The following is a 655,495-nucleotide window of genomic DNA, read 5'->3' as shown; positions in this document are numbered from 1 at the left end:
ACATATTTGACTATACATTTTGCGCCGGCAAAACAGGACTTATACCCAGCAGTGAATAACCTTCCAACCGGCGTCATCCGTGGCATTAATTAAGATTTTTCTCAAAAAAGTGATTGAAAACCGTACAGCATTTCACTAGAATTCGGCGTCTATTTTTGACTCGTGGGATTCAGCAACCTTACTGATACCACCACACTGTACGTTAGTAGGATCGAAACCATGAAAAGAACTTTTCAACCTAGCAATCTTAAGCGCGCTCGTACACACGGCTTCCGTGCACGTATGGCTACTAAAAACGGCCGTGCGGTAATCAACCGTCGTCGTGCTAAAGGCCGTAAGCGTCTGGCTGCTTAATATTTGCCTGTCAGGCTCACTGAATGAATGAATTCAGCTATCCCCGCCGCGTGAGGCTCCTTACCGGCGGGGATTTTAAACAGGTATTCAACCGAGCCAGCCTCAAGATCTCAGATCAACATCTGCTGATCCTAGCCTGCCCTAACGATCTCGGCCATTCACGTGTCGGTTTCGTCTTCTCCAAAAAAAATATCCGTTTAGCTGTCAATCGTAACCGCGTTCGGCGTATCATTCGCGAGTCTTTTCGGCTTGAACAGCAGCAACTTCCCAACGTCGATATCGTCATTTTGGCGCGTAAAGGCCTGGGGGATATGGAAAATAAGCAGGTTCATAAGCTTATTAAGCGCAGCTGGTCTCGCCTGATTAACAAAGCTAAGCCCAAATCCCAATCTAAATAACGATAATGGTCCAACAACCATGGATGTACAGCGCGTATTATTGATTGCAGCACTCGGCATTATTTCCTATATGTTGGTCTTGCAATGGAATCAGGATTACAGCCAGCCGCCAGCCACGGTCGCTCAGGCTGAGACTGTATCCGCTTATGACTCAACAGCCCCTGTCAGTGAACTGCCGCAGGAAACTGCCGCAAGCGGTTCCGACGTACCGGGCGTAACCCCGGCGACAGCGGCTGCCAAGAAGAGCCAGCTGATTTCAGTCAAAACTGATGTCCTGGAAGTTCTGATCGACCCTAAGGGTGGCGACATCATTCAGGTTGCACTGCCTGAATATAAAGCCGCACTGGGTTCTGATCAGCCATTCATTCTGCTGGAACAGAGTGCTAACCGTACTTATGTATCCCAGAGTGGCCTGGTGGGCCTGAACGGTCCGGATGCCAGCAGCAATGGCCGTCCGACTTACACCAGCAGCACCAGCAGCTACGCCCTGGAAGGCAACGAACTGAATGTTGACCTGTCGTTTACCACCGCCAAAGGTGTTGTAATCACTAAGCGCTATGAATTCCAGCGCGGCAGCTACGACGTTGGTATGGACATGGTGGTTGATAACAAGACTGCCGATCCGTGGCAGGCCAAGCTGTTTGGCCAGATCAAACGTGATGCCAGCCCTGACCCGACATCCAATACTGATATGGGCATGCAGTCATTCCTGGGCGGCGTCTTCTCTACAACAGAAGATAACTACCAGACTTACTCGTTCGACGATATGCGGGACGCCAGCTTCAAGAGCGCCAGCCAGGACGGTTGGGTAGCAATGAGCCAGCACTACTTCCTGAGTGCCTGGATTCCTGCACCGGGTGCTGAGTACAGCTACAGCTCACGGACCGCTAACGACAAGTTCATTGTCGGCTTTGTGTCTCCTGAGTTCACTGTACCGGCCGGCCAGAACAAGACAGTAAGCGCCCACTTCTACGCAGGGCCGAAAATTACTGACAAGCTGGAAGAAGCTGCACCTGATCTGGAATTAACGATCGACTACGGCATCCTGTACTGGATCGCCAGTCCACTTGAGTGGTTGCTGAAAGCGATCTACGGCCTGCTGGGTAACTGGGGTCTGGCGATCATCGGTGTCACCATTGTTGTCAAAGCGGCGCTGTTCCAGGTAAACGCCAAAGCATTCCGCTCCATGGCGAAAATGCGTAAATTTGGCCCTGAAATGGCCCGTCTGAAAGAACTTCACGGCGACGACCGCCAGAAGATGTCTCAGGCGATGATGGAACTGTACAAGAAAGAGAAGATCAACCCACTGGGGGGCTGTCTGCCAATTCTGGCGCAGATGCCAATCTTCATCGCACTGTACTGGGTACTGCTGGAATCCGTTGAGCTGCGTCAGGCGCCGTTCATGCTGTGGATTCACGACTTATCTGTTATGGACCCGTACTTTGTACTGCCAATCCTGATGGGGGCAACCATGTTCATTCAGCAGCTGCTGAACCCGACCCCTCCGGACCCGATGCAGGCCAAGATCATGAAGATGCTGCCAATTGTCTTCACTATCTTCTTCCTGTGGTTCCCGGCAGGTCTGGTACTGTACTGGCTGGTGAACAACGTACTGTCGATTGCTCAGCAGTATGTCATTAACAAGCAGATCGAAGGTGACGGCGGCAACGCCAAGAAAGCCTGACCACCCTGATCTGAATTAAAAAAGGCCTCCTGTGAGGCCTTTTTTACGTTTACCCGCGGTTGACTCCGCCAGCGGCGCTGGGGAAGATACCCCGCATCAGCGTTTAACTAACACAGCATACCGGATACCAGCATGACCCTTATCGATCAGGATACTATTGCCGCACAAGCCACCCCCCCGGGACGGGGCGGGGTAGGGATCGTCCGGGTATCCGGCAAACTGGCCAAGCCCATTGCCAAAGCCATACTGGGCACTGAACCGGCCCCCCGTTATGCCCACTACGGCCCGTTTTACGACGCCGACCATAACCAGATCGATCAGGGCATCGGAATCTACTTCCCGGGACCAAACTCCTTCACCGGCGAAGATGTTCTTGAACTGCAGGGGCACGGCGGGCCGGTCATTATCGACTTTATCCTCCGCCGGGTACTGGAACTGGGCGCCCGGCTGGCCAACCCCGGTGAATTCTCAGAACGGGCTTTCCTCAACGACAAACTCGATCTGGCCCAGGCAGAAGCCATTGCCGACCTGATCGACTCCAGCTCAGAACAGGCCGCCCGTTGCGCATTGCGCTCCCTGCAGGGGGTGTTCTCGGAACGCATCCACACCCTGGTTGAAAGCCTCACCCAGCTGCGTATATACGTGGAAGCTGCCATTGATTTCCCGGAAGAAGAAATCGATTTTCTGGGTGACGGTAAAGTCGCCAGCGACCTTGAAACCATTATTCTGCAACTCACCAGCGTGATGCAGGAAGCCCAGCAGGGCAGCCTGATCCGCGAGGGTATGAATGTGGTCATCGCCGGCCGGCCGAACGCCGGTAAATCCAGCCTGCTGAATGCGCTGGCCGGCAAGGAAAGCGCCATCGTTACGGATATTGCCGGCACCACCCGTGATGTACTCCGCGAACACATCCACATCGACGGGATGCCACTGCACATCATCGACACCGCCGGCCTGCGGGATGCACCGGACGAAGTGGAACGTATCGGCATCAGCCGCGCCTGGGAGGAAATCCATAAAGCCGACCGGATTCTGCTGATGGTGGACGGCACCACCACCGCCACAGATGATCCTGAACAGATCTGGCCTGAATTTGTACATAACCTCGAAGATCAGAGCAAAATTACCGTTATTCGCAACAAATGTGACCTGACATCCGAAACCACTGGCATTGGTGAGCACCACGGCCACACGCTGATCTCACTGTCCGCCAAAGCCAATATCGGCGTCGATACCCTGCGCCAGCACCTTAAAGACTGCATGGGCTATGCTGCCACCACCGAAGGTGGCTTTCTGGCCAGACGCCGCCACGTGGAAGCGCTCAGCAAAGCCCAGAGCCTGTTGCTCACCGGGCAGGAACAGCTGGTATTTGGCGGGGCAGGCGAGCTGCTCGCGGAAGACCTGCGGCAGGCCCAGCAACACCTCAGCGAAATTACCGGCGCCTTCAGTTCTGACGACCTGCTGGGCCGGATCTTCAGCTCCTTCTGTATCGGTAAGTGATCCTGCAATGAAACTTCTCCTGTCCTGCAGCAATAAACTGGCCCGCTATTTAGATCTGAACTTACCTCAGCAGGGCAGTGCACAGGCTAAAGACATCGGAAAACAACGGCTGCACAGTGATGCCGACACATTCGCCTGGCAATGCCATCTTGTGGAGAATAGCGGCTCAGGCTCATCCTGTTCGCTGATTGCTGTCGAAGCACACAGCCGTTACTGCATCATTATCCCGCTGACGCTTCAACTGGCCCGCGACGATCTCATACAACAGCTGAATTATCGCTGGAGCACTGAGATGGCCATGTTTATTCTCGATGACCCGGAAGCACCCATCGAAGATATAGAAGAACTGGCAGATGCCCTGCTGGAAGAGATCACCGGAATCGAAATGACCAGAAATACTGATCTGAGCATCAGTGGACACATCACCGATATCAAGTCCTGGATACAGAACTATTGCCAGCAGCATGAGCTGCATATTCTCAGTGACAGACACAGTGTCAGCCTGGCAATGCATCTCAATGAATTACAGAAAACGGTGACAGACCCGACCGGCGCAAAACACCGTTTTGTACCCTTGCCCCGGTTTATCGACACCGGTCTGATGATGCTCGAAGAGGATGATGAAACAGAAGCACCACAAAGCCAGCCCCCTCAGTCCACACAGACCGCTACCGTTATTAATCTGGCCGACTACCGGCGTAAAGTTGGCCTTTAAATAAGATTATGACCCCTGAATTCAGCGCTGAGCAACTGACGAATCTGGCGGGTGAATCCGGTTATGCAGAAGGGCACAGGTTATTCAGTGCCGAAGCGGTACGCGACTGGCAACAGATCGGACATACCATTACCGCAGCAGTACTCGATGAAAAGATTTACCATGTCAGACTGAACATAACGGCCAAAGGCATCGACAGTGCCTGCAATTGCCCGGTATCGGAAGGGTTTGAATTCTGTCAGCACTGTGTGGCTGTCGCACTCAGTGTCCGACAATGTTCAGATCAGAATCTTGCCAGCACACCTGAAAAAGCCAGTATCCATCACTACTTAGGCGGCCTGTCTAAGCAACAGTTACTCGCTCAGTTAGAGAATCTTATCCAGACAGACCCGCTTTTACAGCGACGTTTTGTCCGCCAGGCGCAGATCGCCAGCGGCTCGGTGGATATCGCAGGCCTTCGTAAACAGATCACTCAGGCGCTGCCTTACCGGAAACTCAGCCAGCGGCAGAAAATCCGCAGCTACTTTGAGCACGCCTGCAATGAACTGACAGACCTGAGCAGCTGTCTGGATGCCTTACCTGCGGATGCGGCCTTCAAACTATGTGAATACACCCTTGAACGGCTCAACCAGGTACTCATGCGCTTTGACCCTCAGGGGTATCAGCACCCCTGCACTGAACTGAGCTGCCGGCAATACACCCGGCAACTGCTGCGGCAAAACCGGCCGGCTGAAGAGCTGGCCACGTTTGTACTGGAACAGCTGAATCAGCCCAGAGAAATCTATCCTGATCCGCTCAGCATACTGGCCCCCGGCAAGGGGCTTGAGCCGCTGATCAGTCAGGCCCGTCAGCGCTGGCGAAACCAGCCAGCCAACCGGCCGTTATCGGAACTGCTGAACAGCTATGCCAGCGAATACAACGACCATGATTTACTGGCTGAATTACTGAGCCATTCAGCAGGCCCGGGGGATACCGACACCGTACTGCAATTTATCCGCGTACGGCTTGTACAGCTGGGAACCTCCGCTGAAACCCGCCCGGCAGATGAACAGAACGCCATCTACCAACAGCTACAGTCACTGTTTGACAGCCTGTCCCGGCAGTCTCCGGATGCCCGGCAGCAGGAGCAACTGCAGCAGTTACAGGCAGAATTTGCGACACTGCAGGGAAAAGGAGAACAGTCAGCAGAGCTGTACTGGCAGCTGTTCACCCGACAGAAAAACCCCACCAGCTACCTGAACTATCAGCAGGCTAACGCCGCGCAGAGCATCAGCCCTGAACAGTCACAGCAAACAGCCGAACAATACCTTTTAGAATGTGCCAAACACAGCAGCCGGGAAGGGCATCAGGCGCTGGCCAGAAGCCATGAGCACCTGTTTGAGTTTTACCTCGCCAGTGAACAGCTACACAAAGCCAGAATCATCGCCGATCAGCTATCCCTCAGCCCGGCCCACCTCGAGGCGCTGGCATTGCAGTTACTCAACACCGAACCCCGGCACAGCGGGCAATACTACCGGCGTATACTCACCAGCATACTGCAGGACGCCTCTGAAGCGGCCTACACCTACATCGCAGAACTGCTGCAGCAAATCCCCGAATACGCCGCAGAACATCCCCAGTGCCAACCTGCGGCGGACCAGCTACTCAGGGAACTGCTCGGAGAATTACGCCAGCAGCATCAGCACAAGCGCCAGTTCATGCGCATCCTGGCAACCCATTTTCCTGCCTGACTAACTTCCCATACGCCAGCGAAACAGCAGCAGGCAGCCAATTCACCCCCACGCCTGATCACCCGTTATTCATCCTCACCGCCTTTTTATCAGCAGAACCCAACATCAACCTCTCTTAACAAAATAGATAAAATAATATCTATTATATTATCTATTTATCTATAATGGATAAAATCATATCCATTATAGAATTCACAATGTTTGATCTTAACCTCCTCACAGCCAGTGACATTCAGCAACAGCTTGCCGGTTATCTGCAGCAGCGGCGTAAGCAGCTAAAGCTTTCCCGGGCAGCACTGGCTGAACGCAGCACTGTTCCGGCCCCCACCATCAAACATTTTGAAACCTCCGGCCAGATTTCATTACGGCAGTTCCTGTTACTCTGGCAATGTGTGGATGATTTGCAGAATCTGGCAGCACTGACAGCATCCTCAGAACCATCCGATCCCCCTGCAAACTTCGCAACAGAGTTAAGCAAATGACTCAACGGACCGTCAAAGTATGGCGGCAACTAACAGGTGGCAGCCGGATTCAGTTGGGAACGCTGGGGGAAAATCACCACAGCCTGCTGTTCCAGTACCACGAAGACTGCCTGAACAGCCCGCTGAATCCGTCGCCCTTTCTCCTGCCCCCTGATGACCGGGTTCACCGCTTCAGTAAACAGAACCCTGACGCCATGCCGGGTCTGTTTACTGACAGCCTCAGCCAGCACTGGGGGCTACGGCCACTGATGGATTTTTTCCGCACGGGTCAGCAAAACACGGTCAGCCCGACCAGTTGCCATGACTTGCTGCAAACCCCGACAGCAGACCTGATAGGCGCGCTGCGCTACGGGGGAGATAGCCACCAGCCCTCCGCAGAAACGGCAACGCCCACCGATTACTACGGGCAGCTCGCTGCCGGCCACAGCCTGTCCGGCCAGGTGCAGTCTCTCATTAACAGTGACAACCATATCCGCGGTATGGCCTGGCAGGCACAGGTCTACATCGACCCGTTAATCCCGGACCAGTTGCACAGTGACAATGCCGCCCATCTGGAGCCCTGGATACTCCGGTTTGGTCATCCCGCTAATCCTCTGGGCCAGGAACAGGGCCTGGCGGATGCTGCCTATCTGCAAATGGCCAGGCTTGCCGGGATCGATATCCCGGAGTGGCAGCTGATTACCCCGCCTGCCCAGTCAAAAGCCGCTCCCTGGCTGGCTTACCGGCGGCCGGACTATGTGCAGGGGCAGGGCCGGCAGCATATCCAGCGTCTCTCATCGCTGTTAAACAATCCGTGGTGGCAAGCGGGCACCGGCTATGAACAGCTTATCAGGGCCAGCCAACTGCTCTGTCAGCGTCCGGCCACCGGCCGGGACATGTTTAACCGGGCAGTGTTCAACTTGCTCAGCTGTAACCGCGACGACCACAGCAAGCACTGGAGCTTCATTCAGGATGATACCGGGCAGTGGCGGCCGGCTCCGATGTACAGCGCCGGTTTCAGACCCGCCGGTAACCGGCAGCATGAAATGCCTTTTAACGGAGCAACCGCACAGCCCGACCGGCGCAGCATGCAAAAACTGGCATCACTGGCCAATTTCAGCCACTGGAATCAGGCTCGTCAGGCGATCGAAGAGATACTGGATGCCCTGCAAAACTGGGAAATTTTCGCCAGCCAGCTGAATATTCACCGGGATACCCAGCGAACCGTACGGCAGGCACTGGATGAGTGTTATCAGCAAAACCGCCACCTTTTACAAAAATAGCTATATTAATCAGTAGGATAGATAACTAATACAGTGATAACCCCAAGATTAGTTACATCTTTATAACAACTTATTCACAGCCTTTTGTGGATTATGTGAGTAAGATATAAAAACAAAAATGCTTAGATCAAAAGTTATTAACAACTGCCGATTTACATGCCGGATACTGATCGTGTGTATGCCACAGGCGACCAAGGTACTTTGATTAAAAAATCAGCAAAAATAAGTAATTAACGATTTAATCCAGAAAGAATTCAGTGTTTAACGACACCTTTATCACATGTTATACACAGCCATCTGTGAATTAGGTGTATAACATTAAAAATAACCGACTCAGTGAGCCAACACTTATGAACATCAGCTGCCCGCACTGTAACGTTACCAACCGCATCCCGGCGGAACGTCTGCAGGACAAACCCAACTGCGGAAAATGTAAACAGGCTATTTTTGCCGGCAAACCTGTCAACCTGACAGCAGCCAATTACAGCAAACAGGTATTACAGAATGATTTACCGGTTCTGGTGGACTGCTGGGCAAGCTGGTGCGGCCCCTGTCAGCAATTCGCGCCGGTGTTTGACCAGGCAGCTAAAACCTTCGAACCCCGCTTACGGCTGGTGAAACTGGACACTGAAGCGGAACAGAACATCGCTGCCCAGCTGCAGATCCGTTCTATTCCCACACTGATCCTGTTTAAAAACGGCAAAGAAGCCGCGCGGATGAGTGGCGCAATGCCATTAGGCCAACTGCAGCAATGGCTGCGCCAGCAGGGCGTTGAGGTATAAACAGAAAAATACTGACAGGCACGGAAGTGCCTGTCGGTCAGCTGATCAGAAAATGGCCACGGCCACACCGCTGAACACATAGCTGTGAGTTCCGCCATTCTGGGCTTCGAGCTGCTTCCAGTTAGCCGTTGCCTGCCACTGGGGATTGGACTCATTGGAATTGTAAAAAAAGGTCTTACCGGCCTCGTGGGCCACTAATATATTGTGCATGCCACTGAAGTTATCTTCACTGGGTTTGGCACCGCTGTGCATTGTATAACTGCAGTTATAAAACACCGCTTCATCCAGAGCGATGGTCCCTTTCACGGCCTGCTGCACCAGCAGATTGAAAATATCATTCATGCCGCTGCGCATCACCCCGTTAACCATCGAAATGGCTTTGCTCTTCTGGCCTTCATCGCACAGCAGTTTCGCCGTCACGCCGGGCCAGCGTTGCTTTATCTGACTGACAATCAGCCGGGGGTCACTGTTCTTATCCGCCGCCAAAGGCCGGGTAATTGCACAGGTATCACCGAACTGAATGCTGGGCCAGAGATCATCTTCAGCAAAGGTGGCAGTCAGTGCCGTTTGCTTAATTTCATTGATTGCGATTGTCGTGCAGTGCGCTGCACATGAATTCCCATTCTGTTCCGGTAAACGTTTAGTTGGCACAGGTTCGCTCCATTCACTGATTACAGATACTGAAAAAGCTGTGAAAAAACATGCAATGTTTCTTCACAGCTTCTTTAACAGTAGCTAAAACTTCAGTGAAACGCACAGCCAACACTGCGCATTTTGTGACACGCTTACTGCATCAGCAATCAGCCATTCACCAGGAAGTGCACCCCGATACTGGCGGCATAGCCCAGTGCAATCACCGGTGTCCAGCGCAAGTGACCAAAGAAGGTGTACTGGCCACGGGCTTGTCCCATCAGTGCCACACCGGCTGCAGAACCCACTGATAACAGGCTACCGCCCACACCCGCGGTCAGGGTGACCAGCAGCCACTGCATATCGGACATTTCCGGATACATAGTCAGTACCGCAAACATCACCGGAATGTTATCGACGATGGCAGACAGAATACCCACCAGTATGTTGGCAGTGGTGGGGCCCAGATCACCGTAGAAGAATCCGGATGCCATATTCAGGTAACCGAGGAAACCCAGGCCGCCGACCGCAAGAATGATGCCGTAGAAGAAGAACAGGGTATCCCACTCCGCCCGGGCGATCCGGGAAAATACGTCAAAGTTATACGGATCAACACTGGCCCCCGGCGGTGCATCGATCCCGTTACGCCAGCTCACAGATTTACGGCGCAGATAGAAGCCAAAGAACTGCAGATACGCCAGGCCCATCATCATGCCGAACACCGGCGGAATGTGCAGCAGACTGTGGAAACTCACCGCAGTCACAATGGTCAGCAGAAACAGGCCAACAATGGTCAGGCCGCCGAACTTAATCGCAGCCATTTCATCACTGTGGCTATATGGCCGGCCATGGGGCAGGGAGAACTGCATGATGAACGCCGGAACAACAAAGTTAACAACAGAAGGCAGGAACAGGGCAAAGAAGCCGCTGAATTCAATCACGCCTTTCTGCCACACCATCAGGGTGGTGATATCACCGAACGGACTGAAAGCGCCGCCGGCATTCGCCGCAACCACGATATTCACACAGGAAAGCATGACAAACTTCGGCTGATCTTTACCCACCGCCAGTACCACGGAACACATGATCAGCGCAGTGGTGAGGTTATCGGCGATCGGCGAAATCACGAATGCCAGCACCCCGGTCATCCAGAACAGCTGCCGGTAACCAAAGCCCTTGACCACCAGCCAGTCACGCAGGGCATCAAACACCCCCCGTTCCAGCATGGCATTAATGTAGGTCATGGCCACCAGCAGGAAGAAGAACAGTTCCGCGTATTCAAGGAAGTTATGCCGGATCGCACCCTCAACCAGTTGTGGAGAGCCTTCACCCACGTAGTAAATGGCAATCAGAATCCAGATCAGACCTGCCGCCAGCATCACCGGTTTGGATTTGCGCAGGTGCAGCTGTTCTTCAAAAATGACCAGCATGTAAGCAATAAAGAAGATGCCGATGGCAGCAAAGCCCACCCAACTGGTGGTGAGATCCTGTATGGTTCCGCTGGTTTCAGCGGATGACGCCCAGCCGGAAGTTGCGGTAAATAAGCCAAGTATTAAGGCTAACCACTTCATGGAAATTTCCCCTGTAAATAAGACTACTGAAAAACTCGTCTTGCAGAACACATGCAGGGTAAGAAGCGTCTGACTAACAGACTGCCTGAAACTGCGACACACATCTTTCCTTCAAGGCGATTTAAGCCCCGGGAGTAAAACAAAAAACAGCACCTGAATGCAACATATCTAGCACTTAAGTCGTATTCGTCTGATCCGTGTCAAAAATCCACGGCAACAACCCGGAAAATATGTGGATAACACCTGAGTAATACCTGTATAGCCAGAGGATAAACTGTGCAGGGTGTAGTAGTAATTGCTCGAAAAGGCTTCAGCTCAGTCGCTATTAATGCGCTGGGTAATTTCCCGCAAGCGGCTCCAGCTCTGCAATGCCATGGGCAATCCCAGCATCGCTTCAACAAACTCCCAGGAATAACTGACAATCGAGAAAATATTGCCGGCGGTGACCGGCGCAATCGTCACACTGGCCATCAGGTTATGCACAATAAACACCAGTGCCAGCAGAAAGATTCCGCCATAGAGCCAGGCTTCGCTGTCTGACAACTTCACTTCCCAGCGCCGCAGCATCTTCAGATGCCGGTGAAACTGCCAGGGCAGGGCACGCTGCAAAACACTCACCTGACGCTCCTGCTGTGCATTCAGCGCACCGTTAAGACGGTAAAAACGTCGGTGGAAACAGGCATAGAGTGCCAGCATTGCCAGGGTTAACGCCACGGCTGCCCAGGCCAGCTGGCCGGCAAATCCCGCCAGAATGATCAGCGAAACCAGCAGCTGAATGACCGAGGTAAACAGCAGGGGGACCTCGTTTTCAAGAAAATCCACCAGCTCACGGGACATATCCAGCCGGGCACTGCGTACTGATACCCCCAGCCCCTGCCGGCGTTCAAGCAGACGTAAACCCAGTTCCACTTTAAGCGTGCCATACACCCGGGTGTCATATATGCGCCGCACCACCGATATCACCACCAGCAGAGCGAATGTTCCGGCCAACAGCAGAAGAGGGGCGGTATCCTCTGCTAACAGACCGTCAATGGTCTGGCCCATCAGTAAAGGCAGGCAGGCCATTAATACATTTTCCACCACCACTAACAGCCAGGTGGTAGCAACTTTTCCCGGAAAGGTACGCATAATCTGCCAGATCGTCAGTTCACCGGACACAATAAGGCCTCCATTTCGTCAGATGCCTCCCTGATAAGAGGCAGGGGAAGCAATAAATAGTTTATTGTCATAATTGACAATTTAAATTACAACGAGTAAATTATCAAAACTGACAATAAACTGATCAGGGTTAATAACCCGTTAAGATCCGCAGATAAACACACAGGTAAGCCATGGGACGTCCAAGTAAAAAAGCAGAACGTACGGAAGAAATCTTTCAGGCGTTCCAGCGCTGCGTTATCCGCTTTGGTCTGGAAGGCAGCACCCTGGAACGGATTGCTGAAGAAGCAGGCCTGCAGCGCAGCCTGGTACGTCATTACGTTGGCAACCGTTCTGAACTGGTTGAACAGCTGGCAGAACGGACCATTGAACAGTCCAATCAGCAATGGACAGCACTGGAAGCCCACTTACCGGCAACCGACATCAGCCAGCCATTACTGAGCATGCTGTTCGACTATGAAAACAGCAACGACATCAGCCTGCTGTTTCAGGCATTGCTGTTCTCTGCAGCACAGGATGCATCCCTTAAGCAAAAGCTGAGGGACTGGACCGAACACAACGTCGCTGCCATCAGCCAGCTGCTGCGCAGGGATTACCCGGATGCTGATGCCGGCACCCTGAAATCCGTCGCGTTCGGGCTGTTATCACTGTATTTCAATCTGGACTCACTGAGTCCGCTGGGGCTGATGGCAGATTACCGTCTGCCGGCCAGACAGGCTGCAGAACAATTACTCAGTGCCCTGAAAACCGCTTAACTCCGGAGATATATTCATGCTTATTACCACCACCATCGGCGTTCTGTTACTGCTATGGGTCATCTGGGATCTGTTCAGCGGTAATGTCTGGCTGCACCGTGAATTTCGCCGCGCAGAAGAACCCTTTGCCTATTGGGCGACCTTACTGCTCTGGCTGGCTGTCGCCGTTTCCTGTTTCTTCTGGGAACTCTGAACCGGGGGATAACCTATGACTGTATTACCAAAACGTAATCCGTTCCTGCTCGCCGTGTACTTTCTGGCCGTGATAATGATGTTTGTGTTTATCGCCTGGGTCATTCTTTACCCTTACGGCAGTAGCGGCTATACCGGCGCGGCTGTCAGCCAGCATATGCAGGATACCGGCCGGCAGGAAACCGCTCCGGCTGCCGTCTCTCCAACAGCCCAGCCAAACCGGACCGTAAATACCAATACGGTTGCCGGCCGGGTACCGGAACAGCGTCAGCCCCTGCGTCTGGCAGGCACCGGTATTCAGCTGAATCTGCAACGCCCGCTGCAAACCCAGATCGATCAGGCCTGGCAACGCTTCATTGACACCGACCTGCTGAGCCAGGTGGAAATCACCAACAGCACCCAGGTGTATGCGGTCTATCACGGTTACAGCCAGCAGGCACAGACTGTTCACATGACCATCGGCTACGTGATTAACGAACGGACGTATATACCGGCAGGCACCCATGTGCTGGACGTTGCCGGCGGCCGCTATCTGCGCCTCTCCGGTGAAAATGTGCTGGATAACTGGAGCAATTCACAACGTTTCGGCGACGCCCTGACATACACCGCCGATTACGAACTCTATTTGCTGAATGAAAATTATCAGGTACTGAGTCAGGTCGCATTCCTGGCCGTTAAATAAGCCACCTGACGTAAGAGGAACCCCATTATGTATGATACCGATCTGCTGACCGCCAGCTGGCTGGAATATTTTGAATACATATCCTTCAGTATTTATGACTGGGTACTGGTATTTGCACTGTTCTTTCTGCTGCTGGAATTCGGTAACGATGCCGTGACCAAACGGCTCAACGGCGAACGTATTCTGGAAAGCCTTTCCAGTATATTTACCCTGGTGCCTTATTTCGTGGTGGAAGGTTTTATCTTTGCCGGCGCCGTATATCTGTTCTACAGCGTCCACGAAATAATCCCCTGGAAACAGCCGGTTAATGCCTATACCGCCATGCTGGTGCTGTTACTGGCAGACTTTGCCTACTATGCGGAACATTACTTTTTCCACAAGGTGCGGCTGTTCTGGTTATCCCACTCGGTGCATCACAGCTCAACCATGATGAACACGGCAACCGCTTTCCGCTTCAGCATGTTTGATCCGATTCTGCCGGTATTCTTCCATTTCCCGCTGATCCTGATGGGCTTCGACCCGATACTGGTCATCGGGGCAGAGGTCATCGTACTGGCGTATCAGTTCTGGCTGCATAACGAAATGATTGGCAAGCTGGGCCCGCTGGAATGGCTGTTCAATACGCCGTCCCATCACCGGGTACATCACGCCTCAGATGAAAAATATCTGGATAAGAACTTCGGCGGCATACTGATCATCTGGGACCGGATCTTCGGCACCTTCAAGAAGGAAGAAGAGTTACCAAACTACGGCCTGACCACACCGATGACCAGCAAAAACCCTATTACCGTGCAGTTCTATGAATTTCCGCGGCTGTATAAAGACCTGGTGAGCGCCCGTAACAGCCGGGAATTCTTCGGCTACCTGTTCCACGGGCCCGGCTGGCGACCGAAAGGCTACAAAGCCCGTAAAGCCGCTGCAAACACTGCTGAAAAGGCGACAGCCCCGACCGACAGCTAAGTAACCCCCTCACAAACCCATCTTATATTCACGGATGTCTGTTAACCGCAGACATCCGGCGGGCACCCCTTTGCCTGCCAAACAGCATATTTACAGGGAGAGACCATGAATACCTTATCCCAAACCAGCCGGTTTCTGATGCAGGGCACCCTGGGTGCCGATCAGCAAACCATCCAGGAAGTATCCCGGAAGGGGATAGATAACTGGTTGAATAATCAGCTAAATTCGACTTTATCCTCAGGTAATTCCTATGCGGATAGCAGTCGGGAAATCTGGCGGTATTTCCGCAGTAAGCTGCTCAGCAAGTACGGTGAATCTGCCATCAACGGCGAAAGCAATAACCCGGCGCTGCCATATAAATGGTACTTCCATATGGCCTGGTGGCAGCAGAGCCTGAATACACCGCCGGAACACCTGCTCCGGCAGCGGGTTGCGCAGGCCCTGAGTGAAATACTGGTGATCTCCGATAACTCCCAGCTCGAACTGGATGCCGTGGGGATGGGCAGTTACTACGATCTGCTCTACAAACATGCCTTCGGCAACTACAGCGACCTGCTGTATGACGTCAGCATGCACCCGTGCATGGGGGTGTACCTGTCACATATGAATAACCGTAAAGCAGAGCCCGCTAAGCATATACATCCGGATGAAAACTATGCCCGTGAAATCATGCAGTTATTCACCATTGGCCTGTATGAACTGAACCCGGATGGCAGCCGCAAAACCGATGCATCCGGCCGGCCACTGGCCAGCTATAACAATGACGATATCAAACAACTGGCCCGGGTATTTACCGGCCTGAAAGCCTCCGGTTACGAGTATGAATGGAACACCAGCTTCTGGGAAAACAGTTACAACGGTTACCCCGTCAGCTTTGATGATGGCATAGATAAAACTTACAAAGTGCCGCCATTCGTCAATATGACGAAACCTATGGCCATCGACGAAGACCGCCACGACCAGGGCAGCAAACAACTGCTGAATGGCCGGGTAAAACTTTCAGCCGGGCAGGGCGCTGAACGGGAAATCCGTTCAGCCGTTAAACAGCTGGTGGCCCATCCGAATACCGCCCCCTTCATTGCCACCCATCTGATAAATCAACTGGTGACGTCCAACCCGTCCAGAGCCTATGTGAAAGCGGTCGCATCGAAGTTTGGCAAAGAGGGGAATCTACAAGCCGTCATCCGTGAGATTCTGACTTATCCACAGCAGAATACTGTTGCGAAAAAACGTCTGCCCTCCGCCCGGCAGGACGCTAACCAGACCGTACAGTCCCAGAAACTGAAATCACCGCTGTTGCGCGCCACCCAGATTCTGCGGGCTTTCCGGGCCGGTAACCGGTCTGGCAGGCTGTGGCTGATCGGGGATGATCTGCAAACGCTGGTTCAGCAACATCCGCTATCTTCCCCGACAGTATTCAACTTTTATAAACCGGACTTTGCTCCTCACGGCCCACTGGAACTGGCCGGTTTTGTCGCGCCGGAATTTGAACTCCACACCTCTGCAACCTCAATTGCCTATGTGAATATGATGTATTACTGGTTCTTCGGCGAATACTTACCCGCCGTCAGTACCCGGATAAACAGTACCCCCGGCATCCACAACGTGCCGGAGCTGGACCCGGATATTCTCAACCGGGACCCGGAGAACAAGCTGCAGTTTGATTTCAGTGCTGAAATTGCCATGGCGAAAGACCCGTCTAAACATGATGAACTGATTGATCAGATGAGCCTGCTGCTCACCGGTAAAACAGATCTGAGCATTAAACCGCAGATTCTGGAGGCCTTTAAGCATTACCGGGATCAGCCTGCCTGGGTGGTGCAGACCATTGCGTTCATGCTGACCATCTCCCCTGAATTCACTGTCCTGGAGGCCTGATCATGCGTCATTCTCTGAATACAAACCGCCGTCACTTACTCAAATCCGGTCTGGGTCTGGCGGGCGCCGGACTGCTGGGCGGTACCGCGCCGGTATTTTCAGCACCGGCGTTTGGCGCCACCGGCCCGGCACCGGGGGATATCCGCCTACAACCGGCCCGTAAGGCGCTGGTATTCATTATGCTGGATGGCGGCAACGACAGCTTTAACATGCTGGTTCCGCGGGATGACCGGCACTACCGGGAATACCACAACAGCCGCAGTAATCTGGCCCTGCCACAACACAGCCTGTTACCGTTGAATAACCGCAGCGATCAGCAGGGCAGGGAGTTCGGTCTGCACCCGGCTATGCCGGAAATACAGGCGCTGTTTAATCAGCAAAAGCTGGCGTTTATCGCCAACATCGCTCCCATGATCGAACCCACAACGAAGCAGGCAATGCAGAACGGTTCGGCCCGGCTGCCTCTGGGACTGCTGTCCCACGCAGACCAGTTCAGACACTGGCAAACGTCCCGTCCGGACGCCCGGATTAATCAGGGCTGGTTTGGCTATTTTGCCGACGCCCTGCAACCGCGCCGGCCAGACACGCAGATCCCGATGAATATCTCCCTGGCCGGCAGTAATATCATGCAGAACGGTATTCTGGGCAGCCACTACAGCATTACCGATAAAGGCAGTGTGGGTCTGATCGTTAATGAAGAAAAAACCCCGCTGAATCAGGCATTACTGGAAAACTTTGAAACCCTGCTGAACACAGATTATGGTCAGGATCCGTTTAAACAGACCTATCTGTCCCAGACCCGCCAGGCCCAGGCCCGGCACCAGACTTACCGTGACGCAACGAAATCAACCAAAGTAAACACTTACTTTTCTGATTCTCCTTTATCTCAGCAACTGAAAATGGTTGCCCGCAGCATCAAGTCTGCGGACCGTCTGAATCTGCAGCAGCAGACTTACTTTCTGCGCTATATCGGCTGGGATCATCATGATGAACTGCTGAACAACCACCAGCGTATGCTGCAGGTGCTGAGCAAAGCGCTGGGGGAATTCCAGCAAAGTCTGGATGAACTGGGCATTGCCGATCAGGTCATTACGTTCACCGGATCTGACTTTGGCCGTACCCTGACTTCCAACGGTAACGGCACCGATCACGGCTGGGGCGGCAATACACTGGTCATGGGCAACGCCATTCAGGGCGGCAGCATTTATGGCCGGTATCCGTCGCTGACACTGGGCGACGCCAACCCTCTGGATGCCGGCGACGGTGTGCTGATTCCCACCACCGCCACCGACCAGCTGTACGCCGAACTGGCACGCTGGTTTGGCGTTGCTGATAAAGATATCCACACGCTGTTCCCCAATCTTAACAAGCACAGCCAAACCTCTCTCAGCCAGCTGATCTGATCAGCAAAGTCAGCGGATTCTCCCGTTCGGGGGAGAATCCGGCAAGGAGACCGTCATGAAAATTTATATCATTAAAGCCAGTGCCCAGAGCGCCTTTAAAGATTACAAACAGGCCATGGGCGCCCCTCCTCAAAGCATTAATGCCCTGGCGGCAGCGGCCCCCGAATGGGCAAGGGTTAAAACCCTTGATGAAACCTCGCAAGCACCGGCAAATGAACAGGAATCAGCCGATCTGGTGGTTATTTGCATGTCGACGCCGGATGCCCTGCGGGGCTATCAGCTGGCCGGGGTATTCCGTCAGCGGGGCATTCCGGTTGTCCTCGGCGGACTGCATCCCAGCTTCATGCCCGGTGAAGCCCGGCAACATGCAGATGCGGTACTCTGTGGTGAGGCAGAACAGCTGTTTCCCCAACTGTTAAACGACTTTTGCGAACACAGGCTTAAACCCTTATACAAAAACAAAACCCCTGTAACCATGCAGGGTCTGCGACCTTATCCACAGGCCCTTGTCGACCTGAAAGCCTACGGCAATCTGAATTCAGTTATGGTTTCCAGAGGCTGTAAATTTAAGTGTGAATTCTGCACCGTACATAGGTTCTTTCCGCAGTTTAATGTCCGTCCGGTTGGCGAAATTGTCGATGAAATCAGGGCCAGTGGCGGCCAGTACTTTGAACTGCATGCGGATAATCTGATTGCCGACCGCGAATACGCCATGGAGCTGTTTGCCGCACTTAAGCCGCTGAATATCTACTGGCTGGCCGAAGCCACACTGAATATCGCCGAATATCCGGATATTCTTGAAGCGGCTGCAGAAAGTGGCCTGTTTTACCTGCTGGTAGGGCTGGAAACCCCTTCTCAGGCAGCGCTGGACGCCGCCGGCAAGAAATTCATCCGCATCAGCCGGGCAAAAGACAATATTGCCCGGTTACATGAATATAAAATCGCAGTGGATTCAGCCATGATTTTTGGCTTTGATCAGCACAGCGAAGACATCTTTGAAGAAAGTCTGGATTTTGTCGCAGACATCCAGCTGGACCACTGTGATTCCGTCATTCTCACCCCGTTTCCCGGCACTGATCTGTTCAGCCGGTATGAACGCGAAGGCCGCTTACTGACCCGGGACTGGTCGAAATATGACTGCAGTCACGCGGTATTCCGGCCCGCCGGAATGACACCTGAACAACTGGAAGAGGGTGCACACCGGTTTGCCCGTCAGTACAACAGCTTAGGCCGCTCACTGAAACGCCGCTGGAACCGGCATAAAAATCTTGGCTGGCAGTGGGACGCACTGAATTATCAGTGAAACGGTACTCTCCGTCAGAAACATACAACAGGGCTACACTGAACTGACAGATAAACAGCCACCGCCCCATAGCAGGGCTAACGCTGTAAACCTGATTAGCCATTGCGGGCTGAGGAATAACCTATGACATTGCCAACGGCACTTTTATTACCTAAATCTGCCTATACTTCGCAAAGCTGGTTTGAACGGGAACAGGCAACCATCTTTGAAAACAACTGGCAGTTTGCCGGGTTTACCGAAGACTTGCCGGCCCCCGGGGACTTTCTCACCGTGGAGGCAGGGCGCACCAGTATCATGATCATTCACGGACCGGATGGCGAACTGCGGGCCTTTCATAATATCTGCCGGCACCGGGGCACCCGGCTGTTGCGGACCTGTGGCAAAGCCGGAAAGGCAATTACCTGCCCCTATCATGACTGGAGCTATGATTTTAAAGGCAACCTGATCGCCGTCCCACAGCAAAAAGAAGAATTTGCCGGGCTGGATAAAAACAGTCTGGGGCTGCATCCGGCGCAAGTGAGCTGCTGGGATAATATGCTCTGGATCCACCCAGATCCCGAAGCCCCTTCACTGCAAACCTGGCTGCAGGGCATTGATGCGTATCTTGGCCCGCATCGGATCAGTGAACTGGTGGAACATGCTGAAACCGCCACCAGTCATGACATACAGGCTAACTGGAAACTGGTTGTGGAAAACTATATTGACGGTTATCACCTGTCTCATCTGCACAGTACCAGCCTGAATATGTACGATCACAAACAACAGCAAAGCGGCTTTTGTGGCCCGCATTTCCATTTCTACGAACCTTTAACAGCGGACTATGCCGCCAACGTCGACACACAAAGTCCGCTGCCGGTAATTGACCATTTCACCCCGGATAAACCGCTCGGAGCTTACGTGCCTATGCTGTTCCCATGCTTTGGAATCGGCGCAGATGAGTCTTCCTGGTCGATCTTTCAGATCATTCCGCTGGCGGTGGATAAAACCCGGGTCATGACCCGGACCCGGGTCATGCCTGCTTCAGACTGGAGTTTCTGGACTCAGGAATGGAAAAGTTACAGCCATTACCAGAAACAGACGGCAACTAAGGCGGATAAATCTAACCGGGACACACAGGAAGACGGAGATGATCCCTTAGCCAGTGGGGATTTTATGGCAGAAGACATATATGTCTGTGAACAACAGCAGAAATCTCTCGCTTCTCCCTGGTATTCCGTCGGGGCTTACGCCAGCAGACAGGAAGCTGCCATCAGGGAATTCCACCGCCAGGTCTTACAGGCGATGAAAAGCGTTACTGACTGAGGCTGGCTTTAGCTTTCTCACTGAGCTGAACCATGGAGTCGCCAATTTCCATATTGGCGGCAGAGCCGTGAATCGCTTTTTCAGCATCCTGCAAGACCTGCTCAAACTGCTCGGAAATACGTTCAAAATTATTCAGTTCCTGAGTCGTCCTCTGGCTTATATCAGCCATCCCGTGAAACAGACTCTCGATTCGGCGGTAGGCATCATGTGTGGTGCTGGCCATGCCGGACTGATTACTTTCTGATACCGATTCCATCGCCGATTCGACCGAGCCGGACATTACGTCAAGCTTCTCACGCAACAGCACCTCATGTTTCTGCAATCCGGTCAGATCTTCATGAATGTCCCGGGCATTATTTTGCGAACTGAGGGCCAGATTTTTAACTTCATCAGCCACCACCGCAAATCCCCGGCCAGCTTCCCCGGCCCTGGCCGCCTCGATTGCGGCATTTAAGGCCAGCAGATTAGTCTGTTCAGACGTGGCTGAAATTGCCGTCGCCAGGCGGGATATCCCCTCAAAAGAGCTGAGGAACTGATCAATCTCTTCGCGCAGCTCCACTGATGACGTTGAAAAATGACGGATTTCATCACTGAGAGAACCGGTTTCTTTACACACCCGGGCAAAACTGCTCTGCAACTCTTCCAGCGCCTGCTGATTATCCTGCAGGGTCGCCACAATTGCCTGTAACTCAGAAATGGAAGAATCGACGGAACCGGTCAGATCTTCAAAAAACTGTAGCCGCTCCTTGGAAGCACCATTCACCCGGGTAGCATTGGTCAGTACCTGCTGGGATAAACCCTGTAACTGGCCCACATCATCCATCACCGGATGTACCGCCGGAACTTCAGTGACTTCAGGCTGATTAACCTGACGCCCCGGAGAGGCCAGCCAACTGGTCAGCAGAGAAACACAAAACGGCACGCAGAACGTCAGCAGTCCCGGCAGCCACTGGTACTGACTGTCGCCAAAAAATGCCGGCCACTGATTAATCAGATTAAGTAAACTGCCAATAACCAGACAGATAAAGAAGGCACGTTTTAGCGCCACCGGATTGGATAAAATAGCTGCCACGGTGATTCTCCTGTCCGCATTCCCTGATAAAGACACTTATTCACAAGCAGAGTCAGTATATATAGATGTGCTACAACAGTAAAAAGCGCTGAAACTTATTCACAACACCCTGTGTGTATGCTGTATAACTGCGCAGGCATAAGCCATGGATGAAGCTGGGGACAAAACCCCCGGTGGATAAGTAGGCCTTTTATGCACAGTTCCTGAACGGCTTATAAACCCCATATACGGATGAATATAACAGGGTTAACATGTACGCAAACATATGATTTTGTTATATATTTAATACTTAAGCACAGAAAACAGGCTGCTTAATAATAAACATAAAAATAAAAAAGATCTTTAAATACATAACCTCTATATATTATTTAAAAAGTTAATCAAAAAAGAACTGTTCAAATTTTAATCATTTCTTAATGCTTCGCATCCGTCTATAATTGACAGCCTTTTCGAGCGCCTATACCGAACATGATCAGCAACCGGTTTCAGAATAACCGGACAACAATCAGTTCTGACGGCCAGTACGATATAAGCATTCAACGTTAATGAGGTTATCGGTGGACTATCCTGACCACTTCGATGTGATTGTTATTGGTGGCGGCCATGCCGGTACTGAAGCAGCTTTAGCAGCAGCCCGTACCGGTGTAAAAACCCTGTTGTTAACACACAATATTGAAACCCTGGGACAGATGTCCTGTAATCCGGCAATCGGTGGCATTGGTAAAAGCCATCTGGTGAAAGAGATAGATGCGCTGGACGGCGCAATGGCAGTTGCCACTGACCGCAGTGGTATTCAGTTCCGGATTCTGAATTCCCGGAAAGGGCCTGCTGTACGTGCTACCCGTGCTCAGGCAGACCGTATTCTCTATAAAGCGGCGATCCGTACTATTCTGGAAAATCAGCCTAATCTGCAGATCTTCCAACAGTCTGCTGACGACCTGATCGTTGAAGGTGATCAGGTAAAAGGGGTAATTACCCAGAGTGGTCTGAAATTTTATGCCCGCAATGTGGTGCTGACCGTGGGGACCTTCCTGGGAGGCAAAATCCACATCGGTCTGGATAACTATGCCGGTGGCCGGGCAGGTGATCCGCCATCCATTGCACTGGCACAGCGTTTACGTGAGTTGCCATTACGGGTTGACCGTCTGAAAACCGGCACCCCGCCACGGATTGATGCCCGCAGTGTTGATTTCAGCCTGATGCAGGAGCAGCCCGGCGATACCCCGACACCGATTATGTCGTATATGGGCACCAGTGCTGAACAACCCCGACAGATCAGCTGTTATATCACCCATACCAATGAACAGACCCATGAAATACTGCGTAAAGGGCTGGACCGATCACCGCTGTATACCGGTGTGATCGACGGTGCCGGGCCGCGTTACTGTCCGTCTGTTGAAGATAAGATCATGCGCTTTGCGGATAAAGACAGCCATCAGGTGTTTGTTGAGCCGGAAGGTCTGACCACCCATGAACTGTATCCGAACGGAATATCAACCAGCTTACCGTTTGATATTCAGCTGGAAGCCGTACGGTCCATTAAAGGCTTTGAAAATGCCCACATCACCCGTCCGGGTTATGCCATCGAATATGATTTCTTTAACCCTCAGGATCTGAAACATACTTTGGAAACCAAAGTGATTAACGGCCTGTATTTTGCCGGTCAGATCAACGGCACCACAGGTTACGAAGAAGCCGGGGCACAGGGGCTGTTAGCCGGGGTAAATGCCGCATTACGGGCGCAGGAAAAAGATCAGTGGTATCCGCGCCGTGATGAAGCGTATCTGGGGGTACTGGTGGATGACCTGATTACGCTTGGTACTTCTGAGCCTTACCGGATGTTTACCAGCCGGGCGGAATACCGCCTGATTCTGCGGGAAGACAATGCCGATATCCGTCTTACCGAGAAAGGCCGGGAGCTGGGGCTGGTGGATGATGTTCGCTGGCAGCGTTTCTGTGAAAAGAAAGAAGCCATCGAACAGGAAAACCAGCGGCTGAAAAGCACCTGGATCCAGCCGGGCACACCTGAAGCTGATGAACTGAACAGCAAGCTTCAGCAACCGCTGGCGCGGGAATACAACATGCATGATCTGGTGAAGCGTCCGGAGCTGAAATATGCCGACGTGGCGGGTCTGAAAGGTGAAAGCCTGGCGGATGCACAGGCAGCCGAGCAGGTTGAGATTCAGATCAAGTACTCCGGATACATTGATCGTCAGAAAGACGATATCGAAAAAGTACGCCGTCAGGAAAACACCCTGTTACCGGCTGATTTTGATTACGATGTCGTAGGCGGTCTGTCTAACGAACTAAAATCAAAACTGCAGGACGTACGTCCTGAAACCATTGCCCAGGCCTCCCGGATTCAGGGAATGACGCCGGCGGCAATTTCACTATTACTGGTACATCTGAAGAAGCAGCAGCTGGGTCGGGGAAAAACAGCACATGGATAATCAATACCTGCCGTTACTGCAACGGCAGAGTGAAGCGTTAGGCCTGCAGCTTAGCGATCAGCAATACAGCAGCCTGCTGCAATACCACGCGTTACTGGTGAAATGGAACAAAACCTTTAATCTGACGGCGGTACGTTCGCCGGAAGAGATGATTACCCGTCACCTGGTCGATAGCCTGAGTGTCCTGCCGCATATCACGGCAGAACGTCTGATTGATGTGGGCAGCGGTCCGGGTTTACCGGGCATTCCGCTGGCCATCTGCCGGCCTGATCTGCCGGTAACCCTGCTGGACAGCAATATCAAAAAAAGCCGTTTTCAGTTTCAGGCCAAGGCCGAACTGAAACTGGAGAATGTCGAAGTGGTTCACGAGCGGGTGGAAAAATTTCAGCCTGAAATCCTCTTTGACGGCATCATTTCCCGGGCCTTTGCTTCGCTGCAGGATATGCTTAACTGGACCGAACACCTGTGTACGCCACAAGGTGTTTTTCTTGCCATGAAAGGCATGTATCCTGTTGAAGAAATTGAGCAACTGCCGGACCATATCCGTTTACACGAGAGCCTTGAGCTGTCGGTACCGGGCACTGAAGGTGAGCGTCATCTGTTGATTTTTGGGAGAGCCTGACTGTGGCAAAAATCTTAACCATCACTAACCAGAAAGGTGGTGTGGGTAAAACCACTACCTGCGTGAATCTGGCGGCGTCACTGGCGGCGACCAAGAAACGGGTACTGATGGTAGACATGGACCCGCAGGGCAATGCCACCATGGGCAGTGGGGTGGATAAACACCACCTGAAAAGCTCGGTGTATGAATTACTCACCGGTGAAGTTGAAATTCAGGATGCGATCATTAAACAGTCACCGGCCGGTTATGATCTGGTCGGCGCCAACGGTGATCTGACCGCCGCTGAAGTGGAACTCTTGCAGATGCCCCGGCGGGAATTCCGCATGAAAATGGCACTGGAAAAAGTCCGTGATGATTATGACTTTGTGCTGATCGATAACCCGCCGTCGCTGAACCTGTTAACCGTCAACGCACTGGCTGCGTCCAGCGGTGTCATCATTCCGATGCAATGCGAATACTATGCGCTGGAAGGTATCAGCTCTCTGATCGGTACCGTCAAGAAAATTAACAGTCGCCTGAATCCGGCACTGAAAATCGAAGGTATTTTGCGTACCATGTTTGACCCGCGGATGAGCCTGACCAAAGACGTGTCGAATCATCTGGTGGAGTATTTTGGTGATCAGGTTTACCGCACAGTGATTCCGCGGAACGTTCGGCTGGCAGAAGCCCCCAGTCACGGTTTACCGGCCATTTTGTACGATAAAAGCTCCCGGGGCGCAGTGGCTTATCTGGCGTTAGCCGGTGAGCTGATCCGTAAAACCGCCCAGGAACAGAAATTAGCGCAGGCTGCGCAGCAGGAAGATTGATCAATGGTAACGAAAAAACGGGGTTTAGGCCGGGGGCTTGACGCATTACTGTCGACGGCAACCGAGCAGGGTCCTGCGGCTGATGAAGCCGTGACAGACGCTGGCGGCAATGCTGACAGCAATCAGGATGGCTATAAACTCATGGCGGTTGATCAGATCCAGCGGGGCAAATATCAGCCACGCCGTGATCTGGAACCTCAGGCACTGGAAGAGCTGGCGAATTCCATTAAGGCCCAGGGTGTGATGCAGCCAATCGTCATCCGTCCGGTCTCTGACAGCCTCTATGAAATCATTGCAGGTGAGCGTCGCTGGCGTGCCAGCCAGATGGCCGGCCTGAGTGAAGTGCCGGTGATTGTCCGTGATGTGCCGGATGAAGCGGCCATCGCCATGGCACTGATCGAGAATATTCAGCGGGAAAACCTGAATTCGATGGAAGAGGCGATCGCGCTGGACCGCCTTAAGACTGAATTCGATCTGACTCAGCAGGAAGTGGCGGATGCGGTGGGTAAATCCCGTACTGCAGTAACTAACCTGCTACGGCTGATGAACCTGTCTGAAGACGTTAAGCGGATGCTGGAATACGGCGATCTGGAAATGGGCCATGCCCGGGCTCTGCTGGGGCTGGAAGGTGAAGAACAGATCAGTGCCGCCAAAGATGTGGTAGGTAAAACCCTGTCGGTCCGCCAGACTGAAGATCTGGTACGCCGGCTGCAGCAGAAAAAGGATGAGCCACCAAAGCCGGTGGTGAAGCCAAATCCACAGATTGAGCAGTTTGCCAAATCCCTGACCAGTCATTTCGACACGAAGGTGGCGATTAAGCAGACCGCTGAGGGCAAAGGTAAAATTACCATTGATTTTGATTCAGCGGAAATGCTTGAAGCGCTGATCGGTAAAATGCAGTAAGGGTGATTGCTGTCACAGATTATAAAAGGCCGTTTTAAATGGCCTTTTTTTATACTTATTAATATGTATTTCTAATACCTGTTTTTAGATTATCTCAGTTTTGTTTTTTCTGATTGCAAAATAACCAGTGGTCAGAAAAGTGTCGGAAAAATACCGGTAAATAATCTGTCCGGATAATCCATACCCTGTCCGGGGTAGATGGAAATAATTCAAATCCCTACAAAGGTCGAAAAGCCCGTAACTTGTGTTGATGCGGCTGGCTTAAGTCCCTATAATGCGCAGGCTGTTCGAAGCTGTAGATTGGTGCATAGGCCTCGAAGCAGGGGAAAGAGGGTGACAAACTGACATGAAAAAGAAACCAGCAAAACTGGGCGTTCATGGCCGTGCTACCTTCGAAGAGTTCCGTAAAATCCTCCTGATTCAAGTCATTTGCACTGTATTAATTGCTCTTATTTCATGTGCTTACAGTATTGTTGCGGGGTATTCAGCACTACTGGGAGGGGCGATTTATCTGCTGCCAGATACCTGGGCTGCCTGGAAATTACGGACGACGCCGGAGCAACAGAATGCCGGTGCGGTTGTGCGCCAGGCATATGTAAGTCAAATATGGAAAATGACGATGACAACAGTTGGGTTTGCGCTGGTGTTCGTCAAGATTCAGGAATTGAATCCATTTTCCATATTTAGCACTTACATCGGGTTGCACCTGGTTGGTCTGTACATCCGGTTGCGGCTGAATAAAAGATTTCAAAAACTTTAACAAGAGAGATAATAATGGCTAGCGGCGAACTAACTTCCACAGCCTATATTACCCACCACCTCACCAACCTGACTTTCGGTAACCACCCGGAAAACGGTTGGGGTTTTGCGCACGGTGGCCAGGAAGCAGCAGAAATGGGCTTCTGGGCTATCCACGTGGACACCATGTTGTGGTCTGTGGGTTTAGGTTTATTCTTTATCTGGTTGTTCCGCAAGGTTGCTGTCGCAGCAACTTCCGGTGTACCTGGAAATCTGCAAAACTTTGTAGAAACGATCATTGAGTTCGTTGAAGACAATGTTAACAGCATCTTCCATCACAAAAATGCACTGATTGCGCCACTTTCCCTGACTATTTTCGTCTGGATTTTCCTGATGAACCTGATGGATCTGGTGCCGGTGGACTGGGTGCCGTATGCATTCCAGCAGATGGGCGTTGAATACATGAAAATCGTACCGACTACTGACGTGAATGCCACTCTGGGCATGGCGTTTGCGGTATTTGGTCTGATTATTTATTACAGCATTAAGGCTAAAGGTCTGGGCGGCTTCTTCGGTGAGCTGGCGTTCCAGCCGCTGGGTAAGTGGATGCTGCCGTTCAACCTGTTCCTGGAGATTGTTGGTCTGTTGGCTAAGCCTATCTCTCTGGCACTGCGACTGTTCGGTAACATGTACGCCGGTGAAATGATCTTTATCCTGATCGCGCTGATGCCGTTCTGGGCACAATGGCTGCTATCCGTGCCATGGGCGATCTTCCACATTCTGGTTATTACGCTGCAGGCGTTCATCTTCATGGTCCTGACAATTGTCTACCTGGCCATGTCGCATGATCATCACTAATGCGTAGCTACTGAATAAATTATTTTCATTAACTTTAAAACTTAAAACTTAATATTGGAGAAATCTGATGGAACAATCTTTGGTGTATCTGGCTGCTGCTCTGATGATGGGTCTGTCTGCTATCGGTGCTGCTGTTGGTATCGGTCTGCTGGGCGGTAAATTCTTGGAAGGTGCTGCACGTCAGCCTGAACTGGTTCCTCTGCTGCGTTCTCAGTTCTTCATCGTAATGGGTCTGGTTGACGCTGTACCTATGATCGGTGTTGGTCTGGGCATGTACCTGCTGTTCGCTGTATAAAACTAGTATAAGTAGTTTTTGAACGTCCCCAGGGACATCTACTTTTAATTAGTTAAAAACTGCGAGGAGTAATGGCGTGAATATCAATCTAACCATCATTGGTCAGATCATTGCATTTGCCTTCTTCGTTGTATTTTGTATGAAATACGTCTGGCCGCCGATTACCGGCGCGCTGGCTGAACGTAAGAAGAAAATTGCAGAAGGTCTGGACGCTGCTGACCGTGCTCAGCGCGATCTGGAACTGGCTCAGGAAAAAGCCATTTCCGATATGCGCAAGAGCAAAGAAGAAGCAGCCGCCATCATTGAACAGGCTAATAAGCGGGCTGGCCAGATTGTTGATGAAGCTAAAGATAAGGCACGTGACGAGGCGGACCGCCTGATCACTGCTGCTCAGGCTGAAATCGAACAGGAAGCTAACCGTGCTAAAGAAGCTCTGCGTGCTCAGGTAGCAGCTCTGGCTGTTGCAGGTGCAGAGAAAATTCTGGAAGCATCTGTTGACGAAAGCGCACACGCACAGCTTGTTGAAAAACTGGCTGCTGAGCTTTAAGCGAGGTTTATGATGGCTGAATTAAATACAGTCGCTCGACCTTATACCAAAGCCGCTTTCGAGCATGCGCTGGATAAGAATATGCTAGATCAGTGGTCTGAAATGCTGGCAACAACTGCCGTCGTTTCTCAGGACCCTGTAATGCAGCTGGTGCTGGGTAATCCGGCACAAACCAGCGATCAGAAAGCTGAAGCTATGATTGACGTTTGCCAGGAGCAAATGACTGCCGAGACAAAAAATTTCATTTTTTTGCTGGCAGAAAATCAGCGTTTAGCTTTGTTACCAGAGATCTCAGCGCAGTTTGAGCAGTTGAAAGCTAATCAGCAGAAATCTGTTGATATTAATGTAACAACTGCCTTTGATCTGGGCGAGCAGCAGCAACAAAAATTAACTCAGGCGCTTAGCACTAAGCTGGGCTGCGAAGTGAGTCTTACTTCCGAAGTAGATAAGTCTATTATCGGTGGTGTAATCGTTCGGACCGATGATCTGGTTATCGACGGCTCCGTACGTGCCCGACTGGCTAAGCTGGCCGAAGCCTTGTCCGCCTGAGTGTGAGGATTAAACATGCAGCAACTGAATCCATCTGAGATCAGCGAGATTCTGAAGGGCCGCATCGAGAAACTTGATGTCTCTTCTGAAGCCCGTAATGAAGGTACTATCGTCAGCGTTTCTGACGGTATTATCCTGATTCACGGTCTTGCTGACGTAATGTACGGGGAAATGATTGAATTCCCTGGCGGTGTCTACGGCATGGCGCTTAACCTTGAGCGTGATTCTGTAGGTGCTGTAGTACTGGGTGACTACCAGGACCTGGTTGAAGGTATGACCGCGCGTTGTACTGGCCGTATCCTGGAAGTACCTGTTGGTCCGGAACTGCAGGGTCGTGTAGTAGACGCCCTGGGTAACCCGATCGACGGTAAAGGCCCAATTGAAACTTCACTGACCGACGCGGTAGAAAAGGTTGCACCTGGTGTAATCGACCGTCAGTCAGTAGATCAGCCTGTACAGACTGGTCTGAAATCTATCGATGCCATGGTGCCAATCGGCCGTGGTCAGCGTGAGCTGATCATCGGTGACCGTCAGATTGGTAAAACGGCAATTGCGATCGATGCGATCATTAACCAGAAAGGCACTGGCGTTAAGTGTATCTACGTTGCCGTAGGTCAGAAGCAGTCTACGATTGCTAACGTTGTGCGTAAGCTGGAAGAGCACGGCGCGATGGATCACACCATCGTTGTAGCTGCCGGTGCATCAGATCCTGCAGCAATGCAGTTCCTGGCACCATATGCCGGTTGTGCAATGGGTGAATACTACCGTGACCGCGGTGAAGATGCCCTGATCGTATACGATGACCTGACTAAACAAGCCTGGGCTTACCGTCAGATCTCCCTGTTGTTGCGCCGTCCGCCAGGTCGTGAAGCATATCCGGGTGACGTATTCTATCTTCACTCCCGTCTGCTGGAACGTGCTGCGCGCGTTAACGCTGACTACGTTGAGAAATTCACTGACGGCGAAGTTAAGGGCCAGACCGGTTCCCTGACTGCACTGCCAATCATTGAAACTCAGGGTGGTGACGTATCTGCATTCGTACCAACCAACGTAATCTCCATTACCGATGGTCAGATCTTCCTTGAGACCGATCTGTACAACTCCGGTATCCGTCCTGCGATTAACGCCGGTCTGTCTGTATCCCGTGTAGGTGGTGCTGCTCAGACTAAGATCGTTAAGAAGCTGGGTGGTGGTGTACGTCTGGCACTGGCTCAGTACCGTGAACTGGCGGCATTCGCTCAGTTTGCATCTGACCTGGACGATGCAACCCGTGCTCAGTTAGAGCATGGTCAGCGTGTAACCGAGCTGATGAAGCAGAAGCAGTACTCCCCGATGTCCGTAGCGGAGATGGGTCTGAGCCTGTTCGCTGCAAACGAAGGCTTCCTGAACGATATTGCGCTGAACAAGATCCTCGACTTCGAAGCGGCACTGATCTCTTACTTCAACAGCGAATACGCTGACATGATGGCTAAGATCAATGACGGCGGCGATTACAACGATGAGATCGCAGCTCAGTTCAAGGCTGGCATTGAGAAGTTCAAATCTACCCAAACTTGGTAAGTACTCGATGAGAGGCCTGTATTGCGACTTATACAGGCCTTTACTAAGTAAGGTTTAAGAGGTGGAACTATGGCAGTCGGAAAAGAGATAAAGACGCAGATAGGCAGTATTCAGAGCACGCGTAAGATTACCAGCGCCATGGAAATGGTTGCTGCATCTAAAATGCGTAAAGCTCAGGACCGCATGCAGGAAAGCCGTCCTTACGCCCGCAGTATCCGTGGCGTAATTCAGCACCTGGCGAAGTCCAACCCTGAATACAAGCATCTGTATCTGCAACAGCGCGAAGTAAAGCGTGTCGGTTTCATTATTGTGGCAACCGACCGCGGCCTTTGTGGTGGCTTGAACGTTAACGCGTTTAAAGCAGCGATCGCCAAAATGAAAGAGTTCAGTGAACAGAATGTCCAGGTAGACGTCTGTGCGCTGGGTTCCAAGGCGGTAAGCTTCTTCAAGTCATTCGGCGGAAACGTAACTGCAGCCAAGAGCGGCCTGGGCGATCAGCCTGAAATGGGCGATCTGATCGGTGCAGTGAAAGTGATGCTGGATGCCTACGATGAAGGCACGCTGGACCAGCTGTTCGTGGTATCTAACGAATTCGTTAACACCATGACACAGCAACCACAAGTTGAGCAGCTTCTGCCGCTGAAAGCGGAAGATGATGATGACCGTCTTAACCATCACTGGGATTACATCTACGAACCGGATGCAAAAGAGCTGTTAAACGGCTTACTGGTTCGTTACATAGAATCTTTGGTGTACCAGGCGGTGGTTGAGAACAATGCCTGTGAACAGGCAGCCCGTATGCTGGCGATGAAGAACGCAACTGACAACGCCGGCGACTTAATTGATGAGCTTCAGATGGTATATAACAAAGCTCGTCAGGCCGCGATTACTCAGGAAATTTCTGAGATCGTGAGTGGTGCTGCAGCTGTATAAGCTAAGTGAACAGGTTTAAACGTTAAGAGGATCCGAACATGAGTAGCGGACGTATTGTTCAGATCATCGGCGCGGTAGTCGACGTGGAATTCCCACGTGACAGCGTACCGAAGATCTATGATGCACTGACTGTTGATAGCAAAGGTCTGACACTGGAAGTACAGCAGCAGCTGGGTGACGGTGTCGTACGTGCAATCGCTATGGGTCAGACTGAAGGTGTAAGCCGTGGTCTGGAAGTAGCAAATACTGGTGCGCCAGTTTCTGTACCTGTAGGTACAGCGACTCTGGGTCGTATCATGGATGTATTGGGTAACCCAATCGATGAGTGCGGTGACATTGGTGAAGAAGAGCGTATGCCTATTCACCGTCCGGCACCTAGCTATGCTGAACAGGCTGCTTCTAACGAGCTGCTGGAAACCGGCATCAAGGTAATCGATCTGGTTTGTCCGTTCGCCAAGGGTGGTAAAGTTGGTCTGTTTGGTGGTGCCGGTGTAGGTAAAACCGTAAACATGATGGAACTGATCCGTAACATCGCGATTGAGCACTCCGGTTTCTCAGTATTCGCAGGTGTTGGTGAGCGTACCCGTGAAGGTAACGACTTCTACTACGAGATGAAAGAATCCAACGTACTGGATAAAGTATCTCTGGTTTATGGTCAGATGAATGAGCCACCGGGTAACCGTCTGCGTGTAGCGCTGACTGGCCTGACAATGGCTGAGAAATTCCGTGACGAAGGCCGTGACGTACTGTTGTTCGTAGACAACATCTACCGTTACACCCTGGCAGGTACCGAAGTATCTGCACTGCTGGGTCGTATGCCTTCTGCAGTAGGTTACCAGCCTACACTGGCGGAAGAGATGGGTGTTCTGCAGGAGCGTATTACCTCCACGAAGACCGGTTCTATCACATCTATCCAGGCGGTATACGTACCGGCGGATGACTTGACTGACCCGTCTCCGGCAACAACCTTCTCCCACCTTGATGCGACTGTAGTACTGTCCCGTCAGATCGCCGAGCTGGGTATCTACCCTGCGGTAGATCCACTGGATTCTACTTCCCGTCAGCTGGATCCGCTGGTAATCGGTCAGGAACACTACGACGTAGCGCGTAATGTTCAGGGCGTACTGCAGCGTTATAAAGAGCTGAAAGACATCATCGCCATCCTGGGTATGGACGAGCTGTCTGAAGAAGATAAGCAGACAGTAAACCGTGCGCGTAAGATTCAGCGTTACCTGTCTCAGCCGTTCTTCGTAGCTGAAGTATTCACCGGCGCGCCTGGTAAGTATGTTTCTCTGAAAGATACTATCAGCGGCTTCCAGGGTATCCTGAACGGTGAGTATGACGATCTGCCTGAACAAGCCTTCTACATGGTAGGCGGCATCGACGAAGTGGTTGCTAAAGCTAAGAACATGTAATTGTTCACAGGGTTGGCGGGTAATACCGGCTGACCCTTAGCTAAACCTTAGAGGAAAGAAACATGGCTATGACTGTTCATTGCGACATCGTAAGTGCTGAAGAAGAAATCTTCTCCGGCCTTATTGAATTCGTATCAGTGACAGGTAGCCTGGGTGATCTGGGTATTTATCCGGGTCACGCTCCGCTTCTGTCGGAACTGAAACCAGGTCCTGTAGAGCTTAAAAAGCAGGGTGGTGAGCAGGAGATCTTTTACGTTTCCGGCGGTTATCTGGAAGTTCAGCCACACAAAGTCACTGTCCTGGCGGACACTGCACTGCGTGCCGGCGATCTGAATGAAGCTGCTGCAGAAGAAGCGAAAAAGCATGCCGAACAAGCTATGGTCGATCAGAGCAGCGAGCTGGATTACTCCCGCGCAACTGCTCAGCTGGCTGAAGCTGTGGCGCAACTGCGTACCGTTCAGCAGATTCGTACTAAGCTGGGTAAATAACCCATTTAGTAAGAACTGTTTAGAAAAAAGCGCCTTCACGGCGCTTTTTTTGTGCCTGAGATTTGTAAAGAGAATAACTGGAAGCGTTGGCGCAACTGACTCTCAACAAGTACAGGTTCAGCAGATTCGTACTAAGCTGGGTAAATAACCCTATTAGTAAGAGCTGTTTAGAAAAAAGCGCCTTCTGGTGCTTTTTTTGTGCCTGAAATTCATGGCGATAGTTTGCTGAAGCGTTGGCGCAACTGACTCTCAATACGTACAGGTTCAGCAGATTCCAGGCTGATAGAAGATGTGTCACTACCCAAGTTGGGTTTTTGTGAGAGTTGTCTGGTATATTGCTCTGATCCTCAGAGAACAACAGAATAGATACCGGATACACAATGGCTTCCTGGCTTGAACGGATTTTTGCAACACTGATCCCACTGGTATGTTTACTGGTGTATCTGGCCCTGCCGTATTACGCAATCCTGATTCCCTTGACCAGCTACTTCATTGCCAAGCAGTACAGTAGCGACTTTGTGGCGGACTACGCACTGAAGTTTTTTGATGTGCTGGTGAGCGCATTGGTGATTGTCAGTCTGGTGGGATTGCTGGAATTTGCGCTGGTGATTGCAACCGGTGATGGTCAGCATTTGCTGCCTGTGATCAGCGCCGGTTCACTGACCATGATTACCGCCATGCTGGGCTTACTGTATAGCTTTGTGATGAGCATTATTTTCATGCTGTTTCCCCTGATGGGCAGTGAACTGAAAATTCCCGTGTCTTTGCGAATCTTTGAAATTTTGCGCGGGCGCCGGAAAAACGTTCGCGGTATCACGTCCTGACTCGCCTGCAGAAGTAAGCATAGAAATAATCACTCTTAGTTAATTGGGCCGCTCAGTTGCAGCAACCTGCGCTTATGGCTATGGTTGATCCCCAGTTAACGATCTTAAAATAACCGCCAAAGAAGTACTTCCCCATGCATGAACAAGTTCAGGACTATTACGGCAAGACCCTGCAGGGCTCCGCTGATCTGAAAACCGATGCCTGTTGCACGTTACAGGCGCCGCCACAGCCGATTAAAGACATCCTTAAGAAGATCCATGATGAAGTTAGCAGCCACTATTACGGCTGTGGTCTGGTCGCGCCTGAGCAGCTTAAGGGCCTGCGGATTCTGGACCTTGGCAGCGGCTCCGGCCGTGATGCCTATACGCTGGCGGCACTGGTGGGTGAAAGCGGTTCTGTGGTCGGGGTGGATATGACCGATGAGCAGTTGGAAATTGCTAACCGTCATCTGGATTACCATGCAGAAGCTTTTGGCTATCAAGCCTCGAACGTTGAATTTAAAAAAGGCTATATCGAAAAACTGGATGAACTGGGGCTGGAAGCAAACAGCTTCGACCTGATCGTTTCCAATTGTGTGATCAATCTGTCACCGGATAAGGAAGCGGTACTGAAACAGGCTTACCGTTTGCTGAAGCCGGGCGGGGAGATGTACTTCTCTGATGTCTATGCCGACCGCCGGGTGCCGCAGGAACTGGTCAATGATCCGGTGCTGTACGGTGAATGCCTCAGCGGTGCGCTGTACTGGAACGATTTCCAGAATCTGGCGAAACAGTGTGGCTTTGCTGACCCCCGTCTGGTGGAAGACCGCCCGCTGGGTATTGATAACGCAGAGGTGGAAAAGCGTATTGGCCATATTGGTTTTTACTCTGCCACTTACCGGCTGTTTAAGATAGATGGACTGGAACCGGCCTGTGAAGACTATGGTCAGGCCGTTATTTATAAGGGCACCATTGCTGATCAGGAAACGAATTACCTGCTGGATAAGCATCATCTGATAGCGACAGGGAAGGTGTTCCCTGTGTGTGGTAATACCTACCGGATGCTTAATGAGTCACGTTTACAGCAACATTTTGAATTTATTGGCAGCTGGGATAACCACTACGGTATTTTTGAAGGCTGCGGTTCCAGCCTGCCGTATGATGCTGCGACTGACAGCGCGCCGGCTGCCGGCGGTGGCTGTTGCTGATAGCTCTTGTTGATATGCGTGGCGACAGGGATGTTGCCTGATAAACCGACAGATTATGACTGTTTTTGAGTGTGGTCAGCACTGAATCTGACTATACTGCCTGCCCGCGATGATTGCTGACGGCTATTTCCTGCCCCGAAAGCAGTCTAAGCTGATCAATAAACAGAGCTGCACTGATGTCAGAGCAGCAATAATGCCCGGAAAAGCCCATGACTGATGTCGATTACACCAATAACCCTCTGCACGGCGTGGGACTGAACCAGCTGTTAACCGAACTGGTTGAACATTACGGTTTTGAAATTCTGTTCGCGTATCTGAACATCAATTGTTTTAAAACCAACCCAAGCATTAAGTCCAGTGAGAAGTTTTTAAAGAAGACCCCGTGGGCGCGGGAAAAGGTTGAGCTTTTTTACCTCTATAAATTTAAGAACTTGCCCCGGGTATCCTCAGAGCAGTTTTCAGTCACGCCCCGGGAACGGATAATTCCGGCCCATCAGAAACCGGGAGCGCCGGCTGAGCTGAGCCTGGAAGATGCTGAATTACAGCGGGAAAAGAGCGCTAAAAAAGCGTCCGAATTCAATAAGCCGAAACGGCCCGGTAAAGCGCGGCGTAAACCTGCTGAAAAGCGCTATCAGGATGCTGAGCGGCCCCGTCGGCAATCGGAGTCATCCGGTGGCACCGATGATGATCCCTGGGCCAAATGGCGTAAATAAAAGCGCGTAAATAAAAGCGGCGTAAACGCTGTATTCGAGCCTAAAAATGCTCGCTGTCCAGCTGCATTATGCTGCTTTCCCCGGCCATAATACTGGCAAACAGGCTGCTGTTCTGCGGCAGCAGCTTCTGTATAAAAAACCGTGCAGTATGCAATTTGGCGCTGTAAAAGCCACTGTCATCATCCGGGTGCTGCAACGCTGTTTCCGCCATCCTGCACCACATATATCCAAGCGCTACCAGACCGAATAAACGCAGGTAATCGCTGGCAACTGCCGCTGCCGCTTCAGGGTTTTTCAGGCCGGTAAGGGCAATATGCTGGCTGGCTTTCTGTAACCGGCCAAAGGCTTTACTCAGCGGACCGGTAAATTCTGCCAGCGTTTTGTTGCTTTGGTGCTGTTCCAGATACGCCTGTACCGGATGAAAAAAGTGCCGCAGGTAACGTCCGGCTTTCTGCGGCATTTTCCGGCCGATTAAATCCAGTGCCTGAATGCCATTGGTACCTTCGTAAATCTGGGCAATCCGGGCATCTCTCACCAGCTGTTCCATGCCGTTTTCCCGGATAAAACCATGACCTCCTAAAACCTGCATACCTATATTTGTGCAGTCAAACCCCAGGTCGGTAAACAGGGCTTTGACCACAGGTGTGGTGAGTTGAACGAATTCATCGGCATCCTGCCGGACGGTTTTGTCACCGTGCTTGCGGGAAATATCCAGCTGTATCGCTACCCACAGGCCCAGTGCCCGGCAGCCTTCAGTGTAAGCCTTCTGGGTCAGCAGCATGCGGCGCACATCCGGGTGGACGATAATGGGATCAGCCGGCTTATCCGGGGCTTTAACGCCGGAAAGAGCACGGCCCTGCAGACGTTCGCGGGCGTAATTGCGTGCTCCCTGATAACTGGCTTCCGCCAGCCCCAGCCCCTGAATACCCACCGCCAGCCGGGCCTGATTCATCATGGTGAACATGGCCCGCATACCTTTGTGCAGATCGCCGATCAGCCAGCCGGTGGCATCGTCAAAGTTAATCTGGCAGGTGGATGAAGCCTTAATGCCCATCTTATGTTCGATACCGCCACAACTGACCTGATTATCGGTCAGGCTTCCGCCGTCCGGACATTTTTTCGGCACCAGAAACAGGCTGATACCCTTGATGCCCTCCGGTGCATCCGGGGTGCGGGCCAGCACCAGATGAACAATGTTGTCGGTCAGGTCATGGTCGCCGGCGGAGATGAAAATCTTGGTGCCGGTCAGCCGATACGAGCCGTCTTGCTGAGGGATCGCTTTGGTGCGGCATAAGCCCAGATCGGTCCCGCACTGGGGCTCGGTGAGACACATGGTACCGGACCAGCTGCCGTCCGCCAGTTTTGGCAGGTAGGTTTGTTTCAGGTCATCACTGGCATAACGGCTGATGGCAGAATAGGCGCCGAAGCTTAGCCCCGGGTAAATCCCGAACGACAGGTTCGCCGAACAAATCATTTCTTCAAGCAGGGTATTAATGGTTTTGGGTAAGCCGCTGCCGCCGAATTCAGGTTCGCAGGCCAGTGCCGCCCAGCCGCTTTCACAGAATTGCCGGTAAGCGGCTTTAAAGCCTTCCGGGGTGGTTACCTGTCCATTGTTAAACCGGCAGCCCTGTTCGTCGCCACTGTGGTTCAGGGGCTGAAGCACTTCGCCGGTGAGCCGGCCGGCTTCTTCCAGAATACTGTCGATCAGTTCCCGGTTTACCTCTTCGTAGCCTGCTAACTGGCTGAGTTGCAGGCCGTCCAGCAGCTCGTACAGCACAAACTGCATATCACGGATCGGGGGCGTATACGTCAGCATAACCTTTCCTTTTATCAGTTGCGCAGAGGTTTACCGGTCAGCAGCATGTGTTCGATACGTGCCAGTGTGTCCGGATGGCGGATAATCTGCATGAAATGTTTGCGTTCCAGATTCAGCAGGTCTTCTTCGCTGAGTTCAGTTAACACGTCGGTATCGCCGCCGGCCATAATGTCCGCCACATGCAGTGAGACTGTCTGATCATGACGGGTGGCCTTACCGTTGCGGACAAAGCCGTTAACGGCCATTTCAAAGGCCAGCCTGCCGCTGGTGCCGGGCAGGCTGAAACGGGGCGGCTGCGGTGGCTGATAACCCTCTGCCAGTTGCAGCGCGGTGGCTTTGGCGTCTGCCAGCAGGCGGTCACGGTTCATGGTGATCTGATCAGGGTGACGGAGAATCAGGTTACTGCGGGCCTGTTCTGCGGATTTGGCCACCGCCGCGGTGGAAATCAGCTCAAAAACTTTAGATGCCGCAGGCATCGGGCCCTGCGGATAATTGGGTTTCTGCTGCCAGCGTGCGAGCATTTCTTTACAGCCTCCCCAGGCGGGTACCAGACCGACACCGACTTCAACCAGCCCGGTGTAGGTTTCCATATGGGCCTGAATGGCATCACTGTGCAGCAATACTTCACAGCCGCCACCTAACGCCAGACCGCTGGGGGCGCTGACCACAGGGAAGGGCGCGTACTTAAGCGCTTTAAAGGTTTGCTGGCCGGCGGCGACCATGGCTTCAATGTCCTGCCAGGCGGCAATATTGGCGGTAAACATTGCCAGGCCGAGGTTGGCACCGACAGAGAAGTTTTCGCCTTCGTTGCAGATCACCAGTGCGGTATAACTTTGTTTAACCAGAGTGATGCTCTGGTGCAGCAGGGCCATGATATCCGGGTCCAGTGAATTCATTTTTGAGGTGAATTCAAAGCAGAGGACACCGTCACCGATATCCCATACGGAAGCCGAGGCATTTTTTAATAACGGTCGTTGCTGGCGTTTGATGTCTGCCAGCAACAGAACCCCTTCGGGCCTTAGCAGGGGCTGGTAACGGCCGTAGACGTCCATGAAGTGCAATTGGTTCTCTTGCCCCTGATATTCCTGTTGGGTGTAAAGGGGGCGACGGGCGGTGGTGGCCAGAATCGGCGGCAATGTAAAACCGTCAGTCTGCAGCCGTTCAGCCAGCCAGCCGGTCCCCAGAATGTCCATCAGTTCGAAGGGGCCGTATTGCCAGTTATAGCCCAGCCGCATGGCCGCATCGATGGCGGTAATATCTTCTGCAACTTCTCCCACCAGATTGGCGGCGTAGCTGAGGGTCTGGGCCATCACGCGCCAGAGATACTGGCCATATTTATCATTCCGGGAAAGCAGGTCACGGAGGTCATGCACCCGGGTATCTGCGCCGGGAACCTTTGGCCGTAATGCCGGGCTGTATTCGCCGTTATTCAGGCAAATGGCTTCTTTCACGGGCGGTGTCTGGCGGCGGTCCAGCCGGTAAAAGCCGCCTTTACCTTTGCGGCCGGTATAGCCCTGGCTGATCATCTTTTCAATGAGGGGTAAATGCCGCTGCAACAATACAAAAGGATCGTGTTCCGGCAGGGCCTGACACATGGCACCGACAATGGCGGGCATCAGGTCGATTCCCACCAGATCCATCAGCCCGAAAACACCGGTTTTCGGCACCCCGCAGGGCTTGCTGAGCAGAGCGTCAGCCTCTTCAATGCTTAGCCCCATGTCGACAGCTTCAACCAGCGCGCAGTAGATCCAGAAAATGCCCAGCCGGTTAGCAATGAATCCGGGGCTGTCGTTGCAGTGGATCACGGTTTTGCCCAGCTTCAGATCGGCAAAATGTTCCAGTTGCTGCATGACGTCCGGGCGGATATCTCCGGCGACAATTTCCAGCAGGCGCATATAGCGGGGTGGGTTAAAGAAATGGGTAATGCAGAAGTCTGCTGCAAAACTGTCCGGTAAGCCCTTAATCAGGCAGTGCAGAGGCAGGGTGGAGGTATTCGAAGACACGATGCTGCCTGGTTTTCGTACCCCGTCTATTTGCTGATAGAGGCTTTGTTTCAGGGGCAGATGTTCACTGACTGCCTCGATAATCCAGTCGCACCCGGCGATCCGGGGCAGGTCGTCAGAAATATTCAGCGGGGTAATCAGCCGGCTGTTACGCGGGTGGGTCAGTGCTTCCGGGTTTGCTTTCTGTAAGCGGCTGACTGCCTGACGGGCAATGTTGCTGCGGTCAGGCTGTTGTTCATCCGCCCGGTCGAATAAGAGTACCGGTACGCCGGCGTTGGCAATAACCGCGGCAATGCCGGCACCCATGGCACCGGCGCCGATGACCGCCACCTGTTTGATGGTATTCATCAGATAGCCTCCAGCAGTGTCGCTATCCCCTGACCGCCGCCGATACACTGAGTAGCCAGCGCGTATTGTCCGCCGTTTTGCTGCAGCAGGCTGGCGGCTTTACCGACGATCCGGGCGCCGGTGGCACCCAGCGGGTGGCCCAGTGCGATCGCGCCGCCATGAATATTGATCTTTGCAGGATCAAGTTCCAGCTCCCGGATACAGGCCAGTGCCTGGCTGGCAAAGGCTTCGTTCAGTTCGACTATATCCAGATCGCTGCTGTTCAGGCCCGCCCGTTGCAGGGCTTTCTGGCTGGCGGCCACCGGACCCATGCCCATCACCTCTGGCGCACAGCCGGCCACGGCGACGGTCTTAATCCGTGCCAGCATCGGCAGGTTATGCTGCCGGGCATAGCTTTCTGAGCATACCAGTACCGCGGCCGCGCCGTCGGTCAGCGGGGAGCTGGTTCCGGCCGTCACGCTGCCATCACTGACAAAGGCCGGTTTCAGGCCGGCAAGTCCTTCGGTGCTGGTGTCACCGCGGATACAGCCGTCCTGTTGCAATTCTTCAAGGGGGATTATTTCGTCGGCCAGCAGCCCCTGTTGCTGAGCTTGCAGGGCCTTCTGCTGGGAGCTGACGGCAAAGGCTTCCTGGGCGTCGCGGCTGATGTTGTAATGCTCGGCCACCACTTCCGCGGTTTCCCCCATGTTCATGTAAATCCGGGCGTTTTCTTTATACAGCTTGGCGTTTGGTAAAGGGTTGTAGCCCATCATCGGAATGCGGCTCATGCTCTCAACCCCGGCGCAGATGAAAACCTCTCCGGCGCCCATGGCAATGCTGCCAGCGGCCATATGAAGGGTTTGCATGGATGAGCCGCACCAGCGGTTTACTGTCGCGCCGGGAATACAGTCCGGCAGGCGGCTGAGAAATACCAGCATGCGGGCCATGTTGAGCCCCTGTTCGCCTTCGGGAAAGGCACAGCCACACAGCAGGTCTTCGATTCGGGTCGGGTTAACGCCGCTGTTACGGACCAGCCCGCGAATAACCTTTGCTGCCAGTGTGTCCGGACGGACTCCGGCCAGTGCGCCTTTATGGGCGAAGTCGAAAGGTGAGCGGCAATAGCCGGCGATTACTGCGTGTTCCATAATGCGTTCCTGCCTGTCCTGTGGATGGGTTTACCTTGCCGTTAATGATCAGTCCGCCGGGTCCGGGCGGTGCTTTCGCCGAGGGCCAGCAGGCACTGCTGGCGAATTTCCCGTAGTTCTTCAAGTACCTGAACCAGCGCATCCTGTTGATTTTCAAGATCTTCAATTCTGGTACAGACTTTCTTATACAACAGTTGCAGCTGTTCTGTCTGCTGAATATCGGTGGCGTACAGGTCGAGAAATTCACTGATATCTGCCAGTGAAAACCCCAGCCGTTTGCCCCGCAGAATCAGTTTTAACCGGGCTTTATCCTTACCTGTATAGATCCGCGTATTGCCCGCCCGTTCCGGTGAAAGTAAATGTTTACTTTCATAAAAACGAATCGTCCGCGGGGTGATGCCCAGTTCCCGGGCCAGTTCCGGGACGGTATAAAAAGCCGGTTTACTCATCATTTATGCCCGGGCCGTTGCACCGGCTCTGGCCTGCTGCTCTTCAACCAGTTCTTTTTTCGACAGCTTACCGACCATCGTCTTGGGTAAATCTTCACGGATCTCGATATCCTTGGGCATTTCAATACGGGATAAGCGGTCATCCAGAAAGGTTTTGATGGACTCGCTATCGAGATCTTCGTAGCCCGCCGCCAGTTTGACGAAAGCCTTCGGTGCCTGGCCCCGGTATTCGTCGTCGATACCGATGACAATGGCTTCGGCTATGCCCGGGTGGCAGTACAGGGCATCTTCAATATGCCGCGGATAAACGTTATAGCCAGAACAGATAATCAGGTCTTTGATACGGTCTACCAGAAAAATGTAGCCATCTTCATCGGCATAGCCGATATCGCCACTGTGCAGGCCACCGTTGATGATGGTGCTGGCGGTGGCTTCCGGCCGTTGCCAGTAGCCCAGCATGACCTGGGGGCCGCTGATGACAATTTCACCTTTTTCACCCTGGGGTACTTCTTTACCCGGTTCGGCCGGGTCCTGAATACTGATGCGGGTATCGTTCAGTGGCAGGCCGATGGAGCCGGCTTTGATGGTACCTTCAAACGGGTTCACTGTAGCTACAGGGCCACATTCTGTCAGTCCGTAGCCTTCCACCAGTTTGCAGCCGGTGGCTTCTTCAAAGCTTGTTTTGGTTTGCACCGGCAGCGGTGCGCCGCCGGAAATGCAGTAGGTCAGGCTGGAGAGATCGAGCTTACTCAGGTTGGGCGCATTGTTGATGGCGGTATAAATGGTGGGGACGCCGGGAAACAGGGTTGCGCCTTTGGTTTGCAGGGTTTTCAGCAATTGGCTGAGTTCAAAGCGGGGTAACAGAATCAGCTCAGCGCCGATGGATATGCCGAAGTTCATTACCACGGTCATGGCGAATACGTGGAAAAAGGGTAATACCCCGAGCATCTTTTCTTCGCCTTCCACCACGGTGGGGATGCATTGGCGAATCTGCAGGGTATTGGCGGCAATGTTCCCGTGGCTGAGCATGGCGCCCTTGGGCTGGCCGGTGGTGCCGCCGGTGTATTGCAGTACGGCCAGATCGTCTGCTGCGAGGGTAACAGCCGTGTAATGACCGTCGGTATTACTCAGCCGGGTAAACGACATATGCGCCGGATCTTTTGGAAAGTCCGCAATTTCTGAGCGTTTAAGTACCTGAAACAGAACACTTTTCACCGGCGGCAGAATGTCCGACATGGCGCAGACAATGATCCGCTGTAAACCTGTGGTTTCCAGACAGGCATGAACCTTGGGATAAATCTGCTTCAGATTCAGGGTGATCATGATCTCAGTGCCGGAATCTTCAATCTGATAGGCAATCTCGGACAGTGAATAGAGCGGGTTAAAGTTCACCACGGTGCCGCCGGCTTTGAGAATGGCGTAATAACAGATCAGATGATATGGCGTATTTGGCAGGCACAGGCCTACCTTACTGCCTTTCCGCACCCCCAGTTGTTGCAGACCTTTGGCGGTACGGCTGACCAGATCGTCAATTTCGCGATAGCTGTATTTTTTATCCAGAAAGTCGACACAGGGGTTATCGGGAAACCGGCTGACAGCCTGATCAAAGTAACTGATAACGGTAGTATTCATGTCACTGCTCCCGGGGTTGTGTCCTGTGGGATGCGCGTGACGGCGGCATAACTTATAGCGTCAGGCGCTATAAGTAAGTGTAGTTCCCTATAGGTCACTTGCAATTGCAGCACGTGAGCTGAGTAACCGTAAAACCGTTACTCAGCCCCGGGAGAGCAGGGGCCGGGAGGTGTCTGAAAAAATCTAAAACTGCATGACCAGCCCCAGGCTGAGAATATCCACTTCTGAGTCAAAACTGCCGGAATAGCTGGTGGGGACAGCCGCACTGGTACGGCTGTCAGAGACGCTGGCCTCTTTGGTAAACAGGTGTGAGTAGCCGATGTTCAGGCGGGTTGCCGGGGTAAGCTGATAGGTCGCACCGACCGATGCCCAGGTACGGTCTGCATCGGGAATGCCGGCGGAGCGGTAGGCGTCGCTGGCGGCGCCTTCGTCATAAGCAACGCCAAATTTCAGCTGCAGTTTGTCACTGTACTGATAGTTGGCACCCAGGGCGGCGAAAATGGTGTCCTGCCAGAAGTAATCGATGGTGGAAATGTGCGCGCCGGTATCGCTGTTGTTAATGACTAACTGATCCAGCTGCGACCAGTCTGTCCAGGCCAGGTCGGCCAGCAGTGCCCAGCGACTGCCCAGTTGCTGATACCAGCCGAGGGAAGCAATCGCAGGCAGGGTAATGTGGGTGTCAGCGTTCTGAGTGCTGATGCCGACGACTTTTACAGTGCCTTCAAGTTTATGCTTAATCTGTGAGCGGTAATTCAGGCCGATGCGGCCGCCATCGCTGTATTCCCAGAGCAGGCCCAGCCCGTATCCCCAGCCGGTGTCATCCGCTTCAATCACAGACGCCGTGGCGGTATTCAGACCGGTGGTGACCTGCCGGGTCAGGGTACCTTCCACTTGATTAAACTGCAGGCTGGCCCCCAGAGACAGATTTTCAGTGACCCGGTATGCCAGCGCCGGGGCGATATTGAGGGTTTTTATTTCACTTTTTATGTTGGCATTTGCGCCGACCCAGTTGGTGTCATACCGGGTGGACAGGCCAAAGGGAACTGTCACCGCGAGGCCGAATTTAACGGCTTCAGACTCGCCCCATACCGCAAACAGTGAGGGAATCAGCCCATTCTCTGCACCGTCCTGCCGGGTATTGGTGAAGGGCGTGCCGGCGGTTGAGCTGCTGCCGTGTTTATAGTCGGCACTGGGGGCAATGTAGGACAGATTCACCTCGATCTGGGGGCCTTGCAGGCGGGTCATGCCGGCCGGGTTATAAAAGACGGTGCCCGGGTCCTGTGCCTTGGCGGTCTGGCCGGCAAATGAGTTGCCCTGACCTTCGGCACTTTGTTCCTTAAGCTGAAAGCCGGCTGCCTGAATCAGGGGAGCTGACGTGATGCCGAGTGCGATGGCACAGATTTGGATCAGGGCACAGTTCAGAAGAGCAGAACGGAATAACAGCATAGATTCTCCGCAACGGCACCGGTATTGCTAAGCGCCAGACCGGTGTTTTCAGGTTCTTATTATTGGATGTAATACGTTGTTTTTAATTAACCGCCGGGTCACTTTACAGAATCTTAATGGTGTGAACAGCCCTGTCAGGGATATTCCGGGAAATTTGTGCAGCAAGAGTCTCTAATGGCGGCCAAATCCTCTACAATAGGCACAATTTTAATCGATGCTGACCCGTGAGCGGTCGCCAGAAAAGGTTTTGCCATGAAGTTCTCCTCTCTCGATTTATCCGCTGATCTGTTAAGTGCGCTGGATGCCTGCGGTTATACCGATATGACGCCCGTGCAGCAGCAGGCCATTGTGCCGGCACGCCGTGGTAAGGACATTCTGGCCAATGCCCAGACCGGCACCGGGAAAACCGCCGCGTTTGCACTGCCCATTCTGCAGCAGATGACCGAGCGGCCAAAAGACCTGCTGCCGGGACATGTCCGGGCGCTGATCCTGACCCCGACCCGGGAACTGGCGGAACAGCTGGCGGATACCATTGGCCGCTATGCGCAGAATCTGCCATTAAGTGTGCTGGCCCTGTATGGCGGCACAACCGTGGCCAAACAGGCGAATAAACTGGCAAAAGGCGTGGATCTGCTGATTGCTACCCCCGGCCGGCTGATTGAACATGCGGTTGAATGCAACCTGCACCTGTCGCAGGTGGAGTTTATGGTACTGGATGAAGCGGACCGGATGCTGGATATGGGCTTCCTGCCGGATGTCAGCAAGATCCTGCAGCAGACCCCGGAAAGCCGCCAGAGTCTGTTGTTCTCTGCCACCATTTCTCCGGAAGTGAATGAGCTGTCCAAACAGCTGCTGAAGCGTCCGGAAGTGATCCGGGTAGCCAGGCAGAATGTGGTTGCCGATACCATCGACCATGTAGTGTATGAGATCGATGAGCAGCGTAAGCCGGAACTGTTTGCCAAACTGATCAAAGAAGAAAACTGGTTTCAGGTGCTGGTGTTTACCAGTACTAAGGCGCAGGCTGACAGCCTGGCAATGGACCTGAAAGTTGATGGCATCAAAGGGGTTATCTGCCACGGAGATATCAGCCAGGGGGCACGCCGCCGGGCGCTGGCCGACTTTAAATCCGGCAAGGTTCAGGTGCTGATTGCGACTGAGGTTGCCGCCCGTGGTCTGGACATTCAGGGGCTGGAGCACGTGGTTAACTTTAACCTGCCGTATCTGGCGGAAGACTATGTTCACCGGGTTGGCCGTGCCGGCCGTGCCGGTATGCCGGGCAGGGCAATTTCGTTCGTCAGCCGTGAAGAAGAACGTACCCTGAACGATATCGAGCATCTGATTGGCAGCCGCATTAAGCGGGTTTACATGGACGGTTTTGAAGTCAGTAAGCGCGAAGGCCTGAAAAAGTATCTGAAAAAAGCCCGTAAAGCGCCCCGCAGCAATAAGGTTACCCGCACTAAGATTGTGAAATCTGCCGGTGCCGGTAAGAAGAAACCGTCTAAGCGGAAGTAATGCCAGCAGGTAAATTTGCTAAGATGTGAGTGGAGGTCTGAGCGATGGAAAAACTGGATCTTACGGCACTGGAGCTCGCTCTGGATTCATTGCAGGCTGCGGTTGGGGATGCCCGGGACGAGGCATTTATCAGTGGTTTATCTGAGAGTCAGAAACGTCTTATCAGAGCCGGTGTTATTCAGAACTTTGAATTTACCTATGAACTGACGTTTAAGATGCTGAAACGGCAGCTTGAACAGGATGCCGCCAGCCCGGCAGAAGTGGACCAGTACTCCTTTCGTGACTTACTGCGTACCGCCGCTGTCAGAGGGCTGATCGAAAACGTTGAAGACTGGTTTGAATACCGGCGTTACCGCAATATTACGTCGCATACCTATGATCCGCAGAAAGCTGAGCAGGTTTTTAATGCCGCACTCGCGTTTGCCGGAGATGCTGCAAAGGTTCTGCAGCGTTTGCAGGTGATAAATGCTACACCTTGAGCCACGGTATCAGGTGCTGGTCAGGGATATCCTGAACGCTAATGTGCCGGGCACAGAAGTTTGGGTGTTTGGTTCCAGAATCCGGCCGGACTGTAAACCGCATTCTGATCTGGATATAGTCCTCCGGACAGAACAGCCTCTTGCCGATACCGTATTGTTTGCTTTGCAGGACGCATTTGAAGAGTCTGACCTGCCTGTTAAGGTTGATGTGCTTGACTGGCAGCAGCTGAATCCGGCGTTCCGGCAACTGATTCTGTTATCCTATGAAGTATTTCCGGAATCTTCTGGCTAGCTGTTTTAGCACAAAAGCGTAAATTACCCACAGAATTCCCCTGTTCTGATAAGCCCTCCTTTTTACCATTATTAGTATTACTACTAATCCCCGCCAGGCGTTGCACCTGCTGGATTTATTGCCGATATTGGACGGATCAGGGCGTGTTTTTGCACGCCAGATCCTAACAAAATACCCGCGGTAGGGAGGCAATAATGCCTTTTGGCTTATTAAAATATGGTCTGAGCAAGGAATATCCGGCACAGCACCATTTCACACCCAGCAGCACGGAGCTGAAGAAACATTACGACGTGGTCATCATCGGTGCCGGTGGCCACGGGGCGGCCTGTGCGTATTACCTGTCCAAGTATCACGGCGTGACTAACATTGCCGTGCTGGATAAAGGGTATCTGGGGGGCGGTAACACTGCCCGGAATACCGCGGTAATCCGTTCTAACTATCTGACCGAAGAAGGTGTCAGCTTTTACCGGGATTCGGTGAAGCTGTATCAGAATCTGAGTAATGAATTCGGTTACAACATCATGATGGAAAACCGTGGTCAGCTTACCCTGGCGCACAGTGATGCTGCCGTGCGCAGCTTCCGCTGGCGAGCCGAGGTTAACCAGCATCTGGGCGTGCGTTCCGAGCTGGTGGACCGTCAGACTATCCGTGAACTGGTGCCGAACCTGAATATGCCGGAAGACGGCCGTTATCCGATCATGGCAGGCCTGTGGCATGCCGACGGTGCCACTGCCCGTCACGATGCCGTGGCATGGGGCTACATGAAAGGCGCCTGCGAGCGCGGTGTTGAACTGCACCAGCTGACCGAAGTGGAAGATGTGCTGATCAGCAACGGCAAGGTCACCGGGGTTAAAACCAACCGCGGCACCATTAACTGTGGTTCTGTGGTACAGGCGGTTGCCGGTACCAGCTCGGTAGTGGCGAAAATGGCGGGTATCAAACTGCCGGTCCACAGCTTCCCGTTACAGGCGATGGTTACCCAACCGTACAAGCCGCTGCTGACCCCACACGTCAGCTCGCCGCACGTTCACGTCTATGTACATCAGACCTCCCGTGGTGAATTTGTTATCGGTGGCGGTTCAGACCCGTATCCGCTGTACAACACCCGTTCCACGCTGGATATGAAAGAGTCGCTGGCGGCTGCGGCGCTGGAACTGTTCCCGTTCCTGTCACAGGCGCGGCTGATGCGTCAGTGGGCCGGTATCACGGATATGACCCCGGATTACAGCCCGATTATGGGTCTGAGCCCGGTAGAAAATTACTATCTGGATGCCGGTTGGGGCACCTGGGGTTTCAAGGCGACGCCGATTTGCGGCCAGACCATGGCGGAGCTGGTTGCCACCGGTAAGCCACCGGAACTGATCAAGCCGTTCGAGCTGGAACGTTTCTACCGTCATCAGCAAATCAACGAAGCCGGCGCGACGGCAGCCAGCCACTAAGCGGGAGAAAAAAGTCATGAAAATACTGAACTGCCCGCTGAACGGGCCGCGCAATATCTCCGAATTTATTTACGGCGGTGAGCTGCATGAAATGCCGGACCCGAACCGCTGCGACAGCCGCGAATGGGTTGAGCATGTTTACTTCCACGAAAACGCCGCGGGTGTGGTCCGCGAATGGTGGTGTCACAGTGCGACGTCGTACTGGTTTCTGGCGGAACGTAACACCATTACCGACGAAATCATCAGAACGTTTCCCGCCAGCGAAGTATTTAATCAGCGGGTTGAATTTACCGCTGTGGAAGGAGAGTAACTGTGCCTGTTTATAACGATAACCGACTGGCTAATGGCGGTTTGCTGGTCGATCGCAGCAAAACCGTTAACTTCTCTTTTGACGGCCGCGAATTTAAAGGCTTTGCCGGCGACACCATCGCCAGCGCACTGGCCGCTAACGGCCAGTGGCTGATCAGCCGTTCATTTAAGTACCACCGTCCGCGCGGTGCGTTAACCATGGCCGGTCAGGATGCCAATACCCTGGTTCAGCTGCCATCAGACCCTAACGTTCTGGCCGACCGGGAAACCATCCGTGATGGCCTGAATGTATCCGGTCAGAACTTTACCGGCAGTCTGGAAAAAGACAGCAGCCGCCATCTGGGCATGTTCAGCAAGTTCATGCCGGTGGGCTTCTATTACAAGGCATTTTACAAGCCGGCCGGTGCCTGGGAAAAGTGGGCGCCGGTAATCCGTAAAGCGGCTGGTCTGGGTGTGGTAGACGATACCTTTGAACCGGAATATTACGACAAGCAGTACAGCTTCTACGATTTAGTGGTTGTCGGTGCCGGCCCTGCGGGGATGACCGCGGCCATTCAGGCAGCAGAACAGGGCGCGAAAGTGCTGCTGGTGGATGAGAACCCGGTACTGGGTGGCAGCCTGGCGTACAGCCGTCTGGATGCAGAAGGTACGCAGGCAGAAGCGCTGCGTCAGGCGATGATTGCTGACATTGAAAGCCACGCTAACATTGATGTGAAACTGGATGCGGTCTGTAACGGTTACTTCGGTGATAACTGGTTGCCGGTCATTCAGGGAAAACGCCTTTATAAGGTACGCGCCAAAGAAGCCATCATGTGTGTGGGCTCGCTGGAACAGCAGGCGGTCTTCCACAACAACGATCTGCCGGGCGTGATGATGTCCAGCGCGATCCAGCGTCTGATTAAGCTCTACGGCGTAAAGCCGGGCCAGAAAGCGGTAGTCGTTACCGGTAATGATGAAGGCTATGCCACTGCACTGGATATGCTGGATGCCGGCATTGAAGTGGTAGCCGTTGCCGAACTGCGTGATGCTGCACCGGAAAGCGAACTGATGCAGGCGGTGAGCCAGCGTGGCGTGCGGATTCTGAGCAACCATGCGGTATACGCTGCAAACGCCAGCTCGGATAAGAAGCACTTATCCGCCGTTGAGATTCGTCAGCAGATCAGCAAAGGCACATGTGCCGACAAGGGTGAAACCTTCGCCTGTGACCTGCTGTGTATGGCGGTGGGCTATACCCCGACGTATCAGTTGATTTGTCAGGCCGGTGGTCAGCTAAGCTACAACGATGATACCGCCATGTTCACCCTGAGTAAGCTGCCGAAGGCGTTCCAGATTGCCGGTTCCGTGAATGCGAACTGGTCGGTGAATGCGGTGTGTGGCGATGCCCAGCGGGCTGCGGCGATTGCGGTTAACCGTCTGGCTGAAACTGTTGAGCGCGTCAGCGCAATGCCTGAGCCGGCCCCGGTTGCTGATGACAGCGCCAACAGCCCGAACTACAGCTGGCCGATCTTCCCGCATCCGAAGGGGAAAGAGTTCGTCGATTTCGATGAAGATCTGCAGATTAAAGACATTGTGAATGCCACCCGCGACGGCTATGAGCACGTGCAGCTGGTGAAGCGTTATTCAACCTGTGGCATGGGGCCTTCTCAGGGCCGTCACTCAGCATTGGCCACTGCCCGTATCGTCGCGAATGCTACCGGTAAGAGTGTTGCCCAGACCGGTGTTACCACGGCGCGGCCGCCGTTTGCGCCGGAACGTCTGGGGCATCTGGCAGGCCGCAGCTTCTATCCGGCCCGTTACACCAATATGCACCACCGTCACCTGGAAGCCGGTGCGCAGATGCTGCAGGCCGGCGCCTGGTTCCGTCCGGCCTATTACGGCCCGGTAAACCAGCGTGATAACTGCATCGCTGCGGAAGTAAACAACGTACGTAACAATGTCGGTCTGGTGGATGTATCTACTTTAGGCGGCATTGAAGTACGCGGCCCGGATGCCGGTGAATTCCTCAACCGGGTATACACCTTTGGTTTTGCCAAGCAGCCGCTGGGCCGTGCCCGTTACGCCTTGATGACCAATGAAGCCGGGGTGGTGATTGATGACGGTGTAAGCTGCCGTTTCCACGATCAGCTGTTCTACGTGACAGCCACCACTGGCGGTGTCGACCGTGTGTATCAGAACATGCTCAAGTGGAACGCTCAGTGGTGTCTGGATGTGGACATTGCCAATGTGACCTCCGCCTGGTGCGGTGTGAACATTGCCGGTCCTAAAGCCCGTGAAGTCCTGAGCCAACTGTGTGAAGACATCGACCTGAGCAGTGAAGCATTCCCGTACATGGGGGTGCGTGAAGGCCATGTGGCGGGTGTTCAGGCCCGGGTGATCCGCGTCGGTTTCGTCGGTGAACTGGGTTACGAAGTACACGTACCGCAACACGCCGGTGAAGCCCTCTGGGATGCCCTGATGGCGGCCGGTGAAGCGCACGGCATTAAGCCCTTCGGCATTGAAGCCCAGCGGGTACTGCGTCTGGAAAAAGGCCATATCATTATCGGTCAGGATACCGACGCTATGTCCACGCCGGAAGAAGTACAGATGGGCTGGGCGGTTTCCAACAAGAAGCCGTTCTTTGTGGGCCAGCGGATTATCCGTGAGCTGAACAAAGAACCGCAGTACCGTTCACTGGTGGGCTTCGTGGTTGATGACCCTAAGGCACCTCAGCCGGAAGAAAGCCATCTGGTGGTCGATGGCGACAGAATGACCGGCCGGGTAACCTCCTGTAACTACTCCCCGACACTGGGTAAGCCGGTGGGGATGGCTTATGTACCGCCGGGTAAAACTGAGCCGGGCAGCGACATCGTCATTAAAGTTGATGGTGCGCCGGTAGCGGCCAAGGTGGTCGCGCTGCCTTTCTATGACCCTGACACTGCCCGTCAGAACCTGTAATCCCGCTGCGAGGAAAATGAGATGAATGAATTTGTAACAGCAGCGCCGGAGAGCGGTTTACGCCGTAGCCAGCTGTACCGTAAGCAACAGAAAGCCGGTGCGGAATTTGCCGGCCTGAACGGCGCAACCGTGGTTAAACAGTTTGCGGCAGACGATGCTCAGCAGCTGAAATCACTGGCGATGGTGGATCTTTCCATGCTGCCACGCAGCGGTTTTAAGGGCCGTCAGGCACCGCAATGGCTGACACAGCAGGGCGTTGATATCCCGGCAGCACCGAACCGGGCAACCCGTCAGCAGGACGGTTCCCTGGTGGCGAGCCTGTCGGTACAGGAACACCTGATCCTCAGCGATTTACAGGTCACGGCTGACAAGCCTCAGCAACTGGAAAATATCTGGCAAATGGATGCAGACACTGCTTGCTATTCACTGCCACGCAGCGACAGCCACGCCTGGCTGTTGCTGACCGGAGAACATTTACGGGACATGCTGGCTAAGGTCTGCGGCATTGATTTTGCCGCGGAAGAGTTTGCCAACCACCAGGTGGCGCAAACCTCTGTAGCCCGGTTAAACAGCATTCTGATCCGTGATGATGTGCAGTTGGCGGATGGCAGCACCGTGCTGGCCTTCCACCTGCTGTGTGATGTGAGTTCAGTTGAGTTCATGTGGGATTGCCTGCAGGACGCAATGGATGAATTTGGTGGCAAGCCGGCAGGTCTGGCTGCGCTACTGGCGTGATCCGGACCCGGTTTCGGCCGGGTTCATAAAAATCAGCGGCCAGACCGTGATTCTGCGGTGATGGCGGCAAACAACAAATTGCAATAAGTAGACGGGACTTCAGTCCTGCAAAAATAACAGGAACGACAACATGGCATTCCCAAAGAGTTCACCTTATGTGATCGTTGGTGCCGGTATTCACGGTCTGAGCACCGCGTATCACCTGGCGCTGGAACTGAAAAAACGCGGTAAAGGCAGCGGCGAAGACATTATCATTCTGGATAAGTCCGGCATCTCTGCCGGTGCGACCGGCATCGCCTGCGGTGTTATCCGTAACAACTATTTTCAGCCGGCAATGCGTGAGCTGATGGCACACAGTGTGAAAGTATGGGAAAGCGATCCGGAGGCATACAGCTACCACCCGGTTGGCTATATGCAGATCAGCCCGGAATCCATGCATGAAGACGTTGCTTCCATTTACGAACAGCAGCAGGCCATCGGTTATGAGTCTAAGTTCATCGAAGGTGAAAAAGACTGTACCGATTACATGAAGACCATCTTCCACGACTGGCAGGCACAGGGCATCACCTCGGTACTGCACGAAATGCCAGGTGGCTATGCTAACAACACTAAGGCGATGTACGGTCTGGCGGCTAAAGCAGAAGCCGAAGGCGTACGTATCATCACCGGTGTAACCGTGACCGGCTTCCAGCAGGCCACTGACGGCGCGATCACCAAGGTTGAAACCAATAAGGGCGACATCGAAACCGATTACGTGGTTATCGGTGCCGGCCCGTGGGTGAAATCTTTCTGGGAAATGCTGGACCTGCCGAAGCACATCAACATCAAGAACCCGACGTCTGGCCAGATTGCCACCGACGTACCGATGTGGGTGTACTGGTCACTGCAGGAAGGTACTCTGGGTGTGGACCCTGGCTTGCAGGTGACTAACGACGGCAAGATGCCACCGGTTATTCACGTAGACAGCAATGCGCCGCTGTATTCCGATGTAGACGGTTCCCTGATCACCGAAGACATGTGGGGCATTTACTACAAGCCTGACTACCACTTCGGCGGTGTACAGGGCGGTGCGGCACCCTTCATCGTTGATAAGCCTGCTGATGCGGTTCAGGTTGATCCGTACGGGCCTGAGTCCCCTGAGTTCATCGTAGGCCCTGACTTTGCACACATGTGGGTATCTGCTCTGGCACACTGTCAGAAGCGTTTCGAAGGCACGATTCCTAAGTATAAGGACGAAGCCTCCGGCGGTATCGGTTGCTTCACGCCGGACAGCTTCCCGGTATTCGACACCTTCCGTAAGAACTGCTTCGTGATCGCAGATTCTAACCACGGTTACAAGATGCTGGGCGTAGGTAAGCTGGTGGCTGAACAGGTCGTGGGTGAGAAGCCAAGCCTGCTGGAGCCTTTCCGGTTCTCCCGTTTTGAAGAGGGTAAGTTGCACCCGACTTCTAACAGCCCATTCCCTTGGAGCTGATCACTCCAGTGTTATTTTCTGGTTGTTGACCGCAACCCAAACGCCGGGCTATTTAGCCCGGCGTTTTTGTTTTTTCTTGTGGATTTGTTTCTGATAGCTCTGTTGTTTTCTTGATTATATTGCCGGCTCGCTGGTTTAGATGATCTTTTCGCTTACGCGACTTAAGACCTTTGGAACGGCGCAAAGGCCTTAAGAATCCAAACGCCGCCTCACCGCTTGTCCGGCTGCGCCGGATTCCCTGCGTGCTCCAGCTTACAAATGGGGCTGCGAAACTCGGCCGCTTCGCGTCCTCAGACAGTCCTCGCCCCATTTCATTTGTAAGCTGAAGTACTCGGCTTCACGGAAGGGGAATCGGGCGACTTCGTAGTGGATATTGTGGAAGGCTATTTAAGGTCTTGTAAGGTCTTGTCTGATTTATATCTTGAGCGGTTGTTTCGGAGTCAGATTTTGTCTTTTTGCTATTAAAAAAACAGAGAGTTTAAAGCTAGCACCAAGTTTCCCCTTTCTGTGCAGCCGAGCAGCGCAGTTTTTGTATGATTAAGCGGATGCATTGTCTGAGGGCGCGAAGCGGCCTGCTTTTAGCTAAAAAGTGCAGGAGCACATAGCAGCGCAGGGTATCCGGCAAAGCCGGACAAACAGTGGGGCCACTTTTAGATTTTTAAGACTTTTGTGTGGTTAGAAAAGTCTTGAATCGCGTTAGCGAAAAAGATCATCCCAAGTTAAATATCAGCACAAAAACAAAGAAAAACACCCGATTATCCAAACCTTCCTTCAGAGCAATAAACCTGCAATCTGGCACCGAAAAATAACAAAGCCTAACGCAGTGTCGCTCCTGCATAATGACTATGCACAAACTGACCTGTACCTCATCACCCCCGTGCGGCAAGATATCCGGACCGATCCTGAGGAGTTCCTGATATGACCGCCGCCATACAGCCCGCCGCCGACCGCAAGTTAATGGGTGTCAGCCTGATTGTGATTGCCGTCTTTATGATGTCGGTTCAGGATGCACTGGTTAAGCATTACAGTGGCGATTTAACCCTCTGGCAGATCTTTACTCTGCGCGGTGTGCTGGCCATTCCGCTGTTATTGCTGGTGGCTATGCTGATGCGTCAGCAGCAGAATATCTGGCGGGATGCGGTGCAAAAATGGGCGCTGATCCGTTCGGCGTTTATGGTGCTGATGTACATTTCCCTGTATGCAGCCATTCCTTTTTTGAGTTTGTCGGTCATCGCGGCCGGATTTTATACCGGGCCGATTTTTGTCACTCTGTTGTCGGCATTTGTCCTCGGCGAGCCGGTGACCCGGCGGGGCTGGGTAGCCATCGGGATGGGCTTCTGCGGCGTGCTGGTTATTTTACAGCCGGGCGGGGATGCTTTTACCGCCTGGGCGCTGATTCCGGTGTTTGGCGGCCTGATGTATGCCCTGACGAACGTTACCACCCGCAGTAAATGCCAGACCATGCCGATGGCGGCGCTGGCGTTATCTTTAACGGTGATGCTGCTGTTGCTGGGGGCGGTGTTCAGCCTGCTCCTGTATAGCTGGCAGGGGGCGGGTGAAGCGGCGGCAGAGCTGCCGTTTTTGTTAGGACAGTGGAGTGAAACCGGCTGGGCGCAGTGGTTGTTATTTTTGGTGCTGGCGTTTCTGACCATTGGCATCAGCATTACCCTGGTGAGGGCGTATCAGGTGGCACCACCGCCACTGGTGGCCACCTTCGATTACAGCTATCTGGTATTTGTCGGGGTGTGGGATTTTCTGTTTTTTAATACGGTGCCGGGTGTTGCGACCCTGTGTGGCATGCTGCTGATTATCGCTGCCGGATTACTGGTGACGGTGAAGCGCTAGCCCGGGGATTTATCCGTGGATATGTCTACCCGGATGGCAGCGGCTTCCATATCGGCCTGAGCTTGAACGCTGGTGGTATTTGCCATGTTACCCACTGGTTCACCCACAGGTTCAGCCACCGGTATCTGTTCGGTGCTGATGGCTTCTTCGGCCGGATGGGGCTCAACCCAGTTAATGGCATGGTGGTCAAAGCCGCTCTGTACCATGGGCTTGATGACTTCAAAGTAGGGGGATACGTCGAAATCCCTCGGGGTAAACAGGCTGGGGTCCCGGTGGCGGTGCATCCGCTGATAGTGACTGATGCGCTCGGCGTCTTCCGGATTTTCATAGATGATGTCCGGCAGGATCGGATATTTAATTGACTGAAAGGCCTGGGCTATCAGAGACGAACAGATCGCCCGTGTCGGGTCGCCGCTGCCCAGCGTCAGTGCTTTACGCCGCCATTTTGTCGGAATCGGCGGAGTAGGAATGAGGTAACGGGCCAGATCAAAGATGTTTTTCAGATCGTAACTGTCACCGATGCGGGTAACCGCAAACTGAATCACCTGATTAATTTCACTTTCCGATAAACCGATCGGCCGGCAGATACGGCTGTGCAGGGTTTCATAGGCGCTCAGCGGCAGTACCCTGACACCATATTCGATGTCTGCTTCCAGCAGTGACAGGGGTTCAACGCCTGCGTCGAGATCTTCCTGGCTGCTCAGATGATCGCCGATATAGAGTGCCGCATGGGACCAGGTGGACTGGGAAAGGTACTTGATGCTGGTGCTGAAGTGGCTGGTACCCTCGACCAGTAATATATCCCCTTTGCGTAATGTTCTTTGCAACAGTGCCGGATTACTGGTGGGAAACAGCTCCTCGGTATCATGGGGCTTAGCGAGGAAATGTGCCAGTTTGCGGCCAATATAACTGAACAGCAACACCGTAATACCCTCTTTCTGACAGGTTACTCTAAGCTTAGCAGGCGTCACTCAATGTGGTGGGTAAAAAAGGGATTTTCTCTTTTTTCAGGATTTTGAAGTGGTTAGCGAAGGCTGTATCTGCCGGGTGTTTGAGAAGGGATCGCGGTGATGTTTTTCTCCATGCCGAAAATATTCCCGTCGCGCATTTTGATCAGAAAGCCGGCCCGGTCGTACAATTTCAGTGCCGGATTACAGATAAACACCTTGAGGCGCAGGCATTCGCAGTTATGTTGCCGGGCCAGTTCTTCAGTGACCTGCAGGGCCCAGCTTCCGGCTCCCCGGCCCTGCCAGCCGGGCATGATCTGTAATTCGCGGATATAAGCGTGGCGGTTATACAGGGAGAGGCTGAGTAATCCGATCGGCGTGGTGCCGTGGCAGATGCTGAAATTTTGCCGGTGAGGCCAGTTCTGATCGAATATCTGCTGGTTCCAGGCCATGGAATATTTGCGGTAGTAATCACCCATATTGGTACAGATCAGCCGGGCAGCAGACAGCCGCTGTTCAGCGGTGTTTTCCAGGGGGTTCAGGCTAAAGGCGGGTGATGTTTGCATGCGCTCTATCTTAGAGCGGTGATGAAACCCTGTAAAACCGTATTTATACTTGTGGTGGCTCATGCTTTGGTTGATAGTTGCAACATCTGTTCAGATGAGAATTCCCTGTGCTGAAAAATGAAAAGTTTGCTGAACTGAGTGCCCTGAAAAGTTTTGTTGCCATTGCTGAATCGGAAACGATTACGCAGGCGGCAGAGCGGCTGGGCATTACCCAGTCGGCGGTCTCCCAGACATTAAAACAGCTGGAAACTCTGTTTGCGGTGCCGTTGGTGGTGCGCAGGGCCCGGCCAACCCGGCTGACGCTTAGCGGCCAGGTATTGCTGCGTTACGCGCGGCAGTTGCTGGGGGAAAGCCAGCAGATGATGGCAGCGGTGCAGCTGGCTTCCAGTGAAGGTCTGGACCGGTTACGGCTGGGGATGATCGACTCTTTTGCCGATGTGGCCGCCCAGAAAGTTATGGAACAGTTGGCCAGTTCCGCCCGTAAGCTGTCCTTGCGTACCGGGATGATGGCCCCCCTGAAAGATGCGCTGCTGGAGCGGGACATTGATATTTTGATTACCAGTGACCAGATGCAACAGCATCCTGAGCTGGAAGTGTATCCCGTGCTGCGGGACCCGTTCGTACTGATTGTGGCGGATGAGCATGTGAAAACCTATGGTCGGGATATCCGTACGCTGGTGCAGGCGCTGCCCTGTATCAGCTATAACCGGGAGCTGCGTCTGGGCAGCCTGACCCAACTGATTGCCCGGCGTATCGGGGTGGAGCAGGCGATCCGTTATGAGCTCGACAGCACCACGACCCTGATGCAGTTTGTGCAGAGCGGGCAAGGCTGGGCGTTTGTACCGACCATGAGCCTGATGCAAAACCCGCTGTTACTGAAAGGCGTAACGCCTCTGCCGATTACCCCCGGCAGCCATGCCCGTTATATCTTTCTGCTGGCCCGGCGGGAAGAGCTGGGCACACTGCCGCTGGAGATTACCCGGATCTGCCGGGATATCTATGATAACCAGTTGGTGCCGCAGTTACCGGCGGAAATTGACTGGTTACCCCGGGAAGCTTACAGCGTGGAAGACTTCCCCCCTTACTGATGTTTTCTCCGCGGTATCCGGCCGGTGTTTTGCCGGTTAGTCGCGTGTTTTTGTCGCTTAATTATTCTTTTTACAGCCCCCGGATTGGGTAAGGTCGAAGCTGCTACAGCTGTATCTTACAGCTGCCGACTGACGTTCAGAGAAGAATAATTACCATGACCACTCAGACGACTCATCAGACCACTCTTCAGACAAGCAGCCAGACCACACCAAGGCATGATGCCTGTCTCGACTTCATTCATAACCTGCGCTTTGAGAGCCTGCCGGAGGCCGTGGTTCAACAGGCAAAAATCTGCCTGCTGGATCTGTTAGGCGTGGCAGCAGCGGGGCAGAGTACCCGGCTGAGCCGGATTATGTCCGGTTTTGTGCAGAGCCAGTATCCCGGGGATATTCCTTTGTTGTTTGAGGGTGCCAGTGCCAGTGCCTGCGGGTCGGCGTTATACGGTGCGATGCTGATCGACAGTGTCGATGCCCACGACGGTCAGGTGCTGACCAAGGGGCATGTGGGCGTGACGGTGTTGCCGGCTATGCTGAGCCAGATCTGTGCCAACCCTGTGGACGGTAAAGAATTGCTGACCACGCTGGTGATGGGCTATGAAATTGCCACCCGGGCGGGCATTGCCCTGCATGCCACCGCAGATGATTACCACACCTCCGGGGCGTGGAACGGTCTGGCGGCGGCTGCCGTGGTTGCCCGCTTGCGGGGGCTGGATGGGGAGAAAACCTGGGAGGCCATCGGCAGTGCGGAGTTTTACGGTCCGCGCAGCCAGATGATGCGCTGTATTGATTATCCTACTATGGTGAAGGACGGCTCCGGCTGGGGCGCGCTGGCCGGGGTCAGCTGTGCGCTGATGGCCGAACATGGCTTTACCGGTGCTCCGGCGATTACCATCAGCGATGAGCAGGTGGCAGATATCTGGGCAGATCTGGGGGAACGCTGGTACATTCTCGAGCAATACTTTAAAGCCTATCCGGTGTGCCGCTGGGCGCAGCCGGCAGTGGAGGCGGTGCGGCAGATCCGCAGTGAGCACAGCGTTAACCCGGATGACATAGCAGCAATCCATATTCACACCTTCCATCAGGGGGCGCGCTTACATGTGAAGCACCCGGACACCACGGAACAGGCTCAGTACAGCCTGCCGTTTTCGGTGGCGTCGGCATTGATCGATGGCGTGGTCACTGCTGAGGCTGTGGCTGAAACTGCGGATGGACTGGGAGATTCCCGCCGGCAGGCACTCAGCGGTAAGGTAATCACCCATGAAGTGGCGGAGTACGATGCGCTGTTCCCGGCGGAACGCTGGGCCCATGCCCGCATCGTGCTGAATGATGGCACTGAACTGAGTTCCGAGCCCTGTATCGCCCGGGGTAATCCGGAAAATCCGCTGACGGAAGATGAGATCATCAGTAAATTCCATACGCTGGCAGGCCCTTATGTGGCGGATACCCGCCGACAGACGATTGCTGAGCTGTCGATGAATCTGCAGACCCTGGACAGCGATGAGATTGTTGCCTATCTGGCACTGCTGAAAGATTAAATATCTTCAATGTCTGTATGCGACAGCTTTGTAAACCATGCGACTGCCACTGACCGGCCTGTAAGCACAGGCTTGTCGGCGGTGGGCGCAGTGCATATATTCGGGTCATAAGAAAAGGGCCTGGCACACCATAGCCACAGCAGTACCTGTGCCGGGGCCTGTATAAAAATATCCGTATGGCAGTGCACACATGGCGAATACAAAACGTACCGACCCGCTTCTTGAGCCTTTTCAGCTAAGGCACCTGACCCTCCGCAACCGGATTTTCAGCTCTGCCCATGCGCCGTCCTATGTGGAAGGTGGCCACCCCAGAGACCGCTACCGGCTCTACCATGAAGAAAAAGCCAAAGGTGGCCTCGCGCTGACCATGATCGGCGGCTCGACCAATATTGCCTCCGACAGCCCCTCAGTCTTCGGCCAGTTATACGCCGGTGATGATTCCATCATTCCCTGGTTTCAGCAGTTAACCGCCGGGGTGCATCAGCACGGCGCAGCCATCATGTGCCAGATCACCCATATGGGCCGCCGGACAGTGACGGATGACGGTCACTGGTTGCCTGCAATCGGGCCATCGGTGTTGCGGGAACGGGCGCACCGGGGTTACCCCAAGGCGATGGAGCAGGAAGATATCGATCGGGTGATTGCTCAGTTCTGTGACACCGCCCTGCGCTGTCAGCAGGGCGGTTTCGATGGTATCGAACTGTTATCCCACTCCCATTTACTGGGTCAGTTTCTCTCGCCGCTGATCAATACCCGTGACGATGGCTACGGCGGCAATACCCATAACCGGCTGCGTTTTGTGATGGAAGTGCTGGACGGCGTCCGGGCAGCGGTGGGGCCGGAGTTTGTGGTGGGCATGCGGCTGACCGCTGATGAATTGCTGAAAGGCGGGATGGATGCTGCTGAATGTATTCAGATCGCCCGGGCGATTGCGCAAACCGGGCAGCTGGACTTCTTTAACCTGCTGGCCGGCGCACCTTATGATGATCTCGGTCTCGCGGGCTGGATTCCACCGATGGGGATGCCCTCGGCGGCGCATCTGAGCATTGTGGGCGGGCTGAAGGAGGCGGTTGATCTGCCGGTGCTCCATGCCGGTGGCATTGCAGATATAGCCACTGCCCGCCATGCGGTTAGCAGTGGCTTGCTGGATATGGTGGGTATGACCCGGGCGCAGATTGCCGATCCGTATCTGGTGCAGAAACTGGCCGCCGGTGACGAAGATTCAGTCCGTCCCTGCGTGGGAATGGGTTACTGTGTGGACCGGGTGAATCAGGGTAAAGATGCCCTGTGCGGTCATAATCCGGCCACCGGCCGTGAGCAGCAGATGAATCATGTCATTACCCGGGATACAGGGCTGCAGCCGCAAAAGGTTGTCATTGTCGGGGGCGGGCCAGCCGGCCTGGAAGCCGCGCGGGTCTGGGGCCTGCGTGGCCATCAGGTGGTGATACTGGAAGCCGGTGACCGTTTGGGAGGCCAGCTGAATCTGGCGGCTAAAGGGGAAACCCGGGCACAAATGGCCAGTGTGTCTGAATGGCTGATCAGCCAGGTCGATGAGCTGGGTGTGACCGTGCATTACCACACCTGGGCAGATGCCGAACGGGTACTTGCTGAACAGCCGGACTGGGTCATTGTGGCCACCGGTGGCCTGCCAATGGCGCTGGGCTTCAGCGGTGAACAGCACTGCCACACGGGCTGGGATGTATTGGGCGGAGACCGCTTCAGCGGTGACGTACTGTTATTTGATGAACAGGGCGGTCAGGCCGCCGCCAGTACGGCAGAGGTGCTGGCACTGGCCGGTTGTGCGGTGCGTTTTGTCACCCCGGATCACAGCCCGCTGCGGGAACTGGGGCCGACCACGCATTCGGTCGCGATGCGCAGCCTGTACGCCAAAGGTGTTCAGTTTATGGCGGACCATGAGCCGGTAAATGTGGTGTCTGAAGCGGGCCGCAAACGGGTCACCCTGCGTAATCTGCTGACCGGGGCTGAGCAGGATCTGCTGGTGGAGGCGGTGGTCACTGAAAATGCTACCCAGCCGCTGGATGAGGTGTATTTTGAACTGAAAGCGGCGTCGGTGAATCACGGCCAGTATGATCAGCAGGCACTGGTAGATGGCCGTTTAACGTTACCGGAACTGAATCCTGACGGGCAGTTTAAACTGTTGCGCATCGGCGATGCGCTGGCCCACCGGGGCCTGCATGCCGCCCTGTACGATGCATTACGCTTCAGTCTGCTGGCATGAAAAAAGCCCGTGCAGGACACTGACACGGGCGTGAAAAAAGCGGGCTAGCCTGAGCCGGACGGATCAGTCCGGTGCAGGGCCTCTGTTACCCGCTTTGGAGTGAGGCTGTGACAGCGGTCTTATTCCGGGGCGCTCCAGCTGCCGGGTTTCATCGCTTCACGGGGCAGTTTGATATCAAATTCCGCCCGCAACTGCTGATCAATCTCTTCACTGATGATGTCCGGGAAGTGGCTGTTGAGGGTTTCCGCAGCCCGCAGTTTGGCTACCTGACGGATATCCATGCTGCCGGCTTCCTGCCAGTCGTCCCGGGTACGGCGGTCAAATACGCTTGGGTACAGGTATTCGCTGGTCATCAGGCCGATAGTGTGGGCGTGACCAAGGTAGTGATTGTCGCCATTACAGACATCGTGAATAACATCCACCGCCAGTGACTCATCGGTGACCTCAATGCCCCGGGTCAGACGCATTACCGCGCCATTCACGTCATTATCGATGACATATTGCTCGTAGGCGACGGTCAGCAGGCTTTCCAGGAAGCCGGCCGAGTGGTGCACATAGTTGGAGCCGGCCAGCGCCGCGGTGGCGGTGGTAATGCCTTTCTCAAAGCCTGCCTGGGCGTCACCCACTTTGGAGTCCGCAATGCCGGATGAGTTGTAGATTGGCAGGTTGAGGAACTGGGCGATCTGGGCGCAGGCGGCGTTCAGCAGGGCAAATTCCGCCGAGCCGCCGGTGAACGAACCGGTTCGCAGGTCGGCCTGTGCCGGTACGCAACCCATAATGGCCGGATAGCCCGGGCTCTTCAGGTTGACGTAGGTGAAACCGGACAGCTGTTCAGCGGTCAGCTGCACCAGGGTGCCTGCCAGCGAGGCCGGTGACGTTGCGCCTGCCTGTGGGGCAGATGACAGTACCACCGGAATGTTGTAGTCGATGATTTCATCAAGAATTTCAACGGTTTCCATCGCATACCGCAGCGGAGACACCGTCCAGCAGGCGGTGAATGATAATGGCGGACGGGCATCAAAGGCCTCTTTGCCGCCGACAATCATTTCACCCATCTTACGCAAGTCAGCCACTTTTTCAGGCAGGTAAGCGTTACTCATGACGTGCTTTTTGGTGGCACTCATGCAGGCGTACAGCTGGTTGATATCGATCTCTTCGTTTGCCAGATCACGGCAGACGACCGGGCGCATATAGAAGTGAATATGATCCAGTGTGTCGACTAAGCGACCAATGTGGTAATTATCCGCCAGGGTGGTTTCGCGGACTTTATCGTCAATATCAAGAATTTTAACCGCCTGGCCACCGGTACCCAGATAAACCTTGCGGCCACCCAGCTGCAGGTCGTACTTCGGATCACGGCCGGCCAGCAGGACTTCCGGGCGGGCCAGCTCACGGGCTTTATCGATCAGGTGTGCGGGAATGAATACGCGGTTTTTCTCTGCATCCACCCGGCAGCCGGAGGCTTCAAACAGGTCTCGGCAGGGGCTTGGGCCGACTTCGACACCGGTGCGTTCCAGCACCTGATAGGCGGCATCAACAATGCGCTGAATATCCTGCTGGCTGAGGGGCTGGAAACTGCCGCCTTCAGTACCGGCAGGTGCCGGATTAATCTTCGGGCCGGGTGCAACCTTAGGTTTACGACGGGAGCGGCGTTTCAACTGAGTCATGGGAGTCACTGCCTGATCGGTAATTTTTTATTGTGAGTAGATGCATTTAATAATGGCGAAACACGGCTGGATAAAATAAAATTTTTACGACAATATAGGTCTGTTATCCGACATATTCTCAGGTGAGCGACATGACATCTCCGGCGGTTGAACGTATAGGGTTTTATCTGACAGCTAACTTTTCCATGCTGTCACTGGCGGCGACGCTGGAGCCGCTGCGGATGGCAAACCGGCTGCGGGGTGAAACCCTTTATGCCTGGGATTTCTACTGCAGTGAGGATCAGCCGGTCTGCTGCAGTAATGGCCTGCCGTTTTCACCGAGCCGCAACATGCAGGATGTTGCTGACCTCTCAACCCTGTTTGTGGTGGCCGGCATTGATGCCCACCAACTGGATGCCCCGGAGCTGTACGCCTGGCTGCGGGGGCTGAGTCGCCGGCGCATTGCCGTGGGCGCAACCTCTACCGGCAGCCTCTTGCTGGCCCGGGCAGGCTTGCTGAAAGAACATGCCTGCACCATTCACTGGGAAAACATTGAAAGCCTCCGGGAAGACTTTCCGGCCTTAAGAGTGACCGACGAACTCTTCGAAATCAGCGATCAGTTTATTACCTGTTCCGGCGGCCTTGCCGGGCTGGATATGATGCTGCAGCTGATCTCCTATAAACACGGAGAAGCGCTGGCCACCGACGTGGCAGAGCAGTGTATCCACCCCCATATCCGCAGTGCCCATGAACAGCAGCGCATGGCGGTGCAGCTGCGTCACCGGGTGAATCATCCCCGGTTGGTGAAAGCGCTGGAACTGATGCGCAATCACATTGAAGAGCACCTCACCTGCCAGGAAATCGGTTCCAGAGTCGGCTTATCCAGTCGTCAGCTGGAGCGCCTGTTTCAGGAGCATCTGCAATGCACACCGGCCAGCCATTACATGACGATCCGGCTGGAACGGGCTCAGCATTTGCTGCAGCAATCCACCTTATCGGTGTTACAGGTGGCCACTGCCAGCGGTTTTACGTCCGCGTCTTACTTTGCCCGCTGTTATAAACAGAAATATGGCCGCACGCCCCGGGAAGAGCGCCGCCGTTAGGCACATGTCGCAGCTATTTCAGACGAATTGCTACGTTTTTACTGTGCACGTAATTCAGTAAGCCTTCCCGGCCTTTCTCCCGGCCATAGCCGGATTTTCCGGTGCCGCCGAACGGGGTTTCCACGCCGCCGGCATACCATTCGTTGATGTATACCTGTCCGGCTTTCAACTGTTGTGACAGCCGCATGACCCGTTGTAAATCATTACTGAACACACCGCCCGCCAGACTGTATTCGGTACCGTTGGCCAGCTGAATGGCTTCGGCATCATCAGCAAAGGCCTGTACCGTCAGTACCGGGCCGAAGACTTCTTCGGTGGCGATGGCCATATCGGCGGTGACCTGACTGAAGACCGTTGGCAGGAAGAAGGCTCCCGGGCGGTCCGGTGCTGTGCCGCCGGTGGTGGCAATGGCACCGGCCTGTATTGCCTGCTGGCAGAATTCTCCGACCCGGCGCTGCTGATCCATGCTCACCAGCGTGCCCATGTCCGGGGTTTCATCATGGCTGCCAATGCGGATGCTTTCGGCCAGTTGAGTCAGGCGTTGTAACAGTTCGTCGTGAATATCCCGATGGACGATAATCCGTGACAGGGCCGAGCAGACCTGTCCGGCGTTATAAAAAATACCCCAGCGCACGGATTCAACCACGGTATCCAGATCCGCATCTTCACAGACGATTGCTGCAGATTTACCCCCCAGTTCCAGTACACAGGGCACTAAATTGCGGGCGGCGGCTTCGGCGATCAGGGTGCCGGTCTGTACTGAGCCGGTGAAGACGATCTGATCAATATCCGGGTGGTTCGACAGTGCCGCGCCGGCTTCATGACCATAGCCGCAGAGAATATTGACCGCACCCTCTGGCAGGCCGGCAAATTCGGCGGCTTTAGCAATATAGGTACAGGCCAGCGGGGTCAGTTCCGGGGTTTTGATGACGCAGGTATTGCCGGTGACCAGCGCCGGCGCAACCGACCGGGCGATCATTTCCACCGGGAAGTTCCACGGCACTATGTGGGCGGTGACCCCAAACGGCTCGTAAACGGTGTAGTCGATGTAGTCGTTGCCCAGTGGAATAGAACGGCCATCGACGGTTTCTGCCTGATTGGCGTAATACTCGAAATAGCGGGCAGCGCCCTGAATCTCCCCAGCCGATTCCGCCAGCGGCTTACCTGTTTCCAGCGTCAGTACCCGGGCAATTTCGCTGCAGTTTGCCAGCAGATAGTCGCCCATTTTCCGTACCAGCCGGCCCCGTTCCACCGGACGCATGGCGGGCAGTACGCCACTGTTATGGCAGTCACGGGCGGCCGTTACCGCGGCCTCAACGTCTGCCGGGCCGGCCAGACTGATATCGGCAACCTTGCTCAGGTCAGCCGGATTTTCGACACTCAGATTGCCGCTCTGGCCGGTATGCCACCGGCCATTGATGTAGTTGTGCCACTGGGCAGGCAGTTGTTGCATACAAGTTACTTCTCTGCTGAACGGGGGCGTTATTGGTAATACTGACGGAATAAGTCGAGGGTACGGGCGATGGCGGCATCATCAATGTCCATGTGGACCACCATCCGGCAGGACGGTGACTGGCCGCCAATCAGCACGCCGTTGTCTGCCAGAAACAGGCGCAGGGCGGCATGGTCTTCCGGCTCAGGCGTGATGAACATTATGTTGGTATCAATGGTGCTCAGGTCCAGCGTCAGACCGTCGATGGCTGCCAGACCTTCTGCCAGCGTCCGGGCGCGGCGGTGGTCGTCCGCCAGGCGGTCAATGTGATGTTCCAGTGCATACAGGCCTGCCGCGCCGATAATACCTGCCTGACGCATGCCGCCACCGAGCAGTTTACGCATCCGTTTGGCCCGCTGAATAAAGGCTTTGGTGCCGCTCAGCACCGAGCCAAGGGGCAGGCCCATACCTTTGGACAGGCACAGGGAAACTGAGTCGATATTACGCACCAGCCGGGCCGGAGATATATCCTGCGCCACGGCGGCGTGTAGCAGGCGGGCACCGTCCATATGGACCAGCAACCCCTGCTGATGGGCATAGTCTGTCAGGGCATCAATATTGGCCTGATCCTGAAGCACCCCGCCGACAGTGTTTTCCAGACACAGCAACCGGCTGATGGCACAGTGCGGGTCGTCCGGTTTGATCGCCGCAGCCAGCTGGGCCACGGTGATGCTGCCACGGGCATCGGTTTGCAAAGGGTGCATAGCGATGCCGCCCAGTACTGATGCGCCGCAGGCTTCGTCCCGGTAGATATGGTACTGATCACCGACAATCACTTCTTCGCCCCGCTGGCAGTGGCTCAGCAAGCCGGCCAGGTTGCTCATGGTGCCGGTGGGGAAGAACAGTGCGGCTTCTTTGCCCAGCAGCTCAGCGACCTGTGCTTCAAGCAGGTTCAGGCTGGGATCTTCGCCGTATACATCGTCGCCGACACGGGCACTGGCCATGGCTTCACGCATTCCGGCGGACGGCTGGGTGACGGTGTCACTTCGAAAATCAATCAGGTCCTTATCGGCAATGCCCTGACGGCCGGCCATGCCGGAGTAGCTGCTGCTGGGTTTGGTCATTGGTTCGGTTTCCTTCAGAAGTTCTGACTGGCGACTTGTTCGTCAGTGAGCATAGCACCTTCATAAGGTAACGCCGCAACGATGTGTACTCGCGGATCTTCGCCGCCGTTCAGCGCCGTATGGTAGCCGCGGGTATCGGTGAAATAGACGGAGCCGTCGGCCGGCAGGTGGGTACAGTGATGGTTGACGATAAACAGGGAGCCGGGGTTGCTGATAACCGGAATGTGCAGCCGTGGCTCCGGGTCACGGTGCCAGGAGTTACAGTTATAAATGTCTTTTTTCAGCACCCGCATGCGGCCAATCGGGAACCGGGCGATCAGCTGTTTGTGTACTTCTTCGAAGTAGGTGTCTTTGAACAGGGGGTTGAATTCGGTGAACAGGGATTCGTCCACCATCTCGTCGCGGGCATACTCCTGATAGGTGTCGTCGGTGCGGGTCCAGAAACGGCCAACCAGATCATAGGGCTCCGGCACTTCAACACCCGGGCGGCGGGTCAACGCCAGAGCATGGAAGCCTGAGCCGAGGTTTTCAACGTGCTTTTGCAATTCGAAGTAGCATTTGCGCAATTCATCAATATCAAATTTCAGATCCAGTTTGGCAATGCCCGGGCCCGGTTTAAAAGATGCCACGGACGTGGTGTCAAAATCGCCGGCTAACCATTGTTGCATTTGTTCCGCATCACGCTGAATAGACTGTTCAGAGCTGGACATGGTGTGGGTTCCTCATTTTGTGAGAACAGTAGCATCGGGCCGGCAGATATTTACCTGCGCAGACCTGACTGCACCTGAAAGTTGTTATTTTGGGCTAGATTAATCCCGGGAGGCGGTTTTTGGGAAACGGATTTTTCGGATGAGTTGATCTTTAAATTAGATCAATATTTATTTTAAACCGCGTATTATTAGCGTTAAGTTCGATAATTCTGAATAGATGAACGAAAATTCAGGGGCTGGTAGCCGACTTTCCACTGCTTCATTCCGGGATATTCAATATGAGACGTAAATTACCCAGTACCATGTCGCTGCAATGTTTTGAGCTGGCTGCACGGCTGGAAAATTTTACCCAGGCGGCCAATACCCTGAACATGACCCAGAGCGCCCTGAGCCGGCAGATTAAATTGCTGGAGGAGCTGGTGGGCCAGCCATTATTCCTGCGCAGCCGGCAGCGGGTGAAGCTCAGCCCGGCGGGGCAGTCCTATCTGGCGGCCATTACGCCAATGATTGATGAGCTGGAAGCCGCAACCCTGAAAATGCAATCGTTTCAGGACATCAGTGGCGGCATCAATGTGGGGACATATCCCACCTTCGGTGCCCGCTGGCTGTTGCCTTACCTGCTGGATTTCCAGAATGTTCAGCCGGATATCAATCTGAATACCATCACCTATCTGGACAACAGCCAGTTCGATCCGGCGGTGATTGATGTGGGCATTGTGCAGGGTGATCCGCCGTGGCCGGGGATGCGGGTGGATTATCTGATGCCGGAATTTCTGGCACCGATGGCGTCGCCAAAATTGCTACCGGAACCGGTGAGTGACCCGGCACAGCTGATGTCGCAGCGGATTCTGCATCATACGACCCGGCCGGAATCCTGGAAAATCTGGTTCAATGATCTGGGGGCGATTTTACCGGAAGAGGGCAGCAGCCTGCGGTATTCGCAGTATGAGCTGATCATTGAAGCCATGGTGGCCGGGCACGGTATCGGCCTGATGCCACTGATTCTGCTGCAGCGGGAAATTGCCGAAGGCAAGCTGGTACAGGCCCACAGCCATGTGGCCTGCCCCCGTTCGGCCTATTACCTGCTGACACCGTTGCACAAGGTGGGAATCTCTAAAATCGAGTCTTTCCGCAGTTGGTTTTTACAGCGGGTTAAGGAGCTGAGTTCCTATCAGTAAACCGTTGTCGGCTGACGGTGAACGGTTGGCGAATTCTGTGTGTTACTCAGTCAGTAGTTTTTTGCATTACCTCAGAGAGAAAATCTATATCCCTGCTTTTTATCGGGGAATTATCTGTCTGCCGGCAATATGAACGATCGCTGTGATGGTTGTTTATCTGCCGGCAGCGGTGTTTTTACAGTGCGGTCAATCTGTTACAGGGTGGTGTTTTTTCCTTTTTTCAGCCGGTTTGTTATAGCCTCCGGGGCATTTTCAGAGTGGCTGGTACGGGCTTAAATTGCATCCGGTTTACGGCCATGTTCTGATACCTGTTGGCGACAAATTTTTTTCAACAGTGTTTAATTCTATTCAGTTGTCTGTCCATGATGCATCCTCTAAAACTATTCTTAGCATTAATGGCTGTAGCGACCGCTGTATCAGTTCATTCGGGTTAGGGTGTTCACCTGATGTCTGCCGGTTTGCAGCCCGGTTCTTGCGCTGTTGAGCCCTTCGGCTGACGGAAAAAATCGTTCATGCGACGCATCGTTCTTATCAGGAGTTAATAATGAAAATAATTACCAAAATTCTTGCCACAACCCTTATCAGTGCCCTGCCTATTGCCTCAGTGATGGCCGGCGAAGCGCTGGACCGGGTAATGGATAAAAATTTGCTGAAAGTAGCGACAGATGCCAACTGGGCGCCGCAGTCGTTTCTTAATGACAAAAATGAAATGGACGGTTTTGACGTTAACGTGGCGCAGGAAGTTGCCAAGCGTCTGGGCGTTGAAATTGAATTTGTGACCCCGGCCTGGGATATCATCACTGCCGGCCGCTGGAATGCCCGCTGGGATCTGTCGATCGGTTCCATGACCCCGACCACTGAGCGTGCCAAGGTGCTGACCTTCCCGGCTGTGTATTACTACACGCCAGCGTCGTTTGTGGTGCATAAGGATTCCGATGCTGCCGACGTTTCTGACCTGAACGGTAAGAAGGTCGGTGTAACCACTGCCAGCGTACACGAGCGCTATCTGCAGAAAGATCTGATTATCGACGCCGAAGGCGTACCGGCATTTGATTACCTGGTAGACACCGATTTTATTAAGTCTTATGAGTCTTCGAACGTGGTACTGGATGACCTGCGTCTGGGTAACGGTTCCCGTCTGGACGGTGCCCTGACCAGTGTACCGACCATTAACGAAGCGATGAAAAATAACTACCCGATCAAACCGCTGGGCAAGCCGGTATTCTTTGAGCCACTGGCGTTAGCGATTGATAAAGGTGACCAGGAATTTAACGATAAGCTGGCGGCGATTGTGGCTGAGATGCGTGCTGACGGCACCTTATCCAAGTTGTCCCAGAAGTGGTACAACTACGATTACACCAGCACTCACTAAGCCGCTGTACTTCTATTAAGCCGCTCATCCGGGCGGCTTATCTTCATGCAGTATTCCACCGTCTTGCTGTTGTCCCGGGCTGAACCGGACTAAGCTGGAATCTGTAGTTCTTATTGATATGTCTCCGGGCTGTTTCAGACAGTTCTGACTGTTTTAATACAGTTCGATTCCGGACTTTTTAGCGGTGTAATCTATGTATCAGGATACGGTGCAAGAGGCCAGACTACTGAGTAAAACGCCATTCGTGGTGGCCTTGTATGCATGTTTTTTTGTGTTGCTTTTTTTGGTCGATCTTTCCGGCACCGGGTTTGCCGAGCTGCTGGCACCGGCCATCGGCAGTGATGGCGAAGGCAGCGTGTATGCGCGGTTTGTCACCAGTGTGACCCTGTCAGCCATTATCACGCTGGGGATCTGGCTGATCGGCAAGCTGAAGTTTAATGCCCAGCGGATTACCGTCTGGCTGATTATGGCCTGTCTGTTCATGCTGTTTTTTACCAGCTTTGACCTGAGCTTTGAATTTATTCAGAGCAAGATCTGGTTCATGGTATCGCAGGGTATTCTGACGACCCTGTATATTTCAGTGATATCGATTTCGATTGCTTCGGTGCTGGCGATTATCGGCGCGGTTGCCAAGCTGTCATCCAATGGTTTTGCCAACGGCCTGGCGAGTTTTTATACCTCTTTCTTCCGCGGTTTGCCGCTGCTGATGCAGGTGTATCTGATTTACCTCGGCCTGCCTCAGCTGGGTTTCGTCATTGATGCGGTGCCGGCGGGTATTCTGGCGCTGTCCCTGTGTTACGGCGCCTATATGACGGAAATCTTCCGGGCCGGTATTGAGAGCATTCCGAAGGGGCAGTGGGAAGCGGCCCGTTCAATCGGCTTTAAGTTCGGCCTGACCATGCGGCGGATCATTCTGCCCCAGGCGATTCCGCTGATTATTCCACCGACCGGCAACCAGTTCATTGCCATGCTGAAAGATTCTTCTCTGGTATCGGTGATCGGTGTCTGGGAGCTGATGTTCCTGGCCCGTACCCTGGGACAGAAAGACTTTAAACATATGGAAATGCTGATTACCGCCGCCATGCTGTACTGGATACTGTCGATGGTGCTTGAGTACGCGCAGTCCCATATTGAACGCCGTTACCGCAAGGGGTAAGCCATGAATTCTGTATCCAAGCCAGAGGTGGCTGTTAAACCGATCGTCGAGCTTAAAGATGTGAATAAGTGGTACGACGACTTCCATTGCCTGAAAGACATAAACCTGTCAGTGACCCCCGGCGAGCGGATCGTTATCTGTGGCCCGTCCGGTTCCGGTAAGTCCACGATGATTCGCTGTATTAACCGTTTGGAAGCGCATCAGTCCGGGGAAATCATTGTTGATGATGTGGTGTTGCATGAGCATATGCAGGGCATCGATAAAGTACGTTCCGAAGTGGGCATGGTGTTCCAGAGTTTTAACCTGTTTCCCCATATGACCATTGCAGAAAACTGTATGGCCGGCCCGATGTGGGTTCAGGGGGTCCCTAAAGGGGAAGCCCGCCGGCTGGCGATGAAGTATCTGGAGCAGGTGCGGATTCCGGAGCAGGCGGATAAATATCCCGGGCAGCTGTCCGGTGGTCAGCAGCAGCGGGTAGCGATTGCCCGCAGCCTGTGTATGAAGCCGAAACTGATGTTGTTCGATGAGCCGACGTCAGCACTGGACCCGGAAATGGTGTCCGGGGTGCTGGATACCATGATTGATCTGGCTAAAGAGGGGATGACCATGCTGTGCGTGACCCATGAAATGGGCTTTGCCCGTGAAGTGGCAGACCGGGTGATTTTCATGGCCGACGGTGAAATCGTTGAAGAAAACACCCCGGATGAGTTCTTTAATAACCCCCGGGAAGCGCGTACTCAGCAGTTCCTCAGTCAGATTCTGTAAGGGGCAGACGCATTGTAAAAAGCAGCTTCGGCTGCTTTTTTTGTGTCCGGGCCTTTCTTTACGGGCTTTTCTTTACGGGCTGTTTTTACCGGTTTTACTTGCCCGCCGGGGCAGTCCCGGCCAGGTTGGTGGAGAGCGGGTCTGTCTGGTGGGTTTCATCCAGAATCCAGTTTCTGAAACGCTCGGTTTTGGTGTTGCGATTGCCCTGCGGGTAGGCCAGATAGTAGCCGTTATCGGTGGCTTTGCGCATTGGATAGGCAATGGCCAGTTTACCGTTGCGGATAAATTCTGCCGCGTAAGAGGCCCGGCCAATGGCAATGCCCAGCCCGTCGGCGGCGGCCTGAAGTACCAACTGGCGGCTGTCCAGATCAATGCGGTGTTTAATGTCTGGCAGGCTGTAGCCGGCATCTTTAAGCCAGTCCTGCCATTCTTGTTCGTTCCGGCTGTAGTGAATCAGGCTGAAGTTGTCGGCCAGTTCATTCAGTCGCTCCATGGGAGGCAGCCGGGGCAGCAGATCCGGATGGCATACGATGAAGAGTTCTTCATGCATCAGGAATTCGGCTTTCAGACCTGGCCAGTGACCCCGGCCGTAGCGGATGCTGATATCAATGTTGGCGGAGAGCAGATCAACCGGGTCATCGGAGTTGATCAGCCGGATATCCAGGTCCGGATACATTGCCTGAAACTTTGGCAGCCGGGGCAGCAGCCAGCAGGCCGCCAGTGTATGTGTGAGGTTAACCCGCAGGGTTTGCGGATCGCCGTGGCGGGCCAGTCTGGCACCGGCATCTTCCAGCTGCTGAAAAATGCTCTGTACGGTTTGCAGGTATTCCTCTCCGGCGGGGGTCAGGGACGACTTGCCCCGGTCGCGGTTAAACAGCTTTGCCTGCAGAAAGGTTTCCAGGGTGCGGATCTGATGGCTGACCGCCGAGGGGGTCTGGCAGGCTTCTTTTGCTGCCGCCCGGAAGCTTTCGTGGCGGGCGGCGGTTTCAAAGGCTCTCAGGGCAGCAAACGGAGGCAGGTCACGACGCATAATCAGGCAGTACCGCAGGACAGTGGAATTGGCTCAATCCTAGCAGCCGGGCGGGGCGGCTGGCCAGTCGCTCAGGGGCTTCCGGTGCCGGAACCTGTGAATATTCTGCGTCGCCATCAGGCAATTTTTCGATAAATTTATCGTTTTTTTGCAACAACTGGTGTAAAAAGCCCAGCCCTTTCACCTGCTAGGGGCACTGGGGGCGGATACGCCAGCAAATTATCTTAATTTTCGATGACTTAAGTATATTTCCAACTGGTTTGTAGGGTTAATTGTCGGATTATATGTAGAGATTGTCGCAAAATTATCCTATTGGTTGGTTTTTAATCATTATCGTGGTTTTTCTCTGCCAGGTAACTGCACAGCTACCCATCAATAAGAACAAATACAGAGGTGTGAAATTGGAAACACTGGCATTTATTGCTGAGAGCTGGTCACTGATTTTCAGCCTGACACTGGAGCATATTTCTCTGGTGGGCGTGGCGGTCGGGCTGGCGATTCTGACCGGTGTGCCTATCGGCATTGCCATTACCCAGAACGAATCGGTGGCTGCCGTGGTGCTGTACACCGCATCGGTCATTATTACCGTTCCGTCCATTGCACTGTTTGGCCTGATGATTCCCGTGCTGTCGCTGTTTGGACAGGGCATTGGCTATCTGCCGGCGGTCATTGCTGTCCTGCTTTATTCCCAGCTACCCATTATCCGAAATACCTATGCGGCGATTAATAATGTTGATCCGGCGTTGCGTGAGGCTGCCCGGGGGTTGGGTATGACACCGGTACAGCGGCTCCGGCTGGTGGAAATTCCGTTGGCTATTCCGGTGATTTTTGCCGGTATCCGTACCGCGGTGGTAATGAATATCGGTGTCATGGCGATTGCTGCCTACATCGGTGCCGGCGGGCTGGGCACCCTGATCAGTCGGGGTATCACCCAGACTGATCCGCGCCAGCTGATTGCCGGTGCGCTGGCAGTCAGCCTGTTGGCCATCATTGCGGACTACGGCCTGCTGTACTGCCAGCGAAAACTGACGCCCAAAGGTGTTTCTGCCTGATTCAGACCCGTCAGGATTTCTGAGAATTTAATCAATAAGAGAGTGTCCCGTGATTCAGTTAGAAAACCTCACAAAAATATTCGAGACACCGGATGGCGTGGTTACCGCGGCAGATAATATCAATATGACGGTGCCGAAAGGCGAGATCTGTGTATTACTTGGCCCGTCCGGCTGCGGTAAAACCACCACCCTGAAAATGCTGAACCGGATCATTCCGCCGACGTCCGGCCGGGTACTGATCAACGGGGAAGATACCAGCACCCTGGATACCATCAGCCTGCGCCGTAACATCGGTTACGTGATTCAGCAGATCGGTCTGTTTCCCAACATGACCATTGCGGAAAACATTTCCATCGTTCCCCGGTTACTGGGCTGGGATAAAAAGCGCTATCTGGCAAGGGCTGAAGAATTGCTGGCAATGGTGGCGCTGGAGCCGAAGACGTTCATGCAGCGTTATCCCCGGGAACTTTCCGGTGGTCAGCAGCAGCGGGTGGGCGTTATCCGTGCACTGGCGGCTGATCCGCCGGTGATGCTGATGGATGAGCCTTTCGGTGCGATTGATCCGATTAACCGGGAGGTTATTCAGGATGAGTTTCTGAAGATGCAGGAAGAGCTGCAGAAAACCATTCTGTTCGTCAGCCATGACATCGATGAAGCGGTGAAGATGGCGGACAAAGTTGCCATCTTCAATGCCGGTAAGCTGATTCAGTTCGATTCACCGGACGCCCTGTTAGCGCATCCCTGCAATAAATTTGTGGAAGATTTTGTCGGTACCGACCGTACCCTCAAGCGCCTGCGGCTGGCCAAAGTGGCGGATGTCATGACCCCGGCTCCCACACCGGTGAAGCCGGATGATGATTTGCAGAAGGCGCTGGAGATCATGCAGAACAACGATTATGTGGCGGTGACCATGGTGGATACTCTGGGGCGGCCGATCGGCTCCATCACCCGGGATCTGGCCACCGCCAAGCGGGGCCGTTGTGGTGATCATTTCCATGGTTTGCGGGCTATTGCCCGGGTAGATGATGACCTGCGCAGTGTTGCCTCAGCTATGTTCAGCAAAGACACCACCTGGATGCCCTGTGTCGACGGTGAAGGTATTTTCCGGGGTGAGATTTCCCAGCGGGGCGTGACCCATTATCTGGGGGCAACCTACCGCAGCCGTGAAGCTCAGCAGTCGGGTGTTCAGCATGGTGAAGTCTAAAAAGGTTTTGTTCTGGCTGGTGATCTTACTGGGGACGTTTTACCTCGGGGTGGTGAGCCAGAGCAGCGGTCTGATTGATGATTTCTTTTATTACTGGGAAGACATCGTATACCTCAGCGGGCAACACATGCAGTTGTCGGCGATGTCAGGCAGTGCGGCCATTATTCTGGCAGTACCGCTGGGTATCTGGCTCAGCCGGCCGGCCTGTAAGCGCATTGCTGAGCCGGTGATGCAGGTGCTGAATATCGGTACCACTGTGCCAACGCTGGCAATTCTGGCGCTGTCGATGAGCTTTTTAGGCATAGGCTCAACCCCGGCCGTATTTGCCCTGTGTGTGGCGACCCTGCTGCCGATTGTGCGCAATACCTATGTGGGGCTGCTGGCAGTACCTGATCACCTTAAAGAAGCGGCGAACGGGATGGGTATGACCCCCGGACAGATTTTGCTGCGGGTGGAAATTCCCAATGCCCTGTATGTGATTTTTGCCGGTATCCGCACCGCACTGACGATCAATGTGGGCACCGTACCGCTGGCGTTCCTGATCGGCGGCGGTGGCCTTGGGGAGCTGATTTTTACCGGGATTGATCTGGATGAAATGCCGATGCTGTTGGCGGGCGCGATACCGACGTCTCTGCTGGCGGTGATGGTGGATATCAGCGTCGGCGCGCTGGCATTTTTCATCGTCCCCAAAGGGGTGAACCCTCTGCGGATGAATAAGTAACACCGGCGGCGAAGAACGCCGGAGTACGCATAAAAAAACGAAAAACAAGCAACGATAATGAAGGGTAGGGACCAGAGAATGAAAATAACAAAGCTACTGAAAACGCTGGCAGCCGGTATGTTTCTCACCGGTGCTGTACAGGCAAATGCCGAAGCACTGGTAGTCGGCGGTAAAAACTTCACCGAACAACAGCTGCTGACATCCATGACCAGCCAGTATCTGGCGGCGAAAGGTGTTGATGTGGATACCCGTGCCGGGATGGGTACCGCGGTGCTGCGCAAAGCCCAGGTGAACGGCCAGATTGATCTTTACTGGGAATATACCGGTACGGCGCTGATCAACTTTAACAAGATCAAAGATCCGCTGAGCATGGAAGATGGCTACAACAAGGTAAAAGAGCTGGATGCTGAAAAAGGTCTGGTATGGCTGAACCCTTCTAAGGTGAACAATACCTATGCGCTGGCCATGCGCCGTGCCGAAGCGGCAGAAAAGGGCATTTCCAGCCTGTCTGACCTGAGTAAGGCGGTGAATGCCGGTGATGAGCTGCTGTTTGCCTGTAATGCGGAGTTTGCTGCCCGTGCCGATGGTCTGAAGCCGTTACAGAAAGCCTATGGCTTTAAATTTGACCGTTCTCAGGTGAAGCGTATGGATACCGGTCTGACCTATCAGGCGCTGAAAGAAGGTCAGGTGAACATCTCGCTGGTATTTGCCACCGACGGCCGTATCCCGGCGTTTGATTTTGTCGTCCTGAAAGATGATAAGAATTACTTCCCGGTTTACGCGTTAACACCGGTGATCCGTGCTGAGGCGCTGGAAGCGAATCCTGCCCTTGAAGGCCTGATGAATGATCTGGCGTCCCGCCTGAATGATCAGAGCATGGCTGAGCTGAATGCTAAAGTGGATGTGAATAAAGAGACGATCGAAAAGGTGGCGAAGGGCTTCCTGACCGAACAGGGTCTGATTTAAGCTTAACCGCTGAAGCATCTGACGCCCGGTTATGCCGGGCGTTTTCGTTTGCCGGGAAAAAACGGAGTACTGAATATGAGTTTACGGGCTGGGGTGGCGCAAATAGGCGTGGTTCCCGGGGATATTGCAGCCAATCTGCAACAGCATGAAGAATACATTGCTGCCGCCCGGGATCAGGGGGTGGAAGTGCTGGTGTTTCCCGAGCTGTCGCTGACCGGCTATCAGTTGGGGCGGCAGGTGCCGGCACTGGCTATGCCGGCGGGTGATCCCCGCTTGCTGGCGCTGGCGGAAAGGTGCAAAGGCATTCGGGTGGTATGCGGCTTTGTTGAAGAGGCCACTCCCGGTGAATACTACAATGCCGCGGCCTGGCTGCAGGATGGCAAGGTCACCGCTGTGCACCGCAAGTTGAACCTGCCTACTTATGGCAGCCTGGAAGAAGGCAAGTTGTATACACCGGGCACCGCGCTTAATACTCAGGAAATAAAGACTAACTGGTCGGCATTGTCGCTGATCTGCGCAGATCTGTGGAATCCCGGTCTGGTATATGCGGGTATGTTACGTAAGCCTGAGGTATTAGTGGCACCGATCAATTCGGCAGAAGGTGTCGTCAGCGATGAGTTTTCTAACCCGCAAAACTGGCAGGCTAATCTGACGTATATGGCGATGACGTATGGCACGCCAGTCATTATGGCGAACCGCTGTGACATTGAGCTGGGAGCCCGTTTCTGGGGCGGCAGTCAGATTCTTGGTGCCCGTGGGGAAGTGCTTGCCCGGGCCGGTGAAGATGAAGTGCTGTTGGTGGCAGATATCGAACGCAGCACAATTGCCGCCGCACGGTTTGACTTGCCTACGTTGCGGGATGCCAATCCGCAATTAATCAGTCAGTTAATTGCGGATATGTAATTCTGGAGAGTTGTAACGGATGTTAGCTGACCACGTTCAGGCCGGCGTGCAGGCGGGTAATCCAGCCCCGGTCCAGCCAGCTGAACAGGGTGGTGAGCAGTTTCTCGGTTGGGTCTGAATTGCTGATTTCAATCAGGAATTCAGCGGTCTGTTCAAGGTTGTAGCCTTTACTGAAGGTTTCGTACATGGCCTGTTCGAAGCCGTCCAGGCTGGCAAATTCGGTGAGCCGGTCACGGTTGCGCCACAGGATCCAGTATTCATTGCGGGCCAGTGCATCCGGTGGGCTGCGGTCGGCTTTAAGATGCTGCCAGATATCCACCACGTTATAGCCGGTAATAAAGGCTCTGACGCTGGGGTGAAATTCTACTTTCAGCTGTGCCCACTGTTCCGGCGTAATCCGGGTCAGGTCTTCACGGCTGCACATCTGTGCATCCATAGAATCAAAGGCAATCAGCAGCTCCCGTTCAAACCGGGCCAGTTCAGCGATTTGAGGGTGAGGGCTGAAGGATTCGTTTTCAGTGAGAAATTTCGGTAAACGGTCGCCAAAATCCCGTAATGAGCGGAAAGTGGAGGGGTATGCGGCAATATAGTCCCGAACCATGGTGTTGAACATATCATCGCCCAGATACTTACCGAGAATCTCATGGTCGGTGTCCAGGGTTTCCCAGAAACTGACCTGATAGGCGTTGCGGTAAATATGCAGCTGAATGTCGACGCTGACTTTGCCACGGTCCTGAATATGCTCATGGATATCCGATGGCTTGCCCATGATGTAATCCAGCAGCTGTTGCTGGCGTTCATGTAAATCGCTCACACAGCCTCCTGATAACGGGGTGTCAGTTGCTCAGGGCCGAGGGTTTCGTTGGCGATTTTACGGGCGATTTGCAGTTCGCCGCGTAAATCTTCGAACGGTGGAATATTACCGTCCCGTTCGATCATGGTGCTCACCGGGCCAAAGTGCAGCAGGGCTTCTTTATACAGCTCCCAGACCGGATCAGGTACGTCATGGTCATGGGTGTCGATAATGTAGTCGCCGTAGTCGGTATGCCCGGCAAGGTGGAATTGTTTGACCCGGTCGGCCGGGGTTTTCTTAATGTATTCCAGCGGGTCAAAACCGTGGTTACGGGCGCTGACATAAATGTTATTAACGTCGAACAGGATGTGACAGTCGGCCCGTTCAGTCAGCGCGGCGAGGAATTCCCATTCAGGAATGGCTGAGTCGTCGAAGCTGATGTAGCTGGAAGGGTTTTCCAGCAGAATTTGCCGGCCCATGTAATCCTGTGCCTGTTTGATACGTTCAACCATCAGATCCAGGGCTTCTTCGGTATAGGGAACGGGCAGCAGATCGTGGGTGTTGATACCGTTAATGCCGGTCCAGCACAGGTGATCTGACAGCCATTCGGGCTGTAATTCGTCGTGCAGTTGCTTGAGGCGTTTCATGTAATCCATGTCCAGCGGGTCAGTGGAACCCAGAGACATAGAGACGCCGTGCATTACCATTGGGTAATGTTCGCGAATTGCGTGCAGGTAGTATTTTGGCTTGCCGCCATCCACCATGAAGTTTTCCGAGATAATCTCGAACCAGTCTATGTTTTTAGGTTTGGTTTCCAGTACGTCGTGGAAATGGTCAGTACGCAGACCCAGGCCAAAGCCGAGAAAATCAGTAGACATGTGAAGCTTCCTTCATATTGCAGCGATTCAGCGATTATTGCACAAATAACAGTGGGGTATGTTGATGTTGCGCAATCTTCGTTGTCAGGTGCCGGAGCGGCGGGAAGTGCCGAATGGCAGAGCCTGAAACGAAATACGCGGATTACTGAAGCCAGAACATCAGTGGGCTTTCGCCCTGCGAGGTGAACCTGATAAAGACTTCAATAATCCGCATAACCAAAACCCCCTAAGGGGTTAGATGTTGTCCCCTGTGGGAAGCTTCTTAGGAAGCTTTACCACCAACATCAGCACAGGCTTTAGCGCCCATTGCTACGAAACCAGTACCTTTACAAGAACCCTGACCGGCACATGCGTTGTTTGCACCTGCGCAATCGTTGTGGCCCTTACAAACGTTAACACCGTTACAGTGAACTAAGTCAGCCTTAGCCACTTCACCACGCCATTCGTCCTGAACCTTGCCACCGATATCGGCACAAGCTTTAGAAGGCATGCCTACGAAACCAGTACCTTTACAAGAACCCTGGCCAGCACATGCGTTGTTCGCACCGCCACAGTCGTTGTGACCTTTACATACGTTTACGCCTGCGCAATGTACCAGATCGGTAGTGTTTGCATCTGCGCTGGCAGTATCGTTAGTAGCAGCAGTTGCAGAACAGCCAGCCAGTGCAGCAGCCGCAAATGCAACAGAAGCGCCACTCAGCATAGGTTTGATATTTTTATTCATTTTTAAATCTCCTGACGGTAATAGACGCTTCGTTGATTCCAATTGAAGCGAGATATTGGAGTGCACACAGTGCCATATAAAATTAGTCGTCTTATATGAAACAAAACTGAAAACACACACTCTAAGTGATTCTTTGTACAGCCAAATTTTTTAAAACAGCGAAAGTGAGTATAGCAGCTGGCTGAAAAATGACCGGCAGCACTGTGCCGTTTTTCCAGCAGTTACAGGGCTTGCAGCGATGCCGGGCGGCTCCCGGTTTTGTTCTGAAAGCACCGGCGGGAAGCGATTGGATGACCGGGGGAAAAAACCGAATTTTTTTCAGTCGGGGTGAGAGAAAACGCTGAAAGAACGGTTTTTTTCAGCGTTTATGAAAGCTGAAACTGAAAATTATTGCTTACAAAAGCCCCCATAAAGTCTGAAAAATAATCTGCTGGGCGGCGGCCACTTCTTTTGAATTGATCACCACCGCGGTGGGATAGTTGTGAGATGCCAGTGAAATAATTGCACATTTAGGTGGGTAAATAGCAATATAGGCGGCATCGACCGGACCTTCCGTTTTGATCCATTTACGTTCGCTCAGCTCGGCGTCTTCGCCGCCGTCCCCGATGGCGATTACCTTTACTTCAATGCCTCGCTGAATCCGCTGCAGGGTAAAGTTAGGAAATGGCCGGTACAGGTGCGCCCGGATCGGTTTGGACGAAAAGATAGAATATTCTTTTTTCTCCTGCGCTGAGACGGTACTGAGAATATCCCGCAATACCCATTCGATGCCAGCATCGCCTTCATAATAGCTGACATTGGCCGCGTTAAAATCCGGCATCAGATGATGCATGTCAGGAATCACCCGGGTCTTCAACTGTTCTATCGCCTGATCCAGGTTACGCTGTTTGTCCTGTGCCAGCTGCAGCAGGACGTCCGGCTCACGGGGGGAAAATAACCGCCGCTTACCTTTGGGCAGATAGCTGATAACCCCTTTGCTCTGCAGTGCTTTGAGGCATTCATACGTGGTGCCCCGGTTGATGCCGGATTTTTCAGCAATGACCCGGATCGAACTGGGCCCCAGGGCCAGCAGTGCGCGGTAAATTTTGACCTCTCTTTTAGACAGGTCGAGCAGTTCAAAAATATGTTCATTCATAGTGGGTGATTTACGTCTTATTATTTGTCATTTTATTTGTGACAATTTGTATTGCATCTGTGCCTGTATCGCTTAAAGTGCAATCATTCATAAGGTTATGTCAATTGGAATTGACCTGGCTCAGGTAAAAACTATTTCAAGGATGCCTCTGTTGTGACAACTCTTAATACAATTATTCTTGCTGCCGGTCAGGGCAGCCGCATGAAGTCTTCATTACCCAAAGTTCTGCACAGGATTGCCGGCAAGCCGATGGTGCAGTGGGTTATTGATGCCGCCGGTCAGTTACCGGCGAATAACGCCCATGTTGTGATTGGCCACGGGGCGGATCACCTGAAAGAAGCATTGTCCGGCCAGCCACTGACATTTGCCGTGCAGGCTGAACAGTTAGGCACTGGTCACGCGGTGGCACAGGCACTGCCAAATGTTGCAGAAGATTCCATTGCGCTGGTGCTGTATGGCGATGTGCCGCTGACAAAAGCAGAAACCATGGCACGTCTGGTGGACATTGCCGAACAGGGCGATTTTGCCCTGCTGACGGTGAAGCTGGATGATCCGGCCGGCTACGGCCGTATCGTGCGGGATGAGCAGGCCCGGGTCAGTGCCATTGTGGAACACAAAGATGCCACGGCGGATCAGTTAGCCATTACGGAAGTGAATACCGGTATTCTGGCGGTGGCTGCGAGCAAGCTGCATGAGTGGCTGCCACAGCTGTCTTCAGATAACGCGCAGGGCGAATACTACCTGACAGATGTCATTGCCATGGCGGCTTCGTCCGGAATGAATGTCACCACTATTCAGCCGGAAACCGAACAGGAAGTTCAGGGTATTAATAACCGCATGCAACAGGCTGAGCTGGAGCGCTGGTATCAGCTGCAACAGGCCCGCTCACTGATGGAGCAGGGGGTGACCCTGGCTGACCCGGCGCGTTTGGATGTGCGCGGTGATCTGACTGTCGGTACAGATGTCAGCATTGATATCAATGTGGTATTCAAAGGTAAAGTTGTACTGGGTAATAACGTCACCATTGAACCGAACTGCGTGATCGAAGATTCCGCGATCGGTGATGGCTGTCACATTAAAGCAAATTCGGTACTGGAACAGGCCGAGCTGGCCGGTGACTCGGACATTGGTCCGTTTGCCCGTCTGCGTCCCGGCAGCCGTCTGGCACGGGGTGCCAAGGTCGGTAACTTCGTCGAAACCAAAAAGGCGAATATCGGTGCAGGCAGTAAGGTGAATCACCTGAGTTATGTGGGCGATGCCGAAGTGGGTCCGGGGGCCAATATTGGTGCCGGTACCATTACCTGTAACTATGACGGTGTGAATAAGTTTAAGACGGAGATCGGTGCCGGTGCCTTTATCGGCTCGAACAGTGCGCTGGTTGCGCCGGTAAAGATCGGTGAAAACGCCACTGTGGGTGCCGGTTCAACCGTCAGTAAAAATGTCAATGATGCAGAACTGGCGGTGAGCCGGGCGCGGCAGACCAATATCAAAGGCTGGCAGCGTCCGGTGGATCAGAAAGCCGCTAAAGATCAGTAAGCACTGCATCAGAAGGAAGAACAGTTATGTGTGGAATCGTTGGTGCAATCGCCAGCCGAAATATCGCGGCTATCCTGCTGGAAGGCCTGAAACGTCTTGAGTACCGGGGCTATGACTCTGCCGGTATGGCCGTCTATAACGCGGCTGATAATAGCCTGGCGGCACTAAAACGTTTGGGCAAGGTGGCCGAGCTGGCCCATGCTCTGGAACAACAGTCTCTGCCCGGTGCACTGGGTATCGCCCACACCCGCTGGGCAACCCACGGTAAGCCGGAACAGCGCAACGCCCACCCGCACCTGTCCGGTGACCGCATTGCTATCGTGCATAACGGCATCATTGAAAACCATGCTGAACTGCGGGCTGAGCTGCAGGCTGAAGGCTACCGTTTCCTGTCTGATACGGATACCGAAGTGGTCACCCATCTGATTCACCGGGCTGTGACTGCCGGTGCTCAACTGGATGATGCGGTTAAAGCGACGGTTAAACGTCTGCACGGTGCCTACGCACTGGCGGTGATTGACCAGCAACAGCCGGACCGGTTGATTGCTACCCGAATGGGCAGCCCGCTGGTGATCGGTGTGGGTGTGGAAGAGAACTTCATTGCCTCCGATCCCTTAGCACTGCTGCAGGTAACTGACCGGTTTATCTATCTGGAAGAAGGTGATCTGGCGATCATCAGCCAGCACGATGTGCAGGTTGAAAATGCCAACGGCCAGCAGGCTGAGCGTGAGGTGCTGCAGTTTGAGCACGGCCATGATGTGGCTGACAAAGGCGAATACCGCCACTACATGCTGAAAGAGATTTACGAACAGCCGAAAGTGATTGATGCAGTGCTGGAAGGCCGCATCAGCAAGGGTAAGGTGCTGGAGCAGGTGTTTGGCACTGAAGCCGGCGAGCTGTTTGATCAGGTTAAATGTGTTCAGATCGTGGCCTGTGGCACCAGCTTTAATGCCGGTATGGTGGCGAAGTACTGGATCGAACGCCATGCGGGCATCCCGTGTATGGTGGATGTGGCCAGCGAGTTCCGTTACCGCCGCACAGTTTGCCTGCCGGGAACCCTGTTTGTGAGCGTTTCCCAGTCCGGTGAGACGGCGGATACGCTGGCAGCCCTGCGGGACGCTAAAACCCAGGGGTATCTGGCATCGCTGACCGTATGTAATGTGCCGGGCAGTTCGCTGGTACGTGAATCGGATCTGTGTCTGATGACCAATGCCGGGCCGGAAATCGGCGTGGCTTCCACGAAGGCCTTCACCAGTCAGTTGGTTGCCCTGATGCTGACCACCCTGATTCTGGCCCGCCGGACCGGTTTCAGCGAAGCCGCTGAAGCGGATATGGTCGCCAAACTGGAAGGGCTGTCCGCACTCTGTGATGAAGTACTGAAGATGGATGCGGATATCCAGCTGATGGCGGAGCGTTTCGTGGATAAAAACCACACCCTGTTCCTGGGCCGCGGCACCATGTTCCCAGTGGCTGTGGAAGGTGCGCTGAAGCTGAAAGAAATTTCCTACATCCATGCCGAAGCTTACCCGGCCGGTGAACTGAAACACGGCCCGCTGGCGCTGGTGGATGATAATATGCCAATCGTCGCGGTGGCGCCGAATAATTCGTTGCTGGAAAAACTGCAGGCGAACCTGGAAGAGGTCCGTGCCCGTGGCGGTCAGTTATTCCTGTTTGCTGACAGCCGGATTCAGATTGAAGAAGGCGATGACAGCTGCTATCTGCTGAACATTCCGGACGTCTGTAAGGATATGGCACCGATCGTATATTCGATCCCGCTGCAGCTATTGTCTTACTACGTGGCCGTCCTTAAAGGCACGGATGTGGACCAGCCACGAAATCTGGCGAAATCTGTGACGGTTGAATAACCGACACTGTGTTGCAGTTGTAAAAAATGCCGGCTTATAAGCCGGCATTTTTGTCTGCGGTGGATAAGGCCTGAAAGCCCTGAAGATCAGGTGAGTTTAAACGCCCCCTGAATGCCATCAATGGCCATCTGGGTACCGATTACCGCCAGAATCAGGCCCATCATCCGGGTAATAACCTGCAGGGCATTCTCGCCGATAAAGCGCACTAAACGCTCACCGGAGACGAAAAATATATAAGTAATGATACAGAGTACTGCGAACATGCTGACAGTGGTAATGAGTTCAGTCAGGCCGCCACCAGAGGCAAAGTTCATGGCAGTCGCAATGGTGCCGGGGCCTGCCAGAATCGGCATGGCCAGTGGTGAAACCGCGACACCCAGCGCCGCTTCTTTGGCTTTTTCAGGGTCACAGCCATGGGGCTGCTGCACTTTGGACTGATTCCCCTGCAGCATATGAAAGCCGATCAGAAAGACCAGAATGCCACCGGTAATCCGGAAGGCTGGCAGGCTCAGGCCAAACAGCTGGAAAATGTATTTTCCGGCCACCGAAAAGACGGCGATGACAATAAAGGCGATCAGCAGTGAACGAAAGGCGATGGCCCGGGTGGTCTGGCTGTCGTCCTGACTGGTCAGGCCCAGAAAGACCGGCACATTGGCGATCGGATTCATGATGGCGAAAAAGCCCATGAATACTGTTGCTGCGTGTAACACTATGTTTTCCATAAATATTCTCTTTATTAGCCCACAGGTACCGCAAAAATTACAATATACAGCATGATCGCGGCGAGTATCAGGCTGCCGGTTTTTATTCTGACCGAATCGGTTGCCCGCCACGCCACCAGACACTGCAGGGCGTAATAGGCCGCAAATGCACGGGAGGCTAACGCCAGAATTTCAAAGGTATCGGCACTCCAGGTGAGGAGCAGAGCAAAGCCGGCAATTAACAGGTAACTGACCGGCGCGCTGATCCGTTTGGCGGAGATCTCACTGAGGTTGCCGCTGGCTGCCAGTGTGTCGGCGACTGCTGCAGAAAACTGACTTAACACGGCGGCAAAAATGACCGCCGCCGGTAAGAAGCCAAAGGCCGAGAGGCCGGCCAGTGTAATCAGGCTGTGATCATCGAATACGCCGTTCAGGGACGGCACCAGTGGCATGGCCAGTAATACAAACAGGATATAGATGCTGGCGGAAATCAGCTGGGATTGCCGGGAGGCCTGAATGCGTAAATCCGCGGGGTACTGTTCCCCCAGATAGCGAGGTGTTTCAAAGCCCTGCACCACAATCAGGGTACCGGCAATGATGCTGCAGGTTTGCCACAGGTCGTTAAAACGGGCCGCCGGGATCTGCAGGGCATCCTGCTGCCAGGCCTGAAAATCGAACAGGGCAAAGCCCGCCAGTACCAGCGCGATCAGCACAAAGGTGACGTACAGCGCCCATTTTTCCATAAAGCCCAGCACGCCCAGCCCCCGCCAGACCCCCACCCCGGCGATGACAATGATGATTGCAGAGGTCAGCAGGTTGTTATACAGGGGGATGTCCTGGCCAATGCCGGAAAGCACAAATGAAGCAAGAATATGCAGGTACAGGGTGATGGAAATGACATAGGCGACGACAATGCTGATGTCGGCGCTGCGTTCCAGAACGTTCAGGGTGGAATCCTGGCCGTCCGCTAACAGAGGTTCTGCTACCCGGATGTTATGCCGGATGACGCTGCCCACCAGATAGGCCAGTAAACAGACAGCCGCCATAGCAACCGCCATATAGGGGCCGGCACTTTGTGCCAGCACCGGCACGATCACCAGAAAGCCGCTGCCGAAGATGGATGCCAGCGGTGTTGCCAGCAGTTCAAAATGTTTGCGGGAAAGAGTTTGCATGGTTATGTATCCGTTCATGTCCACCGGCACAGGCTACCGAGGGTTTTGCCCAGCTGCAACATGCCGATCCCCAAACCGATCTGCAGGTTGAAGTTCAGCCAGAATTTAAGCCAGTCCCGCAGCATCAGATGATGATGGGTTTCGCCAATGAAGGTTGAAAAGGTTGAAAGGGAGCCAAGAAAACCGCTGACGAAAGCCAGTTTAAGCAAGGGGGGCAGGAGGCTTTTTTCGCTGCCGCTGCCCAGGTAAATCCCCAGCAGAAAGCAGGCGGTCATATTGGCCAGCAGGGTACCGATAATCAGCTGTTCATTAAAATGATTGAATCTGACGCTCAGCCACCAGCGCAAACAGGCACCCAGCGTGGCACCGCCGGCAAGGCTGAAAAATATGGCTGGATTCATGACAGGTCACCGGCTGAGTGATGTCACCGGGCCTGAACGGAAGACCCGGTGACAAACAGACTGTTACTGAAGTATCTGACGGGCATTTAGCGGCTGCACCGGCCGGTTGTTCGGTCCGTTGAGCATGTTTTGAAAGCTGCTCAGCTGTTGCTGTGACAGGGTCATCGGTTGCTTCATGACCAGCCAGCGAACCCCTTCGGTACAGGGAGGGGTGGTCAGGGAACCGTTGTAACGGTAGTAATCCTGCTCAGCCGGCAACAGGCCGCCGGCACTGACAGCGTTTTCCATTTCGCTGACTTCCCCGGAGGTGAGCGGTTGTTGCCAGATCTGGGACAAAACCGGGTTTGCAGCCCCGACTTCGAACATCACGGCAACCACCGCCAGATGACCGTCCTGATCGCTGTGCACCAGGTGGGCTTCCATCGGGAAGTGCTTGCCGTTAAGGGTGTTTTCACTGGGGCTGTGGAAATGGAACTGGCGCAGGGTATAGCGGTTACCGTTGAGACTGAGCTGGCTGCCGGGCATGTATTCTGCCTCGACGGTATGGCCGTTATTGAATACTTTTTCAGCCCCGGGTTGGTAGCTGAAGGTCAGTGCCGGCAGATCAATTTCAAAGGCGGCATGCAGATCCACCGGTGACTGGTTTTTACCGTTTCCGCAGGTCTGGTACGCGTTGTCCAGGGCTGCCCACTGAGCGGGGCCCCGTTCAGTGCCGTAATCCCACGGTGCCGGTTCAGCGGCAGTGACCGGCAGATGTATCAGGCCGGCGCTGCACAGGCTCAGGCCGGAAATTAACAGGTTTTTTCTGATCATAGACATGGGGCACCTTTGTGTAAGAGGGGCCTGTCAGAACGCACTCGGGGTGATGAGGTTCCGGATACACTTCCCCTGTATCCGGGGGATCGCGCCTGACAGGCAAACAGGGTCAGCGGGATCAGGCTTCGTCGTCGAACTGGTTGATGACGTCACTGACAACCACTTCCGGGTTGGCGTAGCAGTAGTTGTAAACCCGCTCTACCGGAACGGAGACGAAGTCTTCTTCAGTGACTTCTTCCGGGGTGCCGTTGGCATCCGAAAAACCCTCGATGTAGTAAACCGCCGTCGGTACGTTTTCATAATCCAGCGCCACCAGCTGTTCGCAGGTATAGGTGTCCACAACGGTGACAGTTTCATCGGCGCCGGCCATGGTAACGGTGGCACCGGTGCTCAGCAGCACAGCGGTCAGGGGGGCGGCAATCTTCTTCAGGTTCATGAGGGTCTCACTCTTTCCATATCGTGTTTTCAGATTCAGTGGCACCGGAGATATTCACTTTCGGATGCCTGAGGCGCTATCCTAGGCGGGCATCATTCTGCAATCTGTTAGATAGCTAACACGGAGAACTGAATTTGAGTCACTGGCACCTGGAATCACTGAACTGGCTGGACCGTCTTTCGGCGGATGATCAGGAGGCTCTGCGCTGTGCCTCGCGAGTGATGGAATTTGCGCCCCGTGAGATGGTGTTTACCCCCAACCTTGAGGCAGATGCGGTGTATCTGCTGGAAAAAGGGCTGGTGCGAATTTTCAGAACATCTTCGAACGGCGGTGAATTTACCTTTGGTTTCATTAAACCAGGGGAGATCTTCGGCGAACTGGCTGTTTTAGGTGAGCGGCAGCGGCGCAGCTTTGCGGAAGTGGTTGAAGCCGGGTTGGTGCTTAAAGTATCCAGAGATGTGTTTTTGGAGGTGATGCACCGCTCCGGGGAATTCAGCCTGGAGGTCAGTCAGCAGGTGGAGAAACGTTCTGACCGGGCCCGTTTCAGTATTGAAGACCTGGTGTTTAAGGATGCCCGCAGCCGTCTGGCCCGTAAGTTGCTGGAGTTGGATGATAAAAACCGTGCCGCTGCCGCCAGAGATGCGACTGCTGTGAACTTACTGAAGCTGACTCACGCAGATTTGGCTAAACTGACGGGTATGTCCCGGCCAACGGCGAGTATTGCCCTTGGTGAACTGGAAGACGATAGCCTGGTAGAGCAGCATGCCGGGGTTTTTGAAATCATCAACCGTGATGCGTTACAGCAAATTGCCTGTAAGGATTTGCGCTGACCGGCCCCTTCAATGACCTCTGTGCCGGCCCGGCCAGCAGGAGGTGAGTATGCAGATATCTCAATTTAACCAACTGGCCCATGCCGGTGCGGTGACCAATATGCGGTTTTTTGAATCGGGCTGCAGCCCTCTGGTCATCGAATGCCAGTATGAGTATCCCGGTGATGATAATCACGTGCCTATGAAAGCGTTACTGCAAAATGATCAGGGCGATATCCTGACCTGTCAGAATATCACCCAAGCCTATGATATATGCCGCAAAGCCGGTTTACATAAAGCCGAACTGGTCCAGGTGATTCCCCATGATGAAGCCTGTGCCGGTTATACCCTGCGTGCGGAAGAACAGTCGATTCCGCTTGTGTTTTGAAAAGATTTTTTTAAAAGGTTTTTTTGAAAAGACTTGCTGAGCAGTGTTTCTGAGTAGCGTCCACTGAACGTCAGCGGATATTGATCTGTCCGGCGGTTTACTCAGCTGCGGGCGCGGTTTCTGTGGGGTATCAGGAGGCGTGTGTAGTGGTTTTTTGCCGGACGGCGACAGGCCGGTCGGCTGGCGGTAAATTTGCGCTGAAAATACTGGCGAATCCCACGGGGCTCAGCCAGAATAGCCGCATCACCGGATGATTTCCCTGCGATTAAACTGAGGCCACCATGGGCGCGTTACTGAAACAAGTTTCTGCACTGCTGTTAAGCCACGGCTGCTTGCTGATTGGCAACGGTCTGTTTATGACGCTGCTGAGTCTGCGCAGTAATCTGGAAGGCTTTTCCACTGAGCTGACCGGTATTATCATGAGCGGGTATTTCATCGGGCTGTTCTTCGGCGCGAGGTATACCGGCTATCTGGTGGACCGGGTGGGCTACATCCGCACCTTCAGTGTCTTCGCTTCCATTATTTCCATGATTCCCCTGGCGCATATGCTCTGGACCGATCCGGTGTTCTGGTTCGGCCTGCGGCTGGTGTCCGGCTTTGCCATGGCCGGTTTGCTGATGGTCACCGAAAGCTGGCTGAATGCCGGGGTTAGCAACCAGCATCGGGGCGGCTTACTGGCGATCTATATGATCGTTAACTATCTGGGGGCCGGCGGCGCGCAACTGTTTCTGTTGTTGCAGGACCCGAGCGGCTATCAGCTGTTTGTCATGGCCTCGATCTGTTTTTCCTTTTGTCTGGTACCGGTGGCGCTGACCCGTACTGCTGAGCCGCAGCCGGATCCGCCGGAACCCCTGAAAATCATGCCGACCCTGCGGACCACGCCGGTGGGCTTTCTTGGCGCTGCCTGTGCCGGTTTTCTCAGCGCATCTTTCAATACCATGGGGCCGTTATTTGCGCTGCAGGTAGAGTTGAGTGCGCAGCAGATTTCCTGGTTTATGGCACTGGGAATTTGTGGCGGGCTGGTACTGCAGACACCCATTGGCAAACTGTCGGACCGGATCGAACGGCGCAAGGTAATTGCTGTGGTCGCCGGGCTGGTGGTGCTGGTCTGTACCGCGATTGCCCTGCAGGTTGAGTTTTATCTGCGGCCGGAACTGTTGCTGGCAAGCAGTTTCTTATACGGCAGCCTGGCATTTACCATTTATTCACTGGCGGCGGCTCATGCCAACGACTGGGCAAAACCGGAGCGGCGTATGCAAACGGCCGGTGCGCTGATGGTGGGCTACAGTATCGGTGCGATTGCAGGCCCGCTGCTCAGCAGTAATGGTATCAGTTGGTTTGGCCCGCAGGGGTTATTCGGCTTTATGGCGGTTGCCGCAGGATTGCTGTCACTGTTCACGCTGGGGCGGGTGTCGGCGCAGCATTACCAGCGTAAACGTGCCAAGCCACAGTTCGTACCCCGTCCCGGGTCTTACTACACCTCCGGTGAGCTGTACCGGGCCGTGCAGGCTGAATCCCAGCCGGTTGCTGAGGAAGCGGCTTTTGACGGCGCTGCTCAGGCGCCGGTTGAAGCATCTGATGATGCTGAGTCGGAGCCTTTAGCAAAGCCGCCGGAGTAACAGTGTCTTCAGAACCGCAAGAATTGCAAAACCCGGCGGTGTTAGATTGAGCGGGTCGCTGAAAGGCAGTTACAGGCCGTGTCCTGCGGTCTTACATACGGGGGAGTCATTTTATGAAGCAGTGCCGCAATGCACTTTACCAACAGCGTTTTGCCAGAGTGTTCGATTACATCTATGCCCATCTGGATGAGCCTCTGGATCTGTATCAGCTGGCGGATGTTGCCTGCGTATCGCCTTATCACTGGCACCGGCTGTATCAGAGTGTCTACGGGGAAACCCTTGCCGTTACCGTGAAACGTTTACGGCTGCACCGCGCAGCCGGTGAGCTGGTGAATACGGGACGCAGTGTGGAGAAAATTGCGGCCGGGTCCGGTTATGCCGGTGTAGCTTCATTCAACCGTGCCTTCAGCGAGGTGTATGGTATGCCCCCGGCCCGTTACCGGCAGGAAGGCAGCCATACGGTTTTTGTGGCCGCCGAACAGGCGGCAGCAGGTATCGCAATGGAGTCCGATGCAATGAATATGCATGCTGTAACAATTACTCACCAGGAACCGCTGGTGGTGACAGGCCTGAATCATCACGGGTCGTATATGAATATCGGTAATGCTTTTGAGAAGCTGTTTGGCTGGTTTTTTATGCAACATGCTGACCGGATGCCGGTCCGGATGTTAGCTATTTATTATCATGACCCGTCCAGCGTAGCAGAAGCGGATCTGCGCTCAATGGCGTGCATGAGTGGTCTGGCGGATGTGGAACTGCCGGAGGGGTTTTCCCGGCAAACGCTGCCGGGAGGCGAATATGCGGTCCTGCGTCATAAAGGTCCGTATGCCAATCTGGCCGGTACCTATCAGTGGTTCTTCGGTGTCTGGTTGCCCCAGTCCGGCCGTTTACCGGCGGATCAGCCCTGTTATGAGGAGTATCTGAATAACCCCCGGGATGTTACGCCAGCGGAGCTGTTAACGGATATTTATGTACCTTTAGCACCGGCGTAAAAGGCCCTTCCCAAGCGCTGCCGGTACGCGGAGAGTGCCGGTAGCCTTTCCCTATCGGTGAGGTTTAACCTCACTATTTTATCTATTGCGCTGAATTTCATCTCTTTGACTGGCGAATGGTAGGAATACCCGCACGGCAGTCCCGTAGAATTTTCATAATCAATTTCCCGTACCGGTTTTTACAGAACCAGGATCCGGTGCGCGGATGAATGTGTCATCCGGTACAGCCGGTAAAAATAAGATCTGCAGTAACCTTTTGAAAGTAATGGTTTTTACTTGTTCGTCAGGTGACTGCACCGAAAAGGCAGCGACGATTATGTTACAACTCAAGGGTACCCTGAGCCATTTCTCTAACCCGGCAGCCAGCCGTGAAAACGTATATTCAGCCGCGCAGCGGGATGTGATCAGCGTTGCCCGTGCGGATGAGGCAATCGCTGACATTAAAACCTGGCCGGCTTATGCAGAGACGCCTCTGCACGGGTTAAACGCGATGGCGGCGGCGATCGGTGTTGAGTCGGTCTGGTATAAAGATGAGTCCCAGCGTTTTGGCCTGAAGAGTTTTAAAGCGCTGGGGGGCGCATACGCGGTTGCCCGGCAGTTGCAGAATGTACTGGAAGACCGTTTAGGCAAGCGTCCAAGCATTAGCGATCTGCTGGGCGGCCACCTGAAAGATGAGCTGGCTGAAATTGTGGTCAGCTGTGCCACCGACGGCAACCATGGGCGTTCGGTTGCCTGGGGGTCTCAGATGTTTGGTTGCCGTTGCATTATTTACATTCACCGTGATGTTTCAGAAGGCCGGAAGCAGGCGATGGAAGCGTTCGGTGCTGAAGTGATCCGCATTACCGGTAACTATGATGAGTCGGTGCGTCAGGCAGACAGCGATGCCAAAGCGAATGGCCGGATCATAGTGTCTGACACCAGCTACGAAGGCTACATGGAGATTCCTAAGGATGTGGCACTGGGCTACACCGTTATGCTGTCCGAAATTGTTGAGCAGCTGAACGGCGATGTTCCTACCCATGTATTCGTACAGGGCGGTGTGGGCGGTCTGGCCTCGGCGGTGGCCGGGTATTTCTGGGATCTGTGGGGCGAGCGCCGTCCGCGTTTCATCATTGTGGAGCCGGAGCAGGCGAACTGCCTGCAGCTGAGTGCCAAGGCCGGTGAGCCGGTGGTGGTTGACGGTGATCTGGATACCCTGATGGCGGGTCTGGCCTGCGGTGAAGTGTCTGCACTGGGCTGGGAAATCTTGTCCAACGGTGCCGATGACTTTATGACCCTGAGTGAAGAAGCGGTGGCTGAAACCATGCGGTTGCTGGCTAAAGGTTTTGAAACCGATCCGGCGATTGAAGCGGGTGAGTCTGCGGTGCCGGGCCTGGCAACAGCGATTATTGCCCGTCAGCAGGCTGACATGGCAGCGGCACTGGGGCTGGATGCTCAGAGTAAGGTGCTGGTGATCGGTACGGAAGGGGCGACTGACCCAGAGCTGTATCAGCAGTTGGTTGGTTAATCGCTGATGAAGTTTTGAAAGCCCGCAGGCGAAAGTCTGCGGGCTTTTTTGTGGGCTTATTCGTCAAACATGGGCACTGAAAGGCCGGTTTTAACCGAATCCATGACCACATTGGTGTGGAAGTTACGGATGTTGTGGTTGTCGAAAAACACTTCCCGGGTAAAGGCCTCGTAGTCTTCCATATCCACCGCCGTAATCACCAGAATGAAGTCGGCACTGCCGGTGACGTAGTAGCACTGCTGTACTGCCGGGTTAACTTTCATTTCTTTTTTAAAGGCGTCCAGCAGGTCGGCCCGTTCCCGTTCCAGCGTGACCTGCACCAGCAAGGTCACCCCTCGGCCCACGGCCTTCGGATTAATTACGGCGATGTCCGCTTTGATGATGTTTTGCTCGCGCATCCGTTTCATGCGGCGCTGAACGGCGGCGGGAGAGAGGCCTACCTGTTCGGCGATCTGGTCTGATGTGGTGCGGTTTGAGACCTGAATGATCTCCAGTATTTTACGGTCGAAGCTGTCGATGCTGCTGGCTGGCGCTGTTTTGGTCATCTCGTGTTTCCACTGACTGTACGTTCTCTCTAAGGATACAGACTCGGGAGAAGAAGCGAAAATGACGGAATGAGCAAAGTGGTGAATTTCAGCAATATTCTGCAGATTTTGCGGTGAAGCTTCATTGCAGCACGGCTATTGCAGGAATTTATGCAGCCGTGCCCCGTAATATGGAGCAATAGCCTGAACAATAAAAATAACCCGGAAAAGGCATCACTGCCTGATCCGACGCTGTGGTAACAAGATGCTTAAACCAACCCGGGTCAGCCCCCGACAGCCATTGGAAATCCTCTATCCGGCCGGACGTATCGGGGTGATTTCGCTGGCCACCGATTTCAATATCGAAGCGGATTTGCAACGTATGTATCCGCAGGATGTAGGCTTTTTTACCACCCGGGTCCGCAATGTTAATCCACTGACCATCGACAATTTACGCACCATGGCGCCGGGCATCAGCGCCGCAGCAGATCAGATTCTGCCCGGAACACCGCTGGATGCCATCATCTATGCCTGTACCTCCGGTACGGTTGCCATTGGCGTGGATGAAATCACCCGGCTGGTGCATGAAACCCGCCCGGGGGCGCCGGTGACGAATCCGGTCACCGCGGCGCTGGCCGCTTTCGAATGTTTCTCCGCCAGGCGCATTTCCATTCTTACCCCCTATACCGAAGCGGTGAATGCCGAGGTGGCCGCCTTTTTTGAATCTCAGGGGATTGAAGTGCTGAACATTGCCGGTTTCGGTTTTGAAGATGACACCGCAATGACCTACATCACCCCGCAGGATATTGCTGAGGCAGCGATTGAGAACTGCGACCCTGCTGCGGATCTGATGTTCATTTCCTGCACCGCGCTGCGTGCCTCGCTGGTGCTGGATCAGGTGGAACAGGCGCTGGATATCCCTGTGGTCAGCAGTAATCAGGCGTTGGCCTGGCACAGCCTGAAGCTGGCCGGGCACAGTGCGCCTGTTACGGGCTTTGGCCGCTTACTGAATACCCATCTGAAATAAAAATTTGCTGAAAAGCGTGACTGTTGTTGGAGTTTGCGAGATGTCTTTAGACCAGAACCTGATAAGCCGGATGACCGAATGGCGTCAGCACCTGCACCGTTTTCCTGAGTGCGGCTTTGATCTGCCGTTAACCGCAGATTTTATTGCTGACAGGCTGACAGAGTTTGGCATTGAAGTGACCCGTAATATTGGTCAGCAGGGCATCGTCGGGGTTTTGAAATGCGGTGATGGCGCAACCAGTATCGGTTTACGGGCAGATATGGATGCGCTGTTCATCCATGAAGAGAACCAGTTTGAGCACCGCTCCCGGCATGACGGTCAGATGCACGCCTGCGGTCACGATGGCCATTCAGCCATGTTGCTGGGGGCTGCCTGCTATCTGGCGGAACATCGGGATTTTAACGGCACTGTGCATTTTATTTTCCAGCCGGATGAAGAACACGGCCGCGGCGCTCAGGCGATGATTGATGATGGCCTGTTTGAGCGTTTTCAGATTGATGAAGTGTATGGCCTGCACAATATGCCGGGCCTGGCGGAAGGCAGCTTTACGGTCCGTCCGGGTTCGCTGATGGCCAGTGAAAGCAGCTTTGAAATTGTTATTGATGGTGTGGGTGGCCATGCGGCGATGCCGCACCGCGGTGTAGACCCGATCGTGGTTGGCTCACAGGTTATTCTGGGGTTACAGACCATTGTATCCCGTAATCTCAGTGCCATTGAGGAAACCGCGGTGGTATCAGCTACTGAGTTTGTCACCAATGGCACCGTGAACGTTATTCCTTCACAGGTGGTCATCAAGGGCGATTGCCGCTGTTTTACTGAAGAGACCCTTAAGCGTATTGAGCAGAGCATGGAGCGTATCGTGGCCGGCATTTGCCAGGCGGCGGGTGCCAGCTACTCATTCGAACTGATCAATACTTTTTATCCCACTGTAAACAGCCCTGAACAGACTCAGTTTGCCATTCAGGCGGCCCGCACTGTGCTGGGCACTGAGCATGTTGAGACGGACTGTTTACCCCTGACTATTTCAGAAGATTTTTCCAGCATGCTCCGGGTGAAACCTGGCTGTTACGCGCTGATGGGCAATGGCGTGGAATCGGTGGGCGGCTGCGCCCTGCATAACCCGGAATACGATTTTAACGACCGTATTCTGGGCCATGGTGCACAGTACTGGATCCAGCTGGTGAAAGACCGTCTGAAATAACGCTTTCTGATCAACCTTACCTTAACTCTAAGAATAAAATTTGAGGACATAAGCAATGAAGAAATTATTAACGGCTCTGTTAGCGCTGGGTATCAGCTTTGGTGTGAGTGCTGAAACCTGGAAGTTTGCGTCTGAAGAAGACAAAAAAGATGTTCAGGATATTTTCGCGCAAACCTTTGCTGACACCATCAAGAAAGAATCTGATGGCGACATCCGCGTTAAGATTTATTACTACGGCCAGTTGGGTACCGAGAACGATATCGTTGAGCTGACAGCTAAGGGCACGGTGCAGTTCGTGTCTGTGGGTACCGGCCACCTGGGGTCTTATGTACCTGAAGTTCAGGCGATCAGTGTACCGTATGTCATGGGTACCGATACTGATGTTGTGCGTAAAGTACTGACCGGCAGCAAGACCATTTATAACGATTTGGCTGACCGTTTTGAAAACGTAAACCTGAAGCTGTTAACCATGATTTCTGAAGGTGAAATGGTGTGGGGTGCGAACAAAGCGATCCGCAGCCCGGAAGATTTTGCCGGCCAGAAAATCCGTACTTTCACTTCAACCATTCCGGTTGAAACCTACAAGACTTTTGGTGCGACCCCGACGCCACTGTCCTGGGGTGAAGTATACGGTTCGCTGCAGCTGAAAACCGTTGATGGCATGGTTAACCCGATTTACTTCATTTATAACGCCAAGTGGCATGAAGTTCAGGACTACCTGATGTTCCCTGGCCAGCAGCCATACGTAGGCACAGTTTCCACCAACAGTGAGTGGTTCAACGGTCTGTCTGCTGAAAAGCAGGAAATGGTGCGTAAGGCGATTGCGGCGGCTGAACAGGCTGCCCACGACTACCAGCTGAAGATCAACCAGGAAAACATGGATAAGATCCTGGCAGAACGCCCTGATATCAAGGTTGTCACCCTGACCCCTGAAGAGCGCAGCCGCTTTAAGGATCTGAGTACGTCTCTGCATGAAACTTACTACGACGTTGTAGAAAACGCCTATGACGATGCGGACAAAGCGTCTGCCCGTGAAGGTGCGAAGAAGATCCTGCAAAACCTGATTCAGGAAGTGAAAGACGCTTCTTAATCAGTGACTCTCTTGCCCGCCGGTGTGACTTTTGCACCGGCGGGATGCGTTTAAAGATGTGCAGCGGCAGGGAGCGTCGCACCGTTTCAGGGGTATGTTCTTATGAAAAAGATATTTTATAACGTCAGTGTTCTGACTGAATCGATAGAGAAGTGGATTGTCAGCGGTGCCATTCTGCTGATGATGGTGAACTCTGTCTCCAACGCTATCGGACGATATTTTTTTAGTAAGAGCCTGTTCTTCTCGGAAGAGCTTAACCAGTTTCTGATTGTTGCCATCACCTTTATCGGCTTTGCCTATGCGGTGCGCAAAGGCCGCAATATCCGCATGACTGCACTCTATGATTCGCTGGGCTTTAAGGCGAAGAAAGCACTCATCATTGTGATTTCACTGCTGACCGCCGCCCTGATGTTCTATCTGGCCTATAAAGCGGTGTTTTATGTGCAGGAACTTAAGGATATTAACCGCTTAAGCCCTGCGTTGCAGTTCCCGGTATACATCATATATGCGGTGATTCCGCTGGGCCTGAGCATTGCGGGCATCCAGTATCTGATCGCCTTTTTTATGAATCTGACCCATGAAGAGATCTATCTGTCGCACGAAGTGATGGATAACTGATCACTGCGGTTTCTGAATTTAAGCGTTGTATCGACAGGTCTGGTGAATGATATGAGTGGGATGTTTGAGTTTTTCTCGGATGTGATAGCCGGTGAGCTGGACATCTATGTGGTGACCTTTGCGCTGGTATCAGCCATGGTGATCCTGTTATTTCTGAGTTTTCCGATGGTGGTGCCGCTGGCGGCAGGTGCACTGATCGGTCTGGTGCACTTTTCCGGCATTGATACCGGCGTGATTATCCAGCAAATGGTGACCGGTATTTCACCGAATGCCCTGATTGCCGTGCCGATGTTTATTCTGGCGGCGGACATTATGACCCGTGGCCATACGGCACATAACCTGCTGGGGCTGATTGAAGCCTTTGTGGGCCATCGCCGGGGCGGACTACCGATTACCACCTGTATCAGCTGCACACTGTTTGGATCGGTATCCGGCTCAACACAGGCGACGGTGGTCTCGGTCGGACAGATTATGCGGCCTAAACTGCTGCAGGCGGGCTACAAAGACAGCTTTGTGATGGCGCTGATCATTAATGCCAGTGACATCGCCTTCCTGATTCCGCCGAGTATTGGCCTGATCCTTTACGGTACCCTGGCCAACACCAGTGTGGGTGAGCTGTTCATTGCCGGTATCGGTCCGGGGATTGTACTGGCACTGCTGTTCTCGGCGTATTGTTATGCATACAGTGTGTATCACGCTGACAGCATTGCGCTGGTGGAGAAAACGACCTGGAGCGAGAAGCTACAGTCGATTAAAAAGGCCCTGCTGCCGCTGGGCTTTCCGGCACTGATTGTCGGCGGTATTTATTCCGGGGCAGTCACGCCAACAGAAGCGGCTTCCTTCTCTGTGCTGTATGCGATCATCGTTGAGTGTGTGATCTACCGTGAACTGGATCACCGTGACGTGATTGACGCGGCGCTGAGCACCGGCCTGATTACCGCTGTGGTCTTTATTCTGGTGGGCATGGGGCAGGCATTCTCCTGGTACATTTCTTTTGAACAGATCCCGCAGGAGTTACTGGCGCCGCTGAATCTGGAAGATGCCTCCAAGGAATATGTGCTCTTTGTGATTGCACTGGCGTTTTTTGTCGGTTGTATGTTTGTGGATTCGCTGGTGGTGCTGGTGATTTTGACGCCTATCTTTGTACCGATCATCGGCGATGTGGGGCTGGATCCGGTATTAGTGGGTGTGATGATCACCCTGCAAATGGCGATTGGCTCCGCAACGCCGCCGTTTGGCTGCGACATTTTTACGGCGATTGCTATTTTTAATAAGCCGTATCTTGAAGTGATCCGTGGCACCTTGCCCTTTATTCTGATTTTGTTTTTGATGTCTGCATTGCTGATTTTCTTCCCGGATATTGCCCTGTTACTGCGTGACCTGGCATTTGGCGACTGATTCGGCAGGTATTGAGAGAAGATTTTATGACCAAGAGTTTGATTGCTCCGCCCCGTGGGTTTGAGCGTAGTGAGTTTGAAAACCGTACCGCTAAATTGCAGGCGTTAATGAATGCACAGGGCATTGATGCGGTGTTCTTTTCAACTGAGCCTGAGTTCCGGTATTTCAGCGGCTTTAAATCCCAGTTCTGGGAAAGCCCGACCCGGCCATGGTTTTTAGTGGTACCGGCTGAAGGCTTGCCCATTGCGGTGGTGCCGGAAATCGGTGTTGCCGGGTTTGACGATACCTGGGTGGAAGATGTCCGCAGCTGGCCGGCTCCCCGGCCGGAAGACGACGGTATCAGTCAGTTAGCCGGTGCCCTTAAAGATGTGTCTAAACGGCATTTGAAGATTGGTGCCATGCTGGGGCCGGAAACCCATCTGCGGATGCCGGCCGCTAACTTTAAAATGCTGCAGGAACTGCTCAGCCAGTATGAAATGGTGGATGTGGCGACGCTGGTACGGGATGTGCGCAGCGTTAAATCCGCTGCAGAGATTGCCAAAACCCGCTTTGCCTGTGAAGTAACCGCCGCGGGCTTTGATTATCTGTATGCCAACCTGAAAGCGGGTATGACTGAACGTGAAGCCTGCAAGGCGATGCACATTGAAATGCTGCGGCTGGGTGCAGATGCCTGTCCGTATCTGATTTCAGCGTCAGGGCAGGGCGGCTACGATAACATCATCATGGGGCCGACAGACCGGACGCTGGAGCGGGGCGATGTGCTGATCATTGATACCGGTGCTAACTTCGATGGCTATTTCAGTGATTATGACCGTAACTTTGCCTTCGGTCAGGTGGATCAGGCAACGCATATGGCCTATGAAGCGGTGTATGAGTCAACCGAAGCGGGCCTGCGGATTGCGGCGCCGGGCCGGACTACCGGTGATGTCTGGCAGGCTATGTGGAATGTGCTGGAGGGGGCCGGTGCGCTGGGTAATGATGTGGGCCGTATGGGCCATGGCCTGGGCATGCAACTGACTGAATGGCCTTCTAATGTAGAAGGAGGGGATGTGGTGCTCAAAGAAGGCATGATCCTCACGCTTGAGCCGGGCATGACTTTCGCGCCGGGTAAGATGATGGTGCATGAAGAGAATATTCTGATTACGGCAAATGGCTGCGAGATGCTGCATAAAAGAGCCTGGCCAACCCTGCCGGTGATTGACCGGTAATCTTGTTCCTGATGAAAAAGCCCTGTTTAACAGGGCTTTTTTACATCTGTTTTCAGTCTTCACTTTTACGGCTGACCTGCTGATTGTGCAGATACCTGCGCCGGTGCTTCCTTTGCCGGGCCGGACAGCGCGATCACACCTACCACACCCAGCCCCATGACCAGGCAATACAGCATACTCAGAGTCGTGCCTTCATGGATAAATGCTACCAGAATGAAGCTGGCGCTGGCGGCTGAATCCAGTATCAGGTGTCCTCGGTAGGAAATGAGCCCTTTGAGGCTGAGGGCGTAGTCTGTGAACAGGCTATACAGGATAAGCCCGGCCCCCGCAATGGTTGAAAACCAGTAAACCAGCACCGAGTCTTCCTGCAGGTTCAGCAGTCCGGGGGCCAGAATCAGTGCGATGGCGGCAGCATAGTCGAGAACACCGTGCAGGGTGGGGGTGATGAATTGTAGTTTCATGGCAAAATTCCTGTCAATTAGGTTTCGAATCGAAACAATAATATTTAAAATAATCGGTGCCTGTCAATAAAGTTTCGATAGAGAACTATTTTCGTTGCCCGCCCAAAGCAATGGCATTACCATGTTTTGAGTAGTTCAAAGGGGGATCAGGCGGGCGTTCAGCTTTGCCGGAGCATGTGTTTTATGATTCATCACGACATTACCGATTATCTGGAAGCGCTGTTTAATATTCATCGCGGGGAACAGCGAAAACTCGCTGCTGAACTGGGCTTACAGCAGATTCATCTGCAAATTCTTTATTATCTGGAGCGGTGTAACCGCTACAGCGATTCATTGCTGGTGCTGACGGAGTTTCTGGGGCAGACCAAGGGCACGGTATCCACGTCTGTTGCGTTACTGGTGAAGAAGGGCTATCTGATCAAACAGCCTGATCCGGTTGATAAACGTAAAAGTCACTTACAGCTGACCGAAACCGGCGCACAGGCGGCTGCCCGGCAGACCAGTCTCTGGCAGGCAGGGCAGGCCCTGCTGGGTGAGGCACAGAGTGAACAGGTGCGCCAGGCACTGGATGTGCTGTTACGGCAATTGCAAAAGGCCAATGAGTACAAGGTGTTTGGCGCGTGTCACAGTTGCCAGCATTTATGCCATGCAGATGCGTCATTCAGCTGTGGCCTGACCGGAGAAGATCTGCACAGTGCGGAACTGCAGAAAATCTGTGTATTCCATCAGGAATCCTGAAAAACTGATGCGTATCGGGGCGAATTTTCAGCCTGGTTTCTGAAAGAAGGGAGAGAATGATTTACACAACATGAGAGGCATAAGTGGCTGATAACCCTTGTGACGTATCTCTTATGTGGGGTAAAAATAAAACGCCGGTTTAGAAAAATAATAAGGTGAGGACTCATTATGCTTGATCCGATAAGTAGTTTTGCGATCAACTTTGTCGCAATTCTGGGTGGTATCCTGTTGTTTATTTTTGTGGCAGGTCTGTTTGCCTGTGTGGTGATTTATCAGATAGATAAACATCAGACCACCCAGACGATTCGCCGCAACTATCCTCTGTTTGGCCGCTTTCGCTATGTGTTTGAGCATTTAGGCGAGTTTTTCCGCCAGTACTTCTTTGCCCAGGACCGGGAAGAAATGCCCTTTAACCGGGCGCAGCGCAGCTGGGTATACCGGGCGGCGAAGAACGTTGAAGATACCATTGCCTTTGGTTCCACCCGTGATCTGCGGATTCCCGGTACCTATTATTTTCTCAATTGTCCTTTCCCCACCCTGACAGAAGATGCGGTAACAACCCGGCCGCTACGGATCGGTCCGCACTGTGCCACACCCTACGATGCTAAATCCTTTTTTAATATTTCCGGTATGAGCTTCGGGGCACTGTCTAAGCCGGCGGTGCTGGCACTGGCCAACGGTGCCCGGGAAGCCGGTTGTTGGATGAATACCGGCGAGGGCGGGATTTCACCCTACCATCTGGAAGGTGGCTGTGACATTGTCTGCCAGATCGGCACTGCTAAGTACGGTGTACGGGATCCGGAAGGTCGGCTGAGTGATGAAAAGCTCCGCGAGAAAGCCGCCATCGAACAGGTCCGTATGTTTGAGATTAAGCTCAGTCAGGGGGCTAAACCGGGCAAGGGCGGTATGTTGCCCGGTGAAAAAGTCAGCGCTGAAATCGCCGCAATCCGGGGTATTCCTGAGGGGGAACCATCGATCAGCCCGAACCGCCATCCGGATATCGCTTCAATTGATGACTTGCTGAATATGGTGAACCACATCCGGGAGGTGACCGGTAAGCCGGTGGGCTTCAAACTGGTGTTAGGTTCGACGACCTGGCTGGATGAGTTCTGTGAAGCGGTGATTGCCAGAGGCATTGAGCAGGCACCGGACTTCATTACCATCGACAGCAGCGACGGCGGTACCGGTGCTGCGCCGATGCCGCTGATGGACAGTGTCGGCCTGCCGTTAAAAGAAAGCCTGCCGTTGCTGGTGAATAAACTGGTCATGCATGGCCTGCGGGAGCGCATCCGGATCGTGGCGTCCGGTAAGTGCATAAACCCGACGGATGTGGGTGCGGCACTCTGTTTAGGGGCTGATTTTGTAGTTGGCGCGCGGGGCTTTATGTTCGCGCTGGGCTGTATTCAGGCGCTGCAGTGTAATAAGAACAGTTGCCCAACCGGAATTACCACCCATAATAAAGATCTGCAACGCGGGCTGGTACCGACGGATAAAGCGGTACGGGTGCGCAATTACCATGACAATCTGGTTCATCAGGTGGCAATGATCGCGCATTCCTGCGGGGTCTCCGAGCCCCGGGATTTAAAGCGGGAGCACGCTGCGGTGGTGTTAGAGGGGGGCCGTTCCGTGCCGCTGAATATCCTCTACCCTGAACACTGAACCGGGCCGTTAACAGGGAGAGGGTTATGACAACGTTAGCTGATCAGCAGGGTAACTGCTTGTGTGGCGATGTGACTGTAAAGGTGGACCAGCTGGATGCTCAGGTGGGGGTTTGCCATTGCGGTATGTGCCGTAAATGGGGTGGCGGGCCGTTACTGGCGGTGGATTGTGGAACCGGTGTACAGCTGGACGGTGACAGCCTGGCAACCTTTGTATCATCGGAATGGGCTGAGCGGGGCTTTTGTCAGCGTTGTGGCACCCATCTGTTCTGGCGGATGCGCCAGACCGGCCAGTATATTATGCCGGCGGGTTTATTTGCGGATACAGAAGGGCTGGTGCTGGATCATCAGATCTTTATTGACCATAAGCCTGATTATTATGCCTTTGCCAATGACACCAAATGTATGACGGAAGCGGAAGTAATCGCGATGTTTGCACCGGACAGTGATGGCACAGCCTGAACGTATTTTCTGCAGCCCCTGACGGGACTGTCAGAAGGAATGGGTTCAGTTACCGCAGACCAGATTAAAGATCATCGAACCAGTGTTCGTCATCAATTTCGCTGACTAATGCTTTTTGTTCGCGATGATCTTCGATGGCGCGACGCGCGAGAAGTGACCGTTTGCTGGCGACTTTCTGTCGTGCCTGTTGCTCTTCTTCTTCGATGCCAACCATGAGATCGAAGATTTCCGTTTGCAGTTCGTTGAGATCCTGACTTTTACGTAGCTGCATAGCACTCGCTCCTATACTCTTTCTCTAAGCAATCTGGCCCTCTGGTTTGATTGTATAGATCAGATACCAGAGAGTGGCTGCTGAAATGCACCGCAATAGTTTAATACGATTTTTGTACAATTTTCAAACACCCGTCCACAGAGTGAGCGTGCACGGGTATTCCTCAGCGACCGGCAGATTAGCAGGGGCAGGTGAAGTAACGGTGACAGAAAGATGGCTGAAAAATTACAGCCCGGGCTTGCGGATAGGCAGCCGCTTGTCGTTTTGACGCAGGCTTTTGAGGCTGCGTTTGATGGTTTTCAGATGATCCAGCAGACCCGGTCCCAGCTTCATGGCAACCCCGACCGCCAGTACGTCAATGACCACCAGGTGAACTACCCGGGAAGACATCAGGGTGCTGAGATCTTTATCTTCTTCCAGATCAATATGGATAGAGATATTGGCCAGCGCCGACAGGGGCGTGTTGCTCGGACACAGGGAAATGACCGTTGCGCCTGCGGCTTTCACCAGTTTAATGGCGTGCAGCAAATCTTTGGTCCGGCCCGTCTGGGAGATGGCAATGACCACGTCATCGTTGCTCAGGGTGGTGGCGGAGATCATCTGCATGTGCGGATCAGAATACGCCGAGGCAGAAATTTTCAGACGGTGAAATTTATGCTGGGCGTCGTCACACACCGGGGCGGAGGCACCGAAGCCGTAAAGTTCGACCCGGCCGGCTTTGGCAATGGCGTTGATGGCTGATTCCAGCGTGTCGGAATCCAGCTCTTCCCGGACCCGCATCATATTGCCAACGGTTGAGTCGAAAATTTTCTGCTTAAACTCGCTGACCGTATCTTTGCTGTTCAGGGAGAACTGTTCAAAGTTGGCGTTACTGGCCAGACCTTGCGCCAGAGTGAGTTTGAAATCCTGAAAGCCGTCGTAGTTCAGTGCCCGGCAGAAACGGACTACCGTTGGTTCACTGACGTTTGCTTCTGAAGCCAGATCGACAATGCGCATGTGGATTACCTCAGACGGGTTCTCCAGTACGTAATCAGCGACTTTCTGTTCTGATTTACGCAAGTTGCTTTTTGCATCAGCAATCGATTTTAAAAGATTCAGAGACTGCAACGTCCGACCTCTTCAGGATGATGGGTGTTCAGGGAGTATATCAATAAAATCGCCATTCTATAATCTATCCGCAGAAAACCCCAGAAGGTCTGTTGGTACTTTGGTTACTGATTGAAATTGCAGCAAATATGGCTGCGTGCTATTTTCCCTGAGTGAATAATAATAACTGCATAATTTTGTCCGCCTGCTGCGGTGTGATTGGTGTATGTAATCCGCTTTGCAGACTGGCATCGAAAGGGAGAACAACGTGAAACGTCGTGAGATAGTTAAAGTCCTCGGTTTGGGAGCGGCTGCGGTCGGTCTGGCTGCCTGTACTGAAGAAAAAGCCCCGGTTGCTGACTGTAAGCCTGAAGCGGCACCCGCACCGGCTATGCCTGAAAAGCCTGCGCCGATTGAATGGAAAATGGTCACCACCTGGCCGAAGAACTTCCCGGGCCTGGGCACCGGCGCGAACAAGTTGGCGGAGCTGATCGGTGAAATGTCCGGCGGCCGCATCACCGTTAAAGTATACGGTGCCAAAGAGCTGGTTGGCGCACTGGAAATTTTCGATGCGGTATCCCGCGGTACTGCTGAGCTGGGTCACGGCGCTTCATACTACTGGAAGGGTAAATCCACGGCGGCCCAGTTTTTTGCGGCGGTACCTTTTGGTCTGACGGCTCAGGAAATGAACTCCTGGCTGTATCACGGCGGCGGCATGGAACTGTGGGAAGAAGTGTATGCTGAGTTCGGTCTGATTCCGGGCGCTGCCGGTAACACCGGTGTACAGATGGGTGGCTGGTTCAACCGTGAAATTAACAGCGTTGAAGACCTGAAAGGGCTGAAAATGCGGATTCCGGGTCTGGGCGGTGAAGTACTGAAGCGTGCCGGCGGTACCCCGGTACTGTTGCCGGGCGGTGAAATCTTCCCGTCACTGCAGTCCGGTGCGATCGATGCGACTGAGTGGGTTGGCCCGTATAACGATCTGGCATTCGGTCTGCATAAAGCGGCTAAATTCTACTACTACCCGGGCTGGCATGAGCCGGGCACTACGCTGGAAACCTTCATCAATAAGGAAGCGTTTGAGAAACTGCCGGCTGACCTGCAGTCTATCGTCCGTAACGCGATCCGTGTGGCTAACCAGGACATGCTGGCTGACTTCACTGCGAAGAACAACCACGCACTGGAACAGCTGGTGAATGAGCACAATGTTGAACTGCGTAAATTCCCGGATGAAGTACTGATTCAGATGAAAGATCTGTCTGATGAAGTGGTGGCAGAAGAAGCGGCGAAAGATCCAATGTCGAAGAAAGTGTTCGATTCTTTCGTTAAATTCCGCGATCAGGCGAAGAAGTGGCACGCAGTGTCTGAACAGGCGTACCTTAACGCCCGCTCGCTGTAACCGTTCGGAACCGCTAAAAAAGGCCGCATTCGCGGCCTTTTTTGTGCCCGGTATTCAGATCACCGAGCGGGAACGCTGAATGAAATAGAGGCCGGCCAGCAGCAGAACGATGCCAATGATCCGGGAGCTGTTGACTGGAATCTGCGGGTTACCCAGCGCACCAAAATGATCCAGTACGGTAGACATAATGAGCTGGCCGACGATGGCCGCGGCCAGCATGTTGGCGATGCCGATCCTGGGCATCAGGTAAAGCATGGCGCTGACAAATACGGCACCGAGAAAGCCGCCGCAGTACAGATACCAGTTAATTTCTGTGAGCTTACGGATTTCCGGCACACTGCGCTGGACAAAAAACAGCACCAGTAAACAGGCGATCAGACCACCGATGTAAGAGATCAGGGTCGCCTGCATAGGATGTTCCATTAAGCCGCCCAGCCGGGCATTGAGCGCGCCCTGAATGGGCAGCATAAAACCGGCGGCGATGGCGAGCAGTAATAATCCGTATTGCATAAACACTCCCTGTTCTGCTGTTTACTGAGCCGGTCTGACAGCCTTCTGTAATGATTTGAAAGGTCTGATCCAGGCGTTGTCCACCAGGCTGGCCGGTAAGGCTTCACGGCTGATAATACGGGCCTGTTTGATGCGGGTTACCCCGGTTCTGAACAGGATGATATAAACATCACCAAGCTGGGTGCGGGCCGGGAAGTAGATGACTTTTCCGCTCAGTTTATGCTGACGTATATAGACATCCACCTGCTCAAGGGTGGCCAGCTGCACCAGTTGGGTCAGATATTCCTTACCTGGCTGCAACAGAATCCACTCCAGACTTTGCAGCCCGGAAACGGCCGGCGCTGCAGCCACGGGTGCCGGTTTGCTGATGGCGGTAAGGCGCTGGCCGGAGGTCAGGTTTTTAGTGGAAACCTTCGGTGCCGGTGCTGCCGGTTTTTCAGTTGCCGGGGCCGGTTTAGCAAGGGTGATTGCTTTGGGTGTGCTGGCCGGTTTGGTGGGCTTTGCAGGCATCGGTGCTTTTGAAGGCTGTGGCGCAGTGGCCGGCTTAGCAGGTGCCGGTGCGGTGACTGTTTTGACAGCCACCTTTGCTTGCGGCGTATGCTGGCGGTGGGGGACCAGTTCGGATTTCAATTTTTCAGAGATCACCGTTTTAGCGGCTTCTTCTTCCGCTTTGGCGGCCCGCTCTTCCGGTGAAATTTGCGCCAGCCGTTCATCAATGGATTGCAGCAGGGTTGAGCTGGATAAGTGTCCCAGTTCAGCAGAGTGACGGGCATATTCACGGGCTTTCTGCAGATCCTGCGGTACCCGCAGGCCTTTCAGATAGAGGATAGCCAGATGATAGAGCGCATAGGGGTTATCCTGGGCGGCAGCCTGTTCATACCAGTTAATGCTGGCTTCAATATCCAGGTCGGAATACATGATGCCCAGCGCCAGCTGTGCATCCTGATTGCCGGCGACGGCGGCCTGCTTGATCCAGCTGTGGCCCAGGCGTTCATTTTTCTCGACGCCTTCACCGCGGAGTAACATCACACCGGCCGTTAACTGACTGTCGATAATACCGGCTTTGGCAGAACGGCTGATCAGTTCAAAGGCTTTTGCGCCGTCCCGCGGGACACCGTTACCCTCTTTGTACAGCATGCCCAGATTGCGCTGGGCATGGGGGTTGTTCTTGTCGGCGGAAAACCGGTAAGCACCGATGGCCTTATCCAGGTCGATATAGGTTCCCTGCCCGTGCTGGTACGCCAGGCCCAGATAATAGCCCGCTTCGGGCAGCCCGGCCTGACGGGCAACTTGCAGCCATTTCAGGGCGTTTGCCTGGCTCTGGAAGTCATCAAAATGGAGGCTGTAGGTACGGGCAGCAAGAAAAGCCGCTTCGCCGTCACCCTGTTCGGCCAGTGGTTCACAGGCAGCCAGTGCTGCTGCAACCATATTGGTCTGAAAGGCTTCCCGGCAGGCTTCCTGAGCAGGCTGCGTCGCCGCCAGACACAGCGCTGGGAGCAGGGTTATTGCAGCTATGACAGATGTAATCAGACGCATCAGCGTGCTACTCCAGAAACCGGTGTATTGGGCCTGCAGAGAAAGCAGTCAGGTGAGAATGCTGCAGGACGTGAACTAGATTGCGTCCCGGCAGATTAGTTACCGGGGCATTATACCCCGGCAAATAGTCAGTGTTTATTGTTTTATGCCGTTTTGCAGTGATTCAAAGGTACGTATCCAGGCATTTTTGCTGATTTTATCAGGCACCTTGCCTTTCATCCCTGTCCGGGTGGTGACGACACCGTCGAAGCTGTCCCGGAAAAGGATAATGTAGACTTCTCCTAATTTTGTTTTAACCGGGAAGTAATCAACCAGCCCGGTGAGGTTATGCTGCCGCAGGTAAGGTTCGATTTCCTGCCGGGTTTTCAGCTGGGTCAGTTGGGCAAAATATTCACGCTTAGGCTGCTGCATGACCCAGTCTGTATCACGCAGGCCTTTGTCACCCGCTGTGGTCGCTACAGTGGCTGTCTCCTCAGAGGCAAGAGACGGGGAGGTAAGTGTGGTCTGACGGTTGATCTGTGCCAGCAACTCAGTGCCTTTGCTGTGGCCCTGCTGTTCAGCCTGCCGGGCAAAATAAGTGGCCTGCTTCAGATCTTGCTCTAACCGTTCATCTTGCCAGTAGAGAATGGCCAGGTTATACAGAGCATAAGGGTTGTTCTGTTCCGCTGCCCGGTTATACCACAGCAGGCTGGCATCCAGGTCTGAGTCCTGTAACATTACGCCAAGGGTCATCTGTGCGTTACTGTCGCCGTTTTCGGCAGCGCGGGTCAGCCATTCCTGTGCCAGTCCGGGATTTGGTGCAGTGCCGGTGCCCTGCAGGTACATAATGCCCAGATTGTACTGGCTGGCGGCTTCACCGGCACCGGCCGATGCGGTGAAATATTCAAAGGCTTTCGGGTAGTTCTGTGCGGTGCCGATACCGGCGCTGTACATCAGTCCTAAATTTCGCTGGGCTTTTGCGTTGCCCAGTGAGGCGGACTGCTGGTAGGTCTTGATGGCCAGAGGCAGGTCTTTGGTGATACCGGTGCCGGTCTGATAGGCAATGCCAAGGTTGTAAGCTGCTTCTGCATGCTCCAGCTCTGTGGCCCGTTGCAGCCAGTAGATCGCTTTGGGGTAATCCACTGGCTGTGTGTCGGTAGTAATCCGGGCCATGATGAAGTTGGCCTCAGGAAAGCCCTGATCTGCCAGTGGTTCGCACTGCTGCCGGGCCTGTTCCAGCTGGCCGGCTGCGAAGCTGCTTATGCAGGCGTCGGTATCCGATCCGTGTGCTGTCAGACTGATAAACAGGCTGGTCAGCATGCAAATTCCGGTTGCTTTAGCCGTCATTCTTTTTCCCTCAGATGTTTTATCCGTAAACCAGTGTCGGTAACCAGGTTGCCAGTGCCGGCCACTGCGCGATGGCGATCAGTGCCAGTAACTGAATCAGTATAAACGGGATAACGCCCCGGTAAATCTGCATCGTCGTGATGCTGGCCGGTGCGACCCCGCGAAGATAGAACAGGGCAAACCCGAACGGCGGCGTCAGGAACGAAGTCTGCAGGTTGATGGCGATCATAATGCCCAGCCAGATCGGGTCCAGCCCCATCGACAGCAGAATCGGCGCAACAATTGGCACCACAACGAAGGTGATTTCAATGAAGTCCAGGAAGAAGCCGAGCAGGAAGATGACCAGCATCACCAGCAGGACCGCGCCGAATACGCCACCGGGCAGATCTGTCAGAAATTCCCGTACCAGATCGTCACCGCCGTAGCCGCGGAAGACCAGCGAGAAGATTGAGGCACCTACCAGAATAATAAATACCATGGAGCTGACCTGGGTGGTGGTCTGCATGACTTCTTTCAGAATCTCCAGCGTCAGACAGCGGCGCATCAGGGCCAGCAGAATGGCGCCCACTGCACCCACCGATGCGGCTTCTGTCGGCGTTGCCCAGCCCGCCAGAATGGAGCCCAGCACCAGCCCGACCAGTAAAACCGGCGGTAACAGGGCAGAACATACTCGCTGGAGCATGTTATCCATTGCGGTACGCTCTTCTTCCGGGATAGCTGGCACCGTGTCCGGCTGAAAAATGGCCTTACCCACCAGATAGAGAATATAGGCACCGACCAGCATCAGACCCGGAATCAGGGCCCCCAGAAACAGATCGCCGACGGTGACGGTTTCCGGTGAGAAGATCCCCCGGTCCAGCTGGGATTGCTGATACGCAGATGAAATTACATCACCCAGTAACACCAGTACGATGGATGGCGGGATGATCTGCCCCAGCGTACCGGACGCACAGATGGTGCCGGTGGCAACACCCGGGTCATAACCCCGGCGCAGCATGGTTGGCAGGGATAACAGGCCCATGGTAACCACGGTTGCCCCGACAATGCCGGTACTGGCGGCCAGTAACATACCGACGACGGTCACTGAAATACCCAGGCCGCCCCGCAGCGGGCCGAACAGTGCTGCCATGGTATCCAACAGATCTTCAGCAATTTTAGAGCGTTCCAGCATGACGCCCATAAAGACAAACAGGGGCACTGCAATCAGTACTGTGTTGTTCATGATGCCGAAAATACGGTTTGGCACGGCCTCCAGAAACTGGGGTTCAAAAGTGCCGGTCATAATACCGATGGCGGCAAAAATCAGACCTGTGCCCGCCAGAGAAAAGGCCACTGAATAGCCCAGCAGCAGGACAATAATTGCGCCCAGAAATAACAGCAGCGGCAGTAATTCAGTGATCATAACGGGTGCTCCAGGTCATCAGTTTTTAACAGGTGGCCGTCGCCGGTCAGCACTAGCAGATTACGTAACAGTTCTGCCAGCCCCTGCAGGAGCATCAGTACAGGCATGACAATGAGGCAGGTTTTGAGGATAAAGAGGGCCTCTATACCACCGGCTTCCTGCGAGCCTTCCAGATTTTTCCAGGAGAAGGCGACATAGTCCCAGGAGATCCACAAAATAAATCCGGCAACCGGGAATAACAGAAACAGGGTGCCAATGATGTTGATGATGGCTTTACCGCGTTCACCCAGCGGCCGGTAGAAAATATCCACCCGTACATGGCCGTCATGTTTCAGGGTGTATCCGGCGGCGAGCAGGAACACAAAACTGTGCATGTAAATGACCGATTCCTGTAGCTGGATGTTGCCCACTTCGAACACATACCGCATGACAACAACAATGAAGGTGACAATCACCATGGCCAGCGTCAGCCAGGAAATAGAACGGCCAATGCATTCACTCAGACCGTCGAGACAGTTAATGGCTTTAACCATGAAGTTACTTTTCATAGGAGCGCGTCTTTTGGAAAATTTACCGGTCAGTATAACAAGAAAAAACCGAATAATATTAAGCATCTTGGTTATTAAAACAACAGTTTGGCGCTGGCGGGTAAATTTCCCTTTCAGAGGCGGGAAAAGTCACAGTTTTGCAGCTGAAAAGCTGCAAAATCTACCAATACCCGTACAATAGAGCACTTTAAACCAAAGAGAATTCTGCTATGTCACAGTGGATGCTGGAAAAAGAGATCAAGGCCCTGGATGGGTGGCAACTGACGGCCTTTTCGGTTGCGCTGACTGAACGTATGTATCCGAATTTTGCATTGTTTTCCCGGTTGCTGGAGTTTGGTGACCGGCAGCAGGTGCGGCAGATTCTCGACGGTGTCTGGAACCATCTGGGGAACACCGGTGCAAAAATGAACTTTGAAGTTCAGCTGAGCAATATTGAAGACAATATGCCGGATTTGGATGAGTTCGATATGTACGGTGCATCGCCGGCACTGGATGCCATGGTGGCATTATTTTCCTGTGTCAGCTGTTTACTGGATAACAGCCGGGCGGAAGCGGCAAATATCGGCAATCTGTCGCTGGAATGTGTGGCAACCTTTGTGGAAGTGACTGCCGAAGCGCAGTTATCTGATGAAGAAGTCCTGCGGCTGATCAGTAACCACGACATGATGTTGCAGGAAGAAGCGTTCCAGGAAGAAGTGGTGCGCCGTATTAACAGTGTGAAGCAGCCAAATGCCAAATTCATTGCTGAACTGCGCGAACTGGCGGCTAACGAAGGTGTCAGTAATATCGGTGTGAGCGACGACTGATGCTGAAACTGGGGTTGGCGTTACTGATTTTACCCGGCGTGGTGCTGATGGCGCTGTTCTGGCAGGACCTGGGCGTTATGCGGGATTGTCAGGCGCAGGGATTGTCATTTGACCCTTATGCGCAGTCATGCAGCGAAACTGAACAGGCATTTGTACCCTTTGGGCAGCGTAACCCGGTGCTGGTGAATTCGGTGATGCTACTGTCAGTGTTAGGGCTTGCTTGCTGTTTATATGGTCTTTATGTACGGGCCCGCTGAGGGGCGTGCAGTGGAAAGGATAATCAATGGCTAAGAAAATCTGGCTGGGCATTCTGCTGATCAGTATTGCCGGGTTGCTGTGGGCCTGGCTGGCGGGGCCGCAGTGGCTGGAAGAATGGAACCGTGCAAGTCAGCAGGAGCAGCAGGCATTCCAGCAACAGGGGACGTCTCTGGGAAGCGGCACGGATCAGCAGGGCTGCTTTGAGGCCGCACTGGCATCTTTCGATCAGTGTCAGGATTCAGAATATAAGTGCACCGTGAATAACGGGATTCTGCTGAAAGCCTGCTGGCAAACCAGCCTTCCAAGTGAAGGTTTCTGTGATAATGTGCCAGCGTTTGCTGAAGACCCCAGTGAAGATGATAAAGCCTGGATGAAAGACAGTTGTCTGGCAGCAGGCATTAACGGTTCCGGTTGCCGGTTACTGATGCGCCAGAAGCAGCAGCTGTGTAGCAGTTAAGCCGTTAAAGGTTTGTCCTGGCATAAAAAAACCGCGCCTGGCGCGGTTTTTTTATGCCAGCTATTCAGGCGAAGCTGAGAATCAGTTTCCCGCATACATGGCCGGTTGCGCTCAGCTCGAAGGCTTCCTCCAACTGATCGGGCCGGTAGCTGTCATTGAGCTGCAGGCGCAGAATATCATCGGCGTAGAGGGCGATGATCTGTTCCAGCTGGGCGGCATCTGGCATAACTCTGATCGCCTCAACATGGCGGTTCTGGGCCTGGCCGGCAGCGGCGACGATGTCTTTTGTGACTGACGGCAGGGTGACCAGTCTGCCATCCGGCTTCAGGCATTCAAGGGCTTCAATGCCGCTCTCCCCGCCGACACAGTCAATGATCAGGTCAATGTCTTTGGCGTGTTCCGGCACCCGCTTATGTTGGTAATCGATGACCCGGTCAACGCCTAAATCGCCCAGAAATTCATGGTTATGCATAGAGGCGGTACCCAGCACATGTGCCCCGGCCCACTTCGCCAGTTGCACGGCTAAATGTCCGACACCTCCGGCGGCGCCCAGTATCAGTACACACTGGCCGGCTTTCAGCTGGCCTTTGTCAAACAGTGCCTGCCATGCAGTCAGGCTGGCGGTGGCCAGGCCACCGGCTTCCTCGAGCTCGACAATATCAGGCACCCGGGCGATCTGGTCGGCCGGTACGGCAATGTATTCGGCATAACAGCCGGCAGGTTCTGGGAAGCGGATCATACCGAAGACCCGGTCGTCTGCCTGCCACCGTGTGCCGTTGCCATTGACAATGGCGCCGGAGAATTCCCAGCCTGGCACGAAGGGTAAATTACCGATAAATGCGCTTGCTCCGCCACCTGAGCAGGTTTTCCAGTCAATCGGGTTGATCCCTGCAGCGGCTGTCTTTACCAGTACTTCACCGGGTTTGAGTTCAGGTACCGGTAAGGGCTGGTACTGTAATACTTCCGGACCGCCGAACTGATGAATAACAAATGCCTGCATAATGTGCTCCGTTGGCGTCTGAGTTGAATGAACAGGATAGTCCCATAAACCGTTCTGTAAACATATCGTTCCATAAACATACAGTTTAGACCAGTGACCGCTTCAGGGATTCCGCTGGCGCAAGGAGAGAACCGAGACGTTTGGTTAAGTTAGCCCTGCTCAGTCATCAGATATACTCGGGTGGGCGGAGAAATTACTTCACTTAATTACATCGTTACAGGAACGGCTGTGTGCCGTGGAGGTCTTAATGTATCTGGTAATTGCTGAACAGATATTGATGCTGGCAGGCATCGTGGTATTTCTGGTGTCGCTTGGCATGTATGTGCTGCGCAGCGGCGATTTTAAGTCGATACTGGTGTTCTGGCAGGCGACGATCGAATTCAGTAAGCGGGAATTTATTATAAACCGGGTCGGTTTATCTATGATGGTGGCGGCGGTCTTGGTACGCTTCTTTAACTATTTTATCGCATGACCGATCCAATCAGAGGCAGATGAATGAAGGGCAATCCTTTCCGTGGCGCAGGGTATTTTTTGCGCGGTTTGAGTATGTTACCGGAAAAAGGTATCCGGCATTTTGTGCTGGTACCGTTACTGATCAATATTTTTCTGTTTGCCGGGGCGATCTGGCTATTGTTTGATCAGATGAGTGTCTGGATTGATTATCTGCTCTCCAGCATGTTGCCCGACTGGGCATGGCTGGATTTTTTGCGCTATCTGCTCTGGCCTCTGGTGGCCGGCTCAGTTCTGGTGATTGTGTATTTCAGTTTCAGCGTGGTTGCTAACATTATAGCGGCCCCTTTTAACGGCATTTTGTCGGAGAAGGTTGAACAACGCCTGAGAGGCGCAACCGTGACGGATACCGGCTGGAAGGAAATGATTGCCATGGTGCCTCAGGCGGTCGGCCGGGAAATTTCCAAACTGGTGTATTATCTGCCGCGCTTCCTGTTGATATTTGTGATTGCTCTGATTCCGGTGGTTGGCCTGGCTGCGCCGATTCTGTGGTTCCTGTTCGGTTGCTGGATGATGGCCATTCAGTACTGTGACTATCCGATGGACAATAACAAGGTCAGCTTCACCGATATGCGTGTTGCGCTGAAGCAAAAGCGTTTAACGTCGATGGGCTTTGGTGGTTTGGTCTCCATTGGCATGATGATTCCGCTGGTGAACCTTCTGATCATGCCGGCAGCGGTAATTGGTGCGACGATTTACTGGGTGGAAGAGTATGCCAGTGAACCGGCAGCGCCTGGCCGAAATATTTCCTCAGGCGCGGAGCCGCGTCTGACCCGTGACTAATTTTTTAAAGGTAATACCGATGGCAGTAAGCGTTGGTTGGGTAAACCGTATTAAGCAGGGTATGCGCCTGACCACTGTCGTGGCAGTGGCGGCGCTCGCCGGGTGCAGCTTTGCGCCGAAAGAGGCCGGTATCGGTGACGCTGTCAGTTGGAATTCGCTGGACGGCTGGCAGCAGGATCAGCAGGCGGATGTCTGGCCGGGGTTGCTGGCCCAGTGTCAGAAGCTGCGTAAGAAATCGGCGGACTGGCAACGGATCTGTCGCGCCGCTGATCAGTTGGGGACGCCGGATCACCGTCAGGCCCGGGCATTTTTTGAAAGCCATTTTCAGGTGTACCGGATCAATGGCACGGAAGGCCGTAAAGATGGCCTGATCACCGGCTATTACACGCCGTTGTTGCATGGCAGCCTGCAACGTTCGGAACGGTATTCCTATCCCCTGTACCGCAAGCCGGCGGACATGCTGGGTATTCAGGTGCAAAGCTGTGCTGACCGCGCGGCCCGCTGCCGTGGCCGGGTGATCGGTGATCAGGTGATGCCATATTACAGCCGGGCAGAGATTGACGGCCCGGATCAGCCGCTGGCCGGTCAGGAATTGCTCTGGGTGGATGATCCCAATGCGGCGTTCTTCCTGCACATTCAGGGCTCAGGTGTGGTGCAGCTGGATACCGGTGAGCTGGTGGCCGTTGGCTATAAAGATCAGAATGGTCATGCTTATAAGCCCATTGGCCGGGTGCTGATCGAGACCGGTGAGATTGCTAAAGAGGATATCTCGCTGGATACCATTAACCGCTGGCTTGAGGCGCACCCTGAGCGGGCTGACTGGCTGAAAAACCAGAACCCCAGCTATGTGTTCTTTTACTTGTCAGACACGGTTGAGAGCGGCCCCCGCGGCTCGCTGAACGTGCCGCTGACCAATGAACGCAGTGTGGCGGTTGATCGCAAGATTATCCCGCTGGGCACGCCTCTGTGGCTGAATACCACGCTGTTTGATGATTCTGCCTATCAGCGTCTGGTACTGGCACAGGATACCGGCGGGGCGATTAAGGGCCCGGTGCGGGCGGATGTGTTTTTTGGCCGGGGTGAGCGGGCGAAACAGCTGGCGGGCCATATGAAGCAAAGCGGTGAGTTATTCGCCTTACTGCCTAAGCCGCAGTAAAGAGTACTGAGCATAAAAAACCTGCCCATCGGCAGGTTTTTTTATGCTTCTAAGATTGCAGAGTGTATGTCAGTCGTCATCCAACTCGTCCAGTTCTTCAACTGCCGGATGTTTTACCTTGTTAATCAGCTCTTTAGGGAAGTGACAGCTGAAGGTGCTGCCTTTGCCCAGGGTACTCTTGATGGCCAGTTTGCCGCCGTGACGGTTCAGCACGTGTTTAACGATGGCCAGCCCCAGTCCGGTGCCGCCGCTGTCCGATGAACGGCTTTCGTCTACACGGTAGAAACGTTCAGATAACCGGTCGATATGAATGCTGTCGATGCCGGGGCCATTGTCTTTAACGGCAAAGTGCGCACCGTTTTTATCCACCCACCAGCGGATGGTAATCGTGCCTTCCGCCGGTGTGTAGCGCACGGCATTAAAGACCAGATTGGAAAATGCGCTGTAGATTTCTGATTCCTGCCCCAGCAGGCTGAAGTCCGGGTCCACATCCAGTTTAATCTGATGATTCTTGTCCTTGCCGAGGCTGTGGGCATCGTCGGTGATCTTGCGAATCATTGACTGTACCGGGACTGGCAGTTCGTCGGAGATATGCGGGCTGGCTTCCAGACGTGACAACAGCAACAGGCCGGAGACCAGATTTTCCATGCGTTTTGATTGCTTGGCCATCTGATTCAGGCCGCGGCGCAACGGCGCAGGTAAATCCTGATCCAGATAGGTTTCCAGATAACCGCGAATAACCGTTAACGGAGTGCGCAGTTCATGGGAGGCATTGGCAACAAAGTCCTGGCGGGTCTGTTCCAGCTGGTTAATCCGGGTAATGTCTCTGGCCACCAGTATGCGGTCGCCGTAGCCAAACTTGGTGAGCTGGTATTCCAGCGCGACCAGGCTGTCGACCGGAGATGGTAATTGCAGCGGTTCGTCGTAATTTTCTTTGCGGTAATAGCGGATAAAACGCGGGTCGCGCAGCAGGTTCATCACGGAACGGCCACGGTCGGTCTGTACTTTTAAGCCCAGAAGGCGGTCAGCAGAGCGGTTCCACCATTCAAGGTTGTTGTCCCGGTCGATGATGACAATGCCGTCTCCCAGCGCCGCTGAGGATTGCTGAAAGCGGGTAATGATATTACGCAGTGACTGATTGCGGGACTGATTGCGTTTCTGGTCCCGGGCCAGTTCATCAAACAGTTCTCCCCAGTGGCCTTTGCTTTCCGGGACATCGGAACGGTCGCCTTTGGTGAGCCATTCCTGCAGGCGGGTAAATTCCCTGACCTGGAGGACCGCCCAGCCGAGCAGAAACACGGCGAGGGTCCAGCCGGGATAACCGATCACCAGCCCCACAACGGTGCCGGCCATCGCGGTCAAAAATAAACTGCCAGAAATGGAATGATTACGGTTGTACATTCTGTCGGTTCCGGGTGATGTCTATGGCAGCTTAGCGCGGAAACTTCGGCTTAAGCAACTTGCGATGAGAACCGGTAACCGGTGCCGCGAACGGTCTGAATCAGATATTCGTGGCGCGCTCCCAGCGCTTTACGTAACCGCCGGATATGGACGTCGACGGTACGTTCTTCAACGTATACATTGCCACCCCAGACCATATCCAGTAACTGGCTGCGGGAGTAGGCGCGGTCCTGATGGGTCATGAAAAACTGTAACAGGCGAAACTCGGTTGGCCCCAGTTCCAGTGGCTTGAGTTCGGCGCTGACCCGGTGAGACACAGGGTCCAGTGTCAGATTATCAACGGTAATCGGCTCTTCAATGCCTTTAGGTGTGGCACGGCGCAATACGGTTTTCAGCCGGGCAACCAGTTCACGGGGTGAGAATGGCTTGGTGATGTAATCATCAATGCCTGATTCCAGGCCTTTGATTTTATGGTCTTCATCACCTTTGGCGGTCAGCATGATGATCGGGATGTCGGCGGTCACTTCATCTTTACGTAACCGGCGGGCGAATTCTACGCCGCTGATGCCGGGCATCATCCAGTCCAGCAATACCATGTCCGGCTTTTCATCCAGAACAATGCTGTGGGCTGCCTGGGCAGACTCTGCTTCCATACATTCGTAACCGGCCATTTCTAATGCAACCGCAATCATTTCCCTGATTGGGGCTTCATCGTCGACGATCAGAATTCGTTTATTGGATGACATGCTCGATCACCTTCTTTAGACAATTCTTTAGACGAGCATATTAGATTATTAAACTGTTACAGAAATATGACAAATTTTGCTTATGTAACAGGAATTATCAGGAGATTAGCCAATAATCCAGGGCAATGCCGATAAACAGCGCCATGCCTGCGTAGTGATTATTGAGAAACGCCCGGAAGCAGGCTTCGCGCTGGCGGTGGCGGATCAGCCACTGTTGCCAGATAAAACAGCCTGCCATGACCAGCAGGCTGAGGTAGAAGTACTTACCCATATCCAGCTGATTACCAAGCAAAATAAAGGTGAGCAGGGTCAGCGCCTGCAGCATACCGACAATCAGTTTGTCCGCATCGCCGAACAGAATAGCGGTGGATTTAATGCCGATTTTAAGGTCGTCGTCCCGGTCTACCATGGCGTATTTGGTATCGTAGGCGGTGGTCCACAGCACCGTGGCGGTATAAATCAGCCAAGCGTGGGCGGGGACCGCTTCACCGGTTGCGCTGAAGGCCATCGGCACCGCCCAGGCAAAGGCCATGCCCAGAACAATCTGAGGCAGATGGGTGTAGCGCTTCATAAAGGGGTAGCAGGCGGCGAGAAACGCACCGCCGAACGACAGCAGGATGGTTTGCGTATTGGTAAACAGCACCAGAATAAAGGCCAGACCGATGAGGACAAAAAACAGTATCAGCGCTTCTTTGGCGGTGGCTCTTCCGGCGGGAATAGGGCGTTGGGCCGTGCGTTTTACATGGCCATCAACTTTGCGGTCCGCAAAGTCATTGATCACACAGCCTGCGGAGCGCATCAGAAAGGTGCCCAGGCAGAAAATCACCAGTAAGTGCAGGCTGGGGACGCCTTCAGCAGCGATCCACAGGGCCCAGAGTGCCGGCCACAGCAGCAGATAGATACCGATGGGTTTTTCCACCCGCATCAGCTGTCCGTAGGCTTCAAGGCGGTCTCTGCTGAAAAGTTGTCTGCTCATAAGGGTCAGGTCTGTGCTCTCAGAGGTGTTTTGCATCAAGTAATGCCGGCAGAAAAACTTCCGATACCAGCAGGGGTTTTTCGCTCAGGTAAAACAGTGACCGGCGCGCCCACGCAGATCCGCCATCGCGGATTTTCAGGCGGCTGATCTGTAATGGACCCCGGCGCATGGTCGGATCACGGAACAGTATACTGCCCAGCGAACGGCTGCCCACAAAGTTAAGTTCCCGCTGCTTGCCGGTGAGGGTTGTCGCCGGGATGACTGAACGGGCGAATACCCAGGGCTGGCCGTTGCCGATTAGCTGTACTTCCCGGATGACCGCCAGCTGACGGGGGCGCATCCCCAGTGCTTTGGCTTCTGAACGGGTCGGATGATGCCAGCCCTGACGGATAACTTCGACACGAAAATCACCCTGGCTGGCACTGATCAGCCGCTGGGTTAAAGAGCCCGGATCCAGCAGCCATTTACGCCAGCACAAGGGTGCGTCGGTACTGGCGGGACGCCGCAGGGTGTACCAGCGAACATCGAAGCTGTTGTCATTCAGGGCTGAAGGTATCGGCACGGCAAAATCTCAAAGATATTGTTCCACAGGCGTAAAGCGATGACGCACTTTTAAAACAGCCGCTATGTTATCACTTACCCCGGGGAATCATAGACTTGATCACGGAGCCCCGGATTTTTCGTTGCGCTGGCGCAGGATTTTTTGCCCCGGGGATTGGGCTTGTCAGCCCCTTTGGGTAACATGCGTGCTATGAATACACAGAATCTTAATGCCTCTCCTGAAGAGGTGCGCCAGCTCACCGAAGACTGGGTTCGCAGTATGGTTGTGGGGCTGAACTTATGCCCGTTTGCAGCACCTGTCCTGAAAGATCAGAGCCTGCGTTTTTTTGTCTCTGAGGCGAAGGATGAAAAAGCCCTCACGGCGGATTATCTGCAGGAGCTGGACAGGCTGATGCAGGCGGATGAAAAAGACATTTCCACAACGTTGCTGATTGCGCCTTACATGCTGGCGGATTTTTACGATTATCTGGATACGCTGACCGAGTTCGAAATCCTGCTGGAAAGGGCCGAGCTGGAAGGCGTGCTGCAACTGGCCAGCTTCCATCCCGGTTATCTGTTCGGCGGTGTCCCGGCGGAGGATATCAGTCACTGGACGAACCGGGCACCGTACCCCACCTTTCATATTATCCGTGAGGCTCAGATGAGCCGGGCGTTAACTCATTTTAAGAATCCTGAGGAAATTCCGGAGCGGAATATTCAGCGGCTGGAAAAACTGGGCCGTGAGGGGCTGATTAAGCGTTTTCCACCGTTTGCGGATTATGCAGACAGCTAACGGACATCTGGACAGGGAGGGTGCAGGTAATGCGTGAAGTGCTGAGGCAAAAAATCATTACCGTTTGCGATAAAAAAATCGCCGCGAAGGGGCCGGATGTGGGGCTGTCATTCTATGCGTTTTTTGCGAACAAAAATGATGATCCGGCACTGCTGATGGAAGCCGCCACCTGGTGGATTGAGCGGCATCAGCTGGATCATTTTGAAAAAGCCCACAAAGTCAGGGCAATGGTTATGCAAGGGCTTTGACAGCCCGCAGGCCGGATCAGCGGCGCTGATTAAAAATCATCACCTGATTACGGCCCGCTGACTTGGCCTTATATAAGGCCTGATCCGCCTGTTCGATGAGCGCCCGCGGTGAACTGCCATTGGCCGGAATCAGGGTGGATATCCCAAGGCTGGCGGTGACTTTGTCAGCCACATCTCCGGTGTGGGGGATTTCCAGCCGGTTGATATTATCGCGGATATTTTCCGCCAGTTTCTGTGCACCGGCCAGATCGGTTTCCGGCAGCAGGATGCAAAATTCTTCGCCACCATAGCGGCTGACAATATCCTGTACCCGCCGTGCAGAGTCCTTAATGGCTTTGGCGACCTGACGCAGGCAGTTATCGCCGTTCAGGTGGCCGTAGTGGTCGTTGTAGGCTTTGAAGTAATCAATATCCAGCAGGATCAGCGACAGGCTCTGTTTGGAGCGCTGGCTGCGACGCCATTCCATTTCCAGGGTGCGTTCAAATTCGCGGCGGTTGTATACCTGGGTCAGGTTGTCGATGCTGGCCGCGCGGGCCAGCAGGTCATGGGAGCGTTTCAGCTGCAGGAGAATGCCGATACGGGCCTGAATGATCGCCGGATTGCGGTGTTCCAGCAGGTAGTCAGCGGTACCGGCATCGTACAGTGAGGCTTCCAGTGTGTCGTCCAGCTCCGGTCCGATACAGGCCAGTGGAATCTGTTTTTCCCGCAGGTAATGATTCAGTTCCAGACAGCGTTCGGCCAGACTGTTGTCCTGCACCGGCTGATGGATGAGGACCAGATCAGGGCACTGTTCCGGGGATACCAGTTGTTCTTTGAGCGCCGGCCAGGACTGCGGCAACAGCAGGTTGTAGTTGTCCCGCAGGATGGAGAGTACGTTCCACAGTTTGTGACAGGCGTCTTCTCCGAAGACGGCGATTGTCTGGCGTTCTTTGTGCCGGGATGTTGGCTGATTTTCCGGGCTGCTGACGCTTTGCCCCTGAAAGAACTCAATGATGTTTTTATAGTTTTGCAGCCCCACCATACGCCGGCCGTCACTGCTTTGTATGGCCGGGGTGCGCATGCCAAAATTACCGGCTTCCCATTGTGCCTGCCAGTCATGCAGGATGGCTTCACAGGTTTCGTCCGCTTCGATTTCGGTGGTCAGGTCACAACTTTCCAGCGCGTTGAAGATGACCGGTGAGTCGGAGATGTCTTTACCTTCGATCCACAGGTTACGGTACAGGGCCTGCCGAAAGCAGGGCAGGCTGGCCGGGGCCGTCTTGCCAACGGCGATGACACAGAGGCTGGGAAAGTAACTGTCGCTGCGGTTGGGGGGCAGGGTGATGGAGATGTCAGGAATACGGTTACGGATATCAAAGATGTCGCTGGCAATTTCCGACATACTTTCTGTGGCGCTGGCATAGCTGCTGATATCGGTAGTGTGTTCGACCAGCCGCCATTCCACTTTGTTCAGCAGATTATGGCTGCTGAGTAACTCATGTAACGCATAGCTGAAAGGGCAATTTAAGTCGCCGTAAACGATATAGTCAGCCATGGGAATTCCTGCCGTTCAGATTGATAGATTGCCGTCCCTGGAATACCAATAATAGTATTCAATAGTATTCTATATCGGCTGAGTGGCAGAAAATCCAGTTTTTTCACAGACTTAATACTATCCGGTGACTAAAAATTATATTCTGAAAACGTCTTTTAAGGCGGCTGCAGGTCTATTTTTGTTTATCAATATAAACGTACTACAAGATACGGAAGTATTGAGCTAGAATTAATTTTTGCACACAGACCCGGCGTGGGAATGCCGGAAAACAGGACGTGAGTTGTACCTGTCTGACAACTAAACAGGGGAAGGAAAGAGACTGTGCTGATCGAACGCAGAGGGAAGGCGACCGGTAAACAGAACCGGAGAGCGACAGAGAAGAAGGGCATTGCTACCTGTGATATGCAGGGCGACCTTTGGGAGCTGGATGCATTATTTCTTGGCTACATGAAGGCCATGGTGCAGGGCTGGTGTGGCGGCTCAGTTCCGGAAGATGTTATGCAGGGTCTGAAGAATTACGGACACTATCAGGCAGAGGGCTATATTATGCGGGCTGAACCGAAGAATAATGGCCGGATCCTGTTACAGATCGAAAAAAGTTAAGCGCCGAACAGATATCAAAAAGGCAGCCCGTGGCTGCCTTTTTTGTGGCCGGTGACCGGTCTTAACTGTCATCTGATTCGTGCTGACGCACGGTTTTCTTGATATCGCTGAGGCTGCTGTGGCGCACATCTGTGCCACTGACCAGATAGATCAGGTGTTCAGCCATATTGCGGGTGTGATCACCGATCCGCTCCAGACTGCGCAGTACCCAGATTACATTCATGACGTTGGAAATAGACCGCGGGTCTTCCATCATGAAGGTCACCAGCGTCCGCATGGCGGTACGGTATTCCTGATCGACAGACTTATCTTTCTTGGCAACTTTGTAGGCCATTTCAGCGTCACTGCGGGCAAATGCGGTCAGGCAGTCCTGCAGCATCTGGCGAACCAGATTACCGATGTGGCGGACTTCCTGATAACCACGGCCTTTACCGTTATCTTCTGCCAGTTCAATGGCGTGACGGCAGATACGGCTGGCTTCGTCACCCATGCGTTCCAGATCGCTGATGGTCTTACTGATCGCGATAATCAGGCGCAGGTCGGCCGCAGCCGGCTGGCGGCGGGCGATAATACGGGTGCACTGTTCGTCGATCATCAGTTCCATATCGTTGATGATCTGGTCATTTTTACGGGCCTGTTCGGCCTGTTCGGCATCGCCTTCAATCAGGGCTTCAATGGCGTCGTTTACCTGCCGCTCAACAATGCCTCCCATGGTCAGCAGTTCGGTACGGACCTGCTCCAGTTCGTCGTTGAACTGCTGGGAAATATGCGTGCTGTGGTGATCCTGTTCGTATGTCATGGAAAATTCCTCGGTTATCCGTAACGACCGGTGATGTAGTCTTCAGTCTGTTTCTTTTCCGGATTGGTGAACAGGGTATCTGTGACACCAAACTCGATCAAATCGCCCATATACATGAACGCGGTGTAATCAGACACCCGGGCAGCCTGCTGCATGTTGTGTGTCACGATAACAATGGTGAAGTCTTTCTTCAGCTCGTGGATCAGTTCTTCGATTTTCAGTGTAGAGATCGGATCCAGTGCTGATGCCGGCTCATCCAGCAGCAGTACTTCAGGCTTCACGGCGATGGTACGGGCAATCACCAGACGCTGCTGCTGACCACCGGACATGCCCAGCGCGCTTTCGTGCAGACGGTCTTTTACTTCATCCCACAGGGCAGCGGATTTCAGGGCCCATTCAACGGTCTCATCAATGACGCGTTTCTTGGTAACACCCTGAATACGCAGGCCGTAGGCAACGTTTTCATAAATGCTCTTCGGGAACGGGTTTGGCTTCTGGAATACCATGCCCACCCGGCGACGCAGTTCGGCAACGTCAACCGCACGTTCGTAGATGTTCTGGTTATCCAGAACGATCTCGCCGTTGATTTGGCAGCTGTCGACCAGGTCGTTCATGCGGTTGAAGCAGCGCAGCAGGGTTGATTTACCGCAACCGGACGGGCCGATGAAGGCCGTCACCCGGTTTTTAGGGATGGTCATGTTGACGCCGTGCAGGGCGCGCTTATCCCCGTAGTACAGTTCCAGATCGTTGACTGTCAGGGCAACGGTTTCGTCTTCCAGACGCAGAGTCTGATTCTGACGCTGCATAGCCGAAATATCGATCGAGTGGGTTTTTACTTCAGTAGTCATAGTCAATATTCTCTGTTCGGCTTACATTTCAAGCGCTTTATACTTTTCGCGTAGATGATTTCGGATTGCGATGGCTGACAGGTTCAGCAGGGCAATCACGGCAACCAGCAGCAGAGCAGTTGCGTATACCAGCGGACGGGCCGCTTCAACGTTAGGGCTTTGGAAACCAACATCATAGATGTGGAAGCCCAGGTGCATAAATTTCTGATCCAGATGGATGTACGGGTAGTTACCGTCCAGTGGCAGGCTCGGCGCCAGCTTCACTACACCCACCAGCATCAGGGGGGCAACCTCACCGGCGGCACGGGCAATCGCCAGAATCACACCGGTCATCATTGCCGGGCTGGCCATTGGCAGTACCACGCGCCACAGGGTTTCAAACTTGGTAGCGCCCAGTGCCAGGCTGCCTTCACGGACGGCCCGGGGAATCCGGCTCAGACCTTCTTCAGTGGCAACAATGACGACAGGTACGGTCAGCAGGGCCAGCGTCAGAGACGCCCACATCAGACCCGGTGTACCAAAGGTTGGGGATGGCTTGGCTTCTGCAAAGAACAGATCATCAATGTTGCCGCCCAGGAAGTATACGAAGAAGCCCAGACCGAATACACCGTAGACGATGGACGGTACACCTGCCAGATTGTTTACCGCGATGCGGATCAGACGGGTTACAAAGCCCTGCTTGGCGTATTCACGCAGGTAAACTGCGGCGACAACGCCAAACGGTGTTACCAGAATGGACATCAGGATAACCATCATCACAGTACCGAAGATAGCTGGGAAGATGCCGCCTTCAGTGTTGGCTTCCCGTGGATCTTCGCTGACGAATTCCCACAGTTTGGCAAAGTAATGGCCGATTTTCTCGACGAAGCCCATGTTGTTCGGACGGAAGATCCGCACGACTTTAGACAGTGAAATTTCAACCTGCTGACCGTTTGCCACTTCAGCCACGTAGCTGTCGCGGTTGAACAGGGTGTACAGGTCCAGCAGTTCCTGCTGCAGGCCTTCGTACTCAGCGTTCAGCTCGTTACGGCGGTTTTCCAGTTCATCGTATTGTGACTGGTCAGTAACACCGTCCAGCTCCAGTGCACGGCCTTTCAGGCGCAGACGTTCCAGTTCGTAGTTAATGGCACCGATACGATGTTTTTCGATCTGGTAGATGTCTTCCTGAATATCCAGTGCCCGTTCAACACGGTTTTCGAAGTCGTTCCACAGGGCTTCGTATTCCGGCGTTTTATCGTAGCCGTCGTAGCTGCCGACAACTTCGCCGTTTTCTTTCAGGGCGCGCAGGTAACCGTAGAAGTTACCCCATTCGCGGCGTTCTGCAGCGAACAGCATTTCCGGGTATTCACGGTCTGACAGGTAGTAGTCGATCGACCAGGTGAAGTCAGCGCGGTTAACGTCGCGGTTACCGATTTTAATCAGGCTGCGTACCATGAATTCCTGATCACCCGGCAGGTCATTACCGGCTTCACGTAACTGGATAGTCGGTACGTCTTCAGACTGAACCACTTCACCGATCATCTGGGTGGTTGAGCCGTTAACTGTGCTGTTGGCCTGCATGATGTCGGCTGGCCAGAAGTGGCTCAGACCACGCACAGCGATCAGTGCCAGAAGGCCGATAACCATGATGATACAGATGGCAACAGCACCGGCATTTAACCATACCCATGGTGAGCCGGATTTTGTCCATTCACGAAAGGAGATGTTCATTTTTCTTCAAATCCTCAGTCACACTCGGGTTACAGTGAACCGTATTTTTTACGCAAGCTCTGGCGGACCAGTTCTGCAAGGGTGTTTACAGCAAAGGTAAACAGGAAGAGTACAAAGGCTGCCAGGAACAGAATACGGTAGTGGGAACTACCTACTTCAGATTCAGGCATTTCCACAGCGATATTAGCCGCCAGGGTACGCATACCTTCAAAGATGTTCATATCCATGATCGGCGTATTACCGGTCGCCATCAGTACGATCATGGTTTCACCGACTGCACGGCCCATACCGATCATGACCGCCGAGAAAATACCCGGGCTGGCGGTTGGCAGTACGACACGGGTCAGGGTCTGCCAAGGGGAAGCGCCCAGTGCCAGTGAGCCGAAGCTCAGGTGCTTAGGTACAGCGAAAATGGCATCTTCGGTGATGGAGAAGATGGTCGGGATAACCGCAAACCCCATTGCGATACCCACAACCAGAGCATTACGCTGATCGTAGCTGATACCCAGGTCATCGGTGATCCAGGCGCGCATATCACCGCCGAACAGGATGCCTTCCACACCACTGCTGATGGACAATCCGAACAGGGTAGTGAGGATGATGACCGGAATCAGTAACAGTGCGTCCCAGCCATCCGGAATCATAAAGCGTATTTTCTGTGGCAACTGTGCCCAGCAGAAGCCGAAGGCGACGACCACCAGTGGTACCAGTAACAGGCAGGTGAAAATACCTGGCAGGTTATCTTCCATAAAGGGTGCAAGCCAAAGGCCGGCCAGGAAACCGAGGATGACGGTTGGCAGGGCTTCCATCAGCTCGATGAACGGCTTCACCTTACGGCGCAGTGTTGGCACCATGAAGTACGCGGTATAGATCGCACCGCAGATCGCCAGTGGCGTGGCCAGTAACATCGCATAGAAGGCGGCTTTCAGGGTACCGAATGCCAGTGGCATCAGGCTGTATTTAGGCTCAAAATCGTTGTTCGCTGCTGATGACTGCCAGATGTATTTCGGCTCATCGTAGCCTTCGTACCAGACTTCTTCCCATAACGCGCTCCAGGATACATCCGGGTGCTCGTTTTCAATTTTATACAGGGTGAGTACCTTGTCCTGCTCGGTCAGCAGGGCATTGGCCCGCGGTGCAAAGGCAATCATGTCGATAGGTTTATCAGACAGCTTTTCTGAAAGCGCAGTACGGTGTGCGGTTGAGTTGTAAATGCGCAGGGTGTTGTCGGTATCAACCGTGGCAAAGCCTTTACGGCGGTGTTCAGTGGTCAGATCGACCAGTGGAGCGTCTGCGCCTTCGAATTCACGGATTTTAGTCAGTTGCCACAGGTTCTGTTCGTCACGGACCAGGAACCACTGGGATACCATGCCCAGATCATTACCCAGCAGCAGTGCGTTACCGCCCAGCAGCAGGTCGAAGGTGGTGATGTCGCCATCGGTGGCATCCAGCAGCTGGCTGACGGCCGGGCCTTCGCCGTTACGTAAGTCCAGTACAGCTACCTTGCCGTTATTACCGGCAATCAGTACCCAGCGACGGTCGGGCATCAGCAGTACTTTGGTGGCGTCGATGTTCAGTTCCGGCAGGTGCTGGTTATCGATTTCGATCTCAACTTCATCGCCAAACAGGCTTTCTGACAGGGTCAGTGCGGCTGCATTCAGATAGTTTTTGCCACCACCGACCAGCAGGAATTCGTTTTCTTCACCGTTTATGGCCAGCAAATCCAGTGAGGTATCGGCTACATCGATCGGTGCCTCACCCAGCGGGTAGCTGACAGAGGGTGTAATGACCCGTTCGCCATCCGGATATTCAGATTTGTATTCGTGCTTGAATACCAGTGCCTGACCATTGCTCAGACCCAGCGCAAAGATACGGCTGCTTTCTGAGGCCAGGGCAAAGCTGGTGACGCTGGCGCCGGCCGGGATGTCAGCCTGAACCTGTTTCATCAGTTCGCCGTTACGGCTATCGAAGAAGTTCAGCTGTCCCTGGTCAGTGACCCGCAGGCCAATCTCAGCCTGTTCTTCCATGCTCAGATAGAGCGTTTCGCCTTCACCGGGGGCGGGATAAGCTTCAACTACCTGTTCATTATCCTGCCACTGGTGGATTTTGGCAGAGTTGAACAGCGGCTGTACTTCATACAGCAGGTAAAAGAAGATCAGCAGAATGGCAATGATTACACTGACGCCGCCAAAGCCAATCAGGCTGCTTGCCATCTTGTCTTTGAGCGCACGAAATTTACGGCTTCGCTTGGCGGAGGCCGTATTGAAATCAAGGTCTGGAATCGCAGAACTATTATCTGTAGTCATGGTTCTATCAGCACTATCGGAATTAATGGCGGCTAAGATATACCAGCTCTATTACAGTAATGTTACAGAGCTGTCATAAAACTGTTACCTATAAGGTCCAGCGAAAAAATTTCATTTTGTCGGCATGGTTTCAGGGGGACAGAGGCAAAAAAAAGGAGTCATGAGACTCCTTTTTATGTGCTGACCCTGAGGTCTTAAGCAGGCTGCAATCAGTTCAGTTGCAGGCTCTTCATTTGCTTTTCAACCATTTTGGCTGGCAGTGGGATGTAGCCATCCTTCACAACCACTTCCTGACCGATGCGGGACATAACCATTTTCAGGAATTCGCGCTCCATTGGAGGCAGTGCCTGACCAGGCTTCTTGTTCACGTATACGTACAGGGCACGGGCCAGAGGGTAAGTGCCGTTCAGCGCGCTTTCAGGTGTTGCGTCTACGAATGGCTGACCGTCTTTCTTCGCCAGTGGCAGGGCACGTACCGAAGATGTCTTGTAACCGATACCGGAGTAACCGATGCCGTTCAGGGAAGTCGAAACAGACTGAACTACAGAGGCAGAACCTGGCTGCTCGTTCACGTTGTTACGGAAGTCACCTTTACACAGTGCTTTCTTCTTGAAGTAACCGTAAGTACCGGATACTGAGTTACGGCCGAAGATCTGGAAACCCTGGCTGGACAGAGAACCTTCTGCACCGGCATCGCCCCAGTTGTTTACTTCGCTTGGCAGGCCGCACTTGCGGGTTGCAGAGAAGATCGCATCAACCTGTGGAATGGTCAGACCAGTCACGTTGTTGTCTTTGTGTACGTAAACTGCCAGTGCATCGATTGCTACAGCAACCGGTGTTGGCTTGTAACCGAATTTCTTTTCGAAGGCTTCCAGCTCTTTGTCCTTCATCTTACGGCTCATCGGGCCCAGGTTAGACGTGCCTTCAGTCAGTGCCGGTGGCGCAGTAGAAGAGCCTGCTGCCTGAATCTGAACGTTAACGTTCGGGTAGCTGCGCTTGAATTCTTCAGCCCACAGAGTCATCAGGTTAGCCAGAGTGTCAGAACCAACGCTGGACAGGTTACCGGATACACCAGATGCTTTTTGGTAAATCGGCAGGTTTGGATCAAGCAGGTCGCTGGCACTTGCAGTCATGCAGGTAGCGGTCATAGCAACAGCAGCAAAAAGCTTTTTCATCGGTTTCATAACTAGCTCCGTAAAAGAGTGAAAGTCTTGTTCGTTTAAGCCAGAGTGGCATATTTATATTTTGATGATGCGAACTATAGAGCGGCTGTGTGACACTAATATGACAGGCAGTCATCTTTTTTTTCAGTAAAAAAATGTATGAAAAATCCCCTGTGTGTAGCAAGCTGGCCCACAGGGTATATGCTTAACAGTAAGAATGTTTGGTATCAGCGCCCCGGATTGTCGTGTATTACCCGTGGGGGATAATTAATCGCCCGGGTGACTGGACGCGGCAGGCTTGGTTGGTAGAATAGCGACCAGAATAACATCAATTTTTGAGTGCGGATTTAGTTCATGATTACAGCAGAAGACCAGGTGCTTAAGCCTGAAGGCGAATTAAGCCTTCGCTGTCCGGCAGATGCCACTGCAACCAACATGTTCGGTGATATCTATGGCGGATGGGTGGCTTCTAAAGCCGTTCTGGCATCAGAGATTCGTGCCGCTGAGGTGGCTGAAGGACGTATGGCGACGGTTTCCATTGGCGCGATGTCTTTTATGGCGCCGGTATTACAGGGGACTGTTCTGGGGTTCTACACCCAGGTACTTGAACAGGGTACCAGCTCACTGCGCATAAAAGTGGAAGTGTGGGGCGTGTCTCCGGATACCCGTGAAATGCGCAAGGTTAGCGAGACTGAGTGTGTACAGGTGGCGATTGATGGCCACGGCCATATCCGGGCACTGGACTTCGGTCGCTGAGTACAGCGTTATACATAAAAAAGGGCTTCATAAAGAAGCCCTTTTTTTATGCCTGCAGATAACCGGTCAGGTTTTCAGCTGGTTCACAAAGCTGTGCAGTTCGATCAGTTCTTCAGTGATTTCCTGGCTGGCTTTAGTGGTTGCCCGGGCACCTTCAGTGGTTTCGTAAGAGCTTTCAGAAATGACATGCAGATTCTGGTTCACTTCCTGAACCACGGTTGTCTGTTCATCGGTTGCCGTTGCGATCTGAGTATTCAGTGCGGCAATATCCAGCACGGCGCTGGTGGCCTCATCCAGCGAGCTGGCGGTTTCAGATGCTTTGGTCAGGCAGATATCAGCATTTTCCTGGCCCGTCTGCATGGTCGCAACTGCACTGGCCACTTCCTGTTGCAGGCGTTCCAGCAGAGACTGAATATCCTGCGTAGAGGTTTGGGTACGCTGTGCCAGCGCCCTTACTTCGTCGGCAACAACCGCAAAGCCCCGGCCTGACTCACCGGCCCGCGCGGCTTCAATGGCAGCGTTAAGTGCCAGCAGGTTAGTCTGTTCGGCGATTCCCCGGATGCTGCCGAGTACTTCGCCAATGCGGTCGGTTTCAGTGGCCAGAGACTGAATGTCTGTGGCAGCCGTTGCAACGTTGTCACTCAGACGCTGAATAATGGTCTGGCTTTCCTGTGCGACATGCATACCGGCGGCAACTTTTTCTTTAACGATTTCACCCAGCTCAGCGGCACGGTTAGTACTGCCGGATACTTCCTGAATAGAGGCGGCCATTTCTTCTACCGCAGTGGCTACCAGTTCGGTTTGCTGCTGTTGGCTTTCGATGCTGCTCCGGGCATTGGCCATCACTTCAATGGTGGCACGGGAATGCTCGCACAGCTCATTAGAGGTATCGGAAATTGTGATAACCATGCCGCGTAACTTCGCCATCAGCTTGTTGAATGCGGCGGCTGCTTCACCGGTTTCAGTGTTGCGCACGGGTAATTCAATGCTCAGGTCTGCATCGGCTTCTGACAGCGCACGAAGGCGATCACGCATATTGATGATTGGGGAGACAATCGAGCGGCTGATCAATACAGAGATAACCACGGCAATCACGATACTGGCGATAAAAATAGCTGTGATCAGTTTCTGACCAACAATTTCGTCATGCTCGGCCTGAAGCGCTGCATTGAGCGTGAATTGCTGTACATCTTCCAGCATTGCAATCAGTGCATGGTCGATCTTCTCTTCCAGTGCAATGATACTCTCAGCTTTGCTGAAAGCGGCTACGGCATCACCGTTAGATACTTCCTTGAGTATTTTCTTGGCGGCCTTGTCATACTGAAGATGTTCAGCATCGACTTTTTTCAGGGCTGCCAGCAGAGTGGTGAACTTCTGCCGGGCTTTTTCAGAATGGGTGTTCTGAATGGCGTTTTCAATCATGTGTTCGAGTTCAACAAACTCTTTCTCGGCTTTATTAGCCAGTTTGCTGAATGTGCTCACAGATTTCTGCAGTTCGGCTTTCTGATCGATTCCGCTGGCCATGGCCAGGCCCTGCGCCAGTGACCGCTCGAACATGATTGCCTGCTCAAGCTGATACTCAGTAATGTGGGTAAGCCCGTTGGTAATCGGGATGTCTTCTTCGGCGATATCGATCAGTTCGATACCGATTTTCTGCATTTGTGTCAGGGCGACACCGCCCAATATCAGTAACAGCAGTAACTGTATACCGGCAAACAGATAAATTCGTGATGAAATACGTAGGGAGGAAAACACGAATATACTCCTCAAATTATTCGGCTGGGGGAACTTGTTTGAAACAGCCAGACCACCTTACACCGTGGTTTCTGAAGAAAGAAACCCACGTGCAGGGAAAACCCCGGTATTTTCGGTGGAAAACACTTGTTTTAAAAATTACTTAAACAGTGGGTGGGTTTTTACCGTATGGGAAATCTATGTTTTGTTTAAAAATTAAAACGATTTTTAAATGTACATAAAATGGGGATTACAGTGCGTTTTTAATGATGAAAGGCGTAGTCAACCCCAGCATTAGCACTGTGCATAAGGAAGCTTTGCCTACGGATTTTGCACTTAACGTAAGCTGAACGGTTGTTCAGTATCAGTGGCTGCTGTTGCAAATTTTGTTTCAGGCAGCGGATAAAGTGGCTTTCATCCAGGCGTTCCGGGTTGGCAGGAATCACTGCAAAACAGTTGTTATCCAGCCTGGCCAGAATATCTTCAGCCATCAGAAACTGATGAATGCGCTGGGCAGCTTTTGCCTGTATTACATCAGAATCGTCCCTGTAGTGTAGGACGTTTTCTGCGGGTTGCTCTTTGATTTCAATCAATAAAAGGTGCAGTTGCAGATCAGGCTCCTGCTGGTGGCGGTTGTTGAGAAAGTCTTTGATGAAGCGGGCGTTGTGGGTGCCGGTGACCGGGTCCAGATATTTCAGTGCTCTCAGGCGATGAATAATTTTTTGCTGATATGCAGGGTTGTTGAGTATTTGAATGTCAGGCTGACGTACGCTTTTAAACTCACAGTGGTGTGACGGATTCAGTGTATTGGCGCGGCGGTCGATGCTGAGTAACAGCTGGCGGGCCTGGCTGTTGAGTATTCTGAAACCGCTGCGCAGCAGGTTCTGGCTGATCAGGATGGCGATCAGTAGCATAAACAGGGTGCTGGCCAGCACGATCTGTTCCGGGGATCTGGCCGGTAACGGGTAGTCAGCCCAGTAGGTTGCAAGCTGGACATTGATGATCCATATCGTCATGACCGCAATGACCACCGGCAGCGTAATGACACCATAGCGTAGCCAGAAATGTAACGCCTGAAGCTGCCGTGGCTTAAGTTGTTTGTGTTGTTGCCGGAGCAGGCAGCTGACGGCGTTATAAATGCCCAGAAAACCAAAACCGATGATCACTTTTTCGGCGCTGCCGGGTGGAAAGTCAAACGTCAGGGCATTAAATGTAGCAATGGCGCAGCCGAGCATGGTCCAGATAAGTATCTGAATACAGAAAGACGTTGCAGGAGATGTCTCTGCGGTATCAGGGGCTGTGCGGTTTTGGGCTGACTGAATACAGAGGGCGGTCAGTATCACGGAAGTAGCATAGAGGCTCAGCAGAGTATGGGCAGGCATTCCGGCCAAAAAGGGGCATACCAGTATGCTGTAGATGCACAGCAGGACCGACCAGTGGAAGCCGGCCAGTATGGTGGTTGGATATGCATATTCACGGAATATTAAGGCCATGTTCCCTTTGCCGTCATTCAGTTTCAGTACATATATTTTTGCCTGATTAACCACAGAAAAGAAAGGGGTTAAGGCAAAAAAACTACGACTAATGGCTGATAAGGGAAAATGTGTATAAAACAGCCGGCAGATGTGCCGGCTGTCAGGGGCTGATCAGAGAGGTTGCAGATTGGCGTAACCGACAACCAGCCATTTTGTGCCTTCGTAGTCGAAGTTAATCTGGACCCGGGCTTTTGGCCCCTGGCCTTCATAATTAACGACCACGCCGTCACCGAAGATCGGATGGGAAACCCGCTGGCCAAGTACGATGGACGGTACATCCTGACCGGCCTGTGCCTGCGCATATGAGGGTTGCTGCGGTGCCCGCTGAGCTGTCACCGGGCGGCGAATGCTGGCATTCAGGCGCACTTCCTGCAGATGTTCTTCCGGGATCTCGCGGATGAAACGGGACGGGCGGTTAAAGGTTTCGTTGCCGTGCAAGCGGCGGGATTCCGCGTATGTCAGATACAGCTGCTGCATGGCCCGGGTAATGCCGACGTAGCAAAGCCGGCGTTCTTCTTCCAGGCGGCCGGGTTCTTCAATTGACATATTGTGCGGGAACAGGCCTTCTTCCATACCTGCCAGAAACACCAGCGGAAACTCCAGGCCCTTTGCGGAGTGAAGGGTCATCAGCTGTACGCTGTCCTGATGTTCATCAGCCTGGGTATCACCGGCATCCAGAGCGGCCTGGTCAAGGAAGGCAGATAACGGCGTGGCGTTAACGTTTTCTTCTTTATCAGGTTCCCAGGTGGAAAGGTACTGACGCGCTGCGCTGACCAGTTCTTCAAGGTTTTCGACCCGCGCCTGTCCTTTCTCACCCTTTTCTTTCAGGTGATGCTCAATCAGACCGGAATACTGCACTACGTGTTCTGTCTGTTCGTTCAGTTCGGCATGCTGGGTGTTCTGGTCAAGGTCGTTGATCAGATCAATAAAGGCCTGCAGGGCGTTGGCAGCCCGGGCAGAGAGTTTATTAAGTTCCACCACTTCATTGGCAGCACGCCACATGGAGACGCCTTCTGTCCGGGCGTGCAGACGGACTTCTTCAATGGTTTTGCCGCCAATACCCCGTGTAGGCACGTTAATGACCCGCTCCATGGCGGTGTCATCTTCACGGTTGCCCAGCAGGCGCATGTAGGCAAGGGCGTTTTTGATTTCGAGCCGGTCATAGAAACGCTGGCCCCCGTAGATACGGTATGGCATACCAGCACGGATCAGAGCTTCCTCAAGCACCCGTGACTGGGCATTGGAGCGGTACAGAATGGCTGATTCATTGCGCAGGTTGCCGTCCCGCACCCAGCTTTCAATCTGATCGACGATGAAGCGTGACTCGTCCTGCTCATTGAAGGCGGCGTAAACGGAGATGGGTTCGCCATCGGTGCCCTCGGTCCACAGTTCTTTACCCAGACGTCCCTGGTTATTGACGATAACGGCGTTGGCAGCGCTGAGGATATTCCGGGTGGAACGGTAGTTCTGTTCCAGACGCACTACGGTCGTGTCGTTGTAGTCGTCTTTAAAGCGCTGGATATTCTCGATTTTAGCGCCACGCCAGCCGTAAATGGATTGGTCGTCATCGCCGACGGCCATCAGTTTTTCCGGCTGGGGCTGGCGCGGGTCCATTTCGCTGCACAGCAGTTTCAGCCAGGCATACTGGATGGTGTTGGTGTCCTGAAATTCGTCCACCAGAATATAGCGGAAGCGGTCCTGATAGTGCTTCAGCAGGGAAGGGTTGCGGTCACGCAGTAATTCCAGTGACCGCAGGATCAGTTCACCAAAGTCCACCATGCCGCCACGTTCACAGGCTTCTTCATAGGCGCTGTACATGGTGACCATCATCTGCGCATAGGGATCACCGCCGGGGTCAATATGGGCGGCGCGCAGGCCATCATCTTTCTGAGCGTTGATGTACCACTGGAACTGCTTGGCCGGCCAGCGGCTGTCATCCAGATTCATTTCTTTGCTGAGCCGTTTGACCAGGCGTAACTGATCGTCAGAGTCCATGATCTGGAAGTTTTCAGTCAGGCCCGCATCGCGCCAGTGTGCCCGCAGAATCCGGTGCGCCAGTCCGTGGAAGGTGCCTACCCACATACCACTGGGGTTCAGGCCCATCAGTTCTTCGATCCGGCCGCGCATTTCTTTGGCTGCTTTGTTGGTAAAGGTCACCGCCATAATCGAATAGGGTGACAGGCCTTCTGTCTGAATCAGCCAGGCGATCCGGTGAACCAGTACCCGGGTTTTGCCTGAGCCTGCACCGGCCAGAACCAGCAGGTTACCAAGTGGCGCGGAAACTGCGTCGCGCTGCGCTTCGTTGAGTGAGTCAAGCAGGTGAGATACGTCCATAAGTGCCCGGGTCTGTGCTGATGCAGAATTTGCTGTATAAATAATCAGTAGCGGATTATAGCAGACCCATGAACGGGTGCGAGTGTTATCTGAACAGCCGGTACAAAAGAAAGGCAGAAAGAAAAAAAGCATTCAATCGTCACTGAATGCTTTCTTGAAATGTAGTCTGTCCGGCTTTGCCTCCTTTACCTGCCTTACAGATTTCCGGCCGTTGGCCAGTGCTATTCCCTTTGCTTAAAAGTGCGTCCCTGAATCCCGGTGGTTCATCATGAGCCTTGCGGGGTGGTCGGTGCTCCTGCTGACCCTGTGCTGCTTATCCCTGCAGCCTGATCTTCCCTGTTTAACGGTAACGTCCTGTTTGCCGTGAACACGTCCCTGGTTCATTAAGGCTGCTTCCTGCAACCGCTGGCCTCCATGGCCTCTTTTCTGCCTGAGCTGATGACCGGAATGTCCTTTACTCCGGCCGGATCTGTCATTGAGTGGCGCTTTCCGTGTGCCTGACAGATCACGGTGTTCCCTTCAGCAGGTGATCATCCTGTTCGCCTGACTGTTTCGGGCTCCGAGCTTCCTGCTCATGTAAACAACTCTTATTTAAATAACAGTGTTTGTTTGATTTCTGCATCCTGCAGTTGTCGGCTTCCTTAGCCTTTTGTCTGCTCTGGCAGATATTTCCGGAGTGTCCTTTACTCCGGCTGATCTGTCTTAACCGGTGCTGTCCCTGCACCAGACAGGTCTTTGTGCTTCCTTTCAGTGGGTAATCGTCCTGATCACCGGGGCATCCTGCCCTTGTTATTTAATTATTGAGATTTGCGTGTCAGAAGATATAGGAATAATTCCTAAAAGGTTTTTTTGTTTGAATTTTCTGGCGTTTAAATTTTGTTGGATGGGTAAAAAATTGATGCAGATCAATGTTTCAGACGGGCGCGTCATGTATTTAGAAATGACGGTTTTATTCATTTTTTGTTCATTTTTGCAGCGCCGGGCGTTTGACCACCGGGGAGATAAGCAATACGTTTATGTGCTGCTAAAGGGGGGCAGTTGTCAGTGAGGGATGAGTCGGAGAGAGGGCCGTTAAGCGTTTTTGCCGGGCTGGCGCGCAGGGTTTCAGACGTGCCGCCCCGGCGTCGGGGGGCACTCTTGAGTAACAGGCGTTCTGTTACCGTTTTCTGCTCTTCCTGCGACGGGGTTCAGCGCGCATATCGGTTATCTGGAACTCGATTTTTTTCTGCTCCATATCCACACGGGCTACGGTGACCTGAACAGTGTCGCCAATTGAATAGTGGTTGTGATTCCGTTCACCTGTCAGGCGTTGCCTGGTCTCGTCAAAATGATAAAAATCGGTGTTGAGTGTACTGATATGTACCAGGCCTTCGATTTTTATATCATCCAGTTCGATGAATAAGCCAAACGCTGTCACCGTGGTAACCGTGCCGGTAAAGGCCGTACCGGTAGTGTCTTTCATGTAGTCACATTTAAGCCAGGCATCGACGTCCCAGCTGGCTTTGTCTGCCCGGCGGGATTGTTGTGAGCAGTTCGCTGCCAGCGTGTGCATGCTTTCTTTGCTGTACGGATAGCTGACTGACGGGTCCAGTGGCTCAGCACTTTTTACCCGGTGAACAGGATCACTGCCGATGCCGGTTAGCCGCTTCAGGGCCCGGCGCATTGTGCCGCCGCTTTCCTGCCGGCGGATCACTGAGCGGATTGCCCGGTGTACCAGCAGATCAGGATAGCGACGGATCGGTGAAGTGAAGTGCGCATAAGCCGGGTAAGCTAAGCCGAAATGACCGTTGTTGTCGGCGCTGTATTCTGCCTGGCTGAGTGACCGTAACATCATCGACTGAACGGCGCCGGCATCCGGGCGCGCTTCAAGGCTGCTGAGCAGGTGGTCATAGTGAGCCGGGGTTGGTTTGTTGCCGCCGGCCAGTGTCAGGCCTTTATCCGTGAGGAAGCTTCTTAAATTTTTAAGCTTCTTCTCCTGCGGACCGTGATGGTTGCGGTAAAGGGCGGGCAGCTGTGTTTTTTCCAGAAAGCGTGCGGTGGCAACGTTTGCACATAACATACATTCTTCGATCAGTTTGTGGGCGTCGTTGCGCCGGACCGGAAGAATCTGGTCTACCTTGCGATCAGTGTTGAACCGGAATGTTACTTCCTGGGTGTCAAAGTCGATTGCGCCACGTGTATCCCGTGCCTGCTTCAGGGCGCCGTAGAGTTGGTGTAGCGCCTGTATATGGGGTAACAGCGCAGCGTGTTTGTCACGCATACGCCGGCCCAGCCCTGATGCCGGTGCGGTTAACAGGGCGTTGACCTGGTTATAGGTCAGCCTTGCGTGGGAGTGAATGATCGCTTCTGAAAACTGATAGCCGGTCATCACGCCCCGGGCGCTGATATTCATTTCACACGCCAGTACCAGACGGTCGGCGTTCGGATTCAGGGAGCACAGCCCGTTGGACAGTGCTTCTGGCAGCATCGGAACGACATGGCCCGGGAAGTACACAGAGGTGCCACGCTTTCCGGCTTCCTGATCCAGGACGCTGTCCGGGGTGACATAGTGTGAGACATCCGCAATGGCAACCCAGAGTTTCCAGCTGCCACCGGACTGTGATTCGCAATAAACCGCGTCGTCAAAATCTCTGGCATCTTCGCCATCGATCGTTACAAAGGGCAGAGCCCTCAGGTCGGCGCGATGCTGTTTGTCGGCTTCCGCCACGGTATCGCCCAGTGATCGTGCCGCCTGCAAAACGGCTTCCGGCCATTCAAAAGGAATGTCGTGCTCGCGAATTGCAATTTCGATTTCCATTCCCGGCGCCATCGCATCACCCAGTACTTCAGTCACCCTGCCATATGCGTTGTACTGATTGCAGGGGTAATCGGTAATAGTGACAACCACGTACTGGCCTGTTTTAGCGCCCAGCAGCTGGTTTTCGTCGATATCAATTTCGTGGGCGATACGGCCGTTTTCAGGCCTGATGAAGTAACCGCCGTTTTCCATTTTCAGTTGTCCGACGACCCGGGAGGTATTGCGTTCAGTGACCTTAACCAGAGACGCTTTTTGTCGCCCGCGGTGGTCTGTGCCTGTGATGCGAACCTGTGCCAGGTCCCCGTCGAACAGTTTCAGCATATCCTGCTTGCTCAGCAGCAGGTCATCACCCTCAGTGTCTGTTGCCAGAAAGCCGAAGCCTTCGCGGTGTCCGATCACCCGGCCGGTAATCAGATCTTCATCCCTTAACGGGCTGTAACCTTTACGGTGGTGATAGCTAACCTGACCATCACGTTCCATTGCCCGTAAGCGGCGGCGCAGTGCTTCATGTTCTTCCTTTGCGGATAAACTGAGCAGGGCTGCCAGTTGCTTTCGGTCAAGCGGAGCACCGTGTTGTGTAAGTGTGCCGAGAATAAAATCCCGGTCAGGAATAGGGTGACTGTACTTCTGACTGTCGGTTGGGGAAATTGCAGTGTTTGAATTGGCCATGATCAAAATGTCTCTCAGGATATATAGCCAAAAGTAATGCAATTTTAAGTTGGAAATATGATGTGTCGGTACAGATCAGATATAACAATGGCAAGACATACTGGCTGGTCGTACTCAGTGAGCTGAGTTACTTAAATAGTGTGTTATTCAGGGGCATTATTCAATGGGTAGCGTGGCCCTGAAACTTAAGTTATGGAACTTACACGCTGACTGTACTCAGGCTCAGGCGCCGGCATTTCTTAATGCAGGCACCGGAGCTGAAAGGTTCGTGGCAAATCAGATTGCGACGATGTTTTCTGCCTGTGGACCTTTCTGACCCTGAGTCACTGTAAATTCAACGGTCTGGCCTTCAGTCAGGGTTTTAAAGCCTGAGCTGACGATCGAGCTGAAGTGCGCGAAAACGTCCGGGCCAGACTGCTGTTCGATGAAACCAAAACCTTTCGTTTCGTTAAACCACTTTACAGTACCGGTAACTGTATTAGACATGATGTTTTATCCTGCAGATAAGATATAAGTGTGCCTTCATGAGGCATGAATAGCGGGAATGAAGTTATAAAATTTAGAAACTACAGGACGAAGAACTGCAAGGTACGACGAGATGGAGGATGTAAAAAATACTGTTTTCTTTCTGGCTGCAGCCACAGTAGGGACTATACACAGGCAAGTCAAGATTTGTTTTGTATATCTTTGCAAGGCAGAAAGCCGGAAAAACTGTTCAGCATGTTTTTATCACGACGGTCAGCGAAAAAGCTTGACTGAAAAAATCAATGTACTAGCATACTAGTTCGCTAGTACATGATAAGTTGTTGCTGATGAGTACTGAAAAAGAATATATCGCCGCGCTAACAAGCCATTTGTTAGCAATTGATCACCCGGATGCAATGGAGTCGGCGTTACGTAATTTGCTGACCCCGAATGAGTTTGTTGAGGTGACCAAGCGGCTGCAGATTTTTAAAATGCTGGAGCAAGGCGTGCCGCAACGTCAGATTGCTGAAACCCTGGGGGTGGGAATTGCCACCGTGACCCGCGGCTCCAGAGCGCTGAAAGACAGCCAGTAAAAGCTGTGTACCCGTATTTAATCCCGCTGTCGGTTTAACAGAGACAGTGACTGAATCCAGAGAATGTTATGTCCCGTAAGCCTGATCCGATCAATTTACCCAGGAAACCGCAGTATGTCCCGATGGGAGCCGGTTTTGATTTCTTTGAGTTATTTAAAAAGCTCGATAAGCAGTTTGATATTTGCTTCATGCTTGAGTCACTGGGGGAAGAGAGCTATATCTCCCGGCACTCAATTATCGGTTTTGATCCGGAAAAAATTCTCTGGGCAGAAGGTAAGAGCCTGTTTATTCAGGAGCGTGATGGCAGCACCGAGGAATATCCGAGCGATAACCCGTACTACCTGTTGCGGGATCTGATTCCTCAGGATGTGATTTCCCGTAAGTATGCCGGGGGCCTGACCGGTTATCTGGGCTATGACAGCATGAATTATTTTGAGCCAACGCTGAATTTGCAAAACAGCGATATGTTCAATGCGTTCAAGTTCGGCCTGTACAAAGACGGCCTGATCCTCGACAAAATGACCGGCGAGGTGTTCTATTTCTATTACGACGATAACCGTATGGATCTGGTTCAGCAGCTGATTGATGCGGAGTATCCCGGCAACGGCGAGCTGGAAATTCTGGTCGGCGAGGAAACCATGAGCCGCGAAGAGCATGCGGCGGCGGTTATGAAGGTTAAGCAGGATATTATTGACGGCAAAATCTTCCAGACTGAAGTGGGCTTCAAGAAGCGTTTCACCCTGAAGGGCGATACCATCAATATTTATGAGCAGCTGCGGGAAGTGAATCCGTCCCCACAGATGTACTATCTGAAGTTTGGCGAGCAGAAGCTGATCGGTGCCAGCCCTGAGCTGCTGTTCCGGTTACGTCAGGGGGAGATGGAAACCTTCCCGCTGGCCGGTACCGCCCAGCGCGGTGCAACAGAAGCCGAAGACCGGGAACTGGCCCGCAAGCTACTGAACGATCCGAAGGAAATTGCTGAACACAATATGATTGTCGATTTGCACCGGAATGATATTGGCCGTGTGGCTCAGTTCGGTACGGTTAAAGTCCGCAGCCTGATGGACATTAAGCGCTTCAGCCATGTGCAGCACATTTCCAGTGAGATTGTGGGCATTATCGCCCAGGATCAGGACATGTTCTCTGCACTGGCGAGTAACTTCCCGGCAGGCACGTTGACCGGTGCGCCAAAGATTGAAGCGATGAAGATCATTGACGATCTGGAATCCGATGGTCGTGGCCCTTACGGCGGCGCGGTCGGACATTTCTCGTTTAACGGTGACTGTGCCTTCGCGATTCCGATCCGGACTGTGTTTGCCAACGGGGAAGAAGCCTATGTGCAGACCTGTGGCGGCAACGTCTATGACTCAAACCCTGAAGATGAGTATCAGGAAATTCAGCGTAAATTTGCCGGTACCAAGAAAGTGCTGGATCAGTTTGTTAAAGATACCGCACAGTAAGGGGCGCAGGCATGAAAGTTTATATTATCGATAATTACGACTCCTTTACGTACAACCTGTACCAGTACATTGGTGAAATTCTCAGTGCGGAACAGCATCAGGGACGGCTGGAAAACTTTCAGCTGGTGGTGAAACGTAATGATGAAGTGACGCTGGACGATATTAAGGCGGCTGCGCCGGACCGGATCATTGTATCGCCGGGGCCGGGTACCCCTGAAGACGAAAGCTATTTCGGTATCTGTGCGCAGGTGATTCAGGAGCTGGGAAAAACCATTCCGCTGTTGGGCGTGTGTCTGGGCATGCAGGGGATTGTGCATCAGTTTGGCGGTAAGGTAGTTAAGGCTGCTTTGCCAATGCACGGCAAGATCAGCCCGATCGTGCACGATGGCAGTTCGGTATTCCGCGGCATTCCGAACTTTCTGGAAATTATGCGCTATCACTCACTGATTGCAGAGGTAAGCAGCTTCCCTGACTGTCTGCGGTTAACGGCTGTGGTGAATCAGGCGGATGCCGGTGAAATGTCGGAAGCGGATCTGGCGGCGCTGGTGGCAGATCCGTCGGCTAAATATGAAATTATGGGCCTGCAACATAAAGAATATCCGATCTACGGCATTCAGTTTCATCCGGAATCCTTTGCGACGGAAGGTGGCAAAGAGCTGATCCGTAATTTCCTGTTTTGTGATGAATAACCGGTAAAAATACATAAAACCGCCCGTGCAGCCGCACCGGCGGTTTTTTTATGTCGGCTGATCAGTTGCGGCCGGCCATCACGCCGCCGTCCACGTCCCAGATTGCGCCGGTTACCCAGCTGCTGTCTTTACTGAGTAAGAAGGCAACCGTTGCGGCAACGTCTTCTGGCTGACCGATACGTCCTATCGGATGGAAACCGTTGAAACCTGCCAGCGCCTGCGGAACTTCCTGTTGAGGAATAAAGGCTTCGTAAATCGGTGTGGCGACGACGGCCGGTGATACGGCGTTGACCCGGATGTTGTCATCCGCCAGCTCCATTGCCATATGCTGGGTCAGTGCATGCAGGCCGGCTTTGGCCATCGAGTAAGCAGACGAAGGCGTTGCTTTCACCGCCTGCCTGGCCCACATGGAGCCAATGTGCACAATGCTGCCACCGCCGTGCTGTTGCATGTTGCGGGCAACCGCCTGCGAGATGAAGAAGCTGGCGCGGTTGAGTTGCATGTACAGGTCATAATCTTCGGGGGTATGGTCAGTAAATGCTTTTGGATTGAAGTACCCGGCGGCGTTGACGAAGTATCTGATGCCCTGTGGCTGAGCGGCGATGTGACTGATCAGGTCATCGATATCCTGAGGGTCGTACAGATCGGTACGGTAGGTTGAGAGTAAACCGCTGCTCTGATGTGCAGCGCTGATCCGGCTGAGTTTTGCGTCGGAGCGGCCGGTGATGCAGGTGCTGATGCCCTGTGCCATCAGCCGTTCGGCAATGGCCAGACCCATGCCGCTGGAACCGCCAAGGATGAGTGCTGTTACTGGTGTGGTGGCTTGCATTTTATCGGTTTCCCATGGTTAATGATGAACATTAAGACGGCGTCATAATCCGCCCTGGATGACATCCAGTGTATGGATCGGGTCGCCGGGAAAAAGTAAGTACAAAGTGGTGCTATAGGTACTTTTCGGTACAGTTTGATGAAATCTAACGAGAAAATATTTTCACAGAAATCCGCCCCGGCCCGCAGTGCCCGGATGGTGGAAACTATTTATGGCTGCAAATGGTCACTGACGGTCTATCAGTTGCTGGCCCATGGCATTAACCGGCCGGGGGAAATGGTTCGCAGTGTGGAAGGGCTGACCACCAAGGTGCTGAACGAGTGTCTGCGCAAGAATGTGGATTTCGGCATTCTGAAACGGATCAGCTATCCGGAAGTGCCGCCAAGGGTGGAGTATGAAGTGACCACTTTCGGTGAACGCTTTATCGGGGTGCTGGATGAACTGGAAGCGCTGGCGGATGCGCTGGAAGACTGATGTAAAAAAAGGCCGTTCTGTGAACGGCCTTTTTTGAAGGGGCGTCGTTATTGCGGTAGCTGTCCCGGGTGCTGAATACGCTGTAACAGGATCTGTTTCAGTTCGTCCGGGTCTTTCAGTTTTTGCGTGCTGTTTTCATCCAGCCAGGGGATCAGGCGGGACAGCCAGAAACGCATGGCGGCGGTCCGGGTCAGTTGTGCCCAGGCTTTGTGCTCCCCGGCGGTGAATGGCCGTTCTGCGGCATACGCCTGCAGGAGGGCGGTTTCCCGTGCGGCGTCGATGCTGCCGTCAGAATTTACACACCAGTCGTTGGCAACAATGGCCAGGTCATAGAGTAAGTAACCGGTACAGGCGTTATACAGATCGATGATGGCGCTCAGGGTATCGCCGTCAAACAGGGCATTATCAAAGAACAGATCGCCATGAATCGCCCCCATCGGTAAGTCGCTGGCCTGTTCCCGCAGGGTGTCGAACAGTGCCACTTCATTGCGCAGTAATTCGGCATCTTCAGGCGGCAACTGGCTGGCAATCACTGCGGATTCACGCCGCCACCAGAATACGCCCCGGTGGGCCTGACGTTGCATATAGAAGTCATTGCCAGCCTTATGGAAACGGGCCAGTGCATGGCCGATCTGCGCGCAGTGGTCCGGCGTGAGTTGTTCCAGATGGCCGCCGGCAAAGCGTGGCTGAATCAGCGTCGGGCGCTGTTTTAAGGCTTTCAGGGCGATGCCGTTACGGTCCTGCATGGGATGAGGTACCGCAATGCCCCGTTCCGCCAGCCAGGTGGTCAGCTCGACGAAATAGGGCATTTCATCCATCGTCAGCTCTTCAAATAAAGTAAGTACATACTCTGCCGTTTCCTCCCGGTCTGTCTTCAGGGTGACGAAGTAGTTGGTATTTTCAATACCGCCGTCAATGCCCTGGTGGCTGACCAGTGTGCCCAGATCAAAATCGGAAAGGAATGTATCAAGTTCAGCGTGGCTGACAGAGGTATAAACGGCCATAGACAGAAAGGTTCTTACTCATTTTTAGTGGGCTGCATAGTAAGGCTTCCCCGCGGTTGCGACAACTATATTTCATGTGGCAGATGAGGGGCGTTATGAAAATTCCGCTGATCGGCGGGCATATGGCTTGGGTACCCCGGGCAGATGACATATGATGTTGGCAATTCCCGCTGAATAAGCATTTTCCTGAGGGCTGGCCGGTGTCTGATCCGGTTTTTCCTTTCTAATCGACAGTTTGAAGATTAAGTCTGACTACTATGGCCAATACTAAACCGCTGATCCTTGTTGATGGTTCATCCTATCTATACCGTGCATTCTTTGCCTCCCAGCAAGCTGATATGCGAAATTCTCAGGGCGAGCCTACCGGTGCGGTGCGTCTGGTGACCAGTATGCTGCGCAGCCTGATCAAACAGTATCCGGACAGCCCGGTAGCGGTGGTATTTGATGCCAAGGGTAAGACTTTCCGGGATGAGATTTATCCGGAATACAAAGCGCAGCGGCCGTCGATGCCGGATGATCTGCGGGCGCAGATTGAGCCGATTCATAATATTGTCCGGGCCATGGGATTCCCGTTACTGGCGGTCCCCGGTGTTGAGGCGGATGATGTGATCGGCACACTGGCGCGTCAGGCCAGCGCCCAGCAGCAGGCAACCATTATCTCTACCGGCGATAAAGATATGGCCCAACTGGTGGATGAACATGTCGCCCTGATCAATACCATGACGGATACCTATATGGACCGGGCCGGGGTTGAAGATAAGTTCGGCATTCCGCCGGAGCTGATCATCGACTATCTGGCGCTCATGGGTGACAAGGTGGATAACATTCCGGGGGTACCGGGTGTCGGTGAGAAAACCGCGCTGGCCCTGTTGCAGGGGATTGGCAGCATTGCTGACCTGTATGCCAATCTGGATAAAATCGCCGATCTGGGTTTCCGTGGTTCCAAGAGTATGGCTGCCAAGCTGGAGCAACATAAAGAATCAGCGGACCTTTCCTACCTGCTGGCCACCATCAAAACGGATCTGGAACTGGATACTGCCATTGATGAAATTCCGGTGCCGGTGACAGACAAAGATGCTCTGAAAGAACTGTTCAAAGCCTGCGAATTTAAGTCCTGGATTCTGGAGCTGGAAGAAGGTGCCGGGAGTACAGCGGTATCTGCCGCTGCGGATGCCATTGCTGCGCCGGCGGAAGTGGTTTACGAAACGGTACTTGAACAGGCACAGCTGGACAGCTGGCTGAAAACGCTGGAAGAAGCAGAGCTGTTCGCCTTTGATACCGAAACCGACAGCCTGAACTATATGCAGGCCAATTTAGTCGGGCTGTCGTTTGCGGTTGAGCCGGGTAAGGCTGCCTATGTACCGCTGGCCCACGATTATATGGGTGTGCCGGTACAGCTGGACCGGAATGCAGTGCTGGCGCAAATGAAGCCTTTGCTGGAAAGCGATGAGCATAAGAAGGTTGGTCAGCATCTGAAATATGATATGAACGTGCTGGCCCGCTATGACATCGAATTACGCGGTGTGGCCTTTGATACCATGCTTGAGTCCTATGCGCTGAATTCAACCGCTACCCGGCATAATATGGATAGCATGGCCGATACCTATCTGGGTGTTAAAACCGTTAAGTTTGAAGACATTGCCGGTAAGGGTAAAAAGCAGCTGACCTTCAATCAGATTGAGCTGGAGCAGGCGGCACCTTATGCGGCGGAAGATGCGGACATTACCCTGCGTCTGCACCAAACGCTGGTATCGCAGCTGGCGCGCGAAGCCACGCTGGAAAAGGTATTTACCGATATTGAACTGCCGCTGGTGCCGGTACTTTCCCGTATGGAACGACAGGGCGCGCTGGTGGATGTAAACCAACTGGCGCAGCAGAGTATGGACCATGGCAAGCGCCTGCAGGAACTGGAGGCTGAGGCCCATGAGCTGGCCGGTGCGCCGTTTAATCTGAGCTCTACTAAGCAGCTGCAGGAAATTCTGTTTGAGCGGCAAAAACTGCCGGTTATTAAGAAGACCCCGAAAGGTGCGCCGTCTACCGCAGAAGAAGTGTTGCAGGAACTGGCGCTGGATTACCCGCTGCCAAAACTGATCATTGAACACCGTGGTCTGAGTAAGCTTAAGAGTACCTATACCGACAAACTGCCGCTGATGGTCGATCCGGCGACTAAACGTATTCATACCTCTTACCATCAGGCGGTTACTGCCACCGGGCGTCTGTCTTCAACCGATCCTAACCTGCAGAACATTCCGATCCGCAGTCAGGAAGGCCGCCGAATCCGTCAGGCGTTTGTGGCCCCTGAAGGTTACAAGCTGGTGGCGGCGGATTACTCACAAATCGAATTGCGCATTATGGCGCACCTGTCGCAGGACAAAGGTTTGCTGAATGCCTTTGCCCATGGCGAAGATATTCACAAAGCAACGGCGGCGGAAGTCTTCGGGGTGGGGCTGGATCAGGTCAGTACTGAACAGCGCCGCAGCGCTAAAGCGATTAACTTTGGCCTGATCTACGGTATGTCGGCCTTTGGTCTGGGTAAGCAACTGGGTGTGGGCCGGAATGAAGCGCAGAAGTATATCGACCATTACTTCGCAACTTACCCGGGGGTGCAGCACTATATGGATGATATCCGTATGAAGGCTGCTGAAAACGGCTATGTTGAAACCCTTTTTGGCCGGCGTCTGTATCTGCCGGAAATTAAAGCCAGCAACGGTATGCGCCGTCAGGCGGCGGAGCGGACCGCGATCAACGCACCCATGCAGGGAACCGCAGCGGATATTATTAAGCGGGCCATGGTGAAGGTAGATGACTGGCTGCGCAACAGTGACAGCGGTGTCCGGATGATCATGCAGGTACACGATGAACTGATTCTGGAAGTGCCTGACGCTCAGGTAGAAGAAGTCAGTGCAACCCTGGTGGAACTGATGCAGGGCGCTGCGGAACTGGACGTGCCGTTACTGGTGGAAGCCGGTACGGGTGATAACTGGGATGAGGCACACTGATCAGAGTGGCAGGCTACCCGGATTTTTGGCTGATCAAAAATCATACGAAAAATTTGGGTAAATTCTGTGTTTCAACTAGTCTTAATACGAGGCCTGAATGTTTTTTCTGTTAGGCCTTTAGCGTAGACAACACGCATTGAAGCTCTCAAGAACGAACGTTCCCCTTTGTGTTTTTGAGAGCTTCTCTACGTCATCAGACAAGCGTCGTCCGGTGCTTAATCTTCTTCTGCCAGCAACAGGTTGCTGAGCCGTTCCCGCAACTGATCCACACCGGTTTTCTTCAGTGCTGAAAACAGCTGAATGGTGATCAGCGGGTCATTCTTTACATCCAGATCACGTTTCAGCTGCAGCAGGGTATTCTGCGCCGGGCCGCGTTTCAGCTTGTCGGCTTTGGTCAGCAGGATATGCAGTGGCATCTGGGCACTCTGGCACCAGTCGATCATCATCTGGTCAAATTCTTTCAGCGGATGACGTACATCCACTAATAAGACGACACCGCGCAGGCAGTCCCGGGACTGCAGGTAGTCATCCAGATGCTTCTGCCAGTGCTCTTTCATTGCCACCGGTACTTTGGCGTAGCCGTAACCGGGTAAATCGACCAGGCGGACCCCTTCAACGTTGGTGTCAAAGAAGTTGATCAGCTGTGTACGGCCAGGGGTTTTACTGGTCCGGGCCAGCTTAGCGTTCGTCAGGGCGTTCAGGGCGCTTGATTTACCCGCGTTGGAACGGCCGGCAAAGGCAACTTCAGCGCCATTGTCGTCCGGACACTGGCTGAGCTTACTGGCGCTGGTGTTGAATCGCGACAGGTGATAGTGGATCTGTGCTTGTGACATGGGGTTGCCTTAAATCGGAATTAAACGCTGCTGGAGTGTTGCGTTAAGTCATTATTATGCGGGATTTTACCTGCTTCTGCCGGCGAATGCGTGGCCTTCGACTAAATGTCCGGCTAAATCGTTCCAGTTTGTGTGGATATTAGGTTATAATGCCGCCGAAATTCTACCTGTGGCCGGGGGATAACTCTAGTCCGGGATTGGTGAGGTAGCTCAGTTATGTCTGTGTGAGGGACATGGCGGACGCCGTTAGCAAATAATAGCAAGAGTCTAGGTTGATGAATAAACTACTGATCGCCTTACTGGTAAGTGTGGGTATCACAGGTGTTGCACAGGCAGCAGGTGATGCTGCTGCAGGCCAAGCCAAAACTGCAGTATGTGCCGCTTGTCACGGTGCTGACGGTAACAGTGCCGTTGCCAATTTCCCAAAACTGGCTGGCCAGAATGAGCGCTACCTGCTGAAGCAGATGCAGGACATTAAGGCGGGTACCCGTCCGGTTGTTGAAATGACCGGCATGCTGACCAACCTGAGCGATCAGGATATGGAAGACATCGCAGCGTTCTTCGCTTCAAAAGGCGTACAGGTAGGCAGTGCCTCTCCTGAGCTGGTTGATGCTGGCCGTGACATTTACCGTGCCGGTGTTCAGGACAAAGGTGTTGCAGCCTGTACAGCATGTCACCTGCCAACTGGCAGCGGTAACGCGTCTGCAGGCTTCCCGCAGATCGGTGGTCAGCACGCAGATTACACTGCTAAGCAGCTGAAAGCGTTTGCCAGCGGTGCCCGTACTAACGATCCTTCCGGCATGATGCAGGATATCGCATCTAAGCTGAGCGAAGACGAAATCAAAGCGGTTTCCAGCTACATTCAGGGTCTGCACTGAGCCTCGGGCCGGTAACAGTCTGAATGAAATTAAAGGTAGCTTCGGCTACCTTTTTTTGTGCTACAGGGGAACTTGGGAATGTTATCTGAGTCCCAGAAACGAAGATAAATGTTTATGCCTTTCACGGCGTTACTTGGAGAGTTGATCATGTGGAAGAAAATCTGTGCCGTAATGCTGTTGACGGCCAGCCCGTTAATTTCGTTTGCCGCAGAATTTACGGAAGGTGTGCATTACCAGAAACTGGATGCCCCGGTGAAAACAACGGATGCTAAGCGTATCGAAGTTGTTGAGGCCTTTGGGTATCTGTGTCCGCACTGTAATAACTTTGAGCCGATTCTTGAACCATGGGTCGAGCGTCAGCCTGCTGATGTGAATTTTGTCCGTATCCCGGTTGTATTCAGCCGCTCATGGGAGCCAATGGCCCGCGCTTACTATTCTTCTGAATTACTGAAGACGCTGGATAAAACACACCAGGCGACCTTTAACGGTATCCACCAGGAGCGTCGCCGTTTCAGAAATGCTGATGATCTGGCGGAATTTTATGCCGGCCTCGGTGTTGACCCTGAGAAGTTCAAGAAAATGTATGATTCATTTGCAACGAACATGAAACTCAATATCGGTGCATCCAAGCTGGCCGGCTACGGTATTGAAGGTGTTCCGACACTGATTGTGAACGGCAAATACCGTATTACAACGGGTACCGCCGGTAGCCATGCCAACATGTTGAAAGTGGCTGAATACCTGGTCGAAAAGGAACGTACAGCGCAGGGCGGTTAAACGCATCGCTGCTGCTGTTTCAAACGCTTATTTAAACCCCGCCCGGTGCGGGGTTTTTTTATATTTATGCCTCCCAAAGCGAGTGACAACCGCTGGCGGCAGTCAGGGGGAGGGTATACCATAGCGACTACTGATCGGTTCTGATAGGTAGTCGGATGTCAAGCAAACAGAATGAGTGGAAAGATAAGTACAAAGAACTTGCCCTGGAAATGGACGAGTTGCAGGCGCAGCTGGAGGACCGTTCCCTTAGCCGTCTGACGACGCAAATGGCTGTGCACCTTACCGGCGTAACGCCTAAGCTGGATACTGCTTTACTGCAACTGACAGAAGAACTGAAGGCTAATCAGCAACAGGAAGGCTATCAGGTAGCGCTTGATGCGGTTGATAAAGAGCTGCGGGGTGTAGATCAGGCACAACAGAAAACCGATGGCGATTTACTGAAGGTCTTGCGCGAATGGTTGCGGCAGATTAACGATAATCTGGCGGCGGACCAGAATAATGCGCAGCTGGACAATATTGGTGAAATGATTCCGCAGGCGGTTGAGCGTAAGGCTGCCTTGCCGGGCATTATGCAGGACTTGTTAGAACTGCAGCAGCCTCTGCTGAAGAGTGTTGATACGGCTGTGGTACCCGCGGCGTCAGCGGAGAGTCAAGACAGTGATGAGTTGAATGACCTGTATAAGCAGGTGGAAATGGAACTGGTCACACTGATTAAGAGCCTCTATATTCCCAAGTCAGATCAGCCGGATGCCAAGGCGCTGATCAAACAGATCCGTTCAGGGGTAAGCCTGAAAGGGTTATCGGACATTTTCCAGAATCTGACCCAGCTGATTGTCAGCGTTGCCAGCCGTAGCAGCAGTGATTTTGAAGACTATCTGGTGAACCTGAACTCCCAGTTATCTGAAGTTCAGATCTTCCTGACCGAGAGTCATAAAGATGAAGTGGCGAACGGTAAAGAAACTGATCAGCTGAATACCCTGATTCGTCGCGACGTAAAAGCGATTCATCAGGCGGTTACCGACAGCAGTGATATTAATCAGCTTAAGTTGCAGGTGTCATCGCAGCTGAAAAGCATTGTTAAATCCATGGATGATTTCCGTTCCCATGAAGAGGCCCGTGAAAAGGCTCTGGAAGAACGCTATGTGGCCATGAATGACCGGCTGCAGCAGATGGAAACGGAAAGCATGCAGGTGCGGGCGCGGATTGAAGCTGAGCGGACTAAAGCAATGACCGACCCGCTGACTATGCTGCCGAACCGTGCCGCCTATGATGAAAAAATCGCGGCGGAATTTGAGCGCTGGAAGCGTTATCAGCAGTTTTTCTCCGTGGCGGTCTGCGATCTGGATTTCTTTAAAAAGGTTAATGATACCTATGGCCATCTGGCGGGAGATAAAGTCCTGCGTCTGGTGGCGAATATCCTGACCAATAAATGCCGTTCAACGGACTTTGTGACCCGTTTTGGCGGTGAGGAATTCGTCATTCTGATGCCTTCAACAACGTCAGCAGAAGCCGCTCAGGCGGTGGATAAAATCCGTCACAGCATTGAGAACAGCCCGTTTAATTTCCACGGTAAATCCGTCACGATTACTATGTCGTTCGGTGTCGCAGAAATCGAGGATGCGGACAGTATTGAGTCACTGTTCAACCGGGCGGATAAAGCACTGTATACAGCGAAGAAAAATGGCCGGAACCGTGTCGAAGTCGCCTGACTTTGACGCGGCTCATGGGTTTTGCTTTACCTTACCCGGCCTAGGGTGCAATATGGCGTCCCGTTCTGTAGCTGAATATTGATGGCCCCTCAGTGAGACAATTACTGCGACTGCTTAAAATTGCCCGGGTGTTTGCTAAATACCGCCTGGATACCTTCTTTGAAAATCTTCCCCTGCGCTGGTACGTGCGTCTGGCCCTCTGGCTGATGCTGTGGCGATACATTATTCCGGTCGGTAAACGCAGTGAAGGTGAGCGGTTGCGGCTTGCGCTGGAAGAACTGGGGCCTATCTTCATTAAATTTGGCCAGATGCTGTCAACCCGCCGGGATCTGTTACCGGATAATCTGGCATTAGAACTCAAACGTCTGCAGGATCAGGTGCCGCCCTTTGGTGGTGATAAAGCCCGCCGCATTATTGAACGGGCGCTGGGTGACAATGTTGAAAACCTGTTTGCCGAATTTTCTGCCGAGCCGATGGCTTCAGCGTCGGTGGCGCAGGTGCATCAGGCACTGCTGTACAGTGGCGATGAAGTCATTGTTAAAGTTGTCCGTCCGGGCATCGATAAGATCATCCGTAAAGACGTTGACCTGCTGTTCAGTCTGGCACACCTGATTGAACGTCTCTGGGCCGAGGGCAAACGCTTGCGGCTGGTTGAAGTGGTGGCGGATTATGAAAACACCATCTTTGACGAGCTGGACTTGCGCAAAGAAGCCGCGAACTGCTCCCAGATCCGGCGTAATTTTGAAAACTCACCAATTCTGTATGTGCCTGAAATATATTGGGATCTGACCCGCCAGAACGTGCTGGTCATGGAGCGCATCCATGGTATTCCGGTGGCGGATGTTGATCAGCTGAATGCCCAGAATACAGATATGAAGAAGCTCGCGGAGCAGGGGGTGGAGATTTTCTTTACCCAGGTCTTCCGTGACAGTTTCTTCCATGCGGATATGCACCCGGGCAACATTTTTGTCTCCCGGGATAATCCGTCTGCCCCACAGTACATCGCGATCGATTTTGGCATCGTCGGCTCGCTGAGCAGCGAAGACCAGAGCTATCTGGCCCGCAACTTTCTGGCATTTTTTAAGCGGGATTACCGGATGGTTGCCCAGTTGCATATCGAATCCGGCTGGGTACCGCCTGACACTAATGTGGTGGCCTTTGAAACCGCCATCCGCAGTGTCTGTGAACCTATTTTTGAAAAACCGCTGAAAGACATTTCCTTTGGTCTGGTGCTGATGGGGCTTTTCCAGACCGCCCGGCGCTTTAATATGGAAGTGCAGCCACAACTGGTGTTATTGCAGAAAACCCTGCTGAATATTGAAGGGCTGGGGCGTCAGCTCTATCCGGATCTGGATCTTTGGCAAACCGCACAGCCATTCCTTGAGCGCTGGATGAAAGAGCGGATGGGACCAAAAGCGGTATTGAGAAACATTCGTCAGCAAGCGCCTGACTGGCTGGAAAAAATGCCGCAGTTGCCGCAGCTTACCTATGAAGCGCTGCAGCAGGTTCGGCAAATGGATGCCAACCGGCAGCGGGAAATACAGCAGCTCAGTGAAAACCGTGCAAGTAAGGCACAGCGTTGCTGGCCTAAACTATTAGGTATTCTTATGCTTGCCGGAGCAGGTTTAACGCTGCTGGAGCCGCTGGCTGTTGTGGCGAACCTGCCACCGCTGGGCTGGTTGCTTACCGGTGCAGGGTTAGCGTTGATTATTCGCGGCTGAGATGCCCCTTTCAGAGGGATAGCACCCCTCTGGTTGTTGGGGTATGCTTGGCGGCTGTCGTAAACAGGTAGTAGAACATGTGTGAACAAGCTGCAGAGCAGAATGGCCAGCAAACAAGCTGGCTGGAAGAGATCAAGTGGAATCAGGACGGTTTGATTCCGGCGATCGCCCAGGACCATAAAACCGGTAAGGTGCTGATGGTTGCCTGGATGAATGCAGAGGCGCTGCAACTGACGGTGACCGAGCAACGGGCGATATACTGGTCACGTTCCCGTCAGAAACTGTGGCGTAAGGGCGAAGAGTCCGGCCATGTTCAGCAATTGCATGATCTGCGTCTGGACTGTGACAGTGATGTTATTCTCATGCAGGTAGAACAGCTGGGCGGCATTGCCTGTCACACCGGCCGTGAGCATTGCTTCTATAAGAGCCTGAAAAACGGTGAGTGGGTTGCCGCTGAACCGGTATTAAAAGATCCGAACGTGATTTATGACAAATAAGGCTGTGCAATGAGCGAAGTATTGACACAATTAGGTGATATCTTAGAAGCACGTAAAAATTCAGCGGCTGATACTTCATATGTAGCCAGTCTGCACGCGAAAGGGCTGAATAAGATTCTGGAAAAAGTGGGTGAAGAAGCCACGGAATCAATTCTGGCCGCGAAGGATGCCCAGATCAGCGGTGATAACAAAGACGTCATTTATGAAGTGGCCGATTTGTGGTTCCATTCACTGGTTGCGTTATCGCACCTGGGAGAGCGCCCGGAAGCGGTAGTAAACGAACTGGCACGTCGTTTTGATATGTCAGGCCTTGAAGAAAAGGCCAGTCGTCCCAACAAAGATAATGGCTGACTGTATTTTTTGCCGTATCGCCAGAGGCGAAGCGGCGGCTGAAATTGTCTATCAGGACGAACAGATAATAGCGTTCCGGGATATTCAGCCAAAAGCGGCGGTGCACCTGTTGGTGATTCCCCGTAAACATATTGAAAATTTATATGATCTTGGGAAAGATGATCAGCAACTGATGGCACATCTGATGCTCAGCCTTCCCCGAATCGCGAAACAGCAGGGCCTGGACGCCGGTTTCCGGACAATAACCAATACCGGACATGGCGGCGGACAAGAGGTCTGGCACATGCATTTTCATTTGATGGCAGGTGATATACCTGCAATGCAATAACGGAGTAGAAATTATGTTAGGTGGTATTAGTCTTTGGCAGCTGGCAATCGTACTGGTGATTATCATTCTGCTGTTCGGTACTAAAAAACTGCGCAACATTGGCGGCGACCTTGGCGGTGCGGTTAAAGGCTTTAAGAAAGCGATGAATGACGGTGGCGCTGAAGAAGAGAAGAAGCAGATCCCTGCTGACGCTGATTTTGCAGAAGGCGATAAGCCGGCAGCAAAAGAAGCAACTGAAGAACCCAAGTCTGACAAGTAATCAGGTAGTCCTGAATGTTTGATATCGGTTTTGCCGAACTGCTGATTATCGGTGTGGTTGGCCTGGTTGTGCTTGGCCCGGATAAACTTCCGGTCGCGGCGCGCACGGTTGGCCTCTGGGTGGGAAAAGCCCGGCGCACCATCGGCGGTATTCAGTCAGAAATTAATGAAGAGCTTCGTCTGGATGAAATGCGCCGTCAGGTTGCTATGCAAAAAGACGAGCTTGATCAGGAGCTGAACGAAATGCGTCAGCCGTTTGATCAGGCCAATGTTGATTTACAGAAAGAGATCAACGCCGCGCACGACGAACTCGACAAAATGCCTGTCTCAGAGCCGGAAAAGGCTGAGACTGTAAACAGCGAAGATAAGCCAGTCAGTAATGATCGATCCTAACCAGCCGGAAGTCGAGCAAGAACAAACCTTTGTATCTCACCTGGTCGAGTTGCGTACGCGTCTGCTACGTGCCCTGCTGGTGATACTGGTATTATTCCTGGGGCTATTTTATTTTGCGAATGACCTCTACACGCTGATTTCCGAGCCGCTGACCGGATTACTGCCGGAAGGCACCAGCATGATCGCAACGGATGTTACCTCGCCGTTTTTTGCACCGTTCAAGCTGACGCTGGTCGCTGCGATATTTGCCGCAATGCCGTTTATTCTGCATCAGATCTGGGGGTTTATCGCACCGGGTCTGTATAAGCACGAAAAGCGTCTGGCGGTTCCGTTACTGGCATCCAGCATACTGCTGTTCTACTGCGGCGTTGCATTTGCGTATTTTGTGGTCTTTCCGCTGATCTTCAGTTTCTTTACCAGCGTTGGTCCGGAAAACGTCGCGGTTATGACAGATATCAGCAGCTATCTGAACTTTGTACTGAAGATCTTTTTCGCATTCGGTATCGTTTTTGAAATTCCGATCGCCACCCTGCTGATTGTATGGGCCGGCATCAGTGACGTTCAAAGTCTGCGTGCCAAGCGGGCATATGTGATCGTTGGCTGTTTTGTACTGGGAATGTTGCTGACACCACCGGACGTTATTTCACAGACATTGTTAGCGTTGCCTATGTGGTTGTTGTTTGAGCTGGGCATTGTGCTTTCTGTGATTGTTCCCCGTGGCAGCGCCGATCAGGATAAAGACCTGGACGACGCTATACAGCAGGAAGAAGAGAACAATGCTTCCTGAATACGGTATCTGACTGTTATACCTCCTATATAAACGCAGCCGAAGGCTGCGTTTTTTTATGCCTGCTGTTTAGCTATATAAGTTGTGCCGGAACAGGTGCTTGTTGCAGCGCAAAAATTAATTTCAGCTTTCTGCAAAAAGCCTGTTGACTCTTCGGTCAGCGTCCCTATAATACGCCCCCACATTGAGACGCAGGGCAGCGGCAACGCAGCTAAGCAAGCTTAATGAGAGTCAGAATAAAGCACTGAAAAACAAAATGTTTTGAAGTGCGAGTCAACTGATTCGACCGGAACGAAAAAGGTGTTTTCCGGTTTTGATAAGTTCTTCGGAATTAATCAAAATCTTCTGAAAATAACCGTTGACTTCCACCGGGTGTTGAGTAGAATACGCACCTCGCTTGAGACGACAGCAATGACGGTTACACCGGTTGCGAAAGTGGTTTTAAGCAACGCTCTTTAACAATTTGATCAGATAATTCGTGTGGGCGCTTGTTGAGATGAAGCACAAAAGCTTTATCAAAGTAAGCAACTTTTGTCTTCGGACAAACACGTGAATTCATTTAAGATGTTTTTATGAAAGTTAGTGTAACTTTGAGCTAGATTTAAGACACCAAATTCCGGTGTCGAAAAAATTAAACTGAAGAGTTTGATCATGGCTCAGATTGAACGCTGGCGGCAGGCTTAACACATGCAAGTCGAGCGGTAACAGAGAGTAGCTTGCTACTTTGCTGACGAGCGGCGGACGGGTGAGTAACGCGTAGAAATCTGCCTGGTAGTGGGGGATAGCCCAGAGAAATTTGGATTAATACCGCATACGCCCTACGGGGGAAAGCAGGGGACCTTCGGGCCTTGCGCTATCAGATGAGTCTGCGTCGGATTAGCTAGTTGGTGGGGTAATGGCCTACCAAGGCGACGATCCGTAGCTGGTCTGAGAGGATGATCAGCCACACTGGGACTGAGACACGGCCCAGACTCCTACGGGAGGCAGCAGTGGGGAATATTGCACAATGGGCGCAAGCCTGATGCAGCCATGCCGCGTGTGTGAAGAAGGCCTTAGGGTTGTAAAGCACTTTCAGCAGTGAGGAAAGGTGTGTACTTAATACGTGCATACTGTGACGTTAACTGCAGAAGAAGGACCGGCTAACTCCGTGCCAGCAGCCGCGGTAATACGGAGGGTCCGAGCGTTAATCGGAATTACTGGGCGTAAAGCGCGCGTAGGCGGTTATTTAAGTCAGATGTGAAAGCCCCGGGCTCAACCTGGGAACTGCACCTGATACTGGATAACTAGAGTACAGAAGAGGGTGGTGGAATTTCCTGTGTAGCGGTGAAATGCGTAGATATAGGAAGGAACACCAGTGGCGAAGGCGACCACCTGGTCTGATACTGACGCTGAGGTGCGAAAGCGTGGGGAGCAAACAGGATTAGATACCCTGGTAGTCCACGCCGTAAACGATGTCTACTAGCCGTTGGGACACTTGATGTCTTAGTGGCGCAGCTAACGCACTAAGTAGACCGCCTGGGGAGTACGGCCGCAAGGTTAAAACTCAAATGAATTGACGGGGGCCCGCACAAGCGGTGGAGCATGTGGTTTAATTCGACGCAACGCGAAGAACCTTACCTACTCTTGAAATCCTGCGAAGTCGGAAGAGATTCTGATGTGCCTTCGGGAACGCAGTGACAGGTGCTGCATGGCTGTCGTCAGCTCGTGTTGTGAAATGTTGGGTTAAGTCCCGTAACGAGCGCAACCCTTGTCCTTATTTGCCAGCACTTCGGGTGGGAACTCTAAGGAGACTGCCGGTGACAAACCGGAGGAAGGTGGGGACGACGTCAAGTCATCATGGCCCTTACGAGTAGGGCTACACACGTGCTACAATGGCCGGTACAGAGGGCTGCAATCCTGCGAGGGGGAGCTAATCTCACAAAACCGGTCGTAGTCCGGATTGGAGTCTGCAACTCGACTCCATGAAGTCGGAATCGCTAGTAATCGTGAATCAGAATGTCACGGTGAATACGTTCCCGGGCCTTGTACACACCGCCCGTCACACCATGGGAGTGGATTGCACCAGAAGTAGCTAGCTTAACCTTCGGGAGGGCGGTTACCACGGTGTGGTTCATGACTGGGGTGAAGTCGTAACAAGGTAGCCCTAGGGGAACCTGGGGCTGGATCACCTCCTTAAACGATAGCGGATTCTTAGCAAGCGTTCACACGAATTATCTGATCAGTTGTAGAGTAAGTACTGGGGCTATAGCTCAGCTGGGAGAGCGCCTGCTTTGCACGCAGGAGGTCTGCGGTTCGATCCCGCATAGCTCCACCATTCTTCACCCCGAAGAACGGTCAGTACTTAAATGCTTTGTTGAGAACACAAAAGCTAATGAATAACCCTTCGGGTTTGTTGATTACCTTTTGTCTTTTTAGACAAAACGCTCTTTAACAATTTAAATCCTGTAAAAACGAGAATTAAGTAAGACAAATGTACAAGCGCTAATCCGGCGTAAATGTATCGTTACTTCAGCGTTAACTGTTTAACAGTTGGCTATGAAGTTTTATCAGTTACTTTGAATCAGACCCTTTTGGGTTATATGGTCAAGTGACTAAGCGTGCACGGTGGATGCCTTGGCAGTCAGAGGCGATGAAGGACGTGGTAACCTGCGATAAGGTTTGGGGAGTCGGTAAACAGACTTTGATCCAAACATTTCCGAATGGGGAAACCCACCCAGTATAAGCTGGGTATCTCTTAAGTGAATACATAGCTTTAGAGAGGCGAACCCGGGGAACTGAAACATCTAAGTACCCGGAGGAAAAGAAATCAACCGAGATTCCCCTAGTAGCGGCGAGCGAACGGGGACCAGCCCTTAAGCTGTGTTGTAGTTAGTAGAACGCTCTGGAAAGTGCGGCCGTAGTGGGTGATAGCCCCGTATACGAAAACTTATACGCAGTGAAATCGAGTAAGACGGGACACGTGATATCCTGTTTGAATATGGGGGGACCATCCTCCAAGGCTAAATACTCCTGACTGACCGATAGTGAACCAGTACCGTGAGGGAAAGGCGAAAAGAACCCCTGTGAGGGGAGTGAAATAGAACCTGAAACCGTGTACGTACAAGCAGTGGGAGCAGACTTGTTCTGTGACTGCGTACCTTTTGTATAATGGGTCAGCGACTTAATTTCAGTAGCAAGGTTAACCGTTTAGGGGAGCCGTAGGGAAACCGAGTCTTAATAGGGCGTATAGTTGCTGGGATTAGACCCGAAACCGAGCGATCTATCCATGGGCAGGTTGAAGGTTGAGTAACATCAACTGGAGGACCGAACCGACTGTCGTTGAAAAGCCAGCGGATGACTTGTGGATCGGAGTGAAAGGCTAATCAAGCTCGGAGATAGCTGGTTCTCCTCGAAAGCTATTTAGGTAGCGCCTCATATCTCACCTACGGGGGTAGAGCACTGTTTCGGCTAGGGGGTCATCCCGACTTACCAACCCGATGCAAACTCCGAATACCGTAGAGTGCAATTATGGGAGACACACGGCGGGTGCTAACGTCCGTCGTGGAAAGGGAAACAACCCAGACCGTCAGCTAAGGTCCCAAAGTTATGGTTAAGTGGGAAACGATGTGGGAAGGCTTAGACAGCTAGGAGGTTGGCTTAGAAGCAGCCACCCTTTAAAGAAAGCGTAATAGCTCACTAGTCGAGTCGGCCTGCGCGGAAGATATAACGGGGCTCAAACCATACACCGAAGCTACGGACGCAGCTTGTCTGCGTGGTAGAGGAGCGTTCTGTAAGCCGTTGAAGGGAAAGCTGTAAGGCATCCTGGAGGTATCAGAAGTGCGAATGCTGACATGAGTAACGATAAGGGGGGTGAAAAACCTCCCCGCCGGAAGACCAAGGGTTCCTATCCAATGCTAATCAGGGTAGGGTGAGTCGACCCCTAAGGCGAGGCCGAAAGGCGTAGTCGATGGGAAACAGGTTAATATTCCTGTACTTCTTGTTATTGCGATGGAGTGACGGAGAAGGCTAGGCCATCACGGCGTTGGTTGTCCGTGTTTAAGGCTGTAGGCTGGGGGATTAGGAAAATCCGGTTCCCTAAGGCTGAGAGTTGATGACGAGTCCTCTTTTGGACGAAGTGGTTGATGCCATGCTTCCAGGAAAAACTTCTAAGCTTCAGATAACAAGAAATCGTACCCCAAACCGACACAGGTGGTCAGGTAGAGAATACCAAGGCGCTTGAGAGAACTCGGGTGAAGGAACTAGGCAAAATGGTACCGTAACTTCGGGAGAAGGTACGCCCCTGACGGTGATGAGACTTGCTCTCTAAGCTGTTGGGGGTCGAAGATACTAGGTGGCTGCGACTGTTTATTAAAAACACAGCACTCTGCAAACACGAAAGTGGACGTATAGGGTGTGACGCCTGCCCGGTGCTTGAAGGTTAATTGATGGGGTTAGCTTCGGCGAAGCTCTTGATCGAAGCCCAAGTAAACGGCGGCCGTAACTATAACGGTCCTAAGGTAGCGAAATTCCTTGTCGGGTAAGTTCCGACCTGCACGAATGGCGTAACGATGGCCACACTGTCTCCACCCGAGACTCAGTGAAATTGAAATTGCGGTTAAGATGCCGTATATCCGCGGCTAGACGGAAAGACCCCGTGAACCTTTACTATAGCTTCGCAGTGGACTTTGATATTACTTGTGTAGGATAGCTGGGAGGCTTTGAAACTTGGACGCCAGTTCGAGTGGAGCCAATCTTGAAATACCAGCCTGGTACTATTGAGGTTCTAACGCAGGTCCCTTATCGGGATCGCGGACATTGTGTGGTGGGTAGTTTGACTGGGGCGGTCTCCTCCCAAAGAGTAACGGAGGAGTACGAAGGTGCGCTCAGCATGGTCGGAAATCATGCATCGAGTATAAAGGCATAAGCGCGCTTGACTGCGAGACAGACACGTCGAGCAGGTACGAAAGTAGGTCTTAGTGATCCGGTGGTTCTGTATGGAAGGGCCATCGCTCAACGGATAAAAGGTACTCCGGGGATAACAGGCTGATACCGCCCAAGAGTTCACATCGACGGCGGTGTTTGGCACCTCGATGTCGGCTCATCACATCCTGGGGCTGAAGCCGGTCCCAAGGGTATGGCTGTTCGCCATTTAAAGTGGTACGCGAGCTGGGTTTAGAACGTCGTGAGACAGTTCGGTCCCTATCTGCCGTGGACGTTTGAGATTTGAGAAGAGTTGCTCCTAGTACGAGAGGACCGGAGTGAACGAACCTCTGGTGTTCGGGTTGTCATGCCAATGGCATTGCCCGGTAGCTATGTTCGGACAGGATAACCGCTGAAAGCATCTAAGCGGGAAGCCCCCTTCAAGATGAGATCTCACTGGGACCTTGAGTCCCCTGAAGAGCCGTTCAAGACCAGGACGTTGATAGGCTGGGTGTGTAAGCGTTGTGAGGCGTTGAGCTAACCAGTACTAATTGCTCGTGAGGCTTGACCATATAACGCCAAAAGCGTTTGGTTGCAGAGAAGACTGCAACATGATCAAGAACTGAAGATACATTGAAGAGCTTGCTGAAAAGCGAGACGGATTAGAGTTTGTACATCTTATTTAAGACTCGGCCTGAATAAGGCACACAGGATTTAGATTGTTACCTTTTTTTGCTTGGCGACCATAGCGAGATGGAACCACCCGATCCCTTACCGAACTCGGAAGTGAAACGTCTTAGCGCCGATGGTAGTGTGGGGCTTCCCCATGTGAGAGTAGGTCATCGCCAAGCACCTAATATGAGAAACCCCAGTCGCGAAGCGGCTGGGGTTTTTTCATGTTACGAGTTTGATAATCCAGTGCTCGCATGGGGAAGTAAATAAAGAGGCGCGCTTGCGCGTTCATGTCCCATGTAGAGTAGGGTAAAACCGGAATGAGACGACGCACAGCGTTGGCCCGGTTTTACGATCAGAGCCTCTGGCTCTGGGACTTCCATCGCCAAGCACCTAATTAAGAAAACCCGCTACGCTGTAGCGGTTTTTTTTTCGTCTGCAGAAAGTGCTTCCATCGCACGCACCTAATTAAGACTCTCTTTAAGAACACTGGCTGCTACTTTGTAGCAGGGTTTTTTTTTCGTCTGCAGGAAAGGCTTCCACCGCCAGGCACCTGATTAAGACTCTCTTTAAGAACACTGGCTGCTACGCTGTAGCAGATTTTTTCGTCTGCAGAAAGTGCTTCCATCGCCAGTCACCTGATAAAGACTCTCTTTATAACTCTCCTTAAGACTTTCTTCAGACTTTCTTTAAGACATAGGCCGCCAGGTTGTAGCAGGTTGATATGTGCGTATTTGTACTAGGCTCTGATTGTCTTAGAGTGAGAGTGTTCGGTATGCTCAGTGAATAATTGAATCAGAATGAGGCAAGTATATGGATAAGTTCCTACAGGCGGCCATTGATGAGGCTAAACAGGGGCTGGCGGAAGGTGGCATTCCGATCGGCTCAGTGCTGGTAATAGACGGTGAAATTGTGGCCCGTGGTCATAACCAGCGGGTTCAGAAGGGAAGCTGTGTATTACATGCTGAAATGGACTGCTTTGAAAACGCCGGCCGGTTAAAGGCTGCTGATTATAAGCGTGCCACCCTCTACTCTACGCTTTCTCCCTGCGATATGTGCAGCGGTACCGTACTGCTGTACGGTATTCCAAAGGTTGTGGTCGGGGAAAACCGGACGTTTAAGGGGCCAGAAGAGTATGTGCGTTCCCGCGGTGTTGAACTTACCCTGGTGGATGATCAGGAATGTTATCAGTTGATGCAGGATTTCATCGCAGCTAAACCTGAGCTCTGGAATGAAGACATCGGTGAGTGAGGAGCCGGTTATGGGATTTGAAGGCACTGAAAAATATGTAGCCACCGCTGACTTGCAGATGGCGGTGAATGCAGCCATTACCCTGCAGCGGCCGTTGCTGGTGAAAGGGGAGCCGGGTACAGGTAAAACCATGCTGGCAGAAGAGGTTGCTGCCGGCCTGGGGATGCGGTTATTACGCTGGCATATCAAGTCGACGACTAAAGCCCAGCAGGGCTTATATGAATATGATGCTGTATCCCGCCTCAGAGACTCTCAACTGGGCGATGAGCGGGTTCATGAGATACGTAACTATATAAAGAAAGGGATGCTCTGGCAGGCATTTGAGGCCGACGAGCAGGTGGTCCTGTTAATTGATGAAATTGATAAGGCTGATATCGAGTTTCCCAACGATTTACTGGTTGAACTGGATAAGATGGAATTCAGTGTGTACGAAACCGGTGAAGAAATTGTGGCCTGTCACCGGCCGGTGATCATTATTACCTCGAATAATGAAAAAGAATTGCCGGATGCGTTTTTACGCCGTTGTTTCTTTCATTACATTCAGTTCCCTGATGCTGAGACGATGCAGCAGATCGTACAGGTACACTTTCCTGATCTTGAAAAGCAACTGGTGCAGGACGCGCTGGAGGTGTTTTTTCAGGTCCGTAATGTTAACGGGTTAAAGAAGAAACCTTCTACTTCGGAGCTGATTGACTGGCTGAAGCTGCTGATGGCGGACAAGCTTTCAGCTGAAACGCTGCACAGCCGGGATAGCAGTAAAGCGATTCCGCCGTTACACGGAGCCTTGCTCAAAAATGAGCAGGATGTGCATATGCTGGAACGTCTGGCGTTTATGTCCCGCCGCCAGCAGGGCTGATAACCATGCTAATAAATTTTTTCTTTGCTCTGCGAACAGCACGGGTACCGGTTAGCCTGAATGAATTACTGGTTCTGCTGGAAGCCTTACAGAAGAAAGTCGCCTTTGCCAGCCTGGACGATTTTTATCTGCTGGCCCGTCTGTGTCTGGTGAAGGATGAAAAGTATTTTGACCGCTTTGATCAGGCTTTTGGCGCCTATTTTCAGGGGCTGGAACAGGTGGCGTTGTTTCCAGAGACTGCGTTGCCTGAGGACTGGTTACGGGCGGAGTTCTTAAAGCATCTGACCGATGCCGAAAAACAGCAGATTGAAGCGCTTGGTGGTCTGGATACATTGCTGGAGACATTGCAGCAACGGCTGAATGAACAGCAGAGCCGGCATGCCGGCGGTAATAAGTGGATCGGTACCGGCGGTACGTCACCGTACGGGCACAGTGGCTATAATCCTGAAGGTATCCGGATAGGCGGTGAAAGCCGGCATAAAAGCGCGGTTAAAATCTGGGAAAAACGGGAGTTTCGGAACCTGGATGACTCGCAGACACTGGGAATCCGCAATATTCAGGTGGCGTTGCGCAAACTACGCCGTTTTGCCCGGGAAGGTGCAGCAGAAGAACTTGATTTGCCTGATACCATTCGCAGTACAGCAAATAACGCCGGTCTGCTGGATATTAAACTGGTACCGGAGCGGCACAATGCTGCAAAAGTACTGCTGTTTCTTGATGTTGGCGGTTCCATGGATCCTTATATCCGCATCTGTGAACAGCTTTTTTCAGCGGTGCGCAGCGAGTTCAAGCACCTTGAGTACTATTACTTTCACAACTGTGTGTATGAAAAGCTCTGGAAGGATAATCAGCGACGATTTAAGGAAACAGTGCCGACTGTTGACGTGCTGCGGACGTATGGGAAGGATTATCGGGTGATCTTTGTCGGTGATGCCGCTATGTCACCGTACGAACTGCTGGAGCGGTACGGCAGTGTGGAGCATATGAATGAGGAAGCCGGACAGGTTTGGCTGCAGCGGATACTTGATGTCTGGGATAAAGCTGTGTGGCTGAATCCGGCCCGGGAAGATTACTGGCAATATACCCGCAGTACTCAGATGATCAGTCAGCAGTTGGACGGACATATGTTTCCGCTGACGCTGGCAGGGCTGGAGGCCGCTATTGCGCATCTGGCCCGTTAACGGTAGCGGGCGTGAATGCTGTCAAGGGTGCCGTCTGCTTTCATGGCGCGGAGGGTGGCATTAAATGCCGGCAGAATATCAGCGAAGGCCGAAGTTTTACTGATGAGTAGCAATAAGGAGAGTTGCTGACCGGCAACGGGAATTTCTCTGAAGGTGAAGTCATCCTCGGCAAACTGCTTAAGGTGGTAACTGAAGATATACGGGTTTTCGACAATCATATCGATGCGGTTCATCTTCAGCATGTCGGCCAGTGATGAGGTTGAATAGGCCGGCTGAATAAAATGTTTGTTCAGATTACGTTTTGCCCAGCCACTCCCGGCAGTTATGCCGATCCGGTAAGGTTTGAGCTCTTCCAGCGTCAGGGTTTCAGCTGTTTCCAGACGGGAATCAGTTGTGTTCATAAACACTGAAACGCTGCCAAAGGTGACGGCTTCCTGGCTGGCGCTGGCGTAACTGAGCCGTTCAGGGGTGGCAACGGCAACATAAGCATCAATTTCACCGGTTCTGACATAGGTCTGTACCCGTTTCCAGGGGAGTACGCGGTGTTGCAGCGGTATCTGCATTCGGGTGCTGAGAGCCTCGGTAAGCACGTCCACTTCGATGCCACGTACCTGTCCGTTATCGGTAAAACTGTAGGGTTTATATTCGGCGTAGGCAATTGTCATTGCCGGTGGCTGAGCAAGGCTGACAGGGCTGAATAACAGGCTGACAAGCAGCATCAGGGAGCGAATATACAACGGAACAGCAACGCGCATCATACTTCCCCTGAAGGTCGGGTAATGAGAATAATTATAAATACCACAGTTGTTGGTGCAGTTCATCCCGGACGGCACAGTTTGGGTAACAGAAGAGGGTGACAGGAGTGAGTATGAAAATTTTTATCCGACCGGCAATTACCCATGATACTAAGGCGCTTGCCGGTTTAATGGCTGAACTGGGATACCGCTGGACGCCATCGCAGCTGGCTGAGCACATCCCGCTTCTGCGGGAGAGAGGGCAGGAGGTGTGGGTGGCCTGTCAGGTGAATGCCACAGGTGAGGAACGGGTGATTGGCTGTATCAGTGCTATTCTTGATATGCGTCTGGCGGAAGGCTGTGTCGGGGAAATAGTCAGTCTGGTTGTATTACAGGATTGCCGCGGTAGCGGTGCCGGATATGCATTGCTGCAGGCCGCACAGGAATGGCTTGCACCGCAGGTCAGCAGTATCCGGATCCGGGCGAATGCCCGCCGTGAAGAGGCGCACGGATTCTATTTGCGGGCCGGTTACCTGCCGCACAAATCACAGCAGGTATTCATCAGGCAGTATGCTGCGCAACATAGAGAAGATTAACCATCAGTAACACAGCAAGGAGCGCATGATGATTTATATTATGACGTTTAATGCTGATGTCGGACGGGAAGAATTTGTCCCCGGCGAACAGAATCAGATAACACCCGGTAAGACCATCGCTGACTGGCTGGCAACTAAGCTGGCAGTTTTTGGTGTCGTGGTTGAAGAATCATACGAAGAAGACTGGGGCTGGGAAATGCGTCTGGATGTGCTGCATGACGGCCAGCAACAGGGCTATTATCTGGGAGTCAGTGGCACTGAAACAGGGCCCAACATTGAGTGGAAGCTGACCATTACCAAACAGCGCAGCCTGCTGGAGCGGTTGTCAGGGCACAATGTTCTGCAGCATGGCGATACCCTGATCGAAACGCTGCAGCGTTTACTGCGTGAAAATGATCATCAGGTGACCGACACTCACTGGCAACCGGAATAGTCACCGCTCAGGTTTTAGACAGCATTACACAAATTGAGTAATTTATTGCTTACGGTAAGTAATAAATTTGGTTTAATGGTCAGATCTTAACCTTACACCCACATCAGTAACTGACAGAACGGACTTCTGGCCGGTGCGCCGGCGATAACAGACATGGACTGACGGGGATCCGTTACTGAGCCAAAACCTGTTCAGGTTTTCAGATGCAGATATAACCCTGCCGGAGAGTAACGATGAAGATCACCATCAATCAGCGCATTGTGACTGGCTTTAGCATTCTGACCATTCTCATGCTGGTCATGAGCGCCAGCTCTTTTCTCGGTGTCCGGCAACTCAATCAGCAGATGACCCTGTCCGGTGAACAGACCGCACCGCTCCTGTTGCACAGCGGATCTATGGGCGTTTCACTGCTGTCAGTGAATAAAACCCTGATGCAGTTTCTGGCGACCCGGGAACTGCCGGAACAGGATCAGTTACAGGCTCAAATGAGCACTCAGATAACGGTGTATCAGCAAGAATATGATGTATTGCTGGAATTGGCTGACGGACATCATGAAGCCGCCCGGTTACTGGCTGAATCCCGCGACGCTGCAGATGCCTTTTTGGCGGACAGTGAAGCGATTCTCTCGACCCACCGGGCACACTCGGCCATTGCACCGGGTTTTCTGATCAGGCTGGAAGGGCTGCGTGAATTATTATCCGCTTTTCGGACTGAGCTGCAGGACATCGCCGCCTATGGCAGTGATGCAGACGAAATCAGCACCGCCGGCACGCTGGCAGCCCAGTTGGCGACGGTAACCGAAACCCTGGGAGCGCTGCGGGACATTACCGGCGCGGAGGAACTGGCGCAGGCATTGCAGCTGGTTGTGGGTGATATGGATGCCATGGATTATGAAACGGAACGCTTCGCCACGGTTAATGCCGGGACTGCCGCTCAGTTTGCCGGGCGGCTCGCGCAACTGCGTGATGTATTGCAGGGGGACGCCGGCGTACTGGCCACTGCGCAACAGCAATTGCAGCGCCAGCAAAAGATTGCTGCGACGCTGGTGACCTTAACAACAGCGATTAACCGGGCGACAGACAGCATTAACCAACTGATGGCCGGGGTTGATAAGCTCTCCCGGGTGACTCAGCAGCAGGCGGCGGATACCACCACTCTGGTTCAGCGTATGAATATCATCCTGAGTGCGGTCTCTCTGTTGGTCGCAGTGATTATCGGAGTATCGGTATACCGCAGTATTCGCCGGCCACTACAGCGCCTGATGGATATGCTGCAGGCCATGGCAGCCGGTGATATGCGCCAGCGTATCAATGGCCTCAAAGATGATGAGTTTGGTCAGTTAGGGGGCTGGATTAATCAGTTGGCAGCCCGTTTGTCGGCGACCATTGTCGAGATTCATCAGAGTGCCGAGCAGGTCACCCGGTCAATTGGCAGCACCGCCGACCACAGTGCGCAAACCCGCGACAGCATGCAGCAGCAGAATGACCAGACCACCACCGTTGTAACCTCAATGCATGAAATGGTCAGCTGTGTTCAGGAGGTCGCCAGAAGCGCTGAACTGGCGCAGCGGGCGGTGACAGATATTGAACAGCAGGCACAGCTGAATCATCAGTCGATGCAGAAGAACATTGTGTTGGTACAGGATTTGGCGGGCAATATCCGTGATGCAACCGGGGTGGTGAATGCGCTGCACAGCCATTCAGATGCGATCGGGCAGATACTGGATGTGATAAACGGCATTGCCGAGCAGACCAACCTTTTGGCGCTGAATGCTGCGATTGAAGCGGCGCGGGCGGGCGAGCAGGGGCGCGGATTTTCGGTGGTCGCCGATGAAGTGCGTAATCTGGCGGCCAGTACGCAGAAAGCCACACTTGATACCAAACAGATCATTGAAAAACTGCAGGCTGAAGCACTTCGGTCAGTGGCGATTATGGCGACCAGTTCTGAACAGGTGCAGGCCGGGGTGGACAGCATTGAACGCAGCGGGGACGATCTGACCCGTATGCTGCAGCAATTCATCGCCATTCGTGAAATGAGTGAACAGATCGCCACCGCCGCAGAGCAGCAAACCTATACCTGTGATGAGATCTCCGGCAGTGTTGAGCAGATTGCCCGGGTGTCCCGGGTGTGCAGTGAGGATGCGGTATCAATTGCCGCAGAAAGTAACACCGCCATTACACTGGCGCAGCAGCAACAGGCTCTGGTCGGGCAGTTCCGTGTAGCGGAATAACGCGGCTCCCCGGTATCCGCGGGGAGCCGGTTCAGTCATCTACGCCTGTACCTGGAAGCATTCAGCCGATTCAACCAGTTCCTGGCCACGGCTGGATACCTGAACACTCTGATCACGGATATCCGAGGTGTACTGATTACTTTCTACCATGGCACCGGCAATTTCTTCCATATTGGCGGAAATTTCCTGGGTAACCCGGGCCATTTCCTCAATGCCGACCGCGACCTGATGGTTACGGTCGGTCACACCCTGAATGCCGTCGTTGATAGCACTGACCACTGCCAGCGCTTCTTCACTGTGACCCTGGCCGACACTGATACATTCGCGGGCGCTTTCCATGCTCTTGATCAGCGAGCGGGTCAGCGTGGCCATGCTGTCGACAATGGAGGTTATGTCGGCGGTTGCATGGACGGTTTTCTCCGCCAGGGTACGGACTTCATCCGCTACCACGGCAAAGCCCCGGCCCTGTTCACCGGCACGGGCGGCCTCAATGGCAGCGTTCAGTGCCAGCAGACCGGTCTGGTTGGCAATATCACTGATCATGTCAGTGATGCTGTCGACCTTGGAAGAATGCTGGTTCAGTTCCTGAATTTCCTGATCGACCTGAGAGAACAGGGTGGCGGTTTCGGTGAATGAATTCACCGCCCGGTCGATCACCTTGGAACCTTCAACGGCGGTTTCGAAAGACTGCCGTGCCATGGAATCCGCATCATTGGTGGTGTTGGTCAGATCCTGCAGAGTGGCACTCATTTCCTCGGTGGCAGACGCGACCGTGGTGGTCTGTCCGGTGACCTGATCGGTGGTCTGGCTGACCTGCTCAATGGACGTGTGCAGTACGCCGGCGGCATTGGTCAGCTCCAGGCTGGTGTTTTTCACCTGTCCGACGATGCCTTCCAGTTCGTCAGCCATATGGTTAACGGCACTGGCGGTACGGTCAAATTCGTCGTTACGCTTTTCGTTAATCGGCAGACGCAGGCTCAGGTTACCGGCACCTATCCCTTCCAGACAGTCGATGATGCTGCTCATCGATGCGGTAATGGTACGGGCAATATTGAAGATCAGCACAAACAGAATGGCTGCCAGTAGCAGGCCGCCACCGGTCACCATGAGACGGGCGTCGCTGATGGTGCTCTGCATATCCGCTTCCACCTTTTGCAGCACGGTGGATTTCATTTGCTGAATCAGGTTCTGAACATTGGTGCGGATATTCCCCAGCTGTTCGTCGGCAGCCTGACGGGTGTTACGGATGTTGGTGACCACAGCATCTGCCTGATCAAAACTGGCAACGTAGGCTTCAAAACTTTCCTGATAGAAGTCATACAGGTTAATGTCGTCGGCAGCGGCTTTGAATTTGCTGAACAGTTCACGGATTTCATCGTGTTGCGAAGCCCTGTACTGTTCAAAGTAGATGTTCACCAGGATGGTGGTATCCCGCTGAATAGGCTTCAGAGCACCCAGTACCTTAGTGGTCAGCTCATCACCGACAACGTTGACCGCCTGACGTAAACCTTCCTCGTCGCTCAGACCCAGGGTCTGATTTAACTGTGCCAGTTTACGCAGATTATCAATGTACAGGTTGTAGTTGGCTTCCAGTGCCTGAGCATCAGTTGCCAGAGAATCTTCAGTGGCCAGCGCGCTGAGTGACGCAATTTGCTCACGCTGGTTAAGTACCAGGGCATCAACCGCGGCCAGATCATGGCTGTCGGCCCGTTCAAATTCGAACAGCCCTAAACGCAGTTCCTGTAACTGAGCCAGCTGGGTATTCACCTGAATGGTTTGTCCGGCACTGCTGGAAACCTGATTAATAGAGGTCAGGGCAGCATATGCCAGGGCGGCACAGCTGAGCAGTGTGAGTATCAGGACAGAGCCAAGCTTTGCCCTCAGAGATAGGTTTTTAAGCATTGTACATCTTCCAGTTTGGTGGTTCGGAAGATGATTGTGTCCGCTACAATTCCAAACAACCCGAGAGCCTGCGCTGGCCATATCGCTCCGTCGGGCCGCACTTTATTATTCTTAAGTCGACCGAGTATGCCATTAAATGTCGCGATTTGTAGGAGTACGACGGGCTTTGTCGCAGATAGACTCCTCACTTTGGGGAGGGGGTGGATGTGTTCAGTACCGATCAGTCACTGGCGGTAAAGGCTGCGAAGCTTTCCAGAAAGGTATGCAAGACCGGCCCCACATGTTCACCCTTACGGACGACCAGTGCCAGCTGCACTTCATGGCTGAATAAATCCTGCGGCAGGGTACGCATTTCCTTATTGCTGACCCAGTTTGCCGCATACCGGCGGGGGAGGAAACCGATATAGCGGCCGGATAAAATCAGAAATGCCAGCCCTTCCGACAGATAAGAAGATGCAGTCGCCGGAGGCAGGGACTGGGCCAGCGGTGACTTGATGTCCGGAGCATAACAACCCTTGGCGTAGCCTGCTGCCTGTATGGCTTCCACATCAATGTTGTCTTCAGTAAATAGTGGGCTCTGGTCGCCACAGAACAGATCCACGCTGATCGGAAAACGGTGAATGACCCGTAAATGCTTACCCGCATCGCTGAAAAGCCCGATGCCCAGATGCAGGGTGCCAGCGCTGAGTTCATCTTCTATTTCGTCGGACGACAGTACTTTAATGATGATATGCACATCCGGATGCTGGGCGGCAAAGCGGTGGATAACATCCTGTACCCGGGTATTCGGTGACATGGTGGAATTATCCAGGATGCCGATTTTCAATTCCCCGGTCAGCTTGCCGTTAAGGCTGGCAACATTGGCATTGAACTGATCCACACTGGCAAACAGTTTACAGGCTTCGGTATATACCACCTGACCGTTTTCCGTCAGGGAAAATCCCCCCCGGCCCCGGTTGCACAGTTTGATGCCCAGCCGGGTTTCCAGATCCTGAATATAGGTGCTGATGCTGGACAGAGCGATGTTCAGCGGTTCCTGTGCCTGGGTAAAACCGCCGCTTTCCACCACGGTGACAAAAATGCTCAGCAGACGGATATCAATGCTGCTGGTTTTGCCGATGGAATAATCGCTGTTGTGGTGTAAGGGCATAGGCGGTTCCGTTGTTATTTTTATGAGGATGCGCCATTCATCTTGATAGGGCGCAGGAAAGAGTACAAGCAGAAAAATTTTCAACCCAACGGCGCTGGCGGCTGTCTGTTTGCTATTCACAGGCGCCAGAGCTTCCGTTGCTGTGGCCTTAACCCCTTGATAACGGTGGCAAACCCTGACCGTCGGGAGAGGCGCTGCCCATTGCATTACTTCAGATATTCCCAAAGTAATTTTCTGTTATTGATGATTTTACCGAACTAAAGCCTTCCATAGACTGGTTAATCAGAGGATTTCCGCACAGTACAGGGTGGCGAAATCCGATGGCTACAAATAACAATAATTCGAGGTGCATATGGCCAACTATGCTTTTATTAACGGTGAAGTCATCACCGTTGATGCTCAGGACCGGATCTGTTCCGCGCTGCTGGTAACGGGAAAGCACATTACTGCGGTCGGCAGCGATGCTGAAATACTGGCCCGGGCAGGCGACCATGAGGTGATCGATTTACAGGGCCGGACTCTGATACCGGGCTTCATCGACGCCCACAACCATCTGACCCATCAGGGGGCCGCATTCGCCACAGTCGACTTCGGTTATCCGGCGGTGGCTTCCATTGAAGACCTGCGTAATGCGGTACGTGAAGCGGCAGAAAACAGCGCCCCGGGTAAGTGGATTCGCGGCTGGGGCATGAACTACGAGAAATTTGCCGGTGGCCAGCAACCTACCCGCTGGGATCTGGATGACATTTCCCCGGATCATCCGGTATGCATTGTTCATGTCAGCGGACATAACGTACTGGTCAACAGTCTGGCGCTGGAAATGGCAGGGGTCACCGATGACACGCCTGATCCGGCCGGGGGCATGTTTGTCCGGGATGAGCAGGGCCGCATCACCGGTTATGCTTATGACAGCGCCCAGCAACTGGTGATTCCCACCAGTGTGGATGTGGGCCATCATGGCCCGGATATCGGCTATGATCTGCCGCTGGAAGAGCTGGTGGATGACATTGACCGTGCCTGCAAGGCCTATCTGAAAGTCGGGATTACATCGGTAGTTGACCCTCAGGTGACCACCCGGGAAATGCCAGGTTATATGGCCGCCCGTCAGCAGGGTAAGCTGACCATCAAAACCACCTGTATGTACCTGTCGAACCATCAGAATGCCATTAATGAGCTGGGCATTACGGACCATATCGGCAATGACCTGCTCTCCATCGGGCCCATGAAATACTACTGTGACGGTGCACTGATCGGCGGCACCGCACTGTTCTATGCCGATGAGCCGCAAACCGACCATGGCTGCAAATGCAATAAAAGCGCGGGCCGCGGATATACCTACTGGCCGGACATCGAAGCCTTCAAAGAAGCCCTCATTGATACCCACAGCCGGGGCATGCAGTTTGGCGTGCATACCCAGGGTGATATGGCCATGGACATCGTGCTGGATGCGGTTGAAGAAGCCCAGCGGCGCTTTCCCCGCAGCAATGCCCGCCACCGTATCGAACACTGCCACGGGCCGACCCGTGAACAGGTGGCCCGGATTAAGCGCCTTGGGGTGATTCCCGTGACTCAGCCGGGTCAGGTGCATGAAACCGGTGATGATCTGACCAGTATCTATGGCGAGCGCCGGGCGAAGCGTTTCTGCCCGCTGCGGGACATGCTGGATGACGGCGTACCGGCGGTGATCAGCACCGATGCCTTTGTACAGTCCTATAAGCCTTTTGATGCCATCAGTGCCGCGGTTAACCGCCTCAGCCTGACCGGCCGGGATATGGGCGAAGGTCAGCGTATTTCTGTGCTGGAAGCGATCCGTTCTTATACCTGGAATGCTGCCTATTCGGTCTATCACGAAACCCGCAAGGGCTCGCTGGAAGTGGGCAAACTGGCGGATCTGGCCATTATCGACGCGGCTTTCCTGAGTGTGCCGGTTGCTGATATAAGCCAGCAGGAAATCTACATGACCGTTTCCAACGGGGAGGTTGTTTACCGCAAATAAACCGGTGGCTGGCCGGTATAACGGTACCGGTCAGATTCGGAGTAAGCCTGAAACCTGAAATACATCCGACAATAAAAATAAATAGGAGAAATATGATGGATAACCTGTCAGCCACCCGCCGTGGTGGATTCCTCGGGGACTATGACAAGCCCCTGTTCTGGACGACAGCGGGTATCACACTGCTGATTGTCGCTCTCGGGGTGATCAGCCCTGATACGTTGAAAACCTATGCCAGTAATGCGCAGGGGTACCTGAGCAGCCAGTTTGGCTGGGCCTATGTGCTGGCGTTAGCGGTGTATGTGGGCATTGGTATCTGGGTCGGCTTTAGCCGTTACGGCAACCTTAAACTGGGCAAAAAAGAAGATACGCCTGAGTTCTCAACCTTTACCTGGGTGGCGATGCTGTTCAGTTGCGGTATCGGCGTGGGCTTCCTGCTCTGGGGTGTCGCTGAGCCGCTGTATCACTATATGCAAACGCCTTACATGGCAGAGCCGGCAACGCCTGAAGCCATTCCTGTCGCGTTGCAGATCACGTCGCTGCACTGGGGACTGCATACCTGGATGGGATACTGCATTGTCGGCCTGTGCATTGCGTTTCCGGCGTTCCGTTACGGTAAGCCGATGAACATCGGTATTGCCCTGTACGGCCTGCTGGGGGAACGTACAGAAGGCAGTATCTGGGCACGTTTACTGGACCTGATCGGCGCGGTGGCAACCATCGGCGGTATCGCAACGGTACTGGGCTTAGGGGTGATCTCCATTGATTACGGGGTAAACCATATCTTTGGCATTGAAACCGGTAATACCGGCAAGGTGATTATCATTGCTTTACTGGCGTTGCTGTACAGCCTGTCAGCGGTGTCCGGCCTGAAGCGTGGCGTTGCCTACCTGAGTACCATTAACGTGGCGATCGTGGTGGCATTCTGTGTATTCATCCTGCTGACCGGTGACACTAATACCTTACTGCGATATTACGTTACCGGCATCGGTAACTATCTGGGTAACTTGCTGCCGATGACGTTCTGGGCCGATCCGCTGCAAAAGAGTGGCTGGATTAACTGGTGGACCGTGTTTTACTGGCTGATCGTCATCTCCTGGTCGCCTTTTGTCGGTGGCTTTGTGGCACGGATTTCCCGTGGACGTACCCTGCGTGAATTTATCCTCTTTGCGGTGCTGACTCCGACCCTGTGCTCCATGCTCTGGTTTGCGGTGATCGGCGGTTCAGCAATCGGGCTGGAAGCCGGCGGTGAAGTGAAACTGTTTGACGCGGTGCAGGCGAATGTCGGTTCCGGTATTTATGTGATGCTCGACAGCTTCCCGATGAGCGGTTTGCTCAGCCTGGTGGTGTTTGTCAGCATGATCATCTTCCTGGTGACCTCGGCAGACTCTGCCTGCTTCTTTGTGGCGATGCAGATGTCCAAGGGTGCCTATGAACCGGCCTTCGGAATGAAGATCACCTGGGGTCTGTTTACCGGTATGCTGGCGATTGTGCTGCTGCTCAGTGGCGGACTGAAAGCGGTGCAGACCGCCTCCATAGTGGCGGGCAGCCCGTTTGCGATTGGTATCGGCTTTATGATCTGGTCGTTGCTGCGGTCACTGAAGCAGGAATATGCCAAAGAGTATGAAGGGGCTGAGGTCGCAGAGTCTGCTGCGCCGCAAGAGCCTGTTTCCGGCGGTGAGATGCGTACCAGCGGTGCTTTCAGCCCGCGGGACTGAACATCGGGTTAAACCCAAAAACCATGCAGCTGCATGGTTTTTTTATGCCCGGAGGTCTGTCGCGCAGGGTTGTCAGGCGGGCTGCATGGGGTGTTTTTGCTGATTGCAGTTGTGCTACCGGGCAGGGTGGAAGGCGTGCGGTGAGCGGTGTCTGGCAGACCCTGCCGTTCAGCACTGGACAGCTGGTAGGCTATCCGGGCGTTGCTTTCAGGCTTATACCTTGCTGAGCAGAGGGCGGGCCTGCGCGGTCAGCCAGCGTTTGAACTGCTTCACCGGCAGTGGCTGGGAGAAGTAATAGCCCTGCCCTACCTGGCAGTTGTTGGCCACCAGAAACTCCAGTTGTTGCTGGTTTTCGATACCTTCAGCGACCACTTCCAGCCCCAGTGCACTGGCCATGGAAAAGATCGCTTTGACGATGGCATCGTTATCATCCGGGTTCGGAATGGTGCTGATAAAGGAGCGGTCAATTTTCAGCACTTCTATCGGTAACTGTTTCAGATAGCCCAGCGAAGAATACCCGGTACCGAAGTCATCCATAGCAATTGAGATGCCCATGGACTGCAGCCGGGTGAGGGTTTTAATCGATCCTTCCATGTCTTCGATAACGGCACTTTCGGTAATTTCCAGCTCCAGTTCACCGGGCTGAATCCCGTATTTCTGCAGGCAGCTGTCCAGATAATCACATAACTGGCTGTCTTTGAACTGCCGTGGGGACAGGTTAACGGCGATGGTCAGGGGGCCCAGCGACTGCTGTTTCCATTCAGCGATTTGCTGGCAGGATTTGTTAATGACCCAGTAGCCCAGCTCGCAGATCAGGTTGCTCTGTTCGGCAATCGGAATGAAGCGGTCCGGCGTGGAGACCACCTCACCGTTACGGTGCCAGCGTAATAACGCTTCGGCACCGATAACCTCAAAACCGTCCGGGCGGAGCATCACCTTCGGCTGATAGTGCAGGTCCAGCTCATCTTCCTGAATGGCTTCTTTGAGGCCTTCTATAATCATCTGATCCCGCTGCCGCTGCTGTTCCAGATGGGAGGAGAAGAAGCAGACCTGTCCGCGGCCCTGTTCCTTGGCCTGGAACATGGCGGAGTCTGCCCGTTTAATCAGTTCATGGGCGTTGGCGGCGTCACCCGGGAAGGTGGAAATGCCGATGCTGGCACCGGGTTTGATCTTGTGTTCATCCACATAGAAGGTGCGGCCGATGGTGCCGACCAGATCTTCAGCCAGCTGTACCAGACTGTCGTTATCCAGGTAGCTGGACACTATGACGGTGAATTCATCGCCCCCGATCCGGTATACCGTATCGGACTTACGCAGCCGGGCTTTCAGCCGGTTAGCAATTTCGATCAGTAACAGATCACCGGCTTCGTGACCAAAACTGTCATTGGTCCATTTAAAATTGTCCAGATCAATAAACAGCAGCGCCAGCGCGCTGGACTGACGGCTGGCCAGATGAATATCGGCTTCCAGACGCAGCATAAAAGAATAGCGGTTAGGGATCTGGGTGAGCGTGTCAAAATAGGCCAGGTGGTGCAGTTTCTGCTCCGCTTCCTGTTTTTCTGCGATGTCTGTCAGCACCCCTACATAGGTGGTGTTGGCGTCGCTCAGTACGCCATCAACCGGCTCCACAATGTTGATGTTCAGCCAGCCCGGGAACGTTGTACCGTCCTTGCGCTGGCCGACCACCTGACCGGACCAGCTTTTTTTCTTCTCAAGGGTGTCGGCGGCAAACTGGAAAATGGGTAACTGAGCGCGGTCGGTGGCGTAGATGGCAGGGGGGCGGTGGAGTATTTCGGATTCTTTATAGTGGGTGATGGTGGTGTAACTGGGGTTTATGTCGATGACATGACCGTCTTTATTGACCACAAACACCGCTTCGTTGAGAGCGTCCAGTGCATGTTGGGCCACCTGCAGGGACTGCATCGGGGAGACCAGTGCCAGGCGCAGCACAATATACAGTGAACCGACGAACAACAGGCTGACAATGGCCACCTGCGTAATATCCACCCACAGGGAGCTGCGCAGGGTTTCGGCAAATTCTTTATCCGAATAACTGACTTCGACATGGCCTATGGTCATCGCGCCGAGGGATACCGGGTAGCTGATCCGGTTGGGCTGTTGCTTCCAGTTCAGTTCATCATTGTCGGCGTTGAAGCGTTCAATCTGCTGATTGTCCCGCTTGATTTTCCCCATATAGAGGTGGCCGAAATTGCCGAATACCTTGATGCCCTGAATAAACTCCGAGTCCATCTCTGCATCCAGAATGGCATCCGCAAATTCCGCGGTATAGGTTCGGTTGTAGGACTTGTTGTAGATGTTCCAGATGGTGGGTTTAACTGAGGCGGCTACCCGTTTGGCAACCGCCAGCCCCCGTTCCTGGGAGGTGCTTTCCATCAGTTCAGCGTTAGCCACATAACGTACTGCGACGAAGGAACTCATCACCAGCAGGGTGATGAGGCTAACGATACAGAACAGCCGGATCGTTAAGCGGTTAATCATTGCTGCTCATAATTCCCGAACCAGTCGTAATACTGGTTAAATTCCTTTTTAAAGTTGCGCTTTTTCTCAATAATTTCTTTTGTCAGCGGGTCCCTCTGGGCGTACTTAACCAGTACTTTATCTGACTCTTCACGCCAGCGGTCGATGTCTTCCTGCGACCACCGGTTGATGTTGACACCACTGCCGGCGAGTTGCTTAAAGGCTTTAAAGTCAGAGACTTTGGCCTTCATGGTGATGCTCAGGGTATAAGATTTAATGGCCGACTCCAGGATGGCCTGCAGATCCGGCGCCAATTCGTCATAGGCCGCCTGGTTGATCAGGAAATCAGATAATACTGATGGTTGCCAGATTGCCGGGACAATGGCATTTTTGCCGATGTCATGCAGGCCCAGATCCCAGGCACCGCGCGCGGTGGTCCATTCAACCGCATCAATGTCGCCGTTTTCCAGTGCCGGACGGATTTCGTTCGGCACCAGCGGTATGGTGTAGGCACCGGCAGCGGCGGTCAGTACTTCACTGGGCAGCCCCGGGCCAATCCTGACTTTTTTGTTACGCAGATCATCCAGCCCGGTGATGGGCTCTCTGGAGATCAGGCCAAATTCCATGCCCGGCCACCAGGCCGGTCGCCACATAATGCCGTCAGGCGAGGAGAGGGTGTTAGCCAGTTTGGTACCGTCGCCGGCGAGGAAGAACATCATGGAAGCATCGAGGTTCATGAAGTCAAACGGGCCGGCATTCATCAGGGCCCATGCCGGGTGCTGACCGGACCACCAGTTCGGCCAGCCGTTACCCATTTCAATACGGCGCTCCTGAACCGCGGTGTAAATATCCGGTCCGGCGGGCACTTCACAGCTGGGGATAATTTCCAGCTGCAGGCGGCCGGAACTCATTTTACTGACGTTATCCGCCAGTTCCACAAGCCCCTTATAATCGATACTTTCTTTGGTTGCCTGGGTTTGTAAACGCCAGGAAATCGTGTCCGGTTCCTGATCAATACAGCCACTCAGACTAAGACAGAATGTTAACAACAGGCTGGCTGGCAGCAGATACGACTTGCACCAGGAGACGCTCATTGATAGCTCCTATAAACTGTTTATCCGTTTAATACTTCAGGAAAATCCGGGAGCTTATACAGGTCTGATGTTTGCAGAACGCTGTCGTGGTCTCCTACAGTGATGAGCTCTGTCAGGTACTGACGCTGCAGATCATCCACTGTAATTCCGCTATGTAATGCGGGCTTAATGTGTCAGATAGAGTATAAACAGAATCGTCTTAGGTCAACGGGGGCAGTTGACCTTAGTCATTCATACCAGCTTTCAGGCAACTTTAAAGAAAACGCCCTGCCAGTGGCGGGCGTTGGTGACGGTGTTCAGGCCGCAGCCTGCAGGGAAAAGCGGAAGCAACTGCCCTGATTCAGCTGACTTTGTACCTCGATTTCACTGCTGTGCAGTTCAAGAATACGTTTTACAATCGCCAGCCCCAGCCCGGTGGAGCCGGTATTGGTACTTTTGGCCTGCTGCTGGGTATAGAAACGGTCAAATATATGCGGCAGGTGTTCCGGGCTGATTCCCTGACCATTATCAGCAATACTGATGCTGATAGCGCCCTGCGGCCGGGCAGCGTCCGCTTCAATTTGCAGGCGGATTTCACCATTTGCAGGCGTGTAGGTAACCGCATTGCGCAGCAGGTTTTCAAAGACCCGCTGAATCAGACTGATATCCGCATAGACAAAAGCGCTGTTCTGCAGGTTGACCACTTCAATGTGAATATTTTTGGCCTCCGCCTGTAAGCGGAATTCCTGAATGGTATCGAACACCAGCTCAGCCAGTGAAAAGCGTTCACAGCTGGCGCTCATTTGCTTGGCTTCCAGCTTAGATAACTCGAATAAATCCTGAATCAGTTGCCCCAGCCGGTGCGAACTGTGCATGGCGGTGCGCAGAAACGCCATACGTTCGGTGTCATTCAGGCTGCTGTTTTTGATCAGCAGGGTTTCCAGATAGCCCTGAATGGTCGATAACGGGGTGCGAAGGTCGTGGGAGACATTGCTGATCAGCTCCCGGCGGGTCTGGTCTGCTTCACGGAGCATCTCAAACTGCATGCCGATTTTTTCTGACATCCGTTCAAATGTCTGCGCCAGTAAGTCTATTTCATCTTTAGGCAGGGGGGCCTGTGCCGGCTGCTGCAGGTCGTTACGGCAGTGATCCAGGTTCTGTTCGCTGAAGCTGTGCATGGCCTGGCTGAGCATGCCTAAACGGCGGACCAGTAACCGGAAAATCAGCCAGCCAGCGAGGATCGCCGCCAGGGTAATCACGGCAATGGCGACCAGTACCATGGAACGGCTGTAACTGTCCTGAATGCCATCTTCAATGTTGTCGTACAGCTGGCCGCCCAGAATCACGTACAGATACCCCTGTAACTGACCGTTCTGGCGGATTTCAGCAGCAGAGAATACTTTTTCAGCATCGGTATGGCGGGGGTCTGCACCGCGTAACGGGTATTCAATGTCGCCCCGGATAAAGGCCTGCAAGGGGCCTAGCGGAATGTTGCGCCGGGCGAGATTATCGTCCTGCAGGGCATGGGCGAGAATATTGCCCCGGGCATCCAGCAGGTACACTTCTGCCAGCGGGTTTATTACCATTGCCTGCTGGGCGAGGGCTTCGATCGCATCGACCTGCACCCGGGCGGTATCGCCGTTCTGAGTGATCAGGCTGTACGTGTCGGTGACGTACATGGCAATGCTGAAATTCAGTTTTTGAGTCAGCTCTTCATAATAAGCCCGCATCCAGTTCTGGCTGACCAGCATAACCGCCACGCCCACGGCAATAACAATGAACATCAGCGCCAGTGATAGCCGGGTATTCAAGGTGCTGATTAAGCCTTTCTGCATTCGCCCGGCTGACTGACCGGCAGATTCAGCCGGGGTCACAGGCTGAGCCTCTCGGTATCCAGCTTATAGCCTACCCCCCAGACGGTGACGATGATTTCCGGGTTGTTGGAATCATGTTCAATTTTTGCCCGCAGCCGGTTGATATGGGAGTTGACCGTATGCTCGTAGCCGGCGTGGCCGTAACCCCAGACATTGTCCAGTAATTCGGAACGGCGGAAGACCCGGCCCGGCTGGCAGGCAAAGTAACGCAGCAGGTCAAATTCCCGGGCGGTCAGGTCGATGGTTTTGCCTGCCAGTTTTACTTCATGGAGTTTTTCGTCGATGGATAGCTTTCCCAGTCTCAGAGTGTCCTGCTCTTTGGGATTGGCGTTCTGAATGGCGCTGACCCGGCGGAACATCGCTTTAATGCGGGCAATAAGCTCCATCACGCTGAAGGGTTTTGTGATGTAGTCATCGGCCCCCAGATCCAGCCCCAGTACCCGGTCCAGCTCGCTGGAACGGCAGGTAAGCAGCAGAATCGGCACATAGTTCTGGTTACGTCTGACGCTGCGACATATTTCCAGCCCGGACGGGCCGGGTAACTGGATATCCAGAATCAGTAAGTCCCAGTCCATACTGCAGGCCATACGCATACCGCTGTGGCCGTCACTGACGCGGGTGATTTCGGCACCCAGATCCGAGAGGTGCAATTGTAACAGATCGGCAATTTCGTCCTGATCTTCTACGATGAGTATTTTCTTATTTTCCATGGGCAAATCCTGTCTCACGGTCACGTCCTGTATATAACCGGTATTCAACGCCGGAATACCGCCGGGCGTTTTTCCATAAACGCCTGCATACCTTCGATCTGATCCTCGCTGCCGTAGAGGGCATAGTAGCTGCGCCGTTCGAACAGTACGCCGTCCTGCAGGCTGGTTTGCTCTGCCTGCCTGACCATTTCCTTGGCGGTCATGGTGACGGCTTTGCTGTAGCCTGCAATTTGCTGAGCGGCTTCCAGCGCGGTGCTGAACAGCGCATCTGCCGGGACCACTCTGGCGGCCAGACCGGCGCGTTCAGCCTCCTGCGCATTCATCATCCGGCCGGTGAGGATCATATCCATGGCCCGTGATTTACCTACCAGCCGGGTCAGCCGTTGCGAGCCGCCCATGCCGGGGGTGACGCCAATTTTGACTTCCGGCTGGCCGAAACGGGCGTTGTCGGCGGCAAAAATCATGTCGCACATCATAGCCAGTTCACAGCCGCCGCCTAAGGCGTAGCCGGATACCGCAGCGATTATCGGAGTTCTTAGAGCGGCAAACCGGTCCCAAGGTTCAAAGAATCCTTGCTGAAACATATCCAGATGCCGCTGTGCGGCCAGCTCTTCAATGTCTGCACCGGCGGCGAAAGCCCGTTCGTTACCGGTGAGAATGATGCAGCCGGTATCGGGATCAGCATCCAGTTCGCTGCAGGTGCTGACCAGCAGCTGCATCAGCTGGCTGTTGAGGGCGTTCAGCACCGCCGGACGGTTGAGCCGCAGCACCACCACTCTGCCGTGGCGTTCAGCCAGCAGGGGGCTGTTATGATCGGATAGCAAGTCAGACATAGTGTTGCTCCTGTTCATGAATCCCAGATGGCCCCGTAGGCCGGAATACCGCGGCTTTCCATGCCGTATACCACCTGCCAGGTGAGTTTTTCATTGGATATACAAATGACTGCTTCTGCGCCGTGTTCCTGGCAGGCCTGATAGGCAAGTCTGACCAGATCCGGTTTGCCGTTGGCATCGGTATCCCAGATATGCGCGTCCGGTTGCGCTTCGAGAATTTCGTCCACCAGTGCGTCACCGTAGGTTTTGCGCGGTTCGCGGGTGGACCATATCAGATGAATAGGCACGTCCTGCGCCAACAGGTGCGGTAAAACCGGGCCGATGCCGCTGCCGGTGGCGACGTACACCACCTTTTTGAACAGCACTTCGATGTAAGCCACACCCGCCTGCGGGATGCCTTTCACCCATACATGGCTGGGCTTCTGCTCAATAAAATTACCCGTCCAGTCACCGGCCCGGGAAATCACCAGCCGGAAACCGTCTTTGTGCGGAGAGGGCGCATTGGCAAAGTGATGCCATTCCATTAGCGGGTTCAGACTGATTGCGGTGGACGAACCGGCAAAGGGGGTCACTCCGTGGTCGAAGGTTGCTACTGCCACGTGGTTGGAGGGTGTTTCTACCTGCACCGGTACCCGGCGTAAACGTAACCATGGCAGGATGATACTGGCGGTCAGCAGGCACAGAATCCAGAAGCTGGTGGCACCGGTCAGGGCATCGCTGAAGCTTTGCGCCCCGCGCTGATCATCAATAAAGGACAGAGTCAGCCCCCAGAACAGCGCCAGTGAGAGCCAGCCCCCGAAGCGGTGCGTCCGTTCGAAGGCATCATGATACCGGGCGCGGACAGTTTTCTGAGCCATCACCACAATCAGGACCAGCAGGACCAGCAGGCCGTAAATAAGCCCCAGACTCTGCGCTGAGATTCCCGGCAGGTTCTGCTGGAACTGATAGCTGGCGCTGCCGGCAAAGATGATGAACCACAGGGTGCCGGCCAGCGCGCCGCCTTTATGCAGGCCGCCGTAATGGTAGACCTTGCCCAGCGTCCAGCGGATGGCGAGTGGCCAACTGGTGGGGGCCCGGGTAAATAACCAGAAAAGACAGTTAATCACATATTGCTGACGGGCAAGTATGGCCAGCCCCAGGTTAAACAGGGTCAGATCGGCCAGTACCTGCAGGGCAATGCCCCCGCCGGTCCACCATGACTGGGTAAAACCGTATCCCAGCGCCGCCGCGTTAACCAGAAAGATCAGCGTAATCAGCCGGTTATAGTGCATGTAACGGGGTTTTTTGATGGTGCTGCGCAAGCCCTGACGGGGGGCCGGCAGATCAATTTGCATGTGCTGGCTGGTCATGGGGTTTCTCCGGAAATTTCAGCAGAGCGGTGGTATTCAGCGGCGCTGGCGGCCAGCGCGCGTTTGTCGACTTTGCCGCGAATGGTTTTGGGCAGCTCATCGACGGCGATAATAAACAGGGGCTCACAGTAGTAAGGCAGGGCACTGAGGACGTGCTGGCGGGCTTCGTCCGGATCCACATTCGCCGGGCTGACAAAGGCTGCCAGATGGCGGCTGTTGAGCTTCAGGGCAACGGCATGGTTGCAGTTTTCTGCCTGTTCAAGTACGGCGGAAACAGCATCCAGTTCCACCCGGAAACCGCGGATTTTCACCTGATCATCCACCCGGCCGAAGTGCTCAAGGGTGCCGTCGGCGGTCCAGCGGCCCAGATCCCGGGTGCGGAACATTTTTTGGCCGTTCCCGAGGAACGGATCGTCCCGATAGCGCTCTGCCGTCAGTTCAGGGTTGTTGATATAGCCTTTGGATACACAGATTCCCCCGGCCCACATTTCTCCGGTTTCACCGATTCTGCAGGGTTCCAGCTTGTCGTTCAGAACGTACACCGTATTGTTTGGCGTTGGCCGGCCGATACTCAGCACCGGGTCCCCCGGGCGGTAAATTTCAGCGGTGTTGATGATGGTGGTTTCGGTGGGGCCACAGGAATTGTAAAAATCACAGAATGCGCCCCATATATCCGCCAGTGGTTGCGGGCAGGGTTCGCCGGCGACGGCCACGGCTCTTACCTGATGGCAGCGGCTGGCATCCAGTGTCGCCAGAATGCTGGGGGTGGCAATTAATACATCGGCCTGTTCGGCGGTGGCCTGAAAGTCTTTATCGCGGATCAGCAGGGTGCCGCCATTGCCCAGGCAGCCAAGGATTTCCCAGGCGGCCATATCAAAGGCGATGTTCAGTTGCTGGGCGACTTTGTCACCGGGGCGGATGCCCATGTTGCCGGGCGCTGTCAGCAGAATATTCACAAGGTTGGCATGTGTGACCTGTACCCCGTTGGCTTTACCTGTGGTGCCGGAGGTGAAGATCACAACTGCAGTGTCTTCCGGACGGGCCGCTCTGAAGAAACGCTGTTCGATGTGAATCCCGGCCGGTTGTTCCAGAAAACGGTCAATGGCGATAATTTTCTGTGCGCCATCTTCGCTGACAGTCTGTTCATACTGGCGGGTGGTCAGAATAACGGTGGCCGCGACGGTTTCGACAATATGGCGGCGCTGCCGGGACGGGCACAGCTGCATATCCTGAGGCACATAACTGGCGCCGAGTTTAAGGCAGGCAAGTATACCGACCACCATTTCGATGCCTCTGCGCACAAACAGGCACACATGGTCACCACGGCTGATCTGGTTGCGCTGCAGATGGGCGGCCAGTGCATTGGCCTGAGTGTTCAGGGTTCGGTAACTGACTTCCCGGCCGCCGGCTTCACGGATTGCACAGGCATCCGGTTGCAGGGCGACAAAGTGCTCAAAGCCCTGATGGATGAGTTCAAAATCAGGCCTGACTGCTGGCCCGGTACCAAACTGACAGAACTGGCGTTGCTCTGCTGCCGGTAACCGGGTGATGGCCGGATGGCTGGCAGGTATCTGGCAGGTTGGATCCGTTAGCGGGGTGTTCGGTGCGGTCGTCGGGCGGTGCAGAGCCTGTCCGTCGGTACCTGTGGTTTGCAGTGTCATAACATCACCTCATGGGAGGCCGCTGCTGATCAGAAATTCCGGGCACGTTTCGGTCACAGCAAAGGCGTTCAATGTATTGTGGATGAAGGACATTCTTGCAGGCAGTTATCACAAAACTATCCGTTCGGGATAACAAAACCATGGTATTTTGAACCCGGCGGAGCGGTGTTTTCTAACACTTGTTTAAATGATTGCTTCGGGGGAAACTGTTGAAAATCAACGCATGCGCCGGCTATGACGGTTTTAATCACTGCCCGGGTATGCTTAAGTTGTGTTTGAACATCGCCAGATAGTGAATCTATGACTGCTACTGCTTTGCCACTGGTACTTTGTGGCCCGATTTTACGTCGCCTGACCCCTGAAAAGCTGACCCTGTGGCTGGCGGCATCGCAGCGGCTGGAGAGCCGCTTACACCTGTATCCTGACGGCGAATCACAGCAGGAGATTGATGCCGGTGCCCATTGCCGTTGCTGGCAGGCCGGTGAAAAGCTGTTTTTTTATCTGTTCGATATTCCTCTGCAGCAGGCGTTACCCTATGACAGCTTCGTCGGCTATGACCTGCAGTTACGTCCGTTAAACACCGAACGCTGGCAACCGGTGACTGAGTGGGCCGGTGATATCTGTTATCCCGGCCAGCCACGCCCCGGGTTTGTGCTGCGCTCAAGGCTGGACCGTGTACTGCACGGTTCCTGCCGTAAACCTCACTATGACAGCGCTGACGGTCTGCTGTTTGCCGATGCCAAGCTGCAGCAACACTTTATCGACCCGCAACACTGGCCATCGGTGCTGATGATGTCCGGTGATCAGGTTTATGTGGATGATGTCGGCGGACCGATGCTGGTGGCCATTCATGGTTTGCTGGCTGAGCTGGGTTTGCCGGTGGAAACCATTGCCCAGGTGCAGGGCAGCGAAGCCCGGCTGCATGATCAGGATGCCCATTATTATCAGCGTGATACGCTGCTGCCGACAGAACAGAGCAGTGGCCTTCAGGATGTGCTGTTTCGCAGTGTTGAAAAGCCTGTCTTTACCTCAGACCATGCCCATAACCACCTGATCACCCTGGGTGAAGTGCTGGCCATGTATCTGCTGGTCTGGTCGCCGGCGGCCTGGGAAAAGCTGTCACTGCAGGCCCCGCCGGCGCTGGATGATGCCCAGCAGGCGCTGTACCGTGATGAGCGCCACGCGCTGGATCATTTCATTGCAGGATTGCCCCGGGTCCGCCGGGTAATGGCCCACTTACCGGTGGCAATGATTTTTGATGATCACGATATAACCGATGACTGGAACCTGACCGCCGGCTGGGAACAGTCGGCGTATTCAAATCCGTTTTCCCGCCGGGTGATCGGTAACGCCCTGCTGGGCTATCTGATCTGTCAGGGCTGGGGCAATGCCCCGGAACACTTCCCTGAGCCGCTGCTGGAGCAGGTGGTCACCGGGCTGCAGCAACCGGGCGGTGAACCTTATGAAGCCCTGCTGGATGAGTTGCTGAAATTTCCCCGCTGGCATTATCACTGGGACTATCACACACCGCTGGTGGTACTGGATACCCGAACCCACCGCTGGCGTTCTGAAAAGAACCTTAACTGGCCTTCAGGCCTGATGGACTGGGAAGCCCTGACGGATCTGCAAAGTGATATTCTGGGCCATGAGTCGGTGGTCATCGTGTCACCGGCGCCGGTTTTCGGGGTGAAACTGATTGAAACCATACAGCGGATCTTTACCTGGGTCGGTAAGCCGTTACTGGTCGATGCGGAAAACTGGATGGCTCACGCCGGTTCCGCACATGCGTTGCTGAATATGTTCCGTCATCCCCGCACGCCGAAGAATTTTGTGATTCTGTCCGGCGATGTGCATTACTCCTTTGCTTACGATATTCAGTTAAGGGGCCGGCAGGGCGGGCCGGAAATCTGGCAGATAACCAGCAGCGGCATCCGCAATGAATTTCCGGAAAAGTTACTGGATGTATTCGACCGCCTGAACCGCTGGCTGTATGCCCCCCTGTCGCCGCTGAACTGGTTTACCAAACGGCGGGGCATGAAAATTATCCCTTATAAACCGGCGAATGCCCGCCGCGGTGAGCGGTTACTGAATGCGTCGGGGATTGGCTGGCTGGAACTGGATCACGAGGGGGCACCGGTGACGATTCAGCAACTGACCGGGGATGAGCGCAGCGTTGAGTTTCTCCTCCATGAAGATGAAGCCCACTGGGAATAGTGCCTGCGCTGTCACGATCAGCCCATCCGGGTGATGCGGTCTTCGTTCTTACCGTGGCGCATGGCATATTCAAAAAAGTCATCTGCGGCCAGTGCCTGGCTGAAAATAAAGCCCTGAATCAGCGGGCAGCGTTCATCCCGCAGGACATCTAACTGCCGGTTTTCTTCCACCCCTTCGGCGATGACTTCCAGTTTCAGGCTTAGTCCCAGGGTAAGTATTGCCCGGGTAATGGCCAGATCATTGACGTCATGGGCGATATGGTTGATGAAGCTGCGGTCGATTTTGATCTTGTTCAGCGGCAGTTGTTTCAGGTATGAGAGGGATGAATAACCGGTGCCGAAGTCATCCAGCGCCAGCCGGATGCCCATGTTATACAGCCGGGTGAGTTTTTCCGGGGTATCCAGTAAGGCGCTTTCTGTCACTTCCAGTTCAAGTGCCTGCGCCGGGCAGCCGGTTTCTGCCAGACAATTCACAATATGATCAATGAAATCCGGTTCCTGCAACTGATGGCAGGATATATTCACCGCAATGGCCCGCAGGCTGAGCCCCTGATCCCGCCAGCGCACCCATTGCTCGCAGGCTTCCCTGATGACCCAGCGGCCGATCGGGTTAATCAGCCCGCTGGACTCAGCGTAGGGAATGAAGTCGGCGGGGCTGATCCATCCCTGTTCACGGGGCCAGCGAATCAGGGCTTCGCAGCTGACCGTCAGGCTGCGCTTCACACAGACCTGTGGCTGATAATGCAGGCAGAACTCCCGGTTATCAATTGCCCGGCGCAGGCTGTCGATCATATTCACCCGGTGTTGCAGGTTGACCGTCAGGTGACTGTCGTAGAAGGCGAAGGCGTTCTTACCGTTGCGTTTCGCCTGATACATGGCGGCATCGGCATTGCGTAACAGTAATTCGGAGGTGTGACCGTGTTCCGGGTAGATGGCGATGCCGATGCTGGCCCCGGCAAAAATCTGCTGTTCGCCGATTGTGAACGGGGCGGTGAAACAGTCCAGCAGCTTCTGAGCAATGGTAACCGCGTCGTCTTTGTCAGGCATAAAACCGGTGACAATGGTGAATTCGTCTCCCCCTAACCGGGCCAGATGGTCTTCCTCCCGGAGGGTACCCAGCAGACGTTCTGCTACCTGGCGTAACAGCTGATCGCCGGCGCTGTGGCCAAGGGTGTCGTTAACTTCTTTAAAGTTATCCAGATCAATAAAGAACAGGGCCAGTGAGGCGTTATGTTCTGCCACCGTTTGCAGCATGGTTTCCAGATGATCATTACCGGTCAGACGGTTTGGCAGATCGGTGAGGGCATCGTGCTGGGCGGTATGCCGCAGGATGCCGGTTTGCCGGTTGAGGCGGTCGATCATGCGGTTAACACTGCCGGCCAGCTGCTTGAATTCATTAAAGAAGATGCTGTCTTTATTGAGATGGATGCCATTTTCCACCGCGTCGTTAAAAGCGTGCTGAAAGAGGGTCAGGTTATGCTGTAAACGGCGGCTGAAGAAATAGGCTGACAGTAAGATCAGCAGGGTGGCGGTCAGCAAAATCAGCATGGCGGTGCGTACCCGGGTGTTCACTTTACTGGCGAACTCAGCACTCCGCCGGGCAATTTCTGCATCGATGGTATCCAGATACGCGTCGGTGCCGATATAGACCTGCCATTCATCAATGCCCACCATGAAGGCTATTTTTTCAGCGATGTCACCGTTGGGTTTTTCCCAGGAATAGGAGTAAAAGCCCCCTTCGGGATGCTCTCTGACCAGCCTGACGGCATCCTGAACAACGTGTTTTCCGTTGGGGGACTGCAGGTCCCAGATGTTGGTCTGGCCGGCGACATATTTGCCCTGTGCGGCATAGAGCTCACCGGTGTAAGACACTACCGAGAAGTAATCCGGTGCCATTTTGGAGGTGGATGTCTGGGCGATGTCCTGCAGAATGCGGGTGCGGTTGCGGTTTTCGAAGTCTTCCAGATAGTCACCGCTGCCGATGATCCAGTTGTAGGGTTCAAAGCGTTTTACAAAACTGTATTTACGTTCCAGCGTGCTGTTGTCTTCCGGGCGGTACCAGTCGTAAAGAATGTAGCCTTCATCTTCAGTGGAGACCAGTTCGAGGGTTTTCTGCGTGACTTCGTGTTTTTCTCTGGAATGCAGGCTGGCATCCATGGTGTGACCTTCAACAGCCGGATCGGGCGGGTAAAGCAGGGGAGTTTTGTTGAATGAATCAATGAAATAATAACTGCGGGAACTGGCAAAATGGCTGTAACGCAGGGCGTCGATTATCCGTTGCTGAATATTAAAGTCCGGCAGGCGTTTGTGGTACTGACGGTGAATGCCCGTGGCGACACTGTGAGCCTGGTAAACATGGTTTTTCAGGTGACGGCGCAGATCGGTGCTTGCCCGGGCCTGCTGTTGATGAACAAACTCACGCATTCGCAGAACATCATTGCGTAAAATCTGTTTTTGTTCTTCCAGATAATTTTCGGCAAACCGCCGGTTGGTGTCTGCCAGGTCACGGTATTCGCTGTCGATCCATAAATAACCAATGACCAGGGTAGTGATAAAGATCACCGCCCCGACTTTAATCATCAATGAATTAACAACACTGCTACTGGCCACAGATTTTGGTCCTGTAGATTTCCGTATGGTGTTTACAGCCTCAGTATCTGCGAATGCATGCTGCGGAACGTTATTGGCGTTATTGAATTAAATGTAGGCCATAACCGGTGAATGTTTGAACCGGGAAAGGAAATTTTCCCTGAGCCTTTAGTCGGCATTTATTTCAGGTGACTGATTTTATTAATGAAAAACGTATTTTTACGGTGAATCCTATGGATATCAGGGATCACTGTTTTGGGCAGTCATGGTGTTTTGATTACCTGGTAAGAGTGTTTTGTCCGGTATGCGGGCAAATTAAACAGGGAAATGAAAATGCCTCTGCCGGAGCTGTTTTGCATTTCTGTCCGGCCTGATGGACAATTTTCCGGATATCACCTGATTCGGGAATCTATATATGCGCCTGCTCACCTTGCTGCTTGTCTGTTTCATGACCCTGCCGGCCTATGCGGTAGATGTCTGTGCCTGTAAAGGCAACAAAAAACCGGGCGGTGCGTGTTATGCCGGAGTGGGTGGCCCTGCGTATGCCGGTGTGGGCGGTCCTGCTTATGCCGGCGTGGGCGGCCCCTGTTATGCCGGTGTAGGTGGCCCCCGGTATAAGGGCGTTGGCGGTAAGCGCTATGCCGGTAAAGGCGGCCCGCTTTATAAGGGCGTGGGCGGGGCCTGTTACGCCGGCGTGGGTGGCCCGTGCCAGCGGAAGCACCGTGACTATCTGAAACGCTGTCCTGAAGCATGTCGTAACTGAGGGCGTGGCCTGCCTGTCACGGGCTGGCGAAGTACGCTCCCCGGTGCTGTCCGGCACCGGGATTGATGTTTTTCTGCTTTGCCGATCGCTGTTCTGCGATAAATTCTGATTTTTTTTATTTTTTTGCAATCAAACCTGAAGCAGGTTCGTTAACCCTTATGAGTCGCAACAAAAATGACTCTTAAGACCTGCCTCGCAGGCCTGCGAATGTTAAGGGGAATAACAGTTCTGTTCGCAGGTTGGTGATCAGTCAGGAAAATATAAAAAAATCTGAGGATATCGATCATGTCTAAATCAACACTAGCACTGAAAACAGCGATTGCCGGTATTGCCCTGGCGGGTGCGTCTGCAGCGATGGCTGTGCCGGATCAGCCAGCTGCGTGGGAAAAATGCGCCGGCGTGGCAGTGGCAGGTAAGAACGACTGTGGTGCTCTGGACGGTAAGCACGGTTGTGCCGGCCAGTCTACAGTAGATAACGCGGCGAATGAGTGGGTATACGTGCCGGAAGGTACCTGTGCCAAGATCGGTGGTGATGTCGCCAAGGTTAAGCCAGCGAAGGCATAACCCGGTTCCTGCCCGGAGGCTGGCGGAGCGAGGCCGGCAGTCTCCGGGCGGGTGACTATGCTGTTACAAGCGCTTGTCTCCACGAACGCTTCAGAGAGCATATGCAGACCGAAGGAGTCAGGATTGAGTCATCATCTGATAGGATCATTACCCGCCCGTGCCGGGATAGGTTTACGCTGGCCGCATATTGATCAGTTGCTGGCAGAACAGCCGGATATCGCCTGGCTGGAGTTGCTGGCAGATAACCATTTGCATACCGGTAATCTGGATTATCACCGGATGATGGCGCTGGCGGAGCGTTATCCGGTCGCGCTGCATTGTGTGTCAATGAATCTGGCCGGTAATGACCCGCTGGACTTTGCCTATCTGGACCGGATTAAGCATCTGTCGAAAGCGACCGGGGCCGCCTGGATATCAGATCATGCCTGTTTTTGCAGCCAGGGTAATGCCCACAGTCACGATTTACTGCCTCTGCCCATGACGGCCGCTTATGCTGAACATCTGGCGGCCAGAATCCGGCTGGTTCAGGATTATCTGGAACAGCGTATTCTGCTGGAAAACCTTTCAACCTATTTACGGCCGCCGGTGGCCGGCTTGCCTGAAGGGCAGTTTCTGGCGCTGGTAGCAGAACTGGCGGACTGCGATTTATTGCTGGATGTGAATAACTTTCAGGTGAACAGTATCAATTTCGGTGATGACCCCCGGGAACAGATTGGCTACCTGCCTGCAGAGCGGATTCGCCAGATGCATCTGGGAGGCTATCAGAAAACCGACTGGGGCGCGCTGGATACCCACGGCAGGGAAGTCTGGCCGGATGTCTGGGAACTGTTTGCGGACACTGTGGCACGAACAGGCCCACGGCCAACGCTGATTGAATGGGACAATGATGTTCCCGAACTGCCGCGTTTGCTGGAAGAAGCAGCCCGGGCTGATCAGATTTTGCTGCAGCGGGAGGTGGCTTAGTGACTGTGCACAATTTGCCAGATGGCGAGGCTTTTTTACCTCAGTACTGGCCGCAGCTGTTAAATGACGCTTTGCAGCAGCAGGCGGATACCCGTCACTGGCAGGCCGCCGGGAATGCCTCACCGGCAACCGTGCTGGATGCTTACCGGAACAATACCCGGGAAGGGCGCATCCGCGCGTTGCAGGTAACCTTTCCGGTGTTGGAGCAACTGCTGGGACAAACTGCGTTTGCAGCCTATGCCGGTGATTATGTCACGCAGTACCCGGCCGTTGCTGCTGATCTGGATGTGTTTGGCGATCACTTTGCCGATTTTCTCCGCCAGTGTGAGCCACTGAGGACGGTGCCTTATGTGGCCGAAATGGCGGCGTTTGAATGGTGTGTGCAGGCGGCCCGCTTTGCGCCGTTAGAAACCGCCCTGAGCGGTGCAGTGCTGGCGCAGAGTGATGAACAGCAGCTGGAGACGCTGCGGGTCAGTACGCCCCGCAGCTTACAGCAGCTCAGGTGTGAACATAATATTCATGAGCTGTGGTTGTGGCACCGCCAGCCGGAGGATGAGTTTCAGTTGCAGCACGGAACCTTTAATCTGGTGGTCAGTATGCAGCGCTCGGCAACACAGGGCTGGCATATCGCTGCACTGGCCGTGACTGCTAAGGAGGCAACGCTGTTAAATGATGTGAACACAATGTTACTGACTGAGGTCGTGGAAACATTCGCCGCAGAAGGTATGCCGATCAGTGAAACCCTGCAGTGCTGGTTAAACCGGCAATGGCTGGTGGCCCATGATTGACCAGGCCCAGCTGAACCGTTTACACCGCTATGCGGTGTCTTTGTGCCGCCACGGGGATGATGCTTTTGATCTGGTGCAAAGCGCGCTGGCGAGTTTTCTGGAACCGCCGGTGAAACAGTTTGATGATCCGATCCCCTATTTATTTACCAGTATCCGTAACCGATATATCGATATCTACCGCCGGGATCAGAAGGTGCAGAATACCCCGTTACAGGATGAACACAGAGAAGCCGCAGACTATGATCTGCAGGTGCTGGAAACGGTAATGGTGAACGAGCGGCAGGTACATTACCTGATGAATATGCTGGATGATCAGGAACGTGAAATGCTGTTTCTCTGGGCGGTGGAAGGTTACAGCACGCAGGAAGTAGCGACCCTGATGGCATTACCAAAGGGGACCGTATTATCTAAAATACACCGCTTGCGGCAGCGCTTACATCAGAGCAAGGCCAGGGAGAATAATTGCGGGGTGAGTTTATGACTCAGCACAGTGAAAAACCGTTGAAACAGATGGTGGATGAGTATTATCAGCGCATTGAACTGTCGCCGGAGCAACTGAAGTGTTTGCAGGCGATGCAGGTACCGGCACAGTCCGTGGCCCGCGAATCCTGGTCTGGCCGTCAGCAGTTTAAACAGTATGGCGGCTGGCTGTTCGGCTGTTGTGCGCTGTTATTACTGGCCGTGCAGCTCTGGTGGCCGCACATTGCCAGCGGGCCTTATCCGAAAGCTCATGAAATAGCGGCGGAAGTGGCGTACAACCATTTTAACCGCCGGCCACTGGAAACCCGTGGCAGCAGTTTTCCGACACTCAGTGGCTATTTCACCCAGCTGCAGTTTGAACCGGTGCTGTCCAGCCTGTTGGCAGGGGAAGTGTTTCAGGGGGCCCGGTATTGTTCCCTGAGCAGTATCCGGGCCGCTCAGTTCCGGGTTGAAGATGTGAATGGTGAGGAACAGACCTGGTATCAGGTGGATTATCAGCCTGAGGTGTTTGGTCCGCTGCCGGATATTGGCCGGGGTGACGCGCCGGTGGTTGCTTACGGTAAAGGTCTGCCGGTTAAAATCTGGGTAGAAAAGGGCATGTTGTTTGCGCTGACACAAAACCCGGATAACTATCGTAAAGCCGTTGAACAGTGAGGTCTGCGAGCCCGGTTAACCGGTTCGCGGGCTGCCAGGAACCCTGACGGGGTCCCCGGTGCGGTGGCTAACGCTGTCCGCCCATCGGGGATTGTTTTACAATGCCTGCATTTTTAATGTTCGAGAGTTCTCCCACATGAGCAAGTTAGGCACCCTCTATATCGTTTCTGCGCCGTCCGGTGCGGGTAAAACCAGTCTGGTAAAGGCGTTACTGGAACAGGATCAGCAGATCTGTGTATCGGTGTCCCATACCACCCGTGACATGCGTCCGGGCGAAGTGGACGGCAAAGATTATAACTTTGTTGCCCTGAGTGACTTTGATGCGATGATCGGCCGGGGTGAGTTTCTGGAATATGCTGAAGTGTTTACCAATAAATACGGTACATCTCAGATCTGGGTTGAGCAGCAGCTGCAGCAGGGGCTGGATGTGATTCTGGAAATCGACTGGCAGGGTGCCCAGCAGGTTCGCCGCCTGATGCCGGAGAGCGTATCCGTGTTCATTCTGCCACCGTCAACCGACGCGTTGCGCGAACGTCTTACCGGTCGCGGTCAGGATGCAGCAGAGGTCATTGAGCACCGTATGTCACAGGCCATCAGCGAAATGAGCCATTACGCAGAGTTTGATTACCTGATCATCAATGATGATTTTCAGACCGCACTGGGAGAATTGCAGTCGGTATTTGCCGGTCAGCGTCTGACATTAGACCGTCAGCAGCGAAAGCATCAGGGTTTACTGGCCGGGCTCTTGTCAGCTTAAGCGCACTTAGGTAAACTTTCGGGTCAATTTTTATACATTTTTACGTACGAAAGTACCGAGGTCCCGAATGGCTCGCGTAACCGTTGAAGATTGTCTGGAACACGTAGACAACCGTTTTGAATTAGTCATGCTTGCGTCCAAGCGTGCCCGTCAACTAGCTACCGGCGGTAAAGAGCCAAAGGTAGAGTGGGAAAATGACAAGCCGACTGTTGTTGCGCTGCGTGAAATTGCTGAAGAGCATGTCAGCAATGCAACAATTGATGTAGTCGAAGAAGCGTAACTGCTTACTTGCTTCGATTGTCAGGCTGGTTGCTGAAAACACTGTTTACAGCACAGGTTAATGACACAGATAAATATGGCCGGTTTTTACCGGCCATATTTATTTCCGGCGCACGGAAATGCGGTGCCGGAACACCCCGCCAGTAAGCCATTGACGTCGTTATACAGTCAGAAATCCTCGCATATTGCTGCTAAGCTGATATTCCGGGCGCAAATCCGCTGTTTTAGTGTATTTAGCACTTGCACAATACAGGTGTAGTTTTGTAGCTTTAACAGTAAGTTATCCGTAAATCATGCAGGAGTACCTGATGCCAACCATTGATGCGCTTTCTGACCGGTTATCCGGCTATCTTGATCTCGAGCAGATCAGGGCCGTGCGGCGGGCGTATTTTTACGCAGAACAGGCCCATGATGGCCAGCGGCGTAAGAGTGGTGAGCCCTATGTGACCCATCCGCTGTCGGTGGCATCTATTCTGGCGGGTATGCACATGGACCATCAGAGCCTGATGGCGGCGATGCTCCATGACGTGATTGAAGATACGGAAGTAAACCGGGACGGCCTGGCCGGCCAGTTCGGTGATCAGGTTACCGACATTGTTGACGGGGTCAGTAAGCTGACCCATCTGGAGTTTGAAACCCGTGCTGAGGCACAGGCGGAAAACTTCCAGAAGATGGTGATGGCAATGGCGGTGGATATCCGGGTTATTCTCGTCAAGCTGGCGGACCGGTTGCACAACATGCGTACTCTGGGAGCCATGCCGCCAGAAAAGCAGCGCCGCATCGCCCGTGAAACCCTGGATATTTACGCGCCGGTTGCAGCCCGTTTGGGGATGCGGGATATGCAGCTGGAACTGGAAGATCTGGCATTCCAGTCGTATCACCCGATGCGCTCCAAATATATTCGCCGGGCGGTGGTACAGGCCCGGGGCCAGCGTAAAGATATTATTTCCAGCATTGAAGAATCGATCCGCAGCCGCCTGAGTCAGGAAGGGTTTGGCGGGGTGGTTTCCGGCCGGGAAAAACACCTGTACAGCATCTATAGCAAGATGAAGAGCAAAGGTAAGTCCTTCGAGGAAATCATGGACGTGTTTGCTTTTCGGATCGTGACCGAAAGTGTTGATGACTGCTATCGGGTGCTGGGGGTTATTCACAGCCTGTATAAGCCGGTTGCCGGGCGTTTCAAAGATTATATCGCGATTCCTAAAGCCAACGGTTATCAGTCGCTGCACACGGATTTATTCGGTGCCCGTAATATCACCATCGAAGTGCAGATCCGCACCAAAGAGATGGATGCGGTTGCCAGCCAGGGCATTGCAGAGCACAGCCACTATAAGATTTACGGTGATTCCAGCAGCGCGGTAGACGGTTATAACCGGGCCCGTAAGTGGGTGCAGAGCCTGCTGGAAATGCAGAAGCGTGCCGGCGATTCCATGGAGTTCATTGAAACGGTGAAAACCGATCTGTTCTCCGATGAAGTATATGTATTCTCGCCGAAAGGCCGGATTTACGAACTGCCGCAGGGTGCCACGGCGGTGGACTTTGCCTATGCGGTACATACCGATGTGGGTAACTCCTGTATCTCCTGCCGTATAAACCGTCGGCTGGCGCCGCTGTCCCAGACGCTGGAAAGCGGCCAGACGGTGGAAATCATTACCACGGCCAGCGCCCGACCGAATATTGCCTGGATGAATTTTGTGGTGACCGGTAAGGCGCGTTCCGCGATCCGTCACTTTGTGAAGCAGCAGCAACGTGATGAATCCGTAGAACTGGGCCGTCGCCTGCTGAATCAGTTTATGAGTAACTTCGGTACCTCGGTGGATGATGCTGATCCGGCGCAGTTGCAGGCACTGCTGGAAGAGATGCAGCTTAACAGCCTGGATGATCTGCTGGTGGATATTGGTCTGGGTAACCGGATGGCCTATGTGGTGGCGCGCCGGCTACGGCCACGCTCTGATGAAGACGAGGGCAGTAAGGATCTTGGCCCGGTGACCAGCGACAAACCCTTTGCGATCAAGGGCACGGAAGGCATGGTCATGCACTATGCCCGTTGTTGTGGCCCTATTCCCGGGGACAAGATCACCGGCCATATTTCTTCCGGCAGGGGGCTGGTCATCCACCGTACGGATTGCCGTAATATCGCCTTTATGAAAGATGATGCAGAGAAATGTGTTTATCTGGAATGGTCGGCCGCGATCGATGAAGAATTCACCGTTAACCTGGATCTGCAGGTTGAACCGGCCCGGGGCCTGATTGCTTCGTTGGCTACCACCGCAGCAGGCGCAGGTTCCAACGTCTTTAAGATTGATATTTCAGAGACGGACTCACCTCTGAGTACTGTGCACATGGATATCACTGTTACCAGCCGGATACATCTGGCCCGGGTCATGCGTAAACTGAAGTCCCTGCCGGCGGTGTATAAACTGACCCGCGTCTGACGGCTACTTTTCTCCCGGGATCAAACAGGCACTTCTCTGACGGGAAGTGCTTTTTTTTGGCTGGTCATTTTCTGTTCATGAAATGGTCGCACTGACCGATATAGTATCTGCCTGAAAATACCGGCGCTATTACCCCGTACCGCAGTGCTTTAGCCCCCAAACTGGGAGGCTGTGCATGGACACTGCCGGGCTGACTTTGTAGGCTGATTATCCGAAGCCTGCAAATTTTGCAGCCCAAATTTAAAAGTCTGAATAAACCGGTGGATGGAGATTGCTTTGGCGACTCACAGTATGCAATCAATGCAAGCCGCTCACACTGAGCCTAAATATCGCATCCTTATGGTGCACGATACCGGCACGAAAGCGCTGGTATTAGTGCCGTCTGACCAGTTACTGGATCTGGTCAGTATCTGGAATCATTCAGAATTACGCCTGCAACCTCTGCGCAGCCGCGAAGCGGTCAAGTTCTTTGGTCAGGCTGCCCTGAAAACAGAAAAAGGTTTGCAAAAGCTGATGGGCCTGCGGGTCTATATGGACGCCGGACTGAATGATCTGGATGTCATTGAAGCGGTTGAGCCTTATACCGGCCGGGTCTTTGAGATCCGCCGTCACTGGATACAGCAGCCCGTAGTACTCAAGGCGCTGGCGCTGACTACCACCTCTATCAGCAATGCCCAGCCGGGCGGAAGTGATGCAAAAGTAATTACCCAGGCGGTTGAGCGCTTTACCAGCTTGCGGGTGAAACAGCGTCTGGAAGATACGCTGGGGATGCCGGCGCTGCCGTTATCCATGAAAAAACTGATTGCCCTGCGCTCTGATCCGATTGCCGGGATTGATGATCTGGTGCCGCTGGTCCGGGTTGATCCGAGTCTGGCCGCTCAGGTGATGAGCTGGGCGGCGTCACCGTATTATGCTGCGCCAACAGATGTACAGTCTGTTGATGATGCTGTGGTACGGGTACTGGGCTTTGATCTGGTACTGAATCTGGCCTTAGGTGTCGCCATGGGGCAGACACTGGCAGTGCCGGATGATACCCCCCGTGAAGGTGTGCCGTTCTGGCAGCAGGCGGTGTATACCGCAGCGCTGTGTGAACTGCTGTGCAAGAAGGTACCGGTTGCAGTACGGCCTAAGCTGGGCATGGTGTATCTGGCTGGCTTACTGCATAACTTTGGTTATCTGGTACTGGCCCATGTATTTCCGTCGTATTTCTCCCTGTTATCCCGGTATATTGAGGCGAACCCGCATATGCCGTCTGAATACATTGAACAACAGGTACTGAACGTGACCCGTGAGCAGATTGGCTCATGGCTGCTGGACAGCTGGTCGCTGCCGGATAAAGTCTGTGAAGCGGTACGTCATCAGCAGGACCCGAACTATCAGGGTGACGCCCAGCAGGAAGTGGGTCTGTTATACATTGCATCCCGCCTGTTACGTTCAAAGGGCTTGGGTGACGGTCCGGAAGAAGAGATTCCCAGCGCACTGTTCAAGCGTTTACAGATCAGCCGCGAAGACGCCGATGAGGCATTGGAGATGATCGTCGAGAACCGTACCGAGCTGGAGGCGCTGGTGAATTCAATCGCACCGGCAAAGGCCAGCTAAGCTTAGTCAGTAAAGCTTGGCCAGTTAAGCTTAGCCTGTTTATAAAAGCGTCCTGGCGTATGCCGTGACGCTTTTTTTGTTTTTAGCCGGAGAGAAGATACATGGATTTAGCACAGATACTGACCTTTACGGTGGTGGCGACACTGCTGGTGATATCGCCGGGGCCGAATGGCGTACTGATTGTTAAATCGGTCACCACGTCCGGCAAAGCCGCCGGATTTGCCAACGTGGCGGGGTTTGTGGGGGCGTTTTACCTTCATGGTGCATTGTCGGTACTGGGGATATCGGTGATTCTGGTGCAGTCAGCACAGTTGTTCTTTATCGTTAAAATGCTGGGGGCGGCCTACCTGTGCTGGATCGGCATCAATGCGTTGCGGGCTGCGTTGCACGGCAATGCAGGCACGGTGGGTTCGGCTTCCGCCACTGCGCCGGCAAAGTCACAAAGCCTGAGACACGCATGGCTGGAAGGGTTTCTGACCAATGCACTTAACCCTAAGGTGTCGATGTTTTATCTGGCGGCATTCCCGCAGTTTATACCCCTGGGTGAGGGGGCATCGTCGGCTTTTCTGCTGGTGCTGATCCATTCTCTGATCAACCTGCTGTGGTTCTCAGGCATGGTGTTACTGCTGTCCCGGTTTATGGGATTTTCCCGGGCAGGTGTGATGCAGCGGGCGCTGAAAGCGGTAACCGGTGCAGTGTTTGTGACCTTCGGCATTAAACTGGCCTCGTTTGAGGCCTGATATGCAGGGGCTCAGTGGTCTGAGCCCGGCGGTTATTCGGCGGTCAGTTGCTCAAGTTCTTCCAGTTCTTCGAGCTTTTCCATCCATTCGGCTTCAACCGCCTCACTGCGCTGTTGCAGCGTGGCCTGTTGCTGTAAGACATCTTTCAGTTCAGCTTTGCGGGCCTCTTCATATATAGATGTATCGGCCAGTTTTTCTTCAACGGCGGACAGCTGTTCCGCCAGCGTTTCGATTTCCGCTTCCAGCTTCTCGGTGGCTTTCTTTAACGGGCGCAGCATACTGCGGCGCTCAGCAGCCAGACGTTTTTGTTCTTTACGTTCCGCGGCGCTGGCGGAGCGGTTTTCCCGTTCCGGCTGCTCCGTCTGATTGTCTTCCCGGCGCTGGCTGGCGAGCCATTGCTGATAATCGTCCATATCGCCTTTAAATGGCGTCACCTGCTGATCGGCAACCAGCAGGAACTCATCCACACAGTTACGTAATAAGTGCCGGTCGTGGGAGACCAGAATCAGCGCACCTTCAAAGCCCTGCAGGGCCAGCGTCAGGGCGTGGCGAACTTCCAGATCCAGATGGTTGGTCGGTTCGTCGAGCAGCAACAGGTTGGGTTTCTGCCAGGCGATCAGTGCCAGCGCTACCCGGGCCTTTTCACCGCCGGAGAATTGTTTAACCGGTTCCAGCGCCCGGTCGCCATGGAAGTCGAAGCTGCCAAGGAAGTTGCGGATTTCCTGGTCGCTGGCCTGTGGGGCAATACGTTTAATGTGCAGGCTGGGAGACACTTCCAGATCCAGTGCTTCCAGCTGGTGCTGGGCAAAGTAACCGACTTTCAGATGCTCACCGCTTTTACGCTCGCCACTGAGCAGTGAAAGATCTTCGGTCAGGGATTTTATCAGGGTGGATTTACCGGCACCGTTCGGGCCAAGCAGACCAATGCGGGCGCCGGGTACCAGACTCAGGGATACCTGTTTCAGGATGGCTTTGTCATAACCCAGATCAGCTTTATCCAGCGTCAGCAGCGGGAAAGAAATCTTATCGCTGGCCTCAAAGCCGAAGCTGAAGGGGCTGTCGACGTGCGCGGCAGAAATGGTTTCCATCCGTTCCAGCTCTTTGACCCGGCTCTGGGCCTGCTTGGCTTTGGAAGCCTTGGCCTTGAAGCGGCGGACGAAGTTTTCGATCTCGGCAATCCGCTGTTGCTGCTTCTCATACTGAGCCTGTTGCTGGGCAAGCCGTTCCGCACGCATGACTTCGAAGTCTGAGTAGCCGCCTTTGTACAGATCGGTTTTTTGCCGGTGCATGTGGACGATATGGGTGGTGACGGCATCGAGGAAATCCCGGTCATGAGAAATCAGCAAAAGGGTCCCCGGATAACTGCGCAGCCACTGTTCCAACCAGATGGTGGCATCCAGATCCAGGTGGTTGGTGGGTTCGTCGAGCAGCAGAATGTCAGAGTGACACATCAGCGCCTGTGCCAGATTCAGACGGATTCGCCAGCCCCCGGAAAAGGTGCTGACCGGCCGGCTGGCATCACCGGGTCTGAAGCTCAGGCCATTCAGCAACTGATGGGCGCGGGATTCTGCCGTGTAGCCGTCAATCGCCGCCATTTCGGCATGTAACTCGCCACTGCGGTGGTGATTACCGCTGGTTTCAGCTTCTTTCAGCTGTTGCTGAACGTTGCGTAAACGGCGGTCACCGTCGAGCACATAGTCCAGCGCGCTGCGGTCAGAGTCCGATACTTCCTGTGCCATGTGAGCAATAATCAGGTTAGTGGGCAGCTGAAGGTCGCCTTCATCCGCCTGCAGCTCGCCCAGAATCAGTTTAAACAGTGATGACTTGCCTACCCCGTTTGCGCCGATAATGCCGACTTTCTGGGTGGCGTGAATGGTCAACTGGGCCTGTTCGAGCAGACGTTGTGGGCCCCGTTGCAGGCTGAGCTGGTTTAACTGAATCATGGTTCTTACCGGACTGGCAGGCTAATATCGGATGCCGGTGAACATCCGGCGCTGATTTTGGCTGCGGATTCTAGCACAATTCAGCCGGTGAATATGCGTTTGAGTGAGGCACAGAATGTCGGAAATACAGTCAGCAGATAACAGTTTATGGCACTTTGCACTGGCCTTTTACAGCCGTCCGGGAATTGCCCCTCTGTGCCTGCGATTACAGTCGGAACAGGGGCTGGCGGTGAACCGGGTGATTTTCTGCCTGTGGCTGGCCAGACAGCAGCAGGGGGTTGTGGCGGAACTGTTCAGCGATAAAGCGCTGCAGCACTGGCATTATGAGCGCTTGCTGCCGTTACGGGCCCTGCGTTACAGCGTGCGGGAAGAACGCCAGCAGGATCACCGGCTGGATGCCGCCTATGAACAGCTTAAGAAGGCCGAACTGGCCTGTGAAAAAACCGAACTGCAGATGTTGTACGACCTGGCAACGGCAAATGACCTCTGCCCGGCGCTGTCTTTGCCGGTGGATGATCTGGCCAGAGCCAATCTGGAAGTTTATCTGCAAACGGTGCAGGGACAGTGGTCCGGGCTGTTGCAGACATTGCTTGATTTATATACCGAAACTGGCATTTAGGTTGAACTTTTCCTTACCTGCCCCCACTAAGGCAGGATATATAGAAGCAGCTATGTTAAGTTGAGCCTTGCGTACAGATTCTGTACCTATGCTTTTAAGCAGAGATCTCAGGCTGAAAGCTGCCGATTCCGATACTCGGACAGACAAAACTAAGGAAATGAAATGAAAAAGACGCTGGTTGCTGTTGCCGTTGCAAGTGCGTTCCTGGTGGGGTGTGGTGAAGAAAAGAAAGCCCCTGCACCGGTAGAGAAGCCTTACACTCTGGATACTGAAACGAAGAAGCTGAGCTACGGCCTGGGTATGGTGCTGGGCGAGCGCTTAAAAGCTGATTTCGAAACAATGGATTACGATGCACTGCGCCGCGGTGTTGAAGCAGCGTATGCCGGTGATGAAGGCCTGATGAGCCGCGAAGACGTCGAAAAAGTACTGATGGAAGCGCAGCAGAAGAAGGTTGAGGAAGCGCAGAAAGAAGCCGAAGCACTGGCTGATAAGAACACGCAGGAAGGTATGGACTACATGGCTGAAAATGCCAAGAAGCCAAACGTGACGACCACTGAGTCCGGCCTGCAGATTGAGCACCTGACCGAAGGCGAAGGTGAAAGCCCGACCGCTGAAGATTCAGTGATGGTGCACTACAAAGGTACCCTGATTGACGGTACTGAGTTCGACAGCTCTTACAGCCGTGGTGAGCCTGTATCCTTCCCGCTGAACGGTGTGATTCCTGGCTGGACAGAAGGCCTGCAACTGATGAAGAGTGGCGGTAAAGCCCGTCTGGTGATTCCGGCTGATCTGGCATATGGCCCGACTGGCGCTGGCGGTACCATCGGACCGAACGCGACGCTGGTATTCGAAGTTGAATTACTGGAAATTAACCCGGAAGGCTAAATCTCCGGGCTGAACCATAAAGAAAACGGGAAGCTTTGGCTTCCCGTTTTTTTATGCCCGCGCTTTTATTTATCCAGCGCGTCGGCGGCTTCGTGTCTGGCCGGCCGGTGGCTGAGAATTTCCGGTTCCGCCAGCCATTCCTTGCCCTTTAACATGGCATTCCAGTAGATCCACGGCAGCATCTTTTCTTTCAGTAACCAGGACAGGCGGGATGGCCGGGTACCCTGTACCAGCCAGGTGGGAAAGGTCGGCTGCAACTGACCGCCGTAGCCAAATTCAGCCAGCACGATTTTGCCTTTTTCTACGGTCAGCGGGCAGGATCCGTAACCGGCGTAAATAGCTCTTGGCGCCTCTCCTTTGAGGGCTAACAGTACATTCTCTGCCACCACCGGTGCCTGCTTACGCACCGCCGCAGCCGTTTTGGCATTCGGGGTATTGCCTGCGTCTCCGAGACCGAAGATATCGCCGTAGTGGTTATGCTGCAGGGTTTCCGGGTCCAGGTCCAGCCAGCCTCCGGCGTCCGCCAGCGGGCTGTTGCTGATAAACTTCGGGGCTTTCTGAGGGGGGCAGACGTGGATCATATCGAATGCTTTCTCAATCTCCCTGCTTTCGCCTTCACCGTCGGTGACGCTGAATGTTGCCGTTTTACCCGGCCCGTCGATGGCGGTAAGGGTGTGCTGAAACTGCAGCGCTATGTCGTATTTCTTTACATATTCCATGAGCGCCGGTACGTAGTCGGCGACGCCGAACAGGCCGGGTCCGGCGTTGCAGAATTCCACATCAATGTTGTCCAGCCGCTGCGTGCGTAACCAGTGATCACAGGCCAGATACATGGCTTTTTGTGGCGCGCCGGCACATTTAATCGGCATGGGGGGCTGGGTGAACAGGGCTTTGCCGGACTTGCAGTTCCGGATCAGTTCCCAGGTGTAGGGTGCCATATCGAACTGGTAGTTTGAGGTGACGCCGTGGCTGCCAAGATTCTCCCGTAAGCCTGGGATGGCATCCCAGTCCAGCATCAGCCCCGGGGCGATGATCAGGATACGGTAGCCCAGCCGTTCGCCGTCTTCGAGCACCAGTTGGCGCTGTTCCGGTTCGAAGTGGCTGACGGCTGCCTGATACCAGTGGCAGTCAGGATGCATGACATCGGCCATCGGGCGGACGGTATCTTTACGGTTGAATACGCCGCCGCCGACCAGGGTCCAGCCGGGCTGATAATAGTGTTCCGTATTGGGCTCAGCGATGGCGATGTCCAGATCCGGCTGGCGTTTTAACAGGCTGGCGGCTGTTGCCTGGCCACCGGCGCCACCGCCGACAATCAGAATATCGTGCTGCCGGCCGGCAATAACCGGCCGGCTTTCCGAATTACTTTCCTGCTGATTCGCTGCGTTCAGAAGCCGCTCTTTCTGGGGGGCCAGATCGTAGCCGGCCTGTGCGGTGGCGTTAAGAATGGCGGTGACATCAAGCCGGGGAGCCTGCGACAGCGCCCAGAGCGTGGCGCTGCGGGTGCCGGTGCGGCAAAAGGCCAGCACCGGCCCCTGAACCTGATCCATCAGGGTGGTGAATGCTGTGACGTCTGTGTCAGTTACTTTGCCTATCTCGACGGGTAAGTAATGCCAGGCCAGTCCTGCACGCTGACAGGCATCTTCCAGCTGTTGAGTGTCCGGCTGGTCCTGAGATTCACCGGTTGGCCGGTTACAGATAATGGTCCGGAATCCCTGTGCAGCTGCCAGCCCGATATCGGCAGAGGTTATTTGCGGGCTGATACTGATAAACGGGCTGAGCTGGCGTACGTCCATGAGGAAGTCCTCTTTATTTTCTGAGTGCGGGTAATACACGGCTGCAGAGTGATGCAGCCGGCGCAGAGTGTGTCCGGAGCATGAATGTCCGGTGATGACTAACCTGAAATCAGAACAGGTTGAGCGGGATTTTCAGATATTGCTGGCCGTTGTCTTCTGCCGGGGGTAGGTGTCCGGCACGCATGTTTACCTGTACTGACGGCAGTATCAGTTTGGGCATACTCAGGGTGGCATCCCGGCCGGTGCGCATGGCGACAAAATCAGCTTCGTTAATGCCTTCCTGAATGTGAATATTGTGCTGACGCTGCGCGGCAACGCTGGTCTGGTGGGCGTATTCATCCCGGCCCGGCGCCTTATAGTCGTGGCACATGAACAGGCGGGTGTCATCCGGCAGCTGGAAAATCCGTTGAATAGAGCGGTACAGCATGGCGGCATCGCCACCGGGGAAATCGCAGCGGGCGGTACCGTAGTCAGGCATAAACAGGGTATCACCCACGAAGGCTGCATCGCCGAAGACGAACGTCATACAGGCAGGTGTATGGCCGGGCGTATGCAGTGCCTGGCCCGTAAGCCCGCCGATCTGAAGGGTGTCGTTGTCTTCCAGAAGGACATCGAACTGGCTGCCGTTAGTGGCAAATTCTTTCTCAGCGTTAAATGCCTGACCAAAGGTTTTCTGTACGGTACAGACCTGTTTTCCGATGCCGATCAGACCGCCGGTTCTGGTTTTCAGATACGGCGCCGCAGACACATGATCAGCATGCACATGGGTTTCCAGGATCCAGTCAACGGTCAGTGAGTGTTTGTCGATGAAGGCCAGCAACGCATCGGCTGACGCGGTGTCCGTTTTACCGGAGGCATAATCAAAATCCAGCACGGAGTCGATGATTGCGCAGTGGCTGGATTCCGGATCCTGAATGATGTAACTGAAGGTAAAAGAGGGCTCATCAAAAAAGGCGGTGACAATTGCAGGTTGGGCATTGGCTGACATAAGGCTGTACCGAAGTTATTATATTTTGGTTATAAGCATAAAACTAAATGGAATATATAAATTAGATCAGCCTAATATGGATGTCAATCAGTGTGGTTAAAAATTATCCACCGGGGCGAACAAAGTTTTACGGTTCATCAGTGTTGCTGTGACCGGCAGGCAGGTAGAAATTGCAGCGTTTGTGATGGCTGTTCAGGTATTCACCGGGGGATGCGCCGGTGAAGTGCCGGAAATCGCGAATAAAGTGGGACTGGTCGTAATAGCCCTGTGTCAGCAGGGTATCGGTATAGGCTGTGGCTGAGAGAGGGCTCTGCAGCAAATGCTTGAGGGTCGCCTGAAACCGGGCGGTACGGGTGAAGTATTTGGCGCTGACACCGGTTATCTGCTTTATATGCCGCTGGAAACTACGTTCGCTGAGGGCTGTTGCCTGCTGAATATCCAGTACTGACAGCGTCCGGTGGCAATAATAAAGCTGGTCAACCACATGGGATAACGCGGTGGTGTGCACATCAGAACGGTGCAGGGTGCCGAGCCAGTGTTGTAGTTGTCCGGCCAGCATTTCGTGGCTGTGGTTGTGACCGGGGTTGTGACTGAGGATGTGACTGTCGTTGTGGAGAGCGCAGGGCAGGCTGATACCCAGCTCCTCAGTGGGGATTACCCGGTCACAGACAAGGTGCAGAGGAATCCTGAACAGGCTGAAGAAGCCTGCCGAGCGGAAACGGATACTGAACAGGCGGACTTCACCGGCTGATCTGATCTTTAACCGGGTGGTGCGGGGGCAAATGCAGACCGATTCGCCTGCTTTGAGCCGGGTATGGACCGGCTCACCGGACGGGTCCGGCATGGTTTGCAGCAGCTCGGTATCGTCCGCCAGATTCAGCAGGATTTCGGCGCCGGTACCCGGCAGATAATCAGGTAACTGAGCGCCGCCGCTGGCGGTAATGCTCCAGAACTGAGCCACCAGAGAGGCCAGTGCCGGTGCCGGATAAGTGCAGTGCCTGATCATGAAAAGAGCGCTTCCTTCTGCCGCTAACAGGGCTATTTTACGCGGCGGTCAGGGAATCACCACTGCAAAAATTCAGTAACGGATGCTGATCAAACCGGACGACGCCGACGTGCATACGGCCAGCGGCGGCCCGGGTAACCTGGGCAACGCCCTGATGGCCAAACCCACCGCACAGTTCAATGGCGGTAATGCCTTCCTCTGTGAGTGACGGCAGTATGTCACAGGCCTGCTGATAGCTGCTGACAGCGAGGGTCTTGACGGCCACACCCGGAGTGCTCACCCAGCCCTGATGCTGTTCAGGGTTGGCATCCGGGGTGATAAAAATAAATGCGGCTTTAAGGGTATCGCTCATGGCTGATTCCTTTACTGTTGAATATCGGAATGCCAGCCTACCCGCCGGTAAGTAACCTGTATTGGATAAATCCGCCAACTCAGTTAATGATCAGGTTTTGCCGGGCAAGCAGCTTTTCCAGCTGCTGTGCCGGTGCCGACGGCTGGCTGCGCAGTTCGATATACATGGGAGGAAGCGCCGGCAGGTGGGGCAGATCTGCCAGCTGCCAGTCCTGACCGAGGCCGCGCAGCGGCCGGACGGTGATGCCCAGACCGGCACGGACCGCCATCATCAGGCTGGCGAAGCTGCTGGTATGGTAGACCTGCTGCCAGCCAATACCGGCCTGATCCAGTGCATCAATGCCCCGCTGGCGGAACTGGCACCGGGGCGACAGAAATGCCAGCGGCAGGGGCGTACCGGGCTGCGGATAAAACTGAGCAGACGCCACCCAGGCCAGCGGCTCTTCGCTGATCTGCAGGCCGGTCAGGGCGCTTTGCCGGGGTTGCAGCAGGAGCACCAGATCATAGTTTCCGGCCTCAAATTCTTTACCCAGATCCTGGCTGAAGCCGCAGTGTACCTCTAAGGCCAGTTGCGGATTGGCCTGCCTGAACTGGCCCAGCAACGATGGCAGCAGTGTTTCGGATAACGCCTGGGATATACCGATTTTCAGTTGCTGATACTGGCGGGGGCCGGTAATGGCGGCAACAGCATCCTGATGGCTACTGAGAATACGCCGGGCATGGCCCAGAAATACCTCACCTTCAGGGGTGAGTACCCGTTTGCGGCCTTCCGCCTGAAACAGGGCGACGCCGATTTCCTGTTCCAGTTTTTTGATTTGCTGGCTGACCGTTGACTGGGTTTTATGTAACCGTTCCGAGGCTTTGATAAAGCCCTGTTCATGCACCACGGTCACGAAAGTATTGAGCAGTTCGGAGGAAAGGTTAGCTGACATCACCGGTCACCTGTTCAGAATCATATCAATCGTAATTTGCGAACAATATGATAATTATAAATCGTTATTAATGATTTATTGTCGTCTTTATACTGGCCTTTGTAAACCCGGAAAGATTGTCCGGTTTGAGACAGAGGGACAGCAAGATGACAGATACAACCGAAAACCGGAGCCATGCAGACAGGATTCGCCGGGACAGTAACGGCGCTATTGATTACCGGTATTATCTTTTACAGGGCAGAAAGGCCAGAGCAGAAACCGCATGGACGCTGGTACGCAGTATGCTCGGGTGTAACAGGAAGGATATAAAAAATCGGCAATGAGATGTCCGGTCGGAGTGGCATCTCATTGCCGATTGGTGCTCTGGTGAAGCGGCATATAAGTCTGACGCTTTCTCTGCGGGCGGTTAAAGAACCTGATGCGCGAAAAACAGCGCAGCGGAAGGGCTGGCCCTTTCCGGGCGGTTTCCTTAACTTGCCAGCTGGTTTTTCATCGCGGCGTAGGCGACGATTTCACACAGCATTTCTTCACGGGCCAGACCGGCAACGATCATGGCAGCCCGGTTCGGGAACGGGGCTTCAAAGTATTCTGCATACACCTGATTGAAGATCGGCAGCTGATCACGGTGAGTTACGTAAATCAGTACCTGAGTAACATCGGCCATGGTCAGGCCAGCGGCTTCAATTGTATGTTTAAAATTCTCCATGGTCTGGCGGGCCTGTGCTTCGATGCCGCCTTCAACAACCTTGCCTTCAGCATTAATTGGAATCTGTGCTGTAGACAGGTGGCCGTTTGCCGTGACGGCCCATTCTAATGGTGCTTTTGATGCGAACAGGTCGGTTTTTACAGCTTGTTTCATGGGGGTACCAGTTGTGTAGTCTTTCATGGTGAAGTTAAGAGTGTGCAAACCTTCGGTGTTTGCGTGAGAAGAATCATAGAAATATCTTCTTAATAATAAAAATTAATTATTTATATTTTTTAATAATTTAATCTTATTGGTTGTTGTGATAAATGCTTATTTATTGAGTATTTTCAATGGCTTGAAACTGATGCAATGAGTAGCGAAATGCCGGCTGTCAGCATCATTAAATCGAGCATTCTGTTGAATTGTGCAGTACTCATCCGCAGAACGATGTGTTTACCCAGCCAGGCGCCGATCATCAGGATACGCCCAGTGCAGCCCCCTGAATCAGAATGCCGGTATTCAGAACATCAGCATTGCCGAACGCTGTTAGCTTAGCCAGATAGACCAGCATTGAAGCGGCAGCCTCACTGGCAATAAGCGGCCCCTGTAACAGTCCGGCGGCGGTAAAAGCAGCGATGCTCAGTGGCCCGGAGGAGACGACGATTCCGGTGATAAAACCAATACACAGACCGGCCACACCCAGTTGCCAGAGCTGCAGCGCGAGCTGCCTGCGCTGTAAATAGCGGCGTAAAGGCAGCATGATCAGAAAGAAGCTGCCGAGAATCAGGTTTGCGCGGCGTTCTGAAATACTGATCAGGGTATTGGCACCCAGCATTGCGGCGGGAATACTGGTCACAGAATAGGCCAGTACCGCTGGCCAGTGAATCTGGCGCCACCAGATGACTACTCTGCCTAGATTTGCCAGCACTGCAGCAACCGCCATTACCGGTACTGCCATCTGAGCGCCCAGCGTATAGAAGAGTACCGGTAGCAATATGATGGAAGAGCCGGTACCTATGATACCTGCCAGTGTGCCGGCAAAAAGCCCGATCACTGATATGTACAGATAATCCACGTATAAGATCCTGAATTTGTACAGATTTCGCCGTCGGTGGTGAAACCCTGTGTGACAATTTATCAGGTTTGCAATGCTGCACTATATATGTGACAAAAGAACTCATTCGGCTGTCTCACGGCCCCTGAACTGAAAAAGGACACAATCCATGCAGGAGAGACTGCAGCAACTGGCAACGGTAATTGATGATGTATTGCTGGGTAAGCCGGAAGTTATCCGTTTATCACTGGCCTGTTTACTGGCACGGGGGCATCTGCTCATTGAAGACCTGCCGGGGCTTGGGAAAACCACCCTGGCGCATGCGCTGGCAAAAGTGCTGGGGTTGGATTATCAGCGGGTACAGTTCACCAGTGACATGCTGCCCGGGGATATTCTCGGGGGTGCCATTTATGATCAGCAGCAGTCCGGTTTCCGTTTACATAAAGGCCCGGTGTTTACCGAGCTGCTGCTGGCGGATGAAATTAACCGGACGTCACCCAAGACTCAGAGTGCCTTGCTGGAAGCAATGGAAGAGCGGCAGGTGTCGCTGGACGGCCAGCGCCATGTGTTACCGGAAGTGTTTTTTGTCATCGCGACTCAGAATCCGACTGAACAGTACGGGACTTTTCCATTGCCAGAATCCCAGCTGGACCGTTTTCTGATGCGGGTATCCATCGGCTATCCCACCGCTGAGGCTGAAGAAAAAATGCTGTTGCAGGGGGGCGCCGCAGATCAGCTTGGCGGGGTGCAGCAATTGCTGACGCCGGAGCAGTTGCTGGAGGCCCAGAGGCTGGTCAGCCGGTTACAGGTATCCTCAGCGGTGGTCAGTTATTTACAACGGCTGGCACAGTACAGCCGGGACAGCCAGCATTTCAGCCTCGGTTTATCCCCCCGGGGGAGTCTGGCGGTGCTGAATGCTGCGAAAGCGTGGGCGTTTTTGCAGGGGCGTGCCTATGTTTTACCGGATGACGTTCAGCAGGTGTTTCCGGCGGTTGCCGGGCACCGTCTGGTGGGCCGGGAGTTACTGCATCCCGGTTCGGAACACGATCCTGCCAGCTACCTGTTGTCACAGGTAGACGTGCTCAGCTGATGCTTGCCCGGTTTTCGCTGGCAGAGCGGCTGGCCCGGCGGATGCGGCGCTGGGCCATATCCCGGCATCCTTCAGGACATCATATCGAGCTGACCCAGCGGGTCATTTACATCTTTCCTACCCGGGCGGGTTTTGCCTATCTGGGGGTAAACCTGCTGATTCTGCTGCTGGCCATCAACTATCAGAATAATCTGGCCTATGCGGTGTGTTTCATGCTGGGGGCGGTATTTCTGGTGTCGATTCTCCATACCTATGCCTGTCTGTCTGGCGTGGTGATCGAAACCGGCCGTTGTGAGCCGGTGTTTGCCGGGGAAGACATCGGCTTTACCTATCAGTTACAGGCGGCAGACCGGCGGGTGAATCAGATCACCCTGGCGATTCATGATGCGGATCTGCGTTCAGTTGCCATTGAAGCCGGGGGCTCAGCCAGGCTGACCCTGTTCCGGCCGGCACGGCAGCGGGGCTGGGATGAGGCCGGGGCGCTTTACGTGGAGTCCCGGTATCCGCTGGGGTTATTCCGGGCATGGAGCTGGGCGTCGCTGCAAACCCGCTGTCTGGTTTACCCTAAGCCGTTACAGGCAAAGCTGCCCCCACCGCTGTCACCGGCAGCGGCAGAGGGAGGGCGTCCGGTGGGCAGCCGGTTATCGGGTACCGATGCGTTTCAGGGGCTTGATGACTATCAGCCGGGGGATTCCATGAGCCGTATTGCCTGGAAGAAACTGGCCAGTGGCCAGGGGCTGAAGGTCCGCAGCTATACCGCGGAACAGGGACAGGAGTTCTGGTTGGATGCCAGTGTCTGGCCCGGTAGCCAGGAGATTAAACTGTCAGAAATGACCTGGCAGGCGTTGCAGTATCACGGGCAGGATCAAACCTACGGATTACGTCTCGGTGGCGCAGAAATCCCGCCTGACCGGGGGCGAAATCATCTGGATAGGGTGCTGAAACAGCTGGCACTGAGCCCGGGTGCTGCCGGTGGATCTGATACCGGGGAACGGTTATGAGTTTGTTTGCTCATCAGAAAACGGTGCCTAAAGAGGCGTTGCCGGCACTGAACGCCCGCCGCTGGATATTTTTCAGTACGGTGCTGTGCATGTTGCCTCAGGCGCTGCATATGCCTGTATGGATGTCTTTGCTGGCCGGGGGCTTGCTGGTGTATGCCGGGCTGCGCCTGAACCGGGGCATTGCGCAGCCGCCACGGTTGCTGAAAGTGCTGGCGGTGTTGGTGGTACTGACGGTGACGGCACTGAGCATACTGGGTAAATCGACGCTGCTCGGACTGGTGATTTTGCTGGTGATGGCCAATACCCTGAAGTTACTGGAGCTGCGAACCCGGCGGGATGTCTGGGTGGTGGTGCTGGTGAACTGTTTTATCATTGCTGCTGCTTATCTGTTTTCCACCAGTATGCTGTCCGGAGCGTACGGGGTGTTATCAATCGTTGTGTTGTTGGCCAGCCTGATTACCCTGCACAGCGAAGCTTCTTCTTTGTGGCGTGTTCGCTGGCAACCGCTGAAAACGGCGGGTCTGCTGTTATTGCAGGCCCTGCCGCTGGCGTTACTGATCTTCCTTATCTTTCCCAGAATAGGCCCGCTGTGGAGCCTGGAGCTGGCCACGCCGTCCGCCCGCACCGGACTGTCCGACAGTCTCGCACCGGGGGAAATCAGCAATCTGCTGCGTTCCGATGAAATGGCGTTTCGGGTGAGTTTCAGCGGTGACCCGGTGCCGGAGCAGAGGCGTTACTGGCGGGCGATGACCTTTGATCATTTCGACGGCCAGCGCTGGCGGATTGATGCTGCTGAACCCAGCAGACAGCTGCCGGATAGCCGTTATACAGGGGATTATCAGGTCATTGCTGAACCGGCAAGCAGCGCATGGCTGATTGCCCTGACGCCGGTAAACAATGGTACCGGAGGGTTGAAGCTGTTCCCGGACGGGACTGTCAGAGCGCCTGAGCCCTTACAGCAGCGTTTTACCTACAGCCTGCCGTTACAGGATGGCACGGGTGAGACGCTCAGCACGGAGGATCTGCGCCGTTATCTGCAGGTGCCGGCGGGTAACCCCCGGGCCCGGGCTCAGGTGGATCAGTGGCTGGCAGAGGGGCTGTCAAAGCAGCAGATTGTTGCGGCGATTCTGCAGCAGTACCGGCAGCATTTCAGTTATACCCTTTCTCCGGCCCGTTTACAGGGGCACCGGGTGGATGAGTTTTTCTTTGCAACCCGGGAAGGCTTCTGCGAACACTTTGCCAGTGCCACCGGGCTGATGCTGCGGATGGCCGGCATTCCCACCCGGCTGGTGGGTGGTTATCTGGGGGGGGAATGGAATCCGTACAGTGAATATCTGCTGATCCGGCAGCGGGATGCCCATGCCTGGGTTGAAGCCTGGCTTGATGGCCGCTGGCAACGGATTGACCCTACTGCGTCTGTCGCACCGGAACGGGTTATGGACGGCATAGAGGAGCTGTTACAGCAGTCTCCCGGTTATCTGGCGGATCAGCCGCTGAGCATGGTCAGACTGGAGCAGCAGTTTGCCCTGTTAGCCGAGTTGCGGTTACGTTATCAGAGCCTGAACTACAGCTGGCATCGCTGGGTGCTGGGTTATGACAGCCGCCAGGAAGACTTGCTGAAAAATTGGCTGGGCACTCTGGATTATCTTAAATCAGTATTGCTGGTGTTATTACCGGTCACCCTTGTGCTGGTGGTGATTGGTTGGTGGCTGCTGCGGGCCAGACCCCGTTACCGGGATCAGATTTCACTGGATGCGGAACGCCTGTCAGACCGCCTGAGCCGTAAACAGCCGGCACTGGCAAGGGCCGCCGGGGAAACCCTGCAGCAATATTGTCGTCGTGCAGCGGCTGTTTTGCCGGATCAGGCGGACGCATTAATGGCCTGGGCAGAGGCGGCCGGGCAGGCTCAGTACGATGTTGCCTCAGGGGTGAATATGAAGCTGTACCGGCGGCGTCTGAAGCAGCTTAAGCAGCAGCTGTAACGGCTGGCTGGCAATGATACTCACATAAAAAAGCCCCCGTCAGTTACCTGACGGGGGCTTTTTCATTACAGCGGTTTAGTTAGTCGTGGTTGCTGTCGGTTCAGCGCCCAGACCTTCTTTGTCACGGATGTCGTCACGGATCAGTGCTTTGATCATGGCCAGACACATCAGGAACATGATCATGGTAAACGGCAGTGCACCGATGATCATTGCGTTCTTCAGCGCGTCCATACCGCCGCCACCGGCGATCAGCAGGGTCGCAATTACCAGCGTCAGCAGCACGCCCCAGATGATGCGGTGCAGGTGGCCGGTTTCCTGAGCACCGCCAGACATAATGGTATTCATTACCAGAATACCGGAGTCAGCAGAGGTGACCAGGAAGGTCATGATCAGAACCACACACATGATGGTGATGGCAGACAGCAGGCCGCCGTCAATCATCAGTGCCAGAGTAGCGAACAGCTTAGCGGTCGCAGATGCACCGATAATGCTGCCTTCAGCCGCGCCGGACAGTTCCAGATCGATCGCAGTACCGCCCAGGATAGTCATCCAGGCGAAACATACCAGTGCCGGAGCGATAACCGCACCCAGTACGAATTCACGGATAGTACGGCCTTTAGAGATACGCGCCAGGAACAAACCTACGAAAGGCGAGAATGCAATCCACCATGCCCAGTAGAAGGTTGTCCAGGCTGACTGCCAGCCAAACTGACGGCCTTCTTCTGTTACTTCCCAGATAGCAGCTGCAGTTGCATCGAAGTTTTCAGTTGCCTGCAGGGCAGCCGGCAGGCCAGCCTTGAAGGAATCGAAACCGCCCCATGGACCGGTCGCGTGCATTGCCTGCAAATCAGCAGGTGGCAGAGAACGGGCAACTTCAGGCAGTGAAGCAACAAAGCTGTCGTATGGTGTCGGGCCATAAGCGCCGAAAGACAGTGAAATGAAGTTCAGAATGTAATCAACCAGCGCTGTACCGTAGGTGGTCATGGCGAAGCCGAATGAACCGAAGAATACGAAAGTCAGCAGCAGGATCAGCGACAGAACCAGGTTCAGGTTAGACAGGTATTTTACCCCGCGACCTACACCGGATACGGCAGAAATGATCGACATACCCATGATCATGATCAGGGCGGCCAGCAGACCCACTGTGCTGGGCGCCGGTTTCGTATCGAGATCTTTCATCAGCCATTCCATACCGGTAATGGCATAGACACCGTCAACCAGCTGGCTGATACCGAAACCGATGGTTACGGATACACCCAGAATCGTTGCCACAACACCCAGGACGTCAACCAGGTGACCCAGCGGGCCATTCAGGTGGCGGCCCAGCAGAGGCGTCAGCGCGGAGCGGATCGTCAGCGGCATATTACGGGTATATGCGTAGTACGCCAGCGACAGGCCGGTTACCACGTAAATTGCCCAGGCATGGAAACCGTAGTGCAGGAAGGTATAACGCATACCGGATTCAACGGCGCCGGCGGTATTGGCAACCGCATCGCCGGCCAGTACAACCGGGTTGGAGCCCCACAGGCCCATTGGTTCGGCAGTGGAGTAAACCATCAGACCTACACCCAGACCCGCACCGAACATCATGGAAAACCATGAGAAATTTGAGAATTCAGGTTTTTCACCTTCTTTACCGAGCCGTCGGCTACCCCAGGAAGGGACAAGCGCCAGTGCGAAACAGAAGAAAGCGAACAGACCAACTACAACGATGTAGAAGGAGTTGAAGGTATTCAGCAGAGTACCGTTCAATGAAGAGAGCATAGAACCGGCATTATCAGGCCAGACCAGTGCCCACAGAACCAGTAATGTCATGGAGACTTTACTGAGCATAGCGATAGGTAAACTGTAACCTTTATAAAAGCCTTCGGGAGAGGTTTTTACCTCTATATCCGTAAACGGCGGTGGGGTTTTCATGTTATTACCTCATGTTGTTATTTTTATGAGTACTTAACGGGAGCGTATAAGGTGATCCTTTCCTTAAAATATTAACTTTGCTGCTGAATAAATCCGGGCAGTTCCGGATTCAGTTCAGTAACACCGTTTTTATACCGCACAGGTATATTCCGTTTATGCCTTCAGTCTCTCATCAGCCGCATGCCTGTCGCGGTGGTGAGGGCTGTTGGTGCGATATGTTTAGTCCGGAAACCGTAGCAACGTTTACCTTTCCAGGTAACATTTTTATTTTTATACACCCAATAAAAATAAAATAAGTCGCCAGACTAACCATTCAATCTAACAGCGTTTATTTAATGCCTATATCATAAATGCGAAAATAATTAGCAATTTTACATATAGACAATCATATTATTTCTGTCAGTTTTTAATTAAATATTCATTTAAAAAAACATGCATAACATTTATTTAATTATTATGCGGGTTTCAGTGCCTCATCAAAAAAGTTCAGCCAGTTCAGGCCCATGACTTTGGCAACGTCCTGCTCACTGAAGCCACGGTCCAAAAGGCCTTTTGTCAGGTTCGGGAAATCGCGGCTGTCTTTAAACCATTCAAGCGGGCGGGGCCAGTCAGCATTGCTTTTTGAGCCTTCGCCGTAATCCATCTCTTTTGACCAGCGGCCGTTACGCATCCACTCAAGTACTTCCAGTGGCTGTTGCTGGCACAGGTCAGTCCCGATACCTATCTGATCAATCCCCATAAGATCAGCGGTACGGGCAACCATGTCGCAGAATTCTTCCAGGGTGCAGTCCGGGCCGTTTTTCAGGTGGAACGGATACAGGCTGAAGCCGAGCAGACCGCCGGACTCACCCAGTGCTTTCAGGACGGTATCGGATTTATTCCGCTTTGCCGGGTGGAAGCTGTTCGGGTTGGCGTGAGAGATCACAATCGGCCGGCTGGAAATCTCAATGGCTTCCAGCGTGCTGCGTTCCGCACTGTGGCTCATATCCACAATCATGCCGACCCGGTTCATTTCCGCGATGACCTGACGGCCAAAGCGGGTGACACCGCTGTCTTCCGCTTCATAGCAGCCGCAGGCCAGCAGGCTCTGGTTGTTATAGGTGAGCTGCATAATCATCAGATTCAGCTCACGCATAATCGCAATCATGTCGATATCATCTTCGATCGGCGAGCAGTTCTGCGCGCCGAACATAACACCCACTTTGCCCAGTTGTTTCGCCAGACGGATATCGTCAGCGGACTTAACCGGCATAATCAGGTCACCGTGTTGCTCGAACATGCGGTTCCATTCGCCGATCCGTAACAGGGTTTCACGAATCTGTTCGTGATAGACGATGGTGGCGTGAACCATAGTGACACCGCCGGCTTGCAGCTGTTCGAAAATCTCGCGGCTCCAGTTGGAGTACTGCAGGCCATCGATGACGATCTGTTGGCGATGTAAATCCAGATGCATGTTTAGCTCTCCTGATGACTGATTAAAGGCGGCTGACTTCAGGCGCGGATATAGCTGGTTTTAACCACGGTGTAGAATTCTTTCGCATAGGTACCCTGCTCACGCGGGCCAAAGCTGGAATCCTTACGGCCACCGAACGGTACGTGGTAATCAGTACCCGCCGTTGGCAGATTCACCATGACACAGCCAGTCTTGGCGTTACGCTTGAAGTGAGTCGCGTGCTGCAGAGACTGGGTGCAGATACCGCCGGTCAGACCGAAGTTGGTATCGTTCAGGGTTGCCAGTGCTTCTTCGTAATCTTTAACTTTGATGACACATGCAATCGGGGCAAAGGCTTCTTCGCGGTTGATGGTCATGTCATTGGTAGTGTTGGTGAACAGCGCAGGCTGCATGTAGTAGCCTTCCACTTCTTCGCCGTTGAAGGTTTCAGTGAACACTTCACCGCCACAGACCAGGTTGCCGCCTTCGCGTTTAGCCTGTTCAAAATACTCAACGTTCTGTTCCAGCTGACGGGCATCAGCAACGGCACCGATGTGCACGCCTTCTTTCAGCGGGTGACCGACAACCAGCTTGGCCATACGGGCCTGCATGGCTTCTACGAAACGGTCGTGAATGCCTTCGGTAACAATCAGACGGGAAGACGCGGTACATTTCTGACCGGTACCGCCGAACGCGCCACCGACAGCACATTCAACTGCGTTATCCAGATCGGCATCATCCAGTACGATCAGGGCGTTCTTGCTGCCCATTTCCAACTGGCACTTAACCAGGTTACCGGCAGTGGCAGAGGCAACTTTACGGCCGGTTTCCAGTGAACCGGTGAACGTCAGCGCATTTACATCGCGGGAGTTGATCAGCACATCACCCACCTGGCTGCCCGGGCCCATGACCAGGTTGAACGTACCGGCAGGCAGACCCTGACGGGAAATGATTTCTGTCAGCGCCCATGCAGAAGCAGGCACCTGGTTAGCAGGCTTCCATACCACCGCGTTACCGAACGCCAGTGCAGGGGCGATTTTCCATGCACCTGTCGCAGTCGGGAAGTTCCACGGCGTGATGATACCGACAACACCGACCGGCTCGCGGCGGGTTTCAATTTCGATGCCCGGACGAACGGATTCAGCCGTTTCACCCATCTGGCGCAGCACTTCAGCGGCGTAGTAATGGAAGAACTGACCGGAACGGTAAACTTCACCGGCACCTTCGGCCAGGGTTTTACCTTCTTCACGGGCCAGAATGTTACCCAGCTCGTCTTTACGGGCGATCAGTTCGTCGCCGATAGCCATCAGTACAGAGTAACGCTGTTCCAGACCGCTCTTGGCCCATTCAACCTGACCGGCCATTGCTGCCTGAATGGCTGCTTCAGTCTGTGCGCTGTCAGCCTGAGCGTACTGACCAATCACGTCACGGGTATCTGCCGGGCTGATGTTAGCAATGCTGCCGTTGTTGCCTGGCTGCCATTCACCGGCGATGTAGTTGTTAAATACCTGATCTGACATATTGATCTCCTGACTATCGGGATGTGGCGCCTGTCCTTAACTGCCTGTGCTTAACTGTCAGGTAAGGGGCGCAATATAAAAATCTGTTGGAACCATAATAGGTCTCGTGCTGTAATAATAAAAATTAATAAATAATATTTTGTGATAAGGAGTTCTTATTATGTTGGCAGATCTGAAGATCGCGCAGCTGCGTCACTTCATCTGGGTGGCTGAACTCAAAGGCTTTCATGCCGCTGCAGAGCGGGCGCACCGTACCCAGCCGGCAATCTCCTTATCGATCCGCGATCTGGAAAATAAGCTCGGCGAAGCGCTGTTCGAGAAACATCACTCGAAGACCAATAAGACTGAGCTGACGCCGTTCGGGCATTATTTTCTGCCCAAGGCGAAAGAGCTGATCAGCCATCATGACCGGGTGGCAGAAGATATGGAGCTGCTGGCCAAGCACCGGACCGGACATCTGCGGCTGGCCTCCGTGCCTTCCATTGCCAGCCGGGTATTGCCGGCGCTGCTGCAGGATTTTGTCAGCCAGGCGCCTGACCTGCACATCAGCTGTTTTGACGATAATTCTGATGCGGTTATCCGGATGATTGAAAATCAGCAGGTGGATTTTGGTCTGACTAACCTTTTAAAGCCGGATCAGTACACTAACCTGACTTTTACCCCCATCTGGCAGGATGAAGTGGGGGTGGTATGTCCGGCAGGGCATCCGCTGGCCGGTGAAGAAAGCGTCGACTGGAAAGTGCTGAAAAATTACCGGCTGATCGGTAACGGTACCTCCCGGCTGCTGGAAGGCACAGATGCGGCAGGCTTGCTGGATAAGTCGCCGCTGTATGTATCCAATATGATCTCTTTGCTGGCGATGCTGGATGCAGGCTTTGGCATCACCACTCTGCCGCGCTATGCGTTTCCTGAGAACAATCCCGATCTGAGTTTTGTGCCGCTGCACTCCCCGCAGGTGATTCGCCGGATCGGTGTGGTACAACAGACGAACCGTTCGCTGTCGCCGCCCGCTGAAGCCTTCTATAAGTTCATACTGCAGCAATGTTGCAGTGAGTCGGAAGGTGAGTCTGAAACGGGTGTATAGGGCTTAATCGCTTGTATTGGCCGCGGCCAGCTGTACAGGGCAGATAATCGTCGTAACGGTAAATTTGTCCGGATATTTTATCTGGCCCTGTTTTTATCCGGGGCCTGAGTGCCGTCTAAGGCCTGTAAACTCTTAGTAAAAATAATATCTTCTAAGATTTAATAAGCGTTGCTTATCGCTTGATATAACCTTTTGATTTGATGCCACAGCCAAATCCGCTGATTATGGTTTGTAAGGGAGCTTCGGATAATACCAGCGACGCGCGGTGATTTTGTCTGGCCCTAACTATAATAATCAAGCGGCCCGGTCCGGGTACTGCACCATAAATTTCTATGCTGCTCTGAGGGATCTGCGCCTCCGTCTTTTCCGTATACACGTGTGTATAAGTCGGTTCGCAGGTTCTCTAACCACGAGACTGAGGTGTTCCATGAGGTTAAGACAATGACAGGGTCTGCAGCAATTCAGGCATCACTATACGGCAGCCATGCACTGCCACTTCGGCCCGCCGGGCAGGTTATGCAGCTTGAGCGACTGGGCGCGATGCACCAGAGCAGGCTGAGTTTCATGCGCTCGCTGGTGCGGCGCATCATGCGTGAGCGCTGGCAAATTACACCGGCACTGATGGAGTTGGATGATCAGGGCTATGGCCGGGTTATCTACCGTATACAGGCCCCGCAAGGCTGCTACAGCTTTGTACTTTTCTCTGACTATCTGTCCCCTGAAGACCGCAATGACCGGGTCATTGCCACCCAGTGGGATCTGACCATGGCGCTGGTTGCCGGTGACCTGGCCGCTGAAGTGGCCGCCGGCGATGAAAGTTACCTGCAAAAACTGCGTGATAATGTACCGAAACAGGAAGCAGGCCGGGTCGACAGCCGGGTGTTTGTGCTGTCCCGTGCGAACCGCAGTGCCCGTAATTTTGATTATGTCGTTGAGCAACTGGCCCGCGGCGAACAGCCGGATGCCGCGAAAATTGCCAAGGTCGGTTATCTGTACCGGACAACGGCTGTATACGGCAGCGGTAAACTGGGCATGGCTGACTGGCAAAAAGTGCAGAGCCACTGGCTGGATTTTGCCCGCCCGTTCAGTGCAGAAATGTTTGTTTGCTTCATGTTGCGTAACTTCAGCCTGTTACAGGCGGAGCACATTGCCAAAATCCGCAGCCCGGAAACCTATACACCGATGGAACCGGGGCTGAAGCGTTATTTCGGTATCGGTAACTCAACCGGTCTGGGCATGGCACCTTATCTGATTAACCATCCGTTACTGATCAACCGCTGGGTCGAAATGCGCGAGCTTGCGCTGGCCCGGATCTGTGCCATGGCGGAGCCGGACAGCAGTGTTCGTGACCGCTTTGGCGCGTTACTGCAACGTTGTGATAAGCACACCCGCGAAGTGTTCTGTGAAGACGAATGGCAGGAAAATAATAACCGCATGCTGCTGGATGACCTGCAGCGCCTGCAACAGCAAATGCTGGACGATATCAGCGACTGGAACAGCCTGCTGCAGTGGAGCACTGAAAACTGTTCACTGCAGGGGCAGGAATTGCTGGTTTCTGTGTTGCTCGAGCTGTATCCGACCCTGGTCGACGAGCTGGAAAACCACTGCTGTACCAGTGAAGGGATGGACCTTGATCCACAAATGTCCTTGACGGAGCTGAAGACACTGATTGAACGCCATTATGACTGGGCGCTGGCTATCGACTTCTCTGAACCGGCCGCGAAGCAAACCTTCTGGTACCGCTCGGAAGAGAAAATGGAGCCCCGCCTGGGCGACTGCTCACTGGAACCGGGTGCCGACAAACAAATGCCGCTGGGCATTGGCTATCTGGTCCGTGAATGCTATGACCAGCTGCAGGCATTTGCCGATAATGAACAGGCAACCTGCGCAGAATTTTTACTGCAGCAGCCTCAGTCCCGCGGCATCGTCCGCCGTATTCAGGCGATGAGTAACACGCTGTTTGGCGAAATCCGCGCCAACCTGCTGGATAAAGATGTGCTGCCCATGCACCTATTGCGGGCCAAGCTGGCGTTTTTCGGGGTCAGTAAGTTCGATCCGCGTTCTAAGCTCTGGGTGCGTAACACCATGTTTCAGGGGGCGCCGTTACTGGAAGACATTGGCAAGCCGTTTGCCGATGACTGGTTTATGCCGCTGAATCCGCAATCCAACCCACAGACTGACCGTTAGGACGCTGCCATGTACGTATCACTGAATGAACTGAGTGCCGCGTTGCGCCGTTGCTTTGAAGCAAACGGTTACAGCGTTGGCCAGTATGAAGATGCCGCCAATGCCATTGTCTGGCTGGAACAACATGGCTGTAAGGGGCTGGATGAACTGTACCGTTCGCTGCCATTTCTGGAAACCGATCAGGTAAAACCCGGCAGCCAGGTCAGCTATGAAGATGCTTCATCGCTGGTGCTTGAATGTACCGGTCGCAGCGCCCTGAACTGTGTGGCCGCCGCGGTTGATCTGGTGCAGGTTAAAGCCCGTCATGCGGGGATTGCCACCCTGACACTGCATAACTGCCATAACCGTATGTTTGTGATGAAAGCACTGGCTGACTGTGGTCGCCGGGGCCTGAGTGCCGTTGCCTACTGGCAGAATGGCTCAGACGTTATTACCGAACATACTGCGGCGATCAGGGCCGGCGACAGCTACCCGAATTACGCCCGGGTTGAATTGTCCCCTGAAGCACAGGGTGAAGCCGTTGAGCACCAGAGCCTGACATTGCTCTGCACCCGGCAGCTGAACCTGACCTCGTCACTGCGTAATCAGCGCCAGGGCAAAGGTTTGCTGGAGCTGACCCCGGCACAACTGGAAGAAAACGGCCGGCTTGCGCTGGATCAGGGCATTCATATTGATGCGCAGCTGTGGGCCAGTATCAATGATATCGGTAATGCGGTACTGGTAGAAAACAGCGAAAGCTCACGTCAGGGGGCCGGCGCATAAGCCAACAGATTATGACTTTTGCACAGGGCTGACCGCCTGGAAAATACGTGATAAAACCGGCGAAAGCCGGTTTATTGCGTGATCACTTCAGGCGTGGTTTTGTGCCGAGGTTCCGGAATTGAACGACAGGAGAGAAAATATATGCCGGTTTTATCACTGGAAGACATTCGTCAGCTGAGTTTTGACGCACTGCGCCGCTGTGGTGCTAATGAAGAACATGCCACTGCGGTAGCACTTGAACTGATGGATGCAGAAGCCGAAGGGATTCGTAACGTCGGCCTGGGATATATCCATCTTTACCTGAATCATCTGAAATGCGGCAAGGTTATTGGCGACGCCAAACCCGAAGTGGTAAAGCAGACCGCTGCGGCAACGCTGGTAAATGCCCGTCATGGTTTTTGCCATACCGCCTACCTGCACGCTGAAGAACAACTGATCGAAACCACCCGCCGTGAAGGGGTTGGCATGCTGGCGATTCAGCAGTCTTACTCCGCCGGTGTGCTGGGCTGGTTCGTGCGCCGGCTGGCGCAGCGTGGGCTGGTCTCCCTGATGTTTGCCAACTCCTCTAAAGCGGTGGCGGCCCATGGTGGTAAGGTGCCTTTCTTCGGCACCAATCCCTTTGCCTTTGGTTCGCCACGGCAAAGCGCCTCCGGAGAGCCGCAGCCTCCGGTGGTTGTCGATATGGCCACGGCCTCTACCGCCCGGGTGAACATTGTTAAAGCCGCTAACGCCGGCCAGCCGATTGAACCGGGTCATGCCATTGATGCCGACGGCAACCCGACCACTGATGCCGCGGCCGCCCTGAAAGGTGCTCAGCTACCGGTAGGCGGGCCAAAAGGCTTTGGTCTGGGATTGATTGTTGACCTGATGGGCGGTGCCCTGACGGGCAGTAACTGCTCCTATGAAGCGTCTATGTTCTCTACTAATGACGGTGGGCCACCAAACGTGGGCCAGACCATCATCGCCTTCAACCCGGACTTTTACAGCGAAGGGTATCTGCAGCATCTGGAAACAATGTTTACTGCGCTGACCGATGACAACGACGTCCGTATTCCGGGCGAGCGCCGTCAGCAGTTACGGGAACAGCACGAGCGGGATGGCGTAGAAGTGCCACAGGATCTGCTGGATAAGATTGCAGCCTTGTCAGAATGACAAGCCGTTAAGCATAAAAAAGCCCGTGCATTGCACGGGCTTTTTGTTTTTCAGAGAAAGGCGAGTCGCCGGCTCAGCTTGCCAGGCACTCTCACAGGACGTTGACCATTCAGTAATGAGCAGCGTGCTGGCAGCTTAAAGTTGCCAGTCTGCCACAATCAGTTCATGGTCTGACAGGGGTATACCGCTGCTGTCCAGTGCTGCAATGATCTGGCCGTTATCCGCCTGAACATCCCGGGCACAAAACCAGTCGAGCTTTTTCGGCGCGGCATTTTCCAGGGTAATGCGTGATGGCCGGGTGGTCATACCCGGTGGGTTTGCCTGCCAGTGATAACCCCGGGCTTCGGCGCTGGCAAACAGGGTTTCAGCCTGCCAGTCCAGCCCGTCGGGCAGATTATTTCCGGTATTCAGATCACCGCCGATAATGATCGGCGACAGGTTCTCCCGAGTATTACAATCAGCGAAATGTTCAGCGATATCAATCAGGCTGAGTAGCTGGCTGTTCCGTACACCGGCGCTGTCTGCACCTGCATCACTTTCAAGGTGGGTACTGACAAAGGTGACCGGGCCGCTCTCTGTAGCGATTTCCGCCAGAATAGCCATGCGCCCTCCAACGCGGGGCTGGCCGAATACACCGCCGACCGATTTTCCGGCAAACCAGTGGCCATGGTCATCCAGCCGCAGCATCGCCGCCCGGGTAAAGGGAACCCGGCTGAGAATGGCGTTGCCGTGCCATCCAAGGGCATTGAAGTCGTCGCTGGCCAGCTGTCTTTCAGTGTCACAGCCTAACTCCAGCTCCACGAATTCAACCCCGTAGAGGTAGTGCATTCCTAACTGCTGTGCCAGCGCCTGAGTCGTGTGCCGCTGACCGCTGCGGGCCATGCCCGCGTCCATTTCTGACAGCAGAATGACATCCGGCCGGTGTGACTGCAGCAGGCGGGCACTGCCCGACGGATCCAGACAACGCTCCATATTCCAGGCTGCCACCCGCACATGGCTGTTCAGCAGATCATCCGTGCCGGTTGCAGCCCCCTGTTCCAACTGGTGCATACAGGGTGTATCTGCCATCCAGTTTTGATGTAAGTCACAGGGGTCGGCACCTGTGTTATTGGCTGCGGATGCCTGCATCTGATCCCGGGTTGCCTGAGTAACCGGGGTTAACTGCTCAACAAGGGTTTCACACAGCATATCAGGCAGCCTGTTCCTGAACCTGCCGGGTCAGCACCCGTTCACCGGCAGGGGTAAACAGATACATCAGGTCAGGATCTGCCTGCAGGTGCAGGGTCTGGCCGGAACGGATACTGGTCAGGGGCGTTGTCAGGGTGATGTGTTCCGTACAGAGCTGGCAGTGAATGACCCGCTGGGCGCCCAGATCCTCAACAATGCTGACCGTCACACTGAATGCGTCAGGGGTGCCCGGGTCAACAATGTTCAGGGCCTCCGGGCGAATGCCTAACTGATACTCGCCGTAACTGCAGTCGTGCGGATAGCTGATGATCTGATCGTCGCACAGATGTAACTGTTGGTTGCTGATCCGTACCGGCAGAATATTCATTGCCGGTGCCCCCATGAAGGTCGCAACAAACAGGCTGTTCGGGTTGTGATAAATCTCGTGGGGGGTGCCAATCTGCTCAATATTACCCCGGTTAATTACGACGATTTTATCGGCCATGGTCATGGCTTCCACCTGATCATGGGTGACGTATACAGAGGTGATTCCCAGCCGCCGTTGCAGGCTTTTGATTTCCAGGCGCATTTTATTGCGCAGCTTGGCATCCAGATTAGACAGGGGTTCATCGAACAGAAATGCCTTGGGTTCACGGACAATGGCCCGGCCCATGGCAACCCGCTGGCGCTGTCCGCCGGATAGCTGGTTCGGTTTACGGTCCAGATATTCGCTCAGTTGCAGCATGCTGGCGGCATCCTGAACCCGACGGTCGATTTCAGTCTTGTCGATTTTCCGGTTGATCAGGCCGTAGGCCAGATTCTTATACACGGTCATATGCGGGTAGAGCGCGTAGTTCTGGAATACCATGGCGATATCCCGGCTGGCAGGGTCAAGGTCATTGACCCGCTGGCCGGCAAGGGTGATTTCGCCACCGGAAACATCTTCCAGGCCGGCGATCATCCGTAACAGCGTCGACTTACCGCAGCCGGAGGGGCCGACAAATACCACGAACTCCCCGGTTTCAATTTCCACACTGGCATTGTCGATGGCGTGATAGCCATTTGAATAAACTTTGCTGATATTACTCAGGCTTAACTGTGACATCTTGTATATCTCCCGCTGCCGTCGCAGCGTTATAAACACTGTGCAGGTTATTTTTCGGTTTCAACCAGACCTTTAATGAACCAGCGCTGGAAAAAGATCACGATCAGAACCGGGGGCGTAACGGCCAGTACCGAAAGGGCAAACACCCGGTTGTAAGCGGGGATCTTGCCTTCATCAATGACGTTGACGATATTCTTGATGCCCAGCAGCAGGGTGTTAAAACTGCTGTCGGTGGTCATCAGAATGGGCCACAGGTACTGATTCCAGCCCACCACAAACATGATGATAAAAATCGCCGCGATCATGGTTTTGGACAGCGGCAGCAGAATATCCAGAAAGAAACGTACGGGGCCTGCGTTATCCAGCCGGGCGGCTTCGATCAGCTCTTCCGGTACCGACAGGTAAAACTGACGGAAAAAGAAGGTGGCGGTGGCGGATGCAATCAGTGGCAGAATCAGTCCGGTGTAGGTGTTCACTAACCCCATGCTGGCGACAATTTCGTAGGACGGAATAATCCGCACCTCCAGAGGAAGCAACAGTGAGGCGAAGATAATCCAGAAAAACAGGTTCGCCAGCGGAAAGCGAAAATAGACAATCGCATAGGCCGCCAGCATTGAAAAAATGATCTTACCGATGGCAAAGCCAAAGCCCAGAATCAGTGAGTTTTTCAGCATTATCCAGGCGCCGGTGCCGGTGACATTGTTGTCACCTTTTTCCAGAAAAATACTCGAGGTGCCGTTGAGTAACCCTGAATAGGTGTTAATAAAGTTATCCCCAAACCAGAACTGCACCCCTTCATTGGCGATGTATTCAGCGGTATGGGTGGAAGAGGCAAAGGCGATCCACAGAGGCATCAGCAGGAAGATGACTCCGGCCCAGAGAATGCCGTGATCGAGGAAAGAAACCTTGGTACGCATAGCAGTAATTCTCCGCGGCTCAGTAGTGAATTTTGCGTTCGATGAAACGGAACTGGACAACCGTCAGCGCCATGACAAACACCATCAGAATCACGGACTGGGCTGAACTGCCCCCCAGATCAGCACCGATAAAACCGTCCCGGTAAACCTTGTACACCAGGCTGGTGGTTTCACCGCCGGGGGCACCGCGGGTCAGGGTGTCGATGATGCCGAAGGTCTCAAAAAAGGCGTACGTGATATTGATCACCAGCAGGAAGAAGGTGGTCGGCGCCAGCAACGGAAAATCAATGCTCCAGAAGCGCTTAAAACTGCTCTGGCAATCAATGGCGGCGGCTTCTTTGACGGCTCTGGGGATGCTCTGCAGACCCGCCAGAAAGTACACAAAGTTGATGCTGATCTGCTTCCATACCGACATCAGAATCAGCGCCAGCGTCGCATCGGTGGGGTCGAGCTTATGATCAAAGGCCCACAGCTGATTCAGCAGGTGATACAGGGGGCCAACGTGGGAGTCGAACAGGAAAATACCGATCAGCCCGGCGACTGCCGGTGCAACCGCATAGGGCCAGATAAGCAGGATTTTATAACTGGTTTGCGCATGGATGACCTTGTCAGCCTTGACCGCAAGTAACAGTGCCAGCGCCAGTGAGAAAAAAGTAACGGCACTGGAAAAAATCAGCGTAAACAGGGCCGACTGGTGGTAATAATCACTGCTCAGAGCATCAGTATAATTATCCAGGCCGACAAAGGTGCTGCTTAGCCCCCAGGGATCTTCAAGATACAGGCTCAGCTGCACGGACTGCAGGGCTGGCCAGACAAAGAAAATCAGAATAATCAGCAACTGCGGGGCAATCAGAAAGTAGGGCAGAGCTGAATGTTGAAACTGTTGTTTTTTCATAACGGATACGACAAAAGCTGGAAGTACGCACGCCGGGGTGCAGAAACAGCAGCCGGGTGCTGACAGCATCAGCACCCGGCCGGGGTATCACTAAGGGGTCGGCTTAATTTTTGGCAACGTTCTGCTTACCCAGTGTTTTGGCAAATTTGCCGAGCAGCTTGTCGCCTTCTGCTTCAATGGTGCTAAATGCCTGAGCCGCGTCAATGTCGCCGTTGAACAGCTTGTCGTACTCACGCTTCATGACATCGCGGATCTGTACGTAGAAGCCCAGACGGTAGCCCTTGGTCCATTCGCCGCCTGGCAGGCTCAGCTGCTGAATACCCACTTCGGCACTTGGCTCCCGGTTGTAATAGCCTTCTGCCTGAGCCGCTTCATAAGCTGCTTTGGTAATCGGCACATAACCGGTTTCTTTGTGCCAGAAAACCTGTGTCTTCGGTGCGCTCATATAGGCGAAGAAGTCAGCTGTACAGGTATTCTGCGCTTTATCTTTACCGGAGAATGCGAACAGGGCTGCGCCACCGATAAAGGTGTTGTATTCCTTACCCTGGGTGATGCTGTTCCAGTAGGGCAGGTAAGTGGTACCGAAATCAAACTTGGCGGTGGTTTTCAGGCCACCGAATGAGCCGGAAGATCCCAGCCACATTGCCACTTCTTTTTTCTCGAACGGGGTACGGTTATCGCCCCAGTTAGAACCGTAATAACCGTACCAGCCGTTATCTTTCCATGACTTCATTTTGTCGAAGTGCCTGATCATTTCAGGGTTGTTGTACTTAATTTCAGTAGCAACACCGCTGAACCCGTTGTTTGCATCGGACAGCTGCAGGTTATGACGGGAATGGAAGTTTTCGGAGAAGATCCATGGCGTGTGTGACTGCGACAGGGCGATCACACCGGCGTCTTTCAGCTTCGGCGCAATGGCTTCGAATTCTTCCCAGGTCTTCGGTGGTTTTACACCGGCCTTTTCCAGCAGTGCTTTGTTGTAATACAGCACCGGCGTTGAGGCGTTGAACGGCATGCCGATCATTTTGCCTTCAGCATCAGCATAAAAGTTACGAACACCGGCAATGTAGTCCTGAGAATCAAAGGTCTGGCCGTTTTCTCTCAGCAGGTCAGCCACCGGATAGGCGGCTCCCGGCGCGTTGATGATGGTGGCTGCGCCGGCATCGAAAATCTGGATGATGTTCGGTGACTGCCTGGCGCGGAACGCGGCGATACCGGCGGTCATAGCTTCTTCGTATGAGCCTTTGTAAGTCGGCTTGATGACACAGCTGCTCTGGCTGGCATTGAAGTCTTTAGAAATGGTGTTAACCGTTTCACCTAACTGGCCACCCATCGCGTGCCACCAGGAAATTTCAGTTGCCGCCTGTGCAGAACCGGCTGCTGCTGTGCTCAGTACTGCCGCGCTCAGCGCCTTTTTGAAATGTGTATTTAACATGTATAACTCCGCAAATAGGTGGTTCGTCAGAAGAACCCGGAAAAAGAAAGAAGCGAAAATGTTTCGGTTGCAGACATTAAAAACCGAAAATGTGACAGTTTTGTGCGCGTTTCTTTTCACTTTGGTTGCTGTGCGGTTACAGCCATACTTTATCCGGTCCGGAGGCCCTGTCGTCTGTGGGTTTGTGTACCAGGTTAAGTTGTTGTGACGGTTTTGTTGCGGGTCAGTCGTGCTATAGAGGCCTGTCTGACAGGGCGTGGAATACTGATAAAGTGAAGTTCTTAACAGAATGGCGGGCGACCGAAAATAAACGAACATTCAGTTTGCAGGGAACGCTGGTGGCGGGTCTGAACGTTGGAAAGTAACAGGTTGAGGGCGCCGTCAATAAAAAAGCCCGTGCAGTGCACAGGCTTTTTGTTTCTCACAAGAGAATAGCTGGCTGGCTCAGTTTGCCGGGCGCTGCAACAGGACGTTGGCCATCCAGTGGGACACTTCAGCAGAATCGATGCTGGCGTTTTCAGCGGCCAGAGATTCCAGCCCTTTCTGTGCATGTTCGTGGGGGATGCCGTCACCGTCGCGGAATGTCAGCAGTGCATCTTCAAACGCCATGGTGAATTCCGGGTGACCCTGGAAGGTCATGATACGGTCACCGTACAGCAGGCCTGCATACTGGCAGAAATCAGAGCTGGCGAATACGTCGGCGTTAGCTGGCTTTTCGACGACCTGATCCTGATGAACCGCGTTAATGGTAAAGGGTTTGCCGGCTACTTCTGCAGGAATATACGGGCTGTCGCTCACCAGTTGATAGGTTTGCAGGCCAAGGCCCCATTCGCCGTTGAACTTAATGACTTTGCCGCCAAAAGCTTCTGCGATTATCTGATGGCCAAAACAGATCCCCAGTAAGGGTTTCTGCTGTCGGTGGATCTCTATGATCAGGGTTTTCAGGCGTTGCATCCATTCCTGATTCTCGTAGACGCCGGATTTGGAGCCGGTGATGATCCAGCTGTCGCACACTTCGGGGCCGACAGGGAATACGTCTTCGCGAACGTCATAAATATCATACTCAAATTCATATTCAGCGGTGTTGAACAGCTGTACGAACATATCGGCATAGGTACCGAACTGAGCCTGTAATTCCTCCGGTGTGATACCGGCGGCGAGAATACCAACTTTCATAAAAAGCCTTTACTGAAGAGTTAACTGCAAATTGTTCCGGTGCGGTTTCGGGCGCACCTGATATATGTGGTTATTTTATAATCAGTCACTGAGGGTTAACAGCGTTATCCCCACTGCTGATCTGTTTTTCGCCGCCGCCCGGTTATGACCGGCACGGCGGCGAATGGCATTAATCGATCCGGTTCATCATTCGGTTCTGGCGGCGCATCTGCCAGATAGCCCCGACCACACCCAGCGCCACAATGCCGATCATGATGGTCGCCAGGGCGTTCACTTCCGGCGTCACACCTAAGCGCACCTTGGAGAAGATCACCATAGGCAGCGTACTGTTACCCGGGCCGGAGACGAAGCTGGCGATCACCAGATCATCCAGCGACAGGGTGAACGACAGCAGCCAGCCGGAGATGATCGCCGGGGAGATCAGCGGCAAGGTCACCAGGAAGAACAGGCTGAACGGCTTGGCCCCCAGGTCCATCGCGGCTTCTTCCAGCGATTCATCCATGGCAGATAAACGTGACTGCACGATCACCGCCACATAGGCCAGACAGAAAGTACTGTGGGCAATGATGATGGTGCCGATGCCCCGGCCTGACGGCCAGCCAAAGGCCCCTTCCATCGCCACAAACAGCAGCAACAGGGAGAGACCGGTAATGACTTCCGGCATCACCAGCGGCGCGGTGATCCAGCCGGACAGGACCAGCTTGCCCGGAAAGCGGCCCATCCGCGACAGCACGAAGCCCGCCAGGGTACCCAGCACCACCGCGATGGTGGCACTGAGGAAGGCAACTTTCAGACTCAGCCAGGCGGCGGTCATGATCTGCTCGTTGTTAAACAGCGCGCTGTACCATTTCAGCGACCAGCCCCCCCACACGGTGACCAGTTTGGATTTGTTGAAACTGTAAACGATCAGCGCAATGATCGGCGCGTACAGGAAGATAAATCCCAGGGTCGCGCTGGTGTTCAGGAACAGTGATTTACGTTGTTGCATCAGGCTAGCTCCTTCCCGGCTTTAGTGTTTCGGATCAGCATGATCGGCAGGACCAGCACGATCAGCATCACGGTCGCTACGGCACTTGCCATCGGCCAGTCGCGGTTGAGGAAGAACTCGTCCCACAGCACCTTACCGATCATCAGGGTATCGGAGCCGCCCAGCAATGCCGGAATCACGTACTCACCTACCGCCGGAATGAACACCAGTAAGCAGCCGGCAATGATGCCCGGTACCGCCTGTGGCAGGGTAATGAGGAAGAAGTTCTGCAGCGGGCGTCCGCCCAGATCTTCCGCCGCTTCCAGCAGGGTCAGATCCATTTTTTCCAGCGCGGTGTACAGTGGCAGCACCATGAATGGCAGATAGGTATAAACGATGCCGATGTAGACGGCAAAGTCGGTCTGCAGCATGGTCAGCGGCTGATCGATGATGCCAAAAGACAACAGAAATTCGTTGATCAGGCCGTTCTTTTTCAGGAAGCCCATCCAGGCGTATACCCGCAACAGGAAGGAGGTCCAGAATGGCAGGATCACCAGCGACAGCAGTAAAATCCGGGTGGTGGATTTGCTGCGGGCGATCAGGTACGCCATCGGGAAGGCCACCAGTAAGGTAAAGAAGGTCGATACCGCAGCAATGCGGATCGAGCTTAAATAGGCTTCCAGATAGAAGGCGTCTTCAAACAGGTAAAGGTAGTTACCCAGGTTCAGCTTCAGGGTGGCAAAGGACTCTTCCGGGTCCCACTCCAGCAGGGAGCTGTACGGCGGAATCGAGATGGTCGGCTCCGCCAGGGAGATTTTGAACACCACCAGAAACGGCACGAAAAAGAAGATGGCCAGCCACAGGCTTGGCAGTGAGATAACCGTCCAGCGGCCGAGACTCAGGTGACGTAATGCATAGATCAGGCGCCCCATACCTGACGCCGGCTTCTGGCCGGGGATATTCAGGGAAACCGGGGCGTTCATGAGGTTAATACCACGCTGCTGTCGGCATCCCAGGACATATAGACCTGATCTTCCCAGGTGAAGCGTTCGCCCATGTTACGGGACAGGTTTGGCTGGGTAATACGGACTTCCTTACCGCTGGGCAGGCGAATACGGAACACGGACATGCTGCCCATGTAGGCAATTTCTTCGATGGTGCCGACGATGCAGTTAACGTCCTGATCCGGTTTGCGGCGGCTGACCTTGATCTTCTCCGGGCGCAGTGCCACATGCACTTTCTGGTTCGGCGAACAGCTGATGCCATGATTGACATAAAGCTCACCGCCGGCTTCTTTAGAGTGAATCCGTACGCTGTCCGGTTCATCTTCAATGACCCGGCCTTCAAACATATTCACCGAACCGATGAACTCCGCGACGAAGCGGTTGCTCGGGTATTCGTAGACATCGTGGGGTTCTGCGGTCTGGACGATCTTGCCCTGATCCATCACGCCGATCCGGGTCGACAGGGTCATCGCCTCTTCCTGGTCGTGGGTGACCACCACGAAGGTGACGCCAAGTTTTTCCTGGATGTTGATCAGCTCAAACTGGGTTTCTTCCCGGAGCTTTTTATCCAGTGCGCCTAAAGGTTCATCCAGCAATAACAGCTTAGGCTGCTTGATCAGGGAGCGGGCCAGGGCGATCCGCTGGCGCTGACCGCCGGACAACTGATGAGGCTTACGCTTATTCAGATGGCCCATCTGTACCAGCTCCAGCATCTGTGCCACCCGGTCTTTCACTTCTGCCCGGGGCACGCCTTCACGCTTGAGGCCAAAGGCGACGTTCTCTTCCACGCTCAGATGCGGGAACAGGGCATAAGACTGGAACATCATATTCACCGGGCGTTTCCACGGCTGAATGCCGGACATGTCCACGCCGTCGATAATGATCTTACCGGAGGTCGGTGCTTCAAAGCCTGCCAGCATGCGCAACAGGGTACTTTTCCCGGAGCCGGAGCCGCCCAGCAGACAAAACAGTTCGTTCTTATAGATATCCAGCGAGATGTTATCCACGGCGGTAAAGTCACCAAACTTCTTGGTGATGTTTTCAATCCGCAGAAATGGCTGGGCGCCGTCCTGTTTCCAGGCGGGTATCTGATCCGCCGGGGTGGCATTCGGCTGTTCAGTGCCGTCGGTATCGATGCGTTGCGCGTGTGTCATGGGGAGGCCTCCGATGACGTCTTATAATTATTGATGATCATGGCACGGCGGGCGCTGGGCCGGTGCAGTGCCAGCTTCTCACGGTTAATGGATAAACCTTTGTCATGTCTGCCGGTTGCGGTCATCACAAAGGTTTATCCATTGGCGTGTCACCGGCAGCGGGGGCTGCCGGCAACCGACGGCGATTAGCGGTTGGCTTTTACGTCCGTCCACAGACGGGTCAGGACCCGGTCGATTTTCTTCGGCAGTACTTTCAGTGAGAACAGGTTCTGCTTCACGTCTTCCGGCGGGTAGATGGTTTCATCATTAACGATGGCTTCATCAATCAGGCTGGTGGATGCCTTGTTGGCGTTGGCGTACGCCACGTAGTTGGAAATACCGGCAATTACTTCAGGGCGCAGCAGGTAGTTGAGCATTTCGTGGGCTTTGTCGGTGTTTTTAGCGTCAGCCGGAATGGCCAGCATATCGAACCATACCGCCGTACCTTCTTTCGGAATGCTATAGGCCACGGTTACACCGTTGTTGCTTTCTTCAGCGCGGGCTGCGGCCTGCAGAACGTCGCCGGACCAGCCGATGGCGACACAGATATCACCGTTGGCCAGATCGTTGATGTACTGGGAAGAATGGAAGTAGGTGATGTAAGGGCGAACAGATTTCAGCAGTTTGCCCGCGGCGGAGTCTTTGCTGTAATCCTTTTTATCAAAACTGTTTGGGTTTTTACCCACATAATTCTGGGCAATCGGCACGATTTCACCCGGTGCATCCAGGAAGGCCACGCCGCACTTGGCGAGCTTTTCCATGTTTTCCGGTTTGAAAACCAGATCCAGGCTGTCCACCGGGGCGTCTTCGCCCAGCGCGGCTTTTACCTGTTCAACGTTGTAGCCGATGCCGGTGGTGCCCCACAGGTACGGAACCGCGTATTTGTTATCCGGGTCAACTTCGGTCAGCACCTTCATCAGGCCTTCATCAAGGTTGGCGTAGTTACTCAGTTTGGATTTATCTAACGGCTGGAAAACGCCGGCGGTGATCTGACGTCCCAGAAACTGTGAGCCGGGCACGACCAGGTCAAACCCTGAACCGCCGGCCATCAGCTTGGCTTCCAGTACTTCATTGCTGTCGAATACGTCGTAGGTAACATCAAAGCCAGCTTCTTTCTGGAAGTTGTCGATGGTGTCACCGGCAATGTAGTCCGACCAGTTGTAGAACTTCAGGCTTTCTTCGCTGGCGGATGCCGGCATGGCCAGAGCGGTGCTCAGGGCAACAGCGGTGGCCAGAGTGGTACGGGAAGCGGAAACGTCGATCATTTTGTGTAACCTCTTTTTTATTGTTGTTTAACATCCGGTTGCCGCGGTGAGGTACCGCGGGCCGGTAAGGTATTTACACCGTGGTCAGAAACCACTGGCTTTCGAGCGCCGTGACGTGACGCTCAAATTCTGATAACTCTTCGCGTTTGCAAACGATGTATAAATCCAGGAATTCCGGGGTGAAGTATTCACGCAGTAAGTCGCTGTCCTGCATCTGTTGCAGAGCGTCGTGCATGCGGGTTGGCAGGCCGACACCGTCCTGGGCAAAAGCATTGCCTTCGATTCGCGGTTTTGCCGGTGCCTGTGCCTGGCTCAGGCCGTAGTGAATAGCGGCAAGAATGGATGCCATCACCAGATAAGGGTTGGCATCCGCGCCGGAAACCCGGTGCTCAATCCGCTTGGCGCTGTTACCGCTGGCGGGAATGCGCAATGATGTAGTGCGGTTATCCACACCCCAGTTAGGGGCCATGGGTACGTAATATTCCGGGCGCATGCGGCGGTAGGAGTTCACATTCGGACAGAAAAACGCCATGGAAGCGGGCATGAATTCCAGCAGGCCGGCAATGGCATGTTCCATTGTCTGGCTGTAGTCACGGCCTTCTTCGGCCAGGACGTTGTTACCGGCTTCATCCACAAGACTGACGTGAATGTGGGTGCCGCTGCCGGCTTCTTCTTCATAAGGTTTGGCCATGAAAGACGCTTCCATGCCATGTTTTTCAGCGACGGCTTTAATGACCCGCTTAAGCAGGATGGCGTTATCGCAGGCTGCCAGCGGATCATCCTGATGCTTGAGGTTGATTTCGAACTGCCCCGGCGCATATTCAGCGACGGCGGTATCTGCCGGAATATTTTGGGCAGCGGTGTAGTTAGCGATGTCTTCAAGAAACTCGCTGTACTCATCCAGAATGTTTACCGAATACACCTGGGTATGTTCTTCGCGCTGGCCGGTACGCGGTGAGATTGGTGGCTGAGGGAAGCCCTTGCTGTCACGTTTAGGGTCAACCAGATAAAACTCCAGCTCTACAGCAACCACCGGGGTCAGCCCCATATCGGTCAGGCGTTTGGTGATGCTGCTCAGCACGTGGCGGGGGTCGGCAAAGTAAGGCTGGCCATCCGGTTCGTACATGCTCATCAGTGCCTGAGCGGTGGGGCGGCGCTGCCAGGGGGCCAGCGTCAGGCTTTGTGGGTTGAGCAGGCAGAGTCTGTCAGGTTCGCCGATATGCAGGCCCAGGCCGCAGTCTTCAACGGTTTTGCCGGTGATATCCAGCGAGAACAGCGATGCCGGCAGGTTAATGCCATCTTCCATTGCATGGTCCAGCGCGCTGCATTCAATGCGCTTGCCCCGGGTCACGCCGTTTAAATCGCTGATGAGTAGATCCACAGCTTTAATTTCAGGGTGCTTATCCAGCAGGGTGGCGGTGGCAGGGTGTTGGTGACTGTGGTTCTGTGATTGCTCGGACATGGGATGCCTTTTTGTTTTTGTACTGCGTGGCCCGGAAACCTGTTATTAAGTGCGTCGGGTTTTATGCAAGTGATCAATATAATGTTCAACTGGGTATTAAATTAGGTTTTTGGCAGGGTTGAGTCAAGAGAAAATTGATCATATTTTTTACAATACTATTGTCTAAAGGCCTTTATATCCATAATATGATCAAAAAAATGATCACTTGTTTTTGACTGTCTTGCCGTTGATTTTTCCTTAAAATTAATTTAAATCAATGGTTTAGCTTGGTGTGGTTGCAATGCAGCCGGATTTGGTAAGGTTAAAACCGGTCTGTTTTGTTGTTTTCTGTTCATGGAGCACAGGACGGATAAATGTTCAAAATCCACTTCAGCCGGTCATAACAAGTCACTTCGGAGAAAGCAGATGCAGGCGCAATACTGTGACAATTACTATGCGAATTCCCTGAACGGAACCACAGACTACCCCCGGCTGGAAGGTGAACATCAGGTGGATGTGGCGATCGTCGGAGGCGGTTTTACCGGTGTGGCGACAGCGGTCGAGCTGGCCGAGAAAGGCTACAAAGTGGCCATCATTGAAGCGAATAAAGTTGGCTGGGGCGCGACCGGGCGTAACGGCGGTCAGGTCACCGGATCATTGTCGGGTGATAAGGCCTTGCTGAAACAGCTGGTGCCGAAAATGGGCAAAGCCGGAGAGGACTTCGTCTGGAACCTGCGCTGGCGGGGGCATGAGATCATTAAGTCCCGTGTTGAAAAGTACGGTATTCAGTGTGATCTCAAACATGGGCATTTACACACGGCCTACAAACCGTCTCATATGCAGGAGTTAGAAGAAGGCTATAACGAAGCGGTTGAACGGGGCATGGGGGATGATGTCACCCTGCTGTCTGCGGCGCAGATTCCGGAGTATCTGGAAACCGATATATATCATGGCGGTGTACTGAATACCCGTAATATGCATCTGCATTCGCTGAACCTGTGTATCGGTGAAGCCCGGGCGGCGGAGTCTATGGGGGCGCTGATCTTTGAAAATTCAAAGGTGGTGGACATTCAGCACGGTGCAACCCCGGCAGTGATTACCGAACAGGGTAAGGTGATGGCCAAATCGGTGATTCTGGCGGGTAATGCCTATCACCGCTTAGGGGGGATGAAGATGAAAGGTATGATCATTCCTGCCTGTGGTGGCAACGTGGTAACTAAGCCGCTGGGGGATGAGGTGGCCAGCCAGATAAACCCACAGGATCTGGCGGTGTATGACTGCCGTTTTGTGCTGGATTATTATCGCCTGACCGCCGATAAGCGGCTGATGTTTGGCGGCGGGGCGAATTACTCCGGGCGGGAATCCAGAGATATCCGGGCAGAGCTGCGTCCGGGGATTGAAAAGACCTTTCCCCGCTTAAAAGGGGTTGAAATCGAATATGCCTGGAGCGGCATGATGGGCATTGTGGTGAACCGCATTCCGCAGCTGGGTAAGCTGTCAGATAATGTTTATTATGCGCAGGGCTATTCCGGCCACGGTATCGGCCTGACCCATATCATCGCTGAAATCATGGGGGATGCAGTCGCCGGGTCGATGGAGAAATTTGATGTCTTTGCGGATATCAGCCATGTGCGTTTGCCGTTCGGTGACTGGGTCAGCGGTCAGATGATGGCAGCAGGTATGTGGTACTACGGGATGCTGGAAAAACTGCGTTAAGCGTCATGCTTTGGCACGGCACGGCGTATGTGGGTCTGCATTCGTGTGCCGTCTGCTGATACAATGCTGCACAAACGAGCTGTCAACGAAAGGTAGATGCGTGGAAGTAGGTGACCGGTTAAAAAAAATCCGCCAGATATACGGGCTTTCTCAGCGCGAGCTGGCGAAGCGTGTTGGCTTGACTAACAGCACCATTTCGATGATCGAGCGTAATGCGGTCAGCCCTTCCGTGGCTTCGCTGAAGAAAATTCTCAGCGGCATACCGATGACGGTTACCGAGTTTTTTACCGCCGATATTGAAGCCAAACGGCAGGTGATATTCCGCCCCGATGAGCTGATCGATATGGGCACCGATGACATCCACTGGAAGCTGGTGGGTAACCCGGATAACAAACGTACCCTGGCGTTCTTTATTGAATGTTACGAGCCGGGCGCGGATACCGGCACCGAGCTGATGGAACACGAAGGTGAGGAAGCCGGTACTGTCATCGAAGGAAAAATTGAACTGACGGTCGGCGGTGAAATCTTCAATCTGGAGCAGGGTGACAGCTATAACTTCCAGACTAAAATTCCTCACCGCTTCCGGAATAAAACCAATAAGCAGTGCCGGATTGTCAGTGCGCACACGCCACCATCCTTCTGATGTTACTGTAAACCTGATCTGAGTGATCTCTGTGCCCCGTTCACGGGGCAATTCTGCTGCCACTGGCTGGCCCGATCTGCTATAAATCCGTCATACCGGTAGAACACTGGCTGATATGTATAGGCGTGAATGAGAATGAAGTTTTTGCTGCGAAGTTTTTGTCTGGGGTGCGGCCTGTTGCTGGCCGTGAATGCCGGTGCTGCTGAGGTACGCATTGCGGTGGCGAGTAATTTTATTGCCGCGATGGAAGCATTAGCGGAACACTTTACGGCGCAGAGTGGTCATAGCACCAAGCTGATTTTCGGTTCAACCGGTAAACATTACGCGCAGATTAAACACGGCGCGCCTTTTGATGTTTTTTTTGCCGCAGATACCAAGCGCCCAAAGTTGCTTGATGATGAAGGCATTGCGGTGCCCGGCAGCCGTTTCACCTATGCGACCGGCAAGTTGGTGTTGTGGAGCCCGGACGCCAGTCTGATTGATCCGGAGGGGCAGGTGCTGCATTCAGAGGCGTTCCGCCATCTGGCGATGGCGAACCCTAAGCTGGCCCCTTATGGCCGGGCAGCACAGGAAGTCATGGAGCGGGCCGGTGTCTGGCCCGGGCTGCGCAGCCGTGCGGTGCGGGGCGAGAATATCGGTCAGACGTTTCAGTTCGTCCGCAGCGGTAATGCCCAACTGGGTTTTGTTGCCTATTCGCAGCTGAAAGCCTTACCGGATGCCGGCGGGTCGCAGTGGTTACCGGACCAGAACAGCTATACACCGATCCGCCAGCAGGCGGTATTACTTAAAGATACGCCGGCCGCACAGCAGTTTATGCAGTTTGTGCAAAGCCCGGCAGGCACTGAAATCATCAGCCGTTACGGTTATGAGAGTGTCGCAGATGATGGCCAATAATGCTGACTCAACAAGATCTTGATGCGTTACTGATTACCTTACAGCTGGCGGGGGTCACCACCCTGATTCTGCTGTTGGTCGGAACGCCTTTTGCCTGGTGGCTGGCCCGTAGCCGCTGGCGTTATAAATTCCTTATTGAAGCCGTTGTGGCGTTGCCGCTGGTGTTGCCGCCGACTGTGCTGGGCTTTTATCTGTTGCTGGCGCTGGCTCCCGACGGGCCAGTGGGCAGCCTGGTTAAATCCATGGGGGGCGATCCGTTACCCTTCAGCTTTACCGGACTGGTGATTGGCTCCGTCTTTTATTCCCTGCCGTTTGTGGTGCAGCCGCTGCAGAACGCGTTCCGGGCAATTGGCCGGCGGCCGCTGGAAGTGGCTGCAACCTTACGGGCTGCACCGCTGGACCGCTTTTTCAGCGTGGCGGTGCCACTGGCCCGGCCAGGATTTCTCACGGCGGCAGTGCTGGGCTTTGCCCATACCCTGGGTGAGTTCGGCGTAGTGCTGATGATCGGCGGTAATATTCCCGGCGAAACCCAGGTGGTTTCTATTGCGATTTATGATCATGTGGAAGCACTTGAATACGGTCAGGCCCACTGGCTATCCGGTGGCTTGCTGGCCCTGTCATTCGTGATGCTGATGGCGGTGTATGCCTTAAACCGTCGCTTTATGGTGGTGCGCTTATGAGCATTCAGGCGCGTTTCCGGCTGAGTCGCGGTGAGTTTGATCTGGATGTGGATCTGCAGTTACCTGCCAAAGGCGTAACGGCCATTTTTGGACCGTCCGGCTGTGGCAAAACCACACTGCTGCGGGCAATTGCGGGGCTGGAGCCTCAGGCGCAGGGTGAGCTGACAGTCAATGATCAGATCTGGCAGGACAGCCGTACACGGTTAGCGGTACATAAGCGGCCGATCGGCTATGTGTTTCAGGAACCCAGCCTGTTCGAGCACCTGAGTGTACAGAAGAATATCGAGTTTGGTCTGAAGCGCAGTAAGCCTGACAGCGATAAAGCCATTTCGCTGGATGCCGCTGTTGAATTGCTGGGGATCGGTCATCTGCTGAACCGCCAGCCGTATCAGTTATCCGGTGGTGAGCAGCAGCGGGTGGCCATTGCCCGGGCGCTGGCGGTAAGTCCGCAGGTGCTGTTACTGGATGAGCCGATGGCGGCGCTGGATGATGCCCGCAAGCTGGAAATTCTGCCGTATCTGGAAAACCTCCATCAGCAGTTGGATATTCCTTTGCTGTATGTGAGCCATTCCCGGGATGAAGTGGCCCGTCTGGCGGATCATCTGGTGATGATGCAGGCTGGTCGGGCGGTTGCAGAAGGCCCGCTGGAAACGGTGTTTACCCGCCTGGATATGCCATTGGCACAGGGGCCGGATGCGGAAACTGTGATTGAAGCCGTCGTGGCTGGCCGCGATGCCGCCTATGATCTGAGTTATCTGGTGTTTTCCGGCGGCCGTTTTGCGGTGGCCGGGGAGCGGATGCCACAGGGGCAGCGGGCCCGGCTGCAGATTCAGGCCCGGGATGTCAGCCTGACCCTGAACCGGCAAAGCGATACCAGTATTCTGAATATCTTTCCGGCACAGGTGGAAGCACTGGCAGAAACGAGTACCGCGCAGGTGACGGTCCGGTTACGGATAGGCAATGATCTGATTCTGGCAAGAATTACCTGCAAATCGGCCGCTGAGTTGAATCTGCAACCGGGCCGTCAGGTATATGCCCAGATCAAGAGTGTGGCCGTGTTGGCCTGATCCGCGACTTTATCGCCTGAGCGTTTCAGTGTGCGGCTCAGGCGGCCTGCTCCGCCAGTAACCGGCTGACCTGTTCACTTAAATCCGTCAGGGCTGGCAGTGGCAGGGCATCTTTATGCTGAATCATCAGTGTCGGTACACAGCTTAGCGCCGCAGGCAGCTGTTCTGTGTGCAGCGCCGGCTGATGACTGCTGGCGGCAACCACCGCCGCCGGCAGCAGCGTGCAGCCCAGACCGGCTGCAACACAGCTGAGAATACCATCCAGGCTGCCCATTTCCATTAACTGTTGTGCGTGATTGCCACTGTGCTGTTGCCAGTTCAGGGCTCTTGTACGGTAGGCGCAGCCGTCCCGGAACAGGATCAGCGGTAACTGAGCAATCTCCGGTGTACCGGACTGGTTGCTGCAGACCAGTACCAGTTCTTCTTCGATCACCTGGCTGACCCGGATATCCGGATGTTCAACCGGGCCGCCAACAAAGGCGCAGTCGAGTTTATGTTGCAGTATCGCCCGGATCAGATCATCAGTGGTGTTGGTGCTGATCTGTAACTGCAGGCCTGGATGGTCGTGGCGCAGTTGCCGCAAAATCGGCGAAAGCCGCAACGCGGCAAAGGATTCCATGGTGCCGATGCGCAATTCACCACTCTGATTTCCCGCCTGCCGTACCGCCTGCGTGGCCTGAATTTCCAGTTGCAGCATCCGCCGGGCATAGCTTTCCAGCACCTGACCGGACGGTGAAAGCACCAGCCCGCGGCCCTGACGGTAAAACAGCTGGGTATCCAGTGCCTCCTCGAGCCGTTTAATCCGTGAGGTGACGTTGGACTGAACCGTATTCAGATGTCGGGACGCGGCCAGAATGCCGCCCTGTTCAATGACGCTGATAAATGTATGCAGGGCAGCCAGGTCCATAGTTGATCTCTTTAACCAGTCTCTTTAGTAAGTCTTTTGATGTATCTGTTATACAGAATGTTTATATCAAAATGATTCGCTTGTTGCGATGATTGTCATTATGTACCTTGTGTCCCGAACCGGCAAATGCCGGTATGTAATGGATTAGGAGCGATTCAGTGTTGCAGTTATCAGAAAAATTCCGCGTGCTGGCGGCAGGCGTGTTGGGGCTGGTGATCACCATGGGCGTGGCCCGGTTTGCCTATACGCCTTTGCTGGGCATCATGCAGCAGCATACGGATCTGAGTCTGGCGGCAGGGGGCTGGCTGGCGGCACTGAACTATGTGGGCTATTTAAGTGGCGCGGTGATTGCATCGCTGATCAGTGATTTGCAGCTTAAAGACCGGCTGTTCCGGATTGGCTTACTGGTGGCGGTGGGGACCACCCTGATGATGGGGCTGACGGATAATCTCTGGGTTTGGGCTGTGTCGCGGTTTTTTGCCGGGCTGAGCAGTGCCGCCGGCATGTTACTGGGGTCCGGGCTGGTGCTGAACTGGCTGATGCGCAACGGGCAGCGGGGTGAGCTGGGCATTCATTTTGGCGGGATCGGGCTGGGTATTGCCTGCTGCGCCATGCTGGTGGAAGTGACGGTACGGGTCGCTGACTGGCAGCAGCAGTGGTATCTGCTGACCGTGCTGGCGCTGGTGCTAACCGTGCTGGCCTGGCGCTGGATGCCGGCACCGGATACCAGCGGAATGACCACCACCGGGCAGCCGATGCCGGATAACCCACCGGGGCGGCTGTTTATCTGGGTGTTTATGGCGGCGTATTTCTGTGCCGGTATTGGCTATGCAGTGAGTGCAACCTTCATCAGCGCCATCGTGGAAGCGCTGCCGGGTATGGAAGGGCAGGGCAGCATTACCTTTATGCTGGTGGGCATAGGTGCCATGCCGGCATGCTTTATCTGGGACAGGGTCGCCCGTGTCACCGGGGATGTCTATGCCCTGTTACTGGCCTGTCTGTTACAGATCGTGGGGATTGTATTGCCGTTGCTGGGCAGCAGCCTGTGGTTTGCCCTGTGTGGCGCGGCGCTGTTTGGCGCAACCTTTGTGGGCATGGTCAGCCTGGTGCTGGCGATGGCGGGCCGCTATTACCCGACCCGCCCGGCTAAAATGATGGGCCGGATGACCATTTCTTACGGGGTTGCCCAGATTGTTGCCCCGGCAGTGACCGGCTGGCTGGCGGCGGGCAGTGGCAGTTATGCCCAGGGGCTGTATCTGGCGGCGGGAATGATGTTGCTTGGGGCTGTATTGCTGGTATGGCTGAAGTGGCTGGAAGGGCAGCCACAGTCAGATGTTGCAGTCGCAATTCGCTAGCCAGTGGATGGCGGTACTCATGTGCCGCAACCCGGTATATGATGATCCCACAGGAGGATCAGCCTATGCCGTTATTTATCTCTCCGTTTTACCGCATTTTCTGGTTAAAAATGTTGCTGACAGGGTTGCTGTTCAGCAGCGTTTGCATGTCTTTACAGGCCCGTTCCCTGAATGGCTTTGATCTCAGTGACAGCCTGCTGGATAGCCGTCAGATTCTCTCCGGCGGCCCGCCACGGGACGGCATTCCTGCCATTGATAACCCCCGTTTTACTGAAGCCGTTGCGGCCGGATGGTTGCGCCCGGATGCCCGGATAATGGGAGTGGTGCATAACGGCATTGCTAAAGCCTACCCCATTGCTATTCTCGACTGGCATGAGATCGTCAACGACCGTTTTGGCGCCGGGCCGGACAATGCACTGGTGGTTACCTATTGCCCGCTGTGCGGCACCGGCGTTGTGTATCAGGCGGCCCCTGCGGGAAACGCGTTGTCATTCGGGGTCTCGGGTTTGCTGTATAACAGCGATGTACTGCTCTATGACCGCCAGACAGAGTCTCTCTGGTCGCAACTGCAGAACCGGGCGGTAACCGGGGAATATAAAGGGCAGGCGCTGCAGATGGTGCCGTCCTGGTATACCTCCTGGCAAAGCTGGCGGGCTCAGTATCCCAACACACTGGTGTTGTCCCGGGAGACCGGTTTTAACCGAAACTATACCCGTTCCCCTTATGGCGATTATGATACGTCGGCGAATCTGTACTTCCCGGTGGAGTTTCTCAGCCAGGCGTATCATCCGAAAGAGCGGGTACTGGGGCTGGAACTGAACGGTCAGTTTAAGGCCTATCCATTTGCTGAACTGGCCAAAGCAGGCCCCTCAGGTGAGCTTGAGGACACTTTTGCCGGGCAAAAATTAGTGATCCGTTATGATGCCGGGCAGCGCAGCGGCCGTATCTGGCTGGCCGGGACAGAACAGGAATTACCCGTGGTGAACAGTTTCTGGTTCGCCTGGTACACATTTCATCCACAGGGAGAGGTTTTTAATGGCAGTGACAACTGAAATTCAGGCTTACACAGCGGAACATCATGACGGTGTCGTGGCCCTGATGGCCGTGCTGCAGGACTATGAGCGCCAGCTCAGCAGCGACCGGCCACCGGGTAATGAAGTGGCTGCTGGCCATTTCCGCTACCTGCGCAGGGCCTGTGAGGCTTCCGGCGGTCAGGTGCTTGTGGCGCTGCAGGCCCGGCGGGTGTGTGGTTTTCTGGTGGTGATAACTGAATCAGAGCATGTGGATGATTTACATCTGTACCCGGAGTACAAAACCTGGGGGCTGGTGACCGACCTTTGTGTCGCTGAAGAACAGAGGGGAAAAGGCATTGCAACCCGGCTGATGGAAGCGGCTGAGGCGCATTGCCGGAACATGGGGCTGGCCAGGATTATGGTGACGGCACTGGCCGAAAATCATCTGGCCCGTGATTGTTATACCCGGCAGGGTTACCGGCTGGCGGAAGTGGTTTTCAGTAAAGCGCTTTAAGTAACCGTTAACCCGGATTGTTATATAAGCACCTCTTTCAGGCGGCTCTGAATCTCATCAAAAACCACAATGGGGGCAAAAGTCGTTATCAGATGGCGTATAACCCTGTAAAAGGAATAGGTATGGATACTAAACATCAGGATTTGATACACAGCACCCTGGTTTCCTGGAATGAGGCCGCCCCGCGACATGCGAAAGTTAATGCCGCTTTGCAGCAGCAGGTTCAGGCGCCTGATTTTAATAATCTTAATGCCGGGTTACATCGCCTGCTGCAACAGGAAGCCTTAGAGAATAAGGCTGTGCTGCAGCTGTGCTGCAATAACGGCATTGATCTGCTGTCGGTGAAAAATATGGGGGCAGGGCGCTGTGTCGGCATTGATGGTGCTGAGAATTTTGTAGCGCAGGCGAAGCAACTGGCGACGCTGGCCGGGCATCCGGATATGCAGTTTGACTGCCACAACATTTATGCCATTCCTGAAAGCTTACAGCAGCAGTTTGATATCGTGATTGTTACCGTGGGTGTGCTGAACTGGATGCCGGATCTGCCAGCGTTCATGGCGGTGTGTAACCGCGCCCTTAAGCCCGGCGGTAAGCTGTTCATCGAAGATATTCACCCATTGCTGAACATGTACGATGAAAGTGATGCGGGCCCCACGGTGCAGTATTCGTATTTTAACCGTGAACCCTTTGAAGACACCTCGGGGCTGGATTACTTTACCGGTGAAACCTACGAGGCGACGGCCAATTACTGGTTTCAGCATACGCTGGCAGACATTTTACAGGCGGCACTGAAACAACCGTTACAGCTGTGCAGTTTTGAGGAAGTGGCTGAAAACATTGGTAATTACTGTGCTGAGTTACAGCATGCACCGGCGAATCCGCCGTTAGGCTTCGTGGCGAGCTGGCAGAAGCATGAATAAACAGGGGAATGTGATGATCAAGCCGTTACCGGAACTGCAATTACCGCCGTGTGACCTGCAAATGGTCCTCAGGGAGCGGGAAACGGTTCGTTCGTTTAACGTTGAACAGGGGCTCAATCTGGAGCAGTTATCCGCATTGCTCTGGGCCGGTCAGGGGGAGCGTAAAACCCGTGGCGGGACCTCCAACGGAAAACGCATGGCCCCTTCAGCGAACGGTTTATGTCCTCTGTCACTGCAGGTCTATGTCCGCCATGTGCGGGGGCTGATTCCGGGTGTCTACAGCTATAACGGTGCCAGTCACAGCCTGAATTTTCTGGATGAAGGTGAGCGCAGCGCACAGTTTGCCGCCGCAGCCATTGGTGAGCAGCCCTGGCTGGCAGATGCCGCCGCTGTGATTGTGGTGCTGGCGGATATCCAGAGTATGCGACAGGCATTCGCAGAGCAGGCTCCCCGTGGCTGGCGCGGTGAACGTTACGTGTATATGGAAACCGGTGCGGTCAGCCAGAATATGCATTTGCAGGCTACCGCTTTAGGGTTGGGCATGACGCTGGTGGGCGGCTTTGACGATGTGGCAGTGTGTCAGTTGCTGCCGCAGTCCGGGTTACTGGAACCGACAGCGCTGCTGTGTATCGGGCCCAGGGCCTGATTTATCCTCTCCCGGCTGTACTGCCTGGGCTGACCGTTAAAATTGACTGTTAAGATTGACTGTTAAGGCAGGCTGTTGCTTTTCATCACTGCATTTCTGCCCTGATGGATACGGCCGACGGTTGTGATGCTGGCCGGCTAAGCAATTGTTTTCCCTGTTCAGATGTTTCTTCTGTTACTGATTTATCCGCTTTTTGTATACCTCTGTCCGGAGCAGATAATGTTCTGAGTGTGGATAAGTCATACTTATATATTCGCTTGTGTTATGTTTTTATTCGTATGTGGATAAAGATTGTCGGTTTTTGTCAGTATCTTAATAGGCTTGTTTTATCCGGGCGGTTTTGTCGGAATCGTTCATATTTACCATGCTATACCGGTGACAGGCGGGGCCTGAAACACGTGGGTTTATTTACGCCTGAGCAGGAGGTGCATTATGTTCGGTGATCGGCCGGTGAGTTTCCCTCAGCAGATAGATTTTCTGCTGGTCCCCGGATTTTCTCTGTTTGGCTTAACTTCCATGCTGGACCCTTTGCGTCATGCTAACCGCACCAGTGAGCGCGAGCTTTACCGCTGGCGGCTGATCAGTGAGCAGGGCGGGCTGATCAGCAGCAGTGATGGTATCGAGATTATGAGCCAGCACAGCATTCGGGATGTCGGTAAAGTGCAGGTGCTGATTGTGTGTGCCGGTGATAACCCGGAGCTGCATATTACGCCGGGTCTGCTGAGTTTTATCCGGCAGCAGGCCAGCCACGGCGCGGAGATAGGCAGCCAGGATACCGCGGCCTATATCGTCGCGGCGGCGGGGGTGCTGGACGGTTACCGCACAACCATGCACTGGGAGAACCTGCCCGCTGCAATGGCGGTTTACCCGCGGGTGAGCTGGGTGCAGGAGTTGCTGGTGGTGGACGGTAAAAGGTTTTCCTGCAGCGGCGCGTTATCCGGGCTGGAGATGATGCTGCACCTGATCCGTACTCAGCATGGTAACGGGCTGGCGGTGACGGTGGCGGATGAACTGATCGTTACCCATGAACGGCACCATTCTGACCCCCAGCGAGCGTCGCTGCAAAAACGGCTCGACAGCCGCAATCCCCGTCTGGCGGATGCGGTACAGCTGATGGAAAACAACATTGAGGAACCTCTCAGCATGGGGGAGATTGCCGTGCATCTGGGGGTGTCCAACCGGGAGCTGGAGCGGCTTTTCAAACATTACCTGCAGCAGACGCCCGGCACCTATTATCGCACCCTGCGGCTCAATCAGGCCCGCTGGATGCTGCAGCAGACCAGCCACAGTGTGACCGATGTTGCCGTGGCCTGCGGTTTCAGCTCGGTGGCGCACTTCAGCCGCTGCTACCAGCGCTATTTCAATACTAAACCCAGTCACGAGCGTTAGGCGCATATTGACGCTTTTGTCCGGGTATATTCGATTTTTATCAACAGATAGTCGTTTTTTCTGAAAACCTCAGCCGCTGCCTTGGGTACTTTATCAGGCAGATAATAACAATAAGCGTGCAACTGACAGACAGGTGAGGCCTTCACTGACAGTTGCCGCTGGCGGAGGTATTCATGAACGGGCAGTCACAGCAACAGCGGGTATTTATCACAGCAGCGGCACAGGGTATTGGCCGGGGAATCGCCCGGGCTTTTGTAGCTGCCGGTGCCCGGGTCCACATTTGTGATATTGATCAGAATGCCCTGGATGCCATGGCGGCGGAGTCTGATCAGATCAGCTGCAGCCTGACGGATGTAGGGGATGAGGCTCAGGTCGAAGCCTTCTTCCGTGATGGTCTGGAACAGCTGGGCGGCATTGATGTGCTGGTGAATAACGCCGGGATCGGCGGCCCGGCCGGGGTGCTGGAATCACTGGATTCCGATGCCTGGCAGCAAACCGTACAGATCAATCTTAATGCCACTTTCTACGCCTGTAAGCAGGCCCTGCCGCTGATGAAAGAACAGCAGTCCGGGGCGATTATCAATTTATCTTCTACGGCCGGGATCATGGGCTATCCGTTGCGTACCCCTTATGCGGCCGCCAAATGGGCGGTGACCGGGCTGACAAAATCTCTGGCGATGGAGTGCGGCGCCGACAATATCCGGGTGAATGCGATTTGCCCCGGCGCGGTCTCCGGTGAGCGAATGGACCGGGTGATTGCCAACGAGGCCCGCGCCCGTAACAGCGCAGAAGCCGAGGTACGCGCGGCTTATGTGAGTCAGTGTTCGATGCAAACCTTTGTAGACCCGGAAGACATTGCCGCCATGGCGGTGTTCCTGGCGTCTGAAGGCGGCCGGAAAGTCTCCGGTCAGGTGATCAGCGTCGACGGTGATACTCACACACTGGCGTAAAGCAGCGCCAGACAGTTTCGGAAAATGCCTGCCTGATCCGCCAGCGAGATGCTGGTGGATTAGCGAGTTTGCCGGCGCAAGCCGGCCTTTTTCCATTCCTGCCTTCCGACCGGAAGGTTCATTCATCTACAAAAATAACAAGATGGAGGATGCGTTATGTCGCAAGACTCTCGCAGCCCTGCACCGGAAAATTCGGTGTTTCGGGCAGATATGCTGGCCCGGACCGGGCTATTCAAAGATATGCACAAGGGAATGACCATCACTTCAGCGGCACTGGTGATGCTGTTTGTACTCTTTACCGGGACGAACACTGATCTGGCAGGCACTGTATTTGGCAGTGCCCGCAGCTGGATTGAATCCACCTTTGGCTGGTATTACCTGGTGACCGTGGTATTTCTGATTGCCGTGTGTTTCTACATTGTTATCAGCCCGTTCGGTAAAATACGGCTGGGAGACGATGACAGCCGGCCGGAATTCAGTAATTTCGCCTGGTTCTCGATGCTGTTCTCCGCCGGTATCGGTATCGGTATCCTGTTCTTCGGGGTGGCTGAACCGATCTTTTATCTGGATAACAGCGGCGGTTTTGGCTATCCGAATAACCCCTATGCGGATATGGCCGGTGCAACGGCGCTGGGCTATGACCGGGCGGTGGACGCGTTACGGGTAACCTTCTTCCACTGGGGCTTCCACGGTTGGGCGGTCTACGTGATTGTGGGTATGTCGCTGGCGTATTTTGCTTACCGCAAGAAGCTGCCACTGGCACTGCGTTCTTCGCTGTATCCGTTCATCGGTGAGCGCATTTATGGCCCGATCGGGCATGCGGTGGATATCTTCGGTGTGCTGGGCTGTGTGTTTGGGGTGGCGACATCGCTGGGCCTTGGCGTCAGCCAGATGTCGGTGGGTCTGGAGCGCCTGATCGGCATTGATCCGGGTACAACTACTCAACTGATTCTGATCCTTATGATCTCCGTAGTATCAATCCTGTCGGCGCTGTCCGGCGTGAATAAGGGCATCAAGATCATTTCCGAGCTGAATATTCTGGTGTCTATTCTGGTGGTGGCGTTCTTCCTGTTCGGCGGCCCGACTGCCTGGTTACTGGGCATTTTCGGTGATTCCATTGCGGACTATATGGGCAGCTTTGTACAGATGGGCCTTTGGTTCCCGGAAGAGGAAGGCCCGGCTAAGTGGCAGAACGGCTGGACCGTATTCTACTGGGGCTGGTGGCTGGCGTGGGCGCCGTTTATCGGTTTGTTCATTGCCCGTATTTCCAAAGGCCGTACCCTGCGTGAATTCGTCATCGGTGTATTGCTGGTACCGACCATTATCATCTTCGTCTGGCTGGGTATTTTCGGCGGCACAGCCCTGTATCAGGAGCTGTATGCGGAAGCCGGTGTGGGCACCGCCGGGATCATTGATCTGGTCATGGCCTGGAACCTGCCGGCGGCACTGTTTGCCAGCGCTGATGGCATTGCCGGTACCGGCACGATGGGCTGGATTCTGTCTGCCCTGATGGTCTTCCTGCTGCTGAGCTGGTTTGTAACCTCTTCTGATTCCAGTACGCTGGTGCTGACCACGATTCTGTCCTTCGGCAATGAGCAGCCACCGAAGATCTTCCGGGTGTTCTGGGGCATTATCATTGGTTTTGTGGCGGCAGCTCTGCTGGTGGCCGGGGGGCTCAGCGCCCTGCAGACCGCCAATATTGCTGCGGCACTGCCGCTCAGTGTGGTGATCATTCTGATGACGCTGGGGGTACTGAAATCCCTGTTCATGGAGAAGAAGCAGGCCGGTGAAAGTGAGGCGGTTTCGCAGGAAAACTGATCGCTGACCGTTTTTTAAACTCTGCAAAGGAGCATCGCTGATGCTCCTTTTTTTATGTCTGACGCCGGTGGGCTTTAACTGGCCGCAGTGGCAAACTGAATGAATCTGCCTGTGTCCGGATGAAAGCCGGAGCAAGGCTGACTAAGCTAACAGATATAGCAATACAGGAGACGGATCATGGCATTGTCGGAAGCCTATAGTGAAGCACAGATTGAAGCTGCACTGGCCACCCTGAACGACGGACTGGAAACCCCGTGGGAACGGCGGGGCGATACAATTTTTAAGCAGTTTAAGTTTCGCAGTTTTGTGCGGGCCTTTGGATTTATGAGTTCTGTGGCGATTATCTGTGATAAGCAGAATCATCATCCGGAGTGGTTTAACTGCTATAACACCGTGGATATTACGCTGACGTCTCACGATGTGGGCGGCTTGAGTGAGCGGGATTTTAAACTGGCTACTTCGGTTGAGAAGTTGTTGGTTTAATTCTGTTTTTTGACTGTTATTCAGTGTTTTTGCTGATGTGTATTCGGGGTTGAGGGGTGTTATTTCTGTTTGGCACTTGTCGTTGTTAACGTGCTGAATTTTTTCTTCGGATGATCTTTTTCGACTTCGTCGACTCAAGACTTTTGTAACGGCCAAAGCTTGTCAAAAAGAGTTCTTAAGAATCTAAAATAGCCCCAATACTTGCCCGGCTTCGCCGGGTGCTCTGCGCGTTTCGAGCTTGAATGGCGTTACAAAAACTCGACCGCTACGCGCTCTCAAACAGTTTGTATCGCTGATCATTCAAGCCCTGCAATGCTCGGCTGCGCATAAGGGGAAGCGGGGTGCCAGCTGCGGGTGAGGTGCTCTGAAAAAAGCAAGAGCCGTCTTCGTGCATGTTTACATGTTTATGTTCCCATCTGTGCTACTTCTTTGGTATGGATGTGTTGATTTGCTATACTTTGTCTTACTTTGTAAGACGAATTGTATTGGTAGCACTATGAAAACAGAAATGCTGAGCGCCCGGATTGATCAGGATACTAAACTGGCGTTCACCAGTGTCTGCGAGGAGATGGGATTGAGCCCCTCTCAGGCGATTAAGCTTTTTGCCAAGGCGGTAATTAATTATGGCGGGATACCGTTTGAGCTAAAGGTGAAGCGTCCTAATTCTCTGACTGCTGATGCGATTGCAGAGCTGGAGTCCGGTCAGGGGAATACAGTTGATAATGTAGAAGAGCTGTTTGATGACCTGAAGGCAGGTAAGCTTACAGATGCTTAGACTTGAGTATTCCACTCAGTTTAAAAAAGATTTCAGGAAAATCGCGAAGCTTCCGATTCCGGATGTTGTAGAAGTCGGGCATGTTATCAAAGAGTTACAGTTGGGCAGAAGGTTACCTGAGAAGTACGTTGATCATGCTTTATCGGGTAACTGGCAACATTATCGTGACTGCCATATTAAGCCGGATCTGGTTTTGATTTATAAAACCGATGAAGGCTCCCTCAAGCTGGCCCGAATAGGCTCGCATAGCGAGTTATTCCGATAGCTTTCGCTTTTCTCCGTGCCGGGCCTGTATCCCGTTCCCCTGTGTTTATGTTCTTCTTCACTGAATGGCTTTTTACTGATCAGAGTGAGTGCCGGGGTGGGGATAATTACTTTACTAAATGGTAAGTTTAATGCTGCCTTTGCGGTGAGCTGATTATCTTACGCTCGTGTTGTCCGTTGGCCTTTCAAAAGTGAGATACCAGGGATTGCAATGAAGGTCTTTTTTCCCCAATTTTTTCTGATGCTGTGCCTTTCGTTCAGTGCGATGGCCAGTGAGTTAGTGCTGACTGAAGAAGAGCAGAATTTTATTGCCAGTCATCCGGTGATCAAAGTCGCAATGATGCCGGATTTCACGCCTTTTTCTTATAAGTCCGGTGCCGGGCTGGTGGGGTTTGAGCATGACCTGCTGGCGCTGATATCAGAGAAAACCGGGCTGCGCTTTGAAACCCGCACCGATAAGTGGACTTCGATTTATAACGCTTTTAAAAACAAAGAAGTGGATATGATCAGCAGTATTTCCTACAAGGAGTACCGCGAGCCATTTACCCTGTTTACCAGCCCGTATTACAACATTCCGATCATGATTTTTGTGAAGGATGACTTCGGTGAATATAAGGGGCTGCAAAGTCTGGAAGGTAAGAAAGTCGGTGTGCTGAAAGATGTGTTCTATATCGAAGAACTGAAAAAAGCGGGCGATCTGAATCTGGTGTATTACGACAGTTATGATGCGCTGACCAAAGATCTGGTGTTCGGCAAGATCGATGCGCTGATGCAGAACCTGCCTAACATTAATCATCTGATTAAGAAGTATCTTTACACGAATATCACCCTGGCCAGTGAGCTTTCGCTGCCCAATACCAAACGGGAAGATCTGCGCTTTGGCATTCAGCCTGAGCTGCCGCTGTTAAGTTCGATTGTCCAGAAGACGCTCAGTGCCATGACAAGGCAGGAAAAAGCGGCATTAAGTGATAAATGGATAGGTTCGATTAAGGAATATGTGGGCGGCCATATTCTGCTCAATAAGAATGAAATTGCTTACGTTAATACCAACCGGATTAAGTACTGCATTAACCCTAAGGGCCTGCCTTTTGAGGGGCTGAATGAGAAAGGCGAACACATCGGGATGAGCGCTGATTACTATCAGCTGTTTAGCCAGATGCTGTCTGCGAAATTTGAACTGGTCAGTACTGACAGCTGGAGTCAGTCGCTGGAATATATACAGCAGCGCCGGTGTGACATGCTTGCGCTGGGCATGGAAACCCCTGAGCGCAAAAGCTATCTCAACTTCACCAGCAGCTATCTGGAAGTACCTCTGGTAGTCGCTACCCGGGTGGATGTGCCTTTTATCAATCATATTCTGGATCTGGAAGGTGAAAAGATCGGCATTATTCGCGGTGATGCCTTTGTAGACATTTTACGAAACCGCTACCCCTCCCTTGAGCTGGTGGAGGTGGATGATATCAATGAAGGGCTGGATAAAGTTAAAGACGGTCAGCTGTTTGGCTTTATTGATACCCTGGCGAGCATCGGTTATGAATTCCAGAGTCAGTATTTCGGCGAGCTGAAAATTGCCGGCAAGATCAATGAGAAGTTAAAGCTGTCGATTGCGGTACGTAACGATGATGAGACGCTTCTGGCGGTGCTGCAGAAGGCAGTGAATAACATTACCAATGAGTTGCACCGCAAGATTCTGAATAAGTGGATTCCAATCAAATACGAGAAGGGCATCGACTATAAGCTGATCTGGGAAATTGTGTTGGTGGCGCTGTTGATCGTATTGCTGCTGATGTACTGGAATACCAAAGTTACCAAGGCCAACAGGTTACTCAAGCAGGCGCAAAAGGACATTGAAGAGAAGAATATCGCGCTGGAACGGCTCGCGCTGACAGATAACCTGACCGGTTTATTTAACCGCAGAAAGCTTGAAGAGTTGCTGCAGGTAGAACTGGACCGAAAGGAACGTTTTGAGCGGGATTTCTGCCTCTCTATTCTCGATATCGATTACTTTAAGCAGGTGAATGATACCTTCGGCCATCAGACGGGTGACAGTGTGCTGGTGGAAGTTTCTGAGCTGCTGGTGAGCAGTTTACGTAAAACGGATTATGTGGGGCGCTACGGAGGGGAGGAGTTTATTATTATTTTCCCTGAGTCGAATCTTGACGCGGTGACTGTATTGCTGGACGCCTTGCGGGTGAAGATTGCTGATCATGGTTTTGCGGAAGTAGGCAGTCTGAGTGCCAGTTTCGGTTTTACTCTGTCGCAGAGTGGCGATTCTATTGAGACGATCATCGCCAGAGCGGATGAGGCACTTTACCGGGCGAAGGAGGGTGGACGGAACCGGGTAGAGGTTCAGTTGTAATTTCCCCGGATTACTTTCGTTATGATGAATTAGTTCAGAAGTTTCTGAAGGTTTAGGGGATCGGCCTGATGGACTGCACTAGTCGTTATTTTTGTGCTGGTTTTTTATTTCAGATGATCTTTTCGACTTCGTCGAGTCAAGACCTTTAAACGGCTAAAGGTCTTAACAATCTAAAGGTAGCTCCAATGTAGGCCTGACTTCGCCGGGTACCTTGTGTGTTTCGGCATTGAATGGGAGTTATTGTGGTTTGGCACCTGTCGTTGTTATCGTGCACAATTTGTTCTTCAGATGATCTTTTTCGACTTCGTCGAGTCAAGACCTTTAAACGGCTAAAGGTCTTAACAATCTAAAGGCCGCCCCAATGCTTGCCCGGCTTCGCCGGATGCCCTGCGCGTTTCGCCATTGAATGGCATCGCAAAAACTCAGTCGCTCCGCTCCCTCAAACAGTTTGCGCTGCTGATCATTCAATGCCTGCAATGCTCAGCTGCGCATAAGGGGAAGCGGGGTGCCAACTGTGAGTGAGGTGCTCTGAAAAGGCAAAAGGAAAGGTCTGCTTCCTTTTGCGCTCATTATTTGGCTACAGGCCTGCTTCATTAGCCCAGTGTTCTTCTGTAATTATGACTAACGGTAAGCCGGACTCACGATATTCCATGGCTTTTTCAATCTTTCGGCCAAAACTTTCGTGAGCCCAGCTATCAGTCACATATGTACCTAAAACCAGGTAATCCAGTTTTTTGGTAACCCCTTTAGAGTTTATGCCGCCGAGAGATTCAATGGCTTCCTGACACTGTTTTCTGGTGCCGAACGCGCATGTGCCTGTGAATAAAAAATTTTTACCAGCGAATTCAACCTGAGGTGCAGGATCGCAAACAGGAAGAGTGGATGTTTTTGAAACCTCTCCAAGTTCTGTTTTATCGCCTGAGATAGAATGAAGAATAGAAAACAACTCGGAAGATTCTTCTTCATCAAGAATTCCATCTTCCAGCATTTCAGATACTTTATTTAATAAGTTCAGAACAATTGGATTGTCGGACTGACAATTCTGAACTAACCAGCTTTGAAGAAATTCAGCTTCAGCCTGATCGACTTCTCCATTGGCGGTTATTCCTTTGCTAAGGCCAATAAGGGTATCTATCTGCCTGTCTTGAATGTCCTTTTTATTGAATCGTGTAAAAATTTCCATTTTTAATCCTTCCTGAAGTTCATCCCATCTAGTTTGACTATACGAAGCGGCGCGTTTGATTTCCATAGATATAAATCAACCCTCTCCGTTGGCACGGCCTGATGATCCCCTTCTGCGAAGCCGAGCATCGCAGTTTTAAAATGGAATAATGCGAGGACTGTCTGAGGACGCGCAGCGGCCGAGTTCCGCAGCATCCATTTTAAAATGAGAAGCGCAGGGAACCTGGCGAAGCCAGGCGAGTAGTGGGGCGGCCTTTAGATTCTTAAGACCTTTAGCCGTTTAAAGGTCTTGAGTCGCGTAAGCGAAAAAGATCATCTGAAATCTCAGTCGGCAGGCGAATTAAGCAATGTGCAAAACTATCGAGCCGGTATAGGGTATTTGCCCCAGCAAATACCCTGAAAGTGAATCAGATAAGAGTTGGGAGAGCTGGTTACCGTTTCAACGGTACCGAAAGGTAAACTCCAAATTCCTCCCCTATGTCACAACTCACCCGCGCATGAACCTTACCCTGCCGGTCCTGAAAACGCTGTTTATCCTCAACAGGAAAGATACCCTCATGCCAGATATTCGGGTGGATATACAAGCCACGGCTACCATCACACCAGAAAGCCACCACCTTATCAGGCGTCAGGTCATCGCCGGGCAGCGCCACCGGCACTACAAAAGGTTTGTTATCCAGCGGATAGAACATCTGCCCGCCGTCCGGGTGATAGTTCATGTGCCAGAGCAGCACCTGATTCCGGGGGACACTGGCTACATCACTTTGGGCCTGTTGCGGGTCGCAGGACCAGCCCAGCACGTATTCACCGTTGACCGCTTCGTTGCTGCCGTGGAGGATGTCGCCGCGCCATTCGCCGTGGAAGATGCCTTCTACCCAGCCGGCTTCGTCACCGGTGCCTTCATCCACAGGCCGCCAGCCCTGTGCCGGCCAGCGGACGATTTCAATTTCAAAGTTGTCCGGGTCATCCACCAGACAGCCGTAGCCTTTAACAGATTCTTCCGTGGCCACGATCAGGGGAACCTGATGCAGCGGTCGGGTTGGTTTCTCGCTGGCTTCAAAGATATAGTTTGGTGCTGAGGTATCGTTCATTGTTGGGCTGCTCTCGTCGGTCTTTTATTGTGATGTTGGCCGGTTGCGATAAGTCACGGGGTATTTATGCCGCAGGCCGGCGGCGGTGGTCAAAACAATGCCGTTAACAAATTTATAAATTTATTTTTACAGCCAGGTGACGGTATGACCCATGCGCAGTTAAAAGCCTTTCACGCGGTGGCCCTGACGGGATCAGTACAGGATGCGGCGGAGCGTCTCAGCCTGACCCAGCCGGCGGTGAGTGTGCAGCTTAAAGCGCTGGAGGCGGACAGCGGCAAGCTGCTGTTTCGCAAAGCCGGTCACCGGCTGGAACTGTCTGCAGAGGGGCAGGCGCTGTTTATTGTCACCCGGCAGATGTTCCGGGCAGAGGCGGAGGCCCGGCAGTTGCTGTCGCCGGACAGCCGGCATACGGGCAGTCTGGTGATCGGTGCTGATGGCCCCCATGTGGCACTGGACCTGATTGCCGAATTTCGCAGCCGATACCCGCAGGTTAAGGTGGAAACTCTGTTCTCTAACGCGGAACACACCTGGCTGAATTTGCTGAATTTACAGGTGGATGTGGCAGTGCTGGCGGGATCGCCGGCGCATCAGCGGGTGCATAAGCAACTGGCTGCCCGGCAAAGCCTGATGGCGCTGTTATCGGCTGATCACGTCTTGGCGGGGGCTGATTCGCTGACGCTGGAGCAGCTCAGTGAAGAGGTGCTGATCTTCCGTGAACAGGGTTCGAATACCCAGCAAAAACTGGCCGCCGCGCTGGCAGAGCGTCAGTTACACGTGCAGCCCGGGCTGGTGATGGGCAGCCGGGAGGCGGTATTCGAGGCGGTGGTGCGTAAGATGGGGGTGGGATTTTTGTATAACCGCGAAGTGAATCAGGATCCGCGTGTCCGGGCGGTGCCGGTGGCCGGTATGGAGGCGGTTAACTGGGACGAAGTTGTCTGCCTGAAAAACGGCCGGCAGAATCCTCACGTGGCGGCGTTCTTTGACTGTATTCAGGAATAGCCGGGCAGGGTGTCTGCCCGGCTAAGGGCCGGTTATGGCTGTTCCGGTTTGTCTTTCAGATCTGATACCAGATCATCAATGGCGTCATGTTCGTGCAGCACTTCGACGACATCGGAGGCGCTTTCAGGCACGGCTTCGACCGCTGCTGCGGCCACGTCCATTGCCTGTTCCGGAGCTTTTTCAGCGATCATGGATACCATGTCGGTAACGTTCTGCTCACTTTCATCCGCCAGACGGTCGGCATAACGCATGTCTTCCAGGTTGTCGGAAACGTTGCTCAGGTAGGCTTCGGCGATCTCCACCACGGCTTCCGGATTGTCGTCTTCCAGTACGGCTTCGGTGGCCGCTTCAATGATATCCAGGGTCTGTTCCGGGGCGGCTTCTGCCATGGAGGCGGCCAGTTCCGGAATGTCTTCTGATTCAGCGTCTTCAAATACTGCGCTGACCAGCTCTGCAGGGGCTTCGGTGGAAGCGGCAATGATGCTTTGCGCCAGTTCGGTATCCTGTTCCGGGGTCAGTTCGTTGAGGCGGTTATACAGTTCGGTGACGTCGATACCCTCTACTGTAGCAACGGCACCGGCCACTTCGTTAACCTGTTCCGGGTTGGCTCTGGCAATCAGCATGACCATGTCGATGGCCAGTTCCGGGTGATGGGTGGCCATATCTATGGCAGTCTGGGCAGCGGGGCTCAGCTGCGGCGCGGTATCAGAGTATTCGGTCCGGGGGTCGAGGTCGGCACTGACCATACCGGTTGCCCCCTGGGAAACAAATGCTTCCTGCTGGTCGACCGGAATGGCTTGCCGTACTTTGGTGCGGTAGAAAATGAACAGTGCAAACAAAGCGTGCATGACGGCCAGCATGGTGAAAAAGGCGTTGTCGCCAAAGTGCTTCATGATAAAACCCGCAATACTGGGGCCGGAAATACCGCCTACTGCGTATATGATCATCATCGACCCCATCGCGCCGCTCATCTGACTTTGCTGTAAACGGTCGAAGCTTTCAGAGATACCCAGCGGGTAGAGCGTTGCCATAATGCCGCTGCTCAGGGCGACCAGCAGCAGGGTAATGATGAACCAGTCCAGCCCTACAGTGAAAGGTATCAGGGCCGTTGCGATCATAGAGACCAGGGTTACGCACAGAATGACAGTACGGCGGTTGTAGTGGTCGGCAAGGTAACCAATGGGAAACTGTAAGAGAAAACCACCCAGAATCGCAGCACCTACCAGTAATGAAACGTCGACACCGGTAATGCCCTGATTTTGTGCGTAGACGGCCAGCATGGAGAGTATTGAACCCAGCAACAGGCCGCACATGAATACAGAAGATGCACCGGCTGGGGAGATTTTTAGCAGCTCCGGCATAGGCATACGGGGTGAGTCATCCACGACGGGTGCTGATACTTTACTCAGTGCAATCGGGACGACACCTGCACAGAACACCAACCCGCCAATAATGTATAAAAGCGCATCGCTGACGGGGGCCAGGTTGACCAGGAAAGAACCCAGGAACATCGCGGAGAGTAAAACAACCTGATTAATGGATAAGATACGTGAGCGGGTTTCACTGGTTGCTCTTTCACTTAACCAGCCATCCGTCACTATGGTAATGACCGCAATGCTGAAACCAATGCATGCCCGCATGGCAGCCCACATCCATTCATTCAGCCAGAGATAACAGGCCAGGATACTGATGGCGCCAATGGCTGCGCTGGCGGTAAATAAACGTATATGTCCGACCCGGACGATGAGTTGCCGGGCATAAAGACCGCCGATTAACAGGCCAACAGAAAACATCGCCATGATTAAGCCGATATTGTCAGCACTGATACCTTCAGAGGCTAAACGGGAGGGCACCAGAATATTATTCAGGCCATGCCCTAAAAATATAACAAATCCGCTTAAAAACAGAGCGATCAGGGAGATCAGCGTCGCCGTCATAGAGTGCAGTTCCTTAGGGCGTTTTTCCGCGACTTTATGCCCTAAGCTTTTGTTCTGTCAATCAATTCCCGTCGGTCAGCTATCAATAAATTCGATGGCTGACCGCAGGAAAACCGATTTGTGTCCGCAAGGCTGATATCAGCGGGTTTCGAAGGCTCGGTAGATACTGCCGGCGGCACCGCCGGAGGCTTTTATCTGAATGGCTATTTCGTCGCTGTCCAGCCCCGGTGAGCAGATCAGGTAGCCGGCATCGCTGGCAGCGGTGGTTAACTCAGACCGAAGGGCTGTAAGGGTATCAACTGAGCACTGCCGCAGCAGCCGTGGCTGGCTCTGACGCACCAGGCTGGCCTGGTCCTGATCCTCTGTGCTGATCAGACCATTTTCCCGGCAGAAGCCCAGTGAGTATTCCCCCAGGCAGGCTTTGGCGGCTTTCAGTACGGCGCTGCTCTGGTAGAGCCGGCTGTCGCTGGGGGCAATATCCAGATTGTCGATTTGCAGCGGAGTGATGCTGTGTACCCGGGTTGGCTGACAGTCGCCGCCAGTGCGGGTGCTGACATCCAGTTCGAAATAACGGGCTTTCGGATAGGCTTTCAGCTGCCCGGCCGGCACGCTGATGTATTCATTGTTGGCACTCTGCAGCTCGGTCTCACCGTTCACTTCAATGGCCAGCGCCGGTAACTGTGCCAGCAAGGTTCGGCGGTCATAGTCACAGCTGCCATCCAGCGATTGTGGGGTGTTACTGATGTCCGGCTGGCTGCTGCAGGCGCTCAGTAGCAGTGCCATACTGGCCAGTACGAAGGCAGTGGTGTATCGGGAGAACATAATAATTCCTTGAAAGCTTCAGATATGCAGGTATGACCCTTTCAGCGGCGTTAGGTTACCGCAGAATCTGTTAAACAGGGAATTTTTTGTGCCGAAGGATGGCTCAGGGTGTGTGTGACGTAAAAACGCCGCGGCAGGGAAGGCCTGACGCGGCGTTATTCAGCGTTGCTCAGCGGTGGCTTCAGGCGTACTGCTGGCCCAGTACCCGCAGGCGGCTCTGGAATTCTGAACGGTCAACGTAGCAGCCGCGCAGGTGGCGGGTGCCGGTGCTCGGGTCAAATTTATCACGGCCGTGCATCACCCGGCGGTTATCGAATACCACCATGTCACCACCCTGCAGCATCAGCTTGATGGTGTAACGGGGATCGCGCAGGCGGCCCATCAGGTTACGGTACGCCAGATAGTATTCGTGCATGATCTCTTCCGGCAGGTCGAAAATATCTGCCAGATGGGCGTTGTATTTGATCTCAACAATTTCACCAAAAGTGTTCAGGTTGATCACCGGATGGTGCTGACGGATGTCGTGGCCTTCGTCGTGGAAGCGGAACGGAATGGCATGTTCTGCCAGCAGGCGGAAATCTTCCGGACATTCGCCGCGCAGATCTTCCAGCACCCGCAGGCCGTCAACAAAGACGGATGCGCCACCTTCACTGTCGTTCGCCAGGCAGTGCAGGAACTGATAGCCCGGCGGGACTTCCTGGTTGGCCAGGTCGGTGTGCAGTGGCAGAGCGATTGAGGTGTAGGCCAGGTTGATCGGGTTCGGTACCGAAATAACATTGAAGGTTACACCGAAGTTAGTCCGGCGCAGGTAATCAATACGCTGGGCCACATCCACCACCGCTTCATCGGTGATCGGCATGTTACGGACAATGGCCAGACCGTCACGGTCCAGTGCGGTCATCCAGTCGAACAGGGCTCTGTCGTCCTGCATGATGTCGGCATTATCCGCTTCCGGAATGTTGTTAATGAAGCTGTTATTCCAGCTCTGATAGGTAGAGCTCTGGCGCTGGCGCAGGTTGCCGGAGTAGGCATGGCTGCGCAGCCACTGCTGGCAGAAGGTGCTGCGGTGCTCGCCTTCAGACCAGTCGATATGCAGGGTATCGGCATCATAGTCGATGGCCAGTGGGTGAATGTCGGCACTGACGGACAACTGGTCGAAGGTACGTTCCTTGGTATCGGCGTGGAAGCCGCTCGGGCAGTTGTCCCGTAACCAGAGGAAGTGGAAGCTGGCGTGCTTACCATCATCCCATTCGATGTTCAGGCTGCGTGGCTGTTGGGTGATATTGGCGATGCGGCTGTCGGTTTCCCGGCCGGCTGTTGGAGTACCGTCTAACATAGAAGTGTGCCCGTCATATTATTATGCAAATCCGAAAACTGGCTCAAATGCGTCTGGTATGTGCATTGTGAGCGACAGGCTGCAAATGATAATGGGCTGCGAAAAAACGACAAACGATGAATATGGGGGGTCACCATAAGCCCAGCTAATGGTACCCTTTAGCAGATCAAAACAGCTGTGCTGCAAAGCCGAATACAGAGACTGATATGCCGGTTAAATTACCCCCTTTGAACTGGTTGCGAACCTTTGAGGTCGCCGCCCGGGAACTGAACTTTACCGTGGCTGCCCGGGAGCTGAATATGACCCAGTCGGCGGTCAGTCAGCAGATCCGCCTGCTGGAGGATAATCTGGGAGAGCCGCTGTTCAACCGCATGCCCCGGCAGATCAGCCTGACTAAGCGGGGCCGGGCGTATCTGCCGGTGGTGCAGGGGGCGTTGCAGGAATTGCAGCGGGGCACTTCGGATATTTTCTCACCGCTCAAAGACGGCGAGGTAACCATTGAGGTCAATACTGCCTTTGGGATTCTCTGGCTGGCGCCGCGCATTAAAAAATTTACGGATGAGTATCCCGGGTTAAGTCTGAGAATAATTAATGCCAACTGGGACAGTGAATTTACCGCCGGTACCGCTGAACTGTCGTTGCGTCACGGTACCGGGGACTGGCCGGAGCTGGATTTTACCCGGCTGATCACGCCCCGCCTGCGGCCATACTGCAGCCCACAGATGGCTGCTGAGATTAACCGGACAGCAGATGTACTGAACTGGCCGTTGCTGAATGTCATCGGGAACCAGCAGAACTGGCATGCCTGGCTGGCACAGTACGGTTTACAGCATGAAGAGCAGCCCCTGATTCACAAAATGGACAGTGCCGCGACTACGGTCGCCATGGCCGTCGCTGATTGTGGCATTTGCCTGAGCTATGACGAAATCGTTGCACCACAGGTAGCCGCCGGGCAGTTAGTGGCACCGCTGGAAGATTATGTGGGCAGTACCGAAAGCTATTACCTGACCCACCGGCAGGACAGCCCCCTGAGTAAAGCCGCTAAAGTGTTTAAGGCGTGGTTACTGGAAGCGGTGAGCTAAGCTGTAACTGAGACAATGTAATCAGGAGACGGTCATGGCAGGGAGCAGGGAAGAAGGGCCGGTTATCGGTTTTATTATGAATCTGTTTGCCAGTGTGATGTTTTCAGTGCCCACGGCAATTCTGCTGTGGTTTGGGCTGAATACTGTTTGGGCTAAGGAAACAGTGGGCTATCCCTCCGCCCAAAACGAACTTTTTCTCAGCAGTAGCAGTTTCTGGATACTGTTAGGCGCACTGATATGTATTGGTATTTGCTTCCCCCGGTTCTTTCCGGGGATTATGGGCTTTTGCTGGCGCCAGATTATGCGTCTGGGGCACTGGATTAATCACTGGTGAAGCGAATTATGTGTTCAGGAGCGGTTCCAGCCCCGGTGTACTTCGGTTGGCCAGCCATTCGGTAATTTCATAGTGGGCCAGCTGTTCACGTTTGAACGGATCTTCTTCAAGAATGGTTTCCAGTGCTTCTCTGGTCGTCGCGGTTGCCAGAATCACACCGCCGGTGCGGGGCTGTTTAGGCCCGGATGCCAGAAAGGTCCCGCTGGCGTAATGATGATTCAGAAAGGCGATATGTTCTTCGAGACAGGCTTCGATCTCGCTGAGGGGGCGTTGATACGTGATAGATACGATGAACATGCTTCTTCCTGTCAGGTTTCCTGAGGCATAAAAAAACCGCTGCAGGCAGCGGTTTTTTTCAGTGGTTTTTTACTTGGCCATGTAATCGGCCAGATACTGGTCGAAGTCGGTGTTGTCTGCCAACTCGATTTCCTTCTGCTCCTGCAGGGATTCGCTGCTGAGTTTTTCCAGATACGCCTGCTGTTCAGTGCTGATCGGCAGCTGGCTGATGGTTGCCCGGTGCTCGCGGCTTTTTGCCAGAGCAAAGGCTTCATAGCCCTGATCGCTGGCTTTCATGCCTTCCAGCACCTGCGCTGATGGGGTCAGTGCCGGGTTATCCAGTTTTTCCTGTTGCTGGCTGACAGCAGTGCTGAAACGTGATGAGCCATAGACTTCATCCAGCAAGGCTGCAGTTTTGTGGATATCCGTAATGATTTCCTGTCCCCACTCTGCAACGGTCATCTGCGTGCCGTTGTTGTTCAGGGTCAGGCCCGGTTCACGGCCGCGGTTAACCACCAGATCATTGTTATCACCGATGCGTTTGCATTCCTGCTCCGGAATTTCCGCCGGGTTGGATAACAGGCAGGTCACCAGGAAGGCATCGAGGAAGTCAGACTGGCTCTGGTCGATGCCCAGTGGCAGTAACGGGTTGATATCTGTATTACGTACTTCGATGTATTCAACACCGCGTTCCTGCAGGGCGTGGATCGGCTTTTCACCGCTCTGGGCAACCCGCTTGGGACGAATGTCGCTGTAATATTCGTTTTCAATCTGCAGTACGTTGCTGTTCAGCTGTTTGTACTGGCCATCAACCTTGATGCCCATTTCAGCGTAAGGTGCATAGGGGGTTTGAATGGCCTTCTGCAATGAACTGGTATAGGTGTCCAGATGGTTGAAGCAGATATTCAGATCCGCCTGGGCCTTGTTGGAGTAGCCCAGATCACTCATGCGCAATGACGTTGCATACGGACGGTAGAGAGTATTTTCGTCCCAGCTTTCCAGATCGTGTTCACGGCCGGCCATGAAGCTGGCGGACAGCGCCGGAGAGGCACCGAACAGGTATAACAGCAGCCACGAGTACCTGCGGAAGTTACGGATCAGGGCAAAATAGCTGTCGGACCGGAAGGTCTGCAGGCTGTCTTTATTGTCCTGTAACTTTTGCAGGTTTTCCCACAGGCCGTCCGGCAGGGAGAAGTTGTAATGGATGCCGGCAATGGCCTGCATCATTTTACCGTAGCGGTGTTCCAGACCCACCCGGTAGGTGTATTTCATCTGGCCCACGTTGGAGCTGCCGTAACGGGCAATCGGGATCATGGCGTCGCCGTCGATGCGGCACGGCATGCTGGATGCCCAGAGTTCTTCACTGTTGAGCTTCTGGAAGCTGAAGTGGTGCAGGTCCTGCAGGAACTGTAAGGCGTCACCGGACTCGCTGAATACCGGCGTGATGAATTCCATCAGGGCTTCAGAGTAGTCGGTCGTTATGTGGCCGTGGGTCAGGGTAGAGCCTAGAGTAGCCGGGTGACCTGTCTGGCTGATAATGCCTTCAGCGTCGACCCGTAAGCCTTCCTTCTCGATGCCGTGAAGCATGCCTTTCAGGCTTGATGCCAGGCCGCTTTCGGCCAGACGTTGCAGATTTTTTTCCAGTGCCGCAGACAAAATACAGCTTCCTTCGCAGGTAAAAAAGAACGGCCATTATAGCCTACTGATAAAGCAACATAATACTGTTTGAGGACAAGTTTGTTGCCTTCAGAATTGACTCTGTACGACGAATTATGCCGGTTCTGCTAAAAATCCGACATTCTGTGCGGGCTTACCCTGCTTTCATCGTCAGTGAGATCCGTTTACGTGGCTGATCCACCTCCAGTACCCGTACGCTGACGATATCGCCGGTTTTCACAATGCTGTGGGGGTCTTTAACAAAGCGGTCCGCCAGTTGGGATATGTGCACCAGCCCGTCCTGATGCACGCCGATATCCACGAAGGCACCGAAGTTAGTGACGTTGGTGACACAGCCTTCAAGCTGCATACCCGGGTGCAGGTCTGCCAGGGTTTCCACCCCTTCCTGAAAACTGGCGGTGCGGAATTCCGGGCGGGGGTCACGGCCGGGTTTTTCCAGTTCACGGATAATGTCCCGCAGGGTATACAGGCCAAACTGTGCGTCGCAGTAGTCCTCTAAACGTAGCTGTTGCAGCCGTTGTTGCTGGCCGATCAACTCGCTGACTTTGCAGCCCTGTGCTGTGGCGATGCGCTCGACCACCGGATAGGCTTCGGGATGCACGGCGGAACCGTCCAGCGGGTTTTTACCATGACTGATTTTCAGGAAGCCGGCGCACTGTTCGAAGGCTTTTGGCCCCAGACGGGGGACTTTCAAAAGTTGCTTCCGGCTGGTGAAAATACCGTGCTGATCCCGGTAGGCGACTATGTTCTGGGCAGTGGTCATGTTCAGCCCGGCTACCTGACTGAGTAACTGGGCAGAGGCGGTGTTCAGGTCTGCGCCCACATGGTTGACGCAGTCTTCGACGGTGTCTTCCAGTGACTGGTTGAGGGCGTTCTGATCCACATCGTGCTGATACTGGCCGACGCCGATGGCTTTCGGTTCGATCTTTACCAGTTCGGCCAGCGGGTCCTGCAGGCGGCGGGCAATGGATACGGCACCACGGATGGATACATCCAGCGCGGGCAGCTCTTCACTGGCCAGTTCTGAGGCGGAATACACCGAAGCGCCGGCTTCGCTGACTATCACTGGCACGGCCTGAATATCCGGATATTCGTTCAGTAAGTCTTTGACCAGCTGTTCGGTTTCCCTTGAGGCGGTGCCGTTGCCGATGGCAATCAGATTGACTGCGTATTTTTGACAGAGTTTGGCGAGTGTGCCCTGTGCCGCCTGCCACTGTTTCTGTGGGGCATGGGGGTAAACCGTGGTGTAATCCAGCACTTTACCGGTGTGATCCAGCACCGCAACTTTGACACCGGTGCGCAGGCCCGGGTCCAGCCCGAGGGTGGTTTTTAAGCCGGCGGGCGCAGCCAGCAGCAGATCTTTCAGGTTACGGCTGAAGACACTGATGGCTTCGGCATCCGCGTCCTGTTTCAGCTGTTTGACTAACTGATTTTCCAGCGAGGGCAGCAGTTTTTTCTGCCAGGCCTGCTGAACGCAGGCGGCCAGCCAGCGCCCGGCCGGGCTGTTATCACAGCGCCAGCGGGTAAACTGGCTGATCAGCTCAGCGGGCCGGTGAACATCTGCTTCTGTGGGGCGCAGTTTATAACGGACAATGCCTGCCTGCTGGGCCCGCAGGATGGCCAGTGCCCGGTGGGAAGGCAGTTTACTGATGGTCTGGCTGAAGTCGAAGTAATCGGCAAATTTAGCCCCTTCCTGCTGTTTGTCTTTGATGACTTTGCTGCTCAGTTCGCCCCGGTTCCAGAGCCACTGGCGCAGCTGGCTTTGCAGATCGGCGTGTTCGGCGATCTGTTCGGTGAGGATTTGCCTTGCTCCTTCCAGTGCCTCTTCTTTGGTGTTGATGCCTTTATCCGGGTTCAGGTAACGGGTGGCCAGTTTTTCCGGGGTGCCCTGCAGCCGGCTAAGGGTGTCTGCCAGTGGTTGCAGGCCTGCCGCCCGGGCCATTTCTGCTTTGTTCTGGCGTTTGGGTTTATAGGGCAGGTAGAGATCTTCTAACCGGCTTTTGGTGTCGGCGGCCTGCAGGGCAGCCTGCAGTTCAGGGGTGAGTTTGTCCTGCTGGCGGATACTTTGCAGGATGGTATCCCGGCGGGCATTGAGTTCCCGGCGCTGTTCGAGCCGTTTGGCCAACTGACGCAACTGGGCGTCATCCAGCCCCTGAGTCGCTTCTTTACGGTAACGGGCAATGAACGGAACCGTGGCGCCTTCATCCAGCAGGCGGATAACGGCTTCAGCCTGTTGAGCGCGGATATTCAGATCGGTGGCAAGGTCTTGGGCAAGTGAAGTCATCGGAAACCTGGGTAACTCAGAACGGAGAAGGGCTTATCATACCTGTCAGCCCGGCAGAGCAGTAGTCACCGGATGGCGGAAAACCCTGTTAGACTTTAGTCGGATTAGGGGCTAAAAAGGTTGTTATGACGGCACGGCTGTAGTCGACTTAGGTCTAACGGGATACTGGCGCTTTTTCGATGGTATGTTTTCACACGGCAAGGTGTGATGGCCGAAAATGCTAGCCGGTTATCCCGGTAAGGCTGCTTTTGGAACCGGCGAACACGTCCGAAACACTTCCTTAGCCTGCAAAAAATAATAAGAATGACGATGATTTCTAAGGCTGAACAGTGGCAACTCAGGAACGATTAACATCCAGGCCTTTCCTGGCGTTATGTTTAATAGCAGTGCTTATTCTGGTGGTGTATCAGACCGCCACTATCAGCCGTGAGCGGGCGCTGGCGGATTTGCAATACCGCACCGCGGCGGATCTGGGCCGTTATTCGCTGAGTCTGCAGCAGGAACTGGACCGCTACAAAGATATTCCCAAACTGATCAGTACCCACTCTGAATTACTCAATCCCCTGTTGCATCCCGGCAGTGATGCGGAAGCCCGGGCCAGCCTTTATCTGGAAAAGGTCAATGAAACCATCGGTGCCTCGGATGCCTATCTGATGAATACCGAAGGTCTGACGGTTGCCGCCAGTAACTGGGACAAAGAAAAAACCTTCGTGGGGCGTAACTTTGCTTTCCGGCCCTATTTTAAAGACGGTCTCAGCGGTAAGGCCGGCCGGTACTTCGCGCTGGGTACCACCTCCAAGAAACGGGGCTATTTCTTTTCTTATCCGGTGCATTTCCGGGGGAAAACGCTGGGGGTGATTGTCGTTAAGATCGATATCAATGATATTGAGAATGACTGGAATGATCCGCTGACGGATATTCTGGTCACCGATGAAGACGGGGTGATTTTCCTCAGCACCCGGCCGGAGTGGAAATTCCGTACCCTGACACCGTTGTCACAGGCGGACTTACAGCGGATTCTCAGCAGCCTGCGGTATGGCGAGGAGGCGCTGGAGGCCCTGAATGTGATCCGCCGTAAAGACCATGGCGACGGTACTGAGGTCGTGACTCTGGTGGACGGTGACTGGGCGTCCAGTGAATCGCTGGACGGGGTGAAGACCCGTCAGTATCTGCAGCAGACCCGGCAGGTTGAAGATGCCGGTTTTAATGTCTCTATTCTGGCCAATATCAAAGCGGTGGAACGGCAGGTCTTTACCAACGTCTTGCTGGCCAGCTTCAGTTATGGGGCGCTGGTGTTCCTGTTACTGTTCCTGTTTACCCGCCGGCGGGTGGCGGATCAGCGGGAAGAATTCAAACGTCAGGAACAGCAGGCGCTTGAGAGCAGCGAGGCCCGGGTCAGGGCGATCATTGACAATACCCATGCCGGTCTGATCACCCTGGACCATCTGGGGCGCATTGAATCTTTTAACCCGACAGCGGAAAAGCTGTTTGGTTATCCGGCGGAAGCCGTGCAGGGGAAGTATTTCAGCCATTTACTGGCGCAGCAGGACCGGGCGGTGTGCTGGCAGCACATTACCACCAGTACCGATGATGATACTGAGCTGATGATTGAAGCGCTGGGCTGCCGGGCGGATGAATCGCAGATTCCGGTGGAGCTGGTGATTGGTCGGATGACCCGTGAAGGGGACCGCTATTTTATCGTCACCGTGCATGATATGACCGAGCGTAAGCAGTATGAGCAGAAACTGCGTAAAGCCCGGGATATGCTGGAGCACAGAGTAGATGAGCGTACAGAAGATCTGTCCCGTGCCAATGCCCGGCTGCTGACCGAAATGGAACAGCATAAAAACACCCAGAACGAACTGATACAGGCTGCCAAACTGGCAGTGCTGGGGCAGATGTCCGCGGGGATCAATCATGAGCTGAACCAGCCGCTGACGGCGATTCGCAGCTATGCGGATAACGCCCGTTCCTTTCTGGAAATGGATAAGCCGGAACCGGCAAAAGATAACCTCAGCGAGATAGGTTTACTGACCGAACGGATGGCCAAGATTATTGGCCCGCTGAAGGAGTTTTCCCGTAAAACCACCGGACAGTTGTCGCCGATCAGCCTGCAGGCTGCCAAAGATGGGGCGATGGCGATCATGTATGGGCAACTGGCCAAGGCAAAGGTGGACATTGTCTGGCCCCAGGATGCTGCGGATGTTTACATGCTGGGGGATATGCTCCGGTTGGAGCAGGTGCTGGTCAACCTGATCAGTAACGCAACGCAGGCAATGGAAGGGCAGGCGGCGCCCCGGATTGAAATCTCCGCGGGCCGGCAGGGCAGCATGATGAGCATTGCGGTACGGGACTTTGGCCCCGGGGTACCTGAATCTGATCTGGAAAAAGTCTTCGAACCTTTTTATACCACCAAGCTGGATAAACAGGGGCTGGGGCTGGGGCTGTCGATTTCCCACCGGATCATTCTGAGCATGGGTGGCCAACTGACGGTGACCAACCATCCGGAAGGCGGTGCGGTGTTTACCGTACTGCTGCCGGTTGTGCCTTCCTCCGTTCAGGCGTGATACTATCCGGGCAGGTTTTGCCACCGGTATCAGCATGGATATCGGGGCTCAGGCGCGGACGGAAATAGCAGATGCCAAATTCAATCATGCTCGTTGATGACGAGAAACATATCCGGGTGGCGGTGGGGCAGACCCTTCAGCTGGCCGGTTATGACGTAACTGCCTGCGAAGCCGCCGAAGAGGCATTAACCCATCTGGACAGCGAATGGCCGGGCATTGTGGTCACCGATATCAGCATGCCGGGCATGGGCGGGCTTGGCCTGCTCGAGCGGGCTCGCCGGCTGGATGCGGATCTGCCGGTGATTCTGATTACCGGACACGGTGATATTTCGATGGCCGTTCAGGCGATGCGTGACGGCGCTTACGACTTTATTGAAAAACCTTTCTCTTCCGAGTTGCTGGTGGATGTGATCCGCCGGGCACAGGAGAAGCGCAATCTCACCCTGGAAAACCGTAAGCTGCGCAAAGCGCTGCAGGCGCAGGGCGGCATCGGTCCGCGGATTATAGGTGAGTCGCCGAGCATTCAGCAGTTAAGAAACATGATCCAGCATGTGGCGGATACCCCGGCGGATATATTGTTACACGCCGAAACCGGCTCCGGTAAGGACTTGGTGGCCCGGTATATCCATGAGCACAGTAACCGCCGGGATAAAAACTTCGTCGCTATTAACTGCGGTGCGGTACCGGAAAATCTCATTGAGAGTGAGTTGTTCGGTCATGAAAAGGGCGCCTTTACGGATGCCAAACAGCGCCGGATCGGAAAGTTTGAACATGCCAACGGTGGCACGCTGTTTCTTGATGAAATTGAGAGTATGCCGCTGGCCCTGCAGGTAAAACTGCTGCGGGTGCTGGAAGAGCGCAGCATTGAACGGCTGGGGTCAAACCAGCAGATTCCGCTGGATCTGCGGGTGATTGCCGCCACCAAGGTGGATCTGAAACAGCTCAGCGAGGAAGGGGAGTACCGGCAGGATCTGTACTACCGTCTGAATGTATTGCAGCTGCCAATTCCGCCGTTACGGGAACGCAGCGAAGATATCCCCATGCTGTTTCAGCATTTCGCGCTGATCGCCTCAGCTCAGTATCACCGTGAGGTGCCGCAGCTGAGCAGTGATCAACTGGCCTTGCTGATGGCCCATAACTGGCCGGGAAATGTCCGGGAGCTGCGCAATGTTGCCGAGGGATATGTATTACTGGGTGACGCCTACACTTTTGATTTTGACGAGCCGGACGGTGTTGCCAAGGCCGGGCTGACATTGCCGGAACAGGTGGAACAGTTTGAACGGCTGATCCTGCAGAAAGCGCTGGGCCGCTGTCAGGGTTCAATCAAGGATACCCAGACCGAGCTGGGGCTGCCCCGTAAAACCCTGTATGACAAAATGAAGAAGTACGGGCTGGATAAAAGCGAATTTAAGCACTGAACGTATGTAAAAAAGGCTGCCGGTGGCAGCCTTTTTTATGCCTGAAGATCAGGTATTACACTTTAAATTGCTGGGCCCGCTGTTCCAGTTCTTCCGCCAGATTGGTGATCTGTTGCGACACTTCGCTGAGCTGTTCTACCCGGTTGATGGCACTTTCAGTGCCCCGGTTAATGGTGGCAATGCTTTCTTCAACCCGCACGGTCGCATCACTGTGCTGATGCACGGCATCGCTGATGGCGCTGTTGGTGTTGGCAATGGCCTCCATCTCAGTGGTGATATTGGTCAGCGAGGTAACCGTGCTCTGAACCTGTTCAACGCTTTGCTCGGTGCTGTTGCTGGCTTCCTGCATCACATTCACCGCATGCTGCGCGTTATTTTTGAACGAGTCGATCATGGTGTTGATTTCGATGGTCGCTGTCTGGGTACGCTGTGACAGGGAGCGTACTTCATCGGCAACGACCGCAAAGCCCCGGCCCTGTTCCCCTGCACGGGCGGCTTCAATCGCCGCATTCAGTGCCAGTAAGTTGGTCTGCTCGGCGATGCCCTGAATTACACTCAGGGTTGTGTCTACTTCGTGGCTTTCCTGTTCCAGTTTCTGTATCACTTCCGCCGCCTGCAGAATCTTACCCTGCAGCTGTTCAATGATTTGTTGGGTCTGGGCTGATACCTGCGCTCCTTTGTTACTTTCAGTCAGTGCCTGACCGGAGGCGGATACGGTGGCATCGGCGCTGCTGGAGACACTCTGAGTGGCGTCACTCATGGTGGCCATGGCGTCAGATACTTCACTGGCCAGCTGCATCTGGTTCTGGGATGAGCTGCTGGCCTGCACTGTGATGTCTGAAATACGCTGGCTACTGTTGCTGAGTAAATCAATCGAGGTAACAACGTGCTGAATGTTGCCCCGGAAGGTTTGCAGCATGCTGTTGAATGAGGCGGCTGTCTGGCCGATTTCATCATTGTTTTGGATAGCCAGCTGTTGAGTCAGGTCAGAGTTCTGCTCGATATCGTGGATGGTTTTACTCATCTGGCGCAGTGGCTTCACCACGATACGGTGCAGTAATGTGCCGATGACAAACAGGGCAATAATGAACATGCCCAGCTCCAGCAGTGCTACCCGGGTGACATTGCTCATGATGGACGCGTCGAGGCTCTCAAAAGAGTAAGTGACCCGGACGGCACCAAGAATGGTGCCTTCTTCTACCTGGTGGCAGGTCAGGCAGTTAGTGCCTTTGTAAGAGGAGCTGGCAATGATCGGTTTAACCACAGTGAGCCGGTGGCCCTGCTCATCATTCATTTCTTCACTGATTTCTTCACCGGCCATGGCACGGCGGTCCAGTTCGTCAATGACCACTGCATCGGGCAGGCCCGGGCCGAACACTTTGCTGACCGGTTCAGCGCGAATGATGCGGGCTTCGGTTAATTCCGGGTTGCTGAGGATTTTATCCTGCAGAGCCTTACGGTTAGCCATTGCGCCGCTGAGCATCATGATATTGATGCTGTCGAAATAGTTATCAGCGGTGGTCTGGGTATTGTGTTCGGCAACCGTCAGCGCCAGTGATGATTCACTCTGATAAATCGTTGTAATTGAGGTGAGCAATACCAGAAGAAAAACAGCCGCGAGGCTGAGGTTTACTTTGCTTTGGATCGTCATTTTTTTCAGGCCTGAGAAGAAGATAACTGTTCAGTTAGCGTTCATATAACCATCCATTTTTAAGGGTTTCTATACAGGGAGTAACTAAATTGGGTAGTCGCTGATAAGAGACAAAAAATCATTTGATCCAGCGCAAGTTATTGGCGGATTCAGAAAAATTATTTGTGATTATCCTCTGCGTTTTTTACCTGAGAATGGGTGAGTTTCCCCTGTTTGAAACGTTATAAATGGGTGGGAAGCCACCCAAAAGTTAATCGGGTATGGTTTGGGTGAGTTTTTCTAATGATGTTTTAACATATTGAATATTATATGTTTTATTTTAAATTTCAGATGTTTTTTACAAGCTGGCACGACCTCTGCAAAAGATATACGCATCTCAATCCTGAGAAACATGATCTTTGGGCCGGTGAGCTCAATGACAACGCGAATAATTACAACAGGAGAGCGTTATGCGTTTATTGACTGCAGCTGTTACTTCAATGGCTTTAATGTTTGGTGCGACTGCCGCAACGGCGGCGCCAATTGAAATCAAGTTTTCCCACGTGGTGGCAGAAAATACCCCTAAAGGTCAGATGGCGAATAAGTTTGCTGAGCTGGTTGCTGAGCGTCTGCCGGGTAAGGTGGAAGTAAAGGTATTCCCAAGCTCGCAGTTATTCGGCGATAACAAAGTACTGGAAGCGATGTTGCTGGGCGATGTGCAGATGGCTGCGCCGTCACTGTCCAAGTTCCAGAAATACACTAAGCAACTGCAGTTGTTTGACCTGCCTTTCCTGTTTAAAGATATGGCGGCTGTTGAGCGCTTCCAGCAGAGCGAAGCCGGTCAGAAGATTCTTTCTTCCGTTGAGTCCAAAGGTCTGGTAGGTCTGGGTTACCTGCATAACGGTCTGAAGCAGCTGTCTGCAAGCGATCCGCTGCGTGTCCCTGCCGATGCCTCCGGTAAGAAGTTCCGCATCATGACGTCTGACGTATTGCAGGCACAGTTCGAAGCGGTTGAAGCGGTGCCTCTGAAGAAGCCTTTCTCTGAAGTATTTACCCTGCTGCAAACTAAAGCGATTGATGGTCAGGAAAATACCTGGTCTAACATCTATTCCAAGAAATTCTTCGAAGTTCAGCCGTATATCACCGAGTCTAACCACGGTGTTCTGGACTACATGGTTGTGAGCTCTGCTGAGTTCTGGAACGGTCTGGATGATGATATCCGCGTTGAGGTGAAAAAAGCGCTGGATGAAGCCATTGCGTTCGGTAACCAGGTCGCGGCTGAAAAAGCACAGAGCGACAAGCAGGCGATCATTGATTCCAAGCGTTCTGAAGTACTGGAAATCTCCGATGCTGAACGTGCTCAGTGGGTAAGCGCAATGAAGCCGGTATGGAACCAGTTTTCTGATGAGATCGGTGCTGACCTGATTGAGGCGGCTGCCCAGTCTAACAACTAAAGATCAGATCCGCTGAGTTGTATCGCTCCGGCCGGTGTATAGGGCCGGTCGGGGCACCTTTCATACAGCGGATATTTTGCAGATGGGCCCGCTGGCTTAATACCGGCCAGGCCCGACGGATATCTGCAAAGTATTTGCTTTCCCGGCATGTGAATTTTCACAGTAAGTGATGACTTACTGGCTTTGCAGTGCCGGGAATATCATAAGAATAACGGGAATCACCCGTGCAGGGGGCCATATGGTTCGTAAAGTTGTTACGGAGCTGGAAGAAACATTTCTGTCTCTGTTGTTGGTCAGCATGACCCTGTTGGTATTTGCCGAAGTAGTAATGCGCTTCGGATTTAATGCCGGTATTCACTGGGCGCAGGAAGTTACCCTGCTGATTGCTGCCTGGTTCGTTCTGTATGGAGCGTCTTACGGCATTAAGGCCGGCGTGCACATCGGTGTGGATGTGTTTGTGAAATTGCTGCCGAAAAAGATTTACCGGGCGCTGACGATTATCGCGCTGGGGCTGTGCCTGACCTATGCCGGACTGCTGCTGTACGGTTCCTGGATCTATCTCAGCAAGATGAAAATGATCGGCATTGAGCTGGAAGACTTACCGATTCCGAAGTGGACGGTGATGAGCATTCTGGTGATCGGTTTCGTCATGCTGATTATTCGTCTGCTACAGCTGGGCCTGAAGATCATCAAAGGCGAAGTAAATGGCTTCCACTTCACTGATGAAGCGGAAGAAAGTATGGAGATTGCCAAAGAGTTACAGGCTGAACAAAGTCAGCGTGCGTCAGAAGGACAGGGCCCGCAACAGGATCAGCATAAGGGAGACCGGTCATGACCACTGCTATTCTTTTTATATTGCTGTTCGGCTGTATTTTTATCGGGATGCCGATTGCCATTGCGCTGGGTCTGTCCAGTGTGGCAACCATCCTGATGTTCTCGAACGACTCGCTGGCGTCCGTTGCACTGAAGTTTTTTGAGGCAACATCCGAGCATTATACGCTGCTGGCAATACCGTTTTTCATTTTGTCTTCTGCGTTTCTGTCTACCGGTGGTGTGGCGAAGCGTCTGATCAGTTTTGCTATCGACAGCGTTGGCCATATCCGTGGTGGTCTGGCGATGGCGTCGGTGATGGCGTGTATGTTGTTTGCAGCGGTTTCCGGTTCATCTCCGGCGACGGTTGCAGCAATCGGTACCATTGTTATTGCCGGTATGGTGCGTTCCGGCTATCCGGAGTCCTTTGCGGCAGGTGTTATTGCCAACGCCGGTACGCTGGGAATTCTGATTCCGCCTTCTATCGTCATGCTGGTGTATGCGGCTGCCACTGAGGTGTCTGCTTCACGGATGTTTATGGCCGGCTTTATCCCGGGTCTGATGATGGGCGGTATTCTGATGCTGGCGATTTACATTGCCGCACGGATCATGAAACTGCCGGCAGAAAAATTTCCGGGTTTTGGCGCACTGGCCAAGTCGTTTTTCGTCGCCCTGGGTGGCCTGATGCTGATCTTTATCGTGCTGGGGTCTATTTACGGAGGGGTTGCCAGCCCGACAGAAGCGGCGGCCGTGGCTGCAGTGTATGCGTATCTGGTATCGGTGATGGGCTACCGGGACATCGGCCCGATGAAGGGTATTGCCTGGCGCAATGAAGGGGAAGCGCTGGTACGGGCGATTGGCCGTAACTGTTTACAGATGTTGTGGGCTATGCCTCAGTCGGTCCGTCATCCGGAAGTACGTAAGGTGATTATGGATGCCGCTAAGGTATCCCTGATGCTGCTGTTCATCATTGCTAACGCGATGCTGTTCGCCCATGTACTGACCACTGAACGGATTCCCCATGCCATTGCTGAAACCATCATCACCTGGGGCCTGCCAGCCTGGGGTTTCCTGATTGTGGTGAACATTCTGTTACTGATTGCCGGTAACTTTATGGAGCCTTCGGCGATTATCCTGATCATGGCGCCGATTCTGTTCCCGATTGCCACGCAGCTGGGTATCGACCCGATTCACCTGGGCATCATCATGGTGGTGAATATGGAAATCGGTATGCTGACACCGCCGGTGGGACTCAATCTGTTCGTCACCGCCGGGATAACCGGCAAGAATATGGTCTGGGTTATCAAGGCATGTCTGCCTTGGTTATGTTTACTTTTATTCTTCTTAGTTCTGATCACTTATATTCCGCAAATATCTTTATTCTTGCCGGAATATATCGACGAACTGCGGGGATACTAAGCCAAACATACTTTTGTTTAAGGCCGCATAATGCGGCCTTTTTTGTGTGAAAAATAATCACCTATAAATGGGTACTATAAATTTTTTTCCCATCTTAGGTACATTTTTTAACTATCCTCAATCTTGCTACACATGAAAAGTGTTTCTCAAAAACAATAATCAGGGATGAGAAGGCAGGGAGCTTCAACGGGGGATTTTTATGGATACTTCACTGGTTTCTGACCAGGGGCGGCCGTTACTTTATGTGGATACGACCGGCGCCAGGTCAACGCAGTTGAGTGAAATTATTGCTGAACACGGGTGGCGGGTTGACCGCGTAGATACTTTCCAACAGGCCCATCAACAGACACGGCCAAAAGATTACCGGGTAGGTATTGTACATCTGGAGCAGGTAGAGACGGCAGACTTACTGGCTGCCGATGATCTGTTTGCCCGAAACAAAAACACAGAATGGCTGTTGCTGACCCGACATTGTTGTCTGGATGAGAGTGACCTGTGCCAACTGATTCATCACGCCTGTTACGATTATTATACGTTGCCACTGGATGATGGCGGGGTGTCCAGCCTGGTCACGACACTGGGCCATGCTTATGGCATGGCCAGTTTGTCCAAGCAGCTCACTGAAGGACACTATGACGACTACCACATGGTGGGGAGCAGTCAGTCAATGCTGAAATTATTTAGCGGTATCCGCAAAGTAGCAGCTGTTGATGCGCCGGTGCTTATTCGTGGTGAGAGCGGTACAGGTAAAGAGTTAATTGCCCGGGCGGTACACGAACGTTCCAGCCGGGCCGGTAAGCCCTTTATCACGGTTAACTGCGGTGCGTTGCCTGAGCATCTGATTCAGTCGGAGCTGTTTGGGCATGAGAAAGGTGCGTTTACCGGTGCGATACAGCGACAGATTGGTCGTATTGAAGCCGCCGACGGTGGCACGCTGTTTCTGGATGAAATCGGTGATCTGGCGATGCCGCTGCAGGTGAATTTATTACGTTTTCTTCAGGAGCAGGTTATCCAGCGGGTTGGCTCAACCAAGGATATTAAGGTAGACGTCCGGGTGCTTGCGGCAACCCATGTGGATCTGGATGAGGCTGTTCTGGCAAAGAAGTTTCGGGAGGATTTACTGTACCGGTTGAATGTTCTTCAGTTGCGGCCACCGGCATTACGGGACCGTGAGGGGGATATTGAGTTGCTTGGCCGGTTTTTCTTTCAGCATTTCAGGGCTGAAGGACACGGTAAGATCAAAGGCTTTTCCAAACAGGCACTGCAGGCAATGACGGCCTATAACTGGCCGGGTAATGTCCGGGAGATGATCAATCGGGTCAGACGGGCTGTGGTGATGTGCGAAGGACGGCTGGTGTGCCCGATGGATCTGGGGTTGGTGGACGGTTTTGTCACCCGGGATGTGATGTCGCTGGCGGATGCCAGAAATGTTGCGGAACGCCAGGCGATAGAGAGTGCTTTGCAGCACTGTCGTTTTAACATGAGTAAGGCTGCCAAGACGTTAGGCGTCTCCAGAGTCACGCTGTACCGGTTACTGGCCAAGTATGACATTGGTTTTGATGACAGCAGTATGGTGAGCTGATTCCAGTTTACCGATGTTTTTAATTATGAAGCCCGCATTATGCGGGTTTTTTCTTTTTTATCAGTTGGTTAGCGTTTTCTATGTCATGCTTGTGTTGCAGATATGTAACATTTATGAAGCATTGAATCCGGCCTGTTCGGTATATGTCACACTTGGGTAACAGGATCGAATTTTCATATAAGCTTTTGTTTATTAATGGTTTTATTGTTTATGCACAGATTGAGTGTTAGATAATTGAAACACTTACCGACCCGGTTCAGGTCCTTTTCTGAGTCAGATTCCTTTCTTTTTATTTTATTCCTTTCAAATTCAGTCAGTTATGAAAACTGGCCCCGTTTTCGCAATACCTGTACCGAGATAACTCGATAGGCAGGTAAGAAAAATGAGCAGTTTCCATATCAACACTAAAGCGCTTACCAGGACCGTAGCTACATTTTCGCTGCTGTTTGCCGGTTGGCATAGCAGTGTTGTCGCTCAGCCTGCAGCAATGGACGCCGAAGCAGTTTTATCCGATCTGGCAGGGTTGAATCTGACTGCAGTCTATCAGTTATCCGATGAGCATCTCGCAGGTATGCGGGGACAGGGAAGTGAAGCACTGGTTGTTGCGGCACAGAGGCATGAAGTCATCCTTTGGGATGAAGATTCATCCGACAAAGGAAGGGGAAACCGCTCGGTGCATCAGGGCAACCAGGTCATAACAATTAAAGTAAATCTGGGGGGTCGCTAATCATGACACCCTTAAAGATTCAGGCAAGTCTGCTTGTTGGGTTGTTGGGTTGTACGGCGATGCAGGTGATCGCTGATCCGGTACCTCAAATGCAGCAATATTCCACCCAGGCCGTTATTCAGGACATGGCTTTAGAAGGCAGTGCCGGCGTTATTGGCGTCAATATCGCTGCCGGAGACTCTAATGCCCAGCTGAACGCCAGAGCATTGGCATTCAGTGTTGGGCAGGGGGTTGCCAGCGCTACAGTTCATGCAGCGCAACATGTTCAGGTGCCGGGTGACGCACCGGACTCTGCAGTGAGTCTGATCCAGGGGAACGCATTTTCAAATGCCTCTGGAATGATCTCCGTCAACCATGCCAGTGGCGTAGCAAACGCACAGGTTAATGATATCGCAATCGGGTTCGCCATTGGCGGGGTTGCGGTGACCGAAAGTGAGCTCAGTCTCACGGTCACCGGTCAACCCGGCGTCCAGCCGAACCAGAATCAGATACAGCAACACCGTGAAGCCGCAATCAGTGGCTCAGCATTTGAAGGCGCAAGTGGTGTGGTGCAGATCAATCAGTTAGCGGGTTCCGGAAACGCAACCAGTAACAGTTTTGGCCTGACCGTTTCGGTCGGAGCCGAGCAATGATCGGGCAGATGTCCGAACTCAGGGGAAAATAAGGAGAAAGACCATGAAACAGGTATTCAAAATTGCACCACTGGCATTAGCCGTCGCTGCACTGAGTTTTACCGGAACAGCCGCTGCTGAAGGAAATGGTGGACACCGGGGGGACCATGGGGATGGTGCCACGCTGAAGAAATACGTGAAAGTTAAGAAAGATGTTGAGTACAGCGGTGAAGTTGAGATCAGGGGGACTATCCGGGTCGATTCACTGGGTATGGCCGTGATCGATATGGAGCAGGACAGTGATCACAACTCTGTTATGAACGACCGGGTTGATAATAATGCCCTGTTCGGTGGCAATGTACTGAACAATGCCAAGGGTAATATCGGGGTGAACTCCGCTGCCGGTGGTACCAACGTGCAGAGTAACGCGGCTGCACTGGCTGCCGCAGATGCTGCTTTTGTACTGGGATCAGCGGATGCCGAAGTATTTGTGGATCAGAACGCTGATGATAACGAAACAATGAACCACGGTACTATCAATACTGCGGCCGTTGGCGGTAATGCCCTGCGTAATGCCCGGGGTAACATCGGTCTGAACAGTGCAGCAGGTAACAGTAACGTACAGGGCAATTCATTTGCCGGTGCGGTGGCTTCCGGTTCTATGGGGGAAGCAACGGTTTCAGTGAAGCAGGAGGCCGAACATAACGTGACCGCGAATATTCCGGAAGAAACTCATGAAGTGCTGACCACCAACTTCAGTGTTGGCGGCTCACTGACCGGTACCTATGAAGGTGACGGTTCCGGTGGATACCGGGGTACCAACGGACCTGCAAGATATAGCGGTACAAACTTTGGTACCCGCTATGTGGGTTCTAATGGCCCTGCGACGTATAACGGTTCTTCTCAGCAGAGCAACGATGTATATCCTGAAATCTGGCTCGGCGATGATCACCCACAGGGTGATACTATGATCGGCCACCTGGATTTTGATAATTTGGGTCAGCAGGTTGGTAAGTTTGAGTTCAATGAGTCAGGTACTATCAGCGGTTCCCGTGAAAGCGGCCGTATAGGCGCCAGCCGTGAACGGGGTACAGTCGGACCTAGCCGTGAAAGTGGCCGTCTGGGCTTTAGCGAAGTGGGTACTCAGGAACTGAGCGGTACCCTGACCGGTTCTGCACAATATATTGTCAGCCGTTATGTACGTCACCAGAACAATGCTGTTCTGACGGGTAACGCGCTGAACGGTGCCCGGGGTAACATCGGGGTGAACAGTGCTGCCGGTACCGCTAACCTGCAGAACAACAGCCTGGCAATCAGCCGTGTGAATGCCGTACCTGCGGCAGGTGGTGGCGAAACCGGTGGTGGTGAGTAATTCACTGCTTCAGAGCCTTACAGCGTATGCATTCAGATAAGGATTCCGGTAATAGCATAACGTGTTGATTGGTAAGTCTTCGGGTGGTTATCAGGATGGTAACCACCCGGATCTGCAAGGTTTCCGGAAGTGGATAAGGCAGGAATTATCCCCGGGGTCCGGAAACCTTCCCAGGAGATGGATATGCCCAGTTTTGCAGAACGACCATCCTCTAAATTCCACACTTGGCTGCCCGGCTGTTTGCTGGCTGCGGTGCTGAGTGTTGCATGGTTAACAACCTTCCAGGTTCAGGCGGCAAGCATACAGTTCAGTGCTGTAGTGCCTCAGCACACAACCATTAATAAACGTGTGTTAAGTATGCGTGAGAAACGCTTCCATCACCTTATCCGTCAGCAGACGGATTTCAGTTGTGGTGCGGCATCACTGGCAACCGTTATGCGCTTTGCTTACGGACTGAAGGTTACCGAGCAGGATATGCTGGATGGTTTGTTTGCAGTCAGTGATATTGAACTGGTTCGGGAACAGGGCTTTTCCTTATTAAATATAAAGCATTACGTGGAACAGATTGGTATGCGGGGACGGGGTTATCAGGTTGGTGCTGATAAGCTCAAAGATATTCAGATACCCACGATCGTGCTGCTCGACCTTAAAGGCTATAAGCATTTTGTTGTGCTGAAAAAAACCACTGATGATCTGGTTTACATCGCAGACCCGGCCCTCGGGAATAAAATTATGCCTAAAGACGAGTTCGTTTCCAGTTGGAACGGTGTGGTATTTGCTGTTATCGGTAAAGGATTTGACCGTAACAGTGTGTTGCTGAATCCACCGCCACCGCTTACCGCCAGAAGTCTGGTGAATGTATTTGCGCCACTGAGTGATGCACAGCTGTTAGAGCATGGGTTTACCCATGCGGAGCTGTTTTAACCGCCCGTTTCGGGAGGAGATACCATCATGAAAGGTATGAGATGGTTGAAAAAAGTAATACCTGGAGCTCTCGCCACTAGTGTGTGGTTACTGGCTCCAACTGCTGTAGCCGGACCTTTTGGTCTGGAAGGGGATGATGTACCGGATGCTGTACTAGCAGACATGCGGGGACGTTTTGTTGATGGCCGTGACGTCAGTTTCTTTGGCGTCGTGATGGCGACCGACTGGCACCGTGCCGGACAGGATTTCAGCATGGAGTTGCATATGGATATCAGCTTTTCCGGGCGGGGATTCCGTCCGAATATAACCATTTACCGTACCCGTGATCTGGGGGTAGCCAGTACCGGTGCAGGTAATCAGGTTCTCAGTGGCGTATCGGATAACGGAGCGTTAGATGATATTGCGGGGGTTGTGCAGAACATTCAGGTCGCAGGGGACAATAACGGGGTTCACAATAATGTGGAATGGACGGTGACAGATGCGTCCGGAACACCTCAGTTACGCGGGCCTGATCTGGTACAGGTCGGTGCAGGCCGGGAGAGCTTTGCCAATGATGAAGGGGTGACCACTCAGGTTCAGGCGAATGGCGCAGGAATCGGTTATCAGGTAGACGTGCCGGATGTCGGCACCGTCGCTCAGCGTATATCCCGCCGGCAGATCCTGTCTGCGGGGAACATCCTTCAAAGTACTCAGCTAAACAGCAACTTAAACCAGATATTTAACCGTATAGGTTTAAATGTTCAGCTGGCACCTTCCGGAAACTTATCCGGAGCCTCCAGAAATTTCCACAGAGCACTGAATAATCTGAGGGGGTTATAAAGCATGCCTGACAGGTATTGCTGTGCTTCAGGCACGGCAATATTTGCCAGACAGGGAAACAATAAAAACAGGCGAACACAGCTGACCGGTTAAGCCGGTGGGGAATGCAGCAGTGGATGGGGTTTCATGCTGCTGAAAATCGAGTGTGTGCAGGCAGTGTCTCGCTTTCAGTCAGAACCATTGGTCTCTGACATGACTGAAGAAAGAGGGAAACACCATGGAAAAGTTAGTCTATTTTCGTCTTCGTCGTTGTACCGTTGCAGTCTGCATCGCGTTGGGGATGTCCGTTTCAACCTGTGTAATTGCTGAAAATGGTGAAGCAATGACTGCCAGTGAGGCAGATCAACTGCGCTATGAAATTAAACAGTTGCAACTTATTAACAAGAGCCAGGCTGAGATGCTGCGGAAGATGGAAGGACGCCTGCTGCAGCTGGAAAGTGATCCGCAAGTGGCACCCGCCCGGCAACAGGGGCAGCAGGCAGGACAACAGACTGCTGCGACTGAAAAAGAAGAAGTGAAGAAGTCAGCGAGTCCCAGTTCCAGCGTAGAAAACGTTTTGCAGGAAGAGCATGCACTCTTCAGTGATAAGTTCACACTTGAGGCAGGGTTCAATTACAGCCATTACGACCGTAAAGATCTGGTACTTGAAGGCTTCCTGGCACTGGATGCTATCTTCCTTGGCGATATTGCCGTGGATGATGTGAAGGCTGATATATTCACCTTTGATGTTACCGGGCGGTATAACGTAACCGATCGCTGGCAGGTAGGGATGACGATTCCGTGGGTGTACCGGAATACTAACTTCCAGCGAAATGTCAGCGGCGGTGTTGAATCAGAGGTCAGTGAAAGCGGGCTGGGTGATATAACCCTGTTATCGGCGTATCAGTTATATAAAGAGACCGATGACCGGCCGGATATCGTCTGGAATCTGAGTTTAAAAATTCCCACCGGTACCGATCCGTACGGCACACCTACCATTACTAAAACCGCCGCGAATGGCGATGATCTGACCTTCCCTAAAGAATTACCCACCGGGAGTGGTTTATACAGCCTGACAACCGGTTTCTCATTTGTAAAAACCACCGATCCGGCAATCTTATTTGCCAATATTGGTTATACCCATCACTTTGAAGAAAGTTTTGGAGATATCAGTGCCGCTGTCGGTAATCAGCCGGGTAAGGTAAAGCTGGGGGACTCAATACACTACGGTGTCGGTATGGCATTTGCGCTGAATGAACGTACCAGCATGAGTATGTCCCTGTCGCAGCGGATCAGTCAGGAAAGTGAAACCCAGCTGGATGGTGCTTCCAAACAGGAAGTAATTGGCAGTGACGGTAATGCTGCAACCTTCTCGGTAGGGGTTACTTATGCGCTGAGTGATAAATTATCTATGTCCACGTCTCTGGGTATAGGTTTAACGCCGGATGCGCCCGATTTTGCTCTGTCAATGAGGTTCCCATTCCGCTTCTGATGCAGAGCGCCTGGGTGGCCTCCCTCGTCATCCAGGTTTTTTTAAGCAAGGATTTAACGGTTGTCTGTTAACGGTTTGATCCAGATCTTTCGTCTCTTCAGGGGGATGCTCTATAATTGCCGCTTTGCAGTTTTGAACAGGGATAGCCTGTGTTGGGATTCATCGCGGTTAGCTGGGGTTTTTTAGGGCTGACATTCATTCTCGGAAACGCCATTGTCCGGTTAGGGGCAATTGGCCTGGAAAGTTTTGCCTATCCGCTGGACTGGTATCACTGGCTGGGGCTGGCAACATGCGTTGCATTTATGGGCGTATTTGAGGGCTACCGGGGATTCCAGCAGGCATATTCGCCGCGGGTCGCTGCCCGGTTACTCTTCCTTAAAGATAACGTCACCCCGGTGCGCCTGATTCTGGCACCGCTGTTCTGTATGGGTTTTTTTGATATTCGCCGTCGCAGGATGATTGTTACTTACTGCCTGCTGGCGGGGATTCTGGTGATGGTACAGCTGGTGCACCTGCTGGATCAGCCCTGGCGGGGCATTGTGGATATCGGTGTGGTGTTCGGTCTGGCCTGGGGGCTGGTGAGTATCATGGCCTTTGTCTGGCAGGCTTTCTTTGGCGAAGGGTTCCGGCATTCTCCGGAAATGCCCTGAAACACAGTGATTAAAAAGGCGACCGGATGGTCGCCTTTTTTGTTTCAGCTTTTTAATTCAGCCTAAGAACAGTTTATAGGCCGGATTGTCGGTTTCTTCCCAGTAGTTATAACCAATGTCATCCAGGAACTCAGAGACTTTATCGTGCTCGTCAGCAGGCACCTGCAGACCCACTAATACCCGGCCGTAAGCCGCGCCGTGGTTACGGTAGTGGAACATAGAAATGTTCCAGCGGCCGCCAAGCTTGCTGAGGAAGTTCATCAGGGCACCGGGGCGCTCCGGAAATTCAAAGCGGTACAGGATTTCATTATCCACTGACTCAGGCGCCCGCCCACCCACCATGTAGCGGACATGGAGTTTGGCCATTTCGTTATCAGACAGGTCGATCACTTTGTAATCGCTGCCTTTCAGATCGCTGAGCAGTTCGCTGCGGGCGTCCGGCCCGGGGGTCAGCTGTACGCCGACGAAGATCTGCGCGTCTTCATCGTTGGCATAGCGGTAGTTGAATTCGGTGATATTGCGTTTGCCCAGATCACTGCAGAACTGCTTGAAGCTGCCCGGGCGTTCCGGGATTTTCACCGCAATAATCGCTTCGCGGTTTTCACCCAGTTCGGAACGTTCAGCGATGTGGCGCAGGCGGTCAAAGTTTACGTTGGCACCGGATGAAATGGCGATCATGGTGCTGTCGGTACACTGTTCCCGTTCGACAAACTTTTTCATACCTGCCACGGCCAGTGCGCCGGACGGTTCGCAGATCGAGCGGGTATCGTCATAGATGTCTTTCACGGCGGCACAGATTTCATCAATGCTGACGGTAATGACTTCATCGACATATTTCTGTGCCACTTCGAAGGTGTACTGGCCAACCTGAGCAACGGCGACGCCGTCGGCGAAGATACCCACCTGATCCAGGGTGACCCGTTCGCCGGCAGCCAGCGCCGCATGCATGCTGGCAGATTCGCTGGATTCGACACCGATCACTTTGGTATCCGGGCGCAGGTATTTCACATAGGCGGATACACCGGCCAGCAGACCGCCGCCGCCAACCGGCACAAAAATCGCGTTAATCGGGCCGGATTCCTGACGCAGTAATTCCATGGCTACCGTGCCCTGGCCGGCGATAACATCCGGATCATCAAAGGGATGCACGTAGGTCAGGCCGCGCTCTTCCACCAGGGCCTTGGCATGGATGTTCGCCGCGTCAAATGCGTCGCCGTGGAGGATCACGTTTCCGCCATAGCGGCGCACGTTGTTAACCTTCACTTCCGGGGTGGTTTTCGGCATTACTATGGTGGCGTCCACTCCCAGCTTCTGGGCCGCCATGGCCAGCCCCTGAGCATGGTTACCGGCAGAGGCGGCAATGACCCCGCGCTGGCGTTCTGCTTCGCTGAGCTGAATCATCTTGTTATAGGCACCGCGAATCTTGAAAGAGAACACCGGCTGTTCATCTTCACGTTTCAGTAAAACACGGTTATTCAGGCGTTCGGACAAGCCGCGGGCTTCATCCAGAGGTGTCTCAACAGCCACATCATAGACGCGGGCTTCGAGGATTTTCTTTATATAACGGTCGGGCATGATTCAGTTCTTTTTTGCGGGTGCCTGAATTTTGCAGGCAAAATCCGGTACTTTCTTCGGTTTAAGGGGGCAAATGCTACAAGTTACCGGCCATGGCGTCTAGGGAAGCCTGCAGTTTAGCGTCTTTTCAGTATAGTTTTATCCGGCAGGGCCTGACTGTTACATCGGTCGTCAATGCTGCGTATAATTCGCACAATTATTTCTCATTCTGACGGGTAGCAGGCATGACACAAGACGAAATGAAATTAGCAGTGGCACAGGCAGCTGTGGCACATATTCAGGGTAAGCTGGGTCAGGATTCCATTGTTGGGGTCGGTACCGGCTCCACTGCCAATTTCTTCATTGATGAACTGGCGAAAATTAAGCATCTGTTTGACGGTGCCGTGGCCAGTTCAGAAGCGACTGCTGAGCGCCTTAAAGGTCACGGAATTACCGTATATGACATGAACGCGGTTGATCAGATGGAAGTGTACGTCGACGGTGCTGATGAATTCGACAGCCGGATGAACCTGGTAAAAGGCGGCGGCGGTGCACTGACCCGTGAGAAGATTGTTGCCGCGGTGGCGAAGGAATTCGTCTGCATTGTGGATGCCAGCAAGCAGGTTGACCTGCTGGGGGCATTTCCGCTGCCGGTTGAAGTGATTCCGATGGCCCGTTCCCAGGTTGCCCGTGAACTGGTGAAACTGGATTGTCAGCCGGTGTACCGGGATGGTTTTGTCACCGATAACGGTAACATCATTCTGGACTTACATGGTCTGGAAATCGAACAGCCGAAAGAGCTGGAAAACCATCTGAATAACATCGTCGGTGTGGTGACCAACGGTCTGTTTGCCCAGCGCGGTGCGGATATCGTTCTGATGGGAACGCCGGAAGGCGTGGTGGAAATCACAGCCTGACAGCCCAAAATAAAAAAGCCGTTGCTCAGCAACGGCTTTTTTTTGTCTGCTGTTTGCTTGCCTTAATTATGGATTGGCGGTTTTCTTCTGCCATTCCCGGTCGGCGCTTTTGATGTTTGCATCGACATTTTCCAGCCATGTCTGGCGAACACCCAGGCTGTAATTCAGGAACAGTTTGTCATCTTTAATGGTGAAAGCGGCCGGATCGGAAGAAACCACTAAACCGTGGGCCATTGCCTGGGCGCAGTAGCCACCGTACTGTGGTGAATACTTTTCCGGGTTGCCGTCAAACAGGGCTTTGTTTTCTGCGCTGGAAAAATACCAGGTGGTGCCGTCACGCTGGCTGGCGAAAGCTGCTGAGCCTTTAACAGGCTTACCTTCGGTGAAATAGGCTACCGGATCATGGCCCTCAAGGGCGCCTGCTTCGTTTTGATAAACTGGCTGATCAGCCAGACTGGTGCAGGCTGACAGTACGGATGCAAAGAAAATAACTGTCAGGATCCGCCAGTACTGGCCAAAACCTGTTGTGAGTCGGTGAATGAACATGGTTTTATCCTCTGTCTGTATGTCACAGTCAGGCAGACTAAGGCTAATCTACCTGCTATCTGATGAATGAACGGATTTACAGCTTGCCGTTCCAACGTGAAAACAAACTGAATTGTGCGTCATTAAATGTGGAGCCACTGCTGATGCAGCTTTTTTCCGGACAAAAATATCTGAACCTTGCCATGTTGCTGCTGCTGTTGCTGACCATTGCCGGGTTACAGCACCTGACAACCAATGCCAGCTTTCTGGCCTATTTTGATCAGAAAGATCCGTTGTTTGCCGAATATCAGCGTTTACAGGAAAATTTTACCAGCAGAGAGCGTTTGCTGGTGGTGGTGCAGCGTAAAGATGGTGGTTCATTGCTGGAAGCAGACGGCTTTTACCGTCAGAGCAGGGATTTACATAAACAGTTGGAAGGTTTGCCGGAAGTCGTCCGGGTGCGGGGATTTTTAACCGCTCTGAAGCTGAAGTCGAACATCTTCCTCAGCCCCCGGGCCCGCACCGCGCTCGATGGCAGCTTTATTTCGGCCGACAGCAGTACCGCCCTGATCGTGCTGGACGTGGCGTTGCAGAACCGTAAATCTGCCCGGCAGATTCTGGCCTTCAACGGCCAGGTGACCGCACTGGTGGATGCTGCTTATTCGGATGATATTGCCGGGTATCTGTCCGGTACTATGGCGCTGAATAACGCTTACATCGATACCGTTCGCCATGATCTGAAATATTTTATTCCTGTGCTGCTGGGGATTATGTTTGGCCTGTTATGGTGGAGTTTCCGGCGTTTCGCCATTCCCCTGATGCTGATGGGGGTGGGGACGCTGTCCACACTGGCAGCCTTTGGGACCATCAGTTGGATGGGATATTCCGTCACCGCCATCAATGCCTTTACGCCGATCATTATCATTGGTCTGAGTTTGGTAACCGCCATGCATAACGTGCTGTCGTTTTATCAGGCACGGGCCGAAGGTAAAAGTGCAGAGCAGGCGGTGAAAGACAGTTTTCAGATGAACCTTAAGCCCCTGACTTTAAGCTGTCTGACGACCGCAGTGGGCTTTCTCGCACTGCTGTTCAGCCCTTCTCCGCCAGTGATGGTAACCGGGATTGCCGCGGCGGTGGGGCTGGGTGTGTCTTACCTGCTGACGATCAGCTGGTTACAGGCAGGGTTACGCCGGTTTGCACCACCGGCAGAGGTGGCTGCCGGCTGTATGGCCCGGCTGAATGTGTCCCGCTTATCCTGCGGTGGCCAGAAGCGGGTGGTGAGTGCCGCGGTATTACTCTTGCTGCTGGGGGGCTGGGGGCTGACGCAACTGACCGTGGATGACAACGTCTATGAATATTTTCCGGAAGATTACAGTTTTCGTCAGTCGGTGAATATTATTGATAAGGAGCTTTCCGGGGCGTCAGGTATCAGCTATGTGATCAGCGCCGGGGAAGGGCGGGCGTTCGCGCCGGCGGATCTGGAGACCCTTGATGCCTTTACCGGCTGGCTGAAAGCGCAGCCGGAGGTGCTGAAAGTTGTGCCCGGCAGTGGCGCACTGAAACAGCCGGACAGCTGGACGCGGCTGGTTGAGGAACAGTTGTATAACCCGGATACCCATATGCTCAAGCTGAGGGTACGTATGCCCCAGCAAAGCGCCCGGGCGATGATCGCCTTTGATGACCGGGTCCGTCAGTGGGTTGAGGAGAACCCCGGTACCCTGAATATTTATACCGGTGGCAGTGCAGATCTGATGTTTGCGCATCTGAGTATCAGTAACGCCCGCAGTATGTTGTTATCGTTGCTCGTTGCGCTGTTTGCGATCAGTCTGTTTATCGGCTTTATGTTCCGGGGCTGGCGGCTGATGACACTGGTGTTTATCTGCAATTTTGCCCCGCTGATTCTTGCCTATGGATTGCTGGGTATCAGTGGCGGCGCGATTACCCTGGGCAGTGCGGTGGTCATGGGCATGATTATCGGCATTATCGTGGATGACAGCCTGCATATCTTATTTAAATATCGCCGTTACCGTCGCAGTGAGCCGGAAGCGGCGGCGCTGCAACGGCTCTGGACCGATGTCATTCCGGCCGTATTTATCAGCAGCCTGACCATGATTCTGGCCTTAACGGTTGGCCTGTTATCGGATTTTAAGCCTATCTTTGAGATCAGCCTGTTCAGCATTGTGATTATCTTTATCGCCTTACTGGCGGATATGTATTTATTGCCGGGCCTGTTAAAAATGCGCTTTTTTCAGCGGCATTTCAGGTAAATCCTTAATATAGATGCTGGGCTATCTGACCGTTATGTTGACCGGACCCTTATATGAACCAGCGTTGTTTTCCGTTACCAGAAGCATCTATTACCGAACCGGATAATCATCCGGTGCGGCACTGGCTGGAGCGCCATCCGGACTTGTCTGTGGGGCTGTCTGCATTACAGCAGACGGCACTGGCCCGGTTGGTGCCACTGTTACTGTGCGGGGAGCAGTCCGCCATTCATGTCTTTCATACGGAGTACAGTCGCCGGGAAGATTCCCAGTTTTATCTGGCGCAGATCGAAGCGGATGAACGGCTTCACGAAATAGCATTACAGCGCCTGCTGCAGCAAGTTCCCGAGTATGAGAATCTCCACCGCCTGAAACGCCAGGCACAGTTATTTTACGCCCGTATTCAGCAGGCCAGCGATAGCGTCGCCCGGCACTTTTACACCATCAGTCAGTTGGACGCCTGCGTGTGTGTGCTGATGAATGCCGTTGCCAACAGCAGCATTAAAGGCACGGCGGCAGCCGGGCTTTTCAGCCTGATTAAGCGGGATGAGGCGCGGCATGTCAGCATTGCCAGGCGTCATGCGCTCCGGTTACAGCAGGATATATATGAACAGCCACCGCTGGATTTCTGTATTCATCAGGGGCTGGTGAGTCTACTTCAACAACAGACCGCGGCGTTTGAGATGCTGGGCATTGATGCCGATGCACTGTTTCAGCGTCTGGTACAGATGGCACCGGTATCCGGTTCAGCAATTAAAGGAGCAGCATAATGAGTGTTCAGGTAGCACCCGGCCGGGTAAAACTGCGTAGCTGTGGCAACGCCTTTCCGGGAGAGCACATCAGTAATGATGTGTTGCTGGATCATCTGGAACAGCTATGTGACCGGAAAACCGCCCGTCAGGCACGGATTATTGCCCGGCGGTTAGGCATTGAGGGGCGGTATGTGAGCCGCCGGCTGGATGCCGCCTTATCTGAACCCCAGGAAACGGCACCGGTGCTCTCAGCCCGGGCGATCCGTCAGGCCCTGAGCAGCTGCCCTGCGGATACGGAACTGGGGTATCTGATTTCCCATACGGCGTCTCCCCATACCCTGTTACCCTCGAGTGCCGCCTGGATCGCTGAAGAGCTGGAGCTGCAGGCCCCTTACATGGAGTTGAGACAGGCGTGTACCGGTTTCGCCAGTGCATTGCAGATTGCGGTGCCGATGCTGCACCATAATCCGCAGATGCAGCCGGTGTGTATTGTCGGTACAGAAGTGGGCTCGGTGTTTTTTGACATTGCCGCTGACTTTATCGACACCGCCCAGTTAATCAACTATGTACAGATGGGGGATGCCGCAGCGGCGGTTGTGCTGGACCGGGACGACGGCAGTGATGAGCAGATCATCAGTCACTGTTTCAGCGGCCACATCGGGCTGCACAAGGCCCCCGGCTTTGAATTATGCGGTGGCGGTTCTGCCCGGCCGGTGTGTGAACAGAAACTGCCCTATTTCTTACACCGGGCAGACAGTGTCCGGGAAGCGGGTCCGCAGCTGTTTCTCAAAGGAATAGAAGCGGTGACCGGGCTGGGGTTCTCGCTGGATGAGTTTGATTTTATCCTCCCTCATCAGGCCAATGGCCATATTGATGCCTTGCTGAGTGAGTATCTGCAGCTACCCCGGGAGCGGATCGTGAACGATGCCTGTCGCTGGGGGAATCTGGGTTCCGCAGCAATCTGGGCAAGTCTTAACGGGCTGATTTTATCGGGCAGGTTAAAACGCGGTCAGCGGGTACTGGTGCTGGGTGCCGAAGCCACCAAATATATGTACGGCGGGTTTATTTACCAGCACTGAGGTCGCTGTTTCCGGTTTGCTGCAATATCTGTGCTTCGCTGACGGGTTTGCTGAGTGAATCGAGCTCAGGGTCTGCAATCCAGTCGCCGTTCGCCGGAATATCCTGTTTGATGACATGTATCACTGCGTGTGCCGGCAGATAGGTATTATGCCGGATACCCGGGCCGATGCGGATGATCTCACCGGCCAGATGCCGTTCCAGCTGTATCTGTGTGTTGTCCTGTGTGGCGTACGCCATGGCCATCCAGCCGGACTGAACAATGTAGATTTCGGTAATGTGCTGATGCCGGTGGCTGTTTTGCCACGCGCCTTCCTGGCCCGCCACTGTTTTGATATAACCGCTGCCGTCATTGCCGCTCAGGCGAAAGCGGGTTTCGCCGTTAGGCATCTGCTCGTGGTGGCACTGCATACCATATTCAGCAGCGGCCTTTTCAGGGCTGATGCGGGTCATTTCAGCTCGTTGAAGAGACCGTTGGAGCCCACCGCGTAATACTTACCCTGACCAAAGCCTACCGCGTAAACCGCCGTGCTGTTCGGACCGTAAGCGTCGCGTTTTTCTATGGCCCACTCACGCAGCTGCTCACCGGTGGCAACATTCCAGAGCTGAACCGAACCGGAATTTGTCCCGGTTAGCAGCCGCTGGCTGTCGGCAGAAAACTCTGCGGCCGTATAGGTGACGCGCCGGGCAAACAGGTCCCGGTTGTCGGTCAGGGTGTGAATGATCTTACCCGTTTTGGTATTCCAGATGATGGCGTCATCCAGGCTGGCAGAACTGAAGGCTTTTTCGTTGTTGGGGGCCAGTGCCACCGTATCAACCACGTTACCCAGTTCAATGGTGTGTAATAACTCGTTGGTTTCGACGTTCCAGAATCTGGTTTTCCAGGCATCGGAGCCGGTCAGGGCAAACTGAGCATCTTCGCTGAGGTCGACGGCTTTTACCCGGGCCTGATGGCCAAGGGTACGTTTAACACCGCCGTTTTTAATGTCGAAATAGACTGCGGTATGGTCTGCCAGACCCAGCAAGGCATAATCGCCATTGGGGGATAAATCCATGCCGAGAATTTCAGCCGGAGATCGCCAGAAACCGGCGGGGCGGCCATCCTGCAGGCTCCAGAGGACCAGGTCCTGCTGGTTTGCTGTCGCGGCGTAGGACTCATCCGGTGCAAATGCGGTCGCAGCAATGATGGTGTATTCGCCGTTGGCGTGATTCCAGTTATACAGGCGTTCCTGCTGCAGATTATTCCACAAGCTGCCACCGTGGTTAAACGATCCCAGCACGGTGAATTTACCGGTGGGGGATATTTCTGCCGAATAGGCGCCTTTCTGGGCGTATTCGAAGGTTTTGCTGGGCGCATCTCCGGAACCGCAGCCGGATAACAGCCCGGCACTTAACAGTGCCGTGGCAAATGCGCGAACAGAATTCCCCATTATGCTTCCTTAGGTAGTGCTGGTGTCGTAAACCTGATCTTTATGGGCGATATGCAGAATTTCGATCATCTGGTCTTCCAGAGAGAAGCGTTCTTCCAGTGACTCGCCAAGATGGGAGAGGCGGTCTGCCAGTTCCTGCATATCTTTCAGTGTTTCGCCGTTGAAGCTGGAGAAGTTGTCATTGAAATCCAGCGCTTCGTCGGTATTTGTCTGGATTTTTGGAAACAGATCCTGGGCGGCTTCCAGGCTGCCATCGTTAAACTCACCGCCTTCTTTCAGCAGCTGCTCGTAGACTTCGAAGTGTCCGGAAGACAGATAGTCCATCAGGATCTGACAGAAAGTCTGGATGGGCGCCGCCAGATCATTGACCGGTGTCTGCGGGAGGCTGACGAAGTGGCTGATCAGTTGTTGGCGCTCGGTGAGCCAGTTATCGATGATTTCACTCACACCGCCCCAACGTTCCTGAGCGGTTTTGCATTTTTCTAACATGGTGGTGTTCCTTGTGTTTAGAAACCCGCAGAAAGATACCGCTGTCCTGCAGGTGCTGTCTCCAAGTGAAGACATCAGACAGGTGCCGCAGGTCCGTTTTCTCGACGGCGGAGCCAGGCGGGCAGTTGCCTGATTATCTGGTTTTTCCATCCCTGCGATACATACTAATCCCAACGGATTGCAGGTGGCAAGGATCAGCTATATGGCAACCGCAGAGGTTCGCGGTATACTGGTGCCACTTTGGGGATGTCTGCTAGCGCAATGTGGGCAAAAGTCATTGATTACTGTGATAATTAATGCGATCAGATAAATTGTACGGGGAAAGGTGAACTATGCTGCGTCGCTGGTTTTTAATATTGATGATGGCCTGTTTTGTAACGCCGGTCTGGGCGGCGGATGAAGAGGAAGCTGTACCTGAGGATTACATCAATTATATTGAGATGAAGCCTTTTATTGCTAACTTTTCCAGCACCGGTAAATTACGTTTTCTCAAGTGCCAGGTGACTGTTCAGGTGGCTACGCCTGCCGCACACCATGCGGTTAACTACTATAAGCCGGAAATCCGCCATGAAGTGCTGATGATTCTGAGCGATAAGCAGGAAAGCCAGCTGAAGTCGGTTGAAGCACAGGATGCACTGGCAAAAGACTTATTGGCGGCGGTGCAAAAAGTGCTGCTGGCCGAAGAAGGCGAAGCCTTTGTTTCGGATCTGTTCTTTACCAGCTTTGTTATCCAGTGACGGTCAGACGTGATCATGACGGCGCCCTGTTTTAACGAACCCGGCGCCGTTTTTATGTCTGCAGTGATGGGTGTGAACATACGATGAAACCGGACAACACTGAACCCCGCATCTGGCTGGGGCTGGAGATCAAGCAACTGGCGGATGATCTGGTCTGTCATCAGCAGCTGGAACTGGATGAACTGCTGCAGGGGCTGGGCTTGTCAGCAGATGAATTTGCTGATCCGGCAATTCGCTTATCGCTGCACCAGGAACTTAGCCTGTATGTGCGCATTGCCAATCTGAACTGTGATCCCTATCTGGCGTTAAAACACGGTCTGCGCCAGACCCTTAAAGACTTTGGCATTCTCGGTGTGGCGATGATGAGCGCCACCAGTCTGGGTGATGCCTGGCGGGTTGCGGTCAGGCATAGCCGTTTACTGAGCTATTCCGGCCGTTTTCGTCTGCTGGAGCAGGACGGACAGTTAAGTCTGCTGATGCAACCGGCTCCGACGGATGCCGTGACGTCGGTGTTCGAAGCTGAAAGCTGTTTTGCGATGTTACTGGCGGTATCCGCAGAGTTGGTGGCCGACACAGTACGCTGCCATCGGATCAGCTTTACCCACACGGTCAGTGAAGCATATCAGCAACACTGGGCAGAGCAGCTTGGCTGTGAAGTCCGTTACGGTCAGCCGGACAATATGCTGTGTCTGTCTGCGGCAGACAGTCTCCGGGCGATTCCCTTTGCCCATCCCGAATACAGCCAGTATATGAATGAGCTGTGTGAAAACCGTATCAAGGCCCTGCAAACCGAATCCGGTGTGGCGGCCCGGGTCGAAAGTCTCTTGCGGCAGCATGAAGGCAAAATCACCCTGCCGGAAACAGCCGCAAAGTTGTCATTATCGCCCCGCACACTGAGACGCCGTTTAGCCCTGCAGGGCAGCAGCTTTCAGGCACTGCTGGATCAGGTCCGGTTTGAACGGGCCAGACATTTACTGCTGACCACCCAACTGACAGTCGCCACTATCGGCCTGCAACTGGGATACCGGGATGTGGCGAATTTCCGGGCGGCCTTTCGCCGCTGGGCGGGGGTCACACCAAAAGCATACCGGCAGCAGCCATCTGAGTAGTAAATGGCCATAACTGATAAAAAATTGGCCGGATATCACCCCTTGTTGTCCCTTTTACCCGCTGTGTTGCCGCGCTTACCGACGGCACAATCAGGGTTCATAGCAATGACCAAAGGGTGGAGTGATGGCAATTTTCAAGATGGCCGGGGTACAGCGGGCAGTGACAGAAGCACTGGATGACTGGGGCGATACACCGGTGCCTGAGGATGGTCCGGCCTCTAAGCTGCGCGGTTTGGCGCAAACCTTTGATGATGACCGTGTGGAAGTGGGTGTATGGGAAGCCAGCCCCGGCCGCTGGCGCCGGCAGATTGAGCAGGCAGAAATGTGTTACTTCCTGGCGGGGCATTGCAGCTATACCGACGAAGCCGGGGTGACGACTGACATCCGGGCCGGTGACCTGCTGTATTTTCCGGCCAACAGCCTGGGAATTTGGGAGATTCACCAGCCAAGCCGCAAAGTGTTCATTGTTCATCAGTAAGGGAGAGGCGCTTGAATAACCGTATTTCAAGCCGGTCAGGCAGTCCGGTATATCCGGATTCCTATTATGCGGCAACGGCTGCAGAAGCGCCGGGAGACCCGGCTCTGGCAGGCGATATGACAGCAGATGTCTGTATTGTCGGTGGCGGCATGACCGGGCTGAGCGCTGCGCTTGAACTGAGCCTGCAGGGATTCAGTGTGGTGTTGCTGGACGCGGAAGCGATGGCCTGGGGCGCATCAGGGCGGGCTGGCGGTCAGTTAATCGTGGGCTACGGGGCGACACCGCAGGCCATGGAACAGCTGATGGGCCGGGAAGATGCCCGGGAAGCGTTTCAGATCTCGGTGGATGCCTTACAGCTGGTACGTGACCGGATCAGCGAATACCGGATTGACTGTGATCTGGTGGCCGGGCAGGCGGAACTGGCGGCCCGCCCGGAACATATGGATGAATTCAGGGAAACCTGTGAGCTGCTGGCCGGTGAATATAACTATTCCCTGCAGATGCTGGATCGTGAGCAATTGCGTGAGCAACTGGACAGCCCGGTATATCACGGCGCCTGGTTTGATCCCCGGGGCGGGCATCTGCATCCGCTGAATTATGCTCAGGGGCTGGCCCGTGCGGCCCGGGAAGCAGGCGCACAGCTGTTTTCTGCAACCCGGGTGCTGGACATACAGCAGGGCAGCAGCCCCCGGGTGGTGACGTCCGGGGGCAGGGTTCACTGTCGGCAGGTGGTGGTGGCCGCTAATGCTTATCTGGCCAATCTGTTACCGGGTATCGAAAAACGCATTTTACCGGTAGGCAGCTATATCTGTGCCACCCGGCCCTTAGGCGCACAGGCCGGCGAACTGATCCGCAACAACATGGCGGTTGCCGACAGTAAGCATCTGACCAGTTATTACCGGATGTCTGCCGATGGCCGGTTACTGTTTGGCGGCCGTACCGGGCTGACACAGAAACAGCCGGCAAACCTGCAGCAGGTGATGCGCGCCCGGATCAAACATATTTTTCCTCAGTTGCCTGATCCGCAGTTTGATTATTGCTGGGGCGGCAATATCGCGGTGACGATGAACCGTATGCCTGATATCGGGCGGCTGGGAAATAACCTCTACTATGCCCATGGCTTTTCCGGTCATGGGATTCTGATGGCCAATATGGCCGGTAAACTGATGGCGCAGGCGATTGCCGGTGAGGCCGGTCGTTTCGACCTGTTTGGCAGGATTCGTCACCGTAACTATCCCGGCGGCACGTATTTACGTAAGCCCGGGCTGGCACTGGCGATGCTGTATTTTGCGCTGCGGGATTTAACCGGCTGACGGCAGGAGAACAAGATGACTGATTTTATGAAACGCAGTGTATTACTGGTAGCGGGCTGTTTATTCAGTTTACAGCTGGCAGCACAGGAACGGGTACTTGTGGTGGGGGCCGGTATCGCCGGTTTGGCCGCCGCGAAGGATCTGCAGGAACAGGGCTTTGATGTCACCGTACTGGAAGCCCGGGAACGGATTGGCGGGCGGATCTGGACGCTGCGCAGTGAAGGCATCGCCTATGACATGGGCGCTGGCTGGATTCACGGTATTGACGGTAATCCCATTACGGCGCTGGCTGAAGCATCCGGTACCGGCATGACGGATATTACCCGGTATGAAAATGCAGTGATTTACGGGGCGGATGGCAGCCGTGATGAGATCAGCCGCGAGGCGTTCTTCCGTTATCAGGCAGTCTTTGAACGTTATGCTGAAGCGTATCTGGAAGAGCATCCTTTTGCGTCGGTTGCGGATGCCGTGCAACAGGCCCGCAAGGATGGCGAGCTGGACTTTCTCAGCGACCGGCAAATTGCATTTTTGCTGAATACTGAAATGGAGCATGAGTATGCCGGCGAGGCAGAACGGCTGAGCATCGAAGGTTACGATGAAGGGGAAGATATGCCCGGTGAAGATGTACTTTTCACTGATGGTTATGACGGGATTACCGATTATCTGGCGGATGGGCTGGATATTCGGCTGAACCGGCCGGTGACGGCGATTCGCTATTCTGACCGGCAGGTTGAGGTCGACGCGGGGGAAACCTTTATTGCCGACCGGGTGCTGGTGACGGTTTCGCTGGGCGTGCTGAAAGCGGGGGCTATCCGGTTTGAACCGGCGTTGCCGCAAAGTAAGCGCCGTGCGATTGATGATCTGGCGATGGGCTTGCTGAATAAAGTCTGGCTGACCTTTCCTGAGGTGTTCTGGAAACAGGATAAGGATACCGATCTGATCCAGTATGCGGGAGAGCAAGAGGGCCGCTTTGCGGAATGGTACAACGTCTATAAGTATTCCGGTAAACCGGTCCTGCTGGCGTTTAATGCCGCCGAATATGCCCGGGAACTGGAGCAGCAGTCAGATGATGCTGTGACTGAAGATGCAATGCGCGTGCTGAAAACGCTGTATGGCGATGATATTCCTGCGCCGGTTGATGTGCATATCACCCGCTGGCAGGCCGATCCGTTTTCGCTGGGGGCGTATTCCTATACCCCGGTGAACGGCCGGGCAGAACAGCGTGAAGATCTGGCTGCTCCGATGGCCGACCGGGTGTTTTTCGCCGGAGAGGCAACCAGCAGTGACTACCCCGCCACAACCCAGGGTGCTTATTTGTCGGGGCTTCGGGAAGCACGGCGTATTCAGCGTTTGCGGTGAGAGGAAGTGCTGGATACAGCAACAAAAATGCCGTCACGAAGACGGCATTTCTGTATCACGGTTGCGGATCAGTCACAGCTGAGCTGATACACGGAACTGTCGCTGGTATTGATCGCCAGGTCAGTACTGCCGGAAGTCTGATTGGTGGTGCTGGGGCTGGTGTGCGTTTCAACAGGCTGCTGTTGCGGGTCGCGGGCGTACATGTTTCATCCTTGACTGATGCCAGTCGGTTCACTGTGTGCTTACAGTGGCCTCTGTCTGAGGCTTAATTTTTTAAAGGTATTCCAGACGGGGACAGCCAGTTCTCTCATCTGAAGGCCGGGAATTATAGCAGGTCATTTTTTAACCGCCAGCATCGGTGCTGAATCAATCCCGATTTTTGAGCAGATAATTACCCAGATTGAGGAATGCATAAAAAAGGCCTGCCGGGGCATAGCGGCAGGCCTGTAAAGGGCGGTGTTTGTGGTGTGCTCAGAGAGACGCAGTATGTTGTTCTATATGCTGCTGCATGACATCGCTGTGCACCTGCAGCCCGGCGAACAGCTTCTCGGTCCACATCAGGGCACCGGAGCACAGCAGGAAGACTTCCGGAATCACCAGCCATTCGCCAATCATTGCCCCGCCGGACCGCTCGTGCTGCTGTAAAGTCAGCTCACCGATCTGTTCTGCCCGCTGACGGGCCAGCCGGGCGCAGGCCTCGGCAAACTCCGACGCCCGCTGATTTTTCTTGTGTGCCATGGAGGAGGACGCCCCGCGGCCATTCCGGTGGCCTTCACTGATTTCACCGATATCGGATGACGCCAGCAGATTAGCATTCTGAGCGATCTTACACAGACTGGCGCTAAGGCTGCCCAGCGCCATGATTATATCGGCAATGCCGTCCCGGGCGTTTTGCCAGTGAGGATCAGCAAAGCCCATATTCAGTGTGTCTGCCATGGCCGCTTTTACTGCCTGTCCGGAGCTGTCCGGGTAGGCGGAAAGATCTCCCACCGGGCCGCCGACCTGTACCATCAGACCATGGCTGGTGGTGTATTGCAGGCTGTCCCGGCGACGTTTCAGCTCGGCAATCCAGACATCCAGCTTAGTGCTGAAGTGCAGGGGCACTGCGTGCTGGCCGTTGGTCCGGCCAAGCATGCGGGAATGCCGCTGTTCCTGTGAATGCCGCTGTAACTGAATCAGTACGGCTTCAAGCTGCAGCTGGATTTCAGTAATGCTCCGCTGAATCTGCAGCATGGTGGCGGTATCCATGATGTCCTGCGTGGTGGCCAGATAATGCACATAGGGTGCGTGATCAGGGCCAAGCAACTGGCGCAGTTGCTCAACCAGCCCGACAATCGGCCGGCCGACTAATTGCATCTTGTCCTGCAGGGCCTGTTCATTTAGCTGGCAGGCGGAAAGCTGAGCCAGACGTTCTGCTGCTTCCGGGGGAATCAGCCCCTGATCCGCCTGACAGCGGGCCAACGTCTGCTCCACCTTCAGCCAGGCGCTCAGCATGGCCTCTTCAGACCATATCTGGCGCATGTGCAGCGTAGAAAAGCAGGATTCGTACAGCGCCCAGTTAAGCATCGGCCAGCGCTCCTTTAACCTTGCGCCGCTGTTTCATGATGCTGCGCACCCGTAAGGCAATGGCGGCGATACCTAATATCAGGAATGCCAGTGCAATGGGCCGTTCAATGAAGATCATGGCACCGTCTTTAGACATCAGCATGGCCTGACGGAAGGTTTCTTCAGCCCCTTTTGCCAGCACAAAAGAGATCACAAATGCAGCGACATTGAATTCATATTTACGCATCAGCCAGCCGGCAAAGCCTGCACAGGTCATCACTGTCACGTCGAACAGCGATCCCCTGGCTGAAAAGGCGGCAATGAAGGCGGTCAGAAAAATCAGCGGATAGAGCACCTGGGTTGGGATTTTCAGAATGATCCGTGAAACTCTGGTTGCACCGAAGTAACCGATCAGGCCGTAGGCGAAGATGCCGAGAATACCGCAGGCGAACAGCTGATAAACCAGTTCTTTATCGGTCAGGAACAGGGTCGGCCCCACCTGAATACCGTGGATCAGGAATACGCCTAACAGAATCGCTCCAATTGTTGAGCCGGGAATTCCCAGAGTCAGTAAAGGTGCCATTGAAGGGCCGGATACCGCATTGTTGGCCGCTTCCGGTGCGGCAACGCCTTCCAGCTTGCCTTTGCCCCACTGTTCAGGGTCCTTGGCGCGGCGTTTGCCCTCACCGTAGGAAATAAACGCGGCAATGGCCGAACCCAAACCGGGCAGGACGCCAATGGCAGCACCGATTACACCGCCGCGCAGGGCGTGAGGCAGGCAGGGTTTGTATTCTTCCCAGCTGAGCTGGTTACCGTCCGGGTCGGTGGTTTCGTTGCTGGTGATTTTTGCCGGCTGATTACGGCGTTCTTCCATCTGGGCAAAGACTTCGCCCAGCACGAACACGCCGATCATCAGAGGTACCAGACCAATGCCGTTGGACAGCTCAAACATGCCGAAGGTATAGCGTTCTTCGCCGGAAATAGGGTCGATACCTATCATGGCGATAATGATCCCCAGCAGGGCGGATGCCAGCCCCTTGAGAACGGAATTGCCGATCACCGAGCCAATTACCACGAAGGCTGCAAAATATACGGCAAAGATTTCCGGCGGGCCGAGCTTCAGGGCCAGTGCGGCAATGAAGCCGACGCCGATAACCAGCATAATGTCGCCCATAAAATCACCGATGACGGAGGAAATGGTCGCAACTTTCATGGCTTTGCCGGCTTTACCGGCCCGGGCCAGCGGGTAACCGTCTATCTGGGTGGCGGCCGACGCGGCAGTACCCGGGGTGTTAAACAGAATGGCAGCAATCGAACCGCCGTAGCGGCCGGATTTGCCGATCACGTAGAGAAACGCCAGTGCAAACAGCGGTGGCATGTGAAAGGTAATCGGCAGCAGCATCGCAATGGCGGCGGATGCGGTCAGGCCGGGGGTGGCGCCGACGATCATGCCGACGACCGCCGCCAGTAAAATGGCACCAAGCAATACCGGATCGGTAATGACAGAGAGCAGGGCCGGAAAAATTTCCATAATACTTACCCCTGAATGAATTCGTTCAGGTCGAATACTTCACCGTACGGTGGGTAAACGCCCAGCAACATAAAGAAAATAACGTGGAAGGCCAGTGGGCAAAGCACCACTGACAGCGCCAGCCCTGCCGGGCTGCGTACGCCAAACAGATAAAGGGCCAGCGGTGCCACAATGGCTGTGGGTAACAGATAGCCAAACCAGCTGAACGACTGTTGATACAGCACCGCAATGATAAACAGGATGATTACATCCCGGGCACCCTGATTGCTTTGCCCGGTTGTTTCGGTGTGGGTATTACGCAGCGCGTCCAGCAGGCTGATGGCGGCAATAATCCCAAGTGCGACCGCGGCACCGAAAGGCACAATGCCTGCCCAGGTTTCTCCCGGGGAAGCGTCGGGTACCCGCAGGGCACCCCAGACAGCGACTGCACTGAGCAATGCCAGCACCAGTGCTTCACAGATGTTTCGAATAGCCATAACCTTTCCCGGAAAGTCAGTGTAAAAAAGCATTATGCCGGAGCCGCTCAGGCCCCGGTTTCAGAAGCAGGCGTTACTTTTTGGCTAAGCCTTCGACCAGCGGGGCGGCGTCTGCTTTCATGGCCGTCAGCGTGGTTTTTGCATGGCTGCCGGGCTGGTAGACCGGGCCTGTGCCCCGTTTGATCAGCAGCTCTGCAAATTCCGGTTTGGCGGCAATTTTTTCCAGTGCGGTTTCCATCCGGCTGATGATGTCAGCGGGGGTTCCCTGTGGGGCGAATACAATCACCGGTGAGGATACTGCAGCAAACGGGATGCCCAGTTCACCAAAGGATGGCACATCTTTCATGATCGCGTCCCGGGCATCGCTGTTGACGGCCAGCGCACGGAGCTGGCCTTCAAAGCCTGCCAGTTGCTGCACCCCCAGGAAGCCGAAATCTGCCTGTTCGCCGATCAGAGCTGCACGGGTCGGACCGCCGCCTTTGTAGGGTACGTCCTGCACCTGAATGCCGTTTTTCTGCATAAAGCCCAGCCCGCCGACAAAGTGGAATCCGCCCCGGCCGGAGTGGGCCCAGCGCAGATCTTCCGGGTTAGCTTTGGCGGCGGAAATGACGTCAGCAACGTTCTTGAACGGGCTGTTCACCGGCACCATCAGAGAGGTTTGCAGCAGACCGATCTGGGCCACGAACTGGAATGATTCCAGTGCGTCCAGCCGGGTCTTGCGGGTCAGGGTTGAGAGCAGGAAAGACCCACCGGAGGTCATCATAAAGGTGTAGCCGTCCGGTTTGGCATTGACGGCGGAGTTGGCACCGTTCAGGCCGCCGGAGCCGGGCTTGTTAACTACTACAACCGGGACTTTGAAAACGTCTTTGGCAGCCGCTGCAAGTGCCCGGGCATAGGCATCGGTACCGCCGCCGGCTTTATAAGGCACGATGATGTTAATCGGCCGCTTTGGCCAGTCGGCGGCCTGAGTGGCCGTGGCAAACGTACCGGCAGCGAGTGTGAGGGCCAGCCCGGTGGCCAGCTTTTTGAAGAAGGAACGGCGTTGCATAATGAGTCTCCTTATTTTTCTTATACTGATCAAATTAGCAGCAATATTCATTTACTAAAAATGCAAAAATGTTTAATTTGTTTGCGTATACGTAAAGTGTTGGGGTGTGAGATATGAATATCAAAGCGTTACGCGCATTCAGGGCAACCCTGAGCGGTGGCTCGCTGGCCGTTGCCGCGGAAAAACTGCACCTCAGCCAGCCGGCGGTGAGCCGCCTGATCACCTCACTGGAAGGTGAGCTGAAACTGGATCTGTTCGACCGTTCCGGCCGTAACCTGACCCCCACTGAAGAAGGCATGGCGTTTTACCGGGAAGCCGGGCGGATTCTCGATAATCTTGATGAAGTTCCCAGAATCGTGGCAGAAATCCGCGCCGGCCGGACGCAGATCCTGCGGGTAATTGCCATGCCCCGGGTGTCGCAGGCACTGGCATCGCCGGCGGTGGCGGCGCTGTTACAGCAACATCCGGATATAAATGTCAGCCTGGATGTGCGGGCCCGCCGGGAAGCCGGGGAGTGGCTGGTGGGCCGGGAATATGACATCGGCGTTGGGGCGTTACCGGTGGATCATCCGGACATTCACACCGAAGTGTTACTCAGAGCCCGGCCGGTGGCGATTCTGCCTGCCGGGCATCCGCTGGCGCAGCATTCGGCACTGCGGGCGGAAGATCTGGCGGAATATCCGGTCATCCGGCTGATGCGGGGCTTGCTGTTGCGCGATCAGTTGGATGACATTTTCAGTGCCGTGGGCATTGTGCCCCGGCATCTTTGTGATGTGTCTTCTTCTCAGGTGGCTTGCCAACTGGTGGCAGAGGGAGCCGGTATCACCATTGCGGATCAGGTGGTGGCTGCGAATATCGGTACGGATAAAATTGTCACCGTGCCCATTATCCCCAAGCGCTGGATGGCCTTCGGTTTACTCTATCCTAAAGCCAGTGTGGCAACCCCGGCCAGAGAGGCGTTTATTGAGCAGTTGCGGATACAGGCACACAGGCTGGCTGCCGCGTTCGCGGACATTGAAACGGTTGAGACGCGCTGAACAGACAATCGCAGCTGAAAAGTTTATGCACAAAATCTGTGGATAAACATGTTTGTAAGCTGAGCAGTTCTACTGCAGCCCACCAATCCCCTTATCTTTGTTATGACTGGTTAAATGCCGGGCAGTGATTGTTTTGTACTGGTATTTAGTATTATTGGTATGCTAAATTAAAGATCAATCATTCTCATTTAGATTAATCAGCCATGAATTCCCGTCATTATCTGCTCGCTTTCTCAGCGGGCATTGCTTGCTTCTGGTCTGCTGTTTCCGGCGCCGCTGCACTGGAAAAAACCCAGAAAACCCTTGCTGACGCTCAACAGCAGGCGGTCACCAAACAACAACAAATTGATGCGCTGGACAGCAAAACGGTTGCTGATCATCAGCAGTATCTGGATACCCTGCGTCAGGCGGATCTGCTGGATGCTTATAACCGTCAGCTGGCAAAACTGATCAGTGCCCAGCAAGAAGAGCTGAACAGCACTGAACAGCAGCTGGCTTCACTGGAACAGACCGAGCTGACTGTCCTGCCACTGCTGGAGCAGATGCAGGCAGGGCTGCGACGTTTTGTTGAGGCCGACTTACCTTTCCTGCAGAGCGAGCGTGAAGAGCGTCTGCAAAGGTTAGATAACTTGCTGAACCGGGCCGATGTCAGCCTGGCGGAAAAATACCGCCAGTTACTCAATGCCTATCAGACCGAGGTGGAGTATGGCCGCACGCTGGAAGCTTACAGCGGCGAGCTGATAAACGCCGCTGGCAGCCGGGAAGTGAACTTTATCCGCCTGGGGCGCACGGCACTGTATTACCAGACCCGGGATGGTCAGGAAAGCGGTATCTGGAATGCCGGCTCAGGCCAGTGGGATAACCTGCCGGACAGCCAGAATGTTGCGGTTCACAAAGCGATACAACTGGCGCGGCAGCAGGTGGTCCCTGATCTGCTGACGTTGCCTTTACCGGCGATTACTCAGGAGGTACAGCCATGAAACTGAGTTGTGTACTGGCAACCGTTTTACTGCTGGGCAGTGCGGTAAATGCCTCCGCGGCAGAAGCTGACATGCAGGCGCTGTTAAATACGGTTCAGGACAGGGTTGCCCGGGAGCAGGCTACCGATCAGCAGCGGCTGGCCACGTTCCGGCAATCCAGCCGGGAGCAGGTTAAATTGCTGCAGCAGGCGGAGGCACGGCTGGCCGCCAGCCAGCAGCGACAGACAGACCTGAAAACCCTGTTCGATGAGCAGGAGTCCTTGCTGGCAGAACAGCAGAACCTGCTGAAAAACCGCACCGGTCAACTGGGTGAAATTTTTGGTGTGGTTAAGCAGCAGGCCAAAGACCTGCAGGGCGTCCTGATGGACTCGCTGATCAGCGCAGAGCTGCCCGGCCGGGCAGAGCGGCTGGAATTCAGCGGCCAGCAGGAAGTGCTGACCCGTCATGAGCTGGAAGCGCTCTGGCAAACGTTTCAGCAGGAGCTGATTTACAGCGGACAGGTTAAAGCGTTTGAGGCCCCTGTGGTGATGACCAGTGGCGAAACCCATAACACCGAAGTGGTCAGGGTGGGGGCGTTCAATGCGGTTAGCGCTGACGGTGAGTTTCTGGTGTATGCCGATGACCGGCTGAAACAGCTGGCCCGCCAGCCGGACAGTTCGGTCCGTGCACAGGCTGCTGAGTTTGTCCGCGGAGAAGGCGATACCTTACTGGTTGATCCTAACCGGGGCGGGTTGCTGCAGTTGTTGTCACTCAAACCGACGCTGCAGGCGCGTATTGAACAGGGCGGCGGTGTCGGTTATCTGATTATCGGGCTGGGGATTGTCGGTTTACTGGTGGCGCTCTGGCGCTTGCTGGTCAGTACTTACACCGGCTTGCGGATTCGCCGTCAGCTGGCGGCGGTACAGAATCCGCGTAAAGACAACCCGTTAGGACGTCTGTTACTGGCGGCACAGGCCGGCGGTAGCCGCGAAGATATGGAAGTGCGTCTGGATTCGGCCCTGCTGGCAGAAACCCCGAAGCTTGAACAGGGGCTGGCGATACTGAAACTGATCGCTGCGGTTGCGCCGCTGCTGGGTCTGCTGGGCACAGTAACCGGTATGATCGGTACTTTCCAGAGTATCACCCTGTTCGGTACCGGTGATCCGAAGATGATGGCCGGCGGTATTTCTCAGGCGCTGATCACCACGGTGCTGGGGCTGTGTGTCGCCATTCCTCTACTGTTCTGCCACAGCCATCTGTTTTCCCGGACCCGCCGTACCCTGCAGTTCCTGCAGCAGAAGAGTCTGGCGATTCTGGTGGAACGTGAAGAAGCGCAGCAGCCGGAAGTGTTAGCGGAGGAGTATCCGGAGGCGGCCAATGCTGCCTGATACACAGTTTATGCAACTGATACTGGAAGAGTTTTTCCAGGCGGGCGGCCCGGTATTGCTGGTGCTGGCCGGGCTGGCGCTGTTGTTGTGGACGTTGTTACTGGAACGTTGTTGGTTTCTGGTGCGCAGCTTCCCGCAGATGCTGCGGGACTGTCAGACCGCAACTAGCTATGGCAGCTTTTTGCAGCAAAAATGCGCGGCGAATGTTGCTCTGCAGACATCACTGGCAATGATCAAAACCCTGATTGCCCTGTGCCCTTTGCTGGGGTTGCTGGGCACGGTGGTGGGCATGATTCAGCTGTTTGATGTGCTGGCATTGCGGGGGGCGGCTAATCCCCGTCTGATGGCTGCCGGGGTTGCTCAGGCAACGCTGCCGACGATGGCCGGCATGGTGCTGGCGGTCAGCGGACTGTTGTTTTATGGCCGTTTAAAGCGTTACAGCCAGCAACAGTGGCAACGTTTGAATATCTTAAGTAATAACTGGCGGAGCCGCTGCTGATGGCCGTTCGACCGAATTTTGAAATGCAGGAAGACGAATCCGGCATTGATATGACCCCGATGCTCGACATCGTTTTTATCATGCTGATTTTTTTCATTGTGACCACCACCTTTGTCCGTGATGCCGGCGTCGAAATTAACCGGCCGCAGGCGCAGAGTGCTGAGCCGGTGAAAGCGCAGGGCGCGCGTATCGCAATTACCGCAGACGGTGAGATCTGGCTGGACAAGCAGCAACTGGATATCCGTATGGTACGTCCTGCACTGGAACGGTTACGGGCCGATGAGCCGAATCTTGGTGTGCTGATTCAGGCAGATAAAGACGCCGGTACCGGGTTGTTAATTGAAGTGCTGGATGTGATTAATCTGATGGGCATTGAGCAGGTGGCGGTGGCTACCCGGGAAGACGGTTAATGGTCCGGCAAATTGCGTTTGTGCCATTGGCGCTGCTGGTCACGCTGATGCTGTTTCTGGTCATGGCCCGGCTGGCCGGCATTGGCGTGCCGGTTGAACAGGTGCTTCAGGAAACCCTGACGCTGAATATGCAGCAGTTGCGCTTCGATGATGAGTTGCAGGTACGCCAGCGGGAAGCCCTGACACCGCCGCAGTTGTCACAGCCTCAGCCAAGGCCCGATCAGCCGGAGGTGGATCTTAAGCCCCAGCTGGATATCCAGCCGGTGGCCGTGAAGCTGGATTTACCGGATATTGATCTGGATATGGCACTTAAAGTATCGCCCCATACGGATCAGCTGGAGGTGGCTAAACCGACACCGCCAAAACCGGCGAAGCCGGAGCCTGTCGCGGAACCTGTGGAAACAGTAGCGGCCCCTGCGCCGCCCACCGACGCCCAACCGACACCAGTACTGGCGCCTTCTGCTATGTCAGCCGAGTTGCCGATGAATGTCTCTGCGGCACCCCAGGTGCGGGTGAATCCTCAGTACCCCCGCCGTGCGTTGCGGCGCAAGGTACAGGGTTATGTGGTGGCGGAATATGAGGTGGATGCCGGTGGGAATGTGTTACCGGACAGCTTCAGAATTGTTGAGTCTCAGCCTAAAAAAGTCTTCGACAAGGTAGTGCGGCGCGCCATTCTCGGTTGGCGGTATGCGGCTACCGGAAGCCCTTACCGTACCCGGCAGCGGCTGGAGTTTAAGATTGAAAAATAATCTGAGTGCTGCGCGGGCGTCAGTCCGGCAGCGATAGAAAACAGGTTTAAGTTATGAAAGTGCGCATACTGCTACTGGCTTTGCTGGCCAGTTTTTCAATGGCAATGATCTCGCCGGTCATGGCGAAGGCGCTGTCGCCGGGTGTGTATAAAAAGCTGCTGGCGGTTCACGAATCTTACAATGACGGGGCATACGGTCAGGCGCTGAAGCAGGTGGACAGTCTGTTAGCGGGAAAACTGTCAGATTATGCCCGGGCGCAGGCATTACATATGTCCGGCGCGGTACGTCTTGCCCAAGAGAACTATGCCGGGGCGCTGCAGGCATTCAGCCAGGCGTATCAGCTCAAACAGCTGGAAAAACCCAGGCAGCTGCAGCTGTTGCACAACATTGCTCAGCTGAGTTATCAGACTGAGCAGTGGCAGCGCAGCCTGAAAAATTTCTCAGCCTGGCAACAGGCGGGGGGGAAGCCCGGGGCTAATGATTACCTGATGCAGGCACAGGCTTACAGTGCACTGAAAGACTGGCAGAAGGTGATTCCCGCTGCCCGGCAGGCCATTGCCCTGCATGCCTCACCACCGGATGCCTGGTATCAGGTACAGCTGGTGGCGCACTGGCGTCTGAAACAGTTTAAGCAGGCGACGGATTTACTCAAAGTGCTGGTGACCCGTCAGCCGGAAAATGCGTTTTTCTGGCAGCAACTGGCTTACGGATATCAGCAACAGAACGATGACAAATCGGTACTGGTAACCCTGCGTGGGGCTTATGTTAAAGGGGTGTTGCAGAGCGATAAGTACGTGCGCTGGCTGGCGCAATTACTGATTCAGGAAGGATCGCCGCAGCGGGCTGTGGAGATCATCCGTGAATCACTGACCGCAACGCGGCTGAAAAACAATCGCCAGACACAGAAGATGCTGGTGCAGGCGTATCTTTTAGCCAAAGATTATCAGGCCGCGCGGCCATTGCTGGAAATGCTGGCAGAGCGGACGGACAGTACCCTTATGTATCAGCAGCTGGCACAGGTGAATATGCAGTTGCGGCGTTGGCGGGCTGCCTATCAGGCACTGGGTAAGGCCATTGCGGCGGCACCGGATAACACCGGCCAGCTGTACATTATGCAGGGCATGGCCAGCCTGAATGATGCTCAGCTGGACAAAGCCCGGCAGAGTTTCCAGCGCGCCAGCGAATATCCGTCAGCTCAGGACAGTGCGAATAACTGGCTGAGCTATATTGAGACGCTGCAGAAAGACACTGATAATCCGGCTTAACACGCTGTTCCCTGTATTGCAGAGTAACTGCCTGCAATATTTTAGTTCTGTATTTAAACGTTTTTGTTATTAGCGGATCCCCGTAAAGCGGTTGCTAATATTGTTATGAAATGATTAAATGATAATACTTATCATTAAGAATAGCGTTTGTTGAATTTGTCTCCACGCTAAATCTGTTCAGTAAGAGAATCAAAAAGTGACCGATAAACCCGTTGTAGTTGCTTCGCAGGAAGAAAGACGGATTCAGCTTCAGGAGCTGATGTCGCAAAGCAATCAGGTAATCATCGTACACAACGGTGAAGATTACCGCTTGCGCATTACCCGTAACGGCAAGCTGATACTGACGAAGTAATTTTACCGGATAGCCGGCAAGGTTATCCGCTGCAGTTTCTGCAATACATATCCCCGCTAAGCCAGCCACCATACCGGCAGCCAGTTAGTGGATCGTTCAAAGGAATGATCAGGGTGCATCAGTGAATGCTGATGCACGTTTACGTACACAACTAACTGACAATTTAACTATGAAAACCATTCCCTCATTGCTGGCAACAGCTGTGCTGCTTTCGCACGCCCAAAATTTGCTGGCTGAAGACGATAACACCATTTTAGTCTCCGCTAAGGCACCGGTAACCGCTGAAGAATATTCGGGATCGGTCAGTGTGGTGACGGCCGCTGAGATCAAAGCCAGCGGTGCAACCAATCTGGTAGAAGCACTGGAAACCGCCCCGGGTATTACCACCGGCATTTCCGGTAACAATTCTTCAAAAGTGATCAAAATCCGCGGCATGGAAGCGGAATACAGCCTGATTCTGGTGAATGGCAAGCGTATCCCGAACAGCGACCGTAACCTGCCGTTTGGTCCGGGTTACCGTTATAGCTGGGTGCCGGTGGAAAACATTGAACGGATCGAGATTATCCGCGGTGCCGCCTCAAGCATTTACGGTTCAGATGCGCTGTCCGGTGTGATTAACATCATTACCAAACAGGCGGGTGATGAATGGAGTGGCTCGGTGACCGTTGATGCCCAGCGTCTTGATGGCTCCGGCGGTGGCGACGGTGAAGGCATTACCGTGACGGCCGCCGGCCCGCTGAGTGAAACCGTGGATCTGAGCATCGCGCTGGAAAAGAGTCAATCTGATGCGGTTGAAGATGATGACGGCCTGACGATCAAATCTGCCCGTGATGTCAGAAACCTGCAGGCGGATCTGGGCATTAATCTGGATGAAGTCAGCCGGTTACAGTTCGGCATCATTGCCGGTGACGAAGACGGTGAAGATATTGATAACAGCCGGGGCAGGGTTGTGCAGAATGATCTGGATCAGGAGCGCCGTTTATTCAGTGTGGATTACAGCACGGTGGTGAGCGGTTTTAACCTGAGCACCGGCGCGGTTAAAGGCAAGACTGATCTGACGGAAGGCACCAATGAGTGGAAGATCACCGAAGAGAACTACTCAGTGGATGTCGATGGTGCGCTGAATGACAGTCACTATCTGAGTGCGGGTATTGAACGGCGAATCGAAGGTGCTGACCGGTTCGACCGTGATTTTGCTGACGAATTCCGTTCCTGGTCGCTGTACCTGCAGGACCGTATCGACCTGACTGATGCCCACAGCCTGACGCTGGGAGCTTCATATGATGATCATAACCGCTATGACAGCGAGATCAGCCCGAAGGCTTACTGGAACTGGCAAATTAATGATGCCTGGAGCATGAAGGCCGGTTATTCCCACGGTTATATCGCGCCTTCGATCCGGGAAGGTTCCAGCCAGTATGTCATTCCGGCAGGCCCGCGCCGTTATGAAGGTAACGATGATTTGCAGCCGGAAACCAGTGAAACCAAGGAAGTCAGCCTTGCCTATGTCGGTGATGCCTTTGATGCATCAGTCGCGGTTTTTAATACCGATATCGATGACCTGATCACCACCACAGATACTGTCAGCGGTCCGATTACAATTGCGCAGTACAACAACGTCGATAAGGCACAGATCAACGGTCTGGAAGCATCTGCCGGCTGGCAAGTGACGGACACCAGCAAGCTGAGCTTTAACTACACCTTCCTCGATACCGAAAATAAGAGCGGTGACAACGAAGGTAAGGAACTGACCAAACGTCCCCGCCATACCGCTAACCTGAAACTGAACCAGATGCTGCCGTCGATCGACAGCAGTCTGTATCTGGCGGTGCGTTCGGTCAGTAAGCAATACAACGATGCTGCCAACACCAGTGAAATTGACAGCCATACCCTGGTGAATGTCGGCTTCACCAAACATCTGGGAGAGAACGTTGATGTACAGGCATCGATTTATAACCTCGGTGATAAACGGGTGATGGATAACACCGAAGCGGTGGAAGTTGGCCGTGAATACCGGTTATCACTTTCTTATAACTTCTGAGGACCGGCGCCGGAGCCGGTAACCGGCTTCAGCCCACCCGCGTAAGCAGTATGCCGTGTTGTTTTTCCCCCTTTAAAGCAACACGGCATCGCGCGTTAACAACCTACTTTTGATGATGTGCCTGGTGAGCAGGCAACAGTGGAGCACATAACATGCCATTAACCGATGTATTTACCCGTTCTGTGAGCAACAGCGAACTGCAGCAGCGCTTTGCCCAGCTGATGGCGGCTGAACCTGAAATCCGCCGCCGGGACATTGCCCATAAACTGGATGTGTCGGAAGCGGCGCTGATTGATCAGCAGTGCGGTGTACAGAGTGTGCGGCTGAATGATCAGTTTGCTGACATGATCCAGGCCATGCCGGATCTGGGTTACATCATGACCCTGACCCGTAATGAATATGCCGTGCATGAACGCAAAGGTATTTACGACAATGTCCGTATCGGTGGCCCGATGGGGTTGGTGATTACCGAAGACCGCAAGATTGATTTGCGGATTGTGCTTAGCCGCTGGGCGTTTGGCTATGCCGTGCGGGAAGAAACCGCCCGGGGTGACCGCTTCAGCCTGCAGTTTTTTGATCATACCGGCACCGCGATCCAGAAAATATTCCTCCAGCCGGATAGCTATGAACAGGGCTACGCTGAGCTGGTAAATACCTTCCGTGCCACTGAGCAGGGCGGCGAAGAAACTTACAGCGATACCGTGGAAGTGCCGGAATATGCTGCCGATGAGCAGGTGGATGTGGCCAGACTGACTGAAGAGTGGCTGGCCATGACGGATGTACACCAGTTCTTCGGCATGTTGCGCCGCCATCAGGTCAGCCGTGAGCAGGCGTTCCGCTTAGTCGGCGCACCGCATGCGGAGGCGATTGATCCGGCGGGCATCGTTACCTTGCTGGAACAGGCGGCGGCAAAAGCACTGTCCATCATGTGTTTTGTGGGTAACCGGGGCAATATTCAGATTCATACCGGGCCGGTGAAAACCATTAAGCGGATGGGGCCATGGCTGAATGTACTGGACCCTGAGTTTAACCTGCATTTGTTGGAAAACGGGGTCGCCGGTGCCTGGCTGATCCGTAAACCAACGGAAGATGGTATTGTGACGTCGGTTGAGTTGTATGACCATGCCGGCGAAACCATTGCCCAATTCTTTGGCCAGCGGCAGGAAGGCAATCCGGAAAATGCTGTCTGGCGTGAGCTGGCGGAAAGTCTGCCGGGCCGGGAGGCTGTTGCATGATCCGCCGTTCTTTGCTGAAGCCTTTGCTGGCCGGGCTGATCATGCTGTCGCCACTGGTACAGGCTGCCCCGGAAAGAATCGTCTCTGCCGACGGCTCCCTGACCGAAATTATTTATGCGCTGGGCGAAGAGCACCGTCTGGTTGGGGTTGATACCACGTCCGGTTATCCACAGCGGGCCAGAGAGCTTCCCCAGATAGGCTATAAGCGCAATATTTCAGCGGAAGGCACTTTATCACTGGCCCCGCAGGTGATGATAGCCACGGCAGATTCCGGGCCGGACACCACCCTCCGTCAGATTACTGCCGCGGGGGTAGACATTCATCAGTACAGCGCAGCGCCGACACTGGCAACGGTGCGGGAGAAAATTATCGGGCTGGCGACACTGGTGGATAAACCTGAAGAAGGTCAGGCACTGTGGGCCACGGTCAATGGCTCCGTGACTCAGGCACAGCAGCGTTTAGCAAGCGTCAGTCAGCCGGTGCGGGTGATGTTTGTGCTGAGCAATGCCAACGGCAGCGCCATTATCGGCGGTGAAAACACCCATGCAGATACCATTATCCGGCTCGCCGGCGGGGTGAACGCTGCATCCGGTTTTGAAGGCTATAAGCCGATGCCTGATGAGGCGATCGCGGCGGCCATGCCGGACATCATTCTGATGATGACCCGGGAAGGGAATCACGAAGTGAACAGTGAAATCCTCTCTAAACCGGGATTTGCCATGACCCCGGCAGCCACTGAACAACGTCTGGTGAAAATGGATGGCATGCTGATGCTGGGCTTTGGTCCGCGGATCGGTGAAGCGGTCGAAGGGCTGATCCGGGCGTTTTATCCGGATGCCGGTCAGCTGGCTGCACACTCTGCAGGGCAGCCGGCACAGTGATGACGGGCATGGTATTAACCGCCCGGGAGCGGCGGGTGAAGTGGTCGCTGCTGAGTCTGGTGGCGGCCCTGACACTCAGCATGTTGCTGTCGGTGGGCGTCGGGCCCATGTCGATCAGCATGGCGCAGTCCTACTATGCCGTACTGGCAAGTGTCGGTGTGATGGTGGCGGATGTGCCCGCACATATCCAGCTGGTGATTGAATCGATCCGTTTACCCCGGACCGTTCTCGGGATGCTGGTGGGGGCGGCGCTGGCGGTTTGCGGTGCGGCGATGCAGGGCTTATTCCGCAACCCACTGGCGGATCCGGGGCTGATCGGCGTGACCGGCGGGGCATCGCTGGCGGCGGTGGCAATGATCGTACTGGGCGGCAGTTATTTTTCAGCACTGACTCAGTGGCTGGGGCCGTACGCGCTGATGGCCGCTGCATTTGCCGGCGCATTTCTGACCACCCTGGTTGTGGCAAGGATTGCCACCACCCGGTATGGCACGTCGATAACGACCATGTTACTGGCGGGCATTGCCATCGGCATTGTCACCGGTGCCGGTGTCGGCATTATGACCTACATGGCGGATGATGCGCAGCTGCGTACGCTGACGTTCTGGAGCATGGGCAGTCTGGGCGGCGCCACCTGGGAAATCATCATCGCCGCAGGCCTGTTAATCTCCGTGACGCTTGTCGGCCTGCCCCTGCAGGCGAAGAATCTCAATGCGCTGTTGCTGGGGGAGTCGGAAGCCCGGCATCTTGGGGTGCGCATTGAAGCGGTCAAGAAGCGCATTATTTTACTGACGGCGCTGGGGGTCGGTGCCAGCGTAGCGGTCTCCGGCATGATTGGTTTTGTCGGCTTAATCGTCCCGCACATTGTGCGCCTGACGCTGGGGCCGGATCACCGTTATCTGTTACCGGCATCGGCATTACTGGGGGCGCTGTTTCTGCTCTGTGCCGATATGCTGGCCCGGACGCTGATCGCGCCGGCCGAACTGCCTATCGGGCTGATTACGACAATTATCGGCGGGCCGTTCTTCATCGGAATGGTTATTTACCGTGCCCGTAAGCTGGGCTGAGCGGAGGTTTCTATGGGTTTCAGTGCAAGTCATATCTGTTTTCGGGCGGGCAGCAAAGTCATTCTGGATAATGTTACCGTTCAGGTTCAGCCCGGTGAAATGGTCGCCGTTCTGGGGCCAAACGGTGCGGGAAAATCGTCATTGCTGAAGATTATGGCTGGCGAACAGCGGTTTTTCAGTGGTCAGTTACACCTGAACGGCCGTCATTACGGAGACTGGTCTGCCGGTGAGGTTGCCCGGATGGTGGGGGTCCTGCCCCAGTCTTCTGAACTGCTGTTTCCTTTCAGTGTGGCAGAAGTGGTATTGCTGGGGCGGTTACCCCACAGCACGGGCCGGATACGTGACCGGGAAATTGTATCTCAGGCACTGCAGCTGCTGGATGTGGCACATCTCAGTGAAGCGCTGTATCCGGCGTTATCCGGCGGTGAAAAGCAGCGGGTGCAACTGGCCCGGGTGCTGACCCAGATCTGGGAGCCATCGCCGGCAGGAGAGCGTTTTTTGCTACTGGATGAACCCACCTCCGCACTGGACCTGTCCCACCAGCATCAGACGCTGGAGACTGCCCGGCAGTTATCCCGGGAAGGTGCCGGAGTACTGGCCATTCTGCATGACCTGAATCTGGCGGCCCAGTATGCTGACCGGATAATCCTGTTGGGTGGCGGCCGGCTGGTGGCAGAGGGATCTGTGGATAAGGTGCTGGTGCCGGAGCAGATCCGGGCGCTTTACGATATTGAAGTCACAGTGATGCGCCATCCCCGTGAGGATCGGCCCTTAGTGGTAACCCTGTAAAGCGCAGACGCAAAAAAGCAGCTGACGTTGCCGTCAGCTGCAAGTGTTGTGGCAGAGAATGCTACAACAGAGAACCTTTACGTGCTTCAGTCAGCGGTGAGCCAGTCCCAGGCACTGTTTATCTCAGCCAGGTTGAAGTGTTTTTCTTCCACGCCAATATACTTTGCGATGCGGGCGTCCTGGCGGATCAGCCAGGCCAGTACCTCTGAATCCACCACAATTGCCAGACGCTCAACCGCGTGGATGTGGGCAGACATCCACTTCAGATCTTCCCAGAGTGCGGCGGCTGATGCGCCGGTGTAGTCATTCACATCCACCAGTACCCGGACCTTACCGTACGCGGCAATGCCATCATTCAGCAGATGAATCATGGTTTTTTCGTCGTCCAGCGACAGTTTTCCGGTGATTTTAAAGCCGTAGGTACTGGCTTCACTTTGCGGGAGTAATTCGAACATGCTGTCTGGCCATCGGTTAATTTGCTGACAGTATGGCGGGGAATATGCGGGAAAACTGTTAGCCAGCTAACAGCATCTGCCGGACAGGAGCAGAGCGCATAAAAAAAACCGGCTCAGAGGAGCCGGTTCAGCGTTAAGGGTGAGGCCTGATCAGAAGAATCCCAGCGGATTAATGTCGTAGCTGACCAGCATATTCTTGGTCTGCTGATAGTGATCCAGCATCATCTTGTGGGTTTCCCGGCCTACCCCGGATTTCTTGTAACCGCCGAATGCTGCATGGGCAGGGTACATGTGATAACAGTTGGTCCATACCCGGCCGGCCTGAATGCCCCGGCCCATACGGTAGGCTTTGTTCATGTCCCGGGTCCAGACGCCGGCACCCAGACCAAATTCCGTGTCGTTGGCAATGGCCAGCGCTTCGGCCTCATCTTTAAAGGTTGTCACGGATACTACCGGGCCAAAAATTTCTTCCTGGAAGACCCGCATGCTGTTGTTGCCTTTCAGCAGAGTCGGTTCAATGTAGTAACCTTCATTGAAACCCTGCTCCAGTGCGGCGGCGCTGCCACCGGTCAGTACCTGAGCACCTTCCTGACGGGCAATTTCAAAATAGCTGAGAATCTTGTCGTACTGCTGCTGTGAGGCCTGTGCACCCACCATGGTGTCGGTGTCCAGCGGGTTACCCCGTTTGATTTGCGCCATGCGTTCGATCACTTTGGCAATGAAGTCATCGTAGATATCTTCCTGCACCAGCAGGCGGGACGGACAGGTACACACTTCGCCCTGGTTGAAGAACGCCAGAACGGCCCCTTCAATACACTTGCTGACGTATTCATCTTCCTGATCCAGCACGTCGGAGAAGTAAATATTCGGCGATTTGCCACCCAATTCTACGGTAGAAGGAATGATATTTTCTGCCGCACATTTAAGGATGTGTGAACCGGTAGGGGTTGAACCGGTGAAGGCGATCTTGTCGATACGGGTATTGGCTGCCAGTGCTTGTCCGGCTTCCGGACCAAAGCCGTTGACCACGTTCAGCACACCTGCCGGTAGCAGGTCGGCGATCAGTTCGGTAAGCAGCAGGATGCTGGCCGGCGTCTGCTCGGCAGGCTTAAGCACGACACAGTTACCGGTTACCAGTGCCGGTGCCAGTTTCCAGGCGGCCATCAGTAATGGGAAGTTCCAGGGAATAATCTGGCCGACGACACCCAGTGGTTCATGGAAATGATAGGCTACGGTATTGGCGTCGATCTCGCCGATGCCACCTTCCTGCGCGCGGATACAGCCGGCGTAATAGCGGAAGTGGTCCGCAGCCAGGGGTACGTCAGCCGCCAGGGTTTCCCGAACGGCCTTGCCGTTATCCCAGGCCTCAGCCACTGCAAGGGCCTCAAGGTTGGTTTCAATCACATCGGCAATTTTCAACAGAATGTTAGAGCGCTCAGTGACGGATGTGGCCGCCCAGCCAGCCTTGGCGGCGTGGGCTGCATCCAGTGCCAGTTCGATATCTTCAGCGCCGGAGCGGGGGATCTGGCAAATGACTTCGCCGGTTACCGGGGTGGGGTTATCGAAATACTGACCGTTAACCGGGGCGACCCATTCGCCGCCGATGAAGTTTTCATAGCGGGCTTTAAAGCTGACGACGGCGTCGGCGGAACCTGGTTTTGCATATATCATTTAGTCGACCTCTTATTGTTTTTTTCCGGTAATGCACATACTTTTGTCTGATAAGGAATCAGCTGTTGAACAGCATACGCGGGGGCAGTTTGCAGCACTGTCCCACCAGTCCAGAACTGTTGCTTGTCGTTCTGGTGCGTTGCACAAAAATAACAACAAAGGATATGCATATGATCTCTTCGCAACGACTGGCGCAGCTGCGGCGACCGCAGGTGCTGGTAGAAAACCGGGTCAGCTTTGGGGCGGCGGATTCGGAATTGTCGATTTACGATACCTATCTGCCCGCTGAGCAAGTGGGTCTGAAAGCCGATCAGCTCCTGTATTGCGGCATGATCAGCGGCCGTAAAATTATGCACAGTGGCCGGCGCAAAGTGGGGGAGCACTTTCTGCCCCATGAGTCGTTTGTGATTGCGCCCGGGGAAGCGGTGAATATTGATTTTCCCGGTGCCAGTGATCAGTCGCCCACCACCTGTATGACGGTTGAAATCAGTAACGAACGGGTGCAGCAGATTGCCGACCGGATGAACCGGCAACTGGGCCGTGCCGAGGGGCTGGGTGAATGGCGTTATCTGCCGGAATATCTGCATGTGCATCATGCTTCGGCGACTCAGTCACTGCTGGAGCATCTGGTGCATGTCTATGCGGAAAATCACCCGGACCGGACGATGATGGTGGAGCTGGGGGTCACAGAGCTGGTGATGCGGATGCTGCGTCATCAGGGACGGGAGTTTATTCTTCAGCACTGTACTGAACAGCCGGATAATAGCGGGATGACGGCGGTGGTTGATGCGATACAGCAGCAACTGAATGAACCGCTGGATATCGACGGCCTGTGTCAGTTGGGCTGTATGAGCCGCAGCCGGCTATACAGCGAATTTAACCGGCAGTTGGGCTGTTCTCCCGGGGAAATGCAGCATCAGTTACGCATGCAGGAAGCTGCCCGCCGACTGGCGACCTGCGAGCCCATTACCACCATCTGTTATGACCTTGGCTACACCAATCCCAGCCACTTCAGCCGGCGCTTTAAGCGCTGCTTTGGCTGTTCGCCCAGTGAATTCCGCCAGCGGCAGATGTGTGGCTGATAAACATCGCTGAATGCTGGTCTGACAGCGGTAAGTGATCCGTAAAGTCCACCTCTGCGTAAAGATGCTCAGAGGTGATCATTATGGGCCGCAATAGTTGGCAGGGTCTGAGCGAAAATATCTGGGTAAATCTGTTGTGGTTTCAGTTGCTCTGGTGGCTGAGTATCCTGCAGACCGACAGCGCCCGCTGGCCGGTTCTGCTGTTGCTGGTGGCCCACTTAGTCATGCATCGTCATCTGTTTACCGAGGCTTTGGTAATCACCGCCTGCGGCTGCCTTGGCTTTATCGTTGACAGCTTGCTCACCCTGCTGGGGTTCTTTCGTTTTTATCCCGACACTGTGCTGCCGCCGTTCTGGCTGTTTCTGCTCTGGCTTGGCTTTGCCGCGACCCTGCGTCAGGGGCTGAAGTTTTTTGTCGGCCGCTGGTATCTGGCGATGTTATCCGGGGCAGTTGCCGGGGCTGCGACGTATTTTGCCGCCGCTGAACTGGGGGCCGTAGCCCTGGGCTGGAGCGATGTTGAGAGCGTGCTGTTACTGGCAGGAATCTGGGCGCTGATGTTTCCGGGGCTGTTGTGGCTCAGCCATTCTCTGGGGCGGCGTTATGTTTAAACACCTGCGTTACTGTTTGTTCTGTGTGTTCATGCTGCTGCCGTTAACGTCAGTCGCGGAACTGCCAAAGGGTCTTCGGCCGGTGGGGGAAGCCAGCCTGAGCTTCCTCTGGTACGACGTGTATCAGGCACGGCTGTTTAATCTGCAGGGGCAGTACGATGGTCTGAAAGCGCCGCTGGTATTGCAGATTATCTATCGGCGGGAAATCACCGGACAGGTACTGATTGAACAAACCGCCAATCAGCTGAGAAATAAAGTCCCGGAAGAACAGATCCAGCTCTGGCTGCAGGAGCTGGCATCCCTGTGGCCGGATATCCGTACTGATGATCAGTTGACCTTTCATATGAAGTCTTTCGACAGTGGCGATTTTTATTTTAACGGCCGGTTGCTGGGGAATGTTGAGCATCCGGGGTTTGCCCGGGCATTTATCAATATCTGGCTGGCGGATGATGGCCGTTATTCGCGTATGGCAAAACAGTTACGGGGTGAGCCGGCCCCCTGAGGAGACTGAGTGATGAATACTGCCATGAGAAGTTACCGTACCTTATCGCTGTGTCTGCTGGTGTTACTGGGGATTGTGGTGCTGTTACAGGGCTGTGCTGTGTCACTGGATAGCTATAAAGATAATACCCCCCGGCTGGAAATGGCCCGGTTTTTCAGCGGCCAGCTGAAAGCGACCGGTGTGGTGGAGGATTACCGTGGCAAAGTTATCCGCCGGTTCAGTGCGGATATTAATGGTTACTGGCAGGGCGATCAGGGGGTGCTGGATGAGCGCTTTTATTTTGCCGACGGTGAAGTACAGAACCGGTGCTGGCAGCTGAGAAAAGAAGATGATGTCTTTACCGGCACGGCTGCCGATGTGGTCGGTGAAGCCCGTGGTCGGGTCGCAGGGAATACGCTGCACTGGCGTTACGTGTTGCGGGTGCCGGTGGGCGGCAGCGAGTGGCAGCTGGCACTGGATGACTGGCTGTATCTGGTGGATGAAAACAACCTGATCAACCGCACCCGGATGAGTAAGTTGGGGCTCGGGGTTGGGCAAATTACACTGCATATCCGCCGGATCAGCGATCAGCCACAGCAACCGGCGGATGCATCCTGCCAACTGACAGCGGAGGCCCTGTGAATACCTTTCAGACACTGCCCTGGGAACGGGTATGGGTAACCGGTGCTGGCCGGGGAATTGGTGCGGCGCTGGCTATACAAATGTGCCGGGCCGGTGTGGATGTGCTGGCCTCGGCCCGTTCGGCAACTGAACTGGAAGCCCTGCAACAGTCTCTGGCGGATGCACCGGGGAAATTATTGATTGAGCCGCTGGATATTTGTCAGCCGGATCAGATCCGCAGTTGTTTCCAGCGCTGGCAGTATGCCGGTACTTTACCCGATTTGGCTGTACTGAATGCCGGTACCCATGATCCGTTTCCGGTTGAGGCATTTAAAGCTCAGCGCTGCCAGGCGCTGTTGAATGTGAATCTGTACGGGACTCTGAACTGTATCGAACCTCTGCTGGCGCATTACTTGCCCCGGCACCGGGGGCACATTGCCGTAATGGCATCGGTCGCCGGTTACCGGGGCCTGCCGACCGCTGCGGCCTATGGTGCCGGTAAGGCAGCGCTGATTAATCTTTGTGAATCTCTGTATCTGGATCTGGCGGACAGCGGGGTCAGAATACAGGTGATTAATCCGGGCTTTGTCCGGACCCCGCTGACCGATAAAAACGATTTCGCTATGCCGGCACTGATGGAGCCGGAAGAGGCGGCCCGGGCAATTATCGGAGGGCTGACGGGCAACCGTTTTGAGATCAGTTTCCCCGGCCGGTTTGTGATCTGGCTGAAATTGCTGCGTGTATTACCCTATAGCTGGTATTTTAAAGCGATCGCTAAAATAACCGGGAGCCCCCCTGAATGACCCCTTTAGCCCGTTATGCAAAGGCGCTCAGTGAACTTACCCCTGATACCGTCAATGCGCTTGCAGGTTTGCTCAGTGAAAACGCTGTGTTCTGTGACCCGTTTAACCGGGTTACCGGCAGGGCTGTTTTTCTGCGGATATTCGAGGATATGTACGGCCGGTTGGAAGATGTCAGTTTTGAAGTGCATCAGTTGGCGGAAACAGAGCAGGGTGGCTTCATCTACTGGACATTCCGTGGTGACAGTAAGCTGACAGGTCTGCTAAGGATTGAGGGCATCAGCCGGGTAGTTCTGGATTCAGAAGGCCGGGTGACGCTGCATGCGGATTACTGGGATGCCAGTGTGCTGCTGGAGCGGTTGCCCCTGCTGGGGCGTGTTATTCGCCGGATTCGCCGTAAGCTGGCCCTGCCTGAGTCTGACAGCCTTTAGATTAAATGCGCTTCGCTTATCCTGACTCAGAGGCAGGGTTGATATCCTGTGAGCTAAAAATATCCTACCGGTCAGAGAGTTACAGATTCACGCCTCTTTCGCTATTAACATAATATCTATAATTAATTTTATATATCGGTTGCTGTTCTCCTAAGCTGATTCTGCCAACAGGGATAGTTTTAAGGAGAGGATCATGACTAAAAAGCTGACCACTGCCACCGGATGTCCGGTCACCGATAATCAGAATGTTATTACCGCAGGCCCGCGGGGCCCTCAGTTACTGCAGGATGTGTGGTTTCTGGAAAAAATGGCCCATTTCGACCGTGAAGTTATACCGGAACGCCGCATGCACGCCAAAGGTTCAGGGGCGTATGGCACCTTTACTGTGACCCATGATATTAGCCGCTATACCCGTGCCAGTATGTTCTCAGAGGTAGGCAAACAGACCGAAATGTTTGCCCGGTTTACCACCGTCGCCGGTGAACGGGGTGCGGCAGATGCAGAACGGGATATTCGCGGCTTTGCGCTGAAGTTTTATACCGAAGAAGGCAACTGGGATCTGGTGGGGAATAATACCCCGGTCTTCTTTATGCGCGACCCGCTGAAGTTTCCGGATCTGAACCATGCGGTGAAACGGGATCCGCGTACCGGCATGCGCAGCCCTCAGAGTAACTGGGATTTCTGGACGTTACTGCCGGAAGCGCTGCATCAGGTAACGATCATAATGAGTGACCGTGGTATACCCGCCTCCTTTCGGCATATGCACGGGTTTGGCAGCCATGCTTTCAGTATGGTGAACGCCGACAATCAGCGTCACTGGGTAAAATTCCATTTCAAAACCTGTCAGGGGATTAAAAATCTGACGGATGAAGAAGCCGCTCAGGTGATCGGACAGGACCGGGAAAGCCATCAGCGTGATCTTTATGAAACCATTGAGAGTGGCGATTATCCCGCCTGGATCATGTATATCCAGGTGATGACTGAAGCGCAGGCTGAACGCAGCCCCTTTAACCCGTTCGATCTGACGAAGATCTGGCCTAAAGGGGAGTATCCGCTGATTGAAGTGGGCCGGATGGAACTGAATGCTAATCCGGAAAACTTTTTTGCTGAGGTTGAGCAGTCGGCCTTTAATCCTGCCAGCGTGGTACCCGGTATCGGTTTTTCGCCGGACAAAATGTTGCAGGGGCGGTTGTTTGCCTACGGTGATGCCCAGCGTTACCGGCTGGGAGTGAATCATCATCAGATTCCGGTGAATGCTCCCCGGTGCCCGGTCAATAGCTACCACCGCGACGGCGCTATGCGGGTGGACGGTAACTATGGCAGTACCATTGCTTATGAACCTAACAGCCTGCAGGAATGGCAGGAACAGCCTGCGTATGCAGAACCGCCGTTGCCGGTTACCGGGGATGCGTCTCGCTGGGATCACCGTACCGATGATGATTATTTCTCTCAGCCCGGTGCGTTGTTCCGGCTGATGAGCCCGGCGCAGCAGCAGGTGTTGTGTGAAAATACCGCCCGGGCGATGGCAGGAACTTCACCGGAGGTACAGCGCCGTCATGTGGCCAATTGTCAGAAAGCGGATCCGGCCTATGGGGCGGGTGTCGCGGAAGCACTTGGTCTGTGCGTCTGCGTTGAATGATGGCAGATAACGTGATGATTCAGGGCATTCATGCTCTGGATCATTGCCCGGAAATCGAGGGAGATATCTTATGAATGTGCTTTATACCGCAGCAGGATTGTTGGCGTTAGGGTTGGGAATTCTGGGGATATTTGTGCCGCTGATGCCCACCACGGTGTTTGTTCTGATCGCCGCCTGGTGTTTTGCAAAATCATCGCCCCGGCTACACGCCAGACTGGCTAACAGTAAAGTATTCGGTGCGATTATCCGGCAATGGGAAAGCCGGCGCTGTATCCCGCAGAAGGCGAGATACGTGGCGACTGCTTCTATGCTGGTTGCCGGCAGTGTTGCTTTTCTGACAATGGACAGTGTGATTCTGAGGTGGATGGTTGTGCTGACGATTGGTCTGAGTATTCTGGCGGTGATGTCCGTTAACGTGTGCCCGGTCATGTCCCGTAACCTGAGGGCCAGCAGTCAGCTAAGCGTTGACAGGAATGGCTGATAGGAATCGATGAGAGGAACCGCTGACAGGGTATCAGCGTGATGCTGCTGTTCCGGTATCCTCAGGGGTGATAACAAACAGGCCTACATCAATGCTGCGGGACAGGAAGCCTCCTTCACAGTAAGTCAGGTAATAACGCCACAGGCGGCGGAATTCATCATCAAAACCGTGCCGGATGATGGCTGGCCATTGTTGTTCGAAACTGTTGCGCCAGAGGTTCAGTGTCCGGGCGTAATCCATGCCGAAAAACTCTTCGTGGTGCAGGGTAAAACCGTGTTTGGCAAAGGTGCTGTGCAGTGCTTCCCGGCTGGGCAGCATGCCCCCCGGAAAGATGTAGCGTTGGATAAAGTCTGCCTGTTTGCGGTAGCTGTGAAAGCGCTGATCATCAATGGTAATCACCTGTAAAACCGCCTTGCCGCCTGGTTTAAGGCTGCGGCGTAATACCCGGAAATATTCATCCCAGTGTTTTTCACCCACGGCTTCAAACATCTCAATGGAGACGATGCCATCGTACTGTTCGTGGAGGTCACGGTAGTCGGTCAGGCTCAGGTGTACATCATCCTGTTTGCCGGCGTTTGCGATGCGGTTTCGGGCCCAGCTTAGTTGTTCTTTTGACAGGGTAATACCGTGAATTCTGAGCTGATGTTCGCAGCTGGCCTGTTCGGCAAAACCGCCCCAGCCGCAGCCGATTTCAAGGACATGCTGATCCTTGCCGGCATCGAGTAAGTCCAGAATACGCCCGTATTTATTATGCTGTGCCTGTTCCAGATCCTCATCAGGATGTTGGAACATTGCCGCTGAGTAACTCATGGTTTTGTCCAGCCAGGGGGCATAAAAATCGTTTCCCAGGTCATAGTGGGCGGCAATATTTTCCCGGCTGCCGGAGCGGCTGTTGTCCCGCCGCAGATGATACAGATTGTCCAGCAGGGTGCTGATCCGGCTGCCCCGGGTCATGCTGCTCAGAAGTGTTTCATTAGCTAGTGCCCAGCGGGTCAGGGCGGTGAGATCATCGCTGTTCCAGTGCCCTTTTACATACGCCTGTGCCCAGCCGCTGACATTGCCGAAAAAGAGGCTTTTCAGCGCCGACCAGTTGTTCAGTCGCAGTGTGGCTGCGGGTGTTTGCTGCTGTCCCGCCTGATATATAAACCCGGAGGGCAGTTGCAGTTCCAACCTGCCCTGCAGGCGGTTTTTAAATCCCCGCAGGTAGCGCAGGAAGAGTTTTTCCTGCCAGTCTGGGGTTTTCACCGGGTGTTTGTATTCACAGGCTTTCATCATGGAAGTCTCCGTTCTGGTCGTACCAGCTGATACTGTTCCGGGGGCCTTTTTCTCTGGGCTGCAGGCTGAGCTTTTTACGCCACAGCCGGAGTGCTTCCCAGTGAATGCCAACCATGACTTTAAGGGTCATCAGTGGGTGGCTGAGAAAGCGTTTTAACAGGGCGGCGTCGCTGAAGGTTTCCTGCTGACCTGCAAATGTCGCTTTGAAGAGCAGCTGTTGCTGCAGGTCGTGTTGGCGAATACCAACGCTGACGGCGCTACCCGGCGGCCGGATGGTAAAACTGTAACGGGTATCCAGCGGCATAAACGGACTGACGTACATTTGTTTGTTGCAGCTGTGCTGTAATTTTTCAGTACTGTCGGCGGGAATCAGGTAAGTGTGACGTTGCCTGAAGGTATTGGTCACTTCATAGAGGATAACCTGTAGCCGGTTATCGGCGTCATAACAGAAATAGACACTCAGTGGGTTAAATACATAGCCAAGAATGCGTGGATAACACAGCAGGCTGATTCGGGTACAGGCATGTGCATAGCCGCGCCGGCTGAGCAGTTTGCGGACGCCGGCTGCTAATTCACCGTTGCCGCTGCCATGGTCTTTTTCAAAAAATGACAGCAGGTTAAAGCGGTTCACCGAAAATAGCCTGAGTTGTTGTAAACGGGGCAGCTCATCAAGATCAATACACAGGGAAAATGTCCGGTAGCTGAAACCGTGCTGTTTTGGCAGCACGCGCTGATGCATGACCTTGCCGGTATAGATCCCTGATTGCAGGGGCTTTGTTTCAGCCATGCCGGCGTACCCCGGCAGCGGTGTATCCGGTCGATGAGGTGTAAATTCGTCCGTTAGCGTCGGGTACAATCCAGGGACGATGTATCCCCCCCAGCTGTTCGGCAACTGCCAGGCCTGCCTGCAGGCCATCTTCATGGAAACCGTATCCGAAGTATGCGCCGCAGAACCAGGTGTTTTGCTGGCCCTGTAATTGCCAGAGTTGTTGCTGGGTCTGCAGGGCCTGCTGATTAAAGACCGGGTGGTCATAAAACTGACTGTGGATAATGGTATCCCGGGCCGGTTCGGTGGGCGGGTTGAGGGATACCAGTATCGGCGTGTCGGTGGGCAATGGCTGAAGCCGGTTCATCCAGTAGGTGACGGCAACTTCCTGTTCCTGCTGCTGACCTTCTGCCAGATAGTTCCAACTTGACCAGACAGCTTTGCGGCGGGGCATCAGGCGGGTGTCCAGATGAAGAAATGCCTGATTGCGCTGATAGGGGAGCTTGCTCAGTAATACCTGTTCTGTCTGGCTGGGTTTGTCCAGCATGGCCAGCGCCTGATCCGAGTGGCAGGCGAGTACTACAGCGTCGAAGTGTTCCTGAGCGCCGTGCAGGTCTTCAATGGTTACCTGGCCCGGTTTACGGATAATACGGTGGATACGGCTGTTTAGCCGGATATCGTCCAGTTCGGCTGTAATTTTGCTGACATACGTCCGGCTGCCACCGACAACGGTTCGCCACTGGGGGCGGTCTTTTACCTGCAGCAGGCCATGGTTTTCACAGAAGCGCATGAAGCTGTCTGCCGGATAATCCAGCATTTGTTCTACCGGCGTTGACCAGATAGCCGCCCCCATAGGCAGTAGGTGCTGATAAATAAAGCGGCTGCTGTAGCCCTGTTCAGCAAGTAACTGACGCAGGCTAAGCTGGCGGATGCGGGCTTCCTGCTGAATCAGCAGGGAGTGACGGTAAAAATGATTAAGGTCTTTCAGCATGTTCCAGAATGATGGCCGGAACAGATTACGTTTCTGGGCGAACAGCCCTGCCAGTCCGGAGCCGGAGTATTCCAGTTCCCCCTGATTCACGGACACCGCGAATGACATTTCAGTTTCACAGTTCGGGACGTTCAGATGATCAAACAGTGCAACCAGGTTGGGATAGTTCACCGGGTTATAAACGATAAAACCGGTATCCACGTCGATCGGCTGGCCGTCCAGATCAAAACTGATGGTGTTGGCGTGGCCGCCCGGGCGGTCATCTTTCTCGAATAGCGTGACCTGATGCTGCCGGTTCAGTAACCATGCGCAGCTCAGCCCGGATATACCGGAACCGATCACAGCGATCTTTTTAGGCTTTATAGCAGATACATTCATGGCTCGGTCCGTTTTGCATCGTGTTGACTGTATCTACGGCATGATGAACAAATCAGATCACGTGATGTTTGATTAAGTAAGCTATGTTATTAATTAATTTGAATATTTTAGCTGTAAATAAGGTGATGTCCGTATCATATCTGCCAGTTTGAGCTATTTTAATGACAACTGATCTGAATAAGCGCCATTGGCGTAGAAGGGATTATGAATCACGAGCAACCGGATAAAACTGTGAATAATGTTGTTGCATTAAAGCCCGCAGATGCACCGGAGTCCGCTTCAGTGAATGACTGGAGCGCATTGCTGGCAGCATTGGGCGAAAAACAGGATAAGCAGCTGTTTGTCAGCCTGTTCGGGCATTTTGCGCCCCGGGTGAAGGCTTACATTTTGCGTCTTGGTCTGGTGGAAAGCGTGGCCGAAGAGCTGATGCAGGAAACCATGCTGCTGATGTGGCGCAAGGCGCATATGTATAAACCTGAAAGGGCAGCAGCCAGCACCTGGATTTTTACCCTGGCGCGGAATCAGAGTATCGACTGGATGCGTAAGCAAAAGTATCCGGAGTATTCGTTTGATGAAACCTTTGACCAGATTGATGAGTCCTCTGAAGATGCCGGTGAGCAGCTGGTGGTGAGTGGCCATTTAGGTGCCATTATCGAAACCTTACCGGAGAATCAGGCGCAGGTGATTTATATGTCATTTTATGAGGGCAGGGCCCACGGTGAGATTGCGGAAAGGCTGGGGATACCCCTGGGCAGCGTCAAGTCCCGAATACGCCTTGCCTGTGAAAAAATTAAAGCCGCCTGGAGGGACGTATGAGTATTCGTCACCATCTTGATGAGGCAACTCTGCTGAGTTATGCAGCCGGCTCTCTGTCGCAGGGCATGGCGCTGGTGGTTGCCTGCCACTTATCAATGTGCCCGCAGTGCCGTGAACGTGCGTCAGTTCAGGAAGCCGTGGGCGGCTCGTTGCTGGAAGGTTTGGCTCCGGCACAGGTATCTGCAGAGACGCTGGATAACCTTTTGGCCATGCTGGATGTGCCGGCTGAAGCCGAGGCCGTGAAGAAGGAGGTTGCCCTGGAAGAAAGAGCCCGGCAAACCGACAGCCGTTTACCTGCTCCGCTGGGGGATTACCTGCCTTATACGCTGGAAGATGTTCCCTGGAAGAAACTGGTGGCCGGTATCAGTTATTACGACCTTGATTGCCAGTCAGGCGGTGTGTCCCGTCTGATGCGCATTGCGCCCGGCAAGAACCTCCTGCCGCATACCCATAAAGGCAATGAGCTGACACTGGTTTTAGAGGGCTCGTTCTGTGATGAAATCGGCCGGTTTGCCCGGGGGGACATTGCAGATCTGGATGAACAGGTTGAGCACCAGCCGCTGGTGGACAGTAATACTGACTGTATCTGCCTGATCGCCACGGATGCGCCGCTTAAATTTACCACCTTACTGGGCCGTCTGGTGCAGCCGGTGACCGGTTTCTGAAGATGCACAGGCTGAACCCCGATAAGTTGCTGCTCAGTAAGTGGACGGCTGTTAAGCCGCAAAACCGCGAGCGGCACTTTATGGTGACAACCTTGTTACGGGATGATGCCGACCGGATAACCGGCTGTGTTCTGCAGGCGGTGATCAGTGGCAATGACTATCCCATCGACTGGCGGGAGCTTAAAAACAACGGGGTCTGGTTGCAGGGTTGGAAATGATTTTCATTGCTCTGCAGAGCAGCCGGACCGGCAGCGACGGGCAAAGCGCCACTTGGCGAAACGCAGATAAACAGACTGCATGACGGATTCCAGCCGCAACAGCCGCACTGCCGATGCCAGATGACGGTAACCCGGCAGATGGTCCCAGATAACCATAAAGGCAGGTGCCCCCCGGTGCAGTGTGCCCTGCTGATCAGCCACATGTAATACCTGCATTGCCTGGCGTTTACTGATGCCGCGTTGTTCAAGCACCTGTGCAGCCTGATGTAAATCCAGCCAGTGTATCCGCCGGGCTTTATCCTGCCGCTGATAGTGACCGATTTCTTTTCGGCACAGCGGGCAGTTGCCATCAAAAAATACCTGAGGTTTGTGCATGCTGAGATCTTCTTGGCAGTTCGGTTAATTGCAGTATACGCAATCCGGAATGAAACAGTTCAGTGATAAGTTGGCAATGATCTGTTTAAGAGGATGTTGCGTATACAGAGCAGTGATTGTCAGCAGGTATTCCTATGGATCAGCCACCTTTTTCACATACTTTCCCACAATACAGCGCCGTCGGTGAACGGGGATTCAGTCTGCCGTCTCAATTGGATGTTTTCTGCTTTTTTCAGGGCGAAACACTGGCGTACGGTATTTTTGAAGATCGCTTTGGCAAGCTGCGGCGCAGTTTCAGAGTCTATATACAGGGCGAAACGGAAGACGACAGGTTACGTCTGACAGAGGATTTTTATTACGCTGATGGCGAAGAGAGTCAGCGGATCTGGCTGATTACGGATGAAGGTGATAACCGGTTTGCAGGCACTGCAGCGGATATTCAGGGACAAGCAGAGGGGGTCCGCCAACAGCATATGCTTTCCTGGCGTTACAGTATGGATTTATTGGTTCACGGACGCCGCTGGCGGGTAGATTTTGATGACCGCATGTATCTGCTGGATGAAAAGATAATGGTGAACCGCGCCCGGGTCAGTAAGTGGGGCATGACCTTAGGCACGGTGAGTATATTTTTCTGCAAACCGTGATGCAGAAAGTCATCCCCGAATTCTGTGGGTAAGTCTGTTTGCAGTCTGCGTATCAATGGCTGTATCCCTTTATGGCCGGGTGTTTCCGGGGACTGGTCAGGGAACAGCCAGAGCGGTAACTGCGGTGGACAGTTAACGTGGAGGATAGTGAATCAGGTTGTGGAAAACCCCTGAGGCGTTGCTAAGATTCCGGTAGCCGTGGGGGCGGTCGGCGGCAAACCGGATTGCATCGCCTTTTGCCAGTTTCTGCCACTGGTCGTCGGCGAATATTTCTACTTCCCCTTCAATGACAACCACGTGTTCGGTGACCCCGGGCTCGTGAGGTTCTGAGTAGCGTTCATAACCGGGCAACAGGGTCAGCTCGAACATTTCAAAACCCAGTGCCGGGTTAAACGGAAACAGGGTGGCGACCAGCATCCGGTCCTGAGTAGGTTGTTCCCGCAGCGCATCAGCATTACGGAATACGGTAGGCGGGCCACTGAGTGCCGGGCCAAGCAGGCCGGACATTGAGAGGTTCAGGCCACTGGCTATTTTCCACAGGGTGGCCAGCGTCGGGCTGGATTCGCCCCGTTCTATCTGCCCCAGCATGGCTTTACTGACCCCGGTGGCTTTGGCGGCTTTATCCAGGCTGAGGTTTCGGTCTTTACGGGCCTTCTTCAGGGCACCGGAGAGGTAGGTATTAACTTCCTGCATATTCATTCTGCTTAATTATGGCTTGTACGTTATAGCGCACAGCTGCTACGCTTGTCTATGTTGTGCGCTATAACGCACGAAAATGTCAGGTAATTAAAACAGATATACCGGGGTGCTTATGCGGCAATGGTTAAACCTTTCCCATATTTCCACAGGCTTTGTGGTGGTGCTGGTGGGCTATTCAAGTTCGGCAATCATCGTGTTTCAGGCTGCGGCGGCGGCAGGTGCTACGGCGGCTGAGCTGAGTTCCTGGCTATGGGCGCTGGGGATTGGTATGGGGGCAACCAGCATCGGTTTGTCGCTGTATTACAAAAAACCGGTGGTTACTGCCTGGTCCACACCGGGGGCGGCGTTGCTGGTGACTGCGCTGGAAGGGCTGAATATGCAGCAGGCGGTGGGAGTGTTTATTTTCAGCTCCGGGCTGATCGCGCTCTGTGGTCTGACCGGGTGGTTTAACCTGATCATGCGTCAGGTGCCGGTGTCACTGGCTGCTGCCATGCTGGGCGGGGTGTTACTGAACTTCGGGCTGGATCTGTTTTTGGCGGCGCAGAGCAGTTTCTGGCTGGTGATAACAATGCTGGGCAGTTATCTGCTGCTAAAACCGGTGTTGCCCCGTTACTGCATTCCGCTGGTGTTATGTGTCGGCATTGCCAGCTGCTGGCTGGCGGGGGAGCTGGCCTGGCAGGGGGTGGCGCTGCAGTTGGCAGCGCCGTTATTCATCATGCCTGAATTTAACCTGACGGCTTTGATCGGCGTGGGGATTCCCCTGTTCGTTGTGACTATGGCCTCGCAGAATGTGCCGGGGGTCGCGGTGATCCGTGCCAATGGTTACGATACGCCGGTTTCGCCCCTGATTTCCACTACCGGGCTCGCGGGGGTTGTGCTGGCACCGCTGGGGGGATTTTCTTATTGTCTGGCGGCGATTACCGCTGCGATCTGTATGAGTGAGGAGGCGGACCCGGATGCCGCTCAGCGCTACCGGAGCTCGGTCTGGGCCGGTGTGTTTTATGTCGTAGCGGGTGTTCTCGGAGCTACTGTCGCGGCGCTGTTTGCGGCATTTCCGCAGGCGTTGATTATGAGCATTGCCGGGCTGGCACTGTTATCCACCATCGCCAACAGCCTGAATACAGCGTTCAGTGATGACCGCCAGCGGGAAGCCGCGATGCTGACCTTCCTGATGACCGCTTCCGGGGTGAGTTTGCTGGGGGTTAGCAGTGCCTTCTGGGGATTGTTGCTGGGGCTGCTGGCGTACCATAGCAGCAAGCTTCGGAAGTTGTACCGGCCGGCTGTTCCGGGGGTGGGTAGCCGGTAAGCTGTCAGGTTGCGGGCAGGTTATCGGCCAGGGCTTCAAGCCCGGGCAGGATCAGGTCCGGTTGCTGCTCCCAGGGGTCAAAAGGCTGTGCCGGATCGCGCTGAATCCAGGCGGCGTGCCAGCCTGCGTGTCGCGCACCGGTAATGTCGAAGGGGTTGCCGGAAATCAGCCAGGTGTGCTGACGGTGGCTGCGGGCGCTGTGCAAAAAGTGCTGATACACAGCGGGACAAGGTTTGAAGCTGCGCACGGCGTCAACACTGATAACCGCTTCAAAGTAACCGTGAATGCCGGCCTGTTGCAGCAGTTCAGTGACCGCTGCTTCCTGGCCGTTCGAGAATGCGTAGAGGCGATGGCCGGCTGTCTGTAAGGCAGTCAGGGAAGGATCTGCGTCTGCGAAGGCCGGTAACCGGGTATAGGCCTGCATCAGCTGTGCCTGCTGCGCCTGAGTGAGGCCGGTTCCGAGCAGATTGTCGGTGTATTGCAGTGCGTCCCGGGTGCAGTGGCTGAACGGTTGGTAGTCCTGCATCAGGCCCCGGCGAAAACTGTATTCAAGCTGCTTATCCCGCCAGCAGCGGGAGAAAGCTTCTGCCTGCGGGCCTATCATTGTCTGTAGTTGCGATACCACGCCTCTGGTATCAATCAGTGTGCCGTAAACATCGAATGCCAGTGTCAGCATATGCGTACCTGCTTTTATGATGATGGCGTCTGCCCGGATACTTACTATAGATCAGATTACTGCCGAAACTGCACCGATTTCAGGCTGATCCGCTCTGTTGCATCAGTGCCTGCTGGCGATACTGCCCCGGAGAAACTCCAACGGCTTTGCGGAATGCCCGGAAGAATGCTGTATCGCTCAGGTAACCTAACTGATCGACAATCTGACCAATGCTCAGATGGTTGTTTTCCAGCAACTGGCAGGCCAGCCGCATCCGCCAGCGGGTCAGGTATTCACCCGGCGGGCAGCCTACGGTGTCTCTGAAGTGTTGGTTAAAGGCAGTGCGGGACATGCCGGCTTCATTGGCCAGGGTTTCGACGCTCCAGCGCTGTTCCGGCTGGCTGTGCATGGCGGTAATTGCCCGTGCCAGCCGGATATCCGACAGCCCGGCAATGACACCGTATTCCAGCAACTGATGTTTCATCAGAAAACGCAGCATATGCACCAGCAGGACTTCCGCCAGCCGGTTAAGGACCGTTTCATGACCGCAGCGGTGCTGCATGCTTTCCAGTAACAGTAATTGCAGGGTGGGATTGAGGGTTTCCCGGGCCTGATCGTCCGCGTGAATCTGTACTACAGGGGGCAGTTTATCGAAAACCGGATTCAGCTGGCTGGGGCCAAAGTCCATGTTACAGCACAGTAGCTGCAGATCTTCGCTCTGGCTGGAAAGCGTCCGGTATTCATCCTGTGTAATCCACAGCAGGTCGCCGCACCGGATGTCTGTTTCCGGGGCTTCATCAATGCTCAGTTGCCCCTGATTAAGGAACAGAATATTAGAGCCTTCCGGTAAGAGCATACCGTGGGGGCCGTACTCGAGCATACCGATTTGCCGGGCGGTCGGCGTGAAAGTCTGTAGCAGCGATGAAAGACGGTCCATAGTGGGTTTGATCCGGTTATGAAAACAAAGCGTTCACTATCTGTGAATACGGTATCGGTACAAAGTGATAGTAAATACGCACAAATTGCATACTAATCGTACATTGTTCGGAGGTAAAGTAGCAGATATCAAAATGTCAGTTTTTTTGGAGAAATAAAATGGTTGTGCTGAAGACCCGTCAGGCTGTGCCGGCGCTGAATGTGGAAACGCTTAAGGGTGCCTGGTCTTTGTCAGATCAGACGCCGGATAATTTTACGATGCTGGTATTTTACCGTGGTCTGCATTGCCCGCTGTGTGCCAAGTATCTGAAAGAACTGGATAAACTGGCCGGTGACTTTGCCGCAGCAGGGGTGTCGGTACTGGCTCTGAGCAGCGATGATAAAGCCCGCACTGAACAGGCGCTGGCGGACTGGGAACTGAAGAATATTAATCTGGGCTACGGCCTGAGCGCTGAACAGGCACAGGCCTGGGGGCTGCACCGTTCTGCCGGCCGTGGTTTAACCTCTATCGGCATTGAAGAGCCGGCTGAATTCAGCGAACCGGGTCTGTTCCTGGTACGCCCGGATAACACCCTGTACTGGGCGCAGATCAGCACTATGCCATTTGCCCGTCCCTTGTTCCGTGAGGTGCTGGGTGCCGTTAACTTCGTGGTGGAAAAGGATTATCCGGCACGTGGTGAGCTGGTGTAAACCGGCGGGCTGGCTGACTGACCGGTAACCCGATCTGCAGTGCTCCGGTGACCGAAACTGAGCTTGTCAGTTCGCCAGCATTTTCTCCCTCTCAAAGCCGCCTGACAGGCGGCTTTTTTTATGTCTGTACACCGCTGATATCGATGGCCGGATCAACCGCAGAGCTGGCGGTCATTCCCCCATCAACACTGAGCAGCTGTCCGCTGATAAAGCCGGCCTGATCGCTGGCCAGCCACAGGCACGCCTGTGCGATTTCCCGGGGTTGGGCCAGCCGCTGTAAGGGGTGGCGGCGGGATACACCCTGCCGGGCGGCTGCGGGATCGGGCTCGGCATCAAAGAATTCAGTCGACATTTCTGTCAGGGTCCAGGTGGGACAAACCGCATTGCAGCGAATGCCGTGTTTACCATGGTCGGTGGCAATGGCCCTGGTTAAACCGTGAGTCCAGGCCTTGGATGCGTTGTAAATGGCCAGTTCATGGTCGGCGGTGATACCGCCAATCGAGCCGATGTTCACAATGGCTCCGCTGCCCTGTTGTCGCATCATCTTTACCGCGCGCCGGCAACACATGAAAGGGGCTCGCATGTTGATGTCACTGAGCCACTGCCAGTCTTCATCTGTGGTGGTGTCGATTGTTTTTGCCAGTTGAACGCCGGCATTGTTGATCAGGACGTCCAGCCCGCCGAAGGCCGTTTCCAGCTGATCGAACAGGGATTTGATCTGTGCGGGGTCTGCCAGATCGGTGGCTATCCAGTGGGCATTTTCATGAGGAAGGTAATCAGGCTTGCTGCGGCTGGCGAGAATACAGCGTGCACCGGCGGCGAGAAACTGCCCGGCGATTGCCGCACCGATACCCTGACTGGCACCGGTAATCAGCACCCGTTTATTGCTGAAATCGTAAGTGGTCTGCTTCATACCTGCTCCTGTGTGCCGCTGGGATTAAGGGGGCTGGCGGTGACTCTTTCGACATGCCTTTTGCGAAAGCTATTTGTCGCCGCTGGCCGGATTGTCAGAATCTGCTCTGCCGGATTTCTGAACGTTAGCAGGCGTCTGTGCATGATAGCAGGACTTTTTTGGTGTGATTACGCCTGATAGCGGAGTGAAGCACCGGCGGATATCCGGCTAACCGGGTAAACGTGCTGCTGTTAACCTTTGTTTTACTTCCACCCCGGGATACTTTGCTGTTCCTGAATATGGGGGTGAGCTATGCGAGTATTAATTACCGGCGGTACATCGGGGATGGGGCAGCAACTGGCTATGCGGCTGTCCGCGGATGGTCATGAGATTGATGTGATTGGCGGAACGGATCAGGTACGGGGAATGAATCTGGTGGCACTGAGCCGTGGCCGGATCCGTTATTACCCGGCTGATCTGGGAAATATCGGTGATATTAAACGGGTTGCTGCGGAATATTTCCATGAATGTAATTCGCTGGACCGGCTGGTGCTGAATGCCGGGGTGTATCAGCGGCAGTCTCTGTTAGATGAAAAAGGTGTGGATAAAGCCTTTGTGGTGAATTACCTGCACCGTTTTATGTTGTTGTTACTGTTGCGGCCTTTATTACTGTGTTCAGAGAATCCCCGGGTGCTGATTAACGGCTGTGCGAATTTCGGCGGCGTTGAGCTGGACAGCAGCATTTTCGGGCGCCGTTATCAGGGCATGAAAGGGATGACAGAGGCGCTGCGGGCGAATGCTTTGCTGGCTTACTGGCTGAATACCGGGGATTACGGAATTGATGTGGATGCCATTAACCCAGGTTATGTGAATACCGGTATGCAGCGGCAGGGTGGGCATCTGATGCGTCTTATGACCCACTGGTTTGCGATCTCACCTCAGCATGCTGCGGAGAAAATCCGGCAGGTGCTGACCGCGCCGGATCTGCCTTCACGCGGGGGGTATTTTAACGGCGTTAAAACAAGCCGGTACCGGCACAGTGTGACCGGCAGACCGGATGATTTTGCTCGTCTGTGGGAGCAAAGCCTGTGTCTGGCTGAGATGCGGGAGCCGGTCTGGGCAGCACCGGTGGATATACAGTTACAGCAGGCGTAGGAGGTTGCTGGTAATTTGTCGGGAGATCCCGGAAAATTGTCGGTGATTATCAGTTGTCTTTAAGGAAAAGCTGCCTTGGCTAATAAAACCGCCATTATTGATTCCGATATGAGTCTGGAGCAGAAGCTTACCGGCCTGTTGTTGTGTGTTGGTCATGAGCGGCATTTGCACATGACCCGGCTGATTCAGCACACCGGTGTGTCACTGCTACAGCTAGGTTTATTGCATGCGCTGGATTATGCACCTGCTGAAGGGCTGACGGTTAATCAGCTCAAAGCACAGATGATTGATGACAGCCCCAATGTTTCCCGGGCGCTGAACAAACTGGTGGCTGCAGGCCTGGCGGTAAAACAGCGCAGCGATACCGATCAGCGGGTGGTGTACCTGAAGATTACTGATGCTGGCCGTCAGACGCATCAGGATGCTGATGCCAGCCTGATGACTATGCAGTTGGGGCTGGATGATGCCGAACAGCAGCAATTGTTTGATCTGTTGAGGAAGCTTTAACCGGGGCATTATCATTTTTTGAAGAGCCTTTTTTAGTTATATTCCATGGATTATAAATCCATGGTAAGTTTGTTGTGTTTATTCTCTGACAGGCTTATCCACATGATTACTCTCTATCATCTTGAAAACTCCCGCTCGGTACGGATTCTCTGGCTTCTGGAGGAAATGGGGCTGGACTATGAACTGCAGCATTTTCAGCGTGAACAGGAAAACAGTATGGCGGAGGCGCGCTTTAAGCAGCTGCATATCCTGGGTAAAGCACCGCTGCTGTCGGATGGTGACCGGATGATTGCTGAGTCCGGCGCGATTATTGAGTATCTGCTGGATACCTACGGTGACAGGGGATTACGGCCGGCCGCCGGAACAGATGCCAGAATCCGTTATAACTACTGGCTGCATGCGGCGGAAGGCAGCATCATGAATGTGAATAGCATGGCACTGTTGCTGAACCGTTTTGATGAGCGGGCGCCATGGCTTTTTAAACCGGTTATCCGCCTGATGACGTCTAAAGCCAGAGCGACCTACACCGGGCCGGTAACCCGCTTGTTATTACAGAGTATGGAGACCGCGCTGCAGCAACAACCGTGGTTTGCGGGAGATGACTTTTCTGCGGCGGATATTCAGATGGGATATACCGTACGTGCACTCCAGACCCGGGGTGGGCTGGATGCTGCTTACCCGGCCTGTCAGCGCTGGATTACGCAAATGGAAGCCCGTCTGGCGTATCAGTCTGCCATGGAGAAAAACGGTGATTTTCAGTTGCTGAAGAGCTGACCCCCGGGGCTGGCGAAAAGTTACTGCGGTCGGAGAATCTATTTAACATTCTTTTTACGATTGCCCTGTTAGTCTACAGCCTGATCGAATGTTCAGGTGTAAACAGTGGCAAATATCAGTGTGCCAGTTGCCGGCGATACCCGGGATCAGACCGACTGTCTGCCGGGCTGTCTGTCGAAAGTCTGCTTCGGGGCAGACTTAACACACAATGGCCCGTTTGTGCTTAACCTGATCAGGACTAAAAATGATAGGGGGCACAATGCTATCTCTGAATAAGTCATTGTTTCGCCAGGTACTGTGTGATCTGGTACAACGTCTGACCGGGGTGTCAGACAATGTTTTTGCCCGGTATACCGGCCGCGAGTGGCTGACACCGCAGGGCATAACATCTTATCCGTCTGAGGCTGGGAAACTTTCTTGCTGTGCTGCGAATACACAGTGGCGCAGTGTGCAGAGTGCCAAAGATGTCTGCAAACCGTCCGGGGGAATCGCCCGGCCAGCCAGATTACCGGACAGTCAGGCGTCTGAGTGTGACACCACGGATTTACGTTTACGTTTAGAAGCGCTGTTCAGCGAATACCAGTCGCAGGCTGAAAGCCGCGATGTGATTTTTACACTGTTCGGCGAGGCCCGTGTTGCTGCGCCGCCGGCACTGGTGGATACATTACTGGTTGCCCTGCTGGATAACGGTCTGAACTTTGCTGAGGAGTTTGTGCAGTTCCGGCTATCTGCCCGGGGATTACAAATGCTGAATCCTGTCAGCGGTTCCGGGGCCGGGCAGGATCTTGATGGTCATGGGCTGGAGGTTGCCCGGCGTATCTGTGAAGGTTGCGGCTGGCAGTTAACCCATGCTTACCGTAAGCAGGTCTTCGTTGTGGATATCTGTTTTACGGCCCCCTCTTTTTAATATTCCTTCAGGCAGCGGTGAGGCTGCCTGGCATTTACTGACAACCTGTTCGGTCGCCTGATGACAAGAGGCTTTGTTATGTCTGAAATAAATCAAAACAGAAATTTAAATAATCAATATAGCTTATTGGTTAAAGTAATTCATTGGCTGATGGCGTTTGGCTTTGTGCTGATGTGGAGCAGCGGTTATCTGATGCATGGCTTTTTTGCCGAAGATTCTGCCGGTGAAGAGTTTATCTTTGCGATGCACATATCCACCGGTGTTTTACTGGTTATGTTACTGATCGCGAGAATTATTGCCCGTGTCCTGATCCGCCCGCCTGCGTTACCGGCAGGCTTTACGGCACTGGATAAGCGGATGGCGCATGCCGGGCATCTGGCGCTGTATATTTTGCCGGCGGTGATTATGACGCTGGGCTGGGCAGAAACGGATTTTGGCGGCCACGGGGTAACGCTGTTTGGGATTCCGATGCCAAAGCTGTTTCCGACCATGGATACCTGGATGGGCATCAAGCTGGAAGATTTTACCTCCGAAAACCATGAAATTCTGGCGTGGACATTTCTGGCGGTAGTGGTCCTGCATGTGGCTGCAGCGGTTAAACACCGCATGGTGGGCCACGATGTGTTGTACCGGATGGGTATCGGTAAAAAGTAAGCAACCGGTTGTGTCTGCAGCAGGGCAGTGGATAATTGCGTTTTTGTTGTTGGAATGAGACGACCATGCGATTACTTCGTCCTGCTGTAAAACCGGAGATGCTGACCGGTGATGGCACTTTGTTTATCCGTAATGCCGCCCGCGGGATCGTGCTGCAGGGGGAGAACATCTTGCTGCTGTATACCGCCAGATATGATGATTACTCTTTGCCCGGTGGTGGTATTGATGAGGGTGAAGACGCTGTTCAGGGGCTGATTCGTGAACTCCGGGAGGAAACCGGTGCAGCGGATGTGACGGATATTCAGCCTTATGGTCAGTATGATGAGTACCGTCCCTGGCATAAGCCGGGATTTGACTGGGTGCTGATGCGCTCCCTGTGTTATCGCTGTGAGCTGGTGGGGGAGCTGGGTGAGCCTCAGCTGGAAAGTCATGAGCTGCAGAACGGGATGCATCCGGTATGGATGAATATTCATGAGGCCATTCGTCATAATGAGGCAATCATTGCCGGCAGCGATAAGAAGGGACAGTCCATTGACCGGGAAACGTTTTTATTAAAGCTGATTGTGTCTGAATTGCTCGACTGATCAGTTATAGCAGGCAAAAAAAAGGCTGCGCGGGTAACCGGGCAGCCTTTTTTGTGTGTGCTGAATTCGGGGGTTAGCCGAAAATCTGCTCCGGTAGCCAGAGGGCGATTTGCGGGAACATAACCACCAGTGCCAGACCGATTATTTGCAGGAAAACGAACGGAATCGCGGCTTTATATAAGTCATAGATGGTGACACTTGGCGGCGCCACCGAGCGCATATAAAACAGATTGTAGCCAAAGGGTGGGGTCAGATAAGCGGATTGCATACTGATGATAAACAGTACCGCAAACCAGACGGTATCGAAGCCCAGTGTATCGACGATCGGGACAAACAGCGGCACGGTAATGAATACAATGGCGAAGTCGTCCAGGAACATGCCCAGCAGGAAGTAACAGGCCAGCATGGCGATGATTACCCAGTACGCGGACAGTTCAGCATCTTCAATGAATTCTTCCAGTACCATACCGGCACCCAGGCCAATATAGACTTTACTGAAGAAGACCGCCGCCAGTGTGATCCACAGCAGCATACCCATCAGCTTGGTGGTGCTGATCAGTACGTCTTTCATGACTTCGCGGGTCAGATTGCGGTACAGCGCGGCACAGATGATAGAACCGACAGCACCCACGGCTGAGGCTTCAGACGGCGAGGTAATACCGAAAATGATGAAGCACAGGACCGTGGCGATCAGTGAGCCTGGCAGAATCAGCGCTTTCAGGGCAACCAGTTTACCTTTCAGATCCACCCGTTCTGATTCGTCGATTGGCGGTGCCAGTGACGGGTTCATTTTAGCGCGGATAAAAACATACAGGATGTAGATACCGGCCAGCATCAGGCCCGGCATCAGGCCGGCTGCAAAGAGTTTACCGACAGATTCACGTGCCAGAAAGGCGTAGATAATCATCAGTACACTTGGGGGAATCAGGAAGCCCAGTGCACCGCCGGCCATAATTGTACCGGTGGCCAGTTTTTTGTCGTAGCCACGTTTCAGCATGGCTGGCAGGGCAATGATGCCCAGACTGACGGTCGCCGCGCCGGAGACGCCGGCCATGGCTGCGATAAGGGCGCAGACAATGATTGTCCCCATGCCCAGACCGCCGGGGGTGCCCCCCATCAGTTTGTTGATCATGTCGAACAGGTTGTCGGTGATGCCGGAACGTTGCAGCATCAGGCCCATGAAGATAAACATCGGCAGGGCAACCAGCAGGAAGTTATCCATGGAGGCAAATGTACTGATGGCCAGCAGTTCAAGGCCGGCAGCGCCCCACAGGAAGTAGGCGGAACCGACACCCACTGTCAGCAGTGCCCAGGTAAGAGGTGCGCCGAGAATCAGCATCAGCAGCATGCAGCCGAACATACCGCCCGTGACGACTAAAGGATCGAGATCTAACACCGTTAGTTTCCTTTATTAAATTATTTATTCGGAAGCAGCGGTCGGTTGCGACGGCTTATCCATATTCAGAGCAACGCGCAGATCACGGATAAAGTGAGCCAGGCTCTGTAACCACATCAGGCCAACGGCCAGGGGTAATACAGATTTAAACGGGTAAATCGGTGGTGCCCAGGTACTTTTGGAGGACAGTTCGCCACTGCGCCAGGAATCGGCGGCAAATTCGAACGCCACATTAAAGAACACGGCAAACACAACCAGACCGATACCGCCGGTAATGACGTCCAGTATCGCTCTGCCACGGGGTGAAAACAGGTGATAAATCGCTTCACTGCGCACATGGCCATGGTGTTTGTGGGTGTAGACACCAGCCAGAATACAGAAGGTTCCGTACAGCATGGTGGTGGTTTCGTGAGCCCATGAGGTTGGGCTGTTAAACAGATATCGCGCGGAGATCTCGTATACGAGAACGCCCATCATGGCAAGGCACATCCAGGAGATGGCCCTGCCGATGAATTCGGATATCCCGTCTTGCAGATCAAGTAAGCGAGATATCCCGGTCATTATGCTCTCCCGGTCGCTTTCGCGGCTTCTTCCAGGATCGCAATCGCTTTGGCATTACGTTCAGACTTGGCCGCTTCTTCTTCCCAGATAACCCGGGCAGCGTCACGCAGTTTAGCCTGATCAGCTTCTGGCAGGGTGCTGAATTCGAACAGACCTGTGGTACCGGCATCGATAGAACCGCTGACCATCCAGGTGTGCATCTTACGGGCGTGCTTGGCGTAAGCCATTTCGATGATGCGCTTGTGCTCGTCAGACAAAGAGTCCCACTTCGCCTTGTTGATCAGCATGTCATCGGTGTAACCCGGGTTAACCATACCCAGGAAGGTGTAGTACTTGGCAGATTCGTACAGTTTCATTGCCTTGTACTCGTTGGTACCGGCATAGATAACACCGTCAATGGTACCGGTAGACAGGCCCAGATACAGCTCGCCGCCTGGCAGGTATACAGTAGGGATGTCGAATTTTTCCAGAACCTTGGCAACAGAAGGTGTTGCACGGATCTTCATAGACTTCAGATCTTCCAGGCTGTTAACCGGCTTGGTGGTCAGCAGATCGAAAGGACCGCCCATGATAGGGCCCAGGTAGTGAACGCCTTTTTCAGCGTATGCTTCACGGATCAGGTCGATCAGACCTTTGGATTCCATGATGTACTGCGCTTCGTCGTAGTCAGTCCATGCACCTGGCAGGCCGGCTTCGATGGATGCAATGTCCAGCTGGCCAGGCCAGTAACCTGAATAGCCCTGACACATATCGATCGTGCCCTTGCCCACTGCCTGCATCATGTCTGCGTTAGGTACCAGTTCAGAACCACGGAAACGCTTTACCCGCAGACTCTTGTCGGAAGCGACTTTAATGTCGTCGATGAATTCTTTATGGATTTCGTCAGACTCAGTACCCCAGTATGTCTGCATACGCAGGCGTACAGTTGCAGCCTGAGCTGTCGTTGCCGTCATTGCCAGAGGGGCTGCTGCGATACCGGCAGCAGCTGCTTTCAGCATATTTCTTCTTTTCATAGTTATCCCTAATCTCACGCTTGGCTGTTGATGGAATATAGTCCGCTATCGCTGCTCAGACCAGGGTCAGAGAGCGGGTATTTCATGGTGCACTAACATCGTTAAATGACAGGATGATTACCGGGCGATAGCCTGAACAAAAATTATATATAGCAGCTCCTGCGTTTGTCTGTACCTGTTTGCGACGTAACGGTGAGCAGATCCGCAACTGCCAGCGTGTATATTGATCTTAATCAACGACGCTTACAGTACTACTTTAGGTAAAGCTGAAAAATAGCCCAAAAAGGCTAGTCGAAACGGATTTTTGTCTGTACCAAAAAAGGCGTTTTACCCAGTGTATACAGTACATTATTCAGATGTCCTGTGGCACGTCAGGAAAAAATAAATTCTTCAGGTGTAAAAAATAATGGACAAAAAGACTTTTGTGGTTAATTTGACCATATTTTTAAGTCTGGCTAGGCGGATGAAAAACTGATGTGGGGAAAGGGTGGACGCATCAGCCAGCCGTTGAGTCGCTGGCTGATGGCGCTGTGCAGCAGGGTTTTCAGCCGCAGATAATGGCTTTGCTTTCCATGTATTCATCCATGCCATGTTCACCCCATTCACGGCCGTTACCGGACTGTTTGTAGCCGCCAAAGGGGGCATCCATAGAGAAATATGCGCCCTGAATGTAACACTGGCCGGCCTGCATACGCCGGGCAATCGGGATGGCCGAAGCAGCATCTTTGGCATAGACACCTGAGGAAAGTCCGTAAGGGGTGTCATTGGCAATGGCGATGGCGTCTTCAGTGTCGCTGTACGGAATAATGCAAAGTACCGGTCCGAAGATTTCTTCCCGGGCAATGCGCATCTGATTATGCACATCTGCAAACACGGTAGGTTGTACAAAGGCACCTTCCTGCAGGGTGGGAGGCAGATCTGCCGGTGCACCGGGGCCACCGGTGACCAGACGGGCACCTTCTTCCAGCCCGAGGCGGATATAGTGCTCAACGGTTTCTTTCTGGCGGTGTGAGGCCATCGGGCCCATGGTGGTGGCGCTGTCAGTCGGATCGCCAACTACCTGTTCTCCGGCAATTTCAGCCGCCAATGCTACCGCTTCTTCATAACGGCTTTGGGGTACCAGCATGCGGGTCAGGGCGTTGCAGGTCTGGCCGGTATTGGCCATGACATCTTCAACACCGTAGCGTACGGCGGCGTTCAGGTCGGCGTCTTCAGTAATAATAAAGGCGGACTTGCCGCCCAGTTCCTGGCAGACCCGCTTGACGCCCGGGGCCGCGGCAGCCGCTACCTGAATGCCGGCTCTGGTGGAGCCGGTGAAGGAGACCATGTCGACCTGAGGGTGGCTGGACATAACCGGGCCGATTTCTGTGCCAAGGCCGGAGACCAGATTGAATACCCCGGCCGGTAGCCCCGCTGTATCAAAAATTTCGGCCATGATGAAATCCAGTTCCGGCGTCTGTTCAGCGGGTTTGGCAATAATGGTACAGCCGGCGGCGAGGGCAGGGGCGACCTTGCCGATTAATTGGTGCAGAGGGTAGTTCCATGGATTGATAAAGGCGCAGACCCCGACCGGTTCTTTCAGTAACAGGACGTCATTGCGTTCTTCTACCGCTTCCATCTTATAGGCCAGATCGGCGTAGTACTCCATGGCTTCGATGGGAGCATCCACATGAAATGCACCGGTCAGGTGGCGCGGACAGCCCATGGATTTGACATGGGCGTCGACCAGGTCATCGTAGCGGTTGCGCATTTCAGTGGCGATTTTTCGCATCAGATCGGCGCGGATGCTGGCCAGTGAAGTTGCCCAGCCGGGCAGCGCCTGCCGGGCGGCCAGAGCGGCCTGTTCAATGTCGTCACTGTTGCCCTGCGGGACGCGTAAGAAAGTCTGATTGTCAGCCGGGTTTATGACGTCTATGAAGCGGTCACTGGCGGATGCCTGCCACTGGCCGTTGATATACAGTTTATCGAGAGTTTTCATCTGTCTGCCTGTTAGCTGATAACGCGGATAATAGTGTGTCTGACCTTGCTGAGTGCACAAGTCAGAACGCCGGTCTGAGTGACCGGCGTTTTCAGTGTCCGGGTATCAGTAATCCTGACGGCCCGGTACGACCACTTCGTAACCCGGTTCTTCCGGCTCATCGTCGACCATTTCAGCCGGGAAGTTTGTCCCCAGTACCTGTACGTCACAGGCTTCTTCCATCCGGCGGATGATGTTGGGTGAGAATTCGCGGGGGCCGTAGCGGTCCTGGCCATCCCGGAAGATATCGACCATCAGCGGTGCAATTTCCAGCGGCATACCCTTACGTTTCGTCACTTCGTCAAAGATGCCGACATCTTTTAATACCAGATCCATGGTGAAGCTGATATCCCGGCTGCCGTTCAGAATCACCTGAGATTCGGTTTCATGGACGAAGGAGTTGCCGGATGATGCTTTAATTGCTTCATAGGCCACGTTCATATCCATGCCGAGCACTTTTGACGCGGTGAGGGCTTCAGCCAGTGCGGCCAGGTGAACGGTACACAGGTAGTTGGTGACCACTTTCAGAATAGAGGCTGAGCCCAGCTCCCCAGTGTGCAGAATGCGCCGGCCCATGGTGGTCAGAATTGGCAGCACCCGGTCAAAGGCTTCCCGGGTACAGCCGGCGAAGATTGAAATATTACCGGTACCGGCACGGTGACAGCCGCCGGATACCGGGCAGTCTACCGGCATAGCGCCTTTTGCTTCGACCAGTGCGGCGATACGGCGTACTTCGGCTTCGTCGGTGGTGCTCATTTCCATCCAGATTTTGCCTTCCGACAGGCCAGCGATGACGCCGTCTTCGGCTTCCATCACTTCTGAACAGGCTGCCGGGGATGGCAGGCAGGTGATGATGACGTCACATTTCTCGGCCATTTCTTTTGGCGAGCCGGCACTTTCAGCGCCGCGGGAGACGAAGTCATCCACAAACGCCTGGTTAAGATCCCGGACGGTCAGGTCCTTGCCGTTACGTAATAAGCTGCCCGCCAGTTTGCCACCGACATTGCCCAGGCCGATAAATCCGATTTTCATGTGCCACCCTCTGTTTTTATTGTGTGTCTTGCGGTTTGGATTGTTTATAAAAAGGTATGCACTTAAAGGTAGGCGGAGCCGGGGTGGGCAACAATTGATCTTTTTTTACATGACTGGTAAAAAAAATCTTCCAATTGCCGGATTGGTAAGTTAAATATTGCAGTTATTTCTCAATTTTTGTTGTCTCCCGATGGCTATTGATCTGCGTAAATTACCGCCGCTTAAGGCGCTGAAAGGTTTTGAAGCGGCGGCACGGTTGCAGAGTATCCGTGGGGCGGCTGATGAGCTGAACCTGACCCATCCGGCGATTAGCCATCAGATTCACACCCTGGAGGATGCTCTGGGTGTGAAGCTGTTTGCCCGGCAGGGCCGTAATGTGGTGCTGACCCCGGCAGGGGAAGCGTTTTACCCCAGTGTACGGGCGGCGCTGGAATTGCTGATTAAAGGTTGTGAAACCGCCAGAGAGCAGAATGCGAATCCGGCGCTGCGACTACAGGCGTATATCACCCTGTCGATCCGCTGGCTGGCCGGGCGTCTGAGTGATTTTCGCCGTCAGTATCCGGATATAGACATTCATTTACAGGCGAACAATTCCGCCTGGGAATTTGATGAAGCCAATGCTGACATCGGGCTGATATACAGCCGTACGGTGATGCCGCCGCATTTACACTGGATCAGCTTATTTCCTTCACGGGTGTACCCGGTCTGCGCGCCACAGTTACTGAAAGATGCCCAGCTTCCACTGACGGCTGCGGCGCTGGAGAATTACCCCTTACTGACGGTGTCCACCGAAAAGGGCTATTGGGGCTGGGATGAATGGTTTCTGACCCTGGGCACCGGCAATCAGCTGCGGCAAAGCCCGCTGGTGGTAGATACACTGGCGGTGGCGCTGGAAATGGCAATTGCCGGCCAGGGCATCGCGCTGGTCAACGGCCCGGTGGCGGAGGATGATCTGGCGGCGGGGCGTCTGATCCGGCCGGTGGATGAATATACCGCCGGAAATGGCGAATGGGGCATTGCGGTCCCCAAGGCATTACTGAATGATACCCGGGTAATGACTTTTATAGACTGGCTGAAGCAGCAGGCCGGTAACGTGTGAACAGTAATAACTGAATGAGGCCGGTATGCTGATAACCGGCAAGGAATCTATTTATGGAACAGCAGGATAAAGTCGAAACGTTGCTGGCGCAGGCCGGTCATTATCTGGATAAGCAAACCGGTGCGGTGGTACCGCCGATTCAGCCGTCAACGACGTTTGCCCGGGATGAAGAGGGTGAGCTGTATGACAGCAGCCGTATTTATGCCCGTGATCAGAGTGTCAATGCTGAGATGGCAGAGCAGCTGCTGTGTACACTGGAACAAGGTGCCGCCTGTAAGCTGTTTGCCTCCGGTATGGCGGCGGCGACGGCACTGGTACAGACCCTGCGGCCCGGTGACCGGATAGTGGCACCGAAAGTGATGTACTGGTCACTGCGCGGCTGGCTGATAACCTTCTGTGAAGACTGGGGCATTACGCTGGATTTCTATGATGCCGGGGATATGCAGAGCCTGGCGGATGTCATTCAGGCGGCGCCTGTGCAACTGGTGTGGACGGAAACACCGGCAAACCCCACCTGGGAAGTCGTGGACATTGCCCGGGCGGCTGAGCTGGCTCATCAGGCCGGTGCCCAGCTGGTGGTGGATTCCACCGTCGGCACCCCTTTGCTGACTCAGCCAATTACACTGGGTGCTGATTATGTGTTCCATTCAGCGACTAAGTACATCAATGGCCACAGTGATGTGGTGGCCGGTGCCCTGATCTGTGCCCGTGAAGATGAGCGCTGGCAGAAGGCGGCCCTGATCCGTGCACAGCATGGCGGCATTCTGGGGCCGTTTGAAAGCTGGCTGTTACTGCGCGGCATGCGCACCATGCATGTGCGGGTGCAGCGGGCCTGTGAAAACGCCATGGCGTTTGCCCGTCATTTTGAAGGCTATCCCGGTGTAAAAGCGGTGCTGTATCCGGGACTGGAAAGCCATCCCCAGCACAGTGTTGCTGCTGCACAGATGCAGGGCGGCTTTAGCGGTATGTTGTCGGTACGTTTTGACGGCGGCCGGGAAAAAACAGCCCGCATTATGGGCCGTTTACAACACTTTGTGCGGGCAACGTCTCTTGGCGGTGTTGAAAGTCTGGTGGAACACCGTGCCCTGATTGAGGGGGAAACCAGTCCGGTGCCGGATGATTTACTGCGGTTTTCTCTGGGGATCGAAAATATCAGTGATCTGATTGCCGATCTTGAGCAGGCAATTAACTGTTAATTGATTGATTTTTATACATTAATTCCAATAAAATAAATGTATCATTACGACATAAGCACGTCGCAAATGTGTTAAGGGATGACGATTTTCAACGTGTTTATGGCGATTCTGAACAATCTTCTGGCGTACCGCTTTGCTACCGTGATTTTCGGCGTATTTGCTGAACCTGCTATTTCGCTGTGATGAAAGGCCTTTTCCGGCTTTTGATTCCCGGCGTATGGTTGCTCAATTGTTCATTTGAACAGACGTGATCCGTTTTCTGTATGCAATATCGGGCGGTTACGCAGCCGGATGCTGTTACTTTTCTTACCGGGAGAGTATCAGCCGTCTGCCTAAGGGTCCGTTAACGGCGTATGCCGGATACAGTCTGGATCTCAGCACATTGCCTGGTCTGATAGGGATATGTCGCTTTCGGTTAGAGAAAGGTGTCAGGCGGTGTTTCTGAAAATAATTATAAAAAGGATGCATGATGTATAACGATGAAGAGTTAGACCGACTCATAGAGAAGCGAGGCATTCTCAAGGGCCTCAATTCTACGCTCGGCATCACGGCCATTGTGATGGTCGGGGTGTTTATTCTTTACACTGTTTTACTTGGCAAGGCGGCAAGTGAACAGTTTCTCGGCCTGAAAGCATGGATCGAACAGACTTTAGGCTGGTACTACATTGCGGTGATGCTGATGGCATTTATTGCCTGTGCATATGTGATGTTTTCAAAGGTTGGCCAGATCCGTCTGGGCCAGGACAGTGACCGTCCGGAGTTTACCAACTTTGCGTGGTTCTCCATGCTGTTTGGTTGCGGTACCGGTGCCGGTATGCTGTTTTTCTCGATGTCTGAACCTCTGATTCATTTCGCCAGCGGCTGGAGTGGCGGTAACCCGTTCCTCAGTTCTGAAGTAAAGGCGGCTGTTGCGACCTTCTTCGAAGCGAAGCAGGCGGCGCTGAATGCGGGTCTGATGCCGGGTGATGAAGGTTTCCCTGTGCCGAATGATCTGGTGGCTGATGCGGTTGCCGGTGGTCTGAAACTGACGATTTTCCACTGGGGTACCGTTGCCTGGGGCATGTATGCCATTGTGGGTCTGTCGCTGGCGTACTTCGCTTTCCGTAAAGGTTTGCCGCTGTCTATGCGTTCTTCCCTGTATCCGCTGATCGGTGACAAGATCTACGGCCCGATTGGTCATACTGTCGATATCCTGGCGGTATTCGGTACTATCTTCGGTATTGCAACCACACTGGGCTTAGGGGTTGAACAGATCGGTTCCGGTCTGGTATCTCTGGGCGTACTGGAAGAGAAATCACAGACAGTTACCGTCGTATCGATTCTGCTGATCACTGTGATTGCGACCTTCTCTGCAACCACAGGTGTGGCGAAAGGCATTAAGATTCTGTCTGAGCTGAACACCTGGATCTGTATTGTGATTCTGGCGTACTTCCTGGTGGCCAGTAATGCGAACTACCTGATTGCCAGCACGCTGACCGGTCTGGGTGAGTATGTGTCTGAAGCAATTCAGATGACGCTGTGGACTGCCCGCAGCCCTGAAGAACGTACATGGCAGGGTGGCTGGACTATCTTCTACTGGGGCTGGTGGATTGCCTGGGCGGCGTTTGTAGGTATGTTCATTGCGCGTATTTCCCGTGGCCGTACCGTGCGTGAGTTTGTCTTCGGTGTCATGCTGGTGCCTTCTATGGTCGCTGTGTTGTGGTTCGGTATTATCGGTTCTGCAGGTATCTACGAAGGTATCTACGGTGCGGATATGAGCATCTACAACACTGCTGTTAATAACTGGGATTATGCCGGTACCCTGTATGCTGCATTTGATGTGGTAACGCCGGGTGCGATTGCAACGGTTGCCAAGCTGGCTGCGCTGGTTGTGGTGGTTGTGTTCTTCGTTACCTCCGCTGACTCCGGCACGCTGGTACTGGGCCGTCTGCTGTCATTTGGCCGTCGTCCGCCGGTACAGCAGCGTATCATCTGGGGTATGCTGCTGGGTGCAGTTACGCTGATGATCCTGTTACTGGGCGGTAAGGAAGCGCTGAAAGCCTTGCAGGCTGCTTCTATCGCCGGTGCCTTACCGTTCACCTTCGTAATCATTGCGATGACCATTGGCTTGCTTAAATCACTGCGCGAAGAAAGCAGTGATATGGTGCAGGATGAAGAGCAGATTCGCGAAATGATAAATAAAGAAATTTCCGATATGTCCTAGGCTTTTCAGCCAGGTTTATGGTTGAAATAAAAAAGCCGGTATCGAAAGATACCGGCTTTTTTTGTGGGTTATCGAAACAGCAGGCTTTGTTCAGCCGAGTCTGAATACCACTTCACCGTCCAGCAGGGTATGACTGACCTGGCCTTTAAGTGTGTGGCCCATAAATGGCGTATTCTGGCCGGCTGAGCGGCAGATTTCCGGGGTCAGTGACCATTCTGCCTGCGGGTCAAAGATACACAGGTCGGCGGGCATGCCTTCGGCAATCTGTCCGCTTTCAATGCCCAGCACTTTCGCCGGGCCGCAGGTGAGTTTGGAAAGCATCTGCGGCAGGCTGATCAGTTCCTGTTCCACCAGAATCAGTGACAGTGACAGCAGGGTTTCCAGACCGGTCATGCCCGGTTCAGTGGCAGCAAACGGTGCCTGTTTAGCGGCGGTTTCATGGGGCTGGTGATCTGAGCAGATCGCCTGAAAGCCGTCGCTGAGCAATGCCTGACGCAAACCGGCACGGTCCAGCTGGCTGCGCAGTGGCGGAATCAGGTGGAAGTTCGGATCAAAGCCGTTAACGTTTTCATCGGTTAACAGCAGGTTCTGAATAGCAATGTCGGCGGTGACCTGCAAACCACGTTCACGGGCGTCCATGACCATTTTCACGGAGCGCTCGCATGATAGCTGGCCGAAGTGAGCGCGTACGCCGGTCTGTTCGATCAGTAACAGGCAACGGGCCACTTCGATAGTTTCTGCGCTTTCCGGAATGCCATTCAGGCCAAGACGGGTACATGTTGTATCTTCATGCATGGCACCGCCTTCTGCGAGCCCTGCATCTTCCGCCTGGAAAATAACCAGCAGGTCGTGGGTGGCGGCGTACTCCAGACAACGGGTCAGCACCAGTGAGTTTTTCACCGGCTGACGCATGTTGGTAAAGGCAATACAGCCGGCCTGACTGAGGCCGTGCATTGGACTCAGCTGCTCACCGGCGAGCCCCTGAGTCAGCGCGCCCATTGGCAGAATACGGGCATTGCCGGCTTCACGGGCACGGTCCTGAATCAGGTCAACCACGGCGGTGGTGTCCGCAATGGGTTTGCTGTTTGGCGGGGTGCACAGCGTTGTGACACCCCCGGCGGCAGCGGCGGCTGTTTCCGTGCTGATGTTACCTTTGCGGGTATAGCCCGGCTCGCGGACGTGGGCGCAAAGGTCGATCAGGCCGGGGCTGACAACCTGATTGCTAGCGTCGATGGTCTGGTCGGCGTTAAAGCCTGCCGGTGCCTGGCCAATGGCAGCAATTTTGCCGTGACTGATATACAGGTCGGTTACCTGATCAAGCTGGCTGGCCGGATCAATGACACGGCCTCCCTGAATTTTAATATTCATGTTTTTCATTCCCGCTTATTCTGTACGGCTGGCGTGCTGTTCAGCCCGGCGCGCAGCTTCTGTAGTCTGGCCGCTCATGGACATCGACATGACGGCCATCCGTACGGCGATACCATTGGTTACCTGATTGAGGATCAGGGAACGGGGACCGTCGGCAACGGCGGATTCAATTTCCACACCGCGGTTAATCGGCCCGGGGTGCATGACAATGGCATCCGGATGGGCGTGTTGCAGCTTGTCTTCGCTGAGGCCATACAGCTTGTAGAATTCCGCTTCACTTGGCAGCAGGGCGCTGAGCATGCGTTCGCGCTGCAGACGCAGCATCATGACAACGTCGACGTCTTTCAGGCCCTGTTTCATATCGGTATAGACCTGAACGCCGAGCGCTTCAATGTGCCTTGGCAGCAGGGTGTGCGGGGCAATGACCCGTACTTCCGCTGCGCCCAGCGTGCGCAGGGCGTGGATCTGTGAGCGGGCGACCCGGGAGTGCAGAATGTCACCGACAATGGCCACTTTCAGTGGGCTGAAGTCGCCTTTGTGCTGACGGATGGTCAGCATGTCGAGCATTGCCTGCGTCGGATGGGCATGGCGGCCGTCCCCGGCGTTAATGACCGCGACGTCAGGGGTAACATTCTGGGCGATATAATGCTGAGCACCGCTGTCAGAGTGACGGACAACGAACATGTCAGAGTGCATCGCTTCCATGGTCATCAGGGTATCCCTGAGGGTTTCGCCCTTGGCGGTGGAAGAGGTGCTGATATTCAGGTTCAGGACGTCGGCAGACAGGCGCTTGGCAGCCAGTTCAAATGTGCTGGCTGTGCGGGTGCTGGCTTCGAAGAACAGGTTTACAACGGTTTTTCCGCGCAGCAGCGGGACTTTCTTAACCTGCTGGGCGCTCATATCCACGAAGGAGTCAGCGGTGTCGAGGATTTCGCTGAGCAGTTCACGGCTCAGGCCTTCGGTGGTCAGAAAGTGTTTCAGCTGACCTTCGCTGTTAAGCTGTATTTGGTTTGGATCTTGTTGTTCAAACATGTTGGGGTTCCGCTGTGTTTGCCAGGATTCAGTCGGCACGTTTGCTGATTTCGATGGACAGTGGCGCCGGACCGGTCAGTTTGACCCGTTCATCGGGTGCCAGCAGCATCACCTCTCCGACGACATCTGCCTGCACGGGCAGTTCGCGGCGGTTAAGGTCGATCAGGGCTGCCAGGGTGATTGAGGCTGGCCGGCCATAATCGAAAATTTCATTCATAGCTGCCCGCACGGTACGGCCGCTCATCAGCACATCGTCCACCAAAATGATGTGTCTGCCTTCGGTGGCGGTGGGCAGTATAGACGGCTGTACTTTCGGATGCAGGCCCATGCGGGTGAAGTCATCCCGGTAGAACGCAATATCCAGAACCCCCATGGGGCTGTCCAGTTCAAGACTTTCCTGCAGGGCTTCTGCAATCCAGACACCGCCGGTACGGATACCGATGATCATCGGGTTGTCGATTGCTCTGGCTTTCAGATAGTTTTGCAGTTCGAGGGTCATTTTTTCTAATAACGCGTCGACCTTAATTACGCCCGATACCATAGAGGTCCTCCAGTCGGGTTTCGCTGGGGATGCGGGTTTCGCTTGCCAGCCAGTCTTCCAGGATAAGTTGGGCGGCGATGCCGTCCACAGAGTTTTGTTTAAAGTTATTGCTGCCGCCGCGGGATACGCTGATCCGCTTGGCTTCATCAGATGTCAGCCGTTCATCCATCAGATAACAGGGCAGTTTGCTGCGTTCTTTCAGACGGTTGGCGAATTTACGGGCCCGGCGGGCCATGTCGCTGATGGTTGAGTCCATATTAAGGGGAATACCGACAACCAGCGCAGTGGGTTGCCATTCAGCAATCAGCCGATCGAAGATCTGCCAGTCAGGGATGCCGTCGCGGGCGGCTACCGGTTCCAGTGGCGCTGCAGTGCCGGTGAGGCTCTGGCCAACAGCCACACCGATGCGGCTGGTACCGAAATCAAATCCCAGAACGGTTTGAGTAGTTTCGCTCATTAATACTTCTTATGAAATTTATGCGTGGCCGCTTTGGGCTGTCATAAGATCAAGATTCACACCGAGACTTGCAGCGGCGGCATGTAGCCGTTGCTCGGCAGGCATATGGAACAGTATATCTAAATTTGCCGGGCAACTTAACCAGGCATTCTGGCGGATTTCGTCTTCCAACTGACCGGCACCCCAGCCAGCGTAGCCCAGAGCAACCAGGCTGGGGATCTGCTGTTTGCTGTTGGCAAGGTCTTCAAGGATGTCGAGTGAGCTGGTGATGCTGACCCGGTCGCTGACATCGTAGGAGGACGACCATTCCCGGTCACCGGTCAGATGCAGGACAAAGCCTTTGTCGGTCTGTACCGGGCCGCCGGCATACACCGGCTGTGCACTGGCTTCATGGTCGGCTTCAATCTCCAGGTGGCTGAGAAGCGCCTGAAAGCTGAGGTCCAGCGGACGGTTAATGATAATGCCCATGGCGCCGTGTTCATTGTGATCACAGATATAGGTGAGGCTTTGGGCAAAGTTGCCATCATGCATGTGCGGCATTGAGATCAGAAAGTGGTCCCGCAGGCACATGCTTTCCTGATGGTTGCCGGGTGTGTCGGAGTCAGGCGGTAAGGACATAATATTGGCTCCTTTTCGGCCGCTGGTTCTGGCTGATGCAAAAGCAGCATTGCTGTGTAAAGCGGGTTGTTTAACCCCCGGCACTCAGATCATTTGTTATGACCTTAGTACTAGGACTAGTACACCCGGGTGGTTTTCTCAAATTTCCAGGTACGAATTATTTCCAGAATATCGGTGGTCTGGCGCATTTCTTCCGGGAATGGCTGGAAGGGGGAGGCCAGTTTGACAATCTGAACAGCGGCATTGTCCAGCAGGGAGCTTCCGGATGAGCGCCGAACCTGAATATCTTTGACAGTGCCGTCGGGTTTAATGGCAACTAACAATATCAGGCTGCCGTACTGATGTGACTGCGCAGGGTAGTTCAGGTTGCCAACCGCTTCGATCCGGCGTTTCCAGTTGTAGAGGTATTCCGCATCTTTGTGGCTCAGCGTGCTGGCGGAGGTCATCCATTTAACCCGGGGACGTTGTGCATAGGCCTGTTGCTGCAACGCTAGCTGGGCTTCCAGACTGGCGATCTCCAGGCTGCGGGTCAGGATCGTGTCGGTATTACCGGGCACGGATGCTGAGGACTTTTTCTGCTGTTGTTTCGCCTGACTTTGTGGTGCCGCCTGTTGCTGCTGTCTGGCCAGAGTGGTGATTACTTCGTGCTGGCTGTTGCTCTGTTGCTGTTGGCTGATGCCGTCTATTTCAGCCAGCGCGGTGTCAATCGCCGACATTTCGTCAGGTGTCAGTTGGCGGTTATCCACGGCCAGACGGGAGCTGACGTCCTGTATATCATCTGCCTGAAATTCAGCCTTTTCCCGGGTAGTGGGTAATTGCTTTTCTTCCAACTGACCGCTGCCTGCCTGATTATTCTGAGCGATAAAGTCCGCATCTTCCGGTGCGTCTTCGCTGTTGAAGTTGGCCAGGGTGACTTCCAGTGTCTGCGGGATTTCACTGACGTCCGGCAGTGAGAAACTGATGCCAAGAATCGCGACGGCATGAATGGCGACTGCCATGAATATTGTGAAGCCAAGACGGTCACCGGAGGAGACAGGGGATTGCAGAGCATTGCTCATAGGCTGTGCTCTGCCGGTTGCGGGTGGGGGAAGACCGGCATCAGGTGACCTTATTTCCGGGCAGCCAGTTTAGCTTCGACGACGTCCATCAGTTGCATACCGATATCCAGACCAAACTGTTCGTCCAGTTCGCGGATACATGTTGGACTGGTCACGTTTACTTCGGTCAGGTAGTCACCAATAACATCGAGACCGGCAAACAGAATACCCTGTTCTTTCAGGGTGGGGCCTACTTGTTTTGCGATCCACAGTTCCCGTTCTGTCAGGGCCCGGCCTACGCCAACACCGCCGGCAGCCAGGTTACCGCGCACTTCTCCGCCGGTGGGGATCCGGGACAGACCATAGGGAACCGGTTCGCCGTCGACCAGCAGAATACGCTTATCGCCATCGACAATTTCCGGCAGATATTTCTGCGCCATGATGGTTTCTGTGCCGAATTTGGTCAGGGTTTCGATAATGACCCCCAGGTTGACCCCTTCTTCCTGAATGCGGAAGATTGAGGTACCGCCCATGCCGTCCAGCGGTTTGAAAATAACGTCTTTGTATTCGGCATGGAATTCACGTAACAGGTCATCCCGGCGGGTCACCAGTACCGGCGGGCAGCACTCCGGGAAGTGTGTCGCGAAGATTTTTTCGTTGTAATCACGCAGCGCCTGTGGCCGGTTGACCATCAGTGTGTCGCCGGCGGCTGCAGCGATTTCCAGCAAGTGGGTGGTGTAAATAAATTCGTTATCGAACGGCGGGTCTTTGCGCATCAGAACGGCGTCCAGAGCAGAGACTTCCTGAATCTGATATTCACCGCGCTGGAAAAAGTTATCCGGGTCCATGGCGACGGTCATCGGGGCCATTCTGGCCAGCACCTTGCCGTCCCGCAGGTACAGATCCTGCTGTTCCATGTACCAGATTTCCCAGCCTTTACGCTGCGCTGCCCAGAGCATGGCCAGAGAACTGTCTTTTTTAAAGCTGATGTCCTCAATAGGGTCCATCACGATGCCGATTTTAATAGTCATTCGATAACCTGGTAGTTGGTGAGCCGCAGGTGGCCGGAGTAACACGCGTCATTCCGGTGTGGCTGGATACGTTATTGCAGAGTTTACTTGGCTACAGGTGACTGTGCCATACAGAGTTATAGAAAACATCTGTCACTCTGGGTTCAGAATTTATTGCCCAAATCGCCCCACAGGAACTGCAGCACAGATAATGCTGCTACCGGTGCGGTTTCGGTGCGAAATACCCGGGGGCCGAATGCGACGGGTTTGAATCCGGCTGCCAGCGCCTGTTCTACCTCTGCTTCGCTGAGGCCGCCTTCCGGGCCGACGAGCAGGGCAACTGAGCCCGGTGGCTGCAGGGTTTCCAGTGGCTGTTCTGTATGGTGATGCAGTACCAGTTTCAGATTGGCCTCTGCATTGTTGATCCAGTCGCTGAGAGTTTGCGGTGCCTCAATAGCCGGTATATCACAGCGCAGGCTCTGTTCGCAGGCGCTGATCGCAATTTGCTGCCAGTGGCGCAGGCGTTTGTCCTGACGTTCATTGTTGAGTTTGACTTCACAGCGTTCCGAAAATAGCGGTGTCATGCCGGTCATGCCCAGTTCTGTGGCTTTCTGAATGGCATAGTCCATCCGTTCACCCCGGGACAGGCTCTGGCCGATCTGAATATTCAGGGGAGAAATACGGGCAGGCTGACTGACGGATTCGATCCGGGCGCTGACTTTACGTTTGGCAACGTCGCTCAGACGGGCGTGATATTCATTACCATCGCCGTTGAACAGGGTGAGCTGATCATCCGGTCGCATACGCAGTGCGCGGGCGACATGCTGTACAACCGCATCGCTGAGCTGAACCTCCTGGCCGTCTGTCAGGGGCTGATCTTCGTAAAAACGGGGGATTCTCATGGCGGTTTCTGGCCTGATCTGTCGGTGATTATCGGTGACGGGAATAATAGCGGGTTTGGCAGGCGAAAAAAAAGCATCTGCTGAGGGCAGATGCTTTTTTATGTGCTTATCAAGCGTGTCTGGCTGTCAGCGGTTATTACAGACCGGCGTCGGCGCGCAGCGCGTCAGCTTTATCGGTTTTTTCCCAGCTGTACGCGGTAAATGTTTCGTCTTTTACCGTCATTTCAAACGGGTTCTTACCGAAGTGACCGTAGGCCGCTGTCTGACGGTACATCGGATGCAGCAGGTCCAGCATACGGGTAATGGCATGCGGGCGCAGATCGAAGTGCTGGCGTACCAGTTCGATGATCTTTTCGTCACTGATCTTGCCGGTGCCGAAGGTGTTAATTGAAACTGAAGTTGGCTCAGCAACGCCGATGGCGTAAGACACCTGAATTTCACACTTGTCTGCCAGGCCGGCAGCAACGATGTTCTTGGCAACGTAACGGCCGGCGTACGCGGCTGAACGGTCTACTTTTGACGGGTCCTTACCGGAGAATGCGCCACCACCGTGACGGGCCATGCCGCCGTAGGTATCAACGATAATCTTACGGCCGGTCAGACCGCAGTCGCCTACCGGGCCACCAATCACGAATTTACCGGTCGGGTTGATGTGGAACTTGGTGCTGGCATCAATCCATTCTGCCGGCAGGGTGTGCTTGATGATCAGTTCCATCACCGCTTCCTGCAGATCAGCCATTGAGATATCCGGGTCGTGCTGGGTAGACAGAACCACCGCATCAATGCCGGAAGGCTGGCCGTTTTCATAACGGAAGGTTACCTGGCTCTTGGCGTCCGGACGTAACCATGGCAGTAAGCCTGACTTGCGGGCTTCAGCCTGACGCTCAACCAGACGGTGTGCGTAGCAGATTGGTGCTGGCATCAGCACGTCGGTTTCGTTGCTGGCATAACCAAACATCAGGCCCTGGTCACCGGCGCCCTGATCTTCAGGCTTGGAGCGGTCCACGCCCTGCGCGATGTCTACGGACTGCTTACCGATGATGTTCATCACACCACAGGTGTTGCCGTCGAAGCCTACTTCAGATGAAGTGTAACCGATGTCGTTGATGACACCGCGTACCAGGTCTTCCAGATCAACCCAGGCAGAAGTGCTGACTTCACCGGAGACAATTGCTACACCGGTTTTAACCAGTGTTTCACAGGCAACCCGGGCGTATTTGTCTTCGGCAATAATGGCATCCAGTACCGCATCGGAAATCTGATCGGCAATTTTATCCGGGTGACCTTCAGAGACGGATTCAGAGGTAAACAGGCTATATTCGCTCATGGCGTTCAGGAGTCCTCAAAACTTTTAAGTTCCCCGGCATGTACCTGGCTTATGGCTGGGCGGTGGGGTCGCTGACTCTGTGGGGGTCTGACCATCGGGGATGAGATAAATAAATTGGCGGATAGTTTAATGATCTTGTGGCCCGAATGCATGGGGAATATCTCTGTTTGAGAGGTTTTTTTCGCAATTCATCATGAATTTGGCTCAATTTTATGAATTTTACTCGAAATAGGTTTGAAGCTGCCTGCCGGTTGAGCGAAAATACCGCCACTTTTGTTGACGTCGCCTGTGGTGGCATCAGTGTATTTCAAATATTTCAACCTCAACTAGGGTTTCAACCCCGGAGTGAATGAATGTCCTCGCGTAGAGAACTGGCGAATGCAATCCGTGCACTGAGCATGGATGCTGTACAGCAAGCTAAATCTGGCCACCCTGGTGCGCCAATGGGTATGGCAGATATCGCCGAAGTACTGTGGAATGATTTCATGGTACACAATCCGTCCAACCCGCACTGGATGGATCGCGACCGTTTCGTCCTGTCTAATGGTCATGGCTCCATGCTGATTTACAGCCTGTTGCACCTGACCGGTTACGACCTTTCTATCGATGACATCAAAAATTTCCGGCAGCTGCATTCTAAAACGGCAGGTCACCCGGAATATGGCTATGCGCCAGGTGTTGAAACCACCACTGGCCCACTGGGTCAGGGCATCACTAATGCGGTAGGTTTTGCGATTGCTGAGAAATCTCTGGCAGCGCAGTTTAACCGTGAAGATCACGAGATCATTGATCACAATACTTATACTTTCCTGGGTGATGGCTGCCTGATGGAAGGTATTTCTCACGAAGCATGCTCACTGGCCGGTACGCTGGGTCTGGGTAAGCTGGTGGCCTTCTACGATGACAACGGCATTTCTATCGACGGTGAAGTTGAAGGTTGGTTCACTGACGATACGCCGAAGCGTTTTGAGTCATACGGCTGGCAGGTTATTCCGAATGTTGACGGCCATGACCACGATCAGATCCGTGCTGCGATTGAAGCTGCGAATGAAAATACTGAACAGCCTACCCTGATCTGCTGCAAGACCATTATCGGTTTCGGTTCTCCAAACAAACAGGGTAAAGAGGATTGCCACGGTGCGCCTCTGGGTGAAGAAGAAATCGCACTGGCCCGTAAAGAACTGGGTTGGGAACACGACTCTTTTGTAATCCCTGAAGATATTTATGCCCAGTGGAGTGCGCTGGAAGCCGGTCAGAATGCTGAAAATGACTGGAACGAAAGCTTTGCTGCGTACAGCAAGGCATATCCGGAGCTGGCCCGTGAACTGATTCGCCGTTACAGCGGTGAACTGCCGGCTGACTTCTCTGCGCAGGCGGATGAAGTTATCCAGCAGCTGCAGGATAAAGGCGAAACCATCGCCAGCCGTAAAGCGTCTCAGAATACACTGAATGCATTTGGTCCGTTACTGCCTGAACTGATGGGCGGCTCTGCTGACCTGGCCGGTTCCAACCTGACTCTGTGGTCTGGCTGTAAAGGCGTGACCAAAGATGATGCATCCGGTAACTACCTGTTCTACGGCGTACGTGAATTCGGTATGTCTGCCATCATGAACGGTATCGCCCTGCACGGCGGTTTCATTCCTTACGGCGCGACTTTCCTGGTCTTCATGGAATATGCCCGTAATGCGCTGCGTATGGCGGCACTGATGAAGCAGCGTGCTATCCACGTTTACACGCACGATTCTATCGGTCTGGGTGAAGACGGTCCGACGCACCAGCCAATCGAACAGATTGCTAACCTGCGTCATACCCCGAATATGAGCACCTGGCGTCCGTGTGATGCGGTTGAGTCTGCGGTGGCATGGAAGTCTGCACTGGAGCGTAACGACGGTCCTACAGCTATGATCTTCTCCCGTCAGAATCTGCCTCATCAGGCCCGTTCTGCTGAACAGCTGGCGAATGTGGCACGGGGTGGTTACATCCTGCGTGACACTCAGGGTACCCCTGATGCGATTCTGATCGCGACCGGTTCTGAAGTGGGTCTGGCGATGGATGCAGCGGCTGCACTGGAAGCTGAAGGTAAGCAGGTACGCGTTGTATCTATGCCTGCCACTGATGTCTTTGATAAGCAGGATGCAGCATACCGTGAAGCGGTTCTGCCGGCAGCGGTTTCAGCCCGTGTTGCGGTTGAAGCGGCACAGGCCGATTACTGGTACAAGTATGTAGGTCTGAACGGCGCGATCGTCGGTATGACCAGCTTTGGTGAGTCTGCCCCTGCAGGCGAGCTGTTCAAGCTGTTCGGCTTCACTGTCGAAAATGTAGTTGAGAAAGTTAAGTCAGTACTTTAATTACTGACACGATAACGGCCGGTCTTTTGACTGGCCGTTTTTGATTATGGCGGGCTGTTAATGACATACAGAGTGGCAATCAATGGTTACGGGCGCATCGGTCAGAGTGTGCTGCGGGCAATTTATGAGTCCGGCTACCGTGATCAGTTGCATGTGGTTGCGCTGAATGAATTATCAGATATTGAGACCGTCTGTTATCTGACCCGTTATGATACGACCCACGGGCGCTTCCCGGCGCCGGTGGATCATGATGGTGAGAACCTGCTGATCAATGGCGATGCTATCCGGGTGCTGAACGAGCCTGAACCGGAAGGCTTGCCCTGGCGGGAAATGGATATTGACCTGGTGCTGGAATGTTCCGGTGCCTTCAGTGACCGCGCTACCGCACAACGGCACGTGGACAGCGGCGCAGCCCGTTTGCTGTTTTCCCAGCCGGCCCAGGCCGATGTTGATGCCACCATTGTATATGGTTTCAATGACCATCTGTTGCAGGCTGACCAGCGTGTCGTGGCGGCGGGTTCCTGCACCACGAACTGTATTGTACCGCTGCTGGATTTGCTGGACCGTGAGCTGGGGATAGAAAGCGGTGTGACCACCACTGTTCACTCGGCGATGAATGACCAGCCGGTGATCGACAGCTATCACCAGACAGATCTGCGCCTTACCCGCAGTGCGATGCACTCCATTATTCCGGTGGATACCGGGCTGAATAAGGGCATTGAGCGTTTATTACCGCAATTGTCCGGACGTTTTGAGTGTCTGCACCTGCGGGTGCCGACCATTAATGTATCGGTACTGGATATTAGCCTGAATGTCCGTACCGCCACCGATGCACAGCAGATAAATCAACTGCTGCGGGAGGCTTCACAAGGGCCGTTGCAAGGGTTGCTGGGGTATACCGAAGAACCCCACGCCTCGGTGGATTTTAACCGGGATCCCCGTTCAGCGATTGTTGACGGAACCCAGACCCGGGTCAGCGGCGGCTCACTGGTGAAGCTGCTGTGCTGGTTTGATAATGAATGGGGCTTTGCCAACCGCATGCTGGATGTGGCAAAGGCCTGGCTGGCGTGTCGTCCCGAGTCGGATGACCGCTGAAAAAAGTTGATAGGAAGCCTTATGAGCGTACTGAAAATGACTGATCTGGAACTGCGCGGTAAGCGGGTTCTGATTCGTGAAGACTTAAACGTGCCGGTTAAAGACGGCAAGGTGACCAGCGATGCCCGTATCCGTGCATCTCTGCCAACAATTCAGCACGCACTTGAAGCGGGCGCGAAAGTGATGCTGATGTCGCACCTGGGCCGTCCGACTGAAGGTGAGTTTGACGAGGCCAGCTCGCTGGCGCCGGTTGCCGCGCATTTGTCTGAGCTGTTATCCCGTGAAGTACCGCTGGTCCGTGACTGGCTGGAAGGCGGTTTTGACGTGGCTGAAGGCGATCTGGTATTGCTGGAAAACGTCCGCTTTAACAAAGGCGAGAAGAAAGATGACGAAGCACTGTCCCGGCAAATGGCCGCGCTGTGTGATGTCTATGTGATGGATGCATTCGGTACAGCACACCGTGCCCAGGCATCTACTCACGGTGTTGCGCAGTTTGCACCGGTAGCCTGTGCCGGTCCGTTGCTGGCAGGTGAGCTGGATGCACTGGCCAAAGCGCTGGATAACCCGGCCCGTCCGATGGCGGCGATCGTTGGTGGCTCTAAAGTATCGACCAAGCTGACGGTGCTGGAGTCACTGTCTGACAAAGTTGATCAGCTGATTGTCGGTGGCGGTATTGCTAATACCTTCCTGGCCGCGGCGGGCAAGCCTGTGGGCAAATCCCTGTGCGAGCATGATCTGATTGATACCGCCAAGGCGCTGATGGCGAAGGTGAACATTCCTCTGCCGGTGGATGTGGTTGTGGCGAAAGAGTTTTCTGAATCTGCAGCGGCTGAAATCAAGTCGGTTGACGATGTTGCTGAAGATGACATGATCCTGGATATCGGTCCTGAGTCTGCGGCTCAGCTGGCAGCGTTACTGGCGGATGCCGGTACGATTATCTGGAACGGTCCTGTTGGCGTATTTGAGTTTGATCAGTTTGGTGATGGTACTAAGGTATTGTCGGCTGCGATTGCTGCTAACAGTGGCTTCTCGATTGCCGGCGGTGGTGACACACTGGCAGCAGTGGATAAGTATGCCATTGCTGATCAGGTGTCTTACATTTCTACCGGCGGCGGTGCTTTCCTTGAGTTTGTTGAAGGCAAGGTTCTGCCGGCGGTTGCGATGCTGGAAAGCCGCGCATAAAGCTGTTCTGAAAATAAAAAAAAGCCGGTTTTTAAACCGGCTTTTTTGTTTTTTCGGGGCAATTATCAGCTGGCTGATGCCTGATAAATGGATTCAATGGTCTGATCCAGGGTTGCGGAGAAGTCCGCGTCATTTTGCTGAGCGGACAGGCCTTCGGTGAGCGCCCGGGAGAAACTGGCGATCATGCCATTGTTGCGGCTCAGGCGCTGGTTGGATTCTTCACGGCTGTAACCGCCGGACAGCGCCACGACACGGATAACGTTCGGGTGTTCAATGCATGTCTGATAGAAGTTATCATTTTCCGGTAGCGTCAGTTTCAGCATAACTTTTTGCTCACGGCCTAACTGATCCAGCGCGTCCAGCAGTTGTTTTTTCAGCAGGGCTTCGGCGATGGCTTTATCCGGGCAGTGAATATCCACTTCCGGTTCAATAATAGGCACCAGGCCCGCCGCCAGAATTTGCTTACCTACGGTAAATTGCTGCGTCACAACCTGCTGAATGCCGGTTGCATCGGCGGCTTTAATGACGGAACGCATCTTGGTGCCGAAGACGTCCTGTGCATTGGCTTTGGCCAGCAGGGCGTCCAGTTCAGGCATATCTTTCATCAGTTGTACGCCATTGGCTTCTTCCGCCAGGCCTTTGTCCACTTTCAGGAAGGGAACAACCTGCTTTTCCTGCCAGAGATACTGTGCAGAGTGCTTACCCAGAATTTCCCGGTCCAGGGTGTTTTCGAACAGAATAGCACCGAGCACCCGTTCACCGGTAAAGACCTTATCAGTGACGATCCGGCTGCGCATTTCATGCACTTTAGTGAACATGGCGTCATCACCGTCATATTCGGATTCTTCCACGCCGTATAAACGCAGGGCTTTTGGGGTGCTGCCGCCGCTCTGATCCAGTGCTGCAATGAAGCCGGTATCGCTGGCGACTTTGTTCAGCATGTCTTGTTGGGCCTGTGATGCCATATGAGGTGCTCCTGAGTTGGCTATTTTACGCTGCTCACCGGGAACTTTTACCCGGACTTTTTCAGTACACCGGAAGTTATATGTGAGTTTCTCTGACGGGGGATGTTTGTAAGCTTTTTTAACTGAAATTGCAATCAATAATTGTTCGCATTAAGGCGATATGAAACTGTCGGAAATTGCGGCATTCAGCGCTAAGTATGAGCTTTTTTGGGGTCTGTTTATGGTGGTTTGAATGCTACAATAGCGCGATCACTTACATGAGCAAATTAAAGGTGGAAACATGGCTCTAATCAGTATGCGCCAACTGCTGGATCATGCCGCAGAAAATGGCTACGGTATTCCAGCGTATAACGTAAATAACCTGGAACAGATGCGCGCCATTATGGAAGCGGCGAGCAAAACCGATTCTCCGGTCATTGTGCAGGCGTCTGCTGGTGCCCGTAAGTATGCAGGGTCTAATTTCCTGCGTCATATGATTCTGGCGGCAATTGCTGAATTTCCGCATATTCCTGTGTGTATGCACCAGGATCACGGTACCTCTCCTGCTGTGTGTCAGCGTTCTATCGCGATGGGTTTCTCATCGGTCATGATGGACGGTTCCCTGATGAGCGACGGCAAGACACCTTCCAGCTATGAGTATAACGTTGACGTTACCCGCCGTACGGTAGAAATGGCGCATGCCTGTGGTGTTTCTGTTGAGGGTGAGCTGGGTTGCCTGGGTTCGCTGGAAACCGGTCAGGCCGGTGAAGAAGATGGCGTAGGTGCTGAAGGTACCCTGTCTCAGGAACAAATGCTGACTGATCCTGATGAAGCGGCTGATTTTGTGAGCAAGACCGGTGTTGATGCCCTGGCGATTGCCTGCGGTACGTCTCACGGTGCTTACAAGTTTACCCGTCCACCGACCGGTGACATTCTGGCGATTGACCGTATCCGTGCAATCCACGAACGTATTCCGAATACTCACCTGGTAATGCATGGTTCTTCTTCTGTACCACAGGAGTGGCTGGCAGTGATCAACGAGTTTGGTGGTGAGATTCCGGAAACTTACGGTGTGCCGGTTGAGCAGATCGTTGAAGGCATTAAGCACGGCGTGCGTAAAGTTAACATCGATACTGACCTGCGTCTGGCGTCTACCGGTGCCGTACGTCGCTTTATGGCGGAAAACCCGTCTGAGTTTGACCCGCGTAAATTCCTCAAAGCAACCATGGTGGCGATGAGTGATATCTGTACTGACCGTTATGAAGCGTTCGGGGCTGCCGGTCAGGCAAGCAAGCTGACAGCAATCTCTCTGGAAGATATGGCTGACAAGTACAGCGCAGGTGAGATGTAAGATTGCTTACTCTGTGAATTAAAAAAGCGCCTGAGGGCGCTTTTTTATTGCCTGTAAACCGGGCGTAATAAGCAGGGCTTACAGCATTGCCAGCAGTTGCCTGATCAGGTCGTGATGCTCGCCGTGGGGGGAGTATGCCGCATAAGCTTTCATTTCCAGATGGGGGGCATCTTCAACCACAAATAATTCACCACTGTTGACCCGCTCTGCGGTACTGACGACCGGTAAGTATGCGGAGCCACCGCTGCTTAGCATCAGCTTCATGGCGATGCGCATACTGTTGACCCGTACCGGGGCCAGTGGCCGTTGGGGGAAATAGCGCTCATGCAGTGAGTTAAAGACGCTGCCCCATTCGACCCGGATATAGCCACTGGACGTCGCCTGGTCAGCATTCAGGCCTGGCTGAGTTGATACCAGTTGCAGTGGAATGGATTTAAGTTCTTCGATTACCAGGTTGGCAAGTTTTGGCTGTTCATAAATAAAGCCGATATCAATGGACCCCCTTTCCAGCTTTTCCATGACCCGCAGGGTGGTACTGTCTTCTGCACGCAGAGCCAGTTCCGGCATTTTACTGTGAACTTCGTTCAGCCAGTCCTGCACGAAAATATCCCACAGGCTGGGTGTGCCGGCAACGACCAGCCTTTTATTCAGATTGGCACTCAGGGCAATGTCTTCATAAGCCCGTTCCCAGGCATTCAGAATAAAGCGTGCATGACGCACCATGTGTTCCCCGGCGGGGGTTAAACTTACCTGTTGATGGTTGCGGATAAACAGGCTCAGGCCGAGTAATTCTTCGAGTTGTCGGATGCGCGCACTGACCGTGGATGGTGCGACGCACAATATTTCTGAGGCTTTGCCGAAGTTTCTGGCATGGGTGACCTCAAGGAAGGTTTTCAGTAAAACAGTATCCATAATCGCAATTCGGTTTTTTTGTTCATAGTCGCTTGTTTTTTTCGTTTTTTAGAATAGCAAAACATAACTAGAATTACGCCCGGAATCTTTCCGTAAGAATATTGGTGAGGGGAATAAGGTCTGTGAATACAAGCACAGAAACGCAATCCCGGAGTTCTTCACTCCGTTGGTTAAAGCGTTTGCCCATGAAACAAACCGTCGCGGGCGCGGTATTTTTGGTGTTAGCCATTCTGATGAGTCAGGTTGTACCCAGCATAGAAATTGCCTGGGTGACTGCAGTATTGATACTGACAATTTATCTGTTTGCATTTGAGATTGTGGGCGTAGATGTCGCAGCCGTTCTGATTATGGTATTGCTGGGCCTGACCGGGCTGTTTGCGCCGATCATGGGGCTGGAAGAAGCGCTGGTGCCCAGTACCGCCCTGTTTAATGGTTTTTCGAGTAACGCGGTTGTCTCTATTATTGCCGTGATGATCATTGGTGCCGGTCTGGATAAGACAGGACTGATGGGTAAGGTTGCCAACTGGATTCTGAAAGTTGGCGGACGTACCGAGAAACGGATTATTCCAATCGTTTCCAGTACGGTGGGTTTTATTTCCTGCTTTATGCAGAACGTGGGTGCTGCAGCGTTGTTCCTGCCGGTCGTGAGCCGGATTTCAGGGCGTACCGGCTTACCGATGTCGCGGTTGCTGATGCCGATGGGGTTTTGCGCCATCCTGGGCGGCACCATGACGATGATTGGTTCCAGCCCGCTGATTTTGCTGAATGACCTGATCCTGACATCTAATCAGGCGTTACCGGCAGATCAGCAAATGGATACCTGGTCACTGTTTTCCGTGACGCCGGTGGGTATCTGTCTGGTGCTGACCGGTATCCTGTATTTTGTGGTTGCCGGCCGTTTCGTATTGCCAAACAATGAGGGCGACAGTAAAGCGGTCAGTACGCTGGAATACTTTAAAGACACTTATGGTGTTGATTATGAGCTGATGGAAGTCCGGGTACCGGAAGACAGTACGCTGGTTGATAAGACGCTGGCGGAAATCGAACGGCCTTACCAGGTACGTGTGACTGCGGCACAGTTTACCAATGGTATCCGCCGTATCGGTGCCGGTGGCCTGGAGCGTAGCGTCGGTATTGAGTCGAATACCATTCTGGCGGTCATGGGGTCTGCCGATGCGCTGGATAAGTTCACCGAAGACTTTGAGCTGGACCGTCGTCCGGAGCTGGATTCCTTTTCTGAAGCACTGTCTGCAGCCAAAGCAGGTATTGCTGAAGTCGTTATTCCGCCAAGTTCTCAACTGGTAGGTAAGTCTGCACAGGATGTCCGTTTACGGAACGCCTACGGTTTGGCGATGGTGGCGATGCACCGGGCAGGGGAAACGTCGATGGCCGGACAGGGCATCCGTACGGTTGAGTTTCAGGCCGGTGATACCCTGGTATGTCATACCACCTGGGAAGCACTGAACCGTGTAGCACAGGACAGCCTGAACTTCATTGTAGTGACCAGTAACTATCCGAAAGAAGATTTACGTCCTCACAAGGTTGGCTGGGCGCTGGGTTTCTTCCTGATTGCGTTAACCATGGTGCTGTTTACTGATATCCGCCTGTCGATTGCACTGTTAACCGGTGCGGTGGGCATGGTGTTGTCCGGGGTGATGAGCATTGAAGAAGCTTACGAGTCAGTCAGTTGGAAAACGGTATTTCTGTTAGCCAGTCTGATACCTCTCGGGATGGCGGTCGAAACGACCGGAACCGCCGCCTGGATTGCCGATCAGACGCTGAGTTTACTGGACGGTATGCCGATCTGGGGATTGCAGCTGGCAGTTGCCGTGCTGGCGACCTTCTTCACACTGGTTATGTCGAATGTCGGTGCGACGGTGCTGCTGGTGCCGCTTGCGGTGAATATCGCCATTGGCGCAGGCGCTGATCCTGCCGTGTTTGCCCTGACGGTTGCACTGGCAACGTCAAACTCCTTCCTGATCCCGACGCACCAGGTGAATGCACTGATTATGGGGCCGGGCGGTTACCGGGTACCTGACTTTATGCGGGCCGGTGGTGTGATGACGCTGCTGTTCCTGGTGGTGCTGATTGTGATGATGAACGTTGTGTTCTGATCATTTGATCATACATATAAAAAAGGCGCCGGATGGCGCCTTTTCTGTTTATTACGATCTATTTTTTCTCAAGCAAATACTCATAACGCTGATCGGTCAGGGTTTTCATAAAGGCGACCAAGGCATCAATGCGTTTGTTATCCAGCGCAGGGCCGGATTCCAGTTCTTTCAGTGCGATGTTTTCCGGCACTTCCGGTACCTGCCACTGAGCAGTGGTTTCCGGGTTAATCTGCCGTTTAGCGCTGCGGCTGTTGTACTTGTTGTAGAACAGCACGACGGTGCGCAGATCCTGGAAGACACCGTTATGCATATACGGACCGGTGACGGCCACGTTGCGTAAGGTCGGTACTTTAAACTTGCCGGCCTGTGCGGGATCGGTGACAGCAGGGTTGTCCAGCAAGCCCAGATCCTGATGGGCAGGGCTGACGCCATTGACTTTGCGCAGTTCGGTGTTGGTCGGTGTACCAATATTGAAGTACTGGTAGTTAGTAAAGGTTTCCTGATCTGCCCCCGGACGGCTTTGTAACTGGTGGCACTGGTTACAGTTGGTGAATTGCTGAGAGAAAAACAGCGTGCGCCCCAGTTCTTCCTGGGCGCTGAGTTCGTATTCGCCCTTCAGGTAGCGGTCATACCTGGAATCGAAAGGAGAGAAGAATTCGGTTTTCTCAAAGGTTTCAATGCTGTCCGCCATGGCCAGATATGCCTGTTCGGCGTCGTTCAGTACTTTAGGGCCATAGAGGGCTGCAAAGCTGCTCCGGTAGGCGGTATTTTCAAGCAGGCGCTGTAAAATGGCCGGTTTGTCTGCCATCGCCATTTCAACCGGATTGGTGGGCGGGCCCATTGCCTGTTCCGCCAGCGTATTGACCCGGCCATCATGAAACTGACCGCCCTGATATTTACCGTTTTTCAGTTCAAAAGCCGGGCTGAATGCTGCGTAGGAAGCCGTCGGAGCATTGCGGTCGCCTACTGAGGAGTTGTCACTGCCCAGCGAGGCAGCGCCGGCGACGCCGTTATCCCGCGGGTCTGCAAAGCCGTTGCCAGGATCATGGCAGGTGGCGCAGCTCTGATTACGGTTTGCTGACAGGTTAACGTCAAAGAAGAGTGCCCTGCCAAGCTCTGTTTTGGTTGCCTGGGCCGGTTCAGTCGCCTGAGTCTGGGTGGTAGCGATCATCAGGGTAACGGCGCAGAGCAGTGGAGTAGATCGGGTCATAAGCATTAATTTAAATGATAATTAGTTTGATTCAGAATTCTATCATAACCCTGTGAAAAACATGTGTATTCTCTTTGTTGCAGATCAGCTTTTATGGCGGTTCAGGTAAGTATTTATACCAGAATGTATTTCCTTCAGGGGCTGTACTCCGTTACCGGCGGGCTGTGATTCGTCAGGGTGGCGGGAATATGTACGGTTTGCAGGGTTTTGCGGATGATCAGGCTTGGTTACCGCTGTGATCACTTCTATGATGCAAACAGGATGAAGTAACAGGGCCGGTTTGGCTGTATACATTCTGACGTAACTGAGAGCTGCACATATGCAAAGTATTGAAGAGATCAGCCGGGAGGCGAGGGCCTGCAGACTATGTGAGCCAGCATTGCCCCACGGTGTCCGGCCGGTATTTCAGGTATCGGCACAGGCACGGATTCTGATTGCCGGGCAGGCGCCGGGACGCAGGGTGCATACCAGCGGGATTCCCTTTGATGACCCGAGCGGCGACCGGTTGCGGCAGTGGCTGGGGGTAGATAAAGACACTTTTTACGATCCTGATTGTTTTGCCATTGTACCTATGGGGTTTTGCTACCCGGGGACCGGCAAATCAGGCGATCTGGCACCCCGTAAGGAATGTGCCCCGGCATGGCGGGAGAAAATGCTGGCTGCGCTACCGGCGCTGGAGCTGAATTTGTTAATTGGTCAGTATGCGCAGGCATGGCATCTGGGAAAAAGTGATCAGAACCTGACGGAGCGGGTAAAGGACTGGCAGTCATACTATGAAACCGAGCCGGGGAAAGTTCGTAATTTGCCCTTGCCGCATCCCAGCCCGCGGAACAATATATGGCTGAAGCGCAATCCATGGTTTGAAGAATTGCTGATCCCGGAGTTACAACGGATGGTCGCGTTACTGTTAAATAAAAAAAGAGCACCCTGAGGTGCTCTGAAAAAACGCTTTGTGTGTGAAAAAGCGTGAGGCCTGATAAGGATCTGCCGGATTACTTTTTTGCCAGGCTGGCAAATTTTTCCTGCTGTTCCGGTGTCAGTTCAGCATATACCTTCTGCTTCAGCTCAGCTTTGTTGCGAATCAGGGTTGCGGTGGCGTCCTGCCCCTGTTTAATCAGGGCTTCAACCTGCTGAGAATAGTCCGCATCGGCAACGTTCAGGTGACGTAAGTCCTGACGCAGGGACTTCATTTCCCGCATTTGGTTACGCATGTCCAGGAACTGCTGGTCAAACAGTGGCGCCAGGGTGTCTTCCTGAGCGTCAGTCAGGTCAAGTTTTTTATCGAGCCGTTCCAGTGACATGCCCTGCATGCCGAATTTACCGTGACGGCCTTTGCCGTGATCTCCCCGGTCGCCGCGGGAGTATTCAGCGTGTTCGCCCTTGCCGCAGCCGTATCCTTCTTTACTGTCTGCCTGGGCGGCGCCGATGCCTAAAGTTGTCAGGCCAACGGTTGCTGTTGTGATTGCGATGATGAGTGATTTGCGCATGATCTTTCTCCTTTGAAAACTGCGTCTTAATTCGATGACTGCAGTATGTGAGATGTCAGTGCTAAGTTGGGTTAAGTCGGTGTAAAGTTAGGTAAAGCCTGTGCAAGGAGTACTGCTTTTGCTTATTCTGGTTGGCACAGAAACTGGCACAAGAGATTACTGAGGCGTAAACAATATGGCCGAGCAGCCACAGATTTTATTAATTGATGATGACCCGGAGCTGTGTCAGCTGATGGGCGAGTATCTGTCCCATGAAGGCTTTGATATCAGTTTTGCTCACAGTGCAGAAGAGGCGCTGCCGCGCTTAAAGCAACAGACATACAGCCTACTGATTCTGGATATCATGATGCCGGGACAGAGCGGGCTGGAGTTGCTGCAGCAGATTCGTCCGGCGGTCCAGACGCCGGTGATTATGCTGACCGGGCGGGGAGATGATGTCGACCGGATTCTGGGGCTGGAGATGGGGGCGGATGATTATCTGGCTAAGCCCTGTAATCCCCGTGAGCTGGTTGCCCGGATTCGCGCAGTTTTACGCCGGGCTAACCCTCCGGAGCGGGTCGATGAGCAACATCAGTTAAACATGCACGGCATCACGCTGGATACCGCTTGCCGGGAAGTGCAACTGAATGGCAACGAGCTTTCGCTGACCAGTGCTGAATTTAATGTACTCGCACAGTTAATGGTGAATGCGGGTCAGGTGGTCAGTAAGGATGCACTTACTGAAAAAGTACTGCACCGCAAGCTGACGGCGTATGACCGGGCAATCGATGTGCATGTAAGCCGGGTGCGGCAGAAAATTCAGCAGCAGTTACCGGCGACGGCCATCATTAAGACGGTTCGTGGCGAAGGGTATTTATTTATTGCTGACAGTGCCGGGGCGGTGTGATGAAACGGTTTACTTCACTGGGCTGGAAAATTTTTCTCTCGGTCTGGCTGACCAGCTTACTGGTAGTACTGATTACTGCGTTCGTGATGGGGCAGATCGTAGAACGGGAGAAACATCAGGAAGTGCTGGTCGCTAAAGCCATGGGATTTGCTGAGGTGCTGGTGGAGCGTTATGAGCGGACCGGGTCTGTGCAGCGTCAGGAACCGTGGCGTAAGAAAGATTATGACCGTGACCGGAAGGATGACGGGCGTGATGACGGGCAGAAATACAAGGGTGAATCGCGGGATCATGGCAGCCGTAAGCATAATCAGCGTGAGCGGGACTATCTGCCCTATTTCAAACTCAGGATTTATACCGAAGATAAGCAGCAGATAGCGGGGCCGAAGCGACCGGTGGGTGAGGCAAAAGCCGGCAGTATGTTTTTGACGTTACAGTCGGATACCGGCAGTAATTATCGGGTCGTTGTCGATATTAATCCGCGCAAGTCGCTGTTCTGGTCAATATTTAAATTTATGTTATCGGTGCAGATGGTGATTATTATCGTCGTCTCGGCACTGGCCAGCCTGTTATTAACCTGGATTGTGATCCGGCCGATTAAGCGTTTACGGCAGCATACAGAAGACCTCTATCAGGGGAATTATTCGGTACGTACGGACACCCGCTTATCGGCCAGGGCAGATGAAATCGGCGATCTGGCCCGGGAATTTAACCGCATGGCCGATCATGTTGAGCAGGCGCTGAATGCGAATCAGCGTTTGCTGCAGGATGTGTCCCACGAGTTGCGGGCACCTCTGGCCCGTTTACAGATGGCAACCGGGCTGGTGGAGCAGCGACTCGGTGACGATGACCAGAGCCTGGTAAACCGAATCAATCTTGAGTGTGAACGGCTGAGCCGGCTGATTGATGAAATTCTGAGCCTGGCCCGTCTTGAAAGTCAGTCCGGTGACGCGCAGTTTTTTGAGCTGGAGCCGTTACTGAGCAGCCTGATTGAAGACTGCCGTTTTATTGCCCCTGAACATACTCTGAAATGGCAGGAGAGCGGAGAACGGTCCGGGCTCTTTGGTCAGGCCGAACTGTTGCGGCGTGCCGTGGATAATATCCTGGGTAATGCCATTAAACATACGCCTGCGGGGAGTGATATCAGCATCAGCGTCAGCCAGGCTGGCACGCGTTGCAGGATTTGTATCGACGATAACGGGCCGGGGGTGGACGATGCTCAGCTGGAGCGGCTGTTTGATCCGTTTTACCGGCAGCAACAGGTTGATAACGGCTACGGTCTGGGTCTGAGTATTGCCAAGCGGGCGGTTGAGTTGCTTGGCGGGCGGATTGAAGCGAACAGCCCGCCGGGTAAAGGGCTTCAGGTGTGTATTGAATTACCGCTGGCTAAAGAATCCTAGTTTTAGTGAGCAATCAGTATTTAATATTGACTGATATTTGTCATTTCAGGATATTGTTGATTAACACATTGTTTTTTATACGGTTATAAGAAAATTAAGGCGTGCTTTTATAAGGCTCTGTGCCATTTAAATAGCTGATACTGATTTAGAGTAATCAATTTTATATATTGATAAGTTGTTTTTGATATCAGATCTGTCGTGAATAATAGCCCTGGATACCGCTCAGGGCTTTAATGGCACGACCCGAACCTGATCCCCCGGGCGGATATGCAACTGGCTGATACAGCGTTCCGGCAGGTAGATATGTCCTGTGTCCCGGCAAGCGTCAGCCAGCAGACAGCGAAACTCCTGCAGCCGGGAATTACTCACCAGAAAGCGGTTACTGATGACGGCTGCGGGGGCATCGGTCTGGATCAGAGCTGTGAGGCTTTCGCTATCCCTGACCGCACGGATATCATTGAGTTTACAGGCCAGTGTCGGGCCGCCATCAAAAATATCCACATAGTTTTCGTAACGGAACCCTTCGTTTTCCAGCATTTGCTTGGCCGGTGCGGTATGTTCGTGTACTTCACCAATGACATCCTTTGCGGTGTCGGGGAGCAAATGTATATAAATGGAATGCTTCGGCATAAGTTCCGCAATGAATACTTTGTTGCCGGTCCCTGTCAGGTAATCAGCCTGAGAAAACTCCATGGAAAAGAAGTGCTGTCCCAGGCCATTCCAGAAAGGCGATTCCCCTTCCTGATTACTGACCCCGCGCATTTCCGCAATGACCTTCTGGCTGAAACGTTCCCTGAACTCGGCCATGAACATAAAACGGCTTTTGGAGAGCAGGCTGCCGTTCTGATTTTTTCTTGCACCGGGGCGCAGGTATAAGGTGCAGACTTCGGCACAGCCGGTGTAATCGTTGCACAGATAAAGGGTTTCAAAGGTGTTGTGTACGTCAAGCTCCCGGGAAGCATGTACGACGATACCGATGCGGTAATGATAAAACGGCAGCTGCAGTCCGACGGCTGATTCAATGCCACAGACGCCCACCACTTCACCTGATTCAGCATCTTCCATGACGAACAGATAGGTTTCACCTTTAGGCGACGAAACAGATCGCTCCATTGCGCTGCAGCTATGACGGATACGTTCTGCAAGTAAATCCCTGTTGGCCGGTAAAGAAGTAAAGCCCGGGCCGCTTTCCAGCGCTATATCGTAAAGAACATCCAGGTCTTTAATGGTGATCGGCCGGATCAGATTGGCAGTGGTATCCATGTATCACACTCCTGATGTCGCAGAGAGTTATAAACAGGTCAGATCAGTTTTTCTCTGTGATTAAGTTTAGACGGAATCCTTCAGTCGGATAGTGGCAGGCATTTGTGGATAAAAAATAAGACAAGATGTTGCAAAGAAAAATTTAAATATTATTATATGCGCATAGACAGATATATTAAATCTGTCATGGATCTGAAACGTATAAGGTGTGTGATGGAATCCAGTGCGCAGTTTTTTAAAGCTTTGTCCGAGCCCGTTCGGTTACGTCTGCTGAATATTCTCAATCAGCATGAAGAAGTCTGTGTATGTGATCTGGTGGATGCTTTGGGAATCTCACAAAGTCTGGCTTCACGGCACCTTGCCTATTTACGCAACAGCGGTCTGGTGCAGGCCCGGCGGGAAGGCGTCTGGATGCACTATCGTTTGCAGGCTGATGTCTGGCAAATGAACTGGTTAAAGGAAATGCTGGATCAGTTGGCTACACGTGAACAGCAATTGATCACTGACCTGCAGGCCCTAACTGAACTGGCGTGCTGCAAAAGTGCAGACGCGTAACTGACTAATTTTATTGTGTGGAGAGTGTGATGAGTATCCGGGTTGCGATTAACGGTTTTGGCCGCATGGGACGTCTGGCATTAAGAGCCTGCTGGGGCTGGCCTGAACTGGATATTGTACTGATTAATGACGTGGCTGCAGATGCCGCGACGGCTGCCCACTTGCTGAACTTTGATTCTCAGCATGGCCGCTGGGTGCAGCAGGCTGACGCATCGCAGGATGGTTCAGTAATTGAAGTTGCTGATAAGCAGATTCAGTATTGCCAGCAAAGAAACATCAATGATTTGCCGTTGGCGGAAAATCAGGTTGATATCGTTGTTGATTGTACCGGTGTGCATAAAACGACACCGGCCCTGCAGCCGTATTTTGCTCAGGGGGTAAAAAAGGTGGTGGTGTCTGCGCCGGTAAAGGACGGTCCTTTAAATATCGTAATGGGCGTAAATGACCATCTCTATGACCCGCAACAAAATCACATTGTGACGGCGGCCTCCTGTACAACTAATTGTCTGGCGCCGGTAGTCAAGGTGATCCATGAGCAACTGGGGATCGTGCACGGCTCCATGACTACGATTCACGATATCACCAATACTCAAAGCATTCTGGATACCCCCCATAAAGATTTACGCCGGGCACGGGCGTCCGGGATGTCGCTGATTCCGACAAGTACCGGTTCAGCATCGGCCATTGCGCTGATCTTTCCTGAACTGGAGGGTAAGCTGAATGGGATTGCGGTCAGGGTACCGCTGACGAACAGTTCCCTGACGGACTGTGTGTTTGAAGTGTCCCGGGATACCGATATTGCAGAAGTTAATCGCGTCTTGAAGGAAGCGGCACAGACTTATCTCGCGGGAGTGCTGGGGTATGAAGAACGTCCGCTGGTGTCAGTTGATTATGTGGATGATATCCGTTCCGGCATCGTTGATGCGCCTTCGACAATGGTCATCAACAAGCGACAGGTCAAATTACTGGTCTGGTATGACAATGAAATCGGTTATGTAAACCGGATGATGGAACTGACGAAGAAGGTTGCAGCCCGGTTGTGAGTATTCTGGCCCAAAAAGCCCTGACGCCCTGGCAACAGTATTTACTGGTTACCCTGAGCTACTGGAGTTTTACCCTCACCGACGGCGCATTACGGATGCTGGTGGTGTTGCACTTCAACAGCTTGGGGTACAGCCCGTTTGCAATTGCCATGCTGTTTGTCCTCTATGAAGTCTGCGGTGTAGTCACAAACCTGCTGGGCGGCTGGCTGGCTACCCGGTTAGGCCTTAACCGGACGATGCATGCGGGCTTGCTGATTCAGATAGTTGCGTTGTTTATGCTTGCAGTCCCGGATGAATATCTGACTGTGGTGTATGTGATGCTGGCGCAGGCATTGTCCGGTATTGCCAAAGATCTGAATAAGATGAGCGCAAAAAGTGCGATCAAAACATTGCTGCCAGAAGAACAGCAGGGGCGGCTGTATCGCTGGGTCGCGTTACTGACCGGCTCAAAGAATGCTCTGAAGGGCGTGGGTTTCTTCATGGGTGCTGTCTTGCTTCAGGTGTTTGGCTTTGCTGGCAGCCTTATGGTGATGGCGGGCGTATTAGTCTTTGTGCTGATCCTGACAGCGAGTCTCGTCTGCAGTGAATTGGGGCAAATGAAAGTAAAGCCGAAATTTCTGGAGATTTTCTCCAACAGCCAGTCAGTTAATGTGCTGTCAGCGGCCCGTCTGTTTCTGTTTGGTGCCCGGGATATCTGGTTTGTGGTGGCGTTACCCGTCTATCTCCAAGTGGTGCTGGGTTGGGAGCATACAGATGTGGGGACTTTTCTGGCTGTCTGGGTTATCGGTTATGGTGTGGTGCAGGTTTGTGCGCCGGCGATTACAGGCTCAGATAAAACGTCTGGCGGCCATGCCGGTGTGTTGCCCGGAAGGAAAGCTGCTTTTCGCTGGGTCTCAGTATTGAGTATGGTTCCTTTCCTGATGTTGCTGGTTGCTATGCTGTCCGGAGGGTTGTCAGGGACAATTCTGGTCACCGGGTTGCTGGTGTTTGGTGCCGTCTTTGCAGTGAACTCATCATTGCACTCGTATCTGATACTCAGATATGCCCGTACAGAAGGAGCGTCTCTTGATGTGGGGTTCTACTATATGTCTAATGCCGCGGGCCGGTTGCTGGGTACGGTATTGTCCGGTGGGGTATATCAGGTGTGGGGGCTGGAGGCCTGCTTATTAGTCAGCGCTTTATGTCTGATGGTGGCGGCTGCGATTTCATTGAAGTTACCTGAGGTTGGCACTGCTGCTTAGTCAGTCAGATGAGCAATAAAAAACGCAGCCGAAGGCTGCGTTTTTTTTATGCCTGCTGTTTAGCTATATAAGTTGTGCAGGAACAGGTACTTGTTGCAGCGCAAAAACTAATTTCAGCTTTCTGCAAAAAGCCTGTTGACACTTTTGGCTGCGTGCCTATAATACGCCCCCACATTGAGACGCAGGGCAGCGGCAACGCAGCTAAGCAAGCTTAATGAGAGTCAGAATAAACTACTGAAAAACAAATTGTTTTGCAGTGTGAGTCAACTGATTCGACCGGAACGAAAAAGGTGTTTTCCGGTTTTGATAAGTTCTTCGGAATTAATCAAAATCTTCTGAAAATAACCGTTGACTTCCACCGGGTGTTGAGTAGAATACGCACCTCGCTTGAGACGACAGCAACGACGGTTACACCGGTTGCGAAAGTGGTTTCAAGCAACGCTCTTTAACAATTTGATCAGATAATTCGTGTGGGCGCTTGTTGAGATGAAGCACAAAAGCTTTATCAAAGTAAGCAACTTTTGTCTTCGGACAAACACGTGAATTCATTTAAGATGTTTTTATGAAAGTTAGTGTAACTTTGAGCTAGATTTAAGACACCAAATTCCGGTGTCGAAAAAATTAAACTGAAGAGTTTGATCATGGCTCAGATTGAACGCTGGCGGCAGGCTTAACACATGCAAGTCGAGCGGTAACAGAGAGTAGCTTGCTACTTTGCTGACGAGCGGCGGACGGGTGAGTAACGCGTAGAAATCTGCCTGGTAGTGGGGGATAGCCCAGAGAAATTTGGATTAATACCGCATACGCCCTACGGGGGAAAGCAGGGGACCTTCGGGCCTTGCGCTATCAGATGAGTCTGCGTCGGATTAGCTAGTTGGTGGGGTAATGGCCTACCAAGGCGACGATCCGTAGCTGGTCTGAGAGGATGATCAGCCACACTGGGACTGAGACACGGCCCAGACTCCTACGGGAGGCAGCAGTGGGGAATATTGCACAATGGGCGCAAGCCTGATGCAGCCATGCCGCGTGTGTGAAGAAGGCCTTAGGGTTGTAAAGCACTTTCAGCAGTGAGGAAAGGTGTGTACTTAATACGTGCATACTGTGACGTTAACTGCAGAAGAAGGACCGGCTAACTCCGTGCCAGCAGCCGCGGTAATACGGAGGGTCCGAGCGTTAATCGGAATTACTGGGCGTAAAGCGCGCGTAGGCGGTTATTTAAGTCAGATGTGAAAGCCCCGGGCTCAACCTGGGAACTGCACCTGATACTGGATAACTAGAGTACAGAAGAGGGTGGTGGAATTTCCTGTGTAGCGGTGAAATGCGTAGATATAGGAAGGAACACCAGTGGCGAAGGCGACCACCTGGTCTGATACTGACGCTGAGGTGCGAAAGCGTGGGGAGCAAACAGGATTAGATACCCTGGTAGTCCACGCCGTAAACGATGTCTACTAGCCGTTGGGACACTTGATGTCTTAGTGGCGCAGCTAACGCACTAAGTAGACCGCCTGGGGAGTACGGCCGCAAGGTTAAAACTCAAATGAATTGACGGGGGCCCGCACAAGCGGTGGAGCATGTGGTTTAATTCGACGCAACGCGAAGAACCTTACCTACTCTTGAAATCCTGCGAAGTCGGAAGAGATTCTGATGTGCCTTCGGGAACGCAGTGACAGGTGCTGCATGGCTGTCGTCAGCTCGTGTTGTGAAATGTTGGGTTAAGTCCCGTAACGAGCGCAACCCTTGTCCTTATTTGCCAGCACTTCGGGTGGGAACTCTAAGGAGACTGCCGGTGACAAACCGGAGGAAGGTGGGGACGACGTCAAGTCATCATGGCCCTTACGAGTAGGGCTACACACGTGCTACAATGGCCGGTACAGAGGGCTGCAATCCTGCGAGGGGGAGCTAATCTCACAAAACCGGTCGTAGTCCGGATTGGAGTCTGCAACTCGACTCCATGAAGTCGGAATCGCTAGTAATCGTGAATCAGAATGTCACGGTGAATACGTTCCCGGGCCTTGTACACACCGCCCGTCACACCATGGGAGTGGATTGCACCAGAAGTAGCTAGCTTAACCTTCGGGAGGGCGGTTACCACGGTGTGGTTCATGACTGGGGTGAAGTCGTAACAAGGTAGCCCTAGGGGAACCTGGGGCTGGATCACCTCCTTAAACGATAGCGGATTCTTAGCAAGCGTTCACACGAATTATCTGATCAGTTGTAGAGTAAGTACTGGGGCTATAGCTCAGCTGGGAGAGCGCCTGCTTTGCACGCAGGAGGTCTGCGGTTCGATCCCGCATAGCTCCACCATTCTTCACCCCGAAGAACGGTCAGTACTTAAATGCTTTGTTGAGAACACAAAAGCTAATGAATAACCCTTCGGGTTTGTTGATTACCTTTTGTCTTTTTAGACAAAACGCTCTTTAACAATTTAAATCCTGTAAAAACGAGAATTAAGTAAGACAAATGTACAAGCGCTAATCCGGCGTAAATGTATCGTTACTTCAGCGTTAACTGTTTAACAGTTGGCTATGAAGTTTTATCAGTTACTTTGAATCAGACCCTTTTGGGTTATATGGTCAAGTGACTAAGCGTGCACGGTGGATGCCTTGGCAGTCAGAGGCGATGAAGGACGTGGTAACCTGCGATAAGGTTTGGGGAGTCGGTAAACAGACTTTGATCCAAACATTTCCGAATGGGGAAACCCACCCAGTATAAGCTGGGTATCTCTTAAGTGAATACATAGCTTTAGAGAGGCGAACCCGGGGAACTGAAACATCTAAGTACCCGGAGGAAAAGAAATCAACCGAGATTCCCCTAGTAGCGGCGAGCGAACGGGGACCAGCCCTTAAGCTGTGTTGTAGTTAGTAGAACGCTCTGGAAAGTGCGGCCGTAGTGGGTGATAGCCCCGTATACGAAAACTTATACGCAGTGAAATCGAGTAAGACGGGACACGTGATATCCTGTTTGAATATGGGGGGACCATCCTCCAAGGCTAAATACTCCTGACTGACCGATAGTGAACCAGTACCGTGAGGGAAAGGCGAAAAGAACCCCTGTGAGGGGAGTGAAATAGAACCTGAAACCGTGTACGTACAAGCAGTGGGAGCAGACTTGTTCTGTGACTGCGTACCTTTTGTATAATGGGTCAGCGACTTAATTTCAGTAGCAAGGTTAACCGTTTAGGGGAGCCGTAGGGAAACCGAGTCTTAATAGGGCGTATAGTTGCTGGGATTAGACCCGAAACCGAGCGATCTATCCATGGGCAGGTTGAAGGTTGAGTAACATCAACTGGAGGACCGAACCGACTGTCGTTGAAAAGCCAGCGGATGACTTGTGGATCGGAGTGAAAGGCTAATCAAGCTCGGAGATAGCTGGTTCTCCTCGAAAGCTATTTAGGTAGCGCCTCATATCTCACCTACGGGGGTAGAGCACTGTTTCGGCTAGGGGGTCATCCCGACTTACCAACCCGATGCAAACTCCGAATACCGTAGAGTGCAATTATGGGAGACACACGGCGGGTGCTAACGTCCGTCGTGGAAAGGGAAACAACCCAGACCGTCAGCTAAGGTCCCAAAGTTATGGTTAAGTGGGAAACGATGTGGGAAGGCTTAGACAGCTAGGAGGTTGGCTTAGAAGCAGCCACCCTTTAAAGAAAGCGTAATAGCTCACTAGTCGAGTCGGCCTGCGCGGAAGATATAACGGGGCTCAAACCATACACCGAAGCTACGGACGCAGCTTGTCTGCGTGGTAGAGGAGCGTTCTGTAAGCCGTTGAAGGGAAAGCTGTAAGGCATCCTGGAGGTATCAGAAGTGCGAATGCTGACATGAGTAACGATAAGGGGGGTGAAAAACCTCCCCGCCGGAAGACCAAGGGTTCCTATCCAATGCTAATCAGGGTAGGGTGAGTCGACCCCTAAGGCGAGGCCGAAAGGCGTAGTCGATGGGAAACAGGTTAATATTCCTGTACTTCTTGTTATTGCGATGGAGTGACGGAGAAGGCTAGGCCATCACGGCGTTGGTTGTCCGTGTTTAAGGCTGTAGGCTGGGGGATTAGGAAAATCCGGTTCCCTAAGGCTGAGAGTTGATGACGAGTCCTCTTTTGGACGAAGTGGTTGATGCCATGCTTCCAGGAAAAACTTCTAAGCTTCAGATAACAAGAAATCGTACCCCAAACCGACACAGGTGGTCAGGTAGAGAATACCAAGGCGCTTGAGAGAACTCGGGTGAAGGAACTAGGCAAAATGGTACCGTAACTTCGGGAGAAGGTACGCCCCTGACGGTGATGAGACTTGCTCTCTAAGCTGTTGGGGGTCGAAGATACTAGGTGGCTGCGACTGTTTATTAAAAACACAGCACTCTGCAAACACGAAAGTGGACGTATAGGGTGTGACGCCTGCCCGGTGCTTGAAGGTTAATTGATGGGGTTAGCTTCGGCGAAGCTCTTGATCGAAGCCCAAGTAAACGGCGGCCGTAACTATAACGGTCCTAAGGTAGCGAAATTCCTTGTCGGGTAAGTTCCGACCTGCACGAATGGCGTAACGATGGCCACACTGTCTCCACCCGAGACTCAGTGAAATTGAAATTGCGGTTAAGATGCCGTATATCCGCGGCTAGACGGAAAGACCCCGTGAACCTTTACTATAGCTTCGCAGTGGACTTTGATATTACTTGTGTAGGATAGCTGGGAGGCTTTGAAACTTGGACGCCAGTTCGAGTGGAGCCAATCTTGAAATACCAGCCTGGTACTATTGAGGTTCTAACGCAGGTCCCTTATCGGGATCGCGGACATTGTGTGGTGGGTAGTTTGACTGGGGCGGTCTCCTCCCAAAGAGTAACGGAGGAGTACGAAGGTGCGCTCAGCATGGTCGGAAATCATGCATCGAGTATAAAGGCATAAGCGCGCTTGACTGCGAGACAGACACGTCGAGCAGGTACGAAAGTAGGTCTTAGTGATCCGGTGGTTCTGTATGGAAGGGCCATCGCTCAACGGATAAAAGGTACTCCGGGGATAACAGGCTGATACCGCCCAAGAGTTCACATCGACGGCGGTGTTTGGCACCTCGATGTCGGCTCATCACATCCTGGGGCTGAAGCCGGTCCCAAGGGTATGGCTGTTCGCCATTTAAAGTGGTACGCGAGCTGGGTTTAGAACGTCGTGAGACAGTTCGGTCCCTATCTGCCGTGGACGTTTGAGATTTGAGAAGAGTTGCTCCTAGTACGAGAGGACCGGAGTGAACGAACCTCTGGTGTTCGGGTTGTCATGCCAATGGCATTGCCCGGTAGCTATGTTCGGACAGGATAACCGCTGAAAGCATCTAAGCGGGAAGCCCCCTTCAAGATGAGATCTCACTGGGACCTTGAGTCCCCTGAAGAGCCGTTCAAGACCAGGACGTTGATAGGCTGGGTGTGTAAGCGTTGTGAGGCGTTGAGCTAACCAGTACTAATTGCTCGTGAGGCTTGACCATATAACGCCAAAAGCGTTTGGTTGCAGAGAAGACTGCAACATGATCAAGAACTGAAGATACATTGAAGAGCTTGCTGAAAAGCGAGACGGATTAGAGTTTGTACATTGTTTTGAAACATAAGCTTAAGACTCGGCCTGAATAAGGCACACAGGATTTAGATTGTTACCTTTTTTTGCTTGGCGACTATAGCGAGATGGAACCACCCGATCCCTTACCGAACTCGGAAGTGAAACGTCTTAGCGCCGATGGTAGTGTGGGGCTTCCCCATGTGAGAGTAGGTCATCGCCAAGCACCTAATTAAGAAAACCCGCTACACTGTAGCGGGTTTTTTTTCGTCTGCCGAAAGTGCTTTCATCGCCAAGCACCTAATTAAGACTCTCTTTAAGACACTGGCTGCTATCTTGTAGCAGGTTTTTTCGTCTGCAAAAAAGGCTTCCACCGCCAGGCACCTGATTAAGGCTCTTTTTAAGGCTCTTGATAAGGCACAGGCTGCTACCTTGTAGCAGGTTTTTTTGTCTGCAGGAAAGGCTTCCACCGTCAGGCACCTGATTAAGACTCTCTTTAAGACTCTCTTTAAGACTCTCTTTAAGACACTTCATAAGACACAGGCTGCTACGGTGTAGCGAGGTTTTTATATCCGCAGAAACGGGTCGTTCTTCTGATGGACGCCACCATTTAAGACTTTTTATAAGGGCTTGGTATAACAGTGCGGGATTGTAGTCTGGGCGGCAACTTACAGTTTTTTGTGAGGGCTTGTGTTGCCAGGCACCTGAGCTACGGCAGTATTTGTGGTGCTACTCATGTCGGATGATTACTGACTGGAAGGTTAGTGTTCAGTGATAGGCACTGCTGAAGGTTTAAATCTGAATCGTCGTTGCTTTGCTGGTCTGAAAGGAAGCAGAGGGGGGGATATCAGGGAGACGTTATAAGCCCGGTTGTCGGTGGGTGATAAAGATTGGAATTATGAAAGGGAGGCGGGAATAGGGTACAAGTGAAACTCAATCTCAGGGCTCAGGCCGCAGAGATTGAGTTTGTATGGCGTCAGTATCAGAGCGCGTCTACGTCAGTTTCACCTGTACGGATACGGATAGCCTGCTCCAGAGGTGTTACGAAGATTTTACCGTCGCCGATTTTACCGGTATTGGCCGTTTTGCTGATAGCTTCGATCACCTGATCAAGCATGTTTTCATCGATGGCAGCTTCAATTTTCACCTTAGGCAGAAAATCCACCACGTATTCGGCGCCGCGGTAGAGTTCGGTATGACCTTTTTGGCGACCGAAGCCTTTTACTTCAGTCACGGTGATGCCCTGAATGCCGATTTCCGACAGGGCTTCACGTACGTCATCCAGTTTGAACGGTTTGATCACCGCGCTTACCAGTTTCATCATTGTATCCTCGCTTGGGTCTGCTTTGGTGCACTTTATAAGTGCCTCAGACAGTTGGAGTTTAAGCCTAAAATCTGGGAGGCAATTATACCCAGCTTTGGCTGTTTAATAAATCAACGGTGCAGCAGCTGTGGAGGAACGGGTCAGTAAGTGTCGCTGCTGCATGGTTGAAAACCTGATTAATTAGCTTTTGTTACCAAATTCCGGATAGGCTTCCATACCGCATTCGGCCAGGTCGACACCCTGATATTCTTCTTCTGCGCTGACCCGGATTCCCATGATCTTTTTCAGAATGGCCCAAACGATCAGACTGCTGGTGAATACCCAGATAAAGATGGTTGCTGCGCCGATAATCTGGCCGCTAAAGGTGGCACCATCATTGGTTACCGGTACCAGAAGCAGACCCAGCAGGCCGCACACACCGTGTACCGAAATGGCACCTACCGGATCATCAATGCGCAGTTTATCCAGAGATAAGATAGCGAAGACCACCAGAATACCGCCTACGGCACCGAACAGGCTGGCCTGCAACGGCGTTGGGGTGGAGGGTTCTGCGGTAATGGTTACCAGGCCGGCCAGTGCGCCGTTCAGTAACATGGTTAAGTCTGCTTTACCAAACAGTGCCCGTGCGGTTAAGAGTGCGCAAATCGCCCCGGTTGCTGCTGCGGCATTGGTGTTAAGGAATACCATGGCAACGCTGTGGGCGCTGCTAACATCACCCAGCTTTAACACTGAGCCACCGTTAAAGCCAAACCAGCCCATCCACAGGATGAAAGTACCCAGGGTTGCCAGAGGCAGGTTAGCACCGGGAATGGCTTTGACAGTATTGCCTTTGTATTTGCCGTGGCGGGGGCCGAGTAAAAGCACGGCTGCCAACGCTGCACTGGCACCGGCCATATGTACAATGCCTGAGCCGGCGAAGTCTGAGAATCCAAGATCCCCCAGATTGTAAAGGCCGAATACATCATCGCCGTTCCAGGTCCAGGCGCCTTCCATCGGGTAAATTACGCCGGTCATAACCACAGCAAAACTCAGGAATGCCCACAGTTTCATACGTTCTGCAACCGCACCGGATACAATGGACATTGCCGTGGCGACAAAAACCACCTGAAAGAAAAAATCAGATGCCGGGGAATACACTGCATCGCCGTCAAATCCGTTACTGGCTGAATCCGACTGAACCTGACTGAGATCCAGATCGCCTATTCCGTCGAGAAAGATTCCGCCGCCATACATTATCTGATAGCCGCACAGCAAATACATGAAGCATGAAATTGCGTAAAGCGCGACGTTTTTGGTCAGTATTTCGGTGGTGTTTTTGGATCTGACCAGCCCGGCTTCTAACATTGCGAAGCCTGCGGCCATCCACATAACCAGTGCGCCGCATACCAGAAAGTAAAAGGTATCCATAGCGTACTGTAAGGCAAATATCTGATTTTCCATCATATCCTCCAGTTAATAGCTGATTCTTTAATGATCATTGTTATGTGTTATATGGCAGTAAATATGCCAGCAATATTTTTTATGTTAAATAACAAATGGTTACATCTTGTTTTTCTGTTTTATGGTTACTTATGTCTGCTATTGTTTTTATGAGTGGGGCTTTTTTGGCGCGTGATGAATGCTGTGCTGCACTTTTTTGGTGCATTAATTTGCAACGGATAAAGGTGTTAAAAAAAGGGGGGCTTGATATATTTGCAACATTAATATGAAAGAACCCGAATACCGGGGTATCAGAGGATTTATGATTAATCAGGCATTCTTACAGGGGTTAAGTGAACAGCTTGGCCAGTTAATGAATAAAGCGCCGGGTGGCAGTGCGAATCTGCAGAATCAGATTCAGGGGGTGTTACAGGGCGCTTTCAGTAAGATGGATCTGGTCAACCGGGAAGAGTTTGACGCGCAGTCTGCTGTGTTGGCCCGAACCCGTGAAAAGCTGGAAGCGCTGGAGCAACAGTTGGCAGCTCTTGAAACCCGGGTTGGAGACTCTGGTAGCCAGTAATACCGGCGTTGCAGCGACAGTTCATTTCTTTAAGCGTTTACCAGGGAAGGTTATATGGCGCTCGCAGTACTTAATACCCGGGCACAGCTCGGTGTCAGTGCACCGCCGGTCAGTGTGGAAATACACCTTTCCGGCGGATTGCCCTGTTTTGCAATTGTGGGTTTGCCTGAGGCGGCAGTGAGAGAAAGCCGGGAAAGGGTACGCAGCGCATTACTTAATTCCGGTTTTGATTTCCCTGCCCGGCGTATTACCGTCAATCTCGCACCAGCAGACATACCTAAAGAAGGCGGGCGTTATGACCTTGCCATTGCATTAGGTATTTTGCTGGCCAGTGATCAGCTGAAAGTAAAACAACATCTGGCTTTTGAATTTATGGCAGAGCTGGGGCTGGGAGGGGAGCTGCGCCCGGTTCGGGGTGTGCTGCCTGCTGCAATGGCCTGTCAGCGAATGGGCAATGGCTGTTGGGTGGCACAGGAAAATATTGCTGAAGCTTCTCTGGTGGAAGCGCTTGACGTGTATAGCGCTACTGATCTGCTCAGCGTTTGTAACATGTTGGCTGATGAACAGAAATGTTTACCTGCCAGTGCAGAAATTATCAGTGTGCAGCCTGCTGAGGCTGCCGATATGGCAGATATAAAAGGCCAGCATCAGGCCCGGCGTGCTTTAGAAGTGGCGGCAGCGGGTGGGCATAATATTCTGTTTGCGGGGCCTCCCGGGAGCGGTAAGAGCATGCTTGCATCCCGCTTGCCCGGCATTTTGCCTGAGTTATCCCGGCACAATCTTTTAGAAACTGCAGCGATATATTCTGTCGCGGGTCTTGACCCCAGTAAGTTGCTGGCCGGTATCAGGCCATTTCGTGCACCGCATCATACAGCTTCGTCGGTGGCTCTGGTCGGAGGTGGCAGTCGGCCCCGGCCGGGAGAGATTTCTCTGGCGCATCAGGGGGTGCTGTTTCTGGATGAGCTGCCGGAGTTCCCCCGTTCGGTTCTGGAGGTTTTACGTGAGCCGCTTGAGTCCGGCAGAGTAGAGGTGTCCAGGGTTGCTCAGCAATTGAGTTTTCCTGCCCGTTTTCAGTTGGTGGCGGCGATGAATCCCTGCCCCTGTGGTTTCATGGGTGATCCGGATGGCCGGTGTCGCTGTACGCCGGATCAGGTCAGACGATATCAGCATAAAATATCCGGTCCGTTAATGGACCGCATTGATTTATTTGCCTGGGTAGCAGGGTTGCCTGCTGAGCAGCTTTTAGCTAAACAGCACGGTGAAACCAGTGCTGCTATTCAGGCGCGGGTGATGCGGGCGTACCAGCGCCAGCTGAAACGGCAGGGATGCAGGAATGCTGAACTGTCTGCAACCGGTCTTGAAGTGCACTGTGCGCTGGATACATCTGAGCAGGCGATATTGATTAGTGCGGTAAAACGGCTGAAATTATCGGCCCGGGCAGCGCACAGGATTCTGAAGGTTGCCAGAACGATTGCGGATTTACATCAGGCAGATGTGATTGGAGAGGCTGCTTTGCTGGAAGCGTTAGGGTTCAGGTTTAGCGACAAGGAAGTAGGCTAGCAACCGGTTTGCTTTTGGCTGGTTGCTGAAAGCTGGCTGTTTTGCAGCATATTAAAAAAGTCCTGGAATGGCATCGGGCGGCTGTAAAGAAAGCCCTGAGCCTGATAACAGTCGTGTTCTATCAGGAAGTCATGCTGGAGACGGGTTTCAACGCCTTCGGCAATCACTTCAATGTTCAGGCTGCGTGCCAGATTGATAATTGCTTTTACAATCTCCCGGTCGTCCTGTTGTTCAATAACGCCGCCGGTAAATGAACGGTCGATTTTCAGACTGTTTATTGGCAGTTTTTGCAGCAGGGTGAATGATGAATAGCCGGTGCCAAAATCATCCAGTGAGAAAGTGATTCCCAGTTGATTGAGTTCTTCAATTCCCTGGCGGACATGAGCTTCATTGCTGAATAGGGCTGACTCTGTCAGTTCGAATTCCAGAACAGATGTATCGATCCGGTATTTTTCAATCAACCTCTGAATAGTACGGCTCAGGTAACGGTCTTCAAATTGGCGGAATGAAAGGTTGACGCCGATTCTGCCAATATCCAGCCGGGCCCGTTTAATTGCCTGCATATCCATGCCGGCGCGATAAATAACCCAGTAGCCAATCGGCACGATGAGGCCCGTACGTTCCGCCAGCTCGATAAATTCGCCGGGGGCGATGAGTCCGCGCTCCGGGTGCCGCCACCGGATAAGGGCTTCTGCACCAATAATCGTGCCGGTACGAATATCGACCCGGGGCTGATAAAACAGCTCGAACTGCTCTTTCTGGAGGGCGAGTATCAGATCCGGTTCAAGATCATTATATTCCCCTTCCGTATCCGGCAGGCTGCTGGCAAAAAAGCTGTAGCTGCATTCGCTGCGCTGTTTAGCCTGCAATCTTGCCTGATGTGCCTGGAATATGACGCTGTCGGCGTCCTGATGTTGCCTTGAAATACTGATGCCGACGCTGCAGGGAAGCGTAAACTCCTGATTATTCAGCTGATAAGGTTCACTCAGGGAGGCGAGTAAGGCCTCACAAACCGGCTTCAGGCCGGTTTCGGTATCCCGATTTTCTTCAGGAAAATAAAACAGGCTGAATTCGTCGGCTCCCATGCGGGCTATATCACAGTCAAACAGGTTCGAAACTCGTTGTGCCAGAATCTGGACGATACGGTCGCCAGCCTGGCTGCCGTTAAGGTGATTAAAGCGGCTGAAACCGTCAAGATCGATATTGATCAGTGCGATGTTTTGTTCGGTATTGCTCAGGGCTTCGCATAACCGGGTATAAAAGTGGTGACGGTTCTGCAGTCCGGTTAAGAGGTCATTTTGCGGTGCTGAATGCTGTGTTTCAGACGGGTAAGCCTGTTGTTGAGGAGCGGATTTAACCGAGTAGCGGATAATCCGTTTCAGCCGGTCGGCGGTAAGGTCTGAAGCTACCAGGTATTCTGTTGCACCTGCAGCAAGAAAGCTCTGGTTACGAAACCGGCTGAATGCGTGTTCAAAGGCAATCACAGGGATATCGGGATATTGCTGGCAGAACTGCTGTAGCAGCAAAATCGGGTAATGGCCGGGCAGACGGGTTTGCAGAAAAATGACATCCGGCCGGGGCGTCAGTGGTGTGTTCAGATTATCAGGAGATGACTGGCGACATGCAAACAGGGGTTCTTCAGCGAGCAGCTCTGCCAGTCGCCGGGTGTCGTCATCGGTGCCGATCAGTAGACAATCAACGCCGGATTGTATGCATGTGGGTTGAACAGAAGTCATAAGACATCTCAAAACAAAGCTGTTGAAAACGTCCTGTAACTGTTTACCATCGTTTTGCAATTCTATGCGATGCCATTCCATGACATAATTGCAACCTGGGGTTTAACAGCCTCGGCTCAGTACCTGAGCAGGTTGACTAGAAGTTTGCAAAGACACTTATTTCTAAAAATCCATACGCCTTACTCATTCAAGAGTAACATGGCGATAGCTGTGATCAAATATTTTCTGTCACAAAAAGTGTTTTAAAAATAATATCTTACCGTTTTTTGTGAGCGTTTTTTTTAAAGCAATAGTAAGCTATCGGCATGTTTGGGTAATAACTTTAGCTATTTTTTCAGGTTTTTATGGCAAAACTTAATCCTCGCCAGCAAGAAGCGGTTGATTATATCAGCGGACCGCTGCTGGTTCTGGCCGGTGCCGGTTCAGGCAAGACCAGTGTAATTACCCGGAAGATCGCTTATCTGATTGAAACCTGTGGTATTAAGGCACATAACATTGCTGCGGTAACCTTTACCAATAAGGCTTCCCGGGAAATGAAAGAACGGGTTGGTACGCTGGTAAAAGGATCTGCCACCCGTGGATTAACCGTGTCAACCTTTCATAACCTGGGACTGAACATCATCCGTAAAGAGCACAAGACCCTTGGGTTTAAAAAGGGCTTTTCGCTATTTGATGATCAGGATACCAAGTCACTGCTGAAAAGCCTTATGTTGCATAACAATGAGGATGTGGACCAGGTTGATGCGGTGCAAAATACTATTTCGAACTGGAAAAACGAGATGGTCAGCCCAGAGCAGGCGCTTGTTCAGGCGCAGGGGCCTGCGGATATTCTGGCTGCCAGAGCCTATGACGCCTATTCGCAGAGTCTCAGGGCTTACAACGCAGTGGATTTTGATGATCTGATTTTATTGCCTGCTCAGCTATTCCTGAATCATCCGCAAGTGCTGGAGCGCTGGCAAAACAAGATCCGTTATCTGTTGGTCGATGAGTATCAGGATACCAATACCAGCCAGTATCTGCTGGTTAAGATGCTGGTCGGTATGCGTGGGGCATTAACCGTGGTGGGGGATGACGATCAGTCTATCTATTCATGGCGAGGAGCACGGCCGGAGAACCTTAATCAGCTACAAACAGATTTTCCCAGCCTGAAGGTGGTTAAGCTGGAGCAAAACTACCGCTCAACCGGCCGTATTCTGAAAGCTGCTAACTGCGTCATCTCGAATAACCCGCACGTTTTTGATAAAACCCTCTGGAGTGATATGGGCTATGGCGAGCCTATCAGAGTGGTGTTTAATGCGGATGAAGATGCAGAATGTGAACGGGTAGCCACAGAGATTCTGGATCAGCACTTACGGGTACGCCGGTCTTTTAAAGATTTTGCCATCCTGTACAGGGGTAACCACCAGGCCCGTTTGCTGGAGCTTAAACTGCAAAGCTATCAGATACCTTATAAGCTCAACGGCGGTACCTCGTTTTTTGGCCGTGCCGAAATTAAAGACATCATGTCTTATATGAAGGTGTTGGTGAATCCGGATGATGATAACGCTTTTCTGCGAATCATTAATTTGCCCCGCCGGGAAATCGGTCCGACGACCCTGTTAAAACTGGGGGAATATGCCAATTCCCGTCACATCAGTTTATTCAATGCCTGTGATGAACTTGGGCTGGAGCAGGTGCTGCCGGCTGCGGCGGTAGAACGGTTACGCCGTTTTAATAACTGGTTGCAGGGCATTCTGGAGCAATGTGAGCGGGGGGATCCTATCGAAGGGATCACTAAGATGATCGACGATATTGATTACACCGGCTGGATTATGCAGAACAGCTCCAGTGATATTGTCGGTGAAAAGCGTATGCAGAATGTCTGGTTTCTGGTGGACTCACTGCGCAGCACGCTGGAGCGCTTACAGGAAGATGATCCGGACGCGGGTATCCGGGAAACGATTGCCCGTCTGATTCTGCTGGATATTATGGAGCGTCAGGAAGAAGAGGATGATTCCGATAAGGTGCAGTTGATGACCTTGCATGCATCGAAAGGGCTGGAGTTTCCGTACGTATATCTGATCGGGATGGAAGAAGAATTGCTACCGCACCGTAACAGTATTGAAAACGGTGATATCGAAGAGGAGCGGCGGCTGGCCTATGTGGGAATTACCCGGGCTAAGCAGGAGCTTACTCTGACGCTGGCAAGACAGCGCAAGCAATACGGTGAAAAAGTTGATTGTGCCCCGAGCCGGTTTATCGAAGAAATTCCACAGGATGACCTGGTATTTGAAGGCAAGGGTGATGTGTGCGAAACCACCAATAAAGCCCGTGGGCGCGCGACCCTGTCAGGGTTGCGTGATTTGCTGGATGATCTGTAAACCGGACTGATCTGTATATAAAAAAACCGCTGTCTGTTACCAGGCAGCGGTTTTCTTTTATCAGTTAGCTGATCAGTCGGCTTAGTTAGCGCTGTCGATCATGTACTGGATAGTGTCCTGCATTTCCTGTTCTGAACAGTCTGAACAGGTACCGTTAGGTGGCATTGCGTTGAAGCCGTTGATCGCGTTTGCCAGCAGAGTTTCCATGCCTTTGCCAGCACGGTCAGCCCAGTCTGCCGTACCGAACTTAGGCGCGCTTAAAACACCTGTGCCGTGGCATGCTGCACATTTAGTGTTGTAGATGTCTTCAACAGAACGGGCACCGCCACCGCTGGAAGCAGATGCTACAGGGCTTGCAGTTGCACACTCTTCACCTTCGATACATACATTGCCTACAGGCTTCAGACGATCAGCAATCGCTGCATTGTCATCGGTGTTTGCTAGTGTAGTGGTTGCCAGGAAGCCCACAACCAGGGCAAACAGGGCAGAAACAGCTTTGGCAGCAATATTACTCACAGTCACGACCTCATTCATCGCTTAATTTTTAAAGTCTGACAACTGTTCTTTGATACCGGTTTTGGAGCCGGCCAGTGTTTGGCAACAGTTGCGTATAAATCTTGTCGGCGTGGATTATAGCGGTAAAAGCCTGCAACGAAAATGGGGACTTTACGCGCCGGGTCAATTATTTAGTCGATAGTAGGATAAAAAGCCGGACATCTTCGCCGGAACGGACATATTCCGGAAAAGCTATTGTCCCCGCAGCAGAGGAACATGTTCATTTGCCTGATCAGGTTTTTCGTTTCAGGGGGGGCGTCTTTCCGAAGCCTGGAAAAAGCAATTCGCAGGGAAGTGTTGCTCATGTTTTTCCGTCGGTGGTATTCAGACCTTTGATAAGGTAATCACCAGAGTTTAGCTACTTGCCGTAGTCGCAGCGTCAGCCAGAGTCAGCTTTGCTGGGGTGATGCACAGATTTGCCGCTGATGAGCCGTTTTACAAAGTAAATAATGGCTAACAGTAACAGTGGTATCAGTATGCCCCAGAGCCATTTAGTCTCTTCCTGTATGACGGTTCCTGATGCGGGAATTGCTTCTTCACTGACACTATTTGTCTGCCTGACCTGCTTATTTAAGGGCGATGAGTCAGGGAGGCCTGAATAGCCAGTAGCTATGCCGCTGTGGTTTGTTTCAACAAAGGCTAAATAATCCGGACTGCCGTTGCCGGTCACGTTGTTGCCTGAATTGCCCGGGCTATAGCCGGAACCACCGGAACCACCGGAACCCGATCCTCCGGAGCCCGAACCACCGGAGCCACCGGAGCCCGAACTGCCTGCGCCGGCGCTGCCTGAACTTGCGTAGCCGGTTGCGTTATTGCCAGAACCGGAGCTACCTGATCCTGAGCTATCAGAACCACCGGGACCGGAGCTTCCAGATCCCGAGCCACCTGAACCACCTGAACCACCTGAACCGGAGCCACCAGAACCACCGGAGCCAGATCCGCCGGATCCCGAGCCACCGGAACCGGAGCTGCCTGAACCTGATCCACCAGATCCCGAGCCACCAGAACTACCAGAACCACTAGAACCACCAGAACCAGAGCCGCCAGATCCCGAGCCACCAGAACCAGAGCCGCCAGATCCCGAGCCACCAGAACCAACTGACCCCGAACCACCGGAACCGGAGCCGCCGGAACCTGAGCTACCAGATCCTGAACCGCCAGAACCGGAGCCACCTGAACCGGAGCCACCTGAACCTGAGCCACCTGAGCCTGAACCACCTGAGCCTGAACCACCGGAACCAGTGTCAACAGCAGCAACCAGATCATCGACAGTGCTGCCAACGGAGTTTCCAAGCTGGGTAAAACTGCCGACAATTCCAACAGACAACAGTGCGGCGATCAGTGCATATTCAACTGTTGTGAGGCCTGCCTGTTTATTTCTGATGGAGTTCATCTGTAGTCCCTCCATGACCTTCAAATTACTACAGAGTATCCTTAAGCCTAGTCATTAACCGGCCAGCAGGCAAAATTCTATTTTTTGTGATTTTTTGATGAAGAATATCCCGATTATAGATAGACAGCCCTGAGCATCATCGGTAATATACAGCCCGCGTCGAAAGCCGCATTGATGCGCCCGTAGCTCAGCTGGATAGAGTAGCAGGTTCCGATCCTGTTGGTCGGGGGTTCGAATCCCTCCGGGCGCGCCAATTATTCACACACAGTGTGAAGCCTTAGCCGGTATAGCTCAGCTGGTAGAGCAACTGACTTGTAATCAGTAGGTCCCGAGTTCGACTCTTGGTGCCGGCACCATTTCTGCTTCTGAAGTCTCAGGGCAGACCGCTGCGGAGCGGTAGTTCAGTTGGTTAGAATACCTGCCTGTCACGCAGGGGGTCGCGGGTTCGAGTCCCGTCCGTTCCGCCACTTTTTCTTTTAGGTTTATAAAGAATACCTGCCTGTCATCTGTTCAGGTCAACGGGTCGCGGGTTCGAGTCCCGTCCGTTCCGCCACTTTAAGCCTCGCATTTCTCAGTTAAAGAGTGCGGTTTTTTTTTGTTTTCTGGCACTTGTGATTCTGCTCAGCTGGATTACGGGTACTTGTTCTTTACCGCAGCCGTTCCTCAGTATCCGGGTGTTCTGAATGAAGGATCTTCTGGCTGTTGGTTATTCACGGGCTGTATAAAGCAGGCTCCTTCATGGTTCTGGTATGGTTTCCTATACTGTGCAACAGGATCTGTTGACTGGCAATACGTCTTACCTGCGTACTTTTAACGGATTCCCTAACAGCTGGAAGGGTGATTTGTTTTGGCCAGAGATAAAAAGTTACCGGCAGGCAGAACTGGTCGTATATTAAAGCTGGGCCGTCTTGTTGGAGGGATTGCTGGCGAAATGGTCTATGAAGGGGCAAGCCAACTGTTGGCAGGGAAACCGCCCAGAGTTTCAGATCTCCTGCTGACACCGGCGAATGCCAGGCATTTGACTGAAAGACTGTCTGAGATGCGCGGTGCTGCGATGAAAGTTGGTCAGTTACTTTCTATGGAAGCTGGTGATTACCTTCCTGCAGAGCTGACCGATATTCTGGCAAGGCTGCGTGAGAGTGCTTCTTCAATGCCACGGGAGCAAGTGGTAAACGTTCTGCAGAATGCCTGGGGGAAGAGGTGGGAAGATGATTTTGAACAGTTCTCTTTTACTCCGCTTGCCGCGGCATCTATAGGCCAGGTACATGAAGCCAGAAGCAAAGATGGTCAACACCTTGCCATAAAAATCCAGTATCCCGGGATTCGCGACAGTATCGACAGTGACGTTAATAATGTAGCAGGCCTTTTCAAAATTCTGCGGCTGGTGCCCAAGCATTATAATATTACACCTCTGCTGGAAGACGCTAAGCTGCAATTGCATCAGGAAGCCGATTATTTGGCTGAAGCAGGCAACATTGCAGAATATCAGCGTTACTTGGGAGATGATGTCAATTTCGAGCTTCCCGTCGTGGATCGGTCACGAAGTACCGCGCAAGTGCTAAGCATGTCATTTGTCCCGGGTGTCCCGATTGAAACGCTTGTTACCGGGCCGGATTCGGTCCGCAATCAAATAGCCACACGTCTGCTGACTCTGCTGTTAAGAGAAGTATTCGAATGGGGCTTGGTACAAACCGACGCTAATTTCAGTAATTACCGTTATCAGCCAGGTCAGGGGCGTATAGGTCTTCTTGATTTTGGAGCAACACGGCACTATCCCACAAACTTTATTGCGACACTGAATCAATTGATGAGCACTGCAAGCAGGGACGATTTTGCTGCCATTGAAACTTATGCCACAGAACTTGGTTATTTGCGCGGGGATGAAGCAAAGCTATACCGCCAGGGGGTATGCAGGATGATCTATACCGTGACTGAGCCTATGCGGGAAAAGGGGATCTTTGATTTTGGCCGTTCTGACCTGTCGCGGAGAGTTGCTGAGCAGGCAATATCTTTACGGCTGCATCAGCGTTACATGCATTTGCCGTCCAGTGATGTGCTCTTTTTGCACCGTAAATTTGCAGGTACTTACCTGCTATGTGCCCGTTTGCGTGCGCAGGTAGATATAGGTGCACTGATCGCCCCTTATATTAAGTAGCCGCTGTATTATGTGCCATCCAGGCTGTGCCTTGAGCTGTTTTTTTCAGTGAGTCAGAACTGGCCGAGTTTCTCGGCTCTTGCCAGCAGATTCAACAGCCGGGAATGGGCGTCAGACTGTTGCGGGCTGTTATCCCTGCACCAGGCGCTTAAGGTAATCAGGAAAATACCTGTCAGGATAATTTCCTCAGCCTGTCTGCGCCGTCCACCCGCCCGTAGCCCTGCCATATCACGCCACAGCTGTACCAGGCGTGAAAGATCAAAAACCATGGGGGCCCAGTGATGGATGTGTGGTGGATGCAGCTTCGATTTTAACATCTGAGCCGTCACGCTGTGATAAGGCGCGAGCGCTTCAAACCAGCGCCAGATTATGTGTTCCAGGCGGATTATGGCGGGCAGGTGATCAATGTTATCAGGTCCCGGAAACAGCATGGCTTCGAGTGCCTGTGCAAACCAGGCATCAGCTATTGCGTTGGTATCGGCAAAGTGGCTGTGAATCTCTGGTATTGACGTGTTGCAGCGGTCCGCCAGCTCCACAAGGCTGAGGTCGTACCAGTTATCCTGCGCCTGCGCCAGCTCTAGTGCTGCGTTGAGTATATGGCTGGCGTCTGACATTTTATTCATAAGATTCTGTTACCCGGCCGGATATCGTTGTTTGCCATCTTTGTGGGCAATGATCTACACCGTCTGTTTTTCCACCGGAGGTGGTTATGTATAACACCGTCCGTTTACAGTATAGGGTAGTCATTCATTTCAACGTTCTTCGCTAACTGTCTGTGGCGTGGGGTAGGGCCGTTGATCTGTAATCAGTAAGTCCCATCTGCTCTGCAACTTCCTTTTTCTGTGAGTTTTGTCGCTGCTTTCCGGGTTTCAGATGTCCGGTTTATGTTTGAATTCTGGGGTGTTGTGTCGAAAAGCAGAATGTTATTTAACTGACCGATGCGTTGGGTGTGTATGTCCTGCTGTTGCTTAACCTGACATTTTTGTAAGTTTGATGACAGCCTCTCTAAAGTTGCGCCACTTAATCTTCAGATAAACTTCTGAGGGTTAAAAGATGTTGAAACGTGCTTTATTTGTTATTGGCTTTATCGGCCTGCATCTGGGGGTGCTGTATCACAGTGTTCCCGCTGATAATCTGTTGGCTGCGCTGACGGGAAGCGTTGCTCTGAGCTGTATGGCACTGAGTGTCTGCCTGGCAGCGCGGTGGCGCTGGCTGGATAAAGTATGTGGTGGGCCGGACCGGTCTTACCGCTTGCACCGCTGGCTGGGTTACGGGGCTTTAACCGGTACGGTCATTCACTGGCCGCTGGCTGAAGAAGGCCTGGAAGGTGCGGTGCCTTTACTGGCAGATATTGCCGGAGAGACTGGTGAGTTCGCCGCAATAGCCTTGCTGAGCCTTGCTGCGGTTTCTGCGCTGAAGCTGGTGCCTTATCACTGGTGGAAGAAAAGCCATCTGTTAATGGGGCCGGTGTATCTGATCACTGTTTTCCACAGCTTATTCTCTGCCTTGCCTTTCAGTGCCGACAGTCATGCATGGCAGGCTTTGCTGGGGGTGAGTCTGGTGGGAGTGGCCGGCTGGCTGGCAACCTTATACCGACGCGCAGGAGGTGAAGTGGAGGCAAGGGTTGTTGCGCTGGATAAAACTTCAGGAAGGACAGATGTCACCCTGCGGGTGCCGGCTGATTTCAGCTGGCAGCCGGGCCAGTTTGTTAATTTGGCGGTTAAGCGGCCAGGGTTGGATGAGTATCATCCGTTCAGTTTTGCTTCTGCGCCGGGAACAGGAATAGCACGTTTCATCATTAATGCTTCAGGTGATTTTACCCGGCAGCTGAACAAAGAGATTGCGTTGGGCGACCGGGTACTGCTTAAGGAGGTTGCCGGCCGGTTTCAGCCGGCAACCGCTGAACGCCGTCAGGCCCAGGTGTGGACCGCCGCCGGGGTAGGGATTACGCCGTTTCTGGCCAGCCTTGATGCTATGTCGGCTGATGCGGGCGCTAAAATTGATCTGCTGTATTGTTGTGACGCCGTGAACGACGCGTCTGTGCTGCAGGAACTGAAAGCGCATGAGCAGCGTTTGCCGCAATTCAGCCTGCATGTGTTTACGTCGGATCAGCGTCTGAATGCCGATAGCCTGAACAGTATGCCCGATTGCTGGTGGCAGGCGGATCTGTATATCTGTGGCCCGGCTTCACTGAAGAAAATGCTGATACCGCTGTGGCAGCGGCGCGCCCCCGGGCATTCGGTATACCATGAAGATTTTGACTTCCGCAGTGCTATAAACCTACCATCGTTGCCTCACAGGTTGTTACCTGTGGGTATGCACCGGATTAGCCGATATATAAAAGGGCAGATAAATGCGTATTCTCGTACTTGAAGATGATTCCGAACTGGGCAACTGGATTCAGACCGGTCTTACGGATGCCGGTCATGTGGTTGACTGGCTGGAAGATGGTCGCCATGCGCTGGCAGCAGTAACAACACAAGAGTATGACGTGGTACTTCTCGACAGAATGACGCCGGGGCTGGATGGTCTGTCGGTGCTGAAGGCGATGCGTGCCGCCAAGAATAATGTGCCGGTACTGATACTGTCGGCGCTGGGGGATGTGGAGTGCAGAGTTCAGGGGCTGGATGCGGGCAGCGATGATTATCTGGCCAAACCGTTTGCCTTTACGGAATTGTTAGCGCGTATTAATGCGCTGGGCCGCCGCTCTCAGACCGGAGCTCAGGAGATTGTGCAGATGCTGACTGCAGGGGATCTGGAGCTCGATTTACTGAAGCGTCAGTGTACCCGGCAGGGCAGGAATATTGAGCTGAATACCAAAGAGTTTTTGCTGCTTGAAATTTTACTGCGTAATCCCGGGCGGATTCAGACCAAGGCAATGCTTCTGGAAAAGGTCTGGGATTTGCGTTTTGATCCAACCACCAGTGTTGTGGAAACCCATATCAGCCGGCTGCGCGCCAAGGTTGATAAACCTTTTGATGAAACTCTGATCAGGACAGTCCGGGGGGCCGGTTATGTTGTTGACCTTACCCGTTAACCTGAATGCGTTACGCCGTCTGAAAAAAATGACGGCGTTGCGTCAGGCGGCCTTCCTGACGCTGGTGTTTCTGGCCGTGCTGATGATTGCCGGCTGGTTCAGTGCACAGTGGATAAGCCGGGAGCTGGACAGTGGCATCAATGATGAACTGAAACTGCGGCATGAGGCACTTTCCCGGCAATTAAAAGACCAGCCGTCACCGGGCAATCTGTTACCTAACAGCTCAGTGATGTTCGCCAGTTTTACCGATGCCCGTCAGCAGGTTTTTGGCGACAATTCAAAGAAACTATACCGCCGTGCCGGGGTGTCTGAAATTGAGTTTGAGGATACCCACTCCGATGAAGAAAGCCGCTGGCGTATCTATAACGCCCCTGCCGCCGGAGGTCAGTTGGTGGTCGCGATCAATCTGGATCACCGCTATGACGTGTTAGAACGTATCGGGCAGTCTTATCTTGTTGTCAGTATTATTGTCAGTGTCGTCACGCTGGTGGTGGGGCTGATGATCGGCCTGTATAACCAGCGCCGTTATAGCCGGATCAGCCAGACGCTGGATACCATTGCCGCGGGTGATCTTTCTGCCCGGATCAATCAGACGAAAGCCCGGGATGACCTGGATCTGGTGGCACAGCGTATTGATCTGACCACGGTCCGGCTGGAAAGTCTGGTTAAACAGACGCAGGATCTTTCAGCGAATATAGCCCATGATCTGAAGACGCCTATGGCGCGTTTACGGGCGCGGCTTGAATCGGCGCTGATCAGCCCGGACGCAGAAGATAATGCCGTGACGCTCGAGGCTGCACTCGAGCAGATAGATAAAATGATCGCGACTTTTGAAGCGATTTTACGGATCGCCTATCTGAATTCCGGGGAATACCGGGCACGTTTTCAGCCGTTGCCACTGGCGGACATTGTGCGTGAAACCGCTGATATATACAGCCCGGTGGTAGAGGATTCAGGGCGGCAGCTTATTCTGGATGTGAAGGGGCATACAGCGGTGCTGTGCTCCCGTGAACTGTTGATTCAGTTGCTGGCAAACCTCATTGAGAATGCGATCCGCCATACCCCGCCGGACAGTGTTATCTGGCTTACCTGTCATGGCAGAGTGCTGACAATCGAAGATAACGGCCCCGGTATACCTGAGCATGAAAGAACACGGGTGCTGGAACCGATGTACCGGCTTGAAAAAAGCCGCAGTACCTCGGGCAGTGGGCTGGGGTTGTCTCTGGTCAGTACCATATCTCAGTTGCATCAGGCAAAGTTAGTACTCACTGATACTGGGGTGGATAAGAGTCCGCAAGGGCTTAAAATTCAGCTGGCATTTCCGGTCGCTGAGCCGTGATAAACGGAAAGTTTACAAAAATGTAAACTTCGTGGCAGGTAAGCGTCAGTTTGCAGTTACATACTGGCTTCATCGAAAGGGAATTACCCGACGAGTTAACTGCAAACTGGAGACCTGTATGAAAACTGTTAACAAGATTCTGGTTATGATTGCCTCACTGATTATTGGCAGTCTGGCGCTGGTGGGATTTGCCACTTTAGGACTGGCGGTTGTCGGTGCGGCATTTGCCGGCATGATAGCCCTGTCACTGGTGGTGGCCTGGAAAGCACGCCGTTCGCAACCCATCGTGGCGACCTATCATAGCTAAGCGGAGTCTTTCAGGGATGGACTGAACATATAACGGATCCCTGCTACTGCAAACCTTCCCGGTGCTTTCTTCCCCTTTAAGCAACCGGCAAGGTTTGTTTTCGTTATGGGCGTGCGGATGTTTCTTCCCGCTCCCGGCGCAAAGTCTGATTATCTTTCTTGCGCGGACATCACACGTCAGTGTTGTCCGGTAAATAGTTCACAATGTTGTTCATTGCCCTTTGCACGTACGCTTCTTTCTCACCGACCGGGGCAACGTAATGCATCGCTTCTTTTGCTGCTTCAGTTCCCTGTAACCGGGCAATCAGCCAGAAAGCCAGATATTGTGATGCCAGACATCCGCCGGCGGTGGCGATACTGTCCTGTGCAAAAAATGCCTGATTGAGCACCTCAACCCCGGCTTCCTGCACCCAGGGTTTGGTGGTCAGGTCTGTGCAGGCGGGAATATTGCTGAGTAAACCCAGTCTGGCAAGTATCAGCGCGCCGGAACATTGTGCGCCGATGAGCTGGCGAGACGGGTCCAGCTGCAATTGCGACATGATTTCAGGGTCCTGAATAATGTCGCGGGTCTTCATACCGCTGCCGACAATCACTGCGTCTGCCTGACTTGCTTCGCTGAGAGATATGTGGCGGTGCATGGTGACCCCATTCATGGATGTCACCTGTGCAGTGGGGGCTGCAATGGTGACCCGCCAGCCGGGTGTCTGAATCCGGTTAAGAATGCCCAGCGCAATCAGTGAATCAAGTTCATTAAATGCATCGAAGCTGAGAATTGAAATATGCATGAGGCGTCTGTCCTTTTTTGTTCTGTGTGGGTATTGCAGCGCTGTAATAACTTGAGAGGCCTCAGTGTATTGCTTAGTATCATGACAATAAAATTATTGTCATGGATACATTGTTGATGTCCGCATCCCGTTATAAACAGCTGGTGGATCAGTTTGCTGCCCGGATACATTCCGGACAGCTGGAGCCCGGCACCCGCTTGCCGACGCATCGTCAACTGGCGAAAGATAACAACATGGCTTTGGTGACGGCCTCAAGGGTGTATGCCGAGCTTGAGAAAATGGGCTTGGTGAGCGGCGAAACGGGACGTGGCACCTTTGTTCGGGATATCTCGGTGCCGGCCGGGCACGGTGTCGATCAGCAGCCGGTTGCCGACGGCGTGCTGGATCTGAATTTTAATTCACCGTCACTGCCAAGCCAGACCCGGCTGCTGCGCAACAGCTTAAGAGATTTGAGCTTGGCGGGAGATCTGGAAGCTTTGCTGCATTATCAGCCCCATGCCGGACGATGGCATGAACGGGCCATCGTGGCGGAATTTCTCAAGTGCCGGGGAGTGCAGGCAGAAACGGAGCAGGTGTTGATTGTCAGCGGTGCTCAGCACGGGCTGGCCTGTACGGTCATGGGATTGCTGAATCCGGGGGATGTGGTAGCAGCCGATGCGCTGATTTATCCGGGCTTTAAAGTGGTGTCGGAAACGCACCGCCTTGAGCTGACCCCGCTGGCGCTGGGCCGTCGCAGCCCTGATCTGGATGCACTGGAGGCCGTGTGTCAGCAGCGAAAGGTGCGGGCGGTGTATAGCATGCCAACCCTGCACAACCCGATGGGATGGGTGCTGGACCTGGCATGGCGGCAGCGTCTGGTGAGGATTGCCCGCCAGTATGATTTGCTGATCATTGAAGATGCTGCCTATGCCTTGCATGTTGAAGATGCGCCGCCACCTCTGGCGTCTCTGGCGCCGGAGCGGACCGTGTATGTTTCCGGGCTGTCAAAAAGTGTCGCGACCGGGTTACGTTTTGGATTTGTGGTGGCCCCCCCGCAAAAAGTGGCAGCGATTGAGCGGGTTATCAGAGCCACCACCTGGAACACGCCGGCGCTGGTTACCCGGATGGCCTGTCAGTGGATTACGGATGGTACCGTGGCGCAGCTGGAGGCGGAGAAGCGCAGCGATGCGATGCAGCGGCAACAGATTGCCAGGCAGATATTGCAGGGCGTTGATTATATCAGTCATCCCGCCTCGTATCTGATCTGGCTGCCTCTGCCGGAAGAGGCCCGCGCTGATCAGATTGTAACTGAACTGCTGGCGGTCAATATATCGGTGTCCACTGCTGAGCCGTATGCAACCACTGAGCATGTGCCTCATGCATTGCGCCTGGCGCTGGGGTCTGTGGCGCTGGAAGATTTACCGCAGGCGCTGCAAAGGGTAAGGGATGTGGTGAGTCTGTATATCTACTGAGCGGGCCCGCGTGCCTGTCAGTGTTATCAGCAATGTGCCATTAAAGGGCGTGATCAGCGCAATCGGTCACCGCGTTTTGAGTCGCAGTGTTTCCTGCATGGTTTTTTTACGGACTTTCCAGATCCGGGAATCAACAATGTAGTGGTGAAAGTTGATGGTCTGGTAAATAACGGCAGCCAGAGGCAGGTCAGCCAGCATCAGGGTCTGATGGCTGATGATGACGGCTATCAGGCCATAAACCAGTGTGCTGAGTGCCAGGCAGACGAAGAAGTAGCGCAGAAAATTCCCCGGTTGGCTGATGGTCGACAGAAAGACGGCCTTGTTATCAATGCCCTGTTTATAACGGTTCACGTTAAATAACCAGACAAACAATACATACTGGGCGTTATGCCAGACGTTGATAACCAGCCAGCCAAAGGTTATGTCTTCGATCAGCCGGTAGCCCACCAGAAAGATGATGTAGTGGGATAGCATGTAGTAAGTATGGGCCACGGCTAACTGACCTTTTTGCCAGGCACGGAACTGGCTGTAGCCCCAGAACAGTACCGAAGCCGCAGCGCACAGGCCTGCCAGATCAACTAACAGTTCAGTAACCGGGATGACCTGTAATTCAACGAAAAGAAACGTGTCAGGCGCCTGCCAGGACCGGTAAAGAATGCCCCACAGGGGAACCAGATAAAACGATAGCCGGGCGAACAGCGGGTTGTCTGTCACTAATCCGCCGGAGCGGCCCCGGTAGGCCTGACTGATGCCCCAGCTCTGACGGGTGTAATGAAACCATTGCCAGTAAAGATAGATAGTCGTGATAATCCACAAACCAAATGTCCAGGCCAGCAAGAAGGTGACGGAAAAGACAATCACCGGCGGGCCAAACAGGAAAAAGCGGTGTTCCCGTGCGCTGTTCCGGTCAAATGCCAGCCGGGTGTAGGTAGCGATCACATGGTGGTAGCCAAGCAGCCATAAATCGGCGATCAGAATCACCGGGAACAGTTCAGGCCTGAGGATGACGCATACCCCTGAGAGCAGGGCAATCAGGGCGACGCCACCAATAAAGGTGTGATCAAATTTAGCATTCCGAAACCAGCCGGGTGGATTATCGCTTCTGAAGCGCCGGGTTGTGCATAGTCATATCCTCCTGAAGCCGGTTCTGTTACTGCGGGTTACCATCTGTGAAGGTTCCCGGGGGGGTAAGAACCTTCACAGTGGCCATGCACTACAAAATAGGTGATGAAGGTCTGCTGGGGGTAGAACTATCTTGTCAAAACACTAGGACTATTTTGGCAGGCGGAATTTACGGGTCGGTTATTTTCAGTCTTTGGCCGCCGGGCGGGTCGTATTCAGTGTAGGTCCGTTGATCGACAGAAAAATAGCCGGTGACTTATGCCTTAATCATCCTGTTTGTGGCTGAGGCAGTGTTTTGACAGGTTATTTACTGAACAGTGAGCGTGAAAAAGGCGCAGCCTTATACGTGATTCAGTTTTGAAATAACAGCCCCGGAGTCAAAGTCCGACATGTTGACGTAAAAGGATGGCGTGAATGGATAAGTTGTCGCTTACGCTATAAATTAACATCTCACCTAATCAGTATGTTGAATACCTACTGAGGTATCCCATAACAATTATTAGTCTTGCTGTTCGCGAAGCTGACAGCTTGGAGGCGTAATCTACATGTCTAAATTTCCGAGTAAAGCCAAGGTCGTTATCATCGGCCAGGGCGGTATTGTTGGCGCGTCAGTCGTCCACCACCTGATTGAGCGTGGCTGGGACGATATCGTTGGTATTGATAAGTCTGCCATCCCAACAGACATCGGCTCTACTGCTCACGCATCTGACTTCTGTTTCAACACAGCTCACGATCAGATGACTATGTTCACAACGAAATACTCTATCGACTTCTATGAGGCGATGGGCCGTTATGAGCGTATCGGTGGTATTGAGGTTGCGCGTAATGGCGATACTGAGCGTATGGATGAACTGAAGCGCCGTGTAACATCCGGTAAAGCTTTCGGTAACAACGTTCGCATGATGAGCACGGCTGAAGCCAAAGAAAAATTCCCGCTGTTGGAAGAAGATGTAATTCAGGGTGCGTTGTGGGATCCGGATGCAGGTCTGGTTGTGCCACGTTCTCAGACTGTTGCCGGTGAACTGGTAGAAGCGGCTGAGAAAACCGGCAAGCTGACGACGTTTGCAAACACATCCTGTACCGGTCTGAAAATTGAAGATGGCCGCATTAAAGGTGTAGAAACCGAGCGCGGTTATATCGAAGCTGAGCACGTTGTTGTATGTGCGGGCCTGTGGGGCCGGCTGATCGCAGAAATGGCGGGCGAAGATCTGCCAGTTATGCCTGTTGACCACCCGCTGACATTCTTCAAGCCGTTTAACGAGTTTGAAAACACGGGTAAAGAAATCGGTTACCCATTGCTGCGTGACCAGGGTAACTCTGCTTACCTGCGTGATACCGGTGACCCGAAGAGCGCCGAAGGCGGTCAGCTGGAATGGGGTTATTACGAAGAGAAAGAGCCGCGCATGTGTCACCCACGTGACATTCTAGAAAAAGAAGAAGCGCGTCTGTCTCCTTCACAGCGTGACCTGGAACTGGAAGAAGTTATCGAGCCGCTTGAAAAGGCGATGGAACTGACGCCTATTCTGGCTGAACTGGGTTACGATGAGAAATACTCTTTCAATGGCCTGTTGCAGGTAACGGCGGATGGCGGTCCTTCGATCGGTGAATCTTCTAACGTCCGTGGCCTGTGGTACGGTGTTTCCGTATGGGTTAAAGACGGTCCGGGTACCGGTAAAGTTATCGCTGACTGGATGACTGATGGCCGTACTGAATTCGACCACAGCAGCATCGACGTTGCACGTGCGTACCCGTTCCAGTGTGAAGAGCAGTACATCCACGACCGTTGCTACGAGTCTGCATTCAAGATTTATAACCCACCTGTTCACAACCGTGAGCCTTACACCGCTGCCCGTGGTAAATTCCGCAGCCCGTTCTGGGAGCGTGAAAATGAGCTGGGCGGTTACTTCATGGAAATCGTTGGTTGGGAGCGTGCGCATGGTTACGCGAGCAACGAGCATCTGTTAGAAGAATACGGCGACCGTATTCCGGTACGTGAAGCTGAGTGGGATAGCCGTCACTTCTTCCGCGTATCTAACGCTGAGCATCTGAAGATGTCTGAAGATGTAGGCATGATTAACCTGTCTCACTTCGCGATCATCGATGTTACCGGTCCGGATGCTGAGAAGCTGATGGAATACACCTGTGTCGCTAAAGTAGGTGGCGATACCCCGATTGGTAAGGGTGTATACACACACTTCCTGGATGCTGTAGGTGGCGTACGTGCCGACCTGACAGTATTGCGTCTGGGTGAGCAGCACTACCGTGTTATTGATGGTGGTGATGCTGGTCACCGTGACCTGGTATGGCTGAAGCGTATGGCTCAGGATATGGGCTTCAATGCTGAGGTGACTAACGAAACTCAGAACTACGGTTGTCTGGGTGTATGGGGCCCTAACGCCCGTACAGTTCTGGAAAAAGTAGTTGATGATCCTGCGTCTATCAGCACTGAAAACTACCCGTTCGCAGCAGTTAAAGACATCAAGATCGGTGGCGTTGACTATACCTTCTTCCGTATTTCTTACGTAGGTGAGCAGGGCTGGGAGATCCACTTCAAGATGGAAGATGGTCTGGCGCTGTGGGATGCGGTATACGCGCAGGGTGTAACCCCTGTCGGTATCGAGACTTACGCGAACAGCCGTCGTCTTGAGAAGAGTCTGCGTCTGCAGAACGCTGATATCCTGACTGAATACAACCTGCTGGAAGTTGACTTGGCCCGTCCTAAGGTTAAGGCTGCGGAATTCTTCGGTAAGGATGCACTGCTGGCTCAGCGTGAGCGTGAGCATCAGCCGGCGTACCTGTGTACACTGACAATGAACGACAACATCGATTCTGCCGGTGTTGCCCGTTATCCGGTCGGTAACTGCCCGATTCTGGATCCTGCGACAGGTGAGGCGCTGATCGACTCTGAAGGTCGTCGCTCTTACACTACCAGTATTGTGTATGGTCCAAGCATTGGTAAGAACATTGCGCTGGGTTACCTGCCATACGAGTATTGCGAAAAAGGCCGTGAGCTGGAAATCGAATACTTCGGTGATAACTATAAGGTAACTGTTGAAGCTGTAGGTTACGGTGCACTGTACGATCCGGAGAACGGCAAGCCACGTTCTTAATCGTCAGCTGTACTAATCAAAAAGCCGGTATCTCAGGATACCGGCTTTTTTGTTTGTACTTTGGAGTGACAGCGCTGGAAATCGCGCTTACTTTCGGCAGTGATAACTATAAGGTAACTGTTGAAGCTGTAGGTTACGGTGCTCTGTACGATCCGGAGAACGGCAAGCCACGTTCTTAATTGTCAGTTTGACTGAAAAAGCCGGTATCTTTGGATGCCGGCTTTTTTATTTGTGCATTGCATTGGGGAAGAGAGCTGGAAATCGCGCTTACTTTCGGCAGTGATAACTATAAGGTAACTGTTGAAGCTGTAGGCTACGGTGCGCTGTACGATCCGGAGAACGGCAAGCCGCGTTCTTAATTGTCAGTTTGACTGAAAAAAGCCGGTATCTTTGGATGCCGGCTTTTTTGTTGATGGCTGGTGGTGCTAAGCCGGATTACTTTCCACCGGCAAGGTCGATGAAGCTTCCTGTGGTGTAGGAGGCTTTATCAGAGAGCAGCCAGGCGATGGCCTCTGCTACCTCTTCCGGTTGTCCGCCCCGTTGCATGGGTATTGCCGGTTTTAAGCGTTCAATGCGTGCGGGTTCGCCGCCGTCGCGGTGCATATCGGTATAAATAAAACCGGGCCGCACACCGTTCACCCGGATGCCTTCTGCGGCCAGTTCGGTTGCCAGTCCTGTGGTCAGAGTATCAATCGCGCCCTTGGAGGCGGCGTAGTCGATGTATTCGCCGGGGGAGCCCGTGCGGGCGGCAACAGAGGATACATTCACGATGGCGCCGCCTTTTCCGCCGTGAGCAGCAGACATGCGTGCAATGGCTTCCCTGCAGCACAGGAAGTAGCTGGTGACATTGGTTGTGAGGATTTCATTAATGCGGGCGGCGTTCATATCCTGCAGGCGCATTTGCGGTTTGAGGATGCCGGCATTGTTGACCAGATGAGTCAGAGGCCCAAAGGTATCGTCAATGGTGCGGAACATCTCAGTCACCTGCTGCTCCTGGCTGACATCGGCCTGCAGCAGCAAAGTGTTACAGCCCTGCTGACGCAGCTCTGTACTGAGCTGTTCGGCGCACTGGGTTTGCCGGAGGTAATTCAGACAAACATTGTAGTTCTGGCTGGCCAGCAGGCGGGCAGTTGCCGCGCCAATGCCGCGGCTCGCCCCAGTGATCAAAACTGTTTTTTCTGACATGGGGCGCTCCTTTGTATCGGTGAAATCAGCGCAGACTGATGATTTCCCAGTGGTTGGCTTCGGCGGTTGCAGTCAGGGTTTCATCAGCATCAACAGCCACCGGGTGATCAACCAGCTTCAGTAATGGCAGGTCGTTATTTGAGTCGCTGTAAAAATAGCTGCCTTCCAGCGTGTGAGGGTTATCTTTCAGCCAGCTGTTCAGGCGGGTAACTTTACCGGCCTGGAAGCAGGGGGTGCCAGCTACCTTGCCCGTATAGCGGCCGTCGATCATTTCCGGATCGGTGGCAATGATTTCGTCCACACCCAGCTCTGCAGCGATAGGGCCTGTGACGAAACGGTTGGTAGCAGTAATGATCAGCGTGTAATCGCCCTGATCCTTATGTTTCTGAAGCAGGGCAGCCGCTTTAGGTAGCATCATGGTGGCGACTTTTTCAGTCATGAACTGCTGATGCAGGCTTTGCAGCTGTTCAGGTTCCAGTGCTGCCAGAGGCTTCAGCGCAAATTCCAGAAACTCTTCAATATCCAGCGTGCCGGCGACGTACTGATCAAAGAAATAGTCGTTAGCCTGACGGTAGGCGTCTGTATCAACGATACCTTTTTCGCACAGGAATTCCCCCCATGCGTGATCGCTGTCGCCGTTTAACAGGGTGTTATCAAGATCAAAAATTGCCAGTGCCACGCTACTGTTCTCCTGAAATGCGGCAGGCATTACGGAACCTGCCGTCTGAAATTGCTTCTAAAGGCGCTAGCATAGTGACTTGGCACGATCCTCGCAAATGATCCTTGCTGCTGGCGGCTTTGCGGTTTGCGCCAGCGCGCGGAATTATGGAACAATAGGGCAAAAGATTTATAAGGAATTACCGTGATTGATTCAGACGGGTTCAGACCGAATGTCGGTATCATTCTGGCAAACTCGATGGGTCAGGTACTTTGGGCAAGACGAATTGGACAAGATGCATGGCAGTTCCCCCAGGGGGGGATTGATCGCTCAGAAACACCTGAGCAGGCGATGTACCGGGAACTCAAAGAAGAGATCGGGTTGTCGCCGGAAGATGTTGAAATTGTTGCGGTGACCCGTGGTTGGCTAAGGTACAGACTACCCAAGAGAATGATTCGGCACCACTCACATCCGGTGTGTGTCGGCCAGAAACAAAAATGGTTTTTACTGCGGATGCTGAGTGAAGACAGCGCTGTCAGTATCAATGAAACAGCGACGCCTGAATTTGATGGCTGGCGCTGGGTTAGCTACTGGTATCCGCTGGGACAGGTAGTGGCCTTTAAGCGTGATGTCTATCGTAAGGCAATGCGCGAACTGTCTCCTAAGCTGACCCGGTTAGTACTGGACGGTTGGCTGTAACTTATCAGCAGAGGATATACATGAAAGGGTGTGGTGCCGGTCGTCCGGTGTCATGCTGGCCGGGCCGGTCTCTGATAATGTCCGGCCTGAGCGGTATTGAATAATAACAACGCCTGGGAGAGCGAAAGCATGCTAGAAGCACTGCGGAAAATAGTACAAGAAGTTAACTCGGCACCGGATCTTGAGTCTGTTTTACGGGTTATCGTTCGACGCGTACAGCGTGCAGTGCGTACTGATGTTTGCTCTATCTATCTGCTTGATCCGGCCACTCAGCGTTTCATTCTGAAGGCGACCCAGGGGCTCAATAAGAAGTCTGTGGGGCAGGCCAGTCTTTCCCGTTCTGAGGGCATTGTCGGGTTAGTCGGTGAGCGGGCTGAACCCATTAACCTCGAAGATGCGTCCAAACACCGGGCTTACAGCTATATTCAGGAAACCGGTGAAGAGAAGTTTCACGCCTTTCTGGGGGTGCCGATTATCCATCACCGTGAGCTGCTGGGGGTATTAGTGGTTCAGCAGGAAGCTATCCGTCGCTTTGATGAGACTGAAGAAGCTTTCATGGTGACTATGTCCGCTCAGCTGGCCGGTGTGATTGCTCATGCCGAAGCGACCGGCTCCATCGGTAAGCTGAATGACGTAAAGAATAAAGGCAAAACTGACCGTAAGTTTGAAGGTGTGTCCGGCTGTGTAGGTGTGGCCATTGGTCAGGCTGTTGTGATGACACCGCTGGCGGACCTGAGCGGTGTGCCGGACCGGCAGGCCAAAGATATTGAGCTGGAAAAAGAAAAGTTCCAGGGGGCGCTGGCGTCAGTCCGCAAAGATATCAAGAAGGTTGCCCGCAGCTTATCCAAACGGTTGCGTTCAGAGGAGCGGGAGCTGTTTGATGTCTACCTGCGGATGCTCGATGACAATGCGCTGGCTGGCGAAGTGGTTACGCAGATTGAAAACGGTAACTGGGCGCAGGGTGCATTACGTAAAGTGGTTGAGGAGCATGTCCGTCAGTTTTCTTTGATGGAAGATCCTTACCTGCGTGAACGGGCCAGTGATATCCGGGATCTTGGTCGCCGGATTCTGACCTGGTTGCAGTCTTCCGCTCCCTCTCTGGCGGAAATTGATTTTCCGGAAAACGCTATTCTGGTCGCCGATGAGCTGACACCTGCCATGTTGGGAGAAGTGCCGACTGATAAGCTGGTGGGCTTATTGTCGGTAAACGGTTCCGGTAATTCCCATGCGGCCATTCTGGCCCGCTCAATGGGCATTCCGACAGTGATGGGGGCGGTGGATCTGCCTTATACCCGTATTGAAGGTATGCAGATCATTCTGGATGGCTTCTCCGGGCGGGTATTTGTTAATCCGTCGGATGATCTGTTGAAGTGCTACCAGGACATTATTGACGAAGAACGTCAGGTTAATGCGGATCTGGAAGGCCTCAAGGAGTTACCGGCAGAAACCAAAGACGGTTACCGGATGCCCTTGTGGGTGAATACCGGTCTGGTGACGGATGTTGCCCGCTCCCTTGACCGGGGGGCAGAAGGTATCGGCCTGTACCGGACAGAAATTCCGTTCATGATCCGTGACTTTTTCCCCAGTGAGCAGGATCAGACCGAGACTTACCGGCGTCAGCTGGAGGCCTTTGCGCCCCGGCCGGTGACAATGCGGACACTGGATGTAGGTGGGGATAAGCCCCTGCCGTACTTCCCGATAGAAGAAGAGAACCCGTTTCTGGGTTGGCGGGGGATCCGTATTACGCTGGATCATCCGGAAATTTTTCTGGTACAGATCCGGGCTATGCTGAGGGCTGCTGAGGGGCTGGATAACCTGCGTATTATGTTGCCGATGGTAACCAGTGTTCATGAGGTGGATGAGGCGAAGTCCCTGATCAGCCAGGCCGTTAACGAGCTGCGTGAAGAAGGGGTTACGGTGGCTCAACCACAGATTGGCGTGATGGTCGAGGTGCCTGCAGCGGTGTATCAGGTGCGGCGTTTTGCCCGGCGGGTAGATTTTATTTCAGTGGGGTCTAATGATTTAACCCAGTACCTGTTGGCGGTCGACCGGAATAACCCACGGGTGGCTAACCTGTATATGTCTTATCACCCGGCGGTATTGCGGGCGTTACAGTTTATCGTTCAGGAAGCGCACAAAGAAGACGTAGCGGTCAGTATTTGTGGTGAAATGGCTGCTGACCCTGGCGGAGCCGTGCTGCTGATGGCCATGGGGTACGATGTGCTGTCGATGAATGCGACGAATCTCCCACGGGTAAAATATACCATCCGGCATGTGACGATCGAGCAGGCCAGCGGCTTGTTATCCACCATTCTGTCGATGGATGATGCCGATAAAATTCACCTGCTGATTCGCGATACTCTGAAAAAGTGGGGGCTGGGGCAGTTTACCCGGCCGACGATTCCCGACTGATATGTATCTTCGATACCCTGTTCTCAGGGTATCGGAGCTTTTCCGGTGCTGTCTGTTACCGGTTCTGCTGTATTTTTCAAACTGCCGAAAGGCGGAATCACCAATTCAAACTCAATCTGCTCAATTGCGCCTGTGGCATCGTAATTCTGTTCGATAATACGGGTTCTGCCCTGATAGTCCTGCAGGATGACTGTGGTGGCCCGGGTGCCGTAATGCTCAAGTTTTATAAAGCTGCTGGACAGTGCTCTTTCGATTTCTATTCCCACGTGGGTGTCGGGTAGCCGTTTGTCAGGGTAGCGTTGCGGATCGGCCATCATCCGGATCAGTGTCTGCGGGTCGGGGGCGGGCGTCTGAACGATCTCAGCCAGACGCTGTTTCTGGTGGCGGGTTTTAGGCCAGTCTGTATCCAACTGAGCATTACTGATGCCAAAAATTCCGGGGGAGAGTTGCTGGCATTTGTTCGTCACGTTTGAGGCATAGAATAGACCGGACGAATCCGCTACCATAAGGTTAAAACCATCGTATGGAACGGTTGTTTGAATCACATCTGAGGCATAACGGTGCGCGCTTACGGAAGAGCTCAGAAATCCTGTCGTAAGTAAGCCACGGGACGGGTTCGAAGATGCGGTGTGTAAACCATTGCGGTGGTTTGTAATGGCGCTGAAATGGCCGTTTCTGGCAATACCCAGCCAGGTGCCGCTATGCAGTGAGTCCCGGCCGGCAATGATGCCAGCCGGAGAACCCCAGAGATGAAGTGACTGTGTGGGTCTTGCGTATTGCTCGTCACGATTGGCAACCAGTATCAGGTTGTATGTCGGGTGTTGCCGGTAGGCGAAAACAATCAGGCACATTTGGTATCTCTCTGCAGGGTTCAGTCAACCTTATCGGGAAAAAAGTGATGTTACTACTGTTCTTGGGATACCTGGTGCTGGGGGCGTTCGCCGGTATACTGGCGGGCTTGTTTGGTGTCGGTGGCGGGCTGGTGATCGTACCGGTGCTGGTGGTGACATTTCAGCTGCAGGGGATGGCACCGGAAGTGCTCACGCATGTTGCGGTAGCAACATCGCTGGCGACCATTGTAATTACCTCTATCAGTTCAATTTCTGCGCACCATAAGCGAGGCGCGGTGCGCTGGCGTTTATTTCGTTTTATTGGCCTGGGGGTTGCCTTTGGTTCGGCGCTGGGGGTAGTTACCGCGATCGAGCTTGAAGGTCAGGTTATCCAGTTAGCGATCGGGGTGTTTGCTCTGTATGTTGCCGTAATGATGGGCCTGGATGTTGTGCCAAAAGGCGGTGGTAAGCCTTCCCGGCCCGGGCTGGTGGTGTCCGGCGGATTTATTGGCTGGGTCTCGGCTATTTTTGGTATCGGCGGAGGAACACTGACCGTGCCATACCTTAACTGGAAACAGGTGAATATGCAGGAAGCGGTGGCAACCTCAGCTGCCTGTGGCTTTCCTATCGCGGTGGCCGGTGCGGTCACCAATGCTTTAATGGGGCAGGGCAACACAAGCCTGGATGAGTGGAACCTGGGGTATATTTATCTGCCTGCCCTGCTGGGGATCAGTCTGACCAGTTACGGGTTTGCCAAGCTTGGGGCCAGGCTGGCACATTCTATGTCACCAACCATGCTGCGCCGTGCGTTTTCAGTCTTTCTGTTGCTGGTTGCCGGTAAGTTTATCCTTTCGAATATCTGAGTTTTCCGGTAGGAGTGATATGGGCGCTGGCTGAATCACTCCTGCAGGCATAATCTTATTAGCCTCTGTATAATCCCTGCGTCTGATATTAATATGAGCATCCATTGAACGGATGCTTGTCTGGCCTGTCTTCATCTGGCGATTACTGAATTTAAATTAAAGGATTTCTATGTGGGTTCATGATATCAATCCGATTGCGGTTGATCTGGGTATGTTACAGATTCACTGGTATGGCCTGATGTATCTGATAGGTTTTGCGTCTGCGTGGTATCTGGGTAATTACCGTGCTGCTCAGCCGGGTTCCGGCTGGAATGCCCAGCAAGTTTCAGATCTGATCTTCTGGGGGGCGATGGGGGTCGTGCTGGGTGGTCGGTTTGGTTATGTGTTGTTCTATAACTTCCCGCAGTTTCTGAATGATCCGTTATGGCTGTTTGCGATCTGGGAAGGTGGTATGTCTTTCCATGGTGGCCTGCTGGGGGTGATTACTGCGATTGCAGTGTTTGCCTGGAAGTATAAGAAGGGCTTCTTTGAGATTGCTGACTTTGTCGCGCCACTGATTCCGATAGGTCTGGGGGCGGGCCGTTTGGGAAACTTTATCGGTGGAGAGCTGTGGGGCCGGGCAACCGATCAGACCTGGGGGGTGATCTTCCCCCGTGCCGGTGATCAGTTGGGGCGCCATCCTTCACAGTTGTATGAAATGGTGCTGGAAGGCGTGGTGATGTTTGCGGTGCTCTGGTTTTATACCCGGAAGCCCCGGCCGCCGATGGCCGCATCCGGTCTGTTTTTGCTGATGTATGGTCTGTTCCGTTCCTTTGTGGAGCTGTTCCGTGAGCCGGACGGGCATATTGGTTTTGTCGCGCTGGACTGGCTGACCATGGGGCAGTTGTTATCCTTACCGATGATTGTTGTCGGTTCGATTTTTTTATTGATGGCACACAAGCGTGTCGCAGGTGATGCCCGGGTGTGAGGCATTATCTTCAGAATACCGGAGACCGATAGTATGCAGGCTTATCTGGATTTATTAACAGATGTAATGAACACGGGTACTGATAAAGGGGACCGTACCGGTACGGGGACGCGTTCTGTATTTGGCCGGCAAATTCGCTATGACCTCGGGGAAGGCTTTCCTCTGCTGACCACTAAAAAGCTGCACTTTAAGTCCATTGCTGTTGAGCTGCTCTGGTTCCTGCGGGGCGATACTAATATCCGTTATCTGAAAGAAAACGGTGTCAGTATCTGGGATGAGTGGGCGCTGGAAAATGGCGAGCTGGGCCCTGTTTACGGTGCGCAGTGGCGTAACTGGCAGGGCGCTGACGGGCAGTTTTATGATCAGGTGCAGGCGCTGGTGGACGGTTTAAAGAATAATCCGAATTCTCGCCGTCATATTATTAACGGCTGGAATGTTGCTCTGTTGCCGGATGAGTCTAAAAGCCCGCAGGAAAATGCAGCAGATGGTCTGATGGCTTTGCCTCCCTGCCATGCGCTGTATCAGTTCTATGTGGCGGACAATAAACTGAGTGCGTCGCTGTATATCCGCAGTAACGATCTGTTTCTGGGGCATCCTTACAATACGGCTTCCCTGGCGTTGCTGACGCATATGCTGGCACAGCAGTGCGATCTTGAAGTGGGGGATATCGTGCTGAGTCTGGGGGATGCGCATATTTATGCCAATCACTTCGATCAGGTCGAGACCCAGCTTCAGCGTACTCCCAAGGTTTTACCGCAGCTGCGTATCAAGCGTCGCCCGGCTTCGATTTTTGACTATGAGTTTGATGACTTTGAAATAGTCGGGTATGAAGCGGATGCGCATATCGGTGCGCCGATTGCTGTCTGATTACAGTCTGTGCTGACTGTGGATAAGTAAAGGTTGTTGTGTACGGGCAGCTGCAGATTATTCTGTCGCTGCTTTTTTGTTTTGAAGCGCTTTGGCAACATGCCTTATTATTAGGCGCATATTTATGGCAGGCCGGCCCGTCTGGCTGGCTGCTCTTATCTGACAGGATATTCATGAAACTCGCTATTATTGTGGCTCAGGCCGAAAACCGCGTCATTGGTATCAACAATAATCTGCCGTGGCATTTGCCGGAAGATCTGCGTTACTTCAAGCAGGTGACGATGGGTAAGCCGATTATCATGGGCCGTAAAACATTTGAGTCTATCGGCCGGCCTTTGCCCGGCAGAGCTAATATTGTGATTACCCGGGATGCGTCATATCAGCATGACGGCATTAAAGTTGTACACAGTCTGGCAGACGCGCGGGCGCTGGCGGAAAGTATCTGTCTGGTTGACGGGCGTGATGAGGCGATGATCATTGGCGGTGCCGAAATTTATAATCAGGCCCTGGCAGATGCCGATACGCTGTACCTGACGCAGGTGCATGCCAGTGTAGACGGTGATGCTTTTTTTCCTGAGTTTCATCCGGGAGAGTGGGCTGAATCAGGCCGTGAAACCTATCAGCCTGATGAGACTAACCCTTATGCATACAGTTTTATTGTATTGCAGCGTATCAGCGGAGCGGCATAACCATGCTATCGGCAATTCTGGCTTTGCTGGCTGACGGTAAATTTCATTCCGGCCAGGATTTGGGTAATGCACTGGGGGTCAGTCGCAGTGCTGTATGGAAACAGATGCAACTGGTGCAGGGGCTCGGTCTGGAAGTCTACAGCGTTAAAGGGCGTGGTTACCGGGTGCCCGGCGGAATAGACCTGCTCGATGCTGAGCAGTTGGTGGCCGGATTTGATGCGGGGATTGCGGGTAAGGTGGAATTGCAACCTGTTGAATACAGTATCCCTTCTACGAATGCGGCAGCGCTGGCAGGCTTTGCGGATCTTCCTGCCGGTTGCCGGTTATATGTAGCGGAACAGCAAACCGCCGGGCGTGGCCGTCGGGGTCGTCAGTGGGTCAGTCCGTTTGCGGCTAATCTGTACTTTTCCCTGACCTGGCAATTCAGCAGTGGTGTGGCGGCACTGGAAGGGCTGAGCCTGGTTGTGGGCGTTGCGCTGTTGCGTGGCCTGCGTCAGATGGGTGTGGATGATGTCTCGGTAAAATGGCCGAACGATTTGTTATGGCGCAACCGTAAACTGGCCGGTGTGCTGCTGGAAATGGTGGGGGATGCATCCGGTGACTGTAACGTTGTGATCGGTGTCGGGCTGAACGTGAATATGCCACGGCAGGAGATGAGCAGCGTTGATCAGCCCTGGGTGGATATGGCGGAAATTATGGGCGGTGCGCCTTCGAGAACGCGGGTGTTAAGTGCAATGATGAATGCCCTGATCCCTACCCTGGAAGAGTTTGTTCAGGGAGGGTTTGGCTGTCTGCGGGATGAGTGGCAGGCGGCTAACGGTTTTCAGGATCAGTCGGTTGTATTGCAGACAGCGCAGCACAGTATTCAGGGGGTGTGCCGCGGTGTGAATGAAACCGGTGCGCTATTGCTTGAAACCGGCAGCGGAACGGAAGCATTTCATGGTGGCGAAGTCAGTCTGAGAGCGTCATGACAGTACTGGATATTGATATCGGTAACAGCTTTCTGAAATGGCGTTTGGTGAGCCAGACCGGTCAGTCACAAAGCGGCCGCTGTCTGGTGGCGGATTATCCGCAGGTTTTTAGTGGCGGGCTGCTGGCCGGGGTTGCGCGAGTCAGAGTTGCGTCGGTTGCCGGTGGTGCTGTGAATAGTGCGCTCCAGACCTGGGTGAGGGAGCAGCTTGGCCTGGAGGCTGAATTTGCTGTCACCGGGGCAAGTGCTTTGGGAGTGACTAACAGTTATAAAGATCCGTCAAGGATGGGGGTTGATCGCTGGCTGGCAATGGTGGCTGCATACAAGCGTCAGCAGGGGGCATGCTGGGTGGTCGATTGTGGCAGTGCTGTTACTGTTGAGAAGCTGTCAGAGGCCGGTGTGCATCTGGGTGGTTATATCGTGCCGGGGTTGCCGCTGATGGCCAGAAACTTGTTATCCAATACTGCTGAGATAATCGTCGACCGTTCGGTTGATGCATTTGAATATACACCGGGAACAGATACCAGTTCAGCGGTGCAGCAGGGTTTGAACTGGGTTTTCCGGTCGATGGCGCATCAGCTGGCCAGGGAAGTGTCAGTGCCGGTATATGTTACCGGCGGTGATGGAGAGTTGTTTGCCCGTCTGATGAGTGAGTATCACGGTGAGTGTCAGTATGTTCCGGAGCTTGTGCTGGACGGATTAGCGGAGGTGCTGGGATAACATGCGCTGGGCGATTATTTTGTTGCTGTTAGCTAATGCGATTGTGTTTGCCTGGTATTCCCAGAATACGGCAGAAGTGCCAGCCGGGCGGGTAGAGGATAAGGGGGCTGTGCAGCTGTTGTCTGAAGTTGATACTGAAAACCTGTTGCGTCGCAGTGAGCAGGCTTCACTGCAGAAACCGGTGATAGCGGAAGAGTTGTCCTGTGCGGTCATCAGCGGTTTGTATACGGATCAGGAAGCCACTCAGCTGTTTGAGGCTTTGCAGGGGTATCAGCTTGAGGGGGTGCTCAAGGACCTGCGTCAGGATGAAGTGCTTGGCTATGAAGTGGCTGTCAGCTTGCCTCTGACGGTATTGCAGACCGAACGGCTGCAGGCTGAGGGATTTACATTACGTACGTTTAATCAGCAGATGGTGGCGCAATTTGTAGCCTTCAGTGCAGCCAGGGATGTGCGGATCAGGCTGGCGCCGGAAATAGACGCTGAAATCTCAGCACTGGAGCGTAAAACCGGCGGTTTTGAGGTTTGGATCAGTCAGTATGAGGGAGAAGAAACCGTCAGTAAAATCAAGCTGATAGCGGCCCGGCTGGGTTTATTGTTAAAAATTGAAAAAAAGTTGTGTAAAGGGGTTGCAAGCACCCAGTCTCGTGAGTAATATGTGCGCCACTTCGCTGCTGATGCCGGTATAGCTCAGCTGGTAGAGCAACTGACTTGTAATCAGTAGGTCCCGAGTTCGACTCTTGGTGCCGGCACCATTATGGCAATGGCGAAGTATGGTAAGGTGGGGTTCCCGAGTGGCCAAAGGGATCAGACTGTAAATCTGACGCGCAAGCTTCGGTGGTTCGAATCCACCTCCCACCACCATTTAAGCCATACAGGCTAAAGAAGCGGGTATGGTATAGTGGTATTACATCAGCCTTCCAAGCTGATGAGGCGGGTTCGATTCCCGCTACCCGCTCCACTTATGTTGTGCTCATGTAGCTCAGGGGTAGAGCACACCCTTGGTAAGGGTGAGGTCGGCGGTTCAATTCCGCCCATGAGCTCCAGAATTTACAGAGGGTAGATATAGCAATATATCTACCCTTTGTTGTATGTGGCGACGTGGTAGTTATACACACAGCATTATGACCTTTTACTGGGAATAAACAGACATGGCTAAGCAAACATTTGAACGTAATAAGCCGCACGTTAACGTTGGTACAATTGGCCACGTTGACCACGGTAAAACAACTCTGACAGCAGCGCTGACTCGCGTATGTGCAGAAGTATTTGGTGGTGAAGCGGTAGCATTTGACGGTATCGACAATGCACCGGAAGAGCGTGAGCGTGGTATTACTATCGCGACTTCTCACGTTGAATACGATTCTAACGAACGTCACTACGCGCACGTAGACTGCCCGGGCCACGCCGATTATGTTAAAAACATGATCACTGGTGCTGCTCAGATGGACGGTGCGATTCTGGTATGTGGCGCGACTGATGGTCCAATGCCACAGACGCGTGAGCACATCCTGCTGTCTCGTCAGGTAGGTGTACCTTACATCGTAGTATTCCTGAACAAAGCTGACCTGCTGGCTGAAGATTGCGGCGGTGTTGACTCTGAAGAATACGCTGAGATGCTGGAACTGGTTGAAATGGAGCTGCGTGAGCTGCTTGACCAGTATGAATTCCCAGGTGATGACACGCCAATCATTGCAGGTTCTGCACTGATGGCTCTGAACGGTCAGGATGATAACGAGTTGGGTACAACTGCAGTTAAAAACCTGGTTGAAGCACTGGATTCATACATTCCTCAGCCAGAGCGTGCAATCGACATGCCGTTCCTGATGCCAATCGAGGACGTATTCTCAATCTCCGGTCGTGGTACTGTAGTAACAGGCCGTGTTGAGCGTGGTATCGTGAACACAGGTTCTGAAGTTGAGATCGTAGGTATCCGTGAAACTCAGACAACTACCTGTACGGGTGTTGAAATGTTCCGTAAGCTGCTGGACGAAGGTCGTGCAGGTGAGAACATTGGTGCACTGCTGCGTGGTACTAAGCGTGACGACGTTGAGCGTGGTCAGGTACTGTCTAAGCCAGGTTCTATTACGCCTCACACGCGTTTTGAAGGCGAAGTATACGTACTGAGCAAAGACGAAGGTGGCCGTCACACGCCATTCTTTAAAGGTTACCGTCCACAGTTCTACTTCCGTACAACTGACATCACCGGTGCTTGTGAGCTTCCAGAAGGCGTTGAAATGGTAATGCCAGGCGATAACATCAAGATGGATGTTACCCTGATTAACCCAATCGCGATGGAAGAAGGTCTGCGCTTTGCGATCCGTGAAGGCGGTCGTACAGTAGGTGCGGGCGTTGTTGCAAAGATTATTGAATAATCTTTGAATTTTTAGCAAGTTAAGCTTGCTACTACTCGGGGAGGCGTGTATTATTTGCCTCCCTATTGCAGTAGGCCAGTGGCTCAATTGGCAGAGCAGCGGTCTCCAAAACCGCAGGTTGGGGGTTCGAGTCCCTCCTGGCCTGCCAATCCTTTTCAGGGTTGGCATCACAATGAAATCAAGCAATTCTTCAGATACCGAGGCTGAACGTGAATTCTAAAGCGACTTCCGAAGGTTCAAAATTAGACGGGCTAAAATGGCTTGTAGTAGCTGTGCTTGTTGTTGCAGGTGTGGTTGGTAATTCGGTTTATTCTGAAGAGTCTCTTCTGTACCGTGTGCTGGCGCTTATTGTATTGGCTCTGGCAGCTGGTTTTGTTGCGTTGCAAACAGAGAAGGGTGCGGCTTTCTTTACGTTGTTTAAAGAAGCTAAAGCAGAAATTCGAAAAGTAGTTTGGCCAAGCCGTCAGGAAACTGCGCAAACAACAATGATCGTAACAGTTGCTGTTCTGATCGTGGGTTTGCTGTTGTGGGGTCTTGATTCTTCGCTGAGCTGGCTTGTATCCGGCGTAATCGGTTAAAGAGGAAAGAAGCATGGCTATGCGATGGTACGTTGTACATGCGTATTCCGGTTACGAAAAGCGCGTAATGAACTCCCTGAAGGAGCGCGTTGAACTGGCCGGTATGGAAGATCGTTTCGGCGATATTTTGGTTCCGACTGAAGAAGTTGTCGAAATCAAAGAAGGTAAGAAGCGTAAGTCAGAGCGTAAGTTCTATCCGGGCTATGTGTTGGTCCAGATGGATATGGATGATGAGACCTGGCACCTGGTTAAAGATACTCCACGCGTAATGGGCTTTATTGGCGGTACTGCTGATAAGCCGGCGCCGATCACTGAGCGTGAAGCGGATGCTATTTTGCAGCGTGTTGAGAGTGGTGCTGATAAGCCGCGTCCTAAGACTGTCTTTGAACCGGGTGAGATGGTTCGTGTTACTGATGGTCCGTTTGCTGACTTTAACGGTGTTGTTGAAGAAGTGAATTATGAGAAGAACCGTCTGCAGGTTGCAGTGCTGATCTTCGGTCGCTCGACTCCGGTTGAGCTGGAATTTGGTCAGGTCGAAAAAGCCTGATAAAAAATGTGTGGTTATAACCTCGGCGGTCCTTTATGGGCGCTGGGGTTTTTCCGTATTTGAAAGCGGGGAGCCGAAAGGCGCTTGTACCCATTAGGAGTTAAACATGGCTAAGAAAATCGAAGCTTACATTAAGCTACAGGTTGCTGCCGGTGCTGCAAACCCAAGTCCACCAGTTGGTCCTGCACTGGGTCAGCACGGTGTAAACATCATGGAATTCTGTAAGGCGTTCAATGCTCAGACTCAGAGCATGGAAAACGGCATGCCGATTCCGGTTGTAATTACTGTTTATGCAGACCGTAGCTTTACTTTTATCACTAAGACTCCGCCAGCATCTGTGCTGCTGAAGAAGGCTGCTGGCCTGAAGAGCGGTTCTGGTCGTCCGAACACTGAGAAGGTTGGTACGGTTAGCCGTGATCAGCTGGAAGAGATTGCAACGACTAAGATGGCTGATCTGACTGCTGCTGATATGGATGCAGCTGTCCGTACTATCGCCGGTAGTGCACGTAGCATGGGTCTGAACGTAGAAGGTGTTGAATAATGGCTAAGCTGACTAAGCGCCAGAAGGCGATTGCTGAGAAGGTACAACCTGGTAAGCAATACACAGTTGAAGAAGCTGTAGCGGTACTGTCTGAAGTATCTGCTGTTAAGTTCAAAGAGTCTGTAGACGTTGCAGTTAACCTGGGCGTTGATCCGCGTAAATCTGATCAGAACGTTCGTGGTTCAAGTGTACTGCCTAACGGTACTGGTAAAGAAGTACGTGTTGCTGTTTTTGCTCAGGGCGAAAATGCTGAAAAAGCAAAAGAAGCCGGTGCTGATGTTGTTGGTTTCGAAGACCTGGCAGAGCAGATCAAAGGCGGTGACCTGAACTTTGACGTTGTTATTGCAACTCCGGATGCAATGCGCGTTGTTGGCCAGCTGGGTCAGGTTCTGGGTCCACGTGGTCTGATGCCTAACCCTAAGGTTGGTACTGTAACGCCAGACGTTGTAACGGCTGTTAACAATGCTAAATCTGGTCAGGTACGTTTCCGTACTGACAAGAACGGTATCATCCACGCAGGTGTTGGTAAGGTAGACTTTGACGCTGCGGCGATTCAGGGCAACCTGGAAGCACTGATGGCTGAGCTGAAAAAGCTGAAGCCGTCTTCTGCGAAAGGCGTATACGTTAAGAAAGTAACCCTGTCCACTACTATGGGACCGGGTCTGGCGATTGATCAGTCTTCACTGTCATTCTAAGCCAGTAAAAAATTGAGGGTCTCTGCAATCTGTTGCAGGGGCCGTCAAAGACCGCAGGTGATCAGCTTAGTTGCTGGTCTTAATGGTTTCCGGCCTGCGCAGACGGTGTGATCCCCTTAACAGGATCAATTCAACCACCGTACTCGGCGTTTTATCCACGTGTGGATAAAACGATTGGTAAACAGTCGATTAAGACTAACCCAGGAGTAAATCGTGGCATTAGGACTCGAAGACAAAAAAGCGATCGTCGCTGAAGTCCAGGAAGCTGCTAAAGGTGCTCTTTCTGCTGTTGTTGCTGACTCACGCGGTGTTTCCGTTGAGACAATGACTGAACTGCGTAAGCAGGCACGTGAAGCGGGTGTATGGCTGAAAGTCGTACGTAACACCCTGGCTCGCCGTGCAGTAGAAGGTACTGATTACGAATGTCTGAATGATTCATTCGTAGGCCCTACTCTAATTGCATTCTCTACTGAGCACCCAGGTGCCGGTGCGCGGATCCTGAAGGATTTCGCTAAAAAGAATGACAAGTTTGAGCTGAAAACCGCTGTGTTTGAAGGCCAGGTAGTTGCTGTAGACATGTTGGCTTCTCTGCCAACTTACGACGAAGGTATTGCAATGCTGATGCGCACTATGAAAGAAGCAGCAGCAGGCAAGCTGGTCCGCACTCTGGCGGCCCTTCGCGAACAGAAAGAACAAGAAGCAGCTTAATTTTAAGCGCTTTTTAAAAAGATTATACGAGCTTACTGAGCTCCCTATTTTAGGAATTGAACCATGTCTTTGTCTAAAGATGATATCTTGAATGCAATCGCTGAAATGTCTGTAATGGACGTTGTTGAGCTGGTTGAAGCAATGGAAGAAAAATTCGGCGTATCTGCAGCTGCTGCTGTAGCTGTTGCTGCTGGCGGCGACGCTGGCGGTGCTGCTGAAGAACAGACTGAATTCGACGTAATTCTGACTGGCGCTGGCGACAAGAAAGTTAACGTAATCAAGGCTGTTCGTGCAGCTACTGGCCTGGGCTTGAAAGAAGCTAAAGGCATGGTAGACGGTGCTCCAGCAGCAGTTAAAGAAGGCGTTAGCAAAGATGAAGCTGAAGAGCTGAAAGCTGCTCTGGAAGAAGCTGGCGCATCTGTTGAAGTTAAGTAAGGGCTTTTATGCCTTGTGTCACGCTAGTTAATAGCTGATACGTATACGGCTGGTGACAAAATGTCACCGGCCTTTTTCCGTTATTAGTCAGAATAATAATAGCGGTTCACAGATCGAGAATTAACCTTCGGTCTGGACGAATCTTTCAGGTGCAGATGCTGGGGAACTTAGATGGCTTACTCATATACTGAAAAGAAACGCATCCGTAAGGACTTCGGTAAATTACCCGAAGCGATGGATGTGCCTTATCTGCTGGCGATTCAGTTGGATTCATATTTGAAATTCCTCCAACTGGATGCTAATCCCGCAGAGCGAAAAGATGCCGGGTTACATGCGGCTTTCAGTTCCGTATTCCCAATTGTTTCCTACTCAGGAAACGCCGCGCTGGAATATGTAGGTTATCGTCTAGGCGAGCCAGTGTTTGACGTTAAAGAATGTCAGATGCGTGGTATCACCTATGCGGCACCGCTGCGCGTAAAAGTACGTTTGGTGATTTATGATCGCGAGTCTTCGAATAAAGCGATCAAAGACATTAAAGAACAAGAAGTCTACATGGGCGAAATGCCCCTGATGACAGATAACGGTACCTTCGTTGTGAACGGTACTGAACGTGTAATTGTATCTCAGCTGCACCGTTCACCGGGTGTGTTCTTCGACCACGATAAAGGTAAGACACACTCCTCCGGTAAGCTGCTGTATTCTGCACGTGTAATTCCATACCGTGGTTCATGGCTGGATTTCGAGTTTGATCCTAAAGATAACCTGTTTGTGCGTATCGACCGTCGTCGTAAACTGCCAGCAACTATTCTGCTGCGCGCGCTGGGTTATACGGCTGAAGAGATCCTCGAAACCTTCTTTGACAACACCAGCTGGACACTGAGCGGTGAAGACTGCCTGATGACCCTGGTGCCTGCGCGTCTGCGTGGTGAAACCGCTACATTCGACATCAAAGATTCCAGTGGCAATGTCATTGTTGAGTCTGGTCGCCGTATTACACCTCGCCACATCCGTCAGCTTGAAAAAGAAGGTATGACGCAGCTGGATGTTCCTTCTGAATATCTGGTCGGCAAGGTTATGGCTCGCGATATCGTTGATGCCTCTACCGGTGAACTGTTGTGCGAAGGCAACGCTGAAATCACAGAAGATCTGCTGGAGCAGATGCGTTCTGCAGGTATCACTGAGTTTGAAACCCTGTACACCAACGAGCTGGACTGTGGTTCTTTCATCTCTGATACGCTGCGTGTTGATACGACCCGCAACCAGCTGGAAGCACTGGTAGAAATCTACCGTATGATGCGTCCTGGTGAGCCGCCAACCAAAGAGTCTGCGGAAAGCCTGTTTGAGAACCTGTTCTTCAGCGACGACCGTTACGACCTGTCTGCCGTTGGCCGGATGAAGTTCAACCGCCGTCTGGCCCGTGAAGATGAAACCGGCGCTGGCATTCTGGATAAAGAAGATATCCTGGATGTAATGAAGACGCTGATTGACATCCGTAACGGTAAAGGTGTGGTGGATGATATCGACCACCTGGGTAACCGTCGTATCCGTTCTGTGGGCGAAATGGCCGAGAACCAGTTCCGTGTAGGTCTGGTGCGTGTTGAGCGTGCAGTACGTGAACGTCTGAGCATGGCTGAATCTGATAACCTGATGCCTCAGGATCTGATCAATGCCAAGCCGGTTGCTGCTGCTGTTAAGGAATTCTTTGGTTCCAGCCAGCTGTCTCAGTTTATGGACCAGAACAATCCGCTGTCAGAAGTGACGCACAAACGCCGTGTGTCTGCATTAGGCCCTGGTGGTCTGACCCGTGAGCGTGCCGGCTTTGAAGTACGAGATGTACACCCGACTCACTACGGCCGTGTATGTCCTATCGAGACTCCTGAAGGTCCGAACATCGGTCTGATCAACTCGTTGTCTACCTATGCGCGTACCAACGACTTCGGTTTCCTTGAAAGTCCTTACCGTAAGGTTGTGGACGGTCTGGTAACGGATGAAATTGAATACCTGTCTGCCATTGAAGAAGGCCGTCACGTTATCGCACAGGCATCTGCCGGTATGGACGATAACAACCGTCTGACGGATGAGCTGGTAGCAGTACGTCACCAGAACGAATTCACCGTAATGGCACCGGAAAAAGTTACCTACATGGACGTATCTCCACGTCAGGTAGTATCCGTTGCAGCTGCGCTGATTCCGTTCCTGGAGCACGATGATGCTAACCGGGCACTGATGGGTTCCAACATGCAGCGTCAGGCTGTACCGACACTGCGTGCTGATAAGCCGCTGGTTGGTACTGGCATGGAGCGTTATGTTGCCCGTGACTCCGGTGTATGTGTGACCGCACAGCGTGGCGGTGTGATCGAATCAGTTGATGCGGCACGTATTGTTGTACGTGTAAATGATGCAGAGACTGAAGCGGGTGATGCAGGTGTGGATATCTACAACCTGACCAAATACACCCGTTCTAACCAGAACACCTGTATTAACCAGCGTTCCATCGTCCGCCAGGGCGAAACTGTTGAGCGCGGTGACATCATGGCTGACGGCCCGTCCGTTGACCTGGGTGAGCTGGCGCTGGGTCAGAACATGCGTATCGCATTCATGCCCTGGAACGGTTACAACTTCGAGGATTCCATCCTGATTTCTGAGCGTGTTGTTCAGGAAGACCGTTTCACGACGATCCACATTCAGGAACTGACCTGTGTGGCCCGTGACACCAAGCTGGGTGCTGAAGAAATTACCTCCGATATTCCTAACGTAGGTGAGTCTGCGCTGGCGAAGCTGGATGAAGCGGGTATCGTTCATATCGGTGCTGAAGTAGGCCCGGGTGATATTCTGGTCGGTAAGGTAACACCTAAAGGTGAAACTCAGCTGACACCGGAAGAAAAACTGCTGCGTGCAATCTTCGGTGAGAAAGCATCTGACGTTAAAGACACGTCTTTGCGTGTTAAGACCGGTACTGTTGGTAAGGTTATCGACGTACAGGTATTCACCCGTGACGGTGTGCAGAAAGATGAGCGTGCCCTGTCTATCGAGACTGCAGAGCTGGATCGCATCCGTAAAGACCTTAACGAAGAACTGCGCATTGTTGAGCAGGCTACCTTCGAACGTCTTGAGCGTGCGCTGACAGGTCTGAAGGCTGAAGGCGGTGCTGGCCTGAAGAAAGGCGAAGAAATTACAGCTGCATTCCTGAATGAGCTGAAGAAAACTGAATGGTTCAAGATCCGTGTTGCTGATGAAACAGTGCAGGAACAGCTTGAGCTGGCTCAGCAGCAGCTTGAAGAGCGTCGTGTCGAACTGGATAACAAGTTCGAAGACAAGAAGAGCAAGCTGCAGACTGGCGACGATATGGCGCCGGGCGTACAGAAGATCGTTAAAGTTTACGTAGCAACCAAGCGTCGCATCCAGCCGGGTGACAAGATGGCGGGTCGTCACGGTAACAAGGGTGTTATCTCGGTAATTATGCCGGTTGAAGATATGCCTTACGACGAGAACGGTGAGCCTGTTGATATCGTTCTGAACCCGCTGGGTGTACCGTCCCGTATGAACGTAGGTCAGGTACTTGAAACCCACATGGGTATGGCTGCCAAAGGGCTGGGTCGTAAGATCAATGCCATGCTGGACGCTGAGCGCGAGCGTATCGAAAAGGTTAAAGAAATCCGTGAATTCCTGGGTCGCGTGTATAACAGCGAACTGGGTGGCTTCAAGTCTGGCCGTCACGAAGATATCGATAGCCTGAGCGACGACGAAGTACTGGAGCTGGCGAAGAACCTGAAGGGCGGTGTACCACTGGCCACAGCAGTATTCGACGGTGCCAAGGAAGTTGAAGTCAAGGAACTGCTGCGTATGGCAGATCTGAGCGACACCGGACAGTTCAAACTGTTTGACGGTCGCACCGGTGATGAATTCAGCCGTCACGTAACCGTGGGTTACATGTACATGCTGAAACTTAACCACCTGGTTGACGATAAGATGCACGCCCGTTCTACCGGTTCGTACAGCCTGGTTACTCAGCAGCCGCTGGGTGGTAAGGCGCAGTTCGGTGGTCAGCGCTTCGGTGAGATGGAAGTGTGGGCCCTGGAGGCGTACGGTGCAGCTTATACGCTACAAGAAATGTTGACGGTTAAGTCCGATGACGTAAACGGCCGTACCAAGATGTATAAAAACATCGTTGATGGTGATCACCGTATGGAGCCAGGCATGCCTGAGTCCTTCAACGTGTTGGTCAAAGAGATCCGTTCGTTGGGTATCGACATCGAACTGGAAGCCGAATAAGCCGTTAACGGATAGTTTGCCGCCGACAGATACGTTCGGCGGCATACTCCCCCGAGGAGCCGAAGAAAATGAAAGATTTATTAAATCTGCTTAAATCCCAGGGACAACAGGAAGAGTTCGATTCGATCCGTATCGGCCTGGCCTCCCCTGAGATGATTCGTTCCTGGTCTTTTGGCGAAGTTAAAAAGCCAGAGACCATTAACTACCGTACCTTCAAGCCAGAACGTGATGGTCTGTTCTGTGCCAAGATCTTTGGTCCGGTAAAGGATTACGAATGTTTGTGCGGTAAGTACAAGCGTCTCAAGCACCGTGGTGTTATCTGTGAGAAGTGTGGCGTTGAAGTTGCACTGGCTAAAGTACGCCGTGAGCGTATGGGTCACATTGAGCTGGCCTCTCCGGTTGCACACATCTGGTTCCTGAAATCACTGCCGTCCCGTATCGGCCTGATGATGGATATGACCCTGCGTGATATCGAACGTGTTCTGTACTTCGAGTCATTCGTGGTAATCGATCCGGGTATGACTACTCTGGAACGTGGTCAGCTGATGAACGATGAACAGTATTTCGAAGCGCTGGAAGAATTCGGTGATGACTTCGATGCCCGCATGGGTGCGGAAGCTGTTCAGGAGCTGCTGAAGGCAATCGATCTGCAGGAAGAAATTGAAGTCCTGCGTGAAGAGCTGCCACAGACAAACTCCGAAACCAAAATCAAGAAGATGTCCAAGCGACTGAAGTTGCTGGAAGGCTTCCACCAGTCTGGTAACAAGCCAGAGTGGATGATCCTGAACGTTCTGCCGGTTCTGCCGCCAGATCTGCGTCCTCTGGTACCGCTGGATGGTGGCCGTTTCGCGACCTCTGATCTGAACGATCTGTACCGTCGTGTTATCAACCGTAACAATCGTCTGAAGCGTCTGCTGGACCTGAGTGCACCGGATATCATCGTACGTAACGAAAAGCGTATGTTGCAGGAATCCGTAGATGCGCTGCTGGATAACGGCCGTCGCGGCCGTGCGATTACCGGTTCTAACAAGCGTCCTCTGAAGTCCCTGGCTGACATGATCAAGGGTAAGCAGGGTCGTTTCCGTCAGAACCTGCTGGGTAAGCGTGTTGACTACTCCGGCCGTTCCGTAATCGTGGTAGGTCCGTACCTGCGTCTGCATCAGTGTGGTCTGCCTAAGAAGATGGCGCTTGAGCTGTTCAAGCCATTCATCTTCTCTAAGCTGGAACTGCGTGGTCACGCAACGACGATCAAAGCTGCCAAGAAGATGGTAGAGCGCGAAGAGCCGTTAGTATGGGATATTCTGGATGAAGTCATCCGTGAGCATCCGATCATGCTGAACCGTGCGCCGACGCTTCACCGTCTGGGTATCCAGGCGTTTGAGCCTGTGCTGATCGAAGGTAAAGCGATTCAGCTGCACCCACTGGTATGTGCGGCATACAACGCTGACTTTGACGGTGACCAGATGGCTGTACACGTGCCGCTGACCATTGAAGCTCAGCTTGAAGCGCGTGCGCTGATGATGTCGACCAACAACGTACTGTCACCAGCCAACGGTGAGCCTATCATCGTACCGTCTCAGGACGTGGTACTGGGTCTTTACTGGATGACGCGTGACCGCATTAATGTTGCTGGTGAAGGTTCTGTGTTTGCAGACATCCAGGAAGTTAAGCGTGCTCATGGTGCTCATCAGGTCGATCTGCAGGCTAAGATTAAAGTACGTATTAAAGAAGTTATCCGTGACATCGAAGGTAACGAAGAAGAGAAAGTATCTATCGTAGATACAACTGTTGGCCGTGCGATGCTGTTTGATATCGTACCAAGTGGTCTGCCGTTCTCTCTGGTTAACCAGGCGATGACGAAGAAAGCTATCTCACGTCTGATTAACGTTTGTTACCGTAACGTAGGTCTGAAAGATACCGTTATCTTTGCTGACCAGTTGATGTACATGGGCTTTAGTCAGGCGACTAAGTCCGGTTCTTCTATCGGTGTGAATGACTTCGTTATTCCGGATGAAAAAGTTAACATCATCAATGATGCTGACTCTGAAGTGAAAGAGATCGAAATGCAGTATGCAGACGGTCTGGTAACTCAGGGTGAGAAATACAACAAGGTTATCGATATCTGGTCACGTGCCAACGAAATCCTTGCGAAGAAGATGATGGACAACCTGAAGAAAGAGCAGGTTGTTGACCGTGAAGGTAACCTGGTTGATCAGGACTCCTTCAACTCTGTATACATGATGGCTGACTCCGGTGCGCGGGGTAGTGCTGCACAGATTCGTCAGTTGGCGGGTATGCGTGGTCTGATGGCGAAGCCGGATGGCTCGATCATCGAAACCCCTATCGTGGCAAACTTCCGTGAAGGTCTGAACGTACTGCAGTACTTCATCTCGACCCACGGTGCCCGTAAAGGTCTGGCTGATACCGCACTGAAGACAGCTAACTCCGGTTATCTGACGCGTCGTCTGGTAGACGTTGCGCAGGATCTGGTTATTACAGAAGAAGATTGTGGCACTGAAGCCGGCCTGACTATGCAGGCACTGATCGAAGGCGGCGACGTTGTTGTTGGCCTGGGTGATCGTGTACTGGGTCGTACAGTAGCTAAAGACGTCATGGATCCTAGTGGCGAAAACGTGCTGATCGAAAAAGGCACGCTGATGGATGAAGCCTGGGTCAAGCGCCTGAGCGACAATGAGCATTACTCTTCTATCGATGAAATCGTCGTGCGCAGCGCGATCAGCTGTGAAACCAGCTATGGTCTGTGTGCTAACTGTTACGGCCGTGATCTGGGCCGTGGTCACCGGGTTAACCCGGGTGAAGCAGTCGGTGTCATCGCAGCACAATCTATCGGTGAGCCGGGTACACAGCTGACCATGCGTACGTTCCACATCGGTGGTGCGGCATCGCGGGCAGCGGCTGTTGACAGTGTTCAGGTTAAGAATGCCGGTGAAATCCGTCTGCACAACCTGAAGTCTGTAGAGAAGGCTGACGGCACGCTGGTGACGACTTCCCGTTCCGGTGAAATCGGTGTAACCGATGAGCACGGTCGTGAGCGTGAGCGTTACAAGCTGCCATACGGCGCGCTGATTAAGGTTCAGGACGGCTCCAGTGTTGATGCCGGTGCAATCGTTGCTAACTGGGATCCGCACACCCACCCAATCATTTCGGAAGTAGCCGGTAAGATTGAGTTCGTGGGTATGGAAGACGGCATTACTGTTAAGCAGCAGACAGATGAGCTGACTGGTCTGTCAACCATCGAGGTTCTGGATCCTGCAGCGCGTCCTGCGGCGGGTAAAGATATTCGTCCGATGATCAAGCTGACCGATGGCAGCGGCAATGAACTGTGCCACCCTGGCACCGATCAGCCTGCGCAGTACCTGCTGCCAGCCAATGCGATTCTGAACCTGACAAACGGTGCAGACGTAGGTGTTGGTGACATTCTGGCACGTATCCCGCAGGAAGGTTCTGTGAACAAGGATATCACCGGTGGTCTGCCACGGGTTGCTGACCTGTTCGAAGCACGTAAGCCTAAGGATTCTGCAATCCTGGCTGAGATTTCCGGTACGGTTACCTTCGGTAAAGAAACCAAGGGTAAGAAGCGTCTGGTCATCAGCCCGGCGGATGCTGATCCGATCGAGATCATGATTCCTAAGTGGCGTAACCTGAACATCTTTGAAGGTGAGCATGTTGAGAAGGGTGAGGTGATCTCTGACGGTCCGTCTAACCCGCACGACATTCTGCGCATCAAGGGTGTGACCGAGCTGGCGAAATACATCAATACCGAAGTACAGGATGTATACCGTCTGCAGGGTGTAGGCATCAACGACAAGCACATCGAAGTAATTGTGCGTCAGATGCTGCGTAAAGTTGAAATCACCGCTGGCGGTGACAGCAGCTTTATCACCGGTGAGCAGGTTGAATTCCACCACGTTGTGGAAGAAAACAAGCGTCTGGAAGCGCAGGATAAAGTTACGGCTAAGTTCGACCGCGTACTGCTGGGTATAACCAAAGCGTCGCTGGCAACTGAGTCCTTCATCTCTGCTGCCTCCTTCCAGGAGACAACCCGTGTACTGACCGAAGGGGCAGTAAGCGGTAAGAAAGACTACTTACGTGGTCTGAAAGAGAACGTTGTTGTGGGACGTCTGATTCCGGCTGGTACCGGTCTGGCGTATCACAAAGAGCGTAAGCGGAAGTCAATGCAGGTTGAAGATAGCGTTACTGTAAGTGCAGAAGACGTTCAACAGGCGCTGACTGAAGCGCTGAATCAGGCAGCAATGCCAGATTCAGAGTAAAAATCTGGTCGAATATTGACCTGGCGGGCCGAGATTGAGTACAATCTCGGCCCTTTCGTGATGGGATAATAAAATCCCATCGTTTTATTGGTGCTTTTTTAAAGCGTGGAGTTTGCTTAATGGCAACTATTAACCAGTTGGTACGACAGCCACGCAAACGCAAAGCGGCTAAAAGTGACGTTCCTGCTCTGCAGGCGTGTCCTCAACGTCGTGGCGTTTGTACCCGTGTCTATACAACGACCCCTAAGAAACCGAACTCAGCATTACGTAAAGTTTGCCGTGTTCGTCTGACTAACGGATTTGAAGTGACTTCCTACATCGGTGGTGAAGGTCACAACCTGCAGGAACACTCTGTAGTACTGATCCGCGGCGGCCGTGTAAAAGATTTACCGGGTGTTCGTTACCACACAGTACGTGGCGCACTGGATACCAGTGGCGTTAACGACCGTAAACAGGGTCGTTCTAAGTACGGTACCAAGCGTCCTAAGTCTTAATAGTTTTTTCGGGACAGCGAAGCCAGTCAAGCCCTGTACAGGGTGCAAACTACTTAGCTAGATCGCAAACACATAAGAGTAAGGTCAGGTATCCATTCCTGAAATAACCTGAAGACCTGATAAGGGGCTTATCATGCCAAGAAGAAGAGTTGCGGCAAAACGTGAGATTCTGCCGGATCCTAAGTTCGGAAACACAACACTGGCTAAATTCATCAACCACCTGATGATTAGCGGTAAGAAATCCGTTGCAGAAAAAATCGTTTATGGTGCTCTGGATAAAATTTCCGAGCGCACTAACGAAGATCCAATCGAAATTTTCAATAAGGCTCTGGAAGCTATCCAGCCAATGGTCGAGGTTAAATCTCGCCGTGTTGGTGGTGCGACTTACCAGGTGCCTGTAGAAGTACGTCCTTCCCGTCGTAACGCCCTGGCGATGCGTTGGTTAGTTGACGCTTCCCGTAAGCGTGGTGAGAAGTCCATGGCTCTGCGTCTGGCTGGTGAAGTCGGCGATGCAGTTGAAGGTCGTGGCGCAGCGGTTAAGAAACGTGAAGACGTTCATCGCATGGCTGAAGCTAACAAAGCATTCGCTCACTACCGCTTCTAAAAATCTGAGGATTGTGTTGTGGCTCGTAAAACGCCTATCGAACGTTACCGTAACATTGGTATCTGTGCACACGTAGACGCGGGTAAAACCACGACTACCGAGCGGGTACTGTTCTACACCGGTCTTTCTCATAAGATCGGTGAAGTACACGATGGTGCGGCAACCATGGACTGGATGGAGCAAGAGCAGGAGCGTGGTATTACCATCACTTCTGCGGCGACCACCTGTTTCTGGAAGGGCATGAACCAGCAGTTCGAAGACCACCGCATCAATATCATTGATACTCCTGGGCACGTTGACTTCACGATTGAAGTTGAGCGTTCCCTGCGGGTATTGGATGGTGCTGTTGTAGTGCTGTGTGCGTCCTCTGGTGTGCAGCCTCAGACTGAAACAGTTTGGCGTCAGGCTAACAAGTATGAAGTCCCCCGCATGGTGTTCGTCAATAAGATGGACCGCATCGGTGCTGACTTCTATATGGTTGTTGATCAGCTGAAAGAGCGTCTCGGTGCTAATGCTGTACCGATCAACATGCCGATTGGTGCTGAAGACGAGTTTAAGGGTGTAGTTGACCTGATTCGTATGAAAGCGATTCTCTGGAATGAAAGCGATCAGGGTATGACCTATGATCTTGCGGATATTCCGGCTGATTTGCAGGCTAAAGCTGAAGAGCTGCGTGAGCAGATGATTGAAGCGGCGGCAGAAGCATCTGAAGAGCTGATGGATAAGTACCTTGAAGAAGGTGATTTATCTGACGATGAAATCAAAGCTGGTTTGCGTGCCCGGACGCTGGATAACGATATCGTGCTGATGCAGTGCGGTTCGGCATTCAAAAACAAGGGTGTGCAGGCAATGCTGGACGCAGTTGTCGAATACATGCCGTCTCCGGTCGAAGTAAAAGCGATCGAAGGGGCTGTTGATGATGAAGGTGAAGTATTTGAAACCCGTGAGGCTGATGATACTGCGCCCTTTGCTGCGTTAGCGTTTAAGATCGCAACCGATCCTTTTGTAGGTACGCTGACCTTCGTGCGGGTATATTCCGGCGTTCTGGCTTCCGGCGACAGCGTTGTAAACTCTGTTAAAGGCAAGAAAGAACGTGTCGGCCGTATGGTGCAGATGCACTCCAATAACCGTGAAGAGATTAAGGAAGTTCGCGCAGGCGATATTGCTGCTCTGATCGGTATGAAGGATGTTACCACCGGTGACACCCTTTGTGATCCGGGCCAGAAAATTGTTCTGGAACGGATGGAGTTTCCTGAGCCGGTAATTTCGGTCGCTGTTGAACCGAGAACCAAGGCTGACCAGGAAAAGATGGGTATTGCTCTGGGTAAGCTTGCTCAGGAAGATCCGTCATTCCGCGTTGAAACCGATGAAGAAACCGGTCAGACCATCATCTCAGGTATGGGTGAATTGCACCTGGATATCCTGGTTGATCGTATGCGCCGTGAGTTCAGCGTCGAAGCGAATATAGGTAAGCCACAGGTGGCTTATCGCGAAAAGATCCGTCGACCGGTAGAGGCAAATCATAAGTTTGTTCGTCAGTCCGGTGGGCGTGGTCAGTATGGTCACGTTGTCGTGGAGTTCAGCCCGTCTGAAGATGAAGGTCTGGAATTCATTAACGAGATTGTTGGTGGTGCGATACCAAAAGAATATATCCCTGCTGTACATAAAGGGATAGAAGAGCAGATGAAGAACGGTGTCATAGGCGGTTATCCGCTGATTGGCCTGAAGGCGCGTCTGTTCGACGGTTCTTTCCATGATGTTGACTCCAATGAAATGGCGTTTAAAATCGCCGCATCTCAGGCGCTTAAAAAGTACGCACAGGAAGCTGATCCGTGTTTGCTTGAGCCGATGATGAAGGTGGAAGTAGTAACGCCGGAAGACTACATGGGCGATGTGATGGGAGACCTGAACCGTCGTCGTGGTATTGTGCAAGGCATGGAAGACAGTAGTTCGGGCAAAATTATTAATGCCCAGGTACCTTTAGGTGAGATGTTCGGTTACGCAACCGATCTTCGCTCCGCTACACAGGGCCGTGCTACCTATTCTATGGAATTTTCTGATTACGCTGAAGCACCGAAGGCGGTTGCGGATGCGGTAATCAATGCAAAATAAATTACCTAATTATTTAAGAGGTATTGATCGTGGCTAAGCAAACATTTGAACGTAATAAGCCGCACGTTAACGTTGGTACAATTGGCCACGTTGACCACGGTAAAACAACTCTGACAGCAGCGCTGACTCGCGTATGTGCAGAAGTATTTGGTGGTGAAGCGGTAGCATTTGACGGTATCGACAATGCACCGGAAGAGCGTGAGCGTGGTATTACTATCGCGACTTCTCACGTTGAATACGATTCTAACGAACGTCACTACGCGCACGTAGACTGCCCGGGCCACGCCGATTATGTTAAAAACATGATCACTGGTGCTGCTCAGATGGACGGTGCGATTCTGGTATGTGGCGCGACTGATGGTCCAATGCCACAGACGCGTGAGCACATCCTGCTGTCTCGTCAGGTAGGTGTACCTTACATCGTAGTATTCCTGAACAAAGCTGACCTGCTGGCTGAAGATTGCGGCGGTGTTGACTCTGAAGAATACGCTGAGATGCTGGAACTGGTTGAAATGGAGCTGCGTGAGCTGCTTGACCAGTATGAATTCCCAGGTGATGACACGCCAATCATTGCAGGTTCTGCACTGATGGCTCTGAACGGTCAGGATGATAACGAGTTGGGTACAACTGCAGTTAAAAACCTGGTTGAAGCACTGGATTCATACATTCCTCAGCCAGAGCGTGCAATCGACATGCCGTTCCTGATGCCAATCGAGGACGTATTCTCAATCTCCGGTCGTGGTACTGTAGTAACAGGCCGTGTTGAGCGTGGTATCGTGAACACAGGTTCTGAAGTTGAGATCGTAGGTATCCGTGAAACTCAGACAACTACCTGTACGGGTGTTGAAATGTTCCGTAAGCTGCTGGACGAAGGTCGTGCAGGTGAGAACATTGGTGCACTGCTGCGTGGTACTAAGCGTGACGACGTTGAGCGTGGTCAGGTACTGTCTAAGCCAGGTTCTATTACGCCTCACACGCGTTTTGAAGGCGAAGTATACGTACTGAGCAAAGACGAAGGTGGCCGTCACACGCCATTCTTCAAAGGTTACCGTCCACAGTTCTACTTCCGTACAACTGACATCACCGGTGCTTGTGAACTTCCAGAAGGCGTTGAAATGGTAATGCCAGGCGATAACATCAAGATGGATGTTACCCTGATTAACCCAATCGCAATGGAAGAAGGTCTGCGCTTTGCGATCCGTGAAGGCGGTCGTACAGTAGGTGCGGGCGTTGTTGCAAAGATCATCGAATAATCGATAATCTTGCCTGAAAAAAAGACCCTTCGGGGTCTTTTTTTGTGCCTGCAAAAACGGATGTGAATGATCCGTGCCGGCGGCCAAAATAATGGCCTCTGTGAGTGGGTTGGGGTGATGCTATTACTGGTTAATAAATAGCCTTGACTTGCCTATGGGGGTTAAGTAGAATGCGCTACCCCATTAATTGGGGCTAGGTCGGCGTAAGCCGTTTAACAATCTAGGAAATGTGTGATCGAAATGCAGAACCAAAAAATCAGAATTCGTCTGAAAGCTTTTGATCATCGCCTGATTGACTCTTCCGCTCAGGAGATCGTTGAGACTGCTAAGCGGACTGGAGCTCAGGTGCATGGTCCGATCCCACTTCCTACTCGCAAAGAGCGCTTTACAGTGCTGATTTCGCCACACGTGAACAAAGATGCACGTGACCAGTACGAAATCCGCACACACAAGCGTGTTCTGGACATCGTTGAGCCAACAGAAAAAACTGTTGACGCACTGATGAAGCTGGACCTTGCTGCGGGTGTCGAAGTGCAAATTAGCTTAGGCTAATTAGACAGATGCGCAGACTTTTAGTTTGCGTGTGGAATGCCCTGGACGGGCAGCCATAGCGGGTAAAAAGCCCCGTACACAACTGGCAATTGAGGTTAGAAAAATGTCTGTAGGTTTAATCGGACGTAAAGCAGGTATGACGCGTATCTTCAATGAAGATGGTGTGTCAGTGCCAGTCACAGTCATCGAGGTGGAACCGAACCGTGTTACACAGGTTAAGACTGCTGATACCGATGGTTACACTGCTGTGCAGGTAACTGTAGGATCACGTCGCGCTAACCGCGTAACTAAAGCAATGGCAGGTCACTTTGCCAAAGCTGAGACCGAAGCAGGTCGTGGTTTGTGGGAGTTTCGTCTGTCTGGTGACGAAGAAGTTAATGTTGGTGATCAACTGACTGTTGAACGCTTCGAAGCGGGTCAGAAAATTGATGTAACCGGGCAGTCCAAAGGTAAGGGCTTCCAGGGCGGTATCAAGCGTTGGAATTTCTCCATGCAGGATGCTACTCACGGTAACTCACTTTCTCATCGTGCTCCTGGTTCTATTGGTCAGTGTCAAACTCCTGGTCGCGTTTGGAAAGGCAAGAAGATGGCAGGACACATGGGTGCGGAGCGTGTAACCGTTCAGTCCCTGGAAGTTGTTCGCATCGATGCTGAGCGTAATCTGCTGTTGGTTAAGGGCGCTGTCCCTGGTGCCACCGGTGGCGACGTAATCGTTAAATCAGCTGTTAAAGCTGGCGCCTAAGGGGGTTTGTAATGAATCTGAATCTTGCAGGAGCTGGCGGATCTGTTGAAGTTTCCGACCTGGCGTTTGGTAAAGAATTCAATGAATCACTGGTTCATCAGGTCGTTACTGCGTACCTGGCCGGTGGTCGTCAAGGCACCAAGGCACAAAAGAACCGTTCCGCTGTAAGCGGTGGCGGTGCTAAGCCATGGCGTCAAAAAGGTACTGGCCGTGCACGTGCCGGTACTATTCGTAGTCCTCTGTGGCGTACTGGTGGTGTAACTTTCGCAGCTGCACCGCGTAACCATGCTCAGAAAGTAAACAAGAAAATGTACCGCGCTGCTATGCGTTGCATCTTCTCCGAACTGGTTCGTCAGGAGCGTCTGGTTGTTGTTGATAACTTCAGCGTAGAAGCCCCTAAGACCAAGCAGTTTGTTGCTAAGTTGAATGAACTTGAGCTGGCAAATGTACTGCTGATTACCGAAGACGTAGAGCAGAATCTGTATCTGGCTGCACGTAACGTACCTCACGTTGATGTACGCGACGCTGCCGGCATCGATCCTGTTAGTCTGGTAGGCTTCGATAAAGTTCTGGTTACTGTCGCTGCTCTTAAGAAAATTGAGGAGGCGTTAGCATGAACCAAGGACGCATCTATCAAGTACTGCTAGGACCGCACATCTCTGAGAAAGCAACAATTGTTGCTGAAGGTTCTCAGCAGGTTGTATTCCGCGTAGCGGCTGACGCAACTAAGCCTGAAATCAAGAAGGCCGTTGAGCAGCTGTTTGAAGTTAAAGTAACTGGCGTGAACATCGTAAACGTGAAGGGCAAAACCAAGCGCACTCAGCGTGGCTTAGGTAAGCGCTCTAACATCCGTAAGGCATATGTTTGCCTGGCTGATGGTCACGACATCGACTTCATCGATGGCGAATAAGAGGGGTTATAAGAATGGCTATTGTTAAATCTAAACCGACCTCTGCTGGCCGTCGTCACGTCGTTAAGGTTGTTAATAACGACCTGCACAAGGGCAAGCCATTTGCTGCTCTGGTCGAAAAGAAAAGCAAGACCGGTGGTCGTAACACCTATGGTCGCATCACAACCCGCCACATTGGTGGTGGTCACAAGCAGCATTACCGTCTGATCGACTTCCGTCGTAACAAAGAAGGTATTCCTGCTGTTGTTGAGCGTCTGGAATACGATCCAAACCGTTCTGCGCACATCGCCCTGCTGAAATACGCTGACGGTGAACGCCGCTACATTATCGCTCCTAAGGGCGTTAAAGCTGGCAGCCGTGTCATTTCTGGTCAGGACGCTGACATCAAGCCGGGCAACTGCCTGCCACTGCGTAACATCCCAGTGGGTAGCGTAGTTCACTGTATTGAAATGAAGCCAGGCAAGGGTGCTCAGATTGCACGTTCTGCCGGTACTTCTGCTCAGTTAGTGGCTCGTGAAGGCGCGCACGCAACTCTGCGTCTGCGTTCCGGTGAGATGCGTAAAGTCTTAATTGACTGTTGTGCGACTCTGGGTGAAGTAAGCAACTCTGAACACAGCCTCCGCTCTCTGGGTAAGGCTGGTGCTAAACGCTGGCGCGGTGTGCGTCCAACTGTGCGTGGTGTTGCTATGAACCCTGTTGATCACCCGCATGGTGGTGGTGAAGGTCGTACTTCTGGTGGTCGTCATCCTGTGTCTCCATGGGGTATGCCGACTAAAGGTCTTAAGACTCGTAAGAACAAGCGTACTGATAAGTTGATCGTACGTCGTCGTCAAGCGAAATAATCAGAGGATACAGCTGTGCCACGTTCACTGAAGAAAGGTCCTTTTATCGACCTTCACCTGTTGAAAAAGGTAGAGGCTGCAATTGAGGCCAATGATCGTCGTCCGATCAAAACCTGGTCTCGTCGCTCTACGGTGTTTCCGAACTTCGTAGGCTTAACGATTGCAGTCCATAATGGCCGTCAGCACGTACCGGTGTTTATCACCGAGGACATGGTTGGTCATAAATTAGGCGAGTTTGCTGCTACCCGTACGTACAAGGGTCACGCTGCAGACAAGAAAGCTAAACGCTAATTCGGGAGTATAGAAAATGGAAGTAGCCGCTAAGCACAAAGGCGCCCATATCTCCGCTCAGAAAGCGCGTTTGGTTGCCGATCAAATCCGCGGAAAGGCGGTGGGTGAAGCCCTTGAAATTCTGGCTTTCAGCCCTCAAAAAGGTGCGGTTTTAGTTAAGAAAGTACTTGAGTCTGCTATTGCTAACGCAGAGCACAACGAAGGTGCTGACATTGACGAACTACGCGTATCTGAGATCTTCGTTGACGAAGGTATGACGATGAAGCGTATTAAGCCGCGTGCGAAAGGTCGTGCAGATCGTATTCTGAAACGTACCTCACACATCACCGTTAAGGTCGCTGACTGCTAGGAGATACCACTATGGGTCAGAAGGTAAATCCAACAGGTATTCGTCTGGGCATTGTTAAAGATCACACTTCTGTGTGGTATGCAGACAAGAACGAATACGCAAGTAAACTGTTGAATGACCTTCAGGTACGTGAGTATCTGGAAGGTCAGTTGAAAGCCGCTTCTGTGAGCCGCATCGATATCGAGCGTCCAGCACAGAATGCAAAAATCACCATTCACACAGCCCGTCCAGGCATCGTGATTGGTAAAAAAGGTGAAGATGTAGAGAAACTGCGTAACGCTGTTTCTAAAATGATGGGCGTGCCTGTTCACATCAACATCGAAGAAGTCCGTAAGCCAGAACTGGATGCGAAACTGGTTGCTCAAAGCGTAGCGAGCCAGCTGGAGCGTCGTGTAATGTTCCGTCGCGCAATGAAGCGTTCTGTACAGAATGCAATGCGACTGGGTGCTAAGGGTATCAAAATTCAGGTAGGTGGCCGTCTGGGCGGTGCAGAGATTGCACGTTCTGAATGGTATCGTGAAGGTCGTGTACCTTTGCACACTCTGCGTGCTGATATCGATTACGGTACTTATGAAGCGCATACTACTTATGGTGTGCTTGGTATTAAAGTCTGGATCTTTAAAGGCGAGATCCTGGGCGGCATTGAAGAAGTGCGTGCTCAGAAGAATGCTGCGCCTAAAAAGAAAGGTTCAAAGTAGGGGTAATTATCAATGCTGCAACCTAAAAGACTGAAATTCCGTAAGGTAATGAAAGGTCGTAACCGTGGTCTGGCTCAGCGCGGCAGCGCTGTTAGCTTCGGAGAAATTGCTCTGAAAGCCACAGGTCGCGGACGTATCACAGCTCGTCAGATCGAAGCTGCTCGTCGTACCATGACTCGTCACGTAAAGCGTGGTGGTAAAATCTGGATCCGTGTGTTCCCAGATAAGCCGATTACCGGCAAGCCACTTGAAGTGCGTATGGGTAAAGGTAAGGGTAGCGTTGAATACTGGGTAGCTCAGATTCAGCCAGGTAAAGTACTGTTCGAAATGAGCGGTGTACCTGATGATCTGGCCACTGAAGCATTCAATCTGGCGGCTGCTAAATTACCAGTAGCAACCACTATTGTTAAACGGACGGTGATGTGATGAAAGCAACTGAATTGCGCGAACAATCCGCAGAAGAACTTCAGCAAACTCTGCTGGGTCTTTTGAAGGATCAGTTCAATCTGCGTATGCAGAAAGCAACTGGTCAGCTGACTCAGAACCATATGTTAGGTCAGGTACGTCGTGATATCGCGCGTGCTAAGACCATACTGAATGAGAAAGCAGGTAACTAAAAATGGCTGCAGAAAAACGTACACGTACAGTGGTCGGTAAAGTTGTCAGCAACAAAGCTGATAAAACCATCACCGTTCTGGTTGAGCGTAAAGAGAAGCACCCGATTTACGGTAAATTCGTAACTCGTTCAACTAAGCTGCATGCGCATGACGAACAGAATGAATGCAACATGGGAGACACAGTGGTTATCGCTGAATCCCGTCCGTATTCAAAAAGTAAGTCTTGGACGCTAGTTAAGATTGAAGAACAGGCAGTAAAGGTGTAAGATAACGCACCTTTGCTTCTGGCAGACTTGTTTTTTCGCCAGAATCCACTGTGAAAACAGAGGTTAAGCGAAGAAATAAGTCTGAATTTTGGAGTAGAGACCATGATTCAAACAGAAACTATGCTTGATGTTGCTGATAACAGCGGCGCCAAGCGTGTGCAGTGTATCAAGGTTCTTGGTGGCTCACATCGCCGTTACGCGAGTGTGGGTGACATCATCAAAGTTACCGTTAAGGAAGCAATTCCACGCGGTAAGGTGAAAAAAGGCCAGGTTCTTAACGCTGTTGTAGTTCGTACCCGTAAAGGTGTTCGTCGCCCTGACGGTTCAGTTATCCGCTTTGATGTAAACTCTGCGGTTATGCTGAACGCCAACGACGCACCAATTGGTACTCGTATTTTTGGACCAGTAACTCGTGAACTTCGCTCTGAGAAGTTTATGAAAATCATTTCCCTGGCGCCTGAAGTGCTTTAAAAATCTAACTTCTTAAGTTTGATTTTTTTGAAAAACGCTAACTCTTAACGGGGTTGGCGTTTTTGAGCATGAGAGGGTAGTAGGAAAGGATAGGAAAACATGCGAAAAATTATTCGTGACGACGAAGTAATCGTCATTGCAGGTAAAGATAAAGGTAAGCGCGGTAAAGTTTTACGTGTACTTGCTGATGATCGCCTGATTGTATCTGGCATCAACATGGTGAAGAAGCACACCAAGCCTAACCCTATGATGGGTAAGCCTGGTGGCATCGTAGAGAAAGAAGCGGCTATCGCTGTTTCCAACGTTGCGATCTTCAATGCGGCAACCGGTAAAGGTGATCGTGTTGGCTTCAAGGTTCTGGAAGATGGCAACAAAGTTCGCTTCTTCAAATCCAACGGCGAAGTAATCGCTAAGTAATAGGAGTTGATGCCATGTCTAGATTAAAAGCCCTTTATAAAGATTCCGTTCAGCAGCAGCTTTTAGAAGAGCTGAAAAGCGAGAACGTGATGGCTGTTCCCCGCCTGACTAAAATTACCCTGAACATGGGTGTTGGTGAAGCGCTGGGTGACAAGAAACAACTGGAAAACGCTGTTGCTGACATGCAGCAGATTTCTGGTCAGAAGCCTGTTGTTACTTTAGCTCGCAAATCTATTGCAGGCTTTAAAGTACGTGAAGGCTGGCCGATCGGTTGCAAGGTAACACTGCGCGGCGAGCGTATGTGGGAATTCCTTGACCGTCTGGTTGATATCTCTATTCCTCGTATCCGTGACTTCCGTGGTCTGAACCCGAAATCTTTTGATGGTCGTGGTAACTACAGCATGGGTGTTAAAGAACAGATTATCTTCCCTGAAATCGATTTCGATAAGGTAGATAAGCTGCGTGGTATGGATATTACTATCACTACCACTGCCCGTAACAACGATGAAGGTCGTGCCCTGCTGGCAGCCCTGAACTTCCCATTCAAAAAGTAGGGTAGAAAAATGGCTAAGGAATGTATGAAAGCGCGCGAAGCAAAACGCGCAAAAATGGTTGCTAAGTACGCTGAGAAACGTGCTCAGTTAAAGGCAATCGTTCGTAACCCAGCATCATCTGAAGATGAGCGTTGGGATGCACAGGTAGCTCTTCAGAAGCTGCCACGTGACGCTAACCCGGTTCGCCAGGTGCGTCGTTGTCAGGTTACTGGTCGTCCACACGCTGTTTACCGCAAATTCGGCTTAAGCCGTATTAAATTGCGCGAAGCTGCTATGCGTGGTGATGTTCCGGGCTTGAAAAAAGCTAGTTGGTAAGCACGGTGGTCAGGGCAGGGTGATTGTCACTCTGCTACCGCATTGCGCTGCACAATAGTAAGGAAAATTAAGCATGAGTATGCAAGACACTCTAGCGGATATGTTAACCCGTATTCGTAATGGTCATATGGCTGAGAAATCAGCTGTAACCATGCCTGCTTCAAAGATGAAAGCGTCTATCGCTTCTGTCCTGGAAGCAGAAGGTTACATTTCTGGTTTCGCCGTTGAAGGTGATGTTAAGCCAGTTATGACTGTTGAATTGAAGTACTTTGAAGGCAAGCCGGTTATCGAGTCTATCCAGCGTGTAAGCCGTCCAAGTCTACGTGTATATAAGGCTGCTTCTGAGTTGCCTAAAGTAGCTGGCGGTCTGGGTATCTCTATCATCTCTACCTCTAAAGGTGTGATGAGCGATCGCGCTGCACGTGCTGCCGGTATCGGCGGCGAAGTCATCTGCACGGTATTCTAGGAGCTAGAACTATGTCTCGAGTTGCTAAAAGTCCCGTTGTCCTACCGGCAGGTGTAGAAGCTAAAGTTGATGGTCAGCAGGTTAATGTAAAAGGCAAGAACGGTGCCTTAGACCTGTCTGTACACCAGTCTGTAGAAGTAACCAGCGAAGAAAACGTACTGAAGTTTGCGCCGCGCGATGGCAGCAAATCCGCCAATGCTCTGGCCGGTACTACCCGCTCTCTGGTTAATAACATGGTTGTAGGTGTGAGCGAAGGTTTCTCTAAGAAACTGGTTCTGCAAGGTGTTGGTTACCGTGCTGCTGTTAAAGGCAACAGTGTAAACCTGACCTTGGGTTTCTCTCACCCAATCGATTACGAATTGCCTGAAGGTGTTTCAGCTGCAATGGAAGGCCAGACCACTGTTGTGCTGACTTCTGCCAGCAAGCAAACACTGGGCCAGGCTGCTGCTGAAATTCGCGCTTTCCGTCCACCAGAGCCTTACAAAGGTAAAGGTGTTCGTTACGCTGACGAATATGTACGCCGTAAAGAAGCTAAGAAGAAGTAAGGTAGGGTCATGAACGATAAGAAAATATCTCGAATTCGCCGTGCTCGCCGTGCTCGCTTCAAAATGCGTGAGCTGGGTGCTACCCGTCTGTGCGTTACCCGTACACCACGTCACATCTACGCACAGGTAATCTCTGCGGATGGTGGTCAGGTTCTGGCTGCTGCATCTACAGTAGAAAAAGACCTGCGTACTGGCGTTACCGGTAACTCCGACGCGGCTTCTAAAGTCGGTGCATTAATCGCTCAGCGTGCTAAAGACGCTGGCGTATCTAAGGTTGCTTTTGACCGTTCTGGTTTCCAATACCACGGACGTATCAAGGCGTTGGCAGAAGCGGCCCGTGAAGGCGGCCTGGAATTCTAAGGGGTTTGACAATGGCAAATCACGAACAGAAAGACGGTGACCTGCAAGAGAAGCTTGTTCAGGTAAACCGTGTTGCCAAAGTAGTTAAGGGTGGTCGTATTTTCGGTTTCACAGCCCTGACTGTTGTTGGTGACGGAAATGGCCGCGTTGGTTTCGGTCGTGGTAAAGCACGTGAAGTGCCTGTTGCTATTCAAAAAGCAATGGAGCAAGCACGTCGTAACATGGTCTCTGTAGACCTGAATGGCACAACCCTGCAGTACGCTGTAAAAGCCCGTCACGGTGCTTCTAAGGTTTACATGCAGCCTGCATCTGAAGGTACTGGTGTTATCGCCGGTGGTGCGATGCGTGCTGTGCTTGAACTTGCAGGTGTTCACAACGTACTGGCTAAGTGCTACGGCTCTACCAACCCGGTTAACGTTGTACGTGCAACAATCAATGGCCTGGCTAGCATGACATCTCCTGAAGATGTTGCTGCGAAGCGCGGTAAGGCCGTAGACGAGATTCTGGGGTAATAAACGATGGCATCTACAGTCAAGGTTACACTTGTTCGCAGCCCCATCGGTAAACTGCCTAAGCACCGTGAGTGCGTAAAGGGTCTGGGTCTGCGTCGTATCGGTCATACTGTTGAAGTGGAAGATACTCCTTCCGTTCGCGGCATGATCAACAAAGTAAACTACATGGTTCGTGTAGAAGGCGAATAAGGAGTCCGTTATGCGTCTTAATACACTAAGTCCTGCCGAAGGTTCCAAGAGCGCTCCTAAGCGTGTTGGTCGCGGCATTGGCTCTGGCCTGGGTAAAACCGGTGGCCGTGGTCACAAAGGTCAGAAATCCCGCTCAGGCGGTTCAGTGAAGCCAGGTTTTGAAGGCGGTCAGATGCCTTTACAGCGTCGTCTGCCTAAGTTTGGTTTTACATCACGTCAGGCGCCTTTTGTTGCTGAAATCCGTTTGAATGAACTGGTTAAAGCTGGCGTTGAAGTGGTCGACCTGGAAGCGTTGAAAAAAGCCGATATCATCAAAGAAAGCATCAAGCGTGCGCGCGTGATCCTGTCTGGTGAAATCACTAAAGCAGTTACCGTTAAAGGTCTGAAAGTCACTAAAGGTGCTCAGGCTGCTATCGAAGCTGCTGGCGGAAAAGTCGAGGAATAAATGGCTAAGAAAGGACCAGTACCAGCAGGTGTTCAAAACGGCTTAGGCGAACTTAAGTCTCGCCTGTTGTTTGTTTTGATTGCGATCGTTGTATACCGTATCGGTGCACATATTCCGGTACCTGGTATCAATCCTGATCGCCTAGCAGCACTATTCGATCAGAATCAGGGTACTATCCTGAGTCTGTTTAACATGTTCTCCGGTGGCGCACTGGAACGTATGAGTATCCTAGCTTTGGGTATCATGCCGTACATTTCAGCGTCCATCATCATGCAGTTGATGACGGTCGTAAGCCCGACGTTAGAGCAGTTGAAGAAAGAAGGTGAGGCTGGTCGCCGTAAGATCAACCAATATACGCGATATGGTACCGTTATTCTGGCTACCATTCAGTCGTTTGGTATGGCGGTAGGTCTGGCTAATCAGGGTATTGCATTCAGCGCAGGTCCGTCTTTCTACTTTGTAGCAGTCGTGACACTGGTTGCCGGTGCGGTGTTCCTGATGTGGTTAGGTGAGCAAGTGACAGAAAGAGGTATCGGTAACGGTATTTCTATCCTGATCTTTGCTGGTATTGTGGCCGGATTGCCAGGTGCAATCGGTCAGTCCTTTGAAGCGGCACGTCAGGGTGATTTAAACATCCTGGCGCTGTTGGGCATCGCAGCACTGGCTGTTGCGACTGTTGGCTTTGTAGTGTTCATGGAACGTGGCCAGCGCCGCATTACCATTAACTATGCGAAGCGCCAGCAGGGACGCCGTATGTATGCGGCTCAGTCCAGCCACCTGCCATTGAAGGTCAATATGGCCGGTGTTATTCCGCCGATCTTTGCGTCAAGTATTTTGCTGTTCCCTGCGTCAATCGGTCAGTGGTTTGGCCAGACTGAAGGCATGGAATGGTTACAGAGTGTTGCGTTAGCGTTGGGTCCGGGCCAGCCGTTATACATTCTGCTGTTTTCTGTTTGTATCATCTTCTTCTGCTACTTCTACACCGCGATTGTTTTCAATCCGAAAGAAGTGGCTGATAACCTGAAGAAGTCTGGTGCATTTATCCCGGGTATTCGCCCAGGGGAGCAATCCGCTCGGTATATTGATAGTGTGCTGGGTCGTCTGACACTGTTCGGCGCCCTGTACATCACTGCAGTTTCCTTGATGCCTCAATTCTTGGTTGTTGCGTGGAATATACCTTTCTACTTCGGTGGTACGTCGTTACTGATCGTGGTTGTCGTTGTCATGGATTTCATGGCACAGGTACAGTCACATCTGATGTCCCATCAGTATGAATCTCTGATGAAGAAGTCGAATCTTAAAGGCGGTGGTGCTGGCCTGCTGCGCTAGCCCCTGCTACTGGAGTTGATCATGAAAGTACGTGCATCTGTAAAGAAAATCTGCCGTAACTGCAAGATCGTACGTCGTAACGGAACTTTGCGAGTAATCTGCAAAGTTGAACCACGACACAAGCAGCGCCAGGGTTAATCCTGGTCTGGGGTGGAAGGCAAGGGCTTGATTTAATTTTAATCAAGGTGTAACATCCTGCGCCTTCCATTAATAGAAGAATTTGCAGTGCTTGTCTGATATGACAGGTAACATGCTAATAAAGTTGGAGTAAATTGAATGGCCCGTATAGCAGGCGTCAATATTCCTGACAATAAGCATGCGGTAATTTCATTGACTTACATCTTCGGAATTGGCCGCACTACAGCGAAAAGCATCTGTTCAGCTTGTGGTATTCAAGAATCCACTAAAATTGCAGAGCTTTCAGAAGACCAGCTAGACAACGTACGTGGCGAAATCGCCAAGTTAACTGTTGAAGGCGATCTTCGTCGTGAAGTATCCATGAACATCAAACGCTTGATGGATCTGGGCTGTTTTCGTGGTCTGCGTCATCGTCGCAGCCTGCCTCTACGTGGTCAGCGCACTAAGACAAACGCGCGTACCCGTAAAGGCCCACGTAAGCCAATCCGCAAGTAAGTGGTAAGCGATAGGAATTTCCAATATGGCAAAGCCAAATACTCGCACACGTAAAAAGGTTAAAAAGCAGGTTGTTGATGGCTTAGCGCACATCCACGCCTCTTTTAACAATACGATCATTACTATTACTGATCGTCAGGGTAATACTCTGAGCTGGGCAACTGCGGGCGGCTCCGGCTTCCGCGGTTCTCGTAAGAGCACACCGTTTGCAGCTCAGGTAGCTGCGGAACGTGCAGGTGTGGCAGCGCAAGAATATGGCCTAAAGAATTTAGACGTTTTTGTTAAAGGTCCTGGACCTGGCCGTGAATCTGCAGTTCGTGCACTGAACGGCTGTGGTTACAAGGTTAATAACATCACTGACGTGACACCGATTCCACACAATGGTTGTCGTCCGTCTAAGAAACGTCGCGTTTAATCCGGAGACAGTAAGATATGGCTCGTTATATAGGACCAAAATGTAAGCTGTCTCGCCGTGAAGGTACCGACCTGTTCTTGAAGAGCGGTGTACGTGCACTGGACAGCAAGTGTAAAGCTGAAAACGTGCCAGGCGTACACGGCGCTCGTCGTGGTCGTCTGTCCGATTACGGTTTACAGCTTCGTGAAAAACAAAAAGTTCGTCGTACTTACGGCGTACTTGAAAAGCAATTCCGCAGCTACTACAAGGAAGCTGCCCGTCGCAATGGCGCGACTGGTACTAACTTGCTGCAACTGCTGGAAGGGCGTTTAGACAATGTTGTCTATCGTATGGGCTTTGGTTCTACCCGTGCTGAAGCACGTCAGGTAGTTTCTCATCGTCAGATTACAGTCAACGGTCAGAGCGTTAACATTCCTTCATTCCAGGTTTCTGCGGGTGATGTTGTTGCCGTTCGTGAAAAGTCTAAGAACCAGCTGCGTATTAAAAGCGCTCTGGATCTGGCTTCTCAGCGCGCCGCTGTTGAATGGGTAGAAGTGGATGCTGGCAAAATGGAAGGTACTTTCAAGTCCCTGCCTGAGCGTAGCGATCTGTCTGCCGAAATCAACGAGCAGCTGATTGTCGAATTGTATTCTAAGTAATCATTGACTTCATAATTGGTGGAACTATGCAGCGTTCAGTAAACGAGTTTCTAAGCCCACGTCACATCGACGTTCAGGAAATTAGCTCGACTCGTGCAAAAGTTACTCTGGAGCCACTTGAGCGCGGTTTTGGCCATACGCTAGGCAATGCGTTACGTCGTATTCTACTTTCTTCTATGCCAGGTTGTGCAATTAAGGAAGTAGAAATCGACGGTGTACTGCATGAGTACAGCACTCTTGAAGGTGTTCAGGAAGACGTTATCGAAATCCTGTTGAACCTTAAAGGTGTTGCAATTGCTCTGCATAACGGCGATGAAGCGACACTGACTCTTTCTAAGAGCGAAGCAGGCCCTGTCACTGCAGCTGATATTCAGCTGAACCAGGATGCCGAAATCGCTAACCCTGACCACGTTATCGCTCACCTGAGCGAAGGCGCAAGCCTGAACATGCAGTTGCGTGTTGCCCGTGGTCGCGGTTATGTACCGGCTGATGCCCGTATTTCTGACGAAGATGAGTCCCGCACAATCGGCCGTCTGCAGCTTGATGCAACATACAGCCCAGTTCGTCTGGTGTCGTATGTTGTTGAAAGTGCACGTGTAGAACAGCGCACTGACTTGGACAAGTTGGTAATTGATATCGAATCCAACGGTACTATCGATCCGGAAGAATGCATCCGTCGTGCTGCAACTATTTTGCAGCAGCAACTGGCTGTGTTTGTTGATCTGGAAGGTGGTAAGGATCAGGTTAAAGATGAGCCGGAAGAGCCAGAGATCGATCCGATCCTGTTGCGTCCGGTTGATGATCTGGAGCTGACTGTACGTTCCGCCAACTGTCTGAAGGCAGAACAGATCTACTACATCGGTGATCTGATTCAGCGTACCGAAGTAGAACTGCTTAAGACTCCGAACTTAGGTAAGAAATCGCTGACGGAAATTAAAGATGTTCTGGCATCTAAGGGTCTGTCTCTGGGCATGCGTCTGGAAAACTGGCCGCCGGCAAGCATTCGTAACGACGATAAAGTCGCTTCGTAATCGCGTTTTCAAACCTTAATAGTTTGGCAAGGAATTAAACATGCGTCATCGTAAATCAGGTCGTCACTTAAATCGTACAAGTGCACACCGCAAAGCAATGTTCAAGAACATGGCTGTGTCCTTGTTCGAACATGAGCTCATCAAGACTACGCTGCCTAAAGCTAAAGAGCTGCGCCGCGTTGCTGAGCCTCTGATCACTCTGGCAAAGAACGACACGGTTGCTAACCGTCGTCTGGCTTTTGCCCGTACCCGCAGCAAAGAAGCTGTTGGTAAACTGTTCAACGAACTGGGTCCTCGCTATGAGGCTCGTCCAGGCGGTTACATTCGCATTCTGAAATGCGGTTTCCGTGCTGGTGACAACGCGCCTATGGCGTTAGTTGAACTGGTTGACCGTCCAGCTGATGCAGCTGTTGTGGTTGAAGATTCTGAAGATTAATCTTCGTTTCTGATCAAAAAAAGCCCGGTACCTTCACAGGTACCGGGCTTTTTTATGTTCGCAAGATTGTTATTTGATATCAGAGCTGAGGATATAAGCCTCGAACTGCTTATCAACGCCCCATATGTGTCGTTTTAGCCATTCGCTGAGAAATGTGGCCAGTGATTCTCTCAGAACTTCGTCATAGTCATGGTGCTGTGTGACCATGTTTGTTAATTCCTGGCGGAATTTATTATGTGCAGCAATGTGTGATTCGATGTCAGGGTACCCCGACTCTCTCATATAGGCTTCTTCAAGACTGAAGTGGTGTTCTGCATAGTCGTAAAGGCGGACGAATATATCAGCTTCTACGCCGTCTTCTTTAATCTTATCAATCAGACGGAACAGTTCCTGATGTTGTGTGTCCTGCCAGATCAGATCGCTGGTCTTTTCCATTGGGCATTCTCAGATAAATATGTCACAAAATTAAGGCTAATTTCTTTTGTCACTTTCATCTACGAAATGATCGGGCTGGCGTGGTATTAGTGATGATTAACTGATCTGAAGCAAAAAAAGCCATTACTTTCTATGTGGTTTTATGTGCTACAAACAGGGTTAGCTGATGCTTAACTTAAATCCGTTATTGGAAAGATAGTCCGCCTCATGCTCCAGATCTGCCCGGGTCAGAGGGTGGTAGCTTAGCCAGTTATCCGGAAAGTGCAGCGATACGCTGTTTTCAGCTACCGTGATTGTGAAGGCAGGCAGGCGCTCTTTACTCCGGCTACGGTGAAGCAGTATTGCTATGCGTAACAGCACGCACAGTTTTCGTGTGGCAGATACCTCACGTTTTGGCAGCAGGGCGAATTCAGCGTCGTTATATTTACGACGATGGTTTCTGATAAGTGTTGCAAGTTGTAGTTGCTCCTGCTGACTGAAGCCCGGTAAATCTGAATTAAGTACCAGGTAGGCACTGTGCTTGTGGTACTGGCTGTGGGCAATCGTCAGGCCTGTTTCATAGCTGCGTGCGGCCCAGCTCAGCATGTTCTGGTATTCCGTATCCTGTAGCTGCCAGTCCTTACGCACCTGGGTCAGTGCAATCAGCGCTGTCTGCTCGACCCGCAGGGCGTGTTCCTTATCAACATGGTAGCGGTTCATCAGGGCATTGATACTGCGCTCACGGACATCCTCATGATGCAGCCTGCCGGTCATGTCATACAACAGGCCTTCCCTTAATGCGCCGGCTGAATAATGCATTTCCTTAATGCCCAGCGACTCAAAGGCGGCCGATAATATGGCAACACCTGCGGCAATCACCGCTTTACGCTGATCCTTGATACCCGGTATGCAAAGCTCATCGCTATGACTGAACTCAAGTATCCGTGTCCGTAAACGTTTCAGTGCTTTTGCAGTGATCGCATTTTCACTATAGCCGGATTCAAGGCAGGCCTGCCAGATAGCTTTAACGGTGCCGGAAGAGCCCACACAGTGTTGCCAGCCCTGACGCTTATAGCGCCGTTTAATGGCTAACAGCTCGCGTAATGCGCCGAAAACAGCCAGTTGGAAATTTTTTTCACTGATGATGCCGTCTTTAAAGTAGCGTTTACTGAAACTGACGCAGCCCATTTCCAGGCTTTCCAGTTCCAGTGGTTCGAAGCGTTCACCAATGATAAATTCCGTGCTTCCGCCGCCGATATCAATAATCAGGCGGGAACCGGATTCCGCTGCCAGCGTGTGTTCGACGCCGAGATGAATCAGCCGTGCTTCTTCAATGCCGGCAATGACTTCAATCGGGCGTCCCAGTACAGATTCAGCCTTAACAATGAAATCCTGGCTGTTAACTGCCTCGCGCAACGCATTTGTAGCAACGGCACTGACCGCCCCTGATGGCAGCCCCTTTATCCGTTCTGCAAAGCGTTGCAGGCATTCCAGCCCCCGTTGCTGAGCAGCGTCACTGAGCACGTTGTTGTCATCCAGTCCGGCGGCTAACTGTACTTTTTCAGATAAAACATCAATCGGGTGTAATTCGTCCTGATCAAGCTTTGCTATAACGATATGAAAGCTGTTTGATCCAAGGTCAATGGCGGCCATTAAGGTGTCCTGGCTGGCCACTAAAGCGTTATCCTGCGGCATATCGGGGATTGTCCAATAGCTGTTTTGTTGTATGTCAGTTTATCAAAAACTCATTTGTATGTGAGAATTTAGGCTTGATGCAGGCTGTTTTAATCTTCTGATGGCTGTCTGAGATCAGTTGTTTTTGCCGGTAACCGGCTGCTGTAAAGCTGAGTATTCACATTTGTTTGTTTTGAGTGGTATTATCGGGGCCATTATTGACAAGAATCTCCCTGTGAGGCTTTTTTATGAGTGATATTATCAATGTAACCGACGCATCCTTTGAAGAGGATGTTCTCAAGTCTGAAGCGCCTGTACTGGTGGATTATTGGGCTGAGTGGTGCGGACCATGCAAAATGATCGCGCCAGTTCTGGAAGAGATTGCAAAAGAATACGAAGGTAAGCTGAAAGTCTGCAAGCTGAACATTGATGAGAACAGTGAAACGCCGCCTAAATTCGGTATCCGCGGCATCCCTACACTGATGATCTTTAAAGATGGCAATGTTGAAGCGACCAAGGTGGGTGCGCTCTCTAAATCCCAGCTGGCCGGCTTCATCGAAACCAGCCTGTAAGCGCCGGTTTTCTCTGGTTTACGGTTAGTTTTGGTTTCATTCGGGCTGTATAAAGATTGCGCGCTGAATGCTGGACTAACCGTAAACAAGCGATTATAGTTATGACTTCCAATGATCGGGATTATTGTCTGATTCCGGTTTCACATTATCAATTCAATCTAGTCTGAACGATTTCTCCAACGTTCTTTCTCAACGTGGCTACGTCCTGCAACTCTTACATTATGAATCTTACCGAACTGAAAACGAAAAGCGTTTCTGAGCTGTTAAATATAGCGAAAGAAATGGGAATGGATAACCTGGGCCGCTCCCGCAAACAAGATGTTATTTTTGCCATCCTTAAGCGTCATGCTAAAAGTGGTGAAGATATTTATGGCGATGGCGTGCTGGAAATTTTACAAGATGGATTTGGTTTCTTACGCTCTGCAGACAGCTCTTATCTGGCTGGGCCTGACGATATTTACGTTTCTCCAAGCCAGATTCGTCGTTTTAACCTGCGTACAGGTGACACGATTTCAGGCAAGATTCGTCCGCCTAAGGACGGCGAGCGCTATTTTGCGTTGCTGAAAGTTGACAAGATTAACTTTGATAAGCCGGAAAACGCTAAGAACAAGATCCTGTTCGAAAACCTAACGCCACTGTTCGCACAGGACCGTCTGAAAATGGAACTGGGTAACGGCAGTACTGAAGATCTGACCGCCCGTGTCATCGATCTTGTCTGCCCAATGGGTAAAGGTCAGCGTGCTTTGCTGGTGTCTCCGCCAAAAGCGGGTAAGACCCTGATGCTGCAAAACATTGCTAACTCCATCACCCGTAACAACCCTGAAACCCATCTGATTGTACTGCTGATCGATGAGCGTCCTGAGGAAGTAACCGAAATGCAGCGTACTGTACGCGGCGAAGTGGTTGCCTCAACGTTCGATGAGCCGCCGTCACGTCACGTACAGGTTGCTGAGATGGTGCTGGAAAAAGCCAAGCGTCTGACTGAGCACAAGAAGGATGTGGTTATCCTGCTGGATTCCATTACCCGTCTGGCCCGTGCGTACAACACAGTGATTCCTTCTTCCGGTAAAGTACTGACCGGTGGTGTGGATGCTCACGCACTGGAACGTCCTAAGCGCTTCTTTGGTGCGGCACGTAACATTGAAGAAGGCGGCAGCCTGACCATCATTGCAACCGCACTGGTTGATACCGGTTCGAAGATGGATGAAGTTATCTTTGAAGAATTTAAAGGTACCGGTAACTCTGAAGTACATCTGGACCGCAAAGTTGCAGAAAAGCGTGTTTACCCGGCCTTTAATATTCGCCGCTCCGGTACCCGTCGTGAAGACTTGCTGACGGATGAGGACGAGCTGCAGCGGATGTGGATTCTGCGTAAGCTGCTGGATCCGATGGAAGATTCCGCTGCCATTGAGTTCGTTCTGGACAAGCTTAAAGACTTCAAGACGAATGATGAATTCTTCCTGTCAATGAAGCGTTCCTGATCAACATTCTGAACACAAAAGGGTAAGCTTATGGCTTACCCTTTTTTGTTGCTAAATCTTTGTTATTACAACCTGATTGCCGGGCCGTTATGAGTAATCTTAAATATAAAGATCTGCGGGACTTTATCCGTACTCTGGAAGACCAGGGTGAATTAAAGCGAATCCGGATGGAGGTAGATCCTCATCTGGAAATGACTGAAATTTGCGACCGTACCCTCAGAGCGGGCGGCCCGGCACTGTTATTTGAAAACCCTAAAGGATATGACTATCCGGTGCTGGCCAACCTCTTTGGCACGCCGAAGCGGGTAGCCATGGGCATGGGTGAAGAAGATGTGGCAAGCCTGAGAGAAGTGGGCAAGTTACTCGCGATGCTTAAAGAACCTGAGCCGCCGAAAGGGATGAGAGACGCCTGGGATAAGCTGCCTGTGTATAAGCAGGTGCTGAATATGGGGCCTAAAGTTGTCCGCAAGGCCGATTGTCAGGCTCATGTGATCGAAGGGGACGATGTCGACCTGTATACGTTGCCGATTCAGACCTGCTGGCCGGGTGATGCCGGACCGCTGGTTACCTGGCCACTGGTGATTACCCGCGGCCCGGAAAAGCCCCGTCAGAACCTTGGTATCTACCGTCAGCAACTGATTGGTAAAAATAAACTGATCATGCGTTGGCTGGCCCACCGTGGCGGTGCACTGGATTTCCGCGAATGGCAGAAAGCTCATCCGGGCGAGCCTTTCCCGGTCGCGGTTGCGTTGGGGGCTGACCCTGCAACCATTCTGGGGGCGGTTACCCCGGTACCGGACTCATTGTCAGAATATGCCTTTGCCGGTCTGCTGCGTGGCGGTAAGACTGAAGTAACCGAGTGTATTGGCAGCGATCTTCAGGTGCCGGCCAGTGCAGAATTTATTCTTGAAGGGTTTATCTATCCGGATGAAATGGCTGATGAAGGTCCGTTTGGCGACCACACCGGTTATTACAACGAAGTAGACAGTTTCCCGGTCTTTACGGTTGAGCGTATTACCCACCGTAAGGACCCGATTTATCACAGCACCTATACCGGCCGTCCGCCGGATGAGCCGGCTATTCTGGGCGTGGCGCTGAATGAGGTGTTCGTGCCGATTCTGCAGAAACAGTTCCCTGAAATAGTGGACTTCTATCTGCCGCCGGAAGGCTGTTCCTATCGCATGGCGGTCGTCACGATAAAGAAGCAGTATCCGGGTCATGCCAAGCGGATTATGCTGGGTGTCTGGTCATTCCTGCGCCAGTTCATGTACACCAAATTTGTCATTGTCTGTGATGATGATGTGAATGCCCGGGACTGGAACGATGTTATCTGGGCAATTACTACCCGTATGGACCCGCAGCGGGATACGGTGATGATCGATAACACGCCGATTGATTATCTTGATTTTGCCTCACCGGTATCAGGGCTGGGCTCCAAAATGGGCATGGATGCAACCAATAAGTGGGAAGGTGAAACTGACCGTGAATGGGGCGAGCCAATCGTGATGACCGATGAAATCAAGCAGCGGGTAGATGATATCTGGCAGGCGCTGGATATTTTCGGAGAGTGATATTTTTATTCAGATAGACTGCGGCGAGCGCCATTACCGGCTGGAAGCTGAACCAGGCGAATCAATTTTTCTTGCGCTGGAACGCGCAGGGTATAAGATGCGCCGCAGTTGTCTGAACGGCGTCTGTCAGATCTGTAAGGCAGACTTGTTAGCCGGAAGAATAATACAGCGTTACCCTGAACTGGATGTAAGCTTACAAGACGGGCAGCAGCCCGCGCGGATATATGCCTGCACGGCAGTCCCTCAGGGTGATATTAGGGTGAAGATAGATGGGCTGTTACGCCCTGGAGAGTTTCGAGTGAAAAAACTGGTTTGTGATATTGCTAGTGTTGAACAGCTAAGTCATGAAGTGTTTCGGGTACGTTTACATTTGCCGGTAACCGCCAGCATGGCAGTTGAATTCCATGCCGGGCAGTATCTGGAACTGATTCTGCCGGATGGCCGCCGGGCACCGTTTTCGATAGGCAGTGCACCGGATCACGGCAGCGATCTGGAACTGCATATCCGCCGTATGCCGGAAGGTGAGTTGTCCATTGCGATGATCGAGCACCTGCAGAATAATCCCAGTATCGAAATTGAATTGCCTAAAGGGGATTGCTACCTGGAGGCTACCAGCCTGAAGCCCCAGACCCGGATCGTACTGGTGGCCGCCAGTACTGGTTTTTCCCAGATCAAAAGTATGACGGAACACCTGCTGGCGAATCAGGTGTCTAATCCCATTCATATATACTGGGGCGTGCGGGTTGCTGAAGACTTATATCTTGAGCAATTGCCAAAACAGTGGGCAGCGGAGCATGCTAACGTCAGTTATGATCTGGTGGTCAGTGAGCCGGAGAACGGCCAGCCATGGGAAGGGCGCACAGGCCTGATTCCCGATGCGATGCTGGCGGATTACGATGATTTCTCAGATATGCTGGTTTATACCAGCGGTTCACCGGGAATGGTGTATGCCTTGCTGGATGCCTGTGAGGCACAGGGCTTCGACGGTGCCTGTATGCATGCGGATGTATTCGCTTACGCACCACGTAAATAGTGAGTTTTCAGATACAAAAAAGCAGCCGGGTGGCTGCTTTTTTTTTGGCTTTCAGACTGCGCTTAGCTGATAGGCTTAAAACGCGGTTTCGCATGAATGTGGTCGTCAGACATAACCGCTTCAGGCGTGGCGGGTGCTTTATCCGGCATCGGCAACTGAGGTAAGCCGTTGCCAATCAGGCTGAAGTTGTTTTCAATCAGCTTCAGGGTACGGTCGGTTTCACCCATATGCTGTAACAGGCGCGCCAGCTCGCTCAGGGTTTCAGGACGGGATTCTTCTTCCAGGCTCTGTTCAAAGTAATCTACCGCTTTGCCCCAGTGCTGATTACGCAGGGACAGACGACCCAGTGTCAGTAAAAGATCCGGGTTCATTGGGTAGTCATTCAGGAAGCCCTTGGCAAAATCCAGCTGCTTGCCGGCATCGCTGCCTTCAATACGGCCATACAGTGCGATCAGTGAATCATCCCAGTTGCGTTTCAGGAGGTCACGGATAGCCACTTCTGCTTTTTCTTCCGCACCGATGCTGACCAGCAGATTGGTGTAGTGGCGGGCCAGTACATCATCACTGGTGAGCTGACCGGGCATGTTATGCCAGGCGACACCCAGGGCTTTGGCTTTTTCTTCGTTATCCGCATGCGCCGGCAACTGACTGATGCTTTGCTCAAGAATGTTGCTGTAGCAGCGCTGTTCCGTTTTCAGAAGCTTGGCCGGTTTAACCGCTTTGTGCTTGCGTAATTCGGGGATCAGTTTGCTCAGGGCAGACCAGTCATTCAGCTGAATATACACTTCGCGCAGCAGCTTCATCACATAGGTATTCTTAGGTGCTTTCTTGTTCAGATCCAGCAGTGTGGCCAGACAGGGCTCGTACTGGCCGCGGGACAGCAGTATCTGTGCCTGGCTGATGCCGACGGCAATTTCTGCTTCCGGCGCGGCATCCCGGGCCTTATGCAGTAAATCATCGCAGTCAGCATCTTCACCCTGTTCATGGGCAGCACGGGCTGCAGCCAGATAGCTGATCAGCGGTAATTCAGATTTATCACCGGCCTGGGTCAGCAGACGCTGTGCCTGCCACCATTTGCCTTCTGAGAGTGCAATCAGACCTTTCAGGGTTTTGGTATTGGCAATACGCTGGTTACGGCCTTTACTCCACAGACGAAACCGCTGTCCGGAGCGCAGTGAGCCGCGTAACAGATTGAGTGTCCAGTGGAGCAGAAAGAATACGCTCAGCAGGGCAATCAGAAATACCCACAGGCTCATTTCAATTGTGATGTTGTTGTAGGCAATCAGGGTGTAGCCTGAATCCTGAACCATCAGCTGGCCAATTAATGCACCGGCAAACAGCAGGATCAGCAGCAGGATTAATAGCTTTTTCATTTATGCTGCCTCCTGTTCCTTCAGTTTCCGCATGTCCTGAAGATACTTTTTCAGGGCATTCAGCGAGCCGGAAATATCAGGCAGAACCGGCGCGACATTTACCTGTTTCAGCTCCTGCAGGCTGCGGATCAGTGCCTGAGTGGTGCTGTCGCTGGATTCGAAATAGGTGGCAACCCAGGCTTCTGCTTTGCTCAGGCTGTTTTCATAGGTGCCACTGCGGCGCTGTAACAATGACAACTGAGCCTGTTCCAGCATCAGGTGCAGGTTCTGCTGCAGGTAGAAGTTCTGCTGCGGTGACAGTAACGGCTCAACCGGCGCATCACGGTCCTGAATAACCACTAACTGATTAAACTTGTCAGCAATTTTTGCCCAGCCCTTGGCCAGATTCTCTGTCCAGGTTTCGGTGAAAGTTTCGTTGCTGACTTCAGACACGATTTCCGGCAGCTTATGCTGTTCGGTCAGCGGAATCAGCTTCAGGTTATTGACTTGGTCATTCAGTGCGCCCAGGCGCAGGAACAGCCCTTCAGTGTCCAGTTCAGGAACCGCTTCCAGTGCTGCAATATCCGCTGCCAGCGCCTTACGCACCGCGTAGATAGTGACATCGTCGGTTTCCTTAAGAATCTTATCTGCTGAGCGCAGCAATTTCAGGGCGCCCTGTGGAGTCTGCTCCATCAGTACCCGCTGGTTAGCCAGGCGCAGCAGGTATTCTGCTTCTGCGATGATCCAGTCTTTACGGGTATTTTGTTGAGTAGCGGTAATCTGCTGAATGCTGCGGGTCAGACGTGACTGCAGTTCTTCAATATTCGCGGCGTCTGCTTTTGCTTTACCTTCCAGTGCCTGTATCTGCTGGCCAAGGTTGCTGACTTTCGCGCTTTGTTGCTGCTGGCTTGCCTGCAGCTTACCGTCCAGCGCGGAGCTTGCCTCTGCCTGGCTGGTCGCGATGCTGTTCTTGGATTCCAGCTGTAACCAGTACAGGTATCCCACACCGATGATCGCAATGACGGCCAGCAAGAGTGCCAGCTTGCCGGCAGCGCCGGAGCTCTGTTTGGCGGGCTTGTCATTTGGGGTCTCAGCATTACCTGAGGTGTCTTCTGACTTTTTCACGTCGGAGCCGGCCGCTTTCTTATCGCTTTCCTGAGACGGTGCGGAGGTATCTGCAGACTTATCCACGGGGGTGTCCTTTTCAATGATTTCGCCTTCGATGACGTCAGCGTCGGCTTTGTTGTTGCGGTTGTTTTTCCCGTTCTTTCTCATTGTTATTCTTCCACGTCGATCGTCGCGATTAGTGCCTGAACCATAGCCTGGCTGTCGGCTCCCTGAGCAATATAAACTTTTGTGCAGCCCAGTTCTGTAGCTAATTTGGCTACCCTGGCGCTGGGAACCAGCAGGCGGGTTGAAAGTATCTGACCCCGTTGCTGTGAGTTATGTTCCTGAGAGGGCCCCAGCAGGCTGAAAAAATTCTCCAGTGCCTCACCGCTGGTGATGAGAACGGCATCCAGAGAACTGTAAATAGTACTGTTGATCTGCTGCGAGGTATAGTCCGGACAGCTGCGTCGGTACAGTTCGGCGTATTCTGTGCGTGCACCTCTGGCCTGAAGTGTTTCAGCCAGTAATGTCCGTCCACCTTCGCCACGCATAATAAGTATGCGCTGTTCGGCGATGTTTTGCAGACTCGTGTCGGTCAACAGTGCTTCTGAATCTGTACCGGCGGGGTTTACACGGGCAGTGATGCCGTATTCAGCCAGTGTGTCGGCGGTTTTCTGGCCGATAGCGTGCCAGGTAATGCCAATCGGCAACTGAGGCCAGTAGCTATCAACCAGATCACCGGCAAAGCGCGCGGCATTCGGGCTGACAACAATGATCTGCTGAAACAGATCCAGATCCAGTATGTGTTGTTTCAGTAACGGATAGCCGTGATCGGTATCGGTTACCGGAGTAATTTCTAACAGGGGTAAGCAGACAGGAGTTGCACCCTGCAGTTGCAGCTGGCTGCATATATCCGTGCTCTGGTGTTCCGGCCGGGTGACCAGAACACGCAAACCCTGTAACGCGGAGTTAGCCATTTTCCCGGTAAACTTCCGCCAGAATTCTATCCGCACCGGCAGCCAGCAAACGTTCTGCCAGCTCAATACCTGCCTGTTCTGCGCCGGCAGATGTCGTGGTGATTTCGTCGCGCAGTACTTCACTGCCGTCGGTGCTGGCTACCAGACCGCGCAAATAGAGTTCATCACTGCTGTCATCCAGTGTCGCGTAGCAGGCGATCGGTACCTGACAGCCACCTTCAAGGCGGCGGTTCATTGCCCGCTCAGCAGTCACCCGGCTGGCCGTGTGCGCGTCATGCAGCGGTGCCAGCAGCGCTTTGGTAACGTCATCATCGCTGCGGCACTCAATGCCCACTGCGCCCTGGCCACCGGCAGGTAAACTTTCTTCCGGGGTAATTTCACAGGCAATCCGGTCAGCCATTTCCAGACGCAGTAAACCGGCGGTTGCCAGAATGATCGCGTCGTACTGGCCTTCGTCCAGTTTGCGCAGACGGGTGTTGACGTTGCCGCGCAGGGTTTTAATCACCAGATCCGGGCGGCGTTCACGCAGCTGGGCTTCGCGACGCAGTGATGACGTGCCCACGACAGCGCCCTGTGGCAGTTCATCAATGTTTTTGTAGTTGTTGGATACAAAGGCATCGGTAGGTTTTTCCCGCGGGCAGATCACGGCCAGTTCCAGGCCTTCCGGGAATTCCATTGGCACGTCTTTCATTGAGTGCACCGCGATGTCAGCTTCGTTAGCCAGCATGGCCACTTCGAGCTCTTTAACAAACAGGCCCTTGCCGCCAATTTTTGACAGCGGTGAATCCAGCAGTACGTCACCTTTGGTCGTAAACCCCAGTAACTCAACCTGAATGCCGGGGTGGTGGCGTTCCAGTTCAGCTTTTACATATTCAGCCTGCCACAGAGCAAGCGGGCTTTGACGGGTAGCAATACGTATAACGGGAGTGGTCATGAACATATCCTGGAAGGCTGTCGTAAAGGGCTGGAGCCCGTACGGAATAAAAAAACTGATTTTATCAGAATCAGCGGAGCTAAAGCAGCCTCTATTGCACCGCAGGATATGATCTTCATCAGGCTTTTTTCCATTCCGGGGGAGGTCTGTGTCGCTGTGGGCAGATTTGCCCGGGATTTATCGGGAATGGTTAAGAAAATATCCGGCCGGATGTGTCGGGTATGGGCGAGTAATGTATAATGCAGGCCCTTAATTCAGGATGAACATCAGGTAGCTGGTGTTGAGTATAGAGGTAAGTATGAGCGAAGAAAAAACCAACCAGCAATGGGGCGGCCGATTCAACGAACCGACGGATGCATTTGTAGCCCGTTTTACTGCGTCGGTTGAATTCGATCAGCGTATGTACCGTCAGGATATTCAGGGCTCTGTGGCCCACGCGAAGATGCTGACCAAGGTTGGCGTACTTACCGAGGCTGAATGTAACGATATTCTCAATGGCCTGGCTGAAATTCAGCAGGACATCGAATCCGGAAACTTCGAATGGTCGGTTGAGCTGGAAGATGTACACATGAACATCGAAGCCGCCCTGACCAAAAAGATCGGTATTACCGGTAAGAAATTACACACTGGCCGTTCCCGTAACGATCAGGTAGCGACGGATATCCGTCTCTATGTTCGTGATGAGATTGATCTGGTGCTGGCGGAAATCAACCGTCTGCAACAGGGCATTATCGGTCTGGCCCGTCAGGAAGCGGCAACCGTAATGCCTGGTTTTACTCACCTGCAGACTGCACAGCCGGTTACGTTTGGTCACCACCTGATGGCCTGGTTCGAAATGATGAGCCGGGATTATGAGCGGTTTGCCGACTGCCGTAAGCGGGTGAACATTCTGCCGCTGGGCGCTGCTGCACTGGCCGGTACGACGTATCCAATCGACCGCCAGATGACCACTGAGCTGCTGGGCTTTACGGCACCGACTGAAAACTCGCTGGATTCCGTATCCGACCGTGATTTTGCAATTGAATTCTGTGCCGCCTCCAGCGTACTGATGATGCACCTGTCACGCTTCTCTGAAGAGCTGGTGCTGTGGGCATCTGCGCAGTTTGATTTCATCAACCTGCCAGACCGTTTCTGCACCGGTTCGTCCATCATGCCACAGAAGAAGAACCCGGACGTGCCTGAGCTGGTTCGCGGTAAGAGTGGCCGGGTCTATGGTCACCTGATGTCTCTGCTGACGCTGATGAAGTCTCAGCCGCTGGCATACAACAAAGACAACCAGGAAGATAAAGAACCTCTGTTTGATGCCATTGATACCGTGAAAGGCAGCCTGCGGGCGTTCGCTGACATGGTACCGGCGATTGAAGCCAAGCATGACAACATGCGTGAAGCGGCGCTGCGCGGTTTCTCTACGGCGACCGATCTGGCCGATTATGTCGTGCGTAAAGGCATCCCGTTCCGTGATGCTCACGAGATCGTGGGTAAAGCCGTTGCTTACGGTATTGAGTGCGGTAAAGATCTGGGCGAAATGAGCCTGGCTGAACTGCAGCAGTTCTCGGATGAGATCAGCGAAGACGTATTTGACGTGCTGACACTGGACGGTTCTGTCAGTGCCCGTGATCATATCGGTGGCACTGCGCCGAATCAGGTACGACTGGCCTGTGACCGTGCCGAGCAGATGCTGGCTCAGCGTTAAGCACCTGCATCACCTTTAAAAACCGGCGCTGAGCAATCAGCGCCGGTTTTTTTATGCCTGTTGTCTGGGGTGTTTCTGACGCACGTATTGTTCGGACTATAGACTTTTGTTTAGGGTGCCGCTGCCCATCCTGAGTAAATGATGTCTGTTGCTGACTGTTTATCTGTCTTAATCTGTCGTTAAGGTCGTTTTCAGACGATTTTGGCAAATACGCAAAATACATCAATCACATGAATAAAAAGAGCTCCGCATCAGCAGGAGCCGACACGCAGTTAGCTGCATCTGGCAGTTAATGTATCTTCGGAGGTTTTGGGATGAACGTCAGGATCACCCATAAAATTGCTGCCAGCTACGTGCTGATGGTCGTTTTTATTATAGTTGTGGGCAGTGGTGGGTTTCTTGCCAGCCGCTCGATTTCACAAGAATTCTTCAATGTCACTGATAATGTCATTCCTAATTTGTCGGGCAGTTACCGGCAGATGATTTACCTTCAGGAAGCTAACGAAGCTTTATTTACCGCGCTGGGGCAGACCGACGGTGAAGGTCTGGAGCGTGAGCGTGAAGTCTTTACCCAAAGCATCGATAAATTTAATGCCGAACAGGCAGCGCTGTTCAGTCAGGTTGCTGACCAGCCGGAACTGACCGCCGCGTTAACTGAGGTTCAGGCGCTGAGCCAGACGTTTAATGATGAAGCACTGACCGTGATGGATGATCATGCCGAAAGCCTGATTGCCCGCCGTAAGGCTGTCGAGGCCGATATTACCTTCCAGAGCCAGGGAGATGCCCTGAACGCCTGGGTGCAGCGTTTTGCCATTGCCCGTAAGGGTAAGCCCGCCGGTAAGCTGGTACAGAAAATCAGTAAAGCACTGGGCGTTCACCGCTTCCAACTGGTGGCGTTCAAGCGCTCTCAGGATATCAAACAGCTTGATGAAGCACTGGCGGCCAGTAATGGCACATTGCGTAAAGCCTATGATGATCTGTTCAAAGCAGACAAGCTGGCCCGCGGTGTGAAGGTGACCCTGAATCAGGTTGAAGCGCAGCTGTACGGTGAGGAAGGCCTCGTTGCCCTGTATCGTCAGAAGTTGGCGGCTGATCAGGTGCTGGCGGACCATATGCAGGCTCTGCGGGCAATTCTGGCTGAAACCCAGACCGCAGTGAATACCTATATCGATACCACCTACCAGTCGGCTATGGATGCCCGCGATGCCGAAGAAAAAGCAGTTGCCCTCAGCAATACGCTGATCATTGCGCTGTCTATCGGTGCTGCAATCTTTGCCGCGGTCATTGGCGCGTGGATCATGAAGACCATTAACGTGCCGTTGTCTGCCATTAAAGCGAGCCTGCACAGGGTGAAAGAAGGCGACCTGCAGGTTCAGTTTGATGACCAGCGCCGGGATGAGTTTGGCGAACTGAGTCTGGATCTGAATGCGGTGGTGGCAAGTTTGCGGGATATTCTGCAACAGATTTCAGAAGGTTCCCAGAAACTGTCAGATGTGGCGCAGCAAAACGCAGCGATCAGCCAGCAAACGACCCATGCTATGTCTGAACAGAGCGAGCAGCTGGAGCAAACCTCATCGGCGGCGGTGCAGATGGAGCACAGTGTGGAAGAGGTGGCTAATCATAGTCAGACGACTCTGACAGCCGTGAAAGAATTTGAAAAACTAAGTGTTGACGTTAACCAGCAGATGAACAATACACTGACCAGCATTGAGACCCAGGCAGAAGGCATTGATCAGGCAATGACGGTCAGTAATGAGATGTCTGCCTTCGGTGAGCAGATTGCCTCGATTCTTGACTCCATACAGGGCATTGCGAACAAAACTAACCTGCTGGCCCTGAACGCCGCTATTGAGGCCGCCAGAGCCGGTGAGCAGGGGCGCGGTTTTGCCGTGGTTGCCGATGAAGTGCGGGCGCTGGCCGGTCAGACACGCCACTCTGTTATGGATATTCAGACCATGGTCGAGAATATGCAGAACAGCATTCTGCGGGTGGGCGAAGTCATGAACGACAGCTATGACAAAACACAGGACTGCGTGGCAAACGCCAACCGTTCTCAGGATGTGCTCAGAGCGATGAATGATGCGGTCGCGCATATCCGTGAACTGAATGCCCATATTGAAGAAGCCGCAGCGCAGCAGTCCAGTGCGGTTGCTCAGGTGAGCCAGACGCTGGTGAGTATCAGTGAAGCGGCCGGTGAAACGGCGCAGGGTGCGGAGCTGGCATCCGGCAGCAGCACCGAGTTACTGGACTTTGCCAAGCAGCAGCAGGGCCTGATTCAGCGTTTCAGTATCTGACGCGCTGAACCCTGTCGGGAACCCTGCCAGAAACGAAAACAGCCCGCATGATGCGGGCTGTTATGGTTATGCATGCCCGAAGGGCACCGTGATCAGTTCAGGTTGAGGTCAACCATCAGATCGTTGGCGATGTCTTCCAGTGCATTCTGCAGATCATCCAGTTCAACGGATGTTGGCACCCGCAGAGAGGCTTCTGCTTTAAACAGCTCTTCAGCAGACATAGAACCGCTGACCAGCTCGGTGCTCAGGCTTTCTACATTGATCTTCAGAGAGTTAAGCGCGTGGGAAATTTCACGTACAATGCCCGGCTTATCGTGACCGATCAGTTCAATGGTGACGTGCTGATAGGTTTCTTCCGGTGCAGCGTCTTTACTGGCGGTGACGTTGACGTTTAAACCCTGAGACTGCAGATCGTTCAGCGCTGCTGTCAGTGCTTCACTGTGGTCCTGCGGAACTTCAATGATAAGAATACCGGCAAACTGGCCTGCCAGGCGGGACATGCTACTTTCCTGCCAGTTACCCTGGTGATTGGCGATGGTTTCGGACAACAGTTCAACTAAGCCGGGTTTGTCCTGTGCGATAACGGTTAAGACTAATGAAGTCATAGTCCTTTGCTCCTGTGTTATTACTACTTGGCGGTTAACCAATGTCTGGTGTCACGGGTGTGCCAGGCCCGCAAGCAACCTTAAGACAGCAAGATTGATACGTAATGTTGTTATGCACTCCAACATCAGAACATCTTTATTAAGGATAGTTACCCTGTAATGAAAGACATTCTTATTGCTCTCTGGCCCGTATTTATTTTGTTATTACTGGGATACACAGCGAAGCATAGCCAATTCTTACACAAGGCGTTCTGGGAAGCAGCAGAAAAAGCGACCTATTTTGTCCTTTTCCCTGTCCTTTTGGTTTATAAATTGTCGCAGGCGGACTTTTCCGGGGTTGATTTTGTCGATATCACCGGGCCGATGCTGGTGCTGACGCTGCTGTTCACTGCCGTACTGGCCGCAATACAAAGGCTGATCGGATTTGACTGGCCGGTGTTCAGTTCGCTGTATCAGGGAACGGTCCGGTTTAATACCTATGTGGGCTTCGCGGTGATTGCCAGTGTGCAGGGGGATGCAGGCGTCGCCATACTGGCGGTCTTGCTGGCGGTGATGATTCCCGCAGTGAATATTTTATCCGTGAGTGTGTTTGCGCTGGGCGGTGAAAATGTGTCCTGGCGGGGCGTGGGCAGCAACCTGCTGAGGAATCCGTTAATAATTGCCTGCGCACTGGGATTATTTTTGAACCTTAGCGGGTTTGGGTTGCCCACATTACTGGTATCCGTTGCAGATTTACTCTCAGCAATGGCATTACCGCTGGGCGTGCTCTGTGTCGGGGCCGGTTTGCAGCTCAGGCGTCTGAAAGTGACATCCACTGCACTGATGCTGAGTTGTCTGCTGAAGCTGTTACTGATGCCGCTGACAATGCTGGGGCTGGTCTGGTGGCTTGCTGAAGATACGGTTGTAGCAATAACCCTTATTATTTTCAGTGCCTTACCAACAGCGCCTTCTGCTTATATCCTGTCGCGACAGCTGGGTGGCGACAGCGAAGTGATGGCCGGGATTATATCCATACAGACCGTAATGGCATGTTTGAGTTTGCCAGTTATTTTAATGATTTGTACCGAAATACTCCTAAAATGAATTAGAAAACACGTCTAACTTACTAAAGTTATTATTTTTTTCTAATTATTGGTATAAACTTGCCGATATATATTGGGTAATTGCAGGGAAAAGCTTGCAAAAAAAACTCGTTATGGAAGACTTACCCGCTATTTTTTTGAGTGCCGAAAGTAAGAGAGGGCAAAAATACCATGAAGAAAGGGCCAGATATAATGGTGATTCTGGTTGCGGTATTTGTACTGGGAACCGTAATTACGGGTGTAACCAACAGCGATATCGAACTGGTTTCAGTGGTTAGTCAGGTATTCAGCGGCTAAACACAACCACCTTTCCTGATTGAGATAACCGGACCGGTTATCGGATCATGCCGGGGCTGTATCAGACAGCAGGCCGGCACTCCTTCCCCTAAAAAACACAGGCAGCACAGAGAATATCTCTATTTACTGCTGTAAAACGCCTGATCTGAAGCAATGCCTTCCAGTGGAATATCCCAGCTGGCAATTTCCAGTTTTTCAACCTTTTGCAGATCGTGGGCCAGACCAATCATCTTGGTACCGCCACCCTGGCGCCATTTTTGTTTGAACGAGAAAGTCCGGTCGTAATACCCGCCGCCCATGCCTAAACGGCCACCCTGCGGGTCAAAGGCCACCAGTGGCAGTAACACCAGATCCATCGCCCATGCAGGACGCCGTGGCTGTTTTACTTCAGCAGGCTCAAGGATCTTATATTTGTTGTTGTGCAGCCGGGTACGGCGGGTATAAGGCATAAACCATAAACGGTTATGTTTTACCGGGTGCAGAATAGGCAAATAACAGTTTTTACCCAGTGACCAGCACAGATCAATAATTGGCTTGGCATCGATTTCGCCGTCGCTGGCAAGGTAAATTGCAACGTTTTTACTTTTCTTGAAAGCAGGTAAACGGCGGATAGTGCGCAACAGGCCCTGAGCGGCTTGTTTATGTTGCTGTTCGGAAAGGCCTCGGCGCTTGCGACGCATATCACGGCGCAGGTTCTGGCGGTAATCGGCAGAAGATACAGACTGGTTCATACGTGAATATGACTCCCCAGGGCAATAGCGTTGGTTGTGGCCCTGAACCCGAAGGTTCAAGGTGGTAGCCTCTGAATAACATTAGGCTTTCCGTCATGCGGACATGCACACCCGTTAATCGAGAAGCTTCCTAAAGTGTGTTTATCGGCTCAAGGGACGTAACCAATCGACCGAGAAACCCTGGGGAGCTGCGAGCCATTATACTCCTGCATAACTGAATGTCAGGACTTGAAAAAAACTATTTCTGTGTTATTTACAGTGAGTTTTTTTCAGCTGTTGAGCAAGCAGCTGTCGGGGTTAATCCTGCTGTTTGGCGGCATCCAGAGTGGCCTGGATACGATCACTTAAGCGTTTGATATTATCACCCAGATTTTCCGGCTGTTGTTGTCTGAAAGCGATATATTCATGTGAAATATTCAGCGCCGCCATGATGGCAATACGCTCCATACCGATAATTTTGCCGGAAGACTTAATTTCCTGCAGTTTGCTGTTCAGGTGAGCAGCGGCTTGCTGTAATTCAGCTTCGGCTTCTTCCGGACAGGCTATCACGTACTCTTTGTCGAGTAGCTTTACCGCGATATTTTTAGCTTTACTCATGCTTCCTGTTCCAGTGATTTCAGGCGGGTGATCATCGCATCAACCCGTTTGCGGGTGTCGTTATGTAACTGCTGCAAACGGTTACGCTCTTCTTTCAGCTGCGTTTCCGACCGGTACAGGCGACGGTTTTCCAGTTCCAGACGCTGACAGTACTGGATCAGTTGCTCGACTTGGCTCTCAAGGGTGCGCAGATCTTGCTCGCTCATAACGGTTACCGGAGGTAAAAGGCTCTTGTTTAACATAGCTTTAAAGGCGAATGCAATGCAGGAAGGAAATTCACCGCCTCCCCGGGTTGTCCGCATAGAGAATGCTACCTGTTAATGCTAGGATGTAGAACATCTTCGCAACAGATTTCCTGTCATTTTGCATAGCCGGTTTGGGGTCAGGCATTCAGCTGCTTTCAGCGGTGCTGTCCGGGCTGAACAAACACTGTCCGTAACGGGCTATCTCACTGTTTCTTCAGGATTCTGTCGCGGTATTTTATTTTTACAGCGGGGCTGCCCGCCGCCTGACCGAGAATACTTATGAGCGTCGAAAATTCTCCTGAAGATTTTATTCCTGAATATTACGAAATTGCCGATGTGCTGGTGGCCGAAGACAGCATGTCGGTATCTGCAGCAGAAGTGCATGGTCTGCTGTGCGGATATCTCACCGCCGGTGCTGACTTTACCCAGGAGCGCTGGATGTTTGCCGCGCTGGAAATGATGGACGTCAGCAGCCTGAAGCATGAAAGCTCCCGGATTGCGCTGGTTGATCTGTACGAAGGCGTACTCAGTCAGATGAATAACCCGGATTTTACCTTCCGCCTGTTGCTGCCGGATGACGACCTCTCCCTGAATGAACGGGTGACGGCGCTGGGCAGCTGGTGTCAGGGCTTTCTGGTGGGGTTTGGTCTCAACGGTGCGCATACGGACAGCAGCCTGACCGATGATCAGCTGGAAGCGTTACGTGATCTGGAACAGATCTCCTGGGTCGAGCTGGATCAGGATGAAGACGACGAAGAAAACGAAAACGGCCTGATGGAATTGCAGGAATATGTGCGCATGGCGACACTGATGTTCTTCAGTGAATCCCATCCGGTGGAAAACAGTGGTGACACTGACCCGGAACAGCCGGTACTGCACTGAACCAGGGAATTTAAGGGCAACCGGCTATTCAGACGGTTGCTGATGCCGGATAATCAGCATACTGATGACTGCCGAGGCGAACCATGACCCGTATGACCTCTATACCTCTGAATGAGTTTAATGAACGCCGTCAGCGTTTACTGAACAGCCTGCCTGCCGGCGCGATCGCGCTGGTACCGGCAGCCACCATGCAACCGCGTAACTCCGACGTTGAATATCCCTTCCGGCAGGACAGCGATTTTTATTACCTGACCGGGTTTGATGAGCCGGACGCGCTGCTGGTACTGCTGCCGGGTGAAACGCCGCAAAGCATTCTGTTCTGCAGAGAGCGGGATAAAACCATGGAAATCTGGCACGGTTACCGTCTGGGGCCTGAACGGGCTGTGGCGGAACTGGGGGTGGATAAAGCCTTTGCCAATGACGAGCTGGATCAGCAGTTACCGGAACTGATGCTGGGGCGGGATCAGATTGTGTACGCCGCCGATAAAACCGGCCTGGAAACGCAAATCCGGCAGTGGCGCGACAGCCTGAAAATGGCCAAGCGTCAGGGTAAACAGGTGCCCACCGGTACCCAGCAACTGGATGGCCTGCTACATGAAATGCGGCTGTTCAAATCGGCGAATGAGATTGCGGTCATGCGTGAAGCGGGCCGGATTTCTGCCGGCGCACACGCCAAGGCCATGCAACACTGCCAGCCGGGCGTCACTGAATATCAGCTGGAAGCGCGGCTGAATTTCCACTTTGCCATGAATGGTTGCCGGCAACCGGCGTACCCGGCGATTGTCGGTGGCGGTGAGAATGCCTGTGTACTGCACTATGTTGAAAACAGTGAAGTATTGAAAGACGGTGATCTGGTACTGATAGACGCCGGTGCCGAGCTGGACTATTACGCCAGCGACATCACGCGTACCTTCCCTGTATCCGGCCGCTTCAGTCCGGAACAGAAAGCCCTGTACGAACTGGTGCTCAAAGCGCAGCTGGCCTGCATTGACATGATTAAGCCCGGCGTACTCTGGCAGGACCCGCACGATCTGTCGGTTGAAATACTGGTGGATGGGCTGATCGAACTGGGCATTCTTAAGGGCGAGCGGGAAGAACTGATTAAAACCGAAGCCTACCGGGAATTTTATATGCACCGCCTTGGCCACTGGCTGGGGATGGATGTACATGACGTGGGCGATTACAAATTGTCCGGCGAGTGGCGGCCGCTGCAGCCGGGCATGGTGCTGACGGTTGAGCCGGGGCTGTATATTGCACCGGATAATACCGACGTGGACGCCCGCTGGCGGGGTATAGGCATCCGCATTGAAGACGATGTGGTCGTAACGGAAGACGGCTGTGAAGTGCTGTCTGCCGGTGTCCCCAAGCACGTAGATGACATCGAAACCCTGATGGCAGCACAGGCAGATAACTGATGAACAGCCACTACGACATTGTCATCGTCGGTGGCGGAATGGTCGGTGCCAGTCTGGCGGCGGCTCTGATTCAGGCCAGCCAGACACTGGGTCTGAAAATTGCCATCATCGAGGCCCACGCCTTACCTGAATCGGCCGTTGAAGGGTATCAGCCAAGTTACGATGCCCGCTCCACGGCGCTGGCCTACGGCAGCCGGGTTATTTACGAGCGTATGGGGCTGTGGGATACCCTGCAGACCCATCTGGCGGCGATCAGCGATATTCACGTCTCGGATCAGGGCCGTTTCGGTATGACCCGCCTGCATGCGGCCGATGAAAATGTACCGGCGCTGGGATACGTGGTAGAAAACCGCTGGCTGGGGCAGGTCTTGCTGAACCGCTTACAGGCAGATGACGTAACCAATATAGAATTTATTTGCCCGGCTACCGTGACTGACATTCAGCCGGCAGCAGAAAACATGCAACTGCAGCTGGAACATGCCGGTGAGAGCACGCAATTAACTGCGGAGCTGGTGGTCATGGCCGATGGTGGCCGCTCGCCACTACGCCAGAAAATGGGCATTGGCTATCAGCAGCAGGATTATCAACAACACGCCATCGTCACCAACCTGACGCCGGGTCAGCCCCATAACGGGATGGCTTATGAGCGATTCACCCGGAATGGCCCGATGGCGCTGTTACCGCTGGAAGATCAGAACGGTGAACCCCGGGTAGCGTTAGTCTGGACGGTACCGTCCGAACAGCTGGATGAAACACTGGCCCTGAGTGATGAAGACTTCATGGCCCGCCTGCACGACACCTTCGGCTACCGGCTGGGATATTTTCAGCGGGTGGGCGAGCGGCATCATTACCCTCTTAAACTGACCTTTGCGGAAGAACAGGTACGCAGCGGTCTGGTACTGCTGGGCAATGCCGCCCATGCATTACACCCGATTGCCGGGCAGGGCTATAACCTGGCCTTACGCGGTGCGGTACGGCTGGCGGAATACATCATTCAGACCAAACAGCAGGGGCAAGCGCTGGGGCAACTGGCAGACCTGCAGGCATTTCAGGAACAGGTGCGGGGCGATCAGCAGAAAACTGTGGGCTTCAGCGATCAGACCATGAAACTGTTCTCCAATAACCAGCCATTGCTGGCGCTGGGCCGCAGTGCCGGTTTACAGGTCATGGATACCTGCCCGTTACTGAAAACGGTATTTGCCCGCAGTGCGATGGGGCTGGATATCGCCGCGCCGGACTTGCAGGCACGACCGGCAGCACCTTCTGTAGCAGATAAAGCATAGAGGCCTTTTGTGAGCGAACATCAGCAACAGCATACAGAACAGGTAGATATCGCCATTGTCGGCGCCGGTATGGTGGGCATGACACTGGCATGCCTGCTGGCAGACAGCGGCCTGCGTGTAAGAGTGATTGAAGCCCGCGACAGCGACCGGCAAAGCCTGATTGATGCCGAGCAGCAACAGCGCAGTAACGATTTTGATAACCGGGTCAGCGCGTTAACCATTGCGTCGCAGCAGATCCTGAACCATGCAGCAGCCTGGCCGTTAATGCAGAACATGCGGGTTACGCCTTATACCCGTATGGACGTCTGGGACGGCGAAGGCAGCGGCAACATTCAGTTTAACAGCCATGAGCTGCAGGAAAGCTGTCTGGGGCATATTGTGGAAAACCGGGTCACCCTGGCGGCGCTGTATCAGGCCAGCCTGAACATGCCGGCCATTGAATGGCAATCCGGCAGCCGGCTGACCGGTCTGTCAGAGTGCGATACAGATACTCCGGACCCATCCCGTACCCTGAGTTTTGCCGATGGCTCTTCCCTGAGAGCCAGGCTGGTGATCGCCGCTGATGGGGCGATGTCCAACACCCGCCGTCTGGCGGACTTACCCATGTGGGAATGGGATTATGGCCACCATGCCATTGTGACCACCGTACACATCGCGGAAGGCCATCAGCATACCTGCTGGCAGCGCTTTACCGACGACGGTCCGCTGGCGTTTCTGCCGGTCTCCGGGGCAGACGATCAGCACGGCTCGATTGTCTGGTCCACCTCACCGGATCATGCCAAAGCGCTGATGGAACTGGATGATGACGCCTTCTGTCAGGCCCTTGAACGGGCCATTGAAGGCCGGCTGGGCACAGTCTCGGCACCGCAGCCGCGTATGTCGGTGCCCCTGCGCCAGCGCCATGCCAGCCGGTATGTGCAGGCCGGATTTGCCGCCATTGGTGATGCCGCGCACACCATACACCCATTGGCCGGGCAGGGCGTTAACCTTGGCTTGCTGGATGCCGCCGTACTGGCAGAAGTGATTCTTGATGCCCGGGCCAATGGCGAAAGCTGGCAGAGCGATTACGTTCTGCACCGTTATCAGCGCCAGCGGCAGGGGGAAAACCTCAAAATGGCGGCCTCAATGGAAGGCTTTAAGCGGCTGTTTGCCACCGATGCTGCTGTACCGCGCCTGCTGAGGAATATCGGCATGAGCCTGATGAATCAGGCCCCGATGGTGAAGAACCATATTGTTCAGCAAGCCATGGGCCTGAGCGGGAATTTGCCACGGTTTGCCCGGCGCAGCTGATTTCTTCGGCAGACAGTTATGTTATCTGGTCGCCGGGACAGGTAGAATGGCCGCCTCTGAAACAGTGCATAAATATAGTCTGGAATGATCTGAGGCAAGGGCGCTGTGGCACGAATTATTTATCCTGTCACTGGTCTGATGGGAGACAACTGGCCATCGTTATAAAGATGGTCTAGAAATAAATGATGTCCGGCTGTGTATGCAGTCAGATATCCGCAATTAAGTATGTACAGCGTTTGACGTTGTGGTGCCTTTTCAGTGTCGGAAAGGGCCGGTTTTTAACTTTCATTTAGGAACAGAGAAATGAGTGATATCCCTAGCGAATTAAAGTATGTGTCCAGCCACGAGTGGATTCGTCATGAGGGCGATGGGGTGGTCACTATCGGTGTTACCGATCACGCGCAGGAGCTGCTGGGTGATGTGGTATTTGTGGAGCTGCCTGAAGTAGGTTCAGAGTTTGCCATTGGCGATGACATGGGTGTGGTTGAGTCTGTTAAGGCCGCATCTGATATTTACGCTCCGCTGTCCGGTGAAGTGATTGCTGTTAACGAAGGCCTGGAAGATGAGCCTGAACAGGTCAACAGCGACCCGTACGGTGACGGCTGGTTCTTCCAGCTGCGGGTTAGCGCTGAAGAAGAACTGGAAGGTCTGCTGGACGCAGAAGCTTACGCTGAACTGTGTGAATCTGAAGAGTAATTCAGAAGCCGCAGTTCTGAGCCTCGCCTGATGGCGGGGCTTTGTTGTTTATACGGTATTGCATATACCGTGAAAGGTGGCCGGAAAACCCCGGTTGCTGTTATCTGAGAGTGGAAAAATTTTGCAAGTATTACGATTAAACAGTGGCGCAGATAAACGTCTGCGCGGTGGCCATGTCTGGATCTACAGCAACGAGGTAAATACCAAGGCAACGCCGCTGAAACAGTTCGCTGCCGGTGAACAGGTGGTGGTTGAAACCGCCAACGGAAAAGCACTGGGCATTGCATATGTAAACCCGAACACCCTGATCTGCGCCCGGCTGATCAGCCGTTCTGTGAAGCAGACCATGGATCAGTCGCTGCTGGTGCACCGCCTGAAGGTTGCGCTTTCGCTGCGTGAAGCCTGCTTCGATCAGCCGTGTTACCGGCTGGTGTTTGGCGACAGTGACGGCCTTTCCGGGTTAGTGATCGATCGCTATTTCGATATTTTTGTCGTGCAGATCTCCACCGCCGGTATGGAAGCGCTGAAAGATGAAATTCTTGCCGCGCTGCTGAAAGTCTTCAAACCGCAGGGCGTTCTGTTCCGCAACGACGGTAAGATGCGCGACATGGAAGGCCTGGAAAGCTACGTTGAAACCGTTTACGGCGAAGTACCGGACATGGCACCGCTGATGGAAAACGGCGTACCGCTGGTGGCGCCTGTTAAGGCTGGCCAGAAGACCGGCTGGTTCTACGACCACCGTCTGAACCGCGCCCGTATGCAACAGCACGTAGCCGGTAAAAAAGTACTCGACCTGTTCAGCTACGTGGGTGGCTGGGGCGTACAGGCACTGGCGGCCGGTGCTGACCATGTAACCTGTCTGGATGCCTCTGAATTTGCGCTGGACGTGGCGGAAGAAAACGCCCGCATCAACGAAGCGGCAGACCGCTTTACCACCATGCAGGGCGATGCATTCGACGGCTGCAAGATGCTGCTGGAAGAAGGCGAAAAGTTCGATGTAGTGATCCTTGATCCGCCGGCGTTTATTCAGAAGCGTAAAGATATCCGCAACGGTGAACAGGCATACCGCCGCATGAACCAACTGGCAATGCGTCTGGTTGCCAAGAACGGCATTCTGGTTTCTGCATCCTGCTCCATGCACCTGCAGCGTGACCGTCTGGTGGATATGATCCGCTCAGAAAGCCGCGCGCTGGACCGTCAGGCACAGATCTTTGATCAGGGCCATCAGGGCGGCGACCACCCGGTACATCCGGCAATTCCGGAAACCGATTACCTGAAGTCATATTTCGTTCGTCTGCTGCCGGTATAACCGCAGCCGTAACAAAGAGGAAACGCCATGCGCTATAACCTGTTGGGTGACAGTGATCTGAACGTCAGCCGGGTATGTCTGGGCACCATGACATACTCACAGGACAACACCGAAGCAGAAGCCTTTGCCCAACTGGATTATGCCTTTGAGCGTGGCGTTAACTTTGTCGATACTGCGGAAATCTACCCCGCACCGGTGAATGAAAGCCTGCAGGGTCAGACTGAAGTCATCATCGGCCGCTGGATGCAGCAACGGGGTAACCGGGATAAAGTCATACTGGCTACTAAAGTGGCCGGCCCGGCGGAAATGACCCGCTTTATGCGCCCGGATATCCACTTTGATGAAGCCAATATCCGTGCAGCCGTTGAAGGCAGTCTGGAACGCTTACAGACCGACTACATCGACCTGTATCAGCTGCACTGGCCCGACAGAGCCACTAACTTCTTCGGCCAGTTGAACTACACCCACGCGCCGCAGCACGACGGCACCGCCATGCTGGACACCCTGAAAGTGCTTAAAGCGCTGGTGGATGAAGGCAAGATCCGTTACATCGGCCTGTCGAATGAAACCCCGTGGGGCGTCATGAGCTTTGTGAAGTACGCTGAAATACTCGGCCTGCCGAAAGTGGTCAGCGTGCAGAACCCGTACAGCCTGCTGAACCGTTCCGATGAAGTGGGGCTGACGGAAGTATTGCTGCGGGAAAACGTGCCTATGCTGCCGTACTCGCCGCTGGGCTTTGGTGTGCTGTCCGGTAAATATCTGGATGACCAGTGGCCGGAAGGCGCCCGCCTGACCCTCTATAAACAGTTTGGCCGCTATATTCAGCCGGCAGGTGTGGCCGCTACCCGCGACTACGTGAGCCTGGCCCGGCAACATGGCTGGAACCCGGCGCAAATGGCGCTGGCCTATGTGGACAGCCGTGACTTTGTTGCCAGTACCATTATCGGTGCCACGCAAATGCCACAGCTGGAAGCCAATATTGATGCCTTTGAAATGCAACTGTCTGCAGAACTTTCAGAACAGCTGGAAGTGCTCGGGAAACTGCATTCCAACCCCTGCCCGTAAGCCGCGGATTAACCTCTGAGTCACCATCTTATGAAACCCGGTTTTGCCGGGTTTCTTTCTAAATACGGCATTGCTTAGTAGTATGTGAGCAGCTGTGCCGCTTCAGCACGCTATAAAAACCTATAAAAATAACAGCAGAGGTTTTTGTAATGTCGCAGGTAAAACCTGAAATTCCCGCCCCGATGCTGGCCCGCTGGCAGCGTCTGGTAGACCTGATGGGGCGTATCACCGATACCCCCGCTGCTCTGATCACCCGGATCAAACCCCGGGATATCGAAATGCTGGTGAGCAGTGATACCGCCGGCAATCCTTACTGTGCCCACGAAGAAAGTCCGCGTAACTGCGGGCTTTACTGTGACCGGGTGATCGATACCCGTGAACCCCTGCTGGTCACCGACGCACAGCTGGATAAAGAATGGCGGGATAACCCGGACATGGTACTGGGGCTGTCATTTTATCTGGGCTACCCGCTGAGCTGGCCCGACGGCGAACCCTTTGGCACCCTGTGTGTACTGGACGTGCGGCATAACCTGCAGGCGCAACAATACAAAGGGCTGTTGGAAGAATTCCAGTTGCTGGTAAACGGCGACCTGCAGTTTCTGTTCCGCCAGCAACAGCAGCGCACCGAGCAGCAGATACTGGAACAGGCCTTACAGCAACAGCGCTTTGAAGTGCGTGCCCGGGCGAACGATCTGGAAGAAATTAACACCGCCATGCGGGTGCTGCTGAATCAGCGGGAACAGGATAAGCAAGCGCTGGAAACAGAGATCTACGCCAGTATCGAGCACCTGTTACAGCCCTGGTTACGTAAGCTGGAAAGCAGCGGCTTAACGGTGGAACAGCAGGAATATCTCGGCCGTATCCGCGAACAGTTAGGGGCGGTGCGGCACCCGAAGAATACCTCACTGGCCCGGCTAACCCCCACAGAGCAGCAGGTTGCCGTGGCGATTGGCAACGGTTTATCCAGCAAGGCTATTGCGCAGCAGATGCATCTGGAAAAAAGTACCATCGACTTCCACCGCCGTAATATCCGCGAAAAGCTGGGGCTGGCCCGTTCAAGCGTGACCCTCAAGCAATATTTGCTGGCAGCCAGCCAGTAAAAAATAGGGGGATGCCCCCTTATTTATCACCTATTTTCCCCTGCTTCTAAGGGGGAATGAATTATTCAATGATGGTGGTTCCTGCGTCAGGCAATTCGGCCTGACGTGCGGTAGCAGGAGACAATCATGAATAAAAACAACAAACTGATCCGATATTTTGCCCCCGCGTTACTGGCGTGCAGCCTGGCCGGCGGTGTTCAGGCGGAGTCCCGTTCGTGGACATTCACCGAGAACAATAACAAGGTTATTGAAGCCCAGAAAAACGGCGGAGACCCGTCGAAGCCCGGTGATGTCACCATCGACTTCTTTGGCCATATGGCATTTCGTATCACCTCTCCGGACGGCCTGAAGATAATGATCGACCCGTGGCGTAATGACCCGTCCGGTTACTGGGGCGTCTGGTTCCCGGAAGAATTCCCGGAAGTGCCCGTCGATCTGGTGTTATCCACCCACGCACACTTTGACCACGACGCCGTATACCGCCCCCATGCCATTCAGGTGCTGGAACGGCTATCCGGTGAATATAAGCTGGGCGACGTAAAAGTCACCGGGCTGGCAGACAAGCACATGTGTGCGTCCAAAGGCTGGTATAAGTGGACCGAAGCCGATGAAGAATTCGGTCAGGACTTCTGCGCCAAAGAAAACTTCCTGCACATGGACAACTATATTCAGGTGATCGAAACCGGCGGCATTAAAATTGCCCACTGGGGTGACAACCGGCCAATCCCTGCAGACCATGTGGAAGACGTACTGAAAACGGTCGATGTACTGATCATGAACATCGACGGCTCCCAGCATATTCTCAGCTATGAAGACGTAGACACCGCGCTGGAGCGTTACCAACCGAAAGTGGTTATCCCCGGCCATTACTACACCAAAGGTGCCAGCAGCGTGCTGACAACCCTGAGCTCTGCCGACGAATGGGTCGATGCCCAGCCGAATGTGGATAAACTGGAAAGCTCTCGCCTGGTTCTGAATCCGGACAAGATTAAAGACATGAATGAGCAAGTGATGTATTTCGGGATGAATCACACCAAAGAGTAAAGTTATACAGAATATCTGTGGATAAAGCTGTGCAGATACTCTGGGTGTTTACAGCGGAACGGCCAGACATCATTGCTGGCCGTTTTTGTGTATTTAATGAACGGAATGAACGGCGTTGGAGGGAGCGTTATGACAGGGCGTAAGAAACACTGCCGATTATATCAGCGGATAAAAAAACAGCCTGCGGGGCAGGCTGACTTTCAGTGATCAGGCGGTCTTTGCATCGTGCTGATGGATATCGTCTTCAGCAGGCTCCATCACACTCCACTGATGTGGTACATGTGAAAGCCGGATCAGGTGCTTACAGGCCTGGCACTCGTAAATGGTGTCATTGAACACGTGGTTTCTTTCAACCAGGTTCTCGTGCAATGTAACCAGTTGGCGACGCACCAGTATGAAGCAGTCACTGCATAATCGCTTGTTTTCCATCTTACCTATCACTCCATCGATTCTTCATCGTGTCACTGTGCCGGCAAGTCCAATATGCAGCACATTTTTTCAGTCTCACACATAGAATAATATATATACAGTCGCGAGAAAATAAAAACTGCACATTAATTAATCATTAACTGCTTTATCGGCAGTAATGGCGGGGCTTTTAGGCAAATTTACAGTGCACAAAACCCACCGCGAAATGGCGCTGCCAACTTGGGTAATCAGGCTAACCAAAGTGGGTTTTTGTTGTGTTTCATGAACTTAAAATATACCCAGTGGCTGTTACTGGCTGAAATAAAAAAGCACTGCCTGAGCAGTGCTTTTTTGTTTGAAACAGGCCATCTGACGCCGTGGATTTATACCAGCCGGCGGCAGCGGATAGTGCCCGGAACGTGCTTCAGCTTGTACAGCGCCACGTCTGAACAGTCAGCATCCACCTCGATCACGACATAACCCACGTTCTCGTTCGTCTGCAGGTACTGACCGCTAACGTTGATGTTGTTCTCAGAGAACACTTCGTTGATCGCGGTTAGCACACCCGGCTTGTTCTCGTGAATGTGCAGCAGACGGTGAACATCCGGATGCTCTGGCAGGGCAACTTCAGGGAAGTTAACCGAGCTGACAGAGGTACCGTTATCACTGTACTTGATCAGTTTTTCAGCCACTTCATAGCCGATGTTTTCCTGGGCTTCCATGGTGGAGCCGCCCACGTGTGGGGTCAGGATCACGTTATCGAACTCACGTAACGGCGAGATGAACTCATCATCGTTGGTACGTGGCTCAACCGGGAATACATCAATGGCGGCACCCAGCAGGCGCTGTTCACTTAATGCACCGCACAGAGCATCGATATCCACAACGGTGCCGCGGGCCGCGTTAATGAAGATCGAACCGTGCTTCATCTCAGCAAACTGTGCAGGGCCCATCATATTTTTAGTAGCCCGGGTTTCCGGTACATGCAGGGAAATGATGTCACAGGTATTCAGCAGCTCTTTCATGCTGCCAACCTGTACCGCATTACCCAGTGGCAGTTTAGTCACGGTATCGTAGAAGAGTACTTCCATACCCAGTGACTCAGCCATCACACTCAGCTGTGAACCGATGCTGCCGTAACCGACAATGCCGAGTTTCTTACCACGGATTTCATACGAGTTTTTCGCCGACTTCTGCCATACACCCCGGTGGGCCTTAGCGCTCTTCTCCGGCACGCCGCGAAGCAGCAGGATGGACTGAGCAATTACCAGCTCGGCAACCGAGCGGGTGTTGGAATAAGGGGCATTGAATACCGCAACACCGCGCTGGATAGCTGCATTCAGATCAACCTGGTTGGTGCCGATACAGAAGCAGCCCACGGAGATCAGTTTTTCAGCAGCAGCAAACACTTTCTCAGTGAGCTGGGTGCGGGAACGGATACCGATAAAACGTACATCTTTAATACGTTCAATCAGTTCATCTTCCGGTAAGGAGCCGGTCAGATATTCAATGTTGGTGTAACCTTGCGCGTTTAGCGTATCCAGTGCGGACTGGTGGACGCCCTCTAACAGCAAAATTTTGATTTTGCTTTTATCCAGAGGTGTATGTTGGTTCATCTTCCGAAGCTCGTAGTATGTCTAATTGTGGGGTCTGACTGCTCAGTCTCGTGCCGAAACCTATGTAAACCAGTGTAGCTGACGGAATACATCAATCAGGGGGCGCATATTAGCATAAGTGTGTCGCTTTTGGATTGTTAGATGTTGTTCTGAGTGGAAAAAAATTCAATATATTATGAGAAGGCTTCATAAGGTGTTGATTGTTGGTAGACCTTAGAGTGAGTTGGGCAGGTAAATTCCATTATGTTGGTATTTAGGCAGGGGGGCAGTGAAAGAATAGGGCCGAACGGTTGAGGCCGAAGTTATCCGCTCTGTGTATAAGGTCCGGTATGTCGGATCATTTTATATGGCAGTGTTTCCTGAAGAGGTGCGTCGATGTACTCAAGGTCATAGCACTGATCCTTTTGAACTTTAGATAAATCGAAAGGATAGTTTGATCTAACGTAATGATTGTAATGTAATTTTATACGTTCATTGTCCACGTAGCCTCTGAGGATAGGTTTTTTACCTCCTCTGGTTTTTAACACATGAATACTTGTCACACAAAAGTTGCCTGACTTTTTATAGTCCAGATACGCATGGTTTTCGAAGTAATCCGTGTAGCCAATGTAGCTTGCTCCCAACAACAAAAGGATGCCAAACCATCTTTCACCTTTTCTAAAACAAAGAAATAGGCCTGCTATGGCCATAAATGTTGTAATACTGCCCACGTCTTAGCTTTCCTTATACATTCCTTGTTGATACGTGCATTACACATCCATTCTTGATGAATGATTCAACAGTACATCATCCCTTTGAAGACGTCATTAACACCCGGACTGCCTTGGGATCTATGACCTAAATGACTTCTGTTATGGCTACGAACCTCACTTCTTAAGTATCGAATAGGCAGTGCTGATAACCTAAGAGGGCGTTGGTTGGTTCGAAACAGGCTTTGAAGATAACAGGGTCTCTAGCGCTAGCGCATTAAATCAGATTTGTGACTACATGCTATGGACGGTTACAGCATCTACATTCACACCCAGAAACCTGAACGCAGATAGTAGAGGGTCAAGCAGGTGCGCTGGTGGATATTCGGCTCGGCCCTTAAATAAACAAAACCTGCCCCCGCGACTATGTACTTCAGGTAAGGCGTAAGGTCAGGCTGATCCGGTATATTCTTTGCCCCCTGATGCTTTATCTTTATGATGGCCGGGTTATTCATCAGAGTGCGGGCGTATTCAATGAAAGTGCCGTTGATTGTTATTGGTTTGTGCGTGTTAATCAGCCTTGTGCCCAGTGCCAGCCGGACTGTGGGTTTAGCGAGCGACGGCTATGGTCTGGTGACGTTAGCGGTCTTGAAGGGTGAAGAGTTTAGCGCGAACCCTTACGACGCCAACGGCTATCTGCTTAGCCCGGCTGCCGCCGTCTGGATGATGAAAACCTTTGATTACCCCTACGGGCGTTGCAGCCATTTATCGGAAAAAATCAATATTTGTGGTGCGCCCCTTGTTGCCTGGCAGGGGCGGATGCTGAACTCTATTGATGATGGCCAGCGCAGCGAAGGCGGGGCGTTAGCTGCCGAGGTAGACCGTGCCGAGCAACGTGCATATTCATTGCTGGCGGTGTTAATTGCCCGCGGGGAATCGGTTGATGCGCCACTGGATGGTTTTACACCGTTGCATCAGGCGGTACTGTTTAATAATCCCAAGTATTTTAAGCTGTTACTGGCGGCGGGCGCAGATCTGCAGGCAAGGCTTGATACACCTGATGCGGATTATCATGATCTGACAGTGGCTCAGTACATCCGCTTTCTTGAGGCTAAAGGGCTGAATGATCTGAGCGAACTGAAACGGCTGGCTGACTAAAAGCTCCTGTTCACAAGCCAGAAAAGTGCCGTGCCATTTCAAACCGTAATAGCAGCGGCCGTTATTATGGGGAAGCGCCGGGGCTGTCCTGTTAGCTTCGCCAGCCGGATCGGTTAACAGGCAAGGCCTGATCCGTTTTTCATCCATTTGCATACCGGAGTGAGCGAATGCCTGTTATAGATAAGGACGTTATCGAAAGAATCAGCCGGGAAACTGAAGCGGCATTGGTGAATAAAGATGAAGCAGGGTTATTAAAGTACATACATCCGACATCCTGTATCACCATTCAGGGTAAACGCGTGACCTATGACGAGTACCGCGGCCTGCTGAAGATGACGTTTCAGGCTCTGGAAACGGCCGATGTGAACAGCGAGCAAGTATCCCTGTTCGTAGATCACGACAGGAACATCGCAACACTGGAGACAAAAACCGTCGCCATCATGCGTATGATGGGAATGACGGTTAAAGATACCTCCCTGAACCGTACAACATACGGCGTGATTGATGGCGAGGTTAAAGTGATCGAATCAGAAGATACGGCGATCAGTTCTGAGGTGCTGGAATAAAACATCAGTGTCTTTCACGCCCGTCACTTAAGAGCGGCCAATAAGGTATTCAGGATGAAGATGATTATTGAAGCGATAAAGTTCAAGCAATGGGCTGACCAGCGTACTCTGGCGGCGATTGAACAGGTCGACAGCAACGCCTTTCCCCGCGAATACGCCTTTATGCTGCAGCAGATTAACCACATGGTGATCGTGCAGGACTTATTTCAGGCACGATTAACCGACTCTCCTGTGCCGCATAAGCACACCAATAGCGAAACAGTCCCCGCCTTTGAAACACTGAATGAAAGGCTGACAGCCTCGGGCCAGTGGTACCGGGAATACGCCAATACGTTGAGTGATGAAGCTGGGCAAAGGGTAATCGCATTCACCTTTGCTGACGGTAAGGCTGGCAAGCTATCGGTTGAAGAAATCCTGTTTCATATCGTTAGCCACAGCTCATATCACAGAGGCTCAATCGCCAACGCATTAGATCAGGCCGGTGTACCACATCCTGTGGACGGTTACGGCATCTACATTCACGACCAGGAACCTGCGCGCAGGCAGTAAGGCTTGTTGTGGGTGTGTTGGCGGTGGCTTGTCTCTGTCTTATTGGTTAAGGCAAAAGGCAAGACCTGACCCAAATCCTTCCCTGTGGACGGTTACGGTATCTACATTCATGAACAGGAACCTGAACACAGACACTAAGGCTTGTTGTGGGTGTGTTGGAGTGGAGTGGACTCTGCTTCGTTTGATTAGGTAAAAGGCAAGACCTGACCCCGTTCCCACGGAGAGTCGAATGACGCGCTTACCGTGGGGGGGCTTTCTGGCCGTACGTCCAAAATCTACGCTGAATACTATCTTTCTGATAGACATGAAATTGTCCTCATTATTCCATGCTGTATAGGTCAGGCTACCGGAAGTCGTAGCTGCGAGTTACCTATAAGAAAAATATTTGAATTAATCAGAATGATTTATGGGTGTTTAATTTTTGTACAACTCTGAGTCAATTGAAGGCTAACTGATACCAAGATGATACTGTTTTTTGAGGGAAAAAAGTGTTAGATGGAGGCGCGTAATTTAGGGTATATATTAGTTAAAACTTTGATAATAAACAGTAATATCAGGATAGGTTTAATGAAAGTTTGCTTTATTTGGGTAAGCAGTTTTAGAGAGTTCAGTGATTTTAGTGTTAATTTGTCTAGTGAAACTAGCTTTAAATATTGCAGTAAGTCAAGGAAATTAACAAAGAAAGATCAAGAAAGCTTATCAAGTGATTTTTTTGGTAATAACGTTGAAGAAGTAACAGGTATTATAGGTAAAAATGGGGTTGGTAAAAGTAATATATTAGAGCTTATTTGTATTCTGGCTAAAGGGAATAAATTAAAAATCAATAGTGATTACATATTTGTCATAAAAGTAAATGATAAATATTGTTGCTATCATTATTATAAGGATGGTAAATCATTAAAAGTTGACAGTGATGTAAGTGTTTCTGAGTATAATGGTAATATCGATAATCTAAAAGCAATATATTTTTCTAATGTTTTTGATGGAAGAAGACATAGCTTTGATCGAAGTGTATCTGATATATCTACTAACTCAATGAAAAAAAATTACGATCAATATGGCTTTTTTAATAAACAGATTTCATTTATATCTTCAAGATTTTTTAAAAAATTAGAAATTGATCTTCCAAGCTCAGTTGTTATTAGTTTAAATTACAGTGGTTCGATAAATTTACATCATAAAAGCTCATTGTTAGATGAATATACTGCCTATTATTTATCAGAAACTTATAAGCTTTTTGTTAATAGATTGAATAATTTAAAACCTGAAAGTAAATTTATAAATACTTTGAGATTAAAGTTTTATATATGGTTGATGAGTCAAATATCAAAAAATTCAATAATTGAAAAGGCAGTTCTAAAACAATTTTATGACTTAGTTGAAGAAGAATTATTTGATTTAAAGACAGATAGGTTTACTTATAATCTACTCTTCAAGGTTAAAATTGAAATTATTCCTTTGTTATATGAATTTGAGGAAAATGAAAGAGGCTCAGGTTTTATTGATGTAGATAAGATTTCTAGAATGATAAATTTTTTGATTCATATCAAGAGATCCTTTCCGAGCTCAATGATGACTCATTTTAAAGAAGGTGCTAGAGGTAAAGGACAAGATTATTATAGCTTAGAGTACTCTTCTCTTTCTTCAAAAAAGTTTATTAATAGAGTATCAGATATTTTTGGAAACATTAATATCCTCGGTATGGAATGGTCAGGTATTAGTTCAGGTCATAGAGCGTATTTGAATTTATTTAGTCTTATATATCATGAAATAAAAGTATCTAGAAGTGATCATATTTTATTATGTATCGATGAAGGTGACTTGTATTTGCACCCGAAATGGCAGATAGAGTTTTTTGATAGACTATTAAACTTCCTGCAAAGTGTGACAAAAAATAAAATACAGTTAATCTTAACATCGCACTCACCATTCTTGGTCTCTGATTTGCCAAATAATAATTTAGTTATTTTAAATAAATCTGAAAATACACAAAAAATAGAACAAGTTGATATAGGTTCAAATACATTTGGAGCTAATTTATATGATCTATATTCAAACGCTTTTTTCTTGAATAGCTCAAAAGTTGGATTGTTTTCATTTAAGAAAATACAAGAATTAATCGAGATTTTAGAAAAAGCAGAGTTAAACAGCCAGAATAAAGAGTATGCACGAAAAATAACACGTCAAATAGGTGATGAGGTTCTAAAATATAAGATAACAGGATTGATTAATAATGATTAATCTTAAGGATAAAATAAACTCAAGAAATGATCTTTTACTAAATGAAGTTCTTGAGTCTTATTGGAATGGTTTGAATAAAAAAACTGCTAAAGGAGATTATTATAGGAATTCTTTAATCTCTAAGTGTGAAAAAGTCCTAATAAAAATCAAAACAAAAAAGTATTTAAAGGATGTGGCAGATAATTGTAATGAAACAAGAAATAGACATAAGGGGCTGATTGAGTTTTTTATGGAGAGTAATCATAAAAACTTAAGCAGATTAATAAAAGGTAATCCCAATGAATTGTCGGTAATAAAAAATGAAATTTTAAAAATAATAAAGGAGGATGATGTTTGCTCTCTAATCAAAGGTCAGTATACACAAACTGAGTTTGGAAAGATTTTGTCTGAGGATATTTTTAGCTATAAGTCTTTTAGAAGTTCAAAGTTATGCAGGGATATTTTAGTAAGATTAGGATTTACCAGTGTTTCTTGCCCATATTGTAATTTAAATAAGTTAAGTGTTATCAATATAACTAACACCACATCAACAAGTCAGAAAAATAAAGCTTTATTAGATCTTGATCATTTCTATCCGAAAGTAATTCATCCATATTTTTCATTGTCATTTTATAATTTAATACCATCTTGCCATGACTGTAATTCTTCAATAAAAAAAGAAAAGAAATTTTCAATTGAAACTCATATAAATCCTTATCATGAATCTTTTGATGATATATATAAGTTTGAGTTATCATTAGATTCTTTACATAATAAAAAAGCTGAAAAGGTAGAGTTGAAAAAAATAACAAAGTTAAATGATAGCACAGCTAATGATTTATTGTTGTTAGATAGATATAATAATAATATCAGTGAAGTCGAAGGATTAGTTGATTTTTTTTACAAGAATCAACATAGTCTTCAAGGTGAAAATAAGGAGTATTTTATCGATTTATTAAGTAATGTAAGTAATGTTTTATTTGATAAAATGGATATTAATAAATTTTGTTATTCGAAAATTAAACGTGACCTTTTACGTCAGTTAGATATACATAACTTACTTGATATAAAATGATAAATTTCACAGGAGTTTTTTAAGAAATGATAAGAAAACAGATAATTCCTGTGATCAGATAATCCATTACGCTGCCTATGCGTTTCCATGTTTTGCATGCGCCCCGCTGGCTATTACTTTAGCCAGCGTTCCCTGATCCTTTGCGCTATCGAGTATTTGTCCCGGTTTCTCCGGTGCTATCTGCACCTTCTTCGAGCTCTGGGCTGGTTTGTTCTGTTTCTGGCTGTGTCTGGCCGAAGACGAACCACATTTTATATTGAGGGAATGCGGTAGTGATGAGATGAATGTGTTCTTCGTTGAAGCGCTGATTACCGTCCAGCAGGTTTTTAACCTTCTTACGGTCAAGTCCTGAGAGTTCTGAGAACTCTTTGTGTTTATAGCTTGTCTGGGTCACATGATTGACCAAAGCTATGAATCGCTCTCTCATCATAGAAAATAATCAGCTAAATAATAGCTACTTCGCATTGCTATCCATTTACTTGGTAGCTATTATTTGGCTAGTTTGCTATTGAGTTTACTATCAAAAAACGGTTTGATTACAACTCTATAGGCAACAGCATGGATGCACAAACGCCGGAACGATTTTTTTCAGCGTAAACAAGGCACTTACAGGGAGTTTCAACCGCGATGGAACCGCTCACACCTCCGCAGCAGTCTGCTGCACCGTATACCCGTAAACAGTTAATGGCACTTTCTGCCTTTATTGGCGGTTTGGCGATGCTCAGCTTCAGCCTGAACCGGCGCGGGGCGCATACAGTCTTTCACAGTACGGGGAATACCGTACGGTTACAGATTTTAAAGCCCGTACAGGGTGATGAATTACCGACGGATCTGGCAGGTGATCCTGCGCCTTTAGACAGCACCTATCAGAGGGGAGGGGATACCTGCCACAGTGCGGTGTATTTCGAGGGTGTGCTGACGGCTGATCTGTCTTATACACAGGCACAGGCAATGTTGCATGGCTGGAACGACTATCTAACTGAAGCAGATAAGAATATAGAGGCTTACCGTTGCCGCGAGGCAGACATTATTGGTTAGTGCCGGAGGCGGAGTTTCAGAGATGCTGTTAATACCGCTAAAGCAGGCAGCGAAAGTCATGTTTGCCATTGTTTAGGTTCGCAGAGAATTCCGGAGAATCGCCGTGTCTTTAAAAGCTATTTCAGTAACACTGGACGATGAAACCTTAAAGCGTATCGGGCAGATGGCAGCGGCAATGAGCAGGTCTCGTGAATGGCTGATGGCTGAAGCGATTAAGTTATACGTCGCAGGTGAAGGCCGGTTTGTTCTTGAAGTGGGGCAAGGTATTCAGGCTGCTGATGAGGGGCGTCTTATTGATCATGCAGATGTTAAAGCCCGATGGGAGTCTAAACGGGGAGTTAGTAGAGCCTGATCCTCCTTTTAAGGGGATGTGGGCTTTAGCAGGTTTGCTGCTAAGAAAACCGGCCCGCAGTATAGCGGACCGGCTCTTCAGCCAGAGTCGCTTAGCTGTAGTAGCACAGGTAGGCAGTTGGGGCTGCTACCTTCACGTCGAAAGACTGGTTAGCCGCAACGTTGAATTCGCTGCCGGAAGCGAATGTCTGCCATTCATCAGAACCTGGCAGTTTAACAATCAGTTCACCGCTCATGACTTTCATCAGTTCGTCCTGTGAGGTACCGAAGGTGTATTCGCCGGCGGCCATTACACCGGACGTTACCTGACCTTCACCGTTTTCAAAGCCGATAGATTTTACGGCGCCTTCAAAATATTCGTTTACCTGTAACATGGCGGTATTCCTGTTAATTAAATGTGGGCCAATAATAGGTATTCCAACCGGTGTTGTCACGGCTGAGTAGTGGCTATGTCGTGTTCGGCCCGGTTGTGGCCGGGCTGGCGATGGCGCGGCGGTTTTACTGGGGGCTTTTGCTGAGTGTTTTCTTGGCAGCTTTGGGCACTTGTATGACTAACTGTGCGTTGAGGTCTGTATAGGGGGGGAGTATGATCTTGGCGCATAAACAACAGAACGGGATTCACGATGCAATATAAACATCAGTACGTAGATGGTACCGCCGTTGATCTGCCGGTGGGTAAAGTGATCTGTGTTGGCCGTAACTATGCCGAACATGCCGCCGAGCTGGATAACCCGGTGCCCAGCCAGCCTATGTTGTTTATGAAACCTTCCACCGCGGTGGCCGATATGGCTGAACCGCTGGAAATTCCGCTGGATTACGGCGAAGTCCACTACGAAACTGAGATCGCGATTCTGATCGGCGAACCCCTGAAGAATGCCAATAAGTTTGTGGTGGAAGGGGCCATTGCCGGCATCGGTCTGGGGCTGGATTTAACCCTGCGTGACCTGCAAAGCAAGCTGAAAGAGCGCGGCTACCCGTGGGAAAAAGCCAAGGCGTTTGATGCCTCCTGCCCGCTGTCTGCCTTTGTGGAGCCGGCGGCGGTTGCCGATATTGATGATGTCAGCCTGAGCCTGACGGTGAACGGTGAGTTGCGCCAGGCCGGCAGCAGCCGCCTGATGGTGCATAAGATTTATGCCCTGATCGCCTACATGAGCCACCACTTTACCCTGTTACCCGGCGATGTGGTGATGACCGGCACGCCTGCCGGTGTCGGTGCCATTAACCCCGGTGACCGCTTGCTGCTTGAGCTGGCGGATCTGCTGCGGGTAGAAACCCATATTCTGTAAGTGTTGTCTGATCGGGACTGATATTAAATGTTGTGGATAAAGACTTTTCATATTCTGGCAATGACGCGCTCTTGAATCGGCATGGCCGGTATTTTTTATTTGGATTATTAACCGATGTTGTGGATTAAGACGTTTCACACTCTGGTAATGACGCGCTCTTGAATGAGCATGGCCGGTATTTTTTATTTGGATTATTAACCGATGTTGTGGATAAAGACTTTTCATATTCTGGCAATGACGAGCTGGATGGCTGGCATTTTCTACCTGCCGCGTATTTTTGTGCATTACGTGGAAGGCCGCGAGGCCGGTCAGGATGTGGCCCGGCTGGAGATCATGGCTGGCAAGCTGTATGGCTTTATGACCCTCATGGCGGTGTTCACGCTGGGCTTAGGTATCTGGCTGTGGCTGGGCTATGGCTTCAGCGGTGGCTGGTTGCATGCCAAGCTGACCTTTGTGCTGTTACTGATCGGCTACCATCTGTGGTGCCGCCAGTACCTGCAAAAGCTGCGTGCAGGCACGTTAAACCGCAGCGGGCGCTATTTCCGTTTATTCAACGAATTGCCGTTGCTGATCTTTATTCCAATTCTGATTTTTGTGGTGGTGAAGCCGTTCTGAGGCGTTGCCACAACGGTTAGCCGCGGCTGTCGAGTTTGCTCTGCAGCTGGGCAATGCGGGCTTCGATACGGTCCGTGCCCTGTCTTACCTTACCGACCTGATTCAGGAAATGCTCGATTTCCGGGCGGGTCGGTAACAGGTGTATTTCTTCTTTAAGATATTCTTCCAGATTCAGCTTCAGGCTTTGGCCTGCCTGCAGGTAGAAGTTGGCCTTGTAGCGGATAAAGGCGGCCAGCTGGCCAGCGGGTAAGTCGCCGATGATGCTGGCGAGAATGCCTTCCCAGTCCAGTGCGGCGTCTTTCAGAATGTTGGTGAAGCGGGTCGCCAGAGCGCTCTCGCCGCTGATGCGGATGCTTTTGCCGAACATAGCGTCCTGCTGGTCTTTACTGCTTAACAGGGTCAGAAAGTCACCACAGGTGCCGCTGAGGGTCACGTCGGCATCGTCCCGCTGCATCAGGTCCATTTGCAGGCCAGACGCGTGCGGCTGAATGGAGAGGTGCAGGTTGGCGTCGGTGAGTTCAACCGCAATGATCTTGCCGTTTAACCGGGCCAGCCGCCGGGCAATGTCCGGGTTGCGGCAGAGCAGCGGGTTTACCGCGGCTTCTGCCAGTGTCAGCAGGGTAGCGCCAAACAGTTCAGCAGCCATTGGCTTACGGCTTGATGCCGGTGTGCAGGGCAACGATGCCGCCGGTCATGTTCTGGTATTTACACTGTACCAGGCCGGCATTGGTCATCATGTCTTTGAGGGTTTCCTGATCCGGGTGCATACGGATGGATTCCGCCAGGTAACGGTAGCTGTCTTCATCGCCGGTGATCATCTTGCCGATTTTCGGCAGCAGGCTGAAGGAGTAGGTGTCGTACACTTTAGTCAGCAGCGGGTTTTCCGTTTTGGAGAATTCCAGCACCATCAGTTTACCGCCGGGCTTGAGTACCCGTGCCATGGAGGCCAGTGCTTTGTCTTTGTCGGTGACGTTACGCAGGCCGAAGGCAATGGTAATGCAGTTGAAGCTGTTGTCCGGGAAGGGCAGGGCTTCAGCGTTGGCCTGTACGAATTCAACGTTGCCGGTAATGCCACGGTCCATTAAGCGGTCGCGGCCGACTTTCAGCATGGAGTCGTTGATGTCCGCCAGAACCACTTTACCTTCGCTGCCCACCAGGCGGGAGAAACGCATGGTCAGGTCGCCGGTGCCGCCGGCAATGTCCAGTACCTGATGGCCACGGCGTACGCCGCTCTGTTCGATGGTCAGCTTTTTCCAGATCCGGTGAACGCCGCCAGACATCAGGTCGTTCATGACGTCGTATTTGCTGGCAACGGAGTGAAATACGTCCGCAACTTTGCCGGCTTTTTCGTCCACATTTACTTGTTCAAAACCAAAGTGTGTCTGGTCCTGGGATTTCTTCTGATCGGTCATGGCGGGCCTGTCTGAATAAAGCGCTTCTAATTAGGTGGGGATTTTACAGAGCTGTGTTGCGCTTGTCTTGGTTTATGTCAAAGGAGATGGGGAATTCTCCGGTGCGCAGTGGCACCGGAGGGGGGATCGTCAGCGTTCAGAGGCCGCGGGCGATCATATTGTTGTTGCGGGTTTCACCGGCGTCGGCGAGGTCCTGCAGGTATTTATCCCAGTAGGCCTGTTGATTAGTGCACAGTTCGTAGAGGTAGTCCCAGGTGTATAGGCCGCTGTCGTGACCGTCATCGTAGATGATCTTCAGGGCGTAGTTACCGCTGGGTTCAATGCCTTTAATGCCAACAAACTGCTTACCGGTTTGCAGCACTTCCTGACCTTTACCGTGGCCGCGCACTTCTGCAGACGGCGAGTGTACCCGCAGGTATTCGGCTGTCAGTTCATAGGTTTCACCGGGGTATATGAGTTCCAGCGTGCGGGACTTCTGATGCAGCTTTATATCTTGTGGGAATTTACTCATGGTCATGCTCCGGCAACCTGACCGGCGGGGCCGGTCAGGTTGCTGTGTGTTCAGGCTCTGGCGTTACAGGATGTAGTGACTCAGATCTTCGTTCTGGCTCAGTTCACCCAGTTGCTCGTCGACATAGGCCCGGTTGATTTCAATGGTCTGGCCGTCTTTGTCGGAGGCCGTGAAAGAGACTTCTTCCAGCAGGCGTTCCAGCATGGTGTGCAGGCGGCGTGCCCCGATGTTTTCGGTGCGTTCATTGATCTCGAATGCCAGCTCTGCCAGACGGTTGATGCCGTCTTCCACGAAGGTAACGGTCAGGCCTTCGGTGGCCAGCAGGGCGCGGTACTGTTCAGTCAGTGAGGCGCTTGGTTCGGTCAGGATGCGGCGGAAGTCGTCCGGCGTCAGGGCGTTCAGTTCAACGCGGATCGGCAGGCGGCCCTGCAGTTCCGGAATCAGGTCTGACGGCTTGGCCAGATGGAAGGCACCGGAGGCGATGAACAGAATGTGGTCGGTCTTGATCATGCCGTACTTGGTGGACACGGTGCTGCCTTCGATCAGTGGCAGCAGGTCGCGCTGTACACCTTCACGGGAAACATCTGCACCCTGGCCTTCACGCTTACATACCTTGTCGATCTCATCCAGGAAGACGATACCGTTCTGCTCAACGGCTTCAACGGCCATTTGCTTGAGGTCGTCGTCGTTGACCATTTTCGCGGCTTCTTCGTCAATTGCCTGTTTCAGGGCTTCTTTGACTTTCACGCGGCGCGGCTTGGCCTGGTTGTTACCCAGGTTAGAGAACATGCTCTGCAGCTGGTTGGTCATTTCTTCCATGCCCGGCGGGGCCATGATTTCCACGCCCATTTGCGGCTGGCTCAGTTCAATTTCAATTTCTTTGTCGTCCAGCTTGCCTTCACGCAGTTGCTTGCGAAACAGCTGACGGGTGGCGCTGTCCTGCTTTTCTTCCGGCTGGTCGAAGCCTGTCGGGCGGGCCGGTGGCAGCAGGGCGTCCAGAATGCGCTCTTCCGCGGCATCTTCTGCACGGAAACGGACTTTTTCCATTTCCTGTTCACGCAGCATGGTGATGGCGGTGTCCATCAGGTCGCGAATAATGGTTTCAACGTCGCGGCCTACGTAGCCTACTTCGGTGAATTTCGTCGCTTCAATTTTGATGAAGGGGGCGTTGGCCAGCTTGGCCAGACGGCGGGCGATCTCGGTTTTACCGACACCGGTCGGGCCGATCATCAGAATGTTTTTCGGGGTTACTTCAACGCGCAGCTCGGCATCCAGCTGCATGCGACGCCAGCGGTTACGCAGGGCGATGGCAACGGCGCGCTTGGCGTCGTCCTGACCGACGATGTGGCGGTCCAGTTCGTGAACAATTTCGCGGGGGGTCATGTTAGACATTATAAAAAGCTCCGGCGTCGCTTAAGCAGTTTCTGCTTCAAGCTGTTCGATAGTCAGGTTGGCGTTGGTGAATACGCAGATGTCTGCGGCGATCTGCAGGCTTTTTTCAACGATGTCACGGGCGGGCAGTTCGGTGTTGTCGACCAGTGCACGGGCGGAGGCCAGTGCAAAGTTGCCGCCGGAACCGATGGCGATGACGCCGTCTTCCGGTTCGATGATGTCGCCGCTGCCGGAAATCAGGTAAGTCTTTTCTTTGTTGGCAACCAGCATCAGCGCTTCCAGTTTGCGCAGTACGCGGTCGCTGCGCCATTCGCGGGCCAGATGAACCACTGAATTGAAGATGTTGCCCTGGTGTTTGTCCAGCTGCTGCTCGAACAGATCCAGCAGGGTGATAGCGTCGGCTGTGCTGCCTGCGAAACCGGTAATTACCTGATGCTTAGGTAACTGGCGTACTTTACGGGCGGTCCCTTTCATTACGGTGTTGCCGAGGGATACCTGGCCGTCGCCGCCGACAACAACCTGGTTGCCGCGTCGTACTGATACTATGGTGGTCATGGGTAAAATAAAGTCCCGTATCGGTTCGTGATTGACTATCAATATGGGACTGGATGGGGATATTTCAATAGGTGGCGGCCAATTAAGCAGATAATTGGCCGCACTCAGACACGTGGCTGATTGTTTTTAAGCCGGCGCATGGAGCGCCGGTTATTTGGCAACCCGCAGTAACGGGTCGATGTTCATCCGCACCAGCTTGTCCTGGGCTTTGTTCAGCTGCAGGCGGCTGTCGAACGGGCCGGCCAGTACCTGATGCCAGAGGCTGCCGTCGCTGTTGGTCACCTTGCGGGTGTGCACGTTGGGCAGGCCCTGAATGATCAGTTTGGCGCGCATCTGTTCGGCATCCTGCGCACTGCGGAATGAGCCGGCCTGCAGAATATATCGCTTCTTCAGCTTTTCTGTTTTCGGCGTGGACTTGTAGGTACCGGCATTGCTGGTATCCACTTCGCTTTCACGCAGCATTTCGTAGAATTCGTAATGCTCGCTGCTCTTGTCCGTTACCTGTACCCCGGAGTTGCTGCTGTCAGATTTTGGCGCTGGTTTGGCCGCCGGTTTAGGGGCTGGCTTAGGCGCAGGTTTTGCCACTTGTTTCTGAACAGGCTTAGGGGCAGGTTTGGGTGCCGGTTTGGTGGTTCTTGCCGGAGCTGCCGTGGCATTTTGTGCCTCGGCCTGCGGATCAGGGGTTACCTGAGTCAGTTGCCACAGGGCATAGCCGAATCCGACCAGAAAGACGGTGCTGAGCAGTACCCGGATCAGCGGGAAACCGGATTTAGGCTGCGGTGCCGGTCTGGCCGGTGCAGCTTTCTTCCGCGGGGCGCGGCTGGCAGCCGCTTTACCCCGTGGCTTTTTCTTGGCGTAGTCCCGCGGTGCCATGGATTACATGTGCTCCGGTGCGCTGACGCCTAACAGGTCCAGACCGTTGGCCAGTACCTGACGGCAAGCCGCACTCAGGGTGATACGGGCGTTACGCAGTTCCGCATCTTCGATCAGCATCTTGTTGCTGTTGTAGTAGCTGTGGAAGTCACCGGCCAGATCTACCAGATAGTTGGCGATCTGATGCGGTTCACAGTTTTCAGCAGCACGCTGTACTACTTCAGGGAAGGTGGCCAGACGCTTCATCAGGGCTTTTTCTGCATCGGTGTCCAGCAGGGCCAGATCAACCTTCATGTCCTGATTCCATTCCCAGCCGCGCTCAGCCAGTTTACCGATCACGCTGCATACACGGGCGTGGGCATACTGGATGTAGTAAACCGGGTTGTCGTTGCTCTGGGAGATGGCCAGATCAATGTCGAAGGTCAGCTGTGACGTGGTAGCACGGGCCACCAGGAAGTAACGGGTAGCATCGCGGCCCACTTCTTCAATCAGGTCCTGCAGGGTGACGTAGCTGCCGGCACGTTTGGAGATTTTAACTTCTTCACCGCCACGCATTACCATCACCATCTGGTGCAGCACGTAGTCTGGCCATTTTTCAGGAATGGCCATGCCGGTGCTCTGGCTGACTGCCTGCACGCCGGCGCGTACCCGGGTGATGGTGCTGTGGTGGTCGGCACCCTGTTCGTTAACCACACGTTCGAAGCCACGGTTCCACTTGTTCAGGTGGTAGGCAACGTCCGGTACGAAGTAGGTGTAACCGCCGTCGGTTTTACGCATGACGCGGTCTTTGTCGTCGCCGAATTCAGTGGTTTTCAGCCACAGTGCGCCGTCCTGCTCGTAGGTGTAGCCGGAGTCGATCAGTTGCTGCACGGTTTTTTCAACCATGCCTTCGCTGTACAGGGAGGATTCCAGGAAGTAGACGTCGAAGTTTACGCCGAAGGCTTTCAGATCCTGATCCTGTTCGCGGCGCAGGTAGGCTACGGCGAAATCACGGATGGCGGTCTGGTCATCGGCGTCTTTCTGGCCGGTTACCTGCTTGTCTTCGGCTTCGATGCTGTCGCCGGCCATGTAGCTGGCGGCCAGTTCTGTAATGTAGTCGCCACGGTAACCGTCTTCCGGCCAGCCTGCGTCATCAGGGCCAAGGCCTTTACAGCGGGCCTGAGTGGAAAGGGCCAGATTATTGATCTGTGCGCCGGCGTCGTTGTAGTAGAACTCGGCGGTTACGTCCCAGCCGGTTGCACTTAACAGGCGGCAGATGCTGTCGCCCACGGCTGCACCGCGGCCGTGGCCTACGTGCAGTGGGCCGGTTGGGTTAGCGGAAACGAATTCAACCTGTACCTTGCGGTTGGCACCGGCATCGCTGTGGCCGTATTTTTCACCGGCTTCCAGAATGCGGCCAACCACAGCGGTGGCAGCGTCGCTGGCCAGGAAGAAGTTGATGAAGCCCGGGCCGGCAATTTCGGTTTTGGCAATGTTTTCAGACGCCGGCAGGGCGTCGCAGATTGCCTGAGACAGTTGACGTGGGTTGGTTTTCGCCGCTTTGGCCAGTGTCATGGCAACGTTGGACGCAAAGTCACCGTGCGCCTTGTCGCGGGTATTTTCTACCATGATACGTCGCTGAGCGTCAGCCGGCAGAGTGCCGTTGTCGGTCAAGGTGTCCAGGGCAGCATTAATAAGGTCCGCAATATGTTGTTTCATGATGAATGTACTGTTACCGGTTGGGGCGAGAACACGCCGTATATATCGTTAGGGCCGGCTATTATCCCCTGTCGGCGGCGGTTTGTTAAGTGGCTGCGCAGGAGAATTTTAGCGGCCTGTTACGGTGACGTTTCGGTGAATGGCGCTGCAGGCCCGGGTGGCCGGGCACTGCGGGGAGATCAGAACATTTCGATGGGGTCGACATCTACCGACCAGCGAATTTTTCGCGCTTCTGCAGAGGCTTCCAGTTGCAGGGTGATGTGGTGCACCAGCCCGTGCAGGGTTTTGCGGTCGTGGCTTTGCAACAGCAGCTGGGCGCGGAACATGCCGGCGCGTTTTTCCATGGGGGAGGGCAGCGGGCCGATCCACTGGGGTTTGCCGTCCTGCCGGTCGAATTGCTGGCGTACCTGCATCAGGAAGCGTTCTGCCTGCCCCTGATAACGGGCTTCCGCCCGGATCATGATGCAGTTGATGGTCGGTGGCAGGTTGGCGCTGTTGCGGGTGTTGAGTTCCTGCTGGGCAAAGGCCAGATAGCCTTCGTTGATCAGGCTGTTAATGGTGGGGTGATCCGCATGGTGGGTTTGCATCACCACCTTACCGGGTAATTCAGCCCGGCCGGCCCGGCCCGCCACTTGCAGAATCTGCTGGGCGGTGCGTTCCATGCCTCGGAAGTCTGCACTGAACAGTCCGCTGTCGGCATTGAGGATGGCAACTAGCGTTACTTTCGGGAAGTGGTGGCCTTTGGCCAGCATCTGGGTGCCGACCAGAATACAGGGGTCACCGAGGTTTACCTGATCGACGATGTCCTGTAGCGCCTGTTTACGCTGGGTGGTATCCCGGTCGACCCGGATCACCGGGGTTTCAGGGAAGAGTTGTTGCAGGGCGCTTTCGGTACGTTCGGTGCCCGCGCCCACCGGTTTGAGTTCGGCAGAGCCGCAGCTGTCACATACCCGGGGAATCGGACGCTGGCTGTCACAGTGGTGGCAGTGCAGGTGGGCCGGGCTGCGGTGCAGGGTCATGTGGGCATCGCAGCGGCGGCAGTCGGCTATCCAGCCGCAGTCGTGACACATCAGGCTCGGCGCAAAGCCCCGGCGGTTAATAAATACCAGTACCTGATTGCCCTGTTGCAGATGGCCGCCGATCTGTTTGATCAGTGCCGGGCTGAGGCCGTCCTGCAGGTTGTCCTGACGGATGTCGAGTAATTCGAATGCGGGCGGTTTGGCGTTTCCGGCCCGCTGGGTCAGTTGCAGCCACTGATAGCGTTTTTGCTGCACGTTATACAGGCTTTCAATCGACGGGGTGGCGCTGCCCAGCACAATGGGAATGTTTTCCCGGTGGGCGCGCATCACGGATACATCCCGGGCGGAGTAGCGGAAGCCGTCCTGCTGCTTGAAGGAGGCGTCGTGTTCCTCATCAATGATGATAATGCCCGGGTGCTTCAGCGGGGTGAATATGGCTGAGCGGGTACCGATGACGATTTTGGCGACCCCGGCGCGGGCCTGTTGCCAGGCTTCCAGCCGCTGTTTGTCCGTCAGGTTGGAGTGCAGTGAAACAATGCTGACATTAAAACGGGCTTTGAAACGGGTGACGGTTTGTGGCGTCAGGCCGATTTCCGGTACCAGTACCAGTGCCTGTTTTCCTGCTTTGAGCTGGGCTTCGATGGCCTGCAGATACACTTCGGTTTTACCGGAGCCGGTAATGCCGTAGAGCAGTACCGAACGGAAGCCGCTGTCGTCACTGAGTGAATCAACGGCGGTCTGTTGCTGAGGGTTCAGGGTCAGGGGCGGTTCACGCAGAATATTGCCAGCCTGTTCGTCCGGCTGTGGCGTGAACTGTTCGATCAGGTTTTTGTCCTGCAGAGCTGTCAGGGTGGCTTTGGTGCTGCCGGCTTCTTTCAGCTGTTCCGGTGTGAGCCCGGCCGGGTTGTTCAGCAGCCACTGTAATAACTGACGCTGTTTGCTGGCGTTTTTGGCGATGCTGTCAGTGCTGGCATCGGGGCAGGCCCGCCATTTCATCGCCGGTATATAGTTGTCGGCTTCCCCTTTACGCAGCAGTACCGGTAATGCCTGGCTCAGCGCTTCGCCGGCCGGGTGCTGGTAATAGCTGGCGGACCAGCGGGCCAGTTTCAACAGGTGGGCCGGCAGGGGCGGTGTGCTGTCGAGAATCTCCAGTGCGGGCTTTAGCTTGTTGGCCGGTACCTCGGTGGTATCGGTCACTTCGATTAACACACCGGTTAGCTGGCGGTTCGCAAACGGCACTTTTACCCGGATGCCCGGTTCCAGCGTGGCAGGGTCGCAGTCTGCCGGTGGCAGGTAGTCGAACAGGCGACGCAGGGGGGACGGAATGGCGAGACGCAGATATGACATTAACGGTGTGTTCGAAGTTGTTGGAAAGTCGGTTAAGGGGAGTATTAAATCCTGTTAACACAGGGTTTACCAGCCGCAGATACGGCCTTTTAATAAGCGCTTGCCGGTGGGCAGCTGAATGCGTATAATCGCGGGCCTTATTCCCATGGGTGGTCGGTTTAACCGGCAGCCCGGATGCGGTGCCCGGCAAAAGATCGGGTGGCGGCATTACAAACTACTTGAGGTTTCATCATGAAAGACGGTATCCATCCTAATTACGTAGAGATGAACGCTACCTGTTCTTGCGGCAACGTCGTTAAGACTCGTTCTACTCTGGGCAAAGACATTCACCTGGACGTTTGCAGCCAGTGTCACCCTTTCTACACCGGTAAGCAGAAAGAAGCGACCACTGGTGGCCGTGTTGACCGCTTCAACAAGCGTTTCGGTGCTCGCTCTCTTAAGAAGTAAGCGATTGCAGAATATGAAAAAGGCGCCTGATGGCGCCTTTTTTTTTGCTGTGCAAAAAATACCGACCAAAGTCTGAAGTTAGGCTGATTTTTATCTATCCCGTGGATAGGTAGTGGTTCTTCCTGTAAATCAAGGGATTAACAAATATAAATGCCATATGGGCCCAGTCGGGTCGCGAGGGAAATACTTTTTGTCGCTTTGTTTACAGAATTTTGGACTGTTCTGTCGGTTGAGGGGCGTCGGGCTTTTCTATATGATGCCAAGTCCTAAGGAGTCTGGAATGCCCTTGTTAGTCGGAGTAATGGGCTGTTCATCCAGATTTCCGGATTACTTATAACTAATAAATTACTTCTTGGAATTGCGACCATGTCTGAAGATATGAAACAAGCTGCACTCGATTATCATGAGTTTCCTCGTCCGGGTAAGATCAGTGTAGAGCTGACGACATCCGCTGCCTCTGCCCGTGATCTGGCGCTGGCTTACAGCCCTGGTGTGGCTGAGCCGGTCCGCGCTATCGCGGAAAACCCTGAGAATGCGTATAAGTATACGGCGAAAGGAAACCTGGTTGCAGTTATCTCTAATGGTTCTGCGATTCTTGGCCTTGGCGATCTTGGCCCGCTGGCGTCTAAGCCGGTAATGGAAGGTAAATCCCTGCTGTTCAAGAAATTTGCCGGTGTTGATTCCATCGATATTGAAGTTGATTCCGAAAGCCCTCAGGCACTGATTGATACAGTTGCCCGTATTGCTGATACCTTCGGCGGTATTAACCTGGAAGACATCAAAGCACCTGAGTGTTTTGAAGTTGAACGTGCGCTGATCGAGCGCTGCAACATTCCTGTATTCCACGATGACCAGCACGGTACTGCGATTGTAACCGCTGCCGGTATGATCAACGCCCTGGAAATTGCCGGTAAGAAGCTGGAAGAAGCGTCTATCGTGTGTCTGGGTGCCGGTGCTGCTGCACACGCCTGCATGAAGCTGCTGGTGAACATGGGCGCTAAGGTTGAAAACATTTACATGATCGACCGTACCGGTGTTATCCACTCCGGCCGTGACAATCTGACCCCTGAAAAAGCGGCGTTTGCCACTGAAACTGATAAGCGTACGCTGGATGATGCAATCGACGGTGCTGACGTATTCGTAGGTCTGTCCGGTCCTAACCTGCTGGGTGCTGAGCAGCTGAAGAAGATGGCAGCGAACCCGGTTGTATTTGCCTGCGCAAACCCTGATCCGGAAATTAAGCCGGAACTGGCGCACGAAACCCGTGATGATGTGATCATGGCGACGGGCCGTTCTGATTACCCTAACCAGGTAAACAACGTACTGGGCTTCCCGTTTATCTTCCGTGGCGCGCTGGATGTTCGTGCGACTGCCATTAACGAAGAAATGAAAGCCGCTGCAGTACGCGCACTGGCAGAACTGGCGAAAGAGCCTGTGCCACAGGAAGTACTGACGGCTTACGATCTGGATGCTCTGGAATTCGGCCGTGGTTATATCATTCCTAAGCCAACGGATTCCCGTTTGCTGGGTGCGGTATCTGAAGCGGTTGCTCAGGCAGCAATTGATTCTGGCGTAGCACGTCTGCCACTGCCGGATCACTACCCGCTGACCACTGTGGATGCACTGCTGAATAAGTAAGCATTCACGGCGCGAGCGCGACTGATTAAAATGCCCCTTTGCAGGGGCATTTTTCGTTTCTGGCGGCGGGAATAACTTCCGGTTGCCGGATGATTGCTGCACAATGCCGCCAGAGATGACCGTTTTTCAGATTCACCGGAGATAATTCTTTGCTCAGTTACCAGCACGGCTACCATGCCGGAAATTTTGCCGATGTACATAAGCATCTGATTCTCAGCATGATGTTGCAGTCCCTTACCCGTAAAGATAAGCCGTTGTCGTATCTGGAAACTCATTCCGGGCGTGCAATGTACGATCTGTCGGATGCGCAGGCGCAGAAGAATCAGGAGTTCCAGTCGGGTATCAGTAAGTTGTGGCAGGCAGGGCTGAAGGGCACTGAGGTCTACTGTGAAGCGGTAACGGCACAGAACGCATCCGGCGAGCTGGCGTTTTATCCCGGTTCGCCGTCACTGGCGCAGCATTTTGCCCGGGCCAGCGATAAGCTGATGCTGATGGAGCTGCATCCGCAGGAGTCTCAGGTGCTGAAACGGCATTTCCGTCAGGATGGCCGGGTGGCGGTGCATCAGCGTGACGGGTATGAAGGGGTGCTGGCGATGCTGCCGCCGAAACCGAACCGGGGCATGGTGCTGATTGATCCGGCGTATGAGGATAAGTCTGAATATGATCAGGTGGTGGCCTTTATTAAGCGGGCCAAGCAGTTATGGCCCAACGGCAGTTATGCGATCTGGTACCCGTTGTTGGAAGCTAACCGCTGGAAGAGCCTGAAGCATAAGCTGCAACGTACCAGCATACGGAATATTCTCTGCTCTGAAATTGAGATTAACCCGGCAGATGGCGGTGGGATGTATGGCAGTGGCATGTTGATGGTGAATCCGCCGTGGCCGCTGGAAGATAATATCCGCGCGACGATGCCGGGGGTGCTGAGTACGCTGGCGGAAGGCGCTGCCGCTGACCGGCTGGAGTGGCTGGCCCCGGAATAACTGCTGTTGCCGGTGTGGCTGAAAATTTTTCAGCAACCGTTTTCAGGATACAAAAAAACGGCGGTTATCGGAGGATAATCGCCGTTTTTGTCTGTTTTCAGGGCGCTTAATACAGGGCCTGTTCGTCGCGGATCAGGTCTTTGAGCATTTCCAGAAACAGGGTGTCGGCTTCGCTGTGCTCAATCGGGATCTTCACATTCGAGCAGGAAGACAGCGCTTCAGCGATGCTGATATTGGCATTTTCATCGTTGATATGTTCGCGCGCTGCGTTCATTGCTTTTTCGCAAATGTCCGGTTCTACCATGATCTTGCGCAGAACCAGCAGTAATTCGTCGATAACGCGTTCTTTGTTTTTAATTTCGGCAATGCTCATCGGGTTGTCTCCATGGCGGCTGACTCACGCCTTATAATGACTTGTTATGTAGCTTTTATGTGGGTGTGCACACCACATTTTTTTATCGCTGTTGCCGCCACTATAGCATTCAATCTGAACATTCTGCATCACCCGGTTTTCTGTACCGGGGGAATTCCCCGACTGCTTGAATAATCATTGACTTAATGGCAGAATTGCTGCCTCAAAAATTTATCTCTCTGGCTCATGTAGGTTACCCCGAAGGCCAGGTTAAATAAGCGTCACCCAGCTTATTTATTCAGGACCTTTCCCGAGTTGATCCTCAGATTGGTGCCGAATTAAGATTGCTCCTGCCTGCCTCAATACCCCGAGCCTTTGCAAGAGCCTGCTGGATGATGTCGAATCGCCGGTGGGCGGTTTGCGCACGTCTGCAGTATCGTAACTAGTGATCCGTCGCCGTGGAGCGACGTGAATAGAGGGTGAAGAAGTGGAATTATTATCAGGCGCAGAAATGGTTGTTCGCGCCCTTAAAGATGAGGGCGTTGAGTACATCTACGGGTATCCGGGTGGGGCGTTGTTGCATATTTATGATGCACTGTTCCAGCAGGAAGATGTAAAGCATATTCTGGTGCGTCATGAACAGGCAGCCACCCATATGGCTGATGCGTATGCCCGTGCGACCGGTAAAGCCGGTGTATCGCTGGTGACTTCAGGTCCGGGTGCGACGAACGCAGTAACAGGTATTGCTACTGCTTATATGGATTCGATTCCGATGGTGGTGATTACCGGTCAGGTAATGAGCCATCTGATTGGTGAAGATGCCTTCCAGGAAACCGATATGATCGGTGTTTCCCGTCCGGTGGTTAAGCACAGTTTCAGCGTGCAGAATCCGGAAGATATTCCTGCCATCATCAAGAAAGCTTTCCACATTGCTGAAAGCGGCCGTCCGGGTCCGGTTGTTGTGGATATCCCTAAGGATATGACCACACCGACTGAGCGTTACCCGTATGAGTATCCTGCGTCTGTGAAACTGCGTTCTTATAACCCGGTTTCCCGCGGTCATACCGGCCAGATCAAGAAAGCCATGGATATGGTGTTAAGCGCCAAGCGTCCGGTTATCTACAGCGGTGGCGGTATCGTCATGGGCGATGCCAGCAATGAGCTGACTGAACTGGCGCAGATGCTGAATGTACCTGTTACCAATACCCTGATGGGCCTGGGTGGCTACCCGGGTACTGACCGTCAGTTTATCGGTATGCTGGGCATGCACGGTAGCTATGAAGCCAACATGGTGATGCACCATGCTGATCTGATTCTGGCAGTGGGCGCACGTTTTGATGACCGTGTTACCAACGCGCTGGATAAGTTCTGTCCGACGGCGAAGATCATTCATGTTGATATTGATCCGGCGGCAATCTCCAAGACAATCAAGGCGGACGTGCCAATTGTAGGTCCGGCGAAATCTGTCCTGTCTGAGATGGTCAGCATTGTTAAGGCCAGCAAGAAGCAGATCGATAAAGAGGCGCTGGAATCCTGGTGGCAGCAGATCGAAGAATGGCGCACCCGTCACGGTGGCCGTTTCCGTACCGATGACAGCGAGCTGATGAAGCCGCAACAGGTTATCGAGATGCTGAGCAAGGTGACCAACGGTGATGCATATGTCTGTTCTGACGTAGGTCAGCACCAGATGTTTGCTGCACAGTACTACAAGTTTAATAAGCCTAACCGCTGGATCAACTCCGGTGGCCTGGGCACCATGGGCTTTGGTTTGCCAGCTGCCATGGGTGTGAAACTGAACTTCCCTGACGCCGACGTTGCCTGTGTAACCGGTGAAGGCAGTATTCAGATGAACATTCAGGAACTGTCGACCATTAGCCAGTATGACATTCCGGTGAAGGTTATCTGTCTGAATAACCAGTCGCTGGGGATGGTACGTCAGTGGCAGGATATGAACTATGAGTCCCGTCACTCTCAGTCATACATGAAGTCTCTGCCGGACTTTATCAAGCTGGTTGAAGCTTACGGTCACGTAGGTATGAAGGTTGATAAGTACGAAGACTTGGAAGCGGCTATGCAGGAAGCGTTCTCGCTGAAAGACCGCATGGTGTTTATGGATATTGCAGTAGATCCATTCGAACACGTATATCCGATGCAGGTGCCGCGCGGCTCCATGCGTGATATGTGGCTGACCAAGACGGAGAGAACTTAATCATGAGACATATCATTTCTGTGTTGATGGAAAACGAACCGGGTGCTTTGTCACGGGTTGTTGGTTTGTTCTCACAGCGTAACTTCAACATTGAGTCTTTGACTGTTGCACCGACTGAAGACGCGACTCTGTCCCGTCTGACCGTTACTACGCTGGGCAGTGACCGGGTTATCGAACAGATCACCAAGCAGCTGAACAAGCTGATTGATGTGGTTAAGGTTGTTGACCTGACTGAAGGTGATCACATTGAGCGTGAGCTGATGATGATCAAGCTGAAAGCCACCGGTCAGATGCGCGATGAGATCAAGCGTACCGCGGATATTTTCCGTGGTCAGATCATCGATGTGACGCCTACCACATATACTGTTCAGCTGGCCGGTGCCAGTGACAAACTGGATGCTTTCATTGATGCAATCGGCACGTCCGGCATCATGGAAGTTGTCCGTACCGGTGTTTCCGGTCTGTCACGGGGCGAGAAGGTGCTGAGCCTGTAAGCCAGAAACAGTGATCTATAAAAATGCCGCTCATTGAGCGGCATTTTTTTTGTCCGGGGACTATACTTAAAATCCACTTCCGTTTTACTGCGGTGACAGAAAGTGTGAGCGGTGCGTTTTTTTCGGGGCTGTATGTGGCCCCCGGATTCACCGGCAATTCAGTTACTGTGTGGCTATGTAGGACGGGAATGATGGGCGTCTGACAGGTTGTTGGCGGCAGCTGAAACCTCCTGACGCTCAAAATAGGAGGTGTCTATGTTCCCAGACATTAAACTTCAACCAGCCTCGCTGCTGGTCAGTACGTTGGCGGTCGCTGTACTGCTTGCGCTGGCTGTGACAGTGAACAGCAGTACTCTGCAACCCCTGAATCTGACCGGTTGCCAGTATCATCAGAATGACAGCGTAACCGCTGTGACTCCGTTACGCTGGCAAGTAGATCATAATTCCCGTTGGCCAAAGTCTCATGATGCATGGCTGGATGATGAAATGATCGTGTGAGTCGGAACATCGCAGAGTAAGTTCGGGTTGTTTACAGCCTGCAGTTATGAAAACTGTACTACGCACAATTTCCGAAACCCCTAATTTCGGAAATTGTGCGAAACCTCCCTCGAAGTGCTTCTTAAGTTATTCAATTTACGGCTTTTGTGGTCTGGTTTTTCTGTTATAGGCGTATTACTCTTGTGGTCTTCGTTAATGAGCAGAGAACACTACATGCGCGGCAAACTTCTTTATCTGGTGGGGGCTTCGGGCAGTGGCAAAGACAGCTTACTGGACGGTTGCCGTCAGCGGCTGAAACCACAGCACGGCTGTTTTGTTGCCCACCGTTATATCACCCGTGCGGTTAATATTGGCGGTGAGAATCACATCCATTTATCGGAAGATGAATTCGAGATGCGGGTGAACATGGGCATGTTCGCCATGCAGTGGTATTCCCACGGTTACAGCTATGCGGTTGGTTCGGAAGTGGAAAACTGGCTGGCCAACGGCATCAACGTGGTGATGAACGGTTCCCGTGAATATTTACCCTTTGCGATGCACTCGTACCCGAACCTGATTCCGGTGCTGGTGGATGTTAATGCGGATGTGCTGCGTGAGCGCCTGACCAAGCGTGGCCGTGAAGACGCGGATGAGATTGAAGCCCGTTTGCAGCGTCATGATGAGATTGTCGATACCCTGCCGGATGATGTTCGCCGGATCGATAACAACGGTGATGTTCAGTACGGCGTTGCCCAGCTGATTAAACTGATTGAAGAGCTGGCACCTTCGGAAGTGACCCCGAGTTATTCCACCCACTGATTCTCTGATTGTTCCGGCGGTGCCGGGATCTGACTATTAAAGGCTGCCCTGAAGGCGGCCTTTTTTGCGCCTTGTCTATACTGAAGTAAATTTTAAGTCGCCTGTATCATACTGATACGGCAGGTATTTTCAGTGTGGAGTAAGGTATGCGCCGCTTGATTACCGCAATCATAGTATGGCTTGGAGCCGCTCTGGTGAGTGGGCCTGCCGTTGCCGCTGAAACCTTCCGGGTGGCGATTGTGGACAGGTTCTATCCGCCGGTGAACGGCTTTGCGTCGGAGGAGGACCGGGATCAGCATACCTGGCTGTATGGCATGCTGGATCTGGATGATGACGAATTTAAAGAACCTTATTATCACGGCGACATTGTTCGCCTGATTGCGTCTGATCCCCGGTTTATTTTTTTGCAGTATCCGTTGTCCGGGCAGGGGCATCCGATGGCCGATATTCTCCGTAATCTCCGGGTGATGCAGGCCCGCCAGGCGACCATGCCGGTGGACGCGCTGATACTCTCCTGGGAATCTTCAACCCTTGTCAGTGCCTTTGATGTGCCGCTTAATCTGGGCCGGGTGCGGCACTATAAGGACATTGTGCGTCAGTGGGGGGATCAATACCCTGAGTGGCGTTATACCTATGAGATTATTCTCGCCCTTGAAGCGCTGGTGTCAGACGGGGTGATGGTGTTTACCATTTCCGGCAACGGTGGCCGTGGCATGGTGAATACTTTTTCGTTTGCCGAAGGGGTAAGAACAGTCGGTTCCATTGAGCGGGAGCTGCAGCATTTTATTGCCGATAACCCTTTTGTGGATATGCGTACCCGGGCAGCTTACCAGTTAACCCGTGTGGATAATTTGGCCGGCGAAGTGCTTGGTTATGACATCGACGGTGACGGCTGTGTGGATATCCCCCTGTCTAAACTGACCGCCCGTAATGGCCGCGATACGGATTATCCCAGACACTACTGGAAGACCCTCAAAGGCTCTTCATTTGCTGCGCCGGCGGCGCTGAAAGGGCTATTGCTCGAAGGTCAGGCAAACAGCTGTTAAGATGCGTTTTTTTCTGTTGCCGGAGCTTGTCAGCTATGCCGTATCGTCTTGAATGTAAAGTCCGTGATTATGAACTGGATATGCAGGGCATTGTGAATAATGGTGTGTATTTCAATTATCTGGAGCACGCCCGTCATGAGTTTCTGCATTCCCGCGGGGTAGATTTTGCCGCGCTGGCGCAGCAGGGGATTAATCTGGTGGTGGTACGTTCGGAGATGGATTACAAAGCCTCTCTGACCAGCGGTGATGAGTTCGTTATCGAGGTGAGCGTGGAGCGGATCAGCAAGGTTAAGTTCGGCTTCCGCCAGCGGGTGATCCGCTTAGCCGATGAAAAGCTGTGTCTGGATGCGCTGGTGATCGGTGCGGCGCTGAATGAACGCGGCCGCCCGGCGGTATTGCCGGAAGTTGAAGCGCTGTTTGCTGAGTAACTGTTTACAGTTGCGACCAGAATGCACTGATGATGGGGCTTTGCAGTTTCTTTTTCAGGGCAAATAAACCCACTTCATAGGCTTTCAGGGCCGGGGCGTTTTGCAGAATCCGTACCCGGTCTGCCAGCGGACTGTTATCCAGCACGATTTTAGGCACCACGCCGACGCCGAATCCCAGGCTGACCATGCTTACAATGGCTTCATTACCCGCCACCTGTGCATAAATCAGCGGGGTAATGCGGTTGTCTTTAAACCACTGATCGGCCCGTTTACGGGCAACCCCTTCTTCTGACAGGATCATCGGTACGTTCTGCCACTGTATTGCCCGTTCAGCCAGCAGCGGATCGAGGCTGGCGTCCTGTAATGGCGCAATGAATACCAGCGGTGAGGCGGCAATCGGCTTAAAGGCCAGTGTGGACGCCAGGCTGTCCGGTTTGGCGGCAATGGTGATGTCTTCATTGCCGGACATGATGCGGGCGATCGCGCCTTCGGCGTCACCGGTATGCAGCTTGATGGCAATTTTAGGGTGCTGCTGGCGGAAGTCGCTGAGGATATCGTAGAGGAAGCTGTAACTGGCCGTCACCGAGCAGAACACGCTGATTTCTCCGTGGAGCTCCTGGGCTTCAGCCAGTAAGTCATTGCGCACTACGTCCCACTGAATCAGGGCTTCGCGGGCATATTCCTGAAAGACTTTACCTTCGTGGGTCAGGGAAACGGTACGGTTGTCCCGTTCGAACAGGCTGACACCGAGGCTGTCTTCCAGCTGCTTAATGCTGCGGCTCAGGGCCGACGGGCTGATATGGCAGGCTTCACTGGCACGGCCGAAATGCAGGCTGTCGCTGAGGCTGAGAAACAGTTTGAGGTTCTTGATATCCATAGGCCGGAATTATTGCATAAGCCGGGGGAAAACACCTCCGTTGACATAGCCACTGGCAGAATGAGGATAAATTTGCGGTGAGCGCTTCATTGCCACCACGCAACAGGGTATTCTCATTGAGCACGAGACACAGTATCAGCGTGGTTAAGGCTGATCACGACAGGCAATAAGGATTGATGAATGGCAATGCCATTGTTCATATATCTACACGGTTTCAACAGTTCCCCGGATTCGATTAAGGCACGTCAGTTTCAGGCGGCGATGACAGCCGCTGGCAGGGCGGATGATGTGCTGGTGCCAGCGCTGAGTCACTGGCCGGCAGAGGCCATCGCGCAGACTGAAGCGCTGATCAGGCAGCATCAGGGCCGTGATATTACCTTAATCGGCAGTTCACTTGGCGGCTATTACAGTCTCTGGCTTGGCGAGCGCTATCAGGTACGGGCGGTGCTGGTAAACCCGGCGGTGCGGCCTTATGAATTGCTGGCCGAAATGCTGGGGCAGCAGAGTAATCTTTATACCGGCGAGGCGTATACCCTCACGGAACAGCATTTACAGCAGATGCTGGCGATTGACGTGCCGTCACTCAGCCAGCCGCAGAATTATCTGCTGCTGACCCAGACGGATGATGAAACCCTGGATTACCGTCAGGCTGTGGATAAGTTAACGGATTCCCCCATGCTGATCCAGCAGGGTGGCGATCACGGATTCCGGCAATTTGAGGCAATGATTCCGGCAATTCTGGCGTTTTCTGAAGGCCGGGTTGAGCTGCCGGAGGTCCCCGGGTTACCCTCTGTGGATTCATAAAACAGTTTGTTATGTAAGCGTGTACATCAGCAGATGTAATGCCTGATGCTTACCGGTCGCCGAACAGCAGCGCCGGCACAAGAAGGACAGTAGAGAAGAATGACCAATTATAATGCGGACGCGATAGAGGTCCTCAGTGGCCTGGACCCGGTGCGGCGTCGACCGGGCATGTATACCGAAACCGACCGGCCAAACCATCTGGCACAGGAAGTTATTGATAACAGTGTCGATGAAGCACTGGCCGGCCACGCCAATCAGCTGGATGTGGTGCTGCATAAAGACGGCGCCATCAGTGTCAGCGATAACGGCCGGGGGATGCCGGTGGATATTCACCCGGAAGAAGGGGTGAGCGGTGTTGAGCTGATTCTGACCCGGCTGCACGCCGGCGGTAAGTTCTCTAATGATAACTACAACTACTCCGGTGGCTTGCACGGGGTAGGGGTATCGGTGGTGAACGCACTGTCCAAATTACTGGAAGTGACCATCAAGCGCGACGGCAAAGTCTACCGGATGAGCTTTGCCGACGGCGAAAAAGTCTCTGATCTGGAGGTGGTGGACAGCTGCGGTAAGCGTAATACCGGTACCACTGTTCGCTTCTTCCCGGACGCCAGCTACTTTGATACCCCGAAGTTTAATCTGACCAAACTGAAGCACATGCTGCGGGCCAAGGCCGTGCTGTGTTCCGGGCTGCGGGTCATCTTTACTGACGAGACCGGCGCGAAGAAAGAAAAAGAAGAGTGGTATTACGAAGATGGTCTGGTGGATTATCTGAAGGGAACCACTCAGGTATTTGAAACCCTGCCGCAGGAGCCGTTTACGGTCTCTTTTCAGGGCGAGATTGACGCAGTTGATGTGGCTCTGCAATGGTTGCCAGAAGGCGGTGACCTGACCGGCGAAAGCTACGTGAACCTGATTCCTACCGCGCAGGGCGGCACCCACGTGAACGGTCTGCGTACCGGTTTGCTGGACGCTATGCGGGAATTTTGTGAAATCCGCAGCCTGCTGCCCCGCGGCGTGAAAATTTCAGCGGAAGATATCTGGGAACGCTGCTGTTACATCCTGTCAGTGAAAATGCAGGACCCGCAATTCTCCGGTCAGACTAAAGAACGTTTGTCGTCCCGTCAGATTGCAGCCTTTGTGTCCGGTGCGGCGAAAGATGCCTTCAGCCTGTGGCTGAACAGCAACGTTGAAGACGGCGAAGCACTGGCTGAGCTGGTTATCAGCAATGCCCAGAAGCGCTTACGTGCCAATAAAAAAGTCATTCGTAAGAAAGTCACCCAGGGGCCGGCATTGCCGGGCAAGCTGGCAGACTGCTCCGGCAGCGAAGCGATGAATGGCGAGCTGTTCCTGGTGGAGGGTGATTCGGCCGGTGGTTCGGCCAAACAGGCCCGTGACCGTGAATATCAGGCGGTTATGCCGCTGCGGGGTAAGATCCTCAATACCTGGGAAGTGGATTCCGGTGAGATTCTTGGCTCTCAGGAAGTCCATGATATCTCCGTTGCGATTGGGGTTGAGCCCGGTTCAGATGAGCTGGAAGGGCTGCGTTACGGCAAGATCTGTATCCTCGCGGATGCGGACTCCGACGGGCTGCACATTGCCACGCTGCTGTGTGCGCTGTTTGTCCGTCATTTCCGTCCGCTGGTGAGTGCCGGGCATGTGTATGTGGCGATGCCGCCGCTGTACCGGATCGATGTTGCCAAGGATATTCACTATGCACTGGATGATGCGGAAAAAGAGAGCATCATTGCCCACATTAAGGCAGAGCGTAAGAATGCCAAAATCGGCGTACAGCGCTTCAAGGGTCTGGGTGAGATGAACCCGCTGCAATTGCGTGAAACAACCATGTCGCGGGATACCCGCCGTCTGGTACAGCTGACCATTGAAGCCGGCGACGATACCAACGAAACCATGGATATGCTGTTGGCCAAGAAGCGTTCGTCTGACCGCAAAGAGTGGCTGGAAACCAAGGGTAATCTGGCGGAAGTCTGAGGTCTGTTATGCCAGACAGCTGGCTTAGGAAAAGAATATGAGTGGAACCGTACACATTGATGAAGGCGTCGAACGCCTGTCATTAAAAGAATATACCGAGAAGGCGTATCTGGATTATTCCATGTACGTCATCCTTGACCGGGCATTGCCGAATATCGGCGATGGCCTGAAGCCGGTACAACGCCGCATTGTCTATGCGATGTCTGAGCTGGGGCTTAAGTCCACCGCCAAGCACAAGAAGTCTGCCCGTACCGTGGGTGACGTGCTGGGTAAATTCCACCCGCACGGTGACAGTGCCTGTTATGAAGCCATGGTGCTGATGGCACAGCCGTTTTCTTACCGTTATCCGCTGATCGACGGTCAGGGTAACTGGGGCTCGCCGGATGACCCGAAGTCCTTTGCGGCGATGCGTTATACCGAAGCCAAGCTGGCCCGCTATGCGGATGTGCTGCTTAAGGAAGTCGGACAGGGCACGGTTGACTGGGGCCCTAACTTTGATGGCAGCCTGCAGGAGCCGCTGACTCTGCCGGCCCGTTTGCCAAACATTCTGCTCAACGGCACCACGGGGATCGCGGTGGGTATGGCCACGGATATTCCGCCCCATAACCTGCGGGAAGTGACTCAGGCCTGTATTCAGTTACTGAACAAGCCAAGCAGTACGGTTGAAGAGTTATGTGAAATTCTGCCTGGTCCGGATATGCCAACGGATGCTGAGCTGATCACACCGCGACATGAACTGCGCAAAATGTATGAGACCGGTAAGGGTAGCCTGCGGATGCGGGCGGTTTATACCCAGGAGCAGGGTGATATTGTCATTACTGCGCTGCCTCATCAGGTATCCGGTGCCAAGATTCTGGAGCAGATTGCTCAGCAGATGCAGCAGAAAAAGCTGCCGATGGTGTCCGATCTGCGGGATGAATCTGATCATGAAAACCCGACCCGTCTGGTGATTGTGCCGCGCTCTAACCGGGTTGATATTGAGCAGCTGATGGCCCACCTGTTTGCCAGCACCGACCTGGAGCGTACTTACCGGGTCAACATGAACATGATCGGCATTGATGGCCGCCCACAGGTGAAGGATCTGCGTCAGATCCTGACCGAGTGGCTGACTTACCGTACTGACACTGTGCGTCGCCGGTTACAGCACCGTCTGGATAAGGTACTGGCCCGTCTGCATATCCTTGAAGGCTTGATGGTTGCTTATCTGCATATTGATGAAGTGATTGAAATCATCCGTACGGAAGACAAGCCTAAGTTAGTGATGATGGAGCGTTTCGGCATCACTGAGATTCAGGCGGAAGCGATTCTTGAAATCCGTCTGCGTCAGTTGGCCAAGCTGGAAGAAATCAAGATCCGCGCTGAGCAGGATGAGCTGGAAGCAGAACGTAAGCAGCTGGAAGAAATTCTGGGGTCCGACAAGCTGATGCGTAAGCTGATCAAAGATGAGCTGAAAGCGGATGCCAAAGAATTCGGCGATGACCGCCGCTCTCCGATTGTGACCCGTGAAGAAGCCAAAGCGCTGGATGAGAAAGCGCTGCTGAGTGCTGATCCGATTACGGTAGTACTGTCTAAGCAGGGCTGGATTCGCGCAGCGAAAGGCCATGATATCGACCCGAACGGCCTTAACTATAAATCCGGCGACGGCTTTAAGCTGGCGTGCCGGGGGCGGATGAATCAGCCGCTGATCCTGATGGATACGACCGGGCGTGCCTATGCGCTGGAGTCCCATACATTGCCGTCAGCCAGGGGGCAGGGGGAGCCGGTGACCGGCAAACTGACCTTACCGAAGGATGCCACCATTGACGGTGCCATTGCCGGTAAGGAACAGGATGCGGTGCTGCTGGCATCGGATGCCGGTTATGGGTTCGTCACTAAGATTGCTGATCTGACCAGTAAGACCCGTACCGGTAAGGCGGCGCTGACATTGCCTAAGAATGCCAAAGGTATGCAGCCACTGGCCATAGCCGACAAAGGCGCTGATCTGCTGGTGGCCGTGACCAATGAGGGCCGGATGCTGGTCTTCCCGGTGGCTGAATTACCGGAGCTGGGCCGGGGTAAGGGGAATAAGATCATTAACATTCCGTCAGCGCGGGCAGCTGCCCGTGAAGAGTTGCTGGTGGCGATGGTGACCTTATCGGCTGAAGATACGTTGCTGGTGCATGCCGGCCGGCAGCATCTGAAGATGAAACCAGCTGACCTGGAACACTACCGGGGTGAGCGTGGCCGCCGGGGTAATAAACTGCCGCGGGGCTATCAGCGGGTCGATTCGCTGGAAGTGACCGCTGCAGCGAGTGCCACAGAAGAAGAAACGTCTGAATAAACCGGCTTGCCGGGGGCAGCCCCGGTAAACGTCAGACAGCAAAAAGGCGCTCACAGAGCGCCTTTTTTGTGTCTTTCGCCGGAGCGTAAGCGTGCCGGTTATTAAGCGACCTTTTGCTCGTTACGCTTTGCGTTCATCAGTACCCACTGGTGCGGTACGCTGGTCAGCGCAATTTCCGCATGGCAACTCTTGCAGGCGTACAGTGTATTGTTATGTACGTGCTTCACTTCCTGGAGATTGTCATGCAGGCGAATAGATTGTGTTGTCAGCAGAGATCTGCAGTCAAGACAAAGATGTGCCATCTGTATTTCCCCTTGGTTACTTCATATCCAGCCGGTTGATACCCGAGGTTCAGCCGATTATTTTTTGTCGTAAAAAAGCGACAAATTATCTATAGGTGGCGATTGTGCATTAATTACCCGTTAAGCTCAAGTTAAAGTGTAGGGGAATTATCGGTTTTCAAACACAATGAGATAACCATTTTGTGTTTTATATGCGACTGATTTACAGCTGAGAAGTGTTTTGCGGGCAAAAAAAAGCCAACCCTAAGGTTGGCTTTTTCGCTTATAAATCAGCATTAACCGCCCAGATAAGCTTCCCGTACGGAAGCGTCTGTCAGCAGGTTTTCGCCGGTATCGCTCTTCACGATGCGGCCGTTTTCTAAAACATATCCGCGGTCAGCAATACGTAATGCCTGGTTGGCGTTTTGTTCAACCAGGAAGATGGTTACACCTTCATCACGCAGCCGCTGAATAATGTCAAAGATCTGCTGGATAATGATCGGCGCAAGACCCAGAGACGGTTCGTCCAGCAACAGCATGCGGGGCTTACTCATCATGGCGCGGCCAATGGCCAGCATCTGCTGCTCACCACCGGACATGGTACCGGCGCGCTGCTTGTAACGCTCCTCCAGACGGGGGAACAGTTCCAGTACGTGCTGAGCCGTTTTTTCTGCATCTTCCTTGCTACGGAAGTAGCTGCCCATGAAGAGATTCTCTTCAACCGTCATGCCGCTGAAAACCCGACGGCCTTCAGGCACGATCGCAAGACCTTTGCGCATGATGTCAGGTGTGTTCAGAGAGCTAAGCTCCTCACCTTCAAACGTGATCTGACCTGAAGATGCCTGCGGGTCACCGCAGATGGTCATCATCAGGGTGGTTTTACCTGCACCGTTGGCACCGATCAGGGTGACGATTTCACCTTCCTGAATATCAACAGATACGTCATGAAGCGCCTGAATCTGACCGTAGTGGGTGTTAACGTTTTTAATCTTTAACATCCGCTTATTCCTCTCCGAGATAGGCTTTGATAACGTCCGGATTGTTTTTAATCTCATCCGGCAGGCCATTGGCTAAAGGTGTTCCCTGTGCGATCACGTAAATGTGATCAGAGATACCCATTACCAGCCCCATGTCATGCTCAATCAGCAGGATAGAAATATCATGCACATCACGTAGCTTGATGATCAGTTCATCCAGCTCTTTGGTCTCGTTAGGGTTAAGACCGGCAGCAGGTTCATCCAGCATCAGCAGTTCTGGCTGGGTGACCATGCAGCGCGCAATTTCCAGACGGCGCTGCTGACCGTAAGACAGATTGCCTGCTTCGCGGTTAGCGAATTCCAGCAGGCCAACTTCGTCCAGCCAGTGTGCGGCGCGGTCCATTGCTTCGGTTTCACGGCGGCGATAGTTCGGTGTTTTGAACAGCCCGGATAACAGATTAGTGTTGAGGTGGCGATGCTGAGCAACCAGCATATTCTCAATTACTGTCATCTTGGAGAACAGACGCACGTGCTGGAAAGTACGTACCAGACCCCGTCGGGAAATCTGGAAGTCTTTCAGGCCGGCGATCTGTTCACTGCGCAGCATAACGCTGCCTTCAGTCGGGATATAGAAACCCGACAGGCAGTTAAATACTGTGGTTTTACCTGCACCGTTAGGGCCGATAACTGAGACGATCTGCTTGTCTTTAACTTTTAAGCTGACACCGTTGACGGCCACCAGGCCGCCAAAACGCATGGTCAGATCGTTTACATCTAATAGTAACTGACTCATTGTTTGTTCAACTCCAGCTGCGGACGTTTCATCGGTAACAGGCCTTCAGGACGCCAGCGCATCATGACAACCATCAACAGACCGAACAGCAACATCCGGTATTCGGAGAACTCACGTGCCAGTTCCGGCAGTATGGTCATAATAATGGCCGCCAGAATGACACCGACCTGCGAACCCATACCACCAAGAACAACAATCGCCAGAATGATGGCTGATTCTATAAAGATAAAGGATTCCGGGCTGATAAAGCCCTGACGTGCAGCGAAGAAGCAACCGGCGAAACCGGCAGTAGATGCACCGATGGTAAACGCAGACAGCTTGATAGATGTACGGTTCAGACCCAGCGAGCGGCAGGCGATTTCGTCTTCACGTAATGCTTCCCAGGCGCGGCCGATTGGCATCCGGATCAAACGGTTGATCAGGTAAATCAGGAATAGCACCAGTAACACAGCAATCATATACAGGAAGATAACTTTATATGAACTGGAGTAGCTGATATCAAAGAACGAATGGAAGGTAGTGGCACCTTCGGTTTTAACCTTACGGGTGAACTCCAGGCCGAACAGGGTAGGTTTGGCGATACCGGAAATACCACTTGGACCACCGGTAACGTCAGTCCAGTTGTTCAGCAGGATACGGATAATTTCACCGAAGCCCAGAGTTACAATCGCCAGGTAGTCACCCCGTAACCGCAGTACCGGGAAGCCCAGAACGAAGCCGAACAGGGCGGCCAGTGCTGCAGACAGCGGCAGACAAATCCAGAAGGAAAAGCCAAAGTACAGCGACAGCAGAGCGTAGGTATAGGCACCGACTGCGTAGAAGGCGACGAAGCCCAGATCCAGCAGGCCGGCTAAACCAACCACTATGTTAAGGCCCAGGCCTAACATGATGTAGATCAGTGTCAGGGTTGCCAGGTCAACTGACCCCCGGGATACCATAAATGGCCACACCAGTAAGATGACAATGGCACCGGCAACCAGCCAGGGCTTCATGGCATCTGATTTTGCCTGAGCAGGAATCAGTTTGCCTAGCTGTGGCTTAGGCAGGTGTGAGAACATGCTGTCAATCTGGCGGGAGAAAAGCTGCGAGAAGAACACGACAGCGATACCGCCAAGTATCCAGAACCACTGGGCTGTGGTCGCCCCTTTTATCGCCAGTTGAGTACCGTCAGTGTCGAGCTTGATGCCGATCATCAGGCACGCCAGGATAAAAGTAATCCCGGCGGCAAAAATTGCGCTGTAAAGTTTACTGTGGGTCATACTTTCTCTACCTCCGGCTTACCGAGGAGGCCACTTGGACGAACTAACAGAATAAGAACCAGCAGACCAAAGGCAACAACGTCTTTGTATTCTGCAGGGAAGAAGGCTGCTGTCATTGCTTCAGTAACACCCAGCAATAAGCCACCCAGTACTGCGCCCGGAATGGATCCGATACCGCCCAGAACTGCTGCCGTGAAGGCTTTCAGACCTGCGATAAAACCAACGAAAGGGTTGATTACGCCGTAATACAGACCCAGTAGCAGACCTGCTACCGCCGCCAGTGCCGCACCGATGATGAAGGTCAGTGCAATGATCTTATTGGTATCAATACCCAGCAGGTTGGTCATGCCCAGGTCTTCAGAACATGCCCGGCAAGCCCGCCCCATACGGGAACGTGAGATAAACAGTGTCAGTACCGTCATCGTGATGAAGGTCGCCGCGAAGATCATCATCTGCATATAAGAGACGGAAACTTCAAAGCTGCTGGCATCACCGAAGCTCCAGCCGCCGGTAATCTGAGGCGGTAAAGCGACATCGCGTGCACCCTGAGCCAGAACAACAAAGTTCTGCAGGAAAATAGACATACCGATCGCAGAGATCAGTGGAATCAGTCGGTTGGAACCACGTAACGGCCGATAGGCCACGCGCTCAACAGTCCAGCCGTAGGTGCTGGCAATAAATATTGCAATCACCAGGGCAATGATAAGTATGATTGGAAGGCTCACCATTCCCATGCCCAGCAGACCCGCAATGACAATGAATGTCACATAGGAGCCGATCATATAGATCTCGCCGTGGGCAAAGTTGATCATGCCGATGATGCCATAAACCATTGTGTAGCCGATAGCGATCAGGGCATAGGTGGACCCGATTGTTAGCCCGTTAATGAGCTGTTGCAATAGGTAGAGAGAAAATTCTGACATTTGCAGGGACCAGATATAACGAAACCCCGGCACCGGATCACGGTGCAAGGGCCTCGGGATCTAGGTCTGAAGAAAGGTATCTGTCAGACCTGATCGGTTGTAGTTAAAAACTTATTCAGCAGCGGTTTTTGAACCGTCTTTGTGCAGGCGGTAAACCAGGAAAGTAGACTCAGTCAGGTCGCCCTTTTCGTCATACTTAACGTCACCGATTGCAGTAGAAACACCGTTGCTACGGATGTATTCAGCCAGCTTTTCAGTATCAGTGCTGTTTGTGTTAGTCATGGCGTTAGTCATCACTTCAACAGCTGCATAAGCGGTAAATACGAAAGGACCGGTAGAGTCTTCGCCTTTCGCTTTAATTGCTTCTACACGTTTCTGGTTAACAGGGTTCTGGTCGAAGCTCTTAGGAGCAGTCGCCAGTACACCTTCCATCGCTTCACCGGCAATTTTTGCCAGGTCTGCGTTTACGATGCCTTCAGGACCCATGAACTGAGCATTAAAGCCTTTTTCAGCTGACTGACGCAGGATCAGGCCCAGCTCCGGGTGATAACCACCGTAGTAAACGAAGTCAACGCCTTCTTTCTTCAGCTTAGCGATCAGGGCAGAGAAGTCTTTGTCACCTGATGTTACGCCTTCGAACATAGCCGCTTCGATACCAGCACCTTTCAGTGAGTCACGGACAGTTGTCGCCAGACCTTCACCGTATTGCTGCTTATCGTGAATTACTGCTAAACGCTTAGGCTTAACTGTTTTGATGTAATCCGCTGCCAGGCTGCCCTGCAGGCTGTCCAGACCGATAGTACGGAATACCATCTGGTGGCCTTTCTCAGTAATAGACGGAGAAGTAGACGCTGCAGTGATCATCAGAATGCCTTCTTCTTCGTAAATGTCTGAAGCAGGTTCAGTAGAAGAAGAGCACAGGTGACCAACAACATGGCTGATACCATCGTTAACAATTTTGTTAGCAACAGCTACCGCTTGCTTAGGGTCGCAAGCGTCGTCGTAGATAACGCCTTCAAGCTGCATACCGTTGATGCCGCCAGCTGCGTTGATATCTTCGATCGCCGCCATAACACCAATTTTCTGCATATCACCGTACTGAGCAACAGGACCTGTAGCAGGACCGGCCAGAGCGATTTTCAGAGTTTCAGCCTGAGCAGCTGCGCTCATGCCCATAATACAAATCGCAGTGCTTAGACCGAGCACAGTTTTGCGAAATTGATTCATCGAAATGATCTCCATTTATTATTCTGTTGCAGAAGCATCTATCGCCTCTGACGCAGTGGCTAACTCTACCTGTGCCCGAGGGTTAAATGCAAACGCTTCCTGACCAAATGGCCAGTTTTTTTGATACGTGGCAGGAGTATTTTAGCTAAACTTGCTGTGCAGCTGGTCGTTAACAGAGTAATTCTACTTTTTTGGATATTTTTCTGGTGAGCCCGGAGTGTTGATGAAGCCTTTTTTTCCATTGTTTTTGTGTGTGTTTATGAGTTTCCCGGTGCAGGCTTTGCCAACGGCAGAAGCTCGCTCGGCGGCTATTTTTATCCTCCAGCAACGGCCGGCGGTCAGGGCCTGTCTGTCAGTGGCGCAACGCAGTTTCCGGCTGGAGCAAATCTGGCAGAGCATTGAGTGCCAGCCGCTGTTTATGATGGATAAAACCCTTAAGGCCGCCTGGGATAAAGTATTGCCCAACGGTGATATTGATCAGGTGAATGAGTTTTCTAACGGCCTGCGAACCCTTGTAGGCGAAGCTTACGGCGAATACAAGATGCTGGCTGAACGGGTTGAAGAGCTGCGCCGCTGACACCTGTACGGCGGATTTTATTCAGCGGCTGGCAGCTGTGTTTGCAGCCAGTGGCTGAACTGCCGGACCTGAAGTTGCTGACGCTTATGAACAGGGATCTGCAGATAATACCCATAGCCACTGTCCAGACTCAGATTCAGGGGGGCGCAAAGCTGGCCGCTCTCCAGTTGCTCTGCCACCAGAAAGTCTGGCAGCAGGGCAATACCAATCCCTTCCTTGACTGATTGCAATGTCATAAAGAAATGCTGTGAGGCAAATCCATAGGTATACGCCTGTTCATCATCATGCCAGTGGCGGAAAAACTGCTGCCACAGATCCGGGCGGGTGGTCTGACGTAACAGGGTAAACTGCCGCAGATCACTGAGGTGGTTCACCGGGCGGGATTCAACCAGTGCAGGCGAAGCCACCAGATGCAGCCGTTCGCGAATTAACAGCTGGCTGTGGTTGCCGGTGGGGGTATCGGCAAAACAGCGGATCGCCAGATCTGCTTCGGACGCGGTAAAGTCCACCGGACCGTCACCGGTGATCAGCTCAACTTCAATACCCGGGTGACGTTGCTGGAAATCGGTTAACCGGGGAATCAGCCAGATACTTGAGAGGGAAGGCAGGGTATCAATGCGCAACTGATGGGGGACATTGCTGAGCCGGGCACTGGCCTGATCAATGGCATCCAGCGCGTCCGTCAGTACCTGCAGATATGCTTCGCCTTCCTTACTCAGACGAATCCCTTTGGCGTGACGCTCAACCAGCTGCAGCTGTAAGTGTGCTTCCAGCCGGGCGACCTGTTTGCTGACCGCGCTCTGGCTGACACAGAGTTCGGCGGCGGCTGCCGTAAAGCTTTGCTGGCGGGCCACCGCTTCAAAAGCTTTGATTGCATTAAGAGGGGGCAGATGTCGGCGCATGGTATTCCTTTTTGGCATATCAAAAAGAGCATAACGCGTTTGTCGCCCTGCTGGCCAATCGTTTTAATAGCAACTTTAATAGAGAAGCACGTTTTCCCCCTTGCCCGGAAACAGGAATCCAGTATGAGTCATATTTTCCATCGTCATTGTCATTCTGAACTGCCATATGCCGTTGCCGGTGAAGGGGCTTACATTATTGATCAGCAGGGTAAACGTTATCTGGACGGTTGCGGCGGTGCGGCAGTGTCCTGCCTGGGGCATGATCATCCCGGGGTTATTGCCGCTGTTAAACAGCAACTGGATGCTATTCCCTTTGCGCACAGTGCTTTCTTTACGTCCGAACCGGCAGAGCGCCTGGCGGATGTACTGGTGGCTGAAGCCCCGGGGGATCTGAATCATGTGTATTTTGTCAGTGGCGGCTCTGAAGCAGTGGAAGCTGCCCTGAAAATGGCCCGACAGTATTTCACGGAAAAAGGTGAAACCGAGCGCCAGTATTTTATTGCCCGCCGGCAGAGCTACCATGGCAATACGCTGGGGGCGCTGGCTGTCGGCGGTAACCAGTGGCGCCGTCAGCAATTTGATCCGCTGTTATCCCCGGTGCAGCACATTGCACCCTGCTATACCTACCGGGATCAGCGCCCGGACGAAACCGAATTTGAATACGGTCAGCGGGTGGCCGGTGAGCTGGAAGACGCTTTACTGGCAACCGGCCCTGAGAAGGTGCTGGCATTTGTAGTTGAGCCGGTGGTGGGCGCAACGGCCGGTGCTGTGCCGGCGGTGCCCGGCTACCTGAAGCGGGTACGTGAAATCTGTGATCAGTACGGCATTTTGCTGATTTTTGACGAAGTGATGTGTGGCATGGGACGCACAGGCCATCTGTTTGCCTGTGATGAAGACGGTGTTGCACCGGATCTGTTGACGATTGCGAAGGGGCTGGGGGCCGGTTATCAGCCCATTGGTGCAACACTCGTTAGCGATAAAATTTACCAGGCCATTGCGGATGGCAGTGGTTTCTTTCAGCACGGCCATACCTATATGGCGCATCCGTCTGCCTGTGCCGCGGCGCTGGCGGTGCAACAGGTCATTAAGGAAGATAAGCTGTTAGAAAACGTTAGCAACATGAGTGATTATCTGTTTACCGGCATGCGGGAGCGGTTTGCTGAAAACCCGCATGTGGGCGACATCCGGGGCCGCGGACTGTTTATGGGGGTTGAACTGGTTGAAGACCGGGTAACCAAACAGCCATTCGCCCCGCAAACGGCGCTGAATGCCAAAGTAAAACAGGCTGCATTCGGACACGGGCTGATGTGTTACCCCATGGCCGGTACTATCGATGGGCAAAACGGTCACCACGTATTAATTGCGCCGCCATTTATTTTGCAACAGTCTCAGGCGGATGAGCTGATGGATAAGTTCACCCTGGCGCTGGATGATACCTTTAAGGCACTGGGAGGCTAAGGCAGTGACACAGGCAATGATTCTTACGGTCGCACCTAACGGTGCTTATAAGCAAAAGCAGGATCACCGGGCACTGCCGGTAACTCCTTCCGAAGTGGTTGAAGCCGCCCGTGAGGCCGTGCTGGCCGGGGCAACCATGATCCACACCCATGCCCGGGACGAACAGGGGCGGCATTCACTGGATCCCCGGCTGAATCAGCAGATCCGGGATATGCTGAAAACCGAGGTGGGTGATGACATCGCGGTACAGCTGACTACCGAAGCTGCGGGGATTTATCAGCCGCCGGCTCAAATGGCCATGGTGCGTGAAGTGCAGCCGGAGGCGGTATCGGTAGCGGTGCGGGAATTACTGCCGGAAGACAAAGATACCCATGGTGCCCAGGGGTTCTTTCACTGGCTGGCAACGCAGGAAATCGTTTGTCAGTATATTCTTTACAGTGCTGAAGATGTGCAGCGTTACCACCGGCTGAAAGCGGCCGGCGTCATTCCGTCGGTACCGCATCATCTGTTGTTCGTGCTGGGACGTTATCATGCGCAGCAGCAGTCGTCGCCGGATGATCTGTTACCCTTCCTTGCCGCGCACCGGGACGATACACCCTGGATGGTCTGTGCCTTTGGGGCGGATGAACATCGCTGTGCCCGTCTGGCAATGCAGAAAGGCGGTGACGTCCGGGTTGGCTTTGAAAATAACCTCTATGATCAGCACGGTGAGCTGGCGGCGGATAACAGTGTGCTCATCCGGCAGGTTGCTGCGGAAGCCGATGCACAAAACCGCCGTATTATGACGGCGGCGCAGTGGCGGGAGCAGTTCGCATTCTGAAGAATATTTTTGCCCTGTTCTTTGCTTCTCCGGGTAAGGGAGCAGGGCAAAAAATTAAGTAAAATTAAATGTTTGTATCCGCTGATTCCGACATGATATTGCCTCTCCCTGAAGATTCAAAAAAATAACTGAATTTCAAGTCTTACCTTTAAAAAAAGGATCTCTATAATACGCGATCTTTTTGCCCCATCGGCTGTCGATTTTGTGTACGGAGTCATCCTCTTTTGATCGTTTTTACCATTACCAATACGATTACTGAACAGATATATGTTGGTACCAGCCGTGAAGACCTTGACCGGCGCTGGGAAGTTATTATTAAAGCTGCTGAAGCGGGCGTGGAAGCACGTCTGTATGACGATATCCGTGACCATGGCATGGACAGTTTTGCAGTCAGCGAATGGGCACTTGCGGAAGACACTGCCGAGTTGCGTGAGCTGATGCAGGCGGCACTGGAAGAAACCGGTGGTCTCAGTCTGCAGGGGCTGAAGCTGAAAGCGCCCAAGGCTGCCCGGAGGGTTAAGCCAAAAGCCGTTGAGGATGACCTGACCCGTGATGCGTTGCTGAACCTTGAGGAACAGGGCTCTGAGCTGGTAGATGATATACCGTTTACGGCAAAAGATTCAGCGGCGGACACCACTGACGAGCCTGAATCACCGTCTCCTGAAAAGGTTGCTGATAAGCCGGCTGAACCGGCTGAACCGGCTGAGAAACCGCGTTTGTCGGATGCCGAGTGGGCAGCCAGGCGTAAAGCAGAAAAAGCAGCTTATGATGCCCGTCAGGATGAGCGCATCAAAGCAAAGGTTGCCAAAGAGAAAGCCGCGGCCCGGGAAATGGCCCTGCTGATTGCCCGGATGGATGCCCGTGGCAAGAAACCAAAGAAAACGGCGGCGAAGAAAGTTGCCAAAGCGAAAGCACCTGCAAAAAGCCCGGTGGCAGCTGTACCGAACGGGGCTGAGGCTTTGCCGACTGGCCGGGTGAATTCCGCCGCCAAAGAGAAAAAGATCCGTGAAGCCATTGCGCAGGAAAAAGATGCCCGTATGGAAGAGCGGCAGGCCAAACAGCGGGCGGAAGCCGCTGAAATGGCTGCGCTGATAGCACGGCTGGATTCCCGGGCGAAGCCGCCCAAGAAAACAGCAGCAAAAGCGAAGCCTGCAGCCAAAGCTAAACCCGCGGTGAAAGCAGAACCGGCACCGGTTCAGGCGATACCTCAGCCGGCAGTTGTTTCTCCGGCTGCTGTGGCTACTCCGGAAACCGTAACGGCTCCGGCAGCTGTCCGCCCGGCTGAGGTTATGCCGGTTGAGACCGTTGTGGCAGATGCTCCGTTAACCGTACAGGCGGCGCCGGAAACACCGCCTCAGGCAGAGGCATCTGAAGCTGAGGTAAACCGTGATTGCTTCAATGCTAACGGTAAGCCTGTAGTGGTCAGCAAGCGCAAAACCCTGACGCTGAAACGCCGGCAGCGGATTGCTGAGGCAGCTGAGGCAGAAAAAGTTGCTGAGCCCCGGCAGCTTGCTGTTACAAATGCAGCAGAGGTTGCCCGGACGGCGGCAGACGTGGCAGTTACTCAGGTGGTACCGGCGTCTGCAGACGTTATCCCGGAAGTGGCTGAACCCTTTAAAGCAGCGCCTGTTGCTCCGGCACCGAAGCCTGTTTCAGCAGCAGAAAAGAAATTGCTTGAACAGCTGGCAAATCAGGATGCTGAAACAACAGAAATGGCCAAGCTGATTGCTAAGGTTGCTGCCCGTAAAGCATCGCTGCAGGCCAGCCGCCGTGCAGCGGCGAAAAACCCGCCGGAAAAGGCGGCGGTTTCTGCGGCAAATCCGGTGGGTAAGGAACAGCGTCTGAAGCAGCTGATGGCTGAAGAAAAAGCTAAGCGGCAGGCGAAAAAAGCTAAGTCAGCCGGTGGGCAGAGTGATGAGATGGCCATGCTGATGGCGCGTCTGGAAGAAAAACGGGCTAAGTGCCGCCGTTAAGTTCCTGAAAAAGCGCAGGCGCTGTGAACAGCGCCTGCATTCGTTGGGGAACGAAACGAATTATTCAAACAGGCTGAGCAGTTCCGGATACCCGGCAGCGGCCAGCTGATCTTTTTCAATGAAGCGCATCGATGCTGAGTTGATGCAGTACCGCAGGCCGGTCGGTGCCGGACCATCTTTAAACACATGCCCCAGATGGGAATCAGCATTCTGGCTGCGTACTTCCGTGCGGGTCATGAAGAAGCTGGTATCCGTGTGCTCAACAATGGATGCCGGATACAGAGGTTTGGTAAAGCTCGGCCAGCCGGTACCGGATTTGAACTTATCCTTTGATGAGAACAGCGGTTCGCCGCTGACGATATCCACATAGATACCTTCACGCTTGTTATCCCAGAATTCATTGTTGAACGGCCGTTCAGTGGCATCTTTCTGGGTGACTTCATATTGCAGCTCGGTGAGTGTTTCCCGCAGTTCTTCATCGCTGGGTTTAACAAACTCGCTGCGGTCCTGAGTGACTAGCTGCTGACCCTGGTCTTCAAGGCCAAACTGTGTGAAATCCGGATTGAGATCGTCGCCCCAGGTTTTCTGTAAATACTGATCCCGGCCGGAATTAAAGCGGTAGAACTTATAGCGAATCGGGCTCTTTTTGTAATAGTCCTGATGGTATTCTTCTGCCGGGTAAAAGGTTTCCAGCTGAGTCAGTTCGGTGGCCAGTGGCTGGCTGTAGCGGCCTGAGGCTGCCAGCTCCAGCATGGACTGTTCTGCAATGCGGCGCTGGGTTTCATTGTGGAAGAAAATGCCCGGGCGGTACTGGCTGCCCCGGTCTACAAATGAGCCGGTCCCGTCGGTCGGATCCATCTGGCGCCACAGGGACTCTACCAAACCACGATAGGTAATCACTTCCGGGTCGTAAAACACCTGCACAGCTTCAGTGTGGCCACTCACGCCGCCTGCAACTTCATTGTAGGTTGGGGTTGTATCATGTCCGCCGGTATAGCCTGAGACCGCTTCTGTGACGCCAGGCAGTTTTTCAAAGCCGGCTTCGGTACACCAGAAACAGCCACCGGCAAATGTTGCGATGGCCAGGCCTTCGCTGGTCATTGCATTTTCGGCAATCGGTGTTGCTTTCTGGCTGGTCTGGCCACTGGCTGACCAGACCAGTGCGCTGGCACCGGTCACCGCGACAGCCAGAAAGGCTGGGATGGCTATTTTTTTGTTCATGGTGTGTCCCTCAGAATTGGGTGCTTGGATCATGTCGTCCAGATTAATTCTGAGGAATGAAATAAAACTGAAAACCGGAAAGTTTTTTATCTTTTGGTTAAATGCTTATTCCGTACCGGTTACCAGCCGGATTTTTGCGCTGCAGCCAACCGGGTCGGTTACTTTACCAATGACGGCAGTATGGCTGTATCCGGCGGTCTGTAATGCTGCCAAACAGTCGTCCAGCTTATCCGGGTGGATGGCTGCCAGTAAACCACCGGCGGTTTGCGGGTCGTATAGTAGCTCCTGACGCCCGGCAGGAATGTCTTTATCAGCGGTCACCTGACTGTCATAGCGCCGGTTATCCGGGTGCAGTGAACTTTGCAGGCCGCTCTGCAGGCAGAGTTCTGCGCCTTCCAGTACTGGCAGGCGGTTGCTTATCAGTTCGGCGCTGAAGCCACCGGGGCTGAGCATTTCCAGCAGGTGGCCGGCCAGACCAAAGCCGGTGATATCGGTACAGGCTTTACAGTCAAAGTCGCCAAGGATCTGGCTGGCCCTGAAGTTGGAGTGCTGCATCTGTTGCAGGGCGGCACTGATCCAGCGGCCGTGGGCCTGACCGCGCATGTCGCTGGCAAAGAGTACGCCGGTCCCAAGAGGTTTGGTGACCAGCAGGTAGTCGCCGCTGCGGATACCGCCTTTGGTCATCAGCTGTTGCGGATCGGCAAAGCCGTTGATGGCAAAGCCCAGTGACAGTTCACTGCCTTCCGAGGTATGGCCGCCCACCAGGGTGACGCCACATTCAGTAAAGATGTCCAAAGCACCTTTGAGCAGGTGAAGGAGCTGTTCTTCCAGCAGTTCGTCGCTGGCATGGGGTAAGGTGACCAGTGCCTGAGCGCTGTGGGCGGTGGCGCCCATGGCGAATACGTCGCCCAGCGCATGAACCGCGGCTATTTTACCGAACTGGTAGTCGTCGTTAATCAACTGACGGAAACTGTCCACAGACTGCACCAGCAGTTTGTCTTCAGGCACGGCGATGACTGCGGCGTCATCCGGGTGTTGCAGCCCGACGGGAATGTCGTCTTTTGAGCCGGAAGGCAACTGGCTGAGTACCCGTTGCAATACGGTATTACCAACCTTGGCGCCGCAGCCGCCGCAGCGCATGTCCGGGTTTTCCACTTTGACTGGCTTATTACTGCTGGCGTCCGGCAGCATGGTGGCTTCACTGAAACGGCGCATGAACTTCTGATCGATACGGTTTTTCCAGTGCCAGATCAGGCGGCCAGCCAGTGACCAGTTGCTGCGTGAAGCAACGGCATATTTGTCGCCGGTGCTGATCAGGCTGAGAAACTGTTTTTGTGGCTTAAAAGGCGTGAGCTTTTTACCTGCCAGTGCCGCCAGCAGGTTTTTCAGTAGTGGCTTGCCCTGACGCACTGCAAAGACCCCGGCTTTTGGCCGGGGATGGTTGATCATGTCGGCAATATCACCACAGGCAAAGATATTCGGATGAGAGAGTGACTGCAGACAGTCATTCACTTCAATGCAGCCGGACGGCCCGGTTTGCAGGCCTGCCTGCGCGGGCCATTCGGCACCGGTGGCCGCGGTTGCCCAGATAATGTAGTCCAACTCAAGGGTACGTTCATCGGCGGTATGCAGGCAGTGTTCGCTAACCCGGCTGACGGTAAAGCCGGTATGTACTTCCACCTGACGTTTATTCAATACCTGGCGGTAGCGGTTGCGTACCTTGTCGTTGTGGTTTGGCAGAATGTCATCCGGACCGCTGACCACATGGAAGCTGACCTGATCTGCCAGTTGTGCCTGCTGAAGTTTATGCTGCATGGCCAGTATGACTTCAACAGCACTGGCCCCGCCGCCAACCGCACCTATGCGCAAAGAGGCTTCGGGTGACTGGCGGATGTGTGTCTGAATGGCCTGCCAATGGTCCAGAAAACGGTCTACTGGCTTGACCGGGATGGTCCATTCAGTGGCCCCGGGTATCTGATGGCGGCCGGGAACCGAGCCGGTATCGATGCTGAGGATATCGTAGCTGAAATCCGGATGATTCCGGCAGTGTACGGTCCGGTTGTCCGGGTCGATACCGGTCACGTAGTCTTCAATGAAGTTAACCCCTGCAAAGCGGCATAACCGGCCCAGATCGATGTGGGCTTCGTCAAAACTGTAGTGTCCGGCGATCAGCCCCGGCAGCATACCTGAATAAGGGGTTTGAATGGCATTTGAAATCAGAGTGATTTTAACGCCTTCCGGTTTCTTCATTGCCATCATAAGCAGGGCAAGCGCATGGGCGTGGCCGCCGCCCACAAATATCAGGTGCTTGGCCTTTGGGGTGAGATCCTGTTGCATGAAGAAAACCGGGCTGGTTGAAATGCGGCCTATAGTAGCTCAGGGTTGCTGCTATATACAGCTGGCCGGTGCTGATTTATGTCAGCAAATGGGGTGTCCGGGTGGGCGGTATGAATGTTCAGTTGAGGGCAGATAAAAAAACAGCGGGTGAGCACCCGCTGAAAAAATACTTATGACAAGAGCCTGTAAAGCTTGCATGTAAGTTTGCAGGCGACGCTGGCCAAATCAGCGTCGCCTGCGATGACAAAGTATCGGTGAGGTGAGTACTTTGCCGACCACTTACGAGCGGGATTGATACTAATGCAAATAATAATGATTATCAATAATAATATATAAAAATTAAATTATTTTCTTAACAGGGGGCGTTGATCATTAACTGTCCGCTGGCTGAGAGCCTTGGGAACCGCAGGGTATGGCGGTTATGCAGATCTTTTTCCAAGGCTTATGCACAGAATATGTGGGTAACTTTATGCGGGATAGTCCGCGTGGGTCAGGATAGCAAACCCCTGTTTATATCCCAGACCACCATTGCCGTGTACGCCGGCAATCTGACTGCGGCCTTCTGTGATTACCCGGTAGCTGTCAATGAGGCTGCTCAGGGCCGGGTTGTTCCAGGGGCCTTTAGCGAGATTCATGCCGCCACTGACGGTCACCGGATATTCAGCAAGAAAATGCGGCAGGGCATCCGGCGAACTGACAAATCCGGTGGTTAGCAGAAAGGCCATTGGTACCACGGGGAAGCAGGTGTAAACATCCAGAATAGCGTGACCATGAACAAAAGCGTCTCTGAAGTCTATGCTGGCTTGCTGACAGGCTTGCTGAAAGGTGCTGTGCAGGTGCCCGTAACGGACAATCTCTGCGATGGCCGGTTTACCGTCGGCCGGCAGTGTTATGCAGCTAGCGCCCCGTACCGCGACTCTTTGTGCCTGAGGGATCGCCAGGGTATCTGCGGTGTCTGCGTGACAGAGTATTAACTGACCGCTGAAATCCTGTACCGGGTTGGCGCAATCGACGCCGCGGAACAGTTCGCTCACCGGCTTAAACCAGGCTGCACCGGGCTGAGGTGCGTCAGGATGCCGTTCTGCAAAGGTGTGCAGGTAGTTGTCGAATAACGCCTGAGCACACTGCCGGAATTGTGTCTCACTGAAGCTGTGCTGGTGGGCAAAAGCTTTACTGAGATCGGTATAGGCGTCGATCAGGGTATAGTCTGTACCGTAGATCGCCATGCGTGCCGTCCGGTCGGTTTTTTCGTATCCGGTGCGCAAGGGGTCGGTACCGCTGATGACAACGGCCGTGCCGGGTGTCTGCAGGAGGGAGAGGGCTTCGGTAAGTGCTTCTACAGGTGCTGCGCCACTGCGGAAATGACCGGGTTCGAGCGGGCTGTGCCAGTCGGTACTCAGAGGGTCTATTGTCAGGTGGTGGATGCTGATGCCTGCAGCTGAGAGCCGGGCCTGAACAGTCTGACAGTCTGAAAGGGTGTGGCTGCCGCCGGCGGGTTGCCCATCGGTGGTTTTGGCAGCGGCAATAATATATGCAGACATCAGGCTCTCCTAAACGGTTTGCCCGAGTCTAGCAGGGTGCCGCGCAAAGCGGCACTGGACGTTTTACTGAGACCGGTTATTTCTCGTTCAGGCGAATGCCACGTTCTTCGATTGTAATGCTGCGTTCTTTGTACAGGCGGCCGATGGCCAGTTTGAAGGCTTTCTTGCTGACACCGAACAGTTTGTAGATAACATCCGGCGGGGTTTTGTCGTTACAGGCAATAAAGCCGTCCTGTTCCTGCAGCATATGCATAATGCGTTTGCTGACATCGTCGGTTTTGCCATAGCCAAGCTTTTGCAGAGTGAGGTTAATTTTGCCGTCCGGGCGGATCTGCTTAATAAAGCCTTTCATCTTCTGGCCGTAACGCAGGGGTTTGAATACGTCGTTGTCATACACAACGCCCCAGTGGGTGCCGTTGATAATTGCTTTGTAGCCGATATGGGTATGGTCCTCGATAATCAGGTCTACCTGCTGGCCCTTTTTAAATGCGTGCGGGTAGTTATCCAGGAACTTATTGAGTTTAGTGGAGCCGGCAATACGGTCTGTTTCGTTATCCAGATAGGTATAAACAAGGTACTTTTTACCTTCTTCGACTGTTTGTTTCTGCTCACTGAAAGGCACCAGCAGGTCTTTTGGCAGGCCCCAGTCGAAAAAAGCGCCGATACGGTTAACCGAGACGGCCGTCAGGCAGGCAAACTCACCTACGGCGGTTTTCGGTTCCAGTGTGGTGGCGATCAGGTAGTCGTCTGAATCCAGATAAATGAATACGTCTAATATGTCACCGATTTTGGTGTTCTCCGGCACATAACGGACTGGCAGTAAAATATCGCCAAGTTCTTCCCCGTCCAGATAGACGCCGAACTTCACTTCTTTTACTACTTTTAATTGATTGCTTCTGCCAATAGTTGCCATGTATGTGTCCAGTTGGATTCAGTGAGGTACTGCAGTGCTTATATACACTGTAGCCGTGGCGATATTATCCCAGTTATAAGGCGGGAAATTAAGGCCTGCAGGGTGTCATAAGTACCTTGTATATCATCAGCATAGTTGAGCCGTGATCTGTTCCGTAAAATTTTCTAAAAAGTTATGGTTTTTTTAAAAGAGGGTGTTGACACAAAAGCAAAATCCTTTAATATACGCGGCCTCACAGGAGGGGTGGCTGAGTGGTTGAAAGCACCGGTCTTGAAAACCGGCGAGGGTTAATAGCCCTTCCAGGGTTCGAATCCCTGCTCCTCCGCCATTAAATGTGAGAAACGTTGTTCCTCGATAGCTCAGTTGGTAGAGCAGTAGACTGTTAATCTATTGGTCGCTGGTTCGAGTCCAGCTCGAGGAGCCACTACGGGTCGTTAGCTCAGTTGGTAGAGCAGTTGGCTTTTAACCAATTGGTCATAGGTTCGAATCCTATACGACCCACCACTTTTTCTGAGTTCTTCAGAAAAGTGGTATGGGGAGAGGTACAAGCGTGGGTTGTTAGCTCAGTTGGTAGAGCAGTTGGCTTTTAACCAATTGGTCATAGGTTCGAATCCTATACAACCCACCACTTCTATTTCCCTTTTCTTATGACTCTTTATTCTCTTATTTTTATCCCTTACAGTTTTTGTTGTGCTTTCGTGCTGTGTTGCGGGTATGAATTTTTGTCCGCATGATATTCCCGTGCTTTGCTATGCTTTGAAAATCCGTCGTGGGACGCGGCGGCAGGGGTAACTTAATACGCTTAACTGTTATGGTTCACAATGTTGAATCGGGGGGAGGCGGAAAGGGAGTTTCGTGCATTATCCGGGCGGCTGTTCTGGTTGTCTGGTTCTATATTGCCGGTGTTTATGGTGGCCCGGTATCTGGTCCTGCTGTGTCTTCTGATCAGCAGTACATCTATTCACCCAGAGTTGTTGTGTCCGGAGATGTTTTTCCGTGGCGGGCGATTGGCCGGATCAATCTGGCGGGGCGGGGTTACTGTACGGCGACGCTGATTGCCCGGGATGTTGTTCTGACGGCGGCTCATTGTCTGTGGAATCGTGATATGGGTCGCTGGTATCCGCTGCAGTATCTGAAGTTTGTTGTAGGTATGAATGGCAAAAATGTTCAGGCGGTCGCAGGTATTAAGCGCATGCTTGTTTCCCGGGCTTTCAGTGCGGCAGTGAGTCAGGCCGCTAAACCCTGGCTGGACGTGCGATCGGACTGGGCATTGTTAAGGCTCGATAAGCCGCTTGGTGACATGTTGGGGTCAGTCTCTCTGGCTACGGGCATGCGGCCGTCAGTCGGGATGCCGGTGGTGCATGCCGGTTACCGCTATGACAGGCAGGAAGTGCTGACCGTTCAGCAGAGGTGTGTTATTACCGGTATTTATGACCGTCAGCGATTGCTCAGAAGCAACTGTCAGAGCGGGTATGGTGATTCCGGTGGGCCGTTGCTGTTCAGGCAGGAAGGCCGGTGGTATGTGCTGGGGTTGCACAGTGTCAGGGTTGGAGATTCTGCCAGTCTGGCGGTGGCGGCTCGCGTCTATTCAGAGTTCTGGTCCGGGTTCTGATCCGGTGCATGGCAGAGGATATCTCTGGCTTAGGTTGGTCTGGCTGTCACTTTGTGGTTTAGTCTGTGTTCTGAAATTGGAGCTTTGTATTTAAAGGCGGAATTGTGTCTGTAGTAAAACTGTCTCGGTTGTTTATTGTGTGGATTGTTATGTCCGGTGCGCTTGCCGGGCCGGTGTGGTCGGCAGATAAGTCTGCTTCAGTGTTGCATGAAAATTATCCACAGGAGCGTAAATGGGTGTCGAGCCAGCAGTTTCCCTGGCGGGCGATCGGGCGGATAAATCTGGCGGGTTACGGGCACTGTACGGCGACGCTGGTGGCTGAGGATGTGGTGCTGACTGCGGCCCATTGTTTGTGGAATCAGCGGGTTGGTCGCTGGTATCCGGCGAAGTATCTGACCTTTGTTGCCGGTGTGGAAAAGGAGTCTTTTCAGGGGATTGCCAAAGGTGTTTCGATGCAGATCGCGCCGGGTTATACCTATTCAAAGCACAATGAAATGAATAAGGTGAAGCGGGACTGGGCTTTGCTGAAGTTAAACAAGCCGCTGGGAAGGGCGTTGGGTTACCTGCCGTTGCTGGAAGCGGATGGTATGTTTCAGGGCAAATCGTTGATCCAGGCAGGTTATCGGGGAGACCGGGCATTCGTATTAACGGTTCAGGCGGGTTGTAAGGTTAAGGCTTTGCATGAGAGTAAGCGTTTACTGCAAAGTAATTGCCGTACGACCGGTGGTGATTCCGGTGGGCCGGTGCTTTCTGAAGAAAAGGATGGCTGGTACCTGGTTGGCTTGCACAGCGGGCGTTTGGAAACGGATGAAAGTCTGGCGGTGACGGCAGAAAATTTCAGGCCGCAAAGCGTGCCGTGGAAGTGGTGAGAGCGCCGCGGCATGGTGAGTTGCTGTTGTGCTGGATAAAAAGGATGTGTCGCGGTTTCTTGTGGATAAGTATCGGAAAGCAAAATACTATTTATTGGTTTAGAGCATGCTCAGGTTGTGGTTCTCTGTTAGGCTGTTGATGACCGGTGTGCGAAGGTGGCGTGAACTTTTGATCTTGCTGCCCGTCTTACAGAGACTCGTCTGATAGGAATGTTTTTATGTTTAATTCTTTTTTTCCCAACCCGAAAATGTTTTTTTTGTCGGTGGTGCTTTTTTCGGGTGTGAGTTGCGGGATTTGGTACGGCTTTAATGATCAGATGGCCTTGCTGGTCGGATTGGATATTGCGGATGAGCAACCGGTTATTGGTTTAGGGCACTTTGTTACTGATTCATTCCTGTTGTTTTATGGGTACTACTTCCTTTGTACGGCGCTGTTTTCTCTGTTCTGGTTTAAGTATGCCAATCATAAGTGGCAGTGGTGGTCGATTGTCGGTTCGTCTGCGATTTTATTTTCGACCTATTTTTCTGTTCAGGTATCAGTGGCAATTAACAACTGGCGCCGGCCGTTTTTCGACCTGGTACAGACGGCGCTGAAACCCATTGATCCTGAGGGCGGGGATGCTGCCGCTGCAGCCGTGACAGATGAGAAGGTGTCTTCGGTTTCGTCTGAGTTGTTTGATCTGATTGTGATCTTTTCCGAGATCGCGTTTCTGGCGATTTTTGTCTTTGTGGTGACGCGTTTCTTTGTCAGCCACTTTATTTTCCGCTGGCGTACGGCCATGAATGACTACTATACCGCCAGATGGGAGCAGGTGCGGCATATTGAGGGTGCCTCGCAGCGGATACAGGAAGATACCATGCGCTTTGCATCTATTATGGAAGGGCTTGGGGTGTCGATTATTGATTCTGTGATGACGCTGTTTGCGTTTTTGCCGGTGCTCTGGGTGTTGTCTGATTATGTGTCTGAGCTGCCGGTTGTCGGTGAGATTGCGCATCCGCTGTTTTATGCGGCGCTGGTGTGGGCGATTTTCGGTACCGGTTTGCTGGCGCTGGTGGGGATCAAACTGCCGGGGCTGGAGTTTAAAAATCAGCGGGTGGAGGCGGCTTTCCGTAAGGAGTTGGTGTATGGCGAGGATGATGAGGCCCGTGCTGAGCCGGTGACGCTGCGAGAGCTGTTTGCCAATGTGCGAAAAAACTATTTCCGGCTGTATTTTCACTATATGTATTTCAATGTTGCCCGGATGATGTATCTGCAGGCAGATAATATTTTTGTCTTTGTATTGCTGGTGCCGACCATTGCGGTTGGGGCTATCACCTTTGGTGTGCTGCAGCAGATTCTGACGGCCTTTGGGCAGGTGAGTAATTCCTTTCAGTATCTGGTGAATTCATGGACCACCATTGTTGAGCTGCTGTCTGTATATAAGCGTCTGGCATCGTTTGAGGCGGTGATTCACCATCAGCCGTTGCCGGAAATTGACAGTGAAGCGGTGGCTGAGCCGGGTGCTGCTCAGTAATCAGGCTGTTTGGTCAATGCGAAAGCCCCGGGACGGTCAGTCAGCGGGGCTTTTTTGTGTCTGCAAACAATTATTTTGATTGAGTTTGGGTGAAGTTTGCGAGCAGCCCTGACAGGCTTTCGCTGATTCTTTCCACCTGGCTGGCGTAGCGCTGATTGTTGTCTGACTCACGGGCGGAACGGTCTGACTGTTCCACGGTGGTGCGAATGCCGGTGGCGATCTGGTCAGTCATGGTTGATTGTTGTTCTGCCGAGGCTGCAATCAGGCTGTTCATCTGGTTGATGTCATTGATGGCATTGCGGATATGATCAATGCTTTGTTTTGCCTCGTCGGCGAGTGTGACGCTTTGCTGAACCAGATTTGTCTGGTGTTCAATCCGGCCGGATGACTGGTCGATGGCGGTATTCAGTTTAAGTATGATGCCGCTGATCTGTTTGGCGGCGGTGGTGGTGTTACTGGCCAGTCCCCGGACTTCGTCGGCAACCACTGCGAATCCTCTGCCCTGCTCGCCGGCTCTGGCGGCTTCGATGGCGGCGTTGAGTGCCAGCAGGTTGGTCTGGTCGGCGAGTGTCTGAATAACCGTTAATGCGTTGCCGATATCCTTCCCGTCTTCTTTGAGTACCTGAAAGGTGTTGTAGGTGGTCTGGGTTTCCTCAACCAGGCTGAGAATACTTTCCCGGGTGCGTTCCATTTGGTTGACACCGTTCTGGCTGAGTGCGATGGCCTGCTGAGTTGAGTCTGATGTTTCTGTTGCGCTGCGGACGACTTCTGAGTTTGATTCGCTGAGCCGGCTGATGTCTTCAGCAATGCTTTGGGTGGCTGATTGCTGGGCTGCGACGATTTCATCCAGCGAGCAGGCGCTGTTGCTGAGGTCCCTGCCAAGTTTTTTCAGGCTGCTGCTCTGCTGGTTCAGCTGGGTGATCAGTTGTTGCAGGTAGTTACTGAGTTGCTGGCTGGCGGAGTTGAGGGTGCAAATTTCGCTGATACGGCTTTTGTCTGTGGTCTGGGGTGACAGATTGCCGCAAGCCAGTTGTTGTATGTTTTTGCTGGTGGTTCGCAGTGTGTTACTGAGCAGGGTGCTGACTGTGCTCATGAGTAATGCCACCAGGGTTATCAGGGTGAGGCAGCAGATCAGCAGGACGTATACGTTGTCTTCCGTGGTTCGGTACTGGCGGTCTGCAGTGGTTTTCAGTTCCTGCAGGGTGGTTTCCAGCGCGGTTATCAGTTGCAGGCTGTTGTTGCTGGCCGTGATTTTGGTGGTGTAGATATCTTCTATATTACTGAGGTCTTTCAGGTAGCGGCGTAGCAGGCTGTTTAGTTCCTGGTTGTAAATGTCGCCCAGTTCTTCCCGGTCTGGTTCAGCATCGGTTTTGTCCAGACCGAGCAGGGACTGCAGGTCGTCTTCTTCAGCGTCTGCATATATGTTCAGACGGGGCAGTGCCTGTAATGCTTTTTGTTGGTGGTTCAGTTGGCTGAGGGTCTGTTGTATGTGGTTGCGGTCATGGCCGTTGTTGCTGAAGTAGCGTTCACGGCTGTGACTGAGTTCCGGGAGCTGTAGCAGTAATTGTTGCAGGTGTTGCCGGTAACGGTTGGCCAGTGCCTGTTGTTGCTCAGTGGCCTGCAGTGCGTAGTCATTCAGTTGGCTGAGGCTGGCCAGGATTTCATTTTCTGCATTGATCAGCAGGGATTGCGGGTTTTTCAGTTTGCCGGCTTCGCGAAGCTCAAACAGGGCGGTGGACTGGAGACTCTGTAGCTGCTGCTGCAGTTGCAGACGTGCCTGTTCAGGCAGGCGTTGCAGTGGCGAGGTTTCATTGTTCAGTAAGGCTATGTTGTTGTCGATGTCACTCAGCAGGGTTGTGTCGGCGAGTCTCAGGTAAGCCAGGACAGGTCGGCTGATTGTGCGGGTGATGTGTTGTTGCAGGTCGGTGTAGTGTCGGGTGGCATTAAAATTCTGATTGAGTTTGGCCAGTGACCAGATCATGGCGGCAGCCAGTATGCCGACGATTATCAGCAGGGCGGCGGTTGTCAGGCGGTTGATCGTGGATATTTTCATTATCTCGGTTTCCGGATGCGGTTGGGTGACGAGTTTCATCCTTAAAAATCGCCGCTATTAAATGCTCTGCAGGTGACGGAACGATGACAGTGAATAAGGCTTTTCCTCAGAGTGGTGAATATACTTATGGATGGCAATTGCCGGTTAAGGTTGCAGGTTTCCCATAGACAGCTGGGAGGTAATGCACTAAAATACCGCCGTTTTGCATACAGTAAATGCGACAACCGGATTTTTTGAAAAAGCGAGATGGACTTTTGTTCTGTCTCGCTTTTTTGCAACTTATCGGTTGTTGATTCTAAGTTATTGATTCTGTTTAGATGCGCTCTAAGCGGGGAGGTTGATTTGACAAGACCAGCCATTCTGGCCCTTGAAGACGGAAGTATCTTCCGGGGAGTAGCTATTGGCGCGGATGGCCAGTCCTCTGGTGAGGTGGTATTTAACACTTCTATGACTGGTTATCAGGAGATTCTGACGGACCCATCCTATTGCCGTCAGATTGTGACTCTTACATACCCGCACATTGGCAATGTGGGCACAACGCATGAAGATGAAGAGTCGGCTAAAACCTGGGTTGCCGGTCTTGTAATCCGAGATCTGCCGTTGCTGGCAAGCAGCTGGCGTAATGAGCAAAGCCTGGATGATTACCTGAAAGCCAACAATATTGTTGGTATCGCTGATATCGATACCCGTCGCCTGACACGTATTTTACGTGAGAAAGGTTCCCTGAGCGGTTGCGTGATGGCAGGTGAAGACCTGAGCGAAGCAACTGCACTTGCTGCGGCACAGGAATTCCCTGGCCTGAAGGGCATGGATCTGGCGAAGGTTGTGACCACTGATGAGTCTTATGAGTGGACGTCTTCTACCTGGGATCTGGTTGAGGGTCACCAGGAGCGTTCTGCTGAAGAACTGCCTTATCATGTTGTTGCCTACGATTACGGTGTGAAGCGTAATATTCTGCGTATGCTGGTTGAGCGTGGCTGCCGTCTGACGGTTGTGCCTGCACAAACGCCGGCTGCGGAAGTGCTGGCGCTGAATCCTGACGGTGTGTTCCTGTCTAATGGCCCGGGTGACCCGGAACCATGTGATTACGCGATCAAGGCGATCACTGAGATCTGTGAGACTGAGTTGCCGGTATTCGGTATCTGTCTGGGTCATCAGTTGCTGGCGCTGGCATCCGGTGCTAACACTGTGAAGATGAAGTTCGGTCATCACGGGGCGAACCATCCGGTACAGGATCTGGATTCTTCTCAGGTACTGATTACCAGTCAGAACCACGGGTTTGCAGTCGATGAGGATTCTCTGCCTGATACGATCCGTGCAACCCACAAGTCACTGTTCGACGGTTCCCTGCAGGGCGTTGAGCGGACTGACCGGGTGGCATTCAGCTTCCAGGGACACCCTGAAGCGAGTCCGGGCCCTCATGATGTGGCCCCTCTGTTTGACCGCTTTATAGCGGCCATGGCAGAGCGTAAGGCGGGCTGATTTTCCCGTCGCAGCAATATTTTCCGCCCGGTTTATCCGGGCGGATTTGAATTGAGAGAATTTTACCGGCTGGTAAAATTCCCGTTGAATCTTTTGAAGATCGGTTGATTACACATGCCTAAACGTACGGATATACAAAGTATTCTGATCCTCGGTGCGGGGCCTATCGTTATCGGTCAAGCCTGTGAGTTTGACTATTCAGGTGCTCAAGCCTGTAAAGCCCTTCGTGAAGAAGGCTATCGCGTTATTCTGGTGAACTCTAACCCAGCCACCATTATGACCGATCCAAGTATGGCTGATGCGACGTACATTGAGCCTATTCAGTGGCAGACAGTTGCGAAAATTATCGAGAAAGAGCGTCCTGATGCGGTGCTGCCGACCATGGGTGGTCAGACTGCACTGAACTGTGCGCTGGATCTTGAGCGCGAAGGTGTGCTGGAAAAATTCGGCGTAGAGATGGTCGGTGCAAACGCTGATACCATCGATAAAGCTGAAGACCGTGACCGTTTCGATAAGGCGATGAAGTCGATTGGTCTGGAATGCCCGCGTGCTGCGATTGCTCACAGCATGGAAGAGGCGATTCAGGTTCAGGCACAGCTGGGCTTCCCTTGTATTATCCGTCCGTCTTTCACGATGGGGGGGACCGGTGGCGGTATCGCATACAACAAAGAAGAGTTTGTTGAAATTTGCGAACGTGGTCTGGATCTGTCACCGACCAGCGAACTGCTGATTGATGAATCCCTGATCGGCTGGAAAGAATATGAGATGGAAGTTGTCCGCGACAAGAACGACAACTGCATCATTATCTGTGCCATCGAAAACTTTGATGCTATGGGTGTACACACCGGTGACTCTATCACCGTTGCACCTGCGCAGACGCTGACGGATAAAGAATATCAGATCATGCGTAATGCCTCTCTGGCAGTGCTGCGTGAAATCGGCGTAGAAACCGGTGGTTCTAACGTACAGTTCGGTATGTGCCCTGAGACTGGCCGTATGGTTGTTATCGAGATGAACCCACGGGTTTCCCGTTCATCTGCGCTGGCATCCAAGGCGACCGGTTTCCCGATTGCTAAAGTGGCTGCCAAGCTGGCGATTGGTTATACCCTGGATGAACTGCAGAATGACATCACTGGCGGTGCGACCCCTGCATCCTTTGAGCCGGCGATTGATTACGTTGTTACTAAGATTCCGCGTTTCACTTTCGAGAAATTCCCACAGGCTAATGACCGTCTGACCACTCAGATGAAGTCAGTGGGCGAGGTGATGGCGATTGGCCGTACCCAGCAGGAATCGCTGCAGAAAGCGCTGCGTGGTCTGGAAGTCGGTGCAACTGGCCTGGATCCTATTGTGAATCCGGACGACGAAGATGTTCGTTCCGATATTATCCGTGAGATGAAGCAGCCGGGCGCTGAACGTATCTGGTATCTGGCCGATGCGATGCGTCTGGGGATGGGCATGGAAGAGCTGTACGAGCTGTCCGGCATCGACCCATGGTTCCTGGTTCAGATTGAAGATCTGATCAAAGAAGAGCAGCGTGTATCTGAAATGGCGCTGTCTGAGCTGGATAAGGACACCCTGTTCCGTCTGAAGCGTAAAGGTTTCTCTGATGCCCGTCTGGCGACTCTGCTGGGTGTGAGCGAGAAGCAGGTGCGCAAGCAGCGTCACAGTCTGGATATCCGTCCGGTATTCAAGCGTGTTGATACCTGTGCGGCTGAGTTCTCTACCGATACAGCGTACATGTACTCCACTTACGAAGAAGAGTGTGAGTCTAACCCGTCTGACCGTGACAAGATCATGGTTATCGGTGGTGGCCCTAACCGTATCGGTCAGGGCATTGAGTTTGATTACTGCTGTGTTCACGCGGCGCTGGCTGCCCGTGAAGACGGCTACGAAACCATCATGGTTAACTGTAACCCTGAAACGGTTTCTACCGATTACGATACGTCTGACCGTCTCTATTTTGAGCCGATTACACTGGAAGATGTGCTGGAAATCGTTCACGTTGAACAGCCTAAGGGTGTCATTGTTCAGTACGGTGGCCAGACCCCTCTGAAGCTGGCGCTGGCGCTTGAGCAGGCGGGTGTGCCAATTATCGGTACGTCTCCGGAAGCGATTGACCGTGCGGAAGACCGTGAACAGTTCCAGCAAATGCTGAAACGTCTGGGTCTGAAGCAGCCTGAAAACGCCACTGTGCGCAGCCAGGAAGAAGCAATCATTGAAGCAGCCAAGCTGGATTATCCGCTGGTTGTGCGTCCGTCTTACGTGCTGGGTGGCCGTGCGATGGAAATCGTCTACAACGAAGCAGAGTTGCGTCAGTACATGAATACTGCGGTGCAGGTATCTCACGATGCGCCGGTATTACTGGATCACTTCCTGAATGCAGCGGTTGAAGTGGATATCGATGCGATCTGTGACGGCGAGACCGTTGTGATCGGTGCCATCATGCAGCACATTGAGCAGGCCGGTGTTCACTCCGGTGACTCCGCGTGTTCTCTGCCTCCTTACAGTCTGCCTGCTGATGTGCAGGATCAGATGCGTGAGCAGGTGAAGAAAATGGCGCTGGAGCTGGGTGTGGTTGGTCTGATGAATGTTCAGCTGGCTTACCAGGATGGCGAGATCTACGTGATCGAAGTTAACCCGCGTGCCTCCCGTACTGTGCCGTTTGTTTCCAAGTGTATCGGTGTGTCACTGGCGAAAATCGCTGCACTGGTTATGACCGGTAAGAAGCTGAGCGAGCTGGGCTTCACTGAAGAAATCGTGCCGGACATGTTCAACGTGAAAGAAGCTGTCTTCCCGTTCAACAAGTTCCAGGGTGTTGACCCTATTCTGAGCCCGGAAATGAAGTCTACCGGCGAAGTGATGGGTGTCGGCGAGACCTTCGGCGAAGCTTTCATGAAGGCTGTTCGCGGTGCCGGTGAGAAGATGCCTGCTAAAGGTAAGGCGTTTATCTCTGTACGTGATGTGGATAAGCAGGGCGCGCTGAAGCTGGCCCGTGACCTGATTGATCTGGGCTTCACTCTGGTAGCAACCAGCGGTACAGCGGCATTGCTGAAAGATGCGGGTATCGAAGTGGGTCTGGTAAATAAGGTAATGGAAGGTCGTCCGAACATTGTTGATATGTTGAAGAACGATGAAATTGCCTATGCCATCAACACCACTGAAGGCCGTAAGGCGATTGCTGATTCTGCTGAGATCCGTCGTACAGCGCTGCAGCATAAAGTGCCTTATACCACTACGCTGGCCGGTGCTGAGGCCATGATCATGGCAATGCAGTATGGCGAAGAGAAAGAAGTGCGTCGTCTGCAAGATCTGCACTAAGTTATAAGAGAGACAGGATATGCAAAAATTTCCAATGACAGTGCATGGTGAAAAAGCACTTCGCGAAGAACTGGATGACCTGAAGACTGTTCAGCGTCCAACGGTTATTGCAGCGATTGCGGATGCCCGCGAGCACGGTGATTTGAAAGAGAATGCTGAATACCATGCAGCACGTGAGCAGCAGGGTTTCATTGAAGGCCGGATTCAGGAGCTTGAAGGTAAGCTCGGTTCTGCTCAGGTTATCGATGTAACCCAGATTCCTCACAGCGGTAAAGTTATCTTCGGTACGACTGTGGATATCATCAATCTGGATACTGACGATACCGTCAGTTATCAGATTGTCGGTGAAGACGAAGCTGATATTAAAAATCGCAAGATTTCAGTGGGGTCGCCGATTGCCCGTGCGCTGGTAGGTAAGGAAGAGGGTGATGTGGTTGTGGTTAACACGCCGGGTGGCGCTGTTGAGTACGAAATTGACCAGGTGCATCACGTCTGATTTCTGACTGTCAGAAACGAAGAAACCGCCAACTGGCGGTTTCTTTTTATCTGCCTTATGTTTAATGCAGCAGATTCATTTCTGTGTTGTCACACTGTTCAGCGTAACAGGTTAGACAGCTTAGGATTAGGGTTCTGTGCGGCGCGGTACAGCAGTGCAACGTTACCGATTTCCTGAACGATCTGTGCTTCAACGATCTGGCTCATTTCTTTGATCAGGGCTTTTTTAACGGTGCGGTCACCGACAACGAACTTAACCTTGATCAGTTCGTGATCTTCCAGAGCGCGGTCTGCTTCAAGCAGGATGTTTTCGTTGAGGCCATTGCCGGCAACTGTGATGATCGGATTCAGGCCGTGGCCTATGCTACGGAACTGCTTCTTTTGCGCTGTGGTTAAGCTCATACTAAAATACTTGGCCTTTAAAATAATGGGGATTGCAGGCGGTTTTACAGGTTGTCTTGTAAGTGCTGCAAATTTAGCTGCGATTTTACCTCACTTCAGCCTTCCAGAGTAGCGTTGGCTGATATTCAATCGGTAGGTTAATTTGTCCAGATCAAAAAGCAGCGGTCGTTGGCTGCAGGAACATTTCGACGATCAGTACGTAAAGAAGTCCAAAGAGGACGGCTATCGTTCCCGCGCCAGCTATAAGTTGTTGGAGCTGAACCAGAAAGATAAGCTGATCCGGCCGGGTATGACGGTCGTAGACCTTGGTGCGGCGCCGGGTGGCTGGTCTCAGGTGGCAGCAGAGCTGGTCGGTGACAGTGGCCGGGTGGTGGCATCAGACATATTGCCGATGGACAATTTACCCGGTGTACAGTTTATTCAGGGGGACTTTACCGAAGAGTCTGTGCTGAATGAAATTTTACAAACCCTGGGAGATGATCTTTCAGACCTTGTAATTTCAGATATGGCCCCCAATATGAGTGGTATGTCCGCGATTGATCAGCCGGCAGCCATGTATCTTGTTGAGCTGGCGCTGGATCTGGCGCGGACAACATTGCGTCCCGGTGGTGATTTTATCGCCAAAGTATTTCAGGGTGAGGGCTTTGATGCCTACATGCAGGACGTAAAGAGCAGTTTTACCAAGGTTTATACCCGTAAGCCGGACGCCTCCCGGGCCCGTTCCCGTGAAGTTTATATGGTTGGGCGTAATTTCCGGCCGTAAAGATGGTCAAAGCCAGTGAAGTCCTGTAGTTTTTGCAGGCTTGGGTTTTACGACACAAAGATAAGTAGCAAACAGAGGGTCATCCTTTGAACGATATGGCGAAAAATTTAGTACTGTGGCTGGTAATCGCGGCAGTACTGCTGACAGTGTTTAATAACTTCAGCGGCGAAACCAGTTCGCAGTCGCTGAATTATTCTGAATTCATCACTGAGGTGAAGGACGATCGGGTCAGCAAGGTAATTATTGACGGTTATACCATCGAAGGTTTCCGTAAGAATGGTGAGCGCTTCCAGACGGTACGCCCGGCGCTGCAGGATCCTAAGCTGGTTGATGATCTGTACAACCACAATGTCATCATTGAAGGTAAGCAGCCTGAGAAGCAAAGTGTCTGGACGCAGCTGCTGGTTGCCAGCTTCCCGATTCTGGTGATCATTGCTGTGTTTATGTTTTTCATGCGCCAGATGCAGGGCGGCGGGGGCGGCAAAGGCGGTCCGATGTCGTTTGGTAAGTCTAAAGCCCGGATGATGAGCGAAGATCAGATCAAGACGACGTTTGAAGATGTAGCCGGTGTTGAAGAAGCTAAAGAGGAAGTAAAAGAGCTGGTGGATTACCTGCGTGATCCTGGCAAGTTCCAGCGTCTGGGTGGCCATATTCCCCGCGGTGTACTGATGGCGGGTAGCCCCGGTACCGGTAAAACCCTGCTGGCAAAAGCGATTGCCGGTGAAGCGAAAGTGCCTTTCTTTACAATTTCCGGTTCTGACTTTGTGGAAATGTTTGTGGGTGTGGGTGCATCCCGTGTCCGTGATATGTTCGAGCAGGCGAAGAAAAATGCGCCGTGTATCATCTTTATTGATGAGATTGATGCGGTGGGTCGTCACCGTGGTGTTGGCATGGGTGGCGGTAACGATGAGCGTGAGCAAACCCTGAACCAGCTGCTGGTTGAAATGGACGGCTTTGAAGGTACTGAGGGTGTAATCGTCATTGCTGCGACTAACCGTCCTGACGTGCTGGACCCTGCGCTGTTGCGCCCGGGTCGTTTTGACCGCCAGGTGCATGTAGGCCTGCCGGATATCCGCGGCCGTGAGCAGATCCTGAAAGTGCACATGCGTAAAGTGCCTCTGGGAGATGATGTTAAGCCTGAGCTGATTGCCCGTGGTACACCCGGATTCTCCGGTGCTGACCTGGCTAACCTGGTGAACGAAGCTGCATTGTTTGCTGCCCGTGCCAGTAAGCGTACGGTGGGTATGGATCAGTTTGAAAAAGCTAAAGACAAAATCATGATGGGTGCTGAGCGTAAGTCGATGGTGATGTCTTACGAAGAACGCCTGAATACGGCATACCACGAGTCTGGTCATGCGATTGTCGGGCGTTTATTGCCGGATCATGATCCCGTCTACAAAGTATCTATTATTCCCCGCGGCCGGGCACTGGGTGTCACCATGTTCCTGCCGGAAGAAGACCGCTACAGCCACAGCCGTAAAATGCTGATGGCGAATATCTGCAGCCTTTACGGTGGCCGTATTGCGGAAGAAATGACGCTGGGTAAAGACGGTGTTACCACCGGTGCATCCAATGATATTCAGCGGGCAACCAGCATTGCCAGAAACATGGTAACGCGCTGGGGTCTGAGCGAAGAGCTGGGGCCATTGCTGTATGACGAGGAAGAGTCTGATCCGTTTAACCGTGGTTATGGTCAGGGCAGCAAGCCTATCTCTGAGGAGTTGCAGCAGAAAATTGATGCGACTACCCGTAAGATTATTGATGACTGTTACGCGCAGGCGTTCCAGATGCTGGAAGATAACCGCGATATTCTGGAAACCATGACCCAGGCGCTGATGAAGTATGAGACGATTGATTCGTCACAGATTGATCAGTTAATGGCCCGTGAAGATGTGTCAGAGCCGGAAGGCTGGAGTGACAACGACGCGAAGAAAGACGGTCCTAAGTCTGAATCTGATACGGATGATTCTGATGCTGAAGAAAACAAAGCATCTGATGATATGCCGCGTGATGATGACGAGCAGCGTGATCAGCCGGATGCGCCGGATCAGAACCTGCATTAATCTGTGTGATTGAAATCTGAAAAGGTCAGCACGTCCCTGTGCTGGCCTTTTTACGTTCTGACATTAGGAACAGTGAGTAATGAGTGATTTAAGTCAGTTTCAGTTTGCTTCCCGCCGGTTAGATTTAACCCGTCCCCAGGTGATGGGGATCGTTAACGTGACCCCGGATTCTTTTTCTGACGGCGGAACGCTATATGCGTCAGAAAAACTGTCGGTGCAGAGGGCCGTTGACCGTGCTTTGCAGATGGTAGACCAGGGTGCTGCTTTTATTGATATCGGTGGTGAGTCAACCCGGCCGGGTGCGACCCCGGTGGGCCTTGATGAAGAAATGAATCGGGTGTTGCCGGTGGTTGAGCGGCTGAACCGTGAAGTTGATGCGATTGTTTCCGTGGATACCAGTTCGCCGGAAGTGATTGTCGAAGCGGCTGCGCTTGGTGCGGGGCTGATTAACGATGTCCGGGCACTGGGGAAAGCAGGTGCACTTGAGGCGGCAGCAGCCAGTGGTTTGCCGGTGTGCCTGATGCACATGCAGGGCAGCCCTGCGACGATGCAGGATGCACCGGTTTACAGTGATGTGATTGATGAGGTTGAGGCGTTTCTTGCGGCGCGTATAGCTGCCTGTGAAGCCGCCGGGATTGACCGGCAGAGAATTATTCTTGATCCGGGGTTCGGTTTTGGTAAAACCCTGGAGCATAATTTGCGGCTGTTGAATAAGCTGGAGCAGTTGCACCGTCTGAAGTGTCCGTTGCTGCTGGGTACATCACGTAAGAGTATGATTGACCATGTGCTGAATAAGCCGGTTGATCAGCGTTTGTCCGGTGGGTTGGCGACCGTGGCGCTGGGCGTCACAAAAGGCGCGGCGATTTTTCGGGTGCACGATGTTCAGGAAACCACCGATGTGGTGCGTATGTGTGAAGCGGTACTGGCAGAGCGCAAGCCGGATTAACAGCGGGCGTGTAGCCGTGTTAGCGTATTAACCGGCTTGCGGGAGCAGAAAGGAAATAACATGACAAAACGATATTTTGGTACTGACGGTATTCGCGGAAAAGTGGGCACCGCGCCGATAACGCCGGATTTTATGCTGAAACTGGGCTGGGCAGCAGGCAAGGTATTTGCCCGTGAAGGCCGCAGTAAAATTATCATCGGTAAAGATACCCGTATTTCCGGCTATATGTTTGAGTCAGCGCTGGAGGCGGGTTTATCTGCGGCAGGTGTAGATGTATTGCTGCTGGGACCAATGCCGACCCCGGCAATTGCGTATCTCACCCGTACATTTAATGCCAATGCAGGCATTGTTATCAGTGCATCGCACAATCCATACTATGATAACGGCATTAAGTTTTTCTCTGCTCAGGGAACTAAGTTGTCAGATGATATTGAGCACGCCATCGAAGCGCAGCTTGATCTTGCCCTGACCACTGTGGATGCTGCTGAACTGGGTAAAGTGCGCCGTATTGATGATGCTGCCGGCCGGTATATTGAGTTTTGCAAAGGCACCGTTAATGCCGGTTTTAGCCTGAAAGGGCTGAAGGTAGTGGTGGATTGTGCCAACGGTGCGACTTACCACGTGGCCCCGCAGGTCTTTAGCGAGCTGGGCGCTGAGGTAGTAACTATAGGTGCCGGTCCGGATGGTCTGAATATCAATAATGGTTGCGGAGCGACGTCTACAGAGGCCTTGCAGACCGCTGTAACTGAGCATCAGGCGGACCTGGGCATTGCCCTGGACGGTGATGGTGACCGGGTGATCATGGCGGACCATAACGGTGTTCAGGTGGATGGTGATGAATTGTTGTTCATCATGGCGATGCAGCTACACCGGGAAGGCCGTCTGAATGGTGGTGTTGTCGGTACGCTGATGTCTAACTTTGGTCTGGAGCAGGCGCTTGTGAAAGCCGCTATTCCGTTTATCCGCGCCAAGGTAGGTGATCGCTATGTGATGGAAGCGTTAGCAGAAAATCAATGGTTGTTGGGTGGTGAGTCTTCAGGGCATCTGGTGTGCCGTGATGTAACCACGACCGGTGATGGCATTGTTGCGGCGTTACAGGTGCTTAAGGCGATGGTGTCGAATGAAAAATCGCTGGCTGAGCTGAAGGGCGAAATGACCAAAATGCCGCAAACCATGATCAATGTGCGTCTGGCTGAGAAGATTGACGTGGTAAGTTTGCCTCAGGTACAGGCTGCGGTGGCTGATGTGGAAGCGCGCCTCGGTGACCGTGGCCGGGTGCTGTTACGTCCGTCCGGCACGGAACCTTTGGTGCGGGTCATGGTGGAAGGTGATGACGCTGCCTGGGTTGCAGAACTTACGGCAGAGCTGGCGGCGGCTGTAGAGGCTGCGATTGCGGTCTGACCGGGTTGATTAATAAGGCATTTCTGCGGCGTAATTGTCTTTGTTGTGACTTATTCCGCCGCAGCATTGTTAAGATCTTGTAACTTATTTTGAAACTGGGTACTATGTGCGCCGCCTTACACAGAGGAAATCATATGCGTAAAACAATCGTTGCCGGTAACTGGAAAATGAACGGTACCCGTGAAGCAAACCGGGAGCTGCTGAGCCAGTTAGTTGCAGGGGTAGATGTTGCGCAGGGTGTAGAGGTGCTGGTGTGTCCGCCGGCGGTGTATCTTGATCAGGCGACTGAACTGGTTAAGGATACTGCAATTAAGGTGGGTGCCCAAAACGTCAGTGATCAGCCTAAAGGGGCTTTCACTGGTGAGATTGCCTTGCCTATGCTGCAGGACCTGGGGTGCGAATACGTACTGCTGGGGCATTCAGAGCGCCGTACTTTGTTCGCAGAGAACGATGCGCAGGTAGCAGATAAATTTGCTGCTGCGCTGGATGCCGGAGTTATGCCTGTTTTATGTGTAGGTGAAACGCTGGAACAGCGTGAAGCATCGCAGACACTGACGGTTGTTGCAGCTCAGGTTGCAGCGGTTATTGACCGGGTAGGTATCAGTGCGATGGCGCAGACTGTGATTGCTTATGAGCCGGTCTGGGCAATTGGTACAGGATTAACCGCAACGCCTCAGCAGGCTCAGGAAGTGCACGCTGCTATTCGTGTACAACTGAAAAATCTGGATGCTGATGTCGCGGATTCTGTGTCAATTCTGTATGGTGGCAGCATGAATGCCGGTAACGCAGCAGAGCTCCTGTCAGAACAGGACATTGATGGCGGTCTGGTTGGTGGTGCCTCTTTGAAGGCGGAAGATTTTTTGACGATCTGTGGCGCTGCCGCAGCGCGTCTGAAGTGAGTGAATAGTTAAATGGAAACTCTGGTTCTTGCGGTACATGTTTTATTAGCGGCGGCGATTATTGCTCTGGTTCTGTTACAGCAGGGTAAAGGCGCAGAAGCAGGTGCTGCTTTTGGTAGCGGTGCATCTCAGACTGTATTCGGTAGTCAGGGTTCCGGTTCATTCCTGAGCCGCATGACGGGTGTACTGGCTGCGGGTCTGTTTGTAACCAGTTTCGTTCTGGCGGTATATGCCAAAGAACAGGCCGGTACGGTGACCGATGCAGGTATTCCTTCTGCTGCGGTTGTTGAGCAGGTACAGCAGGCTGATGAACTGCCAGCGCTGGAAGAAAGTGCAGCGCCAGCTGATGCGGACGTACCGCCAGCAGAATAACCTTTTATTTGCCGAAGTGGTGGAATTGGTAGACACGCCATCTTGAGGGGGTGGTGACCTAAAGGTCGTGCGGGTTCAAGTCCCGCCTTCGGCACCAATTCATTGTTCAGCAGTGACTGCTGAAACAGTCGGATAGCCGGTCGCTGTTCTTATTTGAGCGGGCCGGTCCTCAAAAGTCCTGTTATTGCTAAACAGGCGCGGTGAGATTATAATACCCACCGGTTTTTTTGATGCGGGGTGGAGCAGCCTGGTAGCTCGTCGGGCTCATAACCCGAAGGTCGTCAGTTCAAATCTGGCCCCCGCTACCAAAAAACAGCAGCTAAGGCTGCTGGTAGCCAAAAGATATCTGTTTTTATTAGATCTTTTTCTACCAGGATGGCGGCGTGCTGTCGCTTCATACAGGTTCGTATGTATGAAGTGTTTTACTTAAGTGAGTGTTATCTCAAGTAAAACGGAATCGGAGTAATTCGGTTCACGCGGTGTTTAGCGTAATAAAATACTGTTTTATTACGCTAGGTACCGTTCAATTAGTACGCTGATTGGCCCCTTTTTAGGGGCTTTTTCGTACTTGTGGCTCAGGAATGCCACGAAAGTAATGGGTCACTGACCCATTTTTTATTGGTTTAAACAAGTCAGTCTGAGGTTTTTGCGTGTCCGCAAAGATGAGTACTTTAGAAGCACTGATCGAGCCGTCCGTTGTGGCGCTGGGTCTGGAGCTTTGGGGCATTGAGATGCTGTCGCAGGGGCGGCAAAGCATGCTGCGTGTCTATATCGATTCAGAGAATGGCGTGGGTGTGGATGACTGTGCAAATGTCAGTCGCCAGATCAGCGGTGTTCTGGATGTTGAAGATCCGATCAGCGGTGAATATACGCTGGAAGTATCCTCGCCGGGGATGGATCGTCCGTTATTTAAACTGTCGCAGTATCAGGACTACATCGGTCATGTGGTTCAGCTGCGTTTACGGATGCCGTTTGATGGTCGCCGCAAATTTAAGGGCGTGCTGAATGGCATCGAAGATGAAGATATCGTGCTGGTTGTTGACGCGGATGAATATTTATTGCCAATCGATCATATCGAAAAGGCAAATATCGTACCGCAGTTTAAATAACCCACGGGCAGGACTGGAATTTGAGGTAGGGGCAGTTGCATGAATAAAGAAATTCTCCTGGTTGCTGAAGCAGTTTCTAACGAAAAGGATGTATCCAAAGAAGTTATCTTTGAAGCCATCGAGTTAGCGCTGGCAACCGCGACTAAAAAGCGTTATGACGAAGAAGCGGAAATCCGTGTAGTAATCGACCGTGAAACCGGTGATTACGAAACATTCCGTCGCTGGGATGTTGTCAGCAACGAAGCAGTACCTCTGCTGGGTACTGAGCTGACAATGGAAGAAGCGGAAGAAATCGACAGCAGCCTGCAGCCAGGTGATGTTCATGAAGAACAGGTTGAGTCTGTTAAGTTCGGCCGGATCGCTGCCCAGACTGCAAAGCAGGTAATTGTTCAGAAGGTTCGTGAAGCAGAACGTGCCAAAGTGGTTGCGCTGTACAGCGACCGTATTGGTGATCTGATTTCCGGCTCTGTTAAGAAAGTTACCCGTGACAACATCATTGTTGACCTGGGTAACAATGCTGAAGCGGTATTGCCGCGGGATCAGTTATTGCCGCGTGAAGCATTCCGTATGGGCGACCGTATCCGTGCGGTACTGCATGAGATCCGTACTGAAGGCCGTGGTCCTCAGTTGGTCATGAGCCGTGTCAGCAATCAGATGCTGATCGAGCTGTTCCGCATTGAAGTGCCTGAAATCTCTGAAGAAGTTATTGAGATTCGTGCGGCATCCCGTGATCCGGGTTCCCGTGCCAAGATTGCGGTTAAGACCAATGATGGCCGTATAGATCCGGTTGGTGCCTGTGTCGGTATGCGCGGTGCGCGTGTGCAGGCCGTATCAAATGAACTAGGTGGTGAGCGTGTGGATATTATCCTGTGGGATGACAATCCGGCACAGCTGGTAATTAATGCGATGTCCCCTGCGGATGTGGCATCCATCGTTGTTGATGAAGAAACCCGCTCAATGGATGTTGCGGTTGCCGAAGAAAATCTGGCAATGGCAATCGGTCGCAGCGGCCAGAACGTACGTCTGGCAGCTGATCTGACTGAGTGGAAACTGAATGTTATGACCGAAGATGAAGCTGCTGAGAAGCAGCAGTCTGAAGTCGGTTCAATTTTAGAAACCTTTGCCAAGCATCTGGATGTTGATGATGACATTGCAGAAGTGCTGATCGATGAAGGCTTCACTTCACTGGAAGAAGTGGCTTATGTACCGGTCGACGAGATGCTTGAAATTGATGGTTTCGACGAAGAAATCGTTGAAGAGCTGCGTAACCGCGCGAAGGATGCTCTGCTGAATCTGGCACTGGCAAGCGAAGAGAAGCTGGAAAGTGCTGAGCCGGCAGAAGACTTGCTGGAAATGGAAGGTATGGAACGTCACCTGGCGTTTGTACTGGCCAGCAAAGGCATCGTTACTATGGAAGACCTGGCTGAACAGGCTGTTGAAGATCTGCTCGATATCGAAGAGTTGGATGAGGAAAAAGCAGCAGCACTGATTATGACTGCCCGGGCACCATGGTTTGCGGACGAAGAATAAGGTCAACGTAGGAGAGTAACGAATATGGCAGAAGTCACAGTAACACAACTTGCCGAGGTAGTTGGCGTTCCCGTTGATCGTTTGTTAACGCAAATGGGCGAGGCCGGTATTGCCGGCAAGAAGGAAGGCTCTAAAGTAAGTGAAGATGAGCGTCAGAAATTACTGGCGCATCTGAAGCGCAGCCACGGTGAAAAGTCTCAGGGTGAACCTAAGAAAATCACCCTGAAGCGTAAAACCACCAGTCAGCTGAAGGTTGCCGGTGCATCCGGTAAGAAAACCATTAACGTAGAAGTACGTAAGAAACGTACATACGTTAAGCGTGACGAAGTAGAAGATACTTCAGCGAAAGATCAGGAAGTGGCAGCCCGCGCAGCTGAAGAAGCTGAACGCGCCCGTCGCGATGCTGAGTTGCAAGCTGCGCAGGAAAAACAGCGTGAAGAAGTGCGCAACAAGCAGGAAGCTGATGCGAAAGCAAAAGCTGCTGCAGAAGCAAAAGCTAAGACAGCTAAAGAAGCGCCGCGTCCGGCACGTGCTGCTGAGCCGGCTGCAGATGCTAAGCCTGCTGCGGCGAAGAAAGGCCGTGAAAAGCCTGCTTTCCGTAACGAAAGCAAGCCTGCTGGCGGTAACAAACCCGGTAACAAGCGTCTGTCCCGTAAGGGCGGTAATGCTGGCCGTAACGACCGTGACAACCGCCGTGGCGGTAAGCCGGTTCGTAAGGGCATGACCAGCGATAACGTTCAGGCATTTGAGAAACCGACTGCACCGGTTGTGCATGAGGTTCAGATTCCTGAATCTATCACTGTTGCAGAGCTGGCGAAGAAGATGTCAGTTAAAGCCGCTGACGTGATTAAAGTGATGTTTAAGATGGGTGCCATGGCAACCATCAACCAGGTGATCGATCAGGACACTGCAACACTGGTTGTAGAAGAAATGGGTCACACTGCGATTCCTATGCAGGAAAACACTGTTGAAGATCAGCTGATCGAAAGCTCCAGCAATGAAGCGATTGAAGGCGACGCGCAGGAACGTGCACCGGTTGTTACCGTTATGGGGCACGTTGACCACGGTAAAACATCCCTGCTGGATTACATTCGTGAAACCCGCGTTGCGGCAGGCGAATCCGGCGGTATTACACAGCATATCGGTGCGTATCACGTTGAAACTGACAAAGGTATGGTCAGCTTCCTGGATACACCGGGCCACGCAGCGTTTACCGCAATGCGTGCACGTGGTGCTCAGCTGACGGATATCGTTATTCTGGTTGTTGCTGCGGATGACGGTGTAATGCCGCAGACCGAAGAAGCGGTAAACCACGCCCGTGCGGCCGGTGTACCACTGGTTATCGCTGTTAACAAAATTGATAAAGAAGAAGCCGATCCGGACCGTGTTAAAAACGAACTGGCTCAGCGCGATGTATTGCCTGAAGACTGGGGCGGTGACGTTCAGTTCATCAACGTGTCTGCGAAAACCGGCCAGGGCATTGATGACCTGCTGGATGCAGTATTGCTGCAAGCTGAAATTCTTGAACTGACAGCAGTTCCTGAAGCGCCGGGCCGTGGTGTTGTTGTTGAATCACGCCTGGATAAGGGCCGTGGTCCTGTCGCGACTCTGCTGGTACAGAACGGTACTCTGAACCAGGGTGATATCGTGCTGGCCGGTCTGCAATATGGCCGTGTACGTGCGATGCTGGATGAGAATGGTCGTCCGGTTAAATCTGCTGGCCCGTCTATTCCTGTTGAGATTCTGGGTCTTGACGGTACGCCAGGTGCCGGTGATGAATTCACCGTGGTTTCCAGCGAGAAGAAGGCGCGTGAAGTTGCGCTGTTCCGTCAGGGCAAATACCGTGAAGTTAAACTGCAGCGTCAGCAGCAGGCTAAACTGGAAAATCTGTTTGCAAATATGCAGGCCGGTGAACAGAAGTCGCTGAACGTGATCCTGAAGTCTGACGTACGGGGTTCTCTGGAAGCTCTGACTGGTGCACTGAACGACCTGAGCACTGATGAAGTTAAAGTGAACATCGTTTCCGGCGGTGTCGGTGGTATTGCTGAAACAGATGCCAACCTGGCACTGGCGTCCAGCGCTATCATGATCGGCTTTAACGTGCGAGCTGATGTTCAGGCCCGTGCAGTCATTGAACGTGAAGAGATCGAGCTGCGTTACTACAGTGTTATCTATGACATCATCGATGATGTCCGTCAGGCGATGACAGGTCTGCTTGCACCTGAATTCCGTGAAGAAATCGTCGGTATTGCTGAAGTACGTGATGTCTTCCGTGCACCGAAGATTGGTGCGGTTGCAGGCTGTATGGTTACCGAAGGTTCCGTATACCGTAACAAGCGTATCCGTGTACTGCGTGAAAACGTTGTTATCTATGAAGGTGAGCTGGAATCCCTGCGTCGCTTCAAAGATAACGTTGCTGACGTACGTCAGGGTATGGAATGTGGTATCGGCGTTAAGAACTACAACGATGTTAAGGTTGGTGATCAGATCGAAGTATTCGATTCTGTTGAAATCCAGCGTACTCTGTAAGGCATTATGGCAAGAGATTTTAGTCGTACACAACGAATCGCTGACCAGGTCCAGAAGGAACTGGCTCAGCTGATTCAGCGGGAAATTAAAGACCCGCGTCTGGGGATGGTAACCATCAGCTATGTGAAGGTCGCTAAAGACCTTGGCTATGCGGATGTTTATGTGACTGTGCTGCCGTTAGGCGGTAAGGATCATGATGAAGCCATTGCCGAGTCTCTGAAAGTGCTGAACCAGGCTGCAGGCTTCCTGAGAGGGCAGCTTGCACGGCTGGTTAAGTTGCGGGTAATGCCGCAGCTGCGCTTCCATTTTGATGCCAGTGTTGACCGGGGTCGTCGTCTGAACGATCTGATTTTCCAGGCGCGCCGTTCTGATGCCGAGCTGTTGGCAGACGATGCGCCGGAAGGTGATCAGCCTAACCCGGACACGAAAGGGGAATAATCCATGGCCAGGCGGGCAAAAGGCCGGCCGGTGGATGGTATTTTCCTGCTGGATAAACCCGGCGGGATTTCCTCTAACCGTGCTCTGCAAATTGTTAAACGTCTCTATGGTGCTGCGAAAGCAGGTCATACCGGTGCGCTGGATCCTCTGGCCACCGGGATGTTACCGCTATGCTTTGGCGAAGCCACCAAATTCTCTCAATTCCTGCTGGATGCGGACAAACGCTATATCACCACGGCCAAATTAGGTCAGCGCACTGACACCAGTGATGCTGATGGTCAGGTGGTGGAAGAGCGTCCGTTGCCGGCTGATCTGAGTTTTGCCCGCATAGATGAACTGCTGCAGCAGGAATTTACCGGTCTGATCACTCAGGTGCCCTCTATGTTTTCGGCGTTAAAGCACAACGGTCAGCCGTTGTATAAGCTGGCGCGTCAGGGTATTGAGGTGGAAGTGAAGAGCCGTCAGGTGACGGTATTCAGCATTGAAGTGCTGGATTTCCGCGGTGATGAAGTTGATCTGGATATTCGCTGCAGCAAGGGCACCTATATTCGCTCTATTGTGCAGGATATGGGGGAAATGCTGGGCTGCGGAGCGCATGTACAGATGCTGCGCCGCCTGGATTCCGGCCCGTATAAAGCGGCAGAGATGATGCCGCTGGCTGAACTGGAAGCTCTGGTTGAAAAAATGACCCCTGAAGTTGATCTGGATGGCATACAAAAGCATCTGGATGGGTTATTATTGCCGCCCTGGAGTCCGGTAGCGGATACCCCTGAGGTTGTTCTTGATAAAACGCAGGTTCTGGCACTGATAAGAGGCCAGAAAGTGCAGCTGGAATCCCCTGACGCAACAGCGCTGGTGCGGATTCTGACAGAGGATGACGAGTTTCTCGGGATCGGTGAAGTGACCGAAGGCGGACGGCTGTTACCCCGGCGTTTGCTGAATACCCAGAACAAAGTTTAAATTTGTTTCGGCCCTGGCCGGAGCATTCTGACGATGGACTGAAAATATGCTCGGTGCATCGCGACTTTAAATCCGGCGGCTACGGCCGTGTGCATATTAAAATCTGGAGATAGAAAAATGGCATTATCTGCTGAAAAGAAAGCTGAGATTGTTGCAGAATACGCGCGTGCTGAAGGCGACACTGGTTCCCCTGAAGTTCAGGTAGCTCTGCTGACTCACAACATCGTTGGTCTGCAGTCTCACTTTAAAGGTCACATCCACGATCACCACTCCCGTCGTGGTCTGATCCGCATGGTAAACCAGCGTCGTAAGCTGCTGGATTACCTGAAGGGTAAAGATGCTAGCCGTTACGTCGAGCTGATCGGTCGTTTAGGTCTGCGTCGCTAAGATAATGTTCCGGGGTCATCAATCGATGACCCCGGTGCTTTTTACGCCTGTTTAATTGTCGTTTATCAACCAGCCTGTACTCTGATAGGCCTTCCCTGAGGGGCTAACAGAGTACTGGCTAAAAGAGGCCTGATGACGCGATAAGCGGGCATTTGTTGGTTTAGCTTAAGGAAAATTATTGTGCCACAAGCAATTACTAAAACGTTTCAGTTCGGTCAGCACCAGGTAACACTGGAAACCGGACGTGTAGCACGTCAGGCAACGGGTGCCGTACTGGTGACCATGGCTGGCGTACAGGTGCTGTGTACTGTTGTTGGTGCGAAGAGCGCCCGTGAAGGACAGGATTTCTTCCCTCTGTCTGTTCACTACCAGGAAAAGTACTACTCAGTTGGCCGTATCCCGGGTGGCTTCTTCAAGCGTGAAGCCCGTCCGTCTGAGAAAGAAACACTGACGTCCCGTCTGATCGACCGTCCTATCCGTCCACTGTTCCCGAAAGGTTACATGAACGAAGTTCAGGTTATCTGTACTGTGATGTCTGCAGATAAAGTAAATGATCCGGATATCGCTGCGATGCTGGGTACGTCTGCTGCACTGGCTATTTCCGGTATCCCTTTCCAGGGTCCGATCGGTTGTGCACGTGTCGGTTATACAGAAGAAGACGGTTACTCCCTGAACCCTTCTTATGAAGCACTTCAGACCTCTATGCTGGACATGGTTGTTGCCGGTACTTCTGATGCGGTTCTGATGGTTGAGTCTCAGGCTCAGGAGCTGTCTGAAGACGAAATGCTGGGTGCGGTTGTATTCGCCCACGAAGAAATGCAGGTTGCTATCAGTGCGATCAACGAACTGGTTGCTGAAGCAGGTAAAGAAGCCTGGGTTTGGGAACCGGCTGCGAAGAACGAAACACTGATCGAACAGGTTCGTGGCGTTGCTGCTGCAGGTGTTGAAGCGGCTTACCAGACTGCTGACAAAATGCAGCGTCAGGCAGCGCTGTCTGAAGTACGTAAGCAGGCTGTTGCAGCACTGTGTGAAGGTGAAGACGCGGCATCTGCCGGCGAAGTGGGCAGCATCATCAGCTCACTGGAAAAAGAAATCGTTCGTGGCCGTATCCTTGACGGTGCTCCACGTATCGATGGCCGTGACACTAAGACCGTTCGTGATATCGAAGTAGAAATCGATGTTCTGACCGGTACTCATGGTTCTTCTCTGTTCACCCGTGGTGAAACTCAGTCTGTTGTGACCTGTACCCTGGGTACTGCCCGTGATCAGCAGATCATTGATGCAATCGAAGGCGAGCGTAAAGATCCGTTCATGCTGCACTACAACTTCCCTCCATACTCTGTTGGTGAAGCTGGCCGTATCGGTGCAACCGGCCGTCGTGAAATTGGTCACGGCCGTCTGGCACGTCGCGGTGTTGCTGCGGTTCTGCCAACTCAGGAAGAATTCCCGTACACCATCCGTGTTGTGTCTGAGATCACTGAATCTAACGGTTCAAGCTCTATGGCGTCTGTATGTGGTGCGTCTCTGTCTATGATGGATGCCGGTGTACCTCTGAAAGCGCCTGTTGCGGGTATCGCGATGGGTCTGGTTAAAGAAGGCGAGCGTTTCGCTGTTCTGACCGACATCCTGGGTGACGAAGATCACCTGGGTGACATGGACTTTAAAGTTGCCGGTACAGAAGCCGGTGTTACTGCGCTGCAGATGGATATCAAGATCACCGGTATTACCGAAGAGATCATGGATATCGCACTGGAACAGGCGTACGAAGCCCGTGCTCACATCCTGAAGGAAATGGGCAAGGTAATCGGTTACTCCCGTCCTGAGCTGCCGGACAATGCGCCAGCAATGACACTGATCGAGATCAACCCAGAGAAGATCCGTGACGTAATTGGTAAAGGCGGTGCAACTATCCGTGCACTGACTGAAGAAACCGGCGCAACTATCGATATCGATGACAGCGGTACTGTACGTATCTACGCAGCTGATAAAGCAGCTGCGAAGATGGCAACTGACCGTGTAATCGAAATCACTGCTGAAGCTGAAGTGGGCGCAGTTTACGAAGGTAAGGTTGTTCGTATCGAAGAATTCGGTGCGTTCGTTAACATCCTGCCGGGTAAAGATGGTCTGGTTCACATCTCTCAAATCGCTAACAAGCGCATCGAGAAAGTGACTGATTACATCAAGATGGATGATGTCCTGAAGGTTAAGGTTCTGGACGTTGATGCCCGTGGTCGTATCAAGCTGACCATGCGTGATCTGGAGCAGGATGAGTCTGTAGAATAAGACTGATTGCTGCATAGAAAAAACCCGCTCCGGCGGGTTTTTTTGTGCCCGGTATTTTTGATTGCCGTTTGGGTTTCATGATTGCGGATTTGTTTGAAGATTGTTGTTTGCTGTGATAGCTATAAAGGCTGTTGCTGTCTGTGGGTAAGTTCTTGCGATTGGCTTAACTGTTTGTTATTTCGATTTTTTTGAAGTTTCTTATGATTTTTTAAGTCGATTGAGATGTATGTAAAAGGATTTTTATAACTATATTGCTGGGGATTGGTTTGTTGGTTTTCTCTGCTTTTGTTTGAAAACAAGCAGGTTCTATTCTCATAATGGTGGCTTTACCGAGGCTCAGAGAGAGCGATAAGCGTTTTTTTAACATAGAATTATGGCTGGTTGCTCATAGATGTTTGCAGGGGGTCCGGCTGATGTATTCAGCGGCTGGAATCCGGCTCAGGCATTTAACCGAAAAGGCAGATGTACGTTCGCAAAAGGAAGCAGAATCAGAACCTATGAGTATTGTTTGTGTTTGATTTCACGGGAGGCTGTGATGTTGAAGCAAAAATTATGTATATGGTTTGCATGCTGTTTCTTTTCTGCGGCTGTGTTAGCACAGGATATTCATCTGGATGTACCGAAGGGGAAGGTTCTCCTGACGCTCACCGGAAACATTGCTGAGCATAATACAGACAATGGTCTGCAACTGGACCGTGAGCAGCTGCTACAGTTTCCGCAGCGGGTGATTCGTACTGAAACCCGCTGGACCGAAGGGGTGACCGAGTTCAGTGGTCCGCTGGTGCGGGATATACTGGCGGCAGCCGGTGCCCGGGGCAGTGCTGTCTCAGCGCTTGCCGCAAATGAATATAAAATCGAAATTCCCACCGAAGACTTTAAATCCTTTGATGTGATTCTGGCCATTCAGAAGAATGGCGAGCCTCTGACCGTCCGGACTAAAGGGCCTGTCTGGGTAATCTATCCTTGGTCGGAACATGCTGAGCTTGAAAACGGGACTTACTATTCACGTGCAATCTGGCAACTGGTGCAGCTTGAAGTAAATGATTAAATCCGGCACCAGAACCTCAATTATCATCGCGACGATGATGATTGTGGTCATTATACTCAGCATGTTCAGCTCATTCTGGCTGTTCAGACAGATATCCGGTATGCAGGTCGGGCCTACCCGTTCTGAGTTGGTGTTTTTCATGCGCCAGTATGAATACGAACTGATGCGTACGGCTGCCCATTATGCCGAAGCCTATCCGGATCCGCGTTTTGAGAACAGCCAGGAGCGTTTCGATACCTGGTTTAACATTCTCTGGAGCCGCTTAGACAGTATTGAGTCGGGCCGTTTGGGCGGGGAAGCGGTTAATGATGGTTTTGACATCGAAAAATTACAGGCGACGATTATCTACATCGACAGCGCGCTTTACGGTGCAGAGGTGCCTGATGCCAAGACTGTTGAAAGTGTACGCACGCTGTTCAAGCAACTGATCGAAGAATCCCATCAGTATCAGCAGGACCGTGATTTTCTCAACCGTGAGGTGGCTTTAGAGCGGCAGATGAAGTCTTACGAGTCATACCGAAACTCGTTAGTGCTGAGTGTCATTGCGCTGATCCTGGGACTGATTGTGGCGGTATATCTGTACCGCAATAATAAGCGCTTACTGGAGATGCAGGCGGGCCTTGAAGACCGGGTCGAGCAGCGTACCCATGAGTTGATGCTCAGTAATATCAGCCTTAAAAGTGAAATACAGGAACGTTACAAGGTTGAAGAGCAGCTGCGTAACAGTCAGATGATCGCCGAAGAGGCCAAGGAGCGGGTTGAGTATCAGGCCAACTTTGACTCACTGACGCGACTGGCTAACCGGAATTTGTTTGAAGATCGCTTTTCTCAGGCAATAGCCCGGGCCCGCCGGGACGGCAGTCAGGTTGCCCTGTTGTTTCTGGATCTGGACCGCTTCAAGCACATCAACGATACCCTGGGTCACTCGGTGGGTGATGAGTTGCTGCAGGAAGCTTCCGGAAGAATTCTCAGTGTCTTGCGGGAAAGTGATACGGCTTCCCGTTTTGGCGGTGACGAGTTCGCGGTGGTACTGCCGGATGTGCGAGACCCGCTGGTCATTGAGCATATAGTGGGCCGGATTCTGGATGAGCTGTCGATGCCGTACCGGCTGGATGGAAATGACGCCTTTGTTTCTGCCAGTATCGGCGTCACGATCTTTCCGGATGACGGCGACAGCACCGGTACTCTGCTGCGTAAAGCTGACAGCGCCATGTATAAGGCAAAAGAACGGGGGCGAAATAATTTCCAGTTCTTTACACCGCAAATGGATATTGAAGCCCATGACCGGCGTAAGCTGGAAGCGGCCCTGTATGATGCGCTGGAACATAACGAGTTTATGCTTAACTATCAGCCGGTGTTTAACCCTCATAGCGGCCGGCTGGTTGGCGCAGAGGCGCTGATTCGCTGGTACGATCACGAAAATGGGTTTGTGGCGCCGGATGTGTTTATTCCGCTGGCGGAAGAGATTGGCCTGATTGTGCCGATCGGTGAATGGGTTTTACGGGAAGCCTGCCGTGAGGCTGTTCGCTGGAAGCAGACCAGCGGTCTGCCGCTGCATCTGGCGGTGAATATGTCGTACCGGCAATTCCAGAAACAGGACGTTGCAGCCATGGTGGCCGGGATATTAAAGGATACCGGGCTTGAGCCTGAACGGTTGGTGCTGGAAATAACTGAAGGTCTGATGATGGCTGATGATCAGGGAATCCATGATCAGTTGGAGAATATTCGTCAGCAGGGGGTTAGCCTGGCCATTGATGATTTCGGTACCGGCTATTCGTCCCTGAGTTATCTGAAGAAGTTTCCGATTAACATTCTTAAGATTGACCGCTCGTTCGTGAAAGACCTGACGGTTGATCCGGACGATGATGAGCTGGTGAAGGGCATTTTGTCGATGGCACAAAGCCTCAAGCTGCAGGTGGTGGCTGAAGGGGTAGAAAGCCGGGAGCAGGAAGCGTTTCTGGTCAGTAATCAGTGTCTCTTTACCCAGGGGTATTATTACAGTCGGCCGTTGTCGCAGCCGGACTTTGAGCGGTATCTTCTGCAATCGGCAGAGGCCTACCGCAGCGCCTGATGAAGCGTTGCTGAGCGGTAATTGCGTTCAGTGGTCACCGGATGGGAGAAGTGCGGAACGGACGGACAGCGGTTTAGCCGTCGTATTTCCCGGACATAGCAGACAAAAAAAGAGCGGCAGTGCCGCTCTTTTTTGACAGGTTATTCAGTTCCGCTTACTGGGCTGGCTGAATTTCTTCGTCATCATCATCGAAGACGCCGAAAGTCATGATGCTGAACCATGAACGGCCATTGTCGTCTTCTTCTGCTGCCTGAGGCTCAGGCTGCCGGTTAGCTTCTTCCTGATCACCTTCGCCGAACAGACCAAAGGTTGCAGAGCTCAGCAGGGATTCTTTTTTCGCCCGTTTGATATTGGTCTGGAAACCCGGGAAGTTCGCGTCCAGAACCGCCTGGGCATCTGCCGCCAGTTCCGGCAGTTGTAACTGGTTATATCCCAGTACCATGATGCTCAGTGCTTCCGGTACCAGCGGCGTCTCCTGATAGTTCTCAACCACGTAGCGACCACGGTTAGCGGCTGCCAGCCATGCTTCACGGCGTATATAATAACGGGCTACATGGATTTCATGCTGAGCCAGACGGTTTTTCAGGTACACCATGCGCTTTTGCGAGTCCGGTGCGTACTGGCTGTTCGGGAAGCGCTTGATCAGGGTATCGAAGCTGTTGAATGAATCCAGTGCGTTGCCCGGATCGCGGGTACTTTCATCAATCGGCAGGTAGTCTTCAAAGATCGACTTGTCCTGATTAAACGCGGTCAGACCTTTGAGGTACAGGGCGTAATCCAGGTTTGGATGGTTCGGGTGCAGCCGGATAAAACGGTCGGCAGCGGCTTTTGCTGCTTCTGCTTCGCCATTCTTGTGGTAAGCGAAGATCAGCTCCAGCTGTGCCTGCTCGGAATACTGACCGAACGGGTAGCGGGCTTCCAGCAGCTGCAACTTTTCAATTGCCAGCGGGTAATTATCTGCCTTCAGGGCAGAGATCGCTTCGTCATAAATGGTTTGTTCCGGGGTATCCAGGTTATCGGTTTCTTCACCACCACCAAACCACGAACAACCGGCGGTCATGATACAAATCGATAGAATCGCGAACAGCTTAGCTAGGCGCATAAAAAAATATCCTGATAATTGTTGCCGGTGTCCTTGTAAGACAGCGGTTTAGGCCACTTTCAGTTATAATGGGCAAAATTTTACCGGGCTTATTTAACCATAACCCGAAGTTAAGCCAAAGCATCAAACAGCCTTTGTGTGCTGAAACCGCATAAAGGACTCAAAAAGTGAAGAAAATATAGCATGACAGAGCAGGTGCAATTAAGTGCAACCGTCCCGGACGGGCTAATAGGTAAGCGGTTAGATCAGGCCGTAGCGGATCTGTTCCCGGATTACTCCCGTTCCCGGTTACAAAACTGGATTAAAGACGGCAGCCTGAGGGTCGACGGCAAAAGCTGGCGGATCCGGGATAAAGTATTTGGCGGTGAAGAAATTGTCATAGATGCCCAACTGGACGTCATCGACAGCTTTGTGCCCCGCGAAATGCCGCTGGATATCATCTTTGAAGATGAGCACATCATGATCATCAACAAGCCGGCAGGCCTGGTGGTGCATCCGGCGGCCGGTCACTGGGACGATACCCTGCTGAACGGCTTGCTGCATTACAACCCGGACATGGCGCAGGTGCCACGGGCCGGTATTGTTCACCGGCTGGATATGGATACTACCGGTTTGATGGTGGTGGCGAAAACGATTCAGGCACAGACCGATCTTGTCGCTCAGTTGCAGGAACGCACTATGGGCCGTGAATATGAGGCGATAGTGAACAATGTGATGACTGGCGGCGGTACCGTGGATGAGCCGTTGGGACGCCATTCCCGTAACCGTCAGATGATGGCGGTGGTGGGTCTGGGTAAAGAAGCCGTGACCCATTACCGGGTGCTGGATAAATTCCGGACACATACTCATATCCGTCTGAAGCTGGAAACCGGCCGTACCCACCAGATTCGGGTACATATGGCGTATATCAATTACCCGCTGATCGGTGATCAAATGTACGGTGGCCGGTTCCGTTTGCCGAAAGGTATCTCTCCTGAGCTGCAGCAGAATCTGAGGGACTTTAAGCGTCAGGCGCTGCATGCCAAGCGGCTGGAACTGTTCCATCCGGCAACCGGCGAGCTGATGTCCTGGGAAGTAGATCTTCCGGAAGATATTCAGACTTTGCTGGCGAATCTGAAAGATGACACACAGGCACACGAAGACGACCTATGAAACTGATTCGCCCGGACTGGCAGGCCCCTGCACACATACACGCGTTTACCACTACCCGTCTGGGCGGCTGCAGCGAAGGTGTGTATGCGGGGCTGAATCTGGGTGATCACGTGGCGGATGACCCGGCACGGGTAGCCGAAAACCGCCGTTTACTGGCCAGTGAACATGGCTGGCAGGCGGTACAGTGGCTACAGCAGACGCATAGCACCATTGTGGTTGAAGCATCTCCCGAGGGTAATGTACCTGAAGCCGATGCCTGCTGGACGGATAAGACCAGTCAGGTATGCATTGTTATGACCGCCGATTGCCTGCCGGTGTTTATCAGCAGTGCTGACGGTTCCCGGGTAGCAGTTGCCCATGCGGGCTGGCGTGGGCTGGTGGACGGTGTGGTAGAAAATACCCTGCAGGAATTCGCTGCGCAGCAGGATGTTCATATCTGGCTCGGGCCGGCCATCGGTCCGGATGCATTTGAAGTGGGTGAAGAAGTGCGCCAGCAGTTCTGTGATTACCTGTCTTCATCTGCAGCGGCATTTAAGCCTTCGGCAAATGCTGGCAAGTGGCTGGCAGATATTTATCAGCTGGCGCGGTTACGCTTGCAGCATCTGGGCATTGAGCGGATTTCCGGCGGTGAGCATTGTACCTTTACCCAGGCCGATAAGTTCTATTCTTACCGCCGCGACGGTGTCACCGGCCGGATGGCCAGCGCGATCTGGATCGGTTCCTGATATATATCAGAACTTGCTAATTTAATTTTCTTTGCCGGCTTGAATTTCCTTCAGGCAGCCCCTACTTAAGTTATTAACTCACCAGCCGTCCCGCGGGCCAGTTCAGAGCCCGGATACCATAACGGCCAGTGGTGCAGATAATTTTAAGGAGGGTTTCAATGCATCCCGAACGTTTTACCAGTAAGTTGCAGTCCGCTCTGGCTGATGCCCAGTCACTGGCGATTGCCAAAGATCACAATTACATCGAACCGGTCCATATTCTCAAAGCTTTGCTTGATCAGCAGGGCGGTTCGATCAGACCCTTACTGACTCAGGCGGGGGTGAATACCCAGCAACTGAGTAATGCCGTCCAGCAGGAATACACTAACCTGCCGCAGGTGACCGACAGCGACGGCGATATCCGCTTTTCCCCTAATGTTGGCAAACTGTTTAATCTGACCGAAAAACTGGCCCGTGAATGGCAGGATCAGTATATCGCCAGTGAAGTTTTTGTACTGGCAATGCTGGATGACAAGAGCGGCGTGGGCAAAATGCTGAAAGCGGCCGGGGCGGATAAACAGCGCCTGACCGCTGCTGTACAGCAGTTGCGCGGCGGTGAAGGTGTGGATTCGGCCAACGCGGAAGAAAACCGTCAGGCTCTGGATAAGTACACCATCGACCTGACCGCCCGGGCTGAAGCCGGCAAGCTGGATCCTGTGATTGGCCGTGATGATGAAATCCGCCGTACCGTTCAGGTTTTGCAACGCCGTACCAAGAATAACCCTGTGCTGATCGGTGAACCGGGGGTGGGTAAAACCGCCATCGTTGAAGGCCTGGCCCAGCGTATCGTCAACGGTGAGGTGCCGGAAGGCCTGAAGAATAAGCAGGTACTGTCACTGGATATGGGCGCACTGATTGCCGGTGCCAAATTCCGCGGTGAGTTTGAAGAACGCCTCAAGGCAGTACTGAATGAACTGTCGAAGCAGGAAGGGCAGATCATTCTGTTCATTGATGAACTGCATACTATGGTTGGTGCCGGTAAAGGCGAGGGTGCCATGGATGCCGGTAATATGCTCAAACCAGCACTGGCCCGGGGCGAGCTGCATTGTGTTGGCGCCACCACGCTGGATGAATACCGTCAGTATGTGGAGAAGGATGCCGCGTTAGAGCGTCGTTTCCAGAAGGTTATTGTGGATGAGCCAAGCGAAGAAGATACCGTGGCGATTCTGCGGGGTCTTAAAGAGCGTTATGAGATTCACCACGGTGTGGATATCTCTGATTCGGCCATCATTGCCGCCGCAAAGTTATCCCAGCGCTATATCACCGACCGGCAGTTACCGGATAAGGCGATTGACCTGATCGATGAAGCCGGCAGCCGTATTCGTATGGAGATGGACTCCAAGCCGGAAAGTATGGACCGGCTGGAACGCCGTCTGATACAGCTGAAAATGGAACGTGAAGCCCTGAAAAAGGAAAAAGATCAGGCGGCCAGGAAGCGTTTGCAGGAACTGGAAGCAGCGATCAGCGATATCGAAAAAGAATATGCCGATCTGGAAGAAATCTGGAATGCTGAAAAGCTTGCTCTGCAAGGGTCTCAGCAGGTTAAAGAACAACTGGATCAGGCGAGAATCGAACTGGAGAAGGCTAGCCGTGCCGGTGATCTGAGCACGATGTCTGAACTGCAGTATGGCAAGATTCCTGAATTGGAAAAGCAGCTGGCAGCGGCCTCTGAAGCTGAAGCTGAAGCGGATCATGCTGACCAGCAAAACAGGTTACTGCGTAATAAAGTCGGTGAGGAAGAAGTTGCCGAAGTGGTGTCCCGCTGGACCGGTATTCCGGTATCGAAAATGCTGGAAGGTGAACGTGACAAGCTGCTGCGCATGGAAGATGCGCTGCATGAGCAGGTAATTGGTCAGGAAGAGGCGGTACGGGCGGTGTCGAATGCGGTACGCCGTGCCCGGGCAGGACTGGCGGATCCGAACCGGCCGAACGGTTCTTTCCTGTTCCTCGGGCCAACCGGGGTGGGTAAAACCGAGTTATGTAAAGCGCTGGCTAACTTCCTCTTTGACACTACTGATGCCATGGTGCGCATCGATATGTCTGAGTTCATGGAAAAGCATTCTGTGGCACGGCTGATAGGTGCCCCTCCGGGCTATGTGGGGTATGAGGAAGGCGGATACCTGACAGAAGCGGTACGCCGTAAACCTTATTCCGTGCTGTTACTGGATGAAGTGGAAAAGGCCCATCCGGATGTTTTCAATATTTTGCTGCAGGTACTGGAAGACGGTCGCCTGACCGACGGGCAGGGGCGCACGGTGGATTTCCGTAATACCATAGTGGTGATGACCTCCAACCTGGGATCTGACCTGATTCAGAATTTCAGCAGTGATGATGATTACAGCCTCATGCGCAATGCAGTGATGGAGGTAGTGGGCACTCACTTCCGGCCGGAGGTGATTAACCGGATTGATGAAGTGGTGGTCTTCCACAGTCTGGGTAAAGAGCAGGTCCGTGGCATTGCACAGATTCAGCTGCAGCGTCTGCGCAGCCGTCTGGCTGAAAGAGAGCTTGGCCTGGTGCTGACTTCAACAGCAATGGATAAGCTGGTGGATGTGGGTTTTGAGCCTGTATATGGGGCGAGACCGCTGAAACGGGCGATACAGCAATGGATTGAGAATCCGCTGGCGCAACGTTTACTCGCCGGTGATTTCAGCAGTGGCAGCGAAATTGCTGTGGATGTTGAAGCGGGAGAGTTTGTTTTCCGTTAACCGAGCGTCGGTTTTGCCGGTCAGTGATAAGCCCCGTGGTTGTTAACAGCCACGGGGTTTTTTGTGCTTCAAACGAACAGATAAGCGACAAATCCAGCCAGACCGTGCTGTAATCCGGTGATGTTCTTCGGATTGTAAATTAAGAGGAGGCGTTATGACGGACATGCAGACCGACTCCGCTGAGCAGGTAACCGGCAGTTGCCTGTGCGGCGAAGTCACCTATCAACTGGAGGGTAATCTTGGCATCTTCCAGTATTGCCACTGCTCCCGGTGCCGTAAATTTACCGGCAGTGCTCATGCGGCGAATATTCTGGTCAGGCCTGAACAGTTCAGCTGGCTCAGCGGCAGCCAACTGATCGGTACCTTTACGCCGCAGGAGACGAAGCATTTCACGACGGCGTTCTGTAAACATTGTGGTTCTTCACTGCCGTGGCTGGCTAAGTCCGGTAAAGCGATGGTGATCCCTGCCGGAACGCTGGACAGCCATCCGGGGATTGAGCCTCAGCAGAATGTGTTCCGGGCCTCCGGCGCCGACTGGTATCAGCCGGCTAAGGATTTACCGGAGTGGGATTGCCTGCCGGAAAAATAGCTTTCTGAATGAAGCTTGATTCAGGTCGGTGTTTCCCGCTGGCAGTCAGAGTAGTGTATCCCGGTTACTGAAGAGGAGGTTGCTGGGTATGCATTACGACGTGGTGATTATAGGCGCAGGGCCTGCGGGGTTAAGTTTTGCCCGTTCGCTGGGGACGTCAGATTTACGGGTGCTGGTGGTTGAAAAGGCCACAGAGGCCAGTTTACGTGAACCGGTGGAAGATGGCCGGGAAATCGCTCTGACCCATCAGTCAGTAGAGCTGATGCAGCAGAGCGGTGCCTGGGACCAGCTTCGCGAAGATGACATCGCACCGATCTGTGCCGCCCGGGTGGTGGATGGCGATTCAGATTACTCGCTCGATTTTGATAATCAGCGTCAGGACCTTGAGGCTCTTGGCTATCTGGTCCCTAACCACGCAATTCGTCAGGCATACTACGAGGCCACCTTCGGGGCTGATCAGCAGCATAACATCACCTTAATGACGGACACTTCGGTAACAGATCTGGGCAGTTGTGATGAACATGCCTGGGTAATGTTGTCCGACGGTACCCGGGTGCAGTGTGATTTGCTGGTATCCGCAGACAGCCGTTTTTCGGAAACCCGCCGGAAGATGGGCATTGCTGCCACCATGAACGACTTTTCCCGCAGTGCCATTGTATGCCGGATGGACCATACCGGGGATCATGAGCAAACCGCCATTGAATGTTTCCATTATGGCCATACGCTGGCATTACTGCCGATGGCCGGAAACCGGTCTTCAATTGTCGTAACCGTCGGCAGTGATGAAGCGGAAGCCATTCAGAAAATGTCGGACGCGGAGTTTGAAGCAGACATTGAACAGCGGCTTAAAGGACAGTTGGGCAGTATGAAGCTGTGTGGCCCGCGTCATCTCTATCCGCTGGTGGGGGTTCACGCCAAACGTTTTGTTGCCCGGCGCTTTGCGGTGATCGGTGATGCTGCAGTGGGGATGCACCCGGTGACCGCCCACGGATTTAATCTGGGGCTGAAGAGCCAGGAAACCCTGTCGAAAGCCGTACTCAAAGCGGCGTCGAAGAGTCAGGATATAGGGGCTGCCAGTTTACTGGAGGGATATCAGCGCTCACATATGCTGGCGACCCGGCCCATCTATCACGGGACGAATTTAGTCGTGGGTTTATTCACCGATGATCGTCTGCCCGCCAAACTGGCCCGTAAGCTGACCATGCGGCTGGCGAATAACTGTGCCCCGCTGAAACAGCTGATAACCGCTAAACTGACAGAAAAAGGTTTGCCTTCACTCAGGGAACGGTTACCTGATTTGCCGGCTGCGCCGGCCTGGCTGCCGCGGTTTTAAGTCGCGGGGCTTCGCGTTATGATCAGGTGATCCTCCCGCTGCCAGGATGTCACTTATGTCTGAAACGCACACGCAGAAACGCGGAAAACATCAGCTGAAAACACTGTTGCTGCAGATTCGCGACAGTCCGCAGGTGAGGGAAGAAGAGCTGCAGAGCTTTGCGACCCTCAGCGGTCTGTCACGCAGTCAGATTGATGTGCTGAATGTGTTTGATACACCTGACTTTCCTGCTAATGCTGCAGACGGATACGATGCGTTATGGGTTGGTGGCGCCAGCGAAGCGAATGTCCTCAAACCCGAAGAATTTGCGTTTATTGATCCTTGCCTCAGGCTGATCCGTCATTGTGCTGATACCGGTTTGCCGGTCTTTGCGTCCTGCTTCGGATTTCAGCTGGCAGTACTGGCACTGGGAGGCGAAATTCTCCATAAAGATGCTGATTTCGAAATGGGCAGCCTGCCCATTTTGCTGACACCAGACGCTAAAACAGATCCGCTGTTTTGCGATATCAGCGATGAGTTTCTGGCAATATCGGTACACCGTCAGTATGCCGCTGCTTTGCCGGACCACTGTCAGCTTCTGGCTTATACCGATCAGTGTATGCACAGTTTCAGGGTCGAGGGGCGTGACTTCTGGGCCTTTCAGTTTCATCCGGAAGTGGATCGTGACACTTTGGTCGAACGGCTCACTTTCTATAAAGCTCACTATACCGACGGTGACGGGCAACTCGACCGGGTCCTGAGTTCAGCCCGTGAAACCCCTGTCGCCAACGCTTTACCCCGCCGTTTTGTTGAACAGGTTTTGCTTGCCTGACGGGCCCGCAGTCTGGGTGATTCAGTTCATTGTTTACCGTAAATTTACCGGAACTGTTGTAGAAATTAGCTTTCATACAGGCACGGCAGTAGAATGTGCCCACTTTCTTAATAATATGCGGTGAAAACATATCATGATCGATCAGCACGAGAATCAACACGCTGAAGACAACGGTTCTGCTAACCCACCTGAAAGCCCTGAAAATCCACAGGAGAGTCCTAAACCACGCAGCCGTGGTATCTACCTGTTACCTAACCTGTTTACCACCGGTGCACTGTTTTCCGGCTTCTATGCGGTCGTTGCCGGCATGAACGGTGATTTTGCCAACGCCTCCATCGCGATTTTTGTTGCTATGGTGCTGGATGGGCTGGATGGCCGTGTTGCCCGGATGACCAATACTTCCAGTGCCTTCGGAGCCGAATACGATTCGCTGTCTGATATGGTTTCATTCGGTGTTGCGCCGGCATTAGTCAGTTTTAGCTGGGTACTCAGCTCCGCGGGTAAGTTTGGCTGGTTTGCGGCCTTTATTTATGTGGCGGGTGCCGCCCTGCGTCTGGCCCGGTTTAACACCCAGATCGGTTCTGTGGATAAGCGCTATTTTATTGGTTTGCCAAGCCCCGCAGCGGCAGCAGCGGTTGCCGGTCTGGTATGGGCCAGTGTGGAATTTGATCTGGATGTTACGGGCTATGCGTATTTAATTGCGGTTTACGTGGCACTTGTTGGCGTTTTGATGGTCAGTAATGTTCTGTATTACAGTTTTAAAGACGTTGATCCGAAAGGAAAAATCCCGTTTATGATTCTGCTGGCGATTGTGCTGGTGGTTGGGGTTATCTCGATCAGCCCACCGATTATTCTGTGGTTACTGATCCTCGGATACAGCCTTTCCGGTCCGATATTATGGTTGGTACGCAAGCGTAAAACGCGTGCGTAGAGAATAGTTACCAAGGGGTGTTAAATGCTAATAAAAAAGCCTGATTCAATTAAGTCTTCGCAGATCACCCCCGAGTCGGTTTACCGTAATCGCCGCCAGTTTATTAAAGCCGGTCTCGGCCTGGCGGCGGTATCATCACTTGGCCTGCCATCCATTGCGCAGGCACTGGAATACGACATTCCAGCGGACTTACCGCAATACCCCGGGCCTGAATGGATGCGTGCACAGCTGGCTGCTGCTGTCCGCAACGAAACCTTTTCCACATCGGAAGAGCCCGCGCCTTATTACAACGCGATTACGCACAATAACTTTTATGAGTTCGGGACCGATAAGCGGGACCCGGTGCGTAAAGCACAGAATTTTAAAACCGATCCCTGGACGGTTGAGATTGCCGGTGAAGTTGCCAAACCGGGTAACTACAATCTGGAAGATATTCTTAAGCCCCATGCCCTTGAAGACCGGGTTTACCGGTTACGCTGTGTGGAAGCCTGGTCCATGGTTATTCCGTGGTTAGGTTTCCCGCTGGCGGATCTGATTAAGCGTTTTGAACCGACCTCTAAAGCGAAGTTTGTCCGTTTTGAAACCCTGGTTGATAAAGAACAGATGCCGGAGCAGGACAGCATTTTTTCAACCATCGACTGGCCGTATGTGGAAGGGTTGCGGATGGATGAGGCGATGAACCCGCTGACGCTGATGGCCGTTGGGGTATACGGGAATGCATTACCGCCGCAGAACGGTGCACCGCTGCGATTAGTGGTGCCGTGGAAGTACGGTTTTAAATCGATCAAGTCCATTGTAAAGATTGAGTTTGTCGAAGAAATGCCGGCCAGCAGCTGGAATATTATCGCGCCGGGTGAGTATGGTTTCTTTGCCAATGTAAATCCGGAGGTTGATCATCCCCGCTGGAGCCAGGCAACCGAGCGTCGTTTACCGTCTTCTCTGTTGTCTCCTAATATTGTCGATACCCTGCCATACAACGGTTATGGTGAAGAGGTTGCGCAAATGTATAAGGGGATGGATCTTAAAAAATGGTATTAAGTCTGCCATTTTCACCGGTCATCCAAAGCCGCCTGCGCTGGTGGTTGTTGTTTTTACTACCACTGTGGCCGCTGGCAAATCTGGTATGGCTGGGCGTCAGCAATGATCTGGGGACCGATCCGGCCAAGTTCATCGTTGATGAAATGGGCACCTGGGCGATCAACTTTCTGTGGATCACGCTGGCAATCACTCCTGCACGGCAGGCGCTTGGCTGGAGCTGGGCGCTTAAGTTTCGCCGTATGATGGGGCTGTATGCGCTGTTTTACGCGGTGCTGCACTTACTGGCGTTCTGTACCTTTCTGATTGGCTGGCGGTCGGATCTGTTTTTCCGTGAACTGACAGAGCGTCCGTATATCATTGTCGGCGCGCTGGCCCTGCTCATTCTTATCCCGATGGGCATTACGTCTACCAAATCCATGATGCGCCGGCTGGGTAAGCGCTGGAAATCGCTGCATCGCTGGATTTATCCTGCCAGCTTGCTGGTGATGCTGCACTTTATCTGGCAAATCCGGGCCAGCTTCTATGAACAACTGATTTATGGGCTGATACTGGCAGTATTGCTGGGATATCGTCTATACCTTAGATATCAGCGCTGAACATCCGGTTCATAGCGATAGCCTGCCAACAGTTGTCTGCCAGAGGTGGTTGGCTGAGTATTTAGCCTGTTAAATACCGGTTCTGACCTGCCTTTCAGTCAAAGTGCTGGCCGGGAGGTATTATGTTTAATTCAGACCCCGTGGCTGCAGTGTTGCTCAGATGTAAGCAATTAACCCTGCAGTGTTTCAAACTCCTGTTAGTTTTTCTGTCTGTTTCCCACCCTCATTCTGCGGGGAAGGGTAAAGAACACCGCTCACCTCTTTTCTCGTTGTTGCTGACTGTGCTGGCCAGTGCGATGCTGATCGTTGTTATTATCGCTGCGCTTTACGGCTTACTGAATGGGTTGCTCAGCTGAATATATGCAGTCTTTTTAGAGACGCTGATCCGATACATTTTGTCACATAAAACTGACGGAGTTATGACTGATTTAAATCCTGTTTCTGGTGGTTTTTTAACCAGCTTTGAGATTTTTTTTCATGTTTTTTCAGTTTTCCTTTATTTCGCTGTGGCCCGTGTTTCATGCTGTCTCGGGCCCGGTTTGCATATCCCTTCTGATCGCTGTTCTCCCGGTTCACGGGGCCTCCCTGCCTTGCCCCTGAATATCTGCTGCTATACTTCCTTCGACTAAGTTGTTAATTGCTGAAGAATAAAAAACAAAGAAAGGCCCTGAGGCGAAACCGTTTAATTTTACCCGTTAACCGGTAGCAAGGAGACCTGTGTATGCGATGCAACCGATTGGCCCTGTTGCTGTCAGGGTTTGTCATTTCGCCAGCTGTTTTTGCGGAATGGGAAGTAAATCTGGTGAGGGGCGTGACGGAAATCAGTCACGCCATTTTTGATCTTCATATGATTATTTTTTACGTCTGCGTCGCTATTGCGGTAGTGGTGTTTGGCGTAATGCTGTGGGCGATTGTTTATCATCGCAAATCCCGGGGGGCGAAAGCCCAGCATTTTCATGAACATATCTGGGTGGAAATCCTCTGGACAATTGTGCCGTTCGGCATTCTGGTCGCTATGGCGGTGCCCGCTACCCAAACCCTGATTAAAATGTATGACAAATCTGAAGCGGATATCAATATTCAGGTAACCGGCTATCAGTGGAAATGGCGGTACCAGTATCTGGGTCAGGATATTGATTTCTTCAGTAACCTTTCAACCCCTCAGGATCAGATCAATAACGAGGCAGTTAAAGGGGAAAATTACCTTCTTGAAGTGGACCGCCCGGTGGTGATTCCGGTGGGTAAGAAAGTCCGTTTCCTGATTACCGCCAATGATGTGATTCATTCCTGGTGGGTACCGGCACTGGCGGTTAAGCAGGATGCAATTCCCGGGTTTATTAACGAAGCCTGGACCATTGTGGATGAGCCGGGCATTTACCGGGGGCAGTGCGCTGAGCTTTGTGGCCGGGACCATGGCTTTATGCCCGTGGTGGTGGATGCCCGCAGTGAAGCAGATTATCAGCTGTGGTTAGCGTCCCAGACCCAGGCTCAGGAGGCTGCGCAGGCTGCAGCGGAACAGACCTGGACGATGGAAGCGCTGATCAGCAAAGGTGAAGAGGTTTACAAAACCAGTTGTCTGGCATGCCACCAGGCTAACGGCCAGGGTATTCCGGGGGCGTTCCCGGGATTAGTGAATACACCGCTGATGGCCAGTGACGGTCTGATGGAACATGCCCGGATTGTGGTGCATGGCCGGACCGGTACGGCAATGCAGGCGTTCGGTGAGCAGCTAAGCGATGTGGATCTGGCGGCGGTCATTACCTATGAGCGTAATGCCTGGGGTAACGACGGCGGCATGATCACACCGCAGCAAATCAAACAGCTGAAAGAAGAGTAGGGGGTGGGTATGAGTACGCTTGAGCAAACAGCTTCAACGGGTCATCACCACGGCCCGGCTAAGGGCATAACCCGCTGGTTATATACCACGAACCATAAAGATATCGGCACCATGTATCTGATTTTCAGCCTGGTGATGTTTATGGTGGGCGGCTGTATGGCCCTGACCATCCGGGCGGAGTTGTTTCAGCCGGGATTGCAGCTGATCCAGCCTGACTTTTTTAATCAGATGACCACTATGCATGGTCTTATCATGGTGTTTGGTGCGGTCATGCCGGCGTTTGTCGGGCTGGCTAACTGGATGGTGCCAATGATGGTTGGCGCACCGGATATGGCGTTGCCCCGGATGAACAACTGGAGTTTCTGGATTCTGCCGTTTGCCTTCAGCATGATGCTGATGACCCTGTTTATGGACGGTGGCGGGCCAAACTTTGGCTGGACCTTCTATGCACCGCTGTCCACAACCTATGCGCCGCCCAGTGTGACGTTTTTTATCTTCGCGGTGCATATGATGGGCATAAGCTCCATCATGGGCGCGATCAATATTATTGCGACCATTTTTAACCTGCGGGCTCCGGGCATGACGTTTATGAAGATGCCCCTGTTCGTCTGGACCTGGCTGATCACTGCATTTCTGCTGATCGCTGTGATGCCGGTGCTGGCTGGCGTGGTTACCATGATGCTGATGGATATTCATTTCGGTACCAGCTTCTTTAATGCCGCCGGTGGCGGTGATCCGGTGCTGTTCCAGCATGTGTTCTGGTTCTTCGGTCATCCGGAAGTGTACATAATGATTCTGCCGGCATTCGGTATCGTCTCGGAAATTATTCCGACGTTTGCCCGTAAAAAGCTCTTTGGTTATACCTCAATGGTGTACGCCACCTCTTCGATTGCCATCCTGTCGTTTATTGTTTGGGCGCACCACATGTTTACCGTGGGGATGCCGTTGATCGGTGAGCTGTTCTTTATGTTCACGACGATGCTGATTGCGGTACCGACCGGGGTGAAAGTCTTTAACTGGATCGCCACCATGTTCCGCGGCTCAATGACCTTCGAAACGCCGATGCTGTTTGCTGTAGCGTTTGTGGTGCTGTTCACTATTGGTGGTTTCTCTGGCCTGATGCTGGCGATTGCCCCGGTGGATTTCCAGTATCACGATACGTATTTCGTGGTTGCGCATTTCCATTATGTGCTGGTGCCAGGCGCGATTTTCTCGATTATGGCAGCGACCTATTACTGGTTACCGAAATGGACCGGCAATATGTATAACGAATCCATGGGTAAACTGCATTTCTGGCTGTCATTCATAGGCGTGAATATTACCTTCTTCCCGATGCACTTCATTGGTTTGGCGGGTATGCCGCGCCGTATTCCGGATTACGCGTTACAGTTTGCTGACTTTAATATGGTCGCGTCTGTAGGTGCTTTTCTGTTTGGCTTTTCGCAACTGCTGTTTATCTACAATATTGTCTGCTGCGCAAGGGGCGGAAAGAAGGCGACTGACCGTGTTTGGGAAGGTTCACACGGGCTGGAGTGGACGCTGACTTCGCCGCCACCGTATCACAGTTTCAGTCAACCGCCGAAGGTTGATTAAGGTGACCTTATGGCTGAGCAAAGAGCAACTCACCGTCGCCTGATTCTTCGCCTGACACTCAGTTGTGTACTGATGTTTGGCTTTGGTTTTGCTCTGGTGCCTTTATACGATGTCTTCTGCAGGGTGACCGGACTTAACGGCAAGGTACTGAATACCGGACCCCTTGAAGAAGCGGTGATCAGCGATGTTAATCGCCGGATACAGGTACAACTGATTGCGGTGAATAACAGTGGGATGCCCTGGGAGTTTCGGCCGAGTGAGTCCAGTATGGAAGTCTATATCGGTGAGATGAAACAAACCGCTTATATAGCCACCAATCCCACAAACCGTTACATGATTGCTCAGGCAGTACCCAGCGTGGCGCCGGCAGAAGCGGCGCAGTACTTGCGCAAGGTGAACTGTTTCTGTTTTGACCGTCAGCCACTGAATGCTAAAGAACAGCGGGAAATGCCGCTGCTGTTTGTGCTGGATGATGCGTTACCTGATCACATTAAGACGGTCACCCTTTCTTATACCCTTTTCGATATTACACCTGAAGATACACTCGCCGCTGCGTCAGGCAGTGAGGAGGTTCAACTATGAGTCATGAAACCTACTACGTCCCCGAGGAAAGTCGCTGGCCTATTCTGGCATCGGTTGCCCTGTTTCTGATGGCGTTTGGTGCCGGCAGCCTGATTAACGCTTTATCTGCTGATGCCGGTGGTGGTGCGGGTCTGGTTACCTTACTGATTGGTGCCTTACTCCTCGGGCTGATTCTGGTGGGTTGGTTCGGCCATGTGATTAAGGAGAGTCAGGCGGGCCTGTATTCTGCGCAGATGGACCGTTCATTCCGCTGGGGTATGGGGTGGTTCATTTTTTCTGAGGTGATGTTTTTTGCAGCCTTCTTCGGCGCGCTGTTTTATGTACGAACACTGGCGGTTCCCTGGTTAGGCGGTGAAGGGGCGAAAGGTGCAGCGAATATGCTCTGGCCGGGATTCGAAGCCACCTGGCCATTATTACAAACCCCTGATATGGAGCTGTTCCCGGGGGCGCAGGCGGTGATTGATCCCTGGCATGTACCGTTACTCAATACTGTCATCCTGGTGACTTCAAGTATCACCGTTACTTTTGCGCATAACGCGCTGAAGAAGGATAACCGGGGCGGAATCAAACTCTGGTTGCTGGTTACGATTTTGCTGGGGCTCGTCTTTGTTTACTTTCAGGGGCTTGAGTACGCCGAAGCATATAACGAACTGGGCCTGACGTTACATGCAGGCATCTACGGTGCGACCTTTTTTATCCTGACCGGGTTCCACGGTATGCATGTAACGCTGGGAACCCTGATGCTGATTATTATCTGGTTAAGGATTCTTAAAGGGCATTTTGACAGTGAGAAGCACTTTGGTTTTGAGGCCGTTGCCTGGTACTGGCACTTTGTAGATGTGGTCTGGATTGGTTTGTTCCTGTTTGTGTACGTCTTCTGATTATTCAGTAATGACAGGCACAGGGCTGCGCAGCATCAGCTCACCGGAATAGAAACCGTAGATCAGTAAGGTAAGCAGCAGGACCGTCAGGGCAATACGGACGGAAAGGGCATGTAAGGTGCGATGGGAAGCACCCTGATCGCGAATCAAATAGTAAAGCCCGGAAAACAGTGAATACAGTACCGCGGCAAGCACAATCAGAATGGCAGTTTTTATCAGCATTATCTGCAATCTCCGTGTCGGTAAAACTCAATCCGCTTAAGGGATACTGATATGAGTAAAGAACATAGCTGGGGTTGGCGCAAGCGGCTTGTTTTCGGGCTGTTGCTGATGCTGGTACCGGTTATGTCGGGGTTAGGCTTCTGGCAGCTGGAGCGTGCTGAACAAAAACGGAAAATTCTGCAGCGCTGGGAAGCAACAGAGTCGGTACTGTCTTCATTACCTGCCCACCGTACAGCTGCCTCTGAATACGACGGTCGGGCCGTTGAGCTGCATGGAATGTTACTGCAGCAGCGTGTTTTGTTTCTGGATAACCGTATCCGACAGGGACAGGCGGGGTACGAAGTGCTGGTGATATTAGATGTAAAGGCGTCACCGCAGTATGTGTTACTGAATCTCGGCTGGTTGCCTGCGGATCGGGACAGGAATGTCCTGCCGGATGTCACGTTACCTGCCGGGGATATAAAAATTGCAGGGCGTTTAGTGACGCCGCTCCGTGGTTTTACGTTAGGCACTGCAAGCTGGCAGGCCGGCTGGCCACAGCGGATTCAGCAAATTGATTTAGCGGCAATATCGGCGGCGTCGGATGTGGCGCTTTATCCACAGGTAATAAGAATGAGTGAGCCTTTAGTGCCGGATGTTCAGGTTGGATGGGCACCTGTGAATATGCCGCCTGAACGGCATATAGGGTATGCCTTTCAGTGGTTCATGATGAGCATTGCGCTGGTTGTATGCCTGGTCGTGTTTGGCTGGCGTCTTTGGCGCAAAGATCTGCACACAGTAAAGGTTACAACTGAATAAGGGGGGTTATGATGACAAAAGTTTCCAGCCTCTGGTTAGTAATTGGTGTTGCCGTATTGCCTTTGTTTTTTGCCATGCTGAGCTACTTTGGTGGCTGGTGGCACCCGGCAGGGAAGGTAAATAACGGTGTACTGATTATCAGTGACAATGATCAGATCCCGCTGCAGCAGGGGGAGCAAGTGGTTGCGAATGGCCGCTGGCAGTTAATCATGTTAAGCCCGCAGTGTCAGTCTGACTGCCAGGCGTGGATGCAGCGTCTGGGTAAGATAAAAACAGCACTTGGACGTGATTCAGACCGGGTGGAACCGCGGCTGGCCAGTGTGGCTGCGGGTACCGGCCAGAGCATTGTGCTGGTGGATCCTCTGGGCAATCCGGTGCTGAGCTATCAGTTGGAGCAGTCTCCCAGAGATATACTGGATGACCTGAAGCGTCTTCTGAAAGTATCCAAAATAGGTTGAGCCCTATGAACTTGAACAGACCTGTTCTCCGAAATCACTGGCCCGTGCGAATCTGTTTGCTGGCCATTCTGATGACGCTGGTGGTGGTGTCTATGGGTGCATGGACACGGCTCAACAATGCCGGCCTCGGCTGTCCGGACTGGCCTGGCTGTTACGGGCAGATTGTTGTACCGGTTACCCCGACAGAAATAGCGTTGGCTGAAGAGACATACGGCGGACGTGTTGATACCAGTAAAGGCATGATCGAGATGGTGCACCGTTATCTGGCCTCTTCACTGGGAATGGTGATCATGTTGCTGGCCTGGCTTGCATATCGTCATCGCCAGCAAGCGGATTATCCTGTGTATCTGTCATACGGACTCTTGGTGCTGGTGATTACGCAGGGGTTGTTTGGCATGTGGACGGTGACATTGAAGCTGTTACCTGTGGTGGTAACCCTGCATTTAATGGGCGGGCTTCTAACACTGAGTTTACTGATTCGGCTGTATCACCAGTTAAGGGAATCTCCGATCAGAGAAACGCAGAAAAAAAGCCATCACTGGCTGGTGGGCGGTGCCGTGGTACTGCTGTTCACTCAGTTAGTTCTGGGCGGTTGGACAAGCGCTAACTACGCGGGGTGGTCCTGTCCTCACTGGTTGCAGTGTACGGATGAACAGGCGGTTCCGCTGGATTTTAAAACCGGTTTTGATATCTCCGCACCGGTTGGTCCGAATTACGAAGGTGGCATGTTGTCGCTGGAAGCCCGGGCAGCGATTCAGATGACACACCGTGGGGCAGCGGTGCTGTTATCTGTATATCTGCTTGTACTGGCAACAATATTGTTCCGCCGGCCGGCACTGCGCGGGCCATTAGTCTGTGTGTTGCTGGTGGTGGCTGTTCAGGTCGGCCTGGGTGTTGGCAATATTATCTTCGGTTTACCCCTGGGGCTGGCAATGGCGCATCACTCAGGCGCAGTGTTATTGCTGGTCAGTTTACTTTGGTTGTATCAGAGAGTCAGAACGGAGGTGCACTATGTCGCAGTCTAAATCCGTAAGAAGTCTTCAGCACGTACAGTGGCGGGACTATCTGGAACTGTGTAAACCAAGAGTTGTTGCCGTCATGTTGCTGACGGCGATTGTGGGAATGTTTCTGGCACGTACTGAACTGCCACCCTGGCATCTGGTGTTGTGGGCTACGATTGGTATCGGCCTGGCGTCCGGAGGTGCAGCGGCAGTTAATCATGTGCTGGATAATAAAATTGATGAAAAAATGTACCGTACCCGGCGACGGCCTTTACCTCAGGGGCGGCTTTCTCAACAGCAGGCACTGGTGTTTGCCTGTGTTATATCGGTCGTTGGTTTAACAATACTTGCGCTGTTAGTGAATCCCTTAACAGCGGTACTGACACTGTTGGCACTGCTGGGGTATGCGGTGGTCTATACGGTATATCTGAAAAGGGCAACACCGCAAAATATTGTGATCGGCGGCATTGCCGGCGCGGCCCCTCCGATGTTGGGATGGGTGGCAATAACCGGCAGCATTGAAGCGAACAGTCTATTATTAGTACTGATAATATTTGCGTGGACACCGCCACACTTCTGGTCACTGTGTCTGGCCAGAAAAGCGGATTACCAGAATGCAGGTATTCCGATGTTGCCGGTGACGCATGGTGAGACGTATACAAAGATACAGATTCTGCTTTACAGCCTGTTAATGGTGGCAACAACAGCATTACCTTATTTAACGGGCATGAGCGGGCTGATTTATTTACTGGGGATCAGCATACTGAACATAAGGTTTTTGCACTGGGGCTGGAAAGTATTTACCGATGTGTCCGGCAGCCAGATGGCCATGTTCAGATACAGCATCTACTACATAATGTGGCTGTTTGTAGTGCTGTTGATAGATCATTATTCAATGGGATTAGTATTCGGACTCTAGAGGAAAGATGAGTGTCTGATGGAGCGGCAACAGGTTACTGACCTAGCTGCGTAATTGAGGCGTGAGTGCGCTTAACACCGAAAAATGGGAGTCGGTCATAGCCAACTGATACGCCTTAAATTCAAAATTAGGAGAAGTATCATGTTTATACACCATATGGTTGGCATGTTTCACCACCCGAAAGAAGAGTGGGGATCCATTCACAAAGAACGCTACAGCATTGCACATGTATTCATGGCGCAAATCAGTATTCTGGCAGCAATCCCTGCAGTGAGTATGTTTATAGGTACCACTCAGATTGGCTGGAGCCTGACAGGTAATGACTTCGTTAAGCTGACGGTGGGAAGCGCGTTATCTGCAGCGGTGGCATTTTACTTTGCCTGTTGGGTAGCGGTGGCGTTTATTGCTTATTCAATTCACTGGATGGAAAAGACCTACGGTGGTCACGTGAATATGAATGAATGTCTGATTCTGACAACCTTTACAGCAACACCGCTGTTTATGTCGGGGCTGGCCGGCCTTTACCCGATGCTATGGTTTAATGTGCTGGTGGGATTAGGTGCGCTTTGTTATGCCGTTTACCTGTTATATGTGGGTGTGCCGGTGATAATGGAGATTCCTGAAGACCGTGCATTCTTCTTTTCTTCTTCAATACTGACAGTGGGTCTGTGTACGCTGGTGGGTATGATTGTTACCAGTGTACTTTTATGGCAAACCGTTGTGCCGCTGAGTTATATCTCATAACAAAATATACATTAAGGTTCATGGTGGACCCCGTCTGAAAAGACGGGGTTTTTATGCGCATGCTATACATTGCTGACGGTCTGCAAAACTAATTTCAGCTTTCTGCAAAAAGCCTATTGACTCTTCGGTCAGCGTGCCTATAATACGCCCCCACATTGAGACGCAGGGCAGCGGCAACGCAGCTAAGCAAGCTTAATGAGAGTCAGAATAAACTACTGAAAAACAAATTGTTTTGCAGTGTGAGTCAACTGATTCGACCGGAACGAAAAAGGTGTTTTCCGGGTTTGATAAGTTCTTCGGAATTAATCAAAATCTTCTGAAAATAACCGTTGACTTCCACCGGGTGTTGAGTAAAATACGCACCTCGCTTGAGACGACAGCAACGACGGTTACACCGGTTGCGAAAGTGGTTTTAAGCAACGCTCTTTAACAATTTGATCAGATAATTCGTGTGGGCGCTTGTTGAGATGAAGCACAAAAGCTTTATCAAAGTAAGCAACTTTTGTCTTCGGACAAACACGTGAATTCATTTAAGATGTTTTTATGAAAGTTAGTGTAACTTTGAGCTGGATTTAAGACACCCAATTCCGGTGTCGAAAAAATTAAACTGAAGAGTTTGATCATGGCTCAGATTGAACGCTGGCGGCAGGCTTAACACATGCAAGTCGAGCGGTAACAGAGAGTAGCTTGCTACTTTGCTGACGAGCGGCGGACGGGTGAGTAACGCGTAGAAATCTGCCTGGTAGTGGGGGATAGCCCAGAGAAATTTGGATTAATACCGCATACGCCCTACGGGGGAAAGCAGGGGACCTTCGGGCCTTGCGCTATCAGATGAGTCTGCGTCGGATTAGCTAGTTGGTGGGGTAATGGCCTACCAAGGCGACGATCCGTAGCTGGTCTGAGAGGATGATCAGCCACACTGGGACTGAGACACGGCCCAGACTCCTACGGGAGGCAGCAGTGGGGAATATTGCACAATGGGCGCAAGCCTGATGCAGCCATGCCGCGTGTGTGAAGAAGGCCTTAGGGTTGTAAAGCACTTTCAGCAGTGAGGAAAGGTGTGTACTTAATACGTGCATACTGTGACGTTAACTGCAGAAGAAGGACCGGCTAACTCCGTGCCAGCAGCCGCGGTAATACGGAGGGTCCGAGCGTTAATCGGAATTACTGGGCGTAAAGCGCGCGTAGGCGGTTATTTAAGTCAGATGTGAAAGCCCCGGGCTCAACCTGGGAACTGCACCTGATACTGGATAACTAGAGTACAGAAGAGGGTGGTGGAATTTCCTGTGTAGCGGTGAAATGCGTAGATATAGGAAGGAACACCAGTGGCGAAGGCGACCACCTGGTCTGATACTGACGCTGAGGTGCGAAAGCGTGGGGAGCAAACAGGATTAGATACCCTGGTAGTCCACGCCGTAAACGATGTCTACTAGCCGTTGGGACACTTGATGTCTTAGTGGCGCAGCTAACGCACTAAGTAGACCGCCTGGGGAGTACGGCCGCAAGGTTAAAACTCAAATGAATTGACGGGGGCCCGCACAAGCGGTGGAGCATGTGGTTTAATTCGACGCAACGCGAAGAACCTTACCTACTCTTGAAATCCTGCGAAGTCGGAAGAGATTCTGATGTGCCTTCGGGAACGCAGTGACAGGTGCTGCATGGCTGTCGTCAGCTCGTGTTGTGAAATGTTGGGTTAAGTCCCGTAACGAGCGCAACCCTTGTCCTTATTTGCCAGCACTTCGGGTGGGAACTCTAAGGAGACTGCCGGTGACAAACCGGAGGAAGGTGGGGACGACGTCAAGTCATCATGGCCCTTACGAGTAGGGCTACACACGTGCTACAATGGCCGGTACAGAGGGCTGCAATCCTGCGAGGGGGAGCTAATCTCACAAAACCGGTCGTAGTCCGGATTGGAGTCTGCAACTCGACTCCATGAAGTCGGAATCGCTAGTAATCGTGAATCAGAATGTCACGGTGAATACGTTCCCGGGCCTTGTACACACCGCCCGTCACACCATGGGAGTGGATTGCACCAGAAGTAGCTAGCTTAACCTTCGGGAGGGCGGTTACCACGGTGTGGTTCATGACTGGGGTGAAGTCGTAACAAGGTAGCCCTAGGGGAACCTGGGGCTGGATCACCTCCTTAAACGATAGCGGATTCTTAGCAAGCGTTCACACGAATTATCTGATCAGAATGTAAAGAGAGCGAATTGGTATTTATACCAAGATATAGGCTTGTAGCTCAGCTGGTTAGAGCGCACCCCTGATAAGGGTGAGGTCGGTGGTTCAAGTCCACTCAGGCCTACCAACTTTCCATTTCTCTTCGTTAAGTTTCTCGTCGTGTAGCAGGCTACACGTCCTCAAAACTTGCCTCGATTAATGAAAAGTTCGGCAGTGACGATCGAAATTTCGCTCAAGTTTAGGAAAGTTTTAAAAAATACTCACGCTTAAGTGACTATCTTTTAAAGCTTTTTGCTTTAAACGCTCTTTAACAATTTAAATCCTGTAAAAACGAGAATTAAGTAAGACAAATGTACAAGCGCTAATCCGGCGTAAATGTATCGTTACTTCAGCGTTAACTGTTTAACAGTTGGCTATGAAGTTTTATCAGTTACTTTGAATCAGACCCTTTTGGGTTATATGGTCAAGTGACTAAGCGTGCACGGTGGATGCCTTGGCAGTCAGAGGCGATGAAGGACGTGGTAACCTGCGATAAGGTTTGGGGAGTCGGTAAACAGACTTTGATCCAAACATTTCCGAATGGGGAAACCCACCCAGTATAAGCTGGGTATCTCTTAAGTGAATACATAGCTTTAGAGAGGCGAACCCGGGGAACTGAAACATCTAAGTACCCGGAGGAAAAGAAATCAACCGAGATTCCCCTAGTAGCGGCGAGCGAACGGGGACCAGCCCTTAAGCTGTGTTGTAGTTAGTAGAACGCTCTGGAAAGTGCGGCCGTAGTGGGTGATAGCCCCGTATACGAAAACTTATACGCAGTGAAATCGAGTAAGACGGGACACGTGATATCCTGTTTGAATATGGGGGGACCATCCTCCAAGGCTAAATACTCCTGACTGACCGATAGTGAACCAGTACCGTGAGGGAAAGGCGAAAAGAACCCCTGTGAGGGGAGTGAAATAGAACCTGAAACCGTGTACGTACAAGCAGTGGGAGCAGACTTGTTCTGTGACTGCGTACCTTTTGTATAATGGGTCAGCGACTTAATTTCAGTAGCAAGGTTAACCGTTTAGGGGAGCCGTAGGGAAACCGAGTCTTAATAGGGCGTATAGTTGCTGGGATTAGACCCGAAACCGAGCGATCTATCCATGGGCAGGTTGAAGGTTGAGTAACATCAACTGGAGGACCGAACCGACTGTCGTTGAAAAGCCAGCGGATGACTTGTGGATCGGAGTGAAAGGCTAATCAAGCTCGGAGATAGCTGGTTCTCCTCGAAAGCTATTTAGGTAGCGCCTCATATCTCACCTACGGGGGTAGAGCACTGTTTCGGCTAGGGGGTCATCCCGACTTACCAACCCGATGCAAACTCCGAATACCGTAGAGTGCAATTATGGGAGACACACGGCGGGTGCTAACGTCCGTCGTGGAAAGGGAAACAACCCAGACCGTCAGCTAAGGTCCCAAAGTTATGGTTAAGTGGGAAACGATGTGGGAAGGCTTAGACAGCTAGGAGGTTGGCTTAGAAGCAGCCACCCTTTAAAGAAAGCGTAATAGCTCACTAGTCGAGTCGGCCTGCGCGGAAGATATAACGGGGCTCAAACCATACACCGAAGCTACGGACGCAGCTTGTCTGCGTGGTAGAGGAGCGTTCTGTAAGCCGTTGAAGGGAAAGCTGTAAGGCATCCTGGAGGTATCAGAAGTGCGAATGCTGACATGAGTAACGATAAGGGGGGTGAAAAACCTCCCCGCCGGAAGACCAAGGGTTCCTATCCAATGCTAATCAGGGTAGGGTGAGTCGACCCCTAAGGCGAGGCCGAAAGGCGTAGTCGATGGGAAACAGGTTAATATTCCTGTACTTCTTGTTATTGCGATGGAGTGACGGAGAAGGCTAGGCCATCACGGCGTTGGTTGTCCGTGTTTAAGGCTGTAGGCTGGGGGATTAGGAAAATCCGGTTCCCTAAGGCTGAGAGTTGATGACGAGTCCTCTTTTGGACGAAGTGGTTGATGCCATGCTTCCAGGAAAAACTTCTAAGCTTCAGATAACAAGAAATCGTACCCCAAACCGACACAGGTGGTCAGGTAGAGAATACCAAGGCGCTTGAGAGAACTCGGGTGAAGGAACTAGGCAAAATGGTACCGTAACTTCGGGAGAAGGTACGCCCCTGACGGTGATGAGACTTGCTCTCTAAGCTGTTGGGGGTCGAAGATACTAGGTGGCTGCGACTGTTTATTAAAAACACAGCACTCTGCAAACACGAAAGTGGACGTATAGGGTGTGACGCCTGCCCGGTGCTTGAAGGTTAATTGATGGGGTTAGCTTCGGCGAAGCTCTTGATCGAAGCCCAAGTAAACGGCGGCCGTAACTATAACGGTCCTAAGGTAGCGAAATTCCTTGTCGGGTAAGTTCCGACCTGCACGAATGGCGTAACGATGGCCACACTGTCTCCACCCGAGACTCAGTGAAATTGAAATTGCGGTTAAGATGCCGTATATCCGCGGCTAGACGGAAAGACCCCGTGAACCTTTACTATAGCTTCGCAGTGGACTTTGATATTACTTGTGTAGGATAGCTGGGAGGCTTTGAAACTTGGACGCCAGTTCGAGTGGAGCCAATCTTGAAATACCAGCCTGGTACTATTGAGGTTCTAACGCAGGTCCCTTATCGGGATCGCGGACATTGTGTGGTGGGTAGTTTGACTGGGGCGGTCTCCTCCCAAAGAGTAACGGAGGAGTACGAAGGTGCGCTCAGCATGGTCGGAAATCATGCATCGAGTATAAAGGCATAAGCGCGCTTGACTGCGAGACAGACACGTCGAGCAGGTACGAAAGTAGGTCTTAGTGATCCGGTGGTTCTGTATGGAAGGGCCATCGCTCAACGGATAAAAGGTACTCCGGGGATAACAGGCTGATACCGCCCAAGAGTTCACATCGACGGCGGTGTTTGGCACCTCGATGTCGGCTCATCACATCCTGGGGCTGAAGCCGGTCCCAAGGGTATGGCTGTTCGCCATTTAAAGTGGTACGCGAGCTGGGTTTAGAACGTCGTGAGACAGTTCGGTCCCTATCTGCCGTGGACGTTTGAGATTTGAGAAGAGTTGCTCCTAGTACGAGAGGACCGGAGTGAACGAACCTCTGGTGTTCGGGTTGTCATGCCAATGGCATTGCCCGGTAGCTATGTTCGGACAGGATAACCGCTGAAAGCATCTAAGCGGGAAGCCCCCTTCAAGATGAGATCTCACTGGGACCTTGAGTCCCCTGAAGAGCCGTTCAAGACCAGGACGTTGATAGGCTGGGTGTGTAAGCGTTGTGAGGCGTTGAGCTAACCAGTACTAATTGCTCGTGAGGCTTGACCATATAACGCCAAAAGCGTTTGGTTGCAGAGAAGACTGCAACATGATCAAGAACTGAAGATACATTGAAGAGCTTGCTGAAAAGCGAGACGGATTAGAGTTTGTACATCTTATTTAAGACTCGGCCTGAATAAGGCACACAGGATTTAGATTGTTACCTTTTTTTGCTTGGCGACCATAGCGAGATGGAACCACCCGATCCCTTACCGAACTCGGAAGTGAAACGTCTTAGCGCCGATGGTAGTGTGGGGCTTCCCCATGTGAGAGTAGGTCATCGCCAAGCACCTAATTAAGAAAACCCGCTACGCTGTAGCGGGTTTTTTTTCGTCTGTAGAAAGTGGCCGTTCTGCCTATAGCCGCCCTTTAAGATAAGAGTCAGTTATAGCAACGCGAGGCTTTGAGTTGGCCGGCGACCTACAGCTTGCAGTTAGAGCTTCCATCGAATGCACCTAATTAAGACTCTCTTTAAGAACACTGGCTGCTACGCTGTAGCAGGTTTTTTTTTCGTTTGCAAAAAAGGCTTCTATCCTCCGGCACCTGATCATGGTTACTCAGTAAGTAATTCGCGAGATATTGTATGACGTTGCTGGTTGCTAAATGCAGTCTGTGTTCTGGCTGTTTATTGATCAACTGTGGTTATTGAAATAATCTCATTTAGATTTAAATGGAAATTATTGATTTATTTTGCTTTTTTTTACATTTAATGACCTGTTACCGACATGCTTTTCTGGGGAATTCCCAATTTGTGTCTATGCTTAAGTATGTTTTATTGAGTGTAAACATACGTGGAGGTAGGGAATGATTATTTTTCCTGATATTGAGTTAATGGACGGTAAGTGTGTCAATCTGCATCATGGTCATTTAGAAGATCCGATCCATTATGATGTTGATCCTGTTGAAACCGCACTGAAGTTTGTAGAGCAGGGTGCGACAAATTTACACCTGGTCGATTTAGATGGCGTTGTACAGGGCGGCAAGCATAATGCCGAAGTCATTTGCGAAATTATTGAAAAATCCGGTGTGCCCGTTCAGGTGGGCGGCGGTATCCGCACCATGACATCTGCACAATGGTGGTTTGATCACGGGGCTAAAAGAATTGTACTGGGGACTGCTGCGGTTATGGACCGCCATTTCCTGCAGGAAGTTTGCTCGCATTATCCAGGCCGGGTGGTTGCAAGCATTGATGCAAAAGATAACCACGTTATGGTCAATGGCTGGCGTGAGTCGACCGCTTTTACCCCCATGGAGGTTGGTCATGCTTTACAGGATTCAGGTATCTGTGCACTGATTTATACCGATATTAATTACGATATTGACCATGCCGAAGCGACGCTGGCAACGACAACAGAAATGGCCAGTGAACTGCGAATTCCAGTAATTTCCAGTGGTACTGTTAAGAGCCTTGATGATATTTCCAGGCTGCAGCTTTTACCTAACATTGCCGGTGCTATTGTCGGCAGAGCATTATTTAATGGTGCGGTTTCACTTGAAGACGCGCTCAGGGTGGGATCTCAGGATGTTCCTAATCCTGCAATGATGTAGCTTTCAGTATTTATTTGATCTATAGAAACGGGGCTTAAGCCCCGTTTTTTGTATCTGCAAGCTAGATGATTTGATTATATTGTCGACAATTTTTTGGTTTATAAATGATTTGTTCTGTTTATTATATGTTTTTTTAAATTATCGTCGACAATTTAGCCTTATGTCTTAGTTCCTTTATGTTCGTAGTCGGTTAGAGTGTTTTTTAAACAGATACCTTAGCCTGACCGAGCAGTTTCCCTGAGCCAGAAACTGTCAGGCCATAACAAAACTAATGAGGCTGCTGTCATGACGTATATTGCAGAGTATTCCAAATCCATTGAGACACCTGAACTTTTCTGGGCTGAAAAAGCGGCTGAGATCGCCTGGTACCGGCAGCCGGAAACCATCCTGAGCCAAGACAGTAACGGCATTGATCGCTGGTTTGCAGATGGCGAGCTGAATACATCTTATCTGGCGCTGGACTATCATGTTGAGAATGGCCGTGGCGAGCAGGCTGCGCTGATTTTTGATTCACCGGTTACCGGTCATAAGCAGCGATACACGTATACAGAGTTACGGGATGAGGTTGCTAAGTTTGCCGGCGTTCTTCGCGATAAGGGCGTCGGTAAGGGTGACCGGGTCGTGGTTTATATGCCGATGGTTGCGGAGGCTGTCATTACCATGCTGGCAATTGCCCGTCTGGGGGCGATTCATTCCGTCGTATTCGGTGGCTTTGCACCGAAAGAACTTGCTGTGCGTATTGAAGATGCGACGCCTAAGGTGATCGTTTCATGTTCCTGCGGAATCGAGATTAACAAGATTATCCAGTACAAGCCTTTGCTTGATGAAGCGATTGAACGTTCCCGGCATAAACCTGATGCCTGTGTAATTTTGCAACGTCCTCAGGCTGAAGCAAGTATGCTGGAAGGCCGTGACACAGACTGGCATCAGGCAATGAAATCAGCTGAGCCCGCCGGGTGCGTATCCGTTAAAGCAACCGATCCCCTGTACATTCTTTACACTTCAGGCACAACGGGTAAGCCAAAAGGGGTTGTGCGTGATAACGGTGGTCATGCGGTTGCCCTCAAATACAGTATGAAGGCTATTTATAATATGGAGCCTGGAGACGTATTCTGGGCGGCGTCTGATGTCGGCTGGGTGGTAGGCCATTCGTACATTGTTTACGGGCCGTTACTGGCTGGCTGTACGACGGTGGTGTTTGAAGGCAAGCCGATAAAAACACCGGATGCCGGTGCGTTCTGGCGGGTGTGTGCTGAGTATAAAGTAAAAGCACTGTTTGCTGCCCCCACCGCTTTCCGGGCAATTAAGAAAGAAGACCCTGACTCTGCCTGCCTGGCGGCTTATGATCTGAGTGCGCTGGAAACGGTATTCATGGCAGGTGAACGTCTTGACCCGCCAACCTATGAGTGGACAACCAGTACACTGGGTAAGCCTGTTATTGATCACTGGTGGCAAACTGAAACGGGCTGGGCAATCTGCGGCAACCTGACGGGCATTGAGCACCTTCCGCCTAAAGCTGGCTCGTCCACGGTTCCGGTTCCAGGCTTTAACGTGCAGATACTGGATGCTGAGGGTAACGAGTTGCCCAGAGGGGAGCAGGGCAGTATCGCACTGAAATTACCGTTACCGCCAAGTTGCCTGCCGACGGTATGGGGGGATTTTAACCGCTTCAGTGAAGGTTATTTGTCTGAATATCCCGGTTATTACAGTTCCGGAGACGGCGGCTATAAAGATGAAGATGGATATATTTTCATTATGGGCCGTACCGATGATGTAATAAATGTTGCCGGTCACCGTTTATCGACCGGCGAGATGGAAGAAGTTGTGGCGGGTCATCCTGCGGTGGCAGAGTGTGCCGTGATTGGTATCAACGACAGTCTTAAAGGGCAGCAGCCAATCGGTCTTGTGTTGCTGAAGAATGGTGTTGAAGTTGATGAAGCTGAACTGGAAGCTGAGTTGATTGCGATGGTTCGTAAACAGATAGGGGCCGTGGCCTGCTTTAAAAAAGCGGTTGTAGTTCAGCGGTTACCAAAGACCCGTTCAGGTAAGATTTTACGTAAGTTGTTACGCCAGATAGCCGATAAACAGGATTACTCCATTCCATCAACCATTGATGACCCTGCAAGTTTACCTGAAATTGAGACGATTATGGCCCGTCGTGGGTTGATTTCAGGGTAGTATTTCGGCAGCCTCACCGACCGGAATTTAGGCAGTTTTTAACTGCCTTTTTTTATGGAAAGAGGCATGGGTCAGGTGTTTTACCTTTTGGAAAAATAAACACTTTTTGGTGGATAAATAGCAGCGAAATTCACGTATCTTTCGGTGAAGCTGCACCGTTTTCATGTTTTTTGCTGCCTATGGGCGGACTATATGAGTTTTTTTTGAAAAAAACCTTGTGTCCTGCTTAAAACTTATCCAAATAGACGCAAAATTCTGTATAATGTCGCGCAATTTACGCCCACATAGAATTGAGTGAAGCAATGGCAGACTTATCACACTATCGTAATATCGGTATTTTCGCCCACGTAGACGCGGGTAAAACTACCACGACTGAACGTATCCTGAAACTGACCGGTAAGATCCACAAGACTGGTGAAGTACACGACGGTGAATCTACCACCGACTTCATGGAGCAGGAAGCTGAGCGTGGTATTACCATCCAGTCAGCAGCGACTACCTGTTACTGGAAAGACCACCGTTTCAACATCATCGATACTCCGGGTCACGTTGACTTCACCGTTGAAGTATACCGTTCCCTGAAAGTACTGGATGGTGGTGTTGGTGTATTCTGTGGTTCCGGTGGTGTTGAGCCTCAGTCTGAGACTAACTGGCGCTATGCGAACGAATCTGAAGTTGCCCGTATCATCTTCGTAAACAAGCTGGACCGCATGGGTGCAGACTTCCTGCGCGTTGTTGATCAGGTTGAAAACGTACTGGGTGCAAACCCACTGGTTATGACGCTGCCAATCGGTATCGAAGAAAACTTCGTAGGTCTGGTTGATCTGCTGACACGTACTGCATTCGTATGGGATGACTCTGGCAAGCCAGAAAACTTCGAAATCGTTGATATCCCAGCGGACATGGTTGATGACGTTGAGATGTACCGTGAGAAGCTGATCGAGACTGCTGTAGAGCAGGACGACGATCTGATGATGGCTTACATGGATGGCGAAGAGCCAGCTATCGAAGACATCAAGCGTTGCATCCGTAAGGGTACTATCGCGCTGGACTTCTTCCCAACTTACTGTGGTTCTGCGTTCAAGAACAAAGGTGTTCAACTGGTACTGGATGCTGTTGTTGATTACCTGCCAAGCCCGACTGAAGTTGATGCTCAGCCTCTGACTGATGAAGTTGGTGAGCCTACTGGTGAAGTTGCGACTGTATCTGTAGATGAGCCTCTGCGTGCACTGGCATTCAAAATCATGGATGACCGTTTTGGCGCCCTGACCTTTATCCGTATTTACTCTGGTGTACTGAACAAGGGTGATACCATCCTTAACTCTTTCACTGGTAAAACTGAGCGTATCGGCCGTATGGTTGAGATGCACGCCGATGAGCGTACTGAACTTACAAGTGCTCAGGCTGGTGACATCCTGGCGGTTGTCGGTATGAAGAACGTTCAGACTGGTCACACGCTGTGTGATCCTAAGCACGAATGTACTCTGGAACCTATGATCTTCCCTGAGCCGGTAATCTCTATTGCTGTATCTCCAAAAGATAAGGGCTCTACTGAGAAGATGGGTGTTGCGATCGGTAAGATGGTTGCAGAAGATCCGACTTTCGTTGTTGAAACTGACGAAGATTCCGGTGAAACCATCCTGAAAGGTATGGGCGAATTGCACCTGGATATCAAAGTAGACATCCTGAAGCGTACTTACGGTGTTGAACTGGAAGTTGGTCAGCCACAGGTTGCTTACCGTGAGACTATCACTCAGGCAATCGAAGACAGCTACACGCACAAGAAGCAGTCTGGTGGTTCTGGTCAGTTTGGTAAGATCGATTACCGTATCAAGCCAGGTGAAGTCGGTACTGGCTTCACATTCAGCTCTGTCGTTGTTGGTGGTAACGTTCCTAAGGAATTCTTCCCTGCAATCGAGAAGGGTTTCAAGGGCATGATGGAAGAAGGTCCTCTGGCTGGCTTCCCTGTACTGGACGTTGAGATCGAACTGTACGATGGTGGTTTCCACGCGGTTGACTCCTCTGCTGTAGCATTCGAAATTGCTGCTAAAGGCGCGTTCCGTCAGTCTATGCCTAAGGCCGGTCCTCAGCTGATTGAACCGATCATGAAGGTTGACGTATTCACTCCGGACGATCACGTTGGTGACGTTATCGGTGACCTGAACCGTCGTCGCGGTATGATCAAGGATCAGGAAGCTGGTGCAACTGGCGTACGCATCAAGGCAGACGTACCTCTGGCTGAGATGTTCGGTTACATCGGTCACCTGCGTACTATCACTTCAGGCCGTGGTCAGTTCTCTATGGAGTTCTCTCACTACATGCCTTGCCCGAACTCTGTTGCTGAAGCAGTGATCGAAGCAGAAAAAGAAAAGAAAGCTGCTAAGAAGTAATTCTGAGTAAGCTTAAAAAAACCCGCCTCTGGCGGGTTTTTTTTGTTTGTGCGCCAGATATCAGCAGGCGGCCAGTTCATCCAGCAGGGGTACAATTTCTTCTTTGAGATCCAGGAAGTCCAGATCACACAGGCCGAGAAACGCCAGTACCGGTTTGAGCTCAAACAAGGTCTCTTCCGTGTCGTTAAGGCGCCAGTACGTGCGGTAAGCGGCACTGATTTCTTTGGCCAGTAATAATGTGCACAATTGTTTGCGCATATCTTCGTGCTCGTCATTTTTCTGTTTGAGCACATCCAGATAATTAGCCTGCCCGGCGATGGCCAAATGGGTATCTTCCGGGATAAACCAGTTGCGGGCCAGCGCGGCCCCCACCTGAAAATGACTGACACTGTAGAGCCGCAGCTGCGCTTTATGGATGTCCTGCAGGTCACTGCCATTGAGCTTACGCATCACGTCGAGAAAGTCATTCTTATAGGTCAGCATCAGGGGGATGCCGCAATCATGCAACATACCCAGAGTGTAGGCGTCGTCAGTTGTGATCATCTTATAGCGGCGGGCGAGCATCACCGCGATCTGTGCAACTTCTGTGGCAGTATCCCAGAAACGCTCCAGGCGAATATGGGCCGGAAAACTGTTTTTCAGAGCGGCTATCTGCACCACGGAATATACTTTTTTGAGCCCGAGCATATTGACGGCGTGCTCAATCGATTTGATCTTCGTTGCGGGGCCTATTGCAGGGCTGTTAACTGTCGATATCACTGACGAAAACAAAGCTACATCAGAGCGCAATACCCGATATACATGCTCAAGATCCACATCATCAGATTTAAGTGCTTTGGCGATTGTTACAAGTGCTTCCGGGCGGGGGGGAAGGCTGATGGGGATCTTTCTTTTCATATGGGAGCGGATCGCTCTGCTACTTCTGGACTGAAGCACATTTGTATCACTCCGGATACTCAGTTTAAAGCGTTTGGCTACCCATGTTGACAGTCTGAAGTTGTATTGAAAATGACGTTATCTGTTCATATAAACGGCTGTTTTGTGCAAAAAACGTACATTATGAACAAGTGTTTAGACAACTTTCCAGTGGTTTCGGAAAGTGCGACGCTCCGGATTGACATACCGCAAAGAAGTTGCCTTTTTACTGGCGCAGAATGAACACAGAAGGACGATTCTGAACAATACTTTGACCGGCCGGGCAATATGAGAGCCCTGTGTTTTACGGAAAATATTTTCAGGTGTGATTATGAAAGTGCACCCCTGTGTGCTGACCGGAGTGTCTGATTTAGATGATGAACTGTTCTGATGCCGTGTTTGAACCGGAAATCTGTAAACGGCTGATTGCTGAAACACCGATGTCGGTGATGGTGACTGACAGCAATCTGCGGATTATTCAGGTAAATAAATCATTTGTAGATACAACCGGTTACTCTCCTGCTGAGGCGATCGGTCAGACCCCGCGACTGCTGAGTTCTGAGCGGCATGACATGCATTTTTATGAAGCTATGTGGCATTCAATACTCGATACCGGGCAATGGCAGGGGGAGATCTGGAACCGCCGGAAAGACGGAGAAGTTTATCCTGAGTGGCTGAATATCAATGTGATACGCGATGATGACGGGGCCGTGAGTCACTATGCCGGTGTTTTTTCGGATATCAGTGCATACGACAATTCCCGCAAGCGACTTCATCACATGGCGCACTATGATGCTCTGACAGGGCTGGCTAACAGAGTGCTGTTATATGACCGCTTAGGGCAGGCAATAGAAAAGGCCCGTCGTGACAAAGCCATGCTGGCGGTTATGTTTATCGATCTGGATCATTTTAAACGGGTAAATGACAGTCTGGGACACAGGGCCGGGGACCGGGTGCTGAATGCGGTGGCAGAAACGCTCAGGCAGCAGGTCAGGCAGTCTGATACGGTTGCCCGGATTTCCGGTGATGAGTTTGTGGTTGTGTTCTCAGATATTCAGGCAGTTGAGCATTTGGCCCGGGTGGCCGGAAAAATGGTTGACGCACTGGAGCAGCCTTTTGATATTACCGGAGAGCCTGCTGTGCACGTCAGCGCAAGTATAGGGGTCAGTGTTTTCCCCATGGATGGTGAAAATGCAGAGTCACTGCTTCAGCACGCTGATATTGCCATGTATAAAGCAAAAGAAAGCGGCCGTAACAGTTTCATGTTTTATACCGATCAGATGGGCAAGGTACTGCAGGAGCATCTGCTGCTTGAGCGGGATTTGCGTAAAGCGCTGGATAACCGGGAGCTGACGGTTGTGTATCAGCCACAGGTATGTGTACAGGATCACAGGATAACCGGATTTGAAGTTTTGTTACGCTGGTACCATCCGTTGCGGGGCTGGATTTCACCGGCAGTTTTTATTCCGATTGCTGAAAATGCCGGTCTGATCTCGGTATTAACACGCTGGGTATTTACGACTGCCTGTATGCAGTTAAAAGACTGGCACCAGCGGTTTGATCAGAATCTAAAGATGGCGGTGAATATTTCAGGTAAGCAGTTTAAGCTGGGCCGTCTTGATGAAGAAATACTGGGAATCATCCAGTCAACTGGCGTGGCAGCTGACCGGATAGAACTTGAACTGACGGAAACATCGCTGATCGATAATGTGGATAAAGCAACTGAGATGCTGAACAGTATTCGTGAGCACGGGGTGTGTCTGGCCATTGATGATTTTGGCACCGGATATTCGTCACTGAATTATCTGAAGATGTTTGATGTGGATAAACTGAAGATTGACCGCTCTTTTGTGCAGGCTTTGTTTAACGGCAAAAGTGATTCTGAGATTGTGACGGCGATTATCGGTATGGCAAATAACCTGAATATTGCCGTGATTGCTGAAGGTGTTGAAACGAAAGAACAGTTACTTTTCCTGCAGGAAAGGGGGTGTGATGAAATTCAGGGGTATTACTTCAGCACCCCTGAATCACCGGCGGTTATTGCACAGTTGCTTGAGCCGCCTCTGCAGGAACAGAATTAACCGGCGAGGCTTAATGGCTGGGAATGTGCTGCGTGCTTAACGGATGTGCGTTTGTGGTGCATATAACTCTGCAGCAGGCGACCGGTTATACAGTTGAAACAGCCGTCACTCTGACGTTGACACAGGCTGCTGGCACAGGCCATGAGCAGCAGATCATGAGACAGACGTGAAAGCGTGCTGCGGTCCGTGCTGTGCAATTCTGTGAGCGTGATAATACCGTCATCAAAGAGATGCTGAACGGCTTCACCCTGCCAGCAGGCGATAAGCTGGCCGGTAATTGAGTTTGTCAGGCTTATACTGGGATGTTCAGTATTCAGCCAGGCATTAATGGCCAGTGCTGTCATCGTTATTCCTTTTTTTCTAAATGATAATGGTTCTCATTATCTATAAATAATCCCGCTATGCAAGCAGAAATTCACTTTTCGGAACCCACAGGTGAATTTGCAGTCAGAGAATTAACCCTGCGAGGGTGAGCCGACGTACGTCGACGAGAGGAACAATCTATGACGAACCTGATACGTGCGGCACTGCTGGCGTTTGGCGTCCTGATGCTGAGCAGTGTTGCCCAGGCTGCTCAGTTAAAACAACCGGTGCCGGCTCCGGCGCTGACTCAGACCGATCCCCAGGCATGGTTAAACAGTCCGCCGTTAAGTCTGGAAGATTTACGGGGTAAGGTTGTTCTGCTGGATTTCTGGACATTTGACTGTTGGAACTGTTACCGGTCTTTTCCCTGGCTAAACAGCCTTGAGGAAACGTTTGCCGGCGATGACTTTACCGTGCTGGGTATCCATACCCCCGAGTTTGAGCATGAGAAAGTGCGTGACAATGTTGCAGAGAAAATCGCAGAATTTAAACTGCATCACCCGGTCATGATGGATAATGACTTTGCCTATTGGCGGGCCATGGGCAACCGTTACTGGCCGGCATTCTATATCCTGGATAAACAGGGGCGGGTACGTTCAGTCTATATTGGGGAAACCCACGCCAATACTGGCCAGGCAAATGCCATTGAAGCGGATATCCGTAAGCTGCTGGCAGAAAGCTAACACCGGGTATCTGATTGTGAAAAAGGCCACTTTAAGTGGCCTTTTTCTATGCAGTGATCAGCTTTGTTTTTCCCGCATGACGCAAAATACCCGGAAGCCATAAATCATAAACAGGCAGTTCAGAAAGCCAAAGAAGATATCCTGAAGTGAGCGTACTATCAGAGAATCAATGCCGATGGTGCTGAATAGCCAGCTAACGGTAACGTTTGCGCCGGTGATGAGTACAAACAGGCAGGCCAGTCCGGTGAGTAAATCCCAGAAGTACTCACGGGTTGTTTCCCAGCTGTCTTTCATGGCTTCCAGCGGCGAAGATTTTTCCAACATGCAGTGGTAGTCCGCAAAGGACCAGCGTACCGTCAGATACAGACCCGGAATAATGAACATCATCAGGCCCAGTACAATGCCTGCTCCGGAAATAAAATACGTCAGGAACAGAGACCCCCAGCGGGAAAGGCTCAGTTGAAGTGCCTGAAAAGCAGTCAGGGGACGATCCTGAACAACAGAGTTCAGGTAGGCAATGGTCGCGCCCCAATAAAGTGGCAGAAACAGCAGGCTGACCAGTGACAGCATCATGACAGACGGGTCTATTCCCTGCTGCTCGCCGTCCAGTGAACTGAGAACGATGGTGCCGATAATGTTAAGTATGATAATAAACGGCAGCTGTATCTTCATGATGGCAGTCAGATTCATTTTGAAGAAGAACCAGGTTTGCTTGAGATAGGTTAAAGCCATCTTAATTCCTGAAATAAAAGAGTGATTAATGTTTAGGTTTAGCCAGTAAGACCAGTTTGAAACTGCCATTATCGGCAATTGTTTCAACCCTATCAAAATGTACACTTGCTTTGCGTTCAAGTGGGATATGTAAGTTCACTACAAAGGCCGCAATGCCATCATTTTCCAGACGGCGACGGGTTGCCCTGAGGAAGGTGTCAGTTAGGTCTCCGACAACACTGAAACCCTGATGGAACGGCGGATTACAGATAACCATCGGGAAACGGTCTGAAATACCTTCAGCACAGTTGGCCGGGATCACTTCGCCGTTTATGTTATGCCGGCTAAAGTTTTCCTCACAGGCCAGCAGGGCGGTTGCATTGTTATCTGTGGCGGTGACAAAGCAGTCGTCGCTGGAACAATTCATGGCCAGATAACCGTAGCCGCATCCCAGGTCCAGGATACGGTTTGGGGATTGCTTAAGACGTTCAGTAAAGAGTGACAGCTGTTCAATCAGAAACTCGCTGCCCTTATCAATTTTGTTCCAGCCAAATACGCCGGGCTTGCTTGAGTATGCATAGTTCGCATCGCTGGCAATGTCGCGTAACTGGACGTAATCCTGATCGTCGAGTAATTCCGTGTCGCAATCATCAGGGCGTGTCAGGATGCCCATCCAGGTATTCTTATCGGATTTGGCTGTCTGAAGCTGACCATCAAAACGCTTCTTGGCTTTATCCAGATAGGTTTTAATCCCTTCGTTCTTCAAGCCGGCAATGAACAGTTGTCCGTCAGGCTTCAGCAGACGGATGGCCTGATTGATAACATGGTGAACAATCGGTTTTTCTTTGGATACACGATAAATAAGTGTATCAATGCTGCCATCCGTATATCCGGAGAAGTCAAAGTCGGTAAAGCGGCATTGCCAGCCCTGTTCTGTAAGTGTATCGGTCAGATCAATACGGTTACTGATCACGGTAATATTGGCACGTGGTGTGATACCCAGTTCCGGCTGGAGGGCATTTTCGTCGGCAATCCACAGGGTCGTGCCTTTGGCCTGAGCCAGCTCCGGCCGTAGCAGATCAAATGCAAAGTCTTTCATCAGATACTTGCAACCTCTTCTGCAGTCAGGAAGCGGAATTCACCGGGCTCCAGGTCTTCATCAAGGATGATGCCGCCAATGCTTTCCCGGTGCAGAGCCGCCACTTTATTGCCCATGGCTGCAAACATGCGTTTCACCTGGTGGTAACGGCCTTCCTGCAGGGTTACCCGGGCATGGCAGTCATCAAGTTGTTCAAGCGTTGCCGGTAATGTTGGCTGGTCTTCGTTGCGCAACATGATGCCTTCGGCAAAAGCCGGAGCCGTTTCCGGGCTGATCGGATCTTCAGTGGTAACCAGATATACTTTATCGCAGCTGCGGCGCGGAGATGTAACCCGGTGGGACCACTGGCCGTCATCAGTAATCAGCACCAGGCCTGTTGTGTCGATATCCAGGCGCCCTGCCGGATGCAGGTTCTTGATGTTTTCCAGATTCAACAGGTCAATGACCGTTGGGTGTTCCGGATCTTCCGTGGCGCAAATAGTATCCTGAGGCTTGTTTAACATCAGATAACGGGGGCCTGGTGGCGGGATTTCCCGGCCGTCCAGCAGGACAAGGTCACCGGACTTTACCTGAAAACCGTGGTCCTGATTGACCGTATCATTGATCTGCACCTTCTGACTCTTGATGAGGCGTTTGACCTGGCTGCGGGGCAGGCCGGTTGCCTGGCTGAGATATTTGTCGAGTCGCATTATCTGAATGGTTACCGCTGTAATGGATAAAGGCGGAATTATACCTCAGTCTTGGTCCTCAGTTGTATGGCTGAATCATGCAAAAGCTTTCGGATTGAGCTAATATAGCGGCCCATTTAATAACCGATTCTGTGTGAACCGACGTGAAGCTGTTTGTTGATAACTTAACCAATGTTGATTTTTCCTATCTGGATGCCCGTCGGGGCTTGCTGGGTGAGTCCTGGCTTGTGCAACTGGTGCTGGATGGCAGCCTCAATGAACAAGGGATGATTTGCGACTTCGGGATCGTTAAGAAAGCGGTGAAGCGCTGGTTTGATGACTGTATTGACCATGCTCTGGTTGTGCCGACGGGAATGAATGATCTGATCTTGCAGCAAGATTTGCAGCAAACGGAAGTTGCCTGGAAGTACCCCGACGGTGAAACCTTTTACTGCCGTTCACCCCGTCAGGCGATCGTTCTGGTTGAGCTGGACAGCGTTACGCCTGAAGGGCTGGCCCGCTGGTGTAAAGATCAGTTACTGGCTTTATTTCCGGATGAAGTACAGGGGCTGGAAATCAGTTTCGTCCCTGAGAGTATTCCGGGGGCGTACTACCACTATAGCCATGGTTTGCAGCAGCATGACGGCAACTGTCAGCGCATTGCACACGGACACCGTTCCCGTATAGAGATTTTCCTTAATGGTCAGCGTGCCCCTGAAGAAGAGGCCCGTTGGGCGGAAACGCTGCGCGATATTTATATCGGTACCCGCAGTCACTTACAGAATGGCGAAGGCGCAGAACATCATTACCGGTACGATGCGCCGCAGGGTGAGTTTGAGATTAAGCTGCCAGCCAGCCGTTGCCACCTGATGGATACTGAAACTACGGTTGAGCAGATCGCCTGTCATCTGGCGGAGCAGGTGAAACAGACTAATCCTGACTCAAATGTGATGGTGAGGGCGTTTGAAGGTGTGGGTAAAGGCGCGATTGCCACTGCTTAGGTAGGTTCGGTTTAAGCGTAAAAAAAGCTGCCATTGGCAGCTTTTTTGTGTCCCGTCGATAAGGTTGTTACTGACGCATGGCGGCCTGTTTCAACGCGTAAAGCTGTTCCAGCGCCTCTCTGGGTGACAGATCATCCGGGTTAAGCTCCTGCAGTGATGTCAGGGCCGGGTGAGGTGTCGGTGCAAAAAACAGGTCTTCCTGCATCGGCGGGGTCTGGCGCTTATGTTCACTGTGGCCGGCATCATCTTCCAACTGGACCAGTTTCTGTTTGGCGCGGTGAATGACATGCTGAGGTACGCCCGCAAGCTGTGCCACCTGTAAGCCGTAACTCTGGCTGGCCGGTCCTTCCTGAACTTCGTGCATGAAGACGATATGATCCTTATGTTCCATGGCCGTTAAATGCACGTTAAAGACCGCCTGACTGAGTTCCGGTAATACCGTCAGCTCAAAGTAATGGGTGGCAAACAATGTTAAGGCTTTCACCTCATTCGCCAGATACTCTGCGGCCGCCCAGGCCAGTGATAAACCGTCGAAGGTACTCGTGCCACGGCCGACTTCATCCATCAGCACCAGGCTGTGTTCGGTAGCGTTATGCAGAATATTAGCGGTTTCGGTCATTTCAACCATGAAAGTTGAACGCCCGCCAGCCAGATCGTCAGAAGACCCCATGCGGGTAAAGATCCGGTCAACCAGGCCAATGGTTGCCGCTGTTGCCGGTACATAGCTGCCGATATGTGCCAGCAGGGTGATCAGGGCTGTCTGACGCATGTACGTAGACTTACCGCCCATGTTCGGGCCGGTGATAATCAGCATCTGTCGCTGCGGTGACAGGGTGAGATTATTGGCGACAAAGGGTTCATTCAGTACATTTTCCACCACCGGGTGACGCCCTTGATGTATCTCGATAAGCGGCTTATCGATCAGGGCAGGGGCGACAAACTCGAGGCTATCTGCCCGTTCAGCAAGGTTGCTCAGCACATCCAGTTCGGACAGCGCCTGAGCGCTGTCCTGCAGGGGCGCAAGGTGTTCAGCCAGTTGCTCAACCAGTGCTTCGTAAAGGGCTTTTTCACGGGTCAGTGCACGGCTCTTGGCGCTCAGAGCTTTGTCTTCAAATTCTTTCAGTTCCGGGGTGATATAACGTTCAGCATTTTTAAGAGTCTGGCGACGAATATACTCCGCAGGCATATCGATTGCCTGAGATTTACTGACTTCAATGAAGTATCCGTGTACCCGGTTGTAGCCTACTTTCAGGGTGGATATATCGGTGCGTTCCCGCTCTCTCTGTTCCAGCTCGACCAGATAACTGCCGGCGTTCTCGCTTAAACCGCGCAGTTCATCCAGTTCGCTGTCGTAGCCCTTGGCGATGACGCCACCGTCTCTGATAACCACCGGCGGATTTTCAATAATGGCCGTTTGTAGCAGGGTACAGAGTTCCGGGAACTCACTGGCACTGTCTGACAGTTCGCTCAGGCGTACCGGACGGTTATCTGACAGCAATTGCTGAATTTCCGGCAGAGTCTCAAAGGCATTTTTAAGACGTTCAAGGTCACGTGGGCGCGCAGAGCGCAGAGCGATACGCGCCAGTACCCGTTCAATATCACCGATCTGCTTCAGAAAAGGAGACAGTTGCTCGAACCGGTAGTTATCCATCAGCCACTGAATGGCGGCCTGTCTGCCGAGTAAAGTGTTATGGCAACGCAAGGGACGGTTAAGCCAGCGCCGTAACATCCGGCTGCCCATGGGGGTAGCGGTTTTATCAATGACTGAGGCCAGAGTGTTTTCTTTTCCGCCGGCAAGATTGATGTCTATTTCAAGGTTTTTACGGGTAGCTGCATCCAGAATGACGCTCTCGTCCCGTTGTTCCAGAATCAGGCGGCGAATATGGGGCAGGCTGGTGCGCTGAGTATCTTTCGCATATTGCAGCAGACAGCCGGCAGCACCCAGTGCCAGCGGTACATGTTCGCAGCCAAATCCGGTCAGGTCCTGTGTCTGAAACTGCTGGCATAAAAGGCGCTCAGCGGTTTCCAGTTCAAAATGCCACGGCGCCTGGGGGCGTAAGCCTTTATAGCCCTGAAGCTGTTCACTCAGGGTAACGGTATCGTTATAAAGGATTTCTGCCGGTTTCAGGCGTTCCAGCTCTCCCAGTAATGCTTCATCGCCAGATATTTCCAGCAGGCTGAAACGGCCACTGCTTATATCAACAATGGCAATACCATAGCTGGACTGCTGGTGGTTAATGGCCACGAGCAGGCTTTCACGGCGCTCATCCAGCAACGCTTCATCACTGATCGTACCGGGTGTAACGACACGCATGACTTTACGTTCAACCGGGCCTTTGCTGGTGGCCGGATCGCCTACCTGTTCACAGATTGCAACGGACTCGCCGGCGCGAACAATTTTGGCAATATATCCATCGGCAGAATGAAACGGGATACCTGCCATAGGGATTGGATTGCCACCACTTTTGCCACGGGCTGTTAATGATATATCTAACAGTTGCGAAGCTTTTTTAGCATCGTCGTAAAACAACTCATAAAAATCTCCCATGCGGTAGAACACTAACTGATTCGGGTGTTCTGCCTTGATGCTCAGGTATTGCTGCATCATGGGGGTATGTGTTGTTTTTGCCGGGGCTGAATGTTCTTTAAGTGTGGTCATTAAAAGGCTTTTAATCTTAATTAAACAGTGTGTTACTGAGTGTTCAGGCTGTCCTGTCCGGGGCGGAACAGCCTGCGGCATCCAGAGATTATAAAGTTGACGGGGCGTATTATAAGTCCCCGGCAGTCATTATTTTAGTGTTGAAAGACTCTGTTTTAACCGGATCATCGACGAAATTATCCGGTGAAACAGGCAGTCGCCCAAACCAGTAAGTGAAAGCGAAACAGCATACCTTATAAACCTCTAACAGTTAAAAGTTTCCGGGTTTACGTGAAGGGTTGAGTTTGTAAACCGCAGATGACGTTATATACGCTTTCACTCCGGTCTGATGCTTATCTTTACTGGCACCGGATCCCGGTAATTGCCTTTAAAAGCATGCGGTTAAGCATCATGTTTACCCGGGGCCTATCTCAGATGTTCTTTCAGTGCTGCCCAGATCTGATGCAGATCTACCCCGGTTTCTTCTGCGACCTGAAGAAATTTATGGCGTTCGTCTATCCCGGACAGTGTATTCCATTTCGCCCATATGATGTGTTCTGTTGATTCATCACATTGTCGGGGGCGTCCGTTAGACGTACCGCCGATGTTTAGCAGTTTTCTCCGGTGGGAAAATTCAGCGGCGTGTAATCCAAATAAGCGACGCATAAGGCATAACGGAGCACCCAGCAGCAGGTAATTATCTTCAAGTCTGCGCAGTTCTTCTAACTCCCTGACTTCTTCTATCTTTTGGCGCAGGCTGTCAATGTCCAGTTGAATGAATATGTATTGTTCAGCTTTCTCGACCAGGAACCGTTGTTGTCCAAGTGTTAAGCTGGACAGGAAAAACTGTTCGTTATTACTGAGAGACGTAAGTTCGTCCGGTGCAGTGTATGAACGTTCTATTTCTATGAGCAGGCTTTGTGCAGCAGCCTGGCAAAGGTGTTTATGTGTACGTGACATTTTATGGGGCCTCCTTACTCCTTAAGTGTCTCGGTATACAGTTACAGAAGTATTGTCTTCTACTGTTTGTCGTTTGCTTCAAATAACGGGAATATGTCTTCTGTACCTTTTATGAATCCCTGCAGGTCGTTGATATTAATAATCCGGTTTTTTCTTGTCTGTAAGTGTTAACGCTGCCGATATTGCAGGGGACGTTTTATCCGTGCAATTCTTTACTGTGCTGCAGAGATGATTTTATCTTTGGATAAATATGTTCAACGTGTGATTGGTGGTCGGTGAGGCGGTGGAATAAGCAAACTTATAAGTGCATTCTTAACCGGGTAGGGTGAAAAATAGAAACAATCATCATGATCCCGTAATGCGTGTTGGGTAATTAAAAGAATAGATGGTTCTGCAGTTATACAGGCATAGTTACTGCAGGCGCTCTGTGTGTCCGGTGAGTTTTTCTTTTGTGGCGTGCAGCGACTGATTGAGTCATCCTGCTGATCAGAAGTATACAAAGGCTGAGACAGGTTTTCCGTCCTTTGAGTTGCAACGGCATCTGCGCCGTATGCTAGTACCGGTAACGTCAGAAGTTGTATGAGCAGGGTGGTTGCTGCCAGCAACAAGCGAGTCTTGATCATGAGGTGTTATATTCAGTTGTTCACGCCATTTTAAGAGTAAGGCCTGACTTATATTACCGTGCTTAGCAGGCTGGATGTTGTTTTGTATTGTGTTACGTAAAATTAATTTACCCTGTTTTACAGAAAGTTTGCAACCGATTATGTGAATTAATGCTTATGGGTCAGATGATTTAATAAAATATCCCGATGATAAGTATGAAGCTGAAAATTATGTAGTGCAGTATTTTCTATTATCAATATCGTTCTCAGCTGTTTTTATTAATGAGTGTTCAGGGTTTTGTAGCACGTTTTTTAATATTACCATTCAATATTTTTATTGTTTTACATATATTGCGTGCTTCAATTGTTTTAAGTTCATGTAGCCAATCTTTTAATTAGAACTTTTCTTTTTGTGTATAAGGTTTTTTACTTTTCAAACTGGGCAATTAAGGCTTAATTCAGCCTCTGTTGTTAGATTGACGGTCTGTCAGGGTGGAGTTCTCCCCCTTTTTTAACATAATTTTTCTGGGCGATGGATTGCCGGATAGTACCTCTGTGCATGTAAAACGGAGGATGCATTGAATACACCTGCTGTGCAGCAAGTATTCTTACCTACATACAACCAAGGAATGGAAATGGCTAATCAAGATATTAACAACGTCACGGGTCGGTTTTTACCCGACAGTATCGGGCAGCAGGCTGCCAGTTCATCTGAATATACCTACAGAGTTCAAGAAAACGAAACCGGTGCTCACATTAAAGAGTTTGGTGTGGCCGATCCTGACTTTGATCAGGAGCATATTTTCAGTGTCGATGATGACCGGTTTGAGTTCGTTGATAATCTGTTGAAGCTCAAAGATGAATATAGTCTTGATTATGAAGAGGCCGCATCGGTACCCCTGATCATTACGGTGACTGATTCTGGTGGTTTAACCAGTCAGAGTAATATCCGGGTGGAGGTTCTCAATGCCGGTGAGCCTATAGATTCCGGGTTGACAAATATTACCCCGTCAACAGCGCCTGTACCTGAAGATACTGTCATTGGAGGGGCTGTCGGTTTGCAGGTGAAGGCCGTTGATCCTGATGGTGATGCCGTCCGTTATGAGATGATCGACAGTGCAGGTGGTTTGTTTGCTGTTGATGAAGTGACCGGCGTGGTAACAGTCGCGGCCCCCCTGGATTATGAGACAGCAAGCTCATATGTGGTAGTCATTCGGGCCATATCTGAAGACGGCTCATCCGTAGACAACGAATTTCTTATCGAGATCGGTGATGTTGATGAAGTGATATCTGTCAGCCCGGTAGGTGATAGCAATACCGATGACAATGCTGTTGAGGAAAATGCGGCAATTGGTACCGGAGTGGGTATCACCGCCAGCGCTGGCGCAGGCCCGGATGACAGCGTTACCTATGCGCTGACCGATGATGCCGGCGGGCGTTTTGCTATCAATTCGCAAACCGGTGAAATTACAGTTGCCGGTGAACTGGACTACGAAACGGCCAGCAGCCATACAATCAGGGTGCAGGCAACTGCCAGTAACGGCACGGTCAGTGAAGATGTTTTTACGGTGACCGTTAACGATGTGGATGAGATTGTACCGGTTAGCCCGGTAATTGATGTTGATATTAGTGAGAATGCTGTCAGTGAAAATACCGCCGTTGGCACGGCGGTTGGCGTCATAGCCGCTGCAAGCGCAGGCCCCGGCGAAACAGTTACTTTCAGCCTGGTAGATGATTCAGAAGGCCGTTTTGCGATTAATCCGGAAACCGGAGAGGTTACGGTTGCCGGTGAGCTGGACTACGAAACGGCCAGCATTCACACCGTTCGTGTACAGGCAACCGCCAGTAACGGCACGGTCAGTGAAACAAGCTTTATGATTGCCGTAAATGATGTCAATGAAACCGTACCTGTCAGTTTGGTTGTTGATAACGATACCGCTGAAAACACCGTGGATGAAAACAGTGCAGTTGGTGCGGGTGTAGGTATTGTCGCCAGTGCGACCGCTGGCCCGGATGACAGCATTACCTATGCGCTGATCGATGATGCCGGCGGGCGTTTCGCTATTAATCCGCAAACCGGAGAAGTTACTGTTGCCGGTGAACTGGACTACGAAACGGCCAGTAGCCACACCGTTCGTGTACAGGCAACTGCCAGTAACGGAACGGTCAGTGAAGAAAGTTTCACAATTGCCGTTGGTAATACTAATGAAGCCCCGACTCTGACAGTAAACGGCCTGAGTGGTACAGAGACGGAAACCTTTGAAAACGGTGCCACTGGCTGGAGCGATAATACCGTGACAGATGGTGGAGCAGGCTTTAGTCATTTACTGGGGCGTTTTGGTGTTGGCGGGGCAGTGGAGAAAACCTTTGCAATTGACCCGGATGCGGATCAAGCCGTTATTGAATTTGATCTGTATGAACTCGACTCCTGGGATAATGAAAACTTCATCATTGAAATAGCAGGTGAGCAGGTAGAGATTCCACTGTACTTATACCGGGATGATGAGAACCGCGCGGGCACCTCAGGTAATGTCAGTTGGTCCTTGGAATCTCAGGGGCCGGGGGCCAGTTTAGGAGGTTCTTCCTGGGCGACGGATCAGATCCATAAAGTCCGTCTGGAGATAACGAACCCTGACAACAATGTGACACTGAAGCTAAGTAGTACGTTAGATGAAGTAGTTGATAATGAGTCCTGGGGTATTGATAACCTCAGTGTTCAGGGATTCGGTGCTTCAGGTAATCCGCTAACACTTGCGATTACTGAAGGAGTGGCCGGTGCAACGGTGGCTACGCTGACGGTACAGGACCCGGATGGTTCCGGTGTTGTGACGTATGCTGTGGATGATGACCGTTTCGAAGTTGTTGACGGCACTCTGAAGCTGAAGGCTGATCAGAGTCTTGACTATGAAACTGAAAGCTCAGTTACGTTAACCGTAAGAGTCACTGATGCCAGTGGATTAACCGATCAGCAAACACTGACTATAGGTATCATTGATGTCGACGAAACCGTCCCGGTAAGTTCGGTAACAGATGTCGAGTCTGTTGATAACTCAGTCGACGAGAACAGCGCGGTCGGTGCCGGTGTGGGTATTACTGCCAGCGCTAAAGCCGGTCCGGATGATACCGTCACCTATAGCCTTGTTAATGATGCGGACGGACGTTTCACCATTAACCCCCAGACCGGTGAAGTCACCGTTGCCGGCGAACTGGACTACGAAACGGCCAGCAGCCATACGATAACGGTGCAGGCAGCTGCCAGTAATGGCACGGTCAGTGAGGAAAGTTTCACGATCGCCGTTAGCGACACGAATGAAGCCCCGACTCTGACAGTGACAGGTCATAGTGGCTCAGTGACTGAAACCTTTGAAAACGGTGCTGCTGGCTGGAGTGATAATACCGTGACGGATGGTGGTGCTGGCTTCAGTAACTTCCTGGGGCGTTTTGGTGCCGGTGGTGCGGTGGAAAAAACCTTTGCGGTTGATCCGGATGCGGATAAAGCCGTCGTTGAGTTCGATCTGTACGAGATTGACTCCTGGGATAGCGAACTGCTTCGCATTGATGTGGCAGGCCAGCGGATAGATTTATCGTTTAACTGGAAAGAAAATAACGAGTCGGTTGCCGGGGCTACCGGTAATGTTACCTGGTCGGTAGTGACGCAGGGGGCTGGAGCTGCACTGGGTGGTACTCAGGGAGCTTACTGGAGTGACAGTGATCAGATCCACCGGGTGCGTTTAGAAATAGACCAGCCGGAGTCAGACATTACGCTGAGACTGAGTGATACCCTGAATCAGGAAATCGCTGATGAATCCTGGGGCATCGATAACCTCAGTGTTCAGGGGCTGGACGCTTCAGGTGAGCCACTAACGCTTGCGATTACTGAAGGGATTGCCGGTGCAAAAGTGGCGACGCTGGAAGTGCAGGACCCTGATGGTTCCGGTGATATGACCTATGCCGTGGATGACGACCGCTTTGAAGTGGTGGACGGTACTCTGAAGCTGAAGGCTGATCAGACTCTTGACTATGAAACGGAAAGCTCTGTCACGTTAACCGTAACAGTCACTGACGCCAGTGGGTTAACTGATCAGCAAACACTTACTGTGAGTGTTATTGATGTGGATGAAACTGTCCCGGTTAGCACGGTAACAGATGTGGAGTCTGTTGATAATTCAGTTGACGAGCACAGCGCGGTTGGTACCGGTGTGGGTATTACTGCCAGCGCTACAGCCGGTCCGGACGATACCGTCAGCTATAGTCTTGTTGATGATGCGGACGGGCGTTTCGCCATTAATCCCCAGACCGGTGAAGTCACCGTTGCCGGGGATCTGGATTATGAAACGGCCAGCAGTCATACGATAACGGTGCAGGCAACTGCCAGTAATGGCACGGTCAGTGAAGAAAATTTCACAATCGCCGTTAGCGACACGAATGAAGCCCCGACTCTGACAGTGACAGGTAATAGCGGTTCAGTGACTGAAACCTTTGAAAACGGTGCCACTGGCTGGAGCGATAATACCGTGACGGATGGTGGTGCAGGCTTCAGTAATTTTCTGGGGCGTTTTGGTGCCGGAGGAGCGGTGGAAAAAACCTTTGCGGTTGATCCGGATGCGGAAAAAGCGGTCATTGAATTTGATCTTTATGAGATCGACTCCTGGGACAGTGAACTCTTCAAAATAGACGTTGCCGGTCAGCGGATTGAATTAACGTTTAACTGGAAAGAAAGTAACGAGTCGGCGGCAGGTGCTACCGGTAATGTTACCTGGTCTGTAGTGACGCAGGGCGAAGGTACAGCACTGGGTGGTACTGAGGGTATTTCCTGGAGTGACAGTGATCAGATTCACCGGGTGCGTTTAGAAATAGATCAGCCGGGATCAAGTATCACGCTGGGTTTGAGTGACACCCTGGATCAGGAAATCGCTGATGAATCCTGGGGTATTGATAACCTCAGTGTTCAGGGGCTCGATGCTTCAGGTAAGCCGCTAACGCTTGCGATTACTGAAGGGATTGCCGGTGTAACAGTGGCGACGCTGGAGGTAAAGGATCCTGATGGTGTGGGTGCTGTTACTTATGCTGTGGATGACGACCGCTTTGAAGTAGTGGAGGGTATTCTGAAGCTGAAAGCGGATCAGGCACTGGATTATGAAACAGAAAGCGCTGTCACATTAACCGTAACAGTCACTGACGCCAGTGGGTTAACTGACCAGCAAACATTAAAAATCGGTGTCATTGACGTGTATGAGACAGTACATGTCAGTGAAATAGAAGATACAGATACAACAGTTAATTCCGTGGATGAAAACAGTGCAACCGGTACCTCTGTTGGTATTACTGCCGCTGCATTTGCCGGTGTTGATGACACTGTTAGCTATAACCTGTTTGGGGATGCAGATGGTCGCTTCGCTATTAATTCGCAAACCGGTGAGATCACAGTGGCCGGCGAGCTGGATCATGAGTCCGGCAGCCGTTACACGGTTGGTGTACAGGCGATAGCCAGCAACGGTACAACCCGTGAAAAAGAGTTCTCGATTACCGTTAACGATCTGAATGAAGCGCCGGTGCTGACCGTTGTAGGGCAGTCTGGCAGTTCAGTGACTGAGAACTTTAATAATGGCGCAACCGGCTGGAGCCATAACACCATTACTGATGGTGGTGAGCACTTCGGTACTTTCCTTGGCCGGTTTGGTAATCAGAGCTTCTTTGCCGGCCCGGATGTGGTTGAGAAAACATTTGCGCTGGCAAGTGGTACAGAAGCAGCGGTTATTGAGTTTGATCTGTATGAAATCGACTCCTGGGATAATGAGAGCTTTATTATCGAGGTGGCCGGTGAGCAAATTCAAATCCCGTTATCTGTTCGCAGTGATGAACACGCATCTTCAGGTATACAGGGGAATGTTAGCTGGACGTTTACCCCTCAGGGGCCAAGCGATAATTTAGGATTTACATCTGCCTGGTATGTTGAGGGTACCGATCAGATTCATAAGATTCGCTTAGAAGTCCAGAATCCGGGCGATGTCCTTACTCTTAAGCTGACCAGCACGCTGGATGAAGCTATAGATAATGAATCCTGGGGAATTGATAACTTCAGCCTGACGTCACTGGACAGTACCGGTGGCCCGTTAACACAGTCTGTTCAGGAGGGCGTAGCGGGTGCAACAGTGGCTACGCTGGCGGTGCAGGATCCGGATGGTGCGGGTGCTGTTACTTATGCTGTGGATGACGACCGCTTTGAAGTAGTTGACGGCACTCTGAAGCTGAAAGCGGACCAGAGCCTCGATTATGAGACAGAAAGCTCTGTCACTGTGACGGTAACCGTCACCGATGCCGGTGGTTTAACTGATCAGCAAACGCTTACTATCGGAGTTGCTGATGTAGATGAAACCGTGCCGGTAAGCCCGGTGAATGATACAGATGCATTTGATAATTCTGTGAATGAAAACAGCGCGGCCGGCACCGGTGTGGGCATTACTGCCAGTGCTAAAGCCGGGCCGGATGACACCGTCAGCTATAGCCTTGTTGATGATGCAGACGGACGTTTCGCCATTAACCCTCAGACCGGTGAAGTAACTGTTGCCGGTGAACTGGATTACGAAACAGCCAGCAGCCATACGATAAAGGTGCAAGCGACAGCCAGTAACGGAACCGTCAGTGAAGAAAGTTTCACGATTGCTGTCAGTGATACCAATGAAGCGCCGACTCTGGTGGTCAGCGGCCAGGGTGGCTCAGTCACTGAAACTTTTGAAAACGGTGCTACTGGCTGGAGTGATAATACCGTAACGGACGGTGGTACAGGCTTCAGCCGTTTCCTGGGGCGTTTTGGCGCTGGTGGTGCGGTCGAAAAAACCTTTACTGTTGACCCTGGTGCAGATAAAGCGGTTGTTGAGTTTGATCTGTATGAAATCGACTCCTGGGATAATGAACTCTTCCATATAGAGGTGGACGGTCAGCAAATAGACGTTTCTTTAAGCTGGCTGCGTCAGGAGGAAAGTGCTTCAGGTGTATCAGGGAATGTAAGCTGGTCTCTGCTAACACAGGGGGCAGGTGCTGCTTTAGGCGGAAGTCATGGGTACTTCTGGTCTGATGATGATCAGATTCATAAGGTGCGTCTTGAAATAGACCAGCCGGGCACCGATGTGATCTTGCGCTTGAGTGACAGCTTAAATCCCGGCATCAGTGAAGGCATTGATGACGAGTCCTGGGGTATCGATAACCTCAGTGTTCAGGGGCTTGATGCCGCAGGTAATCCGTTAACGCTCGCGATACAGGAAGGTGTTACCGGTGCGGCGATTGCTACGCTGGCCGTGCAGGATCCGGATGCGGCAGATACGGCTACATACAGTGTGGATGATGGCCGTTTTGAAATTGTTGATGGCATTCTGAAGCTGAAAGCGGATCAGAGTCTGGACTATGAAACGGAAACCGCAGTGACCGTTACGGTAACGGTCACAGATGCTGGTGGAAAAACTGATCAGCAAACCCTGATCATTGGCGTGATTGACGTTGTTGAAGTCACACCGGTCAGCACTGTGGTGGATGTAGATACGGCTGATAACGCCGTAGATGAAAACAGTGTGGCAGGTACAACGGTTGGGATTATTGCTAATGCCAGCGCCGGGCCGGATGACAGTATTAGCTATGCGCTTGCTGATGATGCTGAAGGCCGTTTTGCTATCGATGCTCAAACCGGTGAAATTACAGTAGCCGGACCATTGAATTACGAGGCAAATAACAGCCATACCGTCCGGGTACAGGCGACGGCCAGCAACGGCACCGTTGAAGAGCAGGAATTTGACATCGCGGTACGGGACGTCAATGAACCGCCGGTGATTTTATTCGGCGATCAGGCCCTTGCGAGTGACTTTGCCGGGGTTCTGAGTGATGGCTCTGTTCCTGTGGCTGGTGATATCGGAGCTTCTGATAACACGGCTAATCTACAGCCATGGTCAGGAGAAGGTGCTGCTGATAACAGTATTGCCGGAATACCGGATGTTGCGGACCTGCTGGATGATGGTGAAAGTCATGATCTGGATGCACTGTTTGAGAAAACAGACGACAGTGCCCGGGAACAAACTGAAACTGGCAGCCGGCAGGGTAATATTCAGGAAGCCGTACAGCAACTGGATACCTCTGTTCAGTCGCCGCCATTAGAGACTTTTTCAGATCAGGATAGTTGGTTCTGACAGGACGTAATGAATCATGGCCAGCCCCGGGCTGGTCATGATTTGTAAGAGCTACACTCACCTTTTAGCCCTGTTTGTCAGGGCTTTTTTTGTTTCTGTTTATCGTTGGAGATGAACGGTTCTGCGTGACAGGTGTGACTGTAAAAGCGGGTCAGCATAAAACGGAAAACAGTACCTGTTGTTTTTCATAGGTTTATGTCTGCAAATTTTATGGAAATTTGTTATAAATTCATGTTCTTAGCACAAAAATAACGTTTGAATGATCCGTGGCAGAGTGTATTCCTATGAGTTTCAGGTTCGTTTATCTACGTGGTGTCCTGGCAGGCATTTTATTCAGCATTGCTGCTGTTCATACGGTAGCTGCGAAGCAGGTAGTTGATCTGGCTACCGGCCCGGATTACGCACCTTACGTTAGCAGTGAGCTGCCTGAAGGGGGTGTGGTTTCTGAAGTCGTGACACGGGTGTTTACAGAAATGGGGTATCGGCCAAAGCTGGGTTTTTATCCGTGGAACCGGGCTTACCAGCGGGTTTTGAATGTTCAGAGTGATGCAACGTTTCCATATGCCTGGGGCCTTGAACGGTCAAAATTATTTTTCTACTCGCGGCCGGTGAACCGGATAAATATCAGGGTGTTTATGCATGAACATGCAGCGTTCACATTCACCAGAGCAAATGATCTGGCCGGTTTATCCTATTGTCAGCCCCTCGGTTATCAGACCGAGCCTGAGCTCAGGGACATGGTTAAACAGGCGCGTTTGGAACGTTTCGAAGCACGGGATATGGATGGATGTTTTCAGATGCTGTCAGCAAAGCGGGTCGACTTTGTCGTGTCGAACGATCTGGTGGGCTGGAGTTCAGTGAACAGGGAGTTGGGTCAGCAAGCTGGCCAGATGATTGTGGCAGCTGAAGAACCGTTCCGGACCATCTCGGAATATCTGATTATCAGTAAGCAACATCCTGAGGGAGAGTATCTGATCAAAGCGTTTAACACAGCCTATGAAGTGTTGCTGGAGAATGGCAGTTTAGATCAGATCTGGATGCAGCGGCTGGGGCGCCACGTAAAGGCGGTAGATTAACCTTACATCGCTTCAGTGAGCTGCTGCAGGAAAACCTCCGGGTAAAACATCATTTATTGCCGGTAGCTGTTTGCTGAATGCCTGTCCTCTTGCAGCACTGTCTGATACATCGCATTCTATAGGTATTCTATTCTTCTGCAGCACGAAATATATGACAACAGAAATAATTGAAAAGCGGGTTCGGGAACTGGCAACACTGGCCGAAAGTCAGGGGGTTATGATTGCAACGGCTGAGTCATGCACCGGTGGTGGAATTGCTACCGCGATTACCGAACTGGCAGGAAGCTCAGCCTGGTTTGATGCCGGCTTTGTTACCTATAGTAATCAGGCAAAAACTCGTATGCTGGATGTGCCTGCGTCTGTCATTGAGGCCTATGGTGCTGTCAGTGAGCAGGTGGTGCAGGCAATGGCGACGGGAGCTGTGACGAATAGTCAGGCGCACATCAGTGTGGCTGTGAGCGGCGTCGCGGGACCCGGAGGAGGAACTGACGCTAAGCCTGTTGGGACGGTATGGATCGCCTGGCACAGTGCGGCCACATCTTTTACAAAGGTATATCAGTTTGCGGGTGATCGTGCTGCAGTGCGACTTCAGGCGATAGAACAGGCACTTAGCGGACTGATAAAATTACTGGATAAAAATACTGTATAAAAAAACATATTTTTGCTTGCAATGTGATTCAGCTGCGATAATAATGCTGTGCAAACGTACAGTATTTAATTTCTCCACAGATTTATAGGTTCTAATATGGACGACAACAGAAAGAAAGCTCTTGATGCTGCCCTGGGTCAGATCGAACGCCAGTTTGGTAAAGGTGCAGTTATGCGCATGGGTGATCAGCCGCGTGAAGTTATTCCTGCTGTGTCGACCGGTTCCCTGACGCTGGATATTGCGCTGGGTATCGGTGGTTTACCTATGGGTCGGATTGTTGAAATCTACGGGCCGGAATCGTCCGGTAAAACAACCCTGACACTGCAGGTCATTGCGGAAGCTCAGAAACTTGGCAAAACCTGTGCGTTCGTTGATGCGGAGCATGCGCTGGATCCGACTTACGCCGAAAAACTGGGTGTAAATGTTGATGAAATGCTGGTGTCTCAGCCGGATACCGGTGAGCAGGCGCTGGAAATTACCGACATGCTGGTACGCTCCAGTGCGGTTGATGTGCTGGTTATTGACTCTGTGGCGGCGCTGACACCTAAAGCTGAAATTGAAGGCGACATGGGTGATTCCCACGTAGGTCTTCAGGCCCGTCTGATGTCTCAGGCACTGCGTAAACTGACGGCCAATGTGAAGAATGCCAATACACTGGTTATTTTCATTAACCAGATTCGTATGAAGATCGGTGTGATGTTCGGCAGCCCTGAAACAACAACTGGCGGTAACGCACTGAAATTCTACTCATCTGTTCGTCTTGATATCCGCCGGATCGGTGCAGTGAAGCAGGGGGATGAAATTGTCGGTAACGAAACCCGCGTAAAAGTGGTTAAGAACAAGGTGGCTCCTCCATTCCGTCAGGCTGAATTCCAGATTCTGTATGGTCAGGGTATCTACCATATGGGTGAGGTTATCGATCTGGGCGTGAAAGAAGGTCTGATTGATAAATCCGGTGCATGGTATGCATACAAAGGCGATAAGATTGGTCAGGGTAAAGCGAATGCTGCCCGTTATCTGGAAGAAAACTCAGAGGTGGCCAGTGAGATCGAAGCTGCTATCCGGGCTAAATTACTGACAACACCTGTTGTTCAGGAAGAAGGAAAGGATGCTGAAGCGGCACCTCAGCTGGATCTGTAACATACATAAATCGGTGTTAATGAGCTGATTATCTTTAAACCCTGCTTTTGGCAGGGTTTTTTGTGTCTGGGAAAAAGGGAAAAATATGGGCTTTAACCGTTCAGAAAAATCCGGAAAAATGCTGGAGACTGAGTCAGATATCAAAAATGCAGCGCTGGGATTGCTTGCGCGCCGGGAGCACTCGGTGAAAGAACTGATGACGAAGTTAGCAGGCAGGTGTGCTGATGAAGATATGCTGGACAATGTCATATTCAGTTTGCAGGAAAGTGGTTATGTCAGCGATCAGCGTTTTGTTGAAAGTTTTTTGCGGCAGCGAGTAAATCAGGGCTACGGTCCTAAAAAAATTCAGTTCGATATGAGAGATAAAGGTATCTCAGCAGACATGCTTGATTTGGCAATGCAGGAACAGGAAATTGACTGGTTTGCCCTGGCGCTGGATGTGTATCGCCGTAAGTTCCGGAGTGAAGAAAGTTTTGATGCCAAGGGGTATGCGAAACGCATGCGTTACATGATGCAGAGAGGATTTGACGCAGAACAGACTCGCTATGCTATTGATGCAAAAGAAGAATAAATCCTGAAAATTAAAGAGAAATATTAATATAAGCCTTAGTTGCTAAAAATATTCGAACAATTTATTGACACGTTATATACTACATCGCCATTTTTACACTGTTTTTTCCGGTTGCTTTTGATTGAATGCGTAGGTAAATGAATCGATCAGGGTGCTATTTTAGGTGTTGCGAGCGATAACTGTATGAAAAATATGACAAGTGCCGAACTGCGACAGGCATTTCTAAACTACTTTGAAAACAACGGCCATCAGATTGTTGAAAGTAGTTCTCTGATCCCTGCCAACGACCCTACCCTGATGTTTACTAACGCAGGTATGGTTCAGTTTAAGGATGTATTCCTGGGAAGCGACCAGCGTCCTTATACCCGTGCGACTACCTCGCAGCGTTGTGTACGTGCGGGCGGTAAGCATAACGATCTGGATAACGTAGGTTATACAGCGCGCCACCATACCTTCTTTGAGATGCTGGGTAACTTCAGTTTCGGTGATTACTTTAAGCGTGATGCAATCAACTTTGCATGGACCTTCCTGACAGAAGTACTGCAGCTGCCAAAAGAAAAGCTGTGGATTACGGTTCATATCAGTGATGATGAAGCAGAAAAAATCTGGAAAGAAGAAGTTGGGATCGATCCTGAGCGCTTCTCCAAACTGGATGAAGATAACTTCTGGTCTATGGGTGATACCGGCCCTTGCGGACCCAGCTCTGAGATTTTCTACGACCACGGTGCGGACATCTGGGGCGGACCTCCGGGCAGCCCTGAAGAAGATGGCGACCGCTATATCGAAATCTGGAATTTGGTATTCATGCAGTTCAACCGTGCTGCCGATGGTGAAATGACGCCATTACCTAAGCCATCTGTGGATACAGGTATGGGGCTTGAGCGTATTGCGGCTGTTCTGCAGAACGTGCACTCCAACTATGAGATTGACCTTTTCCAAAACCTGCTGAAGGCTGCCGCCGCTGCAGTGGGAAGCAACGATCTGGATAATAAATCTCTGCGGGTTATTGCTGATCACATCCGTTCCTGTTCTTTCCTGATACTCGATGGCGTTATTCCGAGTAACGAAGGTGCGGGTTATGTTTTGCGCCGCATTATTCGCCGTGCGGTACGTCACGGTAAGAAGCTGGGTGCTCAGGGTGCATTCTTCCATAAGCTTGTTGCTGCACTCGTGAAGGAGATGGGAGCGGCTTACCCGGATCTTACAGCTCAGCAAGAGCTGATTGAAAAAGTTCTGCTTAAAGAAGAAGAGCAGTTTGCCAAGACCCTAGAGCATGGCATGGGACTGCTTGAAACGGTCATTTCCAAACTGGAAGGAACAGAAATTCCCGGTGAAACAGTTTTCAAACTTTATGACACCTATGGTTTCCCGGTTGATCTGACTGCTGATGTTGCACGTGAGCAGGAACTGACCATTGATATGGCAGGTTTTGAAAAGGCGATGGAACAGCAGCGTACGCAGGCGCGAGCAGCTGGCAAATTCAATGTTGACTATAACGATGCGCTGACGCTCGACGGCGAGACCAGCTTTACAGGTTATGAGCATTTGCAGGGCTCTGCCAAGGTTGTAGGTTTGTTCTCTGATGGCGCGGCTGTTGATGTGCTGAATGCCGGTGATAAAGGGATTGTTGTGCTTGACGAGACGCCGTTCTATGCAGAGTCCGGTGGTCAGGTGGGTGACAGTGGTTTGCTGAAGGCTGAAGGGCTTATCTTCACGGTAGCTGACTGTACCAAAGAAAGTAAGAACCACCTGCATCACGGTGAACTGCAGCAGGGAACTATTAAGGTTGGTGATACTCTGTTCCCTGAAGTTGATGCAGAACGACGTCAGAAGACGGCTGTTAACCATTCCGCGACTCACGTCCTTCACGAAGCATTGCGTCGTGTATTAGGTTCACATGTTCAGCAAAAAGGCTCTCTGAACGATGCTGAGCGCTTACGTTTTGACTTTTCGCACTTTGAAGCGGTAACCGCGAAAGAGTTGCAGGCAGTTGAAGAGATGGTGAATGAAGAGGTTCGCCGCAATACTCTGATTGAAACTGACGTCATGGACATTGATTCCGCCAAAGAGAAAGGTGCTATGGCACTGTTTGGTGAGAAGTACGATGATGAAGTTCGCGTTTTAACCATGGGTGGCGACTTCTCGGTTGAGCTTTGCGGCGGTACGCATGCTCAGCGTACCGGTGATATTGCGTTGCTGAAAATTGTTTCAGAAGGCGGTATTGCGGCAGGCGTACGCCGGGTTGAAGCAGTCACCGGAAAGGCGGCTCTGGACTTCATGGCCGGTGTCAGCGCGCAGTTACAGGATAAGCTGACTGATCAGCAGGGTAAAACCCGTCAGTTGGAAAAAGAGCTTGAGCAGTTAAAAGCTAAACTTGCTGCAGCTAAAGGTGCTGACCTGGTCAGCGCAGCTGCTGATGTGGCTGGCGTAAAGGTGCTGGCAGAAGTGCTTGAAGGCATTGAGCCGAAAGCGCTGCGTGACACGATTGATCAGTTGAAGAATAAATTAGGCAGTGCAGTGGTTGTGCTGGCGACAGTGGCGGACGGTAAAGTCAGCCTTGCTGCCGGTGTCAGTAAAGATCTGACTGCTAAAGTAAAAGCTGGCGACCTGGTTCGTGAGCTAACAGCTAAGCTGGGTGGTAAGGGCGGTGGTCGTCCGGACTTTGCTCAGGGTGGTGGTACCGATGCAGCAGCGTTGCCTGCTGTTCTGGCAGAAGTTGCCGGGCTGGTAGAAAACAATTTGTCGTAGTTTTTAGTCTGCAAGGCTATTAAGGAAATAGGTAAATGGCCCTATTTGTACAGAAATATGGTGGCACCTCTGTTGGCTCAGTCGAGCGGATTCAGGCTGTCGCCGATAAAGTGAAAGGCTTTCGTCAGGCTGGTCACGACGTTGTAGTGGTTGTTTCTGCCATGAGTGGCGAGACTAATCGTCTGATTGGAATGGCTAAAGAAATGCAGGAGCAGCCCTCTCCCCGTGAGATGGATGTGCTGGTTTCTACCGGTGAGCAGGTAACCATTGCGCTATTATGTATGGCACTGGAAGCCCGTGGCGTAAGCGCGCGCTCATTTACCGGCAGTCAGGTTAAAATTCTGACGGATGACAGCCATATGAAGGCACGTATTCAGGACATCGAGGTTGACCCGATGCGCGCTGAGCTGGATATGGGCCGCGTGGTTGTGGTTGCCGGTTTTCAGGGGGTAGATGAGCTGGGTAACATTACGACGCTTGGGCGTGGTGGCTCTGATACTACAGGTGTGGCGCTTGCTGCTGCGCTGAAGGCTGATGAATGTCAGATTTATACAGATGTGGACGGTGTGTATACAACCGATCCGCGGGTTGTTGAGGGCGCTCAGCGTCTCGACGAGATTACTTTTGAAGAAATGCTGGAAATGGCCAGTCTTGGATCGAAAGTACTGCAAATTCGGGCTGTGGAGTTCGCCGGCAAATATAATGTGCCGTTACGGGTATTACACAGCTTTCAGGATGGACCAGGAACGCTTATAACTACAGAGGAAGAGGATACAGTGGAAAAACCGGTCATTTCAGGGATTGCCTTTAACCGCGACGAAGCAAAACTGACAATACTGGGTGTCCCTGATATTCCAGGCGTAGCTTCGCGGATTTTGGGTCCAGTCAGTCGTGCCAATATCGAAGTCGATATGATTTTGCAAAATGTGGCAGCAGATAACACCACGGACTTCACGTTTACAGTGCACCGTAATGATTTTAATCAGGCTGAAGAAATCCTGACTAAAGTTAAAGAGGAGCTGGGTGCGCGTGAAGTTATTGGTAATAACAAAATAGCTAAAGTATCAATCGTTGGTGTCGGCATGCGTTCTCACGCAGGTGTAGCCAGTAAGATGTTTGATTCCCTGGCTAATGAGAACATCAATATTCAGATGATTTCCACTTCAGAAATTAAGGTTTCTGTAGTGATCGCTGAAAAGTACCTGGAATTAGCTGTCCGGGGACTTCATTCAGCGTTTGATTTGAATGCTGTTGATACGGTTAGTGAGTAGCAGCCACTGTTTAAGTAGTTCTGTGTTGCTGTTGTTGCACATTTTATTTGTTTAACGCCAGAGGTCTGTTAATCTGTTGTTACTACTACAGATTAGGACGCTCTGGCGCTTAAATAAGGAGATTATTTAATGTTAATTCTTACTCGCCGTGTAGGCGAAACGCTAATGGTTGGTGACGACGTCACTGTGACTGTCCTGGGTGTGAAGGGAAATCAGGTGCGTATTGGTGTTAATGCACCTAAAGATGTGTCTGTGCATCGTGAAGAAATTTATCAGCGTATTCAGAAAGAAAAGCAAGAAGGTAACCAAGAGTAAATTTCTGAAATTAATGCTTTTCTTTTGAAAATCATTCTTGTAATATACGCGCCGTTGTTGAGGTGAGATGGCCGAGTGGCTGAAGGCGCGCCCCTGCTAAGGGCGTATAGGGGAAACTCTATCGAGGGTTCGAATCCCTCTCTCACCGCCATTTAGCGCCCGTAGCTCAGCTGGATAGAGTACCTGGCTACGAACCAGGCGGTCGCACGTTCGAATCGTGCCGGGCGCGCCACTTAACTTTAGGGTTAAGTGAAATGGTGGGATAAACAACAAAACTTGGATTAAGCGCCCGTAGCTCAGCTGGATAGAGTACCTGGCTACGAACCAGGCGGTCGCACGTTCGAATCGTGCCGGGCGCGCCATCCTAATCCAAGTATCTGTTTTAAGTCTTTGTATTTTTTCAAATGTAGAGCAAAAGGTTTACAGCGAATGATGCGTTGTAAAGTTGATGTTTTGCCTCTGACACTTCTGAGACAGTTTTGCAGTGATTAAGCGCCCGTAGCTCAGCTGGATAGAGTACCTGGCTACGAACCAGGCGGTCGCACGTTCGAATCGTGCCGGGCGCGCCACTGTCTCTTCTCTTCTTACATGTTTTAAACATTCCATTTCTTTTTCTGTTGCTTTCATCGGCAAAACTTTTGCTGTCCGCTCTGAGCTTCTCTGTGTGCTGTGATTGCTATGGCGGCGCTCTTGGGTTGGCTTCGGTTTGCCTGGCCTTCAGATGGGTTCTCAGTTCCTTCAGTGCGGTTGATTGTGAAGAGGTCTGTGTGACTGTTCTTGTCCGGAATAAAGCTATGTTCAGGTGGCCGGTGTAGCGGTGAGGTGTGCCTTGCTGATTGCGGGAAGGGCGGCAAGACTGGCGATCTTCGCTGGCGATCTTCGCTGGCGATCTTCGCTGGCGATCTTCGCTGGCGATCTTCGCTGGCGATCTTCGCTGGCGATCTTCGCTGGCGGTCGGAATGTGTTATCTGTGGGGTTGCAGAGGGCTGTGCGGCATTTTTAGTGTGTTTGCTACTGTGTTGAAGGTCATTCTGAGAAGCTGTGTCAGGCTGTGGAGTGGGTGGTGCAGCCGTTTCGACTGTTTTAGTCTGGGGGAGTGTTCGGGCGGGTTGTTAAGCCGGGTTGTCAGGCGGTGTGTCTCTGTAGAGGTCAGAGAGTGGCTTTTGCATTAAAAAAGCCGCCTGTGGTAGCAGGCGGCTCTTGAATTGAGTGCGTATCAGCGTTCCCTGAATGCAGTATCCAGGCCGCGGGATATCGGTTTAAGCAGATAATCCATAATGGACTTGCTGCCGGTTTTTATGTCTGCGGTAACGGTCATGCCCGGTGACAGTGTCAGTTTAGTGTTGTCACCCACCCAGTTGGTTGTCAGGCTGATCTCTGCTCTGAAATAAGGGTCTTTTTTGTCATCCAGATAGGTTGTTGCAGAGAGGCGTTCTATGACGCCGTCAACAGTGCCAAAGCGTGCGGAGTCGTAGCTGTCTACCTTGATTTCTGCTCGCTGGCCGATGCTGATGTGGCCAATTTCGTTTGGCAATATGCGCGCTTCAATGATGACCTCGTCATCGGTGGGTACCAGTTGCATAATTACCTGGCCAGGATCAACTACAGCATTGATCCGGGTAATGGAAAGATCCTGTACGATACCGGTCAGCGGTGCGTAGATGTCCAGTCGCTTAACTCTGTCACGCACCCGGATCAGTGACTGTTCAATTTCAGCAAGCTCTTCGCCGACGCTACCTGCTTCCAGTTCTATGTCTTTTTTGAAGCGTGCGCTGAGTTCGATACGCCGCTGCTCGGCTTCGGTAAGCGCGGATTCTGCAACGCGGATACCGTCAACAATGCTAAGGCTTTCGCTTTGTGCATCAGCAAGGCTGGTCTGGCTGGTCAGCAGCTCCGCTTTGGATACCACGTTGCTTTTAACCAGTCTGGAGCGAATAGATACCTGTTCTTTAAGCAGCTCAACTTTTTTTCTGATGGACTTTGCCTTATTGCGCTGCTGCTTTATTTCTTCATTCCGCTGGCGGATTTGTGAGTCAATGACACTCAGTTCGCTGTTCTGGCTGGCCAGTTGTGCGGAATAAATAGTCATTTGCTTATCGGCAAGGGCTGGGTAGCTGTTACCTATTTCACCAAAAGACGGAATCCGGTCATCAAGGATTGCCTGCAGGCGCTCACTTTCCAGAATGAAAGCGGCGCGACGAATTTCCAGTTGCTGGAGTTCAGACTGGCTGGCAGGAGGTGCAAAGCGCAGCAGTAAATCGCCGTTTTGCACCTGATCACCATTACGGACCAGAATTTCACTGACGATACCGCCTTCCAGATGCTGTACATCATGTATAAGGCCGGCAGGCACGACTTCACCACGGGTAGATGTGACTTCGTCAACCTTGGTCAGTATTGCCCAGACAATTGAGGCCACCAGAATAAAGGCGGTGAAATAAATGGCTGCATTGATGATGCCGGCCGGTTCGTGTTCTTCCAGCTGGATTGCCTGAGCCAGAAAGCGGGCGCGGGCGCGTGGCAGGCTGGCGCCGCCGTGGGAAGAGAACACATTTTTGTTTTTACTCATGCCGACTTCTCCAGCGTCAGGGCAATAACTTCTTGTGGGGGGCCGATATGGATTACGGTGCCTTGCTCCATAAGTACGGCTTTGTCCGCCAGGCGTATATGGCTTGGCCGGTGGCTGACCATGACAATTGAACGGTTGCCTTTCAGTCGTTTGAGCTGTTCTATGAAGCGGTTGTCCGATTCCAGATCCAGTGATGCGCCCGGTTCGTCAAGTAACAGGATTTTAGCCGGGCTGACAAAGGCGCGGCACATCGAAAGTGAGCGCAGGAAGCCAGGCGGCATATGGTCAATAACGGTGTCGCCCAGGCGGGTCTCAAAGCCATGCGGTAAGGCCAGAATTTCTTCCAGTACGCCAGCTTCCATGGCCGCAGCGCGGATATCTTCATCGGTTGCCAGGCTGTTGTTCAGGCGAATGTTCTGTGCAATGGAACCATGGAACATGTGTGTTTGCTGGGGTACATAAGCTACAGCGCGGCGAAGGTCCATGGCATTCAGTTGTCGAAGATCCATGTTGTCCATGCTGATGCTGCCAGCCTGGGGGGCGTACATGCCGGCAATCATTTTAATCAGAGTGGATTTTCCCGAGCCGGTATTGCCGGTAATCGCGATCATCTCGCCGGCTTTTACTTCAAATGATGCGCCCAGCAGAGCAGGGTCCCGGTCAGGGCCGTAGCGGAAGCTGACTCTGTCGATGCGGATATTGCCCTTCAGCTTCGAAAGTACCAGCCCTGACTTGCCTCCTTTTCTTTCATTGCGCAGGCGCATGAGCTGGTTGATTTGTTTGATGGCTTTCAGGGCTTGCTGAAATTTGGAAAATGACAGGAAAGCACTTTGCAACGGAGACAATACGCGCCACACCAGTGCCATGATGGCAATCAGTGCACCGATCGTAATTTCACCGTTAATTACCTGCATGGTGCCGATGGCCAGTACAGCGACGCCTGAGAAGGTCATCAGCCCCTGTGCCAGATTGTTCATCAGATTGTTGGACAGGAAGGTCTGATAGTTCGCCAGTACGGCTTCTCCTGAGTTCTCGCGGAAACGTTCCCACCAGACGGTTTCACCGCCAATGGCTTTGATTTCTTTGCGGCCGGCAACGGTCTGCATAATGATGCGCTGCTTATCTGTACGGGCTTTGCCGGCGCGAAGAATGCGGGTATTTATAACCGGTATCCAGATCAGGCCGAGAATAATAAATGCCATCACCATACCCAGTGGAATCAGCGCCAGCGGGCCGCCAAGGATACCTATTACGATCAGGAACATGGCAACGAACGGCAGTTCCAGGGCAACGGCTGCGCTCGGGCCGGTGAAAAAGTCACGTACGGAATCGAACTGCTTCAGGCGGGATAGTTGAGCGGCAACGGTGGAGCGTTCTGTATAGAGTGGCGGCAAATACAGCATGCGCTTAAAGGTTTCATTGCCTATGAGGTAGTCCAGCCTGCCGGCGGTAATGCCCAGTAATTTGGCTCTGAGGAAGCGTAAGCCCAGATCTGTAATCAGCAGTATGGTGACCCCTGAAATAAGGAATGGCAGGGTTTCGGCTGATTTTGCACCAATCACCTTGTCGTAGATAACCATGATAAATATAGGTACCAGCAAGGCAACCAGATTGATAACAAAGGTCATGCCCAGCAGGTGAATGATCATCTTCTGGAAGCGTTGCAGTAAATTGCCAAACCAGTCATCACCCGGCACATCTGTTGGGTTGTTGCCGTAGCTGGCATTGCTGTCGGTGAACAGATAGGCAGTGCCCTTTAAGCGCAGTTTGGGTGTTGATTCGTACTGGTTGGTCTGGGCGTCGTAATAATAAATCAGGCCATCGCGCTTACCCTGAAGTAACAGAACTTTGCCGCCATTGGATATAAACAGAGCAGGATAAAGCTCGTCCTGTAATGAGTGGATATCGGTTTTTAGCGGTGAGCTGTCGTAACCGAGGGTGACGAGAATATTACGAAGGTCGATCAGGTCTATCTGCTCAGAAAAGTGAGGCAGGGCCTCAATCAGGTCCCGGGCATAGTTATTCCAGCCCAGTTCCCGCAAAAGTGGCAGCAGACAGGCTGCGTAAGGCGATGTATCGTGGAATTCATCAGTATTATCAGTGCGCAACGCTTCCGCCAGTCGCTCGGAGACAATTGGCGGGCGTTCAAAAACAGGGGGCGTCGTCATCTGGTTCATGCCTGGGATGTCTGCTGGTTTTTCCGGGCAGTCATTTGTGCCTGATAAGGGTCGATATAGGGCTCAAGCTGACCATTCTCCAATTGGTACTGTTTGTCGCAGAGTCTCAGGAAGGAAGGGCGGTGCGACACAATAACCATGGTGCGTTTACCTTTCATTTGCTCGATAACCTTTAATAACCGGTTGTCATTTTTAATATCGAAATTGGCGTTGGCATCATCAAAAAGAATGATTTTAGGGTGGCCGACGAGTGAACGTACCATGATGATTTTCTGACGCACACCTTCAGACAGGGTATCAACAGCTGCGCCGCCAATTTGTGTGTCAAGGCCGTCGGGCAGGCGGGCGACAATTTCTTCCAGCCCCAGAATCTTGGAGAGCTCCAGCGCCTGTTCAAGGGCTTCGCCTTCACGGTAGAGGGTCATGTTTTCAAGAATACTGCCTTCAAATAACACGCCTTTTTGCGGCATGATCCCGATCTGAGCCCGCAGGAATTCTGTGTTGTAATTCAGCATGGGGTGATCGTCGAGCAGGATCTGGCCTTCATTGGGTTGTGTAAAGCCCGATAACAGACTGATAAGCGTACTTTTGCCGGTGCCGTTGTTGCCGGTAATACCAATGGCCTGTCCCGGTTCAACTGTCAGAGACAGATCATGCAGTAACTCATGTTCCTGATGTGCATATTTAAAGCTGACTTCACGCAGTTCGATTTTACCGCTCAGGCCGTGCTCGTTCTTACGCTCACCACTGGATTCAGTGGGCAGGGCATACAGTTGGTTGACTTTTTCCAGCGCCAGTTGCAGTGATTGGAACTGTGTCCAGAAACCCATGGCTTTAAGTCCGGGCTGCAATACCCGGCTTGATAACATTGTGCCGGCTGCGAGCGCACCTACTGTCAGGTCGCCTTCGATAACGAACAGGCTGCCGACGCCGACAAAAATAACCACTGCCAGTTGAGAGAAGGTAGCGCCAATGCCCTGTACGATGCTGTTAACCCGGCTCAGTTCATAAACACTTTCCGCCGATTGATGCTGAAGTTTCTCATAGCGACGTAGCATCAGTGCTTCCATAGCCATGGATTTAATGGTGTGAATGCCTTTCAGGGATTCGATGATGAAGTTCTGGCGCCGGTCTTCCATGGTGTAGCGGGTTTCCAGTGCTTTTCTCAGTTTACGCCCTGTAACAAAGGCTACCAGTAGGAACACAACCAGCAGAGCGATAGGGATAGCAACCAGAGGGCCGGCAATGACCCAGATAAGCCCCAGGAAGAGGATGACGAAAGGTAGATCCATGATCAGCAGGACTGATTGACCGGAATAGAACTCCTGAATCTGTTCAAGTGCCTGAATTTTATCGAGATAGTAACCGGCTGTATTATCCTCGAATGCCTGATTATCGGCGTCCAGAATCCGGTTCATCGCTTTGAGGCTTTCCCGGTGATCAAATTTAGCGCCGTGCCAACTGAGAATTGAAGAGCGAAAAATGCGCAGTGCCGTATCAATTATGACGACGCCAAGCATACCCAGAATGAGGAATATAAAAGTACCGATGGCCTGATTGGGTATTATACGATCATAGACCTGAAGGATGACGGTAGGCAGTGCGAGCGCAAGAATGTTGATTGCCAGCGATGACATAAGGACGCTGGGTTGACTCCAGGTCCCGGGAGTTCTGAGCCGTTTTACGGAAAACACATGTGACGTCTTAATACTCATGAGTTGTGTTCATTTATTCCGAAAATAGGTTGTTTGAGCACTGGGTGTGCCCCATTTTATTCCATTCTTATAACGCCGACTAATATTGCTACTAATCCTGCTGAGACACAAGTGATTACAGAAGTTTTTGCTGTAAGTAATTGTCTCTACAGCGTATTGTTCGTGCACAGATTGAGTTTTATAAAAGTTAAAACCAGAGGCAGTAAACCATGGCTGAGGAAAGCAAAGGCGACAGTGTTGTAAGCGCAAGGGATAAAGCGACCGAGGACCTGTTTAACCAGGGCCTGGGCAACAATCGCCGGGTAAGAGATCTGGAAGAAGAGTACCTTGGTGATGAACAGCAGCATAATGAAGAGCTGTTTAAGCAAAACCTCCAGGGCCGTGTAGATGATCAGAAAGAAGATCTGACTGACTCCTCTGAGCAGGATTATTCCCCAGAGTTTTCCTCTACCGGTTTTAGCTTTACCGACATTAATTCATTTTCTGAGCTGCCTGATGGCGGCACGATTCCTGCCGGGACAGAACTGGCTACTCTTGAACTGCCCGTTTCCGGTGGCAATTTTAGTTTTTCTCTGGATTCAACGCAGTTTACGTTGCAGGGTAACCGCTTATCTACTCTGGTGGATTTAACGCCTGTCCGTGGTCAGCAGCTGGGTGTGGATATTCGGGTTACCAGTAACGACAGCGACTTTACTGCCCAGATTCCGGTTGAAATTAACTTCGACAACCTGGCAGAAGCGCTGCAAAGTGAGCAGACATTCATTGATAATGCTCCCAGTGATATAAACCTGTCAGACTCTGACGTTGCTGAAGGTGCGGTCGCCGGTGATTTTGTGGCGACAATACTGGCTACAGACGATCAGGGCGCTGATCAGCTTAATTTCAGCCTTACCGGTGAAGGTGCAAACATCTTCGAAGTGAGCGGTAATACGCTGGTCGTTGCTCCGGGTGTTACTCTGGATTTTGAAACCCGTTCGGAATATCCCGTTGAGATTACCGTCACCGACGCCAGTGGTAATGCGTTTACTAAAACGATTACAGTCAATCTGACGGATGTTAACGAAGCGCCGGTATTGCAAACTGCAGAGGTTACGGTTGCTGAAGATCAGGGCGTGATAAATGCCAGCATGGTGGCGGAGGATCAGGATGCCGGAGATCAGCTGACATTCACCGCGGTTGATCCTGACCAGTTACCGGTGGGTTTCATTCTGCAGGCTAACGGTGATTACAGCTTTGATGCCACCAGTGGTGCTTATGATCACCTGGGTGCCGGCGATTCCCAGCAGCTCACTATACCGGTGCGGGTAACTGACTCCGAAGGGTTGCAGGATACAGCATTTATTAAGATTACTATTGCCGGTACCAATGATGCTCCGGTGGCTGGCGCTGACATCGTCAGTAGTCTGGATGAAGGAGCTACTGCTATCGGAGGGCAGTTAACCGCAACGGATGCAGATGATGGCGCAGTTATCACTTTTACTGTGGCTGAGGGAGTGTCATTGCCGGCAGGTTTCTCATTGGGCGCTCAGGGGGAATACAGTTTTGATCCTGCTGATAGTGCGTACCAGCGCCTGGGGGCCGGTGATTCACAGGTAATTACAGTGCCGGTAACGGTAACTGACGAACATGGGGCAACGGATACCCAACAGATTCGTATTACGGTCAAAGGCACCAATGATGCACCGGTTGCCGGAGCGGATATTTCTGCAGCAGTCGAAGAGGGGAGTTCTGCCATTTCCGGTCAACTGATCGCGACGGATGCAGATGATGGCAGCATACTGACATTTGCAGTCACACCAGGAGCAGATACACCTGCGGGATTCAGTCTGGATGCTGACGGAAACTACAGTTTTGAACCGGATGCCGGTGCGTATCAGCATCTTGCGGTGGGTGACAGTCAGGTACTGACGATTCCTGTTACGGTCACAGATGAGCTGGGGGCAACGGATGTTCAGCAAATCCAGATTACCGTTGCCGGAACAAATGATTCGCCTGTTGCCGATGCTGATGTTCACAGTACTGTATTGGAAGGTGATTCAGTTATTAGTGGTCAGCTGTCTGCCACCGATGTGGATGACTCCGCCGTGCTGACCTTCAGCGTCACTGACGGTGTAACTGTGCCGGCAGGCTTTAGCCTGAACACCGACGGTTCATACAGCTTCGATCCGCGGGATGCTGCCTATGACAGCATGGATGCCGGCGATGAACAGACGCTGACGATTCCGGTCACTGTCAGCGATGAGAACGGCGCCACCACCACTCAGCAGATCCAGATTAAAGTTACCGGCACCAACGATGAACCGGTGGCGGGCGCAAACGCCACTGCCAATGTAAACGAAGGTGATACGGCGATCTCTGGTCAGCTGTCTGCAACCGACGCCGACGAATCTGCGACCCTGACCTTCAGCGTCACCGAGGGTGCAACCGTGCCGGCAGGCTTTAGCCTGAACACCGATGGTTCGTACAGCTTTAATCCACAGGATGCTGCTTACGACAGCATGGATGCCGGCGACGAGCAGACGCTGACCATCCCGGTTACTGTCAGCGATGAAAACGGTGCCACTGCGACCCAGCAGATCCAGATTAAGGTTACCGGCACCAACGATGAACCGGTAGCGGGCGCGAACGCTACCGCCAATGTTGATGAAGGTGATGCAGTCATCTCCGGTCAGTTATCCGCGACGGATGCCGATGACTCTGCCGTGCTGACCTTCAGCGTCACCGAAGGCGCAACTGTGCCGGCAGGTTTTAGCCTGAACACCGACGGTTCATACAGTTTTAATCCGCAGGATGCTGCCTATGGCAGCATGGATGCCGGGGATGAGCAGACCCTGACGATTCCAGTTACCGTCAGCGATGAGCACGGCGACACTGCAACTCAGCAGATCCAGATTAAGGTTACCGGCACCAACGATGAACCGGTAGCGGGCGCTAACGCCACTGCCAATGTAAACGAAGGTGATGCAGCCATCTCCGGTCAGCTATCTGCCACCGATGTCGATGACTCTGCCGTGCTGACCTTCAGCGTCACCGAGGGTGCAACCGTGCCAGCGGGCTTTAGCCTGAACTCTGACGGTTCATACAGCTTCGATCCGCAGGATGCTGCCTATGACAGCATGGATGCCGGCGACGAACAGACCCTGACGATTCCTGTGACGGTCTCGGATGAAAACGGTGCTACTGCTACTCAGCAGATCCAGATTAAAGTTACCGGCACCAACGATGAACCAGTGGCAGGCGCTAACGCCACTGCCAATGTAAACGAAGGTGATGCAGCGATCTCCGGCCAGCTATCCGCGACGGATGCCGATGACTCCGCCGTGCTGACCTTCAGCGTGACTGAAGGGGCAACGGTCCCGGCAGGCTTTAGCCTGGATGCAGACGGTACCTACAGCTTCGACCCGCGTGATGCCGCCTATGACAGCATGGATGCCGGCGACGAACAGACCCTGACCATCCCAGTCACCGTCAGCGATGAGAACGGCGCGACTGCTACTCAGCAGATCCAGATTAAGGTTACCGGCACCAACGATGAACCGGTTGCAGGGGCGAACGCCACTGCCAATGTAAATGAAGGTGATGCGGCGATCTCCGGTCAGCTATCTGCTACCGATGCAGACGACTCGGCCGTGCTGACCTTCAGCGTCACCGAAGGTGCAACTGTGCCAGCGGGCTTTAGCCTGAACAGCGATGGTTCATACAGCTTTAATCCCCAGGATGCTGCCTACGACAGCATGGATGCCGGCGACGAACAGACCCTGACCATTCCGGTTACTGTCAGCGATGAGAACGGTGCCACCGCCACTCAACAGATCCAGATTAAAGTTACCGGTACCAACGATGAGCCGGTAGCAGGTGCGAACGCTACCGCCAATGTAAACGAAGGTGATGCAGCCATCTCCGGTCAGTTATCCGCGACGGATGCCGATGACTCGGCCATCCTGACCTTCAGCGTCACCGAGGGTGCAACCGTGCCAGCGGGCTTTACGCTGAACAGTGATGGCAGCTACAGCTTCGATCCGCAGGATGCTGCCTATGACAGCATGGATGCCGGCGACGAACAGACCCTGACAATCCCTGTCACCGTCAGCGATGAAAACGGTGCCACTGCGACCCAGCAGATCCAGATTAAAGTTACCGGTACTAATGATGAGCCGGTTGCAGGGGCGAACGCCACCGCCAATGTGAATGAAGGTGATGCAGCGATCTCTGGCCAGCTGTCGGCGACCGATGCAGACGACTCGGCCGTGCTGAACTTTAGCGTCACCGAAGGCGCAACCGTACCGGCAGGCTTTACGCTAAACAGCGATGGCAGTTACAGCTTTAACCCGCAGGATGCTGCTTACGACAGCATGGATGCCGGCGACGAACAGACCCTGACCATCCCTGTCACTGTCAGCGATGAGAACGGTGCCACCGCCACTCAGCAGATCCAGATTAAGGTTACCGGAACTAACGATGAGCCGGTAGCAGGCGCGAACGCTACCGCCAATGTCAACGAAGGCGATGCGGCGATCTCCGGTCAGTTATCCGCGACCGATGTCGATGACTCGGCCACCCTGACCTTCAGCGTCACTGACGGTGCAACCGTGCCAGCGGGCTTTACGCTAAACGCCGACGGCAGCTACAGCTTTAATCCACAGGATGCTGCCTATGACAGCATGGATGCCGGCGATGAGCAGACGCTGACCATTCCGGTTACTGTCAGCGATGAGCACGGTGCCACTGCGATCCAGCAGATCCAGATTAAAGTTACCGGCACCAACGATGAGCCAGTGGCAGGCGCGAATGCTACCGCCAACGTCAACGAAGGTGATGCCGCGATCTCCGGTCAGTTATCCGCGACGGATGCGGATGACTCTGCCGTGCTGACCTTCAGCGTCACCGAGGGTGCAACCGTGCCAGCGGGCTTTAGCCTGAATGCTGATGGTTCGTACAGCTTTGATCCGCAGGATGCTGCCTATGACGGCATGGATGCCGGCGACGAACAGACGCTGACCATTCCGGTTACCGTGAGCGATGAGAACGGCGCGACTGCGACCCAGCAGATCCAGATTAAAGTGACCGGCACCAACGATGAACCGGTGGCGGGCGCGAATGCCACCGCCAATGTGAACGAAGATGATGCCGCGATCAGTGGCCAGCTATCGGCCACCGACGCAGACGAATCAGCCACCCTGACCTTCAGCGTCACTGACGGTGCAACCGTGCCAGCGGGCTTTAGCCTGAACACCGACGGTTCGTACAGCTTCGATCCGCAGGATACTGCCTATGACAGCATGGATGCTGGGGACGAACAGACCCTGACAATCCCTGTCACCGTCAGCGATGAAAACGGTGCCACTGCGACCCAGCAGATCCAGATTAAGGTTACCGGCACCAACGATGAACCGGTAGCGGGCGCGAACGCTACCGCCAATGTTGATGAAGGTGATGCAGTCATATCCGGTCAGTTATCCGCGACGGATGCGGATGACTCTGCCGTGCTGACCTTCAGCGTCACCGAAGGCGCAACCGTGCCGGCAGGTTTTAGCCTGAACACCGACGGTTCATACAGTTTTAATCCGCAGGATGCTGCCTATGACAGCATGGATGCCGGCGATGAACAGACCCTGACGATTCCAGTTACCGTCAGCGATGAGCACGGCGACACTGCAACTCAGCAGATCCAGATTAAGGTTACCGGCACCAACGATGAACCGGTAGCGGGCGCGAACGCTACCGCCAATGTAAACGAAGGTGATGCAGCCATCTCCGGTCAGTTATCTGCGACCGATGTGGATGACTCTGCCGTGCTGACCTTCAGCGTCACCGAAGGCGCAACCGTGCCGGCAGGCTTTAGCCTGGATGCAGACGGTTCGTACAGCTTCGATCCGCGGGATGCTGCCTACGACAGCATGGATGCCGGCGATGAGCAGACGCTGACCATTCCGGTCACTGTCAGCGATGAGAACGGCGCGACTGCTACTCAGCAGATCCAGATTAAGGTTACCGGCACCAACGATGAACCGGTTGCAGAGGCGAACGCCACTGCCAATGTAGATGAAGGCGATACCGAGATCACCGGTCAGCTATCCGCAACCGATGTCGATGACTCTGCCGTGCTGACCTTCAGCGTGACTGACGGTGCAACCGTACCAGCGGGCTTTACGCTGAACACTGATGGCAGCTACAGCTTCGATCCGCAGGATGCTGCGTACGACAGCATGGATGCCGGCGACGAGCAGACCCTGACCATTCCTGTGACGGTCTCGGATGAGAACGGCGCGACTGCTACTCAGCAGATCCAGATTAAGGTTACCGGCACCAACGATGAACCGGTGGCGGGCGCGAATGCTACAGCCAACGTCAACGAAGGTGATGCAGCGATCTCTGGTCAGCTGTCTGCCACCGATGCCGATGATTCAGCCGTGCTGACCTTCAGCGTCACCGAAGGCGCAACAGTACCGGCAGGTTTTACGCTGAACACCGACGGTTCATACAGTTTCGATCCACAGGATGCAGCTTATGACGGCATGGACGCCGGGGATGAGCAGACCCTGACCATCCCTGTGACGGTCTCGGATGAGAACGGCGCCACCGCTACTCAGCAGATCCAGATTAAAGTGACCGGCACCAACGATGCGCCGGTAGCAGGCGCGAACGCTACCGCCAATGTCAACGAAGGCGATGCGGCGATCTCCGGTCAATTATCTGCCACCGATGTCGATGACTCTGCTGTGCTGACCTTCAGCGTCACCGAGGGTGCCACTGTGCCAGCAGGCTTTAGCCTGAATGTTGATGGTTCATACAGCTTCGATCCGCGGGATGCTGCCTACGACAGCATGGATGCCGGCGACGAACAGACCCTGACCATTCCGGTTACTGTCAGCGATGAGAACGGTGCCACCGCCACTCAACAGATCCAGATTAAAGTGACCGGTACTAATGATGAACCGGTAGCGGGCGCTAACGCTACCGCCAATGTAAACGAAGGTGATGCAGCCATCTCCGGTCAGTTATCCGCGACCGACGTAGATGAATCAGCTAACCTGACCTTCAGTGTGACTGAAGGCACAACAGTACCGGCAGGCTTTAGCCTGAACACCGACGGTTCGTACAGCTTCGATCCGCAGGATGCTGCTTACGACAGCATGGACGCCGGCGACGAACAGACCCTGACAATCCCTGTCACCGTCAGCGATGAGCACGGCGCGACTGCTACTCAGCAGATCCAGATTAAAGTTACCGGCACTAACGATGAACCGGTGGCGGGCGCGAATGCTACAGCCAACGTCAACGAAGGTGATGCCGCGATCTCCGGTCAGCTGTCTGCCACCGATGCCGATGATTCAGCCGTGTTGACCTTCAGCGTTACCGAGGGTGTAACCGTACCGCCAGGTTTTAGCCTGAACGCAGATGGCTCGTACAGTTTCGATCCGCGGGATGCTGCCTATGACAGCATGGATGCCGGCGACGAACAGACCCTGACCATTCCTGTGACGGTCTCGGATGAGAATGGCGCCACCGCCACTCAACAGATCCAGATTAAAGTTACCGGTACCAACGATGAACCGGTGGCAGGGGCGAACGCCACTGCCAATGTAAACGAAGGTGATACGGCGATCTCTGGTCAGTTATCCGCGACCGATGCCGATGATTCAGCCGTGCTGACCTTCAGTGTCACCGAGGGTGCAACTGTACCTGCAGGCTTTACGCTAAACACCGATGGCAGCTACAGCTTTAATCCTCAGGATGCTGCCTACGACAGCATGGATTCCGGTGACGAGCAGACCCTGACCATCCCGGTCACCGTCAGCGATGAGCACGGTGCGACTGCTACCCAGCAGATCCAGATTAAAGTTACCGGCACCAACGATGAACCAGTGGCGGGCGCTAACGCTACAGCCAATGTAAACGAAGGTGATGCAGCGATCTCCGGTCAGTTATCCGCGACCGACGTAGACGAATCAGCTAACCTGACCTTCAGTGTGACTGAAGGCGCAACCGTACCGGCAGGCTTTACGCTCAACACTGATGGTTCATACAGTTTTAATCCGCAGGATGCTGCCTATGACAGCATGGATGCCGGCGACGAACAGACCCTGACGATTCCTGTGACGGTCTCGGATGAAAACGGTGCCACCGCCACTCAGCAGATCCAGATTAAAGTTACCGGCACCAACGATGAACCGGTGGCGGGCGCGAATGCTACCGCCAATGTAAACGAAGGTGATGCAGCCATCTCCGGTCAGTTATCTGCGACCGATGTGGATGACTCTGCCGTGCTGACCTTCAGCGTCACCGAAGGCGCAACCGTGCCGGCAGGCTTTAGCCTGGATGCAGATGGTTCATACAGTTTCGATCCGCAGGATGCTGCCTACGACAGCATGGATGCCGGTGATGAGCAGACGCTGACGATTCCTGTCACCGTCAGCGATGAGAGCGGCGCGACTGCGACCCAGCAGATCCAGATTAAAGTGACCGGCACCAACGATGAACCGGTGGCGGGCGCGAATGCTACAGCCAACGTCAACGAAGGTGATGCAGCGATCTCTGGTCAGCTGTCTGCCACCGATGCCGATGATTCAGCCGTGCTGACCTTCAGCGTCACCGAAGGCGCAACAGTACCGGCAGGCTTTACGCTGAACACCGACGGTTCATACAGTTTCGATCCACAGGATGCAGCTTATGACGGCATGGACGCCGGGGATGAGCAGACCCTGACCATCCCTGTGACGGTCTCGGATGAGAACGGCGCCACCGCTACTCAGCAGATCCAGATTAAGGTTACCGGCACCAACGATGCGCCGGTAGCAGGCGCGAACGCTACCGCCAATGTCAACGAAGGCGATGCGGCGATCTCCGGTCAATTATCTGCCACCGATGCCGATGACTCTGCCGTGCTGACCTTCAGCGTGACTGACGGTGCAACAGTACCGGCAGGCTTTACGCTGAACAGTGATGGCAGCTACAGCTTCGATCCGCAGGATGCTGCTTATGACAGTTTGAGCGCCGGTGAGGTGCAGACTCTGGCGATACCTGTCACTGTGACTGATCAGCAGGGGGCTTCAGACACTCAGCTGATAAATATTACAGTCAATGGCACGAATGACGCTCCGGTTGCAAACACTGAAACAATCAGTGGTTTGGAAGATAAAGCGGTTGTATTTACCACCAGTGCCTTGCTGGGGAATGACTCTGATGCTGATGGCGGTACTCTGAGCATCGACAGCTTTGAGCAGCCGGATAATGGCACTCTGGCTTTTGATGCGGTTACCAATACATTTACGTTTACGCCGGATGATAACTGGAGTGGTAATACAGCCTTTCAGTATAGCGTTGCGGATGGCCAGGGTGGGCTTACTAACGCCAGCAGCACGATAGAGGTTGCCGGTGTTGCTGATGAGCCGAATCTGACAGTGCAGGTAGGCCAGGCGGTTGACGGAACAGTGGAAAGAACGATCAGTTTCGATAACAGCAGCAATGACTATAATCCGGAAAAGGATGGTTTCCAGTTTAAGAACATGTATGCGCATAACGATCAGGGGCTGGCAAGCACCGGTTATAGCGGCACGGTTCCACCTGAGTTTCAGGAGTCTGATGGCAATACTTTCGCACTGAAAACGCTGGTGCTCTCTTCAAATGGTAATCCCCATGCGGATACTAACCGGAATTCAGAAAGTAAAGAAATCACGTTTAAAGCTTACGATGAGGATGGCAATGTTGTCGGTACTCATACTGTAACGACGATTGCTCAGGATAATGCAACCTCTGTGGTGAACTTTACCGGAGTGCCGGGCTTTGGCGATGTGTTCAGGGTTGCCATGGAATTTGACGGTAGCGGCGACCGGTATATTAATATCGATGATGTGGTCGTGGATGTTCATGAAGGGAATTCAATCCCTTTGAATATATCCAGCAGCCTGGGGGTTGATACTGATGGTTCTGAATCATTATCCGGGGTAGTCCTGTCCGGTATTCCGGCAGATGCGACGCTGTCTGCCGGAACGAAGAATGCAGACGGTGACTGGGTTGTTCCGCAGTCTGATCTGGATGGCCTGTCGGTTAAAGTACCTTCAGAAACCACGCGGTTTACCCTAGAAGCCAGTGTGACATCCACTGAAAGCGGCAGCGGTGATACATTTGTTAAGACCGTTACTGTTGCGGTGAATAATTCAGCGCCGGTGGCTGCAGAACACACCGGTGCAGCTGATGAGGATGGCGCTGTGGTCAGTGGCACTCTGAGTGCTACAGACGCAGACAATGACTCACTGTCCTATACCCTGGTAGAAGGTGGCCAGCCGTCAGAAGGCAGTGTCACAATTAATACCGACGGTTCTTATAGCTTTGATCCGGGCAGTGATTTTCAGGATCTGGGGGCAGGGCAGACCCGGGAAGTCAGCTTTAGCTATCAGGTAAGTGACGGCTTTGGCGGCTCTGTCACAGGTGTTGCTAAAGTCATTGTTACGGGCACTAATGATGGACCTGAGGCCGGGCCGGATGTGGTTTTCAATCTGTTTGAGGGTGCCGCACCGGCAACCGGGCAGTTAGCCGCAACAGATGTTGATAATGGTTCTGTGCTCACGTTCGGTGTGAGTGAAGGAGTGTCTGCACCGGCGGGCTTTACTCTGAATGCTGACGGCAGTTTTATCTTTAATCCCCAGCACAGTGCGTATGACAGTTTAGATCAGGGGGATGTTCAGACGCTGACAATTCCTGTCACGGTTACCGATGATCAGGGAGCCACTGATACTCAACACATCAGGATTACGGTTACCGGTCAGAACGATGCACCGGTTGCCGGTGCTGATATTGTATCGATAGTGGATGAAGGGGCTGCTGCTCTTACTGGTCAGCTGTCTGCCACCGATGCAGATGACTCTGCCGTGCTGACCTTCAGCGTCACCGAGGGTGCAACTGTGCCAGCGGGCTTTAGCCTGAATGCCGACGGTTCGTACAGCTTTAATCCACAGAATGCTGCCTACGACAGCATGGATGCCGGCGATGAACAGACCCTGACGATTCCGGTCACTGTTAGCGATGAGCACGGTGTGACCGCGACCCAGCAGATCCAGATTAAGGTTACCGGCACCAACGATGAGCCAGTAGCGGGTGCGAATGCAACGGCTAACGTCAACGAAGGTGATGCGGCGATCTTCGGTCAGCTATCCGCGACCGATGTTGATGACTCTGCCGTGCTAACCTTCAGCGTCACCGAGGGTGCAACCGTGCCAGCGGGCTTTAGCCTGAATGCCGACGGTTCGTACAGCTTTAATCCGCAGGATGTTGCCTACGACAGCATGGATGCCGGCGACGAGCAGACCCTTACCATCCCAGTAACGGTCTCGGATGAGGACGGTGGCACTGCAACCCAGCAGATTCAGATTAAGGTTACCGGCACCAACGATGAACCGGTAGCGGGCGCTAACGCCACTGCCAATGTGAACGAAGGTGATGCGGTGATCTCCGGTCAGCTATCCGCGACCGATGCCGATGACTCGGCCACCCTGACCTTCAGTGTCACTGACGGTGCAACTGTGCCAGCGGGCTTTAGCCTGAATGCCGACGGCTCGTACAGCTTCGATCCACAGGATGCTGCTTATGACGGCATGGATGCCGGCGACGAGCAGACCCTGACCATCCCAGTAACGGTCTCGGATGAGGACGGTGGCTCTGCAACTCAGCAGATTCAGATTAAAGTCACCGGCACCAACGATGAGCCAGTAGCGGGTGCGAATGCAACGGCTAACGTCAACGAAGGTGATGCGGCGATCTCCGGTCAGCTGTCCGCGACCGATGTCGATGACTCTGCCGTGCTGACCTTCAGTGTGACTGAAGGTGCAACCGTACCGGCAGGTTTTAGCCTGAACGCAGACGGTTCGTACAGTTTTAATCCGCAGGATGCTGCCTACGACAGCATGGATGCTGGCGACGAGCAGACCCTGACCATCCCAGTAACGGTCTCGGATGAGGACGGTGGCACTGCAACCCAGCAGATTCAGATTAAGGTTACCGGCACCAACGATGAACCGGTAGCGGGCGCTAACGCCACTGCCAATGTGAACGAAGGCGATACAGCGATCTCCGGTCAGTTATCTGCCACGGATGCTGATGACTCTGCCGTGCTGACCTTCAGTGTGACTGAAGGTGCAACCGTACCGGCAGGTTTCAGCCTGAATGCCGACGGTTCGTACAGCTTTAATCCACAGAATGCTGCCTACGACAGCATGGACGCCGGTGATGAGCAGACCCTGACCATCCCGGTTACTGTCAGCGATGAGCACGGTGCGACCGCGGCCCAGCAGATCCAGATTAAAGTTACCGGCACCAATGATGAGCCAGTGGCGGGCGCGAATGCAACTGCGAATGTGAACGAAGGTGATGCGGCGATTTCCGGTCAGCTATCCGCGACCGATGTGGATGATTCAGCTACCTGGACATTCAGTGTAACCGACGGTGCAGGTATACCTGCAGGCTTCAGTCTGAACAGTGACGGCTCGTACAGTTTTAATCCACAGGATGCCGCTTACGATAGTCTGGATGCAGGGGATGTGCAGACATTAACGATTCCGGTTACGGTCACTGATGAACACGGTGCTACCGATAATCAGCAAATCCGGATTACGGTCACCGGCACTAACGATGAGCCGGTAGCGGGCGCGAATGCCACGGCTAACGTCAACGAAGGTGATACAGCGATTTCCGGTCAGCTATCCGCGACCGATGTCGATGACTCTGCCGTGCTGACCTTCAGCGTCACCGAGGGTGCCACTGTGCCGGCAGGCTTCAGCCTGAACACCGACGGTTCGTACAGCTTTAATCCGCAGGATGCTGCCTACGACAGCATGGACGCCGGTGATGAGCAGACGCTGACGATTCCGGTTACCGTCAGCGATGAACACGGCGCCACCACAACTCAGCAGATCCAGATTAAAGTTACCGGCACCAATGATGAGCCAGTGGCGGGCGCGAATGCGACTGCGAATGTGAACGAAGGTGATGCGGCGATTTCCGGTCAGCTATCCGCGACCGATGTGGATGATTCAGCTACCTGGACATTCAGTGTAACCGACGGTGCAGGTATACCTGCAGGCTTCAGTCTGAACAGTGACGGCTCGTACAGTTTTAATCCACAGGATGCCGCTTACGATAGTCTGGATGCAGGGGATGTGCAGACATTAACGATTCCGGTTACGGTCACTGATGAACACGGTGCTACCGATAATCAGCAAATCCGGATTACGGTCACCGGCACTAACGATGAGCCGGTAGCGGGCGCGAATGCCACGGCTAACGTTAACGAAGGTGATGCGGCGATTTCCGGTCAGCTATCCGCGACCGATGTGGATGACTCTGCCGTGCTCACCTTCAGCGTCACCGAGGGTGCCACTGTGCCGGCAGGCTTCAGCCTGAACACCGACGGTTCGTACAGCTTTAATCCGCAGGATGCAGCATACGACAGCATGGACGCCGGTGATGAGCAGACCCTGACCATCCCCGTAACGGTCTCGGATGAGAATGGCGCCACCACAACTCAGCAGATCCAGATTAAAGTTACCGGCACCAATGATGAGCCAGTGGCGGGCGCGAATGCGACTGCGAATGTGAACGAAGGTGATGCGGCGATTTCCGGTCAGCTATCCGCGACCGATGTGGATGATTCAGCTACCTGGACATTCAGTGTAACCGACGGTGCAGGGATACCTGCAGGCTTCAGTCTGAACAGTGACGGCTCGTACAGTTTTAATCCACAGGATGCCGCTTACGATAGTCTGGATGCAGGGGATGTGCAGACATTAACGATTCCGGTTACGGTGACTGACGAGAAAGGTGCGACTGATACCCAGCAGATTCAAATTAAAGTTAACGGCACCAACGATGCGCCGGTGGCGGGTGCGGATATCAGCAGAAATGTTGCTGAAGATGCGCCGCAATTAAGCGGTTCATTCAGCGGGACAGATGCAGACAGTTCAGCGTCGCTGAGTTATACCCTGGTTGGCAGTGCGCCTGCGGGCTTTAACCTGAGCGCTGATGGTTCTTATACCTTTGACCCGGCGGATGATTCGTATCAGCACCTTGCCGCGGGCGATAGTCAGACGCTGACGATACCGGTGACGGTTTCGGATGAGAAGGGTGCAACGGACGTCCAGCAGTTACAGATTGTATTATCCGGTACCAATGATGCGCCGGTTATGTCTGTTGTCCAACCGGTATCCGTCGATGTGCCGGAGGCTTCAGTAGCAACCACAACGACTCTGTTCAGTTCTACATTTGATGGCAGCAGCAGTGGCTTTGTTCAGTCCGTTGATGGTTGGGAAACTGATTCTGAAGCGATTGAAGTCTGGACATCCATAAACGGGCATACCGGAGACGGCAGCTTCCTGGAACTGAATGATGACAAAGCAAATCATTTTGATGATGCGGAGCAGGTCAGCCGTTCAGTTGATACGGTCGAAGGAGCAACCTATACCCTCGACTTTGATTTTGCCGGACGCGCAGGCTTTGGCGCGAACGTAAACAATATGCAGGTGAAGGTGAATGGCCAGGTTATAGATACCTTCTCTGATGATGCAAGCGGGCAAAGTGATCATAGCTGGAATGATGGGCAGATTACCTTTGTCGGAACCGGTCAGCCGATGGAGATTGAGTTTGTCTCCATCGGTGAAGCTCAGGACTATGGCCGCGGCATGCGCCTGGATAATATTGAACTGACCCAAACGGTCATGGATACGCCTGATGCAACAATTAGCGGTCAATTGCAGGCAACCGATATTGACGATAACAGCACGGTTACCTTTGCTGTTGAAGAAGGGGCTGTCCTTCCGGCCGGATTTACGCTGAATACAGATGGCAGCTATAGTTTTGATCCGGCTGATGCGGCTTATGAAAACATCCCTGATGGCACCAGTCAGGTCCTGAGCATTCCTGTGGTTGCTTCAGACGGCCTGGGCGGTACCGCTACCCAGAGCTTGCAGATAACTGTCAACGGCACTGCAGAAGGGGCGCCGGCCGCTTCGGTTGTGGCTAATGATGACAATTTTGCAGAAATGAATGCTGCCATTGTCAAAACCGGCGGCAACATCTCCAATCTGGGGGATATGGGGCAGGGACAGGTTGATGGTGTTGCTCAGTCTGATATCGAAAGCCGTACGTTCGACTTCGGGGCCGATTATGCCGGTCAAACCGTAACACTGTCCTTTGATTCCAGAGTGACAGGCAGTTGGGATGATGGCAGTACAGCAGGTATTACACAGGATACATTCACGATCCGGGTGAATGGCCAGCAGGTTGACCAGCGGACCTATGACTCTGACAGTGACAGTGATGATACCTGGAATTCGAGTCATTCGTATCAAGTGACGCTGGATTCAAATGGTCAGGCTGTTGTGGAGTTTGATGTTGCCAGCACCTGGAAAGATGAAGTGGTGTCTGTCAGCAATCTGCAGATGGAAAAAGCGGCTGCTTATGCCACAGATGAAGATACGGCTGTCACTCTGAATGTATTGGGCAATGATACCGGCAGCAATGGCAACAACCTGAGTATCAGCAGTTTTGATAATCAGGTCATGATGAATGGCATGGTGGTTGGCACTGTCGAGAAAGTCGTTGTTGGTGGCCTTGAACAACTTAAGTTTACGCCAAATGACAATCTGGACAGCCTGAATGCCGGTGAGTCTGCAACCCTGTCGTTTGACTATACCCTGACCGGTTCACAGGGCGGTTCTGATACGGCAACTGCAACCTTTAAGGTGCAGGGTACCGACGACGCCTATGTGTTTGATACCAGTAATGTCGGTACTGCGAATACCGATACGTCCGGTCTGAACCGGATTGACGGTACCGGGAGTAAAGACAACATCAAAGGGACCTCCAGCGATGATTACATTCTGGGCGTCAACGGTGATGACAAACTTGAAGGTAAAGACGGTAACGATGTACTGGATGGCGGTGACGGCAAGGATCATCTGAAAGGGGGGGATGGTGATGATACCCTTTACGGACGTGACGGGGATGACCACATTGACGGCGATGACGGGAATGATTACATCGATGGCGGTGAGGGTGATGACAAGCTGCACGGTAAAGACGGTAATGATCAGATCCTTGGCGGGGCCGGTGACGATGAGCTGAAAGGCGATAAAGGTGACGACCTGTTGCTGGGCGGTGCCGGAGATGATGACATCAAAGGTGGTGATGGCGATGATGTGCTTTCCGGCGGTAAAGGTGATGATACTGTTAAAGGGGAAGCAGGTAATGATACTTATGTGTATAACCCCTTTGACGGTAACGATACCTTCTCCGGCGGTAAAGGCGGTGGCTGGACCGACATCATTCAGCTGACCCAGGATGGCACCAATGATCCGGAAAACCCTTGGACGATTACGGTTGATGGTCAGGAAGTGGAGTATGACCTGGCAGCTCAGGCACTGGAACTGAATCCGGATACATCCGGAGTGGTTACCATGGCTGACGGCAGTGAGCTGACGTTTGAGGGAGTCGAAAAGATCGAATGGTAATGCTCACAGCACTGAAAAAAGGGCGTAAAGCCCTTTTTTTGGTGGTTGGGCAATTTGGTTACTTCTTTTCAGTATAACCCTTACCTGCCTTGTTCTGAGCTGATACACTCGGCCCGGATGTACATTTTTTAATCATTGTGTAATGTGCCTTCTAACACTGTAAATGTCTGGTTTATAAGCGTTTATGTGTTGGCGTACCCTTGATAATCTGTTGTATAGGATGAAATTAGTGCTGTATGGCTACGCCTTTACTGATATGTGATGATTCTTCGCTGGCGCGAAAACAGATCGCCAGATCATTACCGGATAACCTTGCCGTTGATGTCAGCTTTGCCACTCATGGAGGGGAAGCGCTTGATGCTATTCGTGCCGGCAAAGGGGACGTTCTGTTACTTGATCTGAACATGCCTGTGATGGATGGCTATCAGGTACTGGAAGCCATTCAGCGTGAAGATTTACCCACGATGGTTATCGTCATTTCAGGCGATATCCAACCCTCAGCCTATCAGCGGGTGAAAAAGCTGGGGGCGCTGGACTTCATCAAAAAACCCGTCGACCAGAATACTCTTAATCACGTACTGCTCCAGTATGGCGTCTTCAGCGACAGCGACTTTGTTGAAGAGCCTGTGACCGAAACACCTGCAACAGAAAACACCTCTGATGTGCAGCTTCTGAATGCTTCAGGAGAACTGTCGGCACGCCTGCGGGATTGCTATCAGGAAGTGGCTAATATTGCGATGGGGCGGGCCGGGGACTTACTTGCACGGCTGTTGAATGTATTTGTAATGTTGCCGGTACCGAACGTGAATTATATTGCGGTCAGTGAAGTCAGCATGGCGCTGAGCGCAATTGAAGCAGATGAGCGGATTTCCGGTGTCTGTCAGGGGTTTATTGGCGGCGGTATTTCCGGCGAAGCTTTGCTGATTCTGAATGATTCCAGCTTTCTGGATCTTGCCGCGCTGATGAATTACAGCGAAGGTGTGGATGAGCAGGCTGAGCTGGAGTTGTTGATGGACGTGGCTAACGTTCTGATTGGCGCCTGTCTTGGGGGTATCTCTGAACAGCTGGATTTTAAGTTCAGCCAGGGACATCCGGTTGTGCTCGGGCAGCATTGTCATATATCTGACCTGATGGATGACAACATAAAAACTATGCAAAAAACCCTCGCAATTGAAATCAGTTATGGGATCGAAGGTCATGCAATTAAGTGTGATTTGTTGCTGCTGTTTACTGAAAAATCAATGCAAAAACTGAACGAAAAAGTATCGCATCTGCTGGATTGACTATGGCCCTGGAACAACATCAGATAGACAAACTTTATTCCCTGATGGAAATTCTCCGCAACATTGATGTGGGGCTGGTGGTCATCGATAAAGAACTGAAAATTCAGTTCTGGAATGATTTCATGGAAAACCATAGTGGCAGTGCTTCTGCTGAGGTTAAGCACCAGGTTATTACAGACCTCTTTACCGATATTCCAACAGACTGGTTCAGGAAAAAAGTCGATTCGGTTTTTCTGTTACAGAATAAAGCTTTCATGATTTGGGAGCAGCGCCCCTATCTCTTCAGGTTTGATAACTATCGCCCGGTGACCGGCGGGGCGGAGTTTATGTATCAGAATGTTACCTTTATTCCCCTGTTTGCGGCAGACGGAGAAGTGACGCATATCTGTATGATTGTCTATGACGTCACAGATACCGCCGTACATAAGCAGGGCTTACAGAAAGCGAATCAGGAGCTGGCCGTTCTGAGCCAGACTGATGGTCTGACCCAGCTCTATAACCGGGCGCACTGGGAAGACTGTCTTGAGCGGGAGTATAAGCGCTGGCAGCGGGTGAGACAGCGCGCGTGCCTGCTGATGCTCGACATTGATCACTTTAAAAGTATTAATGACAATTACGGGCATCCGGTAGGGGATGATGTCATTCGCCACCTGGCACAGTTGATACAGCACAATGCCCGGGAAATTGATGTATCCGGCCGGTATGGCGGGGAAGAGTTTGCCATTATTCTTGGTGACACCTCATTGCAGGACGCCGCACAGTTGGCTGAACGGTTGCGCAAAGCGGTGGAGGCCTCGGCGGTCAGATCTGACGGCCAGTCACTCAAATATACCATCAGCCTTGGTATTGCGGCTCTGGATATGGGGGTTCAGTCCAGTCAGGAGTGGATTGCCTGCGCCGATAAAGCGCTTTACGCCTCTAAGGAAAATGGCCGAAACCGGGTAAGTCTGTATTCGGCAGAGCCGTAACCGGCATTTCTCTTCAATTTTTCAGTAACTCCTGCCGGTATTTTGTTCAAAATATAGGCGGCTATGTATAATAGCCGGCCTCATTTCTAATCCACATGTAAAAGTCATTATGAAGTTTATCGTTAAGTTATTCCCTGAAATTACCATTAAGAGCAAGCCTGTCCGGAAGCGTTTTATCCAGCGTTTACAGTCCAATATGCAGATTACTCTGAAGCGCCTCAGCGATGACATCAAAGTGCGTGCCCTGTGGGATAAAATTGAAGTTGAAGTCGGCAGTTCAGACAGCCTGCTGCGCGAACAGATGATTGAGGTGATGCAGGCGACCCCCGGTATCCTGCATTTCCTTGAAGTGGATCAGCACCCACTTGGGGACTTCGACAATGTCTTTCAACTGACGCGCGAGGCGTACAGTGAAATTATCCGGGGCAAAACATTTGTTGTCCGGGTGAAACGGGCCGGTAAGCATGATTTTAAATCCGGGGATTTAGAGCGTTATGTGGGCGGCGGGTTGCTGCAGCATTGTGAGTCGGCCGGTGTTGATCTGCATGCCCCTGACGTAAAGGTTAAGCTGGAAATCCGTGACCAGAACCTGTTTATTATCTCCAACAAGTTTAAAGGGCTGGGCGGTTATCCGCTGGGCAGTCAGGAAGCCGTGCTGTCTCTGATTTCCGGTGGTTTTGACTCGGTTGTTGCCAGCTATATGACCATGCGCCGTGGCTGTAAAACACATTTCCTGTTTTTTAATCTGGGTGGAAAAGCTCATGAAATCGGTGTGAAGCAGGTTGCATTGTCGTTATGGCAAAAATACGGCTCAGCAGCCCGGGTTAAATTCGTGACAGTGCCTTTCGAAGAAGTGGTTGGTGAGATTCTTCAGAACGTCCATCACACCCAGATGGGGGTTGTGCTTAAGCGTATGATGATGCGGGCAGGGGAACGGGTTGCCAACCGAATGAAGTTGCATGCTCTGGTCACCGGAGAAAGTGTGGCTCAGGTATCCAGCCAGACCTTGCCTAATCTGGCACTGATTGATGGTTCAACCAGTAAGCTGGTATTACGCCCGCTGATTACAATGGATAAACAGGACATCATTGATATTACCAAGCAGATCGGTGCGTACGATATGGCAAAAAGTATTCCTGAATACTGTGGTGTTATTTCTGACCGTCCGACCACCAATGCGCAGATTGAGCGCATCGAAGAGGAAGAGGCAAACTTCGATTATGCGGTGCTGGATGAAGCACTGGAAAATGCTCAGGTTCTGGCCATTGATAAAATTGTCGAAGACCTGGGGGCAGAAGCGTCTATCGAAGCTTTGACGCGTGTCGCTGAGGGGCAAGTGATTATCGATGTGCGACATCAGCATGAGCAGGAGCGAAAGCCCCTGAATATGCCCAAGTGTGAAGTGCTTAAAATTCCTTTCTTTGAGCTGGAGTCCGGCTTTGCAGATTTAGATATGACCAAGGAATACCTGCTGTACTGCGATAAAGGGGTGATGAGCCAGATGCATGCACAGAGTCTTCAGGATAAAGGTTACAGCAATGTGAAGGTATATCGGCCGGTTGTATAACGGCTTTCTTGAGAGCGACATTTTGGCTGCATGATTTTGGGAAATGGCGTTTTTTGTAGTTTTTTTACAAGATTTTAAAAGCAACTTTTTGTCGCTAAAGTGCGGGGAACTTGTTGCCTGCAGGGCAGTTTTCGGGTTTAATTATTGCCCGTTTATTAACAATTCAGCCAATCTGCATACGATACCGATTTTTTTTACTACAAGAAAAATTGTCGTTTGCAGAGAACTTAAAGTTCAGGCGGGATTTGGTTCCGGAACACTTTCGGGTGTTGCGGGATTTTTGGTGAAACAGAGGAGCGCCCGTTAGATGGAAAATCTAATGTCCGAAGGTTTAAATCTGATGGTTTTCGGTATGGGATTCGTATTCGTATTCCTGACCTTACTGGTGTTTGCAACTAACGGCATGTCTGCCGTGGTCAGCAAGATAGCACCGGACCCGGAACCTAAGGCTAAGCCAAAAGCCCCTGCAGCGGCACCAGTTGCTGCGGCTAATAATAATGATGAGTTGGTTGCGGTTATGACTGCAGCGGTTCATCAGCATCGTTCTCGCTGATTGACGGCGAAAGTAACGATTTTATTTTAAGAGCAATAATCGACAAAAGGCCTATACCCATGTCTGATAAAAAACCTCTTGGCATTACCGACGTAGTACTGCGTGACGCTCATCAGTCGCTGTTCGCTACGCGTATGCGCCTGGATGACATGCTGCCGATCGCTGAAAAACTGGACAAGGTTGGTTTCTGGTCCCTGGAAAGCTGGGGCGGAGCAACATTTGATTCATGTATCCGCTTTATCGGTGAAGATCCCTGGGAGCGTATTCGCGAGCTGAAAAAGGCGATGCCGAATACTAAACAGCAAATGTTGCTGCGCGGTCAGAACCTGCTTGGCTACCGTCACTATGCTGATGACGTTGTAGAGAAGTTTGTAGAGCGTGCTGCTGAAAACGGTGTGGATGTTTTCCGTATCTTTGATGCGATGAACGATCCCCGTAACCTGGCGACGGCTATTAAAGCTGTTAAAGCAACCGGTAAGCATGCTCAGGGCACCATCTCTTATACCAAGAGTGACGTGCACACGACTGACATGTGGGTCGAATTTGCCAAAACGCTGGAAGACCTGGGTGCAGAGTCTATTGCGATTAAAGATATGTCGGGCATCCTGACACCTTACGACGCTTTTGATCTGGTATCCCGCCTGAAGGCGCAGACTCAGCTGGAAGTTCAGTTGCATGCACATGCGACTTCCGGTCTGTCTGATATGACGATTCTGAAGTCTGTTGAAGCCGGTATCGACCGTGTTGATACAGCAATCTCTTCAATGTCGATGACTTACGGCCACACCTCTACTGAGTCAGTGGTAGCTGCGCTGGCAGGCACTGACCGTGATACCGGTCTGGATCTGAATCAGCTGGAAGAAATCGCAGCGTACTTCCGTGAAGTGCGGAAGAAGTACGCTAAGTTTGAAGGTTCTTTGCGCGGTACGGATTCCCGTATCCTGGTTGCTCAGGTGCCGGGCGGCATGCTGACCAACATGGAAAACCAG

General features: G+C 52.7%; 575 protein-coding genes, 21 tRNA genes, 9 rRNA genes, 1 other RNA gene and 3 pseudogenes (1 of these 609 only partly in view). 410 read left to right on the top strand and 199 right to left on the bottom strand.

Going from position 1 to position 655,495, the window contains the following annotated elements:
• The first annotated feature begins 219 nt into the window (after positions 1 to 219).
• The 9 genes from rpmH (at position 220) to trxC (ending at position 8,907) form a co-directional block, all read left to right on the top strand.
• Positions 220 to 354, top strand: a complete 135-nt coding sequence (gene rpmH, locus PCI15_RS23675) for a 50S ribosomal protein L34 (RefSeq protein ID WP_205657199.1) — start codon at positions 220 to 222, stop codon at positions 352 to 354.
• Positions 355 to 377: 23 nt separating this feature from the next.
• Entirely contained in the window at positions 378 to 752 is a 375-nt protein-coding gene (gene rnpA, locus PCI15_RS23670; RefSeq protein WP_271272317.1) for a ribonuclease P protein component, read from the top strand.
• Between the two features lie 19 nt (positions 753 to 771).
• Positions 772 to 2,436, top strand: coding sequence for a membrane protein insertase YidC (gene yidC / locus PCI15_RS23665; protein WP_271272316.1), 1,665 nt, complete (start codon positions 772 to 774; stop codon positions 2,434 to 2,436).
• Between the two features lie 132 nt (positions 2,437 to 2,568).
• Complete coding sequence (gene mnmE / locus PCI15_RS23660) at positions 2,569 to 3,936, top strand: tRNA uridine-5-carboxymethylaminomethyl(34) synthesis GTPase MnmE (protein ID WP_271272315.1); 1,368 nt, start codon at positions 2,569 to 2,571, stop codon at positions 3,934 to 3,936.
• A 7-nt stretch (positions 3,937 to 3,943) separates the two neighbouring features.
• Complete coding sequence (locus tag PCI15_RS23655) at positions 3,944 to 4,651, top strand: hypothetical protein (RefSeq protein WP_271272314.1); 708 nt, start codon at positions 3,944 to 3,946, stop codon at positions 4,649 to 4,651.
• Positions 4,652 to 4,659: 8 nt separating this feature from the next.
• Entirely contained in the window at positions 4,660 to 6,381 is a 1,722-nt protein-coding gene (locus tag PCI15_RS23650) for an SWIM zinc finger family protein (protein ID WP_271272313.1), read from the top strand.
• Positions 6,382 to 6,578: 197 nt separating this feature from the next.
• A complete protein-coding gene (locus PCI15_RS23645) occupies positions 6,579 to 6,863 on the top strand; it encodes a helix-turn-helix domain-containing protein (protein ID WP_271272312.1) in 285 nt (94 codons plus the stop codon).
• Positions 6,860 to 8,125, top strand: coding sequence for a type II toxin-antitoxin system HipA family toxin (locus PCI15_RS23640; protein ID WP_271272311.1), 1,266 nt, complete (start codon positions 6,860 to 6,862; stop codon positions 8,123 to 8,125). The genes PCI15_RS23645 and PCI15_RS23640 overlap by 4 nt, the downstream gene beginning before the upstream one ends.
• 350 nt (positions 8,126 to 8,475) lie before the next feature.
• Positions 8,476 to 8,907 carry a thioredoxin TrxC gene (gene trxC / locus PCI15_RS23635; protein WP_271272310.1) on the top strand — a complete coding sequence of 144 codons (432 nt, stop codon included), beginning with the start codon at positions 8,476 to 8,478 and terminating at the stop codon, positions 8,905 to 8,907.
• 45 nt (positions 8,908 to 8,952) lie between these two features.
• Here trxC and PCI15_RS23630 read toward each other — a convergent pair whose 3' ends face one another.
• The 3 genes from PCI15_RS23630 to PCI15_RS23620 all read right to left on the bottom strand — a co-directional run bounded on the left by PCI15_RS23630 (position 8,953) and on the right by PCI15_RS23620 (position 12,266).
• Entirely contained in the window at positions 8,953 to 9,558 is a 606-nt protein-coding gene (locus PCI15_RS23630) for a hypothetical protein (protein WP_271272309.1), read from the bottom strand.
• Between the two features lie 149 nt (positions 9,559 to 9,707).
• Positions 9,708 to 11,108 (bottom strand): sodium:proton antiporter NhaD, encoded by a 1,401-nt coding sequence (gene nhaD, locus PCI15_RS23625; protein WP_271272308.1) that lies wholly within the window; start codon positions 11,106 to 11,108, stop codon positions 9,708 to 9,710.
• A gap of 315 nt (positions 11,109 to 11,423) precedes the next feature.
• Positions 11,424 to 12,266, bottom strand: coding sequence for an ABC transporter six-transmembrane domain-containing protein (locus tag PCI15_RS23620; RefSeq protein ID WP_271272307.1), 843 nt, complete (start codon positions 12,264 to 12,266; stop codon positions 11,424 to 11,426).
• 173 nt (positions 12,267 to 12,439) lie between these two features.
• Between PCI15_RS23620 and PCI15_RS23615 the strand changes: the two genes are divergently transcribed.
• From PCI15_RS23615 to PCI15_RS23580, 8 genes are all read left to right on the top strand, one after another.
• Positions 12,440 to 13,021: a TetR/AcrR family transcriptional regulator gene (locus tag PCI15_RS23615; protein ID WP_271272306.1), complete on the top strand. Its 582-nt coding sequence runs from the start codon at positions 12,440 to 12,442 to the stop codon at positions 13,019 to 13,021.
• Between the two features lie 16 nt (positions 13,022 to 13,037).
• Entirely contained in the window at positions 13,038 to 13,214 is a 177-nt protein-coding gene (locus PCI15_RS23610; protein WP_271272305.1) for a hypothetical protein, read from the top strand.
• A gap of 15 nt (positions 13,215 to 13,229) precedes the next feature.
• Entirely contained in the window at positions 13,230 to 13,895 is a 666-nt protein-coding gene (locus tag PCI15_RS23605; protein WP_271272304.1) for an effector binding domain-containing protein, read from the top strand.
• Positions 13,896 to 13,922: 27 nt separating this feature from the next.
• A complete protein-coding gene (locus PCI15_RS23600) occupies positions 13,923 to 14,855 on the top strand; it encodes a sterol desaturase family protein (protein ID WP_271272303.1) in 933 nt (310 codons plus the stop codon).
• 105 nt (positions 14,856 to 14,960) lie between these two features.
• Positions 14,961 to 16,733, top strand: a complete 1,773-nt coding sequence (locus tag PCI15_RS23595; protein ID WP_271272302.1) for a DUF1800 family protein — start codon at positions 14,961 to 14,963, stop codon at positions 16,731 to 16,733.
• Between the two features lie 2 nt (positions 16,734 to 16,735).
• On the top strand, positions 16,736 to 18,136 hold the full coding sequence (locus PCI15_RS23590; RefSeq protein WP_271272301.1) for a DUF1501 domain-containing protein: 1,401 nt from the start codon (positions 16,736 to 16,738) through the stop codon (positions 18,134 to 18,136).
• A gap of 55 nt (positions 18,137 to 18,191) precedes the next feature.
• On the top strand, positions 18,192 to 19,439 hold the full coding sequence (locus tag PCI15_RS23585; protein ID WP_271272300.1) for a B12-binding domain-containing radical SAM protein: 1,248 nt from the start codon (positions 18,192 to 18,194) through the stop codon (positions 19,437 to 19,439).
• Positions 19,440 to 19,562: 123 nt separating this feature from the next.
• On the top strand, positions 19,563 to 20,741 hold the full coding sequence (locus PCI15_RS23580; protein WP_271272299.1) for an aromatic ring-hydroxylating oxygenase subunit alpha: 1,179 nt from the start codon (positions 19,563 to 19,565) through the stop codon (positions 20,739 to 20,741).
• On the opposite strand, the gene nrtS is transcribed toward PCI15_RS23580, so the two are convergent.
• A complete protein-coding gene (gene nrtS / locus PCI15_RS23575) occupies positions 20,731 to 21,813 on the bottom strand; it encodes a nitrate/nitrite transporter NrtS (RefSeq protein ID WP_271272298.1) in 1,083 nt (360 codons plus the stop codon). The genes PCI15_RS23580 and nrtS overlap by 11 nt on opposite strands.
• A 557-nt stretch (positions 21,814 to 22,370) precedes the next feature.
• Between nrtS and mnmG the strand changes: the two genes are divergently transcribed.
• From mnmG to PCI15_RS23495, 16 genes are all read left to right on the top strand, one after another.
• Positions 22,371 to 24,263: a tRNA uridine-5-carboxymethylaminomethyl(34) synthesis enzyme MnmG gene (gene mnmG / locus PCI15_RS23570; protein WP_271274674.1), complete on the top strand. Its 1,893-nt coding sequence runs from the start codon at positions 22,371 to 22,373 to the stop codon at positions 24,261 to 24,263.
• Entirely contained in the window at positions 24,256 to 24,885 is a 630-nt protein-coding gene (gene rsmG / locus PCI15_RS23565) for a 16S rRNA (guanine(527)-N(7))-methyltransferase RsmG (protein WP_271272297.1), read from the top strand. Before mnmG ends, rsmG begins: the two co-directional genes overlap by 8 nt.
• 2 nt (positions 24,886 to 24,887) lie before the next feature.
• Positions 24,888 to 25,691 (top strand): ParA family protein, encoded by an 804-nt coding sequence (locus PCI15_RS23560; RefSeq protein ID WP_271272296.1) that lies wholly within the window; start codon positions 24,888 to 24,890, stop codon positions 25,689 to 25,691.
• Positions 25,692 to 25,694: 3 nt separating this feature from the next.
• Positions 25,695 to 26,594 (top strand): ParB/RepB/Spo0J family partition protein, encoded by a 900-nt coding sequence (locus PCI15_RS23555; protein WP_271272295.1) that lies wholly within the window; start codon positions 25,695 to 25,697, stop codon positions 26,592 to 26,594.
• A gap of 346 nt (positions 26,595 to 26,940) precedes the next feature.
• Entirely contained in the window at positions 26,941 to 27,354 is a 414-nt protein-coding gene (locus PCI15_RS23550) for an ATP synthase subunit I (protein ID WP_271272294.1), read from the top strand.
• Between the two features lie 14 nt (positions 27,355 to 27,368).
• Positions 27,369 to 28,190, top strand: a complete 822-nt coding sequence (atpB, locus tag PCI15_RS23545) for a F0F1 ATP synthase subunit A (protein ID WP_271272293.1) — start codon at positions 27,369 to 27,371, stop codon at positions 28,188 to 28,190.
• Between the two features lie 67 nt (positions 28,191 to 28,257).
• Positions 28,258 to 28,485, top strand: coding sequence for a F0F1 ATP synthase subunit C (atpE, locus tag PCI15_RS23540; RefSeq protein ID WP_205657172.1), 228 nt, complete (start codon positions 28,258 to 28,260; stop codon positions 28,483 to 28,485).
• A gap of 76 nt (positions 28,486 to 28,561) precedes the next feature.
• Positions 28,562 to 29,032 (top strand): F0F1 ATP synthase subunit B, encoded by a 471-nt coding sequence (locus PCI15_RS23535; RefSeq protein ID WP_205657171.1) that lies wholly within the window; start codon positions 28,562 to 28,564, stop codon positions 29,030 to 29,032.
• Positions 29,033 to 29,044: 12 nt separating this feature from the next.
• Positions 29,045 to 29,581, top strand: coding sequence for a F0F1 ATP synthase subunit delta (locus tag PCI15_RS23530; RefSeq protein ID WP_271274673.1), 537 nt, complete (start codon positions 29,045 to 29,047; stop codon positions 29,579 to 29,581).
• A 15-nt stretch (positions 29,582 to 29,596) separates the two neighbouring features.
• The gene (gene atpA, locus PCI15_RS23525) at positions 29,597 to 31,141 is read left to right on the top strand and encodes a F0F1 ATP synthase subunit alpha (RefSeq protein ID WP_271272292.1); all 1,545 of its coding nucleotides are present in this window, start codon (positions 29,597 to 29,599) and stop codon (positions 31,139 to 31,141) included.
• Positions 31,142 to 31,210: 69 nt separating this feature from the next.
• Complete coding sequence (atpG, locus tag PCI15_RS23520; RefSeq protein ID WP_271272291.1) at positions 31,211 to 32,074, top strand: F0F1 ATP synthase subunit gamma; 864 nt, start codon at positions 31,211 to 31,213, stop codon at positions 32,072 to 32,074.
• A 38-nt stretch (positions 32,075 to 32,112) separates the two neighbouring features.
• A complete protein-coding gene (gene atpD / locus PCI15_RS23515; protein WP_271272290.1) occupies positions 32,113 to 33,489 on the top strand; it encodes a F0F1 ATP synthase subunit beta in 1,377 nt (458 codons plus the stop codon).
• A 62-nt stretch (positions 33,490 to 33,551) separates the two neighbouring features.
• Entirely contained in the window at positions 33,552 to 33,977 is a 426-nt protein-coding gene (locus PCI15_RS23510) for a F0F1 ATP synthase subunit epsilon (RefSeq protein WP_271272289.1), read from the top strand.
• 380 nt (positions 33,978 to 34,357) lie between these two features.
• Positions 34,358 to 34,801 carry a hypothetical protein gene (locus PCI15_RS23505; RefSeq protein ID WP_271272288.1) on the top strand — a complete coding sequence of 148 codons (444 nt, stop codon included), beginning with the start codon at positions 34,358 to 34,360 and terminating at the stop codon, positions 34,799 to 34,801.
• 134 nt (positions 34,802 to 34,935) lie between these two features.
• Complete coding sequence (locus PCI15_RS23500; protein ID WP_271272287.1) at positions 34,936 to 35,988, top strand: methyltransferase domain-containing protein; 1,053 nt, start codon at positions 34,936 to 34,938, stop codon at positions 35,986 to 35,988.
• 209 nt (positions 35,989 to 36,197) lie between these two features.
• Positions 36,198 to 36,701: a VF530 family protein gene (locus tag PCI15_RS23495; protein WP_271272286.1), complete on the top strand. Its 504-nt coding sequence runs from the start codon at positions 36,198 to 36,200 to the stop codon at positions 36,699 to 36,701.
• A 40-nt stretch (positions 36,702 to 36,741) separates the two neighbouring features.
• Here PCI15_RS23495 and PCI15_RS23490 read toward each other — a convergent pair whose 3' ends face one another.
• The 6 genes from PCI15_RS23490 to PCI15_RS23465 form a co-directional block, all read right to left on the bottom strand.
• Positions 36,742 to 38,517, bottom strand: coding sequence for an acyl-CoA dehydrogenase C-terminal domain-containing protein (locus PCI15_RS23490; protein ID WP_271272285.1), 1,776 nt, complete (start codon positions 38,515 to 38,517; stop codon positions 36,742 to 36,744).
• 14 nt (positions 38,518 to 38,531) lie between these two features.
• Positions 38,532 to 40,868, bottom strand: a complete 2,337-nt coding sequence (locus tag PCI15_RS23485) for a 3-hydroxyacyl-CoA dehydrogenase/enoyl-CoA hydratase family protein (RefSeq protein WP_271272284.1) — start codon at positions 40,866 to 40,868, stop codon at positions 38,532 to 38,534.
• Positions 40,868 to 41,992, bottom strand: a complete 1,125-nt coding sequence (locus PCI15_RS23480; RefSeq protein ID WP_271272283.1) for a thiolase family protein — start codon at positions 41,990 to 41,992, stop codon at positions 40,868 to 40,870. Before PCI15_RS23480 ends, PCI15_RS23485 begins: the two co-directional genes overlap by 1 nt.
• 41 nt (positions 41,993 to 42,033) lie before the next feature.
• A complete protein-coding gene (locus tag PCI15_RS23475; RefSeq protein ID WP_271272282.1) occupies positions 42,034 to 42,444 on the bottom strand; it encodes a MerR family transcriptional regulator in 411 nt (136 codons plus the stop codon).
• The gene (locus tag PCI15_RS23470; protein ID WP_271272281.1) at positions 42,445 to 44,073 is read right to left on the bottom strand and encodes a long-chain-fatty-acid--CoA ligase; all 1,629 of its coding nucleotides are present in this window, start codon (positions 44,071 to 44,073) and stop codon (positions 42,445 to 42,447) included.
• A gap of 183 nt (positions 44,074 to 44,256) precedes the next feature.
• Positions 44,257 to 45,519 (bottom strand): OmpP1/FadL family transporter, encoded by a 1,263-nt coding sequence (locus PCI15_RS23465; RefSeq protein ID WP_271272280.1) that lies wholly within the window; start codon positions 45,517 to 45,519, stop codon positions 44,257 to 44,259.
• 252 nt (positions 45,520 to 45,771) lie between these two features.
• Between PCI15_RS23465 and PCI15_RS23460 the strand changes: the two genes are divergently transcribed.
• From PCI15_RS23460 to PCI15_RS23410, 11 genes and pseudogenes are all read left to right on the top strand, one after another.
• Positions 45,772 to 47,031 carry a DEAD/DEAH box helicase gene (locus PCI15_RS23460; RefSeq protein WP_271272279.1) on the top strand — a complete coding sequence of 420 codons (1,260 nt, stop codon included), beginning with the start codon at positions 45,772 to 45,774 and terminating at the stop codon, positions 47,029 to 47,031.
• 44 nt (positions 47,032 to 47,075) lie between these two features.
• A complete protein-coding gene (locus tag PCI15_RS23455) occupies positions 47,076 to 47,510 on the top strand; it encodes an HI0074 family nucleotidyltransferase substrate-binding subunit (RefSeq protein ID WP_271272278.1) in 435 nt (144 codons plus the stop codon).
• On the top strand, positions 47,497 to 47,802 hold the full coding sequence (locus tag PCI15_RS23450) for a nucleotidyltransferase family protein (protein ID WP_271272277.1): 306 nt from the start codon (positions 47,497 to 47,499) through the stop codon (positions 47,800 to 47,802). The genes PCI15_RS23455 and PCI15_RS23450 overlap by 14 nt, the downstream gene beginning before the upstream one ends.
• Positions 47,803 to 47,996: 194 nt before the next feature.
• Positions 47,997 to 49,241 carry an FAD-dependent oxidoreductase gene (locus tag PCI15_RS23445; protein WP_271272276.1) on the top strand — a complete coding sequence of 415 codons (1,245 nt, stop codon included), beginning with the start codon at positions 47,997 to 47,999 and terminating at the stop codon, positions 49,239 to 49,241.
• Positions 49,242 to 49,257: 16 nt separating this feature from the next.
• Entirely contained in the window at positions 49,258 to 49,551 is a 294-nt protein-coding gene (locus tag PCI15_RS23440) for a sarcosine oxidase subunit delta (RefSeq protein ID WP_271272275.1), read from the top strand.
• A gap of 2 nt (positions 49,552 to 49,553) precedes the next feature.
• Positions 49,554 to 49,841 (top strand): annotated as a pseudogene (locus PCI15_RS23435) (2Fe-2S iron-sulfur cluster-binding protein); the annotation flags it as partial.
• A gap of 249 nt (positions 49,842 to 50,090) precedes the next feature.
• Positions 50,091 to 50,753 (top strand): annotated as a pseudogene (locus PCI15_RS23430) (NAD(P)/FAD-dependent oxidoreductase); the annotation flags it as partial.
• Positions 50,754 to 50,765: 12 nt separating this feature from the next.
• Complete coding sequence (locus PCI15_RS23425) at positions 50,766 to 52,484, top strand: glycine cleavage T C-terminal barrel domain-containing protein (protein WP_376787855.1); 1,719 nt, start codon at positions 50,766 to 50,768, stop codon at positions 52,482 to 52,484.
• Between the two features lie 21 nt (positions 52,485 to 52,505).
• Complete coding sequence (locus PCI15_RS23420) at positions 52,506 to 53,219, top strand: aminomethyltransferase family protein (protein ID WP_271272274.1); 714 nt, start codon at positions 52,506 to 52,508, stop codon at positions 53,217 to 53,219.
• A gap of 130 nt (positions 53,220 to 53,349) precedes the next feature.
• Complete coding sequence (locus tag PCI15_RS23415) at positions 53,350 to 54,693, top strand: NAD(P)/FAD-dependent oxidoreductase (RefSeq protein ID WP_271272273.1); 1,344 nt, start codon at positions 53,350 to 53,352, stop codon at positions 54,691 to 54,693.
• Positions 54,694 to 55,611: 918 nt separating this feature from the next.
• A complete protein-coding gene (locus PCI15_RS23410) occupies positions 55,612 to 56,538 on the top strand; it encodes a DMT family transporter (RefSeq protein WP_271272272.1) in 927 nt (308 codons plus the stop codon).
• Here PCI15_RS23410 and PCI15_RS23405 read toward each other — a convergent pair.
• A complete protein-coding gene (locus PCI15_RS23405; protein WP_271272271.1) occupies positions 56,535 to 57,461 on the bottom strand; it encodes a YiiX/YebB-like N1pC/P60 family cysteine hydrolase in 927 nt (308 codons plus the stop codon). The genes PCI15_RS23410 and PCI15_RS23405 overlap by 4 nt on opposite strands.
• A 101-nt stretch (positions 57,462 to 57,562) precedes the next feature.
• Positions 57,563 to 58,051, bottom strand: a complete 489-nt coding sequence (locus tag PCI15_RS23400; RefSeq protein WP_271272270.1) for a GNAT family N-acetyltransferase — start codon at positions 58,049 to 58,051, stop codon at positions 57,563 to 57,565.
• Between the two features lie 107 nt (positions 58,052 to 58,158).
• Here PCI15_RS23400 and PCI15_RS23395 point away from each other — a divergent pair, with 107 nt between their 5' ends.
• The 3 genes from PCI15_RS23395 (at position 58,159) to PCI15_RS23385 (ending at position 62,913) form a co-directional block, all read left to right on the top strand.
• Entirely contained in the window at positions 58,159 to 59,139 is a 981-nt protein-coding gene (locus tag PCI15_RS23395) for a LysR family transcriptional regulator (RefSeq protein ID WP_271272269.1), read from the top strand.
• Between the two features lie 155 nt (positions 59,140 to 59,294).
• Positions 59,295 to 60,674, top strand: a complete 1,380-nt coding sequence (locus PCI15_RS23390; RefSeq protein WP_271272268.1) for an MmgE/PrpD family protein — start codon at positions 59,295 to 59,297, stop codon at positions 60,672 to 60,674.
• 190 nt (positions 60,675 to 60,864) lie between these two features.
• Positions 60,865 to 62,913, top strand: coding sequence for an oxidoreductase (locus PCI15_RS23385; protein WP_271272267.1), 2,049 nt, complete (start codon positions 60,865 to 60,867; stop codon positions 62,911 to 62,913).
• Between the two features lie 119 nt (positions 62,914 to 63,032).
• Here PCI15_RS23385 and PCI15_RS23380 read toward each other — a convergent pair whose 3' ends face one another.
• Complete coding sequence (locus PCI15_RS23380) at positions 63,033 to 64,580, bottom strand: trimethylamine methyltransferase family protein (RefSeq protein WP_271272266.1); 1,548 nt, start codon at positions 64,578 to 64,580, stop codon at positions 63,033 to 63,035.
• 131 nt (positions 64,581 to 64,711) lie between these two features.
• On the opposite strand from PCI15_RS23380, the gene PCI15_RS23375 reads away from it, so the two are divergent.
• The gene (locus PCI15_RS23375; protein ID WP_271272265.1) at positions 64,712 to 65,662 is read left to right on the top strand and encodes a GlxA family transcriptional regulator; all 951 of its coding nucleotides are present in this window, start codon (positions 64,712 to 64,714) and stop codon (positions 65,660 to 65,662) included.
• 13 nt (positions 65,663 to 65,675) lie between these two features.
• Here PCI15_RS23375 and PCI15_RS23370 read toward each other — a convergent pair whose 3' ends face one another.
• From PCI15_RS23370 to PCI15_RS23360, 3 genes are read right to left on the bottom strand one after another with little or no spacing between them, the layout of a single operon-like run.
• Positions 65,676 to 67,115, bottom strand: coding sequence for an aldehyde dehydrogenase family protein (locus tag PCI15_RS23370; protein ID WP_271272264.1), 1,440 nt, complete (start codon positions 67,113 to 67,115; stop codon positions 65,676 to 65,678).
• Positions 67,116 to 67,144: 29 nt separating this feature from the next.
• Entirely contained in the window at positions 67,145 to 68,218 is a 1,074-nt protein-coding gene (ltaE, locus tag PCI15_RS23365; protein ID WP_336296724.1) for a low-specificity L-threonine aldolase, read from the bottom strand.
• Positions 68,219 to 68,232: 14 nt separating this feature from the next.
• Positions 68,233 to 68,928, bottom strand: coding sequence for a hypothetical protein (locus PCI15_RS23360; protein WP_271272263.1), 696 nt, complete (start codon positions 68,926 to 68,928; stop codon positions 68,233 to 68,235).
• A 278-nt stretch (positions 68,929 to 69,206) separates the two neighbouring features.
• Here PCI15_RS23360 and PCI15_RS23355 point away from each other — a divergent pair, with 278 nt between their 5' ends.
• From PCI15_RS23355 to PCI15_RS23340, 4 genes are all read left to right on the top strand, one after another.
• On the top strand, positions 69,207 to 70,106 hold the full coding sequence (locus PCI15_RS23355; protein WP_205657139.1) for a LysR substrate-binding domain-containing protein: 900 nt from the start codon (positions 69,207 to 69,209) through the stop codon (positions 70,104 to 70,106).
• A gap of 544 nt (positions 70,107 to 70,650) precedes the next feature.
• On the top strand, positions 70,651 to 71,478 hold the full coding sequence (locus PCI15_RS23350; RefSeq protein WP_271272262.1) for a transporter substrate-binding domain-containing protein: 828 nt from the start codon (positions 70,651 to 70,653) through the stop codon (positions 71,476 to 71,478).
• 193 nt (positions 71,479 to 71,671) lie between these two features.
• A complete protein-coding gene (locus PCI15_RS23345; protein WP_271272261.1) occupies positions 71,672 to 72,634 on the top strand; it encodes an amino acid ABC transporter permease in 963 nt (320 codons plus the stop codon).
• A gap of 3 nt (positions 72,635 to 72,637) precedes the next feature.
• Entirely contained in the window at positions 72,638 to 73,399 is a 762-nt protein-coding gene (locus tag PCI15_RS23340; RefSeq protein ID WP_271272260.1) for an amino acid ABC transporter ATP-binding protein, read from the top strand.
• Between the two features lie 94 nt (positions 73,400 to 73,493).
• On the opposite strand, the gene gcvA is transcribed toward PCI15_RS23340, so the two are convergent.
• A complete protein-coding gene (gcvA, locus tag PCI15_RS23335; RefSeq protein ID WP_271272259.1) occupies positions 73,494 to 74,429 on the bottom strand; it encodes a transcriptional regulator GcvA in 936 nt (311 codons plus the stop codon).
• Between the two features lie 401 nt (positions 74,430 to 74,830).
• On the opposite strand from gcvA, the gene PCI15_RS23330 reads away from it, so the two are divergent.
• From PCI15_RS23330 to PCI15_RS23310, 5 genes are all read left to right on the top strand, one after another.
• Positions 74,831 to 75,481, top strand: a complete 651-nt coding sequence (locus PCI15_RS23330) for an ABC transporter permease (protein WP_271272258.1) — start codon at positions 74,831 to 74,833, stop codon at positions 75,479 to 75,481.
• Positions 75,482 to 75,530: 49 nt separating this feature from the next.
• Positions 75,531 to 76,685 carry an ABC transporter ATP-binding protein gene (locus PCI15_RS23325; RefSeq protein WP_271272257.1) on the top strand — a complete coding sequence of 385 codons (1,155 nt, stop codon included), beginning with the start codon at positions 75,531 to 75,533 and terminating at the stop codon, positions 76,683 to 76,685.
• Positions 76,672 to 77,406, top strand: coding sequence for an ABC transporter permease (locus tag PCI15_RS23320; protein ID WP_271272256.1), 735 nt, complete (start codon positions 76,672 to 76,674; stop codon positions 77,404 to 77,406). The genes PCI15_RS23325 and PCI15_RS23320 overlap by 14 nt, the downstream gene beginning before the upstream one ends.
• A 78-nt stretch (positions 77,407 to 77,484) precedes the next feature.
• On the top strand, positions 77,485 to 78,372 hold the full coding sequence (locus PCI15_RS23315; protein ID WP_336296723.1) for a glycine betaine ABC transporter substrate-binding protein: 888 nt from the start codon (positions 77,485 to 77,487) through the stop codon (positions 78,370 to 78,372).
• A 75-nt stretch (positions 78,373 to 78,447) separates the two neighbouring features.
• Complete coding sequence (locus PCI15_RS23310; RefSeq protein WP_271272255.1) at positions 78,448 to 79,275, top strand: nitrilase-related carbon-nitrogen hydrolase; 828 nt, start codon at positions 78,448 to 78,450, stop codon at positions 79,273 to 79,275.
• A 22-nt stretch (positions 79,276 to 79,297) separates the two neighbouring features.
• Here the strand turns inward: PCI15_RS23310 and PCI15_RS23305 are convergent, their stop codons facing one another.
• The 4 genes from PCI15_RS23305 to PCI15_RS23290 form a co-directional block, all read right to left on the bottom strand.
• Entirely contained in the window at positions 79,298 to 80,089 is a 792-nt protein-coding gene (locus PCI15_RS23305; RefSeq protein ID WP_271272254.1) for an HvfC/BufC N-terminal domain-containing protein, read from the bottom strand.
• Entirely contained in the window at positions 80,086 to 80,946 is an 861-nt protein-coding gene (gene bufB, locus PCI15_RS23300) for an MNIO family bufferin maturase (protein WP_271272253.1), read from the bottom strand. The genes PCI15_RS23305 and bufB overlap by 4 nt, the downstream gene beginning before the upstream one ends.
• Positions 80,947 to 81,208: 262 nt before the next feature.
• Entirely contained in the window at positions 81,209 to 81,670 is a 462-nt protein-coding gene (bufA2, locus tag PCI15_RS23295) for a BufA2 family periplasmic bufferin-type metallophore (protein ID WP_271272252.1), read from the bottom strand.
• Positions 81,671 to 82,064: 394 nt separating this feature from the next.
• Positions 82,065 to 82,805: a TrmB family transcriptional regulator gene (locus PCI15_RS23290; RefSeq protein WP_271272251.1), complete on the bottom strand. Its 741-nt coding sequence runs from the start codon at positions 82,803 to 82,805 to the stop codon at positions 82,065 to 82,067.
• A gap of 153 nt (positions 82,806 to 82,958) precedes the next feature.
• On the opposite strand from PCI15_RS23290, the gene glmU reads away from it, so the two are divergent.
• Together glmU and glmS are read left to right on the top strand one after the other, a co-directional pair.
• A complete protein-coding gene (glmU, locus tag PCI15_RS23285) occupies positions 82,959 to 84,341 on the top strand; it encodes a bifunctional UDP-N-acetylglucosamine diphosphorylase/glucosamine-1-phosphate N-acetyltransferase GlmU (RefSeq protein ID WP_271272250.1) in 1,383 nt (460 codons plus the stop codon).
• 26 nt (positions 84,342 to 84,367) lie between these two features.
• A complete protein-coding gene (gene glmS / locus PCI15_RS23280; protein ID WP_271272249.1) occupies positions 84,368 to 86,206 on the top strand; it encodes a glutamine--fructose-6-phosphate transaminase (isomerizing) in 1,839 nt (612 codons plus the stop codon).
• An 86-nt stretch (positions 86,207 to 86,292) separates the two neighbouring features.
• Here the strand turns inward: glmS and PCI15_RS23275 are convergent, their stop codons facing one another.
• From PCI15_RS23275 to PCI15_RS23255, 5 genes are all read right to left on the bottom strand, one after another.
• On the bottom strand, positions 86,293 to 86,928 hold the full coding sequence (locus PCI15_RS23275; protein WP_271272248.1) for a MarC family protein: 636 nt from the start codon (positions 86,926 to 86,928) through the stop codon (positions 86,293 to 86,295).
• A gap of 14 nt (positions 86,929 to 86,942) precedes the next feature.
• The gene (locus PCI15_RS23270) at positions 86,943 to 88,079 is read right to left on the bottom strand and encodes an Aq_097 family APC-type transporter (RefSeq protein ID WP_271272247.1); all 1,137 of its coding nucleotides are present in this window, start codon (positions 88,077 to 88,079) and stop codon (positions 86,943 to 86,945) included.
• A 14-nt stretch (positions 88,080 to 88,093) separates the two neighbouring features.
• Positions 88,094 to 88,480: a fluoride efflux transporter FluC gene (locus tag PCI15_RS23265; RefSeq protein ID WP_271272246.1), complete on the bottom strand. Its 387-nt coding sequence runs from the start codon at positions 88,478 to 88,480 to the stop codon at positions 88,094 to 88,096.
• A 63-nt stretch (positions 88,481 to 88,543) separates the two neighbouring features.
• Positions 88,544 to 89,299 (bottom strand): carbonic anhydrase, encoded by a 756-nt coding sequence (locus tag PCI15_RS23260; RefSeq protein WP_271272245.1) that lies wholly within the window; start codon positions 89,297 to 89,299, stop codon positions 88,544 to 88,546.
• A 115-nt stretch (positions 89,300 to 89,414) separates the two neighbouring features.
• On the bottom strand, positions 89,415 to 89,732 hold the full coding sequence (locus PCI15_RS23255; RefSeq protein ID WP_271272244.1) for an HdeA/HdeB family chaperone: 318 nt from the start codon (positions 89,730 to 89,732) through the stop codon (positions 89,415 to 89,417).
• A 134-nt stretch (positions 89,733 to 89,866) separates the two neighbouring features.
• Between PCI15_RS23255 and PCI15_RS23250 the strand changes: the two genes are divergently transcribed.
• From PCI15_RS23250 to PCI15_RS23230, 5 genes are all read left to right on the top strand, one after another.
• A complete protein-coding gene (locus PCI15_RS23250; protein WP_271272243.1) occupies positions 89,867 to 90,562 on the top strand; it encodes a Crp/Fnr family transcriptional regulator in 696 nt (231 codons plus the stop codon).
• Positions 90,563 to 90,611: 49 nt separating this feature from the next.
• Complete coding sequence (locus PCI15_RS23245) at positions 90,612 to 90,929, top strand: hypothetical protein (protein WP_271272242.1); 318 nt, start codon at positions 90,612 to 90,614, stop codon at positions 90,927 to 90,929.
• A 281-nt stretch (positions 90,930 to 91,210) separates the two neighbouring features.
• Positions 91,211 to 92,548, top strand: coding sequence for an MFS transporter (locus tag PCI15_RS23240; protein ID WP_271272241.1), 1,338 nt, complete (start codon positions 91,211 to 91,213; stop codon positions 92,546 to 92,548).
• 113 nt (positions 92,549 to 92,661) lie between these two features.
• Positions 92,662 to 93,540, top strand: a complete 879-nt coding sequence (locus PCI15_RS23235; RefSeq protein ID WP_271272240.1) for an AraC family transcriptional regulator — start codon at positions 92,662 to 92,664, stop codon at positions 93,538 to 93,540.
• 316 nt (positions 93,541 to 93,856) lie between these two features.
• A complete protein-coding gene (locus PCI15_RS23230; RefSeq protein ID WP_271272239.1) occupies positions 93,857 to 95,047 on the top strand; it encodes a diaminopropionate ammonia-lyase in 1,191 nt (396 codons plus the stop codon).
• Positions 95,048 to 95,103: 56 nt separating this feature from the next.
• Here the strand turns inward: PCI15_RS23230 and PCI15_RS23225 are convergent, their stop codons facing one another.
• Entirely contained in the window at positions 95,104 to 95,592 is a 489-nt protein-coding gene (locus tag PCI15_RS23225; protein ID WP_271272238.1) for an Lrp/AsnC family transcriptional regulator, read from the bottom strand.
• A gap of 244 nt (positions 95,593 to 95,836) precedes the next feature.
• Between PCI15_RS23225 and PCI15_RS23220 the strand changes: the two genes are divergently transcribed.
• The 6 genes from PCI15_RS23220 (at position 95,837) to PCI15_RS23195 (ending at position 102,113) form a co-directional block, all read left to right on the top strand.
• Entirely contained in the window at positions 95,837 to 96,598 is a 762-nt protein-coding gene (locus PCI15_RS23220) for a maleate cis-trans isomerase family protein (RefSeq protein ID WP_271272237.1), read from the top strand.
• A 40-nt stretch (positions 96,599 to 96,638) separates the two neighbouring features.
• A complete protein-coding gene (locus tag PCI15_RS23215) occupies positions 96,639 to 97,799 on the top strand; it encodes a M20 aminoacylase family protein (RefSeq protein ID WP_271272236.1) in 1,161 nt (386 codons plus the stop codon).
• A 55-nt stretch (positions 97,800 to 97,854) separates the two neighbouring features.
• Entirely contained in the window at positions 97,855 to 98,889 is a 1,035-nt protein-coding gene (locus PCI15_RS23210; RefSeq protein WP_271272235.1) for a TRAP transporter substrate-binding protein, read from the top strand.
• A gap of 102 nt (positions 98,890 to 98,991) precedes the next feature.
• A complete protein-coding gene (locus PCI15_RS23205; RefSeq protein ID WP_271272234.1) occupies positions 98,992 to 99,507 on the top strand; it encodes a TRAP transporter small permease in 516 nt (171 codons plus the stop codon).
• A gap of 51 nt (positions 99,508 to 99,558) precedes the next feature.
• On the top strand, positions 99,559 to 100,905 hold the full coding sequence (locus PCI15_RS23200; RefSeq protein ID WP_271272233.1) for a TRAP transporter large permease: 1,347 nt from the start codon (positions 99,559 to 99,561) through the stop codon (positions 100,903 to 100,905).
• Between the two features lie 26 nt (positions 100,906 to 100,931).
• On the top strand, positions 100,932 to 102,113 hold the full coding sequence (locus tag PCI15_RS23195; RefSeq protein ID WP_271272232.1) for a M24 family metallopeptidase: 1,182 nt from the start codon (positions 100,932 to 100,934) through the stop codon (positions 102,111 to 102,113).
• A 65-nt stretch (positions 102,114 to 102,178) separates the two neighbouring features.
• Here PCI15_RS23195 and PCI15_RS23190 read toward each other — a convergent pair whose 3' ends face one another.
• Complete coding sequence (locus PCI15_RS23190; protein ID WP_271272231.1) at positions 102,179 to 102,574, bottom strand: hypothetical protein; 396 nt, start codon at positions 102,572 to 102,574, stop codon at positions 102,179 to 102,181.
• Between the two features lie 183 nt (positions 102,575 to 102,757).
• Between PCI15_RS23190 and PCI15_RS23185 the strand changes: the two genes are divergently transcribed.
• The 3 genes from PCI15_RS23185 to PCI15_RS23175 all read left to right on the top strand — a co-directional run bounded on the left by PCI15_RS23185 (position 102,758) and on the right by PCI15_RS23175 (position 105,432).
• A complete protein-coding gene (locus tag PCI15_RS23185; RefSeq protein ID WP_271272230.1) occupies positions 102,758 to 103,312 on the top strand; it encodes a MarR family winged helix-turn-helix transcriptional regulator in 555 nt (184 codons plus the stop codon).
• A 168-nt stretch (positions 103,313 to 103,480) separates the two neighbouring features.
• Positions 103,481 to 104,971, top strand: coding sequence for an FMN-binding glutamate synthase family protein (locus PCI15_RS23180; protein WP_271272229.1), 1,491 nt, complete (start codon positions 103,481 to 103,483; stop codon positions 104,969 to 104,971).
• A 26-nt stretch (positions 104,972 to 104,997) separates the two neighbouring features.
• Entirely contained in the window at positions 104,998 to 105,432 is a 435-nt protein-coding gene (locus PCI15_RS23175) for a GFA family protein (RefSeq protein ID WP_271272228.1), read from the top strand.
• 64 nt (positions 105,433 to 105,496) lie between these two features.
• Here PCI15_RS23175 and PCI15_RS23170 read toward each other — a convergent pair whose 3' ends face one another.
• Positions 105,497 to 105,703, bottom strand: coding sequence for a PA3496 family putative envelope integrity protein (locus PCI15_RS23170; RefSeq protein WP_271272227.1), 207 nt, complete (start codon positions 105,701 to 105,703; stop codon positions 105,497 to 105,499).
• A gap of 225 nt (positions 105,704 to 105,928) precedes the next feature.
• Positions 105,929 to 106,810, bottom strand: a complete 882-nt coding sequence (locus PCI15_RS23165; protein WP_205657103.1) for a MurR/RpiR family transcriptional regulator — start codon at positions 106,808 to 106,810, stop codon at positions 105,929 to 105,931.
• A gap of 247 nt (positions 106,811 to 107,057) precedes the next feature.
• Between PCI15_RS23165 and PCI15_RS23160 the strand changes: the two genes are divergently transcribed.
• The gene (locus PCI15_RS23160) at positions 107,058 to 108,188 is read left to right on the top strand and encodes a TRAP transporter substrate-binding protein (protein WP_271272226.1); all 1,131 of its coding nucleotides are present in this window, start codon (positions 107,058 to 107,060) and stop codon (positions 108,186 to 108,188) included.
• Positions 108,189 to 108,242: 54 nt separating this feature from the next.
• On the opposite strand, the gene PCI15_RS23155 is transcribed toward PCI15_RS23160, so the two are convergent.
• The 5 genes from PCI15_RS23155 to PCI15_RS23135 all read right to left on the bottom strand — a co-directional run bounded on the left by PCI15_RS23155 (position 108,243) and on the right by PCI15_RS23135 (position 113,510).
• The gene (locus PCI15_RS23155; RefSeq protein ID WP_271272225.1) at positions 108,243 to 108,698 is read right to left on the bottom strand and encodes a DMT family transporter; all 456 of its coding nucleotides are present in this window, start codon (positions 108,696 to 108,698) and stop codon (positions 108,243 to 108,245) included.
• Positions 108,699 to 108,719: 21 nt separating this feature from the next.
• Positions 108,720 to 110,234, bottom strand: a complete 1,515-nt coding sequence (locus PCI15_RS23150) for a hypothetical protein (protein ID WP_271272224.1) — start codon at positions 110,232 to 110,234, stop codon at positions 108,720 to 108,722.
• A 135-nt stretch (positions 110,235 to 110,369) separates the two neighbouring features.
• Complete coding sequence (locus tag PCI15_RS23145) at positions 110,370 to 111,560, bottom strand: hypothetical protein (protein WP_271272223.1); 1,191 nt, start codon at positions 111,558 to 111,560, stop codon at positions 110,370 to 110,372.
• A 19-nt stretch (positions 111,561 to 111,579) separates the two neighbouring features.
• Entirely contained in the window at positions 111,580 to 112,959 is a 1,380-nt protein-coding gene (locus PCI15_RS23140) for a TRAP transporter large permease (protein WP_271274669.1), read from the bottom strand.
• The gene (locus tag PCI15_RS23135; protein ID WP_271272222.1) at positions 112,959 to 113,510 is read right to left on the bottom strand and encodes a TRAP transporter small permease subunit; all 552 of its coding nucleotides are present in this window, start codon (positions 113,508 to 113,510) and stop codon (positions 112,959 to 112,961) included. The genes PCI15_RS23140 and PCI15_RS23135 overlap by 1 nt, the downstream gene beginning before the upstream one ends.
• Before the next feature lie 209 nt (positions 113,511 to 113,719).
• Here PCI15_RS23135 and PCI15_RS23130 point away from each other — a divergent pair, with 209 nt between their 5' ends.
• From PCI15_RS23130 to PCI15_RS23120, 3 genes are read left to right on the top strand one after another with little or no spacing between them, the layout of a single operon-like run.
• Positions 113,720 to 114,316, top strand: a complete 597-nt coding sequence (locus PCI15_RS23130; RefSeq protein WP_271272221.1) for a YjaG family protein — start codon at positions 113,720 to 113,722, stop codon at positions 114,314 to 114,316.
• The gene (locus tag PCI15_RS23125) at positions 114,316 to 114,573 is read left to right on the top strand and encodes a hypothetical protein (RefSeq protein ID WP_271272220.1); all 258 of its coding nucleotides are present in this window, start codon (positions 114,316 to 114,318) and stop codon (positions 114,571 to 114,573) included. The genes PCI15_RS23130 and PCI15_RS23125 overlap by 1 nt, the downstream gene beginning before the upstream one ends.
• 26 nt (positions 114,574 to 114,599) lie before the next feature.
• Complete coding sequence (locus tag PCI15_RS23120; protein WP_271272219.1) at positions 114,600 to 115,031, top strand: hypothetical protein; 432 nt, start codon at positions 114,600 to 114,602, stop codon at positions 115,029 to 115,031.
• A gap of 64 nt (positions 115,032 to 115,095) precedes the next feature.
• On the opposite strand, the gene PCI15_RS23115 is transcribed toward PCI15_RS23120, so the two are convergent.
• Positions 115,096 to 116,031: an NADP-dependent oxidoreductase gene (locus tag PCI15_RS23115; RefSeq protein ID WP_271272218.1), complete on the bottom strand. Its 936-nt coding sequence runs from the start codon at positions 116,029 to 116,031 to the stop codon at positions 115,096 to 115,098.
• A gap of 247 nt (positions 116,032 to 116,278) precedes the next feature.
• On the opposite strand from PCI15_RS23115, the gene PCI15_RS23110 reads away from it, so the two are divergent.
• Genes PCI15_RS23110 through mltA form a run of 3 tightly spaced genes read left to right on the top strand, consistent with a single transcriptional unit; the run spans position 116,279 to position 118,480 of the window.
• On the top strand, positions 116,279 to 116,503 hold the full coding sequence (locus PCI15_RS23110) for a hypothetical protein (RefSeq protein ID WP_271272217.1): 225 nt from the start codon (positions 116,279 to 116,281) through the stop codon (positions 116,501 to 116,503).
• A 23-nt stretch (positions 116,504 to 116,526) separates the two neighbouring features.
• Positions 116,527 to 117,324 carry a sulfate transporter CysZ gene (gene cysZ, locus PCI15_RS23105; protein WP_271272216.1) on the top strand — a complete coding sequence of 266 codons (798 nt, stop codon included), beginning with the start codon at positions 116,527 to 116,529 and terminating at the stop codon, positions 117,322 to 117,324.
• 19 nt (positions 117,325 to 117,343) lie between these two features.
• Positions 117,344 to 118,480 carry a murein transglycosylase A gene (gene mltA, locus PCI15_RS23100; protein ID WP_271272215.1) on the top strand — a complete coding sequence of 379 codons (1,137 nt, stop codon included), beginning with the start codon at positions 117,344 to 117,346 and terminating at the stop codon, positions 118,478 to 118,480.
• Between the two features lie 69 nt (positions 118,481 to 118,549).
• On the opposite strand, the gene phoR is transcribed toward mltA, so the two are convergent.
• The 4 genes from phoR to PCI15_RS23080 all read right to left on the bottom strand — a co-directional run bounded on the left by phoR (position 118,550) and on the right by PCI15_RS23080 (position 122,165).
• Positions 118,550 to 119,881 (bottom strand): phosphate regulon sensor histidine kinase PhoR, encoded by a 1,332-nt coding sequence (phoR, locus tag PCI15_RS23095; protein ID WP_271272214.1) that lies wholly within the window; start codon positions 119,879 to 119,881, stop codon positions 118,550 to 118,552.
• 50 nt (positions 119,882 to 119,931) lie between these two features.
• A complete protein-coding gene (gene phoB / locus PCI15_RS23090; RefSeq protein ID WP_271272213.1) occupies positions 119,932 to 120,627 on the bottom strand; it encodes a phosphate regulon transcriptional regulator PhoB in 696 nt (231 codons plus the stop codon).
• Positions 120,628 to 120,724: 97 nt separating this feature from the next.
• Positions 120,725 to 121,603, bottom strand: coding sequence for a 4-hydroxybenzoate octaprenyltransferase (ubiA, locus tag PCI15_RS23085; RefSeq protein ID WP_271272212.1), 879 nt, complete (start codon positions 121,601 to 121,603; stop codon positions 120,725 to 120,727).
• Between the two features lie 19 nt (positions 121,604 to 121,622).
• Entirely contained in the window at positions 121,623 to 122,165 is a 543-nt protein-coding gene (locus tag PCI15_RS23080; RefSeq protein ID WP_271272211.1) for a chorismate--pyruvate lyase family protein, read from the bottom strand.
• Between the two features lie 189 nt (positions 122,166 to 122,354).
• Between PCI15_RS23080 and PCI15_RS23075 the strand changes: the two genes are divergently transcribed.
• Positions 122,355 to 122,936, top strand: a complete 582-nt coding sequence (locus tag PCI15_RS23075; RefSeq protein ID WP_271272210.1) for a DUF1415 domain-containing protein — start codon at positions 122,355 to 122,357, stop codon at positions 122,934 to 122,936.
• A 29-nt stretch (positions 122,937 to 122,965) separates the two neighbouring features.
• Positions 122,966 to 123,184 carry a DUF6500 family protein gene (locus PCI15_RS23070; protein ID WP_271272209.1) on the top strand — a complete coding sequence of 73 codons (219 nt, stop codon included), beginning with the start codon at positions 122,966 to 122,968 and terminating at the stop codon, positions 123,182 to 123,184.
• A gap of 16 nt (positions 123,185 to 123,200) precedes the next feature.
• On the opposite strand, the gene PCI15_RS23065 is transcribed toward PCI15_RS23070, so the two are convergent.
• Positions 123,201 to 124,718, bottom strand: coding sequence for a GGDEF domain-containing protein (locus PCI15_RS23065; RefSeq protein WP_271272208.1), 1,518 nt, complete (start codon positions 124,716 to 124,718; stop codon positions 123,201 to 123,203).
• Between the two features lie 321 nt (positions 124,719 to 125,039).
• Here PCI15_RS23065 and PCI15_RS23060 point away from each other — a divergent pair, with 321 nt between their 5' ends.
• Positions 125,040 to 125,321: a hypothetical protein gene (locus PCI15_RS23060; RefSeq protein ID WP_271272207.1), complete on the top strand. Its 282-nt coding sequence runs from the start codon at positions 125,040 to 125,042 to the stop codon at positions 125,319 to 125,321.
• Positions 125,322 to 125,382: 61 nt separating this feature from the next.
• Here the strand turns inward: PCI15_RS23060 and phoU are convergent, their stop codons facing one another.
• The 5 genes from phoU to PCI15_RS23035 all read right to left on the bottom strand — a co-directional run bounded on the left by phoU (position 125,383) and on the right by PCI15_RS23035 (position 132,168).
• The gene (phoU, locus tag PCI15_RS23055; protein ID WP_271272206.1) at positions 125,383 to 126,120 is read right to left on the bottom strand and encodes a phosphate signaling complex protein PhoU; all 738 of its coding nucleotides are present in this window, start codon (positions 126,118 to 126,120) and stop codon (positions 125,383 to 125,385) included.
• A 14-nt stretch (positions 126,121 to 126,134) separates the two neighbouring features.
• Positions 126,135 to 126,968: a phosphate ABC transporter ATP-binding protein PstB gene (gene pstB, locus PCI15_RS23050; protein ID WP_271272205.1), complete on the bottom strand. Its 834-nt coding sequence runs from the start codon at positions 126,966 to 126,968 to the stop codon at positions 126,135 to 126,137.
• Between the two features lie 21 nt (positions 126,969 to 126,989).
• The gene (gene pstA / locus PCI15_RS23045) at positions 126,990 to 128,678 is read right to left on the bottom strand and encodes a phosphate ABC transporter permease PstA (RefSeq protein WP_271272204.1); all 1,689 of its coding nucleotides are present in this window, start codon (positions 128,676 to 128,678) and stop codon (positions 126,990 to 126,992) included.
• Between the two features lie 29 nt (positions 128,679 to 128,707).
• Positions 128,708 to 130,984: an ABC transporter permease subunit gene (locus tag PCI15_RS23040; protein WP_271272203.1), complete on the bottom strand. Its 2,277-nt coding sequence runs from the start codon at positions 130,982 to 130,984 to the stop codon at positions 128,708 to 128,710.
• Positions 130,985 to 131,193: 209 nt separating this feature from the next.
• Positions 131,194 to 132,168 (bottom strand): PstS family phosphate ABC transporter substrate-binding protein, encoded by a 975-nt coding sequence (locus PCI15_RS23035; protein WP_271272202.1) that lies wholly within the window; start codon positions 132,166 to 132,168, stop codon positions 131,194 to 131,196.
• A gap of 333 nt (positions 132,169 to 132,501) precedes the next feature.
• Between PCI15_RS23035 and PCI15_RS23030 the strand changes: the two genes are divergently transcribed.
• Positions 132,502 to 132,903 (top strand): acyl-CoA thioesterase, encoded by a 402-nt coding sequence (locus tag PCI15_RS23030; RefSeq protein WP_205657078.1) that lies wholly within the window; start codon positions 132,502 to 132,504, stop codon positions 132,901 to 132,903.
• Positions 132,904 to 132,969: 66 nt separating this feature from the next.
• Here PCI15_RS23030 and PCI15_RS23025 read toward each other — a convergent pair whose 3' ends face one another.
• The 5 genes from PCI15_RS23025 to PCI15_RS23005 form a co-directional block, all read right to left on the bottom strand.
• A complete protein-coding gene (locus PCI15_RS23025; RefSeq protein WP_271272201.1) occupies positions 132,970 to 134,658 on the bottom strand; it encodes a methyl-accepting chemotaxis protein in 1,689 nt (562 codons plus the stop codon).
• Between the two features lie 242 nt (positions 134,659 to 134,900).
• Positions 134,901 to 136,130 carry a GGDEF domain-containing protein gene (locus PCI15_RS23020; protein ID WP_271272200.1) on the bottom strand — a complete coding sequence of 410 codons (1,230 nt, stop codon included), beginning with the start codon at positions 136,128 to 136,130 and terminating at the stop codon, positions 134,901 to 134,903.
• 153 nt (positions 136,131 to 136,283) lie between these two features.
• On the bottom strand, positions 136,284 to 138,506 hold the full coding sequence (uvrD, locus tag PCI15_RS23015) for a DNA helicase II (RefSeq protein WP_271272199.1): 2,223 nt from the start codon (positions 138,504 to 138,506) through the stop codon (positions 136,284 to 136,286).
• Between the two features lie 1,156 nt (positions 138,507 to 139,662).
• The gene (rnr, locus tag PCI15_RS23010) at positions 139,663 to 141,972 is read right to left on the bottom strand and encodes a ribonuclease R (RefSeq protein WP_271272198.1); all 2,310 of its coding nucleotides are present in this window, start codon (positions 141,970 to 141,972) and stop codon (positions 139,663 to 139,665) included.
• A gap of 276 nt (positions 141,973 to 142,248) precedes the next feature.
• Entirely contained in the window at positions 142,249 to 142,458 is a 210-nt protein-coding gene (locus PCI15_RS23005; protein WP_271272197.1) for a cold-shock protein, read from the bottom strand.
• A 326-nt stretch (positions 142,459 to 142,784) separates the two neighbouring features.
• Between PCI15_RS23005 and PCI15_RS23000 the strand changes: the two genes are divergently transcribed.
• From PCI15_RS23000 to PCI15_RS22990, 3 genes are all read left to right on the top strand, one after another.
• Complete coding sequence (locus PCI15_RS23000) at positions 142,785 to 143,030, top strand: Trp family transcriptional regulator (protein WP_271272196.1); 246 nt, start codon at positions 142,785 to 142,787, stop codon at positions 143,028 to 143,030.
• Positions 143,031 to 143,098: 68 nt separating this feature from the next.
• The gene (locus PCI15_RS22995) at positions 143,099 to 144,490 is read left to right on the top strand and encodes an anthranilate synthase component I family protein (protein ID WP_271272195.1); all 1,392 of its coding nucleotides are present in this window, start codon (positions 143,099 to 143,101) and stop codon (positions 144,488 to 144,490) included.
• A gap of 11 nt (positions 144,491 to 144,501) precedes the next feature.
• On the top strand, positions 144,502 to 145,179 hold the full coding sequence (locus tag PCI15_RS22990) for an anthranilate synthase component II (protein WP_271272194.1): 678 nt from the start codon (positions 144,502 to 144,504) through the stop codon (positions 145,177 to 145,179).
• A gap of 61 nt (positions 145,180 to 145,240) precedes the next feature.
• Here the strand turns inward: PCI15_RS22990 and PCI15_RS22985 are convergent, their stop codons facing one another.
• Positions 145,241 to 146,008: an SDR family NAD(P)-dependent oxidoreductase gene (locus PCI15_RS22985; protein ID WP_271272193.1), complete on the bottom strand. Its 768-nt coding sequence runs from the start codon at positions 146,006 to 146,008 to the stop codon at positions 145,241 to 145,243.
• Positions 146,009 to 146,146: 138 nt separating this feature from the next.
• Between PCI15_RS22985 and PCI15_RS22980 the strand changes: the two genes are divergently transcribed.
• The gene (locus tag PCI15_RS22980) at positions 146,147 to 146,482 is read left to right on the top strand and encodes a winged helix-turn-helix transcriptional regulator (protein ID WP_271272192.1); all 336 of its coding nucleotides are present in this window, start codon (positions 146,147 to 146,149) and stop codon (positions 146,480 to 146,482) included.
• Positions 146,483 to 146,529: 47 nt separating this feature from the next.
• Here the strand turns inward: PCI15_RS22980 and PCI15_RS22975 are convergent, their stop codons facing one another.
• Positions 146,530 to 147,486, bottom strand: coding sequence for a homoserine kinase (locus tag PCI15_RS22975; protein ID WP_271272191.1), 957 nt, complete (start codon positions 147,484 to 147,486; stop codon positions 146,530 to 146,532).
• Between the two features lie 257 nt (positions 147,487 to 147,743).
• Here PCI15_RS22975 and polA point away from each other — a divergent pair, with 257 nt between their 5' ends.
• On the top strand, positions 147,744 to 150,485 hold the full coding sequence (polA, locus tag PCI15_RS22970; protein WP_271272190.1) for a DNA polymerase I: 2,742 nt from the start codon (positions 147,744 to 147,746) through the stop codon (positions 150,483 to 150,485).
• A 215-nt stretch (positions 150,486 to 150,700) separates the two neighbouring features.
• On the opposite strand, the gene yihA is transcribed toward polA, so the two are convergent.
• Positions 150,701 to 151,318: a ribosome biogenesis GTP-binding protein YihA/YsxC gene (gene yihA, locus PCI15_RS22965; RefSeq protein ID WP_271272189.1), complete on the bottom strand. Its 618-nt coding sequence runs from the start codon at positions 151,316 to 151,318 to the stop codon at positions 150,701 to 150,703.
• A gap of 275 nt (positions 151,319 to 151,593) precedes the next feature.
• On the opposite strand from yihA, the gene PCI15_RS22960 reads away from it, so the two are divergent.
• The 17 genes from PCI15_RS22960 to PCI15_RS22880 all read left to right on the top strand — a co-directional run bounded on the left by PCI15_RS22960 (position 151,594) and on the right by PCI15_RS22880 (position 167,876).
• On the top strand, positions 151,594 to 152,196 hold the full coding sequence (locus PCI15_RS22960; protein ID WP_271272188.1) for a c-type cytochrome: 603 nt from the start codon (positions 151,594 to 151,596) through the stop codon (positions 152,194 to 152,196).
• Between the two features lie 108 nt (positions 152,197 to 152,304).
• Complete coding sequence (locus tag PCI15_RS22955; protein WP_271272187.1) at positions 152,305 to 152,973, top strand: thiol:disulfide interchange protein DsbA/DsbL; 669 nt, start codon at positions 152,305 to 152,307, stop codon at positions 152,971 to 152,973.
• A 155-nt stretch (positions 152,974 to 153,128) separates the two neighbouring features.
• Positions 153,129 to 154,682 carry a GGDEF domain-containing protein gene (locus PCI15_RS22950; protein WP_271272186.1) on the top strand — a complete coding sequence of 518 codons (1,554 nt, stop codon included), beginning with the start codon at positions 153,129 to 153,131 and terminating at the stop codon, positions 154,680 to 154,682.
• Between the two features lie 92 nt (positions 154,683 to 154,774).
• Positions 154,775 to 156,403, top strand: coding sequence for a ubiquinone biosynthesis regulatory protein kinase UbiB (ubiB, locus tag PCI15_RS22945; protein WP_271272185.1), 1,629 nt, complete (start codon positions 154,775 to 154,777; stop codon positions 156,401 to 156,403).
• Between the two features lie 77 nt (positions 156,404 to 156,480).
• Positions 156,481 to 156,900, top strand: coding sequence for a phosphoribosyl-AMP cyclohydrolase (gene hisI / locus PCI15_RS22940; RefSeq protein ID WP_271272184.1), 420 nt, complete (start codon positions 156,481 to 156,483; stop codon positions 156,898 to 156,900).
• A gap of 9 nt (positions 156,901 to 156,909) precedes the next feature.
• Positions 156,910 to 157,251 carry a phosphoribosyl-ATP diphosphatase gene (locus tag PCI15_RS22935; RefSeq protein ID WP_271272183.1) on the top strand — a complete coding sequence of 114 codons (342 nt, stop codon included), beginning with the start codon at positions 156,910 to 156,912 and terminating at the stop codon, positions 157,249 to 157,251.
• Positions 157,244 to 157,579: a histidine triad nucleotide-binding protein gene (locus PCI15_RS22930; protein WP_271272182.1), complete on the top strand. Its 336-nt coding sequence runs from the start codon at positions 157,244 to 157,246 to the stop codon at positions 157,577 to 157,579. The genes PCI15_RS22935 and PCI15_RS22930 overlap by 8 nt, the downstream gene beginning before the upstream one ends.
• A gap of 13 nt (positions 157,580 to 157,592) precedes the next feature.
• Positions 157,593 to 157,838 (top strand): Sec-independent protein translocase subunit TatA, encoded by a 246-nt coding sequence (gene tatA, locus PCI15_RS22925; protein ID WP_205657058.1) that lies wholly within the window; start codon positions 157,593 to 157,595, stop codon positions 157,836 to 157,838.
• A 14-nt stretch (positions 157,839 to 157,852) separates the two neighbouring features.
• Positions 157,853 to 158,230 (top strand): Sec-independent protein translocase protein TatB, encoded by a 378-nt coding sequence (tatB, locus tag PCI15_RS22920; protein ID WP_271272181.1) that lies wholly within the window; start codon positions 157,853 to 157,855, stop codon positions 158,228 to 158,230.
• On the top strand, positions 158,217 to 159,017 hold the full coding sequence (gene tatC / locus PCI15_RS22915) for a twin-arginine translocase subunit TatC (protein WP_271272180.1): 801 nt from the start codon (positions 158,217 to 158,219) through the stop codon (positions 159,015 to 159,017). The genes tatB and tatC overlap by 14 nt, the downstream gene beginning before the upstream one ends.
• 633 nt (positions 159,018 to 159,650) lie before the next feature.
• A 16S ribosomal RNA gene (locus PCI15_RS22910) occupies positions 159,651 to 161,192 on the top strand.
• A 63-nt stretch (positions 161,193 to 161,255) separates the two neighbouring features.
• Positions 161,256 to 161,331, top strand: a tRNA-Ala gene (locus tag PCI15_RS22905).
• A 267-nt stretch (positions 161,332 to 161,598) separates the two neighbouring features.
• Positions 161,599 to 164,488, top strand: a 23S ribosomal RNA gene (locus PCI15_RS22900).
• Between the two features lie 163 nt (positions 164,489 to 164,651).
• Positions 164,652 to 164,767, top strand: a 5S ribosomal RNA gene (gene rrf, locus PCI15_RS22895).
• The 16S, 23S and 5S rRNA genes sit together here with 1 tRNA gene alongside, the layout of an rRNA operon.
• A 634-nt stretch (positions 164,768 to 165,401) precedes the next feature.
• Positions 165,402 to 165,839: a nucleoside deaminase gene (locus PCI15_RS22890; RefSeq protein WP_271272179.1), complete on the top strand. Its 438-nt coding sequence runs from the start codon at positions 165,402 to 165,404 to the stop codon at positions 165,837 to 165,839.
• 10 nt (positions 165,840 to 165,849) lie between these two features.
• A complete protein-coding gene (locus PCI15_RS22885; protein ID WP_271272178.1) occupies positions 165,850 to 166,695 on the top strand; it encodes an AAA family ATPase in 846 nt (281 codons plus the stop codon).
• 5 nt (positions 166,696 to 166,700) lie between these two features.
• The gene (locus PCI15_RS22880; protein WP_271272177.1) at positions 166,701 to 167,876 is read left to right on the top strand and encodes a vWA domain-containing protein; all 1,176 of its coding nucleotides are present in this window, start codon (positions 166,701 to 166,703) and stop codon (positions 167,874 to 167,876) included.
• Here the strand turns inward: PCI15_RS22880 and PCI15_RS22875 are convergent.
• Complete coding sequence (locus PCI15_RS22875; RefSeq protein WP_271272176.1) at positions 167,873 to 168,634, bottom strand: substrate-binding periplasmic protein; 762 nt, start codon at positions 168,632 to 168,634, stop codon at positions 167,873 to 167,875. The genes PCI15_RS22880 and PCI15_RS22875 overlap by 4 nt on opposite strands.
• 110 nt (positions 168,635 to 168,744) lie before the next feature.
• Here PCI15_RS22875 and PCI15_RS22870 point away from each other — a divergent pair, with 110 nt between their 5' ends.
• The 3 genes from PCI15_RS22870 to PCI15_RS22860 all read left to right on the top strand — a co-directional run bounded on the left by PCI15_RS22870 (position 168,745) and on the right by PCI15_RS22860 (position 171,870).
• Positions 168,745 to 169,206 carry a GNAT family N-acetyltransferase gene (locus PCI15_RS22870; RefSeq protein ID WP_271272175.1) on the top strand — a complete coding sequence of 154 codons (462 nt, stop codon included), beginning with the start codon at positions 168,745 to 168,747 and terminating at the stop codon, positions 169,204 to 169,206.
• Positions 169,207 to 169,231: 25 nt separating this feature from the next.
• The gene (locus PCI15_RS22865) at positions 169,232 to 169,639 is read left to right on the top strand and encodes a hypothetical protein (RefSeq protein WP_271272174.1); all 408 of its coding nucleotides are present in this window, start codon (positions 169,232 to 169,234) and stop codon (positions 169,637 to 169,639) included.
• A gap of 233 nt (positions 169,640 to 169,872) precedes the next feature.
• Positions 169,873 to 171,870, top strand: coding sequence for a methyl-accepting chemotaxis protein (locus PCI15_RS22860; protein WP_271272173.1), 1,998 nt, complete (start codon positions 169,873 to 169,875; stop codon positions 171,868 to 171,870).
• Positions 171,871 to 171,909: 39 nt separating this feature from the next.
• Here the strand turns inward: PCI15_RS22860 and PCI15_RS22855 are convergent, their stop codons facing one another.
• Positions 171,910 to 173,772, bottom strand: coding sequence for a methyl-accepting chemotaxis protein (locus PCI15_RS22855; RefSeq protein ID WP_271272172.1), 1,863 nt, complete (start codon positions 173,770 to 173,772; stop codon positions 171,910 to 171,912).
• Between the two features lie 220 nt (positions 173,773 to 173,992).
• Positions 173,993 to 174,922 (bottom strand): LysR family transcriptional regulator, encoded by a 930-nt coding sequence (locus PCI15_RS22850; RefSeq protein WP_271272171.1) that lies wholly within the window; start codon positions 174,920 to 174,922, stop codon positions 173,993 to 173,995.
• Between the two features lie 352 nt (positions 174,923 to 175,274).
• Here PCI15_RS22850 and PCI15_RS22845 point away from each other — a divergent pair, with 352 nt between their 5' ends.
• Positions 175,275 to 176,918 (top strand): amidohydrolase, encoded by a 1,644-nt coding sequence (locus PCI15_RS22845; RefSeq protein ID WP_271272170.1) that lies wholly within the window; start codon positions 175,275 to 175,277, stop codon positions 176,916 to 176,918.
• A gap of 92 nt (positions 176,919 to 177,010) precedes the next feature.
• Positions 177,011 to 178,633, top strand: coding sequence for a BCCT family transporter (locus PCI15_RS22840; protein WP_271272169.1), 1,623 nt, complete (start codon positions 177,011 to 177,013; stop codon positions 178,631 to 178,633).
• A 213-nt stretch (positions 178,634 to 178,846) separates the two neighbouring features.
• Here PCI15_RS22840 and PCI15_RS22835 read toward each other — a convergent pair whose 3' ends face one another.
• The 7 genes from PCI15_RS22835 to PCI15_RS22805 form a co-directional block, all read right to left on the bottom strand.
• Positions 178,847 to 181,132: a putative bifunctional diguanylate cyclase/phosphodiesterase gene (locus tag PCI15_RS22835; protein WP_271272168.1), complete on the bottom strand. Its 2,286-nt coding sequence runs from the start codon at positions 181,130 to 181,132 to the stop codon at positions 178,847 to 178,849.
• Positions 181,129 to 182,205 carry a TRAP transporter substrate-binding protein DctP gene (gene dctP / locus PCI15_RS22830; RefSeq protein WP_271272167.1) on the bottom strand — a complete coding sequence of 359 codons (1,077 nt, stop codon included), beginning with the start codon at positions 182,203 to 182,205 and terminating at the stop codon, positions 181,129 to 181,131. The genes PCI15_RS22835 and dctP (PCI15_RS22830) overlap by 4 nt, the downstream gene beginning before the upstream one ends.
• Before the next feature lie 296 nt (positions 182,206 to 182,501).
• The gene (locus PCI15_RS22825) at positions 182,502 to 184,058 is read right to left on the bottom strand and encodes a sensor histidine kinase (protein WP_271272166.1); all 1,557 of its coding nucleotides are present in this window, start codon (positions 184,056 to 184,058) and stop codon (positions 182,502 to 182,504) included.
• Positions 184,055 to 184,768 (bottom strand): winged helix-turn-helix domain-containing protein, encoded by a 714-nt coding sequence (locus PCI15_RS22820; RefSeq protein ID WP_271272165.1) that lies wholly within the window; start codon positions 184,766 to 184,768, stop codon positions 184,055 to 184,057. The genes PCI15_RS22825 and PCI15_RS22820 overlap by 4 nt, the downstream gene beginning before the upstream one ends.
• A 44-nt stretch (positions 184,769 to 184,812) precedes the next feature.
• Positions 184,813 to 185,601 (bottom strand): enoyl-CoA hydratase-related protein, encoded by a 789-nt coding sequence (locus PCI15_RS22815; protein WP_271272164.1) that lies wholly within the window; start codon positions 185,599 to 185,601, stop codon positions 184,813 to 184,815.
• A 14-nt stretch (positions 185,602 to 185,615) separates the two neighbouring features.
• Positions 185,616 to 186,950, bottom strand: a complete 1,335-nt coding sequence (locus tag PCI15_RS22810; RefSeq protein WP_271272163.1) for an FNR domain-containing protein — start codon at positions 186,948 to 186,950, stop codon at positions 185,616 to 185,618.
• On the bottom strand, positions 186,947 to 188,611 hold the full coding sequence (locus PCI15_RS22805; RefSeq protein WP_271272162.1) for an amino acid adenylation domain-containing protein: 1,665 nt from the start codon (positions 188,609 to 188,611) through the stop codon (positions 186,947 to 186,949). The genes PCI15_RS22810 and PCI15_RS22805 overlap by 4 nt, the downstream gene beginning before the upstream one ends.
• A gap of 300 nt (positions 188,612 to 188,911) precedes the next feature.
• Between PCI15_RS22805 and PCI15_RS22800 the strand changes: the two genes are divergently transcribed.
• Entirely contained in the window at positions 188,912 to 190,825 is a 1,914-nt protein-coding gene (locus PCI15_RS22800; protein WP_271272161.1) for an alkaline phosphatase D family protein, read from the top strand.
• A gap of 17 nt (positions 190,826 to 190,842) precedes the next feature.
• Here the strand turns inward: PCI15_RS22800 and PCI15_RS22795 are convergent, their stop codons facing one another.
• Positions 190,843 to 193,434 carry a bifunctional diguanylate cyclase/phosphodiesterase gene (locus PCI15_RS22795; RefSeq protein ID WP_271272160.1) on the bottom strand — a complete coding sequence of 864 codons (2,592 nt, stop codon included), beginning with the start codon at positions 193,432 to 193,434 and terminating at the stop codon, positions 190,843 to 190,845.
• Positions 193,435 to 193,828: 394 nt separating this feature from the next.
• Between PCI15_RS22795 and PCI15_RS22790 the strand changes: the two genes are divergently transcribed.
• The 11 genes from PCI15_RS22790 to PCI15_RS22740 all read left to right on the top strand — a co-directional run bounded on the left by PCI15_RS22790 (position 193,829) and on the right by PCI15_RS22740 (position 203,435).
• Positions 193,829 to 194,176, top strand: a complete 348-nt coding sequence (locus PCI15_RS22790) for a hypothetical protein (protein WP_271272159.1) — start codon at positions 193,829 to 193,831, stop codon at positions 194,174 to 194,176.
• 285 nt (positions 194,177 to 194,461) lie between these two features.
• Positions 194,462 to 194,740 carry a BufA1 family periplasmic bufferin-type metallophore gene (locus PCI15_RS22785; RefSeq protein ID WP_271272158.1) on the top strand — a complete coding sequence of 93 codons (279 nt, stop codon included), beginning with the start codon at positions 194,462 to 194,464 and terminating at the stop codon, positions 194,738 to 194,740.
• Between the two features lie 123 nt (positions 194,741 to 194,863).
• The gene (locus PCI15_RS22780) at positions 194,864 to 195,703 is read left to right on the top strand and encodes an MbnB/TglH/ChrH family RiPP precursor modification enzyme (RefSeq protein WP_271272157.1); all 840 of its coding nucleotides are present in this window, start codon (positions 194,864 to 194,866) and stop codon (positions 195,701 to 195,703) included.
• Positions 195,704 to 195,708: 5 nt separating this feature from the next.
• On the top strand, positions 195,709 to 196,491 hold the full coding sequence (locus PCI15_RS22775; protein WP_271272156.1) for an HvfC/BufC N-terminal domain-containing protein: 783 nt from the start codon (positions 195,709 to 195,711) through the stop codon (positions 196,489 to 196,491).
• Positions 196,484 to 196,972 (top strand): RNA polymerase sigma factor, encoded by a 489-nt coding sequence (locus tag PCI15_RS22770; protein ID WP_271272155.1) that lies wholly within the window; start codon positions 196,484 to 196,486, stop codon positions 196,970 to 196,972. Before PCI15_RS22775 ends, PCI15_RS22770 begins: the two co-directional genes overlap by 8 nt.
• Positions 196,969 to 197,625 (top strand): hypothetical protein, encoded by a 657-nt coding sequence (locus PCI15_RS22765; protein WP_271272154.1) that lies wholly within the window; start codon positions 196,969 to 196,971, stop codon positions 197,623 to 197,625. The genes PCI15_RS22770 and PCI15_RS22765 overlap by 4 nt, the downstream gene beginning before the upstream one ends.
• A 136-nt stretch (positions 197,626 to 197,761) precedes the next feature.
• A complete protein-coding gene (gene gmk, locus PCI15_RS22760) occupies positions 197,762 to 198,382 on the top strand; it encodes a guanylate kinase (RefSeq protein WP_271272153.1) in 621 nt (206 codons plus the stop codon).
• A 67-nt stretch (positions 198,383 to 198,449) separates the two neighbouring features.
• Positions 198,450 to 198,662 carry a DNA-directed RNA polymerase subunit omega gene (rpoZ, locus tag PCI15_RS22755; RefSeq protein ID WP_271272152.1) on the top strand — a complete coding sequence of 71 codons (213 nt, stop codon included), beginning with the start codon at positions 198,450 to 198,452 and terminating at the stop codon, positions 198,660 to 198,662.
• Positions 198,663 to 198,969: 307 nt separating this feature from the next.
• Complete coding sequence (locus PCI15_RS22750; RefSeq protein WP_271272151.1) at positions 198,970 to 201,096, top strand: RelA/SpoT family protein; 2,127 nt, start codon at positions 198,970 to 198,972, stop codon at positions 201,094 to 201,096.
• A gap of 291 nt (positions 201,097 to 201,387) precedes the next feature.
• The gene (locus PCI15_RS22745) at positions 201,388 to 202,695 is read left to right on the top strand and encodes an HDOD domain-containing protein (RefSeq protein ID WP_271272150.1); all 1,308 of its coding nucleotides are present in this window, start codon (positions 201,388 to 201,390) and stop codon (positions 202,693 to 202,695) included.
• A gap of 101 nt (positions 202,696 to 202,796) precedes the next feature.
• The gene (locus tag PCI15_RS22740; protein WP_271272149.1) at positions 202,797 to 203,435 is read left to right on the top strand and encodes a LysE family translocator; all 639 of its coding nucleotides are present in this window, start codon (positions 202,797 to 202,799) and stop codon (positions 203,433 to 203,435) included.
• 32 nt (positions 203,436 to 203,467) lie between these two features.
• On the opposite strand, the gene PCI15_RS22735 is transcribed toward PCI15_RS22740, so the two are convergent.
• Complete coding sequence (locus PCI15_RS22735; RefSeq protein WP_271272148.1) at positions 203,468 to 205,378, bottom strand: ATP-binding cassette domain-containing protein; 1,911 nt, start codon at positions 205,376 to 205,378, stop codon at positions 203,468 to 203,470.
• 115 nt (positions 205,379 to 205,493) lie between these two features.
• Between PCI15_RS22735 and PCI15_RS22730 the strand changes: the two genes are divergently transcribed.
• Together PCI15_RS22730 and bamJ are read left to right on the top strand one after the other, a co-directional pair.
• Complete coding sequence (locus PCI15_RS22730) at positions 205,494 to 205,997, top strand: TIGR02444 family protein (RefSeq protein WP_271272147.1); 504 nt, start codon at positions 205,494 to 205,496, stop codon at positions 205,995 to 205,997.
• Between the two features lie 162 nt (positions 205,998 to 206,159).
• Positions 206,160 to 206,882, top strand: a complete 723-nt coding sequence (gene bamJ, locus PCI15_RS22725; RefSeq protein WP_271272146.1) for a BamJ family beta-barrel-assembly machinery protein — start codon at positions 206,160 to 206,162, stop codon at positions 206,880 to 206,882.
• Between the two features lie 65 nt (positions 206,883 to 206,947).
• Here bamJ and PCI15_RS22720 read toward each other — a convergent pair whose 3' ends face one another.
• From PCI15_RS22720 to PCI15_RS22690, 7 genes are all read right to left on the bottom strand, one after another.
• Positions 206,948 to 208,678, bottom strand: a complete 1,731-nt coding sequence (locus tag PCI15_RS22720; protein ID WP_271272145.1) for a bifunctional protein tyrosine phosphatase family protein/NAD(P)/FAD-dependent oxidoreductase — start codon at positions 208,676 to 208,678, stop codon at positions 206,948 to 206,950.
• Positions 208,679 to 208,787: 109 nt separating this feature from the next.
• Entirely contained in the window at positions 208,788 to 209,666 is an 879-nt protein-coding gene (locus PCI15_RS22715; protein ID WP_271272144.1) for an MBL fold metallo-hydrolase, read from the bottom strand.
• 127 nt (positions 209,667 to 209,793) lie between these two features.
• Positions 209,794 to 210,672 carry a helix-turn-helix domain-containing protein gene (locus tag PCI15_RS22710; RefSeq protein ID WP_271272143.1) on the bottom strand — a complete coding sequence of 293 codons (879 nt, stop codon included), beginning with the start codon at positions 210,670 to 210,672 and terminating at the stop codon, positions 209,794 to 209,796.
• Positions 210,673 to 210,709: 37 nt separating this feature from the next.
• Positions 210,710 to 211,024: a DUF6506 family protein gene (locus tag PCI15_RS22705; protein WP_271272142.1), complete on the bottom strand. Its 315-nt coding sequence runs from the start codon at positions 211,022 to 211,024 to the stop codon at positions 210,710 to 210,712.
• A 79-nt stretch (positions 211,025 to 211,103) separates the two neighbouring features.
• Positions 211,104 to 211,955 carry a LysR substrate-binding domain-containing protein gene (locus tag PCI15_RS22700; RefSeq protein WP_271272141.1) on the bottom strand — a complete coding sequence of 284 codons (852 nt, stop codon included), beginning with the start codon at positions 211,953 to 211,955 and terminating at the stop codon, positions 211,104 to 211,106.
• Between the two features lie 469 nt (positions 211,956 to 212,424).
• Positions 212,425 to 212,814, bottom strand: coding sequence for a RidA family protein (locus PCI15_RS22695; protein ID WP_271272140.1), 390 nt, complete (start codon positions 212,812 to 212,814; stop codon positions 212,425 to 212,427).
• A 301-nt stretch (positions 212,815 to 213,115) separates the two neighbouring features.
• Complete coding sequence (locus PCI15_RS22690) at positions 213,116 to 213,715, bottom strand: sulfite exporter TauE/SafE family protein (protein ID WP_271272139.1); 600 nt, start codon at positions 213,713 to 213,715, stop codon at positions 213,116 to 213,118.
• Positions 213,716 to 213,863: 148 nt separating this feature from the next.
• Here PCI15_RS22690 and PCI15_RS22685 point away from each other — a divergent pair, with 148 nt between their 5' ends.
• Genes PCI15_RS22685 through PCI15_RS22675 form a run of 3 tightly spaced genes read left to right on the top strand, consistent with a single transcriptional unit; the run spans position 213,864 to position 217,767 of the window.
• A complete protein-coding gene (locus tag PCI15_RS22685; RefSeq protein ID WP_271272138.1) occupies positions 213,864 to 214,784 on the top strand; it encodes an AAA family ATPase in 921 nt (306 codons plus the stop codon).
• On the top strand, positions 214,784 to 215,785 hold the full coding sequence (locus PCI15_RS22680; RefSeq protein WP_271272137.1) for a DUF58 domain-containing protein: 1,002 nt from the start codon (positions 214,784 to 214,786) through the stop codon (positions 215,783 to 215,785). The genes PCI15_RS22685 and PCI15_RS22680 overlap by 1 nt, the downstream gene beginning before the upstream one ends.
• Complete coding sequence (locus tag PCI15_RS22675; protein WP_271272136.1) at positions 215,782 to 217,767, top strand: transglutaminase TgpA family protein; 1,986 nt, start codon at positions 215,782 to 215,784, stop codon at positions 217,765 to 217,767. The genes PCI15_RS22680 and PCI15_RS22675 overlap by 4 nt, the downstream gene beginning before the upstream one ends.
• Positions 217,768 to 217,842: 75 nt before the next feature.
• Here PCI15_RS22675 and PCI15_RS22670 read toward each other — a convergent pair whose 3' ends face one another.
• The 3 genes from PCI15_RS22670 to PCI15_RS22660 all read right to left on the bottom strand — a co-directional run bounded on the left by PCI15_RS22670 (position 217,843) and on the right by PCI15_RS22660 (position 222,636).
• A complete protein-coding gene (locus PCI15_RS22670) occupies positions 217,843 to 219,684 on the bottom strand; it encodes a BCCT family transporter (protein ID WP_271272135.1) in 1,842 nt (613 codons plus the stop codon).
• A 454-nt stretch (positions 219,685 to 220,138) separates the two neighbouring features.
• Positions 220,139 to 221,137 (bottom strand): dipeptidase, encoded by a 999-nt coding sequence (locus tag PCI15_RS22665; protein WP_271272134.1) that lies wholly within the window; start codon positions 221,135 to 221,137, stop codon positions 220,139 to 220,141.
• A 38-nt stretch (positions 221,138 to 221,175) separates the two neighbouring features.
• Positions 221,176 to 222,636 carry an aldehyde dehydrogenase family protein gene (locus PCI15_RS22660; protein ID WP_271272133.1) on the bottom strand — a complete coding sequence of 487 codons (1,461 nt, stop codon included), beginning with the start codon at positions 222,634 to 222,636 and terminating at the stop codon, positions 221,176 to 221,178.
• A 160-nt stretch (positions 222,637 to 222,796) separates the two neighbouring features.
• Here PCI15_RS22660 and PCI15_RS22655 point away from each other — a divergent pair, with 160 nt between their 5' ends.
• From PCI15_RS22655 to PCI15_RS22640, 4 genes are all read left to right on the top strand, one after another.
• Entirely contained in the window at positions 222,797 to 223,720 is a 924-nt protein-coding gene (locus PCI15_RS22655) for a LysR family transcriptional regulator (protein WP_271272132.1), read from the top strand.
• 441 nt (positions 223,721 to 224,161) lie between these two features.
• Positions 224,162 to 225,907, top strand: a complete 1,746-nt coding sequence (locus PCI15_RS22650) for a hypothetical protein (RefSeq protein WP_271272131.1) — start codon at positions 224,162 to 224,164, stop codon at positions 225,905 to 225,907.
• A gap of 9 nt (positions 225,908 to 225,916) precedes the next feature.
• Positions 225,917 to 226,669: a DUF3726 domain-containing protein gene (locus PCI15_RS22645; RefSeq protein ID WP_271272130.1), complete on the top strand. Its 753-nt coding sequence runs from the start codon at positions 225,917 to 225,919 to the stop codon at positions 226,667 to 226,669.
• A gap of 141 nt (positions 226,670 to 226,810) precedes the next feature.
• Positions 226,811 to 227,821, top strand: coding sequence for an Ldh family oxidoreductase (locus PCI15_RS22640; RefSeq protein ID WP_271272129.1), 1,011 nt, complete (start codon positions 226,811 to 226,813; stop codon positions 227,819 to 227,821).
• Positions 227,822 to 227,956: 135 nt separating this feature from the next.
• Here the strand turns inward: PCI15_RS22640 and PCI15_RS22635 are convergent, their stop codons facing one another.
• The 12 genes from PCI15_RS22635 to PCI15_RS22580 all read right to left on the bottom strand — a co-directional run bounded on the left by PCI15_RS22635 (position 227,957) and on the right by PCI15_RS22580 (position 240,407).
• Complete coding sequence (locus tag PCI15_RS22635) at positions 227,957 to 229,009, bottom strand: endonuclease/exonuclease/phosphatase family protein (RefSeq protein WP_271272128.1); 1,053 nt, start codon at positions 229,007 to 229,009, stop codon at positions 227,957 to 227,959.
• A gap of 1 nt (position 229,010) precedes the next feature.
• Positions 229,011 to 230,093 (bottom strand): ABC transporter ATP-binding protein, encoded by a 1,083-nt coding sequence (locus PCI15_RS22630; RefSeq protein WP_271272127.1) that lies wholly within the window; start codon positions 230,091 to 230,093, stop codon positions 229,011 to 229,013.
• 47 nt (positions 230,094 to 230,140) lie between these two features.
• A complete protein-coding gene (locus PCI15_RS22625; RefSeq protein WP_271272126.1) occupies positions 230,141 to 231,010 on the bottom strand; it encodes an ABC transporter permease subunit in 870 nt (289 codons plus the stop codon).
• Positions 231,011 to 231,029: 19 nt separating this feature from the next.
• Positions 231,030 to 231,905, bottom strand: a complete 876-nt coding sequence (locus PCI15_RS22620; RefSeq protein WP_271272125.1) for an ABC transporter permease subunit — start codon at positions 231,903 to 231,905, stop codon at positions 231,030 to 231,032.
• Positions 231,906 to 232,008: 103 nt separating this feature from the next.
• Positions 232,009 to 233,340 carry an extracellular solute-binding protein gene (locus PCI15_RS22615; RefSeq protein WP_271272124.1) on the bottom strand — a complete coding sequence of 444 codons (1,332 nt, stop codon included), beginning with the start codon at positions 233,338 to 233,340 and terminating at the stop codon, positions 232,009 to 232,011.
• A gap of 444 nt (positions 233,341 to 233,784) precedes the next feature.
• Positions 233,785 to 234,516, bottom strand: a complete 732-nt coding sequence (locus PCI15_RS22610; RefSeq protein ID WP_271272123.1) for a glutamine amidotransferase-related protein — start codon at positions 234,514 to 234,516, stop codon at positions 233,785 to 233,787.
• A 169-nt stretch (positions 234,517 to 234,685) separates the two neighbouring features.
• Positions 234,686 to 235,504 carry an ABC transporter permease subunit gene (locus PCI15_RS22605; protein ID WP_271270992.1) on the bottom strand — a complete coding sequence of 273 codons (819 nt, stop codon included), beginning with the start codon at positions 235,502 to 235,504 and terminating at the stop codon, positions 234,686 to 234,688.
• Positions 235,504 to 236,415, bottom strand: coding sequence for an ABC transporter permease subunit (locus tag PCI15_RS22600; RefSeq protein WP_271274637.1), 912 nt, complete (start codon positions 236,413 to 236,415; stop codon positions 235,504 to 235,506). The genes PCI15_RS22605 and PCI15_RS22600 overlap by 1 nt, the downstream gene beginning before the upstream one ends.
• Positions 236,416 to 236,462: 47 nt before the next feature.
• On the bottom strand, positions 236,463 to 237,641 hold the full coding sequence (locus PCI15_RS22595; protein ID WP_271272122.1) for an ABC transporter ATP-binding protein: 1,179 nt from the start codon (positions 237,639 to 237,641) through the stop codon (positions 236,463 to 236,465).
• Positions 237,638 to 237,769: a hypothetical protein gene (locus PCI15_RS22590; protein WP_271272121.1), complete on the bottom strand. Its 132-nt coding sequence runs from the start codon at positions 237,767 to 237,769 to the stop codon at positions 237,638 to 237,640. Before PCI15_RS22590 ends, PCI15_RS22595 begins: the two co-directional genes overlap by 4 nt.
• A gap of 57 nt (positions 237,770 to 237,826) precedes the next feature.
• Positions 237,827 to 238,945 carry an extracellular solute-binding protein gene (locus PCI15_RS22585; protein WP_271272120.1) on the bottom strand — a complete coding sequence of 373 codons (1,119 nt, stop codon included), beginning with the start codon at positions 238,943 to 238,945 and terminating at the stop codon, positions 237,827 to 237,829.
• A 73-nt stretch (positions 238,946 to 239,018) separates the two neighbouring features.
• Positions 239,019 to 240,407, bottom strand: coding sequence for a glutamine synthetase family protein (locus tag PCI15_RS22580; protein WP_271272119.1), 1,389 nt, complete (start codon positions 240,405 to 240,407; stop codon positions 239,019 to 239,021).
• Between the two features lie 405 nt (positions 240,408 to 240,812).
• On the opposite strand from PCI15_RS22580, the gene PCI15_RS22575 reads away from it, so the two are divergent.
• The 5 genes from PCI15_RS22575 (at position 240,813) to modC (ending at position 245,386) form a co-directional block, all read left to right on the top strand.
• Complete coding sequence (locus PCI15_RS22575) at positions 240,813 to 242,102, top strand: NAD(P)/FAD-dependent oxidoreductase (RefSeq protein WP_271272118.1); 1,290 nt, start codon at positions 240,813 to 240,815, stop codon at positions 242,100 to 242,102.
• A gap of 100 nt (positions 242,103 to 242,202) precedes the next feature.
• A complete protein-coding gene (locus PCI15_RS22570; RefSeq protein ID WP_271272117.1) occupies positions 242,203 to 242,745 on the top strand; it encodes a cupin domain-containing protein in 543 nt (180 codons plus the stop codon).
• A 135-nt stretch (positions 242,746 to 242,880) separates the two neighbouring features.
• Positions 242,881 to 243,639, top strand: coding sequence for a molybdate ABC transporter substrate-binding protein (gene modA / locus PCI15_RS22565; protein WP_271272116.1), 759 nt, complete (start codon positions 242,881 to 242,883; stop codon positions 243,637 to 243,639).
• The gene (gene modB, locus PCI15_RS22560) at positions 243,639 to 244,319 is read left to right on the top strand and encodes a molybdate ABC transporter permease subunit (protein WP_271272115.1); all 681 of its coding nucleotides are present in this window, start codon (positions 243,639 to 243,641) and stop codon (positions 244,317 to 244,319) included. Before modA ends, modB begins: the two co-directional genes overlap by 1 nt.
• Complete coding sequence (gene modC / locus PCI15_RS22555) at positions 244,316 to 245,386, top strand: molybdenum ABC transporter ATP-binding protein (RefSeq protein ID WP_271272114.1); 1,071 nt, start codon at positions 244,316 to 244,318, stop codon at positions 245,384 to 245,386. The genes modB and modC overlap by 4 nt, the downstream gene beginning before the upstream one ends.
• A 37-nt stretch (positions 245,387 to 245,423) precedes the next feature.
• Here modC and PCI15_RS22550 read toward each other — a convergent pair whose 3' ends face one another.
• Entirely contained in the window at positions 245,424 to 246,293 is an 870-nt protein-coding gene (locus PCI15_RS22550; protein WP_271272113.1) for a LysR family transcriptional regulator, read from the bottom strand.
• Between the two features lie 158 nt (positions 246,294 to 246,451).
• Here PCI15_RS22550 and PCI15_RS22545 point away from each other — a divergent pair, with 158 nt between their 5' ends.
• From PCI15_RS22545 to PCI15_RS22490, 12 genes are all read left to right on the top strand, one after another.
• Positions 246,452 to 247,648: a YbfB/YjiJ family MFS transporter gene (locus PCI15_RS22545; RefSeq protein ID WP_271272112.1), complete on the top strand. Its 1,197-nt coding sequence runs from the start codon at positions 246,452 to 246,454 to the stop codon at positions 247,646 to 247,648.
• 110 nt (positions 247,649 to 247,758) lie between these two features.
• Complete coding sequence (locus tag PCI15_RS22540; RefSeq protein WP_376787854.1) at positions 247,759 to 248,700, top strand: DUF3179 domain-containing protein; 942 nt, start codon at positions 247,759 to 247,761, stop codon at positions 248,698 to 248,700.
• Positions 248,684 to 249,175, top strand: coding sequence for a GNAT family N-acetyltransferase (locus PCI15_RS22535; protein WP_271272110.1), 492 nt, complete (start codon positions 248,684 to 248,686; stop codon positions 249,173 to 249,175). Before PCI15_RS22540 ends, PCI15_RS22535 begins: the two co-directional genes overlap by 17 nt.
• Positions 249,176 to 249,297: 122 nt before the next feature.
• On the top strand, positions 249,298 to 250,095 hold the full coding sequence (locus PCI15_RS22530) for a class I SAM-dependent methyltransferase (protein ID WP_271272109.1): 798 nt from the start codon (positions 249,298 to 249,300) through the stop codon (positions 250,093 to 250,095).
• Positions 250,088 to 250,741, top strand: coding sequence for a SagB family peptide dehydrogenase (locus PCI15_RS22525; RefSeq protein ID WP_271272108.1), 654 nt, complete (start codon positions 250,088 to 250,090; stop codon positions 250,739 to 250,741). The genes PCI15_RS22530 and PCI15_RS22525 overlap by 8 nt, the downstream gene beginning before the upstream one ends.
• 432 nt (positions 250,742 to 251,173) lie before the next feature.
• Positions 251,174 to 252,130, top strand: coding sequence for a GlxA family transcriptional regulator (locus PCI15_RS22520; RefSeq protein ID WP_271272107.1), 957 nt, complete (start codon positions 251,174 to 251,176; stop codon positions 252,128 to 252,130).
• 173 nt (positions 252,131 to 252,303) lie between these two features.
• Positions 252,304 to 253,080, top strand: a complete 777-nt coding sequence (locus tag PCI15_RS22515) for an SDR family oxidoreductase (RefSeq protein WP_271272106.1) — start codon at positions 252,304 to 252,306, stop codon at positions 253,078 to 253,080.
• A 156-nt stretch (positions 253,081 to 253,236) separates the two neighbouring features.
• Positions 253,237 to 254,898: a BCCT family transporter gene (locus PCI15_RS22510; RefSeq protein ID WP_271272105.1), complete on the top strand. Its 1,662-nt coding sequence runs from the start codon at positions 253,237 to 253,239 to the stop codon at positions 254,896 to 254,898.
• Between the two features lie 177 nt (positions 254,899 to 255,075).
• The gene (locus PCI15_RS22505; RefSeq protein ID WP_271272104.1) at positions 255,076 to 255,381 is read left to right on the top strand and encodes a 4a-hydroxytetrahydrobiopterin dehydratase; all 306 of its coding nucleotides are present in this window, start codon (positions 255,076 to 255,078) and stop codon (positions 255,379 to 255,381) included.
• A 496-nt stretch (positions 255,382 to 255,877) separates the two neighbouring features.
• The gene (locus PCI15_RS22500; RefSeq protein WP_271272103.1) at positions 255,878 to 256,156 is read left to right on the top strand and encodes a type II toxin-antitoxin system RelB/DinJ family antitoxin; all 279 of its coding nucleotides are present in this window, start codon (positions 255,878 to 255,880) and stop codon (positions 256,154 to 256,156) included.
• Entirely contained in the window at positions 256,149 to 256,421 is a 273-nt protein-coding gene (locus tag PCI15_RS22495; protein WP_271272102.1) for a type II toxin-antitoxin system RelE/ParE family toxin, read from the top strand. Before PCI15_RS22500 ends, PCI15_RS22495 begins: the two co-directional genes overlap by 8 nt.
• Before the next feature lie 210 nt (positions 256,422 to 256,631).
• Positions 256,632 to 258,779: a transporter substrate-binding domain-containing diguanylate cyclase gene (locus PCI15_RS22490; RefSeq protein WP_271272101.1), complete on the top strand. Its 2,148-nt coding sequence runs from the start codon at positions 256,632 to 256,634 to the stop codon at positions 258,777 to 258,779.
• A 577-nt stretch (positions 258,780 to 259,356) separates the two neighbouring features.
• Here the strand turns inward: PCI15_RS22490 and PCI15_RS22485 are convergent.
• On the bottom strand, positions 259,357 to 260,028 hold the full coding sequence (locus PCI15_RS22485; RefSeq protein WP_271272100.1) for a BRCT domain-containing protein: 672 nt from the start codon (positions 260,026 to 260,028) through the stop codon (positions 259,357 to 259,359).
• A 364-nt stretch (positions 260,029 to 260,392) separates the two neighbouring features.
• On the bottom strand, positions 260,393 to 261,052 hold the full coding sequence (locus PCI15_RS22480) for an ureidoglycolate lyase (protein ID WP_271272099.1): 660 nt from the start codon (positions 261,050 to 261,052) through the stop codon (positions 260,393 to 260,395).
• 144 nt (positions 261,053 to 261,196) lie between these two features.
• On the opposite strand from PCI15_RS22480, the gene PCI15_RS22475 reads away from it, so the two are divergent.
• Positions 261,197 to 262,051, top strand: a complete 855-nt coding sequence (locus tag PCI15_RS22475; RefSeq protein ID WP_271272098.1) for a LysR substrate-binding domain-containing protein — start codon at positions 261,197 to 261,199, stop codon at positions 262,049 to 262,051.
• Positions 262,052 to 262,083: 32 nt separating this feature from the next.
• Here PCI15_RS22475 and PCI15_RS22470 read toward each other — a convergent pair whose 3' ends face one another.
• The 3 genes from PCI15_RS22470 to PCI15_RS22460 all read right to left on the bottom strand — a co-directional run bounded on the left by PCI15_RS22470 (position 262,084) and on the right by PCI15_RS22460 (position 266,146).
• Positions 262,084 to 263,988: an MFS transporter gene (locus tag PCI15_RS22470; protein WP_271272097.1), complete on the bottom strand. Its 1,905-nt coding sequence runs from the start codon at positions 263,986 to 263,988 to the stop codon at positions 262,084 to 262,086.
• A 138-nt stretch (positions 263,989 to 264,126) separates the two neighbouring features.
• A complete protein-coding gene (locus tag PCI15_RS22465; protein ID WP_271272096.1) occupies positions 264,127 to 264,810 on the bottom strand; it encodes a hypothetical protein in 684 nt (227 codons plus the stop codon).
• 181 nt (positions 264,811 to 264,991) lie between these two features.
• Positions 264,992 to 266,146 (bottom strand): TauD/TfdA family dioxygenase, encoded by a 1,155-nt coding sequence (locus PCI15_RS22460; RefSeq protein WP_271272095.1) that lies wholly within the window; start codon positions 266,144 to 266,146, stop codon positions 264,992 to 264,994.
• 206 nt (positions 266,147 to 266,352) lie between these two features.
• Between PCI15_RS22460 and PCI15_RS22455 the strand changes: the two genes are divergently transcribed.
• Together PCI15_RS22455 and PCI15_RS22450 are read left to right on the top strand one after the other, a co-directional pair.
• Positions 266,353 to 267,228: a LysR substrate-binding domain-containing protein gene (locus tag PCI15_RS22455; RefSeq protein WP_271272094.1), complete on the top strand. Its 876-nt coding sequence runs from the start codon at positions 266,353 to 266,355 to the stop codon at positions 267,226 to 267,228.
• A 34-nt stretch (positions 267,229 to 267,262) separates the two neighbouring features.
• A complete protein-coding gene (locus tag PCI15_RS22450) occupies positions 267,263 to 267,562 on the top strand; it encodes a hypothetical protein (RefSeq protein ID WP_271272093.1) in 300 nt (99 codons plus the stop codon).
• Between the two features lie 6 nt (positions 267,563 to 267,568).
• Here the strand turns inward: PCI15_RS22450 and PCI15_RS22445 are convergent, their stop codons facing one another.
• The 3 genes from PCI15_RS22445 to PCI15_RS22435 all read right to left on the bottom strand — a co-directional run bounded on the left by PCI15_RS22445 (position 267,569) and on the right by PCI15_RS22435 (position 271,799).
• The gene (locus PCI15_RS22445) at positions 267,569 to 267,859 is read right to left on the bottom strand and encodes a YciI family protein (protein WP_271272092.1); all 291 of its coding nucleotides are present in this window, start codon (positions 267,857 to 267,859) and stop codon (positions 267,569 to 267,571) included.
• Between the two features lie 69 nt (positions 267,860 to 267,928).
• A complete protein-coding gene (gene gshA, locus PCI15_RS22440; RefSeq protein WP_271272091.1) occupies positions 267,929 to 269,494 on the bottom strand; it encodes a glutamate--cysteine ligase in 1,566 nt (521 codons plus the stop codon).
• 154 nt (positions 269,495 to 269,648) lie between these two features.
• Positions 269,649 to 271,799 carry a Tex family protein gene (locus tag PCI15_RS22435; protein ID WP_271272090.1) on the bottom strand — a complete coding sequence of 717 codons (2,151 nt, stop codon included), beginning with the start codon at positions 271,797 to 271,799 and terminating at the stop codon, positions 269,649 to 269,651.
• 329 nt (positions 271,800 to 272,128) lie between these two features.
• Between PCI15_RS22435 and PCI15_RS22430 the strand changes: the two genes are divergently transcribed.
• Complete coding sequence (locus PCI15_RS22430) at positions 272,129 to 274,366, top strand: PAS domain-containing sensor histidine kinase (protein WP_271272089.1); 2,238 nt, start codon at positions 272,129 to 272,131, stop codon at positions 274,364 to 274,366.
• Between the two features lie 71 nt (positions 274,367 to 274,437).
• Positions 274,438 to 275,784 carry a sigma-54-dependent transcriptional regulator gene (locus tag PCI15_RS22425; RefSeq protein ID WP_271272088.1) on the top strand — a complete coding sequence of 449 codons (1,347 nt, stop codon included), beginning with the start codon at positions 274,438 to 274,440 and terminating at the stop codon, positions 275,782 to 275,784.
• 55 nt (positions 275,785 to 275,839) lie between these two features.
• On the opposite strand, the gene PCI15_RS22420 is transcribed toward PCI15_RS22425, so the two are convergent.
• Positions 275,840 to 277,435, bottom strand: coding sequence for a methyl-accepting chemotaxis protein (locus PCI15_RS22420; RefSeq protein WP_271272087.1), 1,596 nt, complete (start codon positions 277,433 to 277,435; stop codon positions 275,840 to 275,842).
• 449 nt (positions 277,436 to 277,884) lie between these two features.
• Between PCI15_RS22420 and PCI15_RS22415 the strand changes: the two genes are divergently transcribed.
• From PCI15_RS22415 to PCI15_RS22365, 11 genes are all read left to right on the top strand, one after another.
• Positions 277,885 to 278,868, top strand: a complete 984-nt coding sequence (locus PCI15_RS22415; RefSeq protein WP_271272086.1) for a TRAP transporter substrate-binding protein — start codon at positions 277,885 to 277,887, stop codon at positions 278,866 to 278,868.
• A gap of 238 nt (positions 278,869 to 279,106) precedes the next feature.
• Positions 279,107 to 279,703: a TRAP transporter small permease gene (locus tag PCI15_RS22410; protein WP_271272085.1), complete on the top strand. Its 597-nt coding sequence runs from the start codon at positions 279,107 to 279,109 to the stop codon at positions 279,701 to 279,703.
• Positions 279,700 to 281,097, top strand: coding sequence for a TRAP transporter large permease (locus tag PCI15_RS22405; RefSeq protein ID WP_271272084.1), 1,398 nt, complete (start codon positions 279,700 to 279,702; stop codon positions 281,095 to 281,097). Before PCI15_RS22410 ends, PCI15_RS22405 begins: the two co-directional genes overlap by 4 nt.
• 199 nt (positions 281,098 to 281,296) lie before the next feature.
• Positions 281,297 to 282,679, top strand: a complete 1,383-nt coding sequence (locus PCI15_RS22400) for a sigma-54 dependent transcriptional regulator (RefSeq protein WP_271272083.1) — start codon at positions 281,297 to 281,299, stop codon at positions 282,677 to 282,679.
• Between the two features lie 382 nt (positions 282,680 to 283,061).
• Positions 283,062 to 283,406: a hypothetical protein gene (locus tag PCI15_RS22395; protein ID WP_271272082.1), complete on the top strand. Its 345-nt coding sequence runs from the start codon at positions 283,062 to 283,064 to the stop codon at positions 283,404 to 283,406.
• 2 nt (positions 283,407 to 283,408) lie between these two features.
• Complete coding sequence (locus tag PCI15_RS22390) at positions 283,409 to 284,038, top strand: FapB/FapC family functional amyloid domain-containing protein (RefSeq protein WP_271272081.1); 630 nt, start codon at positions 283,409 to 283,411, stop codon at positions 284,036 to 284,038.
• A gap of 43 nt (positions 284,039 to 284,081) precedes the next feature.
• Positions 284,082 to 285,389, top strand: coding sequence for a FapB/FapC family functional amyloid domain-containing protein (locus PCI15_RS22385; protein WP_271272080.1), 1,308 nt, complete (start codon positions 284,082 to 284,084; stop codon positions 285,387 to 285,389).
• A gap of 183 nt (positions 285,390 to 285,572) precedes the next feature.
• Positions 285,573 to 286,313 (top strand): C39 family peptidase, encoded by a 741-nt coding sequence (locus tag PCI15_RS22380; RefSeq protein WP_271272079.1) that lies wholly within the window; start codon positions 285,573 to 285,575, stop codon positions 286,311 to 286,313.
• Positions 286,314 to 286,394: 81 nt separating this feature from the next.
• Entirely contained in the window at positions 286,395 to 287,132 is a 738-nt protein-coding gene (locus tag PCI15_RS22375; RefSeq protein ID WP_271272078.1) for a hypothetical protein, read from the top strand.
• Between the two features lie 217 nt (positions 287,133 to 287,349).
• Complete coding sequence (locus tag PCI15_RS22370; protein WP_271272077.1) at positions 287,350 to 288,603, top strand: transporter; 1,254 nt, start codon at positions 287,350 to 287,352, stop codon at positions 288,601 to 288,603.
• Positions 288,604 to 288,752: 149 nt separating this feature from the next.
• Positions 288,753 to 289,253 (top strand): hypothetical protein, encoded by a 501-nt coding sequence (locus tag PCI15_RS22365; RefSeq protein WP_271272076.1) that lies wholly within the window; start codon positions 288,753 to 288,755, stop codon positions 289,251 to 289,253.
• 57 nt (positions 289,254 to 289,310) lie between these two features.
• On the opposite strand, the gene ilvA is transcribed toward PCI15_RS22365, so the two are convergent.
• Positions 289,311 to 290,828 carry a threonine ammonia-lyase, biosynthetic gene (ilvA, locus tag PCI15_RS22360; protein WP_271272075.1) on the bottom strand — a complete coding sequence of 506 codons (1,518 nt, stop codon included), beginning with the start codon at positions 290,826 to 290,828 and terminating at the stop codon, positions 289,311 to 289,313.
• A 224-nt stretch (positions 290,829 to 291,052) separates the two neighbouring features.
• On the opposite strand from ilvA, the gene rpiA reads away from it, so the two are divergent.
• The gene (gene rpiA, locus PCI15_RS22355) at positions 291,053 to 291,724 is read left to right on the top strand and encodes a ribose-5-phosphate isomerase RpiA (protein WP_271272074.1); all 672 of its coding nucleotides are present in this window, start codon (positions 291,053 to 291,055) and stop codon (positions 291,722 to 291,724) included.
• Between the two features lie 66 nt (positions 291,725 to 291,790).
• On the opposite strand, the gene PCI15_RS22350 is transcribed toward rpiA, so the two are convergent.
• Positions 291,791 to 292,270 carry a YHS domain-containing (seleno)protein gene (locus PCI15_RS22350; RefSeq protein WP_271272073.1) on the bottom strand — a complete coding sequence of 160 codons (480 nt, stop codon included), beginning with the start codon at positions 292,268 to 292,270 and terminating at the stop codon, positions 291,791 to 291,793.
• A 143-nt stretch (positions 292,271 to 292,413) separates the two neighbouring features.
• On the opposite strand from PCI15_RS22350, the gene PCI15_RS22345 reads away from it, so the two are divergent.
• Genes PCI15_RS22345 through PCI15_RS22335 form a run of 3 tightly spaced genes read left to right on the top strand, consistent with a single transcriptional unit; the run spans position 292,414 to position 296,344 of the window.
• Positions 292,414 to 294,516: an efflux RND transporter permease subunit gene (locus PCI15_RS22345; RefSeq protein WP_271272072.1), complete on the top strand. Its 2,103-nt coding sequence runs from the start codon at positions 292,414 to 292,416 to the stop codon at positions 294,514 to 294,516.
• A gap of 53 nt (positions 294,517 to 294,569) precedes the next feature.
• Complete coding sequence (locus PCI15_RS22340; RefSeq protein WP_271272071.1) at positions 294,570 to 295,283, top strand: vWA domain-containing protein; 714 nt, start codon at positions 294,570 to 294,572, stop codon at positions 295,281 to 295,283.
• Entirely contained in the window at positions 295,283 to 296,344 is a 1,062-nt protein-coding gene (locus PCI15_RS22335) for a 3-oxoacyl-ACP synthase III family protein (RefSeq protein WP_271272070.1), read from the top strand. The genes PCI15_RS22340 and PCI15_RS22335 overlap by 1 nt, the downstream gene beginning before the upstream one ends.
• Here the strand turns inward: PCI15_RS22335 and PCI15_RS22330 are convergent.
• From PCI15_RS22330 to rsd, 3 genes are read right to left on the bottom strand one after another with little or no spacing between them, the layout of a single operon-like run.
• A complete protein-coding gene (locus PCI15_RS22330; RefSeq protein WP_271272069.1) occupies positions 296,328 to 296,795 on the bottom strand; it encodes a hypothetical protein in 468 nt (155 codons plus the stop codon). The two genes, PCI15_RS22335 and PCI15_RS22330, sit on opposite strands and share 17 nt — an antisense overlap.
• Positions 296,792 to 297,772: a WD40 repeat domain-containing protein gene (locus PCI15_RS22325; protein WP_271272068.1), complete on the bottom strand. Its 981-nt coding sequence runs from the start codon at positions 297,770 to 297,772 to the stop codon at positions 296,792 to 296,794. Before PCI15_RS22325 ends, PCI15_RS22330 begins: the two co-directional genes overlap by 4 nt.
• A gap of 9 nt (positions 297,773 to 297,781) precedes the next feature.
• On the bottom strand, positions 297,782 to 298,261 hold the full coding sequence (gene rsd / locus PCI15_RS22320) for a sigma D regulator (RefSeq protein ID WP_205659556.1): 480 nt from the start codon (positions 298,259 to 298,261) through the stop codon (positions 297,782 to 297,784).
• 359 nt (positions 298,262 to 298,620) lie between these two features.
• On the opposite strand from rsd, the gene PCI15_RS22315 reads away from it, so the two are divergent.
• From PCI15_RS22315 to PCI15_RS22295, 5 genes are all read left to right on the top strand, one after another.
• Positions 298,621 to 298,998: a flagellar basal body-associated FliL family protein gene (locus PCI15_RS22315; protein WP_271272067.1), complete on the top strand. Its 378-nt coding sequence runs from the start codon at positions 298,621 to 298,623 to the stop codon at positions 298,996 to 298,998.
• Between the two features lie 83 nt (positions 298,999 to 299,081).
• Positions 299,082 to 300,107 (top strand): AraC family transcriptional regulator, encoded by a 1,026-nt coding sequence (locus PCI15_RS22310; RefSeq protein WP_271272066.1) that lies wholly within the window; start codon positions 299,082 to 299,084, stop codon positions 300,105 to 300,107.
• Between the two features lie 124 nt (positions 300,108 to 300,231).
• Complete coding sequence (locus PCI15_RS22305) at positions 300,232 to 300,585, top strand: cupin domain-containing protein (protein WP_271272065.1); 354 nt, start codon at positions 300,232 to 300,234, stop codon at positions 300,583 to 300,585.
• Positions 300,586 to 300,596: 11 nt separating this feature from the next.
• The gene (locus PCI15_RS22300) at positions 300,597 to 301,898 is read left to right on the top strand and encodes an NAD(P)/FAD-dependent oxidoreductase (RefSeq protein WP_271272064.1); all 1,302 of its coding nucleotides are present in this window, start codon (positions 300,597 to 300,599) and stop codon (positions 301,896 to 301,898) included.
• 15 nt (positions 301,899 to 301,913) lie between these two features.
• A complete protein-coding gene (locus PCI15_RS22295; RefSeq protein WP_271272063.1) occupies positions 301,914 to 303,257 on the top strand; it encodes a flavin monoamine oxidase family protein in 1,344 nt (447 codons plus the stop codon).
• Positions 303,258 to 303,325: 68 nt separating this feature from the next.
• On the opposite strand, the gene PCI15_RS22290 is transcribed toward PCI15_RS22295, so the two are convergent.
• From PCI15_RS22290 to PCI15_RS22270, 5 genes are all read right to left on the bottom strand, one after another.
• On the bottom strand, positions 303,326 to 303,460 hold the full coding sequence (locus PCI15_RS22290; protein ID WP_271272062.1) for a hypothetical protein: 135 nt from the start codon (positions 303,458 to 303,460) through the stop codon (positions 303,326 to 303,328).
• A 268-nt stretch (positions 303,461 to 303,728) separates the two neighbouring features.
• Entirely contained in the window at positions 303,729 to 304,823 is a 1,095-nt protein-coding gene (locus PCI15_RS22285) for a lyase family protein (protein ID WP_271272061.1), read from the bottom strand.
• Positions 304,816 to 306,333, bottom strand: coding sequence for a tripartite tricarboxylate transporter permease (locus PCI15_RS22280; RefSeq protein WP_271272060.1), 1,518 nt, complete (start codon positions 306,331 to 306,333; stop codon positions 304,816 to 304,818). The genes PCI15_RS22285 and PCI15_RS22280 overlap by 8 nt, the downstream gene beginning before the upstream one ends.
• A gap of 5 nt (positions 306,334 to 306,338) precedes the next feature.
• Positions 306,339 to 306,809: a tripartite tricarboxylate transporter TctB family protein gene (locus PCI15_RS22275; RefSeq protein WP_271272059.1), complete on the bottom strand. Its 471-nt coding sequence runs from the start codon at positions 306,807 to 306,809 to the stop codon at positions 306,339 to 306,341.
• A 73-nt stretch (positions 306,810 to 306,882) separates the two neighbouring features.
• Complete coding sequence (locus tag PCI15_RS22270; RefSeq protein ID WP_271272058.1) at positions 306,883 to 307,857, bottom strand: Bug family tripartite tricarboxylate transporter substrate binding protein; 975 nt, start codon at positions 307,855 to 307,857, stop codon at positions 306,883 to 306,885.
• Positions 307,858 to 307,970: 113 nt separating this feature from the next.
• Between PCI15_RS22270 and PCI15_RS22265 the strand changes: the two genes are divergently transcribed.
• From PCI15_RS22265 to PCI15_RS22205, 13 genes are all read left to right on the top strand, one after another.
• Positions 307,971 to 308,894: a LysR family transcriptional regulator gene (locus PCI15_RS22265; RefSeq protein WP_271272057.1), complete on the top strand. Its 924-nt coding sequence runs from the start codon at positions 307,971 to 307,973 to the stop codon at positions 308,892 to 308,894.
• A gap of 203 nt (positions 308,895 to 309,097) precedes the next feature.
• The gene (locus tag PCI15_RS22260) at positions 309,098 to 309,874 is read left to right on the top strand and encodes a DUF3450 domain-containing protein (protein ID WP_271272056.1); all 777 of its coding nucleotides are present in this window, start codon (positions 309,098 to 309,100) and stop codon (positions 309,872 to 309,874) included.
• A complete protein-coding gene (locus PCI15_RS22255) occupies positions 309,871 to 311,241 on the top strand; it encodes a MotA/TolQ/ExbB proton channel family protein (RefSeq protein WP_271272055.1) in 1,371 nt (456 codons plus the stop codon). The genes PCI15_RS22260 and PCI15_RS22255 overlap by 4 nt, the downstream gene beginning before the upstream one ends.
• Positions 311,231 to 311,740 carry a MotA/TolQ/ExbB proton channel family protein gene (locus tag PCI15_RS22250; protein WP_271272054.1) on the top strand — a complete coding sequence of 170 codons (510 nt, stop codon included), beginning with the start codon at positions 311,231 to 311,233 and terminating at the stop codon, positions 311,738 to 311,740. The genes PCI15_RS22255 and PCI15_RS22250 overlap by 11 nt, the downstream gene beginning before the upstream one ends.
• Positions 311,740 to 312,150, top strand: coding sequence for an ExbD/TolR family protein (locus tag PCI15_RS22245; RefSeq protein ID WP_271272053.1), 411 nt, complete (start codon positions 311,740 to 311,742; stop codon positions 312,148 to 312,150). Before PCI15_RS22250 ends, PCI15_RS22245 begins: the two co-directional genes overlap by 1 nt.
• Complete coding sequence (locus PCI15_RS22240) at positions 312,150 to 312,899, top strand: TonB family protein (protein WP_271272052.1); 750 nt, start codon at positions 312,150 to 312,152, stop codon at positions 312,897 to 312,899. Before PCI15_RS22245 ends, PCI15_RS22240 begins: the two co-directional genes overlap by 1 nt.
• 53 nt (positions 312,900 to 312,952) lie before the next feature.
• Positions 312,953 to 314,164 (top strand): tetratricopeptide repeat protein, encoded by a 1,212-nt coding sequence (locus PCI15_RS22235; RefSeq protein ID WP_271272051.1) that lies wholly within the window; start codon positions 312,953 to 312,955, stop codon positions 314,162 to 314,164.
• 196 nt (positions 314,165 to 314,360) lie between these two features.
• Complete coding sequence (gene hemP / locus PCI15_RS22230) at positions 314,361 to 314,516, top strand: hemin uptake protein HemP (RefSeq protein ID WP_271272050.1); 156 nt, start codon at positions 314,361 to 314,363, stop codon at positions 314,514 to 314,516.
• Positions 314,517 to 314,685: 169 nt separating this feature from the next.
• Positions 314,686 to 316,557 (top strand): TonB-dependent receptor plug domain-containing protein, encoded by a 1,872-nt coding sequence (locus PCI15_RS22225; RefSeq protein ID WP_271272049.1) that lies wholly within the window; start codon positions 314,686 to 314,688, stop codon positions 316,555 to 316,557.
• Between the two features lie 152 nt (positions 316,558 to 316,709).
• Positions 316,710 to 317,792 (top strand): hemin-degrading factor, encoded by a 1,083-nt coding sequence (locus PCI15_RS22220; protein ID WP_271272048.1) that lies wholly within the window; start codon positions 316,710 to 316,712, stop codon positions 317,790 to 317,792.
• Positions 317,789 to 318,673: a heme/hemin ABC transporter substrate-binding protein gene (locus PCI15_RS22215; RefSeq protein WP_271272047.1), complete on the top strand. Its 885-nt coding sequence runs from the start codon at positions 317,789 to 317,791 to the stop codon at positions 318,671 to 318,673. Before PCI15_RS22220 ends, PCI15_RS22215 begins: the two co-directional genes overlap by 4 nt.
• Positions 318,673 to 319,737, top strand: coding sequence for a FecCD family ABC transporter permease (locus tag PCI15_RS22210; protein WP_271272046.1), 1,065 nt, complete (start codon positions 318,673 to 318,675; stop codon positions 319,735 to 319,737). Before PCI15_RS22215 ends, PCI15_RS22210 begins: the two co-directional genes overlap by 1 nt.
• Before the next feature lie 12 nt (positions 319,738 to 319,749).
• On the top strand, positions 319,750 to 320,526 hold the full coding sequence (locus PCI15_RS22205; RefSeq protein WP_271272045.1) for a heme ABC transporter ATP-binding protein: 777 nt from the start codon (positions 319,750 to 319,752) through the stop codon (positions 320,524 to 320,526).
• 86 nt (positions 320,527 to 320,612) lie between these two features.
• Here the strand turns inward: PCI15_RS22205 and PCI15_RS22200 are convergent, their stop codons facing one another.
• Both PCI15_RS22200 and exaC read right to left on the bottom strand, forming a co-directional pair.
• Complete coding sequence (locus PCI15_RS22200) at positions 320,613 to 320,981, bottom strand: SpoIIAA family protein (protein ID WP_271272044.1); 369 nt, start codon at positions 320,979 to 320,981, stop codon at positions 320,613 to 320,615.
• Positions 320,982 to 321,131: 150 nt separating this feature from the next.
• Positions 321,132 to 322,652, bottom strand: a complete 1,521-nt coding sequence (gene exaC, locus PCI15_RS22195; RefSeq protein ID WP_271272043.1) for an acetaldehyde dehydrogenase ExaC — start codon at positions 322,650 to 322,652, stop codon at positions 321,132 to 321,134.
• Between the two features lie 170 nt (positions 322,653 to 322,822).
• Here exaC and PCI15_RS22190 point away from each other — a divergent pair, with 170 nt between their 5' ends.
• The 8 genes from PCI15_RS22190 (at position 322,823) to PCI15_RS22155 (ending at position 328,795) form a co-directional block, all read left to right on the top strand.
• Positions 322,823 to 323,734, top strand: a complete 912-nt coding sequence (locus PCI15_RS22190) for a helix-turn-helix transcriptional regulator (RefSeq protein WP_271272042.1) — start codon at positions 322,823 to 322,825, stop codon at positions 323,732 to 323,734.
• A gap of 83 nt (positions 323,735 to 323,817) precedes the next feature.
• Positions 323,818 to 324,342, top strand: a complete 525-nt coding sequence (locus PCI15_RS22185) for a DUF2878 domain-containing protein (RefSeq protein ID WP_271272041.1) — start codon at positions 323,818 to 323,820, stop codon at positions 324,340 to 324,342.
• A complete protein-coding gene (locus tag PCI15_RS22180) occupies positions 324,335 to 324,844 on the top strand; it encodes a chalcone isomerase family protein (RefSeq protein WP_271272040.1) in 510 nt (169 codons plus the stop codon). Before PCI15_RS22185 ends, PCI15_RS22180 begins: the two co-directional genes overlap by 8 nt.
• 12 nt (positions 324,845 to 324,856) lie before the next feature.
• Entirely contained in the window at positions 324,857 to 325,465 is a 609-nt protein-coding gene (locus PCI15_RS22175; RefSeq protein ID WP_271272039.1) for a DUF3833 domain-containing protein, read from the top strand.
• Positions 325,462 to 326,247: an SDR family NAD(P)-dependent oxidoreductase gene (locus tag PCI15_RS22170; protein ID WP_271272038.1), complete on the top strand. Its 786-nt coding sequence runs from the start codon at positions 325,462 to 325,464 to the stop codon at positions 326,245 to 326,247. Before PCI15_RS22175 ends, PCI15_RS22170 begins: the two co-directional genes overlap by 4 nt.
• On the top strand, positions 326,244 to 326,675 hold the full coding sequence (locus tag PCI15_RS22165; protein ID WP_271272037.1) for a nuclear transport factor 2 family protein: 432 nt from the start codon (positions 326,244 to 326,246) through the stop codon (positions 326,673 to 326,675). Before PCI15_RS22170 ends, PCI15_RS22165 begins: the two co-directional genes overlap by 4 nt.
• Positions 326,676 to 326,868: 193 nt before the next feature.
• Positions 326,869 to 328,314: a catalase gene (locus tag PCI15_RS22160; RefSeq protein ID WP_271272036.1), complete on the top strand. Its 1,446-nt coding sequence runs from the start codon at positions 326,869 to 326,871 to the stop codon at positions 328,312 to 328,314.
• Between the two features lie 70 nt (positions 328,315 to 328,384).
• On the top strand, positions 328,385 to 328,795 hold the full coding sequence (locus PCI15_RS22155) for a YbaN family protein (RefSeq protein WP_271272035.1): 411 nt from the start codon (positions 328,385 to 328,387) through the stop codon (positions 328,793 to 328,795).
• A gap of 33 nt (positions 328,796 to 328,828) precedes the next feature.
• Here the strand turns inward: PCI15_RS22155 and PCI15_RS22150 are convergent, their stop codons facing one another.
• The 3 genes from PCI15_RS22150 to PCI15_RS22140 are packed head-to-tail and all read right to left on the bottom strand — an operon-like array spanning position 328,829 to position 332,205.
• Entirely contained in the window at positions 328,829 to 330,070 is a 1,242-nt protein-coding gene (locus PCI15_RS22150) for an SAM-dependent methyltransferase (RefSeq protein ID WP_271272034.1), read from the bottom strand.
• The gene (locus tag PCI15_RS22145; RefSeq protein WP_271272033.1) at positions 330,054 to 330,857 is read right to left on the bottom strand and encodes a DUF1365 domain-containing protein; all 804 of its coding nucleotides are present in this window, start codon (positions 330,855 to 330,857) and stop codon (positions 330,054 to 330,056) included. Before PCI15_RS22145 ends, PCI15_RS22150 begins: the two co-directional genes overlap by 17 nt.
• Entirely contained in the window at positions 330,850 to 332,205 is a 1,356-nt protein-coding gene (locus PCI15_RS22140; protein WP_271272032.1) for an NAD(P)/FAD-dependent oxidoreductase, read from the bottom strand. Before PCI15_RS22140 ends, PCI15_RS22145 begins: the two co-directional genes overlap by 8 nt.
• A gap of 204 nt (positions 332,206 to 332,409) precedes the next feature.
• Here PCI15_RS22140 and PCI15_RS22135 point away from each other — a divergent pair, with 204 nt between their 5' ends.
• The 3 genes from PCI15_RS22135 to PCI15_RS22125 are packed head-to-tail and all read left to right on the top strand — an operon-like array spanning position 332,410 to position 333,904.
• Positions 332,410 to 333,021 carry a sigma-70 family RNA polymerase sigma factor gene (locus tag PCI15_RS22135; protein ID WP_205659592.1) on the top strand — a complete coding sequence of 204 codons (612 nt, stop codon included), beginning with the start codon at positions 332,410 to 332,412 and terminating at the stop codon, positions 333,019 to 333,021.
• Positions 333,018 to 333,686 (top strand): ChrR family anti-sigma-E factor, encoded by a 669-nt coding sequence (locus tag PCI15_RS22130; protein WP_271272031.1) that lies wholly within the window; start codon positions 333,018 to 333,020, stop codon positions 333,684 to 333,686. Before PCI15_RS22135 ends, PCI15_RS22130 begins: the two co-directional genes overlap by 4 nt.
• A gap of 2 nt (positions 333,687 to 333,688) precedes the next feature.
• Positions 333,689 to 333,904: a TIGR02450 family Trp-rich protein gene (locus PCI15_RS22125; protein ID WP_271272030.1), complete on the top strand. Its 216-nt coding sequence runs from the start codon at positions 333,689 to 333,691 to the stop codon at positions 333,902 to 333,904.
• 3 nt (positions 333,905 to 333,907) lie between these two features.
• Here the strand turns inward: PCI15_RS22125 and PCI15_RS22120 are convergent, their stop codons facing one another.
• A complete protein-coding gene (locus PCI15_RS22120; protein WP_271272029.1) occupies positions 333,908 to 334,279 on the bottom strand; it encodes a thiol-disulfide oxidoreductase DCC family protein in 372 nt (123 codons plus the stop codon).
• Between the two features lie 134 nt (positions 334,280 to 334,413).
• On the opposite strand from PCI15_RS22120, the gene PCI15_RS22115 reads away from it, so the two are divergent.
• Positions 334,414 to 334,923 (top strand): DUF3833 family protein, encoded by a 510-nt coding sequence (locus tag PCI15_RS22115; protein ID WP_271272028.1) that lies wholly within the window; start codon positions 334,414 to 334,416, stop codon positions 334,921 to 334,923.
• Between the two features lie 132 nt (positions 334,924 to 335,055).
• Here the strand turns inward: PCI15_RS22115 and PCI15_RS22110 are convergent, their stop codons facing one another.
• Positions 335,056 to 335,616 carry a helix-turn-helix domain-containing protein gene (locus PCI15_RS22110; protein WP_271272027.1) on the bottom strand — a complete coding sequence of 187 codons (561 nt, stop codon included), beginning with the start codon at positions 335,614 to 335,616 and terminating at the stop codon, positions 335,056 to 335,058.
• Positions 335,617 to 335,734: 118 nt separating this feature from the next.
• Between PCI15_RS22110 and PCI15_RS22105 the strand changes: the two genes are divergently transcribed.
• Entirely contained in the window at positions 335,735 to 336,928 is a 1,194-nt protein-coding gene (locus tag PCI15_RS22105) for a benzoate/H(+) symporter BenE family transporter (protein ID WP_271272026.1), read from the top strand.
• A 4-nt stretch (positions 336,929 to 336,932) separates the two neighbouring features.
• Here the strand turns inward: PCI15_RS22105 and PCI15_RS22100 are convergent, their stop codons facing one another.
• Together PCI15_RS22100 and PCI15_RS22095 are read right to left on the bottom strand one after the other, a co-directional pair.
• A complete protein-coding gene (locus PCI15_RS22100; RefSeq protein WP_271272025.1) occupies positions 336,933 to 337,604 on the bottom strand; it encodes a haloacid dehalogenase type II in 672 nt (223 codons plus the stop codon).
• 79 nt (positions 337,605 to 337,683) lie between these two features.
• The gene (locus PCI15_RS22095; protein WP_271272024.1) at positions 337,684 to 338,520 is read right to left on the bottom strand and encodes an AraC family transcriptional regulator; all 837 of its coding nucleotides are present in this window, start codon (positions 338,518 to 338,520) and stop codon (positions 337,684 to 337,686) included.
• Positions 338,521 to 338,678: 158 nt separating this feature from the next.
• On the opposite strand from PCI15_RS22095, the gene PCI15_RS22090 reads away from it, so the two are divergent.
• Positions 338,679 to 339,209 (top strand): peroxiredoxin-like family protein, encoded by a 531-nt coding sequence (locus PCI15_RS22090; RefSeq protein WP_271272023.1) that lies wholly within the window; start codon positions 338,679 to 338,681, stop codon positions 339,207 to 339,209.
• 118 nt (positions 339,210 to 339,327) lie between these two features.
• Here the strand turns inward: PCI15_RS22090 and PCI15_RS22085 are convergent, their stop codons facing one another.
• Positions 339,328 to 340,122, bottom strand: a complete 795-nt coding sequence (locus PCI15_RS22085; protein WP_271272022.1) for an SDR family NAD(P)-dependent oxidoreductase — start codon at positions 340,120 to 340,122, stop codon at positions 339,328 to 339,330.
• 291 nt (positions 340,123 to 340,413) lie between these two features.
• Here PCI15_RS22085 and PCI15_RS22080 point away from each other — a divergent pair, with 291 nt between their 5' ends.
• The 6 genes from PCI15_RS22080 (at position 340,414) to PCI15_RS22055 (ending at position 344,682) form a co-directional block, all read left to right on the top strand.
• Positions 340,414 to 341,256 (top strand): SDR family NAD(P)-dependent oxidoreductase, encoded by an 843-nt coding sequence (locus PCI15_RS22080; RefSeq protein ID WP_271272021.1) that lies wholly within the window; start codon positions 340,414 to 340,416, stop codon positions 341,254 to 341,256.
• 75 nt (positions 341,257 to 341,331) lie between these two features.
• Positions 341,332 to 341,763 (top strand): MarR family winged helix-turn-helix transcriptional regulator, encoded by a 432-nt coding sequence (locus PCI15_RS22075; protein WP_271272020.1) that lies wholly within the window; start codon positions 341,332 to 341,334, stop codon positions 341,761 to 341,763.
• 102 nt (positions 341,764 to 341,865) lie between these two features.
• Complete coding sequence (locus PCI15_RS22070; RefSeq protein ID WP_271272019.1) at positions 341,866 to 342,537, top strand: glutathione S-transferase family protein; 672 nt, start codon at positions 341,866 to 341,868, stop codon at positions 342,535 to 342,537.
• A gap of 259 nt (positions 342,538 to 342,796) precedes the next feature.
• Entirely contained in the window at positions 342,797 to 343,444 is a 648-nt protein-coding gene (locus PCI15_RS22065) for a hypothetical protein (RefSeq protein WP_271272018.1), read from the top strand.
• A gap of 60 nt (positions 343,445 to 343,504) precedes the next feature.
• A complete protein-coding gene (locus tag PCI15_RS22060) occupies positions 343,505 to 344,098 on the top strand; it encodes a cytochrome b (protein WP_336296722.1) in 594 nt (197 codons plus the stop codon).
• Between the two features lie 65 nt (positions 344,099 to 344,163).
• Positions 344,164 to 344,682 (top strand): NUDIX hydrolase, encoded by a 519-nt coding sequence (locus tag PCI15_RS22055; RefSeq protein WP_271272016.1) that lies wholly within the window; start codon positions 344,164 to 344,166, stop codon positions 344,680 to 344,682.
• Positions 344,683 to 344,755: 73 nt separating this feature from the next.
• Here PCI15_RS22055 and PCI15_RS22050 read toward each other — a convergent pair whose 3' ends face one another.
• The 5 genes from PCI15_RS22050 to PCI15_RS22030 form a co-directional block, all read right to left on the bottom strand.
• On the bottom strand, positions 344,756 to 346,078 hold the full coding sequence (locus tag PCI15_RS22050; RefSeq protein ID WP_271272015.1) for a TRAP transporter large permease: 1,323 nt from the start codon (positions 346,076 to 346,078) through the stop codon (positions 344,756 to 344,758).
• A gap of 24 nt (positions 346,079 to 346,102) precedes the next feature.
• Positions 346,103 to 346,639 carry a TRAP transporter small permease subunit gene (locus PCI15_RS22045; RefSeq protein ID WP_271272014.1) on the bottom strand — a complete coding sequence of 179 codons (537 nt, stop codon included), beginning with the start codon at positions 346,637 to 346,639 and terminating at the stop codon, positions 346,103 to 346,105.
• The gene (gene dctP, locus PCI15_RS22040) at positions 346,639 to 347,652 is read right to left on the bottom strand and encodes a TRAP transporter substrate-binding protein DctP (protein WP_271272013.1); all 1,014 of its coding nucleotides are present in this window, start codon (positions 347,650 to 347,652) and stop codon (positions 346,639 to 346,641) included. Before dctP (PCI15_RS22040) ends, PCI15_RS22045 begins: the two co-directional genes overlap by 1 nt.
• 544 nt (positions 347,653 to 348,196) lie before the next feature.
• On the bottom strand, positions 348,197 to 349,630 hold the full coding sequence (locus tag PCI15_RS22035) for an aldehyde dehydrogenase family protein (protein WP_271272012.1): 1,434 nt from the start codon (positions 349,628 to 349,630) through the stop codon (positions 348,197 to 348,199).
• 105 nt (positions 349,631 to 349,735) lie between these two features.
• Positions 349,736 to 350,701, bottom strand: coding sequence for an NAD(P)-dependent oxidoreductase (locus tag PCI15_RS22030; RefSeq protein WP_271272011.1), 966 nt, complete (start codon positions 350,699 to 350,701; stop codon positions 349,736 to 349,738).
• A 190-nt stretch (positions 350,702 to 350,891) separates the two neighbouring features.
• On the opposite strand from PCI15_RS22030, the gene PCI15_RS22025 reads away from it, so the two are divergent.
• The 3 genes from PCI15_RS22025 to PCI15_RS22015 all read left to right on the top strand — a co-directional run bounded on the left by PCI15_RS22025 (position 350,892) and on the right by PCI15_RS22015 (position 355,199).
• Positions 350,892 to 351,800 (top strand): LysR substrate-binding domain-containing protein, encoded by a 909-nt coding sequence (locus PCI15_RS22025; protein WP_271272010.1) that lies wholly within the window; start codon positions 350,892 to 350,894, stop codon positions 351,798 to 351,800.
• Between the two features lie 53 nt (positions 351,801 to 351,853).
• On the top strand, positions 351,854 to 352,996 hold the full coding sequence (locus PCI15_RS22020) for a trans-sulfuration enzyme family protein (protein WP_271272009.1): 1,143 nt from the start codon (positions 351,854 to 351,856) through the stop codon (positions 352,994 to 352,996).
• Positions 352,997 to 353,462: 466 nt separating this feature from the next.
• Positions 353,463 to 355,199 carry a BCCT family transporter gene (locus PCI15_RS22015; RefSeq protein WP_271272008.1) on the top strand — a complete coding sequence of 579 codons (1,737 nt, stop codon included), beginning with the start codon at positions 353,463 to 353,465 and terminating at the stop codon, positions 355,197 to 355,199.
• Between the two features lie 90 nt (positions 355,200 to 355,289).
• Here the strand turns inward: PCI15_RS22015 and PCI15_RS22010 are convergent, their stop codons facing one another.
• The 9 genes from PCI15_RS22010 to metK form a co-directional block, all read right to left on the bottom strand.
• On the bottom strand, positions 355,290 to 356,567 hold the full coding sequence (locus PCI15_RS22010) for a dihydroorotase (protein ID WP_271272007.1): 1,278 nt from the start codon (positions 356,565 to 356,567) through the stop codon (positions 355,290 to 355,292).
• Positions 356,568 to 356,582: 15 nt separating this feature from the next.
• The gene (locus tag PCI15_RS22005; RefSeq protein ID WP_271272006.1) at positions 356,583 to 357,599 is read right to left on the bottom strand and encodes an aspartate carbamoyltransferase catalytic subunit; all 1,017 of its coding nucleotides are present in this window, start codon (positions 357,597 to 357,599) and stop codon (positions 356,583 to 356,585) included.
• Positions 357,600 to 357,627: 28 nt separating this feature from the next.
• On the bottom strand, positions 357,628 to 358,140 hold the full coding sequence (gene pyrR, locus PCI15_RS22000; protein WP_271272005.1) for a bifunctional pyr operon transcriptional regulator/uracil phosphoribosyltransferase PyrR: 513 nt from the start codon (positions 358,138 to 358,140) through the stop codon (positions 357,628 to 357,630).
• Complete coding sequence (gene ruvX, locus PCI15_RS21995; RefSeq protein WP_271272004.1) at positions 358,121 to 358,597, bottom strand: Holliday junction resolvase RuvX; 477 nt, start codon at positions 358,595 to 358,597, stop codon at positions 358,121 to 358,123. Before ruvX ends, pyrR begins: the two co-directional genes overlap by 20 nt.
• Before the next feature lie 18 nt (positions 358,598 to 358,615).
• Positions 358,616 to 359,215 carry a YqgE/AlgH family protein gene (locus tag PCI15_RS21990; RefSeq protein ID WP_271272003.1) on the bottom strand — a complete coding sequence of 200 codons (600 nt, stop codon included), beginning with the start codon at positions 359,213 to 359,215 and terminating at the stop codon, positions 358,616 to 358,618.
• Between the two features lie 116 nt (positions 359,216 to 359,331).
• Positions 359,332 to 360,273 carry an energy transducer TonB gene (locus PCI15_RS21985; RefSeq protein WP_271272002.1) on the bottom strand — a complete coding sequence of 314 codons (942 nt, stop codon included), beginning with the start codon at positions 360,271 to 360,273 and terminating at the stop codon, positions 359,332 to 359,334.
• Between the two features lie 50 nt (positions 360,274 to 360,323).
• Complete coding sequence (gshB, locus tag PCI15_RS21980) at positions 360,324 to 361,283, bottom strand: glutathione synthase (protein WP_271272001.1); 960 nt, start codon at positions 361,281 to 361,283, stop codon at positions 360,324 to 360,326.
• A 143-nt stretch (positions 361,284 to 361,426) separates the two neighbouring features.
• On the bottom strand, positions 361,427 to 362,164 hold the full coding sequence (locus tag PCI15_RS21975) for a 16S rRNA (uracil(1498)-N(3))-methyltransferase (RefSeq protein WP_271272000.1): 738 nt from the start codon (positions 362,162 to 362,164) through the stop codon (positions 361,427 to 361,429).
• Between the two features lie 136 nt (positions 362,165 to 362,300).
• Positions 362,301 to 363,491 carry a methionine adenosyltransferase gene (gene metK, locus PCI15_RS21970; protein WP_271271999.1) on the bottom strand — a complete coding sequence of 397 codons (1,191 nt, stop codon included), beginning with the start codon at positions 363,489 to 363,491 and terminating at the stop codon, positions 362,301 to 362,303.
• Positions 363,492 to 363,844: 353 nt separating this feature from the next.
• Between metK and tkt the strand changes: the two genes are divergently transcribed.
• From tkt to PCI15_RS21955, 3 genes are read left to right on the top strand one after another with little or no spacing between them, the layout of a single operon-like run.
• Positions 363,845 to 365,839 carry a transketolase gene (gene tkt, locus PCI15_RS21965; protein ID WP_271271998.1) on the top strand — a complete coding sequence of 665 codons (1,995 nt, stop codon included), beginning with the start codon at positions 363,845 to 363,847 and terminating at the stop codon, positions 365,837 to 365,839.
• A gap of 60 nt (positions 365,840 to 365,899) precedes the next feature.
• On the top strand, positions 365,900 to 366,934 hold the full coding sequence (locus PCI15_RS21960) for a glyceraldehyde 3-phosphate dehydrogenase NAD-binding domain-containing protein (RefSeq protein WP_271271997.1): 1,035 nt from the start codon (positions 365,900 to 365,902) through the stop codon (positions 366,932 to 366,934).
• A gap of 21 nt (positions 366,935 to 366,955) precedes the next feature.
• Positions 366,956 to 368,116, top strand: coding sequence for a phosphoglycerate kinase (locus PCI15_RS21955; protein ID WP_271271996.1), 1,161 nt, complete (start codon positions 366,956 to 366,958; stop codon positions 368,114 to 368,116).
• A gap of 65 nt (positions 368,117 to 368,181) precedes the next feature.
• On the opposite strand, the gene PCI15_RS21950 is transcribed toward PCI15_RS21955, so the two are convergent.
• The gene (locus tag PCI15_RS21950; RefSeq protein WP_271271995.1) at positions 368,182 to 369,081 is read right to left on the bottom strand and encodes a fructose bisphosphate aldolase; all 900 of its coding nucleotides are present in this window, start codon (positions 369,079 to 369,081) and stop codon (positions 368,182 to 368,184) included.
• A gap of 280 nt (positions 369,082 to 369,361) precedes the next feature.
• On the opposite strand from PCI15_RS21950, the gene fba reads away from it, so the two are divergent.
• Positions 369,362 to 370,411 (top strand): class II fructose-bisphosphate aldolase, encoded by a 1,050-nt coding sequence (gene fba / locus PCI15_RS21945; protein WP_205659629.1) that lies wholly within the window; start codon positions 369,362 to 369,364, stop codon positions 370,409 to 370,411.
• 78 nt (positions 370,412 to 370,489) lie between these two features.
• Here the strand turns inward: fba and PCI15_RS21940 are convergent, their stop codons facing one another.
• Positions 370,490 to 371,323, bottom strand: a complete 834-nt coding sequence (locus PCI15_RS21940) for a LysR family transcriptional regulator (protein ID WP_271271994.1) — start codon at positions 371,321 to 371,323, stop codon at positions 370,490 to 370,492.
• A gap of 185 nt (positions 371,324 to 371,508) precedes the next feature.
• Here PCI15_RS21940 and PCI15_RS21935 point away from each other — a divergent pair, with 185 nt between their 5' ends.
• Entirely contained in the window at positions 371,509 to 373,437 is a 1,929-nt protein-coding gene (locus tag PCI15_RS21935) for an SLC13 family permease (protein WP_271271993.1), read from the top strand.
• A 58-nt stretch (positions 373,438 to 373,495) separates the two neighbouring features.
• Here the strand turns inward: PCI15_RS21935 and PCI15_RS21930 are convergent, their stop codons facing one another.
• Positions 373,496 to 374,647, bottom strand: coding sequence for a cytochrome-c peroxidase (locus PCI15_RS21930; protein WP_336296721.1), 1,152 nt, complete (start codon positions 374,645 to 374,647; stop codon positions 373,496 to 373,498).
• 319 nt (positions 374,648 to 374,966) lie between these two features.
• On the opposite strand from PCI15_RS21930, the gene PCI15_RS21925 reads away from it, so the two are divergent.
• Positions 374,967 to 375,578, top strand: a complete 612-nt coding sequence (locus PCI15_RS21925) for a uracil-DNA glycosylase family protein (protein WP_271271992.1) — start codon at positions 374,967 to 374,969, stop codon at positions 375,576 to 375,578.
• A gap of 61 nt (positions 375,579 to 375,639) precedes the next feature.
• Here the strand turns inward: PCI15_RS21925 and PCI15_RS21920 are convergent, their stop codons facing one another.
• Entirely contained in the window at positions 375,640 to 376,134 is a 495-nt protein-coding gene (locus PCI15_RS21920; RefSeq protein ID WP_271271991.1) for a Spy/CpxP family protein refolding chaperone, read from the bottom strand.
• A 175-nt stretch (positions 376,135 to 376,309) separates the two neighbouring features.
• Here PCI15_RS21920 and PCI15_RS21915 point away from each other — a divergent pair, with 175 nt between their 5' ends.
• Together PCI15_RS21915 and PCI15_RS21910 are read left to right on the top strand one after the other, a co-directional pair.
• Positions 376,310 to 377,020, top strand: coding sequence for a response regulator transcription factor (locus PCI15_RS21915; RefSeq protein ID WP_271271990.1), 711 nt, complete (start codon positions 376,310 to 376,312; stop codon positions 377,018 to 377,020).
• Positions 377,020 to 378,417 (top strand): sensor histidine kinase, encoded by a 1,398-nt coding sequence (locus PCI15_RS21910; protein WP_271271989.1) that lies wholly within the window; start codon positions 377,020 to 377,022, stop codon positions 378,415 to 378,417. The genes PCI15_RS21915 and PCI15_RS21910 overlap by 1 nt, the downstream gene beginning before the upstream one ends.
• 222 nt (positions 378,418 to 378,639) lie before the next feature.
• Here the strand turns inward: PCI15_RS21910 and astA are convergent, their stop codons facing one another.
• Positions 378,640 to 379,680, bottom strand: a complete 1,041-nt coding sequence (astA, locus tag PCI15_RS21905) for an arginine N-succinyltransferase (protein WP_271271988.1) — start codon at positions 379,678 to 379,680, stop codon at positions 378,640 to 378,642.
• Between the two features lie 213 nt (positions 379,681 to 379,893).
• Here astA and PCI15_RS21900 point away from each other — a divergent pair, with 213 nt between their 5' ends.
• From PCI15_RS21900 to rrf (PCI15_RS21870), 7 genes are all read left to right on the top strand, one after another.
• Positions 379,894 to 380,235, top strand: a complete 342-nt coding sequence (locus PCI15_RS21900; RefSeq protein WP_271271987.1) for an ArsR/SmtB family transcription factor — start codon at positions 379,894 to 379,896, stop codon at positions 380,233 to 380,235.
• A 29-nt stretch (positions 380,236 to 380,264) separates the two neighbouring features.
• Positions 380,265 to 381,278, top strand: coding sequence for an ArsJ-associated glyceraldehyde-3-phosphate dehydrogenase (locus tag PCI15_RS21895; protein WP_271271986.1), 1,014 nt, complete (start codon positions 380,265 to 380,267; stop codon positions 381,276 to 381,278).
• Between the two features lie 2 nt (positions 381,279 to 381,280).
• Positions 381,281 to 382,519: an organoarsenical effux MFS transporter ArsJ gene (gene arsJ / locus PCI15_RS21890; protein ID WP_271274667.1), complete on the top strand. Its 1,239-nt coding sequence runs from the start codon at positions 381,281 to 381,283 to the stop codon at positions 382,517 to 382,519.
• Between the two features lie 623 nt (positions 382,520 to 383,142).
• Positions 383,143 to 384,684, top strand: a 16S ribosomal RNA gene (locus PCI15_RS21885).
• Between the two features lie 63 nt (positions 384,685 to 384,747).
• Positions 384,748 to 384,823: transfer RNA gene (locus PCI15_RS21880), tRNA-Ala, on the top strand.
• 267 nt (positions 384,824 to 385,090) lie between these two features.
• Positions 385,091 to 387,980 (top strand): 23S ribosomal RNA (locus PCI15_RS21875).
• 175 nt (positions 387,981 to 388,155) lie between these two features.
• Positions 388,156 to 388,271, top strand: a 5S ribosomal RNA gene (rrf, locus tag PCI15_RS21870).
• Between the two features lie 756 nt (positions 388,272 to 389,027).
• Here rrf (PCI15_RS21870) and glnK read toward each other — a convergent pair.
• Together glnK and amtB are read right to left on the bottom strand one after the other, a co-directional pair.
• Entirely contained in the window at positions 389,028 to 389,366 is a 339-nt protein-coding gene (glnK, locus tag PCI15_RS21865) for a P-II family nitrogen regulator (protein WP_205660159.1), read from the bottom strand.
• Between the two features lie 183 nt (positions 389,367 to 389,549).
• Positions 389,550 to 390,809 carry an ammonium transporter AmtB gene (amtB, locus tag PCI15_RS21860; protein WP_271271985.1) on the bottom strand — a complete coding sequence of 420 codons (1,260 nt, stop codon included), beginning with the start codon at positions 390,807 to 390,809 and terminating at the stop codon, positions 389,550 to 389,552.
• A gap of 301 nt (positions 390,810 to 391,110) precedes the next feature.
• Between amtB and PCI15_RS21855 the strand changes: the two genes are divergently transcribed.
• Positions 391,111 to 391,368: an accessory factor UbiK family protein gene (locus PCI15_RS21855; RefSeq protein ID WP_271271984.1), complete on the top strand. Its 258-nt coding sequence runs from the start codon at positions 391,111 to 391,113 to the stop codon at positions 391,366 to 391,368.
• A gap of 54 nt (positions 391,369 to 391,422) precedes the next feature.
• Positions 391,423 to 392,928, top strand: coding sequence for a YifB family Mg chelatase-like AAA ATPase (locus PCI15_RS21850; protein ID WP_271271983.1), 1,506 nt, complete (start codon positions 391,423 to 391,425; stop codon positions 392,926 to 392,928).
• Here the strand turns inward: PCI15_RS21850 and PCI15_RS21845 are convergent.
• On the bottom strand, positions 392,925 to 394,664 hold the full coding sequence (locus PCI15_RS21845; RefSeq protein ID WP_271271982.1) for a GGDEF/EAL domain-containing response regulator: 1,740 nt from the start codon (positions 394,662 to 394,664) through the stop codon (positions 392,925 to 392,927). The two genes, PCI15_RS21850 and PCI15_RS21845, sit on opposite strands and share 4 nt — an antisense overlap.
• 344 nt (positions 394,665 to 395,008) lie before the next feature.
• On the opposite strand from PCI15_RS21845, the gene rep reads away from it, so the two are divergent.
• Complete coding sequence (gene rep, locus PCI15_RS21840) at positions 395,009 to 397,024, top strand: DNA helicase Rep (protein ID WP_271271981.1); 2,016 nt, start codon at positions 395,009 to 395,011, stop codon at positions 397,022 to 397,024.
• Between the two features lie 81 nt (positions 397,025 to 397,105).
• Here rep and PCI15_RS21835 read toward each other — a convergent pair whose 3' ends face one another.
• The 3 genes from PCI15_RS21835 to PCI15_RS21825 all read right to left on the bottom strand — a co-directional run bounded on the left by PCI15_RS21835 (position 397,106) and on the right by PCI15_RS21825 (position 398,872).
• On the bottom strand, positions 397,106 to 397,540 hold the full coding sequence (locus PCI15_RS21835; RefSeq protein WP_271271980.1) for a c-type cytochrome: 435 nt from the start codon (positions 397,538 to 397,540) through the stop codon (positions 397,106 to 397,108).
• A gap of 418 nt (positions 397,541 to 397,958) precedes the next feature.
• Positions 397,959 to 398,249, bottom strand: a complete 291-nt coding sequence (locus PCI15_RS21830) for a hypothetical protein (protein ID WP_271271979.1) — start codon at positions 398,247 to 398,249, stop codon at positions 397,959 to 397,961.
• The gene (locus PCI15_RS21825; protein WP_271271978.1) at positions 398,246 to 398,872 is read right to left on the bottom strand and encodes a hypothetical protein; all 627 of its coding nucleotides are present in this window, start codon (positions 398,870 to 398,872) and stop codon (positions 398,246 to 398,248) included. Before PCI15_RS21825 ends, PCI15_RS21830 begins: the two co-directional genes overlap by 4 nt.
• A gap of 276 nt (positions 398,873 to 399,148) precedes the next feature.
• Here PCI15_RS21825 and PCI15_RS21820 point away from each other — a divergent pair.
• The 4 genes from PCI15_RS21820 (at position 399,149) to PCI15_RS21805 (ending at position 401,127) form a co-directional block, all read left to right on the top strand.
• Positions 399,149 to 399,225: transfer RNA gene (locus PCI15_RS21820), tRNA-Arg, on the top strand.
• A gap of 27 nt (positions 399,226 to 399,252) precedes the next feature.
• Positions 399,253 to 399,328: transfer RNA gene (locus PCI15_RS21815), tRNA-Thr, on the top strand.
• A gap of 34 nt (positions 399,329 to 399,362) precedes the next feature.
• Positions 399,363 to 399,439: transfer RNA gene (locus PCI15_RS21810), tRNA-Asp, on the top strand.
• A gap of 380 nt (positions 399,440 to 399,819) precedes the next feature.
• A complete protein-coding gene (locus tag PCI15_RS21805) occupies positions 399,820 to 401,127 on the top strand; it encodes an ABC1 kinase family protein (RefSeq protein ID WP_271271977.1) in 1,308 nt (435 codons plus the stop codon).
• Between the two features lie 53 nt (positions 401,128 to 401,180).
• Here the strand turns inward: PCI15_RS21805 and PCI15_RS21800 are convergent, their stop codons facing one another.
• Positions 401,181 to 401,750 (bottom strand): TetR/AcrR family transcriptional regulator, encoded by a 570-nt coding sequence (locus PCI15_RS21800; protein ID WP_271271976.1) that lies wholly within the window; start codon positions 401,748 to 401,750, stop codon positions 401,181 to 401,183.
• Between the two features lie 430 nt (positions 401,751 to 402,180).
• On the opposite strand from PCI15_RS21800, the gene PCI15_RS21795 reads away from it, so the two are divergent.
• The 4 genes from PCI15_RS21795 to PCI15_RS21780 all read left to right on the top strand — a co-directional run bounded on the left by PCI15_RS21795 (position 402,181) and on the right by PCI15_RS21780 (position 405,810).
• Positions 402,181 to 403,500: a ferredoxin reductase family protein gene (locus tag PCI15_RS21795; RefSeq protein ID WP_271271975.1), complete on the top strand. Its 1,320-nt coding sequence runs from the start codon at positions 402,181 to 402,183 to the stop codon at positions 403,498 to 403,500.
• Positions 403,481 to 404,164, top strand: a complete 684-nt coding sequence (locus PCI15_RS21790) for a response regulator (protein WP_271271974.1) — start codon at positions 403,481 to 403,483, stop codon at positions 404,162 to 404,164. Before PCI15_RS21795 ends, PCI15_RS21790 begins: the two co-directional genes overlap by 20 nt.
• Complete coding sequence (locus tag PCI15_RS21785) at positions 404,142 to 405,503, top strand: sensor histidine kinase (protein ID WP_271271973.1); 1,362 nt, start codon at positions 404,142 to 404,144, stop codon at positions 405,501 to 405,503. Before PCI15_RS21790 ends, PCI15_RS21785 begins: the two co-directional genes overlap by 23 nt.
• Before the next feature lie 118 nt (positions 405,504 to 405,621).
• Complete coding sequence (locus PCI15_RS21780; protein WP_271271972.1) at positions 405,622 to 405,810, top strand: hypothetical protein; 189 nt, start codon at positions 405,622 to 405,624, stop codon at positions 405,808 to 405,810.
• Positions 405,811 to 405,979: 169 nt separating this feature from the next.
• Here PCI15_RS21780 and PCI15_RS21775 read toward each other — a convergent pair whose 3' ends face one another.
• Complete coding sequence (locus tag PCI15_RS21775) at positions 405,980 to 406,594, bottom strand: DJ-1/PfpI family protein (protein ID WP_271271971.1); 615 nt, start codon at positions 406,592 to 406,594, stop codon at positions 405,980 to 405,982.
• A 116-nt stretch (positions 406,595 to 406,710) separates the two neighbouring features.
• Between PCI15_RS21775 and PCI15_RS21770 the strand changes: the two genes are divergently transcribed.
• Positions 406,711 to 408,045: an aminotransferase-like domain-containing protein gene (locus tag PCI15_RS21770; protein ID WP_271271970.1), complete on the top strand. Its 1,335-nt coding sequence runs from the start codon at positions 406,711 to 406,713 to the stop codon at positions 408,043 to 408,045.
• 66 nt (positions 408,046 to 408,111) lie between these two features.
• Here the strand turns inward: PCI15_RS21770 and PCI15_RS21765 are convergent, their stop codons facing one another.
• Entirely contained in the window at positions 408,112 to 409,026 is a 915-nt protein-coding gene (locus PCI15_RS21765; RefSeq protein WP_271271969.1) for a hypothetical protein, read from the bottom strand.
• A 686-nt stretch (positions 409,027 to 409,712) separates the two neighbouring features.
• On the opposite strand from PCI15_RS21765, the gene PCI15_RS21760 reads away from it, so the two are divergent.
• On the top strand, positions 409,713 to 412,277 hold the full coding sequence (locus PCI15_RS21760) for an FAD-dependent oxidoreductase (RefSeq protein WP_271271968.1): 2,565 nt from the start codon (positions 409,713 to 409,715) through the stop codon (positions 412,275 to 412,277).
• 435 nt (positions 412,278 to 412,712) lie between these two features.
• Here the strand turns inward: PCI15_RS21760 and PCI15_RS21755 are convergent, their stop codons facing one another.
• Positions 412,713 to 413,462, bottom strand: coding sequence for an SDR family oxidoreductase (locus PCI15_RS21755; protein WP_271271967.1), 750 nt, complete (start codon positions 413,460 to 413,462; stop codon positions 412,713 to 412,715).
• Between the two features lie 25 nt (positions 413,463 to 413,487).
• On the bottom strand, positions 413,488 to 414,141 hold the full coding sequence (locus PCI15_RS21750) for a histidinol-phosphatase (protein ID WP_271274666.1): 654 nt from the start codon (positions 414,139 to 414,141) through the stop codon (positions 413,488 to 413,490).
• A gap of 183 nt (positions 414,142 to 414,324) precedes the next feature.
• On the opposite strand from PCI15_RS21750, the gene rppH reads away from it, so the two are divergent.
• Complete coding sequence (rppH, locus tag PCI15_RS21745) at positions 414,325 to 414,819, top strand: RNA pyrophosphohydrolase (protein ID WP_271271966.1); 495 nt, start codon at positions 414,325 to 414,327, stop codon at positions 414,817 to 414,819.
• Between the two features lie 129 nt (positions 414,820 to 414,948).
• Positions 414,949 to 417,231, top strand: a complete 2,283-nt coding sequence (gene ptsP, locus PCI15_RS21740) for a phosphoenolpyruvate--protein phosphotransferase (RefSeq protein ID WP_271271965.1) — start codon at positions 414,949 to 414,951, stop codon at positions 417,229 to 417,231.
• Positions 417,232 to 417,254: 23 nt separating this feature from the next.
• Here ptsP and PCI15_RS21735 read toward each other — a convergent pair whose 3' ends face one another.
• A complete protein-coding gene (locus PCI15_RS21735; protein WP_271271964.1) occupies positions 417,255 to 418,082 on the bottom strand; it encodes an NRDE family protein in 828 nt (275 codons plus the stop codon).
• A 47-nt stretch (positions 418,083 to 418,129) separates the two neighbouring features.
• On the opposite strand from PCI15_RS21735, the gene PCI15_RS21730 reads away from it, so the two are divergent.
• The 53 genes from PCI15_RS21730 (at position 418,130) to rplQ (ending at position 456,063) form a co-directional block, all read left to right on the top strand.
• A complete protein-coding gene (locus tag PCI15_RS21730) occupies positions 418,130 to 418,924 on the top strand; it encodes a sulfite exporter TauE/SafE family protein (protein ID WP_271271963.1) in 795 nt (264 codons plus the stop codon).
• Between the two features lie 169 nt (positions 418,925 to 419,093).
• A complete protein-coding gene (gene lgt / locus PCI15_RS21725; protein ID WP_271271962.1) occupies positions 419,094 to 419,891 on the top strand; it encodes a prolipoprotein diacylglyceryl transferase in 798 nt (265 codons plus the stop codon).
• A gap of 33 nt (positions 419,892 to 419,924) precedes the next feature.
• A complete protein-coding gene (locus PCI15_RS21720) occupies positions 419,925 to 420,758 on the top strand; it encodes a thymidylate synthase (RefSeq protein WP_271271961.1) in 834 nt (277 codons plus the stop codon).
• Between the two features lie 173 nt (positions 420,759 to 420,931).
• Positions 420,932 to 421,447: a dihydrofolate reductase gene (locus tag PCI15_RS21715; RefSeq protein ID WP_271271960.1), complete on the top strand. Its 516-nt coding sequence runs from the start codon at positions 420,932 to 420,934 to the stop codon at positions 421,445 to 421,447.
• 2 nt (positions 421,448 to 421,449) lie between these two features.
• The gene (gene birA, locus PCI15_RS21710) at positions 421,450 to 422,418 is read left to right on the top strand and encodes a bifunctional biotin--[acetyl-CoA-carboxylase] ligase/biotin operon repressor BirA (protein ID WP_271271959.1); all 969 of its coding nucleotides are present in this window, start codon (positions 421,450 to 421,452) and stop codon (positions 422,416 to 422,418) included.
• Complete coding sequence (locus PCI15_RS21705; protein ID WP_271271958.1) at positions 422,415 to 423,137, top strand: type III pantothenate kinase; 723 nt, start codon at positions 422,415 to 422,417, stop codon at positions 423,135 to 423,137. Before birA ends, PCI15_RS21705 begins: the two co-directional genes overlap by 4 nt.
• A gap of 1 nt (position 423,138) precedes the next feature.
• Complete coding sequence (locus tag PCI15_RS21700) at positions 423,139 to 423,789, top strand: hypothetical protein (RefSeq protein WP_271271957.1); 651 nt, start codon at positions 423,139 to 423,141, stop codon at positions 423,787 to 423,789.
• 24 nt (positions 423,790 to 423,813) lie between these two features.
• A tRNA-Thr gene (locus PCI15_RS21695) sits at positions 423,814 to 423,889 on the top strand.
• Between the two features lie 25 nt (positions 423,890 to 423,914).
• Positions 423,915 to 423,998, top strand: a tRNA-Tyr gene (locus tag PCI15_RS21690).
• Between the two features lie 23 nt (positions 423,999 to 424,021).
• Positions 424,022 to 424,095 (top strand) — tRNA-Gly (locus PCI15_RS21685).
• Positions 424,096 to 424,105: 10 nt separating this feature from the next.
• A tRNA-Thr gene (locus PCI15_RS21680) sits at positions 424,106 to 424,180 on the top strand.
• Positions 424,181 to 424,285: 105 nt separating this feature from the next.
• The gene (gene tuf, locus PCI15_RS21675; protein ID WP_271271947.1) at positions 424,286 to 425,509 is read left to right on the top strand and encodes an elongation factor Tu; all 1,224 of its coding nucleotides are present in this window, start codon (positions 424,286 to 424,288) and stop codon (positions 425,507 to 425,509) included.
• Between the two features lie 72 nt (positions 425,510 to 425,581).
• Positions 425,582 to 425,657 (top strand) — tRNA-Trp (locus PCI15_RS21670).
• A gap of 61 nt (positions 425,658 to 425,718) precedes the next feature.
• Positions 425,719 to 426,087 (top strand): preprotein translocase subunit SecE, encoded by a 369-nt coding sequence (secE, locus tag PCI15_RS21665; protein ID WP_271271956.1) that lies wholly within the window; start codon positions 425,719 to 425,721, stop codon positions 426,085 to 426,087.
• Between the two features lie 13 nt (positions 426,088 to 426,100).
• On the top strand, positions 426,101 to 426,634 hold the full coding sequence (nusG, locus tag PCI15_RS21660; RefSeq protein WP_205660176.1) for a transcription termination/antitermination protein NusG: 534 nt from the start codon (positions 426,101 to 426,103) through the stop codon (positions 426,632 to 426,634).
• A 106-nt stretch (positions 426,635 to 426,740) separates the two neighbouring features.
• Entirely contained in the window at positions 426,741 to 427,175 is a 435-nt protein-coding gene (gene rplK / locus PCI15_RS21655) for a 50S ribosomal protein L11 (protein ID WP_271271955.1), read from the top strand.
• Positions 427,175 to 427,870 (top strand): 50S ribosomal protein L1, encoded by a 696-nt coding sequence (rplA, locus tag PCI15_RS21650; RefSeq protein ID WP_271271954.1) that lies wholly within the window; start codon positions 427,175 to 427,177, stop codon positions 427,868 to 427,870. The genes rplK and rplA overlap by 1 nt, the downstream gene beginning before the upstream one ends.
• A 213-nt stretch (positions 427,871 to 428,083) precedes the next feature.
• The gene (gene rplJ / locus PCI15_RS21645; RefSeq protein ID WP_271271953.1) at positions 428,084 to 428,578 is read left to right on the top strand and encodes a 50S ribosomal protein L10; all 495 of its coding nucleotides are present in this window, start codon (positions 428,084 to 428,086) and stop codon (positions 428,576 to 428,578) included.
• Positions 428,579 to 428,641: 63 nt separating this feature from the next.
• Positions 428,642 to 429,013, top strand: coding sequence for a 50S ribosomal protein L7/L12 (rplL, locus tag PCI15_RS21640; protein ID WP_271271952.1), 372 nt, complete (start codon positions 428,642 to 428,644; stop codon positions 429,011 to 429,013).
• Between the two features lie 171 nt (positions 429,014 to 429,184).
• Positions 429,185 to 433,285 (top strand): DNA-directed RNA polymerase subunit beta, encoded by a 4,101-nt coding sequence (gene rpoB, locus PCI15_RS21635; RefSeq protein WP_271271951.1) that lies wholly within the window; start codon positions 429,185 to 429,187, stop codon positions 433,283 to 433,285.
• A gap of 68 nt (positions 433,286 to 433,353) precedes the next feature.
• Positions 433,354 to 437,577: a DNA-directed RNA polymerase subunit beta' gene (rpoC, locus tag PCI15_RS21630; RefSeq protein WP_271271950.1), complete on the top strand. Its 4,224-nt coding sequence runs from the start codon at positions 433,354 to 433,356 to the stop codon at positions 437,575 to 437,577.
• A gap of 119 nt (positions 437,578 to 437,696) precedes the next feature.
• Complete coding sequence (rpsL, locus tag PCI15_RS21625; RefSeq protein ID WP_205660170.1) at positions 437,697 to 438,071, top strand: 30S ribosomal protein S12; 375 nt, start codon at positions 437,697 to 437,699, stop codon at positions 438,069 to 438,071.
• 133 nt (positions 438,072 to 438,204) lie between these two features.
• A complete protein-coding gene (gene rpsG, locus PCI15_RS21620; protein ID WP_271271949.1) occupies positions 438,205 to 438,675 on the top strand; it encodes a 30S ribosomal protein S7 in 471 nt (156 codons plus the stop codon).
• A gap of 18 nt (positions 438,676 to 438,693) precedes the next feature.
• The gene (fusA, locus tag PCI15_RS21615) at positions 438,694 to 440,787 is read left to right on the top strand and encodes an elongation factor G (RefSeq protein ID WP_271271948.1); all 2,094 of its coding nucleotides are present in this window, start codon (positions 438,694 to 438,696) and stop codon (positions 440,785 to 440,787) included.
• Between the two features lie 29 nt (positions 440,788 to 440,816).
• The gene (gene tuf, locus PCI15_RS21610) at positions 440,817 to 442,040 is read left to right on the top strand and encodes an elongation factor Tu (protein ID WP_271271947.1); all 1,224 of its coding nucleotides are present in this window, start codon (positions 440,817 to 440,819) and stop codon (positions 442,038 to 442,040) included.
• A 240-nt stretch (positions 442,041 to 442,280) separates the two neighbouring features.
• Positions 442,281 to 442,592, top strand: coding sequence for a 30S ribosomal protein S10 (gene rpsJ, locus PCI15_RS21605; RefSeq protein ID WP_036511965.1), 312 nt, complete (start codon positions 442,281 to 442,283; stop codon positions 442,590 to 442,592).
• Positions 442,593 to 442,695: 103 nt separating this feature from the next.
• Positions 442,696 to 443,334, top strand: a complete 639-nt coding sequence (gene rplC / locus PCI15_RS21600; protein ID WP_271271946.1) for a 50S ribosomal protein L3 — start codon at positions 442,696 to 442,698, stop codon at positions 443,332 to 443,334.
• A gap of 11 nt (positions 443,335 to 443,345) precedes the next feature.
• Complete coding sequence (gene rplD / locus PCI15_RS21595; protein WP_205659835.1) at positions 443,346 to 443,951, top strand: 50S ribosomal protein L4; 606 nt, start codon at positions 443,346 to 443,348, stop codon at positions 443,949 to 443,951.
• On the top strand, positions 443,948 to 444,244 hold the full coding sequence (gene rplW / locus PCI15_RS21590) for a 50S ribosomal protein L23 (protein ID WP_205659836.1): 297 nt from the start codon (positions 443,948 to 443,950) through the stop codon (positions 444,242 to 444,244). The genes rplD and rplW overlap by 4 nt, the downstream gene beginning before the upstream one ends.
• A 14-nt stretch (positions 444,245 to 444,258) precedes the next feature.
• Positions 444,259 to 445,086, top strand: a complete 828-nt coding sequence (rplB, locus tag PCI15_RS21585; RefSeq protein WP_261842605.1) for a 50S ribosomal protein L2 — start codon at positions 444,259 to 444,261, stop codon at positions 445,084 to 445,086.
• A 15-nt stretch (positions 445,087 to 445,101) separates the two neighbouring features.
• A complete protein-coding gene (rpsS, locus tag PCI15_RS21580) occupies positions 445,102 to 445,377 on the top strand; it encodes a 30S ribosomal protein S19 (protein WP_205659838.1) in 276 nt (91 codons plus the stop codon).
• Between the two features lie 16 nt (positions 445,378 to 445,393).
• Entirely contained in the window at positions 445,394 to 445,726 is a 333-nt protein-coding gene (gene rplV / locus PCI15_RS21575; protein WP_271271945.1) for a 50S ribosomal protein L22, read from the top strand.
• Positions 445,727 to 445,737: 11 nt separating this feature from the next.
• Positions 445,738 to 446,424 (top strand): 30S ribosomal protein S3, encoded by a 687-nt coding sequence (gene rpsC, locus PCI15_RS21570; RefSeq protein ID WP_205659840.1) that lies wholly within the window; start codon positions 445,738 to 445,740, stop codon positions 446,422 to 446,424.
• A 12-nt stretch (positions 446,425 to 446,436) separates the two neighbouring features.
• Positions 446,437 to 446,850, top strand: a complete 414-nt coding sequence (gene rplP / locus PCI15_RS21565) for a 50S ribosomal protein L16 (protein ID WP_205659841.1) — start codon at positions 446,437 to 446,439, stop codon at positions 446,848 to 446,850.
• Positions 446,850 to 447,041 (top strand): 50S ribosomal protein L29, encoded by a 192-nt coding sequence (gene rpmC, locus PCI15_RS21560; RefSeq protein ID WP_271271944.1) that lies wholly within the window; start codon positions 446,850 to 446,852, stop codon positions 447,039 to 447,041. The genes rplP and rpmC overlap by 1 nt, the downstream gene beginning before the upstream one ends.
• 2 nt (positions 447,042 to 447,043) lie before the next feature.
• The gene (rpsQ, locus tag PCI15_RS21555; RefSeq protein WP_271271943.1) at positions 447,044 to 447,307 is read left to right on the top strand and encodes a 30S ribosomal protein S17; all 264 of its coding nucleotides are present in this window, start codon (positions 447,044 to 447,046) and stop codon (positions 447,305 to 447,307) included.
• A 102-nt stretch (positions 447,308 to 447,409) separates the two neighbouring features.
• Positions 447,410 to 447,778, top strand: a complete 369-nt coding sequence (rplN, locus tag PCI15_RS21550) for a 50S ribosomal protein L14 (protein ID WP_261842601.1) — start codon at positions 447,410 to 447,412, stop codon at positions 447,776 to 447,778.
• Positions 447,779 to 447,877: 99 nt separating this feature from the next.
• Entirely contained in the window at positions 447,878 to 448,195 is a 318-nt protein-coding gene (rplX, locus tag PCI15_RS21545; RefSeq protein WP_205659844.1) for a 50S ribosomal protein L24, read from the top strand.
• Between the two features lie 14 nt (positions 448,196 to 448,209).
• On the top strand, positions 448,210 to 448,749 hold the full coding sequence (gene rplE, locus PCI15_RS21540) for a 50S ribosomal protein L5 (RefSeq protein ID WP_205659845.1): 540 nt from the start codon (positions 448,210 to 448,212) through the stop codon (positions 448,747 to 448,749).
• A gap of 9 nt (positions 448,750 to 448,758) precedes the next feature.
• Positions 448,759 to 449,064 (top strand): 30S ribosomal protein S14, encoded by a 306-nt coding sequence (gene rpsN / locus PCI15_RS21535; protein WP_271271942.1) that lies wholly within the window; start codon positions 448,759 to 448,761, stop codon positions 449,062 to 449,064.
• Positions 449,065 to 449,137: 73 nt separating this feature from the next.
• Positions 449,138 to 449,530, top strand: a complete 393-nt coding sequence (gene rpsH / locus PCI15_RS21530; RefSeq protein ID WP_205659847.1) for a 30S ribosomal protein S8 — start codon at positions 449,138 to 449,140, stop codon at positions 449,528 to 449,530.
• 11 nt (positions 449,531 to 449,541) lie between these two features.
• Positions 449,542 to 450,075, top strand: coding sequence for a 50S ribosomal protein L6 (gene rplF / locus PCI15_RS21525; RefSeq protein WP_271271941.1), 534 nt, complete (start codon positions 449,542 to 449,544; stop codon positions 450,073 to 450,075).
• Between the two features lie 9 nt (positions 450,076 to 450,084).
• Positions 450,085 to 450,435: a 50S ribosomal protein L18 gene (gene rplR / locus PCI15_RS21520; protein WP_271271940.1), complete on the top strand. Its 351-nt coding sequence runs from the start codon at positions 450,085 to 450,087 to the stop codon at positions 450,433 to 450,435.
• 11 nt (positions 450,436 to 450,446) lie between these two features.
• The gene (gene rpsE, locus PCI15_RS21515) at positions 450,447 to 450,947 is read left to right on the top strand and encodes a 30S ribosomal protein S5 (RefSeq protein ID WP_205659850.1); all 501 of its coding nucleotides are present in this window, start codon (positions 450,447 to 450,449) and stop codon (positions 450,945 to 450,947) included.
• A 6-nt stretch (positions 450,948 to 450,953) separates the two neighbouring features.
• Entirely contained in the window at positions 450,954 to 451,136 is a 183-nt protein-coding gene (gene rpmD / locus PCI15_RS21510; RefSeq protein ID WP_205659851.1) for a 50S ribosomal protein L30, read from the top strand.
• 10 nt (positions 451,137 to 451,146) lie between these two features.
• A complete protein-coding gene (gene rplO, locus PCI15_RS21505; protein ID WP_271271939.1) occupies positions 451,147 to 451,581 on the top strand; it encodes a 50S ribosomal protein L15 in 435 nt (144 codons plus the stop codon).
• A complete protein-coding gene (secY, locus tag PCI15_RS21500; protein ID WP_261842592.1) occupies positions 451,582 to 452,910 on the top strand; it encodes a preprotein translocase subunit SecY in 1,329 nt (442 codons plus the stop codon).
• A 21-nt stretch (positions 452,911 to 452,931) separates the two neighbouring features.
• Positions 452,932 to 453,048 carry a 50S ribosomal protein L36 gene (rpmJ, locus tag PCI15_RS21495; protein WP_083935407.1) on the top strand — a complete coding sequence of 39 codons (117 nt, stop codon included), beginning with the start codon at positions 452,932 to 452,934 and terminating at the stop codon, positions 453,046 to 453,048.
• Positions 453,049 to 453,186: 138 nt separating this feature from the next.
• Positions 453,187 to 453,543, top strand: coding sequence for a 30S ribosomal protein S13 (gene rpsM, locus PCI15_RS21490; RefSeq protein WP_271271938.1), 357 nt, complete (start codon positions 453,187 to 453,189; stop codon positions 453,541 to 453,543).
• A gap of 25 nt (positions 453,544 to 453,568) precedes the next feature.
• Complete coding sequence (gene rpsK, locus PCI15_RS21485) at positions 453,569 to 453,958, top strand: 30S ribosomal protein S11 (RefSeq protein WP_205659855.1); 390 nt, start codon at positions 453,569 to 453,571, stop codon at positions 453,956 to 453,958.
• Positions 453,959 to 453,975: 17 nt separating this feature from the next.
• Complete coding sequence (gene rpsD / locus PCI15_RS21480; protein WP_271271937.1) at positions 453,976 to 454,596, top strand: 30S ribosomal protein S4; 621 nt, start codon at positions 453,976 to 453,978, stop codon at positions 454,594 to 454,596.
• Between the two features lie 26 nt (positions 454,597 to 454,622).
• On the top strand, positions 454,623 to 455,627 hold the full coding sequence (locus PCI15_RS21475) for a DNA-directed RNA polymerase subunit alpha (RefSeq protein ID WP_205659857.1): 1,005 nt from the start codon (positions 454,623 to 454,625) through the stop codon (positions 455,625 to 455,627).
• Positions 455,628 to 455,667: 40 nt separating this feature from the next.
• Positions 455,668 to 456,063: a 50S ribosomal protein L17 gene (rplQ, locus tag PCI15_RS21470; protein WP_205659858.1), complete on the top strand. Its 396-nt coding sequence runs from the start codon at positions 455,668 to 455,670 to the stop codon at positions 456,061 to 456,063.
• Between the two features lie 69 nt (positions 456,064 to 456,132).
• On the opposite strand, the gene PCI15_RS21465 is transcribed toward rplQ, so the two are convergent.
• Positions 456,133 to 456,498 (bottom strand): hemerythrin family protein, encoded by a 366-nt coding sequence (locus PCI15_RS21465; RefSeq protein ID WP_271271936.1) that lies wholly within the window; start codon positions 456,496 to 456,498, stop codon positions 456,133 to 456,135.
• A 159-nt stretch (positions 456,499 to 456,657) separates the two neighbouring features.
• Entirely contained in the window at positions 456,658 to 458,172 is a 1,515-nt protein-coding gene (locus PCI15_RS21460) for a Ppx/GppA phosphatase family protein (protein WP_271271935.1), read from the bottom strand.
• A gap of 227 nt (positions 458,173 to 458,399) precedes the next feature.
• Here PCI15_RS21460 and trxA point away from each other — a divergent pair, with 227 nt between their 5' ends.
• The 5 genes and pseudogenes from trxA to PCI15_RS21435 all read left to right on the top strand — a co-directional run bounded on the left by trxA (position 458,400) and on the right by PCI15_RS21435 (position 462,808).
• On the top strand, positions 458,400 to 458,723 hold the full coding sequence (trxA, locus tag PCI15_RS21455; protein WP_205659861.1) for a thioredoxin TrxA: 324 nt from the start codon (positions 458,400 to 458,402) through the stop codon (positions 458,721 to 458,723).
• A gap of 221 nt (positions 458,724 to 458,944) precedes the next feature.
• Positions 458,945 to 460,204 carry a transcription termination factor Rho gene (gene rho / locus PCI15_RS21450; RefSeq protein WP_205659862.1) on the top strand — a complete coding sequence of 420 codons (1,260 nt, stop codon included), beginning with the start codon at positions 458,945 to 458,947 and terminating at the stop codon, positions 460,202 to 460,204.
• 89 nt (positions 460,205 to 460,293) lie between these two features.
• The gene (gene ubiD, locus PCI15_RS21445) at positions 460,294 to 461,775 is read left to right on the top strand and encodes a 4-hydroxy-3-polyprenylbenzoate decarboxylase (protein WP_271271934.1); all 1,482 of its coding nucleotides are present in this window, start codon (positions 460,294 to 460,296) and stop codon (positions 461,773 to 461,775) included.
• Positions 461,738 to 462,007, top strand: a pseudogene (locus PCI15_RS21440) (2Fe-2S iron-sulfur cluster-binding protein); the annotation flags it as partial. The gene ubiD and the pseudogene PCI15_RS21440, both read left to right, overlap by 38 nt.
• Before the next feature lie 66 nt (positions 462,008 to 462,073).
• The gene (locus PCI15_RS21435; protein ID WP_271274665.1) at positions 462,074 to 462,808 is read left to right on the top strand and encodes an NAD(P)H-flavin reductase; all 735 of its coding nucleotides are present in this window, start codon (positions 462,074 to 462,076) and stop codon (positions 462,806 to 462,808) included.
• Positions 462,809 to 462,870: 62 nt separating this feature from the next.
• On the opposite strand, the gene PCI15_RS21430 is transcribed toward PCI15_RS21435, so the two are convergent.
• Genes PCI15_RS21430 through hemC form a run of 4 tightly spaced genes read right to left on the bottom strand, consistent with a single transcriptional unit; the run spans position 462,871 to position 467,178 of the window.
• A complete protein-coding gene (locus tag PCI15_RS21430) occupies positions 462,871 to 464,181 on the bottom strand; it encodes a heme biosynthesis HemY N-terminal domain-containing protein (RefSeq protein WP_271271933.1) in 1,311 nt (436 codons plus the stop codon).
• A complete protein-coding gene (locus PCI15_RS21425) occupies positions 464,182 to 465,435 on the bottom strand; it encodes a uroporphyrinogen-III C-methyltransferase (RefSeq protein ID WP_271271932.1) in 1,254 nt (417 codons plus the stop codon).
• A 2-nt stretch (positions 465,436 to 465,437) separates the two neighbouring features.
• A complete protein-coding gene (locus PCI15_RS21420; RefSeq protein ID WP_271271931.1) occupies positions 465,438 to 466,244 on the bottom strand; it encodes a uroporphyrinogen-III synthase in 807 nt (268 codons plus the stop codon).
• Positions 466,237 to 467,178, bottom strand: a complete 942-nt coding sequence (gene hemC / locus PCI15_RS21415; RefSeq protein ID WP_271271930.1) for a hydroxymethylbilane synthase — start codon at positions 467,176 to 467,178, stop codon at positions 466,237 to 466,239. The genes PCI15_RS21420 and hemC overlap by 8 nt, the downstream gene beginning before the upstream one ends.
• Positions 467,179 to 467,476: 298 nt before the next feature.
• Here hemC and argH point away from each other — a divergent pair, with 298 nt between their 5' ends.
• Together argH and PCI15_RS21405 are read left to right on the top strand one after the other, a co-directional pair.
• Positions 467,477 to 468,871, top strand: a complete 1,395-nt coding sequence (gene argH / locus PCI15_RS21410) for an argininosuccinate lyase (RefSeq protein WP_271271929.1) — start codon at positions 467,477 to 467,479, stop codon at positions 468,869 to 468,871.
• A gap of 314 nt (positions 468,872 to 469,185) precedes the next feature.
• Entirely contained in the window at positions 469,186 to 471,165 is a 1,980-nt protein-coding gene (locus tag PCI15_RS21405; RefSeq protein WP_271271928.1) for a methyl-accepting chemotaxis protein, read from the top strand.
• A gap of 92 nt (positions 471,166 to 471,257) precedes the next feature.
• On the opposite strand, the gene PCI15_RS21400 is transcribed toward PCI15_RS21405, so the two are convergent.
• Entirely contained in the window at positions 471,258 to 471,770 is a 513-nt protein-coding gene (locus PCI15_RS21400) for a glycine cleavage system transcriptional repressor (protein ID WP_205659870.1), read from the bottom strand.
• 159 nt (positions 471,771 to 471,929) lie between these two features.
• Between PCI15_RS21400 and PCI15_RS21395 the strand changes: the two genes are divergently transcribed.
• Together PCI15_RS21395 and PCI15_RS21390 are read left to right on the top strand one after the other, a co-directional pair.
• Complete coding sequence (locus tag PCI15_RS21395; protein ID WP_336296720.1) at positions 471,930 to 472,853, top strand: AEC family transporter; 924 nt, start codon at positions 471,930 to 471,932, stop codon at positions 472,851 to 472,853.
• A 170-nt stretch (positions 472,854 to 473,023) separates the two neighbouring features.
• Positions 473,024 to 473,149, top strand: a complete 126-nt coding sequence (locus PCI15_RS21390; protein ID WP_271271926.1) for a hypothetical protein — start codon at positions 473,024 to 473,026, stop codon at positions 473,147 to 473,149.
• Between the two features lie 119 nt (positions 473,150 to 473,268).
• Here the strand turns inward: PCI15_RS21390 and PCI15_RS21385 are convergent, their stop codons facing one another.
• From PCI15_RS21385 to PCI15_RS21370, 4 genes are all read right to left on the bottom strand, one after another.
• Positions 473,269 to 473,880, bottom strand: coding sequence for a 5-formyltetrahydrofolate cyclo-ligase (locus PCI15_RS21385; RefSeq protein ID WP_271271925.1), 612 nt, complete (start codon positions 473,878 to 473,880; stop codon positions 473,269 to 473,271).
• A 10-nt stretch (positions 473,881 to 473,890) separates the two neighbouring features.
• A non-coding RNA gene (gene ssrS / locus PCI15_RS21380) (6S RNA) lies at positions 473,891 to 474,069 on the bottom strand.
• A gap of 108 nt (positions 474,070 to 474,177) precedes the next feature.
• Entirely contained in the window at positions 474,178 to 474,477 is a 300-nt protein-coding gene (locus PCI15_RS21375) for a cell division protein ZapA (RefSeq protein ID WP_271271924.1), read from the bottom strand.
• Positions 474,474 to 474,683 carry a TIGR02449 family protein gene (locus tag PCI15_RS21370; RefSeq protein WP_271271923.1) on the bottom strand — a complete coding sequence of 70 codons (210 nt, stop codon included), beginning with the start codon at positions 474,681 to 474,683 and terminating at the stop codon, positions 474,474 to 474,476. The genes PCI15_RS21375 and PCI15_RS21370 overlap by 4 nt, the downstream gene beginning before the upstream one ends.
• Positions 474,684 to 475,001: 318 nt before the next feature.
• On the opposite strand from PCI15_RS21370, the gene PCI15_RS21365 reads away from it, so the two are divergent.
• The 9 genes from PCI15_RS21365 (at position 475,002) to PCI15_RS21325 (ending at position 484,806) form a co-directional block, all read left to right on the top strand.
• Positions 475,002 to 475,604, top strand: coding sequence for a UPF0149 family protein (locus PCI15_RS21365; RefSeq protein WP_271271922.1), 603 nt, complete (start codon positions 475,002 to 475,004; stop codon positions 475,602 to 475,604).
• 83 nt (positions 475,605 to 475,687) lie between these two features.
• Positions 475,688 to 477,019: a Xaa-Pro aminopeptidase gene (pepP, locus tag PCI15_RS21360; protein WP_336296719.1), complete on the top strand. Its 1,332-nt coding sequence runs from the start codon at positions 475,688 to 475,690 to the stop codon at positions 477,017 to 477,019.
• Positions 477,019 to 478,302, top strand: a complete 1,284-nt coding sequence (ubiH, locus tag PCI15_RS21355) for a 2-octaprenyl-6-methoxyphenyl hydroxylase (RefSeq protein ID WP_271271921.1) — start codon at positions 477,019 to 477,021, stop codon at positions 478,300 to 478,302. Before pepP ends, ubiH begins: the two co-directional genes overlap by 1 nt.
• A 9-nt stretch (positions 478,303 to 478,311) precedes the next feature.
• Positions 478,312 to 479,592 (top strand): FAD-dependent monooxygenase, encoded by a 1,281-nt coding sequence (locus PCI15_RS21350; RefSeq protein WP_271271920.1) that lies wholly within the window; start codon positions 478,312 to 478,314, stop codon positions 479,590 to 479,592.
• Between the two features lie 303 nt (positions 479,593 to 479,895).
• Complete coding sequence (gcvH, locus tag PCI15_RS21345) at positions 479,896 to 480,288, top strand: glycine cleavage system protein GcvH (protein ID WP_271271919.1); 393 nt, start codon at positions 479,896 to 479,898, stop codon at positions 480,286 to 480,288.
• A gap of 121 nt (positions 480,289 to 480,409) precedes the next feature.
• Positions 480,410 to 481,597 carry a class I SAM-dependent rRNA methyltransferase gene (locus PCI15_RS21340; protein WP_271271918.1) on the top strand — a complete coding sequence of 396 codons (1,188 nt, stop codon included), beginning with the start codon at positions 480,410 to 480,412 and terminating at the stop codon, positions 481,595 to 481,597.
• A 27-nt stretch (positions 481,598 to 481,624) separates the two neighbouring features.
• Positions 481,625 to 482,662, top strand: coding sequence for an NADP(H)-dependent aldo-keto reductase (locus PCI15_RS21335; RefSeq protein WP_271271917.1), 1,038 nt, complete (start codon positions 481,625 to 481,627; stop codon positions 482,660 to 482,662).
• Positions 482,663 to 482,811: 149 nt separating this feature from the next.
• Entirely contained in the window at positions 482,812 to 483,762 is a 951-nt protein-coding gene (locus PCI15_RS21330; RefSeq protein ID WP_271271916.1) for a LuxR C-terminal-related transcriptional regulator, read from the top strand.
• A gap of 126 nt (positions 483,763 to 483,888) precedes the next feature.
• On the top strand, positions 483,889 to 484,806 hold the full coding sequence (locus PCI15_RS21325; RefSeq protein WP_271271915.1) for an MBL fold metallo-hydrolase: 918 nt from the start codon (positions 483,889 to 483,891) through the stop codon (positions 484,804 to 484,806).
• Between the two features lie 207 nt (positions 484,807 to 485,013).
• Here the strand turns inward: PCI15_RS21325 and PCI15_RS21320 are convergent, their stop codons facing one another.
• Positions 485,014 to 485,235 (bottom strand): hypothetical protein, encoded by a 222-nt coding sequence (locus PCI15_RS21320; protein ID WP_271271914.1) that lies wholly within the window; start codon positions 485,233 to 485,235, stop codon positions 485,014 to 485,016.
• Between the two features lie 362 nt (positions 485,236 to 485,597).
• Complete coding sequence (gene serA / locus PCI15_RS21315; protein ID WP_271271913.1) at positions 485,598 to 486,830, bottom strand: phosphoglycerate dehydrogenase; 1,233 nt, start codon at positions 486,828 to 486,830, stop codon at positions 485,598 to 485,600.
• A gap of 1,223 nt (positions 486,831 to 488,053) precedes the next feature.
• Here serA and PCI15_RS21310 point away from each other — a divergent pair.
• From PCI15_RS21310 to PCI15_RS21290, 5 genes are all read left to right on the top strand, one after another.
• Positions 488,054 to 488,677: an ankyrin repeat domain-containing protein gene (locus tag PCI15_RS21310; protein WP_271271912.1), complete on the top strand. Its 624-nt coding sequence runs from the start codon at positions 488,054 to 488,056 to the stop codon at positions 488,675 to 488,677.
• 167 nt (positions 488,678 to 488,844) lie between these two features.
• Complete coding sequence (locus tag PCI15_RS21305; RefSeq protein WP_271271911.1) at positions 488,845 to 489,243, top strand: hypothetical protein; 399 nt, start codon at positions 488,845 to 488,847, stop codon at positions 489,241 to 489,243.
• Positions 489,244 to 489,297: 54 nt separating this feature from the next.
• Positions 489,298 to 489,792, top strand: coding sequence for a DinB family protein (locus PCI15_RS21300; protein ID WP_271271910.1), 495 nt, complete (start codon positions 489,298 to 489,300; stop codon positions 489,790 to 489,792).
• Positions 489,793 to 490,359: 567 nt separating this feature from the next.
• Complete coding sequence (locus PCI15_RS21295; RefSeq protein ID WP_271271909.1) at positions 490,360 to 492,033, top strand: AAA family ATPase; 1,674 nt, start codon at positions 490,360 to 490,362, stop codon at positions 492,031 to 492,033.
• Positions 492,026 to 493,087, top strand: a complete 1,062-nt coding sequence (locus PCI15_RS21290; RefSeq protein ID WP_271271908.1) for a hypothetical protein — start codon at positions 492,026 to 492,028, stop codon at positions 493,085 to 493,087. Before PCI15_RS21295 ends, PCI15_RS21290 begins: the two co-directional genes overlap by 8 nt.
• Before the next feature lie 145 nt (positions 493,088 to 493,232).
• Here the strand turns inward: PCI15_RS21290 and PCI15_RS21285 are convergent, their stop codons facing one another.
• Complete coding sequence (locus tag PCI15_RS21285; protein ID WP_271271907.1) at positions 493,233 to 493,481, bottom strand: hypothetical protein; 249 nt, start codon at positions 493,479 to 493,481, stop codon at positions 493,233 to 493,235.
• 233 nt (positions 493,482 to 493,714) lie between these two features.
• Between PCI15_RS21285 and PCI15_RS21280 the strand changes: the two genes are divergently transcribed.
• Positions 493,715 to 494,125, top strand: coding sequence for a hypothetical protein (locus tag PCI15_RS21280; protein ID WP_271271906.1), 411 nt, complete (start codon positions 493,715 to 493,717; stop codon positions 494,123 to 494,125).
• Positions 494,126 to 494,228: 103 nt separating this feature from the next.
• Positions 494,229 to 494,477, top strand: coding sequence for a CopG family ribbon-helix-helix protein (locus tag PCI15_RS21275; RefSeq protein ID WP_271271905.1), 249 nt, complete (start codon positions 494,229 to 494,231; stop codon positions 494,475 to 494,477).
• A 91-nt stretch (positions 494,478 to 494,568) separates the two neighbouring features.
• Here the strand turns inward: PCI15_RS21275 and ppnP are convergent, their stop codons facing one another.
• Entirely contained in the window at positions 494,569 to 494,850 is a 282-nt protein-coding gene (gene ppnP / locus PCI15_RS21270; protein WP_271271904.1) for a pyrimidine/purine nucleoside phosphorylase, read from the bottom strand.
• A 249-nt stretch (positions 494,851 to 495,099) separates the two neighbouring features.
• Between ppnP and PCI15_RS21265 the strand changes: the two genes are divergently transcribed.
• Entirely contained in the window at positions 495,100 to 495,762 is a 663-nt protein-coding gene (locus PCI15_RS21265) for a fumarylacetoacetate hydrolase family protein (protein WP_271271903.1), read from the top strand.
• Positions 495,763 to 495,963: 201 nt separating this feature from the next.
• Complete coding sequence (locus PCI15_RS21260) at positions 495,964 to 496,377, top strand: CopD family protein (RefSeq protein ID WP_271271902.1); 414 nt, start codon at positions 495,964 to 495,966, stop codon at positions 496,375 to 496,377.
• Between the two features lie 16 nt (positions 496,378 to 496,393).
• Here PCI15_RS21260 and PCI15_RS21255 read toward each other — a convergent pair whose 3' ends face one another.
• From PCI15_RS21255 to PCI15_RS21220, 8 genes are all read right to left on the bottom strand, one after another.
• Entirely contained in the window at positions 496,394 to 497,023 is a 630-nt protein-coding gene (locus PCI15_RS21255; RefSeq protein ID WP_271271901.1) for a ubiquinone biosynthesis accessory factor UbiJ, read from the bottom strand.
• A gap of 4 nt (positions 497,024 to 497,027) precedes the next feature.
• A complete protein-coding gene (ubiE, locus tag PCI15_RS21250) occupies positions 497,028 to 497,789 on the bottom strand; it encodes a bifunctional demethylmenaquinone methyltransferase/2-methoxy-6-polyprenyl-1,4-benzoquinol methylase UbiE (protein ID WP_271271900.1) in 762 nt (253 codons plus the stop codon).
• A gap of 136 nt (positions 497,790 to 497,925) precedes the next feature.
• Positions 497,926 to 498,300: a gamma-butyrobetaine hydroxylase family protein gene (locus PCI15_RS21245; protein ID WP_271271899.1), complete on the bottom strand. Its 375-nt coding sequence runs from the start codon at positions 498,298 to 498,300 to the stop codon at positions 497,926 to 497,928.
• Between the two features lie 63 nt (positions 498,301 to 498,363).
• Positions 498,364 to 499,692, bottom strand: coding sequence for an ATP-dependent protease ATPase subunit HslU (hslU, locus tag PCI15_RS21240; protein WP_271271898.1), 1,329 nt, complete (start codon positions 499,690 to 499,692; stop codon positions 498,364 to 498,366).
• Positions 499,693 to 499,713: 21 nt separating this feature from the next.
• Positions 499,714 to 500,247, bottom strand: a complete 534-nt coding sequence (hslV, locus tag PCI15_RS21235; RefSeq protein WP_205659894.1) for an ATP-dependent protease subunit HslV — start codon at positions 500,245 to 500,247, stop codon at positions 499,714 to 499,716.
• A 150-nt stretch (positions 500,248 to 500,397) separates the two neighbouring features.
• On the bottom strand, positions 500,398 to 501,120 hold the full coding sequence (locus PCI15_RS21230) for an SPOR domain-containing protein (RefSeq protein WP_271271897.1): 723 nt from the start codon (positions 501,118 to 501,120) through the stop codon (positions 500,398 to 500,400).
• A 3-nt stretch (positions 501,121 to 501,123) separates the two neighbouring features.
• Positions 501,124 to 502,818: an arginine--tRNA ligase gene (gene argS / locus PCI15_RS21225; protein ID WP_271271896.1), complete on the bottom strand. Its 1,695-nt coding sequence runs from the start codon at positions 502,816 to 502,818 to the stop codon at positions 501,124 to 501,126.
• Positions 502,819 to 502,997: 179 nt separating this feature from the next.
• Complete coding sequence (locus tag PCI15_RS21220; RefSeq protein ID WP_271271895.1) at positions 502,998 to 505,184, bottom strand: primosomal protein N'; 2,187 nt, start codon at positions 505,182 to 505,184, stop codon at positions 502,998 to 503,000.
• A gap of 231 nt (positions 505,185 to 505,415) precedes the next feature.
• Between PCI15_RS21220 and rpmE the strand changes: the two genes are divergently transcribed.
• From rpmE to PCI15_RS21205, 3 genes are all read left to right on the top strand, one after another.
• Positions 505,416 to 505,631 (top strand): 50S ribosomal protein L31, encoded by a 216-nt coding sequence (gene rpmE, locus PCI15_RS21215; RefSeq protein ID WP_205659898.1) that lies wholly within the window; start codon positions 505,416 to 505,418, stop codon positions 505,629 to 505,631.
• A 366-nt stretch (positions 505,632 to 505,997) separates the two neighbouring features.
• A complete protein-coding gene (locus PCI15_RS21210; protein ID WP_271271894.1) occupies positions 505,998 to 507,269 on the top strand; it encodes a malic enzyme-like NAD(P)-binding protein in 1,272 nt (423 codons plus the stop codon).
• 149 nt (positions 507,270 to 507,418) lie between these two features.
• Entirely contained in the window at positions 507,419 to 508,249 is an 831-nt protein-coding gene (locus PCI15_RS21205; RefSeq protein ID WP_271271893.1) for a 23S rRNA (adenine(2030)-N(6))-methyltransferase RlmJ, read from the top strand.
• Positions 508,250 to 508,355: 106 nt separating this feature from the next.
• Here the strand turns inward: PCI15_RS21205 and PCI15_RS21200 are convergent, their stop codons facing one another.
• Positions 508,356 to 508,622 carry a hypothetical protein gene (locus PCI15_RS21200; protein ID WP_271271892.1) on the bottom strand — a complete coding sequence of 89 codons (267 nt, stop codon included), beginning with the start codon at positions 508,620 to 508,622 and terminating at the stop codon, positions 508,356 to 508,358.
• Positions 508,623 to 509,088: 466 nt separating this feature from the next.
• Here PCI15_RS21200 and PCI15_RS21195 point away from each other — a divergent pair, with 466 nt between their 5' ends.
• The 6 genes from PCI15_RS21195 to PCI15_RS21170 all read left to right on the top strand — a co-directional run bounded on the left by PCI15_RS21195 (position 509,089) and on the right by PCI15_RS21170 (position 514,074).
• On the top strand, positions 509,089 to 510,810 hold the full coding sequence (locus PCI15_RS21195; RefSeq protein WP_271271891.1) for an acetolactate synthase 3 large subunit: 1,722 nt from the start codon (positions 509,089 to 509,091) through the stop codon (positions 510,808 to 510,810).
• 2 nt (positions 510,811 to 510,812) lie between these two features.
• Positions 510,813 to 511,304 (top strand): acetolactate synthase small subunit, encoded by a 492-nt coding sequence (gene ilvN, locus PCI15_RS21190; RefSeq protein ID WP_205659903.1) that lies wholly within the window; start codon positions 510,813 to 510,815, stop codon positions 511,302 to 511,304.
• Positions 511,305 to 511,559: 255 nt separating this feature from the next.
• Positions 511,560 to 511,802 carry a hypothetical protein gene (locus tag PCI15_RS21185; protein WP_271271890.1) on the top strand — a complete coding sequence of 81 codons (243 nt, stop codon included), beginning with the start codon at positions 511,560 to 511,562 and terminating at the stop codon, positions 511,800 to 511,802.
• Positions 511,803 to 511,997: 195 nt separating this feature from the next.
• Positions 511,998 to 512,600: a phosphonate metabolism protein/1,5-bisphosphokinase (PRPP-forming) PhnN gene (gene phnN / locus PCI15_RS21180; protein ID WP_271271889.1), complete on the top strand. Its 603-nt coding sequence runs from the start codon at positions 511,998 to 512,000 to the stop codon at positions 512,598 to 512,600.
• 146 nt (positions 512,601 to 512,746) lie between these two features.
• Complete coding sequence (locus PCI15_RS21175; protein ID WP_271271888.1) at positions 512,747 to 513,646, top strand: hypothetical protein; 900 nt, start codon at positions 512,747 to 512,749, stop codon at positions 513,644 to 513,646.
• A gap of 35 nt (positions 513,647 to 513,681) precedes the next feature.
• Positions 513,682 to 514,074 carry an acyl-CoA thioesterase gene (locus PCI15_RS21170; protein ID WP_271271887.1) on the top strand — a complete coding sequence of 131 codons (393 nt, stop codon included), beginning with the start codon at positions 513,682 to 513,684 and terminating at the stop codon, positions 514,072 to 514,074.
• A gap of 4 nt (positions 514,075 to 514,078) precedes the next feature.
• Here the strand turns inward: PCI15_RS21170 and ilvY are convergent, their stop codons facing one another.
• The gene (gene ilvY / locus PCI15_RS21165; protein WP_271271886.1) at positions 514,079 to 514,951 is read right to left on the bottom strand and encodes an HTH-type transcriptional activator IlvY; all 873 of its coding nucleotides are present in this window, start codon (positions 514,949 to 514,951) and stop codon (positions 514,079 to 514,081) included.
• A gap of 180 nt (positions 514,952 to 515,131) precedes the next feature.
• On the opposite strand from ilvY, the gene PCI15_RS21160 reads away from it, so the two are divergent.
• The 3 genes from PCI15_RS21160 (at position 515,132) to parC (ending at position 520,064) form a co-directional block, all read left to right on the top strand.
• Entirely contained in the window at positions 515,132 to 515,755 is a 624-nt protein-coding gene (locus tag PCI15_RS21160) for a YqiA/YcfP family alpha/beta fold hydrolase (protein ID WP_271271885.1), read from the top strand.
• 99 nt (positions 515,756 to 515,854) lie between these two features.
• Positions 515,855 to 517,744, top strand: coding sequence for a DNA topoisomerase IV subunit B (parE, locus tag PCI15_RS21155; RefSeq protein WP_271271884.1), 1,890 nt, complete (start codon positions 515,855 to 515,857; stop codon positions 517,742 to 517,744).
• A gap of 37 nt (positions 517,745 to 517,781) precedes the next feature.
• A complete protein-coding gene (gene parC, locus PCI15_RS21150) occupies positions 517,782 to 520,064 on the top strand; it encodes a DNA topoisomerase IV subunit A (RefSeq protein ID WP_271271883.1) in 2,283 nt (760 codons plus the stop codon).
• Positions 520,065 to 520,165: 101 nt separating this feature from the next.
• On the opposite strand, the gene PCI15_RS21145 is transcribed toward parC, so the two are convergent.
• The 6 genes from PCI15_RS21145 to PCI15_RS21120 form a co-directional block, all read right to left on the bottom strand.
• Positions 520,166 to 520,366, bottom strand: coding sequence for a hypothetical protein (locus tag PCI15_RS21145; RefSeq protein WP_271271882.1), 201 nt, complete (start codon positions 520,364 to 520,366; stop codon positions 520,166 to 520,168).
• A gap of 275 nt (positions 520,367 to 520,641) precedes the next feature.
• The gene (locus PCI15_RS21140; RefSeq protein WP_271271881.1) at positions 520,642 to 521,343 is read right to left on the bottom strand and encodes an ABC transporter ATP-binding protein; all 702 of its coding nucleotides are present in this window, start codon (positions 521,341 to 521,343) and stop codon (positions 520,642 to 520,644) included.
• A 4-nt stretch (positions 521,344 to 521,347) separates the two neighbouring features.
• Positions 521,348 to 522,115 carry a high-affinity branched-chain amino acid ABC transporter ATP-binding protein LivG gene (gene livG, locus PCI15_RS21135; protein ID WP_271271880.1) on the bottom strand — a complete coding sequence of 256 codons (768 nt, stop codon included), beginning with the start codon at positions 522,113 to 522,115 and terminating at the stop codon, positions 521,348 to 521,350.
• Positions 522,112 to 523,374 (bottom strand): high-affinity branched-chain amino acid ABC transporter permease LivM, encoded by a 1,263-nt coding sequence (locus PCI15_RS21130; RefSeq protein ID WP_271271879.1) that lies wholly within the window; start codon positions 523,372 to 523,374, stop codon positions 522,112 to 522,114. Before PCI15_RS21130 ends, livG begins: the two co-directional genes overlap by 4 nt.
• Positions 523,371 to 524,297, bottom strand: a complete 927-nt coding sequence (gene livH / locus PCI15_RS21125; protein WP_271271878.1) for a high-affinity branched-chain amino acid ABC transporter permease LivH — start codon at positions 524,295 to 524,297, stop codon at positions 523,371 to 523,373. Before livH ends, PCI15_RS21130 begins: the two co-directional genes overlap by 4 nt.
• A gap of 111 nt (positions 524,298 to 524,408) precedes the next feature.
• Complete coding sequence (locus PCI15_RS21120; protein ID WP_271271877.1) at positions 524,409 to 525,539, bottom strand: high-affinity branched-chain amino acid ABC transporter substrate-binding protein; 1,131 nt, start codon at positions 525,537 to 525,539, stop codon at positions 524,409 to 524,411.
• Between the two features lie 208 nt (positions 525,540 to 525,747).
• Here PCI15_RS21120 and PCI15_RS21115 point away from each other — a divergent pair, with 208 nt between their 5' ends.
• A complete protein-coding gene (locus PCI15_RS21115; RefSeq protein ID WP_271271876.1) occupies positions 525,748 to 526,101 on the top strand; it encodes a hypothetical protein in 354 nt (117 codons plus the stop codon).
• 17 nt (positions 526,102 to 526,118) lie between these two features.
• Here PCI15_RS21115 and PCI15_RS21110 read toward each other — a convergent pair whose 3' ends face one another.
• Positions 526,119 to 527,003, bottom strand: coding sequence for a LysR substrate-binding domain-containing protein (locus tag PCI15_RS21110; protein ID WP_271271875.1), 885 nt, complete (start codon positions 527,001 to 527,003; stop codon positions 526,119 to 526,121).
• Positions 527,004 to 527,126: 123 nt separating this feature from the next.
• Here PCI15_RS21110 and PCI15_RS21105 point away from each other — a divergent pair, with 123 nt between their 5' ends.
• The 3 genes from PCI15_RS21105 (at position 527,127) to PCI15_RS21095 (ending at position 531,254) form a co-directional block, all read left to right on the top strand.
• On the top strand, positions 527,127 to 528,461 hold the full coding sequence (locus PCI15_RS21105; RefSeq protein WP_271271874.1) for an aspartate aminotransferase family protein: 1,335 nt from the start codon (positions 527,127 to 527,129) through the stop codon (positions 528,459 to 528,461).
• Positions 528,462 to 528,465: 4 nt separating this feature from the next.
• A complete protein-coding gene (locus tag PCI15_RS21100; RefSeq protein ID WP_271271873.1) occupies positions 528,466 to 529,281 on the top strand; it encodes a beta-keto acid cleavage family enzyme in 816 nt (271 codons plus the stop codon).
• A gap of 224 nt (positions 529,282 to 529,505) precedes the next feature.
• Positions 529,506 to 531,254, top strand: coding sequence for a GIY-YIG nuclease family protein (locus PCI15_RS21095; RefSeq protein WP_271271872.1), 1,749 nt, complete (start codon positions 529,506 to 529,508; stop codon positions 531,252 to 531,254).
• A gap of 60 nt (positions 531,255 to 531,314) precedes the next feature.
• Here PCI15_RS21095 and msrB read toward each other — a convergent pair whose 3' ends face one another.
• The 4 genes from msrB to PCI15_RS21070 all read right to left on the bottom strand — a co-directional run bounded on the left by msrB (position 531,315) and on the right by PCI15_RS21070 (position 537,266).
• Positions 531,315 to 532,475 carry a peptide-methionine (R)-S-oxide reductase MsrB gene (msrB, locus tag PCI15_RS23685; RefSeq protein ID WP_336296718.1) on the bottom strand — a complete coding sequence of 387 codons (1,161 nt, stop codon included), beginning with the start codon at positions 532,473 to 532,475 and terminating at the stop codon, positions 531,315 to 531,317.
• A 105-nt stretch (positions 532,476 to 532,580) separates the two neighbouring features.
• Positions 532,581 to 534,812 carry a slr1591 family oxidoreductase gene (locus PCI15_RS21080; protein ID WP_271271871.1) on the bottom strand — a complete coding sequence of 744 codons (2,232 nt, stop codon included), beginning with the start codon at positions 534,810 to 534,812 and terminating at the stop codon, positions 532,581 to 532,583.
• Between the two features lie 467 nt (positions 534,813 to 535,279).
• Complete coding sequence (locus PCI15_RS21075; RefSeq protein WP_271271870.1) at positions 535,280 to 536,353, bottom strand: hypothetical protein; 1,074 nt, start codon at positions 536,351 to 536,353, stop codon at positions 535,280 to 535,282.
• Between the two features lie 76 nt (positions 536,354 to 536,429).
• The gene (locus PCI15_RS21070; RefSeq protein WP_271271869.1) at positions 536,430 to 537,266 is read right to left on the bottom strand and encodes a CvfB family protein; all 837 of its coding nucleotides are present in this window, start codon (positions 537,264 to 537,266) and stop codon (positions 536,430 to 536,432) included.
• 237 nt (positions 537,267 to 537,503) lie between these two features.
• On the opposite strand from PCI15_RS21070, the gene PCI15_RS21065 reads away from it, so the two are divergent.
• From PCI15_RS21065 to sbmA, 7 genes are all read left to right on the top strand, one after another.
• A tRNA-Ser gene (locus PCI15_RS21065) sits at positions 537,504 to 537,594 on the top strand.
• 20 nt (positions 537,595 to 537,614) lie between these two features.
• Positions 537,615 to 537,690: transfer RNA gene (locus PCI15_RS21060), tRNA-Asn, on the top strand.
• A gap of 4 nt (positions 537,691 to 537,694) precedes the next feature.
• Positions 537,695 to 537,770: transfer RNA gene (locus PCI15_RS21055), tRNA-Lys, on the top strand.
• A 48-nt stretch (positions 537,771 to 537,818) separates the two neighbouring features.
• Positions 537,819 to 537,894 (top strand) — tRNA-Lys (locus PCI15_RS21050).
• A gap of 183 nt (positions 537,895 to 538,077) precedes the next feature.
• Positions 538,078 to 538,878, top strand: a complete 801-nt coding sequence (locus PCI15_RS21045; protein WP_271271868.1) for a trypsin-like serine peptidase — start codon at positions 538,078 to 538,080, stop codon at positions 538,876 to 538,878.
• 104 nt (positions 538,879 to 538,982) lie between these two features.
• Positions 538,983 to 539,747: a trypsin-like serine peptidase gene (locus tag PCI15_RS21040; RefSeq protein ID WP_271271867.1), complete on the top strand. Its 765-nt coding sequence runs from the start codon at positions 538,983 to 538,985 to the stop codon at positions 539,745 to 539,747.
• A 218-nt stretch (positions 539,748 to 539,965) separates the two neighbouring features.
• A complete protein-coding gene (gene sbmA / locus PCI15_RS21035; protein ID WP_271271866.1) occupies positions 539,966 to 541,261 on the top strand; it encodes a peptide antibiotic transporter SbmA in 1,296 nt (431 codons plus the stop codon).
• A gap of 70 nt (positions 541,262 to 541,331) precedes the next feature.
• On the opposite strand, the gene PCI15_RS21030 is transcribed toward sbmA, so the two are convergent.
• Positions 541,332 to 543,314 carry a methyl-accepting chemotaxis protein gene (locus PCI15_RS21030; RefSeq protein WP_271271865.1) on the bottom strand — a complete coding sequence of 661 codons (1,983 nt, stop codon included), beginning with the start codon at positions 543,312 to 543,314 and terminating at the stop codon, positions 541,332 to 541,334.
• A 342-nt stretch (positions 543,315 to 543,656) separates the two neighbouring features.
• Here PCI15_RS21030 and carA point away from each other — a divergent pair, with 342 nt between their 5' ends.
• The 3 genes from carA (at position 543,657) to greA (ending at position 548,613) form a co-directional block, all read left to right on the top strand.
• The gene (gene carA, locus PCI15_RS21025; protein ID WP_271271864.1) at positions 543,657 to 544,796 is read left to right on the top strand and encodes a glutamine-hydrolyzing carbamoyl-phosphate synthase small subunit; all 1,140 of its coding nucleotides are present in this window, start codon (positions 543,657 to 543,659) and stop codon (positions 544,794 to 544,796) included.
• A gap of 114 nt (positions 544,797 to 544,910) precedes the next feature.
• Positions 544,911 to 548,117: a carbamoyl-phosphate synthase large subunit gene (gene carB / locus PCI15_RS21020; RefSeq protein WP_271271863.1), complete on the top strand. Its 3,207-nt coding sequence runs from the start codon at positions 544,911 to 544,913 to the stop codon at positions 548,115 to 548,117.
• 19 nt (positions 548,118 to 548,136) lie between these two features.
• Complete coding sequence (gene greA / locus PCI15_RS21015) at positions 548,137 to 548,613, top strand: transcription elongation factor GreA (protein WP_271271862.1); 477 nt, start codon at positions 548,137 to 548,139, stop codon at positions 548,611 to 548,613.
• 98 nt (positions 548,614 to 548,711) lie between these two features.
• Here greA and PCI15_RS21010 read toward each other — a convergent pair whose 3' ends face one another.
• The gene (locus PCI15_RS21010; protein ID WP_205659951.1) at positions 548,712 to 549,014 is read right to left on the bottom strand and encodes a YhbY family RNA-binding protein; all 303 of its coding nucleotides are present in this window, start codon (positions 549,012 to 549,014) and stop codon (positions 548,712 to 548,714) included.
• A 142-nt stretch (positions 549,015 to 549,156) separates the two neighbouring features.
• Between PCI15_RS21010 and rlmE the strand changes: the two genes are divergently transcribed.
• The 17 genes from rlmE to PCI15_RS20925 all read left to right on the top strand — a co-directional run bounded on the left by rlmE (position 549,157) and on the right by PCI15_RS20925 (position 567,813).
• Positions 549,157 to 549,777: a 23S rRNA (uridine(2552)-2'-O)-methyltransferase RlmE gene (gene rlmE / locus PCI15_RS21005; protein WP_271271861.1), complete on the top strand. Its 621-nt coding sequence runs from the start codon at positions 549,157 to 549,159 to the stop codon at positions 549,775 to 549,777.
• Positions 549,778 to 549,872: 95 nt separating this feature from the next.
• Positions 549,873 to 551,840, top strand: coding sequence for an ATP-dependent zinc metalloprotease FtsH (ftsH, locus tag PCI15_RS21000; protein ID WP_271271860.1), 1,968 nt, complete (start codon positions 549,873 to 549,875; stop codon positions 551,838 to 551,840).
• 79 nt (positions 551,841 to 551,919) lie between these two features.
• Positions 551,920 to 552,786, top strand: coding sequence for a dihydropteroate synthase (gene folP / locus PCI15_RS20995; protein ID WP_271271859.1), 867 nt, complete (start codon positions 551,920 to 551,922; stop codon positions 552,784 to 552,786).
• A gap of 60 nt (positions 552,787 to 552,846) precedes the next feature.
• Entirely contained in the window at positions 552,847 to 554,187 is a 1,341-nt protein-coding gene (glmM, locus tag PCI15_RS20990; RefSeq protein WP_271271858.1) for a phosphoglucosamine mutase, read from the top strand.
• 134 nt (positions 554,188 to 554,321) lie between these two features.
• Positions 554,322 to 555,086: a triose-phosphate isomerase gene (gene tpiA, locus PCI15_RS20985; protein ID WP_271271857.1), complete on the top strand. Its 765-nt coding sequence runs from the start codon at positions 554,322 to 554,324 to the stop codon at positions 555,084 to 555,086.
• Positions 555,087 to 555,098: 12 nt separating this feature from the next.
• Complete coding sequence (secG, locus tag PCI15_RS20980; RefSeq protein ID WP_271271856.1) at positions 555,099 to 555,458, top strand: preprotein translocase subunit SecG; 360 nt, start codon at positions 555,099 to 555,101, stop codon at positions 555,456 to 555,458.
• A gap of 10 nt (positions 555,459 to 555,468) precedes the next feature.
• A tRNA-Leu gene (locus tag PCI15_RS20975) sits at positions 555,469 to 555,555 on the top strand.
• 134 nt (positions 555,556 to 555,689) lie between these two features.
• Positions 555,690 to 555,766 (top strand) — tRNA-Met (locus tag PCI15_RS20970).
• Between the two features lie 342 nt (positions 555,767 to 556,108).
• Positions 556,109 to 556,567, top strand: a complete 459-nt coding sequence (gene rimP / locus PCI15_RS20965; protein WP_205659957.1) for a ribosome maturation factor RimP — start codon at positions 556,109 to 556,111, stop codon at positions 556,565 to 556,567.
• 39 nt (positions 556,568 to 556,606) lie between these two features.
• Complete coding sequence (gene nusA, locus PCI15_RS20960) at positions 556,607 to 558,097, top strand: transcription termination factor NusA (protein ID WP_271271855.1); 1,491 nt, start codon at positions 556,607 to 556,609, stop codon at positions 558,095 to 558,097.
• A 24-nt stretch (positions 558,098 to 558,121) separates the two neighbouring features.
• Positions 558,122 to 560,626 carry a translation initiation factor IF-2 gene (gene infB / locus PCI15_RS20955; protein WP_271271854.1) on the top strand — a complete coding sequence of 835 codons (2,505 nt, stop codon included), beginning with the start codon at positions 558,122 to 558,124 and terminating at the stop codon, positions 560,624 to 560,626.
• A gap of 6 nt (positions 560,627 to 560,632) precedes the next feature.
• On the top strand, positions 560,633 to 561,064 hold the full coding sequence (gene rbfA / locus PCI15_RS20950; protein ID WP_271271853.1) for a 30S ribosome-binding factor RbfA: 432 nt from the start codon (positions 560,633 to 560,635) through the stop codon (positions 561,062 to 561,064).
• 3 nt (positions 561,065 to 561,067) lie between these two features.
• Positions 561,068 to 562,024 carry a tRNA pseudouridine(55) synthase TruB gene (truB, locus tag PCI15_RS20945; RefSeq protein WP_271271852.1) on the top strand — a complete coding sequence of 319 codons (957 nt, stop codon included), beginning with the start codon at positions 561,068 to 561,070 and terminating at the stop codon, positions 562,022 to 562,024.
• A gap of 117 nt (positions 562,025 to 562,141) precedes the next feature.
• A complete protein-coding gene (rpsO, locus tag PCI15_RS20940; protein ID WP_271271851.1) occupies positions 562,142 to 562,411 on the top strand; it encodes a 30S ribosomal protein S15 in 270 nt (89 codons plus the stop codon).
• 180 nt (positions 562,412 to 562,591) lie between these two features.
• A complete protein-coding gene (gene pnp, locus PCI15_RS20935) occupies positions 562,592 to 564,694 on the top strand; it encodes a polyribonucleotide nucleotidyltransferase (RefSeq protein WP_271271850.1) in 2,103 nt (700 codons plus the stop codon).
• A 535-nt stretch (positions 564,695 to 565,229) separates the two neighbouring features.
• Positions 565,230 to 565,742 (top strand): putative pterin-binding protein, encoded by a 513-nt coding sequence (locus PCI15_RS20930; protein ID WP_271271849.1) that lies wholly within the window; start codon positions 565,230 to 565,232, stop codon positions 565,740 to 565,742.
• Positions 565,735 to 567,813: a putative bifunctional diguanylate cyclase/phosphodiesterase gene (locus PCI15_RS20925; protein WP_271271848.1), complete on the top strand. Its 2,079-nt coding sequence runs from the start codon at positions 565,735 to 565,737 to the stop codon at positions 567,811 to 567,813. Before PCI15_RS20930 ends, PCI15_RS20925 begins: the two co-directional genes overlap by 8 nt.
• A gap of 154 nt (positions 567,814 to 567,967) precedes the next feature.
• On the opposite strand, the gene PCI15_RS20920 is transcribed toward PCI15_RS20925, so the two are convergent.
• Positions 567,968 to 568,915: an outer membrane protein assembly factor BamD gene (locus PCI15_RS20920; RefSeq protein WP_271271847.1), complete on the bottom strand. Its 948-nt coding sequence runs from the start codon at positions 568,913 to 568,915 to the stop codon at positions 567,968 to 567,970.
• A gap of 183 nt (positions 568,916 to 569,098) precedes the next feature.
• Between PCI15_RS20920 and rluD the strand changes: the two genes are divergently transcribed.
• The 14 genes from rluD to PCI15_RS20850 all read left to right on the top strand — a co-directional run bounded on the left by rluD (position 569,099) and on the right by PCI15_RS20850 (position 583,730).
• The gene (gene rluD, locus PCI15_RS20915; RefSeq protein WP_271271846.1) at positions 569,099 to 570,067 is read left to right on the top strand and encodes a 23S rRNA pseudouridine(1911/1915/1917) synthase RluD; all 969 of its coding nucleotides are present in this window, start codon (positions 569,099 to 569,101) and stop codon (positions 570,065 to 570,067) included.
• Positions 570,064 to 570,792 carry a peptidoglycan editing factor PgeF gene (pgeF, locus tag PCI15_RS20910; protein ID WP_271271845.1) on the top strand — a complete coding sequence of 243 codons (729 nt, stop codon included), beginning with the start codon at positions 570,064 to 570,066 and terminating at the stop codon, positions 570,790 to 570,792. The genes rluD and pgeF overlap by 4 nt, the downstream gene beginning before the upstream one ends.
• A 158-nt stretch (positions 570,793 to 570,950) precedes the next feature.
• Positions 570,951 to 573,539: an ATP-dependent chaperone ClpB gene (gene clpB, locus PCI15_RS20905; protein ID WP_271271844.1), complete on the top strand. Its 2,589-nt coding sequence runs from the start codon at positions 570,951 to 570,953 to the stop codon at positions 573,537 to 573,539.
• A 154-nt stretch (positions 573,540 to 573,693) separates the two neighbouring features.
• A complete protein-coding gene (locus PCI15_RS20900) occupies positions 573,694 to 574,128 on the top strand; it encodes a GFA family protein (protein WP_271271843.1) in 435 nt (144 codons plus the stop codon).
• 88 nt (positions 574,129 to 574,216) lie between these two features.
• Positions 574,217 to 575,461, top strand: a complete 1,245-nt coding sequence (gene ubiM / locus PCI15_RS20895; RefSeq protein ID WP_271271842.1) for a 5-demethoxyubiquinol-8 5-hydroxylase UbiM — start codon at positions 574,217 to 574,219, stop codon at positions 575,459 to 575,461.
• Positions 575,462 to 575,516: 55 nt separating this feature from the next.
• A complete protein-coding gene (locus PCI15_RS20890) occupies positions 575,517 to 576,272 on the top strand; it encodes a type 1 glutamine amidotransferase (RefSeq protein WP_271271841.1) in 756 nt (251 codons plus the stop codon).
• A gap of 133 nt (positions 576,273 to 576,405) precedes the next feature.
• Positions 576,406 to 577,203: a CDP-diacylglycerol--serine O-phosphatidyltransferase gene (gene pssA / locus PCI15_RS20885; protein WP_271271840.1), complete on the top strand. Its 798-nt coding sequence runs from the start codon at positions 576,406 to 576,408 to the stop codon at positions 577,201 to 577,203.
• Positions 577,204 to 577,227: 24 nt separating this feature from the next.
• Positions 577,228 to 578,241, top strand: a complete 1,014-nt coding sequence (msrP, locus tag PCI15_RS20880; protein ID WP_271271839.1) for a protein-methionine-sulfoxide reductase catalytic subunit MsrP — start codon at positions 577,228 to 577,230, stop codon at positions 578,239 to 578,241.
• A complete protein-coding gene (msrQ, locus tag PCI15_RS20875) occupies positions 578,232 to 578,837 on the top strand; it encodes a protein-methionine-sulfoxide reductase heme-binding subunit MsrQ (protein WP_271271838.1) in 606 nt (201 codons plus the stop codon). The genes msrP and msrQ overlap by 10 nt, the downstream gene beginning before the upstream one ends.
• Positions 578,838 to 578,959: 122 nt before the next feature.
• Positions 578,960 to 579,193, top strand: a complete 234-nt coding sequence (locus PCI15_RS20870) for a hypothetical protein (RefSeq protein ID WP_271271837.1) — start codon at positions 578,960 to 578,962, stop codon at positions 579,191 to 579,193.
• Between the two features lie 365 nt (positions 579,194 to 579,558).
• Positions 579,559 to 580,674: a cytochrome c oxidase subunit II gene (gene coxB, locus PCI15_RS20865; RefSeq protein ID WP_271271836.1), complete on the top strand. Its 1,116-nt coding sequence runs from the start codon at positions 579,559 to 579,561 to the stop codon at positions 580,672 to 580,674.
• 9 nt (positions 580,675 to 580,683) lie between these two features.
• Positions 580,684 to 582,267, top strand: a complete 1,584-nt coding sequence (gene ctaD, locus PCI15_RS20860; protein WP_271271835.1) for a cytochrome c oxidase subunit I — start codon at positions 580,684 to 580,686, stop codon at positions 582,265 to 582,267.
• 9 nt (positions 582,268 to 582,276) lie between these two features.
• Positions 582,277 to 582,849 (top strand): cytochrome c oxidase assembly protein, encoded by a 573-nt coding sequence (locus PCI15_RS20855; protein WP_271271834.1) that lies wholly within the window; start codon positions 582,277 to 582,279, stop codon positions 582,847 to 582,849.
• Positions 582,846 to 583,730 (top strand): cytochrome c oxidase subunit 3, encoded by an 885-nt coding sequence (locus tag PCI15_RS20850; protein WP_271271833.1) that lies wholly within the window; start codon positions 582,846 to 582,848, stop codon positions 583,728 to 583,730. Before PCI15_RS20855 ends, PCI15_RS20850 begins: the two co-directional genes overlap by 4 nt.
• On the opposite strand, the gene PCI15_RS20845 is transcribed toward PCI15_RS20850, so the two are convergent.
• Positions 583,731 to 583,952 carry a twin transmembrane helix small protein gene (locus tag PCI15_RS20845; RefSeq protein WP_271271832.1) on the bottom strand — a complete coding sequence of 74 codons (222 nt, stop codon included), beginning with the start codon at positions 583,950 to 583,952 and terminating at the stop codon, positions 583,731 to 583,733.
• A 51-nt stretch (positions 583,953 to 584,003) separates the two neighbouring features.
• Here PCI15_RS20845 and PCI15_RS20840 point away from each other — a divergent pair, with 51 nt between their 5' ends.
• The 12 genes from PCI15_RS20840 to fusA (PCI15_RS20785) all read left to right on the top strand — a co-directional run bounded on the left by PCI15_RS20840 (position 584,004) and on the right by fusA (PCI15_RS20785) (position 599,510).
• Positions 584,004 to 584,750 (top strand): SURF1 family protein, encoded by a 747-nt coding sequence (locus PCI15_RS20840; RefSeq protein ID WP_271271831.1) that lies wholly within the window; start codon positions 584,004 to 584,006, stop codon positions 584,748 to 584,750.
• An 8-nt stretch (positions 584,751 to 584,758) separates the two neighbouring features.
• A complete protein-coding gene (locus tag PCI15_RS20835) occupies positions 584,759 to 585,208 on the top strand; it encodes a redox-active disulfide-containing membrane protein (protein ID WP_271271830.1) in 450 nt (149 codons plus the stop codon).
• Positions 585,209 to 585,252: 44 nt separating this feature from the next.
• A complete protein-coding gene (locus PCI15_RS20830; RefSeq protein WP_271271829.1) occupies positions 585,253 to 586,233 on the top strand; it encodes a COX15/CtaA family protein in 981 nt (326 codons plus the stop codon).
• A complete protein-coding gene (cyoE, locus tag PCI15_RS20825) occupies positions 586,220 to 587,128 on the top strand; it encodes a heme o synthase (RefSeq protein WP_271271828.1) in 909 nt (302 codons plus the stop codon). Before PCI15_RS20830 ends, cyoE begins: the two co-directional genes overlap by 14 nt.
• A 141-nt stretch (positions 587,129 to 587,269) precedes the next feature.
• Positions 587,270 to 587,872, top strand: coding sequence for a Yip1 family protein (locus PCI15_RS20820; protein WP_271271827.1), 603 nt, complete (start codon positions 587,270 to 587,272; stop codon positions 587,870 to 587,872).
• A 604-nt stretch (positions 587,873 to 588,476) separates the two neighbouring features.
• Positions 588,477 to 590,018, top strand: a 16S ribosomal RNA gene (locus PCI15_RS20815).
• A gap of 85 nt (positions 590,019 to 590,103) precedes the next feature.
• Positions 590,104 to 590,180: transfer RNA gene (locus tag PCI15_RS20810), tRNA-Ile, on the top strand.
• A gap of 334 nt (positions 590,181 to 590,514) precedes the next feature.
• A 23S ribosomal RNA gene (locus tag PCI15_RS20805) occupies positions 590,515 to 593,404 on the top strand.
• Between the two features lie 163 nt (positions 593,405 to 593,567).
• Positions 593,568 to 593,683: ribosomal RNA gene (gene rrf / locus PCI15_RS20800) — 5S ribosomal RNA — on the top strand.
• Between the two features lie 515 nt (positions 593,684 to 594,198).
• On the top strand, positions 594,199 to 594,942 hold the full coding sequence (locus PCI15_RS20795) for a 1-(5-phosphoribosyl)-5-[(5-phosphoribosylamino)methylideneamino]imidazole-4-carboxamide isomerase (RefSeq protein ID WP_271271826.1): 744 nt from the start codon (positions 594,199 to 594,201) through the stop codon (positions 594,940 to 594,942).
• Positions 594,943 to 595,191: 249 nt separating this feature from the next.
• A complete protein-coding gene (locus PCI15_RS20790; RefSeq protein WP_271274662.1) occupies positions 595,192 to 597,120 on the top strand; it encodes a propionyl-CoA synthetase in 1,929 nt (642 codons plus the stop codon).
• 302 nt (positions 597,121 to 597,422) lie between these two features.
• Positions 597,423 to 599,510: an elongation factor G gene (gene fusA, locus PCI15_RS20785; protein ID WP_271271825.1), complete on the top strand. Its 2,088-nt coding sequence runs from the start codon at positions 597,423 to 597,425 to the stop codon at positions 599,508 to 599,510.
• Between the two features lie 60 nt (positions 599,511 to 599,570).
• Here fusA (PCI15_RS20785) and PCI15_RS20780 read toward each other — a convergent pair whose 3' ends face one another.
• Positions 599,571 to 600,407 (bottom strand): HDOD domain-containing protein, encoded by an 837-nt coding sequence (locus tag PCI15_RS20780; protein WP_271271824.1) that lies wholly within the window; start codon positions 600,405 to 600,407, stop codon positions 599,571 to 599,573.
• Between the two features lie 392 nt (positions 600,408 to 600,799).
• Between PCI15_RS20780 and PCI15_RS20775 the strand changes: the two genes are divergently transcribed.
• The gene (locus tag PCI15_RS20775; protein WP_271271823.1) at positions 600,800 to 602,506 is read left to right on the top strand and encodes a putative bifunctional diguanylate cyclase/phosphodiesterase; all 1,707 of its coding nucleotides are present in this window, start codon (positions 600,800 to 600,802) and stop codon (positions 602,504 to 602,506) included.
• Here PCI15_RS20775 and PCI15_RS20770 read toward each other — a convergent pair.
• Complete coding sequence (locus PCI15_RS20770; RefSeq protein WP_271271822.1) at positions 602,503 to 602,850, bottom strand: hypothetical protein; 348 nt, start codon at positions 602,848 to 602,850, stop codon at positions 602,503 to 602,505. The genes PCI15_RS20775 and PCI15_RS20770 overlap by 4 nt on opposite strands.
• Before the next feature lie 159 nt (positions 602,851 to 603,009).
• On the opposite strand from PCI15_RS20770, the gene PCI15_RS20765 reads away from it, so the two are divergent.
• The gene (locus PCI15_RS20765; RefSeq protein ID WP_271271821.1) at positions 603,010 to 603,552 is read left to right on the top strand and encodes a redoxin domain-containing protein; all 543 of its coding nucleotides are present in this window, start codon (positions 603,010 to 603,012) and stop codon (positions 603,550 to 603,552) included.
• 57 nt (positions 603,553 to 603,609) lie between these two features.
• On the opposite strand, the gene PCI15_RS20760 is transcribed toward PCI15_RS20765, so the two are convergent.
• Genes PCI15_RS20760 through rsuA form a run of 3 tightly spaced genes read right to left on the bottom strand, consistent with a single transcriptional unit; the run spans position 603,610 to position 606,051 of the window.
• Positions 603,610 to 604,284, bottom strand: a complete 675-nt coding sequence (locus PCI15_RS20760) for a YciC family protein (protein ID WP_271271820.1) — start codon at positions 604,282 to 604,284, stop codon at positions 603,610 to 603,612.
• 25 nt (positions 604,285 to 604,309) lie between these two features.
• On the bottom strand, positions 604,310 to 605,362 hold the full coding sequence (locus PCI15_RS23800) for a class I SAM-dependent methyltransferase (RefSeq protein WP_271271819.1): 1,053 nt from the start codon (positions 605,360 to 605,362) through the stop codon (positions 604,310 to 604,312).
• Positions 605,362 to 606,051, bottom strand: coding sequence for a 16S rRNA pseudouridine(516) synthase RsuA (rsuA, locus tag PCI15_RS20750; protein ID WP_271271818.1), 690 nt, complete (start codon positions 606,049 to 606,051; stop codon positions 605,362 to 605,364). Before rsuA ends, PCI15_RS23800 begins: the two co-directional genes overlap by 1 nt.
• Before the next feature lie 143 nt (positions 606,052 to 606,194).
• Here rsuA and PCI15_RS20745 point away from each other — a divergent pair, with 143 nt between their 5' ends.
• Positions 606,195 to 607,031, top strand: a complete 837-nt coding sequence (locus tag PCI15_RS20745; protein ID WP_271271817.1) for a 6-carboxytetrahydropterin synthase — start codon at positions 606,195 to 606,197, stop codon at positions 607,029 to 607,031.
• Between the two features lie 67 nt (positions 607,032 to 607,098).
• Here PCI15_RS20745 and mutS read toward each other — a convergent pair whose 3' ends face one another.
• Positions 607,099 to 609,690, bottom strand: coding sequence for a DNA mismatch repair protein MutS (gene mutS, locus PCI15_RS20740; RefSeq protein ID WP_271271816.1), 2,592 nt, complete (start codon positions 609,688 to 609,690; stop codon positions 607,099 to 607,101).
• 405 nt (positions 609,691 to 610,095) lie between these two features.
• Positions 610,096 to 610,629 carry an STY4526/YPO1902 family pathogenicity island replication protein gene (locus PCI15_RS20735; protein WP_271271815.1) on the bottom strand — a complete coding sequence of 178 codons (534 nt, stop codon included), beginning with the start codon at positions 610,627 to 610,629 and terminating at the stop codon, positions 610,096 to 610,098.
• Between the two features lie 1,237 nt (positions 610,630 to 611,866).
• On the opposite strand from PCI15_RS20735, the gene PCI15_RS20730 reads away from it, so the two are divergent.
• From PCI15_RS20730 to PCI15_RS20675, 12 genes are all read left to right on the top strand, one after another.
• Positions 611,867 to 619,405, top strand: a complete 7,539-nt coding sequence (locus tag PCI15_RS20730; protein ID WP_271271814.1) for a cadherin repeat domain-containing protein — start codon at positions 611,867 to 611,869, stop codon at positions 619,403 to 619,405.
• Positions 619,406 to 619,689: 284 nt separating this feature from the next.
• Positions 619,690 to 620,481: a substrate-binding periplasmic protein gene (locus tag PCI15_RS20725; protein WP_271271813.1), complete on the top strand. Its 792-nt coding sequence runs from the start codon at positions 619,690 to 619,692 to the stop codon at positions 620,479 to 620,481.
• A 151-nt stretch (positions 620,482 to 620,632) separates the two neighbouring features.
• Positions 620,633 to 621,130, top strand: coding sequence for a CinA family protein (locus tag PCI15_RS20720; protein ID WP_271271812.1), 498 nt, complete (start codon positions 620,633 to 620,635; stop codon positions 621,128 to 621,130).
• A 96-nt stretch (positions 621,131 to 621,226) separates the two neighbouring features.
• Positions 621,227 to 622,270 (top strand): recombinase RecA, encoded by a 1,044-nt coding sequence (recA, locus tag PCI15_RS20715; RefSeq protein ID WP_271271811.1) that lies wholly within the window; start codon positions 621,227 to 621,229, stop codon positions 622,268 to 622,270.
• Between the two features lie 85 nt (positions 622,271 to 622,355).
• The gene (locus PCI15_RS20710; RefSeq protein ID WP_376787827.1) at positions 622,356 to 622,841 is read left to right on the top strand and encodes a regulatory protein RecX; all 486 of its coding nucleotides are present in this window, start codon (positions 622,356 to 622,358) and stop codon (positions 622,839 to 622,841) included.
• 192 nt (positions 622,842 to 623,033) lie between these two features.
• Positions 623,034 to 625,589 carry an alanine--tRNA ligase gene (gene alaS / locus PCI15_RS20705; RefSeq protein ID WP_271274661.1) on the top strand — a complete coding sequence of 852 codons (2,556 nt, stop codon included), beginning with the start codon at positions 623,034 to 623,036 and terminating at the stop codon, positions 625,587 to 625,589.
• A gap of 35 nt (positions 625,590 to 625,624) precedes the next feature.
• Complete coding sequence (locus PCI15_RS20700; protein ID WP_271271809.1) at positions 625,625 to 626,860, top strand: aspartate kinase; 1,236 nt, start codon at positions 625,625 to 625,627, stop codon at positions 626,858 to 626,860.
• A 129-nt stretch (positions 626,861 to 626,989) separates the two neighbouring features.
• Positions 626,990 to 627,175: a carbon storage regulator CsrA gene (csrA, locus tag PCI15_RS20695; protein WP_205660109.1), complete on the top strand. Its 186-nt coding sequence runs from the start codon at positions 626,990 to 626,992 to the stop codon at positions 627,173 to 627,175.
• 61 nt (positions 627,176 to 627,236) lie between these two features.
• Positions 627,237 to 627,326 (top strand) — tRNA-Ser (locus PCI15_RS20690).
• 4 nt (positions 627,327 to 627,330) lie between these two features.
• Positions 627,331 to 627,407, top strand: a tRNA-Arg gene (locus PCI15_RS20685).
• A 53-nt stretch (positions 627,408 to 627,460) separates the two neighbouring features.
• Positions 627,461 to 627,537: transfer RNA gene (locus PCI15_RS20680), tRNA-Arg, on the top strand.
• A 130-nt stretch (positions 627,538 to 627,667) separates the two neighbouring features.
• A tRNA-Arg gene (locus PCI15_RS20675) sits at positions 627,668 to 627,744 on the top strand.
• A gap of 647 nt (positions 627,745 to 628,391) precedes the next feature.
• On the opposite strand, the gene PCI15_RS20670 is transcribed toward PCI15_RS20675, so the two are convergent.
• Genes PCI15_RS20670 through PCI15_RS20660 form a run of 3 tightly spaced genes read right to left on the bottom strand, consistent with a single transcriptional unit; the run spans position 628,392 to position 633,558 of the window.
• The gene (locus tag PCI15_RS20670) at positions 628,392 to 629,744 is read right to left on the bottom strand and encodes an HlyD family type I secretion periplasmic adaptor subunit (protein ID WP_271271808.1); all 1,353 of its coding nucleotides are present in this window, start codon (positions 629,742 to 629,744) and stop codon (positions 628,392 to 628,394) included.
• Positions 629,741 to 631,912 carry a peptidase domain-containing ABC transporter gene (locus tag PCI15_RS20665; RefSeq protein ID WP_271271807.1) on the bottom strand — a complete coding sequence of 724 codons (2,172 nt, stop codon included), beginning with the start codon at positions 631,910 to 631,912 and terminating at the stop codon, positions 629,741 to 629,743. The genes PCI15_RS20670 and PCI15_RS20665 overlap by 4 nt, the downstream gene beginning before the upstream one ends.
• A gap of 5 nt (positions 631,913 to 631,917) precedes the next feature.
• Complete coding sequence (locus tag PCI15_RS20660) at positions 631,918 to 633,558, bottom strand: peptidase domain-containing ABC transporter (RefSeq protein ID WP_271271806.1); 1,641 nt, start codon at positions 633,556 to 633,558, stop codon at positions 631,918 to 631,920.
• Between the two features lie 287 nt (positions 633,559 to 633,845).
• Here PCI15_RS20660 and PCI15_RS20655 point away from each other — a divergent pair, with 287 nt between their 5' ends.
• From PCI15_RS20655 to oadA, 6 genes are all read left to right on the top strand, one after another.
• Positions 633,846 to 650,135 carry a cadherin-like domain-containing protein gene (locus PCI15_RS20655; RefSeq protein WP_271271805.1) on the top strand — a complete coding sequence of 5,430 codons (16,290 nt, stop codon included), beginning with the start codon at positions 633,846 to 633,848 and terminating at the stop codon, positions 650,133 to 650,135.
• A gap of 236 nt (positions 650,136 to 650,371) precedes the next feature.
• Positions 650,372 to 651,418 (top strand): response regulator, encoded by a 1,047-nt coding sequence (locus PCI15_RS20650; protein WP_271271804.1) that lies wholly within the window; start codon positions 650,372 to 650,374, stop codon positions 651,416 to 651,418.
• A gap of 2 nt (positions 651,419 to 651,420) precedes the next feature.
• A complete protein-coding gene (locus PCI15_RS20645; RefSeq protein ID WP_271271803.1) occupies positions 651,421 to 652,386 on the top strand; it encodes a sensor domain-containing diguanylate cyclase in 966 nt (321 codons plus the stop codon).
• 109 nt (positions 652,387 to 652,495) lie between these two features.
• The gene (gene thiI, locus PCI15_RS20640; RefSeq protein WP_271271802.1) at positions 652,496 to 653,953 is read left to right on the top strand and encodes a tRNA uracil 4-sulfurtransferase ThiI; all 1,458 of its coding nucleotides are present in this window, start codon (positions 652,496 to 652,498) and stop codon (positions 653,951 to 653,953) included.
• A 307-nt stretch (positions 653,954 to 654,260) separates the two neighbouring features.
• A complete protein-coding gene (locus tag PCI15_RS20635; protein ID WP_271271801.1) occupies positions 654,261 to 654,506 on the top strand; it encodes an OadG family protein in 246 nt (81 codons plus the stop codon).
• A 59-nt stretch (positions 654,507 to 654,565) separates the two neighbouring features.
• Positions 654,566 to 655,495, top strand: partial view of a sodium-extruding oxaloacetate decarboxylase subunit alpha gene (gene oadA, locus PCI15_RS20630; RefSeq protein ID WP_271271800.1) — the 5' portion only. It continues 846 nt past the right edge of the window; only the first 930 of its 1,776 coding nucleotides appear in the window; it begins with the start codon at positions 654,566 to 654,568; its stop codon lies beyond the right edge, outside the window.

Origin of the sequence: Aliamphritea hakodatensis (genome assembly GCF_024347195.1) — a bacterium.
Lineage (GTDB): Bacteria > Pseudomonadota > Gammaproteobacteria > Pseudomonadales > Balneatricaceae > Amphritea > Amphritea hakodatensis.
This window is presented reverse-complemented; position numbering and strand designations above follow the sequence as displayed.

Coding starts and splice junctions, on each gene's coding strand:
- PCI15_RS22960 (WP_271272188.1), top strand. CDS start 151,594: ATGAATAAACTACTGATCGCCTTACTGGTAAGTGTGGGTATCACAGGT.
- PCI15_RS21255 (WP_271271901.1), bottom strand. CDS start 497,023: ATGGCTGCTGAACTGTTTGGCGCTACCCTGCTGACACTGGCAGAAGCC.
- PCI15_RS22715 (WP_271272144.1), bottom strand. CDS start 209,666: ATGTCAGCCAATGCCCAACCTGCAATTGTCACCGCCTTTTTTGATGAG.
- PCI15_RS20850 (WP_271271833.1), top strand. CDS start 582,846: ATGAGTCATGAAACCTACTACGTCCCCGAGGAAAGTCGCTGGCCTATT.
- PCI15_RS22100 (WP_271272025.1), bottom strand. CDS start 337,604: ATGCTGACACTGGCATTCGATGTTTACGGCACACTGATTGATACCAGA.
- PCI15_RS22210 (WP_271272046.1), top strand. CDS start 318,673: ATGACGGGCATGGTATTAACCGCCCGGGAGCGGCGGGTGAAGTGGTCG.
- PCI15_RS22625 (WP_271272126.1), bottom strand. CDS start 231,010: ATGCGTACCAAGGTTTCTTTCCTCGATCACGGCATTCTCTGGGCCGGA.
- PCI15_RS23205 (WP_271272234.1), top strand. CDS start 98,992: ATGAAAAAGATATTTTATAACGTCAGTGTTCTGACTGAATCGATAGAG.
- PCI15_RS22115 (WP_271272028.1), top strand. CDS start 334,414: ATGGATCAGCCACCTTTTTCACATACTTTCCCACAATACAGCGCCGTC.
- phoB (WP_271272213.1), bottom strand. CDS start 120,627: ATGTCATCCAATAAACGAATTCTGATCGTCGACGATGAAGCCCCAATC.
- PCI15_RS21955 (WP_271271996.1), top strand. CDS start 366,956: ATGAGCGTACTGAAAATGACTGATCTGGAACTGCGCGGTAAGCGGGTT.
- PCI15_RS22610 (WP_271272123.1), bottom strand. CDS start 234,516: ATGAAAGTTGGTATTCTCGCCGCCGGTATCACACCGGAGGAATTACAG.
- PCI15_RS21385 (WP_271271925.1), bottom strand. CDS start 473,880: ATGAACCAGTCTGTATCTTCTGCCGATTACCGCCAGAACCTGCGCCGT.
- PCI15_RS22620 (WP_271272125.1), bottom strand. CDS start 231,905: ATGAAAAAACAACAGTTTCAACATTCAGCTCTGCCCTACTTTCTGATT.
- PCI15_RS23320 (WP_271272256.1), top strand. CDS start 76,672: ATGGTGAAGTCTAAAAAGGTTTTGTTCTGGCTGGTGATCTTACTGGGG.
- PCI15_RS22180 (WP_271272040.1), top strand. CDS start 324,335: ATGTTTAAACACCTGCGTTACTGTTTGTTCTGTGTGTTCATGCTGCTG.
- PCI15_RS22410 (WP_271272085.1), top strand. CDS start 279,107: ATGGTTCGTAAAGTTGTTACGGAGCTGGAAGAAACATTTCTGTCTCTG.
- PCI15_RS21185 (WP_271271890.1), top strand. CDS start 511,560: ATGTTCCCAGACATTAAACTTCAACCAGCCTCGCTGCTGGTCAGTACG.
- rsmG (WP_271272297.1), top strand. CDS start 24,256: ATGGATAATCAATACCTGCCGTTACTGCAACGGCAGAGTGAAGCGTTA.
- PCI15_RS22875 (WP_271272176.1), bottom strand. CDS start 168,634: ATGATGCGCGTTGCTGTTCCGTTGTATATTCGCTCCCTGATGCTGCTT.
- PCI15_RS23210 (WP_271272235.1), top strand. CDS start 97,855: ATGAAGAAATTATTAACGGCTCTGTTAGCGCTGGGTATCAGCTTTGGT.
- ubiH (WP_271271921.1), top strand. CDS start 477,019: ATGAACAGCCACTACGACATTGTCATCGTCGGTGGCGGAATGGTCGGT.
- PCI15_RS22860 (WP_271272173.1), top strand. CDS start 169,873: ATGAAGATCACCATCAATCAGCGCATTGTGACTGGCTTTAGCATTCTG.
- PCI15_RS22255 (WP_271272055.1), top strand. CDS start 309,871: ATGAAACTGAGTTGTGTACTGGCAACCGTTTTACTGCTGGGCAGTGCG.
- rplQ (WP_205659858.1), top strand. CDS start 455,668: ATGCGTCATCGTAAATCAGGTCGTCACTTAAATCGTACAAGTGCACAC.
- PCI15_RS20735 (WP_271271815.1), bottom strand. CDS start 610,629: ATGTCACGTACACATAAACACCTTTGCCAGGCTGCTGCACAAAGCCTG.
- PCI15_RS22150 (WP_271272034.1), bottom strand. CDS start 330,070: ATGATGAAAGCCTGTGAATACAAACACCCGGTGAAAACCCCAGACTGG.
- infB (WP_271271854.1), top strand. CDS start 558,122: ATGGCAGAAGTCACAGTAACACAACTTGCCGAGGTAGTTGGCGTTCCC.
- PCI15_RS21460 (WP_271271935.1), bottom strand. CDS start 458,172: ATGCCGCAGGATAACGCTTTAGTGGCCAGCCAGGACACCTTAATGGCC.
- PCI15_RS21320 (WP_271271914.1), bottom strand. CDS start 485,235: ATGGAAAACAAGCGATTATGCAGTGACTGCTTCATACTGGTGCGTCGC.
- PCI15_RS22515 (WP_271272106.1), top strand. CDS start 252,304: ATGAACGGGCAGTCACAGCAACAGCGGGTATTTATCACAGCAGCGGCA.
- PCI15_RS22200 (WP_271272044.1), bottom strand. CDS start 320,981: ATGTTCGAATTACTCCCGCAAAGTGAAGCCAGTACCTACGGCTTTAAA.
- rplK (WP_271271955.1), top strand. CDS start 426,741: ATGGCTAAGAAAATCGAAGCTTACATTAAGCTACAGGTTGCTGCCGGT.
- PCI15_RS20870 (WP_271271837.1), top strand. CDS start 578,960: ATGTTTAATTCAGACCCCGTGGCTGCAGTGTTGCTCAGATGTAAGCAA.
- PCI15_RS21260 (WP_271271902.1), top strand. CDS start 495,964: ATGTTGTGGATAAAGACTTTTCATATTCTGGCAATGACGAGCTGGATG.
- PCI15_RS22840 (WP_271272169.1), top strand. CDS start 177,011: ATGATGGATAACCTGTCAGCCACCCGCCGTGGTGGATTCCTCGGGGAC.
- PCI15_RS22810 (WP_271272163.1), bottom strand. CDS start 186,950: ATGACCAGCCAGCACATGCAAATTGATCTGCCGGCCCCCCGTCAGGGC.
- ltaE (WP_336296724.1), bottom strand. CDS start 68,218: ATGACCAAACCCAGCAGCAGCTACTCCGGCATGGCCGGCCGTCAGGGC.
- PCI15_RS22530 (WP_271272109.1), top strand. CDS start 249,298: ATGGATACTAAACATCAGGATTTGATACACAGCACCCTGGTTTCCTGG.
- PCI15_RS22865 (WP_271272174.1), top strand. CDS start 169,232: ATGATGATTTATATTATGACGTTTAATGCTGATGTCGGACGGGAAGAA.
- PCI15_RS22750 (WP_271272151.1), top strand. CDS start 198,970: ATGCCAACCATTGATGCGCTTTCTGACCGGTTATCCGGCTATCTTGAT.
- modB (WP_271272115.1), top strand. CDS start 243,639: ATGCTGACTCAACAAGATCTTGATGCGTTACTGATTACCTTACAGCTG.
- mltA (WP_271272215.1), top strand. CDS start 117,344: ATGGCAGTAAGCGTTGGTTGGGTAAACCGTATTAAGCAGGGTATGCGC.
- PCI15_RS22405 (WP_271272084.1), top strand. CDS start 279,700: ATGACCACTGCTATTCTTTTTATATTGCTGTTCGGCTGTATTTTTATC.
- PCI15_RS22215 (WP_271272047.1), top strand. CDS start 317,789: ATGATCCGCCGTTCTTTGCTGAAGCCTTTGCTGGCCGGGCTGATCATG.
- trxA (WP_205659861.1), top strand. CDS start 458,400: ATGAGTGATATTATCAATGTAACCGACGCATCCTTTGAAGAGGATGTT.
- hemC (WP_271271930.1), bottom strand. CDS start 467,178: ATGACCACTCCCGTTATACGTATTGCTACCCGTCAAAGCCCGCTTGCT.
- PCI15_RS21950 (WP_271271995.1), bottom strand. CDS start 369,081: ATGGCATCACAGGCCCAACAAGACATGCTGAACAAAGTCGCCAGCGAT.
- parC (WP_271271883.1), top strand. CDS start 517,782: ATGAGTGGAACCGTACACATTGATGAAGGCGTCGAACGCCTGTCATTA.
- tatC (WP_271272180.1), top strand. CDS start 158,217: ATGATCGATCCTAACCAGCCGGAAGTCGAGCAAGAACAAACCTTTGTA.
- PCI15_RS21080 (WP_271271871.1), bottom strand. CDS start 534,812: ATGCAACAGGATCTCACCCCAAAGGCCAAGCACCTGATATTTGTGGGC.
- PCI15_RS22510 (WP_271272105.1), top strand. CDS start 253,237: ATGTCGCAAGACTCTCGCAGCCCTGCACCGGAAAATTCGGTGTTTCGG.
- greA (WP_271271862.1), top strand. CDS start 548,137: ATGCAAAAATTTCCAATGACAGTGCATGGTGAAAAAGCACTTCGCGAA.
- PCI15_RS22130 (WP_271272031.1), top strand. CDS start 333,018: ATGAGTATTCGTCACCATCTTGATGAGGCAACTCTGCTGAGTTATGCA.
- PCI15_RS22380 (WP_271272079.1), top strand. CDS start 285,573: ATGCCCAGTTTTGCAGAACGACCATCCTCTAAATTCCACACTTGGCTG.
- PCI15_RS22235 (WP_271272051.1), top strand. CDS start 312,953: ATGAAAGTGCGCATACTGCTACTGGCTTTGCTGGCCAGTTTTTCAATG.
- PCI15_RS22785 (WP_271272158.1), top strand. CDS start 194,462: ATGTCTAAATCAACACTAGCACTGAAAACAGCGATTGCCGGTATTGCC.
- PCI15_RS20645 (WP_271271803.1), top strand. CDS start 651,421: ATGGCCCTGGAACAACATCAGATAGACAAACTTTATTCCCTGATGGAA.
- PCI15_RS23455 (WP_271272278.1), top strand. CDS start 47,076: ATGGAAAAACTGGATCTTACGGCACTGGAGCTCGCTCTGGATTCATTG.
- PCI15_RS22120 (WP_271272029.1), bottom strand. CDS start 334,279: ATGCACAAACCTCAGGTATTTTTTGATGGCAACTGCCCGCTGTGCCGA.
- PCI15_RS21010 (WP_205659951.1), bottom strand. CDS start 549,014: ATGAGCTTAACCACAGCGCAAAAGAAGCAGTTCCGTAGCATAGGCCAC.
- polA (WP_271272190.1), top strand. CDS start 147,744: ATGGCCAATACTAAACCGCTGATCCTTGTTGATGGTTCATCCTATCTA.
- PCI15_RS22165 (WP_271272037.1), top strand. CDS start 326,244: ATGACCCCTTTAGCCCGTTATGCAAAGGCGCTCAGTGAACTTACCCCT.
- PCI15_RS22595 (WP_271272122.1), bottom strand. CDS start 237,641: ATGACACACGCGCAACGCATCGATACCGACGGCACTGAACAGCCGAAT.
- gcvA (WP_271272259.1), bottom strand. CDS start 74,429: ATGCGTCGTGACCTGCCTCCGTTTGCTGCCCTGAGAGCCTTTGAAACC.
- PCI15_RS22835 (WP_271272168.1), bottom strand. CDS start 181,132: ATGATTAACCGCTTAACGATCCGGCTGTTCTGTATCGTTAGCCTCATC.
- PCI15_RS23375 (WP_271272265.1), top strand. CDS start 64,712: ATGACATCTCCGGCGGTTGAACGTATAGGGTTTTATCTGACAGCTAAC.
- PCI15_RS22035 (WP_271272012.1), bottom strand. CDS start 349,630: ATGAAAACTCTCGATAAACTGTATATCAACGGCCAGTGGCAGGCATCC.
- PCI15_RS22735 (WP_271272148.1), bottom strand. CDS start 205,378: ATGATTCAGTTAAACCAGCTCAGCCTGCAACGGGGCCCACAACGTCTG.
- PCI15_RS21990 (WP_271272003.1), bottom strand. CDS start 359,215: ATGTCCTTACCGCCTGACTCCGACACACCCGGCAACCATCAGGAAAGC.
- parE (WP_271271884.1), top strand. CDS start 515,855: ATGACCAATTATAATGCGGACGCGATAGAGGTCCTCAGTGGCCTGGAC.
- PCI15_RS22005 (WP_271272006.1), bottom strand. CDS start 357,599: ATGTTTGAACAACAAGATCCAAACCAAATACAGCTTAACAGCGAAGGT.
- PCI15_RS22185 (WP_271272041.1), top strand. CDS start 323,818: ATGGGCCGCAATAGTTGGCAGGGTCTGAGCGAAAATATCTGGGTAAAT.
- PCI15_RS22055 (WP_271272016.1), top strand. CDS start 344,164: ATGCGATTACTTCGTCCTGCTGTAAAACCGGAGATGCTGACCGGTGAT.
- PCI15_RS22105 (WP_271272026.1), top strand. CDS start 335,735: ATGCGGCAATGGTTAAACCTTTCCCATATTTCCACAGGCTTTGTGGTG.
- PCI15_RS22205 (WP_271272045.1), top strand. CDS start 319,750: ATGGGTTTCAGTGCAAGTCATATCTGTTTTCGGGCGGGCAGCAAAGTC.
- PCI15_RS23150 (WP_271272224.1), bottom strand. CDS start 110,234: ATGCGTCTGATTACATCTGTCATAGCTGCAATAACCCTGCTCCCAGCG.
- PCI15_RS22885 (WP_271272178.1), top strand. CDS start 165,850: ATGGGATTTGAAGGCACTGAAAAATATGTAGCCACCGCTGACTTGCAG.
- PCI15_RS23350 (WP_271272262.1), top strand. CDS start 70,651: ATGAAAATAATTACCAAAATTCTTGCCACAACCCTTATCAGTGCCCTG.
- ruvX (WP_271272004.1), bottom strand. CDS start 358,597: ATGAGCGAAACTACTCAAACCGTTCTGGGATTTGATTTCGGTACCAGC.
- PCI15_RS23065 (WP_271272208.1), bottom strand. CDS start 124,718: ATGGCTGACTATATCGTTTACGGCGACTTAAATTGCCCTTTCAGCTAT.
- PCI15_RS21715 (WP_271271960.1), top strand. CDS start 420,932: ATGAAACTCGCTATTATTGTGGCTCAGGCCGAAAACCGCGTCATTGGT.
- trxC (WP_271272310.1), top strand. CDS start 8,476: ATGAACATCAGCTGCCCGCACTGTAACGTTACCAACCGCATCCCGGCG.
- PCI15_RS21915 (WP_271271990.1), top strand. CDS start 376,310: ATGGCCGAGCAGCCACAGATTTTATTAATTGATGATGACCCGGAGCTG.
- PCI15_RS23640 (WP_271272311.1), top strand. CDS start 6,860: ATGACTCAACGGACCGTCAAAGTATGGCGGCAACTAACAGGTGGCAGC.
- PCI15_RS21390 (WP_271271926.1), top strand. CDS start 473,024: ATGAAGAAAGGGCCAGATATAATGGTGATTCTGGTTGCGGTATTTGTA.
- PCI15_RS23550 (WP_271272294.1), top strand. CDS start 26,941: ATGAAAAAGAAACCAGCAAAACTGGGCGTTCATGGCCGTGCTACCTTC.
- PCI15_RS23135 (WP_271272222.1), bottom strand. CDS start 113,510: ATGAAAAGTAACTTCATGGTTAAAGCCATTAACTGTCTCGACGGTCTG.
- sbmA (WP_271271866.1), top strand. CDS start 539,966: ATGTTTAATTCTTTTTTTCCCAACCCGAAAATGTTTTTTTTGTCGGTG.
- PCI15_RS22535 (WP_271272110.1), top strand. CDS start 248,684: ATGGCAGTGACAACTGAAATTCAGGCTTACACAGCGGAACATCATGAC.
- PCI15_RS22705 (WP_271272142.1), bottom strand. CDS start 211,024: ATGAGCGATACCCTTAAAGCCGCATTTATTTTTATCACCCCGGATGCC.
- PCI15_RS20700 (WP_271271809.1), top strand. CDS start 625,625: ATGGCCCTATTTGTACAGAAATATGGTGGCACCTCTGTTGGCTCAGTC.
- PCI15_RS21895 (WP_271271986.1), top strand. CDS start 380,265: ATGAGTATCCGGGTTGCGATTAACGGTTTTGGCCGCATGGGACGTCTG.
- PCI15_RS22070 (WP_271272019.1), top strand. CDS start 341,866: ATGATTACTCTCTATCATCTTGAAAACTCCCGCTCGGTACGGATTCTC.
- PCI15_RS23450 (WP_271272277.1), top strand. CDS start 47,497: ATGCTACACCTTGAGCCACGGTATCAGGTGCTGGTCAGGGATATCCTG.
- PCI15_RS22550 (WP_271272113.1), bottom strand. CDS start 246,293: ATGGACCTGGCTGCCCTGCATACATTTATCAGCGTCATTGAACAGGGC.
- PCI15_RS21310 (WP_271271912.1), top strand. CDS start 488,054: ATGAAAGTGCCGTTGATTGTTATTGGTTTGTGCGTGTTAATCAGCCTT.
- PCI15_RS22025 (WP_271272010.1), top strand. CDS start 350,892: ATGGCTATTGATCTGCGTAAATTACCGCCGCTTAAGGCGCTGAAAGGT.
- rpoC (WP_271271950.1), top strand. CDS start 433,354: ATGAAAGATTTATTAAATCTGCTTAAATCCCAGGGACAACAGGAAGAG.
- PCI15_RS22315 (WP_271272067.1), top strand. CDS start 298,621: ATGATGGCCTGTTTTGTAACGCCGGTCTGGGCGGCGGATGAAGAGGAA.
- PCI15_RS21335 (WP_271271917.1), top strand. CDS start 481,625: ATGCGCTATAACCTGTTGGGTGACAGTGATCTGAACGTCAGCCGGGTA.
- tuf (WP_271271947.1), top strand. CDS start 424,286: ATGGCTAAGCAAACATTTGAACGTAATAAGCCGCACGTTAACGTTGGT.
- PCI15_RS23245 (WP_271272242.1), top strand. CDS start 90,612: ATGCAGATATCTCAATTTAACCAACTGGCCCATGCCGGTGCGGTGACC.
- PCI15_RS23200 (WP_271272233.1), top strand. CDS start 99,559: ATGAGTGGGATGTTTGAGTTTTTCTCGGATGTGATAGCCGGTGAGCTG.
- PCI15_RS22645 (WP_271272130.1), top strand. CDS start 225,917: ATGTACGTATCACTGAATGAACTGAGTGCCGCGTTGCGCCGTTGCTTT.
- PCI15_RS21375 (WP_271271924.1), bottom strand. CDS start 474,477: ATGAGTAAAGCTAAAAATATCGCGGTAAAGCTACTCGACAAAGAGTAC.
- PCI15_RS23460 (WP_271272279.1), top strand. CDS start 45,772: ATGAAGTTCTCCTCTCTCGATTTATCCGCTGATCTGTTAAGTGCGCTG.
- PCI15_RS23370 (WP_271272264.1), bottom strand. CDS start 67,115: ATGCAACAACTGCCTGCCCAGTGGCACAACTACATCAATGGCCGGTGG.
- PCI15_RS21780 (WP_271271972.1), top strand. CDS start 405,622: ATGAAAACTGTTAACAAGATTCTGGTTATGATTGCCTCACTGATTATT.
- PCI15_RS23035 (WP_271272202.1), bottom strand. CDS start 132,168: ATGAAACCGATGAAAAAGCTTTTTGCTGCTGTTGCTATGACCGCTACC.
- PCI15_RS21300 (WP_271271910.1), top strand. CDS start 489,298: ATGAAGATGATTATTGAAGCGATAAAGTTCAAGCAATGGGCTGACCAG.
- amtB (WP_271271985.1), bottom strand. CDS start 390,809: ATGGAAAATCAGATATTTGCCTTACAGTACGCTATGGATACCTTTTAC.
- pstB (WP_271272205.1), bottom strand. CDS start 126,968: ATGACTACTGAAGTAAAAACCCACTCGATCGATATTTCGGCTATGCAG.
- PCI15_RS21115 (WP_271271876.1), top strand. CDS start 525,748: ATGAAGCCTTTTTTTCCATTGTTTTTGTGTGTGTTTATGAGTTTCCCG.
- rpsJ (WP_036511965.1), top strand. CDS start 442,281: ATGCAGAACCAAAAAATCAGAATTCGTCTGAAAGCTTTTGATCATCGC.
- PCI15_RS22890 (WP_271272179.1), top strand. CDS start 165,402: ATGGATAAGTTCCTACAGGCGGCCATTGATGAGGCTAAACAGGGGCTG.
- PCI15_RS21265 (WP_271271903.1), top strand. CDS start 495,100: ATGCAATATAAACATCAGTACGTAGATGGTACCGCCGTTGATCTGCCG.
- tatB (WP_271272181.1), top strand. CDS start 157,853: ATGTTTGATATCGGTTTTGCCGAACTGCTGATTATCGGTGTGGTTGGC.
- PCI15_RS20840 (WP_271271831.1), top strand. CDS start 584,004: ATGAGTAAAGAACATAGCTGGGGTTGGCGCAAGCGGCTTGTTTTCGGG.
- PCI15_RS22455 (WP_271272094.1), top strand. CDS start 266,353: ATGCCGGTTAAATTACCCCCTTTGAACTGGTTGCGAACCTTTGAGGTC.
- PCI15_RS20650 (WP_271271804.1), top strand. CDS start 650,372: ATGGCTACGCCTTTACTGATATGTGATGATTCTTCGCTGGCGCGAAAA.
- PCI15_RS22950 (WP_271272186.1), top strand. CDS start 153,129: ATGTCAAGCAAACAGAATGAGTGGAAAGATAAGTACAAAGAACTTGCC.
- atpA (WP_271272292.1), top strand. CDS start 29,597: ATGCAGCAACTGAATCCATCTGAGATCAGCGAGATTCTGAAGGGCCGC.
- PCI15_RS21405 (WP_271271928.1), top strand. CDS start 469,186: ATGAACGTCAGGATCACCCATAAAATTGCTGCCAGCTACGTGCTGATG.
- PCI15_RS23650 (WP_271272313.1), top strand. CDS start 4,660: ATGACCCCTGAATTCAGCGCTGAGCAACTGACGAATCTGGCGGGTGAA.
- PCI15_RS20920 (WP_271271847.1), bottom strand. CDS start 568,915: ATGCGCCTAGCTAAGCTGTTCGCGATTCTATCGATTTGTATCATGACC.
- PCI15_RS21325 (WP_271271915.1), top strand. CDS start 483,889: ATGAATAAAAACAACAAACTGATCCGATATTTTGCCCCCGCGTTACTG.
- phoU (WP_271272206.1), bottom strand. CDS start 126,120: ATGACATACGAACAGGATCACCACAGCACGCATATTTCCCAGCAGTTC.
- PCI15_RS23020 (WP_271272200.1), bottom strand. CDS start 136,130: ATGGCCTTAATATTCCGTGAATATGCATATCCAACCACCATACTGGCC.
- PCI15_RS23595 (WP_271272302.1), top strand. CDS start 14,961: ATGAATACCTTATCCCAAACCAGCCGGTTTCTGATGCAGGGCACCCTG.
- PCI15_RS22420 (WP_271272087.1), bottom strand. CDS start 277,435: ATGACGATCCAAAGCAAAGTAAACCTCAGCCTCGCGGCTGTTTTTCTT.
- fba (WP_205659629.1), top strand. CDS start 369,362: ATGGCTCTAATCAGTATGCGCCAACTGCTGGATCATGCCGCAGAAAAT.
- atpB (WP_271272293.1), top strand. CDS start 27,369: ATGGCTAGCGGCGAACTAACTTCCACAGCCTATATTACCCACCACCTC.
- rpsE (WP_205659850.1), top strand. CDS start 450,447: ATGGCAAATCACGAACAGAAAGACGGTGACCTGCAAGAGAAGCTTGTT.
- nusG (WP_205660176.1), top strand. CDS start 426,101: ATGGCTATGCGATGGTACGTTGTACATGCGTATTCCGGTTACGAAAAG.
- PCI15_RS20720 (WP_271271812.1), top strand. CDS start 620,633: ATGACAACAGAAATAATTGAAAAGCGGGTTCGGGAACTGGCAACACTG.
- PCI15_RS20635 (WP_271271801.1), top strand. CDS start 654,261: ATGGAAAATCTAATGTCCGAAGGTTTAAATCTGATGGTTTTCGGTATG.
- PCI15_RS21430 (WP_271271933.1), bottom strand. CDS start 464,181: ATGAAAAAGCTATTAATCCTGCTGCTGATCCTGCTGTTTGCCGGTGCA.
- modA (WP_271272116.1), top strand. CDS start 242,881: ATGAAGTTTTTGCTGCGAAGTTTTTGTCTGGGGTGCGGCCTGTTGCTG.
- PCI15_RS22635 (WP_271272128.1), bottom strand. CDS start 229,009: ATGCTGTGTGAAACCCTTGTTGAGCAGTTAACCCCGGTTACTCAGGCA.
- PCI15_RS22730 (WP_271272147.1), top strand. CDS start 205,494: ATGTCGGAAATACAGTCAGCAGATAACAGTTTATGGCACTTTGCACTG.
- PCI15_RS22245 (WP_271272053.1), top strand. CDS start 311,740: ATGGCCGTTCGACCGAATTTTGAAATGCAGGAAGACGAATCCGGCATT.
- PCI15_RS23495 (WP_271272286.1), top strand. CDS start 36,198: ATGACTGATGTCGATTACACCAATAACCCTCTGCACGGCGTGGGACTG.
- PCI15_RS23390 (WP_271272268.1), top strand. CDS start 59,295: ATGACCACTCAGACGACTCATCAGACCACTCTTCAGACAAGCAGCCAG.
- PCI15_RS22820 (WP_271272165.1), bottom strand. CDS start 184,768: ATGGAAAATAAGAAAATACTCATCGTAGAAGATCAGGACGAAATTGCC.
- PCI15_RS22600 (WP_271274637.1), bottom strand. CDS start 236,415: ATGGGGCGCCTGATCTATGCATTACGTCACCTGAGTCTCGGCCGCTGG.
- PCI15_RS23500 (WP_271272287.1), top strand. CDS start 34,936: ATGCATGAACAAGTTCAGGACTATTACGGCAAGACCCTGCAGGGCTCC.
- PCI15_RS22740 (WP_271272149.1), top strand. CDS start 202,797: ATGGATTTAGCACAGATACTGACCTTTACGGTGGTGGCGACACTGCTG.
- PCI15_RS22995 (WP_271272195.1), top strand. CDS start 143,099: ATGTCCCGTAAGCCTGATCCGATCAATTTACCCAGGAAACCGCAGTAT.
- PCI15_RS21700 (WP_271271957.1), top strand. CDS start 423,139: ATGCGCTGGGCGATTATTTTGTTGCTGTTAGCTAATGCGATTGTGTTT.
- PCI15_RS21290 (WP_271271908.1), top strand. CDS start 492,026: ATGATTAATCTTAAGGATAAAATAAACTCAAGAAATGATCTTTTACTA.
- PCI15_RS23340 (WP_271272260.1), top strand. CDS start 72,638: ATGAATTCTGTATCCAAGCCAGAGGTGGCTGTTAAACCGATCGTCGAG.
- PCI15_RS21900 (WP_271271987.1), top strand. CDS start 379,894: ATGGAATCCAGTGCGCAGTTTTTTAAAGCTTTGTCCGAGCCCGTTCGG.
- PCI15_RS22500 (WP_271272103.1), top strand. CDS start 255,878: ATGAAAACAGAAATGCTGAGCGCCCGGATTGATCAGGATACTAAACTG.
- rpsC (WP_205659840.1), top strand. CDS start 445,738: ATGGGTCAGAAGGTAAATCCAACAGGTATTCGTCTGGGCATTGTTAAA.
- PCI15_RS21425 (WP_271271932.1), bottom strand. CDS start 465,435: ATGAGAAAGAACGGGAAAAACAACCGCAACAACAAAGCCGACGCTGAC.
- PCI15_RS23355 (WP_205657139.1), top strand. CDS start 69,207: ATGAGACGTAAATTACCCAGTACCATGTCGCTGCAATGTTTTGAGCTG.
- rpsN (WP_271271942.1), top strand. CDS start 448,759: ATGGCTAAGGAATGTATGAAAGCGCGCGAAGCAAAACGCGCAAAAATG.
- PCI15_RS20820 (WP_271271827.1), top strand. CDS start 587,270: ATGTTTATACACCATATGGTTGGCATGTTTCACCACCCGAAAGAAGAG.
- cysZ (WP_271272216.1), top strand. CDS start 116,527: ATGAAGGGCAATCCTTTCCGTGGCGCAGGGTATTTTTTGCGCGGTTTG.
- PCI15_RS22675 (WP_271272136.1), top strand. CDS start 215,782: ATGAGTTTGTTTGCTCATCAGAAAACGGTGCCTAAAGAGGCGTTGCCG.
- hslV (WP_205659894.1), bottom strand. CDS start 500,247: ATGACCACCATAGTATCAGTACGACGCGGCAACCAGGTTGTTGTCGGC.
- PCI15_RS22435 (WP_271272090.1), bottom strand. CDS start 271,799: ATGACTTCACTTGCCCAAGACCTTGCCACCGATCTGAATATCCGCGCT.
- PCI15_RS21200 (WP_271271892.1), bottom strand. CDS start 508,622: ATGAGCATTGCCGAAATTAAAAACAAAGAACGCGTTATCGACGAATTA.
- csrA (WP_205660109.1), top strand. CDS start 626,990: ATGTTAATTCTTACTCGCCGTGTAGGCGAAACGCTAATGGTTGGTGAC.
- PCI15_RS22815 (WP_271272164.1), bottom strand. CDS start 185,601: ATGTCTGACTTGCTATCCGATCATAACAGCCCCCTGCTGGCTGAACGC.
- PCI15_RS22575 (WP_271272118.1), top strand. CDS start 240,813: ATGCAGGCGCAATACTGTGACAATTACTATGCGAATTCCCTGAACGGA.
- rpsM (WP_271271938.1), top strand. CDS start 453,187: ATGGCCCGTATAGCAGGCGTCAATATTCCTGACAATAAGCATGCGGTA.
- PCI15_RS23220 (WP_271272237.1), top strand. CDS start 95,837: ATGCTTAAACCAACCCGGGTCAGCCCCCGACAGCCATTGGAAATCCTC.
- PCI15_RS22095 (WP_271272024.1), bottom strand. CDS start 338,520: ATGGACCGTCTTTCATCGCTGCTACAGACTTTCACGCCGACCGCCCGG.
- PCI15_RS22260 (WP_271272056.1), top strand. CDS start 309,098: ATGAATTCCCGTCATTATCTGCTCGCTTTCTCAGCGGGCATTGCTTGC.
- phnN (WP_271271889.1), top strand. CDS start 511,998: ATGAGCAGAGAACACTACATGCGCGGCAAACTTCTTTATCTGGTGGGG.
- PCI15_RS21130 (WP_271271879.1), bottom strand. CDS start 523,374: ATGACCCACAGTAAACTTTACAGCGCAATTTTTGCCGCCGGGATTACT.
- PCI15_RS23120 (WP_271272219.1), top strand. CDS start 114,600: ATGGCTAAGAAAATCTGGCTGGGCATTCTGCTGATCAGTATTGCCGGG.
- PCI15_RS21940 (WP_271271994.1), bottom strand. CDS start 371,323: ATGGATACTGTTTTACTGAAAACCTTCCTTGAGGTCACCCATGCCAGA.
- PCI15_RS22370 (WP_271272077.1), top strand. CDS start 287,350: ATGGAAAAGTTAGTCTATTTTCGTCTTCGTCGTTGTACCGTTGCAGTC.
- rplW (WP_205659836.1), top strand. CDS start 443,948: ATGAACCAAGGACGCATCTATCAAGTACTGCTAGGACCGCACATCTCT.
- PCI15_RS21295 (WP_271271909.1), top strand. CDS start 490,360: ATGAAAGTTTGCTTTATTTGGGTAAGCAGTTTTAGAGAGTTCAGTGAT.
- rpsG (WP_271271949.1), top strand. CDS start 438,205: ATGCCAAGAAGAAGAGTTGCGGCAAAACGTGAGATTCTGCCGGATCCT.
- PCI15_RS22110 (WP_271272027.1), bottom strand. CDS start 335,616: ATGCAGGAAGTTAATACCTACCTCTCCGGTGCCCTGAAGAAGGCCCGT.
- PCI15_RS22495 (WP_271272102.1), top strand. CDS start 256,149: ATGCTTAGACTTGAGTATTCCACTCAGTTTAAAAAAGATTTCAGGAAA.
- PCI15_RS21755 (WP_271271967.1), bottom strand. CDS start 413,462: ATGTCAGAAAAAACAGTTTTGATCACTGGGGCGAGCCGCGGCATTGGC.
- PCI15_RS23645 (WP_271272312.1), top strand. CDS start 6,579: ATGTTTGATCTTAACCTCCTCACAGCCAGTGACATTCAGCAACAGCTT.
- PCI15_RS20730 (WP_271271814.1), top strand. CDS start 611,867: ATGGCTAATCAAGATATTAACAACGTCACGGGTCGGTTTTTACCCGAC.
- rpmH (WP_205657199.1), top strand. CDS start 220: ATGAAAAGAACTTTTCAACCTAGCAATCTTAAGCGCGCTCGTACACAC.
- rplC (WP_271271946.1), top strand. CDS start 442,696: ATGTCTGTAGGTTTAATCGGACGTAAAGCAGGTATGACGCGTATCTTC.
- PCI15_RS21730 (WP_271271963.1), top strand. CDS start 418,130: ATGTTACTACTGTTCTTGGGATACCTGGTGCTGGGGGCGTTCGCCGGT.
- nusA (WP_271271855.1), top strand. CDS start 556,607: ATGAATAAAGAAATTCTCCTGGTTGCTGAAGCAGTTTCTAACGAAAAG.
- PCI15_RS22060 (WP_336296722.1), top strand. CDS start 343,505: ATGACAAGAGGCTTTGTTATGTCTGAAATAAATCAAAACAGAAATTTA.
- PCI15_RS23655 (WP_271272314.1), top strand. CDS start 3,944: ATGAAACTTCTCCTGTCCTGCAGCAATAAACTGGCCCGCTATTTAGAT.
- ppnP (WP_271271904.1), bottom strand. CDS start 494,850: ATGTTACAGGTAAACGAATATTTTGAAGGCGCCGTAAAATCTATCGGC.
- glnK (WP_205660159.1), bottom strand. CDS start 389,366: ATGAAACTGGTAAGCGCGGTGATCAAACCGTTCAAACTGGATGACGTA.
- PCI15_RS21030 (WP_271271865.1), bottom strand. CDS start 543,314: ATGAAAATATCCACGATCAACCGCCTGACAACCGCCGCCCTGCTGATA.
- PCI15_RS22445 (WP_271272092.1), bottom strand. CDS start 267,859: ATGTTCATCGTATCTATCACGTATCAACGCCCCCTCAGCGAGATCGAA.
- PCI15_RS21365 (WP_271271922.1), top strand. CDS start 475,002: ATGAGCGTCGAAAATTCTCCTGAAGATTTTATTCCTGAATATTACGAA.
- PCI15_RS23800 (WP_271271819.1), bottom strand. CDS start 605,362: ATGAAAGACTTTGCATTTGATCTGCTACGGCCGGAGCTGGCTCAGGCC.
- PCI15_RS20765 (WP_271271821.1), top strand. CDS start 603,010: ATGACGAACCTGATACGTGCGGCACTGCTGGCGTTTGGCGTCCTGATG.
- PCI15_RS21220 (WP_271271895.1), bottom strand. CDS start 505,184: ATGTCATATCTGCGTCTCGCCATTCCGTCCCCCCTGCGTCGCCTGTTC.
- PCI15_RS22395 (WP_271272082.1), top strand. CDS start 283,062: ATGAGCAGTTTCCATATCAACACTAAAGCGCTTACCAGGACCGTAGCT.
- PCI15_RS22585 (WP_271272120.1), bottom strand. CDS start 238,945: ATGATCGACGTTTCCGCTTCCCGTACCACTCTGGCCACCGCTGTTGCC.
- PCI15_RS23360 (WP_271272263.1), bottom strand. CDS start 68,928: ATGTCCAGCTCTGAACAGTCTATTCAGCGTGATGCGGAACAAATGCAA.
- truB (WP_271271852.1), top strand. CDS start 561,068: ATGGCCAGGCGGGCAAAAGGCCGGCCGGTGGATGGTATTTTCCTGCTG.
- exaC (WP_271272043.1), bottom strand. CDS start 322,652: ATGATATATGCAAAACCAGGTTCCGCCGACGCCGTCGTCAGCTTTAAA.
- PCI15_RS22020 (WP_271272009.1), top strand. CDS start 351,854: ATGGAACAGCAGGATAAAGTCGAAACGTTGCTGGCGCAGGCCGGTCAT.
- PCI15_RS22955 (WP_271272187.1), top strand. CDS start 152,305: ATGTTTATGCCTTTCACGGCGTTACTTGGAGAGTTGATCATGTGGAAG.
- PCI15_RS22630 (WP_271272127.1), bottom strand. CDS start 230,093: ATGTCACAGTTAAGCCTGAGTAATATCAGCAAAGTTTATTCAAATGGC.
- ptsP (WP_271271965.1), top strand. CDS start 414,949: ATGCTAGAAGCACTGCGGAAAATAGTACAAGAAGTTAACTCGGCACCG.
- PCI15_RS22270 (WP_271272058.1), bottom strand. CDS start 307,857: ATGCAACGCCGTTCCTTCTTCAAAAAGCTGGCCACCGGGCTGGCCCTC.
- livG (WP_271271880.1), bottom strand. CDS start 522,115: ATGAGTCAGTTACTATTAGATGTAAACGATCTGACCATGCGTTTTGGC.
- PCI15_RS23400 (WP_271272270.1), bottom strand. CDS start 58,051: ATGCAAACATCACCCGCCTTTAGCCTGAACCCCCTGGAAAACACCGCT.
- PCI15_RS22695 (WP_271272140.1), bottom strand. CDS start 212,814: ATGAAACAAGCTGTAAAAACCGACCTGTTCGCATCAAAAGCACCATTA.
- PCI15_RS23530 (WP_271274673.1), top strand. CDS start 29,045: ATGGCTGAATTAAATACAGTCGCTCGACCTTATACCAAAGCCGCTTTC.
- PCI15_RS23275 (WP_271272248.1), bottom strand. CDS start 86,928: ATGGAAAACATAGTGTTACACGCAGCAACAGTATTCATGGGCTTTTTC.
- clpB (WP_271271844.1), top strand. CDS start 570,951: ATGCATCCCGAACGTTTTACCAGTAAGTTGCAGTCCGCTCTGGCTGAT.
- PCI15_RS22145 (WP_271272033.1), bottom strand. CDS start 330,857: ATGGCTGAAACAAAGCCCCTGCAATCAGGGATCTATACCGGCAAGGTC.
- PCI15_RS23110 (WP_271272217.1), top strand. CDS start 116,279: ATGTATCTGGTAATTGCTGAACAGATATTGATGCTGGCAGGCATCGTG.
- PCI15_RS21960 (WP_271271997.1), top strand. CDS start 365,900: ATGACATACAGAGTGGCAATCAATGGTTACGGGCGCATCGGTCAGAGT.
- rplN (WP_261842601.1), top strand. CDS start 447,410: ATGATTCAAACAGAAACTATGCTTGATGTTGCTGATAACAGCGGCGCC.
- PCI15_RS23225 (WP_271272238.1), bottom strand. CDS start 95,592: ATGACCAAAACAGCGCCAGCCAGCAGCATCGACAGCTTCGACCGTAAA.
- rpmD (WP_205659851.1), top strand. CDS start 450,954: ATGGCATCTACAGTCAAGGTTACACTTGTTCGCAGCCCCATCGGTAAA.
- PCI15_RS20925 (WP_271271848.1), top strand. CDS start 565,735: ATGATTAAATCCGGCACCAGAACCTCAATTATCATCGCGACGATGATG.
- PCI15_RS20835 (WP_271271830.1), top strand. CDS start 584,759: ATGATGACAAAAGTTTCCAGCCTCTGGTTAGTAATTGGTGTTGCCGTA.
- PCI15_RS22805 (WP_271272162.1), bottom strand. CDS start 188,611: ATGACACTGCAAACCACAGGTACCGACGGACAGGCTCTGCACCGCCCG.
- hisI (WP_271272184.1), top strand. CDS start 156,481: ATGTGTGAACAAGCTGCAGAGCAGAATGGCCAGCAAACAAGCTGGCTG.
- folP (WP_271271859.1), top strand. CDS start 551,920: ATGAGTGATTTAAGTCAGTTTCAGTTTGCTTCCCGCCGGTTAGATTTA.
- PCI15_RS23230 (WP_271272239.1), top strand. CDS start 93,857: ATGTTACAACTCAAGGGTACCCTGAGCCATTTCTCTAACCCGGCAGCC.
- bamJ (WP_271272146.1), top strand. CDS start 206,160: ATGAAAAAGACGCTGGTTGCTGTTGCCGTTGCAAGTGCGTTCCTGGTG.
- gmk (WP_271272153.1), top strand. CDS start 197,762: ATGAGCAAGTTAGGCACCCTCTATATCGTTTCTGCGCCGTCCGGTGCG.
- rplX (WP_205659844.1), top strand. CDS start 447,878: ATGCGAAAAATTATTCGTGACGACGAAGTAATCGTCATTGCAGGTAAA.
- PCI15_RS23345 (WP_271272261.1), top strand. CDS start 71,672: ATGTATCAGGATACGGTGCAAGAGGCCAGACTACTGAGTAAAACGCCA.
- PCI15_RS21305 (WP_271271911.1), top strand. CDS start 488,845: ATGCCTGTTATAGATAAGGACGTTATCGAAAGAATCAGCCGGGAAACT.
- carB (WP_271271863.1), top strand. CDS start 544,911: ATGCCTAAACGTACGGATATACAAAGTATTCTGATCCTCGGTGCGGGG.
- rplF (WP_271271941.1), top strand. CDS start 449,542: ATGTCTCGAGTTGCTAAAAGTCCCGTTGTCCTACCGGCAGGTGTAGAA.
- PCI15_RS23170 (WP_271272227.1), bottom strand. CDS start 105,703: ATGCAGCTACGTAAAAGTCAGGATCTCAACGAACTGCAAACGGAAATC.
- PCI15_RS22325 (WP_271272068.1), bottom strand. CDS start 297,772: ATGGGGAATTCTGTTCGCGCATTTGCCACGGCACTGTTAAGTGCCGGG.
- coxB (WP_271271836.1), top strand. CDS start 579,559: ATGCGATGCAACCGATTGGCCCTGTTGCTGTCAGGGTTTGTCATTTCG.
- PCI15_RS22930 (WP_271272182.1), top strand. CDS start 157,244: ATGGCTGACTGTATTTTTTGCCGTATCGCCAGAGGCGAAGCGGCGGCT.
- PCI15_RS23475 (WP_271272282.1), bottom strand. CDS start 42,444: ATGATGAGTAAACCGGCTTTTTATACCGTCCCGGAACTGGCCCGGGAA.
- PCI15_RS22085 (WP_271272022.1), bottom strand. CDS start 340,122: ATGAAGCAGACCACTTACGATTTCAGCAATAAACGGGTGCTGATTACC.
- PCI15_RS21170 (WP_271271887.1), top strand. CDS start 513,682: ATGCCGTATCGTCTTGAATGTAAAGTCCGTGATTATGAACTGGATATG.
- PCI15_RS20900 (WP_271271843.1), top strand. CDS start 573,694: ATGACGGACATGCAGACCGACTCCGCTGAGCAGGTAACCGGCAGTTGC.
- PCI15_RS21070 (WP_271271869.1), bottom strand. CDS start 537,266: ATGGCAACTATTGGCAGAAGCAATCAATTAAAAGTAGTAAAAGAAGTG.
- PCI15_RS22850 (WP_271272171.1), bottom strand. CDS start 174,922: ATGCCCTTACACCACAACAGCGATTATTCCATCGGCAAAACCAGCAGC.
- bufB (WP_271272253.1), bottom strand. CDS start 80,946: ATGTCTACTGATTTTCTCGGCTTTGGCCTGGGTCTGCGTACTGACCAT.
- PCI15_RS23070 (WP_271272209.1), top strand. CDS start 122,966: ATGCGTGAAGTGCTGAGGCAAAAAATCATTACCGTTTGCGATAAAAAA.
- phoR (WP_271272214.1), bottom strand. CDS start 119,881: ATGTACAACCGTAATCATTCCATTTCTGGCAGTTTATTTTTGACCGCG.
- tatA (WP_205657058.1), top strand. CDS start 157,593: ATGTTAGGTGGTATTAGTCTTTGGCAGCTGGCAATCGTACTGGTGATT.
- PCI15_RS21720 (WP_271271961.1), top strand. CDS start 419,925: ATGCAGGCTTATCTGGATTTATTAACAGATGTAATGAACACGGGTACT.
- PCI15_RS22015 (WP_271272008.1), top strand. CDS start 353,463: ATGATGTATAACGATGAAGAGTTAGACCGACTCATAGAGAAGCGAGGC.
- PCI15_RS22605 (WP_271270992.1), bottom strand. CDS start 235,504: ATGCAACAACGTAAATCACTGTTCCTGAACACCAGCGCGACCCTGGGA.
- PCI15_RS23505 (WP_271272288.1), top strand. CDS start 34,358: ATGGCTTCCTGGCTTGAACGGATTTTTGCAACACTGATCCCACTGGTA.
- PCI15_RS23240 (WP_271272241.1), top strand. CDS start 91,211: ATGGGCGCGTTACTGAAACAAGTTTCTGCACTGCTGTTAAGCCACGGC.
- rplP (WP_205659841.1), top strand. CDS start 446,437: ATGCTGCAACCTAAAAGACTGAAATTCCGTAAGGTAATGAAAGGTCGT.
- rplL (WP_271271952.1), top strand. CDS start 428,642: ATGTCTTTGTCTAAAGATGATATCTTGAATGCAATCGCTGAAATGTCT.
- rpmE (WP_205659898.1), top strand. CDS start 505,416: ATGAAAGACGGTATCCATCCTAATTACGTAGAGATGAACGCTACCTGT.
- PCI15_RS21075 (WP_271271870.1), bottom strand. CDS start 536,353: ATGTCTGCATATATTATTGCCGCTGCCAAAACCACCGATGGGCAACCC.
- rnpA (WP_271272317.1), top strand. CDS start 378: ATGAATGAATTCAGCTATCCCCGCCGCGTGAGGCTCCTTACCGGCGGG.
- PCI15_RS22290 (WP_271272062.1), bottom strand. CDS start 303,460: ATGTACGCCCGCGACCCGCAACAGCAGCCTGTTGAAACGCACACCAGC.
- PCI15_RS22010 (WP_271272007.1), bottom strand. CDS start 356,567: ATGAATATTAAAATTCAGGGAGGCCGTGTCATTGATCCGGCCAGCCAG.
- ctaD (WP_271271835.1), top strand. CDS start 580,684: ATGAGTACGCTTGAGCAAACAGCTTCAACGGGTCATCACCACGGCCCG.
- PCI15_RS22390 (WP_271272081.1), top strand. CDS start 283,409: ATGACACCCTTAAAGATTCAGGCAAGTCTGCTTGTTGGGTTGTTGGGT.
- rplV (WP_271271945.1), top strand. CDS start 445,394: ATGGAAGTAGCCGCTAAGCACAAAGGCGCCCATATCTCCGCTCAGAAA.
- PCI15_RS22615 (WP_271272124.1), bottom strand. CDS start 233,340: ATGTTAAATACACATTTCAAAAAGGCGCTGAGCGCGGCAGTACTGAGC.
- PCI15_RS22480 (WP_271272099.1), bottom strand. CDS start 261,052: ATGAACGATACCTCAGCACCAAACTATATCTTTGAAGCCAGCGAGAAA.
- recA (WP_271271811.1), top strand. CDS start 621,227: ATGGACGACAACAGAAAGAAAGCTCTTGATGCTGCCCTGGGTCAGATC.
- PCI15_RS21175 (WP_271271888.1), top strand. CDS start 512,747: ATGCGCCGCTTGATTACCGCAATCATAGTATGGCTTGGAGCCGCTCTG.
- PCI15_RS22285 (WP_271272061.1), bottom strand. CDS start 304,823: ATGCTTAACTGGGCGCTGTACGAATCCTGCTTTTCTACGCTGCACATG.
- PCI15_RS23490 (WP_271272285.1), bottom strand. CDS start 38,517: ATGCTGACGTATACGCCCCCGATCCGTGATATGCAGTTTGTGCTGTAC.
- PCI15_RS22870 (WP_271272175.1), top strand. CDS start 168,745: ATGAAAATTTTTATCCGACCGGCAATTACCCATGATACTAAGGCGCTT.
- rsuA (WP_271271818.1), bottom strand. CDS start 606,051: ATGCGACTCGACAAATATCTCAGCCAGGCAACCGGCCTGCCCCGCAGC.
- rsd (WP_205659556.1), bottom strand. CDS start 298,261: ATGTTAGAAAAATGCAAAACCGCTCAGGAACGTTGGGGCGGTGTGAGT.
- PCI15_RS21395 (WP_336296720.1), top strand. CDS start 471,930: ATGAAAGACATTCTTATTGCTCTCTGGCCCGTATTTATTTTGTTATTA.
- PCI15_RS22465 (WP_271272096.1), bottom strand. CDS start 264,810: ATGTTCTCCCGATACACCACTGCCTTCGTACTGGCCAGTATGGCACTG.
- PCI15_RS22670 (WP_271272135.1), bottom strand. CDS start 219,684: ATGAAAACCCCACCGCCGTTTACGGATATAGAGGTAAAAACCTCTCCC.
- PCI15_RS21855 (WP_271271984.1), top strand. CDS start 391,111: ATGATTAATCAGGCATTCTTACAGGGGTTAAGTGAACAGCTTGGCCAG.
- PCI15_RS22305 (WP_271272065.1), top strand. CDS start 300,232: ATGGCAATTTTCAAGATGGCCGGGGTACAGCGGGCAGTGACAGAAGCA.
- PCI15_RS23580 (WP_271272299.1), top strand. CDS start 19,563: ATGACATTGCCAACGGCACTTTTATTACCTAAATCTGCCTATACTTCG.
- PCI15_RS20890 (WP_271271841.1), top strand. CDS start 575,517: ATGTCTGAAACGCACACGCAGAAACGCGGAAAACATCAGCTGAAAACA.
- fusA (WP_271271825.1), top strand. CDS start 597,423: ATGGCAGACTTATCACACTATCGTAATATCGGTATTTTCGCCCACGTA.
- PCI15_RS21160 (WP_271271885.1), top strand. CDS start 515,132: ATGGCAATGCCATTGTTCATATATCTACACGGTTTCAACAGTTCCCCG.
- tpiA (WP_271271857.1), top strand. CDS start 554,322: ATGCGTAAAACAATCGTTGCCGGTAACTGGAAAATGAACGGTACCCGT.
- PCI15_RS21105 (WP_271271874.1), top strand. CDS start 527,127: ATGAGTCATATTTTCCATCGTCATTGTCATTCTGAACTGCCATATGCC.
- PCI15_RS20780 (WP_271271824.1), bottom strand. CDS start 600,407: ATGAAAAGAAAGATCCCCATCAGCCTTCCCCCCCGCCCGGAAGCACTT.
- PCI15_RS23385 (WP_271272267.1), top strand. CDS start 60,865: ATGGCGAATACAAAACGTACCGACCCGCTTCTTGAGCCTTTTCAGCTA.
- PCI15_RS22265 (WP_271272057.1), top strand. CDS start 307,971: ATGAATATCAAAGCGTTACGCGCATTCAGGGCAACCCTGAGCGGTGGC.
- ubiE (WP_271271900.1), bottom strand. CDS start 497,789: ATGACCGATCAGAAGAAATCCCAGGACCAGACACACTTTGGTTTTGAA.
- PCI15_RS22340 (WP_271272071.1), top strand. CDS start 294,570: ATGAACCAGCGTTGTTTTCCGTTACCAGAAGCATCTATTACCGAACCG.
- PCI15_RS20655 (WP_271271805.1), top strand. CDS start 633,846: ATGGCTGAGGAAAGCAAAGGCGACAGTGTTGTAAGCGCAAGGGATAAA.
- PCI15_RS21120 (WP_271271877.1), bottom strand. CDS start 525,539: ATGGAGATCATTTCGATGAATCAATTTCGCAAAACTGTGCTCGGTCTA.
- yidC (WP_271272316.1), top strand. CDS start 772: ATGGATGTACAGCGCGTATTATTGATTGCAGCACTCGGCATTATTTCC.
- PCI15_RS21930 (WP_336296721.1), bottom strand. CDS start 374,647: ATGACCCGATCTACTCCACTGCTCTGCGCCGTTACCCTGATGATCGCT.
- PCI15_RS23510 (WP_271272289.1), top strand. CDS start 33,552: ATGGCTATGACTGTTCATTGCGACATCGTAAGTGCTGAAGAAGAAATC.
- PCI15_RS23145 (WP_271272223.1), bottom strand. CDS start 111,560: ATGACGGCTAAAGCAACCGGAATTTGCATGCTGACCAGCCTGTTTATC.
- PCI15_RS20930 (WP_271271849.1), top strand. CDS start 565,230: ATGTTGAAGCAAAAATTATGTATATGGTTTGCATGCTGTTTCTTTTCT.
- PCI15_RS22650 (WP_271272131.1), top strand. CDS start 224,162: ATGACAGGGTCTGCAGCAATTCAGGCATCACTATACGGCAGCCATGCA.
- PCI15_RS22720 (WP_271272145.1), bottom strand. CDS start 208,678: ATGGACGTACGCCAGCTCAGCCCGTTTATCAGTATCAGCCCGCAAATA.
- dctP (WP_271272167.1), bottom strand. CDS start 182,205: ATGAGCGTCTCCTGGTGCAAGTCGTATCTGCTGCCAGCCAGCCTGTTG.
- PCI15_RS22065 (WP_271272018.1), top strand. CDS start 342,797: ATGCTATCTCTGAATAAGTCATTGTTTCGCCAGGTACTGTGTGATCTG.
- PCI15_RS20670 (WP_271271808.1), bottom strand. CDS start 629,744: ATGAGTAAAAACAAAAATGTGTTCTCTTCCCACGGCGGCGCCAGCCTG.
- PCI15_RS22485 (WP_271272100.1), bottom strand. CDS start 260,028: ATGGAAATCAAACGCGCCGCTTCGTATAGTCAAACTAGATGGGATGAA.
- PCI15_RS23310 (WP_271272255.1), top strand. CDS start 78,448: ATGAGTTTACGGGCTGGGGTGGCGCAAATAGGCGTGGTTCCCGGGGAT.
- ubiM (WP_271271842.1), top strand. CDS start 574,217: ATGCATTACGACGTGGTGATTATAGGCGCAGGGCCTGCGGGGTTAAGT.
- PCI15_RS22685 (WP_271272138.1), top strand. CDS start 213,864: ATGCAGGAGAGACTGCAGCAACTGGCAACGGTAATTGATGATGTATTG.
- rpsO (WP_271271851.1), top strand. CDS start 562,142: ATGGCATTATCTGCTGAAAAGAAAGCTGAGATTGTTGCAGAATACGCG.
- PCI15_RS22975 (WP_271272191.1), bottom strand. CDS start 147,486: ATGGCCGTTTATACCTCTGTCAGCCACGCTGAACTTGATACATTCCTT.
- PCI15_RS22350 (WP_271272073.1), bottom strand. CDS start 292,270: ATGTTCATTCACCGACTCACAACAGGTTTTGGCCAGTACTGGCGGATC.
- PCI15_RS23555 (WP_271272295.1), top strand. CDS start 25,695: ATGGTAACGAAAAAACGGGGTTTAGGCCGGGGGCTTGACGCATTACTG.
- PCI15_RS21400 (WP_205659870.1), bottom strand. CDS start 471,770: ATGACTTCATTAGTCTTAACCGTTATCGCACAGGACAAACCCGGCTTA.
- PCI15_RS22845 (WP_271272170.1), top strand. CDS start 175,275: ATGGCCAACTATGCTTTTATTAACGGTGAAGTCATCACCGTTGATGCT.
- PCI15_RS21210 (WP_271271894.1), top strand. CDS start 505,998: ATGTCTGAAGATATGAAACAAGCTGCACTCGATTATCATGAGTTTCCT.
- PCI15_RS23290 (WP_271272251.1), bottom strand. CDS start 82,805: ATGAATGAACATATTTTTGAACTGCTCGACCTGTCTAAAAGAGAGGTC.
- argS (WP_271271896.1), bottom strand. CDS start 502,818: ATGAAACAACATATTGCGGACCTTATTAATGCTGCCCTGGACACCTTG.
- PCI15_RS23125 (WP_271272220.1), top strand. CDS start 114,316: ATGCTGAAACTGGGGTTGGCGTTACTGATTTTACCCGGCGTGGTGCTG.
- PCI15_RS23420 (WP_271272274.1), top strand. CDS start 52,506: ATGAATGAATTTGTAACAGCAGCGCCGGAGAGCGGTTTACGCCGTAGC.
- PCI15_RS22460 (WP_271272095.1), bottom strand. CDS start 266,146: ATGTTAGACGGTACTCCAACAGCCGGCCGGGAAACCGACAGCCGCATC.
- rpsH (WP_205659847.1), top strand. CDS start 449,138: ATGAGTATGCAAGACACTCTAGCGGATATGTTAACCCGTATTCGTAAT.
- ubiA (WP_271272212.1), bottom strand. CDS start 121,603: ATGAGCAGACAACTTTTCAGCAGAGACCGCCTTGAAGCCTACGGACAG.
- secG (WP_271271856.1), top strand. CDS start 555,099: ATGGAAACTCTGGTTCTTGCGGTACATGTTTTATTAGCGGCGGCGATT.
- birA (WP_271271959.1), top strand. CDS start 421,450: ATGCTATCGGCAATTCTGGCTTTGCTGGCTGACGGTAAATTTCATTCC.
- PCI15_RS23415 (WP_271272273.1), top strand. CDS start 53,350: ATGGCATTCCCAAAGAGTTCACCTTATGTGATCGTTGGTGCCGGTATT.
- PCI15_RS23605 (WP_271272304.1), top strand. CDS start 13,230: ATGACTGTATTACCAAAACGTAATCCGTTCCTGCTCGCCGTGTACTTT.
- PCI15_RS23255 (WP_271272244.1), bottom strand. CDS start 89,732: ATGAACCTGAAGAAGATTGCCGCCCCCCTGACCGCTGTGCTGCTGAGC.
- rpoZ (WP_271272152.1), top strand. CDS start 198,450: ATGGCTCGCGTAACCGTTGAAGATTGTCTGGAACACGTAGACAACCGT.
- PCI15_RS21790 (WP_271271974.1), top strand. CDS start 403,481: ATGCGTATTCTCGTACTTGAAGATGATTCCGAACTGGGCAACTGGATT.
- PCI15_RS20845 (WP_271271832.1), bottom strand. CDS start 583,952: ATGCTGATAAAAACTGCCATTCTGATTGTGCTTGCCGCGGTACTGTAT.
- PCI15_RS21110 (WP_271271875.1), bottom strand. CDS start 527,003: ATGCGCCGACATCTGCCCCCTCTTAATGCAATCAAAGCTTTTGAAGCG.
- uvrD (WP_271272199.1), bottom strand. CDS start 138,506: ATGGACGTATCTCACCTGCTTGACTCACTCAACGAAGCGCAGCGCGAC.
- yihA (WP_271272189.1), bottom strand. CDS start 151,318: ATGTCACAAGCACAGATCCACTATCACCTGTCGCGATTCAACACCAGC.
- PCI15_RS22660 (WP_271272133.1), bottom strand. CDS start 222,636: ATGTCAGATCAGGTATTTAACAACTACATCGCCGGTGAATGGCAGCCA.
- PCI15_RS23615 (WP_271272306.1), top strand. CDS start 12,440: ATGGGACGTCCAAGTAAAAAAGCAGAACGTACGGAAGAAATCTTTCAG.
- PCI15_RS21760 (WP_271271968.1), top strand. CDS start 409,713: ATGTCTAAATTTCCGAGTAAAGCCAAGGTCGTTATCATCGGCCAGGGC.
- PCI15_RS22275 (WP_271272059.1), bottom strand. CDS start 306,809: ATGGCTATTCGAAACATCTGTGAAGCACTGGTGCTGGCATTGCTCAGT.
- rho (WP_205659862.1), top strand. CDS start 458,945: ATGAATCTTACCGAACTGAAAACGAAAAGCGTTTCTGAGCTGTTAAAT.
- PCI15_RS23585 (WP_271272300.1), top strand. CDS start 18,192: ATGAAAATTTATATCATTAAAGCCAGTGCCCAGAGCGCCTTTAAAGAT.
- PCI15_RS23315 (WP_336296723.1), top strand. CDS start 77,485: ATGAAAATAACAAAGCTACTGAAAACGCTGGCAGCCGGTATGTTTCTC.
- PCI15_RS22640 (WP_271272129.1), top strand. CDS start 226,811: ATGCCGGTTTTATCACTGGAAGACATTCGTCAGCTGAGTTTTGACGCA.
- PCI15_RS20795 (WP_271271826.1), top strand. CDS start 594,199: ATGATTATTTTTCCTGATATTGAGTTAATGGACGGTAAGTGTGTCAAT.
- dctP (WP_271272013.1), bottom strand. CDS start 347,652: ATGAAAAGAAGAAATATGCTGAAAGCAGCTGCTGCCGGTATCGCAGCA.
- cyoE (WP_271271828.1), top strand. CDS start 586,220: ATGTCGCAGTCTAAATCCGTAAGAAGTCTTCAGCACGTACAGTGGCGG.
- PCI15_RS23195 (WP_271272232.1), top strand. CDS start 100,932: ATGACCAAGAGTTTGATTGCTCCGCCCCGTGGGTTTGAGCGTAGTGAG.
- glmS (WP_271272249.1), top strand. CDS start 84,368: ATGTGTGGAATCGTTGGTGCAATCGCCAGCCGAAATATCGCGGCTATC.
- PCI15_RS21845 (WP_271271982.1), bottom strand. CDS start 394,664: ATGACTTCTGTTCAACCCACATGCATACAATCCGGCGTTGATTGTCTA.
- PCI15_RS22700 (WP_271272141.1), bottom strand. CDS start 211,955: ATGTCAGCTAACCTTTCCTCCGAACTGCTCAATACTTTCGTGACCGTG.
- atpD (WP_271272290.1), top strand. CDS start 32,113: ATGAGTAGCGGACGTATTGTTCAGATCATCGGCGCGGTAGTCGACGTG.
- PCI15_RS21330 (WP_271271916.1), top strand. CDS start 482,812: ATGTCGCAGGTAAAACCTGAAATTCCCGCCCCGATGCTGGCCCGCTGG.
- PCI15_RS22280 (WP_271272060.1), bottom strand. CDS start 306,333: ATGGAAATTTTTCCGGCCCTGCTCTCTGTCATTACCGATCCGGTATTG.
- PCI15_RS22985 (WP_271272193.1), bottom strand. CDS start 146,008: ATGCAAGCCACCACACCAGTAACAGCACTCATCCTTGGCGGTTCCAGC.
- glmM (WP_271271858.1), top strand. CDS start 552,847: ATGACAAAACGATATTTTGGTACTGACGGTATTCGCGGAAAAGTGGGC.
- PCI15_RS23185 (WP_271272230.1), top strand. CDS start 102,758: ATGATTCATCACGACATTACCGATTATCTGGAAGCGCTGTTTAATATT.
- mutS (WP_271271816.1), bottom strand. CDS start 609,690: ATGACCACACTTAAAGAACATTCAGCCCCGGCAAAAACAACACATACC.
- PCI15_RS22680 (WP_271272137.1), top strand. CDS start 214,784: ATGCTTGCCCGGTTTTCGCTGGCAGAGCGGCTGGCCCGGCGGATGCGG.
- PCI15_RS21705 (WP_271271958.1), top strand. CDS start 422,415: ATGACAGTACTGGATATTGATATCGGTAACAGCTTTCTGAAATGGCGT.
- PCI15_RS21420 (WP_271271931.1), bottom strand. CDS start 466,244: ATGGCTAACTCCGCGTTACAGGGTTTGCGTGTTCTGGTCACCCGGCCG.
- PCI15_RS22220 (WP_271272048.1), top strand. CDS start 316,710: ATGCCATTAACCGATGTATTTACCCGTTCTGTGAGCAACAGCGAACTG.
- PCI15_RS21850 (WP_271271983.1), top strand. CDS start 391,423: ATGGCGCTCGCAGTACTTAATACCCGGGCACAGCTCGGTGTCAGTGCA.
- PCI15_RS23590 (WP_271272301.1), top strand. CDS start 16,736: ATGCGTCATTCTCTGAATACAAACCGCCGTCACTTACTCAAATCCGGT.
- PCI15_RS20665 (WP_271271807.1), bottom strand. CDS start 631,912: ATGACGACGCCCCCTGTTTTTGAACGCCCGCCAATTGTCTCCGAGCGA.
- PCI15_RS21975 (WP_271272000.1), bottom strand. CDS start 362,164: ATGAGAATCCCCCGTTTTTACGAAGATCAGCCCCTGACAGACGGCCAG.
- PCI15_RS23270 (WP_271272247.1), bottom strand. CDS start 88,079: ATGCAAACTCTTTCCCGCAAACATTTTGAACTGCTGGCAACACCGCTG.
- rbfA (WP_271271853.1), top strand. CDS start 560,633: ATGGCAAGAGATTTTAGTCGTACACAACGAATCGCTGACCAGGTCCAG.
- PCI15_RS22425 (WP_271272088.1), top strand. CDS start 274,438: ATGCCAAATTCAATCATGCTCGTTGATGACGAGAAACATATCCGGGTG.
- PCI15_RS22175 (WP_271272039.1), top strand. CDS start 324,857: ATGAATACTGCCATGAGAAGTTACCGTACCTTATCGCTGTGTCTGCTG.
- PCI15_RS23470 (WP_271272281.1), bottom strand. CDS start 44,073: ATGAATACTACCGTTATCAGTTACTTTGATCAGGCTGTCAGCCGGTTT.
- PCI15_RS22580 (WP_271272119.1), bottom strand. CDS start 240,407: ATGTCCGAGCAATCACAGAACCACAGTCACCAACACCCTGCCACCGCC.
- PCI15_RS22045 (WP_271272014.1), bottom strand. CDS start 346,639: ATGACCGGGATATCTCGCTTACTTGATCTGCAAGACGGGATATCCGAA.
- rpmC (WP_271271944.1), top strand. CDS start 446,850: ATGAAAGCAACTGAATTGCGCGAACAATCCGCAGAAGAACTTCAGCAA.
- PCI15_RS21985 (WP_271272002.1), bottom strand. CDS start 360,273: ATGAGCAATGCTCTGCAATCCCCTGTCTCCTCCGGTGACCGTCTTGGC.
- rplA (WP_271271954.1), top strand. CDS start 427,175: ATGGCTAAGCTGACTAAGCGCCAGAAGGCGATTGCTGAGAAGGTACAA.
- PCI15_RS22520 (WP_271272107.1), top strand. CDS start 251,174: ATGTTCGGTGATCGGCCGGTGAGTTTCCCTCAGCAGATAGATTTTCTG.
- rpsQ (WP_271271943.1), top strand. CDS start 447,044: ATGGCTGCAGAAAAACGTACACGTACAGTGGTCGGTAAAGTTGTCAGC.
- PCI15_RS23440 (WP_271272275.1), top strand. CDS start 49,258: ATGAAAATACTGAACTGCCCGCTGAACGGGCCGCGCAATATCTCCGAA.
- PCI15_RS23410 (WP_271272272.1), top strand. CDS start 55,612: ATGACCGCCGCCATACAGCCCGCCGCCGACCGCAAGTTAATGGGTGTC.
- PCI15_RS23260 (WP_271272245.1), bottom strand. CDS start 89,299: ATGTCTATGATCAGAAAAAACCTGTTAATTTCCGGCCTGAGCCTGTGC.
- gcvH (WP_271271919.1), top strand. CDS start 479,896: ATGAGTGATATCCCTAGCGAATTAAAGTATGTGTCCAGCCACGAGTGG.
- PCI15_RS22665 (WP_271272134.1), bottom strand. CDS start 221,137: ATGCATCTGGATTTACATCGCCAACAGATCGTCATCGATGGCCTGCAG.
- PCI15_RS21920 (WP_271271991.1), bottom strand. CDS start 376,134: ATGCGCAAATCACTCATCATCGCAATCACAACAGCAACCGTTGGCCTG.
- PCI15_RS21910 (WP_271271989.1), top strand. CDS start 377,020: ATGAAACGGTTTACTTCACTGGGCTGGAAAATTTTTCTCTCGGTCTGG.
- PCI15_RS23115 (WP_271272218.1), bottom strand. CDS start 116,031: ATGCAGGCATTTGTTATTCATCAGTTCGGCGGTCCGGAAGTATTACAG.
- mnmE (WP_271272315.1), top strand. CDS start 2,569: ATGACCCTTATCGATCAGGATACTATTGCCGCACAAGCCACCCCCCCG.
- PCI15_RS23075 (WP_271272210.1), top strand. CDS start 122,355: ATGAATACACAGAATCTTAATGCCTCTCCTGAAGAGGTGCGCCAGCTC.
- PCI15_RS22505 (WP_271272104.1), top strand. CDS start 255,076: ATGGCATTGTCGGAAGCCTATAGTGAAGCACAGATTGAAGCTGCACTG.
- PCI15_RS23235 (WP_271272240.1), top strand. CDS start 92,662: ATGAAGCAGTGCCGCAATGCACTTTACCAACAGCGTTTTGCCAGAGTG.
- PCI15_RS21245 (WP_271271899.1), bottom strand. CDS start 498,300: ATGAGTAAATTCCCACAAGATATAAAGCTGCATCAGAAGTCCCGCACG.
- PCI15_RS21140 (WP_271271881.1), bottom strand. CDS start 521,343: ATGTTAAAGATTAAAAACGTTAACACCCACTACGGTCAGATTCAGGCG.
- lgt (WP_271271962.1), top strand. CDS start 419,094: ATGTGGGTTCATGATATCAATCCGATTGCGGTTGATCTGGGTATGTTA.
- PCI15_RS22335 (WP_271272070.1), top strand. CDS start 295,283: ATGAGTGTTCAGGTAGCACCCGGCCGGGTAAAACTGCGTAGCTGTGGC.
- rplB (WP_261842605.1), top strand. CDS start 444,259: ATGGCTATTGTTAAATCTAAACCGACCTCTGCTGGCCGTCGTCACGTC.
- PCI15_RS22880 (WP_271272177.1), top strand. CDS start 166,701: ATGCTAATAAATTTTTTCTTTGCTCTGCGAACAGCACGGGTACCGGTT.
- PCI15_RS22980 (WP_271272192.1), top strand. CDS start 146,147: ATGAAATCTAACGAGAAAATATTTTCACAGAAATCCGCCCCGGCCCGC.
- PCI15_RS22385 (WP_271272080.1), top strand. CDS start 284,082: ATGAAACAGGTATTCAAAATTGCACCACTGGCATTAGCCGTCGCTGCA.
- PCI15_RS21230 (WP_271271897.1), bottom strand. CDS start 501,120: ATGGCACCGCGGGACTACGCCAAGAAAAAGCCACGGGGTAAAGCGGCT.
- PCI15_RS23265 (WP_271272246.1), bottom strand. CDS start 88,480: ATGAATCCAGCCATATTTTTCAGCCTTGCCGGCGGTGCCACGCTGGGT.
- PCI15_RS23610 (WP_271272305.1), top strand. CDS start 13,038: ATGCTTATTACCACCACCATCGGCGTTCTGTTACTGCTATGGGTCATC.
- PCI15_RS23190 (WP_271272231.1), bottom strand. CDS start 102,574: ATGAAACTACAATTCATCACCCCCACCCTGCACGGTGTTCTCGACTAT.
- PCI15_RS22855 (WP_271272172.1), bottom strand. CDS start 173,772: ATGCTTAAAAACCTATCTCTGAGGGCAAAGCTTGGCTCTGTCCTGATA.
- PCI15_RS23180 (WP_271272229.1), top strand. CDS start 103,481: ATGCTTGATCCGATAAGTAGTTTTGCGATCAACTTTGTCGCAATTCTG.
- PCI15_RS21145 (WP_271271882.1), bottom strand. CDS start 520,366: ATGGCACATCTTTGTCTTGACTGCAGATCTCTGCTGACAACACAATCT.
- PCI15_RS22125 (WP_271272030.1), top strand. CDS start 333,689: ATGCACAGGCTGAACCCCGATAAGTTGCTGCTCAGTAAGTGGACGGCT.
- PCI15_RS22540 (WP_376787854.1), top strand. CDS start 247,759: ATGTTGCTGACAGGGTTGCTGTTCAGCAGCGTTTGCATGTCTTTACAG.
- PCI15_RS23000 (WP_271272196.1), top strand. CDS start 142,785: ATGAGTACTGAAAAAGAATATATCGCCGCGCTAACAAGCCATTTGTTA.
- PCI15_RS22345 (WP_271272072.1), top strand. CDS start 292,414: ATGCAGCTTTTTTCCGGACAAAAATATCTGAACCTTGCCATGTTGCTG.
- PCI15_RS20760 (WP_271271820.1), bottom strand. CDS start 604,284: ATGGCTTTAACCTATCTCAAGCAAACCTGGTTCTTCTTCAAAATGAAT.
- PCI15_RS23485 (WP_271272284.1), bottom strand. CDS start 40,868: ATGAATACCATCAAACAGGTGGCGGTCATCGGCGCCGGTGCCATGGGT.
- PCI15_RS23425 (WP_376787855.1), top strand. CDS start 50,766: ATGGCGGTGGGCTATACCCCGACGTATCAGTTGATTTGTCAGGCCGGT.
- PCI15_RS23175 (WP_271272228.1), top strand. CDS start 104,998: ATGACAACGTTAGCTGATCAGCAGGGTAACTGCTTGTGTGGCGATGTG.
- secY (WP_261842592.1), top strand. CDS start 451,582: ATGGCTAAGAAAGGACCAGTACCAGCAGGTGTTCAAAACGGCTTAGGC.
- PCI15_RS22475 (WP_271272098.1), top strand. CDS start 261,197: ATGACCCATGCGCAGTTAAAAGCCTTTCACGCGGTGGCCCTGACGGGA.
- argH (WP_271271929.1), top strand. CDS start 467,477: ATGAGCGAAGAAAAAACCAACCAGCAATGGGGCGGCCGATTCAACGAA.
- PCI15_RS21935 (WP_271271993.1), top strand. CDS start 371,509: ATGAAACAAACCGTCGCGGGCGCGGTATTTTTGGTGTTAGCCATTCTG.
- PCI15_RS22470 (WP_271272097.1), bottom strand. CDS start 263,988: ATGACGGCGACGCTGATCTCCCTGATCGCTCTGTTTTTAAGCGGATTT.
- PCI15_RS22330 (WP_271272069.1), bottom strand. CDS start 296,795: ATGACCCGCATCAGCCCTGAAAAGGCCGCTGCTGAATATGGTATGCAG.
- nhaD (WP_271272308.1), bottom strand. CDS start 11,108: ATGAAGTGGTTAGCCTTAATACTTGGCTTATTTACCGCAACTTCCGGC.
- PCI15_RS22400 (WP_271272083.1), top strand. CDS start 281,297: ATGGATACTTCACTGGTTTCTGACCAGGGGCGGCCGTTACTTTATGTG.
- msrQ (WP_271271838.1), top strand. CDS start 578,232: ATGGTATTAAGTCTGCCATTTTCACCGGTCATCCAAAGCCGCCTGCGC.
- PCI15_RS22155 (WP_271272035.1), top strand. CDS start 328,385: ATGAATGTGCTTTATACCGCAGCAGGATTGTTGGCGTTAGGGTTGGGA.
- rplE (WP_205659845.1), top strand. CDS start 448,210: ATGTCTAGATTAAAAGCCCTTTATAAAGATTCCGTTCAGCAGCAGCTT.
- PCI15_RS22240 (WP_271272052.1), top strand. CDS start 312,150: ATGGTCCGGCAAATTGCGTTTGTGCCATTGGCGCTGCTGGTCACGCTG.
- PCI15_RS21775 (WP_271271971.1), bottom strand. CDS start 406,594: ATGCATATTTCAATTCTCAGCTTCGATGCATTTAATGAACTTGATTCA.
- rpiA (WP_271272074.1), top strand. CDS start 291,053: ATGACACAAGACGAAATGAAATTAGCAGTGGCACAGGCAGCTGTGGCA.
- ilvA (WP_271272075.1), bottom strand. CDS start 290,828: ATGCCCGACCGTTATATAAAGAAAATCCTCGAAGCCCGCGTCTATGAT.
- gshB (WP_271272001.1), bottom strand. CDS start 361,283: ATGACTATTAAAATCGGCATCGTGATGGACCCTATTGAGGACATCAGC.
- PCI15_RS23130 (WP_271272221.1), top strand. CDS start 113,720: ATGTCACAGTGGATGCTGGAAAAAGAGATCAAGGCCCTGGATGGGTGG.
- PCI15_RS20710 (WP_376787827.1), top strand. CDS start 622,356: ATGGGCTTTAACCGTTCAGAAAAATCCGGAAAAATGCTGGAGACTGAG.
- PCI15_RS22250 (WP_271272054.1), top strand. CDS start 311,231: ATGCTGCCTGATACACAGTTTATGCAACTGATACTGGAAGAGTTTTTC.
- rluD (WP_271271846.1), top strand. CDS start 569,099: ATGACAGAGCAGGTGCAATTAAGTGCAACCGTCCCGGACGGGCTAATA.
- PCI15_RS20855 (WP_271271834.1), top strand. CDS start 582,277: ATGGCTGAGCAAAGAGCAACTCACCGTCGCCTGATTCTTCGCCTGACA.
- bufA2 (WP_271272252.1), bottom strand. CDS start 81,670: ATGAATAAAAATATCAAACCTATGCTGAGTGGCGCTTCTGTTGCATTT.
- PCI15_RS22090 (WP_271272023.1), top strand. CDS start 338,679: ATGGTTGTGCTGAAGACCCGTCAGGCTGTGCCGGCGCTGAATGTGGAA.
- PCI15_RS22415 (WP_271272086.1), top strand. CDS start 277,885: ATGCGTTTATTGACTGCAGCTGTTACTTCAATGGCTTTAATGTTTGGT.
- rplO (WP_271271939.1), top strand. CDS start 451,147: ATGCGTCTTAATACACTAAGTCCTGCCGAAGGTTCCAAGAGCGCTCCT.
- PCI15_RS22030 (WP_271272011.1), bottom strand. CDS start 350,701: ATGAAAATCGGATTTATCGGCCTGGGCAATGTCGGTGGCAAACTGGCG.
- rplD (WP_205659835.1), top strand. CDS start 443,346: ATGAATCTGAATCTTGCAGGAGCTGGCGGATCTGTTGAAGTTTCCGAC.
- PCI15_RS23465 (WP_271272280.1), bottom strand. CDS start 45,519: ATGCTGTTATTCCGTTCTGCTCTTCTGAACTGTGCCCTGATCCAAATC.
- PCI15_RS21800 (WP_271271976.1), bottom strand. CDS start 401,750: ATGAATAAAATGTCAGACGCCAGCCATATACTCAACGCAGCACTAGAG.
- PCI15_RS22765 (WP_271272154.1), top strand. CDS start 196,969: ATGACTCAGCACAGTGAAAAACCGTTGAAACAGATGGTGGATGAGTAT.
- PCI15_RS23030 (WP_205657078.1), top strand. CDS start 132,502: ATGATTACAGCAGAAGACCAGGTGCTTAAGCCTGAAGGCGAATTAAGC.
- ubiD (WP_271271934.1), top strand. CDS start 460,294: ATGAGTAATCTTAAATATAAAGATCTGCGGGACTTTATCCGTACTCTG.
- msrB (WP_336296718.1), bottom strand. CDS start 532,475: ATGAACAAAAAAATAGCCATCCCAGCCTTTCTGGCTGTCGCGGTGACC.
- PCI15_RS22800 (WP_271272161.1), top strand. CDS start 188,912: ATGACTGCTACTGCTTTGCCACTGGTACTTTGTGGCCCGATTTTACGT.
- msrP (WP_271271839.1), top strand. CDS start 577,228: ATGCTAATAAAAAAGCCTGATTCAATTAAGTCTTCGCAGATCACCCCC.
- PCI15_RS22710 (WP_271272143.1), bottom strand. CDS start 210,672: ATGATCAGGCACTGCACTTATCCGGCACCGGCACTGGCCTCTCTGGTG.
- PCI15_RS20770 (WP_271271822.1), bottom strand. CDS start 602,850: ATGACAGCACTGGCCATTAATGCCTGGCTGAATACTGAACATCCCAGT.
- PCI15_RS22770 (WP_271272155.1), top strand. CDS start 196,484: ATGATTGACCAGGCCCAGCTGAACCGTTTACACCGCTATGCGGTGTCT.
- PCI15_RS21045 (WP_271271868.1), top strand. CDS start 538,078: ATGGTTCACAATGTTGAATCGGGGGGAGGCGGAAAGGGAGTTTCGTGC.
- PCI15_RS22935 (WP_271272183.1), top strand. CDS start 156,910: ATGAGCGAAGTATTGACACAATTAGGTGATATCTTAGAAGCACGTAAA.
- rpsD (WP_271271937.1), top strand. CDS start 453,976: ATGGCTCGTTATATAGGACCAAAATGTAAGCTGTCTCGCCGTGAAGGT.
- serA (WP_271271913.1), bottom strand. CDS start 486,830: ATGAACCAACATACACCTCTGGATAAAAGCAAAATCAAAATTTTGCTG.
- metK (WP_271271999.1), bottom strand. CDS start 363,491: ATGAGCGAATATAGCCTGTTTACCTCTGAATCCGTCTCTGAAGGTCAC.
- PCI15_RS22745 (WP_271272150.1), top strand. CDS start 201,388: ATGCAATCAATGCAAGCCGCTCACACTGAGCCTAAATATCGCATCCTT.
- pssA (WP_271271840.1), top strand. CDS start 576,406: ATGATCGATCAGCACGAGAATCAACACGCTGAAGACAACGGTTCTGCT.
- PCI15_RS22790 (WP_271272159.1), top strand. CDS start 193,829: ATGCGCCTGCTCACCTTGCTGCTTGTCTGTTTCATGACCCTGCCGGCC.
- PCI15_RS22490 (WP_271272101.1), top strand. CDS start 256,632: ATGAAGGTCTTTTTTCCCCAATTTTTTCTGATGCTGTGCCTTTCGTTC.
- ilvN (WP_205659903.1), top strand. CDS start 510,813: ATGAGACATATCATTTCTGTGTTGATGGAAAACGAACCGGGTGCTTTG.
- modC (WP_271272114.1), top strand. CDS start 244,316: ATGAGCATTCAGGCGCGTTTCCGGCTGAGTCGCGGTGAGTTTGATCTG.
- rpsK (WP_205659855.1), top strand. CDS start 453,569: ATGGCAAAGCCAAATACTCGCACACGTAAAAAGGTTAAAAAGCAGGTT.
- PCI15_RS23380 (WP_271272266.1), bottom strand. CDS start 64,580: ATGACTCAGTTGAAACGCCGCTCCCGTCGTAAACCTAAGGTTGCACCC.
- alaS (WP_271274661.1), top strand. CDS start 623,034: ATGACAAGTGCCGAACTGCGACAGGCATTTCTAAACTACTTTGAAAAC.
- rnr (WP_271272198.1), bottom strand. CDS start 141,972: ATGGCCAATTCAAACACTGCAATTTCCCCAACCGACAGTCAGAAGTAC.
- PCI15_RS22990 (WP_271272194.1), top strand. CDS start 144,502: ATGAAAGTTTATATTATCGATAATTACGACTCCTTTACGTACAACCTG.
- PCI15_RS21280 (WP_271271906.1), top strand. CDS start 493,715: ATGGAACCGCTCACACCTCCGCAGCAGTCTGCTGCACCGTATACCCGT.
- PCI15_RS23480 (WP_271272283.1), bottom strand. CDS start 41,992: ATGGAACACGCAGTAATCGCCGGCTATTGCCGCTCACCTTTCGACTTC.
- PCI15_RS21475 (WP_205659857.1), top strand. CDS start 454,623: ATGCAGCGTTCAGTAAACGAGTTTCTAAGCCCACGTCACATCGACGTT.
- PCI15_RS20660 (WP_271271806.1), bottom strand. CDS start 633,558: ATGTCATCGCTGGCAATCAACATTCTTGCGCTCGCACTGCCTACCGTC.
- rplR (WP_271271940.1), top strand. CDS start 450,085: ATGAACGATAAGAAAATATCTCGAATTCGCCGTGCTCGCCGTGCTCGC.
- rpmJ (WP_083935407.1), top strand. CDS start 452,932: ATGAAAGTACGTGCATCTGTAAAGAAAATCTGCCGTAACTGCAAGATC.
- PCI15_RS22450 (WP_271272093.1), top strand. CDS start 267,263: ATGGCAGGGAGCAGGGAAGAAGGGCCGGTTATCGGTTTTATTATGAAT.
- PCI15_RS22135 (WP_205659592.1), top strand. CDS start 332,410: ATGAATCACGAGCAACCGGATAAAACTGTGAATAATGTTGTTGCATTA.
- PCI15_RS23215 (WP_271272236.1), top strand. CDS start 96,639: ATGTCTTTAGACCAGAACCTGATAAGCCGGATGACCGAATGGCGTCAG.
- PCI15_RS22190 (WP_271272042.1), top strand. CDS start 322,823: ATGATCTCTTCGCAACGACTGGCGCAGCTGCGGCGACCGCAGGTGCTG.
- PCI15_RS22525 (WP_271272108.1), top strand. CDS start 250,088: ATGAATAAACAGGGGAATGTGATGATCAAGCCGTTACCGGAACTGCAA.
- rpoB (WP_271271951.1), top strand. CDS start 429,185: ATGGCTTACTCATATACTGAAAAGAAACGCATCCGTAAGGACTTCGGT.
- PCI15_RS23005 (WP_271272197.1), bottom strand. CDS start 142,458: ATGTCTAATACAGTTACCGGTACTGTAAAGTGGTTTAACGAAACGAAA.
- hslU (WP_271271898.1), bottom strand. CDS start 499,692: ATGTCTAACATGACCCCCCGCGAAATTGTTCACGAACTGGACCGCCAC.
- ilvY (WP_271271886.1), bottom strand. CDS start 514,951: ATGGATATCAAGAACCTCAAACTGTTTCTCAGCCTCAGCGACAGCCTG.
- astA (WP_271271988.1), bottom strand. CDS start 379,680: ATGGATACCACTGCCAATCTGATCCGGCCGATCACCATTAAAGACCTG.
- PCI15_RS21465 (WP_271271936.1), bottom strand. CDS start 456,498: ATGGAAAAGACCAGCGATCTGATCTGGCAGGACACACAACATCAGGAA.
- atpE (WP_205657172.1), top strand. CDS start 28,258: ATGGAACAATCTTTGGTGTATCTGGCTGCTGCTCTGATGATGGGTCTG.
- pstA (WP_271272204.1), bottom strand. CDS start 128,678: ATGAACATCTCCTTTCGTGAATGGACAAAATCCGGCTCACCATGGGTA.
- ftsH (WP_271271860.1), top strand. CDS start 549,873: ATGGCGAAAAATTTAGTACTGTGGCTGGTAATCGCGGCAGTACTGCTG.
- rep (WP_271271981.1), top strand. CDS start 395,009: ATGGCAAAACTTAATCCTCGCCAGCAAGAAGCGGTTGATTATATCAGC.
- rpsL (WP_205660170.1), top strand. CDS start 437,697: ATGGCAACTATTAACCAGTTGGTACGACAGCCACGCAAACGCAAAGCG.
- PCI15_RS20725 (WP_271271813.1), top strand. CDS start 619,690: ATGAGTTTCAGGTTCGTTTATCTACGTGGTGTCCTGGCAGGCATTTTA.
- PCI15_RS22225 (WP_271272049.1), top strand. CDS start 314,686: ATGAAAACCATTCCCTCATTGCTGGCAACAGCTGTGCTGCTTTCGCAC.
- PCI15_RS21925 (WP_271271992.1), top strand. CDS start 374,967: ATGCAAAGTATTGAAGAGATCAGCCGGGAGGCGAGGGCCTGCAGACTA.
- PCI15_RS21735 (WP_271271964.1), bottom strand. CDS start 418,082: ATGTGCCTGATTGTTTTCGCCTACCGGCAACACCCGACATACAACCTG.
- atpG (WP_271272291.1), top strand. CDS start 31,211: ATGGCAGTCGGAAAAGAGATAAAGACGCAGATAGGCAGTATTCAGAGC.
- thiI (WP_271271802.1), top strand. CDS start 652,496: ATGAAGTTTATCGTTAAGTTATTCCCTGAAATTACCATTAAGAGCAAG.
- pyrR (WP_271272005.1), bottom strand. CDS start 358,140: ATGGTATCGGGCGTAATTAAGGTCGACGCGTTATTAGAAAAAATGACC.
- PCI15_RS21770 (WP_271271970.1), top strand. CDS start 406,711: ATGTCCGCATCCCGTTATAAACAGCTGGTGGATCAGTTTGCTGCCCGG.
- PCI15_RS23600 (WP_271272303.1), top strand. CDS start 13,923: ATGTATGATACCGATCTGCTGACCGCCAGCTGGCTGGAATATTTTGAA.
- PCI15_RS21795 (WP_271271975.1), top strand. CDS start 402,181: ATGTTGAAACGTGCTTTATTTGTTATTGGCTTTATCGGCCTGCATCTG.
- PCI15_RS21370 (WP_271271923.1), bottom strand. CDS start 474,683: ATGAGCGAGCAAGATCTGCGCACCCTTGAGAGCCAAGTCGAGCAACTG.
- livH (WP_271271878.1), bottom strand. CDS start 524,297: ATGTCAGAATTTTCTCTCTACCTATTGCAACAGCTCATTAACGGGCTA.
- PCI15_RS20775 (WP_271271823.1), top strand. CDS start 600,800: ATGATGAACTGTTCTGATGCCGTGTTTGAACCGGAAATCTGTAAACGG.
- PCI15_RS22140 (WP_271272032.1), bottom strand. CDS start 332,205: ATGAATGTATCTGCTATAAAGCCTAAAAAGATCGCTGTGATCGGTTCC.
- PCI15_RS22295 (WP_271272063.1), top strand. CDS start 301,914: ATGACTGATTTTATGAAACGCAGTGTATTACTGGTAGCGGGCTGTTTA.
- PCI15_RS22310 (WP_271272066.1), top strand. CDS start 299,082: ATGAAACCGGACAACACTGAACCCCGCATCTGGCTGGGGCTGGAGATC.
- PCI15_RS23445 (WP_271272276.1), top strand. CDS start 47,997: ATGCCTTTTGGCTTATTAAAATATGGTCTGAGCAAGGAATATCCGGCA.
- PCI15_RS23040 (WP_271272203.1), bottom strand. CDS start 130,984: ATGACTACAGATAATAGTTCTGCGATTCCAGACCTTGATTTCAATACG.
- PCI15_RS22655 (WP_271272132.1), top strand. CDS start 222,797: ATGTTGGCAGATCTGAAGATCGCGCAGCTGCGTCACTTCATCTGGGTG.
- PCI15_RS22160 (WP_271272036.1), top strand. CDS start 326,869: ATGACTAAAAAGCTGACCACTGCCACCGGATGTCCGGTCACCGATAAT.
- pgeF (WP_271271845.1), top strand. CDS start 570,064: ATGAAACTGATTCGCCCGGACTGGCAGGCCCCTGCACACATACACGCG.
- PCI15_RS22080 (WP_271272021.1), top strand. CDS start 340,414: ATGCGAGTATTAATTACCGGCGGTACATCGGGGATGGGGCAGCAACTG.
- tkt (WP_271271998.1), top strand. CDS start 363,845: ATGTCCTCGCGTAGAGAACTGGCGAATGCAATCCGTGCACTGAGCATG.
- pepP (WP_336296719.1), top strand. CDS start 475,688: ATGACCCGTATGACCTCTATACCTCTGAATGAGTTTAATGAACGCCGT.
- PCI15_RS21785 (WP_271271973.1), top strand. CDS start 404,142: ATGTTGTTGACCTTACCCGTTAACCTGAATGCGTTACGCCGTCTGAAA.
- PCI15_RS23155 (WP_271272225.1), bottom strand. CDS start 108,698: ATGCAATACGGATTATTACTGCTCGCCATCGCCGCCGGTTTTATGCTG.